The 922,746-nt window shown below is 72.0% G+C and carries 608 protein-coding genes, 3 tRNA genes and 4 pseudogenes (2 of these 615 only partly in view); 275 read left to right on the forward strand and 340 right to left on the reverse strand.

The genetic code is table 11. The features are described 5' to 3' along the window. The 8 genes in view from ACSRUE_RS31855 to ACSRUE_RS31890 are tightly spaced (at most 47 nt apart) and all read right to left on the reverse strand, a layout consistent with a single transcriptional unit that may run on beyond the window. Positions 1-3,482 carry the 5' portion of an SDR family NAD(P)-dependent oxidoreductase gene (locus ACSRUE_RS31855; RefSeq protein ID WP_441286884.1) on the reverse strand. Its footprint begins 7,243 nt before the window's first position, so 3,482 of the gene's 10,725 nt are visible here — the first part of the coding sequence; the start codon lies at positions 3,480-3,482; the stop codon falls past the left edge of the window. Next, entirely contained in the window at positions 3,479-18,715 is a 15,237-nt protein-coding gene (locus ACSRUE_RS31860) for an SDR family NAD(P)-dependent oxidoreductase (RefSeq protein WP_441286885.1), read from the reverse strand. Before ACSRUE_RS31860 ends, ACSRUE_RS31855 begins: the two co-directional genes overlap by 4 nt. 11 nt (positions 18,716-18,726) lie before the next feature. Further along, entirely contained in the window at positions 18,727-29,625 is a 10,899-nt protein-coding gene (locus tag ACSRUE_RS31865; protein WP_441286886.1) for an SDR family NAD(P)-dependent oxidoreductase, read from the reverse strand. Then, positions 29,613-41,084 (reverse strand): SDR family NAD(P)-dependent oxidoreductase, encoded by an 11,472-nt coding sequence (locus ACSRUE_RS31870; protein WP_441286887.1) that lies wholly within the window; start codon positions 41,082-41,084, stop codon positions 29,613-29,615. The genes ACSRUE_RS31865 and ACSRUE_RS31870 overlap by 13 nt, the downstream gene beginning before the upstream one ends. Beyond that, positions 41,081-60,964: an SDR family NAD(P)-dependent oxidoreductase gene (locus ACSRUE_RS31875; RefSeq protein WP_441286888.1), complete on the reverse strand. Its 19,884-nt coding sequence runs from the start codon at positions 60,962-60,964 to the stop codon at positions 41,081-41,083. The genes ACSRUE_RS31870 and ACSRUE_RS31875 overlap by 4 nt, the downstream gene beginning before the upstream one ends. Continuing rightward, the gene (asnB, locus tag ACSRUE_RS31880) at positions 60,961-62,865 is read right to left on the reverse strand and encodes an asparagine synthase (glutamine-hydrolyzing) (RefSeq protein WP_441286889.1); all 1,905 of its coding nucleotides are present in this window, start codon (positions 62,863-62,865) and stop codon (positions 60,961-60,963) included. The genes ACSRUE_RS31875 and asnB overlap by 4 nt, the downstream gene beginning before the upstream one ends. Before the next feature lie 47 nt (positions 62,866-62,912). After that, positions 62,913-63,830, reverse strand: coding sequence for an ACP S-malonyltransferase (locus ACSRUE_RS31885; RefSeq protein ID WP_441286890.1), 918 nt, complete (start codon positions 63,828-63,830; stop codon positions 62,913-62,915). After that, entirely contained in the window at positions 63,827-64,060 is a 234-nt protein-coding gene (locus ACSRUE_RS31890) for an acyl carrier protein (protein ID WP_441286891.1), read from the reverse strand. Before ACSRUE_RS31890 ends, ACSRUE_RS31885 begins: the two co-directional genes overlap by 4 nt. 1,212 nt (positions 64,061-65,272) lie before the next feature. Here ACSRUE_RS31890 and ACSRUE_RS31895 point away from each other — a divergent pair. The 11 genes from ACSRUE_RS31895 to ACSRUE_RS31945 all read left to right on the forward strand — a co-directional run bounded on the left by ACSRUE_RS31895 (position 65,273) and on the right by ACSRUE_RS31945 (position 77,436). Then, complete coding sequence (locus tag ACSRUE_RS31895; protein WP_441286892.1) at positions 65,273-66,652, forward strand: PfaD family polyunsaturated fatty acid/polyketide biosynthesis protein; 1,380 nt, start codon at positions 65,273-65,275, stop codon at positions 66,650-66,652. A 2-nt stretch (positions 66,653-66,654) separates the two neighbouring features. Further along, positions 66,655-66,903 carry an acyl carrier protein gene (locus tag ACSRUE_RS31900; protein ID WP_012235814.1) on the forward strand — a complete coding sequence of 83 codons (249 nt, stop codon included), beginning with the start codon at positions 66,655-66,657 and terminating at the stop codon, positions 66,901-66,903. Beyond that, positions 66,881-68,113, forward strand: a complete 1,233-nt coding sequence (locus ACSRUE_RS31905; protein WP_441286893.1) for a beta-ketoacyl synthase N-terminal-like domain-containing protein — start codon at positions 66,881-66,883, stop codon at positions 68,111-68,113. Before ACSRUE_RS31900 ends, ACSRUE_RS31905 begins: the two co-directional genes overlap by 23 nt. 16 nt (positions 68,114-68,129) lie before the next feature. Further along, positions 68,130-69,392, forward strand: coding sequence for a hydroxymethylglutaryl-CoA synthase family protein (locus ACSRUE_RS31910; RefSeq protein WP_012235812.1), 1,263 nt, complete (start codon positions 68,130-68,132; stop codon positions 69,390-69,392). A gap of 56 nt (positions 69,393-69,448) precedes the next feature. Then, positions 69,449-70,156, forward strand: a complete 708-nt coding sequence (locus ACSRUE_RS31915; protein ID WP_044968581.1) for an enoyl-CoA hydratase/isomerase — start codon at positions 69,449-69,451, stop codon at positions 70,154-70,156. Between the two features lies 1 nt (position 70,157). Further along, complete coding sequence (locus ACSRUE_RS31920) at positions 70,158-70,907, forward strand: polyketide synthase (protein WP_012235810.1); 750 nt, start codon at positions 70,158-70,160, stop codon at positions 70,905-70,907. A gap of 47 nt (positions 70,908-70,954) precedes the next feature. Further along, the gene (locus ACSRUE_RS31925; protein WP_441286894.1) at positions 70,955-74,284 is read left to right on the forward strand and encodes an NACHT domain-containing protein; all 3,330 of its coding nucleotides are present in this window, start codon (positions 70,955-70,957) and stop codon (positions 74,282-74,284) included. A 29-nt stretch (positions 74,285-74,313) separates the two neighbouring features. After that, a complete protein-coding gene (locus ACSRUE_RS31930; protein ID WP_012235808.1) occupies positions 74,314-74,679 on the forward strand; it encodes a DUF4180 domain-containing protein in 366 nt (121 codons plus the stop codon). A gap of 14 nt (positions 74,680-74,693) precedes the next feature. After that, on the forward strand, positions 74,694-76,085 hold the full coding sequence (locus ACSRUE_RS31935; protein ID WP_012235807.1) for an amidase: 1,392 nt from the start codon (positions 74,694-74,696) through the stop codon (positions 76,083-76,085). A 162-nt stretch (positions 76,086-76,247) separates the two neighbouring features. After that, entirely contained in the window at positions 76,248-77,036 is a 789-nt protein-coding gene (locus ACSRUE_RS31940; protein WP_012235806.1) for a HipA family kinase, read from the forward strand. Then, positions 77,017-77,436: a DUF3037 domain-containing protein gene (locus ACSRUE_RS31945; protein ID WP_441286895.1), complete on the forward strand. Its 420-nt coding sequence runs from the start codon at positions 77,017-77,019 to the stop codon at positions 77,434-77,436. Before ACSRUE_RS31940 ends, ACSRUE_RS31945 begins: the two co-directional genes overlap by 20 nt. Positions 77,437-78,334: 898 nt before the next feature. Here ACSRUE_RS31945 and ACSRUE_RS31950 read toward each other — a convergent pair. Next, a tRNA-Lys gene (locus tag ACSRUE_RS31950) sits at positions 78,335-78,410 on the reverse strand. Between the two features lie 209 nt (positions 78,411-78,619). Here ACSRUE_RS31950 and ACSRUE_RS31955 point away from each other — a divergent pair. Together ACSRUE_RS31955 and ACSRUE_RS31960 are read left to right on the forward strand one after the other, a co-directional pair. Further along, entirely contained in the window at positions 78,620-79,375 is a 756-nt protein-coding gene (locus tag ACSRUE_RS31955) for a S1 RNA-binding domain-containing protein (RefSeq protein WP_441286896.1), read from the forward strand. Positions 79,376-79,850: 475 nt separating this feature from the next. Then, complete coding sequence (locus ACSRUE_RS31960) at positions 79,851-81,449, forward strand: L,D-transpeptidase (RefSeq protein WP_441286897.1); 1,599 nt, start codon at positions 79,851-79,853, stop codon at positions 81,447-81,449. A 218-nt stretch (positions 81,450-81,667) separates the two neighbouring features. Here ACSRUE_RS31960 and ACSRUE_RS31965 read toward each other — a convergent pair whose 3' ends face one another. After that, positions 81,668-82,114, reverse strand: a complete 447-nt coding sequence (locus ACSRUE_RS31965; RefSeq protein WP_441286898.1) for an acyltransferase — start codon at positions 82,112-82,114, stop codon at positions 81,668-81,670. A 470-nt stretch (positions 82,115-82,584) separates the two neighbouring features. Between ACSRUE_RS31965 and ACSRUE_RS31970 the strand changes: the two genes are divergently transcribed. Next, positions 82,585-83,331 (forward strand): hypothetical protein, encoded by a 747-nt coding sequence (locus ACSRUE_RS31970; protein WP_441286899.1) that lies wholly within the window; start codon positions 82,585-82,587, stop codon positions 83,329-83,331. A gap of 115 nt (positions 83,332-83,446) precedes the next feature. On the opposite strand, the gene ACSRUE_RS31975 is transcribed toward ACSRUE_RS31970, so the two are convergent. Continuing rightward, positions 83,447-83,839 carry a response regulator gene (locus ACSRUE_RS31975; RefSeq protein ID WP_231864879.1) on the reverse strand — a complete coding sequence of 131 codons (393 nt, stop codon included), beginning with the start codon at positions 83,837-83,839 and terminating at the stop codon, positions 83,447-83,449. 208 nt (positions 83,840-84,047) lie between these two features. Further along, on the reverse strand, positions 84,048-84,482 hold the full coding sequence (locus ACSRUE_RS31980; protein ID WP_441286900.1) for a DUF309 domain-containing protein: 435 nt from the start codon (positions 84,480-84,482) through the stop codon (positions 84,048-84,050). 82 nt (positions 84,483-84,564) lie between these two features. On the opposite strand from ACSRUE_RS31980, the gene ACSRUE_RS31985 reads away from it, so the two are divergent. After that, on the forward strand, positions 84,565-84,735 hold the full coding sequence (locus ACSRUE_RS31985) for a hypothetical protein (protein ID WP_441286901.1): 171 nt from the start codon (positions 84,565-84,567) through the stop codon (positions 84,733-84,735). Positions 84,736-84,786: 51 nt separating this feature from the next. Here the strand turns inward: ACSRUE_RS31985 and hflX are convergent, their stop codons facing one another. The 6 genes from hflX to glgA form a co-directional block, all read right to left on the reverse strand. Next, entirely contained in the window at positions 84,787-86,214 is a 1,428-nt protein-coding gene (hflX, locus tag ACSRUE_RS31990; RefSeq protein ID WP_441286902.1) for a GTPase HflX, read from the reverse strand. A 241-nt stretch (positions 86,215-86,455) separates the two neighbouring features. Next, positions 86,456-88,375: a GAF domain-containing protein gene (locus tag ACSRUE_RS31995; RefSeq protein WP_441286903.1), complete on the reverse strand. Its 1,920-nt coding sequence runs from the start codon at positions 88,373-88,375 to the stop codon at positions 86,456-86,458. 178 nt (positions 88,376-88,553) lie between these two features. Beyond that, positions 88,554-90,005, reverse strand: a complete 1,452-nt coding sequence (locus ACSRUE_RS32000) for a WD40/YVTN/BNR-like repeat-containing protein (protein WP_441286904.1) — start codon at positions 90,003-90,005, stop codon at positions 88,554-88,556. A gap of 50 nt (positions 90,006-90,055) precedes the next feature. Next, positions 90,056-90,517 carry a FixH family protein gene (locus ACSRUE_RS32005; RefSeq protein WP_437944251.1) on the reverse strand — a complete coding sequence of 154 codons (462 nt, stop codon included), beginning with the start codon at positions 90,515-90,517 and terminating at the stop codon, positions 90,056-90,058. Beyond that, positions 90,510-91,505: a hypothetical protein gene (locus ACSRUE_RS32010; RefSeq protein WP_437944249.1), complete on the reverse strand. Its 996-nt coding sequence runs from the start codon at positions 91,503-91,505 to the stop codon at positions 90,510-90,512. The genes ACSRUE_RS32005 and ACSRUE_RS32010 overlap by 8 nt, the downstream gene beginning before the upstream one ends. 167 nt (positions 91,506-91,672) lie before the next feature. Continuing rightward, a complete protein-coding gene (glgA, locus tag ACSRUE_RS32015) occupies positions 91,673-93,127 on the reverse strand; it encodes a glycogen synthase GlgA (protein ID WP_437944248.1) in 1,455 nt (484 codons plus the stop codon). Positions 93,128-93,557: 430 nt separating this feature from the next. On the opposite strand from glgA, the gene ACSRUE_RS32020 reads away from it, so the two are divergent. The 5 genes from ACSRUE_RS32020 (at position 93,558) to ACSRUE_RS32040 (ending at position 101,164) form a co-directional block, all read left to right on the forward strand. Further along, positions 93,558-94,748: a vWA domain-containing protein gene (locus ACSRUE_RS32020; protein ID WP_437944247.1), complete on the forward strand. Its 1,191-nt coding sequence runs from the start codon at positions 93,558-93,560 to the stop codon at positions 94,746-94,748. A gap of 87 nt (positions 94,749-94,835) precedes the next feature. After that, on the forward strand, positions 94,836-95,888 hold the full coding sequence (locus tag ACSRUE_RS32025; RefSeq protein ID WP_437944246.1) for an RluA family pseudouridine synthase: 1,053 nt from the start codon (positions 94,836-94,838) through the stop codon (positions 95,886-95,888). A 205-nt stretch (positions 95,889-96,093) separates the two neighbouring features. Next, complete coding sequence (locus tag ACSRUE_RS32030) at positions 96,094-97,029, forward strand: hypothetical protein (protein WP_441286905.1); 936 nt, start codon at positions 96,094-96,096, stop codon at positions 97,027-97,029. Positions 97,030-97,140: 111 nt separating this feature from the next. Continuing rightward, positions 97,141-99,090 (forward strand): molybdopterin-dependent oxidoreductase, encoded by a 1,950-nt coding sequence (locus tag ACSRUE_RS32035; protein ID WP_441286906.1) that lies wholly within the window; start codon positions 97,141-97,143, stop codon positions 99,088-99,090. Between the two features lie 145 nt (positions 99,091-99,235). Further along, a complete protein-coding gene (locus ACSRUE_RS32040; RefSeq protein ID WP_441286907.1) occupies positions 99,236-101,164 on the forward strand; it encodes a hypothetical protein in 1,929 nt (642 codons plus the stop codon). A 15-nt stretch (positions 101,165-101,179) separates the two neighbouring features. Here the strand turns inward: ACSRUE_RS32040 and ACSRUE_RS32045 are convergent, their stop codons facing one another. Continuing rightward, a complete protein-coding gene (locus tag ACSRUE_RS32045; RefSeq protein ID WP_441286908.1) occupies positions 101,180-102,778 on the reverse strand; it encodes a hypothetical protein in 1,599 nt (532 codons plus the stop codon). Between the two features lie 66 nt (positions 102,779-102,844). Here ACSRUE_RS32045 and ACSRUE_RS32050 point away from each other — a divergent pair, with 66 nt between their 5' ends. Continuing rightward, positions 102,845-103,489, forward strand: coding sequence for a DUF4112 domain-containing protein (locus tag ACSRUE_RS32050; protein WP_441286909.1), 645 nt, complete (start codon positions 102,845-102,847; stop codon positions 103,487-103,489). Between the two features lie 239 nt (positions 103,490-103,728). On the opposite strand, the gene ACSRUE_RS32055 is transcribed toward ACSRUE_RS32050, so the two are convergent. The 9 genes from ACSRUE_RS32055 to ACSRUE_RS32095 form a co-directional block, all read right to left on the reverse strand. Next, a complete protein-coding gene (locus ACSRUE_RS32055; protein ID WP_441286910.1) occupies positions 103,729-104,433 on the reverse strand; it encodes a Bax inhibitor-1/YccA family protein in 705 nt (234 codons plus the stop codon). 276 nt (positions 104,434-104,709) lie between these two features. Further along, entirely contained in the window at positions 104,710-105,108 is a 399-nt protein-coding gene (locus tag ACSRUE_RS32060; RefSeq protein ID WP_441286911.1) for a hypothetical protein, read from the reverse strand. 29 nt (positions 105,109-105,137) lie between these two features. Continuing rightward, positions 105,138-106,583: a ParA family protein gene (locus ACSRUE_RS32065; protein WP_441286912.1), complete on the reverse strand. Its 1,446-nt coding sequence runs from the start codon at positions 106,581-106,583 to the stop codon at positions 105,138-105,140. A gap of 195 nt (positions 106,584-106,778) precedes the next feature. Continuing rightward, positions 106,779-108,347: a bifunctional phosphoribosylaminoimidazolecarboxamide formyltransferase/IMP cyclohydrolase gene (gene purH, locus ACSRUE_RS32070; RefSeq protein WP_441286913.1), complete on the reverse strand. Its 1,569-nt coding sequence runs from the start codon at positions 108,345-108,347 to the stop codon at positions 106,779-106,781. A 59-nt stretch (positions 108,348-108,406) separates the two neighbouring features. Then, positions 108,407-110,899 (reverse strand): endopeptidase La, encoded by a 2,493-nt coding sequence (lon, locus tag ACSRUE_RS32075; RefSeq protein WP_441286914.1) that lies wholly within the window; start codon positions 110,897-110,899, stop codon positions 108,407-108,409. A 209-nt stretch (positions 110,900-111,108) separates the two neighbouring features. Continuing rightward, positions 111,109-112,365, reverse strand: a complete 1,257-nt coding sequence (clpX, locus tag ACSRUE_RS32080; RefSeq protein ID WP_441286915.1) for an ATP-dependent Clp protease ATP-binding subunit ClpX — start codon at positions 112,363-112,365, stop codon at positions 111,109-111,111. A 482-nt stretch (positions 112,366-112,847) separates the two neighbouring features. Continuing rightward, complete coding sequence (locus ACSRUE_RS32085; protein WP_012235778.1) at positions 112,848-113,492, reverse strand: ATP-dependent Clp protease proteolytic subunit; 645 nt, start codon at positions 113,490-113,492, stop codon at positions 112,848-112,850. Between the two features lie 299 nt (positions 113,493-113,791). Further along, entirely contained in the window at positions 113,792-115,060 is a 1,269-nt protein-coding gene (gene tig, locus ACSRUE_RS32090; RefSeq protein WP_441286916.1) for a trigger factor, read from the reverse strand. A 264-nt stretch (positions 115,061-115,324) separates the two neighbouring features. Continuing rightward, on the reverse strand, positions 115,325-115,489 hold the full coding sequence (locus ACSRUE_RS32095) for a hypothetical protein (protein ID WP_012235776.1): 165 nt from the start codon (positions 115,487-115,489) through the stop codon (positions 115,325-115,327). Positions 115,490-116,178: 689 nt separating this feature from the next. Between ACSRUE_RS32095 and ACSRUE_RS32100 the strand changes: the two genes are divergently transcribed. Further along, a complete protein-coding gene (locus tag ACSRUE_RS32100) occupies positions 116,179-117,111 on the forward strand; it encodes a ParA family protein (protein ID WP_441286917.1) in 933 nt (310 codons plus the stop codon). Beyond that, on the forward strand, positions 117,108-118,013 hold the full coding sequence (locus ACSRUE_RS32105; RefSeq protein WP_437768025.1) for a ParB/RepB/Spo0J family partition protein: 906 nt from the start codon (positions 117,108-117,110) through the stop codon (positions 118,011-118,013). The genes ACSRUE_RS32100 and ACSRUE_RS32105 overlap by 4 nt, the downstream gene beginning before the upstream one ends. A 21-nt stretch (positions 118,014-118,034) precedes the next feature. On the opposite strand, the gene ACSRUE_RS32110 is transcribed toward ACSRUE_RS32105, so the two are convergent. Genes ACSRUE_RS32110 through ACSRUE_RS32125 form a run of 4 tightly spaced genes read right to left on the reverse strand, consistent with a single transcriptional unit; the run spans position 118,035 to position 123,122 of the window. Continuing rightward, positions 118,035-119,108, reverse strand: a complete 1,074-nt coding sequence (locus tag ACSRUE_RS32110; protein WP_441286918.1) for a tetratricopeptide repeat protein — start codon at positions 119,106-119,108, stop codon at positions 118,035-118,037. Next, entirely contained in the window at positions 119,105-121,966 is a 2,862-nt protein-coding gene (glnD, locus tag ACSRUE_RS32115; RefSeq protein ID WP_441286919.1) for a [protein-PII] uridylyltransferase, read from the reverse strand. The genes ACSRUE_RS32110 and glnD overlap by 4 nt, the downstream gene beginning before the upstream one ends. Before the next feature lie 19 nt (positions 121,967-121,985). Further along, positions 121,986-122,786: a CheR family methyltransferase gene (locus ACSRUE_RS32120; RefSeq protein WP_437768028.1), complete on the reverse strand. Its 801-nt coding sequence runs from the start codon at positions 122,784-122,786 to the stop codon at positions 121,986-121,988. 48 nt (positions 122,787-122,834) lie between these two features. Continuing rightward, positions 122,835-123,122 (reverse strand): hypothetical protein, encoded by a 288-nt coding sequence (locus ACSRUE_RS32125; RefSeq protein WP_437768029.1) that lies wholly within the window; start codon positions 123,120-123,122, stop codon positions 122,835-122,837. A gap of 111 nt (positions 123,123-123,233) precedes the next feature. On the opposite strand from ACSRUE_RS32125, the gene ACSRUE_RS32130 reads away from it, so the two are divergent. Continuing rightward, a complete protein-coding gene (locus ACSRUE_RS32130; RefSeq protein WP_441286920.1) occupies positions 123,234-124,151 on the forward strand; it encodes an ABC transporter ATP-binding protein in 918 nt (305 codons plus the stop codon). Between the two features lie 140 nt (positions 124,152-124,291). Here ACSRUE_RS32130 and ACSRUE_RS32135 read toward each other — a convergent pair. Continuing rightward, a pseudogene (locus ACSRUE_RS32135) lies at positions 124,292-124,741 on the reverse strand (ATP-binding protein); the annotation flags it as partial. Positions 124,742-124,833: 92 nt separating this feature from the next. Here ACSRUE_RS32135 and crcB point away from each other — a divergent pair. After that, positions 124,834-125,217, forward strand: coding sequence for a fluoride efflux transporter CrcB (gene crcB, locus ACSRUE_RS32140; protein ID WP_441286921.1), 384 nt, complete (start codon positions 124,834-124,836; stop codon positions 125,215-125,217). A gap of 69 nt (positions 125,218-125,286) precedes the next feature. On the opposite strand, the gene ACSRUE_RS32145 is transcribed toward crcB, so the two are convergent. The 6 genes from ACSRUE_RS32145 to rpsB form a co-directional block, all read right to left on the reverse strand. Continuing rightward, entirely contained in the window at positions 125,287-126,315 is a 1,029-nt protein-coding gene (locus tag ACSRUE_RS32145) for a hypothetical protein (RefSeq protein WP_441286922.1), read from the reverse strand. A 667-nt stretch (positions 126,316-126,982) separates the two neighbouring features. Further along, positions 126,983-128,968 carry a hypothetical protein gene (locus tag ACSRUE_RS32150; protein WP_441286923.1) on the reverse strand — a complete coding sequence of 662 codons (1,986 nt, stop codon included), beginning with the start codon at positions 128,966-128,968 and terminating at the stop codon, positions 126,983-126,985. Further along, the gene (locus ACSRUE_RS32155) at positions 128,965-130,398 is read right to left on the reverse strand and encodes a hypothetical protein (RefSeq protein ID WP_441286924.1); all 1,434 of its coding nucleotides are present in this window, start codon (positions 130,396-130,398) and stop codon (positions 128,965-128,967) included. Before ACSRUE_RS32155 ends, ACSRUE_RS32150 begins: the two co-directional genes overlap by 4 nt. Next, complete coding sequence (locus ACSRUE_RS32160) at positions 130,395-131,339, reverse strand: polysaccharide deacetylase family protein (protein WP_441286925.1); 945 nt, start codon at positions 131,337-131,339, stop codon at positions 130,395-130,397. The genes ACSRUE_RS32155 and ACSRUE_RS32160 overlap by 4 nt, the downstream gene beginning before the upstream one ends. Before the next feature lie 9 nt (positions 131,340-131,348). Continuing rightward, the gene (gene tsf / locus ACSRUE_RS32165; protein ID WP_441286926.1) at positions 131,349-132,299 is read right to left on the reverse strand and encodes a translation elongation factor Ts; all 951 of its coding nucleotides are present in this window, start codon (positions 132,297-132,299) and stop codon (positions 131,349-131,351) included. A 260-nt stretch (positions 132,300-132,559) separates the two neighbouring features. Then, complete coding sequence (gene rpsB / locus ACSRUE_RS32170; protein WP_437719550.1) at positions 132,560-133,396, reverse strand: 30S ribosomal protein S2; 837 nt, start codon at positions 133,394-133,396, stop codon at positions 132,560-132,562. 364 nt (positions 133,397-133,760) lie between these two features. Between rpsB and ACSRUE_RS32175 the strand changes: the two genes are divergently transcribed. Then, on the forward strand, positions 133,761-135,863 hold the full coding sequence (locus ACSRUE_RS32175) for an IPT/TIG domain-containing protein (protein ID WP_441286927.1): 2,103 nt from the start codon (positions 133,761-133,763) through the stop codon (positions 135,861-135,863). Further along, positions 135,863-137,917, forward strand: a complete 2,055-nt coding sequence (locus tag ACSRUE_RS32180; protein ID WP_441286928.1) for an IgGFc-binding protein — start codon at positions 135,863-135,865, stop codon at positions 137,915-137,917. The genes ACSRUE_RS32175 and ACSRUE_RS32180 overlap by 1 nt, the downstream gene beginning before the upstream one ends. Before the next feature lie 10 nt (positions 137,918-137,927). On the opposite strand, the gene mutS is transcribed toward ACSRUE_RS32180, so the two are convergent. The 3 genes from mutS to ACSRUE_RS32195 form a co-directional block, all read right to left on the reverse strand. Further along, positions 137,928-140,678 carry a DNA mismatch repair protein MutS gene (mutS, locus tag ACSRUE_RS32185; protein ID WP_441286929.1) on the reverse strand — a complete coding sequence of 917 codons (2,751 nt, stop codon included), beginning with the start codon at positions 140,676-140,678 and terminating at the stop codon, positions 137,928-137,930. A gap of 117 nt (positions 140,679-140,795) precedes the next feature. After that, on the reverse strand, positions 140,796-143,711 hold the full coding sequence (locus tag ACSRUE_RS32190) for a hypothetical protein (RefSeq protein WP_441286930.1): 2,916 nt from the start codon (positions 143,709-143,711) through the stop codon (positions 140,796-140,798). After that, positions 143,708-145,432, reverse strand: coding sequence for a hypothetical protein (locus ACSRUE_RS32195; RefSeq protein WP_441286931.1), 1,725 nt, complete (start codon positions 145,430-145,432; stop codon positions 143,708-143,710). The genes ACSRUE_RS32190 and ACSRUE_RS32195 overlap by 4 nt, the downstream gene beginning before the upstream one ends. 461 nt (positions 145,433-145,893) lie before the next feature. On the opposite strand from ACSRUE_RS32195, the gene ACSRUE_RS32200 reads away from it, so the two are divergent. The 4 genes from ACSRUE_RS32200 (at position 145,894) to ACSRUE_RS32215 (ending at position 153,789) form a co-directional block, all read left to right on the forward strand. Then, positions 145,894-147,225, forward strand: coding sequence for a PP2C family protein-serine/threonine phosphatase (locus ACSRUE_RS32200; protein WP_441286932.1), 1,332 nt, complete (start codon positions 145,894-145,896; stop codon positions 147,223-147,225). Between the two features lie 406 nt (positions 147,226-147,631). Next, positions 147,632-148,651, forward strand: a complete 1,020-nt coding sequence (locus ACSRUE_RS32205; protein ID WP_441286933.1) for a hypothetical protein — start codon at positions 147,632-147,634, stop codon at positions 148,649-148,651. A 308-nt stretch (positions 148,652-148,959) separates the two neighbouring features. Further along, the gene (locus tag ACSRUE_RS32210; protein WP_441286934.1) at positions 148,960-153,018 is read left to right on the forward strand and encodes a serine/threonine-protein kinase; all 4,059 of its coding nucleotides are present in this window, start codon (positions 148,960-148,962) and stop codon (positions 153,016-153,018) included. A gap of 33 nt (positions 153,019-153,051) precedes the next feature. Next, positions 153,052-153,789 (forward strand): OmpH family outer membrane protein, encoded by a 738-nt coding sequence (locus ACSRUE_RS32215; RefSeq protein ID WP_437768046.1) that lies wholly within the window; start codon positions 153,052-153,054, stop codon positions 153,787-153,789. A 117-nt stretch (positions 153,790-153,906) separates the two neighbouring features. Here the strand turns inward: ACSRUE_RS32215 and ACSRUE_RS32220 are convergent, their stop codons facing one another. Beyond that, positions 153,907-156,018 carry a hypothetical protein gene (locus ACSRUE_RS32220; protein WP_441286935.1) on the reverse strand — a complete coding sequence of 704 codons (2,112 nt, stop codon included), beginning with the start codon at positions 156,016-156,018 and terminating at the stop codon, positions 153,907-153,909. Between the two features lie 64 nt (positions 156,019-156,082). Here ACSRUE_RS32220 and ACSRUE_RS32225 point away from each other — a divergent pair, with 64 nt between their 5' ends. From ACSRUE_RS32225 to ACSRUE_RS32235, 3 genes are all read left to right on the forward strand, one after another. Next, the gene (locus ACSRUE_RS32225; protein ID WP_441286936.1) at positions 156,083-156,535 is read left to right on the forward strand and encodes a hypothetical protein; all 453 of its coding nucleotides are present in this window, start codon (positions 156,083-156,085) and stop codon (positions 156,533-156,535) included. A 67-nt stretch (positions 156,536-156,602) separates the two neighbouring features. Then, complete coding sequence (locus ACSRUE_RS32230; protein WP_441286937.1) at positions 156,603-158,063, forward strand: hypothetical protein; 1,461 nt, start codon at positions 156,603-156,605, stop codon at positions 158,061-158,063. A gap of 240 nt (positions 158,064-158,303) precedes the next feature. After that, positions 158,304-160,052 carry a glycoside hydrolase family 43 protein gene (locus ACSRUE_RS32235; protein ID WP_441286938.1) on the forward strand — a complete coding sequence of 583 codons (1,749 nt, stop codon included), beginning with the start codon at positions 158,304-158,306 and terminating at the stop codon, positions 160,050-160,052. Positions 160,053-160,099: 47 nt separating this feature from the next. Here ACSRUE_RS32235 and ACSRUE_RS32240 read toward each other — a convergent pair whose 3' ends face one another. The 17 genes from ACSRUE_RS32240 to ACSRUE_RS32320 all read right to left on the reverse strand — a co-directional run bounded on the left by ACSRUE_RS32240 (position 160,100) and on the right by ACSRUE_RS32320 (position 191,785). Further along, a complete protein-coding gene (locus ACSRUE_RS32240; protein ID WP_441286939.1) occupies positions 160,100-162,778 on the reverse strand; it encodes a hypothetical protein in 2,679 nt (892 codons plus the stop codon). Positions 162,779-163,074: 296 nt separating this feature from the next. Further along, complete coding sequence (locus ACSRUE_RS32245; RefSeq protein ID WP_441286940.1) at positions 163,075-167,376, reverse strand: RHS repeat-associated core domain-containing protein; 4,302 nt, start codon at positions 167,374-167,376, stop codon at positions 163,075-163,077. 70 nt (positions 167,377-167,446) lie between these two features. Next, complete coding sequence (locus ACSRUE_RS32250; RefSeq protein WP_441286941.1) at positions 167,447-168,019, reverse strand: hypothetical protein; 573 nt, start codon at positions 168,017-168,019, stop codon at positions 167,447-167,449. Continuing rightward, on the reverse strand, positions 168,019-170,784 hold the full coding sequence (locus tag ACSRUE_RS32255) for a type VI secretion system Vgr family protein (RefSeq protein WP_441286942.1): 2,766 nt from the start codon (positions 170,782-170,784) through the stop codon (positions 168,019-168,021). Before ACSRUE_RS32255 ends, ACSRUE_RS32250 begins: the two co-directional genes overlap by 1 nt. Positions 170,785-170,797: 13 nt before the next feature. Then, positions 170,798-173,071 carry a type VI secretion system Vgr family protein gene (locus ACSRUE_RS32260; protein WP_441286943.1) on the reverse strand — a complete coding sequence of 758 codons (2,274 nt, stop codon included), beginning with the start codon at positions 173,069-173,071 and terminating at the stop codon, positions 170,798-170,800. A 40-nt stretch (positions 173,072-173,111) separates the two neighbouring features. Then, a complete protein-coding gene (locus ACSRUE_RS32265) occupies positions 173,112-175,337 on the reverse strand; it encodes a type VI secretion system Vgr family protein (RefSeq protein ID WP_441286944.1) in 2,226 nt (741 codons plus the stop codon). A gap of 175 nt (positions 175,338-175,512) precedes the next feature. Beyond that, positions 175,513-176,373: a hypothetical protein gene (locus ACSRUE_RS32270; RefSeq protein WP_441286945.1), complete on the reverse strand. Its 861-nt coding sequence runs from the start codon at positions 176,371-176,373 to the stop codon at positions 175,513-175,515. Positions 176,374-176,628: 255 nt separating this feature from the next. Then, a complete protein-coding gene (locus ACSRUE_RS32275; RefSeq protein ID WP_441286946.1) occupies positions 176,629-181,536 on the reverse strand; it encodes an alpha-2-macroglobulin family protein in 4,908 nt (1,635 codons plus the stop codon). A 33-nt stretch (positions 181,537-181,569) separates the two neighbouring features. Continuing rightward, positions 181,570-182,427 (reverse strand): arsenate reductase/protein-tyrosine-phosphatase family protein, encoded by an 858-nt coding sequence (locus ACSRUE_RS32280; protein WP_441286947.1) that lies wholly within the window; start codon positions 182,425-182,427, stop codon positions 181,570-181,572. 5 nt (positions 182,428-182,432) lie between these two features. Then, positions 182,433-183,548, reverse strand: coding sequence for an ACR3 family arsenite efflux transporter (gene arsB, locus ACSRUE_RS32285; protein ID WP_441286948.1), 1,116 nt, complete (start codon positions 183,546-183,548; stop codon positions 182,433-182,435). 6 nt (positions 183,549-183,554) lie between these two features. Then, positions 183,555-183,851 carry an arsenic metallochaperone ArsD family protein gene (locus ACSRUE_RS32290; protein WP_441286949.1) on the reverse strand — a complete coding sequence of 99 codons (297 nt, stop codon included), beginning with the start codon at positions 183,849-183,851 and terminating at the stop codon, positions 183,555-183,557. 55 nt (positions 183,852-183,906) lie between these two features. Beyond that, positions 183,907-184,254 carry an ArsR/SmtB family transcription factor gene (locus ACSRUE_RS32295; RefSeq protein ID WP_441286950.1) on the reverse strand — a complete coding sequence of 116 codons (348 nt, stop codon included), beginning with the start codon at positions 184,252-184,254 and terminating at the stop codon, positions 183,907-183,909. Between the two features lie 413 nt (positions 184,255-184,667). Beyond that, on the reverse strand, positions 184,668-186,458 hold the full coding sequence (arsA, locus tag ACSRUE_RS32300; protein WP_441286951.1) for an arsenical pump-driving ATPase: 1,791 nt from the start codon (positions 186,456-186,458) through the stop codon (positions 184,668-184,670). A 304-nt stretch (positions 186,459-186,762) separates the two neighbouring features. Beyond that, positions 186,763-187,824 carry a beta-ketoacyl synthase N-terminal-like domain-containing protein gene (locus ACSRUE_RS32305; RefSeq protein WP_441286952.1) on the reverse strand — a complete coding sequence of 354 codons (1,062 nt, stop codon included), beginning with the start codon at positions 187,822-187,824 and terminating at the stop codon, positions 186,763-186,765. Then, the gene (locus tag ACSRUE_RS32310) at positions 187,821-188,852 is read right to left on the reverse strand and encodes a DUF2169 family type VI secretion system accessory protein (protein ID WP_441286953.1); all 1,032 of its coding nucleotides are present in this window, start codon (positions 188,850-188,852) and stop codon (positions 187,821-187,823) included. The genes ACSRUE_RS32305 and ACSRUE_RS32310 overlap by 4 nt, the downstream gene beginning before the upstream one ends. 71 nt (positions 188,853-188,923) lie before the next feature. Next, positions 188,924-190,390 carry a YkgJ family cysteine cluster protein gene (locus ACSRUE_RS32315; RefSeq protein WP_441286954.1) on the reverse strand — a complete coding sequence of 489 codons (1,467 nt, stop codon included), beginning with the start codon at positions 190,388-190,390 and terminating at the stop codon, positions 188,924-188,926. 114 nt (positions 190,391-190,504) lie between these two features. Then, positions 190,505-191,785 (reverse strand): DUF1566 domain-containing protein, encoded by a 1,281-nt coding sequence (locus tag ACSRUE_RS32320; RefSeq protein WP_441286955.1) that lies wholly within the window; start codon positions 191,783-191,785, stop codon positions 190,505-190,507. A 350-nt stretch (positions 191,786-192,135) separates the two neighbouring features. On the opposite strand from ACSRUE_RS32320, the gene ACSRUE_RS32325 reads away from it, so the two are divergent. The 3 genes from ACSRUE_RS32325 to ACSRUE_RS32335 are packed head-to-tail and all read left to right on the forward strand — an operon-like array spanning position 192,136 to position 195,802. Further along, complete coding sequence (locus tag ACSRUE_RS32325) at positions 192,136-193,155, forward strand: sugar-binding protein (protein ID WP_441286956.1); 1,020 nt, start codon at positions 192,136-192,138, stop codon at positions 193,153-193,155. A gap of 32 nt (positions 193,156-193,187) precedes the next feature. Further along, on the forward strand, positions 193,188-194,690 hold the full coding sequence (locus tag ACSRUE_RS32330; protein WP_437769845.1) for a sugar ABC transporter ATP-binding protein: 1,503 nt from the start codon (positions 193,188-193,190) through the stop codon (positions 194,688-194,690). Continuing rightward, entirely contained in the window at positions 194,687-195,802 is a 1,116-nt protein-coding gene (locus ACSRUE_RS32335; RefSeq protein WP_441286957.1) for an ABC transporter permease, read from the forward strand. Before ACSRUE_RS32330 ends, ACSRUE_RS32335 begins: the two co-directional genes overlap by 4 nt. A 282-nt stretch (positions 195,803-196,084) precedes the next feature. Here ACSRUE_RS32335 and ACSRUE_RS32340 read toward each other — a convergent pair whose 3' ends face one another. Beyond that, a complete protein-coding gene (locus ACSRUE_RS32340) occupies positions 196,085-197,095 on the reverse strand; it encodes a hypothetical protein (RefSeq protein WP_441286958.1) in 1,011 nt (336 codons plus the stop codon). Positions 197,096-197,209: 114 nt separating this feature from the next. Here ACSRUE_RS32340 and ACSRUE_RS32345 point away from each other — a divergent pair, with 114 nt between their 5' ends. Beyond that, positions 197,210-198,286, forward strand: a complete 1,077-nt coding sequence (locus ACSRUE_RS32345; RefSeq protein WP_437768073.1) for a glycosyltransferase family protein — start codon at positions 197,210-197,212, stop codon at positions 198,284-198,286. Positions 198,287-198,347: 61 nt separating this feature from the next. On the opposite strand, the gene ACSRUE_RS32350 is transcribed toward ACSRUE_RS32345, so the two are convergent. After that, complete coding sequence (locus ACSRUE_RS32350) at positions 198,348-199,139, reverse strand: Stp1/IreP family PP2C-type Ser/Thr phosphatase (protein ID WP_437768074.1); 792 nt, start codon at positions 199,137-199,139, stop codon at positions 198,348-198,350. Between the two features lie 57 nt (positions 199,140-199,196). On the opposite strand from ACSRUE_RS32350, the gene ACSRUE_RS32355 reads away from it, so the two are divergent. After that, a complete protein-coding gene (locus tag ACSRUE_RS32355) occupies positions 199,197-200,582 on the forward strand; it encodes an aldehyde dehydrogenase family protein (RefSeq protein ID WP_441286959.1) in 1,386 nt (461 codons plus the stop codon). 104 nt (positions 200,583-200,686) lie between these two features. Next, positions 200,687-201,115: a VOC family protein gene (locus ACSRUE_RS32360; RefSeq protein ID WP_441286960.1), complete on the forward strand. Its 429-nt coding sequence runs from the start codon at positions 200,687-200,689 to the stop codon at positions 201,113-201,115. Between the two features lie 132 nt (positions 201,116-201,247). Here the strand turns inward: ACSRUE_RS32360 and ACSRUE_RS32365 are convergent, their stop codons facing one another. The 3 genes from ACSRUE_RS32365 to ACSRUE_RS32375 form a co-directional block, all read right to left on the reverse strand. Beyond that, positions 201,248-203,920 (reverse strand): hypothetical protein, encoded by a 2,673-nt coding sequence (locus ACSRUE_RS32365; RefSeq protein ID WP_441286961.1) that lies wholly within the window; start codon positions 203,918-203,920, stop codon positions 201,248-201,250. A 302-nt stretch (positions 203,921-204,222) separates the two neighbouring features. Then, on the reverse strand, positions 204,223-204,834 hold the full coding sequence (gene rpsD / locus ACSRUE_RS32370) for a 30S ribosomal protein S4 (protein ID WP_437552965.1): 612 nt from the start codon (positions 204,832-204,834) through the stop codon (positions 204,223-204,225). 167 nt (positions 204,835-205,001) lie between these two features. Next, positions 205,002-205,784 (reverse strand): class I SAM-dependent methyltransferase, encoded by a 783-nt coding sequence (locus tag ACSRUE_RS32375; protein ID WP_441286962.1) that lies wholly within the window; start codon positions 205,782-205,784, stop codon positions 205,002-205,004. A 235-nt stretch (positions 205,785-206,019) separates the two neighbouring features. On the opposite strand from ACSRUE_RS32375, the gene ACSRUE_RS32380 reads away from it, so the two are divergent. Beyond that, positions 206,020-206,166 (forward strand): hypothetical protein, encoded by a 147-nt coding sequence (locus tag ACSRUE_RS32380; RefSeq protein WP_441286963.1) that lies wholly within the window; start codon positions 206,020-206,022, stop codon positions 206,164-206,166. Positions 206,167-206,183: 17 nt separating this feature from the next. Here ACSRUE_RS32380 and ACSRUE_RS32385 read toward each other — a convergent pair whose 3' ends face one another. From ACSRUE_RS32385 to ACSRUE_RS32400, 4 genes are all read right to left on the reverse strand, one after another. Continuing rightward, positions 206,184-206,714: a GNAT family N-acetyltransferase gene (locus tag ACSRUE_RS32385; RefSeq protein ID WP_441286964.1), complete on the reverse strand. Its 531-nt coding sequence runs from the start codon at positions 206,712-206,714 to the stop codon at positions 206,184-206,186. A gap of 150 nt (positions 206,715-206,864) precedes the next feature. After that, positions 206,865-207,998, reverse strand: coding sequence for a UTP--glucose-1-phosphate uridylyltransferase (locus tag ACSRUE_RS32390; protein ID WP_441286965.1), 1,134 nt, complete (start codon positions 207,996-207,998; stop codon positions 206,865-206,867). Between the two features lie 255 nt (positions 207,999-208,253). Next, positions 208,254-209,204 (reverse strand): Uma2 family endonuclease, encoded by a 951-nt coding sequence (locus tag ACSRUE_RS32395; RefSeq protein WP_441286966.1) that lies wholly within the window; start codon positions 209,202-209,204, stop codon positions 208,254-208,256. A 96-nt stretch (positions 209,205-209,300) separates the two neighbouring features. Beyond that, the gene (locus ACSRUE_RS32400; RefSeq protein WP_441286967.1) at positions 209,301-210,815 is read right to left on the reverse strand and encodes an O-antigen ligase family protein; all 1,515 of its coding nucleotides are present in this window, start codon (positions 210,813-210,815) and stop codon (positions 209,301-209,303) included. A 260-nt stretch (positions 210,816-211,075) separates the two neighbouring features. On the opposite strand from ACSRUE_RS32400, the gene ACSRUE_RS32405 reads away from it, so the two are divergent. The 3 genes from ACSRUE_RS32405 to ACSRUE_RS32415 all read left to right on the forward strand — a co-directional run bounded on the left by ACSRUE_RS32405 (position 211,076) and on the right by ACSRUE_RS32415 (position 214,237). Continuing rightward, entirely contained in the window at positions 211,076-211,681 is a 606-nt protein-coding gene (locus tag ACSRUE_RS32405) for a polysaccharide biosynthesis/export family protein (protein ID WP_441286968.1), read from the forward strand. A 142-nt stretch (positions 211,682-211,823) separates the two neighbouring features. After that, a complete protein-coding gene (locus ACSRUE_RS32410) occupies positions 211,824-213,038 on the forward strand; it encodes a hypothetical protein (protein WP_441286969.1) in 1,215 nt (404 codons plus the stop codon). Positions 213,039-213,217: 179 nt separating this feature from the next. Further along, on the forward strand, positions 213,218-214,237 hold the full coding sequence (locus tag ACSRUE_RS32415) for an AraC family transcriptional regulator (protein WP_441286970.1): 1,020 nt from the start codon (positions 213,218-213,220) through the stop codon (positions 214,235-214,237). 173 nt (positions 214,238-214,410) lie between these two features. Here the strand turns inward: ACSRUE_RS32415 and ACSRUE_RS32420 are convergent, their stop codons facing one another. Next, positions 214,411-215,487: a hypothetical protein gene (locus ACSRUE_RS32420; RefSeq protein ID WP_441286971.1), complete on the reverse strand. Its 1,077-nt coding sequence runs from the start codon at positions 215,485-215,487 to the stop codon at positions 214,411-214,413. A gap of 267 nt (positions 215,488-215,754) precedes the next feature. On the opposite strand from ACSRUE_RS32420, the gene ACSRUE_RS32425 reads away from it, so the two are divergent. Further along, positions 215,755-216,342, forward strand: coding sequence for an N-acetyltransferase (locus tag ACSRUE_RS32425; protein ID WP_441286972.1), 588 nt, complete (start codon positions 215,755-215,757; stop codon positions 216,340-216,342). A 301-nt stretch (positions 216,343-216,643) separates the two neighbouring features. Here ACSRUE_RS32425 and ACSRUE_RS32430 read toward each other — a convergent pair whose 3' ends face one another. From ACSRUE_RS32430 to ACSRUE_RS32450, 5 genes are all read right to left on the reverse strand, one after another. Next, positions 216,644-216,907: a hypothetical protein gene (locus ACSRUE_RS32430; RefSeq protein ID WP_441286973.1), complete on the reverse strand. Its 264-nt coding sequence runs from the start codon at positions 216,905-216,907 to the stop codon at positions 216,644-216,646. Positions 216,908-217,190: 283 nt separating this feature from the next. Continuing rightward, a complete protein-coding gene (locus ACSRUE_RS32435; protein WP_441286974.1) occupies positions 217,191-218,366 on the reverse strand; it encodes a WD40/YVTN/BNR-like repeat-containing protein in 1,176 nt (391 codons plus the stop codon). Beyond that, positions 218,367-218,645, reverse strand: coding sequence for a MoaD/ThiS family protein (locus ACSRUE_RS32440; protein ID WP_437768089.1), 279 nt, complete (start codon positions 218,643-218,645; stop codon positions 218,367-218,369). It lies immediately after the preceding gene. Between the two features lie 396 nt (positions 218,646-219,041). Beyond that, the gene (locus ACSRUE_RS32445; RefSeq protein ID WP_441286975.1) at positions 219,042-219,530 is read right to left on the reverse strand and encodes a hypothetical protein; all 489 of its coding nucleotides are present in this window, start codon (positions 219,528-219,530) and stop codon (positions 219,042-219,044) included. A gap of 11 nt (positions 219,531-219,541) precedes the next feature. Next, positions 219,542-221,140 (reverse strand): DUF2330 domain-containing protein, encoded by a 1,599-nt coding sequence (locus ACSRUE_RS32450; protein WP_441286976.1) that lies wholly within the window; start codon positions 221,138-221,140, stop codon positions 219,542-219,544. 308 nt (positions 221,141-221,448) lie between these two features. On the opposite strand from ACSRUE_RS32450, the gene ACSRUE_RS32455 reads away from it, so the two are divergent. Further along, positions 221,449-224,601: a hypothetical protein gene (locus tag ACSRUE_RS32455; protein ID WP_441286977.1), complete on the forward strand. Its 3,153-nt coding sequence runs from the start codon at positions 221,449-221,451 to the stop codon at positions 224,599-224,601. Positions 224,602-224,784: 183 nt separating this feature from the next. On the opposite strand, the gene ACSRUE_RS32460 is transcribed toward ACSRUE_RS32455, so the two are convergent. Continuing rightward, positions 224,785-225,234, reverse strand: coding sequence for a hypothetical protein (locus tag ACSRUE_RS32460; protein ID WP_441286978.1), 450 nt, complete (start codon positions 225,232-225,234; stop codon positions 224,785-224,787). Between the two features lie 420 nt (positions 225,235-225,654). Between ACSRUE_RS32460 and ACSRUE_RS32465 the strand changes: the two genes are divergently transcribed. The 5 genes from ACSRUE_RS32465 (at position 225,655) to ACSRUE_RS32485 (ending at position 231,272) form a co-directional block, all read left to right on the forward strand. Beyond that, positions 225,655-225,924, forward strand: a complete 270-nt coding sequence (locus ACSRUE_RS32465; protein WP_441286979.1) for a hypothetical protein — start codon at positions 225,655-225,657, stop codon at positions 225,922-225,924. 55 nt (positions 225,925-225,979) lie between these two features. Then, complete coding sequence (locus tag ACSRUE_RS32470) at positions 225,980-227,698, forward strand: hypothetical protein (protein WP_441286980.1); 1,719 nt, start codon at positions 225,980-225,982, stop codon at positions 227,696-227,698. A gap of 260 nt (positions 227,699-227,958) precedes the next feature. Next, positions 227,959-228,612 carry a hypothetical protein gene (locus ACSRUE_RS32475; RefSeq protein ID WP_441286981.1) on the forward strand — a complete coding sequence of 218 codons (654 nt, stop codon included), beginning with the start codon at positions 227,959-227,961 and terminating at the stop codon, positions 228,610-228,612. A 480-nt stretch (positions 228,613-229,092) separates the two neighbouring features. Next, positions 229,093-230,790: an amidohydrolase gene (locus ACSRUE_RS32480; protein WP_441286982.1), complete on the forward strand. Its 1,698-nt coding sequence runs from the start codon at positions 229,093-229,095 to the stop codon at positions 230,788-230,790. 98 nt (positions 230,791-230,888) lie between these two features. Next, positions 230,889-231,272 carry a hypothetical protein gene (locus tag ACSRUE_RS32485; RefSeq protein WP_441286983.1) on the forward strand — a complete coding sequence of 128 codons (384 nt, stop codon included), beginning with the start codon at positions 230,889-230,891 and terminating at the stop codon, positions 231,270-231,272. 79 nt (positions 231,273-231,351) lie between these two features. Here the strand turns inward: ACSRUE_RS32485 and ACSRUE_RS32490 are convergent, their stop codons facing one another. Continuing rightward, complete coding sequence (locus ACSRUE_RS32490; RefSeq protein WP_441286984.1) at positions 231,352-232,221, reverse strand: DUF899 domain-containing protein; 870 nt, start codon at positions 232,219-232,221, stop codon at positions 231,352-231,354. Between the two features lie 405 nt (positions 232,222-232,626). Between ACSRUE_RS32490 and ACSRUE_RS32495 the strand changes: the two genes are divergently transcribed. After that, entirely contained in the window at positions 232,627-233,961 is a 1,335-nt protein-coding gene (locus tag ACSRUE_RS32495; RefSeq protein WP_441286985.1) for a cytochrome P450, read from the forward strand. 437 nt (positions 233,962-234,398) lie between these two features. Then, a complete protein-coding gene (locus tag ACSRUE_RS32500) occupies positions 234,399-236,234 on the forward strand; it encodes an alpha-amylase family glycosyl hydrolase (RefSeq protein WP_441286986.1) in 1,836 nt (611 codons plus the stop codon). A gap of 428 nt (positions 236,235-236,662) precedes the next feature. Here ACSRUE_RS32500 and ACSRUE_RS32505 read toward each other — a convergent pair whose 3' ends face one another. The 13 genes from ACSRUE_RS32505 to ACSRUE_RS32565 form a co-directional block, all read right to left on the reverse strand. Next, on the reverse strand, positions 236,663-237,508 hold the full coding sequence (locus tag ACSRUE_RS32505) for a carbohydrate ABC transporter permease (RefSeq protein ID WP_441286987.1): 846 nt from the start codon (positions 237,506-237,508) through the stop codon (positions 236,663-236,665). Further along, complete coding sequence (locus ACSRUE_RS32510) at positions 237,501-238,391, reverse strand: carbohydrate ABC transporter permease (protein ID WP_441286988.1); 891 nt, start codon at positions 238,389-238,391, stop codon at positions 237,501-237,503. The genes ACSRUE_RS32505 and ACSRUE_RS32510 overlap by 8 nt, the downstream gene beginning before the upstream one ends. Beyond that, entirely contained in the window at positions 238,388-239,710 is a 1,323-nt protein-coding gene (locus tag ACSRUE_RS32515; RefSeq protein ID WP_441286989.1) for an ABC transporter substrate-binding protein, read from the reverse strand. Before ACSRUE_RS32515 ends, ACSRUE_RS32510 begins: the two co-directional genes overlap by 4 nt. Before the next feature lies 1 nt (position 239,711). Beyond that, on the reverse strand, positions 239,712-240,788 hold the full coding sequence (locus tag ACSRUE_RS32520) for an ABC transporter ATP-binding protein (RefSeq protein WP_441286990.1): 1,077 nt from the start codon (positions 240,786-240,788) through the stop codon (positions 239,712-239,714). Between the two features lie 213 nt (positions 240,789-241,001). Continuing rightward, the gene (locus tag ACSRUE_RS32525; RefSeq protein WP_441286991.1) at positions 241,002-243,191 is read right to left on the reverse strand and encodes a family 1 glycosylhydrolase; all 2,190 of its coding nucleotides are present in this window, start codon (positions 243,189-243,191) and stop codon (positions 241,002-241,004) included. 2 nt (positions 243,192-243,193) lie between these two features. Then, positions 243,194-244,318, reverse strand: coding sequence for a UDP-galactopyranose mutase (gene glf, locus ACSRUE_RS32530; RefSeq protein ID WP_441286992.1), 1,125 nt, complete (start codon positions 244,316-244,318; stop codon positions 243,194-243,196). Further along, entirely contained in the window at positions 244,311-245,459 is a 1,149-nt protein-coding gene (locus ACSRUE_RS32535) for a glycosyltransferase family 1 protein (protein WP_441286993.1), read from the reverse strand. The genes glf and ACSRUE_RS32535 overlap by 8 nt, the downstream gene beginning before the upstream one ends. A 128-nt stretch (positions 245,460-245,587) precedes the next feature. After that, complete coding sequence (locus ACSRUE_RS32540) at positions 245,588-245,746, reverse strand: hypothetical protein (RefSeq protein ID WP_441286994.1); 159 nt, start codon at positions 245,744-245,746, stop codon at positions 245,588-245,590. Further along, a complete protein-coding gene (locus ACSRUE_RS32545) occupies positions 245,746-247,656 on the reverse strand; it encodes a glycoside hydrolase family 2 protein (RefSeq protein ID WP_441286995.1) in 1,911 nt (636 codons plus the stop codon). The genes ACSRUE_RS32540 and ACSRUE_RS32545 overlap by 1 nt, the downstream gene beginning before the upstream one ends. A gap of 254 nt (positions 247,657-247,910) precedes the next feature. Next, positions 247,911-248,096, reverse strand: a complete 186-nt coding sequence (locus ACSRUE_RS32550) for a hypothetical protein (protein ID WP_441286996.1) — start codon at positions 248,094-248,096, stop codon at positions 247,911-247,913. A 581-nt stretch (positions 248,097-248,677) separates the two neighbouring features. Then, positions 248,678-249,088, reverse strand: coding sequence for a VOC family protein (locus ACSRUE_RS32555; protein ID WP_441286997.1), 411 nt, complete (start codon positions 249,086-249,088; stop codon positions 248,678-248,680). An 89-nt stretch (positions 249,089-249,177) separates the two neighbouring features. Then, positions 249,178-250,887 carry a c-type cytochrome gene (locus ACSRUE_RS32560; protein ID WP_441286998.1) on the reverse strand — a complete coding sequence of 570 codons (1,710 nt, stop codon included), beginning with the start codon at positions 250,885-250,887 and terminating at the stop codon, positions 249,178-249,180. Between the two features lie 485 nt (positions 250,888-251,372). Next, positions 251,373-252,545, reverse strand: coding sequence for a ferritin-like domain-containing protein (locus ACSRUE_RS32565; RefSeq protein WP_441286999.1), 1,173 nt, complete (start codon positions 252,543-252,545; stop codon positions 251,373-251,375). A gap of 293 nt (positions 252,546-252,838) precedes the next feature. Between ACSRUE_RS32565 and ACSRUE_RS32570 the strand changes: the two genes are divergently transcribed. Beyond that, the gene (locus ACSRUE_RS32570; protein ID WP_441287000.1) at positions 252,839-254,644 is read left to right on the forward strand and encodes a hypothetical protein; all 1,806 of its coding nucleotides are present in this window, start codon (positions 252,839-252,841) and stop codon (positions 254,642-254,644) included. After that, positions 254,641-256,863 carry a hypothetical protein gene (locus ACSRUE_RS32575; RefSeq protein ID WP_441287001.1) on the forward strand — a complete coding sequence of 741 codons (2,223 nt, stop codon included), beginning with the start codon at positions 254,641-254,643 and terminating at the stop codon, positions 256,861-256,863. Before ACSRUE_RS32570 ends, ACSRUE_RS32575 begins: the two co-directional genes overlap by 4 nt. Before the next feature lie 57 nt (positions 256,864-256,920). On the opposite strand, the gene ACSRUE_RS32580 is transcribed toward ACSRUE_RS32575, so the two are convergent. Both ACSRUE_RS32580 and ACSRUE_RS32585 read right to left on the reverse strand, forming a co-directional pair. Next, a complete protein-coding gene (locus ACSRUE_RS32580; RefSeq protein ID WP_437944218.1) occupies positions 256,921-257,496 on the reverse strand; it encodes a c-type cytochrome in 576 nt (191 codons plus the stop codon). 89 nt (positions 257,497-257,585) lie between these two features. Continuing rightward, a pseudogene (locus tag ACSRUE_RS32585) lies at positions 257,586-258,183 on the reverse strand (TauD/TfdA dioxygenase family protein). A 469-nt stretch (positions 258,184-258,652) separates the two neighbouring features. Here ACSRUE_RS32585 and ACSRUE_RS32590 point away from each other — a divergent pair. Further along, the gene (locus tag ACSRUE_RS32590; RefSeq protein ID WP_441287002.1) at positions 258,653-259,834 is read left to right on the forward strand and encodes a hypothetical protein; all 1,182 of its coding nucleotides are present in this window, start codon (positions 258,653-258,655) and stop codon (positions 259,832-259,834) included. 415 nt (positions 259,835-260,249) lie between these two features. On the opposite strand, the gene ACSRUE_RS32595 is transcribed toward ACSRUE_RS32590, so the two are convergent. The 7 genes from ACSRUE_RS32595 to ACSRUE_RS32625 form a co-directional block, all read right to left on the reverse strand. Then, the gene (locus ACSRUE_RS32595; protein ID WP_441287003.1) at positions 260,250-261,839 is read right to left on the reverse strand and encodes a hypothetical protein; all 1,590 of its coding nucleotides are present in this window, start codon (positions 261,837-261,839) and stop codon (positions 260,250-260,252) included. A 268-nt stretch (positions 261,840-262,107) separates the two neighbouring features. After that, positions 262,108-264,156, reverse strand: coding sequence for a rhamnogalacturonan lyase (locus tag ACSRUE_RS32600; protein WP_441287004.1), 2,049 nt, complete (start codon positions 264,154-264,156; stop codon positions 262,108-262,110). Between the two features lie 428 nt (positions 264,157-264,584). Beyond that, positions 264,585-266,231, reverse strand: coding sequence for a mechanosensitive ion channel family protein (locus ACSRUE_RS32605; RefSeq protein WP_441287005.1), 1,647 nt, complete (start codon positions 266,229-266,231; stop codon positions 264,585-264,587). Between the two features lie 185 nt (positions 266,232-266,416). Further along, positions 266,417-267,718 carry a 3-phosphoshikimate 1-carboxyvinyltransferase gene (aroA, locus tag ACSRUE_RS32610; RefSeq protein ID WP_441287006.1) on the reverse strand — a complete coding sequence of 434 codons (1,302 nt, stop codon included), beginning with the start codon at positions 267,716-267,718 and terminating at the stop codon, positions 266,417-266,419. 285 nt (positions 267,719-268,003) lie between these two features. Beyond that, on the reverse strand, positions 268,004-268,918 hold the full coding sequence (locus ACSRUE_RS32615) for an isoaspartyl peptidase/L-asparaginase (RefSeq protein ID WP_441287007.1): 915 nt from the start codon (positions 268,916-268,918) through the stop codon (positions 268,004-268,006). A 53-nt stretch (positions 268,919-268,971) separates the two neighbouring features. Then, complete coding sequence (locus ACSRUE_RS32620; RefSeq protein WP_441287008.1) at positions 268,972-269,532, reverse strand: hypothetical protein; 561 nt, start codon at positions 269,530-269,532, stop codon at positions 268,972-268,974. 975 nt (positions 269,533-270,507) lie between these two features. Then, positions 270,508-271,008: a hypothetical protein gene (locus tag ACSRUE_RS32625; protein ID WP_441287009.1), complete on the reverse strand. Its 501-nt coding sequence runs from the start codon at positions 271,006-271,008 to the stop codon at positions 270,508-270,510. Between the two features lie 380 nt (positions 271,009-271,388). On the opposite strand from ACSRUE_RS32625, the gene ACSRUE_RS32630 reads away from it, so the two are divergent. The 3 genes from ACSRUE_RS32630 to ACSRUE_RS32640 all read left to right on the forward strand — a co-directional run bounded on the left by ACSRUE_RS32630 (position 271,389) and on the right by ACSRUE_RS32640 (position 276,966). Further along, entirely contained in the window at positions 271,389-273,209 is a 1,821-nt protein-coding gene (locus ACSRUE_RS32630; RefSeq protein ID WP_441287010.1) for a hypothetical protein, read from the forward strand. 55 nt (positions 273,210-273,264) lie between these two features. Further along, on the forward strand, positions 273,265-274,656 hold the full coding sequence (locus tag ACSRUE_RS32635; RefSeq protein WP_441293153.1) for a pyridoxal phosphate-dependent aminotransferase: 1,392 nt from the start codon (positions 273,265-273,267) through the stop codon (positions 274,654-274,656). A 90-nt stretch (positions 274,657-274,746) separates the two neighbouring features. Then, positions 274,747-276,966, forward strand: a complete 2,220-nt coding sequence (locus tag ACSRUE_RS32640; protein ID WP_441287011.1) for a protein kinase domain-containing protein — start codon at positions 274,747-274,749, stop codon at positions 276,964-276,966. Positions 276,967-277,024: 58 nt separating this feature from the next. Here ACSRUE_RS32640 and ACSRUE_RS32645 read toward each other — a convergent pair whose 3' ends face one another. Further along, positions 277,025-277,456: a response regulator gene (locus tag ACSRUE_RS32645; protein WP_441287012.1), complete on the reverse strand. Its 432-nt coding sequence runs from the start codon at positions 277,454-277,456 to the stop codon at positions 277,025-277,027. Positions 277,457-277,799: 343 nt separating this feature from the next. Between ACSRUE_RS32645 and ACSRUE_RS32650 the strand changes: the two genes are divergently transcribed. The 3 genes from ACSRUE_RS32650 (at position 277,800) to ACSRUE_RS32660 (ending at position 280,769) form a co-directional block, all read left to right on the forward strand. Beyond that, positions 277,800-278,306, forward strand: coding sequence for a DUF2505 domain-containing protein (locus ACSRUE_RS32650; RefSeq protein ID WP_437768127.1), 507 nt, complete (start codon positions 277,800-277,802; stop codon positions 278,304-278,306). Between the two features lie 225 nt (positions 278,307-278,531). Further along, positions 278,532-279,896 (forward strand): NAD(P)/FAD-dependent oxidoreductase, encoded by a 1,365-nt coding sequence (locus ACSRUE_RS32655; RefSeq protein ID WP_441287013.1) that lies wholly within the window; start codon positions 278,532-278,534, stop codon positions 279,894-279,896. 87 nt (positions 279,897-279,983) lie between these two features. Continuing rightward, the gene (locus ACSRUE_RS32660; RefSeq protein WP_441287014.1) at positions 279,984-280,769 is read left to right on the forward strand and encodes a hypothetical protein; all 786 of its coding nucleotides are present in this window, start codon (positions 279,984-279,986) and stop codon (positions 280,767-280,769) included. A 24-nt stretch (positions 280,770-280,793) separates the two neighbouring features. Here ACSRUE_RS32660 and ACSRUE_RS32665 read toward each other — a convergent pair whose 3' ends face one another. The 3 genes from ACSRUE_RS32665 to ACSRUE_RS32675 form a co-directional block, all read right to left on the reverse strand. Beyond that, on the reverse strand, positions 280,794-282,284 hold the full coding sequence (locus ACSRUE_RS32665) for a tetratricopeptide repeat protein (RefSeq protein WP_441287015.1): 1,491 nt from the start codon (positions 282,282-282,284) through the stop codon (positions 280,794-280,796). An 84-nt stretch (positions 282,285-282,368) separates the two neighbouring features. After that, positions 282,369-284,573, reverse strand: a complete 2,205-nt coding sequence (locus tag ACSRUE_RS32670; protein ID WP_441287016.1) for a protein kinase domain-containing protein — start codon at positions 284,571-284,573, stop codon at positions 282,369-282,371. Between the two features lie 44 nt (positions 284,574-284,617). Then, a complete protein-coding gene (locus ACSRUE_RS32675; protein ID WP_441287017.1) occupies positions 284,618-285,274 on the reverse strand; it encodes a hypothetical protein in 657 nt (218 codons plus the stop codon). 148 nt (positions 285,275-285,422) lie between these two features. Between ACSRUE_RS32675 and ACSRUE_RS32680 the strand changes: the two genes are divergently transcribed. Then, complete coding sequence (locus tag ACSRUE_RS32680; protein WP_441287018.1) at positions 285,423-286,613, forward strand: lipin/Ned1/Smp2 family protein; 1,191 nt, start codon at positions 285,423-285,425, stop codon at positions 286,611-286,613. Positions 286,614-286,638: 25 nt separating this feature from the next. Here the strand turns inward: ACSRUE_RS32680 and ACSRUE_RS32685 are convergent, their stop codons facing one another. Together ACSRUE_RS32685 and ACSRUE_RS32690 are read right to left on the reverse strand one after the other, a co-directional pair. Beyond that, the gene (locus tag ACSRUE_RS32685; RefSeq protein ID WP_441287019.1) at positions 286,639-287,457 is read right to left on the reverse strand and encodes a lysophospholipid acyltransferase family protein; all 819 of its coding nucleotides are present in this window, start codon (positions 287,455-287,457) and stop codon (positions 286,639-286,641) included. Between the two features lie 112 nt (positions 287,458-287,569). Continuing rightward, a complete protein-coding gene (locus tag ACSRUE_RS32690) occupies positions 287,570-288,622 on the reverse strand; it encodes a hypothetical protein (RefSeq protein WP_441287020.1) in 1,053 nt (350 codons plus the stop codon). A 186-nt stretch (positions 288,623-288,808) separates the two neighbouring features. Here ACSRUE_RS32690 and ACSRUE_RS32695 point away from each other — a divergent pair, with 186 nt between their 5' ends. Continuing rightward, positions 288,809-289,252 carry an acyl-CoA thioesterase gene (locus ACSRUE_RS32695; RefSeq protein WP_441287021.1) on the forward strand — a complete coding sequence of 148 codons (444 nt, stop codon included), beginning with the start codon at positions 288,809-288,811 and terminating at the stop codon, positions 289,250-289,252. A 38-nt stretch (positions 289,253-289,290) separates the two neighbouring features. Here the strand turns inward: ACSRUE_RS32695 and ACSRUE_RS32700 are convergent, their stop codons facing one another. The 9 genes from ACSRUE_RS32700 to ACSRUE_RS32740 all read right to left on the reverse strand — a co-directional run bounded on the left by ACSRUE_RS32700 (position 289,291) and on the right by ACSRUE_RS32740 (position 300,684). Further along, positions 289,291-290,850 (reverse strand): AMP-binding protein, encoded by a 1,560-nt coding sequence (locus ACSRUE_RS32700; RefSeq protein ID WP_441287022.1) that lies wholly within the window; start codon positions 290,848-290,850, stop codon positions 289,291-289,293. Next, complete coding sequence (locus tag ACSRUE_RS32705) at positions 290,838-291,911, reverse strand: mandelate racemase/muconate lactonizing enzyme family protein (RefSeq protein WP_441287023.1); 1,074 nt, start codon at positions 291,909-291,911, stop codon at positions 290,838-290,840. The genes ACSRUE_RS32700 and ACSRUE_RS32705 overlap by 13 nt, the downstream gene beginning before the upstream one ends. 5 nt (positions 291,912-291,916) lie before the next feature. Further along, positions 291,917-292,870 (reverse strand): 1,4-dihydroxy-2-naphthoate polyprenyltransferase, encoded by a 954-nt coding sequence (locus ACSRUE_RS32710; RefSeq protein WP_441287024.1) that lies wholly within the window; start codon positions 292,868-292,870, stop codon positions 291,917-291,919. Positions 292,871-293,056: 186 nt separating this feature from the next. Beyond that, positions 293,057-294,901 carry a 2-succinyl-5-enolpyruvyl-6-hydroxy-3-cyclohexene-1-carboxylic-acid synthase gene (gene menD, locus ACSRUE_RS32715; RefSeq protein ID WP_441287025.1) on the reverse strand — a complete coding sequence of 615 codons (1,845 nt, stop codon included), beginning with the start codon at positions 294,899-294,901 and terminating at the stop codon, positions 293,057-293,059. A gap of 33 nt (positions 294,902-294,934) precedes the next feature. Next, positions 294,935-295,666 (reverse strand): bifunctional demethylmenaquinone methyltransferase/2-methoxy-6-polyprenyl-1,4-benzoquinol methylase UbiE, encoded by a 732-nt coding sequence (gene ubiE / locus ACSRUE_RS32720; protein ID WP_437768141.1) that lies wholly within the window; start codon positions 295,664-295,666, stop codon positions 294,935-294,937. Next, a complete protein-coding gene (locus ACSRUE_RS32725) occupies positions 295,663-296,937 on the reverse strand; it encodes a hydroxymethylglutaryl-CoA reductase, degradative (protein ID WP_441287026.1) in 1,275 nt (424 codons plus the stop codon). The genes ubiE and ACSRUE_RS32725 overlap by 4 nt, the downstream gene beginning before the upstream one ends. A gap of 80 nt (positions 296,938-297,017) precedes the next feature. Then, entirely contained in the window at positions 297,018-298,028 is a 1,011-nt protein-coding gene (locus ACSRUE_RS32730; protein WP_441287027.1) for a polyprenyl synthetase family protein, read from the reverse strand. Between the two features lie 157 nt (positions 298,029-298,185). Then, positions 298,186-298,743 (reverse strand): GbsR/MarR family transcriptional regulator, encoded by a 558-nt coding sequence (locus ACSRUE_RS32735; RefSeq protein ID WP_012235639.1) that lies wholly within the window; start codon positions 298,741-298,743, stop codon positions 298,186-298,188. 192 nt (positions 298,744-298,935) lie between these two features. Continuing rightward, positions 298,936-300,684: a phosphoenolpyruvate carboxykinase (GTP) gene (locus tag ACSRUE_RS32740; protein WP_441287028.1), complete on the reverse strand. Its 1,749-nt coding sequence runs from the start codon at positions 300,682-300,684 to the stop codon at positions 298,936-298,938. A gap of 165 nt (positions 300,685-300,849) precedes the next feature. Between ACSRUE_RS32740 and ACSRUE_RS32745 the strand changes: the two genes are divergently transcribed. After that, complete coding sequence (locus ACSRUE_RS32745; RefSeq protein WP_437768145.1) at positions 300,850-301,707, forward strand: metallophosphoesterase; 858 nt, start codon at positions 300,850-300,852, stop codon at positions 301,705-301,707. 28 nt (positions 301,708-301,735) lie between these two features. Here the strand turns inward: ACSRUE_RS32745 and ACSRUE_RS32750 are convergent, their stop codons facing one another. Both ACSRUE_RS32750 and ACSRUE_RS32755 read right to left on the reverse strand, forming a co-directional pair. Continuing rightward, positions 301,736-302,935 carry an aminotransferase class V-fold PLP-dependent enzyme gene (locus ACSRUE_RS32750; protein ID WP_441287029.1) on the reverse strand — a complete coding sequence of 400 codons (1,200 nt, stop codon included), beginning with the start codon at positions 302,933-302,935 and terminating at the stop codon, positions 301,736-301,738. 66 nt (positions 302,936-303,001) lie between these two features. After that, a complete protein-coding gene (locus ACSRUE_RS32755) occupies positions 303,002-303,187 on the reverse strand; it encodes a hypothetical protein (RefSeq protein WP_441287030.1) in 186 nt (61 codons plus the stop codon). 163 nt (positions 303,188-303,350) lie between these two features. Between ACSRUE_RS32755 and ACSRUE_RS32760 the strand changes: the two genes are divergently transcribed. Both ACSRUE_RS32760 and mutH read left to right on the forward strand, forming a co-directional pair. After that, positions 303,351-306,968: a protein kinase domain-containing protein gene (locus ACSRUE_RS32760; RefSeq protein WP_441287031.1), complete on the forward strand. Its 3,618-nt coding sequence runs from the start codon at positions 303,351-303,353 to the stop codon at positions 306,966-306,968. A 218-nt stretch (positions 306,969-307,186) separates the two neighbouring features. After that, positions 307,187-307,870, forward strand: a complete 684-nt coding sequence (mutH, locus tag ACSRUE_RS32765; protein WP_441287032.1) for a DNA mismatch repair endonuclease MutH — start codon at positions 307,187-307,189, stop codon at positions 307,868-307,870. Positions 307,871-307,909: 39 nt separating this feature from the next. Here the strand turns inward: mutH and ACSRUE_RS32770 are convergent, their stop codons facing one another. Both ACSRUE_RS32770 and ACSRUE_RS32775 read right to left on the reverse strand, forming a co-directional pair. After that, the gene (locus ACSRUE_RS32770; RefSeq protein WP_441287033.1) at positions 307,910-309,634 is read right to left on the reverse strand and encodes a serine/threonine protein kinase; all 1,725 of its coding nucleotides are present in this window, start codon (positions 309,632-309,634) and stop codon (positions 307,910-307,912) included. Between the two features lie 284 nt (positions 309,635-309,918). Beyond that, positions 309,919-312,036: a hypothetical protein gene (locus ACSRUE_RS32775; RefSeq protein WP_441287034.1), complete on the reverse strand. Its 2,118-nt coding sequence runs from the start codon at positions 312,034-312,036 to the stop codon at positions 309,919-309,921. A gap of 974 nt (positions 312,037-313,010) precedes the next feature. On the opposite strand from ACSRUE_RS32775, the gene ACSRUE_RS32780 reads away from it, so the two are divergent. The 3 genes from ACSRUE_RS32780 to ACSRUE_RS32790 are packed head-to-tail and all read left to right on the forward strand — an operon-like array spanning position 313,011 to position 316,362. Next, the gene (locus ACSRUE_RS32780; protein ID WP_437768152.1) at positions 313,011-314,342 is read left to right on the forward strand and encodes an HD domain-containing protein; all 1,332 of its coding nucleotides are present in this window, start codon (positions 313,011-313,013) and stop codon (positions 314,340-314,342) included. Continuing rightward, on the forward strand, positions 314,342-315,064 hold the full coding sequence (locus ACSRUE_RS32785; RefSeq protein WP_441287035.1) for a hypothetical protein: 723 nt from the start codon (positions 314,342-314,344) through the stop codon (positions 315,062-315,064). The genes ACSRUE_RS32780 and ACSRUE_RS32785 overlap by 1 nt, the downstream gene beginning before the upstream one ends. Beyond that, positions 315,061-316,362, forward strand: a complete 1,302-nt coding sequence (locus tag ACSRUE_RS32790) for a DUF4147 domain-containing protein (RefSeq protein ID WP_441287036.1) — start codon at positions 315,061-315,063, stop codon at positions 316,360-316,362. Before ACSRUE_RS32785 ends, ACSRUE_RS32790 begins: the two co-directional genes overlap by 4 nt. Positions 316,363-316,395: 33 nt before the next feature. On the opposite strand, the gene ACSRUE_RS32795 is transcribed toward ACSRUE_RS32790, so the two are convergent. The 4 genes from ACSRUE_RS32795 to ACSRUE_RS32810 all read right to left on the reverse strand — a co-directional run bounded on the left by ACSRUE_RS32795 (position 316,396) and on the right by ACSRUE_RS32810 (position 319,604). Next, the gene (locus ACSRUE_RS32795) at positions 316,396-317,400 is read right to left on the reverse strand and encodes a hypothetical protein (protein ID WP_441287037.1); all 1,005 of its coding nucleotides are present in this window, start codon (positions 317,398-317,400) and stop codon (positions 316,396-316,398) included. Between the two features lie 190 nt (positions 317,401-317,590). Continuing rightward, entirely contained in the window at positions 317,591-318,172 is a 582-nt protein-coding gene (locus tag ACSRUE_RS32800; RefSeq protein WP_020735583.1) for an ExbD/TolR family protein, read from the reverse strand. 15 nt (positions 318,173-318,187) lie between these two features. Beyond that, complete coding sequence (locus ACSRUE_RS32805) at positions 318,188-318,757, reverse strand: ExbD/TolR family protein (RefSeq protein ID WP_437300011.1); 570 nt, start codon at positions 318,755-318,757, stop codon at positions 318,188-318,190. A 226-nt stretch (positions 318,758-318,983) separates the two neighbouring features. Beyond that, positions 318,984-319,604 (reverse strand): MotA/TolQ/ExbB proton channel family protein, encoded by a 621-nt coding sequence (locus ACSRUE_RS32810; RefSeq protein WP_231864858.1) that lies wholly within the window; start codon positions 319,602-319,604, stop codon positions 318,984-318,986. A gap of 1,010 nt (positions 319,605-320,614) precedes the next feature. On the opposite strand from ACSRUE_RS32810, the gene ACSRUE_RS32815 reads away from it, so the two are divergent. Genes ACSRUE_RS32815 through ACSRUE_RS32825 form a run of 3 tightly spaced genes read left to right on the forward strand, consistent with a single transcriptional unit; the run spans position 320,615 to position 322,449 of the window. After that, positions 320,615-321,277 carry a MotA/TolQ/ExbB proton channel family protein gene (locus tag ACSRUE_RS32815; protein WP_272098212.1) on the forward strand — a complete coding sequence of 221 codons (663 nt, stop codon included), beginning with the start codon at positions 320,615-320,617 and terminating at the stop codon, positions 321,275-321,277. A gap of 3 nt (positions 321,278-321,280) precedes the next feature. Beyond that, entirely contained in the window at positions 321,281-321,844 is a 564-nt protein-coding gene (locus tag ACSRUE_RS32820; RefSeq protein WP_437768156.1) for an ExbD/TolR family protein, read from the forward strand. Further along, the gene (locus ACSRUE_RS32825; RefSeq protein WP_441287038.1) at positions 321,841-322,449 is read left to right on the forward strand and encodes an ExbD/TolR family protein; all 609 of its coding nucleotides are present in this window, start codon (positions 321,841-321,843) and stop codon (positions 322,447-322,449) included. The genes ACSRUE_RS32820 and ACSRUE_RS32825 overlap by 4 nt, the downstream gene beginning before the upstream one ends. Before the next feature lie 164 nt (positions 322,450-322,613). Here ACSRUE_RS32825 and ACSRUE_RS32830 read toward each other — a convergent pair whose 3' ends face one another. The 3 genes from ACSRUE_RS32830 to ACSRUE_RS32840 all read right to left on the reverse strand — a co-directional run bounded on the left by ACSRUE_RS32830 (position 322,614) and on the right by ACSRUE_RS32840 (position 329,994). Then, a complete protein-coding gene (locus ACSRUE_RS32830) occupies positions 322,614-325,943 on the reverse strand; it encodes a DEAD/DEAH box helicase (RefSeq protein WP_441287039.1) in 3,330 nt (1,109 codons plus the stop codon). A 95-nt stretch (positions 325,944-326,038) separates the two neighbouring features. Continuing rightward, positions 326,039-328,255, reverse strand: a complete 2,217-nt coding sequence (locus ACSRUE_RS32835; protein ID WP_441287040.1) for a sodium-translocating pyrophosphatase — start codon at positions 328,253-328,255, stop codon at positions 326,039-326,041. A gap of 173 nt (positions 328,256-328,428) precedes the next feature. Continuing rightward, complete coding sequence (locus tag ACSRUE_RS32840) at positions 328,429-329,994, reverse strand: TolC family protein (RefSeq protein WP_441287041.1); 1,566 nt, start codon at positions 329,992-329,994, stop codon at positions 328,429-328,431. A gap of 437 nt (positions 329,995-330,431) precedes the next feature. On the opposite strand from ACSRUE_RS32840, the gene ACSRUE_RS32845 reads away from it, so the two are divergent. The 5 genes from ACSRUE_RS32845 to ACSRUE_RS32865 all read left to right on the forward strand — a co-directional run bounded on the left by ACSRUE_RS32845 (position 330,432) and on the right by ACSRUE_RS32865 (position 337,753). Beyond that, a complete protein-coding gene (locus ACSRUE_RS32845; RefSeq protein WP_441287042.1) occupies positions 330,432-332,252 on the forward strand; it encodes a c-type cytochrome in 1,821 nt (606 codons plus the stop codon). Positions 332,253-332,350: 98 nt separating this feature from the next. Further along, complete coding sequence (locus ACSRUE_RS32850; RefSeq protein WP_441287043.1) at positions 332,351-334,594, forward strand: hypothetical protein; 2,244 nt, start codon at positions 332,351-332,353, stop codon at positions 334,592-334,594. 100 nt (positions 334,595-334,694) lie between these two features. Next, positions 334,695-336,308 carry an aldehyde dehydrogenase family protein gene (locus tag ACSRUE_RS32855; protein ID WP_441287044.1) on the forward strand — a complete coding sequence of 538 codons (1,614 nt, stop codon included), beginning with the start codon at positions 334,695-334,697 and terminating at the stop codon, positions 336,306-336,308. 24 nt (positions 336,309-336,332) lie between these two features. Beyond that, positions 336,333-337,109, forward strand: a complete 777-nt coding sequence (surE, locus tag ACSRUE_RS32860) for a 5'/3'-nucleotidase SurE (RefSeq protein WP_441287045.1) — start codon at positions 336,333-336,335, stop codon at positions 337,107-337,109. Positions 337,110-337,150: 41 nt separating this feature from the next. After that, positions 337,151-337,753 carry an adenine phosphoribosyltransferase gene (locus tag ACSRUE_RS32865; protein WP_441287046.1) on the forward strand — a complete coding sequence of 201 codons (603 nt, stop codon included), beginning with the start codon at positions 337,151-337,153 and terminating at the stop codon, positions 337,751-337,753. A gap of 4 nt (positions 337,754-337,757) precedes the next feature. Here the strand turns inward: ACSRUE_RS32865 and ACSRUE_RS32870 are convergent, their stop codons facing one another. Further along, positions 337,758-338,972 (reverse strand): hypothetical protein, encoded by a 1,215-nt coding sequence (locus ACSRUE_RS32870; RefSeq protein ID WP_441287047.1) that lies wholly within the window; start codon positions 338,970-338,972, stop codon positions 337,758-337,760. A gap of 129 nt (positions 338,973-339,101) precedes the next feature. Here ACSRUE_RS32870 and ACSRUE_RS32875 point away from each other — a divergent pair, with 129 nt between their 5' ends. Together ACSRUE_RS32875 and ACSRUE_RS32880 are read left to right on the forward strand one after the other, a co-directional pair. Continuing rightward, positions 339,102-340,352 (forward strand): esterase/lipase family protein, encoded by a 1,251-nt coding sequence (locus ACSRUE_RS32875; protein WP_441287048.1) that lies wholly within the window; start codon positions 339,102-339,104, stop codon positions 340,350-340,352. Beyond that, entirely contained in the window at positions 340,349-341,110 is a 762-nt protein-coding gene (locus ACSRUE_RS32880; protein WP_441287049.1) for a uracil-DNA glycosylase, read from the forward strand. The genes ACSRUE_RS32875 and ACSRUE_RS32880 overlap by 4 nt, the downstream gene beginning before the upstream one ends. Here ACSRUE_RS32880 and grxD read toward each other — a convergent pair. Further along, on the reverse strand, positions 341,107-341,421 hold the full coding sequence (gene grxD / locus ACSRUE_RS32885; RefSeq protein WP_437536647.1) for a Grx4 family monothiol glutaredoxin: 315 nt from the start codon (positions 341,419-341,421) through the stop codon (positions 341,107-341,109). The two genes, ACSRUE_RS32880 and grxD, sit on opposite strands and share 4 nt — an antisense overlap. A 675-nt stretch (positions 341,422-342,096) precedes the next feature. Here grxD and ACSRUE_RS32890 point away from each other — a divergent pair. Next, the gene (locus tag ACSRUE_RS32890) at positions 342,097-342,780 is read left to right on the forward strand and encodes a hypothetical protein (RefSeq protein WP_437768169.1); all 684 of its coding nucleotides are present in this window, start codon (positions 342,097-342,099) and stop codon (positions 342,778-342,780) included. 280 nt (positions 342,781-343,060) lie between these two features. Then, positions 343,061-344,635, forward strand: coding sequence for a hypothetical protein (locus ACSRUE_RS32895; protein WP_441287050.1), 1,575 nt, complete (start codon positions 343,061-343,063; stop codon positions 344,633-344,635). 4 nt (positions 344,636-344,639) lie between these two features. Here the strand turns inward: ACSRUE_RS32895 and ACSRUE_RS32900 are convergent, their stop codons facing one another. The 5 genes from ACSRUE_RS32900 to ACSRUE_RS32920 all read right to left on the reverse strand — a co-directional run bounded on the left by ACSRUE_RS32900 (position 344,640) and on the right by ACSRUE_RS32920 (position 353,941). Beyond that, positions 344,640-347,741 (reverse strand): hypothetical protein, encoded by a 3,102-nt coding sequence (locus ACSRUE_RS32900; protein WP_441287051.1) that lies wholly within the window; start codon positions 347,739-347,741, stop codon positions 344,640-344,642. 209 nt (positions 347,742-347,950) lie between these two features. Further along, the gene (locus ACSRUE_RS32905) at positions 347,951-349,294 is read right to left on the reverse strand and encodes a zinc-ribbon domain-containing protein (protein ID WP_441287052.1); all 1,344 of its coding nucleotides are present in this window, start codon (positions 349,292-349,294) and stop codon (positions 347,951-347,953) included. Positions 349,295-349,686: 392 nt separating this feature from the next. Then, entirely contained in the window at positions 349,687-351,420 is a 1,734-nt protein-coding gene (locus ACSRUE_RS32910) for a sigma-54-dependent transcriptional regulator (RefSeq protein ID WP_437768173.1), read from the reverse strand. A 299-nt stretch (positions 351,421-351,719) separates the two neighbouring features. Then, entirely contained in the window at positions 351,720-353,357 is a 1,638-nt protein-coding gene (locus tag ACSRUE_RS32915) for a GMC family oxidoreductase N-terminal domain-containing protein (RefSeq protein ID WP_441287053.1), read from the reverse strand. Beyond that, positions 353,354-353,941 (reverse strand): gluconate 2-dehydrogenase subunit 3 family protein, encoded by a 588-nt coding sequence (locus ACSRUE_RS32920; protein ID WP_441287054.1) that lies wholly within the window; start codon positions 353,939-353,941, stop codon positions 353,354-353,356. The genes ACSRUE_RS32915 and ACSRUE_RS32920 overlap by 4 nt, the downstream gene beginning before the upstream one ends. Positions 353,942-354,120: 179 nt before the next feature. On the opposite strand from ACSRUE_RS32920, the gene ACSRUE_RS32925 reads away from it, so the two are divergent. Further along, the gene (locus tag ACSRUE_RS32925; protein ID WP_441287055.1) at positions 354,121-355,782 is read left to right on the forward strand and encodes a hypothetical protein; all 1,662 of its coding nucleotides are present in this window, start codon (positions 354,121-354,123) and stop codon (positions 355,780-355,782) included. An 82-nt stretch (positions 355,783-355,864) separates the two neighbouring features. Here the strand turns inward: ACSRUE_RS32925 and ACSRUE_RS32930 are convergent, their stop codons facing one another. The 4 genes from ACSRUE_RS32930 to ACSRUE_RS32945 form a co-directional block, all read right to left on the reverse strand. Then, positions 355,865-357,958: an ATP-dependent DNA helicase gene (locus ACSRUE_RS32930; RefSeq protein WP_441287056.1), complete on the reverse strand. Its 2,094-nt coding sequence runs from the start codon at positions 357,956-357,958 to the stop codon at positions 355,865-355,867. 10 nt (positions 357,959-357,968) lie between these two features. Continuing rightward, on the reverse strand, positions 357,969-358,394 hold the full coding sequence (locus tag ACSRUE_RS32935) for a hypothetical protein (protein ID WP_437768178.1): 426 nt from the start codon (positions 358,392-358,394) through the stop codon (positions 357,969-357,971). 127 nt (positions 358,395-358,521) lie between these two features. After that, a complete protein-coding gene (locus ACSRUE_RS32940; RefSeq protein ID WP_441287057.1) occupies positions 358,522-358,905 on the reverse strand; it encodes a PilZ domain-containing protein in 384 nt (127 codons plus the stop codon). Positions 358,906-359,027: 122 nt separating this feature from the next. Beyond that, positions 359,028-359,537, reverse strand: a complete 510-nt coding sequence (locus tag ACSRUE_RS32945) for a hypothetical protein (protein ID WP_437768180.1) — start codon at positions 359,535-359,537, stop codon at positions 359,028-359,030. Between the two features lie 129 nt (positions 359,538-359,666). Between ACSRUE_RS32945 and ACSRUE_RS32950 the strand changes: the two genes are divergently transcribed. The 5 genes from ACSRUE_RS32950 (at position 359,667) to ACSRUE_RS32970 (ending at position 367,511) form a co-directional block, all read left to right on the forward strand. Then, entirely contained in the window at positions 359,667-361,418 is a 1,752-nt protein-coding gene (locus tag ACSRUE_RS32950) for a peptidylprolyl isomerase (protein WP_441287058.1), read from the forward strand. Further along, the gene (locus ACSRUE_RS32955; RefSeq protein WP_441287059.1) at positions 361,415-362,710 is read left to right on the forward strand and encodes a M16 family metallopeptidase; all 1,296 of its coding nucleotides are present in this window, start codon (positions 361,415-361,417) and stop codon (positions 362,708-362,710) included. Before ACSRUE_RS32950 ends, ACSRUE_RS32955 begins: the two co-directional genes overlap by 4 nt. A 266-nt stretch (positions 362,711-362,976) precedes the next feature. Continuing rightward, complete coding sequence (locus ACSRUE_RS32960) at positions 362,977-364,089, forward strand: ArsR/SmtB family transcription factor (protein ID WP_437552820.1); 1,113 nt, start codon at positions 362,977-362,979, stop codon at positions 364,087-364,089. Next, positions 364,079-365,395, forward strand: coding sequence for an adenosylhomocysteinase (gene ahcY, locus ACSRUE_RS32965; protein WP_437768184.1), 1,317 nt, complete (start codon positions 364,079-364,081; stop codon positions 365,393-365,395). Before ACSRUE_RS32960 ends, ahcY begins: the two co-directional genes overlap by 11 nt. A 46-nt stretch (positions 365,396-365,441) precedes the next feature. Beyond that, the gene (locus ACSRUE_RS32970) at positions 365,442-367,511 is read left to right on the forward strand and encodes a bifunctional aldolase/short-chain dehydrogenase (protein WP_441287060.1); all 2,070 of its coding nucleotides are present in this window, start codon (positions 365,442-365,444) and stop codon (positions 367,509-367,511) included. A 10-nt stretch (positions 367,512-367,521) separates the two neighbouring features. Here the strand turns inward: ACSRUE_RS32970 and ACSRUE_RS32975 are convergent, their stop codons facing one another. Continuing rightward, positions 367,522-368,940, reverse strand: coding sequence for an MATE family efflux transporter (locus ACSRUE_RS32975; protein WP_441287061.1), 1,419 nt, complete (start codon positions 368,938-368,940; stop codon positions 367,522-367,524). A 164-nt stretch (positions 368,941-369,104) separates the two neighbouring features. After that, positions 369,105-371,924: a serine/threonine-protein kinase gene (locus tag ACSRUE_RS32980; RefSeq protein WP_441287062.1), complete on the reverse strand. Its 2,820-nt coding sequence runs from the start codon at positions 371,922-371,924 to the stop codon at positions 369,105-369,107. A 290-nt stretch (positions 371,925-372,214) separates the two neighbouring features. On the opposite strand from ACSRUE_RS32980, the gene ACSRUE_RS32985 reads away from it, so the two are divergent. Continuing rightward, on the forward strand, positions 372,215-372,709 hold the full coding sequence (locus tag ACSRUE_RS32985; RefSeq protein WP_441287063.1) for a hypothetical protein: 495 nt from the start codon (positions 372,215-372,217) through the stop codon (positions 372,707-372,709). A gap of 411 nt (positions 372,710-373,120) precedes the next feature. Next, positions 373,121-375,148 (forward strand): DsbA family protein, encoded by a 2,028-nt coding sequence (locus tag ACSRUE_RS32990; RefSeq protein ID WP_441287064.1) that lies wholly within the window; start codon positions 373,121-373,123, stop codon positions 375,146-375,148. Positions 375,149-375,370: 222 nt separating this feature from the next. On the opposite strand, the gene ACSRUE_RS32995 is transcribed toward ACSRUE_RS32990, so the two are convergent. After that, a complete protein-coding gene (locus ACSRUE_RS32995; protein WP_441287065.1) occupies positions 375,371-379,420 on the reverse strand; it encodes a HEAT repeat domain-containing protein in 4,050 nt (1,349 codons plus the stop codon). Positions 379,421-379,539: 119 nt separating this feature from the next. Then, positions 379,540-380,361 (reverse strand): sensor histidine kinase, encoded by an 822-nt coding sequence (locus ACSRUE_RS33000; protein WP_441287066.1) that lies wholly within the window; start codon positions 380,359-380,361, stop codon positions 379,540-379,542. A gap of 375 nt (positions 380,362-380,736) precedes the next feature. On the opposite strand from ACSRUE_RS33000, the gene ACSRUE_RS33005 reads away from it, so the two are divergent. The 3 genes from ACSRUE_RS33005 to ACSRUE_RS33015 all read left to right on the forward strand — a co-directional run bounded on the left by ACSRUE_RS33005 (position 380,737) and on the right by ACSRUE_RS33015 (position 383,059). Beyond that, complete coding sequence (locus ACSRUE_RS33005; protein ID WP_437768192.1) at positions 380,737-381,201, forward strand: response regulator; 465 nt, start codon at positions 380,737-380,739, stop codon at positions 381,199-381,201. A 228-nt stretch (positions 381,202-381,429) separates the two neighbouring features. Then, positions 381,430-381,858: a response regulator gene (locus tag ACSRUE_RS33010; RefSeq protein ID WP_441287067.1), complete on the forward strand. Its 429-nt coding sequence runs from the start codon at positions 381,430-381,432 to the stop codon at positions 381,856-381,858. Between the two features lie 208 nt (positions 381,859-382,066). After that, positions 382,067-383,059, forward strand: a complete 993-nt coding sequence (locus ACSRUE_RS33015) for a sensor histidine kinase (RefSeq protein ID WP_441287068.1) — start codon at positions 382,067-382,069, stop codon at positions 383,057-383,059. A gap of 94 nt (positions 383,060-383,153) precedes the next feature. Here the strand turns inward: ACSRUE_RS33015 and dapE are convergent, their stop codons facing one another. Genes dapE through ndk form a run of 4 tightly spaced genes read right to left on the reverse strand, consistent with a single transcriptional unit; the run spans position 383,154 to position 386,499 of the window. Continuing rightward, a complete protein-coding gene (gene dapE / locus ACSRUE_RS33020; RefSeq protein ID WP_441287069.1) occupies positions 383,154-384,257 on the reverse strand; it encodes a succinyl-diaminopimelate desuccinylase in 1,104 nt (367 codons plus the stop codon). Further along, positions 384,254-385,129 carry a 2,3,4,5-tetrahydropyridine-2,6-dicarboxylate N-succinyltransferase gene (locus tag ACSRUE_RS33025; protein ID WP_441287070.1) on the reverse strand — a complete coding sequence of 292 codons (876 nt, stop codon included), beginning with the start codon at positions 385,127-385,129 and terminating at the stop codon, positions 384,254-384,256. The genes dapE and ACSRUE_RS33025 overlap by 4 nt, the downstream gene beginning before the upstream one ends. 42 nt (positions 385,130-385,171) lie before the next feature. Further along, positions 385,172-386,065, reverse strand: coding sequence for a hypothetical protein (locus ACSRUE_RS33030; RefSeq protein ID WP_441287071.1), 894 nt, complete (start codon positions 386,063-386,065; stop codon positions 385,172-385,174). Further along, positions 386,065-386,499 carry a nucleoside-diphosphate kinase gene (gene ndk / locus ACSRUE_RS33035; protein WP_441287072.1) on the reverse strand — a complete coding sequence of 145 codons (435 nt, stop codon included), beginning with the start codon at positions 386,497-386,499 and terminating at the stop codon, positions 386,065-386,067. Before ndk ends, ACSRUE_RS33030 begins: the two co-directional genes overlap by 1 nt. A gap of 332 nt (positions 386,500-386,831) precedes the next feature. On the opposite strand from ndk, the gene ACSRUE_RS33040 reads away from it, so the two are divergent. From ACSRUE_RS33040 to phoU, 7 genes are all read left to right on the forward strand, one after another. Further along, positions 386,832-387,527 carry a response regulator gene (locus ACSRUE_RS33040; protein ID WP_441287073.1) on the forward strand — a complete coding sequence of 232 codons (696 nt, stop codon included), beginning with the start codon at positions 386,832-386,834 and terminating at the stop codon, positions 387,525-387,527. 7 nt (positions 387,528-387,534) lie between these two features. Further along, positions 387,535-389,031, forward strand: coding sequence for a HAMP domain-containing sensor histidine kinase (locus ACSRUE_RS33045; RefSeq protein ID WP_441287074.1), 1,497 nt, complete (start codon positions 387,535-387,537; stop codon positions 389,029-389,031). A 96-nt stretch (positions 389,032-389,127) separates the two neighbouring features. After that, entirely contained in the window at positions 389,128-390,237 is a 1,110-nt protein-coding gene (gene pstS, locus ACSRUE_RS33050) for a phosphate ABC transporter substrate-binding protein PstS (RefSeq protein ID WP_441287075.1), read from the forward strand. Between the two features lie 80 nt (positions 390,238-390,317). Beyond that, positions 390,318-391,301, forward strand: a complete 984-nt coding sequence (gene pstC / locus ACSRUE_RS33055) for a phosphate ABC transporter permease subunit PstC (RefSeq protein WP_441287076.1) — start codon at positions 390,318-390,320, stop codon at positions 391,299-391,301. Continuing rightward, positions 391,298-392,209: a phosphate ABC transporter permease PstA gene (pstA, locus tag ACSRUE_RS33060; protein ID WP_441287077.1), complete on the forward strand. Its 912-nt coding sequence runs from the start codon at positions 391,298-391,300 to the stop codon at positions 392,207-392,209. The genes pstC and pstA overlap by 4 nt, the downstream gene beginning before the upstream one ends. Positions 392,210-392,218: 9 nt before the next feature. Further along, a complete protein-coding gene (gene pstB / locus ACSRUE_RS33065; protein ID WP_441287078.1) occupies positions 392,219-393,082 on the forward strand; it encodes a phosphate ABC transporter ATP-binding protein PstB in 864 nt (287 codons plus the stop codon). A 20-nt stretch (positions 393,083-393,102) separates the two neighbouring features. Further along, positions 393,103-393,828 carry a phosphate signaling complex protein PhoU gene (gene phoU, locus ACSRUE_RS33070; RefSeq protein WP_441287079.1) on the forward strand — a complete coding sequence of 242 codons (726 nt, stop codon included), beginning with the start codon at positions 393,103-393,105 and terminating at the stop codon, positions 393,826-393,828. A gap of 29 nt (positions 393,829-393,857) precedes the next feature. On the opposite strand, the gene ACSRUE_RS33075 is transcribed toward phoU, so the two are convergent. The 4 genes from ACSRUE_RS33075 to ACSRUE_RS33090 all read right to left on the reverse strand — a co-directional run bounded on the left by ACSRUE_RS33075 (position 393,858) and on the right by ACSRUE_RS33090 (position 396,336). Next, on the reverse strand, positions 393,858-394,376 hold the full coding sequence (locus ACSRUE_RS33075) for a molybdenum cofactor biosynthesis protein MoaE (RefSeq protein ID WP_441287080.1): 519 nt from the start codon (positions 394,374-394,376) through the stop codon (positions 393,858-393,860). Further along, positions 394,373-394,813, reverse strand: coding sequence for a cyclic pyranopterin monophosphate synthase MoaC (moaC, locus tag ACSRUE_RS33080; RefSeq protein ID WP_441287081.1), 441 nt, complete (start codon positions 394,811-394,813; stop codon positions 394,373-394,375). The genes ACSRUE_RS33075 and moaC overlap by 4 nt, the downstream gene beginning before the upstream one ends. Positions 394,814-394,966: 153 nt before the next feature. Continuing rightward, positions 394,967-396,088, reverse strand: a complete 1,122-nt coding sequence (gene moaA, locus ACSRUE_RS33085) for a GTP 3',8-cyclase MoaA (protein ID WP_441287082.1) — start codon at positions 396,086-396,088, stop codon at positions 394,967-394,969. Positions 396,089-396,102: 14 nt separating this feature from the next. After that, positions 396,103-396,336 carry a MoaD/ThiS family protein gene (locus ACSRUE_RS33090; protein WP_157906688.1) on the reverse strand — a complete coding sequence of 78 codons (234 nt, stop codon included), beginning with the start codon at positions 396,334-396,336 and terminating at the stop codon, positions 396,103-396,105. Positions 396,337-396,524: 188 nt separating this feature from the next. On the opposite strand from ACSRUE_RS33090, the gene ACSRUE_RS33095 reads away from it, so the two are divergent. Next, positions 396,525-400,070, forward strand: a complete 3,546-nt coding sequence (locus ACSRUE_RS33095) for a protein kinase domain-containing protein (protein ID WP_441287083.1) — start codon at positions 396,525-396,527, stop codon at positions 400,068-400,070. A 168-nt stretch (positions 400,071-400,238) separates the two neighbouring features. On the opposite strand, the gene ACSRUE_RS33100 is transcribed toward ACSRUE_RS33095, so the two are convergent. Continuing rightward, positions 400,239-400,931, reverse strand: a complete 693-nt coding sequence (locus ACSRUE_RS33100) for a hypothetical protein (RefSeq protein WP_437768208.1) — start codon at positions 400,929-400,931, stop codon at positions 400,239-400,241. Between the two features lie 172 nt (positions 400,932-401,103). Between ACSRUE_RS33100 and ACSRUE_RS33105 the strand changes: the two genes are divergently transcribed. Continuing rightward, positions 401,104-401,298 carry a hypothetical protein gene (locus ACSRUE_RS33105; protein ID WP_441287084.1) on the forward strand — a complete coding sequence of 65 codons (195 nt, stop codon included), beginning with the start codon at positions 401,104-401,106 and terminating at the stop codon, positions 401,296-401,298. An 11-nt stretch (positions 401,299-401,309) separates the two neighbouring features. Here the strand turns inward: ACSRUE_RS33105 and ACSRUE_RS33110 are convergent, their stop codons facing one another. Continuing rightward, entirely contained in the window at positions 401,310-404,915 is a 3,606-nt protein-coding gene (locus ACSRUE_RS33110; protein WP_441287085.1) for a protein kinase domain-containing protein, read from the reverse strand. 182 nt (positions 404,916-405,097) lie between these two features. Between ACSRUE_RS33110 and ACSRUE_RS33115 the strand changes: the two genes are divergently transcribed. Together ACSRUE_RS33115 and ACSRUE_RS33120 are read left to right on the forward strand one after the other, a co-directional pair. Continuing rightward, a complete protein-coding gene (locus ACSRUE_RS33115) occupies positions 405,098-405,229 on the forward strand; it encodes a hypothetical protein (protein ID WP_437768211.1) in 132 nt (43 codons plus the stop codon). Beyond that, positions 405,226-405,942 carry a hypothetical protein gene (locus ACSRUE_RS33120; RefSeq protein ID WP_441287086.1) on the forward strand — a complete coding sequence of 239 codons (717 nt, stop codon included), beginning with the start codon at positions 405,226-405,228 and terminating at the stop codon, positions 405,940-405,942. The genes ACSRUE_RS33115 and ACSRUE_RS33120 overlap by 4 nt, the downstream gene beginning before the upstream one ends. Before the next feature lie 46 nt (positions 405,943-405,988). Here the strand turns inward: ACSRUE_RS33120 and ACSRUE_RS33125 are convergent, their stop codons facing one another. From ACSRUE_RS33125 to ACSRUE_RS33135, 3 genes are all read right to left on the reverse strand, one after another. Then, positions 405,989-407,890 carry a L,D-transpeptidase gene (locus ACSRUE_RS33125; protein ID WP_441287087.1) on the reverse strand — a complete coding sequence of 634 codons (1,902 nt, stop codon included), beginning with the start codon at positions 407,888-407,890 and terminating at the stop codon, positions 405,989-405,991. A 64-nt stretch (positions 407,891-407,954) separates the two neighbouring features. Further along, positions 407,955-409,319, reverse strand: a complete 1,365-nt coding sequence (locus ACSRUE_RS33130) for a DUF1552 domain-containing protein (protein ID WP_441287088.1) — start codon at positions 409,317-409,319, stop codon at positions 407,955-407,957. Then, a complete protein-coding gene (locus ACSRUE_RS33135) occupies positions 409,316-411,022 on the reverse strand; it encodes a DUF1592 domain-containing protein (protein ID WP_441287089.1) in 1,707 nt (568 codons plus the stop codon). The genes ACSRUE_RS33130 and ACSRUE_RS33135 overlap by 4 nt, the downstream gene beginning before the upstream one ends. A gap of 329 nt (positions 411,023-411,351) precedes the next feature. Between ACSRUE_RS33135 and ACSRUE_RS33140 the strand changes: the two genes are divergently transcribed. The 3 genes from ACSRUE_RS33140 (at position 411,352) to ACSRUE_RS33150 (ending at position 415,892) form a co-directional block, all read left to right on the forward strand. After that, positions 411,352-412,710: a hypothetical protein gene (locus ACSRUE_RS33140; RefSeq protein WP_441287090.1), complete on the forward strand. Its 1,359-nt coding sequence runs from the start codon at positions 411,352-411,354 to the stop codon at positions 412,708-412,710. 18 nt (positions 412,711-412,728) lie between these two features. Next, the gene (locus ACSRUE_RS33145; protein ID WP_441287091.1) at positions 412,729-413,340 is read left to right on the forward strand and encodes a hypothetical protein; all 612 of its coding nucleotides are present in this window, start codon (positions 412,729-412,731) and stop codon (positions 413,338-413,340) included. 107 nt (positions 413,341-413,447) lie between these two features. Further along, positions 413,448-415,892, forward strand: coding sequence for a hypothetical protein (locus ACSRUE_RS33150; RefSeq protein ID WP_441287092.1), 2,445 nt, complete (start codon positions 413,448-413,450; stop codon positions 415,890-415,892). A gap of 1 nt (position 415,893) precedes the next feature. Here the strand turns inward: ACSRUE_RS33150 and ACSRUE_RS33155 are convergent, their stop codons facing one another. Further along, positions 415,894-417,456, reverse strand: coding sequence for a tetratricopeptide repeat protein (locus ACSRUE_RS33155; RefSeq protein ID WP_441287093.1), 1,563 nt, complete (start codon positions 417,454-417,456; stop codon positions 415,894-415,896). 431 nt (positions 417,457-417,887) lie between these two features. Between ACSRUE_RS33155 and ACSRUE_RS33160 the strand changes: the two genes are divergently transcribed. Genes ACSRUE_RS33160 through ACSRUE_RS33170 form a run of 3 tightly spaced genes read left to right on the forward strand, consistent with a single transcriptional unit; the run spans position 417,888 to position 422,729 of the window. Continuing rightward, positions 417,888-419,006, forward strand: a complete 1,119-nt coding sequence (locus tag ACSRUE_RS33160) for a DUF6531 domain-containing protein (protein ID WP_441287094.1) — start codon at positions 417,888-417,890, stop codon at positions 419,004-419,006. Further along, positions 418,912-421,458 (forward strand): RHS repeat-associated core domain-containing protein, encoded by a 2,547-nt coding sequence (locus ACSRUE_RS33165; protein ID WP_441287095.1) that lies wholly within the window; start codon positions 418,912-418,914, stop codon positions 421,456-421,458. Before ACSRUE_RS33160 ends, ACSRUE_RS33165 begins: the two co-directional genes overlap by 95 nt. Next, positions 421,419-422,729, forward strand: a complete 1,311-nt coding sequence (locus tag ACSRUE_RS33170) for a hypothetical protein (protein WP_441287096.1) — start codon at positions 421,419-421,421, stop codon at positions 422,727-422,729. Before ACSRUE_RS33165 ends, ACSRUE_RS33170 begins: the two co-directional genes overlap by 40 nt. A 203-nt stretch (positions 422,730-422,932) precedes the next feature. Here the strand turns inward: ACSRUE_RS33170 and ACSRUE_RS33175 are convergent, their stop codons facing one another. The 3 genes from ACSRUE_RS33175 to ACSRUE_RS33185 form a co-directional block, all read right to left on the reverse strand. Beyond that, positions 422,933-424,486 carry a hypothetical protein gene (locus ACSRUE_RS33175; protein WP_441287097.1) on the reverse strand — a complete coding sequence of 518 codons (1,554 nt, stop codon included), beginning with the start codon at positions 424,484-424,486 and terminating at the stop codon, positions 422,933-422,935. 199 nt (positions 424,487-424,685) lie between these two features. After that, positions 424,686-425,594, reverse strand: coding sequence for a hypothetical protein (locus tag ACSRUE_RS33180; RefSeq protein ID WP_441287098.1), 909 nt, complete (start codon positions 425,592-425,594; stop codon positions 424,686-424,688). Then, positions 425,591-427,126 carry a hypothetical protein gene (locus tag ACSRUE_RS33185; RefSeq protein ID WP_441287099.1) on the reverse strand — a complete coding sequence of 512 codons (1,536 nt, stop codon included), beginning with the start codon at positions 427,124-427,126 and terminating at the stop codon, positions 425,591-425,593. The genes ACSRUE_RS33180 and ACSRUE_RS33185 overlap by 4 nt, the downstream gene beginning before the upstream one ends. A 365-nt stretch (positions 427,127-427,491) precedes the next feature. Here ACSRUE_RS33185 and ACSRUE_RS33190 point away from each other — a divergent pair, with 365 nt between their 5' ends. Next, the gene (locus ACSRUE_RS33190) at positions 427,492-431,382 is read left to right on the forward strand and encodes a serine/threonine-protein kinase (protein WP_441287100.1); all 3,891 of its coding nucleotides are present in this window, start codon (positions 427,492-427,494) and stop codon (positions 431,380-431,382) included. Between the two features lie 71 nt (positions 431,383-431,453). Here the strand turns inward: ACSRUE_RS33190 and ACSRUE_RS33195 are convergent, their stop codons facing one another. From ACSRUE_RS33195 to ACSRUE_RS33230, 8 genes are all read right to left on the reverse strand, one after another. Then, a complete protein-coding gene (locus ACSRUE_RS33195; protein WP_441287101.1) occupies positions 431,454-433,010 on the reverse strand; it encodes a protein kinase domain-containing protein in 1,557 nt (518 codons plus the stop codon). A 266-nt stretch (positions 433,011-433,276) separates the two neighbouring features. Then, complete coding sequence (locus ACSRUE_RS33200) at positions 433,277-444,826, reverse strand: tetratricopeptide repeat protein (RefSeq protein WP_441287102.1); 11,550 nt, start codon at positions 444,824-444,826, stop codon at positions 433,277-433,279. A 76-nt stretch (positions 444,827-444,902) separates the two neighbouring features. Continuing rightward, on the reverse strand, positions 444,903-445,811 hold the full coding sequence (locus tag ACSRUE_RS33205) for a tetratricopeptide repeat protein (RefSeq protein ID WP_441287103.1): 909 nt from the start codon (positions 445,809-445,811) through the stop codon (positions 444,903-444,905). Positions 445,812-446,308: 497 nt separating this feature from the next. Then, complete coding sequence (locus tag ACSRUE_RS33210; RefSeq protein WP_437768230.1) at positions 446,309-448,354, reverse strand: AgmX/PglI C-terminal domain-containing protein; 2,046 nt, start codon at positions 448,352-448,354, stop codon at positions 446,309-446,311. Positions 448,355-448,444: 90 nt separating this feature from the next. Then, complete coding sequence (locus ACSRUE_RS33215; protein ID WP_157906686.1) at positions 448,445-448,684, reverse strand: hypothetical protein; 240 nt, start codon at positions 448,682-448,684, stop codon at positions 448,445-448,447. Positions 448,685-449,211: 527 nt separating this feature from the next. Further along, positions 449,212-450,693, reverse strand: a complete 1,482-nt coding sequence (locus ACSRUE_RS33220) for a tetratricopeptide repeat protein (protein ID WP_441287104.1) — start codon at positions 450,691-450,693, stop codon at positions 449,212-449,214. 11 nt (positions 450,694-450,704) lie between these two features. Beyond that, positions 450,705-454,556 carry a tetratricopeptide repeat protein gene (locus ACSRUE_RS33225; protein WP_441287105.1) on the reverse strand — a complete coding sequence of 1,284 codons (3,852 nt, stop codon included), beginning with the start codon at positions 454,554-454,556 and terminating at the stop codon, positions 450,705-450,707. A 91-nt stretch (positions 454,557-454,647) separates the two neighbouring features. Continuing rightward, entirely contained in the window at positions 454,648-456,309 is a 1,662-nt protein-coding gene (locus tag ACSRUE_RS33230; RefSeq protein ID WP_441287106.1) for a tetratricopeptide repeat protein, read from the reverse strand. Between the two features lie 665 nt (positions 456,310-456,974). Between ACSRUE_RS33230 and ACSRUE_RS33235 the strand changes: the two genes are divergently transcribed. Both ACSRUE_RS33235 and ACSRUE_RS33240 read left to right on the forward strand, forming a co-directional pair. Then, positions 456,975-457,826: a hypothetical protein gene (locus ACSRUE_RS33235; protein WP_441287107.1), complete on the forward strand. Its 852-nt coding sequence runs from the start codon at positions 456,975-456,977 to the stop codon at positions 457,824-457,826. A 229-nt stretch (positions 457,827-458,055) separates the two neighbouring features. Then, positions 458,056-458,379 carry a YraN family protein gene (locus ACSRUE_RS33240; protein WP_437916305.1) on the forward strand — a complete coding sequence of 108 codons (324 nt, stop codon included), beginning with the start codon at positions 458,056-458,058 and terminating at the stop codon, positions 458,377-458,379. A 241-nt stretch (positions 458,380-458,620) separates the two neighbouring features. Here ACSRUE_RS33240 and ACSRUE_RS33245 read toward each other — a convergent pair whose 3' ends face one another. Both ACSRUE_RS33245 and ACSRUE_RS33250 read right to left on the reverse strand, forming a co-directional pair. Beyond that, positions 458,621-459,490 (reverse strand): HAMP domain-containing protein, encoded by an 870-nt coding sequence (locus ACSRUE_RS33245; RefSeq protein WP_441287108.1) that lies wholly within the window; start codon positions 459,488-459,490, stop codon positions 458,621-458,623. Positions 459,491-459,566: 76 nt separating this feature from the next. Next, on the reverse strand, positions 459,567-460,352 hold the full coding sequence (locus tag ACSRUE_RS33250; RefSeq protein WP_441287109.1) for a HEAT repeat domain-containing protein: 786 nt from the start codon (positions 460,350-460,352) through the stop codon (positions 459,567-459,569). 479 nt (positions 460,353-460,831) lie between these two features. On the opposite strand from ACSRUE_RS33250, the gene ACSRUE_RS33255 reads away from it, so the two are divergent. From ACSRUE_RS33255 to ACSRUE_RS33295, 9 genes are all read left to right on the forward strand, one after another. Further along, complete coding sequence (locus tag ACSRUE_RS33255; RefSeq protein WP_441287110.1) at positions 460,832-462,610, forward strand: carboxypeptidase regulatory-like domain-containing protein; 1,779 nt, start codon at positions 460,832-460,834, stop codon at positions 462,608-462,610. A gap of 144 nt (positions 462,611-462,754) precedes the next feature. Then, the gene (gene ftsY, locus ACSRUE_RS33260; protein WP_441287111.1) at positions 462,755-464,119 is read left to right on the forward strand and encodes a signal recognition particle-docking protein FtsY; all 1,365 of its coding nucleotides are present in this window, start codon (positions 462,755-462,757) and stop codon (positions 464,117-464,119) included. Positions 464,120-464,775: 656 nt separating this feature from the next. Next, positions 464,776-465,471, forward strand: coding sequence for an outer membrane beta-barrel domain-containing protein (locus tag ACSRUE_RS33265; RefSeq protein WP_437768240.1), 696 nt, complete (start codon positions 464,776-464,778; stop codon positions 465,469-465,471). Positions 465,472-465,544: 73 nt separating this feature from the next. Continuing rightward, positions 465,545-466,423, forward strand: coding sequence for a hypothetical protein (locus ACSRUE_RS33270; RefSeq protein WP_441287112.1), 879 nt, complete (start codon positions 465,545-465,547; stop codon positions 466,421-466,423). 338 nt (positions 466,424-466,761) lie between these two features. Further along, positions 466,762-467,457: a HEAT repeat domain-containing protein gene (locus tag ACSRUE_RS33275; RefSeq protein WP_441287113.1), complete on the forward strand. Its 696-nt coding sequence runs from the start codon at positions 466,762-466,764 to the stop codon at positions 467,455-467,457. Positions 467,458-467,702: 245 nt separating this feature from the next. Beyond that, positions 467,703-469,364, forward strand: coding sequence for a hypothetical protein (locus tag ACSRUE_RS33280; RefSeq protein ID WP_441287114.1), 1,662 nt, complete (start codon positions 467,703-467,705; stop codon positions 469,362-469,364). An 11-nt stretch (positions 469,365-469,375) separates the two neighbouring features. Beyond that, positions 469,376-470,824, forward strand: a complete 1,449-nt coding sequence (locus ACSRUE_RS33285) for a cytochrome c3 family protein (RefSeq protein WP_441287115.1) — start codon at positions 469,376-469,378, stop codon at positions 470,822-470,824. 108 nt (positions 470,825-470,932) lie between these two features. After that, positions 470,933-471,187: a hypothetical protein gene (locus tag ACSRUE_RS33290; protein ID WP_044964942.1), complete on the forward strand. Its 255-nt coding sequence runs from the start codon at positions 470,933-470,935 to the stop codon at positions 471,185-471,187. A 59-nt stretch (positions 471,188-471,246) separates the two neighbouring features. After that, positions 471,247-472,395 (forward strand): hypothetical protein, encoded by a 1,149-nt coding sequence (locus tag ACSRUE_RS33295; RefSeq protein WP_441287116.1) that lies wholly within the window; start codon positions 471,247-471,249, stop codon positions 472,393-472,395. A gap of 16 nt (positions 472,396-472,411) precedes the next feature. Here ACSRUE_RS33295 and ACSRUE_RS33300 read toward each other — a convergent pair whose 3' ends face one another. Continuing rightward, positions 472,412-473,308 (reverse strand): diguanylate cyclase, encoded by an 897-nt coding sequence (locus ACSRUE_RS33300; RefSeq protein WP_437768246.1) that lies wholly within the window; start codon positions 473,306-473,308, stop codon positions 472,412-472,414. Between the two features lie 77 nt (positions 473,309-473,385). On the opposite strand from ACSRUE_RS33300, the gene ACSRUE_RS33305 reads away from it, so the two are divergent. Beyond that, positions 473,386-474,153 (forward strand): DUF3105 domain-containing protein, encoded by a 768-nt coding sequence (locus tag ACSRUE_RS33305; RefSeq protein ID WP_441287117.1) that lies wholly within the window; start codon positions 473,386-473,388, stop codon positions 474,151-474,153. Positions 474,154-474,193: 40 nt separating this feature from the next. Further along, entirely contained in the window at positions 474,194-478,720 is a 4,527-nt protein-coding gene (locus ACSRUE_RS33310; RefSeq protein WP_441287118.1) for a sigma 54-interacting transcriptional regulator, read from the forward strand. Positions 478,721-478,736: 16 nt separating this feature from the next. On the opposite strand, the gene ACSRUE_RS33315 is transcribed toward ACSRUE_RS33310, so the two are convergent. The 7 genes from ACSRUE_RS33315 to ACSRUE_RS33345 all read right to left on the reverse strand — a co-directional run bounded on the left by ACSRUE_RS33315 (position 478,737) and on the right by ACSRUE_RS33345 (position 486,640). Next, positions 478,737-479,471 carry an SCO family protein gene (locus ACSRUE_RS33315; RefSeq protein WP_441287119.1) on the reverse strand — a complete coding sequence of 245 codons (735 nt, stop codon included), beginning with the start codon at positions 479,469-479,471 and terminating at the stop codon, positions 478,737-478,739. 52 nt (positions 479,472-479,523) lie between these two features. Beyond that, positions 479,524-480,522 (reverse strand): heme o synthase, encoded by a 999-nt coding sequence (gene cyoE / locus ACSRUE_RS33320; protein ID WP_441293154.1) that lies wholly within the window; start codon positions 480,520-480,522, stop codon positions 479,524-479,526. A 364-nt stretch (positions 480,523-480,886) separates the two neighbouring features. After that, positions 480,887-481,777 (reverse strand): carboxypeptidase regulatory-like domain-containing protein, encoded by an 891-nt coding sequence (locus ACSRUE_RS33325; protein WP_441287120.1) that lies wholly within the window; start codon positions 481,775-481,777, stop codon positions 480,887-480,889. Positions 481,778-481,972: 195 nt separating this feature from the next. Then, a complete protein-coding gene (locus ACSRUE_RS33330; protein WP_441287121.1) occupies positions 481,973-483,190 on the reverse strand; it encodes a hypothetical protein in 1,218 nt (405 codons plus the stop codon). 20 nt (positions 483,191-483,210) lie between these two features. After that, on the reverse strand, positions 483,211-483,714 hold the full coding sequence (locus ACSRUE_RS33335; RefSeq protein ID WP_441287122.1) for a T3SS (YopN, CesT) and YbjN peptide-binding chaperone 1: 504 nt from the start codon (positions 483,712-483,714) through the stop codon (positions 483,211-483,213). Positions 483,715-483,758: 44 nt separating this feature from the next. Further along, a complete protein-coding gene (locus tag ACSRUE_RS33340) occupies positions 483,759-485,522 on the reverse strand; it encodes a hypothetical protein (RefSeq protein WP_441287123.1) in 1,764 nt (587 codons plus the stop codon). Positions 485,523-485,794: 272 nt separating this feature from the next. Continuing rightward, complete coding sequence (locus tag ACSRUE_RS33345; protein ID WP_441287124.1) at positions 485,795-486,640, reverse strand: SDR family NAD(P)-dependent oxidoreductase; 846 nt, start codon at positions 486,638-486,640, stop codon at positions 485,795-485,797. Between the two features lie 264 nt (positions 486,641-486,904). Between ACSRUE_RS33345 and ACSRUE_RS33350 the strand changes: the two genes are divergently transcribed. Further along, positions 486,905-487,693 carry a J domain-containing protein gene (locus ACSRUE_RS33350; protein ID WP_441287125.1) on the forward strand — a complete coding sequence of 263 codons (789 nt, stop codon included), beginning with the start codon at positions 486,905-486,907 and terminating at the stop codon, positions 487,691-487,693. Between the two features lie 4 nt (positions 487,694-487,697). Here the strand turns inward: ACSRUE_RS33350 and ACSRUE_RS33355 are convergent, their stop codons facing one another. Together ACSRUE_RS33355 and ACSRUE_RS33360 are read right to left on the reverse strand one after the other, a co-directional pair. Further along, positions 487,698-488,432: an OAM dimerization domain-containing protein gene (locus ACSRUE_RS33355; protein WP_437552751.1), complete on the reverse strand. Its 735-nt coding sequence runs from the start codon at positions 488,430-488,432 to the stop codon at positions 487,698-487,700. A gap of 310 nt (positions 488,433-488,742) precedes the next feature. Then, positions 488,743-490,287, reverse strand: a complete 1,545-nt coding sequence (locus ACSRUE_RS33360; protein WP_441287126.1) for a lysine 5,6-aminomutase subunit alpha — start codon at positions 490,285-490,287, stop codon at positions 488,743-488,745. 212 nt (positions 490,288-490,499) lie between these two features. Here ACSRUE_RS33360 and ACSRUE_RS33365 point away from each other — a divergent pair, with 212 nt between their 5' ends. The 4 genes from ACSRUE_RS33365 to ACSRUE_RS33380 all read left to right on the forward strand — a co-directional run bounded on the left by ACSRUE_RS33365 (position 490,500) and on the right by ACSRUE_RS33380 (position 495,451). After that, positions 490,500-491,096: an FxsA family protein gene (locus tag ACSRUE_RS33365; protein ID WP_441287127.1), complete on the forward strand. Its 597-nt coding sequence runs from the start codon at positions 490,500-490,502 to the stop codon at positions 491,094-491,096. 474 nt (positions 491,097-491,570) lie between these two features. Beyond that, positions 491,571-492,089: an NUDIX hydrolase gene (locus ACSRUE_RS33370; RefSeq protein WP_441287128.1), complete on the forward strand. Its 519-nt coding sequence runs from the start codon at positions 491,571-491,573 to the stop codon at positions 492,087-492,089. Positions 492,090-492,493: 404 nt separating this feature from the next. Further along, positions 492,494-493,186: an oxidoreductase gene (locus ACSRUE_RS33375; RefSeq protein WP_437768260.1), complete on the forward strand. Its 693-nt coding sequence runs from the start codon at positions 492,494-492,496 to the stop codon at positions 493,184-493,186. 93 nt (positions 493,187-493,279) lie between these two features. Then, positions 493,280-495,451, forward strand: coding sequence for a RecQ family ATP-dependent DNA helicase (locus tag ACSRUE_RS33380; RefSeq protein ID WP_441287129.1), 2,172 nt, complete (start codon positions 493,280-493,282; stop codon positions 495,449-495,451). A gap of 13 nt (positions 495,452-495,464) precedes the next feature. On the opposite strand, the gene ACSRUE_RS33385 is transcribed toward ACSRUE_RS33380, so the two are convergent. From ACSRUE_RS33385 to ACSRUE_RS33400, 4 genes are all read right to left on the reverse strand, one after another. Next, the gene (locus ACSRUE_RS33385; RefSeq protein WP_012235515.1) at positions 495,465-495,677 is read right to left on the reverse strand and encodes a hypothetical protein; all 213 of its coding nucleotides are present in this window, start codon (positions 495,675-495,677) and stop codon (positions 495,465-495,467) included. Between the two features lie 338 nt (positions 495,678-496,015). Further along, complete coding sequence (locus ACSRUE_RS33390) at positions 496,016-497,125, reverse strand: tyrosine/phenylalanine carboxypeptidase domain-containing protein (protein ID WP_437944204.1); 1,110 nt, start codon at positions 497,123-497,125, stop codon at positions 496,016-496,018. Between the two features lie 81 nt (positions 497,126-497,206). Beyond that, positions 497,207-498,526 (reverse strand): PhoH family protein, encoded by a 1,320-nt coding sequence (locus ACSRUE_RS33395; protein WP_437768263.1) that lies wholly within the window; start codon positions 498,524-498,526, stop codon positions 497,207-497,209. Positions 498,527-498,715: 189 nt separating this feature from the next. Continuing rightward, complete coding sequence (locus ACSRUE_RS33400; RefSeq protein WP_437944202.1) at positions 498,716-500,077, reverse strand: sigma-54-dependent transcriptional regulator; 1,362 nt, start codon at positions 500,075-500,077, stop codon at positions 498,716-498,718. 391 nt (positions 500,078-500,468) lie between these two features. Here ACSRUE_RS33400 and ACSRUE_RS33405 point away from each other — a divergent pair, with 391 nt between their 5' ends. The 6 genes from ACSRUE_RS33405 (at position 500,469) to ACSRUE_RS33430 (ending at position 508,034) form a co-directional block, all read left to right on the forward strand. Then, positions 500,469-502,154 (forward strand): aminotransferase class I/II-fold pyridoxal phosphate-dependent enzyme, encoded by a 1,686-nt coding sequence (locus ACSRUE_RS33405; RefSeq protein ID WP_441287130.1) that lies wholly within the window; start codon positions 500,469-500,471, stop codon positions 502,152-502,154. Positions 502,155-502,286: 132 nt separating this feature from the next. Continuing rightward, positions 502,287-502,994 (forward strand): hypothetical protein, encoded by a 708-nt coding sequence (locus ACSRUE_RS33410; protein WP_441287131.1) that lies wholly within the window; start codon positions 502,287-502,289, stop codon positions 502,992-502,994. Positions 502,995-503,222: 228 nt separating this feature from the next. Continuing rightward, a complete protein-coding gene (locus ACSRUE_RS33415) occupies positions 503,223-504,008 on the forward strand; it encodes a hypothetical protein (protein ID WP_441287132.1) in 786 nt (261 codons plus the stop codon). A gap of 112 nt (positions 504,009-504,120) precedes the next feature. Continuing rightward, the gene (locus ACSRUE_RS33420) at positions 504,121-505,569 is read left to right on the forward strand and encodes a serpin family protein (protein ID WP_441287133.1); all 1,449 of its coding nucleotides are present in this window, start codon (positions 504,121-504,123) and stop codon (positions 505,567-505,569) included. Between the two features lie 119 nt (positions 505,570-505,688). Then, entirely contained in the window at positions 505,689-506,885 is a 1,197-nt protein-coding gene (locus tag ACSRUE_RS33425; RefSeq protein ID WP_441287134.1) for an acyl-CoA dehydrogenase family protein, read from the forward strand. Positions 506,886-506,975: 90 nt separating this feature from the next. Further along, entirely contained in the window at positions 506,976-508,034 is a 1,059-nt protein-coding gene (locus ACSRUE_RS33430) for an LNS2 domain-containing protein (protein ID WP_441287135.1), read from the forward strand. 84 nt (positions 508,035-508,118) lie between these two features. On the opposite strand, the gene ACSRUE_RS33435 is transcribed toward ACSRUE_RS33430, so the two are convergent. Then, a complete protein-coding gene (locus ACSRUE_RS33435; RefSeq protein ID WP_441287136.1) occupies positions 508,119-509,315 on the reverse strand; it encodes a vWA domain-containing protein in 1,197 nt (398 codons plus the stop codon). 332 nt (positions 509,316-509,647) lie between these two features. Between ACSRUE_RS33435 and ACSRUE_RS33440 the strand changes: the two genes are divergently transcribed. Beyond that, positions 509,648-510,265, forward strand: coding sequence for an HAD-IA family hydrolase (locus ACSRUE_RS33440; protein ID WP_441287137.1), 618 nt, complete (start codon positions 509,648-509,650; stop codon positions 510,263-510,265). Positions 510,266-510,292: 27 nt separating this feature from the next. On the opposite strand, the gene ACSRUE_RS33445 is transcribed toward ACSRUE_RS33440, so the two are convergent. Next, positions 510,293-510,961, reverse strand: coding sequence for a DUF2293 domain-containing protein (locus ACSRUE_RS33445; RefSeq protein WP_437768273.1), 669 nt, complete (start codon positions 510,959-510,961; stop codon positions 510,293-510,295). 168 nt (positions 510,962-511,129) lie between these two features. Between ACSRUE_RS33445 and ACSRUE_RS33450 the strand changes: the two genes are divergently transcribed. Beyond that, positions 511,130-511,714 carry a class I SAM-dependent methyltransferase gene (locus ACSRUE_RS33450; RefSeq protein ID WP_441287138.1) on the forward strand — a complete coding sequence of 195 codons (585 nt, stop codon included), beginning with the start codon at positions 511,130-511,132 and terminating at the stop codon, positions 511,712-511,714. Positions 511,715-511,847: 133 nt separating this feature from the next. Next, positions 511,848-512,657, forward strand: coding sequence for a fumarylacetoacetate hydrolase family protein (locus ACSRUE_RS33455; protein ID WP_437768275.1), 810 nt, complete (start codon positions 511,848-511,850; stop codon positions 512,655-512,657). A gap of 51 nt (positions 512,658-512,708) precedes the next feature. On the opposite strand, the gene ACSRUE_RS33460 is transcribed toward ACSRUE_RS33455, so the two are convergent. Further along, the gene (locus ACSRUE_RS33460; protein WP_441287139.1) at positions 512,709-513,719 is read right to left on the reverse strand and encodes a glycoside hydrolase family 11 protein; all 1,011 of its coding nucleotides are present in this window, start codon (positions 513,717-513,719) and stop codon (positions 512,709-512,711) included. 1,011 nt (positions 513,720-514,730) lie between these two features. Between ACSRUE_RS33460 and ACSRUE_RS33465 the strand changes: the two genes are divergently transcribed. The 4 genes from ACSRUE_RS33465 to ACSRUE_RS33480 all read left to right on the forward strand — a co-directional run bounded on the left by ACSRUE_RS33465 (position 514,731) and on the right by ACSRUE_RS33480 (position 520,265). Continuing rightward, positions 514,731-516,368, forward strand: a complete 1,638-nt coding sequence (locus tag ACSRUE_RS33465; RefSeq protein ID WP_441287140.1) for a hypothetical protein — start codon at positions 514,731-514,733, stop codon at positions 516,366-516,368. A gap of 37 nt (positions 516,369-516,405) precedes the next feature. Further along, positions 516,406-517,956, forward strand: coding sequence for a hypothetical protein (locus tag ACSRUE_RS33470; protein ID WP_441287141.1), 1,551 nt, complete (start codon positions 516,406-516,408; stop codon positions 517,954-517,956). 255 nt (positions 517,957-518,211) lie between these two features. Next, positions 518,212-519,189 (forward strand): tetratricopeptide repeat protein, encoded by a 978-nt coding sequence (locus ACSRUE_RS33475; RefSeq protein ID WP_441287142.1) that lies wholly within the window; start codon positions 518,212-518,214, stop codon positions 519,187-519,189. 273 nt (positions 519,190-519,462) lie between these two features. Further along, a protein-coding gene (locus tag ACSRUE_RS33480) for an IS5 family transposase (protein ID WP_441285630.1) occupies positions 519,463-520,265 on the forward strand; the annotation gives its coding sequence in 2 pieces (ribosomal slippage) (positions 519,463-519,787 and positions 519,787-520,265; 804 coding nt in all). A 44-nt stretch (positions 520,266-520,309) separates the two neighbouring features. Here the strand turns inward: ACSRUE_RS33480 and ACSRUE_RS33485 are convergent. From ACSRUE_RS33485 to ACSRUE_RS33510, 6 genes are all read right to left on the reverse strand, one after another. Beyond that, a complete protein-coding gene (locus ACSRUE_RS33485; RefSeq protein ID WP_441287143.1) occupies positions 520,310-520,858 on the reverse strand; it encodes a hypothetical protein in 549 nt (182 codons plus the stop codon). Beyond that, positions 520,855-521,388, reverse strand: a complete 534-nt coding sequence (locus ACSRUE_RS33490) for a hypothetical protein (RefSeq protein ID WP_441287144.1) — start codon at positions 521,386-521,388, stop codon at positions 520,855-520,857. Before ACSRUE_RS33490 ends, ACSRUE_RS33485 begins: the two co-directional genes overlap by 4 nt. 1,074 nt (positions 521,389-522,462) lie before the next feature. Then, positions 522,463-523,923: a serine/threonine-protein kinase gene (locus ACSRUE_RS33495; RefSeq protein ID WP_437768277.1), complete on the reverse strand. Its 1,461-nt coding sequence runs from the start codon at positions 523,921-523,923 to the stop codon at positions 522,463-522,465. A gap of 79 nt (positions 523,924-524,002) precedes the next feature. After that, on the reverse strand, positions 524,003-526,150 hold the full coding sequence (locus ACSRUE_RS33500; protein ID WP_441287145.1) for a DUF2169 family type VI secretion system accessory protein: 2,148 nt from the start codon (positions 526,148-526,150) through the stop codon (positions 524,003-524,005). 153 nt (positions 526,151-526,303) lie between these two features. Next, the gene (locus ACSRUE_RS33505) at positions 526,304-527,164 is read right to left on the reverse strand and encodes a hypothetical protein (protein ID WP_437768279.1); all 861 of its coding nucleotides are present in this window, start codon (positions 527,162-527,164) and stop codon (positions 526,304-526,306) included. A 9-nt stretch (positions 527,165-527,173) separates the two neighbouring features. Next, positions 527,174-528,790 carry a hypothetical protein gene (locus ACSRUE_RS33510; RefSeq protein WP_441287146.1) on the reverse strand — a complete coding sequence of 539 codons (1,617 nt, stop codon included), beginning with the start codon at positions 528,788-528,790 and terminating at the stop codon, positions 527,174-527,176. 125 nt (positions 528,791-528,915) lie between these two features. Between ACSRUE_RS33510 and argJ the strand changes: the two genes are divergently transcribed. From argJ to ACSRUE_RS33540, 6 genes are all read left to right on the forward strand, one after another. After that, positions 528,916-530,091, forward strand: a complete 1,176-nt coding sequence (argJ, locus tag ACSRUE_RS33515) for a bifunctional glutamate N-acetyltransferase/amino-acid acetyltransferase ArgJ (protein ID WP_441287147.1) — start codon at positions 528,916-528,918, stop codon at positions 530,089-530,091. Between the two features lie 331 nt (positions 530,092-530,422). After that, positions 530,423-531,319 carry a hypothetical protein gene (locus ACSRUE_RS33520; RefSeq protein WP_441287148.1) on the forward strand — a complete coding sequence of 299 codons (897 nt, stop codon included), beginning with the start codon at positions 530,423-530,425 and terminating at the stop codon, positions 531,317-531,319. Between the two features lie 48 nt (positions 531,320-531,367). After that, positions 531,368-531,964 (forward strand): OmpH family outer membrane protein, encoded by a 597-nt coding sequence (locus ACSRUE_RS33525; RefSeq protein ID WP_441287149.1) that lies wholly within the window; start codon positions 531,368-531,370, stop codon positions 531,962-531,964. 122 nt (positions 531,965-532,086) lie between these two features. Beyond that, complete coding sequence (fabZ, locus tag ACSRUE_RS33530; protein WP_044968490.1) at positions 532,087-532,473, forward strand: 3-hydroxyacyl-ACP dehydratase FabZ; 387 nt, start codon at positions 532,087-532,089, stop codon at positions 532,471-532,473. Between the two features lie 24 nt (positions 532,474-532,497). Continuing rightward, positions 532,498-533,103 carry a TlpA family protein disulfide reductase gene (locus tag ACSRUE_RS33535; protein ID WP_441287150.1) on the forward strand — a complete coding sequence of 202 codons (606 nt, stop codon included), beginning with the start codon at positions 532,498-532,500 and terminating at the stop codon, positions 533,101-533,103. A 25-nt stretch (positions 533,104-533,128) separates the two neighbouring features. After that, on the forward strand, positions 533,129-534,232 hold the full coding sequence (locus ACSRUE_RS33540; protein ID WP_441287151.1) for a dipeptide epimerase: 1,104 nt from the start codon (positions 533,129-533,131) through the stop codon (positions 534,230-534,232). Here ACSRUE_RS33540 and ACSRUE_RS33545 read toward each other — a convergent pair. Further along, positions 534,198-534,908: a pseudouridine synthase gene (locus ACSRUE_RS33545; protein WP_441287152.1), complete on the reverse strand. Its 711-nt coding sequence runs from the start codon at positions 534,906-534,908 to the stop codon at positions 534,198-534,200. The two genes, ACSRUE_RS33540 and ACSRUE_RS33545, sit on opposite strands and share 35 nt — an antisense overlap. Before the next feature lie 11 nt (positions 534,909-534,919). After that, positions 534,920-536,128 carry a protein phosphatase 2C domain-containing protein gene (locus tag ACSRUE_RS33550; protein ID WP_441287153.1) on the reverse strand — a complete coding sequence of 403 codons (1,209 nt, stop codon included), beginning with the start codon at positions 536,126-536,128 and terminating at the stop codon, positions 534,920-534,922. A gap of 313 nt (positions 536,129-536,441) precedes the next feature. Between ACSRUE_RS33550 and ACSRUE_RS33555 the strand changes: the two genes are divergently transcribed. Further along, positions 536,442-536,591: a hypothetical protein gene (locus tag ACSRUE_RS33555; RefSeq protein ID WP_157906681.1), complete on the forward strand. Its 150-nt coding sequence runs from the start codon at positions 536,442-536,444 to the stop codon at positions 536,589-536,591. A gap of 259 nt (positions 536,592-536,850) precedes the next feature. After that, a complete protein-coding gene (locus tag ACSRUE_RS33560; RefSeq protein WP_441287154.1) occupies positions 536,851-537,816 on the forward strand; it encodes an FHA domain-containing protein in 966 nt (321 codons plus the stop codon). A gap of 112 nt (positions 537,817-537,928) precedes the next feature. Here ACSRUE_RS33560 and ACSRUE_RS33565 read toward each other — a convergent pair whose 3' ends face one another. From ACSRUE_RS33565 to ACSRUE_RS33595, 7 genes are all read right to left on the reverse strand, one after another. Next, positions 537,929-539,068 (reverse strand): acyl-CoA dehydrogenase family protein, encoded by a 1,140-nt coding sequence (locus ACSRUE_RS33565; RefSeq protein WP_437552715.1) that lies wholly within the window; start codon positions 539,066-539,068, stop codon positions 537,929-537,931. A 79-nt stretch (positions 539,069-539,147) separates the two neighbouring features. Next, the gene (locus tag ACSRUE_RS33570) at positions 539,148-539,291 is read right to left on the reverse strand and encodes a hypothetical protein (RefSeq protein WP_012235483.1); all 144 of its coding nucleotides are present in this window, start codon (positions 539,289-539,291) and stop codon (positions 539,148-539,150) included. Beyond that, positions 539,291-539,569 carry a CcmD family protein gene (locus ACSRUE_RS33575; protein WP_441287155.1) on the reverse strand — a complete coding sequence of 93 codons (279 nt, stop codon included), beginning with the start codon at positions 539,567-539,569 and terminating at the stop codon, positions 539,291-539,293. Before ACSRUE_RS33575 ends, ACSRUE_RS33570 begins: the two co-directional genes overlap by 1 nt. Positions 539,570-539,573: 4 nt before the next feature. Continuing rightward, a complete protein-coding gene (locus ACSRUE_RS33580) occupies positions 539,574-540,365 on the reverse strand; it encodes a cytochrome c biogenesis protein (RefSeq protein WP_441287156.1) in 792 nt (263 codons plus the stop codon). A 109-nt stretch (positions 540,366-540,474) separates the two neighbouring features. Further along, positions 540,475-541,746, reverse strand: a complete 1,272-nt coding sequence (locus ACSRUE_RS33585; RefSeq protein WP_441287157.1) for a TolC family protein — start codon at positions 541,744-541,746, stop codon at positions 540,475-540,477. A 194-nt stretch (positions 541,747-541,940) separates the two neighbouring features. Then, positions 541,941-543,404: a sigma-54-dependent transcriptional regulator gene (locus ACSRUE_RS33590; RefSeq protein ID WP_441287158.1), complete on the reverse strand. Its 1,464-nt coding sequence runs from the start codon at positions 543,402-543,404 to the stop codon at positions 541,941-541,943. A gap of 14 nt (positions 543,405-543,418) precedes the next feature. Further along, complete coding sequence (locus tag ACSRUE_RS33595) at positions 543,419-544,594, reverse strand: diguanylate cyclase (protein ID WP_441287159.1); 1,176 nt, start codon at positions 544,592-544,594, stop codon at positions 543,419-543,421. Positions 544,595-544,784: 190 nt separating this feature from the next. Here ACSRUE_RS33595 and ACSRUE_RS33600 point away from each other — a divergent pair, with 190 nt between their 5' ends. Continuing rightward, entirely contained in the window at positions 544,785-545,747 is a 963-nt protein-coding gene (locus ACSRUE_RS33600; RefSeq protein ID WP_441287160.1) for a COX15/CtaA family protein, read from the forward strand. 44 nt (positions 545,748-545,791) lie between these two features. Here the strand turns inward: ACSRUE_RS33600 and ACSRUE_RS33605 are convergent, their stop codons facing one another. Beyond that, positions 545,792-546,466: a hypothetical protein gene (locus ACSRUE_RS33605; protein ID WP_441287161.1), complete on the reverse strand. Its 675-nt coding sequence runs from the start codon at positions 546,464-546,466 to the stop codon at positions 545,792-545,794. Positions 546,467-546,526: 60 nt separating this feature from the next. On the opposite strand from ACSRUE_RS33605, the gene ACSRUE_RS33610 reads away from it, so the two are divergent. Next, positions 546,527-547,102: an endonuclease dU gene (locus tag ACSRUE_RS33610; protein WP_437768296.1), complete on the forward strand. Its 576-nt coding sequence runs from the start codon at positions 546,527-546,529 to the stop codon at positions 547,100-547,102. A gap of 57 nt (positions 547,103-547,159) precedes the next feature. Here the strand turns inward: ACSRUE_RS33610 and ACSRUE_RS33615 are convergent, their stop codons facing one another. Beyond that, complete coding sequence (locus ACSRUE_RS33615) at positions 547,160-548,596, reverse strand: hypothetical protein (protein ID WP_441287162.1); 1,437 nt, start codon at positions 548,594-548,596, stop codon at positions 547,160-547,162. Between the two features lie 242 nt (positions 548,597-548,838). Between ACSRUE_RS33615 and ACSRUE_RS33620 the strand changes: the two genes are divergently transcribed. The 4 genes from ACSRUE_RS33620 to ACSRUE_RS33635 all read left to right on the forward strand — a co-directional run bounded on the left by ACSRUE_RS33620 (position 548,839) and on the right by ACSRUE_RS33635 (position 558,233). Next, complete coding sequence (locus ACSRUE_RS33620) at positions 548,839-549,447, forward strand: bactofilin family protein (RefSeq protein WP_441287163.1); 609 nt, start codon at positions 548,839-548,841, stop codon at positions 549,445-549,447. A gap of 196 nt (positions 549,448-549,643) precedes the next feature. Then, positions 549,644-550,474: an SRPBCC family protein gene (locus ACSRUE_RS33625; RefSeq protein WP_441287164.1), complete on the forward strand. Its 831-nt coding sequence runs from the start codon at positions 549,644-549,646 to the stop codon at positions 550,472-550,474. Between the two features lie 536 nt (positions 550,475-551,010). Next, positions 551,011-554,166, forward strand: a complete 3,156-nt coding sequence (locus ACSRUE_RS33630) for a PD-(D/E)XK nuclease family protein (protein ID WP_441287165.1) — start codon at positions 551,011-551,013, stop codon at positions 554,164-554,166. Continuing rightward, complete coding sequence (locus tag ACSRUE_RS33635; protein ID WP_441287166.1) at positions 554,163-558,233, forward strand: UvrD-helicase domain-containing protein; 4,071 nt, start codon at positions 554,163-554,165, stop codon at positions 558,231-558,233. The genes ACSRUE_RS33630 and ACSRUE_RS33635 overlap by 4 nt, the downstream gene beginning before the upstream one ends. A 64-nt stretch (positions 558,234-558,297) precedes the next feature. Here ACSRUE_RS33635 and lon (ACSRUE_RS33640) read toward each other — a convergent pair whose 3' ends face one another. From lon (ACSRUE_RS33640) to ACSRUE_RS33655, 4 genes are all read right to left on the reverse strand, one after another. After that, entirely contained in the window at positions 558,298-560,715 is a 2,418-nt protein-coding gene (gene lon, locus ACSRUE_RS33640) for an endopeptidase La (protein ID WP_437768302.1), read from the reverse strand. A gap of 52 nt (positions 560,716-560,767) precedes the next feature. Further along, a complete protein-coding gene (locus ACSRUE_RS33645; RefSeq protein WP_441287167.1) occupies positions 560,768-561,619 on the reverse strand; it encodes a hypothetical protein in 852 nt (283 codons plus the stop codon). A 76-nt stretch (positions 561,620-561,695) separates the two neighbouring features. Further along, on the reverse strand, positions 561,696-563,678 hold the full coding sequence (locus ACSRUE_RS33650; RefSeq protein ID WP_441287168.1) for a hypothetical protein: 1,983 nt from the start codon (positions 563,676-563,678) through the stop codon (positions 561,696-561,698). Positions 563,679-563,683: 5 nt separating this feature from the next. Beyond that, a complete protein-coding gene (locus ACSRUE_RS33655) occupies positions 563,684-564,679 on the reverse strand; it encodes a PEGA domain-containing protein (RefSeq protein WP_441287169.1) in 996 nt (331 codons plus the stop codon). A 175-nt stretch (positions 564,680-564,854) separates the two neighbouring features. On the opposite strand from ACSRUE_RS33655, the gene ACSRUE_RS33660 reads away from it, so the two are divergent. Continuing rightward, positions 564,855-566,090, forward strand: coding sequence for a hypothetical protein (locus ACSRUE_RS33660; protein WP_441287170.1), 1,236 nt, complete (start codon positions 564,855-564,857; stop codon positions 566,088-566,090). Between the two features lie 61 nt (positions 566,091-566,151). Continuing rightward, complete coding sequence (locus ACSRUE_RS33665) at positions 566,152-568,278, forward strand: thrombospondin type 3 repeat-containing protein (protein WP_441287171.1); 2,127 nt, start codon at positions 566,152-566,154, stop codon at positions 568,276-568,278. An 18-nt stretch (positions 568,279-568,296) separates the two neighbouring features. Here the strand turns inward: ACSRUE_RS33665 and ACSRUE_RS33670 are convergent, their stop codons facing one another. The 4 genes from ACSRUE_RS33670 to ACSRUE_RS33685 all read right to left on the reverse strand — a co-directional run bounded on the left by ACSRUE_RS33670 (position 568,297) and on the right by ACSRUE_RS33685 (position 573,516). Then, positions 568,297-569,127: a hypothetical protein gene (locus ACSRUE_RS33670; protein WP_441287172.1), complete on the reverse strand. Its 831-nt coding sequence runs from the start codon at positions 569,125-569,127 to the stop codon at positions 568,297-568,299. A 770-nt stretch (positions 569,128-569,897) separates the two neighbouring features. Beyond that, positions 569,898-570,806 (reverse strand): hypothetical protein, encoded by a 909-nt coding sequence (locus ACSRUE_RS33675; RefSeq protein ID WP_441287173.1) that lies wholly within the window; start codon positions 570,804-570,806, stop codon positions 569,898-569,900. Further along, complete coding sequence (locus ACSRUE_RS33680) at positions 570,803-571,897, reverse strand: PEGA domain-containing protein (RefSeq protein ID WP_441287174.1); 1,095 nt, start codon at positions 571,895-571,897, stop codon at positions 570,803-570,805. The genes ACSRUE_RS33675 and ACSRUE_RS33680 overlap by 4 nt, the downstream gene beginning before the upstream one ends. After that, positions 571,894-573,516 (reverse strand): serine/threonine-protein kinase, encoded by a 1,623-nt coding sequence (locus tag ACSRUE_RS33685; RefSeq protein WP_441287175.1) that lies wholly within the window; start codon positions 573,514-573,516, stop codon positions 571,894-571,896. The genes ACSRUE_RS33680 and ACSRUE_RS33685 overlap by 4 nt, the downstream gene beginning before the upstream one ends. A 169-nt stretch (positions 573,517-573,685) precedes the next feature. Here ACSRUE_RS33685 and hisB point away from each other — a divergent pair, with 169 nt between their 5' ends. Both hisB and hisH read left to right on the forward strand, forming a co-directional pair. Beyond that, positions 573,686-574,273, forward strand: coding sequence for an imidazoleglycerol-phosphate dehydratase HisB (hisB, locus tag ACSRUE_RS33690; protein WP_441287176.1), 588 nt, complete (start codon positions 573,686-573,688; stop codon positions 574,271-574,273). Positions 574,274-574,276: 3 nt separating this feature from the next. Next, positions 574,277-574,954 (forward strand): imidazole glycerol phosphate synthase subunit HisH, encoded by a 678-nt coding sequence (gene hisH / locus ACSRUE_RS33695; RefSeq protein ID WP_441287177.1) that lies wholly within the window; start codon positions 574,277-574,279, stop codon positions 574,952-574,954. 12 nt (positions 574,955-574,966) lie between these two features. On the opposite strand, the gene ACSRUE_RS33700 is transcribed toward hisH, so the two are convergent. After that, positions 574,967-575,905, reverse strand: a complete 939-nt coding sequence (locus ACSRUE_RS33700; RefSeq protein ID WP_441287178.1) for a sensor histidine kinase — start codon at positions 575,903-575,905, stop codon at positions 574,967-574,969. A 419-nt stretch (positions 575,906-576,324) separates the two neighbouring features. Here ACSRUE_RS33700 and ACSRUE_RS33705 point away from each other — a divergent pair, with 419 nt between their 5' ends. Next, on the forward strand, positions 576,325-576,801 hold the full coding sequence (locus ACSRUE_RS33705) for a pyridoxamine 5'-phosphate oxidase family protein (RefSeq protein ID WP_441287179.1): 477 nt from the start codon (positions 576,325-576,327) through the stop codon (positions 576,799-576,801). A 73-nt stretch (positions 576,802-576,874) separates the two neighbouring features. Here the strand turns inward: ACSRUE_RS33705 and ACSRUE_RS33710 are convergent, their stop codons facing one another. The 4 genes from ACSRUE_RS33710 to ACSRUE_RS33725 form a co-directional block, all read right to left on the reverse strand. Continuing rightward, complete coding sequence (locus ACSRUE_RS33710) at positions 576,875-577,549, reverse strand: HAD-IB family phosphatase (RefSeq protein ID WP_441287180.1); 675 nt, start codon at positions 577,547-577,549, stop codon at positions 576,875-576,877. Between the two features lie 108 nt (positions 577,550-577,657). After that, positions 577,658-578,695, reverse strand: a complete 1,038-nt coding sequence (locus ACSRUE_RS33715; protein ID WP_441287181.1) for an aldo/keto reductase — start codon at positions 578,693-578,695, stop codon at positions 577,658-577,660. A 204-nt stretch (positions 578,696-578,899) separates the two neighbouring features. Continuing rightward, positions 578,900-579,448, reverse strand: coding sequence for a non-canonical purine NTP pyrophosphatase (locus ACSRUE_RS33720; RefSeq protein WP_441287182.1), 549 nt, complete (start codon positions 579,446-579,448; stop codon positions 578,900-578,902). Between the two features lie 5 nt (positions 579,449-579,453). Then, positions 579,454-580,308, reverse strand: a complete 855-nt coding sequence (locus ACSRUE_RS33725; RefSeq protein WP_437768320.1) for an SIR2 family NAD-dependent protein deacylase — start codon at positions 580,306-580,308, stop codon at positions 579,454-579,456. Positions 580,309-580,632: 324 nt separating this feature from the next. Between ACSRUE_RS33725 and ACSRUE_RS33730 the strand changes: the two genes are divergently transcribed. The 7 genes from ACSRUE_RS33730 to ACSRUE_RS33760 all read left to right on the forward strand — a co-directional run bounded on the left by ACSRUE_RS33730 (position 580,633) and on the right by ACSRUE_RS33760 (position 588,194). Then, the gene (locus tag ACSRUE_RS33730) at positions 580,633-581,742 is read left to right on the forward strand and encodes a formylglycine-generating enzyme family protein (protein ID WP_441287183.1); all 1,110 of its coding nucleotides are present in this window, start codon (positions 580,633-580,635) and stop codon (positions 581,740-581,742) included. Positions 581,743-581,854: 112 nt separating this feature from the next. Beyond that, positions 581,855-583,429: a serine/threonine-protein kinase gene (locus ACSRUE_RS33735; protein WP_441287184.1), complete on the forward strand. Its 1,575-nt coding sequence runs from the start codon at positions 581,855-581,857 to the stop codon at positions 583,427-583,429. 97 nt (positions 583,430-583,526) lie between these two features. Then, positions 583,527-584,498, forward strand: coding sequence for a hypothetical protein (locus ACSRUE_RS33740; protein ID WP_441287185.1), 972 nt, complete (start codon positions 583,527-583,529; stop codon positions 584,496-584,498). 74 nt (positions 584,499-584,572) lie between these two features. Continuing rightward, positions 584,573-585,298 (forward strand): 1-(5-phosphoribosyl)-5-[(5-phosphoribosylamino)methylideneamino]imidazole-4-carboxamide isomerase, encoded by a 726-nt coding sequence (gene hisA, locus ACSRUE_RS33745; RefSeq protein WP_437768324.1) that lies wholly within the window; start codon positions 584,573-584,575, stop codon positions 585,296-585,298. 37 nt (positions 585,299-585,335) lie between these two features. Then, positions 585,336-587,009, forward strand: a complete 1,674-nt coding sequence (locus tag ACSRUE_RS33750) for a tetratricopeptide repeat protein (protein WP_441287186.1) — start codon at positions 585,336-585,338, stop codon at positions 587,007-587,009. Next, on the forward strand, positions 586,999-587,655 hold the full coding sequence (pgsA, locus tag ACSRUE_RS33755; RefSeq protein ID WP_437768326.1) for a CDP-diacylglycerol--glycerol-3-phosphate 3-phosphatidyltransferase: 657 nt from the start codon (positions 586,999-587,001) through the stop codon (positions 587,653-587,655). Before ACSRUE_RS33750 ends, pgsA begins: the two co-directional genes overlap by 11 nt. Before the next feature lie 44 nt (positions 587,656-587,699). Further along, a complete protein-coding gene (locus ACSRUE_RS33760) occupies positions 587,700-588,194 on the forward strand; it encodes a hypothetical protein (RefSeq protein WP_441287187.1) in 495 nt (164 codons plus the stop codon). A gap of 153 nt (positions 588,195-588,347) precedes the next feature. On the opposite strand, the gene ACSRUE_RS33765 is transcribed toward ACSRUE_RS33760, so the two are convergent. Further along, the gene (locus tag ACSRUE_RS33765; RefSeq protein ID WP_441287188.1) at positions 588,348-590,603 is read right to left on the reverse strand and encodes an MYXO-CTERM sorting domain-containing protein; all 2,256 of its coding nucleotides are present in this window, start codon (positions 590,601-590,603) and stop codon (positions 588,348-588,350) included. A 373-nt stretch (positions 590,604-590,976) separates the two neighbouring features. Between ACSRUE_RS33765 and epmA the strand changes: the two genes are divergently transcribed. The 3 genes from epmA to ACSRUE_RS33780 all read left to right on the forward strand — a co-directional run bounded on the left by epmA (position 590,977) and on the right by ACSRUE_RS33780 (position 593,164). Then, complete coding sequence (epmA, locus tag ACSRUE_RS33770) at positions 590,977-592,158, forward strand: EF-P lysine aminoacylase EpmA (RefSeq protein ID WP_441287189.1); 1,182 nt, start codon at positions 590,977-590,979, stop codon at positions 592,156-592,158. After that, the gene (locus ACSRUE_RS33775; RefSeq protein ID WP_437768330.1) at positions 592,155-592,706 is read left to right on the forward strand and encodes a hypothetical protein; all 552 of its coding nucleotides are present in this window, start codon (positions 592,155-592,157) and stop codon (positions 592,704-592,706) included. Before epmA ends, ACSRUE_RS33775 begins: the two co-directional genes overlap by 4 nt. A 65-nt stretch (positions 592,707-592,771) precedes the next feature. Next, positions 592,772-593,164, forward strand: a complete 393-nt coding sequence (locus ACSRUE_RS33780) for a DUF423 domain-containing protein (protein ID WP_441287190.1) — start codon at positions 592,772-592,774, stop codon at positions 593,162-593,164. A 27-nt stretch (positions 593,165-593,191) separates the two neighbouring features. Here ACSRUE_RS33780 and ACSRUE_RS33785 read toward each other — a convergent pair whose 3' ends face one another. From ACSRUE_RS33785 to ACSRUE_RS33795, 3 genes are all read right to left on the reverse strand, one after another. Further along, complete coding sequence (locus ACSRUE_RS33785) at positions 593,192-596,512, reverse strand: efflux RND transporter permease subunit (RefSeq protein ID WP_441287191.1); 3,321 nt, start codon at positions 596,510-596,512, stop codon at positions 593,192-593,194. Position 596,513: 1 nt separating this feature from the next. Continuing rightward, entirely contained in the window at positions 596,514-597,782 is a 1,269-nt protein-coding gene (locus ACSRUE_RS33790) for an efflux RND transporter periplasmic adaptor subunit (protein WP_441287192.1), read from the reverse strand. Between the two features lie 429 nt (positions 597,783-598,211). Continuing rightward, positions 598,212-602,633: a DEAD/DEAH box helicase gene (locus tag ACSRUE_RS33795; RefSeq protein ID WP_441287193.1), complete on the reverse strand. Its 4,422-nt coding sequence runs from the start codon at positions 602,631-602,633 to the stop codon at positions 598,212-598,214. A 642-nt stretch (positions 602,634-603,275) separates the two neighbouring features. Between ACSRUE_RS33795 and ACSRUE_RS33800 the strand changes: the two genes are divergently transcribed. Beyond that, positions 603,276-604,439, forward strand: a complete 1,164-nt coding sequence (locus ACSRUE_RS33800) for an IS481 family transposase (RefSeq protein ID WP_437767246.1) — start codon at positions 603,276-603,278, stop codon at positions 604,437-604,439. 665 nt (positions 604,440-605,104) lie between these two features. Here ACSRUE_RS33800 and ACSRUE_RS33805 read toward each other — a convergent pair. Continuing rightward, on the reverse strand, positions 605,105-605,842 hold the full coding sequence (locus ACSRUE_RS33805) for a 2TM domain-containing protein (RefSeq protein WP_441287194.1): 738 nt from the start codon (positions 605,840-605,842) through the stop codon (positions 605,105-605,107). Positions 605,843-605,917: 75 nt separating this feature from the next. Between ACSRUE_RS33805 and ACSRUE_RS33810 the strand changes: the two genes are divergently transcribed. From ACSRUE_RS33810 to ACSRUE_RS33830, 5 genes are all read left to right on the forward strand, one after another. After that, entirely contained in the window at positions 605,918-607,114 is a 1,197-nt protein-coding gene (locus ACSRUE_RS33810) for a serine/threonine-protein kinase (protein WP_441287195.1), read from the forward strand. An 88-nt stretch (positions 607,115-607,202) separates the two neighbouring features. Then, positions 607,203-607,961 (forward strand): CDP-alcohol phosphatidyltransferase family protein, encoded by a 759-nt coding sequence (locus tag ACSRUE_RS33815; RefSeq protein ID WP_441287196.1) that lies wholly within the window; start codon positions 607,203-607,205, stop codon positions 607,959-607,961. A gap of 151 nt (positions 607,962-608,112) precedes the next feature. Next, the gene (locus tag ACSRUE_RS33820; RefSeq protein ID WP_441287197.1) at positions 608,113-608,517 is read left to right on the forward strand and encodes a hypothetical protein; all 405 of its coding nucleotides are present in this window, start codon (positions 608,113-608,115) and stop codon (positions 608,515-608,517) included. Positions 608,518-608,633: 116 nt separating this feature from the next. Beyond that, the gene (locus tag ACSRUE_RS33825; protein WP_441287198.1) at positions 608,634-610,325 is read left to right on the forward strand and encodes a L,D-transpeptidase; all 1,692 of its coding nucleotides are present in this window, start codon (positions 608,634-608,636) and stop codon (positions 610,323-610,325) included. 173 nt (positions 610,326-610,498) lie between these two features. Next, positions 610,499-611,800, forward strand: a complete 1,302-nt coding sequence (locus ACSRUE_RS33830) for a UDP-glucose dehydrogenase family protein (protein ID WP_437768339.1) — start codon at positions 610,499-610,501, stop codon at positions 611,798-611,800. 48 nt (positions 611,801-611,848) lie between these two features. Here the strand turns inward: ACSRUE_RS33830 and ACSRUE_RS33835 are convergent, their stop codons facing one another. The 6 genes from ACSRUE_RS33835 to ACSRUE_RS33860 form a co-directional block, all read right to left on the reverse strand. Beyond that, entirely contained in the window at positions 611,849-613,459 is a 1,611-nt protein-coding gene (locus ACSRUE_RS33835) for a sigma-54-dependent transcriptional regulator (RefSeq protein WP_441287199.1), read from the reverse strand. Continuing rightward, on the reverse strand, positions 613,456-615,813 hold the full coding sequence (locus tag ACSRUE_RS33840) for an ATP-binding protein (RefSeq protein WP_441287200.1): 2,358 nt from the start codon (positions 615,811-615,813) through the stop codon (positions 613,456-613,458). The genes ACSRUE_RS33835 and ACSRUE_RS33840 overlap by 4 nt, the downstream gene beginning before the upstream one ends. A gap of 210 nt (positions 615,814-616,023) precedes the next feature. Next, the gene (locus ACSRUE_RS33845) at positions 616,024-617,994 is read right to left on the reverse strand and encodes a S8/S53 family peptidase (protein ID WP_441287201.1); all 1,971 of its coding nucleotides are present in this window, start codon (positions 617,992-617,994) and stop codon (positions 616,024-616,026) included. Further along, positions 617,991-619,094 carry a hypothetical protein gene (locus ACSRUE_RS33850; protein WP_441287202.1) on the reverse strand — a complete coding sequence of 368 codons (1,104 nt, stop codon included), beginning with the start codon at positions 619,092-619,094 and terminating at the stop codon, positions 617,991-617,993. Before ACSRUE_RS33850 ends, ACSRUE_RS33845 begins: the two co-directional genes overlap by 4 nt. Before the next feature lie 156 nt (positions 619,095-619,250). After that, positions 619,251-619,559, reverse strand: a complete 309-nt coding sequence (locus tag ACSRUE_RS33855; RefSeq protein WP_157906673.1) for a hypothetical protein — start codon at positions 619,557-619,559, stop codon at positions 619,251-619,253. Positions 619,560-619,869: 310 nt separating this feature from the next. Next, the gene (locus ACSRUE_RS33860; protein ID WP_441287203.1) at positions 619,870-621,342 is read right to left on the reverse strand and encodes a DUF4178 domain-containing protein; all 1,473 of its coding nucleotides are present in this window, start codon (positions 621,340-621,342) and stop codon (positions 619,870-619,872) included. A gap of 107 nt (positions 621,343-621,449) precedes the next feature. Here ACSRUE_RS33860 and ACSRUE_RS33865 point away from each other — a divergent pair, with 107 nt between their 5' ends. From ACSRUE_RS33865 to ACSRUE_RS33875, 3 genes are all read left to right on the forward strand, one after another. After that, complete coding sequence (locus ACSRUE_RS33865) at positions 621,450-623,054, forward strand: polyamine aminopropyltransferase (protein WP_441287204.1); 1,605 nt, start codon at positions 621,450-621,452, stop codon at positions 623,052-623,054. A gap of 4 nt (positions 623,055-623,058) precedes the next feature. After that, complete coding sequence (locus ACSRUE_RS33870; RefSeq protein WP_441287205.1) at positions 623,059-624,696, forward strand: FAD-dependent oxidoreductase; 1,638 nt, start codon at positions 623,059-623,061, stop codon at positions 624,694-624,696. A 257-nt stretch (positions 624,697-624,953) separates the two neighbouring features. Next, positions 624,954-625,748, forward strand: coding sequence for a PP2C family protein-serine/threonine phosphatase (locus tag ACSRUE_RS33875; protein ID WP_441287206.1), 795 nt, complete (start codon positions 624,954-624,956; stop codon positions 625,746-625,748). A gap of 209 nt (positions 625,749-625,957) precedes the next feature. Here the strand turns inward: ACSRUE_RS33875 and ACSRUE_RS33880 are convergent, their stop codons facing one another. The 4 genes from ACSRUE_RS33880 to groES all read right to left on the reverse strand — a co-directional run bounded on the left by ACSRUE_RS33880 (position 625,958) and on the right by groES (position 629,639). After that, the gene (locus tag ACSRUE_RS33880) at positions 625,958-626,725 is read right to left on the reverse strand and encodes an MBL fold metallo-hydrolase (protein WP_437717768.1); all 768 of its coding nucleotides are present in this window, start codon (positions 626,723-626,725) and stop codon (positions 625,958-625,960) included. Between the two features lie 4 nt (positions 626,726-626,729). Then, the gene (locus tag ACSRUE_RS33885; RefSeq protein WP_437768348.1) at positions 626,730-627,386 is read right to left on the reverse strand and encodes a Crp/Fnr family transcriptional regulator; all 657 of its coding nucleotides are present in this window, start codon (positions 627,384-627,386) and stop codon (positions 626,730-626,732) included. 195 nt (positions 627,387-627,581) lie between these two features. After that, the gene (gene groL, locus ACSRUE_RS33890; protein ID WP_441287207.1) at positions 627,582-629,270 is read right to left on the reverse strand and encodes a chaperonin GroEL; all 1,689 of its coding nucleotides are present in this window, start codon (positions 629,268-629,270) and stop codon (positions 627,582-627,584) included. Positions 629,271-629,339: 69 nt separating this feature from the next. Then, positions 629,340-629,639: a co-chaperone GroES gene (gene groES, locus ACSRUE_RS33895; protein ID WP_437768350.1), complete on the reverse strand. Its 300-nt coding sequence runs from the start codon at positions 629,637-629,639 to the stop codon at positions 629,340-629,342. A 590-nt stretch (positions 629,640-630,229) separates the two neighbouring features. On the opposite strand from groES, the gene ACSRUE_RS33900 reads away from it, so the two are divergent. Then, positions 630,230-630,303: transfer RNA gene (locus ACSRUE_RS33900), tRNA-Gln, on the forward strand. 39 nt (positions 630,304-630,342) lie between these two features. Then, positions 630,343-630,417: transfer RNA gene (locus ACSRUE_RS33905), tRNA-Glu, on the forward strand. Between the two features lie 237 nt (positions 630,418-630,654). On the opposite strand, the gene ACSRUE_RS33910 is transcribed toward ACSRUE_RS33905, so the two are convergent. Then, a complete protein-coding gene (locus ACSRUE_RS33910) occupies positions 630,655-631,626 on the reverse strand; it encodes a hypothetical protein (RefSeq protein ID WP_441287208.1) in 972 nt (323 codons plus the stop codon). Between the two features lie 547 nt (positions 631,627-632,173). On the opposite strand from ACSRUE_RS33910, the gene ACSRUE_RS33915 reads away from it, so the two are divergent. Further along, positions 632,174-633,061: a DNA adenine methylase gene (locus ACSRUE_RS33915; protein ID WP_437768352.1), complete on the forward strand. Its 888-nt coding sequence runs from the start codon at positions 632,174-632,176 to the stop codon at positions 633,059-633,061. A gap of 27 nt (positions 633,062-633,088) precedes the next feature. On the opposite strand, the gene ACSRUE_RS33920 is transcribed toward ACSRUE_RS33915, so the two are convergent. After that, complete coding sequence (locus tag ACSRUE_RS33920) at positions 633,089-633,355, reverse strand: hypothetical protein (protein ID WP_437768353.1); 267 nt, start codon at positions 633,353-633,355, stop codon at positions 633,089-633,091. Positions 633,356-633,650: 295 nt separating this feature from the next. Here ACSRUE_RS33920 and ACSRUE_RS33925 point away from each other — a divergent pair, with 295 nt between their 5' ends. The 4 genes from ACSRUE_RS33925 to ACSRUE_RS33940 all read left to right on the forward strand — a co-directional run bounded on the left by ACSRUE_RS33925 (position 633,651) and on the right by ACSRUE_RS33940 (position 642,200). After that, entirely contained in the window at positions 633,651-638,093 is a 4,443-nt protein-coding gene (locus ACSRUE_RS33925) for a DUF2339 domain-containing protein (RefSeq protein WP_441287209.1), read from the forward strand. Positions 638,094-638,170: 77 nt separating this feature from the next. Further along, complete coding sequence (locus tag ACSRUE_RS33930; RefSeq protein ID WP_441287210.1) at positions 638,171-639,412, forward strand: putative metal-binding motif-containing protein; 1,242 nt, start codon at positions 638,171-638,173, stop codon at positions 639,410-639,412. Positions 639,413-639,552: 140 nt separating this feature from the next. After that, positions 639,553-640,446 (forward strand): LysR family transcriptional regulator, encoded by an 894-nt coding sequence (locus ACSRUE_RS33935; protein WP_441287211.1) that lies wholly within the window; start codon positions 639,553-639,555, stop codon positions 640,444-640,446. Positions 640,447-640,508: 62 nt separating this feature from the next. Then, positions 640,509-642,200 (forward strand): right-handed parallel beta-helix repeat-containing protein, encoded by a 1,692-nt coding sequence (locus ACSRUE_RS33940; RefSeq protein WP_441287212.1) that lies wholly within the window; start codon positions 640,509-640,511, stop codon positions 642,198-642,200. 115 nt (positions 642,201-642,315) lie between these two features. Here the strand turns inward: ACSRUE_RS33940 and ACSRUE_RS33945 are convergent, their stop codons facing one another. The 3 genes from ACSRUE_RS33945 to ACSRUE_RS33955 form a co-directional block, all read right to left on the reverse strand. Next, positions 642,316-643,077, reverse strand: a complete 762-nt coding sequence (locus ACSRUE_RS33945; RefSeq protein WP_441287213.1) for a type II toxin-antitoxin system RatA family toxin — start codon at positions 643,075-643,077, stop codon at positions 642,316-642,318. Positions 643,078-643,236: 159 nt separating this feature from the next. After that, the gene (locus tag ACSRUE_RS33950) at positions 643,237-644,802 is read right to left on the reverse strand and encodes an aminopeptidase (protein WP_441287214.1); all 1,566 of its coding nucleotides are present in this window, start codon (positions 644,800-644,802) and stop codon (positions 643,237-643,239) included. A gap of 228 nt (positions 644,803-645,030) precedes the next feature. Continuing rightward, complete coding sequence (locus ACSRUE_RS33955; protein WP_441287215.1) at positions 645,031-646,143, reverse strand: S-(hydroxymethyl)glutathione dehydrogenase/class III alcohol dehydrogenase; 1,113 nt, start codon at positions 646,141-646,143, stop codon at positions 645,031-645,033. Positions 646,144-646,390: 247 nt separating this feature from the next. Between ACSRUE_RS33955 and ACSRUE_RS33960 the strand changes: the two genes are divergently transcribed. Then, the gene (locus ACSRUE_RS33960) at positions 646,391-647,611 is read left to right on the forward strand and encodes a hypothetical protein (protein ID WP_441287216.1); all 1,221 of its coding nucleotides are present in this window, start codon (positions 646,391-646,393) and stop codon (positions 647,609-647,611) included. Positions 647,612-647,620: 9 nt separating this feature from the next. Here the strand turns inward: ACSRUE_RS33960 and ACSRUE_RS33965 are convergent, their stop codons facing one another. Beyond that, positions 647,621-648,442 carry a serine/threonine-protein kinase gene (locus tag ACSRUE_RS33965; protein WP_441287217.1) on the reverse strand — a complete coding sequence of 274 codons (822 nt, stop codon included), beginning with the start codon at positions 648,440-648,442 and terminating at the stop codon, positions 647,621-647,623. Between the two features lie 838 nt (positions 648,443-649,280). Then, positions 649,281-649,703, reverse strand: a complete 423-nt coding sequence (locus tag ACSRUE_RS33970) for a tellurite resistance TerB family protein (protein ID WP_441287218.1) — start codon at positions 649,701-649,703, stop codon at positions 649,281-649,283. Between the two features lie 233 nt (positions 649,704-649,936). On the opposite strand from ACSRUE_RS33970, the gene ACSRUE_RS33975 reads away from it, so the two are divergent. Then, positions 649,937-650,980, forward strand: a complete 1,044-nt coding sequence (locus ACSRUE_RS33975) for a serine/threonine protein kinase (protein WP_437768363.1) — start codon at positions 649,937-649,939, stop codon at positions 650,978-650,980. Positions 650,981-651,010: 30 nt separating this feature from the next. On the opposite strand, the gene ACSRUE_RS33980 is transcribed toward ACSRUE_RS33975, so the two are convergent. The 11 genes from ACSRUE_RS33980 to ACSRUE_RS34030 form a co-directional block, all read right to left on the reverse strand. After that, positions 651,011-652,390 (reverse strand): GNAT family N-acetyltransferase, encoded by a 1,380-nt coding sequence (locus ACSRUE_RS33980; protein ID WP_441287219.1) that lies wholly within the window; start codon positions 652,388-652,390, stop codon positions 651,011-651,013. Then, complete coding sequence (locus ACSRUE_RS33985; protein ID WP_441287220.1) at positions 652,387-653,523, reverse strand: D-alanine--D-alanine ligase family protein; 1,137 nt, start codon at positions 653,521-653,523, stop codon at positions 652,387-652,389. Before ACSRUE_RS33985 ends, ACSRUE_RS33980 begins: the two co-directional genes overlap by 4 nt. A gap of 504 nt (positions 653,524-654,027) precedes the next feature. Then, positions 654,028-655,815, reverse strand: coding sequence for an ATP-dependent zinc metalloprotease FtsH (ftsH, locus tag ACSRUE_RS33990; protein WP_441293155.1), 1,788 nt, complete (start codon positions 655,813-655,815; stop codon positions 654,028-654,030). A gap of 346 nt (positions 655,816-656,161) precedes the next feature. Further along, the gene (locus ACSRUE_RS33995) at positions 656,162-658,543 is read right to left on the reverse strand and encodes a PAS domain-containing sensor histidine kinase (protein ID WP_441287221.1); all 2,382 of its coding nucleotides are present in this window, start codon (positions 658,541-658,543) and stop codon (positions 656,162-656,164) included. Between the two features lie 232 nt (positions 658,544-658,775). Beyond that, positions 658,776-659,201, reverse strand: coding sequence for a DoxX family protein (locus ACSRUE_RS34000; RefSeq protein ID WP_437768367.1), 426 nt, complete (start codon positions 659,199-659,201; stop codon positions 658,776-658,778). 129 nt (positions 659,202-659,330) lie between these two features. Next, complete coding sequence (locus ACSRUE_RS34005) at positions 659,331-660,176, reverse strand: ABC transporter ATP-binding protein (RefSeq protein WP_441287222.1); 846 nt, start codon at positions 660,174-660,176, stop codon at positions 659,331-659,333. After that, entirely contained in the window at positions 660,173-661,072 is a 900-nt protein-coding gene (locus ACSRUE_RS34010; RefSeq protein WP_441293156.1) for an ABC transporter permease, read from the reverse strand. The genes ACSRUE_RS34005 and ACSRUE_RS34010 overlap by 4 nt, the downstream gene beginning before the upstream one ends. Positions 661,073-661,074: 2 nt before the next feature. After that, positions 661,075-662,514 carry an ABC transporter substrate-binding protein gene (locus ACSRUE_RS34015; RefSeq protein ID WP_441287223.1) on the reverse strand — a complete coding sequence of 480 codons (1,440 nt, stop codon included), beginning with the start codon at positions 662,512-662,514 and terminating at the stop codon, positions 661,075-661,077. Positions 662,515-662,518: 4 nt separating this feature from the next. Then, positions 662,519-663,514, reverse strand: a complete 996-nt coding sequence (locus tag ACSRUE_RS34020) for a HEAT repeat domain-containing protein (protein ID WP_441287224.1) — start codon at positions 663,512-663,514, stop codon at positions 662,519-662,521. A 21-nt stretch (positions 663,515-663,535) separates the two neighbouring features. Continuing rightward, positions 663,536-663,820, reverse strand: coding sequence for a 4Fe-4S dicluster domain-containing protein (locus ACSRUE_RS34025; protein ID WP_437768372.1), 285 nt, complete (start codon positions 663,818-663,820; stop codon positions 663,536-663,538). Positions 663,821-663,860: 40 nt separating this feature from the next. Then, positions 663,861-665,594 carry a fumarate reductase/succinate dehydrogenase flavoprotein subunit gene (locus tag ACSRUE_RS34030; protein WP_441287225.1) on the reverse strand — a complete coding sequence of 578 codons (1,734 nt, stop codon included), beginning with the start codon at positions 665,592-665,594 and terminating at the stop codon, positions 663,861-663,863. A 490-nt stretch (positions 665,595-666,084) separates the two neighbouring features. Between ACSRUE_RS34030 and ACSRUE_RS34035 the strand changes: the two genes are divergently transcribed. The 3 genes from ACSRUE_RS34035 (at position 666,085) to ACSRUE_RS34045 (ending at position 672,609) form a co-directional block, all read left to right on the forward strand. Continuing rightward, positions 666,085-670,578, forward strand: a complete 4,494-nt coding sequence (locus ACSRUE_RS34035; protein ID WP_441287226.1) for a serine/threonine-protein kinase — start codon at positions 666,085-666,087, stop codon at positions 670,576-670,578. Then, positions 670,575-671,861 carry a patatin-like phospholipase family protein gene (locus ACSRUE_RS34040; RefSeq protein WP_441287227.1) on the forward strand — a complete coding sequence of 429 codons (1,287 nt, stop codon included), beginning with the start codon at positions 670,575-670,577 and terminating at the stop codon, positions 671,859-671,861. The genes ACSRUE_RS34035 and ACSRUE_RS34040 overlap by 4 nt, the downstream gene beginning before the upstream one ends. A 598-nt stretch (positions 671,862-672,459) precedes the next feature. Beyond that, on the forward strand, positions 672,460-672,609 hold the full coding sequence (locus ACSRUE_RS34045; RefSeq protein ID WP_441287228.1) for a hypothetical protein: 150 nt from the start codon (positions 672,460-672,462) through the stop codon (positions 672,607-672,609). A 77-nt stretch (positions 672,610-672,686) separates the two neighbouring features. Here ACSRUE_RS34045 and ACSRUE_RS34050 read toward each other — a convergent pair whose 3' ends face one another. Both ACSRUE_RS34050 and ACSRUE_RS34055 read right to left on the reverse strand, forming a co-directional pair. Then, positions 672,687-673,055, reverse strand: coding sequence for a hypothetical protein (locus ACSRUE_RS34050; RefSeq protein ID WP_441287229.1), 369 nt, complete (start codon positions 673,053-673,055; stop codon positions 672,687-672,689). Positions 673,056-673,120: 65 nt separating this feature from the next. Further along, a complete protein-coding gene (locus tag ACSRUE_RS34055; RefSeq protein WP_441287230.1) occupies positions 673,121-675,412 on the reverse strand; it encodes a PilZ domain-containing protein in 2,292 nt (763 codons plus the stop codon). Positions 675,413-675,786: 374 nt separating this feature from the next. On the opposite strand from ACSRUE_RS34055, the gene ACSRUE_RS34060 reads away from it, so the two are divergent. Continuing rightward, on the forward strand, positions 675,787-676,143 hold the full coding sequence (locus ACSRUE_RS34060) for a hypothetical protein (protein ID WP_437768380.1): 357 nt from the start codon (positions 675,787-675,789) through the stop codon (positions 676,141-676,143). Positions 676,144-676,163: 20 nt separating this feature from the next. Here the strand turns inward: ACSRUE_RS34060 and ACSRUE_RS34065 are convergent, their stop codons facing one another. Continuing rightward, positions 676,164-681,314: an AAA family ATPase gene (locus ACSRUE_RS34065; protein WP_441287231.1), complete on the reverse strand. Its 5,151-nt coding sequence runs from the start codon at positions 681,312-681,314 to the stop codon at positions 676,164-676,166. Between the two features lie 264 nt (positions 681,315-681,578). On the opposite strand from ACSRUE_RS34065, the gene ACSRUE_RS34070 reads away from it, so the two are divergent. Continuing rightward, positions 681,579-682,220 (forward strand): RNA polymerase sigma factor, encoded by a 642-nt coding sequence (locus ACSRUE_RS34070; RefSeq protein WP_437768382.1) that lies wholly within the window; start codon positions 681,579-681,581, stop codon positions 682,218-682,220. Further along, complete coding sequence (locus ACSRUE_RS34075) at positions 682,213-683,586, forward strand: FecR domain-containing protein (protein ID WP_441287232.1); 1,374 nt, start codon at positions 682,213-682,215, stop codon at positions 683,584-683,586. Before ACSRUE_RS34070 ends, ACSRUE_RS34075 begins: the two co-directional genes overlap by 8 nt. An 11-nt stretch (positions 683,587-683,597) precedes the next feature. On the opposite strand, the gene ACSRUE_RS34080 is transcribed toward ACSRUE_RS34075, so the two are convergent. Together ACSRUE_RS34080 and ACSRUE_RS34085 are read right to left on the reverse strand one after the other, a co-directional pair. Further along, positions 683,598-686,369, reverse strand: a complete 2,772-nt coding sequence (locus ACSRUE_RS34080; protein WP_441287233.1) for an RICIN domain-containing protein — start codon at positions 686,367-686,369, stop codon at positions 683,598-683,600. An 847-nt stretch (positions 686,370-687,216) separates the two neighbouring features. After that, complete coding sequence (locus ACSRUE_RS34085) at positions 687,217-687,348, reverse strand: hypothetical protein (RefSeq protein ID WP_441287234.1); 132 nt, start codon at positions 687,346-687,348, stop codon at positions 687,217-687,219. 51 nt (positions 687,349-687,399) lie between these two features. Here ACSRUE_RS34085 and ACSRUE_RS34090 point away from each other — a divergent pair, with 51 nt between their 5' ends. Next, complete coding sequence (locus ACSRUE_RS34090; RefSeq protein WP_441287235.1) at positions 687,400-688,443, forward strand: MBL fold metallo-hydrolase; 1,044 nt, start codon at positions 687,400-687,402, stop codon at positions 688,441-688,443. A gap of 52 nt (positions 688,444-688,495) precedes the next feature. Here the strand turns inward: ACSRUE_RS34090 and ACSRUE_RS34095 are convergent, their stop codons facing one another. Continuing rightward, a complete protein-coding gene (locus tag ACSRUE_RS34095) occupies positions 688,496-690,394 on the reverse strand; it encodes a hypothetical protein (protein WP_441287236.1) in 1,899 nt (632 codons plus the stop codon). A gap of 300 nt (positions 690,395-690,694) precedes the next feature. Between ACSRUE_RS34095 and ACSRUE_RS34100 the strand changes: the two genes are divergently transcribed. Both ACSRUE_RS34100 and ACSRUE_RS34105 read left to right on the forward strand, forming a co-directional pair. After that, positions 690,695-691,822 carry a hypothetical protein gene (locus tag ACSRUE_RS34100; RefSeq protein ID WP_441287237.1) on the forward strand — a complete coding sequence of 376 codons (1,128 nt, stop codon included), beginning with the start codon at positions 690,695-690,697 and terminating at the stop codon, positions 691,820-691,822. A 179-nt stretch (positions 691,823-692,001) separates the two neighbouring features. Then, entirely contained in the window at positions 692,002-693,489 is a 1,488-nt protein-coding gene (locus tag ACSRUE_RS34105; protein ID WP_441287238.1) for a hypothetical protein, read from the forward strand. Between the two features lie 12 nt (positions 693,490-693,501). On the opposite strand, the gene ACSRUE_RS34110 is transcribed toward ACSRUE_RS34105, so the two are convergent. Genes ACSRUE_RS34110 through ACSRUE_RS34125 form a run of 4 tightly spaced genes read right to left on the reverse strand, consistent with a single transcriptional unit; the run spans position 693,502 to position 698,924 of the window. Then, positions 693,502-694,080, reverse strand: coding sequence for a redoxin domain-containing protein (locus ACSRUE_RS34110; RefSeq protein WP_441287239.1), 579 nt, complete (start codon positions 694,078-694,080; stop codon positions 693,502-693,504). 3 nt (positions 694,081-694,083) lie between these two features. Then, the gene (locus ACSRUE_RS34115; RefSeq protein WP_441287240.1) at positions 694,084-697,218 is read right to left on the reverse strand and encodes an efflux RND transporter permease subunit; all 3,135 of its coding nucleotides are present in this window, start codon (positions 697,216-697,218) and stop codon (positions 694,084-694,086) included. A 10-nt stretch (positions 697,219-697,228) separates the two neighbouring features. Then, positions 697,229-698,593: an efflux RND transporter periplasmic adaptor subunit gene (locus tag ACSRUE_RS34120; protein WP_441287241.1), complete on the reverse strand. Its 1,365-nt coding sequence runs from the start codon at positions 698,591-698,593 to the stop codon at positions 697,229-697,231. Position 698,594: 1 nt separating this feature from the next. Next, on the reverse strand, positions 698,595-698,924 hold the full coding sequence (locus ACSRUE_RS34125) for a hypothetical protein (RefSeq protein WP_441287242.1): 330 nt from the start codon (positions 698,922-698,924) through the stop codon (positions 698,595-698,597). Between the two features lie 398 nt (positions 698,925-699,322). On the opposite strand from ACSRUE_RS34125, the gene ACSRUE_RS34130 reads away from it, so the two are divergent. Together ACSRUE_RS34130 and ACSRUE_RS34135 are read left to right on the forward strand one after the other, a co-directional pair. After that, positions 699,323-700,831, forward strand: coding sequence for a 3' terminal RNA ribose 2'-O-methyltransferase Hen1 (locus tag ACSRUE_RS34130; RefSeq protein ID WP_441287243.1), 1,509 nt, complete (start codon positions 699,323-699,325; stop codon positions 700,829-700,831). After that, positions 700,828-703,395, forward strand: a complete 2,568-nt coding sequence (locus tag ACSRUE_RS34135) for a polynucleotide kinase-phosphatase (protein WP_441287244.1) — start codon at positions 700,828-700,830, stop codon at positions 703,393-703,395. Before ACSRUE_RS34130 ends, ACSRUE_RS34135 begins: the two co-directional genes overlap by 4 nt. A gap of 129 nt (positions 703,396-703,524) precedes the next feature. On the opposite strand, the gene ACSRUE_RS34140 is transcribed toward ACSRUE_RS34135, so the two are convergent. Then, the gene (locus ACSRUE_RS34140; protein ID WP_441287245.1) at positions 703,525-703,770 is read right to left on the reverse strand and encodes a hypothetical protein; all 246 of its coding nucleotides are present in this window, start codon (positions 703,768-703,770) and stop codon (positions 703,525-703,527) included. A 316-nt stretch (positions 703,771-704,086) separates the two neighbouring features. On the opposite strand from ACSRUE_RS34140, the gene ACSRUE_RS34145 reads away from it, so the two are divergent. Then, positions 704,087-705,154, forward strand: coding sequence for an IS1 family transposase (locus ACSRUE_RS34145; RefSeq protein ID WP_441287246.1), 1,068 nt, complete (start codon positions 704,087-704,089; stop codon positions 705,152-705,154). Between the two features lie 26 nt (positions 705,155-705,180). Here the strand turns inward: ACSRUE_RS34145 and ACSRUE_RS34150 are convergent, their stop codons facing one another. From ACSRUE_RS34150 to ACSRUE_RS34165, 4 genes are all read right to left on the reverse strand, one after another. Further along, entirely contained in the window at positions 705,181-705,981 is an 801-nt protein-coding gene (locus ACSRUE_RS34150; protein ID WP_441287247.1) for a type II toxin-antitoxin system VapC family toxin, read from the reverse strand. Between the two features lie 8 nt (positions 705,982-705,989). Next, positions 705,990-706,790, reverse strand: coding sequence for a hypothetical protein (locus ACSRUE_RS34155; RefSeq protein WP_441287248.1), 801 nt, complete (start codon positions 706,788-706,790; stop codon positions 705,990-705,992). 175 nt (positions 706,791-706,965) lie between these two features. Continuing rightward, a complete protein-coding gene (locus ACSRUE_RS34160; protein ID WP_441287249.1) occupies positions 706,966-707,460 on the reverse strand; it encodes an RNA polymerase sigma factor in 495 nt (164 codons plus the stop codon). A gap of 62 nt (positions 707,461-707,522) precedes the next feature. Continuing rightward, on the reverse strand, positions 707,523-707,849 hold the full coding sequence (locus ACSRUE_RS34165) for a hypothetical protein (RefSeq protein WP_441287250.1): 327 nt from the start codon (positions 707,847-707,849) through the stop codon (positions 707,523-707,525). A gap of 572 nt (positions 707,850-708,421) precedes the next feature. Between ACSRUE_RS34165 and ACSRUE_RS34170 the strand changes: the two genes are divergently transcribed. Continuing rightward, a complete protein-coding gene (locus ACSRUE_RS34170) occupies positions 708,422-710,725 on the forward strand; it encodes a right-handed parallel beta-helix repeat-containing protein (RefSeq protein WP_441287251.1) in 2,304 nt (767 codons plus the stop codon). Positions 710,726-710,864: 139 nt separating this feature from the next. On the opposite strand, the gene ACSRUE_RS34175 is transcribed toward ACSRUE_RS34170, so the two are convergent. Further along, on the reverse strand, positions 710,865-712,346 hold the full coding sequence (locus ACSRUE_RS34175) for a right-handed parallel beta-helix repeat-containing protein (protein ID WP_441287252.1): 1,482 nt from the start codon (positions 712,344-712,346) through the stop codon (positions 710,865-710,867). Positions 712,347-712,734: 388 nt separating this feature from the next. Between ACSRUE_RS34175 and ACSRUE_RS34180 the strand changes: the two genes are divergently transcribed. Continuing rightward, complete coding sequence (locus ACSRUE_RS34180; RefSeq protein WP_441287253.1) at positions 712,735-717,066, forward strand: protein kinase domain-containing protein; 4,332 nt, start codon at positions 712,735-712,737, stop codon at positions 717,064-717,066. Positions 717,067-717,239: 173 nt separating this feature from the next. Here the strand turns inward: ACSRUE_RS34180 and ACSRUE_RS34185 are convergent, their stop codons facing one another. The 6 genes from ACSRUE_RS34185 to ACSRUE_RS34210 all read right to left on the reverse strand — a co-directional run bounded on the left by ACSRUE_RS34185 (position 717,240) and on the right by ACSRUE_RS34210 (position 726,835). Further along, complete coding sequence (locus ACSRUE_RS34185) at positions 717,240-718,766, reverse strand: cellulose binding domain-containing protein (RefSeq protein WP_441287254.1); 1,527 nt, start codon at positions 718,764-718,766, stop codon at positions 717,240-717,242. 511 nt (positions 718,767-719,277) lie between these two features. Beyond that, complete coding sequence (locus ACSRUE_RS34190; protein ID WP_441287255.1) at positions 719,278-720,657, reverse strand: MFS transporter; 1,380 nt, start codon at positions 720,655-720,657, stop codon at positions 719,278-719,280. A 316-nt stretch (positions 720,658-720,973) separates the two neighbouring features. Then, positions 720,974-723,985, reverse strand: a complete 3,012-nt coding sequence (locus tag ACSRUE_RS34195; protein WP_441287256.1) for an ATP-binding protein — start codon at positions 723,983-723,985, stop codon at positions 720,974-720,976. Continuing rightward, entirely contained in the window at positions 723,982-724,299 is a 318-nt protein-coding gene (locus tag ACSRUE_RS34200) for a hypothetical protein (protein ID WP_441287257.1), read from the reverse strand. Before ACSRUE_RS34200 ends, ACSRUE_RS34195 begins: the two co-directional genes overlap by 4 nt. Positions 724,300-724,396: 97 nt before the next feature. Next, positions 724,397-725,395, reverse strand: a complete 999-nt coding sequence (locus tag ACSRUE_RS34205) for a macrolide 2'-phosphotransferase (protein ID WP_441287258.1) — start codon at positions 725,393-725,395, stop codon at positions 724,397-724,399. A 279-nt stretch (positions 725,396-725,674) separates the two neighbouring features. Beyond that, positions 725,675-726,835, reverse strand: coding sequence for a DTW domain-containing protein (locus ACSRUE_RS34210; RefSeq protein WP_441287259.1), 1,161 nt, complete (start codon positions 726,833-726,835; stop codon positions 725,675-725,677). 263 nt (positions 726,836-727,098) lie between these two features. Between ACSRUE_RS34210 and ACSRUE_RS34215 the strand changes: the two genes are divergently transcribed. Continuing rightward, the gene (locus ACSRUE_RS34215) at positions 727,099-728,547 is read left to right on the forward strand and encodes an amino acid permease (RefSeq protein ID WP_441287260.1); all 1,449 of its coding nucleotides are present in this window, start codon (positions 727,099-727,101) and stop codon (positions 728,545-728,547) included. Between the two features lie 32 nt (positions 728,548-728,579). Here the strand turns inward: ACSRUE_RS34215 and meaB are convergent, their stop codons facing one another. The 3 genes from meaB to ACSRUE_RS34230 are packed head-to-tail and all read right to left on the reverse strand — an operon-like array spanning position 728,580 to position 732,667. Continuing rightward, the gene (meaB, locus tag ACSRUE_RS34220) at positions 728,580-729,572 is read right to left on the reverse strand and encodes a methylmalonyl Co-A mutase-associated GTPase MeaB (protein WP_441287261.1); all 993 of its coding nucleotides are present in this window, start codon (positions 729,570-729,572) and stop codon (positions 728,580-728,582) included. 1 nt (position 729,573) lies between these two features. Continuing rightward, positions 729,574-732,222, reverse strand: a complete 2,649-nt coding sequence (gene scpA / locus ACSRUE_RS34225; RefSeq protein ID WP_441287262.1) for a methylmalonyl-CoA mutase — start codon at positions 732,220-732,222, stop codon at positions 729,574-729,576. Further along, the gene (locus ACSRUE_RS34230; protein WP_441287263.1) at positions 732,215-732,667 is read right to left on the reverse strand and encodes a VOC family protein; all 453 of its coding nucleotides are present in this window, start codon (positions 732,665-732,667) and stop codon (positions 732,215-732,217) included. The genes scpA and ACSRUE_RS34230 overlap by 8 nt, the downstream gene beginning before the upstream one ends. Positions 732,668-732,888: 221 nt before the next feature. Between ACSRUE_RS34230 and ACSRUE_RS34235 the strand changes: the two genes are divergently transcribed. Next, positions 732,889-733,752, forward strand: a complete 864-nt coding sequence (locus tag ACSRUE_RS34235) for a PAS domain-containing protein (protein ID WP_441287264.1) — start codon at positions 732,889-732,891, stop codon at positions 733,750-733,752. 19 nt (positions 733,753-733,771) lie between these two features. On the opposite strand, the gene ACSRUE_RS34240 is transcribed toward ACSRUE_RS34235, so the two are convergent. Continuing rightward, positions 733,772-735,271 carry a M14 family metallopeptidase gene (locus tag ACSRUE_RS34240; RefSeq protein WP_441287265.1) on the reverse strand — a complete coding sequence of 500 codons (1,500 nt, stop codon included), beginning with the start codon at positions 735,269-735,271 and terminating at the stop codon, positions 733,772-733,774. Positions 735,272-735,808: 537 nt separating this feature from the next. Here ACSRUE_RS34240 and ACSRUE_RS34245 point away from each other — a divergent pair. Both ACSRUE_RS34245 and ACSRUE_RS34250 read left to right on the forward strand, forming a co-directional pair. Continuing rightward, on the forward strand, positions 735,809-736,129 hold the full coding sequence (locus ACSRUE_RS34245; RefSeq protein ID WP_441287266.1) for a hypothetical protein: 321 nt from the start codon (positions 735,809-735,811) through the stop codon (positions 736,127-736,129). Positions 736,130-736,274: 145 nt separating this feature from the next. Next, positions 736,275-737,084, forward strand: a complete 810-nt coding sequence (locus ACSRUE_RS34250; RefSeq protein ID WP_441287267.1) for a class I SAM-dependent methyltransferase — start codon at positions 736,275-736,277, stop codon at positions 737,082-737,084. A gap of 295 nt (positions 737,085-737,379) precedes the next feature. On the opposite strand, the gene rnk is transcribed toward ACSRUE_RS34250, so the two are convergent. The 4 genes from rnk to ACSRUE_RS34270 form a co-directional block, all read right to left on the reverse strand. Further along, positions 737,380-737,802: a nucleoside diphosphate kinase regulator gene (gene rnk / locus ACSRUE_RS34255; protein ID WP_441287268.1), complete on the reverse strand. Its 423-nt coding sequence runs from the start codon at positions 737,800-737,802 to the stop codon at positions 737,380-737,382. Positions 737,803-738,766: 964 nt separating this feature from the next. Beyond that, positions 738,767-739,306 carry an LEA type 2 family protein gene (locus ACSRUE_RS34260; RefSeq protein ID WP_441287269.1) on the reverse strand — a complete coding sequence of 180 codons (540 nt, stop codon included), beginning with the start codon at positions 739,304-739,306 and terminating at the stop codon, positions 738,767-738,769. A gap of 141 nt (positions 739,307-739,447) precedes the next feature. Continuing rightward, positions 739,448-739,699 (reverse strand): hypothetical protein, encoded by a 252-nt coding sequence (locus ACSRUE_RS34265; RefSeq protein ID WP_437768412.1) that lies wholly within the window; start codon positions 739,697-739,699, stop codon positions 739,448-739,450. A gap of 118 nt (positions 739,700-739,817) precedes the next feature. After that, complete coding sequence (locus ACSRUE_RS34270; RefSeq protein WP_441287270.1) at positions 739,818-741,104, reverse strand: NrdH-redoxin; 1,287 nt, start codon at positions 741,102-741,104, stop codon at positions 739,818-739,820. A gap of 162 nt (positions 741,105-741,266) precedes the next feature. Here ACSRUE_RS34270 and ACSRUE_RS34275 point away from each other — a divergent pair, with 162 nt between their 5' ends. After that, positions 741,267-743,549, forward strand: coding sequence for a heavy metal translocating P-type ATPase (locus ACSRUE_RS34275; protein ID WP_441287271.1), 2,283 nt, complete (start codon positions 741,267-741,269; stop codon positions 743,547-743,549). Here ACSRUE_RS34275 and ACSRUE_RS34280 read toward each other — a convergent pair. After that, the gene (locus ACSRUE_RS34280; protein ID WP_441287272.1) at positions 743,450-744,130 is read right to left on the reverse strand and encodes a phosphoribosyltransferase; all 681 of its coding nucleotides are present in this window, start codon (positions 744,128-744,130) and stop codon (positions 743,450-743,452) included. The two genes, ACSRUE_RS34275 and ACSRUE_RS34280, sit on opposite strands and share 100 nt — an antisense overlap. Positions 744,131-744,339: 209 nt before the next feature. Between ACSRUE_RS34280 and ACSRUE_RS34285 the strand changes: the two genes are divergently transcribed. After that, positions 744,340-744,747, forward strand: coding sequence for a hypothetical protein (locus ACSRUE_RS34285; RefSeq protein ID WP_441287273.1), 408 nt, complete (start codon positions 744,340-744,342; stop codon positions 744,745-744,747). Between the two features lie 8 nt (positions 744,748-744,755). Further along, positions 744,756-746,324 carry a ferredoxin reductase family protein gene (locus tag ACSRUE_RS34290; RefSeq protein ID WP_441287274.1) on the forward strand — a complete coding sequence of 523 codons (1,569 nt, stop codon included), beginning with the start codon at positions 744,756-744,758 and terminating at the stop codon, positions 746,322-746,324. Here ACSRUE_RS34290 and ACSRUE_RS34295 read toward each other — a convergent pair. The 3 genes from ACSRUE_RS34295 to acsA form a co-directional block, all read right to left on the reverse strand. Then, positions 746,266-747,174 carry a PLP-dependent cysteine synthase family protein gene (locus ACSRUE_RS34295; RefSeq protein ID WP_437768418.1) on the reverse strand — a complete coding sequence of 303 codons (909 nt, stop codon included), beginning with the start codon at positions 747,172-747,174 and terminating at the stop codon, positions 746,266-746,268. The two genes, ACSRUE_RS34290 and ACSRUE_RS34295, sit on opposite strands and share 59 nt — an antisense overlap. Before the next feature lie 252 nt (positions 747,175-747,426). Beyond that, positions 747,427-747,609: a hypothetical protein gene (locus tag ACSRUE_RS34300; RefSeq protein ID WP_437768419.1), complete on the reverse strand. Its 183-nt coding sequence runs from the start codon at positions 747,607-747,609 to the stop codon at positions 747,427-747,429. Between the two features lie 201 nt (positions 747,610-747,810). Further along, the gene (gene acsA / locus ACSRUE_RS34305) at positions 747,811-749,598 is read right to left on the reverse strand and encodes an acetate--CoA ligase (protein WP_441293157.1); all 1,788 of its coding nucleotides are present in this window, start codon (positions 749,596-749,598) and stop codon (positions 747,811-747,813) included. Between the two features lie 332 nt (positions 749,599-749,930). On the opposite strand from acsA, the gene ACSRUE_RS34310 reads away from it, so the two are divergent. The 9 genes and pseudogenes from ACSRUE_RS34310 to ACSRUE_RS34350 all read left to right on the forward strand — a co-directional run bounded on the left by ACSRUE_RS34310 (position 749,931) and on the right by ACSRUE_RS34350 (position 756,479). Then, positions 749,931-750,212, forward strand: a complete 282-nt coding sequence (locus tag ACSRUE_RS34310; protein WP_437768420.1) for an N-ATPase subunit AtpR — start codon at positions 749,931-749,933, stop codon at positions 750,210-750,212. After that, a complete protein-coding gene (gene atpB / locus ACSRUE_RS34315; RefSeq protein ID WP_441287275.1) occupies positions 750,209-750,886 on the forward strand; it encodes a F0F1 ATP synthase subunit A in 678 nt (225 codons plus the stop codon). The genes ACSRUE_RS34310 and atpB overlap by 4 nt, the downstream gene beginning before the upstream one ends. After that, complete coding sequence (locus ACSRUE_RS34320) at positions 750,883-751,125, forward strand: F0F1 ATP synthase subunit C (protein WP_437594783.1); 243 nt, start codon at positions 750,883-750,885, stop codon at positions 751,123-751,125. The genes atpB and ACSRUE_RS34320 overlap by 4 nt, the downstream gene beginning before the upstream one ends. 3 nt (positions 751,126-751,128) lie before the next feature. Beyond that, entirely contained in the window at positions 751,129-751,881 is a 753-nt protein-coding gene (gene atpF, locus ACSRUE_RS34325; RefSeq protein WP_441287276.1) for a F0F1 ATP synthase subunit B, read from the forward strand. Beyond that, positions 751,868-753,439 (forward strand): F0F1 ATP synthase subunit alpha, encoded by a 1,572-nt coding sequence (locus tag ACSRUE_RS34330; protein ID WP_441287277.1) that lies wholly within the window; start codon positions 751,868-751,870, stop codon positions 753,437-753,439. Before atpF ends, ACSRUE_RS34330 begins: the two co-directional genes overlap by 14 nt. Next, complete coding sequence (locus ACSRUE_RS34335) at positions 753,426-754,301, forward strand: F0F1 ATP synthase subunit gamma (RefSeq protein ID WP_441287278.1); 876 nt, start codon at positions 753,426-753,428, stop codon at positions 754,299-754,301. The genes ACSRUE_RS34330 and ACSRUE_RS34335 overlap by 14 nt, the downstream gene beginning before the upstream one ends. Before the next feature lie 2 nt (positions 754,302-754,303). Then, positions 754,304-755,828, forward strand: a pseudogene (gene atpD, locus ACSRUE_RS34340) (F0F1 ATP synthase subunit beta); the annotation flags it as partial. Beyond that, positions 755,719-756,150 (forward strand): F0F1 ATP synthase subunit epsilon, encoded by a 432-nt coding sequence (locus tag ACSRUE_RS34345; RefSeq protein WP_437331121.1) that lies wholly within the window; start codon positions 755,719-755,721, stop codon positions 756,148-756,150. The pseudogene atpD and the gene ACSRUE_RS34345, both read left to right, overlap by 110 nt. Further along, a complete protein-coding gene (locus ACSRUE_RS34350; RefSeq protein ID WP_441293158.1) occupies positions 756,147-756,479 on the forward strand; it encodes an AtpZ/AtpI family protein in 333 nt (110 codons plus the stop codon). Before ACSRUE_RS34345 ends, ACSRUE_RS34350 begins: the two co-directional genes overlap by 4 nt. A gap of 2 nt (positions 756,480-756,481) precedes the next feature. Here the strand turns inward: ACSRUE_RS34350 and ACSRUE_RS34355 are convergent, their stop codons facing one another. From ACSRUE_RS34355 to ACSRUE_RS34380, 6 genes are all read right to left on the reverse strand, one after another. Further along, the gene (locus ACSRUE_RS34355; RefSeq protein ID WP_441287279.1) at positions 756,482-756,739 is read right to left on the reverse strand and encodes an acyl carrier protein; all 258 of its coding nucleotides are present in this window, start codon (positions 756,737-756,739) and stop codon (positions 756,482-756,484) included. 3 nt (positions 756,740-756,742) lie between these two features. After that, positions 756,743-757,963: a dihydrolipoamide acetyltransferase family protein gene (locus tag ACSRUE_RS34360; RefSeq protein ID WP_441287280.1), complete on the reverse strand. Its 1,221-nt coding sequence runs from the start codon at positions 757,961-757,963 to the stop codon at positions 756,743-756,745. Continuing rightward, positions 757,956-758,942 (reverse strand): alpha-ketoacid dehydrogenase subunit beta, encoded by a 987-nt coding sequence (locus ACSRUE_RS34365; protein ID WP_441287281.1) that lies wholly within the window; start codon positions 758,940-758,942, stop codon positions 757,956-757,958. The genes ACSRUE_RS34360 and ACSRUE_RS34365 overlap by 8 nt, the downstream gene beginning before the upstream one ends. A gap of 209 nt (positions 758,943-759,151) precedes the next feature. Then, entirely contained in the window at positions 759,152-761,719 is a 2,568-nt protein-coding gene (gene mgtA / locus ACSRUE_RS34370) for a magnesium-translocating P-type ATPase (RefSeq protein ID WP_441287282.1), read from the reverse strand. A 46-nt stretch (positions 761,720-761,765) separates the two neighbouring features. Continuing rightward, positions 761,766-762,746 (reverse strand): pyruvate dehydrogenase (acetyl-transferring) E1 component subunit alpha, encoded by a 981-nt coding sequence (pdhA, locus tag ACSRUE_RS34375; protein ID WP_441287283.1) that lies wholly within the window; start codon positions 762,744-762,746, stop codon positions 761,766-761,768. A gap of 149 nt (positions 762,747-762,895) precedes the next feature. Continuing rightward, positions 762,896-763,855, reverse strand: coding sequence for a ribose-phosphate diphosphokinase (locus ACSRUE_RS34380; RefSeq protein WP_441293159.1), 960 nt, complete (start codon positions 763,853-763,855; stop codon positions 762,896-762,898). 318 nt (positions 763,856-764,173) lie between these two features. On the opposite strand from ACSRUE_RS34380, the gene ACSRUE_RS34385 reads away from it, so the two are divergent. Both ACSRUE_RS34385 and ACSRUE_RS34390 read left to right on the forward strand, forming a co-directional pair. Further along, positions 764,174-764,629: a CBS domain-containing protein gene (locus ACSRUE_RS34385; RefSeq protein WP_441287284.1), complete on the forward strand. Its 456-nt coding sequence runs from the start codon at positions 764,174-764,176 to the stop codon at positions 764,627-764,629. A gap of 60 nt (positions 764,630-764,689) precedes the next feature. Next, positions 764,690-766,045 (forward strand): phosphoribosyltransferase family protein, encoded by a 1,356-nt coding sequence (locus ACSRUE_RS34390; RefSeq protein WP_441287285.1) that lies wholly within the window; start codon positions 764,690-764,692, stop codon positions 766,043-766,045. Positions 766,046-766,077: 32 nt separating this feature from the next. Here the strand turns inward: ACSRUE_RS34390 and ACSRUE_RS34395 are convergent, their stop codons facing one another. The 3 genes from ACSRUE_RS34395 to ACSRUE_RS34405 all read right to left on the reverse strand — a co-directional run bounded on the left by ACSRUE_RS34395 (position 766,078) and on the right by ACSRUE_RS34405 (position 768,317). Then, positions 766,078-767,238 carry a CapA family protein gene (locus ACSRUE_RS34395; protein ID WP_441287286.1) on the reverse strand — a complete coding sequence of 387 codons (1,161 nt, stop codon included), beginning with the start codon at positions 767,236-767,238 and terminating at the stop codon, positions 766,078-766,080. A 96-nt stretch (positions 767,239-767,334) separates the two neighbouring features. Further along, positions 767,335-767,700 carry a transporter associated domain-containing protein gene (locus ACSRUE_RS34400; protein WP_441287287.1) on the reverse strand — a complete coding sequence of 122 codons (366 nt, stop codon included), beginning with the start codon at positions 767,698-767,700 and terminating at the stop codon, positions 767,335-767,337. Then, the gene (locus ACSRUE_RS34405; protein WP_441287288.1) at positions 767,640-768,317 is read right to left on the reverse strand and encodes a CNNM domain-containing protein; all 678 of its coding nucleotides are present in this window, start codon (positions 768,315-768,317) and stop codon (positions 767,640-767,642) included. Before ACSRUE_RS34405 ends, ACSRUE_RS34400 begins: the two co-directional genes overlap by 61 nt. Before the next feature lie 211 nt (positions 768,318-768,528). On the opposite strand from ACSRUE_RS34405, the gene ACSRUE_RS34410 reads away from it, so the two are divergent. Then, positions 768,529-768,954, forward strand: coding sequence for a CBS domain-containing protein (locus tag ACSRUE_RS34410; RefSeq protein WP_441287289.1), 426 nt, complete (start codon positions 768,529-768,531; stop codon positions 768,952-768,954). Positions 768,955-769,125: 171 nt separating this feature from the next. Here the strand turns inward: ACSRUE_RS34410 and ACSRUE_RS34415 are convergent, their stop codons facing one another. The 3 genes from ACSRUE_RS34415 to ACSRUE_RS34425 form a co-directional block, all read right to left on the reverse strand. Beyond that, the gene (locus ACSRUE_RS34415) at positions 769,126-769,683 is read right to left on the reverse strand and encodes an HPF/RaiA family ribosome-associated protein (protein WP_441287290.1); all 558 of its coding nucleotides are present in this window, start codon (positions 769,681-769,683) and stop codon (positions 769,126-769,128) included. A gap of 149 nt (positions 769,684-769,832) precedes the next feature. Further along, positions 769,833-769,964, reverse strand: a complete 132-nt coding sequence (locus ACSRUE_RS34420; protein ID WP_441287291.1) for a hypothetical protein — start codon at positions 769,962-769,964, stop codon at positions 769,833-769,835. 125 nt (positions 769,965-770,089) lie between these two features. Beyond that, positions 770,090-770,848, reverse strand: coding sequence for a BON domain-containing protein (locus ACSRUE_RS34425; protein ID WP_441287292.1), 759 nt, complete (start codon positions 770,846-770,848; stop codon positions 770,090-770,092). A gap of 353 nt (positions 770,849-771,201) precedes the next feature. On the opposite strand from ACSRUE_RS34425, the gene ACSRUE_RS34430 reads away from it, so the two are divergent. The 3 genes from ACSRUE_RS34430 (at position 771,202) to ACSRUE_RS34440 (ending at position 775,102) form a co-directional block, all read left to right on the forward strand. Continuing rightward, the gene (locus ACSRUE_RS34430; protein WP_441287293.1) at positions 771,202-772,431 is read left to right on the forward strand and encodes an RNA polymerase sigma factor RpoD/SigA; all 1,230 of its coding nucleotides are present in this window, start codon (positions 771,202-771,204) and stop codon (positions 772,429-772,431) included. 76 nt (positions 772,432-772,507) lie between these two features. Next, positions 772,508-773,281, forward strand: a complete 774-nt coding sequence (locus ACSRUE_RS34435; RefSeq protein WP_441287294.1) for a DUF72 domain-containing protein — start codon at positions 772,508-772,510, stop codon at positions 773,279-773,281. Positions 773,282-773,815: 534 nt separating this feature from the next. Continuing rightward, the gene (locus tag ACSRUE_RS34440; protein WP_441293160.1) at positions 773,816-775,102 is read left to right on the forward strand and encodes a glycoside hydrolase family 15 protein; all 1,287 of its coding nucleotides are present in this window, start codon (positions 773,816-773,818) and stop codon (positions 775,100-775,102) included. A 27-nt stretch (positions 775,103-775,129) separates the two neighbouring features. On the opposite strand, the gene polX is transcribed toward ACSRUE_RS34440, so the two are convergent. Together polX and ligA are read right to left on the reverse strand one after the other, a co-directional pair. Then, on the reverse strand, positions 775,130-776,881 hold the full coding sequence (gene polX, locus ACSRUE_RS34445) for a DNA polymerase/3'-5' exonuclease PolX (RefSeq protein WP_441287295.1): 1,752 nt from the start codon (positions 776,879-776,881) through the stop codon (positions 775,130-775,132). An 11-nt stretch (positions 776,882-776,892) separates the two neighbouring features. Beyond that, positions 776,893-778,953 carry an NAD-dependent DNA ligase LigA gene (ligA, locus tag ACSRUE_RS34450; protein ID WP_441287296.1) on the reverse strand — a complete coding sequence of 687 codons (2,061 nt, stop codon included), beginning with the start codon at positions 778,951-778,953 and terminating at the stop codon, positions 776,893-776,895. A 201-nt stretch (positions 778,954-779,154) separates the two neighbouring features. Here ligA and ACSRUE_RS34455 point away from each other — a divergent pair, with 201 nt between their 5' ends. The 4 genes from ACSRUE_RS34455 to ACSRUE_RS34470 all read left to right on the forward strand — a co-directional run bounded on the left by ACSRUE_RS34455 (position 779,155) and on the right by ACSRUE_RS34470 (position 782,802). Next, complete coding sequence (locus ACSRUE_RS34455; RefSeq protein WP_441287297.1) at positions 779,155-779,586, forward strand: archease; 432 nt, start codon at positions 779,155-779,157, stop codon at positions 779,584-779,586. Continuing rightward, positions 779,552-781,021 carry an RtcB family protein gene (locus ACSRUE_RS34460; RefSeq protein WP_441287298.1) on the forward strand — a complete coding sequence of 490 codons (1,470 nt, stop codon included), beginning with the start codon at positions 779,552-779,554 and terminating at the stop codon, positions 781,019-781,021. Before ACSRUE_RS34455 ends, ACSRUE_RS34460 begins: the two co-directional genes overlap by 35 nt. A gap of 183 nt (positions 781,022-781,204) precedes the next feature. Beyond that, complete coding sequence (locus tag ACSRUE_RS34465; RefSeq protein ID WP_441287299.1) at positions 781,205-781,636, forward strand: CBS domain-containing protein; 432 nt, start codon at positions 781,205-781,207, stop codon at positions 781,634-781,636. Between the two features lie 128 nt (positions 781,637-781,764). Continuing rightward, positions 781,765-782,802 carry a universal stress protein gene (locus tag ACSRUE_RS34470; RefSeq protein WP_441287300.1) on the forward strand — a complete coding sequence of 346 codons (1,038 nt, stop codon included), beginning with the start codon at positions 781,765-781,767 and terminating at the stop codon, positions 782,800-782,802. Positions 782,803-782,913: 111 nt separating this feature from the next. On the opposite strand, the gene groL (ACSRUE_RS34475) is transcribed toward ACSRUE_RS34470, so the two are convergent. From groL (ACSRUE_RS34475) to ACSRUE_RS34485, 3 genes are all read right to left on the reverse strand, one after another. Next, on the reverse strand, positions 782,914-784,536 hold the full coding sequence (gene groL, locus ACSRUE_RS34475; protein ID WP_441287301.1) for a chaperonin GroEL: 1,623 nt from the start codon (positions 784,534-784,536) through the stop codon (positions 782,914-782,916). A gap of 163 nt (positions 784,537-784,699) precedes the next feature. Then, positions 784,700-785,572 (reverse strand): 2-oxo acid dehydrogenase subunit E2, encoded by an 873-nt coding sequence (locus ACSRUE_RS34480; RefSeq protein WP_441287302.1) that lies wholly within the window; start codon positions 785,570-785,572, stop codon positions 784,700-784,702. Between the two features lie 368 nt (positions 785,573-785,940). Next, positions 785,941-786,483 (reverse strand): hypothetical protein, encoded by a 543-nt coding sequence (locus ACSRUE_RS34485; protein ID WP_441287303.1) that lies wholly within the window; start codon positions 786,481-786,483, stop codon positions 785,941-785,943. 842 nt (positions 786,484-787,325) lie between these two features. On the opposite strand from ACSRUE_RS34485, the gene ACSRUE_RS34490 reads away from it, so the two are divergent. Beyond that, positions 787,326-789,908, forward strand: a complete 2,583-nt coding sequence (locus ACSRUE_RS34490) for a cation-translocating P-type ATPase (protein WP_441287304.1) — start codon at positions 787,326-787,328, stop codon at positions 789,906-789,908. Here the strand turns inward: ACSRUE_RS34490 and ACSRUE_RS34495 are convergent. Next, complete coding sequence (locus ACSRUE_RS34495; protein WP_437768456.1) at positions 789,832-791,742, reverse strand: GNAT family N-acetyltransferase; 1,911 nt, start codon at positions 791,740-791,742, stop codon at positions 789,832-789,834. The genes ACSRUE_RS34490 and ACSRUE_RS34495 overlap by 77 nt on opposite strands. A gap of 424 nt (positions 791,743-792,166) precedes the next feature. On the opposite strand from ACSRUE_RS34495, the gene ACSRUE_RS34500 reads away from it, so the two are divergent. Beyond that, positions 792,167-793,966: a pyridoxal-dependent decarboxylase gene (locus tag ACSRUE_RS34500; protein WP_441287305.1), complete on the forward strand. Its 1,800-nt coding sequence runs from the start codon at positions 792,167-792,169 to the stop codon at positions 793,964-793,966. A 322-nt stretch (positions 793,967-794,288) separates the two neighbouring features. Continuing rightward, positions 794,289-794,969: a hypothetical protein gene (locus ACSRUE_RS34505; RefSeq protein WP_441287306.1), complete on the forward strand. Its 681-nt coding sequence runs from the start codon at positions 794,289-794,291 to the stop codon at positions 794,967-794,969. A 137-nt stretch (positions 794,970-795,106) separates the two neighbouring features. Here the strand turns inward: ACSRUE_RS34505 and speB are convergent, their stop codons facing one another. After that, positions 795,107-796,099: an agmatinase gene (speB, locus tag ACSRUE_RS34510; RefSeq protein ID WP_441287307.1), complete on the reverse strand. Its 993-nt coding sequence runs from the start codon at positions 796,097-796,099 to the stop codon at positions 795,107-795,109. 261 nt (positions 796,100-796,360) lie between these two features. Between speB and ACSRUE_RS34515 the strand changes: the two genes are divergently transcribed. Further along, the gene (locus tag ACSRUE_RS34515) at positions 796,361-796,993 is read left to right on the forward strand and encodes a pyruvoyl-dependent arginine decarboxylase (RefSeq protein ID WP_441287308.1); all 633 of its coding nucleotides are present in this window, start codon (positions 796,361-796,363) and stop codon (positions 796,991-796,993) included. Positions 796,994-797,057: 64 nt separating this feature from the next. Here the strand turns inward: ACSRUE_RS34515 and ACSRUE_RS34520 are convergent, their stop codons facing one another. From ACSRUE_RS34520 to ACSRUE_RS34535, 4 genes are read right to left on the reverse strand one after another with little or no spacing between them, the layout of a single operon-like run. Beyond that, positions 797,058-797,789: an ABC transporter ATP-binding protein gene (locus ACSRUE_RS34520; protein ID WP_441287309.1), complete on the reverse strand. Its 732-nt coding sequence runs from the start codon at positions 797,787-797,789 to the stop codon at positions 797,058-797,060. Continuing rightward, positions 797,764-798,549, reverse strand: a complete 786-nt coding sequence (locus ACSRUE_RS34525; protein WP_441287310.1) for an ABC transporter ATP-binding protein — start codon at positions 798,547-798,549, stop codon at positions 797,764-797,766. Before ACSRUE_RS34525 ends, ACSRUE_RS34520 begins: the two co-directional genes overlap by 26 nt. Positions 798,550-798,553: 4 nt before the next feature. Next, complete coding sequence (locus ACSRUE_RS34530) at positions 798,554-799,516, reverse strand: branched-chain amino acid ABC transporter permease (RefSeq protein ID WP_441287311.1); 963 nt, start codon at positions 799,514-799,516, stop codon at positions 798,554-798,556. Continuing rightward, on the reverse strand, positions 799,513-801,378 hold the full coding sequence (locus ACSRUE_RS34535; protein WP_437768462.1) for an ABC transporter substrate-binding protein: 1,866 nt from the start codon (positions 801,376-801,378) through the stop codon (positions 799,513-799,515). Before ACSRUE_RS34535 ends, ACSRUE_RS34530 begins: the two co-directional genes overlap by 4 nt. Before the next feature lie 136 nt (positions 801,379-801,514). On the opposite strand from ACSRUE_RS34535, the gene ACSRUE_RS34540 reads away from it, so the two are divergent. From ACSRUE_RS34540 to prdB, 3 genes and pseudogenes are all read left to right on the forward strand, one after another. Further along, entirely contained in the window at positions 801,515-802,645 is a 1,131-nt protein-coding gene (locus ACSRUE_RS34540; RefSeq protein WP_441287312.1) for a proline racemase family protein, read from the forward strand. A 250-nt stretch (positions 802,646-802,895) separates the two neighbouring features. Then, a pseudogene (gene prdA, locus ACSRUE_RS34545) lies at positions 802,896-804,167 on the forward strand (D-proline reductase (dithiol) proprotein PrdA); the annotation flags it as partial. 94 nt (positions 804,168-804,261) lie between these two features. Then, positions 804,262-804,987, forward strand: coding sequence for a D-proline reductase (dithiol) protein PrdB (gene prdB, locus ACSRUE_RS34550; RefSeq protein ID WP_441287313.1), 726 nt, complete (start codon positions 804,262-804,264; stop codon positions 804,985-804,987). 64 nt (positions 804,988-805,051) lie between these two features. On the opposite strand, the gene ppsA is transcribed toward prdB, so the two are convergent. Beyond that, positions 805,052-807,379, reverse strand: a complete 2,328-nt coding sequence (ppsA, locus tag ACSRUE_RS34555; RefSeq protein ID WP_441287314.1) for a phosphoenolpyruvate synthase — start codon at positions 807,377-807,379, stop codon at positions 805,052-805,054. Positions 807,380-807,718: 339 nt separating this feature from the next. Here ppsA and ACSRUE_RS34560 point away from each other — a divergent pair, with 339 nt between their 5' ends. The 11 genes from ACSRUE_RS34560 to hypE are packed head-to-tail and all read left to right on the forward strand — an operon-like array spanning position 807,719 to position 818,024. Then, a complete protein-coding gene (locus tag ACSRUE_RS34560; protein ID WP_441287315.1) occupies positions 807,719-808,915 on the forward strand; it encodes a 4Fe-4S dicluster domain-containing protein in 1,197 nt (398 codons plus the stop codon). A 6-nt stretch (positions 808,916-808,921) separates the two neighbouring features. Continuing rightward, positions 808,922-809,389, forward strand: coding sequence for a cyclic nucleotide-binding domain-containing protein (locus ACSRUE_RS34565; protein WP_441287316.1), 468 nt, complete (start codon positions 808,922-808,924; stop codon positions 809,387-809,389). After that, the gene (locus ACSRUE_RS34570) at positions 809,386-810,264 is read left to right on the forward strand and encodes an FAD/NAD(P)-binding protein (protein ID WP_441287317.1); all 879 of its coding nucleotides are present in this window, start codon (positions 809,386-809,388) and stop codon (positions 810,262-810,264) included. The genes ACSRUE_RS34565 and ACSRUE_RS34570 overlap by 4 nt, the downstream gene beginning before the upstream one ends. A 5-nt stretch (positions 810,265-810,269) precedes the next feature. Beyond that, a complete protein-coding gene (locus tag ACSRUE_RS34575) occupies positions 810,270-811,046 on the forward strand; it encodes an oxidoreductase (protein ID WP_437944171.1) in 777 nt (258 codons plus the stop codon). After that, positions 811,036-812,394, forward strand: coding sequence for a Ni/Fe hydrogenase subunit alpha (locus ACSRUE_RS34580; RefSeq protein ID WP_441287318.1), 1,359 nt, complete (start codon positions 811,036-811,038; stop codon positions 812,392-812,394). The genes ACSRUE_RS34575 and ACSRUE_RS34580 overlap by 11 nt, the downstream gene beginning before the upstream one ends. Then, positions 812,391-812,951, forward strand: coding sequence for a hydrogenase maturation protease (locus ACSRUE_RS34585; protein WP_441287319.1), 561 nt, complete (start codon positions 812,391-812,393; stop codon positions 812,949-812,951). The genes ACSRUE_RS34580 and ACSRUE_RS34585 overlap by 4 nt, the downstream gene beginning before the upstream one ends. 4 nt (positions 812,952-812,955) lie before the next feature. After that, positions 812,956-813,297, forward strand: coding sequence for a hydrogenase maturation nickel metallochaperone HypA/HybF (locus ACSRUE_RS34590; protein WP_441287320.1), 342 nt, complete (start codon positions 812,956-812,958; stop codon positions 813,295-813,297). A 2-nt stretch (positions 813,298-813,299) separates the two neighbouring features. Further along, entirely contained in the window at positions 813,300-815,627 is a 2,328-nt protein-coding gene (hypF, locus tag ACSRUE_RS34595; RefSeq protein WP_441287321.1) for a carbamoyltransferase HypF, read from the forward strand. A 2-nt stretch (positions 815,628-815,629) separates the two neighbouring features. Continuing rightward, complete coding sequence (locus tag ACSRUE_RS34600; protein WP_441287322.1) at positions 815,630-815,875, forward strand: HypC/HybG/HupF family hydrogenase formation chaperone; 246 nt, start codon at positions 815,630-815,632, stop codon at positions 815,873-815,875. Then, positions 815,872-816,999 carry a hydrogenase formation protein HypD gene (hypD, locus tag ACSRUE_RS34605; protein ID WP_441287323.1) on the forward strand — a complete coding sequence of 376 codons (1,128 nt, stop codon included), beginning with the start codon at positions 815,872-815,874 and terminating at the stop codon, positions 816,997-816,999. The genes ACSRUE_RS34600 and hypD overlap by 4 nt, the downstream gene beginning before the upstream one ends. After that, positions 816,996-818,024 (forward strand): hydrogenase expression/formation protein HypE, encoded by a 1,029-nt coding sequence (hypE, locus tag ACSRUE_RS34610; RefSeq protein WP_441287324.1) that lies wholly within the window; start codon positions 816,996-816,998, stop codon positions 818,022-818,024. The genes hypD and hypE overlap by 4 nt, the downstream gene beginning before the upstream one ends. Positions 818,025-818,273: 249 nt before the next feature. Here the strand turns inward: hypE and ACSRUE_RS34615 are convergent, their stop codons facing one another. Next, on the reverse strand, positions 818,274-818,819 hold the full coding sequence (locus ACSRUE_RS34615) for a DUF4123 domain-containing protein (RefSeq protein ID WP_441287325.1): 546 nt from the start codon (positions 818,817-818,819) through the stop codon (positions 818,274-818,276). A gap of 71 nt (positions 818,820-818,890) precedes the next feature. Between ACSRUE_RS34615 and ACSRUE_RS34620 the strand changes: the two genes are divergently transcribed. Both ACSRUE_RS34620 and ACSRUE_RS34625 read left to right on the forward strand, forming a co-directional pair. Then, the gene (locus ACSRUE_RS34620; protein ID WP_441287326.1) at positions 818,891-819,433 is read left to right on the forward strand and encodes a hypothetical protein; all 543 of its coding nucleotides are present in this window, start codon (positions 818,891-818,893) and stop codon (positions 819,431-819,433) included. 64 nt (positions 819,434-819,497) lie between these two features. Further along, positions 819,498-821,870: a DUF2169 family type VI secretion system accessory protein gene (locus ACSRUE_RS34625; protein WP_441287327.1), complete on the forward strand. Its 2,373-nt coding sequence runs from the start codon at positions 819,498-819,500 to the stop codon at positions 821,868-821,870. Between the two features lie 18 nt (positions 821,871-821,888). Here ACSRUE_RS34625 and ACSRUE_RS34630 read toward each other — a convergent pair whose 3' ends face one another. The 7 genes from ACSRUE_RS34630 to ACSRUE_RS34660 form a co-directional block, all read right to left on the reverse strand. Continuing rightward, positions 821,889-822,731: a DUF4123 domain-containing protein gene (locus ACSRUE_RS34630; protein ID WP_441287328.1), complete on the reverse strand. Its 843-nt coding sequence runs from the start codon at positions 822,729-822,731 to the stop codon at positions 821,889-821,891. After that, positions 822,728-823,084, reverse strand: coding sequence for a PAAR domain-containing protein (locus tag ACSRUE_RS34635; RefSeq protein WP_441287329.1), 357 nt, complete (start codon positions 823,082-823,084; stop codon positions 822,728-822,730). The genes ACSRUE_RS34630 and ACSRUE_RS34635 overlap by 4 nt, the downstream gene beginning before the upstream one ends. A 19-nt stretch (positions 823,085-823,103) precedes the next feature. Further along, the gene (locus ACSRUE_RS34640) at positions 823,104-825,110 is read right to left on the reverse strand and encodes a type VI secretion system Vgr family protein (protein ID WP_441287330.1); all 2,007 of its coding nucleotides are present in this window, start codon (positions 825,108-825,110) and stop codon (positions 823,104-823,106) included. Between the two features lie 166 nt (positions 825,111-825,276). After that, positions 825,277-826,053, reverse strand: coding sequence for a class I SAM-dependent methyltransferase (locus tag ACSRUE_RS34645; protein ID WP_441287331.1), 777 nt, complete (start codon positions 826,051-826,053; stop codon positions 825,277-825,279). A gap of 53 nt (positions 826,054-826,106) precedes the next feature. Continuing rightward, on the reverse strand, positions 826,107-826,526 hold the full coding sequence (locus ACSRUE_RS34650) for a hypothetical protein (protein ID WP_437768483.1): 420 nt from the start codon (positions 826,524-826,526) through the stop codon (positions 826,107-826,109). 374 nt (positions 826,527-826,900) lie between these two features. Then, entirely contained in the window at positions 826,901-827,716 is an 816-nt protein-coding gene (locus ACSRUE_RS34655; RefSeq protein WP_441287332.1) for a hypothetical protein, read from the reverse strand. Further along, entirely contained in the window at positions 827,713-827,970 is a 258-nt protein-coding gene (locus ACSRUE_RS34660) for a hypothetical protein (protein ID WP_441287333.1), read from the reverse strand. The genes ACSRUE_RS34655 and ACSRUE_RS34660 overlap by 4 nt, the downstream gene beginning before the upstream one ends. Before the next feature lie 207 nt (positions 827,971-828,177). Between ACSRUE_RS34660 and ACSRUE_RS34665 the strand changes: the two genes are divergently transcribed. Together ACSRUE_RS34665 and ACSRUE_RS34670 are read left to right on the forward strand one after the other, a co-directional pair. Beyond that, positions 828,178-828,450 (forward strand): hypothetical protein, encoded by a 273-nt coding sequence (locus ACSRUE_RS34665; RefSeq protein ID WP_441287334.1) that lies wholly within the window; start codon positions 828,178-828,180, stop codon positions 828,448-828,450. Between the two features lie 425 nt (positions 828,451-828,875). Continuing rightward, the gene (locus ACSRUE_RS34670; RefSeq protein WP_441287335.1) at positions 828,876-830,264 is read left to right on the forward strand and encodes a hypothetical protein; all 1,389 of its coding nucleotides are present in this window, start codon (positions 828,876-828,878) and stop codon (positions 830,262-830,264) included. Between the two features lie 232 nt (positions 830,265-830,496). Here ACSRUE_RS34670 and ACSRUE_RS34675 read toward each other — a convergent pair whose 3' ends face one another. From ACSRUE_RS34675 to ACSRUE_RS34690, 4 genes are all read right to left on the reverse strand, one after another. Then, entirely contained in the window at positions 830,497-832,338 is a 1,842-nt protein-coding gene (locus tag ACSRUE_RS34675; protein WP_441293161.1) for a glycoside hydrolase family 43 protein, read from the reverse strand. 372 nt (positions 832,339-832,710) lie between these two features. Continuing rightward, positions 832,711-834,099, reverse strand: coding sequence for a sigma-54-dependent transcriptional regulator (locus tag ACSRUE_RS34680; RefSeq protein WP_437768489.1), 1,389 nt, complete (start codon positions 834,097-834,099; stop codon positions 832,711-832,713). Between the two features lie 239 nt (positions 834,100-834,338). Next, the gene (locus ACSRUE_RS34685; RefSeq protein WP_441287336.1) at positions 834,339-835,730 is read right to left on the reverse strand and encodes an SGNH/GDSL hydrolase family protein; all 1,392 of its coding nucleotides are present in this window, start codon (positions 835,728-835,730) and stop codon (positions 834,339-834,341) included. Between the two features lie 534 nt (positions 835,731-836,264). Then, positions 836,265-836,849, reverse strand: a complete 585-nt coding sequence (locus ACSRUE_RS34690; protein ID WP_441287337.1) for a hypothetical protein — start codon at positions 836,847-836,849, stop codon at positions 836,265-836,267. Positions 836,850-837,407: 558 nt separating this feature from the next. Between ACSRUE_RS34690 and ACSRUE_RS34695 the strand changes: the two genes are divergently transcribed. From ACSRUE_RS34695 to ACSRUE_RS34735, 9 genes are all read left to right on the forward strand, one after another. After that, positions 837,408-838,226, forward strand: a complete 819-nt coding sequence (locus tag ACSRUE_RS34695) for a class I SAM-dependent methyltransferase (protein ID WP_437899845.1) — start codon at positions 837,408-837,410, stop codon at positions 838,224-838,226. Beyond that, entirely contained in the window at positions 838,219-838,878 is a 660-nt protein-coding gene (locus ACSRUE_RS34700) for a class I SAM-dependent methyltransferase (RefSeq protein WP_441287338.1), read from the forward strand. Before ACSRUE_RS34695 ends, ACSRUE_RS34700 begins: the two co-directional genes overlap by 8 nt. A gap of 24 nt (positions 838,879-838,902) precedes the next feature. Further along, on the forward strand, positions 838,903-841,185 hold the full coding sequence (locus ACSRUE_RS34705; protein ID WP_441287339.1) for a hypothetical protein: 2,283 nt from the start codon (positions 838,903-838,905) through the stop codon (positions 841,183-841,185). A 153-nt stretch (positions 841,186-841,338) separates the two neighbouring features. Beyond that, positions 841,339-848,271, forward strand: coding sequence for an eIF2A-related protein (locus ACSRUE_RS34710; protein ID WP_441287340.1), 6,933 nt, complete (start codon positions 841,339-841,341; stop codon positions 848,269-848,271). Next, entirely contained in the window at positions 848,268-850,220 is a 1,953-nt protein-coding gene (locus ACSRUE_RS34715) for a metallophosphoesterase (RefSeq protein WP_441287341.1), read from the forward strand. The genes ACSRUE_RS34710 and ACSRUE_RS34715 overlap by 4 nt, the downstream gene beginning before the upstream one ends. Positions 850,221-850,382: 162 nt before the next feature. Beyond that, positions 850,383-851,546 (forward strand): IS481 family transposase, encoded by a 1,164-nt coding sequence (locus tag ACSRUE_RS34720; RefSeq protein WP_437767246.1) that lies wholly within the window; start codon positions 850,383-850,385, stop codon positions 851,544-851,546. A gap of 980 nt (positions 851,547-852,526) precedes the next feature. Continuing rightward, entirely contained in the window at positions 852,527-852,976 is a 450-nt protein-coding gene (locus ACSRUE_RS34725) for a CoA-binding protein (RefSeq protein ID WP_437768497.1), read from the forward strand. Beyond that, on the forward strand, positions 852,973-853,686 hold the full coding sequence (locus ACSRUE_RS34730; RefSeq protein WP_441287342.1) for a formylglycine-generating enzyme family protein: 714 nt from the start codon (positions 852,973-852,975) through the stop codon (positions 853,684-853,686). Before ACSRUE_RS34725 ends, ACSRUE_RS34730 begins: the two co-directional genes overlap by 4 nt. Positions 853,687-854,327: 641 nt before the next feature. Continuing rightward, the gene (locus ACSRUE_RS34735; RefSeq protein WP_441287343.1) at positions 854,328-855,695 is read left to right on the forward strand and encodes an MFS transporter; all 1,368 of its coding nucleotides are present in this window, start codon (positions 854,328-854,330) and stop codon (positions 855,693-855,695) included. 88 nt (positions 855,696-855,783) lie between these two features. Here the strand turns inward: ACSRUE_RS34735 and ACSRUE_RS34740 are convergent, their stop codons facing one another. Further along, positions 855,784-857,886, reverse strand: coding sequence for a hybrid sensor histidine kinase/response regulator (locus tag ACSRUE_RS34740; RefSeq protein ID WP_441287344.1), 2,103 nt, complete (start codon positions 857,884-857,886; stop codon positions 855,784-855,786). A 177-nt stretch (positions 857,887-858,063) separates the two neighbouring features. On the opposite strand from ACSRUE_RS34740, the gene ACSRUE_RS34745 reads away from it, so the two are divergent. Then, a complete protein-coding gene (locus ACSRUE_RS34745; RefSeq protein WP_441287345.1) occupies positions 858,064-859,977 on the forward strand; it encodes a PAS domain S-box protein in 1,914 nt (637 codons plus the stop codon). Here ACSRUE_RS34745 and ACSRUE_RS34750 read toward each other — a convergent pair whose 3' ends face one another. From ACSRUE_RS34750 to ACSRUE_RS34760, 3 genes are all read right to left on the reverse strand, one after another. Next, positions 859,978-860,418, reverse strand: a complete 441-nt coding sequence (locus tag ACSRUE_RS34750) for a response regulator (RefSeq protein ID WP_441287346.1) — start codon at positions 860,416-860,418, stop codon at positions 859,978-859,980. Between the two features lie 71 nt (positions 860,419-860,489). Next, a complete protein-coding gene (locus ACSRUE_RS34755) occupies positions 860,490-865,931 on the reverse strand; it encodes a trifunctional serine/threonine-protein kinase/ATP-binding protein/sensor histidine kinase (RefSeq protein WP_441287347.1) in 5,442 nt (1,813 codons plus the stop codon). Positions 865,932-866,179: 248 nt separating this feature from the next. Further along, positions 866,180-867,067 (reverse strand): helix-turn-helix domain-containing protein, encoded by an 888-nt coding sequence (locus tag ACSRUE_RS34760; RefSeq protein WP_441287348.1) that lies wholly within the window; start codon positions 867,065-867,067, stop codon positions 866,180-866,182. A gap of 146 nt (positions 867,068-867,213) precedes the next feature. Here ACSRUE_RS34760 and ACSRUE_RS34765 point away from each other — a divergent pair, with 146 nt between their 5' ends. Beyond that, positions 867,214-868,176, forward strand: a complete 963-nt coding sequence (locus ACSRUE_RS34765; RefSeq protein ID WP_441287349.1) for an alpha/beta hydrolase family protein — start codon at positions 867,214-867,216, stop codon at positions 868,174-868,176. Between the two features lie 277 nt (positions 868,177-868,453). Here the strand turns inward: ACSRUE_RS34765 and ACSRUE_RS34770 are convergent, their stop codons facing one another. The 5 genes from ACSRUE_RS34770 to ACSRUE_RS34790 form a co-directional block, all read right to left on the reverse strand. Beyond that, positions 868,454-870,082, reverse strand: a complete 1,629-nt coding sequence (locus tag ACSRUE_RS34770) for a reverse transcriptase family protein (RefSeq protein ID WP_441287350.1) — start codon at positions 870,080-870,082, stop codon at positions 868,454-868,456. A 285-nt stretch (positions 870,083-870,367) separates the two neighbouring features. Further along, positions 870,368-872,518, reverse strand: a complete 2,151-nt coding sequence (locus ACSRUE_RS34775) for an SWIM zinc finger family protein (RefSeq protein WP_437768508.1) — start codon at positions 872,516-872,518, stop codon at positions 870,368-870,370. Then, the gene (locus tag ACSRUE_RS34780; RefSeq protein ID WP_441287351.1) at positions 872,515-874,224 is read right to left on the reverse strand and encodes a hypothetical protein; all 1,710 of its coding nucleotides are present in this window, start codon (positions 874,222-874,224) and stop codon (positions 872,515-872,517) included. The genes ACSRUE_RS34775 and ACSRUE_RS34780 overlap by 4 nt, the downstream gene beginning before the upstream one ends. Before the next feature lie 120 nt (positions 874,225-874,344). Further along, entirely contained in the window at positions 874,345-875,463 is a 1,119-nt protein-coding gene (locus ACSRUE_RS34785; RefSeq protein WP_441287352.1) for a Kazal-type serine protease inhibitor domain-containing protein, read from the reverse strand. A gap of 143 nt (positions 875,464-875,606) precedes the next feature. After that, complete coding sequence (locus tag ACSRUE_RS34790; protein ID WP_441287353.1) at positions 875,607-876,290, reverse strand: hypothetical protein; 684 nt, start codon at positions 876,288-876,290, stop codon at positions 875,607-875,609. Positions 876,291-876,457: 167 nt separating this feature from the next. Here ACSRUE_RS34790 and ACSRUE_RS34795 point away from each other — a divergent pair, with 167 nt between their 5' ends. The 3 genes from ACSRUE_RS34795 to ACSRUE_RS34805 all read left to right on the forward strand — a co-directional run bounded on the left by ACSRUE_RS34795 (position 876,458) and on the right by ACSRUE_RS34805 (position 882,979). After that, entirely contained in the window at positions 876,458-881,584 is a 5,127-nt protein-coding gene (locus ACSRUE_RS34795; protein WP_441287354.1) for a sigma 54-interacting transcriptional regulator, read from the forward strand. 374 nt (positions 881,585-881,958) lie between these two features. Next, positions 881,959-882,402 carry a BON domain-containing protein gene (locus ACSRUE_RS34800; RefSeq protein ID WP_437768513.1) on the forward strand — a complete coding sequence of 148 codons (444 nt, stop codon included), beginning with the start codon at positions 881,959-881,961 and terminating at the stop codon, positions 882,400-882,402. A gap of 31 nt (positions 882,403-882,433) precedes the next feature. Further along, on the forward strand, positions 882,434-882,979 hold the full coding sequence (locus ACSRUE_RS34805; RefSeq protein WP_437746102.1) for a DUF3341 domain-containing protein: 546 nt from the start codon (positions 882,434-882,436) through the stop codon (positions 882,977-882,979). 67 nt (positions 882,980-883,046) lie between these two features. On the opposite strand, the gene ACSRUE_RS34810 is transcribed toward ACSRUE_RS34805, so the two are convergent. After that, positions 883,047-883,646 (reverse strand): cysteine hydrolase family protein, encoded by a 600-nt coding sequence (locus ACSRUE_RS34810; protein WP_441287355.1) that lies wholly within the window; start codon positions 883,644-883,646, stop codon positions 883,047-883,049. Positions 883,647-883,917: 271 nt separating this feature from the next. Between ACSRUE_RS34810 and ku the strand changes: the two genes are divergently transcribed. Then, entirely contained in the window at positions 883,918-884,880 is a 963-nt protein-coding gene (gene ku / locus ACSRUE_RS34815) for a non-homologous end joining protein Ku (RefSeq protein WP_441287356.1), read from the forward strand. Positions 884,881-884,936: 56 nt separating this feature from the next. Here the strand turns inward: ku and cheB are convergent, their stop codons facing one another. The 7 genes from cheB to ACSRUE_RS34850 are packed head-to-tail and all read right to left on the reverse strand — an operon-like array spanning position 884,937 to position 894,635. After that, positions 884,937-885,971 (reverse strand): chemotaxis-specific protein-glutamate methyltransferase CheB, encoded by a 1,035-nt coding sequence (cheB, locus tag ACSRUE_RS34820; protein WP_441287357.1) that lies wholly within the window; start codon positions 885,969-885,971, stop codon positions 884,937-884,939. Beyond that, a complete protein-coding gene (locus ACSRUE_RS34825) occupies positions 885,968-886,798 on the reverse strand; it encodes a CheR family methyltransferase (protein WP_441293162.1) in 831 nt (276 codons plus the stop codon). Before ACSRUE_RS34825 ends, cheB begins: the two co-directional genes overlap by 4 nt. 10 nt (positions 886,799-886,808) lie before the next feature. Continuing rightward, on the reverse strand, positions 886,809-889,172 hold the full coding sequence (locus ACSRUE_RS34830; RefSeq protein WP_441287358.1) for a HEAT repeat domain-containing protein: 2,364 nt from the start codon (positions 889,170-889,172) through the stop codon (positions 886,809-886,811). Next, the gene (locus ACSRUE_RS34835; RefSeq protein ID WP_441287359.1) at positions 889,169-891,721 is read right to left on the reverse strand and encodes a methyl-accepting chemotaxis protein; all 2,553 of its coding nucleotides are present in this window, start codon (positions 891,719-891,721) and stop codon (positions 889,169-889,171) included. Before ACSRUE_RS34835 ends, ACSRUE_RS34830 begins: the two co-directional genes overlap by 4 nt. Continuing rightward, positions 891,711-892,148 carry a chemotaxis protein CheW gene (locus tag ACSRUE_RS34840; RefSeq protein ID WP_441287360.1) on the reverse strand — a complete coding sequence of 146 codons (438 nt, stop codon included), beginning with the start codon at positions 892,146-892,148 and terminating at the stop codon, positions 891,711-891,713. The genes ACSRUE_RS34835 and ACSRUE_RS34840 overlap by 11 nt, the downstream gene beginning before the upstream one ends. Beyond that, complete coding sequence (locus ACSRUE_RS34845; RefSeq protein WP_441287361.1) at positions 892,145-894,247, reverse strand: chemotaxis protein CheA; 2,103 nt, start codon at positions 894,245-894,247, stop codon at positions 892,145-892,147. Before ACSRUE_RS34845 ends, ACSRUE_RS34840 begins: the two co-directional genes overlap by 4 nt. Positions 894,248-894,251: 4 nt before the next feature. Further along, positions 894,252-894,635, reverse strand: a complete 384-nt coding sequence (locus ACSRUE_RS34850) for a response regulator transcription factor (RefSeq protein WP_437768521.1) — start codon at positions 894,633-894,635, stop codon at positions 894,252-894,254. A 543-nt stretch (positions 894,636-895,178) separates the two neighbouring features. On the opposite strand from ACSRUE_RS34850, the gene ACSRUE_RS34855 reads away from it, so the two are divergent. Beyond that, complete coding sequence (locus tag ACSRUE_RS34855; protein ID WP_441287362.1) at positions 895,179-897,698, forward strand: hybrid sensor histidine kinase/response regulator; 2,520 nt, start codon at positions 895,179-895,181, stop codon at positions 897,696-897,698. Between the two features lie 59 nt (positions 897,699-897,757). On the opposite strand, the gene ACSRUE_RS34860 is transcribed toward ACSRUE_RS34855, so the two are convergent. Both ACSRUE_RS34860 and ACSRUE_RS34865 read right to left on the reverse strand, forming a co-directional pair. After that, the gene (locus ACSRUE_RS34860) at positions 897,758-898,138 is read right to left on the reverse strand and encodes a response regulator (RefSeq protein WP_441287363.1); all 381 of its coding nucleotides are present in this window, start codon (positions 898,136-898,138) and stop codon (positions 897,758-897,760) included. Positions 898,139-898,223: 85 nt separating this feature from the next. Further along, positions 898,224-901,379, reverse strand: a complete 3,156-nt coding sequence (locus ACSRUE_RS34865) for an ATP-binding protein (protein ID WP_441287364.1) — start codon at positions 901,377-901,379, stop codon at positions 898,224-898,226. A 340-nt stretch (positions 901,380-901,719) separates the two neighbouring features. Here ACSRUE_RS34865 and ACSRUE_RS34870 point away from each other — a divergent pair, with 340 nt between their 5' ends. Then, positions 901,720-903,660 (forward strand): ABC transporter ATP-binding protein, encoded by a 1,941-nt coding sequence (locus ACSRUE_RS34870; protein WP_441287365.1) that lies wholly within the window; start codon positions 901,720-901,722, stop codon positions 903,658-903,660. Between the two features lie 132 nt (positions 903,661-903,792). Here the strand turns inward: ACSRUE_RS34870 and ACSRUE_RS34875 are convergent, their stop codons facing one another. Continuing rightward, complete coding sequence (locus tag ACSRUE_RS34875) at positions 903,793-904,818, reverse strand: phosphatase PAP2 family protein (protein WP_437768526.1); 1,026 nt, start codon at positions 904,816-904,818, stop codon at positions 903,793-903,795. 1,147 nt (positions 904,819-905,965) lie between these two features. Between ACSRUE_RS34875 and ACSRUE_RS34880 the strand changes: the two genes are divergently transcribed. Further along, positions 905,966-906,352, forward strand: coding sequence for a KGG domain-containing protein (locus ACSRUE_RS34880; protein ID WP_441287366.1), 387 nt, complete (start codon positions 905,966-905,968; stop codon positions 906,350-906,352). Between the two features lie 66 nt (positions 906,353-906,418). On the opposite strand, the gene ACSRUE_RS34885 is transcribed toward ACSRUE_RS34880, so the two are convergent. Beyond that, the gene (locus ACSRUE_RS34885) at positions 906,419-908,140 is read right to left on the reverse strand and encodes a PE-PGRS family protein (RefSeq protein WP_441287367.1); all 1,722 of its coding nucleotides are present in this window, start codon (positions 908,138-908,140) and stop codon (positions 906,419-906,421) included. 755 nt (positions 908,141-908,895) lie between these two features. Between ACSRUE_RS34885 and ACSRUE_RS34890 the strand changes: the two genes are divergently transcribed. The 6 genes from ACSRUE_RS34890 (at position 908,896) to ACSRUE_RS34915 (ending at position 917,809) form a co-directional block, all read left to right on the forward strand. Further along, positions 908,896-910,548, forward strand: a complete 1,653-nt coding sequence (locus ACSRUE_RS34890; RefSeq protein WP_441287368.1) for an FAD-dependent oxidoreductase — start codon at positions 908,896-908,898, stop codon at positions 910,546-910,548. A gap of 202 nt (positions 910,549-910,750) precedes the next feature. Continuing rightward, positions 910,751-911,818: a hypothetical protein gene (locus ACSRUE_RS34895; protein WP_441287369.1), complete on the forward strand. Its 1,068-nt coding sequence runs from the start codon at positions 910,751-910,753 to the stop codon at positions 911,816-911,818. Then, on the forward strand, positions 911,818-913,254 hold the full coding sequence (locus ACSRUE_RS34900; protein ID WP_441287370.1) for an SBBP repeat-containing protein: 1,437 nt from the start codon (positions 911,818-911,820) through the stop codon (positions 913,252-913,254). Before ACSRUE_RS34895 ends, ACSRUE_RS34900 begins: the two co-directional genes overlap by 1 nt. 23 nt (positions 913,255-913,277) lie before the next feature. Then, on the forward strand, positions 913,278-914,873 hold the full coding sequence (locus ACSRUE_RS34905) for a thrombospondin type 3 repeat-containing protein (protein ID WP_441287371.1): 1,596 nt from the start codon (positions 913,278-913,280) through the stop codon (positions 914,871-914,873). 290 nt (positions 914,874-915,163) lie between these two features. Then, on the forward strand, positions 915,164-916,225 hold the full coding sequence (locus ACSRUE_RS34910; RefSeq protein WP_441287372.1) for a hypothetical protein: 1,062 nt from the start codon (positions 915,164-915,166) through the stop codon (positions 916,223-916,225). A gap of 222 nt (positions 916,226-916,447) precedes the next feature. Further along, positions 916,448-917,809, forward strand: coding sequence for a hypothetical protein (locus tag ACSRUE_RS34915; RefSeq protein ID WP_441287373.1), 1,362 nt, complete (start codon positions 916,448-916,450; stop codon positions 917,807-917,809). Between the two features lie 24 nt (positions 917,810-917,833). Here ACSRUE_RS34915 and ACSRUE_RS34920 read toward each other — a convergent pair whose 3' ends face one another. Beyond that, positions 917,834-921,985, reverse strand: coding sequence for a hypothetical protein (locus tag ACSRUE_RS34920; RefSeq protein ID WP_441287374.1), 4,152 nt, complete (start codon positions 921,983-921,985; stop codon positions 917,834-917,836). Between the two features lie 282 nt (positions 921,986-922,267). Further along, a protein-coding gene (locus ACSRUE_RS34925) for a TetR/AcrR family transcriptional regulator (RefSeq protein ID WP_441287375.1) crosses the window boundary here: on the reverse strand, positions 922,268-922,746 show its 3' portion. Its footprint extends 307 nt past the window's final position; 479 of the gene's 786 nt are visible here — the last part of the coding sequence; its start codon lies beyond the right edge, outside the window — the gene reads right to left on this strand; it ends in the stop codon at positions 922,268-922,270.

The raw sequence follows: 922,746 nt of genomic DNA on the forward strand, positions 1-922,746 counted from the left end.
TCGTCCACGATCACGGCGAGCTGCCGCGCCTCCGGCGCCCGTCGCGTCAGCGTGTCCCTGACGATACCGAGCGCGTGCAGGAAGGCGCGGGTCGCGCTCTCCGCGAGCGAGCCGCCCTCGGGCCGCGGCAGCCGCTCGCGCGAGGCGAGCGGGAGCGACCGCTCGATGGCGGCCACGACGTCGTCCGACAACCCCCCCGCGAGCAGGAGCACGCTCGACCCATGCGCCGCGCTCTCGACCCGCTCGGGCGCGACGGAGGCGGCCGCCTTCTCCCGCCAGGCCGCGGTCCCGTGGACCACGGCGGCGCGGGGCGCGGGGAGCTCCCGCGCCTCGCCGGACGTCGTGATCGCGTGGCGGCTCCGCTCGAACGGGTACATCGGAGCGGCGACGCGGCGCCTCGCGCGCCCCTCGTGCAATCGCGTCCAGTCCACGTCGGCACCTCGGACCCACGCCTCGGCGATCCGGCCGAGGGCCCGCGCGCTCCCGGCGTCCTCGGCGCGCGGCACCACCGCGGCGACCGCGCCCGGCCCGGCGCTCCCCGAGCAGACGCCCTCGCGCGCGCCGCGGCCCGCGCAGAGGTCGCGCAGCGCGTCGCGCAGCTCCGCGGCGCTCGCCGCCACGAATGCGACGCGGTGCTGCATCGCCGACCGCCCCGTCTGGAGCGTGTACGCGAGATCCGCGAGGGCGGCGCTGTGCTCGCCGCCATCCCTCTCCAGATGCGCGAGGAGGTCGGCGCAGTACCGGTCCAGCGCCGACTTGGTCTTCGCCGAGAGCGGGACGATCTCGCTCCGCGGCGTCGACTCCGCCGCCGCCCTCGCGCCGGCGTCGTGGCCGCGTACGACCATGAACGCGTTCGTCCCGCCGATCCCGAACGAGTGGATGCCGGCGACGCGCCGCCCCTCCGGCGCGGGCCAGGCCACCGGCTCGCGGAGTATCACGAAGGGCGTGCTCTCCAGTCGCAGGCCCGGGTGGATCGTCTGCACGTTGGCGCACGGCGGAATCCGGCCGCGCCGGATGGCCAGGAGCACCTTGGTGAGCGAGCAGATACCCGACGCGGACTCGAGGTGGCCCAGGTTCGCCTTCGACCCCAGCGCGCAGCGCGGCGCCGCCGCGTCGGTGCGACCGAGCGCCTTCGCGAGCGCCTGCACCTCGATCGGATCCCCCACCGGAGAGCCGGTGCCGTGCGCCTCGACGTACGTCAGCGCCTCGGCGTCGACGCCGGCGTCGGCGAGGCCGCGCCCGATGACGTCGGTCAAGGCGTTCAGGTTCGGGCTGTACCTCCCGCCGCCGCGTCCGGAGTGGTTGACCGCGCTGCCGGCGATGACGCCGTAGATGCGATCGCCATCGGCCACCGCCCTCTCCAGCGGCTTCAGCAGCGCGACGCCGACCCCCTCGCCCGGAACGTAGCCGTTCGCCGCGGCGTCGAACGTCTTCTCGGAGCCGTCGGGAGACATGACGCCGAGACCAGCGAGCAGCAGGTACTTGCTGCGGTGGAGGCTCAGGTTGACCCCCCCCGCGAACGCCGCGTCGCACTCGCCATGGGACAGCGCGACGCGCGCCAGGTGGAGGGCGACCATCGAGCTGGCGCACGCGGCCTCGACCGTCATGCTCGGGCCGCGCAGGTTCAGGTGGTACGAGATCCTGTTCGCGAGCTCGTGCGCGTAGCTCCCCGCGCTCGCGTACTCGCCCGTCTTCGCCAGACGCTCGGCGGCTATCCACGTGTAGTCGTCGTTCATGACGCCGACGTAGACGCCGGTCCGGCACCGCTGCAGCGAGTCGACGCTGGCGCCGGCGTCCTCCATGGCGTGCCAGGCGGTCTCGAGGACGAGCCGGAGCTGCGGGTCGAGCGCGTCAGCCTCCACGGGCGTGACCTGGAAGAAGAGCGAGTCGAACGCGTCGACGTCGTCGAGGACGCCGCCGAAGCACGGCGGCGAGGGCGCCCCGGCGGCCCGCGCTGGCGCCGCGTCGGGGCCCGCGAAGCGCCCCCAGTGATCGGACGGCAGCTCGCGCGTGCAGATCCGCCCCTCGACCACGACATCCCAGAAGTCCTCCAGCGTCGAAGCGCCGGGGTACCGGCCGGCCAGACCGACGACCGCGATGTCGCGCGCGGCGCGCCGGGCGTCGCCTAGCGCTGCGCCCGGGCGCCCGGCGCCGGTGACCTCGACGGGCGCGCTCCGCGCCACGCCGTTGACGCGCGCCGCGCCGGCGCCCCGCGCAACGATGGGGTCCGCCGGCGCGCCCGCGCCGCTCGGTCTCGCGACGAGCGCGCGCGAGGGCGCGAAGTGGGCGCGCTCGTGCTCGTACAGGTACCCGATCAGCGCGTTCAGCGTCTGGTACTCGAAGAGCAACGTCGGATACAGGTCGTGCCCGCACCGCTTCTCCAGCGCGCGCACCAGGCGGAGGAGGTGCGTCGAGTCCAGCCCGGCGTCGAAGAAGAGGGCGTCGGGATCGAGCGGCGGCGTACCCGGCCCCTTCAGGCCGACGAGCTGCTCCTCGACGAACCGGGCGACGCTCGACGCGAAGAGCTTCGCGTCGTCCTCCGCTTCGCCTGCCGGCTCCGCTTCGGCGCCCGCGGCGACGGGCTCCGTCGCGATCAGCTTCTCGACGTCGATCTCCTGCCGCACGCGCTTGTACGAGAGCCGATCGAGCTCCGCGAGGACCGCCCCGTCCTCGCCGTAGATCGTCAGGTCCGACGCGGTGACCTCGCGCGGCGCGGCGCCGCGCTTGACGTCCAGCTTGTCGGCGTGCCTGCTGTACACGAAGATCTGCGACGAGAACGGCCGGTGCAAGCGCACGCGCCGGATGGCGAACGGGATGTACGGCCGAACGTCTCGGTAGTCGGCCGCTGATCCTCCGGCGAGCTTGTAGGAGCTCCCCGCGAACGTCGCGCCGTCGAGGAACGCCGGGTGGGCGTGGAACATCTCCCGGAGCGCCTCCGCCTCGTCGCCGAGCGACAGGCGCATCAGCTCCTCGTCGCCCCGCTGGTACACGTCGCCCAGCGTCTGCATGAACGGCCCGTGGACGACCCCCACCTCGCGGACGCCGCGGTAGATCTCGTCGACGCTCCAGCGCCGCTCCGCCGTGCGGATGAACGCGGCGCAGTCGAAGCCCCGCGCGGCCCGCGGCTCCTCGTCGGTGCACCTGAGGAGGCACTCCGCGTTCTCGTCGACCCGATCCGACACCCCGCCTGCGCTGGACACGCGCACGCTCGAGATCTCGACCCTCCATTCGCCCTGCTGGAGCGGCGTGAACGAGGCGTGGATCCTCCGCGCGAACTCCCTCGCGGTGGCGATGGGCACCTTGAACAGCACGTTGACGAGCTCGAAGCGGTCGTGCCCGACGACGTGGGCGCCCAGCCTGTACACCACGTCGATCAGCGTGACGCCGGGGACGATGTGGACCCCATAGACGCGATGATCGCGCACGATGGGGTTATCGTTGTCGAACTCGATCTCGAATGTTTCGTTCGCGCGGACGGTCATGGACGGCTCTTCGATTGGCTGGCTTCGAGCGACGGAGCGCGCGTCGCGACGTCGCGCTCGATCCTCTTGACGGCAAAGTACTTCGGCATCGCCCTCTGGGCGGTCACGCTGCCCGGGGCGTCCGCGGCGACGCGCGCCGCGAAAGCGCTGTCCGCGCCGCCCGACACGCCGGGCGACGGCCTCGGAGCCGCCGCGTCCGGCCAGTAGCGCTTCCGCTCGAAGACGACCGGCGCGCCGCGCGGCTCCATCGTCGCCCGCCGCTCCTCGGGTATCCCCTCGTCGCTGACGATGACATGGGCGTTGTGGCCGCCCAGGCCGAACGCGCTGACGCCGGCGCGATGAACGCCGTCGACCCCCGCCCACTCCTCGTTCCGGAGCACGGGATAGAGCGGCGACTGCTCGAAGTCGAACCGCGGATTCGGCCGGCTGCAATGCAGCGTCGGCGGGAGGCGCCGGTGGACGATCGACAGGAGCACCTTGACCAGCCCCGCCGCGCCGGCGGCGCTCAGGAGGTGTCCGAGGTTGCTCTTGACGCTCCCGACACCGCACACGTGGCGCGACTCTCTCCCGAGGACGTTCGTCAGGCTGCGGAGCTCGATCGGATCGCCGATCAGCGTGCCGGTGCCGTGCGCTTCGACGTAGCTGATCGTGCGGGCGTCGACCCCGGCTGCGGCGATGGCGCGCTCGATCAGCTCCTGTTGGCGGCGCGGGTTCGGCGTCGTGATCCCCATGGTGTGGCCATCGCAGTTGATCGCCGAGCCGTCGATCACGCCGTATACCTTGTCTCCGTCGCGCAGGGCGGCCGAGAGCGGCTTCAGTATCACGACGCCGCAGCCTTCACCGATGCCGATCCCGTCCGCGGTCTCGTCGAACGTCTTGCAGCGCCCCTCCGAGGACAGGATCTTCGCGCTGCTGAGGAGGACGAACGGCCCTTCGTCCAGGAGGATATCGACGCCGCCCGCGACCGCGAGCGCCGACTCGCCGCGCTCGATGCTCTGCACCGCCAGGTGCACCGCAGTCAGCGCGCTGGCGCAGGCCGTGTCGACGACGACGTTCGGCCCGGCGAAGTTGTAGGAGTGCGAGAGGTGGGCGGAGATGAAGTTCTGCCCCACGCCGATGACAGCCTTGCTGTCGAGCCGGCCATGCTTGCTCGCATAGTTGCTGCTGCGGGTGCCGCAGAAGACGCCGACCCGCTGATCCCACAGGTCCGTCTTGCCGTATCCGGCGTCGGCAAGGGCCTCTGCGCACACCTCCAGCCACTGACGCGCCAGCGGATCGACGCCGATCGCGATCGACTCCTGGATCCCGAAATACGACGGGTCGAACGACTCGATGTCTTCCAGGAAGCCACCCCATTTGCTGACGCTCCGCCCCGGCTCGCGCTCAGGATCGCCGTGGTAGCGCTCGGCGTCCCACCGCGACGCCGGGACGGGGCCAATCGCGTCCTTTCCTTCGCACAGGTTCGTCCAGAATTGCTGGATGTCGGGCGCCCCCGGGAAGTGGCACGCCATTCCGACGATCGCCACCTTGTCCGCCCGCCCCTCCGTAACGCGGCCAGCTGCACCCTGCGCGTCCGCTGAACGCCGGTCGAGCTGCCGCTCCGTGACGCGGCCGGCCGCGCCCTGCGCGTCCGCGAAATGCCGGTCGAGCTGATCGCGGTACGTGCGTACGAGGTACGCGGCGAGGCGCTCGATGCTGGGGTTCTCGATGACGACGGTGGGATCGACCTTGATGCCGGGGAGGCCTGCGTCGATCTGCCGGATCATCTGCGCCAGCATGATTGAGTCGACGCCGTACTGATCGAAGGACCGGGCCGCGTCGACGTCGGCGTACTTGACCTTGAGCTCCTGGCTGACGAGCCGCCGGAGCCACTCGTTCACGGCAGACGCGGTATCCGTCGAGGAACCGGCGTGACGCGCGATCGCCTCGCGCGGCGCGCCCGAAGGCGCGCGGCGGCTCGCCTCGGCGGCGTGGCCGCCGGGATCCGCGGGGCGCTCGGGGGGCGCGCCGGCCTGCCCCATCGCGGGCGCGGCGCGGCGCAGGAGCGCGCGCGCATCGAAGCGCGCCTCGTCGATCACGAGCGGCATGACGATGGGGCCGAGGCGCCGCGCGAGGATCTCGTCGAGGAAACGCAACCCCTCGTCGTCGGCGCAGGTCAAGAGGCCGGTGCTCCGGTACGCCGCGCTGCTCGCGGCGCCCATCCCCGTGTCCTTCCAGCTCGGCCATTGGATGCTCGCGCAATGCGCCACCTTGGGCCCGAAGCCCGCCGCAGCGATGTAGTCGAGGTACGCGTTCGCCATCGCGTATTCGCTCTGGCCGACGGCCAGGCGCGGCACCGCCGCGGCGACCGACGAGAAGAGCAGGACGAAGCGCAGCGGCACGTCGGCGAAGACCTGGCGCAGCACGTCGACGCCGCGGACCTTCGGCGCGGAGACGCCCTCGATCCCGGCGCGCGTCTTGCGGACGAAGGCCGGATTCGTGAAATCGGTGTTCCCGGCGCAGTGAATGACCCCGAGCGCCTCGCCCATCTCGCGTCGAACGCGGGCGACCTCGCTCGCCATCCGCGCCTCATCGGTGAGCGGCGTCGTGCTCACGCGCACCTGCGCGCCGCGCGCCTCGAGGTACAGGATGTCCTCGATCTTCCGCTTGCAGATCTCATCGCTGCCGGACGTGAGGTACGCGTCCCACGCAGCGCGCTCCGGGAGCGCTTCGCGCCCCATGAGGACGAGCTTCCGGACCCCGCGCGCGTCGACGAAATGCTTCGCGCACAGCATGCCGATCCCGCGCGTGCCGCCGGTGATCCAGAGGACCTCATCGGGCGGGTACTGCGCCGGGCGCTTCGCGCCGGGCTCGCGCGCGCGCGCCACCTCGTCCGCGCGCTCCAGCGCGGCCTCGTAGCGGACGCCGTCGCGGTAGCAGACCTCGCCCGCCTCGCTGGCAGCGCCGAGCTCTGCGACCACCTGCGCGACGAGGTCGCGCCGCTCGCCGTCGAGCGCGGCGTCGGTGTCGACGTGCCGCGAGAGGACCTTGCTGTACTCGCTCTGGAGCATGCGATAGAGCCCGCTCCGCTTGGCCCCCGCGAGCCGCACCGGCCCACCGCGGAAGCGTTCGAGGCCTGACGTCACCTGGAGGACGACGAGCGGCGCGGCGCGACGCGCGTCCGCTCGGCCGACCAGCTCCTGGAGCCACGCGATCCAGTCGAGGTCCTCGTCGCGGTGCCCGGCATCGAGCCCGGTGAGATCGACGCACCCCGCGTAGGCGTCCCACGGCGCCGCGCTTCCACGCACGGCCGCGTGGACGTCCTCGGGCATCACGACCTCGGAACGCGGCAGCCTGCGCAGCAGCTCTTCGGCCAGGGCTCGCGTCCCCGGTGTCGCCAGGATCGCGAAGCAGCGCCCGGCGAGGTCCACCTCCGCCGTCGCGGCCTGGGCGCGCGCCGGAAGCCACGTCTTCTCCACCAGGCACGTCGGGCGGGGCGCGGCGTCGCGCCGCCCCTCCGCCCCGGCACGCGCGAAACGGACCCTCTCGAACGGGTACGTGGGCAGAGGCACACGCCTGCGCGCGCCAGCGTGGCGGTGAAGCTCGGCCTCCCAGGACACGGCGCCGCCCGAGGCCCAGAACGCCGCGAGCTGCGCCGGCGTGCTCCCGGCGGGCCGCCCTTCGCGGCGCCCCGTCGCGCGCCCCGAGAAGCACCCCGGCGACCGCTCCGCACCGGCGAGGTACGCGGAGAGTCGCCCCCGCAGCTCCTCGAACGTCGCCGCCACGATCGCCAAGCGGCAATCCATCGCCGCGCGACCGATCTGCAACGTCCACGCGACGTCGGCGAGCGATGTGCCAGCCGCGGGCGTGAACACGAGGAGGCGTCGGGCGTATTCATCGAGCAGCTCCGGCCTCTTCGCCGAGAGCACCACGACCTGCTCTTCCGGCGGCGCGGACGCCCGCGGCGCCGCGACTTCGCGCCGGGCGAGCCCCTCGATCACGACATGCGCGTTGGTCCCGCTGAAGCCAAAGGCGCTCACCGCCGCGAACCGCGAACCGCCGGGGTTCTCGGGCCACGGGGCGGGGCGCGTGCTCACGTAGAACGGGCTGTCCGCAAGATCGATGTGCCGGTTGGGTCGCGTGAAGTTGATCGCGGGTGGGATGCAGCCGTGCTCCATGGCGAGGAGCACCTTGATGAGCCCGAGCACGCCGGACGCGGCCGTGGTGTGGCCGATGTTGGCCTTGAGCGACCCGATCGCGCAGAACTGGCGCACCTGGGTCGACGCCCTGAAGGCCTCCGTGAGCGCGTGGATCTCCACCGGATCGCCGAGCTTCGTCCCCGTGCCGTGGGCCTCCACGACCTGGAGCTGCTCCGGCGAGATCCCGGCCTTCTCGTAGACCTCGCGCTCCAGGCGGCTCTGGGCGAGGAAGCTCGGCGCGGTGATCCCGGACGTCTTGCCGTCCTGGTTCGTCCCGATCGCGCGGATGACCCCGTAGACGTGCGCGCCCTCGTCAATCGCCCTCGAGAGCGGCATCAGCACCACCACGCCGACGCCGTCTCCCACGACGATGCCATCTGCGCCATCATCGAAGGGGCGGCACCGCCCGCTGGGCGAGAGCATCCCGGCGTTGTGCATCATCACGAACGACGCAGGCTGCGAGTACAGGGTCACGCCTCCCGCGACCGCCATGTCGATGTCGCCGCTGCGAAGCTTCTGGCACGCCAGCTCGACGGCGACGAGCGACGACGAACACGCGGAGTTGACCGTGATGGCCGGCCCGGCAAAGTTCAGGTGGTACGCGATGCGCGACGACAGGATCGCGCCGTCGCTCCCCAGCATCGCGAGGTGCGACGTCCCGCGCGGCGCGCCGGTGCCCATCGATCCGATGAACGTCCCGACGCGGCGCCCGCTCAACGAGCGAGGGTCGTAGCCCGCGTCCTCGAGCGCAGCGTGGATCCCCTCGAGGACGAGGCGCTGCGAAGCGTCCATCTGGTCCGCCTCGACCGGAGAGATATCGAAGAAGAGCGAGTCGAAACAATCCGCGTCGTCGATGAAGCCGGCGTGGAGCGATGACGGGTCAACCCCCTGCTCGACGCACGCCTCCCGCCACTCGGGGTATCGCTCCTCGACGCGCTCGACGTGCTGTCGCCCCTCGACGATCACGTCCCAGAGCTCGCGCTTGTCGCGCGCCCCGGCGCAGCGGCACGACATCCCGACGATCGCGATGCCTTCGGCCGGCGCTGCGGCCTGCCGGGTTGTCGCGGCCTCCTGCACCCGCGCGGAGGGCGGCGCGAGCGCCGCCGCGGTGGCGCGCGCGGGCGGCGCGGCCACGACGATCTTCGAGGCCAGGTGCTCGGCGAGCGACTGGAGGTCGTGGAACTGGAACATCACGCTCGTCGGCTCGCGGAGATCGAACGCGGTGTTGATCGTCTGGAGCAGACGGACGGCGATGAGCGATCCGACCCCCATCGCCGAGAACGTCGTCGCCGCGGCCAGCTCGTCGCGCGTGAGCTGCAGCGCCTCCTCGAAGATCTGCTCGAGCCGCCGCCGGACGTGATCGACGGACGCCCCCTGCCGGGGCGCGCGTTCGTCCTCCGCGGCCGCCTCAGGGCGCGGAGACCCGGGCGCCTCTTGGAGCTCGGCGAGCGCCGCGGCGTACGGCGTCTTCTTGGCGATTTTCGACGCGTTGTGGGCGCGGAGCCGGTCCGCCGTCCAGCCGGGGTCCGCCTTCGTCAACCGGAGCAGGCAGTAGCTGATCCACTCCTCCCGCAGCGAGACAGCCATGTTGGCGAAGTTGCGGGACGAGCGCCGCGCCGCCTCCGGGAAATGCGCGATGTTCTTCTCCACGTCCGGATCGAAGACGTAGTTGGCGATCTGCGGGCTCAGGTCGACGATGTCGTCGACGACGAGCGAGCTCGCCGTGAGCACGTCGATCCACTCGTCCTGCGTCGATATCGCGATATCGACGTTCCCGTCGACGATCGCCCCGCGCAGGTTCGATACGAAGTCCATGAGCAGCACGCTCCCGTGCGGCGATAGCGCCGACGAGATGTTGCCGAAGACGCCGGTCTTGTCCGCGATATGGCAGGTGACCTCGAAGCCGAGGATCAGGTCGTACGTGTCCGGGAAACGATCCTTCGAGCTGTCGGCGTGGAACACCTGGACGCGCTCGGCGAGGCCGATGCGCCGGATCCGTCGGTTCGCCAGGTCGGCCTGAGCCCGCGTGATCGTGAACCCGTGTGCCTTGGCGTGCGGGTGACGCCTCGCCACCTCCACGAGGTCGGTCCCGCAACCGCACCCGATGTCGAGGACCCTCCGCACGGACTCGGACCGCTCGTTCCGGAAGATCACCCGCCGCATCTCGAGCTGCTTCTCGAGCACGAGCCGGTACTCGTCCGGAAATGCTTCGGGCGCGCTGAGGACACGTGTCATCGAGAATCCGGGGACCTCCCGTTCGAACGGGCAGAACGTCAGGTACTCCTCCCGGTAATCGTCCGATCGGCGCTGCGCGTCGAACGTGTAGTACTCGGCGGCCTTGTCGCCAGGCGCGGCAGCCTTGTCGCCAGGCGCGGCGGCCTTGTCGCCAGGCACGGCGTCCTGCGGTCGCGCGGGCGGCGCAGGGGCCTCCGGGGCGCCGCCCCGCTCGCCGTGCGAGACCGAGCGCCTCGCGAAGGGGTACGTCGGGAGCCCCGCAAGCCTCGTCGGCTTCGCGGCAGGGTAGAGCGCGGCGGTGTCCAGGACCCCGCCCGCTGCCCAGGCGCACGCGGCGTCGTGGAGCGGGTCGCCGTCGGCGCTCGGAGCCCGCGCGGCGCTCGAGGGGCTCGTCCAGATCGCGCGGTCGGAGAGCGCGCGACCGTCGGCAGCGTCGAGAACCACGTCGAGCTGCTCGATGAGCGCGCCCACCGACGGGGCGACGATCGCCAGCCGGCACGGCATGGCCTCGCGCCCGGTCTGGAGCGTGTAGGCCACCCCGTGGAGGTCCACGGCCGGGTGCTTCACGAGGTGCGCGCGGAGACGCTGCGCGTACTGGCGCAGCGCCGCGTCGCTCTTCGCCGACAGCGCGATCAGGGCGCGATCGGCGGCCCCGGCCGCGCGCTGCGGCTGCAGCGTTGCTCGGCTCGGCGCGTGCTCCTCGATCAACACGAAGGCGTTCGTCCCGCTCATCCCCGTCGCGCCCACGAGGCCGCGGCGCCGCCGCTCAGGACCCGAGCCGATCCAGGGCCGCTCGGCGTCGCTCACGAAGAAGGGGCTGCGCGCGATGTCGATGATGTACTCGTTCGCCCGGCGGTAGTTGCGCGTCGCCGGGATCGTCTCGTGCTTCATCGCAAGGCACATCGCCATCAGGCTCACGACGCCCGACGCCGCGAACGTGTGGCCGATCAGCGGCTTGATCGAGCCCAGCGCGCACCATTGCCGCTCGCCCGGCTCGGCGCGGAAGGCGTCGCGGAGCGCTTGCACCTCGACCGGATCGCCGAGCTGCGAGCCCACGCTGTGCCCGAGCACGTATTGGACGTCGGCCGGGCGGAGCTCCGCCTGCCGGAGGACGCGCTCGACGAGGTGTTGCTGCGAGACGCTGCTCGGCGCGGTGATCCCGTTGGTCTTGCCGTCGTAGTTCACCCCGGTGGCCTTGATGACGGCGTGGATCGGATCGCCGTCCGCAATGGCCCGCGAGAGCCGCTTCAGCACCACCGCGGCGACCGCCTCGCCCGGGACCATTCCGCTCGCTCGCTCGTCGAACGCATAGCACTCGCCGTCGGCCGACAGCATTCCGCTCTGGCTGAGCGCGATGTACGTCAGCGGTGAGGTGAGGACGTTCACCCCTCCGGCGAGCGCCATCGAGCACTCGTCGCGCAGAAGGCTCTGACACGCGGTGTGCACCGCCACGAGGCCCGACGAGCACGCGGTGTTCAGCGCGAGGTTCGGGCCGTGCAGATCGAGGACGTAGGAGATGCGCGCCGCCAGGATGCCGTTGTGGTGGCTGGTCGCGAGCCCGGGCGCGCCGTCGCCCGTATGTGCCATCTCCTCTACGCCGATGAAGACCCCGCAATTCGTGCCGCGCAGGCGCGCTCCGGCGTGGCCCGCGTCCTCGAACGCAGCCCACGCCGCCTCGAGCATCAGCCGCTGCCGCGGATCCATCCATTGCGCCTCGCGCGGGGAGATCTCGAAGAAGAGCGGATCGAACTCGTCGAGGCCGCGCAGGAAGGCCCCTCTGTTCGTGGCGATCCGGTTTGCCGGCGCGCCGGGGCCCTCGTAGTAGGCGTGAAAATCCCAGCGCTCCGAGGGGATCTCCTGGATCTGCTTGCGCCCCTCGAGCAGGAGCGCCCACAGGGCGTCGGCGTCATCTGCCCCGGCGACGCGCGCAGACATGCCGATGATCGCCACCTCCTCGCGCGCGGGCGAGAGGGCAGCCGCACGCGGCGCCGCGCGGCCCGACTGGAGAGCGCTCGGAGGCGCGTCGTCGAGCGCCGGGTGAGCTGGGAGAGCCTGCGCTGGCTCGCCGTTCGCTCGAGATCGATGCTCCAGCGCTTCGCGGTGCTGCCTCACGAGATGACCGGCGAGCTTTCTGATCGTGCTGTGGTTGAGGAGGGTATTCGGAAGGACGTCGAAGCCGAGTTGTGTCGTGAGAAGACGGGCGAACTGCGCCAGCGCGATTGAATCGAATCCGATGTCGGCAAAGCTCGTCTCCTCGTCAAGCCTGCCCGCCGGGATCTTCAGGACGGCCTCGGCGTGCACCTTCAGATCGTGCACGACACGCTCCGGAAGCGACGTCGAGCCTCGCTCGTGTCGCGCAGGAGCGCCGCCGTTGGAGAGGCCGGGTGCCGCCGCGGTCGAGATCGCCGGCGCCACCGCGCTGCGCAAGCCGGACGGCGCGCCATTGGCGGCGGAGGCGCGCGCGCCAGCGTAGATGCGCGAGAGGAAGGCGTGCACGCGGCGCGGCTGCCCCGCGAACACGAGCCGCGGGCTGACGGCCGCGCCCATCGCGCGCTCCCACGCCTCCAGCCCCTCATCGCTCTCCAAGTAACGCTGACCGCTGCTCCGCAGGTACACCCCCATGCCTTCTCGCTCGCTCGTGCCCATTCCCCCGGCGCGCCACAGCGGCCAGCACACCGCCACCGTCGCTCCGCTCCGCTCGCCTCTCTCTCTCAGCTCTTGCCGCATCTGCGCATACGCCACCTGGAACCGGTTCGCGCTCGCGTAGTCGCACGACCCTCCGTCCCCCAGCGACGCCGCCGTCGATGAGAACAGGCACATGAAGTCCAGCGGATGCCCCGCCGTCACCTCATCCACCACCCGCGTGCCCTCGATCTTCGGCCGCGTTATCTCCTCGACCTCTTCCCACCTCTTGTCCAACAACGTTCCACGCGACTCCACTCCTGCCGCGTGCAGAACGCCGTGGATTGAACCCCACCTCGACTCCAGCCCCGCCACCACGCCGCGCATCTGCGCCGCGTCCGAAACGTCCGCCTCGTAGTACTCCGCTTCCCTCGCTCCAGCGCCGCGAAGCCCCGACAGCACACCCTCGATCTGCTCGTCACGTCCACGGCGACCCACCAGCGCAAGCCGACCCGCGCAGCGCCGCGCCAAGTGCTCCGCGAACAGCCGCCCGAGCCCTCCGGCTCCACCGGTGATCACGTACACACCTCCGTCCCGCAGCGGCGCCTCGCTCCTCACGCTCGGCGGCGCTCGACGGACCCCGAGCCGCTGACGCTCTCCTCCCTCGTGACGGATCACTCCGCCGCTCCACACCTCCCGCGCCAGCGCGCCCGCCTCTATCCCCTCCGCGCCCGCCAGCACCACCCCCACGCTCAGCTCCGGCAAAACGAGCCCCAGCGACCGCTCCACGCCGATCAGCGCCGCGTCGTAGCACCCGCTCACCTCGCCTCGGACCTGACGACCCGTCAGCACGAGACGGCGCAGCAACGCTCCGCTCCCCTTCGCGCCTCGCACCAGCGCGTGCACGCCGCGCAGCCGCTCCAGCCCCCTACCCCACGCGTACACCACGCCGCACGGCCGGCCCCCACCACCACGCGCCGCCTCCCACGCCCCTAGCCGCTCGAACACCGACCGGAACCAGACCTCGCTCGCCTCGGGCACCGTGCACCGCGCGCTTCCCTCCCACCCGTACGCGCCGCCCACGCTCACCCCGAGCGCCTCGCTCCCGGGCTCCTCCCTCCTCAGCGCCTCCACCACCGACGCCCGCCACGCCTCGTCTCCGCCGACCACCAGCCAGCGCACGCCTTCCTGGCGCCGCTCACGCTCTTCCCACCCCAGCCGCTCCCAGACCTCCTCGTACTCCACCACCTCCGCAGCCTCGCCCGCCTCCACTCGCGACACCTCGGCCGTGCCGGACCCCTGCTCCAGCCGTCCGCCGCACGCCGCTGCGCACGACGCCTCGACCGGCGGCGCAGCTCCCGCCACGACCGCGCCCTCGCCCTGCGGCAGCCAGTAACGCTCCCGCTCGAACGGGTACGTCGGCAGGTGGATCCGCCGCGGCTTGCGCTCGCCGTACAGCCGCTCCCAGTCCACCTCCAACCCGCGCACCCAGAGCTCGCAAAGGCTGGCGAGCTTGCCTTGCCGCATCCACGTCGCGACCATCTCGTTGGCGCTCGCATCGGCGTTGAGCACCTTCATGCTGTCGCGCTCGCGTCGAACTTGGCCCGTGAAGGCGCCGTCCGTCTCCTCGGCGCCCGCGAGGAAGCGCTCGAGCTTCCGTTCGAGCTCCTCGACGTCACGCGCCAGGAAGGCGACCCGGTGGTCCATCGCGTCGCGACCGACCTGCAGCGTGTACGCGACGTCGACGAGGAGCGCCGGCCCCGGACGGACGCGCTTCGGCGCCCCGGCGCGCCTCGTCTCGGCGCTCTCCGCGCGGCTGGCGACGAGGTAGCGCGCGCACAGCGACTCCCGGTGCCGCTCGAACAGGTACGGGACGAGGGCGTCGATCGAGCCCGCCTCGCCGATGGCCTGCGCCGTGATGTGGATCCCGAGCGCGCGGTGGGCCTCATTGGCGAGCAGCCCGAGATCCGCCCCGTAGTCCGCGAAGCGCTCGTCGGCGCTGACGTCCGACGCCTGAATCGCCATCGTCGCGGCCACGACGCCGACGAGATCGCGCCGCAGCTGCTCCGCGACCTCATCGGGGACCGAGCCGGGCTGCGCGCCCGCGCTGGCCGTGACCTCGCGGAGGAACGCGAGGAGCTGCCCCGCGTAGGCGCGGAGGCGCGCCTCGCTGCGCGCCGAGAGCGGAACGATCTGGAGGGGCCGCTCTGCGGCGATCTCGTCGAGCGCGCCCCCTCCGCCCTCCGCGTGCTCCTCCACGATCACGTGCGCGTTGGCGCCGCCGAACCCGAAACCGCTGATGCCCGCGAGGCGCGGCGCGACGCCGCCGTCCGGCATGGCGGGACGCAGCCACGGCCGGCGCTCCTTGAGCAGGAAGAACGGACTCCCCTCGAGCTCGATGTACGGGTTCGTCTCCTCGCAATGCAGCGTCTTCGGCAGCTCGCCGTGGTGCATCGCCATCAGCACCTTGAAGATCCCCGCGATGCCGGCGGCGACCTCGAGGTGACCGACATTCGTCTTGACGCTGCCGAGCGCGCAGCGCTGGGCCTCGATCGCGCCCCCCTGCCTCTCGTACAGGGCGCCGAACGCCTTCTTCAGCGCGTTGATCTCGACCGGATCGCCGAGCGGAGTGCCGGTGCCATGGGTCTCGACGTACGTCACCGCGCGGACGTCCACGCCGGCCCTGGAGTACGCGTCGAAGAGGAGCTCGGCCTGCGCGCTCGCGTTCGGCGCCGTGAGCGACGCGGCGCGCCCGCCGTGGTTCACGTTCGTTCCCCGGATGACGCCGTAGATGGCGTCGCGATCCGCCTGCGCCTGCCGGAGGCGCTTCAGCAGCATCACGCCCACGCCCTCGCCCCGTACGTACCCGTCGGCGCGGCGGGAGAACGTCTTGCACCGGCCGTCGACGCTCAGCATCCCGGCCTTGCTGAAGCAGATGTGGAGCTCCGGGCTGTACATCACGTTGACGGCGCCGACGAACGCCTGATCGCAGACGCCCGCGTCGATCGCCTGCACCGCGCGGTGCACGGCGATCAGCGCGCTCGAGCACGCCGTCTCCACCGGCTCGCTCGGGCCGCGCAGGTTGAGGAAGAACGAGATCCGGTTCGGCGCCATCGACGGCACCGCGCCGGTCGCGCTGTACGCCTCGATCGGCTGCGACGCCGGCTGGCGATAGCTGCCCGGCCCGATCGCGAGGAACACCCCGGTGCGCGTGCCCGACAACGCCTTCGCCGAGTACCCGGCGTCCTCCATCGCGGACCACACGTGCTCCATGAGCAGGCGGTGCTGCGGGTCCATAAGCTCCGCCTCCTTCGGCGAGATCCCGAAGAACTGCGGGTCGAACGAGGCCAGCTCGTCGATGAAGCCGCCCCACTTCACGTTCGTCTTGTTCGCCTCGGCGTGCGGATCCCCGTAGATCGCGCGCCAATCCCAGCGATCCTCCGGGACGACCTCGATGCAGTCGCGCCCCTCGATCAGGTTGCTCCAGAACGCGTCGACGTCGCTGGCCTGCGGAAACCGGCCGCTGATCCCGATGATCGCTGTCCGGGCGGGGCGCGCGTCGCGCGCGTCCGCCCGGTCGACGACGGCTGCGGCCGACGCGTCGTGCGCGCCAGCCTGGTCGATGATCGCGGCGGGGCGCTCGATCGGCGGCTGCGCCGGCTCCGGCCGCGGCGCGCGGGCCGCGACCTCCACCCGGAACGTCCTCGCCAGCGCGCCGAGGTGGGTCGCGAGGAGGAACGTCTCGAGCGCGGCCAGCGACGGGTGCTCGAAGAAGACCGTCGGGAGGAGCTCGACGCCGAGCTCGGCGCTCAGCCGGTTGCTGAGCTCCGTCAGGCTGAGCGAGTCGAAGCCGAACGTGCTCAGCTCCACGTCGAGCTCGATGTCCGCCTCCTGGATCTTCAGCACGCGGGAGACGGCGCGGACCAGCGTGCGCTCCACGAGATCGCGGAGGCCGCTCGCCTCGCCGGCGCCGTCCGCGAAAGGCGCGGGCTGCTCGCTCGCCAGCGTGGCGCCCGCGGGCTCCGCGGCGACGCGGGCCGCGGCGTCGGCGGCCTCGCGCTCCGCCCCGATGACCTTGCTCCGCAGCTTCTCCGCGTGGCCGGAGAGGACCACCACCTGGGCCAGCGACGATCGCATCGCGACCTCGAACGCCCAGAGCCCGGCCGCCTCGTCGAGCGGCACGAGGCCGTACGCGCGCTCCACCATCCGTTCGTTGGCGTCGTCGACCTTCATCCCGCCGGAGCGCCACAGCGGCCAGCCGATCGACAGCGTCCGCCCGGAGCGCCGACCAGCCTTCACCAGCTCGTTCCGGCGGACGGCGAACTCATCGAGCAGCGCGTTGGCCGCGACGTAGTCGGCCTGCCCGGCGTTGCCCCACACCGCGGACGCCGACGAGAACAGGACCAGGAAGTCGAGGTCCTCGTCCCGCGTGGCCTCGTCGATCGCGAGGAGGCCGAGCGCCTTGGCGGCGAAGACGGCCTCGAGCTCAGCGGCGGTCTTCTTCGCGATCGTGCTGTCGCGAAGGACGCCCGCGCCGTGGAGGATTCCGGTCAGCCTCCCGTGGCGCTCCTTGATGTCGGCGAGCACCGTCCGCAGCCTCCGCTCGTCGGCGACGTCGGCGGGGAGGTAGTCGATCGTCGCGCCGGTCATCGCCCGCAGCGCATCGAGCCACGCGCGGCTCTCCTCGGAGAGCGGCGAGCGGCCGGTCAAGACGACCGTCGCCCCGGCGGTGCCGGCGATGTGGCGCGCGAAGATTCGCCCGAGGCCGCCAAGGCCGCCCGTCAGCCAGTACACGCCGCCAGCCTCGAACGTCGGCCGCAGCGCGGCCCCTCCGGCCAGCTCGATCTCGATGAACCGCCGGACCTCGCGGCGCTCGCTCCGGTCGTACCGGACCTCGACGTCGTCGTACGCGGCCTCGAGCTCGCGCGAGAGGAGCCGCGCGCGCGCCTCCGGGCCGAGCTCTGCGGGGACGAGCACGAGCTTGCCGCGGAGGTCGCGGTGCTCGCGGCGCATCGTCTTGAGCAACCCGGCGAGGGGCGCGTGCGCGAACGCCTCATCTCGCACCGACGCGAGCGCGACGACCTCGCGCGGGCCGCTCGGCCGCCCGCTCACGACGCGCTGGATCGCCTCGAGGGCCTGCCGCGCCGCCGCGACGACGCGCGCGTGCTCGACGGCGCCCCCGGCGTCGAGCACGCGCGGGAGGCGGACCGTCTGCGCCCGCTCCGAGACCAGCGCGGCCAGCTCGTCGCTCTCGCCAGCGAGGAGGACGAGCGCGTCTCGGCGCGCTGGCGCGCCTCGCTCGGCCGGACGCGGCGGGGCGAGCGGCTCCGCGAGCCACGTGGTCGTGCCGAAGAGCACGTCCGCGGCCGGCGCCTTGTCGTACCGCCGGCTCGCGAACTCGCGCATCGACACGCAGACGGCGCCCGCCTCGTCGACGATGTCGATATCGAACTTCAGGACGTTGCTCCGGGGCGACGCGCCCGGGCTCCACCGCGCGACGACGTACCCAGCGGCGGGGGTTTGCGTGTGGAGCACGAGCTCCTTCAGCGAGAACGGCACGTGCACGGAGCCTGCCGGCAAGCGCCCATCGCCGACGAGGAGCCCGACCGTCGACTGCAGCGCGGCGTCGGTCACGCCGGGGTGGAGCTCGAAGGGCGCGCCGGCCTGGATCGCCGGCGGAGCCAGGCGGAACCTCGCGAGCACCTCCGCGTCGCTCCGCCGGAGCTCCTCGATGCAGCGGAACGTCTCCCCGTACGTCAGCCCCTGCCGCTCGAAGAGCGCGTACAGGTCGGCGCCAGACAACGTCGACGCGCACCGCGCGCGGATCTCGTCGATATCGACGCGCGAGGCCGGCGCCGTCGCGCCGCCGCTCTCGGCGGTGACGACCTCGCCCTGCCCGTGGACGACCTCCGGCTCGCTCGCTCCGCCGCGCGCGCTGCGCACCGAGAAGCGCGTCTTGCCGGCCTTCGCGGCGATCTCGATCCGCACGGCGCGGGGGGTCCCGTTGACGACCACGGGGGCGAGCCACACCACGTTCCGCAGGCCGAGCACGCGAGCGCGCCCGCTGTGGACCGTGGCCGCTCTGGCCATCTCGAGATAGGCGGCGCCGGGGAGGACGGCCTCCCCGAGGACACGATGGTCATCGAGGAAGAACTCCCGCCCGTCCAGCAGCGTCTCGAACCTGTGACTGCTTTCCATGAGGCCGCTCGTCATACCGACACAATCCGGTGAACCAGGGGGTGGAGAGCGCGTGGCGTCGGCGCGGCGCGCTCGGAAGGCGGCCGCGGCTCGCGCGAGCCGTTCGCGGGCGAGAGGCGGGTCGCGGCGTGGAAGGGATAGGTCGGGAGCCGCGTCTTCACCGGCCGCGCGCCTGGAACCATCGCGCGCCAGTCGACCGCCTCCCCGCGCGCCCACCGGGCGGCCAGCTCGTCCGCGTCGCGATCGTCCGCGCCGAGCCCGGGCCCCGCGGCCGCATACGCGCGGAGCTTGCTCTCGAGCTCGTCGAGATCGCGGACGCAGAAGACCGCCCTGTGCCGCATCGCCTCGCGCCCTGTTTGCAGCGTGTACGCGACGCTCACGAGGTCGGGCGCCTCCGCGCCGGCGCGCCTGCCGTCGGCCAGGAACACCCGCAGGCTCTCCGCGTACGCGACGAGGTCGTCGACCCTTCGCGCGGAGAGCGGGACGATCGCGACGGCCCCGGTGGGCAGCGCCGCGTGTCCGGCGGCGGCCGCCTCGGGCACGTGCTCCTCGATCACGACATGGGCGTTCGTGCCGCTCATCCCGAAGGCGCTGATCGCGCCGATCCGCTTCGCCCCTCCGCGCGCGAGCCACGCGCGCGGACGGTCGTTGACGTAGAAGGCCCCCTTCTCAAAGTCGATGAACTCGTTGTTCTGCGCGTGGTTGGCCGACGGTGGGATCTGCCGGTGCCGTATCGCCATGAGCATCGCGACGAGGCTCACGAGGCCGGAGGCGGCGAACGTGTGGCCGAAGTTGGGCTTGACCGACCCCACCGCGCAGAAGCGCCGGGCGCTGGTGCGCCGGCCGAAGACATCCATCAAGCTGTTCACCTCCACGGGGTCGCCGAGCTTGGTCCCCGTGCCGTGCGCGATGATGTAGGTGATGTCCTCGACGTCGAGCGCGTGGTCCCGGTACATCTCCTCGAGGAGCGACGCCTGGGCGAGGCCGCTCGGCGCGGTGAGGCCGTTCGTCCTGCCGTCGTAGTTCACGCCGCTGGCCCTGATCACGCCGAGGACCGTGTCGCCGTCCGTGATGGCCTGAGAGAGCCGCTTCACGACCACGGCGACGGCCGCCTCGCCGGGCACGAGCCCGTTGGCGCGCTGGTCGAACGCGTAGCACTCGCCGTCGGCAGAGAGCATCCCGCCTTGACTGAGCGCGACGTACATCAGCGGCGAGGCGAGGACGTTCACCGCGCCGACGAGCGCCATCGAGCACTCGCCGCGTCGAACGCTCTGACACGCGGTGTGCAGCGCGACGAGCCCGGAGGAGCAAGCCGTGTTGATGGCCAGGTTCGGGCCGCGCAGGTCGAGGACGTAGGAGATGCGCGCGGCGAGGATGGCGTTGTGGTGGCTCGTCGCGAGCCCCTCCGTGCCGTCCTGCGCGCTCACCCCCTCCTCCACGCCGACGAAGACGCCGGCGCGCGTACCGCGGAGCGCGTCGCCGGCGTAGCCTGCGTCCTCGAACGCGCGCCACGCCTCCTGGAGCATCAGCCGCTGGCGCGGATCCATCGACTGCGCCTCGCGCGGCGAGATCTCGAAGAAGAGCGGGTCGAAGCGGTCGAGCCCCCGGATGAAGCCGCCCTTGTTCGTGACGATCCGGTTGCCCGGCGCGCCGGGGCCCGCGTAGTACGGGCGAGCGTCCCAGCGCTCGCCCGGGATCTCCTCGATATGCGTGCGGCCCTCGATCAGGAGCTGCCACAGCTCGTCGACGTCACCGGCCCCCGCGACGCGCGCCGACATCCCGATGATGGCCACGGGCTCGTCCGGCGACGACGGCGCGAGCGCCGGCTGGCTGGCTGAGGCTGCGCGCGCGCCGTGGAGGCGCTGCGCTTCTGGCTCGCGGCCGGGCTCGGCGGCGCCGGCCGCCGGACCGTCCGAGCTCCCGCGGGCGTCGCGCTCCGGCGCGCGGGCCGCGCCCGGGTCGGGCGGGGGTGCGGATTCATAGAGGCGCTCCAGCGCGTCGCGGTGCTGCTCGAGCAGATGACCACCGAGCTTGTCGAGCGTCGTGTAGCTGAAGAAGACGCTCGGCACGATCTCGAAGCCGAAATGCTTCGAAAGGAGGCGCGCGACGCGCGTGAGCCCGATCGAGTCGAATCCGATATCGGCGAAGCTCGTGTCCTCGCTCAGCCGCGACGCGGGGATCTTCAACACCGCCTCGACGCACGACTTCAGATCGCGCAGGACGCGCTCCGCGGTGGACGTCGACGGCGCGGCGGCAGGCCGGGCCGGGAGGTCCCTGCGCGGCGGCGCGCCGCGGGTGAGCTCACCGCCCGTGGACGCGCCGTCTGCGCGCGCGCCAGCGTAGATGCGCGAGAGGAAGGCGTGCACGCGGCGCGGCTGCCCCGCGAACACGAGCCGCGGGCTGACGGCCGCGCCCATCGCGCGCTCCCACGCCTCCAGCCCCTCATCGCTCTCCAAGTAACGCTGACCGCTGCTCCGCAGGTACACCCCCATGCCTTCTCGCTCGCTCGTGCCCATTCCCCCGGCGCGCCACAGCGGCCAGCACACCGCCACCGTCGCTCCGCTCCGCTCGCCTCTCTCTCTCAGCTCTTGCCGCATCTGCGCATACGCCACCTGGAACCGGTTCGCGCTCGCGTAGTCGCACGACCCTCCGTCCCCCAGCGACGCCGCCGTCGATGAGAACAGGCACATGAAGTCCAGCGGATGCCCCGCCGTCACCTCATCCACCACCCGCGTGCCCTCGATCTTCGGCCGCGTTATCTCCTCGACCTCTTCCCACCTCTTGTCCAACAATGTTCCACGCGACTCCACTCCTGCCGCGTGCAGAACGCCGTGGATTGAACCCCACCTCGACTCCAGCCCCGCCACCACGCCGCGCATCTGCGCCGCGTCCGAAACGTCCGCCTCGTAGTACTCCGCTTCCCTCGCTCCAGCGCCGCGAAGCCCCGACAGCACACCCTCGATCTGCTCGTCACGTCCACGGCGACCCACCAGCGCAAGCCGACCCGCGCAGCGCCGCGCCAAGTGCTCCGCGAACAGCCGCCCGAGCCCTCCGGCTCCACCGGTGATCACGTACACACCTCCGTCCCGCAGCGGCGCCTCGCTCCTCACGCTCGGCGGCGCTCGACGGACCCCGAGCCGCTGACGCTCTCCTCCCTCGTGACGGATCACTCCGCCGCTCCACACCTCCCGCGCCAGCGCGCCCGCCTCTATCCCCTCCGCGCCCGCCAGCACCACCCCCACGCTCAGCTCCGGCAAAACGAGCCCCAGCGACCGCTCCACGCCGATCAGCGCCGCGTCGTAGCACCCGCTCACCTCGCCTCGGACCTGACGACCCGTCAGCACGAGACGGCGCAGCAACGCTCCGCTCCCCTTCGCGCCTCGCACCAGCGCGTGCACGCCGCGCAGCCGCTCCAGCCCCCTACCCCACGCGTACACCACGCCGCACGGCCGGCCCCCACCACCACGCGCCGCCTCCCACGCCCCTAGCCGCTCGAACACCGACCGGAACCAGACCTCGCTCGCCTCGGGCACCGTGCACCGCGCGCTTCCCTCCCACCCGTACGCGCCGCCCACGCTCACCCCGAGCGCCTCGCTCCCGGGCTCCTCCCTCCTCAGCGCCTCCACCACCGACGCCCGCCACGCCTCGTCTCCGCCGACCACCAGCCAGCGCACGCCTTCCTGGCGCCGCTCACGCTCTTCCCACCCCAGCCGCTCCCAGACCTCCTCGTACTCCACCACCTCCGCAGCCTCGCCCGCCTCCACTCGCGACACCTCGGCCGTGCCGGACCCCTGCTCCAGCCGTCCGCCGCACGCCGCTGCGCACGACGCCTCGACCGGCGGCACAGCTCCCGCCACGACCGCGCCCTCGCCCTGCGGCAGCCAGTAACGCTCCCGCTCGAACGGGTACGTCGGCAGGCTGATCCGCCGCGGCTTGCGCTCGCCGTACAGCCGCTCCCAGTCCACCTCCAGCCCGCTGACCCACAGCTCGAGGAGCTGCGCGTAGCGGCGCCGCTCGATCCACCTCGATACGACCTCGCGTAGCTCCTCGTTCGCCGCGAACGCCGATAGGTCCTTTCGCTTCCGCGCCGAACCTCGATAGATCCCCGGCGCGGTTGAGGGCGACGCGACGAACGCTCCCAGCGTCGCGACCAGCTCATCGAGGCTCGATGCCACGCACGCAAGGCGCTCCTCCATCGCCTCGCGCCCCGTCTGCAGCGTCCAGGCGATCCTCGCCAGATCGCCGTCGGTGCGGCGCTGAACCCGGATCGCGCGCAGGAGGTTCCGCGCCTGCTCCGTGAGCTGCGCCTCGGTACGCGCCGACAGGACGATGATCGCCGAGGGCTGCTCCCCATCGGCGGCCGGCTCTTCGGGCGCCGGGACGTACTCCTGGATCACGACGTGTGCGTTCGCGCCGCCCGCGCCGAACGACGAGATCCCCGCGATCCGCGGGAGCTCCTCGGTGCGGCCATCGACGACCTGGGTGAGACGCCCCCAGCTCTCGAGCTCCTGCTGCACCACGAAGGGCGTGCGATCGAAGTCGATGTTCGGGTTCGACATCCGCGCGTGCAGGCTCGGCACGAGCTGGCCGTGCTTCATCTGCAGGAGGACCTTCGTCACGCCGGCGATGCCCGCGGCGCTCTCGGCATGGCCGATGTTGCTCTTGAGCGAGCCGATCGCGCACCGGCGCGTGAGCGGCCCCGCGGCGCTCGCGCGGAATGCCTTGGTGAGGCCCGCGATCTCGATGGGATCGCCGAGCTCCGTGCCGGTCCCGTGCGCCTCGATATAGCTGACCGCGCGCGCGTCGATCCGGCCGCGGGCCAGCGCCATCGCGACCACCTCCGCCTGGGCATTCGGGTTGGGCACGGTGTACCCGTGTGTCCGCCCGCCGTGGTTGATCGCTGTCCCCTTGATGACACCGTAGATGTGATCGCCGTCCGCCTCGGCCCGCCGAAGGAGCTTGAGCAGCACAGCGCCCACCCCCTCCCCGGGCACGTACCCGTTGGCCCCCGCCCCGAAACTCCTGCACTTGCCGTCAGGCGACAGCATGCGGTGACTGCAGAGGATCACGTAGTTGGACGGGTGCAGGTAGAGATTGACGCCGCCCGCTATCGCGAGCTCGCACTCGCCGCGCTTCAGGTGCTCGCACGCCTCGTGGATCGCCGTCAGCGACGCCGAGCACATGGTGTCGACCGGGATGCTCGGGCCGCGGAGATCGAAGAGGTACGACACGCGGTTCGCGAGGGAGCTGAAGGACGTGTGCGGATAGGCGTCCTTTCCCGTCGCCCAGAGCGCAGGCCCGTAGAGGTCGAACCCGGTCTTCGTGATCCCCGCATACACGCCCACGCGGCCGCCGTGCCGCGACTGCAGCGTGCGCCGCGTATAGCCGGCGTCCTCGATGACCTCCCAGCAGATCTCGAGGAAGCTACGCTCCTGGGGATCCAGGCTCTCCGCTTCGCCCGGAGAGATCCCGAAGAAGAGCGGATCGAAATCCGCGAATCCCTCGAGGAAGCCGCCCCACTTGCTGTAGCTCTTCCCGTTCCCCGGCGACGACTCGGCCGCGCCGTCATAGAAACCCTCGATCGGCCAGCGGTCCGGGGGGACCTCCGTAATGCAGTCCTTCCCCGCGCGCAGGTTCTCCCAGAACTCGTCGAGGGTGCGCGCGTGCGGATAGCGGCCGGCCAGTCCGATGATCGCCACGTCGAGCTCCTGCGCAGGCGGCGCCGCCTCCGCCGGCGCGCGCTCGCCGGATCGGGCCTCCTGCGCGGCGCTCGACGGCCCCCGCGGCTCAGCGCGGGCGACATCGTCCGGCGCGCCGTCGCCCGGGCCTCCCGCCCAGCGCTGGCACGCCTCGCGGTGCTCCTCGGCGAGGTGCTGCGCCAGGCCCTCGAGCGTCCGGTGCTCGAAGAAGAGCGTCTTCGAGATCCCGCCGAAGATCGCCTCCAGCCGCTGATTGAGCTGGGTGATCATGATCGAGTCGAGGCCGTACGCCTCGAACGGCTCGGCGCCGTCGATGCGCTCCGCCTCGATCGTCGTGACGACGGCCAGGAGCTCCTTGAGGCGCGCCAGCGTCGCATGAAGGAGCGACGCGCCTTCCCTGGCGACACCGCCGGTCGGCTCGGGTCGGCGCGGCGCGCGCGGCGAGGAGGGCTCGAAGAACGCCTCGAGCTTGCCCTCGTCGCCGGTCAGCACGACGACGCGCGGGCTCTTCCGCGCGACGGCCGCGGAACAAGCCGCGAGGCCGTCGCGCGTATCCAGCTCCCGGAGGCCAGCGGCGTGCATCCTCGCCTTGCCGGCGTCGGTCATCTTCATCCCGCCGTCGGCCCACAGCGGCCAGGCGATCGCGAGGCTCGTCCCGTGTCGGCGCCCCTCCTCGACGAGCCCGCGGCGATACTCGACATAGGCGTCCATGAAGGCGTTCGCCGCGGCGTAGTCGGCTTGCCCCGGATTGCCGTACACGCCGGCGAACGCGGAGAAGCACACGAAGTGGTCGAGCGGAAGGTCGCGCGTCGCCTCGTCGAGGTGGACCAGGCCGGCGACCTTCGGGCGGAGGACGTCGTTCACCTCCTCCGGCGTCTTTCTCGGCAAGAGCGCGTCGCGCGTCGTCCCGGCCGCGTGGAGGACGCCCGTGAGCGCGCCGTGGCTCGCCCGTACGTGCTCGATGAGCCCGTCGACGTCCCGCGCGTCGCCCACGTCGCGTCGCTGGTCGTCCACGCGCGCGCCGAGCGACCGCAGCGCGTCGAGGCGGGCTCGCTGCTCGCCGCTCGGCGCGGATCGGTGGACGAGGACGAGCGTGGAACCTCGCGTGCTCTCCGCGATGGCCGTGGCGAAGAGGTAGCCGAGGCCGCCGAGGCCGCCGGTGATCAGGTAGACGCCGCCGTCCCGCCAAGGCGCCCTGATCGTCCTGGGATCGTCGAGACGCGCGGCCCGCTCGAGCCGCCGCACCCACCGGCGGCCGTCGCGGTAGAGGAGCTCCGGCTCGTCGACGTCGCGCGCGTCCTCAAGGAGCGCGCGCGGGAGCGCGTCGACCGCGCCTGCGTCGCCGAGCTCGAGCGTCTGCGTCGCGAGCCGCGGGTTCTCGCGGCTCGCCGTCTTCAGCAGCCCCGAGAGCCCGGCGAAGCACGCCTCGCGGCGATCACCGCCGGTCGCGACGACGAGCTGCACGAGCGACGATCGCCCTCCGCCCTCCTCGAGCGCGAGCCGCACGCTCCGGAGGGCCGCCACGGCCGCGCGCTCGTACCGCTCCGCGAGCGAGCCCTCCCGCGGCGCCACGACCTCGCAGCGCGCGCGCGGTAGTTGCTCGCGGAGCGCACGGAGAGCGGCCTCCGGGAGCTCGCCCGCGATGAGCACCCGGTGCGCCGCGAAGTCGACGTCGCGCATGCGCGCGCCGTCCCCGGCAGCGGGCTGCGCCCTCCAGGCGGGGAGCGCGAGGAGCGTCGTCGCGCGCTCCGCCTGCGTGGCCCCCTCCAGCGCCGACGCCGCGCCTGCCCGGCCGCGCGCCTTGACCCAGTACGCCTCGCGAGCGAACGGGTATGTCGGGAGCGGCACGCGCCGGTAGGCGCCGGGTGCGAAGAGGTCCGCGTAGTCGAGCGCGTACCCCTGGACGAACAGGTCGCCGACGACCTCGAGCCGCTCGATGTAGTCGCGCCCCGCGACCTCGCCCCGGCGGCACTCGAGGATGCACTGATTGCCATACCGCCTGAGCGAGGGGCGCTCCCGGCTCTCGTTGTCCTTGAAGTGCCCCGTCAGGACGCCCGGCGCGCTCTCGCTCTCGATCCACCTGCCCAGGGCGCCGACGAGCTCGTCGAGGCTCCGCGAGACGCACGCCAGGCGGTGTGCGAGGCGCTTCCGACCGACCATCAGCGTAAAACACACGTCGCCCAGGTCCGCGTGCGGGCGCGCTGCCACGTGGTCGAGCAGGTTGCGCACCTGGGTCCGGAGCTGCTCCTGCGTGCGCGCAGAGAGCACCAGCAGGTGGCCGGGACGCTCGACGCGCTGCGGGCGCACCGGGTCGGCCTCCTCGACGACGAGGTGCGCGTTCGTGCCGCTGAAGCCGAACGAGCTGACGGCCGCGCGGCGCTTCTTGCCCGCGTCGCAGCCCCACTCGGTGAGCGTCGTGTTCACGTAAAAGGGGCTCGCCTCGAAATCGATCGCGGGGTTCGGCTGGGCGTAGTGGGCGGCGGGCGGCAGCTGCCGATGCCGGAGCGCGAGGAGCACCTTGAACAGCCCTGCGATCCCTGCTGCGGCCGCCGTGTGGCCGATGTTTGCTTTGATCGAGTCGACGGCGCAGAAGCGCGTCCTCGCCGTGTCTTTGCGGAACGCGCTCGTCAGCGCGCGGAACTCGACCGGATCGCCGAGCTTCGTGCCGGTGCCGTGCGCCTCGACGAGCTGGATGCTCTCGGGGTGGATGCCGAACGTGTCGTACACCTGCCGCTCGAGCCGCTCCTGGGACAGAGCGCTCGGCGCGGTGATCCCGTTCGTGTTGCCGTCCTGGTTGATGCCAGAGCCGCAGATCACGCCGTGGATGTGATCGCCGTCGGCGATCGCGTCGCGCAGCCGCTTGAGGAGGACGACGCCCACGCCCTCGCCGGGGACGAAGCCGTCGGCCCTCGCGTCGAACGTGTAGCAACGGCCGGAGGGCGACAGCATCCCCGCGCGCCCCGCGAGGAGGTAGAACCCGGGCGTGGTCTGGATGAACGCGCCGCCCGCGAGCGCCAGCTCCGTCTCGTGGTTCCAGAGCCCCTGACAGGCGAGGTGGGTCGCGACGAGCGCGCTGGAGCAGGCCGTATCGACCGTGATCGCCGGCCCTTGCAGGTTCAGGTAGTACGAGATCCGCGCCGACAGGATTGACCCTGCGTTGCCCCACATCGCCTGCGGCGGCGCGTCCTCACCGAGCAGCGTCTGGTAGTCCGTCACGTTGTAGCCTACGTAGACCCCGCAGCGGCTCCCGCTCAGGCCGTCTCCCGCATAGCCGCCGTCTTCGAGGGCCTTCCACGCCTCCTCGAGGAAGAAGCGCTGCTGGGGATCCATCGTCGTCGCTTCGGTGACCGAGATATTGAAGAACAGCGGATCGAACCGGTCGATGCCGTTCAAGAGCCCGCCGTGGCGGCAGAAAGGCTCTCCCGTGGCGGTCTGCTCCGGCAGCCGCCAGCGCGTGACGGGGCGGACGAGATCCGCGCCGGCCGCGAGGTGCTTCCACAGCGCGTCGACATCCTCCGCCTCGGCGAAGCGGCCGCTCATGCCGATGACGGCGATCGGCTCACGCCGGTAGGCGGGCTCCGGTGACGGCGCGGGGCCCTGCGAGGACGCCGTCGACGCGGCGGCGCGCTCGCGCGCGTGGCTCGCCGCGCTCCCGGACGCGTCGGGCGTGCTCGCGAACGCTGCGATGGCAGCGGCGCCGTTCATCGAGGACGCGCGCCGCGGCTCGCTCGCAGCGGCACGGCCGCCGTCGTTCGCGGCCCGCCGCGCGCGGAGCTCGGGGCCCCACGCCGAGAGGATGTGCTCGGCCAAGCGCTGGATCGAGCTGAAATCGTAGAGGTGCGTCGTCTCGAGGCGGATGCCGAAAGCGCCGTTGAGCTGCTGGATCAGCCGCACGCCCGAGATCGAGTCGACCCCGTAATCGCCGAACGCATCGTGATATCCAATCTGGGAGATCGGCACGCGCAGGTTGATCGAAAGCTGCGCGGCGATCGCTCGCCGAACCTCATCGGCCAGCGCGTCGTCGCCCACATTGACGGGCTCTCGCGGCACCGGCGCCTGCGCCTCGGGGCGGCGCGCCTCCGTGCTCGGCGCGATCTTCTTCGCGTGCACCGACGCTGGGCGGATCACCCCATCGCTCCGCGCCATGATGATCTGCTGGCCCAGCGCCGACGCTTCGGCGGCCGGCCAGCGGACGCGATCGAACCCTTCCTCGGTCAAGAGCGCGTTCCAACCGTCGATCGACAGCGCCGGGCACCCCTCGATCCGCAGCTCCGGATCCTCGACCAGCCACCACCCCTCGGTGAGCCCGAAGGTCAGGTGGGCGAACAGGCTCTTTGCCACGATCTCGTTGATCAGCAGCGCGCCGTTGCGCTTGAGCGCCGCCTTCGTGTGGCGCACCGTCGTCCGGATGTCTTTCGTCGCGTGCAGGACGTTGGCCGCAATGACGATATCGTAGGTCCCGAGCGAGAGCCCCTGAGCCTCGAGCGGCTGCTGGATGTCGAGCAGCCGATACCGGAGGTAGGTCCGGCCCGCGCCATAGGCATCCTCGGCGTGCAGGAGGAACGCCTTCGAGACGTCGGTGTAGGTGTACGTCCCGACGAGGTCTTGGAGCGGCCTGAGCGCCTCGAAGACGACCTCGCTGGTGCCGCCGGTCCCCGCGCCGATCTCCAGGATATGCAGCGGCTCTGTGTGGCCGTACGTGCGCCGCGCCTCGATCAGCGACGCGACGCACTGCGCGAGCACGCCATTGAAATAATCCGCCTGCGGGTTGTTCTTGTAGACCGCCTCGACCCTCGACATCGACGCGCCGGGGAAGAGGACATCCGTCGCGCGGCGCCGCCCGGTGAGGATGTCCGGCAATGCCTCGAGCGTCGCCTGGATCAGGTCCGCTTGCTTGACCAGCCCCGCCTGCTCGACGCGCCCCTCCGTGCGATATCGCTCCCAGCGCGCCCAGAGCGCGTCGAGGTCGCCGACGGCCGCTCCCGCGGCCGGGTATCCGTGGCGGCGGAGGAGGCGCTCGGTCTCATCGAGCCAGCGCGCGTACAGCGGGCGGGCGCGCGCCGACTCGCGCCAGCCGTCGCCGGTGAGCCGCAGCCCGGTCCTGTCGAGCTGCCTCCACACGATCGCGAGCAGCAGCGTCGTGATCTCCTCGTACGCCGCGTCCTGCTCCGAGCTGGGGAGCGGCGGCGCGAGCACGGTTATTCGGCCCACATTGCCTCCATGGCGGGCGCCGTCTGCGCCGCCAGCGTCGTCTCCACGACCCCCATCGCTCTCATCGTCGGCCCCTCCTGCGGCGCCGGCGTCGTCTCCACGGCGGCGGCCGCCGAGCGCTCCGTCGCCCCGATCCGCTTCACGACCGCGAGCTGCCGGACGGGCAGCCGCAGCAGCGTCTCCACCGCGTCCATCCCCTCGTCAGGCTCGATCGACCCGATCCCCGCGCCCGCCATGCGTCTCCGATGTCCCTCGTCCGCGACGCTGCCGGTGCTGCCCCAGTAGCCCCAGTTCACGACCTTGACCGGGCACTTCCACGCCTGGCCCATGCGCTGCGCGAAGGCGTCGCTGAACGCGCAGCCAGCCGCGTAGTTGCTCTGCCCCGGCGCCTTGACGAACGTCTGCATCGAGGAAAAGAAGGCGACGAAGTCGAGGTCGTCCTCGCCGAACGTCTGCGCGAGCCGCACCGCGGTATCGACCTTCGCGCGGAGCCCCGCCTCGAACTGCCGCTCTTCCATGCGGGCGAGGCTCCGGTCGCTCAGGACGAGCGGGCCGTGCACGACACCGTGGATCCGGTCGAAGCGGGACAGCACGTCGCGGCGGGCGCGCGCGAGGGCCGACGCATCGGCCGCGTCGGCCTGGATGTACACCGGCCGGGGGCCGAGCCGGGAGATGCGATCCGCCTTGGCGTCGATCGTGGCGTCGAGGGCGCGGCGGCCGAGCCACACCACGTTCGCGTGGTACTCGCGGACGAGGTGCTCGGTCAGCGCCTCCCCGAGCCCGCCGGCCCCGCCGATCACCACGTAGACGCCGCCGCGACGGAAGGCGGCCGACGCCTGCTCGACGGGGACCTCGAACGGCAAGAGCCTCTGCCGGTACCATCGGCCGTCGCGCCACGCGGACGCGTCGCCGTCGGGGTCCGCCTCGAGGTGCAGTGAGTCGATGAGGATGCGGGCCGCCCGGTCCACGGCGAGCGGCAGGTCCACGAGCCGGACCGACCAGCTCCGCAGCTCCTTGGCGAGCGACCCGATCAGGCCGTGCACGCTCGCGTGCGTGGGGTACACGGGCTCGCCGTGGACGCCTTGCGTCTGCCAGGTCACGACGTCGATCCGGAGCGGTCTCCCGCCGTACCCCAGCGCGAGGAGCGCCTTGATCCACCGGAACCCGAAGAGCGCCCCCGCGGACTGCGCGGCGATGTGCTCCTCCGCCGCGACGGAGCTCGCGCTCTCCTCCGGGAGCAGCCAGATCACCGTGTCGATCGGAGCCGCGCGCAGCGCCTCGACGAGCTCATCGACCGACGCGTCGCGCGGCGCGTCCACGAAGCGGGCGCGCGGCGCGCGCGCCGCGAGCGCATCTCGGAGCGGGCCGGGCCGGGCACCGAGGACGGCGATCCCACGCTCGGGTCCGAGCCCGGCGCCTCGATCCGGCGCCTGCTCCACGATCTCCCAGCGCGGCGCGAGCGTCTCGAGCGGCGTTACGCGGCCCGCCACCGGCGGCGCCACCTCCGGCGCGGCGCCGCTGTCGACCCAGCACCTCTGCCTCGAGAGCGGATAGGTCGGCAGCCGCACACGCTGCGGCGTGGCTCCGTCGCCGTACGGCTCGCTCCACGCGCAGGCGCCGCCGTCGACCCAGCGCGCGAGAAGCTCCGTCGGTGTGGCGCCGCCCGCTGTCTCCCGCCGCGCCGCCCCCCCCGGACGAGCGTTCTTCGCCCGCCCGCGCGTCAGGTTCGGCGAGAGCGGGCCGCCGTCGAGGAACGCGCGGAGGCCGCTGCGCAGCGCGTCCAGCGAGCTGGCGGCGATGCCGAGCCGCTCCTCGAGGTGCGCGCGCCCCACGCGAAGCGTGTACGCGATGTCCAGGAGGTCGTCGTCGGTCCAACGCGGCGACGAGAGCGCATCTCGAAGCCGGCCGGAGAGCGTCCGGAGCTGCGCCTCGGTCTTGGCCGAGAGGACGACGAGCGCCGGGCTGCTCGGCGTGACGCGCCGTCCGGGCCGCCGCGTCGGGGCGACGTACTCCTCAATCACGAGGTGCGCGTTCGTCCCGCTGAAGCCGAACGAGCTGACCGCCGCGCGCCGCGGGGAAGCACCGTCCCGCTCCCAGGGCCTCACCTCGGTGTTGACGTAAAATGGCGAATCCTCGAACGAGAAATGGCTGTTGGGTCGGGTGAAGTGCAGCGTGGGGACGAGCCGCCCGTGCTGCATGCAGGCGAGCACCTTGTGGACACCGGCGACGCCTGCCGCGGCGGTGGTGTGCCCCACGTTGCTCTTCACTGAGCCGAGCGCACAACGGTGCCCGTCGCGCGCTCCGAAGGCGGCCGACAGCGCCGCGAGCTCGATCGGATCGCCGAGCTTCGTGCCGGTGCCGTGGGTCTCCACGTACGAAATGGTCCGGGGATCGATCCCGAAGCGCGCGTAGACGTCTTTCAGGAGCGCGGTCTGGCTCTGCACGCTCGGCGCGGTGATGCCGTTCGTCTTGCCGTCCTGGTTGACGCCAGAGCCGATGATGACGCCGTGAATGAAGTCGCCGTCGCGCTCGGCGTCCGGCAGGCGCTTGAGCACGACGACGCCGACGCCCTCGCCTGGAACGAAGCCGTTCGCCGTCTCGTCGAACGTCTTGCAGCGTCCGTCGGGCGACAGCATTCCGGCCTCGCACATCGCGATATAGGCGTCCGGAGTCAGGTAGAGGGTGACCCCGCCCGCGAGCGCCATCTCTATCTCCCCCGCCCGCAGCGCCTGGACGGCCAGGTGAATCGCGACGAGCGACGACGAGCACGCCGTATCAACAGGAATCGCAGGTCCTTTCAGGTTCAGGTGATATGCGACCCTCCCGGCACCGATCGCGGCGCTGTTCGCGGTCGCGCTCCTGCGTCCGCTCTGCGCGACGATCTGCGTGTACTCGCTCCCCATGATGCCGAGGTAGACGCCGCAGCGCGCGCCGTCCAAGCGCGACGGCGAATACCCCGCATCCTCGAAGGCTTTGTAGCTCTCTTCGAGGAACAGGCGGTGCTGCGGGTCCATCAGATCGGCCTCCGCCGGGCTGATGTTGAAGAACAGCGGATCGAAGCGGTCGACGTCCTCGAGCGCCGCGAGCCACTTGCAGTACACCTTCCCCGTGGAGGGCACGGCGGGGTCGTAGTAGCGCTCCACGCTCCATCGCGACGCGGGCACCTCTGCCACGGCGTCGAGGCCCCTGGCGAGGTTGCTCCAGTATTCGTCGAGATCTCCTGCTCTCGGGTACCGCCCCGACGCGCCGATCACCGCGATCCTGCACGCGGCCTCGCCCGGTCCCGCCGCGATGACGCGCTCGCGGACCGCGACGCCCGCGACCGCGTCGGACGCGCGGCGCGCTTCGACCTCAAAGCTGGCCTCGGGCTCATGGCGCGCCGCGACCTGGCGCTCTGCGGCGTCTTCGCGCGCACGCCGCGCCGCGGCCTCGCGCTCGGCTGCGCCTTCGCGTTCACGCCGCGCCGTGCTCTCGTGCGCGCCGGCGCGCTCCGCCGCGGAGATACCGTCGACGGCGGCTCGCACAGCGGTCGCGTCGAGCGTCGCGAGGTGCTCGGCGAGCTGGTGAATCGTCGGGTGGTCGAACAGGACCGTCGCCTTCAGATCCAGGTGAAATGTCGCGTTGATCCGGCGCACCCACTCGACGCTGATGACGGAGTCGACGCCGTGATCGACGAAGAGCCTGTCCGGATCGATGTCGGACGCGTCCGCGTACAGCGCGGCGGCGAGCGTCTGCGTCAGCCCCGCCACCAGCTCCTCCACCGGGCGCGGCGCGACCTCAGGGATCGAGATCTCATGCTGGGCGCCACGCGCGGGCGGCGCCGGGCTCGCGGGCGCTTCGGGGACCTCAGGCGCTGGCCCGGGCGCGGCTCGCAGGTCCGCGCGGGCCGACGTCATCAGGCCCGACACGTGCGCCGATAGCCGGGTGAGCGTCGGGTGGTCGTAGAGCGTCGACGCGGTGAGGGGGACATCGAGCTCGCGCTCGATCGACCGCGCCCACTCTACGCCGATGACCGAGTCCAGCCCAAGGTCGTTGAAGACAGCGTCCTGATCGAGGTCCGCTTCGTCCGTGCACAGGGCGCGCGCAAGGCTGGCGCGCAACCGACCGGCCAGCGGCTCTCCGCCGGACGCAGGCGGCTCGTCCGAAGCGCGGCGAGCCACGGCGGCGGAAGCAGGCTCCGCGCGGAGCGGGCTCAGCGAGATGGCGACGGGCGCGCTGCGCGCCGCGGAGGACGCGGCGGTGTCCATGGCAGCGGGCGGAACGAGCGCCACGAGCGAGATCGGCGCCGCGTCGGCTCGGATCTCCGCGGCGCGCTCCTTGGGCGCGCTCCGGGCGATCGGCGGGCTCGCCGCGTCGGAGCGGACCGCCGCGTCCGCGCCAGCCAGCGCGATCGAGGTAGGAGGTGAAGCCGGCCGGCTCGGCGCCGCCGCCGGAGGGGCCGCGCTCGGCGCCGGCCACGGGCCCCAGTACCTCTTCATCGCGAACGGGTACGGCGGCAGGCTCACGCGTCGCGGCCGGACGCCGGCCGGCGGCACCTGGTCCCAGTCGAACGTGAGCCCCTTGACCCAGAGCTCGACGAGCCTGGAGAGCTTCCCTCGCTCGAGCCACGCGCGAACGAGGCCGCGGAAATCGTCGTCTTGCGCGAAGACGGACACGAGCTCACCGCGGCCCTCCGCCACGCCTCGAACCCAGTCACCGAGGTCGGGCGGCTCCGAGCACGCGCGCTCGAGGCGCTCGAGGAGCGACGACATCGTCGTCACCGTCGTCGCCATCCGCTCCTGCATCGGCTCGCGGCCGACCTGGAGCGTGTACGCGATCGACGGCAGATCGCGCTGCGTGTACCCCTCGCGCCGGATCGCCGCGAGGAGGTTGCGCGCCTGCGCGCGGAGCTGCGCCTCGGTCGCCGCCGAAAGGACGATGACCACCGGGGCGTCGCTGACGGACGTCGGCGCGTCGTCGAGCTCTACGTGCTCTTCGATGATCAAGTGCGCGTTGGATCCGCCCGCCCCGAATGCAGAGATCGCCGCGATCCGGGGGGCTTCGCGCTCGACGCCGTCGACGCGCAGGCGCGGCCGCCGCCACGCTTCGAGCTCTTGCTGCACGCGGAACGGAGTGCTGCCGAAATCGATGTAAGGGTTCAGCGTTCGCGAGTGCAGGCTCGGGACGAGCTGACGGTGCTTGAGCTGGAGCAGCACCTTCGTCACGCCAGCGATGCCCGCCGCGCTCTCGCAGTGACCGATGTTCGACTTCACCGAGCCGATCGCGCACGTCTGCACGATCGCCTCGCCGCTCGCCCGTTGGAACGCCTTGCTCAGCCCGGCGATCTCGATCGGGTCGCCGAGGCTCGTCCCCGTCCCGTGCGCTTCGACGTAGCTGATCGCGCGGGGATCGACCCGCGCCTTCTCGATCGCTGCGAGGATCAGGTCGGTCTGCGCCGTGGGGTTTGGCACGGTGTAGCCGTTCGTCTTGCCGCCGTGATTGATGCTGGTCCCCTTGATCACGCCATAGATGTGGTCGCGGTCGGCGATCGCACGGGAGAGCGGCTTGAGCAGCACCGCGCCGACCCCCTCGCCGGGGACGTAGCCGTCTCCGCCTGCGCCGAAGCTCTCGCACCGCCCCGTGCTGGAGACGAACTGCCCCTGGCTGAGGCCGAGGTATTTGTTCGGGTGAATCGACGCGTTCACGCCGCCCGCGAGCGCCAGCTCGCATTCGCCCTGCTGGAGGCTCTGGCAGGCGAGGTGGATCGCGGTGAGCGACGACGAGCACATCGTGCTCATCGTCAGGCTCGGCCCGTGGAAGTCGCAGAAGTACGAGACGCGGTTCGCGATCGACGACAAGGTGCCGCCGGGGATGTAGGGCTGGGCGACCTCCGCCGACGGCGTGCTGTACAGGTGATACTCCTCGTACATCACGCCGGCGAACACGCCCACGCGGCCGCGGACCGCGGGCCCGCTCAGCGCATCGCGCGTGTAGCCCGCGTCCTCGAGCGTCTGGTACGCGCACAGGAGAAAGAGCCGCTCCTGCGGGTCCATGAGCTGCGCTTCGCGCGGCGAGATGTTGAAGAAGAGCGGATCAAACTGGTCGATCCCCTCCAGGAAGCCACCCCATTTGCTGTAGCTCTTTCCGGGCTTCCCTCGCTCCGCGTCGAAATAGGCGCGGTGGTCCCACCGGTCGCGCGGGATCTCGGTAATGCAGTCCTTGCCCGACCTCAGGTTCTCCCAGAACTCCCCGAGATCGTTCGCCTGCGGGTAGCGGCCGCTCAGGCCAATGATCGCAATGGCCGCCTCGCGCGCCTCGCCGGCGCGGCCGCGCGACGGGAGGCGGCGCGCACGGCGGCGCGCCGGCCCTGCTCCGGCGGAGACCGCCGTCGCCGGCGCGGCCGGGGCGCTCGCCCCGCCGAGCAGTGAGCCCAGCGTCGCCGCGTGGTGCTCGACGAAGTAGTCCGCCAGCTCGCGGACCGTCTTCGCCTCGAACAGGAGCGTCTTCGACAGCGGACCGAACACCGCCTCGAGCCGATCCGTGAGCTCGACCGCCATCACCGATTCGATGCCGTACGTCTCGAACGACGCCGCCGCGTCGATCCGCTCGACCGGAAGCTTGATCACCGGGGCGAGGAGCTTCTTCACCTGCCTCAGCGCCTCTTCGCGGATCGCCGGAGTGGACGCGTTCGCCGGCGATGCGGCCGCAAGATCGCCGGGCGACGGCCGGCTGGAGCGGGCGAGGAGCGCGTCGCGGAGCGCGCGCGCGTCGCCGAACAGGACCACCACGTGGCTCGGGTGCCCGGGATCGCGGATGCATCGCGCCAGCGCTGCGAGCCCGGCGGCGGTGCCGAGAGGGGTGAGCCCATCGCGCCGGAGCCTGGCCTCGACGGTGGAGTCGACGTGCATCCCGCCCTCGGCCCACAGCGGCCAGCCGATCGAGATGGTTCGGCCCGAGCGGGCGCCCCGCTCCACCTGCTCGGCGCGACGCCTCGCGTAGGCGTCCATGAAAGCGTTCGCCGCCGCGTAGTCGGACTGGCCAACGTTCCCCATCGCCCCTGCGACGGACGAGAAGCAGACGAAGCAGTCGAGGGGCTCGCCTCGTGTGGCCTCGTCGAGGTTGGCGATCCCCGCCACCTTCGCGGCGAACACCCGGCGCAGCTCGTCGTCCGTCTTCCGCACGAGGAAGCTGTCCTCGACGACGCCGGCGGCGTGGACGACTCCGTCGAGCTGGCCGTACGTCGCCCGGACATGGCGGACGAGATCCTCGACGGCGGCGCGGTCGGCGACGTCGACGCTCCGGTACTCGACCCGCGCGCCGAGGGCGCGGAGCTCGGCGAGCTTCGACTGGCCGTCCGAGCTCGCGACAGGCGACCGGCCCGTGACGACCAGCGCCGCGCCGCGGCTCGCGCGCGCGATCGACGTCGCCACGACGAGCCCGAGCCCACCCAGGCCGCCGGTGATCCAGTACACCCCGCCGTCGCGCCAGGGGGGAGCCGCCTCGTCGCTGGCGTCGAGGCGAGCGAGCTCCACGAGCCGCCGCACCTCGCGGCGCTCGCCTCGGTACCGGATCTCGTCCGCGTCGAGGCGCGCTGCCTCGTCGTCGAGCACGTCGAACCACCCGTTCGCCAACGCCGGCTCGCCGATCGTGATGTGCTGTGTGACGAGGTGCGGGTTCTCCCGGCTCGCCGATTTCAACATCGCGCTGAGGCCGGCGTAGAGCGCGCCTTCCTCGGGGTCACTCGACGCGACGACGACCTGCAGCAGGCGACGCCGGGCAGGCGCGCGCACCAGGAGCGCGCGGAGGACCCCGAGCAGCGCAGCGGCAACACGCTCGTACCTCTCGGCGAGCGAGCCGGTGCCCGGCGCGACGAAGTGAAGCTCGCCTCCACGCAGCTGCCGCTCGAGCGCCGCTCGCTGCTCCGAGCCGAGCGCGCCGACGACAAAGAGCCTCCGGTCCCCGTCGGCGATGGCCGCGTCGGCGCGCGCGACGCGCGCGGGCTCCTCCGCCCATCGCGGCTCGAGGAGCATCGTCTCTGTGCGCGGCGCGTCGCTCATCAGGCGCAGGGTCAGCCCATCGAGCTGCGCACGGACCTCGCCGAGCTCGTCGCATAGGCTGATGTCGATCGCCCTGACGTCGTCGTCGGGGCTGCTCCCGTCGCGGAAGCGGAGCCAGGCGTACGCGCGCTGCGGCGTCGGGCCGTGGAGCGACAGCACCGCGAGCCCTGAGGGGAGCGCGGGACGGCGCGCTCGCTCGCTCGCTCCTCCAGCGGGGGGCGCGAGGCCGATCGCGGCCTGGATCGCGCCGTCGACGATGCTCGGGTGGATCTGAAACTCCGCCGCCGCGCCGGCGACGCACTCCGGGATCGCCAGCCGGGCGAGCACCTGCGGGCGCCCCGCGGCGTCGCTCCCGACGCGGAGCTCCTCGATGCTCCGATGCGCGGGGCCGTACTCGAGCCCGGCCGCCCCGAGCGCCTCGTACACGCGCTCGGGCGCGAGCTCGGCGCGCGAGCACGCCTCGCGCAGGCGCGAGAGGTCGAGCGCCGGTGGACGTGCGGCAGCGACGACGCGCGCGAGGCCGCGGCAGTACACGACGTCCGCGTCGTCGCCGGGTCCGCCGTGGATCTCGAACTCCGCCTCCGTCTCGCTGCTGGCGATCACGTCGATCTGCACCGTGCGACCCCCCTGGGCCACGGCCAGCGGCCGGAGCCACGCGACGCCCGCGAGCGTGACCGCGCGATCCGTGTCCAGGCTCCTTTTGGCGGCCGCCAGCGCCATCTCGAGGTGGCAGGCGCCGGGCAGCACCGCGTCGCGCCGGACGCGGTGATCGCGGAGGAAAGGCTCGTCGCCCGTGAACGTCGAGACGAACTTCGACTCGAACGCCGTCGACACGTTCTCGTGCAGGAGCGGGTGCAGGCGCGCCGCGCCCGAGGGCCGCGCAGCAGGCCGGGTCTCCACCCAGCAGCGCTCGTTCGCGAAGGGGTACTTCGGCAGCCGGACGCGCCCCGGCCCCCCGGCCGGGTAGAGCCTCTCCCAGTCGAAGGGGAGGCCCTTCACCCAGAGCCCTGCGATCCGGTCGTAGTGCCGCCTGGAGACCCAGCTCGCGAGCAGCTCGCGGCCTTCGTCGTCCGACTTGAAGAACGCGATCGCCGCCTTGCTCGTCTCGACCGACCCTCTTGTCCAGTCGCGTTCATCGGGCGGCTCGGCGCACAGCATCTCGAGGCGCTCGACGAGCGCCGCGAGGCTGGCCACCGTGGTCGCGGCGCGCTCCTCCATCGGCTCGCGACCGACCTGGAGGGTGTACGCGATCGACGGCAGATCGGCCTCGGTGTAGCCCTCACGGCGGATCGCCGCGACGAGGTTGCGCGCCTGCGCGCGGAGCTGCGCTTCGCTCTTCGCCGACAGGACGATCACCACCGGTAGCTCGACCGGCGGCGCCGGCGCCTCGTCGCGCGCGACGTACTCCTCGATGATCACGTGGGCGTTCGAGCCACCCGCGCCGAACGCCGACACCCCCGCGAGCCGCGGGACTTCGCGCTCGACGCCGTCGATGCGGAGGCGCGGCCGCGGCCACGCTGCGAGCTCCTGCTGGACGCGGAACGGAGTGCGGTCGAAATCGATGTGCGGGTTCAAGGTCCGCGCGTGCAGGCTCGGGGCGAGCTGGCGATGCTCGAGCTGGAGGAGCACCTTCGTCACGCCGGCGATGCCGGCCGCGCTCTCGCCATGGCCGATGTTCGACTTCACCGAGCCGATCGCGCACGTTTGCACGAGCGCCTCGCCGCTCGCCCGTTGGAACGCCTTGCTCAGCCCGGCGATCTCGATCGGGTCGCCGAGGCTCGTCCCCGTCCCGTGCGCCTCGATGTAGCTGATCGCGCGCGGATCGATGCCCGCCCTCTGCAGGGCGTCGGTGATTACCTCGCTCTGCGCGTTCGGGTTCGGGACGGTGTAGCCGTTCGTCCTGCCGCCGTGGTTGACGCTGGTCCCCTTGATCACGCCATAGATGTGATCGCGGTCGGCGATGGCGCGGGAGAGCGGCTTGAGCAGCACCGCGCCGACCCCTTCGCTAGGAACGTAGCCGTCTCCTCCCTCGCCGAAGCTCTCGCACCGCCCCGCGCTCGAAACGAACTGCCCCTGGCTCAAGGCGAGGTATTTGTTCGGGTGAACGGAGACGTTCACCCCGCCGGCGATCGCCAGATCGCACTCGCCTTCGAGGATGCTGCGGCAGGCGAAGTGGATCGCGGTGAGCGCCGACGAACACATCGTGTCCACCGCCACGCTCGGCCCGTGGAAGTTGCAGAAGAACGAAACGCGATTCGCGATCGACGATGGGCGGCCGCTCGGCACCAGCGGCTGCTCGGCGCCTTGTGAAGGGACGCCGTAGAGCTGGTATTCCTCGTACATCACCCCGACGAACACGCCCACACGGCGGCGCACCGCGGACCCGCTCAGCGAATCGCGCGTGTAACCGGCATCCTCGAGCGTCTCGTACGCGCACTGCAGGAAGAGCCGCTCCTGCGGGTCGATGAGCTGCGCCTCGCGCGGCGAGACGTGGAAGAAGAGCGGATCGAACCGGTCCACACCGTCGATGAATCCGCCCCACTTGCTGTAGCTCTTTCCGATCCGCCCTTTCTGCGCGTCGAAATAGGCGCGGTAGTCCCAGCGGTCGGGCGGGATCTCGGTGATGCAGTCCTTGCCCGACCTCAGGTTCTCCCAGAACTCCCCGAGATCGTTCGCCTGCGGGTAACGGCCGCTCACGCCGATGATCGCGATGTCATACGGGCCGGCGCCACGAGCGGATACGCCAGGCGGCGCCGCAATGGGCGGCGCTGCGACGGGCGGCGCTGCAACGGGCGGCGTTGCTACAGGCGGCGCCGCGACGGGCGGCGCAGCGACGGGCGGCGCAGCGACAGGCGAATCGACGCTGGCAGAGACGGCCTTGCGCACGGCCACAACCGGACGGCCGAGGGGACGCGCGCTGCGCGGAGGCGCGCTGACAGGACGGTCGAGCGCGCTAGGAGCGCTTTTCCCGAGGATCCGGGACAGCGCGGCGCGGTGGTTCTCGAGGAAGTGCCGCGCGATAGCGTCGATCGTGTCGAACTCGAAGAACAGGGTCTTCGACAGCGGGCCGAAGTGCTTCTCCAGCGCGCTCGTCAGGTGCATGACGACGACCGAGTCGATCCCGTACCGCTCGAGAGGTGTGTCGGCGTCGACCCGATCGAGCGGCAGCTTGAGCGCCGATGCGACCTGCTTCCGGAAGTAATCGACGACCTCGGCCTCGACGAGCTCGACGGCACCGCCTGACGGGGGCGTCGCGGCGATTTGCGCGGCCGCCGGCGCGGCGGCTCGCTCTGAGCGGAGGCGAGCGCGGACGGCGCGGAGGCGGTCCAGCGCCTCCGCGCGCGTCAGCTTCTGCTCCTTGATCAGCGAGAACAGCGCGGCGATCTCGTCCCGCGCATCCGCGTCGTGCGACCCCTGCGTCATGCTACGAGCCACTCCCGGAACTCGTCCTCCGACAGGACGCCTTCCACCATCGTTTCGAAGAGCTCCATGTAAAATCTGGAGTCGTCGTCCGCGTCCGTGAGCGCCTCTCGTGACGCCTCGGTCGCAAAGACCCCGACATGTGCCAGGCCGCTCGCCATGGTCCGGTAGAACGCCGCGATCCCGTGCTCGGTCGCGAGCGGGATCACACCATGCGTCTGGCGCAGCCGCTGCACTGTCGAAGCGTCCATCTGCATGCCGCCGCTCTCCCACAGCGGCCAGTCGATCGCCACCGTCCGGCCCTGGCGACGGCCAGCCCGCACAAGCTCGCTGCGCTGCTCCGCAAACCGCGCCATGAACGCGTTCGCCGCCGCGTAGTCCGCCTGCCCCACATTCCCCACGAGCCCCGCTACCGACGAAAACACCACCATGTGGTCCAGCGGCAGATGCTTCGTCGCCTCGTCCAGGTGCACGAGGCCACGCACCTTCGGCCCCAGCACGCTGCGCCACTGCGCCTCCGTCTTGTTCACCACGAAGCTGTCCTGGAGCACCCCCGCCGCGTGCACTAGCCCGTTCAGCCCTCCGTGCTCCGACTGCAGCTGCTCCACCGCTCGCGACACCGCTGCTCCGTCGCTCACGTCGAGCTGCATGTACTCCACGCGCGAACCTCGACCGCGCAGCGACTCCACCGCAGCTTGCTTCGTGCCGCTCAGCCGCGAGCGCCCCGTCAGGATCAGCGTCGCTCCAGCCGCTCGGTCGATGATCTCCTTCGCGAACAGGAGCCCAAGCCCGCCCGCTCCCCCCGTGATCAGGTACACGCCGTCTTGCTTCCACGGCACCTCGACCCCGGCTGCTCGCGACTCCACCACAGGTTCCAGCGCCGGCGTCTGCCGCTCCCCACCCTGGTAGCGGATCTCTACATCGCCCCTCGCTGCCGCGTTCTCCTCGAGCTTGTCCAGCAGCGTCGCGCTGTCTTCTAGCTCCAGCACCTGACCCACGAGCTTCGGGTTCTCCTGGCTCGCGCTCTTCAGCAGCCCGGACACCGCACCGAGCCGCTCGCCTCGCTCACCCCGCGACAGCGCTATCTGCAGCAGCACCTCACCCCGGGGTCGCTCCCGCAGGATCGTCTGCACCGTCGCCATCACCTGCTCGACGACCTGCTCGAACTCCTCCGCCACGCCGGCGCCGGCGCCGGCGCCGGCGCGCAGCGTCGTAATCTGGGCTCCCGGCAGCCGCTCGCTCAGCGCTGCGACCTGCGAACCGTAGGCGCTGTCCAGCAGCACCCACCGCTGCACATGCCCGCTCTGCGGCGGCTGCTCCACCGGGCTGTGCCGCCAGCGCCGCTGCAAGAGCTCTACCCCGCTCCGGTGCTGCGCCCGGCTCGCGAAGCCGGCAAGCCGCACGCACACAACGCCCGCGTCGTCGCACAGCTCCAGCGTCAGCTTCCCGCCTCCCTCGCCTCCACGCTCCTCGCGGATCACCACGTACCCGGACGGCGGGCTCGCTCCGAACACCTCCACCGCGTCCAGCGCAAACGGCAGCCTCAGCGTCTGACCATCGCCCAGCGCTATCGTCGCTTGCAGCGCGCTATCCAGCACCGACGGGTGAAGCACATACTCCTCCCGCCCGGACATCGCGCTCGCTGGCAGTTGCACACGCGCCAGCGCAAAGCGCTCTCCGCCTGTCTCCTCCCCGCGCCACACGCTCACCAGCCCTCGATGCGACGGCCCGTAGTGCAGGCCCATCGCATCGAACGCCGCGTAACACGACGCACCGCTCCGCTCTTGCTCGCACCGCGAACGCAGCTCGCTCACGTCAACCCGCGGCGCTGGCTGCTTCTCCACGAGCCGCGCGTAGCCCTGCGAGTGCACCACACGCTCGCCCGACACGCCCGCTCCCCCTGAGTAGATCTCGTAGCGCAGCGTCCAGCCCTCGGCTGGCTCAGACCCCTCCGCGTTCTCGACCTGCACGTGCACACGCACGGCCTCCGCACCTCGCTGCACGATCGGCTGCGACCACACCACGTGATGTAGCTCGATCCCGTGCTCGCCTACCTCCCCCTCGCCTCCCACCGCCTCCTGCACCGCTCGCCGCGCCATCTCCAGGTACGCGACCCCAGGCAGCACCCGCTCCTCCTCCACCACGTGATCGGCAAAGAACGGCTCTTGCCCCGTGAACTCCGACGTGAACCGCTCCTCCGACAGGCTCGAGGTGTTTGCATGCACCAGCGGGTGAATACGCCCCGCTCCCGCCGCCTCCGACCTCCCTCTCGACGACGGCAGCCAGTATCGCTCCCTCTCGAACGGATACGTCGGCAGCGACACGCGCCTCGCCCTGCGCCCCGCGTGCACTCGCGACCAGTCGAAAGCAAGCCCCTTGACCCACAGCTCCAAGAGCCGCGCGTACTTGCCGCGCAATGCCCACTTGCCGATCGCCTCCTGCAGCTCTTCGTCCGACCCGAGCAGCGAGAGCATCTCCTTCTCTCGCTTCACCTCCCCTTGCCAGAACTCATCGATCTTGCCCCCGCCGCGCTCGTACGCCGACAGCTTCGACTTCACCTCGTCCAGGTTGGAGGCGATGAACCCGAGGCGGTGCTCCATCGCCTCTCGCCCCGTCTGCAGCGTGTACGCGATGTCCTCCAGATCCCCTTCCCCGTACGCTCCCAGCTCCAGCGCTCGTCTCAGCCGGCTCGCCTGCCGACGCAGCGCCTCCGCGCTCCGCGCCGACAGCACCACGGCCACCGCGCCTCGTCCCGCTCCGCTCGCGAGCGCACCCCGCTCGCCCGCGCGCTCCACGTACTCCTCGAGCACCACGGAGGCGTTGGCGCCGCCCGCCCCGAACGACGAGACCCCGGCGATGCGCGGATGCTCTCGCTCCTTCCCGTCCACCTTCACCACCGGCCGCCGCCACGCCGACAGCTCGCGCTGCACGAAGAACGGGCTGTTCTCGAAGTCGATGTGCGGGTTGAGCCGCTCCGAATGCAGCGACGGGACCAGCGCCCCGTGCTTCATCTGCAGCACCACCTTCGTCACACCCGCTATCCCAGCCGCGCTCTCGCAGTGCCCGATGTTCGACTTCACAGACCCGATCGCGCAGTACCCTCGCTCCTCCGTCCCACGACGGAACGCCTGCGTCAGGCCCGCCAGCTCGATGGGATCACCGAGCGGCGTGCCCGTCCCATGCGCCTCCACATAGCTCACGGCACGCGCATCGACGTTGGCCCTCTCGAGCACCGCCGCGATCACCTCGCTCTGCGCCGCCGGATTCGGCACGGTGTAGCCGTTCGTCTTGCCACCGTGGTTGATGCTCGTCCCCTTGACCACGGCGTAGATGTGATCACCATCGTCAATCGCTCGCTGAAGCGGCTTGAGCAGCACCGCACCGACCCCCTCGGCCGGCACGTAGCCGTCCCCGCCTTCCCCGAAGCTCTCGCAGCGACCCCGGCTCGACACGAACTGAGCCTGGCTCAGCGCCAGGTATTTGTTCGGGTGAATCGAGACGTTCACCCCGCCGGCGATCGCCAGTTCGCATTCGCCTTCAAGGATGCTGCGGCAGGCGAAGTGGATCGCGGTGAGCGACGACGAGCACATCGTGTCCACTGCCACGCTCGGCCCCTGGAAGTTGCAGAAGTAAGAGACACGATTCGCGATCGACGATGGGCTGACGCTCGGCATCAGCAGCTGCTCCGTGTCCTGCGAAGGGAGGCCATAGAGCAGGTACTCTTCGTACATCACGCCGACGAACACCCCTACACGGCCACGCACCGCAGGCCCACGCAGCGCGTCTCGCGTGTAGCCGGCGTCCTCGATCGTCTCGTACGCGCACTCAAGGAAGAGCCGCTCCTGCGGGTCCATGATCTGCGCCTCGCGCGGCGAGATGTTGAAGAAGAGCGGATCGAACCGGTCGACGCCGTCGATGAAGCCGCCCCAGCGGCTATAGGTCTTCCCCGGCTTCCCCCTCTGCGGATCGAAGAACTCCTCCAAGCTCCAGCGGTCCTCCGGGATCTCGGTGATGCAATCCCGGCCGGACTTGAGGTTCTCCCAGAACGCTTCGAGGTCGTCGGCGCCGGGGTATCTCCCGCTCACGCCAATGATCGCGATATCGTGCGGCCGAAGCGGGCGCGCGACAGCGCCTCCGCGCGGCTGCGTGACGAGGCGGTCCCTGCGCGGAGCGCTCGCCGATGCCGGCTCCTGCGGCCGGCGCGCGGCGCTCTTCGCCGGCTCGTCGTCGCCGCCGAGCACCTCGATGAGCCGACGGCGATGCGCCTCCGCGAAATACCGGCTCAGCGACCGGATGTCCTGGTGCTCGAAGAAGAGCGTCTTCGATAGCGGGCCGAACGTCTTCTCAAGCTCCCGCGTCAGCTCCATCACCATCACCGACTCGATCCCGTAGCGGTCGAGCGGCGCGTCCGCGTCTATCCGTTCCAGCGGCACCTTCAAGCTCGACGACAGCACCTTTCGGAGCAGCTGCGCTGCCTTCGCCTCCATGACGTCGGACGCGACGGCGGTCGGGCCCGCGTCGTGCGAGGCGTCGCCCTCGCCGGCAGTCGCGTGGGTGGCCACGAGCTGCGAGCGCCACTTCGCCACATCACCTGCGACGACGCCGACGTGCGCGAGGCCGCTCGCCATGGTCCGGTAGAACGCCGCGATCCCGTGCTCGGTCGCGAGCGGGGTCACGCCGTATGTCTGGCGCAGCCGCCGCACGGTCGAGGCGTCCACCTGCATGCCGCCGCTCTCCCACAGCGGCCAGTCGATCGACACCGTCCGGCCCTGGCGACGGCCAGCGCGCACAAGCTCGCTGCGCTGCTCCGCAAACCGCGCCATGAACGCGTTCGCCGCCGCGTAGTCCGCCTGCCCCACATTCCCCACGAGCCCCGCTACCGACGAAAACACCACCATGTGGTCCAGCGGCAGATGCTTCGTCGCCTCGTCCAGGTGCACGAGGCCACGCACCTTCGGCCCCAGCACGCTGCGCCACTGCGCCTCCGTCTTGTTCACCACGAAGCTGTCCTGGAGCACCCCCGCCGCGTGCACTAGCCCGTTCAGCCCTCCGTGCTCCGACTGCAGCTGCTCCACCGCTCGCGACACCGCTGCTCCGTCGCTCACGTCGAGCTGCATGTACTCCACGCGCGAACCTCGGCCGCGCAGCGACTCCACCGCCGCTTGCTTCGTGCCGCTCAGCCGCGAGCGCCCCGTCAGGATCAGCGTCGCTCCAGGCGCTCGGTCGATGATCTCCTTCGCAAACAGAAGCCCAAGGCCCCCCGCTCCCCCCGTGATCAGGTACACGCCGTCTTGCTTCCACGGCACCTCGACCGCTGCTGCTCGCGACTCCACCACAGGTTCCAGCGCCGGCGTCTGCCGCTCCCCACCCTGGTAGCGGATCTCTACATCACCTCTCGCCGCCGCGTTCTCCTCGAGCTTGTCCAGCAACGTCGCGCTGTCTTCAAGCTCCAGCACCTGACCCACGAGCTTCGGGTTCTCCTGGCTCGCGCTCTTCAGCAGCCCGGACACCGCACCGAGCCGCTCGCCTCGCTCACCCCGCGACAGCGCCACCTGCAGCAGCACCTCGCCCCGGGGTCGCTCCCGCAGGATCGTCTGCACCGTCGTCATCACCTGCTCGACGACCTGCTCGAACTCCTCCGCCACGCCGCCGCCGGCGCGCAGCGTCGTGACCTGTGCTCCCGGCAGCCGCTCGCTCAGCGCTGCGACCTGCGAGCCGTAGGCGCTGTCCAGCAGCACCCATCGCTGCACGTCCCCAGAACGCCCGCTCTGCGCCGAATGCTCCACCGGGCTGTGCCGCCAGCGCCGCTGCAAGAGCTCTACCCCGCTCCGGTGCTGCGCCCGGCTCGCGAAGCCGGCCAGCCGCACGCACACAACACCCCCATCGTCGCACAGCTCCAGCGTCAGCTTCTCGCCTCCACGCTCCTCGCGGATCACCACGTACCCGGACGACGGGCTCGCTCCGAACACCTGCACCGCGTCCAGCGCGAACGGCAGCCTCAGCGTCTGACCATCGCTCAGCGCTATCGTCGCTTGCAGCGCGCTGTCCAGCACCGACGGGTGAAGCACATACTCCTCCCGCCCCGACACCGCGCTCGCAGGCAGCTGCACACGCGCCAGCGCGAAGCGCTCTCCGCCTGTCCCCTCGCCGCGCCACACGCTCACCAGCCCTCGATGCGACGGCCCGTAGTGCAGGCCCATCGCGTCGAACGCCCCGTAACACGACGCACCGCTCCGCTCTTGCTCGCACCGCGAACGCAGCTCGCTCACGTCAACCCGCGGCGCTGGCTGCTTCTCCACCAGCCGCGCGTAGCCCTGCGAGTGCACCACCCGCTCGCCCGACACGCCCGCTCCCCCAGAGTAGATCTCGTAGCGCAGCGTCCAGCCCTCGGCTGGCTCAGACCCCTCCGCGCTCTCGACCTGCACGTGCACACGCACGGCCTCCGCACCTCGCTGCACGATCGGCTGCGACCACACCACGTGATGCAGCTCGATCCCGTGCTCGCCTATCTCCCCCTCGCCTCCCACCGCCTCCTGCACCGCACGCCGCGCCATCTCCAGGTACGCGACCCCAGGCAGCACCCGCTCCTCGTCCACCACGTGGTCCGCAAAGAACGGCTCCTGCCCCGTGAACTCCGACGTGAACCGCTCCTCCGACAGGCTCGAGGTGTTTGCATGCACCAGCGGGTGAATACGCCCCGCACCCGCTCCCGCCGCCCCAGACCTCCCCCTCGACGACGGCAGCCAGTATCGCTCCCTCTCGAACGGATACGTCGGCAGCGACACTCGCCTCGCCCTGCGCCCCGCGTGCACTCGCGACCAGTCGAAAGCAAGCCCCTTGACCCACAGCTCCAAGAGCCGCGCGTACTTGCCGCGCAATGCCCACTTGCCGATCGCCTCCTGCAGCTCTTCGTCCGACCCGAGCAGCGAGAGCATCTCCTTCTCTCGCTTCACCTCCCCTTGCCAGAACTCCTCGAGCTCACCTGCGCCTCCCTCGTACGCCGACAGCTTCGACTTCACCTCGTCCAGGTTGGAGGCGATGAACCCGAGACGGTGCTCCATCGCCTCTCGCCCCGTCTGCAGCGTGTACGCGATGTCCTCCAGATCCCCTTCCCCGTACTCCCCCCGCTCCAGCGCTCGTCTCAGCCGGCTCGCCTGCCGACGCAGCGCCTCCGCGCTCCGCGCCGACAGCACCACCGCCACCGCCCCTCGTCCCGCTCCGCTCGCGAGCGCACCCCGCTCGCCCGCGCGCTCCACGTACTCCTCGAGCACCACGTGCGCATTGGCCCCGCCCGCTCCGAACGACGAGACCCCGGCGATGCGCGGATGCTCTCGCTCTTTCCCATCCACCTTCACCACCGGCCGCCGCCACGCCGACAGCTCGCGCTGCACGAAGAACGGGCTGTCCTCGAAGTTGATGTGCGGGTTGAGCCGCTCCGAATGCAGCGACGGGACCAGCACCCCGTGCTTCATCTGCAGCACCACCTTCGTCACACCCGCTATCCCAGCCGCGCTCTCGCAGTGCCCGATGTTCGACTTCACCGACCCGATCGCGCAGTACCCTCGCTCCTCCGTCCGACGACGGAACGCCTGCGTCAGGCCCGCCAGCTCGATCGGATCGCCGAGCTCCGTCCCCGTCCCATGCGCTTCCACGTAGCTCACGGCACGCGGCTCGATCTTGGCTTCCGTGAGCGCCTGCGCGACGAGCTGCGCCTGCGCCATGGGGCTCGGCACGGTGTAGCCGTTCGTCTTGCCGCCGTGGTTGATGCTCGTCCCCTTGACCACGGCGTAGACGTGATCACCGTCGTCAATCGCTCGCTGCAGCGGCTTGAGCAGCACCGCCCCGACCCCCTCGGCTGGCACGTAGCCGTCCCCGCCTTCCCCGAAGCTCTCGCAGCGACCCCGGCTCGACGCGAACTGCCCCTGGCTCAGCGCCAGATATTTGTTCGGATGAATCGAGACGTTCACCCCGCCGGCGATCGCCAGATCGCACCCGCCGTGGAGCAGGCTCTGGCAGGCGAGGTGAATCGCGGTAAGCGACGACGAGCACATCGTGTCCACCGCCATGCTCGGCCCGTGGCAATCGAGAAAATAGGAGACGCGGTTGGCGATTGACGAAGGATTGCCGTTGAGCGCAAACGGCTGACCCAGGACTTGCGCCTGCGCGCCGAAGAGCTGGTATTCCTCGTACATCACGCCGACGAATACGCCCACGGTGCCGGGCGGGCCGCCGGCCGCGGCGGGCTTCTTCAGCGCGTCGCGCGTGTAGCCGGCGTCCTCGATCGTCTCGTACGCGCACTCAAGGAAGAGCCGCTCCTGCGGGTCCATGATCTGCGCTTCACGCGGCGAGATGTTGAAGAAGAGCGGGTCGAACCGGTCGACGCCGTCGATGAAGCCGCCCCAGCGGCTATAGATCTTCCCCGGCTTCCCCCTCTGCGGATCGAAGAACTCCTCCAAGCTCCAGCGGTCCTCCGGGATCTCGGTGATGCAATCCCGGCCGGACTTGAGGTTCTCCCAGAACGCTTCGAGGTCGTCGGCGCCGGGGTATCTCCCGCTCACGCCAATGATCGCGATATCGTGCGGCCGAAGCGGGCGCGCGACAGCGCCTCCGCGCGGCTGCGTGACGAGGCGGTCCCTGCGCGGAGCGCTCGCCGATGCCGGCTCCTGCGGCCGGCGCGCGGCGCTCTTCGCCGGCTCGTCGTCGCCGCCGAGCACCTCGATGAGCCGACGGCGATGCGCCTCCGCGAAATACCGGCTCAGCGACCGGATGTCCTGGTGCTCGAAGAAGAGCGTCTTCGATAGCGGACCGAACGTCTTCTCAAGCTCCCGCGTCAGCTCCATCACCATCACCGACTCGATCCCATAGCGGTCGAGCGGCGCGTCCGCGTCTATCCGTTCCAGCGGCACCTTCAAGCTCGACGACAGCACCTTTCGGAGCAGCTGCGCTGCCTTCGCCTCCATGACGTCGGACGCGACGGCGGTCGGGCCCGCGTCGTGCGAGGCGTCGCCCTCGCCGGCAGTCGCGTGGGTGGCCACGAGCTGCGAGCGCCACTTCGCCACATCACCTGCGACGACGCCGACGTGCGCGAGGCCGCTCGCCATGGTCCGGTAGAACGCCGCGATCCCGTGCTCGGTCGCGAGCGGGATCACACCATGCGTCTGGCGCAGCCGCTGCACGGTCGAAGCGTCCACCTGCATGCCGCCGCTCTCCCACAGCGGCCAGTCGATCGACACCGTCCGGCCCTGGCGACGGCCAGCGCGCACAAGCTCGCTGCGCTGCTCCGCAAACCGCGCCATGAACGCGTTCGCCGCCGCGTAGTCCGCCTGCCCCACATTCCCCACGAGCCCCGCTACCGACGAAAACACCACCATGTGGTCCAGCGGCAGATGCTTCGTCGCCTCGTCCAGGTGCACGAGGCCACGCACCTTCGGCCCCAGCACGCTGCGCCACTGCGCCTCCGTCTTGTTCACCACGAAGCTGTCCTGGAGCACCCCCGCCGCGTGCACTAGCCCGTTCAGCCCTCCGTGCTCCGACTGCAGCTGCTCCACCGCTCGCGACACCGCTGCTCCGTCGCTCACGTCGAGCTGCATGTACTCCACGCGCGAACCTCGACCGCGCAGCGACTCCACCGCCGCTTGCTTCGTGCCGCTCAGCCGCGAGCGCCCCGTCAGGATCAGCGTCGCTCCAGGCGCTCGGTCGATGATCTCCTTCGCAAACAGAAGCCCAAGGCCCCCCGCTCCCCCCGTGATCAGGTACACGCCGTCTTGCTTCCACGGCACCTCGGCCGCTGCTGCTCGCGACTCCACCACAGGTTCCAGCGCCGGCGTCTGCCGCTCCCCACCCTGGTAGCGGATCTCTACATCGCCTCTCGCCGCCGCGTTCTCCTCGAGCTTGTCCAGCAGCGTCGCGCTGTCTTCAAGCTCCAGCACCTGACCCACGAGCTTCGGGTTCTCCTGGCTCGCGCTCTTCAGCAGCCCGGACACCGCACCCAGCCGCTCGCCTCGCTCACCCCGCGACAGCGCCACCTGCAGCAGCACCTCGCCCCGGGGTCGCTCCCGCAGGATCGTCTGCACCGTCGTCATCACCTGCTCGACGACCTGCTCGAACTCCTCCGCCACGCCGCCGCCGGCGCGCAGCGTCGTGACCTGTGCTCCCGGCAGCCGCTCGCTCAGCGCTGCGACCTGCGAGCCGTAGGCGCTGTCCAGCAGCACCCATCGCTGCACGTCCCCAGAACGCCCGCTCTGCGCCGAATGCTCCACCGGGCTGTGCCGCCAGCGCCGCTGCAAGAGCTCTACCCCGCTCCGGTGCTGCGCCCGGCTCGCGAAGCCGGCCAGCCGCACGCACACAACACCCCCGTCGTCGCACAGCTCCAGCGTCAGCTTCCCGCCTCCCTCGCCTCCACGCTCCTCGCGGATCACCACGTACCCGGACGACGGGCTCGCTCCGAACACCTGCATCGCGTCCAGCGCGAACGGCAGCCTCAGCGTCTGACCATCGCTCAGCGCTATCGTCGCTTGCAGCGCGCTGTCCAGCACCGACGGGTGAAGCACATACTCCTCCCGCCCCGACACCGCGCTCGCAGGCAGCTGCACACGCGCCAGCGCGAAGCGCTCTCCGCCTGTCCCCTCGCCGCGCCACACGCTCACCAGCCCTCGATGCGACGGCCCGTAGTGCAGGCCCATCGCGTCGAACGCCGCATAACACGACGCACCGCTCCGCTCTTGCTCGCACCGCGAACGCAGCTCGCTCACGTCAACCCGCAGCGCTGGCTGCTTCTCCACCAGCCGCGCGTAGCCCTGCGAGTGCACCACACGCTCGCCCGACACGCCCGCTCCCCCAGAGTAGATCTCGTAGCGCAGCGTCCAGCCCTCGGCTGGCTCAGACCCCTCCGCGCTCTCGACCTGCACGTGCACACGCACGGCCTCCGCACCTCGCTGCACGATCGGCTGCGACCACACCACGTGATGTAGCTCGATCCCGTGCTCGCCTACCTCCCCCTCGCCTCCCACCGCCTCCTGCACCGCTCGCCGCGCCATCTCCAGGTACGCGACCCCAGGCAGCACCCGCTCCTCGTCCACCACGTGGTCCGCAAAGAACGGCTCCTGCCCCGTGAACTCCGACGTGAACCGCTCCTCCGACAGGCTCGATGTGTTTGCGTGCACCAGCGGGTGAATACGCCCCGCCACCGACACCTCGGACCTCCCCCTCGACGACGGCAGCCAGTATCGCTCCCTCTCGAACGGATACGTCGGCAGCGACACTCGCCTCGCCCTGCGCCCCGCGTGCACTCGCGACCAGTCGAAAGCAAGCCCCTTGACCCACAGCTCCAAGAGCCGCGCGTACTTGCCGCGCAATGCCCACTTGCCGATCGCCTCCTGCAGCTCTTCGTCCGACCCGAGCAGCGAGAGCATCTCCTTCTCTCGCTTCACCTCCCCTTGCCAGAACTCCTCGAGCTCACCTGCCCCTCGCTCGTACGCCGACAGCTTCGACTTCACCTCGTCCAGGTTGGAGGCGATGAACCCGAGACGGTGCTCCATCGCCTCTCGCCCCGTCTGCAGCGTGTACGCGATGTCCTCCAGATCCCCTTCCCCGTACTCCCCCCGCTCCAGCGCTCGTCTCAGCCGGCTCGCCTGCCGACGCAGCGCCTCCGCGCTCCGCGCCGACAGCACCACCGCCACCGCCCCTCGTCCCGCTCCGCTCGCGAGCGCACCCCGCTCGCCCGCGCGCTCCACGTACTCCTCGAGCACCACGTGCGCATTGGCCCCGCCCGCTCCGAACGACGAGACCCCGGCGATGCGCGGATGCTCTCGCTCTTTCCCGTCCACCTTCACCACCGGCCGCCGCCACGCCGACAGCTCGCGCTGCACGAAGAACGGGCTGTCCTCGAAGTCGATGTGCGGGTTGAGCCGCTCCGAATGCAGCGACGGGACCAGCACCCCGTGCTTCATCTGCAGCACCACCTTCGTCACACCCGCTATCCCAGCCGCGCTCTCGCAGTGCCCGATGTTCGACTTCACCGACCCGATCGCGCAGTATTCTCGATCCTCCGTCCAGGCTCGGAACGCCTGCGTCAGGCCCGCCAGCTCGATCGGATCGCCGAGCTCCGTCCCCGTCCCATGCGCCTCCACGTAGCTCACCGCGCGCGCGTCGACCCCCGCCCTGGCGAGCGCGCTCAGGATCAGCTCGCGCTGCGCCACCGGATTCGGCACGGTGTAGCCGTTCGTCTTGCCACCGTGGTTGATGCTCGTCCCCTTCACCACGGCGTAGATGTGATCACCGTCGTCAATCGCTCGCTGCAGCGGCTTGAGCAGCACCGCCCCGACGCACTCGCCGGGGACGAAGCCGTCCCCGCCTTCGCCGAAGCTCTTGCAGTGCCCGGTCCGGGAGAGCATCCGCTGCGCGGACAGCCCGACGTACGTGGACGGGTGCACGTAAAGATTCACGCCGCCGGCGATCGCGATCTCGCACTCGTCGCGCAGCAGGTGCTCGCACGCCTCGTGGATCGCCGTCAGCGACGACGAGCACATCGTGTCGATCGGCATGCTCGGGCCGCGCAGGTTCAACAGATAGGAGACGCGATTGGCCACCGAGCCGAACGACGTGTGCGGAAAGCTCTGTCGGTCGTGGAGGCGCATCTCCGGGCCGTGGAGATCGAAGCCGGTCTTCGTGATCCCGGCGAAGACGCCGACCCGCCCCCCGTGCCGCGACGCGATCAGATCGCGCGTGTAGCCGGCGTCCTCGAGCACGCTCCAGCAGCACTCGATGAAGAGCCGCTCCTGCGGATCGATGTTCATCGACTCGCGTGGCGAGACATTGAAGAAGAGCGGATCGAAGTCGGCGAAGCCGTCGATGAAACCGCCCCACTTGCCGTAGCTCTTCCCCTCCATCACCGCCTGTTCGGGGTCGGGCTCGTAAAAACCGTCGAGCGACCAGCGATCGGCGGGTATCTCGCGAGTGCAGCTCCGCCCGGCCTTGAGGTGGTCCCAGAGCTCGCCGACGTCGTCCGCCTGCGGGTACCGCCCGCTGAGGCCGATGATCGCGATGGGGCCGCGCCCCGGCCGCGCCCCGGCAGCCTCCCCGCTTCGCGGCAGAGGCGCCTCGTCGCGTCGCGCTCCCTCGTCCAGCGGGGCGATGGCGCCGCCCGGCTCGATCGCGTGGACCGGAGCGTCGGCGAGGCGATCCATTCCGGTCCAGCGCGCGCACGCGGCGGCGTGACGCGCGCTCAGATGGCCGGCGAGCGCGGCGAGCGTCTGGTACTCGAACCAGAGCGTCTTCGAGATGTCGCCGAACGCCTTCGACAGCGCCTCGTTGAGGCGCATGATGAGGAGCGAGTCGATCCCATACAGCTCCAGCGACTCCTCTGGATCGATCTGGCTCGACGGCAGCTTCGTGACGTCAGCAAAGAGCCCGCGGAGCCTGCGCAGCGTCTTCTCTTCGAGGAGCCGCGGATCGATCGCCGCGGCGTCGCGCGTTGCGGTGATCGGCGCCGCCTCGCGCATCGCCTGCGCGGCCGTCGCCGCGGCGGTCCGCGTCGCCTGAGCGGGCGCCGGACCCGTCGCCACCCCCATGGCCTGCAGCCGATCGAGCCCCCCCGCGAGGACGACGACGCGCGCACGGCTCGACGTGAGCGCCTCGTGAAACGCGGCGAGCCCTTGCGCCGCGGAGAGCGGCGCGAGCCCGGCTCGATCGAGCGCCTCGGCGGTGACGGGATCCACGTGCATCCCGCCGTCCGCCCACAGGGGCCACGCGATCGCGATCGTCCGCCCGCGGCGCTCCCCGTCCGCGACCAGCCGATCGCGGTAGGCAGCGTACCCGTCCAGAAAGCCGTTCGCCGCCGCGTAGTCCGCCTGCCCGACGTTTCCGAAGACGCCAGCGATCGAGGAGAAGATCGCGAAGAAGTCGAGCGGGAGGCGAGCGGTCGCGCGATCGAGGTGGACGACCCCACGCACCTTCGGCGCGAGCACGGCATGCAGGTCGCTCGTCGGCTTTCGAACGATGAAGCCGTCGCGGAGCACGCCTGCCGCGTGAATGACGCCGCTCAGACGGCCGTATCGCTCGAGGATGTCTCGAACGCGCCCCTCCACCGCGGCGACGTCCGCGACGTCCATGGTCAGGTACTCGACGCGCGCCCGCCGCCGCTCGCCCGCCGCGCGCAGTGCATCGAGCGCGGCGCGCAGCTCGCCGGTGAGCGGCGAGCGTCCCGCGAGGAGCACCGTCGCCCCGTCGGCGTGCTCGACGATGTCGCGCGCGACGATCCGCCCGATGCCGCCGCCTCCGCCGGCGATCAGGTACACGCCATCGCTCTTCCAGCCGGCCTGCGCGCCCGGCGCCCGAGCGCCGTCGTCCGGCGCCGGTGCGAGCGCGGCCACGGTCGCGACGTACCGGCCGCCCTCGCGATAGCGAATCACCCGATCGTCGCTCGCCGCCGCGTCGCTCCGCAGCCTCGCTGCCAGCTCGTCGGCCCGCATCGGCGAGGCGATCTGGACGAGCTGCGCGACGAGGTCGGGGTTCTCCCGGCTCGCCGTCTTCAGCAGACCGGAGACCCCCGCGAGCGCCTCCGCCCCCTCGCCCTGGTGGCTCACCACGACCTGGAGCAGCGCTCGCCCGTCGAGCCGATCGCGCAGGAGCTCGCGGACGCGCTCGAACACCTGCTCGACACGCCCCGCGAAGCGATCTGCCAGCGTGCCGCCGTGGACTCGCAGCGCCTCGATCTCGGTCCCGGGGCAGGCGCTCGCCAGCGCGCGCGCCGCGTCTTCGTACGCCGGCTCCGCGAGGACGCAGCGCCTCGCGAACCGCGCCGCGGCGCGGTCGCCCTCGCGCGCATCGCCGGCCGACTCCTTCGCGTCCCAGCGTGGCTCGAAGAGGAGCGGGGCAGACGCCGTGCCGCCGGGCAACGGGAACCAATACCGCTCCCTCGCGAACGGATAGGTCGGAATGCTCAGGCGGGCGGGCGTACGATCCTGATACAGCGCATCCCACGCGATCGTCGTTCCTTGCACCCAGAGCTCGCCCAGCTCGCTCAGCCGCTCCTCGCGCGCGCGGGCACCGAGCAGCCGGCCCGTGGCTGCATCGCTCGCGGACGCCGCCCCCGTCTCGCCGCGGCGCTTCGCCTGCCCCATGAAGACCCCGGGAGCGCGGACACCTCGCGCCAGCTCGCCGAGGACGTCGACGATCCGGCGCCGGCCGTCGGCGACGAACGCCGCCCGGTGGGCCATCGCCTCTCGCCCGATCTGGAGCGTGTAGGCAAGGGCGGTCAGGTCGAGCGCCGGCTGCCGTTCAAGCCATCGCGCGAGCTTCGCCGCGTACGCCTCGAGGCGCTCCGGCCTCTTCGCCGAGAGGACGATCAGCACCGGCAGACCCGCCTCCGCGACCGTCACCTCGCCCGAGCGCGGCGGCGCCTCCTCGATCACGACGTGCGCGTTCGTCCCGCTGAAGCCGAACGAGTTGACCGCAGCGCGCCGCGGCGACCCCGCCCGCCGCGCCCACGGACGGAGCTCGGTGTTGACGTAGAAAGGGCTTCCCTCGAAGGTGATGTGCTCGTTCCGCGTCGCGTAGTGGATCGTCGGCGGCAGCCGTTCGTGTCGAAGCGCGAGCAGGACCTTGAGCACGCCGGCGACGCCGGCGCCGGCGAGCCCGTGACCGATGTTGCTCTTCACCGAGCCGAGCGCGCAGTACTCCCGCTCGTCGGTGTACGCTCGGAACGACTCGGTCAGCGCCTGCACCTCGATCGGGTCGCCTAGCTTGGTGCCGGTGCCGTGCGCCTCCACGAGGGAGATGGTCTCGGGGTCGATCCCGAAATGGTCGTACACCTGCTTCTGCAGCGCGGCTTGGGAGGTCACGCTGGGCGCGGTGATGCCGTTGGTCCGCCCATCCTGGTTCAGCGCCCATCCACGAAGGACCCCGGCGATGATGTCCCCGTCCCGCACCGCGTCGGCGAGCCGCTTCAAGAGGACGACGCCGACGCACTCCGCCGGCACGAAGCCGTCGGCGCGCGCGTCGAACGTGAAGCAGCGCCCGCGCGGGGAGAGCATCCCCGCGCCGCTGCCGATGATATGGGTCTCCGGCCGCACGGCGACGCTCACGCCGCCCGCGAGGGCGAGGTCGCTCCGCCCGAGCAGCAGCGAGTCGCACGCCTCGACGATCGCGACGAGCGACGACGAGCAGGCCGTGTCAATCGCGAGACACGGCCCCTTCAGGTTCAAGCAGTACGAGATCCGCGCAGCGAGGATCGACGACGAGCTGCCCATCAGCCAGTGCAGCGTGAGATCGGTGCCGTCGCCCACCCGGACGTAGTCGCCCGGCATGCAGCCAACGTAGACCCCGCAGCGGCTCCCCGAGAGCCGCTGCGGATCGATCCCCGCCGACTCGATGCAGCTCCAGCAGTGCTCGAGGAACAGCCGCTGCTGGGGATCCATCAGCTCGGCTTCCGTCGGCGTGATGCCGAAGAACAGCGGGTCGAACCGATCCACGTCGTCCAGCACGCCCATCCACTTGCTGTAGGTCTTGCGCGGGGCATCCGGCCTCGGGTCGTAGTGCTCCGCGATCGCCCAGCGATCCGGCGGGATCTCCGTTACGCAGTCGACGCCGCGCGCGATGTTCTCCCAGAACTCGTCCAGGCCCCTCGCCTTCGGAAACGCCCCCGACATCCCGATAACCGCGATGCCCTCATGCTCAGGTGCCGGGCGCGGGGCGCGCGCCTCGGGCTCGCGCGCGGGACGCGCTGCAATGTCGCCCCCGAGAGCGGGGCGCTCTCGCTCGATCGCGACAGGTCTCCCCGCGGCTGCACGCGCATCGAGCTCGCCCGAGAGGTGCGCCGCGAGCCGTCGAACGGTGGAATGGTCGTAGAGGCGCGTCGCCGGCAGGGACACGCCGTACGCCTTGTTGATCGCCCGTGTCCACTCGACGCCCACGATCGAGTCGAGCCCCAGATCCACGAACGGACGGTCCACATCGACGTCGCCGGGATCCATGTAGAGCGCGTCCGCAAGGCTCTTTGCGAGCTCGCCGTGGAGCGCGTCGAGCTCGCTCGATCGCGCCGCCCCGGCGCGCGCGTCGCCAGGTCGCCCTTCAGCATCGTCGCGCGAGAGATGCAGCGCATCCTCCCCGCCATGCTGCACCGACGGACCGGCGCCCACTCCGCCGAGCATCGGCGAAAGGTGCCGGGCCAGGCGGCCAATCGTGGGGTGGTCGTACACGCACGTCGCCGGCAGCGACAATCCGTACGCCTTGTTGATCACCCGTATCCACTCGACGCCGACGATCGAGTCGAGACCGAGCTCCGTGAAGGGACGATCCGGATCGATCTCCGCACGGTCCGTGTAGAGCGCCTCGGCCAGGCTGCTCGTCAGCCCCTCTTCCAGCGCCCCGAGGTCGTGCGCTCGCGCGCGTCCAGCCTCGGCCGCGCCGCCGCGCGGGCGGCGGTGCGCGACCGCCGATACTTCCTCCGTGCGCGGGGCGATCGACGACAGGTGGGCCGCGAGGCGGCGGATCGTGGGGTGGTCGTACACGCACGTCGCTGGCAGCGACAGCCCGTACGTCGTGTTGATCACCCGTACCCACTCGACGCCGACGATCGAGTCGAGACCGAGATCCATGAAAGGACGGTCGGGCTCGACGTCCGCCCGGTCCATGAAGAGCGCCTCGGCCAGGCTCCCCGTGAGCTCCTGCTCCAACGCGGCGAGCGTTCGCGCGCCGGCTGCGATATCCACGGGCGACGCGCGCCGGTCGCGTGCGGTCGCCGTCGTTCCTGGCATGTGGCCTCCCACGCCGCGCTCGGTCGCGCGGGGGGTCACCCGCTCGACGCCCGCGATGGCCGACGAGGCCGCCCCGCCGGCTGGTGAACCCCCCCCGTACGGCGCGGCTCCCATGGCCGACCCGGCGACGACCGCCGCCTGGTTCACGGCGGCGCCCACGGGCGAGAGCGACACCGTATGTTCGACGCCCGACGACACTGCGGGTGCCGCGAACCGCTCTTCCCCGGGCGCTCGCAGCGCGATGCCGCTTGGCTTCTCGATCGCGGCCGGGCCAGGCGGCGCCACGGTGAGCGAGACCTCGGGCGCGGGGGCGACCAGACGCCGCGTCACCCAGTACCTGCGCCGCTCGAACGGGAACAACGGCAGCGCGATCGTACGGGGGGCGGCGCCGGCGTACAGGCCGCGCCACGGGATCGACTGGCCGCGGACCCAGAGCTCCGCGAGCGACGACAGCGCCCGGCCGCCGATGTGCGCCTCGACGACCGCCGCGTCCACCGGCGCGCCCTTCGCCGTCCGCACATTCCCTCGGAAGCAACCGGCAGGGTCGACGCCCGCGACAAACGCTCGCAGCTGCTCGGACAGCGCCGCGGAGTCCTCCGCGATCAGCGCGAGTCGCTCCTCGAACTCCTCGCGCGTCGTCTGCAGGGAGTACGCGAGCTCCGAGAGCGCAACCGGCGCCTCGACCACTCTCGCCCCGATGTGCTCGAGGAGCGCCTCCGCCCAGACGCGCAGCCGCGCCGGCGTGGGGGCCGACAGCGCGACGAGGTGAGGGCCGGGGGCCGGCGCGCTCGCCTCGGGCGGCGGCGCGGGGTGCTCCTCGACGACGACGTGCGCGTACGCGCCCCCGTACCCGAACGCGCTCACGCCTGCGCGCCTCCGCGGCGCACCGTCGCCCGGCTCGCCCGCGGGCCATGCGCGGGTGCTCGTCGGGAAGTAGAACGACGTTCCGTCGAGCGAGATCCGCGAATTGAGCGCGTCGAAGTGGAGGTTTCCGGGGATCGCCCCGTGCTTCAGGGACAGGAGCACCTTGATGAGCCCGGCGACGCCGGCCGCGGCCTCGAGGTGGCCGATGTTGGTCTTGAGCGCGCCCAGCGCGCACGTTCCGGGCCGCGCTCGCCGCTCGCCGCCCTGCTCTCTCAGCGCTTCGAACGCCTGCTTGAGCCCGAGGAACTCGATGGGATCGCCGAGCGACGTGCCGGTCCCGTGCGTCTCGATGTAGCCGACGGTGTCGGGGTGCACACCGGCGTCGCGGTACGCGTCGATCAGGAGCTGGCGCTGCTGCGCCGGGCTCGTAACGGTCAACCCGCGCGTTCGGCCGCCGTGGTTGATCGCTCCCCCCTTGATGACACCGTAGATGTAGTCGCCGTCGCGGAGCGCATCGCGGAGCGGCTTCAGGAGGACCGCGCCGGCGCCCTCGCCACGCAAGTAGCCGTTGGCCCGAGCGTCGAACGTCCTGCACACGCCGTCCTTCGACAGCATCCCGGCGCTCCTGAAGGCCAAGAAGCGGCTCTCCGTCCAGCAGAGGTTGGCGCCGCCCGCGAACGCCGCCTCACATTCCCCCGCACGGATCGCCCTCGCAGCCAGGTGCACGGCCACGAGCGAGCTGGAGCACGCCGTGTCGACCGTGACGCTCGGCCCGCGGAAATCGAAGAAAAACGAGACGCGGTTGGAGAGGATCGAGCCAGAGGTCCCGGTCGAGCCGTAGAGGCTGGCGTTGTACGCGTCGTGCTCGTGCAGGAGCTCCGCGTAGTCGTCGTTGCACACCCCCATGAAGACGCCGACCTTCCGTCCCTCCAGCGACGACGGCTTGACGCGCGCGTCCTCGAGCGTGTGCCAGAGGACCTCGAGCAGCATTCGCTGCTGCGGGTCCATGAGCTCGGCCTCCTTCGGCGAGATCTTGAAGAACGCGGCGTCGAAGCAGTCGGCGTCCTCCACGAAGCCACCGCGGAACTCGCCCGCGAGCGCCGCGTCGCTCCACCGCCCGGGCGGCACTGCCGTGATCGCGCACCGGCCGCTGCGCAGGTTCTCCCAGAGCTGCTCGGGCCCGCGAGCCTGCGGGAATCGGCCCCCCACGCCGACGACGGCGACATCCGACCCGCCGAGGTCCGGGCTCTTCTTCTCATCTTTCATGCGATGAGCCTCCCGTCGAACCGCCGGACGAGCAGCGGCTCGATCGTCGGCGGCGCCGGCACGTCACGCTCCACGAAGCGCCGGTGGAGCAGCGCCGTCGAGAGAAGGAACAGAAATGTTTGGTTCTCCGCCTGGCTGATCGACTCGGCCGGCTTCGAGAGCATCCGCTCGACGAACGCCGCGCAGAATTTCACATCCAGTACGCCGATCTTCTCGAGCTCGGCCTTGGATCGGATCACGGAGAGGTAGTCCGGCTGGCGCTTCAGGAACGCGCTCGCGTCCGGCGCGCGGTAAGGCTGCTTCGGCTTCTTCAGAATTCGCTCGGGCAGCTTGGCGGCGAACGCCTTCTTGAGCAGGTATTTCTCGTCGAAGCCGTCGTCGAACGCGAGGCTCGTCGCGCACCCCAGCGCGACGACGTCCGGATCCAGGAACGGGCAGCGATTCTCCACGCCGTGCGCGAGGCTCATCCGGTCGCCCTGGGTCGACAGCAGATATCCTGCCAGCAACGTCTTGAATTCCAGCCACTGCGCCTTCTGGACGCGCGAGAGCGGCGCGTACCGCTCGTGCGGCGCCGCGACGTGCTCGGTCAGGGGCCGGAGCGCGTCGTGCCGTCCCGCCAGCAACCTCGCCGAGAGCTGCGAATTGAGGAATCGCAGCTCATGCGAGAAGAAATCGGTGGGCGGATCGCGCGAGAGCCGCTCGAAGAGCGCGGCGAGCGCCGCGAGGTTCCGCTCGTCGAACTGCCGCAGATACGGATACAGGCGCGAGAGCTTGCGCCGCCGCGCGGCGGGCTCCATCTCCGCCCACTCGGCGCGGAGCAGCGTCTCTCTGAAGATGTCGTAGCCGAGGAACGCCTCGTCCGCGCCCTCGCCGGTCAGCACCACCTTGATGCCGTGGTCCTTCACCAGCCGGGACAGGAGAAACATCGGCACGAACGCGGTCCGGAACACCGGGACCTCGGCGTGCCAGAGCGCCTCGGGGAAGGCGTCTACGATCTCCTGGCTCCCGATCCGGATCGAAGCGTGCTCCGTCCCGAGGAAGGACGACATCAGCTCCTGGTCGCCCGATTCATCGAACTCGTCCTCTTCGAAGCGGATCGAGAAGCTCTTCGTTCTACCGGTCGAGTTCTCCGCGATCAACGTCGCGACGATCGCAGAGTCGATCCCCCCGCTCAGGTAGGTGCCGACCTCGACGTCGCTGCGCAATCGGAGCCGCACGCTCTTCGAGAGCGCGTCGCGCACCTGCGCCGCGGCCTCCGGCTCGGAGAGGCCGGGCGGGGGGCGATCGATCCTCAGCGGCGCGTAGTGAACGATGTCGAACGAGCTCCCCGTGACCTGCGCGTACGCGCCGGCCGGGACCTGCCTCACCGAGCGGAACCCGCATTGATCCTCCAGCGGCGTCCAGATGCGGAAGATCGACGCGAGCTGTCCAGGGTCGAGCTCGAAGCGGAACGGCTCGTACTCCAGGAAGCACTTCAGCTCCGAGCCGAAGACGACCCCTTCCGCGTCGCGCACGTAGTAGAGCGGCCGCTTGCCGAACCGATCCCTCGCCAGCACCAGCGTTCTGTCGCGCCGATCGTAGATACAGAACGCGAACGCGCCGTTCAGACGCGTGAACGCCGCCGGGCCCCACGCGATCCATGCGTGGAGCAGCACCTCCGTGTCGGAGCTCGAGGCGAACCGGTGGCCGGCGGCGACCAGCTCCGCTCCGAGCTCCTTGTAGTTGTAGATCTCGCCGTTGAAGACGATCCAGTACCGACCCGTCGGATCGCCGATCGGCTGCTGGCCGCCGGCGAGATCCACGATGCTGAGGCGCGCGTTGCCGATCGCGACGGAGTCGTCGAAGTAGTACCCCATCTCGTCGGGGCCGCGGTGGCGGAGGCGCGCCAGCATTCGCACCACGCAATCACGGCGCGCCTCCGGCGAGAGCTCTTCCTGGAACAAACCTGCTATCCCGCACATGCAACGCCCTCGCCGTGGAATGCGCTGAACTCGGCCTGTCGATCGATGAAGAACCCGAACTTCGTAAGGCTATTCCCGTACCCGACCTCGACGAACCGACGGCACCCGAGCGCAGCGAGCTTCTTGATCCCACGCTCCCACTGCACGGGGTGGCTGATGTGGCGCGCCAGGCCGTCGCGCAGCGCTTCGGGCTCGTCGGGCAGCCAGTCCCCCGTGACGTTGTCCAGCACCGGCGCCGCGCGGGGCCCGAAGCGGACGCCCGCCAGCACCTCGGCGAATCTCACCTGCGCGTCCTCCAGCATCGGGCAGTGCCATGCGCCGCTGACCGGCAGCCGGACGATCTTCTTCGGCCGGTGCGCTCGCAGCTCCTCCTCGGCGAGCGCGATCGCCGGCACGGCGCCGGAGATCGAGTACTGCCCGACGCAGTTGTAGTTCGCGATGAACACGAGATGCCCCCGCGAGCGCAGGTCGGCCAGTACCTGCTCGAGCACCGCTTCGCGGAGCCCGATCACTGCGCACATCGCGCCGGGGCGACGCTCCACGCACTCGTCCATGAGGCGCGCGCGCTCGACGAGCGCCGCGATCGTCTGCTCGTACGTGAGCATCCCCGCGGCGTACATGGCCGACCACTGACCGACGCTGTACCCGGCGAAATACTCAGGGGTCGCCGCATCACGCTCCCGGAGCATGTCGAGCAAGACCGCGCTGACCAACACGGTCATCAGCGAGCTGAACCGGTTCTGATCGAGGATCCCGACGTCGCCTTCCTGGATCCTCCGCAAGACGTCGGTGCGCGTCGAATCGCAGATCACGCCGTATCGCTCGGCGAACCGGGGGTGCCCCATCACTCCCGAACACATGGCCGGATCTTGCGCCCCTTGCCCGGGGAACAGGAGCGCCTTCATCCCCGGAGCGCGTTCTGACGCGCGCGCTCGTCCATTGCACCGGACACGAGCGAGACGATCCCGGACAGCGAGACCACCACGTTGGACAGGAGCTCTTCATCCGTGAATCTCAGGCCGAACTCACGCTCGATAAACTGGATGAGCTCGACGTAGGCCTGAGAATCCATCAAGCCGAGCTGGAACAGATCGCTGTCTGCCTCGATTCCGCTTTCACCGTCGAATTCGATCAACAGTCGCTCAGACAGATACCTCTTGACAATCGCTTCCATAGAGATGAGCTCCGGGCGTTGACCGTCCGCTGAAGCAGCTCATGGACCAATCCGCCGTAGGCAGCCGTGTCGAACCGCGGACCATATCCGCGCCTGTTGCCTTGTCAAGGGTGGAGCAAAGTATGCGCGACGCCCGCCTGGGTCATTGGAATAGCTCTTTTCTGTTTCAGCTTCTTCAGCTTCTGTTTCAGCTTCTGTTTCAGCTTCTGTTTCAGCTTCTGTTTGCTTCTTCCTTGCCGGCTCAATTCATGACAATTCCAATACCACTGCATCAAGGGGTCGTGAGCACGAGCGGATGCGCATTGAGGCGTGACAGACGGTCGAAGACAGGTAACGAGGCATCCGCACATTTCACTTGACGCCCTACAGAACCTGTTAAGCAGACCGGAGCGGAGAAGCATCACCATCGACGACAGTACCCCTCCCCGTCGGCCAGCTCCCGGGGGGGCCAAGGCGCGCGAGGGAGTGGACATGGTCACCGGCCTGGGTCAGCAGGGTGCGGAGACGTTCTGGGATCCGCTCGATCTGTGGGTTCAAGGTACCGGCGTTCTCGCTCCAACCGCGCGTTGCTCTCGTGCAGCGTCTCGACCTCGCCGGCGAGCGCGTCCCGCTCGCTGCACCCACGCAGGTTATCGCGACGCGCGCGCGCGTCAAGCCGAGGTAAGCGCTCAGACAGCTTTGCTCGACCTCGGCGCGACGTCGTTGCGTACCGGTTGCGCGCTCCTTGGGTACGGTTGGGTACGGCGCACTCGTCACTCGTCATGTAACTCGTCACCTACGACGCCGGCGCGCCGTCAGCCCACGCCCTCCGCCCGTCCCCTCAGCGTGCTGACCACCCCAGTGAATCTACACTGAAATTTTTCACACACACCTGACGCGCACATCGACGGCGAAACGATGCGTGTGGCATGCATAAGGCGAGGGACTCCTTATATCCCATGGACAAGTGATTTCCACGCCGGCCTCCCCTCTTGCGCCCGTCGATGCAGCGTGGTATCTGCCACGGGCGTCGCGAACGAATGAGTCGCTGACGATATCAAGATTTCGCGGAGAGGGCTCGAACCTGCCCTGATTGAAGGGGTTGTACGTGCGTTTTCGCATCTCGAGGCAATCGTTCTCGATACGACGACTCCCTGCGATCCGTGGCCTACGTCGAACGGCGGCAGCTCCTCGATGATCAACGCGAAATCCCTGGGCGATCGCTCGTTCAAGGCGGATTATGGCGTGGAATATGCCTACGTCGCAGGGGCGATGTATAAGGGAATCGCGTCCAAGGAGCTCGTCGTCGCGATGGGCAAGGCGGGCTTCATCGCTTACCTCGGGACGGGCGGGCTCGACGAGCGCGAGATCGAGGCGTCCATTCGCTCGATCCAGTCCGTGATCGCGGGGAGAGCGTATGGAATGAACCTGCTCTCGAACCTCGAGTCGCCGGAGCTGGAAGAGCGCACGATCGATCTCTATCTGCGGCACGGAGTGCGGTGCGTCGAGGCCGCGGCCTACATGCGGGTCACGCCGGCGCTCGTGCGGTACCGGCTCCAGGGGCTCGCGAGCGGCGCGGGGCGGACCCTGGTCGCGCCCCGGCGCGTCCTCGCCAAGGTGTCGCGGCCCGAGGTGGCTGCGGCCTTCATGCAGCCCGCTCCGGAGGCGGTGGTCCGACAGCTCGTCGAGTCGGGGAAGCTCACCGAGCAGGACGCCGCGCTCGCTCCTCTCGTGCCGATGGCGGACGACGTCTGCGTGGAGGCGGACTCGGGGGGCCACACCGATCAGGGCGTCGCGTTCGCGCTGCTGCCGGCGATGCTCGTGCTCCGCGACGAGATGATGACGAGGTACCGCTACGAGAAGCGTATCCGCGTCGGAGCGGCGGGCGGGATAGGCACGCCTCACGCGGCCGCGGCGGCCTTCGTCATGGGCGCCGACTTCATCCTCACGGGCTCGATCAACCAGTGTACGCGCGAAGCGGGCACGAGCGAGCCGGTGAAGGCGCTGCTCCAGCAGTTGAACGTGCAGGACACGACGTACGCGCCGGCCGGCGACATGTTCGAGCTCGGGTCGAAGATTCAAGTCGTGCGGCGCGGGCTGTTCTTCCCGGCGCGGGCGAACAAGCTCCACGAGCTCTACATGCGACACGGCTCGCTGGAGGAGATCGACGCGAAGACCCGGCAGCAGATCCAGGAGAAGTACTTCCGGCGATCGTTCGACGCGGTCTGGAGCGAGACGAGGAGCTACTACGCGAGGACCTACCCGCACAGGCTCGCGGAGATCGAGCGCAGCCCGAAGCAGAAGATGGCCGCGGTGTTTCGGTGGTACTTCGCCCACACGACGCGCCTCGCCCTGGAGGGCGTCGAGGACCAGCGTCTCGATTACCAGATCCACTGCGGCCCCGCGCTGGGCGCGTTCAACCAATGGACGAAGGGGACCGCGATCGAGCCGTGGCAGAACCGCTATGTCGCCGACATCGCTCGACGCATCATGGAAGGGACTGCTGATCTGTTGAACGCACGGTTCGGCGCGATGAAGGAAGCCGCCGAGCCTCCTCAATCTGTGAGCTCATAATCATGAACCGGCAAGAAATATTCGATTTGATCGCCCGCCATGCGCGCGAGGTGCTGCCCGAGCTGGAGCAGCACCGGTTCCAGGACAGCGACCGGTTGCAGGATCTGGGAGCCAACTCCGTGGACCGCGCCGAGATCGTCATGCTGACGCTCGAGTCGCTGTCGCTCAAGATCCCGCGGGTCGAGACGTTCGGTCCAAGCAACATCGGCGAGCTTGCGGATCTGTTGCATGCGAAGCTCCGGGGAGCCTGAAGCGGCCATCACGGGCGTCGGCGTCACCTCGGCGATCGGGCAGACGCGCGACGCGTTCGCGCGTGCCCTTCTGCGCGGCGAGTCGGCCTTCGGGGTGATGCAGCGACCCGGGCGCCAGAAGGGCACTGCGTTCCTGGGGGCCGAGATCGCCTCGCTCCAGGCTCCGGAGGGTATGGCGCCGCAGACGCTGCGCAAAGCGTCGTTCTCCGCCCGGGTCGCCCTCGCGACATTGCACGAGGCATGGCGCGACGCGCGCCTCGACGACGTCGATCCGCGGCGCATCGGCCTCGTCGTCGGCGGCTCGAACGTGCAGCAGCGCGACCTCGTCCTGGCGCACGAGGAGTACGCGGGCCGGGCAGACTTCCTCCGGCCGACCTACGGCGTGTCGTTCATGGACACGGATCTGTGCGGCTTCTGCACCGAGCAGTTCGGTATCCGGGGGCTCGCGTACACCGCGGGCGGCGCGTCCGCGAGCGGGCAGCTCGCGATCATCCAAGCGATCCAGGCGGTGCAGGCCGGCCACGTCGACGTGTGCATCGCCCTCGGCGCGCTGATGGATATCTCTTTCTGGGAGTGCCAAGGGCTCGCGAGCCTCGGCGCGATGGGCTCCGAGCGCCACGCCGCCGCCCCCGAGCGGGCGTGTCGCCCGTTCGACCGCGCTCGCGACGGGTTCATCTACGGCGAGTGCTGCGGCGCGGTGGTCGTCGAGGCGCTGCCGCGCGCCGCGCGCCGCGGCGTCAGACCCTACGCCTGGCTGTCGGGCTGGGGGATCGCGATGGACGCCAACCGGAACCCGGATCCGTCGCTCGACGGCGAGGTCGAGGCGATCCGCAGGGCGCTGCGATGCGCCGGGTGCGCGCCCGCTGACATCGACTACGTGAACCCGCACGGCACGGGCTCGGTGGTGGGCGACGAGACGGAGCTCGAGGCGCTCCGCGCCTGCGGGCTGTCCCACGCTCGCCTGAACGCGACCAAATCGCTGGTGGGCCACGGGCTGAGCGCCGCGGGCGCGGTCGAGGTGATCGCGACGCTCCTTCAGATGCAGGAAGGTCGGCTGCACCCGTCAAGAAATCTCGACGACCCGATCGACCCGTCATTCAACTGGGTGCGCGGAGAGGCCGTCGCGCACACGATGAAGACCGCGCTCACGCTGAGCATGGGCTTCGGCGGGATCAACACAGCCTTGTGTCTGCGCAAGTACAGCGGATGACCTAAGGAGCGGCGGCATGATGGCAGTAGGAATCGAAGCGATAAACGCGTTCTGCGGGACGGCGTGCCTCGACGTTGCGCAGCTCGCGCGACACCGGAAGCTGGATGCGGGCCGCTTCCAGGGGCTCCTGATGATGGAGAAGACGGTCGCCCTGCCCTACGAGGATCCTGTGACGTTCGGCGCGAACGCCGCGCGGCCGATCGTCGACGCGCTCTCCACCGCGGAGAAGGATCGTATCGAGATGCTGATCACGTGCACGGAGTCGGGCATCGACTTCGGCAAGTCGATCAGCACGTACCTGCACCATCACCTGAGGCTGAGTCGCAACTGCCGTCTCTTCGAGATCAAGCAGGCCTGCTACTCCGGAACCGCTGGGCTCCAGGCGGCCGTGAGCTTCGTGCTCTCGCAGGTGTCGCCCGGGGCGAAGGCGCTGGTCGTGGCGACGGACATCTCGCGCTACATGGTGGCCGAGGGCGCGGACGCGCCGGCGCCGGAGGCGGCGTTCGCGGAGCCGAGCGCCGGCGCCGGCGCCGTCGCGCTCCTCGTCAGCGATCGCCCGCGCGTCTTCCAGCTTGACGTTGGGGCCAGCGGTTACTACGGCTACGAGGTGATGGATACGTGCCGTCCGGCTCCCGACATCGAGGCTGGCGACGCCGATCTATCGCTGCTCTCGTACCTCGACTGCTGCGAGAACGCATTCCTCGAATACAAGAAGAGGGTCCGCGACGTCGATTACGTGCGCTCGTTCGGATACCTGGCGTTCCACACGCCGTTCGGCGGGATGGTGAAGGGCGCGCACCGCACCATGATGCGCAAGATGGCGCGGGCGAAGCCGGCGGAGATCGAGGAGGACTTCGCGCGGCGCGTGAGCCCGGGGCTCGTCTACTGCCAGCGCGTCGGCAACATCATGGGCGCCACGTCGCTGCTGTCGCTCGTGAGCACGATCGCCCACGGCGACTTCCAGGCACCGGAGCGCATCGGGTATTTCTCGTACGGCTCGGGGTGCTGTTCCGAGTTCCTGAGCGGCGTCGTACGCCGCGAGGGGCAGGAAGCCGTGCGCGAGCTCCGCATCGGCCGGCAGCTCGACGACCGTCACCCGTTGTCGATCGCAGAGTACGATTACCTGATCCGCGGAAATAGCCAGCTCCGGTTCGGCACGCGGGACGTCGAGGTGCGCGAGGCAGGCCTGCCGGCGGCGAAGCCGGTCCGCGAAGGGGAGCGCCGTCTGAAGCTCCGGGCGGTAGCGAACTTCCACCGCGAGTACGAGTGGACGCCGTGACCGCCGTCCCTCCCTACCAGACGCTGCGCGTCAGGAACCAGGACGGGATCTGCTTCATGCAGATCCACCGACCCGAGGCGCAGAACACGATCGACGATCGGCTGATCGACGAATGTTCCGACGTGCTCGATCGCTGCGAGGACGCCGCGACCATCGTGGTGATCGAGGGGCTCCCGGAGACGTTCTGCTTCGGCGCCGACTTCTCGGCGATACGGGCGGCGCAGGGCGTAATGCGCGGCCCCGAGCCGCTGTACGACCTCTGGATGCGGCTCACCACCGGCCCGTACGTCGTGATCTCGCACGTGCGCGGGAAGGCGAACGCCGGCGGCATCGGCTTCGTCGCGGCGAGCGACATCGTGGTCGCCGACGCGACAGCGACGTTCAGCCTCTCCGAGCTCCTCTTCGGGTTGATCCCGGCCTGCGTCATGCCGTTCCTTGTGCGCCGCGTGGGCTTCCAGAAGGCGCACTATATGACCCTCATGACTCATCCGCTCGACGTGTCACAAGCCGCGGCGTACGGTCTCGTCGACGCGTACGACGCGAACAGCGACGCGCTCCTCCGGCGGCACCTCTCGCGCCTCCGGAGGTTGAGCAAGACCGCGGTAGCCCGCTACAAGCGGTTCTCGTCAGCCCTCGGCGGCGCCGTCGCCGCGAGCCGGCCGCTGGCGCTCGCGACGAACAAGGAGGTGTTCTCCGATCCGCGCAACATCGAGGGCATCATGCGCTACGTCGATGAGGGGATCTTCCCCTGGGAGCGCCCCTAACATGGCAACGCCCGTCGTTCACCTCACGACCGTCGAGCCTTCCATCGTGCAGATCAAGATGGAAGATCGCACGTACAAGAACACGTTCTCCGAGGGGATCTGCGCCGGGCTGGTGGACGCGTTCCGTCGCGTGGCGTCCGATCCGGACTGCAAGGTCGTCGTCGTCACCGGGTACGACACCTACTTCTGCTCGGGAGGCACGCAGGAGGGGCTCCTGAGCCTCTCCGGTGGGCAGGGGAAGTTCACCGACACGCCGATCTACCACCTCCCGCTCGCCTGCGAGGTGCCGGTGATCTCCGCCATGCAAGGGCACGGGATCGGCGGCGGCTTCGCGCTCGGCCTGTTCGCCGACTTCGTCGTCCTCAGCCGCGAGAGCGTCTACACCGCCAACTTCATGAAATACGGATTCACGCCCGGCTTCGGCTCGACGCTCATCTTGCGCGAGAAGCTGGGCCTCCCGCTGGCGCAGGAGATGCTCATGACGGCGGGGAGCTACCGGGGCGCCGAGCTGGCCCAGCGGGGCGTGTCGTTCCCGGTCGTGCCGAGGGCGGAGGTGCTGCCGCACGCGTACCAGCTCGCGCGACAGCTCGCGGAGAAGCCGCGCCGCTCGCTCGTCATCCTGAAGAGCCACCTGGTCGCCGATCTCCGAGCGCGGCTCCCCGTGGTCGCCGACATGGAGGTCGCCATGCATGAGCAGACCTTTCATCACCCCGAGGTCCGGGAGCGGATCAAGTCCCGCTTCGGAGCGTAGCGCCCGGCGAGCCCCGCGATCGTTAGGTCATCGAGGACGAGATGCACGTGAGAATCGTCGACAGGCCCGGCGCGGGCGAGCGGGAAGACGCGATCGACATCTCGATCGAACGCCCCGCGGGAAAGGAGACCTTCGCCGCCTCGGCGAACGCCGCGCTCGCCGGCGCCGAGCTCGACGCACGGCTCGCCTGGTACTTCGCGGAGTATCCCCAGACCACGGCGCTGCCGCCCGACGATCGCGGCGTCGCGAGCGCCATCGCCGACGTAGGGCGGGCGATGGGCGAGCGCCTCGCGAAGGGCGAGGAGCGCCCCGCCGCGCTCGCCTCGGCGATCGGGGAGCGCGAGCCGCGCCGCGTCGGCGTCCTCATCGAGTCGTCGCGCGCCTCGTTCCTCGCGGCGCCGTGGGAGCTCATGGTGCTGCCGGGCGCCGACCAGCCGTGGTCGACGCTGGCGGCGCACTTCGTCCGCCGCTTTCATCGCGGAGGGCGCTCGGAGGACGATTCTCAGATCGCCTACGAGCTGGGCGTGACGCCGCCGGAGCCGGAGGCGGTGGCCGCGTTGAAGGCGCAGATGCGGGGCGACGCGCCGGCGCCGCAACCCCCGCCCGACGCGCCCTTGCGGATCCTCCACGTCGTGTCGAGGGCTCTCCGCGATCTCCTGCCGTTCACCTCGAGCCACGCGCTCGAGTGGGCCGCGGAGTCGCTCGGCGCCGAGGGGGCCGTCGACTACGAGATCTTCCCCGCGGGCTGGGCCGAGCTCCAGGCGCGCCTCGTCGATCGCCGGCGCCCGGTGCACGTCCTCCACTACGATGGGCCGATCGTCCTCGACGGCGGCATCGCCAGCGTGCTCCTCGGCGGGCCCGACGGCCCGTTCGAGCGCGTGGCGGTGGCGGAGCTCGCCTGGGCGCTCGTGCGCAGCAAGGTGGCGGCGCTCGCGGTCGACACCCGCGGAGCCTTCGACGGCGCCCACCCCGTCGCTGTGCCCGCGGCGGTGAGCGCCGTCGCGAGCGCCGCGCGCGACGCGTCCCTCGGCAACGTCATCGCCGCGGCGTACGCGGCCGATCCGTGGACGAGCGGACGATGCTTCCAGGAAGTCTACACGCGCCTGGCCGCGGGCCTCACGCTCGGCGAGGCGGTGGTCGACGCCCGGCGCGCGCTCTGCGAGCGCGCGGAGGCATCGCGCTTCACGTCGGAGCCGCGCCCGTTCCACGCCTGGCCCCTGCTCGTCCACTACGGCGGGCAGTCCGTCTCGTTCTTCGCGCAGGCGCAGGCGCGCGCGAGCCTCGAAGAATCGCAGGCGCTCGCGCGCGCACGGCGCCGTCTGCTCGGCTTTCACGCGACGCTCCTGCCGCCCCTCCTCCGGCACGCCGGCGACGGCGTCGCGGTCGCCGCGCTCGGCGCCATCGCCCGGGGCCGGCGCGCGATCGCGCTGACGGGCGAGCCCGGCGCCGGCAAGTCTCACGCCGCGCACCGCGTCGCGCTGTACCTCGCGCAGCGCGACGCGGTCGACTTCGCCTTCTACTTCGACTTTGGCGCCGAACCGTACTCGGTGGACGACATACTCGAGATGATCGCGCCGGTCCTCGGGCTCGCGCCAGATCGAAAGGCCGAGACGAGGGTCGCGCTCGCGAAGCTCCGCTGCTGCTTCGCGCTCGACGACGTGGATCGCGCCGCCCATCGCGCCAACGGTGCGCCGGGGGCAGCCGCCGGCCCGTTGCTCGAGTTCGTCCGCGAGCTCCTCGCGGCCGGACACGTCGTGGTCACGATCGGGGCGACCAAGGCCGCCGCTGTCGCGCCGGACTTCGTCGAGCTCCCGGTGGCTCCGCTCTCCGCCGACGAGCAGCAGGCGCTGGCGGCCGACGAGCTCCGCGCGCGCGACCTCCAGGGCCGGGACCGCGACGCGGACTGGCCCGCGCTCCTCGCGGCGACGCGAGGCCACCCGTTCCTCCTCGAGCGCGCGGTCCGCCTCCTGCGCGACGGCTCGGTGAGGGGCGTCGCCGACGGGGTACGATCGCGCGTCCCGACGGGGCACGCCCCGGTCGAGGCGTTCTACGGGTGGCAGTGGGCTGAGATGCCGCAGCCCTGGAGGAGCCTGCTCCTCGCGTGCGCGCAGGTCGACGGCCTGCTCCTCGAGATCCTGATGGTGGCCGTCGATCAAAAGACGCCCTTCGCGCCGGCGAAGAGGCTCCTGGCGCGGCTGGGCGACGAGTCCGCCGTCTTCTCCCAGGGGCTCGCGCTGTGGGAGCGGCGTGGGTTCCTCGTGCGACTCCCGCACGGCCGGATGATCGACCCGCGGTGCCGCGCCTTCCTGGAGCTCGCCGGCCGAAGCGAGCGCTGGGACGGCGGCTCGGCCGACGCGGAGCTCGAGCTCAGCCAGACGCTCTGCGAGGGGCTGCGGATCCTGAGCGCGCACCTGCAGGGCCGGGCCAACCCCGCGCTCACGCACTATCTCCTGATGAACCGGCGGCACTGGGTCGCGCATTTCGAGCGCCTCTGGTTCGCGGGCGACCTCCGCGGCTTCCTCGGCGTGATGCACGCGTTCAACCAGCTCTTGCGCCAGGCCCAGCTCGGAGCGGAGAGCGCCGCGTGGTCGCTCCGCCTCGTGCAGCGGTCGCCTGTGCCCGACGTGGACGGCGAGGCGCCGCCGGAGGCTTCGCTGGCCTGGCTGGTCGTCGCGCTACAGGCGCTCGGCGCGAGCGGCGCCGCTGCCGACCGGGCGCTGTGCGAGGGGGCCGCCGCCTGGCAACGGTGGCTCGACGCGCTGCCGGAGCCCATCGAGCTGCGCCGCGCGCGCCAGTTCCAGCAGGTCGCCACCTTCCTCGACGCGCTCTACCGCGCCCGGCAGGACTGGGCGACGGCCATCGCCGTCGACGAGAAGGCTCACCGCTTCTACAAGCGCATCGGGGCGTGGCCGGCCGCCGTTCAGGCGCTCAGGTCGCTCGCGCGCTGTCACGTCGAGCTCGGCGACGCGGGGGCGGCGCTGCGTCTCGAGGACGAGATCCTCCACGACATCCCGTACGCGGACGCGCCGCCCGGGTTCCAGGCGCAGCAGCTCTTCGACGTCGCCGTGGCGCGCGCCGCGCGGGGCGCCTTCGCCGGCGCGCAGTCGGCGCTGGACCGACTGAAGGCGATGGATGACGCGAAGCGGTTCGGCGACTCGCTCGAGGCGCTGCAGGCCGACGTGCGCTATGAGCAGGGGAGCTACGCCGACGCTCTGCGCGACTACTGCGCGCTGTGGACGCGCGCCCTAGAGACGCAGCAGGCGCCGTTCGTCGAGCGCCTGCGGACGCGGCTCCTCGATCTGCGCGGCAAGCTCGGCGAAAAGGAGTTCGAGCGGCGCATCGAGCGCGAGCTGCCCGAGGGGATCGCTCGCCCCTAGGGCACCGCCACGCCGAAGGAGATATCGATATGGGAACGGAGTTGATCGAGAGAGGCTCGCTGCGGATCGTCCATGTCACCTCGACGGACAAGCCCATCCGCGCACGGCAGGACGCGCTCGACGTGATGGTGGGGCACGGCTACACCGACGTGGCCGGCATCGCGATCGACGAGACCTGCTTCGACCCCGACTTCTTCCGCCTGAAGACCGGGATCGCAGGTGAGCTCCTGCAGATCTTCGTCAACTACCGTATCCGCGTCGCGATCCTCGGCGATTTCTCGAAATACCCCGGCGACACCCTTCACGCCTTCATCGCCGAGTGCAATCGAGGGCAACACATCTTCTTCGTCCATGACGTGGAAGAGGCGATTCGATATTTCAGCCACCACGCATGAAAGGGTCCGGGCCGATGACGCTTGCGGACAATCTGGTAAATTACGACGCCTCCGCGCTGGCGGAGGCGATCCGGCAGCGGAGCCTCTCCGCCGCTGACGTCGTCGAGGCGTGCTATGCGCGCATCGAGCGGCTGAACGGCGCGGTCAACGCGATCGTAACGCTGGACAAGGAGCGCGCCCGCGCGCGAGCACGCGCGGCCGACCTCGCGCTCGCGCGCGGCGAGGCCGTCGGACCGCTGCACGGCGTCCCGGTGACAGTGAAGGACGCCCTGCACACCGCCGGCCTCCGGACCACCGCCGGCCACGAGCGGCTCCGCGATTTCGTCCCGGAGCGCGACGCAGCTGCCATCGACCGGATCCAGGAGGCCGGCGCGATCGTGATCGGCAAGACGAACTGCTCGACCTTGTGCGGCGACCTGCAGACGAGCAACCCCATCTTCGGGACCACGAACAACCCGTGGGAGAACACGCGGACGTCGGGCGGCAGCTCCGGCGGCGAGGCCGCGGCGGTGGCGCTCGGGCTCTCCGCGCTCGGCATCGGGACCGACACGGGCGGGAGCATCCGCGTGCCCGCGAGCTACTGCGGCGTCTACGGCTTCAAGCCGTCGCTGCGGAAGGTGCCGTCGGACGGGCCGGCGTTTCCGCTCGACGCCGCCCCTCGCCGGGAAGATCACCTGACGGTGATCGGGCCGATCGCGCGCTCGGTGCGCGATCTCATGCTCTGCTACGATGTGCTCTCCGGCGAGTCATGCTCGGCCGCGACGAGCGCTCCACCGCCCCGCGTCGCGTGGACGCACGAGTTCGCCTTCCCCATGGACGACGCGGTAACGGCGGAGCTCGAGAGGGCGTTCGACGCGCTGCGCGGGAGCGCGGCGCAGGTCGAGAAGGTCGCCTCTCCGTTCGATCTCTGGAAGACGAACCTGAGCTATTTCATGCTGAACATGTACGAATTCAAGACGAAGGAGACCGACGCGGCGTTCTATCGCTTGTTCTGGATGTTCGAGTGGATGCGCTCGGCGTTCCGCGGCGGGCTCGATGGCAGCTACGCCAGGCTCAAGGCGGAGCAGCGCGAGCTGTCGGGGCGCTTCGAGAGCTTCATTGAAGCATACGATTGTTGGGTGGTCCCCGCGACTCCGTCGGTCGCCATCCGCCATCAAAAGACTGGCCGCTCCGTCCCCATGACGGTGAACGGGAAAGAGAAGAAGGTCGAATACTGGAACGCGGTCGGTGGATTCGCCTTCTTCGTGAATCTGCTCGGCAACCCGAGCGTCGTGATCCCTGTCGGCAGGAGCAAGGACGGGTTGCCCGTAGGCGTGCAGGTCGTCGGGAAGCACGGACAGGACGCGAGCCTCCTGCGCGCCGCGCGGTTCATCGCCGACACGATCGGCCAGCTCCGCACGGCGTGACCGACCCGGCGCTCTTCAGGTTGATTTCCTTCCGCGCTGGCGATGGAGTAGGATCGGCCCCGGATGGCCGACATTCATCGATGCATGGGATGATCAGGTAAAAATGGTGAATGGATTCGACAGGGATCGGAAGGCGCATCTGCTCCGCTCCCGAGGTGCCGAATGATCCGGACCGTGCGCACGACCCGCTATGTAGCCCCGCTCCGTGAGGGCGGGTCGGTGCCGGCCATCGTCGAGGCGGACGACGATGGCCTCTACGTGGTGAAGCTCCGCGGCGCCGGCCAGGGGCCGAAGGCCCTGATCGCGGAGCTCGTCGCGGGGCAGATCGGGCGAGCCCTCGGGCTGCCAGTGCCGGAGATCGTCCTCATCGAGCTCGACGTGGAGTTCGGGCGCACCGAGCCGGACCCCGAGATCGCTAAGATACTCTCGGCGAGCGCCGGCCTGAACGTCGCGCTCGACTACCTCCCCGGGTCGCTCGCGTTCCAGCCGTTCACCGGCGGAAAGCTCGATCCGGCGCTCGCGTCGGCCGTGGTCTGGTTCGACGCCTTCGTCAGCAACATGGACCGCACTCCCCGCAACCCGAACCTGCTCCTCTGGCACAGGAAGCTCTGGCTCATCGATCACGGCGCGGCGCTGTACGTCCATCACGCCTGGAGCGAGGGCGTCGATCCCCTGGCCGAGGCCCACGATCGCTTCCCGCAGATCGAGAGCCACATACTGCTCCCCTATGCGACCGACATCGCGGCTGCGGACGCCGTGCAGAGCGCCCTGCTCACGCCCGAGAAGATCGCGGGCATCGTCGCGGAGATCCCGGATGCGTGGCTGGTCGATCGGGCGCCCTCGACGGACCCCGAGGAGAGCCGCGCGGCCTACGCCGACTATCTGAACCGCCGCCTCGCTCCGCCGCGGGGATTCGTGGAGGAGGCGCTCGATGCTCGGGCTAGGCGCTAGCCCTCCGGGCCGACTCGGGGCCCGCGAGGCCTTCGCCTATGCGGTGCTCCGCGTGGTCCCGCGCATCGAGCGCGGCGAGCGCGTCAACGTCGGGGTGGTGCTCCACTGTCGCTCCCGGGGCTTCCTCGACGTGCGCTGCGAGCCTGACGAGCGCCGCCTGCTCGCCCTGGCGCCGGACCTCGATCTACCGGCGGTGCGCCAGCACCTGGAGTTTGTGCGCCTGGTGTGCGCCGGCGATCCGGCCTCGGGCTATGTCGCCGGGCTCCCTCAGGAGGAGCGGTTTGGGTGGCTGGTCTCCCCGTCGAGTACCATCGTGCAGCCGTCGCCCTCCCACACCGGGCTGTGCGCCGATCCTGCCGAGACCCTGGGGTGGCTGCTCGATCGCCTCGTGCGGGTCTGAGGACCTGCGCGGATCCCTGGATCGACGGCAGCTGGTGCAGCTTATCATATGCCTTCACCAGAGAGAGGAGACCCTTCGATGGGTGGAATGAGTCCACCTTGCTCTTCTGGTGTGAGCTCTGGACGCAGAGCTTGAGCAGACGAGGTTTCGCATCGGCCGGTGGACGCTGTCCATCTGAGATCGACTCACCATCGCGAGCGTCGGGGGCCGAAGCGGGAGCCTCCATGGTTGGCCCGGGCAGTGCATATCCGTGCTGGCGGCAGGAGGTTCCGCTTTCATGGTGGCGTTCCCGCCCAGGGATGCAGCCGTTGGCGCATGGGTTCGCGCGCTCCGGCGCTCCATCCCCATGACCATGGTCTGCCCGGACGCCACGGGAGATGCCTCTTGCGAGGCGTTCACAGGAAGCTGTCCGATCGGAGGGGACTGAGAGCACCCCGCCCCCGAAGACAGCACGGCAAGAAGCGCGATGGTGCAACGCCACGGAACCGTTTCTCTCACCATGGTGATGCCCCCTTTCGGGCGGGGGGGACCCACGGTCGAGCGGGAAGAGCGGGAAGGGCTCACCGAGCGCCAGCGTGCCCGGCGAATGCGCCGTCGCTCCTCGGCCGCAAGTCGCCTTGCGCGCGAGCTCCCGGCCTCGGCGGGGTGGACCTGCCCGGCCTCATCGCTCCCCGCAGGGCTCGCTGTCGCCCGCCACGACCGGTGGCGGCCACGCCAGGCTTCCCGCGTGCCGGGCACCGCGAGTCTCGACGACCCTGGGCTACATGCACCTGTCGCCGAGCGCGAAGCGGACCGCGATCGCGCTGCTCGACGGGCCGCCTGCCGGGGCGGTCCGTGGAGAAAACCTGGAACAGGCGGGGATGCTGGTCGGAAAGGTCAGCAGTTCCGCGTAGTTACTTGGTGGGTCGACAGGGACTCGAACCCTGGACCTACGGATTAAAAGTCCGCAGCTCTACCGACTGAGCTATCGACCCGATTCAGCGGCCGGCGAAGCTAGCAGAAGCCCCCGCCAGGTTCCACCTTTCCGTTCCCGCCGCCTCCTTGCTCTCCGCCCTCCCCGTCCTCTCCCCGGTCCCGTCCCCCTCCTCCCCCTTCGGCCCCTGCCCCTCCTCCCGCCTCTCCCCTCGCTTCCCGCTCACCGCCGCCTTCCTCGCGCCCTCGCCTCGCGCTATGAGGTCGCGCCATGTCGTCGTCACGCCCTTCCGCCGCCTCCAAGGAATCGTTCGCTTCGCTCTTCGAGCAGTCCGAAGGAGCTGGCAAGCAGCGCCGCCGCCAGTACCACACGGGGGAGACCGTCGAGGTGACCGTGGTCGCGATCGCTCGCGAGGCGGTCTTCGCGGATCTTGGCGGCAAGCAGGAGGGCATGTTCGAGCGCCCGGCGCTCGCCGACGGCGACGGCAACCTCCGGGTCGCGGTCGGCTCGCGGATCTCGGCCGTGGTATCCGGCGTCGACGCTGGCACCGGTCAGGTGCGCCTCACGCCGGTCGTCGTGCGCGCGAACGACGGCGGCGACGGCGCGACGTCGCTCGCGGCCTCCGCGCCTGCCGCGGGCGGCGCGCCGCTGCTCGTCGAGGGAGCGCGGGTCAAGGGCAAGGTGACGGGCATCGAGCGTTACGGCGTCTTCGTCCAGATCGCAGGCACCTCGGGCCGCTCGGGCCGCGGCCTCGTCCCGACGGCGGAGACGGCGACGCCTCGCTCCGCCGACCTGAAGAAGCACTTCACGGTGGGGCAGGACGTCGAGGCGAAGATCCTCAACGTGGACGAGTCCGGCAAGATCCGCCTCTCGATCTCCGCGCTCCGCGTCGACGAGGAGCGCGGCCAGTTCGAGTCGTACGCCAAGGGCGAGCGCTCCGGCGGCGGCAACGACAAGGGCGCGAAGCCTTCGCCTCGCAACTTCGGCACGCTGGGTGACCTGCTCGCGAAGAAGGTCAAGCGCTAGCGCTTCTTCCCCCTCCCGTCTCCCTCTCCAGCTTCGGCTTCTCGTCGCCCGCTGGCTCGCTGGCCCCGCGCGCCTTCGTACCTCGGGCCTGGGTGTCCCTGCCTCCGCCTTCGCGTCGATGCCTTCCCTCGCTCGAGCCTCCGCCCCCGCGTCGCAGCCCGCACCGCAGCGCTCTCCGCGCACGCGCGCTCGCCCCCGCGTCGGCTCCCGCACCACGGCGCCCTCCCGCTCGCCCTCCGGCGCCCTGCGCCGCGCTCTCGCCGTCGCCTCCGCCTTCGCCGTCGCCTCCCCGCTCGCCTTTTCGGCTGCGGCCTGCTCTCCGTCCCAGGACCCGCCCGGCAGGGCCACCGACGATCGCCGCTCCGGCTCCGCTCACGCGACCGCCCCGCTCGCCACCGGTGCCGCCCTCGCGGGCCCGGGTCTCCCCTCGCCCGAACCGCTGGCCCCCTCTCCTGGGTCCGCCGCGCCGGACGCCGTGTCTCCTGCGTCGCTCGCGTCATCGGCCGCCGCATCGCCCTCCTCGAAGGAGGCCACGCTCCCGGGCCGGGGCGCGAAGATCGCCAGCATCGCGATGCGCACCTGGATCTACGTCGCTCCCGACGAGCGCTCGACGAAGCTCGGTTACCTGCGCGCCGGCGCGGTCGTCGATCGGGCCGAGCTCCCTGCGGGCACCGACGGATGTGCCGGCGGCTGGTACCGGATCGCGCCACGCGGTTACGTCTGCGTGGGCAAGGGCGCGTCGCTCGCGCTCGAGCACCAGGTGGTCGCCGCCGCCGTGCGCGGCCCGCGCCGTGGCGCGCCGGTGCCTTATCACTACGTCATGTCGCGCTCGCCCCCGCCGCACCTCTACTTCCGGCTCCCGACCGTCGAGGATCAGCGCCGCGTCGAGGGGTCCAAGCTCGGCGTCCACCTCGCCCGCGCCGCTGTCGCGCCCTCGTCGTTGCCGCTCGATCCCGTGCCGGAGTTCCTCCTCGCCGGCCGGGATCTCCCCAAGCCGTACGGCGCCGAGGAGAAGCTCCACTACTCGGTGCATACGGGCCGCACCAAGGAGAGCTCCGCCTTCGGCCTGATCACGACCTTCGAGTGGACCAACCGCCGCTTCGGCCTCACGACCGAGCTCGACCTCATCCCGCTCGATCGCACCCGCCCCGCGCGCCTCAGCGCGATGCGCGGCGTGATCATCAAGGATCTCGACGCCGAGGGCGCCGAGGGCCCCGCGAGCGCCACCGACACGGCATCCCCGGCCGCCGCGGCGTCATCGGCATCCCCCACGCCCTCGGCCGCCCCGACGCCCGCCGCCGCTCCACCGGCCGACACGGCGAGCTTCTCCATCGCCGAGCTGCCTGCCGACGAGCTGCCTCCCCCGCCGCCCGGCACCGATCCCCGCCCCGATCCCGCCTTGAAGGGCGCCCCTGCCTTCGTCCGCGTCCACGGCACCACGCGGCAGCGCCTCTCCGCGTCGGGCCGCGCGCTCGTCAACGCGGGCCTCGCGCCGCACCGCTCGGGCTGGGTGCTCACCGGCCGCACGCGTGGCGGCGCCAAGGGGCTGCTCGAGACCACCGAGGGCTCATGGCTCGCCGCCGACCACCTCGTCATCGCCGAGCTGCGCAAGGACCCTCAGGGGTTCGCGCGCGGCGGCAAGAAGTGGATCGACATCTCGATCCGCCGCCAGATGCTCGTCGCTTACGAGGGCACGCGCCCCGTGTTCGCGGCGCTCATCTCCAGCGGTCGCAGCGGCATGGCCGATCCCGAGGAGACCGACGCCACCGTCCGTGGCTCGTTCTACATCCACGCGAAGCACGTCTCGACCACGATGGACGGCGATGACGAGGCGTCCGAGGCGGCGTTCGACCTGCGTGACGTGCCGTACACCCAGTACTTCCACGGGGGTTACGCGCTGCATGGCGCGTACTGGCACGACGAGTTCGGCAAGGCGCGCAGCCACGGCTGCATCAACCTGGCCCCTGCCGACGCGGCCTGGCTCTTCGAGTGGACCGAGCCCGCCGTCCCGCCCGAGTGGCACGGAGCGATGAACATCGAGGGCGGCGGCACGCTCGTTTATGTGCACGGCTGACGGCTCCGCGCACGGCTGACGGCTCCGTGCACGGCTGACGGCTCCGTGCACGGCTGACGGCTCCGCGCACGGCTGACGGCTCCGCGCACGGCCGACGGCTCCGGCCTTCCCCGACCCCCCTCACGACAGCCGGACGACCGGCCCAGCTCGCCAGGTGCATCTGACAAGCTGGGCGGTGACCCGCTACCCGACCGCTGCTGGCCCGCCCGTCCGTCCCGTTACTGGCAGGACGCCGGCATCTGCGCGCCGACCAGGAGGCCGCGCAGGGTCGAGAGCGCTTGCCGCCCCTGCGGCGAGTTCGCCAGGCCGTCGCACGCCGAGGCGGCCGCGAGGTAGCCGCCCTGCTGCTCGGGCGGGGCCGACTTCGCGTTCTGGCGCAGCGCCGCGCAGCACTTGCGGATCCCGCTCGGATCGCTCGTGCCGACCACCTTCTTTCCAGCGTCCGCGTCCGCCGTGTCGGCGTCCGCCGCATCCGCCCCGGCGTCCTCTTCGGGCACGATCTGCGTCGTGGGGGTCGGCGTCGGGGCCGGCGTCGGCTCGACGGGCGCCGAGGGCACCGGCGGAACGTCGTCCTCTTCCTTCTTGGGGCACCCGCTGGTGACCAGAGCCACTGCAAGGGGGAACATCAGCGCCCCCAGAACCGTGAAGAGCCGTGTAGGTTTCATCTCACCTCAAGTATCCGATTCGCGTTTGCGTGGGAACTTCTGTTCGACGAGGAACGCCCCGATCGCAACCAACTTCCCCGAGCGCACGCGGTCATGAGGCCCACCGGCTGCACCCCTCGGCGCTCCGAGCGGCCAGAGTATGGGCGTCACGAGCCCGCTCGCAAGATCGCGAACGCCGCCGACGGGCGCGCTTCAGGTGCTCCCCGACCTCGGTAGCAGGCGCGTGCGTCACCGCGAACACGGCGAGCGCGACGAACGCGAGGCACGCGGCGAACGCGGCGAACGCCGGCGCGCGCAGGGGCGGAATCGCTCGCAGCGCTCGGCGACCGCCGCCGATCAGCGTGGGCCTGGGCGCGCGGCGGGCCCAAGCACGCGCGCGTGTGCATGTCCAAATCTCGAAAGGACACGCCGACCGGCCGGCGCAGGCGCGACTCCAGCGCTCGACCGATACGGCTGAAGCGGGAGCAACCATGAAGTACACGCAGCACGAGGAGTGGACGAACGAACCGCGAGCCGCCGCCACCAGCCCCGGAGAGGACACATCGGTCTCGTTCTCGGTGGACGCGCCCTCGCTGGACGCGCCCTCGCTGGATACGCCGGCGATCACGGAGGATGCCGCCGTCTCGATCCCGCCCGCGGCGCACGCCGCGAGCGAGGAGCGCGACGCGTCCTCGGGGCAGATCGACCTCACCGCGCTGAAGGCCGGCGAGGAGGGCGCCCGCCCCCAGGTCCTCGACCTCTTGCCGATCTTCCCGTTCGGCGAGCCGTCCGCACCCGCGCCCGAGGCGCCGGCGCTCGACGTGCCGGCGCGCGCGTGGCGCGCCCGCTCGATCGCCGTCCTGCTCGCAGGCGCCGCCGCGATCGCGGCCCTCACGGCGGGCATCTCTGCCCCGGATGCCGCCGCCACCGGCCCTCGCGCGGCGGCCGGCCTCGCCGCCGCCGCCCGCGCGGTCGAGGCGCGGCTCCCGCGCATCGAGGCGCACGCCGAGCGCGCGCCGGTCGCGCCTCCTGCCGAGCGCAGCAGCTCTGGCGACGCGCCCGACGGCGTCGCCGCCTCGCAGCGCGCGCCCGAGCGCCGCGCGCGGGCCACGGGCGCAGCCGCGCCGACGCGCGCCAAGCCGGGCCCTGCGGCGCCGAGCACGACCGACCGCCGCGCTCCCACCGACCCGTGCCGCGGCGACCTCCTCTGCGCGATGCGCCGCGCCACGGGCGACTGATCCACCGCCGAGCCCCTCGGCAGATCCGCCGCGGCCCGGGTCGGGCTCGCGCCGTCGGGCTCGCGCCCGGCAGGACCCCGCTCAGGCGGCGCGCCGGGCCTGCGCCCGGACCTGCTCAGGCGGAGGCCGGGCTCGGACCGGACGGGCACCCCGCGTGCGCCGCGATCGAATCGAGCAAGCGGTTCAGATCGAACGGCTTTGCGACCGACGCGCACGCGCCCACCTCGCGGGCCCAGGTGCCGGCGTCCACCGCGGCCGTCATCACGAGGATGGGCGCGCGCGGACCAGGACACGACGCGTACGCGCGGGCGAACCCCCAACCGTCCATCACCGGCATGCGCATGTCGAGCAGGATGAGATTCGGCCGGTTGCGCTCCAGCAGCGCGAGCGCGGCCTCGCCGTCGCTCGCCGAGAGGACGTCATAGCCCTCCTCCTCCAGCGTGATCTCGAGCATTTCCCGGATCTCCTGGTCGTCGTCCACGATCAGGATCTGCTTGCGCCGTGTCACGCGGCTCCTTTCGGTTTGCAGCTTGGCCCGAGGCTCGGCGCTCGCCGTCCCCTCCACTCCGGTTCCACAGTACCCGTCTGCCACGATATCCCCCCACACGGGCGCTTCCGATGCGCGAACACCACTCAGGCAAACGATGTCACGCCCGCGTCCCATGTCGCACGCGACGAGCGCAATATCGACTGCGGAGCCCGTTCGGGTCAGAAGCTCACGGCCGCGAGCGCGCCCCGGACGGCGAGGGCGGCGCGAGATCGCCCGCGATCTCCATCCTGGGCAGAAGCGAGGCGTCGATCTCGGTTCTCTCTCCGCGCGCGAGCTGCTCGATCACGCCTGCTGCGCGGGTGATGTCGTCGACGAGCAGCGGGATCGCCAGCCCGCCCATGCCATCCGGCGTGCCCGCGAGCCGCGCGCGCGCCTTGTCGAGCAGGCGCAGCGCCCCCGGCGGGCTCCGCATCCTCGTGAGCTTGTGCAGGGCCGCGGCGACGAGGATGAGCCCCTGGAGAAACGTCTTCCTCACGGGGTCCGTCTCGTCTCGCCACCCGGACTCCCACAGCTCGTGCGCCTCGAAGAACCGCCCCGCGCGGTAAGCCTCCAGCCCGCGTTGGACGATCGCTTCGAGCGCGGCGTCGGTGGAGGAGCTCATGGCGCGGAGCGACAGCGGACAGCGGAGCGTACCACGCGCCCCGGACGCCCGCGCTCCGGCGCTCCGGTGCTACGCTCGGCGCGTGCAGCGGTGGATCCTCGTCGCGGTGATTGCAGGGCTCCACCTCCTGGCGTTCGCGATCGGCATCGTCCTGCGCCGCCGCAGGCGACGGCGACGCCTGCAGGCCGACGAGGCGCGCGCCGTCGCCGCGCACGCCGACGCCGCGCGCGCCCGCGCCGCCCGCCCGCGCTGACGCCGCGCGCCCGAGCCGAGCCCACGCGCACTCACGCCACCCGCCGCCCCCTCAGCGCGCGAGCAGGCTGCGCAGCCGATCGAGCGCCGCCGCGTGCGCCCGCACCGAGAGCCGGCCGCCGACGTCGTCGTACTCCTCCGAGAGCACGCGCGCGTTCTCGTAGATCTCCCCGATGAGGCTCTGCTTCGCGTACGGCAAGAGCAGCTCGGCCTCCACCATCGACTGCTCGAAGAACGCGATGATCGCCTCCCGCAGCGCCGCCACGTCGTCCGGGATCTTCGCCGACAGCTGCGTCGCCTCGGGGAACTCGAGGCGCAGCGCGTCCCGCTCCTCCTCGGAGAGCCGGTCCACCTTGTTCAGCAGGAGCCGGCTCGGCACCTCGCTGGCGCCGATCTCGGAGAGCACGCCGCGCGTCACCGCGAGCTGATCGCGGAACGTCGGATCCGACGCGTCGGCCACGTAGAGCAGGAGCGACGCCTCGAGCGCCTCGTCCAGCGTCGAGCGGAAGCTCGCCACGAGATCGTGCGGCAGCTTCTTGATGAAGCCGACCGTGTCCGAGACGAGGATCCGCGGGCGCACCTCCGGGTGGAGCGCGCGCACCGTCGTGTCGAGCGTCGCGAAGAGCTTGTCGGCGACGAGCACCTCGCTGCCCGTCAGCGCCCGCATCAGCGACGACTTCCCCGCGTTCGTGTAGCCGACCAGCGCGACGCGGCGCTGCCCTTGCCGGAGCGCGCGGCGCGTCGACTGCTCGCGCTGGACCGCGGCGAGCTCCTCCTTCAGCTCCGCGATGCGATCGCGGATCTTGCGCCGATCGAGCTCGAGCGCGCTCTCGCCGGCGCCCTTGCCGCCGATCCCGCCGCGCTGCCGGTCGCCGCCGCCGCCCGTCTCCCGGAGCCGCGGCGCGACGTAGTTGAGCCGCGCGATCTCGACCTCGAGCTTCGCCTCCCGGCTCCGCGCGTGGCGGTGGAAGATCTCGATGATCACGCCCGCCCGGTCGAGCACCTGCGCGCCCGTCGCCCGCTCCAGGTTGCGCGCCTGGCTCGGCGAGATGTCGTGGTCGACCGCCACGACCGTCGCCAGGCGCGCCGCCTGCCCGGCGCCGCCCGCGCGCGGCTCCGCGCCGCCGTCGCCCGCGTCGTCGCCGTCGTCTCCGCCGAGCTCGACCTCGTCCTCGTCGCCCTCACCGCTCTCTGCGGCCCGGCGCGCGCGCGCCTTGTTCTTTCGCTCCGGCGCGCCCGAGGGCACGACGCCGCTGCCGCCCGTGAGCTCGGCGAGCTCCCTGAGCTTGCCCTCCCCGAGCACCGCGGCCGCCGCGAGCGCGCTGCGCCGCTGCGACACGGTCGCGATCACATCGAAGCCGAGCGTGTGCACGAGGCGGCCGAGCTCGGCCAGATCGGCGGCGTGCTCCACATCATCGACGCCGGGGAGCTGCACCCCGACGAGCACAGCGAGGGAACGTTCTTGGTTGGTCGTGGTCATACGGTCGTGTGCGAAGGCGGGAGCTTCGCCTCATCCACCCCCGCGACGCAAGCCGCCGCGCGCTCGCCGTGCCTCGCTGCGTCGCCTCGGACGAACCCGCCGGGCTCGCTCCGGCGATCCGCCGAGCTCGCCCCGACGCGGACCACGAGGGCAGGCAGGCACAGCCCGACGCCGGCAGCGGGCGTGGCCCTCCGAGCGCGCCCGAGGCACGCGCGTCACGTCCCGAGGCCCACGGGCGGCGTCACCTCGATCGCGCCGCCTCGCCGTGCAGCCGCGCGCTCTCGATGGCCAGCGACGCGAAGCGCCCGAGCTCCGCGGCCACGCCCGTGTCGTCTTGCCGGAGCTCGCGCTCCACGGTCCAGAGGCTCAGCAGGCCGAGCTTGCGGCCGCGCGCCGCGAGCGGCACGAGGATCGCCGAGCGGGCGCCGAGCTCTCGCAGCGCCGAGAGGTGCTCCGGCCCGCGGGCGATCCGCTGCAGCCACGGATCGGTGACCAGCGGGATCAGCGTGGCCTCCCTGCGGGCCGTCGCCTCGGCCAGCGAGGCGGCGTCGCCGAGCAGCAGCGGCGGGTGCTTGAGCAGCCTCGGCAGGAGCGCCCGCGCCTCGGGCAGGCGCGCGGACGCGACGAGCCGCGGGGCGCCGCCGTCGTCGAGATCGAGCGCGCAGAGGTCCGCGAAGCGCTCGCCGCCGAGGCGCACCACCTGCTCGATCGTCCCGTCGTGATCGAGCGACTCCGCCATCAGCGCGCTCGCGTCGTTCAGGATCTGCCGCGCGCGCTCGGCCTTCCTGAGCTCGGTCACGTCCTCGACCGTCATCACGGCCGCGGTGATGCGCCCCTCGGCGTCACGCACGGGGGCCACGCTGAAGCTCCCGAGGCGGCGCTCTCCGTCCGCGCGGACGAACTCCATCTCGTCGCGGGAGACCGTCTCGCCGCCGTGCAGCGCCCGGTGGAGCAGCCAGCGCGCGCGCTGGTCGTCGTCGGTCTCGTTGAGCAGCGTCCGCAGCGGCGCGTTGCTCGGGGTCTCCTCGGGGCCGCGGACGATCTCCGCGAACCGCCGGTTGTTGAGCGCGACGGCGCCCGACGTCCCCTCCGCGACGACCACGCCGACCGGGAGCCGCTGGATCGTCGCCTCGAACCGGCCGCGCTCCGCGGCGAGCTGCTCGCGTAGCTGGGCCTGGGTCGCGAGCGCGGCCGCGCGCTCGGCCGCCTTCTTGAAGAGCAGCCGGTCCCCCTCGGAGAACTCCGGCACGCGGCGGGAGCTCACGACCGTGACGCCGACGAGGCGGCCCTCCGAGAGCATCGGCACGCCGTAGAGCGCGTGGAGCGCGTCGCTCGGGCGCTCGCTCTGCGCCCCCGACTCCGGCCCCGCCGCGCCGCCCCCGGCGTCGGTGGCCAGCGGATCCGGCGCCGCCGAGCGCAGCGCCACCGGGCGCCGCTCGCGGACCACGCGCCCGACGAAGCCCTCCGCCAGCCTGTAGGCGCGCAGGCCCCACAGCGCCTCATCGACGCCGATGCCGGCGCGGATCCGCAGCACCTCGCCCTCGAGCAGCAGCATCACCGCCCAGTCGACCGACCGCGCCGACTCGACGAGCACCTCGACGAGCCGCCGCAGCAGCCGATCGATGTGCACGTTGCCCATGCCCTCGGCCGAGACGCGATCGAGCGCGCCGAGCGCGCGCTCGCGGAGCGCGGCGCTCCGCGTCGCCGGATCGATGATCACCTGATCGAGCACCTCGTGCAGGATCGTCATCTCGACCCACGACGGCCGCGTGCCTGTCCGCTCGAGCATCCGGAGCACGCAGCGGCGCAGCACCGAGTACTGGGCGGCCACGTCCTCCAGCTCGAACCCGTCGCGGAGCTTGTCGAGCACGCGGAAGCCGAGCAGCGGCTCGGGGAACTCGACCGACACCGACTCGACGCCGCTCCACGCGTCCTGCTCCTGGTCGCCCGGCGGCGCGGCCGCGGCGGCCACGGCCGCCTCGAGGCGCTCGGCGAGGCGCGCGAAGATGGAGGGCAGCTCCTCGCGCAGCGCGATGTAGCCGGGGGACTGCTCGCCCGGCGCACGGCGACGCTCGGCGCGCTCCCACGCCTCCAGGATCTCCGCGCTGTGAGCGCGCAGGAAGACGGCGAGCGGCGATCTGGGAAGGTCTCTAGGGGCCATTCACGCGCTGGCCGGAGCCGCGGCTCCCTCAGTCTACGCCAGCCCACGAGGACGTAGATCCAGAAACGAACCGGCGGCGGCTTGCCCGTCCGGCGCCCCCGCGGACGGCGCCGAGTCGGTCCGCCCTCTCCGTCCGTACCCCTCTCCCTGCGCCACGCGAGCGCCCTTCCATAAGCGGTTATGTCGCGCTCGCCTGCACGCCTGCGCCATCGCGCTCGCCTGCGTCGCCGCGCCAGCGAGCGCGACAGCGCCGCCGCGCGCTCGCGAGGCCCGCCGCGAGCGCGAGCCAGATCGCGCCGCTGGCGGGCGGCGCGGCGTCCTCGCCCCGCCCCGCGCCTGCCGCGTCGATCTTGCACCCGCACCCGTCCGGCGCCTCCGTTGGCGGCGGCTCGGATCCCCCGCCGCCGCTGCCGGTCGCTGCGGCGCCGTCGCACTGCTGAGAGCCGATGGTGAGCGCCGTCGCACCCCACAGCGGAGCGCAGGTCGATGTCGCGCCGCTCTCCGGCGCGCACTCGATCGGCCCGCAGAGCCCGTCGAGGTGCAGCAGCGCGGAGAAGCTCTCGCCCTCGTCGATCGATCGGCCCACCGTGAAGCCGTCGGCGAACTCGTCGCCGCAGGCGAAGAGCGCCGCGGCGGTCCAGGTCAAGCACCGCGCGCCGACGTCCGAGATCTTCTCGAACTCGAGCGACGCGGCCGGCGCGCGCCAGATTCCGTCCTGGGGCCCGCCCACGATCACGGTCGCGCCGTCCGGCGAGAGCGCGAAGCCGAGGAGGTCGCCGGCGCTCTCGAAGGCGGTGGTGAAGCTGCGCCCTCCGTCCTTCGAGACGAGCAGCGCGTCGGTCGGATCGCCGTCGAGCCGCACGTAGACGACGTCGGGGTCGACGGGATCGACCGCGCCCAGGAACGGCAGGCGCATGTCGTCGCTCCCCGGGATGTCGAGCCGCTCCCAGGTCGCGCCGCGATCGTCGGTGCGCTGGAGGGCCCCGGCGTAGTCGGGCGCGCCGTAGCGGCCACTCACGTAGACGCGCGCGCGGTCCGAGGGGGCAGCGTCGACCGTGTGGGCGAGGAAGTCCTCGGGCAGATCGACGCCCGCCTGCGTCCAGCTGTCCGCGTTGTCGCTCGTCTCCCAGAGCTGGGTCAGGAACTGACCCGCCCCGAGCCCCATGCTGACGACGAGCACGGCACGGGAAGGGTCCTCGCGATCGGCCGAGAGATCGATGACGTAGCGGTTCATCAGATCGCCCTGGGCGAACGACCAGTCGCAGCCGCCGTTCTTCGACGCGCTGAGGCCGTCGAAGACCCCGGCGACGATCGTCCCGTCGGCGAGGACGGCGAGCATCGGATCCTCGTTCCCGCCGAAGCCGACGACCGGCTCGCAGATCCAGCGCCAGCGCTCGCCGCCGTCGTGCGTGGCGAGCAGGCCGTAGGTCGCGCGGACCATGAGGCGCGACGGGTCGCTCGGGTGCGACGCGATCAAGCCCGCGGCCGGGAAGCGGCCGTTGGCCGAGGCCGGCGCGGAGAGCGCCGTGACCGAGAGCAGCGCCGCGACCGAGAGCAGCGGCGCCGCGCAGGACGAGAGGGGGCCGCGCCGCCGCGCGCCTGGCCCGCCGTGGGGGTGACGTGTCGGCACTGGGAGGGCTCGCACGGAGCGTTCTGTAGGGGCTCGCACGAGGGGTGAGCCTAGTGGACGTCGAACTCGAATACCGCCTCGTCGACGAGGGACGAGGTCAGGGCCCGGCATTGCACGTCCCAGAGGCCCCCCATCCCGAAGGGCACGTCGGCGACCTCGTACAGGCCGGGCTCGATCTCCGCGCCCTCGTGCACAGACCCGTGCCCCATGCCCGTCATGCTGGCGTAGCAGCGGAGCTTCATCCGCTGCGCCGGGTCCCGCGAGTCGGTCCAGGTGAGCCGCACGTGGAAGGTGTTGAAGCCTCGCTTGATCGGCTCGGTCGACTCCACAGCGAACTCGATGCGCCCGTTCGCGCCGACGTCCAGCCGGTGGCCGTCGTCCGGCTCCACGTCCCGGGATCCGCAGCCCACCGGCGAGAGGACGGCGAGCGCCGCGACGAGGGCGGCGCAGGCGCCCGCCCAGCGGCGCCTGGGAGGTGACTTCGGCGAAGGCTGTTCACGAGGTTCAATCACGTCTTCCCCACACGTAGCGAAGGCCTGCGGACAGGGCGGCGAACGCGCCCTCGTTGCGGCCGATCCCGGAGATCGGCACGTCCACCTGGAGGTTGCCGACGGCGGTCCAGCGCGCGCCGACGTCGTGGGCCAGCACGGCGAGCAGCGCCGTCCGCGCGCGCTCCTTCCCCATGGGATTGCGCGGGCCCGGGCCAGGCTCATCCTCGCGCGGCGCGCCCTCGCGCTCGTGGAGCGCGCCCACGGTGAGCGAGGCGCCGGAGGGCCACGAGGGCCCCGCGGCGGCGAGGATCTGCACGCGGGGCGCGGACCGCGCCGCGTCGCCGTCGGGGAGACGGTAGCTGGTGCGGACGCTTATCGAGGCGGCGAGCAGCGCGTGGAACGAGCCCCACGACTTCTCGAAGACCATCCCCGGCCGGATCTCGGCCACCCCGAGGCCGGTCGTGTCGGCGCCCGTGATGTCGGCGCCCATCACGCGGGCGCCGGTCGCGCCGCTCACGCCGGCGTCGAGCGGCGCCGTCCCGGTGCTCGGGCCGCGCCCGGTCGGGAGCGTCACGCCGAGCGTGAACGCGGCGGACGGGATCCACGGCGACGCCGCGCCCTCGATGAGGTCGATCCTGGCCGCCGCGCCCAGGTCACCCGGCCCGCCGCCGGACGACGCGGCGCCGAGCCCCACCCCGCTCCAGGTGACCATCATCGGGACGGAGACGGCGAGCTGGAGGTGATCCCCGGCCCGCACCAGCCACCCGGCCTCGGCCCTCAGCTCGCGGTGGTAGACGCCCTCGCCGGACGCGTCGAAGCCTCCGTCCACCGCCCACGCCCCGAGCTGCTCGGTGAGCCGGACGGAGAAGCTCGCCGCGGCGCGCTCCGAGGGAGCGAGCCACTGGGCCATGCCGTGCCCCGCACCGCAGCAGGCCGACGCGTGCGCGGCCCTCGGGTGCGCCGCGAGCGACAGCAGGAGCACCACTCCGGAGACGGCTCTGGCCAGCACGGCCGCACCTATAGGCGCGGCTCCTGCCCCGCGCCAATGCGACACGTTGTCGCGCGGAGGGCGCCTGATCTCGGTCGGGCCGCACCTTCACGCGGCGCGCCGAGCCGCTTCCGTTCCGCGCGCAGCGCCTCGCGACCGCGCGCGGGGCTCGGCGGCGGCGCGGTTGCTCAGCTGGCGAGGGCCTGGCGGTAGACCTGGACGTAGCGGCGCGCGGGGCGGTCCCAGCCGAGGTCGAGGCGCATGATGCGGCGCTGGACCGCGGGCCAGCGGGGCGACGTGAGGGCCGCGAGGGCGCGCTGCACGCCGCCGAGCAGCGACGTGGCCGTCGGCTTGTCGAACAGGAACCCCGTGCCGGTCTCCAGGGCGGCGTCGATGTCGACGATCGTGTCGACGAGGCCGCCGGTCCTGCACGCCACCGGGGCAGCGCCGTAGCGTTGCGCGTACAGCTGCACGAGGCCGCACGGCTCGAAGCGCGACGGCACGACCACGAGGTCGGCCGCGGCCATGAGCCGGTGCACAACGGCCTCGCTCACCCCGCCGAGGAACTTCGCCCGCTCGGGCGCCTTGGCCGCGGCGGCGGAGAGCTTCTCCATGAGCTCGGCGTCGCCCTCGCCGGCCACGACGACGCTGACGTCGCCCTTCAGGATCTTCGGCATGGCGTTCGCGAGCAGGTCGCTGCCCTTCTGCGCGACCACCCTGCCGATGGACACGAGGAGCGGGCGATCCGGCCGGATCTCGAGCCCGAGCTCCTGGAGGAGCGCGCTCTTGCAGCGGCCCTTGTTGCTCACGTCCTCCGCGTCGTAGCGGGCGATGATGGCCGGATCGGTCATCGGGTTCCAGACGGCGTAGTCGATGCCGTTGACGATGCCGGACAGCTGGTTCGCCCGGGTGCGGAGCACGCCGTCGAGGCGCTCGCCTTGCTTCGGCGTGAGGATCTCGTTCGCGTAGGTGGTCGAGACGGTGGTGAGCGCGTCCGCGGCCAGGATGCCGCCCTTGAGGAAGTTGAGCTGGCCGTAGAACTCGAGCCGCTCGGGCCGGAAGTGGTCGTCGTCGAGGCCGAGGTACGGGAGCGCGTCCTTCGGGAAGAGGCCCTGGTGCGCGACGTTGTGGAGGGTCAGCACGGTCCGGCCAGGCGCGGACGGCTGGTGGCGGAGCAGGTACGGCACCATGGCCGTCGGCCAGTCGTGGGCGTGGACGATATCGAACGGCGAGCCCGACCGGGCGCGCTGGCGGACGAGCTCCACGACGGCGCGGGAGAACAGGGAGAACCGGCGCGCGTTGTCCTCGTAGTCGCGCCCCTCCTCGCCGTAGATGCCGGGCCGATCGTGGAAGCCTGGTACGTCGAGGACGACGAGCTCCACGCCCGTGCTGAGCCGCCCGTCGAAGAGCGTCACCTGGATCGGCCCGCCCGGCGACACCTTCGCATCGACCTCGAGCGGCATTGGGGTGAGGCGGCGCGCCATCATCAGTCCGCTCGAGTCGAGCGCCTGGTAGCGCGGCAGCGCGATCGTCACCTTGTGCCCGAGCAACCGGAGCGCCTTCGAGAGCGACGACACGACGTCGGCCAGGCCGCCGACCTTGACGATGGGCGCGATCTCGGACGCAGCGAAGAGGATGTCCATGCGGGCGCCGTGTGTAGCACGAACCGGGGCGCGCACAGCGCGGCTTCCGAACCCACAGGCGGGCGCTCGCACGGCCGGCGGCACGCCCTCGCGATCCCCTCGCGAGGTCCCTCCTCCTCGTGCACGACCTCCCCTGCCCGCGGGACCCACGGTCGAAGAGCGCCGCGAGCCCCGGCGCCATGCCGGCGGCACGCGCTGAACCGGCGCCGCAGGCAGCGCTGGCTGCTCGACCTCACCCGGAAGGTCCGATCGCACTCAACATTGCATGCTGGATTACTTTTTCTCGTGCTCCAGCAGGCAGATCTGTATGATTTTTCACTTCGGGATCGGCCCGCGCAGGCACATCTGCATGCTGCGCTACCTCCAGGTGCCTTCTTCCTGGGGCCTGCATGGCGCAGACGCGCCGTCCTGGCCTGTGTATCGTTTCTCCATGAGCAGCACCCTTAATTTTCGCAGGCTTTCCTTGCTCTTCGCCCTCCTCGCCACCGGCGTCGCCGTGAACTGTGGCGGCAAGAACGACGGCGACGGTTCGTCCCAGGGCTCCGGCGGCATCGGTGGCCATGGCGGCGGCGGCGCGGGCGGCGCCGACCCCGGCCCCGCTTCGAGCTCCGGCTCCGGAGAAGGCGGCTCCGGGCTCGACTTCGCCGGCTCGCACGGCTCGAGCGGCACGGGCGGCGGCGGCGGCGGCGCATGCCAGCAGCTCGACATCACGTTCGAGCCGCAGACGCCGACCGTGATGATCGTCGTCGATCGCTCGGGCAGCATGTACGGCAGCGGCTTCTGGGATCCGCTCAAGACCGCGGTGCTCAGCGTCGTCGACAGGCTGCAGGACAGGGTGCGGTTCGGCTTCCTGACGTTCACCGGGACCGCCAACCAGCAGTGCCCGCTGCTCGCGGGGGCCGACGGCATCGCCCTCAACCACCACGCCGCCATCGCGGCCGCCTACGAAGAGGCCTCCACCGTGCCGCCGGGCAAGCTCGAGACGCCCACCGCCATGACGTTCAACGAGACGGTCGTCCCGGAGCTCCTCGCGTTCCCGGAGCCCGGCCCCAAGTACATCCTGTTCGTCACCGACGGCGAGCCCGATCGCTGCGACGACGTGCGGGCCGAGTGCGCGCGCGACGACGTCGTCGGCGCGGTGCAGGACGCCTACGAGCAGGGCATCGGCACGTTCGTCTTCGGCCTCGGGTCGGGCGCGCTCGCGCAGCACCTGCAGGACGTGGCGAACGCCGGCGCGGGCCAGCCGGTCGAGCGGCCCGGGAGCGGCACGGACGCGGACTGCTTCGTCGGCGCAGGCACGTACGCCGACGCCGGCGGCACCGCCACGTACTACACGCCGGATCCCACCGACGCGTCCTCCCTGGAGGACGAGCTCGACGCGGCCATCGCCGGCGTCAAGAGCTGCACGTTCGACCTCCAGGGCTCGATCGAGGTCGACCTCCGCAACGCGTCGCTCGGCCAGGTGCTCCTCGACGGCACGCCCGTGCCCTACGACGCGCAGAACGGCTGGACGATGGAGAGCGCCACCCAGCTCACCCTCGTCGGCGACGCCTGCGAGCAGCTCAAGGACGCGCGGGAGATCTCGTTCGACTTCCCCTGCGAGATCCTCGTCCCCCAGTAAACCCGGCGAACGGCGCGCGGGCGCGCGCCGCCCCTTTTCCGCGCCGCAGGCCGGCGCTTTTGCTAAAGGCGAAGGCCGGCTCGACCCATGACCAGGATCAGCGCGCGAGAGCTCGCCGGCACGAGCGGCCCCTTCGGCCGCGGCACGCCGGTGGTGCGCCCCGCGGAGGTGCCGGAGGGGTCGGTCGTCACCGTGCTGCGCGTGCCGCCGGAATCGGCCGGCATGCGGCTCGACCGGTTCGTGCAGACCCAGCTCAAGCGGACGAGCCGCACGCGCGCCGCCGAGATCGTCTCCCGCGGCGCCTACTCGCCCGAGGCGCGGCGCCTGCGCGGCAGCGATCGCGTCCGGCCGGAGCAGTGCATCCTCCTCTGGCGCGAGCCGTGGGACGAGCAGGCGCCCGACACCCCGATCCCGGTCCTCCACGAGGACGACGCGCTGCTCGCCATCGACAAGCCGGCGGGCCTGCCGGTGCACCCCACGGCGCGGTACCACAAGAGCACCGTGATCAAGATGATGGAGGCCGCGCGCCCCGACGAGCGGCTGTTCCTGGCCCACCGGCTCGACCGGGAGACGAGCGGCGTGCTGCTGCTCTGCCGCACGCCCGAGGCCGACCGGACCGTGAAGGCGCAGTTCGAGGAGCGGACCGGCGTCGTCAAGCGCTACGCCGCGATCGCCTGGGGCTGGCCCGAGCGCGATACGTTCCGGGTCGAGCTGCCGCTCGAGCTCGACGACGCGAGCCGCTACAAGGTCAAGATGCGGGTCGCGCCGCCGGGCCGCGGCCTCGCGTCGGCCACCGCGTGCGAGGTGCTGGGCCGCCGCGCCGATCCCCTCACCGGCCGGCGCTACGCGCTCGTCCGCTGCACGCTCGAGACCGGCCGGCAGCACCAGATCCGCGTCCACCTCGCGGCGAGCGGCCTTCCGCTCGTCGGCGACAAGCTCTACGGCCCGGACGAGGGCATGTTCGCGCGCGGCGCCGACGGCGTGCTCACCGACGACGACCGCCGCGCGCTCGAGCTCGACCGTCACGCCCTCCACGCCGCGCTCCTGGAGCTCACGCACCCGATGACAGGCGAACGCGTGCGCATCGAGGCGCCGCTCTCGGACGATCTGCGCACCTTCTGGGACGCGATCGACGCGTGATCCACGCGGAATGCGGCGGGATCCATCGCGGGCCACCCCTCCGCTCGTGTGTGTGGAGGGTGACGCTTGCGGGACGCGATGACACCGGTGGGCGAGGCGGCGCCTGCGGGCGCGCCATGGACGCTGCAGACCGGAGCCCCGCGCGAGCGCGCTCGAGCGCCTGCGGATCTTGTGCCGAAGTGCCGACTTACGTACGATGGCCGAGATGACGCGTGCGCGAGACGACCTCGAGGCGCTGCGGGATCCAGCGCGCCGGTCCACACCGCTCGAGGCCGAGAGCACCGCCCAGAGCACGACATCCGGGCCGGTGCCTGGTCCGGGAGAGACGAGGCGGGACGCGGCGGCGCCGTCTCCAGGAGAGCCGGCCGGCGCCGGAGCGCCGCGGCAGGCAGGCCCGGAGCGGGCCGCAGCGGCCTCGCCCGGCGCCGCGCCGCTGCAGGCCGACCCGCGGGCCCGGGGCGACGAGAGCCTGGATCGGGAGCGCTACGAGCGGTACGCGATGCCGGCGAGCGACCTGCCCGCGGCCAACGTGCAGGCCTTTCGCGGCGACGCGAGCGGGGTGCTCGCGATCGTCCGGCGCGCGGTGCAGTCCGTCACGCGCGATCCGGCGCGCCACCGGCGCCGGCTGCCGAAGTCCCGCTTCGACGCGATCCGCAGCTTGCCGGAGCTCGCGATGGCGCTCGACTACGCGGTGACGCGGATGCAGCCCGAGAGCGCGCCGCCGATCGAGGTCGTCGAGCAGCTCGATCTGCTCTACGGGGCGCTGCGCCCGACGCTCGCCACGGCCGAGGTGTACTTCCCGCGCAGCATCGTCCCGGAGACCTTCGGCATCGTCCGGCGCGCGCTCGTCGCCGGCGATCCCGCGAGCGCGACCGCCACCATCACCAACCTCATCCTGGACCGGTGGAGCCACGTGCAGAGCCGGATCCCGATCACCAGGGAGGAGCTGACCCAGCTGAACAGCACCGCGAAGTGGCTGCTCAGCAACACCCGCCCGCCGGAGCGGCTCGACTCGAGGGACATCCGCGATCGGCTGTGGTCGCTCCTGCGCGAGCGCTACGAGCAGCTGCGGGCGATCGCCCAGGAGGTCTCGGGCGACGACTCGCGGGAGTACGCGCCCGAGCGGCTCGCGGCCGATTGATCCGGCGCGCGGAGCCGCCCCGGCGCGGCGCGGAGGCCCGGCCAGGTCCGGACGGACATCCGGGGGGCGCGGCGGGTGTACCGCCCCGCAGGCCCGATCTACGCTGCCGCCATGCAGGAGCTCCGCAAGACGACCTGTAACCGCGACTGCCCCGACGCCTGCGGCATCGTGGCCACCGTGGAGGACGGCCGCGTCGTGCGCCTCGGCGGCGACCCGGACCACCCGATCACGCGGGGCTTCCTCTGCTACCGCACGTCGCGCTTCCTGGAGACCCAGTACTCGCCCGAGCGGCTGACGACGCCGCTGCTCCGCAAGGGCGGCGAGCTCACGCCCGTGTCGTGGGAGGAAGCGCTCGACACCGCGGCCGAGCAGCTCCTCACGATCCGGCGCGAGTCGGGCCCGGCCGCGATCTTCCATTACCGGAGCGGCGGCTCGCTCGGGATGCTCACGGGGATCGCCGACGCGTTCTTCGCGCGGTTCGGGCCGGTCACGGTCAAGCGCGGCGACATCTGCTCCGGCGCGGGCGACGCCGCGCAGCTCGCCGATTTCGGGGAGGAGGACAGCCATGACCTCGCCGATCTGCTCAATGCCCGGCACATCCTCCTCTGGGGCAAGAACGTCTTCACCTCGAGCCCTCACACGCTCCCGGTGCTGCGCGAGGCGAAGGCGCGCGGCGCGGAGCTCGTGCTCATCGATCCGGTGCACCACAGGACGGCGTCGCTCTGCGGCGCGTTCTACCAGCCGCGCCCCGGCGGCGACTTCGCGCTCGCGATGGCCGTCGCCCGCGTGCTCTTCGACGAGGGGTGGGCCGATCCGCGCGCCGCGGACTACTGCGATCACCTCGACGCCTTCCGCGCGCTCGCGCGCCGGAGCTCGGTCGCCGCGTGGTGCCGCGAGGCCGACGTGCCCGAGCGCGCGGCCCTGGACCTCGCGCGCCGCCTCGCCGAGAGGCCCACGGCGATCCTCGTGGGCTGGGGCATGGGCCGGCGCACCACGGGCGGCGCGATCGTGCGCGCCCTCGACGCGCTGGGGGCCGTGAGCGGGAACCTCGGCGTCCCGGGCGGCGGCGTCTCGTTCTATTTCAAGCGGCGCGGCGCGTTCGACCTCTCGCCCTTCGAGGGCGAGCGCCCGGCGCCCCGCACCGTCTGCGAGCCCCTGCTCGGGCGCGAGGTGCTCGGGATGAGCGACCCGCCGATCCGCGCCGTCTGGGTGACCGCGGGCAACCCGGTCGCCATGCTGCCCGAGTCCGACACCGTCGCGGAGGCGCTCCGGACGCGCGAGCTCGTCGTCGTGGTCGACTCCTTCCTCACGGACACGGCGCGGGTCGCCCACCTCGTGCTGCCCACGACGACGCTCCTCGAGGCGGACGACGTGGTCGGCGCGTACGGCCACCATTACCTCGGCGTCGCCACGCCCGTGGTCCCGCCCCCGGCCGGGGTGAAGGCCGATCTCGAGATCATGCAGGCCCTAGCGCGGCGCGTGGGCCTCGGCGGCGCGCTCGACGGCAGCGCCCGCGACTGGAAGCGGCGGGTCACCGAGCCCAGGCTCGCGCCGCTCGGCGTCACGCTCGAGACGCTGGAGCGCGGGCCGGTGCGCAACCCGCTGGCGCCGAAGGTGCTGTTCGAGGACCGCAAGTTCCCGACCCCGAGCGGCCGGGTCAACCTCATCACCGAGGCGCCCGAGGAGCGCGTGGATCCCGGCGCGAGCGAATTCCCGCTGCTGCTCATGGCGCTCTCCACCGAGAAGTCCCAGTCGTCGCAGTGGGCGCGACCCCAGCACGGTCCGGCCGTCGTCACGGTCCACCCGGACGCGGCCGGCGGCGTGCCCGACGGCGGCGCCTGCCGGATCACGTCGCGCGTCGGCGCCATGACGGCGCTGCTCCGCCACGATCCTGCCCAGCGCCGCGACGTCGCGCTCCTCCCGAAGGGAGGCCACCTCCGGGACGGCCGCTGCGCCAACGCGCTGATCGCCGCGCGCATCACGGACATCGGCGAGGGCGGCGCGCTCTACGAGGAGCGGGTGCGCGTCGAGCCGATCGACCCGCCGGCGCCCCTGCCCTAGCGCGCGGCGGACGCGGTCGCGCGGTCGCGCGCGCGGCGGACGGAGCTCACGGCGCGGGCGCGACGAGGCGCGGGCTCCGGTAGGGCCACGCCGTACCCGCGAGATCTGCTGGCCCGCTCGGCCGGCGGTCTCTTACGCTCGCGCGATGGCGAGAGAGCTGCCTGCAAGGTTCGGGATCACACCGCACGCGGCGCGCCGCATGGCGAACCGGCAGATCGCGCTCGGCGGGGTGATGGCGGTGCTGGGCGCGGGCGTGAGCGCGACGGGGCTCGGCAGCGTCGCGGCCGGGCTGCCGTTCGGGATGGCCGGCGCGCTCATCACAGCGATCGGGCTCCGCACCCGCGCGATGAGCGTCGCCGTGCAGGTCGTCAACAAGGCGCACAACCTCGCGGCGTCCGGCCAGCGCGAGGACGCCGCCGAGCTGCTCGACTACGCGGAAGCGACGTGCCGCTCGCGCTACGTCCTGCGCGTCATCGACGTCCAGCGCGCGCTCGCCGCCATGCAGCGCGGCGATCTCGCGGGCGCGCTCGTCCGCGCCGACGCCGCGGTGACCCGCCGCACCGACCCGCTCGCCTTTCACCTGGAGCACGCGACGATCGCCGCGGCGCGCTCGCTGAGGGCCCTGCTCCGCGCCTCGACGGGCGATCGCGACGGCGCCGCGGCCGACATCGAGACCGTGCGCGCGAGCGCCCTCGCGTCGCCCGAGGTGCTCGCCCGCGCGGAGCTCGCGGCCGCGGTGCTCCTGGAGCGCTCGGGCGACAGGGAGGCGCTGCGGGCGCACCTGCTCCGCGAGCGCAGCCTCCTCGTCGAGCACACGCGCCCGCGCGAGCGCGCCCTCGTCCGGGCGTACCAGCGCATGCTGAAGGCGAAGGCGAGCTCGGTCTACCGCACCGGCGCGAAGCGGGAGCCGGAGGCCGGAGGCGAGCTCTCGGCGGCGGACTGGGCGGCGCGCATCTCGCCCGAGGCGGCGCCGTTCATGCGCGCCCCCGCGCTGGCGGCGGGCGGGGTGGAGGAGCTGTCGCGCGCGGAGGTGGACCGCACCGACGCCTCCGCGCGCGCCGCGGCGGAGGGGCGCGCCGGGAGCAACCGCCAGCCGGTGGCGAAGGCGGCACGCCGCATGTTGCTTCTGTGGTTGGCCCTGGTGATGGTGTTCCTGGGGGTGTGGCAGCTCTTGAACTCCGATCAGGCGCCGACGGTGGCGCCCGAGGTCGAGCGTCTGCCAGCGGAGCCGATCTTCGGACCGCTCGCGATCGTCCTGGCGTTTCCCATCCTCTTCATCGTGATGCTCGTCGGCGCGGTGCTGGTGAACGCGGTGCGCACGCGCAAGCTCTCGCAGCGCTTCGTGGCCGCCAAGGTCGCGATCGCGAAGGGCGAGGCGCAGCGCGGGAAGGCCGAGCTCGAGGCCCTCACGCGGACCAGGGCGCCCGCGGCCGCGGCGCAGGCGTACCTCGCGCTCGCCGAGCTGTCGGACCGGCAAGGGGAGCTGCTCGCGGCGCTCGCGGCGTGCGAGGCGGGGCTCGCGCGGCTGAACACCGAGGCGGCGCGCGCGATGGCGGCGGACATCCTGCTGCCTGCGCTCCTGGCCGAGCGCGCGTTCGTGTTCGCGGCGATGGGCCGGAGCGCCGACGCGCGCGCCGAGATGGCGCTGCTCGCGGAGCGGTATGCGTCGTACCCGTTCCTGGAGAGGGCCAGGCTGCGGGTGGCGCTGGCGCTGCGGGCGCGGGAGGGCGACATCGCCGGGGCGGCGCGCCTCACCGAGCGGGACGCGGACCTGCCGCTCAACGCGCGCGACGAGCTGCTCGCCGACGTGTGCCGCGCGGCGGCGAGCCCGGGCACCGCGGGCGCTGGCGAGGTGGAGCGGCTCCGCGAGGAGCTCCGGCTCGACGCCGCGAGCCGGCGCTGGCTCTCGGCGATCGCGCCGGCGGCGCTCGCGGCGTTCGAACGCCTGAGCGAGCAAGGCGACGCCGAGGCGCTCGCCGGGGCCGAGGCCCTCGCGGAGACCGAGGCGCTCGCGGAGGCCGAGGCCCTCGCGGAGCGCGCCGGGGTACGCCCGCGGGACGCCGGGGCGGCGTGAGCGCCGCGGCCCCGCTCAATCTTCTCGAGCAGGCGCCCGCATCGGCTCCCTCGGCCTGGTCCGCTCGGGGGGCGCGGCGGCCGAGCCCTCCACGGCGTCGCCGATCTCGCGCGCCACGTCCTCCACGGTGCGCAGGCTGATCCTCCCGGCGAGCACCAGGGTCGCGCCGATCTCGCTGCAGTCGATGGGATCCAGCCGCACCGGCGACGCGAACGCGTTGACGGCCGCCATCTGCCCGGCGGCGTAATCGAGGCGCGCGCCGAACACGAGGTCGCCGTACCGGGTATAGGAGACCAACCCGAGCGACGCGTGGGCGCCGCTCATCCGCTCGAAGAAGAGCTTCGACTCGGCGGACATGGGGCCTCGCAGGCTCGACAGCGCGTTGAAATCGGAGGCGACGCCGCCCACGAGGCTGAGGTCGCGCGTGAGGAACACCTCGGCGCCGAGCCCGACGTTGACGATGGGCGCCGCCGCCTCGACGATGTCGAGGCGGCCCCGCGCCCGGCTCGTCACCGCGCCCCCGGCGATCGCGATCTCCTCACGATCGGCGGAGATCCGCGCGAACTCGCGCTGGCCCATGTAGAAGAAGCCGTCGAGCTCCAGCCGCAGCCTGCTCCACTCCGCGCTCGCGCCGACCGCGACGCGGGCTGGAGAGGGGGCCACGAACTCCCCTTCACCGGCCCAGTAGCGCGCCGCCGCCGTCCCGTCGGCGCGCGTGTCGACGTAGCTCGCGTCCAGGGAGCCGACGGCGTGAACGCTGGGCGTCCGCAGGCTGATCCCGGCCGAGAACACCCGGTTCAGCCGGTACGTGACGCCGAGGTGCGCGAGCAGGTCCCATGAGTCGCCCGAGAGCGCGGCCTGGTAGGTCGCGCTGCTCGCCGAGCCCGCGCCGGTGTCCTCCACGAGGCTGGCGACGCCGAGCGAGCTCGTGTAGCGGGTGCGCACGAGCGAGAGCGAGGCGCCCACGGCGAGGCGCGAGGTGGCGCTGTAGCTCCACGAAGGACCGGCGCTGAAGCGACCCCACGCGTAGCGGAGCGTCTGCGCCTGGCTCACGCGCCGCGAGGCGGACTCCCCCGAGAATCGCAGCGCGTCGAACCCGAACTCGTTCTCCTCCGTCTTGCCGAGGCAGGCGGCGACGACCTGGCGGCCGACCGGCACCCGCGTCGAATCCGCGCCTCGTGCGCCGGGCTTCCAGTTGAAGAAGTAGCATGTCGCGTCAGGCAGGCTGTCCAGCCCATGATCGCTCACCGACGTGCGATCGAGCCGGAGATCGCCGTACAGGCCGGGGTCGACCGGCCCTGGCTGGTGCCACCGTTGCAGTGTGCGGTGCGCGTAGCGGAAGAACGCCGACGAGAACGCGATGTTCCGGTCCTCGATGCGGACGATCGTGGCCGGGTTCAGGAAGGGCGCGGCGCCGTCGACGCCCAGCACGACCCCCGTGCCCCCCAGCAGCGCCGATCGCCCGCCGAGGAGCGCGGATTCGTACCTTCCCTGCGCGCGCGCCGCGCCTCCGCCGAGCGTCCCGAGCAGCGCGCTGGCGAGGCCGAGCAGCGCTCGGCGCGCTCCGGAGCTGCGAACCAGGGCGCGCGGGCTCGGCATGGCAGGCGCCAGCATGGATCACAGCCCCGTCGCCGCAATGGCGGCGGCGCCCGCCCGCGCACGGCCCCCTCCCGAGGCGGCGTGCTCCTGCCCGATCCTCGCCCGCCGTGCCGCGTGTCCCTGCGACGCCGCCCCGCGGTCGCTCTTGAGTCGCCGCTGGAGGGGGCGAGAAGTAAACTGCAAGGGATGTCTCCCCCGCTTCGCAGAGATGGGTCCGCCGTGCCCGCGCCGCCCCTCGCCCCGCTCATGGCCGTTGATCTCGAGGACGAGCGCCTGAAACGCTTGAACGCGCTCGGGCACTTTCTGGACAACTCCATCCGTATCCCTGGAATCGATTATCGGGTCGGCTACGACGCCGTGATCGGGTTGATCCCGGGGGTCGGCGATCTCATCGGTTTCGCGCTCTCGATTTACATCGTGCTCGCGGCGACGCGTTACCGTCTCCCTGCCTCCGCGGTGCTGCGCATGGTGCTCAACGTGGGTCTCGAGACGCTGCTCGGCACGGTCCCTCTCGTCGGCGATCTCTTCGACGCGACCTACAAGGCGAACGCGCGCAACCTCGACCTGCTGCGCGCCCACCTCGCAGCGCGGACGCAGGGCGGCGCGCCGCCCTCCGATCTTCGTTTCTACGCCGGCCTGTTCCTGGCGCTGGCGGGCATCCTCGCCCTGACAGCTCTCATGCTCTTCTCGCTGACAAGAGCGCTACAATCTCTCTTCGGCTCCTGACGCCCCCCCAAGTCTTCCCCGCAACGGCGGCCCCCAAGTCTTCCCCGCAACGGCCGCCCCCCAAGTCTTCTCCGCAACGGCCGCCCCCCAAGTCTTCTCCGCAACGGCCGCCGCCCGAGCGGGGTGCACCCGCACAGGAGACGGGCCCAGATCGGCGTTTTCGGCGCACAGGCGTACTCTTGTACGCCGAGCACCGAAAACGCCGAGGTGGGCCCGTATCCGAAGCGGGTGCGCCCCGCTCAGTTGCGGGAGCTGATGAAGAGGCGGAGCACATGCCAGAACAGCAGGGCGACCGACGCGAAGAGCTCGAGCGCGGCGCCGACGTACCGATCCTCGGGGAAGTGGTGCAGGATGTTCGACGTGTCGTACAGGATGGCGGCCCCAGCGAACGCGACCATGGCGACGCTGAAGAAGGTGCCGAGCTGGAAGCCGAACAGCGCGCCTGCCGCGATGAGGACGAGCGCGCAGATGGCGCCCCAGCGCAGGAGAGCCCCAAGGAACGAGAAATCCTTGCGGGTCACGAACGCGATCGCGGTGAGCCCGGCGAAGCCGGCCATCGTGGCGAGCCCAGCGCTCTGGATCGCGCCAGGAGCGACCATGTCCGCGATGTAGAGCAGCGGCACGAAGACGATCGCCTGGGCGAGCACGAAGCCGCCGAGCGCGGCGTACTGCGCCGGCTTCGATACCGACGTGTGCGCCGCGCGGCTGGCCAGCCAGCTCACGAGCATGAACGCCCCGAGAACCAGCAGCCAGCTCGTGCCCATCATCGCCCTGGCGATGACCGAGGCGACGCCGGTCTTGAACAGCGCGACCTCGATCGCAGCGAAGAGGATGATCGCACCGAACAGGTGGTTGTACGTTCGAACGATGAAGCGCTCGCGCGACTCGGCACCGGCGCGGAGCACCGACGAGCGGCTCCCGTATCCTACGTAGTTCTGGTCCATGTTCCCTCTCTGGTAGGCCTCGACTCTAGCACGTGAAGCACGCCGCATGCCCGCGGCGAGGCGGCCGGGGGACGAGGCGCTGCGCCACGACGCCGTGAGCGCCGGCGCCTGTGCAGGGGCCCTCCCCCGATCGCCGGCTCCCGGGAAAGCCGGCCGGCCCGCAGGCCCCCCACGGCACCGCTCAGGGCCCCCTGGAGCCCGCGGCGCACGCCGCACGAGGATGGAAATGCGGACGTCGCGCGCTGCGTCCTGTCGAAGTCGCCCTGGAAGAAGGGATTAAATCCCCTTCGGGATCTTGTCGAGGTCCACCTGGGAGAGCGCATGCCGGATCAGCGCGCTCCTGTTGGCCTTGGTCATCCCGCGCGCCTTGAGCGAGCTGACCATCTCGTCCAGCCGCTCGAGATCCTCGGTGTACATCGAGATACAGATGACCTTGTAGTGCTGCGGTCTGTCGGGCGCCGGCGCAGCACCCGGCTCGGATGCGGCGCCGCTCGTCCGGGCCTTCCCGCGCACGCGAGGCGCTTCCGCGGACGTATAGAACGCCCCGGACAAAACACCTTCCACTTCGTCGCGATTGAGCAGCGCCCGCGCGGCGCCCCCGAGATCGCCTTCGCTTTTCATTGCTTCCTCCAGCTCCCCTGCCCGGTCGAGGCTCCGCGACTGCGGGCCCATCATTCAGCGAAACCCCGCATCCGCGGGTCCCTTCACGCCCCCGCCGCCGCAGCGCCCGACCGCTCTGTGGCCGCGTCCCCCCGGTCGACGCTCCGCGCTGTCCCGTCGCGCGCTGCCCCTGCCTCGGAGCCCACCGTGCTGCGCGCGCGGCTCTCGATGATGCGGTCGACCACCGCGAGGTAGTCGTCCGCGGCAGGGGTTCCCGACGCGTACTCGAAGATCGTCTGCCCTTGCGCGGGCGCCTCCTTGACCTTGATCGCCTGCCGGATCGGCGCGAGGCAGCGCTCCCCGAAGTGCTGCTTCATCGTGCTCACCGCCTCGCGCGCGATCTTCGCGCGGCCGTCGTAGAAGGTCGGCAGCACGCCCCAGATCTGCACCGGGTGATGCAGCAGCGCGTTCACGTTCTTCACCGTCTTGATCACCTGCCGGACGCCGACGAGCGACAGGTAGTCGCACGCGACCGGGACGAGCACGCTGTCGGCGAACACCAGCGCGTTCTGGTTCATCAACGACAGGCTCGGCGAGCAATCGAGCACCACGTAATCGTACTCGGCCGCCGCTGCGGAGAGGCGATCCGAGAGCACGCGGTCGCGGTTCTGGCGCCCTGCCAGGTAGAGCTCTGCGGCGGCGAGCGTCTCGTTGGACGGCAGGAGATCCAGGTTCGGACGCACCGTCTTGGTCGCGTCCGCGACCCGGAGCCCCATCACGAGCACGTGATAGAGCGACCGCTCCGCGCCCGCGCCGAGCGAGACAGAGACGTTCCCCTGCGCGTCGGTGTCGACGAGGAGCACCCGCTTGTCGCACGCCGCGAGCCCGGCCGCCACGCTCACGGCCGTCGTCGTCTTGCCCGTACCGCCCTTGTGGTTGAACACGGCCAGGCAGCGGGGCACCCCGGCCGGGCGCTGCGGCGGCTGCGCCGGCCGCTTCGCGCCCCCCGCCGGCGACAGGGGCACCGCGACCGCGCCCTGCCCTTTGGGCTCCGCCGGGCGAGCGGCAGACGCGACCGGCGCAACGGCCGGCGCGGCCCGCCCCGCCGCCTCGCCCTGGGCGCTCGCCCGAGCCGCCGGCGGCGCCGGCTCGCCTGCCGCCACGGCGGAGCGCGACCCGCCTCCTGCCAGCGGCGCCTCGTCACCGGTCGGCGTTGCTCCCTCGGCCGGCGCCGCGGCCGCCGCCGCGATCTCGCCGAGCCGCACCCCCTTCGCCTCACGGACCAGCTGCGTCCGGCACCCCAGCGAGCACGCGTAGTGCCGGCGCCCGGCGACGTAGAGCACCTGGGACACGAGATCCGGCGGAAACCGCTTCGCGCACGCGTCGCACGTGGCGAGCGCGGCGCCGTCCTGCCCGCCGACTTGGCTCTTTTCCAGGCATTTCTGCGAGCAGAAGAAGGAGAAGCCGCCGTCCTTCTCCTCCATCTGGTACCGGAACTGGACCTCGAATCCGGTCCCGCACACGCTGCACGTCTCGCTGATTCCGCCCACAGCTCGCTCCTTCGCGCCGCGCACAGCGCACAGCGCTTTGCCCAGGCGCAGCGCTGACCATCATCACAGTCAAGGCGCAAAGGTCAACTTTTCTGCGAGCGCGACGCACCCTTCCGGCGCGAGGGAGCGGGAGCGCGCGTCCCGGGAGGGAGGCGCGAGGCCGGTTCAGCGACGGGACCCCGGCGCCAGGCCAGCTCAGTGACGGAAGTGCCGGGCCCCGGTGAACACCATCGCGATCCCCGCCGCGTCCGCCGCGGCGATGACCTCCGCGTCCTTCACGCTGCCGCCTGGCTGCGCGACCGCCGTGATCCCGTGCTCCGCGGCGAGCACCACGTTGTCCGGGAACGGGAAGAATGCGTCCGACGCGAGGACGCTCCCGCGAGCCCGCTCGCCCGCCTTGCTGCAGGCGATGCGTACGCTCTCGACCCGCGACATCTGTCCGGCGCCGATCCCGACCGTCCTCCCCGGGATCGCGAGCACAATCGCGTTGGATTTCACGTGCTTGCAGACGCGCCAGCCGAGATCGAGCGCCTCGAGCTCCTTCTCCGTCGGCGCACGCTTCGTCACGACCCGACCGCCGCGCACCTCGCCGGCCGCCGAGGCATCTCGCTCCTGGACCACCAGGCCGCCGCCGACGCGCTTGAATGTCAGCTCCCGGTGTTCCGCGGGCAGGAGCGCGCCGGTCGCGAGCAGCCGGAGGTTCTTCTTGGTCCGGAGCACCTCCAGCGCCTCTGGCGTGTAGGCGGGGGCGACCACGCACTCCAGGAACGTCTCGACGAGCACCTCGGCGGCGGCGCGGTCGACCTCGCGGTTCAGGGCCACGATCCCACCGAAGGCGCTCACGGCGTCCGCGTCGCGCGCCGTCCGGTAGGCGGCCGCGAGGCTGTCGCCGGTCGCGACGCCGCACGGGTTCGTGTGCTTCACGACGACCGCGGCAGGCAGCGCGAGCTCGCGCACCGCCTCGAACGCGGCGTCCACGTCGACGAGGTTGTTGAACGAGAGCTCCTTGCCGCCCGCGCCCAGCGACTCCGCCAGCGCGAGCGACCCCGCGGCCGCGCCCCGCTCGCGATAGAACGCGCCGGACTGGTGCGGGTTCTCGCCGTACCGGAGCGGATAGGCCCGCTCGAGGGCGAGCGTGAGGAAGCGCGGATAAGCCTCGCGCTCCGCGGCGTTCGGCTCACCCTCCTCGGGGAGCGAGGAGAGGTAACCGGACACCATCCCGTCGTAGGCCGCCGTGTGCGCAAACGCCTTGGTGGCGAGGCGGCGGCGGGTGGCGCTCGACACCTCACCTTGCCTGTCGATCTCGGCGAGCACAGCATCGTAGTCGGCCGGATCGACCACCACCGCGACGCGCGCGTGGTTCTTGGCCGCGCTCCGCACCATCGACGGCCCGCCGATATCGATGTTCTCGATGATCTCGGGGTGCGTGACCCCCGGCTTCCGGACGGTCGCCTCGAAGGGATAGAGATTGCACACGACGAGATCGATCGGCGCCCCGCCGAGCCGCGCGAGGTCCTCGTCGTCGATCGCGCCGCGCATCAGGATGCCGCCGTGCACCCGCGGATGGAGCGTCTTCACCCGGCCATCCATGACCTCGGGAGAGCCGGTATAGGCCTCCACCCCGATGACCGGCACGCCGGCGTCCGCGAGCGCCCGCTGCGTCCCCCCGGTCGATAGGATCTCCACGCCCTTCTCCGCGAGCCGCCTGGCCAGCGGGAGCAATCCCGTCTTGTCGGATACCGAAATCAGTGCGCGTCGAATCATTGCGACGCACAGCTAGTGCGTCTCTGCGGCGACCGCCAGCCTATCCGACGGCGCCGCGCTCACGCGCCGGGCGGCGCGGCCGGCGTCGGCTCGCCCGCCGCGGCCGGCGGCGCCTTGACCGGCGCCGCCTCGGTGACGAGCTCGCCGTCCCGGTACTCCAGGACGCCCTTCGGCGGCCCGAAGATCGCATAGGCGTCGGGCAGGATGAGCGCCTCACGGAGCACGTCGTCGACGTGCTCGACGAGCACGAGCCGCAGCGCCTTCAGCACGCGCCGCGGCACGTCCCGGAGATCCTTCCGGTTCTCCTTCGGCAGGATGACGGTCGCGATGCCGCCGCGATGGGCCGCGAGCAGCTTCTCCTTGAGCCCGCCGATCGGCATCACGCGGCCGCGCAGGGTGATCTCGCCCGTCATCGCGAGATCCCTCCGGACAGGCACCCTCATGAGCGCGCTGACGAGCGCGGTCACCATCGTGACGCCGGCGCTGGGGCCGTCCTTGCGGACGAAATCGGGGAAGTGAATGTGGACGTCGACCTTCTGATAGACGTCCGGCTCGAGCCCGAGGCGATCGAGGCGCGAGCGGACATAGCTCATCGCCGCGTGCCCGCTCTCCTCCATCCCCTTCTCGAGCAGCCCGGTGATCACGAGCTTGCCCTTGCCCGGCACCACCGTCGCCTCGGCCGGGAGCAGATCGCCCCCGACGTTCGTCACGGCGAGGCCGTTCACGAGGCCCACCTCGTCGCGCTCCTCGCGCCGGCCGAGCCGGTACTTGGGGACGCCGAGGTACTTCGGGATGCTCTTCGCGACGACCTCGATCGGCTTCTCCTTGCCGTCGGACACCACCCGCCTCGCCACCTTGCGGCAGACGCTCGCGATCTCGCGCTCCAGCGAGCGCACGCCGCTCTCCTTCGTGTAATGGTGGATGATCGTCCGGAGCGCGCCCTCCGTGAAGTCGAGCGACACGTCCTCGAGGCCGCACTCCTTCCGCTGCCGGGGCACGAGGTACTTCACGGCGATGTTCAGCTTCTCGAACTCCGTGTAGCCCGAGAGCTGGATGACCTCCATGCGGTCCTGGAGCGGCACCGGGATGCCAGAGAGCGTGTTCGCCGTCGTGATGAACATCACGTCGGAGAGGTCGTAATCGAGATCGAGGTAGTGGTCGTTGAACGTGTGGTTCTGCTCCGGATCGAGCACCTCGAGCAGCGCAGCCGCCGGATCCCCGCGGAAGTCGGTCGACATCTTGTCGACCTCGTCGAGCAGGAACACGGGGTTGTTCGTCCCGACCTTCTTGAGCGACTGGATCAGCTTGCCGGGCAGCGCGCCGATGTACGTCCGCCGGTGGCCGCGGATCTCCGCCTCGTCGCGCACGCCGCCGAGCGACAGCCTCACGAACTTGCGCCCCGTCGCGCGCGCGATCGACTTCGCCAGGCTCGTCTTCCCGACGCCGGGCGGCCCAACGAAGCAGAGCACCGGGCCCTTGAGCTTCTTCGTGAGCGCCTGGACCGCCAGGTACTCGAGGATCCGCTCCTTGATCTTCTTGAGGCCGTAGTGGTCCTCATCGAGGATCCGCTCGGCCTCGACGAGGTCATAACGCTCCTCGCTCTTGTCGTACCAGGGGAGCTCCAGGATCCAATCGATGTAGTTGCGCACCACGGTCGCCTCGGCGCTCGTGGGGTGCATCATCTTCAGCTTCTTGAGCTCCTTCTTGACCTTCGCGGCGGCCTCCTTGCTCATCCGCTTGGTCTTGAGGGCCTCTTCGATCTCCTGGATCTCGTTCTTGAACTCGTCGCGCTCGCCGCCGCCCAGCTCCTTCTGGATGGCCTGCATCTGCTCGTTGAGGTAGTACTCCTTCTGCGTCTTCTCCATCTGCTTCTTGACGCGACTCCGGATCTTCTTCTCCACCTGGAGAATCTCGATCTCGGCCTGCATCAGCTCGATGAGACGCTCGAGCCGCTTCTGCGGCTCCTCCATCTCGAGCAGCGCCTGCCGGTCGGTCAGCTTGATGGTCGGCAGGTTGGCGATGATGGTGTCGGCCAGCCGCGAGGCCTCGTCGATGGCCTGCACCGCCATCAGGACCTCGGGCTGGATCTTCTTGTTGAGCTTGACGTACATCTCGAACGTCGACTGGACCGAGCGCATCAGCGCCTCGACCTCGACGCTCGCGACCGAGCTCTCGACGATCTCGTCGTATTCGATCAGGAAGTACGCATCGCTCTGGACGTAGCGGCGGATGCGCGCCCGGCGCTTGCCCTCGATGAGGACCTTGACGGTGCCGTCCGGGAGGCGGAGCAGCTGCATGATCGCGCCGACCGAGCCGACGCCGAAGATGTCGTCCGGCGTCGGATCGTTCGTCTTCGCGTTGCGCTGCGCGGCGAGGAAGATCTCCTTGCCGCGGTTCATCGCCTCGTCGAGGGCGGCGATGCTGCGCTCGCGCCCGACGAACAGCTGCGAGACCATGTGTGGAAAGACGATGATGTCGCGAAGCGGGAGCAACGGGACGATCCCGCGCTCGGGTGCGTTCTTGCCGCGATCACTGTCGTTCTTGAAGAACATCCGCCGTCTTTCCGGGAGTCTCGGGAGGTCGGGGCACCCCCACCTCGGTTGTCAAAAATACCTTGATCTGATGCTGAACTTCCGCCGGCTCGCCCCGCTGCCCGCCAGGAACACGCGGCGCCGGCACGCCCGGGGGGGAGCCTGCGGGGGCGAGGGCGCAGCTCGGGCCGCGCCTTGCGCCCCGGCCCGATGCCCCCCGGAGGCGAGCGCTACGCGAGCTCCGCCTCCTTCGTGTACACGATGAGCGGAGGCTCGTGCTTCACGATCACGTCCTCGCTGACGACGACCTCCTTGATCCCCGTGCGGGACGGGACGTCGTACATGATGTCGATCATCGCCGACTCGACGATGGCGCGAAGACCGCGGGCGCCGCTGTTCCTCTCGAGGGCCTGGCGAGCCACCGCAACGAGCGCGCCGCGGGTGAACTTGAGCTTCACGCCGTCCATCTCGAACAGCTTCTGGTACTGCTTGACCAGGCTGTTCTTCGGCTTCGTGAGGATGTCGATGAGCGCCTCCTCGTTGAGCTCGTGGAGCGTCGCCACCATCGGCAGACGTCCGATGAACTCCGGGATGAGCCCGAACTTGAGGAGGTCCTCCGGCTGGACGACGCTGAGCAGGTCGCCCAGCTTGAAGTCCTTCTTCGCCTTGATGTCCGCGCCGAAGCCGAGGGTGTTCTGGCCGATGCGCCGCTGGATGATCTGATCGAGCCCGACGAACGCGCCGCCGCAGATGAACAGGATGTTCGTCGTGTCGACCTGCAGGAAATCCTGCTGCGGGTGCTTGCGCCCGCCCTTCGGGGGGACATTGGCGATCGTCCCCTCGATGATCTTGAGCAGCGCCTGCTGCACGCCCTCTCCGGAGACGTCGCGGGTGATGCTCGGGTTGTCGCTCTTCCGGCTGATCTTGTCGATCTCGTCGATGTAGACGATGCCGCGCTGCGCGCGCTCGACGTCGTGATCCGCGTTCTGCAGGAGCTGGACGATGATGTTCTCGACGTCCTCGCCGACGTAGCCGGCCTCGGTCAGCGTCGTCGCGTCCGCGATCGCGAAGGGGACGTTGATGATCTTGGCGAGCGTCTGCGCGAGCAGGGTCTTGCCGGACCCCGTCGGCCCCAGCAGGAGGATGTTCGACTTGGACAGCTCCACGTCGTCCGAAGAGACCCGGCTGTCGATGCGCTTGTAGTGGTTGTGCACCGCCACAGCGAGGATCTTCTTGGCGCGGTTCTGGCCGACGACATACTCGTCCAAGGTCGCTTTGATGTCGGCGGGCTTGGGCACCGGGGTCGACCCCGCGTACGGCTCGTCCTTCTCGACCTCCTCCGCGATGATGTCATTGCACAGCCCGATGCACTCATCGCAGATGTACACCGTGGGGCCCGCGATGAGCTTCTTCACCTCTTTCTGCGACTTGCCGCAGAAAGAGCAGCTTAGATTGCCATTCGAGTGATCGTCCCGCCTTCGCTCCACTTCGACCCTCAGTGCGGTCTGCCGACGCTACCGCTTCAATGAGAGATGGGGTCCCGCCGCGGCGGCGGCCCCTCCAACTTGCCGCGGGAACGGCTTCCACCGTCCCCTGGATTTTCAGCGATGCGCAGCCAAACGCCGCGCTCGGATTCTAGTGCGGTGCCCGTACCGTCGCAAGCTAACGGGGGTGGTCTCCAGCCTGTGGCCGAAGTCAGGGAATCACCCGATGGCGCCCCGCAGCCGGCCGCCGACACCCCCGCGCATCGCGCGAAAAGCGCGAAATGCAGCGGATCGAGCGAGCGCAGCGCGGCGCATGAGGCGCCGGGCCCGCGTGCTCCGCTGCTGCGCGCCCGCGCGCAATGCCCCGTCCGCCAGGGCGGCCGGGCACGGCGGGGCGTCGCGACGCCGCGCCGCGCCGCGGCCCGGGGCGACGCCGCGCCGGCCATCCTCCCGAGCACGCCCGCCGGACGCGGCGGCGCGGCCACCTACTTGTTCCGCTTCGGGAAGACCTCGTCGATCAGGCCGTACTCCTTGGCCTGCGTCGCGCTCAGGTAGAAGTCGCGCTCGATGTCCTTCGCCAGCTCGTCCCGGTTCTTGCCGGTCGCGTCGACGAGGATGTCGATCAGCGTCTCCTTGATCTTCTTGATCTCGCGCGCCTGGATCTCGATGTCCGTCGCCTGGCCGCGCGCGCCGCCGAGCGGCTGGTGGATCATCATCCGCGCGTGCGGCAGCGCGAAGCGCCGACCCTTGCGGCCGGCGCCGAGCAGGACGGCGCCCATCGACGCGGCCTGGCCGATGCACATCGTCGACACCGGGCAACGCACGTACTGCATCGTGTCGTACATCGCGAGCCCCGACGTCACCACGCCGCCCGGGCTGTTGATGTAGACCTGGATCTCCTTCTCGGGATCCTCGCTCTCCAGGAAGAGGAACTGCGCGATCACGGCGTTCGCGACGAAGTCGTCGATCTCCGTGCCGATGAAGACGATGCGATCCTTGAGGAGACGGCTGAAGATGTTCCACTCCCGCTCGCCGCGGTGGGTCACCTCGGTGACCGTCGGGAGGATGTAGGCCTTCTCGCGTTCGAGAAACTCGATGGCTTGGGTGCGGGTTTCGACTCGTCGGGTCATCCGGTGCTCCGGGGGGTTCGCTGCCGCGCGGCAGGGGCTCTACTCCTGGGCCAGACTGCGTCCGATCGCAAGACCGAACGCGCCCGAGGTTACCGGAAATATCGGCCGTGCGCCGCGCGGCGCACGGAACACGCGGCGCGCCGCGGCCCGCTCGATCCAGCCGCGCGCGCGCCCGACGTCCATCGAGAGCGCGAGAGGCGCGACCTGGACAAACGGCGCACGCCGGCGCAGCAGAGCCGAGGCGCCGGCGTGCGGTGCAGAAGTCCGGCCATTCCGCGCCGGACCGCCGCTGGGCGAAGCTAGCTCGCGTCGGCGACCTTCGCCGCAGCCTCGATGATGTCGAGGATCTTGTCCTCGAGGATCATCCCGGCGAAGAGCTCGCGCTTCTGGGGCTCGCGGTACTCCGCCTTGATCTTCGCCACGTTCTTGCCGGTCTGCTCGGCGAGCTCCTCGTAGCCCTTCTCGAGGTCGGCCTCGGTGATCCTGACCGCCTTCGCCTTCGCGATCTCGGCCATGACCAGGCCCGCGCGCACCTTCATCTCGGCGTCGAGCCGCACGCGGGCGCGGAACTCCGGCGTCGGATCGACGCGCTGCCCCTGCCTCCGCGCCGTCGCGAGCAGCTCGCGCTCGGCGAGCTGCGCCTGCTGATCGACGAGCGACGGCGGGACCGGGATCGGGTTCGCCTTGCAGAGCTCCACCACGAGCTGCTCGGCGACGGCGTCGCTCGCCCGCTGCGTCAGCTCCTTCTCGATCTTCTTGCGGAGCGACTCGCGGAGCGCGGACAGGCTCTCGTCGCCGCAGTCCTTCGCGAACTCATCGTCCACCTCCGGGAAGATGCGCTCCCGCAGATCCTTCAGCGTGATGTGGAAGGTCGCCTGCTTGCCCCGCAGATCCGCGTTGGAGTGCTGCTCGGAGAACGTGACCTGGACGTCCTTCGACTGGCCGGGCGTCATCCCGGCGAGGGCGTCCTCGATCTCCTTGAAGACCTGGCCGCTGCCGAGCTCGGTCTCGATCTCCTGCTCCTTGGTGTCGCGCAGCGCGCCGCCGACCTCGAGGGTGAACGCGATCGTCGCGACATCCCCCTTCGCCGCGGGGCGCTCCGGCTCGGGCGCCTGCAGCGTCGAGTGCTCGCGCCGGAGGGCGGTGATCTCGGCGTCGATCATCTCGTCCGTCGGCGTGGTCGAGGGGCGCTTCACCTCGAAGCCCTCCCACGTCACCTCGGCGATGTCGGGGCGGACCTCGAAGCGGGCCTTGTAGGAGAACGCGTCGTCAGGGCGGAGCTCGGTGGGCGCGATCGCCGGCTGGGACAGGGGCTGCACCTGCTTGTCGGCGAGCGCCTGGTTCAGCGTGGCGTCGACGAGCCGCTGGGCGACATCGGCGTGGATGCGGCCGCCGTAGAGGTGCGCGAGCACCTGGCGCGGCGCCTTGCCAGGCCGGTAGCCCCGGACCCGGGCCGTCCGCTGGAGCGCCGTATAGGCCTTGTCGACCTCGCTCCGGACCCGGTCCGCGGGGACCTCCACCTGAAACTCCATCAGCACGGGAGAAAGCTTTTCGACGTTGACTTGCATGGCGTTTTTTTCGAAGGGCGGCACTCGTGCCACGCGTCGCTGGGGGGGTCAAGACGAGCGACAGGACGCTGCTTTAAAAAAAGGAGCCCCGGCGGAGAGGCGGCCGCCGGGGCTCGGATCCCGGGAGGGATCGTGCAAGCTGATGTGCCGCGCCGCGCGGCGCCGGCGCTGGTGATGCGACGGAGAAGCAGCGCCGAGCGCGACCGCGAGGACGTGCGAGGACGTTGACGCCATCCCGCGCGCCGCGCCGCCGCGCCGCCGCGCTCAGTCGTCGTCCGAGACGTCGAAGGGGTCCTTGTCGAAGTCGAGCTCGGCGTCGAAGGACCCCTCCTCCTCGACGATGTCCTCGAGCGAGAAGCCCACACGGCTCGGGCGGAGAATCTCCCGCTCGAACTCTGAAAAGCTCTGATACGACCTGGGAAGCGGCATTTGTCCTCCTCACATGTGCCGAGGCGACGTCGGTGCGTCGGTCTGCTCGGCGAAGCTGGGCACCACGTCCGTGATCAAAGGGCGGTCGACGTCGGCCCGCGACTCGAGGTCGAGGGCGGACGACGGCGCGAGCCGATCGCCGACCTGCGTTGAAGCGAAGGCGAAAGCACGAGGACCTGCGCAGGAGCGAGCGGCGCAGGGCCGCGCCCATCGCCCCAGAAGGCGCGAGCAAGGACCCGATCGACGGGCCCCGGGTCGCAGCAGGCGAGCAGCGCCCCGCCGAGGCCGAAGCTGCGGCCGCGCCTCGAGGCTCGACCGCGTGCCCATGCCTTCGCCGTTCGGCCACCTTTGCCTACATCAAGCGACATGTGGGCACTGTAGATTCCCCTGCCGTTCAGGCCAACAATCTGGCGAGCGAACGGTGGGATGGCGGCGAGCGGGTCACGCCGCCCCGCGCGGGTCACGCCGCCGGGGGGGGCCGCAGCCCGGCGTCCGGGGCGCGTGACCTGGGCGCCGCGGCCCAGCGGGCGCAGCGGGCGGGCGTCCCGGGACGCCCGCGGCGGCAGCGCGCTGGGCCGGCCGCAGGACGGACCCGCACGCTCGGTCGAACGTTTGTGTCGAGACGCCCGCTTCTCTCGACGTGCCGATGGGGGTCGTGTAAGCAGCCTGGTCGGACGCGACACAGCACGATGCCATCGCCCAACGAGGGGGGCGCGCCCGGCAAGCCCGGCTCCGCCCCCAAGCCTTCGCCTGTCATCTTCGCCGTCGCCAACCAGAAGGGGGGCGTCGGCAAGACCACGACCTCGGTCAACCTGGCCGCGAGCTTCGCCGCGGCAGAGTGCCGTACGCTGCTCGTCGACTGCGATCCGCAGGGGAACGCGTCGAGCGGCGTCGGCGTGCGGCGCGGGAGCTTCGAGCTGTCCCTCTACGACGTCCTGATCGGGCGGGCGGCGCTGAAGGACGCGATCGTCCCGACCGAGGTGCCGCTCCTCGGCGTGGTGCCCGCGACCCAGGACCTCGTCGCGGCGGAGCTCGAGCTGGTCGACGCGGACGACCGCGCGGTGCGGCTGCGCAACGCCCTGCGCCCGCAGCTCGCGGGCTACGACTACGTCGTGCTCGATTGCCCGCCGTCGCTCGGGCTCCTCACGCTGAACGCGCTCACCGCGGCGCACCGGGTGCTCGTGCCGCTCCAGTGCGAGTACTACGCGCTCGAGGGGCTGACGCACCTGATGGCGACCATCGACCGGGTGCGGAGCGCCTTCAACCCGGAGCTCGCGGTCGAGGGCGTCGTCCTCACGATGTACGACGGGCGCAATTCGCTCACCCACCAGGTGGCCGACGAGGTGAGGGCGCACTTCCGCGTCTTCGACGCGATCATCCCGCGCAACGTGAAGCTCAGCGAGGCGCCGTCGCACGGCAAGCCGGCGCTGCTCTACGACGCGCAGTCGAAGGGGGCGCAGGGCTACCTGAGCCTCGCGCGCGAGATCCTGGACGGCCCGCCCGCCGCGGCAGACACGAAGAAGCGGCCGCGCGGGGGCGCCGCCGAGGCGGAGCCGCCGGCCGAGCCTTCGCCCCCGCAGAACCCCGGAGAGCGCGCGAGGGACGCACGACCCAGATCATGAATGCCGATCAGAAAGGGGCGCGGCGCGCGCTCGGACGGGGGCTCGACGCCCTGCTCCCGGCGGCGCCGCCGGCGACAGCGACTGCGGCCGAGGGGCGCAGCGTGTTCGTGTGCGCGATCGAGAAGATCGTCCCGCAGAAGGGGCAGCCGCGGCAGCACTTCGACGAGACCGAGCTGGAGGAGCTCACCGGCAGCATCCGCGAGCACGGGCTCATCGAGCCGCTCATCGTGCGCAGGACGCAGGCGGGGAACGACGCCTTCGAGCTCATCGCGGGCGAGCGGCGGTGGCGCGCCGCGCAGCGCGCGGGGCTCAGGGAGGTGCTCGTCGTCGTCAAGGACGTCTCCCCCAAGGAGGCGTTCGAGCTCGCGCTCGTCGAGAACGTGCAGCGAGCCGACCTCAACCCGATCGAGATCGCCGAGGCGTTCGATCGGCTGCTGCGCGAGCACAGCTACACGCACCAGACCCTCGCCGAGCGCGTCGGCAAGGACCGCACGACGATCGTCAACTCGCTCCGGCTGCTCCGGCTGCCGCCGCGGATCCGCACCATGGTCATCTCGCGCGAGCTCAGCGAGGGCCACGCGCGCGCGCTGCTCGGCGCGCCCAGCGACAAGGTGATGGCCGACGTCGCGGAGCGGACCGTCCACGGCAAGCTCCCCGTCCGCAAGGTCGAGGCGCTGATCAAGGCGGCGAAGGAGAGGGAGCTCCGGGCCGCCGAGGGCGAGGAGCCGGGCGAGAAGAAGCGCGGCGGGAAGTCGCCCGCGATCAAGGACCTGGAGGCGCGGCTCGCGCGGCGGCTCGGGACCCGCGTCGAGGTGCGCGACGCGGGCGGCCACGGCGAGCTCGGCATCACCTACGGCTCGCTCGACGAGCTCGACAGGATCATCGCGCTGCTCGGCGCGTGAGCCTGCGCGGCGCGCCTCACTTCACCTGGCGCTGAGCTCCTTGACCTTGGCGCGGGCGCGCTTGCCGATCTCGGTGTCGCCGCCGTGCTTCCCGGCCTCGGTGAGCGCGGCGATCGCGCTCTGCGGCTTGCGCTCGGCCAGGAACGACAGGCCGAGGTAGTAGTGCGCGGCCGCGAACCGCGGGTCCACCTTGATCGCCGCCTGGTAGTCGGCGCGCGCCCCCGGCTCGTCGCCGAGCTCGTGGCGGCACGTCCCGCGGCGCACGTGGAACTCGGCCTCCGGCTTCAGCTGGATGGCGCGGTCGAACGCCGCCACGCAGTCGGCGTAGGCCTTCGCCGGCCCGAGCATCCGCCCGATCGTCGCGATCGTCGCCACGTCGTCGCCGGTCGCCGCGAGCGCCTTCTTGAGCTCGGCCGCGGCCCGGTCGAGCGCCTTCGCCTCGAACAGCATCGCGCCGTAGGCGAAGCGCGTGGCGGCCGTGTCCTCCGCCTTGAGCGCCGCCTCGTAGTGCTTGCTCGCGCTCGCGACGTCGCCCTTCAGCCCGTACGCGTAGCCCAGGTTCTGGTGGAGCGCGGCCCGGCCCGGCGCCTGCTCGATCGCCTTCGAGAGGACCGCGATCGCCTCGTCCGGCCGCGGCGGCTCGTCCAGGTAGAGCGCGGCCAGGTTCAGCGCGGCGGCCTCGAGCTTGGGATCGCTCGCGAGCGCCTTCTTGTACGACGCCTCGGCGCCGGCGCGATCGTCCGTCTTCTCGCTCGCGAGGCCGAGGTAGTAGTGCGCCTCGGCGCTGCCCGGCTCGTGCTCGATCGCCTGGAGGAGGTGCTGCTTCGCCTCCTCGTACTTCTCGTTCTTGATGTACGCGATGCCCCGGTCCAGCGCCGTCGACGACGCGCCCTTCGAGGCCGCCGCGCCGCTGCCCTCGGGCGGATCGGCCAGGAGCGGGTCGCGCTGGGGCTCCTGCGCTCCACCACACGAAAGGGCGCACGCCGCGACGCACGCGGCGAGCGCCATAGCCGAAAGGACCCGCTGCGCGGCGGGCCTCGCCGTCGTCGTCGCCGTCGTCGTCCACAGCGCGCGCGTAAACCACCTCTCGTTCATCCGACACTCCCTTCGCCGTCCAGACCCTGGAGGACCGCGTGCAGCCGCTCCTCCACCTCTTGCGTCCGCTTGCCGCTCGCGACCTTCGTCCCGTCCGCCTCGCTCACGTAGAACACGTCGGCCACGCGCGTCCCCTCCGTGTTGATCTTGGCGACCGAGATCGAGAGGCCGAGCTGGTAGAGCGCGTCCGAGATCGCGAACAGGAGGCCGGGGCGATCGCGCGTGAGGACCTCGATCACCGTGTGGTGCGAGGCGCGCTCGTCGATGGATATCTGCGTCCGGACCTTCGGCGTCGGGCGCTCGCGCAGCGCGCCGCCCCGGCGCTTCTTGGCGAGCTCGGCGCCGGAGAGCTGCCCCGAGAGCACCGCCTGGATGTCGGTCACGAGCTTCGGGATGGCGCGCGCCACCCCCCCTACCCCTTCGCCGCGGTCGCGCACCCAGAACAGGTCGACGGCCTGCAGGCGCACGCCCGCCGGCGGGGACGAGCCCGCCCTCCCGCGGATCACGCCGCCGTCGTCCATCCCCTCGTCGTCGCACGCGCGCGAGTGGATCTGCGCCGCGTGGACCTCGAGGCGCGAGGCCGCGAGCGCGGCCGTGATCGCCGCGAGCAAGCCGGGGCGATCCGGCGCCACGACGCAGACCTCCGCGGCCTCCGGGTGGCGCGACGGGACGAGCGCGACCGAGACGCTGTTGCCGCCGGACCGCTGCTGCCGGGCGAGCTCCGAGTGCGCGGCGATCGCGGCCGGGCTGTTCGCGAGCAGGTAGCGCTCGGGCATCGACGCGAGGTAGCGGGCCAGGAAGTCCCGCTGCGCGCGCCGCTCGGCCTCGCTCGCGGCCGGGAGGTCCTCGAGGGCGCCGACCGTACCGCTGATCGCGCGGGTCATGCGCTGGTCGTCGAGGTCGAACGCCCCCGCGTCCTCGCGCGCGCCGCGCAGGGCCCTGTCCGCGGAGAGGTAGAGCTCGTCGAGCATGCGCGCCTTCCACGACGTCATCGACGTGGGGCTCGTGGTCGAGATGTCGGCGACCGTGAGCAGGTAGAGATCGCGCAGCCCCTCGCGGCCGTGCACCTCCTGGCAGAACTCCGAGATCGTCGCGGGGTCGTCGAGATCGCGCCGGGTCGCGATGAGGTACATCACGAGGTGCTTCAGCACGAGGTGGCACGCCTCGTCGATGTCCTCCTGAGGGAAGCCGAGCCGCGCCAGGATCTTCCGGGCCATCTCGGCGCCGCGCCCGCTGTGATCGGTGCCCCCGATCGCCTTGCCCACGTCGTGCAGGAGCGTGGCGAAGAACAGCATCGTCGGCCGCGTCGCCTCGGCGGCGAGCCGGCACGCGAGCCCGAACTCGCCCGCGAGCTCGCCCCGCACGAGCGCCGCCAGCCGGTCGACCGCGGCGACCGAGTGAACGTCGACCGTGTACACGTGGTAGACGTCGTGGTGGACGCGCCCGACGACCGGCAAGAACTCCGGGATCATCGCGAGCAGCAGGCCGAGGTCGTGCAGCTCGCGGACGACCGAGCCGCTCTGCAGCTGCGTCTCCTTGCACGTGGCGACGAGGGTCCGGAACCGCTCGGCGGCCTCGAGGCTCTCGCGGAGCGCCGCGCAGAACGCCGGATCGCCGGCGGCGCGGACGATCGCGCCGCGCGCGTAGGGCAAGAGCGGCACGCCGCGCTCGACGGCCTCGGAGACGAGCCGCAGCGCGATCGCCGGATCGGTCCTCAGCAGATCCGGATCGCTCATCGTGATGCAGCCGTCGAAGAGGCGGACCCCGGCGCCGAGGTCCTCGTCGCGGCGGCGGCGCCGCGTCAGCGTCGGCGTGGCGCGCGAGACGATCATGTCGAGGGAGCGCGAGATGGCCCGGGCGCTCCGGTAGTAGTCGCTCATCATCCGCTCGATCGCCTCGGGCGACACGGCGGCCTCGTCGGGGGGCGGCGCGCTCTTCCGGCCGGCGTCGGCCGGACCGGCGCCCTTGCTGTAGCCGAGCGCGCCCGCGCAGAGCTCCTGCTCGTCGAACGTCAGCCGGTCGGTCCTCCGCCCGGAGTGGGCGTGGAGCAGGTTGCGGATGCGCCAGAGCATCTCCGCGGCGCTCCGGATCTCCTCCGCCTCGCGGGCGACGAGCGCGCCGAAGCGGACGAGCGCGTCGAACTCGCCGACGCCGTAGCGCGCCTTCGCGGCCCAGCGGGCGACGTCGAGATCGCGCAGCCCGCCCGCGCCGTTCTTCACGTCCGGCTCCAGGAGGTAGACCGAGCCGCCGAAGCGCTCGTGCCGCTGCGAGATCTCCTTCCCGAGCCGCTCGATGAAGCGGGGCAGCTCCGAGTGCGCGAAGATGCCCGACGAGGCGCGCTGCCAGAGCGACTCCGACAGCGACGCGTCGCCGACGACGTGCCGCCAGTCGAGCAGGCCCGTCGCGGTGGGCAGGTCCTCGCGCGCGCCGTCGATGAGGTCGTCGATGGTGACGACCTGGTGCCCCACGGCGACCCCCATGTCCCAGAGCGGGTAGAGCAGCGCGTCCGCGATGGCGCTGGCGCGCTGGGCGTTGCGGGCGAGGATGCGCAGATCGAGGTCGCTCCGCAGCGCGACGGCGCCGCGGCCGTAGCCGCCGACCCCGGCGATCGCGACCGAGTCCCACTCCTTGCGGCTGGGCCCGCCGGACTCGCGCAGCAGGTGGAAGAGGCGCGCCAGGAGATCGTCGAGCAGGCGCGCGTGGCGCCGCCCCAGGGCGACCCCGACGGCGGCCGGGTCCGCTGCCGGCGTGGGGCCGCTCGGCACGGCGCGATCGAGCTCGGCGCGCTCGCGCGCGTAGGCGGCGCGGAGCTCGACGAGCCCGCTGGGCCTGGACGTGGGGGAGAGGTCGACGCTCATGCGGTGTCGTTCTGCTTTCTCAGGCGCCCGGGGCGCGGAAGGCGGTGACGTGCGCGTTCACCTTGACCGGCGTGAGGCCGGCGCCGCAGAGGCGCGGCGCCTCGCTCGCGGCGGAGAACAGGAGCCCGCCCGGGCCGAGCTCGGCCGCGAGGCGGCGCGCCACCGCGTCGCCGGCGGGCTCTGCGAGATACAGGAGCACGTTCTTGAAGAAGATGATCTGGAACCCGCCGCTCGGCACGGCGTGCACCAGATCGCAGACCTCGAAGGACACGACGTCGCGGAGCTGCTGGCCGACGTGCAGCGCGCCGCCCTTCTCTTCACAGTAGCGCTGAACGAAGGACGGGGGGAGCTGGTCGACGGCCTCGGCGGAGTAGGCGGCCTCGCGCGCCGCCTCGATCGCCGGAGCGGCGCGGTCGACCCCGAGCACGCTGAAGCGGCGGCCCGCGCTCGCGAGCACCATCGCCAGGGTATAGGCCTCCTCGCCGGTGCTGCACCCGGCCGAGAGGCCGGCGATGGGCAGGTCGGGCGGGAGCCTGGGCAGCACCGAGGTGGCGATGGCCTCCCAGATGATCGGGTCGCGGTAGAAGCGCGTCTCGCCGACGCGGAGCGCGCTGACGATCTCCTCGATGGCCTCCCTGTCGTCCCGCAGCCGCTCGGCGGCCGCGAGCGGCGACACGCCGTGGCGCGCGGCCACGGCGCTGAGCACGGCGAGGACGCGCTCGCGCACCCAGCCCGGGGCGGCGGGGCTGCGGCCCAGGCCGAACCGGCGCTGCAGCTCGGCGAGCGCGAGGTCGACGGCCCGCTGGGCGGACCGCGCCACAGGACCTCCTCCCGCTCTCGACGATCGGGCCATGGAAGATCGCCGCGATCAGCCGAGGAAGCCGGCTTTCCTGGCCTGGGCTCCCTTGCCGCCGCCGTCGAGGGCGATGGCGAACACGTCCTTCAGCGCGAGCACGAACGTCTCGCCCTTGGAGCTGCGCGCCTTGAGGAGCCCGCCCGCGCTCGACACGGCCTCGATCTTGGTCACCGGGAGCGACACGCCGTCGTGCGCGGCATAGAGCGTGAGCATGCGCCCTTCAGGGAGCTCGGCCCAGCCGTCTTTGTCGGTCTTCGCCTCTGCCGTCTCGAGGGCTGCCTTGAGTAGGTCGTCGGTCATGAGCAACGTTTCCGTCCCGCGCCCTGCCGCGTCAAGCACGTGCTCGCCCTTACGGTGCTACAAGGCGATCGGCGTCCTGGGGGGCCCCCTCCGTGGTACCGTACTGCGCGGATGTCGAGAAGGCCGCCCAGCCAGGTCTCCCCCGAGCGCGCGGCCCCCCCGGAGGCGCAGCAGGTGGGCAACATGCCGCCGGGGTGGCAGCCGGAGGATCACCTCTTCGTCGACGACATCAAGAAATCGTTCGGGGCGACGAAGGTGCTGCACGGCATCACGATGCACCTCCGGCGGACCGAGACGGCGGTGATCATCGGCGGGTCGGGCGCGGGCAAGACCACGCTGCTCCGGCTGCTCATCGGGCTGGAGCGGCCGACCACCGGTCACATCTGGGTCGACGGCGTGGACATGGGCGCGCTCGACGATTTCGAGATGAACCGGATGCGCCAGCGGTTCGGCATGGTGTTCCAGTACGCGGCGCTGCTCGACTCGCTGACGATCTTCGACAACGTGGCGTTCCCGCTGCGCGAGCACCGGAAGCACATGTCGAAGCGGGACATCCGCGACAAGGTCGTGGGCATGCTGAACTCGCTCGGCCTCGAGAACAAGGAGGACCGGATGCCGTCGGAGCTGTCCGGCGGGCAGCGCAAGCGCGTGGGCCTGGCGCGCGCGCTGATGCTCGAGCCCGAGATCCTCATCTACGACGAGCCGACCAGCGGGCTCGATCCGCTGACGAGCCGGATGGTCGACGACCTGATCGAGGAGACGCGGTCGCGCTTCAAGGTGACGAGCGTCGTGATCTCGCACGACATGGCGAGCACGTTCCGCATCGCGCACCAGGCGTTCCTCGTGATCCAGGGGCGCGTCGTCGCGTCGGGGACGCCGGACGAGCTGGCGCACGGCGACAACGAGCAGGCGCGCCAGTTCATCGCGGCGTCGGGGGTGGCGACGGACGAGGTGTCGCGGGTGAACCGGCCTGCGCTGGCGGACGGCGCGGGCGGGCGGGTGATCGAGTTCAGGAAGGCGGCGGAGTAGCGGGGGGGGGGCGCGGGGCGCCCAGTCCGTGGTGGGCGGGGGCGCGGGACGGGAGGGCCTGTCGGGCTGCTCGGGCCTACGCTCTTCGTTCCCGGGACGAGAGCCTCGACGGCGCTCTACAGGCGGAGCACCGCGACGCGACGGCCGCGGGGCGTCGTGGCCTCGCTGAACCGGGGCGCGGTCCGGGCGAGCGGACGCGGGCAGGCGCGCGCCCAGGCGGTGAGGGCCGCCGAGAGGAGGCCCTCATCGCCCTCGAGGGAGAACGGCGGCGGCTGGAGCTCGGGCGGCAGCGCGATCTGCGCCGCGCGCGTGAGCTCGCGCAGGACGGCACGCTGCGCGGAGCCGTAGTCGTCGCCGGCGGCGCTTCCCTCCTCGCAGGAGAAGAGGACGGCGGCGTGTCGACCCGAGGCGGTGAGCCGCTCGGCAACGGCGCGGAGGGCGGTCGTCTTGCCCGTCTGCCTCGGGGCGTGGACGACGAAGTACCCCATCTGCTCGACGAGCCCCGGGGCTTGGGGCAGGCGGCTCTCGGCCGGGATCATGTAGTGCAGATCGGGGCGGCACGGCCCGGTCGTGTTGAAGCGGCGCTTCACCCGCGCGAGCGTTGGGGGGCCAGCGGCGGTGAGGACGCAAGGGCACGGCGGCCGAGCACGGTCGTCGCGACTCGAGCGAGAAGGAGAAACGAATGGATCGGTGGTTCTGGATCGGCCTCGGCGGCGCCGCGGGGACCCTCGCCCGCTACGGGCTGTCGACGTGGTGCCAGCAGCGCCTCGGCGCCGAGTTTCCGTATGGGACGCTCGCGGTCAACGTGATCGGGTCGTTCTTGCTCGGCGCCATCGGAGAGGTCGCCGCGACGACGGCGCTCCTGTCGCCGACGCTCCGCCTCAGCCTGAGCACCGGCGTCATGGGCGGCTTCACCACGTACTCGAGCTTCAACAACGAGACGATCCGGCTCATCGAGTACAAGTCGTGGGCGGCGGGGCTCGCCAACATCGCGATCACGCTGGTCGCTTGCCTGCTCGCCGGCGTCCTCGGGATGGTCGTCGCGAGGCGGCTCGTGGCGGGCTGAAGGCGTGGAGACGGGCCGTGGACAGCGTCGGCGACAGGCGGCGCCGCCCGTGTTCCTGGGGGATGAGGCTCAGCCGTCGGCGCCGAGGATCGGCGTCGTCTCTCCCTGCGCCGGCGCTCCGCCTGCGGCCGGCGCTCCGCCCGCGGCGGGCGGGGGCGTCTCTGCGCCGGATGAGGGCTTTTCTCCGGCGGGCGAGGGCTTCTCTCCGGCGGGCGATGGCTTCTTGCCGGAGCTGCCGGAGCGGGCCTCGAACATCCATGCGGCCTTGTTCAGCTCGGGGACCAGGATCGTTCCGTCGACCCGGCGCGCCGCGCGGAAGGCGCGGAGGATCTTCTCGATCACGACCGCGACCCGCCCGTCCTGCAGATCGAGCGCGCGCTGTGTCACCCGTCGCCCCGCGGCGATCTGGACGCCGGCGACGCCGCGCACCCGCTGCGCCGTGGCCCGGAGCGCGGCCGCGCACTCGGCGCCGACGCCGTAGTCCTCGAGGAGCCTCGCGTCCTGTGCCGGATCGGCCCGTCGGGTCTCGTCGATGAAGCTCGCGAGCGCCTCGAGGCCCTTGGCGAGGCCCTCGGGGGAGTCCGCGCGCCCGACGACGGCGTCGACCCGCGCCATGCGGCGGGCGCCGAGCGCGTTGCGCAGGCCGCCGTAGCAGAGATCGCGCTCGCCGATGCCGTCGCGCATCGCGCTCCGCTCCTGCACCTCGAGCGCGGCCCTCGCGCCGGCCGCCTCGGTCGCCGCCGCGTCGTGCGACCGCTTCATCGCCTGGAGCCTGCCCGCCTCGGCGACGAGCAGCGGCAAGAGCGCCGTGGGCATGCGCACCTTGCCGCGCTGCACCTCGGACAGCGAGCCCAGGATCCGCCGCGCCGAGGCGACGAAGTGCGGGACGTCGTCGATGAGGCTCTGCGAGTCGATGCGCGTCCCCTCGGTGACGAGGTCCTCCTCGGGGATGCCCGCGTAGGTGCGCGCGGCGAACGCGCCATCCGCGGGGCCGAGCTCCCGCGCGAGGGCGTCGAGGCTGATGGTGGTGGATGAAACGGTCGGTACCTCGGCCGGCGATGCCGCCGGCGCGGGCTTCTTGGTCTTGGTGGTGGCCATGAAAGGAGAAGCTATGAGAAAGCGTCAACGCGAGGAAAGGGAGCACCTCCAGAGGGCACGATCACGTCGCGACGATCCAGTCCGAACGAATGCTTGGGGGCCGGGAAAGCGGCGCAGGATCGGTCACTGTGGCGCGCTCGGCGGGACGCGACGCGCGCGCCAGGCGAGATCAACGGCGCCACGAGGGCAGCCGGCGCGCGCGAGACCGGCGGGGGAACGCGCGCAACCCCGGTCGCGCCAGCGCACCACGGGCGCGGGGCGCGCGCACGGCGCGGGGCGACGCGCGCACAGGCCGCTCGGACGCGCGCACGACGCGGACGCAGCATGCGGCAAGCTCGTCTCCCTCGCGCGCCAGAGATCCCGGGCACGCGCACGACGCGCCGGGAACGCGCGCACAACGCATCGCGTCATCCATCTCCCCTACCCCCATGGCCGGCGATCGCCGCGCCGCAGGCTCGCCGCGTCCAGTACGGCGGGTGGGATCTCCTGCCGGGGGATCTGCCTCGCGAGAGAAAAGAGAATTCAACGCAAAGGCGCAAAGGCGCAAAGACGCAAAACTGCATGAAATTCTTCTTTGCGCCTTTGCGCCTTTGCGCCTTTGCGCCTTTGCGTTGAACGCTGTCTCCCGCTCCCCGGCCGGACTCCTGGTGGGTGGAACCAGGGAAACTCAGGACGGGCGCGCTGCAGCGCGGACCAGCTCGTCCCACGCGGGCACGCCGAGGCCGCCGAGGGGTTCGGCGAGCGCCGCGGCGCGCTGCGCGGCGGAGCGGGCGTCACCGGCGCCGGCGCTCGCGAGGCGCCGCGCGAACTCACGGTGCGCCGCCACGGCAATTGCGCGGCTCATGTGGTCCTCCGCGGTGTCGCCGAGGAGCGCCTCGGCCTGATCGACGACGTCCCGCGCCGCTGCAAGCCAAGGCTCGCCTTGGGGCTGGACCGCGATCCAGAGGAGCGCAACGGCCGCCCGCGCGCGCATGCGCGAGCGGAAGTCCAGGCCAGAGAGCCCCCACGCGGAGACGTGGCGGAGAGCGCGCTCGAACCACGTCGACGCGCCCTGAGCCCCCTGCGTGCTCCACGCGAGGATACCCGATGCGAGCGCGTGGAAGGCTCCTGCCCGGCTGCCACCTTCCGGCTCGCTCTCATGGGACGAAAGCGACGATGCATTCATCGGACGCGCGAGGAGCTTCGACGCTTCTTCTTCGTCCCCGCGGAGGATCTCGATGAGCGCGGCGGTTATTTCACAACGGTCAGCGAGACTCGCGTCGTCGTCGAACAAGGATACGCTCGCATCACCGACCCCGGAGAGGAGCGACGCGAGGCCAAGGCGCGCGGCGTCTATCTCACCTCTCGCAAAGAGGACGTCGATGTGCACGATCAGCGAGATGTCGTCGGGGAACGCTATCAGCCGCGGGGACGGGGGGAGCGTTCCGGAACCGAGCAGCGCCTCCGCCGCCCCCACCTGGCCGCGCTCGGCCAGCCGGAGGACGCGCGAGAGGAGGCGCGCGCTCGATGGCTGGCTCACGGATGCGAGCGCCCGATCGAGCTCCTCTGCCGCGGTGAGATGACCCAGACACCATTGCACGAGCGCGTTTGCGCGCAGCGCACGAGCTGTCACGTCGGGTGACAAGCGCGCGGGGAGGCCATCTCCGCCGCGCTCGAATCCGACCAGCGAGAGCGCCCGAGCTCCGTGCCCGGAAGCCTCGGCCGCTCGGCCCGTGACGGCGAGCGCCATGGAGAGACCCGAGAGCGCGTGGGCCGTGAGCTCTGCGTCGTCGCCATCCGCGCGAGAGATGAGCTCGGCGTAAAGCTCCTCGGCCTCGCTGAATCGCCGCGTGGCAAGCTTCCAGCCGGCAAGGCGCAGCTTGCGCCGTGCGACAAGCGGCGGCGGGATGTCATCCATCCCGCGCAGCTCGTACTCACTGGGGTCGCTGATCTCGCGCGCGGCGACCGCGGAACGGAGATCTTCCACCCAGGGCCGGACCACGAGATCGCCGCCGAAAAGCGCGAGCGGCGGCACAGCGCGCAGAAGCTGCAGCGCGACCTCGACGCGCGCCGCCGCGCCCTCCGAAGCCGTCGCCACGACGGAAGCGGCCGCGGGCGCCGCGCCCACAAAGGACCTCGATCCCGGCTCGTAGGCCTCCAGGCCGTCGTCACGCGCGCTGCCGCGCTCGTCGATGACGTACTCCCCGCTCCGGATCGACCAGACATCCGGCGCCGTGCTCGCGAACACGGGCGCGAGCGCGGCCGGCAGCATCACGACGACCTCGCCTCGGGACGGGCCCAGGACGTTGCGCTTCTCGTTCCACAGCGAAAAGAAGCGCGCCCACGACGCCGTGTCCGCATAGGCCGCGCGCGACGCGTCGACGAAGTGGATCGCGCCGCGGAGCGCCTCGGGCGGGTCGAGCAGCGGGAGCAGGACGCGATCCGCGAGCTCGCCGTCGGTGAGCGGCGTGTCCTCCGTCCGCCCGCTGTACGGCTCCAGCCGCACGAGGCGGACTTCGGGTCGCCCGAGCCGCGGGAGCTCGGCGGTGAGTTCCGCAACCAGCGCATCCGCCGCGCGAGGGCTGGCGCACCGCGCGAGGTACAGATGGAACCGCCGCGAGAGCGCGAGCGCCCGGACGAGCCGCGAGCGCTCCCCGCCCGCGGCGCCGGTCATGCGCCCTTCTCCGGCTCGGTGCCCTCCGCGTCGGCGGTAGGACCGGCGAGCTCCTGCATCCCCGCCACCGACGGGTGGACGTCGACCCACTCGTCATCGTTCAGGTAGCGCAGGATGACGTTGTTCTGCAGCAGGTGGTCGGCGGCCTCGCGCTCCTGCTCGCTGTTCGTGATGAGGCGCTTCGTGCGGTTCACCGTGGCGAGCCACGGGATCGCGCCGCTGTCGTAGACGATGCTCCGGTAGGCGTTCCCCGCGCGGTGGAGCTCCCGCTCGAGCGTCTTCGCGTCCACGGGGAACGTCTCGAGCTCGAGCAGCGTCTGGAGCAGCCGCACGATCTCGCGCGGGTAGCCGCCCGACCACAGGGCGATGGCGCGGAGCCGGTCCCGGAGCGCCGATTCGCCGAAGAGCTCGCGGAGCGCGTCCTCGTCGATGCGCTTCTTCACGAGCTCCGCGATGACCTCGACGCCCTCGGGGTGGAGCCTGCCCTCGGCGTCCCGGACCTTGATCATCGGCAGGAACGATACGGGCGGCTCGACCATGCGCCGCGCGAGCGCCGGCGGGATCGTGTAGAGCACGTGCACCGGGAGCTGGAGGTAAGGCGCGCCGGTCGAGAAGATGCGCTCGGCGCTCTCGAGCACCGGCTTCCAGGTGAGGCTCGTGCCCCGGAGCTTCTCCAGCGAATCGAAGAGGATCACGACGCCGGAGCGCCCGAGCTTGCGCGCGCGCCAGTCGAGCTCCCGGAGCTCGTCGTGCACGAAGCGGACGAACGTGGAGAGGTGCCTGGCCACGATCTCGCGGACCCGGTGGCGTACGGTCGGGTTGGTCTTGAGGTTGAGCTCGACCCCGGTCTTCGCCCCCGCCTCCACGCCCGCGGTGAGCTTTCCGATCTCCACATCGGTCCGCGAGAGCCACGCCCAGAGCCGCCGGTGAGGCCCGTCCGTCAACGCGCTCGTCGCGTCCTCGCCCTCCGCGGCCAGGATGGCGCGCTCGGTGTGGAGCAGCACCAGCGCGAGCACGTCCGAGATGTCGATCTCCACGGTGAGGTCGAGGACGTCATCCGCATCGATCAGGACCGTGAGGAGGTTGCGCCGCTTCGGATCGGAGAGCCTGGCCGCCAGGCGCTGGATCTCGGTGCTCTTCCCCGTGCCGCGGAGGCCGGTGAAGAGCTGGCAGACAGGCGTCCTGGAGAGCTCGATCTGGCGCGCGAGCTTGTTCGTCCAGTGAGCCCCGCGGACGCCGCGGACGTCGATGTCCACGTTGCGCTCATCGCCCGGCGACAGCGGCTCGTCGGGGTTGCAGCGGTTGTAGAGCTCCTGGAGGCGCTCGAACTCCATCGCCGGGAAGGTAGCCGACGGCACCCTGCTCGGCAGGAAATTCGGGTACCCCGCCGCGGCCATGCTCGCGACGCCCCGGTCGACACCCCGGGTCACGTGATGAGCCCGCGCTCCCGGCTCGCCTCGTCCAGTCGCACGAAGCTCGCTCCCCTCCGCGCAAGCTCCTCCACGAACGCCCCCAGCGCCTCGAGCCGCCTGCCCAGCGCGAGCCGGAGCTCCGGCTGGTACGGCGCGAGCGCCTCGAGGCCGTCGCTCCGGTCGAGGAAGTCCATCCCGTGCAGCTCCAGGTTGACGAGCGCCTCCCCGGCGCACGCGCGCGCCAGGAGCCGCGCGCCCGCCGCGCCCGCGAGCGCCACGCTCGTCCCGATGACCGGCAGCCGGAGCCCCGGCGTCACCTGGATCGGCAGCTCGACGAAGCGCCGGCCGCCGCGCCGGTACCACGGTCGCCCCGGCCGGTACGGCCGGCGCGGCGCCGCGAGCACGCGCGGGGTGTCCAGGATCGACGACGACCCCCTGCCCTTCACCCGCTGCGCGCCCATCGCGAGCGCCTTCGCGGCGTAGTACGGCGGGCACGGGAACACCGAGGAGTCGAACGCGACCCCCACGGCGTCGAGCGCGTCGAACAGCGCGTCGCTCACCGTGTACCCGGGCGCGCGGAAGCCCGTCGGACGCCGGCCGACCGCCTCCGCGATGGCCTCGGCGCCCAGCAGGACCTCCCGCGCGATCGCGGCGCGCGGGAGCCGCGAGAGGTCGTAGCGGTGCCCGTACGAGTGGTTCTCGACCGCGTGGCCGGCGTCGCTCAGCGCGCGCAAGGCCGCGGCGCTCTCGGGGCGCGCGAGGTCGCGGCCGATCGCGAACAGCGTGACGGGGATGCCGTGGGAGGCAGCGAAATCAGCGATGCGCGGGAGCGCCGTGTCGTAGACGGCGCTCAGCGCGACCGCCGCCCCGGAGCGATCCGGGACGGCGAGCCCGTGGATGGCGAAGTAGTTCGGGACCTCGTCGAGGTCGATCGAGACGGCGGCGAGGCGCCCCCCCATCGGACCGCGTCAGCTCGCGGCCATCTTCGCCACCTCGGCGGCGAAGTCGTCCTCTTTCTTGTCGAGGCCCTCGCCGCGCTCGAACCGCGCGAAGCGCGTGAGCTTGAGCTCGCCGCCGGCCGCCTTCGCCGCCGCCTGGAGGAGCTTCTCGATCGTCTGCCCCGACTCGCCGCGCGACACCGCCTCCTGCGACTCCTGCTCGAGCAGCGCGATGTCCGAGTACCACTTGTTGAACTTACCCTCGATGATCTTCGGCCACGCCGCCTGCGGCTTCGGCTTCGGATCCTCGCGCAGCTGCGCCTCGAAGATCTCCTGCTGCTTGGCCTTCAGCTCCGCCGAGACCTCGTCGCGATGGAGGACGATCGGGCTCATCGCCGCGGCCTGCATCGCCGTCTCGTCGATGAACCTCTGCACCGCAGGGTGCTCCGCCACCGCCTGGCTCGACGCTTCGAGCGCCACGATCACGCCGATCTTGCCGCCGAGGTGCACGTACGCGTGCACGACGCCGTGCTTGCCCGCCGGGATCGACACGCGATCCCACCGGCGCACCGCGACCTTCTCGCCGATGCGCGCGGTCAGCTCGGTGGCCGTGTCGGCGATCGACTTGCCGCCGATGGAGAGCTGAGCCGCCTCCGCGCCGTCGGGCGCCTTCTCGACCGCCGCGAGCACGTCGCCGACGAACTGCCGGAACGCGTCGTTGCGGGCGGCGAAGTCGGTCTGGATGTTGACCTCGACCATCGTCGCGCTCCGCCGGTCGGCCGCGACCACCGCGCGGACCTCGCCCTCGGTGGCGGACGCGCCGGCCCGCTTGGCGCTCTTCGCGAGACCCTTCTTCAGGATGATCTCGACCGCCTTCTCCATGTCGCCCTCGGCCTCCGCGAGGGCGCTCTTGCAGTCGCTCATCCCCGCCTGGGTACGCTCACGAAGCTCCTTGATCGCCTGCGCATTGATGCCGGCCATGGCTCTTTCTCCTTCAACCTGGAACCTAGATTAGGAAGAGGCCGCGCCGAGCGGCCCCCGTTCACCACACGTCCGACTGCTCTTGCACGAACGGCCCGAGCGAGGGCGGGCCGAACCGCAAAGGCACAGAAGGCGCAGAGGCGTGAAATTTTCATTTCTGTCCCTGCGCCCTCTCTGCTCTCTCGCGGCTGCCACACCGCCCAGGCGAGCGGCGACATCGTCGTCACCACGCCGCCCGGGCGCCGGACCGCTCCGTCGCGCTACGACGCCTGCTGCTGGCGCGGGCCGCCGCCGCGGCCGCCGCGGCCGCCCTGGTAGACGTTGATCTCGTCGCGCTGGCCGCGACCGCCGCCCGCCGCCTGCTGCCCGCCCTCGCCGTGATCCTTGCGGCGCTGCGCGCCCTCGACGCACGCGTCCGCGACGCGGGCCGTGATCAGCCGGATCGAGCGGATGGCGTCGTCGTTGCCAGGGATCACGAAGTCGACGAGATCCGGGTCGCAGTTCGTGTCCGTGATGGCCACGACCGGGACGTTCAGCTTGCGCGCCTCGCTGATCGCGATGGACTCCTGGTGCGGATCGATCACGAAGATCGCCGCCGGGAGGCCGCCCATCCCCTTGAGGCCGCCCAGGTACTTCTCGAGCCGCTCGCGCTCCTTCTCGAGGCGGACGACCTCCTTCTTGAGCAGCTGCTCGTAGGTGCCGTCCTCCTTCATGCGCTCGAGGGTGCGCAGGCGATCGAGGCCCTGCTTGATCGTCCGGAAGTTCGTCAGGGTGCCGCCGAGCCAGCGGTTCGTGACGAAGTACATGCCCGACCGGCGGGCCTCCTCCTGCACGATGTCCTGCGCCTGGCGCTTCGTGCCGACGAACAGCACGTGGCCGCCGCGGCCGACGGCGTCGGTCAGGAAGTCGTACGCGCGCTTGAAGAGCCGCGTCGTCTGGTCGAGATCGATGATGTGGATGCCGTTGCGCGCGCCGTAGATGAACGGCCGCATCTTCGGGTTCCAGCGCTTCGTCTGGTGGCCGAAGTGCACGCCCGCGTCGAGCAGCGAGCGGAGCGGGAGCGGGAAATCCCCCGGCTGGGGGGCGGCGGCCTGCATGGTGTCGGCCGCGGGGACGGATGCGGAGAAGCTGGTATCGGTCACGGCAGTGCCCTTTCGGTTGGTCCGCCGCTCCCCCTCCCGCGACCAACCCCATGCGCGGACAGGAGCGTCCGTGCTGCTGGGGCACCGGGCCGCGGAATGCCGTGGGTGCCAGGAGAGCGTGTGGATTTGGTTCAGCGGCAGCGAAGGCGAGGATTCAGCCTCCGCTGTCCCCCTCGTCACGAGACCGCGAGAAGGGGGCGGTTTGCTACCCCGATGCGCCTCGCTTGTCAAGCGACGAAGCCGCCACCTCGGCGTGCACAATTTCCGTGTGTTTGCGTGTGTCTTCGCGCGGCTCTCCGCGCAGGCGTACACTCGCCTCGTGCGAACCGCATCACGAGGCTTTCTTACCGCACGCTTCGCTCCGGTCTGCGCAGGGCTCGCGATCGTCTCTGCGTGCATCGCCTCGGCGCCGGAGGGCATCCGCCGGCAGACCGACGGCGATGGCGGCGATTTCGGCGTGGACCCGCAGACCACGTCGACGTCATCGTCGGCCGGCGCAGGGCTGCCCGGCGGCGATCCGCACGCGCTGCTCGGCGCGGACCCGACCCACGGGCCGTTCAACGGAGGCCAGCGCGTCCTGCTCCACGGCAACGGCTTCAGCTCCCAGGTCCGCGTCTGGTTCGGCGACGTCGAGGTCGATCCGTCCGCGATCGTGCCGATCGATCCCAGCCGGGTCCAGGTGGCGGCCCCGCCGGGCGCGGCGGGCCCGGTGGAGCTCGCCGCGCAGAACGGCGACGACACGTCGACCCGGCGAACGCTGCCGGGCGGCTACGTGTACGACGCGCTCTATGCGTCCCCGTCGAGCGGGCCGATCTCCGGCGGGACGACCATCGAGCTCGTCGGCCAGGGCACGCGCTGGAACGAGACGACGGTCGCGAAGATCGATCAGAAGCCGTGCACGTCGCTCGCCGTCCAGGAGCCGACGCGGCTCCTGTGCACGGTGCCCCAGGGCACGCCGGGCGCGAAGACGATCTCGGTGACGACCGGCGGCGAGCGGATCCTCGTGCTGGACGGCTACACGTACGAGGACAGCGAGAACGGCTACAAGGGCGGGCTCAGCGGCGCGCCGCTCGCCGGGCGGCTGAAGGTGCTCGTCTACAACAACTTCACGGGGGATCCGATCCCGGGAGCGAGCGTCGTCGTCGGCACCGACACGACCTCCCCGATCGAGGTCGACGCGTCCGGCGTCGCCGTGATCGAGGACGCGTCGCTCGATTCGCCGCGCACCGTCACCGTGGCCGCGACGTGCCATAGCCCGATCTCGTTCGTCGACGTGCCGGTCGACACGGTGACCGTCTACCTGGATCCGGTGCTCACCCCCGCGTGCGGCGCGTCCGGCGATCCGCCCCCGCCAGTCGGCGGCAAGGTCGGCAGCGCGGGGGCGATCGAGGGCGAGCTCGTCTGGGACACGTCGCTGGACCCCGGGAGCGTCGCGTGGGGCAACATCCCGAGCCCGCGCCGCGAGACCGAGCGAAAGGCGGCGTACCTGTTCACGACGGGCGCCGATCCTCTCGCGACCTTCAGGCTGCCGTCCGAGTTCCAGGCGCTCACGCCGGAGACGTCGGGCAAGCTCGGGCACGGGTTCACGATGTACATCGCGCCCGGCAACCGCACGATCTACGCGCTGGCGGGCCTCGAGGATCGCTCGACGACCCCGCCGCGGTTCACGGCGTACGCCATGGGCGTGGTCCGCGGGATCCCCGTGCTCCCGAACCAGTGGACGAGGGAGGTGTTCGTGCGGATCAACCAGCCGCTCGACCACGCGCTCTCGATGGACGTCAGGGCACCGGCGAAGGGGCCGAAGGGGCCGGATCGGATCCAGGCGAACGTGTCGCTGATGATCGGCAACGACGGGTTCGCGACGCTCCCGATCGGCGCACAGAGCCCGCTGATCCCGTTCGACGGGGGGCTGACGTTCGTGGGCGTGCCGCCGCTCGCCCGCGACCTGCTCGGCGCGAGCTACCACTCGTCCGCGCGCGCGGTGACCGGCCAGGCGGGGCTGGCGCCGCTGTCCGTCGTCGGGCGGGTCCTCTCGACCAGCACGAGCGAGCCCGTGCGCATCGGCGACTTCGTGGGGGTGCCGACGCTCGAGGCGCCCGCGCAGAACGGCGCCTGGGATGGGTCCCACCTCGCGACCTCGTTCGGCGCAGGGGCGCCCGTCGATCTCAGCGTCTACGACATCGCGAGCGGAAACGGCCTCATCCGGTGGACCGTGGCCGTGCCGGCAGGGTCGCACGCCGTCGAGGTGCCGGACCTCCGGCAGCTCGGGCTGGAGCACGGCGCGCTGCCGCCGGGGCCGCTCACGATCGGGGTGTACGGGGCGCGGATCGACGGCTTCGATTACGGCAAGCTCGTGTACCGGCAGCTCAAGCCGGCAGGGATGGCGGCCTATTCCCTCGACAGCTTCAACGCGCACCTGTGATGAGCGCCCCGCCCCACCCGACGCGAGCGCGCAGGCCGGCGCGCGCACGGAAGCCAGGACGCCGCGCCCGATCGCGGCACGCCGCAGCCGCCGCCCTCGTCGCCGTCGCCGCGGGGCTCGGGCTCGCGCCGAGCTGCTTCGACAGCGGCACGCGGTGGGGGGAGCGGCCGGAGGCGCCGCCGCCCTGCACGGCCGGCGACGTGCGCTGCGGCGCGGAGCTCGCGCGCTGCGAGGAGACCGGCGCAGGGCTGGCCTGGGTGACGCTCGACGACTGCGCCGCTCGAGGGCTCGTCTGCGCGTCGGTCGAGCTCGGCTGCCGGCCCTGCGTGCCCGCCGCGCACTCGTGCCGCGAGCAGGACGTCGTCGTCTGCGACGCGGACGGCCGCTTCGGCCGCGTGATCGACACGTGCGACACGGAGGCCGGCGAGGCGTGCCGGAGCGGGAGCTGCCAGCAGCTCTGCGCCGTCGCGGAGCTCGAGCGGAGCAACGTGGGGTGCGAGTACTGGGCGGTCGATCTGGACAACGCGCGGATCGACGCGACAGGAAACGCGGCGGCGCAGCAGTTCGCGGTGGTGGTCTCGAACCCGCAGCCGGACGTGCCGAACGAGATCCGCATCTTCCAGGACGACGGCGCGCCGGGCGACGAGCCCGCCCCGGTGGAGATCGCGAGCGGGCTCATCGCGCCGCTCTATCTCCAGGTGTTCAAGCTCGGGCCGCGCGAGGTCGATGGCAGCCCGGAGGGCGAGTACAACACGGGCACGCACACGGCGCTGACGCGGCACGCGTACAAGATCACGTCGAAGTTCCCCATCGTCGCCTACCAGTTCAACCCGCTGGAGAACGCCAACGTGTTCTCCAACGACGCCTCGCTGCTGAAGCCGCGCGAGGCGCTGACGTACAGCCCGGGCGCGATGGCGACGGCGTACGTCGTCACAGGGTGGCCGCAGACCATCGCGGTCACGGACGATCCGGACACGAACTTCGATCCGCAGAACCCGATCGACCTTCGGGCGTTCCTGACCATCGTCGGGACGCGCGAGAACACGACCGTGCAGGTGACGACGACGGCGAAGGTCGTCGGGGGCGGGCCCGTCCCGGAGACGCCCGAGGGCGGGTCGATCGAGGTCAAGCTCGGCGCGTTCGACGTGCTCAACCTGGAGAGCGGGGGGTTCAACGCGGACTTCACCGGATCGATCGTGAAGGCCGATCAGCCGATCGCGGTCTTCACCGGGAGCGAGGCCTCGGACGCGCCGCACTTCGAGGTGCTCGCGGATCGCCGCTGCTGCGCCGACCACCTGGAGGATCAGCTCGATCCGACCCGGACCGCCGGCAAGCGGTTCGCGGTGCCGCACACGCCGAGCCGGTCGCTGACCGTCAAGAAGGCCGGCGCGCGGATCGAGGCCGTGCCCGAGCCGGAGTACGTCAGGATGGTGGCGGCCAGCGGCAAGGGCGCCGTGATCGAGACGACCCTGCCGCCGCCGGACGATCGGATCACGCTGTCGGCGCTGGGCCAGTTCCGCGAGGTGACGGCGTGGGGCGACTTCATGATCGAGAGCTCCGCGCCGATCATCGTGTCGCAGATCATGGCCAGCCAGAACGCGACGGGGGTCAAGCAGGGGCTGCCAGGCGGAGACCCGAGCCTCACCATCCTGCCGCCCATCGAGCAGTTCCGGCCGGACTACGTGTTCCTGACGCCGGACAAGTACGCGTTCGACTTCATCTCGGTCGTCGCGCCGCGGTCGGCCGTCGTGCGGCTCGACGACGCGACGCTCGGGCCGGACGAGTGCGAGATCGCGCCCGCGGACGGGCTCACGGAGGCGCAGCGCGGGGGCGGCTCGCCGTCGTTCGTCGTCTACCGCTGCCAGCTGAGCTTCGCGGCGATCGATCCGGCGCGGCAGGCGCCGGACAACGTGCTGCCGGGGATGCAGCGCGACGGCGTGCACTGGCTCACGGCCTCCGCGCCCGTGGGGCTGCTCGTGACGGGGTTCGACTCGTTCGTGAGCTACGGGTACGCGGGCGGCACCGAGCTCCGCGAGATCGCGCCGCCGGACTGAGCCGCCGCGGTCAGCCGCCGCCGCCGAGGAGCCCCTTCAGCTTGGCCACGAGCCGCAGCGCGTCGAGCGGCGCGAGCCGATCGACGTCCACGGCGCGGAGGGTCTCGATGACGGCCGACTGCTCTGGCGGCACCGCCGCCTGCGCGGGGGCGAACAGGTCGAGCTGCGCGGCGCCGCCGCGCGTGCGGCCGCGGAGGGAGGCGTGCTTGCCGCCCGGCAGCGCGGCGCCCGACTCCAGCGTCGCGAGGATCGCGCGGGCGCGCGCGAGCACCCCCTCGGGGACCCCCGCGAGCCGCGCGACCGCCACGCCGTAGCTGCGGCTCGCGGGGCCCGCCTCCAGCTTGTGGAGGAAGATCACGTCGTCGCCGTGCTCGCGCGCGGCGACGGAGTAGTTCGCGATGCCCGGCGCGCGCGCCGAGAGCTCCGTCAGCTCGTGGTAGTGCGTCGCGAACAGGGCGCGGCAGCCGATCGCGTCGAACAGGTGCTCCGCCACGGCCCACGCGATCGCGAGGCCGTCGTACGTGCTCGTGCCGCGGCCGATCTCGTCGAGGATCACGAGCGATCTCCGCGTCGCGTCGCGGAGGATCTCGGCGGTCTCCCGCATCTCCACCATGAACGTGCTCTCGCCGCGCGCGACGTTGTCGCTCGCGCCCACCCGCGAGAGGATCCGGTCGACGAGGCCGATCTCCGCCTCGCGCGCCGGGACGTAGCTGCCCATCTGCGCGAGGACCACGATCAGGGCCACCTGGCGCATGAGCGTCGATTTGCCCGCCATGTTGGGGCCCGTGATCAGCCAGAGCCGCTCGCCCGAGAGATCGAGGCGGGTGTCGTTCGGCACGAAGTGCCCCGCGGCCGCGTAGCGCTCGACCACCGGGTGGCGGCCGTCGCGGATCGCGAGCGCCTCGCCCGCCGTGACGTGCGGCCTCACGTAGTCGTTGCGGTGGGCGACGTCCGCGAGGGCGGCGGCGACGTCCCACGCCGCGAGCTTGCGCGCGAGCGCGCGGAGGCGGCCCTCGCTCTTCGCGACGAGGGCCCGCAGCCGGTCGAAGAGCGCGGTCTCCCGCTCCAGCGCGCGCGCCCCGGCGTGCTCGATCTTGTCGGCGAGCTCGTCGAGCTCGTCGCTCGTGTAGCGCTCGCCGGTCGCGACGGTCTGCTTGCGGCGGAAGGTCTCCGGGACCTTGGCGATGTGCGCGCGCGTCACCTCGATGTACCAGCCGAAGACGCGCGTGTACTTGACCCGGAGCGAGGGCGCGGCCGTCTGCGTGCGCAGCTTCGCCTCGAGCGCGAGGATGAGCTCCGTCGCGTTCTTCTCCACGCCGCGCGCGTCGTCGAGCTCCTTGTCGTACCCCTCGCGGAAGATGCCGCCCTCGCGCGTGTTCGGGGGCGGCCGCTCGATCAGCGCGGCGGTGAGCTCGGCGCACACGTCGGCGACGACATCCAGCGCCGCCGCCTCGGCGAGGAGCGGCTCGGCGCTCGATCCGACCGCAGCGGCGTCGTTGCCCCGCGCGGCGGCGCCGTCGTCGCTCCGCGCCGCCGCCTTGCCGAGGTCGGGGATCGACCGGACCGCGGCGATCGCCGCCGGGGCCGCCGTGAGGCCGTCGCGCAGGAGGCCGAGGTCGCGCGGCGTGGCCTCGCCGAGGAGCGCGCGGACGCTGAGGCGCTCGAGGTCGCCGACGCCGCCGAGCGCCTGCCGCAGCTCGCCGCGGGCGCGCGGGTGCGAGACGAAGAGCTCCACCTCGTCGAGGCGCCGGCGGATGCCCGCCAGGTCGGCGAGCGGCGAGAGCAGGCGGCGGCGCAGGAGCCGGGCGCCGCCCGGGGTGACCGTGCAGTCGATGACGTCGAGCAGGGTGCCGCGGCGGCCGCCGTCCGCGGCGCGCACGAGCTCCAGGTGCGCCTGGGCCGTCTCGTCGATGCGCAGCGTGCCCGAGGTGTCGTGCGGGGCGATGCGGCGCACCGGGATGCGCGCGCCGGGGCTGCAGCGGCGCGCGAAGCGCAGCGCCCGCGCCGCGGCGCGCACCGCCGGGAGCGGGTGCTCGGCCAGCGCCGCCGCCGAGATCGGCTCGATCGCGGCGTCGTCGAGGATCGACGCGACCTGCGCACTGTCGAGCTCCTCGTCGTCGCGCAGCGCCGCCCGGCAGGCGAGCGAGGCCGCGGCCGCGCGGACGTCCGGGAGGTCCCGGGCGATGAGCGCCTCGCGCGGGTCCGCCCGGGCGAGCTCCGCGAGGAGCGTCGCGGCGTCCGGGACCGACGTGGCCGAGAGCTCGCCGGTGGAGAGATCCAGCAGCGAGAGGCCGTAGGGGCCCCCCGCTCCGAGGGCGTCGCCGCGGGGCGCGCCGCCGCCGTCGACCGCCGCCAGGTAGTGGTTGGCGCGCGCGTCGAGCTGCTCGGTCTCGGTGACGAGCCCCGGCGTGACGACGCGCACGACCTGCCGCGGCACGAGCCCCTTGATCTTCGACGGATCACCGCACTGCTCGCAGATCGCCACCTTGTGGCCGAGCGCGAGCAGCCGCGCGATGTACCCGTGCGCCGCATGGTGCGGGACGCCGGCCATCGGGGACTCGTCGGGCTCGCCCTTGTTGCGGCTGGTGAGCGTCAGGTTCAGCGCGCGCGACACGAGGACCGCGTCGTCGTTGAACATCTCGTAGAAGTCGCCCATCCGGAAGAAGAGGATGGCGTCGGGGTGGAGCGCCTTCGCATCCTCGTACTGGCGCATCACCGGCGTCAGCTTCTTCCTGGCCACAGGCTGCTCGGACGGCTGCATCGCCGGCGTCTTAGTCTCGACCGCCGGGGAGGTCCACGCGTCAATCGCGCGTTTGTTCCGCTGTTTTCGTGGAAATATCGGCGCCGAGACCGCAATGCCGCTGGGCCGGCAGGCGGCTCAGCGGTACCGGCGCGCCACGGCGACGTCGCGTGAGCTCAGCAGGAACAGGCCCTGGACCGAGCCGTCGGTGACGGCGAGCTGGCCCGTGGCCGGAACGAGCTGGATGGACTGCGGCTGGAGCTCCGGTGTGTCGCTGATCTCCGCGAGGTCCAGGGCGAGCGGCGTGAACGCGCCCTGGGTGGTGAAGCGGAACTGCATGTCCTGCTCGGGCACGCCGCCCGTGACCGCGAACCGGAACATCGGGTTGAGGAACGCTCCCACGTCACCGTCGGTGACGCGCCCGTCGCGCGGCGTGTGGACGACGCGCCCGTTGAACCGCGAGAGGCGCGTGTCGCACGAGTTGCGGCAATAGCCGCCCGCAGGATCGGCGATCACGTGGTGCAGGAAGCCGGCGCCGTTGCTCCGGACGACCCACTGGCCTCCGGCGCGGATGCCGAGCTGCACCGAGCCGGCGAAGCAGCACGCCGCGAACTCGACCTCATTCCTGGGCTCGAGCTCGAGGTGGTCCTCGTAGGCCTCGACGACGCGGAGCGCCGGGCGCGACGTGATGACGCTGCCGTACTTCGCGTTGCAGGTGTCGAACGAGCAGACGGCCGGGTCGACGCTCTTCCAGTAGGTGGCGTCTTCGTCCGGGAGCTCCGACGTGATCTGCGCGAAGTCGGCGAGCTGCTCGGCGCGGGTCTCGGCCTCGCCCTCCGGGACGCCCGCGGCCTTGAGCTGCGCCGTCACGCTGGTCAGGCTCTGCACGCCGCGGCGGCAGAAGCGGGCGTCGGTGCCCCTCAGGTGGAGGTTCTCGTCGAAGGCGATGGAGGCCCGGGTGATCGACGTGAGCACCCCCTCGTACGTCACGGTCCACGTCTCGTTGGCGATGTGCACCCGCGGGTCCTCGAGGTTCATCGTCAGCGCGTGCTGCGGCCCGCCGGACCTCAGCACGAGCCCCCGCTCGTCGAGCTCGCTTTCAGCGCTGTCGCTCGACGCGATCGCCTCGCGCTGCACCCCCACCGCGAGCGCGAGGTCAGGCGCGGCCCCCTCGGACGGGAACGTGGCGCGCATCTTCGGGCTCTCGCCGGAGAGCGGCACGACCGCGCCGCTGCGATCGTAGAGGATCGGCAGGCCCTGCACGCCGGGCTCGATCTGGCCGGAGCCGTCGCTCGCCACGATGTAGGTCTCCGAGCGGACAGCGTGCGGGAGGACGACGTTGCACGACGCCTCGCCGCTCGTCTCGAGCGGCGGACCGCTCGGCGAAGCGTCCGCGCCGCAGCCCGCGCGGGCGCTCTGGCGCTCGGGTCCGCGGCAGGCCGCGTCGAGGTCGTCGATGTCGACGATCGCGACCTGCCCGTTCGTGAGCGCCATGTACGCGAACGTGCCCCGGAGCTTCAGCGGGCCGGCGCCGGAGTCGCGATCGGTCGACGTGCGGTACAGCGTCTCGAGGTCGCACGACGTGACGCTGCTGTCGCACGTCCTGAGCTCCGGGAGGGGGCTGCACCGGATCCCCCTCGGCACCACGCCCGTCGCCGGGAGGCTCCTCGGGACCTCGCGCTGCACGATCGCGAGATCGCGGACAGGCGCCGGCAGGCGGATGCGGTCGGGCGGCTGGAACGGGTTCCAGTCCGGGTTCTCGCGAGAGAGCGGCGACCGGCTGGACGCGTCCTCGCCGACGTCGTCGCTGACGTCGAAGACCATCACGCTGCCGTCGCCGGCGTCGACCGCGTAGAGGTAGCGGTTGAACTCGGGGGGCGACGCCTGGCTCACCGCGAGGCGCCTCGTCGTGACGACGCGCCCGGGGTCGAGCGTCGACGCGGGCAGCAGCGGGGGCTGCTCGCGCGGCTCGCAGGGCGTCGGGAGGTCGACGACGTGGATCACAGGCGCGTCGAGATCGGCGATGAACAGCCGGTCGCCGGAGAGCGCGAGCCCCGCGGGCCGGGGCTTGTCGAAGGCCTGCTCCGGGCTGGCCGCGACCGCCGGCCGAGAGCACGACACGTCGTCGGGCGACACGTCGCCGGGCGGCGGCTCGTCGGGCGGCGCGGCCGGCGGGAGCGAGACCTGGAGAGGGACCCACCGCTCCACCTTGCACTCCTTGAAGCCGCCGTCCTTGTAGTCCTCGTGCTCGAGGAGCGTCTGCGCGTCGATCACGACGAAGCCGCCGAGATCGGGCAGGGTCACGAGGAGCTTCTGCCGGCCGCCGCCCTCCATGGCGAGGCTCCCGTTCGAGGTGGCGCAGACGTCGTCCACGAACGCGCCGGGGTCACCAGGCGGGGTCGGCTTGACGTCGTACGGGGGGAGGCCGGCGTCACACGAGCTGCGCACGTTGCCGTCGGCATCCGGCGGGTCGGCGAGGAGCAGCATCTCGCCCGGCGCCGAGGGGAGCGAGCAGGCCGGCCAGGAGCTGAGCGACGGGACCGGGCAGCCCTCGCGCGGCAGCACCTTCGCCGACGGGAGCGCGTAGATCCCCGCGCGCCCCGGCTCGGCGACGGCGACGAACGACGCGGTCCCGCCCGGCGTCGCGACGATGTCGACCGGCTGCGCGCCGACCGGGAGGAAGCTCGGGGCGGGCGTGCCCGTGTCCCGATCGACGATCAGCGAGGACTCGGTCGTCAGATCGACGACCGCGACCTCGCCGCGCGCGGTCTGCGTGACGAGGCCGTAGAGGTGCGGGAGCGTGGCCCTGCCCCCGTCCTTGGCGTCGACCTCGTAGTCGGTGGACGACTCGACGGTGCCGGACGAGCAGTCCGTGATCGGCAGCGAGCGCATCACGCCCGGCTTGTCGGGATCCGGCCGGTCGATGGCGAGGCAGACGAAGGCGCTGCGGCCGGACTGCGCCAGGGCCTCGACGGGGACCGGCGTCGCCTCCGCGGCGCACCCGGCGAGCGCCAGGGCGGAGGTGGAGGCGACGAGCGCGAGGCGCGGCTTCATTGGGACTCCCGGGGCGGGACAGGCGTGCCCACCGTGAGGATCATCGTTCCGAACGTGTTCGTCTTGCGCATGTCGAGGTTGACAACGCCGAGGTAGGAGTCGGTGAAATGCGCGATGTACATGAGGGAATAGGGGTCGCAGCCGGCGCTGCCCTGCTCGCATGCGCAGCGCTCCTTCTCGTCGCCGCACGCGGACCCCGTGTCGAACGCGAGCGCCTGCGGCCCACGCCCGGTCTTGATGACGGCGTCGACTTCGCGCGCTTCCGGGTCGTAGGAGAACGCGAGCCCAGCGTCGAACGCGAGCGCGAAGATCCTCCGGCGAGGCACGCCTTCCAGGTCGATCACCTCACCGATCTCGATCCGAGACGGGTAGGCCCCGAGCACGACGGCGTCGTGGAACGCGATCGTGTCGAACACCGAGGCCCGCTTCGCCGCGGGGACGTCCGAGTCCCTCTTGACCAGCGTCGTCGTCAGCTCGCCGATGAGCAGCGAGTTCGGGCCGCGATGCGCCACGTACACCGGGATCGGGATCTCCACGCACCGCTCGAGGCACTCGGCCACGTCTGCGTCATCCGCGCAGCCGTCCTCGCACGCCTTCCGCTCGCTCGCGTCGAACGCGATCCCGCGGGAGTTGGTGCCGCTCGCGAGCGCGGTGATCCGCGTCGGGGTCGACTCGTACAGGCGCGGCGCCCCGCCTGAAGCGGCGTCCTGATAGCGGAGCAGGCCGAGCTCCGGCGCCGCGAGGTACGTGACCGCGAACGCCGGCTGGTCGTCGATCGCCCACCCGCTCTGCTGCAGCGCCCCGAGCACGCTCGGGCGCGGCACGGCCGCGAGCTCCGTCGGCCCGAAGGCGAGATCCGTGAGGACGTGCGCGAGCTGCGGCCGCTCGCTCGCTTCCCAGCGGTTCACGATGACGCTCGCGGCGTTCTCCGTCTGGTGCGAGACGACGATGCTCGTCCCGTCCGGGCCGGCGGCGATCCCGAACGGCTCCAGCGGCAGCTTGCGCCGGATGAGCTCCCGGCCCGGGTCCTCCCCGATGCGGTGATCTCGGCTGCAGCGCCCGCCCGACGCGCTCGCGCCGCAGTCCAGCTGGAAGCAGGCGTCACCCTCGCAGCGCGGCGCGCCGGCGTCGTCGGACCGGTCGTCGGCGACGTCGAAGAAGGTCACCGAGGGGTCGCCGCGCACGGGCACGAACAGGCGCGCCTGCCGCTCCGCGCCGGGGTCGGCGCCCTCGCCGCTGAGCGGCCTGTGCACGAGGAGGAGGTTGGACGCGAACGCGCCGATCACGGCCGAGCTCCGGACGACCTCGTCATCGCCCTCGAGGGCGGAGATGTCGAGCGGCCCGCACGGCCCCGGGTAGAGCGACGGCGCAGCGTTTGTCGCCAGCCCCACGTTCTTGCACGCACCGCGCACGCTGGCGTTCTGCCCGCCGGGAGCGAGCTCCGACTGGAGCGTGAGCGCCCGCTTGCGCAGCCGCTGGAGATCCAGCGCCTGGACCGTGCCGCCGTTGAACTGGAGATCGAAGTCCGAGTTCGCGACGTAGAGGACCCGTCCCCCGGGAGACGCCGCCAGCCCCGTCGGGTAATAGAGCCCCTCGACCGGCGGCGGGAGGCCCTCGCCCTCGACGAAGCAGCCCGCGACCCCGAGCCCGCCCACGATCGAGGCCGCGAGGACGACGCCAACGATGCGAGGTGTCTGGAGAAGTGTGCGGGCGAGCTTCATGCGGGCGCGGAGACTAGTCAGCACCAGGAGCACTGGCAACCCGCTCCGCTCGGTGGGTTCGTTTGCGGCGGACACGCGCGGGCGCGCGGCGCTCCCGGCGGGCCTCATGGCGAACGAGCGGCAGGCGCCGCTGCGAAGGCCCTCGCTCCTCGCGCGCACCTGCCGCAGCGCAGCACGCCCGCGCGGCCTGCCCCGGGTGAGCGCACAGCCCGCCAGGCGCAGCCTCTTCCTGGCGAGGCGCGCTGCTCTGGGCGAGGCGCTCTGCAGCGGTCGCCCGTCACGGGGCGGGCAGCCCTGCGGCGGGGTGAGGTGGCGCTCCCCGCGCCGGGTGGTGCCCAAGGTGCGCCCCTGCAGTGTGAGCTCCGCAGGTCAAGTTCGACCAGGATCGATCGCCGTCGTCCGTCCCCCTGCACGTTGATCTCGGAGACGCGGCGCGCCTTTGCTACGTTGGTCGCCGGGACATGGCCGATCTCGCAGCCGCCCTTGTCATGGGAATCGCCCTTCTTGGGCTGATCTATTGGTATTTTCGCTCGAACAACGGCGACCGGGCCCGTCCTCGCGCGGCGACGGCGCTGACGCAGGGGGGCCCAGGAGCCCAAGCCCTCGACGAGGGGGAGGGAGATCTCGAAGATTCAACGACGAGGCCAGGCACAGCAGGGATGCGGGGCGACACGCCCGCGGGCGAGAGCGCCCACGCGAACACCGCAGGAGGTCACGGCCGCACCGAGCGGGTCTCGAGCGCCGACTGGAAGCGCTCGAACGGCCCATCGCGCTGCGACGACGACGACGCGTTCGACGATGACGACGACCTCACGCTGATCACGCTGGCGCCGCCGGAGGTGCTGCAGAGCACGATCAAGCGCGCGAGCGTCCCGTCGTACGGCGGCGACGACGACGACGATGATGATGATGACGACGGGCACGAGCGCGAGGAGCCGTCCGCCGTCCCCATCATCTACGACGACGAGGCAGCCGTCGACGAGCCGACCAGCTCGTCGCCGCTCCTGCTCATCAGCGCCGTCGGCCAGACAGACCCCGGTCAGAAACGCAAGAAGAACGAGGACTGCTACCTCTGCCTGGACGAGCACTACCTGTTCGCCGTGGCGGACGGCATGGGCGGCCACGCGGGCGGCGACGTCGCCAGCCGCCTCGCGGTCGACACGATCGCGCGCGCGTTCAAGGATCAGTCGTTCGTGGAGAGCGACGCGGAGAGCCCCTACCCCGACGTCCCTCGTCGCGGCAGCGAGCTCGCGGTCGCGATCCAGCAAGCGAACCAGGCGATCTACGAGCGGGCCCACGCCGAGCGGAGCCTCACGGGCATGGGCACGACCCTCGTCAGCGCGCGGTTCTCGCCCAACAAGCAGCGCCTCTACATCGGCCACGTGGGCGACAGCCGCTGTTATCGCCTGCGCGACAACGAGCTGACGCAGCTCACCACCGATCACACGATGGGCGCCGCGGGGATCACCGGGCCGATGGCGAACCACCTGAGCCGGGCGATCGGAATCTCCCCCGCAGTCAAGGTCGATCTGATCATCGCCCGGCCCCACCCCGGCGACGTCTACCTCCTCTGCTCCGACGGCCTCTCGAAGATGACGAGCCACGAGGCGATCCGCGACATCCTGCTCGCCGAGCCCGATCCCGAGAAGGCGTCGCAGGCGCTCATCGAGAAGGCGAACGCGGGGGGCGGGCGGGACAACATCACCGTCATCCTCGTCCGCGTCAGCGACCCCAAGGACCTCGCGCGGCTCGCCTCGCGCGCTGGCGCCAGCGCCGGCGCCAGCGCTGGCTGACCGCTCGCCGGCCCCTTCCCCCCTCGCCCCCTCCCTCCCCTCCAGCGAGATCGACCGCGCACGGCGCTGACCGAGAGGTCCGCGCGGCCGGCGGAGCATGCCTGCCGCGCGCAGGCCATTGCAGACAGCGTGTCTGCATTGCCACCAACCCCGACGGATTCTCATGCTCCGCGCGGGGCCAGCTGCGCGCATACGGACGAGTGGTCACGCTCGCCACGGATCCGGATCCCGCTCGCGCGTAATCGCGATTTCGCGGCCATTACCATTCAAGCGCTTCGATTATCACATCAATTGACGCCAGCCGGGATCGCGAAGAGAAACGACGTGAGCTCTTGACGTGCTTTGCCTCGAGAGCGCTTCATGGCGGCCACGGATGGCTCGTCCAGCGGAGCCGCCGACCGGGGATATGGCACGCTCCTTTCTCTGCATGATCGTCTTCGCCTCTCTGCTGCTCAGCGCGCCGTCGCGCGCGGCGGAGCCGGCACGCCGCGCGCTGCGGCTGCGCTACAGCGAGGATGCGCAAGCGGCCTCGTGCCCTGGAGAGCGCGCGCTGCGCGAGCGGATCCGGCTGCGCGTCGGGTACGACCCGTTCCGCGAGGACGCGACCGAGGAGGTCGCCGTCGCGATCAGGCCTCACGGCACCCACGTCGTCGCGACGACGACCTACCGGAACGCCGACGGGCGGGTCTCCGGCCGAGGCTTTGACCTCTCGCACGGAGACGGCGCCTGCGAGCAGCTCACCCAGACCGTCGCGGTCGCGATCTCCTTCACGCTGACGCCGTTCGCGAGCGACGAGCAAGCGCCCGCCGCGCCGCCTCGCCCGGAGATCGCGCCGGCGCGCCCGGAGCCCGCGAGCAGGCCCGGCGAGCCGTGGAGCTCGGCGCGGGTCGGCGTGGGCGCGATAGCGGGGCTCGGGGTGCCCGAGGGGCTGTTCGGCGGCGCCTCCTTGCTCGTCAGGGTTCGCTGGTCACAGAGCCTCTCCTTCTCGCTGGAGAGCCGGGGCACGTTCGTCGTCTCGACGCCGAGCGCGCTGCCGAGCGCGCTCGGACACGGCGAGGTGTCGAGCCCGGACGCCCCGAGCCCCGGCGGGAGCACGAAAGCGCGATCGCCGTACCCGCGCACGCACACGAGCGGCGCCTTCGCTCCGTGCCTTCACACGGTCGACCTGCTCGTCACCTGCGCGCTCGTCGAGATGGGCGTCGCGCAGGTCGGCGATCGGGCCGCCCCCGCCACCGACGTGTCCCTGCTGTTCATGGCGCTCGGGCTCCGCGGCGGGATCGAGATCGCGCTCAACGACACGCTCTCGTTCTATACCCACGCCGAGGTCCTCGCCGCGCTCGGGCTCGTCGACCACCCGCTCGCCGGCGCGCTGAGATCTCCGCGTCCGAGCGCTTCCCTCGGCGCCGGGCTGCTCGCGGGGTTCTGAGCGCACGGAGGGCCCCGCGCGGGCAGGAGGGTGGTGCGGACGGCGCGGCGGCGCGGATCCTGGCTGGAATTTTCGAGCGCCGCGTCCCGATCGCGCCGCTCATGGCGGCGCTACGCTGCGGAGCAGCACGACGATGGCGCGCGATTCGGGCTTCGGCCCAGGTCGCCCGCCGGCGCTCCGCGCCGCGCAGGGCGCCTTCTCGCTGGCATGAGGACGCGAGGTTCGCGTAGCCTATCCGGACGGTGCTCCCGGAGTTCACCGACCCGACCGACCGCTTCATGATCGAAGCCCGCAGCCGAAGCGGCGGAATGGGTGATATTTTCAAGGGCACGGATCAGAGCACCGGCGCCGCGGTCGCGCTCAAGGTCCTGCGCGCCGCCGCATCGCCCCAGGAGCGCGCCCGCTTCGCGCGCGAGATCTCGATCCTCGCCGATCTGCGGCACCCCAACATCGTTCAGTACGTCGCGCACGGCACCTGGCTCGACGGGCGCCTGTTCTTCGCGATGGAGTGGCTGGACGGCGAGGATCTAGGGCAGCGCCAGCGGCGCGCGCCGCTCGGCCTGCGCGACTCGGTCGAGGTCGTCCGGCGCAGCGCCGCCGCGATGGCCGCCATCCACGCCCGCGGCGTCGTCCACCGCGACCTCAAGCTCTCCAACATCTTCCTCGTCCGCGGCAAGGGCACCGCGATCAAGCTGATCGACTTCGGCGTCGTGAAGCTCGCGGTCCCGGACGACTGCCCGACCGAGCGCGGCACGATCATCGGCACCCCGCATTTCATGGCGCCCGAGCAAGCGCGCGGCGAGGCGGTCGACGCGCGGGCCGACGTGTACTCGCTGGGCGCCGTCCTGTTCCGCCTGATCACGGGCAGGAACGTGTTCGAGACCGAGAACGCGATCGCCCTGCTCAGCCGCCTCGCGGTCGAGGATCCCCCGCGCTCGCAGCAGATCCGCTTCGACGTGCCCGAGGCCCTCGACGAGGTGCTCGCGCGCGCCATCGCCCGCGATCGCGAGCAGCGGTACGAGAACGGCGGCGAGCTGGCGCGCGCGCTCGCGCGGGTCGGGGAGCTGAACAACGATCCCCCCGCGACCGACAGGTCCGCCTCGATCGTCCGGCACGCGGCCGCGCAGGAGGTCATGCCGGGGCCCGCCGGGCCGGGCGACGAGCGGCCGCAGGTGCGGCTCGCCAGCAGCGAGCGGCGCGTGATCGCGTGCGCGCTCTTCGAGCTGGGCGCCGGCCCGCTCCGCCCCGCGGTGGACGCCGCGCTCCGCGAGGTCCTCGGCGACGACCCGCGGTTCGAGCCGCTCCCCGACGGGAGGCTCGTCGCGGCGCTCGGGGTGGAGCGCTCGCGGGGCGACGAGGCGGCGCGCGCCGCGCGGGCGGCGCTGACCGTGGCCCGCTCGACGCCGGGCGCGCGGGCCTCGGTCGCGGTCGGGCACGCCGTCCGCGGCAGGGCGAGCCTCGCCGGCGAGGCGCTCGAGCGCGCCGCACAGCAGCTGGAGTACGCGGCGCCCGGCGCGGTCCGGATCGACGCCCACGCGACCGCGGCGCTGGAGGGGCGGTTCGTGGTCCAGGAGGACGCGCGCGGCGGCGTGATCATCCACGAGGACGCGGCCGGCTTCGACGCGCGCAAGCTCGCCGGGCTCCCCGCGGCGCTCCTCGGGCGCGAGCGCGAGCTCGCCAGGCTCCAGGGCATCTTCAGCGAGATCGCCGAGGACGGCGCGCCGCGCGCGGCGATCGTGACGGGCCCCGCCGGCATCGGCAAGAGCCGCGTCCGCGCGGAGCTGATCCAGCACCTCGAGACGGCGCCGCACGCGCCGATCGTCCTGCTCTGCCGCGGCGACGCGATGAGCCAGGGCGCTGGCCTCACGACGCTGGGCCGCGCCCTGCGCGCGCTCATGGGCATCCGCGACGGCGAGCGCCTCGAGGACCAGGTGCAGAAGGTGAGCGCCCACGTGGCGATGCGCCTGGCCCGCCCGCTCCGCTTCCTCGCCGGCTTCATCGGGGAGCTCGCCGGCGTGCCCTTCCCCGACGAGGGCAACGAGCCGCTGCGCGCGGCCCGCGAGAGCCCGCAGCTCATGGAATCGCGCACGCGGATGGCGGTGGAGGCGTTCTTCCGCTCGAAGTCCGAGACCGCGCCGCAGATCCTGGTCATCGAGGACATGCACTGGGCCGACAGCACCACGGTCGAGCTCGTCGATTGGCTGCTCGGCTGCGCCGATCTCCGCTTCGGGGTCTTCGCCTTCGCGCGGCCCGAGCTCTCCGCCCGGTTCCCGTCGCTGTGGGAGCACCGCGACGTGACCCGCGTGACGCTCCCGCCGCTGTCTCCGGAGGCCGCCGATCGGCTCGTGGCGAGCGCCCTCCCGCAGGCCGACGCGGCCACGCGCGGCGCCATCGTCCAGCGCGCCGGCGGCTACGGGCTCTTCCTGGAGGAGCTCATCCGGTCCGCCGCGGAGGGGCGCGACGGCGTGCCGCTCGGCGTGCAGGCCCTGGTGCAGGCCCGCGTCGATCGCATGTCGAGCGGGGTGCGCGGGGCGCTGCGCGCCGCGTCCGTCTTCGGCCAGGTCTTCTGGACGGCGGGCGTCGCGGCGCTGCTCGAGCGCGCTGTGGGCGCGGAGCTCGCCGAGCTGGAGGCGGGCGAGATGATCGCGCGCCAGCTGGAGCCGCGGGCTCCGGGGCAGGTGCAGTGGGCGTTCCGGCAGGCGGTCGTGCGCGACGCGGCGTACGCGTCGATCCTCGAGGAAGACCGCGCCGCGCTCCACCTCGCCGCGGCCGCGTGGCTCGAGTCCGCGGGCATCGATCCGGGGCTGATCGCGCGCCACGCCGAGGCGGGCGGCGACAAGGCGCGGGCCGCGCTGCTCTACGCGCGCGCGACGCGGGACCCGGCGGCGAGCGGCGCGGAGCTCGACGAGGCGCTCGACCGCGCGACGCGCGGGCTCGCCTGCGGGGCCGAGGGGACGACGCGCGCGGCGCTCCTGGTGCGCCGGGGGGAGCTCCTCGAGCTCCTCGGCCGCCTCGACGAGGCGCTCGACGCGGCGGAGCAGGCGTCGCGCCTCGCGCTGCCCGGCTCGGATCTGTGGGGCGAGGCGCAGCTCGTCGCGGTGACCTGCATGATCGAGGCGGGCCAGAGCGCCGAGGGCGACGCGCGCGCCGCGTCCGCGCTCTCTCCGCAGTTCGCGGCGGCGCTCTCGCGGTCGATCCGCGCGAAGCTCCTCGCGGCGCGCGTCCGCGCCCTCGCGGCGCTGGGCCGGCCCGCCGAGGCGCTCCGCGCCGCGTACGCGGCGATGGAGGCCGCGCGCGGGAGCGGCTCGACCGACGCGCTCCTCTACGCCCGCGAGGCCCACCTGGCCGCGCTGATGCACGTCGGCGATCTGGCCGCCGCCGCCTCTCTGGGCGCGTCGCTCGTCGCGGACGCCGACGAGGCCGGCGACGCCGTCATCGCGGCGAGGGCCCGCGTGAACACCGGCTCGGCGCTGAACCAGCTCGGCCTGTTCGAGGAGGCGCAGGCGCTGCTCGAGCGCGCGCTGCTCGACGCGCGGAGCCGGAAGCTCCGGGCGATCGAGGGGTTCGCGCTCCACAACCTCGGGATGTCGTGCGCGCGGCTCGGCAACATCGAGGAGGGCGTCGCGCTCGAGCGCCAGGCGAGCGAGATCGCCGACGCGTGCCAGATCTCCCGCCTCAGGATCGTCGGCCGGCTGTACGAGGCGCTCTTCCTCGTCTGGCGCGGCGCCCCAGGTGACCACGCGACCGCCCACGGCGTCGCGCGCTGGCTCTGCGAGGAGGCGGCGCACCACGCGGCCGCGTTGCAGGCGATGGCGAGCTTCGCGATGGCCCGCGTCCAGCTGGCGCGCCGCGAGCTCGGGGCCGCGGTCGACGCGGCGCGCGAGGCCTCGCGCCACCTCGCGGGTGGGCCCATCGAGGAGTGGAGCGACGCGATCCGCGTCACGCTCGTGGAGGCTCTCCTCGCGATCGGGGACGAGCGCGAGGCGAACGCCGCGCTCGACGCCGCGTTCTCCGCCCTGGCCGCGCGCGTCGAGGCCCTGCGAGATCCCCGCCAGCGCGACGCGTTCCTTCGGGGGAACGACGACGTCGGGCGTCTGATCGCCCTCGCTCGAGAGCGCCTCGGCCGGTCGCTGCCCTCGACGTCGCGGCCGCCGCACGCGGCGGACCCGTCCGCCCAGCGGGCCGGGGCGCCGTCGCGGAGCAAGGTCGCGAAGACCACCGGCGCCTCGGTACGGAAGGAGCGCGCCGAGGCGCCGAGCAACAACGATCCGGCGGCGCACCGGGGCGCGAGCCCTGCGCAGAGCAAGGACGCGCACCCGGAGGGCGCGGCGGCGGCAGCGCACGAGAAGGGCGCGCCACGTTCTTGACGTTGGGTGGCCGGGTAGCTAAGGCCATCCGCGATGCGAAACAACGCTCCTGAGCGGCTCGTCGCGCGCTGTTCCACGTTCTCCACCCCTGCGCGTCCGGCCGGCGCGAGCCAGGGTGCTGCGCTGGCAGCCCGCTCGACCTCGGGCCGGTGGCTCACGGCGCGCGTCCTGCCGCTGCTCGCGGCCGCGGCGCTCGGCAGCGCGGCGCTGCTGTCGCCCGCGCCCGCGTCGGCGCAGTCGAAGATCGCCGTCGTCGACGTGCGCCGCGCCATGCTGGAGACCGAGGAAGGGCTCCGCGTCCAGGCGACGCTCAAGAAGCTGTTCGACAGCCGCCAGGTGGAGCTCGACACGAAGCGCCGCGCGCTCGACGACGAGCGGGACAAGCTCGACAAGGAGGCGCAGGCGGGCAAGACGCCGAAGGACGTGCTCCAGCGCAGGTTCGAGACCTGGCAGCGCCAGGCGGCCGAGTTCCAGGCGACGACGCTCGACGCCCAGCGCGAGATGCAGCGCAAGGAGAGCGAGCTCACGACGCCGATGCTGCAGAAGGTGCTCGGCCTCCTCCGGCGCCTCGCGGCGCAGGAGGGTTACGACCTCATCCTCGACAAGTCGGCCGTGCCCTACTACCGCGCCGATCTCGAGCTCACCGATCGCGCGATCCAGATGTACAACAGCGGGCAGGCCGGCGAGGCGCCGCCCGCGAAGGGCGCGCCGCCGGCCAAGGGCGCGCCGCCCGCCGCCCCGGCGAAGCCGGCCGCGCCCGCCAAGAAGTAGCCGCGCACGTCGCACGAGGGGCGCCGCGTGGCTCACGCCGCGCGGCGCGATGTCCTCCGGGCCGAGCACCGCGCCCCTCCTCGCGCTCGGCTCGGCTCGCCGACGTCCGCGCGCCGTTTACCCTGTGCGCCGGCGAGGCCGCGTCCAGCGGCCCGGGGCGCCGGAGGCGCGCGCCGCGATCGGCCGCCAGGCCTGGATCGCCTCCTCCTGCGCCACCACGAAGTCGTGCGGATCGAAGCGCACGAAGTGCCCGGTGCGGAGGATCAGCTCGCGCTGGAGCAGCCGGCGCTCTCCCGGGGTGACCCGCCCCGTGTCCAGCTCGTCGAGCACGACCTCGGGCGTGTAGGGGCGCCCGCGGCGGTAGCGCGCGCTCATGTCCCAGCCCTGGCAGCGCTCGCGCCAGAAGGCCCGCCAGCGCGCGGCGTCCACCGTGGGCTGCTCCGTCATCTCCGGCGCCGGCGCCTCGGGCAGGTCGTTGGGATCGCTCACCAGCTGCGCGAGCTTGAGCTCTCGAGGCTCGCCCACGTCGGGCTCGGGCGGATCGGCGACGAAGATCTCCTCGTCCTCCACCGCGACCTCCTCCCACATCCCCGCGCCGGTGATCCGCTCCAGCGCGTAGGCCGCGGCGAGCTTCACGTCCCCGTCCACGTCGCGCTCGAGCAGGTCGATGAGCAGCGGCGCCGCGGCGGCCGCTCCAGCCCAGCCCACGGCGAAGATCAGGCCGCGGCGCGGCGCCTCGGCGACGCGCGAGGCGAGCAGCCGCGCGTCGGCCTCGTCGCCGGCGAGCGCGAGCAGGAGCGCCGCGCCGTCCGCGCCGTCGGCCTCGTCCAGCGCGCCGCGCAGCGCGGGCGGGGCGTGCGGGTGATCCGAGAGCGCCATGGCCGTCCAGGCGGCCTCGCGCAGCGCCGGGTCCGGCGCCGCGGTCGACGCGAGCGCCCGCTGGATCAGCTCGGGCAAGCGGGGGCACGGCGTGCAGCCGAGGTGGTGGAGCGCGCACGCCGCCACGGGGGCCTCGTCGTCCGACGCCGCCGCGACGAGCTCGTCCTCGGTCGCGAAGCCGCGGTAGGCGAGGACGTCGATCGCCATCGCGCGGACCAGCGGCTCGCCCTCGCGGAGCAGGCTGCGGAGCGCGAGCGGCAGGTGCTCGTGCGGGACCAGCTTCAAGGCAGCGCCGAGCGCGTCGATGAACGCCCTGTCCTTGCCGCTCCGGAGCAGCGCGAGCTCGGCCGCGGCGAGCGCGTCGCGGCCGGCGAAGCAGCCGAGCACCATCGCGCCCGCGAACGCGACGCTCGCGTCCTTCACGGGCGCGTCGGCCACGAGCCGCGGCACGTGCTCGAGCGCCGGCGCCCCGATCGCCGCGATCACGTCGATGGCCGCGAGCATGCGCCGCTCGAGGATCAGCGCCCCGCGGAAGGGATCGCCGAGAAGCGGCGCCCGCTGCATGCCGACCATCGCGACCTCCTCGAAGCACTCGCGGGCGCGGGCGCGGAGGAAGGCGAGATCGTCGATCGCGTCGCCGATCTCGGGCGCGAAGCCCGGCGGCACGGGGCGCGCAGCTCCCTCGTCCGGGCGCGCCGCGGGCGGCCGCACCTCCGCCGCCGCGGGGAGCGCGCCGGGCGCGGGCGCCTGCTGCTTCAGCGCCTCGACGGCGGCCGTGAGCTCCTCGAACGTCCGCGGCCGCGGGATCGGCGGCGGCGGCTTCGCGACGAGCTCGGCCGGGGGCGGCTCCGGGACCTTGATGAGCGGCGCGAGCGACGCCCGCTGGACCGCGTGCAGCCGCGGCCGGTCGCGGCTCGCCAGCATCGGCGGCAGGTCGAGCGGCGGCGCCGGCGGCACGAGGGCGAGCCGCGCCGCGGCTTGCTCGAGCCAGCCGCGCGCGCCCCGGAGCAGCTCGTCCACCGCCGCAAAGCCGGCGTCGAGCCCGAGCGCCTGCCCGATCTGCGCGGCGATGTCGTCGGTCTCCGCCAGGGCGGCACGCACCGCGCCGAGGGGTTCGGCGCGGCCGTCGAAGGCGTCGTAGATCGCGCCGAGGGCCCGCTCCAGGGCGCGCGCGGGCCCGGTCAGGTCGGTCACCGGTTCGACGTCGTGCTCGAGCGACAGCGCTGCGCGGCGGAGCGCGGCGTGCGCGTTCTCGAGCTTGTCGTGGGCGAGCACGTCCGTGCCGGCGGGCGCGGAGGGCTGCCCCTCCTGACCGCCGGGCGCGACGAAGGGCAGGTATGAGAAGGACACGCGCCATGAATACACCTGCGCGAAGGGGGCCCCAAGACGCGCGCTGAGGTAGCCTGCCCGGACGATGAAGGATGCTCCGCAGAGCGCGCAGAACGTCGACGACGTCGAGGTGTACGCGACGCTGGCCGCCCAGCTCGCAGACCCGAGCGCCGACCGCGCGGCGCTCCTCGCGGCGCACGGGCTCGACGAGGCCGGCTGGGAGGCGCTCGACGACGCCTGGCAGGCGCGGCTCTCCGAGGCGGACGACGACGACGGCGAGGAGGTGGGCGTGCCGCCGCTCGTCGTCGCCTTCGCCGAGACGTTCGCGAGGGTGCAGCGCGCCCGAGCGAAGAGCGAGCTGTCGTTCGAGCGCTTCCTCGAGGCCGCGCGCGGGTTGAAGCGGGGCACCGACATGGCGACGGTGCTGAGCCGCCTGGACCTGACGCTCGAGGACTACCTGAGCGCGCAGCAGCGATGGACCGCGGCGATGCTCGAGGACGACGCGCTCATGGCGCGGTTTCAGCGGGCGATGAGGTAACCGGGACGGCCGCGGGGCGACATCGACCGGGCCGCCGCAGCGCGCCGCCCGACGGTGACGAGGGGGTATGTTCGTGGACATGGTGGGGCGCGACGAGGAGGTCCGATCGATCCGGCTCGAGGAGCTCGCCGCCGTGGCCGGGGCCCTCGAGGCGGGCCTGCCGCGCGACGAGGTGCTCGCGGACGCGGGGCTCTCGGCCGCCGCGTGGGAGGCGGCGCGGGAGCGGTGGATGTCCAGGCTCGCCGCGCAGGCCGCGCGCGGGCAGCTGCGATCGAGTCGCCGGTACCTGGAGCTCGTCGCCGCGCAGAAGCGCCGCGCCGAGGAGAAGGCGCGGGGCGCGCGCAGGAAGCTGGAAGGGCCGATGCCGGTGGCGCCTGCCGCGCGCATCGCCCCGCTGCAGGGGGCGCCTCTGGATGGGGCGACGCCGCCGCCCGCCGCGGGCGTGAGCGACGAGGGGGCTGCGCGATCTCCCTGGGCCAGGCTGAATGCCGCCGCGCCGCGGCCCGGGGTCGTGCAGCCTTCGCCGTTGCCGCCGGCCGTGCCTTCGCCGTTGCCGCCGGCCGTGCCTTCGCCGTTGCCGCCGGCCGTGCCTTCGCCGTTGCCGCCGGCCGTGCCTTCGCCGTTGCCGCCGGCCGTGCCTTCCGCGTCGCTGCTGCCGGCGGTGCCGTCGCCGCTGCCCATGCCAAGGCTGGAGCGGCCATCGACTGCGCCGCGAGCCCGCATGACGCTCCTCGGCACGACGCCTCTCCCGGGCCGGGATGCGCTGCCGTTCCGTCAAGACGTGTCGAGCGCGCCCGCGGTCGAGGGCACGACTGCGTCACCGGCAGACAGCCCGGAGATGGACACGACGGCCATCGGCACGGTCGGCGCGCTAGGGGCCGACAGAGCCTTGCCCTTTTCAGGCACGGCCCCGTTACCTCCGCTCGATGCCGCTCTGCCCTTCTCGCGACCGGCCCCGTTGCCTCCGCTCGATGCCGCTCTGCCCTTCTCGCGACCGGCCCCTGTGCCTCCGGCCGACAACGCCTTGCCCTTCTCGCGCCCGGCCTCCTCGCCGCCGGCCGCCAATCGCCTGCCGTTCTCGCGACCGACCCCCTCGCCGCCCGCCGACAACGCCCTGCCCTTCGCTCGTCCGGGCCAATCCCCCGCGCCATCGCGGCCCGCCAGGGGGGATATCGCTCCGCAACCGCCCCAGATCCCGACGGGGAGCTGGGCCCTTCCCTTCCTTCAGCCAAGCGCCGCCGAGCCATCCGCGAGCCCCACGCCCGCGGAGCCCACCGCACAAGCGCACGCCGGCATGGAGGACGACGAGACGATGCGCCGCGTGGCGCGCATCTCCCTCGCGCGGTACGCGCGCCTGTGCGCCGACCTGCGCGACCATCCGAATCACATCCCGCAGATCCAGAGCCACTATGGGTTGACCCCGCAGAGCTGGATCGCGCTCCACAGGATCTGGCATGAGCGCCTCGAGGCCGATCCGGCGCTCAAGGCGCAGTGGCAAGCGCTCATCGACCAGAGCGCGCAGGGCTGAGGACACCCGCGCTCGAGTCGGGCGCCGTTCAGCGCCGGCGTCGAGACGAGTCGAGGCTCGCCGCGCGCCGGTCCATTTTGATTGACATCGGCCATGTGAACGTTCACATTTGACCACCAGGGACATCCTTTCGCTTCGCCCTGGAAGCCTGCGCTCGGGACCTCGCCTGTACCAGTTCGGGGGCGAAGCGCCGCCCGAGCGGCCATGCTCAAGGGCTCTGGACCAACAGGTAAGGTGAACATGCGTCGCTCACGTACATTGGCGAGAACGGCTTGTTGCGGGTTCGCGCTCACCACGGTCGGGCTCGTCGCGAGCCCCTCCGCGCTGGCCGATTACCCCATCGCCTCGCACCGCTACCTCGCCGACCCGGCCTCGCTGGTGCACGACGGGCGCGTCTATCTCTACGGCTCGAACGACGACGACAACGTCAAGGCGGACGGCTCGGACGACGGCTACAAGATGGCCTCGTTCGTGGCCATCTCGAGCAGCGACATGAAGAACTGGACCGACCACGGGGAAGTGATCCGCGTGCCCCGCGACGCCTCCTGGGCGGCCAACACGTGGGCCCCCTCGCTCGTGGAGCGCAACGGCAACATCTACATGTACTTCGCCAACAACGGATCAGGTATCGGCGTCGCCAAGAGCGACAGCCCGACCGGACCGTTCAGAGACGCGAAGGGCAGCGCCCTGATCACCTCGAGCACCCCCGGCGCCTCGGGCCAGAACATCTGGCTCTTCGATCCGGGGGTCTTCATCGATGACGACGGCCAGGCGTACCTCTACTTCGGCGGCAACGGCGAGCAGAACGCGCGCGTCATCAAGCTGAACAACGACATGGTGAGCGTCTCGGGCTCGGCCATCGCGATGACGGTCCCGTACTTCTTCGAGGCCGCCTGGATGCACAAGCGGAACGGCGTTTACTATCTGTCGTACTCGACGAACCCCGCGAACGGCATGCGGATCGACTACCTCACGAGCTCGAGCCCCACCTCCGGCTTCACCCACCGCGGCACGGTGGGGCCCCAGCCGCCGAAGAACAACAACAACAACAACCACGCGGCAATCTTCGAGTTCGGCGGCTCCTGGTACCACGCCTACCACAATCGCTCCGTCGCCAACGACGCCGGCGAGCCCCCGGGCTATCGCCGGAACCTCGGGATCGAGTCGTTCACCTACAAGGAGGACGGGTCGATCGTGCCAGTGACCTACACGACGGACGGGCTCAAGCAGGTCAAGAACCTCGACCCCTACGCGCGCGTCGAAGCCGAGACCTTCAACGCGCAGCGCGGCATCGAGACCGAGCGCTGCGAGGAGGGCGGGATGGACCTCTCGCTCATCAACAACGGAGACTGGGTGCGCCTCCGCGGGGTCGACTTCGGCGAAGGGGCGGAGAGCTTCAGCGCGCGCGTCGCGAGCGGCGCGGAGGGGGGCAGCATCGAGCTCCGCCTGGATGCGCGCGACGGCAAGCTCGTGGGCACCTGCGCGGTCGGGGCGACGGGGGGCTGGCAGAAGTGGAGCGACGTGTCGTGTGCGGTCGACGGCGCCGCAGGCGTGCACGATCTCTATCTCGTCTTCACCGGCGGCGGGTCGAACCTCTTCAACATGAACTTCTGGCAGTTCTCGCCCGTCGGGGGCGAGGGCGCCGGCGGGGGTGGCACGGGGGGAAGCACGAGCGGCGGCGGTGGCGACGGCAGCGTCAGCAGCGTCAGCGCCAGCAGCGGCGGTGACGTCGGCGCCGGCTCCGGCTCCGGAGGAGCGCCCTCGACGGGTGCGGCCACGGGTGGAGGGTCCCCCAGCTCAACGTCAGCCGCCCAGGCGTCGTCGGGGGGCACCTCCGGCGAGGAGTCGGGCGAGCCGGCTGGTTGTAGCTGCCGCTCGGCGAGCCGCGCGCCGTCCGGGGGTGCCCTCGCGCTGACGGCGCTGCTCGCGGCGTCCCTGGGGCTCCGGCAGCGCGGCCGGAGGGGGCGTCGTCCGGGAGTGACGAGCTGAATCGGTAACCCAGGCGGCGATGGCCACATCGCCGCGGACGCGCGGGGTCAGCCCTCTTCGGGTCCGGGCCCGATCTCCGAGAACCAATCATCGAGCTCGGCGAGCGTCCTGGCCCAGGCCACGAGCGCGGCTTCACCTCCCAGACGCAGGAGGAGCGTGTCCAGGCACGAGCCGTTGTCATAACGTCGATCGTACGTGAAGAGAGGCGTGATCTCGGCGATCGTGGGGCGCCACGCGTCGGGTGAGGCGCGCTCTCGCCACACGTCGCACAGGCTCTCTTCTGACATCCACGGGAACATGCGGCAGAGCGAGCCGTCGGACTCCTCGGGGGGCTCGTGGAGCGCCTCTTTCACCGTGTCGGCGACGACGGCGGACAAGCTCTCCCTCGCTTCCGGGGAGAGCGACGGGAACACGGTCGCCCACGCAGACAGCCTGTTCGATGCTCGAGCAGCGCCGCGCACGAGCTCCGCGAAGCGAGCCGCGTGCTCCTCGCTCTTCAGCGCCTTCCCTACCATCCCGAGCATTCCAGACGCTTCCTCGTCCTCCAGGTCCGGACGCACGAGGCGCTCCACGTCGAAAAACGAGCCCAGAGCGAGCGCGATCTCCAACTCGGCCTGATGCCGGTCGTCGTCCCGTTCCATCGCGGCACAAAAGCTGGTCGCAAGGTCTCTGTCGCCGAGCTCCACTGCACGGAGAGAGAGCGCCGCGAGCGCATCGTCAATCTGAGAGCCCATGCACGGCAACACCTTCTGGTGAATGTAACGGAGCTCCTCCAGCGTCGCCGATTCCGCCCAGTTCTCGATGGCGCGGCCCTCGCCGCGAAAGGCCTCTGGCGGCTCCGAGAAGAACATGCGTGCCAGCTCCGCGCGGACGTCCGCCGTGACGAAGGAGACGAGCTCGGAGGCGACGTAGTTGCGGTCGGAGACGTCCGTCCGCTCTTTCACCTCCGCGAGGGGAGCATCCTGCACCTCGGCCGCGAGCCACGGAGGCAACTGCCCGCAGCGGAGCGGCCCGAGCGAATCCGCGGATCCTCGCGATTCGCCTTGCCAGCGACGGACGAGCGCTCGGGCCTCGTCGGGAACACATCGGTTCCATTCACTCTCGGGAATATGAAAGAGAAAGCGCTGCGCCGTGAGCGGAAACCGTTCGGAGGACAGCAGCCATCCCATGGCTCGTTGAACGATCGCGCTGGCTCCCGCCGAGGTCCCCAGGAGCCGCTCCGTCAACACTTCGAGGCGATCTCCGAGCTCCGGTAAGGCGGAGATCTGCGCGTCCACGTCTTCGAGTCGCTCAGCGCGGCGCTCCTCGGGGTAGAGCGGCGCCAGCAGGGCAGCCCAGAACGCACGGCGCTCTGGATGGATCCCGGCGAGGCGCCTGGCCGCCAGCAGCAGAACCTCCTCCCGCGCGGGGAAGCGCAACCGCTCGGCGATACGCCGGAGCGCGCCGATCACGAGCGCTTTCACGACACGACGCCATTTCAACTCGCGCAATACGAAGCCTCTGCGGTCTCGCGCGTATGCCGAGGGGGTCTCGGTCGCGCCGGCGGCCTCGATCCCTGCGACGGCGCGTTCTGCTTCGTGCAGAAATGGTGTTGGCCATACCACATCCGCCTCGGACACGGCGGGCCGGACCGCCCTCCACAGCCGCAGCCTGTCTTTCTCGCTCAGCGGCCTGGCGAGTTCGATGCCTGCGCCCGGTCGAAAGATCCCCTCGTGGATGGCACCGCCAACCACGTCCGGGAGAGCGTGCACGAACGAAGTGATGAGCTGCTCGAAGATAGTTCGCAACCGCAGCGCCTGCACCATGCAACGGCCGCGCGAGGCTTCCGACGTCGCTTCGCCGAACGCTGCGTGGCTTCGCCGCCACGCGGCGACGACGAGCGCACGAAAGCCGAACGCACCGCCATCCAGGGGTTCCCAGGCGGCGCGCATCGGCTCGGCGATCACGCGATCGAGCTCTTCCGCCGTGGCATCGTGTCGCAGGAAGTGCATCGCCCCGTATCGAATGACGTATTCCGATCGAGCGACAGGGGCGATGCTCCCTTCGGAGTAGCTATCGAGAGTCGCCCGGACATGTGCGGTCAAGAGCGCCTGACCACGGGCATCGCCCAGATGGCTCGAGCGCAGAGCGAGATCTTTCCCGAGACTTCGATGCAGGAACGCGGCGCCATGGGTTGTGTGACAGAGCCATGGCTCGAGCTTCCGCAACGTGGCAGACACTCGGGTCTCGGCCTGATCGCCGCCCACGATCTGGACCAGCTCTGCCTCCGCTATCGGCCCGCTGGCAGCGCTCAAGACGCACACGGTATCCGCGTCGACGTCACCGGGCAACGCCGCGACGGAGCGCTCCGACGGCATCTCCAGGACGACATCAGACCAATCGTTCAACCAATGAAGGGCCTCACCCCATCGGGCGGCCGTGACACCGGGGTCGTTGTCCGCAGACACCCACACGCGGACGTTCCCGGGCAGGCCCGTTGACCATCCGATGCGCGGCCATACCGCCGGATCGTCGTTCTCGTGGACGCCGTCGAGGACGAGCAGCAGCGGCATGTCGGGGTTCTCGTCACCGTCGAGGATCGGTCGGATGTCATCTGCCACGCGCGGGGCGAGCGCGCGCTCGGATGCCTTTCTGGACGTCAATGCTCGGAGCCGCGCATGCAGCGCGGCGACCCATATCGAGGGATCCGCCATGCCGCTGTGGACCGAGATCGGGATGAACGCCACGCGGGCCAGCCCTCTCCGCATGAGATGAAGACAGAACGCGCCGAGCAGAGCGCTCCTGCCAGAGCCCGCAGGAGCCCTGATCAAGGCCCGCTCACCAGGGCGGGAGCCCGCCCAGAGCTCTTCCAGCGCTGACCACGGGCCCTGTTCGGGCGAGGCGGGAGGACGCGGCTCGCGGTGGAGCCAGGCCGCGACCGCCGGAGAGGCGAGAAGGGCCCGCGTGACGTGCCAGACCGCGTCCGGCGCGCGCTCTAGCCCGGTGAGCAAACCTGAAAACGCAGCCTCTTCGCCGATGCCTGTCATTTTTTCTTCCGGTTTCGGGTCGGATCGGTGCTGACGTCCTCAGGCGGTGCGAACTTCGGATCCGGCGGCGGCGGCGGCTTGTCCGGTCGCCTGTAATTGCCGTGCTCGTCCAGGAATGCGTTCGGATCGCGCGAGTTCTTCTGCTGCGAGCCGTCCGGGTTCAGCTTGGGGACGACATTGGTCGCGGATGGATTCTCTCGCGCCACGTTCTTCCCCGGATCGTTCCTGTCCGGCTCGTAGACGCCATCTTTCTTGTGATCCCACGTTTTCCCATTGTATATGACACCGCCCTTGGCATCATCCGCAGTGAGCCTAGCTCTCTTCTTGGCCTCGTCGGACACATCCTTATTCGGGTCAGCATTGATATTCTCCGGGTGGATGCCCAGCTCACGGAAGACCTGCGCGCAGAACGGGCAAGGCTTCTCCGACGATGCCTTGGGTTTCTGTTTGTTCGAATGTGCCTCAATCTTCGCGCCGCGGCGGTATTCCTCACGCAGCTCGTTCCGGATCCGGGCATTTCGCTCGGCCTCGGACATCTTCGCCCACTTCTCGCAATCCCTGCCGTTCGCATCTTTGCCAAGGCGCTGCCGGATGTCCTTTGCCTGCTGGTTCAACCCGTCGATCTCGGCGCACCTGCCCGCCTTGCTGGACGGGTTCGGCTTGACCTTGCCGCCGGCGTCCAGGTTTCGAGGATCGCTTTCCGGCTTGTCAGGGTCCCTGAATTTCTCGCGGGCGTTCGATACCGCGTCCCTCAGCGCCGGGTCGAGGTCGTCGTCGCTCTGGACGGTCGAGCTCTTCCCCTGGATGTCCGGCAGCGGATTGCCGTTCGCGTCCTTCCGCCCCGTGGTGGTCGAGAACATCAACCCCGTCGGGTCCACCATCTTCGTGGGCCGATTCCCCGCATAGGAGAACCCGTTCTGCCCGCCGAGCAGCCCGACCGGGTCGACGCTGATGTACCGTCCTACCGCGGGGTCGTAGTAGCGATAGCGGTTGTACGCGAGACCCGTCTCGTCGTCGTAGTACTGCCCGAGGAACCGTAGCGGCGTCTCCGTGCGCGCGCCTTCCCGCGGGCGCGCGGCGCCCCACACCGTGCGGTCGAGCTCGCAGGCGACATGCCCGGCGGCGTCGAGCAGGCGTTCCGGCCTGCCGACAGGGTCGTTCAGGTAATAGTACCACTCGGCCGACACGGCGTCGCCTTCGCCGCTCCTGGCGTCCTTCTGCGCCCACGGCGCCGACGTCTCCTCGTCGGTGCAGTACGTCCTCTCCTGGGTGACCCGGGCGCCCTCCGGGCCCCGCTCGCTCTTGATCTCATGAACGAGCGTGTCGCCGTCCCAGATGAACCGCGTCGTGGAGAGCGTGTCCATGCGCCCGCCTTCGTCTCGCCTGACCACGCGCTTCTCGAGGCGTCGGGCAAAGGGATCGTAGACATGCTCGATCCGGACGCCATCGGGGCGCACCACCGCGCTCAGAAGACCCGCGCCGTTCCATTCATAGCTCGTCGTGGCTTCCTGACCGCTCGGCATGACCACACGGCGCTTGATCAGCCTCCCGTCGCCGTCCCACACGTAGGACACGGGGCCGCGCCGAAGCAGCACGTTGCCGCGCCCGTACTCGCGCTCCGGCGCGCCGGGGCCGAGCTCTCGCACGTTGCCCTCCGCGTCGTACCGGAAGTGCTCGCCCTGCCCGTGGACGTCGGTGCGCGCCAGCACCTGCCCGCGCGGATCGTGCTCCCATCGCTCGGCGCCCGAGCGATCGTCGTCGACCGCGGCCACATCGCCCTGCGGCGTGTAGTGAACCGCTTGTCGGAGGGTGAGGTCGTGGGGGAGCGCCCCGATCCAGTCGGGCTGACCTGCAGCAACCACAGGGCCTGCGACGCCGCGAGACACGGTGCGCTGGACCATGCGGTCGAGCCCGTCATAGACGACATCCACACGCCCGCCGCCGGGCAAATAGCGAGCGGTCTCTCGCCCGAGCGCGTCGCGGACGACGCCGAGCTGCTCGTTGCCGTCGAGCGTCACCCGGAGCGCGCGGCCGGCGACGTCGCGCACCCAGGTCTGGTGGTGTCCGCGGGAGGTCTTTCGCTCGATGACATTGCCCATCAAGTCATGTTTCCTCTCCACCGAGAACGTCTCGCCGCCGCCCACCTGCCGCTCGCACGTCACCCAGCCCAGGAGATTGCGCTCGAAGAAGATGTCGCCGGAGGGGCCGTGCGCGGCGATGATGTAATCCAGCTCGTCGTACTCGAACGTCTCGACGCCGCCGTCGGGGTACTGGTGCTCCACGACGCGACCGACGAGATCGTACACATACCCGGTCTTCTCGCCGAGGCCGTTCTCGAACTGCACCACACGCCCCATGGCGTCGTAACGATAACGAAGGGTGCGGCCGTCGAAGGTGACCTCCTCCGAGACGAGCCTGGCGGCGTTCAGGCGGATGCGGTGCACCTCTCCGTGGCTGTTGTGCACCTCGACGAGGCGCCCCTCGCGGTTGTATCGATATTTGCTGATCCGCCCGTCGGGCTCTCGCGTCTCGACGATGCGGTTGTACCCCGCATGGCGGTGCGTGGTGGTGTGGCCGTTCGGGTGCCAGATCGACGTGCAGTTTCCGGACGCGTCGTACTCGTAGCGCGTCACGCCGCCGTCCGGCGTTCGCTCGGATCGGAGGCGGCCGGCGTCGTCGTGGGCGTACGTGACCATCGCCCCCGACGCGTCGAGCATGCTCTGGCGCCGGCCCCAGTAGTCGTACGTGTACTGCGTCACCGCGCCCGTGGGATCGGTCCGCTCGATGAGGTTTCCGTGATCGTCGTACCTGTACAGCGTCTGCCCGCCGTTCGGCGCGACGGTCCGCGTGGTGAGCCCGCGGCGATCGAAGTGCACCTCGAAGGTGGCGCCGATGGCGTCGCGCCACACGAGCCCGCCCGTGAGGCGCCCGGTCTCGATGACGCCCCCGGCAGGATCGACCGCCCTCCGGATGTGCCCGTCGGCGTCCCGCTCGAACGTGGTCACCCGGCCGAGAGCATCCGTGATCCGGAGCTCTCGCCCGCGGGCGTCCCGCTCCCAGCGGGTCGTCGCCCCCGTCGCATCGGTGAACGACAGCAGGTTTCCCCACGCGTCGTACGTGCGGCAGAAGACGCCGGCGGCCGTGACCGCCTTGTCGACGCTCCCGAAGTCGTTTCCGAAGAAGCGCTCGACCGAGATCGAGTCGGCCGCCTCCACATAGTTGTGAGGCCCGTACTCGAGCTTCGTGTGAAAGATTCCCTTGGCGGCCGTGATCCCGTCGGCGAGCACCGCCGGGACGTCGGCGGCGAGGCTCTCGTCCTCGCGCCCCGGGTACGCGCCCCAGGTCTCGACGCACCGCCCTTCCCCGTCATAGACGAAGTAGAAGCAAAGGCCCGTCGGGTGCTCCTGGCACGTCAGGAGATGATCCGTATACGTGTACCTTGTCGCCGCGCCCATCGCGTCCTCGGCGAGCACCAGGTCCCCCGCGTCGTCATAACGGTACCGCGCGAACGGGACCAGCTGGCCCCGGTGCGCCGCGTTCTTCACCTCGAACGACGCGATGCGCCCTTCCCTCGTGGAGCGGACCTCGACCTTGCGACCGACCGAGTCGACGATCTGCGCCAGGACGCCTTCCTTGTAGAAGAACGAGATGCGGTTGTCGTGAGAGTCGGTCTCCGCCGACAGGAGGTAGCGGTCTCGCCAGGCGTGCTCGAAGACGAGCCACCGGCCGTCGCCCCGATCGAGCACGAAGCCGGTCTGGCCGCGGACGAGCAGCCACCCGGAGGGGCCCACCGCCGACTCGCCGACGCGCATCGGCGTGAAGTCGACGTACATGCCGTTCCCGGTCCAGAGCCTCGTCCGGCCGCGGTGCACCTCCACCTCCCACGCGTACGAGTGGTACCAGCCGCGCCCGAGCCCGACGTCGCGGTCGCGCGCGGCGCTCGTGTAGCTGCGGGTCAGCGTCAGCGGCAGCGGGCCCGGCAAGTGCACGTCGGTGACGGGGATCGTGAAGACACGCCCTGTCACGATGTCGACAGGGTCTCCCTTGGAGCCTTTGCCGCTCCCCTTCTTGCCATGATGGTTGGGGCACGCCCCGCCGTTCTGGCCGGAGCCGCAGGCGCCTTTGCCGCCCCCGGACGCGTCGTCGCCCCCGTTCTTGCCGTTCGCGCCTTGCTTGTCCTTGCCCGCGCCGCCCCCGCGGCCGCCGGCCCCGCCGCCGTCACCGCCGCCGCCGAGAACGAAGACTCCGGGGTTCATCCCCGGGATGGCCGGGATGTTGGGGACAGGTGCCGTTCGCATCGCTGTTTCGACGCTCCCTGAGTGAAAGCTATGACAGCCGTGCCTTCCAGCGGGCACGCCGCGCGTGCCGTCAATTCAACCGCAAGAGCCTCCCGACGATCCGGAACAGCCCCCGCGACGCGGCGCTGATGCGGCTGCCCACGACCTCGATGTCGCCGTCCTGGCGAATGCGGACCGCGCCTCGGCCGGAGCGGAGCAGCAGCTCCTGCTCCGCCTCGATGGCGACGGTTGTCGCCTTGAGGTGGAGCGTATGCGGCCGCTGCGTCGTCAGGGCCGCGACGATCAGCGGGGGCTCGCCCTCGCAGAGCTCGACGAGCACGGCGTCGCCGCGGGCGCGGGCGTCGGCGATCACCTCGGGATCGACGTCGGGCGCGATCTGGGCGTCGACGGGCCCCTCCGCGCCACGGACGTGGATCGACGCCTTCCGCCCCGCGATCGACGCGACGCGCGCTGTCCGCATGGCGGCGCCGAGCGGCTGCGCCGTCCGCGCCGGGAGCGGCGCCGCGGCCGGCTCGGCGAGCACGTCGTCGAGGGTCACGCGCGGCGACTCGGACGCCTCCTCCGCCATGGTCCCGGCGTCCGGCTCCTCCAGCGAGAGCGACGCAGAAGCCGCCCGCGATCCACCGTCGAACTGGGCCGCCATCAGACCTCCGAGACCTTCTTCGGCAGCTGGATCTTCGGCGCCAGGATGGTCACGAGCGGGGACGTGATGGTGACGCCGGCGCCGTCGATCACCACCTCGCTGGCGCCGCACTTGAAGACGATGGCGCCCTTCGCCTCCACCTTGTGGAAGGCCCCGATGAACGTCGCGGGCCCCACGGCCTGCACCACGTGCGATCCCTTGAGCTTGTCGACGACCGCGCCGCCCACCATCGCGGTGCGCGAGCCGGTCACCGTCTCGCTCTCGCCCCCGTTGCTGAGGACGACCAGGCCCGTCGCCTTCTCGGTCTTCGAGCCCGTGACGCTCTCGGCGTAGCTGCCGAACGCCACCTGCACTGTCGCGGCGCCGACGTCGATCGTCTTCTTGCCGGTCACGTTGTTGTCGATGTCCTGGATCGCGCCCAGGACCTTCATCGAGCCCACGTCCTCCTTGTGGGTGCCCGTGACCTTGGCGGTCGTGTGCCCGGGCCCCTTCTCGCGGTCGGTCGCGTCGACGCCATCGACGGCGCCGTCCGGCCCGCCGACGTTGGCCGTCGACCCGCCGCCGCCGCCGCCCCCGTCCATGCCGAGGGCCGAGGCGAGCGCCTCCGGCTTCACGAAGACCTTCCCGGCGAGGCTGCTCTGCGCCACGTTCGACGCGATCGAGGCGAGCATGTTGGGCGCCGCGGCGCCCGGCGCGCCGCCGGCGGCGCCGCCCCCGCCCCCACCGCCGCCCATCGAGGCCGCGAGCTGGCTCGCGCCGGGAATGCCCGACGCGTTCGCGATCATTCCGGGCATGCGGCTCATGTCCCCGCCGGCGACAGCCTGCATCGCGCCCGCGACCCCCGCCGCCTTCTGGGTCAGCCCGTTGATGGGCGCCATCACCTGGTTGATGGCGCCGTCGACCTGCCCCTGGACCGCCGCGATCGCGTTGTTGGCCATCACGCTCGCGAACTGCACCGCCGCCTGGGCCGCGAGCGCGAGCATCGCCTCGAGGGGGTTGCCGTCCATCTCGAACTGGTTGCCGCCCACGGTGGTCGTCGCGTTGCCCTTCGCCGTCAGCGCCGACACCGCGTTCACCTCGACGTTGCGGTTGCCTCCGACGCTGATCGTCTGGTTCGCGCCCACCGTGTTCTGCGAGCCCTTCGTGATCTTCGTCGTCTGGTTGCCGCCGACCTCGAGCGACGCGTTGTTCCCGACGACCGACGTCTCGTTGTTGCCGATGTTCCGCTTGGCGTTGTTCGCCGCGACCGTCTTCATGTCGCGCTGGGCGTGCACCATGATCTCCTCGGAGCCCGCCTTGTCCTCGAAGCGGATCTCGTTGGCTCCGCCGCCGCCCGGCGTGCTCGCGGTCTGGATCGCCGTGCGGGTCTTGCCCTCCGGCAGCGCGTACGGCGGCATGGTGACGCCGTTGTAGAGGCGCCCGGTCACGATCGGCCGATCGGGGTTCCCCTCGAGGAACTCGACGATCACCTCCCAGCCGATGCGCGGGAGCATCATCGAGCCGGAGGTCTGGAGCTGCGCGACCCGCATCCAGCACGACGCCTTGTCGTCGATGATGTCGCTGCGATCCCAGTGGAACTTCACCTTGCAGCGACCGAGCTCGTCGGTGTGGATCGCCTCGGTCTGGGAGCCGGCGGGCGCCACCACCGTCGCGGTCTGCGGCCCCTCGATGAGCGGGATCGGCGTGATGCGCCGCGGCCTGTACTTCACGGAAGCCGGCACGAGGCGCGCCCGCGCCCTGGAGCGCGGCGTCGCGCGCTCGCCGCCGAGCGCGTCGTCCTCCTCGTGGACGTAGGTGTGCTTCACCGCGAAGAGGAAGTACTCGCCGTCGAGCTCGCCGGCGTCCGTGATCGTGAGCTTCTGGCCGACCGCGAGGCGCGAGCAGACGGTGTCGATCTCGATCGTGCGCCGCTCGACCTGCTCCTCTTCCAGCCGAATCTGCGCGAGCCGCTGCCCCTCGCTCGGCTCGAAGTAGCCGCCCGGGTAGTCGTAGCGCTCCAGCGCGTCGTTCTCGCCCGACGCCGCGGTCGCCGTGAGATCGAGCTTCGGCCGTTTGAAGTCGAAATCGCGGAGGACGAACTTGCCGGAGCGCACCCGCTCGAGCTCGCGGATCGAGTAGATGGCGTCGCGCTCGTCGGCCGCGCTGAGCCCGGTGCGCCGGCGGAACGGCAGCGCGGGGTCGCCCGCGATCGGCCCGGCGACGGTGCTGTCGTCGTCGAAGACGAGGAGCTCGCCGTCGGCGTCCACCTCGACGAAGCTGTAGACGCCCTCGTGCTCCATGAGCCGCGAGATGAACGCGAGCGCGCTCTCCTGGTACTGCACGCAGTACTCGCGCTTCGGACAGTCGCCGCTCAGCCGCCACGCGACGCGGGTGATCCCGTGATCCTCGAGGACCTTCGCCACGATCTCCTTGGCGCTCATGTCCTGGAAGATCCGCGAGCCTATGCTGCGCGCGAGGAGCGCGAGCGAGGAGACGACGCGGACGGCGTAGCGGACGCCCAGCAGCCCCTCGACGCCGAGCTCGGTGGTGCCGATCGACGTCGCGGCCTCCACCGTGCCCGCGATGACGCGCGGCGCCTCCCCGGGCGCGCCGAAGGAGAGCGCCGCGGGCTTGCCGATCATCGCCTCGAGCTCCTGGTACGTGTGGAGGTACACCTCGACGTCGAGGACGAGCGGCCTGCCGGCCTCGTGGATCGACTCGAAGCGGAGCACCCGGGCCGCGGGGACCTCGTCGATCGTGAAGTGCGCAATCATCTCGCGTGCCACGTTCGCCTCCTCCTCAGTTGTCGAGCACCAGCGCGGCGGTGTCGGAGACGTCGCCGTCGAGCTTCGCGGAGACGCCGATGATCGCGACGCTCGCGGGCGTCAGCGAGAGGATCGACGCGCCCATGACCAGCGTGAGCGCGCCGGTCGCCTCGAAGACGGCGTTGTTCGCCTTGACGAGCTGCGCGCCCCCCGCGAGCTCGGTGTACGTGCCGAGCGAGCTCTCCACGCGGTTCCCGTTCGCCACGTTGACGATCGCGCCGCCGACCTTCACGTTCATCGATCCGCCGACCTGGACGCCGCGGCCCGACTTGACCGCGATCACCTTCGCGCCGGTGGCCGTCTCGCTCCGGTCGCCCTGGACCGTCACCGAGCGGTGCCCCAGCGCGAGCTCGACGAGCGCCGCGCCGACCTCGTGGTTGAAGCCGGCCAGGGTCTGATCCGTGACCGAGCCGACCACGAGATCGATCTGGTTGCCGGACACCGTGAGCGAGCTGTTGCCGGTGACGTCGCGCTTGTGATCCCCGCCGATCTTCATGTCGCGGTTCCCGCCGATCGAGAGCGAGTGATCGCCGCCCATGTCGTCGACGTGGAAGGTCTCGATCTTCATCGACTGGTTGCCCGAGACCGAGAGCGTCTGGTTCGACCCGATGCTGGTCGTCATGCTGTCCGTGACGTTCGTCGTCTGGTCCGCGCCGATCTTCTTCTTGTGGTTGTTGCCGATCGACTCGGTCGCGTTGTTCTTCACCTCGGTGGACATGTCCTTCGAGGCGTTGATGAACATCTCCTCGCCGCCCTTCGCGTCCGACATCCGGAGCTCGTTGGTGCTGCCCCCGCCCGGCGTCGTCGCGGTCTGGAGGGAGCTCTTCCCCGCCTCCTTCGGGAGCGCGTAGGGCGGCGGCGTGAGCGCGTTGTACATGCGGCCCATCACGAACGGCCGGTCCGCGTCGCCTTCTACGTGGCGCACGGTGACCTCCCATCCGACGCGCGGCAGCAGCATCGATCCGCCCGTCGGCACCTGGCTCGTGCGGATCCAGCGGCTCGAGGTGTCGTCCTTCTTTCCGGAGCGATCCCAGTGGAAGGAGACCTTCACCTGCCCGCCCGCGTCGGTGTGGATCTCCTGCCCCGAGGGCCCGGTGGTCATCGCGGTCTGCGTGCCCGGGATCACCTGCTCGCGGGCGCGCCGCGGGGGCCGGTAGCGCGTGGTCCCGGTCGGCACGCCCCAGAACTCGCAGCTCGACCGGAGGTCGCGCGCGCCGTCCTCCGCGCCCGCGCGGCCGGAGAGCTCGAAGCTCCGCGGCCGGCTGCCGGCGATGCGCGCGCGTATGACGAGGTACTCCTGGTTGAGCGGGTCGTAGGGGTGGCCGTCGACCGAGAAGCGCCGGCCCGGGAGCAGCGCGAGCGAGCCGGTCTCGCCGTGCACGACGTCGCGCTCCGCCTGTACCGAGTCGAGCAGCACCTTGGCGAGCCGCTCCGCGACGCTCGCGTCGGCGGTGCGCGCCGGGTGCTCGTAGATCTCGAGCACGTGCTCCCCGGGATCGCTCCCCTCGGCCGACGCCTCCGGCTTCGTCGAGGGCTTCTCCGGGTCGTAGTCGCGGACGAACACCTTGTCGCTCCGCACGGAGACCTCCCGCGAGAGGCGGACGACGCGATCCGCGAAGCCCTCGACGCCGAAGTCCTGGAAGAACGGCAGCGACGTCGCGCCCTCGATGTCCTCGAGGCCGGTCGGCGAGTCGCCGAAGACGAGGATGTCCTCGTCGTCCTTCATGTGGATCGCGAAGTAGATCCCCTCCTCGGCGAGGAGGCGGTGCACGAAATCGAGGTCCCGCTCGCGGTACTGGACCGTGTAGACCCGCGTCGGGTGGGGCTCGGTCACGCGCCAGTCCTGCTGGCCCGCGGGCACGCCCGCGCCCTCGAGGACCTCCTTCACGATGTCGACCGCGCTCTTGTCCTGGAAGATCCGGCAGTCGGAGCGCTGCCCGAGGTTCCAGAGCGCCGGCGCGACCTCGATCCGCAGCGTGGGCACGTCGTCGGGGTCGGGCACGAGCTCGGCGAGGACGATGGTCCCGGCGAAAGAGCGCGTCTGCGTGTCGTCGCTGCGCGACAGCGTGAACACAGCGCGCTTGCCGAGGACCTCCTTCGGCCTCGGCAGCGCCGCCTCGTCGTCGAGCAGCTCGCACTCGAGGCGGGTGAGCTCCGAGAGCTGCTCCGTGAGCTCGAAGCGCAGCACCCGGTAGATCTTGCCCTCCACGCTGAGGGAGGAGATCGCGAGGACATGATGATCAGCCACTCTTCACCTCTCTCTTCACGTCACGAGCGCTCATGGGCCCTCACGATCCGAGCTTCATCGACGCGCCCATCTTGACGACGAGCGCGCCCTTGACCGCGATCTTCGACCCCTTGATCACGACGGGCCCGCCGCCGAGCTTGAGCTCACTGCCGCCGCCCTTGAAGACGCCGACGGCGCCGAGGAGGGTGATGAGCGGCGCCTGCACCACGAGATCGCCGTCCAGCTTCTGGTAATGGAGGCCGCCGACCATGTTGGTGACGCCGAGCGCCACGTGAGAGAGCGAGCCCTTCGTGAGGTGGAGCTCCGCCGCCAGCGAGGTCTGGTCCTTGTTGGCCGTGATCTGCTCTCCGTGGCTGCCATTGATGATCTGCGCCTTCACGGCGCCCACCGTCTCCGTCATCCCGCCGAGGACGTTGTCGTTGATCGAGCCCAGGCTGCCGGAGAGCTGCAGCGCGCCGACCTTGCGGCTCATGTCCCCGGTGATGGAGTGCCTGACGCCGTTCGAGATCGTGATCTGGTTGCCGCTCACCGTGTAGGAGCGGTTGCCGGTGACCTTCTCGACGTAGTTGCTGATCGCGTTGGTCGTGTCGTTGCCGCCGATCGAGATGCTCTGGTTGCCGGTGATCTTGTGCGAGAGCACCGCGCCGACGTCGAGCGATTGATTGCCGGCGACGGAGGTCGAGTCGTCGACCTTCACCGAGCGGGAGCCGTTCACGCTGATGTGCTGCTCCTCGTTGACCGTCACCTCCTCGACCTTGTCGTTCTTGATGGTGACGTTGAGGTCCTTCTGGGCGTGGATGCCGAACCCCTGGCTCCCCGCGGTGTCGGACATGCCGATCTGGTTGTGGCCGCCAGCGCCCGGCGACGACATGCTCTTGAGCGTGCCGGACGCCTTGGCGGCGGGGAGCGCGTCGGGCGGCGTCTTCTCCGCGTTGTACGTGCGCCCGAGCACGAGCGGCCGGTCCGGATCGCCGTCGAGGAACGCGACCGAGACCTCCCAGCCGACGCGGGGGAGGATCATCGAGCCGCCCATCGCGATCTGCGAGACGCGCAGCCAGCAGCTGGAGGTGTGGTCCTGCTGGCCCTGCCGGTCCCAGAAGAAGCGGACCTTGATGCGGCCGTACTTGTCGACGTGGATCGCCTGCTCCTGGGTGCTCGACCCGGTGACGACCGCCGTCTGGATGCCGCGGATGCGCGGCCGCCGCGCGCGGCGCTCGGCCGCGAAGGGCGCGCCCTTGGGGACGCCGCGGAAGTGGTTCTCGACGTCGTAGTTCGCCACGCCGCCGGTGAGCGTCTGGTTGCCGCGCGAGACGAGGCGGGTGACCACGAACTCGCCGTTCAGGCACGGCTCCGCGGCGCCCTCGACGGCGAACGACTCGCCCACCTTGAGCCCGGCCGCGCGGCTCTCGCCCTCGCACACGTCGGCGTCGGCGGAGAGCTCGCGCATGCGGGCCTCGGCGCGGCGGGCGCCCACGCTCCCCTTCGTGAAGCCGGCGGGGTACTCGAAATAGGGCAGCGCGATGGCCTCCTTGCGGGGCAGCGCGGACTCCGGCTTCACGTCGGGCTTCTCGAAATCGTGGTCCCGGAGGTGGACGAGGCTCGTGCGCAGCGCGCGCGTCCTCGTGAACTTGGCGAGCGGCAGGCTCCCGGGCAGGCCGCCCTGTGCCATGCGGAAGCTCACCGGCAGCCCCTCCTCCACCTCGAAGGCGGCGGGGTCGTCGGTGATGATCATCGTGTGCCCGGCGGCCTCGTGCCGGAAGTAGTAAAAGAGGCCGTTGTCCTCGAGGAGCCGCGAGACGAAGTTGAGGTGCGACTCGCGGTACTGGACGATGAACTCGCGCGGCTCGTACTCCTTCGCGATCCGCCACTCGACCTTGTCGCCGAAGCCGGCGTCCTCGAAGACCGACTGCGCGACCTGGACGATCGTCTTCTCCTGGAAGATGCGGCACCCCTCGCGGTGCGCGAGCGCGGCCAGCGCGGGTCGCAGGCGGACGTCGAACTGGCGGCTCTCGCCCACGATGTGCGCGAAGCCGGCGCGGTCCACGATGCCGTCGTACAGCCGCTCCTGGCCCGACGTGTCGACGACGCGCAGGCAGAGGCGGCTGCGCAGGCAGTCCTCGACCCGGAACGAGGCGTCCAGCGTCGCGAAGCGCACCTCGACCGTGTAGGGCGTGGAGATCGCCTCGACGGCCTCGAAGCGGGTCACGGCGACGTCCGCGGGGAGCTTGTCGCCCTCCAGGGAGAAGGTGGCGAAGGTAGCGGCCATTGGGGGCATGGTAGGCGATCGGCGGACGGCGCCAAGCCCCGGCGCTGGAATGCGACGCGGTGCCGACGCAGGGAGAGGGGCGTGGGGGGCGGATCGTGCGGACCTCGGGGCGGCGCGTGCACGGGCCGCTCCTCCCGAAGCGACCTTCACCCTTGCGCAAGCTATGCGCTGACCGTCAATCGCGGGTGCGGTAGCGGGCGAGATCTTGGGCCGTAGCCTCGCCGGTGTAGAAGCCATTCGTGACCCACACCGCGCGCAGCCCCGACTCCTTGACGAGCCCGCGGAAGAGCGGCACGTCGCTGGTGCTCGGCGCGGGCACGCCGAGGGCGGGCTTGCCGTTAAGAGTACGCACGGTGTGGTTGTGGAGGACGACCCAATACTCCCAGCCGGCGGCCACGTCGCGGCGGACCTCGTCGAAGCCATAGAACGCCTTGGGCGGGAACATCGAGTCGCTCGCCCCGAAGTAAATCTTGAGCTGGGGCCGGCCGCCGACCTCGCGGAGCAGGATCGACGCGATGAACGCGGTGGGCTGAGTGAGCTCCGAATAGCGCGCGTCCTGGGCCGCGAACAGGGCTGCCTCGAGGCAGCGGATAGGCCGGACGCGACCTGCGTCGCCGTACATCAGCGCGGCGTTCTCGTCCTCGCGGCGCCATAGCTCGCGCTCGGCGTCGTCGCGCGGCTGGGGAGAATCGGCGACCGGACGCTCGAGGTCACCGCCGGCCGCCGCGATCGCCTCACGATATGCCAGGTACCCGGGCGCGCTCGGAAGCACCTCCTCGAACAGCACCGGAGCGGCCGGCACCTCCCATACCTGCAACACCGCGTTGCCCTCGCGATGCACCACCATCGGCGCGCCGGGCAGCACGCACCTCGGCGGCGGTGCCTCGGCGGTGCCCGCGACGGCGGCGGGCGAGGGCAGCTGGGGGCCTCCGCAGGCGGCGAGGAGGAGCAACTGGAAGAGCGTACATCGCGGGCTCACGGCCGGGATCGTGGCACGGAAGGAGGCCGCGCGCGCGGCGATCCGAGTTTGTGTCAAGGCGATCTCTTCGTCGAACGCTTCGCCTTCAATGGCGCCGCCTCACTGGAAAAGCGACGCTACTATCAACAACCGATCATGCATTGAAGGGGCCGCCTCTACTCCACAGCCTGCGGGCGCGCCGAAGCCGTGCCCTCGCTCGATGCGTATAAATGAACCCCTATGGCCGGGTATCGAACACGACTTCAGCCGTGTGCGCCCGTGTGCCCCTGCGCCGGTGCGGCCTGAGAGTGAACCGGTATCCGAAAGCGCCGATCACTCGATCACGATAGGCCGCGCCGGGACCACCGCGCGCGGCAGCTCCTCCTGCGCCACCCGGGCCTGCGCCTCGGGCGCCGTCACCTTGCCGGCGAGCGCGAAGCGCACCGGGATCTCCACCAGCGTCGCGAGCCGGCTCGCCTCCAGGGAAGCGCGCAGCGCGAGGACACCGTTCACCTGCCGCACGCCCCCGAGCGGCGCGGCCAGCGACACCCCTGGCGGAAGCGGGACGCGCACGTCGACCTCGACCGGGCGGCCCAGCGTGTGGCGCAGCGAGACCGCGAGCTTCCCCGTCGTTCCCGCGCGCGGGCGCTTCGGCCAGGAGATCTCCGCCTGCACGGGGCTCGCCGCCGGGGCCGGCGGCCGGCTCCAGCGCCGCAGCGCCGGGCGCTCCAGGCGCGCCACGACCGCGGGCCCCGCTGCCTCGACCGTCACCTCGGTCGCGCCCGCGTCGAGCGGCACCACGAGCCGCCCCGACGGCCCGACCTGCACGTCGCGGCGCGCGCCGCCCGACGTGACCGTGACCCGTGCCACCCCTCGGCCCTCGCCCCCGTGGGCCAGGAGCGCGCGCACCACCGCGCGCGTGCTGGCCGGCGCGCCGTAGCCGCCGCGCACGTCGCGCTGCACGCCCACCCAGCCGAGGAGCTTCGCGGGTGGCGCCGCGCTCCGGCCGAGCCCGGCGGCGCGGAGGAGCGCCGCGTAGACCACAGCGCGCGCGCTCCGATCCTCGGCCTGACCCGGCGGCAAGGTGACGCCGCCGGTCGGGAGCAGCGCCACCCAGGCGCGCAGCCGGTCCGCCACGTTCGCGGCCAGCGCCGCCCGGTGCGGCCGCTCCGCGAGCGCGAGCAGGACCCGGGCGAGCGCCACGCGATCGCCGCTCCGGATCACCTCGTCCAGCGTCCTCGTGACGAGCGCGTCCCAGCACGCGTTCACCGCGCCCCCGGCCGGCGAGGGCTCGACCTCGAGCGCGTCGAGCGCCGCCGCGGGCTGCAGGGGCTCGGGCGGGCAGCGCACGTCGATCTTCGGCAGCTCCTCCGCCACGGACGCGGGCGCGAAGGTGCGCGCCCGGAGCGCCGGAGGCCAGGAGACCAGGTCCTTCTTGCTGCCCTTGTACGCGAGCAGCCGGCCCACGGCGCGGCGGCCGATGTCCTCCGCGCGCGCGGCGAGCGGCGCGCCCTCGCCCCCCCGCGCCGCGGCCCAGCGGCGCACGAGCGCCGCGACCTCCACCGCGTCCGCCATCGCCCCGGCAGACGAGAGCCGGTCGGGATCCATCGCCTCGAGCGCCGCGGCGAGCGCGCCCGCGAGGCCGCGCTCGACGACGAGCCGCGGGCGGCCGGTGGGCTGGTAGCGCTGCGGGTCCGCCGCGACGCGCAGCGTGGCCGTGGCGCCGCCCTCGACGACCCGGGCGATGTTCAGGTCGGTGGGCTCGCCCGCCGGGCGGACGTCCCACGCGTGCACGAGCGCGTCGCCCGGGGTCCCCTGCGCCTTCAGGGCGACCGCGAGCTCCGCCCGCCCCGCGCGCAGCGCCCGCACCCGCGCGCGCACCGGGGCCGCGCCCCCCGCGGGCACGTCGACCGCCACCGCCCGGCGCCGCGGGTCCACGAGCGCGGCCACGCCGCGCGCCGTGAGCTCCACGCTCGCGCGGAGCGGCCTCGGCGAGCGGTTCCGGACCGAGATCTCGACGTCGACCTCGTCGCCCTCGACCCACGCGGCGCCGGCCTCCACGCGCGCCGAGAGCGGCTGCGCGGTGGGCACGTCGAGCGTGGCCGTGGCCGGCGTGGCGCCGTCCGGCACGCCCACGAAGACGAGCCGGAAGGTCGTCTCGACGTCGCCGAGCGGGACGCGCATCCGCAGCCGGCCATCCTTGTCGGTGCGCTGGGGCGGCGACCAGAAGAACACGCCCCGCGGCGCGCCGGACGAGGTGCGGTGGGATCCGCCCAGCTTGCCGTGGCCTTGACCGAACCCGGCGCCGCCCGCGCCCACGCCGGAGAGGCCGAGGCCGCCCTGGCCGATCCCCTCGCCCAGGGACGTGCCCGTGAGCTCCTCCAGGAGGCTCTCCCACGCCGACACCGTGGCGTCGCCGACCTCCATGTCGAACTTCGCGTCGACGAGGCGATCCTCGCCGACCGCCCTGGCGTACGGCGTGCCCGAGCGCAGCACGCGCTCGAACGGATCGCGCACGTCGTCGCCCGTGCCGATCCGGCCGTCGGGCCCGGGCGCGTGCAGGGCGAAGCCGCGCCGCACCGTGAGGAACGGCGCGGGCGGCGCGGTCGTCGGGGTGAACTGGATCGTTCCGCCCCAGGGATCGAGCAGGAGCGACTCCTCGAGCTGCGCGTCGCGCACCAGGCGGCGGAGCAGCGCGTTCGGATCGCGGAGCGCCGGCTCGTCCGGGTCGAGCAGGCGCTCGCGCCGGAACGCGCGCGCCGCGGCGAGGACGCGGAAGAGCTTGAGGCGGGTGACGCGGCGAGCGACGTGATCGAACGTGACCTGCGGGTCCACCGCCAGGAGGTCCGCGAGCGAGAGCGGCTCGCCGCCGGGCGTCTCGGGGGGCGCATCCATGGCGGCGGTGACCAGGGTCATCAGCTCGGGGTTCCACGCATGGGCGCCGCCCGGCCCGCGGCGGCGCACGTCGCGCAGTCGCTCCGGGTCGCTGGTGGCCTCGAAGACCGCCCCCTCGAGCGAGCGAAGCACCTGGCCGAACGCCTCGTCGAGCGCCGCCCGCGCGGAGCCGGCCGGATCGTTCGCCGGCGCGATCGCCTCGCGCGCCCGCGCGCCGAGCTCCGCGCGCCGGAGCGGATCGAGCGCGGGATCGCCCTGGAGGAAGGCGCCGCAGCGCTCGGGCTCGACCATGCCCTGGCAGAGCCGCGCGCGCGTGTCGAGCGCCGCGAGGCCGCCGACGCTGCCCCCGCCGTGCAGGTCCACGACGACGGCCGCGACGGTCCCGGGCAGGCCGCGGTTGCCCCCGTCGGTGAGCGCGAGGTCCACGTCGATGGCGCCGCGCGGGGCGGCGCGACCCCCGGTCATGCGGGCCTCGAGCCGAGGGAGCACGCGCGGCGTGACGAGCACCGCGCCGCCCGCCTGCCGCGCGGCGGCGCGCGGCCGGGGAGCGGCGGCGCTGAGCGTCCAGACGCCGGCCGCGCCCTCGGGCAGGCCGAGCGCGCCGCCCTCCGGGCCGCCGGCGATCCAGGCGCTCGCCGCGCGGGCCGAGTTGCCGGCCTGGACGATCACGCTCCAGCCGGCGCCGTCCGCTGCGCTGCCGCCCTCCGGCCGCCGGCCCGCGCGCGGACCCGCGCCGCCGGCGTCGATCACGCGGAGCGCGAGCGCGTCGCCGGCGCGGGCGAGGAGCCGCTCGGGCCGGAGCAGCGCCGTGGCGTCGCGATCGACGGAGACGCACAGCGCGAACGGCTCGCGCCGCGACGCGAGCGCCGGGAGCTCGCCCGCGGGCCGCACGCGCACCGCCGCCGCGACGCCGCCCGCGCACGGCCCGACGTTGCGGAAGGCCCCGAGCTCGACGGGCGCGTCCCAGGTCACCTCGGCCTCGCCGTACGCGTCGGTGGTCACGGCGGCCTGGAGCCCGTCGCCCTCGACGGTGAAGGTGCCCTGCACCGGCTTCCGCCGCGCATCGCGGACGCGCAGGAGCATGCGCTGAGCGACGCCCGGAACGATGGCGCCCGCCTCCGGGAGCAGCGCCGCCTCGGAGGTGGGGCTCTCCACGGAGACGGTGGCCTCGCGCTCGAGCTCGTGCCCCTCGAACGTCGCGCGCGCGACGACGCGCAGCGTGGTCCCCGCGCCCTGCACCACGGTGGTGGGCGCCACGGCCGCGCCGCGGACCTCGCCGGCCGCGTCGGTGCGCGCGGGCGTCGTGAGCTTCTCCCATGCGGCCCAGTCCTCGGGCGGGCTCGTGCCCTTCGGCCCGGTCCAGGTCCGCACCGGCAGCCCGGCCACGGGCTGCCCGGCGCCATCGCGGATCCGGATCACGTAGCTTGCGCGATCCCCGGCGCGCAGGTCCTGCTCGGACCACTCGGCCAGCATCTGCGGGGCGCCGGGCGTCTCTTCGCGCGGCGAGAGGGAGATCTCGGCGGCGTTCGACGAGGCCCCCGCCGCGCTCCGCGCGCGGGCGCGGAGGATCCAGCGCCAGGCGGGCTCGTCGATCCAGGGGACGGGCACGCGCGTCATGGCGACGCCGGCCGCGTCGGTCGTGACCACGGCCGTGTGCCGGGCGACGCCGCCCTCGAGCAGGCTGACCTCCACGGGGACCCGAGGGGCCGGCTGCCCCGAGGCCTGGCTCTGCACCGTGATCCACGCCGACATCGCGCTGCCCGGCACCACGCGCGTGTCAGGGACGTGCAGGTCGACCTGGAGCGGCGCGAGTCGGTGCACGGTGAGCGTCCGCGTCCGCTGCCGGTCTCCGGCGCGGACACCGAGCAGCAGCCGGAGCTCGCGCTCGGGCCCCTCCGGGATCGGGACGTCGAGGTGAGCGCGCCCCTTCGCGTCGGTGGTGACCCGCACGGGCGGCGGGACGGCGCTGACCTTGCCGAGGTGCTCGGGATCCCACGTCGCCTCCACGGTGGCCGCCTCGAGCGGCCGGAGCGTGATCGCGGTGGGGAAGCCGAGCGCGAGGACCTGGACCGGCAGGGTGGCGCCGGGCGCGCCGCGGTCGGGCGCGTGAAGGAAGAGGTCGAGGCCGCGGGCGACCGCGTCGCGGCCATCCGTGGCCGCGTCGGAGGTCGCGGCGGCGCCGAGGGCGGCGACGAGGAGGAGGCCGGCGAGCGGAAGGGAAGGCCTGGGCATGGTGCCTTTCGACACCGCCAAGGGGAGCAGGTTCCTGCGCTGCACGGCCGCCCGGACCGCGCCCGACCCGAACATGACGGCGACGAGGAGCGCGCTGCCCAGCAGCTCTCCCATCACCGGTCAGAGCCAGGCGGGGCCGCGCATGCGCTACGCCAACGCCGTGGGTTCGAGGTTCTCCGGCTTCTCGGCGAGCTCGTCCGGCGTGAGCCGGGCGTAGATCTCGACGAGGTTGCCGTCAGGGTCCTCGAGCCACAGTTCGTGGAGCGGCGTGCCACGCCAAGTCGTGCGCGGCGGCTTGCTCACCGTCAACCCGGCGGCCGTCGCGAGCTCGTAGGACCGAACGACCGCCGCCTTGCCAGCGACGGCAATACCGAGGTGGTAGAGCGTGTCTCGGTGCAGCTCCTTGCCGTCGGAGACGACGAGCACGAAGTTCGTGTGCAGCTCCGGCCGAACGAACGTCGAGTAGCGATGCGTCCACTCCTTCGGCTCGGTGCCGAGGAGCCAAGCGTAGAAACGCGTGCTCTTCGCGAGATCCTTCACGCGCACGCTGGCGTGGAACTCCTGCGCCTGTGGCCCCTCGGGGAGGTCGAGCAGCGCGTCGAGCACCTCGAGCCTCGCCAGGATCTGGTCCCGCGCGGTCCGGAACCGCGTCAGCATCTCCTCGCGTGGGATCGACGGATCCTTGCTCGCCGGATCCTGAATGGGCCAGTGCAGCCGGCGCGCCTTGCCGAGGAAGACCGGGCAGACCTCCTCGGCGCAGAGCGTGATGACCGTGCCCACGGTGGCGGCGTCGATCGTCTGCACAGACTTCGAGTGGTGCGTCGTCAGGTCGACCCCGACCTCGCGCATCACCTCGATCGCGTACGGGTTCACCTTCGACGGCTCACTCCCCGCGCTCTGCACGGCGATGCGCGCGCCGAAGAGCTTGCGAGCAAGGCCCTCGGCCATCTGGCTGCGCGCCGAGTTGGCGACGCAAAGAAAAAGGATCGTCTTGCCGATGTTCATCGTGGTCAGGCCTTGCTCTCGGGAGTGCTCGGGCCGGCGCATGCGGGCGGCGCGACATCGAGCGGGGTGTTGGGGAAGAAGCGCCTCTGCACCCACAGGGCGACGTTCACGAGGCCGATGAGGACGGGCACCTCGACGAGAGGACCGATGACCGCCGCGAACGCCGCACCACTGTGAATGCCGAAGCTCGCGATCGCGACAGCGATGGCCAGCTCGAAGTTGTTCGACGCGGCCGTGAACGAGAGCGTCGCCGACTGCTTGTAGTCCGCGCCGACGCGCTTGCTCATGAAGAACGACACCGCGAACATCAGCACGAAGTAGATGAGCAGCGGCACCGCGATGCGAAGAACGTCGAGCGGCAGCTGCACGATGGTCTCGCCCTTCAGCGAGAACATCACCACGATGGTGAACAGCAGGGAGACGAGCGTGATGGGGCCGATGCGAGGCACGAACGCCTTCTCGTACCAGTCACGCCCCTTCGTGCGCACGAGCACCCGTCGCGTGAGGAACCCGGCGGCGAACGGAACACCGAGGTAGATGGCCACGCTCGTCGCGATCTCGCCGATGGTGATGTTCACGACGGCTCCCTCGAGTCCGAGCCAGGTCGGCAGGAGCGTGGCGAAGAAGTACGCGTAGACCGAGAAGAACAGGACCTGGAAGATCGAGTTGAAGGCCACGAGCCCGGCGCAGTACTCGGTGTCGCCCTTGGCGAGATCGTTCCAGACGATGACCATCGCGATGCAGCGCGCGAGCCCGATGAGGATGAGGCCGAGCATGTACTCTGGCTTGTCGCGCAGGAACACCACCGCGAGCCCGAACATCAGCAGCGGACCAATGATCCAGTTCTGGACCAGCGACAGAGTGAGCACCCGCTTGTTGCGGAAGACCTTGCCGAGCTCCTCGTAGCGGACCTTGGCGAGCGGCGGGTACATCATCAGGATCAGCCCGGCCGCGATAGGGATCGACGTCGTGCCGACGCTCATGTCGTTGAGCGCAGTCGTGAACCCGGGCGCGAGGAAGCCGAGGGCGACGCCCAGGCCCATCGCGAGGAAGATCCAGAGCGTCAGGTAGCGGTCGAGGAAGGAGAGATTGCCGAGCAGGCCGGCTTTTGCGTTGGTCATGCGAGTTCAGTTCCTTGTGGTCGTGCGAGGCGTCGTGTCCGTGCCTGGAAGCGACGCGAGCCACGACGCGATGCGAGCTCGGAGGCTCTCGCGCACCTCGATGACGCGTGCGAGCTTCTCCTCGTGCGAGCCGGTGAACGCGGACGGCTGCTGAGACAGGTTGTAGCGCTCGACGGTGCCGCCCTGCTTCTGGAGCCAGTCGACGTCGCCGGCGAAGCGGGCCAGCTCGGGATCGACGCTCGGTCCACAGACGCCGGTGGAACAGCACATGGCGGGGTCGGACACGCGGATGGTCACGGACATCGGAGCTTCCTTTCGGTAATCGTCGATGTACGATAGTCTAGACGTGCGACGGCGCTCAGAGCCCCCCGACGAGGGCCTTCAGACGCCGGAGCGCCCGGGGCTCGATGCAGTAACAGACGCGAGGGCCGTCGACGTCGCCGCGGATGAGGCCGGCCTCCTTGAGCACCTTCAGGTGCTGCGAGACCGTCGACTGGGCGAGCGGCAGCTCGTCCACGATGTCGCCGCAGATGCAGGCGTTCTTTCGGATCAGGATACGCACGATCTTCACGCGCGCCGGGTGTCCGAGCGCCTTCGACAGGCTGGCCAGCTCCTCGTCGGCCTCGTCGCCCTCGATCGGCCGGAGGTCTGCCTGCTCGCGCGCAGGAGGACAGCAGCGGTCGGCCGCCTCGGGCTTCGCTTTCATCGTAATGCAGCGATAGGTGACGATGCTCCCTCTGTCAATCGGCGGATTTCACGCCTGGTGTCGCCGTGAGGCGCTCGAGCGTCGCGTCGAGGAGGGGACAGCCCGGAGCGGGGTGGCCTCGGGCGAGGCCAGGCCGCGCGAAGCGGAGCGCGCGGGCAAGCAGCGAGCGCTGGGCCAGGCACGGGTCTGGTCGATGGTTCGGTCGGTCATCTCGGGCCTCCTGCCTGGAGGACGGGGATCCGAGCGGATGGACGCAGGAGATCGACTTGGCGCTCGTCGAGCGGGGCGCGAGGCCGGCGCGGGCGCGGCGCCATCGGGGGGCAGTGTGGCTCATGTGTTCCGTGAGAGCGCGGACCATCACCCCCCGGCACCGTCCTCCCGCGGCAGAGACCACCACCGCAACCGACCCATTCCTAAGGAACGCGCCGCTGCGGTTCGTTGTCACGCGCCAGCGCCAGCAGGCGGGCGGGACCGGCCGGCTCCTCGGTCACCCAAGGCACGATCGCCACCCTCTTCGCGTGAAGGGTGCGCACGACTTCGATCTGCTCGAGCTCGGCGGCAACACGCTGCTTCAGGCACGGGTCTGCCGAGTCGGTGGCCGCCAGGCTGCCGTTGATGACCCATCCGAACGGCTCGATCTGAGCACGACGCAGATCCGCTTGGAGGCGGGCCGCTTCGGAGACGGGCGTCGTTTCGGCGAGCGTCACCAGAAGAATTTTCGTGTAGTCGGGATCCCGCAGCCTCATGAGCGGTGTGACGAGGCGCATGGACACCTGCTTCGGCTCCGCACCGGTTCCGATGACCTGCCGGTGATAAGAGCCCGTCGTGTCGAGGAGGAGGAGCGTGTGCCCGGTGGGAGCGGTGTCGAGGACGACAAAGTTCGAGCGAGCCTGGGAGACGATCCTCGAGAACGCCGTGAAGACGGCGACCTCCTCGTAGCACGGCGAGCGAAGATCCTCGGCGAGCAAGGCTCTGCCGGCATCATCGAGGCTCGCGCCGCGCGTTGCCATCACGCGGTCCACGTAAGCCTTCGCCTCGGTGGCCGGATCGATGCGGCTGATCGTCAGGTTCTCGATCTGCCCATCGAGTGTCGAGGCGATGTGGGCCGCCGGATCGGTGGTGCTCAGGTGCACGTGGTGACCGCGCGAGGCCAGCTCGGCAGCGATCGAGGCAGCGATCGTCGTCTTTCCCACACCGCCCTTTCCCATCACCATCACGAGCCCTCGGCCGGGCATCGCGATCTCGTCGATGAGGGACGAGAGACGCGGGAGCGATGGCCTCGCGATCGGGGAAACGGAATGTGACAGGGCTTCGGCTGCGCGATCGTCGAGGAGCGCGCGGAGCGCCGGGAGGCCGACCATGTTGAACGCGCGCAGAGGGATGCGCAACGTGGGCAGTCCCTGCAATCGAGGAGGCAGCGCGCGGAGCGCCGCTCGCCCGCGCTCCGTGAGCGCAGCAGCGACGGGATCGGCCTGATCGGCAGCCTCGAATACCGCGTTGATGGCGAGCTGTTGGTTCTTGATGCCGATGGCCATCAGCTCACCCGACGTCCGCTCGGCCTCGCGTAGAGCAGCTCGATCAGGCCGCGTCACCAGGACGATCGTTGTGCGAGCGCTGTCGGCCAGCGCGCCCATCGCCGCGGCGAATCGCGCCTCCTGCATCCTCAGCCCCGTGTGCGGACCGAGACACGAGGCTCCCTGCGCGGTCGACTGGAGGAAGCTGGTCCAGGCGCGTGGCAGGCTGAGGAGCCGCAACGTGTGTCCGGTGGGCGCGGTGTCGAACAGCACGTGGTCAAACGCCGCGGGCGCCTGGTCGCCGGCGAGCAGCTCGGCAAACTCATCGAATGCGGCGATCTCGACGGTGCACGCGCCGGCGAGCTGCTCGCGCAGCTCGGCGAGCTGTCCCTCCGTCCAGAGTTCGCGATACGGCGAGATGACGCGCTCGCGGTAGGCGCTGGCTGCCCGCTCGGGATCGATGTTGAGGGCCCAGAGTCGGTCGACACCGGGGACCTTGGTCGGTCGGTTCGAGAGCGCGACGCCGAGCATCTCGTCGAGGTTCGACGCCGGGTCGGTGCTGACCAGGAGGATTCGCTTCCCTGCATCCGCCAGGCGGATCGCTGTCGCACACGCGAGAGCCGTCTTGCCGACGCCCCCCTTTCCGGTGAAGAAGAGGAAGCGACCCGGCTGGTCCAGGAAGATCGTCATCGATGTGGCCTCCGTCAGATTTGTGCCGGGCACGGCTTGGCACCGATACCCGACAGCCGAGCCTGAACGAGCTCCTCCACGGGCGGCTGGTCGTACCTCGTCAGGCAGGTCGTCCTGTTCATGCGCGCCGAGTGGCGAAGGTAGCACGCCGCACCGCGATGCCTCACGGTTCGGATGCCAGTCGCCTACCCAGCGTCTGCGCCTCGGATGTAGTCGTCTCGGCCGCGAGGAGGCGCTGCGCGCGTCGACCGGCTCCTCGGCTCGACGTCGAGCGGACGCGCGCACGCGGGCGGCGCGCTCGCCGTCACCCCGGCGCCACGACCACCATCGCCGCGCGCTCTCCGCCGTCGCTCCCGGCGAGGGAGACCGCGCACGGGTGCGGCGCGAAGCCCCGCGCGAACGCCTCCGACGCGATGGCGAGGTGCAGCGGCATGGCCGCGGCGCCGAGCGCCCCGATCCGCTGGGCGGGGCACTCCAGCTGCTGCGGATCGCAGAAGAGCTGCTGCGTGCGCACCGACGCGGCCTGGAGCTCGAAATGGCGGAAGGTCTCGAAGGTGATGTCGGTGAGCACCCAGCCGGCGCGCAGCCCGCGCTCGGCCAGCGGCGCGAGCGCGGCGCGGAGCGCGGCGGTGAGGCCCGTGGCCTGGAACGCGGACTCGTCGTTGTCCGGGCGGGCCCGCTCGTGCGCGGTGGAGAGGCCGACGATCTGCCCGAGCTCACGAAGGAGCGCGCGCCGCGCGACGTCGGGGCGCACGAGGACCACGAAGGCCGCGCACTCGCCGGGGACGAGGGCGTCGAGGTTGTCCGGCCGGAAGAGCCGGCCCGCGGCGTCGAGCGCGGCGATGCGCGCGGGATCGTAGTCGGTGTGCACGCCGCCGAGCAGCGCCGCGTCGATCGCGCCTCGCGCGAGCGCGTCGCACAGCTCCGGCAGCAAGTACCCCGGCGCGGCGGGGCCGCGCGTCGAGACCTTGACCGCGATCTCCGGCGCGCCCCCGTACGATTGCGCCCGCGCGGCGAGCTCGGCGGCGACCCGCTGCGCCGGGGCCTCGCCGCCCGGCGGCCGCTGCCCGAGGTGCTCGTCGAGGCACAGGCCCATCTGCATGCGCAGCCCCCGCGCCGCGGGGCCGAGCTTCTCGAGCGCCTCGCCGAGCGCGCGCTCCGCGAGCAGAACGGCGCGCGCCGCGCCCGTGACCCGCGGATCGAGCGTGGGCAGGAAGCACATTGTGACGGGCTCGCCCTGCCCGTCCACGAGCGGCGACTCGCGCATCGCGGCGGCCGAGGCGCGGTGCGAGAACGCGGTGTCGATCGAGCGCAGCCCGACGGGCGTGACCGCGCCCGCGGCCACCATGACGGCGAGGGGCCTCACGCTCGCCCCCGCTCGCGCACGATCACGCGCGCGTCCTTCATCCGCCGGGGCGCCTTGACGTGCGCGCGCCAGACCATCTCGACGGCCACCGGCTTCTGCGGGCCGGTGGCGTAGAGGTCGACGAGCACGGTGTCGAGGTGGGGCGCGAAGGCGACAGGCGCGCGGTCCTTCACGTGGAACTCGATCTCGACCTGCACCTTCGGGAGCTCGAAGCTGAGCGCCCCCTCGGGCGTGAGGTTGAGCGCCCGCACCGGCTCGCCGCCCGCGAGCGGCGGATCCGCGATGAGGCCCGGCGAGGCGCAGAGGTTGAAGCGGTGGTCGAAGTCCTCGGGTAGCAGCGGCGCGCGGTTCTCCCGCCACGCGGCGTCGTACGTCCCGGCATACGCGCGGCGCGGCTCCCAGTGCCGGCCGACGGCCCCGATCCCCGCGGGCGGCGGCGCGCTCTTCGCGGTCCGGATCGGGTACGAGGGATCCTCGATGGCCGGCGCCGGCTGGTGGGTGAGCGAGGCCGGCGCGCGCGTGACGCCCGTGCCGATCGGGTTGCGCGGCTCCTCGAGGGGCGCCGCGGGATCGTCGTCGTCCCGCCCGCCCCAGGCGTGGTCGTAGCGCATGTCGATCTGCTCGATGGGCGCCGGCGCGGTGAGGGCGGCGCCCTTGTCCACCCAGAGCCGCTTGCCGAACACGACGAGCGATTTCCTGAGCGGGCCCACCTCGACGCGCACGTCGAAGGACGGCACGGGCTTGCCGTTCGGCGCGTACGCCGTGGCCACGAAGATCACGTCGGTCGCCGGCTTGAACAGGCAGACGTCGGCGGGGTATGCGACGCTCTCGGGCTTCTTCTCCTCCCAGGGCAGGTCAGCGAGGCGGACCCCGCGCGTGCGCTCGGGGGGCGCGAGCTCGAGGCTGCCGTCGTCCTGGAGCTCGAAGCTCGCCTTGACGATCGTGACCAGCTGCTCGCCGTCCCGGTCGACGAGCAGCTGTGGATGCGCGGCGAAGTCCGTCTTGTTGTCGAGCGGGGGCTGGCTCATCGCGGGCGCATTATCGACAGGATCGGAGGCGATGTCTCTCCGAGTTCGACGGAGGCGCGCGGCGCGCGCGATCACCCGGCCGCGGCCACCTCGGCGGCGTACGCGTCGAGGCCGTGGCCGCGGAGCGCCGCCTCGACGAGGGCGATCGGCTCGGCGCAGGCCGGGTCGTCCTCACCCGCGCCGGCGACGACCACCGGCAACGCCCGGGCCACGACGAGCCGCACGGCGCGATCGCGGAGCGCGTGCGACAGCGGCAGCGCCCCGAGCAGGCGGTGGCCGTGCAAGGCCGCGCGGAGATAAAACCGCTCCCGGTCGGGCGCGCGCACGGGCGCGAGGAGCAGCGCGCCGAGCAGGTCGGGCTCGCCGAGCGCCCGGGTCGCGTCCGCGATCCACTGCATGGCCCTCCGCGCGAGGTCGCGCTCGCTGCGCCAGGCGGCGTCCTCACGCGCCCGCCGCGCCGCGCGGCCGTGGAGCGCGGCGAGCCAGGGCGCGAGCGCCGCCGGATCCAGCGGTTCGGGCCGCTCGAAGCGCGCGATCGCCGCGTCGGTGAGGCCCTCGGCCTCGAGCGCGGCGGCGAGCGAGAAGAGGCCCGCGGCGACGTCGGGCGGGGGCGCAGCCGCGGCGAGGCGCCGCGACCAGGCGACGAACTCGGCGCGGGACGCGGTCGCGCCGGGCGCCACCTGCGCGCGGCCCGGCAGCCGGGCGATATCGATGCGCTCGTCCAGATCGCCCCGCGTGACGAGCCGCGGATCGAGCAGCGGCGCGCCGCCGGGGCGGCCCACGCTGGCAAGCACACAGGCGCACTCCACGGCGACCGAGACGCGCACCGACTCGCCGTCATCGACGAAGCTGGTCGGGAAGGTGCGGCACCCGAGCGGCTTGGCCTCGGGCCCGCCCTTCGCGTGGAGCGAGCAGCGCCCCTCGCCCTCGAGGTAGGCGCACCGGCCGTCCCGCATCGCCACGACGGAGGCCGCGCACGGCCACGTCCCGCGCTCCGGCGTGAAGACCCGCTCGTGGCGCGCGCCCCCGCTCAGCACGTCGGGCCGCAATGCCCGCGCCCGCGCGGCCTCCTCGGGATCGAAGAGGATCGAGGCGTAGATCCGGCAGCAGCTCCCGCGGCCGTCGCAGTGCAGGCTGAAGTCGGGCAGCACCTCCAGCGGGCGCTCGCGGGGATCGCGCTCCCCCGAATCAGGCGTGGATGCCGCGGGCGCCGCGGGCGCCGCGGCACTCCAGGGCCCCGCGTCCTCGCCGGCGTCATCCGCTCCCAGCAGCCCCGCGGCTTGGAGCTCCGCGAAGAACGCCTGCGCCGCGGGCACACGCGCGTGCGCGCCCTCGCGGGCCGCCGCGATGACGATGCCCTCGACGTCGCGCGTCCCGTCGGCCGCGGAGAGCAGGACCCACTCCCGTGGGCCGAGCTGGAGCAGCTGCCCGGTGCGGACATCGTGGAGGATGACGCGCTCCTCCTCGCCGACCAGGTGGCGCCGCGCGAGCACGTGGGCGGCGAGGCGAGGGCGCGCCGGCGGCGTGCTCGGGCTCACCCGAGCCACGCTATCCGACGCCGGCAGCGGCGCGCCATCGAAACGAGGCGGGGCGGCGCCGGCCGCCGCCGCCGCGCTCTCCCCGGGCGGAGCGCGACGGCCGCGGCCACGCCGTCAACGCACGCACTTCACCCACGCGGCCGTGAAATGGTTCCACTTGCCGCTCTCTCCGGCGTTGAACCCGGTGAAGCCGTCGTCGAAGTTGAGCGCCCAGGCCGCCGAGGCGTTCCCCACGGCCGCGTGGGAGCTCCAGTACCAGTCGTTGCTGCGGGCGCCGTACTGCGTGTCGGGGAACATCGCGCGGTTGATCGACGGCGCCACCTGCGCCTCGTCGACCAGCGTCGCGAGCTCCCGGATGCTGGGCAAGCGCCACGTGTGGCCGTTGAGATCGAGCGTCGCGCAGTAGCTCTCCGCCTCGGCCCAGGCGAGCGTGGCCGGCGAATACCCCTGCTGCCAGACGAGGCCTGTGTACCTGTCCATCACCTCACCGGGCGACACGACGGCGTACTGGTCGGGCGGGGCCACGGCCGGGCTGCTCGGCGCCTCCCCCTCGCCGTTGCCTCGCACGCAGCGCAGGCTCGCCGCGGTCGCCTTGGAGTAGGCGTTGCTGACGATCCCGTCGCTCAGGTTGAAGGCCCAGGCATCGTCGCGCCCCGCGCCGGCGCCGGCCTGCCGGATGGTGAGGATCCAGTCGGACGACGTCTTGTGAAAGCCCCCGCGCGCCCCCGGGAACGCGCCCCTGTCGATGGCCGGGCTCCGGGTGAAGTCGACGATCGACGTCATCTCGATGCGCGTCGGAAGGCGCCAGTCGGAGAACCCGCCGAGCGTCAGGTCGTCGCAATAGCCGATCGCCTGCTCCCACGTGTACGCCTCGGAAGGAGGGGTCTCTTGCCACTCGAGGCACGTGACGTTGTCGCGCACCACACCGCCCCCCACATCGGTATAACTCGCGGGGTTGGGCAGGCCGCTGCCCGCCGGGTTGGGCATGGGCCAGCACGCCCACTTGTGCGTCCCGCAGGCAGCGGCCCTGCTGCATCGTTCGGGCGCTCCGCCCGCGCCGCCGCTGCCCGGGCCACCGCCCTCCCCGGCCGCTCCGCCGTCCCCCGGCGCGCCGCCGCTCGCGGTATTCTCCGCTCCGCCGTCCCCCGGCGCGCCGCCGCTCGCGGCGCTCTCCGCGCCGCCGACCCCGGCGCCCGTCTCCGAGGCTCCGCCTGTCGCGAGCGCGCCGCCCGTCCCCCACCCGCCGCTCCCCGCGATCGCATCGCGGTCGCCGCCCTCCTGACCGCACGCCGCGGCCGCGAGCACCACGCCGAGCGCGACCCCCGTCCGGGCACGCGCCGCTGGGGCGGACATCACCCGGGTCGCGTCGACGACCCACCGCTCGCTTCGATTCACAGGCAGCTCCGCGCGCTCAAGCCAATGTCGCAAGACAAATACGTTGGAACCGCACCAACCTATCACACGCTGCGCACAGCACCCGCCGATCGTAGTTGACACCGAAAATGTGAACGTTCACAGTGCATTCCTGCGGGTGTCCTTTGTCCTCCACATCCATTCCGATGGTGGAGACCAAGGAGTGGTTCGGCCTCCAGGACGCGGAGGGTAGACCCCAGCCACCGGGGCGCACTTGCGGGAAGAACGCGCCGCCAGCTTTCCGGCAGATCACGGGGACAATGGCCGGGTAAGGGCGACGCCACGCGTGATGTCAACACGTTCTTGAAAGTCAATCAGCAAGGAGACCAGCCGTGAAAGAGACGATGTCCTGGGGCAAGGGTTGGGCGGCCGTGGCGCCCTTCCTGTTGGCGCTGCTCGCGATGACGGGGTGCAACGAGAAGAGCGAGGGGACGGGGGCCGCGCCCGCCGAGGGCGGCGGCGCGAAGCCGAAGATCGTCAAGCTCGCCTTCGTCACCAACAACGCGTCCGAGTTCTGGAAGATCGCTCAGGCGGGCGTCCGGAAATATGAGCAAGAGAGCAAGGTCCAGGTCGACGTGAAGATGCCGTCGAACGGCACCACGGAGGAGCAGAACCAGATCCTCGAGAACCTTTCGAGTCAGGGCTACGACGCCATCGCCGTGAGCGCCATCGCGCCGGCCGACCAGGTCCCGGTGCTCAACAAGGTGGCCGAGAAGAGCAAGCTCATCACCTTCGACTCGGACGCCCCGGCGTCGAGCCGCCTGCTCTACATCGGCACCAACAACCACGAGGCCGGCAAGGCGCTCGGCGCCCATATCGTGAAGCTCCTCCCGGACGGCGGCAAGATGGCCGTGTTCGTCGGCACGCTCTCCGCGGACAACGCGAAGCAGCGCCTGCAGGGCATCCAGGACGCGATCGCCGGCAAGAACATCGAGATCGTCGACAAGCGGGAGGACAACACCGACCGCGCGAAGGCGCGCTCCAACGTGGAGGACATCATCAACGCGCACCCGGACCTGAAGCTCGTCGCGGGCCTGTGGTCCTACAACGGCCCCGCCATCGCCGCGGCCATCGAGGCGCTCGGGAAGAAGGGCAAGGTCCTCGCGGCGGTGTTCGACGAGGAAGAGGAGACGCTCACGGCCATCGAGAACGGCACGATCTCGGCCACGGTCGTCCAGAAGCCGTTTCAGTTCGGTTACCTGGCGAGCAAGTGGGCGCATGAGCTCTCGGTCAAGCCCGACACGGCGAAGGCGCAGATCCCGGCCAACAAGAGCATCGACACCGGCATCGACGTGATCGAGAAGACCAACGTGGCGACCTTCAAACAGCAGCTCGCCGAAATGAAGAAGTGAGCGTGGCGGCGTCCTCTCCGGATCTGCTCGCGATGCGCGCGATCACCAAGCGGTTTGCCGGCGTGGTCGCGCTCCAGGGCGTCTCTCTTTCGCTGAAGCCGGGAGAGGTGCTCGCCCTCATGGGCGAGAACGGCGCCGGCAAGAGCACGCTCATGAAGATCCTCGGGGGCGCCCTGCAGCCCGACGAAGGCGAGATCCGCATCGAGGGGAAGAGCGTCGCGCTCGAGAGCGTGCGCGCCGCCAAGCGCCTCGGCATCGCGCTCATCCATCAGGAGCTCATGCTGGCGCCGAACCTGGACATCGCGGCCAACATCTTCCTCGGCAACGAAGGCGGCGCGACGGGGCTGCTCCTCCGCCCGCTGCCGAAGGGCGACATGGCCGCCCGCGCCAGAGAGCTGCTCCTGCGCGTGGGCTTGCGGCTCCCGCCCTCGACCCCGGTGTCCGCGTTGACCGCCGGTCAGATGCAGATGGTCGAGATCGCCAAGGCGCTCGCCCTGAGCGCGCGCATCCTCATCATGGACGAGCCGACTTCGTCGCTCACGAGCGGTGAGTCCGAGCACCTCTTCGGGATCATCCGCAAGCTCCGGGCGGACGGCATCGGCGTCGTCTACATCTCGCACCGCATGGACGAGGTCATGATGCTGGCGGACCGGGTGACGGTCCTGCGCGACGGCCGCCACGTCGGGGACCTCACGCGCGCGGGAGCGACGCGCGAACGGATCGTCGCCATGATGGTGGGCCGCGAGCTCAGCGCGCACTACTTCCCGGAGAAACGGCCCCGCAAATCGACCGAGCCCGTGCTGGTGGTCGAAGGGCTCGTCGTGCCCGGCGCGCCCGCGCAGATCTCGTTTTCGGCCGGACGCGGGGAGATCCTCGGCTTCGCCGGCCTGGTCGGCTCGGGCCGCACGGAGCTCATGCAGACGATCTTCGGGGTGACGAAGGCGCTCGGGGGGCGCATGACGCTCGAAGGCAAGGAGTTTGCTCCCCGAAAGCCCAGGGACGCCATCGACCGCGGCGTCTACCTGGCGCCGGAGGATCGCAAGCGCCACGGCCTCGTGCTGCCGCTCAGCGTCGCAGAGAACACCTCCCTGCCCGACATCGGCAACTACAGCCGCTGGGGCTTCCTGAACAGGGAGACGGAGCGCCGGGTCGCCGAGTCGGAGGTGGAGCGCTTGAGGACGAAGACGCCCGGCATCCGTCAGCCCGTCGTGAACCTCTCCGGCGGAAACCAGCAGAAGGTGGTGCTCGGGAAATGGCTGGCCATGAACCCGCGCGTGCTCATCCTGGACGAGCCGACGCGGGGCGTCGACGTCGGCGCCAAGGCCGAGATCTACCGCCACATGGCCGCCCTCGCGGATGAGGGCATCACGATCTTGATGGTCAGCTCGGACATGGAAGAGATCATCGGAATGAGCGATCGCGTCGCCGTCATGCACGAGCGGCGCATCAAGGGCATATTGCCGCGGGAACGGCTCAGCCAGGAGCGGATCGCGACCTTGATGACGGGCCACGCCGACAAGGAGGATCTGTCGTGAGGCGCGAGCTTGGGATGACCATCGCGCTCGTCGTGATGTGTCTGGGCCTCTACATCTCGAACCCGGATTTTCTCGGGCAGTCGAACTCGATCAACACCCTGCGGCAGATCTCGATGCTCGGGATCTTCGCGATCGGCATCGGGTTCGTCATCATCGCCGGCGGCATCGATCTGTCGATCGGGTCCGTGATCGGCCTGACGGGCGTCCTCATCGCCAAGCTCTCGTCGACCCAGCTCGGCGGCCTGGGTTACCCGTTGTGGATCGGCATTCCTGTGGCGCTCGGCGTGGCGCTGCTGTTCGGCCTCGGCCAGGGCTTGTTGATCACGCGGCTCAAGCTGCAGCCGTTCATCGTCACGCTCGGCGGCATGCTGTTCTTGCGCGGCGTCTCGCAGACCATCGCCGGGGGGGGCACGCTGAGCCTCGGTGGCTCGCCGCTGCTCACCCTCGCGAACGGCGGGCTGCTCAAGAGCGGGAGCGACGCGCTCGTCCCGTATCCGCTGCTGATGTTCCTCGCCGTGAGCGGCGTGGCGGCCTACGCGCTGCACTTCACGGTGTTCGGCCGTTACGTTTACGCGATTGGCGGCAACCGCGACGCGGCCGAGTACTCCGGCATCAACGTGAAGCGGGTGGAGACGTCTACCTATGTGATCTCGGCGGGCCTCGGCGGCGTGGCCGGCGTCTGTTACGCGTCGTACATCGGACAGATGTCGCAGCAGGTCGGCATCGCGTACGAGATGTACGCGATCGCCGCGGCCGTGCTCGGCGGCTGCTCGCTCCGCGGGGGTGAAGGCACGGTGCTCGGCATCATCATCGGCTCCGCGGTGATGCGCGTCATCGACAACGGCATCAACATGTTTCAGCTGCCGTACCAGGACGCTGACCGCATTCAACGCATCTGGCGCCTGGACCCGAACTGGACCTTCATCATCATCGGCGGCGTGATCCTCGTCGCCGTGATCCTCGACCAGATCGTGCACATGGTGCAGGCGAAACGGCGCATCCGGCATGCCTCCGCGGGCGCCGCCGAGGCGGCGCCGATCCTGCAGGCGGCCGCGGCGGTCAGCGCAGCGGAGCCGCCCGTCGCGAGAGCGCCCGATCGCGAAGGCGCCTGAGCTTCCCGGCGATGGGGACGAACCGGCGAGCCGCCAGGAGCGCCCCGCCCTGACCAACAGAGAAGTTGTCGCCTCCTCAGCCCGGCGGTCCGGCCCGAGCGGCGCCGGCGTTCGTGACCCCTGTCGCCCGCCCCGTGCCGGCGCCATGACGGGTTCATGTCAACGCACACGAAGAAGACGTCTATCGGCCTGTCCGGCAACAGCAGGCCGAAGAACAAGAACAAGCGACATCACTGGAAGCGCTACCGCGGCCAGGGCAAGTCCCACCACGGGTGATCGCCGTCACGGCGAGGTGAGCCGGCGAGCGCAGCCGGCCGCCCGGCCCACGAGCGCGGCGGCCGCGATCACGCCGCGCGCCCGCAGCGTATCCGGGGGTGAGCGCGCCTCCGGCGGCGCGACAAACGCCTCGAGCCAGGCCTCGGCCGGCGGCCGCGCCAGCACCCCGCCGAGGTCGAACAGTGAGAGATCCGAGACCCCGGCCGCCACCGCGGCGGCCACGTCCTCGCGGAGCTCGGCGACCGAGCGGTAGACCGGCTCGTCGCCGAGCGCGCCTTTGCCCACGGCGCCCAGCGAGGCGGCCGCCCTCGGACCGAACCGCCGGGCGGCGGCGTGGCACCCCCAGGCGAGCAGCGCGAGCGCGTCCTCCCGGCCGAGCGCGCCGCGCGAATACCCCTCGAACAGCGACGTGTACAGCATCGCGCCGACGCGCCCCCACGGCGGCGCGGACACGGGCGTCCCGAGCTGCCGCTCCCAGCCGCGTTCCGGCCCGTCGCGCCCGTCGGCCAAGACGAGCGGCACGATCGCGGCCGAGGTCGCCGCCCCGCGCGCGTGCACCGCGCCCGCCAGCTCCGCGTACGCGCGCTGCGCATCGCTCCACCGCGGGCTCCCCCGGGCTCCCCGCGGCCCACCGCCGAGCAGATCGAGCGCGCCGCGCCCCCCCGCGAGCGCCCGCCGCACCGCCTCGATCGGCGGCTCGAGATCGAACACGACCTCCGCCGCGGGCAGGCGCCGCGCGTCGAGCGCGTCCAGCAGCCGCGCGACGAACGCGCCGAACGCCGCCGCATTGCCGGCGCTCGCCCAGCGCCCGTCCTCGTCCGCGATCATCGGCCACACCGCGACCGCCACCCCCGCGTCCGCGCACGCCGCCGCGAGATCCGGCAGCCCCGCTGCGGTCTCCGGCCGCACCGCGATCGAGAGCTCCAGCGCATACCGCCGCAGCAGCGCGAGCGTCCCGGGCGCCCGCACCACCTCGAGCGGCAGCAGCTCGCTCCAGATCCGGCGGCGGGGCGTCATGCCCGCCGCCCGCGCCGCGGCGCCGCCTGCGCTCGGCCGCCGCCCTCGCCGCCCGCGCGGCGGCGCCGCCGTTTCCTTCCGAACGCCCCAGAGCCCTCGCTACACTCGCGCGTCATGAAGATCCTCTATGGCGTCGTCGGCGAAGGGATGGGGCACGCCATGCGCTCGCGCGTCGTGATCGAACACCTGCTCGCGCAGGGACACGAGCTCGAGATCATGGCGTCGGGCAGGGCGACCGACTTCCTGTCCAAGCGCTTCGCGGGGGTGAACCGCATCCACGGGCTCCACATGATCTACGAGGAGAACCGGGTGCGGCGCGGCAAGACGCTCTGGTCCAACGTGCTCTCCGGCGCGACGGGCACGCCGAAGAACATCGCCGCGTACTTCGAGCTCATCAAGGACTTTCGCCCCGAGCTCACCGTCAGCGACTTCGAGTCGTGGACGTACCTCTACGCCAAGCTCCACCGGCTGCCGATCCTCTCGGTCGACAACATGCAGATCATCAACCGGTGCACCCACGACGCGGAGATCCTCGCCGGCCACGAGGCGGGTTTCCAGCTCACGCGCGCGTTCGTGAAGAGCAAGCTGCCGTTCTGCAACCATTACGTCATCGCCACGTTCTTCCGCCCGCCGGTCCGCAAGCAGGAGACGACGCTGGTCCCGCCGATCCTCCGCCCCGAGATCATCGCCGCGAACCGCCGCCCCGGCGAGCACCTGCTCGTCTACCAGACCGCCGAGGGGAACGACGCGCTGTCGGCGACGCTCGCGAAGACCGGGCTCGAGTGCCGCATCTACGGGATGCGCCGGAACATCACGGAGGAGCAGGTCGAGGGCAACCTCCGCTACCGCCCCTTCAGCGAGGAGGGCTTCATCGACGACCTCGCCTCGTGCCGCGCCGTCATCGCCGGCGGCGGGTTCACGCTGATGGGGGAGGCGGTCTACCTGCGCAAGCCGATGCTCGCCGTCCCCCTCGGCCGCCAGTTCGAGCAGGTGCTCAACGCCCGCTACCTCGAGCGCGAGGGGTTCGGCCGCGGCGCCGATTCGCTCGACGACCCGGCCGTCGTCGCGGATTTCGTGAAGGCCATCCCGGCCTGTGAAGAGAAGCTCGCGGGCTACTCCCAGGACGGCAACCGGCGGCTGCTCGAGGTGATGGACGGCCTGCTCGATCGCGCGCACGCCGGCGTGCTCTGAGCGCGGCGGCCGGCGCGCCGCGCTCCGCCGGGATCCCTCCCCTGCTTCGGCCTGAAGCCCGCTACCGCGCGCTGCGGCTCCTGACGCCCTGGCGCTGGCTCCACGACGCCGACGCCGTCTCCTCGATCCGGATGAGCACGGCGGTGATGTTGTCGCGGCCACCGTTCTCGTTGGCGCAATCGATGAGCTTGCCGCACGCGTCGGCGAGCACGGCGTTGTCCTCGACGATGCGCGCGATCTCGCGATCGTCCACGAGCCCGTGGAGGCCGTCGGAGCAGAGGAGGAACACGTCGCCCGCCTCGACGCGCTCCGCGCGCAGGTCGATGTCGACGCTGGGGCCGATGCCGAGCGCCCGCGTGATCACGTTGCGGGGCAGGTAGGCGAGGTCGCGCTCGGTGAGGTCGGGCCGCTCGAGGAGCGCGTCCGCGATGAGCGAGTGGTCGCGGGTCAGCTGCGAGATATCGCCGTTGCGGAGGAGGTAGCAGCGGCTGTCGCCGGCGTGGGCGACGTAGAACTTCCGCTCCCGCGGCGAGAACGCCGCGGCGACGACCGTGGTCCCCATCCCGCGGTAGAACCGCGAGTCGTCGGCGTGCGCGAAGATGCGCGCGTTCGCGTACGTCACGGCGGCGCGCAGCCTGTCGCCGGTCGACGCCTTGCGCCGCTTGCCGTTCGCCTCGCGGAAGTAGCCGGCGATGGCGCTCGCGGCGATCCGGCTCGCGACCTCGCCGGCCTCGTGCCCGCCCATGCCATCCGCGACGACGTAGACGTTGAACTCGGGGAGGAGGATGTATCGGTCCTCGTTGTGGACCCGCTCCCTGCCGACGTCGGACAGACCTGCCGCGGTGGCGCGCATTCGCCCCGAGTCTAGACGACGCTTGGCCCCCCAGGGAACTGGGTTAATCTCCCCGCCATGTCCGACCTCGTGATCGACAACCCGTATACCCTCGAGGAAGCCGTCCGCCGGCCTCTTGCAGACGAGGCGGCAGCCGACCGGCTCCTCGACACCGCGACCGCCGCCGCGCGCCGCTTCTCGCGCACATCCGTCGCCGAGCGCGCCGCCCTGTGCCAGCGCGCGGTCGAGCACATCGAGGCCAACACCCCGTCGATCGCCGCCGACATCACCCGCATGATGGGCAAGCCCCTGCGCCAATCCCGCAATGAAGTCGCGGGGATGGCCAAGCGAGCCCGGCACATGATCTCGATCGCCGAGGGCGCGCTCGCCGAGGTCATCCTGCCGGAGCTCCCCGGGCTCGAGCGGCGGATCGTGCGCGCTCCGCTCGGTGTGGTCTTCAATCTCCCCGCCTGGAATTATCCGCTCCTCACCGCCGTGAACGTGGTCATCCCCGCGGTGCTCTCGGGCAATGTGGTGCTGCTCAAGCACTCGCCGCGCTCGCCGCTCTGCGGAGAGCACTTCGCGACGGCATTCGCGGAGGCCGGCGCGCCGCCCGGCCTCGTCCAGGCCTTCCACTGCGACCACGCCACGTCGGAGCGCATCGCGTCGGACCCGCGGGTCAACTTCGTCGGTTTCACCGGTTCCGTCGAAGGCGGACGCCGGATCTATGCGGCCACATCGAAGAAGGTGGCCGTCGACGCTGGCCTCGAGCTCGGCGGGAAGGACGGCGCCTACGTCGCGGCCGACGCGGACCTGGAGAAGGCCGTGGACGGGATCGTCGACGGCGCCTGTTACAACGCCGGACAGAGCTGCTGCGCTGTCGAGCGCGCGTATGTGCACCGCGACCTCTATCCGAAGTTCGTGGAGGCCGCGCTGGAGCTGATGAAGCGTTACGTCCTCGGCGATCCGACCGACGAGCGGACGAACCTGGGTCCGATGGCGCAGCCTCACGCGCCGGCGTTCCTGGAGGCGCAGGTGAAGCAGGCGCTCTCCCGGGGGGCGAAGGCGCTCTGCGGCGGTCGCGCGACCCAGGTCGACGGCCGCGGGCGCTTCTTCGAGCCGACGCTCCTCGTGGACACGGCGCCCGATCTCGACGTGATGCGCATCGAGTCGTTCGGGCCGGTGCTGCCCATCGTGCCGGTCTCGTCCGACGAGGAGGCGCTCGCGCTGATGAACGACAGCGATCTCGGGCTCACCGCGTCGATCTGGACGCGCGACCGCGAGCGCGCCGCGCGGCTCGCGCGCGAGCTCGACGTCGGCACGGTCTACATGAACCAGTGTGACACCCTGGATCCGGCGCTCCCGTGGACGGGCGCGAAGAACAGCGGCAAGGGCGCGACGCTCTCGACGCTCGGGTTCCTGCACCTGACGCGGCCGAAATCGATCAACTTCAAGATCGGCTGAAGGCCCAGGCGCGCGGCGCTAGCACCGCGCCGCGCGCAGCCCGCGAGCAGATGAGCTCGAATGAGTCTGCTTGCGCCACAGGCGAAGTGCGGTATCCCGAGGCGATGGAAACTCAAGAGATCTATCGCGGGCGCCTCATCGATCATGTTCAGCTCGTCGTGGCTGACCTCGCGGCGAGCAAGAAGTTCTATGGGGCCGTCTTCGAGACGATCGGGATCCCGATCGCAGGCGAGGCCGACGATTACTTCTGGGCCGACGAGCTCTTCATCTCGAGCGTGGACTCGCCGTCCGCGGCCGGCGTGACCACCGGCCGGACGCACCTCGCGTTCCAGGCGAGCGACCGCGCGACGGTCGATCGGTTCCACGCCGCCGCGGTCGCCGCGGGCGGCAAGGACAACGGCGCTCCGGGCGAGCGCCCGTACCACCCCGGCTACTACGCGGCGTTCGTGCTCGACCCGGATGGGAACAACATCGAGGTCGTCCACCACGGCACGGCGAACAGGTCGTCGGACGCGGTAAAAATCACGTTCTGACCGCGAGGATGCGGCGGGAGCATTGAAGAACCGACAGAGAGTGGATTGAAATAGGCACGAGCGCCAGCGCACCACCGCTGCTCCTCCGGCGCTTCTTTCCCTGCGTGCCTCTCGGCGTCTACTCGTCTCTCCTCAGACGGACTGCCCGGCTGGCGCACCGTCGATGCAGATCCGCTTCCTGGCGACGGGCCTCGGCGCGACGTCGTTCAGGACCACCCCGAGGATGCGGCGATCGCCGAGCTGCTCGGCGGCCCTCGTCAGCGACGACGCCCGGGTCAGCGAGGCGCGCGCGACGAGAACGATGCCGTCGGAGGCGTCCTCGATGACGTTGGCGTCGCCCGAGCCAAGGACCGGAGGGCCGTCGATGACGACGTAATCGTGGTAGCGCCGCAGCGTGCGCATCGCGGCCTCGAAGTGGACCGAGTGGAGCGCCGCGGGGTAGCTCGCCTCGAACGATGGCTCCGCGAGCACCGAGAGCGACTGGCTGACGGCGATGACGCCGAGCGGGCGGATCTCGCCGGCCATCCGCCGCCGGAGCTGCTCCGAGAAGCTCGCATGCGCGGGCAGCCGCAGGCCGAGCGTCGCCGCGACGCGGGGGCACGCGAGGTGGCCGTCGACGAGCAGCACCCGGGCGCGCTCGGCCTCGGCGAGCGTCATCGCGAGGCGGATCGCGAGCGCGGTCTTGCCCTCGGCCCGGCCGGGGCTCACCACCGCGACCACGAGCGGCTCGCCCGCCCGCCGCTGATCGAGCCGGTGCCGGAGGACCCGGAGCGCCGCGAGCGCGGGCGCGGGCGCGCCCCGGAGCAGCTCGAACACGCCGTGCCCCTCGGGATCGAGGTCCGCGCCGATGATCACCACCTCGGGCCCGTCGAGCGCGGGGCTGCCGGCGCGCGCGAACGAACGAACGCCCACGCGGGCGAGCGGCGCCTCGGGCGCGCTCCAGGATGACCGGTCGACCACCTCGCAGTCACCGAGGTCGAGGCCGTCCCGGAGCGTGTCCTCCGGGGCGGCGCCGTCCGGAGCGGCCTCTTCCGGCGCGCCGGGCGGCTCCGTGCCGGGCCTGGCCGCGCCGGGCGGCTCCGTGCCGTACCCGGGCCCGCCGGGCGGCTCTGCGCCGTACCCCGGCTCGCCGGGCGGCTCTGCGTAGTACGCGGGCACGATCGTGCGCTCGCGGAGCGGCGGGCGCGCCGGGAGCTCCGGCATCGCGGCCAGCAGGGCCGGGCCGCCGAGCGCGTGGATGTCGCCGCCGTCGTAGAGCGTGTCGTTGAGCAGCACCCGGGCCCCGGCGACGCCGAGCGCGAAGAAGAACGTCACCGCGGCGCCCGCGAAGAAGACGCGGCCCCGCCCCCGGTCAGGGCGGCTCGGCAGGTAGGCCTGGTCGAGGACATCGAGCTCGGTCTCACTCTTGTTCTCGGCGGCGTCCGCGGACAGGTCGGCGGCCCGCTCGTTGGCCTGAACGGCCTTCAGGTACTCGCGCGCCCGCTCCAGATCGAGGCGGAGCCGGTGCCACTCGGTCTCGAGCTCGATCACGCGCTCCTCGGCGCCCCCGTCGGCCGTCCACGGCGGCGCGCGCGGCGCCTCGCCCCTGGCCGCGCTCTCCGCCGGCGCGCGCGGCGCCTCGCTCGCCGGCGCCCTGCCGCCTCCTGCGCGCGCGCGCAGGCCCGCGATCTGCCGGAGGAGCGCGGTCCGCTCCGCCGCGAGCGCCGCGCGCCGCGACGGCGTGAGCGCGCGCGCCTCGCGCGCCTCGCGCGCCTCGCGCGCCTCGCCGATCGACGCCTCGGTGACGCCCGCGCGCACGAGCCCGAGCGCGCTCTCGGCCGCGGTGAGCTGGCCCTTCGCCGCCTCGACGCGGCGCTTCGCGGCAACGGCGTCCGGGTGGATCGGGGTCACGGTCGTGAGCTTCTCGGCGAGCGCCGCCTCGGCTGCCGCGACCGCGGCGACGGCGGCGGTGCGGGCCCGCTGCGCCTCGACGACGCTCTGGGGCAGCGGCTGCCCCGGCGCCGCCGCCGGCGAGCGCCCGGCCCCGAGCAGCGCCTCGACCCGCGCGAGCTGCCGCTCGAGCGCCGCGAGCTGCGGGTCGACCGGGCGAGCAGGCTGCGCTGACGACAGAGCGCGCGCTCCAGCCGCGGGCACGCCGGGCGGGCCGAGCGGCTGGGGCGCCGGCGCATACGGAGAGTCGTTGAGCCCCCACTGGAACTGCGGATTCCTGGCGAGGAACGTCGCCAGCGCGCGGCTCGCCGCGTCGACCTTGGAGCTGGCCTCGGCGAGCTCTTTCCGCAGGAAATCGCGGGTCATCGTCGCCGTGCCGAGGCTGTCGCGGCGGTAGTCGTCGAGCAGGATCTGCGTGAGGCGGGCGGCGACCTGCTGCGCCACGTGCGGATCGTCGTGGGTGAACGAGACGACGTACGTATCGCTGCTCTGCGCGCGGAAGCCGACGTGGGTCTTCATCTCCTCGACGGCCTCGACCATCGAGCGGGCGGTCTTCTCCGGGTAGAGCCCGAACGCCTCGACGACGCCGGCGAGCGTCCCGCGCGCGGTGAGCGCGTCCTTGAGCTTCGACCCGAGGCGCGCCGCGCGCGCGGTGCTGCTCTGGGGATCGCGGCCGGTCTGGATGGTGTCGCGGTAGAGGATCGTGGCCTCGCTCCGCCACACCCGCTTCGTGGCGAGCGCCAGGGCGAGGGAGATCGCGAGTCCGACGGCCATCATCGCGGCCGCTCCGCGCCAGTACATCCGTACCCGGCCGAGGACGCTTATCGCGCGATCCAGGCGCTCCCGGGGTGTGCTCTCCGTGCTCAGGCTGGCCATGGTGTTCCTCGCCCCGCGGGCAGCGCGTCCGGCTCCGCGCGGCGCGGCGGGCGCGCGCGGAGGCGCTCCGCTCCCGCACGGCAAGGCGCGTGCTCGCGGGCGCGTCACCCCGGGACGCAGCCGGCTCGGCGCCACCACGCGCTGACCGCGTGGGAGAGGGCCGACGCCGGCGAACGCCACGGACATTCCGCGTCCGGCGAGCGCGGCTCGCCTCGCGGACGCTCCCAGGAAGGTGGGCGCTCGTCGCGACCGCCCCGCGTCGAGGGAGGCGGGCTCGCCGGCGCGGCGAGCCCTGGTCCTCGTCACAGGCGCTGCGAGTAGTACTCGATGATGAGCTGAACCGCGATGGGGAACGGGATGCTCGTCTCGTCCGGCAGCGCGGCCACGCGCGCCTGCCGGGCGTCCTTGTCGACCGCGAGCCACGTGGGGGCTTCCATGTCCGTCCTCGCGAGGCCCTCCACGACGGTCCGGTGGTCACGGCGCTTCTCGCTCACGCTCACCGTCTCTCCGGTGGTGACGCGGTAGGACGGGATATCGACGCGTTTTCCGTTGATGAGCACGTGCCCGTGCGCCACCAGCTGTCGCGCGGCCGGGATGGTGCGCGCGAAGCCCGCGCGGAAGATGACGTTGTCGAGCCGCCGCTCGAGCAGCTCGATGAGCTTCGTCCCGGCGGCGAGATCGCTCCTGCGCGCCTCGAGCATGAGCGTCTTCAGCTGCGTGTCGGTGAGGCCGTAGTTGAGCCTGACCTTCTGCTTCTCGCGGAGCCGCAGGGCGAACTCGCTGAGCTTCTTGCGGGCCTGTCCGTGCTGCCCAGGGGGGTAAGGCCTCCGCTCCGTCTTCTTGGCCGACAGCCCGGGGAGCTCGACCCCGAGCGCGCGCATGACCTTGACGCGAGGTCCGGTGTAACGGCTCATGCCCGGGCCCTCCCCAGGGACGCGCGCGCGTCGCGATGGTGGAGCGCGGCGCCGCAGGGCGCCGGTGCGTCAACGTAGTCCTGGATGTTCATCGAGCGTCTCTGTCCTTGTTCATGGGTCTTGCTGTTCCTTGTGATGGAGGTGTACCCGACGGTGCCATCGGGGGCTCACACGCGCCGGAGGTGGCGGAGGATCGGGAACTGCGCTTTGCGGAAGAAGCGCGCGAGTCCATTCGTGGTCCGGAAGCGGGCGCCGAGCGGCTCGGGATAGTCGCTATCGCCGAGGACGCGCAGCCATGGAAACGTCTCGACGACGCCTCCCTCTCGGTGGAGCTCCACGTGACGCGCGCCCCTCGCCGCGGTGGGACGGAGCTGGAGGCACGGGCTCGCGTCGAGCAGGAGCTCCACGTCCTTGGCGAGGCGCAGGGAGACCTGGGTCAAGAAGGCGCCGATCCGCTCGGGGCCGAGGTGGGAGAAGAGGCCGAGGCCGAGGATCAACGTGGGCCAGTCCTGCGCGTCGGCGAGCTGATCGATCCAGCGATCGCAGCCGGGGGACGCCGTGGCCAGCGCGTACCGTGGCGTCTGCGGGGCGCGCCGGGACTTCCACGCGACCACGCGGGGAACGTCGATGTCGATCCAGTGGAGCTGCCCGTTGTCGACGCGCGAGAACCGGGTGCACGGCCCGGAGAAGAGCCCGATGGCCAGCCCGTCCGGGTGACGGCGGAAGAAGTCGTCCACGACGTCGTCGACCAGCCGCGTGCGGGTCGCGAGGGGGCGGAGCTCCTGTTCCGTGAAGCCAGCGCGCTCGACCTCGAGCACGCGGGCGAGCTGGCGCGCTTCCTCGTCGTGGAGCCCGAGGTCGGGAAACGCGTCGGAGGCGTACGCGCACGCGGCGACTCCCGCGAGCTCGCGTCGAGCAAACGAAGGGGCAGCGTCGATACTGAAAATCATTTTCATTTTCGTTACAGGGACGTGCGCCCTGTGTCAAGCAGCCGCGGCCGCGACCCCACCCAGGTTGAGCTGCGACCCCACCCAGGGGGTCCGTTCGGGAGGGGTCGGCCCGGCGTGGGTGGCGGCCCGCCGGGCTGGTGGGGCGACTGGTTCGGAGGGCCGCCGCTCCGCGCCGATCGCGGCGGGGTGCGCTACCTCGTGCTCGACGTGCTCGCCGACCGAGCTCGGCTCGCTCATGAAGATGCTGCGCCACGCGATGCGCCGGGGGCGCATCACGCCCGCCGTGCTCGCGCGCACCGTGAAGGGGCTCGACAAGACGGCGGCCGAGATCGAGGAGCTGCTCGCCGACGATCCGGAGGGGCGCGCCGGCCGGCGCCCGTGACCCTCGCCGCCGTGGGATCAGGGCGCGACGCGCTCAGGCACGCTCTCGAAGCAGAACACCCGCCAGGCGTGTGGCTGGCCAGGACGCACGAGCTCCGTCACGGCGCCGCTCGTGAACTCCGCGACGACACCGCGCCAGAACGCGAGAGCGCCCCGGTTCCCCTCGGCGACGCGCACGGTCCACTTCCCGGGAACAGCGTTCCATAGGAGGCACGCCGCCTGGCGGCCCACGCCAGAGCGGCGATAGCGGCGAAGGACGAAGAACTCGGCCACATCGAGGGTGTCCGGGTCCTCCACCGCCGGCGAGCCGCGCGCCGCCAGGACAAACCCAGCGACGCGCCCGCCGCATCGAATGAGGAACGCGAACCGCCGCTCCCGCTCCGACCAGTAGAGAGGGAGCTTGGGGTAGCCGAAGCGCCCGTCCTGCCCCAGCTCGACAGCGGGGAACACGTCGCTGAGATCGTGAATGTACAGCTCGAGAAGGTTGGACAGGATCTCGGCATCCGCCTGCGTCGCCGCGTCCAGAGAGACCGTCTGCGCATCTGCCATATCCAGTCCTTCCAGTCCTCCCGTCCGCCAGCGCGCGCTCGGGCGCTCCTCGGCGGCGCGCAGCGCCTCGTCACACGCATCGATTCACGACGACAGACACGTTCGCTCGCCAGCCGCGCGCCCCGCGACGCGGCGACCTGTGCCCTCGGCTCAGCCGAGGAAGCCGCGCGCGCGGGCGATCGCCTCGATCGCCGGCCTCCGCCGCTCCAGCTCCTCGACGTCCTTGACGGGAAGGAACCGGGCCGCGAGGCCCTCGCGCGGGACGCGGACGAACCGGGCCGGCAGGCCGAACGTGACCTCGTTCAGGATGCGCTCGAACTGGATCGCCTTGCGGTCGTCCACCTTCTTCTCGACCTCCACATAGATCCAGTCCAGCGCGAGCGCGTCGAGCGCCTCGGCGCTCGCCAGGAAGGTGTTGGTGTTGAAGACGGGCACGACCTTCGGATCGAACCCGATCGGCAGCCGGAAGTCCTCTGCCATCACCGGTCGGCCGTTCCACCGCAGCGGCCCGCCGCCCTTGTCGCCGCCCTTGTCGACCACCTCGACGGAGAGGGGCCCGCCGTGGCCGAGGTGCCAGCCCAGGAGGACCGGATCGACGGTCGCGCCGAGGTTGTCGAGGTTGGCGATCCAGACGATCTTCCCGCCGCGAGCGATGAAGCGGCCGAGGAGGCCGCTCTCGCGGAGGGCGTCCGGGAGGTCGCCGTGGCCGGTGGCGTAGACGCTCGGCGCGCCCGCATCGTCCAGGAACAGCCCGCCTTCCGGGGTCAGGCGCAGCGAGACATGCTGCTCGAACGTGGCGCAGAGATCGCCCGGCTCGTCGAGCCGCGGGCCGAGCGCCTCGCGGATCGGTCCGTTCGTCGCCTCGCTCGTCATCAGCCACAGCGGGACCGGGACCCCTGTCGTGCGCCGGAGGTGATCGCTCTCGGCGAGGCGCAGATCGAGGAAGGTCCGACCGGGCAGCACCTCGACGAGCGCCTTGACCACGCCGCCCATCCGGGTGGCCATCCCGCCGGCGAGGACGCAGAGGGCGACCTCGCCCCGGCGCAGCGCGGCCAGGCCCGCCTCGCGGCAGCGGGCGCGCTCGGGCGTGCCCTCGGCGGGCAGGTCGGCGATATCGCCGGGCACGGGCGGCTCGACCGTGCCCTGGAGGCGGTTGCGGGCGTCCCGGTCCTTGCCGATGGACGCGGCCCACCGGGCGACGCGATCGGGGTCGAACCCGCGAGCCCGGAGGCGAGCGAGGAGCGGGCCAGGAAGCGCGGCGATCTGCTGGGTGAGGGAAGACACGGTATCCTCAAAAGACCACGAGGTGCTGCGCGTGGCAACGGCATCGTGCAGCCGGTCACGCCATTCAGAATGGGCGCGCCGCCTGCTTGAGAGGCATCTCGCGCCTGCGCACACACCCGAGCTCCGGATGGCGCTGAATGCGTCGTACGAGGCTCCCTGATGCCGCGTCGCTCGCCTGAAGATCGCCAGTTCCACGCCGAGAATGGACCCTCTCCAGGAAATCACGCGGACCTGGGAGCCCCGGTCCGGCTTCCGTCAGCGGCCGGCCGACTCCAGGAACAGCTCCTCCACCGCCGCCGCGGTCGCCGCGCGCTGGAGCCAGCGTCCCAGGACGTCCACGTCCGTCTCGCCGAGGATCCGGCCCCGCGCCTCCTCGCTCGCCGGGACGCCGCGCGCGTTCAGCAGCATCAGGATCGCCGCCGACAGCTGCCCCACCGCCTGCTCTGCCCGCGCCTGCTCCTGCTCTGCCCGCGCCTGCTCCTGCTCGATCCGGGCCTCGGCGGCCTCGATCATCCCCTCCAGCTTGCCCACCAGCTCGCTGGCGGTGACCAGCTCAGCGGTGTCCGCGTAAAAGCGGAGGCGCCCCGCCTCCACCGCCAGATCCAGATCGAGGACCTCCGATCGGTACCGCCCTGCGCGCGAGGGGATGCTCTCGTAGCGCCGCACGCCGGTGGGCGGTAGCCGGTGCGCTTTGAGGTGCCCGCGCGGGATGTCGTAGATGAAGTACTCACGGATCCCGAGGGTCGCGTAGCGCACGACGTTGTCGACGAAGTCCTTGCGCCAGTTGCCGGCGTAGTGCACCTCGATCGCGAGGTCGATCCCCTTGCCTTCGGCGCTGACCATCCAGCAGAGGCGCGGGGTGGGATCGACGTCGGTCACCGCGATCACGTCGGGCGTGAAGCCCTTCTCGCCCGGATAGTAGACCTTCATCTCGGCGCCGATGTAGATGCGCCGCCCGCGCCGGCCGAACCAGGCGCGGAGCGTGTCGCGGGCTTCCACCTTGGCGTCGAAGTGCGGATCCCCTTCGGCCATGGCCAGGCGCTCGTCGATCTCCTCCTGGGACATGGAGTCGACGAGCGCCGCGATCGCCTGCTGGCGCTGAGCGGGCGACATCGCGGCCCACTCGGCCTCCGTCGGGGCGCGCGGCGCCTCGGCCGGGATGGGCGCCGCAGCGGGGTCGACGGGCTTGCGGATGGGAGCCGACATCCCGCCCAGCATACCACCATTCCAGGGCGCTCCCGCCGGACGACCTGCCAGGCCGCGCCGCGGCCGGCCCAGGGGCCCCGGAGCTCGCGGGCGCGCTCACCCGAGGAACCGGAGCAGGACGTTGAGCAGCACGAGCACCAGGGACATCCCGCCGCACACGAGCGCGACCTCCCTCCCGGACACGCGCACCACGACGCGGCTGTCCTCGGCCCGCGCGGCGCCGTAGAGCGCGGCGGAGGCGCCGAACACCATGTAGAGGACGTCCTTGTAGGCCCACGAGAGGAAGAAGATGCCGATCAGCGCGCCGCACAGGCTCACGAAGATCGCCGGCGCGAACCGCCTCGTGGGGCCGACATCGACGTCGCCCAGCCAGATCGACAGCGGCACCTTGATCGACGCGTACAGGGCGAGCGCGAACAGGCACATCCCGAGCAGGCCCGTCTCGGCCGCGGCGAGGAGATAGGAGTTGTGGGCGGTCAAGCCGAGCGACGACTCGTCGCCAAACTGCCCTGCGCCGACGCCGATCCCCTTCGTCCGGCGGATCAGCTCGAACGCCTCCCGGAGCAGCTCGACGCGCTCGCCCGAGCTCTCGCTCGCCTCGTCGCCGCTCCGGCCCCCGAGCAGGAGCATGGGCGGCCCGACGAAGCAGGCGGCGATGACGCCGAGGGTCCCGCTCCGCCGGATGAAGCTGATGCCGAGGACCGCCAGGTACACGATGACGCCCGAGCGCGAGCGCGACAGGACGACCATCGCGCCGATCGCCGCGATGACGGCCGTCACGGGGAGCGCGCGGAGCGCCCCGGCCACGCGCGAGATCAGCCGATCCGTGAGCAGGACGGGCAGCGCCAGCGCGCGGCGCGCCCCGCAGGCCCGCGCCGGCCCTGGCGCAGCGCCGCCGGCCGACGGGGGCGGGCCTCCGCGGACGGACCTGCGCGGCCGGCGCGGGCCGGAGCGCCGCTCGGCGAGCGCGATCGCGAGCGGGATCGACATTCCGGCCATCAGCGAGAGCTCGTTGGGATCGGCGAGCGAGCCGCGGTAGCGGACGCGGCCATCGATCGTCGACGTGCCGAGCGGCCCAGGGCGCTCGCACCGGTAGTTGCCATCGGGCACGGGCGCCTCGATGCGGCAGTCGAGGTTGGTCTCGCAGGGGCGCCCATCCGGCTCGAGCTCGCCCTTGCCTTCCCAGTCGTCGGGCGCTGCGATCATGCAGCCGTGGGGCTGGAACGCCTGCACGATCGCGACCACGGTCGTGAGGACGGCGCAGCCGACGAGCGTGATCGCGAGCGCCCGCAGCCCTCGCGGCGAGGCGGCGGCGACGGCGACGGCGACGAAGATGCCCGCGACGGTCGCGAGCTGCATGCCGCGCTCCTCGAGCGCGGCCGGGCGCTTCAGCGCGGTGGTCAGCGCCGCCCAGGCGAGGAACGCGAGCGCATAGACGACCTGAGGCGCGAGCGCCGGCTTGAGCCGCCGCCACACGACGTCGAGGGCGACGCAGAGAAGGGTGATCCCGAACGCCGCGTGCACGAGCGGAATCCCCGAGAGCGCGGGGATGAACTCCTGCGGCTTGATGATGACGAGCGCGCACAGCGCGCACACGACCCACGCTGCCATGGTGTGGCGCGCCGTTCGCGTGGCGCGCGCCGCGCGCGGGCGGCCCGCGCCGCGCCCTCGTGACGGCCGCGCAGAGGCGCCCTGCGCGGGCGCGATGAGGCGCGGCGCGCATTCCCCCCTTCCGCGCGACGGATCTAGCACCGCGGCTCCGAGCGGCACGCGGGAAGAGCGCCAGTGCGCGCGCGCGGAGCAGGCGCGGAGCGCGGCCGCGGGATCGGCGCTTGCTGGAGCGCCATCCCATCAAGGAGGCTGGAAACCGCATGTGCTCCCGCTGTGTCCGGATTGCCCTGCTCTGCTCCGCGCTCACGGTCCTCATGGCGCTCCCGGGCTGCGGCGCGCGCGCCCCGCGGGTCGATTTCGATGCGGAGCGCCGCGCGACGAGCGCCTATGCCGTCGGCCCCGGCGACGTGCTGGAGGTGCGCGCCTGGAAGAACGAGGCGCTGAGCCAGCGCGTCACGGTGCGGCCCGACGGGTTCATCACGATCCCGCTCATCGGCGACGTCCTGGCGTCGGGGCGCACCGTCATGGGCGTCGCCGAGGACATCGCGACGCAGGCCGCCAAATTCTACCATGAGAAGCCGGTCGTCAGCGTCGAGGTGGCGGAGCTCCACAGCTACCGGGTCTACGTGATGGGCGAGGTGTCGCGCCCCGGCGAGTTCACGCCGAGGGGGCAGATCACCGTGCTCCAGGCGCTCGCCCTCGCGGGCGGATTCACGCGCTTCGCCGATCCCGACGAGGTGGTGATCGTCCGGCGCGACGCGATCGGCGAGCGCAGGATTCCGTTCGTGTTCGATGAGGTCGTCGGGAAAGGCGATCTCCGCGGGGACCTGCCGCTGCAAACGAACGATACCGTGGTGGTGCCGTAGAAGGCCCGCATCGGGGACACGTCTTCCGGGAGCAGGCTTGTCCGCGTGCGGCTGCGGCGCGCGCGGGCGGGCAGCGCTCACGTCGCAGAGAGCCCCCTGCGCTTCGACGGGCGTCCTCCCCTGCCCCGACGGACATCGCTGGATGATCGCCGCACCGAGTTCTGGCATCCTGGGAACGATGCGCCCCGAGGCCACGCCGCTCGTCGCCGTCGTGACCCTCGCGTTGCCGGTGCTCGTCGCGGCGTGTGCCCCCGCGAGCCCCGGCCCTCCGGGCCCCGCCGGCAAGGCCGCGGCGCCGCCAGGCACGCCAGCCCTCGCGGTGACCAGCGTGCCCTCTGGCCCGGGAGGCCCCGGGCCAGCCGGCGCCGCGTCCTCGGGGGCGGCGCGGGCCGATGGCGCGCAGGGCGCCGCGCCCTCCCCCGCTTCAACCGAGCCGGCCCCCGCCATCTCGGCCGACGAGGCCGAGGCGATCCTGTTCCCGGGCGACGCCCCCGCCCACCGGGACGCCATCGACGCCTGCCGGCGCGGGAACGCCGGGACGGCGGCCACGCCCAGCCCGGGGCACGAGCGCATCCGCTGCCTGCTCGCGCTCCGCTACCAGGGCGACCCGCAGGCCGCAGCGAGCGCGACCGCGCTCTTCGACCAGAACGGCAGCGTCGCCGGGCTGGAGCGGGAGCACATGATGGATGGCGGTTACCGCGGCATGCTCCACCTCGTCCCGGAGCTGCCGGTGCGCGCCGAGCGCCGCCACCTCGAGTGGACGGTCGCGGCCATCGCCGACTTCGACGCCTTCGTCGCGGATCTCGCGGCCGGGGCCAGCTCGCCCGTGCGCTATCGACACCGCGCACTCGCGCTCAAGTACTTCCGGTCCGTGCGGGCGCGGACGCCCTCCGCGTACGCCTCGGGCTGGACGGTCGCGTACAACCTCTCCGGCTCGCTCCACCGCGCCGCGGACGACGTGCGGGAGACGCTCTTCCACGAGCTCTTCCACCTGAACGACGGCGCGCACGGCGAGTGGTCCCAGGCGGCGCTCTCGCCGATCTACGACGGGATCGTCGCGCGCTGCGGGACGAGGATCACCTGCCTCACGCCGTACTCGCCGAACGAGACCCTCGTGAAGGGCGGCACGTACTACTCGTTCCAGCCTGGAAACGGCGTGGTGGAGTACGCCGCCGAGCTGGCGATCCGCTACTACCGCGAGCAGCGCGCGGCGCTCCGCGGCAAGCGGCTCGCGAAGGCGCCGTTCAAGTGCGGCCCGCCGGAGAACGCGCGGGCGTGGTCGCTGCTCGCGGGAGAGTTCTTCGGCGGCGCAGACCGGGTGGCGCCCTGCCGGGAAGGTCCTCCGGCAGCGCCCTGAGCCACACCGCAGCACGCGCTCTCGTCGTCCCACGCAACGCGCCTTGCCTAGACGCTCGAGTGGACGCTCGAGCAGCCCTGGACAGCGAGGCGGCGGGGGCCTCGGAGGGCCCGCGGCGATCGAGCGCGGCGGGTTCGGCGCCGGGCCTCCGGGCGGCTACGCTATCCTCGGCGCACGCCATGTCCGACGGCGATCTCGTGTTCGCATCCATGCCCGCCGGGCTCATCGCCTTCGCCTCGTCGTGCGGAGTTCCGCAGGAAGATCTCCTCCGGGCCGCCGGCGTCGCGCCCGAGGTCCTCGCCGCGCCCGACGAGCTCGTGCCGTATGCATCGCTCTTCTCGCTGTGGGAGCTCCTTCTCCAGCGCCTCCCCGGCGAGCCGCTCGGGCTGCGTTACGCGCGCTGCATCCCGGTGTCGGTCGTCGGCATCGTGGGGCACGTCCTTCGCCACAGCGAGACCCTGCGGCAGGGCGTCGCCGTCTATGGCCGCTTCTGCCGGCTGATGGACCCGCACCTCCGCGTCACCCTCGAGGAGCACGGCGGCGTCGCCCGCCTCGCGCTCGAGCATGAGCCGCGCGTCATCGCCATGGCCGAGCCGATCGAGATGATGATCGCGACGCTCGCGCGCTTCATCGCGCTCTACCTCGGCGCCTCGGCGCGGCCGATCGAGGCGCTGTTCCGCCATCCTCGACGGCACCCGCCGTCGCTCTACGAGGAGACGATCGGGGCCCCTGCCCGCTTCGAGGCGGGCGCGATGGGCCTCGTCTACGAGGCGCGTTTGCTCGACGCGCCCGTGGTCGGCGCGGACCCGTCGGTCCGCGATTACCTCGTCCGCCACGCCGAGCAGCTCCTCGCCGCGCGCGCCGCGCCCGCCGGCGCCGCGGCGCTCGACGCGCGCGTGCGCGCCCGCATCGACGAGCGGCTCGACCGCGGCGACGTGGACCAGGAGGGGATCGCGCGCTCTCTTGGCATGAGCACGCGCTCGCTCCAGCGCGCGCTCAAGGACATCGGCACCTCGTTCACGGCGCAGCTCGACGAGGCCCGGCGGGAGAAGGCGCTCGATCTCGTCCGCCGGCCTGACCTCGCGCTCCAGGAGATCGCGTTCCTGCTCGGTTATGGCGAGCCGCGCCACTTCTACCGCAGCTTCCGTCGCTGGACGGGCACGACACCGGGAGAGTACCGGCGCGCGCGCGCCCGGTAGCTTCGTGGGTCAGAAATCCCGACGAGCGCCGCGGAGCGAGGGATGCACCTGGGCGACGTGACGCTACGGCCCCTCTGCGTGCTCGTATGCCGGATGCCGTTCGTGCGCCGCGCGGCGGAGTCCGCGCGCGGGAGCCCGGCGCATCCGCGAAATACGGCGACGGGCGCCTCCCGCTATTCAGCCTGCGCCGGGCGTACCAGGACACCGGCGGACCACACGCCGCTCAGGCCGTCGCTGTTCGTGGCGCGAGCCGTGATCAAGCACGCAGCGTGAGCCGTCGGCGGCTGCCAGTCGTACATATGATAGTAAGTGAGCCCAGTTAACGTGATGGGGCCACCACAGCTGTCGGTGACCTCGACGGTCCCAGGAGACGAATTGCCCCATTCGACGCGCAAGAGCAGCTCGACGGGACTGGACGTCGTGATGGGCTCTTGGCAGGTACCGTCCGTGGAGGAGTATGGGGCGACGTGGCAGTTCCCTTCGGGCCACTGCAGAATCAGGGTCATCATCGGCCTGGCGATGAATCGGCCGTCGATGATCACGGCGCCCTGGGCCTGGCTCTCCTCGAAGATCATGATCGAGAACGTCTCGCTCGCGGAGAGCTCGCCGTCAGTCACGCTCACGCTCACCTCACAGGTGCCGGCAGCGGGCTTGGTGAAGTCGGTCACGAACGCCGTGGGCGCCGAGAACATCCCATCGGCGCAGTCGCTGGTCCACTCGACGGCGAGCGCATCGTCGTCCAGATCGACGGCCGAGATGGAGAGCTGCGCCGGCTGATTCACCACGGTCGAGAGCGGGTAGGTCAGGCTCAGCACGATCGGGCTGTGCCCGATGTCGTCTGACTCCGCGAGATCGAGGATCCGGAGGTTGGCTTGCGTCGCTGCGCCGCCCTGGATCTCGACCGAGACTGGAGCGCTGGAGCCGACGAGCTGGTCTCCGACGAAGGCGTTGCCCACGATCTGGTACGAGCCCTCGGGCAAGAGAAGGGTGCCGATGAAGTTGCCGTCGGGATCGCGCGTGAGCTCGGCCTCGGGGCCGCTCTGAACGATCACGGTGACCCGCGTGATGTCGCCCGCGGTCGTGGGCGCTGCCTGGACGCTCAGGCGCGCGATTCCCAGGCGGGAGCCGTCGGCTTCTCCCGCATCGAGGGGGTCGCCGTGCTGCGCGCAGCCGCTGACCGGCAGCAGCCCGGCGCAAAGGACCAGACCCATCGCTGACAGAACGCTCGTCCTCATCTTGCCGATTGCCATATCAACATGTCCTCCAGAAGAATTCACGAGACGCGAGCACACATGGAGCCCGCTGCTGAGGCGCGTGGTCGAGTCAGATGCGCCTGGAAGCTCGAACATTCACACCTCTCATCGTCTGGCTCGCTTTCGGCCCGCTGGCGCTGGTTCTCGCCTGCTCCGGTCCTGTGCCACCTCGGCCGCCATCGGAGCGCGTTGCGCGGACCAACGACTCCGCGTCGCGGCTTGACGCTGAAACCACGGCGCTCGCTTGACAACCCATGGGGGGATTTGCTCCGCTCGTCGTGGGCGTCGCGCCTGGCCGCGGTCGGCAACGCCGCGCCGATCGCCGTGCGGAGCGACGATCTGGCGGCGCTGCCCGACGGCGGCTGGAAGTGGCAGGTCCTCCGTGCAAAGGCGGTCCGCGACGGCGAGCCGCCGACCCACCTGGGCGCGTTCACCGCCTCGGTGTCGCCGCTGTTCCGCGGCCAGGGCGTGAGCGCGCTCGTGCTCGCCGGCTTCAAGGCGCTGGCGCGGCGATCGGGCCTCGCCGGCGTGCTCGCCCCGGTGCGCCCCCCGTCCAAGGCCTCCTGCCCAGGCATCGACATCGAGGAGTTCCTCGATCGCGCCCGCGAGGACGGCTTGCCCACCGACCCGTGGGTCCGAACGCATGTCCGCGTCGGGGGCCGGATCGCCGGGACTCCCCGTTGCGCCCTCGTGGTCGACCTGGAGCTCGATTTCTGGGAGGTCTGGCTCGGCAGGCCTATCCTGCCTTCCGAGCGGTCTTTCGAGATCCCCGGCGGCCTTGCCCCCGTGTACGTCCAGGGCCGGCGCGGACGTTATGAGGAGCCAGCCGTCTGGGTGGTTCACTCGCTCTGACATCGAGCTGCTGGACCCTGGCGATGTGGATTTCGGGCCCTATGGCCGCCCAGCACAGGCCTCGTCGCTGTCCCATCGGGGGTGCACCAGCCGCTCGGCGGTCGCAACCGTGCCTCGCGCGTCGGTCACCACCCCCACTGATCCGGAGCAACAGTACCGGCGCGCCCGCGCCCGGTAGCTCCGGTGTCAGGAATCCCGCCGCAAACACCGGTCGATGACGAGCGGCGTCCGCCGGCAGCCCCGTTCCGGCTGCGGACGCCGTGATGGCAGCAGACCATCCCGTCGTGCGGGTTCAGGCTCTTCAATGACCGACGACGGAGAGAGCCATCAGCACGCAAGCGAGAAGGAGCGCCGAGCAGATGGGCAACACGATCCAGAAACCGAGGTACGGAGTGGAAGGGCGACGGACGCGAACGACACGGATGACAAGGACGTAGAGCGCAGAAGTCAGCGTGAAGGCAAACGCCAGCGGTCTGAGCAGCTTCGTCCCCTCGATCGAAAAGACGTAGAGGGAGAACAGAGTTGGCAGCGCGAGCAAAAGGACGATGAGGATCTTGAGGAGCATGCCGGACGCTCGTCTTGTCGGTCAGGGTTTCAGGTCCACAGCAGCAGTCGCTTGGCGCGGGATCTGCGTCCGGTTTGCCTGGGCATGTGACGAGGGCAGGCGAGCTGAACGAGGGCCCCGTCCTTGCCACCCTCGCAGGCGTCTTCGACGTGAAACCATCGTCGTTCGACGAGGCAGTACGCCGTGCGGCGGCGCATGAAGCGTACGAGTCCCCGGGCGGAGACGGCAGCGGTCGCGGAAGCGGGATCTATCTGTAGTCCGCCTTTCCTGACCAACCAACATGTCACGCCATGCGCACCGAATAGATCGGCGGCAGGTTATTGGCGACGGTCGCCCAACCCTCTCCGCCGTCATCGCTCACGTAGAGATTGCCCGTGGTGGTGCCGAATGCCACAGTGCCGTCCTTGTTGGCGAGCGCGTGGCGGTATATGACGTCGTAGGCTTGCTCTTGGGGCAAACCCCGGCGGAGTTGCTCCCAGGTCTCACCGCCGTCCTTCGTGCGAGCCACGAAGAGCGCGCCGTCGACGGTGATTCGCTGCATGTCCGACTTCCCGGGGACGACCCACGCCGTGCGCCCGTCCCTCGCGTCCGCTGTAATGGGGAAGCCGAAATGCACGCCTTGCTCTGGGCGGCTCACCTTGCGCCAGCTCCTTGCGCCGTCGCTGCTGTAGTAGATCCCAACGTGGTTCTGTTGCCAGACATGGTCGGGATCGCCCTCGCATTGCTCGATGTAATGCGTATCGTGGCCCCACTCGGCGTCTGGTTCGGGCGTGTGATCGAGCCGCATGCCGTTGTTGCGCGGTTGCCAGGTCTCTCCACCGTCCGTTGTTTCGATGACGCCCGCCGTGGACACGGCGACGAGCATTCGCTTCGGGTTACGCGGGTCCACCACGATGGAGTGAATGCCCGGGGCGAACTCGCCTCCCTCGGAGGCCGGTGTGCCAAACCATTTCGTCTCGCCTTTGCCCTCGCCTGTGAACAGGTCGCCGCCGCGTGACTCGTGGTTCCAGAGCGGCCGGTTGAGCTCGAAGGAGCCGCCGCCGTCGCGGCTGACGAACAAGCCACCCGGAATGGTGCCCACGTAGACCGCGCCACCCGGGCCGAAGCCGATGATCCAGAGCTTTTGCACCGTGGCCGGGCGCGTGACGATCTTCATGCCGACGCCGAACTCGCTGCCGGCGTCTTCGTACATGTCCTGGCCGATGTAGCGAGCGCCCTCGGGATATTTGATCTGGGCGGGGTTGTCATTCCAGGTCTCGCCTTCATCCGTCGAGACGGACAGCTTGGCCCCCCAATGGCCGAAGCCGAGAAGCGCCCAGAGTTTGCCCGTGTAGGGATCGCGCGCGACATAGTTGACGCCGCCGCCGGCATGGCCCGCGAGGCGCGGCTTCCACGAGCCGTTCTGTTTTTCGACGACAAAGGTGCCTTTTCGCGTGCCTACCAGGATACGGCTTGCCATTTACCCTCCGCTCAACGCTTGCAGAATGTGGACCTCGTCGTCGGCAGCGACGGCGTCTGTGAGTCCCTTGCGGTCGCGGATCATCTGCTTGCCGACGAAAATGTTGACGTGCGTCCGCAAGCGGCCGCGCTCGTCGCAAATGTAGAAGCCGATGCCGGGCGCGAGCCGCTCCAGGGCCGCTACGACCTCACCCGCTGTCGACGCCTCGACGATCAGGTGCTGACCTTCGAGGTGCGGGAAGAAGGTGTAGAGGTGGCGCGTCAGGTGGACAGACGGCATGGTGGGCTTTCCGTACTCCCGAGGTTACCACGCGTCAATTGGTTTCACAAGAGCGAGCCGGGCCACCTGATGCCCACCTTCTGAGGCATCTCCTGTCCTCCTGTCCTCTTGTCCTATCCGGGCGCCTCGTCAATGCGGCTTGCTACCGTCGGCGCGACCGCTCTCTCCCCTCCCGTGCTGGCACCAGGCCGAGCAGCCGGCCGATCGCCTCGTGAACGATTCCGGCTGCGTGTTCCCGCAGCTGCTGCAGGGCGAGGGCGGCCCCTTCGATGAGCGGGTAATCTACTCGTATAGCGTCGCTCTTCCAGGACGGCGGCGAAGCACCGGAGCGGCTGACCGGACGGCCGGCTCTGCCCCAGAGCTGCTGGCCCAGACTGGCGATGTGGATTTCGGGCCCTATGGCCGCCCAGCACAGGCCTCGTCGCCGTCCCATCGGGGGTGCACCAGCCGCTCGGCGGTCGCAACCGTGCCTCGCGCGTCGGTCACCACCCCCCTGATCCGGAGCGGTTGGCCGATGGCACAAGCTGGCTCGCGAAGCACGGCCGGCCATCCGATGAACTCGCACCGGCCGTCCTCGAGCTCCTCGAGCGCGATCCTCCCCCGGCTGGTCGTCGCCGAGGACGGATCGCCGATCACGGTCGTCGTGACCTCGAGCTCTGCGCCCTCGGGCTCCAGGCCGAGCGTCCGGACGCTGGTCCACACGTGCCAGCCGCCCTGCGCGCCGTGGGCGAGCTCGACCTCCTGGCCGTCGGCGAGCGGCTCGAACTGCCACTCGCCGGTGCCGAGCTCGGCGATGCCCTGCGCCGGCAGCTCGTCCCCGCCGCCACAGCCAGGGGCGAGCGCGAGGAGCACGGCGAAACCGGCGGCGGAGGGCGAGCAGGCCACGGCACGGGCTCCTACGAGCGCCGGCGGCGGCGCGCGGCCACCAGCAGCCCGAGCAACGCGCCGCTGAGGCCGACGGCGCTGCCTGCATGGCCGCCGGCGTTGCAGCCTCCAGAGGCGGCCGCGACGGCGGGGGGCGGCACATCGACAGGTCGACCACCCGGCAGCGAATCGGGCAGCTGCGGCACGCGCCGGTCGTAGAAGGACGCGGGGACGGGCTCGTCGGGAAGCACGCAGGTCGTCGCGCGGCTGCCGTCGGCGGCGATCGTGCCTACCGCCACATAGCCGGTCGAACAGCGGCAGGTCGGCGTCATGTTCATGGACACGCACTCGCCGTTCGCGCCGCAATCGAACGTCGCGCAAGGATCCGCGAGCGGCGGCGCGTCAGGGAGCGCCCGGTCACCCGGGTTGAGGAACGACATGCGGAGGTCCTGGCAGGTCACCGTCGGCCGACCCGACGGATCGAACGTGGTGCGCGCGGTCGTACCGGGCACGCACGCGCAGGCGGCGACGGGCTGGGTGCCGCCTACGCCCTCGACGACGCGGCACAGGCCGCCTGCGCCGCACGCCGCGAAGTCGCACGGCGACGCGGCGCCGGCGGCCTCGGCGCCCGGCGCGACGCACAGGTCGCGGTCATCGACGTAGCGCGGGAGCAGGCGGGTGTTCGACACCACGGGACCGTCGGTGCGCCGGAAGATCGGATCGACAGTCATCTCCTCGGGCGACAGGCGGGTATAGAGCCGGGTGATGGTCGCGTTGCCCTCCAGCAGCGGCAGCAGCGCGTCGCGCGCAGCCACCTGCTGCTCGTCCGAGCTCATCGTGTTGCGGACCTGCTCGGCGATGCCGGCCGTCGGTCCGCTCATCTCCGTGACGAAGCCGCGACCGCCGGCCTCGTCGACGCCGCGCGCGACGAGCGCCGTCCAGTTCGTCTGCACCGGCCACTGGTTCGCGCTCCAGACGATCTGGTTGTCGTCGATCTCGACGTCCGGCCAGTTGGCCGGCCCATAGCGCCGGTCGCCGAGGATCATCACGGTGATGCCCATCTCCGGCTCGGCGGCGATCGCCGTCAGCCGGATCGGGATCGACGGCGACCCCGAGGGTAGCGTGAAGCGGAACGGCTGGATGTCGGTGACCGCCGCGTCCGGCTGGAGCCGCAGCGCGAGGAACTTCATCCCCTCGCTCGTATAGATGCCGATGTAGGGCGCCATCGCGTCGTTGACGCGGAAGTTGTTGTCGCGAAGCCAGCCGATGAGCGCCGCCGGATCGGTCGACTCGACCACGGCCACGTCGTACGGCCCGACCTCTTCCCGGATGTGCACCGTGACGTCGCCGTCGTCGGTGCCGCCCGCGGTGGGCCCGCCTCCCGCCGCTTCGGGGAAGGCGGGATAGCAGCTCGGGTCGCTGGGCCACTGGAACTGCGGGCCCGTCGCTGAATCGAGGGCGGTGAGCGCAAGCTGCGGGAACACGGCGAGGCTCTCCACCGCCGGCACCTCGGCGAGCGGAACCACCCAGGCGAAGTCCGGCGCCGCGCCCGCATACTGGATCTGCGTCACCATCGTGACCGAGCCGTCCTGGTTCGTCGCGAACAGGATCCGCTCCGCGGTCTGATCCACCGGCTGTCGTCCGCAAAAGAACCCGCCGCACGCCTCAGCGGGTCGTGGCGCAGTCATCAGCGCCGCCGCCGCCATCACCGGAGCCACCCATAGCTTGCGCATGGTCCACATCCTCCTCGCCCGACCGATCGGGCGGGCGCCCCCAGGCAAACACAGCGCCATGTACAAGAAAAGGCGATTCCTGGGTACGACCACGCCGAGGAGAGGAACGGCCTTGCGTGGACAAGGCGAGCTTGCCCTCGCGGAGCCCGCTTTCGAGAGCGCATCCGCTCGTCCTTCGGGACCGCCTCCGGAGATAGCATCGATTCATGACAAGCGTACTCGCGATCATCAGCGCCGCCGCGCTCGCAGGCCTGGAGAAGCAACACGGGGCGTGCGAGCCAGGGAGCGTCCTGCCCCTCGATCGCTATCTGAGCCGACACCGCGCCCTCGAGCCCCTCGCCGGGGGCGGCACGCTCTACCTGGCCACGGTGCGCCAGCCCGGAGAGCGCCTCTGGCTCGTGGCCGCGCTCCGCTTCCCCCAGGCGGAGGCCGAGATGTGGACGGCGGAGGCGAACATCGCGCCCATCACCGACATCACCGATCTGGTCGGCAGCCTGCGCTTCTCGAGCGGCAAGGGCCTGACGGCGGCGCCCGGGAAGCTCGCGATGTCGCTCCAGACGCCCCGCGCCCTCACCGAGGACGACCAGGTATTGCTCGAAGCGCGCGTCAGCCCGAGCGCGCGCGCGGCGTACGAGGCCGCCAAGCGGGACGCGCTGCCGCCCAGGAGGGCCGAGAAGTCCGCGATGAAGCCCACGAAGAAGGGCCAGCCGGACGCGATCGCCGCGCAGGCGCCCGTGGACGACCTCGATCTCGTCGCCGCGCTCGCGAACATCGGCGACTGGCGGCGCCTGTCGAAGGGCGGCAAGGAACGCGTGCTCGCCGAGCTCGTGGAGCGCCTCGCCGCGGAGGCTTCCGGACCGCGCTTCGAGCTCGCCGCGCCGCACGTGGGCAGCGATGGCCTAGGCGTCCTGCGCGACACCGAGGCGGGGCACGAGCTCGTGGTCGTGCCGGGCGGCGTCGCGCGCGTGGGCTTCGCGCCCGACGACATGTTCACCTGCTGGGCAGCGGCCGACCTCGGCGACGTGGACGACGCGGCGTTCCAGGACGGCTTCCGCTCGGCGCGGCCCCCGCGCTGGTTCCGCCTTCCGCCGTTCCTTGTCGCGCGCCGCGGCGCTCCGTGCACGGAGGACGGGCGCGACGGCACCCTCGCCGAGGCCGCCCGGCGTGGCTACCGCGAGATCCGTGAGGTGGAGTGGGAATGGTGCGCCCAGGAGGGCGGCGCCGTCTCGTTCGTGGGGATGGCGCGGGGCGCGCCCGACTTCTCGCCGAACCAGGAGCCCGCGCCCCTCGATCCCACCGGCTTCGGGCTCCACGAGCTCATCGACGAGCCCTGCCGCATGGCCGACGCCTTCCACCCGACCTGGGACGCCGCGCTCGAGACGGGCGACTTCCCGCCGGGCGCGGGCGACGCCCCGCGCGCCCTCCGGCTCGCGCACACCCAGTGGCAGTCCCGCGAGGAGCTGATCGCCTGGCACCGCGCGGCGCGGGCCTGCGAGTCGGAGCACACGCAGGGCACCCTCCGCCTCGTGCGCGACCTGCCCTGCAAGGACGAGGCGCTCGATCTGCTCGCCCGGGTCGCTCTGCCCACCGAGGCGCCCATCGCTCGCCTGCTCGAGGCGCTCGGCGGCAAGACGCCCGACAGGAAGCGCGCGCTCCGCGTCCTCGACGATCTCGCCACCGACCCGGCCGGTGCGCCCGAAGCTCCCGCGCTCCTCGCCCACCTCGTGAAGGGCGACCCGGCGTGGGATCCGAAGGTGCACCTCCACGCCCTCCGGCTCGGCGTCCGCCTGGCCGAGGACCGGGGAGCGCGCGAGGAGCGCCCCGGAGCGCGCGCCGCCGCGCGCGCGGCCCTCGCCAGCCACGAGCCCACGCTCGCAGCGCGGCTCGGGGACGCGGCGCCGAACGTCCGCGCGCACGCCCTCTACGCCCTCTCCCACGTCGCGCCGTCGAGCGCGACGCGGGCGGCCGTGCTCGATCTCGCGCGGCGTGAGAAGCAGGAGCCGGCGCGCATGGCCGCCTTCCTCTGCCTCGGCGCGTGGCTGGCGCGCGAGCAGGACACCGAAGCGCAGGAGCTGCTCGCGGGCGCCGTGAAGGGACGCTCGGCTCCCCTCGCCTCGGTCGCCGCGCTCGCGCTCGCGCTCGGCGCCCCGCTCGAGCGACTGCCCGGAGGAGGGCTCCTGCGCCTCTGTCAGGCGCTCGCCCTGAAGCCCAAGGCGGCCGACGCCTTGCCCTTCTGGGATGGAAACCTCCGTGAGCGAGCCTTCGCGATCCTCCGGGAGGCGAGCGAGGCGACCCGCGAAGAGGCCGCGCGCTCCCTGCTCGAGCCGCTCGAGGGCCCGGACGCCCCCTCCGCGAGGATCGTGGCGCTCGGGCTGTCGCTCCTGTTCCCGCGCCGGGCGGACGAGAGCGAGACGGTCCGCCCCGAGGCGCTCTCGCCCATGGCGCGGCGCCTGCTCGAGCTCACCGCCGAGCGCGAGGTCGACGCCCCCGTCGACTTCGAGTCCTACGCGGTGCCCCGGTCCCTCGCCCTGCGCCGCGCGCTGATCGGCCTCGGCCCCCGGCTCCCGAGCGATCGGCCGGTGCGCCTCCGCTTCGGCGACGAGGAGGTCGAGCTGCCCCTCTGGCGGGCCAGCGAACGCATCCACATCGAGGACGACGGCCGAGCCAGGGAAGCGCTGAAGAAGCTCGCCGCCGGCTTCTCGCCGCTCGCTCGGCTCGCGCTCTGCCTCGACCCCCGCCCGCTCCGCGACCTCGACCTTCCCAGCGCGCCCAAAGGCCAGCTGAAGCTCATCGCCGACGCGGTGGCCCAGGACAGAGAGGGGACCGTGGCGCTCGCCCAGGCCGAGGTCGCGCGCCTCGACGACCTGCGCGCGCGCGGCGCCGAGGTCAAATACTCGACCGTGCTCCGGCTCTTCGCCTGCCTCGTCGAGCGTGGAAAAGAGCTTGATCCGAGCCTCCTCGGCCATCTCGATCTCACGCTGAAGGAGTCCGAGTCGCTGCCCGAGGAGGTGTGGCGCGCGCTGCCACGGGCGACGGCGCACGAGCTGCTCGAGCGCACCGCCACGGCGTTCCTCGACGAAGAGCTCGTCGATCTGCAGACCCTGCGCACCAGGTCGCGCGGCGAGAAGGTCGTCGACGCGGCGCTCCTGCTCGAGAGCTTGCGCGGGCTCAAGCTCGGCCTCCTGCTCATGGCCCCCTTCGGCGCCCGCTGGAAGGCCGAGGAGATCGAGCCCACGCTCGAGGCCTGGCCGGAGGCGAGATCGTTCGTGGCCGCCTTCAGCGTCGATTACGCCAAGGTGAACAGCGTCCGCGCCGCCGTCGACTTCATCATCGCTCAGCGCCCGAAGCTGGGAGTTTGAGCGCCGGACGGCGGCGACGGCTTCGTCGACACCTCGTTCCGAACCTGACAGATCCTCTCATTGGTTGGCATCATAAAAGAAGATGAACAGGGAGGCGGGGAGACGGGGAGATTCATGGGATTCTACTCCCCGTCTCCCCGCCTCCCTGTGAATTCTCCCGGAGAGGAACCAGCAGGGTCGGGTTCAGTCGATGACGGTCCAGGTGGCCTTGGCGGTGCAGCCGTAGGCGTCGAGCGCGCCGGGGTGCGAGAGGGGGAAAAGCTTGGTCTGGCCCTTGGCGAGCGGCCCGGTCACCGAGCGGGTGTAGGGCCCGGGATCGCCGTAGTAGTGCGTGACGGTGAAGGTGATCTTCGCATCCGCCGGAACGCCGAAGAGCGAGGTGTTCTTGATCGCCGCGTTCGGGTTGAAGATGCTGGGAAAGGTGATCGAGCACGAGAGGTTCACGGTCTTCGTGACCGGGCCGCCGCCGTCATCCCCCCCGGGGCCGATGATCGCCTCTGCGCCCTCCCCCACGACCTCGGCGGCGTCGCTCGCGCCCTCATCGGCGCTGTCGCCGTCGAGCGGCTCGGCGATGCAGCCGATGAGCGAGAAGGAAGAGATGAGCGAGCAGAGGAGCAGGTTCTTGAGCTTCATGGTTGTGTATCCTTGGGTCGAGGTTCACGCTCACGAGATCGCGTCTCGGCGGCCTCTGGCGATACCGAGTCGCCTGGGCGGCCCTCGTCGCTGTCTCGCGGCGTCGCATCCCGATAGAGCAATCCGCAGGCCAGGTTGTCGGGGCGCTTCGGGCCACTGCCCGGCGCGCCCTGGATCCGCGGGGATGAAGGCCTTTCTCGTGGTTTTCGCGCTCCACCGCGCAGCGCCGGGGGGCGGGTGCGCGGCGCGGTGGAGGTCGGAGCCCCCACGCCGACGGCGCAAGCCTCCACCGCCTCGCAAGGTCACCGCCCTCCGAGCACGGCTCGCTTCAGGGTTCGGCGAGCGTTGTGCGGGCCATCGGCACCGCGTAGCATCCGCTCTCGTGCTTCCCACGCTCTCTGGTCACCGGCCGCCGGTCCAATGCTGATCATCCAGCGCCACCAGAAGGCGGCGTTCGCCGCCCTGCAGAGGGACCGCTTCCTGGACCAGACCGCCGCTTACCTCCGGCGCTGGCATGGCCCCGCCTGCGAGGCGCTGAGCGACGCCGAGCTCCGCGCTTTCATCGAGGAGGGAGTGATCCGCGCCGGCCGCTACGGCGTCACCCTCGAGCATCACGTGGTCCAGTTCATCGACTGGATGCTCGACGTCGACCCCGGATTCGACGCCGATCCCGCCCACCCTCGCACTTAGAACAGCAATATATCTTGCAAAACGAGAGTTTCTCACGATGACACATCGCACTACCATGGCGTACACTGAACCGGAAAAAGCCGAGGCACGGCGTCACGCGCTAACCCATGCTGTGGAGCTGCTTACGACCCGTCGGGCGGCTGCGGCAGTAGTGCCACGCGACCATGTACGCACCATCAAGGCTTACCTCCTGAAGAAGAAAGACGATCGCTCCGCCATCGCTGATAGCTGCGACGATCGGGCCATCACACTTTGGGAGGGACTGTGGGAAGCAACGATCGGTGCGCGCCGTCCCGGAGACCTAGTGGTCGCGTACCTTGCTGGCCCCGAACCACTGAACGACTTCAGAGCCTTGGTCGAACTTGGCGTTCACCCGAACAACATCTTCGCATTCGAGGCGGAGAAAGGCGTGTTCAACGATGCGCTCACACGCATTCGAGACTCAGAATTCCCCCTGCTCAAACTGCACTTCGGCACGCTTGAGCGATACCTGCAGTCGGTCCCACGGCGCTTCGATATCATATACGTCGACGCGTGCGGCCCACTGCCGAGCCGTAGCCAGCGCACACTGAGCCTTATCGCCACCATTTTCAGGTACCAGAGACTGGCTTCGCCCGGCGTCCTCATTACGAACTTCGCACAGCCAGACCTGTCGATCACAGAAGACCTTGACGCATACTCAGAACTGATAGCAGCATACCTGTGGCCAAAGGCATTCCTTGAATCCGGAAAACCCGACTGGAACCTCGATGACGGCGCCGAATCGCATGGCCTGATTTGTCGCAATGATGAGAATTTGAAGGAGTCGTTTTTTCATCGCGTTAGGAACAATTTTGAGTGGCATTATTCTCAGTTTATTACCCGCGTCCTCTTTGACCTCGGATCCTTTATATCCGCACTCGTTCGGCTAACAAACTCCGAGATCTGGAGCACATTCTTTACGAAGCAGCCGCGGGACGTTGCTAAGATTGCGGAGCCACTTAGAACTATCGACGAGGACGGCGCCTTTGCTACCGATCCGTCCATGCACGCTTTAGCATGGACGCTGACCGCTCTGCCGGATAAGGAACCGCTGTCAGGCGACTATCCTCCGCTGGTGGCTGATGGTGCCCTGCGAAAAATATTTCGCACGCAATTGGCCGGCTTGCCGCTTCCGACTTATGATGCAATGACTTCTGTGTACGCATATGAAGCACTAAGATCAAGACACGACGGCGCAGCGGCATTTGCCAACGATGCGTTCGTGAAGATGCTCGTCGATTTTGGCCGATGGCGGGAAAGGCATCTATTTTGCGACGCACCGACGCGAGAACTTGCACTATTTCCAGTCCTAGCTCAATACGCATATCCCATGCATTGCAATGTCCTGGAAACACAACGCAGGACGTATATTGCACAGGGAAAGAGAACGCGAATGTTTATGGACGTCATGCCATTCGACGAGTGTCGCTATCTATATGATTGGCTACCAAGTCTCCATACCATGGAAGGCTCGGCAGCCAACTCGAGCCATGAACTCGTGTTCAGACTTGCACTCGACGGACTCGCAAAGCAGAAGCTGAGGCATTCTAGCGAGTACTTGTATGGTGCAAACGTTGTCGGGGTCATCGGGGACGACTTTGTCGAGTCGTTGTTTCGCCCGAGAGAAGGGCTGAAGGCCCCTGAAGCACTCGCTCTCGAAGAATTGGACGATCAGATTGGCTCGAGTGAGGACGCTGGTTCAGACGAGGGCGTTGGTTCGGACGAGGATGTCGGCTCAGGCGAGGGACCCTAACAAGGACTTACAGGCAGCACTACGCGCCACGCCTGCAAGCCCCGGCCGTTAGCTGGACATGGCGATACACGACGCAGAGCTTACGACATGATATAGGACATGCGAACACCGTCGCCGCCTTCGAGAGGTTTCATGTGCATCGGACAGCGCTTGCGTTTCATGTGGCACTCTGCTAGGTGTACTTCGGCTTGATCGCTGAGCACGACTTCGGTCAGCGTATATGAAGACGCGCCCGCACTCGCGGACACAGGGAGAGCATAATGCCGCCGACGGTTACGGAACTCGCGCTCGTCGTTGAGGATCTCATTAGCCAGCGAGTAACTAGCAACACGTTTAGCCGCCGCGGCCCTTTCAGCGGTGCTGGGGTCACACTCAAGCGGGAAGGACCACTTGGAAGGTGGGTGTTCCGCGGTGAGCTTGCCGTCACCCACGGAGACGCAGGCATTCACCCAGTGGCTCTTGCCGATTATAAAATCCAGAGGGTTATTAAGGGGACGATACAGGCTCGCGCGCCTTCCGGGGGGTTGAGGTGCGGCTCAGTTAAAGACGTCGTTATCGAACGTTCCATACAGAAAACTCCGACGCGGCTCATCGAAGTCACGGTCAAGCTCCGCCTCTGCCCGTTCGTAGTTTGCACGAGCGAAGACCGTAGATATCTTCACGTTGGCGACGAAGAGTTCGAAGTCTCCGCCGAAGCGGCCAGCGACCTTGCATCTCCTGACGAAGACGTGAGGCTTAGGGCGCTTCAACAGGTGGTCGACGGACGCTGGGCAATGGACGATCTGCTCGACGCTGGGGGGAACTCCCGCCAGTGGAACCTCGACGCGCTTCTTGGCGCGGCGATTTTCGGCAACACTCTGTACGACCGCGAGACGGGCTACTACACAATGCCCGCACTCGCGGAGGACGCATAGAAACATCGTCATCACCGTCGTTCAGCCGCTCATCATGACCTCCTGGGACGGCAAAGCCTAGTCATGACAAGTAGGTTGCGTTACGTTGGAGACTGCCCGCTGAAGTATTCAGCGTGGACCTTATGTGTGTGTGTGTGAGTTCATCCTGCCGAGAGCCAGCTAACAAGCAGTTGAAGCTGATGAGCGGCTCTGGACCGACTCGTTCGTGAGGCGCGCATGGTGCCCGTCACCGAGGCGGCGCGGAGAAGACTTGCATTGGCCATCGCACGCGCCAAGTGATCGAGTTCGTGCCGGCACAGTTCAAAATCATTGAGGAGCAGCGGGCAGGGGCGCTCAGCGCCTAGCCATCGTCTACACGATCCTCAGCATCGTCACCGTCGACCCTGGCGAGAGCCGCACGGGCCCGTGCCCATGGCGATGGCCAGGCGCTTACGCCCTGCCCGCCGTTGCGCGCCCCATGCGGGTGCTAGGGTGGCGCTCATGTCGAACGCGCTCCGAGCGGCGCTCCTGAGCCTCTTCGGCAGCCTCGCCTCCGGCTGTGCCTCGCCGGGCCTGTCCGCCGCGACGTCGACGCCCGAAGCGCCCGCAGATCTCGTGATCACGGCCGGCGTCGTCCGGACCATGGCCCCCGGGAACCCGCGCGCCGAGGCGGTCGCCGTGCGCGGCGAGCGGATCGTCTTCGTGGGCAGCGCGGCCGGCGCGAAGGCCTTCGTCGGGCCGGGGACGCGCGTCGAAGAGCTGCCGGGGCGCGCGGTCGTGCCCGGGCTCGTCGACGGGCATGCCCACCTCTACGGGCTCGGGGTCGCGCTGGAGACGCTGAGCGTGCGCGGCGCCAGGAGCGTGGAGGACGCGGCGGCGATCGTGGCCGAGGCGGCGAAGGCCCGCCCGAGGGCCGAGTGGATCACCGGGCGCGGCTGGGACCAGAACCTCTGGCCGGGCGCCGCGTTCCCCACGCACGCCCCGCTCGACGCGGCGGCGCCGGAGCACCCGGTGGCGTTGCGCCGCGTCGATGGGCACGCGCTCTGGGCGAACGCGGCGGCGATGCGCGTGGCCGGGGTCGGCCGAGGCACGCAGGATCCGCCGGGCGGGCGCATCCTGCGCGACGCCGCGGGCGAGCCGACGGGTGTCTTCATCGACAGCGCGATGGGCCTCATCGAGGCCAAGGTCCCGGTCGACCCGCCCGCCGTGCGCGAGCGGCGCATCCTGCGCGCGGCCGACGAGGCGCTCTCGTCCGGGCTCACGGGCGTGCACGAGATGGGCGTCGACGACGAGACCGTGGCCGTCTACCGCGCGCTCGCCGCCGCCGGGCGGCTGCCGATCCGCGTTACCGCGTACCTCGCGGGCGATGGGAACCTCGAGGGGCTGAAGGCGCGCGCGCCCGACGCGGACCCGACAGGCACCGCGATGTTCGTGCTGCGCGGGGTCAAGCTGTTCGCCGACGGCGCGCTCGGCTCGCGCGGCGCGGCGCTGCTCGCGCCGTACGCGGACGAGCCCTCGACGAGCGGTCTCCTGCTGATGGATCGCGAGGCCCTCGCGCGCGCGGCCCGGCTCGTCGCGGACGCGGGCTTCCAGCTCGCGGTGCACGCGATCGGCGACCGCGCCAACCGCGCCGTGCTCGACGCGTTCGAGGCGCTCGGCCCGGGGCGGGCGGCGGCGCTGCGGTTCCGGGTGGAGCACGCGCAGATCCTCTCGCCCGACGATCTGCCGCGCTTCGCGGCGCTCGGGGTGATCGCCTCGATGCAGCCGACCCACGCGACGAGCGACATGCCGTGGGCGCCCGCGCGGCTCGGCGCCCATCGCCTGAAGGGCGCGTATGCCTGGCGGTCGCTCTTGTCGTCGGGCGCCCGCCTCGTGTTCGGCTCGGATTTCCCTGTGGAGGACGCCTCACCGCTGCTCGGCCTCTACGCGGCCGTGACCCGACAGGATCTCTCGGGCCAGCCCCCGGGCGGGTGGATGCCCGAGGAGCGGCTCGACCTCGACGAGGCGCTGCTGGCGTTCACCGCGGCGCCCGCGTACGCGGCCTTCGCCGAGGGCCAGCGGGGCCGGATCGCGCCTGGCTACGTGGCCGATCTGACCGTCCTCGGCCGCGATCTCTCGCCCGATCGCTCGCTCGTCGACACGAAAGTCGACATGGTGGTCGTGGGCGGCCGCGTGGCGCGCGCGCCGGCGCCGCGGTGAGCGGCGCCCTCGTGCTGCGCGCTGCGCTTCGTCCGGACCGCCATGAGACCTCACGGCCGACGCATGCAAACGATGAACGACAGGAGGAATGAGCACCTATGCTTGCACGCTACCAGATCGTCCGCGGCCACCGTCGGGAGGACGATCCGCTGCCAGAAGGCAAGCGGTACGACACGCGCAAACACACGCACCACGTCCTGAGGCCCACCCCGGAAATCGTCGAAGAGTTCCTGTCGGATCCCTCGCAAGCTGGCTTCAAGAGGTTTCGCGCCACCTACCTTGCGGTGCTCGATGAGCGGTTTGCGGAGCAACGGGAGCGCTTCGATGCGCTGGCGGAGGAGGCCCGGCAAGGTGACGTCTTCCTGGGTTGCAACTGCCCCACGGCGCACCAGCCGGACGTCCGGCACTGCCACACATGGCTGGCGCTGGAGTACTTCGCCCGCAAGTACCCGGACCTGGACGTGAGGCTCGATGCGCGGTGAGCGGCGTTCACCCATGCCCACGGCGAGCGGGGCCGCTCGCGCGCCGCGCTTTCCCCGAGTGCGGCGAGGGACCCGCGGTTCAGCGCCGCATCCGTGAGCAACAGTCGTCCGCCTCGGGAGCGGCGACCGCGGGCCGCGCGCCGCTCGAGTCGGACAGGTCCTCCTGCTCGTCGGGGTAGCGGATGCGCTCGTCGCCGGCCTTGGCGCCCAGCCCGGTGCTGCGCCCCTTGGGCTCTTCCCATTCCTCCTGGCGCCCGAGCGCGGTAAGATCGAGGAAACAGTACGAGCCGCCCGTCGACTCCGTGCCGCGCCCGTAGGTCGAGTAGGTGTGGTACACGCGCTCGCCGTCGCGCAGGAAGCAGCTCAGCCCGTGCAGGTCGAAGGGCTGCTTGCCCCCCAGATAATAAGCGGATCCCGCCTGCTCGTGCTCGGCGGGCGTTCGGTAGTTGTACTCCACGGGCGCGACCGACTCGTCCAGCGTGACGTGGTAGTCGTGGTTGAAGCGGCTGCCCGCCGACGAGTACCAGGGAACGGGCCAGCCCATCCGCGCCTTGAACGGCGCGATCTTCTCCCACGGAGCGCGCGAGATGAGCGCGAACGTGGTGCCGACGTTGTGCCAGTGCCGCAGGTGGCCCTTCGAGATCTGATCGGCGTAACCCGAGCAGCTCGGGCAGCCGCGATCCTTGGGTGTGCCGTCGTCCTCGAACAGCCACATGAAATGATAGACGATGAGCTGCTGCCGGCCCTCGAACAGATCGAGCAGGCGCAGCTTGCCGTGGGCGCCCGAGAACTCGTACGGCTCGGTCACCTCGACCATCGGCAGGCGCCGGCGATCCGCATTGAGCCGATCGCGCGCTCTCGTGAGCTCCTTCTCGCGGGCGAGCAGCGCCTTGCGCGCCTCCAGCCACTCGGCGCGCGACACGACGCGGGGCAGTTCGATCCGGGTCATAGGGACATCTCCATGGTCATCGGGAATGGGCCTCGCCCGATGCGGGCGCTGCCGCGGAACGGGTTCGGAAGGTCGACTGCTGAAGCGCGCGGAACTCATCGCTGCATCCATCAAAAAACGTCGCCGGCCGCCACCATGCCTATGGCATGAGTATTGCTTAAGCACACCGACCGCGGCCCAGACGAGCTCTCGGCGGTCGAGCGCGGCGAAGCCGGCCAGCCGCGACGGGGTGGTCACGGTGGCCTTGGTCGGGCGGACACCGCGCGGCGCCGCTCCGCCTGGCGCCGTCCGTCGCAACATTGGCGCCCGACGCCGCTGCCGCAGCGGCGCGCCGAGCCCATCCTTGCGTCGATCCCGGTGAGGCGCCGCGCGCCCCCGGGATCGAGCCCCCCGCCGAGGTACGCCATGAGCCAGTTGCCCCGAGGCCCGCGCAGCCGACTTCTTACGACCTACAAGTTCCTCACCCGTCCGTTCGAGTTCCTCACGCATTGCGCCGCCACCTACGGCGATGTCTTCAACGTCCCCGTGGTCAGCGGCGACGTCGTGATCGCCGGAGGCCCCAGGACGGTGCAGGACGTGTTGACGGCGCCGCCCGAGACCTTCCTTCCCTTCGCCACCAAGGCGATCGCGCCGCTCGTGGGGGAGCACTCGCTGCTCATGCTCTCGGACGAGCGCCACAGGCGCGAGCGGAAGCTGCTGACGCCGCCGTTCCACGGCGATCGCATGCGCGCCTACGCGGCGGCGATGGCGGACACCGCCGCGCGCCGGCTCACCGAGGCGGCGCGCGCGCCCCGCGCCATCGCCCAGGAGCTCACGCAGGCGATCTCGCTCGACGTCATCATCCGCGCCGTCTTCGGCGTGGAGGAGCCGTCTCGAACGAGCGCGTTCGCTCGGGCCGTCGTCGCCATGACCGACGCGCTGACCCCGGCGCTGACCTTCCTGCCGCCCTTGCAGCGGGAGCTCGGCGGCGTCGGCCCCTACGCGCGCTTCCGCCGGCGCGTCGGCGACCTGGACGCCCTGTTCCGGGCGCAGATCGAGCGGGCGCGCGCGGCGCCGGGCGACGACATCCTGAGCCTCATGGTCTCGGCCCGCTACGACGACGGATCGCGCATGAGCGATCAGGCCATCTTCGACGAGCTCCGGACGCTGCTGTTCGCCGGGCACGAGACCACGGCGCTCGCCCTCGCGTGGGCCCTCGATCACGTGCACCGCCACCCCGGCGTCCTCGCGCGCCTCCGCGACGAGATCGACGCCCTCGGCCCGGAGCCCGACCCCGAGCGCCTCGCTGCCCTGCCCTACCTGGACGCCGTGTGCAAGGAGGCGCTGCGCGTCTATCCGATCGTCACCGAGTCGCCGCGCCTCCTGGCGCAGCCGTTCCGCCTCGGCGAGCACGAGCTCCTGCCGGGAACGGGGGTGGCGCCCTGCATCCTGCTCGTGCACCACCACCCCGAGCTCTACCCCGAGCCGTCCCGGTTCAGGCCAGAGCGCTTCCTAGAGCGAAAGTTCTCCCCGTTCGAGTACCTGCCTTTCGGGGGCGGACACCGCCGCTGCATCGGCGCGGCCTTCGCGATGTTCGAGATGAAGATCGTGCTCGGCGTGGCGCTGTCAGCATGGGAGTTCCGCCTGCTCGACGAGCGTCCGCCCCGCCCCGTGCGCCGCAACCTGACGCTGAGCCCCTCGGGCGGCGTCCCGCTCGTCATGCGCGCCCGGGGCCGCAGCCGCCTTTACGTCGCCGCCTGATCCTGGCGCGAGGAGGCGCAGGGGAAGCCCCAGCACGGGAATGCGCCGCCGTGGATGCCACGACACGGCGGACATGGAGGAGAGAGAGAAGATCACGACTTAAAACCTCCGCGCTCCCGGCGCTTCGGCGATCGTCAGGGGTGGATCTGGAATAGAGGGGCTCCCCCGCTTGCCGCATCGCCCCCATGCTGAGACGCCTCCTCCGCTCGACCGCCGCCTCCTCTCCCTGTGCATCTCTCTCTGGACCGGTCGTGCCGATCGGCGCGGCCGCGGGCGCCCCTCGGCAGCGCGCTCCAGGCCCATCGCGTCACGCGCGGCCGCTCACCCGCCTCGGATGGGCTGCCGCGCTGCTCCTGGCGGCCCCCTCGTGCGAATCGGTCACCCCCTCGGGTTCGCCGCGCCCCTCCGCGGCGGCGCAAGCCCGGCTGGAGCTGCACGTGGGCGATGCCGACGTCTGGGCCTTCAGCGCGCGCGTCCAGGGCGCCCTCGCCGGAGCGGGCACGCTGGAGGGCTGCGCGATCCGGGTGGGCGGCGACGTGTTCCCCGCGGCGATCGAGCAGCAGCGGTTCTTCGCGGACGTCCCGCTGCTCGAGGGCGAGAACGAGATCGTCGCGCGCTGCCGGGAGGCGAGCGCGGGCGACCTGGACTCTCCGCCCGTCACCTACCGCGTCCGGCTGGAGGACACGCCGCGCGCCCGCGCCCGCGCCGCGCTGGCCGGCGGCAAGCTCGTCCTCGACGCGACGAGCAGCGAGCCCAGCGAGCGCTCCCGCGCCGAGATCGTCGCCTTCGACTGGCTCCGGCTGCGCGGCGGCGCGGCGCCGGAGCCGCTCGGGCAGGGCGCTCGCCTCGAGCTGCCGGCGCCCGACGCCAGCGATCAGGCGCTCTACGAGCTCAGGGTGCGCGACGAGCGCGGCCGAGGCGACGCCGCGCGCGTCGCGCCGCCGCTCGAAGCCGCCTCCGGCAGGGCCGCGCCGGCGTGGCTCGACGACGCCGTCCTCTACGGCGTCGTGCCGCCGTTCTTCGGCGATCCGCCGCTCCGGAGCGTCCGCGCCGCCCTCCCCGCGATCGAGCGGCTCGGCGTCACGGCCATCTGGTTATCTCCCCTCTTCGCCGCGCCCGAGGGCGACTTCGGGTATGCCGTCACCGATTACTTCAGCGTGCGCCCCGACTACGGGACCGAGCAAGATCTCCGCGAGCTCGTGGACGACGCGCACCGGCGCGGCCTGCGCGTGCTGCTCGATCTCGTGCCCAACCACACCTCGGCCGAGCACCCGTATTTCCGGGAAGCCGAGCGGCGCATGCGCCGCGCGCACAGCTTCGCCTTCTACGATCGCGACGAAGGAGGCGAACCGACGCATTACTTCGACTGGAAGCACCTGCCGAACCTGAACTACGACAGCGCCGAGGTGGCGCGCTGGATGCTCGAGGCGTCGCTGCACTGGGTGCGCCGGTTCGACATCGATGGCTATCGCGTCGACGCCGCGTGGGGCATCAAGCAGCGGCGGGGCGCGCTCTGGTCCCCCTGGGCCGCCGAGCTCCGGCGCGTGAGCCCGCACGTCGCGCTGATCGCCGAGGCCTCGGCGCGCGATCCGTACTACCTGCAGAACGGGTTCGACGCGGCGTATGACTGGACCGAGGAGCTCGGACACTGGGCCTGGAAGGACGTGTTCGGCGCGCCGCGGGGCATCGCGGCCCGGCTCGGCGCGGCGCTCGCCGCCACCGCGGCGCGCGCCGAGCGCCCCGAACGCACGCTCAGGTTCCTCAACAACAACGACACCGGCGCGCGCTTCGTCACCCGCCACGGGCCGGGGCTGACGCGCGTCGCCGCGGCGGCGCTGCTGACCCTGCCGGGGATCCCGTGCGTCTACACGTTCGACGAGCTCGGCGCCGAGTACGAGCCTTACGGCGGCCTCGCCCCTGTCTCACGGCCCCCGCGCGGCCAGCTGGCGCAGCATTACGAGCGGCTGATCCGGCTCCGGCGCGGCGTCGCGGCGCTCCGGTCGCCGGGGCACCACACGGTGCACGCCGGGGGGCCGGACGACGAGGTCTTCGCCTATGTCAGGCACGGCGACGACGCGTCCCGCTTCGCGCTCGTGGTCCTGAACTTCAGCGAGCGATCGGTGAGGAAGCGGCTCACCGTCCCGGAGCCGTTCGCCACCCACGCGCGAGGCGGCCTGCGCGACGCGCTGAGCGGCGGCGGCGCGCACCTCCGGGCCGGCGCCCTCGCGCTGGACCTCGCGCCCTGGGACGTCCGCGTCCTCGTGCCGCGGTAGGACGAAGGTCGTGCGCAGGGGGACGATCATCGATCCCGAGAGCGCCGATCCGCGCTCCTCGCGCCCCGCCGCGCCGGGCCACAAAAAACAGAGCGCCCATTCGACGGCGGGGGGGGAAGCCGTCACGGGCGCTCTGCCGTGGATACCTAGCAGGACACGGGCCAGGCTTCTCCGTACTTATTTCAAGGGCTTACCTATCAGGAAGTCCCTGAAGCTTTCGATCCTGCGATCGCCGCTTGCAGACCTGACGCATGCGCCCGCGCCGCGGCCCCAGGGCCGAGGTGCGCACCGCGCTCCGCGCGAAGCATGGTTCACCTCGCGACCAGCCCGCCTCGGCGAGCCGGACGTGGTCCGGCGGCCGAGGAAGGCGATGCCGCGCTCCAGCATGAACTCCGGTCCGGAGACAGGCCTTGCGCCATGGCGGCGAATCAGCGCTTGAGCCCGGTCTGCGCGAGCCCCTCCACGAAGTACCGCTGCGCGAACAGGAAGAGCACGACGAGCGGCAACATCGCGAGGGAGGCGCCCGCCATGAGCACGGCCGGCTCGCCGCCGTAGGCGTTCTGGGTGCCGGCGATCATCTGCTGGATGTTCATCTTCTGCGGAGAGGTGATGTAGACGAGCGGCCCGAAGTAGTCGTTCCAGGCGGCCTTGAGCCCGAGGACCGCGAGCGTCGCGACCGCCGGCCCGGCGAGGGGGAAGACCACCCGCGTGAACGTCTGGAAAGGGTTCGCGCCGTCCAGCGTCGCGGCCTCGATGAGCTCGTCCGGAATGCTCGCGAAGTACTGCCGCATCAGGAAGATCGCGACCGCGCTGCCCGTCGCGCCCGGTACGATGAGCGGATAGTAGGTGTCGATCCAGCCGATCCGGGCGAAGCCCACGAACTGCGGGATCAACGTGACCACGCCGGGCAGCATCATCGTCGACAGGAGCGCGGCGAAGATCGCGTCGCGCCCCGGAAAACGGAGCTTCGCAAAGGCGTAGCCGGCGAACGAGGCGGTGAGGAGGCCGCCGAGGGTCGAGGGGACGGCGATGAGGAGCGTGTTCCATGTGCCGCGGAGGATGTCGATCTCGGCGAAGGCTTGCCGGTAGTTGGCGAGCGTCGGACGGGCCGGGATCCAGCGGATCGGGACCGCGTAGATCTCGTCCGCCGGCTTCACGCTGGTGCTGATCATGAACGCGAAGGGCGCGAGCACGAAGACGGCCACCAGCGCGAGGACCGCATAGGAGAGGAGCCGGAGCGCGCGGCGCCCTCGGGACCTCCGGCCGCTACTCATCGTGCACCCAGCGCCGGGCGAGGCGGAACTGGAGCACGGTCACGATCATCACGAGCGCGCCGAGCACCCAGGCCATCGCCGACGCGTAACCCATCTGGAAGTACTGAAAGCCGGTGAGGTAGAGATAGAGCATGAACGTCGCCGAGCGGAACTCCGGGCCGCCGCGCGTCATCACGTAGACCTGATCGAAGCTCTGCAGCCCGCCGATGACGCTGGTGACGGCGATGAAGAACGTCATCGGACTGATGGCCGGCAGGGTGACGTGCCGGAAGCGCTGCCAGGCGTTCGCCCCGTCGAGCTCCGCGGCCTCGAGGAGCGATCGCGGCACGCCCTGGAGCGCGGCCAGGAAGAGGACCATGTTGTAGCCGAGCCCGCTCCAGATCCCCATCACGACGAGCGCGGGCTTGACCAGGTGCGGGCTCGAGAGCCACGCGGGCGGGTCGGCGACGCCGAGGGCGCGGAGGTACGTGTTGATGAGCCCGTAATCCGCGTTGTAGATCCACTTCCAGAGCAGCGCCGCGGCCACGATCGAGCACACCGAGGGGATGAAATAGACGGTGCGGAAGAACCCCTCGAGCCTGAGCTTCTGGTTCAACAGGAGCGCGAGCAAGAGGGAGATGGCGATGCCGACCGGGATGCCGAGGAGGTAAAAGGCCGTGTTGGCGAGCGTCCGCCAGGCGAAGAAATCCCTGGCGAAGAGGCGAGCGTAGTTATCGAGGCCGACCCAGCGCGGCGGCGTGAGCACCTCGAAGCGGGTGAAGCTCAGATAGAGCGACGCCAGCATCGGGCCGAGCGCGAACACGACGAAGCCGAGCACGGGAACCGCCACGAACGCACAACCCCAGCGCGCCTCGGCGCGGGCGCGCGGTATCTGCTTCTTCAACGCGCTGCCTCCGGTCCGGGGTTGTTCTCCCGCATGGTTTGCTCGACGACCGGCGCGAGGGCCGGGAGCAGCTCGCGCGCGGGCCGCTCGCCGCGCCAGACCTCGGGGATGAAGCTCGCGAAGACCTCGTGCCAGAAGGCGTTGGGCAGCTCGGTCTCGGGGCTCGGACGGCTCGTCTCGGCGGCGCGCAGGAAGACCTCGGCGTGGGCCGGCCGCTGCCCGGGCTGGAGGAAGGCGGCGGTCGCGGCGACCGATCGCTGATTGGGCACCTGGAGCCCGGATCGGGCCAGCTCGCCTTGTCCCTCGGGGCCGGCCAGGTACTCGATCAACGTGAACGCCTCGGCGATGCGCCGGCTCGCGGCGCTGACGGCGAGCCCCACGGAGCCCGACCAGCTCACCGAGGTCATGCCCGGCTCCGGGACCGGCACGGGCGCGACATCCCAGTCGAAGCGCATCCGGCGATAGCGCGGGACCATCCAGCGACCATCGATGTGCATGGCGACGAGCCCGGCCTCGAAGAGCTCGCTCTGCCCGGCGCCGCCGCTGCGGGCGAGGTTGGGCGTCACGTGATGGCGGAGGGCCAGATCCGCGCACCACTGCACCGCGTCCATCGACACGTCGGAGTCCATGAGCCACCGGCGCCGCTCGGCGTCCACGATCTCGCCGCCCGCGGACCACACCGCGGCTTCATAGGGATATCCGGTGATCCCCCAGTGCCGGACATACCCTTCGCGGTACGTGAGCGCGCGAAAGGCAGCGATGGCCTGGTCCCAAGTCATCGGCACCTCGGGATCCGGCGCGGGGACGCCGCGGCGGCGGAGCACGTCCTTGTTGTAGTAGAGCACCGTGGGGCCGATGTCCTTCGGCAGCGCGTAGAGGCTGCCCTCGTGGAGGACGCGGCCATTCCAGCGATAGCGGTCCAGGGCGGTCGGCCAGATGTCGGCGAGGTCGAGGGTCCGACTCTCCTGCACGAGACCGTCGATGTCGCGCAGGGCGCCCTGCCTGACCATCTCGCCGAACGCGCCGTCGGGCACGTAGAAGACATCGGGCGCGCGCTTCGCCACGATCATCAGCCGGAGCTTGTTGAGGTAGTCGTGGCCGACGCCGGGCACCTGCGTGTACTCGACGTGGATCTCCGGGTGGATCCGCTCGAAGGCGGCGAGCGCCGACCGCATGATGGCCCGCTCCTCCGGCATCCCCCAGCCGACGAAGGTGATGGTGGTGCGCGCGACGTGCGCGGGGGGTTCGGCCTTCGGGGCGCACCCGGCGGTCGGGATGGACGCGCACCAGACGGCGAGCCAGAGCGCGCGACGGGCCATCTCAGACCCGCTCCTCCGTGCGCGGATCGAACAGGTGGACGTGCTCCGGCGCGGCGGCCAGCGCCACGCGCGCGCCGACGGCCGGCGTCGTGCCGCGATCCAGCCAGCGGCATACGATCGCGGCGTCGCCGACGCGCAGGTGGACGTACGACTCGAACCCCATCGCTTCGACGACCTCGACATCGCCCTTCACGCCGAGCGAGGCGCCGGCGGGCGCGGGGCCGAGGTGCTCGGGCCGGACGCCGGCGATCACCCGGCCCTCGCGGTGCTCCGGTGTCCTCGGCAGCGCGAGCCGCACGCTCGGCGCCGAGAGCACCGAGGTCGGGCCGTCGAGGCGGAGCTCGGCGGGGATCAGGTTCATCGGGGGGGCGCCGATGAACGTCGCGACGAAGACGCTCGCCGGCCGGTCGTAGAGCTGCTGCGGGCTGTCGTGCTGGAGGAGCGCGCCCCCGCGGAGGACGGCGATCCGCTCCCCGAGGGTGAGCGCCTCCGTCTGATCGTGGGTCACGTACACGAGCGTCGTCCCGAGGCGACGGTGCAGGCGGCGGAGCTCGGCGCGCATCGAGCTGCGCAGCGCGGCGTCGAGGTTCGAGAGCGGCTCGTCCATGAGCAGCACGCCCGGCTCGCGCACGATGGCGCGCCCGATGGCGACGCGCTGCTGCTGGCCGCCCGAGAGAGCCCGCGGCTTGCGATCGAGGAGGTGATCGATCGCCAGCGCGCGCGCCGTGGCCTCCACGCGGCGCTTCACCTCGTCGCGCGGCACGCGGCGGAGCGCGAGCGAGAACGCCATGTTCTCGAAGCACGTCATGTGCGGGTAGAGCGCGTAGCTCTGGAAGACCATGGCGACGTCGCGCTGCTTCGGAGGCACGTCGTTGACCACGCGGCCGCCGATGGAGAGCGTCCCGCCGTCGACGTCCTCGAGGCCCGCGATCATCCGGAGCGTGGTCGACTTGCCGCACCCGGAAGGCCCGACGAGCACGAGGAGCTCGCCGTCCTCGATGCGCAGCGACAGGTCCTCCACGATGGGCGCGCTCCCCTGGTAGCGCTTGTACACATGCTCGAACGCGATCGCGGCCACGCTTCCGCCTCCTCGGCGCCGCTGCTCGTGAACCGCGGCGTGGGCGAGATCAAGCTGCCGGGCGAGCGCCGCCTCCGCGTCGCCGGGCGAGCGCCCAGCCGAACGCCGGGCCGATGCTCTCGGCCAGAGCCGCGACGTCGTCACCGCGCGCGACGAGCTTCTCGGTGATCACGCTGCCAGTGTAGCCGGCCCCGCGGGTGACCAGGACGCGCGTCAGCGCCAGCTTTGTGGCCGGGGGTCACGCTCCGCGACGTAGCGCGCGAGCGCGTCGTCGAGCGATGGCAACAGGAGCCCGCGGCCGCTCCCGAGCGCGCTGTACCGCGGGCGCGGCGCGGCCAGGCCGAGCGCGTGGCTCGGGCAGCGCACGAGCCGCGCCGCGGGGACGCGCGCGAGCGCCGCGCTGCGCGAGGCGAGCTCCGCCCAGCTCGTGGCGTCCCGGTTGGCGAGGTGCCAGATGCCGCGCTCGCCGTCGATCAACAGATCGAGGGTCGCGTGCACGAGATCCGGGACGTAGGTCGGCGAGACGATCACGTCGTCGGCCGCGTGGAAGCTCCGGCCCTCGCCGAGGGCGCGCAGCGCGGCGCCGACGAAGTCCGCTTCGTCCCAGGGACAGAAGAACGCGGCGGTGCGCACCACGAGCGCCTCCGGGAGGATCGCCAGGACGTTCCACTCCGCCGTCGCCTTGCTGCGGCCGTAGACGTTGAGCGGCCGCGCGGGATCGGTCTCCACGTACGGCGAGCGCTGCGCGCCGTCGAAGACCAGATCGGCCGAGAAGGTGACGAGCCGCGCGTCACGCCGGCGACACGCGCTCGCGAGCACGGCGGGCCCCAGCGCGTTCTCGCGCTCGCAGCGGTGCGGCTCGCGCTCGGCCTCGTCGACACGCACGAACCCCGCCGTGTTGACGACGGCCCACGGGGCGAACCGATCGAGGGCGCGCTCGACCGACGCGGGATCGGCGATGTCCATCTCGTCGCGCCCGATCGAGCGATGGGGCAGGCCGCGCAGCGCGCACAGGCGCGCGAACGCGCGGCCGAGCGTCCCCTTCGCGCCGGTGATCAGGATGGGCGGGCCGGCGGCGGCGGCCTCGGGCGCGGGCGCGACGGCCGCGACCGGACCGTACGTCAGCCGCTCCGGGCGCCGCCACCAGCCCGGCGGAGTGAGCACGGGATGATCGAAGCGTACGCCGCGCGCGAGCGCGGAGACCAGCCGCGCGAGCGCCGTCGACCGCGGCTCGGGGCCGCGCACATCGAACACGCCCGGCTCGTAGTGCCCGCGCTCCTCGGTGACGAGGCAGCTCCAGTCGAAGCAGCCGAGCAGCGACCACGCGGTGACCGCGCGCACGTCCGCGCCCGCCGCGCGCGCCGCCTCTGCGGCGCGGAACGCCTCGACCAGCCAGCGGAGCTGCTCCTCGCGCGGCCCGCCGAGGTGCACCTCGCTGATCGCCACGGGCCGGCGGTAGCGATCCCAGACCTCCTGGAGCCGCGCGCGGTGCCCGTCGATGCCTCCGGCGACCGCGCGCACCGCCTCGACATCGGCATACGCGTGCTCGCCATTTCCGCCGTGCGACCAGGCGGGGTAAGCGCTCAGCCGCTCGTCGAGGAATCGCTCGCTCGTGATGTAGTAGTTGATGCCGAGGACGTCCGGCGGACATGGCTCCTCGACGAACCACGCGAGCTCGGCAGGCGAGGCGCCCCACCCGAGGAGCAGCGGAGACAGCGGGTGATCGCCGTCCACGCGCCCCGTGAGCAGATCGAAGCTGAGCCAGCGCCGGTGATTCTCGTGCTCGGCCTGGTAGGCGAGCAGCGGCGTGCTCGTCGTCTTGCCGACGTCCTCCGTCTGGATCAGCCGCGCCCGGGGGATCACCTCCCGGATGGCGCGCATGGCGAGCGCGATCGCGCGGCACTCGACGAGAAGCGCGCGCACGAACGTGCGCGGATCGCGGCCGTGCGGGTACCAATGCCCGTAGAGGCCCGAGAAGCGGGCCGTCGTGAGCGGCTCGTTCACCGGCGTCCAGTCGGTGACCCACGGATAGCGCTCGGCCGCCGCGTGGGCGAAGCGGGCGAGGCCCTCCGGGAAGCCCGGATCGACGAGGCTCGTGTAACGCGGGCCGCTGCCGTGGTGGACGAGCCCGATGATGGGCCGCACGTCGAGCGCCCGAAGCCGCTCGAGCCGCGCGTCGGCCCAGCCGAAGTCCAGGCGGTCCGGCCGATCGGGCGCCGTCCGCTCCCAGAGCACGGGCATGCGCAGCGCCTGGATCCCGAGCGCGGCGAAGTGATCGAGATCATCGAGGCGGCGCGCGTGCCCGCTCCGCTCGAGCTGGTGATGATACACGTCGCCGACGCGGTTGACCGTGCACTCCACGCCGCCCCAGATCTCGAGGAGCGCCCTCGCCTCTCCCGCCATGGTCAAGCCGCCTTGGCCGCGGCGAGCTGTCGGTTCGGCACGCCGGCCAGCTTGGCATAGAGGGTGAGCGCCTGCGCCACCACCTGGTCCATGTTGTAGTAGCGATAGGTCCCGAGCCGCCCGGCGAAGTGGACGCCGGGCGTCTCCTTGGCGAGCTCCTCGTACCTGCGGTAGAGGGCCGCGTTCTCCGGCCGCGGCACGGGGTAATACGGATCGCCCTCGCCCTTCGGGATCTCGTAAACGATGGTCGTCTTCGGGTGCACCTGGCCCGTGAGGTACTTGAACTCGGTGACCCGGGTATAGGGGTTCTCGTTCGGATAGTTGATGACCGGCGCGTCCTGGTACCTCTCCTGATCCTTGGTCTCGAAGTGGAACTCGAGGGATCGATACGGCAGCTTTCCGAAGCGATGGTCGAAGAAGGCGTCGACGGGGCCGGTGAAGATCACCTCGCGATGAGGGATCTCGCTCTGCATCTCGCGAAACGAGGCGTTGAGCAGGATCTTGATGTTCGGGTGATCGACCATCCGCTCGAACATGCGCGTGAAGCCGCGGAGCGGCATGGCCTGGTAGGTGTCGGTGAAGTACCGTTCGTCGCGATTGCTCCGCACCGGCACCCGCGCGGTCACGGCGGCGTCGAGCTCGGACGGGTCGAGTCCCCACTGCTTCCGGGTGTAGTGCTTGAAGAACTTCTCGTAGAGCTCGACGCCGACCTTGCTGACGATCACGTCCTCGCTGGTACGGATCTGCTCGCGTCGCACGGCCCGGGAGGCGAGGAACGCCTCCACCTCGGGCGCGCTCAGGCGCAGGCCGTAGAGCTGGTTGATGGTGTCGAGGTTGATGGGGATGGGGACGAGCTGCCCGTCCACCCAGGCGCGCACGCGGTGCTGGTACGGGCGCCACTCGGTGAACTGCGAGAGGTACTCGAAGACCTCCCGCGAGCTCGTGTGGAAGACGTGGGGGCCGTACCTGTGCACCAGGACGCCGGCGGCGTCGTGGTGATCGTAGGCGTTGCCGCCGATGTGGGGGCGGACATCGCAGAGCACCACCCTCTTGCCCGAGCCGCGCGCGAGCCGCTCGGCGAGCACGCAGCCGGCGAAGCCGGCGCCGACGATGAGATAGTCAAACATCGGCGCCCTGGCGCGCCGCCGGGCGCCGGCCCACCCTCAGCACGCCGTCGAGGAGCCGCTCGATCTTCGACCATGTCGCGTCCCACGATCCCTGCGCGAGCAGCGCGTCGGCCCGCGAGAGCCGCGCGGCGTGGTCCTCGGCGAGGTATGCCTCGACGGCGGCCACGAAATCGCCCGCGGTGTCCGCGATGCGCGCGAGGCCGAGCTCGCCGTAGGGCCGGACGACATCGCGGATCGACGTGGAGACGACGGGCTTGCCGCCCGCGAGGTACTCCGGCGTCTTGGTGGGGCTGATGAAGCGCGTGGCCTCGTTGCGCGCGAACGGGAGGAGCGCCACGTCCCAGCCCGCGAGGTAGGCGGGCAGCTCCTCGTAGGTCTTCTTGCCGAGATAGTGAATGTTGGGCGCGCGCGGCAGGCTCGCTGGATCGATCTTCACGACCGGACCGACGAAGACGAGGTGCCACCCGGGCCGGGCGGCGGCCACGCCGGCGATGAGATCGAGATCCATGCGCTCGTCGATGACGCCGAAGTAACCGAGCCGCGGGCCCGAGATCGTGGCCTGATCGGCGGGCGGCGCGAGCGGCCGGCGCGCCGCCGAGAAGTGGGCGATGTCGACGCTGCTCGGGAGCAGGTGCACGTTCGCGTGCAGCGCCCTCTTGGACTCGTAGAGGCTGCGCCCTCCCGTGAAGACGACGTCGGCGCGGCGGAGCAGCTCGGCCTCGTGATGCTTGAGCGCGGGCGGCGCGCCGGCGAACGCGGAGAGCTCGTCCATGCAGTCGTACACGACCGCGCTGGCCGCGAGGTGCCGCGAGAACAGGAGCGCCATCGGCGTGTAGTACCAGAGCACGTGATCGTCGATGCCGAAGCGATCGAGCATGTGGTCGACGAGATCGCGCTGCAGCGCGTGGATCCGCGCGTCGTCGAGGCCTGGCGGCAGGTGCGGCGTGACGACGCGCACGCCGTGGCGATCGACGGGCGCGGCCTCGATCCGCGGCGGCCCGTCGCTCCACACCGGCTCCTCGAAGAAGAACACGCGTCGCGTGCGCGCGCAGCGCGAGAGGAGGTGCTGCGGGCGCTGGAAGACGAAGCTCCAGCGCAGGTGCGAGAAGCAGACGACGTCCGGCCGCCGTTTCGGGCTCATGCTTGTCCTCCTCGATAGCGGCCGCGGCGCGGCTGATGTGCACGAGCGTGCCGCCCGGGAGGGGCAATACAAGGAGCGTACCTGACAGGAAGTACGTGTCACGAACAGCAGAGCTCGCGAGCGGGTGCTCACGCCATCGGGATGAGCACCCTCGGGGTGAACCCGGATCGGGCGTCGTACGCCCGCGCAACGCGCTCGGCCACGGCGCGACCGGATCCGCGCTTCGCGAGGATCACCACCGCGCCGCCGAAGCCTCCGTCCGATGTGGCGAGGCTCCGTTTGAACATCACTCCTGTCCGGCGATCACCCCGTTCGCGAGGATGCCTTCTTGGCGCGGGCCGGCGCGCTCCACGAGCTCCATCGGGTCGGGGTGCACCCGCCCGGCGGCCCGGCCGCGCGTGGCGGCGGCGATGGCGTCGATCGGGAATTTCGGCGTCCGATCGGCGTAGAGCAGCCCGTTGGCCTCCTGGTAGGTATCGGTGAGCTGCGTGTAGCAGAAGCCGGCGAGCAGCGGTGTCGCGCGCACGACGGCGAGGAGGCGCTCGTACGCCCGCTCCAGCGCCGCTGGGCTGTCGGCGGAGGTGTATCCCCACGTGCCGGGGCGGCGGAGCGCGATGCCGCCCATCTCCGAGAGCACGATCGGGTGCTCCAGCTTGCGCGACTGGCCGTCGAGCACGAGCACGCGGCCGCCGGGGCGCTCGCGCCGGAAGAGCCGCGGGCGAGACTCGCCGCCGTCGTAGCGCTGGGCGATCCGGGCCGGATCCGGATCGTAGTCATGAATACCGATGATGTCGGTGGCCACGGCCTCCCAGCCGTCGTTGCCGATCACCGGGCGCGTCGGGTCGAGCGTCTTCGTGAGGTGATAGAGCGCCTTGACCGCGTGCCGCTCGCGCGCGCTGTCCGGCAGGTTGGGCACGCCCCAGGACTCGTTGAAGGGCACCCAGGCGATGACGCACGGATGGCTGAAATCACGGCTGATCGCCTCCGTCCACTCGCGCGTCAGTCGCTCGATCGAGAGGGGCGTGAAGCGGTAAGCGCTCGGCATCTCCTCCCACACGAGCAAGCCCAGCCGATCGGCCCAGTAGAGATAGCGCGGGTCCTCGATCTTCTGGTGCTTGCGTGCGCCGTTGAACCCCATGGCGCGCGTGAGCTCGATGTCGCGCCGGAGCGCGTCGTCGTCGGGCGCGGTCATCCCGGTCTCGGGCCAGTAGCCCTGATCGAGCACCATGCGGAGCACGATGGGCCGCCCGTTGAGCAGCACGCGGTCGCCCTGCACCGCGATGGACCGGAGCGCGGTGTAGCTGCGCACGCGATCGATCGTCTCGCCGTCGCGGGTGACGAGCTCGATCTCGGCGTCGATGAGCGTGGGTGACTCCGGGCTCCAGAGCAGCTGGTTGCGCGAGTCGTCGATGCCCGGATCGGAGAGCGCGATCCGGCGGTGGACCTCGCCGAGCACGACGGCGTAGCTGTCCTCGGCGAGCAGCGCGCCGTTCGCGGTGAGGCGCAGGCGCAGCCGCAGTCCGTCCCGGCGCTCGCCGTCGATCCGGGCGTAGAAATCGAGCTCCCATCGGTCGAGGCTCGACTGCCAGCGGAGCGCCGCGATCGAGCTCGCGGGCACGCGCTCCATCCACACCGTCTGCCAGATGCCGGTCGTGCGCGGGTACCAGATGGAGTGCGGTTCGGGCTGCCAGTCCTGCTTGCCGCGCGGCTTGGCGAGGTCGAGCGGGTCGTCCTCTGCGCGCACGACGATCTCGACGGTGCGCGCCGAGCCGACGAGGTCGGTGATGTCGACGCTGAAGGGGGTGTAGCCGCCGGCGTGATGCGCCGCGCGGCTCCCCGCGATCCAGACGGTCGCGTCGTAGTCGACGGCTCCGAAGTGCAGCATCAGCCGCTCTCCATCGCGGAGCTCCGGCACCGCGACGGTGCGCCGGTACCAGACGGCGCGGAAGAGGCCGCGCGCGCATACGCTGCTCCGCGCGGTCTCCGGCGCGAAGGGGACCTCGATGAAGCCCTCCCAGCCGACGTCGGCCGGCCCGCGGAAGCGCGCCTCGGGATCGAGCGCGAAGCTCCACGTACCGTTGAGTGATTCCCACCCGGCGCGCCGGAGCTGCGGCCGCGGGTAGCCATGCGCGCGCCCGCCGGCGAGGGAGAGGTCTGCTCCGGGAGACGGCTCGACAGCGACGGACGGGTAGCTCATCCTTCGAGGTGCTTCCTTTGCTGTAGGCAGGGCAAACCTTACAGCGCCTCAGGCGTCACGCCATGGTGCCAGCGCGGGTTTTGATCCGCGTGGTGGCGCAGATTTCATCGACGCACGAACACCGGACAATAACCGTCTGTCCATGAATCCGGGAATTCCTGCGCTCCGAGCGGGCCCAGCGGCAAGCGGGCAAGTAACCTCGAGCGGTAGGCTGGATCTGACAGGGAAGCTCGTCGCCGCGAGCTGGTCGAGCCTCACTCGGCGTAGACGGCCACCGTCGCGGTGCACGAGGCGTTGCCGACGCAGCCGGCGCGGAAGGTGTAGTAATCCGAGAGCTCCGCGACGTGCGTCGTCTTCGGCATCTCGGAGCAGCCGATCGTCTCGGCGGAGTCCACCGCGACCTGCACGCCGTTGCGATCGAAGAGGCGGATGTACGACATCCCCGAGCGGCTCGCCCCGTAGAGCACCGCCGCGCAGGTGCCGAAGGAGATCGTCTCTCGAGGTTGAAATTGGCCGTGTTCACGGTGGCGTTGTTGGTCGCGCTCCGGCTGAAGGAGAAGACCGATATCGCCTCCTCCGCCTCGCCCTGCTCCTCTTCGCTGAGCGCCTCGGCCGCGCAACCGGCAGAGAGCGTCATCGTCAGGGCCGAAAGGACTCGCTCAAACTAGCCGGTGTTCATGGTCTTCCTTCGCTGCCTTTCTCTGGGGTCGCCGCAGGCGCGTGAGCGGATCTCGCGGGCGCGCGTGCGGGGGCTCGGTCCATTCCTGCGCGGGCGGAGCCCGCGGTCGCGCCAGGCGACACCACCTCGAGAGGTGTCGCGTGGCCTGCGCGGTAGCTCGATCGGATTCAGCGTACCGCCGAGCACAGCCGTAGCAAAGCCCTTGCCGGGCACGCGGAGAGCCCCTGCACCCCATTTTTGCGCGGCGCTCGACCCATCCTGGGGGGACGCGAGGCGCGCGCTGGCGCTCGGCCCCGCCAGGAGTGGAGGCTCTTCCCTCCACCTCGGCGCCGGGCGGCGCGCTCAGCCGGGCGTGGCGATCTCGTCGTAGCCGCGGCCGCTGAACTGAAGAAGGCAGACGCCGTGGCCGAAGGGATCGGCCAGGCGGAGCATGCGCCCCCACGCCGCCTCCTCGATCTCGGCTTCGGGGACAGCGCCTGCCTCCTGCGCGCGGCGCGCGGCGGCCTCGAGATCGTCGACCACGAAGTCGAGGTGGACCGGCGTCCAGTGACGCCGGTAGTCGCGCGGGGACGCACCGGCGGCTGGCTCGCTGCCGGCCGGCTTCACCAGGAGGTAGATGGGGGCCGCCGCGCCGAGCAGCTCGACCCCGGAGGCCCCCAAGCGCCGCCCGACGCGCAGGCCGAACGCGCGCGTGTAGAACGCGATGGCAGGATCGAGCGCCGGAACATCGATGTTGACGAGCAGGTCGGACATGCGATGAGTCTGCAGGGCGCGTCGCCCCCAAGCCAGGGCGCTTCGCTGCTGCTCGAGGGGGCACTCGGCGTGAACCGGGAGCGCTCGGGTCAGAGCGTCTCGAGGTAAGCGACGAGATCGTCGATCTGGGCCGGCGTGAGCGCCGAGGTGACGCCGTGCCGGTCCCCGCCGCCGCACGGGCCAAAGCGGTCGTGGAGCGTCGCGGCGCAGCCGTCGTGCATGTACGGAGCGCGCGCCGCGAGCCCGCGCAGCGAGGGCACCTGGAAGGGCTTGCCCGTGCCCACGTCGACGGTCTCGTTGTTCGTGAGCGTCTCGCCGGAATGGCACGTCGCGCACGCCAGGGTCGGGTCGTTGAAGAGCGCCTCGCCGCGCGCGACGGCGTCCTCGTCCGCCGGCTTCGACCGGGGCAGGGCATTGATCGCGTCGAGCCACGCCGCGAAGGCGTCTCTGTACTCGAGGCTCGGATCCGGACGACCCAGCCGCTTCTCGAAGACTTCCGTCATGAAGGCGCTGAAGTCCGCCAGGTTGCCGTCCCAGTTCAGCGGCGCCGTCGCGAGGACGCCGCCTGCGACGGATTGCGTACGGCGCGGTCCGATGGGATTGAAGTTCCACACGCGTCCATCCTCCTGCCCCTCCGGGTGGCAGGACGCGCAGGCGAGGGACAAGTCTCCAGCGACGCCGCCGTGGAAGAACTTGTGGGCATCGTCGCGCCGGCTCTCACCGGGAAGCTCGAGCGCGCCGAGCCTCTTGCCGCTGAGGGCCGCGAGGCGTACGAAGCGCGGCGGCTCCCGTATCTGCACGATCAGGTTCTTCTCTCCGTCGTAGCCGACCGCGATGGGCTGGCCCACGCCCTCGACAGTGAGGATGCGCTGGTCAGGGGCGAGCGAGCAGGTGTCGAGCGCGTCGTGCTGCTCCAGCGTCTTCAGCGGCGTCTCGACGATCTCGTGGTCGCCCGCCTGTACGATCGCCGCGGTGAGCCCATCCGGCGATACCGCGATATCAACCGGGAGCCGCCCCATTCCGATGCCACCCACGCCAGGTGTGGGCCGCGCAGGGTTCGACGAATGGGCCTCGCTGGGCTGCGGGCGCATGAGGGCCACCGCCGCATGGATCCAGCGCCGGTGGCAATCGTTCGTGACGTAGCCGCCGTGTACCGTGTTGCTGACGGGCGTGACGACGCCGCGCTGGTGCACCATGGCCACGCCGCCCCCGGGCAGCGGGACCGTCCTCCACGCCACCGCCGGCTCGAACTCGCGCTCGACGCCGCTGAACGTGCTCTGGATGTACGCCGGCGGCTTGAACCGCTCGGCCACGGTCCCGTCCTTCGCGACCACCAGGAGCTCGGCGGACCGGAAGCGGCTCACGAGGAGCGAGTCCCCCTCGACGACCACGTCGCGCAGGTCGCGGTCGAGGCGGAGCTCGCGGACCGGCGGGGCAGCGATGTCCGAGGAGAGCGTCACGAGCTCGCCGCCCGCGCACGCCACGTGGAGCAGGTCTGTCGCGGCGTCATAGGCAATCCCCCGGGGCGCGGGGCAAACGGGCCTGCGGTGCATCTCCCCGGTCGCGAGATCGATCGTGACCACCGCGCCCCCGCGGCGGAGCGCCACATGAACGGAGCCAGCCGGCCCCTCGGCCACGCGCCCGGGCTCGTCGTCCTTCTCCAGAGGGAGGATGGTGTCCACCTCGAAGGCGACGAGGTCGACGATGGAGATCCTGTCGCGGTCCGGATCCGCAGCAATGGCGCGCGCCTTGTCGGCGGTCACGAGGAGCGTCCCGCCGCTGATCGGAGGAGGCGGCACCGCGGAGAACTTCGGGCCCAGATCTGGCTTCTGGGGCCCCGTGGGCGGTGCGTTCTCATCCCAGGGGAGTTCGTTATAGCCGTCGAGCACCCTGCACCCGGCGATAGCCGCAATTATGGCGACGAGCGTGGTGAGCCCCGCTCCGGATAGATTTTTCATTGCGCCTCCTGCGACCGGCGCGGCTGTGCAAGAAGGCTGCCGGGTTCGTGGGGCGAGCCTCTGACGACAACACCTCTCCTCGAAATGAGCGAGATCGCTGCGGGCGTGCCGAGCTCAGGGGGCGCATCCCTGCAGCAGGATCCGCAGTTGCCGCCCAGGGCACAGCCTTCCGGCTGCCGGAATCCTGCCGGAAGACGCAAAATGTATACGCTGAAACGGCGAGGTGTTGCCGCCGTTCCACACGCGGCGTTCAGGCCGGCAGCTCGTCCTTCATGGCGGACAGGGAGCGTATCGCGTGGCCAAGGCGACCGGAAGGGCCCCTCCCCTCAAGCCATCATCGCGCTCTGGGCCGCTCCGTCCGGGCGCCCCGCCAGCAGCAACCTCGACGCCGGCCGCACGATCTCCTCGATCGCGCGCGCAGCCGCCTCGCCGCGCGCCGCGGCGCCGAACCGCCCGTGCGCCGCGAGCTGCGCGCCTCCCGCGCTGTCGCCTCCCCCGAGCTCCGCGCGCCCGAGCCCCGCGAACACCTCTTCCACCGCCGCGCGCACCCGCTCGCCGCCCGCGCGGACCGCCCACGCCACCGTGCCCCACGCGAGCTCCGCGTGCCGCGCCTCGTCCGCCGCGATGATGGCGAGCGCGCTCCGCACCGCCGGGTCCTCCGCGGCGCCGAGCTCCTCGGCCGCGACCACCGCCGCGATGGTCTCTCCGATGCACCCCTCCTTCGCGGCACGCGCCGCGATCGACGCGAGATCTGCCTCGACCTCCACCCGCCCGTCGAAGGGAAACGCGCCCGGCGCGATCGCCTCGCCCGCATAGGCGCTCGCGAGGGCAAAGCAGAGGCGCGCGTGGCGGGCCTCGTCGAGCGCCGCGCGGTGCGCCTCCTCCACGAGATCGGCCGGCGCGCCCGCGGCGAGCAGCTCGAGCGCGAAGCGGCCGAACGAGGCCACGGACGCGTGCTCGAAGAGCGCGTCGCGCGTCCACGCCGCGGCCAGCGCCGCCCGCAGATCCGCGCTGAGATGATCGATCCGCGGCGCGACGGCCTCCGCCGCGCCCCACCCGGCGCTGCCGCGGGCGCGGACGAACGGCGCTGTCCGCGCCGCCTCCTCGACGAGGTACGGGCGCCCCTCGCACATCGGGATGAAGTACGCCTGATAGCAGCACTGGCCGTCCTGCAAGGCTCCATCGCTCTTGACGCTGTGCGATCCGAAGCCGGACTGATTGAGGATCTCCTGCGCCTCCGGCCGCGAGGGGCACGCGACAGGCTCGCTCCCGCCGGCACCTCCGCCGCCCCCGGCTCCCCCCTCGCCGCCGGCATCTCCGATGTCGCTCGCATCGTCCTGCGGCCACGCGAAGCAGGCCACCTTGGAGACGGGCTCGGGATCCTCGGGACAGCTGCTATAGGTAGTGGTGCAGCCGGCCGCGCCCGCCGCAGCGGGGAGCGCGAGCAGGGCGAAGAGGCGATGGGCGAGCGTGCGGCGGAAGGCATGTGCGGTGTTCATCGGGGACCTCGTGGATGAAGAGCAGGTCTGGACGCGCTTGCACGGCGCATGCCTCCCCCGAATTCAGGTCAACTTCGAGCTCCCGCGCCGGCAGAGTATGGTCGGGCAGTCATGGGGGAGGCGGGCCCGAAGGCGGGGCCCCTCCTGAAGCAGGCCCCTCCACTCCTGTTCATGCAGCGTCGCCAGACTGGCGGGGAGAGCCGCGGACTCCCGGGCAACCTGGCCAGCTCCCTTCGCCCACGCCACGCTCACGCAGCTTTACGCCCTCTCGCGGATAGGGCACGTCCCTTTCCATGGAGGAGCCTCGAACCCCGACCGACGCGCAGCCCCCCGCCCCCGAGGCCGAACCGCCGGAGTCGCTCGAGGCGCTCGTGCCGAAGCGCAGGCTCTGGCCGGTCTTCGCGGTGCTCGGCCTCGTGATCGCGGCGGCGGGCCTCCTCGCCTTCCGTTCGATGACGGCGACCGATCCGCTGCGCATCCTCGTGGCGATCGATCTCGACGGGACCTGGTGGGAGGGGTCGCAGCCCGCGGCGAGGCTCGCCGACGAGCTCGGCGAGCACCTCGCGGAGCTCGGGTTCGATCCCGTGAAGGGCGGCGACCCGAAGGTGATGAAGGCGCTCGAGAGCGCCAAGGACCCGAAGGAGGCCGCGAAGGCGCTCGGCGCCGGCTTCATCATCGAGGCGCGCCTCGCGCCCGAGATCGTGGAGCACCCCGTCAAGGAGGGGTATTTCGAGCTCCGGGTCGACGCGCCGGTGACGCTCACGTTCCTCGACAAGGGCACGTCGACCGAGCGACGGATCGGCGGCTACTCCGGGGCGACGAAGAAGGACCGCGCGATGGCGCTGCTCGCGAACTCCATGGCTTCCCAGGCGCTCGACGCGGTGATCGCGCAGCTCATGGACCACCCCTCGGTGCGCGAGATCACGGAGGGATCGGACATCAAGCTGCTGGAGCGGCTGGCGTCGGCGCGCAGGTTCGTGAAGGACCGCGCCGCGAACCTCGACCGGGCCGCCGGCGCGTACGCCGCCCGCGCGAAGGAGATCGAGGCCGAGGAGCAGGGGCGCGTGACCTTCCTGTCGCCCCAGGCGGCGGAGGACCTGCTCGTGGGCACGGCCGAGGGCGGCTATTTCGTCAAGACGGCCGATGTCTCGGTGTTCCACTCGGTGAGGTCCAGGGACCTCGCCCGCAGCGAGGCGCTGGAGACGGTCGAGTGGCGGCCGCTCGATCGGCCGGCCGTCCCGACGACGGATCCCGGCGCGGTCAAGCCGATGTGGAGGGGTTATCACGTGTACTCGTATCCGTCGTCGCAGGGCGACGGCGACCGGGTCGCGCTGGTGGAGGACTTCTTCGGCTGGGCGAAGACGATCACGGTCGTCGACCGATCCGGGCAGAGCAAGCGCGTGCGCGTCGATCCGGAGCACCGCTTCGTCGACCCGAAGCTCGCCCCCGGCGGCAGGTTCGTGGCGGTCTACGATCGCCCGGAGGCGGGCGCGCAGGCCGATCTGATGGTGCTCGACACCGACGGCGGCAAGGAGGTGTTCGGCCTCCACACCGAGAATGAGTCGCTCGGCGGGTTCGCGTGGCTCGACGAGACGAGGCTCGCGTTCGTCTACGTGCCCGACGCGTCGGAGGGCGACGCGCCGCACCTCGCGGTGGTCGACGTGGGCAAGCAGCCGCTGTCGATCGAGCGCCCGTTCCGCGCGAAGCCCGGGGAGGACCTGCGCAACCCGGCGGCATCGAGCGACGGGACGAAGATCGTGTGCGTCGTCGACGGCGACGAGCCGGGGATCGCGGTCATCGACACGGCGACGTGGCGCCGGAAGGTGTACGCGGCCCCGAACGGGGCTTCGTGGCCCGCGTTCTCGCCCGACGCCGCGCGCGTCGCGTTCGAGACGCGGGGCGCGGGCGGTACGGACATCGCGGTGCTGGCGCTCTCCACGGGCGAGATCAAGAAGCTGACGGTGAGCTCCGCGACGGAGCGGGTGCCGCGGTTCTCCGCCGATGGGAAGCGCGTGCTGTTCGAGGTGCGGTACCGCGACCCGGTGTTCCCGCAGAAGCGGTCGATCTCGCGCATCGCGAGCGCGGCGGTCGAGCCGTGAGCGCGCCCCTCCTCCCTCCGCAGCACGGCGCCGGCGCCCCGCCGCCGGACGCCGCCGCTCCTCCCGACGAGGAGAGCGCCGCGACCGCGATGTTCTACCGCATGTCGGCCGAGCGCCTCCGCGCGCGCTGCCTGTGGAGCGGCCTCGCGCTCGCGCTGTCGGCGCTGGTGCCGTACGAGGTCGCCTACGGCCACGGGATCTTCGTGTGGAGCGTGCTCCCCGAGCTCGCGCCCGCCGCCCAGGTCGCCGCGCTCGCGCCCGCGCTCGCCGGCCTGTGGCTGCTCTTCCTCGGCGCGCGCACCGAGCGGCGCGCGGGCCTGCTCGTCGAGCGGCCGACGTCGCGCGCCATCGCCGTGCTCGCCGCGTTCGTGGCCGTGAACGTCGCCATGTGGATCGGCCGCCGGAGCTCGGCGTGGGACATGCTGCCGCTGCCGGACAGCCTGGTGACGCGGCCGGCCCCGTTCCTCGCGGTCTTCGCGTTCACCGCGGCGGGCGTGGTGCTGCGCTTCCACGCGCGGACGCGCAGGGGCGGCAGCGCGCTGCTCATCGCGTCGCTCGCCGCGGCGCTCGTCTTCTACTTCTGGCCGTCCCGCGGCGAGATCCCCGCGCAGACGATCGCGCGCGCGGCCGTGCTCGTTGCGACGCTGCCCGACGTCCGCTTCCAGCTCGGCTACGGCATGGTCCTGCTCTTCGTGCTCGGCCCGCTCGCGATCGCCCTGCTGGGGCTCGCGTACGCGCGCAGCGTGCCCCGGCGCGAGCACCCGGGCCTCGCCATCGCGGCCGTGTGGGCCATGCCCGGCCTCATGCTGCTCTTCGTGTACCGCGCGTTCCTCTCGGGCGGCTGGGGCGTCGAGGCGGGCACCGTCGCCTTCTTCGCGCTCCTGCTCGCCGCGGTCGTGGCGGCGCTCGCCTCCGCGATCGAGGTGCTCGCGCTCGGCGTGATGGTGCCCGAAGCCGAGCTGGAGCCAGGCATCGGGGCCAGCGCGGGCGGCGCCCGGCCGATCGTCGCGGCAGGCGCGGCCGCGGCCTCGGTCGCCGCGCTGCTGGGCGCCCTGCTCGTGCTCGGCCGCCCCGCGCCGAAGGGCGTCGACTGGAGGCTCGGCGCGTCCACGGCCGAATGGGACAGGGTGTACGGCGAGCTCTTGCCGAGCTGGGAGCGCGCGCGCATCGCCCGCGACGCGCACGCGCGCAGCGGACGCGCGCAGGGCACGGGCGCGGAGGCGCAGGTGCTGACCAGGGCGCGCAGCCGCGAGATGCTCGCGGTCGCCAGGGCGCAGCCCGACGGGAAGGACGTCTCCGCGGCGCTCGCGACGCTGGCCGCTCAGGTGGACGATCTCGAGCTCTCCGGCCGCGCGTTCGGCCGGCTCGTCGCCGAAACCAACGACGCGGCGCGACGCGCCGGGCTCGGGTACTACCTCGACGCGGCCGTCAATCTCAGTGTCTCGGCCGACGGCGCCGCGCGGCGCTTCTACACCACGCCTTACCGGGTCAAGGAGGTCCACGCCTACCGCGTCGGCGACGAGCGCTTCGCGACGCTCCTCGTGGAGCCGATGACGGACGAGCGCCGTGTCCACCTCGGCTTCTCGCGCGACCAGGATCCCTTCGCGCTCGTCCTCGACTCCGAGGTCCGGTCCTATGCCGAGCGGTTCGACCACGAGGGCGCGACGTGTTACGCGGCGGCGGACGGCGCGGCCGGCGCTCACGCCGGCGCTCACGCCGGCGCCCTCGCGCGCTGCGACGCCGCGCTCGCGAAGCTGCGCGAGCGCCTGGGCTCCACGCTCGCGCGGGCCGTGCTCGCCGGCACCGAGCGGCACGAGCTCCAGCACCAGATCGACGGCCCTCACCTGCCCCTCTCGCCCGCGGTGACCGAGCTGCTCGCCGGCTTCTCCGACGAGGCGCAGGACCGCGTGAGCCGCGAGCTCTCCGCGTACATCGCCGAGATGACGGCCGGCGACGCGCCGCCGCAGCTCACGCTCGTGCACCTGTTCCCCTTCGGCGTCGTGGCGCGCGGCGGCGCCGAGCACCGGGTGGCCACGCTCGTCCTCGAGACGCTCTCCGGGAAGAAGCTGCGCTTCGGTGCGCGGGAGGTCGATCCCGAGACGTACGCGCAGGCGTTCGAGGAGCAGGTCAGCCGCGGCGACGACGAGCTGCGCGAGGCCGCGCGGCGGGGCTACCGCGAGCACTTCGGGGTGGACCTGCAGGAGCCCTTGCGGGAGTGACCGCCCCCCTCGCCTGCAAGCGCCGCCGCGGCAGCCAGCCCCGCTCGCCTGCACGCCTCAGGGCAGGACGCGCGTCTCCCGCGCCGCCGACAGCGCCGCGCCGCCGGCCCACGGCTCCACCCGGTCTCCCAGCGAGGCGCGCACCTTCGCGACCTCGTCCCGCGTGATGGCGGGCGCGCTGTTCCCCCAGCTCGACCGGACGTAGGTGAGCACCAGCGCGACGTCCTCGTCCGACAGCGTGACGCCGAGGTTCGGCATCACGTCGTTGTAGAGCGCGCCGTTCACCTCCATAGGGCCGGCGGCGCCGAGCAGCGTGATCCGGATCGGCGTCTCCTTGTCCTCGAGCAGCCATGACGAGCCGGTGAGGGGCGGATAGCGGCCCGGCTTCCCCTCCCCCCTGGCCTGGTGACAGTTGGCGCACGAGCGATAATAGATCTTGCCGCCCTGGGCGAGGTCCTCGTCCGGGACGCCGGAGGCCGCCACGCCGCCCGTCGGCGCCCGGGCGTCCAGCTTCCGGAGGACCATCCACGGCAGCGCGAGCACGCCGAACGCCACGATCAGCATGATCACCACGACGTGCGCCGTGCTCTGCGCTCCGTCTCGAGCGTCGTCGCGCTTGCTTGTTGGACCCACGGGGTGCTCCTCCGCCGCAGGTGAAGCGCACACGTCCGCGGCCGTCAAGGATCCCCTGACGCCCGCGGACGCGCCTCGGCTCGGCGCGACTACGCGGTCGCCGCAGCGACGGCGACCCCGGCGCCCTCGCTCCTCGCGGCGGCGGCGCGCGGCGCCCTCTTGCGGGTGACGCTGCGCCGGCCGTCGACGCTGACGGGCGCGTCCCCGTCCACCGTCACGCGGCGCACCACGCGGACCTGATCGCCGTAGTCGTTGATCGCGTAGTGCTGCGTGGCGCGGTTGTCCCAGACCGCCACGTCGCCTGCGGCCCAGCGCCAGCGGACGGTATTCTCGAGGCGCGTGACGTGCTCCTGGAGCACCTGGAAGAGGTGCGCCGAGTCGTGGGACGAGACGCCGAGCAGCCGCTTGACGAAGTGGCCGAGCACGAGCGACCGCTCCCCGGTCTCCGGGGTGCGCGACAGGCTTGGCGCCGAACAGCGTGGTGAGCGCCTCCTGCGAGCCGTCGTCGAGGTGATGCTGGCCCCTGAAGAAGATGACCTTGTATCGCAGCCAGGCTTTCCGGATCTCGCTCACGGTCGCGGCGTCGAGATCGCCGCTGAGGCGCACGCCGCGCACCTCCGCGCCGATCCGGCCGGCGACGGGGACGATCTCGAGGACGTTGTTGCTCTGGTTCTGTGTAGCGCTCATGCGGAGTTCTCCTCGTGGCAGAGAAAAGCGATAAAGATGCTGGCGCGCCAGGTGCTGCGTCACGAGCACGCGGTCAGCAGCGCCTGCTGCCGAGGCCGCACCGCGCCCGCCGCGACCGCGCGAGCATGGCGCCGGAGCGGCGCAAGAGCGCGGTGGACAGGCCCTGCCGGGTGTCCAGGCCGTGAGCGATCCAGCGCGGGACACGCGGTGTACAGCAAGAGTGGACCATTCGATAGGTTCACCTTTTCTTCAGCGGGCGCCCTGCCCTCATCGGGCTCTGTCGGCCCTACCGCTTCTGTCCGGCCGATCGTCGATTGATCGACGTTCACATCCCTGCAAAGCAGACGACCGGTGACCGGATGAAGCGCGCGGCGCGCGGGCGATGCGCGACGCGGCATGGCGAAGGCGTGACTCCACGCTCCCAAGCGCTCCTCTCCTGTGGCAGACTGGGCGCATGCTTTTTCATGTCGTGAGGAACGGTTCACTCGTCGGCGCGCTGCTGCTCGCGGCGGGATGCAGCTCGGGCGGCGGGCAGGCGCAGCCCGAGGGCGAAGGGGGGTCAAGCGCCACGGTGGGCAGCGGCGGATCGGGCGCGCAAACGAGCGGCGCGGGGGGCGCGGGGGGCGCGGGGGGCGCGGGCTGCGCAGAGTTCGCGATGCCCGCCGACGTGGACTGCGCTGCGCCGCTCGACGGCGTGCTGCCGGTGGACCTGCGCTGTACGGGGCTCTACGGGGACTTCGATCGGCGCGAGCTCGCGTGCGGTGTGCTCGAGTACAAGCCTGCCGTGGAGCTCTGGAGCGACGGCGCCAGGAAGCGGCGCTTCGTGTCGATCCCGAAGGGGCAGCAGGTGGACACGAGCAATCCGGACGCGTTCATCTACCCCGAGGGGACGCAGTTCTGGAAGGAGTTCAGCGTGACGGGCGCGGGCGGCGCGCAGCGCCTCGCGGAGACTCGCCTCCTGCGCAAGATGGCCGCCGGCTGGGTCTACACGAGCTATGTGTGGTCCGAGGACGAGAAGCAGGCGATCCAGATGCAGAACGACTTCGGCGTGACCGATCTCTACGGCACCGGCCACACGGTGCCGAACCGCGATCAGTGCAAGGAGTGCCACGTCGGACGCGCCGATTACGTCCTCGGCTGGGACGCGCTGATGCTCGGCTCTGGCGCCCAGGGGATCTCGGCCGAGACGCTGGTCGAGCTCGGCGTGATCGCGGACGCGAGCAATCTCGCCCTCACGATTCCTGGCAATGAGGTGGAGCGCCAGGCGCTCGGCTACCTGCACGCCAACTGCGGCGTGAGCTGTCACAACGACCTGCCCGAGGCGGCGGCTCACGATACGGGCCTGTACCTGCGGCTCGAGGCGAGCGAGCTCGGCGACGTGATGGCCACGGACGCCGCCCGGACGGCCATCAACAAGCGCCCCGCGGAAAACGCGAAGTACGAGGGGCTGCCGAACCCCGACCCCGCCAACTGGTACGACATCCGGCCGGGGGACCCGTCGCGCAGCTTGCTTGTCGCCCGTCAGGTGCTCCGCGGCTTCGAAGGGCAGATGCCGCGCATCGGGACACACAAGGTCGACGAGACGGGCGTGGAGGTGGTCTCGCGCTGGATCCAGGAGATGAAGGAAACCTACCCGCCGCCCGGACCCTAGAATAGCGATCACGTTGATCGAGCGAGGAATAAACCGCCAAGCGCGCCAAGGACGCCAAGAACAAACCAGAATCTTGGCGTCCTTGGCGCGCTTGGCGGTTCAAACTCCTGTGCTACCCCTCCCATTTCCCTGGTTTCTTGGCGCCCTTGGCGCCATGGCGGCTTTCTGCCGATCCGGGGCAACTTCCCGCTGCAATGTTAGGATGTGGGAGAGCGCGGCGCGAAGCGTGGTGAACGCCTATGCCACGAGGCGAGCAACGGGATCGATGTGCGGGGTGCCAGGAGGAGGCGGAGCGCCCCCGGGCATGCTCTGACGCCTCGGGGTGCGGGGCGGAGGCGCGGATAGCGCCCCCCGAGCCCCGAATGTCGTCAGGCCGGCAGCTCGGATTCCCGCCGGCCTCAGGCGTTCGCCAGGATCACGTCGGTCCCGGGGCGCCGTCCGCGATCCATTTACGCAAGATCTCGAGCTGCGCCGGGCTGACGGTCGGCCCCCCCGTGCTGGGCGGCATCACGCCCGTGATGCACTGCGCCGTGGAGGACTGCTGGCAACCCGCGGCCCCCGCCTTGTCGGCGGCCTTGAGGTAGAGCCAGCTGTGGTCGGGATCGCCCGGGACGACGAGCTTGTACTGGCCGCCGTCGCGGGAGGGCACGTTGACCAGACCGTCGACGATCTCCTTGGAGCTGAGGCGGCCACCGAGCGACAGCCCCGCGTTGGGGCCCGACTCGGCGTGGCAGCCGCTGCACAGGTTTGTCGCGCTCTCGAAGATGGGCCTCACCTTCTCGTGGAAGTACCCGGACTCCTCCGGCAAAGGCGCATTGGGATCCCTGACATCCTCGGGGTCCAGGTTCTCCTTGATGATCTTGATCTCGGTATCCATCTCGCGACACTGCGCGACGAGATCGTCCTTCAGCTTCTGATCCGTCGGCGACATCCCCTTGGCCCGCCGGTACTTCTCCCACACGTTGTCGATCCAGCCGTGGAGCTTCCAGAACATGTAGTTGTCGATGTTCGCGCTGGTGTTGTTCACACCGTGCGTCGTGTTGCCCGGCCGCGCCCACTTGGCGTGCAGAACGAAGTGGAGCCCCACCCACGGCATGTTGGTCGCCCCCGCCAGCTTCTGCCCGACGTTGCACTGAAGCCAGAAGCCGAGCTCGCCTTCGTCCTTGAACCTCGCGAGGTTCTCGGGCTTGTCGATCTCATCACCGATTTTCCCGGCTTCGAGGGCGGCCGCGTCCCAGTTCTTCCACGCGGAGCGCCACTGGGACGGCACATCTTCCGCCTTGGTCGGGAACTTGGTGAAGCCCGTGAACTGCTCTTTATGATTGGGCCAGAGCTGCTGCAGCGCCTGGATCATGTGGCGGTGAAACACGAGGAACTGATAGCCGTCGCCGGCGGTCTGACAGTTCTGATCCTTCGGGACCAGCTGCTTGAATTTGCAGATGCCCACCTTGCTTCCGGCGCCCCCGAAGTTGCAGGCGCGGATCGCGTGCCACTCGACGTGAGCGTCCTGCCACCTGTTTTCATACATCCAGTCCAGGACCTGGGGCTGCACCGTCGTATCGACGATGTCCGGGCTGTTGTTGCCGGGCGGAAAGAACTCCGCCGGGCCATCCTTCATGTTGGGATCCGAGTCGCTCGGGTGGGGCATGTACCCGCTCACGCAGTGGTCGTACGCAGGATGGTCGTCCGGACCGCCGCCGACGCCGGCGCCTCCAGAGCCCGAGACCGAGCCCGAGCCCGACTCCGCGCCCGTGCTCGCCTGCGAGCCCGCGCCGGTGCCCGCGCCAGAGCCTGAGTTCACGCTCGACTGCGAGCCCGCGCCGCCCGTCCCGCCCGTCACGTCGGGTCCTCCCGCGCCGCCTTCCGACGCGCCGCTCAACGAGTTGCCATCGTCACCGGCGCACGCGCTGAGCAGCAACGCGGCCAGCGCGGCCAGCGTGGCCAGGCCCCGCCGGGACGTACGGAGGTCGGTTGCAGAACCCTGGTTCAGGTCGATAAATCGCATGTCGCTCTCTCAGGCTCTCAGGCCGTTAGGCTCAGTCCGTCAGGCGCAACCCGCCTCGCCTCGGGCAGGTAACACCACTCTATCAGCGCCACGCGAGCTTCGTCAACGATGTTAACGAACATACTGTGCTCGTGGATTTATAAACCTTGTGAACGCTCACAGGCAGTCTGTGCAGTGAGGGCGGCCCTTTCGACGCGTGGTGACTCGGTAGCCAGGCCGTGGGCTTCAGATGTCGAGTCGAGCGAGGCGACTCGACAGCGCCTGTGTCTCAGCGGACGTGGATATCCGGCTTCGGCGGCGCAGCCATCCCCTCCCCGATATGGAAGCTCGGGTGAGGCGGCTGGTTGTACGCGCCGTTTTGCCACGAGATGGCAACGCGGTACTGCGGATCGTGCATCAAGGTGTAGATCCGGTTCGTCGCGACCTGGTTCGTGGTGAAGATGCGGATGGAATCGCCGCAGCGGAAGATCACCTCTTCACGCCAGTCGCCCAGGATGTCGGCGCTGAGCGTCGGCGTGCTCTTCGTGCCGTTGTTCGAGGTACACCCGGCGGCCGTGAAGTTCCCCCCCTGGCCGTCGGCCTGGCGGATGCCGTTGCCGTCGAGGAGCTCCCGGCTCAGGTCCGCGTCCCACCAGATGAGGAAGTTGCTCGACGCAGGGCGGCTCCCGACGCCCCCGCCGTCCGAGCCGCGCAGCAGCTCGCTGTTGTTGACCCACGCCTCGCTGCCGGGGCTGCGCGGGTCGACGTCCGCCGCCACACCCCGGCCGGGGCCCTCCTCGCCGCCGTTGCCTGGCCCCTTCCAGAGGACCTCGCACGTGCGGGCGTCGCGCATGGCGTAGGCGGGCGACTCGCTGCCCTCGTACGGCTGGAACACCTCGAGGCCAGGGCGCGACGGGATGTGATCCGTGACGTGCAGCGCGTCGCCGTGAGCATAGAAGTCCACCGCGCAGAGGCCCTTGCCGTCGTTGTCGAACGTCGCGCCGCCGTTGATGATCTCCTGCTGCGGGTCGTCGTCCACGTTCGCGACGCTGATGGAGTGGCAGCCCTTGCCGCCGAACGCCTCGTTGGCGCGGCTCGAGCTGGAGTCGAACGTCCAGAGGTTCGAGAGCGCGCCGTCGCGGTAGTTCCAGGCCGAGAGCGTCGTGCGCGCGTAATAGCCGCGCCCGAACACCACACTCGGGCGCCCCGTGTCGTCGAGGAACGCGATCGTGCCGACGAAGCGGTCGACGCGGTTGCCGTAGCACTCGTTGTTGCCCCAGCTGCACACGTCGCCGCGCCCGACCTTGAACTCGGTCGTGGCGAGCTCCGCGCCGGTGTCGCCGGCGAACACGGTGAGGTACTCCGGGCCGGTGAGGATATAGCCGTCGTTGTTGCGGTAATCCTTGGAATCGTCATCGCCGGCCGCGGGCCCCTTGCTCAGGTACTCGCCCCTCCCGTCGCGCGTCCCCGGCGCCGTCTTGACGGCCACCTCCGCCTTCCCGTCGCCGTCGAGATCGTACACGAGGAACGGCGAGTAATGCGCTCCGGCCCGGATGTTCACGCCGAGATCGATGCGCCAGAGCCGCTTGCCGTCGAGCGAGTAAGCGTCGAGGTAGGTCTTGCCGGTGCGGCCGGCCTTCGAGTTGTCCTGGAGGTTCGACGGATCCCACTTGAGGATGATCTCGTACCGCCCGTCGCCGTCCACGTCTCCCACGCTGCCATCGCCGCTCGAGTACGTGTAGCCGTCCCCTGCGGGCGGCGGTGTCGTCGGGATGGACAGGGCTCCATCCTTCCATACGGGCGCGGACTCCGACTCGCCTTGCTCGACGCCGCCGACGACGGGGCGCACGGTGTAGACCGAGCTCGGAGAGCCGCCGCGGTCCACGAGGTTCGTGGAGTCCGTGAGCGGCGCGGCGTTGACCTTGACGCCGTCGCGGTAGACGTTGAACGCGATGTCGTCGGGGTCGTAGCCGAACAGGCGAAAGCCCACGTACGTGCCGCCGTCCGTGGGCACGGCCACGACACCGCGGTCGAGGTCTTCCATCTGCGCGAACCCCGTCGGCCCGCCGGCGCCCGCGCCGCCGCTGCCAGTCGCGGCGCTCGTCCCGGCGCCGCCGCTGCCGGACGCGGCGCTCGTCCCGGCGCCGCCGCTGCCGGACGCGGCGCTCGTCCCGGCGCCGCTGCCGCTGCCGCTGGACGCCGCGCCGGTCGCGCCGCTGCCGGTCCCGGCGCCGTCCCCGCCGGCCCCGTCCGAGCCGGCTCCGGGTTCACCGCTCGATCCGCATGCCAGGTGAGCGGTAGCGAGCGAAAAGCAGATCAAGAAAATAGGTCGTCTCATGCATACCTCGCGCGGCCCCTCATCGTCCGGTCGGCGCCTCGCCTCCCGGCCGTGAGCGGAATGGTGGCCTCGTTTCTCACCCAGGTTGTGAGAGCAGGACGAAGTCAGTCACGAGAATTGCACGGGACGCACGATTTCTCGGGCATTGAAAATTTACCGCCATGCGCCTGAGGACAACGGGCTCGACTGGCCCGAGCCCCTTCCGGGTAGCAGGTGCTCGCGCTCGAACGGCTCGCCGCGAGAACGGTTGTGGTGGGGATGGGGATGGCGCTCGCGGCGCTTCTACAGCGGTCTCGTCGGTGATCTTGATATCGAGGTAGAGGCTGCTCTTGACCTGCTCGGCGAGCGAGCGGCCACCGACGATCCAGTCCCCGGGATCGACGTACGGAGAGGGCGGTCGCGCGGGGCCCGGGCGGCGCGCCGCCGGCTCACGCCGACGCGATCCCCCCCGTCGGGCCCGTGGCGCCCCGCGGCTCGCCCTCTCCCCCGAGCGCCACGCGCGCCCGCGGGAGGTACCGCCCGCCCTCCAGCGACGTCAGCCGCTTGATGAGCCCCTCGCGCACCGCGCAGCGCAGGTCCCAGAGCTTGCCCGCCTCGGAGGACGAGACCAGCGCGCGGAGCGCGATCGTCTGCGCCGTCGCGTCGACCACGACGAGGCCCGCGACCTTCCCGTCCCAGTTCGCGTCGGCGGCGCACAGCCGCGCGACCTCCGCGCGCATCTCGTCGATCGGGACCGTGTAGTCCGCGTGGATAAAGACCGTGCCGAGCAGATCCGGCGACACCTTCGTCCAGTTCTGGAACGGCTTCTCGAGGAAGTAGGTGATCGGCAACACGAGCCGGCGCAGATCCCAGACCTTCACGACCACGAACGTCAGCGTGATCTCCTCGATCCAGCCCCACTCCCCCTCGACGATCACGGTGTCGCCGATGCGGATCGGCTGTGAAAAGGAGAGCTGCAGGCCGGCGAGCAGCGTGGAGATCGACTTCTGCGCCGCGAAGCCGACGACCACGCCGGCGATGCCGGCGGAGGCGAGCAGCGAGACCCCGACCTTCCGGACCACGTCGAACTGGAGGAGCACCAGCGCGACAGCCACCACGCCCACGAGCACGCTGGCGATGCGCCGCAGCATGGCGACGCGGGTCTTGCTGCCCCGGACGAGCGCCGCGTCCGCGGTGCTCGCGGTCACGCGCTCGGTCACCGTGTCGCCGGCGAAGCGCACGAAGCGCGTCGCGAGCCACGCCGTGGCGGCGATGAGGAGGGTCTGGAGGAGCGTGTCGACGACCTCCTGCGCGGGGGCGGCCAGGCGCAGCGGCCTGACGAGGCCGCTCGCGAGCGCCAGCATCAAGAGCGCGCGCAGCGGCGTCTGGATCCCGTCGAGGAGCCGGTCGTCCCACTGCACCTCCGTCCGCCGCACGAACCTGCTGACGGCGACGGAGACGAGGCGGCCGAGCAGCAGGCCGCCGAGCGACGACGCGGCGATCGCCGTCGCGAGGCCGAGCCACTGCCAGGCGGCGAGCCCCAGGAAGCGCACCCGGGAGAGCACCGCCGGCAGCCGCTCGGCGATCGGCCCCGGACCGAACGCCTCGTGGAGCTCGGGCACGGCCGCGACCGTCGATCGCGAGACGAGCCAGATCCGCGCGCCGCCCGGGCCGCCCGCGCGGCTCAGGACGATCGGGATCGCGGTATCCCCGAGCGGGATGCGCCCGATCTCGTCGCGGCCGGGCCCGTCGGCCGGATCGCCCTCGGGCTCGTCCGAGAGCTCCTCCCACACGTTCCAGAGCCGCTGATCGAGCACGAACGTGAGCTGCGCGGCGAGCTCGGGCCCGCGCTCCGCCTGCGCGGCGCGCGGGATGGCGGACAGGTCGAGCGCGTACGCCGCGACATCGTGGCGCCCCTCGCGCGAGGCGTCGACGAGGAGCCGCAGGGCGCGCCGGGGCGTCGAGCGGTCCGCGTCCGCAGGCGCCGGCGGCAGGCCGTCCTGCGGCCCCGCGGCGGCGCGCGTCGAGATCATGAGCACGGCGACCAGCAGCGCGAGCAGCGCCGCCGTCGCGATCCCCGTTCGGGTTCGCTTCACTTCGTCAATCTCCGGGAACTGGTACCGAGCGCACGGCGGCGGGACACGTGCTCGTCCCGGGCCGAATCGGCCGGGATGCTTCGCGCAGATTGCTTTGAAGTCAAACAAACTCGAGCGTGGCGCGCGCCGGCGCCGGTCCGCCGGGACGGCGGCTCACGCCGGATGCCGATCTCCGCCGACCGCGGTCACCCCGGCCGCGCGCCGCCGCCGACCGCGATCCGGCACCGCTCGACGTCTTCCCAGAACGTCGGATACGTCTTCGCCACGCAGGCCGGATCCTCGATGGTGATCCCCGGCCGGCACAGCCCCAGGATCGCGAAGCTCATCGCCATGCGGTGGTCGCTGTAGCTGCGCACGAGCGCGGGCGTCAGCGGCCGAGGCTCGATGCGGAGCCAGTCGTCGCCGTGGGTCACCTCCTGGCCCAGGCGGCGGAGCTCCGCGACCGTGGCGGCGAGGCGGTCCGTCTCCTTGATCCGGATGTTCGCCACGTTCCGGATCGTCGTCGGCCCCTCGAGGAGCGGAGCGATCGCGGCCAGCGTCATCACGGTGTCCGAGATGTGGTGCATGTCGACGTCGATGCCGCGCAGGCGCCCGTCGCTGCGCACGGTGGTGGCATCGGCCTGCCGGCTCACGCGCGCGCCGGCCTGCTCCAGGAGCTCGACGAACCGGTAGTCTCCCTGCAACGCCCCCTCGGCGAGGCCGGGCACGGTGATGGATCCGCGCGCGGCCGCGGCGAGCGCGAACGGATAGCTCGCGGACGACGCGTCGGGCTCGATCGGGTACGCCCGCGGGCGGTACCCCGCGGCGGGATGGACCGTGAACCCGCCCGCGGCCTCGTCGATGCGACCGCCGAAATCCGCGACCATGCGCCGCGTGATCTCGACGTAGGGGCGACTGACCAGCTCGCCGGCCACGCGCAGGTCGATGGCGGCGTCCGCGAAGGGGCCTGCCATCATCACCGCAGAGAAGTACTGGCTGGAGCGATCGCCGCGCATCGTCAGCGTGCCGCCCTTCAGCCGGCCGCCCCGGATCCGGAGCGGCGGACACCCGGTCGCGCACGCCACGTCCGCCCCGAGCTGCCTGAGGCCGTCGACCAGATCGGCGATCGGCCGCTTGGCCATGTGCTCGTCGCCGACCAGCACCACCTCCCCCGGCACGAGGCACGCGAGCGCCGCGAGGAACCGCACCGTGGTGCCGCTGTTCCCGACGAACAGCTCGCGCCCCGGCGCGCGCAGCCGGCCCCGCCCTCCCTTCACCACCAGCGTGTGCGGCCCGGCGTCCTCGATCCCGATCCCCAGCGCTTCCAGGGCGGACCGCATGTGCCGCGTGTCGTCGCTGTGAAGCACCCCCTCCAGCGTGCTCTCACCGTCGGCGAGCGCAGCCAGCACGAGCGCGCGGTTCGTGATGCTCTTCGAGCCAGGGACCCGCCAGATCAGATCCGGCGGCGAGGACAGCGGGGTGATGGGCAGAGGACCGGCAGGGATCATGGGGGCGGCGGACTATAGCGGGGCGCTTCTTCGTGCGCCACGGGCTCACCGCGTCGAACTCCGCCTGATGGTCTGTCTGGACGGCGATCATCAGGCCGCCTCGCCGTGCATGACGCGCCATGATCCGACGCGCGCGACAGCGCCGCGCCTTGGTCGCGAACACCCCAGCTCAGGACGAACGCGGGTTGACAGTGATGCTCACGAGCGCGCACGCGAGAGCGCCCGGGGCGTCACGTGACGAACAGTGACCATGGAATAACTGGGGGGGTCTCTGTCAAAAACAATTCACACACCGCTCTCCTCGCCCCAATCGCCGACCGCTGCCCACGACATGGTCGCGGTCGAGCGCGCCAGCCCGAACCGCCCAGTCCGATCGAGCGCGATGACGCCCCCTGTGGTGTCGAGGCGCTCCGCCAGGTGCGCGATGATCCCGCTCGACGCGTCGACCGCGCCGACGCCGGCGCGCATCCGCTCCACGGCCGAGTGCGCCACGGCGAGCCGGATCATCCCCTCGCCGTGGCCGGTCGTCGACACGGCCCCGGCCTCGTCGTCAGCGTACGTCCCTGCCCCGATGAGGGGCGAGTCCCCCACCCGCCCGACCCGCTTGTTGACCGTGCCGCCCGTGCTCGTCGCCGCGGCGGTGAGCCCGCCCTCGTCGAGCGCCACCGCGCCGACCGTGTTGCCCGCCCAGGAGGTCGCGCGGATGCCTTGCTGGGCCGCCGCGAGCGCCTCCCGGGCCGCCTGCGTGATGAGCGCCGCCTCGCCCACGGGCGTGAACCCCTTCATCCGCGCGAACCGCGCGGCGCCGTGCGCGGCGTACAGCACGTGCCGGCCGTCCTCCAGCGCCGCGCGCGCGATCGCGATCGGCTCGGCGAACTCCGAGAGCGCGCAGACCGCGCCGGCCCTGAGCCCGCGGCCCTCCATGATCGACGCGTCGAGCTCGACGTGGCCCTCCTCGTTGAGGCACGCGCCCGTGCCCGCGTTGAAGAGCGGATCGTCCTCGAGGACGCGCACCGCGCGCTCGACCGCGTCGAGCGCGCTCCCTCCCTCGGAGAGCACGCGCGCTCCCTCGCGCGCCGCGCGGAGGCACCCCGCCGCATGCAGCGGCCGCCGCTCCGGAGCGACGTTGCCCGCGCCGCCGTGGACCAGGACGGTGCGCCGCCCGCCGCGCCCGCCCAGAGAATGGATGACGTGCTTCACGACCGTGGCACCCTACCGCGGCGCGCGCCGGGAGGTCCACGCCCACCCGACGCTCACTCGGGCGGGAGCGCGCTCCGCTTGGCCTTGAGATCGTAGGCCATGCCGCACGGCAGCGCCGCGAGCACCGGCGCGACGCTGAGCTCGCCGGCGACGAGGTCCTCGCACCGAGACCCCGCCGTGGACACGAACTCGAAGGACATCGTCGCCTTGAACCCCGCGACGTCATCCCCTCTGCCGCCGAGCTGCCCGAGCGCCCGGTCGCGGCGCTCGAGGGAGCACGGCGGCCCCGGCGGCGCGTCGCCGGCGCGCATGTCCACCACCACGCGCCCGCCGATCGAGAAGCTCACGTCGTCGTCGTCGATGACGCCTGCGATCACGCTTGCGCCGTTGTTCCAGTACAGGGCGCCGTCGCCGCGCGCGAGCTCGACGTCGAACTCCCACAGGCGCTTCGCGCCGAGCGCCCCCTCCCCGCACGTGTTCGCCGTCTGTGTCCCCACCACGTGGAACGCGCCGAGCGCGGTCCCCCGCTCCGGCGCCTCCAGATCTCCGAAGGCGTCGGCGCACGCTGGAAGCAGGGGCAACGCCGGCAGCATCGCGAGCAGCAGCATCCGCATCGAGCCCGCGTACCAGACGGGCACGGCGCAGGACAAAAAAGCGCTCGTGGGCAATGGAAATAAAAACGGGTCGGGTGCTTCGCTCGCACCCGACCCGTCCCGTGGGCCTCTACCGGAGGCCTTCTGGACCCCGCTTGATCCCGCCTGTGCGGCGCCACCCCTGTCCCATCGCGACGAGCGTTCAGCCCCGGAGCGCCGGTGAGAATCGTTGCCGGAAGACCTGAGTCTTCCTCGATTCCCTCTCTGCCGGCTTCGCGGAGGTCGCGATGGCAGTCAACAGGTTATCGAGCGCCGGACCTGGCCGAGCGCGGTAGCGTTTTGCAAGGCCCCGATGACCCTGCGTCCACGCTCCACGAGGGTCAGCCGTTCCCAGCCTCCGGTATAGAAGAGCCACTGGTACTGTGCATGGTGTCCATCCCTCCTCCGGCTTGCCGGCACCCCGCGCCGGATCGAAAGAGATCGTCCGGCATGGCAAGGGTGTTCGATTGCGGATCAGCGGAGAGCCCGCCGATCTGGTGTCGACCCCGGCACCGTGGTGCTCCACGGCAGGACCATCCTGGAGCTGATGCTCCGTCCGAGGCCGAGGACCAGCGTATCACCGCTGTTCAGGCGAGCAAGGGGCTCACGCACCGAAACATCGAAAGCGACTCTCTTCCATTCCATCCATGTCCACCCGCGGTCCGCAGGGCCCCACCGCTCCCACCGCGTCTCGCAGCGCAGCCGGGCAGGCGGCGTTCGTCGTTCCACATCGCACGCACGTCACACGTCGCACGCCGCACGCGGCCAGGCAGGCGTCACCGGACGTTCAACCAGGCAGGGCGAGGTGCAAGGCGCGTCTCTGCAGGACGAGGCGCAGCGTGCTCCAGCGAGACGACGTGCCGGACGCAAACGCGTGGCTGCCGGAACTGGTCCGGTGGAACAACGTCGAGGACGTCGCGCGGCGGATCAGCGCGCCATGACCGGGCCTCGCGCGTGTCAGACGTGCGCGAACCAGCTCGCCTCCTCGCCCTCCGGCAGCGCCGTGGCGAGGACCGCGAGCATCGCGTCGATCTCTTCCTTCGTGTGGACCCCGCTGCGCAGGATGGCCGCCGGGCCGTCGACCCCGGGCACCACGACCGACTCCACCGCGAGCGCTGTGTCGACTCCATAGCCGTAGGACGCCAGCGTCACGACCGCGGTGGCTTCGCGGTCGTCGAGCAGCCGACGGATCGTCAACGTGCGGCGCACGCGCTCGCTGTCCTCGGCCCACGACGCGAGCCACGCGCGCGCCGCCTCGTCGAGACCGACGAGCACGAGCTGCGCGGGAGGCAGCGCGTCAGGATCGGCCGCGGCGACGGCGGCGCGGTGGAAGCCCCGCACCTCCCGGCACCAGAGCGGCGGCGTGCCGTCGACCCGGACGAGAAAACCGTAGGGACCGCGGGCCCCCTCTCGCTCCGAGCCCCCCGAAGAAGCGGAAGAGAAACTGTCGTTCGACACGAAGGGAGACGATACACGAGCTCTGCTCGGCGGAGGAAGCCCGCTCAATTGCGCAGCACGTCGAGACGACACGGCTCCGCCCCGGTCACACCTGTCACACGCACGCCGCCTGGGTACGCTCGCCGATGCCCATGGCGGCAACAACGAGAACGCCACACTCCCGGGATTTCGGCTAAGGTGGCGCCGCCTCCCCCGTGGAGCCCGTCCGGGACGGGGTGCGTCCTGCACCTACGGCGTCGCCCCGGCCGACGGGCTCCAGCCCGCAGCGACGGGTCGGGGCGGCAGCAGCGCCCGACGCCGGGCGCGCTGCCGCGGAAGGCCGGCGAAGAGGCCCGCCGGCGCGTCCCGCGTCACCTCGATCCCGATCCGAACCGCAGGCAATGAAGCTCACGTCACAACAAGTCATCGAGATCGTCATCGCGCTCTGCGCCTATTTCGGCGTCGCGTTCGCGCTCAACTGGTTCGCCCCGTCGCGGCTCCGCGTGCTCGCGCGGTACAGCACGGTCGCCGCGGGCGTCGCGCTCTTCTTCTATGGTCTGGACCGGTACATCGACGAGCACGCCCGCGCCGTGGACATGGCGAAGGTGGCGATCGCGATGGGCGCCGCGCTCTGCGTCTTCTACGAGACGCACCGCGAGGGGATGCGCCGGCCGATCGCGGAGCGCTGGAAGCGGTTCGCCGGCGTGGCGCTCGGTGTCGCCGCCATCATCGCGTACTTCAACGGCTTCCGCTTCGGCTATCCCAAGTACTACCATCGCTGGGATCAGTTCCATTATTACATGGGGGCCAAGTACTTCCCGGAGATGGGGTACGACGGCCTCTACAAATGCGCGCTGATCGCGCAGGACGAGCTGGGGCTCGTCACGTACACGAACGAGGACACCGGGCGGCAAGTCAAGCTGGACATGTCGAAGGAGGTGCGCCACCCGGACAAGAAGATCCGGAACCTCGGTGGCGACAACCTCCTCATGCCGGCGAGCGAGGTGCTCAGCACGCCCGAGATGTGCAAGGCGCACTTCGCACCGGAGCGCTGGGACGCGTTCAAGGCCGACGTGCAGTTCTTCCGGACTGCCTCGGACAAGGGCTACTGGGAGGACATGCAGAAGGACCACGGCTACAACCCGCCGCCGGTCTGGACGATCATGGGTAAGTTCTGGGCGGACCTCCAGCCGGCCAGCACCCGCTACCTCCAGTTCCTCGCCAGCTTCGATATTTTCTATCTGCTCGGGATGTTCGCCGCCCTCTACTGGGCCTTCGGATGGCGGGTCTTCGCCGTCGCGGCGATCTTCTGGGGCTGCCAGTCGTCGGCGCCTTTCTACTGGACGGGCGGCGCGTTCCTCCGGCAGGACTGGCTCTTCTACCTGGTCCTCTCGGCCTGCCTCATCCGGAAGCGCTACTTCAAGCTCGCGGGCGCGAGCATGGTCTACGCGGGCCTCCTGCGCATCTTCCCGGGCCTGCCCGTGATCGGCTGGCTCACCCTCGCCGGGATTCACCTCGCCCGCCACAAGCGCATGGCGAGGTCGCACGTGCAGGTGCTGATCGGCGGCGTGCTCGCGGCCGCCGTGCTCATTCCGGTGAGCATGAAGGTCTCGGGCACGGACTCGTACCGGCAGTTCTACGAGCACACGCTCAAGGTGCACGACCAGACGCCGCTGACGAACCACATGGGCCTCCGCGTGCTCGTCGGTCACGAGCCCGGTACGGGCGTCGAGTCCGGCCGCATGAAGTACACGAAGGACACGAAGCTCGTCGATCCGTTCGAGGTCTGGAAACGGATGCGCAACGAGCGCTACGCGAAATACCGCTGGGTCGCCTACGGGATCATCGCCGCGAGCCTGGCGGGCTTCGTCTACGTGTGCCGGCGGGTCCGCTCGCTGTGGGTGGCCCAGTGCCTCGCCCAGATCTTCGTCATCCTGCTCTCGCAGCTCACCTGTTATTACTATTCATTCATGATCTTGAGCGCGCCGCTCACCCGGGTGAAGCGCCAGATCGAGGTGCCCCTGTTCGGCCTGGCGGCGCTCAGCCAGTTCATCTGGATCACGTTCAACTACAACGACGACAAGTACACGGTGCTCACCGCTGTCTCACTCGCCTTCTGCTATTACCTGCTCTGGATCTTCTCGGGTAAGACGATGCCGTGGGCGCGGCAGCCCGAACCGGCGAGCGAGGACAGCGGAAAGCCGACGGCCCAGCAGGCCTGAGGCGCTCGCCTCCTGCTGGGCGCCACGGCAGTGTCTTCATGCCTGGAAATAGATGATGATAGAAGCAGAGCGAGAGCATCCCGACGAGCGAAGCGACCTCCAGGAAAGCGAGGCCCGGCCGAGCGATCCTGGGGCGGCGGCCGACCGGGGGAACACGCCGGCCCCGCCGCGCGGCGACGACCGGGCGGTCCACGCTTTCCGGAAGGTCCCGCGGACGGGCGTCATCTATGTGACGACCGAGGCCGCGCGCCTGGGGTTCAAGGCGGGCGCCGACGAGGGGACGGACGGCTGGTGCAACCTCGGGCAGGGCCAGCCGGAGACGGGCCCGCTCCCGGGCGCGCCCGCGCGCTGCGCGGCGGTGCCGATCTCCGGAGACGACCAGGAATACGCGCCCGTGGCCGGCCTCTGGGAGCTGCGCGAGGCGATCGCGTCGCTCTACAACCGCGCGTACCGGCGGGGCATGCCGTCGCGCTACACGGCCGAGAACGTGGCGGTGTCGGGCGGGGGTCGCATCGCCCTCACCCGCGCCGCGGCGGCGCTCGGGCAGATCAACCTCGGCCACTTCCTCCCCGATTACACCGCGTACGAGGAGCTGCTCGACGTCTTCCGGCTGTTCTCGCCGATCCCGATCCTGCTCGAGGGAGAGCGCGGCTACTCGTTCTCCGTCGGCGACCTGCGCCGCGAGATCCTGGGCCGCGGCCTGAGCGCGATCCTCGCCTCGAACCCCTGCAACCCGACCGGGAAGCACGTGCGCGGCGAGGAGCTCGCCGCCTGGGTCCGCACCGCGAAGGAGCTCGATTGCGCGCTCCTGCTCGACGAGTTCTACTCCCACTACATCTACGGGATGGGCGACGTGGCCCCGATGGAGAGCGCCGCGCGCTACGTCGAGGAGGTCGACCGCGATCCGGTCGTGATCTTCGACGGCCTGACCAAGAACTGGCGCTACCCCGGCTGGCGCGTCACGTGGACGCTGGGGCCGCGCGAGGTCATCGAGGCGGTGGCGAGCGCCGGCAGCTTCCTCGACGGCGGCGGCTCCAAGCCGATGCAGCGCGCCGCGGCAGAGCTGCTCACCATCGAGCACACCCGCGCAGAGACGACGGCCATCCACCGGACGTTCTCGCACAAGCGTGGGATCATGCTCGAGGGGCTGCGCAGGATCGGCGTCACGGTCGACGCGGAGCCCGAGGGCACGTTCTACGTGTGGGGCTCGGTCGCGGATCTGCCCCCGGGGCTCTCCGACGGCTACGCCTTCTTCCGGGCGGCCCTCGGGGAGCGGATCATCGTCGTGCCGGGCGAGTTCTTCGACGTCAACCCCGGCAAGCGCCGGGCGGGGCGGCCGTCGCGGTTCCGCCACCACGTCCGCTTTTCTTTCGGCCCGAGCGAGGACGTCCTCGTCCGGGCGCTCGGGCGGCTCGAACGCATGGTAGGCGAGCGTCGCCGGGCCTGACACCGGCGGCGCCGCGCAGGGGAGCGGGAAGACGGGGCCGAGCGCCAGGTCTTGTCGCGCTGCACGTCTTCCGACATGGTGGGGGAGCGCGTGGCCAAAGATCCGTGGAGTGATTGGAACGACGACGACCCCGGTAACTTCCAGCCGGGCGATACGATCGGCCCCTACGAGCTGCTGTTCCCGGCAGCCGTGGGCGGCATGGCCGCCGTGTGGGCTGCGCGGCTCAGGCGGCCCAACGGCTCCGTCCAGATCGTCGCCGTCAAGCTGCTGTCGGACGCGATGCGCGGGGATGACGACGCGCGGGCGATGTTCCTCGACGAGGCGTGCACCGCGTCGCGGATCCTCCACCCGAACGTCGTGCACATCCTCGCGTACGGCGAGGTCCGCGACCGGCCGTACCTGGCGATGGAGTGGATCGACGGCGCCCCGATCGCGAAGATCTTCTCGAACCAGAAGGCGAAGCGCGCGCTCCTGCCGCTCGGCTGGGTGCTCCACGTGATGATCGACGCGTGCGCCGGGCTGCACGCGGCGCACGAGGTCCGCGACGACACGGGCGAGCTCCTCAACCTGATCCACCGCGACGTCACGCCCGAGAACGTGATGGTGACGTTCGACGGCATGGTCAAGGTCGTCGACTTCGGCGTCGCGAAGACGCGGGCGCGCGCGCAGACCAGCCGCGTCGGCGCGATCAAGGGCAAGACCGGGTATTTCTCGCCCGAGCAGGTCATGGGTGGGGCGCTCGACCGCCGCAGCGATCTCTTCTCGATGGGCGTGCTGCTCTACCTGCTCGTGACGGGCCACACGCCGTTCCGCGGCAAGGGCCCGCTGGAGGCGATGCAGCAGATCGCCAACCGCAACCCGCAGCCGCCGCGCGAGATCATGCCCGAGGTCCACCCGGAGCTCGACCGCATCATCATGCGGGCGCTCGCCAAGAACCCGAACGAGCGGTACCAGACGGCCGCCGAGCTGCGCCGCGATCTCGAGCAGGTGAGCGCCGCGGTCCGCGAGAGCTACACCGACAAACAGGTGGGCCAGCTCGTCCGCGATCTGCTCCCCGGGGTCGCCGAGGCGCGCAAGGAGCGGATCGATCAGGCGCTCGACGAGCTCGACCGGATCCTCGCCGAGCGCGCCCACCCTCAGAAGCCGCAGGCCTCGCGCCCCGAGGACGCGACCGAGGTGATGCTGCGGCGCATCTCCATGCTGCCGATCCTGCAGGACGGCCCGGAGGCGACGGAGGGCGGGGGCGCGGCCGACGCGGCGCCGCCCTCGTCCCCGGCAGGCCCCGCGAGCTCGCGCATGTCGGGGCCGGCAAGCTCGCGCATGTCGGGGCCGGCCAGCTCGCGCATGTCGGGGCCGGCAAGCTCGCGCATGTCGGGGCCGGCAAGCTCGCGCATGCCGGCGCCGACGAGCCCGCGCCGCGCGAACGCCGACCCGATGCGCAAGTCGAATCCGGACGCGACGCGCAAATCGACCCCGGATGCGACCCGCAAGTCGAACCCCGACGGCGCAGGCTCGCCGCTCGATTTCCCGGCGGGGCTTTCGCCGCTGCCGCTGCTCCCGCCGCCGCTGCACGTGGGGCCGCCGGTGCCCCCGGGGCCGGCGGCTTACGCCGGTCCGGCGGCGCACGCGAGCGGCCCCACGGGCGCTGTCGCGTCCGCGCCCGAGCGCCGCGCGTCCCCTCCCGCGAAGGGGTCCTTCGTCCGCGTGGCGTTGCTCGCGCTGATCGTCCTGGGCGTGGTCGCGGCCGTTGCGTTCGTGCTGCTCGCGCGTTCCGGCCGCATGCGGCTCGGCGGTGCGGCGGTGCCCTCCGCCAGCCCCAGCGCGTCCGCGCCGACGGTGCAAGCGCCCGATGCCGGCGCCGATGTCGCGGCGAAGCCGGACGCGGCAGCGACGGCGTCGACGATCGCAAGCGACGCCGTCGCGGACGCCGCGGCCCCGACCGACGCAGCCGCGGCCGAGCTGATCGCCGACGCGGCCGCCCCCGTCGACGCGGCCGCCCCGGCCGACGCGGCCGCGGATGCCGCGGTGCCCGCCGATGCAGCCACCCCTCTCCCGAGCGGGCAGCCGGCGTACGTCCCCGGCGCCGCACCCGCGCCGGGGGCGCCGTACCCGGGCTCCTCGGTCACCCCTGCGCCGCGCGTCCCAGGGCCCCTGCCCACGCCGTCCGTCACCGGGTGGCCACGGCCCGCGAGCCAGCCCGGGCTGCCGGCGACTCCGCCCGCCTCCACGCTGCCGCGCGGGCCCGTCCCCGGCCAGGCGCCGCCGCGGCCGCGCCCCGCTGCGCCCCCCCTCGACCTGGCGCCGCGGTAGCGCCTTCGGACCGGGCGCGGCTGCCTCCCCCGCAGCCCGCGCGGCCGGCGCATCGCGCTCAGTCGTCCGTCGGCTCCTCGGGCTGCGCCTCGTCGGGCGGCGGGGGCGGGGTGGCGCGGGCCGCAGCTTTCTTCAGCGACGACTCCGCGAGCGACACCAGCATGGCGAGGTTCACCGGCTTCGAGAGCAGGAAGATCGCGTGCCGTCGCAGCGCGCGGATACGAGCCTGCTGCGACTCATCGGCCGTCACGACGAAGACGGGCGTGTCCCGGTTCAGCGCTCCCTTGGCCGAGAGCGACTCGAGCACGCTGAAGCCGTCGATCAGCGGCATGTGCAGGTCGAGCACCACGAGATCGAACTTGCGCGCCGAGAGCCGGCGCAGCGCCGGCGCCCCGCCGTTCGCCTCCTCGACGTCGCCCAGCGTGCGGAGCGAACGCGCAAACATGGCTCGGATCGCGGCGTCGTCGTCGATGACGAGGATGCACGTCACAGCGTCATGGTCGCACGGACGCAGAAGCGCTGGAAGCCCGCCGCCGGCCCCCGCATCGCCCGGAGCGCGCGTACGCAAGCGTGCGCAGCGCCGGTCTCCAACTCGCGGCGTCGCCTCCAACCCCGCGGCTGCTCCGCGCCCCCGCGTCCGCCTGCGCACGGCGTGACCGCGCGCGCCACGCGATCGGAGCGACGAGCGCCCGGCGCGCGCAACGCAGACGGACGCGTCGGCAGCGCAGATCCCGTGTTCGGCGGTCCCGGCCGAGACATGGACGCCACGTACGGGCTGCGGTACACGCGGAGCTGGACGTCATCGACCCCGCGCACCGCAAAGGAACGATCCCATGGGCAAGTTCACCCTCACACACGAGATCAACTGCAACCTCGAGACGTTCTGGAAGCTGTTCCTGGACAAGACATTCAACGAGGAGCTCTACAGGAAGGAGCTCGGTTTCCCCGAGTTCACGATCACGGAGCAGGTCGAGACGGCGACGGAGATCATCCGGAGGTCGGCCGGGAAGCCGAAGATGAATTTGCCCGGCCCCGTCGAGAAGCTGCTCGGCTCCGGGTTCCGCTACACCGAAGAGGGCAGGCTGAACAAGGCGACGAACGTGTGGACCTTCAAGCTGACGCCAAGCACCCTGGCCGACAAGATGCGCAACGAGGGCGTGGTGCGCGCCGAGGCCATCGGCGACAACAAGGTGCGTCGGATCGCCGAGATCACGATCGAAGCGAAGGTGTTCGGCGTCGGCGGCATGCTCGAGAACAGCGCCGAGAAGGAGCTGCGGCAAGGGTGGGAGGTCAGCGCGGTCTTCATGAACAAGTGGATCGCCCAGGGCAAAACGGCCTAGCCGGGCCGGCGGCGATCGGCCGCTCCCTGCCGCGCACCCCCCGGGGCGCCTGACGCCGGCGCTGCCCGACGAACGGACGGCGACGCCGACGAGAGCGGGACGACAGGGGGACGAGAGGGGATCGCGAGCGGCCGCCTCGCGGCCTCCATCCCGCGAACGAGCGAGGGCGCGCCCCTGCACGTCCAGGGTCAAAGCGGGAGATCTGCGGCTCCGGCTCTTGCTGCGATGGCGTACGGGAACCAGGGCCACGGCATGGAGCACGTCGTCATCATCGGTGCCGGCTTCGGCGGCCTCTACGCGGCGCGGGCGCTCCGGCGCGAGCCGGTACGGGTGACCGTGATCGACCGGCACAACCATCACACGTTCCAGCCCCTCCTGTATCAGGTCGCGACGGCGGGCCTGAGCGCGAGCGACATCGCCACGCCCATCCGCCACGTGCTGCGCAAGCAGAAGAACACGAGGGTGATCCTCGCCGAGGTGAAGGCGATCGATCCCGTCCACAAGCGGGTGATCTTCGAGGACGGCGAGCTCGGCTACGACAAGCTGATCGTCGCGGCCGGGGCGTCGCACTCGTACTTCGGGAACGACGCGTGGGAGGCCGTCGCGCCCGGGCTCAAGACCGTCGAGGACGCGCTCGAGATTCGCCGGCGCGTCCTCCTCGCCTTCGAGGCGGCCGAGCGCGAGCAGGATCCGGCGCGGCGGAGCGCCTGGATGACGTTCGTGGTGGTGGGCGCGGGCCCGACGGGCGTCGAGCTCGCCGGCGCCCTCTCGGAGCTCGCGAGGCACACGCTCGTGCGCGAGTTCCGGCACATCGATCCGAGCAAGGCCCGCATCCTCCTGCTGGAAGGGGCCGGGCAGGTGCTGCCGTCGTACGTGCCGGAGCTCGGCGAGAAGGCGCGACAGCAGCTGGCCGCGCTCAACGTGGAGGTGCGGACGAACTGCCGCGTCACCGACATCGACGAGGAGGGGGTCTCGATCGGCGACAAGCGGATCGAAGCCAGGACCGTGCTCTGGGGGGCCGGCGTGGCGGCGTCCCCCCTCGCCCGCACCCTCGGAGCGCCGCTCGACCGGGCAGGGCGCGTGCTGGTGGCGCCGGACCTGACGGTGCCGGGTCACGAGGACATCTACGTCATCGGCGACCTCGCGTCGCTGAAGCAGGAGGACGGGACGCCCGTGCCCGGCGTGGCGCCCGCGGCGATCCAGGGAGGGCGCCACGCCGCGCGCTGCATCGCGCGCACCCTGCGGGGGCTGCCGCGGCTGCCGTTCCGGTACAACGACCGGGGATCCCTGTCGACGATCGGGCGCGCCGCGGCGGTCGCCGACTTCGGCAGGCTGAAGCTCTCCGGGTTCCTGGCGTGGCTCGCGTGGCTGTTCGTGCATATCCTCTTCCTGATCGGCTTCCGTAACCGCTTCCTGGTGCTGTTCTCGTGGGCCCTGTCCTACGTGACCTACGAGCGCGCCTCGCGGTTGATCACGGGCGCGGTCCCGCCGCTCCTGGAGGACCACCGCGCGCCGGAGCTCGAGGCGCGCATGGACGGTGGCGCCGTGAGGAGGCACCAGCCGATGGAGCCCGCGCGCACGCGCGCATAGCCGCCGCCCGAGAACACACACGCCGCCCGCCGGCGTACTGCGCTCGTCTGGACCTCGGCGACGGAGCTGCGTTAGCGTCATTGAACCATGACGACCCATCCCGGACAGGGCGCCCCGACGCACCCGTGGCGAGCGCTCCTCGCCAGCGCAGCACCTCTCGCCGCACTCCTGCTCAGCGCCCCCTCCGCCTTCGCGCAGGCGCCTCCTGCTGCGTCCTCGCCGCGCGCAGCCGGCGCCGAGCCGCAGCCCGCGCCCTACGGGGCCCCTGCGCCGTACGGCGCGCCTGCCCCGTATGGGCAGCAGCCCGGCTACTACCCGCCTCCGGGATACGCGCCGCCTCCGGGATACGCCCCGCCGCCGGGATACGCGCCGCCTCCGGGGTACGCCCCGCCTCCGGGGTACGCCCCGCCGCCGGGATACGCCTCGCCTTCCGGCTCGTATCCGGTCGGCCCGAGGATCATGAACTACGAGGAAGGGCAGGCCGTCCCGGAGGGTTACCGCGTCGAGGAGAGGGCGCGCCGCGGCCTGGTCATCGGCGGCGCCGTGACGTTCGGCGTCACCTACATCCTCTCGGCGATGGTCGGGCTCGTGGCGGAGAGCGCTGACAGGGCGAGCGGCGGAAGCGGCGAGAGCTACCTCCCGCTCTACATCCCGCTCGCCGGCCCCTTCATCACCGTCAGCACCGCCGACGCGAAGGGCGGCGGCGTCTTCGTCCTCATGGTCGACGGGCTGGCCCAGGTCGCCGGGGCCGCGATGTTCATCGGCGGCCTCGCCGCGCCGGAGAAGAAGCTCGTCCGCAACGACGTCGCCCTGTCGGTGAAGCCGATCGTCACGGGCGACACCGTCGGGCTCGGCGTCTCCGGCTCGCTCTGAGCGCGCGCAGCTCGCGGCCCGGGGTCACGGCACGACGGGCGGCGTCTCATCCATCGTCTTGACGGCGCGCTTGGCCCTGCGGCGCACGTCGACGTGCAGCGACTCGTCGAAGTTGATGGCCGAGAACGCCGCCCGCGCCTCGATGTTCTTGCCGAGCGCGGCGTACGCCTCGGCCTCGTTCCACCGCAGCTTCCAGTCGCGCTTCGCGAGGTCCGAGAGCTTCGCGGCATCGGCGATGATGTCCGGGTACCGCTGCTGCTTCCCGAGCTCGGTCCAGTACTCGGCCCGGAGGTCGTCGTCCCCGGGCGCGAGCGCGACGGCCGCCGCGAAGCCCGCGAGCGCGTCGTCGATCCGACCTGCGACCAGCTCGGCGCGGGCGAGCGAGCGGCGCGCGCCCGCGCTCTCGGGGTGAGCCGCGACGAAGGCGGCGAGCGCGGGGACCGCCTCGTTGACCTTCTGGATGTCCGCGGGATCGCTCGGCCAGAAACGGAGCGAGAGCGCCGCGAGGTCGCCCGGGTCGCTCTCCAGCGCGCGCTCGACCGCGGCGGGCACCTCCTCGCCGCGGCCCGCCTGGGACAGGCACTTGGCGAGCTCGACCCAGGCGCCCGACGAGGACGGCGCCGTCGCGACGAAGACCTCGGCCGCGGCGAGCGCCTCGTCGGTGCGCCCGAGCGATCGGAGCGCGGCGATCCGCGCGAGGTGCGCGCGCTCGCCGCTCGCCCCTTCGCCCGAGGCGGCGACGGCGCGCTCCGCTGCGGCCAGCGCGACGTCGTGGCGGAGCTCGCGCTCGTGGTAGGCGAGCTGCTCGAGATAGAAGGCGCCGTCGCGGGGCGCCGCGTCCCAGTGGCCCGCGAGGTACTCGAGCACCGCGTCGGAGCGCACGTAGACGAGCGAGGCAGCGTCGCGCGGGTTCTCGTAGATCGGCAGGAGGACCCCGAGCTGGACCATCGCGTCCAGCGCCGGCTGGCAGTCCGGCTTCGCCTCGAGCGCGAGCACCATCTCGTCGAGGGCGGCGTCCTTCTTCTGCATCGCCAGGTGCACTTGCCCGACCGCCACGTGGTAGTCGGCGTCCCCCTGGAACGTCTTTCGGATCGCCTGGAAGCTCTTCAGCGCCGCGGGGTGATCGCCCATGTTCGCCTGCGCCGAGGCGAGGTTCAGCCGCGCGGCGTGATCGTCGGGATCCATCGTGATGATGCGCTTGAGCGCCGAGATCGCCTTCTCGTAATCGCGCTCGCCGAACGCCTTCTGCGCGCGCTCCCAGACCGGAGCCTTGTCGAGGAACGCCTCGAACTGCGAGACGAGCGTGCTGTTCTGCTTGCGCCAGACGCCGCTCTTGCCGGGCTCGGAGTTCGTGAGGAAGTCTTTGATCCACTTGCGGGCGGCGTCGATGCTGAGCCCCTTGTCCGCCAGCCCTTCGAACTCCCCCCGAGGCACCGGCATGCGCGCGGGGATCCCCTGCCGGCGCGCCGTGGTCTCATCCAGGCCGATCAGCACCCAGTCGCTTTGCTCGCTCATGATCCAAGGACGGTAGCCGCCGTGCCCCGCCGGGATCAAGCGACGTCTCGGCGCGTCGGGCGCGCTCGCGCGCGCAGCGGCGCTTCAGGAATAGAACCAGGCCAGCAAGACGAACGCCATGAAGGCCGCCGCCGCGACGGCGAGCGCGAGCGCGCGCGGCACGCCGAGGAGCATCGGCCGGAGGCTGGCCTGAAACGCGACAGCGTCCGCGGCGGAGGGCGGGCCGATCGCGTCGCCCGCAGCGTCACGCCGGACGGCGAGCGCGGCGGATGGCGCGCCTGGCGCGTCGCTCCTCGCGGGGGCGGCGCCCATGAACGGCTGGGCCGCGCGCGCGTCCCCGGGCGTCGGCGTGAGACGATGCTGGGCCGCGCTCGCGTCGCCGGGCGCCGGCGTGAGCCGATGCGGGGGCGCGCCGAAATCCGAGGGCCGCGACGCGGCCGGTGACGCCAGGTGCTCGAGGCCGAGCTGGGCGAGGATGGCCCGCTGCTCGTTGCCCCACACGGAAGGCAGCACCGTCGTCTCGGACGCGAGCGTGAGCGGCGCGGACATCACCTTGTGCATCGCCCGCTCGAGCGCGAGCGCCTCGTCGAGGCGGTGCGTCGCGCGCTCCGGGGCGGCGCTCGCGGAGAGGCGCAGCGCCTCGGTGGCCATCTCGGAGAGGTGAGCAGCCACCTTGGCCAGCGCCAGCTTGCGCTCGGCGTGGGCGACCGCGAAGCGCGCCTCCTCGCGGAGCCGGAGCGCCTCGGTCGTGAGGCGGTCGACCTCCGCGTGCAGCGGCCTCGCCCCTCCCGGCACGCCCTGCGCCGTGAGCGGTGTGTCGGCGTCGTGATCCACGGAGAACGTGGCCACGGGAGAGATCGAGGGCGTCGCCTCGTTCTCGGACGTCGCGCGCAGCGCGTTCCCCGACACCGGCAGCGGCTCGCTGTCCTGATCGGTGAGGGATCCGTACGAGGGCAGGCTGCTGCGGCGCCGTCCTCCGCCCGAGCTGGAAGACCCGGGGTCCGCGCGCCCCCTGCCGTTGCTGCCGACGACGACCGTCGCCTCGTCGGCCGTCTCGGAGGCCATCGGTCCGCGCCGGCCGGGGTCGCCGTCCGCGGCGCCCGCCTCGCGCGGCGTGAGGCCGGTCGGCGACGGGGACAGCGTCGCGCGGCGCGACTCGACGTCGGTCGCGTCGTCGTTCTGAGCGCGCGCGCCCCCGCTGCCGCGGAGCCGACCGGGGGCGTTCGCCCCCCTGCCCCGCGGATCGGCCGAGGGCCGGCGCGGGATCGCCTCGGCTGTCGAGAGCGAGGGGCGCGGCGCCTTGGCGCCCCCGGCGAAGCCGCCGGTGACGGCGCGCTCGAACCAGCGCATCTGTCTCATCGCGTTGCGCCGCACGAAGCGCCCGAGCGCCTCCTCGTTCCCCTCGTGGTACCCGTGGCTGTGCAGCCAGCCCTCCAGCCGAGCGAGGATCTCGTCCGCGCTCTGGAAGCGCGACGGCGGGTCCCTCTCGAGGCAGCGCATCACGATCGACACGAGCTCCTTGTCGATCTTCGGCCGGAGCTCCCGCAGGTCGGCCGCGGGCTGCGTCGACATGCTCTGCAAGAGCTCGTAGTCGCTCGTCGACGGCCACGGGTGCTTGCCGGTGAAGAGCTCGAACAGCACGACGCCGAGCGAGAACAGGTCGGAGCGCCTGTCGGCGGCGCCCCCGCGGGCCTGCTCCGGCGCCATGTACGTCGTCACGCGCCGGCGCGCCCCGACGGCCGTCGTCATCACGCGGAGCGACGATTTGGCGAGCCCGAAATCGGCGATCTTCACCTCGCCCTGGAACCCGACGAGCACGTTGCCCGGCGTCAGATCGCGGTGCACGAGGTTGAGCAGCGCGCCGGCAGGCGAGCGGAGCTCGTGCGCCGCGCTGAGCCCGCGGCAGAGCGTCGCGCCGACGTGGACGACGAGCCGCTCGGAGAACATCTCGCCGGTGTCGAAGACGGTCTTCATGAGCCGCGCGAGGCTCACGCCCTGCACGAGCTCGACGGCGAAGTACCACCCCTGCTCGTCCGTCCCCCAGCCGGCGACCTCGACCACGTTCGGGTGCTTGAGCGCCGCGGTCGTGCGCACCTCGTCGAGGAACCGGGTGGAGACGTTCTGATCCTCGGCGAAGTGCGGGTGCAGCCGCTTGACGGCGAGCAGCTCCCCAGGCCGGTGCGGACCTGCCGACCTGCAGAGATCAACGCGGGTGGTGGCCCCGGACGCGATCTCGGCAAGGAACTGGAACGAGAGCGCAACCGGCGCGGGCTCGGGGAGCCGAGACATGCACGGGGAAGTCTAGCGGGCGACGGCCCCCACCGGAAAGAGCCTCAGACGCCCGCGCGCACCGCGGCGATCGCGGCGGCGACCCCGGAGGGGGTGGCCTTGAGGTGCATGTCCAGGTGGTCATCCTTGGTCTTGAGCGCACGGACACCGAGCACCGGCGCGCAGATGCGCAGCGCCCGTACGGCCGTCGGATTCCCGCCGAGGGCCGGGATTTTGAGGAGATCCAGGGTAATCCTGTCCCCCTTGGCGTCGATCAGCGCGGCGGGCCGCTTGGGCATGAAGGAGACGAGATCGCCCGGCTTGTTCAGGTCGATCGCCCCCGAGCCGATCAGCCCGGCGATCGGCGAGGCCTCGTCACCCATGACCTGCAGCTTGAGGTCGGCGATCCGCAGGCCGACCTGGATCGCGTCCGCGCGCACGTCGAGCTCCTCGGCGAAGGCCGTGAACGAGGCCCGGATCGGGGCGCCCATGATCTTCACCGTCAGGGCGAGGCGCAGGCCCGGGGGCGCGGCCTCGATCACGATGTCCTTCGGCGCGCGCTTGCCGCCGCTGAGCTCTCGCGCCAGATAGCGCAGCGCATCGATCGGGACGCCGAACCGCAGGCGGAGCGCGCCGCGGAGCGCCCTCGCGATCTCCTCGGGGTGCGCCTTGAGATAGTCACCTGCGTGGCGAAGCAAGACCTTCGGATCGAGCGTGGGCATCGTTGGGGCGGCTACGATTGCCCGGAGTCGGGCCAGCGCGCAAGGGGCGAGCGGTCCGCCGGGAGGCCCTCGACGACCGGAGGTCGCTGTTCGAACGGGGGCGACTCGGTCACACTCGGTCCCGATGCAGACCAGGATCCTACTTGTCATGGCGACAACAGCGCTCGCGATCGGCTGCGGATCGGCCGACGCGACGCTCGAGTGGACGCCGAACGGAGGCGGGGGCGGTGGCCAGGGAGGCGGTGAGGATGGCCGGGGCAGCGAGGGCGGCGGCCAGAACAGCGGCGGGGGCCAGGATGATGCCGGCGGGGGTAAGGGCAATGGCGGCGTCGGCGGCGCGCCGAGCGGCGAGGACCGCGGTTCGGGCGGCAGCGGGGCGCCGGGAGCCTTCTGCGACCCACCTCCGGTGTGCGACGCGGCGCCGCCCGATCCGGGCGAGGAGCTCGCGTGGAATCACCCATCTTCGTACGTCATCGCCGGCGCTGGGAGCCCCAACCACCGCGGACGCGACCTCTACCTGACGCCGGACGACCCGCAGTGGATCATCGGAAAGTTCGCCTACGGGATCACGGACAAGGACCTGAAGGACGAGCGGGTCGACATCTATCTGCTCCGCGGCTGCGGCGGCGCGTGGGAGCGCCTCGGCTCGGCGACCACGACGGAAGCGGACTCGGCGCACCGCGCGGTCGAGGGTGTCAGCGACGACGGCGGCCGCGTCTACTTCGAGATCCCCGCCGCGCAGCGGCTCGGTCCGGGCCGGCACCGGGTCCACCTGGTCGTCCGCGGCGACCTCTCGAGCACCGACCTCTTCATCGAGGTCGTCCCGCGGGGCGCGCCGATGTTCGTCAGCGACGTCGATGGGACGCTCACGGGCACGGAGACCGAGGAGTTCACCTCGCTCCTCCTCGGCGAGCTGCCCGACGTGCATGCGCACGCGGCGGCGGCGTTCCACCGGCTCACGTCGAAGGGCTACCGCCCGATGTACCTGACCGCGCGGCCGGAGTGGCTCGTCCAGCGCACGCGCGATTTCCTCGAGGCGTACGGCTTCCCGCCTGGCATCGTGCACACCACGCTGAGCCTGACCGGCGCGACGGGCGACGGCGCCGTGGAGTACAAGACGGCGGAGCTGGAGCGGCTGTTCGACGGAAGGGAGATGCTGCCCGCGTGGGCCTTCGGCAACACGGCGACGGACGCCGAGGCCTACGACAACGGCGGCGTGATGCCGCTCCCGCGGCGCGTGTTCTACCGGTTCGACGATGAGGCGCACGGCGGCCGTCGCATCGACGGCTACGACGAGCTGTTCGCCGAGCTCGACGCGCTCCCCAGCCTCTGCGATTGATCCGCCCCGCCGGCGCGCCGCCCCGTCAGCCGGACGCCTGCTCGGTCCGGGCGTCGCTCGCCGGCGCGTCCGAGGCGGCCGGGGCGCCAGCCGGCGCTTCGACGCGACCGCCGATCGAGCGGAGGAGCTCGCTCACCGCGGCGTGGGCGCGCTCGCGCAGCTCGTTGACCCGCGCGCCCTCGCGGCCCTCCGGGCGCACGGCGATCGGCGCGCCGACCCGGACGCGGATGATCCGCAGGGTGCCGTCGCCGGTGTCGAGGGCGCCCTTCTTCATGAGGAGGTGCGTGCCGTCGATGGCGACCGGCACCACGGGCACGCCGGCGCGGACGGCCGCATAGAAGCCGCCGTTCTTGAACTGCCGGAGGATGCCGTCCTCGCTCCGCGTCCCCTCGGGGAAGACGAGCAGCGGCTTGCCGCTCTTGAGCACCTCCTCGAACCGCGAGATCGCCTCGACCGCGGCGCGGGAGCCGACCGTGCGATCGACCGGCACGTGGCCCGCGAGCCGGAGGTGCCAGCCGAGGAATGGGATCTTCATGAGGGAGCGCTTGGCGGCCCACTTGAAATCGCCCGGCAGCACGGCGCCGAGGGCGAGGATATCAAGCAGGCTCTGGTGGTTGGAGCAGTAGACGAACACCCCGGGAGGGACGTTCTCGAGCCCGCTCGCCTGGATCTCGATATCGAGCCCTCGCGCGCTGGCCTGACACCATCGTCGCATCGCCCACAGGCTCGCCGAGCGCTGCGGCGTGAGGGGGCCCAGCGTCAGAGACACGGTGCCGTACGCCATGGTCCTGAGGGTGAAAGGAACCCACTGGCGCGTCGCCAGCCATGCGCTCCTGAGATCCATACTACAGCGCTTACCACTCTCCATATCGGGCGAAAACGCGTAGCGTCTTGCGCAGCGGCGCTGCGTGCAAGCGGCGTTACTCGGCTCCGGATCGCCGCTTCGCGGCGCGGGGCTACGGCGCGAGCGGCGGCGTGAGCAGCCCCCAGCCGACCGTGGCCGGCCGCCCGGCGCGCTCGAACTTGACCGTGTACAGGCCTGTCTCCTCGGCGCTCTGCACGACGGCGGGGCGCAGCGCGCCGACCCATTCGGCCCAGACGCTCGCCCCGACCTTGAGCCGCGGCTTGACGGGGAGCGGACGGAGCGCCGACTCGTCGGCGAGCAGCGCGGCGCCACCATAACCGAGGGCAAACCACCGCGCGGAGCTGCTGGAGTGCGACGTAAGGACGGCGCCTGGCTCGGCCGGAGGACCGCCGAGCCGCGACACGAGCAGCACGTGGCGCCACGTCTCGCCGTCCTTCCATGCGGCGAAGTTGCCGGGGGCGAGGCCCGCCGTCTGCACGACGAAGCGAACGCCCTTGAGCTGCGCGAGCGGGGTCCGCGGGTCCATGTCGGTGTAGCGGACCTCGATCTTGTCCTTCACGAAGCGGGTAAGGACGGCGTGCTTCATGACGCCGTTCCACTCCGTGAGCAGCGGGTCGTGGGGTCGGAGGCGGGGCGCGTCGGGCACGGGGATGACGTAGCCCGGGTGAACCTTGTACGACGGTCCGCCCCTCCCCTCGACGATGAGGTCGTCGCCGTCGAAGCCGACCACCGTCGCCGCGTACAGCACGAGCGTGGACCCGAGCTTGGCCCCGGCGAGCATCCGGTCCGAGAAGGTGAACACGCGGCGGCCTGGCTCGAGCTTGATCGGGTACGGGGGGAGGCCGAGCGGGTTCGACGCGTGCGCCGCGCCGGTCGGCGTCGAGGTCTCCGCGAACGCAGGCCGCGGCAGCGCAGCGACGGGCGGGCTCTGAGAGGGCATCGGCGTCGGGGTCGACGCCGGCGCCGACTCGCACGCGGCCGCGAAGCTCGCTGCCAGGAGGCAAGCGAGCGCCGCGAGCGCGCCGCGGGAGCGCGGCGCTCGGGGCCCGAGGCATCGCATCGCGCGGCGATCGCGATCCTTCGCGGTGGCGCGACGCAGCCTGCGGGACCCGGCCCCGAGGCCGCCGGGACGTCGGTCAGCCATCGCGGGCGAGCATGGACCGCGAGACGGACGACGGCGAGCAGAAAGGGACAGCAGAGCGACCCGGCGAAGCGTCGGCGGTCAGGCCTGACCGCCCGCGTCAGGGCCGAGCAAGGAGGGCGCCGCGGTGCGGCGGAGCACCTCGCTCCTCGCGACGTGCTCGGCCCCTCTGCGCTACCCTGCGGCGCGATGAAGCGCGCGTTCAGCGTCGATGAGCTCAAGCAGACCGCGCCGCGCCTCGCCGTGGAGCGCCGCGCCGTGCGCTTCCAGGACGTCGACGCGGCCGGGATCGTCTTCTATCCGCGGGTCCTCGAGTATTTCAGCGACGCGTACATGATCGCGCTGAAGGAGCGAGGGATCGATCTTCCTGCGATGATCGCGGGCGGCACGATCAAGCTGCCGCTCGTCCACGCCGAGGCGGATTACCTCCTGCCGCTCCGGTTCGGTGACACCGTCGAGGTCGAGGTGCTCGCGCCGAAGCTCGGCGACACGTCGTTCACGGTGGGCTACCGCGTGACGATGACGACGGCGGGCCGGGTCGCCGCCATCGGACAGACCGTGCACGTGTGCATCGACGGCGCGCGCTTCACGCCGTGCCCGCTCCCGGACGATCTGCGCAGCGCGCTCGCCTAACCGCGCCGAGCGGCGGCCGCCGGACGGCGCGCCGGGCGCTAGCGTGGTGGGAACGGGGCGAGCGCGGCCGCGAGCTGCGCAGCCGCGCCGGCGCGATCGAGCTTGCCGGCCGCGGTGAGCGGCAGCGCCGCGACGGCGCAGAGGCGCCGCGGGCGCTTGTGTGGGGCGAGCCGCGACGCGACGGCGGCCGCGAGATCGCCGAGCCATGCGGGGGAGAGTGCGGCGCCGCCCGCCTCTCCGGGCGCGGCCTGGTCGGGGACGATCGCCGCGGCGACGACCTGGCCCCAGCGATCGTCAGGCACGCCGAACACCACCGCGCCGGCGACGCCCTCGCAGGACGCGAGGACCTGCTCCACCTCGGCGGGGTAGACGTTCTCTCCGCCGGTCACGATGAGATCGCTGCGGCGCGCCGCGACGTGCAGCCGCCCTCCGGCGTCGAGCGCGCCGAGATCGCCGGTGCCGAACCACCCGGCGCCGTCGACCGAGAGCTCCGGCGCGCGGTCGGGCCCGCGGTAGTAGCCGCGGAACAGCACCGGGCCGCGGATCTCGATGCGGCCCACGCCGTCGCTGCCAGCGCCCTCGATGCGAAGCTCGACGCCGGCGATCGGGGAGCCGGAGCCCGGCTCTCTCGCGCGCGGATCGCGCGGGCGCTGCACGGTGACCTGCGAGCACGCCTCGGTGAGGCCGTACGTGGTGAGCGCGGGGACCCCGCGGCGCGCGCACTCGTCGAGCGCCAGCGCCGGAGCGCCCGCGCCGCCGACGAGCACCGCGCGGAGCCGGGTGAGGACGTTGTCGCGATCGGCCTCCAGCAGCGCGAGCAGCATCGTCGGCACCACGGAGAGCAGCGTCGCGCGGTCGCGGACGATCGAGGCGAGCACCGAGGCGGGCTCGAAGCGAGGCGCGAGGATGACAGCGCGGCGCGCGAGCAAGCAGCGGGTCACGATCGAGAGGCCACCGACGTGGCAGAGCGGAAGGCAGAGCAGCCAGCGATCGTCGTCGCGCACGCCGAGGTTGGCCGCGCTCCCCTCGGCGGCGGCGAGGAACGCGCGGCGCGAGAGCACCGCGCCCTTGGGACGCCCGGTGGTGCCCGAGGTGTAGACGATCGCCAGATCGCCGGAAGCGTCCGGCGGCGGGACGCGCGCGGCCTCGGCGGCGCGCGCCCCGCGCTCGCGGAGCGCGCTTATCTCCGGCGCGGCGTCGTCGAGCAGGGCGGCGAGCGCAGGCTCGCGCAGCACGAGGTCGGGGCGCGCGTCGTCGATCAGGAGGCCCGCCTCGCCGGCCGTGAGCCGGGGATGGATCGGGACGAGGACGGCGCCGAGCGCGAGCAGCGCGTGGATGACGACCACGGTCCCGAGCGCGTTCGGGGCGACGAGCGCCACGCGGGCTCCCGGTCCTACCCCCGCGCGGGCGAGCCGGGCAGATACGGCCGCGACCGCGGGCGCCAGCTCGCCGAAGCGGAGGGCGCCGCCGGGGCCGACGCCGAGGGCGGGGACGTCGATCGCGCGCGGCGCGCCGTCCTCGACGCCGCCGAGGACGATCGCTGTCCGGGCGGCGATCGCGGGATCGCGCGCGGCATCGAGGAGGCTCAGCCCGTCCATGGCCGGATGCCGAGGCCGGGCTGATCGCTGGCCGCGACCAGGCCGCCCTCGCGGAGCTGCGGGATCCGGATCGCGGGCCACGCCTCCAGGCCGGCGTGCGCGTCGAGGCCGCACGCGAGCGGCGCGCGCGGCAAGGCGAGCGCGAGCTCACACGAGGCGGCGAGCGCGATGGGCCCGTCGAAGAGGTGCGTCACCACGGCGTCGATGCCGCGCGCCTGCGCCCTGCAGCCGAGCGCGTGCGCGCGCAGCAGGCCGAGCATCGCGGGCTTCAGGATGAACGCGGCGCAGCCCTCCGCTTCGAGCAGGCGCTCCGGCATGCCCTCGACCGCGAGCGACTCGTCGGCCGCCCACGGGACCTCGCGCGCGCCGAGGTGGTGGAGGAGCTCCGGCGCGACCGGCTGCTCGACGAAGCGCGGGCCGAGCGGCGCGAGGAGCGCGAGCCGGCGGGGCGCCTCGTCGAGCGACCATGCCGCGTTGGCGTCGAGCCGGAGCTCGACGCCCGGGTGCTCCCGCCGCAGCGCGCGCAGCGCCTCGAGGTCGCGCGCGAAGCCGTCGTCCCCGCGCGAGCGGAGCTTCACCTTGATCGCGCGGACGCCGCGCGCGGCGAGCACGCGAGCGCGATCGAGCATCTCCGGCAGCGCCACCGCGGTCGTGAGCAGCCCGTTGACCTGGACCTCGGCGTAGCGCCCGCGTCCGCCGAGGCACGCCGACATCGAGAGGCCGAGGCGCTGGCTCAGCAGATCGAGCAACGCCGTCTCCAGGGCGAAGCGCGCCGCCGGGAGATCGCAGAGCCGCGATGACAGCGGCGCGAGCGCGCGCAGGATCGCCGTCGCCGTCGCCGTCGGCGGAGCGCCCTCGGCCGGCACGTCGATCGCGCCGAGCGCCCCCGGCAGCTCGGCGAGCGCGCGCTGGTCCTCGTCCGCCGTGTCGGGTGAGAAGCCGGGGAGCGGCGTGGCCTCACCCAGGCCGACGCGCCCCTCGTCGTCGGTGAGCGACAGCACGAGGCCCCGGCGCGCGCCATCAAGGACCCGGGACGCGAGGCGGGCATCGACGACGCGCATGATCCCTACAGCTGGGCCGCGAGGCCGAGCGAGAAGAGCAGCGCGTACGCAAGCAGCAGCTTCGCCGTCCCGGCGAGGCAGTCGTTGAGCGGCCGGCCGTCGGTCGTCGCCAGCACCCGGAGCAGGCGCACCGCGCGAGGGAACGTCGCGAACACGAGGAGCGTCCACCGCCGGCCCTCGCCGGCGGCGAGCGCGACCGGCACCGCGTAGGCGGCGGCGAAGAGCATCGCGTACTCGATGACGCCCGCGCGGCGCCCGAGCCGGACGGCGAGCGTGCGCTTGCCGGCGACGACGTCCGTCTCGCGATCGCGGACGTTGTTGACGACGAGCACGGCGGTGGCGATGGCGCCGATCGGCACGGCCGCCGCCCACGCGAGCGGCGGGACCGAGCCGAGCTGGACGAACGCCGTAGCGCAGACGGCGACGAGGCCGAAGAACACGAACACGAAGAGGTCGCCGAGGCCGTGATAGCCGAGCGGGTACGGCCCACCGGTGTACGCGACGCCGGCGAGGATCGAGACGACGCCGATCACCACGATGGGCCACCCGCCCACGAACGCCAGGTACACCCCGAACGGCAGCGTGAGCGCTATCGTGACGAGCAGCCCGGCGCGCACCTGGCGCGGGGTGAGCAGCCCCGCCTGCACGGCGCGCGTGGGGCCGAGCCGCTCGTGCGTGTCGGCGCCCTTCTCGTGATCGAAGACGTCGTTCGCGAAGTTCGTCGCGATCTGGATGAGCATCGCGCCGGCGAGCGCCGCGAGCGCCGGACCGAGCCGCATCCCGCCGAGCGCGTAGGCGACGGCCGTCCCGACCATCACCGGCGCGAGCGCCGCGGTGAGCGTCGCCGGCCGGGACGCGAGGAGCCACGCCCGGAGCGAGCCGGGGCGCACGCCCCCCGGGGCCGCTGCGCCCGCCGCGCCCGTCGCGCCCGCCGCCTGAGGCGCCGCCGCGGCGCTCACGATCCTCTCCCCGGCTCGCGGGGTCCGCGCGCCCTCGCGGCGGCGCGAGCGCTCCCGCGCTGCGCGGCGCCCTCGCGGGATGCGCCTCGCGCGACGTCGTCGGGTGCGGGACTCGTGTTCGCGTTGACCTGGCTCATGATCGTGGATCCCTCTCGGCAAGCTCGGGGTTCTCGGCGCGCGCGCCGCTCATGGAGACTGCAGATCGGCCGCCGCGCCGTCCGCGGCCGGCGCGCTGACCAGGGCTGCGACGTCGCGACGAACGTCGGACCAGAGCCGCGCAACGCGGGCGGCGCCGTCGTGGGGCGGCACCACCGCCTCGATCAGCGTCGCGCCCGTCCGCTGGTACGCCGCGGCGAGCGCGCGGGCGAGATCCCCGGCGGTGCCGGCGCGCTCGTAGGCGAGCCCGAACATCGCCGCCGCCGGCGCGAAATCGAGGTGCTGCGGCATCGTGAAGCACCGCTCGAGCAGCGCGGCGCCGCGCCTGGCGATGGGGAGGTGCTCGAAGATGCGGCCGCCGTCGTTCTGGACCACCACGATGACGAGCGGCGCCCGGCCGTCGCCCGCTGCCTTCGCGGCGAGGAGCAGCCCGGTCAGATCGTGCAGCAGGCTGAGATCGCCGAGCAGCAACGTGACCGGCGCGGCGGCCGCGGCGCGCGCGCCGGCCGCCGCCGACACGAGGCCGTCGATCCCGCTCGCCCCGCGCTGGTGCAGCACGCGCAACGCGCGCGCCGACGGCGGGCAGTACGTGTCGAGGTCGCGCACCGGCATGCTGTTGCCGATCGCGAGCAGCGAGCCCGCGGGGCACGCGCTGGCCACCATCCGGGCGATGGCGCCCTCCGTCAGCTCGTCCCCGGCGCAGGCCCGCGCGGCGTGCGCCGCCGCGATCTCGCCGGCGCGCGCGAACGTCGCGGCCCAGTCCCGCCGCCCGCGCCCCAGGCTCAGCCCCGCCCCGGCGAGTCGCGCCGCCAGCGCCTCGCACACCTCCACGGGCTCACCCATGACGAGGGCAGCCGCGGCGCTCGTCGGATCGTTCCAGCCGTGCGAGGAGACGACGACGCGGCGGGCGCTCGTGTGCTCGGCGATGTAGGTCGCGTAACCGGCCGATGTCGGCGGGGCGCCGAGCTCGAGGATGACGTCGGGCGCGTTCGCCGCGCGGAACTCGGGCGCGCGGAGGAAAGAATCGAACGACGCCGGCATCACGACGCCCTCGGCGAGGCCGCCGAAGCAGATCTGGCTCGTGCCCTCGGCGAGCACCGGGAAGCCTGTGGCGCGCGAGAGCGCGAGCACCGCGCGGCGCGCGCGCGCGTCGTCCTCCCGGCTCTGGGCGGGGCCGCACACGATGAGCCCCCGCTCCGCGCGCGCGCAGCGCGCGGCGAGCTCCTCGATCGCGCGCCCATCGACCCCGGCGCGGGCCGGCACGACCCGCGTGCCGGCGCGGCGCATCAGCGCCTCCCACTCTCCCTGCCACGGCTCGGGCCCGGCCGCGTCGACCGGCTCGAGCGGCTTGCGGAAGCGCGCGTTGATGTGGACCGGGCCCGGCGTCGGCGACAGCGCGCGCGTGACCGCCTGGGCCGCGATGCGCGTCACCGCGCGCATCGCGAGGGGCGACGGATCCGGCAGCCCGAGCTCGGCGAAGTGACGGACGTGGTCGCCGAAGAGCTTGGTCTGATCGATGGTCTGCGCGGCCGCGGCGTCGGCGAGCTCCCACGGGCGGTCGGCCGTGATCGCGATGAGCGGGGTGAAGCTCAGGTGCGCCTCGATGATCGCCGGGAGCGCGTGCGCGCCGGCGGTGCCCGAGGTGCAGACGAAGACGCTGGGCCGGCCAGTGACGCGCGCCTGCCCCAGCGCGAAGAACGCGGCGGCGCGCTCGTCGACGACGCTCGCGCAGCGCACCTCCTCGCTCTCCATCGCCGCGATCGCGAGCGGCGTGGAGCGCGAGCCGGGGCAGAGGACCAGGTCGCGCACCCCGGCCTGCGCGAGCGCGCGGACGAACAGCTGCGCCCAGGCAGAGTGGAGGTTCGACCCGCCCATCACCGCCCCCCGAGGCCCTCTCTGGCGCGCACCTCAGGCCCCCTCGGGCGTCGCGACGAAGAGGCACACGACGCCCATCGTGAGCGGCTCCACGCGGAGCACGCGCAGCCCCGCGCCGCGCATCAGCTCCGCGAACTCGTCCGGAGGCGGGAACCTCGCGATCGAGTCCTGCAGGTACCGGTACTCGTCCTTGCCGGAGATCGCGCCGCCCACGTACGGGACGACCGTGTGGATGTGGAAGCGCGCGAGCTTGCCCATGAGCCCGCTGCGCGGCTCGCTGAGCTCGAGGATCGCGATGCGCCCCCCGGGCCGCGTGACGCGCGCCATCTCGCGGAGCGCCCGCGCGCGATCCGGGACGTTGCGGATCCCGAACGCCATCGAGATGGCGTCGACGCTCGCGTCGCCGAGCTGGAGCTGCTGCGCGTCGCCGACCTCGAGCTCGATCCGCCCGGCGAGCCCCGCGGCCTCCACCTTCCGGCGGCCGACGCCGAGCATCCCCTGCGACGGATCGACCCCGATGACCTTCACCTCGTGCGCCCGCGCGATCGCGATCGCGAGATCGGCGGTGCCGGTCGCGAGATCGAGCACCGTCGCGCCGGGCGAGAGCTCGAGCGAACGCAACGCGCGCCGCCGCCAGCCCTGATCGAGCCCCAGCGAGATGACCCGGTTCAGGAGGTCGTACCGCTCCGCGATGCCGTCGAACATCTCGCCCGTGCCGAAGCGGCGCCCGCCGCGCGGCGCCTGATCCTGGCTCGCCTCGCTCATGTCCCGCTCCCCGCCTGGTGCGCCGCGCGCGGCGCCTCGGCTCGCTCTACGGAAAACCGCTTGCCTTCGCTGGACGCCGGCCCGGCGGCCTCCCCGCCCGCTGTGGACGAGACGCCGGGCGCGCGCTTCCGCTCGTGGAGCCGCATGTGGCCTCGCTGGATGCCCTCGCTCGCGAGCGCGCGCAGCGCCGCCAGGTTGGACGCCAGCCCGACGGACGCCAGCACCACCGCGAGCTCGCGCGCGCTCGTCGCGCCCACGAGCTGCAGCGCGGCGCGCACGCCCGCGTGCACCTCGGTCGCGCCGCCCACCGTGCCGACGGCGAGCGGCAGCTCCGCCCGCCCCACGAGCCCGCCGGGGATGCGCTCCCACGTGCTGAGCGGCCGGTATCGGCCCCCGATCGCCGCATACGCGTGCGCGCCCGCCTCGATGGCGCGGAAGTCCTGCCCGAGCGCCACCGCGGCCGCGTCGAGCCCGTTCATGAAGCCCTTGTTGTGGGTCGTCGCCCTGTACGGATCGAGCTCCGCGAAGCGGCTCGCCCGCGCGACGCCGCTCGCCACGTCCGCGCCCCCGAGCGCGTCGTCCGTCACGGTGGCCGTCACCCGGACGAGGCGGCGGACGGTCAGGTTGGAGAGGATCCGCAGGCCCAGCGTCCCGCCGGCGATGCGCTGCACGAGCGGCGCCACCGCCTCTGCCACGGTGTCGACCAGGTTCGCGCCCATGGCGTCGCCGACCTCGACGTAGAGGTGCACGACGAGCACGCCGAGCTCCGCCGAGAGGACGCGCACCTCGAGATCGCGGCAGCCGCCGCCGCGCGCCACCATCCTGGGGATGGCCGCGTCCCCGGCCGCGAGCAGGCTCGCGCGGGCCGCCTCCAGCCGGCCCGCGGCCGCCTCCGCGTCCGGCACGTCGTCGAGCTGGACCTGGGCGGTCATGATCGGCGGGTCCGCCTCGCCGGAGAAGCCGCCCGACCGCCGGACCATGCGCGCCGCGTTCGACGCGGCGGCGATGACGCTCGGCTCCTCCACCGCCATCGGCACCAGCACGTCGCGCTGGTTCACGCGGAAGTTCAGCGCCAGGCCGAGCGGGAGCGCGTGCGTCGCGATGACGTTCTCGCACATCCGATCGGCCACCGCCGTCGGCAGCCCTCCCCCGCTGGCGAGGTGCGCGAGCGCCTCCTCGTCGAGCAGACCGAGCGCCTGGATCGCGCGGAGCCGCTCCTCGAGGCACCGCTTGTAGAAGCCGCTGATCCGGCTGGACACGTGTTGGCTCATCGGGTGTCTCCGCGCGCCGCGCGCGCTCGCGAGCGGCGCGCGCGCTCCGCGCACTGCATCAAGGGGTTCGTCATCGCCGCTCACCGCTTCCGCCGGGGCGTCGACATCGCGACCCCCTCCAGCGCCGCCTTCGCCGGGCTCTCCGGGAGCGGCTCGATGCTCCGCACCGCGTCCCCGCAGAGCCGGGACGCGAGCTCCAGGCAGTCGTCCACGACGCGCTCCTCGACCATGATCTGCGCGATGCGCCGGCCGAGCTCCGGCTCGACGGCCGTGTCCTCCGACGCGCAGTGCGCCTCGAGGGCGGGCGTGAGCTCGCGGTCGCGCTCCATGGCGAGGAGCAGCGGGTACGTCATCTTGCCTTCGCGCAGGTCCGTGAGCAGCGCCTTGCCGGTCGCCTCCGGGTCGCCGGCGAAGTCGAGGACGTCGTCGACGAGCTGGAACGCGACCCCGAGGCTCGTCCCGAAGCTCTCGAGCGCCTTGCAGAGCGGCTCGCTCACGCCGCCCGCGCGCGCCCCCGCGAACATCGCCCAGCGGAACAGCGACGCCGTCTTGCCGTCGACGATCTGGAAGTACTCGCTCGAGCTCGTGCGCACGCGGCCCCGCGACGCGAGCTGGAGCGCCTCGGCCACGACCATCTCCTTGATCACGAGGAGCACCCGCTCGAGCACGTCGGCCATGCCGACCGCCTGGATCTTGGAGAGCGCGTCGAGCAGGAGGTAGTCGCCGCCGAAGATCGAGGCGGCGTTGCCGTAGATGACCCGCGCCGCGTCCGCGCCGCGCCGGCGGTCGCCGAGATCGACGACGTCGTCGTGCAGCAGCGTCGCGTTGTGGACGAGCTCGACCGCGACCGCGAACGTCCGCGCGGCGTCGTTGAAGCCGCCCCCGATGTGGGAGGCCAGCGCGACGCAGATGGGCCGCAGCCGCTTGCCGTTCAGGCCGAGCAAGTGCCGGGCGCTCCTGTGCGCCGGCGTCTCCCCGTCCAGCCCGACCTTCGCGATCTCGCGCTCGATGTCGCCGAGGTCCCCGTCGAGCAGGCGCCTCAGCTCCGCGAGGCGCGCAGCGAGCGCGTCGAGCCCTCGCCCAGCGCACATGCCTCCGAGGCTCGAGACGACATCGCTCCGCTGGACCGCCCCAGTAAACGTTGTAGTCGCAGTCATCCCATCTCCACCTGGAAGCACGAGCGCACGCTGCGCCCCGCACCGCGCGGGGCCCCCCGTGACGATCGAGCTCTCCGAAATCACGGTCCCGCTAGGCACCTCGCCGGGAACGCACGGCGCGGATGGGGAACCGGACCAGATCCCCGAACCGCGAGAAATCCACGGTCCTGCTCTTGATGAACCCGTCGAGCGCCGCCTGCGCGACGATCACGAACGAGAGGAGCCGCTCCACCCGATCGAGGCTGAACCGGGCGGCGTCGGTGGGGGGCAGGCCCTCGAGCAGCGCCGAAGCCCGCTCGAGGCGCTCCCTCACGGAGTCGGCGATCAGCCGCTCGCGCTCGGCGAACACTTTGGAAATCATCTTCCAGAAGTCCGTCTCGGCCTCGAAGAACTCCTTCCGCTCGCCCGGTTTCCATACTCTTCGTACTACACCCCACCTTTGCAATTCTGTCAGCGACATACTCATTGCGCCGGAAGAAACCTGCAGCCGTTCGCCGATCTCGGCGGCGGAGAGGGCTCCGCCTTCGATGAACAGGACGGTCCAGATCCGCCCGAGCACCCGGCGAAAGCCCCAGTGCTCGATGACGTCGCCGATCGCGTCCGCCGCGAGCAGCTCCGCCTGGCGATGGATGTCGCTTGCGTGGCTCATGAAAGTTTCAAAATTCTTTGAAAGAACTGTGTGGGTCTACTTGCGCCGGCGTCAAGACATTCCCGACCGTTCTCGCCACGCAGCGCGGACGAGCGGGTCGGTTCTCGGTTGGTGGGCTGGCGCGGGCGCGCGGGTCACTTCTTGGGCCGCGCGCGCCCGCGCGGCCTGTCGAGCGCTCTCGACGGCGCTAGCTCACGCCCGGATCCGGGCCATGAGATCCTGGTTTTGCCGGAGCAGCGCCTCGGGCATGCGCGAGCCGAACGACTCCAGGAACGCCTCGCGATCGCGCGCCTCCTCCGCCCACGCATCGCGATCGATGGCGAAGAGCTCGCGCATTGCCTCGTCGTTCACGCCGAGGCCGCTCGTGTCGAGCTCGCCGTCGGTGGGCATGATCCCGACGGCGGTGTCGTGTCCCTTCGCCTCGCCGCGCACGCGCGCGACGATCCAGCGGAGGACGCGGAGGTTCTCGCCGAAGCCTGGCCAGAGGAGCGCGCCCGCCTCGCTCTGGCGGAACCAGTTCACGTGGAAGATCTTCGGGAACGCCGCGCGGTTCTCGCCGAGCTCGATCCAGTGTCGGAAGTAATCGCCCATGTTGTATCCGCAGAAGGGGCGCATCGCCATCGGGTCGCGGCGGACGACCCCGACCTTCCCGGTGGCCGCCGCGGTCGTCTCCGAGGCCATCGTCGCGCCCAGATAGACGCCGTGGGCCCAGCCGCGCGCCTCGCAGACGAGCGGCGCGAGCCGCGCGCGCCGTCCGCCGAAGACGATGGCCGAGATGGGCACGCCCGCTGCGGCGTCGAACTCCGTCGAGATGGACGGGCACTGGCGGGCCGGCGCGGTGAACCGGCTGTTCGGATGCGCCGCGGGCTCCCCGCTGTCAGGCGTCCACCGGCGTCCTTTCCAGTCGGTGAGCACCGGCGGCACCGGACCGTCGAAGCCTTCCCACCACGGCGTCCCCTCCGGCGTGAGCGCCACGTTCGTGAAGATCGAGTTCCGGGCCAGCGTCGCCAGGGCGTTCGGGTTCGTCTTCGAGCTCGTCCCCGGCGCCACGCCGAAGAAGCCGGCCTCGGGGTTGATCGCCCAGAGCCGGCCATCCCGGCCGATCCGCAGCCAGGCGATGTCGTCGCCGACGGTCCACACCTTCCACCCCTTCTGGGACGCCGGCGGCACCAGCATGGCGAGGTTCGTCTTCCCGCAGGCGCTCGGGAACGCCGCGCAGACGTACGTCACCCGCCCTCCCGGGTCCTCCAGGCCGAGGATGAGCATGTGCTCCGCGAACCACCCTTCGTCGCGCGCCATCGTGCTCGCGATGCGCAGCGCGAAACACTTCTTCCCGAGCAGCGCGTTGCCCCCATACCCGGAGCCGACGCTCCAGATGAGCCGCTCCGCCGGGAAATGGCAGACGAAGCGGCGCTCGGGGCTCAGGTCCCCGAGCGCGTGCAGCCCCCTGCAGAAGTCCTCGGAGCTGCCCAGCGCATCGAGCGCGACCTGGCCCATACGGGTCATGATCCGCATGCTCGCCACGACATAAGGGCTGTCGGTGATCTCGATTCCGACCTTCGACGAGGGCGATCCCACGGGCCCCATCAGGTACGGGACGACGAACATCGTCCGCCCCTTCATCGCCCCGTCAAACAGCCGTCCGACCCGCTGCGAGGCCTCGTCCGGCGACATCCAGTTGTTCGTCGGGCCCGCGTCTTCCTTGTCGCGAGTGCAGATGAACGTGAGGTGCTCAGTCCGGGCGACGTCGGTCGGGTCGCTCCGGTGAAGATAGCAGTTGGGGTACCTCTCCCCGTCGAGCGCGAGGAGCGTACCGTCGCTCAGCATCCCCTGGATCAGCGTTCGGTTCTCCGCCTCGGAGCCGTCACAGAAAACGACCCGATCGGGCCGCGTCTGATGGGCGACCTCGTCCACCCACGCTGAAAGTTTCCGGTTTTGCATACGGCTGCGAGCCTAGCCTGAGCGAGAACCTCCGCCAAGCGACAGTACAATTGTAGTATTTCGTCAAATCTGGACGATCTGCAGGGGGCGTGGCGTGGCAGCCGGCCGGCGTTCACGCTCAGTTCACGCGAGGCGAACGCAGGGACGTTCGGCTATGCTGGAGACGTGCAGCGTGTCGTCGACCTCCCTGATCGGGGCAGACTGATCGTCGCCACCGACTTCCAGGGCAATCTCGCGGATTTCGAGCGAATCGCCGAGATCTTCGAGCAGGCGGCGACCGGCCGTGACGGCGCGGTCCTCGTGATCACGGGCGACCTGATCCACGGGCCCGAGCTCGACGAGGGTGAATGGCCCGACTACCTGGGCTCGTTCTACCGGGGCGATTCCGTGACCTTGCTGAAAAAGGCGAGGAGTCTCGCGGAACGCCACCCTGGCCGGGTTCACTACCTGCTCGGAAACCACGAGCACGCGCACGTGGGAGGTCCGGTGGTGGCGAAATTCTTCCCGGACGAGGCGCTGCGGCTCGAAGATCTCCTCGGCCCGGAGGACACGCTGGCGATGCGAAGCTGGTTCCGCGGGTGGCCGTTCGTGGCGACCGCGCGCGCGGCCCGGCTGGTCATGCTCCACGCGGCGCCGCACGCCCGCATTCAGAGCCGGCAAGATCTCGATCGGCTCCCGCTCGACGGGTTCCTCGACGTACAGCTCTCGGAGATGAGCCTGCACGGGACGCTCGGCGCGCTGCTCTGGGCGCGGAGCACATCGAGCGACCGCGCCCATGCCTTCCTCCGCGCGATCGACCCGGACGCTCGCGTGGCGATCTACGGGCACGACGTCGCGCGCGAGGGGTATGCCACCGAGCGCGAGCCGCTGCTCTGCCTGTCGACGAGCTTCGGTTGCTACGACGGCGACAAGCTCTACCTGGAGTGGGATCTCGCCGAGCCCGCGGAGAGCGCGGCCGACGTCGCCTGGCGTGGGCTCCGGTCGCTGTACCCCGACGCGCCGCGCGTCCACAGCGACCCCTGATCGTCCCGACGAGAACGTCGCCAGGGCGCTAGCGACCGAGCTCCTCGACGAGGGCCGCGACGCCCTGGTCGATCTCGGCGTCGGTGAGGTAAGGCGCGGGGCCGATGCGGAGCACGTCGCGCCGGGCGTCGACGAGCACGCGCCGGGCGCGGAGGCGCTCCACGACGTCGCCCGCTCGCGCTGAGCGCACGCCGACGAAGCCGCCCCGGCGCTCGGGCTCGCGGGGCGAGACGACGTCGCCGCCGCGGCCCGCGGCGTCGAGGAGGTCGAGGATGCGCCCGGTCTGCCGGAGCGATATCGCGCGCAGCCGGGGGACGGTGAGTCCGAAGCGATCCCAGTGCTCGATCACCGCGGCGGCGCGGTAGAGCGCGGAGGGGTCGAACGTGGAGCCCGCGAATCGCGCGCCCCCGGGCGCGTACGCGACGCCGCCGCTGCTGCCCGCGAGCGAGCCGAAGTCGGCGAACCAGCCGGTGAAGACCGGGCGCAGCCCGCAGCCGTGCGGGACGCGCATCCAGCAGATCCCCTCGCCCATCGCCGCGTACTTGTAGCCCCCCGCGACCGCGAAGACGTGAGGCGCCGCGCTGCCCCACGCGAGCGGGACGACGTTGAACGCGTGGTAGACGTCCACGAGCGGGACGGCGCCGATCTCGGCCGCGCGCGCGACGATCTCGTCGAGCCGCGGCACCACCGTCGCGCTCTCGAAGAGCACGGCCGAGATCGCGAGCATCGAGGTGCCCGGCCGGAGCGCGGCGAGCAGCCGCTCGGCGAGCGCGTGGCGCGGCTCGACGCTCACCCAGTCGATCTCGACGCCCTCCTCGGCGAGGCGGGCGAGCTGGCGCCTGAGCGAGTGGAACTCGCCCTGCGTTGTGACGATCCGGAGCCGCTCGCGCCGAGGGAGCGACGTGATCAGGCGGTAGACGAGCTCGTGCGTGTTCTGGCCGAAGGCGATGGCGTCGCCGCGCTCGAAGCCCATCCGCTCCAGGATCGCCGCGCCGACCGCCGCGAGCCTCGGCAACACCGCGGCGTCCCACTTGCCGTCGACGAGCCGCGCGGCGTCGTCGAAGCATGCGGCGAGCGCGTCGCGCGCCACATCCGGCCAGGCCTGGTGCGAGTGCCCCGTGAGCAGGACGCGCGGCGCCGCGCCCCCCGCCGGCGCGAGGAAGCGCGAGTACGCCGCGCGAAACGCGTCGAGGTCGAGAGAGAAGCCCTGTTCCACGTCTCCTTGCATTCCAGCTCTTCGGTCGCGGCGTCGCGGCGAACACGCAGGGCGACGAGGCCCCGCACGCGCTGCCGCTTAACCCACTTCGATGCCCACTTCCACCCAGTCGGTCCGTGGGGTGCGGTGCGTTGCGCAGGATGCGTGGATTGCGTCCTCGACGCGCGTGGCGCGGCTGGAGCGCTCTGCCACCTGCCCCACGCGCGCGCCGACAGCCCAGGCGGCCGGACGCGAGAGGACCCGCTTCTGCACGAGATCGAGCATCAACAGGGCAGGCTCCTCGCCCCGTCATGACGTGCTCGCCGGGGCGAGGCGGCGGCGCGCGCGGCGGGGGCGCGCCTCCGGCCGGTCCGATCATCGTAGGGGGAGGTAGCTCTCTCGGAGCCATGTGGAGCGGCACGCGCTCCGGATCGAGGTGGGAGGTTCCATGACGGGCGAGGATTGCTGCGGCGCGGGAGGGGGGCCGGCGCGTCAGCGCGCTAGACTGCGCAACCTGCCGATGCGACCACGCGCGGAATACCTCGAAGGGCTCGTCGACCTCACGTCCCACGACGACCCGAACGTCCGGCGCGCGCTCTTCCGGCAGACGATCGCCTCGCTGGCGCTCGTCGATGCGCTCGATGGATCGACCCCGCTCGACTCCCTCAGCCCGGATGGCCTGCTCCGGAGCGTCCAGACCGCCATGGCCGACGGGCTGCTCGACGATCTGAGCTGGCTCGCGCCGGCCGCGGCGAGCGTGGCGCTCTACGAGATCGCCGGGGCGCTCCCGCTCGGGCCGGAGCGGCGCGAGCTGGGCAGGCGCGTCCTGGGACAGCTCTACGCCGGCAACGCGGCGACGTTCGTCGCGCTCGCGACGCGCATGGCGGCCGGCTCGGCCCGCGGCCTGTCCGGGGCAGGGATCCGCGCCCGCGTGATGCTCTCGCTCTGGCTCCCCGCCGGCACCGACGTCCCGGTCGAACCGCTCGCGCTCCTGCTCGCTTCGCGGCGCGAGCTGTCGCGCGACTGGATCGCCGCGCCATCGACCGGCTCGCTCCCGGAGCGGCGCCTCGCCGCGCGCCTGCTCGAGCGCGCTGCCCGCGAGGCGACCCGCCGGGCCATGCAGGGCGACGACCTCCCGCTCCGGCTGTTCCGCAACGTCGGCGACGGGCGCCGGCGCGACCTCGACCGCAGCGCCGACGGGATCGCGCTCGCATGGCAGACGCTCCTCGCCGATCGCGAGCCGCTCGTGTGGCGCCACGTCGCCGCGGCGCGAGGGCTGCTCGCCGGGGTGCTGCCCGACTTCGCCGAGGAGGTGCGCGCGCTGCTCGCCCAGGATCTCTCCCCCACCGAGTGGCGGCGCGGCGCGGCGTCGCTGGCCGCGAGCATCGCCGTGGATCCGGACGGCGCGCTCGGACGCGCGATCGAGCTCCTCCGGAGCCCGCTGCTCGCCGCGGACCCGGGAATCGCCACGGCGATGGCCTGGGGGCTCCCCGTCGCGGCCGACGCGGAGCCCGAGGCCGCCGACGCGCTGCTCGACGAGATCGCGCGCACGTCCCCGATGGCGACGGCCGAGGCGATCGTCGAGCTCCGGCGCGAGCTGCGCGGCGTGATGAGCCGCGGCGAGCCGTTCGGCGCCCGCGCCGCGGCGCGCTGCGCCCGCGCGCTCGAGGACGCGCTCGAGGCCCCGCCCAGCGCGCACGTCCGCGATGACGGGCTCGCGGCGCTGGCGCGCGTCATCCACCGCGACCTCTCGATGGACGGCGCCGGGGTGGCGCTGCTGCGGGGCGCGCTCGACGGCGCCGTCGCGGCGTTCGTCGAGACCGGCCCGCGCGACGCGCGCGGCCGCGCGCTCGAGGCCTACGCCCTCGCGACCGAGGTGGTGGGCGCGCTCGAGGAGATCGAGCTCTGCGAGCACGACGACGCGCAGAGCACCGCGGGGCGCAGGGCCGCGGTGGGGCTCGTGCGCGAGCTGGACGCCGAGCTGCTCGGCTCCGGCCTGCTGAAGAGCCTCCTGCTCCTGAACCGGCGGCCGAGCGAGGACGCGACCGGGGTCGCGTCCCTGGACGATCTCGACGAGCGGCTCGCTCGCTGGCTGCTCCGCGCCGAGGGGTCCGCCGCCCGGGCGAGCACCTCGCCGCCCCTGCACGTCACCGTGCACCAGCGCAACCTGCGCGCGCTCATCCACCTGATCGACGGCGAGAGCACCGACTTCGGCAGCGAGCCAGAGCTCAAGGCGCGGGTGCTCGCCCGCTGGACGGGCGCCATCGGCGTGCTGCTCGACCGGCTGCGCGCCGAGCGCGGCTCGTCGCTCCGCCGCGCCATCGCCGCCTCGGTCGCCCGCGGCCTCGACGCGCTCGTGCGCGAAGGCGCCGCCGACGCGGCCGACATCTTCTTGCACGCGGCGATGCGCGGCGGCGACCCCGACGACCTCGACGTGCTCGGTCAGGCGAGCATGCACCCGGACGTCGCCCAGCTGCTGCGCGCCTACGCGCGGTTCGCGCGCGGCGGGCGCGACGGCGGCGCGCGCGCGCCGGAGGGCGACGCCGCGGCGTCGCGCCGGTCGCCCCGACAAGCCGGCGTCGACGCGGAGCTCGCCGAGGCCGAGCGCGCGCGCGTGGCGCTCGAGCGCATCGCCGCCCTCGAGGCGCTCGTCACGGCGCTCCCTGCGGGCGCGTCGCAGCGCACGGAGATCGTGCGGGGCGCGCTCGCCCGCCTCGCGCGCGCGCTCGGAGCGATGAACGCGGCCCGCGCGCTCAGCGCGCTGACCGGCGCGGGTGACGGCGACGCGGACGCCTCGCCGCTCGCCGCCCTGGAGGAGGCCCTGACACGCCTCGCGCAGCTGACCGCGGGCGCGCGCCGGCGCTGCGGGGAGCACCCTGCCTCCGCGCCCTCCGGCGCGACCGAGCCGCTGCGCCTCGCCATCGAGGTCGCGCTGCAGGAGGAAGGCGACGCGGAGCCGAGCGTCGCCGCGCCGATCGAGGCGCTCGTCTCGGCCGCGCGCGCGAGCGTCCCGAGCGCGCTCGCCGATGTGATCGCCCTCGTCATGCCGCGCGTCCTGCTGCTCCCCGTCCGGCGGCAGAGCGCGCCGAGCGGGGTCGCCCTGCCCGAGCAGCCGCTGCCCGCGTGGCTGCCGAGCCGGCGCACGCTCGGCGGCTTCTACGTGCACCGCCAGCTCGGCGGCGGCTCGCTGGGGACGGTGTTCGTCGTCACCCGCACCGAGGAGCGACACGATCCGTCGGCGGAGCGCTTCGCCCTCAAGGTGCCGGAGTACGATCACACGGCGGCCAGGAGCGTCTCGGAAGCCGACTTCCTCCGCCTCTTTCGAGAGGAGGCGGGCGCGCTGCTCTCCCTGCCCGATCACCCGAACATCGCCCGCTTCGTCACGTTCGACGCGGGCGCCCGCCCCAAGCCGATCCTCGTGATGGAGCTCATCGAGGGCATCCGCTGCGACAAGCTGCTCGACGCTCGAGGCCTCACCTCGCGGAGCGCGGTGGCGCTGCTCGACGGCATCCTCGCCGGGCTGGAAGCCATGCACGCCGTCGGCGTCGGGCACCTCGACATCAAGCCGACGAACGTGATCCTGCGCGGGGGACGCGAGCCCGTGCTCGTCGATTTCGGCCTCGCCGGCCGCCACATCCGCCCCGGCTGCGCCACCGGTTGCTACGGCGCCCCGGAGATCTGGGGCGTCGTCCCCGCCGGGGTCACGCCCACCCCGCTCACGGCCGACGTCTACAGCTTCGGCTGCCTCGCCTACGAGATCCTCACCGGCAAGACGCTGTTCGACGCGCCCACCGAGGTCGCGCTCATCACGGCGCACGTCACGCACGACGGGCTCCCTGCGCCGATCAAGCGCATCGCCGACGATCCGAGGACCGCAGACATCGCGGCGTTCATGTATGCCTGTTTACGACACAACCCGAACGATCGCGCGAACGCTTCCTCGCTGAGGGAAATGCTGCTGCGGATCACCGGCCAGCTCGCTGACCTGAGATGGCCCCTCGACGACGAGCGGGCTGCCAGGCCCAACGCTGGTGGGCACCGGAAAGTCCATGCAGGAAATTCCTGATGCGCTTTTCCTCTGAATCCTGTCGGCTCAAAGAAGGATTTAAGCAGTAGGTTGTCTCTCGGCGGCGCGTTCGGGGGGGCCGCGTATCAGGCCGCCATGGCCCCCGGGTCAGCGCTGCTCGATCCCCATCGACGTCTCGGCGCACCCCGGCGGCCAATCTTTCTCGATCGCGGCTGAGCGCTGGAGTCGCGCCTCGCGATGCTCTAAGGGCGGCGTCGTTGATCTCCGCGCTGAAACCGCCTCGCGACGAAGCCGAGCTCCGGTGCCGGGCGGCCGCGCTCGCCGGCCTGACGCTCGCCGATCTCGCACGCGCGCTCGGTTGCGCCGTGCCCCGCGGCGGTGTGCGCACGAAGGGCGCCGCCGGCGCGCTCGTCGAGCGCGCGCTCGGCGCGACGGCCGGCTCGACGTCGAGGCCCGATTTTCCCCACCTCGGGATCGAGCTCAAGACGATCCCCGTCGAGGTCACCGGGGCGCCGCAGGAGTCGACGTTCGTCTGCTCGATCTCGCTGTCGGACGCCGATCGTGCGGAGTGGGAGACGTCGCGCGCTCGCGCGAAGCTCGCCTGTGTGCTCTGGGTCCCGATCATCGCGGCTCCGGGCCTGCCGAGCGAGGAGCGACGGCTGGGCGCCCCGCGGCTCTGGCGGCCGACGGACGCGCAGGAGCGCATCTTGCGCGCCGATTTCGAGGACCTGATGGGGCTCATCGGCATCGGCGCCGTCGAGGCGCTCACCGCGCACGCGGGGCGCTGGCTCCAGGTGCGGCCGAAGGCCGCGAGCGGGCGCTCGCGGACGCTCGCGTTCGGACGCGACGGGGAGATGATCGCCGCGCTGCCGCGCGGCTTCTACCTGCGCCCCAGCTTCACCGGCGCGATCCTCGGCGATCCGGCCGCGATCCCGGCGTGACCGGAGAGCCCCCGCCGCGAACGGGCGGCCCGGCGCGCGTCACTTGCAGGGGACGACCTTCTTGGAGCCGTCCGGCATCGTGGCGGTGCATGTCTCCAGCGAGAGATCGTCGTTCACGGTCGGCGTGACGGTGCGCGGCGGCGCCGGCGCATCCACGGCAGCCCCCCCAGTTTCTGTGGGGCGCGTGCGCCCTCGCCCGCCCGCGCCGGCGCGCGGCGGCTTGCCAGCGCTGGCGCTCGGCGACGTCGTCCCCGCTGCGGACGGCCCGCTCCCCGCGTCCGCCGCTGCCTCGGTCGAGCTGACGCCCGCATCCGATGCGCCTGCGTCCACCTCGCTCGCGCTCGCCGCGCTCGCGCCCGCGTCAGCGGCCGATGCGGCGGCCGCAGGGACAGCGACCGTCGGGATCGCGGCGGCCGTGTCTGGCGCCTGAGGCGCCGTCTCCGTCGGCGCGCCGGGGGCCGCGGTGGCGCCTGACGAGGGCGCGTCCGCCGGAGCGGTCGCCTCGCTCCCTCCCACGGCGAAGCGGCTGCGCTGGAACTGGAGCGCGCCCCACGCGCCGACGAGGACGGCGACGGCCCCGACCCCCACGTAGAGCAGCGTGCGCCCGCGGCGCGGGGCCTCTTCCTCCACCGGAGGCGCAGAGCTGCCCGTGCGCGCGCCCCTGTCGCTCACCGACGGCCCGCCGCTGCTCGCGCGCGAGGCGCGCGAGGTCCGCGTCATGGCCGCCCGTGAGGCCGGCGGAGGCAGATCGAGCTCCACGGCGTGCTGGCGAAGGATCCCGCCGATGGTCGTGCGCGTGCCCGGAGCGGCGAACGGCGCGAGCGCCTGAACGAACTCCGCGATCGACTGGTAGCGATCCTCCGGCTCGCGCGCGATCGATTTCTCGATCACCTCGACGAGGCCCTCCGGCACCTCGGGGCGGAGATCCTGGAGCGCCTCGGGCGGCGACGTGTAGATCTTCGCGCACAGCTCGGGGAAGCTGTCGGCCACGTACGGCGGCCTGCCGCCGATGATCTCGAAGAGGCACACGCCGAGCGCGTAAATGTCGGTGCGAGGATCGACGCTCTTCGAGGAGCGCATCTGCTCGGGGGACATGTAGAGCGCGGACCCGAGGATCGTGGTCGTCTGCGTGAGCGAGACGTTGCCGGTGTCGCCGGTGAGGATCTTCGAGACGCCGAAGTCGAGCACCTTGATGAGCGGGGCGCCGTCCGGGCGCTTCGTCAGGAACAGGTTCGCCGGCTTCAGATCGCGGTGGACGATCCCGAGCGCGTGCGCCTCCGCGAGCGCTTCGCACGCCTGGACGATGTGATCGATGCACTCGCCGATCGCGAGCGTGCCCGCCTCGGCGGCGTGGCCCGCGAGGTCCATGCCGTCGAGCAGCTCCATCACCATGTACGGCTCGCCGCTGTCGAGGGCGGCCACGTCGAGCACGCGCACGACGTGGTGCGTCTGCAGCTTGGCGACCGTGCGCGCCTCGCGCATGAACCGCTCCGACGCCTCGGTGTACGACATGAACTCCGGGAGCAGGAACTTGATGGCGACACGCGTATCGAGATCGAGGTGCAGCGCCTCGACCACGAGGCCCATGCCTCCACGGCCGATCGTGCGCTCGACGCGGTACTTGCGCGCAATGACGGTGCCAGGCGCAATCGTGTAGACGTTGTCAGCCTTCGGTTCCCCCGGGCCGAGCGGAAACGCAGCCGTCTCCGGGCCGACCGAGACTTCTCCTTCGGTCGAGTCCGGCTCACCAGAGGAGGGCGCCATCGAGCTAAGGTATACACGTCGCGCTTCTCCGAAGCGATTCCCCTCACGCCGCAGGAATGCAAAGAGCTGCGAAAAACCGCCTCCCAGGTGGGACGCGGGCGCGGCACAGGCGGAATCAAGCGCAGCCCAGGGCCAGCCTGCGCGCCTCACGCACCGCCGCACCGCGGACGACGCGCTCCTTGGGTCCGAGATTGTGAGCGCCGATGACCGCCAGGCCGTTCCTTCAGGTTCGGCTCAGCGGTCGGCCCGCGCTCGTGGCCTCTCGATGCCGGTTGACAGCGAGCTCAACGGGTGCGCGCCGGCGGAGTCCGGGATCGGCGCATGTTCGCCGTCGAGGAGGTCCGGTGCGGTCCCTCGGTGCCGTGCGCCGGGGTTTGCCGCGTCGCCTTGAGGTTGCCGAGATCGGCCTCGATCTCGACGCCGAGCGCGCGGCAGCGACGGATGAGCCGCTCCAGATCGACCCCCGCCTCGATCAGCAAGCCCGACGGGGGCGACGGATCGACGAACATCTCGGCCGCCGGCCTCCGCGTGCGGAGCAGCTCGCGGATCTCGGGATCCTCGATCCAGAGGAAGCCGGAGGCGCCGACGAAGCTCGCCTTGCCGATGACGACGCTCGCCTGGATGAGCATGCGCGAGATGGTGTCCGGCAGCGGCGCGACCGCCTCGATGCGAGAGCGCAGGGCGTCGCTGTCGAGGCCCACCGACAGCGCGCGCGCGATCGACGGCGGCGTGAGCAGGAGATCGACCTGATCGCCGACGCGGCCGATCTCGGCGAACGACGAGAGCCCGAGCACGGCAGCGACCTTGGCGCTCAGGCCGACGCGCAGCGCGTGCGCCTCGACGAACTTGCTCTTGCTGTTGTCCGAGCTCGGCGCGGAGCCCGCGAGGAGCGCCCGCCCGCGCGGCGTCAGCCGGAGCGCCAGCTCCGCGCTGGCCACGTCCTCGGCCCCGCCGAGATCGATGATCCCGAGCGCCGGCAGCGACTCCAGCGCGATCCGCCGCGTGATGTCGGGGACCTCCGGCGCCTCGACCGAGGCGCGCTCGGCCCAGCGACGGACCAGCCGCTCGACCCCGGCGATGCGCTCGTCCGCCGCCAGGTAGCCCTGCAGCGACTGCCAGGGGACCCAGCGGCCCTCGCCGAGGTCGTGCAGCGCGTCGAGCACCATCTCGCGGAGCGCGCCGATGGGGCTCGCGTCGCGGTTGTCCGAAGCGACCCGGAGCACCTCCCGCTCGGCGCGCGCTTCATCCCACGCGCCGCCGCGGCGCCACGTCGTGAACAGGAGCGGCGTCAGCTCCTGCACCTGGAGCGAGCCGGGCGGCGTCGCCGGCGACGCGGCCGAGGCGTCCCAGAGCCCGACGGCGCGCGACAGCGCTGCGACGAGCGCGACGCCCTCGACGTCCCGCCCGAAGCGCTGCGCGAGCCGGACGAGCAGCGACCGCGGCGTCCCGACGCCGGGGCGCACGTCGCTGCCGGGCTCGCGCACGCAGTACGCGAGCGCCAGCGCGAGCATCCCGGGATCCGAGGCGAAGCGAGCGCGCCGCGGGGCGTGATCCTCCTCCAGGACGAAAGACCGGATCTGCTCGCGCCGCTTCTCGCGCATCCGGCGGCGATCCGCGCCGACGATGGCGGCCACCTCGGTCGGCACGACGTGCCGGTTCGGATGGATCGGGATGAGGAAGGCGCGGCGCTCGAGCGCGAAGCCCGCGCCGCGGCGGCTCGCCGTCACCCCGCTCGCGCTGCGCAGGCGCATCGGCTCCCGCTCCAGATCGAGCAGCTCCTGCGTGTCCACCTCGCCGCCGACGGCCTCGATGGACTCGAGCAGGCGGCGCTCGACGGGCGCGAGGCGATCGATCTCCTCGCGGAGCCGCTCCGGAGCGCTCAGCGTCTCCCACGCGTTCTCGAGGGACAGCGCGATGGGCGGCGTGGCCGGGCGGCCGAGGTAGTGCGTCGCGATCGCGCTCATCGTCTCGAAGGGCGCCTGCGCGAGCAGCGCCCGGATCGCCCGGGGGTCCTCGCTCTCCCAGCTCTTCAGCTGGACGAGGAACGCCGCCGGGAGCACGAGCTCGATGCCCTCGTCGGTCTTGCGCGCGTAGACGACGCCACGGGCGATGAGCGGCTCGAGCCCGGCGGGGAGCGAGGGGACGACGAGCACGCCGCCCGCCTCGGCGATGCGATGGAGCAGCTCGCGGCTGGCGGTCGGGAGCCGCGACGGGTCGCGCACGTCGGGGAGGCCGACCAGCGCCCGCGCCGCCTGAGAAGGCGCGTCGATGCGCTTCGCGGCGTCGATGCGGATCCCCATGCGTGTGATGAGGCCCTTGAGCTCCGACTCTGGGAGGGCGCGGAGGATGGCGTCGAGCCGCCTCGGCGACTCGTCGAGCTCAGCCTCATCACTGCTCGCCATGCCTCCCGATTCGCGTGTCACCCGACCTTGCTCCTCATCTGCAGGATGCCCCCGCCCCGACTGTCGTCCGTTGGTCGTGGTCATGCGCTCGACTTGATCTCCCGGATATCCGATGACCCGCGTTAACCAACGGAATAGTCAGCCTCCTACCGTACACCAGGATGCTCGTCCAGCTTCAAGAAATCGAGCACTTTCCTCCTCCGAACACAATTTTCTCCCATCGCAATTTCGCTCGCTGGCACCGCGGCGCCTCCTTTTCGTCTGTTCTTTGTGTGTTCGCGTCTGCTCGCGTCTGTTCACCCCGCTGTGGTTCGCGTCGTCCTCCCACGTTCCTCCCACGTTCCTCGCACGCTCACCCGCTGTTCGCCCGATTCACCTCAGGCATCTCAGCCACGCATCTCGCGCGCTCGTCTCGTGTACCGCGACCGCACGAAACCGCACGCAATCACACGCGCTCGTACGCAATCGCATGCGGCCGCGGGACAGCGCTCGCCGTGCCGTGGTGCGCCACGCGCGCCTTCGCCTCACGCGACGCTCGCCACGATTTGCCCCTCGCTCGACGTTGGCGACGTCCGCGACGTCGGCCGCACGACGCCCTCCGCACGACGCCCGCCGCGCGATTCCGCCTCGGCGTGGCTGGCCCCGTCGCGTGGATTCCGTCGCACGCCACGCTCATGACGCCCCGATGCCGCGCGCCTGCCGTCCTCGTCAGGCGGAGCCGACCGGCTCGCTGGATCGCTCACGAGGAAGGCTCGGCGACGAGCCGCGCTTGCCTTCCCGCGGGCCCACGTGGGAACGTCGCATACCTCCTTGATTTCCTGCCCCTGTTCGAGGCGCACCATGCTGTGCTCCACACCGCACGCCCGAAGCAACGAGCCCTCCCCCCCGCGCGCACGCCCGCAGATCGACGCCATCAGGCGACTCCTGAGTGACTCGGCGCCGTTTGCGCCCATGGCGTCGAGTGGAGACCCATCTTGATTCTGCGCGACCCAGTCCACGGCTTGATCGAGTTCGAGAGCGGTGAAGCGGCCATCGTTCCGCGCTTGCTCGGCGCTCGGGAGGTGCAGCGGCTGCGGCGCATCCGTCAGCTCGGGCTGACGTCGCTCGCCTTCCCAGGCGCCGAGCACACCCGCTTCTCGCACGCGCTCGGGGCCGCCCACGTGATGCGCCTCCTGATCGCGAGGCTCCGTCAAATCGATCGCGACCTTCCGTTCTGGCAGAGAGTGACCAGCGACCGCGCGCGCGACGCGATCGCCGCAGCGTTCCTGCACGATCTCGGCCACGGCCCGCTGTCGCACCTCTTCGAGGAGGCCATGCCGGGGGCGCTCCACCACGAGCGCTGGACCGAGCGCATCCTGCTCGACCCGTCCTCGGACGTGCACCAGGTGCTCGTGCGCCAGGATCCCTACCTCCCGCGGCGGGTCGCCGACCTCATCGGCGGACGGCACGAGCTGCCGTACCTCGCCAAGGCGGTGAGCGGCACATTTGACGTCGATCGCTGCGACTACCTGCTGCGCGACGCGCATGCGACGGGCGTCAGGTACGGCGAGTACGACCTGCCATGGCTGCTCCGCAGCCTCAGGTTCAGCGACGTCCAGGTGGAGATGCCCGGCGGCGGCGCCGCGTCTGCCCCGCCAGCGCCCGCGCTCGCCATCGACGGGACGAAGGGGATGAGCGCGATAGAGTCGTTCCTGCTCGCCCGCTTCTTCATGTTTCAGCAGGTCTATTTCCACAAGACGACGCGCAGCGCGGAGTGGATGATCGGCGCCATCCTGCGGCGCGTCGTCACCCGCCTCGCCGCCGGGGACCGGATCCCCGAGGTCCCCACGGCCGTCGCCGCGATGGCCGTCGGCGAGATGCCCACCCTGGAGCAGTACCTCGAGCTCGACGATCAGGTCCTGCTCGGGGCCATCCATGCCTGGGAAGCGGCGCCCGATCCCGTGCTGTCCGATCTCGCCCGCCGCCTGCGCGTGCGCTCGCTCTTCAAGTCGGTCGAGCTGTTCCCGGAGCCCGGCGAGTCGCCGGCCGAGCACGACGCCCGGCGCGCGGCGGCGCTCGAGACCGTGCGCGAGATCGCGCAGAGCGCCGGGCTCGACCCGGAGGTGTACGTCGGCGTCGACGTCGCCGAGGACACGCCCTACGCCGAGGACGCGTCGCTCATGGTCGTCTACGCCAAAGGGCGCCCGCGGCGCCCCGCCGAGGTGTCCTTCTTGCTGGATCGGCTGCGCAACGAGACGATGACACGCACCCGGCTCCTCTTCGCGCCCGAGCTGCGGGATACGGTGCGGGAGGCGCTGATACGCTGATGACCACCAGGAACAAGGCAGCCCGTGGATCGTCCGAGCCCACGCGCCGCGCCCTCACCAGAGCGGTCGCCGGCGTCGCAGCGCTCGCGGTGCTCGCGGGGGCGTCCACGGCGCATGCGGAAGGCGACGGCGCGTACGGCCGGCTGGACGGAGACCTCGATCTGCGCGCGGGCGCGGGCGCGTCGTTCGCGGACGGCGGTCCGGCGCTCTGCGCGCGCGGCGCCGCGGTGTACCTCTCGACCGCAGGCGTGTACGCGCACTACACCGACGCGCTCGGCGCAGAGGGAGCGCCCGTCGCGCGCTCGATCGCGACCGGCGTCTTCATCCAGCCGCTCTTCCTCGCCCGCTATGCGAGCGATCTCGAGCGCAGCGCCCCCTGGCTCGACCTCTTCATCGATTCGGTGGCGCTCGGCGTGGGCTCGTTCTGGGAAGCGCCGCCCGGAGCCGGGCTCGCCGCGGAGCCCGGGCTGGAGCTCTCGCTGTCGCTCGACGTGCCGCTCCTGGGAGACGCCACAGGCCCGTTCCTCGGCCTGCGGGGTGCGCTCCGCTTTCGCGGGCCGGAGCTCTCGGGCGACGACGGCCCGCGCGACGCGCAGCGGGCGCTCCTCTCGGTCACGCTCGGCTGGCATCACGTCCTCCGCGCGCACCTCGTCGACGCAGGCGACCGCGCCCCCGCCCAGGGGGCGGCGCAGCGCGGCGTGGTCGGCGCGAGGACCCGTTGAGCGCCGCGCTCGGCGAGCTGCGCGCGGCGCTGGTGGCCGCGTTCCGCGCCGGGCTGACAGAGCTCGACCCAGCTGGGCTCGTCGAGCGCGCGCTCGACGTCGAGGCCGGAGCGCACCACGGCCGCGTGTTCGTGATCGCGGCGGGGAAGGCGGCGCCCGGCATGGCCCAGGGGGCGCTCCGCCGCTGGGGTGACAGGATCGCCGGAGGGCTCGTCATCACCGTCGCGGCCCCGGCGCTCGCCGCGCGCGATGCGACGACATCGCTGGCCGACCCCGGGGAGGCCGCGCTGCGCCCGCTGCGCGTGATGCGGGCGGCGCACCCCGTCCCCGACGCGCGCAGCGTGGACGCGGCCGAAGCGGCCCTCGCCGTCGCGGCCGCGCTCGGGCCCGAGGATCTGTTGGTCGCCCTCCTCTCCGGAGGCGCCTCGGCGCTGCTCGCCGCGCCGCCTCCGGGCGTGTCCCTCGCGGACAAGCAGGCCGTCGTCGCCGAGCTCCTGGAAGCAGGCGCGCCGATCCAGGACGTCAACCTCGTTCGCCGCCACCTGTCGCGGATCAAGGGTGGGCGGCTCGCGGCGGCAGCGGCCCCGGCGCGCGTGCTGACGCTGCTCATGAGCGACGTCGTGGGTGGACTCCCGCACGACGTCGGCTCTGGCCCCACCGTCCCGGACCCGACGCGCGTGGAGGAGGCGCTCGCCGCGCTCGCTCGCTGGGCCCCTCGGTTCGCGCGGCTCACGCCCGCCTTCAGCGAGTCGCTGAAGCCAGCGGACGCGCGGCGTCTGGAAGCGCGCGTGCTCGCCGATCCGGACACGCTCGCGGAGCGCGTGGCGGCGGCCCTCGCCGACAGGGCAGGGCTCCGCGCCACCGCCGCCCCCGCCGAGGACGGCGACGCGCGCGCGATCGTGGAACGTCGCCTCGCGCTCGCGCGCACCCTCGCTCCCGGCGAGGCGGCCGTGATCCCGTGCGAACCGACGCTGGCGCTGTCGGCCCACCGCGGGGCCGGCGGCCGCGCAGGATGGATCGCGCTCGCTGCCCTGCGCGGCTTGCCACCGGACGTCGCGCTCCTCTGCGCGGCCTCCGACGGCGTCGACGGCAGCTCCGGCGCCGCGGGAGCGGCCGTTGCCCGCGCGGCAGCCGCCGCGATGGACGACCGCACGATCGACTCCGCGCTCGCGCGCTTCGACGACGCCGTCGTTCACCGCGCGCTCGGCACGCGTGTCGAGACGGGCCCGACAGGTCACAACCTCACGGACTTGCACATCGTCGCGCGAGACTTCCTCCGAGGCGCGCGCGTGCGCTGACGCCGCAGCGCGCGCTGCGGCGCGGCAGCGCCCTCACTGCGGCTCGGTGACCGCGGCCGTGGTGTCGCCCATCGCTTCGCGCACGGCGAGCGCGAGCGCGCAGCTGTTCGCCTGCCGCTGCCGCGCATCGAGCACGCTCCCCTCGACCGAGGGCGTCCCCCCGATGAGATTGCCGCTCGCTTCGCGGCGCACCCGCAGGATGGGCTTGCCGTCCGACAGCCGCCACACCCCGACCCGCGCCATGTGCGGCACCCCGAGCAACGCCTCGGTGCTCGCCGCTCCCTCGGCCGGCTCGTCGAGGACGAGGAGGTAATACTGCGCCCGCGTGAGGAGCTCCGCCGCGAGCGGAACATCGTCGCGCATCGTGTCCTCGAAGCTGGACTCCAGCAGCCGCAAGCGGAGCTCGCTCGAGGCATCCTGTGCGTCACGCACCCACTCGTCCGAGAGGACGTGCATCGTCCTGTAGGCGACGCGCAGGTTGAAGGGCTGCGCGGGCCTGGAGCAGCGCTCCGCCTCGTTGCAGTACTCGCCCGTCGGGCAGTCCCGCGTGCGCTTGCACTCCGCGCCGGCCAGCGGGTTCGGGTTCGGCACACGCAAGAGACATGCAGTGAACGCGTCGCGCAGCGACTGCTGCGCGTTCTTCCGGACGGCATCGACGCCCGTGGCCTCGTCCACCCGGAGGCGCAGGTAAATACCCGCAAGCTCACGGAAATTCCACGTCTTGAGCGCCTCCCGATCCACGAGATCGGCGCCGGCGCTCCGCGCCAGATCGAGCGTCCAGCCCTCCACGCGCTCGCGCATGGGGAACCAGCGCGGGCCGAGCTCGACGGCGACCGCGCGCTGGCGCGCCATCAGCTTCTGGCGCGCGCTCTCCATCTGCCCCTGGGACCACTTCCAGTGGAGGATCGCCGAGACCGCCAGGACGAGGGCCGTGTAACCCCAGAACTTCGCCGGGGGCCAGCGCATCTTGGAGCGCGCCTCGCGCGCCTTGTAGACCGACGGCAGGCCGCGCTCGCGGGGCGGCTGTTCAGAGGACATAGCAGAGGCTCCACGCAGGAGGCCCCAGCCCGATCACCCGAGCAAGGCAGCCTCCTCCACACGAGCCGCGTAGAGGGGAAGACCGCGCCGAGCGCGCCGCTGGAGCCACCACGTTCCATGGTGACCGAGGCCGCCGGGAGTCGCCCGGCGTACCCCATCCTTCTGTGCTCGATAGGTCAAGAAGCGGGGATCACTGCGACTTCGGGAGCTTGCTGACCATGAAGCTGACGTTCGGGTAACCGGCGAACGCCGCCGTCTGGAACACGCTCTTCACGACCAGCGCGGGCACGTTCTGATCGACCTGGAGGATGCACACGCCGGGGAACGGCTTGTTCGGCTGCACCTGCTTCCACAGCTCGCGCTTGTTCTTGAGCAGGTTGAAGAGCTCGTCGATCTTCTGAAGCCGCCCGAGCTCCTCGATCGCGCGGGTCGACCCGGCCAGGGCGCCGTCGACGAGGATCTGGTTGCCGTTCACGGCGACCATCGGCGCGTCGATGACGTCCTCGACGTTCTCCGCCTTCGGGAGCTTGACGTTCTTGTCGACGGCGATCTCGCCTGACGCCGAGAAGGACATCAGGAGGAAGATCACGGTCACGACGAGGAAGTCGATGAAGCTCACGAGGTTGAGCCCCGCGTTCGGGCTGCGAGCGCCGTGTCCGGACACCTTGTTCCACACGAACCGGAGCGGCACGCCCTTCATCAGCCGGCGGCCCGGCTGGTGGATCACGTGGGCGTGGGGGTTCTTGTGGTGCTTCGGATTGAACCTATCCATGTGCGCGCTCCTGCCTCAGCGGACCGAGAACGTCATGTTGAACACGGGGACCTGCTTGTTCCCATCGGGCAGCCGCATCTCGCGCTTGGGCGCGTAGAGCGCGTCGAGCACCGCGACGATCTCCTTGAAGGGCGTCCGGTTGTCGGTGTGGAGGATGGCCTGGTCGAGCTTCTTGTCGCTCGGATCCCGGTGGCCGCCGTGGGTCTTCCACTCCTCCTCGATCCGCTTCGCCAGCTCGGGGTAGCGGACGATCTTCGAGCTCGCGTCGCCGATCTCGACGGGCGACTTGTTCACCTTGACCTCGTTGACCACCGTCGCGCCCTGCTTCCACACGAGCCCGAACTCGCTCTCGCCGATGTGGAGGTTCAGCACCTTCTCCGGCGTCTGCGGGGTGAGCTCCTTGTTCGGGTCCGGAGGGCCAGGGACCTGGGCGTCCGCGTTCATGCGCGAGTTGGTGACCCAGACCGCCGTGATCAACAGGAATGCAATCGTGACCATCAGCAGGTCGATGAACGGGATCATGTTGATATCGCTGTTCGTCGACCGCTTCTTGCCACCACCGTCGCCGACGTCTACGCCGCCCATATTGCCTTCCCAACGTGAGCCTGAGCTCACCTATCCAAGTTGTTCCGGGGAACGCCCTGCCCGCAGCTCGCGGTGGGGCACCATGCTGGGTCTGACTTCGTCGCTCTTCCGAAGTTCCCGGGGCCCCGGCGGCGGAAGCCGCCGTCCGGGGCTTCGAGGCACGAGAGCGGGCCCAGGCGACATCGCGCGCGGAGGGCGCTCGACGACCCGGGCCCGCCGAGGACCATCAGGCAGCCGCCTGACCCACTGCTGCGACATTCACCTTCTGACGGTTCGCGACGACGAGGTTGAGGATCTGCACCGACGCCTCGTTGATGTCGTCCTCGATGTGCTGCGTCTTGCCGTTCAGCACGGCGAAGCCGATGAGGCCGATGATGGCCACGCCGAGGCCGAAGGCGGTGCAGTTCATGGCCTCGGAGATCCCGAGCGCGAGCACGCGGGCCTTCTGGCTGGGGTCGACCGACTCGCCGGCGACGGAGCCGAACGACTTGATGAGGCCCGTCACGGTCCCGAGGAGGCCGGAGAGCATCGCGAGGTTCGCGAGCAGCGCGAGGTACGAGGTGCGCGCCGAGATCTTCGGCAGCTCGCGGAGAGCCGCCTCGTCCATCGCCGCCTGGACCTCCTCGTCGGGACGGTTCACCTTGACAAGGCCGGCCTGGACGATGCGGGCGAGCGGGGCGTTCGCCGCCGAACACATCTTCACGGCCTTGGCAACGTCACCCGCCAGGATGCACTTCTGCATGGTGGCGAGAAAGACGTCCTTGTTGATGGACGAGCCGAACAGGTAGAGGGCGCGTTCGACGATGATGCCGATCGTGAGGATCGACCAGAACAGGATGGGCCACATACCCCACCCACCCTCTTTGAAAGCTTCATACGCTCCGTGCATTGCTTCTGTCCTCCAGTTCGCCTCGCGTCCCCGGGATGAGGTTTCGCGCAACTCGATCGGTTCCCTTTGTCAGACTCGTGTTGCCGAGGGGCGGCAGTCTTTCACTCACACGTAAAGACGGATGAGAGGCCTATTTTGCTTGGCGGCGCTGGCCGTGGACGGCGTGCTGCTGTCGCTCTCTGGCGAGATGCCCACGGGACGCTAGCCGAGCGGCGCCGACCTCTGCAAGAGTCCTGATCGTCTCTTCTGGTGCCGGCGCGCGGCGCCGTCCCAGCTCTCCCACCTGTCGTCCAAGACTGACTTCGCGTCGTCGCGCCAGGGGCCCTTTCATGGCTCTGGGCGCGGCTCCCCGTTCACCGCAGAGCGTGCCGCCTTGTGGCCGAGCTACGCCGACGCGCCCGGGGGACTCGCGCATCTTCGCGATTGAGACCCGGCGCCGTCAAGAGAGATTTGGCCACACGTGAGCGCTCTGATACGGGCAAAACTTTACAACAATCGCGGGGTTATGTCATGATCGGCCGGGAGCGATGCGGGCCGACCAGCGGCAATGCCGCGAATTTCAGGGGGCGCAGCGCTCGCATGACCACCGCCGGCCCGACCGCGCGCCGCGGCAGTGCGCGCCGCGTCACCCGGGAGCGAGCGCAGCGGCTCATCCGCCCGGACGACGCGGCGATGGCAGAGCACGGTAGCCCGCTCAGGCGCCGGCAGCCGGAGCGACTCAGGGGTCTCCGGACTTACCTGTCCGGCCTCGGCGCGGACGGCGCCCCTCCGCGCGGCCGGGGCGAGCTCGCCGTGAGACACGCTGGTTCTTGCGGCGATTTTCGGCGATCTCGGCCTCGCGGCTCGGGGCGCGCCGGCATCGCCGAGCTTGCACACGGGATCGGGCGGCAGTTATAGTCGCCGCGCCTGGAGATTGTCGGGCTTCTGACGACGCTGAGAAAGGGACTTCGAGGATGCGTCATCTGCTGATGTTGGCGGCCGAGGGTGGTGGCGAAGGTGGGATGTGGGAGGCCATCAAGCACAATCCGACCTTCCTGATCGCGAACCTGGTCGTCTCCGCGGTCGTGGTGACCATCATCATCGAACGAACCGCGTTCCAGCTGGGACGCTACCGCGTGAACTCCAAGGAGTTCTTCGCGCAGGTCAAGAAGCTGGTGGCGGCCGGCAACATCGACCGCGCGATCAAGCTCTGCGACGCGAGCGACTACCCGATCCTGCAGCTCGTCAAGGCCGGCCTGACCCACGCGAACAAGGGGGCCGACGAGATCGACGCCGCCCTCAGCGAGAAGCTGTCCGAGCTGAAGCCGGCCGTGGAGAAGCGCATCGGCGCCCTGTGGTCGCTCGCGAACATCGCGACGCTGATCGGCCTCATCGGGACGGTCTCCGGCCTGATCAACACGTTCGCCTCCATCGCCGCCCAGGGCCTCTCGCAGGCCGACAAGCAGCGGATGCTCTCGAACGGCATCGCGGAGGCCATGTACAACACGGCGTTCGGCCTCGCCATCGCGGTCGTGTGCATGATCGCGCACGTGCTGCTCCACACCCGCTCCAAGAACATCCAGCACGATCTCGAGTCGACGACCGAGCGCGTCTTCAACCTGCTCACGATCAGCAGCAAGCCCGGCTACTAGCCCATGGCGGACCCGCAAGACGTCCCGCTCAGCTCGGCGCAGCGATCGAAGATCCGGCGCCTATCGCAGCCCAAGGAGCCCGATGCCGGGGAGGAGGCCGGCGAGCTCAACGTCGTTCCGTACCTCGACATCATCACGAACATCCTCATCTTCGTGCTCGCCAGCGTGTCGGTGACATTCGTGTCGTCGATCGACACGACCCCGCCATCCATCGGCGGCGGCAAGGTGCGCAGCGAGCTCTCGAGCAAGGCGTTGAACCTCTCCGCGTTCATCACCAGCCAGGGGATCTCGCTGAAGACGTCGAGCGGCAACATCGCGACCGGCTGCCAGGACGTGGGCGGCGGGGTCACGGTGCCGAAGGCGAACGACAGCTATGACTACCCCGCGCTCACGGCGTGCGCGAAGCGCCTCAAGAACGCCCGCCCCGAGTTCAAAGAGGAGACGCAGGTGACGATCACGGCGAACCCGGGCATCGACTACAAGACGATCATCGACGTCATGGATGCGCTGAGGAGCGACGACGGGGAGGTGCTGTTCCCGGAGGTCCACTTCGGGGTGGCCCGATGAGCGCCGAGCAGCGACCTGCCCCGCGGCCGAGGGCGAGCGTCGTCCGCTACAAAGCGGCCCTCCGGAAGGCGATCCGAAGGAACCGGCGGGAGCCCGAGATCGACTTCCTGAACATCACGGCGATGCTCGACCTGATGACGATCATCCTCGTCTTCTTGCTGAAGAGCGTGGGATCGTCGGCGGCATCCATCCCGCAGTCGAAGGACCTCACCCTGCCGAAGTCGGTGATGCAGGCCGAGCCCTCCCAGGAGGGTGTCGTCGTCATCGTCTCGAAGTCGCAGATCCTGGTCGGCGAGGATCCGACCCCGATCGTCGTGCTGCCCAACCGCGAGCAGCTCGCGCAGTCGGGCGTCGACGCCAAATACAAGCGCAGCGGCCCGAACGATCTCTACATCGTGCCGCTGGCGAACGCGCTATCCCACGCGCGCGAGACGGACAAGGCCATTCGCGCAGCGAAAGGGCTCGATCCGTCGTCGTCGGAGGCGATCATCGTCGCCGACGCAACCACGCCGTACCGCCTCCTGATCGAGGTCCTGTTCACCCTGGGGCAGAGCGAGTTCGGCAAGTACCACCTGATGGTCCTGAGCGGCGGCCGCAAGCCGTAGCCCCCTCCCCCGCCCTTGCGGTGCCGGAAGGCCCCGCGAGGGCCACGCCGAGCACCAGCATGGATCTACCCGTGCCCCCCAGTGAGGGCGCGCTCCCCTGCGCGCCCTCATGAATCGGCCGGTGCTCCCCGACCGGCGCGCTCCCCCTGCGCGCCGTCGCCCTTTCAGTCCACCGCGAACAGCTCTTCCAGGTCGGCCTTGGTGAGCTTCTTCGCGCCGCCCGCGTCCTCGCTGAGGACGGAGGCGACGAGCTGGCGCTTCTTGTCCTTGAGCAGCAGGATCTTCTCCTCGATCGTCCCCTCCGCGATGAGCCGATAGGCCGTCACCACCTTCGTCTGCCCGATGCGGTGGGCGCGGTCGGTGGCCTGCTGCTCGACCGCCGGGTTCCACCACGGATCGAAGTGGATGACCGTGTCGGCCGCGGTGAGGTTCAGGCCCGTGCCGCCCGCCTTGAGGCTGATGAGGAAGACCGGCACGCTCGGATCGCTCTGGAAGCGCTCGACGCGCTCCGCCCGGTCCTTCGTGGAGCCGTCGAGGTACTCGTAGGCGACACCATCCTCCTTCATCGCCTTCTCGATGAGCCTCAGCATCATCACGAACTGGCTGAAGACGAGGACCTTGTGCCCGCCCTCGACGGCGTTCGAGATGAGCTCCCGGACCGCGACGAGCTTGCCCGAGTCGTCGTCGCCGAACTCCCGCGGCAAGCCGAGCAGCCGCGGGTCGCAGGCCGCCTGCCGGAGGCGGGTGAGGCCGGCGAGGATCTGCAGCTGGCTCTTCGCGAGGCCGACGCGCTCGACCTCGCCGAGAACCTGCGCCCGCACCTCGCGCGCGACCTGCATGTAGAGCGCCCGCTGCTCGCCGGTGAGATCGCAGATCTGATCCATCTCGATCTTCTCGGGAAGATCCTTGGCGACCTCCTGCTTCGTGCGGCGCAGGATGAACGGGTGGATGGCGGCGCGGAGCCGCTGCGCGGTCTTGTAGTCGCCCGCCTCGATCGGGCGCGAGAAGCGGGCCTCGAACTTGTCGAGCGAGCCGAGCAGGCCCGGCGAGACGAAGTCGAAGATGGACCAGATCTCCGAGAGCCGGTTCTCGATGGGCGTGCCCGTCAGCGCGAGCCGGCGCTTCGCGCGGAGCCGCTTGGCCGCCGCGGCGGTGGCGCTCATCGGGTTCTTGATGTGCTGCGCCTCGTCGAGGATGGCGTAGCTCAGGTCGAGCTGCGCGAGGAAATCCTCGTCGCGACGGAGGAGCGCATAGCTCGTGATCACCACCTCCGCGGCCTTCACCTCGTCGATCTGATCCTTGCGATCGGCGCCGTGCCAGAGGGCGACCGACAGCGAGGGCGCGAACCGGGCGAGCTCGCGCTCCCAGTTCGTGACGACGCTCGTCGGGGCGACGATCAGCGCGCGCATGTGCTTCTCCTCCTGCTTGACGGCGAGCAGGAGGGCGAGCGTCTGGACCGTCTTGCCGAGGCCCATGTCGTCGGCGAGCACGCCGCCCGAGCCGATGTCATGGATGAACTTGAGCCACGAGAGGCCGGCCTCCTGGTAGGGACGGAGCGTCGCCTTCAGGTTCCTGGGCCGCTTGGTGCTGCCGATCTCGTCGATGTTGCTGAGCTTCTGGAACAGCTCGCGCGCGGAGGCGGTCACGTTCGATCCGCTCGCGTGCTGGAGGAGCTCGTGCACCCGCCCGGCCTGCGCGAGCGGCAGCCGGCCGTTCTTGCCGGCCGCCATCATCAGCTCGACCTCACGATCGAGCATCGCGCGCACGGCGTCGGGGTCGAACGCGGCGAACGACCCGTCCTCGAGGCGGACGTAGCGCTTGCCCTCGGCGAGACAGCGGCGCAGCTCGTCGCGATCGACGCCGACGCCCTCGCTCTCGAAGCTGAGCTTGACGTTCAGCCAGTCCATCCCCGAGGTGACCTTGGCGAAGACGCCGATCGGCCTGCCGCGCACCTGCGTGTCGACGAGATCCTCGGGGACGAAGAGGTCCCAGTCGTCGGGGAGCTCGGCGAGCCCCTCGGTCCAGAAGGTGAGCGCCTGGTCGCCGTTCGCGATGAAGCCCTGGCCCGTCTCGTCCGGCTTGAGCCCGAGGGCGAGCAGCTTGCTCGCCGCCTCCTGCTGCGCGGCGATGTCCACGCGGATGCAGCGGGCGCGCTTCATCCCCTCCTCGGGCGGCTGCACGAGCACCGGGGGCGACATGCCGTCGGCGCGCACCGCGACCTCGGCGTCGCCGTAGGCGGCGGTCAGCGTGACGCGCGCCTCGATGAGCGAGCCGCCCGCGCGCATGCGGAACGTGGGCACGAGATCGACGACCTCGGCGATCTGGTTCAGGTCGGGCAGCTCCGCGCCGACCTCGAGCGCGATCTTGGGCAGCCCCTGCATGATGATGCGGGCCAGCTCGCTCATCGGCTCGCCGATGGTCGGCGAGCGGAGCAGGCGGCGCATCGCCGCGGGGGAGACGCGCTTGTCGATGCGGCGCGCGAGCCCCTCCTGCGTGTCGATGTGCCAGCCCGGCCAGCCCTCGAACCACCCGCCCTGCAGCAGCGAGAAGCGGCGCTTGTCGTTCCCCCGCTCGAAGCTCGTCTTCACGATGATGGTGTCGCCACCGACGGTCTCGAGATCGAAGCGCGGCCGCAGGCTGTCGTCGCCGAAGCGGAGCTGCATCAGGGCCGGCTCGAGCAGCACGCGCTGGCCCTCGAGCAGCGGGAGCAGCTCGGCCACGTCCTCGCCGCGGATGTCGACGGCCGGGTGGCGCGGGTTGCCGCTCTCGAACCGGGCGAGCAGCCGGAGCGCGTCGCGATCCGGCGTCGGATAGAGCGCCTGCCAGGCGAGCGCCGCGGAGGGCAGCACCGGGACGCGCGCCTCGGCGTCGAGGACGGTGACGGTCAGCGCCCCTTGCCGCACGTGGAGGCGGAACTCCACGCGCCGTGCCCCGGTGACGCCCTCGGGCGGAAGCCAGGCGCCGATCCCGGTCTGCTTGGCCGTCGCGTCCAGGATCGGCGCCGCGAGGGCGACGGGTGAGCCCGGCGGCCCGTGGGAGCCGACGACGGTCGGGACGGGCGCCGCCGGCGTGATCGCCAGGCGCCCGCGGCGGTCGCGACGGCGCACGCGCTTCAGGGCGTCACCGCCGGCGTGGGCGGTCTGCGGGACGAGCGCCGGGATCGGCGGCTCGCGCCGCGGCTGCGCGCCGCGCGCCTGGTCGCGGATGCTGATGAGCAGCGCCGCGACGTGCTTGCAGTGCTGCCCGGCCTTCTGGAACGCCGGACAGGAACATTGCGACTGGATGCCATCGGGCGATAGCTCGACCTTGACCGGATACGGCTCTGAGTCGGCGGCGCGGACGGTGCCGCTCGCCATCGTCTCGTTGATGGAGATGTCCTCGACGACACGGCGGCGGAAGTACTCCAGCCCGCGGAGGAAGGTGCGGGCGCCAAGCAGCCTTCGCAGGCCACGATCGCTGAGGGTGGAGAGTGCGTCGGAGATCGGAGGCGGCACGTCGTGGGCTCGGGATACGGGTGCGGCGGCAATTCGCCGGGATGGGTCGGGTGAACGGGATCTCTTGGCAAATCCCGCTGGGTGAAGAACCGGCATCAGATGAAGAACGGCAAGAACACGATGATCACGGCGGGGAGCATCTTGATGAGCACGTGGATCGCGGGGCCGGCCACGTCCTTGAGCGGATCGCCGATCGTGTCGCCGACGACGGCGGCACCATAGGTGGGGTTGTCCGCCCGCGCCCCCGTCTCGTCGACAAGGTAGCGCCCACCGTGCGCGCCGGTCGCGATGTACTGCCTCGCATTGTCCCAGATCGCCCCGGTATTCCCCAAGAAGAGCGACCCGAGGACGCCTGCGACCGTCCCGGCCATGATCAAGGCCGCGACTGAATCGGCCGCGACCAGAGGATTATCTTCCGTCCTTGCAAAGCGCAAGGCAAGTCCCACGACGACGGGCACCACCGCGGAGACGAGGGCCGGCGCGATCATGTGGCGCAGCGCTGCCCGAGAGACCATCTCGACGCAGGGCTCGTGGTCGCCGACGAAACCCGGCGGGCGGGCGCGGGCCTGGCGCCTCACCTCGTCGAGGACGCGTCGGCCCGCCTGGAGGACGTTGCGGATGCAGCGGCCGGCCAGCCAGAAGACAAGGAGGATCCCGACCAGGGCGCCGAGATAGACCTCGGGCCGGTCGAGGCGCAGGACCATCGCGGTCGTCTCGCCGCGGATCGGCGCGCTCGACGTCAGCGCGCGGCGCCGGGACTCATCGAGGTAGCCAGCGACGAGCAGCAGCGAGGCGAGCGCGGCCACGCCGGCCGTGTACGCCTTCGTGAGCGCCTTGGTCGTGTTGCCGACGGCATCGAGCACGAGGGTGCGGCCACGCACGTCCGGCCGCTCGCGGGCGACGGTCACGGCGACGATGCCGCCCGCGTTGTCCACGATGGGGCCGAACGCATCCATGGCGAGGACGTACCCCGAGGTGCCCAGCATCCCCATCGTCGCGACCGCGGTGCCGAACAGGCCGCCCCCGGCGAGCCCGGAGCGCGCGCCGAGCAGGTAGGAGCCGAAGGTGGCGCCGACGACGACCAGGAGCGGGAGCACCGAGCTCTCGAGACCGATGGCGAGCCCGCGCAGCACCACCATCGCGGAGCCGCTGCGGGCCGCCTCGGCGAGCTCGCGCACCGGGCGGTGCCGCTGCTCCGTGTAGTACTGCGTGACGTGCAGCACGCCGATGCCGGTGACGATGCCGATGACGCCGCAGGCGAAGAAGATGACCCAGTGGGCGCCGAGCAGCCACTTGGCGGCCCCGGCGATGCCGACTGCGTGGAGGGTGGCCGTGACGTAGAGCCCTCGCACGAGGGCGTTGAAGGCGTCCTCGCGGTCGTCGGTCTTGACGACCATCACGCCGAAGAGCGTCGCGATGAGGCCGAACGCGCGGCTGACGAGCGGGAAGAGCACGACGGCGAGGGCGCTCGGGAGCCCGACGTTGTTGCGGAAGAGCATCGCGCCGACCACCATGGCGCCCGCGTTCTCGGTGACGGTGGAGGCGAAGACGCCGGCCGCGCGCCCGGCGCAGTCGCCGACGGTATCGCCTGCCAGGTCGACGATCGTGGCCGGGTTCTGGAGGTCGTCCTCGTCGAGCCCGACCTCCGCGCCGGCGAGGTCCGCGCCGAGGTCGGCCGCCTTGGAGAAGGTGCCGCCGCCGAGCTGCGCCATCAGGGCGGCGAAGGAGGCGCCGAGCGGGTAACCGGCGATGACCCAGGGGATGGTCGGGGCGAGCGCGAGCGCCTCGGCCGGCTCGGCGCCGAGGCCGCCACGGAACGCGAGGACCGCGGCGAACAGGCCGCCGAGGCCGAGCAGGCTCATGCTCGCGACGAAGAGCCCCGACACGGCGCCGCCGCGGAGGGCGATCTGCAGGGCGAGATCGAGCGAGCGGCGGGCGCCGCTCGCGGCGCGTACGCTGGTGCGGGGCGCGATCCAGGTGGCGACGCGGCCGGTCGCGACCGCGCTGGCGGCCCCGACAGCGAACGAGAGCGTGAGCCAGACACCGAGCTCCAGCGCCGGCACCGGGTTGTTCTCCCCGGCGCGCCGGAGGAGGCCGTAAGCGAGGAAGATGGCGCCTCCGAGCATCGCGGAGACCGCGCCGATCACGCTGCTCTGGCGGCGAAAGTACGCCTCCGCGACCCCCTGGATGATCGCAGCGACGCGCTGCATCTCGGGCTCGACCGCAGGGCGTGCGATGATCCAGCGAGCGAGGTAAGCCGCAAAGGCGAGCCCGAGCAGGCCGCCGCTGAGGATGAGCGCAAGCTCCGTCATGACGGGCGGACCGGGCGCGCAACGTGGACGCGCTGCCTCGGCCGGTGAGGAACGATGCGGGTGATTGCCGCGGTGTCGACAAGGGCGCCGCAGGAACCCGCGCTGCAGCGGCGCACGCCTTCCCTACTCCGGCCAGGAGGGCCGCGCAAGCGAAGAAGACGCGCGCGGCTAGGTCATTTCAGGTCCTTCGCGTCGCGTCCGACCACGTGGTCCAGCCGGGTCTTCGCGACGAGCGCGCCGACACGCGCGTTGATCTGCTGGAGCCGCGCGCGCGTCACCTCGCCCTCGGCGTCGACCACGTCGACGCTCGTGGCCCGCCCTGCGCGGAACAGCTCGGATCGGACGCGCATCGACTCCGCGGCCGCCGCGAGCTGGCGCTCTGCAGACTCGATGCTGCTCGTGGCCTTGCTCAGCTCGGAATACGCCGAGACCACCTCGAGGCGGAGGGCGTCGCGCAGCGCGGCCTTCTGCTCCGCGATCTGCGTGGTGCGGGCGTTCGCCTCGGCGGAGGCGGCCGCGGTGGCGAAGATGTCGTTGACGACCCACGTGGCGCGGACGCCGGCGGCCCACGTCAGATCGAACCTCTCCTGCGTCGGAATAACGCGCTGGTTGGGGTTCGCGTAGGTGAGATCGGCGAACGCGTCCACGCGAGGGAAGTAGCCGGTCCTCGTGACCGCCTCGACCTTCTCGAGCGAGTACTGCGTCTCGTCGAGCGCGCGGATCTCGAGGCGCTTCTGAAGCGCCTCCTGGACCAGCGCCGGGAGCGCCTCGGCGGGCGGCTTCGGAGGCGCGCTGCCCATCACGTCGATCCCCAGCGTGAGCGGCCTGTCCTGCGCGGCGCCGAGCGCGATCCGGATCTGGTCGTCCGCGACCAGGAGCGCGGCCTGCGCCTCGTTGAGCACCTGCTCCGCGCCGGCCACCTGGGCCTCGAGCCGGAGCACGTCGGCGCGCGAGAGCAGACCCACCTCGAAGGTGCGGCGCGCGTCCTCGACGTGCGCCTTCGCCTGAGACACCGCCTCACCAGCGACGACGACCTGCCCCTTCACGCGGACCCAGTTGAAGAATGCGACCTTCGCGTCGGCCGCGGCCTGCAGCGTCTCCGCCTGGAGCTCGAGCTTCTTCGCGCTCTCCGCGTGGGACGCAGCGGCGTATCCCTGCGAGAGGCGGAACACGTAATCCGAGATGGGGACGGCGAGGTTCGCCGTGAGCGAGTAGCTGTTGGGCGGCGGTGGCGCCATGAACTGCCCGAGCGCGCCCATGATGGCCTGTTGCTCGGGGGGCAGATCCGTCCCCGGGGGCTCTCTCTCGATCTCTGACAGGCGGGTGTAGGTGGCCGTCACCGTGAGCCGCGGAAAGAAATTGACCATCGCCTGGTCGACCTTCGCGGCCGCCGCGCGGAGATCGGCCTGCTTGGCGCGGAGCGACGCGCGCGTCCGCAGCGCAGCCTTCGCGACGTCGTCCGGCGTCAGCCCTCCCGGCTGCGGCGCGAGCGCCGTGGCGAGCGGATCGGCCTTCGGCGCGGCCGGCTGGGCCGCAGCGATGGAAGCGCCCGGGGGCTGCGGTTGGCCCGCGGCAGGAGGCGCCGGCGCGGGCGGCGGGGTGGCCGGCTGCGGAGCCACCGGTCGGGGAGCGGCCGGCTGCCCCGCGGCCGGTGAGGCGATGAGCCCGAGGGCGAGCAGCCCGGCGAGCGTCGAAGCCAGCGAGATGCTGCGTCGAGACGAGGGTGCGGTGCTTTTCATGACCGGTCGGTCACTTATGGGCGGTGAGAGCACCCGTCAAGTCACAGGCGATCCCGCGCATCGCGTCTCGGCGATGGCTCGCCTCGCCGTCTGCGAAGGTGACCGGGCAGCCCGCGCTCCCGGCCCACGGGATGCTTGCGCCCCAAGGCCCGCGTCATGGGCTGGCCGCGCCGGACACCGTCCGGGACCACGCCGGCCCCGATGGTCTGGTGCGCTCGTCATGCCGTGCCGCAATGGGCCACGACAGCAGGGACGTCGTCACCGATGCGCATCACGGGACCCGCGCCAGACGCGCCACTCAACCCCGCTCACGCGCGTTGTGGACGGCAGGAATACGTCGCTCTCTCCGCGGCAACACATATTGCCGCGCGCGATCGGATGGAAGAACATCGAATGAAGTGGCCGCCATCTTGCTTGGCGGCGGACCGGAGGCCCTCATGCATAGACTGCTTGCGTCGCGCCGCAGCTTCTCCCCGTTCCTCGCCATCCTTGTGATCGCATCACCCTTTGCCGCCTGCGCTCCGTGGGAGCTCGGTGAGGACGACACCCCCGACATCGACGATCCTGGGAGCGTCGCGGTCGCGGCGGAGCCGCCGCCCGCCATCAGCGGCGGAACGCTCGCCGTGAGCAAGAGCGCCCTCCGGGCGGTGGCCGCGGATCCGGATCGCGACCGGGTCTGGATCGTCGATCTCCAGGCGCAGAAGCTGACCGCGGAGATCGCCCTGCAGAAGGGCGACGAGCCGGGCAGGGTCGTCGAGGACGACGCGGGTCGCTTCCACGTCGCGCTCCGCCGCGGCGGCGCGATCGTGACCATCGACGCGGACAGCGGGACGGTCGTCGACCGGCGCGACGTATGCCCGGCCCCGCGGGGGGTCGCCTACGATGCGCAGACCGACGCGCTCCATGTCGCGTGCCTCGGCGGCGAGCTCGTCACGCTCCCGGCCGGTCCCGGCGCGGCGACGCGCCGCCTGAAGCTCGATCGCGACCTGCGCGACGTGGTCGTGGACGGGGACCGGCTCCTGGTCAGCAAGTTCCGGTCTGCCGAGCTGCTCACCATCGGGGCGGACGGCATCGTGATGGAGCAAAAAAAGCTCCCGAAGTTCAACCTGTTCGGGCAGGAGTTCGCGCCGACCGTCGCCTGGCGGACGATCAAGCTGCCGACAGGCGGTATCGCGATGGTCCACCAGCGCGCCTTGATCGCGCCCGTCGAGATCGTGGAGGGGGGCTACAGCTCCGGCGGATGCGATGGGAGCGTCGTCCACGGCACGGTCTCGGAGGTCGGGACACCCGACTCCGACGGCCAGCCGAACCTGGCCGCTGCCCTCCCCTCCGCGACCCTGCCGGTCGATGTCGCGGTTTCCGATGACGGTCTCTCGTATGCGGTCGTCGCGGCCGGCAGGAGCGAGATCCTCATGACCAGCCGCGCGAACTTGAACATGACGATGGATGCCCCCGAAGGAACCTGCGTCGAGGCGGATCAGCGCGTGGTCGTGGAAGGCGAGCCCACGGCCGTCGCGTTCGCCGGCGGCTCCGTGGTGGTGCAGACCCGCGAGCCGGCGGGCATCCAGGTCCTCGGGGCTCCCAACGCCGCCGGCAACCGCGTCGCCAAGGTCATCACGCTCCCCGGGGAGAGCCGCAGGGACACCGGCCACGAGATGTTCCACCGGAACGCTGCCGGCCCGATGGCGTGTGCGTCGTGCCATCCGGAGGGAGGCGAGGACAGCCATACCTGGCACTTCAACCCCATCGGACCGCGGCGCACCCAGTTCGTCAGCGGCGGGATCCTCAACACGGCCCCGTTCCACTGGGACGGCGATATGTCGGGGATCGAAGCCATCATGGACGAGGTCTTCGAGCGGCGCATGGGCGGCATGCACCAGGGGCCGCGCCGGGTGAAGGTCCTCGCCCGGTGGATCGACAGCCTCCCCGCCCCGCCGGTGTCGTCGGCGCCCGACGCGGAGGCCGTCGCGCGCGGCGAGGCCCTCTTCCACGACAAGGCCGTCGACTGCGCGACCTGCCACGCGGGCGCTCAGCTCACGACCAACGACTCGTTCGACGTCGGTACGGGCAAGCCTTTCCAGGTGCCGTCGCTGGTCCGCATCGGCGTGCGCGCGCCGTTCATGCACGACGGATGCGCGCCGACGCTGAAGGACCGGTTCACCAACCCCGCCTGCGGCGGCGGCGACCGGCACGGCAAGACGTCCCAGCTCTCGGACGCCCAGATCGACGATCTGGTCGCCTACCTCGAGACCCTCTGACCCCTTCCGGCGGGATTTTCCGCCGATGAGCCCGCCCGATCGCGCCCCTTCACCGCGAATGATGTAACGAGCGCCGAGCCGCGATATGCTGGCGCGGCGTGAACGTCGCCGAAAAAGTCGCCACCCTCGAAGCGCTCCTCCACCGGGTGCAGCGGAACGCCGCTGCGCCTCGCACCCGGGCGCAGCTCGCGGCCTCCGCCGAGCTCGTCCCGCATCGCGGCGAGGCGCCCGGCGCCATCGCCAACGACACGGCGGGCGCGGCCTCGCCCGGCCCCAGGTTCAGCTCGACGGAAACGTCGCCGGCGAACGAAGCACGGCCGGCAGCGGCGGCCAGCGCGGTCGCCGCGAGTGGACCGTCCGCGCCGCGCGCCATCGAGCCCGTCCTGGACGACGTCGGTGGCATCGACGCCTTCAGCCCGGCGGCCGCGAAGGCATCGCAGGCCGCGGCGGCCAGCGCCGCGAAGCAGCCCGCAGCGGCCGCGAAGGCACCGCAGCAATCTCCAGCGAAGACGCCGCAACAGCCGCCGGTGAAGACGGCAGCGGCGGCCACGCCCGCAGCGAGCGGGGCCAAGGCCGCGGCCTTCAAGCCGGCCACGGCGACGCCGGCGCGCACCCCTGCGCCGCCTCCCAGCTCACCCGGGAAGCCGGGCGCGAGGCCCGCCGCCTCGCTCGATCTCCCGCGGGCAGACGCCGGCCCCCCCGCCGGTGCTCAGGAGACCTTCCGCCCTCCCGCGGAGGCGGCCGAGCCGAAGCCGAGAGAGGCAGCCAGGACCGCGGCCAAGGTCACGGCGCCTGCGGCCAGGTCAGCTGCCCTGGGCAAGGACGCGCCCGCTGCAGGCCCGGCGGTGCCCCCGGCCCGGGGCTCCAGCCCGCGCGCAGAGACGAAGCCGTTCTTCCCTCACGAGGACGTCGCTGCGCGGCCGAAGGTGGCGGAGAGCGACAACGAGCTCTCGTTCGCAGGGCTCCTCCCCGACGAGCCGGAACCCGGCCAGAAGCCCGCTGCAGCGCTGAAGCTCCCGGCCGAGCGCAGGGCGGCGCCGGATGCCGAAGCGCGCGCGGAGCGCAGATCCCGGCCCGACCGCGCGGAGGTGCACGCCACGACCGCGTCGGCCGCCGCGGACGACGCCTCCACGCTCGAGGCGGCCACCGCCCGTGGGCCGTCCTCTTCTGGTGAGCCGGTCACCCCCAAGGCGCCGGATCCGATCGCCGTCGCCACGCGGCGCGCGATGGGGGAGCCTGCCACCGAGCGAGAGTTCAGCCGCGAGATGGTCGACGACGAGCCGACCGTGATCCGCGGCATGCTCGAGGACGAGCCCACCGTCATTCGTTCTCGCCCCGAGGGCCTCGAAGACGAGGAGACGGCGGTCCGCTCCGCGCGGTCCGAAGCGCAGGCCATCGCGCGATCGGTCGCGGAAGAGGCCGGCGATGCGTCGCCTGGAACGCTGCCCAGAGACGCGGGCGACGAAGCGGATCGCAGGTCCAGGCCGAAGGCGGCCGACCGCGACCTTCTCCCGAAGGTCATCACCAAGGACCCGCCCCTCCCGGCCGACAAGGACGTGAAGCCTTCCGACCACGTCACGGCGCGGCCCGCCGCGGACGCCGGAATCACCGTGCGACCGCCGCCGCGCCCGCGCTCCCGCGTGGGCATCGTGATCGCCGCCGTGGCGCTCCTCGTGGGCGGCGCAGCGGTCGCGTACCGGCTCAGCGTGTCTGACCCCGAGCCCGCGCCCCTCCCCAACGTCGACACGTCTCCGGGAGCGACCCAGGGCGCGACCGCGCAGCCGCCGGCCACCGCGCCGACGCCGACCGCCGCGCCCACCGAGACGGCGCCCGCTGCACCGTCCGCGGCCGAGACCGCGACGCCGGCAGCGAGCGCTGCGCCCGAAGCGAGCGCTGCGCCCGAAGCGAGCGCTGCGCCCGAAGCGAGCGCTGCACCCGAGGCGAGCGCTGCGCCGGCCGCAGGCAAGGCCGAGGATCTGCCGCCGAGCCGGGGCCACCTGATGGTCAATTCACCGGAGCGCGCGTCGGTGTATGTGAACGGCTCGCTCGCCGGAAGCACCGGAGAGGCGCTCGACGTGCCTTGCGGGACGCGTTACGTGCGGCTCGGCAAGCTGACGACGGAGAAGACGTCGAACCCCGCGTGGCTCTCCGCCGGCCAGGCGGTCATCGTCGGTTGCCGCAAGCAAACGGTCGTGTCGATCACGCCCTCCGCGGCGAGCCCGACGCCCGACCGCACCACGAAACGGAAAGGCAGCCCCGCCGGCACCGCCACCCCGGACGATGAGGGCGCTGCGCCCGCGCCCGCTGAAGAGACCGCGCCGGCGCCTGATCCCGCTCCGTAGAAACCCGCGCCCCCGGCCGGTCCGGTCGGGGCCTGCTCCCTCGGGGTCGCGACATGCCCCATGCAGAGGGGCAGGAGCGCGGTGTTAGGCTCCGCGCCCGATGGATTCCGAGACGACTCCCCTTCCCCACGAGGCCGGCGCCGCAGCTGGCGACGCGGCGTCGTCGGCGTCCGTCAGGGTAGCGAACTCCGGTCCCTTCCCGCTGCGCAGCCCGGCAGGGGGAGCGCCCCTCGACGACGTGGCGGCGACAGAGCTCAGCACCCTCGCGACGATCGTCGCCGGAGCGCGGGCGGCGCAGATCGCCTGGGCCGAGGTCCCGATCAGGGAGCGCGCCGAGCGCATCGCGCGCGTCAAGAAGCGCCTGCTCGCGCGGGCCGAGGAGATCGCGACGCTCGTGCACCGCGAGTGCGGCAAGCCGATCGAGGAGGCCGCTCTCGCTGAAGTGCTGCCGAACGCGGATCTCATCGACTACTGGACCCGGTCCATCGAGGAGCTCCTCGACGACTCCCCCGTCGCGCTCGACCCGCTCGCCTACCCCGGCAAGGTCGGGCGCATCCAGAGGGATCCGCGCGGCGTCGTCGCGCTCATCACGCCCTGGAACTACCCTGTCGCGATCCCGCTGCGCACGATCGTGCCGGCGCTGCTCGCGGGCAACGCCGTCGTCTTCAAGCCGAGCGAGGTCACGCCGCGCTCCGGCGCGCTCGTCACGTCGCTGTTCGACGGGCTGCTCCCGGACGGCGCCCTCGCCGTCGCGCAGGGCGGCGGCGACGTCGGCGCCGCGCTCGTCGGGGCCGGCGTCGATCTCGTCGTCTTCACGGGCAGCGTCGCCACCGGCAAGAAGATCGCCGTCGCGTGCGCCGAGCGCCTCATCCCGACGTCCCTGGAGCTCGGCGGGAAGGACAGCGCCATCGTGCTCGGCGACTGCGATCTGGAGCGCGCCGCGCGCGGCGTCCTCTGGGGCGCCTTCACGAACGCCGGACAGAACTGCGCCTCCATCGAGCGCGTCTACGTCGAGCAGGCGATCGCGGACCGCTTCATCGCGCGCATCGTCGCGCTCACGGGGCAGCTCCGGGCCGGCATCGACGTCGGCGTGATGACGACGGCGCGGCAGGCGGAGATCGTGCGCCATCAGCTCGAGGCGGCCGTCGAGGGCGGGGCAGAGATCCTCGCCGGCGGCGCGCCGGAAGAGGGCTCGCTCGCCTTCCCACCGACGGTCCTCAAGGTGGAGCGCGAGGACACGCCGCTGCTCCGGGAGGAGACCTTCGGCCCCGTTCTCCCCATCATCGTGGTGAAGGACGCCGAGGAGGCGATCGCGCGCACCAACGCGTCCCGCTTCGCGCTCACGACCAGCCTCTGGACCCGCGGCTACGAGCGGGCCCGCGCGCTCGCGCGACGGCTGCGCTCCGGCGTGGTGACGATCAACAACCACGGCTTCACGGGCGCGCTCCCGGCCGCGCCGTGGACGGGGGCGGGAGACAGCGGCTACGGCGTCACGAGCAGCCCACACGCGCTCGCGGAGCTCACGCGGCCGCGCTTCTTGCTCGAGGACCGCAGCAGGGCGAAGAGCGAGCTGTGGTGGTACCCTTATACGCCCGCGCTCCGGACGGTCGCCTTCGCGATGGCGCGGGCGCGCGGTGGAGCCGGATGGTTCGGCCGCGTCAGCGCCCTCGTCGAGCTCGTCGCCGCGCTCGCGAGGCGCCTGCTCGGTCGCTGATCCAGAGACCCATCGAACGAACGCATGCGCCCTCTGATCCTCCTCTCCAACGATGACGGCTACTCCGCGCCGGGTCTGACCGCGGTGCGGGACGAGCTCGCCCGGCACGCCGACGTGGTGGTGTGCGCCCCCGCGGTCAACCAGAGCGCGACGAGCCACTCCCTGAGCCTGCACCGCGTCCTCCGGCTGCTGGAGGCTGCGCCCGGCGTGTTCGCGGTCGACGGGACGCCCGCCGACTGCATCTACGTCGCCCTTCACGCCGGCACGCGCGTGCTGCCGCGGCGCCCCGATCTGGTCGTGTCGGGCATGAACCACGGGCTCAACCTGGGCGCCGACATTTTCTACTCGGGCACCGTGGCCGCCGCGCGCGAAGGAGCGCTCCGCGGCGTCCCCTCGATCGCGCTCTCCGCCGATGCAGGCGCGTCGCTCCCGGCCGCAGCGGCGCTCGGCGTCGAGCTCGCCCTCGCCCTCCACCGCGCCGCCGGGCAGCAGGGACGCCGGCCAGCGCCGCTGCTCAATGTCAACATCCCTGCGGGCAGCAGCTGGCCCGTGCGGGCCACGCGCATGGGCGCGCGCTTGTACACCGAAGAGGTGATCTTTCGCCGGGATCCGCGCGGGCACGAGTACCTCTGGATCGGCGGCGCGGGCGTACGCCACGACCTCGTCCCCGGCTCGGACACCGAGGCCTACGACGCAGGGGCCGTCAGCGTCACCCCGCTGACCCTCGACCTCTTCGCCGCGCAGCACGAGGGCATCGCAGGCCTCCTCGCCGCGGAGCTCAACGACGGCCACGTCGCCTGACGTAGCTCGCGTCGCGACGCGTGGAGCGCTTTCCGGCTCGAATGCGCTCGCCTACGCTCGGCGTCATGTTCAATCACGACGCCCTGCCCTCCGAGCACGCGCTCCGTTATCTCAAGGCGCACCTCCGGAACGTCCCGGATTTTCCGAAGCCCGGCATCCTCTTCAAGGACATCACGCCGCTCCTCGCGGATCCGCGGGCGCTCCACATCACGCTGGATCTCCTCGCCCAGCGCTTCGTCGGCGAGCACGTCGACGTCGTGGTCGGCGTCGAGTCCCGGGGCTTCATCTTCGGCGGCGCGCTGTCGGCCCGGCTCAACGCCAGCTTCGTGCCCGTGCGCAAGCCAGGCAAGCTCCCGGCCGCGACCGATCGCGTGGCGTACGCGCTCGAATACGGCAAGGCAGAGCTCGAGATGCACAAGGGCTCGATCAGGCCGGGGGCCAGGGTCCTCATCGTGGACGACCTGCTCGCGACCGGCGGCACGGCCGCGGCCGCGGCCGAGCTCGCGCGCAAGCAGGGCGGCGAGGTCGCCGGCTTCGCCTTCGTCGTCGAGCTCGATTTCCTCGGCGGTCGTGCGCTCCTCGCGGAGCGCGCCGGCGACGCGGCGCCGGTCTTCTCGATCGTGCACTTCGCCGCGGGCGAGTGAGCGTTCACTCCTGGCCCACGCCGACCTGCAGCTTGCGCGCGACGGTGCGGCTCGCGGTCGTCGCCCGGGTCGGCCCGCCGACGGGGAACGTGATGACGACCGCGCCTGTCCCGCCCTTGGTGATGCCCCCGCCGTGCGCGCCCACCAGCTTACCCAGGCTCGCCGCATCGAGCGAGGCGCCCGCGCCGCGCAAGGCGTCGATCGGCCCCACCCCTGGCAGCGCGGCGAGCGCCCCTCGATCGACCGCCGACATCTCGGCGAAGAGGCCGGACGTATAGACGAGCGCCGTCGCCGCCGCGGCCGGATCCGAGCCGCGGAACCAGGCGCCGGCGTCGTGGTAGGGCAGGTGCGCGCAGCGCGCGTACAGGGCGCCCAGCGCCGCGGCGGCCGCGTCGGCCATGCGGTCGCCGAGCGCGACGAAGCGCGCCCGGTGCGCGGGATCGAAGTATGCCCGCGCGTATCCGCCGGAGAAACGCGCGGTGATCGCGCGCCACGACGGAGAGCGCTTCGCCTCCTCCGCGTCGAACCCGGGGACGATCTCCACGACCCCGTCGGTGATCGCGGCGAGCTCGGCGTCGGCGCCCGACGTCAGCTTGCCCTGCGCGATGAGCGCGCCGAGCCCCACGGACTCGGCGGTCAGAGCGGCCGGTTCCCCTGCGCCGGCGGCGACCTCCGCTGCAGCGGCGCCGCGCGGCATCGCCAGCCAGAGCTCGGCGACCCAGCCCGCGAGCTCGAAGGGCCCCATGGAAGCACCGGCGTAGATCCGCTTGCGCGCGGCCTCGCAGGTGCGCGCGTTCCGCGCCGCATCCTGGCCGGCGGTCGTCTCCGGCTCTGTGGGCGAGGCGGCCGGGGCCTCCCGCGATCGGAGCATGCGCGACGCGAAGAGCGCGCCGACGACCACCAGCGCGAGCACGCCGACGGGGATCACGAGGTGCCGCGCTGGCCGGCCCCGGGCGGCCGGCGCAGGCGGCGCGAGCGAGCTCACCGCGCGGTGCGCCAGAGCGAGCCGCCGCGCGAGGTCGGACGCCTTACGCGTGCGCAGCTCTTGTGGCAGAAGCGGCCATTGCTCGACCAGCTGCTCCAGATCGATGGCCACGGGAGCGCCGCGCCCACGCAGCGCGATCTGGCGTCCCTGCACGCTCACCGAGCCCGATGTTCCAAACAGGCCCAGGGCCTCCTGTACAGCCGCCTCGATCTCCCGCGCGCTGGGGTCGTCCACGCTCGCAGGGTAGCCGGATTTGCCGCCGGCATGCCGCCGCTTCTTCACGCCGCCCGGCCGTCACGGTCGCAGGCGCGAGCGGCGATGGAAATGCCGCCGAGGGCCGGCGGACATGGCACATTCCCGCGCGTGCAGAAGACGCGCGTCTACCTGTCGCCGGGCATGTTCGGCTTCGCGACCCTCGCCTCCCTCGAGTATTTCGAGCACTTCATCCGCGCGATCGAGGAGCGGTTCCGCGATCGCGGCCGCATCGTCGAGATCCACGTCTGCGAGGTCCACCCGACCGCCTCCATCCTCCGTCGGGCGGCGAAGCTCGCCCGCCTCGTGGACGAGAGCGCCGGGGACGACGACGGCCCCATCCACATCGTAGGCCACTCGACCGGAGGCCTGGACGCTCGCCTGGTCGCTTCGCCGACGGCGCGGCTCCCCGGGAACGCTCACCGCCGGCTCGGCTGGACGAGCCGGCTGCGGTCCGTCACCACCATCAACACGCCGCATTTCGGCACCCCGCTCGCCGCCTTCTTCGCCACGGTGAGCGGCCAGCGCCTGCTCTACGCCGTCACCGCGCTGACGGTGGCCGGCCTCAAGCTCGGCGCGCCGCCGCTCGCGGCCGCGTCGGCGCTGGTCGCCGCGTTCGGCCGGGCGCAGCTCGGCTTCTTCGAGATCGAGCTCATCGATCGCGCGGTCGAGAGCTTCATCCGCGTGCTCGACGACGCCTCGAGCCGCGAGCTGCGCGCCTGGCTGAAGCTCTTGCGCGACGACCAGGGCGCCATCGTCCAGCTCATGCCCGAGGCGATGGATCTGCTCCACGCCGGCCTCGAGGACCGCGCGGGCTTGCGGTACCAGAGCGTCGCGACGTACGCGCCGCGCAACGCCGTCCGCGACTGGGTATCGGCGCTCCGGTCGCCGTGGGGAGCGATGTCGGCCGCCATCTTCACCGCGCTGTCGAACATCACCGCCCGCCTGAACGAGCACTACCCTTGTCGCTCCCATGACGGCTCGATCGAGCAGAAGCTCGCGCGCGTGCTCGGGGAGCTGCCGCCGCTGGACGCCAACGACGGCGTGGTCCCGCTGGCCTCGCAGGTCTGGGGGGAGCTCATCTGGGCCGGCAAGGCCGACCACCTGGACATCGTCGGCCATTTTCCGGGCAAGGGCGGGCACATCGACTGGCTGGCGAGCGGAGCCCGCTTCAACCGCCTGCGCTTCGACGCGGTGCTCGACCGCATCGTGACCGGGATGGTGGCCGGCGAGCAGGGCGGCCTGACAGAGCGCGCGGCGGCGCCGCCGCGCCCGCTCGCGGAGGCGCGTGCATCGGAGCGCGGCGTGGACGTGGGGCAGAGCGGCGCCTCGACGAGCTCGGGCGGCGAGCCCGCCGCGTGAGCCGCGGCGGCGCGGCGCGCGCGCTCGATCGGATCACGGCGGAGCTCGTCGAGTGCCGGCGCTGCCCGCGGCTCGTGGCGTGGCGCGAGGACGTCGCGCGAGAGAAGCGGCGCGCTTACCGGGACCAGACGTACTGGGGCCGCCCTGTGCCGAGCTTCGGCGATCCGGACGCGCCGCTCGTGATCGTCGGGCTCGCCCCGGCGGCGCACGGCGGGAACCGCACCGGCCGCATGTTCACGGGCGATCGGTCGGGTGACTTCCTCTACGCGGCGCTCTATCGAGCGGGGCTCGCCTCGCAGCCGACGAGCACCGCGCGCGACGATGGGCTCTCGCTCCGGGGCGTGTTCATCACCGCCCCCTGCCATTGCGCTCCCCCGGACAACAAGCCCACGATCGCCGAGCTCGCGGCGTGCCGCGGGTGGATCGACCGAGAGCTCGCGGCGCTGCATCGGGCGCGCGTCTACCTCGCGCTCGGCAAGATCGGCTATGACGCCGTCGCCGCGCTCGCCCGCTCGCGCGGCGCGTCCGCGGGGGATCGCGCGGAAGCTCACCCACGCCTCCCACCGTTCGCGCACGGCGTCGAGGCGGCGATCCCCGATCCGCGCGGCGGCGCCGGGGCGGCGCTGCTCTTCGGCAGCTACCACGTCAGCCAGCAGAACACCCAGACGGGGCGGCTCACCGGCGACATGTTCGACGAGGTCCTGCGCCGCGCCGCCAGCGCGGCGGGGCTTCGCGCCCCCGAGCGATCTGGACGTTAGTCCTGCTTCGACAGGAGCTTCTGCAGATCGCCCGACTGGAACATCTCCGTCAGGATGTCGGAGCCGCCGATGAACTTCCCGTCCACGTAGACCTGCGGGATCGTCGGCCACTGCGAGTAGTCCTTGATCCCTTGGCGCAGCGAGGGATCGGACAGCACGTTGACGTCCTTGAAGTCCACGCCGCACTTTTTCAGGATGTCGACGGCACGCGCCGAGAACCCGCATTGCGGGAAGGTCTTGGTGCCCTTCATGAAGAGGACGACGCGGTTGCTCTCGACGGTATCCTTGATCGCCTGGTGGATGTCGCTCATGGCTCGTTCCTGATCTCCCGCCGCGAGCGGGATCGCCCATTGTTCAATCTACACAGAAGCGGCGCGCGGCTGCCGGGCCGCACGCCGTGGCGTGCCGGCGGGGCTCGCGACGGGACCGCGCTGGGCTCGCCAAGCGGACCACGGACCGCCCCGCCCCGCGCGCGGTTGTGAACGGGGTTTCTGGTGTCGCCCTCCGCCCGCGTCAACTGGGCTGGAGCGCCGCAGGGGTCCCATGGAGGGCTGCGGGGACCGGTGTATGTATCCTCGGGCGGGTGCGCCGACGGCTTGGTGCGTCTTCGCGAGGGAATTGGGGGCGGTAGGCAGCGCCGGCCAGGCTCAGCGCATCCATCGGGGGCTCGACGGCCGCGGCGATGCGGGGACACGGCGGGCGATCGACACCGCGCGCCCGCCCGCGAACACGGAGACGTCGAACGCTGGTGGTCGACAACGTGCTCCAGGGCCTGTGACCGCAGGCCGCGGCGACGCCGCGTTCCGCTCGCTGGACGCGCCTCGCGCCATCTGCACCGCAGCGTCTGGCCTCGCGCCGCCAAGTCGTTGTAGAACACGCCCCCACCTCGGCCGTCTTACCGACCGTGACGCGGCGGTGAGCCGCCGCGGGTGCGGCGAGCGTCCCACTGTCGCGGCCTCACCCGCACAACCCTGAAGGAGCCTCGTATGCGCTTGCACGTCCTCATCCCCGCGGCCCTGCTCGGCCTCGCGCCCCTCGCCTGCGGCGGCAGCGACCCGGAGCCGAACAACCCGTCGCAGATGCAGAACCAGTACGGGGCGTCAACCCAGTACCCCCCCGGACAATACCCGCCCGGACAGTACGGTCAGCCCACCCAGCCGGGCCAGTACGGCCAACCCACCCAGCCGGGCCAGTACCCGCCGCCGGCCACCACGACCCCCGCCCCGACGCAGACGACGCCGACCGCGACGGGCACGAGCACCGGCCAGGCGACCCCGATCGCGCCTGCCGCGGTCAGCGCAGCGACCCCGATCCTCACCGCCATGGCGGCCTCCGAGGTCCAGGGCATGCAGCCGGAGGGCGGCGCGTTCGCCGGGCAGTTCCAGGACGGCCAGACGCTCGAGCAGCCGTTCAATATCCAGCCGGGCAAGTGTTACTCGGTGATCGGCGTCGGCCTCGGCGTCCAGGAGCTCAACCTGCAGATCGTCGCGCAGCCCGCGCCGATGCTGCCGCCCGTGGTGCTCTCCCAGGACAACACGACGGGGCCGAACGCCACGCTCGGTGGCAAAGGCTCTTGCTTCAAGAATCCGCTCCCCGTGGGCGGCCCCGCGAAGGCCATCATGACGGTCCGGGGCAGCGGCCTCGCCGTCGCCCAGATCTACGTGAAGTAGCCGCGTCCCTGCGGGCCGGCGCCGTCTGCCTCACGCATCGAGGCGCGGCGCCACCGCGCGCGCCTCGGGACGTCCGCTGTCCTGCGATCGTCCGCTGCCGCCACGCGGCCCTGGCACCACCGCCTCGCGGCACAGCCCGCGACGACGCTCCTGTGTGACCCCGCTCACCCCGAGCTCTGCTCGGCAGCGTCGGTGGCCGACGGACCGGGCTCACCCGGAATGCCGTCGTACGTTTGCCCCTCCACTGTTCGCCGGGGGAGATGCAAGGTACACTCCAAGGGTGAGCTTGCCTTGGAAGTACTCGGCTCCCTGGATCGCCATCGTCGGACTGGCGTCCTGCTCTTTTCGTATGGCCGATGAGTCGGCGGAAAGCCCCGGGTTGCCCGGGGACGCCGCTCACCCCGCCGTCTTGGCGTTCGAGGAGGACGGGACGCTGCAGCTCGTGCCAGGGGAGCTGCGGACGGTCTGGGTCATGGGACGACCGCCGGCGCCCTACGAGGTGAGCTTCACCCTCCTCGGCGAAGCTGCAGGTGCATGGGTCGACCGCACGACGGCCGTCACGGACGAAAATGGCAGGGCCTCGGTTCAGCTCCATGCGTCGACCCTGGGAAGCACGTTTCGGCTCCGTGCCGCGACGAAGGGCGGGCCGTCCGCGGAGCTCGGTGTTTCGGTGAGCGCGGAGGGCTTCGGCACGCTCCGCGTCATCCCGGTCTACGAGGGGACGCGCGTCGCGAAGGACTGGACGGCGAGCGTCGTCGCGGAGGCCACCTGCGAGGAGATCGCAGCCGCTGCGCCCGAAGCCCCCGTGGGCGCGCTCGTGGCGCACGGCGATCCAGACGAACCGGTGGTCGTCGAGGGCGCGCCTGTGGGGCCGAGCCTTACCGTCGCTCTGCACAGCGGTCGGATCATGTGGGGTTGCGTGAGCGAACGAGAGCTGCAGGCCGGCTCCGCGCGCGACGTCCGGGTCCCGATCAAGGACCTGCCGATCGATATGGCGGCGACGCGCCTCGACACGAAGCTGACCCTCGTGACGGCGGAGGGGCTGACCGCGATGCTCGAAGCAGCGACCGAGCAGCTGCTCGACGCATCCTTGCCTGCCGGCGCGGAAGCCGCATCCCTGCTCGACGCCATGCAGCGTGCGGCGCCGCCGGACCAGGCGCCCGCGTTTGCCGCGCAGCGGATCGAGCGTGACTGGGACGCTGCAGCACAGGCGCACCTCGCCGCGCTCCCGCTCCCCCTGCGCGACATGTGTCGTGGATGGGCGCGTACCGGGCTCGCGGGGACGCCGCTCGCGCTCGACGGCCAGCTGAGCGGCGTGGCAGACATGCAGGGACGCGCGCTCTTCGAGGCGAGCTGGCTCGGCAGCGTGACCTCTGACAACGCGGGTGTACCACCAGCACATTTCATGTCGTGGACGGCGGATCCCGGCGACGTGCTCCGGCTCGCGGGGACGCTGACGTGGTCACCGACCCGAACCATCGGCGGAGTGACCGGGCTCGGGGTCGCAGCGGAGACGGACGCGGAGTCCGTCCCCGCGGCGCTCGCCGCTGCCGCTGAGTGCCAAACGCTCGGCGAGCTGCTCGGCGGCTACTCCGACTGCACAGGCGACTGCATGGCGATGCTGTGCGCTGGCGGGCTCAAGCTCCTGTGGCGCGCTGGCACCGAGGCATCGGAGACGGCCGGGATGGTCGGCGAGATCGTCGTGAACGCTTCAGGCCCTGCGCAGCTCGACAGCTCCGCCGCGCCGATCGCATGGACGGCCGACTGGCTCGGGACCATCCGCTACGGAGAAGGCGACGAGGTCGGCGTCGAGGGACGGGTGAACGCCGTTTCGCCGGAGGCCGTCACCCACTAGCGGATCATCTGGCGGCGTCCTTCGGCTCGCAGCGCAACCGCCACCTCCGGCCCGTTGCGCGCTCGGTCGCGGCGAGCGGGATCGCGCTGGCGCCAACGTCGCTCTGCTTCTCGGGTGCCTTCGAGAAGGCGCCCTGCAGCCTCACCGCCATCGCCTCGACGCACGCGCTGCCTGGATCCAGGCGAAGCCGGAACTCGGCGCCGTCGACGGAGGGAGAGCCTCCGCCGACATCGAAGCTCGACGAGCCCTCCAGGCTCGTGTCGAGGAGCCAGCCATCCTGACCCGGCGCGCAGCGCTCGATCCGTGTATCCGCGAGGTCCTTGCGGCCGAGCGGTACGGCCTCGCCGAGCGCGCCGGTCTCGCGATCGATCGGGAGCACGTGCCAGGAGCCGGCGCGCACTCCAGGGTCGGGAGCCGCCGAGATGAGCAGGCCGACGCCGCCGCCCAGCGCACGCCGGACCAGGCGCGGAGGATCCACGCCGTAGCCCGTGCGGCCAGGGCGATAGTAGGTCGCCAGCTGCCGCGCGATCCCGAGGTCGGCGCGCCACAGCGCCACGACGTCATACGAGCCGCCGGGCGTCACGAAGAACCACGTCTCGCCGAGCCGCACGGCGCCGCTCGGAAACGGCCGGAGGAAATGGCCGGCGCGGCCTGCGCTGTCGCGCAACGGAAGGATCGGCAGCCCTTCAGAGGCTGCGAACAGGCTGCATCCGGCGCCCCGACACACGTGGGTCAGCGCGGCCCGTCCGCCAGGATCGAGGTACGCGCCCCAGGACGCCGCCCCCTGAGCCACCACCCCGAGCGCCTCGGCGGCCGACGCCTCATCCGACCAAGGCGACGCGCTCACGCCGCTGGAACGCACCCCGCCATCCGGGTCGAAGCGATCGTCGAAGCGGAGGAGCCAGCGCCCGGCGCGCGCCCAGTCTGCGCCTCGCTTGCCCCATGCGTAGGCGCGCATCGTCACGATGTCGTACGGAGCCCCGTTGTCGAGGCCGATCTCGTCGGCCCCGCGCTTGGGCGGCGGCGTGTTGCGGAAAGGAGCCCACGGCGACGTCGGTGTCTCCGTCGACGCCGAGCGCGTGACCGACGAGGCCGGGCGCGCTCGCTCGGCGCGCGCAGAAGGCGCGGCGAGAGGCTTGTCCGGCAGCGGTGGCGTCGAGGAGCCGAGGGCCTCGCAGCGCATCGCGATCGGGCTCCCCGCGCGGAGCGGCGTCTGGAGCACCGGCGGCGGCTTCGCCTCGGCGAGATCGTCCGGCAGCGCCGTCTTGCCCCAGCCGACCCGGATCCAGCCCCTGAAGACGCAGCCGACGGGGCCGCACGCGCGCGTCCTCGACACCGAGGTGCCGTCGTCCCGCTCCGGCAGATCGAGCGAGCGCCAGGTCATGCCGCCGTCCGTCGACTCGGCGGCGCGCTCGCCTTCTCCGAGGGAGAACGCGAACCGCCCAGACAGCAGCGCGCCCGTGCCGTCCTGGCGCGGCGCCCCCGCGGTCACCTTCCCGCTCTTCGCGTCGATCCGAACGCCCACGATCGGGCCGCCTGCCTCCACCCAGCCGCCGATGACGCCGGGCTCGCGCTCCTCGAACCCTTCGATCCACATGCCGCGCTGCAGATCGCGCGCGGTGCTGCGCGGCTTGGGCGGGAGGATCAGCGGGACGGTCGTCACGTCGCTCCCCTTGAGCAGCGTGAGCTGCCCCGACGCGTCCAGGCGAGGCGGCGAGAGGACGGCGATGCGGCCGTCGGACAGCGCGACGACGCGCTCGATGCCGACGTCTCGCGCGGGCGCGCGGACGTGGATCTCGCGGGCGCGCCCGTCGGCGGCGACGACGCAGTACGCACGCCCGGCGCGCACCGCGCTGTCCTCGCTGCAGGAGCCGCGGATCACCAGCGCGCCGTTGCCGCTCGCGACCACGAAGCGGGGCTCGTCGAAGCGCATCAGCCGGCGCATGCCGAGCGGCGGCTGGAAAGCGTACAGGGTCGTCGGCCCCTCGCGCTCGCCGCACACGAACCCGAACGACGCCCCCGCGCGGATCGCATGGCAGGCCGCCTCTCGCTCCGGATAGGCGTCGGGCGCGACGTCGATGACCGCCCCGTCGCGCAGCGAGACGCGCGCCAGGGCGCCGCCCCGAGCCACCACCGCCGTCGTGCTCGAGTCGGGCCACCCGTCCTCGACCGCGGCGCGGAGCGGGCGCCTCCCGAGAGGCCCCTGGGCGCGCGCCGGCGGCTCCTGCACGTCGTCGGAGGCCTCCAGCGTGCGGTACGTCACGCCGCCGCGCGCATCGACGGCGTAGAGCCCGCTCGCGGTCATGACGGCAGGATCGCCGCCGACGACGGCGACAGAGGTCGGCCGCGCGTCGATCTCGACCTCACGCCAGGTGGCCCCGGCGTCGAACGTGACGAGCAGGCCGCGCAGATCGGCCTCGACCAGGGCGCGCCATCCGTCAGCGAACGCGATCTGGCCGTACGTGCTCGCCGGTGGGAGCGGGCCGAGCGGCATCGCCGCGCCCGTCTGCGCGTCGATCGCGAGGAGCCGGTGGCTGTGCGAGAGCCGCGCGTAGAGGCGATCGAACCCCGCGAGGATCTCGTTCGCCTCCGACGGCAGCTGGACGAGCGGCTCGAGCGGGGCGAGCCACGCCTGGGCCCGCCAGAGCTGCGCGCTGCCGCGGTTCGAGGCGTGGAACAGGTACCCGCCGCCCAGGCGCGTCGGCAGCTTGAGCGAGGTGACCTGACCTGACGGCAACAGGTCGGCGGCGCGCTCGAGCGACCCATCGTCGTGCGCGATGACGCGCATGCGATCGATGAGCACCCGCCTGGCCCCCGCCTCGCTGGCCACCACGCCGCGCTCTCCGACGAGATCCGGGAGCAGCCGCGATGGAGTGACCATGGTCACGAGCGCCCCCTGCGAGGATCGCCCGCCCGGAGCCGGGCGAGACGCTTGCCCGGAAGCGCTGCGATCGCTCGACGCCGGTCCTCCGGAGGGCGCCATCGCCGCCTGTCCACCGCACCCTGCCGCGCTCGCGCAAAGGAGCAGCGCCATCGCGGAGCGCCGCGCCGCGCCCGGCATCCGCCGAAGAACCGGCGCGCGCAGCCGCCCGTCGGGCTCACTCATGACGGACGATGCTAGCGCGGCGATCCAGGCGCCGCACCGTCCTTGCGGGCGCCCACGCCAAGGTTCAGCCGCGGCTCGCGCCGTGCGTGTCTGCAGCGGCTGGCTCACGCCGGTCGCGCATCGCACGCCCACCGCCGGAGCAGCCGCTGCACGCGCGGCTCCGGCGGTGAGGATCTCCGCTCACCGATCGGACGACGGCCGACGCGCGTTCACTTGCCCTTTGCGGAGCACTGCATCGCGCACATCAGATCGCCGACCGCGCACCCGCAGCCGCCGCGCTTCGCGGGGGCTGGAGCGGCCGGCGCCGGGGCGGCCGCAGCAGGCGCCTGCTTGCCTGCGGTGCTGCCACCGGTGCTCGGTCGCGTCGAGGGCTTCGTGCTCGGACGGGCCCCTGCTGCCGTCGGCGCGGCGCTCGGCGCGGCGCTCGCGACCGGCTCTGCCGTCGCGGACGCCGACGCCGTGGCCGACGCGGTGGGCTCGGGCGCCGGCGCCGTGTCGAGGGGCGCCGGCGTCGCCGGCGCGGCGGCCGTGGTCGGCGCGGTCTCGACCGCGGTGGGAACCGGCGCGCTGCCGCCGCCCTTCATCAGGAAGAAGACACCTGCGATCGCGATGCCCGCGATCGCGATGCCCGCGGCGATGATCAACGGGGCGCGGTTCTTGGAAGGGGCCTCGCCGACGTTCGGCGGCGCGACCGACGGCGCTCGCGCCGTGGTCACGATCGGCGCGCTGAGCTGGAACAGGCCGCCATCGTTGGCGACGATGCTCGCGACGGGCGACGGCGCTCGGACGCCAGCGCCCGACGCGAGGGCCTTCAGGTCGATGAGGCCGGAGTCGTCCGAAGCGCTGACGGCCGCCCGCGCCGGGGCCGGAGCGGCGGCCTTCGCCGTGAGGGCGCTCAGCGAGAACAGCATCGAGTTCTCGTCGCGCTGGCCAGGCGCGGCGCCGCTCTTGAAGAGCGGAGCGCTCGTGGCCACGTCGTCGGAGCTGGGCCGGTGCGCCTCGACGCCCGGGCTCGCGCCGAAGAGATCCTGCGTCGGACGCGCCGGATCGCGACGCACCGCCGCTGCTCGAGGAGGGGCCGCCGCGACCGACTCGACGCCCGGGGAGGTCTGCCCGAGGGCCGCTCCCCCGCTGGGCACGGACGTCGACGGCACCGGCGCCGCCTCCTGCGCGGCCACGGAGGCAGGAGCGCTGCCTGCATGCAGGGCCGCGACGATCATGTCGATCTGGCCGAGCGGCTGCCAGTCGGCCATGCCGTCCGCCCAGACGTACGTCTCGGCGTTGATCACCCCCGACTGGTAGCTCGTGACGATCTCGGCCAGCGCCATCGAGCGCTGATCGCCGTCCGCCACGTTGACCAGGTACGTCGTCCCGTCATTCGGAACGCTCGTGCCGGAGACCGGATCGGCGACCCCGCCGTTGGTCGTCACGCCCGAGCTGTTCACGAGGATCGTCGCGCCGCATTTGCGGCACTTGATCTTGACGGTTCTGCCTTGGACCTTCTCGTCCGAGACGGTGTATTTCGACTGACAGGACTGGCAGGTGATCTTCATTGGGGGCTGGCCCGCTGGGGTGTAGTGCCGGCGAGGCGTCGCGTAGAGTTTACCTTGATGCCGCGCCGGTGGCCCGCTCTCTGACGTGCCAGTCGCGCGTCTGATCTCGCAGCTCCGCTTTACGATAGCCGAGGTCGTCGTCCCTTCGTAAAGCACAAAGGGACGGACCGCCGACGGGACCGTTGTCGGGGCGCGGCGCAGCAGCGCGCAGGTCGGGCTCCGGAGTGCGACCAGCCCCCTGGCGGCGCGGCTCAGGAGCCCATCCGCGCTGGGAGGCGCCTCACACTCGACCCGCCCGCGCGCCCCGTAATTGCTGCGGTACTGCGAAGCTGCCGTGTGGCGGTGTGAGCTCGCGGCGCCGCCTCGCGGCGCAGAGCGGCAAGGAGGCTCCGTCAGGCGTCGCCGCGCGCGGAACCGAGCTCTTCCAGGACGGGCTCGTCGGTGACGACCGGCACCTCGTCGACCGGGTCTTGCGGCTCGGCGCTCTCGCTGTGCCCCTGGGCCTCGTGGCTCCCCACGTGCTCCCCGTACGCCTGCAGCTTCGAGTACAGGCCGCGGCGGCTGATCCCGAGCACGCGGGCGGCGCGCTGTTTGTTGCCGCGCACCGCCTCGAGGGTCAGCAGGATGAGCTTGCGCTCCGCGTCCGCCAGGCGCGTGCCGACCGGAAGGCGCAGCACGAGCGGGTGCTCGGCCGCTTCGCCGGTGTCCCGCGACGGCTCGGCCTCGTGCGTGCCCGCCTCCCCAGGCCTCCGCGGCATCGAGGCTGGGCTGATGGAGGACGGCACAGGCTGCGCGCCGACGTGCGACGGCACGGGCTCGGAGGGGACCACCAGGTCGGCGGCATGAACGATCGGCACCGAGAGCGGCTCGGCCGGCTCGGCAGGGACGACCGGCGCCGCCACCCTCGCCGACGGGATGCTGTCATAGGAACGCCGGCCCGAGCGCCGCTCGATCCGGCCCTGGCCGAGCTGGACGTCGTTGGCCGAGACCAGCTCGTTCGAGGCGAAGAGCGCCGTCTGCTCGATGACGTTGCGCAGCTCGCGGACGTTGCCCGGCCAGTCGTGCTCGGTCAGCCGCTCGACGGCGGCGTCCGAGAGGCGGCGGGCCGGGGTGCCGTAGCGCTTGGCGAACTTCAGCAGGAAGCGCTCGGCGATGGGCAGGATGTCCTCCCTGCGCTCGCGCAGCGGGGGCAGCGTCACCGTGAACACGTTGAGCCGGTAGTAGAGGTCCTCGCGGAAGACGCAGTCGTCCACGAGGTCGAGCAGGTCCTTGTTCGTGGCGGCGACGACGCGGACGTCGGCCTCGATCTCCTTGCGGCCGCCGACGCGCGTGAACCGGTACGTCTCGAGCACGCGGAGGAGGCTGACCTGCACGGCGGCGTCCATCGTGCCCACCTCGTCGAGGAAGACGGTGCCGCCCGCCGCCGCCTCGAACTTGCCCTCCGCGGCGGCGAACGCGCCGGTGAACGAGCCCTTCTCGTGGCCGAAGAGCTCGCTGCCGATGAGCTCGCGCGGGATCGCGCCCGTGTGGACCGGCACGAACGGACCCCCGCGGCGGCGGCTCCGGTTGTGGATGGCACGCGCGACGAGCTCCTTGCCCGTGCCGCTCTCGCCGACGATGAGCACGGGGGCCATCGTCGCGGCGACGCGATCGATGCGGGTGAAGACCTCCCGCATCCGCGGCGAACCGCCGATCATCCCCTCGAACACGAGCTGCCCATGGAGGGGATCGTCGTCGTCGAACTCGGTCGGCGGCGACGAGAGGAGCTCGCGCACGAGCAGCACGAGGCGCGCCGGATCGAGCGGCTTCTGGAGGTAGTCGGCCGCTCCCAGCTTGAGCGCGTCGACGGCGCTCGTGATCGACGCCGCGCCGGTGACCATGACCACGTGGGGCGGCGGCGCCTTCGGCTCGGGCCCCTCGAGCTCGCCGGGCGAGAGCCGGCGCATCAGATCGACCCCCGTCATGCCTGGCAGGTTGAGATCCGTGACGAGCACGTCAGCCGGCGTCCGCTGGTGGATCTCGAGCGCTTGCTCGCCGCTCGACGCAACGACGACGTCGAGCCCTTCGTGGCGCAGCACCGCCTCGAGGATGGCCGCCTGGTCGGGCTCGTCCTCGACGAGGAGCACACGGCCGTGATGGCTGTGGCTCCGATGCGGCGAGCGCGCTTGTCCGCGCGGAATTGCAGCTGAAACTGCGTTCGGTCCCAAAGCTTCCCTCCCAGCTCGGCGGACGGACGGCTCGGCCCCGTGCGAGTTGAAACGTGCCGTTAAACTTGTACCTCGCGGGGGCCTCGTATCAACTCGGGAGTTGCCTCCTTCTCGGGTGCAAAGTCCCCCTCACATACCGTCTGCGACATGCCGTGCCTGCCCGACGGATGTGGCGCCCCTGGCTCACTGACGCCTGTGGTGACACGCCGCCGCGCGCCTCACCAGCGCTCGATGATGCCGCATGCGATGCGATCGGCCAGCGCCATGCACGTAAGCATCGGATTCACGGCGGGACTTCCAGGAAAGATGCTCGTGTCAGCGACGTACACATTGTCCAGATCGTGGCAGCGCCCCTCCTCATCGACCACCCCGTCCCGCGGGCGCCTCGACATCCGCGCCGTACCGAAGGCGTGATTCGCCGCGGTGATCGTGTCGCGCCCGTCGAGCCGTTTGCTCTTCAGGATCTCGGCTTCTTTCGGCGACGTCAGCTCGTCGGGCACGCCGTGCAGCCCGGGCAGTATCGACGAGGCCCCCGCCGCCCAGCAGATGTCGGACAAGATGCCGAGACCGCGCTGGATCTTCTCGACGTCGCGCGGCGCGTAGTCGAATCGCACATCAGGGTCCCAGCTGCCGCGCTTCGGACGCACCGTCCCCCGCGACTGCTCGGCTGCGATGATGACGTCGAACGGCGCCATCCGGTTGTATGTCCGGAGATGGCGCTGGTAGTCGTGCCCGAGGCCGGGAAACCGCGCGGCGAGCACGGCCGGAGGTGACCAGAGGACCTCCAGCTTGATCCCTTGCTCGATGAAGTGGAGCGAGTGATAGCCCTGGGTCGCGCCCTCCCATGGATCGATGGGCTCCGGGAACACCGCCATGATGGCGAGCCCCGGGTGGAGCTGCAGCTCGTTGCCCACGTAGCCGCTCGAGCCGGCGGCGCCGCTGCGGAGCAGGATGAGCGGGGTCGCCATGCAGCCGGCCGCGAGCACGACGAGCTCCGCCCGTATCTCGACGGGCGCCCCCTCGCGCCAGGTGAAGGGCTCGATCGTGCGCCCGCGCATCCCGGCGGCGCGCCTGCCGGAGAGCAGCAGGCGCTCGGCGCGCACGCTGGTGAAGACGCGCGCGCCCGCCCGGATCGCGGCGGGGACGTACGAGACGTCGGTCGACATCTTTGCGCGGTTGCGACACCCCGTGAAGCATTCGCCCGAGCCGCGGCAGCCGCGCACGTTGCGGTGGGTCGGCTCGCTCGACAGCCCCAGCGCGTCGCAGCCGCGCTTGAAGCGCAGGTTGCGCTCGCCCTGCACCTCCATCGGCGTGGGCGAGACGCCGAGCAGGCGCTCGACGCGATCGTAGTGGGGCAGCAGCGCGTCCAGGGTGAGCGAGGACGCGCCGGTCCGCTCTGCCCACTTGTCGAACACCCAGGCGGGCGAGCGCGCGCAGATGGCCGAGTTGACGACCGAGCCACCCCCGAGCGCGATCGCCTGCATGGTCGGGATGAGCATGCGCCCGCGGGCGGCGCGCATCCCGCCCTCGCGCAGCGTGCGCGCGAGCGACTCGCCCGCCTCCTGGCGGAAATCCTCCACCCCGAACGGCGGCCCCTCCTCGACGAGGATCACGTCGCGCCCCGCCTCGGCGAGCTCCTTGGCGACGACCGCGCCGCCCGGACCCGAGCCGACGACGAGCACCTCGCACGACGCCCGCACCTCGCCCTCGTAGTCGGCGAACACCTTCACCTGCGAGCGCGGCTCGCCGGGCGCGAGCGGCTCCACCGCGCCCCTCGCTCGGAGCGTCGCGTCGGAGAGCGAGCGCCGCTCGCGGCCCGCGGCGCGAGGCGGCTCCGGGAGGACGGGGAGCTTCACGCCGTCACCCCCGGCGCGAGCGACGGGGGCGCCGCGGCGGCGGGCTCCCCCGCCGCTCTCCCGGCGGCGCGGCGCTCGAAGGGCGTGGCGCAGCAGGCGACGCCGATCGCGCCGGCGACCTTCTCGTTCGCGAGATACCCCATCGAGAGCATCGTCCGCAGCGAGAGGAACGTCACCCGCCGGAGGTAGATGCAGCTCTGCGCCATCGACGCGAGCACCGCGATGCGATCGGCCTGCGGGAGGCGCGTGAAGCGCGCGCGGCGCGGCCCGAAGACCCAGGGCGAGAGCTCGACGAAGTGGAACAGCAGCCGCAGGTAGGGCCGGAGAGGCCGCGGTGTGCGCGCGACGTAGCGGTCCACGTACTCGACCAGCCCGGCCTCCGTGCCGGAGACCGGGATCGGGCCCCCGGCCGGGAACAGGGCGTCAGCGCAGGCCGCCACGATGGCCCGCTCCTTCACGGACAGCGCGGAAGGGGGCGCACCGGGGGCCGACGCCCTGCGCACGAGGAAGACGGCGGCGAGGGCGAGCGCCGCCAGGAGAACGACGGGACCGATCACGGGCAGGTGCGCAACGAGCTCGCTCATCACTCGACTCCTTCCTTGTCAGCACGGGAAGCCGCCGCCGTGGCTGCCTCGACAGCGTAGCCCTACAGTCAGAGTGCGCAATTTCGTTCGCACTGCGTCCGGGTGTTCGCACACCATCCTGTCCCGATTTACGCAGCTCGACGTTGTGGCTGTGACAATCGGGGTATGGTCGGCACCCGATGAGCGGCGACCCCGTGACGGCAGTGGAGAGGAGCGAGGAAGTGGGGCACGACGAGTCCCTCGAAGGCGACGAGCTGTCGGGAGCCGAGCGCCACAGCGCACCGGCGCGCGATCTTCGAACCTGGCTCGCTGGCGCTCCCCTCCCCGCCTCGCTGGCGCTCACGCTCGGGCTGCTCGCGCCGATGGTGATCACGATCGCGGCTGCGCTCCGCGTCGCGAGCTTCACGATCGACGACGCGTACATCTCGTTCCGGTACGCGGAGAACCTCGCGAACGGAAACGGGCTCGTTTACAACGTGGGCGAGCGCGTCGAGGGCTACACGAACTTCCTCTGGACGGTGCTCCTCGCCGCGGCGGTGAAGCTCGGCGCGGCGCCGGCGGCGGCGTCGAAGGTGCTCGGCGCCGCGTGCGCCGCAGGTGCGCTCGTCCCGACCTACCTCCTCTCCCGGCGGCTGCGTCCGTTCTCGAACGTGCCCTGCCTCGCGACGTGGCTGCTCGCGATGAGCGTCCTCTTCTCCGGCTACGCGGTGTTCGGGCTGGAGACGCCGCTGTTCCTCCTGCTCACGCTCGCCGGGACCGAGCTCTTCTTCCGCGAAGAAGACGCCGCCAGCGACGACAGCGGCGCTCGACCCGCGCGCGTCTTCTCCTGGTTCCCCTGGTTCCCCTGGTTCCCCTGGTCCGGCGCGGTGTTCGCGCTCGCCGCGCTCACCCGCCCGGAGGCGCCGCTGTTCCTCGGGCTGCTCGTCGTCTGGCACTCGGAGCAGGCGCTCTCGCGCCGGAGCGTGCTGCGCCTGGTCGCGTTCGCGCTCCCGGTCGCCGCGCACCTCGTGTGGCGGCACAGCTACTACGGCGCGTGGCTCCCGAACACGCTCGCCGCGAAGACGGGCGACTTCGCGCAGCAGATCCAGGGCGGGGGCGACTACGTCCGCAAGTACGCGCAGCACGCCGGCGCCTTCCTGTGGCTCGGGATCCTCTCGGTCGCCTCATCCATCGTCCACCGGCGCCGGAGCGGCCTCGCGATCGCGTCGATCGCGCTGCTGTTCGGCGTGTACGTCGTCGCGGTGGGCGGCGACTGGATGCCTTACTTCCGGTTCCTCGCGCCCGCGGAGCCGTTCGCGTTCCTGCTCGCCGACGACGCGGTCCGCGCGATCGCCGCGCGCCGCGAGCGCGTCGCGTCGCTCGCGATCGCGGCGTTCGGCGCGATCACGATCGCGACCCGCGCCGGCGAGCTCGTGCGGGCCCAGCGGAACCTCCTCGTCAACGACAAGGGCTTCTGGGACGACGCCGCAGGGCGCTCCGCGGAGTGGCTCGTCAAGAACGCGGAGCCTGGCCCCATCGCGCTCGCCGACATCGGCTACGTCGGTTACCGCACCGGCTTCCCGGTCGTGGACATGCTCGGGCTGCTCAGCCCCGAGGTCTCCCGCCTGCCGGGCGCATACACGCACAAGGTCGGGGCCGGCTACACCGACGCGATCTTCGCGAAGAACCCGCGTTACTTCTTGCTCATCTCCGCCGGGATCGACTGCAAGACCCCGACGGTGCCCTCCTCCCGCGCCTCGTACGACGACCCCAGGTTCAAGGCGGACTACAGGCTCCGCCAGGTCATCGCGCTCCGGAAGGGCGGCGCCTGGTGCATCTACGGGAAGGACTCGTATCCCTGACGATCGCGCCGACGAAGCGCGCGCATCGCCGGAGCGCGCGCCGCATCTCGCGCTCCGCCTCGCGGCCGCTTCGCTCCGCGCCTCACGTCCGCGCCGGCGCTCCTCCTCGCTCCGCTTCCGCGTCGGCCGCGCGGGCCGCCCAGAAGGCGCGCACGTCCTCGATGCGGTCGGTCCGGCGTGCGTCGGGCAAGCTGTCGAGCAGCACGCGGCCGTAGCCGCGCGTGCGGATCCTCCGGTCCAGGATCGCGACGATGCCGCGATCGGTGCGCGCGCGGATCAGCCGGCCGAAGCCCTGCTTCAAGGTGATCGCGGCCTGAGGCACGCTGTACGCGATGAACGGGTTGCCGCCGCCCTGCTCGATCGCCGTGCACCGGGCCGCGACGACCGGATCGGTCGGCACCGCGAACGGGAGCTTCTCGATGATCACGAGGCGCAGGGCCTCGCCGGGGACGTCCACCCCTTCCCAGAAGCTCATCGTCGCGACGAGCACCGCGTGCCGCTCCGCGCGGAAGCGGCGGAGCAGCGCGCCCTTCGGCGCGTCCCCCTGCACGAGCAGCGGAGCCTGCCGCCCCGGAGCACCGCCGTCCGCCCGGGCCACCGCCGCGGCGCGCCCGAGCCGGACGCGGAGGGCCGCGGCGAGCGCGTTCATGGCGCGGATCGACGTGCAGAGGAGGAACGCGCCGCCGCCCGTGATGCCGATGAGCTCGGCCGCGCGATCGGCGGCTCGCTCGACGAACGCCGCGTCGGTCGCCTCGGGGAGGTCGCGCGGCGTGTAGAGCAGCGCGGCGGTCGGGTAGTCGAAGGGCGAAGGGACCTCGAGCTCGTCGACAGGGACCGACACGTCCTCGTCGAGGCCCATCCGCGAGCGGAGGAAGCGGAACCCCGCCCCGGCGGAGCCGCCCGTCGTCAGCGTGGCGCTCGTCAGCACCACGGCGCCGATCCGCTCGAAGACGTGCTCGCGCAGCATGTCCCCGAGATCGACCGGCGACGCGCCGAACGAGACGGCGCGGCCGCGCACCTCGACCCACGTGACCTGGTTCGTCGCGGGGTCGACGATCCGCGCCGCGTCGTCCCGCAGCTGCGCGGCGCGGTTGCCGACGAGCTGCACCGCCTCGCTGATCGCGTTCGCGCTCCCGTACGCCGCGAGCGCCTCGAGGTGGTCGTCGAGGCGGTGGTACGCGTCGAGCAGCTCGCCGGACCAGGCGTCCCTCGCGAGCGGGCTCCGGGCTTCGCCGCGATCCCCGCTCCCGGCGGCGCCGCCCAGCGAGGCGAGCCGATCGAAGAGCGCGTCCGCGGACTCGCGCACCACGGCCGTGATCGCCGTCCCCTCGCCCCGCCCGAGGATGCGATCGGCGAGGCCCGACGCGATGAAGGCCCGATCGGCGTCGCGCAGCATCGAGTCGACCCGCGCGCGAGAGACGCGGACGCCGAAGAAGCCCGTCGCGATGTCCTCGAGCTGGTGCGCCTCGTCGAAGATGACCGCGTCGTACGGCGGGAGCGCGCCGGCGCCGGCGAAGCCGCGGCGCGCTCCGGCGATCTTCAGCGCGAGATCCGCGAAGAAGAGGTGGTGGTTGACGACGAGGAGGCGCGCCGCCTCGCTGTCGCGCTTCATCCGCGTGACGAAGCACCTCTCGAAGTACTCGCACGAGGCGCCGAGGCGCGTCTCGCTCGACGACGCGACCTCTCGCCAGAGCGGATCCCCCTCGGCGAGGTGGGCGAGCTCCGCGACGTCGCCCATCTCGGTCTCCTGCGCCCACGCCTCGATCAGCGGCAGCGAGCGCCCCGCGATCCCGGCGCCCGCGCCAGGGCTGGTCCGGAGCTCGCTGAAGCGCCGCAGGCACAGGTAGTTGCCGAGCCCCTTCACCAGCGCCGCGCGCGGATCCAGCCGGAGGTGCTCGGCCACGAGCGGCAGGTCCTTCGTGTAGATCTGGTCCTCGAGCGCCTTCGTCGCGGTCGAGACGACGACCTTGCGACCGCTCAGGATCGCGGGCACCAGGTAGGCGAGCGTCTTGCCCGTCCCGGTGCCCGCCTCGCAGAGGAGGATGCGGTCCTCCGCGAGCGCCCGCTCGACGGCGCTCGCCATCGCCACCTGCCCCTGTCGGTCCTCGTACCCGTCCAGGCCGCGCGCGAACGGGCCCGACGGCCCGAGCAGGCTCGCGGCGCGGTCGAAGGGCATCGCGTACCGCTCAGCGCGGCAGAGCAGCCTTCTCCAGCGAGAGGGCGAACCCCACCTCGCTGACGGCGAGCTCGAGCGACGCCACGCGCTTCTCGAAGTGGACCTCGCACCACGTATCGAGCGTCCGCTCGGCGTCGCCGGGGTCGCGGACGTGGCGGAGGGCGGCCTCGACCTCGGTGTAGCCACGCGCCACGGCAGGCTCGGCCATCCCGCGCGCCCGCTCGAAGAGCTGCTCGTCCGCCACCCCCGGGAAGTCGTTGCGCTGGGCGCGCACGACGAACCCGACCCGCAGCGGCTCGGCGCCCACGACGATCCCCGAGTCCATGAGGAGGTTCTCCCGCACCCGCTCCGCGACCTGCACGGCGTCGCCCCGGGTGCGGTAGACCTCGAATCCGGCCTGGAGCAGGGCCTTCTTTATCTCCGCGGGTGTCGGCATCTTCCGCTGGTTTCCGGCTACCCCCAGCTATCAGCAGGAACATCCATCGCAAAATTGCGGGTGCCTCGTCAAGCCGACAGCGCCGACCACGTGTGGCGCTCTGGCGCGCCGGCGCGCCCCTGTGGGCTCAGGAGCTCGATCGCGGCGACCTCGAGGGGCCTCCTTCCAGGCCCCCCAGGCCGTCGATGCCCTTCCGATCCTCCAGACCATCGAGGAAACACACCCCGACGATCGATCCATCGGGCTCGTCCTGGACCCACATTATCCTACCTGGACGTGGGCTTCTACCGTCGAGCCAGACCGTTAGCTCGGTACCGGGATCGAGTGAATTTTCTATCACCACCCTGAGCCCGCCGACGCTCACGTTCAGCGTCCAGCCGGCGACGGCGCGCTCGCCGGTCTCCAGGCGTACCCGTTCGCTCAGCTCGCGGCGCGGGCTCCTGCGACGGTTGGCCAGGAGCTCAGGTGGAATCTGGAGTGACGGGGGTGTGAGGGTTCTGCGTCGAATCACGAAAGAAAATTACAAGCACACGCCGTGCCCGGGGACAGAAATGTGGGCTCCGGTCGATATTCAGCATGGACGGGAGCTGCGTCCTGCGCGGTGCACGAGGATGCGCCCCTTACGGCGGCCGCTCAGTGCGCCTCGGCGTGATCGGGCTGGTGGCCGGAGCCGTCGCTCGGCTCCTCGAAGACGGAGACGGGCTCGAGCAGGGACAGCTGCTCGCGCTTGATGCCTACGCCCTTGTCGGAGAAGAAGAGGTCGTTCTCCTGAAGCCGCGAACGCACACGGGCGATGAACAGGATAGGCATGCCCGCCTGCGTGTAACCAAGCTGCACGAGCGTGCCCTTCGGCCAGTTGCCGCCGTCGAACGCGAGCTCCTTGCGAAGCGTGTAGAACCCTTCGGCGGGGAGGCGCTGCAGGGAGTCCGCCCACGTCGTGCCCCGGAACGCGACGGCAGGGCCGTGGAAGTGCCAGCGGTTGTGAACGTTGTGGTCGGGCGTCGTGACCGTCGGCAGACCGTTGTCCGAGTGGTTGTGGAAGGAGACGATGGTGCCAGCAGGCACCTTGTCCTCGTGTCCGGGGAGCGGCTTTGTCGTCAGGTAGAGGCCGCAATCGGGGAGGTGTGACTTCGAGCTTGCCATGGCATGTGCCCCTAGCCTCGCTCCCGACCGCCGTAAAGACACGCCGTCGACGCCGTGCTATGCCGCGCCAGGCCAAGGCGGGAGGCCGCTCGAAGAGCGAGCGGCGCACGCCCCGGGAGCGAGCCCTTCGTGAACAGACTGAGCCAAATCTTCGGCGCCGCCATCGTCATCGCGATCGCCGTCGTCTTCATCGTCCAGTTCCGCCCGAGCACGGGCCCCGTGCAGTCGACCGGGAACACCTGTGCGGTCGAGGTCCGAGGCAGCTGCATCTCCTCGATCGACTTCAACGCGTCGAAGAACCTGCTCGCGATGCGGAGCGCCGACGAAAACCGCCTCCGGGCGATGGGTTACCGGCGGCTCACGGCGGAGGGGCTCTACGAGCGGTGGCTCCTCAACGAGGACGCGAAGCGCCTCGGGATCACCGTCTCGGACGACGAGCTCACGAACGAGCTCGTGGCTGGCAGGGTGCGTGTCTCGCTCCCGGCAGACAAGATCCGCCAGGTCGGTTACGCCCTCAGCCTCCGGGAAGACCTCATTCGCTACCTGGACGTCCGCAACCGGCAAACGAAGAAATTCGACAACAAGCAGTACGAGAAGCAGATCCGGAACATCACGAAGATGAGCCCCACGGACTTCCGCGAATACCAGCGGAAGGAGCTCATCGCCGCCCGGATGCGCGAGCTCATCCGGGCGCGGGTCCGGGTCGGCGAGAATGAGGCGTTCGAGCAGTTCTCGCGCGAGAAATCCACGAGGTCGCTCGCCTACGTGCGCTTCGACCGGCGCTTCTACAGCGACCTCATCGTGGACATGTCGGAGAAGGCGATCCAGGCCTGGGCCGACAACAACAAAGAAGAGCTCGACAAGGCCTGGGAGGGGCGGAAGGCGCAGTATCAGCCCGAGTGCCGCGTCGCTCGAGTCCTCGCGGTCGAGGTGAAGCCCGAGGAGGCCGAGCAGGGGCCGGAGGCGGGCAAGGCCGCCGCGAAGGCGCGGATCGAGGGCGCGGTCCAGCGCCTCAAGAAGGGCGAGAGCTTCGCCGACGTGGCCCGCAGCGCGAGCGACGATCCGAGCGCGGCGCGCGGCGGCGAGCTGGGATGCGTGGCCAAGGGGCGCCTGAGCAAGCCTGTCGAGGACAAGCTCTTCGAGATGAAGGCGGGCGATGTGTCGGACCTCATCGAGACCGAGGACGGCTTCCACGTGATCAAGCTCGAGCAGATCGCGAAGGACGCCGAGGCCGAGAAGATCGGCCGGCAAGAGACGGCGCGCGACCTCTACATCGCCCACGAGTCGGAGCGGCTCGCGGCCGAGGCCGCGAAGCAGGTGCTCGCCGCCGCCGCGGGCGGCAAGTCGCTGGAGGACGCGCTCGCCGCGTACATGGCCCAGCTCACGCCGGCGAATGCGAAGGAGAAGGAGAAGGCGAGCGCGAAGGAGGGTGGCCAGGCCGAGGCCGGGGAGGCGCGAGCTCCTTACACGATCGCGACGCACCCGAACCGGCCCACCGTCGAGACGAGCCTGCCGTTCAACGTCTCCGGCTCGCCCATCGCCGACGCGAGGGACAGCACCGAGGCCGCGCGCATCGCCTTCCAGCTCGACAAGCCGGGCGACCTGCCCAAGGACGTCGTGGCGCTGGCGAACGGTTATGCGGTGATCCAGCTCAAGGAGAAGACCTCTGCGAGCCAGGAGCAGTGGGACAAGGATCGCGAGTTCTACACGTCGGCCATGCGCGCCGCGAAGCAGAACGACGCGCTCATCGGGTACGTTCGCCGGCTGAAGTCGACGATCGGCAGCGAGGTGAAGTACGACCAGTACCTCCTCAAGGAGTCCAAGCCAGCCGAGGACGGCTCCGGCGAGCCGCCGCTGCCGCTCGAAGACGAGGGGGAATGACGTCGCTCCCGCTGCGTGACGCGCGCGACGTCGTCCTCTCGAACGGCCTCAAGGTCGTCCTCGTCCCGCAACCGCACGTCCACCGGGCGGTCGCCTCGCTCTACCTGCGCGTCGGCTCGCGGTTCGAGAGCCAGCAGAACAACGGGATCTCCCACTTCCTGGAGCACATGGTGTTCCGGGGGACGCCGACGCTGCCGACCGCGCACGCGCAGGCGCTCGCCTTCGAGCGCCTCGGGGGGACGCTCTACGCGGCGACCCACGTCGACCACGGCGTGATGAGCATCTCCGTGCCGCCGACGAACCTGGAGCCGGTGCTCGCCCTGCTCGGCGAGGTGACCACGTCGCCCCGCTTCACCGCGATCGAGGTCGAGCGCGGCATCGTGCGCGAGGAGATCCTCGAGGACCTCGACGACGAGGGGCGCGACATCGACGCGGACAACAACGCGCGCGCGCTCATGTACGAGCGACACCCGCTCGGGTTCACCATCACGGGCGACATCGAGGCGCTCGATCGCTTCGACGAGCCGATGCTGCGCGCCCACCACGCCCGGCACTACACGACGGCGAACGCGGTGCTCTGCCTTGCGGGGCGGCTCGATCCCGAGGCGTGCGCGCGGGCCGTCGAGCGGTACTTCGGCGCCATGCCGCGCGGCGAGCAGGTGCCCGCCGCGCCGCCGCCCAACGGGCAGAAGAAGCCGAGGTTCCGCTTCATCGAGAACCAGTCGAGCCAGACCGATCTGCGGATCGCGTTCCGTGGCGTGAGCGAGCGCGATCCGCGCGAGCCCGCCGTGGAGATGCTGCTCCGCGTCCTCGACGACGGCATGTCGACGCGGCTGTACGAGCGGATCTGCGATCGGCTGGGCCTCTGCTACGACGTGTCGGGGATGTTCGAGGCCTACGAGGACGACGGGGTCGTCGACATCGCCGCGGGCGTCCAGCACGACCGCGCGACCGTGGTGGTCCGGGAGATCTTCGCGTTGCTCCGCGAGCTCGCCGAGGTCGGCCCGCGCGAGGACGAGCTCGCCAAGGCGCGCGACCGCCACCTCTGGTCGGTGGAGGCGATGCTCGACGACGCCGAGGCGACCGCCGGCTTCCATGGGCTCGCCGCGCTCGCCGACATCACGCGCACCCCGGAGGCGCGGCACGAGGAGCTCGCCCGCGTCAGCGTCGCCGACGTGCGCGACGCCGCGCGCGCGCTGTTCCGGCCGGAGCGCCTCACCGTGGTGGCCGTGGGCCTGCTCCGCTCCTCGGAAGAGGCGAAGCTGGAGAAGGCCGTCCGCGCGTTCGGCTGACCCAGCGCGAGCCAGGCGCCGCGGCGCACCACGACAGCGGCGATCGCAGAAGAAGCGGAAGGAGCCCCGGAAGGAGGCGGCCGTTGACGGGCGCCCCCGGCGCGCAGGGCTGGCCACGGCCGCCCGCTGCACGGGGGCCTGCCCCGCCGCGCGGACCGGGGGTGCCCTGGCACACATGTCAGCCGGGCCTTCGCGGCGAACCGAGCGCGTCCAGGGCCTCGTTCAAACTATTTGCATCTATGTGCATCAACACATATACAGGAGCCATGGTCTCGGTCGCAGAGACGCCGGCTCAACCGGAGGAGGCGGTCGCGCGGTGCGAGCTGTACCGGCTGCTGGCGGATCCGGTGCGGGTGCGGCTCCTCGGCCTGGCCGCGGCGGAGGAGCTCGCCGTCGGAGAGCTGGCCGAGCTGCTCCGCGAGGGCCAGCCGAAGATCTCGCGCCACGCGGCCGCGCTCCGCGAGGCGGGGATCCTGCTCGCCAGGCGCCAGGGGACGTGGACGCTGCTCCGCCTGGATCCGCGCGCGACGACCGATCCCGTGGTCGACGACGCGGTGCGCGCGGGCCAGCGCGCGTGCGCGGCGGACGGGACGCTCGCGCGCGTCGAGGAGGTGCTGGCCGCGCGCGACGCCGAGACGCGCGAGTTCTTCGCGCGCGGCGGGCGGCCGTTGCGCCCGGGGCCGCCGGCCGAGCTCGCCGCCTACCTCGCGGCGCTCGCGCCGCTCCTGCCCCATCGGCGGTTGGCGGTCGACGCGGGCACCGGCGACGGGGCGCTGCTCGAGGTGCTGTCGCCCGTCTTCGATCGCGTCGTCGCGCTCGATCGCGCGAGCGCGCAGCTGCAGCTCGCCGGGGAGCGCCTGCGGCGGCGCAGCCTCGAGAACGTCGAGCTGGTGTGCGGCGAGATCGACGGGCCCGAGGTGATCCGGGCCGTGGCGCGCGCGCTCGGCGGCGATCCTCCGGAGGCCGGCGAGGCCCTCTCCGGGGGCGCCGACGTGGTCTTCGCGGCGCGCGTGCTGCACCACGCGCCTCAGCCGGCAAAGGCGATGCGCGCGCTCGTCGAGCTCGCCCGCCCGGCCGCGCCCGGCCGCGGCGACGGCGCTCACGCCCGCGGGGGCGCGGTGTGCGTGCTCGATTACGAGGCGCACCACGATCAGGCCCTCCGGGAGCAGGAGGCGGACATCTGGCTCGGCTTCTCGCCGGGCGACCTCCGAGGCCTCGCCGAGGAGGCCGGGCTCTCCGGCGTCGAGCTCCGGCGGCTGCCGTCCGCGTGGCAGGGCGAAGGCCCGGATCGACACCTGGTTTGGCAGCTGCTCGTCGGCTGGCGCGGCGCGCGCACAAGCGCATTCACCGAAAAGGCAAAGGGACACCATGACTGCTGAGAAGAAGCTCTCGTACAAGGTCGCCGACATCACGCTCGCGGACTGGGGTCGCAAGGAGATCCGCATCGCCGAGAAGGAGATGCCCGGGCTGATGGCGCTCAGGGCGGAGTACGGCCCGACGCAGCCGCTCAAGGGCGCGCGCGTCGCCGGCTGCCTCCACATGACGATCCAGACCGCGGTGCTGATCGAGACGCTGGTGGCCCTCGGCGCGGAGGTCACCTGGACGAGCTGCAACATCTACTCGACGCAGGACCACGCGGCGGCGGCGATCGCGGCGGCCGGCATCCCGGTCTTCGCGTGGAAGGGCGAGACCCTCGAGGAGTACGACTGGTGCATCGAGCAGCAGCTCTACGCCTTCAAGGGCGGCAAGGGGCCCAACATGATCCTCGACGACGGCGGCGATCTCACGATCGTCGCCCACGAGAAGCACCCGGAGCTCTTCACCGGCGCCGACCCGATCCGCGGGCTCTCCGAGGAGACGACGACCGGCGTGCACCGGCTCTACGAGATGCACCGCGCGGGCAAGCTGAAGGTGCCCGCGATCAACGTCAACGACTCGGTGACCAAGAGCAAGTTCGACAACCTCTACGGTTGCCGCGAGTCGCTGGGCGACGGGATCAAGCGGGCCACCGACGTGATGTTCGCCGGCAAGGTCGCCGTCGTGTGCGGCTACGGCGACGTCGGCAAGGGGTGCGCGCAGTCGCTGCGCGGCCTGGGGGCGCGCGTGATCATCACCGAGATCGACCCGATCTGCGCGCTGCAGGCGGCGATGGAGGGCTACGAGGTGAAGCGCCTCGAGACCGTCGCCCCGGTCGGCGACATCTTCGTCACGGCGACCGGCTGCGCCGACGTCGTCCGGGCGGAGCACATGATCGCGATGAAGGACGAGGCGATCCTCTGCAACATCGGGCACTTCGACTCGGAGATCCAGATCGCGTGGCTCGAGAAGAACCCCGAGATCAAGGAGGAGAACATCAAGCCGCAGGTCGATCACTTCGTCTTCCCGGACGGCAAGCGGCTGATCGTCCTCGCGCGCGGCCGGCTCGTGAACCTCGGGTGCGCCACCGGCCACCCGTCGTTCGTGATGTCGACCTCGTTCTCCAACCAGGTCCTCGCGCAGATCGCCCTGTGGACCGAGAAGCATGCGATCGGCGTCCACCTGCTGCCGAAGAAGCTCGACGAGAAGGTCGCGGCGCTGCACTTGCCGAAGCTCGGGGTCGAGCTGACCCAGCTCACGACGGAGCAGGCGAAGTACCTGGGCGTCCCCGCCGAGGGCCCCTTCAAGGCCGAGAACTACCGCTACTGAGCGTCGGGCTTTCGGCGCCTCCGCCGCTGGGGTAGGCGGCCGATCGATGGATCCTCGCCACAGCAAGGACGAAGCCCAGCGCACCCTCGACACCTACGCCTCGACCTGGGGCGAGGATCTCGCCCTCCGCGTCTACACATCGCGCCTGCTCGGCGCCGATCCGTCGCTCGTCCTCCACGGCGGCGGGAACACGAGCGTCAAGAGCACGGCGGTCGACCTGCTCGGCGATCGCGTCGACGTGCTCTTCATCAAGGGCAGCGGGTGGGACCTCGCGACCATCGAGCCGCGCGGCTTCCCGGCGTGCCGCCTCGCGCCGCTCCAGCGCGCGTGCGCGCTCGAGGCGATGACCGACGAGCAGATGGTCGCGCTGCTGCGCGGCCAGATGCTGGATCCGGCGAGCCCGACGCCGTCGGTCGAGGCGCTGCTGCACGCGATCATCCCCGCGAAGTTCGTCGATCACACGCACGCGGACGCGGTGCTCGCGGTCATCGATCAGCCCGGCTCGGCCGAGGTCGTCCGGGCGATCTACGGGGACGGCGCGCTCTTCGTGCCGTACGTCATGCCAGGCTTCGCGCTCGCCCGCCGCGTCGCCGAGCTCGTCCGGGAGCGCCTCGCGCAAGGGGCGCTCCCGTCGCTGATGATCCTCGACAAGCACGGCGTCTTCACGTGGGGAGACACCGCCGAGGAGAGCTACACGCGCATGATCGACGCCGTGACGCGCGCCGAGCACTACATCGCCGAGCGCAGCGTGATCGTCTCGCACCCCACGGTCGTGGCGGATCCGGACCTCCGGGCCGCCATCGGGCCGGTCGTCCGCGGAGCGCTCGCCCGCGCGTCGGGGCGCCCCTGGGTCTGCACGCTCCGCACCGGCCTGGAGCTGCTCGCGTTCTGCGCGCGCGACGATCTGGCCAGGGTCTCGCAGATCGGCTGCGCCACGCCGGACCACGTCATCCGCACCAAGGCGCGGCCGCTCGTCATCCACGGCCACGACATCACCGACACGGCGCGCTTCCGCGCGACCGTCGAGCAGGCCATCGCGAGGTACGTGGACGAGTACCACGAGTACTTCCGCCGCTCCTGCGCGGCGCGGGGCGTCGCCCGCGACGAGCTCGACCCGTTCCCGCGGGTGCTGCTGTTCCCCGGGGCGGGCGCGCTGTGCGTGGGCGGCTCCCGCGCCGAGGCGGAGATCGTCGCGGACGTCTATGCCCACACCGTCTCCGTGATCGAGGCCGCCGAGGCGCTCGGCGGGTACCAGCCGGTCCCGGAGCTCGACCTCTTCGACATGGAGTACTGGAGCCTCGAGCAGGCGAAGCTGAAGCTCGGCGCAGGCCAGCGGGGCCCGCTCGATCGGCGGATCGCGCTGATCACGGGCGCCGCCTCGGGGATCGGGCACGCGACCGCGGCGGCGTTCCTCGCCGCGGGGGCGCACGTGGTGCTGGCCGATCGCGATGAGGAGTCGCTCGAGAGGGCCGCCGCCGAGCTCGGGGGCCGCTACCGCGGCCGCTGCATGAAGGTCGCCTGCGACGTGCGCAGCGAGGCCAGCGTGCACCGCGCGTTCGCGCAGAGCGCGGCGCACCTCGGCGGCGTCGACATCGTCGTCTCGAACGCAGGCCGCGCGTTCTCGGGCTCCCTCCACACGTCCGAGGGGCACGAGGCCCTGTGCGCGTCGCTCGAGCTGAACCTGCTCGGCCACCAGAACGTCGCCCGCGCGGCGGCGCGGGTGCTGCTCGCGCAGGGCTCAGGCGGCGCGATCCTGTTCAACGCGTCGAAGAGCGCGTTCAACCAGGGGCCCGATTTCGGCCCCTACGGCGTCGCCAAGGCGGCGCTCGTCTCGCTGATGCGCCAGTACGCCGTGGACCTCGGACCTCAGGGCATCCGGGCCAACGCCGTGAACGCCGACCGGATCCGCACCGCGCTCTTCGGCGCCGGCTTGCTGGAGGCGCGCGCCCGCGCCCGCAACGTCTCGGTCGACGACTACTTCCGCGACAACCTGCTCCGGCGCGAGACCACCGCGGCGGACGTGGCGCAGGCGTTCCTTTACCTCGCGACCGCCGAGGCCACGACGGGCTGCGTCGTGACCGTCGACGGCGGGAACGCCGCCGCTTTCCCCCGCTGAGCCGGTCGGCTCAGAGCCCCTGCGCGCTCGCCCCGCCGCCGCCGCCCTCGCCGAGCGCGGCCCCGTCGAGGGGCTTCTGGGCGTCGAGCCGGATCTTCTTCCAGTCCCCCGAGCGGAACTTCCACACCATGGTCGCGGCGAGGAGGACCACGTACACGACGCCGGCGCCCCAGATGCCCATCAGGCCGAAGCCGAGCGTGATGCCGAGCAGCCACGCCAGCGGGACGAGGCAGGTGAAGTGCAGGATGAGCTCCACGACCATGACGAACAGCGTGTTGCCCGCGCCGAAGAGCGCCTGCGTGAGGATCATGCCGACCGCGACGAGCGGCGTGCAGATGCCCATGATCTGGAGCGGCCGGAGCGCCGCGGCCTGGACGAGCTCGCTGCTGCTGGCGAACGCGAGGATCTGCGGCGCGAAGATCGCCTCGAGCAGGCCGACGACGCCGAAGATCGCGAGCCCCAGCCGGACGCTGGCCCAGCCGAAGCGCGCGGCCTTGTCGCCGTCCTTCTCGCCGAGCGACTGCGCGACCAGCGTCGCCGTCGACGTGCCGAAGGCGAGGCAGGCGGTGAACGTGAGCTTCAGGATCCCGACGATCACCGTGGTCGCGGCGCCGTACACCGGCTCCGCGCGGCCGCCGGGGCAGAGCGGCGAGACGACCCCCGCCGGCGTGACCTGGTCGAGCTTGCTGGCGATCGCGTAGAAGAGCGCGAAGCCCGTCATGATCGCGACGGTCGCGACGGCGCTCGGGATCGACAGCCTGAGGATGGACCAGACGAGCGGGGCCGAGAGCTTGCTCGTGGCGAACGGGCGGTAGCGGCGCCGGTACTCCGGCAGGAGCGCGTACGCGAGCATGATCGCGAGGCCGACGTAGGTCGAGATGAAGCCGGCCATGCCGGCGCCGGCGATGCCGTACTTCGGGATGCCGAGCGAGGCGTTGCCGAAGATGAGCAGGAGGCAGAGCACGATGTTCAGCCCGTTCATCGCGAGGGCCGAGACCAGGTGGATGTGCGTCTTGCCGATCCCGTCGAAGAACGCCTTCAGCGCGAACGTCGCCGCCATCGACGTCACGCCGAGCAGGCGCCAGCCGAGGTAATCGAGCGCCGCCTGCCGCGCGTCGGGCACCTTGATGATGACGGACAGGATGTACGGCATCGTCAGGTACCCGATCGCGGAGAACACGACGCCGGCGACGATCGCGAAGAACAGGGCGTTCGCGAGGACCGCGCCAGCGTCCCCGGGGCGATTCTCGGCGAAGCGGCGCGCCGTGAACGCCTGCGTGCCGACCGAGATCGCGCTGAGCGAGCCACCGAACAGCCACAGGACGATCAGCGACGGCAAGAGCGCCGCGTGCGCGTTCGAGGACTCGGGGCACGGCAGGTGCGCGAAGAAGACGATGTCGACCTCGTTGACGATGCTCTGGGTGAGCATCGCCGCCACGGTCGGCAGCGCGAGCCGCAGGATGGCGCGATGGGGTGGGCCCGAAGTTACGGCGTTCGAGCCCGGCGCGGACGGGGCGATCTGAGCCATCGCAGGCTGCGCGGTATACAACGCCGCGGCCCATGCGCGAGCGAAATGCGCCGCGCGACGCGCGGCTACTCCGCTTTCGCGACCCGGGACCGGCGCTTGTGACGGCGCCGCTTCGCTTCGCTGCGATCCTCGTGCGCTCCTTTCGAGGCCGTGTCAGCCTCGCCACGCGCGGGTGTCGGCGCGGCCGACGCGCGCGCCGCAGACGAGGACGATCGCTCGCGCGCCTTGGGCTCGCGCTTCGCGACCTCGCGGGAGGCGCGATCCGCCGCGCCGCGCGCCGCAGGTTTGTCGGCCTTCGGCGCCGGCGCGCGCGCGGTCCTCGCCGAGGCGCGCCGGGCGACCTCGTCCCTCGCGGGCGGCTTCGCCGCGTCGCTCTTCGCGACGGCGACCTGCGCAGGCGACACGACCGCCGCAGGCTGCGCGGCTCCCTCTCGGGGCGCGGCGGCATCGGGGCCGTCGGCGGGCACAGCCGCGAGGGCCGAAGGCGTGGCGCTCCCCTGCCCTGCCGCGCCAGGCCCTGCCGCGCTGGCCGCTGCGAGGGCCGCCGCGACGGACGCCGGCGCGTAGGAAGCTGCCGCGAGCGACGGCGCCTCCGCGGCCGCTGCCGGCGCCTCCGCGGCTGCCGCCGACGCCTCCGCAGCGATCCCCGGCGCGGCGGGCTGCGCCGCGTCACCCGACGTCGCGGCCGCCTCGCCCGCAGCGCCGACGAGCGCAGCGACCGCGGGGACACGGGCCACCAGCTCGCGCCCCTTGCCGACGACCAGCACGCCCGCGAGCGTCATCGCGGCGGCGACCGCGGCGAACCCCAGCGCGCGGCGGCGGGCGCGCGCGCGAGCAGGTCGCCCCAGCGCCTCCAGGATGGCCTTTCGCATCTCGGCGGCGCTCTGGAAGCGGACGCTCGGGTGACGGGCCAGCGCGCGCATCACCAGATCGTCGACGAAGGTCGGGATCTGCCGGGTCGGCGCGCGCTCGCGGAGGCGCTCGGGGCTGCCCTTGATCTTCGCGTCGATCAGCGCGACGAGGCTCTGCTCGACGAACGGCAGGCGCCCCGTGAGCATCTCGTAGAGGACGCAGCCGAGCGCGTAGAGATCGGCGCGCCCGTCGATGCGCCCCGACGCGGCCTGCTCGGGGGCCATGTACTCGGGCGTCCCGACGATCGCGACCGCGGCCCGGGCCGGCCCTTCGCCGGCGCCCGTCTCGTCCGCGACGCCATAGGCCTCGCCGCGATCCTCGGAGAGGCGCTTCGCGAGCCCGAAATCGAGCAGCTTCAGGCCGGCGTCCGCGAGGGAGAGCGCCCCCTCGGCGCCGCGCGGGCGCGTCATGAAGAGGTTCTCGGGCTTGATGTCCCGGTGAACGAGCCCCTCGGCATGCGCGAGCTCGAGCGCGCTCAGCACCTTGACGGCCATCGCGAGCGCGTCCCTCCAGTCGATCGCGCCGCCGCGGACGAGCAGGGCGTCGAGCGTCTCGCCCTCCAGGAGGTCCATGGCGCAGAACAGCCGGCCGTCCGCGGCCATGCCGAAATCGTGGACCTTCACGAGGTGCTCGTGGGAGAGGCGCGAGAGGACGCGGGCCTCACGGCGGAAGCGGCTCGCGATCACGTCGGTCGCCGAGTGCTCCGCCGAGACGACCTTGAGCGCCACGCGGCGCCCCAGATCGACGTGCTCCGCCTCGTGGACGGTGCTGCTCGCGCCCGTCCCGATCTCGCGCAGCAGCCGGTAGCGCGTCCCGGGCAGCGCGCCGTCGTCCACGCGCTCGGCGGAGGCCATGGCCTCGGCGCGCGGGCTCACCGGCGTCACGGCCGTGGCGCGACGGGCCTTGGCGGCGGCGACGAGGGCCGCGAACTCGCCGCGCGAGCGCCCCGGCTCGCCAGGGAACAGGCGCTGCATCAGGTGCGCGGCCCGCGCGCGCACGCCGCGCTCGCCGCCGGGCAGGGCCACCGCCGCCCCGAGGAGCGCGGCGAGGTCGCGCGCGGCGGCGCGGCTCGACGGGTACCGGGCCTCGCGGTCGAAGGCCGTGAGCCGCCCGATGGCGGCGTCGAGCGCCGACGGGGCCCCGAGCGACAGCGCGATCGGCGGCGGATCGTTCTGGTTGCGCGCGACCGCGGCCATGTGCGTCTGCGCGTCGCCCTGGAGGAACCGGCGCCCCGCGCACAGCTCCCAGAGCATGATCCCGAGCGCGTAGAGATCGACCCGCGCGTCGCCCGGGTCGCCGTTGGCGACCTCCGGCGCGACGTAGCCCGGCTTCGCGAAGACGACGCCCGCGACCGTGTGGCAGCGCCGGTTCTGCCCGCGGGCGGTGCCGAAATCGATGATCTTCACGTCGCCGGCGAAGCCGAGCATCACGTTCTGCGGCGACAGATCGCGGTGGACGATGGCGAGCGCGGCGCCCGACGGGTCCCTGCGCTCGTGCACGTGGGCGAGCGCCTCGGCGATCATCGTCGCGATCGCGACCGCCTCCGCCCAGTCGAAGCGGTGCCCGAGCTGCACCGCGCGGGCCCGGACCTCGCCGAGGCTCCGGCCCTCGACGTGCTCGACCACCGCGTAAGGCTCCCCCGTCGCGGGGTCGACGTCCGCCTCGATGACCTGCGCGACGCCGGAGTGCTGGAGCTGCGCCTGCACCCGCGCTTCGTCCAGGAAGCGGGCGATGTAGCTCGGGTCGGACGCGTGCTCGCGGCGGATGATCTTCACGACGACGGGGCGCTCGGCGCCTTCCAGCCCGGTCGTGGAGGCGAGGAACACCTCCCCCATGCCTCCCCGAGCGATGCGCCGCAGGAGCACGTAACGGCCGAGCGGCCGGGGAACATCGTCCGCAGCGAAGCCGCTCCTGGTGGGCTCGTGCGAGGGCGGAGGAACCGGGCGAGGCACGGTCGCGGAGGAGTTCGCCATGGAGCGAACCTACCGGATGTAGGACAAGGTGGGCCAAGTTCGCGCGAACCGCTGCGCGACGCGGAAACCTGCCGTGCTCCTGCTGACGCGGGCCGCTCGAACCACCGTTTCGACACAGGGGATCTCCAACTTATCCACAGGGATATCCACACCCTGTCGACAAGTGGCGTCCTCCGGGCGGTACCCTGGAGAAGCGTCGGGATCCGTCCAGGAAGACCTCGAAGTGTCGCATTCCTGCGGGGATCCGGGCCATTGCTCTCCCTGCATGCCTCGGCTAATCCTTGCGAGGGATGTCGCGACACGCTGTCCAGCGCCTGATGACCGTGCTGACGTTCGCGTTGGCGCTGGTCCTGCCGCTGACAGCGCGCGCTGCGATCGTCCCGGTGTGCGAGGACGACCGGATGACGATCGTCGCCCCGCCGGACGAGCCGTCGTGCACGGTCCTGACCAGCGTCGACGATGCGACGGGCGAGACGAGGGACGCGCCGATCTGCGATCCCCGCGGAGCTTCCTCGGTCGCTCCGCCCCGCACCCTCCCGATCACCGACGCGCGGATCGACGCGGCGCCGGGCTGCGCCAGGAGCGATGGCGGGCCGATGGTCGGGCCGAACTCGCGGCACCCCGGCCCTGTGAGCGAGCTCTCCAGCGCCCCGCAGCAGGCGTTGCTCCTTCCTGACCTCGTCCTCCCTGCCCCGTGCGCGCCGCTCTCGCGCTTCTCGTTCGCGGCGGTCTCCGGAGGACCGCGTCCCGGCGTCGCGCAGGGCGTTTACCACCCGCCTCGATGAGGCGAGCTCGCCGGCAGCCCGCACGCGATCGCGCCGCGTGGTCTCTCGCAGACCACAGCTCTTGGCGCGAGGGCGGCGCTGCCGCGAGCTCCGGAGCGCTTGCCGGTCTGACCCGAGCCTCCTAGGCGCTGGTCCGGTCCCACGTCGCGCAGGCTCGCCCTCCCGAGGGCGACGTGCCAGCCGCGATCGAGGCCGGTCGCAGGCGCCGGCGTGAGGGTTGAGAGCGGCCCTGGCGCTCCGCCGGGGGCTGCGCCGCGCGCACGCGGCGGCGGCTCCGTCGGCCCGGGGTGGCTCGCCGCCCCGGGAGGTCACGATTGGCGATCTTGTCGCGGGCGCTGCACCCGGTGCCGCGCCCGCGTTGAAGGAGGGGCCCGCCTGGCGGAACCCCACCACGTTGAGAGAGGAAATATCATGAACAAGGGAACAGCCATCGTCGGCTTTCTTCTCTGCTTCATCGCAGGGATGGGGCTGATGTGGAGCATCGATCGGAGCGCCGGCTCGCGCGGGCATGAGATCTCGGCGGCCTTCGAGGACGGTCAGCCGTGGACCGACGAGGACGCGGCGGTCCCGGTGTCGTCGAAGGACCCCATGTGGGGCACGCGGGCGGCGCCGGTGACGATGGTCGTCTTCAGCGACTTCGAGTGTCCGTTCTGCAGCAAGGTCGAGACGACGATCAACCAGCTCAAGGACAAGTACGGTCCCGAGAAGCTGCGCATCCTCTGGAAGAACAACCCGCTCCCCTTCCACAAGAACGCGCGCCCGGCGGCGCTCGCGGCCGAGACCGTGTTCCGCCTCGGCGGCTCGAAGGCGTTCTGGAAGTTCCACGAGCTCGCCTTCCAGAACCAGAAGAGCCTCACGCCCGAGAACTTCGAGAAGTGGGCCGGCGACGCCGGCGTCGACAGGGCGAAGTTCAAGGCGGCGTTCGATCGGCAGGAGTACATGGCCAAGATCGACGCCGACATGGCGGTCGGCAAGACCTCGGGCGTCACCGGCACGCCCGCCTCGATCATCAACGGCGTGTTCCTGAGCGGCGCTCAGCCGATCGACAAGTTCACGTCCGTCATCGACGAGCAGCTCAAGGCCGCGCAGGCGGCGGTCGCCGCCGGGACCAAGCCCGACAAGGTGTACGCGAAGCTCGCCGCGGAGAACAAGGCGAAGGCGCCGCCCCAGAAGGACCGCGAGCGCCCGCAGGAGGACGACAAGACCGTCTGGAAGGTGCCCGTCGGCGACGCGCCGGCGAAGGGCCCGGCCACGGCGCTGGTCACCATCGTCGAGTGGTCCGACTTCCAGTGCCCGTTCTGCAGCAAGGTCGTCCCGACCCTCGACGAGATCATCAAGACCTACGGGGACAAGGTCCGGCTCGTCTGGAAGAACAACCCGCTCCCGTTCCACCAGCGCGCCGAGCCCGCGGCTGAGCTCGCCATGGAGGCCCGCGCGCAGAAGGGCGAGAAGGGCTTCTGGGACGCGTACTACCTGCTCTGGAAGAACCAGCAGAAGCTCAACGACGACGACCTGCTCGGCTACGCCAAGGAGCTCGGGCTCGACGTCGAGAAGGTGAAGGCCGCGATCGCCACCAAGAAGTTCGGCGCGTCCATCGCCGCCGATCAGGAGCTCGCGGACGACCTGCAGGCGTCCGGGACCCCGCACTTCTTCATCAACGGCCGCCGGCTCGTCGGCGCGCAGCCGATCGACAAGTTCAAGACGATCATCGACGAGGAGATCAAGAAGTCGGAGGCGCTGCTCGCCAAGGGCGTCGCCGCCAAGGACCTCTACGCCGAGATCATCAAGGACGGCAAGGAGCCGCCGCCGCCCGAGCGCAAGGAGGTCTCCGCGCCGGCGCCGAACAGCCCGTGGAAGGGCGGCGAGAGGGCCAAGGTCGTGATGCAGGTCTTCTCGGACTTCGAGTGCCCGTTCTGCAAGCGCGTCGAGGACACGGTCTCCCAGATCTCGAAGACCTACGGCGACAAGCTGAAGATCGTGTGGCGCCACCGGCCGCTGCCGATGCACAAGAACGCGCCGCTCGCGTCCGAGGCCGCGCAGGAGGCCTACACGCAGAAGGGCAACGCCGGGTTCTGGGCGTACCACGAGGTGCTCTTCAAGAATCAGGGGCAGCCGGACGCCTTCTCGCGCGCCTCGCTCGAGAAGTACGCCGAGGAGCAGGGCCTCGACATGACGAAGTTCAAGAAGGCGCTCGACGCGAACACCCACAAGGCGTTCGTGGACTCCGAGAACTCCGTGGCGGACAAGGCGGGCATCAGCGGGACGCCGGCGTTCGTCGTGAACGGCTACTTCATCAGCGGCGCGCAGCCGTTCTCGAAGTTCAAGAAGCTCATCGACAAGGCCATGAAGGAGGCCGGCGAGACCGCGCCCGCCGGGCTGCCCGTCAAGAGGCCGGCGCCCGCCACGCAGCCGGCCGCGGCCCCCGCCGCGCCGAAGTGAACCGCCGCTGCGCGGTTCGCTCTCTCCCCTTCCCCTGACCCTCCCTGAAGCCCACCCGACGGGCGGCTCCCGCTGAGCGGCTGAGCCGCCCGCCTCCCCGCGCGACGCGGGCTCAGCCTCCTTCTGCGCGCGTCGCCCGTGAGGCGTCGGCGCGCCGCTCCCGCGGGAGGCGGCGCCGCGGGCCGCCCGCCAGCCGCCGCCGCCCGCTCCATGGTTGCGGCGTCAGCCGGTGGTGCGGAACCGCGAGCGTCCCTCGGAGATCCACCACGCGCGGTAGCGCTCCTGGGCGGCCTCCCGCTCCTGCCGCGGCAGGTCCTCGTAGTAGCCGAAGTACTCCTTGGTGACGCCCTTCAGCTCGTCGATCGCCGCGCGGCGGATGGCAGGCTTCTCGTGCGTGAGCGCGTCGATGACCCACTCGATGCGATGGCGCTCGCCGTTCCTCGACCACCACGACAGCCACCTGCGCGCGTCCCGGCCGAGATCGTCCCGCGTGACGACGACCAGCGCCCGCGCTGCCGCCTCGACGATCGCCTCGTGAGGATCGGTGAGCGCGCTGATGAGCGCCGGCACGCTGGCTCCCGAGCGGATCTCGGTCATCGTCTCGATGGCCGCGAGCCGCCGCGCGGACGCCTCCTCGCGGTCGCGCGCGATGTGGTCGAGCCCCTGCAGGATCGGGCCGCCCGCGGGCGGCGCCGCGATCAGCGAGGCGGCCGACTGGATCGCGATCCGCCGCACGGCGATGCTGTCGTCGAAGAGCCGTGGGAGCAGCGCGTTGGCGGCCTCCGGGTACCGCAGCTCGCCGAGCACGTGCGTGGCCCAGAGGCGCACCTCGGGGTCGGGCGAGGAGCTCCGCACGGTCATGAAGGGCAGCGCCGGGCGCCGGATCGCGACGATGAGCTCGAGCAGCGGCCCGCACTGGGAGGCGGGGGGCGAGGTGGCGACGATCGCGGCGCCCTCCGGGCCGGCGAGCTGCTCGCGGAAGCGCTGGCGATCGACCCGGAGCGGACCGGGAAACCGCGCGGCGACGACCGAGATCGCCGTGTCGCCGTTGCGCACGAGCTCGGCGAACGCCCTCGCGCCGGCCTCGCCGCCCGCGAGCACATGTTGAAGGAGCGAGGTGTATTCCGCGCGCAAGTCGCCGGCCGGCGACGGCGAGACCGCGGCGCGCCGCTCGGACGGGGGCCTCGCGTACGCCGTGGCGGTATCGACGGCGACAGGCGTGCGGCGGCGCCACGAGGGCCGCCCCGCGGCCGGCGACGGGCCGAGCTCCCGGTGCTCTTCTGCGCCCGGCGTGATCGAGCTGTCGAGCATCCACGGAGGCCGTGAGTACCGCTTCGTCCGCGCCTCTTCCGGCTCGCCGAGATCGAGGTCCTCCGACGCCGAAGGGACCGGCGCCGCGGGGATCTCGAGGTCGGGGATCTCGTCGATGATCGCCGGCGACGACGACGCCGCGGCGCGCGGCGCGGGAAGCGGCGTGACCGCCGGCATCATCGGCGCCGTGACCGCCGGCATCATCGGCGCCGTGACGGCCGTGCCGGACACGACGGCCGCGTCCACCTCGAGGCCCGACCGGAACTGCGGCTCGGAGCCCATGCGCTGCGCGTGCGGCGTCGGGGCCGGCGGGATCGTCGAGCTGAAGGCCATCGCGTGCCCGACACCGTCGTCCGGCCGCACGGGCTCGGTCTCCACGCCGGTGCCGCGAAGGCCGAAGGCCCGCGCGACGGCGTCGATCCCGGAAGCGCCGTCCTCCGTGGTCCAGCCGCCCTGCGGCCGCACGGCTTGCGGCGCGACGTCGGAGGGGTCGGCGGGCGGGGGCTCCCCCGCGTCGCGGTCTGCGTCCGCCGCAGGCAGCTGCGCGCCCGCGGCGGCGACGTGCGAGCCGTGCGCGTCCGAACGGACCATGCTGCTCAGCTCCATGAGCGCGGCGCGGGTGCGCAGGGAGAGCGGTCCCTCCGTTGCCTGCTCGTCCATCGGCGCAGCGTCGCCCTCCGGAGGCGCGGCGGCGTCCTCCGGAGGTGCGGGCGCAGGAGGCTGCGGCGCGGGCGCGGGATGCTTCGGCGTGGCGGCCTCGTGGGGCGCCGGGCCGTCGCTTTGCTGGGCTCCGCCGCTGCGGTTCTGCTTCTTCCGCAGGATGAGCCGCTCCAGCACGGTCGCCGCGATGCCGGCGAGCGCGATGAGGTCTCCGATGCTCGAGAGCTCGACCGAGGTGGCGCCGTCGTCGCCGTAGACGAGCGCGACGACGCGGCCGCGCACGACGATCGGGACGACCGCCACGGCGGCCGCATGGACCTTCCTGCCGAGCTCGCGCTGGAGCTCGGCGTCAGGCGCGCTGCCCACGACGGCGGTGACGACCGGCGCGCGGAGCGCGCGCGCCCTGGCGAGGGCGCTCGGACGTTCGAAGGGCACGGTGATCTTCGTGACGCGCTCGCGCTCGGCGCCTGGACCTGAAGCGTTGCGGCCTTCAGCGCGCTCGCCGTGCACCGTGAACAGGACCGTGTACTCGAAGTACTGTTGAGCGAAGTCGAAGAGGACCCCGAGCACCTCTTCGCTCGATCCGACGGCGGCGAGCGCCTGCTCGGCCATGGCCAGCGTGAAGGGGCCCTTCCGCCTCTGCGCAGCGGGCGCAGACCGTCCCGCCTCGCGCATGGAGGTCTTCGCCGCCGGTGCGCTCGAGGAGAGCTCGCGTCGCTCCGCCGGAGCTGCCGCAGGTGCCGACACCGCGGGTGCCGACACCGCGGGTGCCGGCGTCGCAGGCGCTGACGGCACGGGTACCGGCGCCTCAGGTGTCGATACAGCGGGTACCGATGCCGCCGCTGCCGACGCCGTGGATGCGGATCCGTGGGGCTGCTGCTGGAGCGCCGCAGCGGCTCGCGGCAGCGGCTCTTGCTGAGGCCGGTGTGCAGCAGAGGCCCGCTTCAGCCAGCCCGTCAGGAGCTGAGTGCCCGGCGCTGGCGAACGCACGCTCGACAGCGCCGACGCGGGCGAGGCCGCTGCTTTCGGGGCCGGCTCCGGGATTTCGACGGGCGGCCCCGGGGCTTCCACGGGCGGCGACGTGCGCACGGCCTCCGATGGCGCCAGCGGCGAAAGGTGCGGCGCGAGCTGCTCGGAGCGCGGTGTCGGCACCGCCGGCTCGATCGCCGGCTCTTCCCGCAACGCGGCCGCCTGGCCGGTATGCGCGGCCGCCACGCCAGCAGCCGGCGTGGCGCGCGGTGAAGCGACCGCCTCGACCCGAGGCATGTGCGCCTCGGGATAGCGGAGCAAGGAGAGATCGAGCGGATACGCAGCGACGACCGTCGGCTCGTCATCCATCTCGTGGAGCGGCGGCTTCCTCGGCGTGGGCACCGCCTCGTTGAGCGCGACGTCCGCGACGACCGTGTCCTCGTCGTAGATCGAGGTCAGCGATTCGACCGTCGGCGCATCCTCGATGCTGGGTCGCTTTTGCTGGGTCTCAGCGGCATCCTCGGGCTCATCGACGCTGGCCAGCGACGCCGCCTCGACTCCTGGAGGTGACGTGGGGCGGACGCCTGCCGGTGAATCCACATCGGCGCCAGGGGGCGAGGCGGCAGCGAGCTCGGCCGATGGATCCGCGACGACCTCGTCAGGCGAACTCGTGTCGATCTGCGCGGACGCGCTGGCGTCGACCGCCGCGTGTGGAGCCGCGTCGGCGCCCGCAGGTGAGGCGGGCGCCGGCGCCGGCGGGACCGCGGCGGCGACCGGAGGGCCAGGCTCGTTCGCCGGGTTCGACTCGCTCGGGCTCGGCTCGGCGCGCGCGTCGAGCTGCTTCACCAGCCGCGACAACCGCCGCTCCAGGGCCACGCCGTAGTGCTCGGCGAGCGCCTGGCGGATGCGCACCAGCGGCGCGGCGAGCTGCCGCAGGCTGACCCCCAGCGCGAAGCTCAGCTCCTCCGCCACGGGCAACGCGAGGGGCTCTGCCGTGGCGATGACGAGCGTCGCCTCGCGCTGCGGGGCTCCCGTCGCTGCCACGTCGAGGCCCGCGCGTACGTCGAGGGGGAACACGCGGTGCTGGACCGCAAGATCGACGGGGATCGTCCGGAGCACCTCGGGCGACGCGGGCCGCAGCCGGCCCACGGCGGGCGGGAGCCCGAGGCTCTCCGCGAGCAGCGCCGTGAGCTCTCGCTCACGCACCGCACCCAGCTCCAGCACATTCGTGGCGAGATCGCCGCCGTGGAGCACTTGGCGGGCGATCGCCTCCTCGACCACCCGCATCGAGGTAACCCCATGCTGCACGAGGAGAGAGCTCAGCGTCGGCATCGAGGCGCATTCATCGGTGGGCAGTGGAAGTTGGAGCACGCTCGCGACGTGCGACCCCGTCCATCCTAGACGAAGTCTTCATCGGACACGATCCGCGCGTTGCGAGCCCAGGTAGGATCTCATCCGTCATCGCCGCTGGCGCTCGCCGCACGGCCGCGACCCGTCGTTTCGGGCGAACCGGGGGGAGAGCCCCGCCGAACGTCGCCGAGAGAGCACGTGAATCGCAGCCCCGTCGCGGAGAGCCCCGAGGCCGGCTCCGTCGAGCCGCCGTCCGCGCGCTCGGACGACGGCTCGACGATCAGCCCGCCCCCGTGCGCACCGAGGATGCCACGCGCGATCGCGAGCCCGAGGCCCAGCCGCTCTCGACGGCGCGGCGCGACAGGGTCGGCGGGGATCGCCGCCCGCTCGCCGAACGGATCGAGCAGCCGGGCGAGCGGCTCGGGCCCGACGGGGCCGGCCTCGTCGATGACGGTCACCACCGCGTCACCGCCAGAGATCGAGACACGCATCTGCACGGGGCGATCGCGCGAGCGCAGGATGGCGAAGCCGAGCACGTACTCGATCGCCACGCGGAGCAGCTCCGGATCCCCCTCCACGGGCGCGCCCTCGTCGGGCTCGGCATCGAAGGAGATGCGCACGCCACGCGCCGTGGCCGCCTCCTCGAGATGCCCCGCCGCGCGGCGGGCGAGCTCGCCAGCATCGCACGAGGCGATCGCCATGGGACGGCTCGCGTCCGCGCGGAGCCAGATGGAGTTGTCGAACTCGTCGAGCAGCCGCTTCAGCCGCTCGCCCGCGCCGCGCACGCGCTCCAGCATGTCCCGCGGCGCCGCCCCGAGATCCTTCTGGTAACGCAGGAGATAGTGGACCCCCGCCAGCATGGTCGCCAGCTCGCCCCGAAGATCGTGGCCCACACGCGCGAAGAACTCGTCATCCATCCACATAAACGCCTGCTCCGAATATGCAGCAGCGCGGACCGCGAGCATCAGACGAGCAAGCCAACTGTCGTCGGGGCTGCCCCGAAACGGCGGTCGCCGGAGGCTGGGGGGTGAGCCGCGCAGAGACCCCCATCTGCGCTGGACAGTTGATGGTTGCGGATAAGCGACCTGGGCACAAGGTGTACCTGGGGTTCGGGTTCCGCCTCCACCAGCGCGGGGGGGCCTTTCCAGAAACGCCGGCGGGAGGTCGTTGCTCTTCGCTGCTCTCCTTCCATGTTCCATGGTCCATGTTCCATGGGTCCATGGTCATGCTTCCGCGCATCGCGCATTGAAGCCCGAGCACCTGGGGAGCGCTGTCAGCCGAGCCGCGAGCGGGGGAGCATGTCCGAGGCAGAGCGCAGAGAGTTCACCGAGCATCACGACGAGCAGGGAGACGAGGATACCCTGGTGCTCGAGCGGCGGCGCCGGGTCCTCATCGTCGATGATGATCCCGATTTCCTCGTCATGGCGGAGGCGGCGCTCGCTGCGCACGGCTTCCTGGTGGAGCGGGCAGCCGGCGGGTTGCGTGGCGTGTTCCTCGCGACGCAGGACGTGCCGGATGTGATCCTGTGTGACCTGAGGATGCCCGGCATCGACGGCTTCGTCGTCGCCGAGGCGCTGCGCGCCGATCCGGCGACCCAGCACGTCGCCATCTTCGCGTGCACTGGCCGGCGCGATCTCGAGGCCCGCGCCGCCCTCAACGCCTCGGCGTTCGACGGCGTGCTCGTGAAGCCAGTCGACTGGGACAGCGCCGCTCGCTTGCTCCACGAGATCGTCGGCGTCCGCCGACCCTACGGACCTACCTAGGCCCCATCAGGAGCAGCCTGAAACCCCTTCAGGGCAAATGCAGGATAACCCCTGCGCGGGAGGGGAAATGCCCGGCATTGTGCCCGCAATCAGGTATACAAACATGACGTGACCCGAGCGGATCGCCCCCCTACATGACCCTGCGTGAGAGGTCGGCCGAGCGATGCCGGAGCCCCTCACGATCGATCGGGCGGCGCGGCGCGCCGAGGAATGGAAAGGTTCACTGGGATGGAAGTGAAGTCTGATGACACCGCGGTCTCGCCGCTCGTCCTGGTCGTGGACGACTTCCAGGACAACCGGGAGATGTTCGCGGAGTACTTGTCCTTCTCCGGGTTCCGCGTGGCCGAGGCGGCGACGGGGCGCGAGGCGCTCGATCGCGCCTTCGAGCTGATCCCGGACCTCATCCTGATGGACCTCTCGCTCCCCGAGATCGACGGCTGGGAGGCGACGCGCCACCTCAAGAACGATCCTCGCACCATGAGGATCCCCATCGTCGCCCTCACGGGTCACACGCTCGCGGGGCACTCGCGCGAGGCGAAGGACGCGGGGTGCGACGCCTTCCTGACGAAGCCGTGTATGCCGGACACGCTCGTGCTCGAGATTCGCCGCCTCCTGTCGCGCGGCAGCGCGTCATCGCAGCCGGAAAGCGCGCCCTGACGCGCCGCGACCGCCCTCTCCACGGAACCGGCGAAACCTGCACAGCGCGCATGAGCTCGCGAGATCCGCGAGGCGCGCGCCCTCCGCGAGACCGCGAATCGCGCACCTGCGCTCCCGCGCTGCCAGGACTGGACTGCGGCACCACCTGACTATTCTCGGTGCGGTCTTTCTGGCTAACTGAGAGCTTGAGAGGCACGAGGGGACAAGAATGGCGGGGGTGACGAGAAAAAAAGCCGGGAAAAACGCGACGGACGGCGCGGACGCAGCGCACGGCCGCACGCTCCGCGGGCGCACCACGGCGGCGCCCCTGCGCGCTCCGAAGCGGGGCTCGACGTCCGCTGCGGCGAGCGGGCCTCGATCCGCGGGACCGGCGACCCTGCGCGCCAGGGCGCCCAGGCGATCGAAGGCGGACGCGGAGCGGCTCGCCCCACGGGGCGACGCGGCCAAGCGCGAGCGGCTCGTCGAGGAGCAGGGCCAGCCCCTCGAGCGCCGCGCGGAGGCGGCGGAGCGCATCCTGCGCGAGACCGTATCCACCATCTCTCACGACCTCAGGAACTCGCTGAGCGTGATCGTCGTGAGCGCCCGCATGCTGATGCGATCCGTCCCTCAGGAGGGCCCGGGCAGGCGGCAGCTCGAGGCGATCACCCGCGCAGCGGACGAGATCAACCAGCTCGCGCAGGACCTGGTCGACGCCATGAGCATCGAGAACGGCTCGCTGAAGGTGGGCAAAGGCGCGCACGAGGTCGAGCCGATCCTCGACAAGGCGATCGAGCTCGTGGCGCCCACGGTCGCGCTGAAGCCGCTCGAGATCGCGAAGGAGCTGCCGCACGAGCTGCCGCCCATCGCGTGCGATCGGGAGCGCATCGTCCAGGTCATCGCCACCCTGCTCGGCAACGCCATGCGCTTCACGCCGAAGGGCGGACGCATCACGGTGCGCGCCGAGCCGTCGGGCACCGACGCGCGATTCTCGATCTCCGATACCGGACCTGGCATCTCCCCGGAGCAACAACCGCTGCTCTTCGCTCGCCACGCGCCCCCTCGAAGGCCCATGGGACAAGGGATGGGGCTCGCGGCGTTCGTCACCAAGGGCATCGTGGAGGCCCACGGCGGTACGATCTGGGTCGAGAGCTCGCCCGGCCAGGGCAGCACGTTCTTCTTCACCATCCCCGCCGCCGGGCTCTCGGTGCGCACAGCCACCTGAAGGGCACGAGGGTCACCGGGGCGCGCCCCGAACGCTGCGCGCGATCAGGCGGGCTCCCCGTGACACGGAGCGCGCGCAGCGGGCGCGCGCGGCGTCAGGCCGGTCCGAGCGCCGAGAGCCAGCGGCGGAGGATCGCGCGACCCTCGGACAGCTTTCGAAGCGACGACCACTCGTTGCGCTGGTGCGCCTGGGCGTTCTCGCCGGGGCCGAAGTTGACCGCGGGCACCCCGAGCTCCGCGAAGCGGGCCACGTCGGTCCACGCCTGCTTCGGCTCGACCGCGGCGACGCCCGCCTCGCGCAGCGCGACGACGAGCGGGTGCGACGCGTGCGGCGGCGCCGACGGGCTGAGGTCGCGCCAGGCGATCTCGGCGCGGCCGTCCACGAGCGCCTCGATGGTCCGCTGCGCCTCCTGGATCGACGTCCCAGGCGGGAAGCGGTGGTTCAGGTTCATCGTGAACTCGTCCGGAACGACGTTCCGCCCGCGCCCGCCCTGCGCCATCGTCGCCGTCGTCACGGCGCGGTAGACGAACCCGTCGATCTCGACCTCGCGCGGCGCGAGCGCGGCGAGCTCGCACAGGAGCGGGCCTGCCTTGTAGATGGCGTTCTCCCCTTGCCACGGCCGCGCGCTGTGCGCCGTCCGCCCGCGGAACGTCAGCCCCGCGTGGAGCGACCCGCTCGCGCCGAGGCTCAGCCGGTTGTCGCTCGGCTCGAGGCACACCGCGAGATCGAGCGCGCGGAGGTCCGGCTCGCGCTCGATGACCAGCGCGAGCTCGTTCTCCAGGTACGGGCCCTCCTCTCGCGCGTAGAACACGAGCGTCAGATCCACGCCCGCGATCGCCTCCCGCGCGCCCTCGACGAGGTCGAGCATCAGCGCGAGCCCCGACTTCATGTCGCTCGCGCCGGGGCCGTAGAGGCGATCCCCCTCGATCCGCGGCGGCCCGTCGTGCGAGGTGCGCACCACGTCGAGGTGCCCGGCCAGCGCGATCTTCGGGCCGCCCGTGCCCTGCGTCACCTGCACGACGAGCGAGTCGCCGTGGCGGCGCACCGGCGCGGCGAGCCGAGCCCGACCGAGCCGCTCCGCCACCGCGCAGCACAGCTCCTGCTCTTCGCCCGTGGGCGACGGGACGGAGCAGAGCCAGAGCAGCGTGTCCGCGAGATCGGCCGCGGCCGCCGCGTCCGCGTCGGCGCGCGCGCTCACACCGGCACCGCGAAATCTCGCAGCGCCGCGTTCAGCGACACCTTGCGGTCCGTCGCCTCGCTCCGCTTGCCGATGATGAGCGCGCAGGGGATCGAGAACTCCCCTGCGGGGAAGCGCTTCGGCCGCGTTCCCGGGATCACCACGCTGCGCGCGGGCACCCGGCCGCGGTGCTCGACGACCTCCGGCCCCGTGACGTCGAGGATCGCCGTCGACGCGGTGAGGACCACGCCGGCGCCGAGCACCGCCTCCTCCTCGACCACGACGCCCTCCACCACGATCACGCGGGAGCCCACGAAGACGCCGTCCTCGATGATCACCGGCCGCGCCCCCGGCGGCTCGAGCACCCCGCCGATGCCGACGCCCCCGGCGAGGTGCACCCCTCGCCCGATCTGCGCGCAGCTGCCGACCGTCGCCCAGGTGTCGACCATCGACCCCGAGCCGACCCACGCGCCGATGTTCACATAGCCGGGCATCACGATCGCGCCCTGCTCGAGGAACGCGCCGTAGCGCACCGTCCCCGGCGGGACGACGCGCACGCCCGCCTTGTCGAGGCCGCGCTTGAGCGGGATCTTGTCGTGGAACTCGAAGGGGCCGACATCCATCACGCTCATGCCGCGGAGCGAGAAATAGAGCAGGATCGCCTCCTTGATCCACGCGTGCGTCACCCACCTGTGCGGGGCGCCCTCGCCGGTGGACGCCGCGCCTTCGCCGCCCGCCTGCGCGGTCTTGTCGGGCTCGGCGACGCGGAGCAGGCCTTGATCGAGGCACTCGATCGTGCGGAGGACCGCGGCCTCGTGCGCGGGCGAGCGGAGGAGCTCGCGGTCGCGGAATGCCGCCTCAACGAGGGACTTCATGGATTCTTCGGTGGCCATGGCGCCGCCTTTAGCACGGCCGAGCCAGCACCGGCACCGGGGTCAGAACGTCATGGTGACGACGCGCCCGCCCGTCCCCTCGACGAGCTCGATGCGCGCGCGGCGCGCGACGACGCGGGCCACGGCGGCCGCCCGCTCGCCGCCGTCGCGCAGCACCACGTCGAGGGCGACCGCCGGCGCCCCCTCGCGCGGGCCGCGCTCGGCGATGCGCACCATCGAGCGCCCGTCCGAGAGGCGGGACACGGTGAGGTGTGGGCTCGCCACGCCCGCGGCGCTGACCATGCCGACAGCGAGCTCCATGAGCCCGCTCACGGCGCGCACGTCGCCCTCCACCTCGTTGGCGCGGCCATCGGAGGAGGCGATCGAGATGCCGACCACGGGCCGCCCCTCGGCCGGGGCGGCGCTCCAGTTGCGGAGCACGTCGATGAGATCGAGCGGCGTCGGGCGCAGCTCGAGGGTCGCGATCACGAGCTCGGACAGGCGAAGCGCGCCGCTCAGCTCCCGGGCCGTCCTGCGCACCGACGCCTCGAGCCCGAGGCGCTGCCGCGCGTCGATGCCGCGCTCGGAGCCGCCGCGATCCGCGCGGCCGCGGCCAGAGCCGCGCGCCGGCGAGGCGCCCGCCGCGGCGCGGGACAGCTCGTCCGTGAGGCGCGCAACCTCGACCCCCGCGTGGCCGAGCACCGCGCAGGCAGCGTCGGCCGCCGCGGCGTCAGCCGCCGCGGCGGAGTCTGTGTCGACGAAGCCGTCGCGGACCGCCGCGGACAGGCTGTCGAGGGCAACGACGAGCGCCGCGCACCCCTCGCACACCTCCGGCAGCGCGAGCGCGACCCCACGCGGCCCGACGCGGCGCGAGCCGAGCAGGTGCGCGAAGCTCTCGATGCCTGCCGCGCCGTCCCGCGCCGCGCCGAGCGCAGCGGCGAGCCGCTCGCCGAGCATCAGGCCGTCGCGCTCGGGGCGACCTCGTAACCCGCGAAGAAGTAGGCGATCTCCCGCGCGGCGGTCGCCGGCTTGTCGGACCCGTGGACCGCGTTCTCGCCCACGTTCGCCCCGTAGAGCTTGCGGATCGTCCCCTCCGCCGCCTTGGCCGGGTCCGTCGCGCCGATGACCTCGCGGTACTTCGCCACCGCGTCCTCGCGCTCGAGCGCCATCACCAGGATGGGGCTGCGCGACATGAACGTCACGAGCTCGTCGAAGAAGCCGCGCCCCCGGTGCTCCGCGTAGAAGCCCTCGGCCTCCGCGCGGGTAAGGTGGACGCGCTTCATCGCTTTGACCGTGAAGCCCTCCTGCTCGAGGCGGGCGACGATCGCGCCGGCCGTGTTCTTTTCCATCGCATCAGGCTTGATGATTGAGAGAGTTCGCTCGAGGGCCATGGGCGGCCCAGTTAGGCGAAAACGCCGAGCATTGCAAGCACCACGCATTCCGTCCTGGGAGTCCGCCGCCCGCCTCGCTGCACGATCCGCCGCCCGGCCGCGCTTCCGTCATCGCTGTCCATCCCGCCGCGCCGCTCCAGGCTGCTCTCCCGGCCGCGCCCCAGGTTGCGGATCGGCCGCGTCCGATCCGCCTGACGTCTGTCTCGCCTCTCCGCGCTCTCCTCGCGCTCGCGCTGCACCTCGTCCTGGTCGCAATTCCATCTCGCGAGGGCGACGCGCGACACGCGCGATCGCCATCAAGCTGTCACAATGCGCTGCTACATACATCCGCCATGCCGAGCCATGTGCTCATCGTGGAGGACGAGCGCGACCTGCAGCGCGTTCTCACCTACAATTTCCGTCAGGCCGGGTTCGATGTGGTGTCCGCCGGGAGCGGGGAGACAGCGCTCCGCGCGTTCAAGGAGGAGCGGTTCGATCTCGTCCTGCTCGACCTGATGCTCCCGGACATGTCGGGCACGGAGATCTGCCGCCGCCTCAAGCAGAACCCGCAGACCTCGGCGGTGCCCGTCATCATGGTCACGGCCAAGGGCGAGGAGATCGACCGGATCGTCGGCTTCGAGCTCGGGGCCGACGACTACGTCGTCAAGCCGTTCAGCGTGCGCGAGCTCATCCTGCGTGCGCGGGCGATCCTCAAGCGCTCGGAGAGCCCGGCGTCGGCGCCGGAGAAGTTCGACTTCGGCGTCTTGCGGGTCGACCGCGCCGCGCACCGGGCCTGGGTGCAGGAGGCCGAGATCGCGCTGACCGCGCTCGAGTTCCGCCTGCTCATGATGCTCTACGATCGCCGCGGGCGCGTGCTGTCGCGCGATCTCCTGCTCGACGAGGTGTGGGGCTCGCACGTCGACGTCACCGCGCGCAACGTCGACACCCACGTGAAGCGCGTCCGCGAGAAGCTCGGGGCGGCGGGCGATTACATCGAGACCGTGCGCGGCGTCGGCTACCGGTTCCGCGCCGAGCCCGAGATCGCCTAGAGGGCCCATGCGCTTGCCGAGGGGGCTGGGCATCGGCGCGAAGCTCGCGGCGGGGACGGCGCTCGCCCTCCTCGTCGCTGGCGTCCCGATCGAACACCTCGCCGCGCGCGATATGGAAGCGGCGCTGCTCGCGGAGCACAGCCCGCGCGCCGCCGTCGACGCCGCCCTCCTTCGCTCGCGGCGCACCCTGCTGCTCGGCATGGGCACCGTGATCGTCGTCGCCGTCTCGGTCGGCGCCGCCACGGCCTTCTTCGTCACGCGCCCGATCCGGAGGCTGACCCGCTTCGCGCAGGCGATGTCCGAGGGCGACCTGTCGACGCGCGCCCCGCTGCGCGGCTCGGGCGAGCTCCGCCAGCTCGCGCGCGCGCTGAACCACCTCACGAGCGAGCTCTCCCGCTCGTCCGCCGAGGTACGGACGGAGCGCGCCCTGCTCGCGGGCATCCTCGACGGGATGAGCGAGGGCGTCCTCGTGCTCGATCGCGACGGGAGGATCCTCCTCGCCAACCGGGCGCTCCGCGCGATGGCCTCCCTCGGCGAGAGCGCGCTCGGTCGATCCGTCATCGAGTCGATCCGCAACGCGCGGCTCACCGAGGCGATCCAGCTCGCCGGCAAGCGGGACGAGCCGGTCGACGTCGAGGTCGAGCTCGGGCGGGCGCTGCCGAGGCGGCTGCTCGTGCGCGTGTCGCGCCGGAAGGGCCCGGAGCGGCTCGGGCACGATGAGTGCGAGGCCATCGCCGCGTGGGGCGCGGATCACGACGGCGCGTCCGCCGAGCCGGGGCTCATCGCCGTGTTCCACGACGTCACCGACCTCCGCCGGCTGGAGACGATCCGGACCGACTTCGTCGCCAACGTGTCCCACGAGCTGCGCACCCCGGTCACCGCGATCAGCACCGCCGCCGAGACGCTGCAGCTCGGCGCGCTGAAGGACCCCCACGAGGCCGCCGAGTTCGTCGACGTCATCGATCGGCACGCGAAGCGCCTCCGCCACCTCGTCGACGACCTGCTCGACCTCTCGAGGATCGAGGCGAAAAACCTCCGCCTCGCGCTGTCAGAGCTCGACATCGCCCCCGCCATCGAGCACGTCACGCAGCTGCTCGCCGAGGCGGCGCGCCGGCGCAGGGTCACGCTGACGGTCGACGCCTCCGCGCTCCCGCCCGCTCGGTGCGACCGCCGCGCGATCGAGCAGGTGCTCATGAACCTGCTCGACAACGCCATCAAGTACGCGGGCGAGGGAGCTCACGTCACGGTGAAGGCGCGCTCGGCCGATCAGCAGGTGACGATCGCCGTCGCCGACGACGGCCCCGGTATTCCGCCTCACCACCTGGGCCGCATCTTCGAGCGGTTCTACCGGGTCGACGCCGGCCGCTCACGCGATCTGGGCGGCACCGGGCTCGGCCTCGCCATCGTGAAGCACCTGGTCGAGCTGATGAACGGCTCGATCGAGGTCGAGAGCGCCATCGGCCGCGGCACCCAGTTCACCGTCCGCCTGGCGCGCGCCGGTTGATCCACGCGAACCACGCAAAACTGGGAAAGCGCGGTGCTCGCTGTTCCACCTTGCCGTCACGGAGCTGTCACAAACCTCGATTACGCCTTGCTGTGCATGGCTCGAATTCTGCTCACCCTGGCGATGTTCCTCCTGACCGCGGCGTGCGGTCGCTCCGATGCCCCCCAAGACACCGGCTCGCTCCCCGGCGCGAAGAAGGACACCGCGCCGCAGCCGACCGCTGACGGGGACATCACCTTGACGGGCGCGGGTGCGACGTTCCCGTACCCTCTTTACACAAAGTGGATCGCTGAGTTCCAGAAGGCCAACTCCAAGGTCAAGATCAACTACCAGTCCATCGGCTCCGGGGGTGGGATCCGGCAGATCACGGAGCGGACCGTCGACTTCGGCGCCTCCGATGCTCCGATGAACGAGGAGCAGCTCGGGAAGGCCGCTGGCATCCTTCACCTGCCGACCTGCCTGGGCGCGGTCGTGCTGACCTACAACCTCGAGGGTGTCCCGTCTGGCCTGAAGCTCACGCCGGAGGCGGCCGCGCACATCTTCCTGGGCAAGATCAAGAAGTGGAACGACCCGGCCCTCCAGAAGGAGAACCCGGACATGAAGCTCCCCGACAAGGAGATCGCGACGATCCACCGCTCGGACGGCAGCGGAACGACCAAGATCTTCGTCGACTACCTGAGCGCGGTCAGCCCGGAGTGGAAGAGCGGACCAGGGGCCGGGACAAGCGTCAACTGGCCTGGCGGCCTCGGCGCCAAGGGCAACGACGGCGTCTCCGCCCTCATCACGAGCACGCCCGCCTCGATCGGCTACATCGAGCTCGCGTACGCGATGCAGAACAAGCTCACGTTCGCATCGCTCAAGAACAAGAGCGGGAAGTTCATCACCCCGTCGCTGGAGAGCACGACCGCCGCCGGCGCCGGCGCCGCCGCCAAGATGCCGGACGACCTCCGGATCTCGCTCGTGGATGCCGAGGGCGAGGACGCATACCCCATCGCCGGCTTCACGTATCTCCTCGTCTACCAGGAGCAGAAGGACCTCGCGAAGGGCAAGGTGCTCGGCAACTTCGTCAAGTGGGCGATGCAAGACGGCCAGAAGTTCACGAACGATCTCCACTACGCCCCGCTGCCCGCGGCGGTCGTCGAGAAGGTCAACAAGAAGCTCGCCGCGTTGGTCGGCCCTGACGGCAAGCCCCTGCTCGCCCCATGACCCCAGGAATGCGCGTCAGCCGCGCGAACCGCGCCCCGCCGTGCGCGGCTGGCGTGCGCGCAGGAGCGCAGGATAGGTCCATGAGCACCGTAGAAGTCCCGATGCAACAAGCCGCCTCGCCCGCGCCACACAGCGATGCGCCACGGGGCACGCGCGGAGCCGATCGAGCGTTCCGCGCCATCCTGACGATGTTCGGCCTGACGGTGCTCGCGGTGCCAGCGCTGATGGCGCTGGAGCTCATCCGATCGTCGCGGCTCGCCATCGACAAGTTCGGGCTGGGGTTCCTCGGCGGGACCGTGTGGGACCCTGCGCGCGAGGAGTTCGGCGCGCTCCCGTTCGTCTACGGCACCGTCGTCACGTCGCTGATCGCCATCGTGATCGCCGTCCCCGTCTCGCTCGGTCTCGCGATCTTCCTGTCGGATCTGGCCCCCCACCGGATCCGCAAGCCGCTCGGGTTCATGGTCGAGCTCCTCGCGGCGATCCCGAGCGTCGTCTACGGCTTCTGGGGCATCGCCGTGCTCCGCCCCTGGCTCCGGGACACCGTCGAGCCGGTCATCATCGAGTACTTCGGCTACATCCCCCTCTTCGAGGGCCCGCCGCTCGGCTTCGGCATGTTCGCCGCGGGCGTCATCCTCGCCATCATGATCGTCCCCACGATCACGTCGGTGTCGCGCGAGGTGATGCAGGCGGTCCCCCAGCTGCACCGCGAGGCGGCGGTCGGCCTCGGCGCGTGCGCGTGGGACACGATCCGCTACGCGGTCCTCCCGTCGGCCCGCTCGGGCATCATCGGGGCCATCATCCTCGGGCTGAACCGGGCGCTCGGCGAGACGATGGCCGTCACGATGATGATCGGCAATGTCCCGAAGGTGAGCGCGTCGATCTTCCACCCCGGCTATTCGATGGCGAGCGTCATCGCCAACGAGTTCGTCGAGGCGACCAGCGACATGTACGTATCGGCGCTGTCCAAGATCGCGCTGCTCCTCTTCGGGGTCGCCCTCCTCCTCAACCTCTTCGCCCGGTGGCTCGTGAGCTCGACCAAGAGCCAGCTGGAGAAGCGCGCATGAACAGCGACACCCCTGTCCCCGTGGCGAGCCCCGCGAGCGCCCCCCGGCGCACGCTGCTCGAGCCCGCGCCCGGCGAGACGCTGCGCCGCATACGCAGCTACTTCTTCGAAGGGCTCTGCGTCTCGAGCGCCGTCGTCGTGCTGGTCCCCCTGTTTCTCATCCTCATCTACGTCGTCAGCAAGGGCCTTAGCGGGCTGTCCCTCGACTTCTTCACCCAGCTGCCGAAGCCCGTCGGCGACGAGCGGAGCGGCATGGGCAACGCGGTCGTCGGCACGCTCATCCTCGTCGCCATCGGCTGCGGCATCGGGTTGCCGACGGGCATCCTCGCCGGCATCTACCTGGCCGAGATCGGGCGCGGCAAGCTCGCGGCCGCCATCCGGTTCATCGCCGACGTGCTCGGCGGCGTCCCCTCGATCACCATCGGCGTGTTCGTCTACGCCCTCGTGGTGGTCACGATGAAGCGCTTCTCGGCGCTCGCGGGCGGCATCGCGCTCGCCATCGTGATGCTCCCGACGGTGACCCGCACGACGGAGGAGCTGCTCAAGCTGGTGCCCGCCCACCTCCGCGAGGCGTCGCTCGCCCTCGGCGTGCCGGAGTGGCGCACGAGCCTCCTCGTCGTGCTCCGGACCGCCTCGCCCGGGATCGGTACCGGCGTGATGCTCGCCGTGGCCCGCATCGCCGGGGAGACCGCGCCGGTGCTCCTCACCGCGCTCGGCTCATCGTACTGGAGCTTCGCCATCGACCGCCCCATCGCCTCGCTGCCGGTGCAGATCTGGCGGAACGCTACCTCGCCCTACCCGAAGTGGCAGCAGGAGGCGTGGACCGGCGCCCTCGTGCTGATCGTCATCGTCTTCCTCCTCAACCTGCTCGCGCGCATCGCCACGTCGCGGAGCGTCAAGGCGCGCTAAAGGCACTCGATGAGCTCGTTTGGCTCACTGCACGACAAAATACGTTCCGGGGAGCGCCGCAGCGGGCTCGACCCCGATGGCATCGACAGCCGCTCCAGGGGGCCAGAGGACGAGGCGCCGCCACCCAAGATCAGCGTCACCCGGCTCAACGCCTATTTTCATGAGTTCCACGCCATCCACGACATCACGCTGAACATCCCCGACGGCCAGGTCACCGCGGTCATCGGCCCGTCCGGGTGCGGGAAGTCGACGTTCCTGCGCTGTCTCAACCGGATGCACGAGCAGGTGCCCGGGGCCTCGGCGAAGGGCTCCGTCATGATCGACGGCGTGAACATCTACGACAGAGCCGTCGACCCGGTGCGGCTGCGGCGCCGCGTCGGCATGGTGTTCCAGAAGCCCAACCCGTTTCCAACGATGTCCATCCGCGAGAACGTCCTCGCCGGGCACAAGCTGAACGGCGTCTCCGTCAAGGATCCCACTGGCCTCGTCGAGAAGTGCCTGCGCCAGGTGGCGCTCTGGGACGAGGTGAAGGACAAGCTCGATCAGTCCGGGCTATCCCTCTCGGGCGGCCAGCAGCAGCGGCTCTGCATCGCCCGCGTCCTCGCGGTGGAGCCGGAGGTGATCCTGCTCGACGAGCCGTGCTCAGCGCTCGATCCCATCGCGACCGCGCGCGTCGAGGAGCTCATCGACGAGCTGAAAGAGCGATATACTTGCGTGCTCGTAACACACAACATGCAGCAGGCCGCGCGGTGCTCTGACTATACCGCCTTCTTCTACATGGGGGATTTGGTGGAGTTCGACAGGACCCAGACCATCTTCACCAACCCCAAGGAGAGCAAGACGGAAGACTACGTCACCGGGAAGTTCGGCTGATGGAAGCGGGGGATAGGGTCATGCCGACGTCGCACACGAGCAAGGTCTACGAGCACGAGCTACGCACGCTTCGCGAGAAGCTGCTGCTCATGGGCAGCCTCGTCGAGGAGATGATCCAGAAAGGCTCGACCGCGCTCGCGACGCGCGACACGGGCCTCGCCAAGGCGACGATCCGGCTCGATCGCCGGATCAACCGCCTCGAGTGCGAGGTCGACGAGCTCTGTATGAGGATCCTCGCGACGCGCCAGCCCGTCGCGTCCGACCTGCGCTTCGTCACCACGGCGCTCAAGATCGTCACCGATCTGGAGCGGGTCGGCGACCTCATGGTGAACGTCTGCGAGCGCGTGCAGGAGCTCAACGAGGAGCCGTCGCTCGCGCCGGTGGCGGATCTGCAAGGCCTCGCGGGTGAGGCGATCGAGGTGGTGCACGAGGCGCTGGACGCGCTGGTCGCCCGCGACTGCGAGCGAGCGAACCAGCTGCTCACGCGCGATGACGTGATCGACGAGCACTACGCCCGCATCTTCCAGGAGGTGCTCCTCGTCATGAGCCGCGACCCGAGCACGGTGTACAGGGCCACACGCATCCAGTCGATCGCCAAGTACCTGGAGCGCATCGCCGATCACGCGATGAACATCGCCGAATCGGTCGTCTTCCTCGTCAAGGGGACGGACATCCGGCACCACAACCGCCTGAAGGAGAACGACCCGCTCTCCTCGCCTCCACCGGCCGGGCTTCGCGTGCGCTAGGCGCCAGCGCCGCCCGGCCGGCGCTTGCGCTAGGCGCCAGCGCTGGCCGGAGGCGCCGTCCCGCCGTGGCCGTCGGGCTCCTCGTCGCCGTGCGTCTGCCCGTGGGGCGCCTCGTGCCCGTGCTCGCCGGCGCAGCGGGCGTCCTCCCATCCGACCCAGTAGGGGCCGTCCGGCCCGTGCTCACGCTTCCAGATCGGCAGGCGCTCCTTGATGCGGTCGATGAGCAGGCGGCACCCGCGGAACGCCTCTCCCCGGTGCGGCGCGCTCGCGGCGCAGGCGACGGCGACATCGCCGACGTGGAGCGCGCCCACCCGGTGCGTCGCGGCGACGCGCACGCCAGGGAGCTCTGCGGCGATCTCCGACAGGATCCGCTGGAGCTCCGCCTCGGCCATCGTCCCGTAGGCCTCGTACTCCAGCAGCGTGACCGAGCGGCCCTCGTTGACGTCGCGCACCACGCCCAGGAACGTGGCGATGCCGCCCGCGCCAGGGTGAGACACCGCGGCGATGAGCTCGTCGAGGCCGAGCGGCTCGGCGCGGATCCGGCTCACGGCGCGCTCCGCTGGAAATGGCCGGAGCGGCCCCCGCTCTTCTCGAGGAGCTTGATGTCCGAGATCACCATCTCGCGATCGATCCCCTTGAGCATGTCGTAGATCGTCAAGCACGCGGCGCTCACCGCGACCATGGCCTCCATCTCGACCCCCGTGCGATCCACCGCCTCCGCGGCGGCGGTCACCCGGATCGTCGCGGAGGGCTCGTCCACGTCGAGCGAGACCGAGACGTGCGTGAGCGCGATGCCGTGGCAGAGCGGGATGAGCTCCGGCGTGCGCTTCGCCGCCATGATCCCGGCGATCCGCGCGGCGGCCAGCACGTCGCCCTTCGGGGCGCCGTCGCGCGCGACCCGGGCGATCGTCTCGGGGCGCATCATGACGGCGCCGGACGCGACCGCGCGGCGGTGCGTGACGGGCTTGCCTTCGACAGGCACCATGCGGGCCTCGCCGCTCGGAGAGAGGTGAGTCGAGAGCGCTTCGCCCTCGCCGGGTCGATCAGGGGTTCGCGGCATCGCCCCGGAATCTGACACGGCAGCCGTGAGGACCGGAAGCCGAACGTGATCCGGCCCCGCGCGGATCCGCCCGCTCCGTCAGCCGCCGATCGCGCGGATCGACACCGCGGAGGCCGTCTCTTCGGTGCAGCCCTTCCAGACCTTGCCGTCCGGCTTGAGGCGCCACGCCTCGTCCAGGCGCAGGCGGATCGCCGCCCGATCGCCGATCTTCGCCTCGCGCGAGGCGTCGACGCCATCGTCGGTGGCGAGGCACGGCCGGAGCACGCCCGTCGAGGAGACGCGCAGCCGATCACAGCTCTCGCAGAACGTGTCGCTCGTGCCCGTGATGAAGCCCACGCGGAGCGACGGGTCGCGGCGAGCGCGGACGTACCTGGCCGGGCCGAGGCCGGGCTCGGCGGCCGCCTCCTCCGGGAGGAGGTGGTCGGCGAGGCGCGCCCTCATCTCGGCCGCGGTGACGAGGTGCTTGCCGACGAGCCGAGCGCCCTCGGCGATCGGCATCACCTCGAGGAAGCGCGGCACCATCCGGCGCTCCCAGGCCCACAGCGCGAGCCGCTCGATCTCGTCGTCGTTCACGCCGCGGAGGACCACCGTGTTCAGCTTGATCGGCGAGAAGCCCGCCGCGATCGCGGCGTCGATGCCGTCGAGCACCCGGGCGAGCTCGCCGCCCCGGGTCATCTCGCCGAAGCGCCCAGGATCGAGGGTGTCGATCGAGACGTTCAGCCGGTGCAGCCCGGCGGCGCGCAGCGCCCCGGCGAGCCGCGCGAGCTGCGACGCGTTCGTCGTGAGGGCCAGATCCTCGAAGCCGAGCGCGGCGAGGCACCCGACGATCGACACGATCTCGGGGTGGAGCAGCGGCTCGCCGCCGGTCAGGCGCACCCGCCGGACGCCGGCGTCGCGCAGCGCCTCGAACATGGTGCGCCAGGCGGCCGTCATGAGCTTGCCGTCGGCATAGCCGTCGTGCCGCGACGGGCGGCAGTAGGTGCACGCGAAGTCGCACCGATCCGTGACCGAGATGCGCGCGCTCCGCGGCGCGGGCCCCGCGAGCTCGCCAGCTGCCCCGCGGGCGCCGTCGCGGTACGGGATCACGGCGGCGCGTCGGCCAGCGTCGCCGCCGCCGACGAGCGGCAGCGATCGCCGCCGCTGAGCCGACGCGTCGCCCGTAGTGCGCGCAGGATCGAGGCCGCCGGTAGAAAAAGGCATGGCGGGTCCTCTCGCTAGCCGCCCGCGACCGGCGGGATCAGCGCGACCTCGTCACCGAAACCTACAGGATCGCTCGGCGTCGCATAGACGCCGTTCACCGCCACCCGGATGGAGCCCTTGTAGGGGCCGAGCCCCGGATAACGAGCACAGACGTGCTCCAGGAGCTCCGCTGCGGTGCAGGGGCCAGCCAGCGGCAGCGCCACTTCTCCGGCACCCAGCACATCCCTCGCGCCAGCGAATGCAAGCACGCGTACCGCTGCATCCATCACCGCAACCTAGCATCGCTCCGCGGACCCGACACGACGAACTGCCGCCAAGCGACCTCGGGCTGCCCAGGCGCCTGGCACCTGGCGCCTGGCGCCTGGCGCCTGGCGCCTGGCGAGATTCGAGTCTACCGAGCCCGGTCGGCACGGCTATCATCGGGCGGCTCACCGTCATGTCGGAAGAAGGCTTTTTACCGGGCACGATCCTGGCCGGTCGCTATCAGGTCCGCCGAGAACTGGGCCGCGGCGGCATGGGGGTCGTCTATCTCTGCCGCGATCTCGTGATCGACGAGCGCGTGGCCGTGAAGCTGCTCGACCGGCCAGGCGCGGCGGCCCGCCCCGAGGACGCCTGGTGGTTCCAGGAGGAAGCCCGGGCGCTCGCCGGGCTCTCCCATCCGGCGCTCGTCAAGGCCCGCGACTTCGGGGCGCTCACCAACGGGACGCCGTACCTCGTCATGGACGCCGTCCCAGGTCGATCGCTCCACGAGTGGCTCTACCTCGCGCGGCTCGAGGACCCGCTGCCCTGGCCGATCATCTGGAGCGTCATCGACCAGGTGCTCGGCGCGCTGGCGCACGCGCACGCGCGCGGCGTGATCCACGGGGACCTGAAGCCGTCCAACGTCCTCGTCGATCTGCAGCACGGGGGCGAGCCGCCGCTCGTGCACGTGCTCGACCTCGGGCTGGCCTGGCTCATCCAGGACCGGGTCGATCACCGGCTCGACGGCTCCAGGGAGAGCGAGCCCACGGTGCGCTGGGGCGCGGGCACCCCGGGCTGGATGGCGCCCGAGCAGATCCGCTTCGCGGCGCCCCACGTCGGACCGCCGACGGACCTCTACGCGCTCGGCTGCATCCTCTACGCCCTGCTCGCCGGCGGCGAGGTCTACGACGGCAACAACGACGAGCTCCTCCAGCAGCACCGGAGCGCGCCGATCCCGGACCTGCCGCTCCCATCGGCGGTGCCGGGCGACGTCGCGAAGTTCGCGAAGCGGCTGCTCGCGAAGCGGCCCTGGCACCGCTTCGACTTCGCGGGCGACGCGCGGCGGGTGTGGAAGCGGTTCGAGCCGCACAACAACGCGAACGCGACGGCGACGCCGCTGCCGATCGCCCTCTTGACGAGCGGCCGTCTGCCCCCGAGCCGCAAGGAGCTGCTCACGCCCGAGCTCATCGAGCCTCCAGACGACGACCCGCCGCCGTCCGTGACGACCACCGGGCTGCTCGCGCTCCGGCCGAGCCCGTTCGTCGCGCGGACCGGGGAGCGGGGGCGGCTCATGGAGGTCGTGGCCGAGATGGTCGACGCGCCGAAGGCGATGCACCGGTTCGTCCTGCTCGCGGGCGAGGCCGGCGTCGGCAAGAGCCGGCTGGCCGAGTGGCTCTGCGAGGAGGTCCACGAGCGGGCGCTCATGGTGCCGCTCCGCGCGCGCTACCGGCGCATCGCGGCGCCGCTCGACGGCGTGCTCGGCGCGGTGACCCAGCACTACCGGCTGGAGCGGGCCGAGCGCGAGATCGTCGAGAAGGTGCTGATGAACCTCTGGGAGGTCCCGCCGGAGGACGAGGTCGGCAAGACGTGGGTCGCGGCGACCGCCGAGTGGATCAAGCCGTCGCCCCCGGGGAGCGAGGCGGTCGGCCCGACGGGGAAGCGCTTCCGCCTGGATCGCCCCGAGCTCCGCTGGCTGATCATCCGCAAGACGCTGGAGAGGATCGGCCGGGACAGGCCGGTGCTGCTCTGGCTCGACGACCTGCACTACGCCTCGTCGACCACGTTCGAGGGGCTCCTCACGCTCCACCGCGACGCGCCGAACCTCGGCCTCCTCGTCGTGGCGACCGTCAGGAGCGAGGCGGTCGAGTGCGATCCGGTGGCGGCGAGGCGGATCGAGGGGGCGCTCGCGGCCTACGTCGGGGAGCGGCTCGACGTCGCCCCGCTGAACCCCACGCAGACGCACGCGCTGCTCCGGGAGACGCTCCCGCTCGACGACGCGGCGGCCGAGGCGGCGACGGCCCGCAGCAAGGGGAACCCGCTCTTCGCGCTGCAGCTGCTGCACGCGTGGGCGGGCGGCGGGCACCTCCAGCTCCGCGCGGGCAAGTACTTCGTGCCGAGGGCGTCGATGGCCGTGCAGGCGGCGACGACCGCCGACCTCTGGGAAGAGCGCCTCGCGGCGCTGCCCGAGGAGCTCCGCACCGGCGCGCGCGCCGCCGCCGCGCTCGGCGGCGACATCCGGCGCGAGATCCTGCGCGCGCTGCTCACCTCGCTCGATATCTCGGCGGACCGGGCGATCGCGTCCATGCAGCGCGCCCAGATCCTCCTCGCCGTGGGCGATCGCCTGCGCTGGCCGCACGCGCTGCTCCAGGAGCACCTCCTCTCGCAGCTCTTCCTCGAGCCGGACGCGGCCCGCGTGTTCCGCGCCGCCGCCGCCGCCCTCGGGGCGCACCCGGCCGCGTCGAGCCGCCGCATCCTCCGGCACCGGGTGGTCAGCCTCCTGCGCGCCGGCGACACCGACGAGGCCGCGGCGCTCATGCACGCGCACGTGGCGGCGCACTGGCAGAGCTCGCGCGACATCGCGGCGACGCTCCGCGATCTCGCCGTGCTCGACGGCAAGCTGCCCGGCGGGAGCGACTCGCGCCCGGGGCTCCGGGGCGGGGTGGACGCGCGGCCCGTGCTGACGGGGACGCGCCTCGGGACGCAGCTGCGCTTCCGCGCCGAGGCGCTGCGGCTGGCGGGGAGGCTCGACGAGGCGCGGCGCGACGCGGAGGACGCGCGGCGCATCTTCGAGCAAGCCGGCGACCGCGAGAACCAGGCGCACTGCCTGCGCCTGCTCGGGCACATCGCGTCGGACCTCGGCGCGGAGGCGCAGGGCCGGCGGCTCGTGGCGCGGGCGCACGCGATCTTCGACGAGATCGGCCACGGCCACGGGCAGGCGCAGTGCGAGGTGCTGCTCGGCGAGATCGACTACCTGCTCGGCGAGCACGCGCGGGCGCGGGCGGTGCTCGCGTCCGGGGCGTCGCGGTTCATGGAGGTCGGCGATCGGCTCGGCCGGGCGCAGTGCCTGCTGCTGCAGAGCATGGTCGAGCAGGCCGGGGCGACCTCGGAGGCGGCGCGCGCGCTGCTCACGACCGCGCACGCCGACTTCGACGCCATCGGCTACCGGCTCGGGCTCGCGCAGTGCGACCTCGCGCTGTCGCACTCGGACCACCGCGCCGGCAACTTCGAGGCGGCGCGCTCGGGCGCGCTCGCGGCGCGGCAGAGCTTCCGCGACGTCGCGAACCCGCGCGGCGAGGCCGGGTGCGAGCGCCTCCTCTCGATGGTTGCGCTCGACGCGGGCGCGCCGGAGCTCGCCGAGGAGCACGCGCTCGCCGCCGGCAGGCTCTTCGAGCGGCTCGGGGATCCGTGGGGCCTGGTGGAGGCGCGGCTGCTCTTCGCACAGATCGCGCTCCACCGCGGGGAGGCGGAGCTCGCTCGCGAGCACCTGATGGCGTGCGAGGCGGTGGCGCTCGCGGAGGCGGAGCCCCGGCAGCACCGGCACCTGACGCTCGCCTGGCTCGCGTACCACGAGGGGCGCTTCCACGAGGCGGCGCGCGAGCTCGACGCGGCGCGCGCGGCCTTCAAGGACAGCCGCACCGGCGACCACACGCCGCAGCTCCTCGAGCGCTTCGCGCGGATGGGCTGGCCCAAGCCGGCGGGGACGCGGATCAGCGGCTGGATGCGCACGCTCGAGAACACCTGAGGCGGGAGGCCGTCGATAGCTGACGCTCTCACCGGATGCGTCGCCGAGCGGGGCTCACCCGCACAGGAGACGGGTCCAGATCGGCGTTTTCGGCGCGCAGGCGCACTCCCGTGCGCTGAGCACCGAAAACGCCGAGATGGGCCCGTATCCGAAGCGGGTGAGCCCCGCTCAAAGAGGGAGCCAGAAGTCGGGGCCGAAGAGTCGGCGCGCGTCCTCGATGGTGCGGAGGGCGCGCGGCAGATCGAGCCTCGCCTGGTGCTCGGCCAGCTGCACGACGTAGGGGATCCAGAGCGGCCTGCAGACGACGAGCGCGGCGAGGTGGAACTCCGCCGCCTCGGTCTGGCCGAGATCCATCGCCACGCGCGCCAGGAGGCTGTGCACCGGGACGGGCGACCCGAGCGGCGCGATGGCCGTGGCGCAGCGCCGCACGCTCTCCGCGGCCTCCTCGCTGGGGTGCCGCCGGAACTCCTGGAACGTCTCCTCGAGCTCGTGCTCGTCGCTCACCTGCTCCGGCAAGTGCTGCGCGACGAGCGCCTTCCAGTGATCGACGAACGGCAGACCGGCGAGGGCGCTCGAGCTGTCGGCGTGGGCAAGGAGCATATCGGCCTCCTTCCAGTCGCCAGCCTCTCGGGCGAACTCGAGCCCCGAGACGACCCGAGCCTCCTCGTGGAGCCCAGGCTCCTTCGTCAGGAGCCAGCGCTGCCAGTAGAGCGCGCCCCGGAAGGCCACGCGCGCGAGCGGCTCTTTGTCGTCCGCACGCATCTGCAGCGCCATGTCCAGGAGCGCCCCCTTGTGCCGCTGCACGTCGTCGACAACGAGGCTCGCTGGCCAAGCGCAGAGCCCGCACGCCTCCGAGATCATCGCACCCCCCTCGCACCGCCCGAGAGCTGCCTGCCGACAGGCAACGCAGAAGGACCCCCCGCGATACAGACCAACGCTACCACGGCGCCCGCAGCATGCGAGAGGTCGCCGCCAGCGGATGGCAGGCAGACAACATCGACGAAGGCAACGGCGCTCGAATGCCGACCGGGGGGTGGCCCGGACCGCAAGCCTGCTCGGCAGCCGCTGCCTCGTCTCCGGCATCTCCTCCGGGGTCGCGCAGGCCATCGTGACGCTCGGCAGCGACGCGCGGACGCTCGAGACCTTCGGCGCGCTGGAGGACGCCCTGCGCCACGCGCTGGCCATGTCCGGCGCCCGGCTGCCGAGCGCGCGCCGCAAGGCGCGGTAGCGGCGGCCTCGCTACGCGTCGTCGGCCGCGAGCTCGTCGTGGAGCTCCCGGGCGCGCGCCGCGTGGCGCGCCGCCGCGGCGCCCTCGCCCATCGCGGCGGCGTGCGCCGCGGCGCGGTCGTGCGCCGCCGCGGCCGCCCGCAGATCGCCGCCCCGCTCGTAGTGGTGGGCGAGGAGGGCGGCCCCCTCGTCGCGCGCCTCCACGCTCGACGCGCGGTGCTCGATCCAGTCGGCGACGAGCAGGTGGATCCGCCGGCGGATCTTGAGGCTCAGCATCTCGTAGGCGACCTCGCACGTCGCCTGCTCCACGAACACGTACTCGCGCTCGCCGGGGAACGACGCGGGGGAGCGGAGCCGGATCAGCTGGCGCTCGCAGAGGCGCGCGAGCAGCTCGGCGGTGGACGCGCTCCCCCCGTGGCGCACCGAGAACGGCGGATCGAGATCCTGGAGCTCCGCGAGGATGCGCTCGCTCGACATCGGCGAGCGCGCCTGCGGGGCGTCGTTCCGGAGCCGCTCGACAGCGCCCTCCCAGAAGGTCCGACCGACGACCGCGGCCTGCGCGAGGAGGCCGCGCGCGCCTTCGTCGAGGCGGTCGAGGCGCGCCTGGACCACGCCGTGCACCGCCGGCGGCAGGCTCAGCGCGCCGAGCGCGTCGTCACGGACGTGCCACGCGCCGTCCTGGGCCTCGATGACGCCGGCGTCCACGAGGAGGTGGAGGGTCTCCTCCACGGTTCGCGGGTTGCCCTCGGAGCGCTCGGCGATCGCGCGCACGAGCTCGTGGTCGAGCGCGGCGGCGCCGCGGAGCCGATCCCGGATCATCTCCTCCGCGTGCCGCCGCGCGAGCGGCGACGCGTCGACGCGGACGTACGCTTCCTTCCCGACGCCCCAGTCCGGGCGGCGCTCGTAGAGCTCGGGGCGCGCGGTGCACACCATGCAGAGCGGCAGCCCCTCGGCGTTCGCCACGAGCTCCTCGACGAGGTCGAGCGTCGCGTCGTCGGCCCACTGGAGGTCGTCGCACACGATCACCATCGGCGTCCGCTCGAGCGCAAAGGCGACGAGCAGCGCGAGCGCGGAGGCGATCCGGCGCCTCGCCAGCACGCTGCCGCGCGCCGCGGCCTCGAGGAGCCCGGCGGGCGCAGGCCGCGCGCCCAGGATGGCCGCCAGCCGGGCGAGGATCTCCTCGAGGTCGCTCCCCCCGCTCGGCCTCGACAGCGAGGGGGACGGATCGAGCTCGTCGTCGTCCTCGTACCGCGCCGCCCCGGCTCCCCTGCGCCCGCTGACGGTCGAGCTGATCGGCCCTCGGAGCGGGACGGACGACGCGCGGGCCACGATGGGCGACGCGCCCCCGAGCGCGGCGGCCCTGGCCCCCGCGCCGGCGGCCTCCCGCTCGGCGCGGACGCGGGCGCGCGCGGCGCGCAGCCGGATCCAGCGCAGGCCGCGGCGCAGCTTGCGCAGGATGACCTGGGCCGGATCGGCCTCGTGGATCCCGAACCAGCGGCGGAGCAGCGCGCCGGCCAGGCCATAGCTCGAATCCTGCGCGAGCGCCGAGCACTGCGCCGACAGCACGAGCAGCCCCCCGGGCGGCGCGAGCGCGTACCCGCGCTCCGAGGAGGGCGCGCCGCCCCCGGCGCCGCCGTCGCGGAGGCCCGCGAAGAGCTCTGCGAGCATCCGCGTCCGTCCCACGCCGGGCGCGCCGACCAGCGTGATGAGGCGCGGCCGCCGCTCGTGGAAGGCGGTCTCGACGAGATCACACAGGCGCTGCATCTCCGCGCCGCGCCCGACGAGGCGCGTCGAGAGCCCATGGAAATCGGGCGGCACGAGCGCGTGGTGGAGCGGCGCCTCGCCGAGCACGCGGTAGATCGGCGGCGCCGCGCCGTGCGCGGTCGGCGCCGGCGACGCTGGCGACGCCGGCGGCGCCCGGACCGCGCCGGCGCTCGCGGCCGCGTCGAGCGGCTCGACGTGGAAGCGCCCGAGGACGAGGCGGTGGGTGTCGCGGCCGATCACGATCGCGCCGCGCGGCGCGAGCTGCTGCAGGTGCCCCGCGCCGTCGACCGCGTCGCCGATGACGGCGAGATCTTGCCGCGCCGAGCCCCCGACGCCGACGAAGGCCCGCCCCGTCGCGATCCCGAACCGCACCGAGAGGCGGACCGACCGCGCAGCGCGCGGCAGCGTGAGGCGCGGGATCGCGGCCTGCGCGCCGAGCGCCGCGACGATCGCTCGCTCGGCGTCGCTGTCGGTCGAGCGAGGGACGCCGAAGACCGCCATGACGCGCCCGCCGATCGGCCGCTCGACGATCCCGTGCACCTGCTCGACCTGCTCGGCGAGCACCTGATAGCAGCGGTCGACGACGTCCTTGACGTCCTCGGGATCGAGCCGCGACGAGAGCGCGGTCGCCTCGGACAGATCGGCGAACAGGACGGTGCAGACCCGGTGCTCACCGCCCTCGAACGGCAGCGCGGCACGGGTCCGCGGCGAGCCGCGATCGGAGCTCACGCTCCCCCTCATCCCGCTGCTGTCCGGCGCCCGCCACGGCGTCGACGACGGCGGCAGCGACGGCGGCGGTACGGACAGCGCCGGCGGCGGCGGCAGCGGCGGCAGGTGGACGGCGGCGAGGTCGAGCAGCCCGTCATCCGCGTCGTCGTCCGCGTCGCTCGAGCCGAAGGCGGGCGCGCGCAGGGTGTCGCGCGCCACGACGACGACGCTGGAGCGGTGGGCGGCCTCCAGGGCGGCCCACATCTCGCCGAGGTTGTGGAACCGCTGCGCGGGGTTGATCGCGAGCGCGCGGCCGAGCACCGCCTCGACGTCGGCGTTCGCGTTCACCCCGCGGGCGCGGAAGCTCGGCCGGATCGCCTCGTCGCTCGAGGCGACGAAGAGCTGGATGACGTCGCCGCCCGAGAGGGCGGGCTGACCGCTCGCGACCTCGACGAGGATGAGGGCCATCGCATAGACGTCGGTCCACGGCCCCGTCGCGCCGAACCGCGGGCTGAACTGCTCCGGCGCGCCGTACTGCGGCGTGAAGGCGCGGAACGTTCGTCCCGTCTGGACGAGCGCCTCTGCGAACGTCGGCGTCTCGGAGAAGACCTTGGCGAGCCCGAAGTCGAGCACCTTCATGCGATCGCCGAGCAGGAACAGATTGGCCGGCTTGACGTCGCGGTGAGACACGTTCTCGTCGTGGGCGACGGCGAGGGCGGAGGCGACGGGCGCGAGGAGCCGGATCGCGTCGCCGAGGCTCCTCGGCGGGAGCTTCTCGGCGCTGCGGCGCTTGAGATCCTGCTCGAGCGTCTCGCCCTCCAGCCACTCCATGACGATGTACGGCGTCCATGGCCCCTGCGGGGCGGCGGCGGCGCCGATGTCGAGCGCCTGGACGATGCCCATCGTCCGGCGGGAGAGCTGGTGGAGCAGGCGCGCTTCCTCGCGGAACTTGGCGAGGAAGCCGTCCTGCTGGTCAGGGCTTAGACCCGCGGGGATCTTGAGACATTTGACCGCGACCGGCGAATCGAAGCCGAGGTGCCGGGCCCGGTAGACGACGCCGAACGCTCCCTCGCCCGCCAGCGCCTCGACGGCGAACTGGCCGTCGATGATCGACCCCACCCAGCCGAACGGGTCGCTGGCCTGCATCGTTGCCTAGGCTACCTGTTGCGCCGAACCCCGAGCAAGAGAAGCAGCGGCCGCGGGCGAGGGGATGTGCGAGGCGGGGCGCGCGTGGGGCCCCGCCGAACGCGCGGCTCCAAGGGCCATGACGGCCGCGGCGGGCGACTGGCATGGATCCCTCTCCGCTGGCCGGGTCGCGGAGGCAGGAGATGCGAGCTCGACAGCACCGCTCCCCCTACATGCGCGCCATGGAGATGAGCAGCCGCCCCGCGCTGCCGGGCGCGCGCCGCATCGGTTCACCGTCGACCGCCGCGGACGGCGGCGCCATCCTGAACGCATGAACTTCCTGCTTCATCGCCACCTCGCCACGCGCGATCTCGGCTCGGCCGCCGCGGGCGCGGCGGCGATGCTCCCGGACCTCTGGCGCATGGCCGACCGGCGCGTCAGGCCCTCCCGCGCGCCCGATCGCCCCGCTGCCCCGCCGCCCCGCCTCGCCGAGGTGCTGGCCGGCATCGACCACCACGTCGCCGTCGACCGCTGGTTCCACGCCGCCCCCGTCTTCGTCGAGGGCGAACGCCGCCTCGCCGCCGCGTTGCGCGCCGCCTCGCTCGGCGCGCCGCGGCTCGCGCTCTTCGCCCACGTGCTCTGGGAGATGTGCCTCGACGGCGCGCTCGTCCGCAGGACCGGCCTCGCGCCCCTCCTCGACGACCTCCGCGCCGGCCTCGACGCCATCGACGGCGCCCCGACCGAGACCGCGGCCTCGATCCACCACTTCCAGCAGCGCGCCCCCTCCCCCGCCGGCGCCCTCGCCGATCGGGCCGCCTTCGAGTCGCGGCTCCGTCGCATCTGCGACGAGCTCATCCGCGGCCCCTGGATCGCCGGCTACCAGGACGGCGCCGGCCTCGTGCTTCGCCTCGCAGGCGTGCGCGCGCGCTTCGGTATGCCCCCCTTCACCCCGGACCAGCACGCCCGTCTGGCCGCGCTCCTCGACGCCCTCGCCGCCTCCGCAGACGAGGCGCTGACCGACCTCCTCCACACCGCGCCGAAGCACTGAAGCGCCCGCCGCTCCCCTTCATCCAGACGGCGATCGCCTCCCCTATTTATTCATGCACGATGATCGTCGTGCCCTCGCCCAGCTCCTCGCCTGTGTTGATCGCGTGCCATCCGGGCGGCACCGGGGGATCGGTCCACAGGAACACCCGGTGGGCGTCGATGGGCGACAGGTTGATGCAGCCGTGGCTGCGCGGCGTGCCGAAAACGTCGTGCCAGTACGCGGTGTGGAGCGCGTAGCCGCTCGCGAAATACTGGATGTACGGCACGTCCCGGAGGGCGTAGGTCCCCTCGCCGCGGCGCCGCGTCACGCCGTACTCCCCGTCACCCTTCCGCGGGGCCACCTTCTCGCCCGCCGCGGGCTTCGCCGCCGCGCTCGCGCCGGGCTTCTTCGGGGAGCGCTCCTTCGAGGTGCCGCCCTTCTCCGGCCTCGCCCCGCGCGAGGCCGACGGCGCGTCGGCGGTCGTCTCCGCGCGGCCGCCGACGCTCGACGACTCGTTCGAGTCCATCGTCGCCGTGATGTGCTTGTTGCGGATGCGGAAGACGCCGCGCACCGTCGCGGTCGTGGTCTTGGGATCGGCCACCCCGGCCTGGCCGGTCGAGACCAGCGTGGCGTAGATCGGGCGCTTGCCCTCCCAGAGGACGAGCGTCTGGTGCGTGATCGACACCTCGATCCACTTCTCGCCCTTCTCGGCGACCTGCGGCCACGCGGACGGCGCGACCGCGAGCCCGACGTCCAGCTGGCTCACGTACCGCTGATCCCGGGTGCGGTAGTACTTCACGCCCTCGATCCGGCGCATCCTGCCGGTCAGCGGGACGATGTCCCGGAACGGCAGCTCCTTGCCCGGCGTCGCCTTGTCGCCCTGGATCTGGACGTCGCGAGCGCCCCGCGCGCGGACGAAGGCGAGCGGCAGCGTGAGCGCGTCGGTCAGCTCGACGCCGTGCCAGGGAGAGCCGGTGTCGGGCTTGATCTTCGTCGCAGGCGCGAGCCGCAGATCCGTCGTGATCGCGAACCGCCGGCTCAGCGACTCCGGTCCGGTCGCGAACGATCCGATCAGCGAGAGCCCGGTGAAGCGCCGCGCGCGATCGGCGAAGACCGCGTAGTCCGGGACCTTGAAGTCGCTGATGTTGCGGATGAGGCGCTTGCCGCCCTCGAGCCAGAACGGGATCGGGTCGCCGTCCCCCTCCCCGCCGAGCAGCGCGCCCTCGCCGAGCTCGAGCGAGTTCTTCCCCAGACCGAGCTCGCCGAGCTGCTTGCCAGGGAGCGGCACGCCGCGCGCGTCGATCGCCACGTCGTTCGCGCCGAGGATGACCCGCTGCACCGTCGCCTTGTTCTCCTCGAACCACGACAGGTGCTCGTCGAGCTTGAACTCCGATTTGCGCTGCTCCTCGGCGGTGGGGACGCGCAGGTAGAGCGGCAGCACCGCGCGGACGAAGGCGTACCGGTACGGGAGCGCGGTCCTCAGGTTCGGCCCGGGGCCGGCGGCCTTGAGGATCGGGTCGTTCAGGTCGAGCGTCGCGTCCTCGCCCACGCAGAGATAGCCATGGGGCTCGATCGCATACCAGCCGCCCGGACAGCCCGCGGTGCCGGCGGGCTCGGCGGAGCGGGGCACCCTGGAGCCGACGCGCAGGTACCCGAGCTTCTTCGACGTGTCGCGCGGCTCCTTGTAGACGGTCGCCACGAAGGCCGTCACGCCGAGCAGCGGCTTGTCGCTCGGCGGCCACGCGGGCGCCGAGGGCTCCGCGGGCGCGGCCTGCCCGTCGGTCGCCGCGAGCGCCGCGGGGGCCGCGTCGGCGCCCGCGTCGTCGGCCGGGCCCGCCGCCCCCGCGTCCGCGGGCTTGCGACAGCCGCACGCCGCCGCCGTGAGCGCCGCGAGGTGAGCGAGACAGAGAGCGAGGCGCGCCGCGCGCCGCGCACCGTGAGGCTTCCCGGAGGACAGCAGGGCGCCCATGCGGGCGTACTTGCCAAAATCGGCGCGCGACGAAAAGCCCAAAACACGCGGTGGGCGCGCGCAACTAGGCCAGGAGGCCCGGCAGCGCCCCCGTGCAGTACGCGGGGTTGCCGAACGTCGACACGTCCACGCCCATCGCGTTGCACAGCGCGACGAGCAGGTTGTTGTGGGGATCTCCGGCATAGCGCAAAAATCTGCCGGTCCTGAGCGCCCCGCCGGCGCCCCCCGCGATCACGTACGGCATGTCGCGCCGCGAGTGGCTCTGCCCCTCCGAGATGTCCGTGCACCAGAGGACGAGCGTGTTGTCGAGGAGCGTGCCCGTGCCCTCCTGGACGGCGTCGAGCTTCTCGAGCAGGTACGCGAGCTGCTCCGCCTGCCAGCGCCCGATGTCGACGAGCTGCCGCTGCTTCTCCGCGTCGCCGATGTTCGAGTGCGAGAGCGCGTGGTGCGTCTCCGACTGGCCGAGCCACGTGAACACCTTGCCCGCCTGGGTCGCGCTCCACTGGATGGACGCGACCCGCGTGAGATCGCAGGCGAGCGCCATCGCGAGCAGGTCGGTCTGCAGCCGCCCGATCGCCGGGAAGTTGTCGTTTGCGTAGACGTCGAGCGGCTCGCCCAGCGCCGGCAGGGCGCACGCGCCGCCGAGGAGCGCCGGCACGTCGAGCCGCTGCTCGATGTCGTTCAGCGCGTCGAGGTGCTGCTCCAGCTTCCGCCGGTCCTCGCCCCCCAGCTCGCGCGCGAGGGCGCCGTAGTCCTCCATGACGCCGCCGAGCACCCGGCGGCGCAGGACGCGCCGCCGCGCGAGCTCCGCCGGGTCGGCGCTGAGGTCCAGGAACAGGCGGTCGAACGCCGCGCGCGGATCGTCCTCGGGCGGGACCGGCTGGCCCGGGCCGAGGTACGAGAGGCGCGACGAGACGTTGGCGTACTGGACCTGGACGCCGAGCTCGAGCGACGAGAGCTTCGTGCGATCCCCGAGCCTCGCGGCGAGGAACTGGTCGACCGAGACGCCCCCGCCCCAGCCGACCCGCGCGGCCGGGTTGCAGGCGTACGGGAAGAGGGTCCCCTCCTGGAGCTCCGTCCCCGTGAGCGCCTGGCCGATGCCCTGCTGGTGAGAGTCGCCCGGCCCGTGGTGGGCGGACTCCATGTCGATGCCCTCGACGACGAGCAGCTTGTCCCGGTAGGGAGAGAGCGGCGCGAGGATCTCTCCGAGCTCGAACGACGTCTCGGTCCCGGCCGGCTGCCAGGCCTCCTTCACCGTGCCGAGGCCGGTGAAGAAGACGACGAAGCGCTTCGGGAAATCGACGGCGCTCGCCGAGCCGGCCATGGCGTCGAGGAAGGGGAGCGCGAGGGCGAGCCCGCCGGCCCCGCGCAGGAAGGCGCGACGACCGAGGCGCCCCCTCGACGCCCGGCGCTGCGCGGCGCCGCTCACGGCGCCCCCCCTGCGTCCGGCGCCGCGCGGCGGTAGCGGAACGCGTCCGTCTGGGTCAGCGCCACGAGCAGCGCCTTGATGTTGTACCCGCTCTCGGCGAACGCCGCCTGGATCTGGCGCATGCTGCACTCGTCCTCCGCCTGCTCGGCGCGGCCGTAGCCGAAGCGGAACCACTGCGTCGCGACGCACTGGCGCACCTCGTCGCTCTCCGCGAGGCGGTGCGCGAGCTCCACCGCCCCGTCGAAGGGCCCATCGACATCCCGGCTCCCCACGATCTCGCCGCTCGCGTCCACCGGCACGCCCTGGTCGACCTCGCGGTAGCGGCCGATCCCGTCGTAGCGCTCGAACCCGAAGCCGATCGGATCCATGAGCCGGTGGCAACCGGCGCAGCCCGGGTCCTCCGCGTGCCGCTCGAACTGCCGGCGGGTCGGGATCCCTTCCCGCACCGGCGGCGGCTGGATGTCCACGTCGGGCGGCGGCGGCGGCAGGATCTGGCAGAGCAGCCGCTCCCGGACGAACTTGCCGCGGTGGACGGGCGAGGACTGATCCGGCTTCGCGAGCACCGCGAGCACGCTGGCGTGGGTGAGGAAGCCGGCGCGCTGCGCGGGATCGAGCGGCACGACCGAGAGCTCGCCGGGCCCCCCCGCGCCGCCCGCCGCTCCCAGCCCGTAGAACGCGCGGAGCTCGGCGTTCATCAGCGAGTAGGGCGCCGTCAGCAGGGTCGCCACGTCGCCGGCGCCGTCCTCGAACACGACGTGATCGAGGAACGCCTCGGTCTCCGCCCGGAGGAGCGCCGGGAGCCCGGCGTGGAAGCCGGGGTAGACCGCCGGGTCCTTGGTGAGGGTGTCGATGTTCGACAGCTGCAGCCACTGCGCGTGGAAGTTCGCGACGGCGGCGCGGGCGCGCGGATCCTCGAGCATGCGGCGGGCCTGCGCGGCGATCTGCGCCGCGGAGCGGAGCTCCCCCGCGTCGGCCGCTGCGAACAGCGCGTCGTCGGGCATCGAGCTCCAGAGCAGGTACGAGAGCCGCGAGGCGATCTCGTGATCCGAGAGCGCCACCACGCCCTCGCCGGCCGGATCCGGCATGCCGTGCTCGACGCGGTAAAGGAAGTGCGGCGACTGGAGCATCGCCTGGATCACGAGCTCGACGCCGGTCGAGAAGCCGTGTTCGTCGTTCCCGAAGGCGAAGAGCCGCGCGAGCCGCTCGCTCTCCGCGGGCGCGAGGGGACGGCGGAACGCGCGCTTGCCGAGGCGCTCGATGAGCTCCGCGGCGCACGCGTCGGGCCCCTGCACCGCCGGGTCGCACCCCGGAAGGAGCTTCCCGAGATCCTTCGCGGCCCGCGCCGCGATCGCCTCGGAGGCCTTCATGAGCTGCTCGGCGAGGAGCTGCGTGACCCCGAGCGCCGCCGCCTGGTTGTTGAACCCGAGCGCCTCCTCCTCGACCACGAAGGCGTCGGCCGGCGCGCTGTCGTCGCCGAGGAGATCGCGGATCGTGTTATTGTACTCGAAGCGCGTCATCCGCCGGAGCGGCGACGCGCCCGGCCGGATCTCCGCGCAGCGCGGCGCCTCGCCTTCCGCTCCCCCCGCGGCCCCGCCGCCGCGCCCGCCGGAGCACGCGGCGGCCGCCGCCACGACGATCGCGAGCCCGAGAGAGCCGCCGGGGCCGCGCGCCGCGCGGCGGTGCCGTCCTCTTGACCGATCCATCTGCCCTCTCCCCATGGGGGACACGCTGGCCTGCGATGCGGTGCGTCGCGGCGCCGCGTATCGAGCAACGACATGTCTCACATCGCGAGGGCCCGTCAAGGCGCCGAGGACAAGGAAGACGAGGCTCGTCGAACCCCGCGAGTCCGATCGTAGCGGAGTCTCGTAGCTATACTGCGCGTCATCGGAAATGTCGCTCGGCCCTCTAGAAAGACGCTGGATCCAGCCGCGACATCGCCTGTAGGCTCGCGCGCGTGCAAGCTTCGTTTGACGCCGCTGCCGGCAAAAGGCCCGCGCGGAAGCCGACCAGATTCACAACGCTGTCCCTCTCTTTGAGCCTCTGCGGGAGGATCCTCCTCGGGCTCTCCGCCGCGACGGTCACGACGTTCGCGCTCTCGCCCATCGCGCTCGCCGCCCCCAAGGGGTCGAAGTCGATCGCGATCCGCATCGAGGGGCCGAACGCAGACGCCATCCGCGAAGACATCGTGTCCCTCGTCCCGGAGACGCTGACGGTCGTGGACGACGACGCGTTCTCGAAGTCGCTGCGCAGCGCCGGCCAGACCAAGCCGGTGGGCGACGCGCTGGTGATGAAGGCCCAGCGGAAGAAGGCCATCGACCGCATCCGCAAGGCGGGCAAGGCCGCGAAGGCGGAGGGGGTGATCTACGGCGTCTCGCGGACGAACAAGAAGAAGAAGAAAGAAGTCTACCTCGTCTACGTCGACGAGAACGCCGGCGACCTCGCGGTGGACAGCGCGGTGCCGCTGAGCGGCTCGCGGGACGACCGCAGGAAGGCGCTGGAAGAGCTGCTCGGCCCGACGCTCTCGCAGATCGCGCCGGCGGCCACGGTCGACGAGGACAAGCCGAAGGACGGCGACGGCGGCGGCGGCGGCGATAAGGACGGCGACGGCGACGAGAAGAGCAGCGACGACGGCGAGAAGGACGGCGACGACGGCGACAAGGGCGGGAAGCGCAAGCCCCACGACCCCCGCTCGGCGCTCTTCTCGATCGAGGCCGGCGTCGAGTTTGCCGGCCGCTGGTTCGACTACTCCGATCCGGTCACGCAGAACCTCCGGCCCTACGACGTCTTCGGTCAGCCCGCGCTGTCGATCTCCGGCGAGGTGTACCCGCTCGCGTCGACGGACATCCCGGTGCTCAAGGGCCTCGGCATCACCGCGGGGTTCATGATGGCGCCCGGCCTCAACTCGGCGGTGGGCGACGGCGACCCGCTCGGCACGACCTACCAGCGCATCAACCTGGGGCTGCGGGAGCGGCTGTCGATCGGCGAGTCGTCCGTGCTCGGCATCTCCGCCGGGCTCCGGCTCCTGACCTTCGAGGTCGACGCGCCGGATTCCCTGGCCAGCACGGTGCCGAACGTCTCCTACACGCTGATCCGGGCCGGCCTCGACGCGCGGGTGCCGGTCGGCCCGGTCGCGCTGGCGCTCGGCGCCGACTACCTCTTCCCGCTCTCGTCAGGCCAGGTCTACGAACGGTTCGAGGGGGCGAGCGTGCAGGGTATCGGCGCGATGGCCGGGGTGCTCGTGCCCGTCACGACCGGCGTCGAGGCGCGGCTCCTGCTGGAGTACGCGCGGTTCTTCTCGTCGTTCGAGCCCGCGGTCGGCGACCGGTACGTGGCCGGCGGGGCGATCGACCAGTACCTTGGGGTGCGGCTCGCCGGAGCCTATGTTTACTGAGCGAGAGAGAGGTAGCACGTGACGTACATCGCTTTCCTTGGCGGGCGCACCGCGCTCGCCGCCGCCGTGATGAGCGGCGCCGCGTTGATCATCAGCTGCGCGGGGACCCTCGAGGACAAGGACCAGTACCTGGCCGGCGGCGACGGGCCTGGCGGTGGGAGCGGCCAGGGCAACGGCGCGACGACCGGCAGCGGCGACGCTGCGGCCACCAGCGGCGGCGACGCTGCGGCCACCAGCGGCGGCGACGCTGCGGCCACCAGCGGCGGCGACGCTGCGGCCACCAGCGGCGGCGACGCTGCGACCACCAGCGCGAGCAGCGGCGGTGGGACCGGATGCGCGGAAGCGCAGGCGCTCGTGATGGCGAAGTGCGCCACCGCGGGCTGCCACGATGGGCGAGCGAACCTGGGGGGCCTCGATCTGTCGGCGGGCTGGGAGACCAGGGTCGCGGGCCAGGCGTCAGACTGCGGCGGCAACGGCACGGTGATCGTGCCGGGCGATCCGGACGCCAGCGTGCTCTACATGAAGCTCTCGGACCCCCCGCCGTGCGACAGCCGGATGCCGCTCGGCCCGGAGCTCAGCGCCGACGAGAAGAAGTGTCTCTACGACTACATCGCGGCGCTCCCGCCCTGAGGTAGCGAAGGAGCGTCTGGCCGCTACAGCGGCGCGGGCGGCGCGGTCGTCACCTCGATGAGATCGCCTCGTTGGCGCCCTCGTGGCCAGACGCTACGCTCGCCGCGATGCTGCGCCGGCGCTCGTTCTGGATCGCCGCGGCCGCCGTCGCCTACACCGCCTTCGCCGCGCTCCGGGCGTCCGGCGGCCACGGGCCCGCGTGGCTCGCCCTGCTCGGGCTGCCGGCGTTGCTCGCGCTTGGCCTCCGCTGGGTAGAGCGGCCGCCGCGGGGAGAGGACCGGATCGAGCCTGCGGCCCGCGGCGCGGCCGCCGTCTGCCTCACCGGCGCCGCGATGCTCGCCGCCGCGCGGAGCGGCCCCGCCGGGCTCGCGCTGATCGCGCTCGGCAACCTCGGCGCCGCGGCCGCGGCGATGGCCGCCCTGGTCGGGCTCGCGCGCATCGCGGGCCTCGGCGGCCTGCTCGAGCCTCCGCCGAGCACGCGGCGCCTCGACGCGGCGGCGTTCGCGTCGCTCTTCTGGACCGTGGCGGTCGCCCTGCCCGCCGTCTCCGCGGTGGCGCCCGAGCGCGCGGCGGATCTCGATCCGCTGCTCATCCACTACGCCACCTCCGCCGCGTCGCTCGGCTCGCTCACGGTGACGCTCGTGGCGATCGCGCGCGTCCGCATCGCGCGGCGGCTCGAGCTCGGCGTGGCCGACAGGGTCGAGGCCGCGCTGCTGCTCACGGCGACCGCGCTGGCGGTCGGCCTCGCGGCGGCCTTCGTCGGCGTCGCGCCCCCCGAGTCGATCCTGCCGGTCACGAGCGCCGCCGCGGCGGTCTGCGTCGCGTTCTGCACCGTGGCCGCGGACGCGGCGCAGGTCTCCCGCGCGCTCCGCGGCACGCTCGCCGTCGCGACGCTCGCGACCCCGCCGGCGCTGCTCGCGGTCTACGCCGTGCACCAGGCGCCGCGCGGCGATCTCGGGCTCCGCGGCGCGCCGCAGTCCTCCGTCGGCGTCGCCGTGTTCGGCGCGTGCGCGCTCTGCGCGCTCGCGGGGCTCGCGGCGCCGGCGCTCGCGCGCCGGTTCGCGCCGGAGGGGGCGCGCTGGCTCGGGGCCTTCGACGCCGCGACGCGCGCGGCGATGAACCCGGAGCCGGAGGCGGCGCTCGAAGCGGCCCTCTCCGCGCTGCGCGAGGCGTCGGACGCCGGCGTCGCCGGGCAGGCCCCGCCGGCGCTCTACCTGCTCTCGCCGCCGGAGCAGGTGACCGTCGATCGCGCCGGTTACAAGCACACCGAGCCGGCGGAGGTGCCGGCGCGCCTCATCGAGCTCGCCCAGCTCGAGCCGGAGCGCGTCCTGCGCGTCGAGGCCGCCGAGGCCGTCGAGGTCCGGCGGCCGGAGGTGCGCCCGCTGCTCGCCTGGCTCGCGGAGCGCGACGTCGGCGTGGTCGCCCTGGTGAACGACGCGGAGGGCCCGATCGGGGCCCTCGCCATCCCGCGGGCCCGGCGCGCGTCGCCGATGACGCTGGAGGAGGTGAGCGGCCTGCGCGCGGTCGCCGACCGGCTCGGGGCGGTGATCGCGGTCTCGGCGACGCTGTCGGGGTCGCGCGGCCGCGAGGTCGCCGCCCGCCGCGAGGCGGAGGAGCGCGCGCGCGAGGTGAGCCGGCTCGAGCGCGCCGTGGCGCAGGGCGCGGGGCGGTTCCGCGCGATCGCGGCGCTGCTCGCGCGGCCGGCGCGGGCCGCCGCCTACAGCCCCGCCGCCCGCTCGGCGCTCGAGCAGCTCGAGCGGCTCGGCGTGGCCGGCGGCCCGGTCACGCTGCTGACGGCGCCCGGGATCGACGCGGTGGCGTGGGGCGCGGTCGTCCACCTGACCTCGCCGCGCGCGGGCGGCCCGCTGGCGATCGTCGACGGCGCGGCGCCCGTCCCCGAGGGGTTCGCGCAGGCGTTCGCGCAGGCGCGGGCCGCTGCGCCGGCGCGCGACGAGGCGGCTGCGTTCGAGGGCTCCGCGGGGACGCCGAGCGCGCTCGCGCTGTGGCGCGATCCGGACAGCTCGCCCATCGAGGCGGCGCGGGGGGGCACGCTGCTCGTGCTCGACGCCCAGGCCTTGCCGTCCGAGGTGCAGAGCTACCTCGGCGCGGCGCTGCCGGACGACGTGGGGCTCGTCGTGGCGGTGCCTCAGACCGTGGACGCGCTCGCGGCGACCGGTCAGCTGAGCGAGCGGCTCGCGGACCGGCTCGGCGACCGGGCCGTCGCGCTGCCCTCGCTGTCGTCGCGCGCCGAGGATCTCCGTGCGCTCGCGCTCGATCACCTCGCGCGCATCGGCGTCCGCCTGCGGGGCCGGCCGTTCGGCCTGGATCTGCGCGCGCTGCAGGCGGTGCTCGACCACCCGTGGCCCGGCAACGACGCCGAGATGGGCGCGGTCCTGCTCCGCGCGGCGCTCGTGGCCAAGGGCGACGTCATCGGCGAGAAGGATCTCGCGGCGATCGGCTTCGCCCCGCCGCCCGGGCCCGCCGGCGGGGCGGACAGCGTCCGCGGCGAGGCGCGCCGCGCCCGGCGGCGGCGCGCGGACCCGAGGGGGTAGGCTACACCTCGGGCGGGGCCCGCCGCGCTGCCCTGGGCGGCACGCCGGGGCGGAGCTGCGCGGGCTGCAGCATGCCCTTCCGGAGGAAGTGATCGAGCATGTGCTGGCAGCTGGGACAGGGGTCCACGGGATCGCCGGCGTCGAAGTACCTGGACGCCGCTGCCTGGATCGCGATGCCGGCGTCGGGGATCTCGCGCAGCGCCCGTCGCGTCCCTGCTTCGTCCAGGGAGCCGGGCCGGAGCGCGTGCTGCCGCTCCCATGAAGCAAGGTAATCGCTGAGCGCCGCGGGCGCCGAGCACCGTCCTGGCTCGACGGGGATCCGCGCCGGCTCTCCCCTGGAGAGCGCGTCGATCCATCCGCGGTACCACGCGGTGAAGCTGTCGTGGGTCGGGACGACGCCGAGGCCTGCCGCGCGCAGATCCGCCCAGACGCTGCCGGCGCGCGGGCCGCGGATCACGAGCACGGAGAAGTAGCCGCAGCCCATGTGCGCGAGCGCGACGGTCCCGCGGACGACCTCGTCGGACTGGAGCGCGGCGCGCTGGGGGGCGGTCAGCGTCCGTGGATCGGGCCGGTACGCCCTCGTGTGGGGGAATTCGCCGGTGAGGCTCTCGATCTGTCCAGGGCCGTCGAGCGGCAGGAGCCCGTGGTACGGGCCGGCGCCGGAGCTGCCGACGTGGGTCAGGAAGGCGGCGTAGTCGGCGGGGATGCGTGCGCCGCACGACGCCTCGATGCGCTCGATGTCTCGCCGGGTGAGCGGCGGGTGGAGCCGGTATCCGTGCGCGCGGGCGCCGAAGCGGTTGAGCCACGGATCGTGATCGCGGTGGAGGTGGTCGAGCGCCGCGGCGGCGCCCGCGAGGAAGCCCTCGACGACCGCGACGGGAGCGGGATGGTGGAGCCCCTCGGCGCGCAGGCGCTCGAGCGACCACGCCGCGGCGGCGCTCTCCGGGTGCGCCCTGGCGTAGGCCGCGAGCCTGTCGTACGCGGAGGCGTCGCCGTCGCGCGCGGCGCGGTGGTAGGCGTGGATCGGGAAGGCGGTCGGGTGCGCCGGCTGCGCCTCGAGGACGGCCTCGAGGTGGCGCAGGCCCTCGTCGGTGCGGCCGGCCTCGCAGAGCATGGCGCCGAGGTCGCAGCGGGCCGAGACGTCCTCGGGATCGAGGCGAGCTGCGGCCTCGAACGCGCCCTGGGCCGCGTCGATCTCGCCGCGCTCGCGGAGGGCGTAGGCCAGGCTCACGGCGGTCGCGAACGTCGGATCGAGCTCGAACGCCCGGCGGGCGAGCTGCACGGCGTCGTCGAGGCGGCCGAGCTTGCGGAGGATCATCCCGGAGACCCAGGCGACCTGCGGGTGGTCCGGGTGGCTCGCGCGGAGCGCGTCGAGGACGGGCAGCGTCTTTTCCAGGGCGCCGCGGGCCTTCGTGTCGGGGTGCTCGTCCGGGTAGCGGCTCAGGAGCTTGACGAGGCGGTAGACCGCGGCGTCGACCTCCATGCGCGCCACGTTCTTCGGGGTGAGCTCCGGGGCGCCCTTTCGCGGCGTGGGTTTCTGCTTGCGCCGCCCGGTCCTGGACATGCCGAGACGGTAGTCTGCCGACGCGGGGGCACCAAGGAGCGACGGAGGCCTGCGGCGCATCGCGCGCGCCGGGAGAGGTCTGCCTCGAGGTGGCCGGGACCGCCCTCCACTCGAGCGAGCTCTCTCGGATCCTGGAGCCGGCCGGCGGCGGGGCGGCCTGGGAGCCGGCGCCGCGTGGGGGGACGCCCGCCGGCGTGCTCCGCCGCGTGGGGGGACGCCCGCCGGCGTGCTCCGCCGCGTGGGGGGACGCGCCTCGGGGAGCCGCCGCCGCGTCGCCGACGCGCCCCGGGGAGCCGCCGCCGCGTCGCCGACGCGCCCCGGGGACACGGCAACGGCGGGGGGACCGCCGCCGCGTCGTCACGGCGCGGCCGAGCACGTAGAGGAACCGCCGGCGGGTTGCAGTCGGCACGCCCGTCGCCGAGCATGCCCGCATGGCGCGAACGGCCCCTTTTCCGAATGCGATGGTGATCCCCGGCATGAACCCCGGCGTCTTCATCCTCGGCGGCGGCGGGGGCGGCGGAGGTGGAAACGGTCGCGGCGGAAATGGCCGCGGCGACGGCCAGGGCGGTGATGGAAAGAACGGCGGCAACGGCGCGCGCGGCGGCGGCAAGGACGCTGGCAGCTGCGGGCCGGGCAGCGGCGGCGGCTGCCCCAACCCCACGCACGGCAGCGCCGGCGGCACGCACGCGGGCGATCCGGTCGATCCGATCACCGGGCGCGTCACCACGGTGGCGGTCGTCGACCTCGCGCTGCCCGGCGCGATCCCGCTCGTGATCAAGCGCAGCTACAGCTCGGCGCTCGCCGAGGAGGATTGCGGCCTAGGCTTCGGCTGGACGCACTCGCTCGCGTGGCAGGTCGAGGAGGGGCGCCGCGGTCTGCGGGTGCTGGAGCCGCACGCGGCGGCGACGGAGCTGCCGCGGAAGCTCGATCAGGGCGAATCGGCGCGGCTGCCGTGCGGGGTGCTGACGCGGTACCCTTGGGGCTACGCGCTCGCGGCGGATGGGCTGGCCTACCTGTTCGCCGAGCCGCGGGGCAACCGCTGGCTGCTGAGCCGGATCGTCGACGTCCACGACAACGCCATCGCTCTCGCCTACGACGACGGCCTCCTCGTGCAGGTCATCGACAGCGTGGGCCGCCTCGTGCGCGTGCGGCGGCACGGCGACGGTCACATCGCCGCCTTCGAGGTCAAGAACGCCTTCGCGCACGGTCGATGGGAGACGCGGCGGCGGTACGCGTTCGACACGCGCGGCGATCTCGTCGCGGCCGAGGACCCCGCGGGGCACGCGCACCGCTTCGCCTACGACGAGGACCATCGCCTGGTGCGGCGGGAGGAGCCCGGCGGGCTCGTCGCCGAGTTTCGCTACAAGGACAGGCGCTGCACCGAGGCGTGGTGCCATCGCGAGGACCGACGCGCTCGGCGGCGCCGCGCGTTACGAGCGCGACGCGCGCGGCGATGTGGTGGCCGTCTACGACGACATGGGCTTCGTCGTCGGATTCGCCTACGACACGCGCGGCCTGCTGATCGGCGCGACCCTGCCGAACGGTGGTGAGACGCGGATGGAGTACGACGCGCTCGCGAACCGCGTCCGCGTCGCCGAGCCAGACGGTGCCGAGCGGCGCATCCGCTACGACTTCCTCGGCCGGGTGATGGGTTTCGCTGACGAACGCGGGCACGAGACCCGCTTCGCCTACGACGCCTGCGGGAGGCTCGCGGCCGTGTTCGGGCCGGGCGGCGCCGTGACGCGCTACGACTTCGACGCCGACGGCAACCTGGCGAGGATCGCCGACGCCGACGGGCGCACGACCACGCTGCGCTGGGGCGGCTTCCACGTCGTCACCGAGCTCGTGAGGCCCGACGGGAGCACGGTGCGGTACCGCTACGACCGCGAGCAGGACCTGGTGCGCATCGTCAACGAGGCCGGCGAGGAGCACCGGATCGAGCGCGACGCCGAGGGGCGCATCACCGGCGAGCGGACCTTCGACGGGCGGGAGATCCGGTACAGGCTCGATCTGCTGGGCAGGATCGTCCGGAGGGAGTGCGGTCTCGAGCGCGTCGACCTGGAGTACGATCCGCTCGGCAGGCTCGTGAAGCGGAGCACCTCCGACGGGCGCGAGGACGTGTTCGAGTACGATCCGCTCGGCCGGATCGAGCGCGCGGTCAGCGGCGACATCGAGTGCGAGTACACCTACGACCGGCGGGGGCGGGTAATGACCGAGGTGATGCGGCCGGGCGCCGACGTGCTCGCGGCGTTCGCGTGGACCTACGACGCGATGGGCAAGGCCACCTCCGTGCGCGGGCCGGGGGGCGAGATTGGCGTGCAGCGCGACGTCAGGGGGCGGCCTGTGGCCGTACAGATCGGCGGGGAGAGCGCACCGCTGCGCCTCGCCTACGATGCGCGCGGCTTCGAGGTCGAGCGGCTGTTGCCAGGCGGCGCCACGATCGCGACCGACGTCAGCGCAGAGGGGTTGATGGAGCGGCAGCGCGTGCTCGGCAGACCCACGGCTCCGCGCGTCCGTCCGGGTGAGCCCGCGTGGGTCGGACCGCTGCCGTCGCGCGAGATGTGGCGTAAGACATATGCGTGGTCGCCCGCGGGGCTGCTCCGCGCCGACAAGGATCTCGGCGGTAAGATGGGAGAGCTGCTCCGCGATACGAACGGCCGCGTCGTCGAGCGGCGCAAGGGTGGCAAGGTCGCGGAGCGGTTCCGCTTCATCGCGACGGGAGAGGTGGAGCCAGCTGGCGAGCGGCGAACGTACGCGCCCGGGGGGAAGTTGACGGTGCGCGCGACGGAGCAAGACACCGTACGGTACGACTACAGCGAGCGCGGCGATGTGGTGCGGAAGCGCGTGAGCGAGCTGGACGGCGAGGGGGAGGTGCGGCGCGAGCTCGTGTGGACCTACGACTGGAACGGCGACGGGCGGCTCATGGCGGCGCGAACCCCGGAGGGGAGGACGATCTCGTTCGCTTATGATGCCTTCGGACGGAGGATCGAAAAGCGCGTGGCGCGGCTCGGACAGGTCGAGAGCGTGACCCGGTACGCCTTTCGCAGCGACGTGATGGTGCATGAGCGCACGCAGCGTGCGCGCGACGGGGAGTCCCCCGTCGTGGAAGAGCGGAGCTACGTCACGCTTCCGGACAGCGTGCTGCCGCTCGCGCAGCGGGAGGGCGCGGCAGGAGCGCTCAGGTACTTCGTGCATGGCGTGAACGGGTTTCCGGAGGCGCTGTTCGAGGGAGACGGCAGCGTCGCGGCGGAGATCGAGGCAGGACTCTACGGCGATGTGCCGGCGGAGCTGGCGGGGATCACGCCGCTCAGGCTTCCAGGGCAGTACGCGGACGAGGAGACCGGGCTCCACTACAACGGGCACCGGTACTACGACCCGGAGACCGGGGAGTACCTCAGCCCGGAGCCGATCGGGATCGAGGGGAGCCTCAATCCGTATGCGTATGTCGACAACTACCCGATGGATTGGGTGGATGTCGACGGGCGCCTTCGCTGTGTCCTCACCCGCCGCAACGGCACACAGGTCGTGAGGAGCAGCGGAGGCAGCGAGGAATCAATTCACCCTGCGGTCGCAGCGGCCTTACCGAGGACGAACGCTCGACAGCCAGGTGATCCAAGACCGCCGGAAGGGTGCGCCGAGCCGCAAGCCCTCTCTGAACACCTCAGAGACTGGGAACGCCGGACCGGCCGCTCGTGCGCCCCTGGAGATCCCAACTGGCAGAGGAATCTCAACAGCGCGCTCCGCGAGGTCGACACCATCCGCTCGGAAACCGGATCGAACGACGCTGTGCCGGCGTGCCCGAACTGCTCTCAGCTCATTCCCCGACTCTGGACGATGGCCGGGCGACCACCACCGAGCGAACGCGTGATTGGTGGAGGCACAAACGCGAGCCAAAGCTATGCGTCCCATCCGACCAGCCACCTCAGCCGTCCAAACGCACACGGTGCCATGAATCTGGGAATTTGGAACGTAGACAACGGCCAGTTTTCGAGGCGACGATGACCTCCCGCAAGGCGTTCCACCGTGGCTTCGACACCATCAAGCTGCCGGCGAGCCTCGTGCTGCGGCTTGACCGCCGCGACGAACACATCGAGTTGCGCATCGACGGCGTCCGCGTCACGGAGCGCCCGGTCGGGCGGGGTAGCCGGGTGTCGTTCGATCGGAGCTTTTCCAGGGCGCACATCGCTGAAGTCGTATTCGAGCACCGCCTCGCCAAGCTCCGCGCCGAGGGGTTCGCCGCTGGCGGTCAATCCATCACGAGTGCGTCCCCCCAGGAAGACATGCTCGCCGCAGCTCAGCTGATCGGCGCACAGCTCGAGCGGCGCGGCGACCCGACGGGTACGCTGATCGCGTTCCAGGTCGAGCGGCTTCGTCATGATGGGGACGATGCGCGTGCCATGGCTTGCGAGCTCCTCGAGTCGACGAAGGAGATGACCTTCGGCCCGATCCCCGACTTCCGCGAACCACTGACGTGCGTCGACGATGGTCACGATGGCCTCGTCGGGTGGGTCTACGACGACGACGCCACCCTCGACGAGGAGCTCCGGCCGGAGCTCGAGCAAATCGGCCGCGACTCGCTCGGCTTCTCGCCGGACGACCGCGGCATCTCGCTCGGCGTCGTCGGTCTGCACCGCTTACGTCGGCTCCTGGCGAGCCCCGCCGGACGCTCGCTCCGGTCTCTTCGCCTCATGACCTTCGGCACGCTCGGTCCGTTTCTCGACGTGCTCAACACGTACGGGTGCGCATCGGCGGTCGCATCGCTCGTCGCCCGCGGGGCCAGCGCGGCCATCGGCGCCGCGCTGGCCGACCTTCGGGGGCTGGGCGCGCCGGAGCGGATGGTCGGGGCGTTGCTCGCTCAGCCTGCGCCGGCTCTGCGTTACCTGACGGTATTTCGTGGCGACGATGACGTGCGGGGAGCCCTCGCGCCGCTCGGTCCAGGAAAGCTCCCGGCGCTCGAGCACCTCGGGCTCTGGTATCGCCCCACGCGCCCTGACAGGCTCCGTGTACTCGCAGCACATCCTCTGATCCAAAGACTTCAGTCGCTCGAGATCTGGTCGGCGGATGACGCCAGGAGGTTCCCTTTCGAGGATCTCCTCGCCCTGCGCCCAGCCCTCTCTCACCTCGCGCGGCTCCTCCTCGGAGGACACCTCGTCCCCTCACACGTTCGGGAGAGATTCGCCGATTGGCCCGCCGTCGAATTTGTGAGCCACGACCGCCGTGAGGTCATCGCGCTCGACATCGCCGCCCTCGGCTGGGCACGGGCGATCCGATGATTCCACGCTGAGCTTGAGGGGCGGGCCAGCCCGGCCATAAGCTCGCCCGCGGGGCGGGCCGCGCGCAGGCGCGGAGCGCCGAGCACGGACCGGGGGTGGGCATCCGCTGCCGCCCTCTCTCGCGCGGCTCCCTCATCGGGCACCGGAGCTCCCGGCCCCCTCAGCCGGACGTCCGGCGGGAGCGCGACGGGTCACGAGGCCGCTCAGTAGAAGCGGTAGCCGAGGCTCGCCGGCGCCGCGAAGACCCAGCCGTCGAGGCCCTTCATGACCGTCGGCGAGACGCTCAGCAGGAGCGCGCCCGACGTCCAGCCCGCGCTCGGCAGGTCCGCGAGCACCAGCGACACGTCGACGCTCCCGCCGAACGCGAGCGTCTCCACGAGCGCGCTCTCGGGGAGGCTGCCCTCGCGCGCGTTCACGGCGACCTCGCTCCGACCGTAGTTGAGGTGGACCACCTCGGAGGGGATCTCCCCCTTGATCCCGGTGACCTTCGCCACCTGCCCCACCGGGCCCACGAGCCCTGAAAGGCCGAGCCAGAGACGCCCGAGGCGCATCGAGACGGAGGGGCCGCCGACAACGAGGTAACCGCCGCCGAACCGGTAGCCGCCCAGCACACGCGCGCCAAGGTGCAGATCCTCGGAGAGCGCAACCCCGATGAACGCCTCCCCGCCGGCAAACGGACCGAGCGCCGGATCGAAGCTGGCATGGCAGACCTCGTCGTCGCAGGGCGCGATGAGCTCACCCTCCGGGATGTTGTAGCTGTACGAGTACGCGCTCAGATCGCCGAAGCTGCCGGCGTCCATCAGGCCGAGCAACGCGCCGCCGGCCACCCCGGCCTCGATCACGAAGCTCCCGGTGTGCCTCGGCGAAGATCCAGCGCTCGGCTCCGGCGCCTCGGCCGCGGGAGGTGCCGCGGGCGGCGCATCGGTCTCCGGCCCCGCGGCAGCCTTCCCCCGCCCCGCAGCGCGCTTCCCAGCCTCCGCCGCAGCCGCGCCCTTCCCCGGCCCCGCAGCGCCCTTCCCCGGCCCCGCGGCGCCGTCCCCGGCCCCCGCGCTCCCCTTCTCCGGCGCCGCCACCGGCGCCGCCGGCGAGGGCGCTTCCGCCGCGGGCGCAGGCTGCGCAGCGGCCGAGGCGTCCTTGGCGAGCGCCGGCACAGCCACGGTCTTCCGCTCGCCCCGCTTGATCGAGACCGACTTCTCCCACGGCTTTCTGCCAGGTGCGCTCGCGCTCACCTTGTGCTGGCCAGGATCGATCGGCCTCGCCTGGCCCCAGAGCGCGCCGTCGAGCGGCGCCCCATCCAGCATCACCTCGAGCCCCTCGATCGCGGCCGCCCGCGGCACGCTCAGCGTCAGCCGCGGGAGCGACAGCTCCAGCCTCGCTCCCCTCGCCTTCGCGTCGGCCTCCAGGCGCTTGTTGCCCTCCTTGCGGGCCGCCGCGCCGAGATCGATGTACTCGGACCACGCCGTCGCGATCTTGCCCTGCTTCTCGTGGCACATCGCCAGCGCGAGGAGCGTCGCCGACCTCGGGCTCAGCCTGTAGCTCTCCTCGAGCTTCGGGCAGGCCTCCGCGACCTTGCCCTTCTTCATCAGGCTCTTGCCCTCGTCGAGCAGCGCCTCCGCCTGCGCGAACGCGACGCCCGGGCTCACCGCGAGCGCGAGCGCGAACGCGACGCCGGCAAGGCGCGCGCAGGCGCGCCCGGCGCGCGGCCACGCATCGAGGCAGGAGCCGCGGCGCCGCGCGCGCCAGGGGGAAGCAAGCAACTTGTCGGAAGTCTCAGCGTCTTGCCGGTTCAAACGGTTCGTCGCTCCCAGGGCGATGCCCGTGAGGTGATGTCGAAGGCGCGAGCGCGTGGCAGGCGCGCCTCTCCAAGGAGGACGGAGCGTACCACGCCCCGTTTGAGCCGAGCAAAGCCGCGCGCGGGGCGTCGCGATGACAGGACGGGCGCGTGGCAGGCGCGGGTCAGCCGGCCGCAGAGCGCTCGTCGAGCAGCTTGATGCCGGCGGCGACCTCGCTGGCGAACGACTCGGCGAGCGCCCGGGCCTGGCCGAACCGCGGCGGGACCTCCCGGGCGGCGCGGGCGAGCGCCGCGACGGCGAGGTCGTGGGGCTGGCGCAGGAGGACGCGGTACGCGAGGCTCCGGCCAGGAGGCGTGGCGACGACCGCGAGCGTCGAGGCCGACCACGCGAACGGCGGATCCTTCCGCGCGGCGGTCGCGAGATCCGTGAGCGGCGTGCGCGTCATCCAGAGGGAGAGCGCCTCGGCGAAGTCCGGCGGGGCGAGCCCCGGGACGCCGTGGCCCATGTCCGCGAGGCCGACGCGCCGGGTCTCGACCTGGACGCCGCGCAGCTGCCGCCACCGGAGCAGCCGCGGGGGCGGGCGCTGGCCGCGGAAGCTCGCGCGGCCCGTCCACCAGGCGACGAGCGCGTCCGTGCGAAAGCAGTCGAGCACCCGCGCGAACGTCGCGTGCCGCGAGAGCGCGGACCCGACGTCCGCCGGCGCGGGCACGAGCTCGCAGAGGTCGCGCACGCTCGCGAGCAGGCGGGGATAGCGGCTGCGCGTGAGCACGCTGGCGAGCTCGTGGTTCGTGAGCTGGAGCAGGTCGTTCAGCGCGGCCAGGAGCGCCCACTCGGCCGCGCCGAGCTCCGGGAGCACGTCGATCGGGGCGATGAGGCGGGCGACGCGGACGCGGACCAGATCGATGCGCGAGCCGAGGTCGCGATCGATCGCCGGCGCGCCGTCGCCGAGGAGGAGCGCGAGCCGGACGCCGAAGGGGCGCACCGGGCGCAGCGGACCGCCGAGGACGAGCGGGGCGAGCACGTTCGCCTGGAGCTCGGAGAGCCGCTCGGCGATCGCTTCAGGCTGGGTCATTGGGGCGTCCGGCCAGGGCCCGGCGGCAGCACCCTCGGCTCGGCCAGCGCCTCGGACGGGGCGAGGTCGCGCAGCGGCCGGATGCCGACGCCGCCGAGCACGACCTCGGGCAGCTCGGTGGCCAGCGCCGCCGTGAGGCCCGCGGACGACACGGCCACCGCCGACCATTGCTGGGCCTCGAGCAGCGCCGTCTCGAGGGGGACGAACGCCTCCTCCGACACGCCGATCGCCCCCCCGTCGCGCCCGATGAACAGCGCCTGCCCGGCGGGGGCGCCCAGCGCGCGGAACAGCACGCCGGGCGCGACCGCAGGGACCGCGTCGTACCCGGCGGGGATGTAGAGGCCCGGATGGACCTCCCGGAAGAACTCGCCGACCGGGATCCCCTCGATGCCTGTGGGGTGCCGGAGGAACGCGCCTGCGGCGGTGAAGGCGATGCGGGCGCGGCGCAGGGTCTCGGGGCCGAGCGCGTAGGCGACGTGCCGCAGGAGCGGCATCTCCTGCGGCCGGATCCACGAGGCCGTGACCGACCGCCACGGCTCGGAGCTCGGGACGAGGCGGAGCGAGAGCACGACCGACGCGGGGCGCAGCGCGTCGCCCTCCGCCACCTTCGCCGCGACGGGCTCGCGGCCGAGCTCCACCCGGGCGAACGCCGCGACGTCGCCCATCGCCGGAAGCTTCGCGATCTCCAGCGCCTCGCGGCCCCCGCCCCGGAAGAGCACGAGGCCCGCCTCGCCGAACACCGGGCAGGCGCGGAGGTTGACCGGGTGCCGGAACCCCACCTCCACCGCCGCGCCCGGCGCGACCGGGACGAAATACCCGAGCCCCGGCGTGCTCGTGAGCAGCGGGACCATCCGGGCAGGGATGGCCGGCACGCGGAAGAGGTACCGGAGCACCGGGGCGTCATCGAAGCTCGACTCCGGCGGCCACTCGCACAGGCCGACCTCGGCCTCGACGCTGCTCCGGGAGAAGTAGCGGATCAGCGCCGGGCCGAGCCCCGACTCCGCGAGCAGCCAGCGCGGGCCCGGGTCCCGCCCGGCGGACGGATCGAGGTGCGGCTCGAGCCGGAGCAGCAGCGTGCGCACGTCGACGCGCCGCTCGACCTCGTACGTCTGCGAGAAGGCGTTGTGGTAGAGCGAGAGCGCCGCGTCGCTGGGCAGGATCTGCGGGACGTCGTACCCGAACGGCGCGGCCGCGTCGCGGTACTGGACGAAGTGCCGGCTCGTGCCGGTGAAGCTGTAGCCGCCCGCGAGCCGCGCGATCTCGGCGACACGGTCGAGCCGATCGCTGCTCTCGGCCGCGAACAGGAGGGTGACCTCCCGCGCCCCCAGCTTCGAGCGCACGATCTCGACGACGAGCGAGCGGAGGATGTCCGCGAGCGAGCCCTGCCGCGTGTAGAGCGCCAGGAAGGCGACGAGCCGATCGAGCGACGGCAGGAGGACGAGCCCCTTGGCGCCGAGCGCGACCCCCTTGGCGTCGAGCCCGAGGCCGGGCGTGCGCAGCCGGGTCTGGTGAACGGCGACGCGATCGAGCATCGAAATGGCTCCCGCCGCTCGAGCCTGACGAAACTGACGTGACTGACGTAACTGACGTAACTGACGTGACTGACGTGACGTCGAAGGAGCAGCGGAGCCGACGACCGTAGGAGGAGCCGCCGGATCCGTCAAGAGAGGCCCGCCGCGCGCGCCACGACGTCGCCGGCCGGATCGCCGCGTCCGCGACGCTGCCGGGTTCCCGTGACCGCGAGACTGGAACTGCCATGAGCGACGGCGTAGTCTCTTTCGCGAATGCGCCCCGTCGGAACACCGCAGGCCCACGCGGCCCGGCGCCATGAGATCGCCTCTCCGCTGCGCCGGAGCCCCCCCTCGGCGCACATCCCACGGACCACGTCGGCCAGCGCATGAGCTCCGCGCACATCGAGTCCGCACGGCCGCTCGTCGCAGGCCGGTTCCACATCGAGCACGAGGTCGGCCGCGGTGGGATCGGCACCGTGCACCGCGCCTTCGACGTGCAGACAGAGCGGTACGTCGCGCTGAAGATCATCACGGCGGTCGGCGTCGACGCCGAGGGCCAAGCCCGGCTCTCCCGCGAGGGGCAGATCCTCTCCGAGCTCGATCACCCGGGGATCGTGAGGGTCGTTGCGTTCGGGACGCTCGAGGCGAGCGCGGTCGACGCGGAGGGGCGGCGGATCGAGGAGGGCGCGACCTTCATCGCGATGGAGTGGCTCGACGGCGAGGATCTGGCGGCGCGCCAGAAGCGCTCCCCGCTCTCGCTGCGCGAGGGGATCGAGGTCGGGCGGCAGGTCGCGAGCGCGCTCGCGGCCGCGCACGCCGCGGGCGTCGTCCACCGCGACATCAAGCCGTCCAACATCCTCCTCCTGCGCGGCTCGCCGGGCGCCCCGCTCCGCACCAAGCTCGTGGACTTCGGCGTGGCGGCGTCGAAGGAGCTCGTGCTCACGACGGACGCGGGCGGCCTCGTCGGCACGCCGGCGTACATCTCGCCGGAGCAGGCGCGCGGCGACGCGACGGTGGACGCGCGCAGCGATCTCTACTCGCTCGGCGCGACGCTGTTCGAGCTGGTCGCCGGCCGGCCCCCGCACATGGGGCCGACCTCGATCGCGACCCTCGTCCGCCTGGCGACGACGCCCGCGCCGCGCCTCTCGGAGTTCCTGCTCGACGTGGTCCCGGCGCTCGACGACCTGATCCACGCGCTCCTGCTCGCCGACCGGGAGCTCCGGCCGAGCTCGGCGCGCGAGGTGGCGGACAGGCTCGCGGCGCTCGCCGACGAGCCGTACCTGCCCACCCCGTCGCCGCTGCGCGTGAGCGACAACCCGCCGGGCGCGATGGGGACGCGCCTCGTGACCACGATCGTGGCGCTGCACGTGGCGACCGGCGAGGAGCGCCAGCGGGAGCTCGAAGCGCTGCGTCGCCGCGGGGCCGACGCGCTGCCGCTCGGCACGGACTCGATCGCCGCCCACCTCGGCGTGCGGCAGGCCCACGGCGACGAGGCGTCCCGCGCCCTCGAGGTCGGGCTCGCGCTCGGCGGCCGCGGCGGCCGCGTCGGCGTCGCCTCCGGCCGCATGCGCGTCGACAGGACACGCGCGGCCGGCGAGGTCGTCGACCGCGCGGTCGCGCTCGCGCGCGAGGCGGGCCCCGGCAGGGTCCTCGCGGACGCCACCACGGTGGAGCTGTCCCGCGGGCGCTTCACGGGCGAGCCGCTGGAGAGCGGCGCCGTGCGGGTGCTCGCGCGCGCGCCGAAGCGGCCCGACGCGCAGACGCCGTTCGTGGGGCGGGACGCCGAGCTCATCACGACCGTCGCGGCGTTCGAGCGCTGCGTGGAGGACGGGACGCCGGTCGTGATGAGCATCTCGGGGCCGCCGGGGATCGGCAAGAGCCGGCTCGCGCGCGAGTTCGTCGCCCGCATCGTGGATCGACCGGATCCGCCGCGGCTCATCCAGCTGCGCTGCGAGTCGTTCGGCCGCGCGCAGGCGCTCGGCGTCGCCACGGACGCGCTGCGGGTCCTCATGGGCCTGCCGAAGGGCGCGTCGCTGGAGCAGGCCGAGGACGCGGTGCGCGCGCGGCGGCCGCTCCACGGCGACGGCGGGCTCCTCGCGCGCCTGCTGGCGAACCAGCCGTTCCCCGACGGCGTCGACCTGCGCGGCGCGCGCGACGCGCTCTACCTCTCGATGACCGACATCGCCGTCGACGCGGCGTCGAGCGAGCCGTGCGCGCTGCTCGTCGAGGACGCGCAGTGGGCCGACCCGGAGAGCGTCGCGTGGCTCGATCACCTCCTCGGGCGGGCGACCGGGAGGGCGCTGTTCATCCTGCTCATGGTGCGCCCCGCGTTCTGGCGCGACCAGGGCCAGCGCTTCGCCGGCCGCGACCACGTGCGCGTGGAGCTGCGCCCCATCGCGCGCCGGGCCACGCGCGAGATCGCGCGGGCGGTCTTCAGCGCGGCCCCGGCCGCGCGGCCGTTCGAGGACGCGACGCTCGACCGCGTCGCGCAGCAGGCGGCCGGCTCGCCGCTCTTCGCCGAGGAGCTCGCGCGGGTCATCGCCTCAGGCAAGGACGCCGCCACGGCGCCGACCATCGAGGCGGCCATCCAGGTGAGCCTCGACGCGCTCGACGAGCCCACCCGGGAGGCCGTGGTGCGCATGAGCGTCTTCGGCCTGTCGGTGTGGGACGTGGGCCTCGCCGAGGTCGGGGTGGCAGAGCCCGCGACGGCGCTGAAGAAGCTCATCGCCGCGGAGCTCCTCGTCGCGCAGCCCGCGTCGCGCTTCCCGGCCGCGCGCGAGTTCCTGTTCAAGCACGCGCTCGTCCGCGACGTCGCGTACGCCTCCGTCGGCGACGAGCTCCGCAAGCGGCTGCACGCCGCGGCGGCGCGCTGGCTCGATCGGCTCGGCGAGGACAGCGCGACGGTGGCGCAGCACTTCGACCTCGGCGGCGAGCACGAGGAGGCCGCGATCCGCTGGGAGGCCGCCGCGCGGCGCGCCCTGGCGACGAACTCGCTCCGCGACGCGGTCACCATGGCCGATCGCGCGCTCGTGTTCTCCCCCGACAAGCCGACGGCGTTCGCGCGCGCGGTCCTCCTCGAGGAGGCGTACTCGCGGCTCGACGCGCGCTCGCCCGAGCGCGACTCGGCGATCCGGGCGATGTGGGAGAACGTCTTCGACGAGGCGAGCGAGCTGCGCACGCTGACGGCCCGCGCGCGCTACGACCACGCGTGCGGCTCCGGGATCGACCTGGAGGAGCGGCTGACGGCGCTGCGCGACCGCGCCCGGTCGATCGATCTCGTCGAGGAGGAGGCGCAGTGCTCGGCGACGCTGGCGCAGGTCCACGCGTTCGCCGGGCAGCTGGCGATGGCGGAGCAGGAGGCCGCGCACCTGCTCGACCTGGCGGCGCGGCGGAACCTCGTCTGGGCGGCGGTCGACGCGTGGCAGACGCGCGCGGTCGCCCACCAGACGCGCGGCGAGCCGGCCGCCGCGCTGGGGGCGCGCCGGAACGCGGCGCGGGCCGCGCGCCGCGCCGGGCTGCAGGAGCGCGAGGCGATGCTGACGATGAACGTCGGCTTCGCGCTGACGACCATCGGCGCCCGGGAGGAGGCGCTCCAGGAGATCGAGGGAGGCATCGCCAGGGCGCAGGCGATCGGCAGCTCCGGGGCGGCGCGGCACGGGCAGATGATCCTGCTCTGCTGGGCGGCGACGTTCGGCCCCGAGCCCCGGCTCGACGCCGTGCTCGCGGAGCCGCGCGCGAGCGCGGACGAGGCCGCGGGGAGCATGTGGGTCGTGCGCGACCGCGTGACGCTGGGCATCCTGTTCTACCGGGGCTGCGAGCTCTTGCGCCTCGAGTCGTCGGGCCTGGCGCGGGCGCGCTCGCTGCTGAAGAAGGCCACCGACGCGTACCGCGTCACCGACAACCGCGACGTCCTGCCCGTGGCGCTCGGGTTCTGCGCCGAGGCGGAGCGCCGCTTCGGCAACGCCGAGCAGGCCCGCGAGATCGCGCGGGAGGCGGCGGCCCTGGTCGAGGCGGGCGCGCCGAGCCTGCTCAACGAGGCGCCGATCTACCTCGCGCTCCACGACGCCTGCGTGGACATGGGTGATCTGGAGGGCGCGCGGGCCGCGATGGAGCGGGCGATGCCCCCGCTCCTGCGCCGGCTGAAGGGCCTCGAGGGGACGCCCTACGCCAGCTCGTTCCTGCTCAACCTGCCGCAGAACTCGGCGCTGCTCGCGGCCGCCGAGGCCTACGGCTGCGTGCCGCCGGAGCTCGAGGTGATGCTGAGCGGCCGGCCGTAACGCCCCGCGCGGCGCTCCGGCGCCCCCTGGCGCGGCCTCTGGCGGTCAGGCCGAGCCCGCGGCGCTGCCGGTCACTTCCGCGGCGCGGCGCCGCCGCCCGCCTTGGGGGACGTCGACGGCACCTGGCGGAGGTTGATGGTCAGCACCTCGTCGCGCGTGAACACCACGAAGCGCGCCTCCGGGGTGTACCCGTCGGCCGTGACCCGGACGCGGTGCCCGGTGCCATCCCGGCTGAACCTCGCGAAGAACGGGTTGCTGGGGAGCTCCACGTCGTCGAGGTAAATCTTCGCGTCCAGCGGCGTGGCGATGATCCGGAGCTCGACGAGGTTGGCGACCGGGGGCGCGTAGGTCGGAGGAGAAGGGGTCGCGGGCTCGTCCCTGGCCTCCGTCCGAGCATCGCTCTCCACCTCGGTCGCCGTGGGTCGGAGCGTGAGGACCGCCCACGCGCCGCCGATCAGCAGCACCGAGAGCACGGCGATCCCCGCGCTCCAGAGCGCCTTTCGCCGGGTCGACTTGGTGTTGGCGACCATGATCGTGGGGATCGTCTGGCGGTTCGAGATGCTGTCCTCGCGCGACGGGTCGTCGCCCAGCATCTGGTCCCCGCCCGGCGCGGAGAACTGCTGGGACATCTGCGAGAGCGGCATGCGCTGAGACCACGGCACGGCGCCGCGCTCCTCGAGCACGGGCAGGATCTCGAACTCCTCCCCGCCCTCGGCCGCGCCGGCGTGGAGCCGCCCCAGCTGGTCGCTGATCGCGGACCTCACCTCGGCGCGGCGGTGCGCGAAGGTCTCACCGATGAGGCGACCGATCTCGGCCGAGGAGGGGCGGCGGCCCATCGTCGCCAGGTACGCCTCGACGTCGTCACGCATCTGGGCCGCCGTCGCGTACCGCTCCTCGGGCGCCATCGCGAGCGCGCGCGAGCAGATCCGCTCGAGGGCGTCAGGCGCCGCGGGCCACCGCTCGCGCAGCTTCGGGATCTCGCCGAACGTGAGCCGCTGGAGGATCTGCACGTCGGAGAGATCCCCCCAGAAGCGCTCGCCCACGACGAGCTCCCAGAAGATGAGGCCCATCGAGAAGATGTCCGCGCGGCGGTCGACCATCGTCGCGAGGGCCTGCTCCGGCGCCATGTACCGGATCTTCCCCTTCACGACGCCGGTGCTGGTGTCCGCGTCCCGCGTCGCCCACTTCGCGATGCCGAAGTCGACGACCTTCGCCTGCCCGTCGTAGGTGACGAAGATGTTGTGCGGGCTGATGTCGCGGTGGACCACCTGGAGCGGCTGGCCGTTGAAATCCATGAGGTCGTGCGCGTAGTGGAGCCCGGCGAGCGCGTCGGCGAGGATCGCCAGGTAGACCGCGCGGTGACGCGACGGGTCGATCTTCCTGCAGATCCGATCGAGGGAGTGCCCTTCCAGGTACTCCATCACGATGTAGTACTGCTCGTCGATCTGGCCGCACTCGTACGTCTGCACGACGTTCGGGTGATTCAGCCGCGCGGCGAGCCTCGCCTCGTCGAGGAACATCGCGTTGACCTCGGGCTCGGTCGCGATCCCCGGCTTGAGCCGCTTGATCACGACCAGCTTCTCGAACCCGAGCGGGCCGCGATGCGCAGCGAGGAAGACCTCGGCCATCCCTCCCTGCCCAAGCTTTGCGATCAGCCTGTATCTCCCGAAGCCTCTCGCGGACTGCACGGGGAGCCGGACGATCATCGATGACGAGGTCACAGCACCTGATCGTTCGTAAGGATTGCTGACTCGTCAAGCAGACTCATGGAGATGTGCATCCCTCCGGCACAGCGGAGCCCCGGGGCGAGGAGCGCGCGCGCGCTCCCCGAATGCCCCGGGTGCTCCGATTATTGGGGTGAATTCCGCTACTTAGGCCCTGCTGCCGCGCGGGATCACCCCTCGCCGATGGCGATCCCGAGCGCCTGACGCAGCGCGAAATACTGATCGCTCGTCGAGAAGACGATCAGCTCCTTGAGCCTGTCCTGGGGCGGGAGATCCCCGGGCTGCTGCGGCTCGGCGGCGATGATCTTCTTCGCGATCTCGAGATCGCCCGAGAGGAGCAGGCCGGTGCGCGCCGCGGTGATGTCGACGCACTGGACCCACCGCTTGATGTTGGCCTTCGCGCCCTCCGCAAGGAACTTCTTGACCACCATGCGGAGCCCCTCGAGCTGCATCGGCTGCATGAACCCGCGGAGCGTCTGCGCGGTCGCCGTGATCTGCTTCTCGATGTCCGGCGGGACCGACGTGTCGGGCGCGACGAGCTTGATCCCGGCGAAGAGGAGCACCGTCAGCTCGGTGACCGTCGGGAACAGCGTCTTGATGTAGTGCTCGCCGCGGTACATCGCGAGGTGCTTGCCGACGATGAACGTGAGCTCCTGCGGCGAGAACCCGGTCAGCACGGTCTGACCCGCGACGGACGCCGGCTGCTCGTTCGCCACCGCGACGAGCGCGCCGGGCACGTCGCTCCGCACGTAGAGCCGCGGCGCCGGCAGGCCGAGGACGTTGGCCGCCCACCCGAAGGTCCGGGCGAACGTCACCGTCGAGGTCGCCGGATCCTGCAGGAAGCGCTGATCGAGGACCGGCAGCTCACGGCGCTGCTTGAGCGTCTCGATCTTCGCCCTGAGCGCGGCCCCCGCGATCATCTCGAAGATCTTGCCGACGTAGAGGTTCTCCTCCTCGTGGAACAGGTTTCTGATCCACTGCTCGTTGTCGAGCCGGCTCTTCGCCTGGATGAGCCCCTGCGGGCGGTAGTCCTCGAAGTACTGCTGCTCGTCGGGATCGGCCTTGCGGAGGAACGACAGCGCCGCTGCGACGCACCAGGCCTGGTCGTAGCGCTTGCCGTCCACGTACAGGCGGTAGAGCCGCTTGTACGGGTCGATCTTCATCGGATCGATCTTGACCATCGCCTGGAACTCGCCGGTCGCCAGATCGAACTGCTCCGACTGCTCGTAGAGCTCCGCGAGGATCAGGTGCTCCGTCGCGTCCTCGGGCTTGAGCCGCGACGCCATGCGGAACGTCTCGAGGGCGGCCGTCCTGTCGCCGAGCCGATCGCGGTAGATGAGCCCGAGCGCGTGCCAGAGGCTGTACTCGAGGTCCGTGTTCCCCTTGCCGGCGACCCTGTGCAGCATCTTGCGGTACGCCCGCTCGAGCTGCTTCCACTCCTTCTGCGCCGTGAGGATCTTGTTGATGCGCTCGAAGGCCTCGAGGGAGTGCGGGTTCAGGTCCAGCGTGTCGTTGAACAGCTCCACCGCGCGCGCCGGGTCGTCCAGCTTGTCGCGGTAGATCTGCGCCATCGTGTAGAGGTAACGGCTCTTCCGATCCGGCTGCGGCTCCAGCTCCGCGATGCGCTGGAGGCAGTCCACCATCCGCTCCCACTGCCCCGTGCGCTGGTAGAGCTGGAGCAGCTTGTGGAGCAGCACGTGGTTCTGCGGCTCCAGGTCGAGCGCCTCCTCCAGGGCCTCCACGCCCTTCGGGATGTTGTTCTCCCTGTCGACCCAGATGTCGCCGATGTCGTTCAACATCTTGAACCGCTCGGCGCCGTCCATGATGTTGTCGAGGATCAGCCGCTTGTAGTGGCAGACCTGCTTCCAGTCCTTGAGCGCCTCGTAGACGGCGACCATCGCCTCGAGCGTCGGCCGGTGCGCGGGATCGGCCCCGAGCGCCTTCTCGAAGTTGTTGACCGCCTGCTTCGACTGCCCCTGCGCCTGCTTGATGCAACCGAGCTTGTAGTAGACGGTCGCGCGCTCCTCGGTCTCGGCCTCGTCGAGGCTGGTGAGCACCTTCTGGTAGTTCGTCAGCGCGCTCGCCCAGTCGCCGAGCTTGAAGCTGACATCCGCCAGGCCCCGGATCGTCTCCTGGTCGGTCAGATCGAGGTTGTGCGCAGCCGTGTACGCCTTGAGCGAGGCGTCGTCCTTGCCGAGCCGATCGAGGACCCGCCCGAAGGTCCGCTGCAGCCGGTGCTGCTCTGACCTATCGCGCTTGCCGCTCTTCCTGACGAGCATCTCCGCGAGCGGCTCGGCCTGGGCCCACCGCTCCGTGGAGACGTACTCGTTGAGCAGCGGCATCGCGGCGTCCTCGTTGTCGGGGTCGCTCTGGAGCGCCATCTCGTACGCCTGCACCGCGAGCGCGTGCTCGCCGAGCATGTCGTCCCGGAGCTTGCCGAGCTCGACGAGCAGCCGCGCCTTGGCGCGGGGCGCGTCGGTGTTCATCTGCTCCTGATCGAGGTAACGCGCCGCCCGGTCCCAGTCGGCCGCGTCGATCGCGATCACCCGCAGCGCAGCCAGCGTCGGCACGTGCGACGGATCGAGATCGAGCGCCATCTCGAAGCGCTCCTGGGCCTGGACCCGCTCCCCGAGCTTCTCGTCGAGCTGCCTGCCGATCCGGAAGTACATCTCGACGCGCTGCTTGCCGTCGGCCGTCAGGTCGGCGACGCGCGTCATGTACTCGATGGCCTTCGCCGAGTTGTCCTGCTTCTCGTAGAGCTTCGCCAGCGCCTCCAGGGCCGGGATGTGCGTGTCCTGGATGTCGACGATGTTCAGGTACGCGTCGATGGCGCGGTCGAGGTCCTCGATCTCCTCTGCGTAGACCTTGGCCGTGTGGGCCCAGAGCTCGATCTTCTTCTGCCGGTCCTCCGCCGCGTTGATGTGGCGATCGTAGGTGCTGATGAGATCGTGCCACTGGCGCAGCCGGCGATAGCAGCGCTCCAGGGCCTCGAGCGCGGGCTCGTGGCTCGGGTCGATCTCGACCACCTGCTCGAGGCGCGCGGCCGACAGATCGGGCTTCAGGAACTGCTCCTCCTGGAGGGTCGCGATCTTCATCAGCACGTCGATGCGCTCGCGCTCCGTGGTGACCACGTCGAGCTGCATCTCGAGGACGCGCACGAGATCGGGCCACTGGTGCGTCGCCGTGTAGACGCGCTCGAGCCCCCGCATCGCGAGGAGGTTCGAGGCGTCGATGTCCAGCACCTCGCGGTAGACGGCGCCGGCCTTCTCGATCAGGCCGAGCTTGGACTCGTAGAGGCCGGCGGTGCGCAGCTTCACGGCCGCGACGACGTCGGACTCGTTCACGGCCCGCGCCTTGCGGAGCAGGACGTCGACGAGATCGTTCGGCTGATCGCGATCCGTGTAGATGCGCTCCAGCGCCTCGAGGGCCGGCAGGTGCAGCGGATCCACGTCGAGGGCGCGCCGGTAGAAGCTGAGCCCCTGCTCGACCTCGCCCATGTGCCTCTCGAGGACCTCGCCGAGCTCGGTCAGGACCTCCTTCCGATCGACGTCGGTCACCGCGACGTTGAGGGCGCTCGTCAGCATCTGCCCCTGCTGCTGCCACTGGCCGGTCTTCTTGAAGAAGTTCGCCATCTGGCGCAGCACGGCGACGTTGTTCGGGTCGTGCGCGAGGATCTGCTGGTAGTACGGCTGGGCGTACTCGGGGTGGCCGAGGTCCTCCGCGTACCACTTGGCGAGGCGCAGGCAGAGCGTGATCTTCTGGAGCGGGGCCGTCTGCTGCTGCAGCCACCCGTTCACCGTCTGCACGAGCTCGGGCCAGCGGTTCGTCGCCTGCGCCATGCGCTCGAGGTAGCGGACCGTGTCCATGTCGGAGAAGTCCATCTCGAACGCCGTGAGCAGCGCGTCGAAGGCCTGCGGCTTGTCCTCGAGCTGCTCCTCGAAGACCCGGGCCACCTTGCGGAGGATGTCGGTCTTGTCGGAGACCTCCTCGCGCGACTCGAGCCGCGCGAGGTAGAGCTCGATGAGCGGCTCGCTCCGCCGGGCCGCATCGTGCAGCTCCTCGAGCGCCGCGAAGGCCTGGTCGTGCGTCGGCTCGAGCTCCAGGACCTTCTCGTACGCGAGCGTGCCCCGGTCCTTCTCCTCGACCTGGTGCTCCCAGATCTGCGCCACCTCGAGGTACTCGCGCACCTTGTCCGCGGGTGACTCGTAGGCCGCCGCCCGGCCCATCTTCACGTCGATGACCTCGACCCAGCGCCCCTCGGCCCGGAGCAGGTTCTCCAGGGCGGCCATCGCCTCGAAGTCCTTCGGGTCGACCTCGAGCAGCTTCCTCCAGGCGTCGATGGCGTCGTACGCCTGCCCGAGGACGTGCTGGTAGGTCGTCCCGAGCTCGCGGTACAGCGCGATCACGTTCTCGGCCGGCAGCACGTCCCGCGCCCGATCCACCGTCTGGTGGAGCGAGCTCACGATCTGCTCGGGCTCGTTGCGCAGCCGCCAGATCGCCGCGATGGCGTAGAGCGCCTCGAGGTTCGCGTAGTCGATGTCGAGGACGCGCTGGTAGTCGTCGAGCGACGAGTCGTCGCGGCCGAGCTGCTCGTGGAACAGCTTGGCGCGGCGGAGCAGCACGGCGACGCGCGACTCATCGTCGATCGCGATGTCGTAGTGCCGCTCGAGGACGTCGCAGAGCTCGGACCACTGCCCCACCCGCTCGTAGAGGTTGGACAGCGCCCCGAGCGCCTCCGGATCCTCGCCCCGGAGGTCGAGGACGCGCTTCCAGGTCTCGACCGCGCCCTGGACGTCGTTCAGCCGATCGGCGAGCAGGTGCGCCATCTTGGCGCGGATGTCGGCCTCCTGGCTGTCGCCCATCGCGTTCTCGAGCTCCCGCTCCAGCACGACCTTGAGCTGGGTCCAGGCGCCCTTGGCCGTGTAGATGCGCTCGAGGGCGCTGATCGCCTGCTCGTTCGTCGTCTCGAGCTCGTCGAAGATGCGCCGGAACGCGCGGATGGCGTCGTCGAGCTGACCGAGCCGCTCCTCGTAGGTCTGCCCGAGCCGGAGGTACAGGTCGACGAGCTCCGGGCGATCCTCGGTCGCGCGCACCCGCTGCTCGAGCACGCTCGCGAGCTCCGGGTACTGCTCGAGCTGCGTGTAGATCCGATCGAGGTTCGAGAGCGCCTCGGCCTCGAGCGGCTCGATGCCGAGCACGTACCGGTACGTCTCCTCGGCCTTGGCGACGTCGCTGAGGTCGGTCTCGAAGACCCGCGCGAGCCGCTTGCCGATGCCGGTCTGGACGTCCTTGTCGCTGTGGATGCCCAGCACGTCGGCGTACGCGTTGGCGAGCATCTCCCAGCCGCCGTCCACCGAGCCGGCGAGCCGCTCGACCTCCTCGAGCGTCTTCTCGTCGCCCGGGTACTCCTTCAACGCCCGCATGAAGACGGCGAGGGCGCCGTCCGGCGAGATGAGGCGCTCCTCCTGGAGCTCCCCCAGCCGGTAGTACATCGCCTGCCGCTCCTGCGCCTCGGTGAGGTGGGTGAGCTCCGCCTCGAGCACGCCGCCGAGCTTCTCCCACTCCGCCGCCGCCTGGTAGAGCGGCTCCAGGATGGCGCCGATCTCGATCTGCTTGATCCCGGCCGCGAAGAGCCCCTCGAGGGCCTCGAGCGTGGGCGAGTGCTCGGGCGCCGCCGTGAGCACCTCGCGGTACGCGCCGATGGCCGCGGGCAGGTCGTTGAGGCGCGTTTGATAGACCACGCCGAGCCGGTACTTGAACTCGAGGATCTCGTCCGGCGACTGCGCGATCTCCGACTCGCGCGACAGGATGGTGACGAGATCGCCCCACCGCTCGGTCGCGGTGAACAGGCGATCGAGCGACGCGATCGCGGTCTGGTTCTCCGGCTCGACCTCGAGCACGCGCCGGTAGCGCGCGACGGCGCTGTCGATGTCGTCGAGCTGCGTCTCGAAGATCTGCGCGAGCCGGAGCCCGAGCTCCACGAAGCGCGCCGGCTCCTCGCCGAGCCGGCCGAGCTCCGTGTCGTACAGCGCGGCGACCTGCGGCCAGCGGTTCACCATCATCGCGAGCCGCTCCAGGTTCGAGAGCGACTCCTCGTTGCCGATGTCGCACGTCACCGCCCGCGCGTACGTCTCGAACGCGGTGACGTGGTCGCTCAGCATCTCCTCCGAGAGGCGCGCGACGCGGTGGAGCAGATCCACCTTCTCGTACGGGTCCTCGGCGACCTTGACCCGGACCTCGAGCACGCTGATCAGCTTCTGCCACTCGCCGGAGGCGTCGTAGATCGGCTCGAGCACCAGCGCGGCGCCGAGCGGCTCGCGGCTGCCGTCCTTGATCTGCTCGAGCGCCTGCAGCGTCGGCTCGTGATCGGGCATCTGCTGCAAGAGATCGCGGTAGAGCTCGATCGCGCGGGACACGTCGTCGAGGTGCTTCTCGTAGAGCTCCGCGATCCGGTACTGGTAGCTGATGCCCTCCGCCGGGTCCGCGGTGATCTCCGCCTCGTGCTGGAGCACGCTGAGCAGCTCGAGCCAGTTCTGCGACGTCTGGTAGAGCACGTCGAGCCGCCCGAGCGCCTGGAGGTCGTCCGGATCGATCTCGAGCACGCGCTGGTACGTGTCGATCGCGCTCGCGACGTTGCCGAGCTCGCGCTCGTACACCGCGCCGATCTGGTAGTAGATGCGCTTCTTCTCGTTCGAATCGAGGACGAGATCGGCCTTCTTCGCGTAGACCGAGAGGAGCTCCTGCCAGCGTGAGAGGCTGAGGTAGAGCTTCGTCAGCGCGTCGATCGCCCGCAGATCCTCGGCGTCGAGCTCGAGCACCTTGCCGTAGACGGCGATGGCCTGATCGTGCCGCTCGAGCACCTCCTCCTCGAGGCTCGCGGCCTGGAAGAGGGCGAGCTTTTTCTCGCTCAGGTCGTCGAGGATGTCCGCCTTCTGCTGGAGGATCTGCGACAGCTCGTTGTAGCGCTCCGAGGTCCTGAACAGCCGCTCGAGCGACTCGGCCGCGTGCAGGTTGCGCGGATCGATCTCGAGCACGCGCCGGTAGTGCCCGACGGCGCTGTCCATGTCGCCGAGGTCTCCCTCGTAGATCCGCGCGCTCATCGTGTAGAGCGAGCTCGCGAGCTCCGCGTCGGTCTGCTGCGCCGCCAGCGTCTCGAACACGCGCGCCAGGTCGGCGAAGCGGCCGGTCGCGCGCGCGAGCCGGTCGAGCCCCTCCTGCGTCGACTCCGACGCCGGATCCTGGCTCAGCGCCCGCGCGTAGGTGTCGAAGGCCGAGCTGAGGTCGCCGCCCGCGTCCTCGTAGAGCACGGCGATCTGGTGGAGCAGCTCGACCCGACGGGTCACGTCGTCGCTGCGCCGCACCTGCACCTCGTGCACCCCGATGAGCTTCTGGAAGTCGCCCGACTGGCGGTACAGCGGCTCGAGGATCTCCGCGATCGCGAGCTCGTGCTCGGCGACCTTCCCGAGGCGCTCGAGCGCCCCGAGCGCCTCGACGTTGGTCGGCTCGCGCTCGAGCACCTGCCGGTAGATGTCGATCGCCGAGTCGACGAGCCGCATCCGCGACTCCCGCAGCGCGGCGAGCCGGAGCATCAGCCGGATCTGCGCCTCCTCCTCGACCGCGATGCCGAGCTGCGCCTCGAGGTTGTCCGCCAGCTCTTCCCACATGCCCTGGCGGCTGAAGAGCCCGTCGAGCGCCGCCAGCGCCACCATGCTCGTGTTGTCGATGGAGAGGACCTCGCGGTAGGCGGCGATCGCCTCCTCCGGCTGCCCGAGCCGCTGCTCGTAGACCTCGGCCATCTGCGCATAGAGGCCCTCGCGCTCGGTCGGCTCGTGCACGAGCTCGATGCGGCGCCGGTAGACGCCGATGAGGTCGCCCCAGCGCTCGGTGCGCCGGTAGAGCTCGTCCATCGCCTCCAGCGCCTCCGAGTCGGCGGGATCGATCGAGAGCACGCGGAGGTAGCCGTTCGCCGCCTCCTCGACCTTGCCGAGCCGCTCGTGGATGCTCCCGAGGCGCATCCAGTACTCGCGGCTCAGCCGCGCGTCGCTCAGCGAATCGGCGATCTCGCTGAAGATGACGTCGAGCCTGTCCCAGGCGCCCGCCTGCGCGGCGAGCGACTCGAGCTCCGCCCGCGTCTCGGCGTGCGACGGATCGTCCTTGAGGGCCCGCGACTGCGCGTCGAACGCGCGGCCCAGGTCGCTCAGGCTCTCGGCCGCCGTGCGCGCCACCTTCCGGAGCAGCGCCACGCGCGTCGCCGTGTCGCCCTCGGCCGCGGCGAGGATCTCGAGCGCCTGGATCAGCTTCTCCCAGTCGCCGCGCCCCTCGTAGATCTCCTGCAGGATGGCCGCCGCCTCGGCCCGCAGGGACTCGTTCGAGAGCAGCGCCTCGAGCGCGAGGCGCGCCGCGTCGTTGCCCGGATCGAGGATCAGGATTTCCTTGTAGTTCTCGAGCGCTCCGGCCGCATCGTTCAGGTGCTTCTCGAGGGTGCTCCCGAGCCGGAACTTGAGGTCGATGAGCGCCTGCTCGTCGAGCGGAGAGTCGATCCGCTTGCGGAGCACGTCGACGTAGGACTCCCAGTCCTGCTGCTCGCGGTAGAGCTTGTCGAGCGCCGCGAGCGCCTGCGGGTCCGTCGGCTCGTCGTCGAGCACCTGGCGGTACGTCCCGATCGCCTGCGCCGCGTCGCGCAGCTCCCCTTCGTAGAGCTCCGCGATCGCATAGAGGATCTGCTTGCGCTCCTCCGGCTCGGTGACGATGCCGAGCTTCTTCTCGTAGATGCCGAGCAGCTCGCCGAACCGGCCCGTCTCGCGGTAGAGCCGCTCCAGCGCGCCGATCGCGGCCTGGTTCTCGCCGTCCGCCTCGTACACGGCGCGGAACTGCGAGAGCGCCTCGTCGATGCGCTTCACCTCGTCGAGCAAGACCCGCCCGAGCCGGAGCCGGAGATCGACCCCGAGCGCGATGTCCCCCTCGCCCTCGGCGCGCTCGATCGCCGACGAGTAGGACTGGATCAGGGCGTCCCACCCCTCCGTCGAGCGCGCGGCGCGCTCGACGTCATCGATGCACTGCTCGTCCTGCGGGGCGATCTGGAAGGCCGAGAGGTAACGCTCGAACGCCCGCTGCGGCTCCTTGAGGCGCGTCTCGTAGAGCGCCGCGACCTGCCTGTAGAGGTCGAGCCGGGAGACGTCGTCCTGGTCGTGCGAGAGCTTCACCTCGATGGCGCCGGCGAGCCCCTTCGAGTTGTTCGCCTGCGTGTAGATCGGGATGAGCGCCTCGGCCGCGGCGAGGTGCGAGCCGTCGATCGAGAGCACCTTCTCGTAGGCGCGCGCCGCGCGATCCGCCTTCTGCTTCTGGACCATCCAGAGCTCGGCGATCTTGACCAGCAGGCTGATCTTGGCCGCGTCGTCGGTCTCCTTGGCCTCCTGCGACTCGAGGACCCGGATGAACTCGTCCCACTTGCCGCTCTCGGCGTAGAACACCTCGAGATCGTCCCAGCGCTGCAGCTGGAGGTACGCCTTCTTGAGCGCCTCCTGGGCCTTGCGGTCCTGGGGGTTCAGCGCGATCACCTCTTGCCAGGCCTTGACGGCCGCCTCGTCGTCCTTCAGGCGCTCGCCGTAGAGCTGCGCGAGCTTGCTGAGGAGCGCGAGCTTCTGGGTGCTGTCGAAGGTCGTGTCGACCTGCTTCTGCAGCACCCTCGCGAACGCCTGGTAGTCCTTGTTCTTCTCGTAGAGCCCGGCCAGCGCGTTCAGCGCCTCGGGGTTCTCCGGATCGTTCGCGAGGACCTCGTCCCAGAGCTCGATGCAGAAGTCGACCTTCTTCACCCGCTCCGACGCGAGCTTCGCGATCTCGAGGTACTTCGCGGCGCGATCGCCGCCCTCCGGGAGCGCCGCGGCCTCGCGGCGGAGCAGCCCGATGAGCTTCTCCCAGTCGCGCCGCTTCTCGTAGCTCTGGCGGAGGAAGTCGATCGCCTGCGCGTGCTCGCCGTCGATCGCGAGGATCGCCTCGTAGCACTTCACCGCCTCGGCCGCGTTCGAGAACTTGCCCGAGTAGAGCTCCGCCGCCTTCGCGTAGTTGTCGATCTTCTCGGCAGGATCCGAGACCGCCTCGGCGATCTCGATCAGCGTCTTGACGTACTCGTTGTACCGCTTGGCCTGCTCCTGCTTCTGGGCCTTGGCCTTGAGCTCCTCGACGCGGCCTGCGACCTCCGCCCCGGGAGGAGGCGGCGCTGTCGGCCGCCGGCCGACCTCCGAATCCGCAGGCCTGCTCTCGGCGGGAGCCCGCGCGGGAGGCGGCGGCTCGATGTCGGCCACCGAGGACCTCGCGTCGCGCTCGTCCACCGACGAGGCGCCCACAGGACCGCTTGCGGGCGCGCTCGCCCTGCCGCTCACCGGGGCCGGCGCGCTCAACGGAGCCGGCGCGCTGACGGGCGCAGGCGCGCTGACGGGCGCAGGCGCGCTCGTGGGGAGCGGCGTGGCGTCCGCGGGCGCGACGGCCACGGGCGCAGGCACGACCGGCGCGACGACGACAGGCGCTGGCGCGACGACGACGGGCGCAGGCGCAACGACGACAGGCGCAGGCGCGGCAGCGGACGGCGGAGGCGCGGACGGCGCGACAGGAGCGGCCGTGAGGCGCTCGCCGATCTGCGCTTCGAACGCGCTCACGCTCGGGTGCGTCGGGGCGACCGCCGAGAGCCTCTCGAACCAGCTCCTGGCCCGGATGAGGTTGCCGAGCTGGCGCCAGGCGATGCCGCCCGCCTGCGCGATCATGTACGGGGAGCTGCCGTTCTGGTTGGCAGCGCTCTCCGCCAGCAACGCGACGCGCTCCCAGTTGCCCTCCTTCGTCCCCCAGAGCTCGCGCAGGTAGGCGAACGCAGCCTCGTTCGAGGGATCGAACCGGAGCGATTCCTCGAGGAGCTTCGATCCGATCTCGACGTTCTGGTGCCGCGTGGCCCAGCGGACGCCGAACTTGAACGCCGCCTCTCCGCGCGCCACGCCGGCGCGCCCGTCGAGGATGCGTCGCTGCGTCTCCACGATCGCCTGCGGCCGCTCGGCCTCGACGAGGAGCCCCTCGAACATCGCCGCGGCCTGCTTGTCGGAAGGCGCCGTCTCGTACGCCCTTCGGAGCAGGTCCTCGAGCTGACCGCGATCGAAGCGCTTCGCGAGGCGCGCCGCGCGGAGCAGCAGCCGCTTGCGCTCGTCGGCGCTCGCGACCGCGTCGGCCGCGTCCACCAGCTCCGCCATGCGCGCCGACCACGACGACTGGTCGACCTGCATGTCGAAGAGGCAGGCCCGCGCCTCCTCGCTCGTCCCGCCGGACGCGGCGAGGCCTTTCGCGTACATCTCCGTCGCGCGCTCGAAATCGCCCGCGTCGCAGAGCACGTCGCCGAGCTCCACGCGGAGCTCGGCGGCCGTGGTCCCCTCGGGGGCGTTCCTCAGCTCGAGCTCCAGGAGCTTCTGGACCATGTTGGTCTTGCCGAGGTCCCAGTAGATGGAACGAGCCGACTCCAGCGCCTCGAGCAGCGCTGGATTCAGCTTGTACGCGTCCTGGAAGTGCTTCAGCGCCTTGACGGCCTGAAGGAACTTCTCCTCGAGCAGCCGCCCGAGCTTCAGGTGATATGCCGCCTTCCGGGTCGCGTCCCCTTCGGCCGCAATCCCCTTCTCGAGCTCCTCGACGAGCCCTTGCCAGTCATGAACCGACTCGAGATGATTGAGACGCTGCGCAAGATCCATTGATTATCGACCCTCGGCCCCGACCTTCGAACGAATTGAAACGCTTAGGTGCCCCGTGCCGCGCGCGGCATCACGGCTATTGACCGCCGAGCCGCGCGACGAGCGTGTTCGCCGTCTCGCACTCGGTCTTGAAGCTCGCCGCCTTCGACCCCTTGCAGGCGCGCGTGGTGAACCCCTTGAGCATCTGGATTGCCTCCTGCTTGCGCGGCGGATCCAGGGTCGCGTAGGTGCTCCCGAGACTCCAGAGAATCTGTACCGACTCGGGACCATCCGTGGGCGCCACCGCCTTGGCGGCCTCGAGCTCGGACACCATCTCCGCCGTGGACCCCCGGTCCTGGTAGACCGACGCGAGCAGGCTGTGGACGCCGAAGAGGTACTTGTCCCCCGGCTTCGCGAACGACTTCGCCTCCTTGAGCACCTGCTCGGCCTCCTTCGTGTACCCGAGACGGGTGTACAGGTCGGCGAGCGCCGCGTAGTAGCGGATTTCGCCCGGATTGTGCTCGATCGCCTTGGTGAGGTTCTCGAGCGCCTTCTGCTCGTCGTCCGTCCAGAGGTAGACGTTCCCGAGCTGGGAGTAGCAATCCGCGAAGTTGGGGTCGTTCTCGATACACTTCTGGTACGGCTCTTTGGCCTCTTCGTACGAGATCGTCTTCTTCTTCGCCTGCTGCTCGAGCGCCCAGCCCCGTTCGAACCAGTAGTTGGCGAACTTCGGGGCGATCTGCGTGGCGCGAGCCAGCGTCGATGCGACCTTGTCCCACGACTCCGACTTCTTGTGTGCCATCGCCAGCTTGAAGAAGATGCGGTGGTTGTTCGGGTCGAGCTTGGTCGCCTGCTCGTACTTGTTGGCCGCACCGTCGGGGTTGACGGCGACCTCCTTGTCGGCCTGATTCGCCAGGATGACGGCCTCCTGGCGATGGCGGCTGCAGCCCAGGCCTGCCGCGCTCGCCGCGACCAGGCCAACCATCAAGAATGCCCCAAGCTTCATCTCGCTCACCTTTCGAATGGCCCCGGCATCGCCGGCCTCTGAGTGACCTGGGCGTCGCGTCGCCCCTCTTCAAAACGTCCCGGAGTCGGCTGCGCCGCTCCTTCCAGCGTCTCGGAGTCGGCTGCGCCGCTCCTTCCAGCGTCTCGGAGTCGGCTGCGCCGCTCCGTCAGCAATCTGGGAGACGGGCTGCCCCGCTCCGTGTGGCACCGTCACAAGCGTCCCGAGGTGGCGCGCGTCGAACCTCGCGCGGCGACGCGAGAATAGGCGGAGGCAACCGCGGAAGTCCAGGGCTTCAGACCCCGCGCATGCGCCTCGCTGCAGCGCCTCCACGCGGGGCCCCCGCCCTCCCCCCGCGCGGCGGGCGCGAGCTGGCCACCCCACGGCGCTCGCCGCAGGCCGCTGCCCACGCCCGGCGCCGGCCGCAGCCAGCGCTGAAACGAAAAACGCCCCGCACTTCGCGTGCGGGGCGTTCGCTCGAACCGAGCTGTGAGGCGGGCTCAGCCGCCGGGGCTGAGCATGATCGGGTAGACGACGGTGACGATACCGCCCTCGGGCTGCGGGAACGACAGGCCGTAGAACGCCCGAACGACGCAGGAAACCACGCCGTTGTCGGGCAGATCCGAACCGCCGTTACCCACGTTGGAGACCGCGCCGTCGCGACCGATGACGAAGCGCACCGCGACACGGCCCTGCAGATTCGGGTTGTTCCTGAGCCCGTTCTCGTAGCAGAGCCGGAATCGACCGAAGTTCTGGCGGACGATACGCTGGATGACCTCGGGGGGCAGACGGCCGCTCACACTGGTCGCACCCATACGCACCTGCGGCGGCTTGGTGCGATGCGACCCGCCGAGGCGGCCATGGCCGGAGCCGAAGCCCTGGCCGGTGCCGGTGCCGGCGCCGTGCCCGATGGTGCCGATCGAGCCGAGGCCGATGCCCTCGCCGCGCCCGCCGCCGCCCTCGCCGATGCCGGAGAGGCCGAGGCCGCCAGCGCCGAACGAGTCGCCGATCTGATCACCCCACATGTTGCCGCGGGCGCTCAGCGGATCGTTCCCGAGCGAATCGTCGCGTCCCCACGGCGCGGTCGGCGCGTTCGGATCGCCGCCGGCGCCGGCGTTCAGCAGCCCGATCATGCCGAACTCCGCGGCGTCGCGGAGCGCGGCCTGGCGGGCGATGTGCGGATCCGGGTTGTCGGCGGGCCCCTGGACGCCGTAGCGGTTGCCGGTGGCCTTGGTGTTCGGGTTGCCCATCGAACCCTCCTCACCCTTGGCGCGTGTACCGGTGCCGCCCTCCTTGTTGTCCGCCGCGTTGTCGGCGATCTGCTCGGTCTCCTTCTCCTCCATCTCCTTCTCGGCGGCCGCCGCGAGGTACTGCTGGATGAGGAACTGCTGGTCAGCGGAGATCCCGTCCTCGCCCGTATCGCCGAGGGGCGGCATGAAGAAGGCCATCGCCGCGAGCAGCCCGAGGTGAACCGCCATCGAGAGGCCCGTGTACAGCAGGCTCTGCGTGTCCAGCTGGAGGTGGCCGGCCACGACCTTGCCTGCGTTCACGGCGGACACCTGGAAGATGATGCCGTCGAGCTCGACCTTCGCCTTCCCGCCCGACGGAAGCGCCATCTGATAGGCGCCAGAGAGCTCGGAGCACGGCTGCGTGAGGCCCTGATCGATCGCCTGCTGCACCGTCATCTTCGGCCTACCCGGGATCTCGATGGTCCCGGTCGCGCGGGGCAGGAGCACCACGGAGACCGAGCCGGAGCGATCCGCGAGGAGGATGGGCGCCCGCGTCGTGCCGAGCTTCTCCGAGGGGATGAAGTAGTCGCACTTGAAGTTCTTCCCCGCCTCCTCACCCACGTAGAAGGAGCGCGGCGGCGTGAGGTGCTCGACGTGGAGCACCGCGGCATCCCACAGAATCATGACCTCGACCGAGGCCGCCGGGACCTCGGTCTCGTCGCTCGGCACGTCCGGCCCGTTCTTCACGAGCGTGTACGTGTAGGAGCCCTCGGGCGCGTCCGGGGGAACCTCGTCGACGGCCGGCGCCGACTGCGCGAACGGGTTGTTGTAGGAGAACGGGTCCGCCCCGCCAGCGGAGGCTGCGGCGAACGGGTTCCCAGGCGGCGCGGCCGCGAACGGATTCCCGGGCGCCGCAGCGCCGAACGGGTTCCCACCAGGCGCCGCCGCAAACGGGTTGGCGGGAACCGGCTTCGCAGGGCCCGCGGCCGCGGCGACCGCCACCGGCTCCGCGCGCTCCAGCATGATCTTCGTGCCGCCGATCTGGAGCTGGTCGCCTGGGCTGATCTTGCACTTGTTGACGCGCGCCCCGTTCACCATCGTGCCCGGCTCGTTGCCGAGATCGATGAGCGTGATGTCCTGCGGGGAGGCGACCTCGATGACCGCGTGCATGCGCGAGGCAAGCTCGTCATCGACACGCAGATGGCTCTTCGCGTCCTTGCCTACCTTGACGATATCCTGGGTGATCGTCTCCCGGCGGACGAGCGCCTCGTTTTGGTAGAGCGCAAATGTGAGAGCGACCCTTTGCTTGCCTTCCATCTCCGCCAGCCTTCCCTATGCGCCGCGCGGCGCACGCCCCCAGCACCGGGGGGTAAATCGATAGGGCAGGTGCCAAACCTGCCCGTCACATCAGAGGTTCTCGACCGACTTGAGCATCTCCGGAACGAACGAGGTGCGGGGCCTGATCAGCGTCGTCCGGACAGGGCCGGGCCGCACGCGGATGGTGGCGTCGTTGGGGCCGAACCCGCCGGCGTTCAGCGGATCGTCCGAGAACTCGTACCCGTACCCCTCGTCCTTCTTCCCACCGCCAGGAGCCGCTCCCTGCGCGAACGCCGATGAGGCGACCACGCTCGTAAGAACGGCAGCCACGACTCCCGCACCCAATCGGGTCAACCCTCTCATTCCAGCCTCCTCACAATGTTTCGACTCGGTTACAGTGCCATTGTACCGCCTTCCGCGGCGGCCGGTCAACCAGCTTCGCATGCTATCGAGGCGTCGGAGAGCACGACCCACACACGCCTCGACAACCGATTCCACCCAAGGTTCCCAGAACGCGGCGACGAAGACGAAAAGAGCGAGCCCCCTTCTCCTTGATGCAGCTTCGTGCAGCGAGAGAAGAGGGCTCCAGGTGCCGCTGTCTGTCGCACCACCACGCAGTCCGACCCGCCCGTCGAGCTCGCCCGGAATACTACCGTATCCCTCGCTCACCCTCCTTGCGACCCGGACCGCTCGAGACGTCCGCTGTGGCGGGGCGCATCTTCGTGTGCGACGGGCTCATCCGCGTCGTTCGGTTCGCTGCGGCGTACCTTTGCACGCCGCACTCACCTGCCCAGCGACTGAGCCCGTGTCACACGAACCTGCACCCCGCCATCGACAGCGCGCAGGACGAGGGTCCGTTACTGGGCAGGAGCCGGGGCCGGGGTCGTCGCATCGCCCCCTTCGCCCTCGCTCCCGGCAGCTGCCTCCTGCTCGGCTTCCTTCGTCTTCATGTCGGCCTCGGCCGCCTTCCGCTCGGCCTCGGTCTGCTTGTTGAAGGCGATGATCTGGTCGATCTCGCTCATACGCTCCTTCGACCGCTTCACCGCGTCGGCGAACTCGGCGCTAGCGCCCGCCTTCTGGATGAACTGGCCGAACAGCCCCTTCGCCGACATGAGGGCGCCCTCGGCCCCCTTGCCGCCCGACTTCGCCTTGTACTCCTGGGTCAGGATCGCCTCGTTGTAGTAGGTCTCGGCGCGCTCGGGGGCGACCTTCTTGGCGGCTTCGAGCTCAGCGCTGGCGGCGGCCACCATGCTGTCGAAGTTCGCGTCGTCGATCTGACCGCGCAGGGCGAGCGCGAGGCCCAGATGAGCGTCGTAGTCGTTCGGACGCATCTTCAGGGCCGCGCGGTACGCCTCGTCCGCCTGCTGGAACCCGCGGAACTGGAGGTTCACCGCCGCGTAGTTCATCTGCGCCTCGTAGAAGCTCGGATCGAGCCTCCTCGCGAGGTTGAACTCCTGGACGGCGCCGTTCAGGTTCGCGAGCTCGACCTGGATCATCCCCGCGGTGTTGTGGATCGGCGCGTAGTTGGGGTTCTTGCGGATGGCCTGGGAGCAGACCAGCGCCGCGAGCTCCAGCGCCTGGGTGTCGACCTTCTTCTGCTTGCTGACGTTGGTCGCGACCGCCTTGCCCGTCTTCCTGCCCGCCTTCTGCTTCGCCGTCTCCAGGTAGTAGATCGCGAGCTGGTTGAACGCGGGCATGAAGGCGTCATCGACGGCCAGTGCGCTCTGGATGTACCGCTTCGCGCGCTGGAAGTCGTTGGGGCCATCGTTGTCCGCAACCTGGTTGCCGCGCTTCATGTACAGGAGCGCGAGGTGCACGAGCGCCTCGACGTTCTTGTACTGAGCATCGACGACGGCGGCCTGGCGCATCTCGCTGATCGCCGCGTCGAGGTTCCTCTCGCCCGACTCCGCGAGGTTGTAGAGCGCCACCTGGACCCGCGCGGGGTGGAACTTCGGGTTCTTCTGAAGCGCTTGCGTGAAGTGCTTCTTCGCCTCCGAGTCCTTCTTGCAACGCTGGTACGAGAGCCCCGCGTTGTAGATGGCCTCGGCGAACGTCGCGTCCCCTTGCTGGTCCGCCGCGTCCAGGAACAGCTGGGCCGTCGAGCTGCAAGTCGCCTCGGACCAATCCCCAGCCTTGTCGTGCTGGACCATGGCGTCCATGGCGGTCTTGAACTTGTTGGCCGCCTCGACCGACACGGCCTGACCCTTGCTGTCCGTGATCGTCTTGCCCGTCGTCGGGTCCTTTGCCCCGTGCGCCGCACCGCCGGTGCTGCCGCCGCCACAACCCGTCGCGGCCAGAAGGAGCACCGCAACCGCTGCCAATGAGGTGATGCTTCTCATGTTTCGCTCCATCACTTCCTGGGTCGGGTCGTGGCCCGATCGAGCGCCGAGCCTTCCTTGGACGCGCCAGCCGCCTTCTTATCCTCGCCCGCCTTCTTGTCCTCGCCCTCTTCCTTGTCCTTGCTCGCAGCCGGCTTGTCGGTTGCGGTCAGCGCTTCTCGGAAAGGGGTCCCGTCGAGGTTCAGCGGCGCAGGGCGTTCGCTCATGCCGGAGTTGACCCGCGACGGCGAGCCACGGAATTCGTCGATGAGGTGGTACTCGGCGCCGTAGTTCTTCGACAGCCACACCTCGCAGGTACGCGAGTAGTCGTCGAAGTACTGGTACTTCACGGACAGGTCGAGGCAGGTCTTGAACGCGCCCTTCGCCATCTGCTTCTGCGGCTCGCTCGCCTCGTCGAGGCGCGAGTAGTACTCACCCCGGATCTCGTCGTACGAGACGTCGGTGCCCGGGACCATGCCGTGCCCCTTCCATTCCTTCGGGATGGGCGCGGCACGGAACTCGGCGACGAACTTGCCCCACATCTGACCGACGCGCGCGCCGGCCGCGATGACCCACTTCGGCGGAGGCGTCGGCTCCAGCTTGAGGATCTTCTGGTACTCGACGTCAGCCGCCTCGATCGCCGGGCGCTTCTTCTTCACCCAGTCGGCGACCTTGGTGTTGATGTGCTTGAGGACGTCCTCGCGGTTCCCGGAGCCCTTGTACTCGGGGAACTTGATCTTATCGACGTCCTTCCGCTTCTGCTCGGCGAAGTGGAAGTAGGCCTCGCCGACCGCGGTCAGCACCTTGCCGAGCCGGCGCAGCTTCTCCGGCTCCTCGCCGCCGATCGCGTCGAGCTTCTTGAGCGCGGCCGCCGGGTCCTTCCAGTAGCCGCGGACCTTGTTGTACTCGCCGTTCGCCGGGGTCACGCTCTTCGTCTGCAGCAGGACGCGCGCGTACATCGCGTGCGCCTGCACCTGGACGTCGAACGTCGCGTTGCGATCGATCTGCGGCATCGCCGTCGACAGCCGCCGGCGCGCCTGATCCCAGTCCTCGCGATCGATGTAGTGCGCGCCGATCGCAAACGCGATCTGCGCGGTCTGCGCCGGCTTCGCCTTGCCGTAGTTCTTGTTGAAGAGGTCGGCGTCCTTGATCGCCTGGTCCTCCTGACCGAGGCCGAGCCGCAGCACGACCGCGTCCTGGAGCGCCTCGGCGGCCTTGTCCCCCTTCGGGTTCTCGCGGGCGTAGCGCTCGTACCAGTTCGCCGCCTCGTCGTAGACCGCGATCGCCTGGTAGTTGCCGCCGATCTCGTAGATCGACGTCTTCGCCAGCTCGGTGTTGTGGAGGCCGTACCGCGGGTCGAGCAGGATCTTGCGGGCCGAGATCGACTTGGCGATGAGGCGGGCGGCCTGGAACGCCTTGGCCGCGTTGTAGAGGATCTCCTCGCTCTTCTCGCACGCGGGCTGCTTCGCCTCGCAGGCGGCCTCGCCGTACTTCTTCCACATGTCCATGTACGCGCCGGCGGCCTTCTCATAGTTCTTGAGGGCCTCGACGCCGCCGGCCGCGTCAGCAGCCTCGACGAGCTTCTGCGCGCGCAGGCGCTCGATGTCGCGCTGGATGCGGATCAGGATGCCGCACTGCTCGGCGTTCTCCTTCTCCTTGCCGCCCTTGCAGTAGAGGTCGATGAACTTGGGCACATCCGCGGCCATGTCGTCGTAACAAGACGGACGCGGCGGATCCATGTTCGCGCCGAGGACGTTGAGCGACTCGAGGTAGAGCTGAGACGCGTAGATGCCGACCTCCTTGTCGGCGTGGTTCAGCGCCACGTCGCGGAACGCGAGCGCGGCCTCCTCCCAGTGCTGCGCCTCGAAGTACGTGCGGCCGCGCGCGTACTTCACCTCGACGTACTGCTCCTGGGCCTCCTTGTCGTTGGCCGCGGGCTTGATGTAGCAGACGTACCGGTTGAAGGCGGTGATCATGCCCTTCTGGCTGTCACTGAAGTCCTTCGGCTGGAACTTCGCCTTCTCCGCCTTCTTGTCGCCCTTCTTGCCCGTCCCCCCGTCGGGGAGGTTGCCGGACCCCTTCTTGTCGGAGCCGTCCTTGTGGGTCTCGGTGTAGATGTTCTGGTAGCAGAGCACCGAGGCGTACGCGGCCTCAGCCGCCTGCGGGCCGTTCGGATCCTCGGCCACGACCGAGTCGAACGCAGGACCGCACTTGGCCCAGTCCTTCTGGAAGTACAGAAGGTCGGCCATCGCGTACTTGATCTTGAAGATGTTCGGCCAGTCCTCCTTCAGGATGCGGGGGAACTCGAACTTGGCGAACTGCTCCTGCTTGAAGTTGTTGACGACCTTGTCGTAGAGCTGCGCGGCGAGCTGCATCGTCTTCTTGTCGCCGGTGCCGCGCACGCCGCCCGAGCCCACCGCCTCGAGGTGCCAGGCCATCGCCGTCTCGGTCAGCAGACCGGCGGTGATGTTCGAGCACTTCAGCTTGGCGTCCGCCGGGTGCCCCTCGCCCTGGAACTTGTTGTGGACGTCGAGCTGGCGCCCGAGCTCACCCATGATCTGGTCCTTGTTGCCAGACTTCATGGCGAGCGTCGCCTCCGCGATGTGCCCCTGGTAGACGCAGTACCTCGGGCCCCGATCGCGGGTCATCAGGTCGGTGTAGAGCTCGATGCCCTCCTTGTAGTGACCGGTGTCGAGGTAGTTCTGCCCGAGGTCGTCCATCATCTTGAACGTCTTCTCGGAGCTGCCGCTCGCGTCGCCGCTGAGCGGACGGAGGAAGTCGTGCGACTTGCGCGGGTCGCCCGCGAGCGCGTAGACGGGGATGATGTCGCGCCGCGCCGAGACCGCGAGCTGCGCCGCGTTCGGCATCTGCTGGAACTGCTGCCCGTACTCGATCGTCTTCTTGAACTCGCTGATGGCGCGGGCGAAGTCGCCCTTGTTCCAGTAGACGTACCCGAGCTTGTAGTGGGCGTAGCCCCAGACCTTGTTCTCGGGCGGCGGGTACTGGGTGACCTTGACGTACGACTGCTCCGCCAGGTCCCACTTGGACGGGTCGCCCTGCGCCTCGTTGAAGAAGAGCTCACCGAAGGCGAGGTACGCGTTCGGGATGTACTTCGAGTTCGGCCAGTTCTTGATGAGCTCGAAGTAGACCTTGCGTGCGTTCTCGAGCTGCTGCGCCTGCTCGTACTCGTACGCGAGGTAGTAGAGGACCTCGTCCGTGCAGCCCGTGCTCTTCGCGGGGTCGGCCGCGTTGGTGCTCTGGCAGTACTTCGGATACTGCGTCTTCAGGTCCGTGTAGTACTTGATCGCCTGCTTCCGCGCGAGGACGAGGATCTTGTCGGCCTTGCCGATCTCGGCCCGGAGCCCGGCGACCGCCTTCGGGTTCTTCCGCTTGGCCTCGTCCGCCTTGATCTGCCCCTCGGTCTTGTCGCGGAACGCCGCCGACTCGAGCTCGACGTAGCCCTCGGCGAGGCGCCGCATCAGCTTCGGCCGGTCCGGAGCGTTCTTCGGCGTCGAGGAGTACAGTCCCTCGAGCCCCTGGATCTCCGTCACCAGCAGGCTCCTCACCTTCGGGGCGAGGCGATTTCGCCGCTCGTCGCGCTGCGCCGAGGCCTGTGAAGCCGTCGGATTGGTCGGCTTCGTCAAGTCCTCGCGCTTCTTCAGCTGGATCCCCTGCGGGGCAGACTTGAAGCTGACCTGCGGCTTCTTGCCCGCCGACACCTGGAGCTTGCCGCCCGGACAGGCGGCGATCGCATCCTTCGCCGGCTGCGTGATGCACGCGTCGGCCGCCGACGCGGGGCTCGTTGTGACCGCGCACGCCGCCACGGCCAACGTACCCGCCGCCGCGCGGAGCGCATGCAGTACACCGAACTTCGACTGCTTCATCTCCATCTCCGTCCCTCCGCCACGGACCCCCGTGAGGAAGCGCTGCCTGCCCCGCGACCTCCGGCCGCGGGGCCAACCATGATGAAATCGCTCACTTGCTGCACTTCGACGTCACGACCTGCCGGTAGAAGCCGAGCTCGTCGCGCCAGTACTCGCCGTCGAACGGCCAGAGCACGTGCTCGTCGTCGGGCTTGACGACGCCGTACGTGAGCGCGTCCTCCTTCGACAGCTGGCCGCTGACGACCTGCTGATCGAGCTTGTTCCTTTCGGCCGCGGTGATGTCGATGAGGATCTTCGACGAGTCGCGGAGGTGCTCGTTGAGCTCGTCGAGGTTGCGCTGGTAGCGCTCCCGGCCGAGCGTGCCGGCGTTCCGGATCGCGAGGCTCCTCGCGAACTCGAGCGCGTCGGTCACGTCGCTGCCGACCGGGGAGTTGCGGAAGTTGACGGGCGCCTTCTTGAACCGATCCGCCTCCTCATCGAGGATGCGCACGTACTCCATGTTGCGGCGGAGCTGACGGTCGGAGAGCGCGTTCTCGACGATCGGCCGGACCCTCGGCGGGATGTCGCCCTTGCCGGCGCCCACGTCCTTCAGGAACTGGAAGAAGCGCTCCTCGTTCCCCTCCCCCTGGTACCGCACCAGGATCGACTCGAGGTCCTTCTTGATCGGCTCGTACTTCTTCTTCATCTTCGCGACGATCGTGGTCGCGTCGCCGTACTGGCAGATCGTGAACGAGACGACGGCCTTCAGGATGTCGGCCTCGGGATAGAACGAGTTCGGGAAGTACGGCGACTCGATCGTGTGGATGTTGCCGAGCGCCTGCGGGTACAGCCCGGCCATGAAGTACGCCCAGGACTGCTCGAAGAGGCTGTCCAGCCAGTACTCGCTCGCGACATCGACGCGGTTCCAGTACTTGACGGCGGCCGAGAGCTTCGCGGCGTCGATCGTCGGAACGTTGTTGTCGTCGAGGCGGACCGAGGCCGAGTAATAGGTGCGCGCCATCGAGAGGAACGCGAGGTCGCGCATGCGCGCCTCGTCCTCGAGGCCCTCGACGCCCTCGTCGATCGCCTGGACGATACGCTGGAACGACTTGACAGCCGGCACCGACTTGCGCAGCTGCACGTACGAGATGCCGCTGAAGAACTGGGCCTGGACGTAGTACTTGCTGTTCGGGTCGACCTTGGCGAAGAGGCTGATGGCCTCCTCGTAGTTCCGGTTCCGGTACTTGTAGCGGCCGAGCAGGTAGTTGAGCTGCCAGTAGAGGTCGCGCTGCTGGGGGTTGTTGAACCGCGCGATCTGCTCGGTCTTGTACTTGCCGACGCGCTCGATGATGTCCGCCGGCTCCGGGAGCTGCGTCGCGAGCTTGGACAGCCAGAGCAGCGTCTCGTTGAACTTGAGGTGGTTCGGCTTGTCGGCGATCTGCGAGAAGATCGCGTAGCTCGCCTGGTAGAACTGCAGGCGGTAGAGCGCGATCGCGAGGTGGTACTGGGCGATCTGCTTGTTGCCATCGTCATCGCCGGTGTCGCCGTCGACGACGCGCTTCAGCTGCCTCGCGGCGTCGCTCCACCGCTCGCTGTCGAAGAGCCGCTTGCCCTGCGCCGCCTCCTCCGTCATCTGGCCCGCGGTCACGGGGCCGGCATCCTCGTCGAGGTTGACCTCTTTGCTGGGCTTCTTGTCGCCCTTGGCGTCCGCCTTTTCAGCCGCGACGGGCTTACCTTTGCCGGGCTGCGCATGCCCCACGGCGGGGGCTAGCAACAGGGCAGAAGCTACAAGGCAGATACTCGCCACCCGGTTCCGCATCGTCGTTCCTCGCTTTCGGCGACGTAAAGATCGTGGCCCCTTCGCCCCGTTCGCGGCTCCACACACGGAGAACGCGCGCCGTAGACCCCCGAGGCAGCTCGGTCAGGAACCAAAAAGTTCAATGAGAATCAACGGATACTTGCGTGTGGCGGGGGATGGTAGGATTGTGGCGCGCAGCTTGTCAAGCGATGCCGGGCGAGGGGCGCCCTCTTGTATTCCCGTCCTGAGACACCGGGCGCCGGGTCGACCTTGGGGTTGCGCACTGCGTAGGAGTCGACGGTGGAATTATCGAACGGAGGCGCGCCCGCTTCCTTATGACGCGATCGTCGCGCCCTCGCCGCGCTGCCCCCTCCGCCGCCGCCCGGACGACGGTCTGACCGTCCGCTGCCAAGGGACCAGCGCGCGCAGGGTCGAACGGCTCGCACCGGCGGCGCCCGCCCACCTCGGCGGCGTGGACGGGCGCGCCCCATCCGGCTGTTGACGCTCGAGGCGCGCTTCGTCTAGGGTCCAACCGCTGACGTTGTGCCTTTGAGCACCTCGACTTGAGCGTTTTCTTGCCTCCCGTCCGCGCGCCTCTGCCGAAGCGGTGGCGCGCACCGCCGCCGAAGGAGCACGTTCTGATGACCCGTTCCATTCTGTCCGGCCTGCTCGGCCTGCTCAGCGTCGTCGCAATGGCGAGCCTGCCCTCCGCGTGCGAGAGCGGCGGCGTCGGCGACCCGTGTCTGCCTGAAGACGAGTACGATTCGCAGTTCGCTGGCTTCAAGGTGACGGAAGAGAACATCGAATCGCGATCCTTCCAGTGCCAGACGCGGATCTGCCTGGTGAACCACTTCCAGGGGCGCGTGAGCTGCCCGCTCGGCCAGGAGGCGCCCGCGACGTGTACGCCCGGGCAGGGCGGGTGCACCACTTGCGAGGAGTCGGGGACGTACGCGCCCGACTGCGAACCGTCGAGGCCGGACGGTGGCGCGAGCCAGTGCCTCAGCGGCATGTGCGACCCCGCGGGCGCCTTCTGTCGCTGCGGCGCCGACGCGGACTGCCCCGGCAACGGCTGGAAGTGCGAGGAGGGCGTCTGCAAGCTGTACCTCTGCCGCGACGGCTTCACCGGCTGCCAGGACCCGACCAAGTCGGCGGCAGAGAACGAGGGCAAAGCCTGCTGCGTGCCGGGGACCGACGACCAGGTCGCGTCGCCCGTGTGCGGCCAGTGCGCCGCCAACTCGAACCGGAACGCCCAGCAGGCGGTGTACTGCTCGTGCCGGTGCGGCGTGGCCGACGGCGAGCCGGACGACCCGAACTTCAACTTCTGCGAGTGCCCGCAGGGCTTCACCTGCTCGGAGATCCGGCCGAACGTCGGCCTCGGGGACCCGAACATCACCGGCAAGTACTGCATCAAGCAGAACACGGGGTTCGAGAACGAGGGGGCCTGCGGCGACGTGCAGGGCCGCGCCAACTCGGACCAGTGCGAAGGCTTCTAGGCGTCGGGTGACCGGCCGTCGCGGTTCGCGAAGCCCTCGCCCGACGACGGCCGATCTGGCCGGCACCTCCCTCTCCCTCCCTCCCAGCGACGATTCGGGCTCACGCGACGGGCGCACCGCCACGCGCAGCGCGCCGGCGGCTTCGGCGACGAGCCGGACCGCGATCGGGCCCGCTGGCGCTCCGGCGGCCGACGCGCGGCGAGCGCTCGGTGCGCGCGCGGAGGACGCGGTGGTCGCTCACCTCGCCGCGCAGGGCGTGGAGATCGTCGCGCGCAACGCGCGGGTCGGGCGGCTGGAGATCGACGTGATCGCGCGCGACGGCCCCGTCATCGTGATCATCGAGGTGCGGACGCGCGGCGCCGGCTCGTACGTCCGCGCCCTCGACAGCATCGACGCGAGCAAGCGCGCCCGCGTGCGGCGGGCGGGCGAGCGGCTCTGGCGCGCCACGTTCTCGCGCGTGCGCGGCGTGGAGCGGATGCGCTTCGACGCCGCGTCCGTGACGTTCCTCCCGAGCGGAGAAGCGAGCGTCGAGATCATCAAGGCCGCCTTCTAGCGCGGTGCTCGCGCGCTGCGGATACGGGCCCATCTCGACGTTTTCGGTACTCGGCGTACTCAAGTACGCCTCCGTGCCGAAGACGCCGATCTGGACCCGTCTCCTGTGCGCGCGAGCACCGCGCCGCGACGGTAGGGGCCGGAGGGACCCGGTGCACGCGGCCTGATGTTTTCTTATTTTTGGCTTGATTTCGGGCTGGATTCGGACCGCGCGCTCGTCGATCGACCGCGCGCGGGCTCGATCACGCGTCGAGCTGCTCCTGCATCTCGCTGCGCAGGCGCTTCAGCTGGGAGAGGCCCTCGGGGTCGATTTCCATCGTCCCCTTCTGGGCGCGCGCCCCCGCCTCGAGCTTCTCGAGGATCGCATCCATCTTCGCGATCTTGCCCTGCTGGCGCGCCCTCAGGTCCTCGACCATCTTCTCAAACGCCTCGAAGAAGTGCTGGAGCTCGTCGCCCTTCCGGAGCTTCTCGCGCACGATCAGCTTGCCCTCGCCGACCTGACGGAGCAGCCGCTTCATCTTGAAGATCGGCCCGGCGATCTTGTGCGTGAAGACGATGCCCGCGATGCCGACGCCGAGGACGAGCAACGACAGGAGCGCGACGATGAGGCGCAGCAGCATCTGCTGGTTGTTCGCGACGTCGGCGGCCTGCCGCTCGAGCGCCTCCGCCCGCTGCTGCAGCGTGGCCGCGTCCCGCTCGAGCCGCGACTGCTCGTCCTTGAGCTTGCTCTCGTCGCGCTGCGCCGCCTCGCCGAACGTCTTCGCGAGCTCGGGGTCGTCCTTGTACTCCTTCGCGATGTTCATCGCGACGACCTCGCTGACCCGACGGCTCTGGACGAGCACCTCCTGGCCGCGCTTGACGGTCTCCTGACCCTGCCGGACGATCTCTTGCCCCTGCTGCACGGCGCTGCGGCTCTGCTCGATGATCTTCGAGCTCGCGTTCCAGAGGAGGATCCCGAGCGCCACGGAGAGCGCAAGGCTGATCCCCACGAGGAACCCCGTGTATTTCAGCTGAAAGTTCTGGTCGAGCAGGTAGTTCCGCGCGCTCCGCTGGTAGCGCGCTCTGACCTCCGGCGCGGAGGTCTGCGGGGCCGTGCTGGAAGCGTCGCTCATGGGATCCTCGAAGCTGGCTGGAGATGACAACGGTCGTGAGGCACTGGAAAAGCCAATATCGAGCGGCGAAGGTGCGTCACAACGAGGCGACGACCTTGTGGAAGGTCTCGACCGCGTTCTCGACGCACATCTTCATCAGGATGTTCTCGCTCTGGACGTCTTTCTTCGGGGTGCCGCTCTGCGTGAGCTTCGGCGCGAACTCACCCTGGAGCGACTTGGACGGATAGGTCCACATGCTGACGCGGACCACCTGGGTGAGGTTGCCGCCCTGGTACACGGCGGGCTCGACCGTGGCGAGGAGATAGAAACCCTTCAGCTTCTTGCCGTTCAGAATCTTCTTGCCTTGCGCCACCGTCTCGCCCTTGGGGGCGACCGCGTAGCCGGCCTTCGCGAGGAGCTTCGACTGTATCGCGGCGCGCACGAGCGGCTCGATCTCGGACTCGGGGCGGCCGCTCTTGTTCGTGATCTCGATGGCGACATAGTACTTCGTGTCCGCGCCCGGAGGCGGCGGCGCCGCCGAGCCGCCCCCACCGCCGGCGGACAGCGCCGCGATCGACTTCTGCATCTGCGACTTGACGGCCGGCGTCTGCTCGCGGCCCTCGGCGCGCTCCAGGCACGCGAGCCCCGCGGGCTTGCCGAGCTTGCCGAGCGCCGCGGCCGCCGCGACCTTGACGGACGCGTTGCTGTCCGTGAGCGCGTCGCAGAGCGGCCTCGTGGCGGCGTCGTCTCCCGACGCGCCGAGCGCGAGCGCCGCCTGCGTGCGGACGCGATAGTCCTCGTTGGTCCTGAGCTGGTCGGCGAGGTAGCTCGTGCGCTGATCCGCGTAGAGCCTCGTGGGTATCAGCGAGAGTACAAGCGTCACAACCAGCAACACGAGCACTGAAAAGGGCCGACGCATTCCACGTTCGACGATACACGAGCGCATCGCCGCCGTGGCGATCGGATCAGCGGGTCTACGCCCGAAATTTGGTGCGCACACGCTCGCACTTTTGCCTTGCATTCGCTCGCTCCTCGCTGCGACCAGACTGGACGGTTTGACGCGGCCTGCCCGCGGCGCTTCAACGCGTGAACCATGTTGGGCTCACGGCGAACACGGCTTCACCATCCGCTTGTCTACCCACCGCTGCCGCCATCGACCCGACGCGCTGCCGCGAGCTCGCGTGCACGTCCGCTCACGTCCGCTTACGTCCGCACTCGCCGCTTGCTCGCTCGGTCGCACCGCGGGCGCCGGGCGAGCGCGAGCTCGGCACGGCTTCAGATCGGCTTCCCCTTGCCCATGCCGCGTCGGCGTGACGGATAATGCGCGACCATGACGAGGAGCTCGCCGGAGGCCTTCGGGAGATGCGCGAACTGAGACGATGCCTGCCGTGGGCGCTCCTCGCGGCCACGGCGCTCGCCGCGGCGCCCGCGGCGCACGCGCAGACGCAAGGTGCGCCGCTCCGCATCCATGTGCGCGGAAGCGCGCAGATCGAGGCGGTCGCATGGACCGAGCCCGACGGGTTCGTCGTGCGCGGAAGCGTGGTCGACGACGCGCGGAGCGCGATCGCGGGGGCGCCGCTCTCCATCGATGCCCTCACGAGCGCCGGCGCCCCCGCGGTCCTGCCGGCGGTCGACGGGTGCGCGGCCGACGGCGCGGCGCGCGCACGCGAGCCCCGCCCCTCGCAAGGCGGCTACGTGATCGCGACGGACGAGCGCGGCGGGTTCTGCCTCCGCGGGCGCGCGCCGCTCGCGGACGCGACGCTGCGCATCCGGTTCGCAGGGGGAAAGCTCTACGACGCGGTCGAGGCGAAGATCCCGATCGAGGCGCACGCGGCCCCGCTCGCGCCGGTGATCCTCCGGTTCGATCCGCCGGTCGACGCGGTCGATCTCGATCGCCCGACGGTGAACGTCACCGTGGCGCTCCGGCTCGATCGCAGCGGCGCGCGCGGCGTCGGGAGCGGCGCGCCGCTCGAGCGCGAGCGCCAACCGATCGTGCTCGAGGACGAGCGCGGCGCGCGGCTCGCGGAGGCTCCGACCGGCGGCGACGGCCGCGCGCGCTTCGAGCTCCCGACCGAGCGCCTCGACGGCGCCGGACAGGGCGTGCTGCGCGCGCGCTTCGATGGCACCGCCACGCTCGCGAAGGCGAGCGTCAGCCAGAGCGTCGTCCGGTACGCGCAGGTCACGCTTGCTCTGTCGCATCCTGTCGAGCCGGCGCGCGCGGAGGACGGCGTGCCGATCGATCTCGAGGTGCGCTCGTCCCGCGGCCCGGTCGAGGGCGGCGTGGTCGAGGCGCTGCGCGCGGGCGAGCCCGTCGGGGCGGCCACCGTGACCGGCGGCAAGGCGCGGGTGATCGCCGCGTTCACCGCCGAGCGAGCGGGGACGGTCCCGATCTCGCTCCGCTACGTGCCCGCCGCTCCGTGGTGGATCCCCGGCGCGGAGCTCGCGATCGATGTGCCCGTCGCGGGCCCCGGGGCGTGGCGGCAGATCGCGCTCGGCGCCGCCGTCCTCGCCATCGCGGGCTGGGTGCTCGGCGGCTGGCGGCGGGCGCCGAAGCGCGCCGCGACGGCGCGCGCGGGCGACGAGCGGCCCGTCGCGCCGCCCGGTCGCGCCGGCGTGCGCGTCATGGGTCCGCTTGAGGGCGCGACCGGCTGGCGCGGCGCCGTCGCCGACGCGCATGACGGAACGCCCATCGCGCGCGCCGAGCTCGTGATCGTCGTCCCCGCCTTCGACGGCAGCGGCGTCATCGCCCGCGCGCTGACCGACGACGTCGGCGAGTTCTCGATCGAGGCGCCGTACCGGAGCGACGCGAGGCTCGTGGTCCGCGCGCCGATGCACAGCAGCCATGAGCAGGCGCTCCCGTCGCCGAGCAAGCTGGGCATCGCGCTGGTCACGCGGCGCCGCGCCGTCCTCGATCGCCTCGTCCGCTGGGCGCGGCGCCAGGGAGCGCCCTTCGAGGGGCCGCCGGAGCCGACGCCCGGGCACGTGCGCCGGGCGGCGAGCAGGGTTCAGCAGCGCGAGGTCGAGCTCTGGGCGAGCCGGATCGAGCACGCCGCCTTCGGCCCCGATCCCGTGGACGAGCGGATCGAGCAGGACCTCGGGGCGTCGGAGCCCAAGCCGGGCGCCTCGCCGCTGGCCCCGTGAGCCAGGCGACGGGGCCCGCGGAGCGCCGGCCCCGTCGCCGCGCCGATCTGCCGTTTCGCTGGTCGGATCGCGCCCCCGCGCGACCGCACGTTGACGTATGGGGTGCGTCCCATATAGTCGGCTCCCTCGCCGGAGAACGCCAACGTGGAAATCGCCCTAATTATCGTCGGCCTCGTCGTGATGGCGGCGATCGTCTACTTCGTCACGAAGAAGGCGCCGCCACCGGAGATCGCAGCGCCCCCCGAACCGAAGAAGCTCCAGGAGAAGGCGAAGCAGCCCTCCGAGAAGCCGGCGGACAAGCCGACCGAGAAGCCGCGTGCTCCGAAGAAGCCTCCGGCGGAGGAAGCTCCTCCGGCGAAGGCGAAGGAGCCCGCGCCGCAGGAGGAGCCGCCCGCGGCGGCGCCCGCCCCTGTCGAGGCGCCCGTCGCGCCGCCGCCCGCCATCGCGCCGGCGGCGCCCGAGCCCGCCGTCGCGGAGGCGCCCGTCGCGCCCGCGATCGAGGCGCCGGCCGTCAAGCCGGCCGCCAGGCCAGCGCGGGAGACCGCGCCTCCGGCCGCGCGCAAGCGAGACATCGAGGGGCTCCGCAAAGGCCTCACGAAGGTGCGGGAGAGCGAGGGGTTCTTCGGCCGGCTGAAGGCGCTGTTCGCCGGCAAGAAGGAGATCGATCCCAACGTCGTCGAGCAGATCGAAGAGGTGCTGCTCACCTCGGACGTCGGCGTGAAGACGACAGAGCTCCTCCTCGACGAGATCCGGTCGGCGCTCAGCAGGAACGAGCTCGCCGACACCGACAAGGTCTGGGACGCGCTGCGCGAGCACGCGAAGCGGATCCTGCGCGTCGGCGCGGGCGGCGGGCTGCCGCTGAAGGCGCAGCCCACCGTGGTGATGGTGGTCGGCGTGAACGGCGTGGGAAAGACGACCACGATCGGCAAGCTCGCGACGCAGCTCAAGGCCGAGGGCCGGACGGTGGTGCTCGCGGCGGGCGACACGTTCCGGGCGGCGGCGGTGCAGCAGCTCAACGTCTGGGGCAAGCGCGTGGGCTGCGAGGTCGTGCGCGGCAAGGACGGCGCGAACCCCGGCGCGGTGATCTTCGACGCGATCCAGAAGGCGAAGGACACCGGCGCCGACGTGGTGCTCGCCGACACCGCCGGGAGGCTGCACACGAAGACGAACCTCATGGAGGAGCTGTCCCGGGTCGCGCGCACCATGAACAAGGCGCTCGAGGGTGCGCCTCACGAGACGCTGCTCGTGCTCGACGCGACGAACGGCCAGAACGCCATGCAGCAGGCCGCGCTCTTCAAGGAGGCGCTGCCCATCACCGGCATCGTGCTGACGAAGCTCGACGGCACCGCCAAGGGCGGCGTCATCCTCGGCATCTGCGCCGAGCACGGGCTGCCCGTCCGGTACGTCGGCATCGGCGAGCGCGCGGAAGACCTCCGCGAGTTCGAGCCCGACGAGTTCGTCGAGGCGATGCTCGGCCGCGCCAGCGGCTCCGAAGACGCGGCCGCCTGACGCGCGCTCCGCGGCGTGAGCGCCGGCGGCGCTCGATCTCTCCTCACCACCCAATCGCGCGGCTCGACACCGGTCCAACCAACGGGCGATGGCTCCGATGTCTCGGCCACGCCGCGCCTCTGCCGCTGAACCCGTCAGGGGTCACCATCGTCGCGCCCTCGGCGCAAGCACACCGGCGATCCGAGCCCGCGGTGATTGTGCAGCGAGTCTGCCGCTCGCCGCGTGCCCACCCGGCGGGTCCCCTCCGCGACGCCGCCGGTCGTCCGTGGCAAAAGGATTTGGTTGTTGATCCTTTTATTTTCGACGTGATATAGTCCGTCGGGCTTGGCGGTTGACCGAATTATTTAATGAATTCGAGTAGTTAGGAAGCTGTACTACCTGGGCGATCGATCGCTCGCATCGCACGGACTTCGGAAGGGATGGCGATGAACCAGGCTCGCGTGGGGCTTCTCGTTGCGGCTGCGCTGGTCGCGATGCCGCTTACGGCATCAGCTCAGCCAAAAGGGCAACCCAAGGAAATCAACCTCGACGAGCCAGAGACTCCTGCCGAGGGCACGGAGCCGGTGGAGGCGCCCGCGGCCCCTGCCGAGGGCGGCGAGACGACGGGGCTTGGGGACATCTGTGCGATCGACCCGACGGCGTGTCCTACGATCAATTTGGAGAAGGAGGCCGCGAAGGATCTCAAGAACGAGACCTACGCGGTGCAGCAGATCTACGCGCTGCGCTACCACCGCTTCGAGGTGAACCCGTACTTCGGGCTGACGATGAACGATCAGTTCGTCGGCCACAACGGGCCGGGGCTCGCGGTCAACTGGTACCTCACCAACGTCCTCGCGATCGGGGTCAACGGCAACTGGTACGGCGCGCTCAACACGCCGTCGGACTTCAACTTCCAGACGAGCAGGGCGGCGCGTGTCGGCGAGCCGATCACCGAGTATCAGTGGAACGCGAATGCGAACTTCACGTACGTCCCCGCGTACGGCAAGTTCGCCGGGTTCAGCGACTTCATCTTCCACTACGACTTCTTCGTGCTGGGCGGTGTCGGCGCGATCTCGACGAGGCCGATGGCCGTCGTCGATCCCGACAACCGCACCTTCGACTGGAAGCCGAAGCTCTCGTTCCACGTCGGCGGTGGCCTCCGCATCTTCTTCAACCGCTGGTTTGCGGCGATGTTCGAGGTCAGCGACTACATCTTCTTCGACGAGCTCGAGAACCCCAGCGTCGACACAATCAACCCTCAGGACAAGAGCACCTGGCTCGCCGAGGGGAAGAGCTTCACCAACAACGTCCAGGCGCAGGTCGGGCTGTCGGTCTTCCTGCCGTTCTCCTGGGAATACCGGCTGCCGAAGTGAGGATTTTGGACGCGGGGACGCGCAGACGCCGAGCGCGAGACATAGGATGATTCAGCCAAAGACGGGGACAGGCATGATGCGTCGATTCGTCCAGAGCCTCTGCACCGTGGTGGCAGGGCTTACCGGCTGTGCACTTCTGATGACGGCTGCGCCCGCGGAGGCGCAGGAGATTCAGCTCACGGGCCCTCTGGCCGGCGCGCCGGCCGTGCGGAAGCTCCGGCTCCACCGTGACGGGCGGTTCGAGGTGGCTCCAGGCGCATCGTTCACGCTGCTGGACGAGTACCGGCGAACGATCATGCCGGGCCTGCGGCTCACCTACCACTTCACGGACTGGCTCGGCTTCGGCGCCTGGGGCGGGTACGGGTTTCAGTACAACGCCGGGTTGACGGACGAGCTCCAGCGCGTCGCGATCGACGGGCGTAACTGCGACGCCCAACCGTTCACGAAGGCGTGCCAGCTGACCAGCGTCAACCTGACCAAGGGCGACCTGACCAAGGATCAGCTCGGACAGATCCAGTGGGTCGCAGCGCCCCAGGTCACGGTCGTTCCCTTCCGCGGAAAGCTGGCGCTGTTCGCCGAGCTCTTCGTTGACACCGACGTGAGCTTCTTCGCGGGAGCCGCGGCGATCGGCGTGAAGGAGCGCAAGGAGTGCGGCACGACCAACCAGAACGCCTGCTCGGATACCTTCGGGCTCGAGAGCCGCATGGCCTTCGCGCCGACGTTCGGCCTCGGCTGGAACTTCTACCCGTCGGACTTCATCGGCTTCGGCGCGGAGTGGCGCGCCCTGCCGTTCGCATGGAATACTTCGGGCTTCGACAACCACGGGCTCGGAACGGACGAGGCGTTCCCTGACCGCAAGGTGGACGACAAGGACCGCGAATTCCACTTCACGAGCATGGTCACCGTGAGCCTGAGTATTCAATTCCCCACCGGCATCAAGACGACGGAGTAGACGGCTGCGCCGGCTCGCGGTGACCGAGCCGGTCCGCCCGGGATAGCTCGGGCGGGAAGCACCCTCTGCAGGGAGCCACTCTAGCGGGGTGCAGGTTCGTGTGATACGGGCTCAGCCGCTAGGCAGGCGCGTGCGGCATACGAGAGGTTGCCGCTGCGCGCCGAACGACGTGGGTGAGCCGGTAGCGCACGAAGATGCGCCCCGCTATAGATCGGGCGACGTTCGCCGGGTAGCTCGGACCGGGCGGCGGGGACAGCCACCAGAGGTCAGCGTTGGGTATTTTCGATTTTCTCCGCAAAAGCAATCCCCCTGCCGGGGGCGCCCCCTCCGACAGGAAGGTGGCCGGGCCTGCGAAGGTCGTCGCGGACAAGCGCGCTCAGACGTACGACCGCCTCGACGCCATCCAGTCGCTCGCCGCGATGAAGAGCGCGGATGCGGCGGCGGCGCTCCTCAGGCGCTTCACGTTTTCGATCGACCCCTCCATCACGGATCAAGAGGAGAAGGATCTGGCTTTCCGGGGGATCGTCGATGCGGGCAAGGACGCGGTGCCGGCCGTGGTCGAGTTCTGCATCAAGGCCGAGGCGCTCACCTGGCCGCTCAAGATCCTGCGGGCGCTGCTCGACGACACCGGGTACCGGACCGAGCTCGTCCAGCTGCTCGACCGCTTCGACACGGAGTATGCGCGCAACGTCGAGCCGAAGCAGCAGCTCATCATGGCGCTGGGCGACATCAAGGGCGACGACGTGCGGGTGGGGGTCGAGCGGTTCCTCGACGACGTCAACGAGACGGTCCGCTTCCACGCCGTGCAGACCATCTTTTCCCAGGGCGATGAGGCGAGCGTGCCAGCGCTGGTGAAGATGCTCGCGACCGAGGAGTCGGTCCGGGTGAAGAACAAGGTCGCCGAGGGGCTGATGACCCGGGGCTGGACGGTGCCGGCCGAGCTGCGGAGCAGCGCGAGCCAGGCGCTCCAGGACTCGAACGGCTTCAGCGTAGGCTCGGACGGCAAGCTCCGGAAGGGCGCCGGATACAGCTGACCCGGCGCGCATCGCGACAAGTCCGTTCGTCCTGCGATCGGGTTGACAGCATCACCGCGCGTGGACGAAACTCCACGCCATGCTTGTTCAGCCCTCGGCGGTAGCTGAGAGCGAAGCCGCGCAGACCGGCCCGCACAACATGACGAAAGCGAGCGCCGTCTGTGATTGAGCACCGCTCATGGATGGCGGAGCTTCCGTCACGACATCGTCCCCGGCGCCCCAGCGACGCGCGCCCAGGCACGCTCGTGGGGAGCGCCCGTCGCGTCCCCCTCCGTCGCCTCCCCCTGTCACGCGCGCTGGCCGCGGCGTGCCTGCTGCCTTGCGCGCTCGCCGCGCGCAGCGCGGCCGCAGCCGACTTCGAGGTCGAGTCGACGACCGGCGTCCAGGCCTACGAGGTCGCGGGCCCCTGGGGCGACACGAACATCGAGCGGCGGCGGCTCCTTCAGACGCTGGGGCTCGCCGTCTACAACCTCCAGGGCGACTCCGCCCCAGGCGGGGCCGACTACTCGGCGACCGTGCGGCTCCGGCTCGACGCGGACTTCGGGATGAATGGCCACCTCGACGGCGCGCAGCGGGGCGGCGAGACCGACTACAGCATCGATGGCGGCTCGCGCTACATCCCGGGGCTGCGCGAGGCGCCCCTCGATCTGATGTACGCGTACGTCGAAGGGCGGAACGTCGCCAGCGGGTGGCTCGGCTTCCGGGTCGGCCGCCAGTACGTGAGCGACGTGCTCGGGTGGTGGTCGTTCGACGGCGCGCTCGTCCGGGTGACGACGCCCTACTACGTTCAGCTCGAGGCGTACGGCGGGCTCGAGCAGCGCGGCGGCCTGCCGCTCTCCACATCGCGCTTCGAGCGGCAGGGGATCTGGCGCGGCAGCCACCGGGGATTCGGTGACGACCGGACTCAACCCGGAAGCGCGGCCGATTTCCCGTCGTACCAGGAGGCCGATCTGGCGCCGGCGTTCGGCGTCGCGCTCGAGAGCGCCGGCCCGAGCTACATCCACGGTCGCCTGACCTACCGCCGCGTTTACAACCTGGGAACCTCCGTCACCCAGCAGTTCCCGGATCCGGACGGAGGCGTCCGGACGTCCGACGGGTCGCGCATCTCGCAGGATCGGCTCGGGTACGCCGCCAACATCAACAAGCCGGACCTTGGCGGCATCAAGGGCGGAGTGACGTACGACTTCTACAACCAGCTCGTCGGCTCGTTCTACGGCGGCCTGGAGGTGTACGCCGGGAGCCGCGTCACGCTGGGGGCGGACGTCGACTACTTCGTTCCGACGTTCGACGCTGACTCGATCTGGAACTGGTTCACCCACGATCCCATCACCACGATCACCGGACGGGCGGCGGTGGACATCACCCGCGAGCTCGACGTCGCGGCCTGGGGCGGCACGCGGATGTGGATCGCCGAAGGCAACCCGGAGGAGTTCGGCGCTGGCCAGTGCGAGGCGGTGGAGCGACCAGGCTGCGTCGGCGCGACGTCGCTCGACCCGAATGACGGCGATCTCCGCGACTACGCGCGCGACGAGAAGAACCGGGCCACGACGATCTCGACCGATGTGCTCGCGAACCTCGCGGGCCGCTACCGCACGCGCACGACGTCGGTCGAGCTCCGCGGGATGCTGCAGACGGGGGAGCGCGGGCGGCGGACGGGGGCCGATCTCTCGGGAGAGAAGCGGCTGAGCGGTCAGCGCTACGCGCTCGGAGCGCGGATGTCGCTGTACGACTGGGAGGATCCGCTCAGGCCGGACCGGGGCGCGACGTCGTTCGGATATGTCCTCGGGGCCGGGTATCGGCCGGGCGAGGCCGCGGATTTCAAGATCGAGTGGGAGCACGACATGAACCGGCTTGTGGGCCAGCGCTTCCGGGTCGTCGGCCTCGTGAACCTGCGGGTGGCGCCGTGAGCGAGGATCGCATGGACGCAAGACAGGACGGACGCCGCCGCGCTCGGCGAGACGAGGCGAGGTTCGTCCCTGGGTGGGTCGCGATCGTCGCATGCCTGGGCGCGCTGGCGCTCGCGATCGTGGGCCCCGAGGCGGCTGCCCAGGCGAAGCCGCCGGCGGCAGCGGGAGACGACAGCGCCGAGGCGGCGGATGACGACGCCGAGGAAGGCGACGCCGAGGGAGAGGCGCCCGCCAAGGCGCCGCGCGGCGCGTACACGTCGGGCCTCCACCCGATGCCCGCCGACGCGGAGGTGCCGCTGGCGTGGATGCCGCCTGGGACGAGCGCGACCCCGGTCCCGAGCGACGAGATCTACCCCCCGCAGACGCTGACGATCCGCTTCAACCACAAGAAGCACGTCAAGGGGCTCAAGCAGACGTGCAAATCGTGCCACGGCGCGGCCTACACGAGCGGCGCGGTGACGGACCGGCTGCTGCCGAAGCCGAGCGAGACGTGCGACAACTGTCATGATGTCGATCACTCCGACCTCACCCAGGTGAAGGCGGGGACGAACGAGAACGGACAGTGTGCGTACTGCCATATCGGGGAGAACGCTGGCGCCGACGGAAAGGTGGCGCCGCTCGTGCTGCCGCACGCGAACCTCCGCTTCCCTCACGCGAAGCACGTGAACCGGAACATCAAGTGCAGCCAGTGCCACGGCCGCGTCGACCGGATCGAGCTCGCTACCCGTGATCAGCTGCCTCGCATGGCCGGCTGCTTCACGTGCCACAACATGAGCGGCGCGGCCCAGGGTGAGGCGAAGAGCGACTGCGACGTCTGCCACCTGACGCGCCCCGACGGGCGGCTCGTGACGGCGTTCGCCACGGGCGATCTGCTGCCGCCCGCGTGGCTGCACAGCGCGGGGCACACGCCCGACTGGCTCGAGCGGCACAAGCAGGTCGCCGCGAACGACAGCGCCTTCTGCGGGTCATGCCACAGCGCGAACTACTGCACCGACTGCCACGACGGGAAGATCCGTCCGCGCAACGTCCACCCGAACGACTTCCTCTCGATGCACCCGCAAGCGGCCCGGCAGGACAATCCTCGCTGCGTGAGCTGCCATCAGGAGCAGACGTTCTGTGCGGACTGTCACCGGCGGACGGGCGTGGCGCGCGAGGCGCCGAGCGCAGCGCGGCCCGCGGGGCGCCGCTTCCACCCCCCGCCGGCGGAGTGGACCACGGCGCCGCGGAGCGCGAAGCACCACGCCTGGGAAGCAGAGCGAAACCTGAATGCGTGCGTTTCCTGCCACACCGAGCGGGACTGCGCGACCTGCCACGCGACGCGCGGGGCGTCAGGCGGGCAAGGGCTGAACCCGCACCCGCTCGGGTTCGAGAGCAAGTGCAAGACGGCGTTCTCCCGGAACCCGCGTCCGTGCCTGGTGTGCCATCAGTCGAGCGACAGGTTCGTGCAGCGGTGCCAATGAAAAGTCAAAATCCGTCAGTATATTCCTTGCCCTGGCCTTCCGGCGACGGGTATAGCGAAGTGCGCGCGGCTTCCCTAACGATCGCCGCGAACGCCAAGGAGAACGGGCGTGAAGGAGCTGATCAAGTACCTGATCGACAACCTCTATCTCGATTTCCAGGGGGAAATCACGCTGGAGACAGTGCGGGGCTTCCTCCGCGAAGACGACGGACGGGAGGCACGCCAACTTTTGTCGAAGCTCATCGAGGAGAAAGGGGTAGACGACATGCTGATCACGCTGGCCGACTGTCTCAAGGAGCACATCCAGTCCGGGGTGAACGAGAAGGTCGTCCGCGAGCAGCTCTCGCTCTACTCAGAGAGCTGAGCACGCTGGCTCGCGCCACACGCCTTGCCCCCCTCCCCCTCTGTCTGCAGGCGGCCCTCGTGACGGCCGGCTGCGACGTGGGGGAGGCCACGCTCCAGCCGATCGACGCCCCTCCTGTCCAGCTGATCGAGGCGCGCGCCACGACCAGCCTCGACCAGAACTACCAGCCCGTCCGCACCGCGCTCGATCCCGCCGGCACGACCGAGGTCCTGTCGACCGCGAGCTTCGTGCTGAAGTTCGATCGTTACCTGCTGCCGAGCTCGGTGAGCGCCACGGTCGGCGCCGAATCCGTGTGCGTCTCGGGCGATCTGGCCACGGTCCAGACCTACGCGGACTGCATCAATCCGATCGCCCTGGCGCCCACGTACAACCCTGTCCAGCGGGAGGTCATCTTCCGCCAGATCGAGGGCATGCCGGGCCTGGTTCCCGGGACCCGGTATGCGCTGACGGTCTTCAAGCCGGCGGACGAGGCCGCGCCGTCCGGCGTCCGCGCGTTCGACGGCGCGCCCCTCGGCGGCAACACGCGCATCGAGTTCTCCGTCGCGGCGACGAACCCGCCTCAGGCGATGCCGGAGCGCCCGCCGAGCGGCGACTTCTTCTGCCAGCGAGACCTCGAGTGCGTCGCGGCCACGGCAGCTTGCCAGGGCGACGCTCCCACGGATCCGACGTGCGTCGCCTGCGTGAGGGGCGCCGCGTACTACCTCTTCTACGGCTGCTTCGGGTGCCACAACGGCGGGAGCGCCGCCGCAGGGCTGGACCTGAACCTGGGCACGGCGTTCAACCAGCTCGATCCGCTGTTCAAGACCGCGATCGGGCGCACCGCGCACCAGACCCAGATGGGCGAGAAGGCGCACGTGGCGGAGGCATCCCCGGAGCGCTTCGGCAGGGCCATGCCGCTCATCGACCCGGGAAACCCGGGGAACAGCTACCTGCTCTACAAGCTCCTCATCGGGCAGAGCGCGCTCGACCCCTCCTTGCCCGCCGATGCGGCGGAGAAGCTCCGCCAGGAGACCGAGCGGCTGCAGGGGGCGTTCGTGGTGGGGATGCCGATGCCGCCCCCGCCTTCAAACCCCATATTCTGGTTCCACCCCCAGACGCCGGAGGATCAGTACACAACGCCCTACGTGGACGGCATGGATATCCTGTCCGCGTGGATCCTCAACGGCGCCGCGCCGCGAGACTGCTCCGCCCCGGCTGCCTCGCCCTGACGGCGCTTGCGCGGCGTCACATCACGCGATTCCGCCCGGCCTTCTTCGCATGATAGAGCCGCTCGTCGGCGCGGCGGTAGAGCTCCATCGGCGAGACCGGCGCGTCCGGGGTGACGCCGGCGACCCCGAAGCTCGCGGTGACGGCGACCTCGCCCTCCTCGAAGCGGAACGGCGTGCGCTCCACGAGCGCGCGCAGCTTCTCGGCCACCAGGCGGGCGCCGTCGACGGCGATCTCCGGCACGAGCAGGGCGAACTCCTCCCCGCCGACGCGCGCGAGGATGTCGTCGCGGCGGACGTTCGCAGCAGCGAGCGCGGCCATCTGGCGGAGCACGGCGTCGCCCGTGAGGTGCCCGCGGGTGTCGTTGATGTTCTTGAAGTGATCGATGTCGAACATGATGAGCGCGAGGTGGCGATGGTAGCGGCAGGCCCGCGACACCTCGCGCTCCAGCGCGACCTCGAAGGAGCGCTTGTTGTGGACCTGCGTCAGACCGTCGAAGGTCATCAGCCGGTAGATCTCCTCGTGATACGAGAGCTCGACGTTCCCACCCTGGATGAACTTGAAGATCGTCCGGCCGATCTTCACCTGGTCACCGTCCTTGAGGGCGCGCTCATCGACGGAGACGTCGTTCACGTAGGTGCCATTGGTCGAGCCGAGATCGCGGACAACGTAGCTCATCCCCGTCCAGGAGATGCGCGCATGACGCCGGCTCACCGCGTCGTCGTCGAGCGGGATATCGGTCTGTATCGCGCGCCCACACTCGATCGCCCCGGTCCCCAGCGCGATGCGGCGCCCGAGCTCGGTGCCGTAGATCACCACCAGGCACGCGGTGCCCGGCGCCACCGGCAGCACCGGCGGGGCGATCGCGGTGCAGGTGACGAGCGTCTGCCGATGATCGTTCTCTTGCTTCGCCACGCTAGGGGACCCAAGTACACCAGAGCCGACGTGCCAGGGCAACGCGCGTCGCGCGTCGGACATGGTAGGCTTCGGCCATGAAACACTGCGGTTTCGCGCAGATGTGTGTCGCTGCCACGATGGTCGCCGGGCTCGCCGTTCCTCTGAGCGGGTGTGGCACGAGCTCGCCCCCGATCGACGAGGGCGACGCCGCGCCCGCGCCGCAACAACCCGAGACCGTCACGAGCTTTCCGGACGCGCCGCCGCTCCCGGGCGAGACCGAGTGCAAGGTCGTCGTCAGGACGGGGATCCCCGTCAGTTCGGCGCAACACGTGGCTACGTGCGCGCCTGTCCAGTACGCGACCAACCCGCCGAGCGGCGGAGATCACTGGGGCCTGTGGGCCGAGTACAAGCGCTTCGAGGCGGAGGTCCCGCGCGAGATGTACGTCCACAACCTCGAGCACGGCGCGATCGTCCTCGCGTACCGGTGCGCCTCGTCCGGCTGCGCAGAGGTGAAGGCGGTGCTCGACGAGGTGCGCGCCGAGGCCACCTCCGATCCGAAGTGCCTCCTGGTGCCGGGAGGGCCGGAGGCGCGGCTCGTGATGACGCCCGACAGCGCGCTGGACACCCCGGTCGCGGCCGCGGCCTGGGGCGCGACGTACACCGCGACGTGCCTCGACAAAGCGTCGCTCGCGCGCTTCGTGGCGGACCACTACGGCAAGGGCCCGGAAGACACCTGCAGCGACGCGGGGGCCGTCGATATCGATCTGCCAGACGGCGGCGCGCCGATCTGCGGCGAGGGATCAGGCGGCGGCGGCGGAGGCGGCGGGGCAGGCGCGGCGGGGGGCGCTCCGCCGGATCCGTAACCGGGTTGACAGGTGGCTCCTCGCCCGGGAGCATTCTGGGATGAGCGAGCCGTCGACCGTGCCACCTCGGTTGGCAGAGCGCTTCCGGCTGCTGGACGTCGCGGGGTCCGGCGGGTCGGCCGAGGTCTGGAGGGCCGTCGATCAGGAACGCGGCGGCATGGTGGCGCTCAAGCTCGAGCCGCGCGAGCGCGGAGCGTCCGCGGCGCAGCGCGCCTCTGCGCGGCGGGCGCTCGGCCGCGAGGCGCTGCACGCGGCGCTGGCGCTCTCGCCGCGGCTGCCGGAGCTCGTCGACGTCGGATGGCTCGCGGCGGCGTCTGGCGTCGCGCGCGCCGAGGGCGCCCCCGGCGAGGAGGGGCGCGCGTTCGTCGCGATGCGCTGGATCGAAGGGAGAGCCGTCGCCGACGCCCTGCGCGGGCTGCCCGCTGGCGAGCGCACGGCGCTCGCGCTCGCCGCCGCGCGCGACGCGGGCGAGGCGCTCGCCGACCTGCACGGCATCGGCCTGGCGCACGGAGATCTCAAGCCGGAGAACCTGATCCTGACGCCGGAGGGGCGGATCGCGGTGATCGACCTGGGGCTCGCCTGCTCGATCCACGAGACGTCCGTGGACGGGGCGACGCTGCGGTACATCGCGCGCGGGGACGCCGAGCTCGGAGACGCGCGGGCGAGGGATCTGCTCGCGCTGGGGACGCTGCTCGCCGAGATCGCCTTCCCCGGCGTGGCGGACGCGGACGATCCCATCGGCGCGGCGCGGGCCGCGGCGGCCGCGGAGCGCGCGGCCTGGCCGCCGCTCGACGCGATCTGCCGGGCGCTCCTCTCGCCCTCCCCCGCGGCGCGCCCGTCGTCCGCGTGGGTCACCGAGTCGGCCCGCGCCGCGATCGCCGGCGCGCAGCGCGCGCGGCCCCCGTTCGCCGCCCCCCCCGCGGGGCGCGCCGGCTGCGATGCGGGGGTGCCCGGCGCAGAGCGCGATCGACAGGACCGCGACGCGCGCCGCGTGCGCGCCGCTTACCTGCGCCTGCGGCGACACGAGCTCGAGGCGGCGCTCGGGGTGCGCGACGATGTCGCCCCCTGGCTCGTGGACGCGTTCGCGGTGGTCGAGCGGGTGCGCGCGCTCTCCGGCGCGTCGCTCCGCGCGGGCGACGGCGCGGCGCGCGTGGGTCCGCCGCAGAGCGACGCGGCGTGGCTGGGGCGGCTCGGGCCGGACCGCGTCGCGCGGTGGCTCACCGCGCTCGCGGGGACGAGCGCGGCGGCGTGGCCGATGGGGCCGCTCGCGTCTGCGCCGGAGAGGGCGCTCGCGGACGCGCTCGTCGCGCTCGCGCGGCAGGTCCCGCCGCGCGCCTGGACGTTCGCGGACGTCGAGGCGGCCGTGCTGGGAACCCCGGGGAGCGGCGCGCGGCGGAGGGCGAGCGCGGCGCCGGAGGACCGCGGAGCGGCGGAGGGCGCCGCCGACGCGCACGCCATCGGCGCGGCGGAGGCGGCGGCGCTGGCGCTCGCGATCGCGCGGGTGCCGCCGGATCCGCTCGCGCTCGAGGCGATCGAGCAGCGCGACGACGCGCCGGCCAGCCTGGTCGTCGCGGCGGCCAACGCGCTCCGGCTGCACGGCGACGCCGGGCGCGCGCGGAGCTTGATGCTGCGCTCGTGCGTTCGAGGCGCGACGGAGGCCGCGGCGCTCGCGGCGGAGGTGCTGCGGCGCGCCGGCGATCGCGCCCTCGCGGAGGAGCGCGCGCGCGCCGCGATCGACGCCGGCGCGGACCCGGAGGGGCGCGCGCGCGCGGTGCTCGCGCGCGTCGCGATCGACGCGGGGGCGCTGGAGGCGGCCGACGCGCTCGCCGGGGAGGCGGCCACGGCGCCGCTCTGCGAGGTGCGCGCGCTGCTCGCCGTGCTGCGCGGCGACACCGCGCGGGCGCTGTCGGAGGTGGCGCGCGGCGAGGCGCTCGCGAGCTCCGTCGAGGAGCTGGCGCGGATGGCCGCCGTGCGCGGTTACGCGTGGCACGCGAGCGATCCGGAGCGCGCGCACGCGTCGTTCAGCGCCGCGGTCGACTACGCGGTCCGCGCCGGCGCGGTGGTCGAGGAGGCGACCTACCGGACCGGCGAGGCGGCGGCGGCGGTGGATCTCGGCGATCTCGACGGCGCGATCGCGACCTCGACCCGCGCGGCGCTGCTCTGGGAGCACCTCGGCCGGCCGGCGCAGGGCGCCCGGGCGCTGCTCGCCTGCGCCGCCGCCTACGCCACCGCGGGCCTGGTGCACGAGACCTGCCGGACCGCCGAGGACGCCATCGCGCGGGCCCGCGACGCGGGCGACGCGAAGGCGGAGGCGTACGCGCTCTGGGCCATCGCCGACGTGGTCGCCGCGCGAGACGACGGCGTCGTGAGCGCGGACGTCGGATCGCACGTCGACCCGCGCGCGGCGGCGGCGCGCGCGGCGGCGCTCCTCGCCGGAGGCTCCGCGGACGACACGCTGCGGGCGGCCGCGCGGCTCCTCCGCCACGGCGCGGGCGAGCTCGATGGAGCCCGCGTCGAGGAGCTCGACGAGCTCGCGAACGGCCCGGAGCCCGCGGCGGCCTCGCGGCTCGACTGGTGGGGAGCGCGCGCCGCGATCGCGCTCGCCGCGGACGGCGTCGGCGCCGCGACCGCGCTCGCCGCGGACGGCGTCGGCGCCGCGACCGCGCTCGCCGCGGACGACGCGCCGCTCGGCCCGGCGGGCGCGTCGGCGTGGCGCGGCCGCAGCGACCGCATCCTCGCCGCGATCGCCGCGCTCGCGGGCGCCCGCGCCCCGATCGCGGCGCGCGGTCCGGCGCTGGCCGCGGCGCACGCGCTGGCCGTCAGGGCCGGGCAGACGGACGTCGCGCACCGGGTGCTCGCGGCGCTCGCCGACGCCGCGCGCGAGCTCTGCGGGCGCACCGCGGGCGCAGGCTCGGCGGGCGCCTCCGCTGCCTCGCCAGGGGCGTCGGCGCTCTCCGGCGCGGTGCGGTCGCTCCCGTGGGTCGTCCGCGCGCGGGCGCTGCCGGAGAGCGGGCTTCGGCCCGAGCAGGCGCGCGATCTGGAGGCCCTCGTCGGCGCGCTCGGCGAGCGCGAGCGGCTCGCGCCGCTGCTCGACCGGGTCGTCGACGCGCTCGTGCTCTGGACGGGGGTCGAGCGGGGGCTCCTGCTCCTGCGCGCCCCGAACGGGCGCCTCGTCCCGCGAGCCGCGCGCAACCTGGCGCGCTCGCGCCTCGGCGCGGAGCAGCTCGCGCTGTCGGAGACGCTCGCGCGCCGCGCCCTGGAGGCGCGCGAGCCGGTGGTCGCGGTCGACGCGGCCGGGGAGCTGCCGAGCGTGCACCACAGCGTGCACGCGCTGAAGCTGCGGAGCGTGCTGGCCGTCCCGCTCGTCGCGCGCGGCGAGGCGCTCGGCGTCGTCTACCTCGACGACCGCGTGCGCCGCGGCGCGTTCGGCGCGCAGGAGCTGCGGTGGGCGCGCGCCATCGCGTCGGTCGCGGCGCTGGCGATCTCCGACGCGCGCGCGCAGGTCGAGCTGCGCCGCGCCGCGCGCCGCGCGGAGCGCGCCTCGTCGCGCCTCGCCGAGGAGCTCGCGCGGCGCGAGGCGGAGCTCGACGCCGCGGCGATCGAGCTCGCCAGGGCGCGCGGCGGCCGCGACACCCGCTACCGGTACGACGCCATCATCGGCGAGAGCGAGCCTCTGCGCGCGATGCTGCGCCTCGTCGATCGGGTGACCGCCTCCGAGGTGCCGGTGCTCGTGTGCGGCGAGTCCGGCAGCGGCAAGGAGCTCGTGGCGCGGGCCATCCACCACAACGGCCCGCGCGCCGCGCACGCCTTCGTGAGCGAGAACTGCGGCGCGATCCCCGAAGGGCTCCTCGAGTCGGCGCTCTTCGGGCACGTGCGCGGCGCGTTCACGGGCGCGGATCGCCCGCGCGCCGGGCTCTTCGAGGTGGCCGATCGGGGCACGCTGTTCCTCGACGAGATCGGCGAGATGAGCCTCGCGATGCAGACGAAGCTGCTGCGGGTCATCGAGGACGGCCTCGTGAGGCCGATCGGCTCGGAGCGGGCGCGCAAGGTCGACGTGCGCGTCATCGCCGCGACCCACCGGGATCTGGAGGCGCTCGTCCGGGCCCGCGCATTCCGGGAGGATCTGCTCTACAGGCTGAACATCATCACGATCCGGGTGCCGCCGCTGCGCGAGCGCGCGACGGACGTGCCGCTCATCGTCCAGCACTTCGTCGAGAAGCACAGCCGCGGCCCGGTCCGGGTCACGCGCGGGGCGATGGAGCGGCTCTCGGCCTGCGCGTGGCCGGGCAACGTGCGCCAGCTGGAGAACGAGATCCGGCGGGCGATCGTCCTCTGCGACGGGACCATCGATCGGGAGCACCTTTCACCGGAGATCGCGCACGGCGGCAACGCGGCGCCCCTCGAGCTCGGCCTCAACGTCCGGGCGAGGATCGACGCGCTGGAGACGGAGCTCGTGCGCGACGCGCTCGAGCGCACGCGCGGGAACCAGACGCAGGCCGCCAAGCTGCTGGGCCTGTCCAGGTTCGGCCTTCAGAAGATGATCAAGCGGCTCTCCATCGAGGCGTGAGGCGGGCCCGAGCGGGTCACCTCGACTTCACGAGGGCGCCCGCGTCGCGCAGGATCGCGTCGATCCCGTCGTCGTTCGCCTCGTAGTAGCCGCGGATCACGCCCTGCTGGTCGACCAGCACGAGGCGCTCGCCATGGAAGATGCTGAAGAGGCCAGGGCTCGACTCCTTCTTGCCCATGGCGATCTTGAAGCCGTCGAGGACCGTCGATTCTATCTGATCGAGGGGGCCTGTCAGGAACGTCCAGCGCTCGAGCGGGAGCCGCTGCGACGCCGCGTAGGCCGCGAGCACCGCCGGGGTGTCGTTCTCCGGATCGACGGTGAATGTCACGAGGTGGAGCGCGTCACCGAGATCGCGGCCTCGGCGCTCGATCTCGCTCATGCGCTGCGTGAGCTTGGGACAGACGGTCGGGCAGGTCGTGAAGATGAAGTCCGCGATCCACACGCGGCCCCGGAGCTGCTCCAGCCCGAACCGCGCGCCCCGCTGATCCGTGAGCTCGAAGGCGGGCAGAGGGATGCGGATCGCGGGCGTCTCCGCGGCCTGGCCGTGGAGCGCGCGCCCGGCGACCCCGATGGTGACGAGCGCCACGAGCCCGACCAGCGCGAGGAGCGCGGCCCAGAACACCGGCGTGCCCACGAGCCCGCCGCGCCGGGGCCTCCCCGCGTCGCCGCGATCGGACGGAAGTGATTGGCCGGTCGGCTCCGCAGGCGGCAGAGCGCCGCTCGCGTGGCGCGTGGGCTCCGTTGAGACCATCCGGTGACGCTTAAGGGCCTGTCTCCCGTGAGTCAAGGCGACGAGGCGCCGCTCAGGCGCCGATCATCAGCGCAGCGAAGAGGAGCACCAGGTACACCATGGAGGCGAAGAAGACCTGACGGGCCCAGCGAGCGCCGGTGCCCGCGCGGAGACCGTAGGCGCCGAGCCCGAAGAACGCGCCGCCGAGGAGGACCGCGGCGCCGAGGTAGACAGGGCCCGCCACGCCGAGCGGGACGAACAGCACCGAGGACACCACGAGCAGCGCGAGGTAGCCGACGATGTGGCGCCGGGTCGTGAGATCGCCCTTCTCGAGCGGCAGCACCTTGAGCCCTGCGCGCTGGTACTCGTCCTGACGGAAGAGCGAAATCGCGAGGAAATGCGGGATCTGCCACAGGAACATGACAGCGAAGAGCAGGAAGCCGGGCGCGTCGATCTGCCCTGTGACGCTCGTCCACCCGAGCAGCGGCGGGATGGCGCCGGGGATCGCGCCGATCGGCAGCGACAGCGTCGTCCTGCGCTTGAGCGGGGTATAGACGAGGACGTAGCTGAGCAGCGCCGCCGCGGCGAGCACGCCCGTGATCGCGTTCACCCCGACGAACAGCACCGGAATCGAGGCCGCCGAGAGCGCGATCCCGAACCAGAGCGCCAGCTCCGGCGAAAGCCGCCGCGCCGGCAAGGGACGGCTCCGCGTCCGCTCCATCAGCAGATCGGTGTCGCGCTCGATGTACATGTTGAGCGCGTTGGCGCCGGACACGACGAGGACCGTCCCCAGCAACGCCAGCGCAAGCTGCGCCGGCGGCACCGCCGCGCGCTCGATCGCGGCCTCTCCCGCCAGCCCGGCGCGGAGATAGCGGCTCGCGACCCACATGCCGCCGAGCATCGTCGCGACCACCATCCTCGTGATGCGCGGCTTGGTGAGGCTCACGAGATCGGCCGCTCCCTTGAGCAGCGGGCGCGCGCTCGTGGGGACCGCACAGCCGCCGCCCTCGGACGGCTCGGCCTGGCGAACGTAAGGGACCGGGGCGCGCTCGGCGGCCTGCTCGACGCTCATGGTCACGCGCTCACCTCGCTGTTGTGCCCGGCGCCCGCGCCGCGCGCTCGCGCGACATCCCCGAAGATCCCTCGTCTCGGGACAGCCACACTGAAAAACTGCGTCATCACCGGAGCGCGGGAGGCGGGAGAAAACAGCATCGGGGCCGGGAGACTAGCGCGCACAACACGTCTCGGGGAGTCGAGTTCGTCAGTTGTCGCCCGCCTCCCTTTAGGGCACGAGTCGCCTTGCGGCAACCGTCGTGGCGTGCTCATCCGTTCTTTGCGCGTCGAGCGAGCCTGGAAAGGTCGCTCCCCCGCGCCGCTCGCCGCCAGCCGGGCGGCCCGGGGCGGGGCGACGCCTGCCGCAGGCGCTGCCATGGACCTCACCAAAGGCCCTTGAGCTCGTCCCTGTTTTCCGCCGGCTCAGGCTCGGTGCCGGCGTACGTGAACGTGACCTGGGCGGGCTTGTCGTCCGCGACCGTGACGTCGGCCGTCTTCAGGCCATGGTGGGGGTGCCACGCCTCGAGCTTGTACTTGCCGGCAGGGACCTTCTCGATCGTGAACGAGCCGTCATCGCCGCTCACGGCGAAGAACGGGTGATCCGTCACCACGACAAAGCCGCGCATCCACGGGTGGACGTCGCAGGTGAGCTTGATGATACCGTCCTTCCACGCCTTCGTGAGCGGCGCGGCGCCGCCCGGCTGCGCCTGGTTGAACAGCGTCTCAGAGCCCTTGTAGGTGTGCACGTTGTGCAGCGTCCGGTCGCTGTTCTTGATGTCGACCTGCTGCTCGGAGACCACGCCCTGGATGCGCGGCACATACATGCAGTCCTGCTGGTCGACCACCGCGTGCGCGTCGGGCGCCTTCCAGCTGCCCGGCACGCCTCCGACCGCGATGCGGACGAAGGTGTCCTTGAGCTTGCCATCGTTGACGACAACAGCGTTGTACAGGACATCTTTGTCCTGGCAGACCGGGGCGTCCTTGCGCGCGGTGGGGACCTTCATCTCGACCGGCTTGCCGGTGAACCTGACGACCCCCTTGATGATCCCCTTGCCCGCGGGGGCAGCCGGGGCGGCCTCCTGCGCTGTGGCCCTGGGCGCTTCGGACCCGTGCGGGGCCGCGGCGGGCTTCTCGACCGAGGCCACCGGGGGCGCCGCCGTGGTGGCGGTCGCGGCCGTACCGCCGCTGGGCCTCGAGGGCTCCTCGGGGCACCCTGCGAGCGCCAGCGCGGTGAGCGCGAGAGCAGAGAGCGAGGCGAGATCGCGACGATGCATGAGGACTCTCCCGCGCCCGCGGCGCGCCACGCGAGCCTGGTTCGCGCCCCTCCGAGCCTGACCTGGCCTTTTAAGGAGGGACCGTCTGGACCGGGCGGCGGCTCCCCCCGCGTCCTTCTGGCGAGCAGCGGGTGGAATGCCGCGCGCTGTTCTTCCGCACAGCGAGGGCGTGCTTAACGAGTGTCGTCGCTCGCGTCAACCTGACGCGCCGCCGGTGGTGTCCGGTTTCCCGGCGCCCGGGAGCGAGCTCGATGTGCGCTCGCGCTCGTTCGCGAGCATGGCCGCCCAGAAGCCGCGCTCGTCGCGGGCCACGAGCGCGATGCAGAGCGCGGCGATCACCAGCGACAGCGCGCCGAGCGGCACCTCCGGGGCGCTGCCCGCGACGAGCAGCAGCGCGAGCGCGCCGCCCAGCGCCGGCAGCCGCGGCGGGGCGACGAGCGCGAGCGCGACGATCACCACCGAGAGCGCGGCGACGAAGAGCTGTATCGAGAGCGGCACGACCGGAGCGGGGCGGGTGAGCAGCCGGTCGAGCGCGCGGCGGACGAGCGCCTCGACCATGGATGCGTCGTCGGCGGCGCCCGCGAGCGCCGCCCGCGTGGCGAACAGCGCCGACGCGAGCGCCACCAGCGAGAACGGGCTCACGAGGCGCGGCCGCGGCGGCTCGGCGCCACGCGGCCGCGCCTCGCGGCCCGCGCCGAGCGCGACCGTCGCCGCGAGGACGGCCAGCGCATCGAGGGCGAACGCGGCGGTCGCGACAGAGCTCGTCGCGCCGGCGAGCGCCTTCGACCCGCGGTCGTTCGCCCAGACGGCCAGGAGGACGCCGGCGAGCCGCACGAGCGCGGAGGCGCCGACGAGCCCGAGCGCGGCCGCGACCGGCCGCACGAACGGGACGCGGAGCGCCTCCCACGCGCTGCCGAGCGCGAGGATCGCGGCGCTCACGCCGATGAGCGCGGCGGACAGATCGGGCACGCGCTGCACGGTCGCGTGCAGCACGACCAGGATGACGAAGCTGCCCGCGACGATCGCGCCGATCCGCAGCGCGTACGGGACGCGGCTCCGCACGACCGCGCTGATCAGCGCCATCGCGACGACGATGGCGCCGATCGCGAAGAGCTGCGAGGCGCCGGCGCCGGCGAGCTCGATCGTGTGGACAGCGCGCTCGATGCCCACCGCCAGGCCGACCATCGCCGGCGCGACCATGCGGCCGAGGATCATCGCGAGCAGGGCGAGGACGGCGAGCGGCCGGATCAGCGCGAGCACTGGCAGGCCGGCGAGCGGAGGCCGCCCGGCGCCGGAGGACCGGCGCTCTGCGGGCGGAGGCCCGCCGCCCTCCTCGCGACGAGGCGAGGCAGCGGTGTCCGGCGCGGCGGAGGGAGGAGGGCCTTCGGGTGGAAGATCGATGGTGAGGAGCATGAAAGAAGAGCGCCCGTCGCTCAGCCCTTGTCCCAGGCGCGGGGGGCGTCGAGATCCGTGAAGACCGCGGCGGTCGCCGAGGCGTCGATCAGGTCCTGCATCCGCTGGCCGCCCGCCTCCTCGACGATGCGATCGTCGTACTCGTCGGCGAGCACGGACAGATCCCGGAGGGCGACCAGGATCTCGTCGGCGTCGAGCGTCTCGCCGCCGAGGAGCGTGTGGACGATGACCACACACGAGCCCTGCGCGACGTAACCGAAGGCGCCGAAGCGGATGCGCGCGTTCAGGCGGAGCAGCTTCATCGCGAGGTCCGGCGTCATCTCGACGCCGCGGGCGAGCTGCGCGACGAGCCGCACGAGCGCGCGATCGGGCGACCAGGGAAGGACATGAAGGTAGACGTACGCGGTCCCCTGGCGAACGACGTAGAACTGCGGCTCGACTCGGGTGAACGCCGGGGAATCCGCGAGCGCCGCCTCGATGCGCGCGTTGGTCACTCGAACGGCCTCGTCGGAATCCTTCGGCATGACGCGGAGGATACATCGCTGCGGTCCCGGTGCAGAGCCGGGACCTAACGCCTGAGCGGAAGCAGCGGACCTGGCGGCGCCGGCGCCCCCTCGTCGCCCGGGACGGGCCGCGGCCCCTTGCGCACAGGCGCCGGCTCGATCGGGGCGGCGCCGGAGGGCGCCTTCAGCAGGAACGGGCGGGCGTTGCGGGTCGAGCACGCGTCGTACGGATCCCGGTGGAACTCCCAGTGCAAGTACACGTTGCCGTCCGGCGAGACGATCGCGTCCGGCGCCTTGCCGAACGGCGACGCGCGGTGCACCGAGTTCAGCGCGACGATGTCGAAGGCCGTCATCCCGCTCGGCCTCGTGACCCCGAGGCGCACGACGCTGCCGCTGTCCTTGTTCAGGACGATCTCCACGTGCGTGATCCGGTTCTGGTTGAACGCGTGCCCGGAGGGCAAGCTGTCGAGCGACGCCAGGAACTCCTCCGCGAAGATCGGGTGGAGCCGGTTGTGGATCATGTTGATGTACGTCGCGAACGGCACCCGCGCGGCGTTGAGCGAGGTCTGGTTGCCGGGCTTGACCGAGGGATCGTAGTTCTCGATCGCGGCACGCCATTTCTTCCACTTGTCCGTCGTCTCCCACGAGCCCCGGTGCGCGCTCTTGCGGGAGGCGCCGTCCGAGGCCCGCTCCGCCCTGAGCTTCTCGTTGCCGACGGCCGCCTGCACGCCGGCCATGTCCAGGTTGAGGTTGGGCCCGCTGGGGAGCCCCGGCGCGCCGAGGCCGATCGAGCCGACACGGACCGGGGTCTGGTAAGGCTGCGGCGTCGCCTTCTTGCCGGCCACGCGGCTCTTGCCGTCGCCGCCCGGGTTCGCCGGATTGAGGGTGTAGCCGCCGCGCGCGCCGTCGATCACCTCGGGCGACGCAGGGCCGGAGCCGCCCGCGGCGCCCTTCTCCGGCGGCGGAAGCGCGGGAGATACCTGCGCGACGCGAGCGCCGCCGCTCGCGCCCGGCACGCTCGGGGGGGGCGCCGCCCGGGAGGCCTGCGCGGCCTGCGCCGGCGACGCCGGGCTGTGGTGCTCCGCGCTCTCGCTCTCGGGGTTCCCCTCGCCGGGCGCGTGCTTCTCGTTGCCGGCGCGCTCCTCGCTGTGGCCGCTGTGATCGTGGTCGCTGTCGCCGACCCTGTCCGTCGGCGCCTTCGGCCCCGACGGCGTCCCGGGCGTCGGCTCGGGATCGTCCTGATCCTTCGAGCGGATCTGCGCCATGGTCTCCTCGTCGACCTTGTTGGCGTCGTCCGCGATCCGGTTCGCCTCGGGGTTGTCCTGCTGGTCCTTCTGGACGTGCTGGCGGACGGCGATCCGTCGATCCGCGGGCGGCAGCGGCGGCGGCGGCGCCGGCTGGACCGGTACGATCTTGGCCACCTCTTCCTTGGGCGGCTCGGGCTTTGGCGGCGCGGGCGGCGGCGCCTTCGCCTGGCGCGGCGGCTCAGCCTTCGGCGGCTTCCGCGGCGGGATCGCCGCCGCCTTGGTCGGCTCGGGCTTCGGCTGCTGCGGATCGGGCGTGCCGTCCTTGTCCGGCTCGCTGTCCGACGGCAGCTCGGGCGGCGCGAGCGGGGCGGGGGGCGGCGTGAGCGTCGCGCCGTCGGTCAAGATCTCGAACGTCGTGTCGCCCGGCCGGAGGCCATCCCTCACCGCGTGGATCATCTGGCGGAGCTGGGCGCGATCCTCGATGACCTGCGCCACCTCGACGGCGCCGCCGCCGCCCGCCATGTGCGCCACGATCGCCGCGCAGATCCACAGGGCGAGCGGGATGTGGGCGTCACGCGACACGGCGCTCAACGCCTCCGCGCTGCAGAGGCCGCACCGCGCGACATGGCGCAGGCGTAACAGCAGCGAAAGACGGTCACCGGTGGCACCTCCAGACTCCGCGTGAACGACCTGCTCGAACAGTGCGCCGATGCGCCAAACGTACCCCGGAAGCGGTTCGAACCTAGCATCCAGGGATCAGCGCAGCAACGGTCGGCTCGCGCGCCGGCGCCCCGGCCGCGCCCGCCCTCGGCGAGGCGCCCTGCGCCGTCGCGCCGGCGCGCCGGCGCCACGAGTCAGAGCTTGATGATCGCGTCCCAGTGATCCGCGATCTCCTGCGCCGTCCAGACGCCGCCCTCGTCCTTGAACTTCCCGGGGCTCTGGACGACCTTGTAAATATACATCTGCGCACCGGCGACGGCGAGGACGTTGCCGGTCTTGTCGGCGCACAGGTCGGACGCGAGGAACAGCGCCGCAGGCGCCACGTGCGCCGGCGTGAGCGTGTCACCCGCCGATTGGAACATGGGCAGATCCTCCGTCAACCGGGTCTTGGCGATGGGCGCGATCGCGTTGACGGTGATCCGTTGCTTCTGCAGCTCGATCGCGGCGGTGCGGGTGAGGCCGTAGATGCCGGCCTTGGCAGCCGCGTAGTTGGCCTGCCCGAAGTTGCCGAGCATCCCGGAGACGCTCGTGGTGTTGACGATCCGCCCTCCCCCGCCCTGCGCGACCATCTGCTTCGCGGCGGCCTGCGTGCAAAGGAACGTCCCCTTCAGGTGAACGGCGATGACGGCGTCCCACATGCCCTCATCCATCTTGAGGAGCGTCTTGTCGCGGACGATTCCCGCGTTGTTCACCAGGATGTCGACCCGGCCGAACGCGTCGACAGCGGTCTTCACGATCTTCGCCGCGCCCTCGAGGGTCGCCACGCTGTCGAAGCTCGGCGCGGCCTGCCCGCCCGCGGCCTTGATCTCCTCCGCGACCTGCGCCGCCATCGCGTCGCTCGAGCCCGACCCGTCGCGCGTCCCGCCGAGGTCGTTGACGACGACCTTCGCGCCCTCCCGGGCGAAGAGCAGCGCTTCCTCGCGGCCGATCCCGCCGCCGGCTCCCGTGATGATCGCGACCTTTCCGTCGAGCAAGCCCATCGCAGATTCCTCCTGATCCGCGCGCCGGCGCGGTGCGCCGTGCCGTTTTCGCGCGGAGCTTCGCACGGCGGGCCTCGGCCCGGGCACACATTCGTGCGCGCAGGCGCGCGCAACGCAATCGAGCGAGGGCCGAGCGAGCGCCGAGCGCGCGCCGAGCGACGGCGCGCGCGAGCGGGCCCGTCCGGCGAGGGCGACGGCCGCGCGCCCGAGCGCCCGCGCCGCTTCCTTGGCCGATCGAGCGCGGCAGTGATAACGCCGCCTTCGATGCAACTGCCCAGCCGCCTTTCCACGTCGACCCTGGGAGACCTGCTCGGCGCGCTGCACCGCGAGAAGACCACCGGGCTCCTGGAGCTCTGCGAGCTCCGGACGCCGAGCGGCTCGACGGTGCCGGGCCGCCAGCACCGGATTCAGCTCTTCTCCGGCCTCGTGACGGCCGTCGAGACGCCGCTCCGGGTGCCCCGCCTCGGCGAGATCCTCGCGAACGAGGGCTCCGCGCCCGAGCCGTCGATCCAGCGGCTCGCCGCGCTCGTCGCCGCGCACCGGGGGCGCCGGACCGGCGAGGTGCTCGTGGCGGCGGGGCTCATCCCGGCGAGCGCGGTCGACCGCGCGCTCCGGATCCAGCTCCGCGCGCGCCTCGAGGCGCTGTTCCGCATCGAGGAGGCGACCATCTGCTTCCACACGGCGAGGCCCCTCGCCGGGTCGCTGCGGCAGACCGGCCCGCTCCCGCCGAGCGACTTCCTCCACGGCCGCCCGCGCGCGCGGGATCGGCAGCGGCGCGCCGGCTCGTCGTCGCGCGCCGCGGACAGCGGGCCGGCGGGCGCGCCGCCGCGGAGCGCGCCGCCGCGCGCCGCGCGCGTGGACGAGCCGCGCCGACGGGCGCTCGAGGTGCTGGGCCTGCGCGAGGGCGCGACCGAGGCCGAGATCCGCCGCGCCTTCCGCCGCCTGGCCGCGACCCTGCACCCCGACCGCGCCGCCGCGCTGGCCGGCGACGGCGCCCTGCGCACCGCGCGGTTCGCCGAGCTCTCGGCCGCGTACCACCTGCTCGTCGCCTGACCGCCTACGCTCGGCCCACGAGGCGCTCGATCAGGAACGACGCCACGGTGATCGGCTTGGTTCCCGGGCCGAAGCCGGCGTCGAAGCCGAGCTCGACGGCCAGGTTGTGATCGATGCGCGGGCCGCCGAGCAGCAGGATCACCTTGTCCCGGAAGCCCTGGCGCGTCGCCAGGTCGACGAGCGCCGCCGCGTTCTCCTTGTGGCAGTTCCGCTGGGTGATCACCTGCGAGACCAGGATCGCGTCCGCGCCGAGCGCCTTGGCCTTCTCGCAGAGCTCGGCGTTCTCGACCTGCGCGCCGAGGTTGTGGGCGTCGAAGCACTTGAAGCTCTCGAGCCCCTTCTCGCCAGCGAACCCCTTGTAGTTCAGGATCGCGTCGATGCCGACCGTGTGCGCGTCGCTGCCGGTGCACGCCCCGACGACCACGATCTTCCGGCCGAGCTTCTTCGCCTGCGCCTCGATGTCGTCCCGGGTGAGCGGCTGGGCGGCGAGCTCCTGGACCTCGATGTCCGAGAGGTCGACCCCGTGCTGGGAGTGCCCGTAAACGACGAAATACGTGTGCTCCCGGCTGGCCTGCTCCATCGCCGTGACCAGCGGCTCGCGCAGGCCGTGCGACTCGGCAAAGCGCTTCGCCGCCTCGCGCGCGCGGTCGCCCGGCAGGACGCGGAGCGTGAACGACATCTGGACCATCCCGTCCCCCTCGCGGTCGCCATACGCACGCAGGATGTTTCGCGGTGTCATGCTCACCTCTGTCTACAGCCAGGGGGCCGAAAGAGCCCATCCATCGTGACAGTATCGCCATGCGGCGCCACGCGGCCAGCGCGATCGAGGGGGCGAGAGCGCGCTTCTTCCATGCTTCCGCTGCCGCGCTTCAGCCGTGCTTCGGCATGCTCCGGCATGATCCGGCCCACAGAAGATGCCAAGTCAGGAAGAATGTCTTCCGGCGCGCTGACGCTCCGGCCCTCTCGGAGGGTTGTCCCGGGAATCCCGTCCTTCGCTGCGCGCCCGAAGGCCGAAGGCCCCCCGACCGGGACGGCGCAGCAGGCCGGGGCTACGACCGCTCCAGGACCTCGAGGATCGGGTTCAGGTACTCCGGGTGGCGCGCGACGACCCCCGAGTACCCCTTCCCTCCGGTGCGCGTGCGCTTGACGTCGCCGAACGCGCCGCGCCCGATGGCGTCCCAGACGGTCTCCTGCTCGACCTCCCGCAGCAGCCCGTGCGCCTTGTCGAGGACCTCCCGGGCGCGCCGCTCGACGATGCCGCCCGGCTTCCACTGGATCTCGTCGCCGAGGTGCCGCGCCGCCGTGAAGATGTAGCGGGCGCTCTTCAGCGAGAGATACCGGTCCATGAGGAGCGGCGTGTGGACCGCCTCGCTGAACATCCCGAGCAGCTCGATCGACTGGCCGGTCGTGATCCCGACCAGGTTGAACATCGCGTCGTGGACGTGGCTGTGGAAGATGTCGCCTGTCTTGAACTTGGTGGGCGGCATCCACTTGATCGGGTGCCGGTCGAAGATCTGCCGGACGAGCTGGGCCTGGGCGAGCTCGAAGAGGAGGCTGTCCTCGAGCCAGGGGTCGATCTCGAAGGCGTGGCCGAGGCCCATCTGCTCCTCGCGGAGGCCCGCGCGCCGCGCGAACGCCTCGTTGATGAACTGCGACGCGAGCACCGTATGGGCCTTCTCGACCGCGTCGGCGGTCGTGAGGTAGTTGTCCTCTCCCGTGTTGATGACGATGCCGCTCCTCGCGATGACCCTGCGGGAGAAATACTGATCGATGAACGTCCGCTGCATGTTGATGTCGCGGAACAGGATCCCGTACATCGCGTCGTTGAGCAGCATGTCGAGCCGCTCCACCGCCGCCATCCAGGCGATCTCGCTCATGCAGAGGCCGGACGAGTAGTTCGTCTGCGCGAGGTAGGTGCCGGTGTCGCGGGTCGCCTCGTCGGCGGCCCGGCGGATGATCCTGAAGTTCTCCTGGGTCGCGTACGTGCCGCCGTATCCCTCGGTGGTCGGCCCCTCCGGGACGTAGTCGAGGAGCGACTGGGCGGTCGCGCGGATCACGGCGACGATGTCGGCGCCAGCGAACCCGGCGGCCTTGGCCTGCACGGCGTCGTCGTAGATGTTGCCCGTCGCGACGATGACGTACTTGAGCGGCGCGACGCCGACCCGGTGCGCCGCCTTGTTGGCCTCGCGCTCGTCGCGGGCCCGGTCGATCCTGGCGATCGCCTCCCGCGTCGCGGCCTCGAGCGCGCCGCGCGCCTCGGCCGCGGAGGGCCCCGCGCCGAGGTCGGCCGCCTCGCTGAACGCCAGCATCTCCGCGGCCTCCTGCACCGAGCCGGCGCCCTCGCAGAGCGCCCGGCCGAGGTGGTACGCGACGCCGCGGCCGGCTTGCCCCGCCCGGTGGATGCGATCGACCAGCGCGTTCACGAGCGGCGTCCCCTCGGCGTCGGCGCCGACGACGCCGTAGGCGCGGGCGACGGTGCGCTCGACGCCGACCGTGGTGTGACGGTCGATGAAGCGCTGCACCTCGTCGGCGATGTTGGCGGCGAACGCGCGGCACGCCTCCACCTTTTCCTGCTCCACGGGGACAGTCGTCATGAATTTCTCCGGGGCAAACGCTCTTAGCGCACTCTCACCGCGGCCGGTACTCCGGCGCAGGATCCATGGCGGAGCATGGAACAGCCGGCCTCGCGGGACTCGGCGGCGGCCGATGACGGCACGGCGCGGGACGACGGCGCTCCGTGGCGACGCCGGCGGCGGGCGGCCTCACGCGTGCGCGGCGCGGCGGGCGGCGCTAGACGACGGGGGTCATGGGTAAGCTCATCCTGCTCTTCACGGCGCTCCCGATCCTGGAGCTCTGGCTCCTCCTGTCGATCGGCGACGTCATCGGCTTCTGGCCTACCGTGGCGATCGCGCTCGGGACGGCGGTCCTCGGCGCAGCGCTCGCGAAGCGCGCGGGGCTCAAGGTGCTCGCCTCCTGGCGCGGCGCGATGGCCACGGGGCGCGTCCCGGACGAGGGGCTCACGGGAGGGCTCCTCGTGCTCCTCGGGGCGGCGCTGCTCGTCACGCCGGGGGTGCTGACCGACGTGGCAGGGCTCCTGCTCCTGCTCCCGCCGGTGCGCCGCCGCATCGCGGCGGTGGTGCGGGAGCGGTTCGAGCGGCGGGTGGCCGCGGCGAGCGCCGCCGGCATCGGCGTTGGCGGCCCCGGCAACGGCGCGTTCTTCAGCATGAGGGTCATCGACCTGGGCGGCGGACCGTTCGGTCCGCGCGCCGAGGGGCGCGCCGGCGCGTCCCGCGGGCAACCGGCGTCATGGCAGGTCATCGACGTCGATGCGGAGGTGACCGAGGGCGCCGGGGAGGATGAAGCCGGCGGGCCCGCGCGGACGACGCGACGACTGCCCGGCTGACACCCCGATGTCACCGATGCCCCGGGGAACGCATGCGCGCTCGCGCTGCCCGGAGCACCTGCGACTCTCACCCACGACACCCGAACACCGGCGCCTGGAGCTCGGCGAGACACGCGAGCAACGACGCAGGACAACGATTCACGTCCGAGCTGCACGACTGAAACGACAAAGAAACAGAGCGCATTGTAGGCTCAATGCGTCGTCGGCGCAGCCCGGCATCCCAGGAGAAATGACATGAAGATCTGAACCTGCCCAACATGACGCAACAACGCACAACGACACCAACGCAGCAACCTCTATGAAAGATCCAACTCGAACCTCGATCCCATCGACCCGGCCGCGCCGCCCCGGCGGCAGCGCGAAGAACGACCCTGGCGCGTCGTCCAGCCCCGAACAGCGCCGACACGCTCGCCTGAACGCCCGGCGGGCGGTGCTCCAGCGGCCCCGCCGCACGCCCTCGCGGAGGGTGCCGAGATGAGCCGCATCAAGTCGATGGCCGGCTGGCTCCTCGGGTACGTCGATCCACGGGAGCCGCTCGGCAGCTCGCTCATCAACGCTCTTTCCCGGCTCCCCATCCACCTCGCCGCGGACGCCGTATGCCTCCGGAGGAACGCGGACTCCGGCGCCCTCGAGGTGCTCCTGACGCGGCGCGGAGCGTCGGCGGCGGGCCCTGGAGAGTGGTGCTGCCCCGGCAGCGTCCTCTCGCCGGGCGAGCAGCCCGAGCACGTCCTCCACCGGGTCGGGATGACGATCTCCGACTTCACGTTCGTCGGCGACTACTTCTCGGCCGCCGCGCGCGGCTGGATGCTCTCCCGGGTCCATCAGGCGAAGCTCGCCGAGGTCCCGGCGACGGGCACCTGGTGGCCAGTCGAGCAGCTGCCGAACAACCTGGTACCCAAGCACCGGGAGCTGGTCATCCCGATGGCGATCAAGGCCTTCCACGCCCAGCGCGCGAAGCGCTCGCAGAAGGTCGCCAGCGCGCCCCTCATGTGAGGCGCCGCGCGGGGCCCCGCGCCGCCGCGGCGCAGTCGACGGCGCCCCGCTCAAGGCACATCTCGCACGCTCGCTTGGAGAGGCGCCCGCAAGATCACAGGAGATGTGCGATCATCCCCCTTCAGGGTACGGCCATCTCCAGAGCCAGCAGCTCGATGGAGCGCTGCGGTCGTCCGTCTATGCTGCTCCGGGCGAGCGCGGCGCGTGACCGGCGCCTGACTGTCCAAGGACAGAGCATGTAGCGCCCGGACACACCAGGAAAGGAAGCGTGGGGGGGCCGCGCCGTCGGTCCGCTCGCTCCCTGCACGGCCAGCCGCTATGGTTCGCGCGCCGCTTGCGTTACGCTGCGTGGTACGGCTGTGGATCCCCGCGGCGGCGCTCTCCGCGGGTGATTCCGCACGGACATGGAAGACATGACGGTCGACAAGACAGCTCTCATCGTGGGAGGAACGGGCCTCGTCGGCGGCCACTGCCTGCGCCTCCTCCTGCAACAGCCAGCGTACACGAAGGTCGTCGCCCTGCTCCGCCGCCCGGCCCCGATCGACGATGCGCGGCTCTCCCAGCGCATCGTCGACTTCGACCGGCTCGAAGGCGCGGACTTCGCCGGCGTGAGCGACGTGTTCTGTGCGCTCGGGACGACGATCGCCAAGGCCGGCTCCGAAGAGGCCTTCTACGAGATCGATTATCGCTACCCCATCACCGTCGCCAGGCTCGCCGAGAAGGCCGGGGTGAAGCAGTTCGTCCTGGTCTCCTCCGTGGGCGCCGACCCGCGCTCGACCAGCTTCTACCTGCGCGTGAAGGGCGAGCTCGAGCAGGAGCTCTCGGCGGCGAGCTTCGCGGCGGTCCACGTGCTCAGGCCGAGCCTGCTCCTCGGCGAGCGGGGCGAGGTCAGGAAGGGCGAGGCCATCGGCGTCGCGGCGGCGCAGACGCTCCGGTTCACGATGAAGGGCGGCCTGCGCAGGTACCGGCCCATCGACGCGAGGACCGTCGCCGGCGCGATGGTCGCCGCCGCGCTCGACGGGCGCAGCGGTCGCCACGTCTATCACTTCGACGACATGGAGGGGCTCGCCAAGGGCATCGGCGTCGTCCAGGCCTGATCACCGCCATGGCGCCGCCACCCACCGGGCGACGCAAGCGCGCGAAAATGCTAGGGCTCGCGGCAGGCACGGCGCTCGCTCGATGACGCCGCCATGGTCCTCGCTGAACGCCCCTCGCCGATCGTGACCGAGCGCCTCGCCCCCTCCCCGCTGCGCCCGCCGGAGAGCCCGCCGCCGTCGCTCGACGCCGTGCTCGCGGAGCGGTTCGGCATCGCCGCGTTCCGGCCGTGGCAGCGCGAGGCGATCGAGGCCCTGCTCGGGGGCGCGGGCCGCGTCCTCGTGGTCGCCCCGACCGGCGGCGGCAAGTCGCTCTGCTACCAGCTCCCGGCCGTCGCCCTGCCCGGCACGGCGCTCGTCCTGAGCCCGCTCATCTCCCTGATGGAAGACCAGGTCCGCGCCCTCGAGGCGCGCGGCATCCCGGCGACGTTCATCGCGTCCAGCCTCGCGCGCGAGGAGAACGGCCGCCGCCTCGCCGCCCTCCGCCGCGGCGAGTACAAGCTCGTCTACGCCGCGCCCGAGCGCCTCGCCCTCGACGGGTTCCTCGAGGCGCTCGCCGCGAGCCGCCTCTCGCTCGTCGCCGTCGACGAGGCGCACTGCATCGTCCAGTGGGGGCACGACTTCCGGCCCGACTACCTGCGCATCGGCGCCGCGCTCGCGCGGCTCCGGCCGCCCCGGGTCCTCGCTTGCACCGCGACGGCGACCCCCGGCGCGCGCGACGAGATCATCCGCCGGCTCGGCTGGCCGCTGCCCGCGGGCGACGGCGTCGGCGATGCGGCGAGCGGGCGCGGGCGGGGCCCCGAGGAGCCGCCGCCCACGGTGATCCTGCGCGGCTTCGCCCGGCCCAACCTCCACCTGCAGGTCTCCGCGGTCGACGGCCCGCGCGAGGCGGGGCGCCGCACGGCGCGCGCGCTGCTGGAAGCCCTCGGCGATCCCGGGCGGCCCCGCGGGGCGGGCATCGTCTACGCGGCCACCCGCAAGGGAGCCGAGCGCCTCGCCGAGGCGCTCCGCGACGCCGGCTGGAACGCGGAAGCGTACCACGCCGGGCTCGCCCCCGAGTCCCGCGCCCGCCTCTCGGCGGGCTTCGCCGATCGCAGCCTCTCCGTGGTCGTGGCCACGAACGCCTTCGGCATGGGGATCGACCGCCCCGACGTCCGCCTCGTCGTGCACGCGCAGCCGCCGTCGTCGATCGAGGCGTACTACCAGGAGGTCGGCCGCGCCGGGCGGGACGGCGCCCCGGCCCGCGGCCTGCTCTTGTTCGCGCCCGTGGACATCGCGCTGCGCCGCCGGCTCTGCCAGCTCGGCGAGGGGGGCGTCGAGGCGAGCGCCGACGACGCCGCGCGCGCCTGGGGGCTGTTCCGCGAGCTGCTCCGCTACGTCGACGCCGCGACGTGCCGGCACGACTTCATCCTCCGCTACTTCGGCGACGAGGCCGAGTCGCTCGGCGGCTGCGGCCACTGCGACGTCTGCCTGGAGGTCGACGCCCTCGAGGCGAGCGACCCGGCCGCGCTCGCCCGCGACAACGACCTCGTGCGCCGCGCGCTCGCCGGCGTCGCGCGGGTGAAGGGCGGCGCCGGGATGCAGGCGGTCGCGTCGATGCTCGTCGGCGAGTCGAACGAGCGCGTCCGCCGCATGGGGCTCGACCGGCTCTCGACGTTCGGCGTCCTCGAGGGCAAGAGCCACGACGAGGCGATGTCGATCCTTCGCGCGCTGCTCGCCAACGCGTGGATCGATCTCACGACCGGCGAGTTCCCCGTCCCCCTCATCACGCCGGCGGGCTGGCGCGTGATGCGCGGAGACGTGCCCGCGCGGGTGCGGCTCCCGGCCCCCGCCGCGCGCCGACGGCCGCGCCGCGGGGCGCCGGGCCCGTCGCCCGCTCCGCGCCCGCCGGCGGCCGCGCCCTCCACGCGGGCGCGCGCGCAGCCGGCCCCGCAGGCGTTCTCGTCCGCAGCGACCCGCGACGACGCGGCGCGCCCCGCGCCGGGCGCCCCCCTCCCCGCCTCGCGCGCGGAAGCGGAGCCCGGCGTCGAGCTCGAGGAGCGCGACGTGCCGCTGTTCGAGGCGCTCCGCGCCCACAGGGCCGCGCTCGCCAAGGAGAAGTCGCTGCCCGCCTACGTCATCGCGCACGACCGGACGCTCCGGGAAATCGCGCGGATCCGGCCCGCGTCGCTCGACGATCTCGCGCTCGCGCGCGGCATGGGGCAGGCGAAGATCTCGAGCTACGGGGAGGGCATCCTCCGCGTCGTCCGGGAGTTCTCGGGCCCCTGATCGGCCCGGGACCTCAGGCGAGACCCGCGACGCGGAGCTCCGCGATGAGCTGGCCATCCAGGCTGACGAAGGTCGTCAGGCGCCCCTCGACGTTGATGAACACGTCGAGCATCAGGCCCGCGCCGAGCTCCAGGACATGGAGGTCCCCCTTGAGGACCACCGTCGGGGCCTCGCCTCCCCTCGGCGGCCGCCTGGGTTCCCTCTCCATGGCCTTCTTCGAGTTCATGCCCGCCTCCGCCCACCGGCCCGTCCGCTCCCAGGACCGTCGCCGCACGCCGCGCGGTCGACCCGGAGGCGACCGCACGGGCGAGGCAGCCCGCCCCCCGGCCACCACGTCAAGCGCGTTCCATGCCGCGCTCGCATGGCTGGAGTGATCCTTCCCTTCACGCAGCCCCCATTCTCGCCCGCTCCTCACCCGACTCACCCGACCGGCGATGCCTTCATTTCATGGGATCGGTCTCACAGGAAGGCACGAAGTTCAGCGAGGATCGGACTTTTCTTCCCGGCTTCCCGTCCTCCCGATCGAGCCGGGCAACCCCGGTCGAGCTGGGGAGCCACGATCCATCACCTCTCCCTGGCCCAGGACGAAAGCGACGCTGCTGCGCCCACCGAGACCCGGCCCGAGGCGAGCACCGGCCCCAGCGCTGGCTGCTCCACGAGCAGCGCCTCGACCCGCAGCAGCGCCGGCAGGTAGACGACCTCCCGCGCGAGGCCGCCGCCCCGGTGGACACGCGCCGCGATGCGCAGGGCGTCCCCCGTGGAGCGCGCGCCGCGCGCCTCGAGCAGCCGCGCGGTCTCGACGAAGCCCGCGCCGCGCTCGACGCTCCGCGCGGCGAGGTGGCGCAGCCCGAGCTCGATCCGGCGGGCGCCGACCAGGTACCCCGCGGCGCGCTCGAGCGCGAGCGCCCAGCCCTCCTGATCGTCGCCCCCGTTCGCGGTCCCGATCGCGAAGATCCCGAGCGGGAGCGCCGCGGCGCGCACGCTGGGCGCCGCGTGCCCCTCGATCTCGTGGAGCACCGTGCGCTCGACGTCGTCGCGCGTGAGCATGCGCCCCCGCGCGACCTGGATCACCCCGTCGCCCGTCGCGGCGAGCGGCGCGATGTCGGCGATCACGACCCGGAGGGGCAGGCGCCACGCCCCGATCTCGCGGCGCATCCGCGACACGAGCGACCGGGGCGAGCGCGCGTCATCGCTCCGCACCCGCTCCCTGTCGCTCGACGCGGCGCCCGCCTCCTGCTCGACCCAGGCCGCGGCGAGCGCGTCCGCCTGCTCGTCGAACGCGTCGCGCGCGGCGTAGCGGCGGCGCGCGGCGGCCCAGCACCCGGCCCCGCCCGCGGCCTCGCAGATCGCGGCCTCCGCGGCGAGCTCGCTCGCGCGGCCGGCGTAGACCGCGCCGAGCTCCCCTTGCCCCGCGAGCCGCTCGGCCGCCGCCTCCATCGCCTTCCGGAGATCGCCGTGGTCCTGCGCGGGCGCGTAGGCGAACCGCGGGAGCTCCCCGCCGCTCCGAGCCCAGGAGGAGGCGAGCCGCGCGAGCTCCTCGACGAGGTTCACCGGCGTGCTCGACCCGACGACGCGGATCCGCCGCGCCGCGGCGCCGAGGAGCCGATCCGCGTCCGGCACCCACGCCGGAGGTGCCGGCCGCTCGGCCGATCTAGCTCGAGGACGCCGCTTCACGGCCCGCCGCTCCTTCCAAGTACGCCCCCGTCCCGCACGCCCCCGCCCCGCGAGCGCGCCGCGCGCCCGGCGCCGCCCGCCTCAGAGCAGGTTCGCCGCGAGCTCCGCGAGCTCGCTGCGCTCGCCCTTGGCGAGCACCACGTGACCCGCGATGCGCTCGCGCTTGAACCGCTCCGCCACCACGAGCAGGCCGTTCGACGCGTGGTCCACGTACGGGTTGTCGATCTGCTGAGGGTCGCCGGTCAGCACGATCTTCGTCCCCTCGCCGCACCGCGTGATGATCGTCTTCACCTCGTGCGGGGTGAGGTTCTGGGCCTCGTCCACGATGAGGTACTGGTGCGGCAGGCTGCGCCCCCGGATGTAGGTCAGCGGCTCGACCTGGATCTGCCCGCTCTCCAGGAGCTCCACGAAGCCGCGCGCGTCGCGCCCCGGCTTCGAGCCGCCGTTCGAGAACAGGAACTCGAGGTTGTCGAAGATCGGCTGCATCCACGGGTTCAGCTTCTCGTCCACGTCGCCCGGAAGGAAGCCCAGATCGCGCCCGAGCGGCATGATCGGCCGGCTCACGAGCAGCCGGCTGTAGGCGTTGTCCTCGGTCGTCCGCTTGAGCGCCGCCGCGAGCGCAAGGAGCGTCTTGCCCGTCCCGGCCTTGCCGATCAGCGTGATCAGCCGGACCGAATCGTCGAGCAGGAGGTCCAGCGCAAACGCCTGCTCCTTGTTGCGCGGCCGGACCCCCATCACCCCCTCCCGCCCGACGCGGAGCGCGACGATCTGCCCGCGCGCCGCGTCGAACCGGCCGAGCGCCGTGTGGCTCGGCGCCCCCGCGTCGCGGAGCAGCACCGCAGAATTCGGCAATAAATCCGCGAGGTTGGCGCCGGCGAGAAAGCCGCTCTGGAAGAACGCGTCGACCTCGGCGCCGGGCACCTCGAGCTCCACCACCGACTGCTCGATGGCCGGGTCGTGCACCCGCTGGTTCTCGTACGTCTCCGCCGGGATCCCGAGCGCGTCGGCGCGGATCCGGAGGTTCGTGTCCATCGTCACGAAGATGGTCGGCCGATCCTTGTGCCGATCGCGGATGTCGATCGCCGTCTGCAGGATGGCGCTGTCCTGCGATCCGGACTCCAGCCCCACGAGCAGCTCCGGCCGCCGCTCCGGGATCGCGATCCGCAGCGTGCCGCCGCTCTCGAGCAGCACCCCGGTCGCGAGCGTCCCGGCGCCGCGGACCTCGTCGAGCAGCCGGGCGATCGTCCTCGCGTTGCGCCCGCGCTCGGAGCCCTCCCGCTTGAACTGATCGATCTCCTCGATCGCGTAGATCGGGATGATGACGTCGTTGTCTTCGAACTTGAAGATCGCGTGGGGATCGTGGAGCACGATGTTCGCGTCGAGAACGTAGTTCTTCTTCATGGGGGGAGCGCGACGGCGTAGCCGCCTGCGGCGACGGGCGCAAGGGAGTGTTGAGTCGCCCGCCCGAGGATGCCGTCACCCGCTGATCGGCAGGAGCCCGGACATCGGGAGAGATACCGAGCTTCAACTCGGCCGGATCGGAAACATCGCCCACGTCGTCCGCGCTTTGTTCCAGGCGGCCCGCCGCGATCACAGATCGATCCGGTAGTCCTTGATCTTATAGAGCAGCGCCCGGTGGCTGATCTCCAGCACCTCGGCCGCCTTGGTCCGGTTGCCCTTCGTCTTCTGGAGCGCGCGCCGGATGAGGATCTCCTCGATGACGCGGGACGTCTTCTTGATCGACAGCTCGCCGCTCGTCAGCTGCATCTGGATCGGATCGCGCGCCTCGCGGATCCGCTCGGGCAGGTCGGCCTCGCCGATGCGCTCGCCCTCGCAGAGCACCATGGCGCGCTCGACGGTGTTCTCCAGCTCCCGCACGTTGCCCGGCCAGCGGTACTCCAGGAGCAGCCGCCGCGCCTCGGGCTCGAAGCCGCGGATGTTGATGCCGAACCGCGCGTTGTTCCTCGCGAGGAAGTGATCCATGAGGATCGGGATGTCCTCCCGGCGCTCGCGGAGCGGAGGGATCGCGATCGGGAGCACGTTGATCCGGTAGAAGAGGTCCTCGCGGAACCGGCCGGCCTGCGTCTCGGCCATCAGGTCGCGGTGGGTCGCCGCGAGGATGCGGACGTCGATCTTGATGTCCTTGCTGTCCCCCAGCCGGCGGAGCGTCTCCTCCTGGAGCACCCGGAGCAGCTTCACCTGCAGCGCGAGCGGCAGCTCGCCGATCTCGTCGAGCAGCAGCGTGCCGTGGTTCGCCTGCTCGAACAGCCCCGCCCTGTCGTTCACCGCGTCGGTGAACGCGCCCCGCTTGTACCCGAAGAGCTCGCTCTCCAGCAGGTTCTCCGGGATGGCGCCGCAGTTGACCGCGACGAACGGACCGCCGCGGCGGCTCGACCGCCGGTGGATCGCCCGGGCCACGAGCTCCTTGCCGACGCCGCTCTCGCCCGTGATGAGCGCCGTGGTCTTGTAGTCGGCGACCTTCGCGATCGTCTTGAAGATCACCTGCATCGGCGGGCTCTTCGCGAGGATCTCCTCGAAGAGGTTCTCCCGCCGGATCTCCTGGCGCAGGACGCGGTTCTCCCGGCGGAGCGCCTCCCGCTCCTCGGCCTTGCGGAGCGTCAGCAGCACCTCCTCGGCCTTGAACGGCTTCTGGAGGTAATCGTAGGCGCCCGCCTTCATCGCCTCGATCGCCAGGTCGACGTTGCCGTAGGCGCTCATCACGATGACCGTGGCCTCGTTGCCCTTGGCCTTCAGCGTCGCCAGCAGATCGAGCCCGCCCATCCTTGGCATCCGGACGTCGGTCAGGATGACGTCGGGCCCGAACGTCTCGACCATCGCGAGCGCCTCCTCGCCGCTCGAGACCGCCTCGACCTCGTAGCCATCCCGCTTGAGGAAGGTGCGCACCACGAGGCGCAGGTTTTCTTCGTCGTCAACGACTAGGACACGGCGCATACACCCTGAAAACTTTTCCTACACCGGCGCGCAGCACTCCGCAACGAGTTGCGTCTTTGCTCCTGCCGCAGCCTGTCATCCGCGGTGTTTGGGAGTCGGGCGCAGCGCGCGCGGGCCCCCGGCGGGCGAGCTCTGCGAACGTCGCCGCGCACCACGCGAACACCCCTGCGCGACGCGGAACGCGCGTGCGCGGCGACGGCGCTTCGCGGCGCTCGCGGCACGCCAGGACGACGCGGTGGTGGCAGTTGACGCGGCCCGCGCAGGCTGCTCTTTAGCGGCGACACGCGCAGGGAACCAGCTGGGGCCCGAGAGGCCTCGATCCTGCACGCCGGAGCGGCTTTCGCGGACAGGACCGCGCCCCCCTTAATTCGATCGCGTGAGGAGCCAGGGCATGAGGATGAAGGATCGTCTGGTCGACCAAGCAAAGAAGCTCACCTCGTCGGGCGTGGTCGTCCGTGTCGTCAGCAACGATCGCGTGATGCGGCTCGCCACGGGGGTCATGGACGCGAAGAACCGCCTGCGCGCCGCCCGGGAGCGGGCCGCGGAGGCCTGGGACATCCTGCTCAACGGGCACGCGCTCCCGAACATCGATCCCGCGCTCGACGACGAGGCCGGCGTCCACGTGGCGACGCCGTCCCGCGCGGCGGCCCGCCAGCCGGCCGCGGGCGGCGCGGGCGGCGCGGGGCTGTCGGTCGTGGAGGAGACGGCGAGCAGCGACGCGCCGCGCGAGCGCGGCGGGCTGGCGAGCCGCCCGCACGTGAACGGCGTGGGCGCGAACGGCGCGGGCCCGAACGGCGCCGGCACCTACGTGGCCGCGGCGGCCGAGCAGAAGCTCGCGACCCAGATGGCGGCGCGGACGTCGCTGTCGCGGATCGGCGGGCGCGACGTGTTCGAGAAGGCGTACAAGTTCATGACCGCGGACAACGCCCGCGCCATGGGCGTCTACCCCTTCTTCCGCCCGCTCGACTTCAACAACGGCCCCGAGGCGCAGCTCGAGGGCCGGACCGTGGTCATGCTCGGCTCGAACAACTACCTCGGGCTGACGACCCACCCGAAGGTGCGGGAAGCCGCGCGGAACGCCATCGACAAATACGGCACCAGCATGACCGGCTCGCGGCTCGTGAACGGGTCGATGCGCCTCCACAACGAGCTCGAGCAGAAGCTCGCCGCCTTCCACGGCAAGGAGGCGGGGCTCGTGTTCACGACGGGCTATCAGGTGAACATCGCGACCATCTCGGCGCTCCTCAGCAACAAGCGGAGCGTCGCGATGATCGACAAGGACGATCACGCGTCCATCTACGACGGCGTGCGGCTCGCGCAGGCGGCCGGCGCCCGGATGGTGCGCTACAAGCACAGCGATCCCGCCGCCCTCGACAGCGCGCTCTCCGAGATCGCCGACACCGAGGGCGCCCTCGTGATCACCGACGGCGTCTTCAGCGCCCAGGGCGAGATCGCGAGTCTGCCCGGGATCGTCGAGGTGGTGAAGAAGCACAAGGCGCGGCTCCTCGTCGACGACGCTCACGCGCTCGGCGTCATCGGCCCGGGGGGCCGCGGCACCGCCGCGCACTTCGGCCTCGAGAAGGAGGTCGACCTCATCGGCGGCACGTTCTCGAAGTCGCTCGCCTCGATCGGCGGCTGGCTCGTCGGTGAGCGGAAGGTGCTCGATTATATTCAGCATTTTGCCTACAGCTTCCTCTTCGCGGCGAGCGCCGCGCCGCCCTGCGTGGCCGCCGCCATGGCCTCGCTCGAGGTCATGCAGGAGGAGCCCTGGCGCCAGGAGAAGCTCCGCGAGAACTTCACGTACATGCGCACGGAGCTGCAGCGGCTCGGCTTCGAGCTCGGCAAGACCGAGACGGCCGTCATCCCCATCTACATCCGCGACGATCTCAAGACCGTGATGATGTGGAAGTCGCTCCTCGACGACTACTCGCTCTACGTGAACCCGTTCATCACGCCCGGCGTCCCGCCCAAGCAGCAGGTCCTGCGCACGAGCTACATGGCGACCCACGAGCGCAAGCACCTCGATCACGCGCTCGAGGCGTTCGAGAAGGTCGGCAAGAAGTTCGGCGTCATCTGAGCCGGTGAGCCGGTGAGCCGGTGAGCCGAGAGGAGCGCCCTCCGGGCCCGCTCCCGCGCTCGACGCGGATCGACGCGCGCCCGCCAAATTCGGCATTTTCGCCGCGCGGCGGGCGTGGTCAGCTGAGCGGTCATGGATCTTCGACCGTTCATGCAGGGTGTCGCCGGGGCGCTGGGACCTGCGCTCCGCTCTTTCTTCCTGACCGCCGCGGCCATGTCGCTCCTGGCCCTCGTCCTCGCGGCCTCGTCGTACGCCATCGCGGCCGACGGCTCGGCGCTGCGCGGGGCGCTGGCGGCCGTCGCGGCGCTCGCGCTCTCCGCCGTGATCGGCTTCACGCTGTCGTGGAAGCGGGCGCTCGGCACGGGCATCCTGCAGATCGTGCGGGCGAAGCGCCTCGGCGGGACGCTCGTGACCGCCGTGTTCGAGCGGCTGCTCGGCGTCTCCGAGCAGGCCGAGGCGGGCGCCCGCGGCGGGCGGGTGGCGCAGGCGGTGGAGCGCGTCCCGCTCAACGAGGCGGTGAAGCGCCTGCGCCTCGCCGTGATCCACAGGCTGCAGGCGGCGCCGGCAGGGGGCGGCGTGCGGGGGTTCCTGCGGCGCAGGATCGAGGCGAAGCTGCTCGGGACCATCGAGACGCTGACGCTGGCGCGCTTCCGCAACGAGGCCAACCAGGGAGGCGGCATCGACCTGCTGAAGGTGCGGGACGAGCTCGCCCAGGGCGTCGACGGCCTCGTCACGGACCAGATCGAGGGGACGCTGCTGAAGATGACGCTGCTCCTCGTCGGGGCCGCCGCGCTGGCGTCGCTCGGGGCGGCCGCGGGCATCCAGTACATCCCCTTGTGATCCCCCTCTCAAACCAGGTGGCGTCTCTTCAACCGCCAAGCGCGCCGAGGGCGGGCCACGCCGTCGCGCGCCGCTCGGGGGCCTTCCGTGCACATCGGCTTTGCCTAATTGCTCTCCATTACGCTAGTGTCAGCCGACTGCCGTTACGTTTCATGTTGCTCTCACGTTTCATGTTGCTCTCACGTTTCATGTTGCTTTCACCTCATGCTGTGCAGAGGAGGCAATTCGATGATGGAGAACGATATGGGGAGATGTTGCTCGGCGCTCGCTTGCGTCGTGGGGTTGCTCGCGTCGCCGGCCGCCTGGGCTCAGGATCCCGCGCCGCCCCCGGCTGATCCGGGCGCAGCGGCCGCGGCCGCGCCGGCGCCCGCGGCGGAGCCCGCCGCGCCGGCGCCGATCCCGAGCTGGTTCCGCTTCGACGCAGACAACCTTGGTCTCCAGCTCTGGGCCGGCGCCTCGCACCAGATCGGCCCCATCAGCCTCTCGAGCGACATCTACCTCACCACGCTGGGAACCGCGGAGTTCGACATCGGCCCCGCGTTCACGATGGGTCCTGTCACCATCAACCCGATGGTGGGCTTCTCGTTCAACTTCGTGACGATGGAGCCGGCGGCGCTGGTCGCCCCGCAGCTGTTCACCTTCATCGACTCACAGCCCGTTTATTTCGAGTCGTGGATCCTGGGGTCATTCTCCAGCATGTTCAACGAGAGCGTCCAGAACTACGTCTACACGCGGGACTTCCTGCTCTACTACCCCATCGCCGACTTCGGCATCGGCCCGCACCTCGAGGCCACGATCGATCTCAACGAGGTCGCGCTCGCGGACGACCCGTTGACCGCCGGTGCGGACGTCGACGAGAGCGGCCTCGCCAGCCTGCAGGTCGGCGGCGTGATCGGGCTGAACTACGGCACGGGAAACAAGCTGCTCCTTTACCTCGGCTACGAGACGCAGGAGGAGAGCCAGATCGGCGGGAACAAGCTCGCTGGCCGGTTCACGTTCGTCCACAACTTCTGACGACGCGCGGCGCGCGTCGACGCCCGCCGGCGCGGTGGGGGCGCACGCCCTCGCCGCGTTCCGTCTTCCGGTCGAGCTTCCCGCCGGCCGGGCGCGCTGGTACCGCAGCGCCATGGCCAGACCGATCTCGTTCTTCACGACCGCGCTGTGCACGTTGCTGGGGCTCGGGTGTCAGGCCCGGGACGGCGCCCCGCCGGCCGCGCCGGCCCCGAGCGCGTCCGTGTGCCTGCCCGCCGACTGCGGCCCCCTCTCGGGGCCCGTCTGCGACGATGGCTCCAGCGGCGCCCCGCAGTGCCTGCGCGCCCAGGACGGGGCGTGCCGGTGGGTGCGCGTCTGTCAGGGCCCGGAGCCGGCCGCCGGGACGGCGACCCCTGGGCCGAGCGAGCCCGCCACGCCGGACACTCAGCAGCCGGACCCGCCCCCGGCCACGGCGCTCGCCGACGCGAACGCCGCGTTCGCGCAGCGCCTCTACGGCAAGCTCGCCGCCACGAAAGACAAGCTCTTCTTCTCGCCGGCGAGCATCTCGACCGCGCTGGCCATGACCTACGCCGGCGCCCGCGGCGAGACCGCGGCTCAGATGGCGAAGACGCTCGAGTTCACCCTCCCGCCCGAGGCGCTCCACCCCGCGTTCGCCGGGCTCCTCAAGGAGCTGGCGCTGGCGACCGGGCCCAAGGGGCCCGAGCTCCGGATCGCCAACCGGCTGTGGGGCCAGGCCGGGCTGCCGATCGAGCCCGCGTTCCAGAGCACCACCCAGCAGCACTACGGGGCCGGGATCGAGCTCGTCGACTTCAAGGGTGGGAGCGAGCCGGCGCGGGGGCGCATCAATCAATGGGTCGAACAACAGACGAGCGGGAAGATCAAGGACCTGATGCCCGCCGGCAGCATCACCGGTCTCACGCGGCTCGTGCTCACGAACGCCGTCTACTTCAAGGGGAAGTGGGCGACGCCGTTCGACAAGCAGGCCACCAAGAGCGAGCCGTTCACGGTCAAGCCCGGGACGGCGCCGGCCGTGCCGATGATGCGCAAGACGCTCCTGGCGGGCTTTGGAAAGGCCGCTGACGCGTCGGTGCTGGAGCTCGCGTACGAGGCGCAGAGCCCCGAGCGCCGGCTGGCCATGGTCGTCGTCCTGCCCGCGCAGGTGGACGGGCTGGCGAAGGTGGAGCAGCGCCTGGCGGCGGGGGGGCTCGCGGCGTACGTGGAGGCGCTCCATCCGGCGCGGGTCGACGTGGCGCTCCCGCGCTTCAAGATGACCGCCGAGCTCGAGCTGTCGGCGACCCTGAGCGCGCTGGGCATGCCGCTCGCGTTCGACGAGAAGAAGGCCGACTTCACCGGGATCACGAGGGCGGAGCCGCTGTTCATCTCCCAGGTGCGCCACAAGGCGTTCGTGGAGGTCAACGAGGAAGGGACCGAAGCCGCCGCGGCCACGGGCGTCGTCGTGGCGACACGGTCGGCCCCGGCGCAGCCCCAGGTGTTCCGCGCGGATCACCCGTTCGTGTTCCTGATCCGCGACGTGGCGACTGGCGCCGTGCTGTTCATGGGCCGCGTGACCGACCCGCGATGACGTTCCTCCCGGCGGAGGGGGCCGAAAGTCCGCGCGGAGCCCCAGAACCGCCGTACGATGAGCCGTTTTGCCGGGCCTTCACGGGCTCCGCGACCCCCCCAAACCTCAAGGAGCGAGCGATGAAGAACGAAGACGCCGCGAAGGTGCTGCATGCCGTCCGTGACCTGACCCCCGCGATCGCCTCACGGAGCGCGGAGATCGAGGAGGCGCGGCGCCTCCCGGCGGATCTCCTCGGCCAGCTCAAGGCGGCGGGTTGCTTCCGGATGTTCCTGCCGAGGAGCCACGGCGGCCACGAGGTCGATCTGCGCACGGGGATGGACGTCCTCGAGGCGCTCGCCCGGGCGGACGGGGCCACCGGCTGGACCGTGATGATCGGCTCGGAGAGCCCGCACCTCTTCGCGCTCCTGACGCGCGAGCGCTTCGACGCCATCTACGCCGGCGGGCCGGACGTGATCATCGGCGGCGGCTTCAACGCGCAGGGGGAAGCCCACGCGACGGACGGCGGCTACCGGGTCACCGGGCGCTGGAGCTTCGCGAGCGGCTGCGAGCACGCCAGCTGGCTGTTCGGGAACTGCGTGATCATGGACGGCGGCCGCCCGCGGATGGGCCAGGCGGGCGAGGCGGGCGAGGCGCGCGAGGCGCGCGAGGCGCCAGAGATGCGGGGCATGCTGTTCCCGGCGAGCGAGGCGCGCATCATCGACACCTGGTCCGTGCTCGGCCTGCGCGGCACGGGGAGCCACGACATCGCGCTGGAAGGGGCCTTCTGCCCCGAGGCGAACGCCTTCGATATCTTCCGGGGCCAGCCGTCGGTGGCCGGGCCGGGCTTCGTCGCGCCGGTCCTGCACTTCGTGCTCCACATGGGGGCCGTGGCCGTGGGGATCGCCCAGGGGGCGCTCGACGACGTCGTGACGCTCGCGAGCTCGGGCAAGAAGCGGCTGTATGCGCGCGCCCAGCTGGCGGACTCCCCGCTGTTCCAGGTGAACCTCGGCCGCGCCGAGACGAGCGTCCGCGCGGCGCGCGCCCTGCTGCGCGACACGGGGGACGAGCTCTGGGATGCGTGCGTGAACAACCCTGGCGCCGCCCTGGCGATGGCGCCGCGGATCTCGGGCGCCCTGGCCTGGGTGACGGAGGTGACGGCCCGGGCCGTGGACGCCTGCTATCAGGCGGGCGGAGGCGGCGTCGCCCGGAACGCCTCGCCCGTGCAACGGCGGTTCCGGGACATTCACACCTTCTCGCAGCACGCCGCCGCCGCAGAGGGCTGGTTCGGCCAGGTCGGCGCCGCGCTCCTGGGGCAGCCGACGGGCTTCTGGACCTGAACCTGAGATGGGCGTTCCGGGGCGTTCCCGCCCCGGGCCGCGGTGCGCGACCTGGTCGCGTCGCGGCGCGCCGCCGCGGTATACGTGATCGTGGTGCGCCCCGCCCCGCTCGCTCCGCTGGTCCTCGCCGCCGTCTCGTTCGTCGCCTGCGCCGGTGCCCCGCGTCAGGCGGACGCTCCCGCGCCGCCGCGGCCCAGGGCGGGCGCCTGCCCTGCTCGTCCGGCCTGCGACGCGCCGCCGCCGGCCGCCCTGCCGCGCGGGTTCAGGCACACCCGCTCGCGCCTCGTCGCGGCCGGGTGGCCGCGCCACCGCGGGCGCGACCTCTTCGCCCGCGCCGACGGGCCCCAGTGGGCCATCGCGAAGCTCGCTTACGGGCCGCAGGACGACGATCTCGAGGACGAGGACGTCGAGGCCTACCTGCTCCGCGGCTGCAGCGGCGCCTGGGAGCGGCTCGGCACCTTCCGGACGAGCGACGACGACCACCCGCACCCGACCACGGAGGGGATCCCGGACACCGGCGGGCGCGTCTACATCGACCTCGCCGCGGGGCGGCGCCTCGAGGTCGGCCGGCACCGCGTCCACCTCGCCGTGGCCGGCGACGCCACGAGCGCGGATCTGTTCATCGAGGTCCTCCCGTCCGGCGCGCAGGTGGCCGTGACCGACGTCGACGGGACGCTCACGTCGAGCGAGGTGGCGGTCGTGGGCGAGCTCGTCGGCGGCGGCCCGCCGGCCGCCCACCCCGGCGCGGCGGAGGCGATGCGCGCCCTCGCCGACAGCGGGATCTACCTTTTCTATGTGACCGCGCGCCCCGAGTGGCTCGTGGGCAGCACGAGGGTCTGGCTGCGAGAGCAGGGCTTCCCGCCGGGCATCCTCCACACCACCATCGGCGTCACCGGCGCGTTCGGCGGCGCGGCGGCCGAGTACAAGACGATCGAGCTCGGATGGCTCAAGGCGCGCACGGGCATCGTGCCCTCCTTCGGCTTCGGCAACATGCCGAGCGACGTGGCGACGTACACGGCCGCCGGGATCCCCGCCTCGCGGTGCTACTATTACAAGCTCGGCGGCGATCTCCGCGGCGGCGTGCCCCACGACGACTACCGGGGCCTCGCCCCGGCGCTCTTCAGCCCACAGGCCGCCTGCGCGCCCTGAGGGAAGCGCCCGCGACGCGGGCCTGCGCGCCACGCGCCCGCCAGCGGCGGGCGCGCCCGGATGAGGGAGCGCCCCCGCCGCCGATCACTGCGGGATGTCGAGCACGTCCTCGCAGGTGAAGTCGACGCCCAGGGACGCCTCGGGATCGGACTGAATCGCGCCGCACACGCTCTCGCAGAGCTCGATCTGCGTCGGGTTCGACGGATTGTCGTAGCGCCAGGCGTCGGCGCTCGCGCACGCCTGATCGTACGCGACGGCCTTCGGCTGGCCCCCTCCGCTCGTGTACGTCACGCGCACCCGCTGCTTGTCGAACGTCCGCCCGTCGGGAGCGGCCGGGATCGCGACCGTGCACGACACCGCGGCGCCGCGGATCTCGTCGATCGCCGCCCTGAACGCGGTCGCGGTCGCGTCGGGGTTGCCGGTCTCGATGATGAACGCCTTCCCCGTGCCGCCCGCCACCGCGATGTCGCGCAGGTTGTCGACGTTCCCCGGCTCGTCGTCTGGCGGGTTCGCCACCCCGATCACGTAGGTCGGGACGTTGTCCTGGCGCGCCCCCTCGACGCGCTCGACGACGGCCTCGACGCTGTCCGCGTCTCCGCCGCAGCGCTGCGGGTAGCCGTCGGTCACGAGCACGAGCGCGTACTTCCCGGGGTTCTCCTGGCGCTGCGCCTCGATGAACGTGACCGTCCCGTCGACCACGAACGCCGTCGGCGTGCTCGTGCCCCAGTCGTTTTCGGTCGCAGGCGTGACGTCGTCAATCGCCTTGCCGAACGCCGCGGAGGGCAGCGGCGTCATCCCGACGTCCGGCGTGCGGTAGGTCCTGGCGTCGCACATCCGCCGCTCGCCGGGGAAGAACGTGAGCGAGGCCGTGAGCCCCGCGGACGCCGGATCCGTGAAGAACTGCTTGGTCGCGGCGACGACGGGATCCCACTTGAGCTCCTTGCTGTGCGAGGGCCTGTCGTTCATCCCCATGCTGCCCGACACGTCGAACGCGACAGCCAGGTACACGGGCTGGAGCCCGGCCTGGGCCGATTGCGTGGCGCACGCCTCGCCGGCCCCGGTCGAAGGGCCTGCGCCGCTGCTGGGGCCGCCCGAGCCGGCGCCGCTGCCCGAGGTCACCCCCCCTGAACCGAAGCCGCCGTCGTCGCCTCCGGTCCCATTGCCCGAGCTGTTCCCGGCGCCCGAGCCGCTCTGATTGAGATTCTCGTCACCACCGCCGCCGCACGCCGCGCTGGCGAGGGCGACCGTGAACAAAGCAATGCTCATCGCAGGCAATCTCATGGCCTGACTCCTTTTTAAGCAAGCTCCGGCGCCGCGCGCCGGTAGATCAAGCAGACCACCACACGAGACCTCAGGAGCCGGCGCATCGCCGGACCACGCTCCTGAGAACTCGCCACCCATGCCCAGTATAAGCCATCGCGCAGCGCATTGCGAGACGCGCCTTCTCAAAGTTCGTATCAGTTTCGTGAAATCGCGTCGGTTCGCGTCGGTTCGCGCTGGTTCGCGCTGGTTCGCGCGCCCTCAACGCAACTCACCGGTGTGGCCGCACGCCTGTGCGCCCGTGTGACCTGCGTGCGCACACGGGCGCGCGCCGGTGCTACGGTTCGCGCCTGATGGTCCGCGCAGTGTGTTTCGATCTGATGGACACCGTCCTCTACGACCCGTACCGGGAGGCGCTCGCCGCGGCGATCCGGTCCGCCGCGCCCGCCGCGCCCGCCGCGCCCCCCGAGATTGCGAGGCACCGCGACCCCACGTGCTGGCCTGCGTTCGAGATCGGCGAGATCGATGAGGCCGAGTTCGCTCGCCGGTTCTTTCGTGAAGGCGCCGAGGGGCTCTCGTTCGACCTCGACGCGTTCAACCGGGTGCGCCGCGCGGGATATCGCTTCTTGCCCGGCGTGCGCGAGATCGTCGCGTCGCTCGAGGGCCGCGCGCTCAGGTTCGTGGCGAGCAATTACCCCGTGTGGGTCGAGGAGGTGCGCGAGGCGTTCGCGCTCGACGTCCTGTTCGAGGGGGTCTATTCGAGCCATCACCTGGGCGTGCGCAAGCCGGCGCGCGCGTTCTTCGATCGGCTCATGACGCGCATCGGGGTCGGCGCGGGCGAGTGCCTGTTCGTCGACGATCGCGCCGAGAACTGCGCGGCGGCGGCCGCGGTCGGGATGCGCGCGCACGTGTTCGACGGGCCCGCGGGGCTGCGCGCGCGGCTGGCCGGCGAGGGGCTGCTCGGCGCGTGACGGGCTCGCCCCGCGCCGCCCCGCGCGTCAGACCGCCGCGCAGAGCGGGCACGACGCGCCCGCGTGCGGCGCGTCGCCGCGATGGAGATCGAGGATGGCGCGGGAGATCTGCGCGAGCTCGCGCCGCACCTCGCGGCGCATCCCCTTCACGCGCGGGATGGCCATCGCGTCGTAGGCCGTGGTCTGGTGCCGCATCCAGGCGATCACGGCCGACTCGGCGCGCTGCGCGACCGGGATCCGCTCGGTGCGGGCGACGGTGCCGCTGCCGACCGGCGTGGCGTGCAGCGCCACCTTGGTCGCGAGCGCCCGCGCGAGCGCCGCGTAGCGCGGCGAGAACCGGAGGAACGCGGCCACCGCCGCCTCGAACTCGCGCACGTACTCCTCCTGGTCGCGCTCCCTCCGCCGGGCGTCCGCCTCCCGCTTCTTCGCGTACGCGGGCGTGCTGCGCTCGGCCTCGAGCGCCGCGCGGGCGGCCTCGATGGTGGCGGCCGGCGCCCAGAGACCCCGGGAGAACGTCTTCCTGCCGCGCTTCTCGACGACCATCCAGGACGGGCCCGCGAGCTTCACCCTGCGGGTGAGCCCGGCGTCGCCCGGGGGCAGGCACACCCAGCCTTCGGGCGGCGAGAGCAGCGCGCCGTCGGGCGCGCGGAAGCGGCGGGGATCCGGGGTCGGGGCAAGGGTCAGGCACTCGGGCATGGCAAACCGCCGGCGTGCTAGGCCAGGTCATGCCGAGCGTCCAGAAGACGCCGGCCGGCGCCGTCGCCCCGCGCCGGAGCGGCCCCACTGGAGGATGGTACGCTCCGCGCCAGCGAGGGGCGCTCACCGGTGCTCGCCCCGGCGCGGCCAACAGGACAGGAGGACAGCGTGTCGGACGACGATCGCACGAGGTGGGACGCCCGCTACCGCGAGGGCGGCGGCGATCCGGGGGAGCCGTCCGCCGCGCTCACGGCGCTCGATCCGCTCCTGCCCCGGCGCGGGCGCGCGCTCGACCTGGCGGGCGGCGCGGGTCGTCACGCCCTGTGGCTCGCGCGGCGCGGGCTCGACGTGACGCTGGCCGACATCTCCGAGGTCGGGCTCGGCATCGCGCGGACCGCCGCGGCGAGAGAAGGGCTCGCGCTGCGCACGGTGGCGCTCGACGTGGAGCGCGACCCGCTGCCTGCCGGGCCGTGGGACCTCCTCCTGATCTTCTACTTCCTCGAGCGCAGGCTCGCGGCCTGCGCGGCGGAGCTCGCCCCGGGCGGCCGCCTCGTCGTCGTGCACCCGACGCGGTCGAACCTGCTGCGGCACGCGCACCCGAGCGCGCGCTGGCTGCTCGATGACGGCGAGCTGCCGGGGCTCCTCGGCGAGGCGCTCGAGGTGGTCCATTACGAGGAAGGGTGGCTCGAGGAAGGGCACCACGAGGCTCGCCTCGTCGCGCGGCGTCGGGGCGTCGCGGCGCCTCCTCCGTGACGGCGGCCCGCCACCGGTGTCGCGCGACGACCACGACGCACGAGCTCCGCCCTGGCGGGCGCCGGCGCTCGTACGTCGCGCTGCGCGGGTCCCCAGGCTTGCCGCGACGCGAAGATCGCGCTTTGCTCGCGCCATGCGCTTCGCTCGCCTCGCGCCTCCCGATCAGGATCGCCCAGCCTTCTTCGCCCGCCTCGACGGCGCAGCCGCGCTCGTCCTGGACGCTCCGCCCTGGCTCGGCGGCAAGACCACGGGAGAGGCCGTGGCGTGGACCGACATCGATCTCGCCTGCCCCGTGGCCCCCACGAAGATCGTGTGTGTGGGGCGCAATTACGCCGCGCACGCGCAGGAGCTGGGCAACGACGTCCCGGTCGAGCCGCTCCTCTTCCTCAAGCCGCCCTCCGCGCTGATCGGTCCTGGCCAGTCCATCGTGCTCCCTCCGGAGAGCCAGCGGGTCGAGCACGAGGCGGAGCTCGGCGTGATCATCGGCCGCCGCGCCCAGGCCGTGCGGGCGGAGGACGCGCTGGATCACGTGCTCGGGTACGCCTGCCTGGGCGACATCACCGCGCGGGATCTGCAACGGAAGGACGTGCAATTCACGCGAGCCAAGGGGTTCGACACGTTCTGCCCCGTCGGGCCGTGGATCGAGACGGCGCTCGATCCCGCGGCGCTCCGCGTGCGGGCGGTCGTGAACTCCCAGGTGCGGCAGGACGGGATGACGGCGCAGATGATCTGGGGAGTGCCCGAGCTGGTCGCGTACATCAGCCGGGTGATGACCCTGGAGCCTGGCGACGTCATCGCGACCGGGACGCCCCAGGGCGTGGGGCCGCTCGTGTCCGGCGATGAGCTCGTCATCGATATCGCCGGCGCCACGGCCGAGGCGCGCGGGATCGGCGCGCTGCGGCTGTCCGTGGCCGCGCGGGGCGACGGCCCGAGCGGGCGGTAGCCCGGCGAGCGGCCCGGGGGCGGGCCGGGATCGACGCTCGAGCCCCGGCGCTCACCTCATCGACACGCTCACATCAGCCCTTCCGCTGCCCTGATATCCTTCCACGAACATCGAGACCTCGCTCAAGCTCCCCATGTTCATCCCCAGACTCTGCCATGCGTCAAAGTGGTTGGCGACGGAGATGGTTCCGCTCGTGCGCTTCTGCTTACGAACGCTCCAGAACTGATATGGGGGATTGATGCCATCAATCCCAATCACGTCGGATTGCTGGGTTTTGTAGATGTCATAGACGCCTCCGTCGCTCGCAACGGTGCCCATGGTTCCTGGTGCGCCAGGGGGACGCCAGGTGCCCCAGCCATCAATGATATAATATTCCACGGCCGGGCTCTTCGTCCATCCATAGACACCCAGGTAGGCATTGCCGTTTGGCTGAAAGTCCGCCTCGTAGGTCACGATCTGATTCCGTGACCCGGGCCTCAGACCTTTGCGGCCCAGCAGACTGTTGATGTCGCTCCATTCCACGCTGAAGCCGTCCGATGTGTTCGTCAGGCATCCGGTCCCCTGGTCCTTCCAGATTTCGTAGATGAAGCCGCAGTGGCTGCCGGTTTCATTGCCGCAGACCGCCGGTTCGGATGTCGTGCACGTGTCGGGTGCGCCGCCGGCCCCACCCTCCCCGCCGGCGCCGCCGGCCCCGCCGCCGCCCGTCCCCGGGCTGCTGCTCGACGACGAGCCCCCGCCGCCGCCGCCGGCACCACCACCGCCGCCGCCGGCCTCGCCGCTGCCCGTCCCCGAGCTGCTGCGCGACGACGAGTCCCCGCCGCCGCCGCCGGCCTCGCCGCTGCCCGTCCCCGAGCTGCTGCGCGACGACGAGCCCCCGCCGCCGGCACCACCGCCGCCCGTCCCCGAGCTGCTGCTCGACGACGACGAGCTGCTCGACGAGGAGTCCAGGACGTCGAGGTCCTCGCCCACAACGCGCTCGACGTTGCACGACAGCAGGCCGCATGAGACCGAAGCGGATACGTAGACAAGCAAGGGAGCGACGCGCATCGAAGGGTTCTCCATGATGGACCGGCCGAGCCTCAGACTTCTTCTCTCGATGGATCCATGAACCCATCGAGCCGTCTGCGGCCCCTTCGATCCAGCGGTCAAGACTCGAGTGTTCCAGCGAGCGCGCCCATGTTCCCGGTGTTCATGGATGCACCCGCAGTGCCTGCGCCGACCACAGGCCTGGCGATCACGACGTTTGTCGAAGAGACACTCACTTGCGAATACCCCATGCAATGGGGATGGGCATCACTTCAGAGAGAGCGAGAGCACCCCGGACGCGCAGCCGCAAGAAGCAAGTGATCCCCGCAATAGCCTCACTCGGAGTCGGCCCTTGTGCGATCCTGCAACCGACTGCGGCGCCCGGCGGAGAGGTCCGGACCGCCAAGGGCGGCTTGGAATATTCTTATGGCCACGAGGCGAAAGTCAAGGGTCCTTACAGCTTCATCGCGACAGTTTCGCTGTGCCGTGCCTTGCAAGATACAGCCACGCTGCGCGCACGGGTTCAATCATGGACCTCTGTGGCCCCTCGATTCGTTCACTCTCCTGGAAAAGCGACGACAGCGCGATCCGGGCGGTCACGACGGCGGAGGCGAAGGTACCGAGGGCGGAACGGCCGCGTCTGGGCTGCGCAGTACCGGTGCGTTGTCAACCGGAAAGCGCGCCATGCGAGGCACCTTGATTCGCTGGTAAGGCCCGTTGACCCCTTGAGACCAACGGCAGCATTGCGATCTCGGGTGATATTTTCTCGCAAATGGGCCAAAACTTGCAGATTCCTGCGTATTGACCCTGCGCAGCAGGCGTGAGTAGCATGCCCCCGTGTGGTTCATTGCGCATGTGCGCTCGATTCTCCTCACGCTTGGGGCCGCAACCGGCTTCACGAGCTCGGCCGGCGCTGGCAGCAGCCATGCGAAGGTGAAACCGAGCGCCACGGATATCCGCGTCGTGCCCATGACAACGAGCGAACGGGCGGGGGTGCTCCTCGAAGGAGCATGGTGAGGCGGGGGCGAGGTCATGCGTTCTAAATCCATGGGTCGCGGTCGAGGGGTCTTTCGTGCGCTGGCGTCCGTCGCGCTCGGTCTGGCCGGAGCGGCCGGCAACACGGGGTGCTACTCCGACAGCTGCGCGGACAGCTACTGGTGCGAGGTTCCGCCGCCGGAGCCGTCTCCTTGTGACGGGGATCCGACGACGGCGCCGGCGCTCGACCTGTGCGGCGTGTTCGTCAGCGAGGAGGGCGACGACGACAGCCCCGGCACGAAGGGCGCGCCGGTGAGGACGCTGCAACACGCGATCGGGCTCGCCGCGCACGGACGAGACCACGGCGAGGCGCCGACCCGGCGCGTGTACGCGTGCGGCGGGTCGTTCGAGGAGGCCATCTCGCTCCCCCAGGGTGTCGACCTCTGGGGCGGCCGTCTGTGCGCCGGCGGCGACTGGTCCTACGGAGGGCCGCTCGACGAGCAGAGCGCGTTGACCGTCATCGCTCCGCCGGTGGGGATCCCGGTGCGGGTCCTCGCGGGGGACGACGCGGTCATCGCGGGGGACGACGCGACGTCGGTGATCTTCGGCGTGCGCGTCGAGGCGGCCGACGCCTCCGCGAGCGACAACAAGTCGTCGATCGCGATGATCCTGGAGCAGAGGGCCAGGGCGATCGTGCGGTCGAGCGTGATCCTCGCGGGCGATGGCAAGGATGGAGACCCCGGCGAGGACGCGCCGAGCTTCCGCGCGAAGGCCGGCGTGGTCGGGAACAACGGCGCGGACGCCTGCACCGCGGACGCCGCGCGGGGCGCCCTTCCGGTCGTGACCCTGTGCGACGACGGGATCGAGTCGACGGGTGGCGAGGGGGCTCGTGGAAGCGTCGAGACGGGCAGCGACGGGACGCCAGGACAGCCGGAGGCGGTCGGGACTTCGGAGGAGCGCGGCCTGGCTGGCAACGGCGCGTCCGGCATGGCGTGCACCGATGGGCAGAAGGGAGCCAACGGCGCCGATGCGGAGCGCGGCGCCGGAGCGGCGGGAGCTGGCCTTCTGGACATCTACGGATGGGTCGGCGTCCGCGGTAAAGACGGGGAGAAGGGCGGCGTCGGCCAGGGCGGCGGCGGGGGTGGCGGTGGAAAAGGGCGCGACCGCATGAACGTCCCCACGAACGCGTGTCCGGCGGATCGGCCCCAGGGCGGGGCGGCCGGCGGATCAGGCGGCAGCGGCGGGTGCGGGGGCAAGGGGGGCAAGGGAGGCGACTACGGCGGCGCGAGCATCGCCATCGTGGCCTTGAAGGGGAGCGACCTCACGGTCGATGCCAGCACGGTCCTCGGCGCCAAGGGCGGCAACGGCGGGGTCGGCGGAACGGGCCAGTGGGGCGGCCTCGGCTGGGACGGCGGCAAAGGTGGACGCGGTGCTCTGACCAACACGTCGCGAGGGTGCGACGGCGGCCTTGGCGGCGCCGGCGGTCGCGGGGGCGACGCCGGCGGCGGTCACGGTGGCCACTCGTTCGGCATCGCCTCGGTGGGCGCCTCCGTGGCCATCTTGGAGCTCGCGACGGTCTTGCCCGGACAAGCCGGCAAGGGAGGGTCCGGTGGCAATGCCTCCGCGGAAACCAAGTACGGCACGGGGAACGATGGGACTGCGTGGTTCTGGTACAGGTTCGATGAGCAAGCTCCGGAACCGCCTCGATGAACCGCCCTGTGCCGGCGGCGCACGTCAGGAGAGCTTCATGAGAAAGAGCACCGCTGCTGCCTTCGTCCTTCTGCTGTCGCCGTGGGCGACCGGCTGCGGAACCGCTCCCGGCGTGAACGACCCTGGCGTGACGCCTTGTGAAGGCACCTCGTGCGAGGACGAGCCGCCCCCGGAGTCGGTGTGCATCGAGCACGTCGCCGCCGATATCCTCGACGACGGCTGCGGCGTGTTCCTCGCCGGAAACGTCGGCCACGGCGACGACAGGAACCCCGGCACGAAGGCGAAGCCGGTGTACACCGTCGAGCGCGCCATCGAGCTCGCGCGCACCCGACGAGGGCGCGTGTTCCTCTGCAACGAGGGATTCATCCCGAGTCAGTTCAGGGTGCCCTCCGGCGTGGATCTTCTCGGGGGCTTCCACTGCCTGAAATGGGAGCGCGATCCCGCGCGCCCGTGGACCCTGTTCAATCGCGTGACGGTCGACGGCCCCCTGGTGATCGTCGAGCCGGCGGGGCCCGAGGACAGCGGCGCCGCGGACGGGGTGTCGACGCTCGCCGACCTCCACTTCATCGCGAGGGGTCCGATCGGCGTGCTCGCTCAGTCCAACACGGCAGTGGAGATCCTGCGGAGCGAGATCGGCGCTGACGGCGGCGTGCCAGGCCTCGACGGCGCGATGTGGCCTCGTTACAGCCCACCGGCCGGACCGGATGGCATGTACGCCGCGGAGGCGTGCTCGGCGGCCGTCGTCGCCGGCGGGCCTGCGAACGTGAACGAGTGCGAGAGCGGGCTCACGAGCATCGGCGGCAAGGGAGGGGACGGGCTGCCCGACAGCGCCGGGGATGGAGGCGACGGGGAGCCCGCTTCAGGGCTGGACCCTTCGCCCTCCGGGCTCGGTGGCACCGGAGAGCACGGCGGCGTCTGGTGCCGCATCGGCTCCGACGGGGTCGGTGGGTTTCCTGGGACGCGGGGGGTTCCCGGCACGGGCATCGGGCGCCTCACCGAGACCGGGTGGGAGGGTGGCACGGGGAGCGAGGGGACGTGGGGAACGCCGGGCCAGGGTGGCGGCGGCGGCGGCGGTCGCCTGGGCGGGCTCGCCGCATGCGGCGCGGCTTCCAAGGGAGGCGCAGGAGGAGGCTCGGGCGGGGCCGGCGGTTGCGGAGGCCGGGGGGGTCGCGGGGGAGCGAACGGACATCCGGCCATCGGCGTCCTCGCGCTTCACGCCCGGGTGACCGTGCGCGACAGCGTGATCACGACCGTCTCCGGCGGCAAGGGCGGCGACGGCGGGCCACCCCAGGAAGGCGCCAGAGGTGGTCGAGGCGCGCCGGGCGCCGCCGAGTTGGACGCCTTTCAGGGCTGCAGGGGCGGCAGCGGCGGCGAAGGAGGGCCCGGCGGCTACGGCGGCCCGGGGCGCGGCGGCGACTCGATCGGCGTCGCCTACCTCGACGAGGACCAGCTCACGCTCGAGGGCGTCACCTTCGAGATCGGACCCGCGGGCCATGGCGGCATCAGCCGGAACGATGATGGCAGCACGACGGCGGCGGAGGGCGGCAACTCCGTCAAGACGCTGCGGTTTCCTGAATCGCTGGATTGACGCTCGCCGCGGCGAGCGCGCCGGCTCGGACCAGGGAGCGTCACCGCGGACCAGGACAGCCGGACGCCCGCAGGAACGTCCGAGTCACACTGCCGCGGCCCTGAGGCCCTCGATCCTCTACCCCGCGGCGCGCGGTCTCCTCCGGGGCCATGGGACGCGACGTCCTGGGCGACGTGCACGAGCTCGGTCGGGTAGACAGCAACGGCACCGAGGTCACCGACATGCGCCCGCCAGGTGCGCTATCCTCGCAGCATCATGGAACGCGCACCCGACTGGCTCTCCCTGTGCACCGATGGCATCGACCTGGCAGCGCAAGATGCGGCAGCCCTCGAGACCCACCTGCTGAAGAGCTCGAACGACATCGAAGCGCGCGCCAAGTTGCTCGGGTTCTATTTCACGGACCCGAACGACGACGCTCAGCAGCGACGCGCAGACCACATTCACTGGCTGATCGCACATCGCCCAGAAATTCACCTCATGGCTTTCGCGCGCATCCACCCGGAATATTACCCTGATGCCTACAGCGAGGGGAAACGCCTCTGGTTGAGCACGGTATCCAACAGCCCCAACGATCTCGCTGTCCTCAGGAACGCCGGCAGCTTTCTTGCGTCCGGAGATCCAGACATAGCCGAAGAGCTGTACAAGCGAGGAGCCGCGATCGACCCGGGCACGTCGGACTGGCGACAGCTCCTAGGAGCGCTGCACTTCACGTCCAGCCGTCAATCCACATCGAGCGAAGAACGCACACGACTTGCGCGAGAGGCGCTCGCCGAATACGAAGCGGCGCTCACACTTGAGCGCTGCACGCTTGAATCGCTCGGAATCCTCATGAACATCGCAGATGCGGCGGTCATGTCTGAGAACTACGAGCGAGCGACCGAAGCCGCAGAGCGACTGCTTGCCGATGCCACGGATCACGCCGACACATTTCAGTATGGGAATGCCGTACATTACGCGCACATCACCCTGGGAAAGGTCGCGTTAGCACGCAACGATCCGACCAACGCAGCAGAACACCTCCGGGCCGCAGGCGAGGTCCGCGGCTCGCCACAACTCAACACATTTGGGCCCGATTTCGAGCTCGCATCCCGATTGCTCTCCGTGGGGCAGAGAGACGCTGTTGTCGATTACATCGAGGGTTGCAAGAAGTTCTGGGAGAGCGGCGCATCACGGCTCGACAAATGGACGCTCGCCATCGAACGCGGCGAAACACCAGATTTCTCAAAGCGCTGAACGACGGCTTGAATGGTGAACCACCCCGCCCGCGAGGCACCGTCGAGCATCGGCGCGATGCCCCTGCTGGCGCAGGCGGCCGCGCCTGCTGTGTCGGTCGCTGGTCGACCGCGCGCCAAGGATCTGGACCGAGCTACTCTTTGCCGGCAGCGCGCCCGAACTCGGGCAAGTCAATGGCGGACGCCAGGGAAGGGCTACAGCTCTAAGAGCACCTAACAAAAGCCCGTTCACCCCGCTTGCTTGAGGGAAGCCGATGGTGCGGCAGAATACAGCGTGGGCAAGCTGTTGGTGCCGGACGAACTCTGGGAACGAATCGTACCTCTATTGCCGAAAACGGAGCCGAAGCCGCAGGGGGGCCGGCCGCGTACGCCTGATCGGATCGCGCTGACCGGTATCTTGTTCGTGCTCAAGACCGGGATCCCTTGGGAGTATCTCCCGCAAGAGCTCGGCTGCAGCGGCATGACGTGCTGGCGCAGGTTGCGCGACTGGCAGCAGGCTGGCGTCTGGGATCGGCTCCACGAGGTCTTGCTCGATGAGCTCGGCGAAGCCGATAGGATCAACTGGGAGCGTGCTGCGCTGGATGCCTCGCTGGTTCCGGCAAAAAGGGGGGTGAAAAAACTGGCCCGAACCCCACGGATCGCGGCCGGCCGGGCACGAAATATCACCTTCTGGTCGATCAGAATGGTATCCCGCTCGCCGTCGAGATGACGCCGGCGAACGTCCATGACTCGAGGATGTTCACTCCTATGGTGGACGCGGTGCCGCCGATCGCGCGTCCTTGCGGCCGACCGCGGCGCCGCCCCAAGAAACTGCATGCCGATAAGGCCTACGACGACCCGGCCCTGCGGTTGGCTTGTCATCTGCGCCACATCGTGCCCCGCATCGCTCGCAAGGGCATCGAGTCGTCGGAGAAACTCGGCCGTTACCGCTGGGTCGTCGAACGGACGATCGCTTGGCTCCGGCGCTTCCGGCGCTTGACCGTGCGGTATGAGCGCCGTGCCGACATTCACCGAGCGTTCCTCCTGCTCGCCGTATGCCTGATCTGCCTCAACTATATCCCGACGGGCTTTTGTTAGGCGCTCTAAGTTTCACCGTGCATTTCGCCACGTCTATACGATATTCATCGGTCACAATCCTTGAGGCATTTTCCGTTTTCCTCGTTACACTCGTGCATGCAATTCTTATCTCCCGTCGGACAGCGTGCTATGCAATCCCTATTGATCCTGTCGCAACGCTGTTTGCACTTCTCAACCGGATCGCCATTCGCCCCATTCACCCACCGGCACGGGCCGCACGACTGCGCTCCCGAGCCGAGGTGCACCCCATTGGCATACTCACATCGCTCCTTGGCTTCGTCCAGGCTCGCATGATCGCCCTGGTAGAGCGAGGTGCAGGCGCCAGTCTCTCCCCAGTTCTTGCACTGAATCGAGCCAGCCTTCCACGTGACCGTGCACTCGGCGAGCTGGGAGCCGCCGCTGCACGGGTCCTCGTCGTAGCCGGTGTGATTCTGCGGCTCCAGCGGGACATACCCGAAGCCTCCGACCCCGCCGGTAGGGGTGATGATGCCCCCGCCGGCCCCTTCCGTTCCATGCCCCCGGACGTAGCACTCTCCCATGTCGAAGTTGCACCCCGTGAGACCGAGCACCAGAAGAACGATCCGCCTCTTCATTTTGACTCTCCCCCGAACCTCCAGATAGGCCCAGCCGTGACCATCAGGACCATGCTGCCGGGAAGGACACGGCTGCTCCCGCCGGCCCAGTCCACGTTGAGGCTCGTGGACGCCCCGAGGCGCCCGGCGAAGTACCAGTCGGACTGGGCGCGGCCGCCCGGAGCGACCCCCATCACGCGGTCGCAGATCACGGCGCCGCACACCTGCATCATGTAGATCGACAGCGACGGCCCGAGGCTGACGCTGCCCGTCTTCGTGGTGTACCCGAAGGTGACCGCCGTCCGATCGTAGACCCCGACGCCTGCCCCTGGAACGACGCTGAGCACGTTGTGGACTTCAATCCGGAAGTCGCCCGTCCTGCGCCACAGCCACCCGATGAAGGGGCTCACGGCGAGCCTGGGCTCGGTCCCGACCTGGATCCCACCGACGCTGACACCGCCGCTGAACTCGAGCGCCAGCGCCGGAGCGGGGGCGGCGACGAGACCACAGGCGCAGAGCAGGCCGACCTTGCCGTGGAAGCGCATCGACATGGTGAAGGCTCCTGGCCGAGCCGCGACACGCGGTGTGGGGACACCCGCCATTGTTCTCGGTGGGATCTGAGCGTCAATTAGAAACTCGGTGAGTGATCCGAAGAGACAGAAGTCGACCCGTCCAGGGCGTACGCTGGTGTGCTGGCGGTGATGTGATTGGGAGTCTTCGTCAGCCGAGTGGCTCGCCGGTTGGGCCGGCTCGGGGCCATTCCGGTAGGGATTCGTGACGGGCGGGCTTGGGGCGCCTCTTCCTCGTCCCCGTCGTCAGCCGGCCCGTCGTCTTCCGGCTCGCCCGCACGAGATCCGCCGCGTCGCGCTCGGCGGCGCGCTGGATGCGGCTCGACCAGAGGACGCGGCGAGCGAGCTTGCCGGGGGAATACATCGTACTGTCGCCGAGCGACTTGGCCTCTCGGCGCAGCTCGGCCTCGCGGTCAGGGCTCAGCGTGTACTCTGCCGCTCCGCGGGATGAGCGGGCCAGGCCCTCCGCGTCGCTCGAAGCTCGCGCCGCGCAGGAGGCGGCCGTGGCTGCGCAGGAGAGCCGCCGGCGCCGCGCAGGACGAGGCCGTGGCTGCGCAGGAGAGCCGCCGGCGCCGCGCAGGACGAGGCCGTGGCTGCGCAGGAGAGCCGCCGGCGCCGCGCAGGACGAGGCCGTGGCTGCGCAGGAGAGCCGCCGGCGCCGCGCAGGACGAGGCCGTGGCTGCGCAGGAGAGCCGCCGGCGCCGCGCAGGACGAGGCCGTGGCTGCGCAGGAGAGCCGCCGGCGCCGCGCAGGACGAGGCCGTGGCTGCGCAGGAGAGCCGCCGGCGCCGCGCAGGACGAGGCCGTGGCTGCGCAGGAGGCCGCCGTGGCTGCGCAGGAGGCGGCATTCGGTGAGAAAGGACACACAATCGACGTGCAGGAGGCCGCCTGAGCTGCGAGGGAGCCGTGCAACACCGACCGAGGTTGGGCGGAACGTTCACGTCCATGCTCGTGCCGTCGACGATCACGACCAGGACCACGACCCGCTCGGCGCTACGCCACCAGCGACGACCGACCGCCTCGATGGCGCGGCGCTACCTGCCGAGAGGGCGCTCGCTCAGACCCCCGCGCCCTCCCGGAGCACGATCGTCACGTGCGACAGCCCTGTCCCGCCGAGGAGCATCGCCTTCACCAGGAACTCGACCATCGTGTCGAGGCACTCGGCTGGCGAGAAACCCGCCCTCCCCGCCCCGAGCAGCGGCAGCGCCATGCTCCGGAGCTTCATCGTGTCCGCGTGATAAAAGCACCCTTCCAGGAGCCGCAGGATGAGATCGCGCGTCGGCCTGTAGGTGGCCACGTGATCCCAGTCGAGCGTGATCGCGTGGAACACGAACCGCGCGTTCAACCTGCCAGCGGAGCTGACCACCACCCCGCCATGCCGCACGGGAACGTACTTGCGCGTCTCCATGTGGCACACGCCGCCGCTCGCGTGGTTCAGGGCCAGCGCCACGCCGCCCGACATGGTGAGCTGCCCGTCGTCCGCGCTCACGAGCGCGTCGGCCGAGACGCCCGCGATGTTCGCGCGAACGATCGAGAGCGTCCTGTCCCCGTGGAACTGGAAGGCCGTGACCGGCCCCGCAGGGCCGCCCGACAGGAGGGCGGGCCGGAAGCGCTTGTACTGCTCCATGTACACGCGGAGCGTCAGATCGTGCGGATCCCCCCAGCGGGTGCTCTGGGCGCCCACGAGGGCGGTGTCGATCTCGTCGAAGGACTGGAAGCGGTCCTTCGGGTCCTTGGCCAGGCAGCGCTCCAGGACGGCCTGCACGTCCTCGTCGAGCTCGGGACGGAGCGCCCGCGGCCGGGCCGGGATGTCCTGCCGGTGCGCGAGCAGGAGCGGCAGGAGCTCCTGCTCCTCGAACGGCCGCTGGCCCGTGGCCGCGTGGTAGAACGACGCGCCGTAGCTGTAGATGTCCGCGCGCGTGTCGCTCTCCTGCGGGCTCCACGCCTGCTCGGGCGCCATGTAGAACGGCGTCCCCAGCACGGTGCCCATCGCGGTGAGGGGCTGCTCCCGGAGCGCCGAGGGCCCCGTCGTGGCGGTCAGGCGCGCGAGGCCGAAGTCGGCGACCTTCAGCTCCCCTGACGGCGCGATCAGCATGTTCGACGGCTTCAGATCGCGGTGCATCACGCCGAGCTCGGCCGCGGCGGCCATCCCCCGCGCCGCATGGAGCATGTAGCGCCGCAGATCGTCGAGCGGCAGCGGCCCGTCCTGGAGCCGCGCGGACAGCGACGGGCCGCCCACGTACTCCATCACCATGAACGGCGATCGGCTCGAAAGGAAGCCGAAGTCGTAGCAGCCCACCACGTGCGGCGACTTGATGAGCGCCGAGATGCGCGCCTCGCGCAGCATCCGCTCCCCGGCGTTCGGATCCGTGTGCCCGGTGAGCACCTTGATCGCCACGACCCGCGCGAGCGCGAGGTGGCGCGCGCGGAAGACGGCGCCCATCGAGCCCACGCCGAGCAGCCCCTCCACGCTGTACCGGCCCGCGAGCTCCTTGCCCAGCGTCGACGCGTCGATCATGAACGGACCATCGCTTGCACCAGCGAGGATGTTCGGAACCCCGGGCGCCGCGGTCAAGGGGCACGGCGCGCGACGCGGATCAGACGGCGTACGCGGCGGGAGCGCCGTCCTGCGCGCGCTGGCGCGGCGCCTCGCGCAGCCTCGCGATCTCGGCCTCGACGCGGGCCCTGAGGCGCGGATCGTCGGCGAGGCGCCTGGCCCAGAGCCGCTTCATGCGCACCCACACGGTGCGCCGGATCACGCGGTCGCCGGGCGCCGCGGCGCTCCCGCTGCGCTCGGTCGCGACGATCAGCCGGGCATAGTCGGCCGCGTGCAGCGGGCCCCAGACGGCCTCCCACGCGCCGACGTAGGCCGCGTCGAACTTGTCGCGGAGCGCCCGCTCGCGGCGCCTGGCCTCCTCCGTCATCGAGTCCCGCCACCGCCGCTCGGCCGCTGCCCAGCGCGCCTCCGACAGGCCGTGCGCCCTGAGCACCTCGGCGCGGGGGACCGGCTTCTCGGCGAGCTCCGCCGTGACGATGGCGCACCGCTCGAGGCTCACCTCGTCGCCGTCGCCGAGCGGCGGGAGCGACGCGGAGGGAGATCCGTCCTCGCGCCGGAGGACGTGAAAGAAGCGGGACGCGGCGGGTCGCTCGGGCTCGCGCGCGAGGACGCCCGAGGCCGGGGCGGCGTACGACGATGACTCGACGGGCGGCGGCAACACCTCGGCGGGCGGCGGCGGAGCCTCCTCCAGCGCGAGGGTCGCGAGCCCCAGGGACGGGCCGGGCGGCGGTGAAACGAGCGCGCCAGACCAGGGCGCGCCGGGGATCGGCGCCCCGAGCTCGAGGCGCGGCGCGGGCCTCGGGTCGAAGAAGAACGGGATCGCGGGCCGCTCGCCGGCGCGCACCTCCTCCTCGCTCGACAGCGCGAGCGTCGCGCTCGCGCCGGCGTCGATCTGCGGTCGCGCTGGCTCGGGCCGGCCCTGCCGCGCCGATCCCGGCGCGGGCGCGAACGGAAGCGCCGGCGCGCGCACCGCCGCCTCGCCCTGCTCGTCCGAGAGCGCGACGGTCTGCAGCGGCGACGGGCGCTGGATCAGGTCGATGAGCTCGATCTCGTCGTCCGAGAGGTGGATGGTGCGCCCCGGATCCCCGTCCCGCTGGCGCGCCTGGCCAGGCGCGCCGGGCGCGTCCTCGATGTGCACGATCCCTCGCGGGCCGGTCGGGAGCGGAGCCGGAGCCGCTCCCGCGGCGCCCGGGGCCCGCCCGGGGCGCAGGTCAGGCCACGCGAGCTCCTCGCCGTCGACGGCGACGCCGGCCGCGATCCGCACGGGCGCGAGGGCGTGGCCGTCGGGGACGGGGACGATCCGACGCCACACGACCGTGCAGCGCTGCTCGGCGCCGTCGATCCGGAGCGTGTCCGCGTTGAGCTCGATGACGTCGCCCCCCGCCGCAGGAGGCGCGGCGAGCCCCTGGATCCGCGCCATACCGCGCGCCCGGGGCAGGCGCATCTCCAGCCGGCGAGCGGCCGGGTGCAGGTTCTCGAGCACGATCCACTCGTCGCCGCGCAGGTAGTCGATCCGCTGGTCCGGGGGCGCCGCCTGGAAGTACGACCAGTCGAAACCAGCGGGGATCTCCGCGTTCGGGCCCTCGAGCGTCTCGCGCCGGGTCTTGCCGAGCAGCCGCTTGCGCACCGGCCAGGCGCGCGCGATCGGGCCGAGCCCCGCGGGCCGCGCGGGGTCCTGGGGATCGAGGACCCTGGGCTCGCCGTCGCCCGCGTCGATGCCAAAGGGGTTCTCCCAGCCGTTCGCGCCGCGCGCCGCCTTCTCGTACACGAGGGGCATCCGCTGGAACGGCTTCTCGTCGCGGACGAGGAGGCGTTTGTCGAGCGCGCAGCCGCCCGCGCCGAAGACCGCGAGCCGCACCGGCAAGCACTCGACATGCGCCCCGTCAGGGGCGTGCGCGTCGCCCGTGAAGAGCACGTCCGCGCGGCCCAGGTAGGGCGCGAGATCGCCGGTGAACCGCACGCTCCGCGCGGGGTTCTTGCCGTGATGCACCTCGGCGCGGAGGATCTCCTGCGGCTCCGTCCGCCACATGGCCGCGCCGGGCGTGAACGCGAAGCTCGCCTTGACGAGGATCGTGATGTAGCGCTGTCCCTGCGTGCGCCACGAGACGGCGGCGGCCTCCGCGCCCGGGAGCGACGCCACGGCGTCGGGCGGCAGCGCGCTCACGACCGCGTCCTTTTGTAGAAGCACCTCGCCATCGCTCGCATCGCGTCACGCATCGCTCTGCGACAAGTGAACCCGCTCCACGTGACCATCGCGTTGCAATCGCGTGATCCGCGTGTGGAGCCGGCGCGGCGGCGAGGGCGTGGGCGGGCGTGGGCGGACGTGGACCGGAGCCGCCGCTCACCCGCCGCACGGGTTCGCCCGGCACGCCCGGACGAAGCCGATCTCGCTCTGCCCCGCCTCGATCTGTTCGATCCACCAGCCGAGCCCCGGGTAAGCGGCCCGGATGAGCGCCGCCGTCTCCGCGAAGCGCGCCGTGTCTCCCCGCGCGGCGTAGATCTCGGCGCGGAGCGCGTGGGCCTCCGGCTCGTAGACGCCGCGGAGCACGTCGAGGATGGCCGGGTCCACGTCGCCGAGCGGCCGCGGCCCGTACATCAGGTAACGCAGGATGCGGTCGAAGCGGAGCGGGTCGCCCGGCTCCACGCGGCTCGTGACCACCGCGCCGCTCTCCGGAGGGAGGCTCGTCCAGCGGCCCCAGGAGCCCACGCGGGCGGCCTCGGGCGCGAGGCGCCCGAGCTCGCGCTGCTCCTCGGGGCTCGGCGCCGCGAGCTCGATCGGCACCGGCGCGCTCTCCGCGCGGTCCGGCGGCCCGACGTAGACGATCGCCAGCGTGTACTGCCCGGGCTCGAGCCCCGCCGGGAGGTACGACGAGACGTCGATGAGCATGCGCCTGCACTCGCCCGGGCACAGGCGGAACACCGGCGTGCCGTGCTCAGGGAGCACGATCGGCGAGGGCTCGGTCCGCACGACCTCCTCGCCGGTGTCCGCCCGCGCGAGGCGGACGCCGATGGAGCCTGCGTTGCCCGCCCAGCTCGGGCGCGGCAACCGCAGGATGCAGGCCCCAGGGCGGTCGGCGCACAGCGTGATGGCCACGTGCAGGGGAAAGCCGAGCACATAGCGGCGATCGTGATCGAGCGAGCGGAGCACCAGCCCAGGCGGGTCGACCGGGTCCCCGGCGCTCCGCGTGTGTTCATCGGACATGACAACCCCTCATCTCCATCGAAGTCCCCTGTTGTTCTCGAGGCGCACGCGCCGGGTCTCCTTCACGTGGCGCCCGCACAGGTCGTTGCCAACCCGCCCGTCGGTCCCAGGGATGAGCTGCTGGTCGGCGTCCACCATCCAGTGGGACCGATAGTTCATGCAGCACGTCGTCCGGCGCGGCTGCCGGTAATCGAAGTAGCCGCACTTGTGCGGCATCCCGAAGGCGTGCGTGAGCTCGTGGACGATGGTGTGGAGCGTGGCTTGCTCGTAGCCGCGCCGGGGCCGCGCGGCCTCGGGGTCCCACCACGCCCTGTGATGGGTGAAGAGGATGGTCCTGCCGGCGAAGTACCTCGCCGGCCCGATGTCGATCGTGGGGCTCATGCCGGCGACGTAGGAGGCCCCTGGGCCCCGCACGTCGGCCTCGACGCTCGCGGGGATGCCGTAGCCCGGGGGCTCCCACGCCCCGTCCCTGCGGCGGGCCCGCGGGAAGAAGAAGAGGCGCCGCTCGTACGCGTGCGCCAGGGACCCGTCGCCCGCCGTGAACTGGCGCTGGATGTCGTGCGGCGCCAGCCAGAGGCGGGTCCGCGGCGGGTCGTCGAGGACGGCCGCGCTCGCGGCCGAGAAGCTGATCTGCCAGCCGTCCCAGCGAAACGTGACGTAGCTCGCGTCCGGGTGGGTGCCAGGGATCTCCACGTACTCGCCGCGCCGCTCGCCCTCGCCGCCGTCCAGGATCGTGACGCTCCCGGAGAACAGCAGCTCGCCCCGGACCTCGGGCACCGGGTGCGGCTCGAGCGCGGCGATCAGGCAGAACCAGCCAGGGTCCCCGGCATGCTCGAAGTGCTCGCTCACGAAGCGCGAGGCCATCTCGCCGAGCGCGTCCGCGTCGAGCGCCAGGTGCTGCAGGTCCTGGATCACGCGCGCCTCGGCGAAATCGAGCTGGGTGAAGACCGGCTCGAAGTGCTCCGGCGCCAGCTCCACGGGCAGCGGGGGCGCGCTCTCCATCCGGATGTACTCGACGTCGATCCGGCGCCAGAGCGTCATGATCCCGGTCTCGTCGCCGGTCGCCTCGGCGACGCCGGCGGCGTCGAGCGCGGCGCTCACGATCAGGTTGTCCCCGGCGACATCGGACATGTGGCGCCGGACCTTGCTCCTCCTCCCGACGATCGCCGTGCTCGCGCTGGTCTCCGTGATGTCGGAGAGCGCGTAGCCCTCCACCTCTTCCCAGCCAGGCGCCCTGTCCTGCGTTCCCTCGTTGTCGTCTTCGACCGGCCCCACATAGTCCCCCGCGGCGTCGTAATCGTTCTCGTCGAGGGTGGGAGCCCAGTCCGGGTGCACCTCCGGCCACTCATTCGAGGGATCGTCGGGATCGCGCGCGCTCCAGCGAATCCGGGCTCCCTCTGGCAGCTCGCCCTCGGAGCTCGTCACCTCGACGGTGATCTCGACGAGCTGCGTATTCTTTGCCCACTGCCCATCGAGATCTCGATTGATGTAGACGCGTCCCCGGTTATCGAGGCTCTTGTAACCAGGCTTGTATCCAGCCGCCCGCGTCGTCCCCGGCGGCGCCGTGCTGTCGTGAAAGCCCGGCAGATACAGGCCCTTGATGTCGACAATCCGCACCGAGATCATCGGGGCAGAGCATTGCAAATGCCGCGCTCAGCTCGGCCGCCTCCGGGCCTCTCATCCGTCGCGGCGCCTGCCCTCCGCTTGTCGCTTTCTCCCGGCGCGCGTTCGTGCGTAGACTCCGCGCCCTCATGAGCTTCGAGCCAGTTGCAGGGTTTCGCTTCGGCGCCGTCAGCGCCGGGATCCGGAAAGACGGGCGCATCGACGTCGCGCTCGCGGTGGCCGATCAGCCGGCGATCGTGGCCGGCATGTTCACGCGGAATGTGGTGCGCGCGGCGCCCGTGGACATCGCGATGCAGCGCGTCCTGTCGGGGCGCGCGCGCGCCGTCGTCGCCAACAGCGGGTGCGCGAACGCCTGCACGGGCGAGGCAGGCTGGAAGGCGACGCTCGATACGACGCGCGCCGTCGCCGAGTCGATCGGCGCCTCGGAGGACGAGGTGCTCCCCGCCTCGACCGGCGTGATCGGCGCCGTCCTGCCCGCGCACCGGATCATCGAGCGTGTCCCCGAGCTGTCGGCCCGCCTGTCGCCGAAGGGCTACCTCGATTTCGCCCAGGCGATCTGCACGACCGACCGCTGGCCGAAGCTCGCGCAGCGCAAGCTCGGCGCCGGCGCGACGCTGCTCGGCATCGGCAAGGGCGCCGGGATGATCCACCCCGACGTGGGCCCGCCCCACGCGACGATGCTCGTCTTCCTGTTCACCGACGCCGTGCTCGACGCCGGCGAGGCGAGCGACGCGCTTGCGGCCTCGTGCGACGTGACGTTCAACGCGTGCAGCGTCGACGGGGACACCAGCACCAACGACACGGTGCTCCTCCTGTCCTCCGGCGCGTCCCAGCGCCGCGTCTCGCGCGACGAGCTCTCGGCGGGCCTCACCGAGGTCTGCGGCGAGCTCGCGCGCTCGATGGTGGCCGACGGCGAGGGCAGCACGCACGTCGCCGAGATCCGCGTCCGCGGGCTCGCGACGCGCGACGGTGCGCGCGCCGTCGCGCGCACGGTGGCCACGTCGATGCTCGTGAAGACCGCGCTGTTCGGCAAGGACGCGAACTGGGGGCGGCTGCTCGCCGCCGCGGGCCGCGCAGGCGTCCCCTTCGACCCGCGCGAGGCCCAGATCCTCGTCGGCGGGATCCCGATCGTGCGGAACGGCGCGCCGGTCGGGGCGGAAGCCGAGCTCAAGGCGAACGAGGTGCTCGCGCGCGACACCTACGTCATCGAGCTCGTGCTCGGCGGCGGCCCCGGCGACTTCGCTTACCTCACGAGCGATCTCGGACACGGCTACGTCGACGTGAACGCGGGGTACCGCTCCTGATCCTCGCGGGGTGACCGGCCGGGCTGCTCGCAGGGAGCGCCCCCGCGCCTTCGCCCCGACCGGAAGCGCCGGCCGCGGCCTTCCCCATCGCTCCCGGGCCCCGAGCGCCGGCTGTCCCCCGCCTCACCGCCGCGCGATCCCCGCGGATCAGTGAACCTCGCGCGACGAGCGCAGGTGAACGCAGGTTCACAAGCGGGTTCACCAAATGAGCGCCTCGTCGGGCTTCCCGGCGCTCCGCTCCCGCCGCCCCGTGGCACGCTGCGTGTTAGCGCGCGTCATGGTAGTCGTGCGGGAAGGCCGCGCCGGTGCCGGCCGCCGCTGGAGGACTTCGATGCTGCTTCATTCCCCCCTTGCGAAGATCCTGGGTCGAGGCGCGCTGTTCCTGATGATCACCGCGACCGCGACGGGCTGCGGCGGCTGTGGCGATGCGTCGCTCCAGTGCGACCCCGATGGCGAGAACTGTTTCCTCTGCGACGGCTACGGGTGTCGCCCGGCGGAGCCGGACATCGACACCGCCAGCAGCGGGGGTTCGGGCAGCGCGGGTCCGGCAGACCCGGGCCAGGGCGGCGCGGGCCAGGGCGGCGCGGGCCAGGGCGGCGCGGGCCAGGGCGGCGCGGAGGCCGAGTGCGACGCGGAGCTCACCACGTGTCCCTGCGACGGCGACAGCGCGTGCGCGGACGGCACGCGGTGCGTCGACGGGCTCTGCATCGCGGCGTGCGAGTTCAGCTACGAGTGCGGCGACGGCAGGGTGTGCGTGAACGGCGAGTGCAAAGGTGGCTGCTCCAGCGCCGCGCCCTGCGCGGAGCCCGGCACGCGCTGCGATCGCGGGGTCTGCGTCCCCGACCCCGCGAACCCCGAGTGCGGCGACGCGGCCCCGTGCGGGGGCGGCGCGATCTGCGTCGACGGCGCCTGCACCACCGGCTGCGCGACGCACGCGGACTGCGCGCCCGGTGAGGTGTGCAACGCGGCCACCGGCGCGTGCATGGACGACCCCTCGCCTCAGCCCGGCTGCGGCGCCAAGGCCTGCGCGGCGCAGGGCCAGGAGTGCATGGAGGACGGCTACTGCCACTACCCGTGCGAGAACACGCGGGCCTGCCAGCTCATCGACAGCCGCTTCGTCGGCTGCGAGGACGGGTTCTGCAAGACGCGGGAGGAGGTCGCGCCGGAGTGCTCGCTCGACGAGCCTTGCCCCGACGGCGAGCGCTGCATCTCGGGCAAGTGCCTCTGAGCTCCCGCACACCTTGACCGTCCGTCACGCGGCGGGTAATCGCCTCCAATGGTCTCCCGCTCTCCCGTCCATCGGCCCGCGCCGCTCTTCGCTCGGATCGCCCGCGCCGCCGCCGTGTCGCTCGCCCTCGCCGTGCCGAGCGTCGCCGCCGCCGAGACCCGGATCGCCGTCGTCGACGTGCAGCACGCCGTCATGCAGACGGAGGACGGCATCCGGGCGCAGGCCACGCTGAAGAGGCTCTTCGACCGGCGGCAGCAGGAGCTCGACGCGAAGCAGACCGAGCTCCAGCGGGCGCGCGAGGACATCGAGAAGCAGTCGCGCGTGCTCTCGCGCGAGTCGCTCCAGAAGCGGATGGAGGACTGGCAGCGCCAGATGGTCGAGCTCCAGACCGTGTTCGTCGACTACAACAAGGAGCTCCAGAAGAAGCAGGGCGAGCTCACCGGGCCCATCCTCAAGAAGATGATGCTCATCGTCGGCAGGATCGCGAAGAGGTCGGGCTACGAGATCATCTTCGACAAGCAAGCGGCCCCGTACGTCCGCGCCGATCTCGATCTGACGGAGCAGGTCATCCAGCTCTACAACACCGGCGGCGGCGAGGACGACGCCGGCGGCGACAAGGCAGAGAAGAAGGACGACGCGAAGTAGCGCGCCGCCCGCGCGCTCCACACCGCGGAAAGGAGCCGGCCTTGCCCGAGCGAACCCAAGCGCCCGTCACGCTCGACATCCATCAGATCCTGTCGATCCTGCCGCACCGTTACCCCCTCGTGATGGTCGACCGGGTGACGGAGATCACCGCCAACAAGTGCATCCGCGGCTACAAGTGCGTCGCTTACAACGAGCCCTGGTTTCAGGGGCACTTCCCCCAGCGGCCGATCATGCCCGGGGTGCTGATCCTGGAGTCGCTCACGCAGCTCGGCGGCATCCTCGCCTATGCGTCGGATCCGTTCGACGCCACGTCGAACCTCATGTTCTTCCTCGGCATCGACAAGGCGAAGTTCCGCCACACCGTGACGCCCGGCGACCGGCTCGATCTCTACGCCGAGGTGCTGCACCACCGCTCGAACGTCTGGAAGCTGCGCGGCGAGGCGAGCGTCGACGGGACGCTCTGCGCCGAGGGAGAGATGCTCGCTTCCATCGTCGATCGCGAGCCCTGATCGGAGAGAGAGGGAGATCTCGTCATGAGCCCCAGCCCGTCGCCGTCGTTCCCCCGTGTCCTCGCGGCCCTCTGCGCCTCGCTCTCGCTCGCAGGCGGCTGCGGCGGCGCCGCGCCCGTCGCGCCCCCGGCGCCCGAGACGGGCGGCGGCCTCATCGGCTCGGCGGCGCCCGAGCTCGCGGCGGAGGTCGTGAGCGGCGAGGGGCCCTCCACGCTCAAGGACGCGCGCGGCAAGGTGGTGATCGTCGATTTCTGGGCGACCTACTGCCGCCCCTGCAGAAAGTCGTTCCCCAAGTACCAGGCGCTCGTCGACCGCTTCGGCGGCAATCTCGCCGTGCTCGCCGTCTCCCTCGATGCGCCCGAGGACGTCTCGGCGGAGCAGCTCGCGGGGTTCGCGGACGAGGCGGGCGTCAGGTTCAAGATCCTCTGGGACAAGGACCAGAGCGCGGAGAAGGCGTACAGGCCGCGGAGGATGCCGACCGCGTTCGTCGTCGATCGGGGCGGCGTCGTGCGCCATGTCCACGCGGGCTACGAGGACGGCGAGGAGGACAAGATCTCCCGGGAGGTCGAGGCGCTGCTCGGCCCGGCGGCCGCTCCGCCGCCTGCCGGCGGCGGCGGCCGATCCCCTTGAGGTCCCCGAGGAGGCGACGCGCGCCTTGACGACCCCCACCCTGATCCGGCGCGTCTCGGTCGAGGCGCTCGACATTCCGTTGCACGAGCCGTTCGGCATCGCCGGCGGCGCGCAGGAGCGCGCGGCGAACCTCCTCGTCACCGTGGAGCTCGCCGACGAGACGCTCGGCTTCGGCGAGGCGGCGCCGCTGCCCGCGTTCAACGGCGAGACGCAGGACGGGTCGCGCGCCGCCGCCCTCTCCTTGCGCGAGGCCGTGGTGGGCTCGGACGCGCGCGCGTGGCGCGCCGTCGCGCGCGCGCTCCGCGAGGCGTCCGGGGGCGGCGCGGGCGCGGCGCGCTGCGCGATCGAGACAGCGATCCTCGACGCGCTCACGAAGCGCGCGGGCATGCCGCTCTGGGCGTTCTTCGGCGGCTCCGGGACGGCGCTCACGACCGACATCACCATCACCACCGGCTCGCCGGAGCGCGCGGAGGAGGCCGCGCGGCGCGCCTCGGCCATGGGCTTCCGCGCGCTCAAGGTGAAGGTCGGCGGCCGCCTCGCCGCGTCGGACCCGGCGCGCATCGAGGCGATCCACGCGGCCGCGCCCGGGGCGTCGCTGATCCTCGACGGCAACGGCGGGCTCACGGCGGGCGAGGCGCTCGCGCTCGTCGCGCACGCGCGCCGGCTCGGCGCGGACGTCGCGCTGCTGGAGCAGCCGGTGCCGCGGGACGACTGGGACGGCATGAAGGAGGTCACGCGGCGCGCCGGCGTCGACGTGGCCGCCGACGAGAGCGCCGCCTCCGCGGAGGACGTCCTCCGCGTCGCGGCGGAGCGCGCGGCGACCGTGGTCAACATCAAGCTGATGAAGGGCGGCATCGCCGAGGCGCTCGACATCGCGGCGGTCGCCCGCGCCGCGGGGCTCGGGCTCATGATCGGCGGGATGGTCGAGTCGGTGCTCGCGATGACGGCGTCGGCGTGCCTGGCCGCCGGCCTCGGCGGGTTCTCGTTCGTCGATCTCGACACGCCGATGTTCCTCGCCGAGAACCCGTTCGACGGCGGCTTCGTCCAGCGAGGCCCGGCGCTCTCCCTCGAGGGGATCCGCGCCGGCCACGGCGTCACCCCGGAGCGCCGCTCTCCAGGGGCGGGCTAGCGGCCGCGTCGCCGACGGCGCCGATCCACGCCGGCACGCCCAGCTGGTCGAACGGGCCCCGCAGGTCGTCGGGCAGCGGCGCGGCGAGGCGCAGCGGCGCGCCCGTCTCGGGGTGGGCGACGGCGAGCTCGGCCGCGTGGAGCGCGAGGCGGTGCAGCGCATACCGCTCGCGGAACAGGCGGTTGTGCTCGCCCTTGCCGTAGTTCACGTCGCCGATGATCGGGTGGCTGATGTGCTTGAGGTGCCTCCGCACCTGGTGCAGGCGGCCCGTGCGCGGGCGCGCCTCGACGACGGCGTAGCGCTCGAGCGCGTGGAGGCGCTCGAAGTCGGTGACGGCCGGCACGCGCGGGCCCCCCTCGCGCCGCGGGATCGGGTGATCGATGCACCCGCGCTCGGGGGGGACGCCGCGGACGAGCGCCAGGTAGCGCTTCCGCGCGAGGCCCTGCTCGAACTGCGCGCAGAGCAGCGCCGCGGCGGCGGGGTCGAGCGCGACGAGCAGCACGCCGCTCGTCGCCCGGTCGAGGCGGTGGACCGGGTAGACCTTCCGGCCCAGCGCGCGCTCGGCGAGGTCGACGAAGACGACCGGCGCGTCGCCCCAGCCGCGGTGCACGAGCAGCCCGGACGGCTTCGCGAAGGCCGCGACGCGATCGTCCAGGTGGAGCAGGGAGAGCTGCATCGCGGCCGCGCTCATCCGGTCCCGAGCGCGAGGTACCGCGCGAGCCGCTGGTACAGGGCGGCCGCGAGCTCCGCGTCGTGCTCGCAGACCTCGGCGAAATCGTCCTTCCGGATCCGGATGAGCCGCGTCCGCGCCGCGGCGACGGGCAGGTCGCCCTTGCGCCGCGCGCCCACGAGCGACTCCGGGAAGAGCAGCCCGGAGGACCCGACGCGCCGCCCGTCCGGCAGATTCACGGCGCCGTCGAGCACCAGGTAAGCGACCAGATCGCTGGCGACGTCGCGCGGGATCCGATCCCCCGCGCCGAGCTCCACCTCGACGCCGGCCGCGAGCGCCCCGAGCACCGCCGCGGGGCTCATGCCGGAGAGGAGCGGGCACGCGGAGAGCACCGACAGATCGCGCGAGGACGGGCCGGCGTCGTCCGCGCGCTTGACGAAGCGCTCCTTGATGTCGATGACGATCACGCTCGCGTTGTCGTGGCCTCCCCGATCGCGCGCGTGGCCGAGGAGGCCGGCGGCGACCTCCTCGGGCCCGCCCTTCGAGCAGAAGCGGGAGAGCGACGCCTCGCTGTCGATCGCGTTGTGCACCCCGTCGGTGCAGAGGAGGATGCGGTCGCCGCGCGAGAGATCGACGAACACGGTGTCGACCGCGACGGTGCCCGCGAGCCCGATCGCGTTCACGAGCGGGTTCCGTTGCGGCTTCCTGGCCGGGGTCGGGTTGCCGGCCGCGCGGAGCGTATCGTAGAGGGCGTGGTCCTGGGTGAGCTGGACGGTGGTCGTCGGGCGAACCAGGTACGCGCGGCTGTCGCCCGCGTGGGCGAAGAACGCCCGGCTGTGCGCGAGCACGACGAAATCGAGCGTCGTGCCCATCCCCTGGTAGCTCGGCTCCGTGCGGCGCGCCTCCAGGATGGCCGCGTGCGCGGCCTCGCCCACGCGCCGGAGCAGCGCGAACACCTCGCGCCGCGCCTCGATGTTCGGGTCGGCCACGTACGCGTCGAGGAGGGCGGCGGCGGGCGGCCGGAGCACCTCGGCGCGCACCGTGTCGACGGCGATCTGAGCCGCGACCTCGCCCGCGGCGTGGCCGCCCATCCCGTCGGCGATGCCGAAGAGGGCGAGCTCGGGGCAACAGAGGATCCGGTCCTCATTGCTCGGGCGGACGAGGCCGACATCGGTCGATGCGGCGAACTCGATGCGATAGTCGAAGCGAGGGAGGATCCGGGACACCGCGCCCAGGATAGACACCGTGCGGGCGGCGTCAAAATGGCGCGTCTGTCGACGACCGCGCGGCGGCTCCGCGCCCGCTCGCCTGCGCCGGCCGGCGCTCGCTCCTCCCCCTGCCGCGAGCGCGCGCCACGTTGCCGCCCCGCTGCCCCCCTGGCGTGGCGGCGCGCAGCGGGGCCGCGCCCTGGCGGCCCCGCTGACGCGGGCCGGCGCGCCCTGCGCCCCCGGTCGAGGCGAGGCCGTGCCCCCGGCGGACACACCAGCGTGCAACGCGCACGGATCCACAGTTGGCCCGACTCTCGCGTCTTCGGGGAGCATGCAACTCATCGAGGTGGACGTCGGGCGCTTTCGGCTCGAATTCGGCGGAGGGCTCGGGCTGGAGGTCATCGTCCTGTTCAGCCGCTCGGTGGCCTTCTGGCGCTGGGGCGGCGAGCTCGTTGCGGAGGTCAGCGTCGGCGTGAGCTGAACCGGACAGCCGTCGTCTCTTCCCGAGCCCCGCCGGCCACAGCAGATTCGGGGCGCGCAGCGAAAGAGCCCCAGACGAAAAATTCCGGTAGGATTCGGCTCGACCGCATGAGGCCTCGCCGCTGTCTGATATCCACCACGCTCGCTCCCGCCGCGGCTCTGCCGGAGGCCTGCGCAGCGACTCCGCCGTTCACGCTCGAGCTCGGCGGTCCGACGCGGACTGCGGGGCGCGCGACCTCGCGCCGCTCGCGGAGCGCGCGATGACGGTAGAGCCGCGGATCGACGTCGCCACGATGCGGCGCGCGCTGTCCACCGCCGAGGCGGTGATGGCGCTGAACCCCCCCGAGTCGCCGATGAGCGAGGGGTACCGGCTGTTCCGGGTGTCAGGCGGTGACGTCGCGTGGCTGGACCTGCCCGCGAACAGCGGCGCATATGCCGTCTTCGGCTCGCACCCGCGCTGCGACGTGAAGTTCGCGTCGGGCGACGACGTCTGCGTGCGCCACCTGGTCGCCACCTGCTGCAACCTCCCCGACGGCGGCTTCGGGCTGCGGCTCATGGATCTGCAGACCTCGATCCCCTTCTTCGTGGACGACGACGTGCCGCGGCGGTCGATCGTCGTCAGCGGCCCGCTGCTCGTGCGCATCGGCAAGCACGTGGTCGGCGGGCTCCCGGTCGGGCCGCGCGCCTCGTCGAGGGTGCTCGAGGTGAGCTCGTGCGGGATGAGCGAGCCGCCGCGCGGCCTCGAGAGCGTCGCGGACAAGGCCGTCAGCGAGGGCGCCGCGCCGCCCGCGGCGACCGAGGGCATCACGACAAGCCACCGCTTCGCCCGCGGAGAGATCTCGCACATCACGTCCGTGCGCCCCGTCGCGCACATCGAGGAGATGGTCGCGCCGCGCGCGAAGAGCGGGTACGTGCGGCTCACGCTGCAATCGAGCGAGCGCAGCGCCGCGGTCGAGCTGCCCCAGCAAGCGCTCGACGACGGCGTGCTGCTCGGGCGCGCCGACAACTGCCTGGACCGCGGCCTGCGCGCCGTCCTGAGCACGCACATCTCGCGGACCCACCTGCTGCTCCTGCGGGACGGCACGGAGATCATGGCCCTCGACCTCTGCTCGACGAACGGGACGAGGTTCGCAGGCCAGAAGGTCCGCCGCGTGATGGTGCCCGCCGAGGGCCTCGCGCTCACGCTCGGCCCCGAGCTCACGCTGGTCTGGCACCCGCAGACCTGACACGCCGGCCGCGCCTCGCGGCGAGGCGCCTGGCGATCCCCGAGGTGCGGCACGTTCGGCCGAAGCACCGCGCTCCCCAGGCCGCGCCGCGAGGAGCGCGGCGCGCTACGCGCTACGCCAGAAGCTGGCGCGCGATGACGAGGCGCTGGATCTGGCTCGTGCCTTCGTAGATCTGGAGGACCTTCGCGTCGCGCATCATCTTCTCGACGGGGTACTCCTTCACGTAGCCGTTGCCGCCGAACACCTGCACGGCGTCCACGGCGGTCTGCATGGCGCTGTCAGCGCCGTAGGCCTTCGCGAAGCTCGAGACGATCGGGTCGCGCACCCCGTGATCGAGGTTCCACGCGGCCTTCTGGTAGAGCAGGCGCGTCCCCTCGACGCGGATCGCCATCTCCGCGAGCATCCACTGGATGAGCTGGTGGTTGCCGATCGGCTGGCCGAAGGTCTTGCGCTCCTTGGCGTAGGCCACGCACTCGTCGACGCAGCGCCGCATCAGGCCCGTCGCGGCCGCGCCGATGTCGGGGCGGGTCTGGTTGAAGGTCTCCATGGCGAGCTTGAAGCCCTGCCCCTCGGGCGCGAGCAGGTTTGCCTTCGGCACCTTCACATCGTCGAGGAACACCTGGGCGGTGTCGCTCGCCCGCTGGCCGAGCTTGTCCTCCTTCTTGCCGACGCGGACGCCGGGCGTGTCGCGGTCGACGATGAACGCCGCGATCCCCTTGTGCCGCAGCTCCGGGTTCGACGTCGCGAAGATCACGTAGTAGCGCGCGTAGCTCGCGTTCGTGATCCAGCACTTCTGCCCGTTCAGCACGTAGTCGTCCCCGTGCTTCGTGAAGCGCGTCTTGAGGCCCGCGACGTCGCTGCCCGCGTCCGGCTCGCTCGTGCAGTAGCTCGCCATGATCGGCTCGGCGGTGAGCATGCCGAGGTACTTCTTCTTCTGATCCTCGTTGCCGGCGAGCTTGATGGGGGTCAGCGCGAGGCCGTTCGCGAGGAAGCTCGTCTGGATCCCGGTACACCCGTACGAGAGCTCCTCGGCGAGGAGGGCGTTCTCGAGCTCGCCCATCCCCGGGCCGCCGTACTCGGCCGGGCAGGTCGGGTTGACGAGGCCGATGTTCCAGCCCTCCACGAAGACATCCATCGGGAAGTACGATTTCTGATCGCACTCGGCCGCGATCGGGAGGATGCGCTCCTTCGTGAAGCGACGCGCCGTATCGATGAGAGCCTTGTGCTCTTCGCTCACAGAGAAATCGACCACCTTGTGACCTCCGGCTAGTGGGGCGGGGACGGCGCTCACCGGGCCCGCCAGCTACGCGGGACGAGGGCCCGCGCCCCCGTCACTCCTTCATCCTGCGCCTGCGTCGCTCGAGCTCGGCGCGCACGGCGCGGCTGCCCAGAATGTAGCCGACGATCAGCCCAAGCATCAGCACCACGGGGATGTAGAGCGCGTGCTGCGGGGTCATCTCCCCCAGGTTCGGCATCAGCCCGCCCCCTGGCCCGCTCCAGCCCGTGCCTTCGCCACGGCGGCCTCGAGCGCGTCGATGCGCCGGTCGATCTGCTTCTGCCGGCGCCAGGAGACGAAGACGAGCGCGAAGAGGATGAGCCAGATCGCGGCGTACGCCTCGACCAGCAGCTTCTCTCCGCTCTGCATGTCGTTCCCCCCCTCGACGGGGCGGAAGGCCTGCGCTCGGTCGTCCGTCGTGGTGCTCGTCGGCTGCTGCAACGCCGCATGGGAGAACAAGGAATGATTGGATTTCATGTTGTCAGTCCTCTCCGATGCCGGCTTCGAGGGCCTCTTGCTCGAGCTCCGCGAGCCGCGCGGACGCGAGATCGACGCGGTAACGCGCCCACACGAGCGCGAGGGTGAGCAGGGTGAACGAGAGGAAGCCGAAGCCGAGCGCCATCTTCATGTCAGGGTGCCCGAGGCCGCCGCCTTTGCCCGTGATGACCGTGGGGTGGTTACCGCCCCACATCTTCACCGAATAATGGATGATCGGCAGGTTGGCCGCGCCGAGGACGCCCAGGGCCGCCGCGAACTTGCGCTCGGCGTCGCTGTCGCCGGTGAAGGCGCGGAGCACGACGTAAGCGATGTAGATAAGCACGCTGAGCAGCGAGGTCGTGAGGCGCGGATCCCACGTCCAGTACACGCCCCACGCCTTGGCGGCCCACAGCGGACCGGTGACGAGGACGATCAGCCCCATCGCCACGGCGACCTCGGCGCCGGCCTTCGCCAGCGAATCCCAGCGCTGGGTGCCGCGCGCGAGGTAACCGGCGGAGCCGATGAAGCAGACGGTCGCGCCGATGTACATCGCGTACCCGGCGGGGGCGTGGAAGTAGAAGATCTTCTGCACGATCCCCATCGTGGCCTCGGTCGGCACGACGTACGCCACGAAGTGGAGAGTGCCGATGACGGCGAGGGCCGACGCCGCGAGCAGGACGTAAAACGCGATGCTGGCGCCCGCGGACGCGCCGCTCGCCGCGCGCCGCGCCGCATCACCGTTCGCTGCCAAAGCCACCTTGTGCGGCGCCCGCTCGACGTTGACGTTGGCTCCCATGCTGTCGCGCACCGTACTGCCAAGAACGGTCGCGTTCAAGCCGGGGTGACGCGGAGCCGAGCGGCGCCCGAGCGACGCAGCGCGCGCCTCAGCGCGGCCGCCCCCTCGCTCAGGTGCCGTCCGGCGCGATGGCGTCCCAGCCGGTCGCCTTCGCGAGCCGCGACATCGCCATGTCGAGATCCATCGTCGCGTTCAGCTGGTTGAATCGGTTCGTGGCATATGCCTTGGCTGGATCGATGAGATCCTTCTCCGCCATCGTCCCGACGTCGATTCCTTGCTGCACCATCACGAGCCAGCGCTTCCCGTACCTGGCCGCCTTGGTGTAGGCGTCGAGCCGCTTCTGGGCCTCCACGACCTCGGCATAGGCGGTCTCGACCTCGGTCGCGACCCCGCCCATGGCGAAGCGCTGCGTCGCGGCCATCTCCTCGAGCTGCGCCTCGGCGGCGCGGATGCGCGCCGATTGCGGCAAGAGGTCGAGCTTCCACTGCAGCGCGAGCGCCGCGCTGTAGTGGAAGAAGTTGCCGGGGTCGCTGGTGAACGGGTTCAGCTGATCCGCGACCTCCGGGGCGGCGCTCACCCCGACCTGCAGGGCGATGCCGATGTCGGGGAACAGCTGCGCGCGCGCGAGCCGCACCTGCGCGGACCTCGCGTCGAAGCCCGCGCGCGCCTGCGCGAGCTCCGGCCGGTAGAGGCGCGCGGCGGTCAGGTAACGGGTGACGTGGCCGAGCCGGTGGTTCGGCGGGCGGATCGGGACGTCGGGGATGTCGAGATCCGCGACGCCCGTGTAGAAGCGCAGCCCCGCCAGCGCGACCGAGATGTACTTGTCGACCTCGGCCCCGCGCGCCTCGAGCTCGGCCCCGAAGGTCTGCAGCTTGAGCAGCTCGATGGGATCCCCCTCCTCGCGCTCGACCTGCTCCTCGAGGCGCCGGAGGGCCTTGTCCATCTCGGCCCTCACGTAGACGAGCAGGCTCCGCGAGTCGCGCGCGAGCTGGAGCCCGAAATAGGCCTTGCGGACGTCGAGCCGGACCGCGTCCCGCTCCTTCTCGACGCTCGCCTGGTTCACCCGGACGTTCGCCTCGGCGGCGTCCCGGAGGTTCGTGATCTTCCCGAACGTCCAGAGCGGGACGACGCCGTCGATGTTCACGCGCCAGCCGACCCCGAGGCTCGAGGTGAGCGAGACGTCGGTGTTCGGGCTGAAGACGTTGTTCCCGCGGACGGTCGGCGCGAGCGCGACGCCGCCCGTCAGCTTGAACTGCGAGAACGGGGCGTACCGGGCCTCGTCGAGCTGCGCGCGGACCTGGTCGAGCTTCGCGCGCGCGACGGCGACGTTCGGGTGATTGCGGTCGGCGAGCGCGAGCACGCCGGGGAGATCGTGGACCACCGCCGCTCGCCGCCCGGGAGCCCCGCCGGCGTCGGCGGCGGCGGCAGGGAGCGGCGCCAGCCGGACCGCGAGGGAAAAGGCGGCGGCAGCAAGGGCAGCTCGTGCAGCGCGTCGGGCCATTTTCGGCGCAACGTAGCACGAGCCGGGCGCGCGCTTCTGCGACGTGCGCCCGGCGCGACCGACGTGTCCGCGCGTCAGCCCGCGCCGCGCTTGCTCGGCCCCGCCCCGTCGCTCTCCCCCTGCGCCGCCTCGTCTCCGCGCGACGTGACCTTTTTCTTCAGCCTCCGGAAGTTCGAGCGATCCATCCCCGCCTGCCGCGCCGCCTCGCTGAGGTTGTTGCCCGTGCGCTCCAGCAGGCGCCCGACGTAGATCTGATCGAACGCGTCGACGGCGCGCTCCTTGGCCTCCGCGTAGGGGAGATCGCAGAGCTCGGCCGGCAAGACGAGCGCGTCCCTCGGAGGGCGAAGCGGCGGCCCGGAGCGCCCCGACACCGAGGGCGGCAGATCCGCGGGCAAGATCGCCTCGCCGCGCGCGGAGATCACGGCGTGCTCGATGGCGCTCTCGAGCTCGCGCGCGTTGCCCGGCCACGCGTGCTCGCGGAGAAGGCGCGCCGCCTCGGGGCCGATCCGCTTGACGTCGCGCCCGTGCCGGCGCGCGCACCGGTTCAGGAAGTGGCTCGCGAGCAGCGCGACGTCCTCCTTGCGCCGCCGGAGCGGCGGCAGCTCGACGACGATGACGCCGAGGCAGTACGCGAGATCCTCCCGGAGCTGGCCGGCGGAGGCGAGCTCGCGGAGCCCCTCGCACGTCGACGCGATCACGCGCACGTCGACGCGGCGCGGCTCGCCCCCCGCCCTCGCGCTCTCGCCGTGCGTGAGGACCCGGAGCAGCCTGGCCTGGGCCGCGGGCGGCAGCGCCGAGACCTCGTCGAGGAAGAGCGTGCCCTTGTCCGCCGCCTCGATCAGGCCCCCGCGGGCGCGCCCGTCCGGCGAGGCGTCGCCGCCTTCGCCGAAGAGCTCGCCCTCGGCCCGCGACCCTGGCAGCGCGCTGCAGTCGACGGCGACGAACGGCCGCGCGGCGCGCGGGCCGCGCCGGTGGACGGCGCGCGCGACGAGCTCCTTGCCCGTCCCGCGCTCGCCCACCAGCAGGAGGGGCGCGCCGACGGCCGCCACGCCGAGCGCCTTCCTGTAGGCGTCCTGCATCGCGGCGGAGCTCGTGATCACCTCGCCGAGCTGCTCGTGCTCGTCGACCCGCTCCTCGAGGGCCCGCGCGCGGCCCGCGAGCCGCCGGCGCTCGATCGCGCGCTCGATCGCGATCGAGACCGCGGCCTCCGCGTCGACGGGCTTCGTCACGAACCCGTACGCGCCGGCGCGCACGGCCGCGATCGCGGCGTCGAGGTCGGCGTGGCCGGCCATCACCACGACCTCGACGTCCGGGTACGTGGCCCTGATCCGGTCGAGCACCTCGGCGCCGCTCATGCGCGGCATGGCGAGGTCGAGCAGCACCGCCTCGACGCGGGTCGTCGCGAGCAGCCCGAGCGCCGCGGGGCCGTCCTCCGCGGTGAGGACGTCGAAGTCGCGCACGAGCGCGCGCGCCAGGCCGCGGCGCAGGGCCGGCTCGTCGTCGACGAGGAGGATACGGGCGCGATCTGCGGCGTTCACGAGGCGGGGCGGGACTACAGCGGCTTGCGTGGGGCGAAGGGCGGGATGTCGGTGCCCCGGCGCGTCTGCGGCTCCCTCGGCTCGTCCGTGACCGTGTGCGCCGTGTGCGCCGCGTGCGTCGCGGCGAAGGCGGGATCGCTGGAGCGGCGGAGCTTCCCCGGCGGCGGCGAGGACTGCGGCTCGCCGCCCGCCGCCGGCGTGTAGATCTGGCCGTGCTGCTGGAAGACGCAGATCCGGTTGCCGCCCTCGCGCTTCGCCTGGTTGAGCGCGCTCTCGGCGGCGCGGATCAGCCCGTCCTTGGAGCGGACGTCGCGCGAGGGGTAGAGCGCGACGCCGATCGAGACGCTGCACGGCCTCGCCTCTCCGCCGAACTCGACCGGGTTGCCGGCGGCCTCGCGCCAGATCCGCTCGGCCACCGTCAGCGACCCGGCGAAGTGGGTGCTCGGCAGGACGATGAGGAACTCCTCGCCGCCGTAGCGCGCGACCACGTCGACCTCCCGGACGGAGCGGCGGATCCCATCGGCCACGCGCCGGATCACGGCGTCGCCGAGCGTGCGCCCCCCGGTCTCGTTCATCGCCTTCAGCCGATCGATGTCGACGAGCACGCAGGCGAACGGCTCGTGGTAGCGCTCCGCGCGCTTGAACTCCTCGTTGAGCCGCGTGAAGAGGTACCGGTAGTTGTAGAGCCCCGTCATCTCGTCGTGGATGGAGAGCTGCTCCAGGTAGGCGCGCTGCGCCGCGACCTGGTCGTGCAGCCGCTTGATCCGGAGCATCGCGCCGACCCGCGCGAGGAGCTCCTCCTCCTCGAACGGCTTGCAGACGTAGTCGTCGGCGCCGATCTTGAGCCCCTCGACCCGGTTCGCCGTGTCGCTCTTCACGGTGACCAGCACGACGGGGAGGAACGACTCGGAGGTCATGCTCTTGAGCAGCCTGCACGCCTCGAGGCCGGTGAGCCGGGGCATCACGATGTCGAGGAGCACGAGATCGACCCCTCCCCGCCCGATCAGCTCGATCGCCTCCTGACCGTCGTCGACCGCCTCGACCTGGAAGCCGGCCTTCTGGAGGATGCTCACCAGCATCTGGCGCGCGAGGCGGTCGTCGTCCGCGACGACGATCCTGGCCGGTCGACCGCTCGGGAGCTCGATCGGCGCGGAGAGCGGAGCGCTTCGGAGTTCGTCGCTGTTCGGCACCGGCACATCCTCCCTTCGGCCGGGGCCGGGCGCAACGAGATCGCGCTGCGGCGGACGCCGCCTCGCCGCCGGTCGCGCGCGGTCGCGCGCAATCGCGAAGGCAATCGCAGGAGTTGCCCGGGCAAGTCGCCCCTGCATCGCCGATCTCGCGCGGGCTGCCGTCGCGCAGGTTTCGCGGTAAGGACCCGGCATGACTCAGGCGCGGTTCTGGAAGCTCGCGGCGCTCGCGCTGGCCTTCACGCTCGGCGTGATCCTGTGGGGCGCGTTCGTGCGCGCGACCGGCTCGGGCGCCGGCTGCGGCAGCCACTGGCCGACGTGCAACGGCGACGTCATCCCACGCTCTCCGAGCGCGGCGACCCTCATCGAGTTCACGCACCGCGCCACCTCGGGCGTCGCGTTCCTGCTCGTCGCGCTGCAGCTCGTCTGGGCCTTCGTCGCGTATCCGTCGGGCCACCCCGTGCGCGGCGGCGCGGCCGCGTCGATGCTGTTCATGATCACCGAGGCGGCGGTCGGCGCCGGGATCGTCCTGCTCGAGTACGTCGCCCACGACGCGTCGGCGGCCCGCGCGATCTGGATGGCCGTGCACCTCATCAACACGTTCCTGCTGGTGGGCGCCATGACCTGCACCCTCTACTGGGCGCGCGGGGGCCGGCGCGTGCGCTTGCGCGGCCAGGGGGTGACGGGCGCGCTGCTCGGCGTCGGGCTCGCGGGGGTCCTGGCGGTGGGCGTGACCGGGGCCATCGCCGCGCTCGGGGACACGCTCTTCGCCGCGGCGTCGCTCCGCGAGGGCCTGGCGCAGGATTTCTCGCCCGCGGCGCACTTCCTGCTGCAGCTGCGCGTGCTGCACCCGACCGTGGCGGCGGCCGTGGGCGTCTACCTCCTCTTCGCCCGCGGCGTCGTCGCTGCCCGGCGCCCCTCGCCCGAGGTCGCGCGGCTCTCGGCGGCGACCGGGGCGCTCGTGCTGCTGCAGATCGGCGCGGGGCTCCTCAACCTCTTCTTGCTCGCGCCGGTGTGGATGCAGCTCGTCCACCTCCTGCTCGCCGATCTCCTGTGGATGGTCCTCGTCACGTTCGCCGCGGCGGCGATGAGCGAGTCGGCCTCGGCGGCGGACGCGGGCCCGCCCGGGGAGAAGGCCCGTCTCCTGTGCGGGTGACCGCCGCTCAGCGACGCGTGTATCAGGGGCGGCTGAGCGCCGCTCTAGAGATCCGAGCTCTCCTCGTCGCTCCCGGGGTCCTGCGAGATCGTGCGGCGCTCCGAGCGCGTGCGCGCTCCCTCGGCCGGCGCCGCGGAGCGCTGCTCGGGGACGGACGGGGGGAAGTCGACCTGGAGCACCATCCCTTGATCGGTCTCGAGCACGCGGTAGGTCGCGTCGGCCTGGGTGCGCAGGTCGATCACCATGTCGAGATCGTTGCCCTGGCCGACGAGCTGCACCTGGGTCACCGGGGTCGCGAAGAACGACGTCACGAGCGGGAAGCGGTTCGTCTGGATCGCCCCCGCGCCCTTCAGCCGGTAGACGAGGCGTCCGGCGGCCTTCGACTCGGCGACGTCGACCTTGCCCCCGTGGATCTGCACGAACACGCGCGAGCCGCCGGTCGGGAGCATGCGGAAGCCGGGGAAGGTGGCGACCGGCCGCCCGGCGAGGCTCGCCTGCGCGTCCTTCTTGGGCTTGCGCGCGCGCCCGGGGCGCTGCGGCGCGCCGGCGCTGCCGCCGCGCGGCTTGTTGACCGCCGGCTTCTGCGGGGCCGCGGCCTTCTCCGGCGCCGCGGGGGCCTTCGGGGCCGGCTGGGCGGTGGCGCCCTGCGCGAGGGCCAGCGACGAGGCGAGGCCGAGGGCCAGCGAGAGGCTCAGCGAGAGGTGCCTGGAAGGTCGCATCCTGGCAGTACAGCACGACCGCCTGGCCCAGCAAAGACGGCAGCACGGTAAGCTCTGCGTGTGCCGGCCCGCGCTCCACGCTTCTCGCACGTCATCGGCGTCGACGACGCGCCGTTCGCCCGCGACCACCGCGGCGACGTGCAGGTCGTCGGGACGGTCTTTTCGGGGCTGCGCCTCGAGGGCGTCCTCTCCACCCGCGTGAGGCGCGACGGGCGGAACGCCACGCCCGCGATCGCCGCGATGATCCGCGGCTCCCGCTTCTACGCCCAGGCGCAGGTGGTCCTGCTCCAGGGCATCGCGGTGGCGGGCTTCAACGTCGTCGATCTCGCGGCGCTGCGCGAGGCCCTCGCCCTGCCGGTCGTTGTGGTGGCGCGGCGCCTCCCGGACCTCGACGCAATCCGCGACGCGCTGCTCTCGCGCGTCCGGGGAGGGCGCCGCAAGTGGGCGCTCATCCAGCGCGCCGGCCCGATGGAGCCGGTCGCGGGCGTGTACGTGCAGCGCGCCGGGATCTCGCTGGACGACGCGAGCGCGCTCATCGCGCGGCTCTCGGTGAACGGCCACCTCCCCGAGCCCCTGCGCGCCGCGCACCTCATCGCCGGCGGGCTGACCACCGGCGAGAGCCGCGGGCGCGCGTAACTGGACGCTGACGAGCCGCTGACGAGCCGCTGACGAGCCGCCGACGGGCCGCGCGTGTCAGAGCGCCTGCCGGCGCGGAGCGCTGGCGGCGCCCGCCTTCTCGGCCTTCTTCCCGCGGCCGGTCACCTTCGAGTAGATGACGTCGAGGTTGGCGTTGATGTCGAGATAGAACTGAGCGTCAGGGCTGTAGAAGAAGTTCCTGCGCTGTCCGTCCTCCCCGAGCTGCCTCGTCGTGTTGTTGTAGCCGAGCGTGAGGTCGACGACCTCGTAGACCGGGTAGCTCACGTTGAGATCGAACGCCGTCTGGGCGGCGTAGGTGGACCCCTGGGAGCCCTCGTACGGGGCGCAGCCGGTCGGGATCTTGGCGCATCCCTCCTCGAACTCGTGCTTGAACTGGCTGATGAGCCTGAAGCTCGTCGCCAGGGAGAGGTCCTTGTAGAGCGGCAGGCCGACCTCGAGGCCCGTGGTCAGGCTATCCATGGTCTGAGACGCCCCGGTCAGCTGGTCGTCAAACATCGGATCACCGCTCGCCGCCGTCCGGGGCCGCCGGAGGCCGGAGCTCACTGGCGTGTACGAGTCCGCGAACAGATGGGCGTAGGTCACGCCGAGCGTCGCCGTCACGTTGTTCAGCCCGTCGGCCTTCGAACCGAGCAGCTTGATCTTCTGGGTGATCTGCGGGCCAACCGACATGAGGAAGTACCTGCCGGAGTTCCAGCTGATCGGTGAGGTCGGCAGGAGCACCCGCAGCCGCATGGCCCCGTCCGTCTTGTACTCGCCTTGGTTCGCGCCGCCGCTCTCCCAGAGTTCGCGGCTGTATCGGGCGCTGAGCCCGATGTCCTTGAACTGCGGCTCACGGTAATCCGTCGTGGTGTCGCTGTTCGTGAGCTCGGTAACCCAGCCGATCTCGGCGGCCACCGACACCTTGTCCTTGGGCTGGTCGAGCACATAGAAGTTGGGCCGGAACGTGAAGTCCCAGCCGTAGACCTGGATGGCGGGGATATACCCCCCGCCAACGCCGAAGAGGGTCGTGCTACCGCCCTGGTTCCAGGTGAACGTCGTCCCGCGCCAGCGCAGCGTCGTCTCTTCGTCCTCCTCCTGGACGGAGTCGGCCGCAGTGGCCTGATTCCACTGCACCATCGGGGAGACCGCTGCGTCGGGCCGCGGTGTCACCGGGGCGGGCGGCGGCTCTGCTGGAGGGTCCGGCTGCGCGGGCGGCGCTGGCTGCGCGGGCGGAGCAGCGCCGGGCGGAGCAGCCACGCCCGGCGCAGCAGCAGCGCCGGGCGCAGCGGGAGCGCCGGGCGCCGCAGCGGGAGCGCCGGGCGCCGCAGCGGGAGCGCCGGGCGCTGCCGGCGCCGGGGCGGCCGGTGGCTCGGCCGGCTGGAGCGGCGTGGGATCGATCGGCGGAGCTGTCGGCGGCGCGGGCGGCGTCTGCGCGGACGCTACCGAGATGCTGCCCAGGACACCGGCAGCCACAAGCAACGATCGGAACGTCATCTCCACTCCCTCTCCTGGTCGCCTCGGCCCCTCACGCTCCACCGCGCGCTTGGCCAGACGTCGGCCACACTCCGCGCGCCCCCCGGCGGTCAGCGCGCCGGGGGACCTGCTCGGTCCGCCCCACGTGCAGAAAACGTACCCTGCCGCAAATCCAACCCAAGCATCTGAAATCATTCAATATATACGGCCACCGCCGCGCGCCCGTTACGGGGCTGACGCGCACCCCCGTTGCGAATGTGACGATGCCTGAAGTAAGCCAGCGGGCGATGGAGCCGATGTCCTTCCCGGGCGACAGGGATTCGCCCCTCTCGCCGCGATCTCCAGGAAGCCCCCGCGGCGACGACGGCGGGGGCCACCGGCCCACCGAGATCAACGCCCTCCTGGGCCGCGGTACGCACTTCGAAGGCAAGCTCTTCTTCGAGGGCCGCGTGCGCATCGACGGCAGCTTCCGCGGCGAGATCCGCGGCGAGGACGTGCTCGTGATCGGCGAAGGGGCGCTCGTGATCGGGGAGATCCACGTCGTGACGTGCATCGTCACGGGCGGCGAGGTCCAGGCGAGCATCCGCGCCCGCGATGCCATCGAGCTGTACGCTCCATCCAAGGTGACCGGCGCCCTGCACGCGCCCGCCATCTTCATCGACCGCGGCGTGCAGTTCGACGGCTCCTGCAAGATGGCCCCGCTCGACGAGGAGCCAGGCGAGCGGCCCCAGCGGCCGCCCACGGCGTCGTCCGAGCCCGACGCCGACGCTGCCGGACAGGCCGCGAGCGCCGCGAGCGCCGCGCCCACGACGCCCACGACGCCCACGACCGACGACAGCGGCGGCAGCGCGCAACGTGCAACGCGCGCGTGAGCGTTGAGCGCGCCGACGCCGACCGCTGAATTCCGACCTCGTCCGACGAAAGCATGTTTTCTGTAGTGCGCAGGCGTGCGGCCGCGTGCTGACGGAGGTACATCTAGCGAGGGGCTGCGGTCTCGCCGCCCGAGGCGCATGTCCGCGACGTGGGGGGGAGCCCGCGCTGACGGACGTCGCTCGAACAGGAGAGTCCATGAAGAAACTGTGGTCCCTGTCCTTGATCGCCTTCTCGCTCACCGTCCTCGCCCTCTCCCTCTCGCCGCGCGCCGCCCGCGCCGCCGACGCCGAGTCGGAGAAGCTCGCGTCGCTCGGGAAGGCGCTCCGGTACACGCTGAAGACCACCGGGCCCGTCGCCGCGATCGACACCGGGGGCGCGGCGATCCTCGTGAAAGCGCCCCTGCCGACGGTCCGGAAGATCGTCACCTCCTACGGCAACTACAAGACGTTCATCGGCCCCTTCGACCAGAGCCGCGTGCTCGGGAAGCGCAAGGGCACGAGCGAGGTCTATCTCCAGGTGCCGATCCTGAACGGCGCCGCGCACATCTGGACGGTCGCCGACATGTCGCCGCCCACCAAGGACGGCGCCGACGAGGTGATCTCCGGCCGCCACAAGCGCGGCAACGTCGCCGACTTCCGCGCCCGCTGGCGGCTCCGCGCCGTCGACGAGCACCACACGATCCTGAAGCTCGAGCTGTTCGTCGCCCCGAAGCTCCCTTTCCCGCCCTCGGTCGTGACGACACAGCTCGTCAAGGCAGCCGACAAGGCGGTGACCGCTGTGCGGAATCGCGCACAGTCCGAGTCCCCCCCCGGCGCCGGGGCGACGACCGCCGCCGCCACCGACGTTCCGCCGGGCACCGCGGCGAGCACGTCGGCCGCCGCGTCCGCTGGCGCCGCTCCCGCCGCGCGAGGCGACGACCAGAGCAGCGTGACGGCGGCCCCCGCCGTGCTGCCAGCGAGCGTGGCCGATCTGCCGCCGGCCGACGACACAAGCGTCCGCCGCGACAAGGACGTGGCGCACCGCTAGCTCTCCCGGCAACCGACGCAGCCGGCGCGACCGGCGCCACCGACGCGACCGACAGGGCGCCTCGCGACAGAGCGCCCAGCCACCCCTCCTCCCCTTCCCCTCCTTCCGTCCGCCCTTCCCCGCTCGGTCCACCGAGGCGACTCACGCCCTCGTCGTGACGCCCGGTCGCCTCCGATCGCCGCCGCCCACCGCCGAGCCTGTTGAAAACCCCGGAGCGCCCCGGGCGAGCTCCGGCGCGCGCTCGCTGGGTGCAATTCCGCAGATCTACGAAGGCTGCGGCCCGGATCGTCCAGGGTTTTCAACAGGTTTTTCAACACGCATTCCGATTTCCCCACAAGAATTCCCACATTCCGCGGAACTTTTTCAACAAGGCGCGCCCCCGGCGGAGGTTGCGAGAGGACGGATGCATGAAGTAAAGCGTCTGCCGTGAGGTACCCCTTGCTGGACGTGCATTCAGATGCGCCGGCGCCCTCTCAGCCTCCTGCCGTGGCCGGCGCCTGCGCTTCCCGGGAGCGGCGCTCGGCCGTCTCGCGGTGGTGAGCAGAACATCGCTCCTCATTGTCCCGACCGAGCGGCACGTTGAACGCGAGCTCGCCTCTCTCGATCTGCGCGACGCGCGCACCGCGGACCAGCAAATCCGCTCACGGTGGAGCTTCGTCTCCGAGGCGCTCGCCCTGCTGGCGCCGGACGCCGCCCTGGCGAGCCCTCACACCACCCGCCTCGCCACCCGGCTCGCCCTCGACGCTCTGCCGCCGGATCGGCTGCGGCAGCCGGCCGAGCCCGCCGCGCGCGTCGCGCTAGCGCACGCCCTCGACCGCGCCCTCGGGAGCTTCCGGCGCGCCGGGACCTCCCCGGCGGAGCTGCGGGCGCTCGGGACCCCGTCCGCGATCGCCATCGCCGAGGTCCTCGATCGGGCGGACGCCGCCCTGCGGGCAGCGCGCCTCGTCGACCCGCGCTGCGCGGGGTTCCTGCTCGCGCGGGCGCTCCGCTCGGCCGGCGCGTCCGCCGCGCTCCCGCTCCCGTGCAAGGTCGCGATCCGCGGCGCCGTGGCCTGGGAGCCGGACGATCTCGCCTGGGTCGAGGCGCTCCACGCCGCGGTCCGCGCCCGCGGCGGCGCGGGCGTCACCGTCGAGCTGCCCGCGCTGCCGGACGACGGCGCGGCGCCGGTCGCCGACGCCCTGGAGCGGCGCTGGGCCTCGCTCGAGGACGCGCCGGAGATCGCGTGGGTGCCCGACGGCGGAGCGGAGCCGCTCGCCGCCATCGCGGCGAGGACCCCGGAGGGCGAGGCGCGCGCCGCCGCCGCCGAGGTGGCCGCCGCGCTCGGCCGCGGGATCCCGCCCGAGCGGATCGCCGTCGTCGTGCCGGCGCTCGACGACGCCGCGCTCGAGCCCCTCCGCGCCGCGCTGGCCGACGCGGGCGTCCGCTCGTCGGAGCCGCGCGGCCGCGCCGCCGCGAGCTGCCCCGACGGGCGCGTCGCGCTCGCCATCCTGCGCCTCGCCGTCGGGCCGGTGCGCCGCGAGCAGGCGATCGAGATCCTCCGCGCCCCCGGGGTCCACGCCGGCGCCTGGATGGACCGCACGTCCGCCGCCGAGGCGGAGCGGCGCTCGACCGACCTCGCCCACCGGCTGCGCGACGTGCCGGTCGAGGTGGATCGCACGGGCCGGCTGCTCATCGACGGCCTCATCTCGGTCGTGGCGGCCCGCCGCGCGGACCGCCGCGCAGGGACGGCGCGGACGCCGCCGGCGCCACCGATGACAGCGCAGGAGGCGCTGAGCGACGCGGAGCTCGCCCTGGGCCTCTCGGTGCTGGGCGGCGCGCAGGGCGACGAGGACGGCGACGACGAGGCGTGGATGCCGCACGCGCTGGAGCGGCTGCTCGCCAGCGCCCGCTGGATCGGCGAGGCGGCGACGCGGCCCGAGATCGTGCGGCGCTTCCTGTCGCTCCTCGACAAGCTGGGCTTCGGCGAGCCCGGGATCGAGGAGCTCCGCGCCGCGCTGCGCGGCGAGCGGCGGAGCGGCGGCGCGCTCGAGGCGATGGGTGCGATGGGTGCGATGGGTCAAGGCGCGCGGGCCGCGCGCGCGATCCGCGAGCAGGCCGAGGCGCTCGCGCGGGCCGCGTACGACCTCGGCTGCGAGGAGCGCCCCGCCACCGCGGCCGAGATCTACGCGGAGCTCGAGCGGGCCGCGGCCGAGCAGGGCGCCGGGCCGCGCGGCGACGCCGGCCGCGCCGGCGCGGTGCGCATCGACGTCCCCGCGGGGTTCACGGCGCTCGAGCACGACGTGGTGGTGGTGACCGGGCTCGACGCGCGCGCCTACGGCGGCAGCCCGGGCGCGGACGAGACGCTGCTCGGCGAGGCGCTCCGCGGGAGGCTGCCGGCGCCGAGCCGCCCCGCGTCGGGGCGAGAGCGCCAGGCGGCCCAGCGCGCGGAGCTCGGCTGGGCGCTCGCCGGCGCCCGGCGCGTCGCCGTCTGCTACACGCGCGGGGTAGACGACAGCGAGCCGAACGAGCCGCACCCGCGCTTCGTCGCGGCCGCGGCGGCCGGCGCGCAGCAGCGGACGGAGCCCGCCTCGCGCGTCGCCCCGGACGCGGCGCCCCTCGGCCCGCGCGACGCGGAGCTCATCGCCCTCGCGGGCGGCGGGCGGCCGGCGGCGGACCTCGCGGAGCGGATCCGGATCGAGCGCGCCCGCGCGGACTTCTTCCTCGATCCGCGCGCGCCGATCGACCTCCACACGGGCCGCGTCCTCGTCGACCGCGATCCCGCGCTCGCCGCGCAGCTCAGGGCCGCGATCGGCGGGGCGCACCCCGGCAGGCCGATCGCCGTCACCCACATCGAGCGCGCCGTGGGCTGCGCCTTCGCGGCGTTCGCCCGCCGCGTCCTGCACGTGCGCCGCGCCGAGGATCTCGCCGAGTCGGCCGACGCGCGCGAGCGCGGCACGCTGATCCACCGCGCCCTGCAGGCCTCGTTCGAGGCGCTGCGCGAGCTCGGCCCGGAGCGCGATCCGGCCGAGCAGCTCGCGGCGGCGCGCGCCGCGGCCGAGGCGGCGCTCGGCGCCTCGGCGCCCATGGCCCCGCTCCGCCGCGAGGCGGTCGAGAAGGCGATCGCGGACGTGATGGAGGTCGTGGCCCGCACGCTCGACGGAGACGGGGAGGACGCGTCGCCGGAGCTCCGCTTCTTCCTGGCCGAGCGGCGCTTCGGCGCCGGAGAGCCGCCCCCGTGGCAGCCGCTCGAGCTCCCCCCGCTGTCCGACGAGGAGGGCGGCCCGAGCCTGTGGGTCGACGGCCAGATCGACAGGCTCGATCGATCGACCGACCAGCGCGTCGTGCGGGTCGTCGACTACAAGACCGGCAAGCTCCCCGACGCCAAGGAGCGGCGGCGGGCGCTCCAGCTGCCGCTGTACAGCGCCATCGCGGCGCGCGCGCTGGGCGCGGAGGAGGTGCGGGCCGTCTACATCGGCGTGCGCCAGCGCGGGCTCATCGAGCTGTGGCCGCGCACGGCGGACGAGCAGCGCGCGCTCGCCGAGGGCTGGGCCGAGGCCGCGCGCACCGCGCGGGCCGCGGTCGTCGCGCTCTGGGAGGGCAAGGCCGCGCCGCGGCCGGCGCTCTCGACGATGTGCGCGCGGTGCGACGCGCGCGACGTGTGCCGCCGCCCCGCGGTCGTGCCGAGCGACGAGGCCGCGGAGGAGGTCGCGTGAGCGCCGCCCCGCGCGGCGCGGCGCTCGCCGAGGGCGACGCGCTCATCTACGCCTTCCGCCGCAACGTCGTGGTCGCCGCGAGCGCCGGCACCGGCAAGACCCACCGCCTCACGGCGCTCTACGTGCTGCTCACGCTCGGCCTCACCTCCGTCGGCCTGCCCGACGCCGCGTCCGCCGCGCCGCCTGTGCCGCCGGACCGCATCGTCGCGACGACGTTCTCGCGCGCCGCGGCGCGGGAGATCGCCCACCGCGTCGAGCGATCGCTCCGCGAGATCGCCCGCTGGAACGGCGAGGCGGACATCCCCTTCGCCGACATCCTCCGGGCGCGGCAGGCGGCCGTCGCCGGCCTCGCCGGCGCGGGCGGCGGCGCGCCGCTGCCCGTCGCCGAGCTGCGCAAGCGCGCGGAGGAGGCGCTCGCCCGCCTCCCCGCCGCGCGCATCGACACGCTCCACGGCGTCGCCAAGCAGATCGTGGACCGGCACGCGATCGCGATGGGGCTCTCGCCCTCGGCCCGGATCCTCGACGAGGAGGAGGCGCAGGCGCTCAGCGACCTCGCCGTCGACGAGGCGCTGAGCCGCGCGCTCGCCGAGGGGGGCGAGCGCGCCGAGGCGGCGCGCGCGCTCATCGCCGCGACGGGCGGCGTCGAGGCCGCGCGGAGCGAGGTCACGCGGCTGCTCGACCGGCTCGACGAGGACGGCCTCGCGCCGCGCCGGCTCGCCGTGTCCGACCACGCTGCCGAGGCCAGCGCGCTCGCGCGGGAGCTCCGCCGCCTCGCCGCCGGGAGCGCCGCGCTCGGCAGCGCCGCCTTCCGCGCGCCGGCGGCGGCGCTCGTGGCGGCGCTCGGCCGCGAGGACGGCGGCGCGCCCTTCCCCGCGAGCGCGGCGAGCGCCCCGCTCATCGAGCTCCTCACGCAGCGCAAGCCGCACAAGAGCAAGTCGACGACGCCGGCCGACGAGGCGCTCATCGCCTTCCGCGAGGCGCTGCCGGGCGAGACCCACCGCGACAAGGCGCAGCAGCTGCTCGGCTTCCTCCGCGAGGCCCCGGCCCTGTCGCGCCGCGAGGCGCGGATCATCGAGCTGCTGGAGGAGATCCGCGAGCGGCTCTCGGCGATCCGCCGCACCGAGGGCGGCCTCGGGTTCGGGGATCTCCTGCGCGCCGCCCGCGACGGCCTGCGGGACGATCCGGCGATCGGCGCGGCGGTCCGCGGCTCGGTCGACGTGCTGCTCGTCGACGAGTTCCAGGACACGAGCGCGGTGCAGCGCGATCTCGTGTACCTCCTGCGCGAGCGGGACGACGCCGCCCTCGCGCGCCCGGCCGGCGCGGCCCCGACGGCGGCCAGCCTGTCCGGTCACGGCCTGTTCCTCGTCGGCGATCGCAAGCAGTCCATCTACGGGTTCCGCGGGGCCGACGTCTCCATCTTCTGCCGCGTCTGCGCGGAGCTCGCCGGCGCCGCCGCGGGCCGCGCGCTCGAGCTCGCGCCCGCGCTCTGGTCGCCGGATCCGAGCGCCGATTTCGTGGCGCTCCGCGAGAGCCGCCGGTCGACGCCCGAGCTGCTCGCGTTCATCAACGCCTTCTCCGCGCGGGATTTCGCCCAGGATCGCGGCGCGGGCGACGGCGACGCGGGCGCGCCCCCGGCCTCGCCGCGCGAGTTCGAGATCGCCTACAGCGCGGCCGAGCACCTCGTCGCGGCGCCGGGCAGGGCCGCGGAGGGCCCGACGGACGTCGTGCTCGTCAGCGACGGCGGCGGCGCTCCGGACGGGGTCGACGCCCTCGTCCGGGACGCGCGCGGGCAGCTTCGCGAGGCGCTGATCGCGGCCGCGTACATCGCGCGGCGCGTCCGCGGCGCGGGCGGCGACGGCGCCGCTGGCCGCGACGGCGCCGCTGGCCGCGACGGCGCCGCGACCGGCGATCTGCGCTTCCGCGACGTCGCCGTGCTCACCCGTCGGAGGAGCACGATCCCGCTCGTCGAGCTGGCGCTCGCGCGCCTCGAGATCCCGTACGTGGTGGCCGGCCGCGCGCTCTTCGACGCGGCCGAGGTCCGCGATCTGGCCGCGATCCTCCGCCTCCTGCTCGATCCGCGCGATCGCCTGGCCCTGGCGACCGTCCTCCGCGGCCCGGTGGTGGCGCTCTCCGACACGTCGCTGGCGCTGCTCGCGCCTCCCGGCCGCGGCCTCGCGGTCCCGTTGCTCGGCCGCTGGCCCGCCGCCGCGCCGGCGCAGGGGGCCTGGTCGCCCTCGCCCGACGACGCCGAGCTCGACGGCGGGCGCCCGCTCCCCGCCCTCGCGCGCCTCCCCGCGGGGGACCGCGAGCGGCTCGAGGCGTTCCGCGCCCGCTATGCCGGCCTGCGCCGCGCCGCGCTCCGCTCGACGCCGGGCGAGGCGATCCGCGCCGCGGTCACCGTCTTCGATCTCGACCGCGTCATCGCGGCGCTCCCTCGCGCGCAGGCCCGCCTCGGCAACGTCGACCGCCTGGTCTCCATCGCCCGCCGCCGGGGCGGCTCGCTCGCGAGCTTCGTCCGCTGGCTCGACCGCCGCATCCGCGACGAGGCGGACGAGCCCGAGGCCGCTGTCTTCTCGCCCGACGACGACGCCGTGCGGCTCACGACGATCCACGCCAGCAAGGGGCTCGATTTCCCGGCGGTCGTGCTCCTGGATCTCAACGCGGAGCCCCGCGCGGCTCAACCCGGCCTGAGCTACGTCCCCGCCGCGGGGGACCGGCCCGCCGCCCTGCTCGTGCGCCACTTCGCGCGGGTCGTCGACGGGCGGTCGCGGACCGGCTCGCTCCACGACGCCGGGGCGTCGGCGCGCGGGCCGTTGTTGCCCGTCAGCACGCCCGCGCTCCAGGCGGCGCGCGCCGAGGTGCGGGCGCGGGAGCGCGCCGAGCGGCAGCGGCTCACGTACGTCGCGATCACGCGCGCCCGCCGCGAGCTCGTGCTCGTCGGCGCCGAGGCGAAGCCGCGGAGCGGCTCGGCGTGGCTCACGCTGAAGGCGGCGGTCGACGCCGAGCCCCGGGCCGCGGCGGCAGCCGACGGCGAGCCCCGCAGCGCCGCGGCGGACCTCGGCATCGAGGCCTCCACGCTCGCCGGCGCCATCCGCGCGACGCTCGACGCCAGCGCGCTGCTCGCCGGGGCGAAGGCGCCCGCGCCCGGCACCGACGCGTACGCGCGCGCCGCGCCGGCCCCCCGGGCGCCGCCGGCGACGGGGCCCGCGCGCGCGCAGACCGTGCTGGTCGCGGCCGCGTCCCTCGCGGCGTTCCAGGCGTGCCCGCGCCGCTTCCGGCTGCGCCACCTCCTCGGGATCGGCGAGCCTGCCGGCGAGGGCCAGCTCGGCCTGTTCGACGTCGAGGGCCCGCCCGAGCTGCCGGGCGAGGAGCGCGTCGAGCTCGAGGACGGCGCGGACCCTCGCCCTCCTGGCCGCGCCGTGCACCGGGTGCTCCAGCGCTGGCCGCGCGCGCGCTGGGGTGAGCCGACCGAGGCCGAGGAGGTCGCCGCCCGCCTCGCCTTCGAGGGCTTCCCGCCGCACGGCCCGGACGTGCTGCGCACCGCGGAGCGCGTCGCGCGCTTCCTGGACGGCCCCTACGCGCGGCAGGTGCGCGGCGAGGAGGCATCGCTCCTCCGGGAGGAGGCGCTCGTGCTCGACGTCGAGCCCCAGGGCGCCGGACGGCGGCGCGGCGCGAGGCTCGCGCTCTCGCTCGCCATCGATCTCGCCGTCCTGCACCCGGGCGGCCTCGTCGACATCGTCGAGTACAAGCGCGCGCGCCCCCGGGCGGATCTCTCGCCGTACGAGCTCCGCCTGCGCGCGTGCGCGCTCGCGCTCAGGCGGCGCCACCCCGACCGCCCCGTCCGCGCAGGCGTGCTCTTCGTCGGCGCCGAGGTCGAGCCCGCGTGGCTCCCGGCCTCGGGCCCCATGGGGACGCTCACCGACGACGAGCACGCGCGGTTCGAGCGCGAGCTCGCCCGGCTGGCCGAGCGCTTCGCCGAGGCGAGGGCCGAGGATCGCTTCGACGGCGTCCCGGTCGAGGCGTGCCGCAAGCTGCGCTGCGGCTTCGTGCGGGCCTGCCACGGCTAGCGCCGCCGCGGCCCCCGAAGCCCATCGAGCGAAGACGGCGACGCCCCCCTCGACGACCTCGCTCCTACCGCGCCCCCGCCTGCTCCTCGATCTCCTCCTGCGACGCGCTCTGCGCCGGAGCGCGCCGCGGCGGCTCCAGCACGAGCGGCAGGATCTCCTCCATCGACGACACCATCGTGATCTGGATCTGATCCTTGACGTCCTGCGGCACGTCCTCGAGGTCGCGCCGGTTCTTCGCCGGGATGAGCACGTGCCGGATCCCGGCGCGGTGGGCCGCGAGCAGCTTCTCCTTGACGCCGCCGACCGGCATCACCCGCCCGCGCAGCGAGATCTCCCCCGTCATCGCGACGTCGCTGCGCACCGGCGCCCCGAGCAGCAGCGACGCCACCGCGGAGAACATCGTCACGCCCGCGCTCGGCCCGTCCTTCGGCGTGCCGTGCTGCGGGATGTGCACGTGCAGATCGATCTCCTTGAGCCACTCCGGATCGAGGTGCAGCCGATCGGCCTTGCTGCGCACGAAGCTCACCGCCGTGCTCGCCGACTCCTGCATCACGTTCCGCATGTTGCCGGTGAGCACCACGTTGCCCTTCCCCGGCATCTTCGTCGCCTCGATGAAGAGGATCTCGCCGCCGGCCGGCGTCCACGCGAGGCCGGTCGCGACCCCGGGCTGGAGCGTCCGCTCGGCGATCTCGGGGCGGTGCTTGTGCGGGCCGAGCACCTGCTCCACGTGCTCCGGCGTCGCCACCTCGTGCACGTCGTGGCCCTCGGCGACCTTCACCGCCGTCGCGCGGCACACCGCCGCGATCTGCCGCTCCAGGCCGCGCACCCCCGCCTCGCGCGTGTAGTGGTCGACGACCGCCTCGATGCCCGGCTCCGTGAACTCCAGGCGCTCGTCCGTGAGCCCGTGCGCCGACAGCTGCTTCGGCACCAGGAACTCCCGCGCGATCCCCAGCTTGTCCGTCCGCGTGTAGCCGGGCACCTCGATGACCTCCATGCGGTCGACGAGCGGCCCCGGGATCCCGTCCCAGTTGTTCGCGGTCGCGAGGAACATCACCTGCGACAGATCGAACGGCAGGTCGAGGTAGTGGTCCTGGAACGTCGAGTTCTGCTCCGGATCGAGCACCTCGAGGAGCGCCGCCGCCGGATCGCCCCGCAGGTCGACGCCCATCTTGTCGACCTCGTCGAGCACGAGCACCGGGTTCTTGGTCCCCGCCTTCTTCAGCGCCTGCAGGATGCGCCCGGGCAGCGCGCCCACGTACGTGCGCCGGTGCCCGCGGATCTCCGCCTCGTCGCGCACGCCGCCGAGCGCGATCCGCTCGTAGCGGCGCCCCATGCTGCGCGCGATCGACTTGCCGAGCGACGTCTTGCCGACGCCGGGCGGCCCGATGAAGAGCAGGATCGGCCCCTTCTTGTCCGTGCGAAGCTGCCGGATCGCCGAGTACTCGACGATCCGCTTCTTCACCTTCTCCAGCCCGAGGTGATCCTCGTCGAGGCAGCGCCGCACACTCTCGACGCTCAGCTTGTCCACCGTCGTCTTCGACCACGGCAGATCCGCGATCCACTCGAGGTACGTCTTGGTCACGTTGAACTCGGCCGACTGCTGCGCCATCGAGCGCAGCCGGCTGAGCTGCTTGCGGACGACCTTGTCGACCTCCGCCGGCACCTTGGCGCGCCGGATGCGCTCGCGGAGCTCCTCGATCTCGTCGTCGTCGCCGCCCTCGCCGAGCTCCTCCTTGATCGACTTCATCTGCTGCCGGAGGATGTACTCGCGCTGCGACTTGCCCATCTCCTCCTGCACCATGGAGGAGATCTCCTTCTTGACCCGCAGCACCTCGAGCTGGCGGCCGACCATCGCGAGCACGAGGCGCACGCGCGCCTTCACGTCGAACGCCTCGAGGATCTCCTGCTTGTCGCCGACCGAGGCCTGCGCCTGCGGGAAGTTCGAGGCGATCAGATCGGCGAGCGCGCCCGGCTCGCGCACGTTGTCGAGGATGCCCGCCGTGTCGCGCGGCAGGTTCGGCATCAGGCCGAGCACCTCGCGCGTCGCCTCGCGCAGGCCCGCGCCGAGCGCCTCGAGCTCCACATCGCGGACGAGCGACTCCGGGATGCGCTCGATCCGCGCGCGCATGTACGGCTCCAGTGAGAACGCCGACTTCACCCGGAAGCGGCCGAGCCCGTTCAGCACGACCGAGTAGTTGTTCGGGCCGAGCCGGATGACCTTCACCACGCGCGCGACGGTCCCGACGGAGTAGAGCTCCTTGAACGTCGGCTCGTCCACGTCGGGCGACCTCTGGCTGATCACGCCGACCAGCGCGCGCTCGCGGCCGAGGAGATCCTCGACGAGGCGCACGCTCCGCGGCCGACCGACGTTGATCGGCACGACCGACATCGGGAACAGCACCGAGTTGCGCAGCGGGAGGATCGGGACGCTATCCGCGTCGGGCGAGGGAGGCGTTCGCGAAGAAGGATCGCCGGTCGGCATGCAGACAACCCTAGTACAGCGCTCTTCTCGAAGCCATGACGCGGGCGCGCCGCTAGAAGTCCTTGATCTTCCAGACCCCGTGCTCGCGCGTGAAAGCGACCGTGCCGCCGGCGCCGTAGGCCATGGACGCGCTGTCCCCGGTCTCCTCGATGGTCGCGGTCGGCAGCGCCGCCTTGATCGCCTGGACGACCCGGTTGATCTGCTCCTTCTGCGGCCCCTCCCAGGCGCTCTTCAGCTTCTCGGGCGTGAGCTGCCCCGCGTCGGCCGCGGCCTTGACCGTCCCGGGCCGACCGCCAGGCTTCTGCGCCGCGTCAGCTCCCGCGCCGGGCGGCGCGGCTCCAGGTCCGGCGGGCTGCGCCGGGCTCTCGCCGCCGGCGCGCGCGGAGCCCGCCTCGCCGAGCGCGCCTGCCTCATCGGGCGCGGCGCCCGCGGGCTCGACGAGGCCTTCCCTCTCGGCGTCGGGAACGTAGCGCATGATCACGTCGTAGCGCCTCCGCTCGAAGGCCCGCAGGAACCCCACCAGCGCCTGCCGGGGCGTCGCCTGACCGTAGAGATCGACCGCCGCCGCGTCGAGCCGCCAGCGGCCGCCCTCGAAGACGAGCAGGAGCTCCTCGCCGTTCGGCATGGTGACCGTCGCGGTCACCACCGGATCGGCCGCGGGCCGCGCGATGGCGCGGGCGATCTCGAGCGCGTCGTCCGGGTTGTCCCGCACCGCGCGCCGGAAGGCCTCGAGCGACATCGACCGCTTGGCCTCGTCCGAGAGCAGCCGGTAGGCCGCGTCGACGCGCCCCTCCTGGAGCGCCTGCGCGTAGGCCCGGAGCGTGTCGCTCGGGCCCTGCTGTGCGTAGCTCGATCCGCACGCCGGGAGCGCGAGGGCGAGCAGGAGAAGCGCCGTGCGTTTCACGGATCGCGCCATAGCACACGCGGCGGCGAGCGCGCAGATGGCGCGGCGCGGCCCCCTGCGCTCGCCGGCGCCCCCGTCACTTCGCGCGCTTCAGCACCGCCCCGTCCTTCACCGGCGCGCCGTCGCTGCCGTCCGGCGATCCCTCGTTGATCCAGTAGACGGTCGCCTCGTCCACCGCGATGTCGCCCGGCCGCGCCTGCCCCGAGGCCAGCACCTCCTGCTCCCCGCCGCCCTTCGGCATGCGCACGACCGTCCCCGCGTCGCGCCGCGTCCAGTACACGTGCCCCTCGTCCACCGCGAGGCCGTTCAGCTGGCCCTGATCCGACGCGATCTCCTCGGGCGCGCCGACCTCCGCCCCGCTCAGGTCCGCCCGGAAGACGCTGCCGCCCTCGAAGCTCGCCCAGTAGACCGCCGCCGCGCTCCCCTCCCCGTCCACGTCGAGCGCGATCTCGCGCGGCGTGAGCTGCTCCGCGGCGATCGTCACCGAGGCCTCCCCCACGCGGCACGCCACCGCCCCGTCGGTCCTGCCCAGCGTGCCCTGGTACGTCCAGCACACGGTGTCCCCCGCGCTGGCCACGCGGTAGGGCGACGAGAACGCCGCGCCGGCCGGCGTCAGCTCCTCCGGCGCGCCGAGCTCGACGTCCGCGCCGCTGCCGCTCAGCTGCGCCCGGAACACGCCGCCTCCCCAGAGCTCGGTCCACGCGAGCGCGCCGCCCGAGAGCGCGAGCCCCTCGGGCTGCTCCAGATCCGCGAGCAGCACGCGCGGCTCGCCGCCCGCGAGCGGGACCACCCGCAGCGTGCCGTCCTCCGCGTTCGTCCAGAAGGCCACCTGCCGCGCCTCGTCGATCGCGAGATCCCGCGGCGAGGCCTGCGTCGCGCCGAGGATCAGCGGATCGCCGCCGCCGACGGGCGCCGTCTTCAGCTCCCCGTCCTCGTGGGCCATCCCCTCCCCGTCGAACGTGGCGCCCGCGATCCACGTCACGCCGCCCCCCGCCACCTGCAGCGACACCGGGTGGACCTGCGCCACAGCGATGGGGACCGGCGCCGACGCGTCGGGCCTCGTGGACTCGCCGCCCTGCAGCGCCGACCACGGGCCGCACGTCGGCAGATCCGTGCCCTTCCTGCGGCACTGCCCCTCGCCCGCCGCCGCGATCGCGAGCCCCGCGAGCTTGCCGCTCTGCGCCCGCCGGCACACCTCGACCGGCAGCCGGAGCACGTTGCCCTCCTCCACCCGGAAGCCCGCGTCGCTCTCCGCGTCGAGCGGCACGAAACACGCGCTCTCGCCGCAGATGCCGCCGCCCTGCGTGAGCAGCGCGACGTTCACGTCGCCGCTCGGCGCAGCGGCCCGGCACACGGTGCCGTCCGCGGCGAACGCCTCGAGATCGACCGGCGCCGACGCGGCGGCGGCGAAGCACCGCAGCGTGTCGAAGCAGAGCCCGTCGCCGTCGCCGGCCCCGCCGCCGAACACCGCCACGGCCTCGTAATCGGGCAGCGCGCGCGAGTCGACCTCGCGCGGCACGCACGAGCCCGCGACGCAGCTCTGGCCCTCGGGGCAGCTGTTCTTGACGAGCACGTTGCCCTCCGCGTCCCGCCGCGCGTTGCCCTGCTCGTCGCGCTCGACCTCGGCCGAGCCGTCGCACAGGAACTGGATGGGCATGTGCAGCGTCGCCGTGCGCCCCTCGGGCACGGTCGTCAGCACCTCGCGGAGCAGGCGCACCCCGTCCTTCCCGCCGCGGCTCGCGATGACGCGCACCCGGAGCGCCTGCGACGGGTCGTCGGGCGTGAGGAAGCCCAGCGTCGCCGGCAGGAGGATCGACCCCTCGCTCCCGAGCCGCTCGAACGTCTCGTCGTAGACGACGGACCCGTCGAGCGTCGCCTCGATCCGGACCGTATCGATGTCCTTCGGCAGCGACATGTCCGTCTGGAAGACGACCATGAGCTGCCCCTTCTCCCCGCCGCAGGCCGGAGCCCCCGCCGCCGCCGCCGCGAGCGAGAGCAACGCCGCCGCCGACATCGGTCCCGTCCGCTTCGCCCGCTTCGTCCGCTTCGTCCGCTTCATCCGCATCAACGTCTCCCTCCGAAGCCGAGCGGGACCGTGCCCAGGCTGCCCTGCTCCGCCGGCGTCCCCGGCTCGAAGAGCAGCGAGCCCGCGACGAGCGCGCCCGCGAAGATCGCCGCGCCGCCGCCGATCCAGAGCCACTTGCTCGCGCCGCCCCGCTGCGCGGCGCGCTCGAGCGACACGTCGATCCGGCGGCGCTCGTCGTCGCGGACCAGGATCTGCGCCTCGTGGGGCGCCATCCCCGGCGCCGTCACCCGCAGCGCGTGGGTCCCGCTCTGCACCGAGCCCTCCCAGCGGCCCTTGCCCACCACCTTGCCGTCGATCGCGATGAGATCGTCCTGCCCCGCCGCGATGGCGAGCCGCCCCCGGTGCACCGCCCGGTCGAGCCGCGCCTCGAGCACGACGCTGTCGCCGCCCACGACCTTCACCTGCCGGACGAAATCGACGAAGCCCGGCTTCGACACGCGGATGCGGCGCTCGCCGATGTCGACCCGCACCGGCGCGGCGAGCGGCGTCGTCCCGACCGGCTCGTCGTCCACGAACACCGCGGCCCCCGGCTCGCTCGCCGTGATCGCGAGGAGGGACACGAAGATCCCGGCGGCCTTGAGCAGATCGGCGATGTCCTGCCTGTCGCGCGCCGACAGCGCGGCGCCCCCCTCGGCCTCCAGCCGGCGCAGCGTCGCGAGCATCGACGCGTAGCGCCGCAGGTTCTTCTGGCAGAGCGCGACCTTCCAGAGCAGCCGGTGATCGCGCGACAGCTCGTAGGCGCGCTCGTACCGCGCGAGCGCGCCCGCGTAGTCGCCGTCGTCGAACAGCGCGGCGCCCGCCCCGTGCTCGGCCCTGGCCATCCCGGTCAGCGACTCCGCGAGCGGCGCCTCGGCGGGCGGCGTCGCCGCGGGCGCCGTGCGCGCCGGCTGGGCCGCGGCGACGCCCGCCGCGAGCCACACGCCGAGCGCGGCCGCGGTGGCGCGCCCCCAATGGCCCAGGTGCTTCCCTCGCATCGATGCTCCTTGCTGGCGGAGGCACGCCGCGATGGCCGCGCCCCGACTCTCCGACTCTCGAGCTCGGATCACCGCGATGTTACCCGATGCACGCGCCGCACGAGCAACTGTTGGAAACGTCTCGGACAAATCGCCTTTGCTCCGCTTGCGGTGGCGGGGATACCATCCGGCGCCCATGAGAGGCTTCATCACGGTGGGCGCGGCGCTCGCGGGCGCGCTGATCGGCATCGCCCTCGGCCCGTCGTCCGCGCGCGCGGAGGGGCCCGGCGCCGTCGCGCTCAGCCGGTTCGAGCCGACACCCGCGGGGGATCCGCTCTTCGGTGTGCCGTCGCCGTTCATCGGAGGGCACCTGGTCCCGCGCGGGCTCGCCCTGTTCGACCACGCGGAGGACCTGCTCACGCTCGGAGGCGGCGCCTCGCCGGAGCGGACGATCGTCGGCAGCCAGTCGCTCCTCCACGTCGGCGGCTCCCTCTCGCTGTGGGATCGGCTGCTCGTCTCGGCGTCGCTGCCGCTCGCGCTCGCCCAGAGCGGCGACGGCGCCGCGGCGGCGGCCGGCGCGGGCGCCCCGGAGGCGCCGTCTTCCCCGGAGCTCGGCGATCTGCGCCTCGGCGTGCGCGTCCGGCTGCTCGGCGACGAGGGCGACCCCTTCCAGCTCGGCACGAGCGCGTCCCTGCACCTGCCCACGGGCAGCTCGGACGCGTACGTCGGCGAGGGCGCGGTCCGCGTCACGCCGCAGCTCCTGCTCGGCGGGCGCATCGCGCGCGTCGTGTGGAGCGTCGCGGCCGGCGCGGTGATGCGGAGCTCCGAGAGCCCCTCAACGCTCGCTTATGGCGGCGGCGCGGGCGTGCTCCTCTGGGACGAGCGGCTGCAGCTCGGCGCGGAGGTGGTCGCCGAGACGATGCTCCAGGGCGGCTCCCTGTCGCTCACCGCGCGCGAGCGGGTCGAGGTGGAGAGGACGACGAGCGCGGAGCTCCTGCTCGGCGCGCGGTTCCGCCCGTTCCACCCGTTCCGCCCGTTCCGCCCCCTCGCCGGCCTCGTCGTCGGGGCGGCCGCCGGGCCGGGCATCGGCGACGCGATCGGCACGCCGTCGTTCCGCGCGATGGGGACGGTGGCGTGGGCTCCCCCGGCGCCGCCGCCCGCCGGCGCGGCGGCGGACGCGAACGCGGATCCGGACATGGACGGCATCCCCGGCGCGCGGGACGCGTGCCCGTACGCGCACGGCCCGGCCAGCGCCGACGCGAAGAGGAACGGCTGCCCCGTCGAGGACGAGGACGAGGACGGCGTCGCCGATCAGGACGACCTCTGCCCCCACGCGGCCGCGGGCTCCGGGGGCGGCGACCCGTCGCGGCGCGGCTGCCCCGAGCCGGCGCAAGGCGAGCAGGGGCCGGCCGCGGGCGGCGCGGGGCGATGACGGCGACGAGCGCGATCGGGCCATGGGACGCGGCCCCGCGCGGCGAGAGAGGGTGAAGAGGATGAAGCGAACCGTCATGATCACCGCGCTCGGCGTCACGCTGGCGCTCGCCGCGGCGCCGCGGAGCGCGGCCGCGCAGTGCTCCGCCGCCGGCCCGCTGCAGGACCTCATCGATGGCCTCGCCTTCCGGTGGGACATCGGCATGGACGGGGTGATCGGCGACGGGACGAACGACGCCTTCGACACCGGCATGGCGCTGCGGGTGGACGGGACCAGCTTCCCCTCCTCGCCCCGGGCCGAGGAGATGGACGGGCGGCAGCTCGTCCACGGGCCGGCGCTGATGGGCGAGCTCGAGGTCACCCGGAAGATCTACGTGCCGACGGACGAGGGCTGGGCGCGCTTCCTGGAGATCCTCCGCAACCCCACCACCGGCGAGCGGACGGCGGTCGTGCGGATCGAGACCAACGTCGGATCCGACAACGGCACCACCATCACGCAGTCGTACACGGGCGATCTGGCGTTCACGCCGGCGGATCGATGGCTCGCCACGGACGACGCCGACGACATGGCGGGGGACCCGAGCCTCCATTTCAATTTCTTCGGGCCTTCCGCGGCGATCGTGCCGGGGAGCGTCGGGATGACCACCTTCGACTGCGCGGCGACGCAGGGGCCCGTCGTCGAGTTCACCCTGAAGCTGCCGCCCGGGGGGACGCGGATCGTCATGCACTTCGGCGGCCAGCGCGCGAGCCGGGCCGACTCCCACGCGGGCGCGGCCCACCTCGACGCGCTCCCGGCGCCGGCGCTCGCCGGGATGTCGGCGCGCGAGCGGTCCTACGTCGTCAACTGGGACGCGGACGGCGACGGCGACGGCGACGGCGACGGCGTGAAGGACCTCGACGACAACTGCCCCTCCGTCCCGAACCCCGACCAGTCCGATCTCGACCGCGACGGCGAGGGCGACGCGTGCGACGGCGACGACGACGGCGACGGCGTCCTCGACGGCGACGACAACTGCCCGCTCACGCCGAACGCCGATCAGTCGGACCTCGAGGGCGACGGCGCGGGCGACGCCTGCGATCCCGACGACGACGGCGACGGCGTGCCCGATGACATCGACAACTGCCCGTCGGCGCCCAACGCGGGGCAGGAGAACAACAAGGACGAGTCGCCGCCGGACGAGCGCGGCGACGCGTGCGACGACGACGACGACAACGACCGCCTGGGCGACGAGGTCGACAACTGCCCGCTCGTCCCCAACCCCGATCAGGCCGACGCCGACGCGGACGGCCGGGGCGACGCGTGCGACCTGAACGCGCTGGACAGGGACGACGACGGCGTGGAGGACGGCGTGGACAACTGCCTCTCCATCCCGAACCCCGACCAGTCCGATCTCGACCGCGACGGCGAGGGCGACGCGTGCGACGGCGACGACGACGGCGACGGCGCGCCCGACGACGGCGACAACTGCCCGCTCACGGCGAACCCGAGCCAGCGCGACGGCGACGACGACGGCTACGGCGACCGGTGCGACGACGACGACGACGGCGACGGCGTACCCGACGCCGACGACAACTGCCCGCTCCTCCCGAACGAAGGGCAGGAGGACGCGAACGGCGACCACGTCGGCGACGCGTGCGACTGCAGCGCGCCGGCGAAGCCCGACGGCACCCCCTGCGACGACGGCGACCCCTGCACCCGGAACGACGCGTGCGACGGCGGCGTCTGCAAGGGCGGCGATCCGGTCGCGTGCGCGCCCTCCGGGAACGTCTGCACCTCCGCGCAGTGCCACCCGAGGCACGGCGAGTGCGCGCTCTTCCCCAACGAGGGCGCCCGCTGCCCCGGCGGCACCTGCGTGGCCGGCGGCTGCGTGCCCGACGACGCCGGCAGCGGAGGCGGCGGCGCGGGCGGCAAAGACGGTGCGGGCGGCGGCGACGCAGGCTCGGGCGGCGGCGGCGACGCGGGCTCGGGCGGTGGCGACGCCGGTGCGGGCGGCGGCGGCGCCGGTGCGGGCGGCGGCGAAGACGGCTCTGGCGGCGAGGGCCTCACCCCCAGGCCGCTGCGCGGCGACCCCCGGGCGCACGGCAACGGCTGCGGGCTCGCGGCGGGCGCCGGCGGGCCGGCGGGCTCGGCAGCGGCGTGGCTCGCCGCTGCGGCGCTCCTCGCGCGGTGGCGGCGGCGGCGCGGGTGACGCGCGCCGACGGCCGCGTCACTCCACGGCCGTGCTGACAGGGGCGCCTCCGGCGGCGGCGCCCCCCTCCCCCGCTGCCGCCGGCTGGCGAGGCCCCTCCGCGCCGGCGCTCCCGGCCTTGCCGCCGGCGTAGCGCCTGCCGGCTCGCTCGGACGCCTTCAGGACGGGGCCGCGGATCGTCTCGATGGCTTCCGCCGGAGCGCTGGAGATCTCCAGGTTGGAGAGCACCGCGGCGACGACGCGGAGCCATTGATTGCGCGCCGCCAGGATCGTCGCGTTCACGACCGGCGCGGTCTTCTCCTTGGCGGCGAGCGCGTCCCGCCGGTGCTCGATCGTCGAGAGCTCCTTGCCCGACGCGATCCACCGCTGCACGGTGTGGAGCAGCGTCGTCTTGCCGGGCGCCGGGATCGCCTTGAGGAACGCGGCGATCGAGGGCTCCTCGTCGAGGAGCCGGGCGATCCGCGCCGTGTTGCCCGACTCCGCGGTGGGCGACGCCTTGATGATGGCGAGCCCGGTCGGGAACAGGCTGGCCTGGGCCTGATCACACGCCTCCGCCCGCCCGACGTCCGGCGGCTCCTCCGCCAGACAGTGCTCGCGGTGCGCGTCGATGCCGTACGAGACCGCCTTGGCCAGGTGATCGTGGCGCTCGTCGACCCTCGAGATCTCTTCGTTGAAGGCCGTCATCCCGGCCGACACGCCCGTCTTGGTCGGGCGAACCGCCAGCACGGCGCCGTGGACCTCGGCCACCTTGTCGTGCAGCCCGGCGATCTCCGGGATCGACAGGAACAGCCGCTTCCGCTGGGCATCCTCGATCCACGGAGCGACGAGGGCGACCATCTCTTCAATCATCAGGTGTTTCAACATGGGACAGACCTCCACGTGGGGGACAGCGTGTCGTGCCAGGGAAGCGCCGGTCTCGTGTCCTGTCGATGACACCCGATTACAGGAGCAACCGCGGAGCGCGCAGCGCGGCCCCGGGGCGCGCCTCGGGGTGACCGACGCGACGTGACGGCCCTCACCGGCGCCCGTCATGGGCCGAGGCTCACAAAAGCCGGAGGAAGGCGCCCCCGATCTGGCGCGGAGCATAATTTTGAAGGAAAGCCCAGGTGTGGACCTGGGCTCCGCGAGCCTGGCAAGGTCCTGGGGAGGTCGCGACCTTGCCGGCGCGTCGAGCTCCTGCGCTCGGGCAGATCGCGACCTGGGCGAGCGCCTGACGACGTGCGTCAGCTCAGGTCGCGTTCTCGGCGGGACACCGGAGCTCGAGCGTCCTCCCAGATCGCGACCTGCCGGAACGCCGGACGACGAGCGTCAGCCCAGGTCACGTCCTTGACGGCGGGTCGCTGTCGACCGCTTTCCCAGATCGCGACCTGCCGGAACGCCGGACGACGAGCGTCAGCCCAGGTCACGCTCTCGACGGCACATCGATGTCGAGCGCTCGCCCAGATCGCGACCTGCCGGAACGCCGGACGGCGAGCCCTCGGGTGGATGGAGGGGGACTCCGGCCAAAGGTAAGGTCTTTTGAACCGCCAAGAGACGCCCAAAGACGCCAATTTTTGTGTTTTTCTTGGCGTTTCTTGGCGTTTCTTGGCGTTTCTTGGCGTCTCTTGGCGGTTCCATCCTCACGGCTTCGCGGAGCCCGACGCCGACCACGGCCCGCACGTCGGCAGGCCCACGGTCTTCTGGACGCACGCGGCCGTCACCGGCGACGTCACGACGGCCGCGATCTTGCCGGCGGCCACCTGATCACAGACGGCGGTCGGCAGCTGGATCCGCCCGTCCTCCGCCACCCGGAAGCCATCGGCGCTGCCGGCGTCGAGCGCCACAAGGCAACGGTCGGCGTCATCGCAGATCCCGTCGCCCGCGGCGGTCTCCAGCGCCACGTTCAGCGGGACCCCGGCCTCGCCCGCGATCGAGCACGCCGCGTCGACCTCCGCCGGCGTCGTGCCCTGGAAGCAGGCCGTCACGTCGAAGCAATCGCCGTCGCCGTCGCCGTCACCGCCGCCATAGACGTCCCCGGGCGCGTAGTCGGGGAGCGCACCCGCGTCGACCTCGCTCGACGCGCACGCCCCCGCCACGCAGGTCTGCCCCTCCGAGCAGTGCTTGTTCACCACGCCGCCGCTCTCGTCGCTCTCGCCCGAGTCGTCGCAGAGGAAGTTGAGCGGCAGCGTCAGCAGCGCGACGCGGTTCTTCGGGATCCTCGTGGCCGCCTCGCGCAGGATGCGTATCGCGCCGAGCTCGTCCCCGATGAGGGCGCTGACCTTGATCCGGATCGAGTCGCCCCCGCCGCTCGAGGAGTAGAAGCCGATCGTCGCCGGCAGGCGCGCGGCGGCGTCGGGCTTGCCGAGCCGCTCGTAGGTCGCCGAGAACTTGGGGGTGCCGCCCTCGAACACCTGCACCTGGAGGGCGCTGAAGTCCTCGGGCATGGCGAGATCCGTCGAGACGGCGAGCATGATCTCGTCCGGCGGAGAGCACCCTCCTAGCGCGACAGCGACGAGCGCGGCGAGCGCCGCCCGGGCGGCGGCGCTCATCGGCCACCCCCGAAGGGGATCGTGAACGTGGCGCCGCCCTTCCGGGCCAGGGAGACCGAGCCGGGCGACGTGCGGCCGTCGACCGGCGGCTCCGGGCCGAAGACCCCCGTGGCGACCAGGACCGCGCCCGCGACCACCAGCACGCCGCCGCCGATCCAGAGCCAGGTCTCGACGTTCCCTTGCCTGGGCTGCGGGACCAGCGTGACCTGCACGCGGCGCGTCTGGTCGTCCTGGATCATCACCTCGGACTGGTGCGTCACCATGCCGGACGCCGTGACGCGGAGCGCGTGACCGCCGCTCGGCACAGGGCCGTCGTAGCCGCCGCGGCCGACCACGCGACCGTCGATGGAGATGACGGCGTCCGGCGGCGCCGTGACGATGAGCCGCCCTTGATGGACCTCTTTCTCCAGCGTGGCCGTCACCGTGACCTCGCCGCCGCCCGTCACCTGCTGGGAGACCTCGACGTCCTTGAAGCCCTTCTTGGTCACCCGGATCTTCCGGGTGCCGACGTCGAGCAGCACGGGCTCGCTCAGCGGCGTCCGGCCGACCTCCTCGCCGTCGACGAAGACCGTGGCCCCCGCCTCGCTGGCCTTCAGATCGAGCCGGCTCACGTAGGCCTTCGTCGCCTCGATGAGCGCGGCGGCGTCCTGGCGATCCTGCTCCCCGAGCTGGGGGCCGGCGTCCCTGAGGAGCCTCTCGACCGTCCCGAGGAGGCGCGCGTAGCGCTTCAGGTTCTTCTGGCAGAGGGCGATGTTCCAGAGCAGCCGCGGGTCGCCGGAGAGCTCGAAGGAACGCTCGAACTTGATGATGGCGTTGCGGTAGTCGCCGTCGTTGAAGAGGATCCGCGCCGCCTCGTACTCGGCCTTGGCCTCGCCGGTGAGCGTCGCGGACAGCGGCCCCTGGACGGCAGGCGCGCCCGCGGCGGGCGCCGGCTGCGCCCCCGCGGGCGCCGGCTGCGCCCCCGCGGGCGCCGGCTGCGCTCCCGCGGGCGCGAGGGCCGTCAGCACGGCGCCGCCGAGCGCGACCGCGGCGCCGGTACGCCGGCCCCTGCGGCTCCACAGCGGGAGCCGTTCGCTTCCTGGCCAACTCATCTGGGCTTACCTTTGTCGTTCAGCACATCGAAGATGCTCCCCGGCTGCGCGGCAGTCGCGGTCGCGGTCGCGGTCGGCGCGGCGGTCGCGGTCGGTGGGGCCGAGGGCGCGGCGGTGGGCTTCGGCCGAGGGCCCGTGGCGACCGGCGTCGCGCTCGCCGGCGCCTTCGGCCCGGCGGTCGGCCGCGGCGCCGCGGTGGCCACCGGCGCGGCGGTCGCCACCGGGGACACGGTCGCCGACGGCGCAACGGTCGCCGGCGGCTGCGGCTCCGCGGTCACCTCCGGAGGCGCGACCGGTGGGGGCGGGGCCGGCGTCGCGGGCGCCGAGGGCTCGGCGGAGGCGGTCGCCGTCGCGGCGGACAGGTCGGCGGGAGGAGCGTCCGCGCCGCCATGGAACGTGACGAAGCGCAGGACCCCGCCGATCACCACGGCGGCGCCCACCACGGCCAGCGCGAGCACGACGCCGCTCCGCGAGCGCGCCCCGGGCGCGGCGCCCCCGGCCGTCCAGCCGGGCGCGGTGCCCGCCGGGCCAGCCGTGTGGCCGGCCGCACCGCCCGCCGTCGCGCCCGCGGGCGGCGCCGCGCTGTGCCGCGCGGTCGCCGCGGGGACGCCGCTCACGCGCTCCTGCGACGTCTGCCAGGGGGGCGGCGTGCTCATGCGCTCGCGCACGGAGCTCGCCCGGTCCCGGAAGGAGACCGCGGGGACGAGCCCCAGCGTCCGCTCGATCCGCTCCAGCGAGGCCAGCGCGAGCGGAGGCCCGAAATCGACGATGGCGCCCGCGAGCTCGGCGACCGACTTGAAGCGCTTCGTGACGTCCCTCTCGAGGCAGCGCAGGATCGCCGCCTCGAGGCCCGGCGGCAGGTCGCTCCGGAACGTGGTCGGGGGCGGCGGCGGCTCGGTGTTGATCATCAGGATGAGCTCGGACAGCGAGCTCGCGTCGAAGGGGACACGCGCCGTGACCAGCTGGTAGAGGATGGCGCCGAGCGACCAGATGTCGGCGCGCGCGTCGACCGAGCGCGCCGAGCGCATCTGCTCGGGCGCCATGTAGAGGGGCGAGCCGAGCACCATCGCCGTCTTCGTCAGCCCGAGCTCCGGCTCGGCCCCGGCCGTCGACGGGTCCGCGAGCGCCTTCGAGATGCCGAAGTCGAGCACCTTCACCATGCCGCTGCCGTCCGCCGCGCGCGTGAGGAAGAGGTTCGCCGGCTTGAGATCGCGGTGGATGATGCCGGCCGCGTGCGCCTCCGCGATGGCCTCGCAGGCCTCGAGCACGTAGCCCACGGCCTCCTCCAGCTCGAGCGGGCCGCGCCGCCGCAGCGTCTCCTGGAGGTCGCTGCCGTCCAGGTACTCCATCACCATGAACGGCGCGCCCGTCTCGAGCGTCCCGACGTCGAGCACGCGCGCGACGTGCTCGCTCTTCAGGCGCACCGCCGCGCGCGCCTCGCGCACGAAGCGCTCCACCATCTCGTCGTTGGCGCCGGGATGGAGCAGCTTGATGGCGACCCGCTGGTGGAGCTGCTCGTGCAACGCGGCGACGACGACGCCCATGCCCCCTTGCCCGAGGATGCGCTCGACCCGGTATTTCCCCGATAGAATTTGACCTTCGGTGACCGGTGAGCTCACGGACGCTCCCGCGCTGGGGCTGCCTCCAGGGCGCCACCACCGCCACGTTATCCAGGGGGCCACCTTATGCGATCCGGCGCTCGCGTCCAAGGCCATTGCCGGGTCGCCCCGTCACGTCATCGGGATCACGCCGCTTCCCTTGCCGCCGAGGGCGACTACCCTACGCGCCATGCCCCGCATCGCCAACGTCGAGCGCAAGACGCGCGAGACCGACATCCGCATCGAGATCGATCTCGACGGCCAGGGCCGCTCGGAGATCAAGACGCCGCTCCCCTTCCTCACGCACATGCTCGATCAGATCGCCCGCCACGGCCTGTTCGATCTCGCGATCCTCGCCGAGGGCGACGTCGAGATCGACGGCCACCACACGACCGAGGACTGCGGCATCACCCTCGGCACGGCCGTGCAGAAGGCGCTCGGCGACAAGGCGGGCATCGCCCGCTACGGCGAGGCGACGCTCCCCATGGATGAGGCGCTCGCGCAGTGCGCGCTGGACCTCTCCGGCAGGCCCTACTTCGTCTGGCGCGTGCCGCTGCCCAAGGCGAAGCTCGGCACCTGGGACGTCGAGCTCGCCCCGGTGTTCTTCGAGGGCTTCGCGCGCGGCGTCGGCGCGAACCTCCACGTCCGCCTCATCGAGGGGGACAACCTGCACCACATCGTCGAGATCTGCTTCAAGTCGTTCGCCAAGGCGCTGATGAAGGCGACCCGGATCGAGCCGCGCGTCGCCGGCATCCCGTCCACCAAGGGGAGCCTCTGAGCCATGCAAGCCGTCGCGCTCGTCGATTTCGGGATGGGCAACCTGCGCTCCGTGGAGCGGGCGCTCCAGAAGGCCGCCGAGGACGCCGGCGCGCCGTGCGCGGTGACGCGCACGGGCGACCCGGAGATCATCGGCCGGGCCGACAAGGTGGTGGTGCCCGGCCAGGGCGCGTTCCGCGACTGCGCCGCGGCGCTGCAGCGCGGCATCGGCGAGGCGCTGCGCGGGCAGATCCGGAAGGGGACGCCCTACCTCGGCATCTGCCTCGGCATGCAGGCGCTCTTCGACGGGAGCGAGGAGGCGGAGGGCGCGCGCGGGCTCGGCGTGTTCCCCGGCACCGTCGAGCGCCTCACCCCGCAGCCGAGCGCGGCCGGAGCGGACGCGGCTCCCGGCGAGCCCTGGGTCGGGATCAAGATCCCCCACATGGGCTGGAACCGCATCGCGTTCGCGCGCGAGGTGCGGGGCCCGCTCGCGGTGTTCGCGGGCGAGCGCCCCTTCGTCTACTTCGTCCACAGCTACCACGCCGTCCCGCTCGACCCCGCGCTTGTCGCGGCGACGACGGAGCACGGCCCGCACCGCATCACCGCCGCGATCGAGCGGGACAACGTCACAGCGACGCAGTTCCACCCCGAGAAGAGCCAGGCCGCCGGCCTGCGCCTGCTCGCCCGCTTCCTGAACGGCTGACCCGCCCGCGCGTCAGTGCGGGCGCAGCAGGCGCTGGTGCACCTGCTTGACCTGCGCGAGCTTGAGGTGCGCGCCCAGGGGAAGCTCGGGCGCGCGCGCCGCGCCCACGCCTCGCCCGCGCCGCGCCCGGCGCGGGCGCGAGGGGGGAACCGGCGCGGAGATCGGCGAGGAGCGCCGCGCCGCCCTCCCCCGCTGCGGCCGCCGCGGGGCGAGCGGGAGATCGACGATGAAGGCCGCGCCGCAGCCGAGCTCGCTCTCGACCCGGATCGCGCCGCCGTGCGCGCGCGCCGCGACGTGCGCGATGTACAGGCCGAGCCCCAGGCCGCCGAAGCGCTCCACCGGGACGGCCCGCTCGAAGCGCGCGAAGATCCGCGCCTGGTCCTCCCGCGCGATCCCCATGCCGCGGTCGCGCACGATGAGCCGCGCCCGCGCGCGCGTCGCGCGCACCTCGATAGAAATCGGCTTGCCCTCGCCGAAGGTGAGCGCGTTCTTGATCAGGTGGAACGCCATGCGCTCGAGGTGAGACCGGTCCCACCAGCCGATCACCGGGCCCTCGGCCGCGACCGAGATGACGCCGCACGCGGCCGGCCGGTGCGCGACCGCCGTCGAGATCACCTCGCGGATGAGCCCGACGAGATCGACCGGCTCGCGCGCCGGGGCGCCGCGGGCCAGGCCGCCGTGCCTCGCCTGGAACATGTCGTCGCAGAGCCGGGCGAGACGGCCGAGCTGACGGTCGAAGACGATCAACATCGCCGCCGCCCACGCCGGGGTCTTCTCCGGCTCCTGCTGGCTCATCCGCTTCGTCAGCTGGAGCTGCAGGAGGAGCGATGTCACGGGCGTCCTGATCTCGTGCGCGGCGAGCACGAGGAAATCCTCCCGGATCCGGGCGGTGTCGTCGCGGATCGGGACAGCGGGGAGAGGAGGGTCGAAGTCGTCCAAAAACGCGGTCATGGCAGAGCCTGCTGGGCGGAGTTGTGGTGTGCCTCCGCGCCCGCGAAAGCACGGAGTGTGCCGCCCCAGGATGGCCCGCAGATTGCCACTTCTGGCGGCAGGAGAGCGCCCCATCTGCCGAGCGGACGCGCGTCAAGGCGTCGCATCGCGCCGTCCACTGCGCAAAAAACCAGCGAAGGTGAGCCGAGCCGCCTGGGCCGTTCTGCAGCGGGCGGCGCCTCGGGTCACGCCGGAGCGCCGCCAGGCCGCTGCGGTACACGGGTCAGGGTGCGCCCCTGCTTGCGGGGCAGGGTCCGCGGAGCAGCTTTGTCCGCATGCAACACCAGAGTGGAGAGCAACACCAGAGTGGAGAGCAACACCAGAGTGGAGAGCAACACCGGAGTATGGAGCCGGGGGCCAGGGCTCAGGTACGCGGATCCATGAGCGAGCTGCACGCGCTCCTCAGGGAGTTCGACACCGCCATGCTCGTCACGATGACGCCGGAAGGGCTGATGCGGGGGCGACCGATGGAGATCCAGGAGCCGGCCGAGCTGATGGATTGCGATCTCTGGTTCGTGACGGAGGACGAGGCGGCGAAGACAGGCGAGATCGCCCGCGAGCACCAGGTGGCCGTCTGCTGCTACAGGCCGCGGGATCGCGCGTACATCTCGATCTCGGCGCGCGCGACGATCGAGAGGGACGAGGAGAAGATCCGGAGCCTCTGGAAGCCCTCGTGGAAGGCGTGGCTGCCGGCCGGCCCCACCCACCCGCACGCCGCCCTCCTGAAGCTCTATGTCGAGCGCGCCGAGTACTGGGAGCCCGAGGGCGGGCGGCTGCGGGTCCTCTACGAGAAGGCCAAGGCGCTCGTCCAGCGGCGGTCGGCGGAAGACAAGCTGAACCCGCCGAAGCACATCTGAGCCGCGCCGCGCCTGCGGCGGCGATCGAGCAGGCGTGACCCGGAGCGAGAGGGCCCTTGGAACCTCGGATGGATCAGCCAGGCGGCGGCGTGGCGTCGGCCGCGCGCTCCCCGCCAGGGGCGCTGCTCTCGAGCGCCGCGCAGATCTCGGCAAAGCCGTCAAAGGGTGTGCACGGTATCCCGTCGCGGGAGCAGAGCACGTCGAGGGCGCTGTCCCGCACCGCGAACACGCGATCGCAGCGCCGCGCCGCGGGGTAGTCCAGCCGGCCGTCGCCGATGTAGACCGTGGAGGTCTCGCCGGTGGCCGCCTTCAGCTGGTCGAGCACGCGGATCTTGAAGTCCTCGCCGGGGCCGAGCGGCACCGTCTCGGGCACGGTCACGCGCCAGCGCCCATCGAAGACCGCATCGAAGCAAGAGAACGCGGTGCCCGGCGGCAGGAACTCGCGGATGTAGAACGGCAGGCCGTGGCTGATCACGTGGAACTCCCACGCGCGGCGGGCGCACAGGGCCAGAAGATCCCCGAAGCCCGACCGCAGCTCGGCGTGCGGGCGCAGCGCGGCGAGGAGCTCGGCGGCCGGGCGATCCACGTCGGCGTAGCCGCGGCGGAGGAGCTCGAACGGCGTGATCTCGCCGCGGGCGGCAGGCGCGAGCAGCACCTGCCGCCAGTCATAGCGAAGGTGGGCGTCCCAGATCCGATTCGTCAGGTCGTCGCAGGTGATGGTGCCGTCGAAGTCGCAAAGAATGAGCACGACCGCTCATTTGCACGCCGCCACGCCGGACGCCACCGCCGTGCTGCCCTGAGCCGACCAGCGCCCGTCCATGACCGCGGCCGCCGATCGCGCCAGGGGCCGCGGCCGTCACAGCGCGACAGGGAACGGGTTGCGCTCGCTGAACCCGGTCTGGTGAAAGTAGGGATAGGGCAGCTTCGCCTTGCTCGCAGCATCCAGCTTCGCGATGTGCTCCGGCGCGAGGTTCCAGCCGACGGCCCCGAGGTTCTGTCGGAGCTGCTCCTCGTTACGAGCGCCGACGATCACGTTCGCGACGCTCGGCCGCTGCAGCAGCCAGTTGAGCGCGATCTGCGGGACGGTCTTGCCCGTCTCCTTCGCCACCTCGTCGAGCGCGTCGACCACACGATAGAGGTACTCGTCGTCGATCTGCGGGCCCCCCTCGACAGACAGCTTGTTCCGGAGCCGGCTGACCTCCGGCAACGGCTGCCCGCGCCGGATCTTCCCCGTGAGCCGCCCCCAGCCCAGCGGGCTCCAGACCACCGCGCCGACCTTCTGATCGAGCGCCAGCGGCATCAGCTCCCACTCGTAGTCGCGCGCCACCAGCGAATAATACGCCTGGTGCGCCACGTACCGGGAGAGGCCATATTTCTCCGACACCGCGAGCGACTTCATCAGGTGCCAGCCGGAGAAGTTCGAACACCCGAGGTAGCGGATCTTCCCCGCTCGCACGAGATCGTCCAGCGTGCCGAGCGTCTCCTCGAGCGGCGTGACCGCGTCGAAGCCGTGCAGCTGAAAGAGATCGATGTAATCCGTCTGCAGCCGGCGCAGGCTCCCCTCGATCGACCGGATCAGGTGGTACCGCGACGAGCCGACGTCGTTGGGGCCCTTGCCGCTCCGGAACGTCGCCTTGGTGGAGAGGATGACCTTGTCGCGCCTGCCCTTGATCGCGTGGCCGAGGATCTCCTCGGCGAGCCCGTCGGAGTAGATGTCGGCCGAGTCGAACATGTTCATCCCGGCCTCGAGCGAGACGTCGACCAGCCGGGTCGCCTCGGCCACGTCGCTCGCGCCCCACCCCCGGAAGAACTCGTTGGAGCCACCGAACGTCCCCGTCCCGAGGCTCAGCACCGGTACCTTGAACCCTGACCCGCCGAGCTGCCTGAACTCCATGAATCGCCTCCGCGCCAAATGGGGACAACCTCTGAGCGCAGGGGGAGGAGCGCCGGACATCAGGCTCTCGCCCCCTTGCCGCGGTCGTGGAGGGGTAGGAACTCCAAAGCGATCCGGAAGTCAAGCACCGCCGTGGCCAGCGCGCGGCGCTGCAGGGAGCGCCGCAGCGGCCCGCCAGCACGGCCCGTCTGGCGCGCTCCGCGATCACAGCCCGAGATCGAACCGGAACGCCCGCAGCGCCTCCGCGCTCGCAGAGCACCGGAGGCGCTCGTCACGAGGCATCTGCCCGAGCGTGCGGGTGTGCCCGGCCGGGATGAACATCGGCTCCCAGTGGATGCCCTCGTCTCCCCGCTGCTCGACGGCGATCTCGCCGGGGACGCTGCCCGTGTAGACACGCAGCGTCCGGCCGTCGCAATAACACACCTTCTGGACCACGTGCGCCGCGCGCGACTGCCCCGGTGGGATGAGGGAGCAAATCCGGTCCTGCAGCCGCTCCCAGAACGGCATCACGAGCGGGCCCGGGAAGCCGTTCAGGTGCTCGATGAAGAGGCCGCCGTGCTCGACGAAGAGCGGCACGAGGGAGAGCCGGTAGGCGGCGAGGGCCTCCTCGCGTACGACGGTGTCGAGATCCGAGGAGAGGATCTGGGGCACGTCGAGCCGGAGGACGCGGAGCGGCGTCGGGGCGTCCTTCCATACATAGGTCATGTCCGCGAGCTTGCGGTGGTTCGAGGAGACGAAATAGACCGTGACCATCGCCCTCACCCGTCCCCTCGCCCGTCCAGAGCGTCGAGCAGGGCCACGACGCTCTTCGTCTTGTCGTTCGGGTCGAGCTCGATCACGTCGATGTGCCAGTCCTCGAGCAGCGCCGGCTGGACGAGCCCGGCGCCGAAGGTCGCCCAGTAACCGCGGCGGTTCGACGCGCGCCTCGCGAGCTGCGGGCTGCCCTCGATGCGCATCTGCTCCATGCGGTACCAGATGTACCGGATGTCGACGTCGCCGAAGCTGTAGCCGAGGAAGAGGAAGCTGTTGCTGAGCAGATCGGCCCGCAGGCGCTGATCGGGCGCCGCCTCGAGCCGGAGGCGGCTGAAGTACTGCGATTCGGTGAGCACCACCGTCTCGGGCCAGTCGAGATCTCCATGAAACTTGATGACGTGGCACGCCCCCTGCGCCGGGCACCGCGCGAAGTCGTCGAACCTGGCGAGCGCCACGGCCTCTTTTCCTGCGTCCCGCAGCGCCTCCTCGATGTGGTGCTCGAAGTTGGTCGTGTAGATGGTCGAGAAGTCGCGGCGCGCCAGGGCCTTGTGCTGGCACGAGCTCCTGCGCCGCTCGTCGACCTCGCGCGCGTGGAAGCGCGCGCGCATCTCGGCGATGAAGCTGTCGAGGCCGCCCGCGCACTCGCGGGCGAAGAAGCCGGCGAGCTGCGGGGGCAGGCCGTGCAGCTCGAAGAGCGCTGGCTCGAACCCGAGCGCGGCGCCCATCCACCCCATCAGCTCCTTCCACATCGGCAGCCGGAGCGGGGCAGAGAAGCCCGCGCCCAGAAAGGGAATGAGGCGACGTTCCCGGTACGCCTGCCGGAGCGGGATCGCCGCTTGCTCGAGCGTGAGTACAGCCATCTTCAGCGAGCGATGGTATCTGCCCGACGACCTCGCGCAACCAGCGCCCGCCGGGCCGGAACGCCTCGCCCCGAGCGGATGGCGGCCGGGCGCGCACGGACAGAAGCCGCGATGCAGCGGGACGCACGCGGCAGAGCTCGGCGCTGCGGAGGAGGGCGCCGGTCGCACCTCGCTCCCCACGGCGGCAGAGCGGCGTCGAGCGGGCCCTCTCGCGAGGCGAAATGTCAGTAGAATCCCGCGCATGGAGATCCTTGAAATGGCCGCCTGGCGTCCGCTGCGCGCGGTGCGGTCCGCGCCGGTCGAGCGCCTCGGAGCGCGGCGCTGATGCAGATCGCAGCGTCTGCCGTGGCGACGTGGACGGGGGCATGCCTCGTGATCGGGGGCTGCACGGCGATCGCGGGCGTGGACAAGCCGTACCACCTGGCGGACGGCGGAAGCGGAGGCGGCGCCGAGACGTGCGCGCCGGAGGAGGTGCGGTGCGCGCAGAACAGGCCGCAGACGTGCGACGAGGCCGGAGCGTGGCAGGAGGAAGCCGAGTGCCCGGCGGAGGCGCCCCTGTGTGACGGCGGGCGCTGCGTCGTCCCCCGGAGCTGCGCCAAGATGGACGCGATCTGCGGGCCGCGCGGAGACGAGGGCTGCTGCGGGAGCCTGGCGGTGCCCGGAGGCACGTTCGATCGGGGCGACGCCGAGCCGCGCCTGGCGACGGTGAGCGACTTCCGGCTGGATCGGTTCGAGGTGACGGTGGGGCGGTTCCGCGCGTTCCTGTCGGAGTACCCGGCGAGCTGGCCCGTGGTGGGGGCAGGAGCGCACCCGAAGATTCCGGACAGCGGGTGGCGCGCCGCGTGGGACGCCAACTTGCCCGTGGACCGGGCGGCGCTGTCGGCGTCGCTGCACTGCGAGGATCCCTATTTTTCATGGACCGACGAGGTGGGCGAGCACGAGCTCCTGCCCGTGGCCTGCGTGAGCTGGTACGTGGCGTTCGCGTTCTGCGCGTGGGACGGCGGCCGGCTGCCCACGTCAGCAGAGCGGCGCCACGCGGCCGCCGGCGGGGACGAGCAGCGCGCGTATCCATGGTCGAGCCCGGAGAGCGCGCCGGAGCCCGACGAGAGCTACGCGGTGTACGGTTGCGGCCTCGACGGGTCGTGCGAGATCGCGGACCTCCAGCCGGGCGGGTCGAGGTCGCCGCGGGGCGACGGGCGGTGGGGACACGCGGATCTGGGGGGAAACGTGTGGGAGTGGGTGCTGGATTCGTTCGCGGCGGACGACCCGATCGCGTGCGATGACTGCGCCGTCCTCACCCCCGACACGAACCACATGATCTGGGGCGGGGGCTGGCGCAGCGGGAAGGAGACATTGCGCACCTCCGCCTTCCAGGAGCGCCCGCCGGAGGGCCACTTCGCCGGCGCGGGGCTGCGGTGCGCACGAGCGCGGTGATGCGCGCAGCTGGGCATCGCGGCGTCGCGGCCGCCGCTCCGCGCGGCGCGCGCCGCCCTTCGGGGGTCCCTGGAACCTTGACGCGACAGCCGCCGCGCGCGACCCTCCCGCCGTGTCGGGCACGCTCGCGGACGGAACGATCTTCGCGCACCGCTATCGCGTGGCGCGCCTCCTCGCCGTGGGCGCGATGGGGTCCGTCTACGAGGTGGTGCACATCGAGACGAACCGCCGCCGGGCGCTGAAGGTGATGCACGCGTACCTCTTCCAGAGCGAGGAGATGCGCAGCCGCTTCAAGCGCGAAGCGCAGATCACGGCGGACATCGAGAGCGAGTACATCGTCGACGTCTTCGACGCGGGCATCGACGAGGCGACAGGCATGCCGTTCCTCGTGATGGAGCTGCTCCGCGGCGAGGAGCTCGGCCAGCGCCTCAAGCGCCTCGGCAGGCTGCCTCCCGGCGAGGTCGCGACGTACCTCCAGCAGACCGCGTCGGCCCTCGACCGGACCCACGCGGCGTCCATCATCCACCGGGATCTCAAGCCGGAGAACCTGTTCGTCACCCAGCGGGACGACGGGACGCCCCGCATGAAGATCCTCGACTTCGGCGTGGCGAAGCTGCTCGCCGAGGGCGGGACGGCGGCCGGCATCACGCGGAGCCTCGGGACGCCCATCTACATGGCGCCCGAGCAGTTCCGCACCGACACGAAGCTCACCAGCGCCGTCGACGTCTACGCGCTCGGGATGATCGCGTACACGCTGCTCGTGGGGGCGCCGTACTGGAGCCCGGAGGCGCTCAGCGCGAACGACGTGATCGCGTTCGCGCTCGTGGCCGTCCAGGGGCCGCAGGAGCCGCCGGTCCACCGGGCGATGTCGCAGCGGGTGGTGCTGCCGCAGGGCTTCGATGGCTGGTTCGCTCGGGCCACGGCCGTCGATCCAGCGGCGCGGTTCCGCCTCGCGAGCGATGCGGCGCAGGCGCTCTCCGAGCTGCTCGGCCTCGCCCCGGCCAGCAGCGGGCGTTCGCCCCGCCCGACCACGCCGCCCTGGGCCCTGGCGAGCCCCGCGGCGCACGCGCTCGCCACGCCGGCGCCCGCGCTCACCGCGCTCGCCGCGCCCGCGCTCACCGCGCCCTCGATCATGCCGCCGGTGGCGACGAGCGTCGGCCCGATGGGGCCGGAGCACCCGTCTCGCTCCCCGGTCGCGCCCCTCGCGGCGACCATGGAGACGTCGGTGACGTCCGTCCCTTCAGGGAACATCACGCCGATCGCGCCAAACCGAGCCCCGCTCGTCGCCGCCGCGGTCGTCCTCGGGCTCGGGGTGCTTGGCGCAGGGACCTGGCTCCTGATCCACGCCGGGACCCAGGCCGATCCGGCCGTGGCCGCGCCGCCTTCGGCCCCTGCGCCGGACGCCGCCTCGGCGAGCGCCGCAGCCACCGCTGCGCCGGACGCCGCCTCGGCGAGCGCCGCAGCCACCGCTGCGCCGAGCGCGACGCCGCCGGCAGCGCCGCCCGCGCCGCCGCCCAGCGCCTCCGCGCCAGCGCTCGCCGCGGAGCCCACCCAGCCCGCGACCAGCGCGAGGCCGGCCGCGCGCGGGGCGGCGGGCGCTCCCCCGAAGGCGACGCCGAGGCCCGCTTCGACCGGGCGAACAGGCGCCGCCGCTCGCCCCAAAGTCCCTTTGCTCGGACGAGATTGAGACCGATGTCCGCCGCGCCGCCGGTCCGACCCTCGCCGGCAGCGGTTGACACCTTCGCCCGTGGATGCCCCAGAACATGACACGTCGCCTGCGCCGGATGGCTCCTCTCGCTCTCGTCCTCTGGCCGCTCGCCGCCGCGACGCCCGCCGCGGCGCAGGACAGCGCGGCCGCGGAGGCCCTCTTCGACCGGGGCCTCGCCGAGATGGAGGCGGGCCGGTACGAGACGGGCTGCGACGCGATCGCCGAGAGCCATCGGATCGAGCCCAAGCCGGGGGCGCTCTTCACGCTGGCCGTCTGCGAGTCGAGGTGGGGCCGCGTCGCGAGCGCGTTCGCGCACTTCGGGGAGTACCTCGCGCTCCACGAGCAGCTGACGCCGGAGCAGAAGCGCCGGCAAGGCGAGCGGCCCAAGGTCGCCAAGGAGGAGCGCGAGAAGCTGGCCCCGCTCGTGCCGGAGCTCGCGCTCTCCCTCCCGCCCGGAGCCCCCGCGGGGACGGCGGTGAAGCGCGACGGCCGCGCGGTGGACAGCGCCGCGCTGGGCGCGAGCGTGCCGGTGGATCCGGGAGAGCACGTCGTGTCGACGCAGGCGCCGGGAGGGCCTGTCCAGGAGACGCGGATCCACCTCGCTCACGGCGAGAAGAAGCGCGTCGAGCTGCGGGTGAGCAGCGCGCCGGCGCCGTCCGCCGAGGGCCTTTCAGGCCGGCGGGCGGCCGTCTACGCGGCCGGCGGCGTCGGCGTCGCGGGGCTCGTGCTCGGCGGGGTGACGGGCGCGCTCACGCTCGGCAAGAAGAGCGCCGTCCGCGACCACTGCGGCAGCGGGATCGGCCTGAGCGACCCGACGGCCTGCGACCCGACGGGCCTGGACGCGGCGGAGAGCGCGAGCACCACAGGGCTCGTGAGCACGATCGGCTTCGGCGTGGGGCTGGCCGGGCTCGGGGCGGCGGCGGTCCTCTACCTGACCGAGCCGAAGCAGAGCGACATGACCGCCGGCGCGCCGTCAAGGCGGATCCGCGCAGGGGTGCTCGCGGCAGGCCCGGAGGGGGTCGTGCTCGGGGCGAGCGGGTCGTGGTGACGCGGCGGCGCCGCGGGCCGTCGCCGCCCTCGCCGCCTCTACCCGCCGGCGCGGAGGCGCGCTAGACCCGCCGCGTGCAGCTCATCCCCGCCATCGATCTCCTCGGAGGCCAGGCCGTGCGCCTCCATCAAGGGCGCTACGATCAGGTCACCGTCTACGACCAGGACCCGGCGGCGCTCGCCGCGCGCCTCCGCCGCGCCTGCGCTCGGCTGCACGTGGTCGACCTGGAAGGGGCCCGCGCCGGCCTGCCCGTCCAGGCCGACGCCGTCCGCGCCGTCATCGCGGCCTTCGGCGCGGAGGGCGGCAGCGTGCAGGTGGGCGGCGGCATCCGCTCCGCCGCCGCGGCCGAGAGCTACCTCGCGCTGGGCGCCGATCGCATCGTGCTCGGGACCGCCGCGGTGAACGACCCCGCGCTCGTGCGCGACCTCGCCGGCCGCTTCCCGGGGCGCGTCGTGGTCGCCGTCGACGCCAAGGACGGGCGCGTGGCCGTGCAGGGCTGGGAGCAGGTCTCCTCCGTCACCGCCCTCGACGTCGCCCGCGCGCTCGCCGGCGCCCCCGTCGCGGCGCTCCTCTACACCGACGTCTCCCGCGACGGCACGCAGGTCGGCCCCAACCTGGAAGCCACCCGCGAGCTCGCCGCCGCGTGCGGCTTCCCCGTCCTGGCCTCCGGCGGCGTCGGATCGCTCGCTCACCTGCGCGCGCTCGCGCAGATCCCCGGCGTCAGCGGCGTCATCGTGGGCCGCGCGCTCTACGAGGGGGCCTTCACGCTCGCCGAGGCGATCGAGGCGGCGAGCGCCTGACGGCGTGTGTGGGTTTTCGTGTACGATCCCCCCGACAATGCACGAGCGCGACGACCCACGGCCCTCCACACGCGAAGTCGCGGCGGAGGAGTTCCTGTTCCACCTGCACCGGGGCAGCGAGCTCCTGCAGGACAACCGGGTCCACGCCGCGAAGGCAGAGCTCGAGCGCGCGCTGTCGCTCCAGCCGAGCGATCCCAAGGGGCAAGACCTGCTCGGGATCGTCTACTTCCGGCTGGGGCTCTATCCGCGGGCGATCGCGATCTATGAGCGGTTGATCCAGGCCCACCCGGATGCGGTCGAGCCGCGCATCAACCTCGCGCTCTCGTACCTCAAGACCGGGCAGCCGGCGCAGGCGCGGGCCGAGCTCGAGAAGGCGCTCGAGCAGAACCCGAAGCACCAGCGCGCGTGGGGCTACCTGGGGCTCGCGTTCCAGCGCATGGGCGACTACGAGCGCGCGAGCCACGCGTTCGCGGCGGGCGGCCACGACGCGATGGCGCGCCGCCTGCTCGACATGACGAGCGGCGCCGCGAGCCGCTACGCGATGGAGCCGCCCGACACCGAGGATCAGCCGCCGATCGAGGCCAAGGCCGAGGTGCAGCGCGCCGCAGGCGAGGCGGTGCAGGCGCTCGATCGCGTCAGCGCGGGCTTCCGGCACGACTCGGATCTGCCGCGCATCCCGTCAGGGACATGGTCGGCCATCGAGCCTGGCCGCGAGACGATGCCGACCATCCCGGCGCCGCCGTCGTTCAAGAGCCTCGGGGCGGACGGCCGCGCGGGGGGCGCGACGAGCCCGCCCGGCGCGGGCAAGGCTCCCGGTCCGAGGGTCGGCGCGGCGCCGACGGTCCCGTCGATGCCGGCGGTGCAGGCGCCGCTGGGAGGGGGCGTGGCCCCGACCGTGCGCCGCAGCACGGTGGCGCCCGAGGAGCCCTCCGCGACGGGCCGCTTCGCGATCGCCGTCCCCGCGGCGGCGGACGCGGCGGCGGCGAGCAAGAAGGCGGCGGGGCGGCCGTCGTCGTCCTCGCTGCCGCCTCCCACGGCGGCGCCGGCCGCGCCGCCGCCGGCCGCGCCGCCGCCGCTGGAGACGCTCTCGGCGCTCGCGCGCGAGCGGCTGCTGGTCTTCCCGCGCGAGGCCGCGGTCACGCGGCACCCGACCGGCGTCGTGCTCGTGCAGTCGTCGAAGGGCTTCGTCGCCCGGCTCGACGCGCTGCGCACCATGAGCGTGCACTCCGGGACCGCCACGCACGTGCTGAAGCGGCAGGCGCGCGGGCGCATCTTCGACGAGCCGCTCGGCGGGCCGAGCACGCCCTTCATCGAGATCGGCGGGCGCTGCGAGCTCGTGCTCGGCGCGCCGGAGGGGCGGCGGCTCCACCCGGTGACGCTCGGGGAAGAGTCCATCTACCTGCGCGAGGACGTCCTCGCCGGCTTCGATCTGCCGATCGGCTACGAGAACGGCCGCCTGCCGGCCGGCGAGGGCGAGGCGATCGCGATGGTGCAGCTCCGCGGCCGCGGCCACATGGTCCTGTCGGTGCCCGAGCGCGCCGCCGCGCTGGAGATCACCCCGTCGCGGCCGACGTCGATGCGCGCGACCGCGGTGCTCGGGTGGATGGGCCGGCTCCTGCCGCGCACGCTGCCCGCCTCCGAGGCGCCCGGAGGGATACAGGGCTTCGTGACGTTCGGCGGAGAGGGGATGGTTCTGGTCGATGGTCGCTAGCGCGGGCACGTCCCTGCGGGGCATCAAGGCGCAGCGGCGGCGCACGCTCTGGGAAGACGCGCGGAACCTCCCGAACCTGCTCACGTTCGCCCGGATCCTCATGATCCCGGCCGTCCTCTTGCTGCTGTCGAGGGGCGCGCCGCGGGACTGCTTCTGGGCCGCGGGCGTCTACTCGCTCGCGGCGATCACCGACATGCTCGACGGCTACCTGGCGCGGCGGCAGGGCCTCGTGAGCGTGCTCGGCAAGTTCCTCGATCCGCTCGCCGACAAGCTCATCGTGGCCGCGACGCTCGTGTGGCTCGTGCCGATGGGCCGGATCCCGGCGTGGGCGGTGGTGCTGCTCATCTCGCGCGAGATCACGATCACGGCGCTCCGCTCCATCGCCTCGACCGAGGGGCTCGTCATCGCGGCGGGCGACGGCGGGAAGATCAAGACAGCGCTGCAGATGATCGGGATCGTCTGCCTGATCCTCGGCTACCCGTACCACATCCACCTCGGCGTCGACTTCGGAGAGGTCGACGTGGTGCACGTCGGACGGCTGCTCATCTATCTATCGCTCGTCTTCTCGATCACGAGCGCCGCGCAGTACATGGGCCTGTTCATCGACGCCATCGACGCCAAGAACCGGCCGGCCCCTCCGCAGTAGATGGGCAATAGGCAAGCCCGCCTGGTTCTGCTAGACCAGCGCGCGTGAAAGCCCCGAAGACATCGCGCAACGCCTTGCGCCCCGCGCTCCTCCTGGCCGCGCTCGCCGCGGCGCTCGTCGCCTCCGCCGCGAGCTGCAGCCGGCAGCAAGAGGGCGAGCCCTGCGAAATCGCGAACGGCAACGATGACTGCGCCGATGGCCTCGAGTGCATGGGCATCGGTCAGCAGCAGCAACAACATCGTTGCTGCAGACCGGATGTGATCACGCAGGTCTGCGATCCCAACCAGAATCCGACGACGAGCGGCACGGGCGGCAGCGGCGGTGGCACCGGCGGCAGCGGCGGTGGCACCGGCGGCAACGGAACGGCCGGGGGCGGCGGTACAGGCGAGGGCGGAAGCGGGGGCGGTACGGGTGGCGCCGGTGGTACCGGCGGAGGCGGGGGCGGCGCGGGTGGCGGCACCGGCGGCGCGGGTGGCGGCACCGGCGGCGCGGGCGGCACCGGCGGCGCGGGTGCCACCGGCGGCGCGGGCGGGCGCTAGCGCAGCGAAGACAGCCCCCGCATCCCACCCACAGAAGCGACAGGCGCGAGCGCTCCACGCCTCGCGCTTGCGTGGAGGGCAGACGCCACGGCGGCGCGCGTCGATGCGCCGCGCCGCGCGACGCCAGCAGCCTCAGGCCCTCAGGCCGTCACTTCAGCCCAGCGCGCGACGCGCACGCGCACGCCGCCTGAGCACGGCAGCTCCGGCGAGCGCGACCCCGGCGAGCGCCGTCCACGGCGCGACGGGCGCGCTCGGCTCGCCGGCGCGGCAAGCGCACCCCACGACCTCCGGCTCGGGATCCTCGACCGGATCGGTCGGATCCGGCGTCGCGCCGCCCGTGGAGCCGGCGGGCTCCGGCTCGACGGGCTCCGTCGGATCGACCGGCGGCTCCACCCCGAGATCGTCGCTCTCCACCGTCACGGACGAGGACGGACAGTTCTTGTGACCGATCACCAGGTAGTACGTCCGCGTGGGATCGAACGGCGGATCGGAGGTCTCGTCGATGACGAGCTCACCGCTCGTCTCCGTGATCCCCTCGACGCTGTAATCGTAGTTCGTGGCCTCCGGCAGGATCTCGCCCAGCGTGAAGCCGACGTGCCGGCCGGCCCTCACGTAGATGCTCCACTCGACGTCGTTGCCGCGGTCGGGCTCGAGCTCCACGGTGAAGCGGACGCCCTTCGCGGCCCGATCCGGCTTGCTCTTGAAGTGAAAGAGGCTCTGCAGGCTGAGCTGCGAGCGGTAATCCGCGCACGACGCCCCCGAGCCGAAGACCAGCGAGTCGATCCCGAACATGTTGGTCGTCTGCGACTTGCCCCCGCTCAGATCGAGCACCTCCTCGCAGTCGTCGAGTCCCCGGCTCTCGATCAGCGCGTCGACGGCGCCGGCGTCCGCCTCCGTGAGCTCGCCGGCGGTCACCAGCTTGCCGGTCGCCCTCTTCAGCGCCTTGGCGAAATCGCCGAACGAGGCGTTGGGGGTCAGCAGCGTCACGGTGCCCCAGACGAGCTTGTCACCCACCTTGGCCCCGAATTTCTCGCGCAACGACCACGCGAGGCTGCCGATCAGCTCGCCGTCCTCGTGCACCTCGCCCACCAGATCGCCGGGGCACGTCTTGGTGTCCTTCGCGAGGTCGCGCGCCATGCCGAAGGGCGCCAGCGTCGCCTCGCCGAGCGTGGAGTCGCCGTTCACGGTGCAGGCGAAATAGTCCGCGATGCCCTCATCGATGCTGCCGGCCCAGGGGGAGAGGCCATATTCGTTGATCGCGAACTGGCCCCCATTGTAGCCGACCGCGTTGGCGGAGACGTAATGGGTGAACTCGTGGAGGAACACGTCGGAGTCGTCCGAGAAGTCGAAGAACGAGCCCTGGCCGATGGCGATGAGGTTCGGCGCGCTGAAGGGCTCGCCCACGCCCTCTCCCGAGAAGAAGGCGTTGTCCATCGGCCGGCCCGCCTCCAGCATGTTGGCGACCGCGACGAGCTTCCAGCCAGGCGCCCCCATGTCGATCTGGTGGGTCGACACGAAGTAATCGCGCATCCGGGTGAGGTGGTAATAGATGCCGACCTGCGCGAACTGGTCGTGCGCATCCTCCGCGCTCGTGGGCGGGTCGTAGAGGAAGTCCTCCCCCGCGTTCGGCCCGACGCTCTGCTCCAGGGTGAGCGGGACACCGGCGGTGAGGTTGCCATCCACGTAATTCACCACCTTGAAGTTGCCGTTCCAGCCGCTCAAGGTCTGGGGGTCCGCCGCGTCGAGGCTGCTGAGCTCGAGATCCTGGACCTCGGGCGTGACCGCCGAGCTGATGGGGTAAACGCGCCCTCGCGCGTGCACGGCCAGCGAGCGCCTGTGGACGACCTTGCCGGCGTGCGCGTCGACGAGGTAGCGCTCCCCGCCGCGATCCGACCGGACATCGACGACCCAGACGAGCTTGCCGCCCGTCTCCGCCTCGGGAAACACCGCGAGCGCCGCGCTCGGCCGCTCCGCGAGCGTCATCCCGTAGGTCGCCTCGACCGCGCGCCGCGCGGCCTCCTCCACATGAGTCGGCGTCGTCGCGACCGACAAGCCCCGCGCCACGTCGAGCACCACGACCTCCGCGCGGTTGTCCCGGGTGAGATCGATCGCCACCGCGGCGCCGAGCACGGGCAGTCCGGCGTGGACCTGCGCAAACCGGACAGTGCGGTGATCGCCGTCCACGAGCTCGCTCTGGTAACGCAGCGAGACGCCCTGGAGGCGGAGGTCTGAAGCGGCGTGCTTCAGAGCCGCCTCCGCCGCGCCCCGCGCGCCATCCGTGCCGCGGAAGGACAGCGCCGCTCCTGGCGAGCCCTGCCGTAGCGTGTGCCACTCCGACGCGGCGGCGGGCCCCGCAGCGGCCAAGGCTGCGAGTGCGGTCAACGGAAGCAAGAGCGGCAGTCGTCTCATGGGTTCATCTCTCCGGCTGAATTTCTGCTGGCTTTCTGCAAGCAGCGCTCGCGTGAGGCGCGGCAGGGCCGGACCGACGAGCGCGACCAACGTAACGAGTTGCGTTGGCTCATCAAGGAGAAGCGACGCGACGTCCTCGCGGAAAATCAAGGAGTTGTGGCCGCGATTGCCTCGTTACGTGACCTCCCTGGTCAACCTGCGTGGTATGTCTCCGGCACCTTCAACGCAGGCTGCCGTGGCTCTCTCTGAAACAAACACCTCCATTGGATTCCCGGCGACGTTCGCCCCGAGCGACATCGTCTCCGCCTGTTCCCCGCGCCCCGCCGGTCCCTCCGGTGCGCCGCTGCCCCGACGGGTTCGCGTCGGCGGCCGCGTGCTCGAGGTCGCGGAGGGCGCGATCGTCGTCGGCGACGCGTTCAGCGCGCTGCGCGTCGCGCTCGAGGGCACGCCCGCGCCGTCGCTCGAGGTCGGCGATCTCGCGATCGTCGAGGGCGCGCCGGCGCCGGTCAACTGCGCGCTCGCGTCCGCGCGGCTCGTCGAGCGGATCGCGCCCCGGAGGCCGCCGCGGGCGCGCGCCGGCGCCGCGGCGCCGCCGTCGAGCGAGACGGAGCGCGCGCTCCATCGCGGGCGCGGCGCGGCGCTCGCGCAGCGCGCGGCGGCGCTCGCCGCGGTGCGGGCGCTGTTCGCCGAGCGCGGCTTCCTCGAGGTGGAGACGCCGAGCATGGTCCCCTCCCCCGGGCTCGATCTGCACCTCGACGCGTTCGCGGTGCAGGCGGCGCGCCCGACGTTCCTGATCACGAGCCCGGAGTACCAGATGAAGCGGCTGCTCTCGGGGGGCGTCCCGCGCTGCTTCCAGCTCGCGCGCTGCTTCCGGCGCGGGGAGCTCGGGGACAGGCACAACCCGGAGTTCACGATGCTCGAATGGTACCGCGCCTTCGCCGGCGTGGACGAGGTGATGGCCGACACCGAGGCGATCGTGCAGCGCGTCGCGGGCGCGCTGGGCGGGGAGGGCACGATCTCGACGTCCGGCAACCAGGTACGTTTGGAGCGGCCGTTCCCGCGCATCTCGATCGGCGAGGCGTTCGCGCGCTGGGCGGGCGTGCCCGCGGACGACGCGATCGCGCTCGCGTCGAGCGACGAAGAGCGGTTCTTCCGCCTGCTCGTGGACGCGGTGGAGCCGGCGATCGCCGCGCTGCCCCACCCGGTGTTCCTTGTCGATTTCCCCGCGCCGCTCGCGTCGCTCGCGCGGCTCAAGCCGAGCGATCCGCGGGTCTGCGAGCGGTTCGAGCTGTATGTCGCGGGCGTCGAGCTCTGCAACGGCTTCGGCGAGCTGACCGACCCGGTCGAGCAGCGCGCGCGGCTCCTCGCCGATCAGGCGGCGCGGGCCGCCCAGGGCAAGCCGGTCTATCCGATCGACGAGCGCTTCCTCGACGCGCTCGAGGAGGGGATGCCGCCCGCGGCGGGCAACGCGCTCGGGGTCGATCGCCTCGTCGCGCTGTGCCTCGGCGCCGCGTCGATCGGCGACGTCCTCGCGTTCCCGCACGGCTGGCTGTGACCGGCGCGGGGGTCCCCGACGGCGACGCGCGCCTCTCCCCGGAGGTCCTGTCGCAGCTCGCCCGCAAGTACCTCACGCTCGCGGAGCTCCGGCGCGCGCGGGCGGCCGGGGAGCCGATCCCCGGCAAGGAGGTGTTCCGCGCGCTCGCGGGGGAGTTCCCCGGCGCGCTGAACGAGCTCGACAACCTGCCCTTCGACGAGATCGAGCGGCGCCGCGACGCGCTCTCACGGGCCCTCGCCGGGGGCCCGGAGGAGCGCTGGATGGCCTGGATGCACGGCTATCACGCGCTGATGCGGGCGGCGCTCTACGTGAAGATCCGCGTCGCACGGCGGGAGGAGCTGTCCGACGCCGCCGCGGCGGCGCTCGCGGAGCGGGCGGCGAGGCACGCCGGCGCGCCGATCGACGCGGCGTTCGTGATCGCGGTCAAGGCGCCGCCGGACGGCCGGCTGAACCGCCTCGTCCTCGGCCGGCTCGCGGCGACGTTCGGCACGTCGATGGCGGAGATCCGGGGGACGATCTTCCCGCGGCGGCGGGCGGAGGGAGGCTGACGCGCGGCGCGCTCGGCCGAGCGCCCCCGTGACGACCGCCGGCCATCGGCTAAGCTCCGCGCCCGATGGAACGTCTCTTCTTCCTGCTCTCGGGCGTTTACGGGTTCCTCGCGGTGGCGCTCGGCGCCTTCGGCGCCCACGGGCTCAAGGCGACGCTCGACGCGGAGCCGGACGGCGCGCTGCGCCTCTCCTGGTGGCAAACGGGCGCCCAGTACCACCTCGCCCACGCGCTCGCGCTGGCGCTCGCCGCCCACCTCGCCGCGCGCACCGGCGGCGTTGCGGCGACGGTCGCCGGCTTCTGCTTCGCGGGCGGCGTGCTCTTCTTCTCCGGCAGCCTCTACGTGATGACCGTGACCGGCGTCCGCGTCCTCGGCATGGTCACGCCGTTCGGCGGGCTGCTCCTGCTCGCGGGCTGGGGCGCGGTGGCCGTGGCCGCGCTCGGGCTCGCGAAGGGCTGAGGCGCCCGGCAGCGGGCGCCGCCGCGCCTACGTCGTCCTGCGCGCGAAGAGCCGGCCGAACCGCGCCGACGCGCGCTCGCGGAGGGATGCCATGCGGGACCGGACCCGCCCCCAGCGCTCGCTGCGCGCGAGATCGTCGAGCAGCGAGTACGAGACCGGCGTGACGATCAGGGTGAGCAGCAGGCTCAGGGACTGGCCGCCGATGACCACCACGGCGATGGTCTGGCGCTCCTCGGCCCCGGGCCCCGTGCCCAGCCAGAGCGGGAGCATGCCCGCGACCAGGGCCAGCGTGGTCATCAGGATGGGCCGCAGCCGATCGCGGTTCGCCTGGAGGATCGCCTCCTCGCGCGGCACGCCCTCGCTCCGGAGCTTGTTCATGTGGTCGACCTGGAGGATCGAGTTCTTCTTCACCACGCCGAACAGCACGAGGAAGCCGAGCGCAGAGTACAGGTTCAGCGTGTTCCCGGTCGCCCACAGGCTGAGCAGCGCGAACGGCACCGACAGCGGCAGCGAGAGCAGGATCGTCGCCGGGTGCACCAGGCTCTCGAACTGCGACGCCAGGATCATGTACATGAGCACGATCGACAGGAGGAACGCCCAGATGAACTCGCCGAACGTGCGCTCGAGCTCCGCGCCGCGGCCGCGCACGCTGGTCGTGTACGCCGCGGGCATGTCCATCTCCCGGGCGGCGCCGCGCAGCGCCTCCAGCCGGTCGGCCAGCGCGTAGCCGGGGGCGACGCCGGCGCGCAGGCTCGAGACCCGCTGGCGATCGAGCCGGTCGATGCGCGACGGGCTCCTCGCCTCCTCGATGCGCACCAGGTTGTCGAGGCGCACAAGGTCGCCCCGGAGCAGCGGCGTCCCGGCCGAGGGCACCGCCACGCCGCCGGCGCCGCCCGGCGACGGCGCGGCCGGCGCGCGCGCCGTCCGGGGCACGTACAGGCGGCGGACGGCCGCCACCCGATCGCGATCCTCCTCGATGAGGCGCAGCTGCACGTCGTAGTTCTCGTTCTCGGCCTCGTCCCGGAAGCGCGAGACCGCCTGATCTCCGCCCACCATCAGGCGCAGCGCGGTCGCGATGTCCTGCGTCCGGACCCCGAGCTGCGCCGCGCGCTCGCGCTCGATGAGCACCCGGAGCTCCGGCCGGTCGATCTTCAGCGTCACGTCGGCGTCCACGATGCCGCCGAGCTGCGCGGAGCGCTCGCGGAGCTCGTTCGCATAACGCTCGAGCTGCTCGATGTCGGGGCCCTGGATCGCGAAGTCGATCTCGAAGTTCCCGCCGCCGATGTTGAACGACGGCACGTTGCGCACCGAGATCCGGAGATCGGAGTACTTGCGCAGCTTGCGCCGCACCTCCTGCATGACGTCCTTCTGCGAGTAGTTGTCCTTGAAGGCGCGCCATGGATGGCCGTAGAGCGTCTCCCGGAGCAGCCGCGTCAGGGAGAACGTGCGCTCGTCGTGCGGGGCGATCCGCACGAAGGCCTCGCCCGCGCTGACGCCGCCCACGAAGCCGCCGCCCGCGGTGGCGAGCACGCTCCGCACCCCGCGCACCCCGCGGACGTCGTCGCCGATCTGCCGCATCACGTCGTCCATCGCGCCGATGCTCGCGCTGAGCGGGGCCGTGACGCGGATCTCGAACTGCGCGTCGTCCGCGCCCGAGGGGATGTACTCCTGCTTCACGAGCCCGTAGAGCGGCACGGCCGACGCCATCACCAGCGCGCCCGAGACGGCGACGAGCGCCCGGTGCCGCATCGCGAACGCGAGGGCGCGCGTGTACCCGGCCTCCAGCCTCCCGTAAAAGCCCTCCCGCGTCGCCGCCTCGCCCCCGCCGCCCGGCCCCCCCGCCTCGCCCGCCCCGTGCGCGCGGGCGCCCTCCTCGCGGAGCAGGCGCGCGCTCATCATCGGGGTCAGCGTGAAGCTGACGAGCAGGCTCACGAGGATCGCGACCGTGGCCGTGATCCCGAACTGGAACAGGAACCGCCCCGAGATCGACGACATGAACGACACGGGGACGAAGATGACGACGAGCGACAGCGTCGTCGCGAGCACGGCGAGCCCGATCTCCTGCGTCGCGGCCCTGGCGGCCTCGAAGGAGTCCATCTTCTTCTCCTCGACGAAGCGGAAGATGTTCTCGAGGACGACGATGGCGTCGTCGATGACGATGCCCACCATCAGCACGAGGGCCAGCATCGTCACGCTGTTCAGCGTGAAGTCGAGCAGCCACATCATGCCGAACGTCGCGACGACCGACGTCGGGATGGCGACGCCCGCGATGATCGTGGACCGCCACGACCGCATGAAGAGCAGGACGACCGCGCACGCCAGGATGCTGCCGAGGACGAGGTGCACGTTGATCTCGTGCAGCGCCGTGTAGATGTAGCCCGACTGATCGCGGATCACCTCGAGCCGCACGTCCTCGGGCATCTGCTCGGAGAGCTTCGCCAGGTTGGCCTTCACGGCCTCGATCACCGCGACGGTGTTGGCGCCCGACTGCCGCACGACGTCGAGGACGACGGTGGGCTTGCCGTCGAGGCGGGCCAGCGAGCGCTGCTCGTAGGTGCCGTCCTCGGCGCGGCCGATGTCGCGCACCCGGACGGGCCGCCCGTCGACGGTGGCGACGACCAGATCGTTGAACGCGCCCGCGTCCTCGATGCGGCCCATCGTGCGCAGCGTCCGCTCCTCCTCCTTCCCCGTGACGTTCCCCGCGGGGATGTTCGCGTTCTGCTGCACGATCGCGTCGCGGACGGCGGTGATCGGCAGGCCGTACGCGGCGAGGCGGTCGGCGTTCAGCCAGATCTTGATGGCGCGCTGCTGCCCCCCCACGACGCGCACCTCGCCGACGCCCGACGACCGCTCGAGCTGGACCCGCACGAGCTTGTCGGCCACCTCGGTGAGCTCCCGGATCGAGCGATCGGCCGAGAGGGCGATCGACATGACCGGGGTCGAGTCGTTGTCCTGCTTCGCGATGACGGGCGGGTCGGTGCCCACCGGGAGCCGGCGCAGCGCCGCCTGCACGCGATCGCGGACGTCCTGCGCCGCCGAGTCGATGTCCCGGTCGAGGTTGAACGTGGCGATGACGACGGAGGTGCCGCTCGTCGAGATCGAGCGGAGCTCGGCGATCCCCTCGACGGTGTTGACCGCCGCCTCGATCTCCTCGGAGATCTCCGACTCGACGTCCTCGGGCGCGCCGCCGGGGAGCGTGGTGCGGACCGAGACCGTCGGCAGGTCCACGGCGGGGAAGCGATCCACGCCGAGCTTGAAGTACGCCACGGCGCCGACCACCACGAGGGCGAGCGTCAGCATGGCGGCGAACACGGGCCGCTGGATGCAGATCCTGGCGAGCGCTTGCACCCTAGCCCCCCTCCACCACGCGCACCGGCTGCCCCTGCTGGAGCGACCCGGGCCGGGCGACGACGGACTCCCCCGCCGCGACGCCGGACACGATCTCGATCCGATCCCCCGACGTCTTTCCGGTGGTGACCTGCTTCTCCTTCGCCTTGCCGTCCTCGACCGTGATGACCTTCGCGAGGCCGGCGAACCGGACGACGGCGGTCGCCGGCACGGTCGGCACGGGCCTCGAGCTCACGACGATCTGCGCGCTGACGAGGCTGCCCGGCCGCAGGTGGCCGGGGTTCTTGATGTCGCTCTCCACGAGCAGGGTGCGGCTCTGCGGATCGAGCGCGGGCGCGAGGCGCGCGACCGTCCCCGGATAGGTGGCGCTGTCTCCCTGGAGGGTCACGCGCACGGGCTGGCCCGCGCGCACGCTGGCCGCCTCGAGCTCGGGGATGGCCACGCGCAGCCTCAGCGGGTCGATCCGGACGACGTCCACGATCGGCGCCCCGGCGGCGAGGTACTGGCCGACGTTCGCTCTCCGCACCTGGACGACGCCATCGAGCGGCGACCGCACCAGGGTGTCGGCGAGCTGCTGCCGCGCCATGCGCAGCTCGGAGCGCCGCTGGCGGACGGCGGCCTCGCGGATGCGCACCTCCTCCCGCGCCGACTGCACGGCGGTCTCCGCGCGGACCGCCGCCGCCTCGGCCGCGTCGAGGTCCATGCCCGACATCAGCCCTTCCCTGGCGAGCCCCCGCGCCCGGACCTGGTTGGCCTGCGCTTCCTTGAGCGTCGCGAGGGCCTGCCTCACGACCGCCGTGCCCTCGATATCGAGCTCGCTGTCAGGCCCGTCCGGGGGCAAGCCGAGCTGCGCGCGGCTCTGCGCCAGCGCGGCCGTGGCCTGCTCGATGCGCAGCTCGTAGTCCCGCGCCTCCAGCCGAGCGACGACCTGATCTCGCTGGACCGGGCTCGCCAGGTCGACCGAGATCGAGGCGAGGCGCCCGGCCACCTTGGCCCCGAGCGTCACCTGCTCGTCGGCGTCGAGGGTCCCCGAGATGTCGATGGCCTGCTCCATGACGAGCTCCGTCACGGGGGCGAGCGTCACCTCCTTGACGCTGGCCGCAGGCTTCTCCGCCTTCGCGCCGCCGGGCTGGGACGCTCCCTGATTGCACGCGAGGCAGTGCAGAGCGACCGCGAACGCGACCGCCGATGCCCAGAGCCCCCTTGGCGGGCCGGAGGCGCGGTGACGGGAGTTTTCGGGCTGGCGAAGCTCGGAAAGGACGGTCCACATGGCGGCGGCCTCAGATGACCAGGAACGCCCCCCCGAGCGCGTGTTCGCCGCAGGATATTGGACGCATCAGGGTTGGAGCGCAACGTGCGCGTGGGCACGCCGCGGCGGTGTCCGCTTCGCGAAAGTGGCTGGGATCGGGCTCTCGACGTGTCGGATCGCTCTGCCGTCCTATCGGATCGCGCTCCCGGCATGTCCGATCGCGCTGCCGTCAGGTCGATTCAGGCGCAGGCGCTGCCGGTGTCTCGATCAACGTGATCGGTGTGCTAGTTCCGCCCGCCAGGGATCCGGAGAGAGAATTCAACGCAAAGGCGCAAAGGCGCAAAGGCGCAAAGGCGCAAACGAAAGAACAATCGTCGTGCATTCTTGCGTCTTGGCATCTTGGCGTTGAATGCTCTCCGCTGGCGAGGCGAGAAGGCTGGGTCGTCGCCCTCACATCGCTGCTCCCGCGGCAGCGGACATCGCCTGTCCCGGCGCGGCCGCGGCCACGGGCAGGAGCGGCACGCCGTCGCGGTAGATGACGACGTTCCCGAGCGCGGCCGGCACCCGCGGCCCCGGCGTGACGATGCCGACCAGGTTCAGCGGGTCGCACGCCGAGAGCTGCACGATCTCGCCGGACAGGGGCTCTCGCCGGACGGCGCGGAGCGCGTCGAGCGCCTCGGGCAGCGCGAAATGCTCGCCCACGAAGCCGGCGACGAGGTGCCCTCCCCGGAGCTGACCCGCCATCTCGAGCCGCCGGTAGACCCGGAGGAGGTCGCGCCACGCGGGCGGCCGCGGCTCGCGCGCGAGCAGCTCGCGACAGACCACGCCGTAGCGGCGCAGGTACTGGTGCGCGAGCGCCTCGACGGCGTCGGGGCCCTCGGCGCCGTCGCCGGCAGCGGGCGCGAACGCGTCCGGGCGCGATCGAAGGAGCGACCACCTGCCCGACGCGACGGGGCCGCCCCGGCGCGCCCCGCCGCGCAGGCGGCCCGCGCCCAGCGCGACGGCCGCGCCGCCGAGCAGCGAGCGCAGCGCCGCGAAGCCGTCGCCGGTCACGAGGCCCGCGGCGACGAGCTCCCAGAGCGCCTCCTCGACCTCGTCCCGGGAGCGGCCCGCGCCGCCCACGCCGACGGCGAGGTCGTCGAAGAACGACGCGCCCGCGCGCGTCAGGAACGACAGCACGCCCTGCGCCGCCTCGGAGAGCGACGCCGGCGGCGGCGCGCCCTCGGCCTCCCGCGGCGCGAGGAGCCACGGGAGATCGCGGCGCAGCGCGAGCGTGATCGGCGCAGCGCGCGTCGGCGCCGCCGCGTCGCGCGGGACCACGCGGCCCCACGCCACCTCGCCGGACAGGCAGAGCGCGTCGAGCAGCCCCTCGTCGTAGCCGGCCACGCGCGCGGGCAGCACCGCCTGCTCCCACGCGCCGGCGGCGAGCTCGAAGCCCTGCAGCTGCTCGATCACCCGCCCGAGGCCCCCCGGCCCGCGCGCCTGCGTGCCCGGCCGCACGCCCTGCCACGCCAGGAGGAACCGGAGGAGCTCCGCCGCGGTCGCGGGCTCGATCGCCTTGCGCAGGCCGGTGACGGTGCGGCGGTGGATGCGGGCGAGGAGACGGCGATCGCACCACTCCGTCGACAGATCGCCCGCGCCGCCCGCGGCGGGCTGCGCCGGCCGCGAGGGCGCGCTCGGCAGGAAGCGCCCGCGCAGCGCGCCGCCGGCGAGCTCGATCCGCGCGAGCGCGGACAGCGCCTCGGACGCGGGCACGTCGAGCCGCGACGCGAGATCCTCGGTCGAGATCGGCCCCGCGGCGCTCAGGAAGCCGCGGACGAGCGCCGTGATCGCGGCGCCGCGATCGACCGCCCCGGCGGCCCCGCGCACGGCGGGCGGCACCGCGACGTCGGGCGCAAACACCGCCTCCGGCCAGATCACCTCGACGAGCGGCCTCCGCTCGGTCGCCACCCAGCGCGGCGCGCGCGGCGCGCCGGCCCCCGCGCCCGGAGCAGCGCCCACCTCGGCCGCGCGCCCCGCGGCGCAGAGCGCCTCGAAGTGCCTCGCGAGGCCGCTCCGGATCCCCTCCTCCGCGGGGAGCGCGACCCGGTCGAGCAGGAGCTCGTGCAGCTCGTCCGCGTCGCGCACGTCCGGCCGCGCCTCGGCGACCACCTCGGCGACGAGCGCCGGATCGAGCCCGCCCAGCCGCTCGACGACCTCCGCCGGGAGCCCGCGCCGCACCCGGACCGCCCTCGCGCGGCGCTCCTCCAGCGGGGCGTCGTCGAGGAACGCGTAGGGGTTCGCGTTCAGGATCTCGTGCGAGAAGACGCTCGGCTCCGGCGTGTCGAGCGCGACGACGCGGATCGCCCCGCTGCGCAGGCCGACGAGCAGCGCGCGCAGCCCCTCGACATCCATCAGCTCGGTCAGGCAGTCGCGCAGCGCCTCGCGGACGAGCGGGTGATCCGGCGGCTCGACGTGCGCGAAGAGCCCGTGGTTGTCCTGGCAGCCCTGCTGCTCGGGGAAGATCGAGAGCAGGAGGTCGTCGGCGCGCATGCGCTGGAGCGCCGGCGGCACCCGGCGGCCCCCGCGGAACCGGAGCAGCGCGAGCGCGCGGGACGCGGCCCAGCGGAAGCGCGTGCGGAACATCGGGCCCTGGAGAGCCGCCTGGACGAGCACCTCCTCGAGGCCCTCGGGGCGGACCAGATCGAGCACCTCGTCGATCGGGAGCCCGTGCTCCGCCGACAGCGAGAGCAGCACGCCGTCGTCGGTCGCCGCCGCCTGGAGCTCGAAGTCGAACGAGCGGCAGAAGCGCTTGCGCAGCGCGAGCCCGAGCGCGCGGTTCACGCGGCCGCCGAGCGGCGTGTGGACGACGATCTGCTGCCCCCCGGCCTCGTCGAAGAAGCGCTCGACAACGACGGTCGCGCCGCCCGGGACCGCGCCGAGCGCCGCGCGCCCCGCCTCGATGTAGTCGCGCACGAGCAGCGCCCCGCGCGCGTCGAGCGCGCACGCCTCCATGAGCCAGCGCGCCGCCCGGGACCGCGCCGCCCGCGCCTCCTCGCCGCCCTGGCCCCGCTCGGCCGCCGGCCGCGCCCCATCGGCCCGCTCCTCGTCGAGGCGCGCCGCGACCTCGGCGCGGAGCGCGGCGACCTCGGCCGAGAGCTCCGGCGTGCGTGCCGGCGCCTCCCCGAGCCAGAACGGCACCGTCGGCGCGGCGCCGTGGGCGTCCTCGACCCACATCTGGCCGCCCTCCAGCCGGAGCACCCGCCAGGAGGTGTTGCCCAGCAGGAAGACGTCGCCCCCGGACGACTCGATCGCGAAATCCTCGTCGAGCGTGCCGACCTTGGTGCCGTCGGGCTGGAGCACCACGTCGACGGCCGCGATGTCGGGGATCGCCCCGCCCGAGGTGAGCGCCGCGAGCCGCGCGCCGCGCCGCCCGCGCAGCCGGCCGCCGATCGCGTCGCGGTAGACGAGCGACCCGGCCCGCTGCCGCGCGCCACGGGCCGCGGACGCGCCGTCGTCCGCCGCGGCGGCGCCGCCCGAGACCATGGCCACCACCGCGTCGAAGTCGCGGCGCGAGAGGCCTTCGTAAGGCGCGGCCCTTCGGACGAGCGCGTAGAGCCCCTCTTCGTCCCGCTCTTCGCACGCGCACGCGGCGATGATCTGCTGCGCGAGCACGTCGAGCGGCCCCTCGCGCGACGCCATCCGATCGAGCTCGCCGCGGCGCGCCGCGCGCACGATCGCCGCGCACTCGACGAGCTGGTCGCGCGTCAGCGGGAAGAGCCGCCCGCGCGGCGTCGCGGCGAGGGCGTGGCCCGAGCGGCCGATGCGCTGGAGGGCCACGTTGATCGACCGCGGCGAGCCGACGAGGCAGGCGAGGTCGACCGCGCCGACGTCGATGCCGAGCTCGAGCGACGCGGTCGCGACGACGACCCGGAGCTCCCCGGCCTTGAGGCGCCGCTCCGCCGAGAGGCGCCGGGCCCGCGAGAGGCTGCCGTGGTGGGCCGCCACGACGTCCTCGCCGAGCCGCGCGCCGAGCGCGTGCGCGACCCGCTCGACGAGGCGGCGCGTGTTGACGAACACCAGCGTCGACCGCGCCCCCTCCGCGAGCGCCGCGATGCGGTCGTAGATCTCGGTCCACTGCTCGTGCGTGCAGACCGCGCCGAGCTCGTCGCGGGGCACCTCGATGGCGAGATCGAGATCCCGCCGCTGCCCGACGTCGACGATCTGGGGCAGCTCGCGCGCGCCGGCGACGAGCCGGGCGGCGATCTCGATGGGGCGGACCGTGGCGCTGAGGCCCACGCGCTGCGGCCGGGCGCCGCCCTGGCCGATCACGAGGTCCTCGAGCCGCTCGAGCGAGAGCGCGAGGTGGGCGCCGCGCTTGTCGCCGGCGATCGCGTGGACCTCGTCGAGGATCACCGTGCGCACCCCGGAGAGCGCGCGCCGCCCCGACGCGCTGGTCAGCAGGATGAACGCGGACTCCGGCGTCGTGACGAGCACGTGCGGCGGCCGGGCCGCCATGGCGCGCCGCTCCGCCGCAGGGCTGTCGCCGGTCCGGACGAGGGCCCGGATGCCCGGCGCGGGCAGGCCCGCCGCCTCCATGGCCGCCGAGATCTCGGCGATCGGCTGCTCGAGGTTGCGGTGGACATCGTGGGAGAGCGCCTTCAGCGGCGAGATGTAAAGGACGTCCGTGCGGTCCTCGAGGGCGCCACGCGCCGCGTCGCGGACGAGCCGGTCGAGGCAGAAGAGGAAGGCCGCGAGCGTCTTGCCGGCGCCGGTCGGCGCGCTGATCAGCGCGTCGCGGCCGGCCGCGATGACCGGCCAGGCGCGCTCCTGCGCGGGGGCGGGGGCGCCGAAGCGGTCACGAAACCACCGGTCGACGACGGGGTGAAACATCGCGTCGAGGGTAGCCCGCCGGGGGGAGAGGCGGAAGCGAGAGGGGCGGGCGGTTGGCGTGGGGGAGCGGTGCTGGGCGAGGGCCCGCGGCGACCTGGGCGAGCGCTCGACGAAAGAAATCGACAGACGCCTGTCGGGTTCTCTGGGCGGCGCGCTTCGCCTCCAACATCCGGCTCGTCGCGTTCGACATGAACGAGCTCGCGACGTCGGCTGGCCTGGACGCCGTCGTCGGCCTGGACGAGCTGAGCTTCAAGAAAGCGATGCTCTGCGGGCAATTCACCCTGCGCGATCGCTCCTGAGCCGGCTGCACCGCTCCTCCCGCTTGCATGAGGCGTCCCGGAGATCCCTCGTCTGGGCGCTCGCTTCATTGAGCCTCCAGCTGACGTCGTCGAATCCTCGGATTCGAACGCAAAGGCGCAAAGGCGCAAAGGCGCAAAAAGGCGAGGAGAATGACCGAGGAGGGCTCCGGCTCTGGGCGCATCCGAAGGATAGTGGAGCGCTGCACGCCCCGCCGTGGCGGAGCGCGGGGGGTACGGACCGGTGGCCTGGGTAACGGTTCAGACCGGGAGCCTGGGTAGCACCCGGACGGACCGGGAGCTTAGGTGACACATGTCGTAGAGGACTGGCGACGGAGGAGCGCTGGTGCCTTGGAAAGAGACATGTTCAGTGGACGAGAGGCTTCGGTTCATCGCGCAGGTCAACGAGTCGGACGAGACGTTCGCGGAGCTGTGCCGGCGGTTCGGCATCAGCCGGAAGACGGGGTACAAGTGGGTGGAGCGCTACGAGCAGGCCGGACCGAGCGGGCTGGAGGAGCGGCGGCCCGTGGCGCGCTCGTTCCCGCATGCGACGCCAGCGGCGCTCATCGACGCGCTGATCGAGCTGCGGAAGGAGCGCCCCACGTGGGGGCCGAAGAAGCTGCGTGCGCGGCTGGAGAGCCTGGGCGTCGAGGGGCTGCCAGCAACGAGCACCATCGGCGAGTTGCTCAAGAAGCACGGGCTGATCCGGCCCCGTCGGCGCCGCGTGGTGACGCCGACGACCGCGATGCCGTCGCCGCTGGCTCCAGCCGAGCAGCCGAATGACACGTGGTGCGCCGATTTCAAAGGGCACTTCGCGCTCGGCGACAGGACGCGCTGCCACCCGCTGACGTTGACGGACCAGGCGTCGCGGTACCTGCTCAAGTGCGAGGGCGTGGCGAAGCCGGACGAGGCCTCGGTGCGGCCGCACTTCGAGCGCGCGTTCCGCGAGTTCGGGCTGCCGCACCGCATCCGCTCCGATAACGGCCCGCCGTTCGCCACGATTGGCATCGGTGGGCTCTCGGCACTCTCGGTCAGCTGGATCAAGCTCGGCATTCATCCCGAGCGGATCGAGCCCGGTAAGCCGCAGCAGAACGGCCGTCACGAGCGAATGCACAAGACGTTGAAGGCGGAGGCGACATCGCCGCCAGAAGCCAACTTGGCAGCGCAGCAGCGCGTCTTCGACCGGTTTCGGCACGAGTACAATGATCAGCGTCCGCACGAGGCGCTCGGCCAGAGGACGCCGGCTTCGCGCTACACGCCCTCGCGCCGCTCGATGCCGAGCAAGCCCTCGTCGCCGGAGTACCCGGACACGATGGCCGTTCGACGCCTGGACGAGCAAGGACGGATGCTGTTCGGGGGCGCGCAGACCAACGTCTCCACACTGCTCGCCGGCGAGCCCGTGGGGCTGACTCCGATCGCCGATGACGTCTGGGAGCTGTACTACGGCCCGGTCCTGCTCGCGCAGGTCACCCTCAAGAACAAGGAGCTGAAGCTGGCCAGGGCGCGGTGACCTGCGCGAACTCACGCCGGATCGTGAGGAGAGGCTCGTGTGTACCGCGACCACGGGGAGCGGTTCGTGTATAGATCCAGGCGGTCCGAGAAAGTGCGGCGAGCGTGTCGCGTCGACGAGGATCCGGTCCCTGTTTCCAGTCCTCCCGGAGCAGGGGTCCGTGGCTCAAGGAAGTGTCACCGCAGCTCCCGGTCAGAAGTGTTACCAGGGCTCCGCTCGTACACTATGCAGCCCCGCCGCCTCTCCTATGCAGCCCCGCCGCCTCTCCTATGCAGCCCCGCCGCCTCTCCTATGCAACCCCGCCGCCCCTCCTGCGCAGCTCCGCGCCCCTCCAATGCAGCCCCGCCGCCTCTCCTATGCAACGCGGCCGCCCCTCCTGCGCAGCTCCGCGCCCCTCCAATGCAGCCCCGCCGCCTCTCCTATGCAACGCGGCCGCCCCTCCTGCGCAGCTCCGCGCCCCTCCAATGCAGCCCCGCCGTCCCTCCTGCACGCCCATTTCAGTGTCCCGCATCACGATTGTGCGGCTCCAGCGCAGCCCCGCCGCCCTCCTGCGCCCCCATGCTTGTGTCCTGCGCAACCATGAATCAGCGCCTGCGTCGCCCCGACCCCCTCCTGCGCGTCCCATTCCGTGTCCTGCGCAACACTTCCCCCCTCCTGCGCCCCTCTCAGCGCCCGCCGCGGCCTCGCCGGGCCGCGCGATCCGCGTCTTCCTCGCCGAGCTCCTCCGATTCGGCCTCGTCCGCGTCGAGCGGCGCGATTCGCCGCCTCCGCGGCGCGTCTTCACCCGGCGCCGGCGGCGGCGGCGGAGCGCTCCCGCGGATCTCCTGCGCGATCCGCGAGAGCACCGTCGCGACCCCCTCCTCGACGGCGTGCCCGAGGTCCGCCGCGCTCTGCTCGAGGCGCTGCTTGCGCTCGAGGCGCTCGACCCTGCGCTGCTCCTGCAGCCGCCGATGCTGCTCTTTCCGCGCCTGCTCCGCGCTGCGCTCGAGCTCCCGGCGGATCTGCCGCGGGGACACGTCGCTGGAGAGCGCGCCGAGCGCGTGGAAGGCGAGCCCCAGGCCGCACCCGAGCAGCGGCCAGAAGAACCACCATGGCCCGTCCGTGAGCGCGTTCACCGCGAAGAGGAACGCGTTCACGAGGAGTAACGAGAACAGGTGCGAGCGGAACCCCTTGCGCCGGCGCGCGAGGATGGCCTCGCGCGCCTCCTCCTCGCCCCGGACATGCTCGATGTCGCGCGACGCGGCCTCGATCGCGCCCCGGGAGAGGCCGATCTCCTCGGCCGCCGCGACCAGCTCGTCATGGCTCACGCCGCGCGCCTGCGTGTCCCGAAGGGCGCGCTCCAGGATGGCCCGCACCTCGGCCTCGGTGTAATGCCGCCCGCCCTGCTTGCCCGGTTTCGCCATCGCTCTCCTCGCGACCGCGCGGAGCATACGCTTGACCGCGTGCGGCCGCGCCGCTTCCATGAAGGCAAGGACCCCATGAGCAGCGAGACCGCCTCACAACGCGTGGGGACCACGATCCGCAACAAGTGGACGCTGGAGCGGCTGCTCGGCGCGGGCGGCATGGCCGCCGTCTACGTCGGCGTCCACCGGATCGGCCGCCGGGACGCGCTCAAGATCCTGCACCCGCAGGCCGCGAAGTCGAAGGAGATCTGCGACCGGTTCGAGCGCGAGGCCCAGGCCGCGAACCGCTTCCGCCACCCGGGCGCCGTCGAGATCCGCGACATCGACGTCGCCGAGGACGGGGCGCCGTTCCTGGTGATGGAGCTCCTCGAGGGCGAGTCGCTCGCCGAGCGCGAGCGCCGCCTCGGCGGCCTCCCGCTGGCCGAGGTGCTCCGCTTCACCGCGCAGGTGCTCGACACGCTCGCCGCGGCGCACGCGCAGGGGATCATCCACCGCGACATCAAGCCGCCCAACCTGTACGTCGTCGGCGACGGCGCAGCGGACACGCCCGCGCACGGCGGCGTCCCGCGCATCAAGGTCCTCGATTTCGGGCTCGCGCGGATCCGCCAGGACTCCAGCCTCCAGGGGGAGCTCACGCGGATGGGCCTGGTGCTCGGCACGACGCCCTACATGCCGCCGGAGCAGGCGAAGGGCCGCGACATCGACACCCGCGCCGACCTCTTCGCGGTCGGCGCCACCATGTTCCGGCTGATCGCCGGCCGCCATGTCCACGAGGCGAGCACCGACTTCGACCTCCTCCTGAAGATGGGCAGGGAGCCGGCGCCGCCGCTCGCGCAGCGCGCGCCGCACGCGCCGCGCGATGTGTGCCTCGTCGTCGATCGCGCGCTCGCCTTCGACCGCGACCAGCGCTACCCCGACGCGCGCCAGATGCTGGAGGACGTGCGCGCCCTCCTGCGCAGCGAGCCGCCGCCGCGCGCGTCGCGGTTCGCGCACGCGCTCGCTCCGGACGCGATCACGCTGCGAGAGCAGCCGTCGCCCCGGGGCGCCGCGGACGAGGGCGGGCCCCCCACGATCCCGGTGCACCCCGCGAGCGTGTCGATCTCCCTCGATGGCATCGCCGTCGACTGGAGCGACGAGCCGCCCGTGAGCGGCGCCTCCATCACCAAGGAGTGGGTGCGCCCCGAGGCCGCGAAGGAGGACTCGATCGCCGTCGACTGGAGCGACGAGCCGCTGGACGCGGGCGAGCCCGCCTCGCGCCCGGCGCGGCGCTGACCTGGCGGCGGGCGGGTCCGCCTGCCGGGGCGAAAGCGCCGCTGCCGCCCGAGCAAGACGGGAGCCGCTCGGCTAGGATGCGCCGGCCATGCTCGGCGAAGCGAAGCGGATCTACCTGGCCACGCGGAAGAAGCACGATCAGCTCTTCAACACCTACCTGATGCGCCCGCTCGCCGGCGGCGTGGTCGCGCTCCTCGCGCGGACCGCGATCACGCCGAACCAGGTGACGCTGCTCAACCTCGCCGTGTTCGTCGTCGCGGCGGCGCTGCTCGTCGCGCTGCCCACGGCGGCGGGGGGCCTCGTCGCCGTCGCCGTGCTCGAGCTGAGCTACCTGCTCGACTGCGCCGACGGGATGCTGGCGCGCCACAAGCAGCTCGCGTCGAAGGAGGGCCACCTCTTCGACTTCTTCACGGACGAGCTCAAGGCGGTGCTCCTCTCGGGCGCCCTCTCGATGCGCCTCTTCAGCGCCGGCGGCCTCGGGCTGGACGGCGCCCGGTGGCCCGGCGGAGACCCGCGCTTCCTGCTCGCCGGCGTCGTCGGGGTCGCGGTGATCGCCTCGGCGATCTCGCTGACGAACTTCGTCCGCCGCCCGGAGATCAGCGGCAAGGAGACCTCGGTCTCCGCCTATTACGAGACCGCCACGGAGGAGCGGCCCCGGTCGCCCGCCGCCCGGGCGGCGGCGCTCGTGATGACGTTCCTGCGCTTCCTGAACCACTATCCGAGCCACATCTGGGCATTCGCGCTCGCGGACCGGCTCGACGTGTTCTTCTGGATGTATGTGCTGATCAACCTCCTCTACCTGGCGAAGGGCTGGCTCGGGCTGCTGCTGAGGTTCGGACGGTCATAGCCCCTCATCGCCCCCCGCCGCAGGGCCATGTCACAGGGCGAAGGCGTCGATGCGACCCACCCTGCGTTCCTGTGTGTGTGATGACCGAGCAGCGTGATTCGCACCGACGGACTGGTGGAGATCCTGGGCCCGGTTGCGGTATGAACGCCCGATGGAGATCCAAGATCTGTCCGACTTCCTGCGCGCCGATCCTCGCTTCACCACCCGTCGCAAGTGGCTGATCCTGAGCGAGTTCGTATACACCTCCACGGGTGAGAAGGTGGAAGAAGGCTTCCGCTACTTCACCTGCCCGATCGGAGCGCTCACCGCCGCCCTGGAGAGGCGGGACTTCGCCGCCATCGCGAAGCTCCCCTTCGCCTTGGATGAGGACGGCGAGCCGGACACCTCCGCGGTGCGCCTGGATCTCGCCTACACCGCGTCCGGTGCGCTCGCCGCCTTCCAGCCCGTGGAGTTTCGTGACCACGTGCCCACGTGCCTATCGGCGCCCCTGATCCTCGAGCGCGCCGAAGCCCAGGCGCTCCGCGACATCCTGCGAGAGCTCGACCAGTCCGCCTAGCGAGGCGCCGCTTCGTCGTCCAGGCCGTCTCCGAGGTGAGGCGCCGAGAGCCCGCCTCCAGCCGACCGCCGAAAACTGGCCCTCCTCCCCCCTCCTGTGCATACGGTCGGCGCGCCATGGACACGCCGCCTCGAACGCGCGCCGCAGCCTCGCTCGCGGCGAACCGCCATGCGCTCGCGCTCCTCGCGCTCGCCGCGCTTCTCTCGGCCTGCGGCCGCTCCGGGAGCGCCGCCGACGCGCCCGTCGAGCTCCCCGGCGCCGCCGGAAGCCAGAAGGCCCAGGGCGCCTCCGCCGCCGCCCTCGCCTCCCCCGCCGCCCTCGCCTCCTCCGCCCCGGCCGAGGACGAGCCGCCGCCCGGCTTGCCCGAGGGCCCGCCCATCGTCTCGCTCGGCGGCGTCGCCACCCCGCCGGCGCCGATCCCCGAGGGCCGCCCGCGGCTCGCCAGCACCTCGATGCTCACCCGCGTCCTTGCGCGGCCCAGCGCCGACGCGAAGCCCGTCGGCTTCCTGCGCGCCGGCGCGGTCGTGGAGATGGATCCCGAGCCCGCAGGCACGTCCGGCTGCCCCGGGGGCTTCCGCAAGGTCAAGCCGTTCGGCTACGTGTGCGTCGGCCCCGACGCGACGCTCGACCTCGACGACGAGATCGTCCGCGCCACGGCCCGCCGCCCCGACGTCACCCACAAGCTCCCGTACATGTACGGGACCGTCACGCGCGGCGGCCCGGCCTACGCGCGCCTCCCGACCGAGGACGATCTCGCGCGCTTCGAGCCGAGCCTCAAGAAGCACCTCGATCGCTGGGCCAAGGACGAGGAGAGCGGCGCCACCTACGGCCTCGACGTCTGGCTCAAATGGAGCGCCGAGCCCGCCCCGCCCGCGCTCGACGCCCTCGCGCAGCGCATCACCGATCGCGAGATCCCCTGGTACCTGCGCGACGGCCGGCGCGCCCCCAACCTCTCCGGCCTCATCAAGACCGGCGACGCCGTGAAGATCGACGAGGTCTCGCGGCGCAACGGGATGGCCTTCCTCGAGTCGTTCCTCCACGAGGGCCGGCGCTACAACGTCACCACCGATCTGCGCGTCGTCCCGGCCGACAGGTTCCGCCCCATCCGCGGCTCCGAGTTCCACGGCGTCGAGATCGGCAAGGACGTCGACTTCCCGTTCGCGCTCGTGCGCCGCGCCGGGGGCAAGCGATGGCGCGTCGTGGGCAAGAAGCTCGTCGACGGCGGAGAGCTCGAGTGGCGCTCCGCCGTGCCCCTCACCGGCAAACAGCAGTTCTTCGGCGGCAAGCTGCACTACGAGACGAAGGACGGCGACTGGGTCGACGACCGCCACGCCGGCCGCATCGACCCTGCCAAGAAGATGCCTGCCTGGGGCAAGAACGGCGAGAAGTGGCTCGACGTCAACATCACGAAGCAGGTGCTCGTCGCCTACGAGGGCACGAAGCCCGTCTATGCGACGCTGATCTCGAGCGGCGAGGCGGGGCTCGATGACCACAAGTCCAGCACCGCGACCAAGCGCGGGATCTTCCGTATCCACACGAAGTTCGTCACGAGCACCATGGACTCGGACGCCGTCGGTGAGGAGTTCGAGCTGCGCGACGTGCCTTACGTTCAGTATTTCGAGGAGGGGTATGCGCTGCACGGCGCGTACTGGCACGACAAGTTCGGCCGGCCCAAGAGCCACGGCTGCATCAACCTGTCTCCAGAGGACGCCCGCCGCCTGTTCTTCTGGACCGAGCCGGCCGTCCCGCCGGGATGGCACGGCGCAGCGCGCTCGCTGACCGGCACCGTGGTGTTCGTCCACCCCTGAGCCGCGCGGCGCCTCTGCCGTGGAGCGCCCGGCAGCCCCTTTGCTCAGGGAGGGCAAGGGCAGCACGAACGCTCGGCGCGCGCATGCGAGAGGAGTAGGACAGATCGATCGAGGGTCACAGTCCGTGCGACTGCCGGCTCGAACGGCGCCGGGGTCGTGGTAGCGTCCCGCCCATGCAGCTTGCCGTCGTGGGAACAGGGTATGTCGGCCTCGTCGCCGGCGCGGGGTTCGCGGATTTCGGGAATGACGTGGCGTGCGTCGACGTGTCCGCTGCCAAGATCGAGATGCTGAAGCGCGGAGAGGTGCCGATCTACGAGCCCGGCCTCGACGTGCTGATCGCGAAGAACACCCGCGACGGCAGGCTCCGGTTCTCCACCGACGTCGCCAGCGCCATCCGCGACGCCGAGATCGTCTTCATCGCCGTCGGTACGCCCCAGGCGGACGACGGCTCCGCCGACCTCTCCGCCGTCGAGGCCGTCGGCGAGACGATCGGCAAAAACTTGAACAATTTCAAGGTGATCGCCACGAAGAGCACGGTCCCCGTCGGGACGGCGGACCGGCTCCGGCAGATCATCGGCGCGAACGCCACCCAGCCGTTCGCTGTCGCGTCGAACCCGGAGTTCCTCAAGGAGGGTGACGCGGTCAACGACTTCATGAAGCCCGACCGCGTGATCATCGGCTCGGACGACCCGAAGGCCCGCGAGATCCTGCGCCACCTCTACAACCCGTTCGTGCGGGCGAGCGACCGCATCCAGCTCATGGACGCGCGCTCGGCCGAGCTCACCAAGTACGCCGCCAACGCGCTGCTCGCGTCGCGCATCTCGTTCATGAACGACCTGGCCGTGCTCGCGGAGAAGCTCGGCGCGGACATCGAGCTCGTGCGCAAGGGCGTCGGGGCCGACCCGCGCATCGGCACGAAGTTCCTGTTCGCCGGCCCGGGGTTCGGCGGGTCGTGCTTCCCCAAGGACCTCTCGGCCATCCTCTACACCGCGGGCTCCGTCGGGCACGATCTGGAGATCGTCCGGGCGACCGAGCGGATCAACGCGCGGCAGAAGCAGCTGCTCGCCAGCAAGGTGAGCGCCCACTTCGACGGCGCGCTGAAGGGGAAGACGATCGCGGTCTGGGGGCTCGCGTTCAAGCCGCAGACGGACGACATCCGCGAGGCGCCGGCGCTCACGCTCATCGACGCGCTGCTCGAGGCGGGCGCGACGGTCCAGGCGCACGACCCGCAGGCGATGCCGAACGTGCGCGCCATCTACGGGAGCCGCATCCTCCTGAGCGACGGCATGTACGGCGCGGCCGAGGGCGCGGACGCGCTGGTCGTCGTCACCGAGTGGCACGAGTACCGGCGCCCGGACTTCCACCGGCTGAAGCGCATCCTGAGCTCCCCGACGCTCTTCGACGGGCGCAACATCTGGGAGCCGGACGAGCTCCGCGGCATGGGGTTCGCCTACACGGGCATCGGCAGGAAGTAGCGCGCGACGCCGGTGGCGCGGCACGCCACGCCGGCGGCGCCGCGCCCCTCAGGCGTCGTCGTGGTCTGGCGGCGGCGCCTGGCGGCGGGTGCTCGGCGCTTCCTCGCCGACGTACCGCGGCGAGCTCACGGGCGTGTGGTTGCGGTTGCCCGGCAGCTCCTCGCCGAGGTGCCGCGTCCCGTTCGCGGGCGTGTGCCGCCGGCTGCTCGGCGGCTCCTCGCCGAGGTGGCGCGCGGCCATCGGCGTCGGCATCGACATCCGCCGGCTGCTCGGCGGCTCCTCGCCGGTGTGCCGGTCCCAGCGCCGCTCGAGCATCTTCCGATCGACGCCGATGAGCCGCGCCGCGGCCGCCTTGTTGCCGCCGCAGCTCTCGATCGCGTGGTGCAGGACGGCGCGCTCGATCACGCGGAGCTTCGATCCCAGCCGCTCGGGCAGCGCGAGCAGGGCGCGCGCCAGCCGGTCGATCTCCGCGGTGGCGTCCACGACCGGCCGCTCGCGCGCGAGCTCCTCGAGCGTGGGGACGTCGATGAGATCGTCGTCCGCGAGCAGCCCCAGCCGCTCGACGACGTTCCGGAGCTCACGCACGTTGCCGGGCCAGGGCCGCCGGACCAGCCACGCGATCGCGTCGTCGGTGTAACGCAGCTTGCGCGGGAGCTCCGCGCTGAACGCGAGCAGGAGCTCGATGAGATCGGCGTCGCGCTCGGCCAGCGACGGGACGTGCACCGTGACGACGTTGAGCCGGTAGAAGAGGTCCTCCCGGAAGCGCCCCTCGCTGATGCGCTTCTCCAGGTCGACGTGGGTCGCGGCGAGGACGCGGGCGCGCAGCGGGATCTCCGACTCGGCGCCGAGGGGGCGGAAGCGGCGATCCTCGACGACGCGGAGGAGCTTCGCCTGGAGCTCGCCGGGCATCTCGGCGATCTCGTCGAGCAGGATGGTGCCCGCGCCCGCGAGCTCGAGCTGGCCGCGCATGCGCTTCTCGGCGCCGGTGAAGGCGCCGCGCTCGTGCCCGAAGATGAGCGACTCGATGAGCGTCCCCGGCAGCGCCGAGCAGTTCACCGCGATGAACGGCTCGCCGCGGCGCGAGCTCATCTCGTGCAGCGCGCGGGCGACCATCTCCTTGCCGCTGCCGGTCTCGCCGCGGATGAGCACCGTCTTGCTCGACTCGGCGACCCGCTCGATGATCCGGCGGACGCGCTCCATCCCCGCGGAGGAGCCGAGGAGCGCCTTCGTGCCGAACGTGCGGTCGACCCGCTCGCGGAGCCGCACCACCTCGCCCTTCAGGAGCAGCCGCTCGCGCTGCCCCTCGATGATCGGCAGGAGCATCTCCGGGCAGAGCTCGTCCTTCAGCACGTAGTCCTGCGCGCCGAGCCGCATGGCCTCCCGGATCTCGGAGAGCTCGCTGACCGACGTGACCATCAGCGCCGGCGTGCTCCGCCCCGAGGCCCGCACCCGCCGCAGGATCTCCAGGCCGCCGCGGTCGCGCGGATCGTCCGACAGGCGCACGTCGAGGAGCAGGAGGTCCGGCGCGCTCCGCTCCACGACCGCCATCGCGTCGTCCAGGCCGACCGCCTCGAGCACCTCGACCTCGTCGAGCGCGGCCAGGATCTGCCGCAGCGTGCGGCGGCCGCTCCGCTGATCATCGACGATCAGGATCTTCACGCGACCTCGTCCTCCGCGGTCATGGAGACGTCGGCGGCGGGGATCGAGATCACGAACCGCGTCGTGCCGTCGCGCCGCTCCGGCTCGATCAGCCACCCGTGGGCCCGGACGATGCGGTGCGTGATGGCGAGCCCGAGCCCGGTCCCGCGGGGCTTCGTCGTGTACCAGGGCGCGAAGAGGCGCGACGCGTCCCCCGAGATGCCGGGCCCCGTGTCCCACACGACGAGCTCGGCGCCGCTCTCGGTGGTCTCCCAGACGACCCCGATCGTCCCCTTGTCGCCGGCCGCGTCGAGGCCGTTCGAGAGGAGGTTGACGAGCACCTGCGTGGCCTGATCGGGATCGCAGCGGAGCCTCGATCCAGCGCTCACGCGCGCCTCGATCCGCCGCTTGCCGAGCTGATCGCGCAGGAGCATCTCCGCCCGGCTGACGAGCTCCTCGACCGCGAGGCGGCGGCGCTCGAGCTTCCTGTGCGTCACCCGGCGCAGCCCCATCACGAGGCGCTCGAGGCGCTCGACCTCCTCGCAGCCGATGTCGACCTCCTCGGCGTCCAGGCTCTGGTTCTTCGATCCGCGCTTGAACACGGAGCGGAAGAAGTTGATCGGGTAGCGCACCTCGTGGGTGATCTCGGCCGCGAGCGTCTCGATGAGCGCCGCGCGCTCGTCGCGCCACGCGGCGGCCTGCTCCCGCCGCCGCCGCTCCAGCTCCGCATAGCTGTGGGCGTGCGCCATGGCGAGCGCGGCCTGGTTGCCGATCGTGCGGAGCAGGTCGAGGTCCTCGCTCGTGAACAGGGCGCCGCCGCGCTTCTTGCCCACCTCGAGGACGCCGAGCAGCCGGCCGCGGAACATGACGGTCAGCGAGAGCTCGCTCGCGCTTGCGTCGGGCGGCTCGACCTCGATGACCCGCTCGCCGCTCGACTCGTCCGCCCTCGGCGCCGGTTCGCCCGGGGCGGCGCCGGCGCTGCCCGCGCCCGCGCCGTCAGCCGCGTCGACCGCGATGCGACGGAAGGTGACGCGCTCGCAGGAGAGCCAGCGCGCCACCGTGCGCTCGACCGCGAAGGCGACCTCGTCGGGATCGGCGACGAGCGTCAGCTCCTCGCTGAGCTGCTCGACGGTGGGCTTGTACTCCGCGCGCGCCGGGAAGAGCTTCCGATCGCCGGCGCCGAGCGCGAACACGACGAGCGCCGCGCTGACGACGGAGGCCGGCGCCGCGACCTTGATGGCGCCGAGCAGCGGGAGGCCGGCGTACCCCGCGCACGCGGAGCAGAGGATCACCGTGAGCGCGACCATCATGCAGGCGATGATGACGCGCGTGAGCGGGCGCGACAGGAGCGCGCGGCTCCCCCAGAGGTCGTAGCGGATGAACGCGACGACGCTCGAGACGGGCGTGAGGGCGAGCGCGGGGATCGCGAACCACGCGAGCGTCGACGCCGGGGCACCGAGCATCGCGAGCATGAAGCCGAGGGCGATCACCACGTGCGGCGGCGCCATCGCGAGGAGCAGCGCGCGCAGCGTGCGGCGGCGATCGCCCTCCGCCGCGGCGAAGCGGAGGATCAGCGTGGTCGCGAAGAAGAAGAACGACGCCACGAACAGGATCGCGCAGACGCTCCGGAGCGCGACGGTGGTCCAGCCCATGGCGTGCGAGGCGAGCAGGGCGGCGGCGAGCAAGCCGCCGAGCCCGTGGGCGATCCGCGCGAAGACGGGGTAGCGCGCGATGAGCGGGACGTCGTCCGGCAGCCGCAGCGCCAGCGTGAAGAAGCTCATCGGGACGAGCGCGTAGGCGACGTGGAAGAACGGGACGAGGTGGCGCGAGCTGTGGTAGTCGAACAGCGCGAACAGGAAGAGCGCGGCGAACAGCGCGGCGCTCGCGAAGGCGCGGGCGAGCTTGCCGCGGGGGCTCGCGCTGAGGGCGATGAGCGCGGCGCCCACGTAGAGCGAGGCGACGACCACCAGCCCGCCGGCGTAGAACCACCAGGCGAGCGCGTCGAAGGGGACGAGGGAGAGCTCGACGTCGCGCAGCCCCTCCGCCGTCTCGACGCGGGCGTGCACCGAGCGGCGCCCCTCGCTCGCCGCCCGCTCGACCGCGGCGTCCCAGGCGCCGGCGCGGTAGCGCCCCGCGGTGCTCTCGAGGCGCCAGCCGTCGACCTCGACGACGCGATCCGGGTACCGGAGGCCCTTCTGGAAGCCCTCCCAGGACGGCAGGCCCACGCTCGAGACAACGCCGTCCGGATCGACGAGCACGCCAGGGAACGGGCGCTCGTACCAGCTCAGAGCGCTCCTCATCCCCGAGCCGCCCAGCACGAGCGCCGCGAGGACGACCACCGCGAGGAGCCAACGGCGATTCTCGATAGCTGGCATCGGGAGAGCCGACGGCGCGTAAATTGCGCCGCCAGCCACTCACGATACGCTGGAACTCCGGGTGAACCAACGGGGCTCGCGCGCCGGACGGAGCGCGACGCGCCCGTCACCCGCGATCCCGGCGCCCCAGCGGCGCTACTACGCAATTATCATTACGTTTTCCCCGCGGAGATGAGAGCGGGATCACCCCGCGGCGGGACGGCAGCGCGCTCAGGCGGCGCCCTCGTGCGCGTCGCCGTCCTTGGCGTCCGCGAACACGACGTCCGCCAGCGCTCCGAAGCGCGACTCGACGTCGGCGACGGCGGCGGGGTCGGTCGCCGATCGCTCGAGCCGGTCGAGCAGAACGGTGATTTCGTCCCGCACGCGCGGCGAAGGCGGCGGCGCCGCGCGGCTCGCGGCGAGGGCGCGGACGAGGAGCGAGAGCTGCCGCAGCACGGCGCCGGCGCCGTGGGCGCGCCGGCGCCGCGGGTCGCCCGCGGTGAGGCGAGCGTGGCGCACGAGCGCGCAGACGCCGTGGCAGAGGCTCGGGTCGGCGAGCAGCGCCCGGACCGCCCAGCGCGCGAGGCGGCGCGAGTACAGGCGGCGGGCGAGCGGCCCCTCGGCGCGGGCGTCGTGCCAGACGCGCGCGGCGCCGTCCTCGCCGACGGACACCAGCGCGAGCGCGATGGGATCTCCGGCGGCGAGGCAGGCTCGACCGGCGTCGATCCGGCCGTAGCCGTGCTTGGCGTTGTGGCCGTCGCGATCGCGCCCGTCGGGGAGCACGTCCCACGCGTCGGCGATCGGCTCGGCCGACGCGGGCGCCGCGGGAGGCACCGGGGCGAGCGTGCGCATCACGAGGGCGTCGAGCTCGGGCAGGCGGAGCGACGGGTTCTGCGACAGGACGAGGAGCAGCGAGCCCGCGGCGAGGGCCGAGGCCCCGCTCGACTCGGCATGGCAGAGCCGCTCGAGCGCGGGGGTCGCGCTGGACGCGGACGGCAGCGGGCAGGTGATGTCGTCGCCCGGCGCGAGCCACCGCACGGCCGGGCCGCGGTTGGCGAAGGGGCGGCTGCGCCCCCGCCGGTCCCGCCAGAGGAACCACCCGTCGCCGCGGGCGCCCGGGCCGACGCAGAACACGCGCGGGTCGCTCGCGGGCTCGCCGAACCCGAGCGAGAAGCTCGCGTGCAGCGACTCGGGCGGGCTCGAGGCCTCACGGCCCGTGGGGAACACGACAGGGCAGCCCCGGCCGCGGCGCCCGAGGCGGGCGGCGAACTCGAGCGCGTCGTCGAGCATGGGCGTCGTCGAGCCCTCGACGTACGCGGCGCACACCACGACGTCGGCGCCGTCGCTGACCGCCCGGACGATCGCGACCGGCAGGGCGAGGACGCACGATCCAGGCTTCGGGATCAGGTAGAGCCGGGGCGACGCGTCCGGCGCGACGCCGCGGAACCCGCCGGGGTGACGGCCCCCGACGGCCCACGCGACCATGAACGCGCCGTGCGCCTGGCTGCGCGGCGGCTGCTCCATCATGACGAGCACCTCGCGCTCGAGGCCGAGCTCGTCGGCCGTCCACGCGTCGTCGTCGATGACCCCGAGGCGCGTCCCGGCGCCGCCCCCGCAGCGGCGGCGATCGACGCCGATCCCGCCGCCCTCGTCGCGCAGGAACCAGCGGCCGGGGGTGACGGGCTCGTCCTCGACCGACGCGCGGCGCGCGGTCCAGCCCTCGGGGCGCGCCGCGGCGCCCGCGGCCGCGTCGAAGCGCGGGGCGACGGCGGCGCTCGGGCGCCGGGCCGACGCGACGTAGCGCACCGGCAGCGCCGCGGCCGAGAGCGCCGCGGCGACGTCGGCGCGCCGCCCGCGGTCGGGGGACCGGACGCGGAGCCAGAAGATGGGCGTCCGTTCGATGACGCGCTCGACCGCGACGCCAGACCAGCGCGCCCCCAGCGCCGCGGCGACCACGTCGGGCGCGACGGGGCACCGCGAGGCGACGACGAGGTCGAGGGGACCGTCGTCGTCGTCACCGGCGGCGGTGGGGACCGGGGCATAGCCGAAGTCCCACGGCGGGCGCCGCGGGCGCGCCCTGGGCGTGGCGGACGACGCTGGAGGCGGCGCGCTCTTGCGACCGGGCGCCGGACGCGCGCGCGCGGACCCCTCCTCCGGAGCGCCCGCCCCCCCTCGCGCGGCCGCGCCGCGGCCGCGGCTCATGCCAGCACGGCCCTGGCCCAGGCGTTGAGCGCGTGGGCGCGGTTGGCGAAGCCGGGGCTCTCGGCCTCGCACCGCGCGAGCTCCTGCGCTTGCCCCGCCCTCCCCTCCGCCCAGGCCGCGACGCGCCGAGCGCCGAGCGCCGCGGCGCGGCGCCGCGCGGCGCGGAAGCACCGGCGCTCGCCGTCGAGCATCGCCGCGAGCACGCCGGACTCGAGGACCATCCGGCGGACGGGGAGCAGCGACGAGGGCGCGTCGGGGATCGGCGGCTCGCTCTGCGCCTTCGGCGTCACCGCGATCCCCCAGGGCGGCGTGCCGAGCGGTCCGTACGCGACCGCGCCGCGGTGGCGCGGCTCCGGGGCGCGCTCCCTATCGCGCTCCTCGGCCCGGGGCTCGCCGTGCGCGCGCGATCGGAGCTCCGAGGCCAGGACGACGGCCCAGGCGCCGCCTCGCTGGTAGTCGTCCTGCCAGTCCATAACGTCGTCGTGGAGCTGCAGCCCGAGCCACACCGACGACAGCAGCCGCGCGAGCACCTCGCGCCGCTCGGCCGTCCAGCCGGCGGCGTGCGCGAGGGCGATCGACGCCGGGAAGCCGACGCTCTGCTTGCCGAGGGAGAGCGCGTAATAGCGGCTGAAGCCGGCGGGCCCGCCGCTCGCCAGGAGGCTGCGCTCGGTCTCGATGGCGAACAGCGTCGCGTCGTCCGCGCGCGCGAAATCGATGGCCGGGTCGTCGACCCCTGGCGCGACGCGGCGGAGCGCCTCGTCGCGCGCCCGCCGAGCGTGCGCCAGGATGGCCTCGAGCTGCCAGGTCGGGCGGACCTGCTTGTCCTTGATGCGATCGGTGCCGAACGCCTCGATGACGGCGAGCAGGTGCGCGAGGAGCGCGTCCTGCACCGTGGCCCCGCGGACGCCCGGCATGGCCTCCGCGAGCAGCGCGGGCGCGGCCAGCGTGATCTCGTTGCTGAACACGGCGCTCCAGGGCACGTCACGCGACGGCGACAGGCCGAGCGTGTAGGCCAGCCCCTGCGCGTCGGCGTGCAGCATCCCCGGGAGGGTCCGCCAGAACGCCTTGTAGAGCTCGTCCACCCACAGGGCGTCATCCATGCGCGGGCACCTCCCTCGCCCGGCGCGGCGCGCCGGGCTCGGCGCTCGCGGTGCGCGGCGCGCTCCGGGCGCCGGTAGATGGCACCGAGGCAGAGCCGCGCCGGTGAGACGTACGCCGATGGCGGTGCAACCCCGCCTGTCGCCTGCGCCGCAGCATCAATAGACGTTCGACTCCTTCCAGGGCGACAGGCACACGTTGAAGCGCTCCTCGACCACGATCGCGCGCCACTGGAGCACCTGGGAGGCGCTCAGCCCGTCGAAGAAGCCGCCGATCCAGGAGCGGATGCGGCCGTTGAGCTGCGCGCGGATCCTGGCCGCGTCCACCGGCTCCTCATCTGCCTCGGGCGCGACGACGTAGAGGGCGAGCAGCTGCTTGAACTCGTCGAAGTGCTCCTGGTTTCGGAGCAGGGAGATGTAGAGCGCGCGCAGCTGTGCGTGCGGGTCGATCGAATTCACCGTTTGCATGGGCCTCCGCCGCCGGTCCACCGCCGGCGTCGGACGGCACATTGCACGTCACGGGCCGCCGTGAGCCAGCGCGTAAGCCATTGAAATTACTCGATCGCCAGCGGCGGCCGGAGCGGCGCGATACCCGAAACCGACCATCATCTGCCCGAATCCGACCGCTCCGCTCGACGCGATGTCGCCTTTCCACGGAGGTGGACATAGACATGTCCAGCGCTGCACGTGCCCGACTCGACACCAGCCGGGATCGCAAAAGACGAACCGGCACAGGTCGTTCATTTCATACGCAGCCGAATCGATCAGTGGAACTGGATCACTTCCCGCCGCCGAAGCTCGGGCTGCCCCCACCGCTCGGAATGAAGATGACGCCGCCGCCGCCCCCACCGCAGTCGCTGAGCGCGATGAGAATGAGGAGGACGACGATCAGGACGACGACGATGACGACGACCCTGCCGGCGCCGGCGCCCGTCCCGTCGCCGAACGAGGGGCTCGGCGGGGGTGGCAGGTGGAAGGCGGCGGCGAGCTCCTTCCCTGGAAGCGGTGAGCAGAACGACACGCTCACCTCGGTCGGGGCCTGCTCGACGCTGACCTTGCCGCCCTCGCCCTGGTACTCCGTGGCCTGCACGGCCTCGCCGATCTCGACCTTCCAGTAGAACTCGCCGATGACGTATTCCACCTCGGCGTGGACGCTCTGCTTGAGCGCATACGTCCGCCCTTGGTAGCTCGCCGTCGAGCCCATCGGCTGGACCTCGCCGGGCGAGAGAGGCGTCACGAGCTGCCACGCCCCGTCCTCTTCCATGAGCCACAGGTAGCCAATGCTCGGTCCGCCGTAGAGCAGGTACTCGCGCCAGCGGTAACGCTCGCCCTCGACGGTGCAGCCCCGGATGACGAAGCCGATGCAGAGCACGCGCATGCCGCGGAGCTGTCCCTCGGCGCCGAGCGGGACGTACGGCTCCATGGGCGGCCTGGGGACCTGGCCGAGCGCGACGAGCGCGCCCTTCGTGAGGTCGCTCGCCGTACCGCAGTACCGGCAGACGATGCGCTCCGTCGTGCCGGGCGCGGCGAGCGGCAGGTTGCCGCCGCAGCTCGGGCACGCGACGGCCGACACCTGCGCCGTGGGCTGGTCCACAGGGGCCCCGGTGTCGAGCTTCATGATGGCCGGGTCGATCTGCCGGCCCAGGTAGAGCTTGGGCGGGATCGTCCGCCCGTCGCCGTAGTCGAGCGTCCCGAACTCGCCCCTCGGCCCCGCGATGTCGACGAAGCCCGTCACCACGCCCGGCGCGGCGACGTGGGGCATCTCTCCTTCGGCCGAGATCACGCGCCGGCGGCCGACCTCGACGACGGTGAACATGCCGTGCCCCTCGAGGTGGACACGGCCGCCCGGCTGGAGGGAGCTCCACTGCGGCAGCCCGTTCAGCGGGAGCGGCGCCTCGGTGGTGGCGTACCAGCGCCCCTGGGCGAACGCGACCCACGTCCAGCGGCCGCTGGCCGGGAACGCGACGAAGATCTCCTGCCAGGGCGCGCCCGGTGCGCTGGCCCGATCGAGCTGGACGCGGCCGTCGACCACGAACGGCTCGTTGCCCCAGCGCCCGGTGACGCCGAGCTGGAGAGGCGTGGGGATCTCGACCAAGTCGGCGACGCGCCCGACGGCGCGGAGGTCCCGATCGGTGCGCGCGACGACGAACTTGCAGTGCTTGCACACCTGCGCCATCGCGCCCGCGAAGCGAAACGTGATCGGCGCGCCGCAGGAGGGGCACGCGGCAGCTCGGTCGAAGGGCGTGCTCACGCGAGCACCATACTAGAGGCCTCGACGACGGAAGAGGAAGCGTTTCGGGCGCGCCGGCGCGCCCGAACAGGCTGTGGTCCAGCGCGAGCGGTGCTAGGACCGCGCCGATGCCGGCCACCGAGGAGAGCCCTGCGGGAGCTCGGGGCGCCCCTCCCGGGGACGCCCTGGCGCCCTTCCCTGCGGCGCAGCCGCTGCCCCGGCTCGTGCACCCGGCGCTCCTCGCGAGCGTGTTCGTCATCGCCACGTCGGGGCTCGTCTACGAGCTCATCACCGGCACGCTCGCGAGCTACGTCCTCGGCGACTCGGTGACGCAGTTCAGCTTCGTCATCGGCCTTTACCTGTTCGCGATGGGGATCGGCTCGTACCTCTCCCAGTACATCGAGAGCCGGCTCCTCGAGCGCTTCGTCGAGATCGAGCTCGGCCTCGCGCTCGTCGGCGGGCTCTCCGCGCCGATGCTCTTCCGGGTCTACACCGCGCTCGGGTCGTTCCGCGCGCTGCTCTACTCGCTCGTGCTGCTCATCGGGATGCTCGTGGGGCTCGAGATCCCGCTGCTCATCCGGCTGCTCAACTTCTCGCTGGATCTCAAGCGGCTCGTCGCGCGCGTGCTCACGCTCGACTACATCGGCGCGCTGGCCGCGAGCCTGCTCTTCCCCTCGCTCCTCCTGCCGCGCCTCGGGATCCACCAGACGAGCCTGTTCTTCGGCGTGCTCAACGCGGCCGTCGCGCTCACGAGCACGTTCCTGTTTCCGCTCGATCGCGCCGTCGTCGTCCGGCTGCGGGCGCTCTGCCTGATCGTGATCGCCGGGCTCGGGGTCGCCTTCGCGCTCGTCTCGCGGTTCGTCGAGCGCTCGGAGGCGCTCTATTTCGGGGCGCCCATCGTCTACGCGGCGCAGTCGCCGTACCAGCGCCTCGTCATCACGAGGAGCACGCGCACGACGCGCCTCTTCCTCAACGGCAACCTCCAGTTCTCGTCGGACGACGAGCACCGGTACCACGAGGTGCTCGTGCACCCGGCCGTCGCCGCGCTCGGGCGCGAGCCGCGGCGCGCGCTGATCCTCGGCGGCGGCGACGGGCTCGCCGCGCGCGAGCTGCTCCGTTACCCGTCGGTCGAGCAGATCTTGCTCGTCGACCTCGACGGCGCGGTCACCGGCGCCTTCCGCGATCTGCCGCTCGCCGCGGACCTGAACCAGGGCTCGCTGCGCGACCCGCGCGTGGCCGTCCGCAACGAGGACGCGTTCAAGTACCTCGAGGAGTCGACCGAGTCGTTCGATCTCGCGATCGTCGACTTCCCCGATCCCGGCAACTACGCCGTCGGCAAGCTGTACACCGACGCCTTCTATCACCTGCTCCGGCAGCGGCTCTCCGTGCGCGGGCTCGCCGTCGTCCAGGCGACGTCGCCCCACTACGCGCGCGAGTCGTTCTGGAGCGTCGTGACGACGCTCGAGGCGGCCGGCTTCAAGACCGCGCCGCTCCACGTCTACGTGCCGAGCTTCGGCGAGTGGGGCTTCATCCTGGCGGGCGGCGAGGGGCTCGCCGCGCCCGGCGCCCTCCGGATCGATCCGTCGAGCCTCCGCTACCTCGACTCGAGCGGCCTGCCGGAGCTCTTCCGGTTCCCCCGTGATCTCGGCCGCGTCGAGGCGCCGATCAACCGGCTGAACGACCAGAAGCTCGTCTCCGTGTACACGCGCGAGTGGGCCGAGTGGACCCGGTGATCCGGTGAACCGCCGCGGCTTCCTGAGCTCCGTGGCCGCGGGCTGGGTCGTGCACACGGCCTCGCCGGGGCGCGCGCCGCTCGCCGGCGAGATCGTCGGCGCGGCCCACGGCGCGGGCCACCTGCTCCGCGGCGGGCCGCGGCGAGCGGCGAGCGGCCCCGCCGAGCGCGCGGACGTCGTGATCGTCGGCGGCGGGGTGAGCGGGTTGTCGGCCGCGTGGCGGCTCGCCGGCGCCGGGCTCGATCTGCGGGTCCTCGAGCTCGAGCCGAGGCCGGGCGGCACGAGCGCGTGGGGCGACGACGGCGTCGTGCCGTACCCGTGGGGCGCGCACTACCTCGCCGCGCCGAACGTCGAGGCGCGCGCGACGCTGCGGCTGCTCGAGCAGATGGGCGTCGTCACCGGGTGGGACGCGGCGGGGCGCCCCGTGTTCGATCCGCGGCGGCTGTGCCACGCGCCGGGCGAGCGGCTGTTCTACGAGGGCGCGTGGCACAGCGGCCTCGCGCCGGTCGACGCGCTCTCGAGCGAGGCGCTGGACGAGCTCGAGAGGTTCCACGCGCTCGAGGAGGAGCTCACGGAGCTCACCGGCAGCGACGGGCTCCCGGCGTTCCAGATCCCGCTCGATCGCTCCTCCCGCGACCCCGAGCTCCTCCGGCTCGACCGGATGAGCATGGCGGCGTGGCTCGATCGCGAGGGGTACCGCACGCCGTTCCTGCGCTGGTACGTGCGCTACGCGATGCTCGACGACTTCGGCGGCGCGCCCGAGGAGATCTCGGCCTGGGCGGGGCTGCACTACTTCGCGGGGCGCAAGGCGCGCGCGCCCGAGCTCGCGGGCAGCCGCTACCTCGTCTGGCCCGAGGGCAACGGCCGGCTCGTGAAGGCGCTGATCGAGCGCGCGGCGCCGCGCGTGTCGCTCGGCGCGCTCGTCACGTCGGTGCGCCCGCAGCCGAGCGGCCGCGTCGAGATCGACTACGTCGACGTGCAGCGCGGCGAGGCGCGCCGCGTCGAGGCCCGCGCGGCGATCCTCGCGGCGCCCGCGTTCGTCGTGCGCCGGATCTTCGCGGGCAGCGCGGCGGGCGAGCTGCCGGAGCGGGTCGCGTCGGCGTGGCTCGTGGCGAACCTGCACGTCGAGCGGCCCATCGACCCCAACCACGCGTGGGATTCCGTACTCTACGGCGCGGAGGGGCTCGGCTACGTCGATGCCCGCCACCAGCTCACCGATCTCGCGGCGGCGACGACGCAGCGGTCGCGCCTCGCGACGCCGGTGCAGCGCACCGTGCTGACGTACTACCGCGCCTTCGGCGGGCCGGACGTCGCCGCCGCGCGCGCGGCGCTGCTCCGCGCGCCGTGGGCGTCGCTCGCCGACGGCGTGCTGCGCGATCTCGCGCCGGCGCACCCGCACCTGCGCGACGACGTCGAGCGGATGGACGTCATGATCTGGGGGCACGCGATGCCGCGCCCGCGCCCCGGCTTCCTCGGCCCGCGGCCGTTCGAGCCGCGCTGCGCGCTGTCCGAGCGCGTCGCCTGGGCCCACGTCGATCAGCCGGGGATGGCGCTCTTCGAGGAGGCGCACGCCTGCGGCGTGCGCGCCGCCGAGACGATCGCGGCCTCGGCGGGGATCGCGATCGGCGAGAGCTGGCTCTGAGCTCGAGCGCCCGTCGCCTCGGCGCGCGCCGCGCGGAACCCCACGTCCTCTCCCATCTTTCAAGAGCAAAGTGCGTCCGGCGAGCGAGCGCCTCCGGAACTGTGCTTTGCCCCTGCCGCCGGCCGCTTCCAGCGGCCACAGAGCGGCCGCTGTGGGAGATCCGGCCCAGGATTTCAGCTTTGCCCTCGCCTTGAACTTGCGCTGCCCCCCTGCTCCGCGTCTACTCTCTGCCCATGTTGCGGACCCGGTTTGCCGGGATGACGGATACCGGGCTCCTCCGGGACCACAATGAGGACAGCCTCCTCGTCAGCGAGGAGTACCGTGTCGTGGCCGTGGCGGATGGAATGGGCGGGCACCGCTCGGGCGACGTCGCGAGCCAGCTAGCCGTGAGCACCCTCTCGGACTTCCTGTCCGTGACGTTGGGGAGGGACGCCACCTGGCCCTTCCCTGCCGATCCGAACCTGACCGAGGAGGAGAACTACGTCGTCACCGGCCTCAGGCTGGCGAACCGGCGCATCTTCGAGCGCTCGCTCAAGACGCTCGCCGACTTCGGCATGGGCACGACGATCGTGGCGGCGATGTTCACCAAGGACGCCGAGCACGTGACGGTGGGTCACGTCGGGGACAGCCGCTGCTATCGCTTGCGCGACAGCCAGATCACGCAGCTCACCCGCGATCACTCGCTCGTCAGCGACGCGGCGCACATGGCGCCGTGGATGACCGAGGAGGAGGTCAGGCAGCTGCCGGCCAACGTCATCACGCGCGCGCTCGGCATCCGCGAGGACGTCCTCGTCGATCTCGTGACGGACGAGACGCGGCACGGTGACGTGTACCTCCTCTGCTCGGACGGCCTGTCCGGGCTGGTGAGCGACGATCAGATCCTCGAGCTCGTGATGTCCAGCGGCTCGCTGGACGCTGCGTGCAAGGCGCTCATCGATCGGGCGAACTACTTCGGCGGCACCGACAACATCACGGTCGTCCTCGCCCGCGTCGAAGAGGTGCCCGACGGCAAGCGCCCCTTCAACGACGAGCCCACCCAGGAAAGCCGCTAGCCCGGCGGCGCCGCGCCGCTCTGCGGCCGCGCGCGAGCTCCCGACACCCCCGCCGCGCAGGCCTCACCTCCTGCGCGGCGCGCTCTCGCCCGGAGCAGCGAGCGAGCGCCCTCGGGCCGGGCAGCTCGGCGCCACGATCCCGTCGAGCGCAGCGCCGCCATCACCCGCGCGCGCACGACGCCCCGGACGCCCCCGCGCCGATGCGTCGGCTACAGGACGAAGTGATCCATGAGCTGAAGGACCTCCAGGTTCAGCCCCTTCAGCGCGGCGCACTCCCGCTCCACCTCGGCCTGGAAGACCGGCTTGATGTGGTAGAGCATCGTCGGCAGATCCCTCGGCGCGCGGAACTTCTGGAGCTCGAGGGCGAGCGTCTGCGGCGTGTGGTGGCCGCTCACCGTGGCGAGGCGCTGCTCCCGGTTGGGGAAGCTGACCTCCATCAGCAGCGCGCGGAGGTCCTGCTGCTGGTTCAGCACCTCCCACAGCCGCTCCGTGGGCCCGGTGTCGCCGCTGTACGCGATCGCGCCGCCGTCCCCTTCGATCACGAACGCCGACGCGTCGATCGTGTGCGTCACGTGGACCGCGCGCACGAGCCGCCCGGCGACCGGCGTGGGGCGCTCCGGCTTGAGCTCGAGGTACTGGATGGTCGGCTGCCCGGCGCTCGGGATCACCGCGAAATCGGGCCAGAGCACGTTGTTGAAGAAGTGCTTCTTGAGCGTGCGCAGCGTCTCGCGCGTGCCCGCGATCACGAGCGGCGGGCACCCGAGCTGGCAGCGGTTGTCCGCGATCGTGGCCAGGTCGCGGATGTGATCGAGGTGCGCGTGGCTCACCAGGCACGCCTCGATCCGCGCCTGGTCCTTCACCTCGAGCCCGCTGGTCAGCGAGCCGGCGTCGATCGCGAGGACGTCGTCCACGACGAACGCGCACGTGCGATGCCTGGGGGTCTCCCCGCCGTGGCAGCCGATGACACGGAGCTCCACTGGTTCAGCTCTCTCCGCCGAACTTCTGCGGCATGTCCAGGAACTCGATGAAATCCCGGAACCTGCGCATGTCGGTCACCATGATCGCCGCGGGTCCAGGCGGCCCGTACGAGAGGAGCTTCAGCCGGCGGAGCCGCTTCATCACCTCGTCCACCGTCTCTCGCTCGACGTCGACCTCGCGCGCGATGTCCTCGGGAGAGGAGCGGACGCGTATGCCTTCGGGCGTCTCCTCGCCGAAGGCCTCGGCGTGGCGCGCGAGCGCGAGCATCACGCGCGCCTTCGGGTCACGGTGCATGAGGATCTCGACCAGCGAGTTCGCCGCGTCGAGCCGCTTCGCCAGCTTCTTGAGGAGACGGAGCGCTATCTCGACGTCGCGCTGCAGCATGACCTCGAGCTTCCGCGCGTCGATCACGACGCAGCGGGACGGCTCGCTCACGGTGGCCGTCGCGTTCCGGGGCTTGCCGTTCAAGATCGCCATCTCGCCGACGAACTCGCCGGGCCCGAGCACCGCGAGCACCTTGTCCTCGCCGGCGACCGATTTCGTGATCCGCACGGCGCCCGACTGGATGACGAACATGACGTCGCCGGAGTCCCCCTCACGAAAGAGCACGTCGCCCGGCACATACTCGCGGCCATAGCGGGCGAACGACGACTCCGACATTGCCCGGGAGTCTAGCGCCCCACGTGACCGCGGGTCAAAAACCCGGGCAAGAGCGCTGGCGCTCACAAAACTCGAGGGGCCCCCCGAGCCAGCATGCTTTGGAGGACCCCTCGGCCCGCTTCGTCGGGGCAGCGCGCCCGGCGGGCCGGCGCCGCGCGGAGGCGGCGGCAGCCCGGGAGCGGCGCGGACAGGCGATCAACCCATGTCGAAGTCGCCCATGCCGCCCATGCCGCCCATGCCGCCCATGCCGCCCATACCCCCCATGCCGCCCATGCCGCCGGGAGCCCCGCCGGCCGCGGCCTTCTCCTTCTTGGGCTTCTCGGCGACGAGGGCCTCGGTCGTGAGCATCAGCGCGGCGACGCTGGCCGCGTTGGAGAGCGCGTGCCGCACGACCTTGGCCGGGTCGATGACGCCGCCGGCGAGCAGGTCCTCGTACGAGTCGGTCGCGGCGTTGTAGCCGAACGTCGGCGCGCCCGACCGGACCTTCTCCGCGACCACCGTCCCGTCGACCCCCGCGTTCTGGGCGATCTGGCGGAGCGGCGCCTCCACGGCGCGGCGCACGAGCCTCACGCCGACGTCGCGGTCGTCGTTGAACTTGAGCGACTCCAGCGAGGCGGCCGCCCGGAAGAGGGCCACGCCGCCGCCGACCACGATGCCTTCCTCGACGGCCGCGCGGGTCGCGTGCAGCGCGTCCTCGACGCGCGCCTTCTTCTCCTTCATCTCGGTCTCGGTCGCCGCGCCGACCTTCACCACGGCGACGCCGCCGGCGAGCTTCGCGAGCCGCTCCTGGAGCTTCTCGCGATCGTAGTCGCTCGCCGTGTCCGCGATCTGCTTGCGGATCGCCTCGATGCGGCCCTTGATGGCGCCCTTGTCGCCCTGGCCGTCGACGATGACCGTGTTGTCCTTGTCGATCTCGACCCGCTTGGCCGTCCCGAGGTCGCGCACCGTGGCGCTCTCGAGCTTCTGGCCGAGGTCCTCCATGAACGGCGTCGCGCCCGTGAGGATGGCGATGTCCTTCAGCATGTCCTTGCGGCGATCGCCGAAGCCGGGCGCCTTCACGGCGGCGACCTTGATCGTGCCGCGCAGCTTGTTCACGACGAGCGTGGCGAGCGCCTCACCCTCGACGTCCTCGGAGAGGATGAGCAGCTCGCGCCCCTGCTTCACCACCTGCTCGAGCAGCGGCAGGAGGTCGGCCATGGCCGAGATCTTCTTCTCGTGCACGAGGATGAGCGGGTTCGTGAGCACCGCGGTCATCTTCTCGGGGTCGGTCACGAAGTAGGGCGAGAGGTAGCCGCGGTCGAACTGCATGCCGTCGACGGTCTCGAGCTCCGTCGTCATGCGCTTGTTCTCCTCGACCGTGATCACGCCCTCCTTGCCGACCTTCTCCATGGCGTCGGCGAGGATCTGGCCGATCTCCTTGTCGCCGTTGGCGCTGACCGTGGCGACCTGGGCGATCTGGTCCTTGTCCTTGGTCGGCTTGGCGGCCTTCTGCACGGCCTCGATGACCTTCGCGACCGCCGCGTCGATGCCGCGCTTCAGATCCATCGGGCTGTGGCCGGCCTCGACGAGCTTGAGGCCCTCGCCGAAGATCGCCTGCGCCAGCACCGTCGCCGTCGTCGTGCCGTCGCCGGCCTTGTCGCTGGTCTTCGAGGCGACCTCGCGCACCATCTGGGCGCCCATGTTCTCGAGCTTGCTGGCGAGCTCGACCTCCTTGGCGACCGTGACGCCGTCCTTCGTCACGACCGGGGAGCCCCAGCTCTTCTCGATGACGACGTTCCGCCCCTTCGGCCCGAGGGTCACCTTGACCGCATCGGCGAGCGTGTTCACGCCCTTGAGGATCGCGGCGCGGGCGCCGCGGCTAAAAACGATCTGCTTGGCAGCCATCTCTCAATCCCCTCGCGGCCGCGCGGGCCGCGTGTACTAACGCTTGCGTTCGGTAGCCTCAGACCTGGTTCACGTCGCGGCGGGCTCGGTCACGGCGAGCACGTCGTCCTCGCGGATGAGCACGTGCTCCTCGCCGTCGAGCTTCACCTCGGTGCCGCTGTACTTGCCGAACAGCACCTTGTCCCCGACCTTCACATCGAGCGGGCGAACCTTGCCGTCCTTCAGGACCTTGCCGTTGCCCACCGCGACGACGCGCCCCTCGATCGGCTTCTCCTTCGCGGCGTCGGGGATGATGATGCCCCCCTTGGTCTTCGTCTCGCTCTCGACGCGCTTGACGACAATCCGATCCTGCAGCGGCCTGATTTTCATGCTGGCTCCCTCGTCCTCGGCTTGTTGACTGACCATCGGCTCGCCGGAGGTCCCGTTCGCCCCCCCGCTGGGGCGTTCCGCCCGCGCGACGAGAGCTAAGTGCCCGAGATCGCAGTCTCTTGGCACTCTCCTAGGCCGGTGGCTAAACCGCGGCCGAAAGTAAATCAGTCACCCGGCGCGTCAAGGGCACGCAGCAGGGAGCCGCGACTTTTCCGGAGCCGAGAGTCCCGAACGGCGAAGCCGAGATGTCGGGAGAAGCGACGGCGAGGGCGCGGTCGCGACCCCGTGGAGCCTCCTCGGGGACGAGCCCCCGACAGCACGTGGACAATCTGGACGGATCATGGCGAGAGCACGACGACGCGCGACGGCAGCAACGGACGGCATGCAACGAGGGCGGAGCGGGTTGAGCGAGGGGTTGGGCAGGGGGGAGGCCTTCCTCACCCCATGAAGCGCTCGAACCATGCGAAATATGGGCGATTTCTGGCGGCGGGCATTTTTCTTCGGCGGGTCCGATTTTGATCGCTTGACAATCCAGGCAGCCCAAGTAGATTCCGCGGCCCGTGGCGCTGATGAACACGGCGCTGACCCCTTGGGGGATCGTCTAACGGCAGGACGCAAGATTCTGGCTCTTGCTATCAAGGTTCGAATCCTTGTCCCCCAGCCAGGCCGCTCAGCTCAGCTGTCGGCTTTCTCCGCAGAACAAGGTCCCATCGTCTAGCGGTTAGGACATCGGCCTCTCACGCCGGTAACGCGGGTTCGATTCCCGCTGGGATCGCCACTTCACCCCCTCGCCTCGTTTCCTGCTGCTTCCGTCTATGTCGTGCGTCGAGCACGACGCGAAGCGCAGCGTCGTTCGACGAGCACGCGAGCACGCAGATCAGCGAGGACGTCCTGCTCCGTTCACGTTGCGCTACCCTCTGGCGCATTCGTCCGAGGCGAGGTGCCCCGCGCGGCGGCCGCCGGCCCCGTGGCTCCTCGGCTCGGACGGCGGCGCTTTCTCCTCGCGCCCGTGCTGTCAGCCTGAGCCGCGGCGCCCGTCCGCCGGCCGCCGGGGCTTCTCGGAGGGCACGGCCGACGCGACGAGGAACCCTTCGGCGCGGTGCGGGGCGAGCCCGCAACGCGCGTTCATGCGCTTGGCGATCTCGTCGCCGGCCTTGACGAGCGCGTAGAACCACCGGATCCCGAAGCGATCGTGCCCTTCCCGGAGCGCCGCCGCCTGCAGGGGGGCCCCGAGCCCCCGCCCGCGGTGGTCCTCGCGCAGGCAGGTGCAGATCGGCATGGCCGTCCACGAGGGCGCCTCGCCCACGTCGGAGATCCAGAGCGGCGGGGCGCCCAGCAGCCCGAGCTGGGCGAGCGCCTCGCGCCCGCCGATCTCGGCAGGCTGTGGCCGCGTCACGACGCACAGGGTGGTGCAGCCGATCAGCGCCCCCGCGCCGTCGCGCAGCCCGAACGTCAAGGAGCGCCCCTCGCCGCCGCGCAGGTACCACCCCGGGAGCGGCGCGTGGCCGCTCTCGGCCTGAAGCTCCTGGATCGCGCGGATCGACGCCTCGTCGTCGTCCGGCGACACCCTGGACAGGCGCAGGCCCGGCGGGAATGTGCGAAACCGGCTGAGCCCCTGCACCGCGGCGCGCACCTCGCCGGCCGGGGCGCCCATCACCGAGAGGTCCTCGTCCACGGAGAGCCCCGCCTGGCGCAGCGACGCGGCGAGCGCGGCGAGCTCCGGCCGGGGGGCGTGCAGGATCACGCGCTCGAAGCAGCGCACGAGCGCCTCGCGCCGATCCGGCGGCGTCCGCTGGGCGTGCAGCAGGATCAGCGAGCGACCGTCGGTTGTGATGCCGTCCTGCTCGCCGATCCAGTCGCGGGCGGCGTACAGGATCCGCTGAGCGCGGTAGTCCGCGGCTTCACCGAAACAACCCGGTCCGTCCGCAGGACCGGGGCCGCGCTGCTGCGGGGCGTCGTCGCGATCGAGGTCGAAGGCAAGCATCATGGCGGCATCCCTCCTGTCGAGAAGCAACGGCGGCTGCCACGAATGGCGGCCCCTGGAGGAGCCGCCACCCGGCGCGGGACGCCCGCGCCCAGCGCCCGAGCGAGCCCCTGCCGCGCCGCGCAGGTCCACCGGCGAGATGGCCTGACGCGGCGGTGCGCGAATGCGGGAGAGCTCCGCTCCACCAGCGGCTGTTCAGCCCGCGTGTCGAGACTTCAACTTATCCCTGCTCGGCGATCGCGCAAGCGGCGACATGCCATGATCCGGGCGGCGCTCCAGCCGGGACACGCACGCTCACGCATGCTTACAAGCAACCGGAATCACTAGCAAATCAGACCAACATCCGCTGTCGACCTCAAGGCACATTGCCACCCGACGGGGCCGCGGCGTGGACATAGAACGACCTAGCCTGGAGAGACCCATGGCCCCGGGCACCCGCGCGTCGGGGGCGGACCGGCGAGGCGCGTCGGACCAGGGTGCTCGCACGCGGTGGCCTTCGGCGGTTGAGGACGATCGCGCGCCCTGGTAGGTTGGCGTCCAGTATTGCGCGATGACCACCGCCCTTGTCACCGACTCCGACGACGACGCGCCCGTGACGCCCCGCCCGTTTCTCAAATGGGCGGGCGGCAAGGGCCAGCTGCTCCGGCAGTTCCAGCCGCTCCTCCCCGCGTCCTACGGGCGCTACTTCGAGCCCTTCATGGGGGGGGCCGCGCTCTTTTTCTGCCTGCAGCCGAAGCGCGCGACGCTGACGGACGTCAACGCCGAGCTCATCGACTGCTACCGGGCGGTGCGCGATCGGGTCGACGAGGTGATCGCCGCGCTGGGCGGCCACGCCTACGAGGAGGCGCACTACTACAGGGTTCGCGACGTCGATCCCGCCTCGCTCACCCTGCCCGAGCGCGCCGCGCGGACCATCTTCCTGAACAAGACGGGGTTCAACGGGCTCTACCGGGTCAACAGCGCCGGCCGCTTCAACGTGCCTTTCGGCCGCTACGTCAAGCCGTCCATCTGCAACCCGCCCCAGCTGCGGGCCTGCTCGGCGGCGCTGCAGGGCGTCGAGATCGAGGTCCGCGACTTCGAGCGCGTGCTCGACCACGCCCAGGAAGGTGACTTCGTGTACCTGGACCCGCCGTACTCGCCGGTCTCGCCGACCGCGAACTTCACGTCCTACAGCGCGGGCGGCTTCGGCTTCCGCGACCAGGAGCGCCTCGCCGCCCTCTTCGCGGAGCTCGACGGGCGAGGCGTCCAGGTGATGCTCTCGAACTCCGATGTTCCGGAGATCCCGCCGCTCTACAAGCGGTTCAAGATCGACCGCGTCGCGGCGCTCCGGAGCATCAACGCGAAGAGCGACGCCAGAGGCCGCGTGGGGGAGATCGTGATCCGGAACTACGGGGCCAGACGGAGCCGCAAGGCGGCGCCCGCAGACAAGGCGGGCTGAGCCCGGCGCCGCCGCGCGGCGCGCCGCTCAATCGACGGTCTTCCCCTCGTGCTTCTTCGGATCGGGGGCCGCGCGCTCCTCGGCGTACGCCATCGCCACCTCGATCTCCTCGTGGATCTCGCGCGAGGTGACCTTGTTCCCCGAGGGATCGACCGCCTCCCACACGAAGCCACGGACCTCGCCCGGGCGCTCGGGTATCCAGCGGACCCGCAAGGTCCAGCCGTGCAACTCGGCCGTATAACCACCTTCCTCGTGATCCCGCTGCCATGCAGAGACGGTCGGGTGCTTCACCATCGCGACGTCTCCGGCGCAGAAGGTCGAGAGGACAGAAGAACTGTTCCCGAATGGCCGCGCTCCCCCCCCGAGCAACGCCGCCGTCCGGGAACACGGGGAAGATAGCAGGCGCCCGGCGCGCGGCGATCAGGCAGGCGTGTGTTCCTCATGCGGATGCACCTTACCCGAATCCCAGCGCGCGCCGAAAGGTCCTCGCCTTCCGATGGGGCCGTCAGCGCGAGCAGCGTGAACAGCACAAACACCATCGCGCGGACGGGCGGCGCCTGCGACGCGCACCCCATGCTACGAAGCATGCATGGGGGCAGGAATCGTCGTCTTCTTCGGGCTCGCGCTCGTCGCCTATCTCCTGGTTGCCCCGCTCGTCGCCTTCGTGTTCGCCGTCCGGGCCAACCGGCGCAACGAGGACCTGCAGCTTCGGATCCACGCGCTGGAGCACCGGGTGGCCGAGCTCTCCGGGCAGCGCGGCCGCGCAGCGCTCACCGCAGCGGCGGAGAGCCCGCGAAGCACACACGGCCTGGAGCAAGAGCCGATGGCCCAGGGCGCGATCCCGCCCCCAGCGGCGGGGCAACCCGCGCTCGACCCCGAGGGCGCAGGTGCGCCGCCCGCGCTCGACGCGGCGACCGCCGGCGCGCCGCCGGCGGTCGCGTCCACGGCGTTCGCCGCCGCGTTCGCCGCCGCGGAGGCCGCGGCGCCCCCCGCGGTCGCGTTCCCGGATCCCGCCGCTCCTCCAGCGCCTCGCCCCGCGGCGACGCTCGACGCGAGCGCGTTCGGCGCCGGCTCGCCCGCGCACCGCGAAGCCCCGGAGCGACCCTCCATCGAGGAGCGGCTCGGCCTCACCTGGCTCACCCGCGCAGGCGCGACCACCTTCTTGCTCGGCGCGCTCTTCTTCTTCAAGTACGCCTCGGACAACGCCTGGATCGGGCCGTTCGGGCGCGTCGCGATCGGCGCCGCGACCGGGGCCGCGCTCCTCGCGATCGCCGAGGTGCTCCGCGAGCGCGCGCAGCGTCGCTTCGTCCACACGCTCCTCGGACTCGGCCTCTCGGTCCTGATCGCGTCGGTGTGGGCGAGCGCCGCGCTGTACGAGCTCGTCCCGATCCCCGCGGCGTTCGCGGCGGACACGGTGCTCCTCCTGCTCGGCGCCGGCCTCGCGCTCCGCCACCGCGGCGAGGCCATCCTGATCCTCAGCCTCGTCGCCGGCTTCCTCAACCCCGTCGTGCTGTCGGCGGGGCAGGACAGGCCGCTCGTGCTGTTCGGCTACCTCCTGCTCATGACGAGCGTCGCCCACGCCGTCGCGGCGAGGCTCGGCTTCCGCGTCGCGCCGTGGCTCGCGATCGCAGGCCATACGGCGCTGTTCTGGGGCTGGTACGCCACGCACTTCGACGCCGGCGCCGCCCCGGCCAGCGGAGACCCGGACGCGGCGCCCTGGCTCGACTCGCCCGCGCAGGCGCTCCCGGGGCCCTACTTCCCGCTCGCCGCGCGCGCGGCGCCCCTCGCGTTCGTCGCGCTCGCCGCGGCGCAGGGCATCCTGCGCGCGCTGTGGCTGCGCCGCGCGCCCGCCCCGAGCCCCGACCGAAGCGCCGCGCCGACCGGCGGGGCAGCGACCGGCGTCCTCCGCGTCGCGGCGCGCGCGGACGCCACGGCGACCAGCATCGCCGCGCTCGTGCTCGCCCACGCGGGCGCGACCGCGCTGCTCTTCGACGCGCCGCGCGCGCTCACGGCCGCCGCCATCGCGCTCGCGCTCGCGTCGCTGGTCGCCCTGCGCGCGCCGGAGGAGGGCGCCTGGCTGCTGGCGCCGATGGGCGCCGCCTTCCTCGCCTTCGCCGCGACGTTCGCGGACGCGCCTGCCGCGCACCGGACGACGCTCGTCGCGCTCGTCGCGGCCTGGACGCTCGTCTACCTCGCGGGGTGGCTCCGCGGCGCCGGGCTCACAGGTCAGCTCGATCGGAAGACCGCCATCGCGTGCTCCGCCGGCGCGGCGCTCTTCGCCTGCACGGCGGGCATGCTGCTGATCGAGGACGATGCGGCGCTCTTCGCGCTCGCGCTCGCGGGCGCGGCCGCCCTCGCGGCGTGGACGGCCGCGCGCGCCGCGCTCCCCGCCCTGCTCCTCGCCGCGGCGCTCGTCTCGGCAGGCGCGCTCGCGGCGGCCGCGCGCTTCGCGATCGCGCCGGCGGACGCGGGCGCCTCGGCGGCCGCCGGGGCCGTCGACGCCGTGAGCGCCGTCAACGCAGGGTTCCTCGGCGCATCGGCGCTCGTCATGCTGGTGTTCCTCGGCGCCGCGGGCGCCTCGGCGCGGCGCACGCGCGAGCCCGGCGCGCCGGCGCCCTCGTGGTCCGACGCGCTCGCCGCGTGCGTGGCGACGCTCGGGTTCGTCGCGGCCGCGCTCGGCGCCACGCCGGAGGACGCGCCGACGCTCCGCGCGCTGCTCACCGCGGGCGCCGGCGCCCTGGACCTGGCGCTCGGCGCCGCGCTCCTCCGCGCCGGCGTGACCCGCGCCGGCGCCGCGCCCCCCGCCGATCGCATCGCCCTGCTCCTCGGACAGGCGCTCGCCCTGTTCGCCGCGGCCGTCGCGTTCGGGCTCGGCGGCGCGACGGTCACCGTGGTCTGGAGCATCCTCGCGGCCGTGGCGGCCGCGATCGCCGCGCGCACCGGCGAGCGCGCCTGGCTCGCGGTCACCCTGCTGCTCTTCTCCGCCGCCCTCGCGCGGGCGCTCGTCGTCGATCGGGCCGAGGCCCAGGCGCTCGTGACGACCTGGTTCGCGACGCACGGCCGCGACGGGACCATGGCGGTTCCCGTCCTGCTCAACGCGAGGACCTATGCGTTCGCGGGCGTGAGCGCCGCCCTGCTCGCCGCGGGGCGGCTGCTGTCGCGCGCGGCGCTCGCCCGCCCCCCGGACGCCGCGCGCGCCGAGCTGCGCGGCGCCGCGGCCGCGGCGCTGGGCGCAGGGTATGCCCTGCTCATCACGACCGTCGTCCTCGAGGTGCGGAGCGCGATCACCGCGCTCCCCGCCGCCCCCCCTGCCCCGCTCGACGCGGCCGAGTTCGCCGAGCTCACCGTGCAGCACCGCGCCGTCCTCGAGGGCCAGCAAGGCAGCCTCGCGATGGCGACCACGCTCGTGCTCGCCCTCGCGGCGATCGCGCTGCTCACCGCGGGGTTCGCGGCGCGCGACGCCTTCCATCGCTACGCCGGGCTCTCCCTGTTCGCCGTCACCATCGCGAAGCTCGTGACCTGGGACGTCTGGCACGTCGAGCGCATCTACCAGATCGCCCTCTTCACGGGCGTCGGGGCGCTGCTCGTCGGCGGAGGGTTCCTCTACGCGCGGTTCGGCCGGCGCCTCGTGACGCTCCTGCGCGCCGGATCGCGGGGCGCGGCCGGGCCGCTCGCGCTGCTCGCGGCGATGACCCTCGCGCGGCCCTCCGAGGCGCAGACCGGCGCGGCGCTCCCGATCGAGAAGCACGCGCTCGTCCGGCCCATCGAGGGCGTGGACGCCGCCGGAGACCACCGGGTCGACGTCGATCTCGACCTCTACCGCGAGAGCCGCGCGGAAGAGCTGCTCGCCGACGTCCGCATCGCCGGCCCCGACGGCGCCGAGGTGCCCTACGTGATCCGCGAGCCAGGCGCCGCGCACGCCTCCGGGCGGATCGCGGCCACGATGCTCGATCCGGGGGTCGACGCCGCCGGCGTGGCGCACGCGACCTGGGCGCTCGACGCGCCCGGCACGCGCCACTGCCGCGTCGAGCTCAGCGTCACCGGCGGCAGCTTCCTCCGCGAGGCCCGGGTCGAGACCGGCGCGGATCCGAGGGCGCTCAGCGAGGTCGCGCGCGGCGCCTACGTGTACCGCATCCCCCAGGGCACGGAGACGGTCGAGCACCTGTCGGTCCGCTATCCCCTCTCGCGCGCCGCCCTCGTCCGGATCCGCCTTGTCCCCGAGGGCGCCCCGGCGCGCGACGCGGCCGCGGACGTCCGGATCACGGGCGGCGCCGTCTCGTGCGAGCCGCAGGCCCCCACCGAGTCCCCCGCGCTGCTGCCGCTCGCGATCGTCGAGACGCAGCGGGACAGCGAGGCGAAGACGACGCTCGTCACCCTCGACGCCGGCGCCGACGGCGCGCCGCTGGAGGCCGTCCTCCTCGACGTCGCCACGCCGGAGTTCAGCCGCCGCGTCGACGTCGCCTCGACCACGTACCGCGCGGTCTGGCCGGCCGTGGGGAGCGGCATGATCCACCGCATCCGTCCGCACGGTGCGTCAGGGCCCTCGCTCGCGTCGACGCGGATCCCGCTGAGCCCCACCCGGAAGCGCTTCCTCCGGCTCACGATCCACGACGGCGACTCGGCGCCGCTCTCCCTCTCGGGCGCGCAAGGCGAGGTGCGGGCGCGCGAGATCGTGCTCCGCGCCGCGCGGCCGGGGCCGCACTGGCTCTACGTCGGCGACGCGCTCGGCAAGCGCCCGAGCTACGATCTGGTCGACCTGCTCGACCCCACCGCGCGCGAGCGTCCCCCCGCCGCGAGGCTCCGCGCCGCAGCGGCAAACCCGGGGCTCGGCGCCGCCCCGGTCGCGCGCGACCTTCCGTTCACCGAGCGGCACCGCGCGCCGATCGGGGGCGCGCTGGCCGTCGGGTTGCTCGCGCTCTCGCTGTGGGCCGCGCGGCTCCTCCAGCGAGGCGAGCGAGGCGAGCGAGGCGCGCCGCCCGACGACCCCACGCCGCCGCGGCAGCGAACAGAAGACAGCGAGCCCAGGCCGTGATGTGCTCGCATGTTGCCGCGGGTCGCCGGGAACGCGGCGCTCCGGCGGTCCGGACGAACCATCGAGGTGGATGCACCATGAGAGGCGGGCGCTTCGTCTACTTGGGTCTCTGCGCGAGCGTCGGGGCGGCGCTCTGGGCCTCGGGCGCGTGCTCCGCGACGGCGCGCGACCGGCAGGCGCCTGGCGAGGGCGGCGGCGGAGGCGCGACCAGCGCCACGACCGCGGAGGCGGGCGCCGGCGGACGGGTGGAGTCGACGGGCTCCTGGGCCGATTTCGGCGACGGCGGCGCGCCGGCGGAGGAGGGCCCGTCGCCCGACGAGGACGGCGACGGGTTCACCATCGAGGACGGCGACTGCAACGACGGCGACCCGAACGTCAACCCAGGCGCCGTCGAGGTCGTGATCACGGAGCCCGACCAGAGCGGCGCGGTGCCCGAGCCGGCCGACGAGGACTGCGATGGCGTGATCGACAACGCCCCGCCGGCCTGCGACAGGAACATCGCTCCTGCCGATTTCGACGCCATCCACGGGGCCCACGCGATCGACCTCTGCGCCAGGGCGTCGCCCGGGGACAGGAAGTGGGGCGTGCTGAGCGCGCAGTACGTGCGCGGCGACGGCTCGCCCGCGGAGCCCTCGCCCGCGGTGGGCGTGCTCGATTCCTTCGGCCCCAACGTGCGCCCGCAGGGCGGGTCCCGCCTGCTCGTCCTGTCCTCGGGTCGCGCCCGGATCGCCCGGTGGCCGGGCTCGTGCAACGCGGATAGCTGCAAGAACTACGGGCCGGGCGAGGCGCCGCCCGGCTTCCCGCAAGGCAGTTCCGAGTGCGGTCCCTCGGCGAACATCAACGACGACATCGCCCTCGAGCTCGTCCTCCGCACGCCGACGAACGCGACAGGCTACGAGTTCGCGTTCAAGTTCTACACCTTCGAATACCCCGAGTTCGTCGAGGACTGCTTCAACGACCAGTTCGTCGCCCTGGCGACGCCGGCCCCGCCAGGGTCGCTCAACGGCAATCTCTCGTTCGATAGCCTTGGCAACCCCGTCAGCGTCAAACTCAGCTTCTTCGAGGTCTGCGAGGCGTGCCCGCTCGGGACGGACGAGCTCGAGGGCACCGGCTTCGGGCTCTGGAACGACGCCGGCGCGACCGGCTGGCTGCGCACGCGGGCCCCGGTGACCGGCGGCGAGGAGCTCAAGCTGCGGTTCATGATCTTCGACACCGGCGACGAAAGGCTCGACTCGACCGCGCTCGTCGACGGCTTCAAGTGGGTCGCGAACGGCGGCACCGTCCCGCTCGAGACCGCGCCCGTCGAGGATCCCCGGTAGCGCCCCGGCGTCCGGACGCCCCGAGCCCTCCGGCTCACGCGCGCCGGCCGCGGCGCGGCGCGAGGTGGACCGCGCGCCGTGACCGGCGCGATCCCGTATTTTACGGCCGGGATTGTTGCGCAAATCGATACGATACCGCGATGCTGCTCCCTTCCTTGGAGAACCTCGCCTGCTTCGAGGCCGCGGCGCGGACGCTGAACTTCCGGACCGCAGCGCGCGCCGTCGCGCTCAGCCCCGCCGCGTTCGGCCAGCGCATCCGGCAGATCGAGGAGCAGGTCGGCGCTCCGCTGTTCGAGCGCACCACGCGCCGGGTGCAGCTGACGCCGCGCGGGCTCGCCTTGCTGCCGCGCGCCCGCCAGTGCCTGGCGCTCGCCGAGGACTGCCTCCGCAGCGCGATGGGCCCCGCGCCCGCGCCGGTCGAGCTGACGCTCGGCACGCGGTTCGAGCTCGGGATGTCGTGGATCGTCCCCCAGCTCGGCGCGCTGACGCGGCGGCGCCCCGAGCTGACGCTCCACCTCTACTTCGGCGCCTCCGACGACCTGCTGAAGCGCCTCTACGACCGCAGCGTCGATTGCGTCGTCACCAGCGCGCGCTGGAGCGCCACGACCCTGGCGGCGGAGACGCTGCACGAGGAGCGCTACGCGTTCGTCGCCTCCCCCAAGCTGCTCCGGCGCGAGGCGTTCGCCCGCCCGGAGCACGCGTCGCGGCACTGCCTGCTCGACATCGACCCGACCATGCCGCTGTTCCGGTACCTCGCGGATCAGGCGGGCGGCGCCGGCTGCTTCGCGTTCGCGCGGCACCGCTGGGTGGGGCTCGGCGCCGCCATCAAGGCGCTGGTGCTCGCCGGCGAGGGCGTCGCCGTGCTGCCGCGCCACATGGTCGCCGCCGAGCTCCGCGGCGGCAAGCTGAAGCGGCTCCTGCCGTCCGCGCCCCTCGCGCGCGATCACTTCCGGCTCATCTACCGGCGCGACGACCCGCGGAGCTCGCTCTACGCGAAGCTCGCCGAGTCGCTGCGCGCGGTGCCGATCCAGTGAGGCGCGCGCTCGCCAGCGCCGCGCGGAGCGGGCTGAACGGCGTAGACTCCCGGCCGAGGACCATGAGCGAGCTCCCCGGCGCCGGCGCGCGCCTCCCCGCGACGCCGATCACGGCGCAGGACATCAACGGCGGACCGGACCCGGAGCGCCGCGCCCCCTTCGTCATCACGGCGCCCGGCGTGTACGCCCTCGTGGAAGACGTCGACTGGGTGGCGCCGGACGCGAACGCGCGGGCCATCACGATCGCGAGCGATGACGTCACCCTCGACCTGCGCGGCAGGACGCTGCGGCAGATCGACCCTCCGGCGCCCGTCGTCGCCCCCGGCCCGGGCGCGAGGCCTTGCCGGGGCGAGGTCGTCTCCGGGAACGTGGGCGTGTTCGCCGAGGGGAGGACGCGGCTCGTCATCAGGAACGGCAGCGTGCTCGGGATCCAGGGGGTGGGGATCGCCGCCAGGGCGTGCAGCCAGCTGGATCTGCTCGATCTGTCGGTCCGGCGGTGCGGCGGCGACGGCGTGTTCGACACGGGCTTCCTGTGCCGCAACGGCGGGATCTTCGTGATGGGCGCCCGGGACGCGGCCGGCGGCGTCGCCTTCGCAGCAGGGATCCGGATGATCAACTGCGTGTGCTCGGAGAACACGAGCCGGCTCGACTTCGTCGTGACGCTGGGCGCGCTCGTCCTGTTCTGCGACGACGTGCAGGTCAAAGGGTGCGTGTTCAACCGCACGGCGAACACCAGCGCCCAGCCGAGCGGCGTGCAGTTCAACGTCGTCGGCGCCGACTTCGTCATCTGCCGCAACGTGCTCGTGGAGGACTGCGAGGCGCACGACAACACGTCGGGCGGAGAGCCGGCCGGCTTCTTCGCGTGGGGAGAGAACTACAAATTCCTGCGCTGCAGGGCGAACCGGAACTTCACGCTCACCGGGAACCGCGCGTGCGGATTCAACATCTCGACCACGAGCAACCTGGAGATGGTCGAGTGCGAGGCGGACGGGAACTACAACGCGAACCCGGCCGCGTCCGCCGATGCGGTCAAGGACTTCTCCGCGCTCGGCTTTCGCATCGGCAGGGCGGTGTACCGCGGGCTGATCGAGGGCTGCCGCGCGCTCGGCAACCACGGCGCGAGCGCGAACGCGCCCGCCGGCGGCTTCGCGCTCCACTCGACCCGCCACGTGGTGCTGAGGCGCTGCGTGGCCGTGGGGAACAGGAACGCGAGCGGGACCGCCGAGGACGACGGGCTCGCGGCCGGGTTCATCGCCTCGACGCCGCTCGCGGATCCGCAGGGCGGCCTCGTGGGCGGCGAGGGCAACGCGTTCGTCGACTGCATCGCCGACGGCAACACGGTCCACCGCACGCCCCTGTTCGTGCAGCCGCCGGCCCCGCCCGTCGACGCCGGTCCGTCGCGCGGCGATCCGCAGAAGGGCGCGGGGTTCCTGCTCGACAGGCAGCGCGACGCGCGGATCATCGGCTGCCAGTCCGCGAACAACGACGGCAAAGGGATCTGGCTGAGGGCCTGTGCGCGCGCGCTGGTCGAGGGAAACACGCTGTCGAGGAACACGCTTTACGGCATCCAGGACGAGGATCCCGCGGGGCTCAGCGCCTTCACCGGCAACCGGGCGCACCTCAACGGGTCCCGGCACCGCCACAACTACGTCGGCCTGCCGCCGGGCACGCCGGTCCGCAAGTGGACGCTCGGCTCCCCTCCCCTCGACGGCCCTTCGGACGGGATAGCCAACCTCAGCACCCGGCTGCCCTGAGCGCCGCGAGCGCCTCGCGCCGCCGCGCGGCGATCACCGGCCACGGGCGAGCCCGCCCAGCGAGCGGCTTTCGTGATGCCGGCCTCGCCGCCTCTCCGCCTCGCTGGCACGCGCGTCAGCGATTCCCGTCCTGCGCCTGCTCGACACGCGCCCGGATGGCTGCGACGGCGCGCGCCGAGCCGTCCAGGTTCTCCGCGTTGAGGAGGCTCTTCGGAAGCGGCAGCTTCGGCCGGAGGTACACCTCGAGGGACAGGCGCATCGACTGGGCGTCGATCTTCTCGAGCCGCCAGGTGGCCTGGAGATCTTGTACATTGCCGGAGATGAAGCGGGATGAGTACGTCTCGACGCCATCCTCGACGACCGGCTTCTGGATCTCGATGCGCGCCCACATCGTGACCGCGCCCGAAAGGGCCGAGACCTCCATGTAGAGATCCCACCCGCCCGCGGGCGTGCGCCCGAGCAGGCGGCACTTCTTGTAGTGCGGCATGAACTCCGGATAACGCTCGAACGAGAGCACCGCGGCGCGCACGCGCTCCAGCGAGCCCTTCACGACCACCGTCGACCGTCCACGCGCGAATCCGGTGCTTCCGATCGGGACTGCCATGCTCGTGATCCCGGTCGTATCGGGCGCCGGCTGCGCGCGCTCGGCCTGCTCGCCGTCGCTCGTGGCAGCCGGCAGGACATCGCCTCTGTCGCGCTGTGCCGGCAGGCGCGGTACATCCAGGTTGATCCCCCGTTCCCCCGTGCTGCACGCGGTGGCCGCGAGGGCGAGTCCCCCGGCGAGCGCGCGCGAGATCGGTGCGCCATGGCCGGTCGTGGTCGAGCGAGTTCTCCGCATGACGGCCCAGCTTGCCAGCGACGTGCCGGCCGCCCCCATCGCCCCGATGATACCGCGCGACACATCCGCTCGGGCCGCCCCCCACGCTGCCACCGAGAACGGATCACCCGCCCATCGAGCGCGGAAAACACGAGCTCCCTCCGGACTCTCCACGGGTGCTCGGAAGGCCCCCTGTCTCCTCCTTCCCGCTGCTATCGGCTAGGATTCGCCTGAGAGGTAGGCTGTCAAGCTGGGAATGGGGATGCCGGTCGGGCGGCCGAACTGCCAGTCCGCCGACTCGACCCCGACGCCGCCGATGTCGAGGTGGATGAACGGCAGCGCCCCCCCCTTGAGCCCCGAGGCGATGTCGAGGAACGCGAAGGGGAACTGGTGCCCGCGCGGCGTGTTCACCGAGGCGAGGCGGTTCGAGGACACCACGTCCTCGGCGCTCGATCGGGGCGCCACGAACGCGTAGTCCTCGCGCCGCGGCCGGGCGCGCTCCATCGGCTCGCCCCAGCGCTCCGCGAGGACGTCGAGCCTGTCGAGCTCCGGCCGCGCGGCGGAGTTGCCGATCGCGCCGGTATAAGGCCCGTGGGCGCGGTAGACGTGCCCGGTCAGCGTCGCGACCGAGAACACGATAGGGTCGGCCGCGCCGCTCATGGCGAGCTCCCGCCCGAGCGCGAGCAGGTCAGCCAGGATGAGGCGGCCCTCGGCGTCGGTGTTGCCGATCCGAACGCGCACGCCGGCGCGGCTGCGGATGATCTCGTCGCTCACATAGGACTCCTCGCCGATGCTGTTGCGCACGAGCCCGAGGAGCCCGACGATGCGCACGCCCTCCAGGCCGAGCGCCGCGGCCGCGCGCACGAGGCCGGCGACCGCGCCGGCGCCGCCCTTGTCCCGGGACATGCCGGCCATGTGCCCGTCGGTCTTCAGATCGACGCCGCCCGTGTCGTAGGTGACGCCCTTGCCCGCGAGCAGCACCGTTCGCCGGATCTCCCCGCGAGGCCTGTAGTCGAGCCGCACGACGCACGGCCGGTGCCGCTCGACGACCCGCGACGCCCGCGAGACCGCGCTGATGAGCGGATAGTCATCGACGTTGCGCTCGATCTTGACGAGCACCCCCGTCCTGGCGAACGCCGCCTCGCACATCTCGGCGACGCGGCGGGGCGCCATCCGCTCCGGCTCGGTGCCCGTGATGTCGCGGCAGAGCGCCCGACCGACCTCGATGGCCGCGATCTCGCGGGCGCGGGCCTCCGACAGCCCGAGCACCGCGACCGACTCGGCCGAGCGCGGGGCCATCTCCGCCTCCCGCGCCTCGAGCGGCGTCCACTGGCTCCCGAGCGCGGCGAGCGCGCCCACCTCCACGGCCCGCGCGAACCGCGGCGCGGCGCCCACCGGAGCGCGCAAGACGAGCAGCGGCCGGCTCGCCCCCGCGTCCACCGCCCGCGCGAAGCCGGCCGCCGCGGCCTCCGCGACGGAGCGGACGTCATCGATGTCCTCCGAGAGAGGCCCCATCGGCGCGAGCACCAGGCGCCCGCCAGGCACCCCCGGCGCCGGCAGGACGAGCGGAGCACTCTTGCCCTCGAGCGCGGAGTCGACGCGCGCCGCCGCCTCGACCACCGCGCCCACGGCGGACCCGAGCCCCCCCGCGTACTTCGCGATGGGCGATGGCGCGACGAGGACGACAGCATCACACGCCGCGATCGCCGCGTTCGACTCCGCGAGGGCGTTGGCGGGCAGCCCCGCCAGGGAGGTGACATGGACCATGGCGGCGAATGATGTCACATGGGTCAGCATTTTTGCAGCACCCGTCGCCGCCGATAGGGCACCGACAGGGCACCGACATGCGCCCCGAAGAGCAGGCCTGGCGCGCGGGCATGTCGCGAAAGGCCTGGCGCACGCGCCGCGCTCGGCGCGCTCGGCGCGCGCCAGGCCCGCGCGGCGAGCGGCCCAGTGCGCTCGTCCGCCCCTGCGGTCACGCGCGCGGCGGCCGGCGTCGAGCTCCGCGCCGCTTCAGGAGAAGAGCACGACGCTGCGGATCGACTCGCCTTCGTGCATGAGGTCGAAGGAGTGGTTGATGTCGTCGAGCGGCATCGTGTGGGTGATCAGCTCGTCGATCTTGATCTTGCCCTCCATGTACCAGTCGACGATCTTGGGAACGTCGGTGCGCCCCTTGGCGCCGCCGAACGCGGTGCCCTTCCAGACGCGCCCGGTGACGAGCTGGAAGGGGCGCGTGGCGATCTCCTCGCCGGCCCCCGCGACGCCGATGATGATGCTCGTTCCCCAGCCCTTGTGGCAGCACTCGAGCGCCTGGCGCATCACCTTGACGTTGCCGATGCACTCGAAGCTGAAATCGGCGCCGCCCCGGGTCAGATCGACGAGGTAGGGCACGAGATCCCCCGCCACCTCGCTCGGGTTGACGAAGTGGGTCATGCCGAATTTCTCGGCCAGCGCGCGGCGCTTCGGGTTGATGTCGACGCCGACGATGATGTCGGCGCCGGCCATCCGGGCGCCCTGGATCACGTTCAGCCCGATGCCGCCGAGGCCGAAGACCACGACGTTGTCGCCGGGCTTCACCTGCGCGGTGTTGATGACGGCGCCGATACCCGTCGTCACGCCGCAGCCGATATAACAGACCTTGTCGAACGGCGCGTCCTCGCGGATCCTGGCGACGGCGATCTCGGGCAGGACGGTGAAGCTCGAGAAGGTCGACGTGCCCATGTAATGGTGAATCCGCTCCTTGCCGATCGAGAATCGGCTCGTTCCGTCCGGCATGAGCCCGCGCCCCTGCGTGGCGCGGATGGCCTGGCAGAGGTTGGTTTTTCCGCTCGTACAATAAGAGCACTGCCGGCACTCGGGCGTGTAGAGGGGAATCACGTGATCGCCCTTCTTGAGGCTCTTCACGGACGGCCCGACGTCGACGACGACGCCCGCGCCCTCATGGCCGAGGATCGCGGGGAAGAGTCCCTCCGGATCCTTGCCCGAGAGCGTGTAAGCGTCGGTATGACAGACGCCCGTCGCCTTGATCTCGATGAGGACCTCGCCCTCGCGAGGGCCCTCCACCTGGACGTCCTCGACCGTCAGCTTCTCGCCGGCCTTGTGGGCCACGGCTGCGCGCGCTTTCATGATCGGTGGTTCTCCTCCCGCAAGCGGGGCGTTCGGGGCCCGAGCGGCGCCCGAGCCCCTCCAATAGCCGGGCGGGGAAGCAGGTTTCAAGGGGAACCCCGCTGGCGCCGCCCCGCCTCGCCCGCCGTCCAGCCTGCCCGCATTGCGCCGCCCGGCCTGCCCGCATGCGCAGCCCGCTCGCTGCCCGCGCCGCCACCCGAGGATGGCGTTCGCGTGACAGCACGCGTACGATCACCCCGCTGTCCTTATGAACACACTCCGTTGCCCACCGGGTCTCCGCGCGCTCATCACGACAGCCGCGCTGGTCCTCGTCGCCTGCACCGGCGAGAGCCCGCCTGCTGGCGAGGCGGCCGGCAAGGGCGCTGGCGGCGCCGGCGGCGGCGGCGGCGGCGAGAGCGCCTCCTCCGAGGGTGGCCACGGAGGACAGGGAGGCGCGCCGAGCGACACCGTGGCGTGTGTCGACGAGTGCCCCACGGAGAGCGCTGGTATCACGCTCGGCTGCAAGAAGCGCTTCATGTTCGGAATGAACTACGCGTGGCACAACTTCGCCGGCGACTTCGGCGGCATCGCCGCGTGGGACAAGCGCGGCGTCGCGGCCGAGGCGGAGACGCACGCGAAGAACCTCGCCGACATCCGTGCTCACGGGGCGAGCGTCGTGCGGTGGTGGATGCTGCCGGAGATCCGGGGCGAGAGCGTCGTCTTCGACACGAGCGAGAACCCGACCGGCCTCGGCGGGACGGCGCGGCGCGACGTCCAGAAGGCGCTCGAGCTCGCGGAGCAGGCGGACGTCAACCTGGTGTTCTGCCTGTTCTCGTTCGACAACTTCCACCCGACCCGGCTCGACGCCGACGTGAAGACCATCGGTATCACCTCCATCGTGAAGGACACAAAGCGGCGCGCGAAGCTGATAGACAAGGTCGTCCGGCCGATCGCCAGGGCCGTGGCGCAGAGCCCCTACCGGCACCGGATGGTCGCGTGGGACGTGATCAACGAGCCCGAGCTGGCCATGACCGGACCGAGCCCGGACGACGGCCCTCGCTACGAACCCGACTCCCAGGTGGACCCGGTCGAGCACGCGCAGATGGCGGCGTTCCTCGGCGAGGCCATCCAGGCGCTGCGCGCGGAGAGCACGGCGCTCGTCACGATCGGCTCGGCGTCGATGAAGTGGGCGCGGTCCTGGCGCAACACCGACGTCGATTTCTACACATTTCATATCAACGACCGGGTCAACCTGTACTGGCCATACAACCAGTCGCCCAAGGACTACGGCATCACGGACAAGCCCGTCATCATGGGAGATTTCCCCATCGCCGGCCTGGCGACGGCCGCTTTGCCGACGCTCCTGGAGAGCTGGTACAGCCACGGATACGCCGGCGCGATCAGCTGGGCCTACAGCGACGCGACCACGGCCGAGCTCGAGACGATCAAGGCCTTCGCCGAGGCGAAGGGCTGCGGCGTGACGTACTGAGAGCCCCTCTCACGACAGCCAGTAGTCGACGAGAGACGCGCCCGTCACGTCGTGGGCGACCCCGGCCGCGATCGCCCACTGGGCCAGCGCGCGGCCGAGCGCCGCCATGGTCGTGAAGCGCCCGTCAGGGTCCTTGGCCAGGCCGCGCTCGATGATCTCCCAGAGCCGCGGGTGCAGCTCGAGGGCCTCCGGGCGCGGCGGGGCGGCGCGCAGCACGTCGTGCACGATGGAGATGCTGCTCGGGCCGCCGAACGGGCGACGGCTGCTCACGAGCTCGTAGAGCACGACGCACGCGCTCCACACGTCGGCGCGCGCGTCCGACTCCTGCCCGCCGCGGACCTGCTCGGGCGCCATGTAGGCCGGGCTCCCGACCAGCGTCTCCCTCCGCTCGTCGCCCGCCGCGCGCACCGCGGTGAACGCGATCCCGAAGTCGATCAGCTTGGGGACCGTGCGGCGGCCCTCGCGCACGAGGACGATGTTCGCCGGCTTCACGTCCCGGTGCACGACCCCCGCGCCGTGCGCCGCGCCGAGCGCGCCGATCACGGGAAGGAGCAGCTGGACCGCGGAGATGGGCGACATCGCGCCCGACTCGGCGAGCGCCTGGGCGAGCGACCGGCCCTGGAGGAGCTCCATCACCGCGAACGGCTCTCCCTCCTCCGTGAAGCAGAGATCGAAGATCCGCACGGCGGCGCGGTGCGACACCCGCGCCGTCGCCTGCGCCTCCCGGGTCAGCCGCGAGGCGGCCTCGGGGACGGCGCAGTCGTGACGGATGAGCTTCAGCGCGACATCGAGGTTCAAGGAGAGATTCCGCGCCTTCCACACGGCGCCCATGCTGCCCTCTCCGAGGAGCTCAGTGAGGCGATAGCGCCCCCCGAGGACGTCGCCTGGGGCGTAGCGCCGCAGCGCGGCGGAGCACGGGTCGTTCGCAGGAACCGCCAGGGCGGCAGCGGGGGGGGGCGCGCCGGCAAGGCCGGTCCGCAGCGTGGCGGGCGGTACGCTCGCCGGGGTGGCCGGAGCGTCGCTCGGCGCCTCCAGCGGCGCGACGTCCCCGCCGTGACGGAAGGCCGAGCCGGACGGCCGCGACAGGCGGCCCGACGTCCGGAGGTCGACGGGCTCGAACGGAGGGCGGTGAGAGGAAGGCCAGCGCGGAGACCGCGGCGAGCGGTACGCACGCTGAGAGGCTCGGCCCCCGCTCGGGGGGCGGGAGCGATTCGACGCGGGATCCATCGAGCCGCCATGTGGCGTCGTGGAGCTGTCAGTTCGGTGGCTGTCCATGTCCTTGCCAACGTGTGCTGCAAGGAGCAGGCCGATGAAAATCGCCGCAGATCCGCCTCTTTCCCGCCCGGTCGCGGCGCCGGGATTGCGGTGTGGAGGCATCAGATCCGGCGCCCGCGGCCATCGGCCCGCCCCGGGGGCTGCGCGCCGTCCGCCGCGACCGGCGCGCGCGTCTTCCGCGACCGCGACGCGTCGTCCGCCGGCGCGGTTCCGGGACGAGCGCGCGACCGATCCGTCGGCGCAACGGTCGTCGCACGACGCATTCCCTGCACGCCACACCGGCGCTCGACGGGTACATCGACAGCGGATGTCGGTCAGGATCGCCCGATAGCCAGCGAGGCCCCCACGGGGGCGCGCGCCGGGGTCGCCGCGGCGCGGTCGCCCCTCGCGCCGCTCAGCGGGCGGAGCCGGGCACGACGCGCCCCTTGAACGCGATCGGCACCTCGAGGGCCCTGGCCGCCTCGACGAGCAGCGCGTGCTCGCTCTCGTGGATCACGCCGTCGGCGGCCACGAGGCGGACGGCCAGCTCGATCGCGGCCTCGCGCATCCGCACGTCGGGCAGGCGGACGCGCAGCGCCGCGAAGCGGCCGCTCCTGCCCTCCTCGCGCACCGAGCGCTCGATGATGGAGAGGAGCGACTCGACGAGGTCGGCCCCGATGCGCCCCTCGCTCATGGCCGTCACGTGCCGCGCGAGCTCGGCGCGCTCGGCCTCGTTGATGGATCCGTCAGCGTAGGCTGCGAGGAACATGATCTCGACCATCGCCTCGAGCCTGTTGATCTCGAGGTGACGAAACGAAAGCTGCGTTTCTTCCATCATGAGGTCCTCAGGATAGCGTATCACGGCCGCGCTCGACACAGCGCCCCTGAGCCCGCTCAGTAACGGCGCTCGCCGCGCGGTGACGGCGCTCGCCGCGCGGCAACGGCGCTCGCCGCGCGGCAACGGCGCTCGCCGCTCAGTAACGGCGCTCGCCGCGCGGCGACGGCTTCCAGGAGCGCGCGGCGAAAGTTCTCGTCGAGCGCGACGCCGGTCGGTGCTCAACTCTCCCCACCATGAGCACCACCACCCCGACCGACCTCTTCCTGTCGCTGACGCCGCACAAGGTGATCGAGGCCGTCGAGGCCGCGGGCGTCCACTGCAACCGCGTCTGCTACCCGCTGAACTCGTTCGAGAACCGCGTCTACGAGGTCGAGCGCGAGGATCGCACCCGGGTCATCGCTAAATTCTACCGGCCGGGGCGCTGGACGCGGGAGCAGATCCTCGAGGAGCACCGGTTCCTCGCGGAGCTCGCGGACGCCGAGATCCCCGTCTGCCCGACGCGCCCGTTCCCCGACGGCGAGACGCTCAAGCAGATCGACCACATCCCGTACTGCCTCTTCGAGCGCATGGGCGGCCGCGCCCCCGACGAGCTCGGCGACGAGCTGTTCGTGCGCCTCGGCAGGCTCGCCGCCCGCATCCACAACGTGGGCGCGGCCAGCGCCGCCGAGCACCGCGTCCGGCTCTCCGCCGACACCTACGCGCGCGAGGACCTCGGCTGGCTCGTCGAGCGCAAGCTCATCCCCGCCGCCGTCGAGCGGCGGTACCTCGCGGCCGCGCGCGCCGTCGCGGACGCGGCCGAGGAGCGCCTGCGCGGCGTCGACGTGCACCGCATCCACGGCGATCTGCACCCGGGCAACCTGCTCCTGCGCGACGGCGCGCTCCGCGTGCTCGACTTCGACGACATGGTCGTCGGCCCCGCCGTGCAGGACCTGTGGCTCCTCCTCCCCGGCCGCGACGAGGCCGCCCGGCAGCAGCGCGAGCTCTTCATCGAGGGCTACGAGGAGCTCCGCCGCTTCGACCGCTCGACCCTCGGGCTGATCGAGCCGCTCCGAGGGCTCCGCATGATCCACTACGCGGCGTGGATCGCGCGGCGATGGCACGACCCCATCTTCCCGAGGACCTTTCCGCACTTCGGCACGGAGGCGTACTGGCGCGAGGAGGCGAGCGCGCTCGAGGAGGTGCTCCAGCTGACGCGCGACGGAGACACGGGCGGCCCCGGCGGCGCCGCGGACGAGCCGCCGCCGAGCGGGGGCAAGTACTTCTGGGACCTGAACTGACCAGCGGGGCGCAGCCGCGCGCCGTGTCGATCAGAGGCGCTTCAGCACCAGGATCAGCCGCCACGCCGCGGCGTGCTCGAACGGGACGTCGACGTTGAAGTCGCCGAGCGTCGCCACCAGCGAGAGCTCCGGCACCCGCTCCGCGATGCGCCGCCACCCGGCGAGGTCCGGGACGTACCACGTCGCCTCCTGCCGGATCGACGAGAGCTCCCTCGGCGCGCCGCCGTTGCGCCGGGCCGAGCACACCACCTCGAGGGTCACGGGCACGACGCGATCGGGCGTCGACCGCTCGATGTGGATGCGGAACCGCGCGTCGATCGACTGCTCGCCGCGCAGCTCGGTCCACTCCGTCCTGTTCACGCCGGACGGCGTGAGATCGGCGGGGTGGGTCGCCTCGATGACGTGGACGCCGCCCGGCAGGAGGAGCGAGGCGGCGAGCCGGAGGTGGCGCTCGAGCGCCGCCGGCGTGGCCAGCTGGTGGATCGCCGAGAGCGGCACGAACGAGAGATCGACCGGCGCGACGTCCGGGCGCTCGTCGAGCTCCGCGCACGAGAAGCGGATGCCCGCCCCGGCGCCGCGGGCGCACGCGGCGCGCTCCGCAAAGGCGATCATCGCCGCCGAGCCGTCCGCGCCGGCGCAGCCGACGCCGAGCTCCGCGAACGCCTCCAGGTGCCGCGCGGGCCCGCAGGCCCACGAGAGGACGCGCTGCACCGGGCGGCCGCCGAAGCGGCGCGCGCACGCGAGCAGGAAATTGCGCTCGGCGGCGTAGTCGCGGTAGCCGAACGCCGCGTCGTAGAGCGCAGGCTCGCCCGGAAGCGGCGCCTCGCCCCGCGCCGGCGCCTCGCCGCGCGCGGGCGCCTCGCCGCGCGCGGGCGCGTCGCCGCGCGCCGGCGCCTCGCCGGCCGAGGCGCGCGCCTGGGCGACCCGCTTCGTGTAGATCATGAGATCGTCGCCCGGCGCGTAGAAGTCGGCGAGGACCGCGACCCGCGTGAACTGCACCGCGTCGTAGAAGCGCACCGCCGCGCCGTGCCCCTCCCGGCTGCCCGTCTCCACGCGCACGAGGCCGCCGCCCTCGCGCGCGATCTCGCTCTCCATCGTGGCCACGAGCCCCCGCGCCACCCCCGACCGGGCGAAATCGGGCGAGGTCGCGATCCAGTACAGGTCGTACGTGGACTGCGTCATCGGCGTGCGGCCGTAGCAGAGGTACCCGAGGAGCCGCGGCGCCCCGTCGCCGCCCTGGAAGCTCAGCACGAACCGGTAGCCATGACCGTCCGTCGAAGGCTGGCCGAGCGCCACGTCGACGAGCTCCAGCGCCACCGCGCGCTCGTCGTCGGTGAACGCCGGGACCGACTCGAGCAGCGCGGCGATGAGCGGCCGATCTTCCGCGCGGAGGCCGCGCCGGGTGATCACGGCGCCTCGGGCGCGGCGGCGAGGGCGCCGCCGGCGGCGGAGCGCGCCGCGGCGCGGGCGAGCGCCGGCGCGCGGCCCCGCGCGCGGAGCAGATCGTCGTGGCGCGCGCCGCGGGCGAGCGCCGCGCGGAGGATCTCCCAGACGACGTCGGCGTACGACAGGCCGGCGCGCGCCGCCGCCCGCGCGAAGCCGGCGTCCGGCGAGAGATCGCAGTTCGGGTTGACGTCGATGACGTGCGGCGCGCCGCGCTCGTCGAGCCGCACGTCCACGCGGCCGTAGTCGCGCAGCCCGAGCACCTCGAACGCGCGGCGGCCCGCGGCGACGACCCGGCGCAGCTCGAGCGGCCGCAGCACCGCCGCCGAGGAGGGCGTCCCGATCGACGCGGCGGTCTCCGGGCGCCACTTCGACTCGTACGTGACCACGTGCGGGTGCCCGTCCGGCAGGCCCTGAAACGTGACCTCGCCGGGCGGCAGCACGCGCGGCGTCGGCCACCCGAGCAGCGAGACCGAGATCTCCCGCCCGTGCACGTAGCGCTGCACCACCACCGGCTGGCGGCACTGCGCGACGACCGCGGCGACCTGATCGCGGAGCGCCCTGCGATCGTGGACGACCGAGCCACGATCGATGCCCATCGAGCCGTCCTCGCGCTCCGGCTTGACGATGACCGGGAACGCGACCTCCGGGATACGATCCGGGCCTTCGACCCGCACCGTCGCCGGCACCCGCACGCCGGCGCGCGCGAGGATCCGGTTCGCCTCGGCCTTGTGCAGGCAGCTCCGGAGCGCGACGTGATCGCTGCCCGTGAAGCGGAGATCGAGCCCCGCGAGCAGCCACGCGCACATGACCTCGTGGCGGCTGTCGCCGTCGAGCGCCTCGCACAGGTTGAAGATCACGTCCGGGCGATGGTCGCCGATGGCCGCGAGCACCTCGCTCGGCCGGAGCACGGGCCGGTGCGCCACGCGCACGCCCGGGGCCGCGGCGAGGGCCGCGAGCACGCTCTCCGCGACCACCGCGCTGCCGTCCTCGCGACCGAGCCGGAGCCGCCCGCTCCCCACCCGCTGCGCGAGTGGCGGCTCGTCGACGGCTTCCTCCGGATCTCTGTTGGACAGGATCAGTATCCGAGGCTCAGGCACCGCGCGCCTCCGGGCCTACGCGGGGCAGGAGAGCCCGCGACGGCTGCGCCGGGCTCAGGGAGCGGCCGGAGAGCGGTCTGGCGATTGGCGAAGGCGGAGAGGGTGGCCTGTCGAGAGACACGCGAACGAAACGAAGTCCACGCATGCAAGTGGCCACACTTCACCAGCTTGCCCGGCAATCGCAAGGGGAGATTTGGCCATTCTGGACGGAAAGGAAGGCGCGACGCGCCGCGGCTCAACGCCCCCGCGCCGGATCGGATCCGGCGCGCGTGGCCGGAAAACGAGCTTTCCGAGCACAACGTATCTCGGACAACAGGCTCTTCACACGCCGGCCACACGCGCGGGCTCGTCGCAGACGAGAGGAGACGGCTGGGCTGCAGGGGGAAGGGTCGAGTCCGGCGGCGAGCGGAGAGAGCGCCGGACGCGCACGCGGCGGGCGGTCGGCCTGCCGCCGAGGACGCCTGAAAAGGACTTCCCTTTCCGGCGTCCTCGAGCCTCCGCCGGTCAGGCGGCCTGGCCTTCGGGGCGCGGCCTGCGATCGGCCGGGAAACAGGCCTGGATCTCGTCCATGCCGAGCGTCTCCTTCTCGAGGAGCGCCCTGACGAGCGCCTCGATCTCGCCGCGCCGGGACCTCACGATCTCGATGGCGCGCGAGAGCTGCGCTTCCGTGAGCGCCCGCGCCGTCTCGTCGACCCGGTCGAGCAGGGCCGGGCTCCGCGAGGGGTGCCCGTCGCCGACGCAGATGGGGCCGAGGTGGCTCATGCCGAGCTCCGCGACCATCTTCCACGCGATCGTCGAGGCGCGCTGGATGTCGTCCGAGGCGCCCGCCGTCATCGTCCCGAGGACGACCATCTCGGCGGCGCGGCCGCCCATCAGCATGCAGATCTGATCCTCGAGGTACTCTTTCCGGTACATCAGCCGATCCTTCTCGGGCAGCGCCTGGGTGACGCCGAGCGCGCGGCCCCGCGGCAGGATCGACACCTTGTGCACGGGATCGCAGCTCGGCGCGAGGAGCCCGACCGCGACGTGCCCGGCCTCGTGGACGGCGGTCGCATAGCGCTCGTCCTCGTCGACGAGCACCCCCTTGCGCTCGAGCCCCATGAGCACCCGGTCGCGCGCGCGGTCGATGTGCGTCGGGTCCACCGCGTCGGCGCCCTCGCGGGCCGCGAGGATGGCCGCCTCGTTCAGGAGGTTGGCCAGGTCGGCGCCCGAGAAGCCCGGCGTGCCTCGGGCGATGTAGCTGAGATCGACCTCCCCCTGGAGCGGGATCGGCCCGGCGTGGACGTTGAGGATCTCCTCGCGGCCGCGCACGTCGGGGAGCGGCACGGTGACCTTGCGGTCGAAGCGCCCCGGCCGGAGCAGCGCCGGGTCGAGCATGTCGACGCGGTTGGTCGACGCGATGACCACGATGCCGGTCTCGTGGTCAAAGCCGTCCATCTCGACGAGCAGCTGGTTCAGCGTCTGGTCGTGCTCCGCGGAGGCGGAGTCGCCGTGCCCCTTCGCGCGAGCCCGCCCCACGGCGTCGATCTCGTCGATGAAGACGATGCACGGCGCGGACTTGCGCGCCTCGGCGAAGAGCGCGCGGACGCGGGAGGCACCCACGCCGACGAACATCTCCTGGAAGCTCGACCCCGACGCCGAGAGGAACCGCACGCCCGCCTCGCACGCGACGGCGCGCGCGAGCAGCGTCTTGCCGGTCCCGGGCTCGCCCGTCAGCAGCACGCCGCGCGGCGGGCGGCCGCCGAGGCGCGCGAAGCGATCGGGGCTCTTCAGGAACTCGACCGTCTCGGCGAGCTCCTGCTTGACCTCGTGCATCCCCGCGACGTCGGCGAAGCGCACCGCCGCCCGCGCGGCCCCGGTCTTCACGTCGGAGAAGACCTTCGGGCTGCGCCGCCGGCTCACCGTGAAGAGCGCGAAGCCGACCGCGGTCAGCACGATCACCGGGAGCACCGCGGACGCCGCGCGCGACGGATCCTCCCGGGGGGCGAAGTCGACCGAGGCGCCGGCGCCCGCGAACCGGGAGACCAGTTCCTGCCGGAGCGTCGGCTCGTCGACGACGGCCGTCACCGCGACGCCGCCCGCCTGACGCACGAGGAAGTGATCTCCGCTCACCTCGACCGCGGTCGCCTGCCCCGCCTGCGCGATCTGGAGGAGCTCGGTGTACGTCGCCGTGCGCTGCACAGACGACTCGCGCGCCGCGCGCAGCGCGAGCCCGAGCGTGACCGCGAGCACCACCCCCATGAACCCAAGCACCCAGAGCCGGCGCCCCGCGGGCCCCAGCCGCTTACTCACCTGCAAGAACCAGGAATTCACTGCTGCGCCACCTTACTGCCCCGGCGTCGGGCCGGAGCGGATCTCAGGTCTAGCAAGGATACGGACCTCAGGAAGTTCCTTCTGCAATCATTCTGACGATCTGAGCCGTAGAAACCTGTGAAAGGATGGCAGCCCCGCAAAACGGAATACGGAGAACGGCCAGCGGCAGGACAAACGCCGATTCGATGTCGAGGGGATTGGGAGGATCGATGGACGAGCCCGCCGCTCGCGGATTGACGAGCTCGCCTGATAGCCCCGTTCTCGGGATGAGGTCGCCGGTGGAGCAGGAAGCGGGAGAGAGGGGCAGAGAGGGGCTGTCTGCGCGTTACGCCCCGGCGGCTCGCGCGGTATCGGGCGCGAGCGGCAGCGAGAAGCGGAATGTCGTCGCGCCGCCGGGGCTGCTCTCGACGGAGATGCTGCCCCCGTGGGCCTCCACGAGGGCCTTCGTGATGTAGAGGCCGAGACCGACGCCGCGGACGCTGCGCGGAACGGCATCGGGCGCGCGCGAGAAGCGCTTGAACAGGTACGGGAGCGACGCCTCCGGGATACCGCCGCCCCAGTTGGTCACCGCGACGTGCGCGCTGCCCGGCCCGGCGTCGACCGCGACCACGATGTCGCCCTCGGGCCGACCGTACTTGGCCGCGTTGGAGAGCAGGTTGGTGACGATCTGCTCGAGCCGCCCTGGGTCCGCCAGGACGGCGGGCACATCGCCGTTCACCTCCAGGCGCAGGGCGTGGCCCGCGGTCACCTCGGCCGACTTCTCGAGGATCTCGCCGAGCTGCGCGCGCAGATTCACCGGCGAACGATCCAGCGTGAGCTGCCGCGCATCGATCCGCGACGCGTCGAGGAGGTCGTCGATCATGCGGCGCAGCCGCTCGATGGACGAGGTGATCCTGTCGAGCTGTTTTCGGCAGTCCGCGACGGGCCGCTCGCCGGCCGCGCGGCCCAGGAGCTGGCTCGCGGTCGCGATGACCTGGATGGGCTGGCGGAGATCGTGAGCGATGACGCCGATCCACTCCTGGCGCTGCCGCTCCATCTCCTTGAACGCCGAGATGTCATGAAAGACGGCGACGGCGCCCTGGAGCTCCCCGTCGTCCGAGCGCACCTGAGCCGCGTTGACCAGCACCGGGACGAGGCCCCGGTCGGCGCGCCGCAAGAGCCCTTCGGCGCCCGTCACGACCTCCCCGCGCTGAAGGGCCCGGAACAGCGGGCGTTCGTCCCAGGCGAGGGGCTCTCCCGCCGGCGTCCTGTGCTCGAAACACAGCCGGTTGCCCCAGGGATCGGGATCGTCCTCGACGCGCGACGCGTACTGGAGCGCGAGCTTGTTGCAGCTGATGAGCCGCCCCTTGGCGTCGACCAGGATCGCCGCTTCAGGCAGCTGCTCGATGACCGCCTCGAGCTGCGAGCGGATGCGCCGCTCCGCCTCGTGCGCGCTCGCGACCTCGGCCTCCATCGCCTTGCGGCGCCCGATGTCGCGGCAGATCGTCGAGACGCCGGTGGCGCGGCCCGACGCGTCCACGATCGACGACACCGTGACCTCGATGTCGATGCTCTCGCCGCCCTTGGTCCGGCTCACGGCCTCGAAGCGCTCGACGCGCTCGCCGCGGCGCAGGCGCGCGAGGACGGCCTCCGCCTCGCCGGCGCGATCGGGCAGGCACAGGAGGGGCAGCTTCTTCCCGATCGCCTCGCCGGCGCAGTAGCCGTAAAGGCGCTCCGCCGCCGGGTTCCAGCTCAGGATGGTCCCGTCGAGGGAGGTGCCGATCACGGCGTCGTCCGAGGCCTGCGCGACGGTCGCGAGGAAGGCGCGCGCCTCCTCGGCGCGCTGCCGCGCCTCGTCGAGGAGGTTCATGCGCGCCGCGCTGACCCAGAGCATGGCCCCGAGCAGGAGCGTCGTGATGGCGGAGGCGAGCGATAACGACGCCGCGATGGGGTATGCTCCGCGAGCCGCGCCGAACAGGAAGAGGCGGCCGCTCACGAGCGGAACGAGGACGACGTAGGGCAGGAAGCGCCGCAGCAGGAGGCCTCCGGACTTGCTGGCCGTCAGCGTGGCGAGCGCAGTGCAATCGGGCCGCGCCGTGAGGAGCCCGGCGCAGAGGGCGAGGAACGCGATCGCCCCGTGGAGCGCCATCCCCGTGAACGGAAATAGCGGCGGCAGCCCGTAAAAGTAGCCGACGCCGAACACGTAGCCGGTCAGCGCCGTCAGCGCGAGCGCCGCGGCCAGGAGCGCGCTCCATTCCGAGAACAGGCACGCTCGCCGCGTCTCCACGCGGAGCGAGAGGAGCGAAAGGCCGATCAGGACACAGCAGAGCGCGACGTTCGGCGGCGGCCTGCCGGGGAACTTGCCCGGGAAATCCACGCGCCCCGCGAACACCACGCGATCGATGCCGAGATCCCAGTCGAAGATGTACTGCGCGAGGACCACGAGGCCGAGCGCGACGACGACGGCGGCGCACGCCTGTCCCAGCCGGCGGAGCGGCGCCGGACACGCTCGCACGCCCAGCGCCCAGAGCGAGACCCCCGCCAGGACGAGGGCGACGGCGGTGTTGGGCACCATGAGCGGCAGGCCGTCCGCGATGGCGACGAGGGCGGTCGCCCCGATCCACCAGCCGAGCAGCGTCACGCACCCAACGGCGAACGAGCAGGTCGCTGCGATGACGACACCACGCCGCGCGCTGCTCGAAGGCGCCATCGCCTCGGCGTCTCTCATCGGGTCCTCCCGACCCGAGCATAGTGCCGGGACGGCGCGGCTTCACAGGCGCGATTCAAGCGCGCACATGGGTCGGCGCACACGCTGTCCAACCCAGATGGATCAGGGCGCTCCAGCGCGTGCCGACATCATCCGCCCGGCGGGACGCAGCAGGGCAGCGCGGCTCAGATCGGCCGCGTGAGAGCGAGCGGCGACCCCCTCGCGCGGACCGCGCGAGGGCGCGCCCGTAGGCTCAGCGCTTCGTCCCGAAGACCGCCGCGTCGACGGAGAGCCTCCCCGGCCCGACGAGGAGGAGCGCAACCGAGATGCCGAGGTAGACCGCCGCCGCCTCGTAGGAGGGTCCGCCCATCGCGACGAACGGATCGCCGTTCGAGACGTGAACCGCGACCGCGACGGCCATGGTGGCGGCGAGGCCCAGCGACGCGACCGGCGTCAGGAGGCCGAGGATCCAGGCAAGGCCGCCCCCGAACTCCGAGAGCGCGGCCAGCCCTTGCAAGAACCCCGGAACGGGCGCGGTGGGCCCCATCCAGCTGAAGGGGGCCTGGATCTTCCCCCAGCCGTGAAACATGAACGCGACGCCGATAACGACGCGCAGCGCGAGCAGCCCGACCGAGGCCGAGAACGGCACGTCGGTTACCCGCAGGAATCTCTTGAGCATCTGGATCACTCCTCTCGGCTCGGTAGTAAGGAGGAACGCCCGGGACAGCAAGCGCGTACGCGAGGGCCGGCGCCGCCGGACCCGAGGCGCCGGGCCCCCGCGGCCCGGCACGGCGCGCCGGCCCGCGCCTCACGCGCTCGTCTGGGCCTCCAGGTCGTGGCGGTGCGCGGCGGCCGCGCGCTCGTCGCGGAGGGCCTCGAGGCACCGCCGCTTGATCGCCGCGAACTCGCCGGAGCCCACGATCGCCGCGGTCCTCGGCCTCTCGAACGGCACCGCGATCTCCGCGCCGACCCGGCAGGGGCGGCGGGTCATGAGGGCGATGCGGTCGGACAGGAAGATGGCCTCGTCGATGTCGTGCGTGACGAACAGCACCGTCGTGCGCACCTGGCGGAAGACGTCGAGCAAGAGCTCCTGCATCGAGAGCCTGGTCTGGGCGTCCAGCGCGCTGAACGGCTCGTCCATCAGCACGACGCGCGGCTCCGTGATCAGCACGCGCGCGATCTCCACGCGCTGCTGCATGCCGCCGGAGAGCTGCGCCGGATAGGCGTCCTCGAACCCCGACAGCCCGACCAGCGAAAGCAGGCGCCGGGACGCCTCCCGGCGCTCGCGCTCGGGGACGCCGCGCACCTTGAGGCCGAAGCCGACGTTGTTCAGCACCGTCTTCCAGGGGAGCAGCGAGCTCTGCTGGAAGACCATGCCGCGCGCCGGCCCCGGCCCCTCGACCCGCTCGCCGCCGACGACGATGCTGCCGCGCTCCGGCGCCACGTACCCGGCGACGGCGTTCAGGATCGTCGACTTCCCGCACCCGGACGGGCCGAGGAGGCTCACGAGCTCGCCGCCCTCGACGCGGAGGTCGAGATCCCGCACCGCCTCGACGCGGCGGGCGCCCGTCCCGAGGGCCACGGACAGGCCGCGGATCTCCACGGCGCCCCCCGGGCTCTCCCGGCGCGCCGCGCGGCTCGCGTCGAGCGTCATCGGCCCTTCTCCTGGGGCTCTTGCCACGGGGTGAGCCACGCGCCGGCCCGCAGGACGAGCGCGCTGCTGAGCATGCCGAGCAGGCCGATGAGCAGCATGCCGAGGACGATGTCCGGATAGCGCTGCAAGTTGTACGACTCCCAGGTGAAGTAGCCGATGCCGTACTGCCCCCCGATCATCTCGGCGGTCACGAGGCAGAACCAGGACGTCCCCATGCCGATGCTCATCCCCGTGACGATGCTCGGCAGCGCGCCCGGCAGGACGACCTCGAGGAACAGGCGGAGCGGGCGCGCGCCCAGGCTGCGGGAGCTCGCGATGAGCCGCGGATCGAGGGCGCCCACGCCGTGGATCGTCGCGATCAGGATCGGGAACAGCGCCCCCATGTACGTGATGAAGATCATGCTCAGCTCGGCCGACGGGAACATCAGGATCGCGAGCGGGAGCCAGGCGACGCCGGGGATGGGGCGCAGGATCTCGAGCGGCGGCAGCAGGGTGTCCTCGGCGAGCCGCGACCTGCCGATGAGGAGCCCGAGCACGACCCCCGTGGCGCCCGCGGCGGCGAACCCCGCGAGGACGCGGAACACGCTGTTCCCGAGGTGCTGCCAGAGCTTCGGCGAGGCGAAGAGCTCCCGCGCCGCGGCGAGGACGTCGGTCGGCGCGGGCACGTTGAGGAACGTGACGACGCCGAGATCCGCGCGCGCCATCGACGCCCACTGCCAGAGGCCGACGCACGCCGCCACGGACAGGGCGCGCAGGAAGGCGCGGCGGAGGTCGCGGCGCGTCGTCGCCGGCGCGGGGGACGGCGCGCCCCGCCGGGCCGCGCTCGCCGGGGCGGGCGCGAAGGCCGCGCCGCCGGTGAGCTCCGCCCCGGCCGGCGCGCTGCGCTCGGAGATCATCGTCATGGCGCCGCCGCCGTGAGCTTCGCGCGCTCGGCCCGCAGGGCCGCGAAATCGACGACCGCCGCGCCGTTCTCCGCGGCCCACCGCTCCGCGTCGTCCTTCGCCAGGAACGCCGACAGGCCGCCGTCCGGGCGCCTCGCGTACCACGCGCGATCGGCCAGGAGCTTCACCCCGCTCACGCGATCGTGCACGAACACCGCGCGGATCTCCTTGCCCTCGGTCGTCAGCTGCCCGAGCGCGACGAGCGCCGTGCCCGGGCTGGCGTACGCGCGCACCTTCGGCTCGCCCGCGACCCAGATCTGCGCGACGAGCGTCGGCTCGGCGATCGGCTCCCCGGACAGCGCGTCCTTCCCGGACAGCGGGAGCTTCGCGTAGCTCGCGAGCCGCGCCTCGTAGTCGAGCCCGAGCTCCGCCGCCGCGCGCCGGATGTACCGGTCGTCCACGAACGCGCCGACGTCGAGGGTCGTGTCCGTGCGCTTCAGCAGCGTGAGCGTGTCGACCGCCACCTCGAGCGCGCGGCGGACCTCGGGCTTGATCGTGAAGTCCCGCGTCTGGATGCCGAGCGGGCCGTGGAACATGTAGGCGACCTCGGCGTCCACCCCGGTCACCTTCTCGATGAGCTCGCTGTGCTTCTCGGGCTCCTCCGCGAACAGGCGGTCGGCCTCGAGCGCCGCCTTGAGGAAGGCCACGACGATCTCCGGGTATTTCTCCGCGTACGCCTCGCGCACCAGCACGCCGTGCGCCGTCGGCACCTTCACGCTGGAGCCGTCGTAGATCTTCCGGGCGAAGCCGCGGAAGGGGAACAGCTCGGCGAACGGGACGAAATCCGCGTGTGCGTCGATCTTGTTCGCCTTGAGCGACGAGCCGCCCACCTCCGGCGACTGCGAGACGAGCGTCACGTCCCTGTCCGGGTCCCAGCCGAGATCGCGGACCGCCCGGAGCAGCATGCCGTGGGCCGACGACCCGAACGGCACCGAGATCTGCTTGCCCTTGAGGTCCTTCAGGCCCTGGGCCGGGGAGTCGCTCGGCACGACGATCCCGTTGCCGCTCCCCAGCGCGCTGCCGGAGAGCGTGGCGATGAAGCGGCTGCGGCTCCCCTGCTTCTGGAACGCCACGCCGTTCAGCACGCCGGGGAAGTCGGCCATCGCGCCGATATCGAGCTTCTCGGCCACCATCTCGGTCGTCAGCGGCGGCCCCGAGGTGAAGTCCTTCCACTCGATCTCGTAGGTGACGTCCTTGTACTTGCCGTCCCTCGGCAGGTGCTTCTCGAGCAGCTTGAGCTCCCGGATGAGCAGCCCGCCGGTGGCGCAATTGATGGTCGTGTCCTGCGTCCCGATCGCGATCCGGATCGTCTGCTTCGCCTCGGGCTTGCACGACAGCCCGGCGACGACCGCCGCGAGGAAGCTGAGGAAGGCGAGCGCGCGGAGTGCCCTGGTCATCGGTTCAATCCCTCGCAAAGGTCCCATGTCGTTCATTGCCTCGTCCGATCCCCGCCCGGATGGCCTCGAGCGCGCGGCCCGCCGCCTTCCGCACCTCGACGTCGGCGTCGCCGAGCAGCCGGCGGAGCGGCGCCTCCGCGGCCGCCGCCTCGATCTCGCCGAGCGCCTGCGCGGCCGCCTTGCGCAGATCCGCGAGGTCGCTCCCGAGCAACCCGACCAGGTCCTCCGTGGCCGAGGCGGCCCGGAGCCGCCCGAGCGCGAGCGCCGCCTCCTTCCGGACCTGCCAGGCGCCGTCGTCGAGCGCGGTCCGGAGGTGCGGCGCCGCGAGGGCGTGCGCCGAGCGGCCGAGCACGACGGCAGCCTCGACCCGCACCCGCCAGTCCGGATCGGAGAGCAGCCCCACGAGGTCCTGGACGAGCGCGGGTTCGCCCGGCGCGCCGAGCGACTCGAGCGCGCCGATCGCCACCTGCCGCACCCGCGCGTCGGGATCGCGCAGGCTCGGGCGGAGCGCCGGCGCAGCCTCGGGCCGCCGCAGGTAGGCCAGGGAGAGGACCGCCTCGCGCCGCACCTCGGGATCCGGGTCGCCGAGCGCCCCTTCGAGGGGCGCGAGCGCCCGCGGGTCGCGGATCTCGCGGAGCGCCACGATCACCGAGGTGCGGACGAACGGGCGCGGGTGCCCCAGCGCGTCGATGAGGTGCGTGGCGGCGTCCGCCCCGCGGATCTCGCGGAGCGCCGTGGCGGCCGCCTCCCGCACGCGGGCGTCCTCGTCGTCGAGCGCCCCGACGACGGCGGGCACCGCGCGGGCATCGCCGAGATCCTCGAGGTGCCCGAGCGCGAGCGCCCGCACCGTCGGATCCTCGTCGCGGACCGCCGCGATGAGGGGGTGGAGGATCTCCGGATCCGAGAGATCCTCTATCTGCGTCAGCGCCAGCTGGCGCGCGCCGGGGTCGGGATCCCCGAGGATGCCCTCGAGATCCTGCGCGAGCGAAGGCTGTGTCATGTCGTCTCTGCCGTGGTGTCGCTATCGGATGAGAAAGGGGATCTTCACGGTGATGGCCTCTTTGGGGCAATCGATCTCGCACGCGAGGCAATACCAGCACTCGTCGTAGGCCATGCGGGCCTTCTTCGTCTCGGGATCGATCGCGAGGCAATCGACCGGGCACGAGTCGATGCAGATGCGGCAGCCCTTGATGCACGACGCCTCGTCGACGACGACGGGCAGATCGAGCCGCACGGCGGCCTCGGCGTGGCCCACGGACCTGGCGCGCTGCGCCTTGACGGATTCGCGGTTGAGCAGGTGACCCATCGATTGATTGACCTCGTGTTCTCGCGTTCTCGCGCGCTCGTCAGGCCGACGCGCGCTGCTCTTCGGCCGGGATGCGCAGCCTGTGGTAGGCCGCGCGCTCGCCGTCGTCGATCGGGAAGAGATAAGGCTCCACCGGCCTCTTGAAGGCGACCATCTCGCCGCGCTCGTCCTTCTTCAGGTTCACGTGCGTGAACCAATTGCGGTCGTCCATCTCGGGGTAATCGAGCCGGTGGTGGTAGAGGCCCCAGCGGCTCTCGGTCCGGTACAGCGACGCGCGCGCCGCCATCTCCGCGCAGTCGCGGATGAAATGGCACTCCATCACCCGCATGAGCTCGTGGGGGCTCTCCGCGGTGACCTCCTCGAGCTCCTCCTTCGCCCGCAGGAAGTACTCGAGCCCGAGCGTCATCTTGTTCCCCGTCTTGGGCGGCTGGAGATAATCGTTCACCAGGCGCCGCACCTTGTATTCGTACTGGTGCGGCGCCACGCCGCTTCGTCGCGAGAGGGGGGCGAGGATGCGCTCCCGCTCGGCGTCGACCGCGGCGGCGAGCGGCTCGACCGCGGGCGCGCGCTCGAGGTAATCGAGCGCGCTCTGGGCGCAGATCTTCCCGTAGGTGAGCGCGCCGAGCAGGTAGTTGTGCGGCACGCACGCCATGTCGCCGGCGGCGTAGAGCCCGGGCACCGTGGTCTCGCCCTTCTCGTTGACCCAGACGCCCGACGCGCTGTGCCCGCTGCACAGGCCGATCTCGGAGATGTGCATCTCGACGAGATCGCTCGCGTAGCTGTGCCCCCTCCCCTCGTGGAAGCGCCCGCGGCTCGGGCGCTCCGTCTGGTGCAGGACCCGCTCGACCTCGGTGATCGTCTCCGGGGCGAGGTGGGTGAGCTTCAGGTACACGGGGCCGTTCGCGGAGTGGAGCTCCCGGTAGAACTCGAGCATCATCTGCCCGCTCCAGTAATCGCTCTCGATGAAGCGGTGCCCGCGCGCGTTGACCGTGTGCCCGCCGAGCGGGCCTGTCACGTACGCGCACGCCGGACCGTTGTAGTCCTTGATGAGCGGGTTCACCTGGAAGCACTCGATGCCCGAGAGCTCGGCGCCCGCGTGGTACGCCATCGAGTAGCCGTCTCCCGCGTTCGACGGGTTCTCGTACGTCCCGTGGAGGTAGCCCGACGCCGGCAGCCCGAGCCGCCCCGAGGCGCCGCAGCACAGGATGACCGCCCTCGCCTTGATGATCTCGAGTTGTCCTTCCCGGGTGTCGAAGCCGATCACCCCGGCGACGTGGCCGTCGGTCACGAGGATCCGCGTCGCCATCACGCGGTTGACGACCTTCACGCCGGCGCGCTTGACCATGCGCGTCAGGATCTTCTTGAGATCGTAGCCCTCGGGCATCGGGAGGACGTAGCTCCCGTTGTGGTGGACCTTCTTGACGTCGAAATCGCCCGATCGCGTCTTCTGGAACTTCACGCCCCAGGAGTCGAGCTCCTGGATCATCGCGAAGCTGTTGCGCGCATATTCATAGACGGCGCGCTGGTTCACGATGCCGTCGTTGGCCACCGTGATCTCCTTCACGTACTGCTCCGGCGTCGCGTGCCCTGGGATGATGGCGTTGTTCAGCCCATCCATGCCTATCGCGATGGCGCCGCTCCGCTTGATATGCGCCTTCTCGAGGAGGACCACCCTCCCCCGGGGCAACCGCTGTTGCGCCTCCACCGCTGCAGTGGAGCCTGCGCTGCCGCCGCCCACGACGACGACGTCCGCCTCTGTCACGCGAATGTCCATTACAAGCCCTCAAGGTTTCAGGCGCGCGCACACGACGACCCCACCGCCTCTCGGCCCAATGGCCAGCGGCCAGCGGCCGGGGTCGGACGCCCGGCGTCTCTCATCACAGACGCGGTATCCGTTTTAACAGACGGACTGTGCTTCGGCAACAGCTTTGTTGCTGCTGGCGCAGCACAGGCCTGGTGTCGGGCGCCGTGGGAGGGCGCCTTGCAAGCGAGACGTCAGGGCCGGGGTCTGGCGGCGCCGCCATCGCGGATGTGCGGCGCGCGGGCGGGCTCGCCCACGGCGGGGATCCCCGAGCCACCCAGAAAGATTCGCCTTTCCACCCTGGTTGTCTCCCCGGAGACGCGGGCGGGACGCTACCATGCGGGTCAACCCGTAGTCCTCCCATGGATCGGGGGAACCGAGCGCGGACCTCATTCATCACCGGTCACCCGATTCACCGCGCCCGGCGCCTCCCAGCCAGGGCGCCCGCGCGCCGCTTCGCTGCATGGCCAAGCACCCGTCCCAGCTCGCCGACCTAGAGATCCAGCGCCGCCTCGGCGCTGGCGGCATGGCGGAGGTCTTCCTCGCCAAGAAGCGGGGCGCCGAGGGGACGTACAAGCTCCTCGTCGTCAAGCGCATCCTCCCCGCGCACGGGGCCTCGCGGCGCTTCCGCGCGATGTTCGTGGAGGAGGCCCACCTCGCCACGCGCCTGAACCACCCGAACATCGTCCAGGTCTACGAGTTCTCCGACCACGGCGAGGACGGGCTGCTCCTCTCGATGGAGTACGTCGAGGGCTTCGACCTCGGCAAGCTGATGCGGGCCGCCCAGCAGAAGGAGTCGCGGATCCCGCCGCTCGTGTCGGCGTTCATCGTCTCCGAGGCGGCGAAGGGGCTGCACTACGCCCACGAGCGCAAGGACGAGGGCGGCATGCCGCTCGCCATCGTCCACCGCGACGTCTCGCCGCAGAACATCCTGCTCTCGCTCGAGGGCGTCGTGAAGATCGCCGACTTCGGCATCGCCAGCGCCAACCTCTTCCGCGAGGAGCCCGGCGTGCTGAAGGGCAAGTTCGGGTACATGTCGCCCGAGCAGGCGCGCGGCGAGCGAGTCGACCGGCGCAGCGACATCTACGCCCTCGGCGTCGTGCTCTACGAGCTGCTCGCCATGCGCTCGCCGTACGGCAAGCTCGACGACGAGGCGCTGCTCCAGGCCGTGAAGGAGGGCCGGTTCGACCCCCCGTCGTCGCACGCGCGCGACATCCCCGCGGAGCTCGAGGCGATCGTGATGCGCGCCATGGAGCGCGAGCCCGAGGCCCGCTTCCAGACCGCGCGCGACCTGGCCGGGGCGGTCGCGCGCGCGCTGCTCGCGAGGCAGGAGCTCGTCGACAACGCCTCGGTCGAGCAGACCGTGGCCCACCTGCTCGGCCGCGACCGCGCGGAGGAGGCGCGCGAGGGCGCCGCGCGGCGCATGGAGGGCGCGGAGGGCGCGGAGGGCGCGGAGGAGCTGCCCGCGGACGGCGGCTCGGTGGCGCAGCCGCAGACGCTCGCGGCGGTGCCGGCCGCGCGCACCGGCGGCGACGCCGAGGGCACGGGCGCGCCGCGCGCCGTGCGCGAGGTGCGCCACGTCGCCGTGGTCACGCTGCGCATCGAGGGCGTCGACGCGCTGCTCGGGGCGCAGGGCCGGCTCGCCGGCAAGCGCAGCGGGCGCTCGATCCGCACGACCCTCGACGCGATCGCCTTCAAGCACGGGGCGATCTGGTCGTGGGAGTCGCACGCGAGCGCGCGCGCGGTGGTCGGGCTGCTCGCGAACCCCTCGCGCGCCGCCGCCGACGCCGCCTCGCTGGCGGTCGACGTGCACGAGGCGCTCGCGGGCGCGTCGGAGGATCTGCCCGTCGAGCTCCGCGCCGCGATCGGCATCGTCCGCGGCATCGCGTACGGCGAGCGCGACGAGCAGGGGCACCTCATCAACCACGCCCTCAAGGAGCCCGCGAACTTCCTCGCCGAGCGCATCGGCAGCCGCACCCCGTTCGGCAAGACCTGGGTCGCGGGCGGCGTCTACCGCCTCGTCCGGCGGGACTTCCGCTGGGGCGACGCGCCCTCGCTCGACCTCGACGACGCCCGCGGCTACCCGGTCCCGCACCAGATGCGGCTCTACGCGCTCCAGCGCCCGCTCACCCGCGAGGAGCGCATGGCGGAGATCGCGCTCTCGCCGAACGACCTCGTGGGGCGCGACGCGGAGCGGGCCGATCTGCACGCGGCCTACCACCGGGCGATCTCGCCGCCCGTGAAGGGCAGCGTCGAGCCGCCCGCGCGCTTCGGCGGGAGCGAGCCGCCGGGGAGCCGGCAGAGCAGGCCCCCGAGCATCTCGAGCAGGCCCTCGAGCCCGCCGGTCGGCGCGCTCCGCGGCCAGTCCGTGGCGCGCGTCATCGCCGGCGAGATGGGCATCGGCAAGAGCGCGCTCATCGCCACGTTCCTCTCGGAGCTCCCCGGCGACGCGCGCGTGCTCCACGTCGAGTGCTCGCCCGTGAAGAGCGAGCTGCCGCTCGCCACGGTCTGCGACGTGCTCCGCGACGTCACCGGGATGGGGCTCGACCACGCGATCGACGACGCCTCCCACGTGATCCGCGCCCTGCTCGGGCCCATCGCGCGCTCGCCGCTCGGCGCGCGCATCGTCACGCGGCTCGCCGAGCTCGTCACGGGCAAGCAGCTCGAGCCCCCCGAGGAGGAAGCGGGCGCCTACGGCCGCGACGTGGTGGTGCGGGGCGTGAAGTACCTGCTCGGCTCGCTGGCGCGCCACCAGCCGCTCGTCGTCGTCATCGACGGCCTCCAGTGGGCCGACCGGCCGAGCCTGGAGCTCCTCTCGGAGCTCCTGAAGCAGCGCGCGGAGCGGCTCCCGGTGCTCGTGCTGCTCCTCACGCGCCCCGAGGAGCGCGTGACCCCGTTCATCGAGGGGCTCGTGCGGATCGAGCTCCGCGGGCTCAGCGCCGAGGAGCAGATGCGCCTCGTCGAGGCCCGCCTCGGCGTGCGCGACGGGGTGGCGGCCGTCTGCGGCGAGCTCGTGCCGCGCGTCGCCGGCAACCCGTTCTTCCTGCTCGAGATGATCGACGCGCTCCTCGAGCGGGGCACGCTGGAGATCGTCGAGCACCCGGGCGGGCGGCACGAGCTCGTGCGCCACGACCGGACGGGGGATCGCGGCGAGCCGCTGCCCTCGACGCTGGAGCAGCTCATCGGCGACCGCCTGCGCGAGCTGCCGCCGGCGGAGCACGACGTCGTGAACTGGCTGGCGGTCGCGGGGGGGCCGCTGCTCAAGGACGACATCCTGAACCTGACGCGGCTCGCCGACGACGAGGCGGTGACGCGCCTCTGCGCGCGCGGCCTGTGCGATCGCCGCGCCGGGGCGGTGGACTTCCGGCACCCGCTCGTGCGCGACGTGGCCTACCTCGCGCTCGACGGCGCGAGCCGCGTGCGCATGCACCGGCGGCTCGGCGAGCACCTCTCGACGACGCCGCTCTCGCAGGGGCTCTCGGCGGCGATCGTGGCGCAGCACCTCGCGCGGGGCGAGGCGCCCGGGCCGGCGGCGGAGCTCTACCTCGACGCCGCGCGGGCCGCGCGCGCGGGGCACCAGGCGCAGCTGTCGCGGCGGTACTACGAGCGCGCGCTGTCGCTCCTGCCGGCCGGCGACACGCGGCGGATGATCGCGCACGAGGCGCTGGAGGCGATCTTCCGCCACCTCGGCCGCCGCCGCGACCGGCGGCGGCACCTCGCGGCGCTGCGCCAGCTCGCGAAGGAGAGCGGCCAGGCGCGCTGGGCGGCGCTCGCCCTCGTGCGCACCGCGCGGTTCGACCTCGACGACGGCTACCTCGCCCGCGGCCTGCCGGTGGCGCAGCGCGCGGCCGAGATCGCGCGCATCGCGCGCCGCCCCGCGCTCGAGGTCGAGGCGCTCACGATCCTGTCGGAGGTGCTGCGCGAGCTCGGCGACGTCCAGGGCGCGATCAGCGCCGCGGATCGCGCGCTCCGCGTGACGCAGGCGGGCGGGCTGACGCCGCGGGCGCGCGCGGAGGTGCTGCGCACGAAGGGGGTGCTCCTGCGCCGGGTCGGCCGCGTGCAGGAGGCGGTGGAGGCCCACGCCGAGGCGATCGCGGTGTTCCGCGCGGTGGGGGCGCGCCGCAGCGAGGCGCGCGCGAAGAACTCGCTCGCGGTGGCGATGTTCGTGCTCGAGCGCTTCGAGGACGCGATCGCGGTCGGGCTCTCGTCGATCTCCATCGATCTCGCGATCGGCGGCCGGTTCCAGATCGCCAAAACGTTGAGCAACATCGGCCACGCCTACGCGAAGCTCGGGGACGTACCGCGGAGCCTGGCGTACATGAAGCGGGCGCGCGAGGCCCACGAGCGCTATGACGATCAGGATGCGCGGGCCGACACGCTCCTCTGCTCGGCGGGGATCCTCCTCGAGGCGGGCGATGTCGACGCCGCGCACACGCTGTGCGCCGATGCGGGCGCGCTCATCGCGGTGACCGGCAGCGTCTACGACATGATCCACGAGCGCAACGTCCGCGGCCTGCTGGCGAGGGCGCGAGGCGATATCCAGGGCGCGATCGCGAACGCCTCCGAGGCGCGGCAGCTCGCCGAGTCGCAGGGGCTCATGAGCTACCACGCCCACGCGACGGCGATCGAGGCGGCGTCGCGGGTGGACGCGGGCGAGGTCCACTCCGGGGTGCTGCTCGCGCGGACGGCGCTCGGCGCGGTCGAGGCGGGCAGCTCGGAGTACGGCATCGAGGTGCGCGACCTCTGCTGCGAGGCGCTGCAGAAGGGCGCGCCGGCGAGCTCGACGGACGCGTACCACCGCGCGGCGGCGCACGTGCGGCGGGTGGCGGGCTACATCCGCGACGCGCGGCTCAGGGCGCTGTTCCTGGAGCGCACCGTGGTGCGGCGGGTCCTCGCCGCGGAGGCGGACGGTCCGGCGGCGGGGCACGACCCGCTCCGCCGCGGGGAGATGGCATGACGGGAACGGGCGCGAGGACCGGGGCGAAGCAGCGGCGCAAGGTGGCGGTGATCCTCTCGGGCGGCGGCGCTCGGGGGGCGTACGAGGTCGGGGTCCTGTCGTACGTGCTCGACGCGTTCGCACGCCTGCGCGGGGCGCCGCCGCGCATCGACATCCTGTGCGGGACGTCGGTGGGCGCGGTGAACGCGTGTTACCTGGCGGCGCACCTCGACGATCCGACGCTGGGGGTGCGGCGCCTCGTCAACCTGTGGACGCAGCTGAAGCTGGAGACGGTGCTCGGCTTCGGGGTCCGGCAGGCGATCTCGATGCCGAAGCTCCTGTTCGGGGGCGGGTCAGAGGGGGTGGGCCTGTTCGACGTCTCGCCGATGCAGCGGCTCGTCGAGCGGGAGATCCCGTGGCGCGCGATCGCGCGCACGCTGCGCCACGGCTACCTCTCGGCGGTGAGCGTGTCGGCGACGGAGATCGGGACGGGCCGGACGGTGATCTTCATGCAGACGGGCCCGGACGGGGCGCTGCCGACGACGGCGCCGCCGCGGACGATCATCCGGGGGGCGCTGATCGGCCCGCAGCACGCGCTCGCGTCGGCGGCGATCCCGATCCTGTTCCCGCCGGTGCGGATCGGCCGCGATCTGTACATGGACGGGGGCGTGCGGCAGAACACGCCGATCGCGCCGGCGCTCCGGCTGGGGGCGACGCACGTCCTGGCGATCGGGCTGTCGCGCGAGGTGCGGAGCATCGACGCGGGGGACAGCGGCAAGCCGCCCGGGATGGCGCTCGTGCTCGGCAAGGTGCTGAACGCGTTCCTGCTCGACCACATCCAGACGGATTTCGAGGTGCTGACGCGGGTGAACCACATGATCGAGGACGGGGAGCAGGCGTTCGGCCCGGATTTCCTGCAATCGATCAACGGGGCCGCGGCGCAGCGCGGGGCGCTGCCGTACCGGCGGGTGGAGACGCTGGTGGTGCGGCCGAGCACGGATCTCGGGCGCCTGGCGGCGGAGCACGTGCGGGCGGGCAAGCTGCAGGGCGGGCCGGCGATGATGCGGCGGCTGCTCTCGCTGGTGGACGTCGGCGCGGCGAACGACGCGGATCTCGCGAGCTATCTCCTGTTCGACGGCTCGTTCACGCGGAAGCTGATCGAGCTGGGGCGCGCGGACGCGGAGGCGAGGCGGCACGACGTCGCGGACTTCTTCGGGAGCGCGGCGGAGGAGGCGGAGCCCAGGCTGTCGGACAGCGCGGAGTGGTCGATCCCGCCGCCGGTGGGGCCGGGGAGATCCGTGTAGCGCGGAGGAGGCGGAGGTTCGTTCGGTCGCGCTCAGGGCCCCAAGCCCGCCCCCCTCCCCCTGGCGTTCACCAACGTGAACGTGGTCGTGGTCGTGGTCGTCGACGACATGATCGTAGACGTGAACGTTCCGCCATCGCGGCCCCGGCGGCCCCTCAACGGCCCGGACCCATTGTGACCCCCTGGCGGCGCCCCCTTCCAGCGGACTCGATCCGTTGCGCCCCCCCTGCCGACGCCCCTCCCAGCGGACTCGATCCGTTGCGACCCCCCTGGCGGCGCCCCCTTCCAACGAACTCGATCCGTTGCGCCCCCCCTGCCGACGCCCCTCCCCGCGGACTCGATCCGTTGCGACCTCGCTGGCGACGCCCCTCCCAAGGGACTCGATCCGCTGGGACCCCCCTCGCGACGCCCCCTTCCAACGGATCCGGTCCGCTGGGACCCCCCTGGCGACGCCCCCTTCCAACGGATCCGGTCCGCCGCCACCCCCTGGCGGCGCCCCCGCCCAACGGATCCGGTCCGCTTCGAGCCCCCAGCGCCGAAGGCAAAGTATCTCGGAGACAACGATCTCAACGCGCTCGTCGACGATATCGCCCTTGTGCATGCTGGAGCTGGGCGTTCTGTGGGGTCGCCCGAAGGGCTTCGGGTTCGAGATGACCGGGCGCTGGACGATCCTGAGCTACGAGTACATGGGCGAGAGCAGCAACGCCAGCAGCGGGTCCGTCAACCTGACGGCCCACTTCTTCCTCTGAGGAGGAGAAGAAGGAGCCGGGCCCGGACTCGAACGGTTCAGGGCTCCCCGGGGCGCCCCTTCGATCGGCGTTCGATCTCATCCGCGGTCGATTCCAGCGCCGCACGCAGATCGAGCACCGCGCGCTCCAGCTCTTCGACGCGCCGGCGGCTCGCCGTGAGCTCCGCCGTAAGCGTCGCCTCCGCCTGCTGCCAGGAGCCCTTCCTGCTCGGCCACGATGCGCGCCAGCGCGTCGGCCTGGGATTCGAGCTGTGCCTTCTGCGCCGCGAGGTCCTCCGCGCGTGCCGCCGCCAGCTCCATCGCCGGGCGCAGCGCGTCGGCCTCTTCCGCGTCGAGATCCTCAAACAGACGAGAGAGCTCCGCGCGCTCGGGGTCCGTCAACGTCCCCCGCGCCTCGGCCGCGCGGAGCGCCTGGAAACGCCGGCTCTTCTCGTCGTTCCACCGCACCCCAGGAGAATGCCACGCCGAGTGCGGCGCGCCGACCCGGCCAGTTCCGCCCGGCCGAGCGCCCCTCAGCGCTCCTTGTCCTTCTTGCCGCTCCCCTTCTCGCTCTTCTTCTTGGCGTCGTCGCCCTTCTTCTTCGCTTGCTTCTCGTTCTTCTCGGGCTTCTCGGGCTTCGACTTCGACGCCACCTTCTTCGACTCGCCGCGGCCGAGCGCGATCTCCAGGCGATCGCCGCGCGCCTTCGCCTTGTAGGCGGGCACGCCGTCCTTGAACTGCAGGGTGACCTCCGCGCCGTGCGCGGTGTTGACCACGCGCACCGACGCGATGCGCTTGTCCTTGCGGGCGAGGCCGCTGCCCGACGACAGCGCCCGCCGATCGGGCAGCGAGACCGTGAAGCCCATCGCGCCGGCCGCGCCGTTCAGCTGCTCGATCGGGCCGTCCATCTTCAGCTTCAGGACGATGGGGTTCCGCACCGACCCCTGCCCCCACTCCCGCGACCCCGCCTGGTCGCCGTCGTCCGCCACTTCCACCTCGTCGTCGTCGCCCGGGCCGCCCGGGACCGCCGCGCCCGGCGCGAGCGCGCCGCCGGCCAGCGCGCTCGGATCCGCCGGCGGCGTCGGCGGCACAGGCTCCGTCGTCGACAGCGGCGTCGCGCCGAACAGCGGGACGTTCGCCGTGAGCGCGCCGCCCGGCGCGCCAGCCGGCCCCGCGGCCGCCGCGAGGGCAGGCGCGCCGGAGGACGCCGACGCCGGCAGGGCCGGCGCGCCCGCGGCCGACTCGGCCCCGGTCGAGGGCGCGTCGCCGCCCCGCAGGCCCAAGAGGCGCGCCGCCCCGAACACCACGAGCACCGCCGCCAGCCCGAGGAAGCTGCCGACCGCGGCCGCCTTCTTGTTGAAGCGCGGCGGCTCCCCGCCCTCGCCCGCCGCCTCCTCGGGCTCCTCGCGCACCAGCCGGCGCCCGCCGGACTTCAGCGCGCCGGCCGGCGGCGGCGCCGTCTTGCGGCGCGGGGCGCCGTCCTTGCCGGACCCGTCGCCGTCGCCGTCGCCGGCGCGCGCGGCGCGCCGCGCCTTGATCCTCGCCACGAGACCCGCCATCGCCGTGGCCGCGCGCGCCCCGGCGCCGGCGAGCGCGGGCGCGATCTTGCCCGCCACCGCCTTGCCCGCCATCGCGGCCTTCTCGCCGACGTCGCGCAGCCGGCCCGGCTGCGCGTCGGCAGCCTCCTCGGCGCCCGCCTCCCCGGCCGCGCTCCCCGCGGAAGACGGCGCTCCGTCGTCCGTGGAGGGCGGGGCCGCCTCGGCGCCCGCGCGCGCTTCCCGGGCCGAGAGCGCCGGCGACACGTCGCTGTCGTGATCGTCGTCCGCGTGGGCCGCCGCGCCGCCGCTCGCGCCGCCGCTCGCGCCCGAAAAGGCGCGCTCGCCCCGAGGCTCGGCCGGCGGCGCCGTGGACGGCCGCGCCATCGCGCGCTCGCCTTGATGATCGCGCGCCGGAACCGTCGGCGCCGTGGAAGGCCGCGCGGCCGCGCGCTCGCCCTGGTGATCGCGCGCCGGGACGGTCGGCGCCGACGACGGTCGCCCAGCCGCGCGCTCGCCCGGCGGCGGCGACGACGCCCGCGCCGGCGCGCCGGCGTCGTGGGAAGAGCGCGCCGGGGCCGGGGGGAGCGCCTCGGGCGACGAGGGCCGCGGCCGCGGCGCCCTGGCCGCGCGGGGCGCCTCGTAGGCCAGCGTGACCACGAGCTGCGGCACGCTCGTCACCGGGTCGACCTCGACCTTCACGTGATCGATGTACGCCTCGCGGCGCGTGCCCTGATCGACCTCCTCCAGCTCGAGGGAGCGACCCACCTTGAGGAACTCCAGGTTGGAGCCGACCTCCAGGTCGTCGAGCCCGCCGCCGCGCACGCGCGCCTTCATGGGCGAGCCCAGGCCCTCGATGTGGAGCCGCACGCGGGCGCCCCGCTGCGCGGCCCCGAGCGACGCGGCGGCGGCCTGGACGGTGAGCGCCGGCGCGGGGCCCGCGGCGCCCGGGTCGATCGACGAGCACATCGCGCGCACCGCCTCCTCCGACCCGGCGTCGAGGCCGGTGAAGCGCAGGCCGAACTCGCCGCCGCGCGCCTGCTCGGCGCGCCAGCAGACCTCGCCCTCGACGACCAGCTCCTTGCCGAGCCCGTCGAACCTGCAGATCAGGGCGTCGCCGACCCGCGGCAGGTACGCCGTGCGCAGGCGCATCCCCTCGGGAGACATGTCGATCGACTCGGCCTCGAAGCCGCCGCCCGCCGTCTCGCCGACCGCGACGAGCGCCTCGACGCGGACCCGCTGCCCGGCGCCAGCGCGCCGCTCGCCGCCGCCCTCGCGCTCCCTGTCCAAGGATTCCGGCGCCTTGCGAACGCCCTCTCCCTCTGCGCCTCGACCGTTCATACGCCCATACCTCCGCCGCGAAGCCGCGTCCGCAATCGCGGGCCCTCCGCGGTGCAGAGCGCCCATTGGCCGGCAGTACGGCGTAAACCCCGCGCTGGCCAAGTTTTGGAGGCTCCGGCCATGCGCCACGCGCCACGTGAACACGCGCCGCCGTGATGCGCAGCGTTGCGACGCTGGGAAGCGACGCGGCGCGGGGGAGCGACGGAGCAACGAGGGCGGAGGCGGTGCGCGATGGGCGGCAGGCGGTGGCAGGCGATGACAGGCGGTGATCCAGCGCTCGCTTCGCCTGGCGCTCGGGGGGGCAAACGTGGGAAACTCTCGCGATGGGCAAGGACGAGCCCCCGCAGAACCAGGACACGCCCGCGCCCGCCGCGAATCAGGATGTCGTCTTCATCCATAGCCCCGTCGAGCAGGGGGAAGGCTTCCGGGTGATCCGGAGCCGGGAGGACCGGCTCGAGATCGGCGAGCTGCGGCCCACCGAGCACGGGCGCCCGCTGAACGGGGAGCTCGTGAAGCTGACGCAGCGGTCCGAGCACGCGCGGCTCTTCGACGTGGAGGTGCTCCTCCCGGCGGCGCGCGAGTCGCCCCGGTCAGGCCCCGCGCAGGTCGCGACCGACGCCTACCGCTCGAACTGGGAGGCGATCTTCGGCCCGCGAGAGGCGAACAAGCTCGCCAACTGAGCGCCTGCGATCGCGGGCCGTCAGCGAGGGGCCATGGCGGCGAGCTGCCGCGCCTGGCCGGTCTTCCGGAGCGCGTACGCGATCCCGCGCTGGAGCGTCCCCTGGACGACGGTCTCGCGGAGGTCGATGCCGAGGCTGACCAGCGTCTGCGACACGTGGCCCCGGATCCCGGTGATCACCGCCTCGGCGCCGAGCAGCCGCAGCGCGGTCGCGGCACGGACGAGCGTCGCGGCGACGCTGCTGTCCACGCCCTTCACGCCCGTGATGTCCAGGATGACGACCTGCGCCGACGTGTCCGCGACGCCGCGCAGCGCCGTCTCGAGCGCCTCGTCCGCCCGCTCCGCGTCCAGGGTCCCGATGAGCGGCATGACCATGATCCGGTCGGTGATCGGGATGAGCGGCGTCGACAGCTCGGCGAGCCGCTCGCGCTGCACCCGGATGAGGTCCTCCTGGAGGGCGGCGCGCGCCCGCTCGGCGCTCTCCCGCTCGACGAGCTCCGCCTCCAGCTGCACCTTCGCCGCGGAGAGCTCCGCGGTGCGGGTGGCGACGGCCGCCTCGAGCGCGTCGTTGGCCCTGCGGAGCTCGTCGCTCGCGGCCTGGACGCGCGCGTAGAGCAGCGCGTTCTTCACGGCGATGGCGGCCTGCGCGGCGACGAGCTCGAGCACGTCGAGGCGGGCGGGCGAGAACACCTCGGGCGCGGCGTTGTTCTCCAGATAGAGGACGCCCGAGATCTCCCCCTGGCTCACCATGGGCAGCGCGAGCACCGATCGCGGCTTGCGCGCCGCGACGTAGGGGTCGCCGTCGAACCGCCCGTCCTGCGCGGCGTCGGCCACGACGACGGCGCTCCCGGTGCGCATCGCGAGCTCGACCACCCGGGCTGCGGCGGCGCCGCTCTCGCGCACGGGCGTGGACGGGCCGACGCGCACCTCGCCCTCGTCCTCGGCGACGGCCTCCACGCGCGGCCCGCCCTCGTGATCCAGGATCAGCGCGCCCCGCTGGGCGCCGACGCTCTCGATGGCGAGCCGGAGCAGCCGCGTCATCACGCGGCCGAGGTCGATCTCGCGCGCCACCGCCTGCGCGGCGCGGATGAGCGCCGCCGCGTCGAGCAGCGCCACGCGCCGCGCGACCGTGTCGGTCGTCGACGAGGCGACCGAGGTCAGGCTCGACAGGACGCTCGCGGACGCGGGCTGGCCCGCCGCCGCGCGGGGGAGCAGCTCGACGTACGCCTCCTCCATCTGCCGCAGCTTGGCCGTGGCGCCCCAGCGCGCGTAGGCCTGGTAGGCCTCGACGAGGCACGAGCGCGCGAGCCACGGCATGCGCCTCGCCGCGAGGAACCTGCCGCAGAGCTCGCTGACGAGCGCGCGGTAGCGCACGTACCCCGCCTGCTCCGCCGCGTCGCTCGCCTGCTGGTAGAGCTCGAGGATCGGCTCCAGCGCCTCCCCGGCGACGCGCGCGCGCTCCGCCCGGACGAGCAGCTCCAGGTGCCGGAGCTCGGGGCAGTCCCGCGCGAGGACGGAGAGCTTGTCGTGGCTCGACGCGAGCATCTCGGCCAGCGCGCCGCCCTCCTCCCCGCTCGCCCGAGGGCCGAGCGCCAGGAGGGTGAGGCAGGTGTAGAGCGGCAGATCGACGATGCCGATGTACTGGCCCGTCAGGGCGCGGGCCCGCTCGTGCGCGCGGCGCGCCATCCGCAGCGCGCCCTCGTGATCGCCGTAGAGGTACGCGAGCGCGAGCTTGTTCGTGTAGTAGAAGCCAGCGACGATCGCGAAGGCCACCCCATCGAGCTTCGGCACGAAGGCGTCCTCGTCGAAGCCGGCGTCGCTCAGCGTGCCGCGGTCCAGCGTGCGCCCCTCGAGGTTCTGGATCACCTGCAGCGCGACGGTCTGGACCGCCGTCGACAGCGCGTCCTTCGTGCGGGAGGTGAAGCGCAGGAACCCGCCGACGTCCTCGCGCACGCGCCGGAGCTCGCCTTCCAGGCTGAGCTTCATCTGGGCGACGATGTTGGAGGCCGCCGACGCGAACATGAAGTCGCCGGTCTCCATCCCGGCGACCCGCGCCCGCTGGAGGACCTCGAGCGCCTCGCGCTGCGGCCTCGAGTGGTTCATGACGACCCCGTAGTTGAAGTCGACCTTCGCCCTGATGGCATCGATCCGGTACCTGTCGTTCAGGGCGACGCCCATCCGCACGATCCTGTAGCCCTCGTGCGGCTGGCCCCAGAACGCGGCCAGGTAGAAGCCGTGGAGCGCGTACGCCACGCTGGCCATCGGCGAGATCCCGTGCCGGAGCGACAGGTTCGTCATCCTGACGGCGAGGAGCTGGGCCAGCGGCGGGTTGACGATGTACGCCGAGGGCGAGCCGTAGCCGAGCATCTCCACCACGACCCTGACGCGCGGATCGGCGAGCTCCGGGCCCGCGCAGACGTCCTCGCCCCGCCGGGCGCCGAAGCCGCGCTCGGCCTCGGCGAGCTCCGCGCGGAGCGCGGCGGCGAGCGCCTCGCCCTCGGTGGGCACCTCCATGCCGAAGAGGCGCAGGCCCTGGAGCGCCACCGCGAGCGAGTCCCACCAGCGGTGCTGCGCGTTGTAGAGGACCATCCGCATGCAGTAAACGCGCGCGCGCTCCGCGTCCGAGGCGGCGCGCTCGAGGAGGGCGTCGAAGAGCGCCTCCGCCTCGTCGCAGCGGCCGCTCAGGTACGCGCACTCGGCCTTCGCGGCATAAATGTCGAAGATGTCGAAGATGTCGAAGACGCCGGAGGCGAGGCCCGCCTCGCCGGCCCATGGATCCGGGCCGAGCGCGGACGCCGCGGCGCTCAGGTAGCCGAACGCGGCGTCGTACGCGGTCGCCGCCTGCGCGCGCCGCCCCGCGGCCAGGTTGAGCCGCACGAGCTCGCCGCGCTCCGCCTCGCCCTCGATCAGGCCCGCGGCGAGGTTCAGGTGGCCGACGACGACGAACAGATCCTCGTCGCTCGGGTCCTCGCCGAGGCTCGCCGCGAGCAACCGGCCGATGCGGTGGTGCAGCCGCTTCCGCTCCTGCTCGTCGATGAGCGCGTACGCCGCCTGCTGGACGCGATCGTGCAGGAACCGGTACGACACGCGGAACGAGGGGTCCTCGAGCAGCCTGCCCGCGACCGCCGCGTCGCCGGCGTGGACGAAGCGGTACTCGGGATCGAGGGGCACGACGAGGCCCTCCCGCAGGGCCCCCCAGAGGGCCGCGGCCACCTCGCCCGGGGGCTGCTCGGCGACGAGCGCGAGCGTCCGGAGGTCGAAGCGGTGGCCCACGCAGGCGGCGAGCCGGAGGGCGCGCTGCGCGCCGGGCGCGAGCCGCCGGATCTTCGCGGCCATCAGCTCGACGACGCCCTCCGCGCCCTCCGCGCTCCGGGCGCGCTCGAGGCTCCACGCCCACGCCCCCGCGGCCGGATCGAAGCGCACGATCCCCTCGCCGGCGAGGGCGTGCAGGAGCTGATGGATGAAGAACGGGTTGCCCGCGGTCCTCTCCAGGATGAGCGCCGCGAAGGCGTCCGTCTCCTCGAGGCGGCAGCGCAGGGCGTCGGCGAGGAGCCGGCGGATGTCCTCGATCTCGAGCGGCCCGAGCCACACCTCGGAGGCCGACGCGCCCGCCGCGCGCAGGCCGCGGATGAGCCTCGCCAGCGGGTGGGCGTCGTCGACCTCCTGGTCGCGGTAGGCGCCGATCACGAGCGTCCCGCGGGCGTCGGGATCGGTCATCAGGAGCTCGAGGAGCTTCAGCGAGGCGGGGTCGGCCCACTGGAGGTCGTCGATGAAGAGCACGAGGAGGTGCTCCTCCGTGACGGCGCGGACGAAGGCCTGGAACGCCACGCTGAAGCGGTTCTTCGACTCGGTCGGCCCGAGCGGCTGGGCGGGGGGCTGGGGGCCGATGATGCGCTCGAACTCGGGGATCACGTCGATGACGACCTGCCCGATCGAGCCGAGCGCGGCGCTCAGCCGCGCCTTCCAGCGCGCCGCGGGCTCCTCGCCCTCCGACAGGATGCGCTCGCACAGCTCGCCGAACGCCTGCGCGATGGCCGCGTAGGGGGTGCGCTGCTTGAGCTGGCCGAACTTCCCCGAGACGAAGTACCCGGGCCGCCGCGCGAGCACCTTGTAGACCTCGCGGACGAGGGCGGACTTGCCGACGCCGGCGTGGCCGGAGATGAGGAACAGCTCGACGGCGCCGGCCGCCGCGCGCTCGCACGCGGCCACGACGGCCTGCGTCTCGGCCTCGCGCCCGTAGAGCTTCTCCGGCAGCCAGAGCCGGCCGCCCGCGTCACGCTCGCCGAGCGGGAAAGGATCGACGCGGCCGTCGGCCTCGTACCTCCGGAGGCACTCCTCGAGATCGGCGCGCAGCGCCTCGGCGCACGGGTACCGATCGTCGGCGGCCTTGGAGAGGAGCTTCATGACGAGATCGGAGACGACGCGCGGGATCTCGGCCGACGCGGCGTGCGGCGGCGTCGGCGTCCTGGCCAGGTGGCAGTGCACGAGCTCCATGGCGCTCGGCGCGGTGAACGGAGGCGCGCCCGTGAGCAGCTCGTAGAGGGTGACGCCCAGGGAGTAGAGGTCCGTCCGGCAGTCGAGGCTGCGGTTCATCCAGCCCGTCTGCTCGGGTGACATGTACGGAAGGGTCCCCTCCACGGCGCCCGGGTTCTCGGCCCTCGGCGCCTCCTGCGACAGGCGCGTCGCGATCCCGAAGTCGGAGAGCTTGACCACCAGCGGCTCGAGGCGGACGAGGATGTTGTGCGGCTTGACGTCCTTGTGAATGATGCCCGCGTGGTGCAGCGACGCGAGGGCGTCCGCGACGTGCATGCCGATCCGCAGGGTCGTGCCCAGGCCGAGCCTCTCGCTCCGCAAAACGATGTCGAGCGACGCGCCGCCGAAGTCCTCCAGGACGAGCACGGGCCCCCCGTCGCTCTCCTCGACGTCGAGGACGCGGAGGACGCCCGGGTGCGCGATCTCGCGCGTGATCACCTGCTCGTGGCGGAGCCTCGCGATCGCGCGCGGCGACGCCCGCCCGGCGCTCGGTCCCTTCAGCACGACGGGCTGCCCGTCCGACGCGCGGCGCGCGCGGCGCACGGTGATCATCGTCCCCTCGTGGAGGATGGCCTCCGCGGCGTAGCCCTGCGGCAAGCTCGCCAATCCGATGACATGAACCGCCCCGAGTGTCGTCATGCGTACAGGTTACGACCGATACGGAACCTGTCGTGACAGCGTTCGACGCCGCGTCGGGAGCCGCCGCGGCCGAAATCAGTAATCCAGCTCACATTTCATCGATATTCCTCAATCGTTACCTTGTCTCGAGCTCCTCCGGTGCGCGGGCGTGCGGAATCTTGAGCCGCGGCGGACCGCTGGAGAACACTGCTGAGCGTGTTTCCGACGCGCCGGTCGACCGTCCCGCCCTTGACAGCGGTGGCGCCCTTCACGCAAAGGCGGGGCGTGCAGGCGCTACCGCTGGCGGCGACCGACGACGAGGCGCTCGCGCGCGCCGCCGCGCAGGGGCACCCGGGCGCCGCGCCGATCCTCTGGCAGCGGTTCGCGCCGCTCGTGCGCCGGATCCTGACGCGCACCCTCGGGCCGAGCGACGAGGTCGACGATCATGTGCAGGACACATTCCTGCGCTTCTTCCGCGTGGCGAAGGACCTCAGGGACCCTTCGCTGCTCTCGAGCTTCATCGTCGGCATCGCGGTGCGCGTGGCGCGCGCCGAGCTGCGGCGCAGGCGCGTGCGGCGCTGGCTCCAGCTGTCGCCCTCGGGTGAGCTCCCGGACCTGGGGGGCGCGCAGCAGGATCCGCAGGGGCGCGCGGCGCTCACGCGGCTCTACCGCATCCTCGACCAGGTCGACGACAGGTCCCGGACGCTCTTCGTGCTGCGGTTCATCGAGGGGCTCGAGCTCACCGAGATCGCCGCCGCGCTCGGCTGCTCCCTGGCCACGACGAAGCGCCACCTCGCGCGCGCGTCCCACCGGATCCTCACCGCCGCGGAGCGCGATCCCGCGCTCTCGGCCTACCTCACCAACGCCCCGCAGGACCTCGATCGGCCCGGGACCCTCCCCGCCGACGGAGGAGATCGCGATGAATGAAGCGGAGAAGCTGAGCCGGCTCGCGGACCTCGCGCGGAGCGGCGTCCCCGCGGACGTCGACGCGGCGCACGACGCCGCCGAGCGCGCCCGCTTCGTGGAGGCGGTGAGCCGCGGCGCGGGCCGCGCGGGAGCCCTGGGCCGCGCGGGCGCGTGGCTGCGCGCCTCGCCCCTGTGGAGCGCGCTCTCCGGGCGGCCGCGGTGGAGCTTCGCGCTCGCCGGCGCGGCGGCGCTCGCGCTCGCGCTCGTCACGCTCTGGCCGGCGCGGCCGCTCGACTACGCCGTCGAGGGCGCGCCTTCCGCCGCGGGCCGGTACATCGCCGCGACGGCCGGCGAAGAGGCGCGGCTCCGCTTCACGGACGGCACCTCCGTCGCGCTCTCGCCGGGCAGCGCGATGCGCGTGGTCGACGTCGACGCGGCCGGGGCGCGCATGCTGCTCGAGGACGGCCGCGCGTCGCTGCGCGTCACGCGGCGGCCGAAGGCGCGCTGGTCCGTCGAGGCGGGGCCGTTCGCGGTGCTGGTCACCGGCACGGCGTTCGACGTGTCCTGGAGCCGCGGCGACGGCACGCTGCGCGTCGATCTGCACGAGGGGAGCGTGACCGTGCGCGGGCCGCTCGCGCCCGACGGGCTGCCGCTCCGCGCCGGGCAGCGGCTCGTGGCGCGGATGCGCGAGGGCGACGTGCAGATCTCGAGCGGCGACGCCGCGAGCGCGGCGGACCCGGCGCCGAAGGCGCTGCCGCCCGCGGGCACGGCGGCGCAGCCCGGGGGGGAGAAGACCATCGGACCTGGCGGCGCTGGGGACGGCGACGCCGGGGTCGTACGGCCGGAGGGCTCGCGGGCAGAGGGGGCGCCCGCGAGCTCTCCGACGGACGGTCCGGGGCCGGCGGCGCCGGCCGGCGCGGCGGCGGCGCCGAGCTGGGCCCAGCGCGTGGCGGCGGGGGATTTCCGGGCGGTCCTGGCCGAGGCGGAGCAGCGCGGCCTCGGGGGGGTGCTCGAGCGGGGCTCGCTGGACGACCTTGTCGCCCTCGGGGACGCGGCGCGGTACACGCGGCGCGGCGACGTGGCGCAGCGCACGCTCTCGGCGACGCGCAAGCGGTTCCCGGGGACGAGCCAGGGCAAGGCGGCGGCCTTCCTGCTCGGCCGCCTGATCGACGACGGCGGCGCGCCCGAGGCGGCCGTCGCCTGGTACGACACGTACCTCGCCGAGTCGCCGGGCGGCCCGTTCGCGGCCGAGGCGCTCGGCCGCAAGATGGTGGCGGTCGAGCGCACGGCCGGCCGGGCGGCGGCGCGCCCCATCGCGGAGCTCTACCTGAAGCGCCACCCGCGCGGCGCGCACGAGCCCGTGGCGCGCGATCTCCTCACGCCGTGACGCCCGAGGTGCTAGTTCGAGCGGCTCAGCGGGTACTTGTAGAAGTTCTGCGCCCACTCGATGGTCCAGATCGTCGGCTCCACGTACACGTTCTTGTCCGCGCCGAGGATCATGCCCCGCTTCATCTTCGCCATCGCCGCCAGGAAGACCTTGCGATCGTCCTCCATGCGCGGCCGCATCACGGTCGACGGGGGATACAGCTCCTTGACCTGGGCCACCGTCGCCGCGTCGTTGATCCACCCGTCGACCCCGTGCTCGCCCTTCGGGAGGCGCGAGCCGCCGGCGTCCAGCCAGTCGCGCAGATCGTTGTTGCCTCGGTTCATGCCGTCCGCATGGCAACCGATGCAGGAGCTGCCGGTGTTCAGGCGGCGGTCCTGGGTGGCGAAGCCCAGCGTGCTGTTGATCTGCGCGTCCGAGGCGTTCTTCTGGAGGCGCGGATCGCGCACGATGTTGACGAACGCGTCGACGCGGCGCTGGTTGATGCCGCCCCAGAGGGAGTACCCCTGAAGGCCGTTCGGCAGATCCCAGATCACCTCCTCCGCCGACTGCTGGAGGCCGTCGGTCCCGGTGTAGTAGCGGCAGTTCAGGTAGCTGCCGCCGGCGTAGCTCGGCGCCCCGTCGCACCCCGGCGGCTCCGTGCCGTTCGGCTGAGCCAGCGTCGCGATGAAGCTGTAGTTGCTCGCCGAGCCGCCGGCCCCGCTGATGAACTTGGGGATCGGGTGGGCCCAGAAGGGGAACCGGATCTGGCCTGTCTCGTACGCCTGCTCGATGGTGGTCACGCCGTCGAGCTGCCCGGAGAAGACGTCCCACGTCTTCCAGTAATACCCGCCGCTCTTCGTCCTGGCCCTGTAGTACATGCGGGAATCGACGGTGATGGCCTGCTTCGTGAGCATGTACTCGTACGACTTGATCCCCGCGTCCTTGATGACGCCGAGCTCGGCCTCGAGATCCTGCGCGTACCAGGGGATCGCCATGATGGCGTTGTAGACGTCCGGGCGTGTCAGCGTGTAGACGAGCTGGCTCGCCTCGATGTAATCCGTCTTGAAGCCGTTGACGTTGGGCGGCAGCACCTGGCTGTCCGTGGCGCCCTCCACGTTGCCGGCGAGGACGCGCCCCCAGACGAGCCGGGCGAAGCTCGGATCCACCTGGACCGTCGAGGTGTATCTGTAGCGCTCCCTGAACGTGACGTCGGAGCCGACGGGCTCACCCAGGTAGTTGACGGAGGTCCTCCCGAAGAAGACGTCGTCGTCCGATCCGCCGAAGTGGAGCTTCGTGACCCCCTTGTTGTAGCCCCAGTAGTTGCGGGTATCGAAGCGGTAGACCATGCCCTTGCCGTTGATGTCCACCGGGTTGACGATCGTGGGGGCCCAGCGCGCGGTCGAGTTCAGGGCCTTCGACAGCCCCACGCGGGCCACGTTGAGCTCCTCTGCGCTGACGCCCGCGTTGTGGAGCTCGTGCAGCGAGGCGTACTTGATGAACTCCGCGTCCGCCGCGGCGACGGTGGCCTTGTCCGTCGCGATCCACGCCTTCACCTGGTCCTCGGTGACCTTCTCGCCGGCCGCGACGGGGCGCGGGGTGGCCGGCAGGGTCGGCGCGACGGCGTTCGCCCACGCCGTGACGGCGTTGAGCATCTGCGTGTTCGCGTCTCTGCAGCTCGTTCCGAAGCAGTTGTGCCGGTCGATGCCCATCCGGACCACGAGCTTGGAGTCCGCCGGCTTCTTGAAGTTGACGCGCGTGAGCGCGTACTCGTGGGCCAGCGCCGGATCGACGTCGGAGTGCATCGGCGCCTGGGCCTTGCCCGTCGAGCTGTGGCAGCCAGAGCAGTTGGCGGTCAAGAGCGGATAGACCGTCGTCTTGAAGGCCTCCAGCGACGCGGCCATGTTGAAGTTCATCTCCTTCGGAAGGCAGACGGCCTCGACGTTCTTGCCGCCCTTCCCGTCCGGGATCTGGCTGTAGCCGAGCGTGCAGCCCGACGCCGGGTTGACCCCCGTGTCGGCGTCGCCGCCGCCGGAGCCGCCGGAGCCGCCGGAGCCGCCCGAGCCGCCAGCACCGCCCGAGCCGCCCGAACCACCGACGCCGGTGCTCGCGCTGCTGGAGCTGCTGCTTGAGCTGCTGGAGCTGGTCGAGCTGCTGGAGCTCGTCGAGCCACCGGCGCCGCCGGAGCCGCCCGAACCACCGACGCCGGTGCTCGCGCTGCTGGAGCTGCTGCTCGCGCTGCTTGAGCTGCCCCCCACGACCTTGAACGTGAACTTCTGGTTATCGCCGTTCGCCCAGCTGTACTGCTGGAGGCCGGCGCCCTCTGCCGTCGACCGCCCGATGACGTCGAGCGCCTTGTTGCTGTTTCGGGCCATGATCCGCTGGGCGTTGTTGCCGACGTCCACGAACGAAAATTGCTGGCTCGTGGCGTTGCCGCAGCTGGATTGGACGACGCTGGCGCCGTTCGCCGTCGATCCACCGTTGATCCCGAGGCAGAGGCCGCTGTTCACGTTCCGCAGCCGGAAGTATCCACTCCCCGCGGACTCCGCCCGGAACTGCTGTCGCGTGGAGCCGTTGCACGTGGCGATCTGCGCAGCCGCCGAGCTCGCCGTGCTGCCCCCGCGTATCTCGACGCACTTGTTGCTCTGCACGCCGACGAGCGTGTAGACCGCGTTCGGGTCGATCGTGAGGCTCTCCTCGAGCGCGTCGCCTTGCTCGCTGCCGGTGTCGTCCAGACCAGCGATGCATGAGACGGCGAGAAGGCTCGTCGCGGAGGCAAGCAAGGCGCTCCTTGATGCGAATCTCATGTTGTTCTCCTCTATCAAGTAAGAAGTACGGTCTATCTACAGCTCGACGCTGCCCTTGCGCTGGTCAGGGGCTCTCGACACGCAATGCGCGACGAAGGCTCCGGAGGGACGGCCGCGGTGGTCATCGGTCATCGCCCCCCCAGGGGATCTCGATCGCGAGGTGCGGAGCTGGAGGACTCGTTCGACAGGCGGTCAGGCACCGCTAAGAGGATTACTCTTGTCTCGTATCGTGTTGCGAGTCAAGCCAATCATGCGTCTCGCCGCGTCATTTGCATGTTCGTTTGCGTGGTAGCTCGCGTGAGCGTTCACATGCTCGAACCCACGATCGCTTGCGTGCTCGTTTGCGTGCTCGTTTGCGTGATCGTTTGCGTGATCGTTTGCGCGATCGCTTGCGTGATCGTTTATAGATCCGCGCAAATACGAACAAATTTGCGCATTTCCGCGCCGGATTCCCGCCCCCCGATCCGCTTCACTTGGCCGTGCGCTTGTCCATCTCGTTCACTTTACCGGCATTTATGAACGACTATTTACGAAGCCACCCACGACAGTTGATGGCCAATGGCCTGTGCTGCAATGTCCCACATCGACCGAGACATTTGGCCTCTCGCGCCCTTTTCGCCCGTGCCACTGAACGGGTCGAGTCTCGCCTGAACGAGAGTTGCCGCGGCACCCCTGGATCATCGGATGACCAGGGATTCGCCATGCGTTGATTCCTGCACAAATCCAGGCAGGTTGCTCCCCCGAAGCGGTGCCCGGAGGGGCACGGGGCGGATCGCCAAGGGCCCAGGGCAAGGAGAGAGCGTCAGGCGATGGTCAACGTTGACAATTTGAGAACAATTTGTCAAGTTCAGGCCTTGACGGTCTGCACGCCGATCACAAAGCTCGTCCGGCGCGTGAGCGAGCCACCCTGGCCGAGCGCGCTCCACCAGGAGGAGCCCGCGCCTCCTCCGGCGACCAGGCGCGAATTCGTCGCCTTCAAGGTCGTGTTCTGTCTCGCCAGGCACCGCGCCTGGCAGGAGGTCGTCCCCTCATGAACGATTCACGGCGTCGCAAAGGGCTGCGGCTCGAGCGGGCGCGCGCTTCAACCCAGTTCAAGGACGGCAAGTTCGAGAACCCGTCGGGCGCCGGCCCCACCATGACCAAGGGCTCGACGCTGCCCGTGCTCGGCGAGTTCTTCTTCCGCCGCGGCCGGCGGGAGCCGCCCGCGCCGTTGCCCGTCGTGCGGCCCCACGAGACCTGGACCCGGCAGAGCGACACCGGACTGCGGGTCACCTGGCTCGGCCACAGCACCGTCCTCCTCGAGCTCGATGGCCGCCGGGTCCTCACCGATCCGGTGTTCGGCGAGCGCGCCTCGCCGGTCTCCTTTGCCGGCCCGCTGCGCTTCCACCCGGTCCCGGCCGCGCTCGACGAGCTGCCGCCGCTCGACGCGGTCCTGCTCTCCCACGACCACTTCGATCACCTCTGCGCGCCGACGATCGAGGCGCTGGCCCGCACGCGCGTCCCCATCGTCACGCCCCTCGGCGTGGGCGCGCTCCTCGAGGCGCTCGGCGTCGACCCGGCGCGGATCACCGAGCTCGACTGGCACGAGCGCGCGGAGATCGGCGGCGTTCGCTTCACCGCGACGCCCTCTCAGCACTTCTCGGGCCGCGGGCCGACGAGCCGCAACGCGACGCTCTGGGCTTCCTGGGTCATCGAGGCGGAGCGGCGCAAGGTCTTCTTCTCCGGCGACACCGGGCTGTTCCCCGGGTTCGAGGACATCGGCAGGCGACACGGCCCCTTCGACCTGGTGATGCTCGAGGTCGGCGCGTATCACCCTGCGTGGGGGACCATCCACCTCGGCCCCGAGAACGCGCTGACCGCGTTCGAGATGCTCGGCGGCGGCACGCTCCTGCCCGTCCACTGGGGCACCTTCAACCTCGCGCTCCACGACTGGGACGAGCCGGCCGAGACGCTGCTCTCCCTGGCCACCGAGCGCGGCGCGCGCGTCGTGACCCCCCGGATCGGCGCCGCGTTCGAGCCCGAGCGCGTCGGGGCGCCGACCCCGTGGTGGCGGGCGGTCGCGGGCCCGCGGTGACGGACGGCGGCCAGCCCCGCTCCGCCGGAAGGCCGCGCCGCGCCTCGCGCGGTCACGCCGCCCGGGGCCTCGTCTCGGGCGAGGACGGCGTGAGCTGCTCGACGGTGTAGGCGTACTCGTAGGTCTTGCGGAACTCGCGCCAGCTCCGGAGCTGCGGCATCCACTCGTCGTCCCGCAGCGCGCTGAGCAGGAGCAGGATGCGCGACTCGGAGGACAGCCGTATCACGGCGTCGCGCGTCTCCTGCGCAGCCATGCAGAGCTCGAGATCGGTCGCCGTGCGGATCCCATGCGCCTTCAGCCTCGAAAGGATGCTCGACGGCGCGTTCCGGGCCGGCTCGGCCTCGTCTCGCGCGTGGAGATACAGGATCGCCTGATCCACGAGGTCGACAAGGCGCGGGGCCGGGATGCGCGTGCGCAGGATGAGCTCGATCAGGTTGTGGTGCGCGAGGTTCTCGATGTTCTCGATGCCCTCCTCGAGCAGGCGCGCCTTGTCGTAGAGCGTGATGCCCTCGAGATGGGTCAGCGGGTCGCGGTCCTTCAGGGTCGGGACGAAGAACGTGACCATGCGTGTCTTGAGCAGGTCATGGAGAACGGCGAGCCCGGTGTCCGGGACGATGCCAATGAAGAAGGCGAGCAGGAGCAGGTGCCAGGGCGCGTTGTCGATGGGCGCCGCGCCGCCCGAGGGCGAGGCGCCCTCGAACGTCTTGCTCATGACCCAGGCCAGGATCGTGGCGATGATGATGCGCACGGAGATGTGGCTGTACGCCTTGGGCCCGAGGTCCGCCCGCACATAGCGGCGGAATACCATGTTGAGCGCAAAGAAATACGTGCCGAGGAACGCGAACGTGAAGGCGGTCCGGTTGGGGATGAACAGGGAGTGAAGCTCGACCGGCTTGTCCCCCAGCGTCTCCGCCACGGACGCCACCGTCGGCAGCGCCGAGATCACCCAGCCGACCGAGAGGAGGAACGTGCTGAGGATGATCGGGACGAAGAACAGCGGACCGCGCCGGGTGTCCAGCGCGTCCTTCATCAGCGGAGAATAGGCCCGCTCCGCCTCGTCGATCGTGCGGAGCGCGGGGTCGAGCCGCAGCACGTCGCGGTGGAACTGCTCCTTCACCACGTTCCGGCGCTGCTCCGCGAACAGAAAGAACAGGAGCGCGGGGAGCGTCGCCGCGGCGCCGATGAACAGCGCAAAGAGGAGCAGCAACGCCAAGCTGCGCATCGATAACGTGAAGATCTCGTGAAGGCGCTTCTCGGCCTGCAAGAGGACCGTGGCGGCGGGGATGCCGAAGCCCACCAGGCACACCCCCAGCATGCCGATCGCGCGCCAGAACTGGTCGCGCAGCATCAACGCGGTGCTGCGATGGCGATGCCGGGCCCAGCGCTCCAGCGACGGGAACACGGTGAACGCGATCATCCCGACGCCGACCGTGCCGAAGGCCAGGCGGGCCCAGCCGTCCAGGGTGACCATGAACAGCGACGTGAGCCCCCCGAGGACCAGCACCCCCGCGATGGCGGCGGCGTCGAGGCTCGGCTCTTCGGACTGGACCGGGGCGCGCTTCTCCACATAACCACGCTCGAGCCAGACGCTCAGATCCAGCCCCTGCGCCGCCGTCTCCGTCGTGCGCACCACGTCGAAAGGCGCCACGACGAGATCGCTGCCGTCGCGCCGGATGCAGATCCGGCGAGCCGTCTTGTTGACGAGCTCGATCTCCTCGGCGGGCGGCGCCTGCCGTACGTCCCCTCGCCCGCTGGGCGGCCGCCGCGCCCGCTCTGGCCTGGAAGGGGGCTGCCCTGGCTCCGGCGAGGCCTCCTGATGGCCTGACTGCCCCTGCCGCCCCCCGGTCGTCGGGCTCACGAGCACGAGCGGACCGCCGTCGCGCTTCGAATCCGAGCCGCTGTGTTGGCGCGACGGCAGCTGCTGCAGATCCTCGATCTCCCCATCTGCCATGGCGTTTCCCCTCGATCGGCGCGGTCGCCCCCTGATCCCTGCGGCGGCGCCTCGACGGCAGGTTGGGGTCCAGTCGAGCTTATGCCCATCGACGCTCCTCCGCGAGAGCGCGCCGCATCGTGGAGGTCCTCCCGGTCGTGGCCCGTCCGGACGGACGCTGCGGGATCGCCGTGGCTCGGCTCCTCGGATATCTCGCCGGGCCCCGTGCCCCCTTCCACTTCCCCTTCCCCTTCCCCTGGCCCCACCCGTTCGCGGCGATGCGCCTCCACCCCCGCGTGCGATCTGATAGAGCCCTGGCGCGTGCGCTCTCTCCCTCTCCTGCTCTGGCTCCTCCTCGCGTCGGCGCCCGCCGCGGCGCGGGCCGACGCGGCGCCGCCCGGCGCACCCTCACGGAAGGCGGAGGCGGCCGCGTCACGGGTGGTGATCGTCGAGGCCGGCGTGAGCGACCCGCTCGTGCTCGAGGCGGCGACGCGGCTGCGGGCAGAGCTCGGCGCGGCCGGGTTCGAGGTGGTGCGCGTCGTGAGAGCGCCCGAGGGCGATCTGCGCGCAGGGCTGGAGCGCGCCGCGAAGGAGGCGGACGCGTTCGCGGCCGTGACGATCGCCCGCTCGCGGACGGGCGCGACCGCCGACCTCTGGATCGTCGATCGGGTGACGCAAAAGACGGTTGTGCGCGCCGTGGAGGCGGCCGGCGCGGCGGCGCCGTCGGTGATGGCCGTGCGCGCGGTCGAGCTCCTGCAGGCGAGCCTGCTGGAGGCGAGCCTGCAGGAGCCGCGCGGGCGCGCCGCGGAGGACGGCGGCGCCGCCGTTCCCGACGACGTGCGGCGATGGATGGCGCCCGTCCGGCGGCGGGCCGGGATGCCCCCTGCGCCGGAGCGGGCCGGGATGCTCGCGGGCGTGGGCGTGGAAGCCGGCTTCGTGGCGCTCCTGAGCGCAGACGGCGTCGGGCCGGCGCTGGGGCCCGCGCTGCGGCTGTCGTACGGGACGGGCGCGGACGGCCGCGGCGGCGCGCTGCCCGCGGGGCTCGCGGCGCGGCTGACGTTCGCTGGGCCGACGCTGGGGCCTGCGCTCGATGGCGAGCACGGCACGGTGTCCGTCCGTCACGAGATGGCCTTTCTGGAGGCGGTATGGGCGCTGGACACGGGCGGCGCGATCTCGCCTGTGCTCTCGGCCGGCGTGGGCGGAATTCACCTGTTCGTCAGCGGTGATCCCCTGCCGCCGCTGCGGAGCGCGACGGGCGATGTCTGGTCGGTCGCCGCGGCCGTGGGCGGGGGCGCCGGGCTGCACCTGACCGACCGCGCGGCCCTCCTGGTGGATGCACACGCGATCTTCGCCGAGCCCCGCGCCGTCGTGACGCTCGGCGGCGAGCGGCTCGGCGCCGCGGGGAGACCGACGTTCGCCGGGTTCCTTGGGCTGCTCGTGCGGCTCTGAGCGGGACCGCGCCCGGGTGGCCCGGCGGGGGGCAGCGAACGCCGGCACAAGGCGGTTTGCCAATGTTGGAGAGGCGCCGATTCCGGTACCGTCTGTGAATCAGTCGATGGCGCGCCCGATGGGGGCGCGGCCTCCTGGTTCGGGTGACAGCGATGAGAGTGCGAAGAATTGCGGCGGCTTTGCTCACCACGGTCGCCTTTTCGACGGGATTTCTCGGCTGCTCTGACGATTCCGACGACGGCGCGGGAGGCACATCGACGAGCGACGGCGCGGGCGCCGGCAGCAGCGGTGCGGGCGCGGCGGGCCATGGCGGCTCCGGCGACGGCGGCTCCGGCGACGGTGGCTCCGGCGACGGCGGCTCCGACGGCAACGACGGCGGCTCCAGCGCCCAGAGCGGCGCCGGGGGCGACGGCGGCTCCGGTGACGGCGGCTCCGGCGACGGCGGCTCCGGCGAAGGGCGGGGGCTCGGCGCCCGGTGCGAGAAGGACGCGGACTGCGGCCGGCGCGGCCTCTGCTTCACGGAGTCAGGCGACGAGTTCCTCGGCGGCGGCCCGGCGGGCGGGTACTGCACGACAACGTGCACGGGAGACAGCGATTGTGAGGGCGAAGGCAGCGCGTGCTTCGACGGCCTCTGTCTTCTCGGCTGCGCCGCGGGCGAGCCCCCGCTCGAGAGCCTCGTCGACGAGCTCGATCCGACGAAGTGCCGCGGCCGCGAGGAGCTGCGCTGCGAGGACATCGACGATGTGTCCGTGTGCATGCCGAACTGCGGATCGGACAGCCAGTGCGGCGGCCGGGCGTGCGATCCCCGCTGGAACATTTGCGTCGACGAGCCCACGCAAGGGCTGCCGGCAGGCGCCGCGTGCGCGCTCGAAGCCGACGGCCCGGATCCCTGCGCGGCGTGGTGCATCGACATCGGCGCCGACGTCGGCGTGTGCGCCGGGCTGTGCGGGATCGGCGGGGACGTCGCCAACGAGGACTGCGGAGGGCTGGAGAACGGCCTCTGCAGGTATCCCCTGGCGGAAGATCCCGGGGTTGGTGACCTCGGTCTGTGCGCGCCCGCGTGCGACAGCCACAGCGACTGCCTGCTGCCGCACGCCTCGTGTGTGTTCTTCGGCGTGGAGACCAACGGATTCTGCCTCTTCGACGTGACGAAGTGCTCGAAGGGCCAGAGGGTCTGCGCGAAGGGAGAGATCTGCACCGCGACGCCTGAAGGCCGCTTGTGCCTCGACGAGCATTACCCCCTGGAGGACCCGAGCACAGGCGGTGCGGGTGGTGGCGGCGGCGCCGGTGGAACGGGCGGCGCGGATGGCACCGGTGGCGCCGATGCCACGGGCGGCGCCGATGCCGCGGGTGGCGCAGGCGGCACGGATGCCGCAAGCGGCGCAGGCAGCACGAGCGGCGTGGGTGGCGCAGGCAGCACGAGTGGCGCGGGCGGCACGGATGGTACCGGCGGCACGGATGCCTCGGGCGGCGCAGGCGGCACGATTGGCGCGGGCGGCACGGATGCCTCGGGCGGCGCAGGCGGCACGATTGGCGCGGGCGGCACGATTGGCACCGGCGGCACGGATGCCTCGGGTGGCGCAGGCGGCACGATTGGCGCAGGCGGCACGAATGGCGCAGGCGGCTCCCTCGATGGGTCGTCGGTATCTGCCGGGGGCGCCGAGTAGCGGGAAGCGCGATCAGGGCGCTGGCCGCTCCTGTCCAAGCAGCAGCGTCGTCGCTTCGGGCGCTCGCCAGTCCCTCGCGCCCGTGAAGCGGAGGGACATCCTGCCGTCCGCCTCCACCAGGAAGGTGTCGGGCAACGTCGAGACCCCGAACCGCTGCTGCACCGCGGGGGATCCGGCCCGCACGACGCCGGGAGGGACCTCGCCCCCGAAGAAGGCGCGCACGACCTCCCAGTTCTCGTCGACGCTCACGGCCACGACCTGGAGCCTCCCGGCCCTCTCCAGCTGCTGGCCGAGCTCCAGCAAGCGCGGGAGCTCGGCGCGGCAGGGGGCGCACCAGGTGGCCCAGAAGTGGAGCAGCACAGGCCGGCCGCGCAAGGCGGCGGCGCGAAGCGAGGTCCCGTCCGGCTGCTCGAAGGCAGCGTCGGGCGCGCGCTGGCCGTCGTGGAGCCGCTCGACCGCGAAAGGGCGGCCTGGCCGCCCGGCGTCACGGCGGCGCTCCACGGCCCAGTAGAGCCCCATCGCGATCGCCTGGACGAGGATCAGGACGCCCGCGGCGGCGGCGATCGTGCGGAGGCGGGAGCGCGCGCTCACCGGCTACTCCGCCGCAGGCGACAGGGCCGGGCCGGCGCGCCGCGGAGGCTCGGAGGCGCCCGCCTCGCCGGCGGCGTCCGCGCGGAGCCTCCCGCCGACCACGCTGTAGAGCGCCGGCAGGACGAGCAGCGTGAGCAGCGTGGAGGAGATCACGCCGCCGATCACGACGGTCGCGAGCGGGCGCTGGACCTCGGCGCCGACGCCCGTGTTCAGCGCCATCGGCACGAAGCCCAGGGAGGCGACGAGCGCCGTCATGAGGACCGGGCGGAGGCGCCGCTCGGCCGCGAGCTCGATGGCGTCCCGCACCGGCATCCCGGCCGCGGTGAGCTGCCGGATGGTCGAGACGAGCACCATGTCCCCGAGCACCGCGACGCCCGACAGCGCCACGAACCCGACGCCCGCGGAGATGCTGAACGGCAGATCGCGAAGCCAGAGCGCGACGACGCCGCCGATCGCGGCGAACGGGACGCCCGTGAAGACGCGGACCGCATCCAGGAGCCGCCCGTACGTGAAGTAGAGCAGGAGCAAGATCAGCCCGAGCGCGATGGGCACGACGACGAGCAGGCGCGCCTGCGCCCGCTCGAGGTGCTCGAACTGCCCGCCGAAGCGGACGTAATAGCCGGGCGGGAGCTCGACCTCCCGATCGAGCCCCGCCCTCGCCTCCTCGACGAAGGTGCCCACGTCGCGGCCGCGGACGTTCGCCTGCACAACGATCCGGCGCTTGGCCCACTCGCGGTTGATCGCGGCCGGCCCCTCGGTCGTCCGGATCTTCGCGAGCCGCGCGAGGGGGATGCGCTCCCCGCCGGCCGCGGTGACCAGGATGCGGCCGATGGAGGCGGGGTCCTCCCGGTAGCGATCGTCGATGCGCAGCACCACGGGGAAGCGGCGCTCGCCCTCCTGGAGCTGCCCCACTTCCCGCGCGCCGAGCGCCTCGACGACATCCAGGACGTCGGCGGCCGCGATGCCATGGCGAGCGATGGCCGCGCGGTCGACCTCGATCTCGAGGACGGGCTGGCCCGTCACCTGCTCGGTCACGACGTCCGCGGCGCCGGGGATCTTCTTGAGGGCGGCCTCGATCTCGCGCGCCTTCTGCTTGAGCGTGTCGAAGTCGTCGCCGAACAGCTTCACCCCGAGATCGGCCCGGATCCCCGCGACCATCTCGTTGACCCGCATCTCGATCGGCTGCGTGTAGATGACGCGCATGCCCGGCATCCCCGCGAGCTCGGATTCCATCGCCTGGACGAGCTCGTCCTGCGTGGCGGCGCGCTTCCATGCCTCCCGCGGCTTGAGCGTGATGAACATGTCGGACAGCTCGAGCCCCATCGGGTCCGTCGCCACCTCCGCCGTGCCCGTGCGCGTCCAGACGCGCTCGATCTCGTCCGGGAACCTCTCCAGCAGGACCCGCTCGAGCCGGGTGCCGTAGCGGATCGACTCGCCCGCCGAGACCCCCGAGAGCCGCACGGTGTTGGCGACGAGGGTGCCCTCACGGAGCCGCGGCACGAACTCGGCGCCGAGCCGCGTCGCGAGGAAGGCCGCGTTGCCGAGGAGCAGCGCGGCCCCGGCGAGCACCGCCCAGCGCCACCGCAGCGCGAGCTGCAGCGCGGGCCGGTAGGCCCGCTTGAGGAGGCGCACGAGCACGTTCTCGCGCTCCTTCATGCGGCGCGGCAGGAGCAGGCTCGCGAGCGCCGGCATGAGCGTGAGCGACAGGATCATCGAGCCGATGAGCGCGAAGATCACGGTGAGCGCCATCGGCCGGAACAGCTTCCCCTCCGCCCCCTCGAGCGCGAGGATCGGCAGGTAGACGATCATGATGATGAGCTCGCCGAACATCGTCGGCCTGCGGACCTCGATCGAGGCGTCGCGCACGACCTCTGTCGTGCTCCGGTCGCTCGTGTCCTCCGAGAGCCGCCGGACCGAGTTCTCGACCATGATCACCGAGCTGTCGACGACGAGGCCGAAGTCGATCGCGCCGAGGCTCATCAGGCTCCCCGCGACGCCCGCGCGCAGCATGAGGTCGAACGCGAAGAGCATCGACAGGGGGATGGCCGAGGCCACGATGAGCCCGGCGCGGAGGTTGCCGAGGAAGACGAAGAGCACCGCGACGACGAGGAGCGCGCCCTCGAGCAGGTTCTTCCTTACGGTGCCGAGCACCCTGTCGATGAGCTCGGTGCGGTCGTACACGACGGCGACGTCGACCCCCGGCGGCAGGCTCTTCTCGACCTCCGAAAGGCGCGCCTTGAGCCGCGTCGTGACGTCGTGGCTGTTCTCGCCCATCAGCATGAAGCCGAGGCCGAGCACGACCTCCCCCTTGCCGTCGGCGGTGACCGCGCCCCGCCGGATCTCGCGGCCCTCGACCACCCGGGCGACGTCGCGCACCCGGATGGGCGCGCCGCCCTTGGCCGCGACAACGATGTCCTCGATGTCGCTCACGCGCGTGGCGATGCCGATGCCCTGGATCAGGCTGGATTCGCCGGCCTGGTCCAGGTTGCCCCCGCCCACGTTGGCGTTGTTGCGCTCCAGGGCTTCCGAGAGGTCGTGGAGGGAGAGCCCCCGGGCGGTGAGCTCCGCCGGGTCGACGAGCACCTGGATCTGCCGCTCATCGCCGCCCCACGCGTTGACCTCGGCCACGCCGCGCACCGAGCGGAGCTGCGGAGCGATGACCCAGTCGTGGACCATCCGCAGCTCGCTCAGCGACTTGCCCTTGCCCGTGACCACGTAGTGGAACACCTCGCCGAGCCCGGTGGCGACCGGGCCGAGCTCCGGGCGATGGATCCCCGGCGGCAGCGTCACGGTCTGGAGCCGCTCCATGACGACCTGGCGGGCCAGGTAGATGTCCGTGTCGTCCTCGAAGCGCGCGGTGACCTGCGAGAGGCCGAAGCGGGAGAGCGAGCGGACCTCCTCGAGCCTCGGAAGGCCCGAGATCGCCTGCTCGACGGGGGCCGTGATCTGGCGCTCGATCTCGACGGGGGAGAGGGCCGGGGCGACGGTGTTGATCTGCACCTGCACCGGCGTCGTGTCCGGGAAGGCGTCGATCGGCAGCTGGCGGAACGCGAGGACGCCCGCGAGGGAGAGGCCGATCGAGGCCAGGATCACGAGGAAACGGTGGCGGAGCGACCAGGTGATGACGGCGTTCAGCATCGCGCGCGCCTCAGTCCTCGCCGCAGCAGCCGGCGCCGATGCTCTCCTTGAGCGTCTCGGTCTTGAGCAGGAAGCTCCCTTCTGTCGCGACCTCCTCGCCCGGGCGCACGCCCCTGGTCACCTCGACGACATCGCCCTCGGTCGCCCCGATCTCGACCCGCCGCGCCTCGAACTGGTCGTCCGCGAGCCGCACGAACACGAGCTTCACCGTCCTCGCGCGCTGCACCGCGGCGCGGGGCACCACGACCGCCGCGCGGGATGGAGCGAGGATGCGCGCCCGGCCGAACATGTTGGCCCGCAGCGCGCCGCCCGGGTTCGCGAGCGGGACGCGCGCCTTGGCCGTGCGCGTGGCCGGGTCGATGGCCGGCGCCACGTACGTGATCTCCCCTCTGAGCTCGCGCCCCTCGATGCCGTCGACCTCGATGACCACCGGCTGCTTCAGCGAGACGGCAGGGAGCTCGGTCTCGGGGACGTCGAGCTCGGCCCACATGCTCGAGACGTCGACCACCTCGAACAAGATCTCCTCGACGCCGACCAACCTGCCCACGGTCGCCTTCCGCTGCGTCACGACGCCGGCGAGCGGGGTCGTGAGCGTGTAGCCCCCGCTCCCGCCCGCGCTCGCGCCCACGACGGCCAGGGAGGCCGCGAACGAGGCGCGCTCGGCGCGGGCAGCGTCGAGCTCCTGCTGCGCGGCGAGGACGCTCCGGCGCGACGAGATCCCCTCCTTCTCGAGCTGCTCCTCGCGCTTCAGGTTCTCTTCGGCGACCTTGAGGCGCGACTGCGCGCCGGCGAGCCGCGATCGATCCGCCCCCACGCCGGCGCTGTCGAGGATCGCGAGCGGCGCGCCCTTCTTGACCTCCGCGCCGACGTCCACGTGCAGCTGCCGGACGACCCCCGCGGCGCGGGCGTTGATCTCCGCGACCTTGAGCGCGTCGTAGACGATCCTGGCGGTCACGGGGATGCCACCGCCGCCCTGACGCTCGACGGCCTTCGCGGTGAGGATCCCGGCGAGCCGGGCCGTGTCCTTGGTCTTGAGCTTGACCTTCGTCCCGTCGGCAGGCGCGCCGTCGCTCACCACGTCGGCCGCCGGCTTGCCGCCGCGCTCGGGGTGGCAGATGGGGCAGATGGACTCCGGGAGCTCGTGCTCCTTGCACCAGTCTCCCTTGGCCTGGAAGACCGGGACGAGCCTCGGATTGCACTTCGTGCAGAGGGCCTCCAGCACGCCGTGCTCCTTGCACATGGCGCCCTCGACGGCCGGCGCCGCGCTCCGCTTCGCCCCGGCCTTCTCCGCCGCGGCGTTGTCGGTCGCTTTGCCCCCGCAGCCCGGGAGCGCGGCGAGGAGCAGGAGCACCGCGATGCCAACGCGGCCTGGCACGTCAGCTCTCCTTCGGCGGCCGGACGATCTTCAGATCGGGATTGCACTTGAGGCACTGCGACTCGGGCAGCCCGTGCTCCGCGCACCAGTCGCCGGTGGCCTTGAAGGCCGGGATCAGATCCGGGTTGCAGCGGGTGCACTGCGACTCGGGCACCTGGTGCTCCCCGCACCAGTCCTCGTGGGAGCCCGGCTTCACGTCGGCCGGCGCGTGCGCCGCCTTCGCCTGCGTCTGCTCAGGCGCGGCCTTGCCGGCGCTCGGCGCCTCCTTCGAGCACGACGCAGCGCCGAGGGCAAAGACGCAGATCAGGACCGAGATGGAACGAAGCTTCATGGGCCTTTTCTCTTTGTTGTTCGCGACGTCACGCGACGGAAGCGTCTCGGGCGCGCGCCGGCGCAGCGCCACCACCGTTACCGCCGCTGACCCTGGCCGCAAGCGTAGAGCGCGAGCCGGGGACGAGGTACGGCCATCCCGGGCCGGACCGCTGGCGGGCACAGCCAGCGCCGGAGGGCGGCTCCCCACCGCCCGCCGTCTTCACGCTGCTGCAGGCTTCTCCGACAGCGACTGGATGCACATCCGCGGGCCTCCCTCCGCTCCCGGTCCAGGGAGAGCACGTGCCACACGCCCCAGCCCGCCGTGGCCGCGCCGACGCCGAGCGCCTTGAAGCCCTCGAGGCGCGGGCGCGCGGAGCGTGTCGCGCGTCGTCCCGCTCACGTAGACTCGGGCACCCGATGCTCCTCACGCTCACCACCACGCACCGGCCGGCGACCGATCTTGGCTACCTGCTCGTCAAGAACCCTGCGTACACGCAGTCGTTCCCGCTGTCGTTCGGCGAGGCGCACGTGTTCTATCCCGAGGCGACCGAGGAGCGGTGCACCGCCGCGCTCCTGCTCGACGTCGACCCCGTGGACCTCGTGCGCGGGCGCGGCGCGGGCGAGCCCGGGACGCTGGCGCAGTACGTGAACGATAGGCCCTACGTCGCCTCGTCGTTCCTCTCCGTGGCGATCGCGCAGGTCTTCGGCTCGGCGCTCGGCGGCAAGTGCCGCGACCGCCCGGAGCTCGCCGACGCGCCGATCCCCCTCTCCGCCACGATCGAGGCCCTGCCGTGCCGCGGCGGAGAGGCGCTGCTCCGGCGGCTCTTCGAGCCGCTCGGCTACGAGGTCGCGGCCGAGCGCCTCCCGCTCGACGAGGCGTTCCCGGAGTGGGGCCAGAGCGCCTACCTGCGCGTCTCGCTCGCGAGGACGTGCCGCCTCAGGGAGCTGCTCGCGCACCTTTACGTGCTCGTGCCCGTGCTCGACGACAAGAAGCACTACTACGTGGGCGACGCCGAGGTCGACAACCTGCTCGCCAAGGGCAAGGGGTGGCTCGCGGAGCACCCGGAGCGCGAGGCGATCGCGCTCCGCTACCTGAAGCACAGCCGGCCGCTCTTCCGGGCCGCGCTCGCGCGGCTCGTGGCCGACGACGAGGCGAGCCCCGAGGAGGCCGAGGACGAGAAGGCCGCGCCGGAGGACCGGGGCGAGGCGCGGATCAGCCTCGACGAGGCGCGGCGCGAGGCCGTCGTCGCGGCGCTCCGCCGGGCCGAGGCGAGGAGCGTGCTCGACCTCGGCTGCGGCGAGGGCAAGCTGCTGAAGCGCCTCGTCGACGAGCGCGCCTTCGAGCGCGTCGCGGGCGCCGACGTCTCGATGCGCAGCCTCGAGATCGCCAGGAACCGGCTGCGCCTCGACGACCTGCCCGACAAGCAGCGGCGGCGCATCCAGCTCTTCCAGGCGTCGGTCACCTACCGCGACGCGCGCTTCTCGGGCTACGACGCCGCGACGCTCGTCGAGGTCATCGAGCACGTGGACCTCTCGCGGCTCGGCGCGCTCACGCGCAGCGTCTTCGAGCACGCGCGGCCGCGCGTCGTCCTCGTGACCACCCCGAACGCCGAGTACAACGCGCTGTTCGAGGGGCTGCCGCGCGGCGCGCTCCGCCACGGCGACCACCGCTTCGAGTGGACGCGCGCCGAGTTCCGCGCCTTCTGCGAGGGGGTCGCGGCCGCGCACGGCTACGCCGTCGAGCACCTGCCCATCGGCCCGATGGATCCCTCGCTCGGCGCGCCGACGCAGATGGCGATCTTCACCCGCGAGGGCGGCGCGGGCAGCACGAGCAGCGCCAACGGCGCGGGCGGCGCAGAGGCCCAGGACGGCGGCGCGGGCGGCGCGGGCAGCGCCCTGGCGCAGGCGACGGAGGCGGCGTCGTGAGCGAGCAGGCCCCCCTCATCGTCCCTTCCCTCTCGCTCGTCGTGCTCGTCGGCGCGTCCGGCTCCGGCAAGAGCACGTTCGCGAGGGCGCACTTCAAGCCGACCGAGATCCTCTCGTCCGATCACTACCGCGGCGTCGTGTCCGACGACGAGAACGATCAGGCCGCCAGCGCGTCCGCCTTCGAGGTCCTGCACTTCATCGCGGGCAAGCGGCTCGCGTCGGGGCGGCTCGCCGTGGTCGACGCGACCAACGTGCAGGCGGACGCGCGCAGGCCGCTCGTCGCGCTCGCGCGCGAGCACCACGTGCTGCCGGTGGCCATCGTGCTCGACATGCCGGAGAAGCTCTGCCACGCGCGCAACGCCGGCCGGCCGGACCGGCAGTTCGGCCCGCACGTCGTGCGGGGCCAGAGCCGCGAGCTGCGCCGCTCGCTCAGGGAGCTCCGGCGCGAGGGCTTCCGCTACGTGCACGTGCTCTCCTCGCCCGAGGAGGTCGCGGCGGCCACGATCGAGCGGCAGCGCCTGTGGACCGATCGCCGCGACGAGCGCGGGCCGTTCGACATCATCGGCGACGTCCACGGCTGCTTCGACGAGCTGGTCGAGCTGCTCGAGGCGCTCGGCTACGAGCTGGAGGGGCTCCCGGACGCGCCGCGCGCGTCGCACCCCGAGGGCCGGCGCGCGATCTTCCTCGGCGACCTCGTGGACCGCGGGCCGCGCTCGCCCGACGTGCTGCGCCTCGCGATGGCGATGGTCGCGTCGGGCGCGGCGCTCTGCGTGCCCGGCAACCACGACGTGAAGCTGCTGAAGAAGCTGCGCGGGCGCGACGTGAAGCCGACGCACGGGCTCGAGCGGACGCTCGAGCAGCTCGAGGCGGAGACGGACGCGTTCAAGGCGAAGGCGGCGGACTTCATCGACGGGCTCGTCAGCCATTACGTGCTCGACGACGGCAACCTCGCGGTCGCGCACGCGGGGGTGAAGGAGGCGTTCCAGGGCCGGGGTTCTGGCGCGGTGCGCGAGTTCTGCCTGTACGGCGAGACCACGGGCGAGACCGACGAGTACGGCCTGCCCGTGCGGTACAACTGGGCCTCGGAGTACCGCGGCAAGGCGATGGTGGTTTACGGCCACACGCCGACGACGGTGGCCGAGTGGGAGAACCGCACGATCTGCATCGACACGGGGTGCGTGTTCGGCGGCGCGCTGACGGCGCTCCGCTACCCGGAGCGCGAGCTGGTCGAGGTCAAGGCGCGCCGCGTGTACTACGAGCCCGTGAAGCCGCTCGCGCCGCTCGCGGGCGAGCCGAAGGCCGAGCCGCGCGGGCAGGCCTACGACGTGCTCGACATCGACGACGTGCGCGGCCGGCGCGCGATCCGGACGCGGGTGCACGGCATGGTGACGATCCGCGAGGAGAACGCGGCGGCGGCGCTAGAGGCGATGAGCCGCTTCGCCGTGGATCCCCGGTGGCTCATCTACCTGCCGCCGACGATGTCGCCGAGCGAGACGTCGAAGGACGGGGGCCTGCTCGAGCACCCGCGCGAGGCGTTCGCGTACTTCCGGCAGAACGGCGTGGGCCGCGTCGTCTGCGAGGAGAAGCACATGGGGTCGCGCGCGGTGCTCACCGTGTGCCGCGACGAGGCCGCGCGGCGGCGGCGGTTCCGCCTCGACGAGGGGCCGCTCGGCGTGTGCACGACGCGCACGGGCAGGCCGTTCTTCTCGGACGAGGCGCGGAGCCGGGAGCTCATCGACCGGGTGCGGGCGGCGATGGATCGGGCGGATCTGTGGGCCGAGCTGCGCACGGACTGGGTCTGCCTCGACGCGGAGCTCCTGCCCTGGTCGGCGAAGGCGCAGGACCTCCTGCGCGGCCAGTACGCCGCCGTGGGCTCGTCGGGCCGCGCGTCGCTCGACGCGGCGGTGCGGGCGCTCACGATGACGGCAGCGCGCGACGAGAGCGCGCGGGTGCTGCTCGAGCGGCACGCGGCCCGGAAGGCGGCGATGGACGGGTACGTGGCGGCCTACCGGCGCTACTGCTGGCCGGTGCGGTCGCTTTCGGACCTCCGGCTGGCGCCGTTCCACCTGCTCGCGAGCGAGGGCGCGGTGCACGCGGCGCGGGACCACGGCTTCCACCTGCGGCAGCTCGCGCGGCTCGCCGAGGTCGATCCGGCGTTCTTCGTGGAGACCCCGCACCGCGTGGTCGACCTCTCGGACCCGCAGAGCGAGGCGCAGGCGGTGGCCTTCTGGACGGAGATGGTCGAGCGCGGCGGCGAGGGCATGGTGGTCAAGTCGTGGGAGTGGATCGTCCGCGGCCCGCGCGGGCTCGTCCAGCCGGCGATCAAGTGCCGCGGGCCTGAGTACCTGCGCATCATCTACGGGCCGGAGTACTTGACGCCGCAACACCTTGCGCGGTTGCGCAACCGCAGCGTGTCGTCGAAGCGCGCGCTCGCGCTGCGGGAGTACGCACTCGGCCTGGAGGCGCTCCACCGCTTCGTGGAGGGCGAGCCGCTCCATCGCGTGCACGAGTGTGTGTTCGGGGTGCTGGCGCTGGAGAGCGAGCCGGTCGATCCGCGGCTGTGACGGGGGCCAGACGTCTGGCCATCCATCGCCAGACGTCTGGTAATGGTCAATTTTGACCAATGGGCCCGGACCGCCTTGACGGTCGATCCGGTGTGTGTGCCGCGCGCGCATGCGTCGTCTGAGCGCGAGTTACCGCCCGTGCTTCATCTTGTCGCTGAGCTCCTCGGCGTATTGGCCGAGCGCCTGCTGACGGGTCACCCCGCCTGGCTTGCCGTGCAGCGCTTCGAGTAGGTTCTTCTCGGCTTGATTCCGCAGCGCCAGTGCGGCTTTCACTTCGTCAGGCGACCCGCCGTGGCACTGGATGTCGATGTACGCGGCGTAGCGTTCCTTCGCCTCGCGAGCCAATGCTTCGATGTGTGGATTGATGTTGCTCATGTGCTACACGCACCACGCGCGGCACGCGCTTGTCAAGCGTGGATGCGCAGGCGTAGCCTATGCTCGCGAAATTCCTATGGAATTTCATCGACTCGGGATGGTCCAATGGTTGACCATCGGCTATGACGGCCCGTGTCCTAGCCGCACGAAACACCGGGAAACATAGGCTTTCGGTGCTACCTTGGTGGGACAGGCAAAGCGCCCTGCCCCCGGCTGGTCCCCGAGAGCAGGGCTGCGGAACACCGGACGGTGGCCCGTCCAGCGCACGTCGCAAGGCGCAGCATGAGGCCACCTCTGGGGAGAGGCAAGGCCCTGCATGGCACACGTGCTGCCGATGGCGAAGCGCGTCGAGGTCGTGTCGCATCTCGTCGAGGGGGCGGGCATCCGCCCGACGACGCGGCTCACGGAGGTGAGCAAGCCGGCGATCCTGTCGCTGCTGCTCCGCATGGGGGAAGGCTGCGAGCGGTTACACAACCGGCTCGTGCGTGACGTCGACTGCCGCACGGTGCAGGTCGACGAGATCTGGAGCTACGTGCAGAAGAAGGAGGCTCGCGTAAAGCCGGGCGACTCGCCCGAGTTCGGGGAGGCGTACACGTTCGTCGGCATGGCGAGCGCGTCGAAGCTCGTGATCGCCTACCGCGTGGGGAAGCGCGACGAGGAGAACACCGCCGCGTTCATCAAGGATCTGCGGGCTCGGCTGGTCACCGTCCCGCAGCTCTACAGCGACGGCTGGGCACCCTACGTCGCCGCGGTCGGGTCGTCGTTCGCGCTCGCGGGCTCGGTCGACTACGCCCAGGTGGTGAAGAACTACCGGCGGAAGGGTCGCAAGGACGATGACCACCGGTACGAGCCGCCGCGCGACCCGTTCATCACGAAGACGCCCGTGTTCGGCGTGCCCGACATGCAGCGCGCGAGCACGTCGCACGTCGAGCGGCAGAACCTGACGATCCGCATGCACATCCGCCGCTTCACGCGGCTCTGCAACGGGTTCAGCAGGCGCCTCCCGCACCACAAGGCGGCCGTCGCGCTGCACATGATGTTCTACAACTTCTGCCGCCCGCACGAGGCGCTGCGCGTGACGCCCGCGATGGAGGCCGGGCTGACAGATCACGTGTGGAGCATCGACGAGTTCGTCGCCGCGGCGCTCTCCGAGGCGCCAGGGGAGCCGCCGCAACCGAAGGCGTTGAAGCTGCCCGAGCCGCCCGCGGGAGCGCCTACGGCGCCTGCGAGGGCCTTGCCGAACGGGCGCGGGTTCCTCCGGCTGGTTGGGAGCGCGCCGGCTGCTCCTGTGGCGCCTACGCCCGCTCCGGAGCCACCGCCGTTGGAGCCTTCGCCAGCGCCGGGGACGCGCAAGATGGTGCAACTGAAATTATTTGGCGAGTGACCAGTAATCTGCCAGGCCTGCTCAGTTCACCCACCTTGACCGGCATTAGGGTCCGCCTGTGCGGTCCCAGTTCCGCTGACCGGAGGGTCTGCCGCCGCGATTGGTACGGCTCCTCTGTCCGCGGTCGACGATACCCCAGGATGCGCTATCGGGGCAGCTACAGCTTGGTTTTTGGCAACATCCGTGGTGCTGATGGCTTGCCTCTGTTCCACCAGCCCAAAGAGCCCCATTTGCCCATGATCGGCCGGATTTGTCCGGCTCTTCTGCGGCGTCTTCTGTTTGCCACGCACCACCTCGGGCTGGGGGTCCACTGGCTCTGTTATCCGGCACCGCTTCACGTGTTGCCCAAAGGAGAGAAGGCCACCGTCGAACGTGTATAAAACAGATACCTTGTCGCTAATCTCGGCGCTTGCAGCGATCATTGCGTCGTTGATCCTCTGGTGTGACGCAACAAGTCTCCGGCATACCTTACACGGATGCTGCGCTATCGCGTTTAGACAGTGAGAGCACAGCTTCTCTTTCAGGTTGCGCACACGAACTAGTCTTGCCGCCTCGATCGCCACCCGTCCGTCAAAGGCTACAACATCAAGCTTCGACGAGACACCGCTGAACCACTCCATCTCGTCAGGCATCATATGCCGGCATAGTTCAGTTATAGAGATGGCGCTTATGTAGAATTTGCCCAGGCGCCTGAGCAATTCACTACTGGCTTCGCATTTGGCCCGCGCCTGTTCGAGATGCTTGTCCAGCTCATGCTGCCTCGACTTTGATGGGCCACGCTTGCCCTCCAAGTAAAAAGCGTACAACATGATTTGGGTGTCGACCATTGACCCCATCAGCGGCCCTCAAGCTCGTCAATAATATCCCCTAGGCTTCCGTGCTCAAATAGCGGCCCATGCAGGGCCCTCACTTCCTGGATAAGGTCGGCGCCGCTAATCGGGCACCACGCCTCGATCTTATTTGCCTGGCTGCGCGACGGGTCGAACATAAGCCGGCCAGATTCGTCAGCGGTCCATGATGCATCCAGCTGAATTGCGTAGACATTCTTCGTCTTCGCTGCGTCGTAGAAAGCCGACTCTTCACCTTTACGGATGGTCACTTCCTGTGGCTTCCCATCAAGCTCTATGCGGGCGCGCACATGCCTGGAGCTCGCACTCGTGCGACCAACTCTGTAAATAACGCTATAAACGACGGTATTTCCGCGGAGCGCTGGCGCAGGCTTCTTGTCCTGCGCCAAGCGTATCATTGTGGCGATGAACTCGTTGTGTATGACGGCAATAGGCTCTTTTCGCTTAGGAGTCCACACCTCGGCCCCGTACTGAGCCAGCGCTGGGGAATGCTCCGCGAAGGTCTCGGCAATGACCCACGCACCAGGGCGTTTTGCGATCTCAAGCTCAGGATTCGTCAGAAACCTGATAATGCCGTCGATCGCTTTCCGAGCCTCATGCCCGTAGTAGCGCATGCCAGCCGTCATGTCGAAATTCGACACGACCATAGTGATTGTGTCTGGATCCAGACTGGGATACGCGCGCTTTACAACGTCATCGAAAAGCGTTGCTGCAAGTAGCACGCGCTCCGGAGTGGAGGCGGCATGCAGGCGAAGCTGCAATGAGCCTTTCTGGTGCGCAGACGGCATTGACGCAATGCTAGCATGCGCGGCTTGACACCGCCAAAAGTTTGCTGTAAGGGTAGCGGTTGAACAAGCGGGCGGGTGCTAGTCTGGCGCTGTGACGTCGCGGACGGCCTTCTTACTCGGCGGCCGCCATCAGGGCGATCTTGCGCATCACTTCGCCGGGGGTCCGCCTACTCGCTCATTTCCGCCACCGACGAAGCTTCAGTGCGAGCGCCTCGCGGGCGATCCTGAGCCGCGATGCCGCGGTGTGCGGGTTCATGCGGCGCCGCTTGGCGTACGCGACGAGGCTCTCCGGGTCGTCCACCGAAAGCAACGCCTCGCGTTGCCAGCCCGGCAGGCTGGCCATGGCGTCGAGCACCTCCCGCGCCTCCATCTGCGCGTGCATGTCGATGCCGACGGGCTCGCGGAGCAGCCCGAGCGGCGACGGATGGAGGACCGCGTGACGGACGTACGCGCTGTGCACGTAGTGCGAGGCGAGGCGCCACGCGATACCGTGGAGCCACTTCTTCAGAGCGTCCCGGGGCTTGTCCTTCGGGTCCGGCCGGTACATCCCGCGGCGGACGGCGTTCCAGGCGTTGAGCAACACCTCGGCTTCCACGTCGCGGCGGTCGCGTCGCGGGATGCCGGCGAGCGTCGCGAGGATGATCCCGCGCTCGGCAAGGATCGCCTGCATCGTCGGCTTCTTCCTGGGATGTCGAGCGGCAGGCGGGCGGCGAGCCCCCTTCCGCCGGGGCTTCACCCGGACCTCCCGCACGTCGGGCATGCGGTCGAGCTGACCGGGCCGGGTGTGAGGATGCGCTCAATGCCGAGGCCGGCGAGCCGAGCGACGCGGAGCGCGAGCCCAGCGGAGCCGGGCGCCCACCCGTTCGCCACGCTCCGCAGCGTGTTCCGGCAGACGCCGATCTCGCGGGCGATCTCCGCCCACGCGCGGGTGCGGTTCAGGTTCTTCAGCGCGGCGCGCAGGGCGGCGCTCTCGTCTCGGGTGAGGCAGACGGAGCCGTGCCGCCCCTTGGGCGCACCGCTCCCTTTGCCCGAATTCTGGCGTAAGTGTACAACGGACATGTCGGGACCTCGGTCGATGAGGTTTCGGCCACGACCCCCGGGCGACGCCAATCGCCGCGGGGGTCACTTGCGCCGAACGCTACGGACCGAGATCGAGATCCGCCACGCGAATCAGGCTATTTTGACCACTAAGGGTCAAAGTTGACCATTACCAGACGTCTGGCTGTCCATCGACAGACGTCTGACCGTCGCGGCGCGCTTGCTGTGATGTGGGCGCGCTCGGCGCAGGGGAATCGCCGTTCAGGCACCCCGCGCATCGCGCCGCGTTATGAGGGAAGAGGCTCGACCACTGCGTCTGCTGGCCGGCCATGAGGCCGGCTGTGGCCGCACCCGGCCCTGGCTCTCCCGCGCAAAATCACGCCAACGAGCGGCGTCTGATCGGGGAATGGGCCCGTCGCAGGATGGCACCGTTCGTGCTTGAGCGCGGCCCGACATCGATCGTCGCTCTCAGGTCGAGCCCGACAAGGCGGGCGCCTGCGCGCGTTCGATATCGGCAGTGGTCTCAATCTGGTCAGCGAGGGAGCATTCTTTGTATGGCAAATTCTAGGGATCGGAGCACCCGACGGTCTTTCGTGGTGGTCTGGTCGTGGTCGCTCGTCGCCGCGCTCGTGACGCTGGACTGTGGTGGTGTATTCGATGCGAAGCCGTGCGCCACCGGCGAGGTGGCGCGCGAAGACGGGCAGTGCGAGCCGAAGCCGTGCGGCCCGGGCGAGCTCACCCTGGCAACGGGCGCATGCCAGCCAGCGGGGCTACCACCGGACATGCGGTGCGCGCCGGGCGAGATTGAGCAGGAGGACGGCCGATGCCAGCCGGCGGGGGTGCCGCCGGAGGCGTGCGGAGAAGGGTTCGTCGCCGATGGCCGCGGCGGCTGCTCGGCGATCCTTCCGGACGCAGCGTGTCCGAAGGGGCAGATGGCCATCCCCGGGGAAACCCGCTGCCATGAGGTCGCTTCTTGCGGCGAAGGGCCGTGGGGCGATATCCCGATCGAGGCGAGCACCCAGCTCGTCGACCAGGCCTATACGGGAGGCGACAGCGACGGGACGGCGGCGAGGCCGTGGACGACGATCCAGCGGGCGATCAACAAGGCCAACAGCGGCGCTATCGTCGCCGTGGCGGCGGGCACGTATGAGGAAGACGTGCTGATCTCGGGCAAGGCGGTGCGCCTGTGGGGCAGGTGTCCTGGGCTTGTGGAGATCCAAGGGACGGGGAATGAGGGCGCTGCTCTTCGGGTGCTCAGAACGAAGGCGAGCGGAACCGAGATCCGGAGCCTCGCCGTGACCGGGACGAAGCTTGGGATCTTAATATCGCGCGCGCACGATGTAACAATAGACAAAGCGTGGGTACACGACGCGGAGATGAATGGGATCGAGATCAACGGCTCTGACGGCGCGACGAGCGCATCAATAACCACATCCCTCCTTGAACAGAACCACGACTCAGGCGTGAGCGTCCTCGCCTCGGACGCGGCAATCAAAGGCACCGTCATCCGTGGCACCAAACCCAGTGAAGACCGCAGCGAAGCGGCGGGGCTCGCCGTCGCGAAAGGCGCCGGCGTGACCGTCCGCACATCCGTTATCGAGCAGAACCACGCCACCGGCGCGCTCATCATGGGCTCGAACGCCACGTTCGAGACCACCGTAATTCGCGAAACTCAACCCAATTCGAACAATAAGCTCGGACGGGGGATCGAGGTCCAGTCCACCAGCGACACAGGCGAGCGCGCCGTCGCCTCTGTCCGCGCATGCCTCATCGAGAACAACCACGACATTGGCATTCTCGTCTCTGGCGGAGACGCGACGATCGAAGCCACTGTCGTCCGCTCTACCCGCCTCAGACCGGATGGTACGAGAGGACGGGGTATCGAGGTCCAGTATGACAGCGTGACAGGCGAGCGCGCGAGCGCGACTGTAAGCCAGTGCCTCATCGAGCAGAACAATGAGGTGGGCGTGTTCGTCGCCGGCTCGCGCGCGACCATCCAGGCTAGCATCGTCCGCGCTACCCAGCCCAATTCTTCTGGTGAGTTCGGGCGGGGGATCGAGGCCGGCCCTGTGGAAGACGAGCGCGCGAATTTGACCGTTCACGCTTGCATCGTCGAGAAGAACCATGATGCCGGCGTATTCGTCCTTGGCTCGGATGCGACGGTCGAGGCCACCATCGTCGGCAACACCCGGAGCACCGCGAAGGCGGAGGATGCCGCAATGATGGAGAGAGGAGTGGGCATCCGGGTCCAAAATGGTCGACAGAGAGACGAGCGCGCGAACATCGCCATCCGCGCCTGCCTCGTCGAGGAGAACCGGACGGCTGGCGTGCTCGTCGTTGGCTCGGACGCGACGATCGAGACCAGCGTGGTCCGCGCCACCCAGCCCGGCTCCGATGGCCAGCTGGGGCGCGGCATCGGCGTTGAATCCCGCGCGAAAAGGCGCGACCGCGCAAACGTGACCATCCGCGCATGCCTCGTCGAGGAGAACCATGAGGCCGGCGTGGGCGTCATCGACTCGGACGCGACGATCGATTCCACGCTCGTGCGCACGACGAAGGCGCTGGGCGGCAACGCGTTCGGGCATGGAGTGGCCGCCGCGGATGAAAGCACGACCTGGATCTACAACACGAGCATCGCAGGCAATGTTCACATCGGAGTCGCAAATTACGGTTCGGATGTAGCTATCGTCGACACGTCCCTTACCTGCAACGAGATCGACATCAGCGGCGAGGACGCCCCCTTTGCCGAGTCCACCTTCGATCGCAGCGACCGGTGGCGGTGTACCAGCCGCGGCGCCGCTCACTGCTCCGAGACCGAGGACAACTGCTCTGTGAGCAGCCATAACGTCCCGCCCGTTCCCCGCATGGGGCCGGCCCAGGAAGCGCCGCAGGGTTGACACCGGAGCGCGCCGCGCGCCCCACCGTCTCCCGCGCGGCAGATCCGACAGACGCGGCCCCCCGGCGCGATCATCACTGCAACGGCTCTGCTCCAGGGACGAGACGCCGGAGCCGTCGTTGGCCGCGCCGCCGCAGCCCTCACCTCGACGGACGCGACGCCGCGATGGGTGACCTCGCGATCGCGAACTTGCTCTCAAGGGTGGTCCGCAGCTCGACGTCCATAGCTGTAGGGTGGGCAGCTTCCTCCGTGACGTTCTGCTGCAGTGGGAGCTCGTCTGCGGCACTCAGCAAGCGGAGTCCCTTGATCTCGCCTACTGCTGGACCATCGATCAACAGGCTATTCCTCGCATTGCCGCCCAGCGTCAGGCCGTCGATGAACACCTCGGAGCCATCCAGCCACTCGACGCCATCGCCGAATTTCCGGTCCAAGCCGCTCGCCTCGATGATTTCCAGGTTGTGGTTTGCGGTGTGCGTGATCGAGGACTTGCACAGGATGATGCCTTTCGACTCGCCCGCGACACCGATGCCGACGCCGAAGTTGCGCTCCAGCTTTCCGTTGTGCAGCGTGACGGTGCAAGGCTGATTGGTCTCATGATGGTAGCATTCGTCAGGACTTCCCTCCGCCGGGATCAGGGTGTTCTGAATCCAGAGCCCAAGCGTGTTCCCGCCGATCTCGATGAAGTCGTCCTCCGCGTGCTCGTCACCCAGCCAAGCCATCGAGCGGTCGATGAGAATGCCGTAGGAACGGCTGCCGAGCACCCGCACCTTGCTGGCACGGTGCACGGTCGAGCACTCGGCAGCCGAGATGCCCCCCCCGTACTCGCCCTTCTGGATGAGATCGCCATTTTCCGTCTTAATCACGTCGACGTCCTCTAGGCTGGCGGTGGCGCTGTGCAGCGAGACGCCGACGATGTGGTTCCGGCGGATGACGCTGCTCTTCACCATGAGCGCAGGGCGGCTCGTGCAGGTGCAGTCGACCTCGTCGCACGGCTCCCGCCGCTCGACAACGATCCCGCCGCCCTGGGCGCCCGAGACGACGCTCCGCTCCAGGCTCACGTTGGAGTCCATCGCGAAGACGCCGACGCGTCCCGAGCCGACGATCTCGGAATTCACGATGTCGACCGAGGAGCCTTCAAGGATCTCGACCCCATCGCGTGGATAGTCCCTCGCGCCGACGATGCGGACCGAATCGATGCGCACGCCGGTCGCCCCCTTCACGCTCACGCCCTCTTGCCCGACCGTGAGACCTCGGACCACGGCGCCCGCCCCTGGCTCCAGCGTGATCCCGTCGATCGTGACCGCGTCCGCCGAGGCCCCGATGAGGCTTACGCCGCCGGGAACGGTGACCGCGCGGTACCCGCCCTGGCCGAGCACGATGCAGGTGCCGGGCGAGGCGCCCAGTGCCGCGGACGTGAGCTGTTCATCGTTCGCGACCTTGAGGCAGCTCTCGCCGCCATAGACGACCCCTTTCGGGACACCGACACAAACACCCCGAATCTGGTTCTCCTCTGGGCATGTCGCGGGCGTGGGCAGCTCATCGCCGCCGCATCCAGCAACGGTCGCGCACGCGGCACCGCCCACGAACGCTGCAGAAAACCAAGTCCAGAACCGATTCGTCATGTTCTTTCCTCCAGAATTCGCCGCAGACCCTAGCTTGCCGGCGCCCGGCGCGGACATGCAAAAACGAGCGCACCGATGATCCCAGGCCCGTCGACGCGGTGCGACTTCATGAAGCGGCGGCCGCGGCCTCGTTTTCCGCGGGTTTCAATGAATCGCTTGCGCGCCCGGACCGCGTCCCGCGTTGAGATCGAGAGCTGCCCAGACCGCCCTCGTCATTTCGCCGGCCCGTGGCCGGCCATCGGCCGGCCATGCGGCAGTATTTCGCTCGAGCCGAACCCCGCTCTCGTCGTATCGGTCCCCACGGCGATCAACCCGACACGGCGGCAGCGTCCTCTCGGACAAAACGCCCTCTTCTCACGGCATCCGGCAGCCGGTACCCTCGTCTGCGATGACGTTGACGGACCCCTTCGGCTGGGTGGGCGCGACGCTCGACGGCCAGTTCGCCGTCGATGCGGTGGTCGGCGAGGGCGGGTTCGGCGTCGTCTATCGCGGCATGCACCTCGGGCTCGACGTCCCTGTCGCCATCAAGTGCCTCCAGATGCAGCGCGGCATGCCGCCCTCCGGGCAGGACGGCTTCCTCGCGATGCTCCGGGCCGAAGGGAAGCTCCTCCACCAGCTCTCGCGGCAGACAGCCAACATCGTCCAGGCCCTCGATATCGGCGCGTCCACCTCCCCGCGCGGCGTCTGGACACCCTACCTGGTCATGGAGTGGCTCGAGGGAGAGACGCTCGCCGCGGCGCTCTCGGCGCGCCACGCCCGAGGGTCCCGGCCGATGGATCTCGACGAGGCGATAACCCTCCTCTCCCCGGCTGCCGAGGCGCTCGCCATCGCCCACGAGAACCGCGTGTCGCATCGGGACCTCAAGCCCGCCAATCTGTTCTGTGTACGCTTTCGCGGCGGCGCCGGGCTCAAGGTCCTTGACTTCGGCATCGCCAAGGTGTTCGAGGAGACAACGCCGCTCGCGGCCGCCCTCGCCGGAGCAAGCGGTACCCAGCGCGTGTTCACCCCCATCTACGCTGCCCCGGAGCAGTTTGTCCGGGAGTACGGCGCCACCGGGCCATGGACCGACGTCTTCGCCATGGCGCTCATCCTCATCGAGGTCGCGTCGGGCCGGCGCGTGCTTCGAGGCGAGTCGCTCATCGAGCTCCTCACGTCCGCGCTCGATGCGTGGCGGCGTCCGGACCTGCTCTCCGGCATCACGCCGGAACACCACGGCGTGGCGTTCGTCCTCCGCCGCGCGCTCACGGTCGAGCCGGGCGCGCGCTTTCTCAACATGAAGGAGTTCTGGTCGAGCCTGCTGAAGGCGCGCTCCACCTCCGCGGAGACGTCGCTCGCCGCGACGGGGCGCGCGACCGATCAGAACGACTGCCCGGGAGCGACGGCGCCCATGTCTCAAGACAGGCGCGGCTCCAGCCCCCCGTACGCGGCGCAGAGCTCGCTCCCTCCGCCCTCCGCGCCGGCGAGCTCCTCTCTCCCGCCGTCGGGCGAGAACCGCGTTTGCACCGTCCTGTGCGTCGACCTCTCCAGCCTCGCCGCGCGCTCATCGCACCTCGACGACGAGGAGGTCGCCGAGCTCACCGATCGCAGCCGCGATCTGGTCGTCAAGGAGATCGAGCGCACGGGGGGCGTGATCACGCGCACCGCCGACGAGCGCGTGATCGCCGTCTTCGGCGTCCCGCGAGCGACCGACAACGACGCGGAGCGCGCCGTCGTCGCCGCGCTCCGCGTGGCCGCCGTGCGCGTGAGCCCCACGCCTCGGCGCTCGGCGCCCCCCGCGCCCCTCGCCGCGTCGTTCGGGATCGCCACGGGGCGGGTCTTCACGCGGACGAGCGGTGATCCGCAGCGTCCGGAGCTCCTCGTGACCGGAGAGGTCGTGCGGGTCGCCGCCGCGCTGCAGGCGGCCGCGCCTGCCGGGGCCATCGCCGTCGCGCGTGACACGTACCGGCAGATCGCGGGCCGGTTCAACGTGGTGCCGCTCTCCCCCATCGACGTCCCTGGCCGGCGTGAGCCGCTCTCCTGCTACCGCGTCACGGGCGCGCTGCACGGCCACGTCTCGTTCGCCCGAACCGATTTCCTCGGCCTCACGACGCGGCTCGTGGGGCGCGGCGCCGAGACCCAGCGGATGCTCGACGCGCTCGAGACCATGCTCTCCGAGGGCCGGGCCCAGCTCCTGTCGCTCGTCGGACCCCCCGGCGCCGGGCGGAGCCGGCTGCTCGCTGAGCTCTTCGCGCACCTCGCAGCCAAGCCCAACAAGGTCCTCGTGCTGACCGCGCAGTGCTCGCCGCTCACCACCGACGTCACCTACAGCCTCGCCGCCGCGCTCCTCCGCCAGCGCTTCCGGATCCGCCCGCGAGACGGCCAGCGCGGGATCCGCCGGAAGCTGCGCTTCGGCCTGCGCTGGCTCCGCACGCACCACGCCGCCGCGGCGCCGCCCCCGGACGACGATCGCTCGATCGGCTACGCGACCGGCGAGGAGCTCGATGTCGCGGACATCGACGCCGCGCTGCTCCAGGTCGAGGCGCTCCTCGGCGGGACGGCCGCGACAGGCGCCACCTGCGACTCGCTCGGGCCCGAAGAGGCCGGGGCGCTCGTGAAGCAGCGGATCGTCGCCGCCTTGACGCGCCTCGCCCGCCTCGCCGCTCGGCAGCTCCCGATCGTGGTGCTCTGCGACGACCTCCAGTGGGCCGACGACGCCAGCCTCGACCTGCTGGAGAGCCTCGTCGAGGGCATGGCGGACCTGCCGCTGCTGCTCGTGTGCAGCGCGCGGGCCGAGCTGCTCGAGCGCCGCCCCGGCTTCGGCGCCGACGCCGCGGCGCACCACCGCCAGGAGGTCGCGCCGCTCGCGCGCCGCCACATCGAGGACATGATCAAGGACCGCCTCCGCCGCGTCCCGGGCCTGTCCGCCGACGTCGTGCGGGCGCTCGCCGACCGCGCCGAGGGGAGCCCGCTCGTCGTCGAGGAGCTGCTCCACCTGCTCGTCGACGCGGGCGCGATCGAGGCGCGAGGGCGCGAGGCGTGGGTGCTCCACGAGGAGCGGCTCGGGGCGCTGCGGCTGCCCACGACGATCCAGGGGATCGTGCAGACACGGCTGGACAGGCTCGAGCCCAGGGTCCGCGAGGTGCTCATGCACGCAGCCGTCGTCGGGCGGACGTTCTGGCAAGGGGCCGTCGAGCGCCTGCAGCAGGCGAGCACGACGTTCGACACCGGCGTCCCGGTGGAAGCAGCGCTCGGACAGCTCCGGCAGCGGCGGCTCATCCGCGCACGCGAGCCGTCCACGCTGCAGGGCGAGCGCGAGATGGCCTTCGCCGACGCAGCGACCCACGAGGTCGCGTACGAGATGCTGAGCGCGAAGCTCCGCCGCGCGCTGCACCTCGAGGTGGCCTCCTGGCTCGATCGGCAGGGGGAGACAGGGGTCGCCGTGGCGCTCCTGGCCGCGCAGTACGACCGGGCGGGCGACGCGGCGCGCGCGGCCTCGGCGTACGCGCGGGCGGCGGTGCGGGCCATGTCCTTCGGCGAAAACGCGGAGGCGATCCGCCACCTGGAGCGCGCGCGCACCCTGCAAGACCAGGACGAGGAGGCTGGCGGCGGCGACGACACAGAGGGGCCGCGGAGCGCCGCCGCCCGGGAGCGCCTTCGCGTGCGCTTCGACCTCGGCGACGCCCTCCGCCGGGTCGGCCGGCTCGACGACGCCGAGCGCGTGTACGAGGAAGCGCGAGCGCTGATGCGCCGCGGGGAGCGCCGCGGGAGCGCGAGGGAAGATCGGCCCGAAGCGCTCAGCTGGGACGCGCGCATCGACGCGCGGCTCGCGCTGATAGCCAAGGTGCGCGGCGCGCTGCCGGAGGCCCGGGCGCTCGCCGAGCGGGCGATCACCCGGGCCACGGAGGCGGGGGAGCTCCGCGAGACGCTGGCGATGTACGCTCTGCTCACGTTCCTGCATCGCCGCGAGGGGCGACGCGAAGCGAGCTGGCAGGCCGCTCGGACCGGGCTCCGGATCTGCCGGACCCTGCGCCGGAACGACGAGCGCTGGCGGGAGGACGTCGCAGCGACCCTGCTCGGCGTGGCGCTCGCGCTGGCGGCGCGTGGTCGGACGGTCAGCGCGGAGCGGACCTACCACCAGGTCACCCGCGTGGTCTCGGACGCCTCGCATCCTCACCTCGTCAGCCTGGCCCTGAACGGCGTCGCGGTGATGCGTCTCCGCGTGGGTGATCTCCCGGGGGCGCGCGAGACGTTCCTGCGCGCGATCCGGCTCAAGGAGCGCTCGGGCGATCTGCATCAGATCGCGATCGGGTACAGCAACCTGGCCGAGACCGAGCTCGCCATGAAGGAGCTCACCGCGGCGCGAGATCACGCTCGGCGGGCGGTGCGGATCGGGGAGCAGAGCCGCGCCGGCTCGGACCTGGCGGACATGTACCGGAACCTGGCTGAAGCGGAGCTCGGAACGGGAGATCTCGGCGCGGCGCTCGCGGCGGGCCAGAAGGCGCTCGCGATCGCAGAGACGCGCGGGCAGGTCTACCTCGGCGACGTCGCGGGGACGCTGGCGCGGACGATCGCGCAGGCGGCCCCCTCTGCAGACGAGGCGCTGCGCGCGGCCGCTCTGGATGCGACCGCAGCGCTCGACGCATCGCTCGGAGCGCACTTTCGCGACGGAGAGCTGCACCAGAGGGCCGACGCGTGCCGCGCGCTGCTCGCCAGCGCCTGGGGCCTGCGTCAGAAGCGGTGAGCAGCGAGAGAGCGAGCCGTTCCTCGGATCGAAGGGCGGCACGGAGGCGTTGCCCAGCGAGAGCTTGAGGTTGTGACGGCGCTGGGTGGTCGCCCTGGCCGGCGTCCCCTGCGCCCCGACCGACAGGCTCTGACTCGTCAAGGAGGGGGCCCGCGGGGCGCGGGCCCGCTTCGTCACGGCGCCAGCGTCACGGACTTCGCGTCGAGCGCGACTTCGTAGTAGCCGTGCGGATCCCAGCTCAGCGGAACGCCGTTCTGCTTGAGCGTGCCGCCGGTGACCGTCACGCGCAGGTACTTGCCCGGCGGGAAGTTGGCGGGGAGCTGCCACGAGTAGGTCGTCGCGCCGCCGGACGTCGAGGTGGTGGCGGAGGAGACCGCCTTCTGCCCGCGCCAGTAAGCGCCGACGTTGACCACGCTGTCGAGCCACATGTCGCCGAGCGCCTTCGCGTGCTTGACGTGATCGACGAAGGCCTGGAGCCCTATCGGCTGATAAGCGCCGTCGGAGCCGCCGGTGAAGCCGTGCACCAGGACGGTGCGCCACTTCCTGGCGTCCCGCGCGCTCGTGACCTGCTGGTCCAGCACCGTCGTGGAGGCGCCGGTCGGCGGGATATAGCAGGGCAGCGTGAACGGATCGGTCGAGTCGTTCGGGCCGATGAGGTTGTTGGCCACACCCCGGTTGATGAGGAAGCGGGTCCTGGCGATGCTCGAGTACACCGACGAGCCGTTCGGAGCCGCCATCGTCCACACCTTGGTGCCGAACCTGCTCTCGATGAACTGCGTCGCGGCGTCCGTATCGGCGCCGCTGTCATTGCTCGAATGGCTCTTCGTGTGGTTGCCGAGCTCGTGCCCGTCGCTCAGCGCCCTTTGCCACACCGAATTGGTCGATTCGCTCTTGCCCGTCTGGAGGTAGAAGGTGAACGGAACGTCGAGCGCGTTCAGCGTGTCGTAATTCTGGATCTGGCTCGAGTTCGAGTCGTCGAACGTGTACGACACGGCGCCCGTGAAGCCGGCCCAGTTGATGACCCTGAACCCGCCGACCGCGCCCGACGGCCTGGCCACGTTGCTGGAGCCTGGGGGCGTCGGAAGGCCGGAGTTGACCACCGGACCGCCACCGCTGCCGCCCGCTCCTCCGCCGCCGCCTGCGCCTCCGCTGCCGCCCGCGCCGCCTCCGCCCGAGCTGGCCGAGGAGCTGCTGCTGGAGCTGCTCGTAGCGCTGCTGGAGCTGCTCGAGGCGCTGCTGGAGCTCACCGACGTCGAGCCGCCGTTCCCGTTGCCGCTGACCGACGTGATCGAGGGCTTCCCCGTACCGTTCGCGCAGAACCCCCAGGTCGTCGATGCTCCTGCTTCCGTCGACGCTGCTCCCAGCGAGCCGTTGTAGCTCTCGTTGGTGGCGTTCAGCTGCCCGTTCGACTGCGTGATCCGCGCGTTCCACGCGTTGGCCAGCGTCGCGCCGTTGAGCGCGATCGAAAGGCCCCAGGACGTGCTCGGCCTGGAGCTCATGTTCTTCACCGTCACGTTCGCGCAGTACCCCGTCTGCCACTGCGACTGGTACGACAGCTCCGCCGACATCGTCCCGTCCGAGCTGAGCAGCGCGCCCTCCAGCGACAGGATCTCTTCGTCGTCCGGAGACGCAGCGATACAGGCGGCCAGGCAGCAAGCGATCGAAACCGAGCACCAGCTCAGCAAGCTAGCAAAGCGCATAAATTTTCTCCCAGGAGCGGCCGAATGGCCGCAAGCAAGTTCCGCAAGATGCCACGCCGACGCGCGGCGCGCAAAGCATATGACGCGGCGCGCTCAACCTATCTTTGGTTCGTGGTCCCCGATTTCCGGATTCCCGACGAGAGACCCTTCGGTCACACCACGTATCGAGTCAAGCACCGATGCGGTAACAGAGCGCCTCTCAGCCGAATCGCCTCGTCGCTCAGGCTCATCCCATGCCAGCGCCCATCCGGTAGGCCCCGTGGCGTGGGGTCGTCGCGCGCGGCGCCTAGAGAGCCGAAATGACAGGGCTGTTACGGAGACAAGGTGAGCGCGGGAATTCGAGGAGATGCCTCAGCTCTGCGGGCTCATCCGCGTCGTCCGGCTCGCTGCGGCGTACCTTCGTACGCCTCGCTTCATTGCCTGACGGCTGAGCCCGTATCCCGCGGATCTGCGAGGAGCAGGAGGCGGCGGACGGCGCGCGAGCAGCGCTCCGTCCGCCGGGAGATCGCCGTCAAGCCGGGCGATCGAGCTCGTCCCAGAGGCGCACGTCGCTGCGCTCTTTCAGGAAGATCCCGCCGACGACGACGGTGATGAGCGCCACCGCGATCGGATAGAGGAGCCCCGCGTAGATGTTGCCCGTCGCGACCGTCACCGACGAGGCGATGAGCGGCAAGAGCCCGCCGAACACGCCGTTGCCGACGTGGTACGGGATCGAGAGCGACGTGTAACGCACCTTCGCAGGGAAGGCCTCGACGAGGTAGGCCGCGATCGGGCCGTAGACCATCGTGACGAACAGCACGAGCACGAACACGAGCGCGGTGAGCACGACCGGGTTGTCCGCGTTCTGCTTCATCGCCCAGAACACGGGGAAGAAGCCGATCGCGCCGCACAGGTTGCCCGCGAGCATGATCTTCTTCCGGCCGATGCGATCCGAGAGCGCGCCGAAGAACACGAAGAACGGCATGCCGAGGGCGAGCGCGGTGGCGATCACGATCGTGGCCGTGATGAACGGGACCTTGAGCGTGTTCTGCAGGAAGTAGAGGGCATAGAACTGCCCCGTGTACCAGACCACGCCCTGGCCGGCCGTGGCGCCGAAGAGGGCGATCAGGATGACCTTCCAGTTGCGCTTGTTGCCGAGGCTGTCCTTGATGGGAGCGGTCGACGTCTTCCCCTCGGCCTTCAGCTTGCTGAAGATCGGCGACTCCTTGAGGCGGGAACGCACGTAGAAGGACACGCCGACGAGGAGGACCGACAGGAGGAACGGGATGCGCCAGCCCCAGTCCTTGAAGGCCTCCTCGCCCACGAGGAGGCGGGTGCTGAGGATCACCGCCAGCGAGATGAACAGACCGAGCGTCGCCGTGATCTGGATGAACGAGGTGTAGAAGCCGCGCTTCTCGTCGGGTGAGTGCTCGGCGACGTACACCGCCGCGCCGCCGTACTCGCCGCCGAGCGCGAGGCCCTGAACGAGGCGGATCAGGACGAGCGCGATCGGGGCGAGGAGCCCGATCTTGTCGTACGTCGGCAAGAAGCCGATGAGCGCCGTCGCGCCGCCCATGAGCAGCAGCGTCACGAGGAACGCGTACTTCCGACCAACGATGTCGCCGATGCGCCCGAACACGAGCGCGCCGAACGGGCGGACGACGAAGCCCGTGGCGAACGTGCCGAGCGTCAAGAGGAAGCTCGCCGTCGGGTTGTCCTTCGGGAAGAAGTGGGTCGAGATGATCGCGGCGAGACTCCCGAAGATATAGAAGTCGTACCACTCGATCATCGTGCCGCCAGCGGACGCGAAGATGACCTTCCAGAGCGTGGAGCTGCTGACAACCTCACGCTCGGCCGCGGGGGCCGGGCTCGTGGGCGTCGCGGCGAAGGTTTGGGGAGACGTCTGTGCCATGAGAACGGTTCCTCGGAGGAGTTCCAGCGCCTGTCGAGAGGGCCGGAGACGGGCTTAGAGGCGCGCCGAGCGGAAAGAGGCAGCCAGGGTGTTCTTCATGGCTCCTCCTCCCCCGCACGCGAGGGAGGACGAGGGGCCGGCAGCGCGTGGGTCGATGCCCTGTCACCCCCGGCTCGCGGAATGCTGCTCTCTTTGATCCGAATACCACGCAAGCAGCCTTGAGAATACCTGCTCGTCCACGGGGCAAGCACGTTGGCGGGCCCGTTCGGCACGTCTCGTTACGATCGGTAACACCCGACGTCCCGCGCCGACCGCTTCACCCCGCGCCCGCGAGCGGCAGCCGGACGACGACCGTCGTCCCCCGCCCCACCGCGCTCCGCAGCGCGAGGGTCCCGCCGTGATCCTCGACGATCGAGCGCGAGAGCGGCAAGCCGAGCCCCGTGCCGCTCGGGTCGCGCTTCGTCGTCACGAACGGCTCCAGGACCGCGGCGAGGAGCTCCTCGGGGATGCCGCAGCCGTGGTCCTCGACCTCGACGACGATCTGGCCGGCCTCGATCCACCCTCGGACGGCGATGAGCGCGCCGGCCTCGGACGCGTCGCGCGCGTTCGCGAGCAGGTTGACGAAGACCTGGACGAGCTCGCGCCGGTCGCCGATGACGACGAGCGACTCGGGGCAGGCCTGATCCACCCGGACGTGGGGCGCCGCGCGGTCGAGCCGGATGAGCCGCACGGCCTCGGCGACCACCTCGGCGAGCGCCACGCGCCCGACCCGCGCGCGCGCGCCCTCGCCCGGCTTCGGCACGGCGCCGGTGCGGCTGTGGTCGAGCAGGGAGCGCAGGATGGCCTCGATGCGCGCCGCCTCGCCGAGGATGAGGCCCGCCCGCGCGCGGATCTCGTCGTTGTCGGACTCGGCGCGGAGGTTCTGCGCGAGGCAGGCGATGCCGGTGAGCGGGTTGCCGACCTCGTGGGCCACGCCGGCGGCGAGGCGGCCGAGCTGGGCGAGGCGGTCGCGGTGGGCGAGCTGCGCCTCGAGCGCGCGCTGCTCGGTGCGGTCCTCCACGAGCAGGACCACGCCCCCCGAGGCGGCGCGCGCGTCGAGCGGGTCGAGCGCGGCGCGGTGGACGCGCAGCGAGCGCGCGCGCCCGGCCACGTGCGCCTCGATCTCCTCGTCCGCGCCGGCCTCGCCCGCCGAGGCGGCGCGGGCGGCGCGCGCGAACAGCTCCGCGAACGGGGCCGGCAGCCGGTCGAGCGGCGCCCCGACGAGGTCGCGCTCCTCGGCGCCGACGAGCGCCTCGAGGCGCCGGTTCACGAGGCTGATCGCGCCGTCGGAGCCCACGGCGCAGACGCCGAGGGGGAGCTGCGCGAGCACCGAGCGGAGCCAGCGCCGCAGGAGATCGAGCTCCTTCGCGGCGCCGACGAACGTCGTCGTGGCCTCCCCGCGCGCTAGGCGCCGCTCCAGCCACCGGAGCTCCTCGGTGAGCGCGCCGCTCGCCGCCCTGCTGCCGAGCGCCCCCGGGGCGGCCTGCGCGTCCGCCTCCGCGACGGTCCTCGCGAGCACCGGGCCGACGAGCGGCGACAGGTTGCGGTGCAGGCGCTCCTGGAGCGCGTGGAGCTCCGTCGGCCGCGTCTCGTCGCGCGGGATGTCGAGCTCGATCCGGGCGCGCGTGACCTCGAGCGCGGCCGCCTCGCGGCCCAGCAGCCGAGCGAGCCGCTCCTCCAGCGCGCCCACGCTCGAGGCCACGGTCGCGCGCTCGACCGACGGGCCGATCTCGCGGCGCGTGCACAGGCGCGCCGCCTCGCGCTCCTCCTCGGCCGGGGGGCGCAGGAGCGAGACGAGCCCGAGCGTGGCGCCGTTGACGGCGAGCGACACGAACGTGGGCAGCGACCAGGTGTCCGTGACCGTCACGTACACGGCGGGGTCGGCCCGGCCCGCGCCCTCGCGCAGGAGATCGAGCCACCCCGGGTCGAGCCCGGACAGCTCGGGCAGGAAGGGCGCGAGGCAGGTGGCGGTCCACGTGCCGATGCCGGCGAGGAGCCCGGCGAGGAACCCGGCGCGCGTCGCCCGCTCCCAGAAGAGCGCGGCGAGCAGCCCCGGCAGGAACTGCGCGAAGGCGACGAACGACACGATGCCGCTCTCGACGAGCAGCCCGCGGTGCGGCTGCGCGCGGTGGAAGAGCCACCCGCCGGCGAGGATGACGACCAGGAGCCCCCGGCGGAGCCACAGCACGCGCGCGTAGACGTTGCGGCGCAGCGTCCTCCGGGCGAGCGGCAGGAGCAGGTGCGTGGCGCTGGCGCTCGCGAGGGCGACGGCCGTGACCATGACCATGGCGCTCGCCGCGGAGATGCCGCCGATGAACGCGGCGAGCGCGAGCCAGCCGTGGCCGAGCAGCTGCGGCACGAGCAGCACGTAGCTGTCGGCGGGCTCGGCCGGCGCGAGGCGGGTCCCGGCCCAGAGGACGGGCAGGACGGGCAGGTTGAGCGCGAGCAGGAAGAGCGGGAAGGCCCAGGCCGCCCTGGCGAGCGCGCGGTCGCCGGCGCCGCCCGCGAACGCCATGTGCCACTGCCTCGGCAGCAGGAAGGCGGCGGCGAAGCTGATGACGAGCATCGACGTCCAGCCGCTGTCCTCGCGCACCGGGCGGCCGAGCGCCTCGACCTCGGCGGCGTGCTCGCCGAGCCAGTCCGCGAGCCCGCCCGCCCCGCCGAAGACCCCGAGAACGGCGACGAGGCCCACGAGCGCGAGCACGGCGAGCTTCGCCGCCGACTCGAACGCGACCGCCGCCGCGAGGCCGTCCTCCCGCCCCTGCTCGGCGGCCGGGCGGGCGCCGAAGAACGCCGTGAAGAGCGTCAGCAGCGCCCAGAAGACGGCGCCCACGGCCTCCTCGTGCCCGGGCCCGGAGAGCAAGCGGACCGACTGCTCGGTCGCGCGGAACTGCTGCGCGACGTAGGGCACGCTGGCGACGACGGAGAAGGCGGCGACGACCGCCCCCGCCGCGGGGCTCTGGAAGCGGAAGGCGAAGAGGTCGGCGAGCGAGGAGAGGCGCTGCTCGCGCGTGATCCGCAGGACCCGCGACCAGAGGAGCGGGGTGGCGATGCACGCGAGCGTCGGGCCGAGGTAGACCGCGAGGAAGACGAGGCCGTGGCGCTGCGCGAAGCCGACGCCGCCGTAGTAGGTCCACGACGAGGCGTAGACGCCGAGCGACAGGGCGAGGACGAGCGGGTGACGCGCGAGCGCGCGGGGGATCCGCTCGCGCTGCGCGGCGAGCGCGATCGCGGCGAGCACGGCGAGCCAGCCCACCGTGGCGAAGAGCAGGACGCCGACGTCGATCACGGCGGCCCTCGATCGGCGTCACCGGCACCGTCACCGGGCCCCGGGTCGCCGCGCGCGGGATCGCCGCGCGCGGGATCGCCCCGCGCGGGATCGCCGCGCGCGGGATCGCTGATCGCCGGGTCTCCGCGGTCGCCGCGCGCCGCGAGCACGGCGAGCGCGATCAGCGCGGCCCAGACCGCGAAGACCGTGGCCACCGCGAGCAGGCCTCGGGCCCAGAGCAGCCGCGCCGGCGACACGAGCAGCACCGTGCCCAGCAGCATGAGCACGAGCGCGCGATCCGCCGCGCCGGCATCCGCGCCGTGTCCTCCGGTCATGCGGAAAGGCTACTCAGGGCCGCAGCGGCTGAACATGCGCGGGCTCACAACGCAACGCGTTATCTCGATGGGGTGATGGGGCGCGACGAGCCGGGCCTCACCCGCTCTCGGCCGCGATCCCTGCGAGCAGGTTGCGCGCGTGGGCGATCACGCCCTCGTTGCCCGAGTCGGCGCCCCACTTCGCTGCCAGCGCGGGCCACGCCGCCCAGCGCTCGGCGGCGTGGGCCGCGAGGCCGGGCCACGTGGCGCCGCCGGCCGCCTCGAAGCGCGCGATGAGCGCGTCGAGCACCCCCTTGCCGAAGGCGCCGGCGAAGAGCGCGAAGTCGCTCGAGGGGTCGCCGAGGTGGGCCTCGGTCCAGTCGAGGATCCCGGTGAGCCGGCCGCCCTCGTCGACGAGCATGTGCCCGGGGTGCAGGTCGCCGTGCACGAGGGCGAGGTGGCGCGGCCAGATCGCGTCGTTCGCGAGCCAGCGCTGCCAGCGCGCCCACAGGACGTCCGGCGGCGCCAGCGCGGCGCGCGTCTCGTCCATGGCGCGCGCGAGGACCTGGCGCGCCTCGTCGATCGGCTTCACGGGGACGCCCGCCGCCTCGATCTCCGCCGCGCCGATGCGCTGCAGCGCCGCGAGGGCCTCGGCCATCGACGCGATGAACGCCGCCGACGGCGCCGCCGGGTCGACGCGGTTCCAGCGAACGCCCGCCTCGGGATCGATGGAGATCGCGGGCACGTCGACGAGCCGCGGGTAGGCGATCACCTGATCGGTGTGCACGCGCCAGTCGGGCACGGAGACCGGCAGGTGCTTGCGCACGAGGGCCAGCACGCGCGCCTCCACGCGGGCCGACGCGACCACCGCGGGCCGGCGCGGCGTGCGCACGACCCACGGCGCGCCGTCCTCGTCGTGGGCGTGCACGACGAGGAAGTCGAGCCCGGACTGGTCGAAGTCGGCGTGGCTCGTGGCGAGCCGGAGCCCCTCGCGGCGCGCCGCATCGAGGAGCGCGCCGGCGGACTCGATCGGCGCGAAGGAGGTCGGCGCGAAGGAGGAAGGAGCGGTGGAAGAGCTGGTGGACGAGGAGTCTTGGTGTTCTTGGCGTTCGGTCATGATCGCGAGCCTCTGGGCGCGCCGCCGGCAGGGCGGCGCGCGTGAAGGGGGGAAGACTCGCGGCGCGAGCTCACGACCGATGCGCGTGGCGTGATCCATCCAGGCTCCCGGGCGTGAGTCGACGCGCCCCGGTCTTCCACGTTTCGAGCGAGCTCGGAGGAAGACAGGGCACGGACAGGCACCCGCGCGCTCACCGCGTGCCCCGGCGGCGCCGGAGCTACGGGGAGGACGAGGATGCCGGACTCAGCGGAACCGGATGGAATGCACGGACGGAGAATCTCATGCGGCGCCCCGCGCGGCAACGTCGTCCTCGCCCGCGAGGTCGAGGAGGCGCGCGAGGACGACCTCGAGCCACCCCACCGTGCGCCCGGCGCGCCCGCCGCCGCGCGCCGCGGGCTCCCCGGCCAGGAGCGCCCGCGCCCCGTTGGCGATGCCGCCGGGCCGCCGGCGCAGGTACCGCGCGCAGAGGTCGCGCAGGTCGAGGGAGGGCGGGCGCCCGAGGCCCTCCTGCGCGAGCAGGTCCACGGTGAAGGTGCCCCAGGCGCCCAGCACGCCGCCCGGGCCGACGAAGGCGCGGAACCGGGTCAGGGCGGTGCTCACGTCCTCGCCGTCGAGCAAGCGGCGCTCGGGCACCTCGAGCTGGTGCGCGACGCTCGGGCCCAGCGGCCGCCGCGGGCGGAGGAACGCCTCGAAGCGCTCGCCCGACGCGCGGCAGGCCACGAGGTGCACGAGCTCGGACGTCGGCTCGCCCGCGCCCGCGCCCGCCGGCCAGCCGGAGCTGGCCCCGCCGTCGACGAGCACCACCCTCGCCGGCTCGACGAGGTAGGGGCGCAGCGGCGCGAGCGGCGAGGCCGCCTGCGCGCGCCGCCGTCGCGGGGCCTTGCTCGTCGCCTGGTGCTCGATCTGCCGGTCGACCATGAACGTGAAGGCCCGGAGCATCTCGTCGAAGCGCGCGGGCTCGCCCTCGAGCGCGGCCAGCGCGCTGGCCACCGCCTCGACCGTGGCGAGGCACTCGGGCCGGGGCTCCTTGCGGATGCGGTAGTTGCCCGGCGCGCGGGGGGTCACGCCGATGCGGCGCACCGAGGCCAGGCGCGGGTTCAGCGCGAGCATCTTCCTCGCCTGCGACCACGTGCCGTCGACGACGATGAGCGAGCGCACCGGCGCCCCGCCCGCCGCGGGCGCGTCGCCCCCGGGGAAGAGCAGGGCCGTGGTCGGATCGCTCGCGAGGGCGGCGATCCGGGCGTCGTCCTCGAAGACCACCCCCTCGTGCAGCTCGGAGTTGGGCAGCGCCAGGTGGGTCATGCGCGCCGTGCCGATGCCCACCTTCCGCTCGCGCGGGTGCTGGAGGAGCACGACCCGGGTCCTCGTCGGCAAGGAGGGCAGGAGCGCGCAATAGCAGACCGGACGGGGGCGCCGGCAGCGCCAGCAGACGTCGCGCATGGGAGGCCCCTTGTACCGCATCCCTGGCGGGTGAAGGACCGAGCCGGGGGTCGCCGCCCTCGCGGACGATACGACCGGCCCGTCGAGGCGGCGCAGCTCGCGAACGTCGTCCGCGGCATGCTCCTGGAGGGGCTGAGGCCGCGTCCGGCAGAGCCTCTTCCCGCGGACGAGTCTCCGGCTTGACGTGCCGCGGGCCGGGCCGCAGAGCCTGCGCAGCGAAGGCCATGGGGAGCCGGCTACTCGTCCGCAAGCCGATGTCGGTCATGAACAAGGAGCTGGAGGCGGAGCACCGCCTCCGGCGCGCCCTTGGGCCGCTGCAGCTAACGAGCCTCGGGATCGGCGCCATCGTCGGGACAGGCATCTTCGTACTCACCGGTCAGGCCGCGCACGACAAGGCAGGTCCTTCGCTGATGCTGTCCTTCGTGGTCGCGGGGATGGCCTGCGTGTTCGCGGCCCTCTGTTACGCGGAGTTCGCGGCGATGGTGCCGGTCGCGGGCTCGGCTTATACGTACGCGTACGCGACGCTCGGCGAGCTGCCGGCGTGGATCATCGGGTGGGATCTCGTCCTCGAGTACGCCGTCGGCGCCGCCGCCGTGGCGCACGGGTGGTCCCACTATGTCCAGGACTTGATCGGGATCTTCGGGATAGAGCTGCCAAGAGAGCTCAGGAGCGCGCCGTTCGACTACGATCCGGCGCTCGGCGAGCTGGTGTCCACAAGGGCCATCCTCGATCTCCCGGCCATCGTCGTGACGGCCGCGGTCACGGTGGTCCTGCTCAAGGGCATCCGCGAGAGCGCGACAATCAACGTCGTGATGGTCGCGCTCAAGCTCGCCGTCGTGCTCTTCGTCATCGTTGTCGGCGCGTTCTACGTCACCCCGGACAACTGGCGGCCGTTCGCGCCGTTCGGGCTCGGGGGGCTCAGCGTCTTCGGACACACGATATTCGGCGAGATCGGCAAGGGGGGAGAGCCGCTCGGGATGCTCGCCGGCGCCGCGACCATCTTCTTCGCCTACATCGGGTTCGACGCGGTATCGGCGCACGCGGAGGAGGCGAAGCACCCGCAGCGCGATCTCCCCATCGGCATCGTGGCCTCGCTCATCATCTGCACCACCCTGTACGTCGCCGTCGCGGCGATCCTGACCGGCATGGTGCCCTACACCGAGCTGAGCATCGACGCGCCGGTCTCCGACGCCTTCGCGCGCGTCGGCCTCCCGTGGGCGCAGTTCATCATCTCCCTCGGGGCGGTCGCCGGAATCACCTCCGTGCTGCTCGTGCTCATGCTCAGCCAGCCGCGCGTGCTGCTCGCCATCGCCCGCGACGGGCTCCTGCCCAGAGGCTTCTTCGGCGCGGTGCACCCGGTCTTCAAGACGCCGTGGAAGTCCACCCTCCTCACCGGGTTTGTGGTCGCCACCCTCTCGGCGCTCCTCCCGCTGCGGATCCTGGCGGAGCTCGTCAACATCGGGACGCTCCTTGCGTTCCTGTTCGTATGCGCGGCGGTCCTGATCATGCGCCGGACGGCGCCGGACGCGCCGCGCCCGTTCCGGGTGCCGCTCTATCCGCTCACGCCGATCCTCGGGATCGTGATCTGTCTCCTCCTCATGTTCTCGCTGCCCACCGAGAACTGGCTCCGTCTCGGCGCCTGGCTCCTCCTCGGGCTCGCGATCTACTTCGGCTACAGCCGCAAGCACAGCGCGCTCACGGCGAGCCAGTGACGCCGCGGCGCTCACCGCGTTCGGCCCCGCCGTCACCCCTTCCCGGCCGGATCCCAGGCCTCCAGCAGCTGCCGCGCGGCGCGCAGCGGGCTGAGCGATCCCGCCTCGACGAGCACCTCCACGCCGGACAGGCGCTCGCGCACGCCGGCGCTGCGCAGGAACGCCTCCCGCAGGTGCCCCTCGATGAGCTCGAACAGCCAGCGGCGCGCCTGCGCCCCGCGGCGGCGCAGGCGCCAGCCGCTGGCCTGCATGTGCGCGCGGTGGCGCAGCACGATCTCCCACGCCTCGCTGACGCCGCGGCCCTCCTGGGCCGAGCAGACGCCAACGACGGGCGCCCAGCCGTGAGGCGCCGGAGGGAACAGGTGCAAGGCGCTCTCGTAATCGCGGCGCGCTCGCGCGGCCCTGTCGACGTTCCCGCCGTCGGCCTTGTTGATGATCACGAGATCGACAAGCTCCATGATGCCCCGCTTCACGCCTTGCAGCTCGTCGCCGGCCCCGGGCAGCATGAGGAGCAGGAAGCAGTCCGTCATGTCGGCGACCGCGACCTCGGATTGCCCGACACCGACCGTCTCGACAAGGATGTTGCGGTATCCCGCCGCCTCGCAGAGCAGGATGGCCTGGCGCGTGGCCCGCGCCACGCCGCCGAGCGAGCCGCCCGACGGCGAGGGGCGGATGAAGGCCCGCGGGTCGCTCGCCAGCCGTGGCATCCGCGTCTTGTCGCCGAGGATGCTCCCGCCGTGGACAGGGCTGCTCGGGTCGACCGCGAGCACGGCCACCGTCTCCTCGCGGTCGCGCACGAGGTGAACGCCGAGCGCGTCGACGAACGTGCTCTTGCCGACCCCGGGCACGCCGGTGATGCCGAGGCGCGTGGCGCCGCCGGCGTGCGGCAGGCAGCGCTCCAGGACCTCCTCGGCGAGCTCCTGGTGGCGGGGGAGCGAGCTCTCGGCCAGCGTGATCGCGCGCGCGAGCGCCGCCCGGTCGCCCGCGAGGAGACCGTCGACGAGCTGCCTCGGGCTCGACTTCAACCTAGCGCGCCTCCTGCGACGAGAGGCCCCCGAGGAGCGTCCGGACGATCCGCGCCGCCGCCTCGGGGATGACCGTCCCGGGCCCGAAGATCCCCGCCACGCCGCGCTCCTCCAGAACCCGGTAGTCCTGCGGCGGGATCACGCCGCCCGCCACCACGAGGATGTCCCCGCGGCCGGCCTGCCCGAGCGCGTCGATGAGCTGCGGCACCAGCGTCTTGTGGCCGCCGGCGAGCGAGGAGACCCCGACCACGTGCACGTCGTTCTCGACGGCGTGGCGCGCCACCTCGTCCGGGGTCTGGAAGAGCGGGCCGATGTCGACGTCGAACCCGAGATCCGCGAAGGCGGTGGCGATGACCTTCATCCCCCGGTCGTGCCCGTCTTGACCCATCTTGGCGACCAGGATGCGCGGGCGCCGGCCCTCGAGGGCCGCGAACTCGCGGACGAGCGCCTCCACCTCGCGGCCGGCGCCCGCGTCGCGGAGCTCCGCGCCGTACACGCCGCTCACCGTGCGCACCGGGGCCTCGTAGCGGCCGAAGACGCGCTCGAGCGCGCCGGAGATCTCGCCGAGCGTCGCGCGGCGGCGCGCGGCGTCGGCGGCGAGCGAAAGCAGGTTCCCTTCGCCCGTCTCGGCGGCGCGGGTGAGCGCGGCGAGCGACTCGCCCACGGCGCCCTCCGCGCGGGCGGCCTTCACCTCGCGCAGCCGCGCGAGCTGGTTCTCGCGAACCGCGGTGTTGTCCACCTCGCGGAGCGCGATCGGCGCCTCTCTCTCCAGCCTGTACGCGTTGACCCCGACGATGACGTCACGGCCCGCGTCGATCCGGGCCTGCTTCCGGGCCGCGGCCTCCTCGATGCGCAGCTTGGGCAGGCCGTTCTCGATGGCCTTGACCATGCCGCCCAGGGACTCCACCTCCTGGATGAACTGCCACGCTCTCCGCGCGAGCCGGTCCGTCAGGCGCTCGACGTGGTGGGAGCCGCCCCACGGGTCGATGACCCGGCAGACATCGGTCTCCCGCTGCAAGAAGAGCTGCGTGTCGCGCGCGATCTTCGCCGAGAAGTCCGAGGGGAGCGCCAGCGCCTCGTCCAGCGCGTTCGTGTGCAGCGACTGCGTGCCGCCGAGAACCGCCGCGAGCGCCTCGACGGCCGTGCGCGTGACGTTGTTGAACGGGTCCTGCTCGGTGAGGCTCCAGCCCGACGTCTGGCAGTGGGTCCTGAGCGCCATCGTCTTCGGGTTCTTCGGGTGGAACCCCTTCACGATCTTCGCCCACAGGAGCCGCGCGGCCCGCAGCTTGGCGATCTCGGTGAAATGGTCCATGCCGATGCCGAAGAAGAACGAGAACCGCCCGGCGAAATCGTCGATATCCATGCCCGACGCGAGCCCGGTGCGCAGGTACTCGAGGCCGTCGGCGAGCGTGTACGCGAGCTCCAGCTCGGCGGTCGCGCCGGCCTCCTGCATGTGATAGCCGCTGATGCTGATCGAGTTGAACTTCGGCATCTTCTCGGCGGTGTAACGGAAGATGTCGGCGACGATCCTCATCGACGGCGCCGGAGGGTAGATATAGGTGTTCCGGACCATGAACTCCTTGAGGATGTCGTTCTGGATGGTCCCGGAGAGCAGCTCGGGGCGCACGCCCTGCTCCTCGGCGGCGACGATGTAGAACGCCATGACGGGGAGCACGGCGCCGTTCATGGTCATCGACACGCTCATCGTATCGAGCGGTATCTGGTCGAAGAGGATCTTCATGTCCTCGACGGTGTCGATGGCCACGCCGGCCTTCCCCACGTCGCCGACCACGCGCGGGTGATCCGAGTCGTAGCCGCGGTGGGTCGCGAGGTCGAAGGCCACCGAGAGCCCGGTCTGCCCGGCGGCCAGGTTGCGGCGGTAGAACGCGTTCGACTCCTCGGCCGTGGAGTACCCTGCGTACTGGCGGACGGTCCACGGGCGGACCACGTACATGCTGGTATACGGCCCGCGCAGGAACGGCGGCGCGCCGGCGGAGAAGCCGAGGTGCTCGAGCGACGCGACGTCCGGCGGGGCCGCGCCCGGCGCCGGGATCTCCGTCGTGTCGCCGAGCTGCTGCAGCGCCGCGCGCGCGAGGCTCCGCGCGAGCTGCTCGATGGTCCAGGAGCCGGCCGCCGGGCTGTCTCGCGCGTCGAAGCGGGCCTCCTCGCGGAGGATGACCCGGGCGTTGCCGAGCAGGCGCTCGGGCGGCGAGACGACGATGTCGTCCGCGCCGCCCGCGATGGCCGCCATCATCCCGACGACGCCGCGGAGGAGGTTCTTGTGCTCCTCGTCGCCGGGGACCGCGGCCGACGGGATGACGGCGGTGATCGTGGCGCCCGGCCGCAGGCGCTCGGCCAGGAGGCGCGCGGCAGAGAGGCGGGCGATCTCCAGGAAATAGCTGCATCCCATCGTGAAGCGCAGCTCCGGGGAGCCGCTCCGGAGCTCGGCGACCAGCGACGCCACGAGCGGGCCGCCCGTGGCCGGCGGGAGCGGGGGGCTGTCCGGCGCGAAGATCGGCGGCACGAGGAGCCCCTCGGCGCTCGCCCACGAGAGGTCGTCCGCGGTCTTGCCCTTGAGATCCCGGTGGAGCGCCTGCTTCCACGTCGCGAGCGCGACCGGCGCGAAATCGGCGAAGAGCCTGTCATCCATGGGACTGCACGACCTCGATGAGGTGACCGAACGGCGCGTCATCGCGCGATCGGGGGTGCACGAAGAAGATCGTCGTGCCCCGGGAGCCCGGCCGCGGCGCCGCGTCGATGATGCGGAAGCCGCGCGCCTTGAGCTCTTCGAAGGCGGCCTGGACGTCGCTGACCCGGTAGGCGACGTGGGCGAAGCCCCCGCGACCGCCGTTCTTCTCGATGAGCTTCTGGACGGGAGACTCGGGAGAGAGCGGCTCGAGGAGCTGGACGTGGTTGTCGCTGTCGCCGATGCGGAGCATCACCTCGCGGACCTGATCCGTGCCCCGCACCTCCTCCCGGTGCACCTCGCGGAAGCCGAGCATCTCGTACGCCTTCACCTGCGCGTCGAGCTGCCCGGCGGGCACCGCCATGGCGATGTGGTCGATGAACAGAAACCCGGGAATCTGGTCCTGCATGGGCTCTCGTTGGATCGGGAGGCCGGTCGGAGCTGCAGGGGCCGGCCGTGTCGAGGGGGGCGCCATGCGCGCAGCTTGCGCCGCGAAGCGGGGCGGCGGCAAGAGACGCGCGACGTCAGCGACGCGCGACGGGCTGCGGGCGTCGTTATAGTTATAGATAGACTCGCGACGACGTGCGAGAGCGGGAGCGCGCCCGGGACAACACAGGGGGAGCGTGCGACATGCAGGGACGGGATCACGACGAGCTCGTCGCGGAACTCGAGCGGCTGCGCCTGCGCGTGAGCGAGCTCGAGAAGGAAAGGATCCGTCGCGACGCGGGGGTGGAACGGCTCGAGGACTACGTGCGACTCCTGACGAGCTACATGCCGGCGGCGGTCGCGCTGTTCGACCGCGACATGCGTTACCTGCTGACGAGCAAGCGCTGGCTCGATGACTATGGCCTCTCGCCGCGCGAGATCATCGGTCTCTCGCACTACGAGGTCTTCCCCGAGATCCCGCAGCGATGGAAGGACACCCATGCGCGCTGCCTCGCGGGGGCGAGCGAGCGCCACGAGGAGGACCCGTTCCAGCGGGCCGACGGGCGCATCGAGTGGGTGCGCTGGCAGGTCTTCCCGTGGCACGACGAGCGCGGCGAGATCGGCGGGATCATGATGTTCACCGAGGTCATCACCAAGCAGAAGGAGCTCCAGGATCGGCTGCGCGTGCAGTCCGCCGCCCTTCGCGAGCTCTCGACGCCGATCATCCCGATCTGCGACGAGGTGCTGGTCCTGCCGCTCATCGGCACGCTGGACGAGCGCCGCTCGCAGCAGATGACGGAGGCGCTCCTCGACAAGATCGCCGACAAGGGAGCGCAGATTTGCATCGTCGACCTCACGGGCGTCTCCGCCTTCGATACGCGGGCAGCGAGCGCGCTCGCGCGGATCGCCCAGGCGGTGCGGCTGCTCGGCGCCGAGGTGGTGTTGACGGGCATCCGGCCCGAGGTCGCTCAGGCGCTGATCGGCCTGGAGGTGGAGCTCGGCAGCATCGTCACGCGCCGCGACCTCTCGCACGGGATCGCGTTCGCGATGGCGACCAGGAAGCCCTGACCGCCCGACCCCTCCGGGCTCACCGGACCCGCCACGCCGGGTGCTCGTCCCCGATGGCGGGCGCCTCCACGAGGCCGTTCTCGACCGCCCCGTCGTCGCTCTCCGGCTCGCACAGGTACACGGCGATCGCGCCGAGCGGCTGGTCGGTGTCGACCCGGGACCAGCCCTCGGGGGCCCGCCGGGCCTCCTCGCGCCACCGCACCGACACCTCGCCGACCCGGGCCGCCTCCAGGATCGCCCGTCCGCCCTCGGCGCCGAGCGACGCCACCCGGGCGACCTCGACGTCGTGGACGCCCCCGGCCGGCTCGACGCGGAGCCCGTGCCGGCGCAGCGCCTCGGCGATCGCCGGCGACACGAGGTAGGCCCGCGGCCGATCCACCACCGTGGTCCCGACGAACCGCGCGTGGTGCGGGATCCGCAGGGTGGCCGGCTCGCCGCCGAACGCCCGCGGGCTGCGCGTCAGGATGTCGATCGGGGTCCCGGTCGGCTCGAGGCGGTACCGGACCGCGACGCGCTCCGGCGGCCGGGCGCTCGCGGCCACGACCTCGCGGACCGCGTCGGCGTGGCCGGCGACCCAGGAGAGGGCCTCGATCTGCCACGCCGAGGCGGTCTGGACGCGCTCCTCGAACGGGAGATAGCTGTAGCACTCGAGCAGCAGGTCGAGCCGCCCCGTGAGCCCGCGGTAGTTCGAGCCGAACCGCGGGTGGTGCGGGTAGGTCATCCAGCCGAGGCCGACGGGCGCCGCCGGGTCGACCTCGCCGTCCGCGTCGAGCACCCGCTCGTCCTCGACGAAGTTGCCGTACCAGCCGCTCTCGAAGCCGCGCCGCCGGACCGCGGCCATCACGTCGGGGACCAGGCGGTCGCGCACCATCGCGATCGGCTCCGGGCGGCCGGACTCGATGGTGTGCGGCACGTCGACCGTCATGTGGAACCGGTGCACCGACCCGTTGGTCGCGTGGTTGTCGATCGTGAGATCGGGCGCCCAGGGGATGCACACGCGCTGCTGGAGCAGGCGCATCTCGGGCGCGGCCTGGCGGAGGTAGTCGCGGTTCAGGTTGATGCCATGGCTCTGGGTCCGGGTGCCCACGACGGGACCTGGCTGGCCGGTGAGCTTCTTGAGGTCCAGGCGGCGGTTCCGCGGGTCGAGCGCGTCGTTGCCATCCGCGTTGAACAGCGGAACGACGAGGAGCACGAGCGCGTCGAGCCAGTCGGGGTGGCGGCCGTCGAGCAGATCGCGGACGAGCGCGAGGCTGGCCTCCTTGCCCTCCACCTCGCCGGGGTGGATCCCGTCGAGCATCAGCACGACGGGGCGCCCGGCGCGGCGGGCCTCGTCCGGGGATCGCACGCCGTCCCTGGACAGCACGAGCAGCGGCAGCTCCCGCCCGCCCGGGCTGGTCCCGAAGGGGGTCACGTGCAGGCGCGGGTCGTTGCGGCCTTCGAGCGCGCGGACGAACCGCATGACATCGGCGTGCAGGGAGGTCTCCCGGAATCCGGTGGCTTCGGCGCGGGTGAGCAGCATGGGCCCGATCTCTACCCCGCCGCCCGCAGGAGGGGGCAGCGATCGGCGGCGACGGCGCGATCGCGACGACGGCGCGCCTCGCCGGAAGAGCCCGCACGTGCGGTCGTGTGGTGCGTGTGGTGGACGAAGCGACGGAGTCCTCGTCCAGGCTGGTCAGATCGACAGGACAGGATGCGACCCGAAAGCGTGGAAGTCGCGGCAGGCACGTCAGACACGCATGTCTTCCCGTCGCCACGGTCGCCGGCGCGCGCGGTCGGCGCTCGGTGCGCAACGCGGCCCATGCGGCAACGCGGCAACGCGGCAACGTGACGACGCGGCAACGCAACCACCAGACACTCAAAGAACGGATTGTCATTTTGGCAGGATGAGCCATTGTACAGGTGGCGGACGTGTCAGCTTTGGCAGAGCGGCGCAAGAAGCGCCTCGATCCATGCGCTGGTTCCAGCGGATGCCTGCTGGCACGACGCTCGCATTCGCAGGAGTTGTCCCAGAGACGCTGGCAGCGAGCGGGCGCTCGCGAACGAGGCAGGTAGCACCATGTTGAAGATCCTCCGGAAGTTGAATGAAGGGAGCCTCCTCCAGCGCACAATGATGCATATCGCGGTGCTCGTCGCTGGATCTGCGAGCGTCGTCGCGCTGACCAGCGTGCTGCTCGTGTCGACCGCGAGGACCGTGCTGCCGCGCCACGACGCGACCGAGGCCGGCGCCGACAAGGCGGATGAGGAGCAGGGCGCCGACTCGGACGCTGATCCGGGCTCGCCGGAGGCGGCGGCGAGCCCCGCCGGCCCGAGGGTCGTGCCGAAGGCGCTGGCGCAGGCGCGCATGGCGAACCGGCGCGAGAGCGCGGTGGCGCGGTGATCACCACGTCATCTCATCCCGGCATGGCGCTGGCGCGGCGTGCTCGCCGCCTGCGCCGCCGGGGCGAGGCGGTGACCACGAATACGCCGCGCCAGGACACCGGCGGCTGGATCCGTTCGGCGCGTCCGTGATAGCACCTCTGCCGATGACCCAGCCCCCGAGTCCCCTCGCCACCCCCGTCGCGTGGAACCTGGTCGCCGGCGATTACGCGTCCGACATCGTTCCTCACTTCGAGAAGTATGCCGCCGACGCGCTCCGGCTCGCCGGCGTCGGCCCGGGCGCCCGCGTGCTCGACGTGGCCGCCGGGCCAGGCACCCTGTCCCTCCTCGCCGCCGGGGAGGCGCGCGTGACCGCGATCGATTTCGCCCCCGCGATGGTCGAGCAGCTGCGCGAGCGCGCCGCGCGCGCGGGGCTCGCGGTGGACGCCCGCGTCGGCGACGGCATGGCGCTGCCCTTCGAGGACGGCTCCTTCGACGCTGCCTTCTCGATGTTCGGGCTGATCTTTTTCCCCGACCGCGACCGCGGCTTCCGCGAGCTCCTCCGGGTGCTGCGCCCCGGCGGCCGCGCGGTCGTCGCGAGCTGGGTGCCGATGGACAGGACGCCCCTCCTGGGCGAGCTCTTCTCGGCGATCGGCGCCGAGCTCCCCGGGCTGCCCTTCGGCGAGGGCAAAGCGCCCCTCGGAGACCCAGGCGAGTTCCGCGCCGAGATGGAGGCCGCCGGGTTCCGGGACGTCTCGGTGCACGAGGCGGAGCACTCCCGCGAGTCGCCCTCGACCGAGGAGCTCTGGCGCTCCGTGAACCGGGGCAACGCGCCGCTGGTGCTCCTGCGGGACAAACTGGGCGACGAGCGCTGGGAAGCGCTCGGCAAGGCGATCCTCGGCAGGCTGCGGGCGCGGTTCGGCGACGGTCCTCAGCAGCTCTCGATGACCGCCCTCCTGGGCGTCGGCTCGCGCTAGCGACGCCACGGGCGCCCGGCGGAGGGCGCTCGGTCGTCGAGGTCGAGCCCGGGCGGCTCGCGCACGTACTCGCGCACGTACGCGGACGTAGAAGATGCCGTGCCGGGCGATGAAGCGCAGCCCGGGCTCGCCCCGGGCGTCGCCGTCGACGAGCTCCGCCTTGCCGTCGCTCAGCCGGACCGACACCTCGCGATCGCGGACCACGCGGCGAGGGCCGCCGACGGACGGGGGCGCCGCGGGGGTCAGGCCCTCGATGGGGCCCACCCCGGCGAGGCCGGCCGTTCACGCCGAAGGCTCACAGATCGAAGCGACCCGACGCCTCGGGCTGATAGACGATGCGCTCGATCCGGAGCCGCCGGGTGCGGCTCGGCGTGGGCCACTCCACCACCTCGGCCTCTCGACAGCCGAGCAGCGCGAGCCCCATCGGCGCGAGCACCGAGATGCGGCCGCTCTTCACGTCGGCGATCCCGGGAAACACCACGGTCACGCAGAGCCGCTCCTCTGTGCCGAGATCGACGAGCTCGACCCTGGAGTTCATGGTGACCACGTTCGGTGGGATGTCCGCCGCCTTCACGACGTCGGCGCGCTCGATCTCGATCTCGAGCGCCTCCAGGTTCGGGGAGTCTCCCCCGGGCCGCGCGCGCAGCGCCTCGAGCAGCCGCGCGAGGCGATCGCGGTCGAATTCGGTGAGGACGATGGGGTTCGTGTGAGGTGCCATGAGCGGATCTCCTTGTGTCGTCGATGCGATCCGGGCTCGGCCGAAGGTCCGCGCCGGCGAGCTGGACGGCGTGAATGCTCGCCCAGATCGCCCGCTCAGGCGCCCTCGACGCCAAGCCCGCTTCCTTCCGGGAGCGGCCAGCGAAAAACGCCGGAAGGCCGCTCCCCTACGAGCGTGCGGGCGACCTCCGGCAGAGGAGCCGGGATCGCAGGGAAACGAGCGCGCTACGCGCGCCGTGGCAAGGCCACGAACGCGACGCGACGGGGTGCAGACAGGCGCTCATTCCATGAGCATGGTAACACGGCGGTCCCCCCCAGGGCCATGACAAGGGAAGGCGCGCCCGGGAAGCGGTCCTCATTGGCCGTTGTCGTCCCCTCCCCTCGACCTTGCCTCACCCCCAGGCGGGCTCGGCCATCGACCGGAAGTCCCAGGCGGTCCCCGCGGTCAAGACCCCGGCCGAGGCGGAGCGAGACCTGCGCGAGCAGCCGAACGCCGGGCTGCGCGCCCATGTCCGACATGCCCGGGGGCCTCGCTCAGCACGCGCCCGCCCATGTCCGACATGCCCGGGGGCCTCGCTCGGCACGCGCCCGCCCATGTCCGACATGCCCGGGGGTCTCGCCGAGCAGGCACCCGCCCATGTCCGACATGCCCGGGAGTCTCGCCGAGCAGGCACCCGCCCATGTCCGACATGCCCGGGGGTCTCGCCGAGCAGGCACCCGCCCATGTCCGACATGCCCGGGGACCTCGCTCAGCACGCGCCGCCCATGTCCGAACTGGCCTCGATGCCCGCATGCTCCGTGGCGGCGCGAGGCACCCGTCGAGGCGAGCTCGGCACGTCGCGCGCCGCGCCAGCGCGGGCACCGCGGCGCGTGGTCCTCGCCGGAGACCGAGCGCGTGTTCGTCCGCGCGGGGGCGCCCCGTGGGCCGCCAGGGCGCCGCCGGCAGCCTCGGGCCGCGACGGGTGTTATCGCAGGACGCCGAGGGCGGTCTCGATCTGATTGCGGGCGACGACGCCGTGATCGTCGAGCGAGTAGTCGTCGGCCTCGAGCCGGAAGGTGCGCGTCGCGGTGACGTCCGCCCGGCCGCTGAAGCGGTACGGGATGACGGGCGACGAGAGCGTCTCGCGGAGCAGCTGGAAGCCGAGATCGACGGGGACGCTGACCGGGACGCGGACCTGGGTCGTGCGGTCGGATGCGAGCCATACGCCGTCGCCGTCGGCCCGGAAGTCGACCGCCAGCGGGTAGCGGCCGGCGAGCACGACCTGACCGCGCACCGCGCGGACTGCGACGTCGTACGAGTTCGGGTTGTGGACGTTGACGACGATCGTCATGAGGATGCCGAGGCTCGGCGGGAAGGCGATGCGGATCCCAGTGATCTCGGCGTGGTCGAGCTGCATCGTCGGCTTGCTGACGCACGCGGCGCCGGCGATCGCCGCCAGCGCTGCGAGCGCGAGCGCGAGCGCGGGCAGGCGGCGCAGGGGGTTGGTCTTCCGGGGAAACGGCACGAGCGCGAGCTTAGCCGCGCAGGGCCACGCCGTCACCTCGCGGCGTGGCGAGGCGGGCGCGGCGACCGGCGGCGCTCCGCGCGCGCCGGCGATCCCCGTCGGCGCGCTGGACCCACGTTCGCCGGGGTCGTCGGCCGCCGGTCAGGACGAGCGCCCGGAGGAGCTGGCGGAGACGCTGTCGTGCAGCACCTCGCGCGCCCCGGCGCCGGCGACGAGCAGCCAACTCTGGAGCGTCTTCAGGTCGTGCGTGGCCTCCACGGCCGACCGCAGCGCCGGTGGCATGAGGCCGAACCGCTCTTCATAGAGCTCGATCGTCGCCACTGCCATCGCCTGCGCCATCCCCTCGGCGCGCCCCTGCTCGATGAATTGCCCGACGAATTCCTTCCTGGCCATCACGGGCTCCCCTTCCTCCCGCCTCGCCGGCCCGTGCTCGGAGACCTCCGCCCGCGAGCGTAGCAGCGGTTCGAGCGCGATGTCGCCGCGTGCAGCGGCCGCCGGGGATCCGGGGCGATCATGTCGCCAGCCAGGCGGGCTTGAACAGCAGGACGAGACCGAGAAGCACCATGATCGCTCCGCTCAGCAGCTTCAGCCATCGTCCCTCCTTTTCCTGCAGCTTGCGGCGGCTCAACGTCACCACCGCGACGCCGACCATGATCATGTCGTCCGCCATATAGGCCACGTTGTAGAGCCCGAGATAGGCATAGTGCTTCCACGCGGGGAGGCGCTTCTCGACGAGGAGCTGGGTGTAGAGCGCCGGCAGGCCCGCGGTGCAGAGGAGCTCGACGACGTTGACCATGACGGCGAGGAGGCACGCGGCGGCGAGCGCGGCGGGCAGGCTCTCCGCCCTGACGACGGCCCGCATCCTCGCGTAGATCCCCGGCTTCACCGACTCGGGGATGCTGAGCGACACGCCCCGCTTCCATGCGAAGAAGTCTTTGACGTGGACCGAACCGGCGAGCACGGCGATGGCTCCCAGCGCGATCTGCGCGGCGCGCGAGGCGCCGATCAGGAGAAAGAAGTTCAGCCAGGCAGCCATGAAGGCGAAGTACGCGAGACCGCTCACGAGCACGAATACGCCGGCTATCAGCAGCATCTTCGCCCGGCTCCGCAGCGTGGCGAGGAAGGAGAGGAGAAAGAGGAGCACCCACGTGGCGCACGGGTTGAACCCGTCCACGAGCCCCAGCAGGACGGTGAACGCCGGCAGGCCGAGATCGCGGACGTCCAAGCGCCCGAAGACGGGCACGTCGACGACCCCCGCGCTCGGCCCGGCGCCGTCTGCCGGGCACGGTGGCTGCTCTGACGTGGGAGACGTGGGAGACGTGGGAGACGTGGGAGACGTGGGAGACGTGGGAGGAGTGAGAGGGCAGGACGCAGCAGACTCGTCGGCCGCGGTGGGCGACGGCGGCGCGTTGTCGAGCAACGCCTCGATGCGCCGGCCCGTCGCGTCGCGCCCCGCGTACCCGACGACGAGCACCCCGCGCACATAGAACGCGGGGACGCTCACGGCAGCGGTCGACTGCCCCTCGGCGATCGCCCTCAGCCGATCGAGCGCGGCGCGGTCCTCGACGACATCCGAGACGATCACGCGCAGGCCGGGTCGGCGGCCCGCGAGCTCGGCCACGAAGCGCTTGGCCTCGTCGCAGCGAGGGCACCCCTCGCGCGCGAACAGCTCCACATCGGCGCGCGGCTCGATCGGCGCAGCGCGCCCGGAATCGCTCCAGAGAAGGGAGAAGGCGAGCACGCACATCACCAGCGCTCGCACGACGACGGCAGGTCGCATGCAGAGCGGCTGTCGCACGATGCATGCTCGGCGGATCACGTGATCAGTCCACAGTCACAGCGCGACACACCTCGACTCGAGCGGCCGTCTCTGAGCAGGGGTGCGCTCGTCGTGTCGACGCTCTCCGGCCTGCTGGGCGGAGCCGCGGCGCACCTCGAAGGACACGCGCGTCTAGGAGACATGTTCTGGGCGGCCAGCGCGATGATCGCGCTCGCCCTCGTGGGCGCGCGCATCCTGGCGGACGTGCTGAAGAAGCGGGCGGGCGTCGACGTCATCGCGCTCCTCGCCATCGGCGGCGCGCTCTTGCTCCGGGAGCACCTGGCCGGAGCGCTGATCGGCGTGATGATGGCGACGGGCAGCGCCCTGGAAGGGTACGCGGCCGCGCGCGCCCGGCGCGAGCTCTCCGCCCTCCTCGCGCGCGCCCCCCGCGTCGCGCACCGCCGCGAGGGGGCCGACGTCACGACCGTCCCGATCGGCGCCGTCACCCCCGGCGACCTTCTGCTGGTGAAGGCGGGCGAGATCGTGCCCGTCGACGGGGTCGTCGTGGGTGCTCGGGCGCTCCTCGATGAATCGGCGCTGACCGGAGAGCCGCGGCCGGTGGAAAAGGCCCCCGGCGACCGCGTGGGCAGCGGGACAACGAACGCCGGTGCCGCCTTCGAGCTCCGCGCCGTCGCGAGCGCGGACGAGAGCACGTACGCCGGCATCGTCCGCCTCGTGCAGCAGGCGTCCGCCTCGAAGGCCCCGCTCGCCCGCCTCGCGGATCGCCATGCCCTGGCGTTCGCCGCGCTCTCGCTCGCCGTGGCCGCCGCGGCGTGGGGCCTCTCCGGCGACGCCGGCCGCGGGCTCGCCGTGCTCGTCGTCGCGACGCCCTGCCCGCTGCTCCTCGCGGTGCCCATCGCGATCGTCGGCGGCATCTCGCGCTCGGCCCGGCGCGGCATCGTGGTGAAGGGCGGCGCCGCGCTCGAGGCCCTCGCTCGGGCGGAGATCCTGCTCCTCGACAAGACAGGCACGCTCACGTTCGGCGGCCCGCGCGTGACCGGAGTGACGTGCTTCCGGTCGATCGAGGACGATACGGAGGTGCTCCGCCTGGCGGCGTCCCTCGAGCAGATCTCGTCGCACCCGCTCTCCGCGGCCCTGGTGCACGCTGCCCGCGAGCGTCGCCTCGATCTGTCCTTCCCGGAGGGCGCTCAGGAGGCGCCCGGCGCCGGCATGACGGGCCGGGTGGACGGGCGCGCCGTCCGCGTGGGGAGCGCCGAATGGGCAGCGCAGGGCGCGCCGCTCCCGGAGGACGCCCGCGCCTTCCGGCGCCGCGCGTCCCGCGCCGGCGCGATGACCGTCTTCGTGGCCGTGGACAGCGGCGTCATCGGCGCGCTGACGCTCGACGACCCGATCCGCCCCGATGCGCCGCGGACCTTGCGGGCGCTGCGGCGGGTCGGCGTTCGCCGTGTCGTGATGGTGACGGGCGACCACCCCCTCGTCGCCGAGACGGTCGGCGCCACGCTCGGCGTCGATCGCGTGCTCGCCCAGCGCTCGCCGGAGGAGAAGGTCGCCGCCGTACGCGAGGCGCGCGCCGAGGGGCTGACCGTGATGATCGGCGACGGGATCAACGACGCTCCAGCGCTCGCCGCCGCCGACGTCGGCGTCGCGATGGGCGCGCGCGGGGCCACCTCGTCCGCCGAGGCGGCCGACGTGGTGCTCGTGGTGGACAGGCTCGATCGCTTCGCCGAGGCCGTGACCATTGCGCGCCGCACCCGCGCGATCGCCGCGCAAAGCGCGATCCTCGGCATGGGGCTGTCGCTCTTCGCGATGGGCGCGGCGGCGCTCGGCTTCCTGCCAGCCGCCGCCGGCGCGCTCCTGCAGGAGGCGATCGACGTCGCCGCGATCCTGAGCGCGCTGCGGGCGCAGGGCGGCGGGCGCGGCGCGAGGAGGCCAGCCCTCGGCGAGGCCATGAGCCGCCGGCTGGAGCTGGAGCACGACCAGCTCATCCCGATGCTCGATCGGGTGCGGGTCGTCGCCGAGCGCATCGACCACCTGGCGAGGGAGGCGGCGCGCGCAGAGCTCGATGCGCTCGACCGCTTCCTCCGCGAGCGGCTCCTCCCGCACGAGCGCGCCGACGACGCCGAGGTCTATCCTGTCATCTCCCGGCTGCTCGGCGGCGAGGATCCTCTGGCGCCCATGAGCGCGACGCACCGGGAGATCTTCCACCTGATCCGGCTGTACGAGCAGCTGCTCGGAGAGCTCGACCCGCGCGGGCCCACGGCCGCGGATGTGCAGGATTTCCAGCGGATCCTCTATGGGCTCCACGCGGTGCTGCGGCTGCATTTCGCGCAAGAGGAGGAGCTCTATGCGTCGCTGAGCGAGCGCTACCACGCAGAAGCGCCGGCGGCGCCGCGGCGCGATGCGGTCGGATCGAGCGCCTCTCCGAGGAGCCGGCAGACATCCTGCTCGGACACCGGCGCGTAATCCTCGTACCAGAGCCCGACCGAATAGACGGGATCTCGGATATAGCAGTACACGAACTCGCGTGCGCGCCCCGAGAGCTCCGCGTACGCGGCATACGATGCGACGGGGACCGCGATGACGATGCCCGCCGGGCCGCCTTGCTCGACGGCTGTCACGGCGGCGCGCATGCTCGCTCCGGTCGCCACGCCGTCGTCGACGAGGAGGAGCGTCCTATCCCGGATGTCAGGCGCCCTGTGGCAGCCGTAATAGACGCGCTCCAGGCGCTCCACCTCCCGGGCTTCCGCGTCGGCGAGCCATTGCACCGTCGTGTCCGAGACGCCCAGCGCTCGGCAGAGCTCTTCATCGACGACCCGAACGCCGCCGCTCGCGACGGCGCCGATCGTCATGTGATCATGGTTCGGCGCCACGATCCGGCGCGCGATCAGCACGTCCAGCGGCACCCGCAGCAGCTTCGCTATCTCGAAGCCCACCGGCACCCCGCCCCGCGGCAGCGCCAGGAGGGTCACGTCCTCCCGCCCCGCATAGGCGGTCAGCCGCGACGCGAGCTGGCGGCCGGCGTCGGCCCGATCTCGAAATGGCATGTTCCCCTCTCCGATCGGCGTCGCTTGGATCGCCGGCGATGCTCGGAGCAGGGTGCAATTGTCTCGCCAGACGCCGCGCCCGACGCGGCCGGGGCGCTCTGCTCGCATGAGGCGTGTGTCACCGTTTCATGCCATGGCCCGCGAGCTGCATGACTGGGCGTAAACTGGGCGTAAACGCACCTCTGCTGCGTATCTCTGGAGCTCATGTGATGACCACCCGCCCGAGCCCGATCGCCACGATCGCCGCCGAGCCGTCCGCCGCTGCGCGGCAGGCCAGGCGCTCGGTCGCGGCGACCTCGATGCATTTCAAGCAGGGCTTGATCGCCTGCGCGGCCTGCGTAGGTCTCGCGGCGTGCAGCGAGACCCGCTCGACCCCCTCGCAGGGGCCGGCGCGGTTCGCCGATAGGATCGCGCCGCTGGCCGCCGAGCGATGTGACGGCTGCCACGCCACGGCGCCGGGCGGATCCATGGCGGCATACCGCACCGCGAGATCGTTGGTCACGCCCGGCAAGCCCGACGAGAGCCTTTACTACACCCTGCCGGAACGCCATCCGGCCGCGTGGGGAGACGCTGCCGGGCTGGTGCGCGCGTGGATCGAGGCGGGCGCGCCGGAGTAGCCTCGACCGTGGAAGCATGGGAGGCACCGCGGGCAGCGCGCGCGCGCGTCGCTCGGCTGCGCTGGATCGCCGTCTACCTGGCGCTCGCCGCGAGCGTCCTCTTGCTGCTGCTCGTCGGCGCCGTCCCGAAAGGACGAGGTCTCGCGGTGGAGATCGCGGCAGGGCTCGGCTACGTCGCGCTGGCGCTCCTTTCGCTCCAGCTCGCGCTGGGGGCGCGGGTACGGCGCGTCGTCAACGCGCTCGGCCTGGACGCGGTGCTCCTCTTCCACCGGCAGGCCGGGCTGTGGACCGCGGGCTTCGTCGCCGCGCACGTCGTGCTCCTCGCCGTCGCCGAGCCCTGGTACGTCGGGCACCTCCTGGACCTCTCCGCGAGCGCGCCGCGCGCGCTGGCCCTCGCCTTCGCGCTGATGGGTCTCCTGCTGCTCGTGCTCGTCCCGCGCCAGCTGACCCGGCTGCGCATCCCCTACGAGGCGTGGCGCGTCGGGCACGGGCTGCTGGCGGTGACCGTCGTGGGCATCGCGCTCTGGCACGTGCTCATGATCGGACGCTCGAGCGCGACGCCGGCGAAGCAGGCCGCCGTCACGGCGCTCGTCGCTGTCCCGGCGGCGGCGCTGGTCGCGTCCCACCTGCTGCGCCCGCTGCTGGCGCTCCGGCGAGCGTGGCGTGTCGCCGAGGTGCGCCGCGAGCGGGATGGCGTCTGGACCCTGGTCCTCGAGGCGGCCGGGCATGACGGGCTCCGGTTCCAGCCCGGCCAATCGGTCTGGCTCACGCTGGGCCGGTCGCCGTTCTCGCCCCGGCAGCACCCCTTCACCATCGCGTCGAGCGCGGCCTCGCCGCGGCGCGTGGAGCTCACGATCAAGGAGCTCGGCGACTTCACGCGCACGATCGGGCAGACCCCCGTGGGGACGCGGGCGTACCTCGCCGGGCCGTACGGCGCCTTCGCGCTCGATCTCCGGGCGCGGCACCCGCTCGTCTGCATCGCCGGCGGGATCGGCGTCACGCCGATGATGAGCATGATCCGCACGCTGCACGACCGGGGCGATCGCCGCCCGGTCCTCCTCGTGTACGCGAGCAGCACCGTCGACAAGATCGTGTTCGCGCAGGAGCTCGAAGAGCTCGCCCGCGCCATGGACCTCAGCGTCGTGCACGTCATCGAGAGACCGGCCCCCGGCTGGAGCGGGCAGGGCGGGCTCATCGGACGCGAGCTCCTCGACCGCCACCTGACCGACCGGTACGAGGGCGCCGAGGTCTTCGTGTGCGGCCCCGAGCCGATGATGAACGTCGTGGAGCGGGCGCTCCGCGACCGCGCCGTGCCCGGCGGGCGCGTGCACGCAGAGCACTTCGTGCTCGTCGGATCGAGGCCGCCCGGGCGGCGATCGATGCGGGAGGGGCACATCCGCGCCCTCTCGGCGGGCATCGCGCTGGTCCTCCTCGTGGCCGTGCTCCTCGTCGCCGCTGTCCGCGCCGCGCCCGCGGGCTCCGCCGGTCAGGGCGAACTCACGCGGGCCGAGCGCGCGCTCAGCGCGAGAACCAGGACTCGCTCAGGTATTTCTCCCCTTCGTCCGGGAACAAGGTGACCACGTTCCTCAGCTCGGGGTTCTTCTCCTTGACCCGCCTGGCGGCCAGGAGGTTCGCCCCGGAAGAGACCCCGACGAAGCAGCCGTGCGTCCTCGCGATCCGCCTCGCCTCCTCGATCGCGTCTTCGTCCTCGATCAGGAGGACATCGTCGATGAGCTCGATGTTGTCCTCGATGAGCGGGGGCACGAACCCGTCGGCGATGCCCTCGATCCGATGGGGCCGGCACACCTCGGGCCGGCCGTACAGGCGCCCGTAGACGAGGGCGCACCGGGCGGGCTCGACGCCGAAGACCTCGACGTCGGGGTTGACCCGCCTGAAGGCCCTCGCGAGGCCGATCAGGGTCCCGCCGGAGCCGATCGCCGCGACGACCGCGTCGATCCGCCGGCGACCGAAGGCGCGAAGGATCTCCCCGCCGAGGTGCTTGTCGTGGTCTTCGGCGTTCCAGGGGTTGGCGAACTGGTTCACATGGAAATGGCCCTTTTCCTTTCCCATGGCGCTCGCCCTTTGCACGGCGATATCCGTCCGATCCCGCGGGACTGTCCGCACGTCGGCGCCGAACGCCTTCATCATCTTGTAGCGCTCCTCGGAGAGGCCCTCGGCGATGAAGATCGTCACCTTGTAGCCTTTCACGGCGCCGACCATGGAGACGGCAGTTCCCGTGTTTCCGGACGATGCCTCGACGATCGTCCCGCCCTTCTTCAGGAGCCCTTCCCTCTCCGCCTTCTCGATGATGTACCTGGCGAGCCTGTCTTTGACGGAGCCAGAGGGGTTGAGGTGCTCGCACTTTACGTGAACGCCGTCGAGCTTCAGCAGGGGAGTTTCGCCTATCGCGTCGAGTATCGTCTTCATGTCCACGCCCCCGCGTTGTCCAGCGCGTCGGCCTCCCGCCGCGCCCCCCTTGCGCCGCTCTGCTGGCTCGCGGTGCACGAGCTGGACCGCTCGGCTGCGTCACCGCCGTAACCGCTCGCGAGGTGGTGAGATCCACGCACGGCACGCCGCGTCATGCTCCTCGTCAACCGGCGCCCGAGGCCCTCAGCCGGCGGGGCTCCTTCGCGAGGGGTAAGCTCGCAGAGCCCTCATGCGCTCGCGCCAGTCCCGCCGTCACCCGGCCGTGGCGGCTGCCCCGGTCGGGGCGGCTGTTCCTGCGTCGCCGCCTGACGTGAGTTGGCTCTGGGGGTAGGTGCTCTCGCCGAGCTTCTCGATGAGGAAGAGCTGCGTCTGGATCCAGGCGACGTGCTCCTCCTCGTCAGCGAGGATGCATCCACGTAGAAGCAGGGATTTCACAGGGAGGCAGGGAGGCAGGGGCCCTCTCGGCTAAGCACGTCCCTCAGCCAGAGCCACGACCATACCGGCGCCGAGGTGCGGGGAATGAGCTCGCCGGGCGCCGTGAGCCCGGCGGCCGGGCGCACCGCGAGCGCGGACGCGGCGCGCGGCTGACCCAACCTGCGCGGCCGACCGGAGAGACGGGTCGTGCCCGCACGGCGCTCACGGCGCCTCCTCCCCGGCCGTGCCGGTCGCCCCCGTGGCCGCCTCGAGCGTGGACAGGTCGCCCTCGGGCAGACCGAGCTCGCGCGCCCGGAGCAGCCGCCGCATGATCTTGCCGCTGCGCGTCCGCGGCACCGAGCCGGCAAAGGCGATCTCGCGCGGCGCGACCGCCGGCCCGAGGTGCTTGCGCGCGAAGCCGATGAGCTCCCGCTCGACGTCCGGCGACGGAGCGTGCCCGGGCTTCAGCGCGACGAACGCCTTGACGACCTCGCCGGCGATCGGATCCGGCCGCCCGATCACGGCGGCCTCGGCCACGGCGGGGTGCATGAGCAGCGTGCTCTCCACCTCGAAGGGACCGATGAGGTGCCCGGCGCTCTTGATGACGTCGTCGTCGCGCCCGACGAACCAGTAGTATCCATCCCCGTCTCGCCGGGCGAGATCTCCGCTCAGGTACCAGCCGCCCGCGAAGCACTTCGCATAACGCTCGGGGTTGTTCCAGTAGGCGCGAAACATCGATGGCCAGCCGGGGCGCAGCGCGATCTCCCCCTCCACGTCGGGCTGCTCGATCACCTCGACACCCCCCTCGGGCGTGCGGCGGACGATCGCCGCCTCCACACCGGGCAACGGGCGCCCCATGGATCCCGGGCGGACATCCACGGAGGCGAGGTTGGCGATCATGATCCCGCCCGTCTCGGTCTGCCACCAGCCGTCATGGAAGGGGCGACCCAACACCTCGTTGCTCCATGACACCGCGTCCGGATTCAGGGGCTCACCCACGCTGGCCATGAAGCGGAGCGCGCGGAGGTCGCGGGCGCGGAGCGGCTCCACGCCCGCTTTCATGAGCATCCTGATCGCCGTCGGCGCGGTGTACCAGACCGTGATGCGCTCTCGCTCGAGGATCTCGTACCAGCGCTCGGCGTCGAAATCGGCCTCGTCGACGACCAGGGTCACGCCGTTCGTCAGCGGCGCGAGGATGCCGTACGAGGTGCCTGTCACCCACCCCGGGTCCGCCGTACACCAGAAGACGTCGTCCGGATGGAGGTCGAGGGCGAGCCTCCCGGTCACATGGTGCATCAGCACGGCTGCGTGGACGTGGAGGGCGCCCTTCGGCGTGCCCGTCGTCCCGCTCGTGAAGTGCAGCAGGGCCGGCGCCTCCGGGTCGGTCGGCGGGATCGACGCCGCGGCGGGCGCCCCGTCGAGCAACGTCCGGTAGGAGAGCGTCCCCGGCGCCTCGCCGTCCACCAGGATCACGTGCTCGAGCGACGGCAGCTCGCCGCGGATCGGCGCGACCCTGCGCGCGTAGAGCCGCGATGTCGTCACCAGCACGCGCGCCTCGCCGATGCTCATCCGCGCGCGCAGCGGCTCGGGGCCGAAGGCCGAGAACAGCGGACAGAAGATCGCCCGGTGCCTGAGCGCGCCGAGCGCGGCGACGTAGAGCTCCGGCGTCCTGCCGAGCAGCGTATAGACGCGATCTCCCGGCCGGACCCCCAGGCCCGCGAGCGCGCCGGCGAAGCGGGCCGTGAGCTCGGCGAGCTCGCCGTAGCGGATGTCCACCCGCGCTCCGTCCTTGCCGAGCCAGCGGATCGCGACGCGATCCCTGCCAGCGCCCGCGGCATGGCGGTCCACGGCTTCGTAGGCCATGTTGAGCCCCTGTCCGCCGGGCAGACCGGTCAGCTCGGCCCGCGCGTCCGCCCACGAGAAGCGGCGGCACGCCTCCGTGTAGTCGGCGAGGTTCGGCGGCGGCTCTCCCGCGCCGCGAAGCTTCTTGATCTGCCTCGGCGCCTCCATCATCGCCTCCCCTGACCGGCACGCAACCACCGTACCCGGCGCGGGCTCTTCGCCCTCGGCGCCGAAGTGGCGACAAAGAGCCCACGCCGCCCAGGCGGCCACGGCCGCGCCACACGCTGCTCGCGCAGCGCACGCACACGCGCGCTGCGGCGCTTCCGCGGCCCCGGGCTGGCCTTCGCCGCGAGCGCCCCAGAGCTCGGGGTCGCCGTCACCTCCGTTCCGGGGCCGTGGGATCACGCCTTTCGATCGGGCGCAGCTCTCTTATTGATCCGACTTGGTCCGGCGCGCCGCCGGCGCGCGGAGCGGGCGGCCCGGAGCGCAAGGAGAACGGCATGTCGTCCCTCATCTGGTCCCTGGTCGGCGCGTCGCTCGCGGCGGCCTTCTTCGGCGCGCTCGCCCGCTCCGTCCGCCGGCTCCTCGCCGAGGGCGCCACCGCGCGGGCGCTGCTGCTGCACGCGGGGCGGTGGATCCTGCTGCTCTCGGCGCTCACCGCGATCGCGCGGCTCCACGCCCGCGCCCTCCTGCCCGTCGTGGCAGGGTTCGCGCTCGTCCAGGCCGTGGCCTGCATGGTCGCGCGGGCATGCCTGCGTCCGACGGAGGACAGGCGCGCATGATCTCGCCGCTGGCCGAGCCCACCCTCTTCCACGTCGGTCCGGTGCCCTTCACGGAGACCATGCTCACGAGCGTCGCCATCACCGCGGCGCTCGGGGGCGCGAGCGCCCTGATCGGACGGCGGCTGTCCGTGAGGCCAGGCAGGCTCCAGGCCGCCACGGAGGTCGTCGTCACCGCGATCGGCGATCAGATCCGCGCCATCCTCCGGCGCGACCCCGAGCCCTACCTGCCTCTCCTCGGCACGCTCTTCCTCTTCCTCGTCACCGCCAACTGCGCCGGCGTGCTCCCCATGGTCCATGCTCCGACCGAGCGCATCGAGACGCCGCTCGCGCTCGCGCTCATCGTCTTCTTCTCCGTCGCGGGCTACGGCGTCCGCGCGCACGGCCTGCTCGGCTATCTCAAGCATTTCCTCGAACCGAGCCCGCTGCTCGCGCCGATCCACCTCCTCTCGCAGGCGACCCGCACCTTCTCCCTGATGATGCGCCTGCTCGGGAACATCATGAGCCACGGGCTCGTGCTCGCCGTGGTCGTGTCGGTGGCCGGCCTCCTCGTCCCCATCCCCGTCATGGCGTTCGCGCTGTTCGTGGGGGTCGTGCAGTCGTACATCTTCACCGTGCTCGCGGCCGTCTACGTCGGCGCGGCGATCGAGGAGCAGGTCGACGGGAGGGCCGCGTGAGCGCGGAGAGCCTGAGCATCCTCGGCGCCGTGCTCGCGGTCAGCGCCGGGGCCGTCGGGCCGGCGTTCGCCGAGGGCCGCGCGATCGTCGCGGCCATGGAGGCGATCGCCCGCCAGCCGGAGGCCAGCACGACGATCGCGCGGACCCTGTTCGTCGGCCTCGCGATGATCGAGGCCACGGCGATCTACTGCCTCGTGGTCGCGCTCGTCCTGCTCTTCGCCAACCCGTTCGTGCGCTGAGCCATGCACGTCTCCGGCTGGAACATCGCGCTGCAGACGGTGAATTTCCTCGTGCTCGCCTGGCTCCTCCGGCGCTTCCTGTGGAAGCCGGTGGCGAGGATCGTCGAGGCGCGGCAGCGGGACGCCGCGGCCGTGCTCGGCGACGCGCGCGAGGAGCGCGCGCGGGCGCAGCGGGCCGAGCAGGAGGCGCAGGTCAGGCGCGCGGCGCTCGCCGAGGAGGGGCGCCGCGAGCTCGAGGCGTCGCTGCGCCGCGCCGACGGGGAGGCGCAGCGGGTCCGCGAGGAGGCGGAGCAGAAGGCGCGCTGCCTGATCGAGCAGGCGCGGGCCGAGATCGCGGAGGAGCGGGCGCACGCGCTCCACGAGCTCGAGGCGCAGGCGACCGAGCTCGCGATGACGATCGCGGAGAGGCTGCTCCGCGAGGCGTCGGCGGGGCAGGACGCCCTCCTGGTCGCCCGGGCCATGCAGACCCTGGACGAGCCGGAGCAGCGGCGGCTCGTCGCCCGGCAGCTCGACCAGCTCGACGAGGCGCGCGTGGAGGTGGTCTCGGCGAGCCCGCTCGGGAAGGACGCGGAGCAGCGGCTCCGCGCGTGGCTCTCGGGGGTCGCCGCGCGCCCCGTGGCCCCGGTGTTCCAGGTCGATCCGTCGATGGTCGCCGGCCTGGAGCTGCGCTTCCCCCACGGGGTGTGGCAGCTCAGCTACCGGGCGTGGCTCCAGCGGATCGCGGCCGCCCTCGAGGTGCGGGATGGGGCTTGCTGAGGACCTCGGCGGCTGGGTGGGGCGGGCGAGAGAGAGCGCGCGCGGCGTTCCTCTCGGACCGGAGGCGCGGGAGGTCGGGCGCGTGCTCCGCGTGGCCGACGGCATCGCGGCCGTCAGCGGCCTGCCCAGCGCGAAGCTCGACGAGGTCCTCGTCTTCGAGGACGGCACGCGCGGCCTCGCGGTGGCGCTCGATCCCGGCACCATCGGCTGCGTGCTGCTCGGTCCGGACAGGGGCATCGCCGCGGGCTCCGCCGTCCAGGGGACGGGCACGGTGATCGACGTGCCCGTCGGGGAGGCGCTGCTCGGGCGCGTCGTCGACCCGCTCGGGGTGCCGATCGACGGGGGCGGCCCGCTCGGCGGGGCGGCGGTCTATCACGCACGCGCGCGCGCGCGTGCGCCGATCGAGCGCCGGGCGCCGTCCATCGTCGATCGCGACCCCGTGACCGAGCCGCTCTTCACGGGGATCCTCCTCATCGACGCGATGCTCCCGCTCGGGCGCGGCCAGCGCGAGCTCATCATCGGCGACCGCGGCACCGGAAAGACCGCGATCGCGGTCGACGCGATCCTGAGCCAGCGGGAGACCGACGTCGTGTGCATCTATGCGGCGATCGGCCAGACCTCGTCCTCGGTCGGCGCGGTGATCGACGCGGTTCGCCGCTACGGCCCGAAGAACCGGACCACGTGCGTCGTCGCCGCGCCGGACGCCACGGCCGGGCTCCAGTGGCTCACCCCCTACGCGGCCTGCTCGATGGCGGAGCACTTCGTCGAGCGCGGCGGGCACGCGCTGCTCGTCCTCGACGACCTCACGAGCCACGCCCTCGTGCACCGGCAGATCTCGCTCTTGCTGCGCCAGCCCCCGGGGCGCGAGGCGTTCCCGGGCGACGTGTTCTACCTGCACTCGCGGCTGCTGGAGCGCGCCGCGAAGCTGACCGGGGCGCTCGGCGGCGGCTCCCTGACCATGCTGCCCATCGCCGAGACGCAGGCCAGCAACCTGAGCGCGTACATCCCGACCAACCTCATCTCGATCACCGACGGGCAGATCTTCCTCGACCCGCGCCTCTACAACGAGGGATGGAAGCCCGCGATCGACGTCGGCAAGAGCGTGTCCCGCGTCGGCGGCAAGACGCAGACGCCCGCGATGCGCGCCGTCGCGGAGAGCCTCCGGCTCGAGTACGCGCAGTTCCTGGAGCTCGAGCTGTTCGCGCGCGTCGGCGGGGGCGCGGAAGAGGCCACGAAGCGAGCGCTCGAGCGCGGCCGTCGAGCGCGCGCGGCGATGGCGCAGCCGCTTCACCGGCCGCTGTCGGTCGGGCGGCAGATCGCCTTGCTGATGGCGCTCCAGGAGGGCCTGCTCGACCCGCTCCCTGTGGCGGCGATCGACGCGCTCCGCGAGGCGCTCGATCGCGGGCTCCCGTCGCGGTGCCCCGCGACGCTCGCGCGGCTCGAGGCGGGCGTCGAGCCCGCGCCGGAAGAGCGCCGCGCGCTCCTCGCCGAGCTGGCCGCGATGGTGGCCGAGGTCGGAGCCCGCGGCGACGAGGGGCGAGGCGATGGACGCGGTTGAGCTCGCCGCGCGGATCCGCACGCTCTCGCAGGCGGCGAAGGTGGTCGACGCGATGCGCTCGGTCGCGGCGTCGCACCGGCGGCAGGCCAACGACGCCTTCATGGGGTTCGAGCGCTACGCCGCGGCGACGCGGGAGGCGCTCGGCCAGGCGCTCGAGCTGCTCGACGCGGAGGAGGGGCGCGCGCCCTTCGAGAAGCCCGCCGGCGCCGCCGGCGCCCGGCGCGTCGTGGTCCTCTTCTCGGAGCACGGGTTCGTCGGCGCGCTCAACGAGCGGCTGCTCGACGCGGCGCTCCGCGTCGCCCGCGACGATCCGGGGCCGGCGGAGCTCGCCGCGCTGGGCACGCGGGGGCTCCGGCTCTGCCGCGACCGCGGCGTCGCCGCGCTGGCCTCGGGCCCGCTGCCGTCGACGATCCCGGGCGTCGGACCGGCCGCGGATCGGCTCACGCGGGACCTGTTCGGCGCGATCGCCGGCGGCGCGATCGCCTGCGTCGATCTGGTGTTCGCGCGGCGCGCCGGCGCGCTCGGGTGGCGGCCCGAGGCGCTCCGGCTGTTCCCGCCGGAGCGCGGGTCCGGCGCGGGGGCGGCGCGGGGCGAGCCCCCGCTGCGCACGTTGCCGGCGGCCGCGCTCGTCGCGCGGATCATCGAGGAGCACTGCCTGGCCCAGGTGGTCTGGGCGCTCGGCGAGGCGTTCGCGTGCGAGCGCGCGGCGCGCCTCGCGGCGATGGAGGCGTCGCAGCGCAGCCTGCGGGATGAGCTCGACGAGCTCTCGCGCGCGGAGCGCACCGCGCGGCAGGAGGCGATCACGAGCGAGCTCCTCGAGATCGCCGCCGGCTCGGAGCCGCTGCGCGAGGCGGAGGGGTGACGATGGCGGGCGGCGGCGGAGCCGGCGCGGGGCGGGCCGAGGGCGCCGTGCGCAGGGTGCGGGGTTCGGTGGTCGACGTCGCGTTCCCCGCAGGCGCGCTCCCGCGCACGGGCGAGGCGCTGGCGCTGGAGCTCGACGGCCGCCGCCTCGTGCTCGAGGTGCAGCAGCAGCTCGATCCCGAGCACGTGCGGACGGTGGCCCTCGGGTTCACCGGAGGCCTGCAGCGCGGGGCGCGCGTCGCGGCCGCCGGGGCGCCGATCACGGTGCCCGTGGGAGAGCCCGCGCTGGGCCGGCTCGTCGACGTCCTCGGCGACCCGCTCGATCGGCGCGGCGCTTTCCCGCCGGACACCCCGCGCCGCCCGATCTCCCGCCCGGCGCCGCCGCTCGAGGCCGAGGTGCGGGCGCGCGAGGTCTACCCCACGGGCATCAAGGTGATCGATCCGCTCGCGCCGCTCGCGCGCGGGGGCAAGGCAGGGCTCTTCGGCGGGGCCGGGGTCGGCAAGACGGTGCTCTTGATGGAGCTCATCCGGAGCACGATCTCGAAGCAGCGCGGCATCGCTGTGTTCGCGGGGATCGGCGAGCGATCGCGCGAGGGGAACGAGCTCTGGCTCGAGATGCGCTCCTCGGGGGTGCTCGACCGGACGGTGCTGGTCTTCGGCCAGATGAACGAGCCGCCGGGCGCGCGCTTCCGCGTCGGGATGACGGCGCTCGCGCATGCCGAGTTCTTCCGCGACGAGCGCGGGCAGGACGTGTTGCTGCTCATCGACAACATCTTCCGCTTCGTCCAGGCCGGCAGCGAGGTCTCCGGCCTCCTCGGGCGCCTGCCCTCCCGGGTGGGCTACCAGCCCACGCTGGCCACGGAGATCGCCGAGATCGAGGAGCGGATCGCCTCCACCGCGCGCGCATCCATGACGTCGATCCAGGCCGTGTACGTCCCCGCCGACGACATGACCGATCCGGCGGTCGCGCAGATCCTCACGCACCTCGACGCGGCGATCGTGCTCTCGCGCAAGCTGTCGAGCGAGGGGATCTATCCGGCGATCGACCCCCTGACCTCGAGCTCCATCTTGATGGATCCGCTCGTCGTCGGCGCGGCCCATTACCGGACCAGCGCGCAGGTCCGCCGCACGCTGGCGGAGTACCGGGAGCTCGCCGACATCATCGCGATGCTCGGCATCGAGGAGCTCTCGCCGGAGGACCGGCGCACGGTCGCGCGGGCGCGGCGGCTCCAGCGGTTCCTCACGCAGCCGTTCGTCGTGACCCAGGCGTTCACGGGGCGCTCGGGCGCGACGGTCGAGGTCGCCGAGTGCATCCGGGGGTGCGACGCGATCCTCGCCGGAGAGTGCGACGACTGGCCGGAGGCCGCGCTGTACATGGTGGGCACGCTCGACGAGGCGCGCGCGCGGGTGAAGGGATCGTGAGGCTCACCATCGTGACGCCGGCGGCGCTGATCGCGGAGGTGGATCCGGTCCGCCACGTCCGCGCCGAGGACCCGACGGGCTCCTTCGGGATCCTCCCGGGGCACGCGGATCTGCTCACGGTGCTCGTCGTCTCGGTGCTCGTGTACCGGGACGACGCGGGGCGCGAGCGCTTCGTGGCGGTGCGCGGCGGTGTGCTGACCGTCCGCGAGCGGCGGGCGGTCGAGGTCCTCACCCGCGAGGCCGTCGCGAGCGACGACCTGGACCAGCTCGAGCGCGACGTGCTCGTCCGCTATCGCCGCACGGCCGCCGCCGAGGAGGAGGCCGCCCGCGGCCTGCGCCGGCTGGAGGGAGCGCTGCTGTGCAGGGTGGCCGACCACCTGCGGATCACAGGGCCGCGCCATGGGGTCCCTCGGTTGGAGCCGCGGTGACGTCCCCGGGAAGCGAGGGGCCGGGGCGCGCGCCGACGGAGCGCGACCCCTTGCACGAGGGCGTCGTCCGGTTCGGCGAGCGGCGCAGGCGCTGGGCGTGGGAGCGGGGGCGACCGCTGGGGCTCGCGCTGTCCCTGGTCGGCCTCGGGTGGCTCGTCGTGCTGCCGGCCCTGCTCGGGCTCTTCGTGGGGAGCTGGCTCGACGCGCGCTTGCGGACAGGCGTCATGCTCCGGGCCGGCCTCGGTCTGCTCGGGCTCTCGCTCGGCTGCGCGAGCGCGTGGCGGTACGTCGCGCGCCAGCTCCGGCGCGGTGACCGCGGGCGCAGCTGACGCTACGCCGCTCGCTGCGCGAGCGTCTTCGCCAGGTAGTCGGTGCACCCGCGGACCGTCGCGATCCGCCGGTAATCCGACTCGGGCACGCTCACGCCGAGCGCCGCGTCGAGGGCCGTCACGAAGCCAAGGAAATCCATCGAATCGATGTCGAGCTCCTCGCGGAAGTCACGGTCCGGGCCGAGCGCCTGGAGGTCCGCCTCCGGCGCGATGCGCTGGAGCTCCCGGCGCACGACGGCCTCGATCTCGTCCTTGTCCATCGGTCAAAGTCCCTCCGGTCGTTGCAGGAGCGCCTCGAGCGAGGCGAGGTAGGCGGCCGCGCGGTGGCCGTCCGTCACCCGGTGGTCCGCGGCGAGCGTCGCGTTCACGAGCGGCCGCGCCACCACACGGCCGTCGACGACCCACGGCCGCTCGGCGATCTTGCCGAACCCGACGATGGCCACCTGCGGCGGAAAGATGACGGGAAACACCGTCTCCACGCCGCGCTCCCCGAGGCTCGTGACGGTGATCGTGGGGTCGCTCATCTCGGAGCTCCGGAGCGTCCCGGCCCGGGCGCGCTGGACCAGATCCTTCAAGGCGGCCATCAGCTCGTCGAGCGGCAGCCGGTCCGCGTCGTGCAGCGCCGGCGCCACGAGCCCGCCGCCCCGGAGCGACACCGCCACGCCGAGGTGGATCCTCGGGGCGGGCGGCGCCTCATCCCCCTCCCAGCGGGCGTTCAGCTCGGGGACGGCGCGCAGGGCGAGCGCCGCCGCCTTGAGGAGGAGCGCGCCCGGCAGGAGCCGTCCGGCCACGCTGCGCTCCGCGTTCACCCGCTCGATCCAGGACATCGCCGTGCGGAGGTCGACGGTCGTGCCGAGGTAGAAGTGCGGCGCCTCGCGCTTCGATCGGGCCATCGCCGCCGCGATCGCCCGGCGCATGCGGGCCGACGCCTCCTTCGTCATGGCATCGGCCGCCGCCTCCTTCGTGCGGGCCGCCGCCGCCCGCTCGACATCCACGGCCTCGACGGCGCCGTCCGGTCCCGTCCCCTGGACCCGCGCAAGGTCGACCCCGAGCTCCTGCGCCCGCCGCCTCGCGCGGGGAGACACGCGCGGCCCCTGCGCGAGGGCCGCGGGCGGCGGCGCGGCGGCCTCCTGCGGCGCCGCGGCGGCCTCCTGCGGCGGCGCGGCGGCCGCCGGGGGAGGAAACGGCGGCGCGGGCGCGGCGGGCGCAGCAGGCGCGGCGGGCGGGGGCGCGCCGGCCGCAGCCTCACGCCCCTCGAGGATCACGGCCATCGCCGTGCCGACGGGCACCTTCTGCCCGGGCTCCACGAGGAGCCGGTCGATGACGCCGCTCGTGAACACCTCGACCTCCACGAGCCCCTTCTCGGTCTCGACCTCGGCGATCACGTCGTCGCGCGCGACGCGGTCCCCCACCGCGCGGCGCCACTTCACCAGCGTCCCGGCCTCCATGTCCGCGCCGAGCGAGGGCATCAGGAACTCAGCCATCGCGCCGCACCGTCCTCTCCACGGCGGCGACGATGCGCGGGACCTGCGGCAGCGCCGCCTCCTCGAGGTGGCGGGCGTAGGGGATCGGCACCTCGGCGCTGCACACCCGCGCGACGGGCGCGTCGAGCTCGTAGAACGCGCCCTCCATGATCCGCGCGCTCACCTCGGCGGCGAGGCTCCCGCTCCGCCACCCCTCGTCGACGAGCACGGCGCGGTGCGTCCGCCGTACGGTCGCGAGGATCGCCTCCTCGTCGAGCGGCCGCAGGCACCGGAGGTCCAGCACCTCGGCCTCGACGCCGCGGCCCGCGAGCTGCTCGGCGGCGGCGAGCGCCTTCGGGACCGAGCCGCCGTGCGCGATCAGGCTCACGTGGCGGCCCGCGCGCCGCACCTCCGCGCGGAAGGGAGCCGCCGGGGGCGCCTCGTCGTCGAGCTCGCCCTCCATGGGGTAGAGGTACTGGTGCTCGAAGACGACCACCGGGTCCGGATCGTCGAGCCCGGCGAGCAGCATGTCGCGCGCGTCCTGCACCGTCGCGGGCGCGAGGGCCTTGAGCCCGGGCACGTGCGCGTACCAGTTCTCGAGGCTGTGCGAGTGCTGCGCGGCGAGCTGGCGGCCGCCCCCCGTGGCCATGCGCACGACGAGCGGGATCGAGAACTGGCCGCCGGACATGTGCCGGAGCGTCGCCGCGTTGTTCACGATCTGGTCGAGCGCGAGCAGGCTGAAGTTGACCGTCATCACCTCGACGATCGGGCGCGCCCCGCCGAGGGCGGCGCCGATACCGGCGCCGACGAAGGTCGACTCGGCGAGCGGCGTGTCGCGGACCCGCTCCGGCCCGAACTCCTCGAGCAGGCCGGCGCTGCACGCGTAGGCGCCGCCGTAGCGGCCCACGTCCTCGCCCATCAGGAAGGCCCGCGGCTCGCGCCGGAGCGCCTCGCGCAGCCCGGAGCGGACCGCCTCGCGGTAGGTCGCCGTCCGCTTCACGTCACGGGTCCTCCGGGGCGTGGACGCAGCGGATCGAGTCCAGGGCCGGCAGGACGGGCCCTGCCGTGCTGCGCGCGTTCCTGGTCTGGCCGGGTGCCTCCCCTCATCACATTCAGGCTCCGAGAGACGCGGCCGAGCAACGAGCGTACCGGCGCCGAGGTGCGGAGGAAGAGCGCGCTCGTGCGGTCATCCCGAACGGCGGCCCCGCGTCACGCGAAGATGCGGCGCATGAGCACGCGCTTGATCGCCTCGACGATGGCGAGGTAGGTCAGCGTCGCGCCCGCGAGGAACAGGAAGAAGCCGGGCGGCAGCGGCACGAAGCCGAGCAGCCCGGCGAAGGGGCTGTACGGCAGCGCGAGGGCCACGGCCACGACGCCGAGCGTGGTCGCCGCGAGCGCGCGGCTCGGAGAGCTCTTGAAGGAGCTGCCCATCGTGCGGATCACGAAGATCACCAGCGTCTGCGTGGCCAGCGACTCGACGAACCAGCCGGTGCGGAAGAGCGGGGCCGGCGCGCGGAACACGCGGAGCAACACGTAGAAGGTGAGGAAGTCGTACAGGGAGCTGATCGGCCCGATCACCATCATGAAGCGGCGGATCAAGGCGATGTCCCACCGCCGCGGCTTCCGGACGAAGCTCGCGTCGACGTTGTCCGTCGGGATCGTGATCTGCGCGAGATCGTAGAGGAAGTTGTTCAGGAGGATCTGCGCGGGCAGCATCGGCAAGAACGGGAGGAGCACCGAGGCCCCGGCCATGCTGAACATGTTGCCGAAGTTCGAGCTCGTCCCCATGAGCAGGTACTTCATCACGTTGCCAAAGGCCTTCCGCCCCTCGAGGATGCCCGAGCGCAGCACGTCGAGCCTGCGGTCGAGCAGCACGATCTCCGCGGCGTCCCTGGCCACGTCGACGGCGCCGGCGACGGAGATCCCGACGTCGGCGGTGTGCAGCGACGGCGCGTCGTTGATGCCGTCGCCGACGTAGCCGACCACGTGGCCGCGGGCCTTGAGCGCGCGGAGGACGCGGTTCTTCTGCGCCGGCGAGACGCGCGCGAACACGCGGGTGCGCTCGGCGAGGTGGGAGAGCGCCGGGTCGTCGAGGCGATCGATCGCGCCGCCGAGGACGATCTCGCCGGGATCGAGGCCGACCTGCCGGCAGACGTGCCCGGCGACGAGCTCGCTGTCGCCCGTCAGGATCTTCACGTCGACCCCTTCCTCACGGAGGGCGCCCACGATCCCGGCGGCGTCGGGGAGCGGCGGATCGACGAACGCGAGCAGCCCCGCGAGCGTGAGATCGACCTCGTCGTCGCGCCCGTACGCCGGCTTGGCCGGCACGACGCGGTAGGCGACCGCGAGCACCCGGTAGCCCTGCTGGCCGAGCGCATGGAACGCCGCCTCGCACCGCGCGCGGGCGCCGTCGTCGAGCGGCCGCACCTCGCCGCCGGCCTCGTACGAGGTCGCGATCGCGAGGACGCTCTCGGGCGCGCCCTTGGTCACGAGCAGCCGCTCGCCCTGGCGCTCGGCGACCACGCTCACGCGGCGCCGCTCGAAGTCGAACGGCAGCTCGTCGAGCTTGTGGAAGCCGTTGATGTCGGGGTGCTCGTGGCGCAGCACGGCCGCGTCGAGCGGGTTCACCGCGGATCTGCGGAGCACGGCCGCGTCGACGGGGTTGTCCACGCCGCTCTCGAAGTAGCTGTTCAGGTAGGCGAGGAGGAACGGCCTCTCCGACGGCTCGCCGAGCGGGTCCACGTGGGCCTCGAGCTCCATCTCGCCCGTGGTGAGCGTCCCCGTCTTGTCGCTGCAGAGCACGTCGATGCTGCCGAAGTTCTGGATCGCCGAGAGGTTCGTGACGATCACCTTCTCGCGCGCGAGCCGCACCGCGCCCTGCGCGAGCGTGACGGTGGTGATCATCGGCAGGAACTCGGGGGTGAGCCCCACGGCCAGGGCCACCGCGAAGAGGAGCGACTCGAGCGGATCGCGCCGGAGCGCGGCGGTGAACGCGATGACGAGGAGCACGAGGAAGAGCACGAGCCTGAGGATGAACGCCCCGAAACGCGCCATCCCCCGCTCGAACTCGGTCTGCGGAGGGCGGGTCGCGAGGGCGCGGGCGATGCCGCCGAACGCCGTGTCGGCGCCCGTCGCGAACACGACCGCGGTCGCGGTGCCGCTCACCACCGACGACCCGAGGAACACCGCCTGGGTCATCTCGTCCGGGCTCGTCGCGGTCGAGGGCCCAGGGTCGGGGCTCTTCTCGGCGGGCAGCGGCTCGCCGGTGAGCGCGGCCTGGTGCACGTGCAGATCCCTGGCCGTGATCAGGCGCGCATCGGCGGGGACCAGATCGCCCGCGGTGAGCCGCAGGACGTCGCCCGGCACGAGCTCGCGCCGCGGGAGCTCGCGGAACACCCCGTCCCGCAGCGTCGTCGCGGTGGGCGCGACCTGGGCGCGGAGCCGCTCGGCCGCGCGGTGGGACCGCCGCGTCTGCACCGACTCGACCGCGACGCTCAGCGCCACGATGACCACGACGACCGCCGCGTTCGTCAGGTTGCCGAGGAGCGCCGACACCACGCTGGCGAGCAGGAGGATGCTCACGAGCGGGTTCGCGAAGCGGCGCAGCACCTGGACGACGGCCGCCTCTCGCCTCGTCGTGGCCGCGGGCTCGTTGGGTCCGAACCGCCCGAGCCGCTGCCGCGCCTCCTCGCTCGTCAGCCCGCCCGGCGAGGTCCCGAGCCGCTCGAGCAGCTCCGCGAGGGGTAGGCCCGAGAGCCGCTGCGCGTTCGCGTCCATGCGCCCACGAACTCCGCCTTCTCCTCGCCGCACTCCCCGGGCGCGATCACGGCACCTCCCGGGCGTAGACGAAGCGGGTCAGGTCCTCCACCGGCTCGAGCGGCGCCTCCTCCGCGGCCTTCACGGCCGCCTCGACCTCGGCCGCGACCTCGCCCAGGATCCGGGCGAGCGAGCCGTCGTCGAGCAGCCCCTCGGCGCGCAGCCGCGCGACGAACAGGTCGATGGGGTCGCGCTCCCGCCAGGCGGCCACCTCGCTCTTGTCCCGGTATCGCTCGGCGTCGTACATCGAGTGCGCGCGGAAGCGGTACGTCAGCAGCTCGAGGAAGCGGGGGCCGGCCGCCTCCCTCACGGCCGCGGCCGCGCGCCGCGTGGCCTGCTCCACCGCGAGCACATCCATGCCGTCGACCTGCTCGGCCGGCACGTGGTGGGCCGCGGGGATGTCGATGAGCCGCGGGTTCGCGGCGTGGCGCGCGAGCGCCGTCCCCATGGCGTACTGGTTGTTCTCGCAGAGGAAGAGCACCGGCAGGCTCCACAGCGCGGCGAGGTTCAGCGACTCGTGGAACTCCCCCTCGTCGGTCGCGCCGTCGCCGAAGAACGCCGCCGTGACCCGCCGCCGGCCGGCGAGCTTGTCGGCGAGCGCGAGCCCCACCGCGATGGGCAGGCCGCCGGCCACGATGGCGTAGCCGCCGTAGAAGCGCCGCTCCGCGCAGAACATGTGCATCGACCCGCCGCGCCCGAGGGCGCAGCCCGTCGCCTTCCCGTACATCTCGGCCATCGCGGCGGCGGGCGAGACCCCGCGCTGCAGCGCATGGCCGTGCTCGCGGTAGGCGGCGACCACGGCGTCGTCGTCCTCGAGCGCCCGCATCGCCCCGACCACGACCGCCTCTTCACCGATGACCAGGTGGAGGAAGCCGCGGATCTTCTGGAGCGTGTACAGCTCGGCGCACCGCTCCTCGAAGCGGCGGATGAGCAGCATCGCCCGCAGCACGGCGTGCGCCTCGGCCGGAGGGATCCCGAGCGAGCTCATGAGGGCTCCTTCGAACGACGCAGTCTCCTGCTCGGCACAGGCGCTTCCATCCAACACACCTCCGCGACAGGGCTCAGGCAACGATCGTACCGGCGCGGGCGCTTCCCGTCGTCGGCGTCGCTCATGGGTTCTCCTGCTCGGGCGCCGGCTCAGCGCGGAGGGCCTGCGGCCTCGCCGCGCGCGAGCAGCGCCTCCAGCGACCGGCCGTCATGGAGGAGCCGGATCGCCTCGGCCAGGAGCCCATCCAAGTGGACGAGCTCGACGGGGATCGCCGCGCCCGTGGCGGCAGCGACGCTGTCGGTCACGAGGAAACGGCGCACCGGGAGCGCGGAGAGCCGAGCCACCGCCGGGCCGACGAAGAGGGCGTGCGTCGCGAGAACGGTGATGTCCGGCGCGCAGCCCGCCGCGAGCAAGGCGTTCACGGCGGCCTCGATCGTCCCGCCGGTGCTGATCATGTCGTCGACGAGGAGGGGCGACCGTCCCCGGACCTCGCCCGTGATGGCGTGGACGCTGACGTCCTCGCCGCTGAGGCGGGTCTTGTGCACGACGGCGACAGGCAAGCGGAGGAGCCGGGCATGGCGATCCGCGAGCTTCGCGGCGCCCAGGTCCGGCGCCACGATGACGCTGCGCTCGGAGATCCAGGGTCTCGCCGCGTCCGAGAGCAGCGGCACCGCGCTCAGGTGCTCGAGCGGGATGGAGAAGAACCCCTCGAGCGCGGCATTGTGGAGGTCGACGGCCACCACGCGCGAGAGGCCCGCTGTCGTGAAGAGATCGGCGACGAGCCGGGCCCCTACCGGCTCCCTTCCCGAGGCGCGGCGGTCGTGGCGGGCATAGCCGAAATACGGAATGACGGCTGTCAGGCGCGAGGCCCCTGCGCGGCGACATGCATCCGCGAGGAACAGGAGCTCGGCGATGTGCTCGTCGACCGGTGGGCTCGTCGGCTGGAGGAAATACACGTCCCGCCCTCGCACGCTCTCCCGTAGCTGCACGTGAAGCTCGCCGTCCGCGAAGCGGCGCACCAGGGCGTCGCCCAGGCCGACGCCCAGGCGCTCCGCCACGGCCTGTGCGAGAGGGAGGTTCGCGTTGCCCGCGAAGAGGCAGATCTCCATGGGTGCTCCGCTGCGCCGCCTTGCCGTGTCGTGGGGGCTCATGGCGCCGCTCATTCGAGCTGTGACCGCTCTCCAGATGCAACCCCAGGGCCTGATGTCTCCGGTGACGTCCGCTCGCCTCCGCCGTCATCACGCCTCTGCGCCTGCTCTGCCTGCTCTGCCTGCTCTGCCTGCTCTGTTTGCTCTGTTTGCTCTGTTTGCTCTGTTTGCTCTGTTTGCTCGCCACGTGCCATAGGAGCGCACCGCCTCCATGACCCCTGGGTATGGGCTTCCCGGAGCCGACTCCGGCTCCATGGAGCGTTCGCTGGGAGGAATGCCGTGACCACTGCGGGAGAGCTCTGCAATCGGCGCGTCGTCACCATCGGCAAGACCGAGACCGTGATCGAGGCCGCCCGCCGCATGCGGGCGCATCACGTCGGCAGCCTGGTCATCGTCGACGAGCCCGCCGGGAGGACCGTGCCTGCCGGCATCATCACCGATCGCGACATCGTGGTCGGCGTGGTGGCGAACGCGAGTCCCTACCTGGAGTCTCTCCAGGTGGCGGATGTCGCGACCGAGCCGCTGGTCACAGCGCGAGAGCAGGAGGACCTCCTGGACGTCCTCGGCAGGATGCGCGCCGAGAGCATCCGCCGCGTGCCGGTGGTGAACGACGAGGGGGTGCTCCAGGGGATCATCGCCTTCGACGATCTCCTCGAGTTCCTGTCGGACGAGCTCTCCGAGCTGAGCGCGCTGGTGACGAGGCAGCAGCGGCGGGAAGCGCAGAGGAGGACCTGAGGGCCGGCTGTGTCAGGGGCGAGGACGTCACGGTCAGCACGCGACCGGAGGAGGGGCTTCATGCTGTTTCGAGATCGCGTTGATGCAGGGCGCCGCCTGGCCTTCGCGCTGGGTCGCTACCGCGACGAGGCGCCCGTCGTGCTCGGGCTCCCGCGCGGCGGCGTCCCGGTCGCCTACGAGGTCGCCCGGGCGCTCAAGGCGCCGCTCGACGTCTGGGTGGTGCGCAAGCTCGGCGTTCCGGGGTACGAAGAGCTGGGTCTGGGCGCCATCTCGGAGGGGGGAGAGGTGTACCTCAATGAGGGGGTGCTCGCGGAGATCGACGTCCCCCAGGAGGAGGTCGCGGAGATCGTGGACCGCAAGGCCGCCGAGGTCGAGGACCGCGTGCGGCGCTTTCGGCGCGGCCGGCCGCCGGTCGACGTCGAGGGCCGCACCGTCGTCGTCGTCGACGACGGCATCGCGACCGGCGGGACCGTGCGCGCCGCGCTCCGGGCCATCCGGCGGCGCAGGCCGAGGCGCCTCGTCCTCGCGGTCCCGGTCGCGTCGGCGACGACGCTCGAATCGCTGCGCCCCGAGGTCGATGAGGTGGTCTGCCTCGACGCGGATCCGCACCTGTTCGCGATAGGCGCCTATTACCAAGACTTCCGCCAGACCACGGACGAGGATGTCGTGGAGCTGCTCGAGCGGGCGCGCACCGGCGGCGCGGGCGCGGAAGGCGAGGAGGGGCCGGCGGGCCCGCCGGAGCCGGCAGATGAGCTCCCCATCGAGCTCGAGCTCGACGACGGCGCGCGCCTTCAGGGCAGCCTGACGATCCCCGCCGGGGCGACAGGCCTCGTCCTGTTCGCTCACGGGAGCGGCAGCAGCCGGCATAGCCCGCGCAACCGGTACGTCGCCGAGGTGCTCCAGAGCGCCGGGCTGGCCACGTTGCTCTTCGACCTCCTCACCGGCGAGGAAGAGGCGGTGGATGAGCGGACTGGCCACCTCCGGTTCGACGTCGAGCTCCTCGCGGGGCGGGTCATGAGCGCGGCCCTGGCCACGCGCGAGCAACCCGAGACGAGCGCGCTCCGGATCGGCTACTTCGGCGCGAGCACCGGCGCCGCGGCCGCGCTGATCGCCGCGGCGAGGCGTCCGGATCTCGCGGACGCCGTGGTGTCGCGGGGCGGGCGCCCCGATCTCGCCGGCGCGTACCTCGAGCAGGTCCGCGCGCCCACGCTGCTCATCGTCGGGAGCGCGGACACCGAGGTGCTCGCGTTGAACCGGCAGGCGCTCGATCTCCTGCGCGGACCGCGACAGCTCGCGATCGTGGAGGGAGCGACGCACCTGTTCGAGGAGCCAGGGACGCTGGAAGAGGTCGCGCGCGCGGCCAGCGCGTGGTTTGTCCGCTACCTGGCGCCCCAGGCGCTCGAGGCGACCGCGTAGCCGCACGAGGGCAGCGGTGCGATGCTCGCGGATCAGCTCCAGCGCAGCAGCAGGCTACCTTCCTCCCCGAGCTCGACGCGCGTCCCGAACCGCGCGCCCTCTCGGCTCAGCACGCCCCTCAGCCAGAGCGCGTCCTCTTGCGCGGCGCGGTGGAGGCGAAACTTGCTCATCCGCAGCGGTACCAGCTCCAGACCGACGAGCTCGCCGGTCCCCGCGCGCAGCGTGGCAAAGTACATCGTGGCCAGATCGCCTCGATAGGCCTCGTGTCCGCTGATGCCCTCATAGTCGTTCACGAAGTCGCCGCAGCCGTAGAGGATCAGCCGCCCCGCGTGGACCTCGATCGCCTTCGGATGATGCGAGGAGTGCCCGTGAACCACGTCGACGCCGGCGACGTCGACGAGGGCGTGGGCGAGCGCGATCTGCTCCTCCGGGACCTCGTACCCCCAGTTGGGGCCCCAGTGGATCGAGGCCACGACGATGTCGCCCTCCCGCCTGGCCGCCCGCACCGCGTCCAGCACGCGACCGACCTCCGCGGGAGACGACTCATCGACCAGGTGAATGCCCGGGCGGTCCACCGAGGCGCCCCAGCGCCGCGGGACGCCGCTGGTCTCCGAGCCCAGCGAGAAGACGAGGACCCTCCCCTCGCCCTCGACCTCGATGAGCGCCGGCGCCGCCGCCTCATCGAGGTCGCGGCCCGCGCCGGCCGTCGTCACGTTCACCGACCGGAGCGCGGCGATCGTGTCGATCAGCCCGGCAACTCCCCAGTCGAGGACGTGGTTGTTGGCCAGCGCGCAGCAGTCGATCTGCGCCGCGGCGAGGCACGAGACGTTCCCTGGGTGCATCCGGTAATTGATACCCTTGAGACACGGCTCATCGCTGGTCGTGATCGCCGTCTCGAGGTTGACCAGCCGGACGGCGGGCGCCCGCCGGCTCCACGCTTCGAGCGCGGCCCCCCAGACGTACGAGAAATCGACGGGACGGGGAATGGGGCCGCTCGCGCGCTCGGCGAGCTCGACGTAACCCCTCGCGTCCTCCACGGCCAGCTCGTACAGCACCGGAGCGCTGGGACACGGCAGGATCTGATCGATCCCCCGGCCGGTCATCACGTCACCGCAGAGAGAGATGGTGACAGCATCTGCAGTATCTGCAGTCGACGTGCCCTGGGTCCGCTCCCTCGCCGCGTCTTGCATCATGGGTCGCCGCTCCATCGAGCTGCACGAGCTGCAAGGAAGAGACCAGGTGCGGCGCGCGGACTTCGCCTCCGGACCGCGTGAGCGCGCTCGGCGACGTCACAGACGGCGAGGCTCCTCACCCTCCCGGGCGGAGTCGGTCGTCCTTCGCTCCTCCTGACCCTCGTGATCGAGCTCCTCGACGAGGATCTCGGCGATCCGACGGCCGTGGACGCGTTCGGCCGTGAACCTCAGGCTCTCGAGCTCCACCTGCTCCCCCTGGGCCGGCAGGTGACCGAGGACGCCGAGCATGAGGCCGCCCACCGTGTCCCACTCGGTCGTCGGCAGCTTCACGTCGAGCACCTCGCTCAGCTGGCCCACCGACGTGCGCGCGTTCACGCGATAGGCCTTCTCGCCGACGGGCTTCACGTTCGGCTCCTCGCGGTCGTACTCGTCGGCGATCTCGCCGACGATCTCCTCGAGCACATCCTCACCTCGCGGACCACGGTGTCGCCGAACTCGAAGATCGAGTGGATGAGCTGCTTCTCCTCTTCCTTGATGGCCTCCTCCTTCGACGCCACGTCGGCCATGGCTCGGATCTCTGCCTCGGTGACGAAAGGCCCCTCCTTGAGCCCCTTGCCGGGCAGGATGACGTTGGTGACGCGGATGAGCAGGCGCGCGACCGGCCCGAGCATGGCGCCCAGGGCGAGGACCATCGGCGCGAGGCGGAGCGCGATCCGGTCCGTGTGCTGCACGGCGAAGGTCTTGGGCATCGCCTCGGCGAGCACGAACAAGAGCACCGTCATGATCAGCGTGGCGACCAGGTCGCCGTAGCCGCCGAGGACCCGCAGCGCCACGGCGCCGGCGATGGTGCTGCCCGCGAGCTGGAAGAGCAGGGTGAGCAGGAGGACGACGTTCAGGTGAGGCGCTGGGTCGTCGACCAGCCTCGCCAGCGACGCCGCCCCGCGCCGGTCCTCCTCGCGCAGCCGGTAGGCGCGGATGCGGCTCATGCGCGTGATCACGACCTCGGCGGCCGCCATCAGCGCCGCCAGAAGGATCAGGACCGCCACCGCCCCGAGGCCCGCCCAGTCCGCGCTTGTCATCGCCAGCTTGCTCCGGATCGCGAGCGCCGCGCCGCCGCCGACGTTTCTTGGCGGCGGCGCGGCGTATCCGCAACTCGAGCGAGACGCAGCATGCGTGCGCGTCCTCCGGGAGCGACCAGCGGGGCCCGACGCAAAGGCAACGTCCGGAGGGGGGCGGGGCGGCTCATCGACGGATCGACCGGTCCGCGAGTTGCACCGAGCGTGGAGCGAGATGGCATTGCCCAGGATCCGCGCCGCCAAGCTCATGACCGAGACCCCCCGGACAGTGCGGGTCGACGACCCCATCGGCGAGGCGGTGGACGTGCTCCAGACGACGGACTTCCGCCACTTGCCGGTCGTCGACGAGCTGGGTGAGCTGGTCGGGATGCTCAGCGATCGCGACCTGCGCGCGCTATGGGTGCCCTACGCGGAGGACACCGCGGCGGCGGACGCAGCGCTGCAGAAGGCCCGCGTGCCGGTGTCCGTGATGATGAGCAGCAATGTCGTGAGCGCCGGTCCGGACGCGGACGTGACCGAGCTGATGGAGCTCATGGTCGACAACAAGATCGGCGCGGTCCCGGTCGTCGACGGAGAAGGTGTGTTGCTCGGCATCGTCAGCTATGTGGACGTCTTTCGCGGGATCCTCGGGGAGGCGTGACCCGTCTCCCATTGCTGCGGCGGCCGCCTCGGAGGCGAACCACGCGCGGCGTGCCCTTCACGACAACCATCGCCGTCGACCTCGCCAGTCGGCGGTTCCATCGTACCGGCAGCCGTTCGAGGCGCGGCTGCCGGCCGTGAATCGACGACGGACCCGAGCCGCAGGACGTCGTCAGCCTTTGCCGGCGATGAAGACCACGCTCGCCTGCGGCCCCTGCTCGCCCTCCTCCTCCACGAACCGCACCTGGGTGCCGACCGAGAGCCGGTTGAACCCGTGGCCGTGGACGCAATGGCCGTGGAAGTACACCTCGCGGCCGTCGGGCGTCTCGATGAAGCCGTACCCCCGGTCCGGGAAGAGCTTCGAGACCCGGCCGTGCGGCCGCTCCTCGTGGGCCTTCACGTCTCCCCGCTGCCGTCGCGCGTATTCCTCGAGCTCCCGGCGCACCTGGTCGAACGCTTCCCGGATCGCGATGTAGACGTCCTCGTGGAAGCGCTGCGGCGGCGGCTCGTACTGGCCGACGAGCTCGCCGCCAGGCACGGTCAGATCGACGCGCACGTGGTACACGGTGCCCGCCGTCCTCTCTCGGCGGTGCGACGCCTCGACGATCACGCGGCAGGACGTGATGCGCGGGTAGAACCTGTCGAGCTTCTCGATGCGCTCGAGCACCGCCGCCTCGATGGCGTCCGAGCGCTCCAGGTTACGAAACGTCACTTCTGGCGGGATGATCATGAGTCGCCCCCCTCGTCCAGGCCGCCGCCCGGGCGTCCGCTCGGTCTGGAAGGTGCTCCCGACCGTGCTTCGACCCTCAGCACTCCGGTCCGCACAGGCAACCGCTGTGCCCCGGCGCGACCTCCGGGGCCGCGGGGCATCGGCCGAGATCACGAGCGCTGCTGGCTCGCCGTCACCTCTTTTCGCACCGCCTCCCCGAGATCGTGGAGCTCCCGACCCAGGAGGTCGAGCAGATCGTCGGCCGAGAGCAGCCCGATGAGCTCCCCATCCGGCGAGACCACGAGCATCCTGCGCCCCCCGAGCTCTCGAGCGGCTCGAAGTGGTGCTCCGGCGCCTCGATGCGATCCTGGCCGAGCTGACACCGACACCGCAGAGCTTCGTCGGTACGCCCGCCTGTCTCAAGGGGTCATGAGGCGGCGACAGGCCTCCACCGCGCGGAGGGCACGTCCGGGGAGACCTCGATCTCGTTGCTCACGTCGTTCACGCCGAAGACGTACCAGGCGTCGTGCTCGGCGGTCCTGCGTTGCTCCTCGCTCGCCACGAGGCCTCGCAGCGTGACGCGCGAGCGCTCGGTGCTGACCCCGATCTCCGATGCGTCGAGGAGCGGCTCCTTCTCGAGGACGATGCGCACCGCGTCGGAGATCTCGTCGTCGTTGTCCTCCTCCGGGGCGTCGACCTCAAGCGCGTTCACCACGTCGCGGGTTCCTGGCGCCCACCAGCAGAGCACGCCGGCCAGGCGCTTGTGCGAGAGGCTGGGCACGGCCCCTTCGAGCCTCACGACCCCCTCATCGACGGCGACCTCGAGCGCGCCGCGCGACCGCGGCGGCTCGCGAACCACGTCGAGCGCGCCCCCACGGCGCCCCCGGACGGTGCACTCGTCGAACGTCGGCTCCGAGAGCAGGATATCCCGGATATGGCCGAGGACCTCGACGTCGCTCATGCCGACGCTCGGCTCGACGCGGAGCCGGTCGGCGACCCAGCGCACCTCGGGGAGCGCCGCGCCGCGCTCGAGCGCCCGCTTCTTCGCCGCAATATCCGGGAGCTCGCCCTCCATCGTGAGCACGCCGTCCAGATACTCGAGTCGGACCGGATATCGATGGAGGTCAAACCCGAGCCGGCCCAGCGCGGCGTGGGCCCTGCTCGTGACCGAGTCTGCGCCATCCATGTTTCGAGTCATGGTGCCGAGCAGCGGCGATGCACAGGCCACGCGACGGCCAAAGCCGCCCGCTGCGGTCGCCGCCGCACACCTCGCTCGCGCCCACCGCGCCGGGGCCTTCCGCGAGGCGCTCACGTGGTTATCATGCATCACGGCGTAGAGCGTCGGGCGACAGAGCGCCCGCGCACGCTCCGCCGCAATCGCCACACGTTGCGCACGACGCTGCGCATGCGCGCCAATTACCCACGATGAGACAGACCGCTTCCATTTTCGACACCGACAACAGTGCTATCCGACCTGAAGAGCTCAGCGAGCCGCGCCGGCGCACCCCTGCCGCGCCGCGCTCCCGGTGGCCCCTGGGCGTGGCCCGGCCGCGCCGCGGCGTGACGCCCGGGCGCGAGGGCGCGAGCCGCTATCTCGGCGGCTTCGGCGCGCGCCCCGCCCTGACGCGCGAGGAAGAGATCGCGCTCGCCCGCCGCATCGAGGAGGGGGAGGCAGCCATCCTGCGCGCGCTGGTGGGCTCGCCCGTCGCGCTCCGGGAGCTCGCCAGGATCGGCGAGGAGCTCACGGCGCACAAGCTGCGCGCGCGCTACGTCCTCCGCGCCGCCGACGAGGAGGAAGCCGCCGCCGATCCGATCGAGGCCTCGCTCGTCGCGCTGCTCGAGCGCGCCGGCACGCTCGCCGAGGCGCTCGAGGCCGGCCGGTCGCGGCGGCGTGATCGCGACGCGCTCGCCTCCGGGCTCGAGCGCGCCCGGCTGCACCGCCGCGTCCTCGACCGCGTCGTCGACGCCCTCCGGGCGGCCCCGGCGCAGGACGGGGCCGCGCGCGCCACCATCGAGGCGGTCCAGGAGGGCCGGCGGACAGCCGATCTCGCCAGGGCCGAGCTGGTCGCGTCGTGCCTCCCGCTCGTGGCCAGGTTCGCGACCAGGTACCCGCACACGGGCCTGTCGCTCCACGACCTCATCCAGGAGGGCAACATCGGCCTCCTCCGCGCGGCCGACAAGTTCGACTTCCGCCGCGGAGTCCGGTTCTCCACCTACGCCACGTGGTGGATCAAGCAGCAGATCGCGCGCGCGATCTCCGATCAGGCGCAGACCATCCGCGTGCCGGTGCACATGGTGGAGAGCCGCCGGAAGCTCCTCCGCGCGCGGCGCGCGCTCGTCCAGGAGCACGGACGCGAGCCCGAGGGCGATGAGCTGCTCGAGCGGACCGGCTTCTCCCAGGCGAAGATCGAGCTCGCCCTCGGGCTCGCGCCCGCGCCGCTCAGCCTCGACGCCCCCGCCGGTGAGGACCGCGAGGCGTGCCTCGGCGACTTCGTCCCCGACCCGAGCGCGCCGGCCCCTGACGAGCAGGTCGCCGAGGGCCGGATGCGCGCGCAGGCGATGCGGCTGCTCGGCGAGCTCACGCCGCGAGAGCAGGACGTGCTCCGGCGCCGGTTCGGGCTCGACGGCGCGCCCGAGCTCACCCTCGCGGAGATCGGCGCGTCGATGTCGCTGTCGCGCGAGCGCATCCGCCAGATCGAGGCGGACGCGCTGCGCAAGCTCAAGGCCAGGTCGAAGCAGGCGAAGCTCGGCAGCTACCTCGCCCAGTGAGGCTCGGGGCGCGTGGCCCCCTGGGCGGAGGGCGGGTCGAGGGCGGCCGCCTCCGTGCCCATGGCTCTTGCTTGTCATGCCGGTGCTCGTGGGCACGTCGGGGTGGCAGTACCCCCATTGGCGAGGGCGCTTCTACCCCGAGCGCCTGAGCGCTTCGCGCTGGCTCGAGCACTATGCCCAGCGCTTCCAGGCCGTCGAGGTGAACGCCGCGTTCTACCGGCTCCCCGAGGCCTCGACATGTGAAGACTGGGCCGCCCGCACGCCCGAGGATTTCGTGATGGCGGTCAAGATGAGCCGCTTCCTCACGCACATGCGTCGACTCCGCGCGCCGGCCGAGCCGGTGGCGCGGTTCCTCGATCGCGTGCGCCACCTGGGCAGCAAGCTCGGCCCGGTGCTGCTGCAGCTCCCGCCCCGGATGAAGGCCGACGCGGGGAGGCTCGCGGCCGCCCTCGACTGCTTCCCGCGGTGCGTCCGCGTGGCCGTCGAGCCCCGGGACGCCTCGTGGTTCACCGAGGAGATATCGACGCTGCTCTCCGCGCATGACGCCGCGCTGTGCATCGCTGACAGCCCGTGGTTCAAGACACCCTTCCACCGCACGGCGACGTGGGCCTACCTGAGATTCCACGCGGGGTGCGCCACGCCGAGCCCGTGCTACGGCGGGGCCGCCCTCCGCGCCGCGGCCGAGCGGCTCGCCTCCACGTGGGGCCCGGGCGCAGACGCCTATGTCTTCTTCAACAACGACGGCGCCGGATGCGCCGTGCGCGATGCCATCGTGTTCGCGCGTGCGGCGGAGCGAGCTGGGCTGACGGCGACCAGGGTGCCCCCGCGGCGCGAGGTGCGGGTGGGGTGAGGCACGGCACGGCGCGGGTCGTGCTCAACATTGCCCGGAGAGAGTTCACATGAAGGCGGGAAGGCGGGAAGATCATTGATCTTTTCTTCCCGCCTTCCCGTCTTCATGTTCAATTTTGAGCACGACCCTCCGCGGACCCCAGGAGGCCGCCGGCCAAGCCCAGCTCTTGCAATGCTCGGGAACGATGGCTCCTCCCGGATCACCCTTCGGATCATGGTGGATTGACCGGTTCGAGGCCGGGCGCAGCGAGATCGCCTCCGTGCGAGGTGGATAGGACACCGATCCCGTTGACCAAGCGAGAAATGAACCGCCGAGACACCAAGGACGCCAAGATAGCTCTCCGTTCTTGGCGTACTCGGTGCGCTTGGCGGTCCGAGGTCCTGCGCTTTTCATGCGGTTTCAAGCCGCTTGCAGCTCCAGGAGATCGACGTGAAAGCACAGGACCTGCGAAAATGGCTCCAGCAGGACACGGAGCGCGCCAAGGAGCTCTTGTTGAAGAATGTATCGCCTCCGGGATCCATCCGAGGAGCCATCGTGGCTTCCCCGTCTCGATCGAACCCGAACTACTATTTCCACTGGGTTCGGGACTCTGGCATCGCGGTGAAGGCCATCCTCTCCCTGTACCAGTCGGCGACGCAGCCCGCGGCCCGGCAACGGTATTTCGACCTGCTGATGGACTTCGCGGATTTTTCCAGGCACATTCAGCGGACTGCCACGCAAAGCCCCGCCGGGCTGGGTGAGCCGAAGTTCACGATAGACGGAGAGCCCTACTCGGGGCCATGGGGACGTCCGCAGCACGACGGACCTGCCATTCGAGCCATCGAGCTCACTCGTCTGGCCTTCGTCCTTCTGAGCGAGGGCAAGCGGGAGCTGGTGCGTGAAAAGCTCTACGACGCGAAGCTGCCGACCGACTCGGTGATCAAGACGGACCTGGAATACATCTCGCACCACTGGCGCGAGCCCTGCTTCGATCTCTGGGAAGAGGTGTGGGGACACCATTTCTTCACGCGGCTCCTGGAGCGGACGGCGCTCATCGAGGGGGCCGCGCTCGCGATGAAGCTCGAGGATGCCGGCGCGGCCCGCTGGTATCTCGAGCAGTCGCGAGCGCTGGGCGATGAATTGCTCTTGCACTGGGATCCCGGGCGCAATCACCTCGTCGCGACCCGTGAGCTGGACGGACGGCCGAGCCCTCGGAGCGGCCTGGACAGCTCGGTCGTCGCCGCGACGTTGGGCGGATATGCCACGGAAGAAGACCTCCACCCCGAAGGGGGTTGTGTTTACCCAGTGGACCAGGAGCAGGTGCTCGCGACGGCCGCGGCGCTGGAGAGTACCTTCGAGGCCATGTACCCGATCAACGATCCGTCGAGGCGTATCGAGGGGACTGCCATCGGCCGCTACCCGGAAGACCGCTACGACGGATATCGCGGGGATTCGCTCGGTAACCCGTGGCCAAGTCTCACGATCGCCTTCGCGGCGTATTACTACAAGCTGGCCGAACGCTACCTGAGGCTGGAGAGGGCCGTCCTCACCTCCACGAGCCTGCCGTTCTTCCAGAGGCTGCCGCTGGAAGACGCGCGCTTCCGCCCAGGCGAGGAGCTCCGCCTCGGCGACCCGCGCTTCGACGAGGTCGTCTTTGCGCTCCGGCGCAAAGGGGACGCGTTCCTGGGTCGAGTGCATCACCACATCAATCCCGGAGGATCGCTGTCAGAGCAGATGAATCGATTCACCGGTCATCAACAAGGGGCTCCCGATCTGAGCATGAACTACGCCGCTTATCTGCTCGCAGCTGGGATGAGCGGGCATCTGCCGTCTTCTCGCTGAGCCGCGAATCGCCCACGATGAGGGCGCTCATCCAGCCGATGACAGCGAGGCGTCGCGCCTGCGCCGGCCGATGAGCTCGAGAAACTCCGCGCGAGGCGCGGTGTTCGCGATGTCCGCCCCGGCGCACCAGCCCCGCCGCGCCTGATCGATCCCGTGGCGCATGAAGTCGAGCTCCCCCACGGCGTGCGCGTCGGTGGCGACCACGAGCTTCGCGCCGGCCTCGCGCGCGAGGCGGATGTGGACGTCGCAGAGGTCCAGGCGCTCGGGCTGCGCGTTGATCTCGAGCAGCACGCCGAGCTCGCGCGCGGCGCGCGCGATCCGCGCGACGTCCAGCGCGTACGGCTCGCGCTTGCCGAGGAGGCGCCCGGTCGGGTGGCCGAGGGCCGTGACGAACGGGCTCTCGAGCGCGCGGAGGACGCGGCGCGTCATCGCGGGCTCCGGCATCGTGAGCTTCGAGTGCACGCTGGCGACGACGTAATCGAGCGCCGCCAGCGCCGCGTCGTCGAGGTCGAGCGACCCGTCCTCGAGGATGTCGACCTCGGCGCCGTGCAGGATCGCGATCCCGCCGATCGTCCGGCGGAGCCTGTCGACGGCCCTCGCCTGCTCGCGGAGCCCGCGGGCGTCGAGCCCGCGCGCCACGCGGACCGCCTGCGTGTGATCGGTGATCGCCACGTAGTCGTACCCGCGCGCCTTGCACGCCCTGACCATCGCCTCGAGCGAGTCGCGCCCGTCGGTGGTCGTCGTGTGCACGTGCAGGTCACCCCGGATGGCGCCGACCTCGACGAGCTCGGGCAGCCGGCGCTCGCGCGCGGCCTCGATCTCGCCGGCGTCCTCGCGCAGCTCGGGCGGGATCCAGGGCAATCCGACCGCGCGAAAGACGTCCGCCTCCGCCCGCCCCGCGATCCGCCGATCGTCCCGGAAGATCCCGTATTCGTTGATCTTGAGCCCGCGGTTCACGCCCAGCGTGCGGACGGCGATGTTGTGGGCCTTCGAGCCCGTGAAGTAATGGAGGGCCGCGCCGTAGGACTCCGGCGGCACGACGCGGAGGTCGATCTGGAGCCCGGACCGCAGCACGACCGAGCACTTCGTCGCGCCGTGGGCGAGCACCTGCTTGATGTCCGGGTACGCCATCAGGCGCGACGCGACGGGCTCGCCCTGCCTCGCGGACACGAGGATGTCGACGTCGCCCACCGTCTCCTTGCGGCGCCGGAGGCTGCCAGCCACCTCGACGGCCAGGGCCCCGCGCGCCGCCCGGAGGTGCTTGAGCAGCGGCGCGACCTGCGCCTCGGCGTCCGCGAGCCGCACGCGCCCGGCGGTCGCCCGACGCTTCACGCAGCCGTCGAGGATCGTCGCTGCGAGCTTCTCGCCGAAGCCGCGCACCTCGAGGAGGCGACCCGACCGCGCGGCCTGCTCGAGCTCGTCCGCCGTCTCGACGCCGAGCCTCTCGTACAGCAGCCGCGCGCGCTTCGGCCCGAGCGACGGGATCCGCATCATCTCGACGAGGCTCTCGGGGGTCTTCGCCGCCAGCTGCTTCAGCAGCGGCAGCTCGCCGGTCTCGAGGAGCTCGACGATCTTGCCCGCGAGATCCTTGCCGATTCCAGGCAGCCCGGTGAGCGCGCCCGCGCCCTCGCGCTCCACGAGCCCGGCCACGGGCTCACCGAGCGCCGCCAGCGTGCGCGCCGCGGTGCGGTAGGCCCGCACGCGGAACGGGCTCTCGTCCTGGATCTCGAGCAGATCCGCCACTTCCTCGAAGATGCGCGCGATGTCGACGTTCTCCATGCGCCCCCCGTTCACGCCTGGACGAGCTTCCGGAACTCGCCCTCCGTCAGCAGGGCGACGCCGAGCGCCCTTGCCTTCTGGAGCTTTTCGCCGGGGCTCTCGCCCAGCACGACGTAGTCCGTCGACGCTCCGACGCTTCCGGACGCGCGTCCGCCGGCGCGGCGGACGAGCTCCTCGGCCTCGGGGCGCGTCATCGACGGGAGCGCGCCGGTGAACACCACGGTCTTTCCGGCGAGCGGGCTGGCCGCTGCGGCGGGCGCGGCGCCCGCGCGGCGGGGCCGGTGCGCCGGACGGACCCCGCGCTCGAGGCAGCGCGCGATGACCCGCCGGTGCCGGGGGCGCCCCAGGAAGCCGGCGATGTCGGCCGCGACGTTCGGTCCGATCCCCTCGACCTGCTGCAGCGCGCGCTCGTCGGCCGCCATCACCGCCTCGATCGATCCGAAATGATCGGCGAGATCCTGCGCCGTGCGCTCGCCGACGCCGGGTATGCCGAGCGCGTGCAGGAAGCGCCACAGCTCGGTCCGCTTCGCGCGCTCGATGGCGCGCACCAGGTTCTGCGCGGATCGGGCCCCGAAGCGCGGGAGCCGGAGCAGGTCCTGCTCCTTCACCGCGAAGAGGTCGGCGACGCTCTCGACGAGGCCGCCCTCGATCAGGGCCGCCACGGTCTCTCGCCCGAGGCCGCGGATGTCGAGCGCGCTGCGCGAAGCGAAGTGGCAGATCGACCGCTCCAGCTGGGCACGGCAAGCCAGGCCGGCAGGGCACCGATCGAGCGGCCCGTCCTGCTCCACGACCGCCCCGCACGCAGGGCACCGCGCCGGCATCGCGAACGGCGGGCCCCGCCGCTCGCCCGCCCGGGGAATGCGCTCGATCACCTCGGGGATGACATCTCCGGCGCGGATCACGCGCACGGTATCGCCGACCCGCAGGTCCTTGCGCCGGAGCTCCTCGCGGTTGTGGAGCGTCGCGCGCGCCACGGTGACGCCGCCGATCGAGATGGGCGCGAGCACCGCGACCGGCGTGAGCACGCCCGTGCGGCCGACCTGGACCACGATGTCCTCGATCGTCGTCGCCTCGCGCCGCGGCGCGAACTTGAACGCGAGCGCCCAGCGCGGGTGACGCGCCGTCGTGCCGAGGCGCTCGCGCGCGAGGAGGTCGTCGAGCTTGACGACGATGCCGTCGACCTCGACGCCGAGCGCGTCGCGGCGCAGGTCCATCTCGCGGTGGTACCGGAGGATCTCCTCGTCGCTCTCGACCTGGCGGTTATGCGGGCTGACGCGGAGGCCCCACCCGCGGAGGGCCTCCAGCCGCTCCCAGTGCCTCGTGAGCGCCGGGCCGCCCGCCATGGCCAGCACATCGTAGAAGACGATCTCGAGCGGACGCGCGGCGGTGACGCGCGGATCGAGCTGCCGGAGCGACCCCGCGGCGGCGTTGCGCGCGTTGGCGAACAGCGGCTTTCCCTCCCTCGCCAGCTGCTCGTTGAGGCGGCGGAAGGCGGCCGTGGCCATGAGCACCTCGCCGCGCACGGACAGCCGCTCCGGAGGCGGCCGTCCGTCATCGACGAGCCGGAGGGGCACGGAGCGGATCGTCTTCACGTTGGCGGTGACGTCCTCGCCGCGCTCGCCATCCCCCCGCGTCCCGGCGCGGACGAGCGCGCCGCGCTCGTACACCACCTCGATCGACGCCCCGTCGAGCTTCGGCTCTGCCACGAACGTGGGCCGGCCCTGGCCGAGCGCCTGGCGAAGGCGGTCGATGAAGCGCCGCACGTCCTCCTCGTGGACCACCGAGTCGAGGCTGAGCATCGGCGCCAGGTGGCGGACCTCGGGGAACGCCGGCAGCGGGGCTCCGGCCACGCGCTGCGTCGGCGAGTCCGGGGTCACGAGGTCCGGATAGAGCCCTTCCAGCCGCTTCAGCTCGTCGAGCCGGCGATCGTACTCGGCGTCCGGGATGACCGGGCGATCGAGCACATAATAGAGGTGGTCGTGGACCCGGATCTCGCGGCGCAACGCCTCGATCCGACGGCGCGTGTCCTCGCGCGGTTGGCGCGTAACCCCGGCTGGCAATGCCGTGCTCATGCGTCGGATCCCTTCCAGCCAGCCGGCGGCGCGCTCGATCGCTCTCGCCGCCGCGCCGTTCGCCGTTCACGGAGGCAGGCGGTGTGCCACGAGGCCGGCCCGCGCGGCCGCTGCGCCCTGTCCGTTCGCCCTCATGCCGACGCCACCACCTTGTCGGCGCGGTCGGCGCGACCATGCTCCTCGTGAGGAGGTGATCTGCCCGTGCCGCCGCATCCGACCTCTGCTGCCTCGCACGCCTTCGAGGAGCACACGGGCGAGCTCCGCCTCCGCGTCGACGCTCCCGCGCTCGCGGAGCTCTTCGCCGAGGCCGGCCGCGCGCTCGCCCGGATCGCGTGCGGCGATCGGCCGCCGCCCCCGCCCGAGGACGAAGCCCAGCCGGTCAGCCTGCGATCGCGCGATCGAGCGGCCCTGCTCGTCGACTGGCTGAACGACCTCATCTTCCGCACCGAGGTCGAGGGCAGGGTCTTCAGCGAGTTCCGCTTCACGCGCCTCACCGATCGCGATCTCGACGCCTGGATCCGCGGCGCGCGAGCGCCGGAGGCGCGGGCGCTGGTCAAGGCCGCGACCCTGCACGATCTCGAGATCACGGAGACCTCTCATGGCATATCCGCAACCGTCGTCCTCGACGTCTGAGGCGCCCGCCCGCGGCGTCCCGCTCACGCGGCTCGGCCCCTTCGAGTACGAGATACCGACCTCCTACCGCCGCGACATGCGCGTCCCCGCGCGCGTCTTCGCGGATCCGGAGCAGCTCGCGGCGATCGAGCGCGACCGGAGCCTCGAGCAGCTCGTCAACGTCACCACCCTCCCCGGCATCGTCGGCGCCGCGCTGGGCATGCCGGACATGCACGAGGGGTATGGCTTCCCCGTGGGCGGCGTCGCCGCGACGCTCCTGCCCGACGGGGTGATCTCGCCCGGCGGGATCGGCTTCGATATCAACTGCGGTGTCCGCTTGCTCGTATCACGCATCGACCAGGCGACGATCGCGCCGCACCTCGAGGCGGTCGTGCACGAGCTGAGCCGCAGCGTGCCCACGGGCGCGGGGCGCGGCGGCCCGCTGATGCTGTCGGACGACGAGCTCGATCGGCTGCTCGACGAGGGCGTGCCCTGGCTCATCCGCGCGCACGGCCTCGGTCGGCCCGAAGATCTCGAGGTCATCGAGGCAGGCGGCTGCCTGCCAGGGGCCGACGCGGCGCACGTCTCCTCGCGCGCCAAGCAGCGCGGCCGCGGTCAGCTCGGCTCGCTCGGCAGCGGCAACCACTTCCTCGAGGTCCAGGTGGTCGAGGAGATCTTCGACGAGGCCGCGGCGGCGCGGCTCGGCCTCGCGAGCGGCCGCGTCGCCGTGCTGATCCACACCGGCTCGCGCGGCCTCGGCCACCAGGTGTGCACCGACCACGTGCGCCTGATGGACGAGGCGGCCGGGCGCCTCGGGATCGAGCTTCCGGACCGCCAGCTCGCCTGCGCGCCGCTGTCCTCGCCGGAGGGCCGCCGCTACTTCGCGGCCATGTGCGCCGCGGCGAACTTCGGCTTCGCCAACCGGCAGGTCATCGCCGAGACGGCGCGGCGCGTGTTCGCGCGCGTCGTGGGCGACGGGGAGCTCGCCCTCGTCTACGACGTCGCCCACAACACGGCGAAGATCGAGCGCGCCGCCGGCCGCGAGGTCTGCGTCCACAGGAAGGGCGCGACGCGCGCGCTCGGCCCCTCGAGCGCCGAGATCCCGGCGCGCTACCGGGGGCTCGGCCAGCCCGTGTTCATCCCCGGCAGCATGGGGACGGCCTCGTTCGTCCTCGTGGGCACGGACGCGTCGGCGGCGGTGTCGTTCAGCAGCACCTGCCACGGCGCGGGCAGGACCATGAGCCGCGGCGCGGCGAAGCGCCAGGTGACGGGCCACGAGCTGCGCAAGGAGCTCGAGCGGCGCGGCATCGTGGTCCGCTGCCCCTCGAACGCCGAGCTCGCGGAGGAGGCGCCCGTCGCCTACAAGGACGTCGAGCGCGTCGTCGAGGTCGTCCACCGCGCGGGCATCGCGCGGAAGGTGGCGCGGCTCCGGCCGATGGGCGTGGTGAAGGGGTGAGGCTGGGCGCGCCCGCGCGGCAGCGAGCCGATCTCGACAGGCGGAGTCGTCGATGGGGCGCCGGGCGCGCCACACGACGAGAGACGCCCGGGACCGCCTTCGGCTGCGCGGTTCCGAGCTCCTCCGGCGGCGCGGCTCATCGCGGGATCGGCTGGTCCGCGAGTTGCACCGAGCGCGGAGGAGATGCCGTTACCCAAGATCTGCGCCGCCGAGCTCATGACCGAGAACCCCCGGACCGTGCGGGTCGACGACCCCATCGGCGAGGCGGTGGAGGTGCTCCAGACGATGGACTTCCGCCACGTGCCGGTCGTCGACGAGCAGGGTGAGCTGGTCGGGATGCTCAGCGATCGCGACCTGCGCGCGCTCCAGTTGCCCTATTCGGAGGACGCCGCGGTCGTCGACAGGGCGCTGCGGAAGGCCCGCGCGCCGGTGTCCACGATCATGAGCGGCAATGTCGTGAGCGCCAGTCCGGACGCGAACGTGACCGAGCTCATGGAGCTCATGCTCGACAACAAGATCGGCGCGCTCCCCGTCGTCGACGGAGAAGGTGCCCTGGTCGGCATCGTCAGCTATGTGGACGTCTTTCGCGGGCTCCTCGAGGACGAGGAGGAGTGACCCGTCGTCTCCTTGGCGCGCAGGACGCGCACAGAGAGCGCGAGGTGCGGGTGGGGTGAGGCCGGGCACGGCGATTGCTGCGATCGGTGGATACGACGCGCACAGCGCCGGTCCCACGGCGATGGGACATGGACCAGCAGGGGGGCAGCAGCATGCAGCCTGTGCAGCGGATCCTGGCCACCACGGATCTCTCGGAGCTCTCGAGCGCGGCAGTGAGGGTTGCCCTGGAACAAGCGCGCTCCTGGGGCGCCGAGCTCCGGATCCTCCACGTCGCAGCGTCCGCGCAAGCGCAGCCGAACGCGGCAGAGGCGCTGCGCCATTTCGCCGCGGAGCTCGGCAACGGGGTTCGCATCGTCCCGCTCGTCCGGGTGGGATCTGCCGCGGAGGAGATCGTCAGGTGTGCTGAGGAAGACGACGTCCAGCTGATCGTGATGGGCTGCCACGGGCGCACCGGCACCACGGCCGTGCTGCTGGGCAGCGTCGCCGAGCGCGTCGCGCGGACCGCGAGCCGCCCCGTGCTGATGGTGCCCCCGGAGAAGGAAGCCCGCGGGACCGCGGTGATCATGGGACCGCCGCCGTACGCCTCGCGGTCTCGCTGCCTGCGCTGCGGCGTGCGCTCGGAGTACCAGTTCTGCGCCGCGTGCCGCGCCCACTTCCGCATGCTCGAGGTGCCCGCAGGAGGGGGGCCTGCGGAGGGTCCTGCGGCGGGCACCCTCAGCGCGGAGCGGATCGAGGCGCTCCTCGAGCGCGGCGCCTTCGGCCGGCTGGGCTGCCACGCCGAAGGACGAACGTACGTCGTGCCGATGGGCTACGCGTACGAGAAAGGCCGCCTTTACCTGCGCTCGGCGGAAGGCACGAAGGTCCGGATGATGCGTATCAATCCGGAGGTCTGCTTCCAGGTCGATCACATCCAGAGCCTCGCCGACTGGGAGAGCGTCATCGTGTTCGGGGTGTTCCGCGAGCTCACGGCGCACGAGGCGGTCGAAGGCCGACAGCGCATCCACGCGCGGCTGGCGTCCCTCCTCGCCGAGGAGGACGCCTGGCCCCACCCGTCCGAGACGTCCGCCGACGACACGCTTGGCCACCGGGCCTACGTGGGGGCGCGGGGCGCGGTCGTCGGTTGCATCGAGCCCGTGGAGAAGACGGGGCGCTATCAGATGCGCTGAACCTCGGCGGTCGAGGCGACCGCCGGCCGCGCACGTTCTCGAGCAGCTCGCGGTTTTTCGAGAGCTCAGGTGGACGAGATCGCCTGATGGCCGATGAGCCCGGCGCGCCGCTCATTCGAGCGGCGGCGCGGCCGCCCGATCCTTCGCCGCCGGCTCGGGCACATCGGTCAACGTCGCCTCCGTCAAGAGCAGCACGCTCGCCACCGACACGGCGTTCTCGAGCGCGACGCGCACCACCTTGGTCGGGTCGATGATGCCCGACTCGACGAGATCGACGTACGCGCCGCGCGCCGCGTCGAACCCGAGATTGCCGCTGCCGGCGCGCATCCGCTCGACGACGACGCCGGCGTCGACGCCGGAGTTGTCCGCGATCTGCCGCGTCGGGGCCTCGAGCGCGCGGCGCAGGATGCGCACGCCGGTGCGCTCGTCGCCGTCGCAGCGCTGCTCCTCGTGCTCCACCGCGACGCCCGCGCGCAGGAGCGCGAGCCCCGCGCCGGGCACGACGCCCTCGGCCACCGCCGCCTTGGTCGCGCTGATCGCGTCCTCGAACGCCTCTTTCCGGGACTTCATCTCCGTTTCGGACGGCGCCCCGACCCGGACGACCGCCACGCCCCCGACGAGCTTCGCCAGGCGCTCCTCGAGCTTCTCGCGATCGTAGTCGCTCTTCGTCTCTCTCCTCAGCCGCCGGAGCAGCTCCACCCTCGTCTGGATGGCGTGAGGGTCGCCGGCGCCGCCGATGATCGTCGTGCTCTCCTGCTTCACGACGACCCGCGCCGCCCGCCCGAGCTGGTCCCGCGTCACGTGCTCCAGCTTCACCCCTGCTTCCTCGGCGATCACCTCTCCCCCGGTCAGGATCGCGATGTCCTCGAGCATCGCCTTGCGCCGGTCTCCGAAGCCGGGCGCCTTGACCGCGACGCACGCGAGCGTCCCGCGCAGCTTGTTCACGACGAGCGTGGCCAGCGCGTCGCCCTCGACCTCCTCCGCGATGAGCAGGAAGCTCTGCCCCTCTTTCGCGACCTGCTCGAGCAGGGGGAGCAGGTCTTTCATGACGCCGATCCGCTTCTCGTGGATCAGGATGAGCGGCTCCTCCAGCACGCACTCCATGCGCTCCGGGTCGGTCACGAAATACGGCGAGAGATACCCGCGGTCGAACTGCATGCCTTGCACCACCTCGACCGCCGTCTCTGTCCCCTTCGCCTCCTCGACGCTGATGACGCCCTCCCCCCCGACCTTCTCCACGGCGTCGCCGACGAGCTCGCCGATGGCTGCGTCGTTGTGCGCCGCGACCGTGGCGACCTGGATCTTCTCCTGGCGGCTCTGCACGGGGCGGGAGAGCGACCGCACCGCGTCGACGGCCGCGTGGAGTCCCCGTTCGATGCCGCGCTTGAGGTCGATCGCGCTCGCGCCCGCGGCGATGTTGCGGAGCCCCTCCGCGTAGATCGCGTGAGCCAGGAGGGTGGAGGTCGTCGTGCCGTCGCCGACCGCGTCGCCCGTGCGCTCGGCCGCCTCGCGGATGATCTGCACGCCGACGTCCTCTTCCGGGTCCTTGAGGCTCAGCTCCTTGGCGATCGAGACACCATCGTTGCACACGGTGGGGCGCCCCCACGCGCGCCCGATGAGCACGCTCTTCGACTTCGGGCCGAGCGTCACGCGGACCGCGTCGGCGAGCGCCGTGGCGCCGCGCAGGACCTTCTCGCGAGCAGCGGCGTGGAGAAGGAGTTGCTTGTGGGGCATCGCGGAAGACCTCCTGGACGAGCGCGGCCGACCTTCTGTGGCCGCCCTCCAGGATGCAACCTCAGGGCCTGCTCTGTCGGGTGCCGGTCGCGCGCTCCGATCGTCGTCTCCCGAGAGATCGGCGGCTCGCCTGCGCCCGCGGCGCCGGCGGCCGTGATGTGTGTCAGCGAGAAGCGGAAATCTCGGCGTCCAGCGGGTCGAAGCAGCGGAACGGGTCCTCCAGCATCTCGCGCACGGTGCGCGCCAGCACGCTCGCGTGGAAGCCGTCGATGAAGCGGTGATCGAACGTGGCGCTCACGCGCATCACCTTGCCGGGCACCACCTTGCCGTCCTCGACCACCGGCTCGTCGCTCACCACGCCCGGGACCACGAGGACCGGCGTCCGCGTATAGGGCACGAGCGGCACATAGGCGTTCTCCAGGCCCAGCGAGCCGACGTTGGTCACCGTGAGCGCGCCGAACGGATCGCGCGGAAGCCCCAGCTTCGACAGGTCCAGGTTGAGCGTGTACATCACGAACGAGAGCAGGCGCAGGAAGACGTTCATGAAGAGGAACGGGATGTGCCGGATCGTTCGCTTCGTCTCTTCCACCGCCCTGTCGCGCCGCTGGCGCGCGCGCTCGATCGTCCGGTCCAGCTCGTCGACGATCTGCACCAGGCTCTTCTCATGGGCCCGCTCGATCGTGGTCACGGTGAGATCCACCTCGCCGTCGATGCCGGCCGCCTGCACGACCAGCACCGAGACGGTGACGCCGCGCCGGAGGTAGATCCTGTTCCAGCGCAAGATCGCGTTGGCGTCGGGGCAGCGGCGCAGCGCCTCGGCGCAGGCCTTGGCGACCAGGTGTGTCACCGTGAGCCGGCGGCCGGTGCTGAGACGGAACGCCTTGATGTAGTCGAGCGCGCGATCCATGCGCAGGGTGAGCGTGCCGTACACCGAGGGATCGTAGGCGGTGCGCCAGGTGCCGATGGCCAGCTTGCGGAAGCTGGAGATCTCCTGTTTGGGCACGAGATCGAGGTTGGGCATGATCCACCCGGCCATGGCCCGCCCCGCCGCTGCATGGTTCGGGCCACCGAGGCCTGCGCCGCCGCCGCCCTCTCCGGAGGTCTCCGGCGGAGGACGCGCATCGTCGCCGCACGCGGTGAGTGCGAGCCCTATCGCGGCGAGCAGGGCGAGGCGAGGTGCGCCCTGCGCTCCGCCCGAAGCAACCTTTTTCTGGGCCCCTCTGAGCCTGCGAGATGTGGTGGATACCCTCCGTTCCACGGTGTGCCGTTCTTGGGGATGGTTCGCCTGGCGAGACGACAGCGCGGGATCTCGCCGCGACGCAGCGCCCGCACCGGCAGGGCGAGGCCGCGCAGGCGACCTCGTCTTGGCGGCCCACGGACGGCTCCGTAGTATCTGTCCACACGCTACCGTGGCTGACCTGCCAGCAGGCCGATGATGGGGAACGACAGCAGGACCGAGAAGGAAATTCCCATCGTCCAGCGCATCCATCTCTTCTGCGGATGTTGGACCCAGGCTGACAGCAGCAGCGACAGAGACAGGGACTGCAGGAGGACCTCTGGAAGACCCCTGAGGTGGACCCATGTCGGCAACGTTGAATAGACCATCCCCTCGATGGAGCCCGGAGCCGGTCCGAACGTGCCGAGGATGCCTATCACCACCAGGGCGATCCACATCACCAGCCATCCGTTCTTCTTCCCGAAGAACGGCTCGCGCAGCAGATAGAAGACCCCCCCGAACATCGCTCCCCGGATAGGTTGAAACAGCGGTCCCGCCATCACCCAGGGATCGCTCGTCGGCCGCATCAGGAGGTTCAGGCTCGACTCTGCGAAGAACCGTGTATAATCGAGCAGCGAAGACGCCAGGAGACCCACGATCGTGTAGGTGACAGAGTGGGTCACGGCCGTCTTGACCACGATCTCGAGAAGCGTTGGTCGAACTTGGCTCACGACGTGCTCCCTGTAGGACGAGGTGGATGCGCTGTGCATCATTATTGCAGGATTGCAGGGCACGTGCCAGCGATTGCCCCGACCACGTCGAGCCACCTGACCCGAGCCGGCCGGAGCACGCAAGCCTTGGATCGGTGCCCACCTACAGGCCCGGGCAACCCGCGGGGACCTACCGCCGGGCTTCGCCGAGATCTGGCACGGTGGCGTCGTCGAGGGGCCGCAGCGGCGGTAACGGGCAGCGAACGCGCAGTTCTTGCGCCGACACGAACGACACGCGTATACGAAGTGTCGGGTTCGTCGACTTTCACCTCTATGAATCGGATGGAAGCACGGCAAGGGTGCGGAGGGCATGAGGAGAGCGCCGTGGTCCCAGGTCGTGTTGTGATTGGCTATGGCACGGAGGCGACCGATGTGGCCAGGTTGGCCTGCAGAGACAAGGAGAACGATAGTGAGCTCGTTCTCGACGCGATCGCTCGACCGTAAGTAGCGCCGAGGCTCCGAAACAAATAGCGGGTGAAGAGCCTCGGCAGCTCGTCCGGAGCGATACCCCTCCCCTCGTTCTCGAGGCGAGCTCGCTGAGATCGGCCGCGCGCCACGGTCAACCCATGTTCAGCGTGCGCGCAGGTGGCTGTCCCGCCATCGTTCGGAGGACTCGGGGCTTGCTGTTTGCTACTCCGTCGCCGAGGCCCGCGGAAGTGAGTCGATCGTCCTCTCCTGTGGCCGCGGCCGGACAGGCAAAGTCGTCTCGCGCCACCGGCCCTCAGCGGCGCATCCCTCCCTCGGAGCTCGCCGCGCTCTCCGTCGAGGGGCGAATCCAGGCGTTGCGGTCCAATCCGACTGGATTGACGGACGTCGATGCGGCGAGGAGGCGGCTCGCTTGCGGCGACAATGAGCCCGCGCCGCCGAGGCGGTCGCGTCCGCTCCGGACGCTGGTCGCGCAATTCACGCACACGCTCGCGCTGCTGCTCTGGCTCGGCGCCGGGCTGGCCTTCGCCGCGGGCGCCCCGGAGCTCGGGTTCGCCATCGTCGCCGTCGTCGTGCTCAACGGCGCGTTCGCGTTCATCCAGGAGCACCGCGCAGAGCAGGTCGTCAGCAGCCTGATGCGCCGTGTGGCCGTGCGCGCGCGCGTCGTACGGGCGGGCGTCGAGCGGCGAGCGCCGGCGCGCGAGCTCGTCCCGGGCGACGTGGTCCGGCTCGCGGCAGGTGAGATCGTCCCGGCCGACTGCATCTTGCTCGGCGCAGACAGCCTCTCGCTCGACCTCTCGATGCTGACGGGCGAGACGGCGCCGGTCGATCGCGACGCCGCGCCGATCGCCTCGCCGGGCCGAGGCGCGGAGGAGCTCGCGCTCCCGAGCCTGCTCCCGAGCGGCGCGTCCGTGGTGACCGGCGCGGGCGAGGCGCTCGTGTTCGCGACAGGCGCGGAGAGCGCGGCGGGCAAGATCGCCATGCTCCTCGAGCAGGGCGGGCGCGAGGGCTCGCTGCTCGAGCGCCAGGTCGCCCAGCTCTCGCACGTCACCGCGGCCATCGCGGTGATCGCCGGCGCGGCCACGCTGGTGCTCGCGCAGGCGTTCCACCGCGTCGGCCCGCTCGGCGCGCTCACGTTCGCGATCGGCGTGATCGTGGCGCTCGTCCCCGAGGGGCTGCTGCCGACGCTCAGCGTCTCGCTCGCGATCGGCGCGCAGCGCATGGCGGCGCGCGGGGCCCCGGTGCGGCGCCTCTCCGCGGTCGAGGTGGTCGGGTCGGTGACGACCATCTGCACGGACAAGACGGGGACGCTCACGCAGAACGCGCTCTCGGTGCGCGGCTTCATCCCCGCGCGCGGCGCGCCCCCGGACGCGGAGCAGGCGGCGCGGCTCGCGGCCGCGCTGTGCAACAACGCGCGCCCGGCGCCGGCGGGCGGCGATTACGAGGGCGATCCGGTCGACGTGGCCCTCGCGCGCTGGGCCGCGGCCGGCGGAGTGGACCTGGCCGAGGCGCGCGCCCGGTGGCCGCGGATCGCCGACACCGCGTTCGACGCGCACCGGCGCTACATGGCGGTGACATGCGCGGAAGGCGGCGCCGCGCGGGACTTCGTGAAGGGGGCGCCCGAGGCGGTCGTCGCGCTGACCGGCGCGCCGGCGCCCGCGGGCCTCGACGAGGCGGTGGTGGGCGCGGCCGAGCGCGGCGAGCGCGTCCTCCTGCTCGCAACGAGGGAGGCCGGCGGCCCGCTCACGTGCCTGGGCCTCGCCTGCCTGCACGACCCGACGCGGCCGGAGGTCCCCGCGGCGATCGCCGCCTGCAGGCGCGCGGGCGTGCGGGTCGTGATCCTGACAGGTGATCACCCGGCCACCGCGCGCTCCGTGGCCGCCGCCATCGGGCTGGATGCGGCGGACCGCATGGTCGAGGGGCCCGAGATCGACGCGATGGACGACCGGACGCTGCTCGACCTGCTCCAGGCCGGCGCGAGCCTCGCGCGCACGACGCCGGAGCAGAAGCTGCGGGTCGTGCAGGTGCTGCGGCGGTCCGGCGAGGTGGTCGTGGCGACCGGCGACGGCGTGAACGACGCCCCCGCGCTCCGCGCCGCCGACGTCGGCGTGGCCATGGGCCTGCGCGGCACGGAGGTGGCCAAGCAGGCGTCGGACATCATCCTGTCGGACGACAACTTCGCCACGATCGTGGCGGCCATCGAGGAAGGCCGGGCCATCAAGCAGAACATCCGCCGCTTCGTGAGTTATGTGTTCACGAGCAACGTCGCCGAGCTCGTCCCGTTCCTTCTCTACATCTTCTTTCCTATCCCTCTCCCGCTCGCGATCGTGCAGGTGCTCGCGATCGACCTGGGTACCGACGTGCTCCCCGCGCTGGCGCTCGGCGTGGAGCCGCCGTCGCCCGCGACGTTGCTCGTCCCCCCGGAGCCGCCCCGAAAACCGATCCTCACCCGGGCGCTCGCGCTGCGGACTTTCTTCCTTTACGGGACCGTGGAGGCGCTGCTCGGCGTTCTGGCGTATTTCGGCTTTTATTGGGCGCATGGATGGAGCCCGTTCGACTCGCTCGAGCCGTTTCGCGCGCTGGAGCGAGAGGCTGCCACCCTGACCTTCATCGGGATCGTCTCGGGTCAGATAGGGTGTCTGTTCGCTCAGCGCGACGGGCCTCTCCGGAAGCGCCTCGCGTTCTGGTCGAATCCCTGGGTGGCCGCGGGGCTCTCGATCGAGATCGCGCTGACGATCGCACTCCTCTATATGCCTGGGCTGAACCGGCTCTTCGCGATGGTCCCGGTGGGATCGGCGTGGCTCCTGTGGCTGCCCGGGGGCGCCGCGGTGATGGTGCTCGGGGATGCGCTGCGGCGCGCCGTGCTGGCGCGCGGCCCGCTCATCACGCCTGGCGCGGTCCGGAGCTGCTCGGGCCGGCCGCCGGCGCGCCGGCGGCGGCCGCATCGAAGCGGGCGGTGACGTGGTAAACGCCGGCCTGGAGATCGAGGCAGAGGTGCAGGCCGCTCTTCTCGAGCACCCGCATCATCGCCTTGTTGGTGAGCAGGACGTCCGCCTCGAAGCCCGAGATCCCCCGGGCTCTCGCGATCTCCGCCATTCGCCGCATGAGCAGGGTGCCGACCCCCTTGCCCTGCCACTCGTCGCGGACGACGAAGGCGACGTCGGCCAGGTTGTTCTTCGGATCGACGTCGTACCGGGCCATCCCGAGGAGGGTCTCATGCTCCGGGCCGGCGCAGGCCACGATGGCCATGTTCTGGTCGTAATCGAGGTTCACGAGCTGCTGCATCTCCTCGTGAGGATGCTCCCGCTTGTGGCTCATGAAGCGGCGGTAGATGCTCTCGTCCGAGAGGCGATAGAAGAGGTCCTGGAGCGCGGCCTCGTCGGAGAGCCGGACCGGCCGGCAGAGCAGCTCCTCGCCCGACGGCAGGCGCGCGGCGCGCGTCTCCTGCCAGGGGTAATCCGCGCGCGAGATGACCTGATCGACGAACACGTAGCGGCGCTGCTTGGCCGCGGCGAGGAGGTCGGCGCGGTGGTCGGGGTGTGCGATCTCGATGAGCGCGAGCGCGCGCTGCCGGATGTTCCGGCCCCAGAGATCGGCGACGCCGTGCTCCGTCACCACGTAGTGCACGTCTCCGCGGCTCGTCACGATGCCGGCGCCCTGCTCGAACGCCGGCTGGATGCGGCTGATGGTGCCGTCCTTCGCGGTGGACCGGAGCGCGATGATCGGCTTGCCGCCGGCGCTCCGCGCGGCGCCCCGGATGAAGTCGACCTGCCCCCCGATCCCGGAGAAGAAGCGGCCCATCAGCGTGTCGGCGGCGACCTGGCCGGTCAGGTCGACGGCGAGGGCCGCGTTGATGGCGACCATCCTGTCGTTCCTGGCGATCGTCAGCGGATCGTTGGTGAAGGCGGAGCCGCGCATCTCGATGACCGGGTTGTCGTGGGCCCAGGCGTAGAGGGCGCGGCTGCCGAGGAGGAACGAGGTCACGAGCTTCCCCGGCAGGAGGGTCTTCCTGCGGTTCGTGATGACGCCGCGCTGGACGAGCTCCATCACGCCGTCGGAGAGCATCTCGGTGTGCACGCCGAGGTCGTTCCTGTCGCCGAGCGCGGCGAGGACGGCGTTCGGGATCTTGCCGATGCCGGTCTGGAGCGTCGCGCCGTCGGGCACGAGCGACGCCACGTTGCGGCCGATCGCGCGGTCGATGTCGTCGAGCGGCTCGGCCTCGCGCTCGGGCAGCTCGCGATCGACAGGGACGAGATGGGTGATCCGGTCCACGTGCAAGAACGAGTCTCCGTGGGTGCGAGGCATTCGCGGGTTGACCTCGGCGAGGACGAGATCGGCCGAGTCGACGGCGGCGCGGACGATATCGACGGAGACGCCGAGGCTGACGAAGCCGTGGGCGTCCGGGGGGCTCACCTGGATGAGGGCCACGTCGATGCGCACCCGGCGCGACAGGATCAGATTCGGGATCTCGGAGAGGAAGACCGGCATGAAGTCGGCGCGCCCCTCGTGGATCGCCTCGCGGACGTTCTGGCCGATGAAGAACGCCGTGTGACGGAAGCGCCGCTCGAGACCGGGGCGGACGTACGGCGCGGGGCCTTCGGTCATCAGGTGGACGATCTCGTTGTCGGCGAGGTGGTCGCCGGACGCGACCATCGCGTTCACGAGATCGCTTGGCTCTGCGGCGCCCGAGCCGACGAGGATGCGGCGCCCCCGCGGGATCGCGCGGATTGCTCGTTCGGCGGTCGTGATCTTGTCGGCGAAACGCGTTCGCCAGTCCGTGACCGTGCGCTGCATGGTGTGCCTTCTCCCGTGCTCCGCGGGTTTCAGCAAGAGGCGGTCCACCGGCCGGAGCTCGGCGCGCACGGGCCCCTCTTCATCATCGGGGGCGGGGCGATAACCCGCATCCCGCGCGCATCCTGCGCCACGCCGACGGCGTCGGGCGCCGCCGCGCCCGAGCGCGCGCCTGCATCGGCTGCGGGCGAGCGCAAGCCGTTCGCCAGGCGGGACCACGCGCGAAGGCTCAGACCGCCGTCGAGCCAGGGAGGCTCGGCGGGGAGGAGCATCGTGGTCGCCGGGTGAGCCCATGCGCTGCGCCGGAGCGTCGCGAAGATTCTCGCGCACCCGATCGCTTGACGGCATCGCTGGCGGGCTCAACCGTATACGCGGTGATGCGTCGCCGACAGGTCGACAGAGCTGCGGAACGCAGGGTGGAGCGAACATGAGCGCAGAACATGAAAAGAGGAGAGCGCGATCTGGCGCGGAGGCCGGCCTCGGGGATGAACCGGCCCTCGTCTCGGCGGTCGAGCCCGCGTACGCTCCGCCCCCCGCGCCTCCCGTCACGGACCCGTGCGCCGTGTACCCCGAGATGCGAGGAATCGACTGTGAGACCTTCCGTCTCACCCCGCAGGGCCTGTCGCCCGAGCAGCGCGCCGAGGCGCACCGGCAGCTCCACGAACATCAATCTCGTCAACGAGCGACTTTCCTCGGTTACCAGTGCAACCTGCGCCTCAGCTACGCGGAAGATCTGGGCCGGTACCTCGACTATCACCTGAACAACATCGGCGATCCGTTCCGCGGCAGCAGGGTCACGACGAACGTCAAGTGGATGGAGCGCGCCGTGCTCGACTACTACGCCGCGCTGTGGCGAGCGCGCTGGCCGCACGATCGCCTCGACGGCGAGTCCTACTGGGGCTTTGTGCTGACCATGGGGTCGACGGAGGGCAACCTCTACAGCCTGTGGAGCGGCAGGGACTACCTGGCAGGGCGGTGCCTGCTCGAGGAGCCGGAAGCGGAGCGAGACGTCTCGCGCGCCGAGGTGAGCGGCGAGCGCCGCGCGGCGCCGCAGCGCCTCGTTTATGCGCAGGCGCAGGCGCCGGCCGAGAGCCCGAACGCCTACGCTCCTCTCGCGTTCTACTCGGAGGACACGCACTACTCCATCGTCAAGGCGGTGCAGGCCCTCGACATCCGGACATTCTACGAGATCGGCGCCACGCGCTACCCGAACGACAACCCGCTCGCGCCCGGGCGACCCTGGCCGCGAGAGGTGCCCTCCGTCGGCGGCCCCGGCGGCCCCGGCGTCATCGACATCGCCGCGCTCGCCACGCTCGTGGAGTTCTTCGCGTCGAAGGGCCACCCGATCCTCGTGTGCTTCAATTACGGGACGACCTTCAAGGGCGCCTACGACGATGTGGAGGAGGCGGGCAACGTCCTTCTCCCGATCTTGCGCAGGTACGGGCTCGACGAGCGCAAGGTCCACTGCGATCCCAGGAGGCCGGAGAAGTACGACGTCCGTACGGGCTACTGGTTCCACGTCGACGGCGCGCTCGGCGCCGCTTACATGCCCTTCCTCGAGATGGCCCACGACGCGGGCAAGATCGCTCGACGAGGGCCCAATTTCGATTTTCGTCTTCCATTCGTGCACTCGATCGTGATGAGCGGACACAAGTGGATCGGCGCGCCCTGGCCCTGCGGCGTCTACATGACGAGGACGAAGTACCTGCTGCGCCCTCCCAGCGTCCCGGAGTACATCGGCTCGCCGGATACGACGTTCGCCGGGTCGAGGAGCGGGCTGTCGGCCGTCGTCCTCTGGCACCACCTGGCGCGCCGCTCGTACGAGGATCAGGTGGACAAGGCGCTCTACACCAAGTCCATCGCCGCGTACGCGCACCGGAGGCTGCTCGAGCTCGAGGCTCGGCTCGGGCAGGATCTGTGGGTCGCGCGTGCCCCTCTATCGCTGGCAATCCGCTTCAAGGCCGTGAACGCCGAGCTGGAATTCAAGTACACGCTGGCGGTCGAGACAATCTACGTGGAGGGCGAGAAACGGACTTACAACCATATCTACGCGATGGAGCACGTGACCGCCGAGCGGATCGACGCGTTCATCGAGGATCTGGCGCAGCCAGGCGCGTTCCCGGAGCAAGAGACCGCCGTGCCCCCGCCGCCGAGCGACGGCAGCGCCGCCGCCCCGCGCGGCAGGCGTCTCTACATACCGCACAACGGACGCGGCTTCCGGGACTGACATACCGCGCGCGTCTGCTCGGCCGGTAAAGCTCCGGCTTCCACCCACAGGCGCGCCCTGCCACGATGGATGAAATAGCCAGTGATCGACCGTCATGTCCTGGCCTTGCCATGACATGGCGGCATACGCAGGTTGGGGCCATATGAACGTCGACCGAATCGGAGCTCGTTGCGCTCCCGGATCTGGGATCGGCTCGCCGGCTGTGCAAGCGCCGGCTCGCGCGCCTGCGCCGGCGACTTCGCTGAAGTTTCATGCCAAGCAGGAGCGAGCGGCCCGGCGCAGCTCCACGGGCGGCTGCCGCAGCTGAACCAGGGATACCACCATGAGGTACACCGAGGAAGTGCGCCGAGAAAACGGCATGAGTTATCGCATCGCGAACGAAGAGCATGGCGAGGCCGTCACTCGCCTCCTGAGCGCCAGCTTTCTCCACGAGCCCATGGGCCGCGCGCTTGGAGCCACCGTCGAGGACTGGGCTCGCTTCGTGTCCTACTTCAACCACGAGTGCATGACCAACGGCCTGTCCGTCATCGCCGTGCCTGAACAGGAGCCGGGCTCGCTCGCTGGCGCCCTTATCAGCCGTGATTTCAAGAAGCCATTCCCGCCGGGATTCCCCGACGAGCTGCCCAGGTTCGCCCCATCCATAGACGCGCTGGTGAGCATCGACTCACAGTACGAGGCTCTCCGCTCCGGACTGAAGCGCGGCGAAGCGATGGACCTGTGGATGATGGGCGTCGAGCCCGGCAGCCGATTCGCCCGCCATGGAATCGCCAGCGCCCTCTTCCAGGCGAGCGTCGACGTGGCGCGGCACAACGGTTTCCAGCGTTGCGTCGCCGAATGCACCGGCCACTTCTCCCAGCGTTGCGCCATCAAGGCTGGTTTTTGCGAAATCGCGCGCGTCGTCTACAAGGACTATCGGTTCCAGGGGCGACCGGTCTTCGCCTCCATTCCTGAGCCGCACAGGACGTTTGCCATCTTCGAGCGCGTGCTTGACCCCGCGGCTTGATGGGGAGACGCACAAGGCGCTCGATCTGCGCGAGGTCGAGCGCCCGGTGGGCTCGCGCCGATGCGGAGCTCAGGACGTCTCGACCTCTCCGACGCCGATCGCGTCGTTCGCGATCGCCTCCGGCTAGGCACGCAATGTCAGCCGGCTCGCATGGAGAATCCTCTGGGCTCGCCGTTGCCTTCAAGACCGCCGCGCCGCCGGACGGCCATCAGCGACAGCAGCTCGAACGCCAGGTTGGCAGCCAGGATCGAGGTGATATCACCATGATCGTACGGTGGGGACACCTCCACGACATCGCACCCCACGAGCTCGACCCCGCGCAGCCCTCGCACGAGCTGCAGCATCTCTCGGCTGGTGAAGCCGCCCACCTCCGGCGTGCCGGTGCCGGGCGCGAACGCCGGGTCGGCGGCGTCGATGTCGAGCGAGACGTAGATCGGGCCGCGGAGGGCCTCTCGCATCGTCCGGACGACGGCGGGCAGGCCGAGCTCCACGACGTCATCCATCGTGATCGCGCGCACGCCGCGCTCGCGCGCCCACTGCCAGTCCATCGCCTCGGGCGTCGGACCGCGCAGCCCCATCTGGACGTAGCGCGAAGGATCGATGATCTTCTCCTCGATGGCGCGGCGGAACGAGGTGCCGTGGCTGTAGGGCTGCTCGTCGAACTCGCGGTGCCAGGTGTCCGGGTGGGCGTCGAAGTGCACGACCCCGAGCGGGCCGAACTTCCTGGCGTGAGCGCGCATCAGCGGCAGGCTGATCGAGTGATCGCCGCCGAGCGCCAGCACCGTCGCGCCCGCCGCCAGCACGGCGTCGGCTCTGGCCTCGATGTTGGCCATCGACTCGGTGATGGACGGCGGAATAACGTTCACGTCGCCGTAGTCCACCACCTTGAGCACGTCGAGCGGCTTGACCGCGAGGGCGTTGTTGTACCCCCACAGCATCACGGACGCCTCGCGGATCCGTCGCGGCCCGAGGCGAGCGCCGCTGCGGTAGGACGTGCCGCCGTCGTACGGTACGCCGACGACGGCCACGTCCACGCCGGTCAGGTCGCGTGTGACCGGAAGACGCATGAACGACGTTATCCCGGCGAAGGGCTCGAGCTCGGCGCCAAAGCCGGATTCCGGTGTGGTCATGAGGCGCTCGTGCGGTGAGGGGACCCGCGCCATCCTGACCGCTCCCGCACGCTCCAGCCAGCGCTCCGATCGACGCGCCGGGCAGCGAGGACAGCGCGAGTCCGTCGCCGTGGTCCTCGCGGGCGCCGGAGACCCGGGGGGCAGCGCCGGCATCTCATGCTGCCGGGGCGCGGGCCCGGCCATGCGCGCGAGCACCACGGATCTCGCGCGCGAACGCCGAGACGTGCCGCGCGGAACCTGGACGTCCCGGAGGCGAGGACGATGCTGCGAGAACCGGATTACCTCACCCGCGTGCCGCTGGCCTATTTCGTCACTTCGGGATACGGAGACACCGACTTCGGCGGTGGGCTCGATCCATGGCATACAGGGTCGTTCGATCTGGCCCTGGCGATGGGCGGGATCGAGAACTTCAACATCGTCCTCTGCAGCTCGGTGATCCCGCCGGAGGCGTACGAGATCCCCATCGAGGTCGCAAAGCCCCACTTCCGCCACGGTGCGGTGATGGAGGTGATCATGGCCTCCGTGAACGGGAGGGCCGGCGAGACCGTCACGGCGGGGCTGGGCCGCGTCCGCGTCCGCGATCGGCGGACCGGCGCCTGTCTCGGCGGGTTCGCCGCCGAGTACGAGGGGCACGACGACGCCGCCACGGCCGCAAGCACGCTCCGTCGCGAGCTGGAGGGGATCGCGTTGCGCCGCTATGGCGCAGCGCAGGTCGACCTCGAGTACGCCGAGCCGGCGATCGCCTCGCGCGAGGTGCAAAACAGGCACGGCACCGCCATCGCCGCGCTGTGCTGGCTCACCTATTCGTTCCCGCAGCTGACCGACCCGCAGCGCGAGGCCCTGCGCGCCGCGGAGAAGGCGGATCGTTGGTCTCCGGCGCCCGCGAAGCGGTGAATGCGCCCCGGCCGATGCGCTCGAATCCGCGTGGAGCGACGCTGCGGCGGAGGCATGTGATGGGCTATCCTCGACCACCGAGGTAGGCGGAGCTCACGGCCAGGTCCGTGCTCAGCTCGCCAGCGGAGCCCTGCAGGGTGATGCGGCCCGCCTCCAGGACGTACGCGCGGCTCGCCACGCGGAGCGCCGCGCGGGCGTGCTGCTCGACCATGAGCACGGTCGTGCCCGCCTCGTTGATCTCTCGGATCGTCCGGAAGATGAAGCGCCGCAGGTTCGGCGAGAGCCCCATGGACGACTCGTCGAGCATGAGGAGCACGGGGCGGCCCATCAGCGCGCGCCCGAGGGCGAGCATCTGCTGCTCGCCTCCGGAGAGCGTGCCTGCCAGGTGGCTCCGCAGCCCGAGGAGCTGGGGGAACCTCTCGTAGATCCGGCGCATGTCCTCCTTCACGCGCTCCCGCTGCGCTCGGACCGAGAACGCCCCCACGAGGAGGTTCTCCTCGACGGTGAGCGGCTCGAAGACGCGCCGGCCCTCGGGCGCTTGCACGACGCCCATGCGGACGATCTCTTCGGGGCGACGCCCGGTGATGTCCTTGCCCCGAAACCAGATCTCGCCCTGCCTGGGCTTCACGATGCCCGAGATGGCCCCGAGGACCGTGCTCTTGCCCGCGCCGTTGTTGCCGAGGAGGGTCACGATCTCCCCCTCGTCGACGTGGAGGTCGACGCCCTTGAGCGCCTCGACCGTGCCATGGAAGGCATGGACGCCCTTCAGCTCAAGGAGCTTGTTCGATGTCCTCATCCGACTCCCTCCCGAGGTAGGCATCGATCACCCTCGCGTCGTGCCGGACCTCGGCCGGCGCCCCCTCGGCGAGCTTCTCCCCGTGATCCAGCACGATCAGCCTGGAGGTGATCGACATGATCAGGGTCATGTCGTGATCGATGAGGAGGAGGGTGACGCCGGCGTCGCGGATCCTGTGGATGAGATCCATGAGCGCGATCTTCTCCGGCGTGCTCAGCCCCGCGGCCGGCTCGTCGAGGAGCAGCAGCGTGGGGCGGACCGCCATGGCGCGGGCGATCTCCAGGCGGCGCTGTGCGCCGTAGGGCAGGTTGCCGGCCGCCCGCCTGGCCTCGCCGGCGAGGCCGACGAACCCCAGCCAGTACCGGGCCTGCGCTCGGGCCTCCCGCTCCTCGCGCACCTGCGAGGGCAGGCGCAGCACGGAGGAGACGAGCCTGGCCCTGGTGCGGCAGTGCGTGCCGGACAGGACGTTCTCCTCCGCAGAGAGCCGGGGGAACAGGCGCAGGTTCTGGAAGGTGCGGGCCAGCCCCAGGGCCGCCCGCTCGTCGGGGCGCAGGCGCAACAGCGATCTCCCGCCGAACACGATCGAGCCGGCGAAGGGGCGATAAAAGCCGCTGATGCAGTTGAACACGCACGTCTTGCCGGCGCCGTTCGGGCCGATGAGCCCCAGCGTCTCTCCCGCCTCCACGGAGAAGCTCAGGGACCGGATCGCGGTGTGGCCGCCGAAACGAAGGCTCATGTCCTCGACCTCCAGCAGCGCCACGGCGCTACTCCTCTGCTCTCCTCGGAGCCGGCCACAGCCCGGTCGGGCGAAAGAGCATGAGCAGCACGAGCGCTGCGCCGAAGATCAGATAGCGGAACCCGGCGACCGGCCGGAGGAGCTCGGGGAGGATCGTGACCAGCGCGCCGCCCAGGATGGCGCCGGGCACGCTGCCGGCGCCGCCCACGATCACGGCCAGGAGAAAGAGGACGGAGCGCATGAAGCTGAAGCTCGCCGGGGCGACGGCGGTCATCTTCATCGCGAAGACCGCGCCGGCGACGCCGGCGCAGAAGGTGCCGATCTGGTAGGCGAGGAGCCGGTAGCTCAGCGTGCGGATGCCCATGGCCTCCGCGGCCTCCTCGTCTTCCCGCAAAAAGGCCCATGCGCGTCCGATGCGGGATTCGCGCAGGCGGGCCGCGCCGCACGCGGCGATGACCAGCAATGCCAGCGTCGTGTAGTAGTAGTGCACGGGTCGCTCCAGCCGGAGCCCGAGGAGCGACGGAGGCGCGAGGCCGAAGATGCCGCTGGGGCCGCCGGTCGCGTCCAGGTTGGTGGCGGTGATCCGGGTGATCTCGCCGAAGCCCAGCGTCACGATGGCCAGATAATCGCGGCGGAGCCGGAGCACGAGGAGGCCGATGAGGGAGCCCAGCGCCATGGCGACGGCGCCGCTGGCGGGCAAGGCCAGCGTGAAGGAGAGCCCGGCGCGCTGGGTGAGGAGCGCCGCCGTGTACGCGCCGACGGCGAAGTATGCGGCGTGCCCGAGATCGAGGAGGCCGGCATAACCGACGACGACGTTCAGGCCCACGGCCACCGTCATGTAAATGAGGGCCATGACCGCGATGTCCATGAGATAAGGATCCTGCACCCCGAGCGGCAAGGCGACCGCGAGCAACAGCAGCGCTGCGGTCCCCCACCGCCGGACGAGCCGCCTTCCGCCGGAGCCGAGCGCAGCGAGGCGCCCCCCCCTCACATCCTCTTGCCGACGCGCTCGCCGAGCAGCCCGGTGGGCTTGACGAGCAGGATCGCGATGAGGGCGGCGAACGCGAAGACATCCTTCCACTGGCCGCCCACGCTCCGCGTCCCGATGACCTCCAGGAGCCCGAGCATCATCCCGCCCACCACGGCGCCCGAGAGGTTCCCGATGCCACCCAGGACCGAGGCGGTGAACGCCTTGATCCCGACGATGAAGCCCATCAGGAAGTTGATCTGGCCATAATACAGGCCTGCCATCACGCCCCCTGCCGCCGCCATGACGGCTCCCAGGAGGAACGCGAGGGAGATCATCCTGTCGACGTCGATGCCCATCAGCTGGGCTGTCTCGGCGTCGAACGCCGTGGCGCGCATGGCCAGGCCGACGGTGGACCGCCCGATGATCCGGCGCAAGGCCCACATCAGCGCGAGCGCGGTCGCCAGGATGGCGATGTGGGCATATCCCACGTGGACGCCCAGCAGCGACGTCCCGGCTCGCGTCAGGGTGACGGGATATACACGGAAGCTGGGCCCCCAGGGCTCGAAGAGCATGATGGCATTCTCCAGGAGGAGCGACATGCCGACGGCCGTGATGAGGAGGACGAGCTTGGGAGAACGGCGCAGCGGGCGATAGGCGACCCGCTCCATCAGCGCGCCCACGCCGCCCGTGACGGCCATGGCGGCGAGCAAGGCGAGGCCGATCCCGAGCGCGCCCGCGCCGAGGAAGGACCCGCTCGCGAGCGCGAGGGCGCTGTAGCCGACGAAGGCGCCGAGCGCGTAGAGGTCGCCGTGAGCGAAGTTGATCATGCGCATGATCCCGTAAACCATGCTGTATCCCAGGGCGACCAGGGCGTAGAACGAACCGATGACCAGCGCGTTCAAGAGCTGCTCGAGGGCGTTCGAGAGGCGGCTCGTGGAGCGAGCGGGGGGCCCGGGCTCCGCCGCCGCGCGCGGCGGCGGAGAGGGCGCGGCATCGGCGCGCGGGGCGGCTGGCCCCTGGACGAGCGCGAATCTGCCCCTCCTGATCTCGAGGACCACGAAGGCCGCGTTCTGGCGCCTTCCGGAGGCGTCGAAGGAGACCGCGCCGGTCACACCATCGTGGTGAATGGCGCGAATGGCCGCGGCGACCGCGGCGCGGTCGGTGGAGCCCGCCGCCTGGATGGCCGCTGCGACGATCTGCGCGGCGTCGTACGCCTGCGCGCTGTAAGGGCCTGGCTCGCCGTGAGCCGCCGCGTAGCGCCGCGCCCAGCCCGCGGCGCCCGGGAGCTCGGCCGCGCTCGGGGGGCTCGTGACGAACACACCCTCTGCGCTGGCGAGGCCGGCGGTGGTGATGAGGGCGGCGTCGCGCGAGCCGTCGCCGACCATGATCGAGGCGTCGATGCCCTGACCACGGGCCTGCCTGATGATGAGGCCCCCCTCGGCGTAGTATCCAGTCCAGTAGATGGCGTCCGGGCGCCTGGCCTTGAGGTGCGTCAGCACGGCGGAGAAGTCCCGCTCGCCGGGCGTCACCGCATCGAAGGCGACGACGCCGGCCTTTCCGTTGTGGGCGGCGGCCACCGCGGCCTCTGCGTCGCAGGCGTCGTCCTCGAACCTGACCTCCAGCCTGCGATCCAGCACGCCGCCGCGGCCGTTGATCTCGTCGACGGCCATCTCGATGGCCTGTCTCATGTCCTGCCCCATCTTGGCGCTGGAGCCCGTGAGCGGGACCGCCGAGCCGATGACGATGGCGGCGCCGCGTTCGTCGCCAGCGCTGCGTTCGCCACGGATCGGGCCGCACGCTCCCGCGACGAGCACGACGACCGCGACGCACGCGGCAAACAGGTGCAGCAGGCGACCGGGCGAAGGCTTGCTCTCGAGACGCACGTTCCCGTCCGGCTATTGCGCGCATGCTGCGCGCGTCAAGGTGCCCGTCAGACACGGCCGGGGGCGGCCATCACCGCTCTCAACCACGCCTGCCCGGCGCCCGGACGCCTGAGGCGCCCCAGGCGACAGCCCTGACGTGACGCTCGCCGCCACGCATCCCATAGTTGCGCTCTCGGCGGCTACGGAGCAGCAGGTCGTGCCGCGCTGCGCGTCCTCGATGCGCCGGCGCGAGCAGGCGCACCCAGGAGGAACCATGGCAAGGCTGTCCCATGTTCTCTCTGCCATCGATACCCATAGCGGCGGCGAGCCGAATCGCATCCTCATGAGCGGTGTGCCGCCCCTGCCGGGAGCCACGATGGCCGACAGGAAGGAGTACATGCGAGCGCACCTGGATCACATCCGTACGCTCGCGGTACAGGAGCCCAGGGGGCACCGTGACATGCTGGGCGCCGTGCTCACGCCCCCCGTGACGGCCGGCGCCCACCACGGTGTGATCTTCATCGAGGGCAGGAGCTACCCCGATATGTGCGGCCACGGGATCGTCTGCATCGCGACCGCGCTCCTCGAGACCGGCGCGATCGTGCCTCACGCGCCGGAGGGCTCCCTCGTCTTCGATACACCCGCAGGGACCGTCGAAGCGCATGCGCGGGTCGAAGGGCATCAGGTGGCCGATGTGACCGTGGTCAATGTCCCCTCCTTCCTTTACGCCGATGGCGTCGAGGTTCAGCTCCCGGACGGCAGGGAAGTCAAGATCGCCGTGGCGTTCGGCGGCAACTTCTTCGCCCTGGCGAGAGCGGAGGACCTCGGGGTCTCGATCCGCCCCGAGAACGCGGCGAGGCTGGTCCAGCTGGGCGTGGCGCTGAGGAAGGCGGTCAATGAATCGATGCGGGTGCGCCACCCGACGGCGCCGCACATCACCACGGTCGAGATGGTCGAGATCTACGAGGCGCCGGCGCCGGAAGGCCATGGCGCGAAGAACGCGGTCATCTTCGGAGAGGGACAGCTGGATCGGTCGCCCTGCGGTACCGGCACCTCGGCCATCATGGCCATGCTCCACGCGCGAGGGGACCTCCCGCTGGGCGTGGAGTTCACCAATGAGAGCATCCTGGGAACGAGGTTTCTCGGGAGGCTCACGCGACAATGGCAGATAGGCGAGACTTGCGTTGTCGAGCCGGTCTTCACCGGACAGGCGTACATCACCGGGCTCCAGCAGCTGCTCGTCGACCCGGACGATCCGTTCCGGTTCGGCTTCGTGCTGGGGAGATAGCGGGGGTTTTCTTGGCGCCCTTGGCGGCTTGCCTGTTCGCTTCCCCGGCCGACTTCCCGCAGCTTGTCTACGCATCGAAGGGTGCCGAATTCACTCCACAGCCAGCCTGCGGGAGATGTGAGGAGCGGGTGTCGGAGGCGGGCGCGCGTCCGAGGTCATCCGTCTCCCCGCGCCCGGCTCTTGCATGACCATGACGACGACACGAGCGTGCTGCGCCGCGCCCCTCGAGCCTGCCGCGCCGCCGGGACGGGTTGTGCGCACGCTCACGCACAGGAACTACGACGTCAGCCGGGTAGAGATCAGGGGCGCGACCTCCTTCGAGGACGGGCGGCTGACGGTCCGCGAGTCGCTGTGCAGAGAGTCGCTGAAGGCCGATCCCCTCGTCAAAAAGGTGGAGATGGATGTCATCACCCCCGACAGGCGGCACGTCTTCTCCAATACCATCATGGATGTGATCCCGGTCGCCACGAAGGCGGAGGGCAGGCTCGGCGAGGGCGTGACTCACGTGATGGATGGCGTGGTGTTCATCCTCACGGGCGTGGACGAAGCTGGCATTCAGCTGCACGAGTTCGGCTCCTGCGAGGGATATCTGGATGAGAAGATCAGCTTCGGCCGCCCGGGCTGCCCGGACTCCGGCGACCTCATGGTGCGCGTCAACGTCGTCATCCAGGCCGGCACCGGCATGGAGCGCCGCGGCCCCTATGCGGCGCACAAGGCGTGTGATGCCATCATGCAAGAGGTCCGCGAAGCGCTCAAGAGAGCCCCCACGAGCGGCTGCATGGGGGTGAAGACCTATAGCGACATGAAGAGGCCCGGCAGGCCGCGCGTCGTGCTCGTCAAGGAGATCATGGGCCAGGGCGCGATGCATGAGAAAGTGCTGCTGCCCGCCGAGCCCGCGGGCGTCGAGGGCGGTCGCCGGAATGTCGACCTTGGCAACGTGCCGGTCGTGCTCTCCCCCAACGAGGTGCGCGACGGCGGCATCCACGCGCTGACCTGCGTCGGCCCCGCGACCAAGGAGGGCACGCGCCACTATTTCCGTGAGCCGCAGCTGCGCCTGATGGCGGAGGACGAGGAGATCGGCCTCGTGGGGGTCGTCTTCATCGGCAGTCCGCAAGTCAATGATGAAAAGGCGTTCGTCTCGGCGCGGCTCGGGGCGCTCGTGGAGGCGCTCGACGTGGACGGCGCGATCGTCACGACCGAGGGCTTCGGCAACAACCATATCGACTTCGCCGACAGCATCGAGCAAATCGGCGCGCGCGGGGTCAGCGTGGTCGGCGTGTCGTTCTCTGCCTGTCAGGGCCAGCTCGTCGTCGGCAACCGATACATGGACGCGATGATCGAGCTCAACAAGAACCCGGAGGGCCGTGAGAGCGAGATCCTCGGCGAGAGCACCTTGTGCCTCGAGGACGCGCGGCGCGCCCTTCTCATGCTCAAGACGAAGATGGCGGGTATCCCGATCGCGCCTGCCAACCGCAGGTGGACCCAGTCGGTCATCGACGCAAACCAGAGGCTCGTCAAGTGAGGGAGCGGCACGGAGTACGCGCAGGAGCCAGCATAGCGGGTTTATCTGAGTCACGTGAGGGTGCTCCGACGTGACTGACGTGAGGAGAAGCTCCATGAAGCTGACGACGGCGACAGGGCTGAAGAGCGAGATAGCTGTTCCGATCACGCCGCCTGCGGTCTGGACCCCCCTCGCGAAGCCGCTGGCTGAGTGCGTCGTGGCCCTCTGCACGGCGGGCGGCGTCCACCTGAAATCCCAGAGGCCGTTCGTCCTGTCCGGCGATCAGACGTTTCGCGAAATCCCGTCGACGACGCCGTCGTCCGAGCTGATGGTCAGCCACGGCGGCTTCGACAACAGCGACGTCAACAGGGACATCAACGCGATGTTCCCAATTGACCGCCTGCGCGAGCTCGAGGCCGAGGGCTTCGTCGGCAAGGTCGCACCGACGCTGATCGGGTTCATGGGGGGCGGCGGCGACGTGGACAGATTCCGCGGCGGGAGCGGGCCGTCCATCGCAAAGATCCTGAAGGACGAGGGCGTGGACATCGCGGTGTTCACGGGCGGCTGCGGTACGTGCCACCGCTCGGCGGTCGTGGTGCAGCGCGCCGTGGAGACCGCGGGCATGTCCACGATCATCATCGCGGCACTGCCTCCGATCGCCAGGCAGCAGGGCGCGCCCCGCATCACCGCGCCCCGTGTCCCCATCGGTTCGAACGCCGGCGAGCCCCGCAACGTGGAGATGCAGACGGCGATCCTCAAGGATACCCTCCGCGCCGTCGAGGAGATGACCCATTTCGGGCAGATGAAGGCGCTTCCGTACGAATACCGGCACGACGTGTGAGCCCGCTACCAGGCGATGGCCGAGCGGGGCATCCAGCTCGGGCACGGTGGTCTCGTCGCCGCCGTCACGCCCGCCGCGCCGCGTCGAGCAAGAGCCGCCGCTCGGCCGCCGCGATGACCTGGCGCGCCGCCGGCTCGGCGTCCGGGTTCACCGAGATGGACGTGATGCCGAGCCGCACGAGGTGCTCGGCGAACTCGGGGCGGTTCGACGGCGCCTGGCCGCAGAGCGACGAGGTGATCCCTGCCGCCCTGCACGCCTGGATGATCCGCCCGATGGCGTCGAGCACCGCCGCGTCGGACTCGTCGAACAGCTCGGCGCACACCGCGGAGTCGCGGTCCACCCCGAGCATGAGCTGGGTCAGATCGTTCGAGCCGATCGAGACGCCGTCGATGCCCATGCGCGCGTACTCCGGGATCCAGAACGCGACGGAGGGCACCTCGGCCATCACCCACCGGTGCAGCCCGCGCTGGCGGCCGAGCGGGCTCCTGTCCATGAGCTCCAGGCAGGCCGCGAGCTCCCAGCGCGTGCGGACGAACGGGATCATCACATGCAGGTTCGGCGTCTCCTCGCGGACGCGGGCGAGCACCTCCAGCTCGAGCGCGAACAGCTCCGGCTCGCGGACATACCGGTAGCAGCCGCGGTATCCGATCATCGGGTTCTCCTCGGCGGGCTCGAATTGCTCACCCCCTTTGAGCCCGCGGAACTCGTTCGTGCGGAAATCGTACGTCCGGTAGATGACCGGCCGGGGCTGGAAGGCGCGGGTGATGCGGAGCAGCGAGGCCGACATCTTCTGGAGGAACTCGTCGCGGCCGCCGGACGCGATCAGGGCCTTCGGGTGCGCGCCGCCGAGCGCGTCGAGCAGCATGAACTCGGCCCGGAGCAGCCCCACGCCGTCGACGGGCAACGCGGCCACCTCCTCGGCGCGCTCGGCGATCGCCAGGTTCACGTAGAGCCGCGTGCCGAGCACCGCCGGCGAAGCCGCGGGCGAGCCGGCGGCGGCCGGCGCGCGTTCGACCCGCGCCTCGGCCTTCGCGGCGGGCCCGGCTCCCGCATCCGCGGGCGCCCCGTCCGGAGCGGCCCCGGGCGCCTCCGCGGCGACCCGGGCCCCTTCGAGGACCTTGCCGTGCGCGCCGTCGACGGTGACCGTCTCGCCGTCCCGCAGGATCCGCGTGGCGGCGCGCGTGCCCACGACACAGGGGATGCGGAGCTCGCGGCTGACGATCGCGGCGTGGCAGGTCATCCCGCCGCTGTCCGTGACGAGGGCCGCCGCGCGCCGGATGGCGGGCACCCAGTCGGGCGACGTCATGGGCGCCACGAGGACCTCGCCGGCCTTCAGCCGTTGCCCCTCCTCCGGCGAGCGGAGCACGCGCACCGTCCCGGAGGCGGTGCCCGGGGACGCGCCGAGCCCCGAGACGAGGAGCTCTCCGGGGGCGGGGTGCGGCGCGCCCAGCGTGGTGATCGGGCGGGTTTGCACCAGGTACGTCGTCCCCCCTTCGACGGCCCACTCGATGTCCTGGGGGGCGTCGTAATGCGCTTCGACCTGCAGCGCGAGGCGCGCGAGCTCGAGCACCTCGTCGTCCTTGAGCACGCGCCGCGCGCCCTCGTCCTCCGGCAGATCCACGCGCTGCTCTCCGCCGTCCGGCGCGCGCACCAGCTTGAACGCCTTGTGGCCGACGCGCGCCTCCAGGAGCCGCGGCCCGCGCTTCGCGACCGTGTACGTGTCCGGCTCGACCTGCCCGCCGACCACGACCTCGCCGAGCCCGAACGCCGCCTCGATGACGAGGCGTGACGTATCCTTCGTCGCGGGATCCGCGGTGAAGATGACGCCGGAGCGCTCGGAGCTCACCATGCGCTGCACGACGACCGCCAGGGCGGGCTCCTCCGTCAGGCGCTGGGATTTCCGGTAGCTGACCACGCGCTCGCCGAAGGCGGAGGCCCAGCAGTCGCGCACGCGATCCAGCAGCGCCTGCTCGCCGGTCACGTCGGTGTACGTCTCGTGCATGCCGGCGAACGAGGTCGAGGCCGAGTCCTCCGAGGTGGCGGACGACCGGACGGCCACGATGGAGTCGAGCCCCAGCCTCCGGTAGGCATCGACGATCTCCGCCTGGATCTCCGCCGGGAGCGGCGCGGCCCGGACGAGGCGCCGCAGCGCGGCGCAGGTCGCGCGCAGCCCGGCCGGGTCGCTCGGATCGGCCTCGGTGAAGAGCCCGACGAGCTGCTTTCGCACGCCCGCGGCGCCCATCGCCGCGAGGTACGCGTCCGCGGTGATGACGAAGCCCGGAGGCACGGGCAGGCCTGCGCGCGTGAGCTCTCCGAGGTTGCTGCCTTTTCCGCCGGCGGACGCGACATCCGCGCGAGACAACGAATCGAACCAGAGGACGTGTTCGGCCACCGTGTCTCCTCATCGAGATCTGGATGCCTCCGCTCGGCGCTACTGCGCCGGCGGTTCGCGCGGCATCGGAGCAACAACCGGACCCAGCGCCGCCATCCCCGGCTGGCTCACGGGCTCCCGATCCGCGCCGGCACACGTCGTGCTCAAACGGCTCGGAGGATGCGCGAGCAGCCAGAGGACCGTCCATCCAGTGCACATCGAGAGCTGTCGCGCCTGGGCTGTGGGCGGTCGCGGATCGCTCGCGCCGGCGGTGCGGGGTGGATGTGATTGAAGCGTGGGACGGCGGTCGTTCGTACCGGTGCGAGGCACCGCCGCGCTCGCCACAGGGTGGGGGCCGACATGAGCTGTGAGCCGAGCTGCTTCCGCCCTGGCGATCGCGCGGTGCTCGGCCGGCCGGGGATCGCGGCGCTCCTCCGGGGCCTGCGGGAGGAGGGGTACCGCCTCATCGGTCCCACGCTCCGCGGCGGGGCCATCGTGTACGACGAGATCCAGGGCGAGGAGGAGCTCCCCGCCGGCTGGACCGAGCAGCAGGAGGCCGGCCGCTACCGGCTCGCCAGGCGCGCGGACGAGGCGCTGTTCGGCTACGCGGTCGGGCCGCGGTCGCTCAAACACCTCCTGTTCGTCCCCCGGCTTCGCCTGGTGCAGCTCAGGCGGCGCGGCGGATCCATCTCGCGGACCGACGAGGCCGAGGCCCCTCCGCGCCTCGCCGTCCTCGGCGCGCGGGCGTGTGATCTTGCCGCGATCGACGTGCAGGACCGCGTCTTCGTCGACGGCCCGCATCCGGATCCCGACTACGCGGCGCGCCGCAGAGGCCTCTTCGTGATCGCGGTGCAGTGCGGACAGGCCGGCGGCACGTGCTTCTGTGTGTCGATGCGTACGGGGCCGCGCGCAGAGCGTGGCTTCGACCTCGCGCTGACAGAGCTCCTCGACGAGGGCCACCGCTTCTTCGTCGAGGTGGGCAGCGACGCTGGCGCTTCCTTGCTCGCTCGCGCTGGCGCTTCCAGAGCGGGCGAGGACGACGCCCGCGCAGCCTTCGAGGTCTCGCGCCGCACGGCGACCCAGATGGGCAGGAAGCTCGATACAGACGGCATCAAGGAGCTCTTCTATCGAAACCTCGAGCACCCCCGCTGGGATGACGTGGCCGAGCGCTGCCTGGGATGCACGAACTGCACGCTCGCGTGCCCGACGTGCTTCTGCAGCACGATCGAGGACGCGACAGACCTCCCCGTTGACGCGGGTCAGGACGCCGTCGACACGGGTCCCTCCGACGAGACGGCGGAGCGCTTCCGGCGCTGGGACTCGTGCTTCTCCCTCGACCACTCGTACCTGCACGGCGGCAGCGTCCGCGCCTCGCTCCGGGCCCGCTACAGGCAATGGCTCACGCACAAGCTGGCCACGTGGATCGATCAGTTCGGCACGTCCGGCTGCGTCGGCTGCGGCCGGTGCATCACGTGGTGCCCCGTCGGGATCGACATCACCGAAGAAGCGGCCGCCATCCGGGCCGGAGACGGCGCCGTCGCCGCCGGGAAGGGGTAGGAGCCGATGAAGGCGGAGGAGCTCCTTCCCATTCTCGGAGCCCACCCGTTCCTGGACGGGCTCCCGGCCGCGCACCTCGCGTGCCTGGCCGAGGGCGCGTTTGCGCGGAGCTTCCCGGAGGGGGCGTTCCTCCTCCGGGAGGGAGGCGAGGCGGACACGCTCTACCTGCTCGCGCAGGGGCGCGTGACGCTCGAGATCCACCGCCCCGGCCGCGCCCCTGTGCAGGTCGAGAGCCTTGAGGGCGGGGACATCCTGGGCCTGCACTGGCTCTTCCCGCCGCGGCGATGGGTGCTCGACGCGCGGGCGGTCACGCCGGTCCGCTCGATCGGGCTCGACGCGGCGCACCTGCGGGCGTGCTCGGACGCCGATCCCGCGCTCGGATACGCCGTGTCCCTGCGCCTCCTGCGGCAGCTCTACGCGCGGCTGGAGCGCGTGCGGCTGCAGCGGCTCGACGTCTACAGGGCCGAGCCATGACCTTCGTGCCGCGGAACATCCCGCTGCCCTTCGCGCCGGACGCCGCGATGCCAAACCCCTGGGCGCCGGAGCCGGCGCGCGTGCGGCGCGTCCACCGCGAGACAGCGGCGACTTTCACGGCGACGATCGACCTGCCGGGCCGCCCGGGCGGTATCGCCTTCGCGCCCGGCCAGTTCAACATGCTCTACGCCTTCGGGGTCGGCGAGGTCGCGATCTCGATCAGCGGGGATCCCGCGCGGCCCGATCGGCTCCTGCACACGATCCGCGAGGCGGGCTCGGTCACGCGCGCGCTCGGGCGCCTCCGCGCGGGCATGGCGCTCGGGCTGCGCGGCCCGTTCGGGAATCCGTGGCCCGTCGACGAGGCGCGCGGCGCGGACGTGCTGCTCCTCGCCGGCGGGCTCGGGATGGCGCCGCTGCGGCCGGCGCTCTGCCACATCCTCCGGCACCGGGCCGCCTATGGCCGCGTCGCGCTGCTCTACGGCGCCCGCGGGCCCGAGGACCTGCTCTACCGCAGGGAGCTCGATCGCTGGAGCCGCCGCGCCGACCTGCAGGTGCTCGTGACCGTGGACCGCGCAGGGCCCGGGTGGCGCGGGTACGTCGGGGTCGTGCCGGCCCTCCTGCGACTCGCGGACTTCGAGCCGGGCCGCGCGGTCGCGTTCGTCTGCGGGCCGGAGGTGATGATGCGCTTCACGGCGCGCGAGCTCGAGCGCCGCGGCGTCCCCGGCGAGCGCGTCCACGCCTCGCTGGAGCGGAACATGAAGTGCGCGGTGGGGATCTGCGGCCGCTGCCAGCTCGGGCCGAGCTTCGTCTGCAAGGACGGCCCCGTGCTCCGCTACGACCGCGTGGGGCCGCTGCTCGCGGTCCGGGAGCTGTGAGCGCCATGGCGCGCCGCGCGAAGCCGAAGCTCGCCGTGTGGAAGTTCGCCTCGTGCGACGGCTGTCAGCTCAGCGTCCTCGACCTCGAGGACGAGCTCCTGTCGCTCGCCGCCGCGATCGACATCGCCTACTTCAAGGAGGCCACGAGCCTCGAGCGCGCGGGGCCGTTCGACCTGTCGCTCGTCGAGGGGTCGATCACGACGCCCGCCGACGCCGAGCGGATCCGCGAGGTCCGGCGGCTGTCGAAGGCGCTCGTCACGATCGGCGCCTGCGCCACGGCCGGGGGCATCCAGGCGCTGCGCAACTTCGCGAATGTACGTGATTTTTTGTCGGTTGTGTACGCCTCGCCCGCGTACATCGAGACCCTCGCCACCTCCACGGCGATCGCCGACCACGTCCCCGTCGACTTCGAGCTGCGCGGCTGCCCGGTGAACAAGCGCCAGCTCCTGGAGGTGATCAGCGCCTTTCTCCACGGGCGCCGGCCCAATGTCGCGAGCCACAGCGTCTGCGTCGAGTGCAAGAGCCGCGGCAACGTGTGCGTGATGGTGACCGGGACGCCTTGCCTCGGCCCGGTGACGCACGCGGGCTGCGGCGCGCTCTGCCCGACCTACCAGCGCGGCTGCTACGGCTGCTTCGGGCCCATGGAGGCGCCGAACATGGAGTCGCTCTCGCGCGCATTCCGGGCGGCGGGCGTGCCGGAGCGCGACCTCGTGCGGCTCCACCGCACCTTCAACGCCAACGCCCCGGCGTTCCGCGCGGAGAGCGAGCGGCATGAGCGCTGAGACGCGCACCATCGCGATCGACTACCTGGCCCGCGTCGAGGGCGAGGGTTCGCTGACGCTCGTGATCGAGGACGGGCGGGCGAAGGAGGCGCGCCTCTCGATCTTCGAGCCGCCGCGGTTCTTCGAGGCGTTCCTCCGCGGGCGGGGCTACGCGGAGGCGCCCGACATCACGTCCCGCATCTGCGGCATCTGCCCGGTCGCGTACATCACGAGCGCGTGCCGCGCGATGGAGGACGCGCTCGGCATCGAGCTCGGCCCGGAGCTCCGCGCGCTCAGGCGCCTGCTCTACTGCGGCGAGTGGATCGAGAGCCACGCCCTGCACGTCTTCCTGCTGCACGCGCCCGACTTCCTCGGCTACCCGGACGCGGTCGCCATGGCGCGCGACCACCGCGACTGGGTCGCGAAGGGCCTCGCCATCAAGAAGGCGGGGAACGCCGTCCTCGCGCTCCTCGGGGGCCGCGAGATCCACCCCGTCAACGCCCGCGTCGGCGGCTTCTACAGCGCGCCGTCCCGCGCGGAGCTCACGCGCCTGCTCCCCGAGCTGCGCGCCGGGCGCGAGCGCACGCGCGCGTGCCTCTCCTGGATGGCGACGCTGCCGTGCCCGGAGCTCGAGCGACCCTACGAGTTCGTCGCGCTCCGCAGCGACGACGTGTACGCGATCGCCGAGGGGCGCCTCGTCTCCTCGGGCGGGCTCGACATCGAGGTGCGCTCGTACGATGCCCATTTCATCGAGGAGCACGTCTCCTGGTCGACCGCGCTGAGGTCGAGGATCCGGGGTCTGGAGCGCAGGGCGCCGCCAGGCGACCCGGAGCCCCGGACGTCCGGACACGGCAGCGGCAGCTATCTGTGCGGCCCGCTCGCGCGCTTCAACCTGAGCTTCGATCGCCTGCTACCCGAGGTCCAGGACGCGGCGCGCGCCGCCGGCCTCGCCGTCCCGTGCCGCAACCCGTTCCGGAGCCTGCTCGTGCGCCTCGTGGAGATCCTTCAGGCGTTCGAGGAGTCGATCCGGATCATCGAGGCCTACGCGCCCCCGCCCGCGCCGTTCGTCGCGCCTCCCGCGGTCCGCGCGGGCACGGGCTACGGCGGCTCCGAGGCGCCGCGCGGCTTCCTGTACCACCGCTACACGCTCGACGCCGAGGGGACGATCCTGGACGCCAAGATCGTCCCGCCCACGTCGCAGAACCAGCTCTCGATCGAGGAGGACCTCTGCGCGCTGTCGCCGTCCTTGGCGTCGCTGCCGCTCCGCGAGGCGACCGCGCGCGCCGAGCAGGCCGTGCGCAACCACGACCCCTGCATCTCCTGCGCGACGCACTTCCTCACCCTGCGCGTCGAGGAGGCGCCGCGATGACCACGCGGATCATCGGCCTCGGGCAACGCGCCGCCGGAGACGACGCTGCCGGGCTCGCCGTGATCGAGGCGCTGCGCCGCCGGGGTCTGCCGGACGACGCGGAGGTCGTCGAGGCGAGGGACGCGACCGCGCTCGTCTCGCTCCTCCAGACGTCCTCGACGGTCGTGGTCGTCGACGCCGTGCTCGCGTCGCCGCCCGGGGAGGTGCTCGATCTCTCGCCCTCGGACCTCGCCGCCGGTGCGCCTGTCCCGATCTCGACGCACGGTCTCGGCGTCGGGCAGGCCATCGACCTCGCTCGCATCACGGCGCCGGACCGGCTCTCCCCCGACATCCGCATCATCGGCGTGAGCATCGGCATGATGCCTCATCAGCGGGGTTCGGGGCGCAGGGCGCCGTCAGGCGACCCGGAGCCCCGAGCGTTGGACCGACGTTCGGGGCGCAGGGCGCCGTCAGGCGACCCGGAGCCCCGAGCGTTGGACGAGCTCGGCCTGTCGCCCGACGTGGCCGCGGCGGTCCCCCGGGCTGTCGCCCGCGTCCTCTCGTTCCTCGGAGGGTGAGCCCGTGCACGAGTCGTCCATCGCAAGGCAGCTGCTCTCCGCCGCCCTGGACCGCGCCGCGGCCGAGGGGGCGACGCGGGTCGTCTCGGTGCGCGGCTGGGTGGCCGAGGCCGAGGCGCTCTCGCCGGAGAGCCTCTCGCTCCACTTCGCGGCGCATGCGCGCGGCACGCCGGCCGAGGGGGCGCGCCTCGATCTGCAGCTCCACCGCGTCGAGGCGCGCTGCCTCTCCTGCGCCGGCACGTACGCGCCCGACCATCACGTGCTGCTTTGCCCGCGCTGCGGCGGCGACCAGGCGACGCTCCTCGGGCGTCTGGGGCTCGGCCTGGACGCCATGGAGGTGGAGTAGCCGTGCCGCGCCTCGCGCTCCGCGTGTACGGCGTCGTCCAGGGGGTGGGCTTCCGGCCGTTCGTGTACCGGCGCGCGTCCGCGCTCGGCCTGCGCGGCTGGGTGCGGAACCGCCCCGGCGGGGTCGAGATCGAGGTGCAGGGGCCGGAGCGCAGCCTGCGCACCTTCGTCGCCAGCGTGACCCGCGAGCCCAGCGCGCCCGCGCGCGTCGAGCGCATCGAGATCGAGCGGCGAGCCGAGGAGGACGCCGGTCCGTTCCAGATCCTCGGCAGCGAGGCGGGGAGCGGGGCGCGCCCGTCGGTCCCCGCGGATCTCGCCGTCTGCGAGGAGTGCGCCCGCGAGGTGGACGGCGAGACCGGCCGCCGCCGCCGCTACCCCTTCACGAGCTGCGCGCAGTGCGGCCCCCGCTACACGATCCTCTCGGGCCTCCCGTACGACCGGGCCAGGACCACGATGGAGCGCTTCCCGATGTGCCCCGCATGCGCCGCGGAGTACGCGGACCCCTCGGACCGGCGCTTCCACGCGGAGCCCATCGCCTGCCCGGCATGCGGCCCGCGCGTCCAGCTCGCCGCCGCAGCCGGAGACCCGATGGAGCCCGGCATTCGGAGCTCCGGGTCGCCTGACGGCGCGCTCCGCGAGGCCACGGCCGCTGTGCTGGCGGGGAAAGTGGTCGCCGTGAAGGGGCTCGGTGGTTTCCATCTGCTGGTCGACGCGACATCCCCGGACGCGGTCGCGCTCCTGCGCCGGCGGAAGCGCCGCGACGCCAAGCCGTTCGCGGTGATGTTCGGCTCGCTCGACGCCGTGCGCGGCGCCTGCCGCGTGTCTCCCGCGGAGGCGGACGCGCTGCGCGGTCCCGAGGCGCCGATCGTGCTGCTGCGGCGCCTCTCGCCCGCCGCCGCGCGGATCGCCATCGCCGACGCTGTCGCGCCGGGCACGCCGCGCCTGGGTGCGCTGCTCCCCTACACGCCGCTCCACCGGCTGGTGCTCCAGCTCGTCGGTCGCCCCGTGGTCTGCACGAGCGGCAACCTCTCGGACGAGCCGATCTGCACCGACACATCGGACGCGCTGGAGCGCCTGGGCGGCATCGCCGACGTGTTCCTCGTGCACGACCGGCCGATCGTGCGCCCCGTCGACGACTCCGTGGCCCGCGTCGGGCCGGCGGGTATCGAGCTCCTCCGCCGCGCGCGCGGCTTCACCCCGCTGCCTCTCCCGCTGCGGGTCGCCGCCCCGCCGATCCTCGCCCTCGGCGGCCACCTGAAGAGCACGACGGCGCTCTTCTTCGACGGCCAGGTGGTCGTCAGCCAGCACCTCGGCGACGCGCACACCGCGGAGGGCGCCGCGCTCATCGAGCGCACGGCCCTCGACCTCGCGCGCCTGTTCCGGGTGCGGCCGGAGCGCATCGCCTGCGATCTCCACCCCGACTACGCATCCAGCCGCATCGCCGAGCAGCTCGCGGCGGCCTTCCGCGCGCCGCTCGTCCGGGTGCAGCACCACCACGCGCACGTCGCCGCCTGCGTGGCCGAGCACGGCCTCGACGGACCTGTCCTCGGCCTCGCGTGGGATGGAGCCGGCTACGGGCTCGACGGCGCCCTCTGGGGCGGCGAGGCGCTGGTCGTGGACGGGGCGTCGTTCCGCCGCGCGGCGCACCTCCGCTCCTTCCCGCTGCCGGGTGGCGAGCGCGCCATGAGGGAGCCGCGCCGCTCCGCGCTCGGCCTGCTCTGGGAGCTCCGCGGCGAGGGCGCCCGGGACCTCGCGCGCGCCTGGTTCCGCGAGGCCGAGCTGGGCCCGCTGTTCTCCATGCTCGCGCGCGGGACGGGCTCGCCGCGCGCGACGAGCGTGGGGCGCCTGTTCGACGGGGTGGCGGCGCTCGCGGGCCTGCGCGGGGCGGCGAGCTTCGAGGGGCAGGCCGCCATGGAGCTGGAGTGCCTGGCCGAGGCGGCCGGCGAGCAGGCGGGCTATCCGCTGCCGCTGCGCGCCGGCGCGCCGGGGGTGCCGGCGGTGATCGACTTCGGACCGCTGATCGACGCGGTGCTGGGCGATCGGCGTGACGGCGTGCCGCCCGGCGTCATCGCGGCCCGCTTTCACGCGGCGCTCGTGGACGTCGCCGAGGCGCTCGCTGCCACGAGCGGCCTCGGGCGCGTCGTGCTCGCGGGCGGGTGCTTCCAGAATGCGCTCCTCGCCGCGTCGATCCGCGAGCGCCTCGCGGCGCGGGGCATGGAGGTCTACGCGCCGAGGCTCTACCCGCCGGGCGACGGCGGCCTGTCGCTCGGTCAGGTCCTCGTGGCCGCGCAGCGCGGCGCGGGCGCGGAATCGGACGCGATGGAGATGTGACGATGTGCCTCGGCATCCCCGGCAAGGTCCTCGGCGTCGCGGGTGGCGATCTCCGGCTCGGCCGCGTCGCTTTCGGCGGGATCGTCAAGGAGATCTGCCTCGCCTACGTGCCGGAGGCGGAGGCCGGCGATTACGTGATCGTGCACGCGGGCTTCGCCATCAGCCGCATCGACGAGGCGTCGGCGCGACGGACGCTCTGCTACCTAGACGAGCTCGGCGCGGCGCGCGAGGGGGAGGAGCCGCAATGAAATTCATCGACGAGTACCGCGACGCGCAGCGCGTCGGGCCGTACGTGGAGGCGATCCGGCGGGTGGTCTCTCGCCCCTGGGCGATCATGGAAGTCTGCGGCGGTCAGACGCATGCCATCGTCCGCTTCGGCCTGGACGAGCTCCTGCCTCCGGAGATCTCGCTCCTCCACGGCCCTGGCTGCCCGGTGTGCGTCACGCCGGTCGAGCTCATCGATTGCGCGCTCGAGATCGCCTCGCGGCGCGAGGTCACGTTCTGCTCGTTCGGCGACATGCTGCGCGTCCCCGGCTCCATCGACGACCTGTTCGCGGTGAAGTCGAGGGGCGGCGACGTGCGCGTCGTCTACTCGCCGCTCGACGCGCTCGCGCTCGCCGAGCGCCTGCCGGATCGTGAGGTCGTCTTCTTCGCGGTCGGCTTCGAGACCACGGCGCCCGCGAACGCCATGGCGGTGTTCGAGGCGCGGCGCCGCGGCATCCGGAACTTCTCGCTCCTCGTGTCGCACGTGCTCGTGCCGCCCGCGATGGAGGTGATCCTCCGGGCGCCGGATCGGCGCGTCGACGGGTTCCTCGCCGCGGGCCACGTGTGCACGGTGATGGGCATCGACGCTTACCGTCCGCTCGCCGCCGAGCACCGCGTCCCCATCGTGGTCACGGGCTTCGAGCCGATGGACATCCTCCAGGGCATTTTCATGTGCGTCCGGCAGCTCGAGGAGGGCCGCACCGACGTGGAGAACCAGTACGCCCGCTCGGTGCGCGAGGCCGGCAACGAGGCCGCGCAGCGCATGATCCGGGAGGTCTTCGAGATCGTGCCCCGGACCTGGCGAGGCATCGGCCCCATCGCCCGGAGCGGGCTCGGGCTCCGGGCGCCGTACGCGGACCACGATGCACAGCTGCGGTTCGGGGGTTCGGGGCGCAGGGCGCCGCCAGGCGACCCGGAGCCCCGAGCGTTGGCCGACTGCAAGAGCGGCCTCGTGCTCCAGGGGGTGATCAAGCCGCCGGACTGCCCCGCCTTCGGTGCGCAATGCACGCCGGAGACCCCGCTGGGCGCCACGATGGTCTCCTCGGAAGGCGCGTGCGCAGCCTATTACCGTTACCGGAGGGCGGACCCGCCGTGCGGTTCGAGATGAGCTGCCCCGCGGCGCTGCGCAAGAGGACGGTCCAGCTCGCTCACGGCGGCGGCGGGCGGCTCATGCGTGAGCTCATCGAGCACGTCTTCCTGCCCGCCTTCGACAGCGCTCCGCTCTCGGCCCGTCATGACGGCGCCGTGGTGCGGCTCGGCGGCGCGTCCCTCGCGTTCACCACGGACACCTACGTCGTGCATCCGCGCTTCTTCCCCGGAGGCGATATCGGCAAGCTGTCCGTCTATGGCACGGTGAACGACCTGGCCATGACGGGCGCCCGGCCTGCTTACCTGAGCGCCGGCTTCATCGTGGAAGAGGGTCTGCCCATCGGCGAGCTCCAGCAGATCGCGCTGTCGATGGGCGCTGCTGCGGAAGCGTGCGGGGTCGAGCTCGTGACGGGCGACACCAAGGTGGTCGACCGGGGCAAGGGAGACGGCCTGTTCATCAACACCGCCGGCATCGGCGTGGTGTCCGAGGGCGTGGCCATCGCGCCGCGCCGGGTCCGGCCGGGCGATGCCGTGCTCGTGTCCGGCGACGTGGGGCGGCACGGGATAGCGGTGCTGTCTGTCCGTGAGGCGCTGGCGTTCGAGGAGCCCGTGGAGAGCGACTGCGCGCCGGTCCAAGGCCTCGCTGCGGCGCTGATCGACGCGGGGATCGACGTCCACTGCCTGCGGGATCCGACCCGCGGCGGGCTCGCGACGGTATTGAACGAGATCGCGCTCGACGCGGGCGTCCACGTCGAGGTGGAAGAAGCGCAGATCCCCGTGGAACCTGCGGTCCTCGGGGCGTGCGAGCTGCTCGGGCTCGACCCGCTTTACGTGGCGTGCGAGGGCCGGCTCGTCGCGTTCCTGCCGGAGGCCCAGGCGGAGCGCGCCCTGGCGAGCCTGCGCGACCACCCGCTCGGCCGGGGGGCCGCGCACATCGGTCGGATCGTCAGGGAGGGAAAAGGGAGCGTTGTCCTGAGGACCCGGCTCGGGACCCGGCGCACGCTCGATCTGCTCTCCGGCGAGCAGCTCCCGCGGATCTGCTGAGGCCGCGGATCGGAGCACGCGAAGCATTCGTGTCGGGCGAGCCATGTGGGGCTCGAGCAACGCGGAACGGTGCGTATCAAGCTCGTTGGCCATTGAGTTGGTCACGACCTCATCACCCGATGTCGTGCGCGCTTCTTACCTATTCGGCTCCATGTCCACCGAAGGAGCGTGCCCCCGCCATGGCGAGGGGCGACGGCGGCGGTCACCTCAGGATGTCGAGCCGGGGTGGTCCCTTCGGGAACACCCGATTCACGCCGGCGCGGCCGCGCGGAGGTCGACCACGGAGCGCGCGAGCTCGGGCCCGGCGCGCCGGAACACGACGAGCTCCCCGGCGTCTTCGCCCTCGACAGCGTAGCGGAGGACGGGACCGAACACCTCGCCGAGCTCGCCGGCGTTGCACGTGGGCAGGTAGGTGCGCAGCACCCGCGGGTCGTAGTAGCGAAAGAACATGGCCGCTCCGTCCGGACCCAGGACGCGGAGCAGCCGGCGCAGGTGCCGCCGCACGGTCTCGAGGGGAGACGGCGTGGCGAGGAAGATACCCCAGCTCTTCCCCCACCCGAGCCGGAGCAGGCGCCGCGTGAGCTCACCCGATCGCTGGAGCCTCACCAGGTAGGGCGCCACCTGGGCCAGCTCCGGGCCCAGCTCGCCCGCGAGGAGGCAGCAGTGCGGCAGGTCCGAGGAGCGCACCGAGTCGGAGATCGCCGCGTCGCGCGCGCCGTCGAGGACGGCGTAGACCAGATCCGCCTCCGCGCCCCAGAGGTGCTGAACGATTCGATCGAGCGCGGCGCCATCCATCCATCACCTCGCGGCGGCGCCGCCCGGCGCGGCCCCGGGCATGATAACCTGCCTCGGTGCTGCGGCTGCGGTTGAACGAGCGTTTTCTCGACCTTGTCTCGCCGGCGGGCGGCGGGCCCGCGGGGCCGGGCGAGGCGCGGTGGCTCGATCTCTTCTGGTGGTGGGAAGAGGCGCCCCCGGGCGATCGCGTGCCGCTCCGCGGCGATCGGCTCGCGGCGCGGCGCTACGTCGCCTCGCTCGGCGCGCGCGCCGAGATCCTGCACGAGCTGCGGCGGTTCCTCCGCGAGGATCGGCCCTGGCTCTCGATATCGCCGGACGATCGCGAGGTGATCGACCACCTCGCGGCCGCGCTCGCGGCGGGACACGTGCACGTCGCGGAGGCCCCGGACCAGGGTGGTTCCGGGAAGGACCTGGCCCAGCCCGCGCCCTCTCCCGCCGCGGCGGTCCCGGCCCAGCGCCCGCGCGCCGCGGCAGCGCCGGTGGAGGAGCCCGACGACGCGCACGAGGAGCCGTGCTGGCCGTGCCTGCAGCGGGCCGCCGCCTCGGCCCAGGCGTTCCGGGACGCGGCCGCGGCAGGGCTCCCCTTCATCGCGGACAGCCCGCGCGCCCCCTGACGGCGCGGAGCGCCGCGCCTGACCGAATCCAATTTGCCGGAGTGGTGGTACCGTCCGCCCACCTATGGATGTCGTCTCCGACGGGCCGCTCCCCGTCGCCTCGCTCCTCTGGCAGGTGCGCTCCCTGACCTGGGTGCTCACGGTCATCTGCAAGGCGACGTTCACGCTCGCGCCGGGCGAGTCGCCGCTCGCGCCCGCGCAGGAGCCGATCCGCGAGCGCGACGCGTACCTGGGCGACGACCCCGCGCGAAGCCTGATCGAGGCGAGCGATCTCGCGCCGCAGAAGCAGGGCGCCGATGTCGTCCTCGTCGGCCACGCCCACGCGCCCGGCGGCAGCCCCGCGCGGTCGCTGATCGCGCGGATGGCGGTGGGCGAGATCGATAAACCCATTCAGGTGTTCTGCGATCGCCTGTTCACCCAGGAGGGCGAGCTCCAGGAAGGAGCGCACTTCACGACCATGCCGCTCGCCTACGAGCGCGCCGCGGGCGGGCCGGACACGGACAACCCCGCGGGCATCCGTCGCGAGGCGCGCGACGCCCGCGGCAGGGCCGCCGTCCCGAACCTCCTCCCCGTGGATCGGGTCGTGGCCAGCCCGGACGACCCCATCGCGGCGGTGGGCTTCGGGCCCATCGCCCCGACCTGGCCTTTGCGGCGCCGCAGGCTCGGCAGACACGCGGCGGCCTGGTCGTCGGGAGCGCTCCTCTCGAGCCCGATGCCGGAGGATCTCGATCGCACCTTCTTCAACGTCGCTCCGCTCGATCAGCGCCTGCTGCAGCTCCGCGACGACGAGCAGATCGTGCTCGAGAACCTCCATCCTCGCCACCCGCGCCTCGTCACCAGCCTCCCCGGCGTCCGCCCGCGGGCGACCGTCACCGGCCGCGCCGGCGGGCCGCGCGATCTCGCCATGCGCTGCGACACGCTCGTGATCGACACCGATCGCCTCCTCTGCACGCTGACCTGGCGGGGTCAGCTCCCGCTCGCGAGCCCGAAGGAGTCAGGGCAGATCCGCGTCTCGCTGGAGCGGCCCGCGCGGCAGGCGCCCGCCGAGGCGCCCACCCCCGCTGCGGCGGAGCCCCAGCCGCCGCCGCGGGTGGCCCCGGCCGCGCCCAGGGTGAAGCCTCCCTCCCTCGGCCTGCCGAAGCAGACCGTCGACATGCCGGCGAAGTCGCTCGACGCCGTGCAGGCGTCAATCATGCCCTTTCGCGCGGGACCGCCTGCGCCGCCTCCTCCCGAGGCGCCCGCTCCGCGGCCGGCCGCGCCGCCCGATATCCGGCCGAAGCCGAGCGCGACCGAGGGCCAGACGAGCGATCTCACCGAGGAGGCGACAAAGGTGCCTCTCCCCTTCGTCGCCCCGTCCTCGGCGCCGCCGCCCGCCGCCGCATCGAACTCCCCTCCTCCAAACTCCCCTCCTCCAAACTCCCCTCCTCCGAACTCCCCTCCTCCGATCCCTGCCCCGCCGATCGCGAAGGCCTCGCCCGGCGAGCCGGTGAGCCCCTGGGCGGCCGGCGCTCCGCAGCCCGGGTCGAGCGCCGTGGGCATGATCCCGCACGCGCCGGCGGCGCCGCAGACCATCGGCGCGATGCTCGCAGGCACGGGCGCGGCAGCGGACGCGAGCGCCGCGTTCGCGCCGGCGGCGGCGCAGCGGGACGCGCTGACGCTCGTGTGGTTCGATCGGAAGAGCGTGCCGCGCATCGTCCGCAAGCCGGCCTGGCAGCGCCTGCTCGACGCGATGGAGGACGAGCCCATCGACCCGGAGGCCGACGATCCGGCCCTCTCCGACGAGCCCACCGAGATCGAGGACCGGGCGCAGGTCTTCGAGATCCTCGATCGCGGCGCGGCCACCGACGTCGCGGGCGTGCACGGGGCGCTCGCGCGCGCCGCCGGCAAGCGCGGCATGCCGGTGCCGCCGCTCGAGCTGGTCGAGGGCGAGCTCTCGCTGTCCTTCGACGAGGTCGAGACGTTGAAGGCGCTTGTCTCCACCGCGACGCCGCTCGCAGCCGGCGACGACGCGCTCGCGGCGGCGCTCGGGGCCGCCGAGAAATTCCTCGCCACGCCGGGCGTCTCGACAGCGCCCGCCGTCGCCGAGGCGCTGTGCGGGAAGATCCGCGAGGCGCTCGGCCACGGAAAGAGGGGCCGGGTGGAGCTCGCGAACGAGCAGGTGGAGCGCGCGCTGCTGGAGCAGCGGCACTACCAGAAGCGCAAGGTGCTGGGCGGGCCGCACCTTCGCGGCCTCTTGCGCGTGGCGGGAGAGACGCAGCCGCTCGTCATCTACCTGCCGGCCTCGCTCGCCGAGGCGCTGCCGCTCTCGGCGCGCTTCCGGGCGCGGGTGATCGCGGCGGTGCACCCGGCGATGGACGAGCGGGAGGCGGAGCCGGTGGCGCTCCAGGCGGCGGCGCTGGGGCGGGTGGTGCAGGTCAGGCAGCGGCGCGCGTCATGAGGATCCGGACAGGCGCCGTCACGCCCCCCCGAGCCGCAGCACCTCGCCCGTCTCGCCCTCGATGACGAACCCGCCGATCTCGGTCCCCACGATCTCGCTCCGCTGCCGCGCCGAGCACGACGGCAGGAACAACCGCAGCACCCGCGGATCGTAGAACCGGAAATAGAGCCCCTTCCCCGTCTCTTCGTCCCTCACGATCAGCGACCGCCGCAACCTCTGCCGCACCTCTCGAAGAGGCCTCCGCCCGGTCAGGTAGACTCCCCAGCTCTCGCCCCACCCCTCGTTCACGAGCACCGGCAGGAGCGCCGACCCCTTCTCGATCCGCACCAGGTGCGGCGCCGCCCGGGCCATCGCCTCGCCCGCGACGCCCTCGAAGAGCGAGCGACTCTCGTCCTCGCAGGCGCGCAGCAGCGTGAGGATGCGCCGCTCGCGGGCGGCGTCGAGGAGGGCGAAGAGCGGCTCCGGCTCGCTCTGCAGCGCCTCCAGCGCGACCGCCCGCGCGGCGAGCAGCTCCCGCGACGGCGGCGGGCGCGGCAGCGCAGGCGGGAGATCGGCGCCCAGATCGTCGGGCGCGAGCCGCAGCAGGAAGTGGGTTTGCCCCGCGACGACGAGGGCGCCGTCGCCGATCATCGCCTCGGCGACCGCCTTGCCGTCGACCTGCGTCCCCCGGCGGCTCCGATCGACGAGCCGGCACGCGGCGCCGTCCCACGCGATCTCGAAGTGGACCGGCGCCATCTGCTCGTCCTGCGAGATCACGATATCCGCCCGCCCGAGGCGCCCCACGCGCAGCGCCTCGCCGGCCTGGAGGCGCACGCGCCGCCCGGCGAGCAGCCCTGATGTCACGTGGAGCAGCGCCTTCACCCGGCGCCGCCCATCCGGCAGCTCTCGCAATCGAGGAACGGAGTCCCCGACACGGACGCTGCGAGCAACGCGTCGATGGCGGGGGTCGAGCCGATGTTCACCGTCGGACACCCCGTCACGATCGCGCCCTTCGGCGCCGTCTCGTCGCCGAGCCGCGCGGCCATGGCGCCCTCGATGAACACGGTCGCCGACCCCTGGACGATCGCGGCGCTGGCCGGGCACGCGGCGCGATCGCCGACCCGCGCCGCGGGCTGGAAGCCGATGTTCACCGTCCCGGCCGACGAGACGATCGGCGTGGGCCCAGGGTGCGTCTGGCAGGTGTGCAGATCGGTGAGGCGCGCGGCGGCGGGCATGATCTCGCTCCTCCTCGTCTCAGGGAGACGGCGTGTCCTTGGGGTGCGCCTCTTCGGCCTGGAGCGGCGCCTCCGGGTTCGCGCCCTGGCCGGCGCCCGGCGCGCCGCCGCTGTTGATGTTGACGATGGATCCCACGATGTCGACGCCCCCCGGGTGGATGTCGATGAAGCCCCCTGGCCCCTTGATGGTGAGCCGCTGCCCGGCCTCGAGCACCAGGGTCGCGCCCGCCTTGATGTGGAGCTGCCCGCCGGCCTCGAGCGCGTGGTTCGCGCCCACGCGCTCGTCCCGGTTCACCGCGACCGTGAGCGACACCGAGCCGTCGACGGCCGTTCGCTGGTCCAGCTTCACGTGCACGTGGTCGCCCCCGTGGACGAGCTGCTTTCGCGCGCCCTTCACGACCAGGTGCTCGTCGCCGCCCACGGTGCTCCGCTTGTGGCGCGCGGTGCGCTCGACCTCATCGCGCTTGACGAGCTGGTTCCTGTCGCGCTGCGCCTGCATGTAGACGAGCTCCTGGCCCGCCTGGTCCTCGAACTTGATCTCGTTGTACCCCTCGCCGCCGGGCGACGAGCTGCTCTTCCATGTGCTCACCGTCTTGTGATCCGGCAGCTTGTACGGCACGAGCTCGCGGCCGTTGAAGGCGCGCCCGGCCACGATCGGGAGATCCGGATCGCCGTCGAGGAAGGCCACCAGCACCTCCTGGCCGACGCGGGGGAGCATGAACATCCCGAACCCGGCTCCCGCCCAGCCCTGGCTCACGCGCATCCAGCACGAGCTGTTGTCGTCGAGCTTGCCCTCGCGATCCCACGGGAACTGCACGCGCACCCGCCCGAGCTCGTCGGTGTGGATCTCGGCGCCCGGCGGCCCCACCACGGTCGCGCTCTGCAGCCCGGGCGCGACCGGCCTCGGCGTCTTGCGCGCCGGCCGGTACGGGACCGTGGGATCGGCGAAGAGCGCGCGCCCGCGCACGCTCCACGGCTCGCCGAGCGAGGCCACGATCTCGAGCTCGGCCGCCATCAACGGCCCTTTTCCGAGCTCCGGGTGCGGGTGCTGATCGACGGCGAAGACCCGGCCGGGGTAGAGGTCGATCACGTTGGCCTCGAAGAGCACGCCGCGCTTGTCGGCGCGCATCGCCGCGAGGACCCGCGTCGAGAGATCGGCCCCGTGCTTCGGATCGTGTCGGTAAACGCCCTTGGCGTCGCCGATGGGCGCGCCGCCCCCGGCGCTCGCGGCGAGGAACGCGCCGGGCTCGTAGCGGTACTGCTCGTACTTCGCCTCGGGCGCGGGCGCCGCGGGCGCCTCGCCGGTGAGCGCGAACGAGGGCTTGCGGAAGTCGTGGCCGCGGATCGTGCTCGCGCCGGGCCGGACCTCGTGGCCGAGCCGCACCCTGGTGACGAACTCGCGCTCGGCGGTCTCGAGGGGGTTGTCGACGTACGGCAGCGGCGGCCCCGGCCGCAGCGGCTCCGCCTCGAGCTTGTCGCTCAGGGTGAGCTTGGTGTCCGCCCCGCGGTCGGGGAAGGTGTAGGCGATGCCCGCCTCCTCGAGGAGGCGGCTGAGAAAGGCGTGATCACTCTCGCCGTGCTGGACCCTGTACTCGAGCCTGGGGTACGCGCCGCGATCGATCTTCCACGCCGGCTCGATCGCCCACTCGCCGAGGAGCGCGTCGACGATGTCGGGGATGGAGAGGTGCTGGTAGATGCGGTGGCCGCGGCGCTGGGTGAGCAGCCAGAGGCGCGGCACGATGCGGAGGTAGTACGTCGAGAGCCCCGTCGGCTCGGCCTGCACCTGCTCCACGTGGCTGCACACGCCTTGCCAGAGCCTGCTGTTCAGCCAGTGGAGGTGCGCGGCGTCGGGCTGGATCTGGAGCGACGCGCTCTGGCCGACGAGCGACTCCAGCTCGAGATCCGAGAGCCTGGACCGGGCCCACACCGAGACGGAGAAGAGCTCGGAGACGGCCTCCTGGACCACGACACGGCGCACGGAGAGCGAGGCCTCCCCGGACTGGAACGAGAGCTCGAAGATCGACATTCGGATCGGTCCTGGGTGCGAGCGCCGCCGCGGGAGGCTGCGAAGAGCGCAGGGTAGCCCACCTCGGAAAGGAACGGGGCGTGGCAACCAGGAGCATCACGTCGTCCTGGCCCCGAGACCAGACAAACGTCGACGTGATCTGGAAAAATCCTCGAGATTCTGGGAGTCAGCCTTCGCGTCCCCACGAGTGCGCCGGGGCGAGCCGCGCCTCGAACCAGCAGAACGTCTCGCGCACCCGGAACACGCCGCCGTCGCCGTGCTGCTCGGCGAACCGGGAGAGCGCCGCGGGCTCGACGGCCCGCGGGTCGAACCGCTCGTGGGTCGTCGCCTGCCACCACCTCAGCAAGGCGTCCAGCGTCGGATACACGTGAGTTCCATGCTGCTCCTCCAGGCGGAGCAGCTGCAGCCCGGCGCCCTCGACGTGGTGCGCGAGCGCCGCGGCGTCCTCGAAGGCGAAATCCCGCAGGATCTTCTCCCCCGAGGGGTCGGCGAGCCGCGAGAGCTCCCCGACGAGCGCGGGGAGCGAGGAGACGCACTGGACGAGGATGCGCCCCGCGGGGCGGAGCAGGTCGCGCATCAGGCGGAGTACCGCGCGCTTGTCGCGGATCCAGTGAAACACGAAGTTCGAGAAGACGAGATCGAAGGGGCGGCCCCGGGCGACCTCGCCGAGGCCCTCCGCCGCCGCCACCTGGAACTCCAGGTTGGGCGCGCCTGCGGTGCGCCGGGCGAGCGCGATCCGCGCCTCGTCCGGATCGATGCCAAGGACGCGCCCGTCGGGGCCCACGAGCTCGGCGAGCTGCCGCGTGAGGCCGCCGGTGCCGCAGCCGAGGTCGAGCACGAGCTCGCCCCGCCTCACGCCGGCGAACGCGATGAGGCGCTCGCCGCGACCCCTCTGCCAGAGGCTCCCTCTCCGGTACGCCTGCGCCGCGCTCGACGCGGCCACGGCGTGCCTCCTGACGCCGACGTCCTTGTCGAGGCTCCGAGGAAGAGCACGTCTCATCGCGCACCCCCGTGGTCGAAGCGCGCGGTGATGAAGTAGCCGGAGCCCCGGACCACGTTCGCCGAGTGCGGGACGCCCGGCGGGATCCAGATGCTCGTGCTCTCGGTGACGTGGTGGACGCGGGAACCGAGCTCGACGCGGTACTCGAGGCCCGCGGGATCCGGGAGGATCAGGTTGATCTCCGGGCCGTCGTGGGTGTGCAGCGCCGTGTAATCCCGGCGCGCCGCCTCGGCGCTGTCCACCCGATGAATCGCCAGGTGAACCGGGAACCCCGCGGCGAAGAACCTCCGGATGCACTCGACGTCCTCATGGAACGCGACCGAGGACAGCGGGCTCGGCACGTTGGCGCAGAGGACCGCCTCGTCGAGCCGCTCCTCGACAGAGAGGGACCTCGTGAGGAGATTCATTGTCGTCATCGGTATCGGTCCAGACATCATGGCGCTCAGCTCCGTGTGTTGGCGCGGCGGCGCCGCGCGCCCGTGGACGGGTGTCGCGAGCGAGCGATCACGCAACGCGCGTGCCGCCTGGCGCGCCCTCCCCGGCGTGACGTCCCTGGGCGCAGCGCAAGCGCACCGACGCGACAAAATCGACCCCGATGGGCGGCCGCGGCGCGCGCCGGGCCGACGGCTCGACCTCTGCGCCGGGCGAGCCGCCGTGACATGTCACGGCCGACAGCGTGACATGTCACGGTCGAGAGCGTGACATGTCACGCCCGCCGTCACGCTCTGGCCGTGCCATCGCGCGCCGCCGGTGCGCTCTGTGACCCGTGGCGAGCACCGCGCCACCGTCGTCAGTCGGTGATCGTCTCGTATTGGAGCATCGTCCCGCACGCCGCCGCGAAGTACCCGAGGAGCAACATCATGTCCACGCCTGGCCCGAAGGCGGTCACATTCGCAGAGGAGAAGAACGCGAACAGGATGTCTCCCACGGCCATGAGCGCGCAGCCCGCGAGCAGCGATCCCCAGATCGCCCACACCTTGCCGCCGCGGAAGGCGCGCGCGATCCGCAGCATCACCAGCGCGGGGACGAGCGCGATCAGATCGAGGATGGGATAGGCGATGTTGATGAGCCGCTCGCCGAGCGGCACCGGCGCGCGCGCGATCGGGGCGAGCAAGGGATAACCGATGATCGCCATCGCCGCCGCCGCGCCCGCGGCGATGCCGAGGTGCTCGCGCGCGCTGCCGACGGGGAAGCCGGACGCGCGGTACACGAAGACGAAGCGCACCGACGCGGCGATCAGCAGCGCGTACCCCAGGAGGAACCCGGCGTCCGCGATCGACGGCAGCGGCGCGGGCGCGCGCGCGACGAGGGGATAGTACACGAGCCCGACCTGGCCCAGGGTGAAGAGCGCGAGCCACGCGCCGAGCAGGAACCACGGACCGCGCGCCGGGTTGTCGCGCTCGAGGCGCGCGGCGCTGCGCAGGCCGAACACGGCGGCGACCGCGAGGCACGCGAGCCGCACGAGCGGACCCACGGCCTCGACGACCGACATCGGGAGAAGCCGCTCGGAGAGCTCGGCGGCCTGCGGCACGAGGCGCGGGACGTACACCGCGCACACGATCGTCACCACCACCGGCGCCACGCGGCGAACGGGGACTCGCGTCATGGAGCTCCTCCCTGCGCCCCGATCGCGGCGCGCGCCTCGTCGAGGATCCGCTGGGCCTTGTCGCGCCCGACGAACACGCCGAGCCCCGGCGCGACAGCGGCCAGCAAGCGCTCCACGTCGGCCGGGGAGAGGCGCCCGTGCTTGAACCCCAGCTTGTCCGCCTGGCTGCGCACGGCCGCACGCGCCATGTTCTCGCCGAGGTACGGCGCGAGCACGTGCACCAGCTTCTTGATGACCTCGTCCGCCGGGAGCATCGCCCTCAGCAGCGACGCGCCATGGCGGCCGGGAGCTCGCCCTGACGGACGACGTGGATGGTCATGGGGGCGCTCGCAAGGTAGCTCGCGCCGCGCGAGAGGGGCAACGAGGCAAAGGACGCGCCCGCGCTCCGCCCCACATGCTCCATGACGATCTTGGAGAGCTCATCGAGCTGCCCGCGCCCGAGCCGGCGCTCGAGAGCCGCGGTGTTCGCGCCGCAGCGCAAACGCGATACCCTCCTTCAGGGTTTGAAGCGTCACGAGATCGCCGAGACCGACGCCCTGTTCGATCAACGACTGCGCGATCCGCGGCTGGACGCCGGTGAGCACCACCTGGGCGGGGCTGCCTCCACGCGCTGCCTCTCGGTCGGGCAGAAACGGGCAATTATGGCCTCACTGAACGGGATCAACCGGCGATACAGCTTCACTTTTCCAAGAGGAAGGCGGATGGCGCACGGAACCCTCGATCACCTGGGGTGAGCGGTGATCACCCTTGACTTATTAAAAACTCTTTACTTTCCCCTCGCCCGCGGCTCATCCAACGACGGCAATGATCGTTTTGGAGCAAATTTACACCCGCTTCTCTGCTCGGAGGCCTCGTGCTACGCCAATGTCACCGGCGGTTGGCCGATGCTCCATCTGGCGTCCGGCTCAGCGGCTGCGCGGAAGCATGCGCCCGGAACCCAGCGGTCCGGCATCCAGCGGTAACGAGGAGCACCATGCGAATCAACGATCAGGCAGGTCCGTCCACCGTGTCATTGGGCAAGATGTCTCAACGCACGTTCGGTTTCCTCTCGTGCGTTACGGCGTTGCTGCTGGGCGCCTGTGGCGGCGAAGACCCCGACGTCGGGGGCTCTGGTGGAGCAGGCGGCGGCGTTTCGTCCACCTCCACCACGACCTCCTCGTTGACCGGCACAAGCGCCGGCCCCAGCACGAGCGGCGCCGGCGCCGGCGACCCCTCCACCTCCGCCGCGACCACGGGCTCCTCCTCGTCGACGGGAGATCCCGCCGGTGGCCCCGTCGGCTCGAGCGGGACGGGCGACACGCACCCGAAGGATCATTGCGTCGATGGTTTTGATCCCCATCCCAGCGACGCGACGATGAAGGACGGCGCGGCGGAGTTCCTGAAGAACAACCAGATCGATCTCACGGTTCAGCCGGAAGTCATCTCCTGGATGGAAGAGAACGAATGGCAAGCCGCCCACTTCGAGTGGCACAGCATCCGGCGCTGCAATGGCGGCATGGGCATGAGCAGGGTCAACATCTGCAAGTCGGCGGTCCCGGTCCCGTCGGACCAGGAGTGCAAGACGACGGGCGACGGCTACCAGTTCCTCGCCATGCACCGGCACATGATCCAGTCGCTGAAGCAGCTCTGGCCGAAGCACTCGGAGCAGTTCGAGGGCTTCAAGAAGTTCCCCACGACGGCGGAGGAGCTGCCCCAGCAGTGGAGATCGGACTTCAGGCCCTGGAGCTCCACGACGCTCGCCAACGCGAAGATCGGCGACGAGATCGACAAGCCGGAGAACCTGAGCCGCTTCCCGGACGAGGGCGCGCTCGGTATGTGGCTCCAGTGCTTCGCCGGCCAGGCCATCCCGGGCACCAACCAGCAGGCCAGCGGCCTTCACGGCGATCTCCACTTCAAGTGGGTGCGCCCCCAGAACACCGACCACGGCCTCGGCAACCAGTTCACGAACATCGACAACTACATGTTCTGGAAGCTGCACGGCTGGATCGACAACGTCTGGGAGAAGTACCGTGTCGCCAAGGGCATGTCGCCCACCGACCAGAAGCTGAAGGACGCGGTGGCCGCCCAGTGTTACGAGATGGACGCGATCGCCCAGGTCATCAATCCCGACCTGAAGCCGGATCCGGATCCGGGAAATCCCCTGCCCGAGGAGTCCGGCGTGTTCCATGAGACCATCCGTCCGATCTTCGAGAGCGCGATCCACAAGTGCAGCGGTTGCCACGCTGCGCCGTCGACCGGTCCCCAGGCAGGTCTGTCGCTCGGCGGCGACATCAGCTCGACGGACATCGTCGCGGGCCTCGTCAACAAGACCGCCAAGGGCGGCGGGCAGTTCAAGCTCGTGGTCCCGGGAAACCCGGACCAGAGCTGGCTCTACCTCAAGGTCGCAGGGACGGCCGGGAGCGCCGGATGCAGGCCTTCCGCCGGAGGCACCTGCCAGACGGGCGTCATGCCGCAGGCCGCGGACGGCAAGCCGACCGTGACGAGCGCTGAGCTCGCGGCCCTCCGCCAGTGGATCCAGAGCGGCGCGCCCGCGCCGACGAGGAACTAGACTCGCCCCGCTCGGCCTCCCCCACGGCCCGCTCGCCCCTGCGCCGGCGCGGCCCCTGGGAGGCAACCCCCCGTCAAGGCACGCCTCTCCATCGTCATCGATGAACGCCGCCGGCTCGATGCCACCCCCTGGGGTGCGCGAGCCGGCGGGCGACGCAGCGCGCCATCGAGCGGACCTGTGGGGCTCTCGCTCTCGGCCACGCGGATGACCATGCAGGCGGCCGGCTCGCATCTTACGGCTTGGTTACCTCGAAGGACGCGACCTTCACCGAGCCGCCCAGAGACTGCGTGGCGTAGTTGAAGATGCCGAACCGGTAACCGAGGAAGTACTGCCAGTTCTTGTTCATGTTGAGCGTGTTGCCCAGGTTGGTGAATCGGGCGCCGTCCGTGCTGTAGGAGAAGCGCGCTTGCGCGCCGCCGTTGTCCGAGCGGACGTTGGCCTCCACGCGCAGCCAGATCGTGTTGCCGGACGCCTCGGCGGAGGCCACCTCGGTGCCCGTGCTCGTCGTGGCCCAGGAGGTGTTCATGTTGACGCCGTTGGTCATCACGACGCGCGCCGCCCCGTTGGTCTTCTTGACACCGATCCACGCCGACACGTCGCGCAGGGCAGCGAGGCCGGCGACATCGCCGTTCTGCATCTTGCTATGATCGAGCTCGATCGTCGCGATCGACACGGGCCCTTCGACACGGCGCGTCAGCGTGTTTCGAGCGGCGTACAGGTCGTTGGTCACCGTCGCGGCTTGCAGGGTCAGCCCGGCCCCGGACGACCACTTGGTGCTGTCGGGGTTGTGGTTCCACTCCCACTCGGGGCGCAGGGTCGCCTCCGCGAAGGTGTCCTTGGTCGTAGGCGGCTTCACTCGGTTCGATCCGCAAGGCAGGTTCGGGAAGGGGTACGTACCTCCCCATTTGCCGTCCACCAGGGTGAGCGAGGGCCATCCGTCGGTCCAGGTCATCGGGGCCATCACCGGGATGCGGCCAGCCGGGTACGAGTCGTTGAAGCCGAGGTAGTACCAGTCGCCGTTCTGCGTCTGGACGACGCCGCCCTGGTGCGGGGACCCGCCGGAGCCCGGAGCGCCGGCGTAGGGCAGCTTGACCGCGAAGGGCCGCAGCTCGTAGGGGCCGAAGGGCCCGCTCGTCGAGCGGAGCACGTACTCACCGTTCGCGTACTGCGTGGTGAAGATGTAGTAGTCTCCGTCCTTCTTGATGATGCGAGAGCCCTCCAGCGGTCCGGAGATGTTGCCCGGCGTCTGGAAGACGACCTGATTCTTGACCTGGCTGAAGCCGTCTGCGCTCAGCTGCGCCACGCTGATCGTGTTGTTTCCGTAGGCCACGTACATGGTGTCGTCGTCGTCGATCAACAGCCCCATGTCGTAGTAGCAGCCGCCCTTGTGCTTCTCCCACGGGCCTTCGGGGGACTTGGCCGTGAAGACCCAGCCGCCGCCCTTGTTGTGCATGCAGCCCATCCAGTAGAAGGTCTTGTTGCTCTTCCGGTACTGGAGCGTGGAGGCCCAGATGCCGTTCACATACGATCTATCCCGGCCCAGGTCGTACGACGGGTCGACGTCGAGCAGAGGAACGGAGTGGGAGACGTATTCCCAGTGGACCAGATCGTAGGAGCGGAGCAGGGGCGCTCCAGGCGCATGGTGGAAGGTGGACGCCGTGTAGTAGTAGGCGTCGTCCACGCGAATGACCTCCAGATCGGGGAGGTCTTGCCAGAGGAGAGGATTGGAATAGGTCTCGGGGCAGACGGCGGGGGCGCTGCCGCCGTCGCCGCCGTCACCGCCGCCGCCGCCGGCGCCGGGGTCGCCGCCCCCGGACGCGGCCGAGCTTCCGCTGGCGCTCGTCGAACCGCCGCTCGTCGTTTGCCCATCGCTCCCGCCCGAGCCGCTGCTGCTCGAAACGCCCGGTCCAGGGCCGGTCGTCGCGCCCGTGGCGCCGCCGCCGCCATCACCGTCGCCGCCCTGCGACTCGCCACTACAACTTGCGAGGAGAGCGAGGAGACATACAGCGGACGCCGCACCGCCTGCACGTCGGTTGAGAAAGCGGGGGTTGGTAGATCGGGAAGGGAAGTGCATGGTGATGCCCTGATGAAGAGGTGTCAGCGAGAGCGCGCGGTGCACCGCTGTCAAAAAAAAAGAAAAACGAAACGTGTCGGGGCGACGCCGCTCCCTGGTCGGGACGACCCGGCGTGGTCGCGCGGTCGCCGCCCAGAAGCGTTCGCCCGAAAGTTTCGGGAAAATTCACAGGGAGGCAGGGAGACGGGGAGTAAAATTCCACCGACTCCCCGTCTCCCCCGCCTCCCTGTTCAATTTCCCGCGAAAAATGCCCAGCCCAAGGGAGGCTTTGTCAGGTCGCCGCCCTGCCCGAGCGCGCCTGAGTCAATTGTGAACGTTCACATTCCACCAGTCAACCAAAATTGACGGGGGCGCGCCGCCGGCGGCGGAGGCTCAGGAGCGCGGCCGGGGGATCCCGAGCCGCTGCCGCCGCTCCCACAGCGCCTTGCGGCTGATGCCGAGGCGGCGGGCGATCTCGGTCTCCGTCAGCTCGTGCTGGTGCTCGAGGACGAAGCGGCGGAAATAGCCCTCGAGAGAGTCGGACGGGGGCTCTCCCTCGTGCGCGTCCGCGGCAGGCGCGGGCGAAGGCGGTGGCGGGGGCGCGTCGAGCCCGAGCAGCTCCAGCCCGATCTCGCTCGCATCGGCGAGCACCATCGCGCGGTGAACGGCGTTCTCCAGCTCCCGGATGTTGCCCGGCCAGGGGGCCGCCGCGATGGCGGCGCGCGCCTCCGGCGTCAGCGTGAGCGGCGCGCGGCCCATCGCCCACGCGCGCCGCCGGAGCAGCGACTCCGCGAGGCGCACGGCGTCGCCCGGCCGCTCGCGCAGCGGCGGGAGGCGGATCTCGAGGACCCGCAGCCGGAAGTAGAGGTCGCTCATGAACGATCCGTCGCGCGCCATCGCCGCGAGATCTCGGCGCGTCACCGCGATGAGGCGCACGTCGACGCGCCGGGCGCGGGTCGCGCCCACGCGCCGCACCTCGCCCGTCTGGAGGAAGCGGAGGAGCCGCGCCTGGACCTTCGGCGGCAGCTCGGCGATCTCGTCGAGCAGCAGCGTCCCGCCCTCCGCGGCCTCGCAGAGCCCCGCGCGCGCCGAGATCGCGCCGGGGACGGCGCCGCGCTCGTAGCCGAAGAGCTCCCCCTCGATCTGCCCCTCGGGGATGGCCGCGCAGTGGACCGGGACGAACGCCAGGTGCCGGCGCGGGCTCAACCGGTGCACGGCGCGGGCGAGCGTCTCCTTGCCCGTGCCGCTCTCGCCGAGGACGAGCAGCGTCGCCTCGCTCGGGGCGACCTTGCGCACCCGCGCGAAGACCTCGCGCATGGCCGCAGAGCCGCCGACCATGCCCTCGAGCTCGTCGTCTTCAGATGTAGGCGGCACGGACGGCGCGGGCGCCGAGGCGCGCGGCGCGACGTCGGGGAGCGCGCTCCGCTCCGATCGCGCGCCGGGGAGATGATGGTCGAGGAGGGCGACGAGCTCGGCATGATCGAACGGCTTCGACAGGTAATCCGCGGCGCCGCGCTTCACGGCATCCACGGCCGCCTTCACCGTGGCGTAGCTCGTCATGAGCACGACCGGCGCGCCGCCGCACTGCCCGACGAGCGCGGTGCCCGGCGCGCCCGGCAGGCGCACGTCGGCCAGCACCAGATCGAACGCGCGCAGATCGTGATCCGCCGAGGCGTCCTCGACCGACCCCGCCTCGATGACGTCGTGCCCATGACGAACGAGCAGCCGCCGGAGCTCCGTCCGGATGACGACCTCGTCCTCGACCAGCAGGATCCGGCTCACGGCGCCACCTCGAGCCCGCGCATGGGACAAGGCTACTCAGGACCGGTGCGGCTGAATACGTGAGGACGCATGACGCAACGCACCAACGATGACGGCTCAGTTGTCCAGGTTACTGATCGCAGCGCCATGCGAGGACCGAGGCGCATTCTCCGCCGGAGAAGCAGGGGGCTTCACCGGGCGCGCAGGGGCTCCGAGCTCCGCGCGCCCCATCATGCTCCCCCCCACGATCGGCCTGCGATTTATGGCTTGGGGACGAACAGCAGGAGGTCAATGGAATTCGCCATCGCCTCCAGGCCGGCCGAGTTCAGGTGCAGCCCGTCGCTCTCGAAGTTGAAGTCAGCTCTCAGCTTGGCGGGATCCTCGGGGTCGGCGACCGCCGGCTCGAAATCGATGACGCCGTCGAACTTGCCGCTCATGCGGATCCAGGTGTTGACCGCCTGGCGCGTGGCCTCGTGCTCGTCGGTGTAGTACTTGTTGCCCTTGAACTGCGTGATGGGCGCTCCGTAAACGAGCATCCCCTTGTCATGCGCCTTGGTGATGAACTCGCCATAGGCCGCGATCAGGCCGTCGCCGACGGGCGGCGCGCTGTCGGTGCCGATGTCGTTCGTGCCGATGAACGTGATCAGCCATTTCGCGCCGCGCTGGTCCAGGACGTCACGCTGGAAGCGGGCCTTGGCGGTCGGCCCGAGCCCGCCGGCGAGCACGTTGCCCCCGCCGATGCCCAGGTTCAGCACGGCGACCTGCTGGGTCCCCTGATTGGAACGCAGGCGGCGAGACAGGAAGTCCGGCCAGCGGGTGTTCATGTCCGTGATCGAGCCACGGCCATCGGTGATCGAGTCACCGAGGATGACGACCGCCGCGGCCTCGGGGACCGCATCGACGTCGAGGCCCGTGATGTAGTACCAGTGCGCCGTGGACACAGGGGAGGTCAGGTTCGCCGCCGAGACCCCGTTGCCGGTCTGGATATACGAGTTGGTCCGCGAGCCCGGGTGTCCGGTGATCCCGGCCGGCACGGCGCCGAACTTGATGGTCACCGCCATCTTGGTGAGGGGCTTGATGGTGTACTCGATCGGATCGGAGAAGACCGTCTTGCCCACCGGGATGGTCACCGCATCGGCCCCCGCGAACTTCAGGGCATGATCGGTGGCCACGTTGATGCCGTCGGCGGTCGTCGACTCGGCGATGTGGACCGACTCCATGGTCACCGGTCCGTCGCCGAACTCGTTCGAGAGCAGCAGTCGCACGCCCTTGCCGCCGATCGACGTATAGATCACCTGGCGCAGCGTGTTGTTGGCGAGGCCCGGCGCGGGCGGGTTGTTGCCCTCCTCGGTCAGCTGCGGGCCGGTCGTCCACGTCCCGACCCAGTGCGCCTCCGCCGCGCCGCCGGCGCCACCGCCGCCATCGCCACCCCCCACGCCCGTGGCCCCGCCGCCGCCGGTGGCGCCGGCGCCGCCCCCTCCGGTGTCGCCGCCGCCAGCGCCGCCGCCGCCGGAGGCGTCACCCCCGCCGGAGCTCGCCGCGCTGCTCGAGCTGGACGTCGAGCTGGACGTGCTGCTCGACGTCGTGGTGTCCGTGTCATCGCCGCAGCCGGCGACAGCCAAAAACAGAAGAGCACAAAGAATTCTTCGCATGGTCCTCGACGCTCGAAAGATTGCTGTGTTCGCGATCGTTCGAATTGCCCCTCGGCGCACCGCCCCCGATCAGCAGCTCCTTCAGCGCATTCGAACTTTCGAGTTTCCTTGATTTCAGCTGATAGCGCGCCGGTTCGCTCGTGCGCACAGCGTCGCCCGGATCGAGCCCGGATCGAGCGAAGAGCTCGTCTCGATGGCTGCGCTGCCCACCGTCGATGTCCGGAGGCGCGCGGGAGAGCGCGGGCCGATGCCATGCCCCTCACACGCGCCATCGAGTGTGTCACACGAGGACTCGATATACTACACGGTTCATCGCCGGGAGAACGCCCGGGGGGCGCCGTCCGGCCAGGTGACGTTACGTTCGGTAACGCTTCGACGCGCTCGCGTTACGTTCGGTAACACCCGGCGCGGCGCGTCGTCTAGGCGCTTCGGCCCATGCCCGAGGCCGCCGCGGGTCGCGCGGGCGGCGCTCCGGCCAGGCCGGCGCCGGCGGCGCGCCGCCGGGCGGCTGGCGGAATGACCTGGCGGCAGGGGTCAGGACGAGCGCTCGGCGGGACCGGCTGCGAGGGCCTCGTGCACGGCCTCGCGCGTCCCGGTGCCGGCGAGGAGATGCCACGCTCGGAGCGTCGGCAGGTCGCGCATGGCCTCCACGGCCAACCGCAGCGGCGGCGGCATGGGGCCGAACCGAGCCTCGTAGAGCTCGATCGTCGCCTGCGCCATCCCCTGCGCCATCCCTTGCGCGACCCCCTGCGTGCGTCCCTGCTCGATGAATTGCTCGACGAGTTCCTGCGTGGTCATCACGAACTCCTCTTCTTCCGGTGTCGCTGGCCCGCGCTGGGCGACCTCCGCTCGGAAGCGTAGCAGAGGACCGAGCGCGATGTCGCGCTCCGACGCGTCCTCCGGCAGCCGCCGGAAATCTTCGATCGCCTCTCGCAGCACACGCCCTCCGCCCATCAGCCGCATCAGCAGGGTCGAGCGCACGCGCGGCAGCTCGCCGAGGACGATCAGCGCGGTTCGCAGCAGTCCGGGGCCTTCGTACACCCCGCGAGCCACCCGGCCATCGGCTCCATGCGCAGACCGGCGATCACGGCGGTTGGGCGGCCGGTCGACAACATCCACAGAAACGGGGGGTGCGCGATGTCCTTCGCCAGCCGATCGAATCGGTTCCGCATGGCGGGCGCAGGCTGGCACGCCGAGTGGACGAGATGAAGAAAAGTGCAGGCTCGCCCGCACGGCGGGCATCGCAAACCGCTTACGCGCGCTCGGCACAATGCATTTCCCCTTCGACACGCCAAGTGCCACCAACAGCTGTGATCACACGGTGACCAAACATCTGGCTGCCCGTGGCCGCGTACTCGAACTCGAAGAAGATGGGCGCGTCCTCGCGCGGCAGCCCCGTACAGGCGCAGACAAGGTGCTTCACGAGCACGCGTCCGGTCGTCTCCGACCGGCCGAGCCGGAACCCGGCGTAGCACGGCCTCGGCGTCCCCCGTGTCGGAGAAATTCGGCCGTACCCGAGGAGCGCCGCTCCGATGTTAGGATGCGGCGCATGCCCCCGCCGCACCTCGATCCCGGAGCGCTCAAAGCCATCGTCGAGTCCCCCGATGAGCCAGACCCGACCGATGCGGTCCGCGCATACCGGCGCTCCTTGCGCCTCCACGGGTGATGAGCGCCCCCATGGACCGAGAGTGGCCGCTCGACGCGGACGACTTCTCCGCCTACTACGCCTTCGCGCCGGCGGCGCTCGCCATCCGCGAGTGCGTGCGGCTGCGCGCCGTGCGCGAGCTCGACCTGCCGGAGCCGCTGCTCGACGTCGGCTGCGGCGACGGCCTGTTCGCGCGCCTCGCCTACCCGGACAAGCAGGCGTGGGGCATCGACATCAACCCGACCGAGGTGCAGCGCGCGCAGCGGACCGCGTCGTACCGCACGCTCATCTGCGGCAACATCGTCAACGTCCACCTGCCCGAGGGGTTCTTCGGCAGCGCGATCGCCAACTGCAGCCTCGAGCACGTGCCCGATCTCCACGGGGCCCTCGTGAACATCCGGCGCGCGCTCCGGCCCGGGGCGCGGTTCGTGCTCATCGTGCCCACGCCCGACTGGACGTACCAGCTCGCCCTGCCCGAGGCGCTCCGCTCCGTGGGCCTGGTCGGCCTCTCGCGGGCGTACGGCGACGCGCTCGATCGGGTCTTCTCGCACGTCCACCTCTACGACGAGGCGGGCTGGCGCGATCACCTCGCGCGCGCGGGCTTCGACCTCGTGGAGACGCGCCCCATCGCGGGCCGGCCGACCTCGTGGGCGTTCGACTTCATGCTGTACCCGAGCTTGCTCGGCTACGTGATGCGCAAGCTCACCGGCCGCTGGGTCGCCATGCCAGCGCTCCGCCCGCTCACCGTCGACGTGGCGCGCGCCGTGGTCAACGCGCTCGGGCGCCTCGCCCCGGGCGGCGACGCGGCCGCCGAGTACCTGCTCGTGGCGCAGGCGGGGCCCGATGGCTGAAACGGCGGCGCCGCCCGGCGACTACTTCTCGAACCACCGCCGCCGCGAGCGGTTCCCGTGGTCGCTCTACCACGGCGCGCTCACCCGCCCCCTCGCCCGCGCCATCGCCGCGCGCGGCCCGCGCCCGCGCGTGCTCCTCGTCGGCTGCGGCCTCGAAGGGGAGATCCCCGGCGCGCCGCCCGCGACGGAGCTCTACGGCTGCGATCTCGACGCGCGCGCCATCGAGGCGTGCCGGCGCCTCTACTCCGCGCGCGCGGAGCGCTTCGCCGTCTGTCCGGGGCCGTACGAGCTCCCGTCGGGCGGCGGGTTCGACGGCCCGTTCGACGTCGTGCTCGCGAAGGAGGTCGTCGAGCACACCCTCGATCCGTCGCGCTGGGCGCGCGGGCTCTCGGCGCGCCTCGCGCCGGGCGGCGCGCTGCTGCTCACGACCCCGAACTACGGCCGGCTGTCCACGCTGCCGCTCCTCGAGGCCACGGTGCTCGAGTGGATCGCGCGCCGCGACGGCTTCTCGCGCAAGCACATCCACCCGAGCAAGTTCGACGAGCGCAGCCTCGCGGCGCTCGACGTCGGGGAGCGGATGCGGCTCGTGTCGGTGCGGCGCACGCTCACCGGCTGGTCGCTCCTCGGCACCTGGCAACGCGCCCCGGGCTGACCCGGGCGAAGGCGAGCTTTGTTGATGCTCTACCTCCTGCTCGCGCTCGGCGTCCTCGTCCTCCGGCTGGCCGAGCTCCGCGCGGGCGCGGCCGCAGACCCCACCGCGCCCGCGCCGGCCGTACCCGTCGCGCCCGGGCCCGCGCCGCGCCTCGCCTGGCTCGCGGCGGCGGCGGCGGTGGCGGTGGCGCTCCTGCCCGCGCTGCGCGACGCACCCGCGCTCGCCGGGCCCGGCGCCGCGCTGTCGAAGGACACGATCTCGCACCTCGCCATCGCCTACGACATCGCGACGAGCGGCCTGCCGCACGGGTGGATCGCCACGAACAACGGCGGCTTCCCGGTCGCGCTGCACTACCCGCCGGTCGGCTGGCTGCTCGTGGCGGCGCTGATCCGCCTCGGCGTCGCGCCGGTGGTCGCGGTGAAGGGGCTCGGCTTCGCCGCCTTCATCGGGGCGCCGCTGCTCGTCGTCGCCGCGGCCCGCGCGGTCGGCGCGCGGCCCGCTTCGGCCGCCGCCGGCGCGGTGGCGCTCGCGTGGGTCGCGCCGTACGTGCAGTTCGCCGGCGGGTGGCCGTCGTTCTTCCTCCTCGGGCTGCTCTCGCAGATCCTGGTCATCCCCGTCGTCATCGCCTGGGCCGCCGCGGTGATCCGCCCCGCCCGCTTCGAGCTCGGGCCGGCGCTCGCCGCCGCCTGCGCGGCGACGCACCCGCAGGTCTTCACGGTGAGCGCCGCCGTCCTGGGCGCGGCCGCGATCGCCGCGTGGGATCGGCGGCTGTGCGCGCGCGTGCTCCGCTCGCTCGCCGGCGGCGGCCTGGTCGCGGTCGCGCTCTACGGCCCCGGCATCGCGTCGATGGCCGCGCCCTTCGGCTGGCCTGCGGGCCTCGGCTGGCGGCACATCGGCTTCGGGCCCGAGCGCGTGCTGCCGTGGATGCTCGACGGCGATCTGCTCGACTACGAGCACGCCCCGGTGATCGGCTCCGCGTGGATCGCCGCCTGTCTCCTCCACGCGACGCGCCTCCGCGCCCCGGCGTCGCGGGCCGTCCTCGCGGCGTCGGCGGTCGCGCTGCTCCTGTCGATGAGCGGCGGCTGGATCGTCGGCGCAGGCCCGCTCGGCCGCGCGCTGCTCTCGCTGTTCCAGCCGATGCGCGCCCTCGCCCTCCTGCCGCTCGTCGCGGCCGCGGCCATCCTCAGCGCGCTCGACCTCGCGGCGGCGGCGCTCGCGCGCATCGGCGCCGCGCTGGCCGCGCGGGGCGCGCGGGGCGCGCGCCGCTCGCGCCCCGCGCTCGCCGGGCTCCTGCCAGCCGCGCTCGCCGGGCTCTTGCCGGCCGCGCTCGCGCTCGTCGCGGCCCTCGAGATCCCCGCCCGCGCGGCCGATCTCCACGTCATGGCAGAGAAGCAGGCCGCGCTCGTCGCGTCGCGCCGCTGCCCGCCTCCCGCCGAGGGCTTCGACCCCGATCTCATCGCCCGCTGGCTCGCCGAGGCGCCGCACGGCCGCGCGAGCTACGCCGCCGAGGACGAGTTCGCGACCTGCTCGATGATGCACGCCGCCCATCTCCGCCGCGCGGTCCCGATGGCCGTCTCGACAGGCGCCGGCGCGCATGTGGGCGTTCACGCCGCGGCCTTCCTCGAGGTGGCGCCCGAGCGCCCCGGGAGCGCCGCGCGCGCGGAGGCGCTCGGCATCCGCACGCTCATCCACCTCACCGCGCAGCGGCCGGGGCCGCCCGAAGCGTGGGCGCTCGTGGACAGGCGCGGCGAGGTCGAGCTGTCGCGGCGGGTGGGCGGCACGGACTACGTGGGGCTCGGGTGCGTGCGCGAGGTGTGGCGCGGCCGGGAGGCCGATCTGCTCGCGGCGCTCTTCGAGCACCTGAAGCAGCCGCGCACCGTGCTCGACACGCCCGGCGAGCTCGTGGCGCTGGAGGCGGCCCGCGGCCCGCTCGAGCGCGTGGCCGTGGCCGGCGACGGCTGCGACGCGGCCCGCGCCAGCGTGCGCGAGGCGCCGCGCGAGCCGGGCGCGTACGAGGCGATCGTCGACGCGGAGGCGCCTGTCGACGTCGTGTTCCGCGCGACGGCGTACAGCGGCTGGCGCGTGCGCGACGGCGGCGCCGAGCTGGCCACGACGCGCGTCGCCCCGGGCTTCTTCGCGGTGCGCGTCGGCCCCGGCCGGCACCACCTGGAGGCGGTGGTGGCGCTGCCGCGGTTCTACGTGCCCTTGCTCGCGCTGGCGTGCGGGGCCGCGCTCGCGCTGGGGGCGCCGCGGCTCCGGCGGGCGCTCTTCCGCCGTGGCCGGCTAGCAGTCACCGAGCGCCGGTGACTGGCACGTCGTCTGGCGTCTGGCATCTGGCATAGAGATAGCCAGACGTCTGGCCACGGCGGCCAGGCGCGCCGCTTTCGCTTCCACGCGCCGCGCTCGCGCGATAGCCTCGCCGATCGACGCGCGGACAAGGGAGCAGCGGCGAGCAAACGAATGCAGGCGGCGGCGGGGGGAGCGATGTATACGCGGGTTGCTGTCGTACAGCTCGCCTATTACCCAGCGATCATCATCGATCGACGGTCTCCGCTCGAGGATCCGCTCTTCGATCCAAGAAGAGCAGCGGACTCGCTGCTCCCGGCGCGCGCTGATGTGCCCGTCGCGATCAAACCGAAGCTCGAGGCGCTCCGGCGGCGCATCCGCGAAGCCTACGATGCGCAGCTCCTCGCGCGCATCCGCGCGGTGCTGTCGGCTTGCTCGGAGTACGGGGCGAGGATCGTGGTCTTTCCCGAGTACAGCGTCCCCTGGGAGATCCTCGGCGGCGTCGCCGACGCCGCGGGCGACATGGTGGTCGTGGCGGGGACGCACTCGGTGGACCGGGCGGCGCGCCGCTCCGGCATGTACGAGCGCCTCGGCGCCACGGGGCTCCCCGCGCTCGGACAGTCGGTCTGCCCGGTGCTGCACCAGGGTCGGCTCCTCGGCCTGCAAGCGAAGAGGACCACGGCGGCGGTGGAGCGGAGCACGATGCGCCCGGGCGAGACGTGGGCGCCTGTGGAGATGCCGGACGGGATCGCAGGCCCCATGGGCGTGCTGGCCTGTCTCGACTTCCTCCTCCGGGACAGCGCGCACGACCTGGCGCCCGTCGCGAAGCGCATCGGCGAGTGCCGCTTCCTCGCCGTGCCCAGCGCGACCCCGCACACCACGCTGCCAGAGCTCGCAAGAAAGATGTGGGAAGAGGCGCGCCGGTACGGGCGGCCCACGCTGTATTGCGATGGCGCCGAAGGTGGCGGCACCTCGATTTACGTCGACGAGGCCCAGCCCCACGACCTGCGGCGGTTCCCGGATCGGGCGGGATATCTCGAGCCAGGTGACGAAGGCGTGATCGTCGCGGACGTTGACCTCCGGTACGAGCGGACCAGCGCGTACCTCGCTCGCTCCGCGCCGCGACCGGTCCTGCCGGTCGCCGAGGCGACACTCGTGTACCGAGGGCACCCGGCGGGAGAGGCCTATGCGCGGTGGCTCGACGGCGCCAGGGAGCTCCTGGGACGCGATGACGACGAGGCGCTCGAGGCGCTCGTTGCGCGCCTCGAGGACGCGCGCGACGTGTTGTTGAACGCGGGCGCCCTGTCCGGGGCCGCGGCGCGAGGCCGGCGGCTGCGCCGACTCTATGGCGAGCTCGACAAGCTGACCCGCGTCGAGGAAATAAGGCAGTTCACACGGGAGATCATCGTCCCCGCCGAGGTCCTGCCGCTCGAGGCCCTGCGGGCGGCGACAGCGGGGGCAGCCGCAGACGTCGTGTTCGGGTGGATGACCGAGCGGGAAGCGCGCGAGGCCGGGTTCGTGGAGGTCGAGGCGCGGCTCCGCAAGGCCGTGGACGCGAAGCGGGGCAACGGCGAGTGGACGCTCGACGGGATGGCGGCGCTCGGCGCGGTGGCGCAGGCGGTGCGCGGCGCGCCGGAGGCCAGCGACGACGATCGAGAGAGCTCCCTGCCGCCCGATCTGCTGGTCGAGCTGCCGCGAAGGCTCGACCCGATGGCGCTGGGAACGCAGCAGCACCGGGGCTGGGCGCTCTCCTTCCAGCGACATCCATCCGACTTCCGCGCCCCGATGGACGACGCCGCGCCGCGCGCCTACGGCGATGCCTGCGCGGCGCAGGGCCCCATCGCTCAGCCGAGCAAGGGCGCGCACGCCCCGCGGTTCTCCGAGCACCAGATCCTCTCGGCGGAGACCGTCTTTCTGCTCGCCCTCGCCGAGGGGCGGGAGCACGTGGCGGCGGTCGGCGTCTGGCCTGAAGGCCGGCCGGCCTGGTGCACGCTCATGGTCGCGGCCCTCCGGGACGAGGGGTGGGCCCTGCTGTGGATCGAGGGCCTCGAGCGGTGGAGAGGGCCCCGGCGAGGGTGGGAGAAGCTCCGCTCGGCCGCCGTCCGGTCAGGGCTGGCGAACGCAACGCTCGAGGCGATCCCTCAGGACGCCCTCGCGCAGCGGATCGCGCGCCTGTCACCGCGCTTCGACGGCGCGCGCGGCGTCGTCGCGGCGCTCCGCGAGCAGCGGCTGCGCGAGGTCGGGGGGCGGTTCGTGGAGCCCGACGCCTGCGTCGACGGGCACGACGAGCCGGCACCCCTGCTCGGCGCCCTCGACGCGTGGCTCTCGTCGAGCGAGAAGATCGCGCTGGTGCTCGGCGAGTTCGGCCTGGGGAAGTCCACTGCGCTCGCCGCGTGGGCCGAGCGGCGATGGGCGTCAGCCGAAGGGCCGAGACCCCTGCTCGTCAACCTCGCTGGCGCCTCGCCCCACGCGAGCCCGGAGCAGCTCCTGCTCCAGGCGGCCGGCGCCCCGGACCTCCCCGCGAACCGAGCTGCCCTGCGCCTGCTCATCCGCCACCGGCTCGTCGTCCCCTGCTTCGACGGCTTCGACGAGATGGCGACACGACTGGAGGCCTCCGAGCTCGCAGGGCGGCGCGCCAGCCTGCTGGAGATCGCCGCCGGCGGCGGCAAGATGGTCGTCTCCTCGCGAGATGACCACTTCCCCGCCGAGGCGCACCTCCAGACCACCACCGAGAGCGGGCCCTCCCAGGCGCCTGGCACGTCCGTCGGGATACGGCGCTTCACCATCCAGCCGTTCACCGAGGCGCAAGTGCGCGAGCTCGTGCGGCAGATCCGCGGCGAGGACGGCGCCGCGGCGCTCTCCCGCATCGCCGCGATCTACGACCTCAAGGACCTCGTGCACCGGCCGCTGCTGCTCGGGATGGTGCTGGCCACGCTGGACGAGTTCGCCTCCGGGGCGAAGGTGGGACGCGCCGATCTGTACGAGGCGTACCTGAAGCGGTGGCTCGACAACACGCGGAAGGACGCCCCCGAGAGCTTCACCGACGAGCAGAAGAAGGAGCTCGCCGAGGCGCTCGCCGAGCAGCTGTGGCGGTCCGGCCAGCCGGCATGCACCTGGCAGGAGCTCAAGCAGTCGGTCCGCGCTCGGCTCTTTCGCTTTCTGCCCGAAGGCATGCCGACCGACGCCGCCTTCCTGGAGATCCAGGGCGGGACATTCCTTGTGCAGGAGGGCAGCGACGGCTACCGCTTCGCGCACAAGGCGTTCCTCGAATACTTCCTGGCGCGCGCCCTGGTGGCGACGCTGGCCGAGCGGCCGATCGAGGCGCTCCGGACCAAACCGATCACGCGGGAGGTCGCGGCGTTCGTCGGCGAGATCCTGAGGACGTTCGGCGAGCCGAGGCGCGCGGGGGCGGTGCGCGCGGTCCAGTCGTTCCTGAAGATGGACCGTCAACTGACGCCTTCGACGAGGGAACCGGCCGAGAACGCGCTCCGGTTGCTGCTCGGCCTCGCGCGATGGGCCGAGGAGACCGCCGGGTGGATCCCGGAGGGGGCGGATCTCCACGGCGTGCAGCTCGCCGGCGAGGACCTGCGCGGCGCGCCCCTCGCGGGCGCGAACCTGCGGGACGCGAACCTCTCCGGCGCCGATCTGTCCGGCGCCGACCTGACGGAAGCCGCGCTGAGCGGGGCCATGCTGTCCGGCGCGAAGCTCGACGGGACGATCCTCCGGCGCGCGATCGCGCACCGGGCGGACTTCTCGCAGGCCGAGGCGAAGGCGGCCGTCGTCGAGCTGGCCAAGCTGAGCGGCGCCGTCCTGCGGCAATCGACCTGGACCGGATGCCGCTGGAACGGCGTGCAGGCCGAAGGGGCCGACCTGAGCGCTTGCTTGATCGCGGGCAGGGGCGCTCACCCGGAGCGCGCGCGCAGGCTCGCCGCGACGCCGCCGCTGGCGCACGTTGACCTGGTGTCCGGACACACCGGCACGATCAACGCGCTCGCATGGTCGCCGAACGGCCAGCGCCTCGCGACCGCGGGATACGACCATACGGTGCGCCTCTGGCACGCGGACACCGGCGCGGAGCTCGCCCGGCTCGAGGGACATTCCGATTGGGTTCTGGTCGTGGCGTGGCGCCCGGACGGCCAACGCCTGGCGAGCGCGGGATACGACCTCACAGTGCGGATCTGGCACGCCGGCACGGGCAAGGAGCGCGCCCGGCTCGAGGGCCATGCCGACTGGGTCAGGGCCGTCGCGTGGCACCCGGACGGCGAGCTCCTGGCCAGCGGGAGCGACGACCGGACCGTGCGCATCTGGGACGCGAGCACGGGCAGGGAGCTCGCTCAGATCGAGGGCCATGCGCGCGGGGTCAGGGCCGTGGCGTGGCACCCGGACGGCAGGCGCCTGGCCACCGCGGGCGACGGGAACACCGTGCGCATCTGGGACGCGAGCACGGGCAAGGAGATCGCGCGGCTCGAGAGCCACGTGCGCGGGGTCTCGGCCGTGGCGTGGCACCCGGACGGCAGGCGCCTGGCCACCGCGGGCGACGGGAACACCGTGCGCATCTGGGACATCGGCACCGGTGGCGAGATCGCCCGGCTCGAGCGCCGATCGAGCGGGGTCAGGGTCGTGGCCTGGCGCCCGGATGGCAGGCGCCTGGCCACCGCGGGCGACGGGAACACCGTGCGCATCTGGGATGCGAGCACCGGCAGCGAGCTCCCGCGGCTCGAGGGCCATACCAACTGGGTCAGGGCCATGGCGTGGCACCCGGACAACAGGCGCCTCGCCACCGCGGGCGACGGGAACACCGTGCGCATCTGGGACACCGGCACCGGCAAGGAGCTGACACGGCTCGAGGGCCACTTCAACTGGGTGCTGGCCCTCGCCTGGCACCCGCACGGCAACCGCCTGGCCAGCGCGGGGAACGACTCGATGGTGCGGGTCTGGGACACCGGCACCGGCAAGGAGCTGACACGGATCGAGGGCCACTCCAACTGGGTGCTGGCCCTCGCCTGGCACCCAGACGGCGACCACCTGGCCAGCGCGGGCGACGACCAGACGGTGCGGATCTGGGACGCGAGCCAGGGCGAGGAGCTCGCGCGGCTCGTGGGCCACTTGAACGGTGTCCTGGCCCTTGCCTTTCACCCTCTCGGCAATCGTCTGGCCAGCGCCGGGAACGACGGCACCGTGCGCATCTGGGAGACGACTACGGGTCAGGAGCTCGCTCGGTTCGAGGATCATTCCGACTGGATCCTCGCGCTGGCCTGGCATCCGGACGGCGGCCGTCTGGCGAGCGCAGGACACGATACGATGGTGCGGATCTGGGATCCGGACACCGGCAAACAGCTCGCGCGGCTTCAGGGCCACACGCGCGACGTGAAGGCCCTGGCGTGGCGCCAGGACGGCGAGCGCCTGGCCAGCGCGGGCGACGACACGACGGTGCGCATCTGGGACGTGGGCACCGGCGAGGAGGTCGCCCGGCTCGAGGGCCATGCGCACGGGATCACGGCGGTCGCCTGGGCGCCGCACGGCGACCGCCTGGCCAGCGCGGGGCACGACGGCACCGTGCGGATCTGGGACGCGCGCACAGGCGAGGAGATCGCCCGGCTCGAGGGCCACACGCGGCGGGTCATGGCCATGGCCTGGCAGCCGCACGGCGACCGCCTGGCGAGCGCGGGGCACGATGGCACCGTGCGGATCTGGAGCGCGGCTCAGGGCAGGCTCCTCGCCTGCTTCGCCTCCGCCGGCATGACCGCGCTCGCGCGCACGCCGGGGGGCTTCTGCTTGCTCGACGGCGCGGAGCCGGAGCGCGCGCGCCTCACCCTCCGCCGCCCCGACTCGAGGACGACGCTGTACCTGCCCCTGGCCGGCTTCCGTGACATCTTGCAACGTCCAGACAAAGTGAGCGCCGCGCTCGCAGGCGATCTCACCGGCGATAACGTCGCAGAGGAGCTCGCGCGGCACGGCTATGCAGGCGGGGTCCCCTGGGATGGCGAGGAGCTCTTCCTCTCGGGTGCTCCAGGAGCGCCGGCGCCGCGGACCGTCAGCTCCGTGCCGCCGCGCGCAGCCACGGACGGCCCCCCTGCGCCCGACGCTCCGCTGTCGAGCACCCTCGCGAACCCCTTCCGTCCCGGCCCCGCCCTCATCGACGCCCCCTCGCTCCCGGGCCGCGCCCCGGTGCTGGCGGAGCTCTTTGCCCTGATCGAGAGCCGCAGCCCCGCGATCCTCCGCGGGCCGCGCCGCTCGGGCAAGACGTCTATCCTTCACCACCTTGCCGCGCGCCTCTCCGCGAGCCACGCGGTTCACCACAAGACCCTCGAGGGCCGGGCCCAGCCCATCTGCACCGCCGACGATCTCGCCCTCTTCCTCGATCCCTCTCTCCAGTCCGACGCCACCCCCGCGTTCACCCTCCGCGACCGCCTCTCCGGCGCCGGCAACGCTGTCCTGCTCCTCGACGAGGTCGCCAATCTCCACCAGGCAGACGCCACCGTCTTCGCCTGGCTCCGCGCCGTTGGCCAGGAGAGGACCAGCGTGGTCCTCGTCGGCTCGCACTGGGACTGGGTCACCATCGTCGAGCACGCCTTCGCCGCCGCCCCGGGCTCCTCGTTCGGCAACGATGTCACCCCGATCAACCTCGGTCCGCTCCCCGAGGCCGACGCCATCCGCTTCCTCGTCGACACCGCGCCTCCCGACGTCCCGATGGAGGCCGAGCGCACCGCCCGCTGGATCGTCGAGCTCTGCGGCCCATGGCCCTTCTATCTCCAGGTGATGGGCTATGCCCTCGTCCAGGCCGTCCGCGCAGGCCAGCGCCGCGCCCTGGTCGAGCGCGCCGGCGTCCGCGAGCTCTACGAGCAACGCCTGCTCGTCGACCGCGACGCGGCCTTCTTCCGCGCCCGCTGGGCCGAGCTGCCCGAGCGCGCGCGCGGCGTCCTCGGCGCGCTCCGCGGCGCGCCCGACGCGGCGCTGCCCGAGGTGCGCAGCCTACCCTCGGAGGACGTCACCGTCCTCTGCGACGCGGGCCTCTACAATTTCGATAAGCTCGGCGACTGGCTTGCCGATCCACCGTTCTTCGACTGGATTCGACGGGTGGCCAGGGACCCAAGGAGAGGGCGGTGACGCGCGCGTTCGACGTGAGGAGACCGTACTCGCCGGAGCACGACGTCCGCGATCACGGCCACCTCCTGGATCTCTTGACGTCCCTGCCCACGAACGGCGTGATATGGCCGCTCGTCGGCGCGCGCAGGGCCGGGAAGACGTGGACGCTCAAGGCGCTCGAGCACCACCTCGGCCTCGCCGACAAGACGAGCGTGCGTTACCTCGACCTCCGCAAGTTCGGACGGGCGCTCCCCGGCGTGCCGCCGGGGACAACGCTCCTCCTGGACGAGCCGCAGCTCGCCGGCCAAGGCGGCAGCCCGCGCGACGCGAGCGCCTTCCTGCGCTGGTGCGTCGACCTCTACACGACCAACACAAGGATCTTCCTGGCGATGAGCCCCGCCGAGTGGATCGCGCTCGAACGCGCGGCCTCCGGCGACGCCGGGCTCGTCTGCTCGCGGGACATGCGCTTCCTCGATCCCCTCACGCACAGCGAGGCGCTCAAGCTCGCCCGCACCGCGGTGTCGAGGGCGCTCCTCCCCGACCTGCCCGCCACCTGGCGCCGGAATCCCTTCCTGCTCGAGCTCGTCTTCGAGCTCGCCGAGCAATCTCCCGCTCTGGCGAACACCCCATGGGCGCTCCTGCGGGCGGCGCGCGTGCGCAGCGAGCTCCGGGAGTTCGCCTATCACCGCGCCGTGTTCGAGGACGGGCTGACCGACGCGCAGCGGGACGCGCTCCGCGAGATCGCGCGGGGCGCAGCGCCTCGCGACGAGAACGTCGATCTGCTCGAGCGCTGCAGCCTCGTCCAGCAGCGGGACGGGCGCCCCGTGCTCGCCGATCCGATCCTCGAAGCGAACCTGTGTCCGCTGCGGATCCACCATGTCTCCGACATCCACTTCGGCAAAAAATCCGCCGAGCGCATCGACGTGAAGGAGAAGGGCGAGCACGGCAACACCATCGCTGGCGGGCTGGGGCCCCCGCGCGTCTGCGATCACTACGTCGAGCACGTCGCCGAGCTCGCCGCGGCCGGCCGTGCGCCGCACCTCCTCGTCGTGTCCGGCGACGTCGCCGAGCAGGCCAACGACGACGAGTACGCCGACGCCCGTATCTGGCTCGAGCAGCTCTCCAGGCACCTCGCGGATCACCCTCGCCTGCCGCCCGACGAGCCCCACGTGCTGCTCGTGGGCGGCAATCACGACGTCGACTGGCGTCAGGCGACGGCCTCCGGGCAGGCCGGGACGCAGGCGCGCCACGTGCCTTTCGCGAGGGCGTTCGCCGCTCACCCGCGCTGCGCGCGGCCGCCGCTCGAGGAGCCGCCGGCGACGCGGGCGCTCGCGGTGGCGCGGTATGCGGATCTCGGGGTGGAGTTCGCGCTGCTCGGCTCGGCGGAGTTCGGCGGCCAGGAGGAGAAGGATCCGGTCCGGGACGAGCTCCTCTCGCTCATCGGCCGCCTGCGGCAAGGCGCCATGGAGGAGCCGGACGCCAAGCGCGCCGCGGCGCTGCGCGACCAGGTGTCGCGCATCGATCCCGGCCTTGTCCACGACGCGGATCTCCAGCGCCTGCGCAGGGCGCAGTGGCACGCGCCGATCCGGATCGCGGTCCTGCATCACCCGGTGTCCCCGCTGCCGTCCACCGAGCTCGCCCGCTTCGGCGGCCTGATCAACGCCGGTGAGGTGAAGGACGCGCTGGCCCACAAGGAGTTCTGCCTGGTGCTCCACGGCCACAGCCACACAGGCTGGTTCGGCAAGGAGCAATGGCCGGAGCGGCACGAGGACCGGACCATCCGTATCGTCGCGGCGCCGTCGCTCTCCAGCCGGGAGGTGCAGGAGCACAACGGCTACAACGAGATCGAGATAGCGCGCGACGGCGTGGGCGACAAGGTCAGCTATCAGATCCACGTGAGGCGCATGGTGCGAGAGGGCGCGACCTGGACGCGGCGAGCGTCGATGGGGCCGTTCGCGCCGGGGAAGTAGCGCCGCGGCCGGGGGGGCTCCCGGTCGTTCAGCCTCGGCGCTCTTCCTGGGTACGGACCGGTGGCCTGGGTAACGGTTCAGACCGGGAGCCTGGGTAGCACCCGGACGGACCGGGAGCTTAGGTGACACATGTCGTAGAGGACTGGCGACGGAGGAGCGCTGGTGCCTTGGAAAGAGACATGTTCAGTGGACGAGAGACTTCGGTTCATCGCGCAGGTCAACGAGTCGGACGAGACGTTCGCGGAGCTGTGCCGGCGGTTCGGCATCAGCCGGAAGACGGGGTACAAGTGGGTGGAGCGCTACGAGCAGGCCGGACCGAGCGGGCTGGAGGAGCGGCGGCCCGTGGCGCGCTCGTTCCCGCATGCGACGCCAGCGGCGCTCATCGACGCGCTGATCGAGCTGCGGAAGGAGCGCCCCACGTGGGGGCCGAAGAAGCTGCGTGCGCGGCTGGAGAGCCTGGGCGTCGAGGGGCTGCCAGCAACGAGCACCATCGGCGAGTTGCTCAAGAAGCACGGGCTGATCCGGCCCCGTCGGCGCCGCGTGGTGACGCCGACGACCGCGATGCCGTCGCCGCTGGCTCCAGCCGAGCAGCCGAATGACACGTGGTGCGCCGATTTCAAAGGGCACTTCGCGCTCGGCGACAGGACGCGCTGCCACCCGCTGACGTTGACGGACCAGGCGTCGCGGTACCTGCTCAAGTGCGAGGGCGTGGCGAAGCCGGACGAGGCCTCGGTGCGGCCGCACTTCGAGCGCGCGTTCCGCGAGTTCGGGCTGCCGCACCGCATCCGCTCCGATAACGGCCCGCCGTTCGCCACGATTGGCATCGGTGGGCTCTCGGCGCTCTCGGTCAGCTGGATCAAGCTCGGCATTCATCCCGAGCGGATCGAGCCCGGTAAGCCGCAGCAGAACGGCCGTCACGAGCGAATGCACAAGACGTTGAAGGCGGAGGCGACATCGCCGCCAGAAGCCAACTTGGCAGCGCAGCAGCGCGTCTTCGACCGGTTTCGGCACGAGTACAATGATCAGCGTCCGCACGAGGCGCTCGGCCAGAGGACGCCGGCTTCGCGCTACACGCCCTCGCGCCGCTCGATGCCGAGCAAGCCCTCGTCGCCGGAGTACCCGGACACGATGGCCGTTCGACGCCTGGACGAGCAAGGACGGATGCTGTTCGGGGGCGCGCAGACCAACGTCTCCACACTGCTCGCCGGCGAGCCCGTGGGGCTGACTCCGATCGCCGATGACGTCTGGGAGCTGTACTACGGCCCGGTCCTGCTCGCGCAGGTCACCCTCAAGAACAAGGAGCTGAAGCTGGCCAGGGCGCGGTGACCTGCGCGAACTCACGCCGGATCGTGAGGAGAGGCTCGTGTGTACCGCGACCACGGGGAGCGGTTCGTGTATAGATCCAGGCGGTCCGAGAAAGTGCGGCGAGCGTGTCGCGTCGACGAGGATCCGGTCCCTGTTTCCAGTCCTCCCGGAGCAGGGGTCCGTGGCTCAAGGAAGTGTCACCGCAGCTCCCGGTCAGAAGTGTTACCAGGGCTCCGCTCGTACACTGCGCGGTTCCAGCCCCCTCCTGCGCGGTCCCCGCGGTCCTGCTGCGCGGCCTCCGCGCTCTTCCTGCGCGGCTCCGGCAGCCCCCGGCGCGGTTCCAGCCCCCTCCTGCGCGGTCCCGGCGGTCCTGCTGCGCGGCCTCCGCGCTCTTCCTGCGCAGCCCTGGCAGCCTCCGGCGCGGTTCCAGCCCCCTCCTGCGCGGTCCCGGCGGTCCTGCTGCGCGGCCTCCGCGCTCTTCCTGCGCAGCCCTGGCAGCCTCCGGCGCACCCATTTTTGTGGCCTGCCGTACGATCGAATGGCTCCTGCGCGGTCCCGGCCCCCCTCCTGCGTCCCCCACCTGGTGCCCTATCACACGTTTACGCAGCTCCTACGCAGCCCCGGCGCCCTCCTGCGAAGCCCCGGCCCCCCTGTGCGCCCCGCTTGGTGTCCTGCGCTACCATGGCTCGGCGCCAGCGCCTGGTCGTCGCCTCCGCGGCGTAGCTCCGGGGTCCTCCTGCGCGGCGCTGCTGCCCCTCGCGACCTCGACTTCGTGCTCTCCCCGGATCGACGCCTCGATATCACCGAGTTCTTCATCGAGCGACCGCATCTCGGCTGCTCGAGCCGCCGGTGGCGCCCCGGCAGCATTCAACGCGGAGATCGCGACGGCGATGGAGAGAATCTTCATCGCAAGGATCACGCAGGCGCAGGACGACGTCGCGCATGCTAGCTTTTCTGCGGCGCACGAGATGCTCGACGTCCCTCTCCTCAGCACCGTGGACATGGAACGGACGCTCAGGAATGCGCGCTCCATCGCGGTGCTGGGTATCAAGCCGGAGAGCCGCCGGGACCTCGATGCGCACCAGATCCCGCTTTACCTCCAGAAGGTCGGCTACCACATCCTCCCCGTCCCGACCCGCTATCCCGAGGCGACCCGGATCCTCGGCGTGCCCGTCCGCCGCCGCCTGATCGAGCTTCCCGCGCCCGTCGACGTGCTGAACGTCTTCTGCAAGCCCGAGGAATTCGTGCCCCACGTCGAGGATGCGCTCGTGTTGCGTCCGTCGGTTGTGTGGTTCCAATCCGGGCTGCTCGAGCTCTCGGCGGCGCGCAGGCTGCTCGACGCCGGGATTCCGGTCGCGGAGGATTGTATCGGCTGCCGGCGCGCGTCGATGTGGCCTTCCATCGAGCCATTCGAAGCACAGCGCGCGGCGGCGGGCCCGCGGACGCCATGACGACAGGCCCGCGCTCGGCGCCTTCCGGCCTCGTGTGGATCCCTGGCGGCACCTTCACGATGGGCCAAGATCCGATCTTCGAGTCCGAGGCGCCAAACCCACCGCATCGCGTCGAGCTGTCCCCTTTCTGGCTCGGCGCGCACCCGGTCACCCGCGCCGAATACAACGCCTTCGTCGAGGCGACGGGCGCCGCGGCGCCGCCCTCCGCGGGCCGGCCCGAGCTCGACGCGCCCGACCGGCCCGTGGTGAACGTGAGTTACATAGAAGCCCTTCGGTATTGCGCCTGGGCCGGGGGGACCTTGCCCACGGAGGCGCAATGGGAGCTCGCCGCGCGCGGATTCGATGGGCGGCGATACCCCTGGGGAGACGACCCCCCGGACGAACGGCGCGCCTGCTTCGCCGAGGACTGGAATCGCGGCGGGCCGAGCCCGACAGGCGCGCACCCGGCCGGCGCGAGCCCCTTTGGTTGTCACGACATGGCCGGCAATGTCTGGAGCTGGTGCCTGGACGCATTCCGCGCGGACGCGCACCTCGAACGAGCGCGCCTCGGCCGGGATCCGTGCGTGGGCGGCGCGACGCGGGTGCGCCCGCTGCGCGGCGGGTGCTGGCGCAGCATCGAGAGCAGGCTCCAGTCGGCGTACCGCAACTGGAGCCACGAGGTCGCGCGACACACCACGATCGGCTTTCGCCTCTGTGTCTCGACGGTTTGACGCGAGGGCCGTCAAGACGAAGGCAGATCGCGTAAAGTTGACGAGGGCGGGGATGCCGACGGCATCACCTTCGTCCTGGCCGGCGCCCCGGAGGCCTCGCTCCCCCGCTGGGCGGCGAGGCTCGAGTTCGAGCGCCATCGAGCCGGCGTCGTGCCCGAGGGGAAGGATCCCACCGGCGCGGTGGTCAGCTATTTCACGGGCCCTCGCGAGCCGTGGAGGACCGGCGTCCCGACCTATGCCGCGGTGGTTTACGAGGACCTCTGGCCCGGCGTCGATCTCGAGATCTCGGGCACGGCCCACGCGCTGAAATGCGAGCTCGTGGTCGCGCCGGGGGCCGTTCCGGCGCAGATCCGGCTCACCTACCGGGGCGCGAGCGCGGTGCGCCTGACCGAGGGCGGGCAGATCGAGATCTCCACGCCTGCCCCATCCAGGGTCCGACATCGACCGGAAACATACGTTCGACAACCCATCCGGGGTCCGACATCGGCCGGAAACATACGATCTGCAAACCATTTGTACTCCGACACCGACCGGAAACATACGATTTACGACCCATTTACGGTCCTTGTTCTATGGATCCGTCCTGAGGCCTCGAGCGCCGCACCGCGAGGTCCTTCAGAACTTGCCACTTACGAGGACCCATGACCCAGGCTACCAAGGCGACCAAGATCGAGCTATTTTCGCTGTCGACTCCAGCGATGCGCGCATTCCACCTGACCTGGCTGGCGTTCTTCGCCTGCTTCTTCGCGTGGTTCGCGGTGGCACCGCTGATGCCGGTCATCAAGGGCGAATTCGGGCTGACCAAGGAGCAGATCGCCAACATCAACATCGCCGCGGTGGGAATCACGGTGGCGGGGCGTCTGGTGATCGGGCCGCTCTGCGACAAGTACGGCCCGCGGGCGACCTACACGTGCTTGCTCGCGCTCGGCGCCATCCCCGTGCTCGGGATCGCGCTCGCGCAGAGCTATGAGGTCTTCCTGTTCTTCAGGCTGCTGATCGGCATGATCGGCGCGAGCTTCGTCATCACGCAGTATCACACGTCCGTCATGTTCGCTCCCAACGTGGTCGGCACCGCGAACGCCGCAAGCGCGGGCTGGGGCAACGCCGGAGGGGGGGTCACGCAGTCGACCATGCCCTGGGTGCTCGCGGCGGTGCTGAGCCTGGGTGTCAGCTCATCGCTCGGCTGGCGCCTCGCGATGGTGGTGCCGGGCGCGCTCATGCTCGTCGTCGCGGTCCTCTACTGGAAGTACACCCAGGACTGCCCGCAAGGGAACTACAAGGACCTTCGCGCGGCGGGCGTCGAGATCGAGGGCGGGAAGAAGGGTGGATGGGCGATCTTCAAGGCGGCGATGGGCAACTACCGGTCCTGGATGCTGTTCATCACGTACGGGGCCTGCTTCGGGATCGAGCTCTTCGTGCACAACGTGGCCGCCAGCTACTTCGTGGACCGCTTCAAGCTGGATCTCCAGACCGCGGGCATGGCCGCGGGCAGCTTCGGGCTCCTGGCGCTGTTCGCGCGCGCCGTGGGCGGCATGCTCTCCGACCGGCTGGCCCACCGGAAGGGCCTGGACGCCCGCACGACCCTCCTGTTCGCGCTGATGGTCGGCGAGGGGCTCGGCCTGCTCTGGTTCTCCCGGATGCAGACCGCGGGGATGGCGGTGCTCGCGATGATCGTGTTCGGGCTCTTCACGCACATGGCTTGCGGCGCCACCTACGCGCTCGTGCCCTTCATCGATCGCAAGGCGCTCGGCGGCGTCGCGGGCATCGTGGGCGCGGGCGGCAACGTCGGCGCGGTCGCGGCGGGCTTCCTGCTCAAGGCGGTCGGCGACACCCAGGATTGCTTTGCGGTGCTGGGCTTCGCCGCGCTCGTCTCGTCGGTGTGCGCGATCCTCGTGCGCTTCACGGCCGCCCACAAGGCCAGCGAACAGGCCCTCTACGATAAAGCCCTCGCCGAGCGCCTCGCCCAGAGCGGCGCCCCGGCCCCGGTCGGCCTCGCGCGCGCGAGCTGAGCCTCCTCGAGGTGACCGCCGCGAACCATCGAGGGTCTCGCGGCGCTGCCTGTCGGCGCGACGGAGCGCGAGCGAGCAGGGCCGCAGATCAGCCCGAGAGCGGACCCGCCGTGCTGCGCAGCTCGCGGCGCCCCGCCGACAGGGCCTCCATCAGCGCGGCGTCCTCGGTTGGCTTGACGAGGTGCTTGTCGAAGCCCGCCTCTCGCGATCTCCTCCGGTCCTCGTCCTGACCGTAGCCGCTCAGGGCGACGAGGCGCGTCGACGCGAGCGACGGCTCGGCGCGGATGGCGCGGGCCACGTCGTACCCATCCATTCCTCCCGGCAACCCGAGGTCGCACAGGACCACATCCGGAGGGCGCGTCCGGGCCGCCGTCAGGCCGGTCGGGCCGTCGAACGCCGTCTCCACGTCGTAGCCGCTCAGGGTCAAGAGCATCTCGAGGCTCTCGGCCGCGTCGTGGTTGTCCTCGATCACGAGGACGCGAACCCCCTGGCGACTGGCCTCCTCCCCAGAGGAGGCGGCCGGCAGGTCCCGGGCGACCGGCGCCGCGAGCGGCAGCCGCAGCGTGAACACCGAGCCGCGGCCGGGCCCCTCGCTGTGAGCCGCCACCGTCCCGCCGTGCAGCTCGACGAGCCCCTTCACCAGCGCAAGGCCGAGCCCGAGCCCCCCCTTGCTCCGGGCCAGCCCCTGATCCGCCTGGCTGAACGGATCGAAGATGCGCGCTAGCAGCCCCGGATCCATCCCGACGCCGTTGTCCTCGACCGTGATGACGGCCTGTCCAGACACGCCCCCGTCGCGCCCGGGCGCCCGAGCATCCGCCTCGACGCGCACGCGCACGCGCCCGCCCCCGCTCGCGCCCGCGTCGGTGAACTTGCCGGCGTTCTGCAGCAGATTGCCCAGCATCTGCGCCAGCCGGGTGTCGTCGCCCTCGACCCAGAGCGGCTCGTCCGGCGCGCTCACGCGGAGCGCCACGCCGTCGGCCTCGAGGTTCGCCCGGTAATCCTCGGCGGTCTGGCGGACGATGCCGACGAGATCGCAGCGCGCCTTGCGGAGCTGGATCCGGCCGCGGGCGATGCGAGAGATGTCGAGCAGGTCGTCGATCAGCCGGACCATGTGCGTGACCTGGCGATCGATCACGTCCCTGGCTCGCCGCTGCACGGGATCCGCCGCTCCGATCCTCCGGAGCATCGCGACGGCCGTGCGGACGGGCGCGAGGGGGTTGCGCAGCTCGTGGGCGAGCATGGCCAGGAACTCGTCCTTCCGCCGGTCCGCGTCCCGCAGCGCCTGCTCTGCCAGCTTGAGGTCATGGATGTTGATCGCGATCCCGAACCACCGGACGATCCGGCCCGAGGCGTCGCGGATGGGCCGCCCGCGCACCTTGAACCACTGGTATCCGCCGTCGCGCCGCCGGACGCGGTACTCCAGGTCATACGGGGCGAGCCCCCCGACCGCGGCCCGCCAGGCGGCGAAGACCCGCTCCCGATCGTCCGGGTGCAGGACATCGAGCCACCCGTCGCCGAACTGCCGCTCGGGGGGCACGCCGGTGAACTCGACCCATTGCTCGCTGAAGAACTCGCAATAGCCGTCGGGCCGGGTAGCCCACACCATGCCCGGGATCGATTCGAGGGTCTGACGGTGAAAGAGCTCGCTCTCGCGCAGGGCGGCCTCGGCCCGGTGGCGCTCGGTCAGATCGAGCATCGAGCCGATCATGCGGGTGGGCGCGCCGCTCGCGCTCCGGCCGATGTAGCCGCGGTCGAGGAAGGGCGCGTACGAGCCGTCGCTCTTGCGAAAGCGGTACTCGTCGGTCCAGCTCTCCCCGGTGCCGTCGATCGCCGCGCGGATCCCCTCGGACACGCGCGCCCTGTCCTCCGGGTGGATGCGGTCGTGCCAGCCCTCGGGGCCGTCGCCGAGCTCCTCCGGCGTGCAGCCGAAATGCTGGACGACCGCTCCGTTCCAGTAGACCCGGTTCGTCTCCAGATCCCAGTCCCAGATCACGTCGTTCGTGGCGCGGTTCAGGAGGCGATACTGCTCCTCGCTCCGCCGGGCGGCCGCCTCGGCCTCCAGCCGGGCGGCTTCTGCGCTGGCCGCGCGGTCGCGGGCCTCGCTCTCCCGCAGCGGCACCTCGGCCTGCCCGGCCGCGGTGGCGCCCTCGGTGCGCTGGCGGCCAGCCCCGTCCAACCGTGTGCTCTGCATCGTCCTCGCCCGGAAGGTTGCGTAGTGGCGCGCCTGGCGTTTGGCCACCCGCCAGCGCCCGTCGCGACGAGAACGATGCTGGAGATCTCGGCGATGCGGGCCCCGCGCGGCCCTGTCATCCGACGCGAGCTCGTCCGCGCGGTTGCGCGCGCGACCTCTGGTAACAATGCATGGAGCGTGGCTGCGCTGGGGAAATTCGCGGATGAGGACGCCGCCGACGCGCTCAAGCGACAGCTGGCCGAGCCCGGCGGCGCCAAGGCGTTGCTGCAGGCGATCCTGGACAGCGCATCCGAGTGCATCCTGGTGATCTCCCCGGAGGGCACGATCCTCCTGTCCGGCCGCGCGCTGCCGAGCGCTAGCTCGACGGGCCTGCTGCGGACGAGCATCTACGAGCACATCGCGCCGGAGGCGCGAGAGGCGGCCCGCTCGTGCGTCGAGCGCGTCGTGCGGTCGGGGGCGTCCGGCAGCTGCGAGTGCACGATCCGCGGCGAGCACGGCCAGGAGGCGCGCTACGAGGTGAGGGTCAGCCCCATCCTGTGCGGCGGCCGCGTCGCCACCCTGCTCATGATCTGCGCCGACGTCACGGAGCGGAGGGCGACGGAAGCGGCGCTCCGGAGGAGCGAGGAGCGCTATCGTTCGGTGATCGCCGCCCTCGACGAGGGGATCGTCCTCCAGGACGCGAGCGGCTCGATCGAGGCGTGCAACGCGAGCGCCGAGCGCATCCTCGGGCTCACGTCCGCGGAGATGGCGGGCCGGGAGAGCCGCGATCCCCGCTGGCGGGCCGTCCACGAGGACGGCGCTCCGTTCAACGGCGACCTGCACCCGGCCATCGTCACGCTCCGCACGGGGGTGCCGCAGAAGAACGTGATCATGGGGGTCCACCGGCCGGAGGGCGACATGGCGTGGATCTCCATCAACTCGCAGCCGTTGCTCCGCGCGGGCGAGTCCATCCCGTACGCGGTTGTCACGTCATTCCACGACATCACGGAGCGCAAGCGCTCCGAGGAGGAGCTGAGGAAGAGCGAGGAGCGCTTTCGCGCCACCTTCAACCAGGCCGCGGTCGGCATCGGCCAGGCGTCGGTCGAGGGCCGGTGGCTCCGGCTGAACGAGAAATTCTGCGATCTCGTGGGTTACTCCCACGCAGAGATGACCGATCTCACGTTCCAGCAGATCACGTATCCACCGGATCTGCCGGTCGATCTCGAGAACGTGCGCCGCATCTTGTCGGGTGAGCTCCAGACGGGCTCGCGGGAGAAGCGTTATGTCCGGAAGGGCGGCGAGCTGGTCTGGGCGAAGGTCACGATCTCGCTGGTCCGCCACGCCTCCGGGGCGCCTGCCTACTTCGTCATCATCGCGGAGGACATCACGGACCGGAAGCACGTCGAGGAGACGCGCCAGGAGTTCTTGACCCTCGCGTCGCACCAGCTCAAGACGCCCCTTACCCCGGTGATGCTCCGGGTGCAGGCGCTCCTGCGCATGTACCGGAGGGCCGGCGGGCCGCCGCCGGCCGCCGAGGAGGTGATCCCGAGGCTCGAGGCCGTGGAGGCGCTGCTCGAGAGGCTGCACCGGCTCGTCGAGGAGCTCCTCGACATCTCGCAGATCACGGCGGCGCCGATGACGGTGGCGCTGGAGGAGGTCGACCTCAGCGCGCTCCTCTGGGACATCCTGCATGCACACGCCGCGCTGCTCCGGCGCGCGGCGTGCCCGGTCACCGTCGACGCGCCGAGCGCCCTTTGCGGCCACTGGGACCCGGCGCGGCTCGAGCAGATCATCACCAACCTGCTCTCCAACGCGTCCAAGTACGGCGTCGGCAAGCCCGTCGACGTGGCGCTCGAGGCGTCCGGCGACATGGCGCGCCTCACCGTCCGCGACCGCGGGATCGGCATCGCGGCGGCCGATCAGGAGCGGATCTTCCGCTGCTTTCAGCGGGCGACGACGTCGCGCCACTACAGCGGGTTCGGGCTCGGGCTGTGGATCGTGCGCGAGGCGGCGGAGGCGATGGGCGGGACGGTCCGCGTGGAGAGCCGCCTGGGCGAGGGCGCGAGGTTCACGGTCGAGCTGCCGCGCGCGCGGCGGCGCGCGAGCTCCTGATCAGCTCGCGTCCGGGGGCATGATCCCGCGCACGAGCTTCTGCGCGCTCGCCATGCTGGAGACCAGGCTGTGATGCTGGACGGCCTTCTCGACGGCCGCGATGAGCCCCGACACGTCGCCATTCTTGTCGAAATAGCCGAACGCCTTGTGGGTCGAGAGCAGATCTTGCTTCTCCAGGATGTCCTGGAACGCGGTGTAGAAGATGATCGGCACCTTCGGGAACAGCGCCTTGATCTTCAGGTAGGCAGTGAGGCCGTCGATGCCCGGCATGCGGATATCCAGGATGACCAGGCTGACCATCTCCGTCATGGCGGCGATGCCCTCCTGCGCGCCCGCGTACAGGCGCACGTCGTAATCACGCCGCAGCGTGAACTCGAGCGCGGACCGCATCCGCGGGTCGTCGTCGATCACGATCACGATCGCCCGCTCTTTGTCAGGCACCTCCGGCGCCTCGCCCGAAGCTTCGCGGAAGCGCCTGGTGAATTTCGCCGATGTCATCTTGGCGCCTCCATTCAATTCCCGGAGAGGTTGAGATCGAACTGTCCGACGGGCGCGCCGGCCGGCTGCGGCCGTTGCGGCTGCTGCGGCTGTTGGTGGAGCGCCGCGCTCGGGAGCCGGACGACGAACGTCGTTCCGCGCTCCGCGGCGCTCTCGACGTCGATCGTCCCGCGGTACATCGCGACGAGGCGGGAGACGAAGCTGAGCCCCAGGCCCACGCCGGTCGTCGGCTTGGTCGAGAAGAACGGCTGGAAGATCTTCGAGAGGTCGTCGGACGAGATCCCGTCGGCGTTATCGCTGATGGTGAGGACATGGAGCTCCCCCTCGTCGACCGTCTCGACCCGCATCCGCCGGCCGCGGCCGTCGCCGACCAGGAGCAGCGCGTCGCGCGCGTTCAGGACGATGTTGCTCACGATGGAGTCGAAGTGCGACTCGTACCCGACGACCGCCGAGCCGCCCCGGAGATCGAGCTCGACCGACACGCCCTGGCGCGCGAACTCGTCGCGGTGCCGCGCCGCGACGGACTCGACGACGCGGCGGAGGCTCACGACCTCGCTCCCGGCGAGCGCGACGCCGAGCTTCGAGTACTCCAGGATCCTGTTCGTGACGCTCAGCGCGCGCTCCGTGCAGTCGCCCACCATCCGGAGCACGCTGTCGAGCGTCTCCTCCGCCTCCTCGATGTCGCCCAGACAGGCGATGGCCGCCTTGATCTTGCCCTCCGGGATATCGCCCTTGAGCAAGTCGAACAGCTCGCCGAGCCGGGCCGCGTTCTTCGCGCACAGCGTCTCGCCGCCCTGGGTCACGGACTCGAGCACCATGGCGGCCCCCGAGAGGGCGTTGCGCATCTCGTGCGCGAAGCCGCCCGCCATCTGGTTCTCGACCGCCTCCCGCTCCAGGCGGACGATCGTCGCGTGGGCCTGCTCGAGCTCCGCCGTGCGCTCGCGGACCTTCTGCTCCACGCCCGTGTAGAGCTTCGCGTTCTCGATGGATATCGCCATCTGCGAGGACAGCATCGAGAGGAGCTCCAGCCGATCCTGGGTGAACGTCCCGGTCGCCGTGTTGTTCTCGAGGTAGATGGCCCCGTAAAGGCCGTTATGGTGGGTGATGGGCGTGCACAGGACCGACCTCGGGCAGCGCTGCGCGACGTAGTCGTCGCGCTGGAACTGCCTGTCTGTCGAGGCGTCGGAGAGGACGACGCACTGGCCCGTGCGCGCGACATACTGCACGATCGCGGCCCAGAGGAGCGGGCGCTCGTGCGCCGCGGCCTGGTCGAGGGGCAGCCCCGGGAAGCGCGGCTCGTCGCGGCCGTCCGTCCAGTCGACCTCGGCCTCGATCCGCAGGCCGTCGCTGTCCCGGAGGACGAGGCAGCCGCGCTGGGCGCCGGCGTTCTCCATGGCGACCGACATGAGCTTGGCGAGGAGCCTGTCGAGCACGATCTCCCCGGAGATCGCCTGCGCCGCCTTCAGGACCGTCCTGAGGTCGAGGCGAGATGCGCCGAGCGAGGTCGTCGTGACGAACGTCCGCGAGGGCGCGATCTCCGAGGATCGCGGGGAGTGCGCCTCGCGCGCGGCGAGCTGCGGATACCGCTCCTCCAGGTCCTGCGCCTTGCGGGCGGCGCCCCAGAGGTCGTAGTGGTAACTCGCGTCCGCGAGGTACACGCGCGCGAGCTTCTCTTTCCCCTGCGCGAGCCAGAACCGCCCCGCCAGCTCGCAGGCCACCGCGGCCTCGTTCACGTAGTCATGCTCCGAGGCGGACGCGATGGCGCGGTCGTACAGGTCCAGCGCCTCGGCCGCGCGGCCGTCGATCCGCGCGAGCTCGGCCTCCACGAGCAGGTACCGGTGCAGGAAGTTGCTGGCGCACGTCCCCGACAGCGCCTCGAGCTTCGCCTGGTTCTCCGACAGCTTCGCGCGGTAGCGCGCCTTGTCCTCCGGCGAGGCCGCCGGGTAGAGCGCTGTCATGGCGAGGGAGTAATAGAAGGTGTGCAGCGGCGTGAACACCTTGCCCGTGCTCGCGCCGAGGGTCGGCTCCGTCTCGGCGGCGTGCTTGTAGGCGAGCTCGTATTCGCCGAACACGAAATAGAGCATGGCCTGCGCCGTATGGATGTAATTGACGGTGTTGAAGTTCTTTGTCGCGTAGAGGCCGGGGAGCGCCTGCTCGGCGTCGAAGAACTCTCCCTTGATCTTCGCCGCGTGCTCGGACCTGCCGGTGAGGTTCCGGATGACCTGCCGCCACACGCTGAGCTGGTTGATGACCTGCTCCTGCTTGAACCTGAACACCTCCTCGATGTGCCTGTCGAACATCGCCTCGAGGTCGAGGAGGTTCTGCCCGGAGACGGCGCCGCACACGAAGGCGTTGATCAGGCAGTACGCGGCGCTCTCGGCGTCGCCGTTCTCGGCGTAGCTCAGGTACCCTTCGAGGAGCGGCGCCTGGCTCTCGCGGGCCGGACGGTAGAAGTGCCGGGAGAGCCCGTAATAGAAGTTGTAGACGCTCGCCTTGTAGAACGGCTCGTCCCGGCGCCGGTGCACCGCGATCGAGAGCTCTCCGAACCGGGATCCCGTCGCGATGTCGCCCACGCCGGCGTTGACGAGCACGCTGAACGCCGCGAACGCGTAGGACGAGAGCGGCGACTCGCCGTGATCCATCGTCAGGTCGAGCGCGCGGCAGATGAAGAGCCCGAGCATCTCCGGCGCGGCGAAATACGACGCATGGATCGCGCGCCGGAGGATCACGAGCGCGGCGTGCTTCGGGGCCTCCGTCATCGGGGCGAGCCGGCCGAGGCGCTCGAGGCCGATCTCGGCGACCTGCTTCGTCGTCTTCGTGTAGGCGTCGAGGAAATCCTGCATGCCGGGGCTCGCCGGGAACGTCTCGCCGAGCTGCGCGAGCGCCTCCACGGCGATGTCCACGGCCTTCCGGAACTCCGCCTGGGTGTGGTGATAGAGGATCAGGAGCTCGTAGAGCTTGCTCCTGTTCATGACGTCGCGGATCTCGCACAGGGCGGCGTCCACGAGCTCCTTCATCGCGCCCCAGTCCGCGTTCATGCACGCCGCCTCGGCCGCGCCGACGTGGAGCGCGCTCATCAGCGCAGGATCGCTCTGCCAGGCGCTCGCGGGCAGCAGCGAGAGGCCTCGGGCGAAGTAGCCGCGCGCCGCGTCGAAGGCGGCGGAGAGCAGCGCGCGCCGGCCCGCGAGGAGGTTCAGCTCCGCGAGGCGCCGCTGCTCCGCGGCGTCGCTCAGCAGGTCGGCGCCGCGGTTCAGGTGGTAGACGACGTCGAAGACCTTCTCCTCGGGGGCGCGCCCGCCCAGGCTCCGCAGGAGCAACCGGCCGATGTCGGCGTGGAGGCCGCTGCGCTCGCCGTCCTCGATCATCGCGTACGCGGCCTGCTGGACGCGATCGTGGAGGAACCTGTAGTCCGGGAAGACGAGCGGCGCGGCGAGGTCATCGGGCGCCGCGGGCTCCATCGGGGAGAGCGGGACGAGGAGGCCCTCCTGCAGCGCGGGCACGAGGTGCCGGTAGGCATCGGCGCGGGTCTCCTCGCGGATGACCGCGAGCCTGCCCAGGTCGAAGCGGTTGCCGAGGCAGGACGCCGACATGAGCGCTCGCTGCGTGTCCGCGGGGAGCTCCCGCAGCTTGCCGATCATCAGATCGACGACGTTGTCCGTGATGTTCCTGGACTCGATGTGCTCGACGTCCCACGTCCACGCCGCGAGCCCGGCGTCGTAGCGCAAGCACCCGGTGTGGTGCAGCGTGCGGAGGAACTCGTTGACGAAGAACGGGTTGCCGCCCGTCTTCCGCGTGACCAGCGCGGCGAGCGGCATGACCGCCGCGGCGTCCGCGCGCAGCGCGTCGGCGAGCAGCCGGCAGACCACCTCGGCGCCGAGCGGCCCCGGGGAGATCTCTCGCACCCGGCCGACCGCCCCTTCCCGTCGCAGCGCGGCGATCGAGGCCGAGAGCGGGTGCGCGGCCCCCACCTCGTTGTCGCGGTAGGCGCCGATCACGAGCAGGCCGCGCAGCTTCGCGTCGGTCATCAAGAGCTCGATGACCCTGAGGGACGCCGCGTCGGCCCACTGCAGGTCGTCGAGGAAGATGGCCAGCGGGCGCTCGGCGTCGCAGAACACGCGGACGAAGTTCTGGAGGACGCGCACGAAGCGGTTCTGGGACTCCGCGGGCCCCAGCGCCTGGACGGCCGGCTGGTCGCCCACGATGCGCTCGATCTCCGGGATCACGTCGACGAGGACCTGACCGTTCGCCCCGAGCGCGGCCTTGATCTTCGAGCGCCAGAGCGCGAACTGCGCCTCGGGCTCGGCGACGATCTGCCGCACCAGATCACGGAACGCGCTGGTGATCGCGGTGTACGGGGTGCTTCGCTGGAGCTGGTCGTACTTGCCCGCGACGAAATACCCGCGCGCCTCGGTGATGGGCTTGTACAGCTCGTGCGCCAGCGCGGACTTGCCGATCCCCGAGTACCCGGCGATGAGCATCAGCTCGGCGCCGCCCCGCGCTGCGCGCTCGAACGCCTCGAGCAGCGCCTGCACCTCGAGCTCGCGCCCGTAGAGCTGCTGCGGGATGCGGAGCTCGCCGGAGGCGTCGGCGCGGCCCAGCGGGAACGGGGCGATCTCGCCCGTGGCCGCGAGGCGCCGCTCGCACTCCTCCAGGTCGTGGAGGAGGCCCGCCGCGCTCTGGTAACGGCCCTCGGCCGCCTTCGCCATGAGCTTCATCACGAGGTCCGACAGGGCCTCCGGCACGCCCGGACAGCGCGCGCGCGGCGGGGCGGGATCGCGCGCGACGTGGCAGTGGACGAGCTCCATGGCGTCCGTCGCGCTGAAGGGCGGCGCGCCGGTGAGGAGCTCGTAGAAGGTGGCGCCGAGCGAGTAGAAATCGGTGCGATGGTCGAGAGACCGGTTCATGCGACCGGTCTGCTCGGGAGAGATGTAGGCGAGCGTCCCCGCGAGCACCGCGGGGCTCTTGATCGAGAGCTCTTCCCGTGAAAGCCGCGTCGAGATGCCGAAGTCGATGATCTTGGCAACACCCGTCTCGCGGTTGACTACGATGTTGGACGGATTGATATCCTTGTGTATGATTCCGCTTCCGTGGACTTCGCGAAGGGCGCTCGTGATCTGGATCGCAAGCCGGACGAAGTCCGCGGCGTCGAACGGGCGGCGCTGGAGGTGGTGGAGGTGGTGCGCCAGCGAGCGGCCGCCGAAATCCTCGAGGACGAGGAGGAGCCCGTTCTCGTGCCTGCACAGGTCGAGCGCCCGGACGACGCCCGGCGCATCCAGGTCGCGGAGCACCGCGTATTCATGCCGGTAGCGCGTGAGCTCCGTCTGGCTGGGATAGTCCGAGCGCAGCAGCTTGAGGATCACGGCGCGCCCGTCTCCGGCGCGCTGGCCCCGGTAGACGCGCGAGCTGCCGCTCTCGTAGATCTTGTCGGTCGCTTGATACCCCGAGATCGTCAGCATCACTCCCCTTGACGTCAGACGTGCTCTGGCGCTGTCAGGCGCGGTCAACAGCCCACGGCGTGGCATGGCCCCACCACGAATGTGTCCTGGATGGTACCATGAAGCCGCTTCGCGGCTGGACGAATCTCGCGGGACGGCGTGGGTGGATATCCGTCATTGAGCCCTGTTCTGGCTCAAGGTGCCACTTTGAATGCGGTGGACCTCGCGCATGCCCGGGCGCGCGAGGCGATGCGGGCAATGGAGTCGCGCTACGACGCCGCGCGCTCGATGCGCGCTCGCGCCCTGACCACGCCGCTCTCGCCGACATCGTGGCGGGCGTTCGCGCCGCCCTCGGCGCAGGCGCGCGCATCCTCGGCCGATGGGCCGAGGAGTCGCCTCGCGGCGCCGTCGTCCCCCGCGCGCTTCACGAAGGCGCCCGGCGTGAGCCCGACGAGCTCCCGGAAGTCGGTGATGAGGTGCGCCTGGTCGTAATAGCCCGCGTCCCTCGCGATACGCGCCCAGTCCTTCGAGGTCGCTGCCATCCGCACGGCACGCTGCAGGCGAACGGTGCGCGCGAAATCCTTCGGCGAGACGCCGACGCTCTCGGTGAAGGCACGGCGGAGATGCCGCGCCGTGACGCCCAGCCGCTCCGCCACGCTCTCCACCCGGACCTCGTCTCCTTCGAGCAAGCGGACCGCGCGGCGCGCGAGCCGCGCCGATGCCGATTCGAACGTCTGGCGGGTACGAAGGGCGATGGCGCAAGACACTCGGTCGAGGAGCTCCGGCAGGCTGCGCGCCGCGAGCAGCTCGTCGCATAGATCGCCGCCCGGGCGCCCCCAGATGTCTTCCAGCGGGACGATCCGATCCGTCAGCGCGTTCGCGGCCACGCCGAGGAGCGGCGCCGACCAGCCTGGCTTGAACTGGATGCAGATCGCCCGCGCCACGCCGCCGGCGTTCTTGAACAGCGCGCGCGTGCGCGGCCCCGCGACGCACACGTCGCCTCTCCGGCCCTCCTCGAGCGCGCGGAAGACGAGCATCGTTCGCCCGTCGGGCAGCCGCTCATGACGTGTGTGCCCCCCCACCGGCAGGAGCGAGTGAACGCCCTCGACGAAGCGCGTGAGCGAGAACGTCGCCGCGGTGTCCATCGTGTGCAGCACCGTCGCAGTGTCGCGCGCCGGCTGCGATCGTTCAAGCCGACGCGGCGCGAGCGCTCCGGAAATGTCCGGTCCTTCCAATGAGGGCGCGGTGGCGGGAGCTACCAAGGCGATGAGCGGGGCCGAGCCCCCGAAAGGAACTCCACATCATGAGCCAACCGACTCCCGCAGCGATCGCCTCCAGCGCCCCCGCGCAGGTCTTCTCGATCCACCCCGTCGCGCTGCCCGCCCCCGGCCGCCCCGTCGAGCTCCAGGTGCGCGTCTCCGCGCCCGTGACCGGAAGCGAGCTGCCCATCCTGCTGCTCTCGCACGGCCACGGCCCCTCCAACTTCGTCTCGTCGCTCCACGGCTACGCCCCGCTCGCCAACGACTTCGCGGCGCACGGCTTCGTCGTGATCCAGCCCACGCATCTCGACTCGAAGACGCTCCCCTTCAGAGGCTCGGACCACCCCGATGCGCCTCTCTTCTGGCGCGCGCGCGCCGAGGACATGAGCCGTATCCTCGACCAGCTCGACGCGATCGAGCGCGCCGTCCCTGCGATCGCCGGGCGTGTGGATCGAAGCAAGGTGGCCGTCCTCGGCCACTCGATGGGCGGGCACACCGCGAGCGTGCTGCTCGGTGCGCGCCACGTGGATCCCCACGACGGAAGCGAGGTGAGCGTCGCCGAGCCGCGGATCAAGGCGGGCGTGCTGCTCGCCGCGCCCGGCCGAGGCGACGCCCTCAGCAAGTACGCAGCAGAGAACTACCCATTCTTCGCGAGCATCGATTTTTCCACCATGACGACGCCCGCGCTCGTGGTCGCCGGCGACAAGGACGGCTCTCCCCACCTGACGACCGCAGGCGCCGCCTGGCACGCAGATCCCTACTTCCTCTCTCCAGGCCCCAAGTCGCTGCTCATGCTGGTCGACGCAGGGCACGGGCTGGGGGGCGTCGCGGGCTACGACCTCGCCGAGACCACCGACGAGAACCCCGAGCGCGTGGCTGCCGTCCAGCTCCTCACGCGGGCCTACCTCCGCACCGCGCTCTACCCCGGAGCCCCCGCCTGGCAGGACGCGCAAAGCGCGCTGGCGGGCGCTGCCAGGCCGCTCGGACGAGTCGAGTCCAAGTCGTGATGATCGAGCGCTCGCGGACGAGGCCTGCCGAGCACTAGAGCGACAAACGGGTTGAACCCCCGAGCAAAAGCAGGAAATTCACAGGGAGACGGGGAGGCGGGGAGCGAGAGACGGCAAGAAGGAGAAATTCATTTTCTTCTTCCTCCCCGCCTCCTCGCCTCCCTGTGAAAATTCTCCGGGTTTCAACATGATCGATTGGTGCTCTAGGCAGGCGAGTGAGGCGTACGAAAGTACCACGCAGCGAGCCGAACGACGCGGCACGAAGATGCGCCCGCGTTCACCCCGTGAGCGCGTCGAGGGCCGCGAGCAGCGGCGCGGCCCTCTCGCGGTCGATCATCTGGATATAGGCGATCCTGCCGCGCAGGTGCGCCTCGAAGTCCGGCACGCCCCGGCGGTTCTGGGCGGCGAGGCCGGTCTTCTTCGCCGCGTGGAGGATCGCGCGCAGGCGGCGCACCTCCTCGCGCGGCGCCGAGGGCTTGTCGTTGACCACGACGCCCGTCACCACCTGCCGACCGCCGGCGCGCTGGATACGGCCCTTCGCCGGATTGATGGCAAAGCCCTCCTCCTCGACGATGTGGCGAACGCGGGCCAGCAGCATCGCGATGTCGCCGCGCTTGCCCGGGGGCGCCGAGAAGGTGAGGTCGTCCGCGTACCGCGTGTAGGTGAAGCCCGCGCGGGCGCACATGCCGGCGAGGCGGCGATCGAGCTTCCGCGCGACCTGGTTCGAGATGGCCGGGCTCGTGCAGGCGCCCTGCGGCAGCGCGCGATCGCCGACCGCGACCCAGTAGCGCTGCCCGTCGTACTCGACCGGCCGCCGCGGCGGCTCGGTGCAGAGCAGGGCGAGGAGCGTGGCCACCGCCGGGGAGTAGCCGAGCCGGTGGAAGACGCCGCGCACCCGCGGGAACGTGATGGTCGGAAAGAAATCGGACAGGTCGAGGTTCACGACCACGTCGCGGCGCGTGTGCGGGCGCGCGTTGGTGACCGTGGAGCGGCCCTTCACGAAGCCGTGCGCGGGCTCCTCGACGGGCAGCTTCTCCAGGATCTCGCGCAGGACCCACGCCTGCGCCGCGGCCAGCGAGGCGTGGGGCGCCGCGAGCTGCCTCGTCCCGCCCGAGCGCTTCGGGACGTCGAAGTACACGTAGTGAGGGCGCTCGACGGCCTCGCCATGAAAGCAGAGCCAGCGCAGGCGCGGGACGGCGACGCCGAGGGCCGCGGCCAGGTCGGCCGGGGTGGACAGCACGGGCAGCCCGCGCTGGGCGAGCGACTCGACGTGCGAGCGCCGGTCCGCGAGGCCCGACGAGACGTCGGGGCCCAGGAAGATGATGTCCTCGGCCCGGCGGCGCGCGACCGCCTCGGCGCGCTGGCGCTTGCGCTCGGCGCTCTGGCGCCGCTTCTCCTCCTTGCGGGCGAGCTTCTCGCGCTTGAGCCGCTCGATCGCCTCGTCGGCCGAGCGCGCCGCGACGGTGCCGGCGAGCGCCGCGGCGTCCTTGTGCCTGAGCCAGAGATCGCCGACGCGGTGGATCTCGGCGAGCTGCGCCTCGGTGAGCAGGCCGCGCAGGATGAGGCCCCGATCGATGAGGGCGGTGCGCTCGTCGCTCTGCGGCGGGATCGTGTCCACGCGGCCGATCCAGGCCGTCATGCTCGGGTTGATCTTGAGCGCGCGCCTGCGCAGCTCGTCCGCGGAGAGGCCGAGGATCCCGCCGGCGGCGTAGGGGTCCGCGGGGCGCGGCTTCGCGCCCGCCGCCGCGCCGCGGGGCTGCCCGGCGCGGGCGGCCGGCTGCGCGGCGGCCGCGGGCCCGGCCTGCGCCCCCTGGGCCTGCTCGGCCTCGACCCCGCCCGGCGCTCGCTCGCCCTGCTCGGCCCCGCCCAGGCCGAGCATCGACTTCAGCTTGTCCCAGAAGCCCATTCGACCGTTCCTCTGGACAGCACCCGGTCCAGCCCTCCAAGGAGGCCCGCTCGCCCGACTACTTGCTCGTGACCACGCCCGATCACCCAGGCGCCGGGCAGCTGTGCGGGTCCAGGACCGCAGGTCCCTCTGAGTGGACCCGCACAGCTGCTAAAGGCGCCCAAAGAACATCGGGGGTGGGGATGCATGGAAGAACAACCTCCACCGCGGCGGAGCGCCGCAGCATGTTGGGCTCGAGCGGACGGACCTCCTTGCAGGGCTGGACTCTCGGGTCTCTGGTGAACCTCACTTCGTCGATCGCCTGGCGACGAGCCACGCGAGGCCCACCACCGCGGCGGGGCTCGCCTTGAACTGGTCAGCGACGCGCCGGATCTCGGCCAGCACGTCCGCGTGGACTGGAAGGGTCCTCACGACCGGCGCGCGGAGCTCGCGCGCGCGGAGCGCCCGCTCCGCCTCCGGACCGCCGAGCGCGAGGGCCTCGACCCAGGAGCGGCAGCCCTGGATGCGCTCGAACGCGAGATCCCACGACGCCTCGACGACCTCCGCGAGCCCCGCCCGCCGGGCCGCCGCGGCGCGCTCGATCTCGACGAGGAGCTCCGCGGGGAACGGCACGGCCTCGCCTCGCGGGGCGGCCGTCGCTGCGCGCGGGCCGCGCGAGCCGGCCTCCGCCTGCCCCGGCGGCTGCGGAGGCTGCAGCGACGGCGCCGCGTCACCGCGGCCGGACAGGTGGAGCTTGACCGCGAGCAGGTGCCGGCACGGGCCCGCGCGCAGCCGGTTCTTGTAGAAGTACGAGCAGCTGCACTTCGCCTTCTTGATCGCGCCGTCGGCGTCGAGGACCAGCTCGCAGCTCGTCGCCTTGGCCCTGGCCATGACGACGCGGCGCCCGCCGGAGAGGGTCTCTTCCCGCGCGATCTCCACGCCGCCCCGGGCGATGCGCCGGCCCTCCGCGAGCTCCGGGGGCTCGGGGCCGAGCAGCGCGTCGGAGAGGGCGACCGGCATCACCGGGCGGCAGCGATAACACTCCGCGGCGTGGTCGTAAACCACCTGCCCCTGCTTCGCGGCGAGGTGCAGCGCGCCGCGGAGCGCGCCGTCCTGCGCGCCCATCGACACGGCGAGCTCGCCGTGGGACGCGCGCCGCACCATCTCGAGGTGGCGCGCGACGCGGTCCGCCAGCTGCGCGTCCGGGGTGACGGCGTCCGCCATGACGTCGAGGTGAGAGCCGGACGTCCAGTCGTTCGCCGTCCAGCCCGAGAGCGCGAGGGTGAAGCGCATCTCGCCCATGAAGACGATCCACAGGCTCGGCAGCCCGGAGCCGAGCAGCCGCACCTCGATGCGATCGGCGAGCGGCAAGAGCCGCGCGAGCACCGAGAGGCGGCGCCTCCCCCACACCTTGATCTCCTCGGTCGCCTCCGCCGCCGGCGCGCCCCTCGGCGCCCCGGAGCGGTACGGGCCGAGCCCGCCCGCGCCCGCCGCGGGCCCCACGGCCACGGGGAGATCGTCGCAGGTGACGCCGCGGCACGGGATGGAGACGCCCCAGGGGTCGAGCACGACGATCGGCGCCTTGCCCGGCGTGAGCTGGAAGCGCAGGCTGCGCGGGCCCGTGCGCTCGCGGTGCCGATCGAGGTGCGCGAGCAGCGAGTAGACCGCCTCCACGGGGACGTCGACCCGCCGGCACGGCAGGCACATCGCCGCCTGGAGCTGGCCGAAGCCGCGCAGCCACGAGGGCGGGAGATCGATCTTCTCCTCGCGGTAGTCGCCGCGGCCCTCCACGGCGACCTCGAAGCCGGTCGGATCGACCAGGAGCCGCGTCGGCCGGTAGCTGCGGAGCGTCTGGAAGTGGTCGTAGAGCGCGAGCGAGTAGTCGACGTTCGTCGTGCCGAGGCCGGCGTCCTGCGCGCCCCGGAAGGCGTCGCGATCGACCGAGAGGCAGCCGTAGCTCGACTCGTCCTTGGAGAAGCACTCGAAGAAGACGACATCGGGCGCGACGGTCACGACCGGATCGCAGGGGACGAGGTGGCGGAAGAGCTGCGGGTCGCTCCGCGCGAGCTCGTTCGCCCAGCGGACGCGCGCGCCCCAGTAGAGCTTGTGCATCTTCCGGAAGTCGGCCTCGAGGTTCGGCGGCAGCGGCGCGCTCCCGAAGCGCGCGAGCTCGGCCTTCATGGCCTCGCCGTGGAGCTCCCGGCGGAGCCGGGCCTCGCGCTCGGCCTCCTGCTGCTTCCACGCCTCGTGGGCGGAGCGATCCTTCGGCAGGCGCCGCAGGTCGCCCACGACGACGTCGTGGAGCGCGCTGATCGCCTCGCGGAAGCGCACCGGCCGCGCGAGCTCGCCGTCGAAGAAGACCCTGGGGCGCGCGAGGTTGGGCGCGAAGCTGAGGGCGGCGCCGCCGCCGAGCTCCTTGACGCCGCTCGTGCCGAGGTAGCGGAGATCGAAGCTCACGCCGCGTCCTCCCCCTCGAACAGCCGGAGCTCCGGGAGCCTGCGCGCGATGGCGTCGCGCAGCGCGGGGGCGCGGAACGCGGCGCGGGCGAGGGCGCCGAGGGCGGCGCGCCGCTCGGGCGCGCGCACGCTGCGGAGCGCGACGCCGAGCAGCGGCAGGAGCGCGTCGGCCTCGCCGGGCCGGGCGACCACGCGGTCCGCGATCTGCCGGACGACCGCGCGCTTGTCGCGCGCGCCGCCGTGGACGGCGAGCAGCGCCGCCGCCCAGACGTGCCGCAGCGCCTCGGGCGAGAAGGCCGCCTTGCGCGCGGCGAGGTGCCGGACGAGGAAGGCGCGGGCCTCGGCGTGCGGCGTCTCGGCCAGCGCGGCCCACAGGCCGGTGTCGTCGCGGAAGCGGGCGTCGGCCTCGAAGAGCGCGAGCGCGCGGGCGCGGACGTCCTCGTGGCGGGAGTCCAGGAGATCGCGCACGTGCTCGGCCCGGCCGTGGGGCGAGCGCCCGAGCACCTCGACGAGCCATGCGACCGCCTCCTCCCGGACCCGGGGGGCGACCGCTGTCGCGAGGCGCGCGAGGGTGTCGAGATCGGCGGCGGTCTCGACGGGCTTCGTCCTCGCCCAGCGGAGGCCGAGCTCCGCGACCGGCGCGGCGCGCGCGCAGGCGAGGGCCACGCACTCGGCGAGCGAGAGCCGCGCCGGCGAGACGTGCTCGACCACCGCCTCGCAGACGAAGGCGAGCGCCGCGGCGTTCTCGGTCTGGAGCAGCGAGAGCCAGTCGGCGATCGGCAAGCTCCCGAGGCCCGGGATCTGCCGGAGCAGGCCGGCGGCGAGGGTCTGCACCTCGTCGTGCGGGCTCTCGAGGAGCGCGCGCACGCGGGCGAGCGGCAGGCCGCGGAGCTCGGCGGCGTAGCCGCGCTCGAGCAGCCCCACGGCGAACGCCCGGACGGTGCGGCTCCTCGCGGCCGTGACCAGGCCGAGCACCTCGTCGAAGGCGCCCTGCCACGCCTCGGGGTAGATCGGGGCGGGCTCGAGCTCGGCGAGGGCGGCGCCCTCCGCGAGGCGGACGCCGCGCGGGAGGCGCTCGAGGGCGGGGGAGCCCCAGTAGAGCGCGTGGAGCAGCCCCCAGGCGTCGAGCAGGCGCTCGGGCCTGTCGAGGTGCTCGTCGCGGTAGAGCGCGAGCGCGGCGCGGATCGCGCGGCCGTAGCGGGCGGCGTCGCGCCGGCCGAGCCGCCGGAAGTAGCGGAACGCGCGGCGCCGCAGGTAGTGGCGCGTCCGCATCGAGAAGCGCGGCGACGCGACGTCGCCCTGCGGGAGGCTGGCCGGCACGCCGGTGTCGCTGACGAGGCAGGGCTCGTCGCTGGAGGTCCTGGTCACCCAGTCGTAGCGGGTCACCTTGACCAGCTTGCGGCGAACGAGGCGATCGAAGGCGACCATGAAGCGGCCGACGATCTCGTCGTCTCCCGCCTGCTCGGCGAGCTTGTAAAGGACCTTGACGAGGCCGCGGTGGTGCGGCCGGTCGCAGCCGTCGTCGATGTAGCGGAGCAGCGCGCGGCGCGCGAACGGGCGCCGGTCGGCGTACCAGCGCGGGGCGAGCGCCTTCAGCTTCCGGCCCGCCTCGGACGCGAGCACCTCGTCCACGAACCGGTCGTCGCCGGCCTCGAAGTGCTCGTCGAGGAGGAGCGTCGACGCTGTCCGGGATCGAGCGGCGCTCATACGCGGCAGGATGCTAGGGAACCGGCCCGGAGCCGGTCAAGGGCGGCGCCGCCGCGTCGCGCGTCGCGCGATGGGGGGTGTCACGCGACGCGCGGCGCGGACGGCGCCTAGGATACCGCCTTACCGGCGCTCAGCGCACTCGCCCTTCGACGCGACCGACACGCCCGCCGAGGCGGCGGCGCAGGCGTTGCCGTACGTCTGGCCGTCGCAGCCGCAGACCGGGTCGTACTGCTCGGTGCACGCCTCCGGGATGGTCTCGCAGGTGCCCGTCATGTCGCCCGCGCCGCACATGGCCTCGAGGCTGTAGTTGCAGAACTCGCCCTTCTCGCACGCGAAGCCCGCGATGCCGCCGCAGATCTTCCCGGGAGCAGGCGCGCACTCGCCCTTCGACGCGACCGACACGCCCGCCGAGGCGGCGGCGCAGGCGTTGCCGTACGTCTGGCCGTCGCAGCCGCAGACCGGGTTGTACTCGAACGTGCACGCCTCCGGGATGGGCGTGCAGACCCCCGGCCCGTCCCACGCGCCGCACTCGACCTCGGGCGGGAAGTTGCAGAACTCGCCCTTCTCGCACGTCCAGCCGCCGCGGGTGCCGCACGCCTTGCCTTCCGAAGGCGGCGCGCACTCGCCCTTCGACGCGACCGAGACGCCCGCCGCGTTCGCGGAGCACGCGTTGCCGTACGTGTTCCCGTCACAGCCGCAGACGGGGTTGTACTCCTTGGTGCACCCGCCCGGCGTGGGCAGGCAGGTGCCCGTCATGTCACCCGCGCCGCACTGGGCGTCGGGCGCGAAGTCGCAGAACTCACCCTCCTTGCAGGAGAGGCCGAGGAGGCCGCCGCAGACGTCCCCCGGAGGAGGCGCGCACTGGCCGATCGACGACACCGACGTGCCCGCCGCGTTCGCCATGCACTCGTTGCTGTACGTGTTGCCGTCACAGCCGCAGACCTCCCTGAGCTCCTTCGTGCACACCTCGGGGATGGGCTGGCAGGTGCCCGTCTGATCGGCCGCGCCGCACATGGCGTCGAGCTCGTAGTCGCAGAAAAAGCCCTTCTTGCAGGAGAGGCCGAGGAGGCCGCCGCAGGCCTTGCCCTGCCCGCCGCCGCCCCTCACCTCCGCCGCGTCGGACGCGGTGCTGTCGTCGGCGATCTCCACGTGACAGCCCGCGGCGAGCGGGAACATCGACAGCGCGAGCCAGAGGAAGGATCCGATACGGCTGCTCTTGATACGATTCTGGACGTTCATGGGTTCCTCCAAAAGAGCCCCGCCGTCCCCGGCGAGGCGATAGACATCCACGAGCCCCTCCCCTCTCCAGAGGAAGGGCACCTCGCGCCGCGCGCAGTACGTCGAGCGCGGCGCGCGAGTTCGATGTTCGTCTCCCCGACCGCTCAGTCGGGGAGCGTCAGCGTCAGGACGCGGCGCCCGGGCTCGGGCGCCGTGACCTCGAGGAAGAGCACGTCCTCGCGCTCGACCCCTTCACCGTCCGCGCGCACCGTGACGACGGCGGACTCGCCCGCCGGCACCACGAACGCCGCCGCCGGGCTGAACCCGAACGGCCCCGCGCCGCGGCGCAAGCGCGGCGCGCCGATGGAGACGTCCTCGGCGCACGTGTTGCGGACGACCACGTCGCTCTCGCCGGCCTCGATCGAGACCCACGCCGCGGGCTCGATCGTGAGGCAAGGCAGGTGCGCCAGCATCGTCTGCGTCGCGCTGATGGGCTCCCCCGTGAGCTGCAGATCCACCGGCTCCGACCGGCGCTCGCCCTGCTTCACCTGGATCCGCAGGACCTGATCCGTCGACGCGTCCACCGCGGCCACGAAGCTGCCGTCGCGGTTGATCTCCGCGATGACGGGCGCGTCCGCGCTGTCGAGGTTCGTCACCACGACCACGCCCTCCGCCGGATCGACCGCGCCAGGCTCGCCCTTGAGGAAGACCTGCTGCCGCAAGACCTGGGGGTCGCCCGACACGCCGACGAGCCCCGTGTCCAGGATCGGCTCGTCGACCGGCGGGCTCGGCTGCGGGCTCACGACACAGCCGCCAAGGAGCGCTCCGAGGAGCGTCGCGACGCGCACGCCCCGCCGTCCTCGGTGTCCGTATGTCGTCCGCATCGCCATGCCGACCATTAGAGCAAACCTGGTGCCGAATGAAAAAGGACGGAAATCGTCGCGAAATGCGAGGCACATGTGTCTCATAGAGTGTCTCACTGTCTCAGATGGCACATCCGTGAGACACTGCGCGGGTGAGCCAAGCCGAAGGGACCCTGCTCGCCCGCCGCTACCGCCTGATCCGTCCCCTGGGGCGGGGGGGGCTGGCCACGGCGTGGCTCGCGCGCGACGAGGCGCTCGGGCGGGACCTGTGCCTCAAGCTGCTCGGCCACGCGCGCACGGCGGAGCGGGCGGCGTTCCGCGGCGAGTTCAGGATGCTGGCGGGGCTCTTCCATCCGCACCTCGTCCGGGTCCTCGACTTCGGCATGCTGCGGGAGACCGGCGAGCCGCGCTTCTACTTCACGTCGGAGGCGGTGCTGGGCGCGCCGCTCGACGAGTACGTGACAGGCCGGCGCTTCGAGGAGGCGCGGGCCGCGATCGTGGACGTGCTCGACGCGCTGCGGTTCCTCCACCGCGCGCGCATCCGCCACGGCGACGTGAAGCCGGCCAACATCCTCGTCGGGGCCTCGGGGCGCGCGGTGCTGATCGACCTGTCCTGCGCGGCGCGGCTCGGGGGGAGGCCCGACGAAGGCGTCTCCGGCACCCGGGGCTACCTCGCGCCCGAGGTGATCCGCGGCGAGCCGGCCGACGGGCGCGCGGACCTGTTCTCGCTCGGCCGCACGCTCGAGGCGATCGCGCCGCTGCTCGCGGAGCCGCTGCCGGAGGCGATCGGCGCGCTCGTCGAGCGCCTCGTGCGGTCCGAGCCGCGCGACCGCCCGGCCGACGCGGGCGAGGTGCTCGACTGGGTGGGCGCAGCGCCGCGCGCCGTGGCCCCGCCGCCGCCGGAGCCGCCCCACCTCGTCGGGCGCGATGCGGAGATGCGCGCGGTCGCCGAGGCGCTCGCCGCGCTCGAGCGAGGCGAGCGCGGCCCGCGCGTCTGCGTGATCGCCGGAGAGCCGGGCTGCGGGAAGAGCCGCCTCCTGCGCGAGGCGACGTGGAGCGCCGAGCTCCGGATGGAGGCCGTGGAGGGCTTCGCCAGGGCCAGCGCGCCGGTGGCCTCGATGCTGCGCCGCGCGACCGGCGAGGAGGCGCTCCCCGCCGGCGCGCTGGGCGCCCTGCGCGCGCACGAGCGCCTGACACGGGCGCGGGGAGGCGACGCGGGGGCGGGGGCCGGGCCGCTGGTGCTCGTGCTCGACGACGCCGACGAGGTGAGCGGGGCGGACCGGGAGATGCTCGAGGCGCTCGTCCGGCTGCTGGGCCCCGAGGATCCGGTCCTGCTCCTCGCCGCCGAGCGCGTCCCGCACGGCGGCGGCCGGGCGCCGCTCGCCGCGGTGGCCGCCGAGGCGGGGCGGAGCGCCCGCGAGGTCGCGCTGCCGCCGCTCGGGCGCGAGGCGGTGCAGCGCTGGATGGACGACATCGGCCTGGGCGACGCGACGGAGGTCGTGCTGCGCGCGAGCGCGGGGTGGCCCGCCGATCTCGTGGTGATCGCGGGGCGGCTCGCCGAGAGCGGGGACGTGGCCGGGCTCGACGCGACGACGCCCGGGGCGAGCGCGCGCTACGCGCTGCGGCTGCGGGGCCTCGGGCGGCCGCTGCGGGACGCGGTGGCGACGCTGGCCGTGCGGGGGGGCGCGGTCGCCGACGAGGAGCTGCCGCCGCTCGGGCTCCCGGTCGCGCACCTGGCCGAGCTCGCCGCCCGCGGCGTCGCCGCGCGCACCGCAGGGGGGTGGACGCTGACGCGCGCCGGGCCGATCGCCGCCCTCCTCTGCGCCCTCGGCGGAGAGGCGGTCCGCGCGGCGCACGCGCGGGCGGCCGCCGCCCTCCCGGCGCACGCCGAGCAGCGGGTGCTGCACCTCGCGCTGTCGGGCGACGCGGCGGCCGCCGAGGGCCTGTTCCTCGAGCGCCGCGCGGAGCGCGAGGCGGATCCGAGGCCGTGGGGCGCGACCGCGGAGGCGCTGCTCGAGGTGGCGACGTCGGCGGAGGCGCGGCTCGAGGTCGCGTCCACCCTCCAGCGCGTCGGCCGCGCGGCGCGGGCGCGCGAGGTGCTGGAGCACCTGCTCGCGAGCGACGAGGCCGGAGGGCTCGGCGCGCGGCGCGCGCAGGCGCTCGTCCGGCTCGGCGCGTGCCTGCTGGAGCTGGGCGACCCCACGGCGGCGCTCGCGCGGCTCGACGAGGCCGAGCGGAGCGAGCCGGCCGGCGGGGAGGGCTCGGCGTCGTCATCATCCACGCCACGCGAGCGCGCGGGGCTCGCCGATCTGGCGAGCCGGGCGCTCTTGCGGCTCGGATCCCACGCGGAGGCGCGGGCCCGCGCCGAGCCGGCGCTCGCGTGGTGCGACGAGCCGGAGGTGCTGGCGAGCCTCCACGAGGACGTCGGCGTCGCGGCGAGCTACCTCGGGGAGCGCCGGCTCGCGGGGCTGCACCTCGGGCTCGCCGCCGGGCTGCACCGCGATCGGCGGGCGCCGAGGGCGCTGGTGCGGGCGCTGTCGTACCAGGCGATCGACGCCTTCCGGGCCGGGGAGGTCGAGGCGGCGCTCGTCGGGTACCGGCAGGCGCTGGCGACGGCGGAGGAGCACGGGCTCGGCGACCTGGTGGCGCGCTGCAGCCTCAACGTGGGTACGGCGTGCCACCAGTCGGGCGAGCTCGGGGAAGCGCTCGCCGCCTACGAGCGCGGGGCGCGGCTCGCCTCCGCCCTGGGCCAGGCGGACCTGGTCCTCGTCCTCGATTTCGATCTGGCGAAGCTCTGGGCGGACGTGGGGGCGTTCGAGCGGGCCGCCCGCGTGGCCTCGCGGGTGGAGGCGGAGGCCGCGCGGCGAGGCGCGCCGTTCTTCGCAGCGGCGGCGGCCTCGGTCCTCGGGGACTGCGCGCTCGCGGGCGGCGACGCCGAGGAGGCGACGCGCTGCTTCGAGCGGTCGCGGCGCGGCTTCGAGGCGCAAGGGGCGCAGCGGGAGGTGGTGGAGGAGGAGCTGGAGCTCTGCCGGGCCCACCTCGCGCGGGGCGCGGTGGGGGACGCGCGGGCCGCGCTGGGCCGGGCGCGGGAGCACGGCGCCGCCCGGGAGGCGCCCGACCTCGGGGCGCGCGCGGCGCTGCTGGAGGGGCGGCTCGCGCTGCTCGACGGCGAGGGCGACGGCAACCTCGGTCAGGTCGGTTCCGACCAGGGCGGTTTCAACCTCGTCGGTCAGCTCAACCTCGGTCAGGGCGACCCCAACCTCGGTCAGCTCAACCTCGGTCGGGGCGGCCACAACCTCGGTCAGCCCAACCTCGGTCAGGGTGGCCACAACCTCGGTCAGCCCAACCTCGGTCAGGATCTCACCGCCGCCCGGGAGCGCCTCGAGCGCGCCCTGGGCCTCGCCGAGCGCGCGGCGCAGCCCGACCTCGCCGCGGACGTCCGCCTCGCGCTGGCCGAAGCCCACGAGCTCGCAGGCGAGCCCGAGGCCGCCGCGGCGCAGCGGGAGCGCGCGGCCGCCGTCTGGACCGCCATGGCGCGCTCGCTGCCGGACGCGCTGCAGCACGCCTTCTGGACCCACCCCCGGCGCCGCGCGGCGCAGCCGGCGCGCACACCCGCGGCGGCCGAGACCGCGACGCCGCCGGCGGCAGAGCGCACGGCCAAGCTCGAGCGGCTCCTCGCGGTGTTCCGCAGGCTCAACTCCTCCGTCGAGATCGCCGACATCCTCGCGATGGCCATGGACGCCGCGATCGACCTCACGGCCGCGGAGCGCGGGTTCCTGCTGATCGAGCAGCCGGGCGGCGAGCTGCGCGTGGCGGTCGCGCGCAACGTCGACCGGGAGAAGGTCGGCAGGAGCCACCTCAAGTTCAGCTACGGCATCGCCGAGCGCGCGATCGCGACGCAGGAGCCCGTGGTCACCGTGGACGCCCAGGAAGACCCGCGCTTCCACGAGCACGCGTCGGTGCACGCGATGCGGCTCAGGTCCGTGATCGCCGTGCCGATCCGCTCGCCGGACGGCGTGCTCGGCGCGCTCTACCTCGACAACCGCTTCCGGCGCGCGCGGTTCGCGCCCGAGGACGTCGACCTCCTCCTCGCCTTCGCCGACCAGGTCGCGCTCGCGCTGCGCAACGCGCGGCTCGTCGACGACCTGCGCCGCCGCACCGTGGAGCTCGAGGCCGAGCGGCGCCGCGTCGAGGAGCTCCTGCGCGGCCAGGCCGCGGAGATCGACCGGCTGCAGGAGCAGGTGCTCGTCCGCCAGCAGGCCCTGGAGCACCGCTACGATTACGGCGCCATCGTGGGGCGCGGCCCCGCGCTCCGCGCGGTGTTCGCGACGCTCGACCGCGTGGTCGACGCGCCGGTCAACGTGCTCGTGACGGGCGAGAGCGGCACCGGCAAGGAGCTCGTCGCGCGCGCCATCCACTTCGCCGGCCCGCGGAAGAGCGGCCCGTTCATGGGGATCAACTGCGCCGCGCTCCCCGCCGCGCTGCTCGAGTCGGAGCTCTTCGGGCACGTCCGCGGCGCGTTCACGGGGGCCGACCGGGACCGGACCGGCCTCGTGGTCGCGGCGCGCGGCGGCACGCTCTTCCTCGACGAGCTGGGCGAGATGCCGCTCGAGGTGCAGGCGAAGCTGCTCCGGGTGCTCCAGGAGCGGGAGGTGCGCCCGGTGGGCAGCGCCGAGGCCGTGCGCGTGGACTTCCGCCTCGTCTGCGCGACGAACCGCGATCTCCTGGCCGAGGCCGCGCGCGGGCGCTTCCGGGAGGACCTCTACTACCGCGTCGCGGTGGTGCAGATCCGGCTGCCGGCGCTGCGCGATCGCCTGGAGGACCTGCCGGAGCTCGCGCTCCACTTCGTGCGCCGCGCCGCCGAGCAGCTGGGCCGCCCGGCGCCGCAGCTGTCCCACGAGGCGCTGCGGCGGCTCGGCCAGCACGGCTGGCCCGGCAACGTGCGCGAGCTGGAGAACGTGATCACGAAGGCGGTCGTGCTGTGCGACGGCCGCAGGATCGGCCCCGACGACGTGGACCTGCCCCGCGCGCAGGAAGGCGGCGGCCGCGGCGCGCGGCGACCTCCGCGCGACGAGCGCGCCGCGCTGCTCGCCGCGCTCGAGCGGACCGGCTGGAACGCGCTCCAGGCCGCGCGCGAGGCGGGCATGTCGAGGGCGACGTTCTACCGGAAGCTGCGGCGGCTCGGAATCGAACGGCCGATCGAACGGCCGATCGAACGGCCGATCGAACCGCCCATCCCACACACGACCGAACGGCCGAGAGGCGCCCGCGACGACTGAGCCCTTCCCCCAGCGCCCAAAGCGCGAGCGCGGGCCCGATCGGACGCTGGCGACTGGCGCTCTGGACGGCGTCCGTCACAGGCGTACACACGCACCGTCCTCCGCCCGATAGCGTTGGTTCTCCCCTCCTGACATTGACATCGCCGGCACGGGGCAGTTCGCCCCACTTGGGGCAGTCCGGCCTCTATCCAGCCATGAGCTTGCCAGCCGCGCGGCGCCGCGCACCGACGCGATGGAAGAGCCGCCCGCGACGCGGCGGGGAGAAAGGGATCTCATCCATCGGCGTGACGGGGATCATGCTCCACCCTGGCCACGACCGCGCACCGACAGGCGCTCTCCGCCAGGGATGGCCCGGGCCTTGCGAGGGTGCGGGCATGAACACAGCAAAATTCGTCCTGCTGCTGCCTCTCTCGATCGCCGCTGCGGCCGGCTGCGATCGAGCGGAAGGCACGACTCGCTCGGACGGCAATCCCGCGGTGCCGGGCGAGATCGCCCAGCGGGCGAACAACCCCACGCCGACGGCCGCCGACAACACGGGCAAGAACGATCGCGATCGCGATCCCGCCGCGCTGACCCCCGGAGACCAGGGCGAGAACGAGGCCGATCGCACGATCACCCAGAAGATCCGGCAGGCGGTGATCTCGAACGACACGCTCTCGATGAGCGCGAAGAACGTCAAGATCATCACGACGGGGCAGGTGGTGACGCTGCGCGGCCCGGTGAAGAGCGACAAGGAGAAGGCCGACATCGCCGCGATCGCCCTCGGGATCCCGGGTGTGCAGAGGGTCGATAACCAGCTCGAAGTCGACGTTGACTGAACCGACACGAACGGTCTGAAAGGAAGACACCATGGCAACGAAGAAAGCGGTCCTTGGCCTCGTGAGCACGCTCGCTCAGGCAGACATCATCGTCGGCGATCTCCAGCGCGCCGGCTTCATGACCGGCGACATCTCGGCGCTCTTCCCCGACAAGCACGGGACGCGGGACTTCGCGCACGAGAAGCATACGAAGGCGCCCGAGGGCGCGACGGCGGGCGTCAGCGCGGGCGGCGCGGTCGGCGGGACCATCGGGCTGCTCGCCGGCATCGGCGCGCTCGCCATCCCGGGGCTCGGGCCGTTCATCGCGGCCGGCCCCATCATGGCCGCGCTGAGCGGCGCCGCGGCCGGCGCCGCGCTCGGCGGCGTGACCGGCGCCCTGATCGGGCTCGGCATCCCCGAGGTCGAGGCCAAGCAGTACGAGGGCAAGATCAAGGGCGGCAACATCCTCATCTCCGTCCACGTCGAGGACAGCAACGAGCGCGCGCTCGCCAAGCAGATCCTCGAGCGCGGCGGCGCGACCGACGTCGCGGTCCTCACCGAAGAGGGGATCTCGTCGAAGCACAGGGCCGTCGCCTGACCGTGACGCGCTGTCATCCCACGTGATCTCGGGCAGCTGCCCGCCTGGCGCCGCGCATCGGCCGGTGTCAGGCGGGCAGCCGCTCGAGGTCGAGCTCGTCCGACGGCGTGATGTCGGCCTTGAGGAAGCGCTGCATCTGGCGGAGCGCGTGGCCGTTGTCCTCTTCGGTCTCGGAGGCCACGCAGTCCGACGGGACGAGCAGCCGGTAATCGCGCATGTAGGCGTCGTTCGCCGTGAACAGGACGCAGATGTTCCCCGCCATGCCGGTGAGGAGGAGCGTCTGCGCGCCGAGCGACTCGAGCAGGATCTCCAGCGTGGTGCCGTAGAAGCCGGAGTGCTTGGGCTTGAGCACGAAATAATCGTCCTCTCCAGGCCGCAGCAGCGCCGCGATCTCGCGGCCGCGCACGCCCTCTTCCAGGCAGTGCTCGATCTGACGGTGGAAGTTGGATTGCCAGCGGCCGAAGTTGTCGTTCACGTAGACCGCCGGAATGCCGGCGTCGCGACACCGCTGCTTCAGCGCCCGGATGCGGTGCGCCATCGGGAGCGCGTGGGCGAGCAGCCGATCGCCTCCCGGGAAGTCCAGATCGTTGATCACGTCGATGAGGAGCAGCGCTGTCCGGCTCTCGTCCGGCGCGGCGCCGTGAAGGTCGTGGGGACGCCGAGGCATGTCGTGCGCGGGTTATATACTGCGGGCGAGGGCGCGTGGGGCAGCGATCACCGCCGATCACCGCCGCGCCCGGTCCGCCGTGGCGAAACGCGACCTCGGCCGTGGCAGCGCGCGGCAGGGGGCGCGGGATCCGCGATGGCCCTCAGGCGGCCTGGACGGGCGCGCGGCGCAGGGTGCGCGAGGACGCGTCGTCGGCCGCCGGCTTGCATTGCTCGCCATGACGGACCTGGCGCGGGCCCCCCGGGTCGCCTTCCGGGTCGAAGGAGCGCACATGCCTCGCAGCATCTGGAAAGGGAGTATCAGCTTCGGGCTCGTGCAGATCCCGGTGGCCCTCTACCCCGCCGAGGAGCCCGACGAGCTCCGCTTCACGCAGCTCGACAGGCGCACCATGGCGCCGATCCGCTACGAGCGCGTGAACCGGGAGACGGGCGAGCCGGTGAGCTGGGACGATATCGTCCGCGGCTATCCCTACGAGAAGGGCGAGTATGTCGTCCTGTCCGACGAGGACCTGCGCCGCGCGAACGTGGAGGCGACGCAGACCGTGGACATCCTCGACTTCGTCGACGCCTCGGAGATCGACCCGATCTACTACGACAAACCGTATTTCCTCGCTCCCGCGTCCCAGAACGGCAAGAAGCGATCGCCGGTGACGGCGTATGTCCTGCTGCGCGAGGCGCTGCGGAAGACGGGCAAGGTCGGTATCGCGAAGGTCGTGATCCGGACGCGCGAGCACATCGCCGCGGTGAGGCCGCACGGCAGAGGGCTCGTGCTGAACCTGCTCCGGTTCGCGCACGAGCTCCGCTCCGATGAGGAGCTCGACCTGCCCGAGATGGACGCCCAGGGAAAGGGGCTCGGCAAGCGGGAGCTGGAGATGGCGGAGCGGCTGGTGGCCGAGATGGCCACCGCGTGGGAGCCGGAGAAATACAAGGACGAGTACCGCGACGACGTGATGAAGCTCATCGAGAAGAAGGTGAAATCCGGCCGCACGACGGCGCCCGCGGAGCCTGTGGAGGAAGAGCGCCACCGCCGCGCCACCGGCACGGTGGACCTCATCGCGCTGCTCAAGAAGAGCCTCGGACAGAAGGGCGAGGGGGCCGCGAACGACGAAGCGAGAGACGGCGCGAAAAACGGCGCGAAAAACGGCAGAAAAGCGCCGGAAGAAGGCGGCACATCCAGGGTGCGAAAGGCGGAGGGCCCGAAGCGGAAGGGCGGCAGCTCGCGTCGGGCGGCGTAGCGCGAACAGAGAAGCGGCCTGCACGAGCCGCGGCGCGCGAGGTGCGACCTGCGATGTCAAAGATGCCGCAGGATGGCCGCGGGCATCTGATCGAGAGGCACCGAGGCCGCGGCGAGCCCGGCCTCCAGCACGCGGCGGGGCATGCCGTAAACGACGCAGGACGACTCGGCCTCCGCGAGGACCCTCCCGCCCGCCGCGCGGATCGCCCGGGAGCCCTCCAGGCCGTCGTCCCCCATGCCCGTCAGCACGACCCCGAGCACGCCGGGCCCGAACTCGGCCGCGGCGCTCGCGAAGAGCAGATCCACCGACGGGCAATAGGGGGACGCGCCGGCCTTCGCCGGGAAGCACACGCTGGCGCGCGCCAGATGGCGCCGGACCTCGATGTGCGTCCCCCCGCGCGCGAGGACCACGAGCCCGGGCCGGAGCGGGAGATCGTCCGACGCCTCGACGATCGAGAGCGCGCTCCCGTCGTCGAGGCGGCGCGCCAGCGATTCCGTGTAGCCAGGAGGGATGTGCAGCGCCACGACGATGGGGGCCGGGAACCCGGCGGGCATCGCCGCGAGGAGCCGCGTCAGCGCCAGCGGGCCGCCGGTCGAGGCGCCGATCACGACGAGCCGCGTGCGCGAGAGCGCCGGGATCGCGCCAGGCGTGGGCGGCGGGGCGAGCGGCGGCTCCGCGCGGTGGACCTTCGCCTGGGCGGCGGCGAGCACCTTGCGGACCAGCTCGTCCGCGAGGCCGAAGAGGCGATCGGTCGCGAGCGCCGTCGGCTTCTCGACGAGGTCGGTCGCGCCTTCCTGGAGCGCCCTGACGCCGAGCTCGCTGTCCGCGTCGGCGCTGCTGACGACGATCACCCGCGGCGCGCCCTCGCGCGGCAACGACGCGAGCACGCCGAGGCCGTCGAGGTTCGGCATCACGAGATCCAGCGTGACGACATCCGGCTTGTAGCGCGCGATCTTCTCCAGCGCGTCGAGGCCGTCCATGGCCGTGTCGACGACCTCGATCGAGGAGCTCGCGCCGAGGACCTGCCGCAGCACCTTGCGCACGAAGGCCGAGTCGTCGACCACGAGCACGCGGACCGCAGGGCGCCTCATGGCTCCGCGTTCCGGTACAGGAACACGCCGCCCCGCTCCTCGCAGGCGAGCGCGGTGCCGAGCCTGAAGAGCGACTCGGAGACCCCGACCAGGAGGATCCCGCCCGCGGAGAGCGCCCCCGAGAGGTTCTTGACCACCCACCGCGCCGTGTTGTCGTGGAAGTAGATGAGCACGTTGCGGCAGATCACGACGTCGAGCTGCCCGAGCGACGCGACCTGGGACGCGTCGAGCAGGTTGATCCGCCGCCAGTCGATCGCCCGCCTCAGGTCGGCGCTCACGACGACGCGATCGGGCGCCACCTGCAACCACCGCTCGGCGAACGGAGGCGGCGGGGCGTTGCTCCGGAGCGAGCGCGGCCCGAGCACGCCGGCCTGAGCCCGCGAGAGCGCCCGCGCGCTGACGTCGCTCGCGATGAGTTCGACCTTGTCGAGCAGGCCCCGCTCGGCCAGGAGCATCGCGACCGTGAACGGCTCCTCGCCGCTCGAGCAGGCCGCCGACCAGATCCGCGGCCTGCCGCCCGCCGCCACGCGCGGCGCGACGAAATCCGAGACCGCGAGCTCGAGCTGCGCGAGCTCGCGGAAAAAGTACGTCTCGCCCACGACCAGCCCGTCGATCAGCGCGTCCATCTCGGCCGCGCCCCCCGGGTCGTAGCGGAGGAAGTAGTAGTAGTCGAGCAGCGAGTCGAAGCCGGCGTCGAGGGCGCGCGCCGACAGCTTGTCGCCGAGCAGCTCGCGATCGGCCGCGTCGTAGTGGAAGCCGAGCTTCTCGGCGACGAGCGCGCTGAAGATCGCGAAGACCTGCGGAGAGATGGGGAGGCGGCTCCTTATGCCCACGGGATCAGACCCACTGCGCGAGGACGGACGCGGACACGCGCCGCACCTCGGGATCTGGATCGGTCCGGGAGGCGCGCTCGACCGCCGCGAAGCCCTCGCGGGTGGCCACCGCGGCGAGCGTCGTGGCGGCCGCCTTCCGCGCCGGCGCGCGCGGCAGCCGGAGCGCCTCGAGGAGCGCGGCGTTCGCCCCGGGGAGCCGCATCCGCGCGAGCGCCGCGGTCAGGAGCGGCGAGAGCTCGTCGTCCGCCGTGCCCAGCGCGTCGAGGATGCCCTCGATGCGGCCCGGCACGGGCGTCGCCAGCGCGGCGAGGAGCGGGCCCTGCGCCCGCGACGTGACCAGCAGCGCGACCAGGGTCCTCGTCGCCTCGGCGCCGGGCCGCCCCGCGATGAAGCTGGTCGCGGCCGACCGCACGCTCTCGTCGGGGTCGCCCGCCGCCCGCACGAGCGCGGGCAGGACCTCGGGCGACGAGAAGCCGGAGATCGCCGAGACCGCGACGAGCCGGGTCGCCACGTCCGGGGACGACAGCGCGTCGAGCAACGTCGGCAGCGACGCCTCTCGCCCGGCGATGCCGAGCCCGATCAGCGCCGACCGCCGCATGTCCGTGTCGCCGTCCCGGGCCGCCTGCTCCAGCGCCGCGAGCGCGAGCTCGCCCTTGATCCCCGACAGCGCCTCGATCGCCGCCACGCGCACCTGGCCGCTCTCGTCCCGGAGCCGCTCGGCGATGACCCCTGCCGCCGCCTCCCACCCGAGCTTCCCCAGCGACTGGCAGGCGTAGTACCGGACCCACGCGTCGCCGTCGCCGAGCCCCGCGAGGAGCGCGTCGATCACGCGGGGATCCCGGCGCGACTGCCCGAGCGCCCGCATCGCCACGGCCCGGATCCGCGCCGCGGGATCGGCCGCGACCGCGACGAGCGCGTCGAGCGCCGCCGGCGCCGCGAGGGACGCGAGGCCATGGATCGCCTGCTCGCGCGCCCGCACGTCGGGGTCGCCGAGGCTGTCGAGGAAGACCGGCAGCGCCGACGGAGGCGCGAGGTGCCCGAGGATCCGGAGGGCCGTCCGCCGCGCGGCCGGGGCCCCGTCGCGGGCCGCGGCGAGCGCGAGCGCCTCGGCGTCCGGGCCGCCGAGGCCCTGGATCGCGGTCGTCGCGGCGTGGACCACGCGGGGGCTCGGGTCGTCGAGGACCTGGAACAGCGCGCGCGCCGAGCCGGGCTCCGCGATGCGCGCGAGCGCGTCGCACGCCGCGGCGCGGACCTCCGCGTCCGGATCGGCGAGGCAGCGCTCCACCTCGCCCGCGGCCGCGATGCCCCGGACGAGCGGCAGGAGCAGGAGCCTGCGCGCGCTGTCTCCGTCGCGCAGCGCCGCGAGCACCCGGGGGTCCGCGCTCCGCGAGAGCTGGCCGAGCGCCTCCGCGGCGGCGCTCGCGACGGGAGGATCGGCGTCGAGCAGGCGCGTCAGCTCGAGCAGGGCCTCGTCGCCCCCGATCGCGCCGAGCACGCTGCAGAGGGCGGCCTGCTCGGCCGGATCCGCGCCCGCCAGGCTCTGGGAGAGCCGCCGCGCCACGCCCGGCGCCGGCGCCTCGCTCCGGAGCGCCTCGTCGATCGGCGCGACCGTCCCGTAACGCTCGCGATACCGCTCGCGAAGCTCGGCGAGCGCCGCCGCGGCGACACGCACGACGCCGTCGCTCGGCCGCCCGAGGAGGCGCACCAGCGGCGCCACGGCGCCGCGGCTGCCGGTGCGGCCGAGCGCCCGCGCCGCCTCGAGCAGGTAGCGCGGATCATCGAGGAGGATCGCCAGCGGGCCGGTCGCGCGCGGGTCGCCGCTCCGGCCCAGCACGTCGATCGCCGGGAAGACACGGAAGAAATTTCCGCTCGAGGCGGCATCCACGAGCGAGTCGACCGCTGACCTGCCGCCGACCCGGCCGAGCGCCTCGATCGCGGCGACCGCGACGTTGTCGTCGGGGTGCGACGTGAGCTCCGCGAGCCGGGGGACGGCCTTCGTGCTGCCGCGGCGGCCGAGGATCTGCGCCGCGTCGGCGACGAGCGCGGGGCGATGATCCAGGGTCAGCGCGAGCACGGCGGCGTCGACGTCGCCCAGCGACGCGACGAGCGCGTCGACCGTGGCGGCGATGCGCGCCTCGCTGTCGCGCCGGGCGGAGAGGCACGCGCAGAGGGGGCGGACCGCCGCGTCGCCGAGCGCGGCGAGCGACGCGACGACCGCCCGCCGCACGGTCCAGCTCGGATCCGCGAGCATCTCGATGAGCCCGGGCGCCCCCGGAGGCCCCGAGGCGGCGAGCCGCTCGACCTGCTCGACGCGCTGCCGCTCCGCGTCCGAGACGGCGAGCGCGGGCGCGTGCCGGCGAGCGATCATGCCGCCGTCTCCGGCGGTGCGGGGTGCTGCGTCCCGTTCGCCTTGATGTGGGCGACGGCGTGGGCGACCGTCGCGACGACGCCCGCGACAGCGTCCACGTGCTCCGCGCTCGCCTGCCGGATCTTGCCGAGCTGCTCGAGCACCTGGCCCGCGTCGCTCGCGATCGCGCCGGTGTCCCTCGCGTTCTTGGCCGTGGAGGCGAGCAGCTCCCGGACCGGGTCGCGCAACCGCGAGAACGAGGCGGCGTGCTGCTCGGTCCGGGTCGAGAGCTCGAAGGCCCCCTTCTCGGCGGCCTGGAGCGACGGCGTGTGCCGGTTCGCGCCCGACGCGAGGGCCGCGATCGCCTCTGCCTGATCGGCCACGGCCCGCGCCGTCTGCCTGGCGATCCGGCGCATGGAATCCCCCTCCTTCGCGAGGGACGCGGTCGCCTTGCCCTGGTCCGCCGTGGCGGCGGTCACCGCCGCCGCGAGCCGCGCGACCTGGCGGGCGGACGCCTCCAGCTGCTTCGCCGCGCGCGCCTGCTCGCCGATGCCCCGCGCCGACTGGACCGACACCCGCCGGATGTCGTCCATGGCGCGCGCGATCTCGGTCGCGCCGCCCGCCTGCTCCGCGAGGCCGGCGACCATGCGCTGCGACGCGCCCGAGACCTCCTGCGTGAGCGCGGTGATCCCGGCCAGGGCGCGGGTCTGCTCGACCATCGCGGCGCTGGTCTGCTGGGTCAGCGCGCGCATCTGCGCGGCGACCTTGGCGAGCTGCGACGCGCCCGTCGCCTGCTCATCCATCGCCCGCGACACCCGCTCGGCGGTGGACGTGAGCTGCGCGTTGGCCTTCACGGCGTCCCGCAGCGCGCGCGCCTGCTCGGCGGTCGCGTCCTTCGTCTGCCGGGCCATGCGCCGCATCTCCGCGCTGCCCTGCGCGAGCGACTGGACCGCCTTGGTCTGCTCGGCCGCGGAGCGCGCGACCGCCCTGCCCTCTTCGCTCATGCGCGAGGTCGTCTGGGTCAGGGAGGCCACCGCCTGCACCTGCTCCGCGTTCGCCCGGTCGATGTCGCGGATCGAGCGGCCGAGCTCCTCGACCCCCTGGAGGATGGACGCGAGCGCCCGATCGGCGTCGCTCGCGAGCCGGGTCCCCTCGTCCGCGACCTTCACGCCCTCGCTCGAGGCGGCGACCGCCTCCCGGGCGCTCGCCTGGAGCGCGCGGACGATCTTGGCGATCTCGGCGCTCGAGACGGCGGCCCGATCGGCGAGGTTGCGGATCTCCTCGGCGACGACGGCGAAGCCGCGGCCGTGCTCCCCCGCGCGCGCGGCCTCGATGCTGGCGTTGAGCGAGAGGAGGTTCGTGCGGTCGGCGATCAGGTTGATCGTCTGGACGATGTCGCCGATCTCCTCCGCCCGCTTGCCCATCTCCTTCATGACCGAGGCGGAGTCGGCCATCGCCTGCCGGATGCTCCCGAGCCCGGCGATGGACCTGCCGACCGTCGCGGCGCCCTGGCGCGCGGTCGCGACCCCCTGCTCGGCCGTCGCGCGCGCGGTCTCGACGATGGCGACGATCCGCCGCGTCGAGGCCTCGACCTGCGACGACGTGGCGGCGTTGCCGGCCGCGAGCCCGCTGATCTGCTCGGCGCTCTGCGCGACCTGCTGCGCGGTCCGCGCGAGCTGCTCGGCGGCGACCGCGTTCGCCTCGACGGTCGCGGCGTTCTTCTCGGCGGTGGCCGCGACCTCCTCGACCGAGCTCGCGATCTCCGTGATCGTGCTCGCGGTCGTCGACGCGCTCGAGTCGAGCGACCTCGCGCTCTCGGCCACCCCGCGGATCGACCGCGCCATCTGCTCGGCGGTCGCCGCGGTCTCCTCGACCGCGCTCGCCATCTCGGTCGCCTCCTTCGCGACGCGCTCGAGGGAGCCGCTCACGCCCATCACGGTCCCCGCCATGGTCGAGATCTGCGCCCCGACCCCCTTGGCGTCGGCCGAGAGGCGCGCGACGCCCTTCGACATCTCCTCGATGGTGGCCCCGATCTCCTCGATGGCCGCGGCGTTGCTCTCGCCGCGGGTCGCCGCCTCGTCGGCGGATCCGCTCGTCACGGAGACCGCCCCGAGGAGCTCCTCGCTGGAGGACGCGAGCTCCTCGGCGTTGGCGCTCACCGCCTTCACCGAGCGGGCGATCTCCTCGAGCGCCGCCACGGTCGTGTCCGCCGAGGTGGCGAGCGTCTCGGCGTCGCTCCTCACGCTGGCGAGCGCGGGGGCGAGCGCGCCGATGCCGCTCGCCATGCCCTCGGTCGCCCTCACGACCTCGCTGACGACGTCGCCCACCCGCTGACCGGAGCGGGCGAGCGCCTGCGCGGCCGCCCCGGCCTCCTCGAGCTCGCCCGCGAGCGCCCCCGCCATGGCCCCCTGCTCCCTGCCGGCCGCGGCCTGCTCGGCGCCGAGGGCGGCGAGCCGCGCGGCCGCCTGCTCGACGCCAGCGACGGTCGTGGCCGCCTGGCGGAGCGCGCGCTCGGTCTGCTCCGCCCGCGCGAGCGCGCCGTCGATGTCCGCGATTGCATCAGATGCCATGATCCTGCTCCTCACCGATGATCCTGCCGACGTCGACGAGCATGACGAGGCGGTCCCCGAGCTTCGCGACAGCCCTGACGAACCCGGCGCTCTCCTCCGCCATGACCTCGGGGGGCGGCCGCAGCTCGCCCTCGGCGATGTTGACGACCTCGCGCGCGCTGTCCACCAGGAGGCCCACGGTACGGCCGCCGCGCTGAACGACGATGACGCGCGAGTCCAGCGTCGGCTCCGCGCTCGGGAGCCCGAAGCGGACGCGCAGCTCCACGACCGGGACCACGCGGCCCCGGATCTGCACCAGGCCACCGACGTACGAGCGCGTCCCCGGCACCCGGGTCGCCCCGGCGAACGACTCCATGTGGAGCACGTCCGCCGCCGAGATGACGTACTCGGCGTCTGCCACCTTCAGGATCACGTGCAGATCGCTCACGAGGCCACCCGGGCGAGCGCGCCGCGGCCGCCGCGGCCAGCGGAGAGCCTGCCGCTGAGGGTCACGAGGTCGAGGACGAGCGTGGGGCGCCCATCGCCAAGATCCGTCGAGCCAGACACGCCCGGCACCCGGACGAGCGGGTCCTCGAGCGGCCGCACGACCACCTCCTGCTGGCCGATCACGCGGGTCACGCCGAACGCGAAGGGCGCGCCGTGGCGGCGGATGACGAGCGCCCTGCGCGCCGGCGAGGCCCCGAGCTCGAAGAGGGCGCCGAGCTCGACGAGGGGCACGACCTCGCCGCGGCGCTCGATCAACATGGTCCCGCCCCGCGCTTCGCCCGGCGCTGGCAGCCTGGTCCCGCCCCGCGCTTCGCCCAGGGCTGGCAACGTCGTCCCGCCCCGCGCTTCGCCCGGCGCTGGGCCGCGGAGGATGCGCGCGGCGTCGATCTCCACGACCTCCTCGACGCCCGCGACGGGCGTCACGAACAGCTGGTCACCACACAGGAAGGAGAAGGCGTCCACGATGGTCAACGTGAGCGGGATCCGGAGGGTGAAGGTGGTGCCGGCGCGGGGCGACGTGCTCACCGAGAGCTCCCCGCTGAGCTGCTCCACGGCGATGCGGCGCACGATGTCCATCCCGAGCCCGCGGCCGCTGGTCTTCGTCGCCTGGTCGAGCGTCGACAGCCCGGGGAGCGTGATGAGATCGAGCAGCGCCGCGTCGCTCTCGGGCGCGGGGCGGCCGGCCCGCCTCGCGACCAGCGCGCGATCGATGCCGCGGCCGTCGTCGGCGACGCTGAGCTCGAGCTGATTGCTGGAGCGCTCGAAGCAGGAGACCCGGACGACGCCCTCCTCGGGCTTGCCGAGGCGCCGCCGCTCGGCGGGCGGCTCGATCGCGTGATCGACGGCGTTGCGGAGCATGTGCACGATCGCAGGGAAGACGCGCTCCGCGACCGCCTTGTCGAGCTCGGCCTTGCCGGCGTCGATCTCGAGCCGGACCTGCTTGCCGGTCGCGCGACCGAGGCCGCGGACGACGAGCGGCACGCGCTCGAGGAGCTCCGCCACGGAGATCATGCGCGCGCGCATGATGGCGCCGCGGAGGTCGCGCAGCGTCCGGTCGTGCTCGCGCAGGATCTCCGACAGATCGCGGGTGTCGACCCCGCGGGCGCGCAGCTCGGCGGCCGCCCGAGCGAGCCGGAACCGCGTCACGACCAGCGCCGACAGCTTGTCGAGCGCGTCGTCGAGGCGCGCCACCTCGACGCGGACGACGCCTCGGAGCTGGGGCTCCCGGTCCGCCGGCTCGTCCGGCTCGCGCTCCGCCAGCGCCGCGACGGCCGGCGGGACGGGGGGCTCCACGGTGAGCGCGCGAACGCCATCCGCCGCCGCCGCGCGCGCGACCTCCTCGTCGGGCGCGCTCGTGAGGACGAGGAGCGCGAAGGTGATGCCGCCCGGCGCCCCCTCGGTGGCCGGCACCGAGAGCGGGATGACCTTGACGATCTCGGCGAGCTTGCCGACGCGCTCGCGGACGGTCGTGATGTTCACCCCCTCGGCGGTGCGCGACGGCGAGGGGACGAAGTCGACCCGCAGCGCGCGCCGTCCGCCGGCCACGCCCTGCGCGAGCTGCACCCGCTCGCCGGGCCCGAGCTTCGCGAGGATCTCGGGATCGGCGCCGATGGTCGGCACGGGCGGCGACGGCGCGGCGGCGAGATCGAGCGCGGTGAGCGCGGCGAGGAGCTCGGGCGCCGCCGGCAGCACCGGCTTGCCCTCGGCGAGGGCCCGCGCCCGCTCCTCGATGGACCGGAGCCCGCGGAGCAGCACCTCGATCGACGAGGCGGAGAGGCTCCCGGCCGACCGGTCCGCCGCCCGGAGCACGGTCTCCATCGCGTGGGCGAGATCCACAATCGGCTCCACGCCGACCATGGCGGAGAGGCCCTTGATGGTGTGGAGAGAGCGGAAGAGCTCGCGGATCGCCTTGGGGCTCGACTCGCCGGCGCGGAGGGCCGCCTCGGTGGCGAGGAGGTTGGCCATCGACGCGGAGAGGTGCTCTTCCACCTCGACGAGGTAGCCGGCCACGAACTCGTTTACATCGAGCGCGCCGCCCATCCGGTCATCCGGCGCTGGCGACGCTGTCCTGCAGGAGCGCCCGCACGCTGGCCAGGATGGCGTCGGGAGTGAAGGGCTTCGTCATGAACTCGGACGCCCCTGCGGCGAGCGTGCGGGCGCGGGACTCCTCATCACCCCGGGTCGTCACCACCAGGATCGGCAGGCTCTGCAGCCTGTCTTGACCCCGGATGAACTCGATCACCTCGAGTCCCCCGATATCGGGCATATTCAGGTCGAGCACCACGAGATCGAACGGCCTCAGCGAGAGCGTCTCAATCGCCTCGAGGCCGCTCGCCGCGTGCGCGAACCCGTGCTGATCCGCCCGCAGGCAGGCCACCACCATCTCGCGCATCACCCTGCTGTCATCAACGACGAGGATCTCTGCCACAGCGGTGCTCGGTCGAGGGAATAGCCTTTCCGAATGCGGGGTGTCAATCGCGCTTGTGCGTCCGTGCCAGAATCAGGGAACTCCCGTCGGACATGTCCCGAGCTGCGCATGTCACGCCCGGGTGAGCAGCGCGCAGCGGCGATGCGCCGCCCCCGCGTCGAGCACGCCGGTGCGCCAGCGAACGTCGGCGGGCGCGAGCGCCACGACAGACGTCGATGGGTCCCTGCGAGCGTTGCGTGATGCGTGGCGCAATGACCGGAAGCAACCTGACGCAACCAGAAGCAACCAAACCCCGACCAGACGCGACAAGAAGCAACCGGAAGCAACCAGAAGCAACCGACGCAGGCACGCAGAAGAGGGCGACAGGGCGCCTTTCATCGTAGTAAGCTTGCATCGTCGCGGGCTCTCCCTCAGATGAGACTGGGCGGTAAAGATGCTTGCGGAACCAACGCGTCTCCGCGCCCGGTCCCGCCCCGAGAGGCGCCGCCCTGTGGCGATATGCCTCACGGTCCCTGCTGCTCCTGGAGAACCATGAATCGGTCAATGACGATGGACTTCGTGCTCGCCGACGCCGCGCGCGATGCGAACGGCCTGCCCCGGCGCCAGGCGCCGGTCGCGGGGCGAGACGTCCGGGAAGGGGGCATGGGGTCTCCGCCGAGCGAGCACGCGCAGCGCGGGGCGGTGTGGATCCTCGACGATTCGTTGCTGGAGGCCGAGATGGCCGCGCGCGCCCTCGCGCCAGGGTACGAGGCCCAGGTCTTCACGGACGCCGCCGCGATGCTCGAGCGCGTGGCGGGGGGCGATCTTCCGGATGTCCTCGTGCTCGACCAGGTGATGCCGGGCATGTCCGGCACCGAGATCTGTGGTCTCCTGCGGTCGCGCGCCGCCACGGTCGGGCTCCCGATCCTCATCCTGACCGTGGCCGGGCAGGAGGAGGACCTCGTCGAGGGGCTCACCGCGGGCGCCGACGACTACGTGGTCAAGCCCTGCCCGGCGGCCGCGCTGTCGGCGCGCGTCGGCGCGCTCCTTCGCTCGAAGCGGCTCCGCGAGCGGGCCGAGCGGGCCGAGCGGATCGCAGCGGTGGAGCGCGATCTGCTGCGGGCGCTCATCGAGCAGAGCGGCGACGGCATCATGGCCGCGGACGCGCGCGGGGCGCTCCGCATTTGCAACGGCGAGGCCCAGCGGCAGCACGGGGTGTACGAGCGCGACGCGCTCGAGTCGCTCCGGGCCCGCGGGCTGCTCGCGCTGGACGGCCGGCCGCTGCGCCCCGACGAGGACCCGCTCCACCGCGCGCTCCGGGGCGAGAAGGTCGAGAACGCGCGCTGGCTCGTCACGCGCCCGGACGGCTCGATCCGCGCCCTCGCCGGGACGGCGTCGCCGCTCAGGCACGCCGACGGCTCGCCCGCGGGCGCCGTGCTGATCACCCGCGACGAGACCGACGCGATCGAGGCGGAGCGGGCGCTCCGGGACAGCGAGGAGCGCTATCGCGTGATCATCAGCGCGCTCGAGGAGGGCATCACGCTCCAGGACGAGCGCGGCGTCATCCGCACCGCGAACGCGAGCGCCGAGCGGATCCTGGGCCTGCCCATGGCCCAGCTCGTCGGGTCCACGATGCTGGGCCCGTCGTGCAGGCTCGTCCGCGAGGACGGCTCGCCGTTCCCTCTCGAGATGTACCCCTCGCAGATCGCGCTCCGGACCGGCGCGCCCCAGTCGGGCGTCCTGCTCGGGCTGGAGCGGCCGGACGGCTCGGTCCTGTGGCTCTCGGTGAACGCGCAGCCGCTCCGCGGCACCGACGGCTCGGTCGCCGGCGTCGTCTCCTCGTTCTTCGACATCACCGCGCGGAAGCGCGCGGAGGAGGAGCGGCAAGGCCTGCTCGCCGCGGCGGAGTCCGCGCGGCAGGAGGCCGAGGCCGCGAGCCACCTGAAGGACGAGTTCCTGGCGACGATGAGCCACGAGCTCCGCACGCCGCTCACGGCGGTCCTCGGCTGGGTCCGGATGCTGCGCACCGGCAAGCTCCCCGAGGAGCGCCGCGACAAGGCGCTGGAGACGGTGGAGCGCAACGCCCAGGCGCAGGCGCAGCTCATCGACGATCTGCTCGACATCTCGCGCATCATGGCCGGCAAGCTCCGGCTGGACGTCCATCGGATCGAGCTCGTGCCGGTGATCGACGCCGCCCTCGAGGTCGTGCGGCCTGCCGCCGACGCCAAGGGGGTGCGGCTCCTGCCGCTCCTCGATCCCGGCGTGGGCGCCGTCGCGGGCGACGCGGGCCGGCTGCAGCAGGTCGTCTGGAACCTGCTCAACAACGCGGTGAAGTTCACGCCGCGGGGCGGCGTGGTGCGCATCCGGCTCGATCGCACCGACGGGTCCGCCGAGATCACCGTGTCCGACACCGGCCAGGGCATCGAGTCCGCGTTCTTGCCTTACGTGTTCGAGCAGTTCCGGCAGGCCGAGAGCGGCACGACCCGCAGGCACGGCGGCCTGGGCCTCGGGCTCACGATCGTGAAGAGCCTCGTGGAGATGCACGGCGGCACGGCCCACGCGCTGAGCGACGGGGAGGGTCGGGGCGCCACGTTCGTCGTCCAGCTGCCGCTCGCGGCGCCGCCGAGCCACGACCGGGGGCGCCGGCTGGCGGCGCTGCCGTCCGCCTCCGCCGGGAGCGACCGCCCGCCGGAGCTCGCGGCGCTGAACGTGCTCGTGGTCGAGGACGAGGACGACACGCGCGAGCTCCTCGTCACGATGCTCGAGCAGTGCGGCGCGTGCGTGACGGCCGTGTCGTCCGCGGCCGAGGCGCTGCTCGCGGTGAAGGCGCTGCAGCCCGACGTGCTCGTGTCCGACGTCGCGATGCCCGGCGAGGACGGCTACGTGCTGATCCGCAAGATCCGCGCGCTCCCCGCGGCGAGCGGGGGGCGGACCCCGGCGATCGCGCTCACCGCCTATGCGCGCACGGAGGATCGCATGCGCGCATTGCGAGCAGGGTTCAACACCCATGTCCCGAAGCCCATCGAGCCGGCGGAGCTGCTCGCGGTGCTCACGACCATGTGCGGCTCGAGGGCGGGCGCCTAGGTCGCCTGCGGCACGCCGTCGGCCGCTCGCACGATCGGCGCGGCGTGGCGCGCCGCGCCTCACCTCCGCCGGCAGCTCCGCTCGATGGTGTCCATCAGCTTCAGCACGTCGAACGGCTTGCTGAGGATCGCGTCCGCGTCGATGCCGGCGCGCTCCGTCGCGCCGCGCGCGGTCATCACCACGGTGGGCGTGGCGGCGAGCGTCGGGTCGCGCTTCTGCTCGGCGCGAAACTGGAACCCATCCATGACCGGCATCATCAGGTCGAGCAGGACGAGCGCGATGGACGAGGGGTCGTCCCGCAGGCATGCGAGGGCCTCGCGCCCGTTCGCGGCGCAGGCGACCGCATACCCCTCCTCTTCCAGGAGCTCGCTCAACGTCCGGCGGATCGCGGCGTCGTCATCGACGATCAGGATGCGCTTCCTGGGACGGCTCGTCGTCATGCGCACTCGCTCCCTTCGCCGGGTGACAGCGACCAGGGCGCCACGACCTCGGGCCGGCCCGCGGGGCCCCCTCGCGCCGGGCGCCTCAGGCGCCCTCGAATCCCGGCAGCCCCTGCCGGCCCGAGGCCCGAGGGCCGGCGAGCGGCAGGGTCACCTTGAAGGTCGAGCCCTCTCCCAGGACAGAGCTCACCTCGATCGAACCATCCAGCGCTTCGACCACCTGCATCGTGATGTAGAGCCCCATGCCCAGACCGCCATAGTGCCGCGCCGACACGGCGCGCTCGAACCGCCCGAAGATCCGGCCGATGTGCTCCTGCGCGATCCCGATGCCGTGGTCCGCGATCGTCAGCGTGGCCATCGAGCCCATCGAGGCGACGGTGATCTCTATCGGGTTTCCCTGACCATACTTGAGCGCGTTCGAGACGAGGTTTTCGACGACCTGCTCGAGCCGCACCCGATCCCAGCTCCCTGCGGCGTCGTCCGCCGCGCTCACGGTGACCGGCGAGCCCGCCTCCGCGATCTCGCCGCCCTCCTGGAAGCGAGACACCACCAGCCGGACGATGTCCGACAGCCGGACTTGCTCGAGCTCCAGGGCGAGGCGCCCCGCGGAGATGCGGGAGATGTCGAGGAGGTTCTCGACGAGCCGCCTCAGCCGCTCGCTCTGCCGGCGAACGAGCCCGAGCCGGTCCATGAGCCACGGGAGGCGCTCTCTGTCAGGGCACAGCTCGGGCGCGCGGCGCATCAGGGTCTGGATCTGCAGCGCGAGCGGGGTGAGCGGCGTCTTCAGCTCGTGGGAGGCGATCGAGAGGAACTCGTCCCGCAGCGCGATGGCGCTCTGCGCGTCCCTGTACAGGCGCGCGTTGTCCACCGCGAGCGCGCAGCGGCGCCCGAGCTCCTCCGCTGCCGCGAGGTCCGCCCGGCTGTACCGGCGCTCGGATCGCACGACGATGAAGGTCAGCGTCCCGAAGAGCCGCCCCCGCCGCGCCAGCGGGACGCACATGAACGAGTGCCCCCCGATGGCCCGGATCACCCGGAGGTGCTCGTCGTTCTGCGCGATGGCGCGCTTTTGCTCGTCCGTGAAGTGCTCGACGAGCACCGACCTCTGCTCGAGGAGCACCTTGGTCGGCGGGTGCTCCGGGTTGCCGTCGAGCCTGGGCGCGAAGCGCTTCGCCTCCTCGGCCACGGCCGCGAGCGAAGGGTCCGAGTGCGCCACGCCCACCCGCCGGAAGGTGCCCTCCTCCTCGTCGAGCGCGTCGACGACGCAGAAGTCGGCGAGGACGGGCACCGCGAGCTGCGCCACCCGCGCGAGCGTCGTGGAATAGTCGAGAGACTCGGCCAGCACCACGCTCGCCGCGTCCAGGAAGCGGGGCAGCTCCTGCGCGCGCTCCCGCTCCGCGGCCTCGACCGCGCGCCGCCGCATCCGCACCATCTCGATCTGCGTCCGGACGCGGGCGAGGAGCTCGCGCGGCGAGAACGGCTTCACCAGGTAGTCGTCCGCCCCCGTGTCGAGACCCTCGACGACGGCGTCCTCCCCCGCCCGAGCGGACACGAGAATCACAGGGACACTGCTCGTCCTCGGATCCGCGCGGAGCTCCCGGAGGAGCGCGACGCCGTCGAGCTCGGGCATCATCACGTCGCTCACCACGAGGTCGGGCGGGCGCGCGAGCGCGGCCTCGAGGGCCGCCCGCCCGTCCGAGGCCGCCTCCACGCTCCACCTCGGCGTGAGCAGGTGGACGAGGTACTCGCGCATGTCCGCGTTGTCGTCGGCGACGAGGATCCGGCCCTCTCCGCCGCCCGGGGCGACCTGCACGGGCGCGGCGTCGGCGCGCGGCTCCGGGCCCGCTGGCGCCGCTCCTTCGCGCCCGGGTGACTGGGGTGAAGACCACTGGGACGCCTCGAGCACGTGGAGGCTCGCGCTCGCCGCCGAGGGCGCCGGCTCCCCGGCGGCGACCACGCGCTCCCGCGAAAGGTGCGCGCGGCCCCTCGGGATCGCCACGGTGAACGCGCTCCCCTGCCCCACCGCGCTCGAGGCGCGCAGCGAGCCCCCGTGCGCCTTGACGAGCTCCTGGACGAGGGAGAGGCCGATCCCGGTGCCCTCGATGCTCCGGCTGCGCGCGCCCTGCACCCGGTGGAACCGATCGAAGACGCGCGGGAGCTCCTCCGAGGGGATCCCGGTGCCTGTGTCGCGCACGGTCAGCTCGACGTGGTCCGGGTGAGCGCGCAGCGAGACCGCGATCTCCCCCTCGAACGTGAACTTGAAGGCGTTCGAGAGGAGGTTCATGACGACCTTCTCCCATTGCGCCGCGTCGACGTAGACGGGCTCGGGCAGCGGCGGGCAGTCCACGACGAGCGACAGGCCCGCGCCCTCGATCAGCGAGCGGAAGGAGCTCGCGAGCTCCGCCGTGAGCCGCGCGAGATCGGTGGGCGCGAACGACGTCTGGAGGCGCCCCGCCTCGATGCGGGAGAAATCGAGCAGCGTGTTCACGAGCCGGAGGAGCCGGAGCGTGCTCCGGTGGGCCGCGGCGAGGCCGTCGCCCTCGAGCGACCTCGCCGGGCTCGACAGCGCGTCCTCGACGCGCCCGAGGATGAGGGTGAGCGGGGTGCGGAACTCGTGGCTCACGTTGGCCACGAACTCCGTCTTGAGGCGGTCGAGCGTCGCGAGCTCGTCCCGGTGCTGCGCGACCTCGCGCTCTAGCCGCCGCTGCTCGGTGACGTCCCGCCCCTCGGCGACCATGAAGACGACCTTTCCCTGCCGATCCTTCACGGGGTTCAGGTTGAAATCGACGGTGATGCGCTCCTCACCTTCGTTGCCCCCGAGGACCTCCACGTCGTACCTGACAAACTCGCCCCGCGCCGCGCGCCGCACAGCGTCCTTCAGGCGCTCCTGGATCTCCGGCGAGCCCTGCCACCAGCGGCACTCCCAGAAGGGCACGCCGTGCACCTCCCTCCGCTCCACGCCGGCGCCGCGGGTCGAGGTGTGGTTCGACTCCCAGCTCGTACCGTGGGCGTCGAGCAGGCCGAAGAACTGGAAAGAGCTGTTCATCGCGACCCGCGCCGCGAGGAGCCGCATCAGCCCCGACTCGCGGCCAGGGCTCGCGCGGGCGAGCTCCTGCTTCAGGAGCTCGGTGTCCCAGAGGAGATGATCTTCGGAGTCATCCACAGGTCGCACGATCGCGAGGTCTTCCAGGCATTCGATGAAGTCGCCCCCTTCTGCGCGTTCCTCGCTCGACGGCTGTTTCATCCCTTCTCGCATCACGCTTGCGGCTGCTCGAGGCAGAGAACAGCTCATCCTGAAGCGCTTAGTGGAGATCGCCGACCACGCAAGGGCCGAGCGACAACCACCCTTGAACTTCCACGGCGGCCCGCGCGTGGCTCCGGATCGTTCGAGCCCACGACCACCCCTGCGCGCGCCGCAGCAGCCGATCACCACCGGCTGCTGCTGAGGCAGCAGCCCCCTCCCACCGCGACTCCACGGTCACGGTCAAGGCAGAGCTGGCCCGGTTAGTGCACCTGGCATTGGAGGGCGGTGCGCGCAATGACCGTCATCTCATGCGGGCGCGCAGGGCGCCCAGGACATCTCGGTGGAACTCAAGACCTCTCTGCAGCGCGCCCCCGGCGCTCCGGCGCTCCCGGACACGCCCTTCCGGTTCATCGTTCACTTCGTCGGTCGTTACCGCGCCTGGTATCTGGCGATGTTCGTGTTCGAGTCCGCCCACGCATCGTGCGGGATCATGATCCCGTACGCCATCGGGCAGGTCATCCAGGGGGTGACGCAGGCGTCGGGCGCTGGCCGCGCCGCGCTGAGCGGACGGCTGCGCGACGCGCTGGCGCTGTTCGTCGCGCTCATCGCCGGCGAGTTCCTGTTCAGCCGGATCGCCGGCCTCTGCCAGATCCTCGTCGGGCCGTGGCAGCGACAGAACGTGACCCGCAATCTGTACGCGTATCTCCAGCACCACTCCCATCGTTACTTCAGCAACAATTTCGCCGGGGCGCTCGCCCACCGGATCAGCGAGACGTCGATGGGGGTCTCGCAGACCCTGTGGGCCATCCTCTTCGACTTCTGGCCCATCGCCATCGTCTTCTCGGTCTCGATCGGGCTGCTCTACCGCGCTCACCCGGCGCTCGCCGCGGTCGTCTCGGCCTGGGCGGTGCTGTTCGTCGGCATCTCCTACTGGCTCGCGACCCGGTGTCAGCCCCACGCGGTGCGCGCCGCGTCCGCGCGGAGCGAGACCACAGGCAAGCTCGTCGACTCCGTCACGAACCTCACGAGCGCGCGGCTCTTCGCCCGGTTCGGCTTCGAGCGCGCGTACCTGGACGAGCAGCTCAAGCACGAGCTCCGCGCGGTGCGCAGATCGAACTGGTACTCCGAGCGCGTGCGCTGGTTCCAGTTCGCGTCCGCCGCGCTGCTCAAGGTGGGGACGCTCTATCAATCGCTCAGGCTCTGGGAGCGCGGCGACATCGGCGTCGCCGAGTTCGTCATGGCGACGAGCCTGTCGCTCCTCATCATCAACGAGGCGCGCAACCTCAGCCGCCGCTTCCTCGAGTTCTTCGAGTTCGTCGGCAACGTCGCGAACGGGGTGAACACCATCGTCCGCTCCCACGAGCTCGTCGACCGCCCCGAGGCCGTCGCCCCGACGCTCGAGCGCGGCCGGATCGAGCTCCGGAGCGTGACCTTCGGGTACACGCCCGGTCAGCCGATCTTCGAGGGCCTCGACGTGACGATCCCGCGCGGCCAGCGCGTCGGGCTCGTCGGCTTCTCCGGCTCCGGCAAATCCACCTTCGTCAGCCTCATCCTGCGTCTCTACGACATCGACTCCGGTCACATCTTGATCGACGGCGTGGACATCCGAGACATGACGCAGGACGCGCTGCACGCGCAGCTCAGCCTGATCCCGCAGGACCCGAGCCTCTTCCACCGGACGCTCCTCGAGAACATCCGCTATGGCCGGCTGAACGCGACCGACGCAGAGGTGGTCGAGGCCGCGCGCAAGGCGCACGCGCACGAGTTCATCGTGCAGATGAAGGACCAGTATCACTCCATGGTCGGCGAGCGCGGCGTCAAGCTCTCGGGCGGCCAGCGGCAGCGCATCGCCATCGCGCGGGTCATCCTGAAGGACGCGCCGATCCTCCTCCTCGACGAGGCGACCTCGAGCCTCGACTCGATCACCGAGCAGGCCATCCAGGACACGATGGACGACGTCATGAAGGGGAAGACGGTGCTCGTCGTCGCCCATCGCCTCTCGACCGTGGTCCACCTCGACCGCATCCTGGTGTTCGAGAACGGCCGGATCATCGAGGACGGCACGCACGCCGAGCTGCTCGCGCGAAACGGGGCCTACAAGCGGCTCTGGAGCAAGCAGTCGGATGGATTCCTACCGGAGAGCGCCGCCGAGGCGCCTGCGGCGATGGAGGCGCCGCCGGCCCGCGTCCACGAGGCACCTCGGCTCCAGCCGGCGGCTGACCGCGCCGACGAGCTCCCGCGGGGTGCGCCGCTGAAAGCGTGGGAGGCACCGCTCGCCTGAGCGGCCGCCAGATCGAGCAGGCCGCGGGCACTCGTGCTCACCGAGCTCGGGCCGAGGCCGGCTCCTTGAGGCCAGCTTCCCCCTGACGCGAAGGCGCGGGGACTGGAGCGCGCCAGTGCCGGAGAGGCGTGCTTACCGGAAGCTCCACGGCTGCGGCTGCCCCATGCGGGCGCGGAGGCCCTCCTCCCAGCGGACGAGCCGCGGCGTGAGCCACGCCGTGCCCACGGCCAGGACGGCGCCGGCGACGACGTCGACCGCGTAGTGCCAGCGGAGGAGCATGGTGGAGACGATGATGTTCATCGAGAAGAACGCGGCCACCACGGCGAGCCAGAAGAGGCGCCGGTCGGTGCGGGCGCGGTGGAACGTGTACAGGGCGAACCAGAGCGGCGCGGCCGTGTGCAGGGAGGGAAAGACGTCCTTCATCGCGCCGCCGGCCTGCACGACGCTGCTCACGCAGCCCCAGAAGAAGCCGCCGTCCAGCGGCCCCTGATAGAGGTGGCTCAGCGCCTGGATGGGGCCGTACGCAGGGACCGCCATGTAGCCGAGCTGGCCAACACAGTAGACGATGCAGGAGCCGACCGCGTACTCCGTCGTCCCCCGGCCGGGGCGGGCGACCCAGACCGCCAGCACCATCGAGAGGAAACAGATCAAGAAGTAGCTGAAGTAGAAGAAGGAGAACCACTCCACGATCGGGCGCGTGTTGAAGCGCTCCATCCAGAGCGCTGGCTCGACGTGGAAGAGGACGAGGTCGAGGCGGAGGAGCTCTGCGTCGACGCTGTCGCTCCGGACCGTCGGCAGGAGGGTCCGGAGCGACAGGTAGTTGAGGAGGAAGGCGCCGACGAGCGAGAGTCGGTAAAGGACGCTCCGGAGCAAGGGCGCGAGCATCGTGGCGCGGCGCACGAGCACGCAGACGGACACCAGGGCGGCGATGCCCGCCAGATTGCGGTTCATGCACTGCGCTCGCAGCTCCGTCGGCGGCGCGCCAAGCAGGAAGATCGTCGTCAAGGCGAGATAACCGATGAGGATCGCGTCGTGGAGAGCGAACACGCCGACCAGGCCGCGCAGAGCGTCCTTCAACAGCGCGCCTTCGCGCTCGACGTCGACCAGCCCGCCGGAGCCGGCGACCTCATCGCAGTCCGTTGTGAGCCTCTCTTGCATTCGGGGACGTTCCAGGGATGGCATGGTGCGCATGGGCGGATGACGCCGGGCCGCTCTGTATCACGTGTTCGCGCGTGGCGTCACCGTGACATCGGTGACGCTCCAGCGACCGGGAGGCAACAGGCGGAGCAACTCGGGGGCCACACGGATGTCGAGTTTTTGACGGGCCGCTTCGCGCCGCCTGACAGCGGTAGGGGCCTCGATGCCCCTGGCATGGCGCTCGTGCGACAGCCCAACCGCCGCCTCGGCGGACCGCTCGCGTGCGAACGCGGCGACGCAGCGGCGCAGGGTCTACGCGTCACCACGACGCTGGCGCGTCCCAGGTTGCGACGCTGGCGCGTCCCAGGTTGCGACGCTGGCGCGTCCCAGGTTGCGACGCTGGCGCGTCCCAGGTTGCGACGCTGGCGACGCTGGCGCGTCCCAGGTTGGGCTTCCGGGCTCCCAGGTTGGGCTGCCGCCAGGTTGGGCTGCCGCCGGGCTCCCAGGTTGGGCTGCCGGGCTCCCGGACGCGCAGAATCTGCGCGACGGCTGCGCCCCTGAATCTGCGGGACGGCTGCGCCCACAACGCCGGTGGGGATCGGCGATGGCGAGCGAGAACGCGCGCAGTCAAGCGCGCTGGGCACCGGAGCTCGATCGTCGCGGCGGCCCGGCGGCCGTGACGTCGGCGACGTCGCGACCGCTGGAGGCGTCCAGACGAGAGGGCGCCGTGGATCTCGACCGCGCGGCGCGGACGAGGCGCGATGGCCCGCGCGCTCACGACCGGTGGGGCAGTCTGCCGCGCGGCGGGGCGTCCGCTGGAACGCCGGTCTCGGCCGGGCTGAGCGGCGCTGGACGCAACGCGACGCGACGGGCGCTGCGCACGTCGGCGCAGGAACCGCGTCTTTCCCGGGCGCGCGTGGAGGATCGCGGTCACCTCACCCTGCTGGAGCGCACCCTGAACGCTCCCGAGCGCTCACGAGAATCCCACGGAAGCCCCGTTGGATCCGCGCCGGTGACGTCGCGTGGCCATGGATCCCTCTTCATGGCACTCACGTTGCAGTCCCCCGGAGGAGCCGGCATCGTTCAGCGACGATCCGACAGGGCACCACGCCTGGGTCGCCCCGCGAGGGCGCTGGAGCGATGCGCCCAGACACCAAGGAGACGACGCATGGCACAGCAACACGGTCAGAGCAGCAGTCGTGGGTTCGCCGCGATGGACCAGAAGCAGCAACGCGCGATCGCGAGCATGGGCGGCAAGGCTGCGCACGAGAAGGGCACGGCCCACGAGTTCAGCTCCGAGGAGGCGCGCGCGGCCGGCCGCAAGGGCGGCGCGAGCGTGAGCCAGAATCGAGAGCACATGGCCGCGATCGGCCGCAAGGGCGGCGCGGCCGTGAGCCAGAACCGCGGACACATGGCGCAGATCGGCCGCAAGGGCGGCGAGTCGCGCGGCGACGGACAGAGCGGCGCGCCGGGGGAGAGCGAGCGCGAGGGCGAGCAGGGCAGCAGCGCCGCACGGCACGCCGACGCCGTCGAGACGCGCCACGAGACGAACTGAGCAGCGCTGCGGCAGATCGCCGCCGGTGATCGGGCGCGCGGGGATGCCTGCGCGCCCCATCGTCCGTCACGGCGACAGGGTGACGAGGAAGACGTCGCCGTTGCTGCGATCGCCCACAGGCGCGCTGTGCTCGATGGCGGGGAGGCCGCCGCCGAGATCGAGCCGCTCGCCGTGGAAGAGGCCGGCGGCAACGGTGTTCCCGCTGCCGGTGACAGCCTGGGCCGTCGAGAAGCAGAACACCCCATCGCGGTAAACGTCGGACCAGAGCTCCTCGGAGAAGTCCGGGCTCAGCTTCGCGACGAACGCATCGCCCGACTCGGGCGGCTCGATCTCCACGGGCGCCCCGCCGAGCTCGAGCGCCTCCGTGAAGTAACCGCTCAGCACGTGGTTGCCCCAGGGGTCCTGCGAGAAGCCCCAGACGAACTCGTCGCCCGCGGACGGGAGCCCACGGGCGGCGAGCGGCTCACCGGTCTCTGCGTCGAGCCGGGCCAGGTAGAGGTCGTAATCCCCGGCCGCAGCGCGCTCGATTTCCGTGGGCCCGACGCGGAACGGAGCGCTGTAGTTGCCGAGGACGACCGGATGGCCGTCGAGCCCGAGGCCGATGAACTTGGCGAACTGCTCGCCGGCGGCGCCCAGCGAACGACCCCAGCCGAGGCTGCCCGACGCGAGATCGAACCGCAGGACGAGCCCATCGATGCCGTGGATCGGCTCGTCGCCGCGCGAGCCGTCGACGGCGCTCTCCACGACGTGGCCGTCGATCTCGAGCTTTCCACCGAAGGCGCCGGCCGCGTAGAGGGCCGACCCGCCGACCGCGATGCTGCGGAAGCGCTGCCAGCTCTCCGCGGACCCGAACCGCCGGCTCCAGAGGTGGCCGCCGCCGGCGTCGAGCTTCGCCACGACGACGTTGGGACCGCCGCTCCCCTCGAGCGCGGTCCCGGGCGCCTCGCTGAAATTGATGCTGCCGTCGACCATGCCGAGGACGACGATCTCGCCCTCCTCGGTGACGGCCACGGCCGTGGCGCCCTGGTCGAGCTCGCCGCCAAAGCGCTTGCTGAAGAGGTGGTTGCCGTCGGCGTCGAGCTTGGCGACGAAGAGGTCCTTCCCACCGGCGCTCACGAGCTCCGTGCTCGCGCCCGCGCCGAAGTTGAGGGTTCCCTCGAACTCCCCGGCGACGACGACGTCGCCGCTCGAATCCGTGGCCACCGCGAACGCGACCTGATCGGACTTGCCCCCGAATCGCCTGCTCCAGACGTGGCCTCCCGCCGCGTCGAGCTTCACGACGAAGAGGTCGAGACCACCGTCGCTCGCGAGGGCGTCCGCCTCGCCACCGAAGTTGATCGCCGTCTCGAAGCCGCCGACCAGGACGACGTTGTCGTGCGGATCCGCCGCGATCGCCTCGATTCGCTCGTTCTTCGCCTCGCCGGCGCCGAGCCCCCACAGGGCATCTCCGAGGAACGCCGGAGGCTCGCCGCCGCCGCTGCCGCCCGCGCCCCCGTCGCCGCCTGCGCCCCCCACTCCACCTGATGCACCGGCGCCCGCTTCGCCACCTTGTCCCCCCGCACCTCCGACTCCATCGCTGCCGCCGACGCCTCCGACTCCACCGCTGCCGCCGGCGCCTCCGACCCCGCCCTGTCCCCCGGCACCCCCTTCACCGCCTTGCCCGCCGCCACCTCCGGCCCCGCCCTGCCCGGCGACGGCGCCTCCGGCGCCTCCGACGCCGCTCGCCGACGAGGTGACGCCGTCCTCAGGCTCCGAGTCGCAGCCGTTGCAGCCCAGGGGAAGTCCCATGCTCGTCAGAAGAGCAATCCGAGCCACGTTCGTCACCAAGTGCGCTTTCATCCATCCTCCATGTCTCGACGAAGAGCCCGAGCCGCCGGCGCTCGGTGGAGCCAAGGCCAGTTCGACCCCCCCTCGCTGTGGGCTGTCGAACGTCCTCAATCTGCTGTGTCGTGGACGTCAAGTACGCGTGCGCGCGGATCGAATCAAGCAGCTATCGCGGCGAGTTCGTGGCGACGATCGGCTACCCCATGGGTCCGCCGGAACGGCGCGTCCCGCCTGGACGGCGCGCCTCGCCTGGACGGGACTCTCCGCTGACCAACCGTGCTCTTGCACACGGCCCACGATGGCCTCGGACGCGCGCCACGCGCGCCGCAGGGTTGCCTCATCGTGGCAGAATGCCCCACCGCGAGCCCGCGGCACGTCCAACATACAAGCCGCGCCGGGCGGCGGGGGCGCGGTACGCGATCTGCATCGTCCCGCGAATGGTGTGGGTGGCTTGGCTCAGGAGCGCCACGGCACAACCACCTCTCCGCCGACCCGCGGGAAGGGCCTGACGAGCTCACCCGAGCGCGCATTCGCGCGCGAACGAAGAGCGCCGCCGGCGCGCGTCCCCCCGCGCGCGCCGGCGGCGCGGCGGCCATGGAGGCCGCATCCGGGGCGTCTGGCGCGGCGGATCATCACGCCTCCCGGACGGCGGACCCCACGACCGATCACCGAGACGAAGCGCCGGGCCAAAGCGCTCGGCGCCCAGACGCGGAGCGCCTATGACGGAGCGAGCCTACGATAAGAACACCGCCTGGACCCACGCCGCCATCCCTCCGATGCCCCCCCTCGCGACGGACCACGAGGCGGACGTGTGCGTCGTCGGCGCGGGGATCGCCGGGCTGACGACGGCGTATCTCCTCGCGAAGGCCGGCAAGCGCGTCGTCGTCCTCGACAACGGCGCCATCGGCGGGGGCGAATCAGGGCTCACCACCGCGCACATCACGCACGCGCTCGACCGGCGCTGGGCCTCGCTCGCGAAGCTGCACAGCAAGAGCCGCCTGCGCGTCGCCGCAAGGAGCCACACGGCGGCCATCGAGACGATCGAGCGGATCGTCGCGGAAGAGAAGATCGACTGCGACTTCCGGCGCGTCCACGGCTATCTCTTCACCGCCCCGGGGTCGCCCCCGGCCACCCTCCGGGACGAGATCGAGGCCGCGCACCGCGCCGGGCTCGGCTCGACCCATTACGTCGACCGCGCGCCTCTGCTCGATTTCGATACGGGGCCCGCGGTCCGCTTCCCCGATCAGGCGCAGTTCCATCTCCGCAGGTACCTCGCGGGGCTCGCGCGGGCGATCGAGCGCGACGGCGGCGTGCTCTACACGCTCGCGCACGTGGTCGACGTCGACGAGGACGCCGTGCCTCACGGGGTGGTCGTCAAGACGGCGCGCGGGCACCGGGTGACCGCCGGCGAGGCCGTGCTCGCCACGAACTCCCCCTTCCTTCCGCGCATCGCCGTCCACCTGAAGCAAGCCGGTTACCGGACCTACGTCGTCGGCCTGCGCATCCCCCGGGGCGCCGTCCCGCCGGGGCTCTACTGGGACACGGCCGAGCCGTTCCATTACGTCCGCCTCGCCAACATCGACGGCGCGGACGGCCCGGACGAGGTGCTCCTCGTGGGAGGAGAGGACCACAAGACCGGACAGGCCAGCGACGCGGACCAGCGCCACGCGCGGCTCGAGGCGTGGGCGAGAGAGCGCTTCACGCAGGCCGGCGAGGTGCTGCACCGCTGGTCCGGCGAGGTGATGGAGACGGTCGACGGCCTCGCGTACATCGGTCGCATCAAGAAGGGATCGAGGATCCTCATCTCCACGGGCGACTGTGGCAACGGCATGACGCACGGGACGATCGCGGGCCTCGTGATCTCCGACCTCGTGCAGGGCCGCGAGAGCCGGATGGCGTCGCTCTTCGATCCCACCCGCGTCAATCTGAGCCTGGCCGCCGTCTCCGAGGTTGCGAAGGAGAACCTCAATGTCGCGTGCCAGTACGCCTCATGGCTCGGCAAGGGCGATGTCCCTGACGTGGCGCAGATCGCGCCCGGCGCCGGCGCCGTCGTGCGCAGGGGCCTGAGGAAGCTCGCCGTCTACCGTGATCCGCAGGGGCAGATCCACGAGATGTCGGCCATGTGCACCCACCTCGGCGGCCTTGTTTCGTGGAACTCCGCGGAACGCAGCTGGGACTGCCGCTGTCACGGCGCCCGCTTCGACGCCATGGGCCGCGTCCTCCGAGGCCCGGCGACGGCCGATCTCACGCCGATCGCGCCGAGCGAGGCGCCTGTCAGCGCCGGAGGATCGGTCTCGCCGCCGGGGGAGCGGGAGGGGGTCGCCGGCCAGCCGGCCGCCGTGCCCCTGCACCAGAGTCGCCCGGCCACGTGAACGGAGCGAGTCGCGAACGCCGACAAGCGGTGAGCGCAAGGGACGTGGATCGACATGATCAACACGATCGACGCCCTACGCGATGCGCGCGCCATGGCCCCATGAGCACGATGCGCGCGCGCTGGCGTAGTTGACCCCCGCGCGAGCGGCGTGCGATCATGATCGAGTAGTCCGGGACTGTCCCGGGCGGCTTGGTGATGAGATGAAATTGTTGCGCCCCCGTGCCTCCCGCGCCGCAGGCATAGCCCTGGCTGTCCTCTCGGTCGCCGGGGCGCTTCCGGCGCGGGCCGAGCCCTCGGCGGCCGATCGGCAGACCGCGCGGACGCTCCTCATCGAGGGGCGCAAGAAGCGCGACGCGGGGGACGTCGCCGGCGCCCACGCGGATTTCCAGGCGGCCCACGCGCTCGTGCGCGCCCCCACGACGGGGCTCGATCTCGCGCGTGCCGACGAGGCGCTCGGTCGCCTGATCGAGGCCCGGGAGACGGCCTACGAGGTCGTCCACCTGCCCCTCGGGAGCGACGAGCCGCCGGTGTTCACGCAGGCGCGGGCGGCCGCCGCGGCGATGGTCGAGCAGCTCGAGGCGCGCATCCCGTCGCTCCAGCTCCGGGTCGAGGGCGCGGCGCTGGACCAGATCGACGCGCGCGTGGACGGCCAGCCGATCCCCCGCGCGGCGCTCCCCTACCCGCGCAAGCTCAACCCGGGTCGCCACGAGGTGGTGGTGACGGCGCCTGGCTTCCAGACGGCGCGGCGCGAGGTCACGCTGAAGCAGGCGGAGCGCGCGCCGGCGGAGGTCCGCATCCGCCTCGTACCAGGGCAGTCGACCGAGCCGACGGCAGGCGCAGCCGCAGGTGGGAGCATGGGCGCAAACGTGGGCGGAGGGCAGCTGCCGCCCGCGGACGCGCCGACGGAGCCCCGGGCGCCGGTGCCGCTGTGGGCATGGACGGCGGGCGGCGTGGGGCTCGCGGCGCTCGCGGGGGGCGCGGTGTTCGCTGCCGACCACATGGCCGCGCGGGCTCGGGTCGACGACGAGTGCCCCGGGTCCGTATGCGATCGGGGCGTCCACGACTTCGAGAGCATGGAGGCGCTCCGGGCGCGGTGGAACCGCAGCCTGGGGCTGTCGGTGACGCTCGGCGCGGTCGGCCTCGCGGGCGTGGGCGCGGCGCTGGGCGGCATCCTCCTGCGGCCCAGGGCGGGCGGCGAGCAGGCGTCGTCGCTCGTGCCGATCGCGACGCCCACGGCGCAGGGCGTAATGTGGCAGGGGGTGTTCTGATGAGGGTGCAGCGGCTCTACTCGGCGACAGCCGGCGCGGCGCTCGGCGTCGTGATGGTCGGCGCTGCGGCGCTCGGTTGCGCTCCCGAGCTCAGCCTGTCGACCCCTGCTGGGGCCGGCGGCGAGGGCGGCGGCGCGCCGCTGTCGGGCGGCGAGGTGCAGTGGGCGCGCGCGCTCGGGGGCGACGGGGAGCGCGCAGGGGCGAGCGTGGCCGTCGCCGACGACCGCACCGCGGCGCTCCTCGGCAGGCTCACGAAGGCGGAGGACGTGGCCCTCGACGACGAGAGCGTGACCCCGATCGGCGAGGAGAACGTCTTCTGGGCGCGGCTCTCGGCGAGCGACGGGTCGGGGCTCGGGCTGAAGCGCTTCGGCGCGTTCGATCCGCAGACGGTGAACGCTCTCGTGCCGGACGGGAACGAGGGCCTCCTGGTCGCGGGGGAGTTCTCCGGCACGCTGGAGTTCGGCGGCGAGCCGCGGACGAGCGCCGGCGGGCGAGACGGCTATGTCGCGAGGCTCGACGCGGAGGGGCAGGAGCTGTGGCTGCAGCCGCTCGGGGGCATCGGCTTCCAGGCGGCGACGAGCGTGGCGGCGACGGCGACGGGGCGCCTCGTCGTGGTCGGCCGCTTCTCGGGCGCGCTGCACGTCGGCAAGGACCGGCTCGAGAGCGCCGGAGGCAGCGACGTGTTCCTGGCGAGCTTCGATGACAACGGCGCGCCGCTCTGGAGCGAGCGGTTCGGCGACGGCTTCGATCAGCAGGCCCGCGCCGTGGCGATGGACGAGCGCGGCAACGCGATCGTGATCGGAGATTTCGCCGGCACGCTCGATCTCGGCGGCGAGCCGCTGGAGAGCGCCGGGGATTTCGATGTGTTCGTGGCGAGCTTCAACGCGCTCGGCGAGCACCGCTGGAGCAAGCGCTTCGGCGACGCGGGGCCGCAGCGGGCCAAGGCGGTCGCGGTGGACGGGGCGGGCAACGTGATCGTGGGCGGGGAGTTCGGCGCGACGATCGATCTCGGCGGGGGCCCTCGGACGGCCGGAGAGCACCAGGCGGTGTTCGTGGCCAAGCTCGATTCGCAGGGCGAGCACATCTATAGCCGGGTGATCGGCGAAGACGGCGCGTCGCTGGGGCAGCTCCTCGTCGACGGCGCGGGGGACGTGGTCGTCGCGGGGGGGTTCCGCGGAGACACGACGCTGGCGGACGGGTCGGTGACGAGCGCGGGGGACGACGACGTGTTCGTGGCCAAGCTCGATCCGAAGGGCGATTATCGGTGGAGCCACCGCTTCGGCGGCGCCGGCGCGGACCGGGCGACGGGCGTGGCCATCGACCGCGACAGGCAGGTCTACGTGACCGGCGCGTTCACCGGGAGGGTGACGTTCGGGGAAAAGCGGATCGAGGGAGGCGAGGGCACGGACGTGTTCGTGACCAAGCTGTCGCCATGAAGGCCATGAAGGATGGAGGCGCGATGAAACGTGCGGGGACGAGCGGCGTGCGGTCGCGCGGGCGACGGTTCTCGGTGGGTCTCGTGGCGGGCCTGTTCGGGCTGATCCTGCCGGCCGCGGGGTGGGCGGAGGACCCTGATACCGATCTGGATGGGATCGCGGATCCCCTGGACAACTGCGTGCAGACCCAGAATCCGGACCAGGCGGATGCCGACGGCGATGCTCTCGGCGATGCGTGCGACAACTGCCCGTCCGCTATCAATCGGGATCAGCGGGATTCGGATTCCGACGGCATCGGCGACGCGTGCGACAACTGTCCTGTCGCGATGAACCCGGACCAGTCGGATGCGGAGGAGGACGATACCGGCGACGCCTGCGACGACGATGACGACAACGACGGTGTCCTGGATGCCGACGACAACTGTCCTTTCACGGCGAACGCCGATCAGGTGGACTCCGATGAAGACGGCACCGGCGACGTCTGTGAGGCCGGCGACGACGACGGCGACGGCATCGACAACGACGTCGACAACTGCCCGCACGTACCGAACTCGCTCCAGCAGGACAGAGACGACGACAAGATCGGCGATCTCTGCGACAACTGCCCTGCTACGCGCAATCCGAACCAGGAGGACAGCGACGGCAACGGCATCGGCGACTTCTGCGAGCCCGACATCGACGCGGACGGCGACGGCCTGCGCAACGGAGAGGACAACTGCCCTGCGGATCAGAACCCTGGCCAGGAGAACGCGGACGGGGACAGCCTCGGGGATGCGTGCGATCCCGACAGCGACGACGATGGCGTGGTCGACGTGGAGGACAACTGCGCTGTCGTTTCCAATCTGTTCCAGGAAGATACGGACGGCGACGGCACCGGCGATGCCTGCGAGGACGACGACGACAACGACGGCGTCGTGGACGCGGAGGACAACTGCCCGCACGTGCCCAACCAGGATCAGACCGACGGCGACAGCGACGGCCGCGGCGACGTTTGCGACCTCGGGGCCGACGTCGACGGCGACCGCGACGGCATACCGGACGAGACGGACAACTGCCCGCACGTACCGAACCCCGATCAGACGGACGCCGACGACAACGGCGTTGGCAACGCTTGCGAGGACGTGGACGGAGATGGCCTGAGCGACGCGGCGGACAACTGCGACGAGGAGTACAACCCCGATCAGGCCGACAGCGACGGCGACGGTCAGGGCGACGCCTGCGAGGAAGACGACGACAACGACGGCGTCCCGGACGAGCAGGACAATTGTATTTCCGTCCCCAACGCGGATCAAGCCGACAACGACGAGGACGATCAAGGCGACGCCTGCGACGTCGATGACGCGGACGACGACAACGACGGCGTCCCGGACGACGACGACAACTGCCCGCTCGCGGCCAACGCGGATCAGGGGGATGGCGACGCCGACGGGGTGGGCGACGCCTGCGACGACAGCGGCGGTGCGGGCAGCGGCGGCGGGTCCACGGAGCCGGAGGTCTCGTCCGGGCTGGTCTGCGCGATGCAGCGAGGCGAGCGCGGCGGCGCGCTCGTCGGCCTCGTGGCGCTCCTCGCTGGCGCGCTGGGCCTGGGCGCCCGCCGGCGGCGCGATCACGCGGCGTGACCGCCGCTGCGCGCGGCCCTGGCGCGCAGCGGCCACGCGACCCCATGAAAGCGACGAGCGTGCCCGCTCGGTTGCCCCCTGGAAGAGAAGAGACAGCTGCGAGCACAACGTGGGTTATCACCCCACGACCGCACGCCGGTTTCGCGATGGCTCCGCGTTTTTTTCGCGATCGGTCATTTTTCTGAGCCGTGACCTGACCGCGGCGGAACTGCTCCGGATGAACGCGCCGGTAGTCCCGCTCCGCAGCGCGCGCTGCGGACGGGAGCGCCTGAGCCACCTCTGGAGACACCATGCGCCTAGCTCTCTCTCTCTCGTTGGTGACCGCCCTGTTTGGACTCACCCTCAGCGCCGGCTGTAGCGACAGCACCGTTGACGGCGCCGCCCCGTCCGGCGGCGCGGGAGGAGGCGACGCCGCGAGCGGCGGCGGCAGCGCGAGCGGCGGCGGCAGCGCGAGCGGCGGCGGCAGCGCGAGCGGCGGAGGGGCCGGCACCGGCGCTGCCGGCGGAGGCATGGCGACCCCGACGAGCATCGTCGAGTGTCAGGGCAAGACGTACGCGTGCGGGGATCTCGTCGACAACGACGGCGATGGGCTCCTCGACGCGCAGGATCCGGACTGCCTCGGTCCGTGCGACAACACCGAGGGCAGCTACTACGGCGGGATCCCCGGCCAGGCGGGGCCGGCGTGCACCGTCGACTGTTATTTCGACCAGGACTCCGGCTCCGGCAACGACGATTGCCACTGGAACCACAAGTGCGATGAGCACGAGGTCGCGCCCGGATTTCACCCGGAGTCGAGCAACGGGATGATGTGCGCCTATGACAGCGGGGCCTCGACGCCGGGCGCCGATGGCAAGAGCTGCAGCGAGCTCAACGACGAGCAGTCCGATATGTGCCATACGACCTGCGGTCCGCTCACGCCGAACGGCTGCGACTGCTTCGGCTGCTGCGAGCTGCCGGCGGGCGGCGGCAAGTACGTCTGGCTCGGCTCCGACGCCGATGGCACCGGTGAAGGCTCCTGCTCGCGCGGCCACGAGTCCGACCCGACCCGCTGCGAGCCCTGCACGCCCGTGGATGCTTGCCTGAACGAGTGCGGCCGCTGCGAGCTGTGCCTTGGCAAGGACACGCTGCCAGACGACTGCTTCGAGTCCGGCACCGGCGCCGGGGGCGGCGGAGTTGGAGGCGGAGCCGCGACAGGCGGCGGCGGCGACGCGACCGGCAGCGGCGGCGGGCCCACCGGCGAGCCCCAAGGCCAGTGCGCGGCGGGGGTCCAGCCGTGCGGGCTCTCCGGCCAGGAGCCTTGTGCCGCAGGCTACTACTGCATCACCGGCTGCTGCCAGGTCATCTTGAACTAGCCCTACGCTTGCCCGGGTTCTCCCTGGATTCGAGGACAGGGATTGAACCATGAAGACACAGAAGAACCGGAGGGATGTGTTCCCCCTGCTCGGTGCCCGCCGCGCCTGCGTGATTCACTGTCCCTGCTCGGAGCGGCGACAGGATCGCAGGCTGCGGCGCTGTCCGCTCACGAGCTGAGAAGCTGAGCCTGCAGAAGACGTGGTTTGAAAGGAGACGGGTCGATGGTGATGCGCTCGATGTCTGTTGGGATGCTGTGCGCCTTGATGGGGATGGGGTGCGGCGGCGACGACGAGGGTCAGCCGCAGAGCTGCTCGGTGGCCGAGCAGACTGGGTGCGCCGCCCCGCATGTGTGCGAGGAGGTGGAGGGCGCCGAGCCCGCTTGCTTCGAGCCGGTGACGCTGAGGGGGCGCGTCTACGACTCGCTCGACGACAAGGCCATCGCGGGCGCGCGCGTGCTCGCCCGGGACCCGAGCGACGCGGTCGTCTCCCGGGTGGCGATCACGGGGGCCGACGGGACCTATGAGCTCGTCGTGCCCGCGCGGCGCGACGCGAGCGGCGCTCCGGTCGAGGCCAACATCACGCTGCGCGCCGACGCGCAGGCTTACGAGACGTTCCCGAAGGCGCCGCGGGTCGCGCTGCCCATCGACCTCTCCACCGCGGCGGGCAAACCGCTCGCGATCGAGTCGGCGGCGACGGAGATCTCGCTGTTGCCGCTCTCGGACAGCGAGGGGCTCGGTTCCATCTCCGGGGTCGTCCACGCCGACCAGCCCGGCGGGACGCTGCTGGTCGCAGGCGGCGCCACCGGCGCGGCCGATCTCGACGGCAGCTACACCATCTACAACGTGGCTGCGGGCGACGCCACGGTGAAGGGTTATGCCGCCGACCTCGCGCTCGACACGGCGAGCGCGACGGTCATCGCCGGCAAGGAGACGACGGGCGTGGATCTTCACGCGACCGGAGACGCCACGGCGGTGGTGAGCGGCAAGGTCGAGATCGTGAATGCTCCAGGGGGGAGCGAGACCTCGGTCATCCTCGTCGTGGCCGATACCTTTGACGAGGCGACCGCGCGCGGCGAGGCCCCGCGAGGGCTCCGGCGAGGCAACGTCACCGGCGACTTCTCGATCGCCGGGGTGCCCGATGGCGATTACGTGGTCCTTGCAGCGTTCGAGGACGACGCGCTCGTGCGGGATCCTGACACGTCGATCGGCGGGACCGAGATCGTGCGCATCACGGTCTCCGGCCAGGACCTGCCCATCGCGGAGTCGTTCAAGGTGACGGGCGCGCTCGCCGTCGTCTCGCCCGGCGCGAGCACGCTGGAGGAGGTGAGCGGGACACCGACGTTCGTCTTCGAGGACGACTCCAGCGAAGACCTGTACGAGGTGCGGTTGTTCGACGCGCTCGGCGCCAAGGTCTGGGAGAACCTGGAGGTCCCCAGGGTCTCGGGGAGCAAGAACGTCTCCGTCGAGTACGACGGTCCCGCGCTGATCCCGGGGATGATCTACCAGTTCAGGACCACCTCGAAGAAGGATGGCACGCCCATCTCGCAGACCGAGGATCTGAAGGGGGTCTTCGTCTACAGGTGATCGCAGGGCGCGCGGGCGCCGCCGTCAGCAGCGACGGCGGCGGGCGCGGCGCGCGCTGCCGAGCGCCAGGAAGACGCCGCACAGCGCGAGCGCGCGGGCCACTCCTGACGCGTGCCCGGTCTCACCGCCGAGGACGGCATACGCGCAGCTGATGCTCAAACAGCAGCAGTTGCTCGAGGGCGCTCCTCCCTCGGATTGGCCCCCTCCCCCTTCCCCACCCGCCGCATCTCGACCACCGCCGACCGCTGTGCCGCCCGCCCCGCCGGCATCGGTGGAGCAATCGCCGCCAGCGCCGTCGCCCCTGCCTCCAGCGCCCTCGGCCGGTCCTCCGGCGTCGCCGCTGCCGCCTACGCTGCTGCCGCTGTCGCCTGCGCCGCCTGCGCCGCTTGCGCCGCTTGCGCCGCTGTCGCCTGCGCCGCCGCCGCTGGCGCCGCTGCCGTCCGCTCCGCCGCCGCTGGCGCCGCTGCCGTCCGCTCCGCCGCCCACGCCTACAGCAGTCCCTCCGTCATCGCCGCCTACACCCCCTCCCGCGGTGGCGCTGTTCGGCGTGTTCCGGCAGCCAAAGAAGGGATGGCATTCGTCCGTGGTCGTCGGATCCCCGTCATCGCAGAAGAGCGGGATGTCGCTCAGACAGAGTCCCTGGAAGCAAACCTCGCTGCCATTGCAGACATCGAAATCATCGCAGCTGGCGCCGTCCGGCAGGCTCACGTCCGCCGGACAGCTGCCTGCGCCGTCGCAATACTCCGCGGGATCGCACAGCGAGGTCGCGAAGCGGCAGATCGTGGTCGGCGGCTCGGCGGTGCACAGATCCGAGCAGCAATCGCCGTTGAGCAGGTCACCGTCGTCGCACTGCTCGCCGAGCCCGAGCTCGCCATCGCCGCAGACGGCGGGCCTCACCGTGAGCACCGTCGGATCGGCCGTGCCGGCGAACAGGGGCTCGTCGGTCATCGCGCTCGACTCGTTGACGCCGTCCGAGTCCGCGTCGAAGAAGAGCGTACCCTGGTTCGTGACGACGAGTCCATCGGTCAGGGGAAGGAGGATCGCTTCCATCGTGAGCGCCACCCACTCCCCCGGCCCGACCTCGCCGTCCCAGCCCACCGTGTTGGTGGCGGGATCGGACGAGACCGCGCCGCTGTCCGCGAACGCGCCTTCCAGCTGGAGCTCGGGCGGGAGCACGTCCACGAACTCGAACCCTGCATTGTTGTGCTGCACGCGCCCCCCCGTGTTGCTGATGAGCACCGTATAGGCGAGCTCCTCGCCGGGGATGCGCTCGCCGAGGACCGTGAGATAGCCGATCAGGCGCGCTGGCACGGAGACGTCGATGCGCACGTCGCTCTCGTTGTTTTCCGGCGCCGGGTCGTGCTCGCTCGCGCTCACCTTCGCCGTGCTCTCGATCTCCTCGTCGACCGTGGGCGGCGTGAGCGTGGGCGCGACCATGGTGACCGCGATCGACGAGCTCTCCCGCGCGGCGAGCGAAGCGCGCCGGCACACGAGCTCTTCGCCGGGCAGGTCGCACGTCCAGCCGGTCCCCGAGGCGCTGACGAGGCTCGCCCCGGCGGGCAGCACGGACGACACCACGACGTCGCTCGCGTCGCCCGGCCCCTCGTTGGCGACGTCGATCGTCATCGTGAGCTGCGCGCCCGGCGATACAGGATCCGGCGCGGCCGCCTGGGTGATGGCCAGATCCGCCCCGCAGGCCCCGGACACGATCGGCACCGCCGCGAACACGATGTTGTCGACCGCGACGCCGCACGGCCCGGGGCGCCCGATATCCGTGCAGACCCGGCTGTCGTCCTGCGTGTACTCGAAGCGGAGCCTCACGGTCCGCCCGCGCAGCCCCGCGCCAGGGAAGCGGATCGACACGCGCTTGCTCCCGCTGGAGCTGCCGGACCATACCGAGTTATCTTCCAGGTAGTCCGGGTCGTCGCGGGCTGGAAGGTGCTTTGGGAAGTGGTGGCTCCCGCCGGTGACGATCCGCTCGGCGAACGCCTCCGCGAGCACCGCCCGGGGCGCGGCGCCGGCCGTGACATCCTCCACGCGCAGCGTCAGACCGTCGAACGCCTGGACGAGCTTTTGCGGATCGTCCTCCAGCTCGTAGGTGAGATCGAAGTCGAGCGTGACGTGGGAGTTCCCGGAGCTCTCCGGGATGGTCACGGCGGGCGACACCAGCGCGACGAGCGACGTCGCCGCCTCCTCGTCGTGAAATGCCGCGTTGTTTCCGGGCGTCAGCGTCTGCGCGACGGTCCACGGCGAGGCGGAGGCCGTCCCGCCGGCGCGCACCGACTGCCAGCCGGAGGGCAGCGCCGGCGCGCTCGCTGCGTCGAAATCCTCGCGGAGGAGGACCTCCGCGGCGCCCGGCGAGCCCGTCTCGAGCTGGATCGGCAGCTCGACCGTGCCCTGAGCCGAGCTCACCGTGAGCGTCAGATCGATCGGCGCTCCCGGAACGAAGTCCCGGCCCGTCCTGAGGACGAACGGCGCGTCGCCCGCGACCGTGCGGAGCGGCTCGATATCCGGGTAGAGCGCGCTCGCCCTCACGATGGTCACGGAGGGCGTCCGTGTGGACAGCGTGGCGGAGATCCGGGAGACGGTCGTCCTGCCGGAGATCGCGTTGGCGAGGTAGTTCTCGAGGTAGACGCCGACGTCGACGAGCTCCCCCGGATCGACGCGCTCGTTCGCGAGGGCGCCGCACGCGGTGTCCGCGATCCGGACGCCGGCCGCGCGCAGCGGCGGGACGCGGGCGAGCTCGTCGAGGACGTCGAGGTGGACGTTGGGTGCGATCAGGGAGGTCGACGACGGCTGCCCCTCATCGAACCGCGGCGGCGTGGCCGTCATGCTGAAGACGCTGTAGAGCTCACCGGCGAGCGCCACGCCGCCGATGCGGTCGCCGAGGTTCTGCCGGGAGGCGTCGTTGCCGTGGCCCGCGTGAAAGGGGTGGTCCGAGATCGGCGCGGGCGGGCTGAACGAGACGCCTTGATCGCTCGACGCGGTGTGGACGATCTCGGTCATGTCGCCCGAGCTCTCGACATCCTGGTCGTAGTAGACGACGTGCGCGGTGCCGGTCGTTCGGTCGACGGCCACGAAGGGGAAGAACTGGGCCCTATCGCGCCCTGGATTGCTGTTGAGGAGGACGGCGGGGCCTGCGGTGCACTGCTCCGTGAACGAGCGCAGGGCGATGTCCCCTGTCCCGTGGGCGTCGCTCCGCTGATAGACGACGTAGACCTGCCGCGTGGCCTGGTCGACGTCGATCGACGGGGCGCTCCTTCCGTGGTCGACGCCGAGGATCTGGTCTTCCGTGGGGTAGCTCGTCTCGTCGAGGAGGGTGAGCGCCTCCCAGGTGACGCCTCCGTCGATCGACCGGCGGCAACCGACGTTGCGCAGCGAGGTCCCCGGCTCGATGGCGCGAAAGACAGCATAGACGACCGAGTCCCCGTCGGTCACCCCGGGGAGGATGCGCGCGCTCGGCCCGTCGAGATCGCCACCGGCGGGCGCCTGCGCGATCGTGGCCGCGGGCGACCAGGTCTGACCGAGATCGTCGGAATGGCTGTAGAGGATGCTCGGAGACGCTCCGCCGCGCTGAACCCAGGTAACGGAGAGGCGCCCGGTCGCCGCGTTGACGTCGATGGAGGCCTGCTCGGCGCTCTCCCCCGCGACGAACGCGGGGGTCACCTCGACCGGCGCGGACCACGAGGAGCCGGCCGTGCTGCTGCCGGGGTTCGAGGCATGGAGGCAGAGGCCCTGGAGGCCATCGGCGGGGCGGACGTAGGTGGAGGAGCTGACGAACACGTCGCGGGTCGGATCGTGGACAACGCGCGGGGCGCCGAGCACCTGGCCGCCGGCGACCGAGGGCAGCACCCCCGCGCCGCTCGGGCCGAGGACCTCGGCGAAGGATCTCCCGCCGTCGGCGGATCGCGCAACCCCGGACAGGCTGATCGGATTCGCGAGGGCGCCGCGCGGATCGGTGTAGGTCGCGATGAGGATGCTCGCGTCCGCGTTGGCGGCGATCGCGGCCTGGTGCTGGGCGCCGAGCGCATCGACCGCGTGCACGGTGCGGTCGGCCCTCGCGACGGCCGCGAGCCGAGCTGCGCCGAGCGCCTCCGGTTCGTCGCTGCCACAACCGGTGCCGGCGGTGAGGAGCCCCCCGCTGAGCAACCAAGCGACCGTGCGTCGCGCGCCCATAACACCTCCGAAAGGAGATAGATGCCGCGAGCTCGCAGGACGTGCCGATTTGCCCGACATGGCGAGGCCTGTCCGGCGAACGGGCGCGATATGCTGGGGTCGGTCTCGCACGACGCCAGCGGCACAACGCCAGCGCAAGCCCCGCGCAGCGCGAGGGATGCGCCCCGCGCGAAGGCGCGTCGACGCGCTTTCCCTTTCTTCCTGGCCGGCGAGCCGTGTGCCAGGAAGCCGGTGCGTCGCGCGCGGAGCGTCCTGGCACCGGCAGGCACCAGGGCGGACGGCTCAGGCGCGGCGCCCGGGGCCGCCGCGGTCGCGGCTCGCCTGGGAGGCAGGCGGCTCGGGTGGACGGGCGGGGAGCACGAGGTCCGCAAGACGGCGTGCCGCGGCGAAGGCCACCTCCGCATCTCCGACGGTGCCCTCACCAGGGTTGGCGGCGGCCCCCGATCCCTCACCCAGGTTGGGACCCTCACCCGGGTTCGGGTTGAGTGAAGTACCTGGAGTACCTGGTAAACCAGACAGGGATCCACCCAGGCTGGAAGAAACCAGGATGGAAGGAATTACCCCGGACGAAACCTCACCCAGGTTGGCGCGCCCGCTCAGCGCGAGCATCGCGATGCCATGGAGACCCGCGAAGAGCACGTAGGTATCCTCCTCCGGCCGCCTGCTGCCGTGATGGCGCAAGAGCTCGACGAATGAGCTCCAAAGAGGGCGCGCGAGCCGCAGGCGCCCCTGTTCGCGCAGGCGGGCGCGGTCGAAGCGGC

Origin of the sequence: Sorangium sp. KYC3313 (assembly GCF_052075895.1) — a bacterium.
Classification (GTDB): domain Bacteria; phylum Myxococcota_A; class Polyangia; order Polyangiales; family Polyangiaceae; genus Sorangium; species Sorangium cellulosum_B.

Bases quoted from the DNA above. Each gene is read 5' to 3' on its own strand.
- ACSRUE_RS31860 (WP_441286885.1), bottom strand. From the start codon at position 18,715: ATGGAAAGCAGTCACAGGTTCGAGACGCTGCTGGACGGGCGGGAGTTC.
- ACSRUE_RS31870 (WP_441286887.1), bottom strand. From the start codon at position 41,084: ATGACGCAGGGGTCGCACGACGCGGATGCGCGGGACGAGATCGCCGCG.
- ACSRUE_RS31875 (WP_441286888.1), bottom strand. From the start codon at position 60,964: ATGAAAGATGAGAAGAAGAGCCCGGACCTCGGCGGGTCGGATGTCGCC.
- ACSRUE_RS31885 (WP_441286890.1), bottom strand. From the start codon at position 63,830: ATGAAGGCGCTCCTGTTCCCCGGGCAAGGGGCGCAAGATCCGGCCATG.
- ACSRUE_RS31895 (WP_441286892.1), top strand. From the start codon at position 65,273: ATGATCAACGCGAAATCCCTGGGCGATCGCTCGTTCAAGGCGGATTAT.
- ACSRUE_RS31900 (WP_012235814.1), top strand. From the start codon at position 66,655: ATGAACCGGCAAGAAATATTCGATTTGATCGCCCGCCATGCGCGCGAG.
- ACSRUE_RS31905 (WP_441286893.1), top strand. From the start codon at position 66,881: ATGCGAAGCTCCGGGGAGCCTGAAGCGGCCATCACGGGCGTCGGCGTC.
- ACSRUE_RS31910 (WP_012235812.1), top strand. From the start codon at position 68,130: ATGATGGCAGTAGGAATCGAAGCGATAAACGCGTTCTGCGGGACGGCG.
- ACSRUE_RS31915 (WP_044968581.1), top strand. From the start codon at position 69,449: ATGCAGATCCACCGACCCGAGGCGCAGAACACGATCGACGATCGGCTG.
- ACSRUE_RS31920 (WP_012235810.1), top strand. From the start codon at position 70,158: ATGGCAACGCCCGTCGTTCACCTCACGACCGTCGAGCCTTCCATCGTG.
- ACSRUE_RS31930 (WP_012235808.1), top strand. From the start codon at position 74,314: ATGGGAACGGAGTTGATCGAGAGAGGCTCGCTGCGGATCGTCCATGTC.
- ACSRUE_RS31935 (WP_012235807.1), top strand. From the start codon at position 74,694: ATGACGCTTGCGGACAATCTGGTAAATTACGACGCCTCCGCGCTGGCG.
- ACSRUE_RS31940 (WP_012235806.1), top strand. From the start codon at position 76,248: ATGATCCGGACCGTGCGCACGACCCGCTATGTAGCCCCGCTCCGTGAG.
- ACSRUE_RS31945 (WP_441286895.1), top strand. From the start codon at position 77,017: ATGCTCGGGCTAGGCGCTAGCCCTCCGGGCCGACTCGGGGCCCGCGAG.
- ACSRUE_RS31955 (WP_441286896.1), top strand. From the start codon at position 78,620: ATGTCGTCGTCACGCCCTTCCGCCGCCTCCAAGGAATCGTTCGCTTCG.
- ACSRUE_RS31965 (WP_441286898.1), bottom strand. From the start codon at position 82,114: ATGAAACCTACACGGCTCTTCACGGTTCTGGGGGCGCTGATGTTCCCC.
- ACSRUE_RS31970 (WP_441286899.1), top strand. From the start codon at position 82,585: ATGAAGTACACGCAGCACGAGGAGTGGACGAACGAACCGCGAGCCGCC.
- ACSRUE_RS31980 (WP_441286900.1), bottom strand. From the start codon at position 84,482: ATGAGCTCCTCCACCGACGCCGCGCTCGAAGCGATCGTCCAACGCGGG.
- hflX (WP_441286902.1), bottom strand. From the start codon at position 86,214: ATGACCACGACCAACCAAGAACGTTCCCTCGCTGTGCTCGTCGGGGTG.
- ACSRUE_RS31995 (WP_441286903.1), bottom strand. From the start codon at position 88,375: ATGGCCCCTAGAGACCTTCCCAGATCGCCGCTCGCCGTCTTCCTGCGC.
- glgA (WP_437944248.1), bottom strand. From the start codon at position 93,127: ATGGACATCCTCTTCGCTGCGTCCGAGATCGCGCCCATCGTCAAGGTC.
- ACSRUE_RS32020 (WP_437944247.1), top strand. From the start codon at position 93,558: ATGAGCAGCACCCTTAATTTTCGCAGGCTTTCCTTGCTCTTCGCCCTC.
- ACSRUE_RS32025 (WP_437944246.1), top strand. From the start codon at position 94,836: ATGACCAGGATCAGCGCGCGAGAGCTCGCCGGCACGAGCGGCCCCTTC.
- ACSRUE_RS32030 (WP_441286905.1), top strand. From the start codon at position 96,094: ATGACGCGTGCGCGAGACGACCTCGAGGCGCTGCGGGATCCAGCGCGC.
- ACSRUE_RS32035 (WP_441286906.1), top strand. From the start codon at position 97,141: ATGCAGGAGCTCCGCAAGACGACCTGTAACCGCGACTGCCCCGACGCC.
- ACSRUE_RS32040 (WP_441286907.1), top strand. From the start codon at position 99,236: ATGGCGAGAGAGCTGCCTGCAAGGTTCGGGATCACACCGCACGCGGCG.
- ACSRUE_RS32045 (WP_441286908.1), bottom strand. From the start codon at position 102,778: ATGCTGGCGCCTGCCATGCCGAGCCCGCGCGCCCTGGTTCGCAGCTCC.
- ACSRUE_RS32055 (WP_441286910.1), bottom strand. From the start codon at position 104,433: ATGGACCAGAACTACGTAGGATACGGGAGCCGCTCGTCGGTGCTCCGC.
- ACSRUE_RS32060 (WP_441286911.1), bottom strand. From the start codon at position 105,108: ATGATGGGCCCGCAGTCGCGGAGCCTCGACCGGGCAGGGGAGCTGGAG.
- purH (WP_441286913.1), bottom strand. From the start codon at position 108,347: ATGATTCGACGCGCACTGATTTCGGTATCCGACAAGACGGGATTGCTC.
- lon (WP_441286914.1), bottom strand. From the start codon at position 110,899: ATGTTCTTCAAGAACGACAGTGATCGCGGCAAGAACGCACCCGAGCGC.
- ACSRUE_RS32085 (WP_012235778.1), bottom strand. From the start codon at position 113,492: ATGACCCGACGAGTCGAAACCCGCACCCAAGCCATCGAGTTTCTCGAA.
- tig (WP_441286916.1), bottom strand. From the start codon at position 115,060: ATGCAAGTCAACGTCGAAAAGCTTTCTCCCGTGCTGATGGAGTTTCAG.
- ACSRUE_RS32095 (WP_012235776.1), bottom strand. From the start codon at position 115,489: ATGCCGCTTCCCAGGTCGTATCAGAGCTTTTCAGAGTTCGAGCGGGAG.
- ACSRUE_RS32100 (WP_441286917.1), top strand. From the start codon at position 116,179: ATGCCATCGCCCAACGAGGGGGGCGCGCCCGGCAAGCCCGGCTCCGCC.
- ACSRUE_RS32105 (WP_437768025.1), top strand. From the start codon at position 117,108: ATGAATGCCGATCAGAAAGGGGCGCGGCGCGCGCTCGGACGGGGGCTC.
- ACSRUE_RS32110 (WP_441286918.1), bottom strand. From the start codon at position 119,108: ATGAACGAGAGGTGGTTTACGCGCGCGCTGTGGACGACGACGGCGACG.
- glnD (WP_441286919.1), bottom strand. From the start codon at position 121,966: ATGAGCGTCGACCTCTCCCCCACGTCCAGGCCCAGCGGGCTCGTCGAG.
- ACSRUE_RS32125 (WP_437768029.1), bottom strand. From the start codon at position 123,122: ATGACCGACGACCTACTCAAGGCAGCCCTCGAGACGGCAGAGGCGAAG.
- ACSRUE_RS32130 (WP_441286920.1), top strand. From the start codon at position 123,234: ATGTCGAGAAGGCCGCCCAGCCAGGTCTCCCCCGAGCGCGCGGCCCCC.
- crcB (WP_441286921.1), top strand. From the start codon at position 124,834: ATGGATCGGTGGTTCTGGATCGGCCTCGGCGGCGCCGCGGGGACCCTC.
- ACSRUE_RS32145 (WP_441286922.1), bottom strand. From the start codon at position 126,315: ATGGCCACCACCAAGACCAAGAAGCCCGCGCCGGCGGCATCGCCGGCC.
- ACSRUE_RS32150 (WP_441286923.1), bottom strand. From the start codon at position 128,968: ATGACCGGCGCCGCGGGCGGGGAGCGCTCGCGGCTCGTCCGGGCGCTC.
- ACSRUE_RS32160 (WP_441286925.1), bottom strand. From the start codon at position 131,339: ATGGGGGGGCGCCTCGCCGCCGTCTCGATCGACCTCGACGAGGTCCCG.
- tsf (WP_441286926.1), bottom strand. From the start codon at position 132,299: ATGGCCGGCATCAATGCGCAGGCGATCAAGGAGCTTCGTGAGCGTACC.
- rpsB (WP_437719550.1), bottom strand. From the start codon at position 133,396: ATGCAGGCCGCCGCCCCCCAGCCGGGGGATTTCCCGCTCCCGCTCCGC.
- ACSRUE_RS32180 (WP_441286928.1), top strand. From the start codon at position 135,863: ATGAGCGCCCCGCCCCACCCGACGCGAGCGCGCAGGCCGGCGCGCGCA.
- mutS (WP_441286929.1), bottom strand. From the start codon at position 140,678: ATGCAGCCGTCCGAGCAGCCTGTGGCCAGGAAGAAGCTGACGCCGGTG.
- ACSRUE_RS32190 (WP_441286930.1), bottom strand. From the start codon at position 143,711: ATGAAGCCGCGCCTCGCGCTCGTCGCCTCCACCTCCGCCCTGGCGCTC.
- ACSRUE_RS32195 (WP_441286931.1), bottom strand. From the start codon at position 145,432: ATGAAGCTCGCCCGCACACTTCTCCAGACACCTCGCATCGTTGGCGTC.
- ACSRUE_RS32200 (WP_441286932.1), top strand. From the start codon at position 145,894: ATGGCCGATCTCGCAGCCGCCCTTGTCATGGGAATCGCCCTTCTTGGG.
- ACSRUE_RS32205 (WP_441286933.1), top strand. From the start codon at position 147,632: ATGGCACGCTCCTTTCTCTGCATGATCGTCTTCGCCTCTCTGCTGCTC.
- ACSRUE_RS32210 (WP_441286934.1), top strand. From the start codon at position 148,960: ATGGGTGATATTTTCAAGGGCACGGATCAGAGCACCGGCGCCGCGGTC.
- ACSRUE_RS32215 (WP_437768046.1), top strand. From the start codon at position 153,052: ATGCGAAACAACGCTCCTGAGCGGCTCGTCGCGCGCTGTTCCACGTTC.
- ACSRUE_RS32225 (WP_441286936.1), top strand. From the start codon at position 156,083: ATGAAGGATGCTCCGCAGAGCGCGCAGAACGTCGACGACGTCGAGGTG.
- ACSRUE_RS32230 (WP_441286937.1), top strand. From the start codon at position 156,603: ATGTTCGTGGACATGGTGGGGCGCGACGAGGAGGTCCGATCGATCCGG.
- ACSRUE_RS32235 (WP_441286938.1), top strand. From the start codon at position 158,304: ATGCGTCGCTCACGTACATTGGCGAGAACGGCTTGTTGCGGGTTCGCG.
- ACSRUE_RS32245 (WP_441286940.1), bottom strand. From the start codon at position 167,376: ATGCGAACGGCACCTGTCCCCAACATCCCGGCCATCCCGGGGATGAAC.
- ACSRUE_RS32250 (WP_441286941.1), bottom strand. From the start codon at position 168,019: ATGGCGGCCCAGTTCGACGGTGGATCGCGGGCGGCTTCTGCGTCGCTC.
- ACSRUE_RS32265 (WP_441286944.1), bottom strand. From the start codon at position 175,337: ATGGCCGCTACCTTCGCCACCTTCTCCCTGGAGGGCGACAAGCTCCCC.
- ACSRUE_RS32275 (WP_441286946.1), bottom strand. From the start codon at position 181,536: ATGGGAGAGCTGCTGGGCAGCGCGCTCCTCGTCGCCGTCATGTTCGGG.
- ACSRUE_RS32280 (WP_441286947.1), bottom strand. From the start codon at position 182,427: ATGAACATCGGCAAGACGATCCTTTTTCTTTGCGTCGCCAACTCGGCG.
- arsB (WP_441286948.1), bottom strand. From the start codon at position 183,548: ATGACCAACGCAAAAGCCGGCCTGCTCGGCAATCTCTCCTTCCTCGAC.
- ACSRUE_RS32290 (WP_441286949.1), bottom strand. From the start codon at position 183,851: ATGTCCGTGACCATCCGCGTGTCCGACCCCGCCATGTGCTGTTCCACC.
- ACSRUE_RS32295 (WP_441286950.1), bottom strand. From the start codon at position 184,254: ATGAAAGCGAAGCCCGAGGCGGCCGACCGCTGCTGTCCTCCTGCGCGC.
- arsA (WP_441286951.1), bottom strand. From the start codon at position 186,458: ATGACGATCTTCCTGGACCAGCCGGGTCGCTTCCTCTTCTTCACCGGA.
- ACSRUE_RS32310 (WP_441286953.1), bottom strand. From the start codon at position 188,852: ATGAGCCAGCCCCCGCTCGACAACAAGACGGACTTCGCCGCGCATCCA.
- ACSRUE_RS32330 (WP_437769845.1), top strand. From the start codon at position 193,188: ATGCGCGCGATCACCAAGCGGTTTGCCGGCGTGGTCGCGCTCCAGGGC.
- ACSRUE_RS32340 (WP_441286958.1), bottom strand. From the start codon at position 197,095: ATGACGCCCCGCCGCCGGATCTGGAGCGAGCTGCTGCCGCTCGAGGTG.
- ACSRUE_RS32345 (WP_437768073.1), top strand. From the start codon at position 197,210: ATGAAGATCCTCTATGGCGTCGTCGGCGAAGGGATGGGGCACGCCATG.
- ACSRUE_RS32350 (WP_437768074.1), bottom strand. From the start codon at position 199,139: ATGCGCGCCACCGCGGCAGGTCTGTCCGACGTCGGCAGGGAGCGGGTC.
- ACSRUE_RS32355 (WP_441286959.1), top strand. From the start codon at position 199,197: ATGTCCGACCTCGTGATCGACAACCCGTATACCCTCGAGGAAGCCGTC.
- ACSRUE_RS32360 (WP_441286960.1), top strand. From the start codon at position 200,687: ATGGAAACTCAAGAGATCTATCGCGGGCGCCTCATCGATCATGTTCAG.
- ACSRUE_RS32365 (WP_441286961.1), bottom strand. From the start codon at position 203,920: ATGGCCAGCCTGAGCACGGAGAGCACACCCCGGGAGCGCCTGGATCGC.
- rpsD (WP_437552965.1), bottom strand. From the start codon at position 204,834: ATGAGCCGTTACACCGGACCTCGCGTCAAGGTCATGCGCGCGCTCGGG.
- ACSRUE_RS32375 (WP_441286962.1), bottom strand. From the start codon at position 205,784: ATGATTTTCAGTATCGACGCTGCCCCTTCGTTTGCTCGACGCGAGCTC.
- ACSRUE_RS32380 (WP_441286963.1), top strand. From the start codon at position 206,020: ATGAAGATGCTGCGCCACGCGATGCGCCGGGGGCGCATCACGCCCGCC.
- ACSRUE_RS32385 (WP_441286964.1), bottom strand. From the start codon at position 206,714: ATGGCAGATGCGCAGACGGTCTCTCTGGACGCGGCGACGCAGGCGGAT.
- ACSRUE_RS32395 (WP_441286966.1), bottom strand. From the start codon at position 209,204: ATGTCGGCTCCCATCCGCAAGCCCGTCGACCCCGCTGCGGCGCCCATC.
- ACSRUE_RS32400 (WP_441286967.1), bottom strand. From the start codon at position 210,815: ATGGCAGCGTGGGTCGTGTGCGCGCTGTGCGCGCTCGTCATCATCAAG.
- ACSRUE_RS32405 (WP_441286968.1), top strand. From the start codon at position 211,076: ATGTGCTCCCGCTGTGTCCGGATTGCCCTGCTCTGCTCCGCGCTCACG.
- ACSRUE_RS32410 (WP_441286969.1), top strand. From the start codon at position 211,824: ATGATCGCCGCACCGAGTTCTGGCATCCTGGGAACGATGCGCCCCGAG.
- ACSRUE_RS32415 (WP_441286970.1), top strand. From the start codon at position 213,218: ATGTCCGACGGCGATCTCGTGTTCGCATCCATGCCCGCCGGGCTCATC.
- ACSRUE_RS32420 (WP_441286971.1), bottom strand. From the start codon at position 215,487: ATGGCAATCGGCAAGATGAGGACGAGCGTTCTGTCAGCGATGGGTCTG.
- ACSRUE_RS32430 (WP_441286973.1), bottom strand. From the start codon at position 216,907: ATGCTCCTCAAGATCCTCATCGTCCTTTTGCTCGCGCTGCCAACTCTG.
- ACSRUE_RS32435 (WP_441286974.1), bottom strand. From the start codon at position 218,366: ATGGCAAGCCGTATCCTGGTAGGCACGCGAAAAGGCACCTTTGTCGTC.
- ACSRUE_RS32440 (WP_437768089.1), bottom strand. From the start codon at position 218,645: ATGCCGTCTGTCCACCTGACGCGCCACCTCTACACCTTCTTCCCGCAC.
- ACSRUE_RS32455 (WP_441286977.1), top strand. From the start codon at position 221,449: ATGACAAGCGTACTCGCGATCATCAGCGCCGCCGCGCTCGCAGGCCTG.
- ACSRUE_RS32460 (WP_441286978.1), bottom strand. From the start codon at position 225,234: ATGAAGCTCAAGAACCTGCTCCTCTGCTCGCTCATCTCTTCCTTCTCG.
- ACSRUE_RS32465 (WP_441286979.1), top strand. From the start codon at position 225,655: ATGCTGATCATCCAGCGCCACCAGAAGGCGGCGTTCGCCGCCCTGCAG.
- ACSRUE_RS32470 (WP_441286980.1), top strand. From the start codon at position 225,980: ATGGCGTACACTGAACCGGAAAAAGCCGAGGCACGGCGTCACGCGCTA.
- ACSRUE_RS32475 (WP_441286981.1), top strand. From the start codon at position 227,959: ATGCCGCCGACGGTTACGGAACTCGCGCTCGTCGTTGAGGATCTCATT.
- ACSRUE_RS32480 (WP_441286982.1), top strand. From the start codon at position 229,093: ATGTCGAACGCGCTCCGAGCGGCGCTCCTGAGCCTCTTCGGCAGCCTC.
- ACSRUE_RS32485 (WP_441286983.1), top strand. From the start codon at position 230,889: ATGCTTGCACGCTACCAGATCGTCCGCGGCCACCGTCGGGAGGACGAT.
- ACSRUE_RS32490 (WP_441286984.1), bottom strand. From the start codon at position 232,221: ATGACCCGGATCGAACTGCCCCGCGTCGTGTCGCGCGCCGAGTGGCTG.
- ACSRUE_RS32495 (WP_441286985.1), top strand. From the start codon at position 232,627: ATGAGCCAGTTGCCCCGAGGCCCGCGCAGCCGACTTCTTACGACCTAC.
- ACSRUE_RS32505 (WP_441286987.1), bottom strand. From the start codon at position 237,508: ATGAGTAGCGGCCGGAGGTCCCGAGGGCGCCGCGCGCTCCGGCTCCTC.
- ACSRUE_RS32515 (WP_441286989.1), bottom strand. From the start codon at position 239,710: ATGGCCCGTCGCGCGCTCTGGCTCGCCGTCTGGTGCGCGTCCATCCCG.
- ACSRUE_RS32525 (WP_441286991.1), bottom strand. From the start codon at position 243,191: ATGGCGGGAGAGGCGAGGGCGCTCCTCGAGATCTGGGGCGGCGTGGAG.
- glf (WP_441286992.1), bottom strand. From the start codon at position 244,318: ATGTTTGACTATCTCATCGTCGGCGCCGGCTTCGCCGGCTGCGTGCTC.
- ACSRUE_RS32535 (WP_441286993.1), bottom strand. From the start codon at position 245,459: ATGAGCCCGAAACGGCGGCCGGACGTCGTCTGCTTCTCGCACCTGCGC.
- ACSRUE_RS32540 (WP_441286994.1), bottom strand. From the start codon at position 245,746: ATGTTCAAACGGAGCCTCGCCACATCGGACGGAGGCTTCGGCGGCGCG.
- ACSRUE_RS32545 (WP_441286995.1), bottom strand. From the start codon at position 247,656: ATGAGCTACCCGTCCGTCGCTGTCGAGCCGTCTCCCGGAGCAGACCTC.
- ACSRUE_RS32550 (WP_441286996.1), bottom strand. From the start codon at position 248,096: ATGTCGTACATCCGCCTCTTCGATCGCAACGGCGTGCAGGTCGCGGTG.
- ACSRUE_RS32555 (WP_441286997.1), bottom strand. From the start codon at position 249,088: ATGTCCGACCTGCTCGTCAACATCGATGTTCCGGCGCTCGATCCTGCC.
- ACSRUE_RS32565 (WP_441286999.1), bottom strand. From the start codon at position 252,545: ATGAACACCGCACATGCCTTCCGCCGCACGCTCGCCCATCGCCTCTTC.
- ACSRUE_RS32570 (WP_441287000.1), top strand. From the start codon at position 252,839: ATGGAGGAGCCTCGAACCCCGACCGACGCGCAGCCCCCCGCCCCCGAG.
- ACSRUE_RS32595 (WP_441287003.1), bottom strand. From the start codon at position 261,839: ATGCGATTTATCGACCTGAACCAGGGTTCTGCAACCGACCTCCGTACG.
- ACSRUE_RS32600 (WP_441287004.1), bottom strand. From the start codon at position 264,156: ATGAGACGACCTATTTTCTTGATCTGCTTTTCGCTCGCTACCGCTCAC.
- aroA (WP_441287006.1), bottom strand. From the start codon at position 267,718: ATGATCCCTGCCGGTCCTCTGCCCATCACCCCGCTGTCCTCGCCGCCG.
- ACSRUE_RS32620 (WP_441287008.1), bottom strand. From the start codon at position 269,532: ATGCGGATGCTGCTGCTCGCGATGCTGCCGGCGTTGCCCCTGCTTCCA.
- ACSRUE_RS32630 (WP_441287010.1), top strand. From the start codon at position 271,389: ATGAAGCTCACGTCACAACAAGTCATCGAGATCGTCATCGCGCTCTGC.
- ACSRUE_RS32635 (WP_441293153.1), top strand. From the start codon at position 273,265: ATGATAGAAGCAGAGCGAGAGCATCCCGACGAGCGAAGCGACCTCCAG.
- ACSRUE_RS32650 (WP_437768127.1), top strand. From the start codon at position 277,800: ATGGGCAAGTTCACCCTCACACACGAGATCAACTGCAACCTCGAGACG.
- ACSRUE_RS32655 (WP_441287013.1), top strand. From the start codon at position 278,532: ATGGCGTACGGGAACCAGGGCCACGGCATGGAGCACGTCGTCATCATC.
- ACSRUE_RS32660 (WP_441287014.1), top strand. From the start codon at position 279,984: ATGACGACCCATCCCGGACAGGGCGCCCCGACGCACCCGTGGCGAGCG.
- ACSRUE_RS32665 (WP_441287015.1), bottom strand. From the start codon at position 282,284: ATGAGCGAGCAAAGCGACTGGGTGCTGATCGGCCTGGATGAGACCACG.
- ACSRUE_RS32670 (WP_441287016.1), bottom strand. From the start codon at position 284,573: ATGTCTCGGCTCCCCGAGCCCGCGCCGGTTGCGCTCTCGTTCCAGTTC.
- ACSRUE_RS32675 (WP_441287017.1), bottom strand. From the start codon at position 285,274: ATGCCCACGCTCGATCCGAAGGTCTTGCTTCGCCACGCAGGTGACTAT.
- ACSRUE_RS32680 (WP_441287018.1), top strand. From the start codon at position 285,423: ATGGCGACAACAGCGCTCGCGATCGGCTGCGGATCGGCCGACGCGACG.
- ACSRUE_RS32685 (WP_441287019.1), bottom strand. From the start codon at position 287,457: ATGGATCTCAGGAGCGCATGGCTGGCGACGCGCCAGTGGGTTCCTTTC.
- ACSRUE_RS32690 (WP_441287020.1), bottom strand. From the start codon at position 288,622: ATGGCTGACCGACGTCCCGGCGGCCTCGGGGCCGGGTCCCGCAGGCTG.
- ACSRUE_RS32695 (WP_441287021.1), top strand. From the start codon at position 288,809: ATGAAGCGCGCGTTCAGCGTCGATGAGCTCAAGCAGACCGCGCCGCGC.
- ACSRUE_RS32700 (WP_441287022.1), bottom strand. From the start codon at position 290,850: ATGGACGGGCTGAGCCTCCTCGATGCCGCGCGCGATCCCGCGATCGCC.
- ACSRUE_RS32705 (WP_441287023.1), bottom strand. From the start codon at position 291,911: ATGCGCGTCGTCGATGCCCGCCTCGCGTCCCGGGTCCTTGATGGCGCG.
- menD (WP_441287025.1), bottom strand. From the start codon at position 294,901: ATGGGCGGGTCGAACCTCCACTCTGCCTGGGCGCAGCTGTTCGTCCGC.
- ubiE (WP_437768141.1), bottom strand. From the start codon at position 295,666: ATGAGCGAGGCGAGCCAGGATCAGGCGCCGCGCGGCGGGCGCCGCTTC.
- ACSRUE_RS32725 (WP_441287026.1), bottom strand. From the start codon at position 296,937: ATGAGCCAACACGTGTCCAGCCGGATCAGCGGCTTCTACAAGCGGTGC.
- ACSRUE_RS32730 (WP_441287027.1), bottom strand. From the start codon at position 298,028: ATGTGCGCTGGGCGAGGGCTCGACGCGCTCGCTGCGCGCCTCGCGGAG.
- ACSRUE_RS32735 (WP_012235639.1), bottom strand. From the start codon at position 298,743: ATGAGCCACGCAAGCGACATCCATCGCCAGGCGGAGCTGCTCGCGGCG.
- ACSRUE_RS32740 (WP_441287028.1), bottom strand. From the start codon at position 300,684: ATGCAAAACCGGAAACTTTCAGCGTGGGTGGACGAGGTCGCCCATCAG.
- ACSRUE_RS32750 (WP_441287029.1), bottom strand. From the start codon at position 302,935: ATGCAAGGAGACGTGGAACAGGGCTTCTCTCTCGACCTCGACGCGTTT.
- ACSRUE_RS32755 (WP_441287030.1), bottom strand. From the start codon at position 303,187: ATGCTCGATCTCGTGCAGAAGCGGGTCCTCTCGCGTCCGGCCGCCTGG.
- ACSRUE_RS32760 (WP_441287031.1), top strand. From the start codon at position 303,351: ATGACGGGCGAGGATTGCTGCGGCGCGGGAGGGGGGCCGGCGCGTCAG.
- ACSRUE_RS32770 (WP_441287033.1), bottom strand. From the start codon at position 309,634: ATGGCGCCCTCCTCTGGTGAGCCGGACTCGACCGAAGGAGAAGTCTCG.
- ACSRUE_RS32775 (WP_441287034.1), bottom strand. From the start codon at position 312,036: ATGGCGAGCAGTGATGAGGCTGAGCTCGACGAGTCGCCGAGGCGGCTC.
- ACSRUE_RS32785 (WP_441287035.1), top strand. From the start codon at position 314,342: ATGACCACCAGGAACAAGGCAGCCCGTGGATCGTCCGAGCCCACGCGC.
- ACSRUE_RS32795 (WP_441287037.1), bottom strand. From the start codon at position 317,400: ATGTCCTCTGAACAGCCGCCCCGCGAGCGCGGCCTGCCGTCGGTCTAC.
- ACSRUE_RS32800 (WP_020735583.1), bottom strand. From the start codon at position 318,172: ATGGATAGGTTCAATCCGAAGCACCACAAGAACCCCCACGCCCACGTG.
- ACSRUE_RS32805 (WP_437300011.1), bottom strand. From the start codon at position 318,757: ATGGGCGGCGTAGACGTCGGCGACGGTGGTGGCAAGAAGCGGTCGACG.
- ACSRUE_RS32810 (WP_231864858.1), bottom strand. From the start codon at position 319,604: ATGTGGCCCATCCTGTTCTGGTCGATCCTCACGATCGGCATCATCGTC.
- ACSRUE_RS32815 (WP_272098212.1), top strand. From the start codon at position 320,615: ATGTTGGCGGCCGAGGGTGGTGGCGAAGGTGGGATGTGGGAGGCCATC.
- ACSRUE_RS32820 (WP_437768156.1), top strand. From the start codon at position 321,281: ATGGCGGACCCGCAAGACGTCCCGCTCAGCTCGGCGCAGCGATCGAAG.
- ACSRUE_RS32825 (WP_441287038.1), top strand. From the start codon at position 321,841: ATGAGCGCCGAGCAGCGACCTGCCCCGCGGCCGAGGGCGAGCGTCGTC.
- ACSRUE_RS32835 (WP_441287040.1), bottom strand. From the start codon at position 328,255: ATGACGGAGCTTGCGCTCATCCTCAGCGGCGGCCTGCTCGGGCTCGCC.
- ACSRUE_RS32840 (WP_441287041.1), bottom strand. From the start codon at position 329,994: ATGAAAAGCACCGCACCCTCGTCTCGACGCAGCATCTCGCTGGCTTCG.
- ACSRUE_RS32845 (WP_441287042.1), top strand. From the start codon at position 330,432: ATGCATAGACTGCTTGCGTCGCGCCGCAGCTTCTCCCCGTTCCTCGCC.
- ACSRUE_RS32855 (WP_441287044.1), top strand. From the start codon at position 334,695: ATGGATTCCGAGACGACTCCCCTTCCCCACGAGGCCGGCGCCGCAGCT.
- surE (WP_441287045.1), top strand. From the start codon at position 336,333: ATGCGCCCTCTGATCCTCCTCTCCAACGATGACGGCTACTCCGCGCCG.
- ACSRUE_RS32865 (WP_441287046.1), top strand. From the start codon at position 337,151: ATGCGCTCGCCTACGCTCGGCGTCATGTTCAATCACGACGCCCTGCCC.
- grxD (WP_437536647.1), bottom strand. From the start codon at position 341,421: ATGAGCGACATCCACCAGGCGATCAAGGATACCGTCGAGAGCAACCGC.
- ACSRUE_RS32890 (WP_437768169.1), top strand. From the start codon at position 342,097: ATGCGCTTGCACGTCCTCATCCCCGCGGCCCTGCTCGGCCTCGCGCCC.
- ACSRUE_RS32900 (WP_441287051.1), bottom strand. From the start codon at position 347,741: ATGAGTGAGCCCGACGGGCGGCTGCGCGCGCCGGTTCTTCGGCGGATG.
- ACSRUE_RS32905 (WP_441287052.1), bottom strand. From the start codon at position 349,294: ATGAAGATCACCTGCCAGTCCTGTCAGTCGAAATACACCGTCTCGGAC.
- ACSRUE_RS32920 (WP_441287054.1), bottom strand. From the start codon at position 353,941: ATGAGCGAGCTCGTTGCGCACCTGCCCGTGATCGGTCCCGTCGTTCTC.
- ACSRUE_RS32925 (WP_441287055.1), top strand. From the start codon at position 354,121: ATGAGCGGCGACCCCGTGACGGCAGTGGAGAGGAGCGAGGAAGTGGGG.
- ACSRUE_RS32930 (WP_441287056.1), bottom strand. From the start codon at position 357,958: ATGCCCTTCGACCGCGCCGCGAGCCTGCTCGGGCCGTCGGGCCCGTTC.
- ACSRUE_RS32935 (WP_437768178.1), bottom strand. From the start codon at position 358,394: ATGCCGACACCCGCGGAGATAAAGAAGGCCCTGCTCCAGGCCGGATTC.
- ACSRUE_RS32945 (WP_437768180.1), bottom strand. From the start codon at position 359,537: ATGGCAAGCTCGAAGTCACACCTCCCCGATTGCGGCCTCTACCTGACG.
- ACSRUE_RS32955 (WP_441287059.1), top strand. From the start codon at position 361,415: ATGACGTCGCTCCCGCTGCGTGACGCGCGCGACGTCGTCCTCTCGAAC.
- ACSRUE_RS32960 (WP_437552820.1), top strand. From the start codon at position 362,977: ATGGTCTCGGTCGCAGAGACGCCGGCTCAACCGGAGGAGGCGGTCGCG.
- ahcY (WP_437768184.1), top strand. From the start codon at position 364,079: ATGACTGCTGAGAAGAAGCTCTCGTACAAGGTCGCCGACATCACGCTC.
- ACSRUE_RS32970 (WP_441287060.1), top strand. From the start codon at position 365,442: ATGGATCCTCGCCACAGCAAGGACGAAGCCCAGCGCACCCTCGACACC.
- ACSRUE_RS32975 (WP_441287061.1), bottom strand. From the start codon at position 368,940: ATGCTCACCCAGAGCATCGTCAACGAGGTCGACATCGTCTTCTTCGCG.
- ACSRUE_RS32980 (WP_441287062.1), bottom strand. From the start codon at position 371,924: ATGGCGAACTCCTCCGCGACCGTGCCTCGCCCGGTTCCTCCGCCCTCG.
- ACSRUE_RS32985 (WP_441287063.1), top strand. From the start codon at position 372,215: ATGTCGCGACACGCTGTCCAGCGCCTGATGACCGTGCTGACGTTCGCG.
- ACSRUE_RS32990 (WP_441287064.1), top strand. From the start codon at position 373,121: ATGAACAAGGGAACAGCCATCGTCGGCTTTCTTCTCTGCTTCATCGCA.
- ACSRUE_RS32995 (WP_441287065.1), bottom strand. From the start codon at position 379,420: ATGCCGACGCTGAGCTCTCTCCTCGTGCAGCATGGGGTTACCTCGATG.
- ACSRUE_RS33000 (WP_441287066.1), bottom strand. From the start codon at position 380,361: ATGTGGATGGATGACGAGTTCTTCGCGCGTGTGGGCCACGATCTTCGG.
- ACSRUE_RS33005 (WP_437768192.1), top strand. From the start codon at position 380,737: ATGTCCGAGGCAGAGCGCAGAGAGTTCACCGAGCATCACGACGAGCAG.
- ACSRUE_RS33010 (WP_441287067.1), top strand. From the start codon at position 381,430: ATGGAAGTGAAGTCTGATGACACCGCGGTCTCGCCGCTCGTCCTGGTC.
- ACSRUE_RS33015 (WP_441287068.1), top strand. From the start codon at position 382,067: ATGGCGGGGGTGACGAGAAAAAAAGCCGGGAAAAACGCGACGGACGGC.
- ACSRUE_RS33025 (WP_441287070.1), bottom strand. From the start codon at position 385,129: ATGGCCACCGAAGAATCCATGAAGTCCCTCGTTGAGGCGGCATTCCGC.
- ACSRUE_RS33030 (WP_441287071.1), bottom strand. From the start codon at position 386,065: ATGCTCGGCGAGCGGCTCGCCGCTGCGCTCGGCGCGGCGCGGGACGGC.
- ndk (WP_441287072.1), bottom strand. From the start codon at position 386,499: ATGGCCCTCGAGCGAACTCTCTCAATCATCAAGCCTGATGCGATGGAA.
- ACSRUE_RS33040 (WP_441287073.1), top strand. From the start codon at position 386,832: ATGCCGAGCCATGTGCTCATCGTGGAGGACGAGCGCGACCTGCAGCGC.
- ACSRUE_RS33045 (WP_441287074.1), top strand. From the start codon at position 387,535: ATGCGCTTGCCGAGGGGGCTGGGCATCGGCGCGAAGCTCGCGGCGGGG.
- pstS (WP_441287075.1), top strand. From the start codon at position 389,128: ATGGCTCGAATTCTGCTCACCCTGGCGATGTTCCTCCTGACCGCGGCG.
- pstC (WP_441287076.1), top strand. From the start codon at position 390,318: ATGAGCACCGTAGAAGTCCCGATGCAACAAGCCGCCTCGCCCGCGCCA.
- pstA (WP_441287077.1), top strand. From the start codon at position 391,298: ATGAACAGCGACACCCCTGTCCCCGTGGCGAGCCCCGCGAGCGCCCCC.
- pstB (WP_441287078.1), top strand. From the start codon at position 392,219: ATGAGCTCGTTTGGCTCACTGCACGACAAAATACGTTCCGGGGAGCGC.
- phoU (WP_441287079.1), top strand. From the start codon at position 393,103: ATGCCGACGTCGCACACGAGCAAGGTCTACGAGCACGAGCTACGCACG.
- moaC (WP_441287081.1), bottom strand. From the start codon at position 394,813: ATGGTGCCTGTCGAAGGCAAGCCCGTCACGCACCGCCGCGCGGTCGCG.
- moaA (WP_441287082.1), bottom strand. From the start codon at position 396,088: ATGCCTTTTTCTACCGGCGGCCTCGATCCTGCGCGCACTACGGGCGAC.
- ACSRUE_RS33095 (WP_441287083.1), top strand. From the start codon at position 396,525: ATGTCGGAAGAAGGCTTTTTACCGGGCACGATCCTGGCCGGTCGCTAT.
- ACSRUE_RS33100 (WP_437768208.1), bottom strand. From the start codon at position 400,931: ATGATCTCGGAGGCGTGCGGGCTCTGCGCTTGGCCAGCGAGCCTCGTT.
- ACSRUE_RS33110 (WP_441287085.1), bottom strand. From the start codon at position 404,915: ATGCAGGCCAGCGACCCGTTCGGCTGGGTGGGGTCGATCATCGACGGC.
- ACSRUE_RS33115 (WP_437768211.1), top strand. From the start codon at position 405,098: ATGCGAGCTCGACAGCACCGCTCCCCCTACATGCGCGCCATGGAGATG.
- ACSRUE_RS33120 (WP_441287086.1), top strand. From the start codon at position 405,226: ATGAACTTCCTGCTTCATCGCCACCTCGCCACGCGCGATCTCGGCTCG.
- ACSRUE_RS33125 (WP_441287087.1), bottom strand. From the start codon at position 407,890: ATGGGCGCCCTGCTGTCCTCCGGGAAGCCTCACGGTGCGCGGCGCGCG.
- ACSRUE_RS33135 (WP_441287089.1), bottom strand. From the start codon at position 411,022: ATGGATCGGTCAAGAGGACGGCACCGCCGCGCGGCGCGCGGCCCCGGC.
- ACSRUE_RS33150 (WP_441287092.1), top strand. From the start codon at position 413,448: ATGCTGCGCCGGCGCTCGTTCTGGATCGCCGCGGCCGCCGTCGCCTAC.
- ACSRUE_RS33155 (WP_441287093.1), bottom strand. From the start codon at position 417,456: ATGTCCAGGACCGGGCGGCGCAAGCAGAAACCCACGCCGCGAAAGGGC.
- ACSRUE_RS33160 (WP_441287094.1), top strand. From the start codon at position 417,888: ATGGCGCGAACGGCCCCTTTTCCGAATGCGATGGTGATCCCCGGCATG.
- ACSRUE_RS33180 (WP_441287098.1), bottom strand. From the start codon at position 425,594: ATGACCCAGCCTGAAGCGATCGCCGAGCGGCTCTCCGAGCTCCAGGCG.
- ACSRUE_RS33185 (WP_441287099.1), bottom strand. From the start codon at position 427,126: ATGCTCGATCGCGTCGCCGTTCACCAGACCCGGCTGCGCACGCCCGGC.
- ACSRUE_RS33190 (WP_441287100.1), top strand. From the start codon at position 427,492: ATGAGCTCCGCGCACATCGAGTCCGCACGGCCGCTCGTCGCAGGCCGG.
- ACSRUE_RS33195 (WP_441287101.1), bottom strand. From the start codon at position 433,010: ATGGCCGAGGTCTTCCTCGCTGCGCATCGCGGCCCGCTCGGGTTCGAG.
- ACSRUE_RS33200 (WP_441287102.1), bottom strand. From the start codon at position 444,826: ATGGATCTTGCGCAGCGTCTCAATCATCTCGAGTCGGTTCATGACTGG.
- ACSRUE_RS33205 (WP_441287103.1), bottom strand. From the start codon at position 445,811: ATGAAGCTTGGGGCATTCTTGATGGTTGGCCTGGTCGCGGCGAGCGCG.
- ACSRUE_RS33210 (WP_437768230.1), bottom strand. From the start codon at position 448,354: ATGGAAGGCAAGCAAAGGGTCGCTCTCACATTTGCGCTCTACCAAAAC.
- ACSRUE_RS33220 (WP_441287104.1), bottom strand. From the start codon at position 450,693: ATGAGAAGCATCACCTCATTGGCAGCGGTTGCGGTGCTCCTTCTGGCC.
- ACSRUE_RS33225 (WP_441287105.1), bottom strand. From the start codon at position 454,556: ATGAAGCAGTCGAAGTTCGGTGTACTGCATGCGCTCCGCGCGGCGGCG.
- ACSRUE_RS33235 (WP_441287107.1), top strand. From the start codon at position 456,975: ATGACCCGTTCCATTCTGTCCGGCCTGCTCGGCCTGCTCAGCGTCGTC.
- ACSRUE_RS33245 (WP_441287108.1), bottom strand. From the start codon at position 459,490: ATGAGCGACGCTTCCAGCACGGCCCCGCAGACCTCCGCGCCGGAGGTC.
- ACSRUE_RS33255 (WP_441287110.1), top strand. From the start codon at position 460,832: ATGCGCGAACTGAGACGATGCCTGCCGTGGGCGCTCCTCGCGGCCACG.
- ACSRUE_RS33270 (WP_441287112.1), top strand. From the start codon at position 465,545: ATGATGCGTCGATTCGTCCAGAGCCTCTGCACCGTGGTGGCAGGGCTT.
- ACSRUE_RS33285 (WP_441287115.1), top strand. From the start codon at position 469,376: ATGGACGCAAGACAGGACGGACGCCGCCGCGCTCGGCGAGACGAGGCG.
- ACSRUE_RS33305 (WP_441287117.1), top strand. From the start codon at position 473,386: ATGAAACACTGCGGTTTCGCGCAGATGTGTGTCGCTGCCACGATGGTC.
- ACSRUE_RS33310 (WP_441287118.1), top strand. From the start codon at position 474,194: ATGAGCGAGCCGTCGACCGTGCCACCTCGGTTGGCAGAGCGCTTCCGG.
- ACSRUE_RS33315 (WP_441287119.1), bottom strand. From the start codon at position 479,471: ATGGTCTCAACGGAGCCCACGCGCCACGCGAGCGGCGCTCTGCCGCCT.
- cyoE (WP_441293154.1), bottom strand. From the start codon at position 480,522: ATGAGCGTCGAGCAGGCCGCCGAGCGCGCCCCGGTCCCTTACGTTCGC.
- ACSRUE_RS33325 (WP_441287120.1), bottom strand. From the start codon at position 481,777: ATGCATCGTCGCGATCTCGCCTCGCTCTCTGCTCTCGCGCTCACCGCG.
- ACSRUE_RS33330 (WP_441287121.1), bottom strand. From the start codon at position 483,190: ATGCTCCTCACCATCGATCTTCCACCCGAAGGCCCTCCTCCCTCCGCC.
- ACSRUE_RS33335 (WP_441287122.1), bottom strand. From the start codon at position 483,714: ATGCCGAAGGATTCCGACGAGGCCGTTCGAGTGACCAACGCGCGCATC.
- ACSRUE_RS33345 (WP_441287124.1), bottom strand. From the start codon at position 486,640: ATGGGCTTGCTCGACGGAAAGGTCGCGATCATCACGGGAGCCGGCGGC.
- ACSRUE_RS33350 (WP_441287125.1), top strand. From the start codon at position 486,905: ATGCAACTGCCCAGCCGCCTTTCCACGTCGACCCTGGGAGACCTGCTC.
- ACSRUE_RS33355 (WP_437552751.1), bottom strand. From the start codon at position 488,432: ATGACACCGCGAAACATCCTGCGTGCGTATGGCGACCGCGAGGGGGAC.
- ACSRUE_RS33360 (WP_441287126.1), bottom strand. From the start codon at position 490,287: ATGACGACTGTCCCCGTGGAGCAGGAAAAGGTGGAGGCGTGCCGCGCG.
- ACSRUE_RS33365 (WP_441287127.1), top strand. From the start codon at position 490,500: ATGGGTAAGCTCATCCTGCTCTTCACGGCGCTCCCGATCCTGGAGCTC.
- ACSRUE_RS33370 (WP_441287128.1), top strand. From the start codon at position 491,571: ATGAGCCGCATCAAGTCGATGGCCGGCTGGCTCCTCGGGTACGTCGAT.
- ACSRUE_RS33375 (WP_437768260.1), top strand. From the start codon at position 492,494: ATGGAAGACATGACGGTCGACAAGACAGCTCTCATCGTGGGAGGAACG.
- ACSRUE_RS33380 (WP_441287129.1), top strand. From the start codon at position 493,280: ATGGTCCTCGCTGAACGCCCCTCGCCGATCGTGACCGAGCGCCTCGCC.
- ACSRUE_RS33385 (WP_012235515.1), bottom strand. From the start codon at position 495,677: ATGAACTCGAAGAAGGCCATGGAGAGGGAACCCAGGCGGCCGCCGAGG.
- ACSRUE_RS33395 (WP_437768263.1), bottom strand. From the start codon at position 498,526: ATGAAGAAGAACTACGTTCTCGACGCGAACATCGTGCTCCACGATCCC.
- ACSRUE_RS33400 (WP_437944202.1), bottom strand. From the start codon at position 500,077: ATGCGCCGTGTCCTAGTCGTTGACGACGAAGAAAACCTGCGCCTCGTG.
- ACSRUE_RS33405 (WP_441287130.1), top strand. From the start codon at position 500,469: ATGAGGATGAAGGATCGTCTGGTCGACCAAGCAAAGAAGCTCACCTCG.
- ACSRUE_RS33410 (WP_441287131.1), top strand. From the start codon at position 502,287: ATGGATCTTCGACCGTTCATGCAGGGTGTCGCCGGGGCGCTGGGACCT.
- ACSRUE_RS33415 (WP_441287132.1), top strand. From the start codon at position 503,223: ATGATGGAGAACGATATGGGGAGATGTTGCTCGGCGCTCGCTTGCGTC.
- ACSRUE_RS33420 (WP_441287133.1), top strand. From the start codon at position 504,121: ATGGCCAGACCGATCTCGTTCTTCACGACCGCGCTGTGCACGTTGCTG.
- ACSRUE_RS33425 (WP_441287134.1), top strand. From the start codon at position 505,689: ATGAAGAACGAAGACGCCGCGAAGGTGCTGCATGCCGTCCGTGACCTG.
- ACSRUE_RS33435 (WP_441287136.1), bottom strand. From the start codon at position 509,315: ATGAGATTGCCTGCGATGAGCATTGCTTTGTTCACGGTCGCCCTCGCC.
- ACSRUE_RS33440 (WP_441287137.1), top strand. From the start codon at position 509,648: ATGGTCCGCGCAGTGTGTTTCGATCTGATGGACACCGTCCTCTACGAC.
- ACSRUE_RS33445 (WP_437768273.1), bottom strand. From the start codon at position 510,961: ATGCCCGAGTGCCTGACCCTTGCCCCGACCCCGGATCCCCGCCGCTTC.
- ACSRUE_RS33455 (WP_437768275.1), top strand. From the start codon at position 511,848: ATGCGCTTCGCTCGCCTCGCGCCTCCCGATCAGGATCGCCCAGCCTTC.
- ACSRUE_RS33460 (WP_441287139.1), bottom strand. From the start codon at position 513,719: ATGGAGAACCCTTCGATGCGCGTCGCTCCCTTGCTTGTCTACGTATCC.
- ACSRUE_RS33465 (WP_441287140.1), top strand. From the start codon at position 514,731: ATGGGTCGCGGTCGAGGGGTCTTTCGTGCGCTGGCGTCCGTCGCGCTC.
- ACSRUE_RS33470 (WP_441287141.1), top strand. From the start codon at position 516,406: ATGAGAAAGAGCACCGCTGCTGCCTTCGTCCTTCTGCTGTCGCCGTGG.
- ACSRUE_RS33475 (WP_441287142.1), top strand. From the start codon at position 518,212: ATGGAACGCGCACCCGACTGGCTCTCCCTGTGCACCGATGGCATCGAC.
- ACSRUE_RS33485 (WP_441287143.1), bottom strand. From the start codon at position 520,858: ATGAAGAGGCGGATCGTTCTTCTGGTGCTCGGTCTCACGGGGTGCAAC.
- ACSRUE_RS33490 (WP_441287144.1), bottom strand. From the start codon at position 521,388: ATGTCGATGCGCTTCCACGGCAAGGTCGGCCTGCTCTGCGCCTGTGGT.
- ACSRUE_RS33495 (WP_437768277.1), bottom strand. From the start codon at position 523,923: ATGATCGACGCGTCGACGCTGGGCAAGGAGCTCGCGGGCCGGTACAGC.
- ACSRUE_RS33505 (WP_437768279.1), bottom strand. From the start codon at position 527,164: ATGTCCGATGAACACACGCGGAGCGCCGGGGACCCGGTCGACCCGCCT.
- ACSRUE_RS33510 (WP_441287146.1), bottom strand. From the start codon at position 528,790: ATGATCTCGGTGCGGATTGTCGACATCAAGGGCCTGTATCTGCCGGGC.
- argJ (WP_441287147.1), top strand. From the start codon at position 528,916: ATGAGCTTCGAGCCAGTTGCAGGGTTTCGCTTCGGCGCCGTCAGCGCC.
- ACSRUE_RS33520 (WP_441287148.1), top strand. From the start codon at position 530,423: ATGCTGCTTCATTCCCCCCTTGCGAAGATCCTGGGTCGAGGCGCGCTG.
- ACSRUE_RS33525 (WP_441287149.1), top strand. From the start codon at position 531,368: ATGGTCTCCCGCTCTCCCGTCCATCGGCCCGCGCCGCTCTTCGCTCGG.
- fabZ (WP_044968490.1), top strand. From the start codon at position 532,087: ATGGTCGACCGGGTGACGGAGATCACCGCCAACAAGTGCATCCGCGGC.
- ACSRUE_RS33535 (WP_441287150.1), top strand. From the start codon at position 532,498: ATGAGCCCCAGCCCGTCGCCGTCGTTCCCCCGTGTCCTCGCGGCCCTC.
- ACSRUE_RS33545 (WP_441287152.1), bottom strand. From the start codon at position 534,908: ATGCAGCTCTCCCTGCTCCACCTGGACGATCGCGTCGCGGCCTTCGCG.
- ACSRUE_RS33555 (WP_157906681.1), top strand. From the start codon at position 536,442: ATGCAACTCATCGAGGTGGACGTCGGGCGCTTTCGGCTCGAATTCGGC.
- ACSRUE_RS33560 (WP_441287154.1), top strand. From the start codon at position 536,851: ATGACGGTAGAGCCGCGGATCGACGTCGCCACGATGCGGCGCGCGCTG.
- ACSRUE_RS33570 (WP_012235483.1), bottom strand. From the start codon at position 539,291: ATGCCGAACCTGGGGGAGATGACCCCGCAGCACGCGCTCTACATCCCC.
- ACSRUE_RS33575 (WP_441287155.1), bottom strand. From the start codon at position 539,569: ATGAAATCCAATCATTCCTTGTTCTCCCATGCGGCGTTGCAGCAGCCG.
- ACSRUE_RS33580 (WP_441287156.1), bottom strand. From the start codon at position 540,365: ATGGGAGCCAACGTCAACGTCGAGCGGGCGCCGCACAAGGTGGCTTTG.
- ACSRUE_RS33600 (WP_441287160.1), top strand. From the start codon at position 544,785: ATGACTCAGGCGCGGTTCTGGAAGCTCGCGGCGCTCGCGCTGGCCTTC.
- ACSRUE_RS33605 (WP_441287161.1), bottom strand. From the start codon at position 546,466: ATGCGACCTTCCAGGCACCTCTCGCTGAGCCTCTCGCTGGCCCTCGGC.
- ACSRUE_RS33615 (WP_441287162.1), bottom strand. From the start codon at position 548,596: ATGACGTTCCGATCGTTGCTTGTGGCTGCCGGTGTCCTGGGCAGCATC.
- ACSRUE_RS33620 (WP_441287163.1), top strand. From the start codon at position 548,839: ATGCCTGAAGTAAGCCAGCGGGCGATGGAGCCGATGTCCTTCCCGGGC.
- ACSRUE_RS33625 (WP_441287164.1), top strand. From the start codon at position 549,644: ATGAAGAAACTGTGGTCCCTGTCCTTGATCGCCTTCTCGCTCACCGTC.
- lon (WP_437768302.1), bottom strand. From the start codon at position 560,715: ATGCCGACCGGCGATCCTTCTTCGCGAACGCCTCCCTCGCCCGACGCG.
- ACSRUE_RS33650 (WP_441287168.1), bottom strand. From the start codon at position 563,678: ATGAAGCGGACGAAGCGGACGAAGCGGGCGAAGCGGACGGGACCGATG.
- ACSRUE_RS33655 (WP_441287169.1), bottom strand. From the start codon at position 564,679: ATGCGAGGGAAGCACCTGGGCCATTGGGGGCGCGCCACCGCGGCCGCG.
- ACSRUE_RS33660 (WP_441287170.1), top strand. From the start codon at position 564,855: ATGAGAGGCTTCATCACGGTGGGCGCGGCGCTCGCGGGCGCGCTGATC.
- ACSRUE_RS33665 (WP_441287171.1), top strand. From the start codon at position 566,152: ATGAAGCGAACCGTCATGATCACCGCGCTCGGCGTCACGCTGGCGCTC.
- ACSRUE_RS33670 (WP_441287172.1), bottom strand. From the start codon at position 569,127: ATGATTGAAGAGATGGTCGCCCTCGTCGCTCCGTGGATCGAGGATGCC.
- ACSRUE_RS33675 (WP_441287173.1), bottom strand. From the start codon at position 570,806: ATGAGCGCCGCCGCCCGGGCGGCGCTCGCCGCGCTCGTCGCTGTCGCG.
- ACSRUE_RS33680 (WP_441287174.1), bottom strand. From the start codon at position 571,897: ATGAGTTGGCCAGGAAGCGAACGGCTCCCGCTGTGGAGCCGCAGGGGC.
- hisB (WP_441287176.1), top strand. From the start codon at position 573,686: ATGCCCCGCATCGCCAACGTCGAGCGCAAGACGCGCGAGACCGACATC.
- hisH (WP_441287177.1), top strand. From the start codon at position 574,277: ATGCAAGCCGTCGCGCTCGTCGATTTCGGGATGGGCAACCTGCGCTCC.
- ACSRUE_RS33700 (WP_441287178.1), bottom strand. From the start codon at position 575,905: ATGACCGCGTTTTTGGACGACTTCGACCCTCCTCTCCCCGCTGTCCCG.
- ACSRUE_RS33705 (WP_441287179.1), top strand. From the start codon at position 576,325: ATGAGCGAGCTGCACGCGCTCCTCAGGGAGTTCGACACCGCCATGCTC.
- ACSRUE_RS33715 (WP_441287181.1), bottom strand. From the start codon at position 578,695: ATGGAGTTCAGGCAGCTCGGCGGGTCAGGGTTCAAGGTACCGGTGCTG.
- ACSRUE_RS33720 (WP_441287182.1), bottom strand. From the start codon at position 579,448: ATGGTCACGGTCTATTTCGTCTCCTCGAACCACCGCAAGCTCGCGGAC.
- ACSRUE_RS33725 (WP_437768320.1), bottom strand. From the start codon at position 580,308: ATGGCTGTACTCACGCTCGAGCAAGCGGCGATCCCGCTCCGGCAGGCG.
- ACSRUE_RS33730 (WP_441287183.1), top strand. From the start codon at position 580,633: ATGCAGATCGCAGCGTCTGCCGTGGCGACGTGGACGGGGGCATGCCTC.
- ACSRUE_RS33740 (WP_441287185.1), top strand. From the start codon at position 583,527: ATGGCTCCTCTCGCTCTCGTCCTCTGGCCGCTCGCCGCCGCGACGCCC.
- ACSRUE_RS33750 (WP_441287186.1), top strand. From the start codon at position 585,336: ATGCACGAGCGCGACGACCCACGGCCCTCCACACGCGAAGTCGCGGCG.
- pgsA (WP_437768326.1), top strand. From the start codon at position 586,999: ATGGTCGCTAGCGCGGGCACGTCCCTGCGGGGCATCAAGGCGCAGCGG.
- ACSRUE_RS33765 (WP_441287188.1), bottom strand. From the start codon at position 590,603: ATGAGACGACTGCCGCTCTTGCTTCCGTTGACCGCACTCGCAGCCTTG.
- ACSRUE_RS33780 (WP_441287190.1), top strand. From the start codon at position 592,772: ATGGAACGTCTCTTCTTCCTGCTCTCGGGCGTTTACGGGTTCCTCGCG.
- ACSRUE_RS33790 (WP_441287192.1), bottom strand. From the start codon at position 597,782: ATGTGGACCGTCCTTTCCGAGCTTCGCCAGCCCGAAAACTCCCGTCAC.
- ACSRUE_RS33795 (WP_441287193.1), bottom strand. From the start codon at position 602,633: ATGTTTCACCCCGTCGTCGACCGGTGGTTTCGTGACCGCTTCGGCGCC.
- ACSRUE_RS33805 (WP_441287194.1), bottom strand. From the start codon at position 605,842: ATGGCGAAACCGGGCAAGCAGGGCGGGCGGCATTACACCGAGGCCGAG.
- ACSRUE_RS33810 (WP_441287195.1), top strand. From the start codon at position 605,918: ATGAGCAGCGAGACCGCCTCACAACGCGTGGGGACCACGATCCGCAAC.
- ACSRUE_RS33815 (WP_441287196.1), top strand. From the start codon at position 607,203: ATGCTCGGCGAAGCGAAGCGGATCTACCTGGCCACGCGGAAGAAGCAC.
- ACSRUE_RS33820 (WP_441287197.1), top strand. From the start codon at position 608,113: ATGGAGATCCAAGATCTGTCCGACTTCCTGCGCGCCGATCCTCGCTTC.
- ACSRUE_RS33825 (WP_441287198.1), top strand. From the start codon at position 608,634: ATGGACACGCCGCCTCGAACGCGCGCCGCAGCCTCGCTCGCGGCGAAC.
- ACSRUE_RS33830 (WP_437768339.1), top strand. From the start codon at position 610,499: ATGCAGCTTGCCGTCGTGGGAACAGGGTATGTCGGCCTCGTCGCCGGC.
- ACSRUE_RS33840 (WP_441287200.1), bottom strand. From the start codon at position 615,813: ATGCCAGCTATCGAGAATCGCCGTTGGCTCCTCGCGGTGGTCGTCCTC.
- ACSRUE_RS33845 (WP_441287201.1), bottom strand. From the start codon at position 617,994: ATGAGCCGCGGCCGCGGCGCGGCCGCGCGAGGGGGGGCGGGCGCTCCG.
- ACSRUE_RS33850 (WP_441287202.1), bottom strand. From the start codon at position 619,094: ATGGATGACGCCCTGTGGGTGGACGAGCTCTACAAGGCGTTCTGGCGG.
- ACSRUE_RS33855 (WP_157906673.1), bottom strand. From the start codon at position 619,559: ATGCAAACGGTGAATTCGATCGACCCGCACGCACAGCTGCGCGCGCTC.
- ACSRUE_RS33865 (WP_441287204.1), top strand. From the start codon at position 621,450: ATGCCGGCCACCGAGGAGAGCCCTGCGGGAGCTCGGGGCGCCCCTCCC.
- ACSRUE_RS33875 (WP_441287206.1), top strand. From the start codon at position 624,954: ATGACGGATACCGGGCTCCTCCGGGACCACAATGAGGACAGCCTCCTC.
- ACSRUE_RS33885 (WP_437768348.1), bottom strand. From the start codon at position 627,386: ATGTCGGAGTCGTCGTTCGCCCGCTATGGCCGCGAGTATGTGCCGGGC.
- groL (WP_441287207.1), bottom strand. From the start codon at position 629,270: ATGGCTGCCAAGCAGATCGTTTTTAGCCGCGGCGCCCGCGCCGCGATC.
- groES (WP_437768350.1), bottom strand. From the start codon at position 629,639: ATGAAAATCAGGCCGCTGCAGGATCGGATTGTCGTCAAGCGCGTCGAG.
- ACSRUE_RS33910 (WP_441287208.1), bottom strand. From the start codon at position 631,626: ATGATGCTTGCCTTCGACCTCGATCGCGACGACGCCCCGCAGCAGCGC.
- ACSRUE_RS33915 (WP_437768352.1), top strand. From the start codon at position 632,174: ATGACCACCGCCCTTGTCACCGACTCCGACGACGACGCGCCCGTGACG.
- ACSRUE_RS33920 (WP_437768353.1), bottom strand. From the start codon at position 633,355: ATGGTGAAGCACCCGACCGTCTCTGCATGGCAGCGGGATCACGAGGAA.
- ACSRUE_RS33925 (WP_441287209.1), top strand. From the start codon at position 633,651: ATGGGGGCAGGAATCGTCGTCTTCTTCGGGCTCGCGCTCGTCGCCTAT.
- ACSRUE_RS33930 (WP_441287210.1), top strand. From the start codon at position 638,171: ATGAGAGGCGGGCGCTTCGTCTACTTGGGTCTCTGCGCGAGCGTCGGG.
- ACSRUE_RS33935 (WP_441287211.1), top strand. From the start codon at position 639,553: ATGCTGCTCCCTTCCTTGGAGAACCTCGCCTGCTTCGAGGCCGCGGCG.
- ACSRUE_RS33940 (WP_441287212.1), top strand. From the start codon at position 640,509: ATGAGCGAGCTCCCCGGCGCCGGCGCGCGCCTCCCCGCGACGCCGATC.
- ACSRUE_RS33945 (WP_441287213.1), bottom strand. From the start codon at position 643,077: ATGGGGGCGGCCGGCACGTCGCTGGCAAGCTGGGCCGTCATGCGGAGA.
- ACSRUE_RS33955 (WP_441287215.1), bottom strand. From the start codon at position 646,143: ATGAAAGCGCGCGCAGCCGTGGCCCACAAGGCCGGCGAGAAGCTGACG.
- ACSRUE_RS33960 (WP_441287216.1), top strand. From the start codon at position 646,391: ATGAACACACTCCGTTGCCCACCGGGTCTCCGCGCGCTCATCACGACA.
- ACSRUE_RS33965 (WP_441287217.1), bottom strand. From the start codon at position 648,442: ATGGGCGCCGTGTGGAAGGCGCGGAATCTCTCCTTGAACCTCGATGTC.
- ACSRUE_RS33970 (WP_441287218.1), bottom strand. From the start codon at position 649,703: ATGATGGAAGAAACGCAGCTTTCGTTTCGTCACCTCGAGATCAACAGG.
- ACSRUE_RS33975 (WP_437768363.1), top strand. From the start codon at position 649,937: ATGAGCACCACCACCCCGACCGACCTCTTCCTGTCGCTGACGCCGCAC.
- ACSRUE_RS33995 (WP_441287221.1), bottom strand. From the start codon at position 658,543: ATGAGAGACGCCGAGGCGATGGCGCCTTCGAGCAGCGCGCGGCGTGGT.
- ACSRUE_RS34000 (WP_437768367.1), bottom strand. From the start codon at position 659,201: ATGCTCAAGAGATTCCTGCGGGTAACCGACGTGCCGTTCTCGGCCTCG.
- ACSRUE_RS34005 (WP_441287222.1), bottom strand. From the start codon at position 660,176: ATGACGCTCGACGCGAGCCGCGCGGCGCGCCGGGAGAGCCCGGGGGGC.
- ACSRUE_RS34010 (WP_441293156.1), bottom strand. From the start codon at position 661,072: ATGATCTCCGAGCGCAGCGCGCCGGCCGGGGCGGAGCTCACCGGCGGC.
- ACSRUE_RS34015 (WP_441287223.1), bottom strand. From the start codon at position 662,514: ATGACCAGGGCACTCCGCGCGCTCGCCTTCCTCAGCTTCCTCGCGGCG.
- ACSRUE_RS34020 (WP_441287224.1), bottom strand. From the start codon at position 663,514: ATGACACAGCCTTCGCTCGCGCAGGATCTCGAGGGCATCCTCGGGGAT.
- ACSRUE_RS34025 (WP_437768372.1), bottom strand. From the start codon at position 663,820: ATGGGTCACCTGCTCAACCGCGAATCCGTCAAGGCGCAGCGCGCCAGG.
- ACSRUE_RS34030 (WP_441287225.1), bottom strand. From the start codon at position 665,594: ATGGACATTCGCGTGACAGAGGCGGACGTCGTCGTCGTGGGCGGCGGC.
- ACSRUE_RS34035 (WP_441287226.1), top strand. From the start codon at position 666,085: ATGGCCAAGCACCCGTCCCAGCTCGCCGACCTAGAGATCCAGCGCCGC.
- ACSRUE_RS34040 (WP_441287227.1), top strand. From the start codon at position 670,575: ATGACGGGAACGGGCGCGAGGACCGGGGCGAAGCAGCGGCGCAAGGTG.
- ACSRUE_RS34045 (WP_441287228.1), top strand. From the start codon at position 672,460: ATGCTGGAGCTGGGCGTTCTGTGGGGTCGCCCGAAGGGCTTCGGGTTC.
- ACSRUE_RS34060 (WP_437768380.1), top strand. From the start codon at position 675,787: ATGGGCAAGGACGAGCCCCCGCAGAACCAGGACACGCCCGCGCCCGCC.
- ACSRUE_RS34065 (WP_441287231.1), bottom strand. From the start codon at position 681,314: ATGACGACACTCGGGGCGGTTCATGTCATCGGATTGGCGAGCTTGCCG.
- ACSRUE_RS34075 (WP_441287232.1), top strand. From the start codon at position 682,213: ATGAATGAAGCGGAGAAGCTGAGCCGGCTCGCGGACCTCGCGCGGAGC.
- ACSRUE_RS34080 (WP_441287233.1), bottom strand. From the start codon at position 686,369: ATGAGATTCGCATCAAGGAGCGCCTTGCTTGCCTCCGCGACGAGCCTT.
- ACSRUE_RS34090 (WP_441287235.1), top strand. From the start codon at position 687,400: ATGAACGATTCACGGCGTCGCAAAGGGCTGCGGCTCGAGCGGGCGCGC.
- ACSRUE_RS34095 (WP_441287236.1), bottom strand. From the start codon at position 690,394: ATGGCAGATGGGGAGATCGAGGATCTGCAGCAGCTGCCGTCGCGCCAA.
- ACSRUE_RS34115 (WP_441287240.1), bottom strand. From the start codon at position 697,218: ATGCTGAACGCCGTCATCACCTGGTCGCTCCGCCACCGTTTCCTCGTG.
- ACSRUE_RS34125 (WP_441287242.1), bottom strand. From the start codon at position 698,924: ATGAAGCTTCGTTCCATCTCGGTCCTGATCTGCGTCTTTGCCCTCGGC.
- ACSRUE_RS34130 (WP_441287243.1), top strand. From the start codon at position 699,323: ATGCTCCTCACGCTCACCACCACGCACCGGCCGGCGACCGATCTTGGC.
- ACSRUE_RS34140 (WP_441287245.1), bottom strand. From the start codon at position 703,770: ATGAGCAACATCAATCCACACATCGAAGCATTGGCTCGCGAGGCGAAG.
- ACSRUE_RS34145 (WP_441287246.1), top strand. From the start codon at position 704,087: ATGGCACACGTGCTGCCGATGGCGAAGCGCGTCGAGGTCGTGTCGCAT.
- ACSRUE_RS34150 (WP_441287247.1), bottom strand. From the start codon at position 705,981: ATGGTCGACACCCAAATCATGTTGTACGCTTTTTACTTGGAGGGCAAG.
- ACSRUE_RS34155 (WP_441287248.1), bottom strand. From the start codon at position 706,790: ATGCCGTCTGCGCACCAGAAAGGCTCATTGCAGCTTCGCCTGCATGCC.
- ACSRUE_RS34160 (WP_441287249.1), bottom strand. From the start codon at position 707,460: ATGCAGGCGATCCTTGCCGAGCGCGGGATCATCCTCGCGACGCTCGCC.
- ACSRUE_RS34165 (WP_441287250.1), bottom strand. From the start codon at position 707,849: ATGTCCGTTGTACACTTACGCCAGAATTCGGGCAAAGGGAGCGGTGCG.
- ACSRUE_RS34175 (WP_441287252.1), bottom strand. From the start codon at position 712,346: ATGACGAATCGGTTCTGGACTTGGTTTTCTGCAGCGTTCGTGGGCGGT.
- ACSRUE_RS34180 (WP_441287253.1), top strand. From the start codon at position 712,735: ATGACGTTGACGGACCCCTTCGGCTGGGTGGGCGCGACGCTCGACGGC.
- ACSRUE_RS34185 (WP_441287254.1), bottom strand. From the start codon at position 718,766: ATGCGCTTTGCTAGCTTGCTGAGCTGGTGCTCGGTTTCGATCGCTTGC.
- ACSRUE_RS34190 (WP_441287255.1), bottom strand. From the start codon at position 720,657: ATGGCACAGACGTCTCCCCAAACCTTCGCCGCGACGCCCACGAGCCCG.
- ACSRUE_RS34200 (WP_441287257.1), bottom strand. From the start codon at position 724,299: ATGACCGGAGGACACGGCGCGGATGCCGGCGCGGCGGATCGCGCGCTC.
- ACSRUE_RS34205 (WP_441287258.1), bottom strand. From the start codon at position 725,395: ATGACCGAACGCCAAGAACACCAAGACTCCTCGTCCACCAGCTCTTCC.
- ACSRUE_RS34210 (WP_441287259.1), bottom strand. From the start codon at position 726,835: ATGCGCGACGTCTGCTGGCGCTGCCGGCGCCCCCGTCCGGTCTGCTAT.
- ACSRUE_RS34215 (WP_441287260.1), top strand. From the start codon at position 727,099: ATGAACAAGGAGCTGGAGGCGGAGCACCGCCTCCGGCGCGCCCTTGGG.
- scpA (WP_441287262.1), bottom strand. From the start codon at position 732,222: ATGGATGACAGGCTCTTCGCCGATTTCGCGCCGGTCGCGCTCGCGACG.
- ACSRUE_RS34230 (WP_441287263.1), bottom strand. From the start codon at position 732,667: ATGCAGGACCAGATTCCCGGGTTTCTGTTCATCGACCACATCGCCATG.
- ACSRUE_RS34235 (WP_441287264.1), top strand. From the start codon at position 732,889: ATGCAGGGACGGGATCACGACGAGCTCGTCGCGGAACTCGAGCGGCTG.
- ACSRUE_RS34240 (WP_441287265.1), bottom strand. From the start codon at position 735,271: ATGCTGCTCACCCGCGCCGAAGCCACCGGATTCCGGGAGACCTCCCTG.
- ACSRUE_RS34245 (WP_441287266.1), top strand. From the start codon at position 735,809: ATGTTGAAGATCCTCCGGAAGTTGAATGAAGGGAGCCTCCTCCAGCGC.
- ACSRUE_RS34250 (WP_441287267.1), top strand. From the start codon at position 736,275: ATGACCCAGCCCCCGAGTCCCCTCGCCACCCCCGTCGCGTGGAACCTG.
- rnk (WP_441287268.1), bottom strand. From the start codon at position 737,802: ATGGCACCTCACACGAACCCCATCGTCCTCACCGAATTCGACCGCGAT.
- ACSRUE_RS34265 (WP_437768412.1), bottom strand. From the start codon at position 739,699: ATGGCCAGGAAGGAATTCGTCGGGCAATTCATCGAGCAGGGGCGCGCC.
- ACSRUE_RS34275 (WP_441287271.1), top strand. From the start codon at position 741,267: ATGTTCTGGGCGGCCAGCGCGATGATCGCGCTCGCCCTCGTGGGCGCG.
- ACSRUE_RS34280 (WP_441287272.1), bottom strand. From the start codon at position 744,130: ATGCCATTTCGAGATCGGGCCGACGCCGGCCGCCAGCTCGCGTCGCGG.
- ACSRUE_RS34285 (WP_441287273.1), top strand. From the start codon at position 744,340: ATGACCACCCGCCCGAGCCCGATCGCCACGATCGCCGCCGAGCCGTCC.
- ACSRUE_RS34295 (WP_437768418.1), bottom strand. From the start codon at position 747,174: ATGAAGACGATACTCGACGCGATAGGCGAAACTCCCCTGCTGAAGCTC.
- acsA (WP_441293157.1), bottom strand. From the start codon at position 749,598: ATGGAGGCGCCGAGGCAGATCAAGAAGCTTCGCGGCGCGGGAGAGCCG.
- ACSRUE_RS34310 (WP_437768420.1), top strand. From the start codon at position 749,931: ATGTCGTCCCTCATCTGGTCCCTGGTCGGCGCGTCGCTCGCGGCGGCC.
- atpB (WP_441287275.1), top strand. From the start codon at position 750,209: ATGATCTCGCCGCTGGCCGAGCCCACCCTCTTCCACGTCGGTCCGGTG.
- atpF (WP_441287276.1), top strand. From the start codon at position 751,129: ATGCACGTCTCCGGCTGGAACATCGCGCTGCAGACGGTGAATTTCCTC.
- ACSRUE_RS34330 (WP_441287277.1), top strand. From the start codon at position 751,868: ATGGGGCTTGCTGAGGACCTCGGCGGCTGGGTGGGGCGGGCGAGAGAG.
- ACSRUE_RS34335 (WP_441287278.1), top strand. From the start codon at position 753,426: ATGGACGCGGTTGAGCTCGCCGCGCGGATCCGCACGCTCTCGCAGGCG.
- ACSRUE_RS34355 (WP_441287279.1), bottom strand. From the start codon at position 756,739: ATGGACAAGGACGAGATCGAGGCCGTCGTGCGCCGGGAGCTCCAGCGC.
- ACSRUE_RS34360 (WP_441287280.1), bottom strand. From the start codon at position 757,963: ATGGCTGAGTTCCTGATGCCCTCGCTCGGCGCGGACATGGAGGCCGGG.
- mgtA (WP_441287282.1), bottom strand. From the start codon at position 761,719: ATGGACGCGAACGCGCAGCGGCTCTCGGGCCTACCCCTCGCGGAGCTG.
- pdhA (WP_441287283.1), bottom strand. From the start codon at position 762,746: ATGAGCTCGCTCGGGATCCCTCCGGCCGAGGCGCACGCCGTGCTGCGG.
- ACSRUE_RS34380 (WP_441293159.1), bottom strand. From the start codon at position 763,855: ATGGAGATCTGCCTCTTCGCGGGCAACGCGAACCTCCCTCTCGCACAG.
- ACSRUE_RS34390 (WP_441287285.1), top strand. From the start codon at position 764,690: ATGCTGTTTCGAGATCGCGTTGATGCAGGGCGCCGCCTGGCCTTCGCG.
- ACSRUE_RS34395 (WP_441287286.1), bottom strand. From the start codon at position 767,238: ATGATGCAAGACGCGGCGAGGGAGCGGACCCAGGGCACGTCGACTGCA.
- ACSRUE_RS34405 (WP_441287288.1), bottom strand. From the start codon at position 768,317: ATGACAAGCGCGGACTGGGCGGGCCTCGGGGCGGTGGCGGTCCTGATC.
- ACSRUE_RS34410 (WP_441287289.1), top strand. From the start codon at position 768,529: ATGGCATTGCCCAGGATCCGCGCCGCCAAGCTCATGACCGAGACCCCC.
- ACSRUE_RS34415 (WP_441287290.1), bottom strand. From the start codon at position 769,683: ATGATCATCCCGCCAGAAGTGACGTTTCGTAACCTGGAGCGCTCGGAC.
- ACSRUE_RS34425 (WP_441287292.1), bottom strand. From the start codon at position 770,848: ATGGATGGCGCAGACTCGGTCACGAGCAGGGCCCACGCCGCGCTGGGC.
- ACSRUE_RS34435 (WP_441287294.1), top strand. From the start codon at position 772,508: ATGCCGGTGCTCGTGGGCACGTCGGGGTGGCAGTACCCCCATTGGCGA.
- polX (WP_441287295.1), bottom strand. From the start codon at position 776,881: ATGGAGAACGTCGACATCGCGCGCATCTTCGAGGAAGTGGCGGATCTG.
- ligA (WP_441287296.1), bottom strand. From the start codon at position 778,953: ATGAGCACGGCATTGCCAGCCGGGGTTACGCGCCAACCGCGCGAGGAC.
- ACSRUE_RS34460 (WP_441287298.1), top strand. From the start codon at position 779,552: ATGGCATATCCGCAACCGTCGTCCTCGACGTCTGAGGCGCCCGCCCGC.
- ACSRUE_RS34465 (WP_441287299.1), top strand. From the start codon at position 781,205: ATGCCGTTACCCAAGATCTGCGCCGCCGAGCTCATGACCGAGAACCCC.
- ACSRUE_RS34470 (WP_441287300.1), top strand. From the start codon at position 781,765: ATGGACCAGCAGGGGGGCAGCAGCATGCAGCCTGTGCAGCGGATCCTG.
- groL (WP_441287301.1), bottom strand. From the start codon at position 784,536: ATGCCCCACAAGCAACTCCTTCTCCACGCCGCTGCTCGCGAGAAGGTC.
- ACSRUE_RS34480 (WP_441287302.1), bottom strand. From the start codon at position 785,572: ATGGCCGGGTGGATCATGCCCAACCTCGATCTCGTGCCCAAACAGGAG.
- ACSRUE_RS34495 (WP_437768456.1), bottom strand. From the start codon at position 791,742: ATGCAGCGCACGGTCACGGACTGGCGAACGCGTTTCGCCGACAAGATC.
- ACSRUE_RS34500 (WP_441287305.1), top strand. From the start codon at position 792,167: ATGAGCGCAGAACATGAAAAGAGGAGAGCGCGATCTGGCGCGGAGGCC.
- ACSRUE_RS34505 (WP_441287306.1), top strand. From the start codon at position 794,289: ATGAGGTACACCGAGGAAGTGCGCCGAGAAAACGGCATGAGTTATCGC.
- speB (WP_441287307.1), bottom strand. From the start codon at position 796,099: ATGACCACACCGGAATCCGGCTTTGGCGCCGAGCTCGAGCCCTTCGCC.
- ACSRUE_RS34515 (WP_441287308.1), top strand. From the start codon at position 796,361: ATGCTGCGAGAACCGGATTACCTCACCCGCGTGCCGCTGGCCTATTTC.
- ACSRUE_RS34520 (WP_441287309.1), bottom strand. From the start codon at position 797,789: ATGAGGACATCGAACAAGCTCCTTGAGCTGAAGGGCGTCCATGCCTTC.
- prdB (WP_441287313.1), top strand. From the start codon at position 804,262: ATGAAGCTGACGACGGCGACAGGGCTGAAGAGCGAGATAGCTGTTCCG.
- ACSRUE_RS34560 (WP_441287315.1), top strand. From the start codon at position 807,719: ATGAGCTGTGAGCCGAGCTGCTTCCGCCCTGGCGATCGCGCGGTGCTC.
- ACSRUE_RS34565 (WP_441287316.1), top strand. From the start codon at position 808,922: ATGAAGGCGGAGGAGCTCCTTCCCATTCTCGGAGCCCACCCGTTCCTG.
- ACSRUE_RS34570 (WP_441287317.1), top strand. From the start codon at position 809,386: ATGACCTTCGTGCCGCGGAACATCCCGCTGCCCTTCGCGCCGGACGCC.
- ACSRUE_RS34575 (WP_437944171.1), top strand. From the start codon at position 810,270: ATGGCGCGCCGCGCGAAGCCGAAGCTCGCCGTGTGGAAGTTCGCCTCG.
- ACSRUE_RS34580 (WP_441287318.1), top strand. From the start codon at position 811,036: ATGAGCGCTGAGACGCGCACCATCGCGATCGACTACCTGGCCCGCGTC.
- ACSRUE_RS34585 (WP_441287319.1), top strand. From the start codon at position 812,391: ATGACCACGCGGATCATCGGCCTCGGGCAACGCGCCGCCGGAGACGAC.
- ACSRUE_RS34600 (WP_441287322.1), top strand. From the start codon at position 815,630: ATGTGCCTCGGCATCCCCGGCAAGGTCCTCGGCGTCGCGGGTGGCGAT.
- hypD (WP_441287323.1), top strand. From the start codon at position 815,872: ATGAAATTCATCGACGAGTACCGCGACGCGCAGCGCGTCGGGCCGTAC.
- hypE (WP_441287324.1), top strand. From the start codon at position 816,996: ATGAGCTGCCCCGCGGCGCTGCGCAAGAGGACGGTCCAGCTCGCTCAC.
- ACSRUE_RS34615 (WP_441287325.1), bottom strand. From the start codon at position 818,819: ATGGATGGCGCCGCGCTCGATCGAATCGTTCAGCACCTCTGGGGCGCG.
- ACSRUE_RS34625 (WP_441287327.1), top strand. From the start codon at position 819,498: ATGGATGTCGTCTCCGACGGGCCGCTCCCCGTCGCCTCGCTCCTCTGG.
- ACSRUE_RS34635 (WP_441287329.1), bottom strand. From the start codon at position 823,084: ATGCCCGCCGCCGCGCGCCTCACCGATCTGCACACCTGCCAGACGCAC.
- ACSRUE_RS34640 (WP_441287330.1), bottom strand. From the start codon at position 825,110: ATGTCGATCTTCGAGCTCTCGTTCCAGTCCGGGGAGGCCTCGCTCTCC.
- ACSRUE_RS34650 (WP_437768483.1), bottom strand. From the start codon at position 826,526: ATGACGACAATGAATCTCCTCACGAGGTCCCTCTCTGTCGAGGAGCGG.
- ACSRUE_RS34655 (WP_441287332.1), bottom strand. From the start codon at position 827,716: ATGACGCGAGTCCCCGTTCGCCGCGTGGCGCCGGTGGTGGTGACGATC.
- ACSRUE_RS34660 (WP_441287333.1), bottom strand. From the start codon at position 827,970: ATGCTCCCGGCGGACGAGGTCATCAAGAAGCTGGTGCACGTGCTCGCG.
- ACSRUE_RS34675 (WP_441293161.1), bottom strand. From the start codon at position 832,338: ATGCACTTCCCTTCCCGATCTACCAACCCCCGCTTTCTCAACCGACGT.
- ACSRUE_RS34685 (WP_441287336.1), bottom strand. From the start codon at position 835,730: ATGCGAAGAATTCTTTGTGCTCTTCTGTTTTTGGCTGTCGCCGGCTGC.
- ACSRUE_RS34695 (WP_437899845.1), top strand. From the start codon at position 837,408: ATGGACCGAGAGTGGCCGCTCGACGCGGACGACTTCTCCGCCTACTAC.
- ACSRUE_RS34700 (WP_441287338.1), top strand. From the start codon at position 838,219: ATGGCTGAAACGGCGGCGCCGCCCGGCGACTACTTCTCGAACCACCGC.
- ACSRUE_RS34705 (WP_441287339.1), top strand. From the start codon at position 838,903: ATGCTCTACCTCCTGCTCGCGCTCGGCGTCCTCGTCCTCCGGCTGGCC.
- ACSRUE_RS34710 (WP_441287340.1), top strand. From the start codon at position 841,339: ATGCAGGCGGCGGCGGGGGGAGCGATGTATACGCGGGTTGCTGTCGTA.
- ACSRUE_RS34725 (WP_437768497.1), top strand. From the start codon at position 852,527: ATGGAACGGACGCTCAGGAATGCGCGCTCCATCGCGGTGCTGGGTATC.
- ACSRUE_RS34730 (WP_441287342.1), top strand. From the start codon at position 852,973: ATGACGACAGGCCCGCGCTCGGCGCCTTCCGGCCTCGTGTGGATCCCT.
- ACSRUE_RS34735 (WP_441287343.1), top strand. From the start codon at position 854,328: ATGACCCAGGCTACCAAGGCGACCAAGATCGAGCTATTTTCGCTGTCG.
- ACSRUE_RS34740 (WP_441287344.1), bottom strand. From the start codon at position 857,886: ATGCAGAGCACACGGTTGGACGGGGCTGGCCGCCAGCGCACCGAGGGC.
- ACSRUE_RS34755 (WP_441287347.1), bottom strand. From the start codon at position 865,931: ATGCTGACGATCTCGGGGTATCAAGCGACCGACAAGATCTACGAGAGC.
- ACSRUE_RS34765 (WP_441287349.1), top strand. From the start codon at position 867,214: ATGAGCCAACCGACTCCCGCAGCGATCGCCTCCAGCGCCCCCGCGCAG.
- ACSRUE_RS34770 (WP_441287350.1), bottom strand. From the start codon at position 870,082: ATGGGCTTCTGGGACAAGCTGAAGTCGATGCTCGGCCTGGGCGGGGCC.
- ACSRUE_RS34780 (WP_441287351.1), bottom strand. From the start codon at position 874,224: ATGAGCGCCGCTCGATCCCGGACAGCGTCGACGCTCCTCCTCGACGAG.
- ACSRUE_RS34785 (WP_441287352.1), bottom strand. From the start codon at position 875,463: ATGAACGTCCAGAATCGTATCAAGAGCAGCCGTATCGGATCCTTCCTC.
- ACSRUE_RS34800 (WP_437768513.1), top strand. From the start codon at position 881,959: ATGAACACAGCAAAATTCGTCCTGCTGCTGCCTCTCTCGATCGCCGCT.
- ACSRUE_RS34805 (WP_437746102.1), top strand. From the start codon at position 882,434: ATGGCAACGAAGAAAGCGGTCCTTGGCCTCGTGAGCACGCTCGCTCAG.
- ACSRUE_RS34810 (WP_441287355.1), bottom strand. From the start codon at position 883,646: ATGCCTCGGCGTCCCCACGACCTTCACGGCGCCGCGCCGGACGAGAGC.
- ku (WP_441287356.1), top strand. From the start codon at position 883,918: ATGCCTCGCAGCATCTGGAAAGGGAGTATCAGCTTCGGGCTCGTGCAG.
- cheB (WP_441287357.1), bottom strand. From the start codon at position 885,971: ATGAGGCGCCCTGCGGTCCGCGTGCTCGTGGTCGACGACTCGGCCTTC.
- ACSRUE_RS34830 (WP_441287358.1), bottom strand. From the start codon at position 889,172: ATGATCGCTCGCCGGCACGCGCCCGCGCTCGCCGTCTCGGACGCGGAG.
- ACSRUE_RS34835 (WP_441287359.1), bottom strand. From the start codon at position 891,721: ATGGCATCTGATGCAATCGCGGACATCGACGGCGCGCTCGCGCGGGCG.
- ACSRUE_RS34845 (WP_441287361.1), bottom strand. From the start codon at position 894,247: ATGGGCGGCGCGCTCGATGTAAACGAGTTCGTGGCCGGCTACCTCGTC.
- ACSRUE_RS34855 (WP_441287362.1), top strand. From the start codon at position 895,179: ATGACGATGGACTTCGTGCTCGCCGACGCCGCGCGCGATGCGAACGGC.
- ACSRUE_RS34860 (WP_441287363.1), bottom strand. From the start codon at position 898,138: ATGACGACGAGCCGTCCCAGGAAGCGCATCCTGATCGTCGATGACGAC.
- ACSRUE_RS34865 (WP_441287364.1), bottom strand. From the start codon at position 901,379: ATGAAACAGCCGTCGAGCGAGGAACGCGCAGAAGGGGGCGACTTCATC.
- ACSRUE_RS34875 (WP_437768526.1), bottom strand. From the start codon at position 904,818: ATGCAAGAGAGGCTCACAACGGACTGCGATGAGGTCGCCGGCTCCGGC.
- ACSRUE_RS34880 (WP_441287366.1), top strand. From the start codon at position 905,966: ATGGCACAGCAACACGGTCAGAGCAGCAGTCGTGGGTTCGCCGCGATG.
- ACSRUE_RS34885 (WP_441287367.1), bottom strand. From the start codon at position 908,140: ATGGGACTTCCCCTGGGCTGCAACGGCTGCGACTCGGAGCCTGAGGAC.
- ACSRUE_RS34890 (WP_441287368.1), top strand. From the start codon at position 908,896: ATGACGGAGCGAGCCTACGATAAGAACACCGCCTGGACCCACGCCGCC.
- ACSRUE_RS34895 (WP_441287369.1), top strand. From the start codon at position 910,751: ATGAAATTGTTGCGCCCCCGTGCCTCCCGCGCCGCAGGCATAGCCCTG.
- ACSRUE_RS34900 (WP_441287370.1), top strand. From the start codon at position 911,818: ATGAGGGTGCAGCGGCTCTACTCGGCGACAGCCGGCGCGGCGCTCGGC.
- ACSRUE_RS34905 (WP_441287371.1), top strand. From the start codon at position 913,278: ATGAAACGTGCGGGGACGAGCGGCGTGCGGTCGCGCGGGCGACGGTTC.
- ACSRUE_RS34910 (WP_441287372.1), top strand. From the start codon at position 915,164: ATGCGCCTAGCTCTCTCTCTCTCGTTGGTGACCGCCCTGTTTGGACTC.
- ACSRUE_RS34915 (WP_441287373.1), top strand. From the start codon at position 916,448: ATGGTGATGCGCTCGATGTCTGTTGGGATGCTGTGCGCCTTGATGGGG.
- ACSRUE_RS34920 (WP_441287374.1), bottom strand. From the start codon at position 921,985: ATGGGCGCGCGACGCACGGTCGCTTGGTTGCTCAGCGGGGGGCTCCTC.